The sequence below is a fragment of the Fulvivirga ulvae genome (assembly GCF_021389975.1).
In the GTDB taxonomy this organism is placed as follows: Bacteria; Bacteroidota; Bacteroidia; order Cytophagales; family Cyclobacteriaceae; genus Fulvivirga; species Fulvivirga ulvae.
This window is the reverse complement of sequence record NZ_CP089981.1, coordinates 5,323,796-6,246,541: the sequence shown is the minus strand read 5'-3', so window position 1 is coordinate 6,246,541 and position 922,746 is coordinate 5,323,796. Positions and strand designations below refer to the sequence as shown.

At 42.1% G+C, this 922,746-nt stretch carries 749 protein-coding genes, 7 tRNA genes and 3 pseudogenes (2 of these 759 only partly in view); 455 read left to right on the top strand and 304 right to left on the bottom strand.

What is annotated here, in order from left to right; genetic code table 11:
• From LVD17_RS26235 to LVD17_RS26220, 4 genes are all read right to left on the bottom strand, one after another.
• Positions 1-82, bottom strand: the 5' portion of a protein-coding gene (locus tag LVD17_RS26235) for a DUF2267 domain-containing protein (protein WP_233762979.1). The gene continues 359 nt to the left of window position 1, outside the view; 82 of the gene's 441 nt are visible here — the first part of the coding sequence; it begins with the start codon at positions 80-82; its stop codon lies off the left edge, out of view.
• Positions 83-295: 213 nt separating this feature from the next.
• Positions 296-1,393, bottom strand: a complete 1,098-nt coding sequence (locus LVD17_RS26230) for a fatty acid desaturase family protein (RefSeq protein ID WP_233762977.1) — start codon at positions 1,391-1,393, stop codon at positions 296-298.
• 163 nt (positions 1,394-1,556) lie between these two features.
• On the bottom strand, positions 1,557-2,786 hold the full coding sequence (locus tag LVD17_RS26225; RefSeq protein ID WP_233762974.1) for an exo-alpha-sialidase: 1,230 nt from the start codon (positions 2,784-2,786) through the stop codon (positions 1,557-1,559).
• A gap of 1 nt (position 2,787) precedes the next feature.
• Complete coding sequence (locus LVD17_RS26220) at positions 2,788-3,285, bottom strand: TlpA family protein disulfide reductase (RefSeq protein ID WP_233762973.1); 498 nt, start codon at positions 3,283-3,285, stop codon at positions 2,788-2,790.
• Positions 3,286-3,431: 146 nt separating this feature from the next.
• Here LVD17_RS26220 and LVD17_RS26215 point away from each other — a divergent pair, with 146 nt between their 5' ends.
• Positions 3,432-3,950 carry a hypothetical protein gene (locus LVD17_RS26215; protein WP_233762972.1) on the top strand — a complete coding sequence of 173 codons (519 nt, stop codon included), beginning with the start codon at positions 3,432-3,434 and terminating at the stop codon, positions 3,948-3,950.
• A 110-nt stretch (positions 3,951-4,060) separates the two neighbouring features.
• On the opposite strand, the gene LVD17_RS26210 is transcribed toward LVD17_RS26215, so the two are convergent.
• Positions 4,061-4,756: an SIMPL domain-containing protein gene (locus LVD17_RS26210; protein WP_233762971.1), complete on the bottom strand. Its 696-nt coding sequence runs from the start codon at positions 4,754-4,756 to the stop codon at positions 4,061-4,063.
• Positions 4,757-4,868: 112 nt separating this feature from the next.
• On the opposite strand from LVD17_RS26210, the gene LVD17_RS26205 reads away from it, so the two are divergent.
• The 4 genes from LVD17_RS26205 to LVD17_RS26190 all read left to right on the top strand — a co-directional run bounded on the left by LVD17_RS26205 (position 4,869) and on the right by LVD17_RS26190 (position 8,649).
• Entirely contained in the window at positions 4,869-5,534 is a 666-nt protein-coding gene (locus LVD17_RS26205; RefSeq protein WP_233762969.1) for a TetR/AcrR family transcriptional regulator, read from the top strand.
• Positions 5,535-5,543: 9 nt separating this feature from the next.
• Positions 5,544-6,848, top strand: coding sequence for an ABC1 kinase family protein (locus LVD17_RS26200; protein WP_233762967.1), 1,305 nt, complete (start codon positions 5,544-5,546; stop codon positions 6,846-6,848).
• Between the two features lie 55 nt (positions 6,849-6,903).
• Positions 6,904-7,554 carry an NADPH-dependent F420 reductase gene (locus tag LVD17_RS26195; RefSeq protein ID WP_233762965.1) on the top strand — a complete coding sequence of 217 codons (651 nt, stop codon included), beginning with the start codon at positions 6,904-6,906 and terminating at the stop codon, positions 7,552-7,554.
• An 81-nt stretch (positions 7,555-7,635) separates the two neighbouring features.
• On the top strand, positions 7,636-8,649 hold the full coding sequence (locus tag LVD17_RS26190) for a tetratricopeptide repeat protein (protein ID WP_233762963.1): 1,014 nt from the start codon (positions 7,636-7,638) through the stop codon (positions 8,647-8,649).
• A gap of 49 nt (positions 8,650-8,698) precedes the next feature.
• On the opposite strand, the gene LVD17_RS26185 is transcribed toward LVD17_RS26190, so the two are convergent.
• Complete coding sequence (locus LVD17_RS26185) at positions 8,699-9,307, bottom strand: phosphoribosyltransferase (RefSeq protein ID WP_233762961.1); 609 nt, start codon at positions 9,305-9,307, stop codon at positions 8,699-8,701.
• 145 nt (positions 9,308-9,452) lie between these two features.
• Here LVD17_RS26185 and LVD17_RS26180 point away from each other — a divergent pair, with 145 nt between their 5' ends.
• Positions 9,453-9,893: a GNAT family N-acetyltransferase gene (locus LVD17_RS26180; RefSeq protein WP_233762960.1), complete on the top strand. Its 441-nt coding sequence runs from the start codon at positions 9,453-9,455 to the stop codon at positions 9,891-9,893.
• 67 nt (positions 9,894-9,960) lie between these two features.
• Here the strand turns inward: LVD17_RS26180 and LVD17_RS26175 are convergent, their stop codons facing one another.
• From LVD17_RS26175 to LVD17_RS26165, 3 genes are all read right to left on the bottom strand, one after another.
• Positions 9,961-11,286 carry a RagB/SusD family nutrient uptake outer membrane protein gene (locus tag LVD17_RS26175; RefSeq protein ID WP_233762958.1) on the bottom strand — a complete coding sequence of 442 codons (1,326 nt, stop codon included), beginning with the start codon at positions 11,284-11,286 and terminating at the stop codon, positions 9,961-9,963.
• Between the two features lie 11 nt (positions 11,287-11,297).
• Positions 11,298-14,318: a SusC/RagA family TonB-linked outer membrane protein gene (locus LVD17_RS26170; RefSeq protein ID WP_233762956.1), complete on the bottom strand. Its 3,021-nt coding sequence runs from the start codon at positions 14,316-14,318 to the stop codon at positions 11,298-11,300.
• A 175-nt stretch (positions 14,319-14,493) separates the two neighbouring features.
• Positions 14,494-15,462, bottom strand: coding sequence for a hypothetical protein (locus LVD17_RS26165; protein ID WP_233762954.1), 969 nt, complete (start codon positions 15,460-15,462; stop codon positions 14,494-14,496).
• A 118-nt stretch (positions 15,463-15,580) separates the two neighbouring features.
• On the opposite strand from LVD17_RS26165, the gene LVD17_RS26160 reads away from it, so the two are divergent.
• The 15 genes from LVD17_RS26160 to LVD17_RS26090 all read left to right on the top strand — a co-directional run bounded on the left by LVD17_RS26160 (position 15,581) and on the right by LVD17_RS26090 (position 31,940).
• A complete protein-coding gene (locus LVD17_RS26160) occupies positions 15,581-16,648 on the top strand; it encodes a lipocalin-like domain-containing protein (protein ID WP_233762952.1) in 1,068 nt (355 codons plus the stop codon).
• Positions 16,645-17,283, top strand: coding sequence for an NUDIX hydrolase (locus LVD17_RS26155; RefSeq protein ID WP_233762950.1), 639 nt, complete (start codon positions 16,645-16,647; stop codon positions 17,281-17,283). Before LVD17_RS26160 ends, LVD17_RS26155 begins: the two co-directional genes overlap by 4 nt.
• 51 nt (positions 17,284-17,334) lie before the next feature.
• Positions 17,335-18,591 (top strand): DUF819 family protein, encoded by a 1,257-nt coding sequence (locus LVD17_RS26150; RefSeq protein WP_233762948.1) that lies wholly within the window; start codon positions 17,335-17,337, stop codon positions 18,589-18,591.
• A gap of 517 nt (positions 18,592-19,108) precedes the next feature.
• Positions 19,109-20,284, top strand: a complete 1,176-nt coding sequence (locus tag LVD17_RS26145; protein WP_233762946.1) for an imelysin family protein — start codon at positions 19,109-19,111, stop codon at positions 20,282-20,284.
• Positions 20,285-20,392: 108 nt separating this feature from the next.
• Positions 20,393-21,787: a di-heme oxidoreductase family protein gene (locus tag LVD17_RS26140; protein ID WP_233762944.1), complete on the top strand. Its 1,395-nt coding sequence runs from the start codon at positions 20,393-20,395 to the stop codon at positions 21,785-21,787.
• Positions 21,784-22,911 carry an imelysin family protein gene (locus tag LVD17_RS26135; RefSeq protein WP_233762942.1) on the top strand — a complete coding sequence of 376 codons (1,128 nt, stop codon included), beginning with the start codon at positions 21,784-21,786 and terminating at the stop codon, positions 22,909-22,911. Before LVD17_RS26140 ends, LVD17_RS26135 begins: the two co-directional genes overlap by 4 nt.
• A gap of 473 nt (positions 22,912-23,384) precedes the next feature.
• The gene (locus tag LVD17_RS26130; protein ID WP_502798393.1) at positions 23,385-23,567 is read left to right on the top strand and encodes a T9SS type A sorting domain-containing protein; all 183 of its coding nucleotides are present in this window, start codon (positions 23,385-23,387) and stop codon (positions 23,565-23,567) included.
• A 213-nt stretch (positions 23,568-23,780) separates the two neighbouring features.
• A complete protein-coding gene (locus LVD17_RS26125; protein WP_233762937.1) occupies positions 23,781-24,905 on the top strand; it encodes a DUF4856 domain-containing protein in 1,125 nt (374 codons plus the stop codon).
• Between the two features lies 1 nt (position 24,906).
• Entirely contained in the window at positions 24,907-26,022 is a 1,116-nt protein-coding gene (locus LVD17_RS26120; RefSeq protein WP_233762934.1) for an imelysin family protein, read from the top strand.
• Between the two features lie 10 nt (positions 26,023-26,032).
• Complete coding sequence (locus LVD17_RS26115; RefSeq protein ID WP_233762932.1) at positions 26,033-27,373, top strand: HTTM domain-containing protein; 1,341 nt, start codon at positions 26,033-26,035, stop codon at positions 27,371-27,373.
• A complete protein-coding gene (locus tag LVD17_RS26110; RefSeq protein ID WP_233762930.1) occupies positions 27,349-29,811 on the top strand; it encodes a TonB-dependent receptor in 2,463 nt (820 codons plus the stop codon). The genes LVD17_RS26115 and LVD17_RS26110 overlap by 25 nt, the downstream gene beginning before the upstream one ends.
• Positions 29,812-29,951: 140 nt before the next feature.
• Positions 29,952-30,113, top strand: coding sequence for a pinensin family lanthipeptide (locus LVD17_RS26105; RefSeq protein ID WP_233762928.1), 162 nt, complete (start codon positions 29,952-29,954; stop codon positions 30,111-30,113).
• Between the two features lie 213 nt (positions 30,114-30,326).
• Positions 30,327-30,620 carry a hypothetical protein gene (locus LVD17_RS26100; RefSeq protein ID WP_233762926.1) on the top strand — a complete coding sequence of 98 codons (294 nt, stop codon included), beginning with the start codon at positions 30,327-30,329 and terminating at the stop codon, positions 30,618-30,620.
• Positions 30,621-30,644: 24 nt separating this feature from the next.
• Entirely contained in the window at positions 30,645-31,235 is a 591-nt protein-coding gene (locus tag LVD17_RS26095; RefSeq protein ID WP_233762924.1) for a GNAT family N-acetyltransferase, read from the top strand.
• A gap of 99 nt (positions 31,236-31,334) precedes the next feature.
• Positions 31,335-31,940: a hypothetical protein gene (locus LVD17_RS26090; RefSeq protein WP_233762922.1), complete on the top strand. Its 606-nt coding sequence runs from the start codon at positions 31,335-31,337 to the stop codon at positions 31,938-31,940.
• A 146-nt stretch (positions 31,941-32,086) separates the two neighbouring features.
• Here LVD17_RS26090 and LVD17_RS26085 read toward each other — a convergent pair whose 3' ends face one another.
• Positions 32,087-33,136 carry a calcium/sodium antiporter gene (locus LVD17_RS26085; protein WP_233762920.1) on the bottom strand — a complete coding sequence of 350 codons (1,050 nt, stop codon included), beginning with the start codon at positions 33,134-33,136 and terminating at the stop codon, positions 32,087-32,089.
• A gap of 201 nt (positions 33,137-33,337) precedes the next feature.
• Between LVD17_RS26085 and LVD17_RS26080 the strand changes: the two genes are divergently transcribed.
• Positions 33,338-33,919 carry a L,D-transpeptidase family protein gene (locus LVD17_RS26080; protein ID WP_233762918.1) on the top strand — a complete coding sequence of 194 codons (582 nt, stop codon included), beginning with the start codon at positions 33,338-33,340 and terminating at the stop codon, positions 33,917-33,919.
• 105 nt (positions 33,920-34,024) lie between these two features.
• Here LVD17_RS26080 and LVD17_RS26075 read toward each other — a convergent pair whose 3' ends face one another.
• The 9 genes from LVD17_RS26075 to LVD17_RS26035 all read right to left on the bottom strand — a co-directional run bounded on the left by LVD17_RS26075 (position 34,025) and on the right by LVD17_RS26035 (position 44,271).
• Positions 34,025-34,414 carry a hypothetical protein gene (locus LVD17_RS26075; RefSeq protein ID WP_233762916.1) on the bottom strand — a complete coding sequence of 130 codons (390 nt, stop codon included), beginning with the start codon at positions 34,412-34,414 and terminating at the stop codon, positions 34,025-34,027.
• A 110-nt stretch (positions 34,415-34,524) separates the two neighbouring features.
• The gene (locus tag LVD17_RS26070) at positions 34,525-35,715 is read right to left on the bottom strand and encodes a glycosyltransferase family 2 protein (RefSeq protein ID WP_233762914.1); all 1,191 of its coding nucleotides are present in this window, start codon (positions 35,713-35,715) and stop codon (positions 34,525-34,527) included.
• Positions 35,716-35,867: 152 nt separating this feature from the next.
• Entirely contained in the window at positions 35,868-36,104 is a 237-nt protein-coding gene (locus tag LVD17_RS26065; RefSeq protein WP_233762912.1) for a hypothetical protein, read from the bottom strand.
• Positions 36,105-36,570: 466 nt separating this feature from the next.
• Positions 36,571-38,844 (bottom strand): aconitate hydratase, encoded by a 2,274-nt coding sequence (locus LVD17_RS26060; RefSeq protein WP_233762910.1) that lies wholly within the window; start codon positions 38,842-38,844, stop codon positions 36,571-36,573.
• Between the two features lie 100 nt (positions 38,845-38,944).
• Complete coding sequence (locus LVD17_RS26055; protein WP_233762908.1) at positions 38,945-39,409, bottom strand: MarR family winged helix-turn-helix transcriptional regulator; 465 nt, start codon at positions 39,407-39,409, stop codon at positions 38,945-38,947.
• A 53-nt stretch (positions 39,410-39,462) separates the two neighbouring features.
• Entirely contained in the window at positions 39,463-40,152 is a 690-nt protein-coding gene (folE, locus tag LVD17_RS26050) for a GTP cyclohydrolase I FolE (RefSeq protein ID WP_233762906.1), read from the bottom strand.
• Positions 40,115-40,522: a 6-pyruvoyl trahydropterin synthase family protein gene (locus tag LVD17_RS26045; protein WP_233762904.1), complete on the bottom strand. Its 408-nt coding sequence runs from the start codon at positions 40,520-40,522 to the stop codon at positions 40,115-40,117. Before LVD17_RS26045 ends, folE begins: the two co-directional genes overlap by 38 nt.
• 117 nt (positions 40,523-40,639) lie before the next feature.
• Positions 40,640-41,548: a PorP/SprF family type IX secretion system membrane protein gene (locus LVD17_RS26040; protein ID WP_233762902.1), complete on the bottom strand. Its 909-nt coding sequence runs from the start codon at positions 41,546-41,548 to the stop codon at positions 40,640-40,642.
• 2 nt (positions 41,549-41,550) lie between these two features.
• Positions 41,551-44,271 (bottom strand): FG-GAP-like repeat-containing protein, encoded by a 2,721-nt coding sequence (locus LVD17_RS26035; protein ID WP_233762900.1) that lies wholly within the window; start codon positions 44,269-44,271, stop codon positions 41,551-41,553.
• A gap of 176 nt (positions 44,272-44,447) precedes the next feature.
• Here LVD17_RS26035 and LVD17_RS26030 point away from each other — a divergent pair, with 176 nt between their 5' ends.
• Positions 44,448-44,933 carry a hypothetical protein gene (locus LVD17_RS26030; protein WP_233762898.1) on the top strand — a complete coding sequence of 162 codons (486 nt, stop codon included), beginning with the start codon at positions 44,448-44,450 and terminating at the stop codon, positions 44,931-44,933.
• A 20-nt stretch (positions 44,934-44,953) separates the two neighbouring features.
• Here LVD17_RS26030 and LVD17_RS26025 read toward each other — a convergent pair whose 3' ends face one another.
• From LVD17_RS26025 to LVD17_RS26015, 3 genes are read right to left on the bottom strand one after another with little or no spacing between them, the layout of a single operon-like run.
• Complete coding sequence (locus tag LVD17_RS26025) at positions 44,954-46,153, bottom strand: cytochrome P450 (RefSeq protein WP_233762896.1); 1,200 nt, start codon at positions 46,151-46,153, stop codon at positions 44,954-44,956.
• The gene (locus LVD17_RS26020) at positions 46,150-46,410 is read right to left on the bottom strand and encodes an acyl carrier protein (RefSeq protein WP_233762894.1); all 261 of its coding nucleotides are present in this window, start codon (positions 46,408-46,410) and stop codon (positions 46,150-46,152) included. Before LVD17_RS26020 ends, LVD17_RS26025 begins: the two co-directional genes overlap by 4 nt.
• A 1-nt stretch (position 46,411) precedes the next feature.
• A complete protein-coding gene (locus LVD17_RS26015; RefSeq protein ID WP_233762892.1) occupies positions 46,412-47,500 on the bottom strand; it encodes a TIGR03032 family protein in 1,089 nt (362 codons plus the stop codon).
• Between the two features lie 174 nt (positions 47,501-47,674).
• Between LVD17_RS26015 and LVD17_RS26010 the strand changes: the two genes are divergently transcribed.
• From LVD17_RS26010 to LVD17_RS26000, 3 genes are read left to right on the top strand one after another with little or no spacing between them, the layout of a single operon-like run.
• Positions 47,675-48,943, top strand: coding sequence for a parallel beta-helix domain-containing protein (locus tag LVD17_RS26010; RefSeq protein ID WP_233762890.1), 1,269 nt, complete (start codon positions 47,675-47,677; stop codon positions 48,941-48,943).
• Positions 48,940-49,236 (top strand): hypothetical protein, encoded by a 297-nt coding sequence (locus LVD17_RS26005; protein ID WP_233762889.1) that lies wholly within the window; start codon positions 48,940-48,942, stop codon positions 49,234-49,236. Before LVD17_RS26010 ends, LVD17_RS26005 begins: the two co-directional genes overlap by 4 nt.
• A 7-nt stretch (positions 49,237-49,243) precedes the next feature.
• On the top strand, positions 49,244-50,038 hold the full coding sequence (locus tag LVD17_RS26000; RefSeq protein ID WP_233762887.1) for a hypothetical protein: 795 nt from the start codon (positions 49,244-49,246) through the stop codon (positions 50,036-50,038).
• 6 nt (positions 50,039-50,044) lie between these two features.
• Here LVD17_RS26000 and LVD17_RS25995 read toward each other — a convergent pair whose 3' ends face one another.
• The 3 genes from LVD17_RS25995 to LVD17_RS25985 all read right to left on the bottom strand — a co-directional run bounded on the left by LVD17_RS25995 (position 50,045) and on the right by LVD17_RS25985 (position 56,112).
• On the bottom strand, positions 50,045-52,273 hold the full coding sequence (locus LVD17_RS25995) for a hypothetical protein (protein WP_233762885.1): 2,229 nt from the start codon (positions 52,271-52,273) through the stop codon (positions 50,045-50,047).
• A gap of 76 nt (positions 52,274-52,349) precedes the next feature.
• Positions 52,350-53,432, bottom strand: coding sequence for a DUF4249 domain-containing protein (locus tag LVD17_RS25990; RefSeq protein WP_233762882.1), 1,083 nt, complete (start codon positions 53,430-53,432; stop codon positions 52,350-52,352).
• Position 53,433: 1 nt separating this feature from the next.
• Entirely contained in the window at positions 53,434-56,112 is a 2,679-nt protein-coding gene (locus LVD17_RS25985; protein WP_233762880.1) for a TonB-dependent receptor, read from the bottom strand.
• A 111-nt stretch (positions 56,113-56,223) separates the two neighbouring features.
• Between LVD17_RS25985 and LVD17_RS25980 the strand changes: the two genes are divergently transcribed.
• From LVD17_RS25980 to LVD17_RS25965, 4 genes are all read left to right on the top strand, one after another.
• Complete coding sequence (locus LVD17_RS25980; protein ID WP_233762878.1) at positions 56,224-56,877, top strand: phosphoadenylyl-sulfate reductase; 654 nt, start codon at positions 56,224-56,226, stop codon at positions 56,875-56,877.
• A 75-nt stretch (positions 56,878-56,952) separates the two neighbouring features.
• A complete protein-coding gene (locus tag LVD17_RS25975) occupies positions 56,953-57,873 on the top strand; it encodes an NAD-dependent epimerase/dehydratase family protein (protein WP_233762876.1) in 921 nt (306 codons plus the stop codon).
• A 70-nt stretch (positions 57,874-57,943) separates the two neighbouring features.
• Positions 57,944-59,923 (top strand): monovalent cation:proton antiporter family protein, encoded by a 1,980-nt coding sequence (locus tag LVD17_RS25970; RefSeq protein ID WP_233762874.1) that lies wholly within the window; start codon positions 57,944-57,946, stop codon positions 59,921-59,923.
• 219 nt (positions 59,924-60,142) lie between these two features.
• Entirely contained in the window at positions 60,143-60,325 is a 183-nt protein-coding gene (locus tag LVD17_RS25965) for a hypothetical protein (protein WP_233762872.1), read from the top strand.
• A gap of 75 nt (positions 60,326-60,400) precedes the next feature.
• On the opposite strand, the gene LVD17_RS25960 is transcribed toward LVD17_RS25965, so the two are convergent.
• The 8 genes from LVD17_RS25960 to LVD17_RS25925 form a co-directional block, all read right to left on the bottom strand.
• A complete protein-coding gene (locus LVD17_RS25960; protein ID WP_233762870.1) occupies positions 60,401-60,817 on the bottom strand; it encodes a BrxA/BrxB family bacilliredoxin in 417 nt (138 codons plus the stop codon).
• 46 nt (positions 60,818-60,863) lie between these two features.
• On the bottom strand, positions 60,864-61,199 hold the full coding sequence (locus LVD17_RS25955) for an SUF system Fe-S cluster assembly protein (protein WP_233762867.1): 336 nt from the start codon (positions 61,197-61,199) through the stop codon (positions 60,864-60,866).
• Positions 61,200-61,212: 13 nt separating this feature from the next.
• The gene (locus LVD17_RS25950) at positions 61,213-61,647 is read right to left on the bottom strand and encodes a SufE family protein (protein ID WP_233762865.1); all 435 of its coding nucleotides are present in this window, start codon (positions 61,645-61,647) and stop codon (positions 61,213-61,215) included.
• Positions 61,648-61,651: 4 nt separating this feature from the next.
• A complete protein-coding gene (locus LVD17_RS25945; protein WP_233762863.1) occupies positions 61,652-62,899 on the bottom strand; it encodes a cysteine desulfurase in 1,248 nt (415 codons plus the stop codon).
• Position 62,900: 1 nt separating this feature from the next.
• Positions 62,901-64,238 carry a Fe-S cluster assembly protein SufD gene (sufD, locus tag LVD17_RS25940; protein WP_233762861.1) on the bottom strand — a complete coding sequence of 446 codons (1,338 nt, stop codon included), beginning with the start codon at positions 64,236-64,238 and terminating at the stop codon, positions 62,901-62,903.
• Between the two features lie 20 nt (positions 64,239-64,258).
• A complete protein-coding gene (gene sufC, locus LVD17_RS25935) occupies positions 64,259-65,017 on the bottom strand; it encodes a Fe-S cluster assembly ATPase SufC (protein WP_233762859.1) in 759 nt (252 codons plus the stop codon).
• A gap of 279 nt (positions 65,018-65,296) precedes the next feature.
• A complete protein-coding gene (gene sufB, locus LVD17_RS25930; RefSeq protein WP_233762857.1) occupies positions 65,297-66,742 on the bottom strand; it encodes a Fe-S cluster assembly protein SufB in 1,446 nt (481 codons plus the stop codon).
• A gap of 120 nt (positions 66,743-66,862) precedes the next feature.
• Entirely contained in the window at positions 66,863-67,333 is a 471-nt protein-coding gene (locus tag LVD17_RS25925; protein WP_155174089.1) for an Lrp/AsnC ligand binding domain-containing protein, read from the bottom strand.
• A 463-nt stretch (positions 67,334-67,796) separates the two neighbouring features.
• Between LVD17_RS25925 and LVD17_RS25920 the strand changes: the two genes are divergently transcribed.
• The gene (locus LVD17_RS25920) at positions 67,797-69,482 is read left to right on the top strand and encodes an AMP-binding protein (RefSeq protein ID WP_233762855.1); all 1,686 of its coding nucleotides are present in this window, start codon (positions 67,797-67,799) and stop codon (positions 69,480-69,482) included.
• A 159-nt stretch (positions 69,483-69,641) separates the two neighbouring features.
• A complete protein-coding gene (locus LVD17_RS25915) occupies positions 69,642-71,237 on the top strand; it encodes an ArnT family glycosyltransferase (protein WP_233762853.1) in 1,596 nt (531 codons plus the stop codon).
• Here the strand turns inward: LVD17_RS25915 and LVD17_RS25910 are convergent, their stop codons facing one another.
• A complete protein-coding gene (locus tag LVD17_RS25910; RefSeq protein WP_233762851.1) occupies positions 71,238-72,005 on the bottom strand; it encodes a transporter in 768 nt (255 codons plus the stop codon).
• Between the two features lie 287 nt (positions 72,006-72,292).
• Between LVD17_RS25910 and LVD17_RS25905 the strand changes: the two genes are divergently transcribed.
• Positions 72,293-72,664 carry a hypothetical protein gene (locus tag LVD17_RS25905; protein ID WP_233762849.1) on the top strand — a complete coding sequence of 124 codons (372 nt, stop codon included), beginning with the start codon at positions 72,293-72,295 and terminating at the stop codon, positions 72,662-72,664.
• 24 nt (positions 72,665-72,688) lie between these two features.
• Complete coding sequence (locus LVD17_RS25900) at positions 72,689-73,120, top strand: tellurite resistance TerB family protein (protein ID WP_233762847.1); 432 nt, start codon at positions 72,689-72,691, stop codon at positions 73,118-73,120.
• Between the two features lie 11 nt (positions 73,121-73,131).
• Here the strand turns inward: LVD17_RS25900 and LVD17_RS25895 are convergent, their stop codons facing one another.
• A complete protein-coding gene (locus LVD17_RS25895) occupies positions 73,132-74,511 on the bottom strand; it encodes a sodium-dependent transporter (protein WP_233762845.1) in 1,380 nt (459 codons plus the stop codon).
• A 362-nt stretch (positions 74,512-74,873) separates the two neighbouring features.
• Here LVD17_RS25895 and LVD17_RS25890 point away from each other — a divergent pair, with 362 nt between their 5' ends.
• On the top strand, positions 74,874-76,337 hold the full coding sequence (locus LVD17_RS25890; protein ID WP_233762843.1) for a TonB-dependent receptor: 1,464 nt from the start codon (positions 74,874-74,876) through the stop codon (positions 76,335-76,337).
• Here LVD17_RS25890 and LVD17_RS25885 read toward each other — a convergent pair.
• The 8 genes from LVD17_RS25885 to LVD17_RS25850 form a co-directional block, all read right to left on the bottom strand.
• Positions 76,334-77,137, bottom strand: coding sequence for a queuosine precursor transporter (locus LVD17_RS25885; protein ID WP_233762841.1), 804 nt, complete (start codon positions 77,135-77,137; stop codon positions 76,334-76,336). The two genes, LVD17_RS25890 and LVD17_RS25885, sit on opposite strands and share 4 nt — an antisense overlap.
• On the bottom strand, positions 77,134-78,054 hold the full coding sequence (locus LVD17_RS25880) for a ribonuclease Z (protein WP_233762837.1): 921 nt from the start codon (positions 78,052-78,054) through the stop codon (positions 77,134-77,136). The genes LVD17_RS25885 and LVD17_RS25880 overlap by 4 nt, the downstream gene beginning before the upstream one ends.
• A 15-nt stretch (positions 78,055-78,069) precedes the next feature.
• The gene (locus LVD17_RS25875) at positions 78,070-78,453 is read right to left on the bottom strand and encodes an STAS domain-containing protein (RefSeq protein ID WP_155169786.1); all 384 of its coding nucleotides are present in this window, start codon (positions 78,451-78,453) and stop codon (positions 78,070-78,072) included.
• 38 nt (positions 78,454-78,491) lie between these two features.
• Complete coding sequence (locus LVD17_RS25870) at positions 78,492-79,427, bottom strand: phosphoribosylaminoimidazolesuccinocarboxamide synthase (protein WP_233762835.1); 936 nt, start codon at positions 79,425-79,427, stop codon at positions 78,492-78,494.
• A 160-nt stretch (positions 79,428-79,587) separates the two neighbouring features.
• Positions 79,588-80,919: a toxin-antitoxin system YwqK family antitoxin gene (locus tag LVD17_RS25865; protein ID WP_233762833.1), complete on the bottom strand. Its 1,332-nt coding sequence runs from the start codon at positions 80,917-80,919 to the stop codon at positions 79,588-79,590.
• A gap of 161 nt (positions 80,920-81,080) precedes the next feature.
• Positions 81,081-82,259: an acetyl-CoA C-acyltransferase gene (locus LVD17_RS25860; protein WP_233762831.1), complete on the bottom strand. Its 1,179-nt coding sequence runs from the start codon at positions 82,257-82,259 to the stop codon at positions 81,081-81,083.
• A 111-nt stretch (positions 82,260-82,370) separates the two neighbouring features.
• Positions 82,371-83,255: a tetratricopeptide repeat protein gene (locus LVD17_RS25855; protein WP_233762829.1), complete on the bottom strand. Its 885-nt coding sequence runs from the start codon at positions 83,253-83,255 to the stop codon at positions 82,371-82,373.
• A complete protein-coding gene (locus LVD17_RS25850) occupies positions 83,252-84,220 on the bottom strand; it encodes a vWA domain-containing protein (protein WP_233762827.1) in 969 nt (322 codons plus the stop codon). The genes LVD17_RS25855 and LVD17_RS25850 overlap by 4 nt, the downstream gene beginning before the upstream one ends.
• A gap of 301 nt (positions 84,221-84,521) precedes the next feature.
• Here LVD17_RS25850 and LVD17_RS25845 point away from each other — a divergent pair.
• The 3 genes from LVD17_RS25845 (at position 84,522) to LVD17_RS25835 (ending at position 84,860) form a co-directional block, all read left to right on the top strand.
• Positions 84,522-84,610, top strand: a tRNA-Ser gene (locus tag LVD17_RS25845).
• Between the two features lie 59 nt (positions 84,611-84,669).
• Positions 84,670-84,744 (top strand) — tRNA-Pro (locus tag LVD17_RS25840).
• Between the two features lie 42 nt (positions 84,745-84,786).
• Positions 84,787-84,860, top strand: a tRNA-Arg gene (locus LVD17_RS25835).
• Positions 84,861-85,062: 202 nt separating this feature from the next.
• Here LVD17_RS25835 and LVD17_RS25830 read toward each other — a convergent pair.
• Positions 85,063-86,022, bottom strand: a complete 960-nt coding sequence (locus tag LVD17_RS25830) for an alpha/beta fold hydrolase (RefSeq protein WP_233762824.1) — start codon at positions 86,020-86,022, stop codon at positions 85,063-85,065.
• Positions 86,023-86,124: 102 nt separating this feature from the next.
• Here LVD17_RS25830 and LVD17_RS25825 point away from each other — a divergent pair, with 102 nt between their 5' ends.
• From LVD17_RS25825 to LVD17_RS25780, 11 genes and pseudogenes are all read left to right on the top strand, one after another.
• Positions 86,125-86,994, top strand: coding sequence for a helix-turn-helix domain-containing protein (locus tag LVD17_RS25825; protein WP_233762822.1), 870 nt, complete (start codon positions 86,125-86,127; stop codon positions 86,992-86,994).
• A 208-nt stretch (positions 86,995-87,202) separates the two neighbouring features.
• On the top strand, positions 87,203-87,682 hold the full coding sequence (locus LVD17_RS25820; RefSeq protein ID WP_233762820.1) for a hypothetical protein: 480 nt from the start codon (positions 87,203-87,205) through the stop codon (positions 87,680-87,682).
• A 48-nt stretch (positions 87,683-87,730) separates the two neighbouring features.
• Positions 87,731-87,880 (top strand): annotated as a pseudogene (locus LVD17_RS28770) (DUF6922 domain-containing protein); the annotation flags it as partial.
• Positions 87,881-87,947: 67 nt separating this feature from the next.
• Complete coding sequence (locus LVD17_RS25815; protein ID WP_233762818.1) at positions 87,948-88,853, top strand: helix-turn-helix domain-containing protein; 906 nt, start codon at positions 87,948-87,950, stop codon at positions 88,851-88,853.
• 85 nt (positions 88,854-88,938) lie between these two features.
• The gene (locus tag LVD17_RS25810; RefSeq protein WP_233762816.1) at positions 88,939-89,457 is read left to right on the top strand and encodes an SRPBCC family protein; all 519 of its coding nucleotides are present in this window, start codon (positions 88,939-88,941) and stop codon (positions 89,455-89,457) included.
• Between the two features lie 172 nt (positions 89,458-89,629).
• On the top strand, positions 89,630-90,520 hold the full coding sequence (locus LVD17_RS25805; RefSeq protein WP_233762815.1) for an NAD(P)-dependent oxidoreductase: 891 nt from the start codon (positions 89,630-89,632) through the stop codon (positions 90,518-90,520).
• A gap of 23 nt (positions 90,521-90,543) precedes the next feature.
• Positions 90,544-91,404, top strand: coding sequence for a helix-turn-helix domain-containing protein (locus LVD17_RS25800; RefSeq protein WP_233762813.1), 861 nt, complete (start codon positions 90,544-90,546; stop codon positions 91,402-91,404).
• Between the two features lie 87 nt (positions 91,405-91,491).
• Positions 91,492-92,040: a YbhB/YbcL family Raf kinase inhibitor-like protein gene (locus LVD17_RS25795; protein WP_233762811.1), complete on the top strand. Its 549-nt coding sequence runs from the start codon at positions 91,492-91,494 to the stop codon at positions 92,038-92,040.
• 124 nt (positions 92,041-92,164) lie between these two features.
• Positions 92,165-92,656: a YbhB/YbcL family Raf kinase inhibitor-like protein gene (locus tag LVD17_RS25790; RefSeq protein ID WP_233762809.1), complete on the top strand. Its 492-nt coding sequence runs from the start codon at positions 92,165-92,167 to the stop codon at positions 92,654-92,656.
• A 111-nt stretch (positions 92,657-92,767) separates the two neighbouring features.
• Entirely contained in the window at positions 92,768-93,787 is a 1,020-nt protein-coding gene (locus LVD17_RS25785) for an SBBP repeat-containing protein (protein ID WP_233762806.1), read from the top strand.
• 128 nt (positions 93,788-93,915) lie between these two features.
• Complete coding sequence (locus LVD17_RS25780) at positions 93,916-94,317, top strand: hypothetical protein (protein ID WP_233762804.1); 402 nt, start codon at positions 93,916-93,918, stop codon at positions 94,315-94,317.
• A gap of 54 nt (positions 94,318-94,371) precedes the next feature.
• Here LVD17_RS25780 and LVD17_RS25775 read toward each other — a convergent pair whose 3' ends face one another.
• The 7 genes from LVD17_RS25775 to LVD17_RS25745 form a co-directional block, all read right to left on the bottom strand.
• Positions 94,372-97,452, bottom strand: coding sequence for a WD40/YVTN/BNR-like repeat-containing protein (locus tag LVD17_RS25775; RefSeq protein ID WP_233762802.1), 3,081 nt, complete (start codon positions 97,450-97,452; stop codon positions 94,372-94,374).
• A gap of 134 nt (positions 97,453-97,586) precedes the next feature.
• Positions 97,587-98,336: an outer membrane lipoprotein-sorting protein gene (locus LVD17_RS25770; RefSeq protein ID WP_233762800.1), complete on the bottom strand. Its 750-nt coding sequence runs from the start codon at positions 98,334-98,336 to the stop codon at positions 97,587-97,589.
• A gap of 272 nt (positions 98,337-98,608) precedes the next feature.
• Positions 98,609-99,631 carry an LIC11966 family surface protein gene (locus LVD17_RS25765; RefSeq protein ID WP_233762798.1) on the bottom strand — a complete coding sequence of 341 codons (1,023 nt, stop codon included), beginning with the start codon at positions 99,629-99,631 and terminating at the stop codon, positions 98,609-98,611.
• 5 nt (positions 99,632-99,636) lie between these two features.
• Positions 99,637-101,619 (bottom strand): carboxy terminal-processing peptidase, encoded by a 1,983-nt coding sequence (locus tag LVD17_RS25760; RefSeq protein ID WP_233762796.1) that lies wholly within the window; start codon positions 101,617-101,619, stop codon positions 99,637-99,639.
• A 139-nt stretch (positions 101,620-101,758) separates the two neighbouring features.
• On the bottom strand, positions 101,759-103,048 hold the full coding sequence (locus tag LVD17_RS25755) for an aspartyl protease family protein (RefSeq protein WP_233762794.1): 1,290 nt from the start codon (positions 103,046-103,048) through the stop codon (positions 101,759-101,761).
• A 74-nt stretch (positions 103,049-103,122) separates the two neighbouring features.
• Entirely contained in the window at positions 103,123-103,977 is an 855-nt protein-coding gene (locus LVD17_RS25750; RefSeq protein ID WP_233762792.1) for a pirin family protein, read from the bottom strand.
• Between the two features lie 54 nt (positions 103,978-104,031).
• A complete protein-coding gene (locus tag LVD17_RS25745; protein ID WP_233762790.1) occupies positions 104,032-104,421 on the bottom strand; it encodes a hypothetical protein in 390 nt (129 codons plus the stop codon).
• A 325-nt stretch (positions 104,422-104,746) separates the two neighbouring features.
• On the opposite strand from LVD17_RS25745, the gene LVD17_RS25740 reads away from it, so the two are divergent.
• The 6 genes from LVD17_RS25740 (at position 104,747) to LVD17_RS25715 (ending at position 109,261) form a co-directional block, all read left to right on the top strand.
• On the top strand, positions 104,747-104,977 hold the full coding sequence (locus tag LVD17_RS25740; protein WP_233762789.1) for a hypothetical protein: 231 nt from the start codon (positions 104,747-104,749) through the stop codon (positions 104,975-104,977).
• A gap of 130 nt (positions 104,978-105,107) precedes the next feature.
• On the top strand, positions 105,108-105,410 hold the full coding sequence (locus LVD17_RS25735) for a hypothetical protein (RefSeq protein ID WP_233762787.1): 303 nt from the start codon (positions 105,108-105,110) through the stop codon (positions 105,408-105,410).
• A 151-nt stretch (positions 105,411-105,561) separates the two neighbouring features.
• Positions 105,562-106,656, top strand: coding sequence for a mechanosensitive ion channel family protein (locus LVD17_RS25730; RefSeq protein WP_233762785.1), 1,095 nt, complete (start codon positions 105,562-105,564; stop codon positions 106,654-106,656).
• A gap of 83 nt (positions 106,657-106,739) precedes the next feature.
• Positions 106,740-107,351: an NAD(P)H:quinone oxidoreductase gene (gene wrbA / locus LVD17_RS25725; protein ID WP_233762783.1), complete on the top strand. Its 612-nt coding sequence runs from the start codon at positions 106,740-106,742 to the stop codon at positions 107,349-107,351.
• Positions 107,352-107,571: 220 nt separating this feature from the next.
• On the top strand, positions 107,572-108,696 hold the full coding sequence (locus tag LVD17_RS25720) for an NAD-dependent epimerase/dehydratase family protein (RefSeq protein WP_233762781.1): 1,125 nt from the start codon (positions 107,572-107,574) through the stop codon (positions 108,694-108,696).
• Between the two features lie 31 nt (positions 108,697-108,727).
• Positions 108,728-109,261, top strand: coding sequence for a DUF1440 domain-containing protein (locus LVD17_RS25715; protein WP_233762779.1), 534 nt, complete (start codon positions 108,728-108,730; stop codon positions 109,259-109,261).
• Here the strand turns inward: LVD17_RS25715 and LVD17_RS25710 are convergent.
• On the bottom strand, positions 109,239-109,475 hold the full coding sequence (locus LVD17_RS25710; RefSeq protein WP_233762777.1) for a hypothetical protein: 237 nt from the start codon (positions 109,473-109,475) through the stop codon (positions 109,239-109,241). The two genes, LVD17_RS25715 and LVD17_RS25710, sit on opposite strands and share 23 nt — an antisense overlap.
• Before the next feature lie 139 nt (positions 109,476-109,614).
• Here LVD17_RS25710 and LVD17_RS25705 point away from each other — a divergent pair, with 139 nt between their 5' ends.
• From LVD17_RS25705 to LVD17_RS25675, 7 genes are all read left to right on the top strand, one after another.
• On the top strand, positions 109,615-110,454 hold the full coding sequence (locus LVD17_RS25705; protein WP_233762775.1) for a bifunctional transcriptional activator/DNA repair enzyme AdaA: 840 nt from the start codon (positions 109,615-109,617) through the stop codon (positions 110,452-110,454).
• Positions 110,412-111,173 (top strand): 2OG-Fe(II) oxygenase, encoded by a 762-nt coding sequence (locus LVD17_RS25700; RefSeq protein ID WP_233762773.1) that lies wholly within the window; start codon positions 110,412-110,414, stop codon positions 111,171-111,173. The genes LVD17_RS25705 and LVD17_RS25700 overlap by 43 nt, the downstream gene beginning before the upstream one ends.
• Positions 111,160-111,390 carry an Ada metal-binding domain-containing protein gene (locus LVD17_RS25695; RefSeq protein WP_233762771.1) on the top strand — a complete coding sequence of 77 codons (231 nt, stop codon included), beginning with the start codon at positions 111,160-111,162 and terminating at the stop codon, positions 111,388-111,390. Before LVD17_RS25700 ends, LVD17_RS25695 begins: the two co-directional genes overlap by 14 nt.
• Positions 111,391-111,466: 76 nt before the next feature.
• Positions 111,467-111,700 (top strand): hypothetical protein, encoded by a 234-nt coding sequence (locus tag LVD17_RS25690; RefSeq protein WP_233762769.1) that lies wholly within the window; start codon positions 111,467-111,469, stop codon positions 111,698-111,700.
• Between the two features lie 204 nt (positions 111,701-111,904).
• Entirely contained in the window at positions 111,905-112,852 is a 948-nt protein-coding gene (locus LVD17_RS25685; RefSeq protein WP_233762767.1) for an FKBP-type peptidyl-prolyl cis-trans isomerase, read from the top strand.
• A 112-nt stretch (positions 112,853-112,964) separates the two neighbouring features.
• Positions 112,965-113,444, top strand: coding sequence for an SRPBCC family protein (locus LVD17_RS25680; RefSeq protein WP_233762765.1), 480 nt, complete (start codon positions 112,965-112,967; stop codon positions 113,442-113,444).
• A 120-nt stretch (positions 113,445-113,564) separates the two neighbouring features.
• Complete coding sequence (locus LVD17_RS25675; protein ID WP_233762764.1) at positions 113,565-113,963, top strand: STAS/SEC14 domain-containing protein; 399 nt, start codon at positions 113,565-113,567, stop codon at positions 113,961-113,963.
• Between the two features lie 25 nt (positions 113,964-113,988).
• On the opposite strand, the gene LVD17_RS25670 is transcribed toward LVD17_RS25675, so the two are convergent.
• Positions 113,989-116,901, bottom strand: a complete 2,913-nt coding sequence (locus LVD17_RS25670; protein WP_233762762.1) for a triple tyrosine motif-containing protein — start codon at positions 116,899-116,901, stop codon at positions 113,989-113,991.
• 292 nt (positions 116,902-117,193) lie between these two features.
• On the opposite strand from LVD17_RS25670, the gene LVD17_RS25665 reads away from it, so the two are divergent.
• The 10 genes from LVD17_RS25665 to LVD17_RS25625 all read left to right on the top strand — a co-directional run bounded on the left by LVD17_RS25665 (position 117,194) and on the right by LVD17_RS25625 (position 132,631).
• On the top strand, positions 117,194-120,280 hold the full coding sequence (locus tag LVD17_RS25665) for a SusC/RagA family TonB-linked outer membrane protein (RefSeq protein WP_233762760.1): 3,087 nt from the start codon (positions 117,194-117,196) through the stop codon (positions 120,278-120,280).
• 4 nt (positions 120,281-120,284) lie between these two features.
• Positions 120,285-121,490: a RagB/SusD family nutrient uptake outer membrane protein gene (locus tag LVD17_RS25660; protein WP_502798392.1), complete on the top strand. Its 1,206-nt coding sequence runs from the start codon at positions 120,285-120,287 to the stop codon at positions 121,488-121,490.
• The gene (locus LVD17_RS28790) at positions 121,459-121,764 is read left to right on the top strand and encodes a RagB/SusD family nutrient uptake outer membrane protein (protein WP_502798401.1); all 306 of its coding nucleotides are present in this window, start codon (positions 121,459-121,461) and stop codon (positions 121,762-121,764) included. Before LVD17_RS25660 ends, LVD17_RS28790 begins: the two co-directional genes overlap by 32 nt.
• An 11-nt stretch (positions 121,765-121,775) precedes the next feature.
• A complete protein-coding gene (locus tag LVD17_RS25655; protein WP_233762758.1) occupies positions 121,776-123,698 on the top strand; it encodes a PKD domain-containing protein in 1,923 nt (640 codons plus the stop codon).
• Positions 123,699-123,768: 70 nt separating this feature from the next.
• Entirely contained in the window at positions 123,769-124,881 is a 1,113-nt protein-coding gene (locus LVD17_RS25650; RefSeq protein WP_233762756.1) for a glycoside hydrolase family 16 protein, read from the top strand.
• A 58-nt stretch (positions 124,882-124,939) separates the two neighbouring features.
• Positions 124,940-127,222, top strand: a complete 2,283-nt coding sequence (locus LVD17_RS25645) for a glycoside hydrolase family 3 N-terminal domain-containing protein (protein WP_233762754.1) — start codon at positions 124,940-124,942, stop codon at positions 127,220-127,222.
• 4 nt (positions 127,223-127,226) lie between these two features.
• The gene (locus LVD17_RS25640; RefSeq protein WP_233762752.1) at positions 127,227-128,051 is read left to right on the top strand and encodes a glycoside hydrolase family 16 protein; all 825 of its coding nucleotides are present in this window, start codon (positions 127,227-127,229) and stop codon (positions 128,049-128,051) included.
• Between the two features lie 86 nt (positions 128,052-128,137).
• Positions 128,138-129,568, top strand: a complete 1,431-nt coding sequence (locus LVD17_RS25635; protein WP_233762750.1) for a sugar porter family MFS transporter — start codon at positions 128,138-128,140, stop codon at positions 129,566-129,568.
• 98 nt (positions 129,569-129,666) lie between these two features.
• Positions 129,667-131,151, top strand: coding sequence for a M28 family peptidase (locus LVD17_RS25630; RefSeq protein ID WP_233762748.1), 1,485 nt, complete (start codon positions 129,667-129,669; stop codon positions 131,149-131,151).
• A 61-nt stretch (positions 131,152-131,212) separates the two neighbouring features.
• The gene (locus LVD17_RS25625; protein WP_233762746.1) at positions 131,213-132,631 is read left to right on the top strand and encodes a pyridoxal phosphate-dependent decarboxylase family protein; all 1,419 of its coding nucleotides are present in this window, start codon (positions 131,213-131,215) and stop codon (positions 132,629-132,631) included.
• A gap of 31 nt (positions 132,632-132,662) precedes the next feature.
• Here LVD17_RS25625 and LVD17_RS25620 read toward each other — a convergent pair whose 3' ends face one another.
• Positions 132,663-133,229 carry a DUF922 domain-containing protein gene (locus LVD17_RS25620; protein ID WP_233762743.1) on the bottom strand — a complete coding sequence of 189 codons (567 nt, stop codon included), beginning with the start codon at positions 133,227-133,229 and terminating at the stop codon, positions 132,663-132,665.
• A 110-nt stretch (positions 133,230-133,339) separates the two neighbouring features.
• Between LVD17_RS25620 and LVD17_RS25615 the strand changes: the two genes are divergently transcribed.
• Together LVD17_RS25615 and LVD17_RS25610 are read left to right on the top strand one after the other, a co-directional pair.
• Positions 133,340-133,870, top strand: a complete 531-nt coding sequence (locus LVD17_RS25615) for a DUF4920 domain-containing protein (protein ID WP_233762742.1) — start codon at positions 133,340-133,342, stop codon at positions 133,868-133,870.
• A gap of 27 nt (positions 133,871-133,897) precedes the next feature.
• Entirely contained in the window at positions 133,898-134,896 is a 999-nt protein-coding gene (locus LVD17_RS25610) for a phosphotransferase enzyme family protein (RefSeq protein WP_233762739.1), read from the top strand.
• A 45-nt stretch (positions 134,897-134,941) separates the two neighbouring features.
• Here the strand turns inward: LVD17_RS25610 and LVD17_RS25605 are convergent, their stop codons facing one another.
• Both LVD17_RS25605 and LVD17_RS25600 read right to left on the bottom strand, forming a co-directional pair.
• Positions 134,942-135,313 carry a hypothetical protein gene (locus LVD17_RS25605; protein WP_233762738.1) on the bottom strand — a complete coding sequence of 124 codons (372 nt, stop codon included), beginning with the start codon at positions 135,311-135,313 and terminating at the stop codon, positions 134,942-134,944.
• Positions 135,313-137,763 carry a penicillin acylase family protein gene (locus tag LVD17_RS25600; protein ID WP_233762736.1) on the bottom strand — a complete coding sequence of 817 codons (2,451 nt, stop codon included), beginning with the start codon at positions 137,761-137,763 and terminating at the stop codon, positions 135,313-135,315. Before LVD17_RS25600 ends, LVD17_RS25605 begins: the two co-directional genes overlap by 1 nt.
• A 142-nt stretch (positions 137,764-137,905) precedes the next feature.
• Between LVD17_RS25600 and LVD17_RS25595 the strand changes: the two genes are divergently transcribed.
• The 34 genes from LVD17_RS25595 to LVD17_RS25435 all read left to right on the top strand — a co-directional run bounded on the left by LVD17_RS25595 (position 137,906) and on the right by LVD17_RS25435 (position 174,498).
• Positions 137,906-138,457 (top strand): KdsC family phosphatase, encoded by a 552-nt coding sequence (locus tag LVD17_RS25595; protein ID WP_233762734.1) that lies wholly within the window; start codon positions 137,906-137,908, stop codon positions 138,455-138,457.
• Positions 138,457-139,293 carry a 3-deoxy-8-phosphooctulonate synthase gene (kdsA, locus tag LVD17_RS25590; RefSeq protein ID WP_233762732.1) on the top strand — a complete coding sequence of 279 codons (837 nt, stop codon included), beginning with the start codon at positions 138,457-138,459 and terminating at the stop codon, positions 139,291-139,293. Before LVD17_RS25595 ends, kdsA begins: the two co-directional genes overlap by 1 nt.
• An 87-nt stretch (positions 139,294-139,380) precedes the next feature.
• Positions 139,381-140,097 (top strand): polysaccharide biosynthesis/export family protein, encoded by a 717-nt coding sequence (locus tag LVD17_RS25585; protein ID WP_233767991.1) that lies wholly within the window; start codon positions 139,381-139,383, stop codon positions 140,095-140,097.
• 50 nt (positions 140,098-140,147) lie between these two features.
• Positions 140,148-142,577, top strand: a complete 2,430-nt coding sequence (locus LVD17_RS25580; RefSeq protein WP_233762730.1) for a GumC family protein — start codon at positions 140,148-140,150, stop codon at positions 142,575-142,577.
• Positions 142,578-142,597: 20 nt separating this feature from the next.
• Entirely contained in the window at positions 142,598-144,037 is a 1,440-nt protein-coding gene (locus tag LVD17_RS25575; RefSeq protein WP_306415962.1) for a lipopolysaccharide biosynthesis protein, read from the top strand.
• A complete protein-coding gene (locus tag LVD17_RS25570) occupies positions 144,034-145,029 on the top strand; it encodes a sulfotransferase family protein (protein ID WP_233762728.1) in 996 nt (331 codons plus the stop codon). Before LVD17_RS25575 ends, LVD17_RS25570 begins: the two co-directional genes overlap by 4 nt.
• Positions 145,029-146,009 carry a DegT/DnrJ/EryC1/StrS family aminotransferase gene (locus LVD17_RS25565; RefSeq protein ID WP_233762726.1) on the top strand — a complete coding sequence of 327 codons (981 nt, stop codon included), beginning with the start codon at positions 145,029-145,031 and terminating at the stop codon, positions 146,007-146,009. The genes LVD17_RS25570 and LVD17_RS25565 overlap by 1 nt, the downstream gene beginning before the upstream one ends.
• Positions 146,010-146,104: 95 nt before the next feature.
• Positions 146,105-146,818 (top strand): WbqC family protein, encoded by a 714-nt coding sequence (locus LVD17_RS25560; protein WP_233762724.1) that lies wholly within the window; start codon positions 146,105-146,107, stop codon positions 146,816-146,818.
• On the top strand, positions 146,818-147,633 hold the full coding sequence (locus LVD17_RS25555) for a sulfotransferase domain-containing protein (protein WP_233762722.1): 816 nt from the start codon (positions 146,818-146,820) through the stop codon (positions 147,631-147,633). Before LVD17_RS25560 ends, LVD17_RS25555 begins: the two co-directional genes overlap by 1 nt.
• Complete coding sequence (locus LVD17_RS25550; protein WP_233762720.1) at positions 147,630-148,598, top strand: glycosyltransferase; 969 nt, start codon at positions 147,630-147,632, stop codon at positions 148,596-148,598. Before LVD17_RS25555 ends, LVD17_RS25550 begins: the two co-directional genes overlap by 4 nt.
• Before the next feature lie 144 nt (positions 148,599-148,742).
• Complete coding sequence (locus tag LVD17_RS25545) at positions 148,743-150,287, top strand: aldolase catalytic domain-containing protein (RefSeq protein ID WP_233762718.1); 1,545 nt, start codon at positions 148,743-148,745, stop codon at positions 150,285-150,287.
• A 23-nt stretch (positions 150,288-150,310) separates the two neighbouring features.
• Complete coding sequence (locus LVD17_RS25540) at positions 150,311-151,009, top strand: acylneuraminate cytidylyltransferase family protein (protein ID WP_233762716.1); 699 nt, start codon at positions 150,311-150,313, stop codon at positions 151,007-151,009.
• Positions 150,987-151,613, top strand: coding sequence for an HAD family hydrolase (locus LVD17_RS25535; protein WP_233762714.1), 627 nt, complete (start codon positions 150,987-150,989; stop codon positions 151,611-151,613). The genes LVD17_RS25540 and LVD17_RS25535 overlap by 23 nt, the downstream gene beginning before the upstream one ends.
• Entirely contained in the window at positions 151,610-152,818 is a 1,209-nt protein-coding gene (locus tag LVD17_RS25530; RefSeq protein ID WP_233762712.1) for a pepsin/retropepsin-like aspartic protease family protein, read from the top strand. Before LVD17_RS25535 ends, LVD17_RS25530 begins: the two co-directional genes overlap by 4 nt.
• Before the next feature lie 32 nt (positions 152,819-152,850).
• Entirely contained in the window at positions 152,851-153,846 is a 996-nt protein-coding gene (locus tag LVD17_RS25525; RefSeq protein ID WP_233762710.1) for an N-acetylneuraminate synthase family protein, read from the top strand.
• A gap of 35 nt (positions 153,847-153,881) precedes the next feature.
• A complete protein-coding gene (gene neuC, locus LVD17_RS25520; protein WP_233762708.1) occupies positions 153,882-155,042 on the top strand; it encodes a UDP-N-acetylglucosamine 2-epimerase in 1,161 nt (386 codons plus the stop codon).
• A gap of 7 nt (positions 155,043-155,049) precedes the next feature.
• Positions 155,050-155,754 carry an acylneuraminate cytidylyltransferase family protein gene (locus LVD17_RS25515; RefSeq protein WP_233762706.1) on the top strand — a complete coding sequence of 235 codons (705 nt, stop codon included), beginning with the start codon at positions 155,050-155,052 and terminating at the stop codon, positions 155,752-155,754.
• Positions 155,733-156,704: an NAD(P)-dependent oxidoreductase gene (locus LVD17_RS25510; RefSeq protein WP_233762704.1), complete on the top strand. Its 972-nt coding sequence runs from the start codon at positions 155,733-155,735 to the stop codon at positions 156,702-156,704. Before LVD17_RS25515 ends, LVD17_RS25510 begins: the two co-directional genes overlap by 22 nt.
• Before the next feature lie 33 nt (positions 156,705-156,737).
• Positions 156,738-158,114 carry a hypothetical protein gene (locus LVD17_RS25505; RefSeq protein ID WP_233762702.1) on the top strand — a complete coding sequence of 459 codons (1,377 nt, stop codon included), beginning with the start codon at positions 156,738-156,740 and terminating at the stop codon, positions 158,112-158,114.
• Complete coding sequence (locus tag LVD17_RS25500) at positions 158,104-159,012, top strand: glycosyltransferase family 2 protein (protein ID WP_233762701.1); 909 nt, start codon at positions 158,104-158,106, stop codon at positions 159,010-159,012. Before LVD17_RS25505 ends, LVD17_RS25500 begins: the two co-directional genes overlap by 11 nt.
• Positions 159,009-160,088, top strand: coding sequence for a glycosyltransferase (locus LVD17_RS25495; RefSeq protein ID WP_233762699.1), 1,080 nt, complete (start codon positions 159,009-159,011; stop codon positions 160,086-160,088). Before LVD17_RS25500 ends, LVD17_RS25495 begins: the two co-directional genes overlap by 4 nt.
• Positions 160,089-160,100: 12 nt before the next feature.
• Positions 160,101-161,222, top strand: a complete 1,122-nt coding sequence (locus tag LVD17_RS25490) for a glycosyltransferase (protein WP_233762697.1) — start codon at positions 160,101-160,103, stop codon at positions 161,220-161,222.
• Between the two features lie 5 nt (positions 161,223-161,227).
• The gene (locus tag LVD17_RS25485; protein ID WP_233762695.1) at positions 161,228-162,175 is read left to right on the top strand and encodes a GNAT family N-acetyltransferase; all 948 of its coding nucleotides are present in this window, start codon (positions 161,228-161,230) and stop codon (positions 162,173-162,175) included.
• A 2-nt stretch (positions 162,176-162,177) separates the two neighbouring features.
• Positions 162,178-162,699 carry a hypothetical protein gene (locus LVD17_RS25480; protein WP_233762693.1) on the top strand — a complete coding sequence of 174 codons (522 nt, stop codon included), beginning with the start codon at positions 162,178-162,180 and terminating at the stop codon, positions 162,697-162,699.
• 193 nt (positions 162,700-162,892) lie between these two features.
• On the top strand, positions 162,893-163,390 hold the full coding sequence (locus LVD17_RS25475) for a hypothetical protein (RefSeq protein WP_233762691.1): 498 nt from the start codon (positions 162,893-162,895) through the stop codon (positions 163,388-163,390).
• A complete protein-coding gene (locus LVD17_RS25470) occupies positions 163,383-164,384 on the top strand; it encodes a polysaccharide deacetylase family protein (protein WP_233762689.1) in 1,002 nt (333 codons plus the stop codon). Before LVD17_RS25475 ends, LVD17_RS25470 begins: the two co-directional genes overlap by 8 nt.
• A complete protein-coding gene (locus tag LVD17_RS25465; protein WP_233762687.1) occupies positions 164,341-165,534 on the top strand; it encodes a glycosyltransferase family 4 protein in 1,194 nt (397 codons plus the stop codon). The genes LVD17_RS25470 and LVD17_RS25465 overlap by 44 nt, the downstream gene beginning before the upstream one ends.
• Complete coding sequence (locus LVD17_RS25460; RefSeq protein ID WP_233762685.1) at positions 165,527-166,144, top strand: sugar transferase; 618 nt, start codon at positions 165,527-165,529, stop codon at positions 166,142-166,144. The genes LVD17_RS25465 and LVD17_RS25460 overlap by 8 nt, the downstream gene beginning before the upstream one ends.
• A 24-nt stretch (positions 166,145-166,168) precedes the next feature.
• Positions 166,169-166,804 (top strand): acetyltransferase, encoded by a 636-nt coding sequence (locus tag LVD17_RS25455; RefSeq protein WP_233762683.1) that lies wholly within the window; start codon positions 166,169-166,171, stop codon positions 166,802-166,804.
• A gap of 2 nt (positions 166,805-166,806) precedes the next feature.
• A complete protein-coding gene (gene xrtF / locus LVD17_RS25450) occupies positions 166,807-167,358 on the top strand; it encodes an exosortase family protein XrtF (RefSeq protein ID WP_233762681.1) in 552 nt (183 codons plus the stop codon).
• The gene (locus LVD17_RS28750; RefSeq protein ID WP_370688780.1) at positions 167,339-167,767 is read left to right on the top strand and encodes an exosortase F system-associated membrane protein; all 429 of its coding nucleotides are present in this window, start codon (positions 167,339-167,341) and stop codon (positions 167,765-167,767) included. The genes xrtF and LVD17_RS28750 overlap by 20 nt, the downstream gene beginning before the upstream one ends.
• Positions 167,767-168,879 carry a DegT/DnrJ/EryC1/StrS family aminotransferase gene (locus tag LVD17_RS25445; RefSeq protein ID WP_233762679.1) on the top strand — a complete coding sequence of 371 codons (1,113 nt, stop codon included), beginning with the start codon at positions 167,767-167,769 and terminating at the stop codon, positions 168,877-168,879. The genes LVD17_RS28750 and LVD17_RS25445 overlap by 1 nt, the downstream gene beginning before the upstream one ends.
• Positions 168,880-169,026: 147 nt before the next feature.
• Positions 169,027-172,371, top strand: a complete 3,345-nt coding sequence (locus LVD17_RS25440) for a DUF8693 domain-containing protein (RefSeq protein ID WP_233762677.1) — start codon at positions 169,027-169,029, stop codon at positions 172,369-172,371.
• Positions 172,372-172,602: 231 nt separating this feature from the next.
• Positions 172,603-174,498 (top strand): polysaccharide biosynthesis protein, encoded by a 1,896-nt coding sequence (locus LVD17_RS25435; RefSeq protein WP_233762675.1) that lies wholly within the window; start codon positions 172,603-172,605, stop codon positions 174,496-174,498.
• A 258-nt stretch (positions 174,499-174,756) separates the two neighbouring features.
• On the opposite strand, the gene LVD17_RS25430 is transcribed toward LVD17_RS25435, so the two are convergent.
• The 3 genes from LVD17_RS25430 to sucC form a co-directional block, all read right to left on the bottom strand.
• Positions 174,757-175,668 carry a DUF6089 family protein gene (locus tag LVD17_RS25430; protein ID WP_233762673.1) on the bottom strand — a complete coding sequence of 304 codons (912 nt, stop codon included), beginning with the start codon at positions 175,666-175,668 and terminating at the stop codon, positions 174,757-174,759.
• 138 nt (positions 175,669-175,806) lie between these two features.
• A tRNA-Arg gene (locus LVD17_RS25425) sits at positions 175,807-175,880 on the bottom strand.
• Positions 175,881-175,907: 27 nt separating this feature from the next.
• Entirely contained in the window at positions 175,908-177,119 is a 1,212-nt protein-coding gene (gene sucC / locus LVD17_RS25420) for an ADP-forming succinate--CoA ligase subunit beta (RefSeq protein WP_233762671.1), read from the bottom strand.
• A gap of 138 nt (positions 177,120-177,257) precedes the next feature.
• Here sucC and LVD17_RS25415 point away from each other — a divergent pair, with 138 nt between their 5' ends.
• Together LVD17_RS25415 and LVD17_RS25410 are read left to right on the top strand one after the other, a co-directional pair.
• Complete coding sequence (locus LVD17_RS25415) at positions 177,258-177,911, top strand: ABC transporter ATP-binding protein (protein ID WP_233762669.1); 654 nt, start codon at positions 177,258-177,260, stop codon at positions 177,909-177,911.
• Positions 177,912-177,983: 72 nt separating this feature from the next.
• On the top strand, positions 177,984-178,595 hold the full coding sequence (locus tag LVD17_RS25410) for a nitroreductase family protein (protein ID WP_233762667.1): 612 nt from the start codon (positions 177,984-177,986) through the stop codon (positions 178,593-178,595).
• Here LVD17_RS25410 and mtaB read toward each other — a convergent pair.
• Both mtaB and LVD17_RS25400 read right to left on the bottom strand, forming a co-directional pair.
• Positions 178,592-179,911, bottom strand: coding sequence for a tRNA (N(6)-L-threonylcarbamoyladenosine(37)-C(2))-methylthiotransferase MtaB (gene mtaB, locus LVD17_RS25405; protein WP_233762665.1), 1,320 nt, complete (start codon positions 179,909-179,911; stop codon positions 178,592-178,594). The two genes, LVD17_RS25410 and mtaB, sit on opposite strands and share 4 nt — an antisense overlap.
• Before the next feature lie 215 nt (positions 179,912-180,126).
• Complete coding sequence (locus tag LVD17_RS25400; RefSeq protein WP_233762663.1) at positions 180,127-180,282, bottom strand: hypothetical protein; 156 nt, start codon at positions 180,280-180,282, stop codon at positions 180,127-180,129.
• A 116-nt stretch (positions 180,283-180,398) separates the two neighbouring features.
• On the opposite strand from LVD17_RS25400, the gene LVD17_RS25395 reads away from it, so the two are divergent.
• The 17 genes and pseudogenes from LVD17_RS25395 to LVD17_RS25305 all read left to right on the top strand — a co-directional run bounded on the left by LVD17_RS25395 (position 180,399) and on the right by LVD17_RS25305 (position 201,101).
• Positions 180,399-180,584, top strand: coding sequence for an Arm DNA-binding domain-containing protein (locus LVD17_RS25395; RefSeq protein ID WP_233762662.1), 186 nt, complete (start codon positions 180,399-180,401; stop codon positions 180,582-180,584).
• 140 nt (positions 180,585-180,724) lie between these two features.
• Positions 180,725-180,883 (top strand): annotated as a pseudogene (locus LVD17_RS25390) (tyrosine-type recombinase/integrase); the annotation flags it as partial.
• A 212-nt stretch (positions 180,884-181,095) separates the two neighbouring features.
• Positions 181,096-181,815, top strand: a complete 720-nt coding sequence (locus LVD17_RS25385; protein ID WP_233762657.1) for a FadR/GntR family transcriptional regulator — start codon at positions 181,096-181,098, stop codon at positions 181,813-181,815.
• Positions 181,816-182,031: 216 nt separating this feature from the next.
• Positions 182,032-185,148, top strand: a complete 3,117-nt coding sequence (locus LVD17_RS25380; RefSeq protein WP_233762655.1) for a SusC/RagA family TonB-linked outer membrane protein — start codon at positions 182,032-182,034, stop codon at positions 185,146-185,148.
• 18 nt (positions 185,149-185,166) lie between these two features.
• On the top strand, positions 185,167-186,594 hold the full coding sequence (locus LVD17_RS25375; RefSeq protein WP_233762653.1) for a RagB/SusD family nutrient uptake outer membrane protein: 1,428 nt from the start codon (positions 185,167-185,169) through the stop codon (positions 186,592-186,594).
• 11 nt (positions 186,595-186,605) lie between these two features.
• Positions 186,606-188,537, top strand: a complete 1,932-nt coding sequence (locus LVD17_RS28560) for a PKD domain-containing protein (protein ID WP_305039577.1) — start codon at positions 186,606-186,608, stop codon at positions 188,535-188,537.
• A 252-nt stretch (positions 188,538-188,789) separates the two neighbouring features.
• Positions 188,790-189,164, top strand: a complete 375-nt coding sequence (locus LVD17_RS25355) for a cupin domain-containing protein (protein ID WP_233762650.1) — start codon at positions 188,790-188,792, stop codon at positions 189,162-189,164.
• 17 nt (positions 189,165-189,181) lie between these two features.
• Complete coding sequence (locus LVD17_RS25350) at positions 189,182-190,480, top strand: MFS transporter (protein WP_233762648.1); 1,299 nt, start codon at positions 189,182-189,184, stop codon at positions 190,478-190,480.
• A 52-nt stretch (positions 190,481-190,532) separates the two neighbouring features.
• The gene (locus LVD17_RS25345; protein ID WP_233762645.1) at positions 190,533-191,297 is read left to right on the top strand and encodes an SDR family NAD(P)-dependent oxidoreductase; all 765 of its coding nucleotides are present in this window, start codon (positions 190,533-190,535) and stop codon (positions 191,295-191,297) included.
• Positions 191,298-191,360: 63 nt separating this feature from the next.
• Positions 191,361-192,113, top strand: a complete 753-nt coding sequence (locus tag LVD17_RS25340) for an SDR family NAD(P)-dependent oxidoreductase (protein WP_233762643.1) — start codon at positions 191,361-191,363, stop codon at positions 192,111-192,113.
• A 9-nt stretch (positions 192,114-192,122) separates the two neighbouring features.
• Positions 192,123-193,148, top strand: coding sequence for a sugar kinase (locus tag LVD17_RS25335; protein WP_233762641.1), 1,026 nt, complete (start codon positions 192,123-192,125; stop codon positions 193,146-193,148).
• Position 193,149: 1 nt separating this feature from the next.
• Positions 193,150-193,818, top strand: coding sequence for a bifunctional 4-hydroxy-2-oxoglutarate aldolase/2-dehydro-3-deoxy-phosphogluconate aldolase (locus LVD17_RS25330; protein ID WP_233762639.1), 669 nt, complete (start codon positions 193,150-193,152; stop codon positions 193,816-193,818).
• 1 nt (position 193,819) lies between these two features.
• Positions 193,820-196,129 (top strand): chondroitinase-B domain-containing protein, encoded by a 2,310-nt coding sequence (locus LVD17_RS25325; RefSeq protein WP_233762637.1) that lies wholly within the window; start codon positions 193,820-193,822, stop codon positions 196,127-196,129.
• A gap of 31 nt (positions 196,130-196,160) precedes the next feature.
• Positions 196,161-197,207 carry a polysaccharide lyase family 7 protein gene (locus LVD17_RS25320; RefSeq protein WP_233762635.1) on the top strand — a complete coding sequence of 349 codons (1,047 nt, stop codon included), beginning with the start codon at positions 196,161-196,163 and terminating at the stop codon, positions 197,205-197,207.
• A gap of 46 nt (positions 197,208-197,253) precedes the next feature.
• Positions 197,254-198,318: a polysaccharide lyase family 7 protein gene (locus LVD17_RS25315; RefSeq protein ID WP_233762632.1), complete on the top strand. Its 1,065-nt coding sequence runs from the start codon at positions 197,254-197,256 to the stop codon at positions 198,316-198,318.
• Between the two features lie 37 nt (positions 198,319-198,355).
• On the top strand, positions 198,356-199,297 hold the full coding sequence (locus LVD17_RS25310) for a sugar phosphate isomerase/epimerase family protein (RefSeq protein WP_233762630.1): 942 nt from the start codon (positions 198,356-198,358) through the stop codon (positions 199,295-199,297).
• Between the two features lie 28 nt (positions 199,298-199,325).
• A complete protein-coding gene (locus tag LVD17_RS25305) occupies positions 199,326-201,101 on the top strand; it encodes a polysaccharide lyase family 7 protein (protein WP_233762628.1) in 1,776 nt (591 codons plus the stop codon).
• Between the two features lie 490 nt (positions 201,102-201,591).
• Here the strand turns inward: LVD17_RS25305 and LVD17_RS25300 are convergent, their stop codons facing one another.
• Together LVD17_RS25300 and LVD17_RS25295 are read right to left on the bottom strand one after the other, a co-directional pair.
• Entirely contained in the window at positions 201,592-202,557 is a 966-nt protein-coding gene (locus tag LVD17_RS25300) for a calcium/sodium antiporter (RefSeq protein ID WP_233762626.1), read from the bottom strand.
• A gap of 174 nt (positions 202,558-202,731) precedes the next feature.
• The gene (locus LVD17_RS25295) at positions 202,732-204,450 is read right to left on the bottom strand and encodes a phospho-sugar mutase (protein WP_233762624.1); all 1,719 of its coding nucleotides are present in this window, start codon (positions 204,448-204,450) and stop codon (positions 202,732-202,734) included.
• A 300-nt stretch (positions 204,451-204,750) separates the two neighbouring features.
• Here LVD17_RS25295 and LVD17_RS25290 point away from each other — a divergent pair, with 300 nt between their 5' ends.
• Positions 204,751-205,155 carry a hypothetical protein gene (locus LVD17_RS25290; RefSeq protein WP_233762621.1) on the top strand — a complete coding sequence of 135 codons (405 nt, stop codon included), beginning with the start codon at positions 204,751-204,753 and terminating at the stop codon, positions 205,153-205,155.
• A gap of 124 nt (positions 205,156-205,279) precedes the next feature.
• On the opposite strand, the gene trpS is transcribed toward LVD17_RS25290, so the two are convergent.
• Complete coding sequence (gene trpS, locus LVD17_RS25285; RefSeq protein WP_233762619.1) at positions 205,280-206,251, bottom strand: tryptophan--tRNA ligase; 972 nt, start codon at positions 206,249-206,251, stop codon at positions 205,280-205,282.
• A gap of 287 nt (positions 206,252-206,538) precedes the next feature.
• Between trpS and LVD17_RS25280 the strand changes: the two genes are divergently transcribed.
• The gene (locus tag LVD17_RS25280) at positions 206,539-207,636 is read left to right on the top strand and encodes a DUF1573 domain-containing protein (RefSeq protein ID WP_233762617.1); all 1,098 of its coding nucleotides are present in this window, start codon (positions 206,539-206,541) and stop codon (positions 207,634-207,636) included.
• A 78-nt stretch (positions 207,637-207,714) separates the two neighbouring features.
• On the opposite strand, the gene LVD17_RS25275 is transcribed toward LVD17_RS25280, so the two are convergent.
• The 4 genes from LVD17_RS25275 to LVD17_RS25260 all read right to left on the bottom strand — a co-directional run bounded on the left by LVD17_RS25275 (position 207,715) and on the right by LVD17_RS25260 (position 212,084).
• Positions 207,715-208,290, bottom strand: a complete 576-nt coding sequence (locus LVD17_RS25275) for a gluconate 2-dehydrogenase subunit 3 family protein (protein WP_233762615.1) — start codon at positions 208,288-208,290, stop codon at positions 207,715-207,717.
• A gap of 4 nt (positions 208,291-208,294) precedes the next feature.
• A complete protein-coding gene (locus LVD17_RS25270; protein ID WP_233762613.1) occupies positions 208,295-209,974 on the bottom strand; it encodes a GMC oxidoreductase in 1,680 nt (559 codons plus the stop codon).
• An 11-nt stretch (positions 209,975-209,985) separates the two neighbouring features.
• Positions 209,986-210,864, bottom strand: a complete 879-nt coding sequence (locus LVD17_RS25265) for a hydroxypyruvate isomerase family protein (protein ID WP_233762611.1) — start codon at positions 210,862-210,864, stop codon at positions 209,986-209,988.
• Between the two features lie 173 nt (positions 210,865-211,037).
• A complete protein-coding gene (locus LVD17_RS25260; protein WP_233762609.1) occupies positions 211,038-212,084 on the bottom strand; it encodes a T9SS type A sorting domain-containing protein in 1,047 nt (348 codons plus the stop codon).
• Between the two features lie 1,092 nt (positions 212,085-213,176).
• Here LVD17_RS25260 and LVD17_RS25255 point away from each other — a divergent pair.
• Together LVD17_RS25255 and LVD17_RS25250 are read left to right on the top strand one after the other, a co-directional pair.
• Positions 213,177-213,752 carry an RNA polymerase sigma-70 factor gene (locus LVD17_RS25255; RefSeq protein WP_233762607.1) on the top strand — a complete coding sequence of 192 codons (576 nt, stop codon included), beginning with the start codon at positions 213,177-213,179 and terminating at the stop codon, positions 213,750-213,752.
• Between the two features lie 256 nt (positions 213,753-214,008).
• Entirely contained in the window at positions 214,009-215,094 is a 1,086-nt protein-coding gene (locus LVD17_RS25250; RefSeq protein ID WP_233762605.1) for a FecR domain-containing protein, read from the top strand.
• 15 nt (positions 215,095-215,109) lie between these two features.
• Here the strand turns inward: LVD17_RS25250 and LVD17_RS25245 are convergent, their stop codons facing one another.
• The gene (locus tag LVD17_RS25245) at positions 215,110-216,411 is read right to left on the bottom strand and encodes a mechanosensitive ion channel family protein (RefSeq protein WP_233762603.1); all 1,302 of its coding nucleotides are present in this window, start codon (positions 216,409-216,411) and stop codon (positions 215,110-215,112) included.
• A 164-nt stretch (positions 216,412-216,575) separates the two neighbouring features.
• Positions 216,576-217,793 (bottom strand): acyl-CoA dehydrogenase family protein, encoded by a 1,218-nt coding sequence (locus tag LVD17_RS25240; RefSeq protein ID WP_233762601.1) that lies wholly within the window; start codon positions 217,791-217,793, stop codon positions 216,576-216,578.
• Positions 217,794-217,970: 177 nt separating this feature from the next.
• Between LVD17_RS25240 and LVD17_RS25235 the strand changes: the two genes are divergently transcribed.
• The 4 genes from LVD17_RS25235 to LVD17_RS25220 all read left to right on the top strand — a co-directional run bounded on the left by LVD17_RS25235 (position 217,971) and on the right by LVD17_RS25220 (position 222,823).
• Positions 217,971-218,936 (top strand): tryptophan 2,3-dioxygenase family protein, encoded by a 966-nt coding sequence (locus LVD17_RS25235; protein ID WP_233762599.1) that lies wholly within the window; start codon positions 217,971-217,973, stop codon positions 218,934-218,936.
• Positions 218,937-218,997: 61 nt separating this feature from the next.
• Entirely contained in the window at positions 218,998-220,815 is a 1,818-nt protein-coding gene (locus LVD17_RS25230; protein WP_233762597.1) for a toxin-antitoxin system YwqK family antitoxin, read from the top strand.
• Between the two features lie 27 nt (positions 220,816-220,842).
• On the top strand, positions 220,843-222,420 hold the full coding sequence (locus LVD17_RS25225; protein ID WP_233762595.1) for an NAD(P)/FAD-dependent oxidoreductase: 1,578 nt from the start codon (positions 220,843-220,845) through the stop codon (positions 222,418-222,420).
• Positions 222,421-222,457: 37 nt separating this feature from the next.
• Positions 222,458-222,823: a CoA-binding protein gene (locus tag LVD17_RS25220; protein WP_233762593.1), complete on the top strand. Its 366-nt coding sequence runs from the start codon at positions 222,458-222,460 to the stop codon at positions 222,821-222,823.
• Between the two features lie 11 nt (positions 222,824-222,834).
• Here LVD17_RS25220 and LVD17_RS25215 read toward each other — a convergent pair whose 3' ends face one another.
• Positions 222,835-223,182, bottom strand: coding sequence for a hypothetical protein (locus LVD17_RS25215; protein ID WP_233762591.1), 348 nt, complete (start codon positions 223,180-223,182; stop codon positions 222,835-222,837).
• Between the two features lie 400 nt (positions 223,183-223,582).
• Between LVD17_RS25215 and gyrB the strand changes: the two genes are divergently transcribed.
• Both gyrB and ppk1 read left to right on the top strand, forming a co-directional pair.
• Positions 223,583-225,535, top strand: a complete 1,953-nt coding sequence (gyrB, locus tag LVD17_RS25210; RefSeq protein WP_233762589.1) for a DNA topoisomerase (ATP-hydrolyzing) subunit B — start codon at positions 223,583-223,585, stop codon at positions 225,533-225,535.
• 123 nt (positions 225,536-225,658) lie between these two features.
• Positions 225,659-227,848 carry a polyphosphate kinase 1 gene (gene ppk1 / locus LVD17_RS25205; protein ID WP_233762587.1) on the top strand — a complete coding sequence of 730 codons (2,190 nt, stop codon included), beginning with the start codon at positions 225,659-225,661 and terminating at the stop codon, positions 227,846-227,848.
• On the opposite strand, the gene LVD17_RS25200 is transcribed toward ppk1, so the two are convergent.
• A complete protein-coding gene (locus LVD17_RS25200; protein WP_233762585.1) occupies positions 227,849-228,748 on the bottom strand; it encodes a Ppx/GppA phosphatase family protein in 900 nt (299 codons plus the stop codon).
• A 596-nt stretch (positions 228,749-229,344) separates the two neighbouring features.
• Here LVD17_RS25200 and LVD17_RS25195 point away from each other — a divergent pair.
• Positions 229,345-230,349, top strand: coding sequence for a homocysteine S-methyltransferase family protein (locus LVD17_RS25195; RefSeq protein WP_233762583.1), 1,005 nt, complete (start codon positions 229,345-229,347; stop codon positions 230,347-230,349).
• Between the two features lie 186 nt (positions 230,350-230,535).
• A complete protein-coding gene (locus LVD17_RS25190; RefSeq protein WP_233762581.1) occupies positions 230,536-232,737 on the top strand; it encodes a bifunctional alpha,alpha-trehalose-phosphate synthase (UDP-forming)/trehalose-phosphatase in 2,202 nt (733 codons plus the stop codon).
• Here LVD17_RS25190 and LVD17_RS25185 read toward each other — a convergent pair.
• Genes LVD17_RS25185 through pfkA form a run of 4 tightly spaced genes read right to left on the bottom strand, consistent with a single transcriptional unit; the run spans position 232,724 to position 237,304 of the window.
• A complete protein-coding gene (locus tag LVD17_RS25185) occupies positions 232,724-234,505 on the bottom strand; it encodes a glycoside hydrolase family 15 protein (protein ID WP_233762578.1) in 1,782 nt (593 codons plus the stop codon). The two genes, LVD17_RS25190 and LVD17_RS25185, sit on opposite strands and share 14 nt — an antisense overlap.
• A complete protein-coding gene (locus tag LVD17_RS25180) occupies positions 234,502-235,479 on the bottom strand; it encodes an ROK family protein (protein WP_233762576.1) in 978 nt (325 codons plus the stop codon). Before LVD17_RS25180 ends, LVD17_RS25185 begins: the two co-directional genes overlap by 4 nt.
• Positions 235,476-236,333 carry a hypothetical protein gene (locus LVD17_RS25175; RefSeq protein WP_233762575.1) on the bottom strand — a complete coding sequence of 286 codons (858 nt, stop codon included), beginning with the start codon at positions 236,331-236,333 and terminating at the stop codon, positions 235,476-235,478. Before LVD17_RS25175 ends, LVD17_RS25180 begins: the two co-directional genes overlap by 4 nt.
• A complete protein-coding gene (gene pfkA / locus LVD17_RS25170; RefSeq protein WP_233762573.1) occupies positions 236,330-237,304 on the bottom strand; it encodes a 6-phosphofructokinase in 975 nt (324 codons plus the stop codon). Before pfkA ends, LVD17_RS25175 begins: the two co-directional genes overlap by 4 nt.
• 63 nt (positions 237,305-237,367) lie before the next feature.
• On the opposite strand from pfkA, the gene LVD17_RS25165 reads away from it, so the two are divergent.
• Complete coding sequence (locus LVD17_RS25165) at positions 237,368-238,093, top strand: NUDIX hydrolase (RefSeq protein WP_233762571.1); 726 nt, start codon at positions 237,368-237,370, stop codon at positions 238,091-238,093.
• Here the strand turns inward: LVD17_RS25165 and LVD17_RS25160 are convergent.
• The 9 genes from LVD17_RS25160 to LVD17_RS25120 all read right to left on the bottom strand — a co-directional run bounded on the left by LVD17_RS25160 (position 238,090) and on the right by LVD17_RS25120 (position 247,208).
• On the bottom strand, positions 238,090-238,458 hold the full coding sequence (locus LVD17_RS25160) for a methylglyoxal synthase (RefSeq protein ID WP_233762569.1): 369 nt from the start codon (positions 238,456-238,458) through the stop codon (positions 238,090-238,092). The two genes, LVD17_RS25165 and LVD17_RS25160, sit on opposite strands and share 4 nt — an antisense overlap.
• A 1-nt stretch (position 238,459) precedes the next feature.
• A complete protein-coding gene (locus LVD17_RS25155; protein WP_370688779.1) occupies positions 238,460-239,416 on the bottom strand; it encodes a transketolase family protein in 957 nt (318 codons plus the stop codon).
• A gap of 112 nt (positions 239,417-239,528) precedes the next feature.
• Entirely contained in the window at positions 239,529-240,917 is a 1,389-nt protein-coding gene (locus LVD17_RS25150; protein WP_233762567.1) for a vWA domain-containing protein, read from the bottom strand.
• Between the two features lie 489 nt (positions 240,918-241,406).
• Positions 241,407-241,772 (bottom strand): VOC family protein, encoded by a 366-nt coding sequence (locus LVD17_RS25145; RefSeq protein ID WP_233762565.1) that lies wholly within the window; start codon positions 241,770-241,772, stop codon positions 241,407-241,409.
• 65 nt (positions 241,773-241,837) lie between these two features.
• Entirely contained in the window at positions 241,838-242,644 is an 807-nt protein-coding gene (locus LVD17_RS25140) for a helix-turn-helix domain-containing protein (protein WP_233762564.1), read from the bottom strand.
• An 81-nt stretch (positions 242,645-242,725) separates the two neighbouring features.
• Positions 242,726-243,574, bottom strand: coding sequence for a transketolase (locus LVD17_RS25135; protein ID WP_233762562.1), 849 nt, complete (start codon positions 243,572-243,574; stop codon positions 242,726-242,728).
• 428 nt (positions 243,575-244,002) lie between these two features.
• On the bottom strand, positions 244,003-244,452 hold the full coding sequence (gene bcp / locus LVD17_RS25130) for a thioredoxin-dependent thiol peroxidase (RefSeq protein ID WP_233762560.1): 450 nt from the start codon (positions 244,450-244,452) through the stop codon (positions 244,003-244,005).
• Between the two features lie 244 nt (positions 244,453-244,696).
• Positions 244,697-246,610, bottom strand: a complete 1,914-nt coding sequence (locus LVD17_RS25125) for a M23 family metallopeptidase (protein ID WP_233762558.1) — start codon at positions 246,608-246,610, stop codon at positions 244,697-244,699.
• The gene (locus LVD17_RS25120) at positions 246,597-247,208 is read right to left on the bottom strand and encodes a fumarylacetoacetate hydrolase family protein (RefSeq protein ID WP_233762556.1); all 612 of its coding nucleotides are present in this window, start codon (positions 247,206-247,208) and stop codon (positions 246,597-246,599) included. The genes LVD17_RS25125 and LVD17_RS25120 overlap by 14 nt, the downstream gene beginning before the upstream one ends.
• Positions 247,209-247,328: 120 nt before the next feature.
• Between LVD17_RS25120 and LVD17_RS25115 the strand changes: the two genes are divergently transcribed.
• Positions 247,329-248,126 (top strand): M48 family metallopeptidase, encoded by a 798-nt coding sequence (locus LVD17_RS25115; protein WP_233762554.1) that lies wholly within the window; start codon positions 247,329-247,331, stop codon positions 248,124-248,126.
• Between the two features lie 63 nt (positions 248,127-248,189).
• Here the strand turns inward: LVD17_RS25115 and LVD17_RS25110 are convergent, their stop codons facing one another.
• The 3 genes from LVD17_RS25110 to LVD17_RS25100 form a co-directional block, all read right to left on the bottom strand.
• A complete protein-coding gene (locus tag LVD17_RS25110) occupies positions 248,190-248,606 on the bottom strand; it encodes a hypothetical protein (RefSeq protein WP_233762552.1) in 417 nt (138 codons plus the stop codon).
• A 442-nt stretch (positions 248,607-249,048) separates the two neighbouring features.
• Positions 249,049-249,861, bottom strand: coding sequence for a 3'-5' exonuclease (locus LVD17_RS25105; protein WP_233762550.1), 813 nt, complete (start codon positions 249,859-249,861; stop codon positions 249,049-249,051).
• 18 nt (positions 249,862-249,879) lie between these two features.
• Complete coding sequence (locus tag LVD17_RS25100) at positions 249,880-251,247, bottom strand: UDP-N-acetylmuramate--L-alanine ligase (protein ID WP_233762548.1); 1,368 nt, start codon at positions 251,245-251,247, stop codon at positions 249,880-249,882.
• 355 nt (positions 251,248-251,602) lie between these two features.
• Between LVD17_RS25100 and dnaB the strand changes: the two genes are divergently transcribed.
• The 3 genes from dnaB to LVD17_RS25085 all read left to right on the top strand — a co-directional run bounded on the left by dnaB (position 251,603) and on the right by LVD17_RS25085 (position 255,040).
• The gene (gene dnaB / locus LVD17_RS25095) at positions 251,603-253,171 is read left to right on the top strand and encodes a replicative DNA helicase (RefSeq protein WP_370688778.1); all 1,569 of its coding nucleotides are present in this window, start codon (positions 251,603-251,605) and stop codon (positions 253,169-253,171) included.
• A gap of 167 nt (positions 253,172-253,338) precedes the next feature.
• Positions 253,339-253,743, top strand: a complete 405-nt coding sequence (locus LVD17_RS25090) for a DUF4890 domain-containing protein (RefSeq protein WP_233762546.1) — start codon at positions 253,339-253,341, stop codon at positions 253,741-253,743.
• 304 nt (positions 253,744-254,047) lie between these two features.
• Complete coding sequence (locus LVD17_RS25085) at positions 254,048-255,040, top strand: quinone oxidoreductase family protein (protein WP_233762544.1); 993 nt, start codon at positions 254,048-254,050, stop codon at positions 255,038-255,040.
• A gap of 222 nt (positions 255,041-255,262) precedes the next feature.
• Here the strand turns inward: LVD17_RS25085 and LVD17_RS25080 are convergent, their stop codons facing one another.
• Positions 255,263-255,589 carry a tetratricopeptide repeat protein gene (locus LVD17_RS25080; RefSeq protein ID WP_233762542.1) on the bottom strand — a complete coding sequence of 109 codons (327 nt, stop codon included), beginning with the start codon at positions 255,587-255,589 and terminating at the stop codon, positions 255,263-255,265.
• Between the two features lie 94 nt (positions 255,590-255,683).
• Between LVD17_RS25080 and LVD17_RS25075 the strand changes: the two genes are divergently transcribed.
• From LVD17_RS25075 to LVD17_RS25060, 4 genes are read left to right on the top strand one after another with little or no spacing between them, the layout of a single operon-like run.
• Positions 255,684-256,421 carry an electron transfer flavoprotein subunit beta/FixA family protein gene (locus LVD17_RS25075; RefSeq protein ID WP_233762540.1) on the top strand — a complete coding sequence of 246 codons (738 nt, stop codon included), beginning with the start codon at positions 255,684-255,686 and terminating at the stop codon, positions 256,419-256,421.
• A gap of 37 nt (positions 256,422-256,458) precedes the next feature.
• On the top strand, positions 256,459-257,415 hold the full coding sequence (locus tag LVD17_RS25070) for an electron transfer flavoprotein subunit alpha/FixB family protein (RefSeq protein ID WP_233762538.1): 957 nt from the start codon (positions 256,459-256,461) through the stop codon (positions 257,413-257,415).
• 2 nt (positions 257,416-257,417) lie between these two features.
• Positions 257,418-258,023 carry a bifunctional nuclease family protein gene (locus LVD17_RS25065; protein ID WP_233762536.1) on the top strand — a complete coding sequence of 202 codons (606 nt, stop codon included), beginning with the start codon at positions 257,418-257,420 and terminating at the stop codon, positions 258,021-258,023.
• Positions 258,024-258,083: 60 nt separating this feature from the next.
• Complete coding sequence (locus LVD17_RS25060; protein WP_233762534.1) at positions 258,084-259,373, top strand: NupC/NupG family nucleoside CNT transporter; 1,290 nt, start codon at positions 258,084-258,086, stop codon at positions 259,371-259,373.
• A gap of 20 nt (positions 259,374-259,393) precedes the next feature.
• On the opposite strand, the gene LVD17_RS25055 is transcribed toward LVD17_RS25060, so the two are convergent.
• Positions 259,394-259,804 carry a DUF6146 family protein gene (locus LVD17_RS25055; RefSeq protein WP_233762533.1) on the bottom strand — a complete coding sequence of 137 codons (411 nt, stop codon included), beginning with the start codon at positions 259,802-259,804 and terminating at the stop codon, positions 259,394-259,396.
• 224 nt (positions 259,805-260,028) lie between these two features.
• On the opposite strand from LVD17_RS25055, the gene recQ reads away from it, so the two are divergent.
• Positions 260,029-262,188, top strand: coding sequence for a DNA helicase RecQ (gene recQ, locus LVD17_RS25050; RefSeq protein WP_233762531.1), 2,160 nt, complete (start codon positions 260,029-260,031; stop codon positions 262,186-262,188).
• A gap of 89 nt (positions 262,189-262,277) precedes the next feature.
• Here the strand turns inward: recQ and pckA are convergent, their stop codons facing one another.
• Positions 262,278-263,885, bottom strand: coding sequence for a phosphoenolpyruvate carboxykinase (ATP) (pckA, locus tag LVD17_RS25045; RefSeq protein ID WP_233762529.1), 1,608 nt, complete (start codon positions 263,883-263,885; stop codon positions 262,278-262,280).
• Positions 263,886-264,107: 222 nt separating this feature from the next.
• Here pckA and LVD17_RS25040 point away from each other — a divergent pair, with 222 nt between their 5' ends.
• The 3 genes from LVD17_RS25040 to LVD17_RS25030 all read left to right on the top strand — a co-directional run bounded on the left by LVD17_RS25040 (position 264,108) and on the right by LVD17_RS25030 (position 266,953).
• Positions 264,108-265,862 carry a peptide MFS transporter gene (locus LVD17_RS25040; protein WP_233762527.1) on the top strand — a complete coding sequence of 585 codons (1,755 nt, stop codon included), beginning with the start codon at positions 264,108-264,110 and terminating at the stop codon, positions 265,860-265,862.
• Between the two features lie 116 nt (positions 265,863-265,978).
• Positions 265,979-266,527 (top strand): SiaB family protein kinase, encoded by a 549-nt coding sequence (locus LVD17_RS25035; protein ID WP_233762525.1) that lies wholly within the window; start codon positions 265,979-265,981, stop codon positions 266,525-266,527.
• Positions 266,528-266,569: 42 nt separating this feature from the next.
• Positions 266,570-266,953, top strand: a complete 384-nt coding sequence (locus tag LVD17_RS25030) for a DUF1987 domain-containing protein (protein ID WP_233762523.1) — start codon at positions 266,570-266,572, stop codon at positions 266,951-266,953.
• Positions 266,954-267,056: 103 nt separating this feature from the next.
• On the opposite strand, the gene groL is transcribed toward LVD17_RS25030, so the two are convergent.
• On the bottom strand, positions 267,057-268,688 hold the full coding sequence (gene groL, locus LVD17_RS25025) for a chaperonin GroEL (RefSeq protein WP_233762522.1): 1,632 nt from the start codon (positions 268,686-268,688) through the stop codon (positions 267,057-267,059).
• A 56-nt stretch (positions 268,689-268,744) separates the two neighbouring features.
• Positions 268,745-269,023, bottom strand: a complete 279-nt coding sequence (gene groES / locus LVD17_RS25020; protein ID WP_202859550.1) for a co-chaperone GroES — start codon at positions 269,021-269,023, stop codon at positions 268,745-268,747.
• Positions 269,024-269,312: 289 nt separating this feature from the next.
• Here groES and LVD17_RS25015 point away from each other — a divergent pair, with 289 nt between their 5' ends.
• Complete coding sequence (locus tag LVD17_RS25015; RefSeq protein WP_233762520.1) at positions 269,313-270,026, top strand: hypothetical protein; 714 nt, start codon at positions 269,313-269,315, stop codon at positions 270,024-270,026.
• A 50-nt stretch (positions 270,027-270,076) separates the two neighbouring features.
• Here LVD17_RS25015 and secG read toward each other — a convergent pair whose 3' ends face one another.
• The 7 genes from secG to LVD17_RS24980 form a co-directional block, all read right to left on the bottom strand.
• Positions 270,077-270,457: a preprotein translocase subunit SecG gene (gene secG / locus LVD17_RS25010; protein ID WP_233762517.1), complete on the bottom strand. Its 381-nt coding sequence runs from the start codon at positions 270,455-270,457 to the stop codon at positions 270,077-270,079.
• Between the two features lie 15 nt (positions 270,458-270,472).
• Positions 270,473-271,423 (bottom strand): DUF8458 domain-containing protein, encoded by a 951-nt coding sequence (locus LVD17_RS25005; RefSeq protein WP_233762515.1) that lies wholly within the window; start codon positions 271,421-271,423, stop codon positions 270,473-270,475.
• Between the two features lie 57 nt (positions 271,424-271,480).
• Positions 271,481-272,011 carry an LptE family protein gene (locus LVD17_RS25000; RefSeq protein WP_233762513.1) on the bottom strand — a complete coding sequence of 177 codons (531 nt, stop codon included), beginning with the start codon at positions 272,009-272,011 and terminating at the stop codon, positions 271,481-271,483.
• Positions 271,998-273,281, bottom strand: a complete 1,284-nt coding sequence (locus LVD17_RS24995; RefSeq protein WP_233762511.1) for a sigma-54 interaction domain-containing protein — start codon at positions 273,279-273,281, stop codon at positions 271,998-272,000. The genes LVD17_RS25000 and LVD17_RS24995 overlap by 14 nt, the downstream gene beginning before the upstream one ends.
• Positions 273,282-273,291: 10 nt before the next feature.
• Positions 273,292-274,755 carry a tRNA (N6-isopentenyl adenosine(37)-C2)-methylthiotransferase MiaB gene (miaB, locus tag LVD17_RS24990; RefSeq protein ID WP_233762509.1) on the bottom strand — a complete coding sequence of 488 codons (1,464 nt, stop codon included), beginning with the start codon at positions 274,753-274,755 and terminating at the stop codon, positions 273,292-273,294.
• A gap of 96 nt (positions 274,756-274,851) precedes the next feature.
• Positions 274,852-276,141, bottom strand: coding sequence for an anthranilate synthase component I family protein (locus tag LVD17_RS24985; RefSeq protein ID WP_233762507.1), 1,290 nt, complete (start codon positions 276,139-276,141; stop codon positions 274,852-274,854).
• An 86-nt stretch (positions 276,142-276,227) separates the two neighbouring features.
• Positions 276,228-276,959 (bottom strand): YceI family protein, encoded by a 732-nt coding sequence (locus LVD17_RS24980; protein WP_233762505.1) that lies wholly within the window; start codon positions 276,957-276,959, stop codon positions 276,228-276,230.
• A gap of 103 nt (positions 276,960-277,062) precedes the next feature.
• On the opposite strand from LVD17_RS24980, the gene LVD17_RS24975 reads away from it, so the two are divergent.
• Positions 277,063-277,572 carry a gamma carbonic anhydrase family protein gene (locus tag LVD17_RS24975; protein ID WP_233762503.1) on the top strand — a complete coding sequence of 170 codons (510 nt, stop codon included), beginning with the start codon at positions 277,063-277,065 and terminating at the stop codon, positions 277,570-277,572.
• Between the two features lie 81 nt (positions 277,573-277,653).
• Here the strand turns inward: LVD17_RS24975 and LVD17_RS24970 are convergent, their stop codons facing one another.
• Positions 277,654-279,051: a M28 family peptidase gene (locus LVD17_RS24970; protein WP_233762500.1), complete on the bottom strand. Its 1,398-nt coding sequence runs from the start codon at positions 279,049-279,051 to the stop codon at positions 277,654-277,656.
• Positions 279,052-279,243: 192 nt separating this feature from the next.
• Here LVD17_RS24970 and LVD17_RS24965 point away from each other — a divergent pair, with 192 nt between their 5' ends.
• From LVD17_RS24965 to LVD17_RS24925, 9 genes are all read left to right on the top strand, one after another.
• Positions 279,244-279,597 carry a phage holin family protein gene (locus LVD17_RS24965; protein WP_233762498.1) on the top strand — a complete coding sequence of 118 codons (354 nt, stop codon included), beginning with the start codon at positions 279,244-279,246 and terminating at the stop codon, positions 279,595-279,597.
• 82 nt (positions 279,598-279,679) lie between these two features.
• Complete coding sequence (locus LVD17_RS24960) at positions 279,680-280,246, top strand: hypothetical protein (protein ID WP_233762496.1); 567 nt, start codon at positions 279,680-279,682, stop codon at positions 280,244-280,246.
• Between the two features lie 4 nt (positions 280,247-280,250).
• Positions 280,251-280,970 carry a rhomboid family intramembrane serine protease gene (locus LVD17_RS24955; protein WP_233762494.1) on the top strand — a complete coding sequence of 240 codons (720 nt, stop codon included), beginning with the start codon at positions 280,251-280,253 and terminating at the stop codon, positions 280,968-280,970.
• Positions 280,971-281,051: 81 nt separating this feature from the next.
• Positions 281,052-281,681, top strand: a complete 630-nt coding sequence (locus LVD17_RS24950; protein WP_233762492.1) for an OmpH/Skp family outer membrane protein — start codon at positions 281,052-281,054, stop codon at positions 281,679-281,681.
• 231 nt (positions 281,682-281,912) lie between these two features.
• A complete protein-coding gene (locus tag LVD17_RS24945; protein WP_233762490.1) occupies positions 281,913-285,077 on the top strand; it encodes a HEAT repeat domain-containing protein in 3,165 nt (1,054 codons plus the stop codon).
• Positions 285,078-285,217: 140 nt separating this feature from the next.
• On the top strand, positions 285,218-288,349 hold the full coding sequence (locus tag LVD17_RS24940) for an nSTAND1 domain-containing NTPase (RefSeq protein WP_233762488.1): 3,132 nt from the start codon (positions 285,218-285,220) through the stop codon (positions 288,347-288,349).
• A 2-nt stretch (positions 288,350-288,351) separates the two neighbouring features.
• Positions 288,352-289,449, top strand: coding sequence for a porin family protein (locus tag LVD17_RS24935; protein WP_233762486.1), 1,098 nt, complete (start codon positions 288,352-288,354; stop codon positions 289,447-289,449).
• A gap of 5 nt (positions 289,450-289,454) precedes the next feature.
• A complete protein-coding gene (locus tag LVD17_RS24930; RefSeq protein ID WP_233762484.1) occupies positions 289,455-290,678 on the top strand; it encodes a hypothetical protein in 1,224 nt (407 codons plus the stop codon).
• 77 nt (positions 290,679-290,755) lie between these two features.
• Entirely contained in the window at positions 290,756-305,872 is a 15,117-nt protein-coding gene (locus LVD17_RS24925; RefSeq protein ID WP_233762482.1) for a PKD domain-containing protein, read from the top strand.
• A 30-nt stretch (positions 305,873-305,902) separates the two neighbouring features.
• Here LVD17_RS24925 and LVD17_RS24920 read toward each other — a convergent pair whose 3' ends face one another.
• From LVD17_RS24920 to LVD17_RS24910, 3 genes are all read right to left on the bottom strand, one after another.
• Complete coding sequence (locus tag LVD17_RS24920; protein WP_233762480.1) at positions 305,903-306,232, bottom strand: hypothetical protein; 330 nt, start codon at positions 306,230-306,232, stop codon at positions 305,903-305,905.
• A gap of 129 nt (positions 306,233-306,361) precedes the next feature.
• Positions 306,362-308,296, bottom strand: coding sequence for a PAS domain-containing hybrid sensor histidine kinase/response regulator (locus LVD17_RS24915; protein WP_233762478.1), 1,935 nt, complete (start codon positions 308,294-308,296; stop codon positions 306,362-306,364).
• Between the two features lie 5 nt (positions 308,297-308,301).
• Complete coding sequence (locus tag LVD17_RS24910) at positions 308,302-309,663, bottom strand: sigma-54-dependent transcriptional regulator (protein WP_233762476.1); 1,362 nt, start codon at positions 309,661-309,663, stop codon at positions 308,302-308,304.
• Positions 309,664-309,859: 196 nt separating this feature from the next.
• Between LVD17_RS24910 and LVD17_RS24905 the strand changes: the two genes are divergently transcribed.
• Both LVD17_RS24905 and LVD17_RS24900 read left to right on the top strand, forming a co-directional pair.
• The gene (locus LVD17_RS24905) at positions 309,860-310,324 is read left to right on the top strand and encodes a hypothetical protein (RefSeq protein ID WP_233762474.1); all 465 of its coding nucleotides are present in this window, start codon (positions 309,860-309,862) and stop codon (positions 310,322-310,324) included.
• A gap of 5 nt (positions 310,325-310,329) precedes the next feature.
• Positions 310,330-310,887 (top strand): rhomboid family intramembrane serine protease, encoded by a 558-nt coding sequence (locus LVD17_RS24900; RefSeq protein WP_233762472.1) that lies wholly within the window; start codon positions 310,330-310,332, stop codon positions 310,885-310,887.
• 224 nt (positions 310,888-311,111) lie between these two features.
• On the opposite strand, the gene LVD17_RS24895 is transcribed toward LVD17_RS24900, so the two are convergent.
• On the bottom strand, positions 311,112-312,152 hold the full coding sequence (locus LVD17_RS24895; RefSeq protein ID WP_233762470.1) for a hypothetical protein: 1,041 nt from the start codon (positions 312,150-312,152) through the stop codon (positions 311,112-311,114).
• Between the two features lie 344 nt (positions 312,153-312,496).
• Here LVD17_RS24895 and holA point away from each other — a divergent pair, with 344 nt between their 5' ends.
• The 9 genes from holA (at position 312,497) to trmB (ending at position 323,674) form a co-directional block, all read left to right on the top strand.
• Positions 312,497-313,519, top strand: a complete 1,023-nt coding sequence (gene holA, locus LVD17_RS24890; RefSeq protein ID WP_233762468.1) for a DNA polymerase III subunit delta — start codon at positions 312,497-312,499, stop codon at positions 313,517-313,519.
• Positions 313,520-313,637: 118 nt separating this feature from the next.
• Entirely contained in the window at positions 313,638-316,697 is a 3,060-nt protein-coding gene (locus tag LVD17_RS24885) for a tetratricopeptide repeat protein (protein WP_233762466.1), read from the top strand.
• Positions 316,698-316,738: 41 nt separating this feature from the next.
• Positions 316,739-318,397: a TonB-dependent receptor gene (locus LVD17_RS24880; protein WP_233762464.1), complete on the top strand. Its 1,659-nt coding sequence runs from the start codon at positions 316,739-316,741 to the stop codon at positions 318,395-318,397.
• A 146-nt stretch (positions 318,398-318,543) separates the two neighbouring features.
• Entirely contained in the window at positions 318,544-319,389 is an 846-nt protein-coding gene (locus LVD17_RS24875; protein WP_233762462.1) for a hypothetical protein, read from the top strand.
• A 1-nt stretch (position 319,390) separates the two neighbouring features.
• Positions 319,391-320,077, top strand: a complete 687-nt coding sequence (locus LVD17_RS24870) for a MotA/TolQ/ExbB proton channel family protein (RefSeq protein WP_233762460.1) — start codon at positions 319,391-319,393, stop codon at positions 320,075-320,077.
• A gap of 106 nt (positions 320,078-320,183) precedes the next feature.
• Entirely contained in the window at positions 320,184-320,573 is a 390-nt protein-coding gene (locus LVD17_RS24865) for an ExbD/TolR family protein (RefSeq protein WP_233762458.1), read from the top strand.
• Positions 320,574-320,581: 8 nt separating this feature from the next.
• Entirely contained in the window at positions 320,582-321,463 is an 882-nt protein-coding gene (locus LVD17_RS24860) for a hypothetical protein (RefSeq protein ID WP_233762456.1), read from the top strand.
• Between the two features lie 116 nt (positions 321,464-321,579).
• Positions 321,580-322,893, top strand: a complete 1,314-nt coding sequence (locus tag LVD17_RS24855; RefSeq protein WP_233762454.1) for a bifunctional folylpolyglutamate synthase/dihydrofolate synthase — start codon at positions 321,580-321,582, stop codon at positions 322,891-322,893.
• A gap of 118 nt (positions 322,894-323,011) precedes the next feature.
• Positions 323,012-323,674, top strand: a complete 663-nt coding sequence (gene trmB / locus LVD17_RS24850; RefSeq protein ID WP_233762452.1) for a tRNA (guanosine(46)-N7)-methyltransferase TrmB — start codon at positions 323,012-323,014, stop codon at positions 323,672-323,674.
• Between the two features lie 643 nt (positions 323,675-324,317).
• On the opposite strand, the gene LVD17_RS24845 is transcribed toward trmB, so the two are convergent.
• Positions 324,318-324,500: a pinensin family lanthipeptide gene (locus LVD17_RS24845; RefSeq protein WP_233762450.1), complete on the bottom strand. Its 183-nt coding sequence runs from the start codon at positions 324,498-324,500 to the stop codon at positions 324,318-324,320.
• Positions 324,501-324,779: 279 nt separating this feature from the next.
• Between LVD17_RS24845 and LVD17_RS24840 the strand changes: the two genes are divergently transcribed.
• Genes LVD17_RS24840 through LVD17_RS24825 form a run of 4 tightly spaced genes read left to right on the top strand, consistent with a single transcriptional unit; the run spans position 324,780 to position 327,485 of the window.
• Positions 324,780-325,406, top strand: a complete 627-nt coding sequence (locus LVD17_RS24840) for a hypothetical protein (RefSeq protein ID WP_233762447.1) — start codon at positions 324,780-324,782, stop codon at positions 325,404-325,406.
• Between the two features lie 4 nt (positions 325,407-325,410).
• Entirely contained in the window at positions 325,411-326,058 is a 648-nt protein-coding gene (locus LVD17_RS24835) for a hypothetical protein (protein ID WP_233762445.1), read from the top strand.
• A 28-nt stretch (positions 326,059-326,086) separates the two neighbouring features.
• Complete coding sequence (locus LVD17_RS24830; protein ID WP_233762442.1) at positions 326,087-326,851, top strand: sensor histidine kinase; 765 nt, start codon at positions 326,087-326,089, stop codon at positions 326,849-326,851.
• Positions 326,844-327,485, top strand: coding sequence for a response regulator transcription factor (locus LVD17_RS24825; RefSeq protein ID WP_233762439.1), 642 nt, complete (start codon positions 326,844-326,846; stop codon positions 327,483-327,485). Before LVD17_RS24830 ends, LVD17_RS24825 begins: the two co-directional genes overlap by 8 nt.
• 203 nt (positions 327,486-327,688) lie before the next feature.
• On the opposite strand, the gene LVD17_RS24820 is transcribed toward LVD17_RS24825, so the two are convergent.
• Positions 327,689-328,126: a hypothetical protein gene (locus LVD17_RS24820; RefSeq protein WP_233762437.1), complete on the bottom strand. Its 438-nt coding sequence runs from the start codon at positions 328,124-328,126 to the stop codon at positions 327,689-327,691.
• Positions 328,127-328,432: 306 nt separating this feature from the next.
• On the opposite strand from LVD17_RS24820, the gene LVD17_RS24815 reads away from it, so the two are divergent.
• The 3 genes from LVD17_RS24815 to LVD17_RS28745 all read left to right on the top strand — a co-directional run bounded on the left by LVD17_RS24815 (position 328,433) and on the right by LVD17_RS28745 (position 332,094).
• Entirely contained in the window at positions 328,433-331,420 is a 2,988-nt protein-coding gene (locus LVD17_RS24815; protein WP_233762435.1) for a S8 family serine peptidase, read from the top strand.
• Between the two features lie 304 nt (positions 331,421-331,724).
• Positions 331,725-331,943: a pinensin family lanthipeptide gene (locus LVD17_RS24810; RefSeq protein WP_233762433.1), complete on the top strand. Its 219-nt coding sequence runs from the start codon at positions 331,725-331,727 to the stop codon at positions 331,941-331,943.
• 37 nt (positions 331,944-331,980) lie between these two features.
• Positions 331,981-332,094: a pinensin family lanthipeptide gene (locus LVD17_RS28745; protein ID WP_370688777.1), complete on the top strand. Its 114-nt coding sequence runs from the start codon at positions 331,981-331,983 to the stop codon at positions 332,092-332,094.
• 163 nt (positions 332,095-332,257) lie between these two features.
• Here LVD17_RS28745 and LVD17_RS24805 read toward each other — a convergent pair whose 3' ends face one another.
• The 5 genes from LVD17_RS24805 to LVD17_RS24785 form a co-directional block, all read right to left on the bottom strand.
• Entirely contained in the window at positions 332,258-334,672 is a 2,415-nt protein-coding gene (locus LVD17_RS24805) for a carbohydrate-binding protein (RefSeq protein WP_233762431.1), read from the bottom strand.
• Between the two features lie 24 nt (positions 334,673-334,696).
• Entirely contained in the window at positions 334,697-336,601 is a 1,905-nt protein-coding gene (locus LVD17_RS24800) for a glycosyl hydrolase family 18 protein (RefSeq protein WP_233762428.1), read from the bottom strand.
• A 110-nt stretch (positions 336,602-336,711) separates the two neighbouring features.
• The gene (locus LVD17_RS24795; protein WP_233762426.1) at positions 336,712-338,151 is read right to left on the bottom strand and encodes a carbohydrate-binding protein; all 1,440 of its coding nucleotides are present in this window, start codon (positions 338,149-338,151) and stop codon (positions 336,712-336,714) included.
• A 141-nt stretch (positions 338,152-338,292) separates the two neighbouring features.
• Entirely contained in the window at positions 338,293-340,584 is a 2,292-nt protein-coding gene (locus LVD17_RS24790; protein WP_233762424.1) for a beta-1,3-glucanase family protein, read from the bottom strand.
• A 218-nt stretch (positions 340,585-340,802) separates the two neighbouring features.
• Positions 340,803-345,203, bottom strand: a complete 4,401-nt coding sequence (locus LVD17_RS24785) for a glycosyl hydrolase (protein WP_233762422.1) — start codon at positions 345,201-345,203, stop codon at positions 340,803-340,805.
• Between the two features lie 357 nt (positions 345,204-345,560).
• Between LVD17_RS24785 and LVD17_RS24780 the strand changes: the two genes are divergently transcribed.
• Together LVD17_RS24780 and truA are read left to right on the top strand one after the other, a co-directional pair.
• The gene (locus tag LVD17_RS24780; RefSeq protein ID WP_233762419.1) at positions 345,561-347,114 is read left to right on the top strand and encodes an SDR family NAD(P)-dependent oxidoreductase; all 1,554 of its coding nucleotides are present in this window, start codon (positions 345,561-345,563) and stop codon (positions 347,112-347,114) included.
• Positions 347,115-347,409: 295 nt separating this feature from the next.
• Complete coding sequence (gene truA / locus LVD17_RS24775; protein ID WP_233762416.1) at positions 347,410-348,183, top strand: tRNA pseudouridine(38-40) synthase TruA; 774 nt, start codon at positions 347,410-347,412, stop codon at positions 348,181-348,183.
• A gap of 19 nt (positions 348,184-348,202) precedes the next feature.
• Here the strand turns inward: truA and LVD17_RS24770 are convergent, their stop codons facing one another.
• The 8 genes from LVD17_RS24770 to pgi all read right to left on the bottom strand — a co-directional run bounded on the left by LVD17_RS24770 (position 348,203) and on the right by pgi (position 355,435).
• Positions 348,203-348,586 carry a hypothetical protein gene (locus LVD17_RS24770; RefSeq protein ID WP_233762414.1) on the bottom strand — a complete coding sequence of 128 codons (384 nt, stop codon included), beginning with the start codon at positions 348,584-348,586 and terminating at the stop codon, positions 348,203-348,205.
• Positions 348,587-348,754: 168 nt separating this feature from the next.
• Positions 348,755-350,650 (bottom strand): phosphoglycerate dehydrogenase, encoded by a 1,896-nt coding sequence (serA, locus tag LVD17_RS24765; RefSeq protein ID WP_233762412.1) that lies wholly within the window; start codon positions 350,648-350,650, stop codon positions 348,755-348,757.
• A 128-nt stretch (positions 350,651-350,778) separates the two neighbouring features.
• The gene (locus tag LVD17_RS24760) at positions 350,779-351,195 is read right to left on the bottom strand and encodes an arsenate reductase ArsC (RefSeq protein WP_233762410.1); all 417 of its coding nucleotides are present in this window, start codon (positions 351,193-351,195) and stop codon (positions 350,779-350,781) included.
• A 56-nt stretch (positions 351,196-351,251) separates the two neighbouring features.
• Positions 351,252-351,683, bottom strand: coding sequence for an arsenic resistance N-acetyltransferase ArsN2 (gene arsN2, locus LVD17_RS24755; RefSeq protein WP_233762407.1), 432 nt, complete (start codon positions 351,681-351,683; stop codon positions 351,252-351,254).
• Entirely contained in the window at positions 351,661-352,707 is a 1,047-nt protein-coding gene (gene arsB / locus LVD17_RS24750) for an ACR3 family arsenite efflux transporter (RefSeq protein ID WP_233762405.1), read from the bottom strand. Before arsB ends, arsN2 begins: the two co-directional genes overlap by 23 nt.
• A 63-nt stretch (positions 352,708-352,770) precedes the next feature.
• Positions 352,771-353,244, bottom strand: a complete 474-nt coding sequence (locus tag LVD17_RS24745) for an ArsI/CadI family heavy metal resistance metalloenzyme (protein WP_233762403.1) — start codon at positions 353,242-353,244, stop codon at positions 352,771-352,773.
• Positions 353,245-353,312: 68 nt separating this feature from the next.
• Complete coding sequence (locus LVD17_RS24740; protein ID WP_155172171.1) at positions 353,313-353,642, bottom strand: ArsR/SmtB family transcription factor; 330 nt, start codon at positions 353,640-353,642, stop codon at positions 353,313-353,315.
• Positions 353,643-353,779: 137 nt separating this feature from the next.
• Positions 353,780-355,435 carry a glucose-6-phosphate isomerase gene (gene pgi / locus LVD17_RS24735; protein ID WP_233762401.1) on the bottom strand — a complete coding sequence of 552 codons (1,656 nt, stop codon included), beginning with the start codon at positions 355,433-355,435 and terminating at the stop codon, positions 353,780-353,782.
• A 698-nt stretch (positions 355,436-356,133) separates the two neighbouring features.
• Here pgi and LVD17_RS24730 point away from each other — a divergent pair.
• The 4 genes from LVD17_RS24730 to LVD17_RS24715 all read left to right on the top strand — a co-directional run bounded on the left by LVD17_RS24730 (position 356,134) and on the right by LVD17_RS24715 (position 361,855).
• Positions 356,134-356,658 (top strand): Rho termination factor N-terminal domain-containing protein, encoded by a 525-nt coding sequence (locus tag LVD17_RS24730; protein ID WP_233762399.1) that lies wholly within the window; start codon positions 356,134-356,136, stop codon positions 356,656-356,658.
• Between the two features lie 110 nt (positions 356,659-356,768).
• Complete coding sequence (locus LVD17_RS24725) at positions 356,769-357,746, top strand: ion channel (RefSeq protein WP_233762397.1); 978 nt, start codon at positions 356,769-356,771, stop codon at positions 357,744-357,746.
• Between the two features lie 135 nt (positions 357,747-357,881).
• The gene (locus LVD17_RS24720; RefSeq protein ID WP_233762395.1) at positions 357,882-360,311 is read left to right on the top strand and encodes an ABC transporter permease; all 2,430 of its coding nucleotides are present in this window, start codon (positions 357,882-357,884) and stop codon (positions 360,309-360,311) included.
• Between the two features lie 386 nt (positions 360,312-360,697).
• Positions 360,698-361,855: a hypothetical protein gene (locus LVD17_RS24715; protein ID WP_233762393.1), complete on the top strand. Its 1,158-nt coding sequence runs from the start codon at positions 360,698-360,700 to the stop codon at positions 361,853-361,855.
• A 780-nt stretch (positions 361,856-362,635) separates the two neighbouring features.
• Here LVD17_RS24715 and LVD17_RS24710 read toward each other — a convergent pair.
• The 15 genes from LVD17_RS24710 to LVD17_RS24640 form a co-directional block, all read right to left on the bottom strand.
• A complete protein-coding gene (locus tag LVD17_RS24710) occupies positions 362,636-363,535 on the bottom strand; it encodes a DUF6999 family protein (RefSeq protein ID WP_233762391.1) in 900 nt (299 codons plus the stop codon).
• Positions 363,536-363,560: 25 nt separating this feature from the next.
• Positions 363,561-365,411 (bottom strand): beta-ketoacyl-ACP synthase III, encoded by a 1,851-nt coding sequence (locus LVD17_RS24705; protein ID WP_233762387.1) that lies wholly within the window; start codon positions 365,409-365,411, stop codon positions 363,561-363,563.
• Between the two features lie 30 nt (positions 365,412-365,441).
• The gene (locus tag LVD17_RS24700; RefSeq protein WP_233762384.1) at positions 365,442-366,170 is read right to left on the bottom strand and encodes a sterol desaturase family protein; all 729 of its coding nucleotides are present in this window, start codon (positions 366,168-366,170) and stop codon (positions 365,442-365,444) included.
• A gap of 99 nt (positions 366,171-366,269) precedes the next feature.
• Positions 366,270-366,560: a hypothetical protein gene (locus LVD17_RS24695; RefSeq protein ID WP_233762381.1), complete on the bottom strand. Its 291-nt coding sequence runs from the start codon at positions 366,558-366,560 to the stop codon at positions 366,270-366,272.
• 290 nt (positions 366,561-366,850) lie between these two features.
• Positions 366,851-367,039, bottom strand: a complete 189-nt coding sequence (locus LVD17_RS24690; RefSeq protein ID WP_233762379.1) for a hypothetical protein — start codon at positions 367,037-367,039, stop codon at positions 366,851-366,853.
• Positions 367,036-367,641 carry a hypothetical protein gene (locus LVD17_RS24685; RefSeq protein ID WP_233762377.1) on the bottom strand — a complete coding sequence of 202 codons (606 nt, stop codon included), beginning with the start codon at positions 367,639-367,641 and terminating at the stop codon, positions 367,036-367,038. The genes LVD17_RS24690 and LVD17_RS24685 overlap by 4 nt, the downstream gene beginning before the upstream one ends.
• 237 nt (positions 367,642-367,878) lie before the next feature.
• The gene (locus LVD17_RS24680) at positions 367,879-369,000 is read right to left on the bottom strand and encodes an ABC transporter permease (protein ID WP_255702520.1); all 1,122 of its coding nucleotides are present in this window, start codon (positions 368,998-369,000) and stop codon (positions 367,879-367,881) included.
• A 16-nt stretch (positions 369,001-369,016) separates the two neighbouring features.
• Positions 369,017-370,126 (bottom strand): ABC transporter permease, encoded by a 1,110-nt coding sequence (locus LVD17_RS24675; RefSeq protein ID WP_233762372.1) that lies wholly within the window; start codon positions 370,124-370,126, stop codon positions 369,017-369,019.
• A 58-nt stretch (positions 370,127-370,184) separates the two neighbouring features.
• A complete protein-coding gene (locus LVD17_RS24670; protein ID WP_155170474.1) occupies positions 370,185-370,907 on the bottom strand; it encodes an ABC transporter ATP-binding protein in 723 nt (240 codons plus the stop codon).
• Between the two features lie 10 nt (positions 370,908-370,917).
• Complete coding sequence (locus LVD17_RS24665; RefSeq protein ID WP_233762369.1) at positions 370,918-371,826, bottom strand: ABC transporter ATP-binding protein; 909 nt, start codon at positions 371,824-371,826, stop codon at positions 370,918-370,920.
• Between the two features lie 11 nt (positions 371,827-371,837).
• Entirely contained in the window at positions 371,838-372,743 is a 906-nt protein-coding gene (locus tag LVD17_RS24660) for an HlyD family secretion protein (RefSeq protein ID WP_233762366.1), read from the bottom strand.
• Positions 372,740-374,023: a TolC family protein gene (locus LVD17_RS24655; protein WP_233762364.1), complete on the bottom strand. Its 1,284-nt coding sequence runs from the start codon at positions 374,021-374,023 to the stop codon at positions 372,740-372,742. Before LVD17_RS24655 ends, LVD17_RS24660 begins: the two co-directional genes overlap by 4 nt.
• A gap of 64 nt (positions 374,024-374,087) precedes the next feature.
• Positions 374,088-374,696, bottom strand: coding sequence for a TetR/AcrR family transcriptional regulator (locus tag LVD17_RS24650; protein WP_233762362.1), 609 nt, complete (start codon positions 374,694-374,696; stop codon positions 374,088-374,090).
• Positions 374,697-374,948: 252 nt separating this feature from the next.
• Positions 374,949-375,338 carry a DUF1398 domain-containing protein gene (locus LVD17_RS24645; RefSeq protein WP_233762359.1) on the bottom strand — a complete coding sequence of 130 codons (390 nt, stop codon included), beginning with the start codon at positions 375,336-375,338 and terminating at the stop codon, positions 374,949-374,951.
• A 280-nt stretch (positions 375,339-375,618) separates the two neighbouring features.
• Complete coding sequence (locus LVD17_RS24640) at positions 375,619-376,383, bottom strand: helix-turn-helix transcriptional regulator (RefSeq protein ID WP_233762357.1); 765 nt, start codon at positions 376,381-376,383, stop codon at positions 375,619-375,621.
• Between the two features lie 315 nt (positions 376,384-376,698).
• Here LVD17_RS24640 and LVD17_RS24635 point away from each other — a divergent pair, with 315 nt between their 5' ends.
• From LVD17_RS24635 to LVD17_RS24620, 4 genes are all read left to right on the top strand, one after another.
• A complete protein-coding gene (locus tag LVD17_RS24635) occupies positions 376,699-377,124 on the top strand; it encodes a hypothetical protein (RefSeq protein ID WP_233762355.1) in 426 nt (141 codons plus the stop codon).
• A gap of 93 nt (positions 377,125-377,217) precedes the next feature.
• A complete protein-coding gene (locus tag LVD17_RS24630) occupies positions 377,218-377,643 on the top strand; it encodes an STAS/SEC14 domain-containing protein (protein ID WP_233762353.1) in 426 nt (141 codons plus the stop codon).
• A gap of 466 nt (positions 377,644-378,109) precedes the next feature.
• Positions 378,110-386,248 carry a SpvB/TcaC N-terminal domain-containing protein gene (locus LVD17_RS24625; protein WP_233762351.1) on the top strand — a complete coding sequence of 2,713 codons (8,139 nt, stop codon included), beginning with the start codon at positions 378,110-378,112 and terminating at the stop codon, positions 386,246-386,248.
• 247 nt (positions 386,249-386,495) lie between these two features.
• Positions 386,496-396,122: a Tc toxin subunit A-related protein gene (locus LVD17_RS24620; RefSeq protein ID WP_233762349.1), complete on the top strand. Its 9,627-nt coding sequence runs from the start codon at positions 386,496-386,498 to the stop codon at positions 396,120-396,122.
• Positions 396,123-396,235: 113 nt separating this feature from the next.
• Here LVD17_RS24620 and LVD17_RS24615 read toward each other — a convergent pair whose 3' ends face one another.
• Entirely contained in the window at positions 396,236-397,306 is a 1,071-nt protein-coding gene (locus LVD17_RS24615; RefSeq protein ID WP_233762348.1) for a Cif family virulence factor, read from the bottom strand.
• A 602-nt stretch (positions 397,307-397,908) separates the two neighbouring features.
• Between LVD17_RS24615 and modA the strand changes: the two genes are divergently transcribed.
• From modA to LVD17_RS24595, 4 genes are read left to right on the top strand one after another with little or no spacing between them, the layout of a single operon-like run.
• On the top strand, positions 397,909-398,667 hold the full coding sequence (gene modA / locus LVD17_RS24610; protein ID WP_233762346.1) for a molybdate ABC transporter substrate-binding protein: 759 nt from the start codon (positions 397,909-397,911) through the stop codon (positions 398,665-398,667).
• Complete coding sequence (locus LVD17_RS24605; RefSeq protein WP_233762344.1) at positions 398,660-399,064, top strand: TOBE domain-containing protein; 405 nt, start codon at positions 398,660-398,662, stop codon at positions 399,062-399,064. Before modA ends, LVD17_RS24605 begins: the two co-directional genes overlap by 8 nt.
• A complete protein-coding gene (gene modB / locus LVD17_RS24600; RefSeq protein ID WP_233762342.1) occupies positions 399,061-399,741 on the top strand; it encodes a molybdate ABC transporter permease subunit in 681 nt (226 codons plus the stop codon). The genes LVD17_RS24605 and modB overlap by 4 nt, the downstream gene beginning before the upstream one ends.
• Positions 399,738-400,610: a sulfate/molybdate ABC transporter ATP-binding protein gene (locus LVD17_RS24595; protein WP_233762340.1), complete on the top strand. Its 873-nt coding sequence runs from the start codon at positions 399,738-399,740 to the stop codon at positions 400,608-400,610. The genes modB and LVD17_RS24595 overlap by 4 nt, the downstream gene beginning before the upstream one ends.
• A 215-nt stretch (positions 400,611-400,825) precedes the next feature.
• Here the strand turns inward: LVD17_RS24595 and LVD17_RS24590 are convergent, their stop codons facing one another.
• Both LVD17_RS24590 and LVD17_RS24585 read right to left on the bottom strand, forming a co-directional pair.
• Positions 400,826-401,419 carry a dihydrofolate reductase family protein gene (locus LVD17_RS24590; RefSeq protein ID WP_233762338.1) on the bottom strand — a complete coding sequence of 198 codons (594 nt, stop codon included), beginning with the start codon at positions 401,417-401,419 and terminating at the stop codon, positions 400,826-400,828.
• Positions 401,420-401,532: 113 nt separating this feature from the next.
• Positions 401,533-402,735, bottom strand: coding sequence for an alpha/beta hydrolase-fold protein (locus LVD17_RS24585; RefSeq protein ID WP_233762336.1), 1,203 nt, complete (start codon positions 402,733-402,735; stop codon positions 401,533-401,535).
• Between the two features lie 697 nt (positions 402,736-403,432).
• Between LVD17_RS24585 and LVD17_RS24580 the strand changes: the two genes are divergently transcribed.
• The 3 genes from LVD17_RS24580 to LVD17_RS24570 all read left to right on the top strand — a co-directional run bounded on the left by LVD17_RS24580 (position 403,433) and on the right by LVD17_RS24570 (position 407,670).
• The gene (locus LVD17_RS24580; protein ID WP_233762334.1) at positions 403,433-403,639 is read left to right on the top strand and encodes a hypothetical protein; all 207 of its coding nucleotides are present in this window, start codon (positions 403,433-403,435) and stop codon (positions 403,637-403,639) included.
• Positions 403,640-403,931: 292 nt separating this feature from the next.
• Entirely contained in the window at positions 403,932-404,105 is a 174-nt protein-coding gene (locus LVD17_RS24575) for a hypothetical protein (RefSeq protein WP_233762332.1), read from the top strand.
• Positions 404,106-404,109: 4 nt separating this feature from the next.
• Positions 404,110-407,670 carry an amino acid adenylation domain-containing protein gene (locus tag LVD17_RS24570; protein WP_233762330.1) on the top strand — a complete coding sequence of 1,187 codons (3,561 nt, stop codon included), beginning with the start codon at positions 404,110-404,112 and terminating at the stop codon, positions 407,668-407,670.
• A gap of 153 nt (positions 407,671-407,823) precedes the next feature.
• On the opposite strand, the gene LVD17_RS24565 is transcribed toward LVD17_RS24570, so the two are convergent.
• The 3 genes from LVD17_RS24565 to LVD17_RS24555 all read right to left on the bottom strand — a co-directional run bounded on the left by LVD17_RS24565 (position 407,824) and on the right by LVD17_RS24555 (position 411,398).
• Complete coding sequence (locus LVD17_RS24565; protein WP_233762328.1) at positions 407,824-410,496, bottom strand: cation-translocating P-type ATPase; 2,673 nt, start codon at positions 410,494-410,496, stop codon at positions 407,824-407,826.
• Positions 410,497-410,554: 58 nt separating this feature from the next.
• Positions 410,555-410,998: a hypothetical protein gene (locus LVD17_RS24560; RefSeq protein ID WP_233762326.1), complete on the bottom strand. Its 444-nt coding sequence runs from the start codon at positions 410,996-410,998 to the stop codon at positions 410,555-410,557.
• 70 nt (positions 410,999-411,068) lie between these two features.
• Positions 411,069-411,398 (bottom strand): hypothetical protein, encoded by a 330-nt coding sequence (locus tag LVD17_RS24555; protein ID WP_233762324.1) that lies wholly within the window; start codon positions 411,396-411,398, stop codon positions 411,069-411,071.
• A 229-nt stretch (positions 411,399-411,627) separates the two neighbouring features.
• Between LVD17_RS24555 and LVD17_RS24550 the strand changes: the two genes are divergently transcribed.
• Complete coding sequence (locus LVD17_RS24550; RefSeq protein WP_233762322.1) at positions 411,628-411,858, top strand: hypothetical protein; 231 nt, start codon at positions 411,628-411,630, stop codon at positions 411,856-411,858.
• A 98-nt stretch (positions 411,859-411,956) separates the two neighbouring features.
• Here the strand turns inward: LVD17_RS24550 and LVD17_RS24545 are convergent, their stop codons facing one another.
• The 6 genes from LVD17_RS24545 to LVD17_RS24520 all read right to left on the bottom strand — a co-directional run bounded on the left by LVD17_RS24545 (position 411,957) and on the right by LVD17_RS24520 (position 415,419).
• Positions 411,957-412,367, bottom strand: coding sequence for an SgcJ/EcaC family oxidoreductase (locus LVD17_RS24545; protein ID WP_233762320.1), 411 nt, complete (start codon positions 412,365-412,367; stop codon positions 411,957-411,959).
• Between the two features lie 171 nt (positions 412,368-412,538).
• On the bottom strand, positions 412,539-413,237 hold the full coding sequence (locus LVD17_RS24540) for a hypothetical protein (RefSeq protein WP_233762318.1): 699 nt from the start codon (positions 413,235-413,237) through the stop codon (positions 412,539-412,541).
• A 118-nt stretch (positions 413,238-413,355) separates the two neighbouring features.
• Positions 413,356-413,985, bottom strand: a complete 630-nt coding sequence (locus LVD17_RS24535; protein WP_233762316.1) for an NAD(P)H-dependent oxidoreductase — start codon at positions 413,983-413,985, stop codon at positions 413,356-413,358.
• 124 nt (positions 413,986-414,109) lie between these two features.
• A complete protein-coding gene (locus tag LVD17_RS24530; protein ID WP_233762314.1) occupies positions 414,110-414,262 on the bottom strand; it encodes a hypothetical protein in 153 nt (50 codons plus the stop codon).
• A 3-nt stretch (positions 414,263-414,265) separates the two neighbouring features.
• On the bottom strand, positions 414,266-414,979 hold the full coding sequence (locus tag LVD17_RS24525) for a GNAT family N-acetyltransferase (protein WP_233762312.1): 714 nt from the start codon (positions 414,977-414,979) through the stop codon (positions 414,266-414,268).
• The gene (locus tag LVD17_RS24520; protein ID WP_233762310.1) at positions 414,976-415,419 is read right to left on the bottom strand and encodes a DMT family transporter; all 444 of its coding nucleotides are present in this window, start codon (positions 415,417-415,419) and stop codon (positions 414,976-414,978) included. Before LVD17_RS24520 ends, LVD17_RS24525 begins: the two co-directional genes overlap by 4 nt.
• A gap of 878 nt (positions 415,420-416,297) precedes the next feature.
• On the opposite strand from LVD17_RS24520, the gene LVD17_RS24515 reads away from it, so the two are divergent.
• The 8 genes from LVD17_RS24515 (at position 416,298) to LVD17_RS24480 (ending at position 426,818) form a co-directional block, all read left to right on the top strand.
• On the top strand, positions 416,298-417,524 hold the full coding sequence (locus LVD17_RS24515) for a glycosyltransferase (RefSeq protein ID WP_233762308.1): 1,227 nt from the start codon (positions 416,298-416,300) through the stop codon (positions 417,522-417,524).
• 390 nt (positions 417,525-417,914) lie between these two features.
• Complete coding sequence (locus LVD17_RS24510) at positions 417,915-418,346, top strand: hypothetical protein (protein ID WP_233762306.1); 432 nt, start codon at positions 417,915-417,917, stop codon at positions 418,344-418,346.
• An 86-nt stretch (positions 418,347-418,432) separates the two neighbouring features.
• Positions 418,433-419,617, top strand: coding sequence for a TolC family protein (locus LVD17_RS24505; RefSeq protein WP_233762304.1), 1,185 nt, complete (start codon positions 418,433-418,435; stop codon positions 419,615-419,617).
• Positions 419,618-419,638: 21 nt separating this feature from the next.
• The gene (locus tag LVD17_RS24500) at positions 419,639-419,920 is read left to right on the top strand and encodes a hypothetical protein (protein WP_233762302.1); all 282 of its coding nucleotides are present in this window, start codon (positions 419,639-419,641) and stop codon (positions 419,918-419,920) included.
• A 20-nt stretch (positions 419,921-419,940) separates the two neighbouring features.
• Complete coding sequence (locus tag LVD17_RS24495) at positions 419,941-421,452, top strand: efflux RND transporter periplasmic adaptor subunit (protein ID WP_233762300.1); 1,512 nt, start codon at positions 419,941-419,943, stop codon at positions 421,450-421,452.
• A gap of 12 nt (positions 421,453-421,464) precedes the next feature.
• Positions 421,465-424,542, top strand: coding sequence for an efflux RND transporter permease subunit (locus tag LVD17_RS24490; protein WP_255702519.1), 3,078 nt, complete (start codon positions 421,465-421,467; stop codon positions 424,540-424,542).
• Between the two features lie 170 nt (positions 424,543-424,712).
• The gene (chrA, locus tag LVD17_RS24485; protein ID WP_233762296.1) at positions 424,713-426,077 is read left to right on the top strand and encodes a chromate efflux transporter; all 1,365 of its coding nucleotides are present in this window, start codon (positions 424,713-424,715) and stop codon (positions 426,075-426,077) included.
• Positions 426,078-426,095: 18 nt separating this feature from the next.
• Positions 426,096-426,818: a superoxide dismutase gene (locus LVD17_RS24480; RefSeq protein WP_233762294.1), complete on the top strand. Its 723-nt coding sequence runs from the start codon at positions 426,096-426,098 to the stop codon at positions 426,816-426,818.
• A 555-nt stretch (positions 426,819-427,373) separates the two neighbouring features.
• On the opposite strand, the gene LVD17_RS24475 is transcribed toward LVD17_RS24480, so the two are convergent.
• The 6 genes from LVD17_RS24475 to LVD17_RS24450 all read right to left on the bottom strand — a co-directional run bounded on the left by LVD17_RS24475 (position 427,374) and on the right by LVD17_RS24450 (position 436,338).
• Positions 427,374-428,396 (bottom strand): S1C family serine protease, encoded by a 1,023-nt coding sequence (locus LVD17_RS24475; RefSeq protein ID WP_233762292.1) that lies wholly within the window; start codon positions 428,394-428,396, stop codon positions 427,374-427,376.
• A gap of 130 nt (positions 428,397-428,526) precedes the next feature.
• Positions 428,527-429,423, bottom strand: a complete 897-nt coding sequence (locus LVD17_RS24470) for a DUF6268 family outer membrane beta-barrel protein (RefSeq protein ID WP_233762290.1) — start codon at positions 429,421-429,423, stop codon at positions 428,527-428,529.
• Between the two features lie 8 nt (positions 429,424-429,431).
• On the bottom strand, positions 429,432-432,512 hold the full coding sequence (locus tag LVD17_RS24465) for an efflux RND transporter permease subunit (protein WP_233762288.1): 3,081 nt from the start codon (positions 432,510-432,512) through the stop codon (positions 429,432-429,434).
• A gap of 1 nt (position 432,513) precedes the next feature.
• Positions 432,514-433,599 (bottom strand): efflux RND transporter periplasmic adaptor subunit, encoded by a 1,086-nt coding sequence (locus LVD17_RS24460; protein ID WP_233762286.1) that lies wholly within the window; start codon positions 433,597-433,599, stop codon positions 432,514-432,516.
• A gap of 8 nt (positions 433,600-433,607) precedes the next feature.
• Positions 433,608-435,956 (bottom strand): TolC family protein, encoded by a 2,349-nt coding sequence (locus tag LVD17_RS24455; RefSeq protein WP_233762284.1) that lies wholly within the window; start codon positions 435,954-435,956, stop codon positions 433,608-433,610.
• 25 nt (positions 435,957-435,981) lie between these two features.
• Positions 435,982-436,338, bottom strand: a complete 357-nt coding sequence (locus LVD17_RS24450) for a DUF2147 domain-containing protein (RefSeq protein WP_233762282.1) — start codon at positions 436,336-436,338, stop codon at positions 435,982-435,984.
• A 272-nt stretch (positions 436,339-436,610) separates the two neighbouring features.
• Between LVD17_RS24450 and LVD17_RS24445 the strand changes: the two genes are divergently transcribed.
• Positions 436,611-437,588: a sensor histidine kinase gene (locus tag LVD17_RS24445; protein ID WP_233762280.1), complete on the top strand. Its 978-nt coding sequence runs from the start codon at positions 436,611-436,613 to the stop codon at positions 437,586-437,588.
• A complete protein-coding gene (locus LVD17_RS24440) occupies positions 437,585-438,310 on the top strand; it encodes a LytR/AlgR family response regulator transcription factor (RefSeq protein WP_233762278.1) in 726 nt (241 codons plus the stop codon). The genes LVD17_RS24445 and LVD17_RS24440 overlap by 4 nt, the downstream gene beginning before the upstream one ends.
• Positions 438,311-438,622: 312 nt before the next feature.
• On the opposite strand, the gene LVD17_RS24435 is transcribed toward LVD17_RS24440, so the two are convergent.
• A tRNA-Met gene (locus LVD17_RS24435) sits at positions 438,623-438,696 on the bottom strand.
• A gap of 193 nt (positions 438,697-438,889) precedes the next feature.
• On the opposite strand from LVD17_RS24435, the gene LVD17_RS24430 reads away from it, so the two are divergent.
• The 9 genes from LVD17_RS24430 (at position 438,890) to LVD17_RS24390 (ending at position 449,252) form a co-directional block, all read left to right on the top strand.
• The gene (locus LVD17_RS24430; RefSeq protein ID WP_233762276.1) at positions 438,890-439,285 is read left to right on the top strand and encodes an START-like domain-containing protein; all 396 of its coding nucleotides are present in this window, start codon (positions 438,890-438,892) and stop codon (positions 439,283-439,285) included.
• A gap of 55 nt (positions 439,286-439,340) precedes the next feature.
• Complete coding sequence (locus LVD17_RS24425) at positions 439,341-441,341, top strand: LptF/LptG family permease (protein WP_233762275.1); 2,001 nt, start codon at positions 439,341-439,343, stop codon at positions 441,339-441,341.
• 74 nt (positions 441,342-441,415) lie between these two features.
• The gene (gene rpsO / locus LVD17_RS24420) at positions 441,416-441,691 is read left to right on the top strand and encodes a 30S ribosomal protein S15 (protein WP_233762273.1); all 276 of its coding nucleotides are present in this window, start codon (positions 441,416-441,418) and stop codon (positions 441,689-441,691) included.
• A gap of 107 nt (positions 441,692-441,798) precedes the next feature.
• A complete protein-coding gene (pnp, locus tag LVD17_RS24415) occupies positions 441,799-443,934 on the top strand; it encodes a polyribonucleotide nucleotidyltransferase (protein ID WP_233762270.1) in 2,136 nt (711 codons plus the stop codon).
• An 88-nt stretch (positions 443,935-444,022) separates the two neighbouring features.
• The gene (locus LVD17_RS24410; protein WP_202855188.1) at positions 444,023-444,886 is read left to right on the top strand and encodes a sigma-70 family RNA polymerase sigma factor; all 864 of its coding nucleotides are present in this window, start codon (positions 444,023-444,025) and stop codon (positions 444,884-444,886) included.
• A 155-nt stretch (positions 444,887-445,041) separates the two neighbouring features.
• Positions 445,042-445,992, top strand: coding sequence for a thioredoxin-disulfide reductase (gene trxB, locus LVD17_RS24405; RefSeq protein WP_233762268.1), 951 nt, complete (start codon positions 445,042-445,044; stop codon positions 445,990-445,992).
• 364 nt (positions 445,993-446,356) lie between these two features.
• Positions 446,357-447,019 carry a SatD family protein gene (locus tag LVD17_RS24400; protein WP_233762266.1) on the top strand — a complete coding sequence of 221 codons (663 nt, stop codon included), beginning with the start codon at positions 446,357-446,359 and terminating at the stop codon, positions 447,017-447,019.
• Complete coding sequence (locus LVD17_RS24395; protein WP_233762264.1) at positions 447,016-447,738, top strand: DUF3307 domain-containing protein; 723 nt, start codon at positions 447,016-447,018, stop codon at positions 447,736-447,738. The genes LVD17_RS24400 and LVD17_RS24395 overlap by 4 nt, the downstream gene beginning before the upstream one ends.
• A gap of 119 nt (positions 447,739-447,857) precedes the next feature.
• Complete coding sequence (locus LVD17_RS24390) at positions 447,858-449,252, top strand: GAF domain-containing protein (RefSeq protein WP_233762262.1); 1,395 nt, start codon at positions 447,858-447,860, stop codon at positions 449,250-449,252.
• 51 nt (positions 449,253-449,303) lie between these two features.
• On the opposite strand, the gene LVD17_RS24385 is transcribed toward LVD17_RS24390, so the two are convergent.
• The 4 genes from LVD17_RS24385 to LVD17_RS24370 form a co-directional block, all read right to left on the bottom strand.
• Positions 449,304-450,191, bottom strand: a complete 888-nt coding sequence (locus tag LVD17_RS24385; protein ID WP_233762260.1) for a glycosyltransferase family 2 protein — start codon at positions 450,189-450,191, stop codon at positions 449,304-449,306.
• Between the two features lie 262 nt (positions 450,192-450,453).
• Positions 450,454-450,849 carry a SpoIIAA family protein gene (locus LVD17_RS24380; protein WP_233762258.1) on the bottom strand — a complete coding sequence of 132 codons (396 nt, stop codon included), beginning with the start codon at positions 450,847-450,849 and terminating at the stop codon, positions 450,454-450,456.
• A 48-nt stretch (positions 450,850-450,897) separates the two neighbouring features.
• Complete coding sequence (locus LVD17_RS24375) at positions 450,898-451,488, bottom strand: HutD/Ves family protein (protein ID WP_233762256.1); 591 nt, start codon at positions 451,486-451,488, stop codon at positions 450,898-450,900.
• Positions 451,489-451,563: 75 nt separating this feature from the next.
• Positions 451,564-451,749: a hypothetical protein gene (locus LVD17_RS24370; protein ID WP_233762254.1), complete on the bottom strand. Its 186-nt coding sequence runs from the start codon at positions 451,747-451,749 to the stop codon at positions 451,564-451,566.
• 458 nt (positions 451,750-452,207) lie between these two features.
• Here LVD17_RS24370 and LVD17_RS24365 point away from each other — a divergent pair, with 458 nt between their 5' ends.
• Together LVD17_RS24365 and LVD17_RS24360 are read left to right on the top strand one after the other, a co-directional pair.
• A complete protein-coding gene (locus LVD17_RS24365; RefSeq protein WP_233762253.1) occupies positions 452,208-452,966 on the top strand; it encodes a DsbA family protein in 759 nt (252 codons plus the stop codon).
• Between the two features lie 5 nt (positions 452,967-452,971).
• The gene (locus LVD17_RS24360) at positions 452,972-453,490 is read left to right on the top strand and encodes a hypothetical protein (RefSeq protein ID WP_233762252.1); all 519 of its coding nucleotides are present in this window, start codon (positions 452,972-452,974) and stop codon (positions 453,488-453,490) included.
• Between the two features lie 29 nt (positions 453,491-453,519).
• On the opposite strand, the gene LVD17_RS24355 is transcribed toward LVD17_RS24360, so the two are convergent.
• On the bottom strand, positions 453,520-454,221 hold the full coding sequence (locus LVD17_RS24355) for an autotransporter domain-containing protein (protein ID WP_233762251.1): 702 nt from the start codon (positions 454,219-454,221) through the stop codon (positions 453,520-453,522).
• 90 nt (positions 454,222-454,311) lie between these two features.
• Positions 454,312-455,517, bottom strand: a complete 1,206-nt coding sequence (locus tag LVD17_RS24350; protein WP_233762249.1) for a DUF763 domain-containing protein — start codon at positions 455,515-455,517, stop codon at positions 454,312-454,314.
• A 108-nt stretch (positions 455,518-455,625) separates the two neighbouring features.
• Here LVD17_RS24350 and LVD17_RS24345 point away from each other — a divergent pair, with 108 nt between their 5' ends.
• Together LVD17_RS24345 and LVD17_RS24340 are read left to right on the top strand one after the other, a co-directional pair.
• Entirely contained in the window at positions 455,626-457,521 is a 1,896-nt protein-coding gene (locus tag LVD17_RS24345; protein ID WP_233762247.1) for an ATP-binding protein, read from the top strand.
• Between the two features lie 142 nt (positions 457,522-457,663).
• The gene (locus LVD17_RS24340; RefSeq protein WP_233762245.1) at positions 457,664-459,388 is read left to right on the top strand and encodes a DEAD/DEAH box helicase; all 1,725 of its coding nucleotides are present in this window, start codon (positions 457,664-457,666) and stop codon (positions 459,386-459,388) included.
• 8 nt (positions 459,389-459,396) lie between these two features.
• Here the strand turns inward: LVD17_RS24340 and LVD17_RS24335 are convergent, their stop codons facing one another.
• From LVD17_RS24335 to LVD17_RS24320, 4 genes are read right to left on the bottom strand one after another with little or no spacing between them, the layout of a single operon-like run.
• Positions 459,397-464,574: an ATP-binding sensor histidine kinase gene (locus LVD17_RS24335; RefSeq protein WP_233762244.1), complete on the bottom strand. Its 5,178-nt coding sequence runs from the start codon at positions 464,572-464,574 to the stop codon at positions 459,397-459,399.
• Positions 464,575-464,602: 28 nt separating this feature from the next.
• Positions 464,603-465,295 carry a transmembrane-type terpene cyclase gene (locus tag LVD17_RS24330; RefSeq protein ID WP_233762242.1) on the bottom strand — a complete coding sequence of 231 codons (693 nt, stop codon included), beginning with the start codon at positions 465,293-465,295 and terminating at the stop codon, positions 464,603-464,605.
• 15 nt (positions 465,296-465,310) lie between these two features.
• Complete coding sequence (locus LVD17_RS24325) at positions 465,311-465,961, bottom strand: DUF6989 domain-containing protein (protein WP_233762240.1); 651 nt, start codon at positions 465,959-465,961, stop codon at positions 465,311-465,313.
• 12 nt (positions 465,962-465,973) lie between these two features.
• Entirely contained in the window at positions 465,974-467,263 is a 1,290-nt protein-coding gene (locus LVD17_RS24320) for an oxygenase MpaB family protein (RefSeq protein WP_233762238.1), read from the bottom strand.
• Between the two features lie 290 nt (positions 467,264-467,553).
• Between LVD17_RS24320 and LVD17_RS24315 the strand changes: the two genes are divergently transcribed.
• The 6 genes from LVD17_RS24315 (at position 467,554) to LVD17_RS24290 (ending at position 477,741) form a co-directional block, all read left to right on the top strand.
• Complete coding sequence (locus tag LVD17_RS24315) at positions 467,554-467,745, top strand: cold-shock protein (protein WP_202855174.1); 192 nt, start codon at positions 467,554-467,556, stop codon at positions 467,743-467,745.
• Positions 467,746-468,154: 409 nt separating this feature from the next.
• On the top strand, positions 468,155-468,352 hold the full coding sequence (locus tag LVD17_RS24310) for a hypothetical protein (RefSeq protein WP_233762235.1): 198 nt from the start codon (positions 468,155-468,157) through the stop codon (positions 468,350-468,352).
• Positions 468,353-468,863: 511 nt separating this feature from the next.
• Entirely contained in the window at positions 468,864-469,058 is a 195-nt protein-coding gene (locus LVD17_RS24305; protein ID WP_233762233.1) for a hypothetical protein, read from the top strand.
• A gap of 94 nt (positions 469,059-469,152) precedes the next feature.
• On the top strand, positions 469,153-470,937 hold the full coding sequence (locus tag LVD17_RS24300; protein WP_233762232.1) for a hypothetical protein: 1,785 nt from the start codon (positions 469,153-469,155) through the stop codon (positions 470,935-470,937).
• A 756-nt stretch (positions 470,938-471,693) separates the two neighbouring features.
• Entirely contained in the window at positions 471,694-472,398 is a 705-nt protein-coding gene (locus LVD17_RS24295) for a hypothetical protein (protein ID WP_233762230.1), read from the top strand.
• A 1,371-nt stretch (positions 472,399-473,769) separates the two neighbouring features.
• On the top strand, positions 473,770-477,741 hold the full coding sequence (locus LVD17_RS24290) for a two-component regulator propeller domain-containing protein (RefSeq protein ID WP_233762228.1): 3,972 nt from the start codon (positions 473,770-473,772) through the stop codon (positions 477,739-477,741).
• Positions 477,742-477,799: 58 nt separating this feature from the next.
• On the opposite strand, the gene LVD17_RS24285 is transcribed toward LVD17_RS24290, so the two are convergent.
• Positions 477,800-479,416, bottom strand: coding sequence for an ABC-F family ATP-binding cassette domain-containing protein (locus LVD17_RS24285; protein WP_233762226.1), 1,617 nt, complete (start codon positions 479,414-479,416; stop codon positions 477,800-477,802).
• Between the two features lie 86 nt (positions 479,417-479,502).
• On the bottom strand, positions 479,503-480,825 hold the full coding sequence (locus tag LVD17_RS24280) for a DEAD/DEAH box helicase (RefSeq protein ID WP_233762224.1): 1,323 nt from the start codon (positions 480,823-480,825) through the stop codon (positions 479,503-479,505).
• A 117-nt stretch (positions 480,826-480,942) separates the two neighbouring features.
• Here LVD17_RS24280 and LVD17_RS24275 point away from each other — a divergent pair, with 117 nt between their 5' ends.
• Both LVD17_RS24275 and LVD17_RS24270 read left to right on the top strand, forming a co-directional pair.
• Positions 480,943-481,542: a hypothetical protein gene (locus LVD17_RS24275; RefSeq protein WP_233762222.1), complete on the top strand. Its 600-nt coding sequence runs from the start codon at positions 480,943-480,945 to the stop codon at positions 481,540-481,542.
• Positions 481,543-481,629: 87 nt separating this feature from the next.
• Positions 481,630-482,379 carry a carbon-nitrogen hydrolase family protein gene (locus tag LVD17_RS24270; RefSeq protein ID WP_233762220.1) on the top strand — a complete coding sequence of 250 codons (750 nt, stop codon included), beginning with the start codon at positions 481,630-481,632 and terminating at the stop codon, positions 482,377-482,379.
• Between the two features lie 82 nt (positions 482,380-482,461).
• Here LVD17_RS24270 and LVD17_RS24265 read toward each other — a convergent pair whose 3' ends face one another.
• Positions 482,462-482,836, bottom strand: a complete 375-nt coding sequence (locus tag LVD17_RS24265; RefSeq protein WP_233762218.1) for a DoxX family protein — start codon at positions 482,834-482,836, stop codon at positions 482,462-482,464.
• 83 nt (positions 482,837-482,919) lie between these two features.
• Here LVD17_RS24265 and LVD17_RS24260 point away from each other — a divergent pair, with 83 nt between their 5' ends.
• Complete coding sequence (locus tag LVD17_RS24260) at positions 482,920-483,267, top strand: winged helix-turn-helix transcriptional regulator (RefSeq protein ID WP_233762216.1); 348 nt, start codon at positions 482,920-482,922, stop codon at positions 483,265-483,267.
• A gap of 78 nt (positions 483,268-483,345) precedes the next feature.
• Here LVD17_RS24260 and LVD17_RS24255 read toward each other — a convergent pair whose 3' ends face one another.
• Complete coding sequence (locus tag LVD17_RS24255) at positions 483,346-484,776, bottom strand: MATE family efflux transporter (RefSeq protein WP_306415960.1); 1,431 nt, start codon at positions 484,774-484,776, stop codon at positions 483,346-483,348.
• A 132-nt stretch (positions 484,777-484,908) separates the two neighbouring features.
• The gene (locus tag LVD17_RS24250; RefSeq protein ID WP_233762214.1) at positions 484,909-485,895 is read right to left on the bottom strand and encodes an EamA family transporter; all 987 of its coding nucleotides are present in this window, start codon (positions 485,893-485,895) and stop codon (positions 484,909-484,911) included.
• Between the two features lie 190 nt (positions 485,896-486,085).
• Between LVD17_RS24250 and LVD17_RS24245 the strand changes: the two genes are divergently transcribed.
• Entirely contained in the window at positions 486,086-487,072 is a 987-nt protein-coding gene (locus tag LVD17_RS24245) for an NAD(P)H-quinone oxidoreductase (protein ID WP_306415959.1), read from the top strand.
• Between the two features lie 109 nt (positions 487,073-487,181).
• Here LVD17_RS24245 and LVD17_RS24240 read toward each other — a convergent pair whose 3' ends face one another.
• Positions 487,182-488,717 (bottom strand): GH3 family acyl-acid amido synthetase, encoded by a 1,536-nt coding sequence (locus tag LVD17_RS24240; protein ID WP_233762212.1) that lies wholly within the window; start codon positions 488,715-488,717, stop codon positions 487,182-487,184.
• Positions 488,718-488,885: 168 nt separating this feature from the next.
• Here LVD17_RS24240 and LVD17_RS24235 point away from each other — a divergent pair, with 168 nt between their 5' ends.
• From LVD17_RS24235 to LVD17_RS24225, 3 genes are all read left to right on the top strand, one after another.
• A complete protein-coding gene (locus LVD17_RS24235) occupies positions 488,886-490,094 on the top strand; it encodes a BaiN/RdsA family NAD(P)/FAD-dependent oxidoreductase (RefSeq protein ID WP_233762210.1) in 1,209 nt (402 codons plus the stop codon).
• A 234-nt stretch (positions 490,095-490,328) separates the two neighbouring features.
• Complete coding sequence (locus tag LVD17_RS24230; RefSeq protein WP_233762208.1) at positions 490,329-493,538, top strand: glycosyl hydrolase family 18 protein; 3,210 nt, start codon at positions 490,329-490,331, stop codon at positions 493,536-493,538.
• An 84-nt stretch (positions 493,539-493,622) separates the two neighbouring features.
• Positions 493,623-495,992, top strand: coding sequence for an Ig-like domain-containing protein (locus tag LVD17_RS24225; protein ID WP_233762206.1), 2,370 nt, complete (start codon positions 493,623-493,625; stop codon positions 495,990-495,992).
• Positions 495,993-496,062: 70 nt separating this feature from the next.
• Here LVD17_RS24225 and LVD17_RS24220 read toward each other — a convergent pair whose 3' ends face one another.
• The 3 genes from LVD17_RS24220 to LVD17_RS24210 form a co-directional block, all read right to left on the bottom strand.
• Entirely contained in the window at positions 496,063-496,656 is a 594-nt protein-coding gene (locus LVD17_RS24220) for a hypothetical protein (protein WP_233762204.1), read from the bottom strand.
• The gene (locus LVD17_RS24215; RefSeq protein WP_233762202.1) at positions 496,656-497,447 is read right to left on the bottom strand and encodes a metallophosphoesterase family protein; all 792 of its coding nucleotides are present in this window, start codon (positions 497,445-497,447) and stop codon (positions 496,656-496,658) included. The genes LVD17_RS24220 and LVD17_RS24215 overlap by 1 nt, the downstream gene beginning before the upstream one ends.
• 246 nt (positions 497,448-497,693) lie before the next feature.
• The gene (locus LVD17_RS24210) at positions 497,694-497,906 is read right to left on the bottom strand and encodes a hypothetical protein (RefSeq protein ID WP_233762200.1); all 213 of its coding nucleotides are present in this window, start codon (positions 497,904-497,906) and stop codon (positions 497,694-497,696) included.
• Between LVD17_RS24210 and LVD17_RS24205 the strand changes: the two genes are divergently transcribed.
• The 7 genes from LVD17_RS24205 (at position 497,905) to LVD17_RS24175 (ending at position 503,920) form a co-directional block, all read left to right on the top strand.
• On the top strand, positions 497,905-498,279 hold the full coding sequence (locus LVD17_RS24205; protein ID WP_233762198.1) for a SpoIIAA family protein: 375 nt from the start codon (positions 497,905-497,907) through the stop codon (positions 498,277-498,279). The two genes, LVD17_RS24210 and LVD17_RS24205, sit on opposite strands and share 2 nt — an antisense overlap.
• A 52-nt stretch (positions 498,280-498,331) precedes the next feature.
• On the top strand, positions 498,332-499,630 hold the full coding sequence (locus LVD17_RS24200) for an NAD(P)/FAD-dependent oxidoreductase (RefSeq protein WP_233762196.1): 1,299 nt from the start codon (positions 498,332-498,334) through the stop codon (positions 499,628-499,630).
• A gap of 34 nt (positions 499,631-499,664) precedes the next feature.
• Positions 499,665-500,570 (top strand): non-homologous end-joining DNA ligase, encoded by a 906-nt coding sequence (gene ligD, locus LVD17_RS24195; protein WP_233762194.1) that lies wholly within the window; start codon positions 499,665-499,667, stop codon positions 500,568-500,570.
• A 183-nt stretch (positions 500,571-500,753) separates the two neighbouring features.
• Positions 500,754-501,368: a superoxide dismutase family protein gene (locus LVD17_RS24190; protein WP_233762192.1), complete on the top strand. Its 615-nt coding sequence runs from the start codon at positions 500,754-500,756 to the stop codon at positions 501,366-501,368.
• 30 nt (positions 501,369-501,398) lie between these two features.
• Positions 501,399-502,175 (top strand): MlaE family ABC transporter permease, encoded by a 777-nt coding sequence (locus tag LVD17_RS24185; protein WP_233762190.1) that lies wholly within the window; start codon positions 501,399-501,401, stop codon positions 502,173-502,175.
• The gene (locus LVD17_RS24180) at positions 502,175-502,918 is read left to right on the top strand and encodes an ABC transporter ATP-binding protein (RefSeq protein ID WP_233762188.1); all 744 of its coding nucleotides are present in this window, start codon (positions 502,175-502,177) and stop codon (positions 502,916-502,918) included. The genes LVD17_RS24185 and LVD17_RS24180 overlap by 1 nt, the downstream gene beginning before the upstream one ends.
• Positions 502,919-502,942: 24 nt before the next feature.
• Positions 502,943-503,920 carry an MlaD family protein gene (locus LVD17_RS24175; RefSeq protein ID WP_233762186.1) on the top strand — a complete coding sequence of 326 codons (978 nt, stop codon included), beginning with the start codon at positions 502,943-502,945 and terminating at the stop codon, positions 503,918-503,920.
• A 1-nt stretch (position 503,921) separates the two neighbouring features.
• Here the strand turns inward: LVD17_RS24175 and LVD17_RS24170 are convergent, their stop codons facing one another.
• Positions 503,922-505,508 carry a sensor histidine kinase gene (locus LVD17_RS24170; protein ID WP_233762184.1) on the bottom strand — a complete coding sequence of 529 codons (1,587 nt, stop codon included), beginning with the start codon at positions 505,506-505,508 and terminating at the stop codon, positions 503,922-503,924.
• 210 nt (positions 505,509-505,718) lie between these two features.
• Between LVD17_RS24170 and LVD17_RS24165 the strand changes: the two genes are divergently transcribed.
• Positions 505,719-506,120, top strand: a complete 402-nt coding sequence (locus LVD17_RS24165) for a thiol-disulfide oxidoreductase DCC family protein (protein ID WP_233762183.1) — start codon at positions 505,719-505,721, stop codon at positions 506,118-506,120.
• A 225-nt stretch (positions 506,121-506,345) separates the two neighbouring features.
• Here LVD17_RS24165 and LVD17_RS24160 read toward each other — a convergent pair whose 3' ends face one another.
• The 4 genes from LVD17_RS24160 to LVD17_RS24145 form a co-directional block, all read right to left on the bottom strand.
• Entirely contained in the window at positions 506,346-506,846 is a 501-nt protein-coding gene (locus LVD17_RS24160; protein WP_233762182.1) for a YciE/YciF ferroxidase family protein, read from the bottom strand.
• 139 nt (positions 506,847-506,985) lie between these two features.
• Positions 506,986-507,351, bottom strand: a complete 366-nt coding sequence (locus LVD17_RS24155; protein ID WP_233762181.1) for a response regulator — start codon at positions 507,349-507,351, stop codon at positions 506,986-506,988.
• Positions 507,352-507,583: 232 nt separating this feature from the next.
• Entirely contained in the window at positions 507,584-507,838 is a 255-nt protein-coding gene (locus LVD17_RS24150; RefSeq protein ID WP_233762180.1) for a DUF2188 domain-containing protein, read from the bottom strand.
• Between the two features lie 10 nt (positions 507,839-507,848).
• On the bottom strand, positions 507,849-508,289 hold the full coding sequence (locus LVD17_RS24145) for a DUF2267 domain-containing protein (RefSeq protein ID WP_233762178.1): 441 nt from the start codon (positions 508,287-508,289) through the stop codon (positions 507,849-507,851).
• A 404-nt stretch (positions 508,290-508,693) separates the two neighbouring features.
• Here LVD17_RS24145 and LVD17_RS24140 point away from each other — a divergent pair, with 404 nt between their 5' ends.
• Positions 508,694-509,005: a dodecin family protein gene (locus LVD17_RS24140; protein ID WP_233762176.1), complete on the top strand. Its 312-nt coding sequence runs from the start codon at positions 508,694-508,696 to the stop codon at positions 509,003-509,005.
• A gap of 17 nt (positions 509,006-509,022) precedes the next feature.
• Here LVD17_RS24140 and LVD17_RS24135 read toward each other — a convergent pair whose 3' ends face one another.
• Complete coding sequence (locus LVD17_RS24135) at positions 509,023-509,397, bottom strand: PRC-barrel domain-containing protein (protein WP_233762174.1); 375 nt, start codon at positions 509,395-509,397, stop codon at positions 509,023-509,025.
• 294 nt (positions 509,398-509,691) lie between these two features.
• Positions 509,692-509,868, bottom strand: coding sequence for a hypothetical protein (locus tag LVD17_RS24130; protein ID WP_233762172.1), 177 nt, complete (start codon positions 509,866-509,868; stop codon positions 509,692-509,694).
• 257 nt (positions 509,869-510,125) lie between these two features.
• Between LVD17_RS24130 and LVD17_RS24125 the strand changes: the two genes are divergently transcribed.
• Positions 510,126-510,347, top strand: a complete 222-nt coding sequence (locus LVD17_RS24125; RefSeq protein WP_233762170.1) for a hypothetical protein — start codon at positions 510,126-510,128, stop codon at positions 510,345-510,347.
• A gap of 93 nt (positions 510,348-510,440) precedes the next feature.
• On the opposite strand, the gene LVD17_RS24120 is transcribed toward LVD17_RS24125, so the two are convergent.
• Positions 510,441-511,847 (bottom strand): neutral/alkaline non-lysosomal ceramidase N-terminal domain-containing protein, encoded by a 1,407-nt coding sequence (locus tag LVD17_RS24120; RefSeq protein ID WP_233762168.1) that lies wholly within the window; start codon positions 511,845-511,847, stop codon positions 510,441-510,443.
• Between the two features lie 253 nt (positions 511,848-512,100).
• A complete protein-coding gene (locus LVD17_RS24115) occupies positions 512,101-512,859 on the bottom strand; it encodes a GAF domain-containing protein (protein ID WP_233762166.1) in 759 nt (252 codons plus the stop codon).
• A gap of 485 nt (positions 512,860-513,344) precedes the next feature.
• On the opposite strand from LVD17_RS24115, the gene LVD17_RS24110 reads away from it, so the two are divergent.
• From LVD17_RS24110 to LVD17_RS24100, 3 genes are all read left to right on the top strand, one after another.
• On the top strand, positions 513,345-515,012 hold the full coding sequence (locus LVD17_RS24110) for an alpha/beta fold hydrolase (protein ID WP_233762164.1): 1,668 nt from the start codon (positions 513,345-513,347) through the stop codon (positions 515,010-515,012).
• 174 nt (positions 515,013-515,186) lie between these two features.
• Positions 515,187-515,543 carry a hypothetical protein gene (locus LVD17_RS24105; protein ID WP_233762162.1) on the top strand — a complete coding sequence of 119 codons (357 nt, stop codon included), beginning with the start codon at positions 515,187-515,189 and terminating at the stop codon, positions 515,541-515,543.
• A complete protein-coding gene (locus LVD17_RS24100) occupies positions 515,543-516,550 on the top strand; it encodes a type II TA system antitoxin MqsA family protein (RefSeq protein WP_233762160.1) in 1,008 nt (335 codons plus the stop codon). The genes LVD17_RS24105 and LVD17_RS24100 overlap by 1 nt, the downstream gene beginning before the upstream one ends.
• Before the next feature lie 919 nt (positions 516,551-517,469).
• Here the strand turns inward: LVD17_RS24100 and LVD17_RS24095 are convergent.
• Positions 517,470-517,655 carry a hypothetical protein gene (locus tag LVD17_RS24095; RefSeq protein ID WP_233762158.1) on the bottom strand — a complete coding sequence of 62 codons (186 nt, stop codon included), beginning with the start codon at positions 517,653-517,655 and terminating at the stop codon, positions 517,470-517,472.
• Positions 517,656-517,685: 30 nt separating this feature from the next.
• Between LVD17_RS24095 and LVD17_RS24090 the strand changes: the two genes are divergently transcribed.
• From LVD17_RS24090 to LVD17_RS28765, 24 genes are all read left to right on the top strand, one after another.
• Positions 517,686-518,261 (top strand): Pvc16 family protein, encoded by a 576-nt coding sequence (locus tag LVD17_RS24090; protein WP_233762156.1) that lies wholly within the window; start codon positions 517,686-517,688, stop codon positions 518,259-518,261.
• Complete coding sequence (locus tag LVD17_RS24085) at positions 518,258-519,034, top strand: hypothetical protein (protein WP_233762154.1); 777 nt, start codon at positions 518,258-518,260, stop codon at positions 519,032-519,034. Before LVD17_RS24090 ends, LVD17_RS24085 begins: the two co-directional genes overlap by 4 nt.
• A 24-nt stretch (positions 519,035-519,058) precedes the next feature.
• Positions 519,059-520,696, top strand: coding sequence for a phage tail sheath family protein (locus tag LVD17_RS24080; protein WP_233762153.1), 1,638 nt, complete (start codon positions 519,059-519,061; stop codon positions 520,694-520,696).
• A gap of 51 nt (positions 520,697-520,747) precedes the next feature.
• The gene (locus LVD17_RS24075) at positions 520,748-521,221 is read left to right on the top strand and encodes a phage tail protein (protein WP_233762152.1); all 474 of its coding nucleotides are present in this window, start codon (positions 520,748-520,750) and stop codon (positions 521,219-521,221) included.
• Between the two features lie 258 nt (positions 521,222-521,479).
• Complete coding sequence (locus LVD17_RS24070) at positions 521,480-521,929, top strand: phage tail protein (RefSeq protein ID WP_233762151.1); 450 nt, start codon at positions 521,480-521,482, stop codon at positions 521,927-521,929.
• Positions 521,930-521,968: 39 nt separating this feature from the next.
• Complete coding sequence (locus LVD17_RS24065; protein ID WP_233762150.1) at positions 521,969-522,424, top strand: phage tail protein; 456 nt, start codon at positions 521,969-521,971, stop codon at positions 522,422-522,424.
• A 2-nt stretch (positions 522,425-522,426) separates the two neighbouring features.
• Positions 522,427-522,585, top strand: coding sequence for a DUF5908 family protein (locus LVD17_RS24060; RefSeq protein WP_233762149.1), 159 nt, complete (start codon positions 522,427-522,429; stop codon positions 522,583-522,585).
• A complete protein-coding gene (locus tag LVD17_RS24055) occupies positions 522,585-523,289 on the top strand; it encodes a CIS tube protein (RefSeq protein WP_233762146.1) in 705 nt (234 codons plus the stop codon). Before LVD17_RS24060 ends, LVD17_RS24055 begins: the two co-directional genes overlap by 1 nt.
• A gap of 2 nt (positions 523,290-523,291) precedes the next feature.
• Complete coding sequence (vgrG, locus tag LVD17_RS24050; protein ID WP_233762144.1) at positions 523,292-524,947, top strand: type VI secretion system tip protein VgrG; 1,656 nt, start codon at positions 523,292-523,294, stop codon at positions 524,945-524,947.
• A 61-nt stretch (positions 524,948-525,008) separates the two neighbouring features.
• Positions 525,009-525,410, top strand: coding sequence for a GPW/gp25 family protein (locus LVD17_RS24045; protein ID WP_233762142.1), 402 nt, complete (start codon positions 525,009-525,011; stop codon positions 525,408-525,410).
• Positions 525,411-525,434: 24 nt separating this feature from the next.
• The gene (locus LVD17_RS24040; protein ID WP_233762140.1) at positions 525,435-525,863 is read left to right on the top strand and encodes a contractile injection system spike tip protein; all 429 of its coding nucleotides are present in this window, start codon (positions 525,435-525,437) and stop codon (positions 525,861-525,863) included.
• A gap of 19 nt (positions 525,864-525,882) precedes the next feature.
• Positions 525,883-530,103 (top strand): baseplate J/gp47 family protein, encoded by a 4,221-nt coding sequence (locus LVD17_RS24035; protein ID WP_233762138.1) that lies wholly within the window; start codon positions 525,883-525,885, stop codon positions 530,101-530,103.
• Between the two features lie 43 nt (positions 530,104-530,146).
• Complete coding sequence (locus tag LVD17_RS24030; RefSeq protein ID WP_233762136.1) at positions 530,147-531,514, top strand: tail fiber protein; 1,368 nt, start codon at positions 530,147-530,149, stop codon at positions 531,512-531,514.
• Positions 531,515-531,583: 69 nt separating this feature from the next.
• Positions 531,584-534,139: a baseplate wedge protein gene (locus tag LVD17_RS24025; protein ID WP_233762134.1), complete on the top strand. Its 2,556-nt coding sequence runs from the start codon at positions 531,584-531,586 to the stop codon at positions 534,137-534,139.
• A gap of 15 nt (positions 534,140-534,154) precedes the next feature.
• Positions 534,155-535,870 carry a contractile injection system tape measure protein gene (locus LVD17_RS24020; RefSeq protein ID WP_233762132.1) on the top strand — a complete coding sequence of 572 codons (1,716 nt, stop codon included), beginning with the start codon at positions 534,155-534,157 and terminating at the stop codon, positions 535,868-535,870.
• On the top strand, positions 535,867-537,234 hold the full coding sequence (locus LVD17_RS24015) for an ATP-binding protein (protein WP_233762130.1): 1,368 nt from the start codon (positions 535,867-535,869) through the stop codon (positions 537,232-537,234). Before LVD17_RS24020 ends, LVD17_RS24015 begins: the two co-directional genes overlap by 4 nt.
• Positions 537,235-537,399: 165 nt before the next feature.
• Entirely contained in the window at positions 537,400-537,675 is a 276-nt protein-coding gene (locus tag LVD17_RS24010) for a hypothetical protein (protein ID WP_233762128.1), read from the top strand.
• Positions 537,676-538,018: 343 nt separating this feature from the next.
• Entirely contained in the window at positions 538,019-540,646 is a 2,628-nt protein-coding gene (locus LVD17_RS24005) for an eCIS core domain-containing protein (protein ID WP_233762126.1), read from the top strand.
• Between the two features lie 473 nt (positions 540,647-541,119).
• Entirely contained in the window at positions 541,120-542,904 is a 1,785-nt protein-coding gene (locus LVD17_RS24000) for an eCIS core domain-containing protein (protein ID WP_233762124.1), read from the top strand.
• A gap of 417 nt (positions 542,905-543,321) precedes the next feature.
• Positions 543,322-543,561, top strand: coding sequence for a ribbon-helix-helix domain-containing protein (locus LVD17_RS23995; RefSeq protein WP_233762121.1), 240 nt, complete (start codon positions 543,322-543,324; stop codon positions 543,559-543,561).
• The gene (locus LVD17_RS23990; RefSeq protein WP_233762119.1) at positions 543,554-543,838 is read left to right on the top strand and encodes a type II toxin-antitoxin system RelE/ParE family toxin; all 285 of its coding nucleotides are present in this window, start codon (positions 543,554-543,556) and stop codon (positions 543,836-543,838) included. Before LVD17_RS23995 ends, LVD17_RS23990 begins: the two co-directional genes overlap by 8 nt.
• A gap of 917 nt (positions 543,839-544,755) precedes the next feature.
• Positions 544,756-545,064, top strand: coding sequence for a DUF3892 domain-containing protein (locus tag LVD17_RS23985; RefSeq protein ID WP_255702599.1), 309 nt, complete (start codon positions 544,756-544,758; stop codon positions 545,062-545,064).
• Positions 545,065-545,625: 561 nt separating this feature from the next.
• Positions 545,626-546,876: a DnaJ domain-containing protein gene (locus LVD17_RS23980; protein ID WP_233762115.1), complete on the top strand. Its 1,251-nt coding sequence runs from the start codon at positions 545,626-545,628 to the stop codon at positions 546,874-546,876.
• An 18-nt stretch (positions 546,877-546,894) separates the two neighbouring features.
• Complete coding sequence (locus tag LVD17_RS28765; protein ID WP_441712144.1) at positions 546,895-547,503, top strand: DUF7255 family protein; 609 nt, start codon at positions 546,895-546,897, stop codon at positions 547,501-547,503.
• Between the two features lie 152 nt (positions 547,504-547,655).
• Here the strand turns inward: LVD17_RS28765 and LVD17_RS23975 are convergent, their stop codons facing one another.
• Positions 547,656-547,934 (bottom strand): hypothetical protein, encoded by a 279-nt coding sequence (locus LVD17_RS23975; protein ID WP_233762113.1) that lies wholly within the window; start codon positions 547,932-547,934, stop codon positions 547,656-547,658.
• A 390-nt stretch (positions 547,935-548,324) separates the two neighbouring features.
• Between LVD17_RS23975 and LVD17_RS23970 the strand changes: the two genes are divergently transcribed.
• The 6 genes from LVD17_RS23970 to LVD17_RS23945 all read left to right on the top strand — a co-directional run bounded on the left by LVD17_RS23970 (position 548,325) and on the right by LVD17_RS23945 (position 552,455).
• Positions 548,325-549,059 (top strand): helix-turn-helix transcriptional regulator, encoded by a 735-nt coding sequence (locus LVD17_RS23970; protein ID WP_233762110.1) that lies wholly within the window; start codon positions 548,325-548,327, stop codon positions 549,057-549,059.
• Positions 549,060-549,131: 72 nt separating this feature from the next.
• Positions 549,132-549,665, top strand: coding sequence for a dihydrofolate reductase family protein (locus tag LVD17_RS23965; RefSeq protein ID WP_233762108.1), 534 nt, complete (start codon positions 549,132-549,134; stop codon positions 549,663-549,665).
• Between the two features lie 218 nt (positions 549,666-549,883).
• Positions 549,884-550,342, top strand: coding sequence for a 3TM-type holin (locus LVD17_RS23960; RefSeq protein WP_233762106.1), 459 nt, complete (start codon positions 549,884-549,886; stop codon positions 550,340-550,342).
• Entirely contained in the window at positions 550,335-551,174 is an 840-nt protein-coding gene (locus LVD17_RS23955) for an N-acetylmuramoyl-L-alanine amidase (protein WP_233762104.1), read from the top strand. Before LVD17_RS23960 ends, LVD17_RS23955 begins: the two co-directional genes overlap by 8 nt.
• A 54-nt stretch (positions 551,175-551,228) precedes the next feature.
• Positions 551,229-551,879 carry a hypothetical protein gene (locus tag LVD17_RS23950; RefSeq protein WP_233762102.1) on the top strand — a complete coding sequence of 217 codons (651 nt, stop codon included), beginning with the start codon at positions 551,229-551,231 and terminating at the stop codon, positions 551,877-551,879.
• A gap of 12 nt (positions 551,880-551,891) precedes the next feature.
• The gene (locus tag LVD17_RS23945; protein WP_233762100.1) at positions 551,892-552,455 is read left to right on the top strand and encodes a hypothetical protein; all 564 of its coding nucleotides are present in this window, start codon (positions 551,892-551,894) and stop codon (positions 552,453-552,455) included.
• A 313-nt stretch (positions 552,456-552,768) separates the two neighbouring features.
• Here the strand turns inward: LVD17_RS23945 and LVD17_RS23940 are convergent, their stop codons facing one another.
• The gene (locus LVD17_RS23940; protein ID WP_233762098.1) at positions 552,769-553,122 is read right to left on the bottom strand and encodes a hypothetical protein; all 354 of its coding nucleotides are present in this window, start codon (positions 553,120-553,122) and stop codon (positions 552,769-552,771) included.
• A 79-nt stretch (positions 553,123-553,201) separates the two neighbouring features.
• Entirely contained in the window at positions 553,202-553,960 is a 759-nt protein-coding gene (locus tag LVD17_RS23935) for a hypothetical protein (RefSeq protein ID WP_233762096.1), read from the bottom strand.
• Positions 553,961-554,137: 177 nt separating this feature from the next.
• Here LVD17_RS23935 and LVD17_RS23930 point away from each other — a divergent pair, with 177 nt between their 5' ends.
• The 6 genes from LVD17_RS23930 (at position 554,138) to LVD17_RS23905 (ending at position 563,487) form a co-directional block, all read left to right on the top strand.
• On the top strand, positions 554,138-556,114 hold the full coding sequence (locus tag LVD17_RS23930; RefSeq protein WP_233762094.1) for an FGGY family carbohydrate kinase: 1,977 nt from the start codon (positions 554,138-554,140) through the stop codon (positions 556,112-556,114).
• A gap of 526 nt (positions 556,115-556,640) precedes the next feature.
• Positions 556,641-558,146 (top strand): xylulokinase, encoded by a 1,506-nt coding sequence (locus LVD17_RS23925; protein ID WP_233762092.1) that lies wholly within the window; start codon positions 556,641-556,643, stop codon positions 558,144-558,146.
• 24 nt (positions 558,147-558,170) lie between these two features.
• A complete protein-coding gene (xylA, locus tag LVD17_RS23920) occupies positions 558,171-559,547 on the top strand; it encodes a xylose isomerase (RefSeq protein ID WP_233762090.1) in 1,377 nt (458 codons plus the stop codon).
• A gap of 2 nt (positions 559,548-559,549) precedes the next feature.
• Complete coding sequence (locus LVD17_RS23915) at positions 559,550-561,160, top strand: sodium:solute symporter (RefSeq protein WP_233762087.1); 1,611 nt, start codon at positions 559,550-559,552, stop codon at positions 561,158-561,160.
• Between the two features lie 177 nt (positions 561,161-561,337).
• A complete protein-coding gene (locus tag LVD17_RS23910) occupies positions 561,338-561,751 on the top strand; it encodes a nuclear transport factor 2 family protein (RefSeq protein WP_233762085.1) in 414 nt (137 codons plus the stop codon).
• Between the two features lie 254 nt (positions 561,752-562,005).
• Positions 562,006-563,487, top strand: a complete 1,482-nt coding sequence (locus LVD17_RS23905; protein ID WP_233762083.1) for a ComEC/Rec2 family competence protein — start codon at positions 562,006-562,008, stop codon at positions 563,485-563,487.
• 139 nt (positions 563,488-563,626) lie between these two features.
• Here the strand turns inward: LVD17_RS23905 and LVD17_RS23900 are convergent, their stop codons facing one another.
• The 6 genes from LVD17_RS23900 to LVD17_RS23875 form a co-directional block, all read right to left on the bottom strand.
• Positions 563,627-563,866: a CBU_0592 family membrane protein gene (locus LVD17_RS23900; protein ID WP_233762081.1), complete on the bottom strand. Its 240-nt coding sequence runs from the start codon at positions 563,864-563,866 to the stop codon at positions 563,627-563,629.
• A 38-nt stretch (positions 563,867-563,904) separates the two neighbouring features.
• A complete protein-coding gene (locus tag LVD17_RS23895; RefSeq protein WP_233762079.1) occupies positions 563,905-564,390 on the bottom strand; it encodes a GyrI-like domain-containing protein in 486 nt (161 codons plus the stop codon).
• Positions 564,391-564,410: 20 nt separating this feature from the next.
• A complete protein-coding gene (locus tag LVD17_RS23890; RefSeq protein ID WP_233762077.1) occupies positions 564,411-564,980 on the bottom strand; it encodes a pentapeptide repeat-containing protein in 570 nt (189 codons plus the stop codon).
• A 7-nt stretch (positions 564,981-564,987) separates the two neighbouring features.
• Positions 564,988-565,872, bottom strand: a complete 885-nt coding sequence (locus tag LVD17_RS23885) for an effector binding domain-containing protein (RefSeq protein ID WP_233762075.1) — start codon at positions 565,870-565,872, stop codon at positions 564,988-564,990.
• A 316-nt stretch (positions 565,873-566,188) separates the two neighbouring features.
• Positions 566,189-568,435, bottom strand: a complete 2,247-nt coding sequence (locus LVD17_RS23880) for an ATP-binding protein (RefSeq protein WP_233762073.1) — start codon at positions 568,433-568,435, stop codon at positions 566,189-566,191.
• Positions 568,436-568,596: 161 nt separating this feature from the next.
• Positions 568,597-569,424 carry a universal stress protein gene (locus tag LVD17_RS23875; protein ID WP_233762071.1) on the bottom strand — a complete coding sequence of 276 codons (828 nt, stop codon included), beginning with the start codon at positions 569,422-569,424 and terminating at the stop codon, positions 568,597-568,599.
• Between the two features lie 382 nt (positions 569,425-569,806).
• Between LVD17_RS23875 and LVD17_RS23870 the strand changes: the two genes are divergently transcribed.
• The 3 genes from LVD17_RS23870 to bshB1 all read left to right on the top strand — a co-directional run bounded on the left by LVD17_RS23870 (position 569,807) and on the right by bshB1 (position 571,705).
• Positions 569,807-570,244 carry a hypothetical protein gene (locus LVD17_RS23870; protein ID WP_233762069.1) on the top strand — a complete coding sequence of 146 codons (438 nt, stop codon included), beginning with the start codon at positions 569,807-569,809 and terminating at the stop codon, positions 570,242-570,244.
• Positions 570,245-570,360: 116 nt separating this feature from the next.
• Positions 570,361-570,777, top strand: a complete 417-nt coding sequence (locus tag LVD17_RS23865; RefSeq protein ID WP_233762067.1) for a hypothetical protein — start codon at positions 570,361-570,363, stop codon at positions 570,775-570,777.
• Between the two features lie 208 nt (positions 570,778-570,985).
• Positions 570,986-571,705, top strand: a complete 720-nt coding sequence (bshB1, locus tag LVD17_RS23860; protein WP_233762065.1) for a bacillithiol biosynthesis deacetylase BshB1 — start codon at positions 570,986-570,988, stop codon at positions 571,703-571,705.
• Positions 571,706-571,799: 94 nt separating this feature from the next.
• Here the strand turns inward: bshB1 and LVD17_RS23855 are convergent, their stop codons facing one another.
• The gene (locus LVD17_RS23855) at positions 571,800-572,609 is read right to left on the bottom strand and encodes a DUF6503 family protein (RefSeq protein WP_233762063.1); all 810 of its coding nucleotides are present in this window, start codon (positions 572,607-572,609) and stop codon (positions 571,800-571,802) included.
• A 71-nt stretch (positions 572,610-572,680) separates the two neighbouring features.
• Positions 572,681-573,577 (bottom strand): YihY/virulence factor BrkB family protein, encoded by an 897-nt coding sequence (locus LVD17_RS23850; protein WP_233762061.1) that lies wholly within the window; start codon positions 573,575-573,577, stop codon positions 572,681-572,683.
• Between the two features lie 219 nt (positions 573,578-573,796).
• Between LVD17_RS23850 and LVD17_RS23845 the strand changes: the two genes are divergently transcribed.
• From LVD17_RS23845 to LVD17_RS23825, 5 genes are all read left to right on the top strand, one after another.
• The gene (locus tag LVD17_RS23845; RefSeq protein WP_233762059.1) at positions 573,797-576,340 is read left to right on the top strand and encodes a M1 family metallopeptidase; all 2,544 of its coding nucleotides are present in this window, start codon (positions 573,797-573,799) and stop codon (positions 576,338-576,340) included.
• A gap of 97 nt (positions 576,341-576,437) precedes the next feature.
• Entirely contained in the window at positions 576,438-579,524 is a 3,087-nt protein-coding gene (locus LVD17_RS23840) for an ATP-binding cassette domain-containing protein (protein WP_233762057.1), read from the top strand.
• Positions 579,525-579,742: 218 nt separating this feature from the next.
• Positions 579,743-580,273, top strand: coding sequence for a YfiR family protein (locus LVD17_RS23835; RefSeq protein ID WP_233762055.1), 531 nt, complete (start codon positions 579,743-579,745; stop codon positions 580,271-580,273).
• Positions 580,273-582,066, top strand: a complete 1,794-nt coding sequence (locus LVD17_RS23830; RefSeq protein WP_233762053.1) for an ATP-binding protein — start codon at positions 580,273-580,275, stop codon at positions 582,064-582,066. Before LVD17_RS23835 ends, LVD17_RS23830 begins: the two co-directional genes overlap by 1 nt.
• A 1-nt stretch (position 582,067) precedes the next feature.
• Positions 582,068-582,970, top strand: a complete 903-nt coding sequence (locus tag LVD17_RS23825) for a histone deacetylase family protein (RefSeq protein WP_233762051.1) — start codon at positions 582,068-582,070, stop codon at positions 582,968-582,970.
• Here the strand turns inward: LVD17_RS23825 and LVD17_RS23820 are convergent.
• The gene (locus LVD17_RS23820; protein ID WP_233762049.1) at positions 582,961-583,335 is read right to left on the bottom strand and encodes a hypothetical protein; all 375 of its coding nucleotides are present in this window, start codon (positions 583,333-583,335) and stop codon (positions 582,961-582,963) included. The two genes, LVD17_RS23825 and LVD17_RS23820, sit on opposite strands and share 10 nt — an antisense overlap.
• Positions 583,336-583,555: 220 nt before the next feature.
• On the opposite strand from LVD17_RS23820, the gene LVD17_RS23815 reads away from it, so the two are divergent.
• The 12 genes from LVD17_RS23815 to LVD17_RS23760 all read left to right on the top strand — a co-directional run bounded on the left by LVD17_RS23815 (position 583,556) and on the right by LVD17_RS23760 (position 598,685).
• Entirely contained in the window at positions 583,556-584,011 is a 456-nt protein-coding gene (locus tag LVD17_RS23815; RefSeq protein ID WP_233762047.1) for a ferritin-like domain-containing protein, read from the top strand.
• 234 nt (positions 584,012-584,245) lie between these two features.
• Complete coding sequence (locus LVD17_RS23810; protein ID WP_233762045.1) at positions 584,246-588,823, top strand: T9SS type A sorting domain-containing protein; 4,578 nt, start codon at positions 584,246-584,248, stop codon at positions 588,821-588,823.
• A 182-nt stretch (positions 588,824-589,005) separates the two neighbouring features.
• Positions 589,006-591,327 carry a non-homologous end-joining DNA ligase gene (gene ligD / locus LVD17_RS23805; protein WP_233762043.1) on the top strand — a complete coding sequence of 774 codons (2,322 nt, stop codon included), beginning with the start codon at positions 589,006-589,008 and terminating at the stop codon, positions 591,325-591,327.
• A gap of 136 nt (positions 591,328-591,463) precedes the next feature.
• Positions 591,464-592,327: a non-homologous end joining protein Ku gene (ku, locus tag LVD17_RS23800; RefSeq protein WP_233762041.1), complete on the top strand. Its 864-nt coding sequence runs from the start codon at positions 591,464-591,466 to the stop codon at positions 592,325-592,327.
• A gap of 22 nt (positions 592,328-592,349) precedes the next feature.
• On the top strand, positions 592,350-592,973 hold the full coding sequence (locus LVD17_RS23795) for a tetratricopeptide repeat protein (protein WP_233762039.1): 624 nt from the start codon (positions 592,350-592,352) through the stop codon (positions 592,971-592,973).
• A gap of 13 nt (positions 592,974-592,986) precedes the next feature.
• A complete protein-coding gene (locus LVD17_RS23790; RefSeq protein ID WP_233762037.1) occupies positions 592,987-593,295 on the top strand; it encodes a hypothetical protein in 309 nt (102 codons plus the stop codon).
• 104 nt (positions 593,296-593,399) lie between these two features.
• A complete protein-coding gene (locus LVD17_RS23785; protein ID WP_233762035.1) occupies positions 593,400-595,097 on the top strand; it encodes a LamG-like jellyroll fold domain-containing protein in 1,698 nt (565 codons plus the stop codon).
• On the top strand, positions 595,097-595,537 hold the full coding sequence (locus LVD17_RS23780) for a hypothetical protein (protein ID WP_233762033.1): 441 nt from the start codon (positions 595,097-595,099) through the stop codon (positions 595,535-595,537). The genes LVD17_RS23785 and LVD17_RS23780 overlap by 1 nt, the downstream gene beginning before the upstream one ends.
• A 91-nt stretch (positions 595,538-595,628) precedes the next feature.
• Positions 595,629-595,835, top strand: coding sequence for a hypothetical protein (locus tag LVD17_RS23775; RefSeq protein WP_233762031.1), 207 nt, complete (start codon positions 595,629-595,631; stop codon positions 595,833-595,835).
• 229 nt (positions 595,836-596,064) lie between these two features.
• A complete protein-coding gene (locus tag LVD17_RS23770; RefSeq protein ID WP_233762029.1) occupies positions 596,065-596,616 on the top strand; it encodes an REP-associated tyrosine transposase in 552 nt (183 codons plus the stop codon).
• Between the two features lie 160 nt (positions 596,617-596,776).
• Positions 596,777-597,943, top strand: coding sequence for a hypothetical protein (locus LVD17_RS23765; RefSeq protein ID WP_233762027.1), 1,167 nt, complete (start codon positions 596,777-596,779; stop codon positions 597,941-597,943).
• Positions 597,882-598,685, top strand: a complete 804-nt coding sequence (locus LVD17_RS23760; protein ID WP_233762025.1) for a hypothetical protein — start codon at positions 597,882-597,884, stop codon at positions 598,683-598,685. The genes LVD17_RS23765 and LVD17_RS23760 overlap by 62 nt, the downstream gene beginning before the upstream one ends.
• Before the next feature lie 417 nt (positions 598,686-599,102).
• Here LVD17_RS23760 and LVD17_RS23755 read toward each other — a convergent pair whose 3' ends face one another.
• The 7 genes from LVD17_RS23755 to LVD17_RS23725 form a co-directional block, all read right to left on the bottom strand.
• Entirely contained in the window at positions 599,103-601,235 is a 2,133-nt protein-coding gene (locus tag LVD17_RS23755; RefSeq protein ID WP_233762023.1) for an ATP-binding protein, read from the bottom strand.
• A 116-nt stretch (positions 601,236-601,351) separates the two neighbouring features.
• A complete protein-coding gene (locus tag LVD17_RS23750; protein WP_233762021.1) occupies positions 601,352-602,005 on the bottom strand; it encodes an alpha/beta hydrolase family protein in 654 nt (217 codons plus the stop codon).
• Positions 602,006-602,158: 153 nt separating this feature from the next.
• Entirely contained in the window at positions 602,159-602,365 is a 207-nt protein-coding gene (locus tag LVD17_RS23745; protein ID WP_233762019.1) for a hypothetical protein, read from the bottom strand.
• A gap of 503 nt (positions 602,366-602,868) precedes the next feature.
• Complete coding sequence (locus LVD17_RS23740; RefSeq protein WP_185156155.1) at positions 602,869-603,810, bottom strand: PorP/SprF family type IX secretion system membrane protein; 942 nt, start codon at positions 603,808-603,810, stop codon at positions 602,869-602,871.
• A 17-nt stretch (positions 603,811-603,827) separates the two neighbouring features.
• Positions 603,828-610,007 (bottom strand): T9SS type B sorting domain-containing protein, encoded by a 6,180-nt coding sequence (locus LVD17_RS23735; RefSeq protein ID WP_233762017.1) that lies wholly within the window; start codon positions 610,005-610,007, stop codon positions 603,828-603,830.
• A 199-nt stretch (positions 610,008-610,206) separates the two neighbouring features.
• Positions 610,207-613,401 (bottom strand): FG-GAP-like repeat-containing protein, encoded by a 3,195-nt coding sequence (locus LVD17_RS23730; protein WP_305039576.1) that lies wholly within the window; start codon positions 613,399-613,401, stop codon positions 610,207-610,209.
• 57 nt (positions 613,402-613,458) lie between these two features.
• Positions 613,459-614,757, bottom strand: coding sequence for a PorP/SprF family type IX secretion system membrane protein (locus tag LVD17_RS23725; protein WP_233762015.1), 1,299 nt, complete (start codon positions 614,755-614,757; stop codon positions 613,459-613,461).
• Positions 614,758-615,092: 335 nt separating this feature from the next.
• Between LVD17_RS23725 and LVD17_RS23720 the strand changes: the two genes are divergently transcribed.
• Entirely contained in the window at positions 615,093-615,827 is a 735-nt protein-coding gene (locus LVD17_RS23720; RefSeq protein WP_233762013.1) for an outer membrane beta-barrel protein, read from the top strand.
• Between the two features lie 54 nt (positions 615,828-615,881).
• On the opposite strand, the gene trpF is transcribed toward LVD17_RS23720, so the two are convergent.
• Positions 615,882-616,484, bottom strand: coding sequence for a phosphoribosylanthranilate isomerase (gene trpF / locus LVD17_RS23715; RefSeq protein WP_233762011.1), 603 nt, complete (start codon positions 616,482-616,484; stop codon positions 615,882-615,884).
• Between the two features lie 198 nt (positions 616,485-616,682).
• Here trpF and LVD17_RS23710 point away from each other — a divergent pair, with 198 nt between their 5' ends.
• The 5 genes from LVD17_RS23710 to LVD17_RS23690 all read left to right on the top strand — a co-directional run bounded on the left by LVD17_RS23710 (position 616,683) and on the right by LVD17_RS23690 (position 619,564).
• Entirely contained in the window at positions 616,683-617,000 is a 318-nt protein-coding gene (locus LVD17_RS23710) for a thioredoxin family protein (RefSeq protein WP_233762009.1), read from the top strand.
• A gap of 6 nt (positions 617,001-617,006) precedes the next feature.
• Positions 617,007-617,249, top strand: coding sequence for a DUF6952 family protein (locus LVD17_RS23705; RefSeq protein WP_233762007.1), 243 nt, complete (start codon positions 617,007-617,009; stop codon positions 617,247-617,249).
• Positions 617,250-617,312: 63 nt separating this feature from the next.
• Positions 617,313-617,561: a hypothetical protein gene (locus LVD17_RS23700; protein ID WP_233762005.1), complete on the top strand. Its 249-nt coding sequence runs from the start codon at positions 617,313-617,315 to the stop codon at positions 617,559-617,561.
• 77 nt (positions 617,562-617,638) lie between these two features.
• Positions 617,639-618,967, top strand: a complete 1,329-nt coding sequence (locus LVD17_RS23695) for a prenyltransferase/squalene oxidase repeat-containing protein (RefSeq protein WP_233762003.1) — start codon at positions 617,639-617,641, stop codon at positions 618,965-618,967.
• Between the two features lie 186 nt (positions 618,968-619,153).
• Complete coding sequence (locus LVD17_RS23690; protein WP_233762001.1) at positions 619,154-619,564, top strand: hypothetical protein; 411 nt, start codon at positions 619,154-619,156, stop codon at positions 619,562-619,564.
• Positions 619,565-619,593: 29 nt separating this feature from the next.
• On the opposite strand, the gene LVD17_RS23685 is transcribed toward LVD17_RS23690, so the two are convergent.
• Positions 619,594-620,319 (bottom strand): RDD family protein, encoded by a 726-nt coding sequence (locus LVD17_RS23685; protein WP_233761999.1) that lies wholly within the window; start codon positions 620,317-620,319, stop codon positions 619,594-619,596.
• A gap of 32 nt (positions 620,320-620,351) precedes the next feature.
• On the opposite strand from LVD17_RS23685, the gene LVD17_RS23680 reads away from it, so the two are divergent.
• From LVD17_RS23680 to LVD17_RS23660, 5 genes are all read left to right on the top strand, one after another.
• Complete coding sequence (locus LVD17_RS23680) at positions 620,352-622,166, top strand: stage II sporulation protein M (protein WP_233761997.1); 1,815 nt, start codon at positions 620,352-620,354, stop codon at positions 622,164-622,166.
• Entirely contained in the window at positions 622,147-622,860 is a 714-nt protein-coding gene (locus LVD17_RS23675; RefSeq protein ID WP_233761995.1) for a hypothetical protein, read from the top strand. The genes LVD17_RS23680 and LVD17_RS23675 overlap by 20 nt, the downstream gene beginning before the upstream one ends.
• The gene (locus LVD17_RS23670) at positions 622,853-624,052 is read left to right on the top strand and encodes a DUF4350 family protein (protein ID WP_233761993.1); all 1,200 of its coding nucleotides are present in this window, start codon (positions 622,853-622,855) and stop codon (positions 624,050-624,052) included. The genes LVD17_RS23675 and LVD17_RS23670 overlap by 8 nt, the downstream gene beginning before the upstream one ends.
• Positions 624,053-624,054: 2 nt before the next feature.
• The gene (locus LVD17_RS23665) at positions 624,055-625,044 is read left to right on the top strand and encodes an AAA family ATPase (RefSeq protein WP_233761991.1); all 990 of its coding nucleotides are present in this window, start codon (positions 624,055-624,057) and stop codon (positions 625,042-625,044) included.
• Positions 625,045-625,160: 116 nt separating this feature from the next.
• Positions 625,161-626,372 (top strand): DUF58 domain-containing protein, encoded by a 1,212-nt coding sequence (locus tag LVD17_RS23660; RefSeq protein WP_233761990.1) that lies wholly within the window; start codon positions 625,161-625,163, stop codon positions 626,370-626,372.
• A 58-nt stretch (positions 626,373-626,430) separates the two neighbouring features.
• Here the strand turns inward: LVD17_RS23660 and LVD17_RS23655 are convergent, their stop codons facing one another.
• Entirely contained in the window at positions 626,431-627,453 is a 1,023-nt protein-coding gene (locus LVD17_RS23655) for a cytochrome d ubiquinol oxidase subunit II (RefSeq protein ID WP_233761989.1), read from the bottom strand.
• 3 nt (positions 627,454-627,456) lie between these two features.
• Positions 627,457-628,797 (bottom strand): cytochrome ubiquinol oxidase subunit I, encoded by a 1,341-nt coding sequence (locus LVD17_RS23650; RefSeq protein WP_233761988.1) that lies wholly within the window; start codon positions 628,795-628,797, stop codon positions 627,457-627,459.
• Between the two features lie 316 nt (positions 628,798-629,113).
• On the opposite strand from LVD17_RS23650, the gene LVD17_RS23645 reads away from it, so the two are divergent.
• A complete protein-coding gene (locus LVD17_RS23645) occupies positions 629,114-629,356 on the top strand; it encodes a pinensin family lanthipeptide (protein ID WP_233761987.1) in 243 nt (80 codons plus the stop codon).
• Between the two features lie 60 nt (positions 629,357-629,416).
• Here LVD17_RS23645 and LVD17_RS23640 read toward each other — a convergent pair whose 3' ends face one another.
• Together LVD17_RS23640 and LVD17_RS23635 are read right to left on the bottom strand one after the other, a co-directional pair.
• Entirely contained in the window at positions 629,417-631,408 is a 1,992-nt protein-coding gene (locus LVD17_RS23640) for a DUF3352 domain-containing protein (protein WP_233761986.1), read from the bottom strand.
• A gap of 66 nt (positions 631,409-631,474) precedes the next feature.
• A complete protein-coding gene (locus LVD17_RS23635) occupies positions 631,475-632,299 on the bottom strand; it encodes a hypothetical protein (protein ID WP_233761985.1) in 825 nt (274 codons plus the stop codon).
• A gap of 179 nt (positions 632,300-632,478) precedes the next feature.
• Here LVD17_RS23635 and LVD17_RS23630 point away from each other — a divergent pair, with 179 nt between their 5' ends.
• The 3 genes from LVD17_RS23630 to LVD17_RS23620 all read left to right on the top strand — a co-directional run bounded on the left by LVD17_RS23630 (position 632,479) and on the right by LVD17_RS23620 (position 635,165).
• The gene (locus LVD17_RS23630; protein WP_233761983.1) at positions 632,479-633,198 is read left to right on the top strand and encodes an SDR family oxidoreductase; all 720 of its coding nucleotides are present in this window, start codon (positions 632,479-632,481) and stop codon (positions 633,196-633,198) included.
• Positions 633,199-633,279: 81 nt separating this feature from the next.
• Entirely contained in the window at positions 633,280-634,392 is a 1,113-nt protein-coding gene (locus LVD17_RS23625; RefSeq protein ID WP_233761981.1) for a DEAD/DEAH box helicase, read from the top strand.
• A 317-nt stretch (positions 634,393-634,709) separates the two neighbouring features.
• Entirely contained in the window at positions 634,710-635,165 is a 456-nt protein-coding gene (locus LVD17_RS23620) for a hypothetical protein (RefSeq protein ID WP_233761980.1), read from the top strand.
• A 14-nt stretch (positions 635,166-635,179) separates the two neighbouring features.
• On the opposite strand, the gene LVD17_RS23615 is transcribed toward LVD17_RS23620, so the two are convergent.
• On the bottom strand, positions 635,180-636,130 hold the full coding sequence (locus tag LVD17_RS23615; RefSeq protein ID WP_233761978.1) for a class I SAM-dependent methyltransferase: 951 nt from the start codon (positions 636,128-636,130) through the stop codon (positions 635,180-635,182).
• Between the two features lie 178 nt (positions 636,131-636,308).
• Positions 636,309-637,886, bottom strand: coding sequence for a sensor histidine kinase (locus tag LVD17_RS23610; protein ID WP_233761976.1), 1,578 nt, complete (start codon positions 637,884-637,886; stop codon positions 636,309-636,311).
• Positions 637,887-638,168: 282 nt separating this feature from the next.
• Between LVD17_RS23610 and LVD17_RS23605 the strand changes: the two genes are divergently transcribed.
• The 26 genes from LVD17_RS23605 to LVD17_RS23480 all read left to right on the top strand — a co-directional run bounded on the left by LVD17_RS23605 (position 638,169) and on the right by LVD17_RS23480 (position 667,775).
• Complete coding sequence (locus LVD17_RS23605; RefSeq protein WP_233761974.1) at positions 638,169-638,525, top strand: tellurite resistance TerB family protein; 357 nt, start codon at positions 638,169-638,171, stop codon at positions 638,523-638,525.
• Positions 638,526-638,686: 161 nt separating this feature from the next.
• Entirely contained in the window at positions 638,687-639,556 is an 870-nt protein-coding gene (locus LVD17_RS23600) for a sensor histidine kinase (RefSeq protein ID WP_233761972.1), read from the top strand.
• Positions 639,557-639,585: 29 nt separating this feature from the next.
• Positions 639,586-639,960 (top strand): DUF7793 family protein, encoded by a 375-nt coding sequence (locus LVD17_RS23595; protein ID WP_233761970.1) that lies wholly within the window; start codon positions 639,586-639,588, stop codon positions 639,958-639,960.
• Positions 639,961-639,988: 28 nt separating this feature from the next.
• Positions 639,989-640,363: a DUF7793 family protein gene (locus LVD17_RS23590; protein ID WP_233761968.1), complete on the top strand. Its 375-nt coding sequence runs from the start codon at positions 639,989-639,991 to the stop codon at positions 640,361-640,363.
• A gap of 51 nt (positions 640,364-640,414) precedes the next feature.
• Positions 640,415-642,556 (top strand): sensor histidine kinase, encoded by a 2,142-nt coding sequence (locus tag LVD17_RS23585; RefSeq protein WP_233761966.1) that lies wholly within the window; start codon positions 640,415-640,417, stop codon positions 642,554-642,556.
• 36 nt (positions 642,557-642,592) lie between these two features.
• Positions 642,593-644,098: an AAA family ATPase gene (locus LVD17_RS23580; RefSeq protein WP_233761964.1), complete on the top strand. Its 1,506-nt coding sequence runs from the start codon at positions 642,593-642,595 to the stop codon at positions 644,096-644,098.
• A 42-nt stretch (positions 644,099-644,140) separates the two neighbouring features.
• Positions 644,141-644,641, top strand: coding sequence for a hypothetical protein (locus LVD17_RS23575; protein WP_233761962.1), 501 nt, complete (start codon positions 644,141-644,143; stop codon positions 644,639-644,641).
• A gap of 201 nt (positions 644,642-644,842) precedes the next feature.
• Positions 644,843-645,535, top strand: coding sequence for an OmpH family outer membrane protein (locus tag LVD17_RS23570; protein ID WP_233761960.1), 693 nt, complete (start codon positions 644,843-644,845; stop codon positions 645,533-645,535).
• 10 nt (positions 645,536-645,545) lie between these two features.
• Positions 645,546-646,667: a hypothetical protein gene (locus LVD17_RS23565; RefSeq protein WP_233761958.1), complete on the top strand. Its 1,122-nt coding sequence runs from the start codon at positions 645,546-645,548 to the stop codon at positions 646,665-646,667.
• Positions 646,668-646,688: 21 nt separating this feature from the next.
• Positions 646,689-648,503 (top strand): OmpA family protein, encoded by a 1,815-nt coding sequence (locus tag LVD17_RS23560; RefSeq protein ID WP_233761957.1) that lies wholly within the window; start codon positions 646,689-646,691, stop codon positions 648,501-648,503.
• An 89-nt stretch (positions 648,504-648,592) separates the two neighbouring features.
• Positions 648,593-649,363: an ABC transporter permease gene (locus LVD17_RS23555; RefSeq protein WP_233761955.1), complete on the top strand. Its 771-nt coding sequence runs from the start codon at positions 648,593-648,595 to the stop codon at positions 649,361-649,363.
• Between the two features lie 5 nt (positions 649,364-649,368).
• The gene (locus tag LVD17_RS23550; protein WP_233761953.1) at positions 649,369-650,199 is read left to right on the top strand and encodes an ATP-binding cassette domain-containing protein; all 831 of its coding nucleotides are present in this window, start codon (positions 649,369-649,371) and stop codon (positions 650,197-650,199) included.
• A 32-nt stretch (positions 650,200-650,231) separates the two neighbouring features.
• Complete coding sequence (locus tag LVD17_RS23545; RefSeq protein WP_233761951.1) at positions 650,232-651,341, top strand: outer membrane beta-barrel protein; 1,110 nt, start codon at positions 650,232-650,234, stop codon at positions 651,339-651,341.
• 277 nt (positions 651,342-651,618) lie between these two features.
• Positions 651,619-652,401, top strand: a complete 783-nt coding sequence (locus LVD17_RS23540; protein WP_233761949.1) for a sensor histidine kinase — start codon at positions 651,619-651,621, stop codon at positions 652,399-652,401.
• Between the two features lie 252 nt (positions 652,402-652,653).
• The gene (locus LVD17_RS23535; RefSeq protein ID WP_233761947.1) at positions 652,654-654,090 is read left to right on the top strand and encodes a hypothetical protein; all 1,437 of its coding nucleotides are present in this window, start codon (positions 652,654-652,656) and stop codon (positions 654,088-654,090) included.
• A 162-nt stretch (positions 654,091-654,252) separates the two neighbouring features.
• The gene (locus tag LVD17_RS23530; protein WP_233761944.1) at positions 654,253-655,542 is read left to right on the top strand and encodes a S8 family peptidase; all 1,290 of its coding nucleotides are present in this window, start codon (positions 654,253-654,255) and stop codon (positions 655,540-655,542) included.
• A 19-nt stretch (positions 655,543-655,561) separates the two neighbouring features.
• Entirely contained in the window at positions 655,562-656,482 is a 921-nt protein-coding gene (locus LVD17_RS23525) for a hypothetical protein (protein ID WP_233761942.1), read from the top strand.
• 35 nt (positions 656,483-656,517) lie between these two features.
• A complete protein-coding gene (locus LVD17_RS23520) occupies positions 656,518-657,522 on the top strand; it encodes a hypothetical protein (protein ID WP_233761940.1) in 1,005 nt (334 codons plus the stop codon).
• Between the two features lie 32 nt (positions 657,523-657,554).
• Positions 657,555-658,586 carry a hypothetical protein gene (locus LVD17_RS23515; RefSeq protein ID WP_233761938.1) on the top strand — a complete coding sequence of 344 codons (1,032 nt, stop codon included), beginning with the start codon at positions 657,555-657,557 and terminating at the stop codon, positions 658,584-658,586.
• 19 nt (positions 658,587-658,605) lie between these two features.
• Entirely contained in the window at positions 658,606-660,885 is a 2,280-nt protein-coding gene (locus tag LVD17_RS23510) for a hypothetical protein (protein ID WP_233761936.1), read from the top strand.
• Positions 660,886-661,026: 141 nt separating this feature from the next.
• Positions 661,027-661,338, top strand: coding sequence for a hypothetical protein (locus LVD17_RS23505; RefSeq protein ID WP_233761934.1), 312 nt, complete (start codon positions 661,027-661,029; stop codon positions 661,336-661,338).
• Positions 661,338-662,078 carry a hypothetical protein gene (locus LVD17_RS23500; RefSeq protein ID WP_233761932.1) on the top strand — a complete coding sequence of 247 codons (741 nt, stop codon included), beginning with the start codon at positions 661,338-661,340 and terminating at the stop codon, positions 662,076-662,078. Before LVD17_RS23505 ends, LVD17_RS23500 begins: the two co-directional genes overlap by 1 nt.
• A 4-nt stretch (positions 662,079-662,082) precedes the next feature.
• Positions 662,083-663,603: a C40 family peptidase gene (locus tag LVD17_RS23495; protein WP_233761930.1), complete on the top strand. Its 1,521-nt coding sequence runs from the start codon at positions 662,083-662,085 to the stop codon at positions 663,601-663,603.
• A 12-nt stretch (positions 663,604-663,615) separates the two neighbouring features.
• A complete protein-coding gene (locus tag LVD17_RS23490; protein WP_233761928.1) occupies positions 663,616-664,380 on the top strand; it encodes a hypothetical protein in 765 nt (254 codons plus the stop codon).
• A gap of 84 nt (positions 664,381-664,464) precedes the next feature.
• A complete protein-coding gene (locus LVD17_RS23485; protein WP_233761926.1) occupies positions 664,465-666,894 on the top strand; it encodes a hypothetical protein in 2,430 nt (809 codons plus the stop codon).
• Positions 666,895-667,085: 191 nt separating this feature from the next.
• On the top strand, positions 667,086-667,775 hold the full coding sequence (locus LVD17_RS23480) for a response regulator transcription factor (RefSeq protein WP_233761924.1): 690 nt from the start codon (positions 667,086-667,088) through the stop codon (positions 667,773-667,775).
• 281 nt (positions 667,776-668,056) lie between these two features.
• On the opposite strand, the gene LVD17_RS23475 is transcribed toward LVD17_RS23480, so the two are convergent.
• Positions 668,057-669,697, bottom strand: coding sequence for an ABC-F family ATP-binding cassette domain-containing protein (locus LVD17_RS23475; RefSeq protein ID WP_233761922.1), 1,641 nt, complete (start codon positions 669,695-669,697; stop codon positions 668,057-668,059).
• 305 nt (positions 669,698-670,002) lie between these two features.
• On the opposite strand from LVD17_RS23475, the gene LVD17_RS23470 reads away from it, so the two are divergent.
• From LVD17_RS23470 to LVD17_RS23450, 5 genes are all read left to right on the top strand, one after another.
• Complete coding sequence (locus tag LVD17_RS23470; protein ID WP_233761920.1) at positions 670,003-670,659, top strand: hypothetical protein; 657 nt, start codon at positions 670,003-670,005, stop codon at positions 670,657-670,659.
• 377 nt (positions 670,660-671,036) lie between these two features.
• Positions 671,037-671,177, top strand: coding sequence for a hypothetical protein (locus LVD17_RS23465; RefSeq protein ID WP_233761918.1), 141 nt, complete (start codon positions 671,037-671,039; stop codon positions 671,175-671,177).
• A gap of 19 nt (positions 671,178-671,196) precedes the next feature.
• The gene (locus LVD17_RS23460; protein ID WP_233761917.1) at positions 671,197-672,147 is read left to right on the top strand and encodes an SMI1/KNR4 family protein; all 951 of its coding nucleotides are present in this window, start codon (positions 671,197-671,199) and stop codon (positions 672,145-672,147) included.
• 69 nt (positions 672,148-672,216) lie between these two features.
• Positions 672,217-673,029: an AraC family transcriptional regulator gene (locus tag LVD17_RS23455; protein ID WP_233761915.1), complete on the top strand. Its 813-nt coding sequence runs from the start codon at positions 672,217-672,219 to the stop codon at positions 673,027-673,029.
• 84 nt (positions 673,030-673,113) lie between these two features.
• The gene (locus LVD17_RS23450) at positions 673,114-673,611 is read left to right on the top strand and encodes a VOC family protein (protein ID WP_233761913.1); all 498 of its coding nucleotides are present in this window, start codon (positions 673,114-673,116) and stop codon (positions 673,609-673,611) included.
• 384 nt (positions 673,612-673,995) lie between these two features.
• Here LVD17_RS23450 and LVD17_RS23445 read toward each other — a convergent pair whose 3' ends face one another.
• Both LVD17_RS23445 and LVD17_RS23440 read right to left on the bottom strand, forming a co-directional pair.
• Positions 673,996-674,712 carry a M15 family metallopeptidase gene (locus tag LVD17_RS23445; protein WP_233761911.1) on the bottom strand — a complete coding sequence of 239 codons (717 nt, stop codon included), beginning with the start codon at positions 674,710-674,712 and terminating at the stop codon, positions 673,996-673,998.
• Between the two features lie 93 nt (positions 674,713-674,805).
• Positions 674,806-675,426 (bottom strand): TetR/AcrR family transcriptional regulator, encoded by a 621-nt coding sequence (locus tag LVD17_RS23440; protein ID WP_233761909.1) that lies wholly within the window; start codon positions 675,424-675,426, stop codon positions 674,806-674,808.
• Between the two features lie 121 nt (positions 675,427-675,547).
• Between LVD17_RS23440 and LVD17_RS23435 the strand changes: the two genes are divergently transcribed.
• Entirely contained in the window at positions 675,548-676,240 is a 693-nt protein-coding gene (locus LVD17_RS23435; protein ID WP_233761907.1) for a transglutaminase-like domain-containing protein, read from the top strand.
• Between the two features lie 90 nt (positions 676,241-676,330).
• Here the strand turns inward: LVD17_RS23435 and LVD17_RS23430 are convergent, their stop codons facing one another.
• Complete coding sequence (locus LVD17_RS23430; protein WP_233761905.1) at positions 676,331-678,256, bottom strand: T9SS type A sorting domain-containing protein; 1,926 nt, start codon at positions 678,254-678,256, stop codon at positions 676,331-676,333.
• A gap of 239 nt (positions 678,257-678,495) precedes the next feature.
• Between LVD17_RS23430 and LVD17_RS23425 the strand changes: the two genes are divergently transcribed.
• The 3 genes from LVD17_RS23425 to LVD17_RS23415 all read left to right on the top strand — a co-directional run bounded on the left by LVD17_RS23425 (position 678,496) and on the right by LVD17_RS23415 (position 682,375).
• Entirely contained in the window at positions 678,496-679,887 is a 1,392-nt protein-coding gene (locus tag LVD17_RS23425; RefSeq protein WP_233761903.1) for a M48 family metallopeptidase, read from the top strand.
• A gap of 44 nt (positions 679,888-679,931) precedes the next feature.
• A complete protein-coding gene (locus LVD17_RS23420; RefSeq protein ID WP_233761901.1) occupies positions 679,932-681,488 on the top strand; it encodes a DUF6770 family protein in 1,557 nt (518 codons plus the stop codon).
• 188 nt (positions 681,489-681,676) lie between these two features.
• Positions 681,677-682,375, top strand: coding sequence for a hypothetical protein (locus LVD17_RS23415; protein WP_233761899.1), 699 nt, complete (start codon positions 681,677-681,679; stop codon positions 682,373-682,375).
• Between the two features lie 15 nt (positions 682,376-682,390).
• Here the strand turns inward: LVD17_RS23415 and LVD17_RS23410 are convergent, their stop codons facing one another.
• The 9 genes from LVD17_RS23410 to LVD17_RS23370 all read right to left on the bottom strand — a co-directional run bounded on the left by LVD17_RS23410 (position 682,391) and on the right by LVD17_RS23370 (position 694,940).
• The gene (locus LVD17_RS23410) at positions 682,391-683,068 is read right to left on the bottom strand and encodes an alpha/beta hydrolase (RefSeq protein ID WP_233761897.1); all 678 of its coding nucleotides are present in this window, start codon (positions 683,066-683,068) and stop codon (positions 682,391-682,393) included.
• Positions 683,069-683,072: 4 nt separating this feature from the next.
• Positions 683,073-686,555, bottom strand: a complete 3,483-nt coding sequence (locus LVD17_RS23405) for a TraB/GumN family protein (RefSeq protein ID WP_233761895.1) — start codon at positions 686,553-686,555, stop codon at positions 683,073-683,075.
• A gap of 422 nt (positions 686,556-686,977) precedes the next feature.
• Positions 686,978-688,318, bottom strand: coding sequence for an MBL fold metallo-hydrolase (locus LVD17_RS23400; protein WP_233761893.1), 1,341 nt, complete (start codon positions 688,316-688,318; stop codon positions 686,978-686,980).
• Between the two features lie 94 nt (positions 688,319-688,412).
• Complete coding sequence (locus tag LVD17_RS23395; protein ID WP_233761891.1) at positions 688,413-689,222, bottom strand: sulfite exporter TauE/SafE family protein; 810 nt, start codon at positions 689,220-689,222, stop codon at positions 688,413-688,415.
• 415 nt (positions 689,223-689,637) lie between these two features.
• Positions 689,638-691,047, bottom strand: a complete 1,410-nt coding sequence (locus LVD17_RS23390; protein WP_233761889.1) for an MBL fold metallo-hydrolase — start codon at positions 691,045-691,047, stop codon at positions 689,638-689,640.
• 121 nt (positions 691,048-691,168) lie between these two features.
• Positions 691,169-691,582 carry a DUF6691 family protein gene (locus LVD17_RS23385; protein WP_233761887.1) on the bottom strand — a complete coding sequence of 138 codons (414 nt, stop codon included), beginning with the start codon at positions 691,580-691,582 and terminating at the stop codon, positions 691,169-691,171.
• Positions 691,583-691,597: 15 nt separating this feature from the next.
• The gene (locus LVD17_RS23380; protein ID WP_233761884.1) at positions 691,598-692,173 is read right to left on the bottom strand and encodes a YeeE/YedE family protein; all 576 of its coding nucleotides are present in this window, start codon (positions 692,171-692,173) and stop codon (positions 691,598-691,600) included.
• Positions 692,174-692,273: 100 nt separating this feature from the next.
• Positions 692,274-692,909: a Crp/Fnr family transcriptional regulator gene (locus LVD17_RS23375; RefSeq protein WP_233761882.1), complete on the bottom strand. Its 636-nt coding sequence runs from the start codon at positions 692,907-692,909 to the stop codon at positions 692,274-692,276.
• Between the two features lie 132 nt (positions 692,910-693,041).
• Positions 693,042-694,940, bottom strand: a complete 1,899-nt coding sequence (locus LVD17_RS23370) for a GAF domain-containing protein (protein WP_233761880.1) — start codon at positions 694,938-694,940, stop codon at positions 693,042-693,044.
• Positions 694,941-695,397: 457 nt separating this feature from the next.
• On the opposite strand from LVD17_RS23370, the gene LVD17_RS23365 reads away from it, so the two are divergent.
• The 3 genes from LVD17_RS23365 to LVD17_RS23355 are packed head-to-tail and all read left to right on the top strand — an operon-like array spanning position 695,398 to position 698,428.
• Positions 695,398-696,480, top strand: coding sequence for an efflux RND transporter periplasmic adaptor subunit (locus LVD17_RS23365; RefSeq protein ID WP_233761878.1), 1,083 nt, complete (start codon positions 695,398-695,400; stop codon positions 696,478-696,480).
• 3 nt (positions 696,481-696,483) lie between these two features.
• Positions 696,484-697,743, top strand: coding sequence for an ABC transporter permease (locus tag LVD17_RS23360; RefSeq protein WP_233761876.1), 1,260 nt, complete (start codon positions 696,484-696,486; stop codon positions 697,741-697,743).
• Positions 697,744-697,750: 7 nt separating this feature from the next.
• Positions 697,751-698,428 carry an ABC transporter ATP-binding protein gene (locus LVD17_RS23355; RefSeq protein WP_233761874.1) on the top strand — a complete coding sequence of 226 codons (678 nt, stop codon included), beginning with the start codon at positions 697,751-697,753 and terminating at the stop codon, positions 698,426-698,428.
• 87 nt (positions 698,429-698,515) lie between these two features.
• Here the strand turns inward: LVD17_RS23355 and LVD17_RS23350 are convergent, their stop codons facing one another.
• Positions 698,516-699,439, bottom strand: a complete 924-nt coding sequence (locus tag LVD17_RS23350) for an AraC family transcriptional regulator (protein ID WP_233761872.1) — start codon at positions 699,437-699,439, stop codon at positions 698,516-698,518.
• 175 nt (positions 699,440-699,614) lie between these two features.
• Between LVD17_RS23350 and LVD17_RS23345 the strand changes: the two genes are divergently transcribed.
• Positions 699,615-701,138, top strand: coding sequence for an aldehyde dehydrogenase family protein (locus tag LVD17_RS23345; RefSeq protein ID WP_233761870.1), 1,524 nt, complete (start codon positions 699,615-699,617; stop codon positions 701,136-701,138).
• A gap of 85 nt (positions 701,139-701,223) precedes the next feature.
• On the top strand, positions 701,224-701,589 hold the full coding sequence (locus LVD17_RS23340) for a DUF779 domain-containing protein (RefSeq protein ID WP_233761868.1): 366 nt from the start codon (positions 701,224-701,226) through the stop codon (positions 701,587-701,589).
• 8 nt (positions 701,590-701,597) lie between these two features.
• On the opposite strand, the gene LVD17_RS23335 is transcribed toward LVD17_RS23340, so the two are convergent.
• Positions 701,598-701,969 carry a T9SS type A sorting domain-containing protein gene (locus LVD17_RS23335; protein ID WP_233761866.1) on the bottom strand — a complete coding sequence of 124 codons (372 nt, stop codon included), beginning with the start codon at positions 701,967-701,969 and terminating at the stop codon, positions 701,598-701,600.
• Between the two features lie 210 nt (positions 701,970-702,179).
• Here LVD17_RS23335 and LVD17_RS23330 point away from each other — a divergent pair, with 210 nt between their 5' ends.
• On the top strand, positions 702,180-703,565 hold the full coding sequence (locus LVD17_RS23330) for a sodium-dependent transporter (protein WP_233761864.1): 1,386 nt from the start codon (positions 702,180-702,182) through the stop codon (positions 703,563-703,565).
• A 12-nt stretch (positions 703,566-703,577) separates the two neighbouring features.
• On the opposite strand, the gene LVD17_RS23325 is transcribed toward LVD17_RS23330, so the two are convergent.
• The 11 genes from LVD17_RS23325 to LVD17_RS23275 all read right to left on the bottom strand — a co-directional run bounded on the left by LVD17_RS23325 (position 703,578) and on the right by LVD17_RS23275 (position 720,483).
• Positions 703,578-706,850: a two-component regulator propeller domain-containing protein gene (locus LVD17_RS23325; RefSeq protein ID WP_233761862.1), complete on the bottom strand. Its 3,273-nt coding sequence runs from the start codon at positions 706,848-706,850 to the stop codon at positions 703,578-703,580.
• 108 nt (positions 706,851-706,958) lie between these two features.
• Positions 706,959-710,174 carry a PAS domain S-box protein gene (locus LVD17_RS23320; protein WP_233761860.1) on the bottom strand — a complete coding sequence of 1,072 codons (3,216 nt, stop codon included), beginning with the start codon at positions 710,172-710,174 and terminating at the stop codon, positions 706,959-706,961.
• Positions 710,175-710,232: 58 nt separating this feature from the next.
• The gene (locus LVD17_RS23315; protein ID WP_233761858.1) at positions 710,233-711,309 is read right to left on the bottom strand and encodes a protein-glutamate methylesterase/protein-glutamine glutaminase; all 1,077 of its coding nucleotides are present in this window, start codon (positions 711,307-711,309) and stop codon (positions 710,233-710,235) included.
• Positions 711,306-712,169, bottom strand: coding sequence for a CheR family methyltransferase (locus LVD17_RS23310; protein WP_233761856.1), 864 nt, complete (start codon positions 712,167-712,169; stop codon positions 711,306-711,308). Before LVD17_RS23310 ends, LVD17_RS23315 begins: the two co-directional genes overlap by 4 nt.
• Positions 712,147-713,295: an ATP-binding response regulator gene (locus LVD17_RS23305; RefSeq protein WP_233761854.1), complete on the bottom strand. Its 1,149-nt coding sequence runs from the start codon at positions 713,293-713,295 to the stop codon at positions 712,147-712,149. Before LVD17_RS23305 ends, LVD17_RS23310 begins: the two co-directional genes overlap by 23 nt.
• Positions 713,296-713,299: 4 nt before the next feature.
• Positions 713,300-715,336, bottom strand: a complete 2,037-nt coding sequence (locus LVD17_RS23300) for a chemotaxis protein CheA (RefSeq protein WP_233761852.1) — start codon at positions 715,334-715,336, stop codon at positions 713,300-713,302.
• Positions 715,337-715,342: 6 nt separating this feature from the next.
• Positions 715,343-715,708, bottom strand: coding sequence for a response regulator (locus LVD17_RS23295; RefSeq protein WP_233761850.1), 366 nt, complete (start codon positions 715,706-715,708; stop codon positions 715,343-715,345).
• Between the two features lie 16 nt (positions 715,709-715,724).
• Positions 715,725-716,186 carry a chemotaxis protein CheW gene (locus tag LVD17_RS23290; RefSeq protein ID WP_233761848.1) on the bottom strand — a complete coding sequence of 154 codons (462 nt, stop codon included), beginning with the start codon at positions 716,184-716,186 and terminating at the stop codon, positions 715,725-715,727.
• Positions 716,187-716,198: 12 nt separating this feature from the next.
• Complete coding sequence (locus LVD17_RS23285; RefSeq protein ID WP_233761846.1) at positions 716,199-718,391, bottom strand: methyl-accepting chemotaxis protein; 2,193 nt, start codon at positions 718,389-718,391, stop codon at positions 716,199-716,201.
• Between the two features lie 20 nt (positions 718,392-718,411).
• Positions 718,412-719,572: a porin gene (locus LVD17_RS23280; protein WP_233761844.1), complete on the bottom strand. Its 1,161-nt coding sequence runs from the start codon at positions 719,570-719,572 to the stop codon at positions 718,412-718,414.
• 164 nt (positions 719,573-719,736) lie between these two features.
• Entirely contained in the window at positions 719,737-720,483 is a 747-nt protein-coding gene (locus tag LVD17_RS23275; RefSeq protein WP_233761842.1) for a LytR/AlgR family response regulator transcription factor, read from the bottom strand.
• A 416-nt stretch (positions 720,484-720,899) separates the two neighbouring features.
• On the opposite strand from LVD17_RS23275, the gene LVD17_RS23270 reads away from it, so the two are divergent.
• The 3 genes from LVD17_RS23270 to LVD17_RS23260 all read left to right on the top strand — a co-directional run bounded on the left by LVD17_RS23270 (position 720,900) and on the right by LVD17_RS23260 (position 725,635).
• Positions 720,900-722,591, top strand: a complete 1,692-nt coding sequence (locus tag LVD17_RS23270) for a PAS domain-containing sensor histidine kinase (protein WP_233761840.1) — start codon at positions 720,900-720,902, stop codon at positions 722,589-722,591.
• 116 nt (positions 722,592-722,707) lie between these two features.
• Entirely contained in the window at positions 722,708-724,927 is a 2,220-nt protein-coding gene (locus LVD17_RS23265) for an FUSC family protein (protein WP_233761838.1), read from the top strand.
• Between the two features lie 306 nt (positions 724,928-725,233).
• A complete protein-coding gene (locus LVD17_RS23260) occupies positions 725,234-725,635 on the top strand; it encodes a VOC family protein (RefSeq protein ID WP_233761836.1) in 402 nt (133 codons plus the stop codon).
• 267 nt (positions 725,636-725,902) lie between these two features.
• On the opposite strand, the gene LVD17_RS23255 is transcribed toward LVD17_RS23260, so the two are convergent.
• From LVD17_RS23255 to LVD17_RS23230, 6 genes are all read right to left on the bottom strand, one after another.
• Positions 725,903-726,109 (bottom strand): universal stress protein, encoded by a 207-nt coding sequence (locus LVD17_RS23255; RefSeq protein ID WP_441712383.1) that lies wholly within the window; start codon positions 726,107-726,109, stop codon positions 725,903-725,905.
• Between the two features lie 10 nt (positions 726,110-726,119).
• The gene (locus tag LVD17_RS23250; protein ID WP_233761833.1) at positions 726,120-726,347 is read right to left on the bottom strand and encodes a putative universal stress family protein; all 228 of its coding nucleotides are present in this window, start codon (positions 726,345-726,347) and stop codon (positions 726,120-726,122) included.
• A 20-nt stretch (positions 726,348-726,367) separates the two neighbouring features.
• Positions 726,368-728,569, bottom strand: coding sequence for a molybdopterin cofactor-binding domain-containing protein (locus tag LVD17_RS23245; RefSeq protein WP_233761831.1), 2,202 nt, complete (start codon positions 728,567-728,569; stop codon positions 726,368-726,370).
• Between the two features lie 36 nt (positions 728,570-728,605).
• Entirely contained in the window at positions 728,606-729,064 is a 459-nt protein-coding gene (locus tag LVD17_RS23240; protein ID WP_233761829.1) for a (2Fe-2S)-binding protein, read from the bottom strand.
• A gap of 219 nt (positions 729,065-729,283) precedes the next feature.
• Entirely contained in the window at positions 729,284-730,066 is a 783-nt protein-coding gene (locus tag LVD17_RS23235; RefSeq protein WP_233761827.1) for an ATP-binding protein, read from the bottom strand.
• A gap of 370 nt (positions 730,067-730,436) precedes the next feature.
• Complete coding sequence (locus LVD17_RS23230) at positions 730,437-731,447, bottom strand: App1 family protein phosphatidate phosphatase (RefSeq protein ID WP_233761824.1); 1,011 nt, start codon at positions 731,445-731,447, stop codon at positions 730,437-730,439.
• Positions 731,448-731,597: 150 nt separating this feature from the next.
• On the opposite strand from LVD17_RS23230, the gene LVD17_RS23225 reads away from it, so the two are divergent.
• Entirely contained in the window at positions 731,598-732,596 is a 999-nt protein-coding gene (locus LVD17_RS23225) for an SAM-dependent methyltransferase (protein WP_233761822.1), read from the top strand.
• Between the two features lie 19 nt (positions 732,597-732,615).
• On the opposite strand, the gene LVD17_RS23220 is transcribed toward LVD17_RS23225, so the two are convergent.
• Positions 732,616-734,352, bottom strand: a complete 1,737-nt coding sequence (locus LVD17_RS23220; RefSeq protein ID WP_233761820.1) for a WCX domain-containing protein — start codon at positions 734,350-734,352, stop codon at positions 732,616-732,618.
• Positions 734,353-734,767: 415 nt separating this feature from the next.
• Here LVD17_RS23220 and LVD17_RS23215 point away from each other — a divergent pair.
• The 19 genes from LVD17_RS23215 to LVD17_RS23125 all read left to right on the top strand — a co-directional run bounded on the left by LVD17_RS23215 (position 734,768) and on the right by LVD17_RS23125 (position 765,616).
• Positions 734,768-734,839: transfer RNA gene (locus LVD17_RS23215), tRNA-Pro, on the top strand.
• A gap of 527 nt (positions 734,840-735,366) precedes the next feature.
• Positions 735,367-735,431: transfer RNA gene (locus LVD17_RS23210), tRNA-OTHER, on the top strand.
• Between the two features lie 358 nt (positions 735,432-735,789).
• Complete coding sequence (locus tag LVD17_RS23205; protein ID WP_233761818.1) at positions 735,790-736,896, top strand: slipin family protein; 1,107 nt, start codon at positions 735,790-735,792, stop codon at positions 736,894-736,896.
• Between the two features lie 73 nt (positions 736,897-736,969).
• Positions 736,970-737,410 (top strand): 3'-5' exonuclease, encoded by a 441-nt coding sequence (locus LVD17_RS23200; protein WP_233761816.1) that lies wholly within the window; start codon positions 736,970-736,972, stop codon positions 737,408-737,410.
• Between the two features lie 677 nt (positions 737,411-738,087).
• Positions 738,088-739,509 carry an RtcB family protein gene (locus tag LVD17_RS23195; protein WP_233761814.1) on the top strand — a complete coding sequence of 474 codons (1,422 nt, stop codon included), beginning with the start codon at positions 738,088-738,090 and terminating at the stop codon, positions 739,507-739,509.
• Between the two features lie 2 nt (positions 739,510-739,511).
• Positions 739,512-740,267: a nucleotidyltransferase domain-containing protein gene (locus LVD17_RS23190; RefSeq protein WP_233761812.1), complete on the top strand. Its 756-nt coding sequence runs from the start codon at positions 739,512-739,514 to the stop codon at positions 740,265-740,267.
• Positions 740,268-740,278: 11 nt separating this feature from the next.
• Entirely contained in the window at positions 740,279-741,346 is a 1,068-nt protein-coding gene (locus tag LVD17_RS23185) for a nucleotidyltransferase domain-containing protein (RefSeq protein WP_233761810.1), read from the top strand.
• 122 nt (positions 741,347-741,468) lie between these two features.
• A complete protein-coding gene (locus tag LVD17_RS23180) occupies positions 741,469-745,923 on the top strand; it encodes a T9SS type A sorting domain-containing protein (protein WP_233761808.1) in 4,455 nt (1,484 codons plus the stop codon).
• A 362-nt stretch (positions 745,924-746,285) separates the two neighbouring features.
• A complete protein-coding gene (locus LVD17_RS23175; RefSeq protein ID WP_233761805.1) occupies positions 746,286-747,896 on the top strand; it encodes a toxin-antitoxin system YwqK family antitoxin in 1,611 nt (536 codons plus the stop codon).
• A 169-nt stretch (positions 747,897-748,065) separates the two neighbouring features.
• Complete coding sequence (locus tag LVD17_RS23170) at positions 748,066-749,067, top strand: LLM class flavin-dependent oxidoreductase (RefSeq protein ID WP_233761803.1); 1,002 nt, start codon at positions 748,066-748,068, stop codon at positions 749,065-749,067.
• Between the two features lie 46 nt (positions 749,068-749,113).
• Positions 749,114-749,584, top strand: a complete 471-nt coding sequence (locus LVD17_RS23165; RefSeq protein ID WP_233761801.1) for a hypothetical protein — start codon at positions 749,114-749,116, stop codon at positions 749,582-749,584.
• Positions 749,585-750,086: 502 nt separating this feature from the next.
• A complete protein-coding gene (locus tag LVD17_RS23160) occupies positions 750,087-751,589 on the top strand; it encodes a hypothetical protein (protein WP_233761799.1) in 1,503 nt (500 codons plus the stop codon).
• Between the two features lie 4 nt (positions 751,590-751,593).
• Complete coding sequence (locus LVD17_RS23155; protein WP_233761797.1) at positions 751,594-752,772, top strand: phosphatidylserine decarboxylase; 1,179 nt, start codon at positions 751,594-751,596, stop codon at positions 752,770-752,772.
• 29 nt (positions 752,773-752,801) lie between these two features.
• The gene (locus LVD17_RS23150; protein ID WP_233761795.1) at positions 752,802-754,472 is read left to right on the top strand and encodes a tyrosinase family protein; all 1,671 of its coding nucleotides are present in this window, start codon (positions 752,802-752,804) and stop codon (positions 754,470-754,472) included.
• 212 nt (positions 754,473-754,684) lie between these two features.
• Complete coding sequence (gene deoD, locus LVD17_RS23145) at positions 754,685-755,386, top strand: purine-nucleoside phosphorylase (RefSeq protein ID WP_233761793.1); 702 nt, start codon at positions 754,685-754,687, stop codon at positions 755,384-755,386.
• A gap of 247 nt (positions 755,387-755,633) precedes the next feature.
• On the top strand, positions 755,634-758,486 hold the full coding sequence (locus LVD17_RS23140; RefSeq protein ID WP_233761791.1) for a glycosyl hydrolase family 8: 2,853 nt from the start codon (positions 755,634-755,636) through the stop codon (positions 758,484-758,486).
• A gap of 476 nt (positions 758,487-758,962) precedes the next feature.
• Entirely contained in the window at positions 758,963-760,954 is a 1,992-nt protein-coding gene (locus LVD17_RS23135; protein ID WP_233761789.1) for a discoidin domain-containing protein, read from the top strand.
• A 47-nt stretch (positions 760,955-761,001) separates the two neighbouring features.
• Positions 761,002-763,164 (top strand): discoidin domain-containing protein, encoded by a 2,163-nt coding sequence (locus LVD17_RS23130; RefSeq protein ID WP_233761787.1) that lies wholly within the window; start codon positions 761,002-761,004, stop codon positions 763,162-763,164.
• 178 nt (positions 763,165-763,342) lie between these two features.
• Complete coding sequence (locus tag LVD17_RS23125) at positions 763,343-765,616, top strand: hypothetical protein (protein ID WP_233761785.1); 2,274 nt, start codon at positions 763,343-763,345, stop codon at positions 765,614-765,616.
• A gap of 66 nt (positions 765,617-765,682) precedes the next feature.
• Here the strand turns inward: LVD17_RS23125 and LVD17_RS23120 are convergent, their stop codons facing one another.
• Positions 765,683-767,236 (bottom strand): FAD-binding oxidoreductase, encoded by a 1,554-nt coding sequence (locus LVD17_RS23120; protein ID WP_233761783.1) that lies wholly within the window; start codon positions 767,234-767,236, stop codon positions 765,683-765,685.
• Between the two features lie 407 nt (positions 767,237-767,643).
• Between LVD17_RS23120 and LVD17_RS23115 the strand changes: the two genes are divergently transcribed.
• The 3 genes from LVD17_RS23115 (at position 767,644) to LVD17_RS23105 (ending at position 770,144) form a co-directional block, all read left to right on the top strand.
• Positions 767,644-768,312, top strand: coding sequence for an NAD-dependent epimerase/dehydratase family protein (locus tag LVD17_RS23115; protein ID WP_233761781.1), 669 nt, complete (start codon positions 767,644-767,646; stop codon positions 768,310-768,312).
• Positions 768,313-768,402: 90 nt separating this feature from the next.
• Positions 768,403-769,122 carry a carboxypeptidase-like regulatory domain-containing protein gene (locus LVD17_RS23110; RefSeq protein ID WP_233761779.1) on the top strand — a complete coding sequence of 240 codons (720 nt, stop codon included), beginning with the start codon at positions 768,403-768,405 and terminating at the stop codon, positions 769,120-769,122.
• Positions 769,122-770,144 carry a transglutaminase domain-containing protein gene (locus LVD17_RS23105; RefSeq protein ID WP_233761777.1) on the top strand — a complete coding sequence of 341 codons (1,023 nt, stop codon included), beginning with the start codon at positions 769,122-769,124 and terminating at the stop codon, positions 770,142-770,144. The genes LVD17_RS23110 and LVD17_RS23105 overlap by 1 nt, the downstream gene beginning before the upstream one ends.
• 128 nt (positions 770,145-770,272) lie before the next feature.
• Here LVD17_RS23105 and LVD17_RS23100 read toward each other — a convergent pair whose 3' ends face one another.
• Both LVD17_RS23100 and LVD17_RS23095 read right to left on the bottom strand, forming a co-directional pair.
• Positions 770,273-770,428 carry a hypothetical protein gene (locus tag LVD17_RS23100; protein ID WP_233761775.1) on the bottom strand — a complete coding sequence of 52 codons (156 nt, stop codon included), beginning with the start codon at positions 770,426-770,428 and terminating at the stop codon, positions 770,273-770,275.
• Positions 770,429-770,513: 85 nt separating this feature from the next.
• Positions 770,514-770,852 (bottom strand): zinc ribbon domain-containing protein YjdM, encoded by a 339-nt coding sequence (locus LVD17_RS23095; protein WP_233761773.1) that lies wholly within the window; start codon positions 770,850-770,852, stop codon positions 770,514-770,516.
• A 362-nt stretch (positions 770,853-771,214) separates the two neighbouring features.
• Here LVD17_RS23095 and LVD17_RS23090 point away from each other — a divergent pair, with 362 nt between their 5' ends.
• Genes LVD17_RS23090 through LVD17_RS23080 form a run of 3 tightly spaced genes read left to right on the top strand, consistent with a single transcriptional unit; the run spans position 771,215 to position 775,136 of the window.
• Positions 771,215-772,882, top strand: coding sequence for a chymotrypsin family serine protease (locus LVD17_RS23090; protein ID WP_233761771.1), 1,668 nt, complete (start codon positions 771,215-771,217; stop codon positions 772,880-772,882).
• Positions 772,882-774,336 carry a hypothetical protein gene (locus LVD17_RS23085; RefSeq protein WP_233761769.1) on the top strand — a complete coding sequence of 485 codons (1,455 nt, stop codon included), beginning with the start codon at positions 772,882-772,884 and terminating at the stop codon, positions 774,334-774,336. Before LVD17_RS23090 ends, LVD17_RS23085 begins: the two co-directional genes overlap by 1 nt.
• Complete coding sequence (locus LVD17_RS23080; protein WP_233761767.1) at positions 774,333-775,136, top strand: hypothetical protein; 804 nt, start codon at positions 774,333-774,335, stop codon at positions 775,134-775,136. The genes LVD17_RS23085 and LVD17_RS23080 overlap by 4 nt, the downstream gene beginning before the upstream one ends.
• Before the next feature lie 229 nt (positions 775,137-775,365).
• On the opposite strand, the gene LVD17_RS23075 is transcribed toward LVD17_RS23080, so the two are convergent.
• Together LVD17_RS23075 and LVD17_RS23070 are read right to left on the bottom strand one after the other, a co-directional pair.
• A complete protein-coding gene (locus LVD17_RS23075) occupies positions 775,366-777,012 on the bottom strand; it encodes an amidohydrolase family protein (RefSeq protein WP_233761765.1) in 1,647 nt (548 codons plus the stop codon).
• A gap of 160 nt (positions 777,013-777,172) precedes the next feature.
• A complete protein-coding gene (locus LVD17_RS23070) occupies positions 777,173-777,340 on the bottom strand; it encodes a hypothetical protein (RefSeq protein WP_233761764.1) in 168 nt (55 codons plus the stop codon).
• Positions 777,341-777,688: 348 nt separating this feature from the next.
• Between LVD17_RS23070 and LVD17_RS23065 the strand changes: the two genes are divergently transcribed.
• Positions 777,689-778,036, top strand: a complete 348-nt coding sequence (locus LVD17_RS23065) for a winged helix-turn-helix transcriptional regulator (protein WP_233761762.1) — start codon at positions 777,689-777,691, stop codon at positions 778,034-778,036.
• A gap of 436 nt (positions 778,037-778,472) precedes the next feature.
• On the opposite strand, the gene LVD17_RS23060 is transcribed toward LVD17_RS23065, so the two are convergent.
• The 7 genes from LVD17_RS23060 to corA all read right to left on the bottom strand — a co-directional run bounded on the left by LVD17_RS23060 (position 778,473) and on the right by corA (position 783,803).
• Positions 778,473-778,970 (bottom strand): DUF4112 domain-containing protein, encoded by a 498-nt coding sequence (locus LVD17_RS23060; protein ID WP_233761760.1) that lies wholly within the window; start codon positions 778,968-778,970, stop codon positions 778,473-778,475.
• 35 nt (positions 778,971-779,005) lie between these two features.
• Positions 779,006-779,857 (bottom strand): SDR family oxidoreductase, encoded by an 852-nt coding sequence (locus tag LVD17_RS23055; protein ID WP_233767984.1) that lies wholly within the window; start codon positions 779,855-779,857, stop codon positions 779,006-779,008.
• Between the two features lie 49 nt (positions 779,858-779,906).
• Entirely contained in the window at positions 779,907-780,410 is a 504-nt protein-coding gene (locus tag LVD17_RS23050) for a pyridoxamine 5'-phosphate oxidase family protein (RefSeq protein ID WP_233761758.1), read from the bottom strand.
• 122 nt (positions 780,411-780,532) lie between these two features.
• Positions 780,533-780,697, bottom strand: a complete 165-nt coding sequence (locus LVD17_RS23045; RefSeq protein ID WP_233761756.1) for a DUF1328 family protein — start codon at positions 780,695-780,697, stop codon at positions 780,533-780,535.
• Between the two features lie 352 nt (positions 780,698-781,049).
• Entirely contained in the window at positions 781,050-781,460 is a 411-nt protein-coding gene (locus LVD17_RS23040) for a four-helix bundle copper-binding protein (RefSeq protein WP_233761754.1), read from the bottom strand.
• A gap of 245 nt (positions 781,461-781,705) precedes the next feature.
• Positions 781,706-782,767: a DUF6340 family protein gene (locus LVD17_RS23035; protein ID WP_233761752.1), complete on the bottom strand. Its 1,062-nt coding sequence runs from the start codon at positions 782,765-782,767 to the stop codon at positions 781,706-781,708.
• A 91-nt stretch (positions 782,768-782,858) separates the two neighbouring features.
• Positions 782,859-783,803, bottom strand: a complete 945-nt coding sequence (gene corA / locus LVD17_RS23030) for a magnesium/cobalt transporter CorA (protein ID WP_233761750.1) — start codon at positions 783,801-783,803, stop codon at positions 782,859-782,861.
• A 244-nt stretch (positions 783,804-784,047) separates the two neighbouring features.
• Here corA and LVD17_RS23025 point away from each other — a divergent pair, with 244 nt between their 5' ends.
• The 16 genes from LVD17_RS23025 (at position 784,048) to LVD17_RS22950 (ending at position 798,007) form a co-directional block, all read left to right on the top strand.
• The gene (locus LVD17_RS23025; RefSeq protein WP_233761748.1) at positions 784,048-784,608 is read left to right on the top strand and encodes a hypothetical protein; all 561 of its coding nucleotides are present in this window, start codon (positions 784,048-784,050) and stop codon (positions 784,606-784,608) included.
• A gap of 154 nt (positions 784,609-784,762) precedes the next feature.
• A complete protein-coding gene (locus LVD17_RS23020) occupies positions 784,763-785,371 on the top strand; it encodes a TetR/AcrR family transcriptional regulator (RefSeq protein ID WP_233761746.1) in 609 nt (202 codons plus the stop codon).
• Between the two features lie 77 nt (positions 785,372-785,448).
• Positions 785,449-786,885, top strand: coding sequence for a TolC family protein (locus tag LVD17_RS23015; RefSeq protein WP_233761744.1), 1,437 nt, complete (start codon positions 785,449-785,451; stop codon positions 786,883-786,885).
• 237 nt (positions 786,886-787,122) lie between these two features.
• Complete coding sequence (locus LVD17_RS23010) at positions 787,123-788,199, top strand: efflux RND transporter periplasmic adaptor subunit (protein ID WP_233761742.1); 1,077 nt, start codon at positions 787,123-787,125, stop codon at positions 788,197-788,199.
• A 21-nt stretch (positions 788,200-788,220) separates the two neighbouring features.
• On the top strand, positions 788,221-791,322 hold the full coding sequence (locus LVD17_RS23005; RefSeq protein ID WP_233761740.1) for an efflux RND transporter permease subunit: 3,102 nt from the start codon (positions 788,221-788,223) through the stop codon (positions 791,320-791,322).
• Between the two features lie 132 nt (positions 791,323-791,454).
• Entirely contained in the window at positions 791,455-792,285 is an 831-nt protein-coding gene (locus LVD17_RS23000; RefSeq protein ID WP_233761738.1) for an alpha/beta fold hydrolase, read from the top strand.
• A gap of 15 nt (positions 792,286-792,300) precedes the next feature.
• Positions 792,301-793,104 carry an SDR family oxidoreductase gene (locus LVD17_RS22995; RefSeq protein WP_233761735.1) on the top strand — a complete coding sequence of 268 codons (804 nt, stop codon included), beginning with the start codon at positions 792,301-792,303 and terminating at the stop codon, positions 793,102-793,104.
• A 49-nt stretch (positions 793,105-793,153) separates the two neighbouring features.
• Positions 793,154-793,612 carry a DinB family protein gene (locus tag LVD17_RS22990; RefSeq protein WP_233761733.1) on the top strand — a complete coding sequence of 153 codons (459 nt, stop codon included), beginning with the start codon at positions 793,154-793,156 and terminating at the stop codon, positions 793,610-793,612.
• Between the two features lie 52 nt (positions 793,613-793,664).
• The gene (locus LVD17_RS22985) at positions 793,665-794,255 is read left to right on the top strand and encodes an SDR family NAD(P)-dependent oxidoreductase (protein ID WP_233761731.1); all 591 of its coding nucleotides are present in this window, start codon (positions 793,665-793,667) and stop codon (positions 794,253-794,255) included.
• Positions 794,252-794,440, top strand: coding sequence for a hypothetical protein (locus tag LVD17_RS22980; protein WP_233761729.1), 189 nt, complete (start codon positions 794,252-794,254; stop codon positions 794,438-794,440). The genes LVD17_RS22985 and LVD17_RS22980 overlap by 4 nt, the downstream gene beginning before the upstream one ends.
• 46 nt (positions 794,441-794,486) lie before the next feature.
• Positions 794,487-794,705, top strand: coding sequence for a DUF2798 domain-containing protein (locus tag LVD17_RS22975; RefSeq protein WP_233761727.1), 219 nt, complete (start codon positions 794,487-794,489; stop codon positions 794,703-794,705).
• A 4-nt stretch (positions 794,706-794,709) separates the two neighbouring features.
• Positions 794,710-795,150, top strand: a complete 441-nt coding sequence (locus LVD17_RS22970) for a PaaI family thioesterase (RefSeq protein WP_233761725.1) — start codon at positions 794,710-794,712, stop codon at positions 795,148-795,150.
• A gap of 30 nt (positions 795,151-795,180) precedes the next feature.
• The gene (gene lpdA, locus LVD17_RS22965) at positions 795,181-796,581 is read left to right on the top strand and encodes a dihydrolipoyl dehydrogenase (protein ID WP_233761723.1); all 1,401 of its coding nucleotides are present in this window, start codon (positions 795,181-795,183) and stop codon (positions 796,579-796,581) included.
• A 26-nt stretch (positions 796,582-796,607) separates the two neighbouring features.
• Complete coding sequence (locus LVD17_RS22960) at positions 796,608-797,168, top strand: TetR/AcrR family transcriptional regulator (protein ID WP_233761721.1); 561 nt, start codon at positions 796,608-796,610, stop codon at positions 797,166-797,168.
• Between the two features lie 107 nt (positions 797,169-797,275).
• Positions 797,276-797,542, top strand: a complete 267-nt coding sequence (locus LVD17_RS22955; RefSeq protein ID WP_233761719.1) for a hypothetical protein — start codon at positions 797,276-797,278, stop codon at positions 797,540-797,542.
• A gap of 198 nt (positions 797,543-797,740) precedes the next feature.
• Positions 797,741-798,007, top strand: a complete 267-nt coding sequence (locus LVD17_RS22950; protein ID WP_233761717.1) for a hypothetical protein — start codon at positions 797,741-797,743, stop codon at positions 798,005-798,007.
• A 459-nt stretch (positions 798,008-798,466) separates the two neighbouring features.
• Here the strand turns inward: LVD17_RS22950 and LVD17_RS22945 are convergent, their stop codons facing one another.
• Genes LVD17_RS22945 through LVD17_RS22935 form a run of 3 tightly spaced genes read right to left on the bottom strand, consistent with a single transcriptional unit; the run spans position 798,467 to position 803,096 of the window.
• Positions 798,467-799,759, bottom strand: a complete 1,293-nt coding sequence (locus LVD17_RS22945; protein ID WP_233761715.1) for a glycoside hydrolase family 57 protein — start codon at positions 799,757-799,759, stop codon at positions 798,467-798,469.
• 29 nt (positions 799,760-799,788) lie between these two features.
• Positions 799,789-801,099 (bottom strand): glycosyltransferase family 4 protein, encoded by a 1,311-nt coding sequence (locus LVD17_RS22940; protein WP_233761713.1) that lies wholly within the window; start codon positions 801,097-801,099, stop codon positions 799,789-799,791.
• Positions 801,099-803,096, bottom strand: coding sequence for an amylo-alpha-1,6-glucosidase (locus LVD17_RS22935; RefSeq protein WP_233761711.1), 1,998 nt, complete (start codon positions 803,094-803,096; stop codon positions 801,099-801,101). The genes LVD17_RS22940 and LVD17_RS22935 overlap by 1 nt, the downstream gene beginning before the upstream one ends.
• A gap of 459 nt (positions 803,097-803,555) precedes the next feature.
• On the opposite strand from LVD17_RS22935, the gene LVD17_RS22930 reads away from it, so the two are divergent.
• Positions 803,556-803,885, top strand: coding sequence for a DMT family protein (locus LVD17_RS22930; protein ID WP_233761709.1), 330 nt, complete (start codon positions 803,556-803,558; stop codon positions 803,883-803,885).
• Positions 803,886-803,955: 70 nt separating this feature from the next.
• Positions 803,956-804,804, top strand: coding sequence for a universal stress protein (locus LVD17_RS22925; RefSeq protein WP_233761707.1), 849 nt, complete (start codon positions 803,956-803,958; stop codon positions 804,802-804,804).
• A gap of 11 nt (positions 804,805-804,815) precedes the next feature.
• Here LVD17_RS22925 and LVD17_RS22920 read toward each other — a convergent pair whose 3' ends face one another.
• Positions 804,816-805,316: a YciE/YciF ferroxidase family protein gene (locus LVD17_RS22920; protein WP_233761705.1), complete on the bottom strand. Its 501-nt coding sequence runs from the start codon at positions 805,314-805,316 to the stop codon at positions 804,816-804,818.
• Positions 805,317-805,752: 436 nt separating this feature from the next.
• On the opposite strand from LVD17_RS22920, the gene LVD17_RS22915 reads away from it, so the two are divergent.
• Both LVD17_RS22915 and LVD17_RS22910 read left to right on the top strand, forming a co-directional pair.
• The gene (locus LVD17_RS22915; RefSeq protein WP_233761703.1) at positions 805,753-807,309 is read left to right on the top strand and encodes a vitamin K epoxide reductase family protein; all 1,557 of its coding nucleotides are present in this window, start codon (positions 805,753-805,755) and stop codon (positions 807,307-807,309) included.
• Positions 807,310-807,371: 62 nt separating this feature from the next.
• The gene (locus LVD17_RS22910) at positions 807,372-808,370 is read left to right on the top strand and encodes an SDR family oxidoreductase (protein ID WP_233761701.1); all 999 of its coding nucleotides are present in this window, start codon (positions 807,372-807,374) and stop codon (positions 808,368-808,370) included.
• 476 nt (positions 808,371-808,846) lie between these two features.
• Here the strand turns inward: LVD17_RS22910 and LVD17_RS22905 are convergent, their stop codons facing one another.
• On the bottom strand, positions 808,847-809,278 hold the full coding sequence (locus LVD17_RS22905) for an RrF2 family transcriptional regulator (protein ID WP_233761699.1): 432 nt from the start codon (positions 809,276-809,278) through the stop codon (positions 808,847-808,849).
• A 159-nt stretch (positions 809,279-809,437) separates the two neighbouring features.
• Here LVD17_RS22905 and LVD17_RS22900 point away from each other — a divergent pair.
• The 5 genes and pseudogenes from LVD17_RS22900 (at position 809,438) to LVD17_RS22880 (ending at position 814,645) form a co-directional block, all read left to right on the top strand.
• Positions 809,438-810,331: pseudogene (locus tag LVD17_RS22900) on the top strand (lysophospholipid acyltransferase family protein).
• Between the two features lie 131 nt (positions 810,332-810,462).
• On the top strand, positions 810,463-810,822 hold the full coding sequence (locus LVD17_RS22895; protein WP_233761697.1) for a hypothetical protein: 360 nt from the start codon (positions 810,463-810,465) through the stop codon (positions 810,820-810,822).
• A gap of 216 nt (positions 810,823-811,038) precedes the next feature.
• On the top strand, positions 811,039-812,661 hold the full coding sequence (gene ade / locus LVD17_RS22890; RefSeq protein WP_233761695.1) for an adenine deaminase: 1,623 nt from the start codon (positions 811,039-811,041) through the stop codon (positions 812,659-812,661).
• An 85-nt stretch (positions 812,662-812,746) separates the two neighbouring features.
• Entirely contained in the window at positions 812,747-813,289 is a 543-nt protein-coding gene (locus LVD17_RS22885) for a hypothetical protein (RefSeq protein WP_233761693.1), read from the top strand.
• A 237-nt stretch (positions 813,290-813,526) separates the two neighbouring features.
• Positions 813,527-814,645 carry a transporter gene (locus LVD17_RS22880; RefSeq protein WP_233761691.1) on the top strand — a complete coding sequence of 373 codons (1,119 nt, stop codon included), beginning with the start codon at positions 813,527-813,529 and terminating at the stop codon, positions 814,643-814,645.
• A gap of 156 nt (positions 814,646-814,801) precedes the next feature.
• On the opposite strand, the gene LVD17_RS22875 is transcribed toward LVD17_RS22880, so the two are convergent.
• Positions 814,802-815,488 carry a VLRF1 family release factor gene (locus tag LVD17_RS22875; RefSeq protein ID WP_233761689.1) on the bottom strand — a complete coding sequence of 229 codons (687 nt, stop codon included), beginning with the start codon at positions 815,486-815,488 and terminating at the stop codon, positions 814,802-814,804.
• A 183-nt stretch (positions 815,489-815,671) separates the two neighbouring features.
• Here LVD17_RS22875 and LVD17_RS22870 point away from each other — a divergent pair, with 183 nt between their 5' ends.
• The 3 genes from LVD17_RS22870 to LVD17_RS22860 all read left to right on the top strand — a co-directional run bounded on the left by LVD17_RS22870 (position 815,672) and on the right by LVD17_RS22860 (position 819,740).
• Positions 815,672-816,385: a TVP38/TMEM64 family protein gene (locus LVD17_RS22870; RefSeq protein ID WP_233761687.1), complete on the top strand. Its 714-nt coding sequence runs from the start codon at positions 815,672-815,674 to the stop codon at positions 816,383-816,385.
• Positions 816,386-816,486: 101 nt separating this feature from the next.
• Complete coding sequence (locus LVD17_RS22865) at positions 816,487-817,677, top strand: thiolase C-terminal domain-containing protein (RefSeq protein ID WP_233761685.1); 1,191 nt, start codon at positions 816,487-816,489, stop codon at positions 817,675-817,677.
• Positions 817,678-817,835: 158 nt separating this feature from the next.
• The gene (locus LVD17_RS22860; protein WP_233761683.1) at positions 817,836-819,740 is read left to right on the top strand and encodes an endonuclease; all 1,905 of its coding nucleotides are present in this window, start codon (positions 817,836-817,838) and stop codon (positions 819,738-819,740) included.
• Positions 819,741-819,839: 99 nt separating this feature from the next.
• Here the strand turns inward: LVD17_RS22860 and LVD17_RS22855 are convergent, their stop codons facing one another.
• From LVD17_RS22855 to LVD17_RS22840, 4 genes are all read right to left on the bottom strand, one after another.
• Positions 819,840-821,261 (bottom strand): RtcB family protein, encoded by a 1,422-nt coding sequence (locus tag LVD17_RS22855; protein WP_233761681.1) that lies wholly within the window; start codon positions 821,259-821,261, stop codon positions 819,840-819,842.
• 30 nt (positions 821,262-821,291) lie between these two features.
• The gene (locus LVD17_RS22850) at positions 821,292-821,825 is read right to left on the bottom strand and encodes a tetratricopeptide repeat protein (RefSeq protein WP_233761679.1); all 534 of its coding nucleotides are present in this window, start codon (positions 821,823-821,825) and stop codon (positions 821,292-821,294) included.
• 80 nt (positions 821,826-821,905) lie between these two features.
• Positions 821,906-822,403: an O-linked GlcNAc transferase gene (locus LVD17_RS22845; protein ID WP_233761677.1), complete on the bottom strand. Its 498-nt coding sequence runs from the start codon at positions 822,401-822,403 to the stop codon at positions 821,906-821,908.
• Positions 822,404-823,043: 640 nt separating this feature from the next.
• The gene (locus tag LVD17_RS22840) at positions 823,044-823,748 is read right to left on the bottom strand and encodes a DUF1571 domain-containing protein (RefSeq protein WP_233761675.1); all 705 of its coding nucleotides are present in this window, start codon (positions 823,746-823,748) and stop codon (positions 823,044-823,046) included.
• A 440-nt stretch (positions 823,749-824,188) separates the two neighbouring features.
• On the opposite strand from LVD17_RS22840, the gene LVD17_RS22835 reads away from it, so the two are divergent.
• The 15 genes from LVD17_RS22835 to LVD17_RS22765 all read left to right on the top strand — a co-directional run bounded on the left by LVD17_RS22835 (position 824,189) and on the right by LVD17_RS22765 (position 847,178).
• Complete coding sequence (locus LVD17_RS22835) at positions 824,189-824,890, top strand: hypothetical protein (protein WP_233761673.1); 702 nt, start codon at positions 824,189-824,191, stop codon at positions 824,888-824,890.
• 40 nt (positions 824,891-824,930) lie between these two features.
• Positions 824,931-826,526, top strand: a complete 1,596-nt coding sequence (locus LVD17_RS22830; protein WP_233761671.1) for a S8 family serine peptidase — start codon at positions 824,931-824,933, stop codon at positions 826,524-826,526.
• 24 nt (positions 826,527-826,550) lie between these two features.
• A complete protein-coding gene (rpe, locus tag LVD17_RS22825; RefSeq protein ID WP_233761669.1) occupies positions 826,551-827,204 on the top strand; it encodes a ribulose-phosphate 3-epimerase in 654 nt (217 codons plus the stop codon).
• Between the two features lie 20 nt (positions 827,205-827,224).
• A complete protein-coding gene (locus LVD17_RS22820; protein ID WP_233761667.1) occupies positions 827,225-829,585 on the top strand; it encodes a TonB-dependent receptor in 2,361 nt (786 codons plus the stop codon).
• Positions 829,586-829,594: 9 nt separating this feature from the next.
• Positions 829,595-830,185, top strand: a complete 591-nt coding sequence (locus LVD17_RS22815; RefSeq protein WP_233761665.1) for a penicillin-binding protein activator LpoB — start codon at positions 829,595-829,597, stop codon at positions 830,183-830,185.
• Positions 830,186-830,318: 133 nt separating this feature from the next.
• Positions 830,319-831,728, top strand: a complete 1,410-nt coding sequence (locus LVD17_RS22810) for a COG3014 family protein (RefSeq protein WP_233761663.1) — start codon at positions 830,319-830,321, stop codon at positions 831,726-831,728.
• Positions 831,729-831,850: 122 nt separating this feature from the next.
• The gene (locus LVD17_RS22805; RefSeq protein WP_233761661.1) at positions 831,851-832,330 is read left to right on the top strand and encodes a hypothetical protein; all 480 of its coding nucleotides are present in this window, start codon (positions 831,851-831,853) and stop codon (positions 832,328-832,330) included.
• Between the two features lie 270 nt (positions 832,331-832,600).
• The gene (locus LVD17_RS22800) at positions 832,601-833,212 is read left to right on the top strand and encodes a hypothetical protein (RefSeq protein ID WP_233761659.1); all 612 of its coding nucleotides are present in this window, start codon (positions 832,601-832,603) and stop codon (positions 833,210-833,212) included.
• 40 nt (positions 833,213-833,252) lie between these two features.
• Complete coding sequence (locus tag LVD17_RS22795; RefSeq protein WP_233761657.1) at positions 833,253-834,404, top strand: hypothetical protein; 1,152 nt, start codon at positions 833,253-833,255, stop codon at positions 834,402-834,404.
• A 304-nt stretch (positions 834,405-834,708) separates the two neighbouring features.
• Positions 834,709-837,291: a DNA gyrase subunit A gene (gene gyrA, locus LVD17_RS22790; RefSeq protein WP_233761654.1), complete on the top strand. Its 2,583-nt coding sequence runs from the start codon at positions 834,709-834,711 to the stop codon at positions 837,289-837,291.
• A gap of 42 nt (positions 837,292-837,333) precedes the next feature.
• Positions 837,334-838,524 carry a tetratricopeptide repeat protein gene (locus LVD17_RS22785; protein ID WP_233761652.1) on the top strand — a complete coding sequence of 397 codons (1,191 nt, stop codon included), beginning with the start codon at positions 837,334-837,336 and terminating at the stop codon, positions 838,522-838,524.
• Positions 838,525-838,846: 322 nt separating this feature from the next.
• On the top strand, positions 838,847-842,917 hold the full coding sequence (locus LVD17_RS22780) for a two-component regulator propeller domain-containing protein (protein WP_233761650.1): 4,071 nt from the start codon (positions 838,847-838,849) through the stop codon (positions 842,915-842,917).
• 65 nt (positions 842,918-842,982) lie between these two features.
• Entirely contained in the window at positions 842,983-843,399 is a 417-nt protein-coding gene (locus LVD17_RS22775) for a rhodanese-like domain-containing protein (RefSeq protein ID WP_233761648.1), read from the top strand.
• 305 nt (positions 843,400-843,704) lie between these two features.
• Positions 843,705-846,764, top strand: coding sequence for a PAS domain-containing protein (locus LVD17_RS22770; RefSeq protein WP_233761646.1), 3,060 nt, complete (start codon positions 843,705-843,707; stop codon positions 846,762-846,764).
• A gap of 39 nt (positions 846,765-846,803) precedes the next feature.
• Complete coding sequence (locus tag LVD17_RS22765; protein ID WP_233761644.1) at positions 846,804-847,178, top strand: response regulator; 375 nt, start codon at positions 846,804-846,806, stop codon at positions 847,176-847,178.
• Positions 847,179-847,222: 44 nt separating this feature from the next.
• On the opposite strand, the gene LVD17_RS22760 is transcribed toward LVD17_RS22765, so the two are convergent.
• The 5 genes from LVD17_RS22760 to LVD17_RS22745 form a co-directional block, all read right to left on the bottom strand.
• Complete coding sequence (locus LVD17_RS22760; RefSeq protein WP_233761642.1) at positions 847,223-848,089, bottom strand: T9SS type A sorting domain-containing protein; 867 nt, start codon at positions 848,087-848,089, stop codon at positions 847,223-847,225.
• A gap of 543 nt (positions 848,090-848,632) precedes the next feature.
• Positions 848,633-848,878: a hypothetical protein gene (locus LVD17_RS22755; protein ID WP_233761640.1), complete on the bottom strand. Its 246-nt coding sequence runs from the start codon at positions 848,876-848,878 to the stop codon at positions 848,633-848,635.
• 847 nt (positions 848,879-849,725) lie between these two features.
• Entirely contained in the window at positions 849,726-850,034 is a 309-nt protein-coding gene (locus LVD17_RS28740) for a putative phage abortive infection protein (protein ID WP_370688836.1), read from the bottom strand.
• Complete coding sequence (locus LVD17_RS22750) at positions 850,031-850,879, bottom strand: putative phage abortive infection protein (protein ID WP_233761638.1); 849 nt, start codon at positions 850,877-850,879, stop codon at positions 850,031-850,033. The genes LVD17_RS28740 and LVD17_RS22750 overlap by 4 nt, the downstream gene beginning before the upstream one ends.
• A 47-nt stretch (positions 850,880-850,926) precedes the next feature.
• Positions 850,927-851,229 (bottom strand): hypothetical protein, encoded by a 303-nt coding sequence (locus LVD17_RS22745; protein WP_233761636.1) that lies wholly within the window; start codon positions 851,227-851,229, stop codon positions 850,927-850,929.
• Between the two features lie 162 nt (positions 851,230-851,391).
• Here LVD17_RS22745 and LVD17_RS22740 point away from each other — a divergent pair, with 162 nt between their 5' ends.
• Genes LVD17_RS22740 through LVD17_RS22730 form a run of 3 tightly spaced genes read left to right on the top strand, consistent with a single transcriptional unit; the run spans position 851,392 to position 853,236 of the window.
• Positions 851,392-851,595 carry a helix-turn-helix transcriptional regulator gene (locus LVD17_RS22740; protein ID WP_233761634.1) on the top strand — a complete coding sequence of 68 codons (204 nt, stop codon included), beginning with the start codon at positions 851,392-851,394 and terminating at the stop codon, positions 851,593-851,595.
• 7 nt (positions 851,596-851,602) lie between these two features.
• Entirely contained in the window at positions 851,603-852,814 is a 1,212-nt protein-coding gene (locus LVD17_RS22735) for a type II restriction endonuclease (protein ID WP_233761632.1), read from the top strand.
• Between the two features lie 2 nt (positions 852,815-852,816).
• Positions 852,817-853,236 carry a very short patch repair endonuclease gene (locus LVD17_RS22730; RefSeq protein WP_233761629.1) on the top strand — a complete coding sequence of 140 codons (420 nt, stop codon included), beginning with the start codon at positions 852,817-852,819 and terminating at the stop codon, positions 853,234-853,236.
• Here the strand turns inward: LVD17_RS22730 and dcm are convergent.
• The 10 genes from dcm to LVD17_RS22680 form a co-directional block, all read right to left on the bottom strand.
• On the bottom strand, positions 853,223-854,476 hold the full coding sequence (dcm, locus tag LVD17_RS22725; protein WP_233761627.1) for a DNA (cytosine-5-)-methyltransferase: 1,254 nt from the start codon (positions 854,474-854,476) through the stop codon (positions 853,223-853,225). The two genes, LVD17_RS22730 and dcm, sit on opposite strands and share 14 nt — an antisense overlap.
• A gap of 2 nt (positions 854,477-854,478) precedes the next feature.
• Positions 854,479-854,811, bottom strand: coding sequence for a helix-turn-helix domain-containing protein (locus LVD17_RS22720; protein ID WP_233761625.1), 333 nt, complete (start codon positions 854,809-854,811; stop codon positions 854,479-854,481).
• Positions 854,812-855,159: 348 nt separating this feature from the next.
• Positions 855,160-856,422, bottom strand: coding sequence for a hypothetical protein (locus LVD17_RS22715; RefSeq protein WP_233761623.1), 1,263 nt, complete (start codon positions 856,420-856,422; stop codon positions 855,160-855,162).
• Between the two features lies 1 nt (position 856,423).
• Positions 856,424-858,622 carry an ATP-binding protein gene (locus tag LVD17_RS22710; RefSeq protein ID WP_233761617.1) on the bottom strand — a complete coding sequence of 733 codons (2,199 nt, stop codon included), beginning with the start codon at positions 858,620-858,622 and terminating at the stop codon, positions 856,424-856,426.
• A 1,598-nt stretch (positions 858,623-860,220) separates the two neighbouring features.
• Positions 860,221-860,841: a hypothetical protein gene (locus tag LVD17_RS22705; protein WP_233761613.1), complete on the bottom strand. Its 621-nt coding sequence runs from the start codon at positions 860,839-860,841 to the stop codon at positions 860,221-860,223.
• On the bottom strand, positions 860,841-861,263 hold the full coding sequence (locus LVD17_RS22700; protein ID WP_233761611.1) for a RidA family protein: 423 nt from the start codon (positions 861,261-861,263) through the stop codon (positions 860,841-860,843). Before LVD17_RS22700 ends, LVD17_RS22705 begins: the two co-directional genes overlap by 1 nt.
• A gap of 40 nt (positions 861,264-861,303) precedes the next feature.
• Positions 861,304-861,762, bottom strand: a complete 459-nt coding sequence (locus LVD17_RS22695) for a carboxymuconolactone decarboxylase family protein (RefSeq protein ID WP_233761609.1) — start codon at positions 861,760-861,762, stop codon at positions 861,304-861,306.
• Between the two features lie 64 nt (positions 861,763-861,826).
• A complete protein-coding gene (locus tag LVD17_RS22690) occupies positions 861,827-862,744 on the bottom strand; it encodes an EamA family transporter (RefSeq protein ID WP_233761607.1) in 918 nt (305 codons plus the stop codon).
• Entirely contained in the window at positions 862,737-863,570 is an 834-nt protein-coding gene (locus tag LVD17_RS22685) for a sigma-70 family RNA polymerase sigma factor (RefSeq protein ID WP_233761605.1), read from the bottom strand. The genes LVD17_RS22690 and LVD17_RS22685 overlap by 8 nt, the downstream gene beginning before the upstream one ends.
• A 1,648-nt stretch (positions 863,571-865,218) precedes the next feature.
• On the bottom strand, positions 865,219-866,103 hold the full coding sequence (locus LVD17_RS22680; RefSeq protein WP_233761596.1) for a TolB-like translocation protein: 885 nt from the start codon (positions 866,101-866,103) through the stop codon (positions 865,219-865,221).
• Positions 866,104-866,340: 237 nt separating this feature from the next.
• Between LVD17_RS22680 and LVD17_RS22675 the strand changes: the two genes are divergently transcribed.
• The gene (locus tag LVD17_RS22675) at positions 866,341-868,026 is read left to right on the top strand and encodes a histidine kinase (protein WP_233761594.1); all 1,686 of its coding nucleotides are present in this window, start codon (positions 866,341-866,343) and stop codon (positions 868,024-868,026) included.
• 4 nt (positions 868,027-868,030) lie between these two features.
• Positions 868,031-868,729 (top strand): LytR/AlgR family response regulator transcription factor, encoded by a 699-nt coding sequence (locus tag LVD17_RS22670; protein WP_233761592.1) that lies wholly within the window; start codon positions 868,031-868,033, stop codon positions 868,727-868,729.
• Between the two features lie 136 nt (positions 868,730-868,865).
• Here LVD17_RS22670 and LVD17_RS22665 read toward each other — a convergent pair whose 3' ends face one another.
• The 4 genes from LVD17_RS22665 to LVD17_RS22650 all read right to left on the bottom strand — a co-directional run bounded on the left by LVD17_RS22665 (position 868,866) and on the right by LVD17_RS22650 (position 874,566).
• Positions 868,866-872,147 carry a BspA family leucine-rich repeat surface protein gene (locus LVD17_RS22665; RefSeq protein ID WP_233761590.1) on the bottom strand — a complete coding sequence of 1,094 codons (3,282 nt, stop codon included), beginning with the start codon at positions 872,145-872,147 and terminating at the stop codon, positions 868,866-868,868.
• Between the two features lie 207 nt (positions 872,148-872,354).
• A complete protein-coding gene (locus LVD17_RS22660) occupies positions 872,355-872,597 on the bottom strand; it encodes a pinensin family lanthipeptide (RefSeq protein WP_233761588.1) in 243 nt (80 codons plus the stop codon).
• A 125-nt stretch (positions 872,598-872,722) separates the two neighbouring features.
• Positions 872,723-873,595: a 3'(2'),5'-bisphosphate nucleotidase CysQ family protein gene (locus LVD17_RS22655; RefSeq protein WP_233761586.1), complete on the bottom strand. Its 873-nt coding sequence runs from the start codon at positions 873,593-873,595 to the stop codon at positions 872,723-872,725.
• Entirely contained in the window at positions 873,592-874,566 is a 975-nt protein-coding gene (locus tag LVD17_RS22650) for a phosphotransferase (RefSeq protein ID WP_233761583.1), read from the bottom strand. Before LVD17_RS22650 ends, LVD17_RS22655 begins: the two co-directional genes overlap by 4 nt.
• Before the next feature lie 200 nt (positions 874,567-874,766).
• Here LVD17_RS22650 and LVD17_RS22645 point away from each other — a divergent pair, with 200 nt between their 5' ends.
• Positions 874,767-876,395, top strand: a complete 1,629-nt coding sequence (locus tag LVD17_RS22645) for an isovaleryl-CoA dehydrogenase (protein ID WP_233761581.1) — start codon at positions 874,767-874,769, stop codon at positions 876,393-876,395.
• Positions 876,396-876,446: 51 nt separating this feature from the next.
• On the opposite strand, the gene LVD17_RS22640 is transcribed toward LVD17_RS22645, so the two are convergent.
• From LVD17_RS22640 to LVD17_RS22605, 8 genes are all read right to left on the bottom strand, one after another.
• The gene (locus LVD17_RS22640; protein WP_233767983.1) at positions 876,447-876,698 is read right to left on the bottom strand and encodes a hypothetical protein; all 252 of its coding nucleotides are present in this window, start codon (positions 876,696-876,698) and stop codon (positions 876,447-876,449) included.
• Between the two features lie 126 nt (positions 876,699-876,824).
• Positions 876,825-877,334, bottom strand: a complete 510-nt coding sequence (locus LVD17_RS22635; RefSeq protein ID WP_233761579.1) for a hypothetical protein — start codon at positions 877,332-877,334, stop codon at positions 876,825-876,827.
• The gene (locus LVD17_RS22630; RefSeq protein ID WP_233761577.1) at positions 877,309-877,902 is read right to left on the bottom strand and encodes a hypothetical protein; all 594 of its coding nucleotides are present in this window, start codon (positions 877,900-877,902) and stop codon (positions 877,309-877,311) included. Before LVD17_RS22630 ends, LVD17_RS22635 begins: the two co-directional genes overlap by 26 nt.
• Positions 877,883-878,281 (bottom strand): hypothetical protein, encoded by a 399-nt coding sequence (locus tag LVD17_RS22625; protein WP_233761576.1) that lies wholly within the window; start codon positions 878,279-878,281, stop codon positions 877,883-877,885. The genes LVD17_RS22630 and LVD17_RS22625 overlap by 20 nt, the downstream gene beginning before the upstream one ends.
• 287 nt (positions 878,282-878,568) lie before the next feature.
• The gene (locus LVD17_RS22620) at positions 878,569-880,815 is read right to left on the bottom strand and encodes a molybdopterin cofactor-binding domain-containing protein (protein WP_233761574.1); all 2,247 of its coding nucleotides are present in this window, start codon (positions 880,813-880,815) and stop codon (positions 878,569-878,571) included.
• Between the two features lies 1 nt (position 880,816).
• Positions 880,817-881,275, bottom strand: a complete 459-nt coding sequence (locus LVD17_RS22615) for a (2Fe-2S)-binding protein (protein ID WP_233761572.1) — start codon at positions 881,273-881,275, stop codon at positions 880,817-880,819.
• Positions 881,276-881,288: 13 nt separating this feature from the next.
• The gene (locus tag LVD17_RS22610; RefSeq protein ID WP_233761570.1) at positions 881,289-881,930 is read right to left on the bottom strand and encodes a hypothetical protein; all 642 of its coding nucleotides are present in this window, start codon (positions 881,928-881,930) and stop codon (positions 881,289-881,291) included.
• Positions 881,931-882,216: 286 nt separating this feature from the next.
• The gene (locus LVD17_RS22605; RefSeq protein ID WP_233761569.1) at positions 882,217-883,116 is read right to left on the bottom strand and encodes a LysR family transcriptional regulator; all 900 of its coding nucleotides are present in this window, start codon (positions 883,114-883,116) and stop codon (positions 882,217-882,219) included.
• A 131-nt stretch (positions 883,117-883,247) separates the two neighbouring features.
• On the opposite strand from LVD17_RS22605, the gene LVD17_RS22600 reads away from it, so the two are divergent.
• The 3 genes from LVD17_RS22600 to LVD17_RS22590 all read left to right on the top strand — a co-directional run bounded on the left by LVD17_RS22600 (position 883,248) and on the right by LVD17_RS22590 (position 889,656).
• The gene (locus LVD17_RS22600) at positions 883,248-884,156 is read left to right on the top strand and encodes a DUF1338 domain-containing protein (protein WP_233761567.1); all 909 of its coding nucleotides are present in this window, start codon (positions 883,248-883,250) and stop codon (positions 884,154-884,156) included.
• A gap of 133 nt (positions 884,157-884,289) precedes the next feature.
• Complete coding sequence (locus LVD17_RS22595) at positions 884,290-886,329, top strand: glutamine--tRNA ligase/YqeY domain fusion protein (protein ID WP_233761565.1); 2,040 nt, start codon at positions 884,290-884,292, stop codon at positions 886,327-886,329.
• Between the two features lie 249 nt (positions 886,330-886,578).
• Positions 886,579-889,656, top strand: coding sequence for a CHAT domain-containing protein (locus tag LVD17_RS22590; RefSeq protein ID WP_233761563.1), 3,078 nt, complete (start codon positions 886,579-886,581; stop codon positions 889,654-889,656).
• A gap of 69 nt (positions 889,657-889,725) precedes the next feature.
• Here LVD17_RS22590 and LVD17_RS22585 read toward each other — a convergent pair whose 3' ends face one another.
• The 3 genes from LVD17_RS22585 to LVD17_RS22575 all read right to left on the bottom strand — a co-directional run bounded on the left by LVD17_RS22585 (position 889,726) and on the right by LVD17_RS22575 (position 894,994).
• Positions 889,726-890,031 carry an ABC transporter permease gene (locus LVD17_RS22585; protein ID WP_233761561.1) on the bottom strand — a complete coding sequence of 102 codons (306 nt, stop codon included), beginning with the start codon at positions 890,029-890,031 and terminating at the stop codon, positions 889,726-889,728.
• 211 nt (positions 890,032-890,242) lie between these two features.
• The gene (locus LVD17_RS22580) at positions 890,243-893,845 is read right to left on the bottom strand and encodes an ABC transporter permease/M1 family aminopeptidase (protein ID WP_233761559.1); all 3,603 of its coding nucleotides are present in this window, start codon (positions 893,843-893,845) and stop codon (positions 890,243-890,245) included.
• Positions 893,846-894,118: 273 nt separating this feature from the next.
• The gene (locus LVD17_RS22575; protein ID WP_233761557.1) at positions 894,119-894,994 is read right to left on the bottom strand and encodes an ABC transporter ATP-binding protein; all 876 of its coding nucleotides are present in this window, start codon (positions 894,992-894,994) and stop codon (positions 894,119-894,121) included.
• Positions 894,995-895,195: 201 nt separating this feature from the next.
• Here LVD17_RS22575 and LVD17_RS22570 point away from each other — a divergent pair, with 201 nt between their 5' ends.
• The gene (locus LVD17_RS22570; RefSeq protein ID WP_233761555.1) at positions 895,196-895,987 is read left to right on the top strand and encodes a sensor histidine kinase; all 792 of its coding nucleotides are present in this window, start codon (positions 895,196-895,198) and stop codon (positions 895,985-895,987) included.
• Positions 895,984-896,691: a LytR/AlgR family response regulator transcription factor gene (locus LVD17_RS22565; protein ID WP_233761553.1), complete on the top strand. Its 708-nt coding sequence runs from the start codon at positions 895,984-895,986 to the stop codon at positions 896,689-896,691. The genes LVD17_RS22570 and LVD17_RS22565 overlap by 4 nt, the downstream gene beginning before the upstream one ends.
• A 31-nt stretch (positions 896,692-896,722) precedes the next feature.
• On the opposite strand, the gene LVD17_RS22560 is transcribed toward LVD17_RS22565, so the two are convergent.
• Positions 896,723-897,877, bottom strand: a complete 1,155-nt coding sequence (locus LVD17_RS22560) for a GAF domain-containing sensor histidine kinase (protein WP_233761544.1) — start codon at positions 897,875-897,877, stop codon at positions 896,723-896,725.
• A gap of 256 nt (positions 897,878-898,133) precedes the next feature.
• Here LVD17_RS22560 and yaaA point away from each other — a divergent pair, with 256 nt between their 5' ends.
• Positions 898,134-898,898, top strand: coding sequence for a peroxide stress protein YaaA (yaaA, locus tag LVD17_RS22555; RefSeq protein ID WP_233761542.1), 765 nt, complete (start codon positions 898,134-898,136; stop codon positions 898,896-898,898).
• 255 nt (positions 898,899-899,153) lie between these two features.
• Positions 899,154-899,576 (top strand): transposase, encoded by a 423-nt coding sequence (locus LVD17_RS22550; RefSeq protein ID WP_233761540.1) that lies wholly within the window; start codon positions 899,154-899,156, stop codon positions 899,574-899,576.
• A 65-nt stretch (positions 899,577-899,641) separates the two neighbouring features.
• On the opposite strand, the gene LVD17_RS22545 is transcribed toward LVD17_RS22550, so the two are convergent.
• The gene (locus LVD17_RS22545) at positions 899,642-900,625 is read right to left on the bottom strand and encodes a DUF697 domain-containing protein (protein ID WP_233761538.1); all 984 of its coding nucleotides are present in this window, start codon (positions 900,623-900,625) and stop codon (positions 899,642-899,644) included.
• A 155-nt stretch (positions 900,626-900,780) separates the two neighbouring features.
• Here LVD17_RS22545 and LVD17_RS22540 point away from each other — a divergent pair, with 155 nt between their 5' ends.
• The gene (locus LVD17_RS22540) at positions 900,781-900,990 is read left to right on the top strand and encodes a hypothetical protein (RefSeq protein ID WP_233761536.1); all 210 of its coding nucleotides are present in this window, start codon (positions 900,781-900,783) and stop codon (positions 900,988-900,990) included.
• A 10-nt stretch (positions 900,991-901,000) separates the two neighbouring features.
• Here the strand turns inward: LVD17_RS22540 and LVD17_RS22535 are convergent, their stop codons facing one another.
• From LVD17_RS22535 to LVD17_RS22525, 3 genes are all read right to left on the bottom strand, one after another.
• On the bottom strand, positions 901,001-903,328 hold the full coding sequence (locus tag LVD17_RS22535) for a hypothetical protein (RefSeq protein ID WP_233761534.1): 2,328 nt from the start codon (positions 903,326-903,328) through the stop codon (positions 901,001-901,003).
• A complete protein-coding gene (locus LVD17_RS22530; protein ID WP_233761533.1) occupies positions 903,325-904,152 on the bottom strand; it encodes a hypothetical protein in 828 nt (275 codons plus the stop codon). Before LVD17_RS22530 ends, LVD17_RS22535 begins: the two co-directional genes overlap by 4 nt.
• Before the next feature lie 335 nt (positions 904,153-904,487).
• Complete coding sequence (locus LVD17_RS22525) at positions 904,488-905,390, bottom strand: phytanoyl-CoA dioxygenase family protein (protein WP_233761531.1); 903 nt, start codon at positions 905,388-905,390, stop codon at positions 904,488-904,490.
• A 238-nt stretch (positions 905,391-905,628) separates the two neighbouring features.
• On the opposite strand from LVD17_RS22525, the gene LVD17_RS22520 reads away from it, so the two are divergent.
• Positions 905,629-906,762: a DUF2652 domain-containing protein gene (locus LVD17_RS22520; protein WP_233761529.1), complete on the top strand. Its 1,134-nt coding sequence runs from the start codon at positions 905,629-905,631 to the stop codon at positions 906,760-906,762.
• A 123-nt stretch (positions 906,763-906,885) separates the two neighbouring features.
• Positions 906,886-907,263, top strand: coding sequence for a nuclear transport factor 2 family protein (locus tag LVD17_RS22515; protein WP_233761527.1), 378 nt, complete (start codon positions 906,886-906,888; stop codon positions 907,261-907,263).
• 91 nt (positions 907,264-907,354) lie between these two features.
• Here the strand turns inward: LVD17_RS22515 and LVD17_RS22510 are convergent, their stop codons facing one another.
• A complete protein-coding gene (locus tag LVD17_RS22510) occupies positions 907,355-908,599 on the bottom strand; it encodes an alpha/beta hydrolase-fold protein (protein ID WP_233761525.1) in 1,245 nt (414 codons plus the stop codon).
• A 229-nt stretch (positions 908,600-908,828) separates the two neighbouring features.
• Positions 908,829-911,087, bottom strand: coding sequence for a catalase/peroxidase HPI (gene katG, locus LVD17_RS22505; RefSeq protein WP_255702514.1), 2,259 nt, complete (start codon positions 911,085-911,087; stop codon positions 908,829-908,831).
• 231 nt (positions 911,088-911,318) lie between these two features.
• Between katG and LVD17_RS22500 the strand changes: the two genes are divergently transcribed.
• The 6 genes from LVD17_RS22500 to LVD17_RS22475 all read left to right on the top strand — a co-directional run bounded on the left by LVD17_RS22500 (position 911,319) and on the right by LVD17_RS22475 (position 918,450).
• Positions 911,319-912,362 carry a helix-turn-helix domain-containing protein gene (locus LVD17_RS22500; RefSeq protein ID WP_233761523.1) on the top strand — a complete coding sequence of 348 codons (1,044 nt, stop codon included), beginning with the start codon at positions 911,319-911,321 and terminating at the stop codon, positions 912,360-912,362.
• An 80-nt stretch (positions 912,363-912,442) separates the two neighbouring features.
• Positions 912,443-913,603: a type 1 glutamine amidotransferase domain-containing protein gene (locus tag LVD17_RS22495; RefSeq protein WP_233761520.1), complete on the top strand. Its 1,161-nt coding sequence runs from the start codon at positions 912,443-912,445 to the stop codon at positions 913,601-913,603.
• Between the two features lie 474 nt (positions 913,604-914,077).
• Positions 914,078-916,078 (top strand): TonB-dependent receptor, encoded by a 2,001-nt coding sequence (locus LVD17_RS22490; RefSeq protein WP_233761518.1) that lies wholly within the window; start codon positions 914,078-914,080, stop codon positions 916,076-916,078.
• Positions 916,078-916,698: a nicotinamide riboside transporter PnuC gene (gene pnuC / locus LVD17_RS22485; protein ID WP_233761517.1), complete on the top strand. Its 621-nt coding sequence runs from the start codon at positions 916,078-916,080 to the stop codon at positions 916,696-916,698. The genes LVD17_RS22490 and pnuC overlap by 1 nt, the downstream gene beginning before the upstream one ends.
• The gene (locus tag LVD17_RS22480; RefSeq protein WP_233761516.1) at positions 916,695-917,672 is read left to right on the top strand and encodes an AAA family ATPase; all 978 of its coding nucleotides are present in this window, start codon (positions 916,695-916,697) and stop codon (positions 917,670-917,672) included. The genes pnuC and LVD17_RS22480 overlap by 4 nt, the downstream gene beginning before the upstream one ends.
• Before the next feature lie 130 nt (positions 917,673-917,802).
• A complete protein-coding gene (locus LVD17_RS22475) occupies positions 917,803-918,450 on the top strand; it encodes a hypothetical protein (RefSeq protein WP_233761514.1) in 648 nt (215 codons plus the stop codon).
• A 14-nt stretch (positions 918,451-918,464) separates the two neighbouring features.
• On the opposite strand, the gene LVD17_RS22470 is transcribed toward LVD17_RS22475, so the two are convergent.
• Both LVD17_RS22470 and LVD17_RS22465 read right to left on the bottom strand, forming a co-directional pair.
• Entirely contained in the window at positions 918,465-920,129 is a 1,665-nt protein-coding gene (locus LVD17_RS22470; protein ID WP_233761512.1) for a SpoIIE family protein phosphatase, read from the bottom strand.
• A gap of 286 nt (positions 920,130-920,415) precedes the next feature.
• On the bottom strand, positions 920,416-922,746 hold the 3' portion of the coding sequence (locus LVD17_RS22465) for an ABC transporter permease (protein ID WP_233761510.1). 387 nt of this gene lie beyond the right edge of the window; only the last 2,331 of its 2,718 coding nucleotides appear in the window; its start codon lies off the right edge, out of view; the stop codon is at positions 920,416-920,418.

The window sequence follows — 922,746 nt, the reverse complement described above, 5'->3', positions numbered from 1 at the left end:
GAGGATGACCTAATTCATTGGATAGCTCATGAATGAATTGGTTACCTTCCTGGGCGAATTTATCAAATTTTACAGTGCTCATAGTTTTGGATTTTTTGGATTACAACTGTATTGTTAAGCACAAAAATTAAACCAGAACCCACTTTAAATTGAGGGAAGGATTTAGAGCTCCGTGTAGCAAATAGATGCTGAAGTAGTGGATGAAAACAGAGAATAGCATATAAATGCTCTTTGAAATTCTACACCCTGAGCATAAAAATACTCATTAGTCTACAAAGTCGTCTGAAACAGGATGCTATATCACATCATATTTACCCAGATCCCTCAACATCCGGGCATGAAGCATAATAGCCGCAAAGAAATTGGGCTGAGAATGATACGGTAACCCGAATTCTTCAGCTGTTTCCTTCACTATTCTTGAGATCTTTTTATAGTGTACATGGCATATGGTAGGGAAGAGGTGGTGCTCGATCTGATAGTTAAGGCCTCCCACGTACCATCCTAAAATTCTGCTTTTAGGGCTGAAGTTGGTTGTAGTATAAAGTTGATGAACAGCCCAGTCATTTTCAAGGTTACCCTCTTTATCAGGAAGGGGGTACTTTGAAGATGGCATGACATGAGCAGGTTGAAAAACGCAACCAAGAATGAGGCCTGCCGTAAAGTGCATGGCAATAAAGAACAATACCACCTGCCACCAGGCAATACTTAAAAAGATAATCGGCAATACCAGAAACACTATATAGTAAACCACCTTAGCTATAATGAGCTTGGTAAGTTGTGTAGGTACTTTTATGTTCTGGGCTTTCGTAAGTCCCATTTTCTTGTACCTGTATAATTGTCTGAAGTCTTTCGTTGTAATCCAGAGAAAGGTCATTAAACCGTATAATCCCCAGCCATAAATGTGTTGTATCCGGTGCAGCTTGTATCTCTTTCGGTGAGGGGATAAACGCATGAGTTTACCTGGGTCGATATCTTCGTCCATACCATCTACATTAGTAAAAGTATGATGGAGTACGTTATGTTGTATTTTCCAGTTAATGGCACTTCCCCCTACAATATTAATGAGATATCCCAGGTATTTATTAACGTTTTGGTTTTTGGAGTAAGCGCCGTGATTGGCATCATGCATAATTGAAAAGCCGATACCGGCCATAGCCACACCCATAATGATCCACATGCCCAGAATGGCCCAGGAGTTCGTTAATATCCCTGACATCATAACCACATAAGGGACCACATACATTAGCAACATTGTTATGGTTTTGATTACCATGTGTATATTGCCATATTTGGATATGCCGTTGGTTTCAAAATAATCGCTGACCCTTTTTCTGACAACTCTGATGAAGTCAACGCGATTATCTCTGGAAAATTTGATGGTTTTGTGATTCATGCAATTTGAGGGACTAAGCGCAAATATAGCTATTTATAGATATGAAAACGCTTGATAGTGTAGTTTAATTATTTAAACTGAATACTTTATATGATAATTTCATTTTGTCAGGCTATCAAGCAGAACTTGTTTAAAGAATGTTCCATATTGAACTGAGTCTTTCCTATTTTCGTTCCACATAGTTGAAAATGGCAGTTTTTACACGTTTTTCTTCATAATCTGTCCATGCGAAAATAATATCATCACCTCTTTTAGTCATCTGGGGAAAGCCGCTGGACCGAGCTTCTGAGGCATGGGTGATTACAACCGGGGTTGATATAGCCCCTGTCTTATCAACCCTGACAACTTTTATGCTGTTATCTTCCATCCAGCTTACCATAGCCACCTCTTCACTCACCAAAATAACATCAACACGCCCAATGGCCTTATCTGAACCTACTCTGATGGGCCTGCCGAATGAAATTCCACCATTCTCAGAAAAAGCCAGTTTTACCTGTGGTTGCCCTTCCGGGGCGGAAAACCACGTAACCACAAGCGTATTGCCGATACTTTCAGCCTTTGGTCCATTCACGGGACAGCCTGCTATTTTCCAATTGTCAGCATGTACTGGCCGAGGGGCAGTCCAGGTACTGTCTGCCCAGCGAACGATAGATATATCTCTTATTTCCTGGTCAGAACGGTCGCGATAGATTACAACGGGACCATTTTCTGTAAGAGCTGCGGTGGTCTGACAGCAATCACAGACCTTATCATCCAGAAGCCATTCCCTGATCTTGGTACCAGTGCTGTCCAGCAGGGCCGCTCTCAATGACATGGCGCCGCTATCATGCCCGGAACCATGGCCATGCTGATCTGAACCGACTGTTGAAACCATATTCCTTCCATCAAGCCAACACACAAAATATTGATCATTATAGCGCAACGTAGATACAAAACCATGTTCTGCCTGCTTGCCATCATCATGTATGGTTACCGGTTTTGACCACATCCTGCCACCATTACCGGAGTGAGTAATTTTGATGTCATAGGCATAAGTACCGGTACCGCTTTTCTTTAGAAAATGGGCTATCAGGTTTTGGTTAGTGCCTGCTGTTACAGTTGGGTAATCTGCCCAGTTAACGAACCAGCTTTCTCCCCGGGCTACAATTTGAGGAGCAGACCAGCGATTCTTATTCAGCCGGGCGTATTTCAGGCAGCTCGTGTCATTGCTGGTTTCTACCCAGGAGAGGTACGCTTCTCCATGATTATCAGTAAAAAGATGAGGTTCCCCACTTACAGAATCTGCCGGCGAGGTGATTGCCATAAGGTGATGCTCATCTTTCTGCTCATCTCCGCCCTGATAACAGGTGCTGAATGAGACCGAAATGGCAATAAGCAGGAAGGTGCCTCTCATATTAATTTAAAATCGCGTCTTTAATAAGCTGAATGCTTTCTTTGCTATTCCAGTCGCGTGCTCCCACCTCATTAAAGACAATTTCTCCCTGCGGGTTAATAATAAAAGTAGTGGGCAACCCCTGAATGTTAAGCCGGGCGAGAGGCATATCGAGTTGAGCGTAGTTGAAATCATATCTGTGAGAGCGTACAAAACTTTTGATCTGTCCGCGGGTTTCGTTAGATACCAATAAAAATTCTATGTTCTCATCTTTAAGTGCATCTTTGGCTTTTTCAATAGATGGCATTTCCTTAATGCACGGGCGGCACCATGTGGCCCAGAAATTGATTAACAATGCCTTGCCCCGATACTGGTCCAGCTTCAGCTCCTTACCATCTAGCGTTTTTAATTTCATATCGCTCATTATGCTGCCGGTATCGGCAGATGCTGTTTCAGTCGTCGTGCTACTTGTACAGTTGATGGTAGCCAGGGCCACAATAACAATAGCTATTCTAATCATACTTAGGGCTTTTAATTCCAGTTAAAAATATTTCTAAATTTAGACAACTCATAATTTGTTTTTGTTCAAATCACATCAAACAGTTTGTATAGTGAATCAAAATGACAGCATGATCGTTATAATCTGGGTTCACTAACTCCTGGAATATGAAAAATACACTTTACGCGGCTTTACTCATAGTATCATTGTCATTTGTATCCTGTTCGGGTGATGATCAGGATGAAAACAATCTGTTTACGGGTCGGGAAATAACTTATAACCTGCTTCAAGGTTCTGATTTCCCGGTTTACGGTACGGTTACATTTAAAGAGCGCAAAGACAATTCACTTCAGGCTGAAATAAAGCTGGAGGGAACAGAAGGAGATGCTGCACATCCGGCGCACATGCATTATGGTGATATCTCTAACCCTGATGCTGAAATGGCACTACCACTCAATGATTTATCAGCAAAAACGGGAGAAAGTGTAACCATCATCACAAAGCTAACGGATGAAACTCCATTTGTATATGATGATCTTCTTGTGTTTGATGGTAGCGTAAAAGTTCACCTTGCGGCTACAGGTGAGGGAAAGAAGGTAGTACTGGCCGGTGGCAATATTGGCGATGGAGCCAAGGCGGCAAGTACCAATGGCAGGGTTATGATGGCTGTTTGTAAAAGTGAATAATACTTCCTGTCATGTTGTCCTTTCTTCATTAAAAAATTCTTTGAGTAAACTATGGCTAAAGCAAGGAAAAGGCCATCCCATATTTAAGGACGGCCTGCAAAACATATTTTTTATTCTATCTCAAAAACAGCCCTGACGTTTGATTTGAGCTTTATAGTTTTAAATTCCAGATCAGATTGGTAACTGTCATCCTGAGCGGATTTGGAGTAGGCCATAGACCTCTCATACATTGGCTGGTGATCTCCATAGTCTACTTCCTGTATCTCAAGGGCTCCGCCTAACTCTTCACCAATACCCTTTAATAAATAGCCTGCTTTTTCTTTTGCCGATTTTAGTGCTTCAAGCTTTAACTCATTCTTATACTCTTTAATTTTAGAATGGGTAATTTCAGCTACTCCCATGCTGTTCACCCCTTCAGGGTCAAGTTTCTCAATCAGGTTATTGACCATTTTTACATTGGAGACTTTGAGCTTAAAGCTTTTGGTAGCCAGAAAATCATCGCTTTTTTTCTTTCTCCAGTCCCAGTTATATCCGTAGATATTATCAACCGTCAAATTCTCCTTGGGAAGCCCGAGCTGGTCTACTGCTTTAACCAATTGCGATTCGAGCTTGTCCATACTCACTATTTTTGCATTTTCTTTATACTCCTTTAAAGCAATACGCAAATAAATTTCATCGGGAACTACTTCGATTTCTGCAGTACCCATTACTTCAATCTTTTTGATCAAAGGCTGATTTTGTTGTTGTAGTTGTGCCTGTGCCATTCCGGTAATAAATAGTGCCAGTAATAAAGCTAATTTTTTCATAGTTATTTTTCGTTTTTAATAAAGATGCAGCTCCATGGAAGATTCCATAACAGTGCAACGATTTTTAACGTTTGGAGATGAACTTATGTTTTGACCGTACGTTACTACAGGTATGGAACAGACAAAGAAAAGATCATCAAAAACGAAGGCGGAGCCTTCATCAAAAATAGCTGAGGCTTATCGAGAGTATGTTCTGCTCAACGGCAGTCAACCCCCTTCAGTTTTTCAGTTTATGAAAAACCTTAATATGAATGAAGGGGTATTTTATGAACATTTCGGTTCATTTGAAAATCTGGAGAAAGACATTTGGAAGGGCTACATAGGGGAAACTATTGCTGCGCTTCATCAGGATGAAAGTTACGTGGCATATTCCTCCAGGGAGAAACTTCTGGCGTTTTACTATACCTTAGTCGAGGTACTGAAAAAAGACAGGAGCTATGTAACCTATTCATTTAAAAATGTGAGAAGACCGGAATTGACGCCATCTTTTCTAAGAGGTTTCAAAGCTGATTTTATAGACTTTGCGCAAGGTATTTTGAATGAAGGTCTCGATACTGAAGAAATTATTAAAAGGCCTTTGATTTCCGAAAGGTATAAGGACGGCTTGTGGCTACAGCTTATGTTTGTTTTAAATTTCTGGTTAAAAGATGACAGCAAAGGTTTTGCTAATACAGACGCTGCAATCGAAAAATCCGTACATCTCTCCTTCGAGCTGATGGGACGAGGACCGCTGGATACTATGGTTGATTTTGCTAAGTTCCTTTATAATCACAGGTAGTTTACATATATGAAGGAACAAGCCAGAATACCCACTTCCAAAGTGGAGAGAGCCTCCCGGTTTATTCGTACCGGAGCCAAAGTCGGAGGTAACTACATCAGGCATTACAGCAAAAAGCTTATAAATCCGGATCATACAAGAGATGAACTGGATGCAGACAATGCCGAAGATATATATCAGTCTCTCAGCGAGCTGAAGGGCAGTGCCTTAAAAGTTGCACAAATGCTTAGTATGGATAAAAATGCATTGCCAGCTGCTTATCAGGATAAATTTTCACTGTCGCAATATAGTGTCCCGCCACTCTCTTATCCACTCGTGGTAAAAACTTTTCAGACCTATTTGGGGAAGGGGCCTGATAAAATATTCGATTCTTTTACCAAAAATGCAGTTAATGCCGCTTCTATCGGCCAGGTACATCAGGCAATGCTGGATGGCAGGAAGCTGGCAGTGAAGATCCAGTACCCCGGTGTTTCGGATAGCATCACTTCTGACCTGCGTATGGTGAGACCCATAGCTACTCAAATGTTTGGAATAAGCAAGAAAGAACTGGACTTGTTTATGGGTGAAGTGGAGTCTAAGCTGTTGGAAGAGACTGACTACAAGCTGGAGGTTCGAAGGTCTATGGAGCTTTCTGCGCAATGCTCGCACCTGGAGCATGTGGTATTTCCAAAATATTATCCGGAGATGTCCGGTGACCGCATTATTGTTATGGACTGGCTCGAAGGGGTACACTTGAAAGACTGGCTAGGGCAAAATCCACCACAAAAGGAGCGTAATAAAATCGGACAGGCACTTTGGAACTTCTATGACTACCAGATGCACACCCTGAAGCAGGTACATGCCGATCCGCATCCGGGAAATTTTATCATTACCCGGTCCGGTGAACTGGGCATCATAGACTTCGGGTGTGTAAAAGTAATACCCGAACAATTCTATGTTCCCTACTTTAAATTACTGGAGAAGGATATACTTCAGGAGCATCCCGAACTGGAGACGCTATTTACAAAGCTCGGTTTTCTGAGCGAAGACGATTCCGAAAAAGAGAAGATTTTTTTTATGAATATCTTTAAGGAAATGATAGAATTATTAGGCAGACCTTTTAGAACGGATCAGTTTGATTTTAGCGATGATGATTATTTCCAACAGATATTTGAGGCTGGTGAGCGTGTTTCTAAAATGAAGGAGTTCAGGAAATCCAGAACTGTAAGGGGAAATAAGGATGGGTTATATATTAACAGAACATATTTTGGGCTTTATAATTTACTTAATATGCTTAAAGCCAATATATCTACGGCTGCACTGTCATCCACATAATTTTTACCGTTATCATTTCTTTTTCATAAGGTGCTTTTACATATAAATTAATACTATGAAGAAACACATTGGTATTCTTGGATCGGGAACGGTTGGCCAGGCACTGGCAGCCGGTTTTATTAAGTATGGCTATCAGGTCACTATGGGTACAGGCCATCCGGAAAAATTGTCTGAATGGAAAGGAAAAGCAGGGAGTAAGGGTGAAGTAGGTAGTTTTAACGAAGCTGCATCTGCCGGTGATATTATTGTACTGGCAGTTAAAGGCCGTGTTGCCAAGGGTGTGCTGGAGCAGTGTGGTTTACACAATCTCAAAGGGAAAATTATCATTGATGCTACCAATCCCATCTCGGACGAACCACCGGCTAATGGTGTGCTTAAATTCTTCACCTCCCTGAACAGCTCTCTTATGGAGCAGTTACAAAGCAGCTTCAGAGAGTCGTACTTTGTTAAAGCATTTAACAGTGTAGGTGCCCATTTAATGGTAAATCCTGATTTTGGAGGTGAAAAACCCACTATGTTTATTTGTGGTAATAATGCTGATGCCAAGGTCGAAGTGAAAGGTATATTGGACCTGTTTGGCTGGGAAACAGAGGATATGGGCAAGGACGAAGCTGCAAGGGCGATAGAGCCGCTGTGTATATTATGGTGTATTCCGGGATTTAGCCAAAATCAATGGAGCCATGCCTTTCGCTTGCTTAAAAAATAGGATTTTCGGCTGAATAATACTTTTTAAAATCAGCCTGTTTTTATAAGTCTGAATGGGCTATTTTTGCCGAAAAAAACAGACATGCGCTATCTGATTCCGGTAATAGTTATTCTCTTATCAGCCTGCGGGAGTAATACTGAAACACAAAAGCAAAGATTTTTGATCAGAGGTAATGATGCTCTGAAACAGCAAAACTTCAGGGAAGCGGTCAGGTTTTTTAATGAAGCAATCAACCTGGACTCATGTTATACAGCCGCTATCAATAATCTGGGCATCGTTCACTACCGTATGGGCCAGTACCATAAAGCTGAACTGGAGTACACCAGGGCATTGGCATGCGACCCCACATTTATGGATGCATACTTAAACAGGGCCAATGCATTTTATGAACTTAATGAGTTGTACCGTGCATTGGATGATCTGGAATATGTAGAGAAAAAACTGCCGGATTCGTCTGCCATACATTTCAGGAAAGGCCTCATCAAAACCAAAATGAGAAAGTACGGAGAGGCACTGTCGTCTTTTGACCGGGCGTATGCACTGGATACCGCCAATGAGGAGACACTGATAAACAGAGGTACGGTAAAGTACTATATGGATAATTTCGATGCCGCAGAAGCCGACCTCAGCAAAGCCTTAAAGATAGATCCATTGCAGGCCAATGCGTATAATGCATTATCACTGATTGAGGTTGAAAAAGAAAATTACGGTAAGGCCATGGAGTTGGTAAACCGGGCGCTGAACCTGGAAGCCGGGCAGCCTTACTTTTTAAATAACAGGGGTTTCATTTATTTGATGCAGGGTGATCTTGAGCGTGCGAAAGCCGATATAGACCGCAGTATTACCATTGACCCTAACAATGGCTGGGCGTATCGAAATAAGGGGTGGTACTATTTCAAAAGAGAAAGTTACAAGGATGCCGTCAGGCTTCTGGAGCGAGCCGTGAAACTAGACCCATTTGTTAGTAAAGGATATTTGTACCTTGCTCAGGCATACTTTGCAGTAGGAGAGAATGATAAGGCCTGTGAGGCGCTGAAAGAAACCAGGGCTAATAAGACTCAGGTTCCCCGGGAGCTCGAGGAAAAGTGCAGGTAATATTAATTTTGTTGTTCCGGTTCGTTACAGGCCTGCTTTCCGGCTTTAATTATTTTAACAAGGCCCGTACCTTCTCATCCGATACCTGGTCAAAGTGCTGGTAAAACTGGCCCACCGCGTTAAAATCGGCAGGCATTTCAAGGCATACGACTTCATCGGCAGCTTCCTTTAGTCTTTTTACTGCCTGAGGAGGCCCTACAGGAGCAGCTATAATTATTTTAACAGCCCCCTTTTTTCTGGCCAGCCTGATCGTGGCCAGCAAGGTACTGCCCGTGGCTATGCCGTCATCCACAATGATCACCGTTTTGTTATGAAGCTTCAGGGGTTCTTTATTGCCCATATAAAGTTCATACCGGTCTCTCAAATCAGATCTGACCCTTTCTACTTCCTGCTCAACGTAGCTACTCGGTACTATATCATCCGCATTTGTAAAATAGCTGTCATTTAGGCCTACAGCTCCAATGGCATATTCTTTATTTACAGGGTGTCCTATTTTTTTTGTCAAAATTATGTCCAGGGGTAATCCCAGGGATCCGGAGACGATCTTACCTACAGGTACCCCGCCTCGGGGAACCGCTAAAATTATGGCATTTTCATGCCGATATAATTTCAAACGGTTGGCCAGTTGTTGGGCAGCATCTTCTCTATCGTAAAACATTGGAAAGGAGACTTTACGGTGAAGTTACTCTTCTCTATACAACATACGCTTGAACCCTTTTGTTTCTGTACGCCAATCAATCCAGGGAATTTATTATTCTGCGCGGATTTACTAAATTGACAGAATATAGCAGGAATCAGGTACAATGAATAAAAAGATCGAAATAAAGGAAGCCATAGGTAACCATCTGATGCAGCAGGTTGCAATGGTGCGTAAAACGGTGTTTACTATTGAACAGGGGATATCGGAAGAGCTGGACAATGACGGTAAGGACCCAGTAGCAACAAATTTATTATTGTATGTGGATGGAGAAGTGGCAGGAACGGGGCGTATAGTGGTAGAGAAGGATAAGGCGGTGTTGGCAAGAATAGCTGTTTTACCCGGTTTCAGAGGTAAAGGCTATGCCAAAACAATTATCAGTGAATTAGAGAAATTTGGTATAGGCCAGGGAGTAAATAAATTTGAGCTATATCCGCATAGTTATCTAAAGAAGTTCTATGAAAGTGTAGGGTACGTTCAGGAAGAAGAAAGAGTATATAAAGTGGCTGGCCATGAACTGATCAAAATGTTTAAAACGGGCCGTTAACTTTTAAGCAAAAAAGAGGTCATCCCAATCTGGAACGACCTCTTTTAAACTTCTTATAACCTGATGGTTATTGCGCTTCAGTCACCGGTACAGGAAACTGCTCCCATACATTATCACCTTCTCTGTCGATAGGCAATTCACCCAGCTTACTATAGCGTCTCATATCTATCCACCTGTGCCCTTCGGCAAACAGTGAATACCTCCTTTGAAATAAGATCTCATCAATTAAATCGTCTTCCGTTGTTCCGCCTGTATATGGATCAAGCCCGTGTGATGTCCTTATTTCGTCTATGGCAGCTACAGCAGGGCCTGTACTACCCTGTCGGGCATTAGCTTCGGCATAGATAAGAATAAGTTCTTCATTTCGAATAATAGGAATATTATCCCCTTGCGATGGGTACACCATTACATCATAGTTGCTGTTTAGATTGTCTAAGGATGCAGCCGACTCCCTTTCCGAAACCTTATCCAGCCTGTCGTCATTAGGCAGTGCATCCGTTACAAACGACGGGTGGGCTACCCTGGTTTCTCCACTGGCATTTGCGGGAAAGAATAGTGGGTTTGTTACATCTCCACCCGCAGTAGAAAAGAAATGTTCAGGCCCTGCATCCAGGTCACCTGTCAGCGAGAAGAAAGAATCATCCAGATAATTAAGTGCAGCGGTGAAATCCCCCTGGTATACAGCTACTCTGGCAGCAATAGCTCTGTTGAACTCCAGGAAACCTGCCGGATCATCAAAGCCCGCAAAACCTGAACTCAGGGTGAATACAAATTCATCCTCACTGTCAGCAAGTTCAGTGGCAGCCTCATTAAGCAAACTCTCTATGTCGTCAAGTGATTGCTCGTAAGTTCTGAAAGGTCCGAGATTATCAGGGTCGCTCACGTTGGTCCTTATACCATTCTGGTATAGCAAATTAAGATTAAGGAGCATTTGGTAAGCCTTTATTGTCTTGGCAAACCCGCGCATGTAATTTTTCTGCGCCGCACTGATCGATGCCGCAGTTTTATCTACAGCCTCCAACAGGAAGTTGGTATTTTTTATTACCCTGTATCTCTCCGCGTAAGGCCCAGTGATATAAAAAGTATTGTTATCAAGCTCCGCAGAACCTTTTCCTAAGAGGTCAGCAGTGAACCTGGGATCAGAACCGGAAAAACGGTAAAACTCTCTGCCGATCACCCCGACATCATCATAGTATGTGCCCAGTCTGATTCTCATACCTGCTTCTATACCGGTGATCAGGTTCTGGAGTTCACTTAGCGTTGCATCATTGACCAGGTCAACACTTGGGTTGTTAGGGTCATCCAGCTCATCGATCTCGCAGCTGGTTGCAAAAAGCATACAGGCTATAGCGAGGGCGACTAACTTATTTTTATATATAAATGTCTTTTTCATTTTTATTCAAATTAAAATTCTAAAGCCAGGTGGAAAAAATATCTTTTTGCAGAGGGGAACGGCGTAACTTCAACACCTGTTGAAAGACCGTCGCCACCGAAGTTAGATACTTCAGGATCGTAACTGTTATAGTCGAAGAAGTTTAACAGGTTGTAGCCTGAAAAACCAACTCTTACACCAGTGAATACACCATTGAATACATTAAGAAGCAGGTCTTCATCAAGATTGTAATACAAGCCTACTTCTCTCAGCCGGATATATGAAGCATCCTCTACGAAAGGCTCAGCAGATACACCCAGTTGAGACAGTCTGTAAGGACCGTTTTGTAACTGCCCTGTCGGATCAAGTCCACCATCGTCAAAGTCTGGACTGGTACCGTTAAGGTCAGTAAGAAGTGTTGACAGGTTTACGTTTTCAACTCCCTCTTTCCAGTGCCACAAAAATGAAAATTCAAAGTTTTTCCAGGTGATAAAATTGTTCCACGACATTTGGAAATCAGGCTCGGCATCACCCCACTTGGTCACACCGCCAGGATTGTTAGGGTCTATACCCACAAGTTGCGTGGCACTTTGCCCTTCTTCTATTCTAAGCGTACCCAGTGTCGCTCCGAATGCACCTGTGTTGAAAGCCGGCACTCTCAATTCTGTGACTTCCGAACGGTTGAACCAGAAGTTTAGGGAAGAGTTAAACTTCAGGTCAGGCTTGTCAATAGCCAGTACGTTCAGTCCCATTTCAATTCCCTGGTTTTCCAGCTCAGCTCCATTGATGATCTGTTGAGTATATCCGGTGGAAGTAGGTACCAATGCACTAAGGAGCAGGTCTGTTACATTCTTCTTGTAATATGTGAAATCGAACAATACTCTATTGTTTATAACTCCTATGTCAAAACCAGCCTCAATTTCTGATTGCTTTTCGGGTTCTACTTCCTGGTTACCCAGTTGAGTGCCGATCAGAGAACCGGCCTGTCCGTCTATAATTACACTACCGAAGCCAGTGTACTTGGAGCCAAAAGTTGCAAATCTACCGGCCTGTCCGTATGCTACTCTTAGTTTCAGGGAATTAACAGCTTCAATACCCCAAAAGCCAAATTCATGAAGATTCAATGCGAGGTTGGCTTTAGGATAGTAAAAGAGCTTGTTTACATCACCATTGTTGGATGATTTATCAGCCCGAAGACCTACAGTAGCTATGATCTGATCGGCAAAGTTAACTTCCTCCTGGATGAAGAAACCAGCGTCTTCTTCAGGTTGAACAGTTTGCTCAGCACTTATAGCACTGGCCTGGTCGAGGTTGGATTGCGTACCTATAAGCTGGGTAGCAGTGATAAGCGTTGTATTCCTGTTGAAATCCAGTTTGAGCACCCCAAGCTGTGTTATAAAACTCAGCTTATTAGAAGGGAAGTAACTGTGAACAAGGAATGCCTGTAGGTTTTTGTTTTCCAGTACAGTCCTGCCCTGTATAGAGGCACCTCCAGTACCGTTGTTTCCTTGTTGGAACTGAAGCTCTCTGGGGAACAGGGCAGTGGTTTTTAAAGTATAGCTATCCAAACCGGCCAAACCGATGAATTTTAATTGCATATTGTCACTTTGAAAAAGAGTGGCCTCCAGTTTTGCACTTCCTATAAACCTTTGTACTTCTTCACGGTTGGTAATGAGATCCCTGGTTTGCAGGAAGTTGGAAGGCGCATCCGGGTTGTTCGGGTAGTTGCCATTCTCATCCGGGAAAAGCTGGGTGTATGGTCTTGTAGATATGTATGAAATACCCATAGTAGTACCGGAATTATCATTGTTGAAGAAACCCCGGTCGGCCGTAGAAAGAACGTAGTTTGAAGTCAGGGCCACATTTACATTTTCGACAATATCATGTGAAAAATTTAGTCTCATTGAAGTTTTTTCATATCCCGTATTTTTCACGATACCTTCCTCATCCTTTCTAAGGAACGAACCGTAATACTGTGTGTCGTCGTTTCCGCCCGATGCGCTGAGCATCGTGTTGAGCAATAACCCCTTGTTGCCGTAAAGCTCATCCTCATAGTCGTGGATAAGCCCTGCATCCCTGGCGTTCTGGAACCTTGAAATTTCTGCCGCTGCGGCAGCCTCCCTTTCGGCAGTTTCCTGAGGAGTCTCATTGTCACCAGGGGCAAAGTAAGTATTACGTATTCTTTGTTCTGTAAATGTCCTGGTACCCAGAGGGTTCAGGATAGAAGTTTGTCCGACGGACTGCTCCAGTCGTATTTTTGTTTTTCCGGGTGTTCCCTTTTTAGTGGTTATAACCACTACACCCGCAGAAGATCGTGATCCGTAAATAGAGGCTGCAGATGCCCCTTTAAGGATCTCGATGGTTTCAATATCTTCCGGAGATATATCCGCAATCCGGTTAGACGGGTTATCCTGATTTGAGGAGCTACCACCGGCAGCAGCAGAAGAAACCACATTTAGTCCTGCCGCGATGGAGGAGTTATCTACATAAACCCCGTCTACAATGAACAACGGCTGAGAGCTGCCGGTAATAGAAGTAATACCCCGTAGTTTTACGGCTATACCACCTCCGGGCGCCCCTGAATTCGATACAATATTAGCTCCCTTGAACTTACCGTAAAGAGCGCCATCCACCGTTTGAGGGGTGGTGGTACCAATAATCTCTTTTGCAGAGATAGAAGCTACCGAGTTTGCCAGGTTACTCCTTTTTATATTTGAGGCGAGTCCACTGATCACCACCTCTTCCAGGCTTGTTACATCTTCCTCAAGTTTAACATCTAACCGCGGGCCGGTGACCGCAGCTTCTTTATTTTTATAGCCGATAAATGAAAAGACCAGAAAGGTTCCGTCATCTACTTTAAGGCTATATTCACCATTACCATCAGTTATGGTACCGTTGGTTGTACCTTTTACGATAACGTTAACGCCTGCAATAGGCTCACCGCCTTTGGTTTCCGTCACTCTTCCAGAGACGGTGTTTTCCTGACTGTATGCAATCTGAGAGAGCATTAAACTCAAGCAAGCAGCCAGAAGAAAATAGTAATTTTTCTTCATAGTTGTCGGTTTTTAGGTTTGACATAAAAATTGCCTGATTAAGGTATAAATTAAAAAGCGAAATATAAACTTGTAAAGGGGGTAATTTTCAGTGGTTTATCCCGTAAAATGGGGGATTTTGCAAAATTTCATTCTGAAAATGCTCTGATTTGCATAGGGTTAGGCTCAAAAATTATTATTTGAGTAATTTCCGGGGAGGCACTACAAAAATGCTGAAGTTGTATACAAAGGCGGAGTTTAGCTTGTTTTCTACAATGACATCCGAATTGATAGAAGCGTTGTTAGACAGGTCAAAGCTGATATTGCTCCTCAGGCCACCTTCAATGCCAAACCAAAGCCAGTCATGGATCTCACGTTCCCAGGTAAGAAGAAACCTTATCTCAGATTTGTCCAGAAATACAAGGTCATTTTTGGCTTCATCGAGCCTGATGCTGTAGTTGGACCCATGCAGCTCAGTCTTCGCATAAAAGTAGTTTTTTTGATTAAGGGTACTATACCGCAGCTTTACTTCGGCAGGCAGGATGGATTCAATGCCCCACTGGTTGTTAAATGATTTGTTATAAGCAATAAGCGGATATATTGAGCGCCGGCCAAAACCATAGCTGAAGGCTATACCGAAAGCATAGGAAACATAATCATTTTTTTTCCAGCCAATTAAAGGAGAGATCGAAAATTTGAAAAAGTCATTCTTGGCAAACGATTCGGATTGGTAATCGCCATTCAGACCACCGCTAAGCCTTAGCAGATAATATTTGTTGGTTCTGGTAGGTTTCACCATAAAAACCTCGCCTCTTATACTTCTCAAAGATCGGTTCTCCAGGTTTTGATAAAAAGGATAGTCAAGATTGTCGGGTTGTTCGAAATTAAATTCTTCTACAAAGTACTTGACACCTACGGCCATTTTAAAGCCATCTTTTAAAATTATAGGAGCCCTTACTTTCATTTCCCAGCGGCGGTTCCTTCTTACCTCGGCAGAAGAGTTTCCACCACCTGATTCGGATTTTATCCAATAATCCCTGACAATTTCCCTTTTTATAACTATTCCTTTAGAACGTGGTAAACCTATAACACCGGGTACGCAGAAAACAGAGTCAGTACAATTAACTATAGGCTCCTGAGCCAGTGCAGGAATAACACTTAACATAAGTAAAACAATCTGAAATATCCGCCCGGGCATTAAAAACAAGGATTTAACTTATATAATAATTACAAATTACCAATTTTATTATACAAACATCTTAATTTTATTGATGTTTAAACTGATGATGAAAAAACTTATTTTGATATGCCTGCCTGTACTGGTTTCTTGCAAATTTACCCCCTATAACGGCAGCGATGTTTACAATGAAAAAGCAAATTTACCTGTAGATGAAGCCCTGCATTTTAAAAATTCACTGGAGTGGTGGTATTTTACCGGACATCTTAACGGTGTTGACTCTGGAGATGAATATGGAATAGAGTATGTAATATTTCATTTTAACCCAAGGAACAAAAGCGACTATCTGATGACCAATTTTGCCATTACTGATCCGGAAAGTGGCAGGTTTATTTATGACTATAAAATACAGAAATCAGATACACTGCTTAAACCGGAATTACCACTTCGGCTCGTGGTAGAGGATATGCACAGGTCTCACAGACTGGAGGGCAAAATGGGAGAGTACCATATTAAGGCCAACATGAAAAAGGAACCTGTTGAAGTGGAACTAAAAACAAAGCCGTTAAAGCCAGTGCTGCTACATAATGGCACCGGGTATGAAACCTATGGTAAATACACTAAAGCCGGCTATTACTCATATCCGAGGCTTAAAGCGGAAGGACATTTAAATATAAAAGGTGAAAATATTAAAGTAGCCGGTGAATTGTGGTACGACAGGCAGTGGAACTGTGTAGGGGTTTGGCAGAAGGAGGTAGCCTGGGATTGGATCTCGGTTCAGCTCGATGAGCCTCAAAGTGAGCTCATGCTTTACAGGTTACATCATTTTGGTGATGATAGGGTACTGTTTGGCGGAAGTTATTATGATAAAGATGGCAAAGTATTTACTTTGCGCGAAGGTGATATAGTACTGGAAGAGCTTGAATACTGGAAGAGTGGCAGGTCCGGTGCTGTTTACCCTGTCAGGTGGAGTGTGAAAGTACCCGGCCGGGATCTGGATCTTATTATAGAGGCCCGTATTCCTGATCAGGAATTAGGTGTTGGTTTTACAGCCTTTTATAAACTTTATTACTGGGAGGGAATGTGTTCGGTGACCGGAGCGTTAAAAGGGAAGCCGGTTACGGGCAAATCATATGTTGAATTAACGAATAGAGACGCATTTAATAAAAAGTGATTTACGAATTTATAGATCTTTTGAAGGAGAGGCTTACTAAACCGTTGCCGGGGGCTGAAGCGCAGCGAATAATGATGCCTAAGGAGAGTACCGAAGCGCGTTTTGACCTCAACAGGAATGATGTACGCCTGGGTGGTGTGATGGTATTGCTGTATCCTAAAGGTAATGAAATATACCTGCCTCTTACCCAGCGTCATGATTACGGAGGAACGCATGGTGGACAGGTGAGTTTTCCCGGAGGCAAATGGGAGGAGGGTGACCCTGATCTGGAATTTACCGCCCTGCGAGAGACCTATGAAGAGATTGGCGTACAAAAGTCGGATGTTCAGATAATAGGCAGGCTTACCGACCTCTACATTCCACCCAGTAATTTCCGTGTCTCACCGGTAGTAGGCTATGTTGATGAATATCCTGCTTTTACGCTTGATCCGTATGAGGTGAAGGCACTCATTGAGGTTCCTTTGTCAGAGCTGATCAAAGAAACAACACTGAAAAGAAAAGATATACTGGTAAGGGGTAACTACCGGTTAAATGCCCCATTCTTTGATATTGACGGAAAGGTGGTATGGGGAGCAACAGCAATGATGCTTGCCGAGCTGGTCGCACTGGTGCGCGAAATGGAGCTGAATTTGTAATTCTTATCAATTATCGATTAGTTTGGCATCTTAAAAACTTTTCGATACCCCATGGAAGAAGAACATTTTAAGCCTTTTTTTACCAACGATGCCGTTATTTTTGGTATTTTAATGACTATTCTGGCTGTAGTATTTAAAACGGCAGCCAACAAGAGCCCGGGATGGCAAAAATTTTACAAAGTTATACCCACCATACTTCTTTGCTATTTCCTTCCGTCATTGCTAAATACTTTCGGTCTGGTAGATGCTGAAGAGTCCAGGCTCTATTTTGTGGCTTCCAGGTATCTGTTGCCCGCCTGCCTTGTGCTGCTTACACTTAGTGTTGACCTGAAAGAAATTATCAGGCTGGGCCCCAAAGCTGTGGTTATGTTCCTTACGGCTACTGTCGGCGTAGTGATAGGGGGGCCGTTGGCCATACTGATTGTTTCAGCTATAGATCCTGATTTCGTAGGAGGCATAGGTCCTGATGCAGTTTGGCGCGGTATGACAACAATTGCAGGAAGCTGGATTGGGGGTAGTGCCAATCAGGCAGCCATGTATGAATTATTCCAGCCATCCGACAGTCTCTTTTCTGTAAGCATTACTGTAGATGTTATCGTTGCCGAGCTTTGGATGGCTGCTTTGCTGTTGGGAATAGGCCGTGCCGATGATATCGACAACTTTCTAAAGGCTGACAGCAGTGCCATTACCAAGTTGAAAAATAAAATGGAAGCTTATAGCCTGAGTATTGCCAAAATCCCTTCAGTAGCAGACCTGATGATCATTTTGGCCATTGGCTTTGGAGCAACAGGTTTCTCACATTTTATTGCTGATATTGTGGCTCCTTATATTGCAGAAAACGCACCTTACCTTAAAAATTTCAGTCTGGACGCCGAGTTTTTCTGGATTGTAGTCATATCGACAACTATTGGCGTAATTTTCTCTTTTACCAAACTTCGCGAACTCGAAGGAGCAGGAGCCTCCAGGATCGGTACCGTTTTTATATTTATACTCGTCGCTACCATTGGTATGAAGATGGATGTGCTTGCTATTCTCGAAAACCCGGGCTTCTTTCTGGTTGGGCTGATCTGGATGGCCATACATGTTGCACTGCTCATTATTATTGCCAAGTTGATCAAAGCACCTTATTTCTTCCTGGCGGTGGGTAGTAAAGCCAATATTGGCGGAGCGGCCTCAGCACCCGTTTTGGCTGCGGCCTTTCATCCTGCATTGGCCCCTGTCGGCGTGTTACTGGCAGTATTGGGTTATGCGTTGGGCACCTATGGAGCCTGGCTTTGTGGTATCCTTATGCAGGTAGCGGCTAAATAGAACTTACTGTTTTTTTGATCGTGCTGCATTCTTATAAGTTTAGTCAATGGTACCTCCATTTAAATAGCAACCGTCAAAACTAAACAACGGCTTTACTAAACTTTTGAAAGTTTGGTAAAGCTTAACTGTTCTGTAGTACTGACAGTGATAATATCAATAATAAGGACCCCTGCATTTTTATATGCAGGGCTGCTCGTGCCGGTGCATGGCACCCGATCAGCAGTTCTTCGTTTCTTTGGTATGGCATGGTCAATTGGTTTTTAGTCAGGCTTATGAGGTTAGCAACTGTTTAGCTTTACTAATTCTCCCAGGCTTAGTAAAGCTGGGTTTAACATCGGCGCTGCTTCGGAGTTACAAGGCGTAACCCGTTTGATTGACTACGGTTGACTCAACAACCCTGATCATCAATCTTTTATTTTTATTTAAAATAAATCCAAATAAGGTTTGTCTCAAGAGTCAGACCTGATATATTTGCCTTGTTATTTATATTAATTCCAAATAAAGCTTAACCTAAAATATGAAATCTAAATTATTAATGGTGGCCTTAGCAGCCACTGTTTTCTTTTCCTGCGGTGATGATGACGAAAGCCCCAGTGTTTCATCAACCGACAAGCAAGACGTAGTTGACAACTATGCCAATATAGTTTATGCTACTTATTCCGATGCTCTCAGCACGGCTGAAGATCTGAGTACTGCCATAGATGCGTTGGTGGCAGATCCGACAGAAATAAACCTTGAAGCTGCAAAAACCGCATGGCTTGAAGCTCGCGAGCCTTATGGTCAGTCTGAAGTATTTCGTTTTTACGGAGGACCTATTGATGACGAAGATGGTCCTGAGGGACAGCTCAATGCCTGGCCGCTTGATGAAGCCTATATTGATTATGTGAATGGTGGCGGTACAAGCAGCATCATACAGGACGCAGCAAACTTTCCAACGATAAATAAAGAGTTGATTGCGAGCCAAAACGAAGCTGGTAGCGAAACCAATATCAGTTCTGGTTATCACGCTATTGAATTTTTACTTTGGGGTCAGGACCTGAGTGACGGACCCGGTGGAGGAGAGAGACCTGCTACTGATTATGATGTAGACAATTGCACAGGAGATAACTGCGAAAGAAGAGGTACCTACCTGAAAGCGGCTGTCGATCTTTTGATAGATGATCTTGAATACCTTGTGTCAGAATGGGCGCCTAATGGGGCTTACCGGGCAACATTTACTGCCAGCGCAAATCTGGATAGTTCACTTGAAGGCATGTTGGCAGGAATGGGTAAACTGAGTAAAGGTGAATTGGCTGGAGAAAGAATGTTCGTTGCTTATGATGAAAAAAGTAAGGAAGATGAGCACTCTTGTTTCTCAGACAACACCCACAGAGATATTGTTACCAATGCCCAGGGAATTAAAAATGTTTACTTCGGGTCATACACCAGGGTGGACGGAACGGTAGTTTCTGGTGCCGGTATTAATACACTGGTAGCTATACTGAATACAAGCCTTAACTCAGAATTGGAGACTTTACTGAACAGCTCTGTTGATGCTACTGAGGATATTCAGGCTCCTTTTGACCAGGAATTTTTAAATGATGCAGGACGCGCAAGAATCGAAACAGCTATAGACCTTCTTCGTCAGCAGGGTGATAAAGTTGCAGAGGTTTCGGCCTTGTTCGGCTTTACTTTGGATCCCAGCGACATTTAGTTTTAATATGTAAAAGATCATATCTTTGCCACCCATGTCACCGTGGGTGGCTTTGTTGTTTAAAACTTTGACTTTGCCCCATTGATTTTAATTTCTTATTAAGAGTTCATGAGACTGCTTCAATATTTTTTGTTTGTATCATGTTTGTCGCTTTTGGCTTGTGGCGAGGACGACGATATTAATATTGCTTTAGAAGAGGGAGAAGAGTTTTCCGGTGGCGACGTCACTGTTTCTGATGTTTCTGTAAATGCATTTGGCAACCCGGCTCCGAATCTGGAGGGTGACAGGGATTTACAATTTGTTGTTGGCAATTCCTTTTTTAACAGAAACTGGGTAACATCGCCTTCTTCTACAGAAGACCTGGATGGTCTGGGGCCGTTGTTTAATGCCCGGTCATGTTCTTCATGTCATTTTAAGGATGGGCGCGGACGCCCCCGGCTTTCCCCGGATGATAAAGACCCATCTATGCTATACAGGCTTAGTATACCCGGCACCAGTGCCCACGGTGGGCCATTGGCCGACCCGAATTATGGAGGCCAGCTCAACCCATTATCCATTTTAGGAGTTCCTGCCGAAGGTGATATGGAAGTAACTTATCAGGAGGTGACTGGCAGCTATGCCGATGGAACTACTTATTCCCTCCGTAAACCCACCTATACATTTACCAACGGTTCTTATGGTAGCCTGGCTGCCGGGGCAATGGTTTCTCCAAGGGTAGCACCGCACATGGTCGGTCTGGGCCTGCTGGCATCCATCGATGAAAGCACACTCATGGCTATGGCCGATCCTGATGATGTCGACGGTGATGGCATCTCAGGCAGAATAAACAGGGTATGGGACTTTGAAAAAGAAACACAGGCCATTGGTCGTTTCGGCTGGAAAGCCAATCAGCCAACGTTACGTCAGCAAACAGCAGGAGCTTTTCTTGGCGATATTGGTATAACCTCTTCCGTATTTCCCGAGCAGGACTGCATGGATAGCCAGACGGCATGTAAAGAAAGTCCGGAGGGGGGAGAGCCTGAGTTGAAGGAGAGCATACTAGAAAAGGTAACTTTATATTCCGGCACATTGGCTGTGCCAAAAAGAAGGGACTGGAAAGATGATGTGGTACTGCAAGGCAAGCGGCTTTTCTTAGGTGCCAACTGCAGTGCGTGCCATATTCCGAAGGTTGAGACAGGGTATAATGCAGATTTTCCTGAATTTGCCAACCAGACCATACGGCCTTACACCGACCTGCTCATCCACGATATGGGAGAGGGGCTTGCAGATAACCGTCCGGATTATCAGGCCACCGGGGCAGAATGGCGTACCCCTCCTTTGTGGGGCATTGGCTTGTTTAAAATTGTAAATGACCATACATTTTATTTACACGACGGCAGGGCCAGGAACCTTGAAGAAGCTATTCTTTGGCATGGGGGAGAGGCAGAGGCTGCAAAGCAGGCTTTTGTACAAATGGAAAAGCAAGAGCGTGAAGCACTAATAAAATTTTTAGAATCTTTATGAACAGGTATTATACAAAAATGTCAGGTATGCTGGTTGGGATGGTGCTCATTTCAACCCTGGTATCATGTGGGGATGATGATGAAAAAAGTGCAGATAACTTTGACAGGACAAAACTCCTTGAAAATATCGGGACTAATATTGTAGTAGCTTCCTATAGTGATTTCTCAGCAAAGACAGCCCTTCTGGAAGTATCTGCAGTCACTTTTGCAGAAACTCCTACGGTTGACAACCTTGCAAAAGTGCAGAGTGACTGGCTAATAGCAGCCAAAAGTTATAAAATGGCTGAAATGTTCAACTTTGGACCTATAGACCAGCTTAACCTCATGACCAGTATTGATAACTGGCCAACCAATATTTCGAATATCAGCTCGGTGCTGGAAACCACGGAGGCCATCGATAATGATTTTGTGAAAAACCTGGGATCATCCACAAAAGGCCTGCCTGCAATAGAATATCTGATCTTTGACGATGAGCTTGACAATGCAGCTATAGTTCAGGCATTTGTTGACAATCAAAACAGAAGCGACTTTTTAAAAGCACTGACCGTAAACCTGGCTGAAATTACCCTACAGATTGATAACGAATGGACGGCCGATAAAGGTAATTATGTAACGGAGTTTATCAATGCCAATGGCAAAGACATCAGCAGCTCGGCAAACATTCTGGCCAATAACCTTATCCAGTTAGTAGAAATTATAAAAAATGAGAAAGTAGGCATTCCTCTGGGCAAGAAGAGTGGTGGCACTATCTTTCCCGAAGATGTTGAGGCGCCCCACAGCCTGCAGTCCCTTGAGTTGATACTGCAAAACCTGACCTCTATCAAACAGGTGTACACCGGAGATACGGACAGTGGTAGTGAAAGGAGTGGCTTTGAAGAATACTTAGATGGCGTAAATGCCCAATATCAGGGCGAGCAACTATCTGTAGTGATTGCCCAGCAGATAGACGCCTGCATCACCGCAACCGAAGCCATTGACATGCCCTTAAAACAAGCTTTGACCGATGAACCCGTTAAAGTGGATAAGCTATACACAGAGCTGCAAAAGCTCACTATTTACGTTAAGACCGATATGATGTCGAGCCTGGGCTTGCTGGTTACATTCTCAGACAATGATGGCGATTAAATAAGGGCATCTCGGCCGCCTGTCCAAACATGTTTCCGATTGGGACAAACTTGTTTAAATGGCAGCTGGCAGAACTAAACAGCGGCTTTACTAGACTTTCAAAAGTTTGGTAAAGCTTAACTGTTCTGTAGCACTGACAGTGGTATTACCATAGGGCAGAGGCTGTTCCATACCTTTTGTGAATATGACCTGGCCTCACAACAAAGCCGAATTTTCCCATGCTTCTATTTCGCTTAAAGTGTATGTCAATTTTCCATTTGATGGTTTTCTCATCCATAACAGAAGCTTGCACGAGTCTTTGCATGCAGCGGTATATATTCGGGTAGTTATATACCGCTTTTTATTTTAGCAAGGCTTATGGGTTAGCAATAGCCCGGATTTACCACTCCTCTGAGAAAGTCAAGCCAATTAAAACCTTAAGGAGCATGTAACATAAAGGGCGAAATGAGCTGTTTGAAACACGGACTGCATTTTTGTTTGCATTCTCCGTTATATATGACATTAACATTACGGACAAAATGGGAGTAACCAGGCTGGAATTCAGGGATCATGATATTAACAAAGCCCTGGATATCCGCAGGCTCACGGCCGGGCTGTACATTGTTCATGTACAAAACCGCGAGGAATACTTTACGCAGCAACTGCAGATAGAATAATTCTCAATCAAGTCCGGGATAGATTTATTTAAAAGAAGGCTTTCGGAATGTGCAGCGTCCGGGAGCCCTTTTTATATCAGGGGGCAAAGACTGAATATCAATAAGTTATTTTTATTTAAAATTATTCTAAACAAAATTTGATGACTGCGCAGAGCCTGCTATATTTGCGTCGCTATTTAAATGAAGTCTAAATAAGAATAATCTAAACCACTGATGAAATTAAAATTACTTTATAGCCTGTTGTTTGTCTCTGTATTGTTTTCTTGTGATGATGACGAAGATAATCAACCTGATGTGGAGGTGCCGGCTACTTACGAATTTACAAGAGACGGCCAGTCAACTGTAAGTTACCAGGGGCAAATTGATCGCCTGAATATGGTTACTGAAATCAAAAGCTACCTTTCTGCCGGAGATGCAGGAGAACCTGTAGAAGCCTCTAAGTTGTTGAACATGTATGCCAATGAAAACGACGCTTTTACCAGTGCAGATCTTAATGCATCTACCAAGCAGTTGGAAGATAAAACTTTTGCTTCTGATGTACAATGGTTTAAAGACTTGTTTGCAGAAGCAGAAGCGGCCAGTAACTCAGAAGATGCTGCCAGCAATGGTCAGGCCGGACTAGTGGAAAGAGGCACCAAATTCATTCTTGTAAATGAAAAAGGATGGGAATTTACCCAGTTTATCGAAAAGGGATTGATGGGAGCCGTGTTCTACAACCAGATTTATAACGCTTATTTATCAGATGCTAAAACAGGCGATGATGTAGACAACGAAACATTAGTGGATGGCGAAAACTATACTGCCATGGAGCACCACTGGGATGAAGCTTTCGGATATTGGGGTGTTCCTGTTGATTTTCCTAATGGTAACCCTGTTTTGTCTGACACTGACAAAAGGTTCTGGGCTAACTATACCAATGGCCGTGATGAACTTTTAGGGGTAAACAGCCTGCTGATGGATGCCTACCTGACCGGCAGGGCTGCCATTGTAGCTAAAAGAAATGATGTTAAAAATGAGCAGAAAGCAATCATCTATGAAGGACATGAGCTGGTGGCGGCTGCTACTGCAGTTCATTACCTTAACCAGGCAATGAGCGACTTAAGTGCCGGAGATCAGGGTAATTTGCTACATCACCTGTCTGAAGGATACGCATTTGTAAAAGCCTTGCAATACAGCCCTGTTAAGAAAATTACTCAGGCTGAGATCAACGAAATATTAAATACTGATTTAGGGACAGACGGTAACTTCTGGGAAGTGAGCCTTGCGGGAATACAGAATGCCAAGGCTACTATTATAGCGGCATATCCTACCCTGGAATCTGTGAAAGATCAATTGTAAAATGAAAAGAGTATTTGCTGCGATATTATTATTAAACTTTATTGTAGTTACAAGCTGCAGTGACGACGAAACCGGGGGTGACACTCCCGGTTTTGATCGTAAAGTGATGCTGGAAGATCTGGCCGACAATATTATCATACCGGCGTATGATACACTGAATAAAGAAGTTATCGCGTTAGACGACGCAATCAATGCGTTCATAACCACACCTGATGTTGCTACCCTTACAGCCTCTCGTGTTGCATTTAACGAGGCTTACCATGCATGGCAAAGATCTTCCTTCTGGGAGTTTGGCCCTGCATTCGATGTTTTACTGATGAGCTCGGTTAACTCCTTTCCGGCTGATCACATCTCTATTGAGAGTAATGTTACTAACGGTACGTACGATTTTAGTACCCTTTCCGGTCAGGATGAAAAAGGCCTGCCGGCGGTTGGCTATCTGCTACATGGTATTGGTGATACAGACCAGGCCATAATTGATATGTACACCACTGATGGTAATGCTACCAATAGAAGAGATTATTTACTGGCAGTGGCGGCAGATATGCGTTCAAGAGTATCTGAGGTAGCTGCCGGGTGGGCTTCCGCAGGGGAAGATTACAGATCGGTATTTATCAATAGTGATGGCACTGATGTGGGAAGCAGCGTTGGGCTGATGGTCAATGAACTGAATAAATTTGTAGAACGGGAGGCCCGTGATGGCAAAATAGGTATTCCGTTGGGTAAGAGATCTCAGGGCATTCCTATTCCGGGCGAGGTAGAGGCCGGCTATAGTGGCTTGTCCATTTCACTGGCTTCCGAAAACCTTGAGGCGCTTTACAATTTTTACATGGGTATAGGAGTAACCGGTGACAAGGTTAGTTTCTATGACTACCTTACGAGCATTAATGCGCAGTACAATGGAGGCCTGCTTTCTGATGCCATTAAACAGCAGTTTGAAAGTGCAATGAAAGAGGTGAGTGAAATACCTTCGCCATATCAAGAAACCGTGGAGGTGAACCCAACACCTGCGGATGAAGCGTATACTGAGCTTCAGAAGCTGGTAGTTCTGTTAAAGGCTGATATGCCCTCGGCACTTGGTGTGTTGATTACTTATCAGGACAATGATGGCGATTAGAGCATAGATCATGCGAAACTTTGTATATAAGCCAATATCAATTGCACCCTTAATTGTTTTCAGGGTGCTTTTTGGCTTTATAATGTTCGTGAGTGTAGTGCGGTTTATGCTAAACGGCTGGGTAGATTCACAATACCTGATGCCGCGCTTTTTCTTCTCTTATTATGGCTTTGAATGGATAGAGCCACCCGGTGAGCCTGGCATTTATGTGTTATTTATAATTATGGCCATCGCTGCGCTGTTTGTGATGGCAGGAGCTTTTTATAAAATATCTGCTTCAGTATTTTTCCTCATATTTACCTACGTAGAGCTCATTGACAAAACAAATTATCTGAATCACTACTATTTTGTAAGTCTTGTAAGCCTGGTGATGATCTTTTTACCTGCACATCGGCATTTTTCCCTGGATGTTTTGCGTAAACCATCACTTCATGTAAGTAAGATACCTTATTGGTGTATCCTTATCATTCAGCTGCAGCTGGCACTGGTATATTTCTATGCAGGTGTAGCCAAACTCAATTATGACTGGCTGATCGAGGCTTTGCCGTTAAGAATATGGCTTCCTCCCAATGCACATATACCCGTTGTAGGTTTTTTATTCGAAAAAGTATGGGTAGCCTATTTTTTTAGTTGGTTTGGAGCAGTGTATGATCTCTCCATTCCCTTCTTTTTGTTTTACAAACGTACAAGATCCTATGCATACATAGCGGTAATTGCCTTTCATATATTTACATGGTTACTGTTCCCAATTGGAATGTTTCCGTTTATCATGATACTTGCAACATCTATTTTCTTTTCTCCTGATTTTCATCAGGGTTTAATTAAAAAGTTAAGTGTTGCTTTGCAGCGTATGGGAATTTACAGAGCAGGCACACCGCCCGAATATGCCGCGCCTGCCGCCAGTAAGTGGATCATGGGCTTCTTCGGTCTGTTTTTAATGGTTCAGGTCATGCTGCCATGGCGTTTTGCTCTTTACCCCGGAAAGCTTTTCTGGACAGAGCAGGGCTACAGATTTTCATGGAGAGTGATGCTCATGGAGAAAGCCGGCTATGTGATTTTTCATGTAAAAGACCCGGAAACAGGACGTGAATGGGAGGCATATGCGCATGATTATTTAACCCCTGTGCAGGAAAAACAGATGTCGACCCAGCCTGATATGATCTTACAATATGCTCAGTTTTTAGAGCAGCAATATATAAAACAAGGCATAAAAGACCCTGAAATCAGAGCGGAGGCCTATGTAACCCTAAACGGCAGAGGTAGTCGCTTGTTAATAGATCCTGAAGTGGACCTTACAAAAGAACAGGATGGGTTCAGGCATAAAAAATGGATTTTATCCTACTGGAATTAATGAAAGTAAAGTTTAAGTACATTACCCTGTTTTTTGTTTTAATAGCGGTGCAAGCCGGCGCTCAGGGCATCATAACCGGAACGGTTAAGTCTGCCGAGGGTCAGCCCGTTGCTGATGCTGAAGTCTTTTTACAAAATACCAGGTATATTACCTCTACGGACAAAAGAGGACGCTACGAATTAAAAGACATTCCTTATGGAACATATACGCTGGCCACCTTTTCCATTGGCAGAGCCACATTGTCCCGTGAGGTGATCCTTACCTCAGAAAATCAAAAAGTGAGTGTCGATTTCCAGCTAAATGAACTTTCAGCAGAACTGGATAATGTAACTATAAAGAGCGATAGAGAGGAAACTTCAGGCATTCGAAGGCTCCAGGCAGTAGAGGGAGCCGCTATATATGAGGCTAAGAAAAATGAAGTTATTGAACTTCGTGATATCACTGCTAACCTTGCAGTAAACAACAGCCGGCAGGTTTATGCCAAAGTTCCCGGCCTGAACATATGGGAAAGCGACGGTGCAGGCCTTCAGTTGGGAATAGGTGCCCGGGGGCTTGACCCCAGCAGGACTGCAAACTTTAATGTAAGGCAAAATGGCTATGATATCAGTGCCGATGCTTTAGGGTATCCGGAAAGCTACTATACACCTGCAACAGAGGCTGTGGAGCGCATAGAAGTGGTGAGAGGAGCTGCTTCCCTGCAGTACGGAACACAGTTTGGAGGGTTACTGAACTTTATAATGAAAGAGGGTCCTGAGGATAAGAAAATTGAAGGTGTTACGCGTAATACGGTTGGTTCGTACGGCTTCTACAGCACTTTTAATAGCCTGGGAGGTACAGTAGGAAAGTGGAATTACTACACCTTTTTTCAATACAAGAGGGGAAACGGGTGGAGAGAGAACAGCTCCTTTGACTCTAAAATGGCCTATGGAGCCCTGAAATATAATGCTTCTGACAGGTTTTCTGTGAAACTTGAGTACACTTTTATGGATTATCTGGCGCAGCAGCCAGGTGGTCTTACTGATCAGTTTTTTATTGAGAACCCCCGGCAGTCGATACGGGGAAGAAACTGGTTTCAGGTAAACTGGAACTTATTTGCCAATACCATTGACTACAGGATCAATAATAAACTAAAGTTAAATGTCAGGACTTTTGCGCTCATCGGAGGCCGGGATGCCCTTGGGAATCTTGGCAGAATAGACCGCACGGATGAACTTGAACAAGAAAGAAACCTGTTTTCCGATGAGTTTCATAACTTCGGCAATGAAACCCGGCTGATCTACAATTATAATATAGGAGACAGACAAGCGGTTGCACTTGTAGGAGCGAGGTACTACAATGGTTCTACGGATAGAAAGCAGGGACTGGCTGATGCTACGGCTGAGCCCCACTTTACATTTCTAAACCCTGATAATCTGGAAGATTCTGATTTTGACCTCCCCAGTGAGAATATATCGATATTCACTGAGAACATTTTTGATATTACCGAGAAGTTTAGCATTACACCCGGGGCACGTTTCGAGCATATATATACCGGCGCGGATGGCTATTATCAACAAAGCACTTTTGTAAAAGACCCTGTCACCGGGTTGAAAAAAGACTCTACTTATCAGGAATATGAGTCGAGAGAGCGATCCAGATCTTTCATGTTTTTTGGCCTGGGCCTGAGCTATAAGCTAAAGCACAGGGAAGTTTATGCTAACTTCTCGCAAAACTACAAGTCTATCAACTTTAATGATATCAGAGTAGTTAACCCTAACCTCGTGGTAGACCCTGATATCAAAGATGAATTCGGCTATAATTTTGACCTTGGGATCAGGGGAAACAAAGCTGGGAAATTCAACTATGATATAAGCCTCTTCTATCTTCGATATAATGATCGTATAAGCGCTATCCAGAAAAAGGACACAGTTAACTTCAGGGTTTACCGGTACAGGGGAAATATTTCTGATGCTTACAGCACTGGACTTGAAGCTTTCGGCGAACTGGAGCTGTTTAACGCCCTTGGGGTAGATTCACAAAATAGTCTCAATGTATTCGTCAACGCATCTGTAATAGATGCCAGGTATCTTGAAAGTAAAGAGGAAGCCATAGAAGGTAATAAAGTGGAACTGGTGCCTCCATTCAGTTTGCGTACGGGGTTATCTTTTATACATAACCACTTCAGGGTTACCTATCAATATTCATATGTTCAGAAGCATTTTACAGATGCAACCAATGCAGATGACATGGTTCCCGGGGCTGTATCCGGTCCCATACCTACTTATTATGTTATGGATCTTTCTGCCAGTTATCGGTATAAGTTTGCAAAGCTGGAAGCCAGCATTAACAACCTCACGGATAATAAATATTTCACCCGAAGGGCATCAGGCTACCCCGGGCCGGGTATTATCCCGGCAGATGGCAGGACTTTTTACCTGACTCTTGAGCTTAAATTTTAGGTAACTGCCTTAGCCGTAAGCAGGTATGTGTCAAAATCCCCGTTAGCGGTGATGTTATGGTCTTTTAAAATTTCTGAGATTGCATCATGGTAAATCCTTTACACCATGAAGTGAGGGAAGCTTTAAATCAATTTAACATCATGAAAAAGAGCAAACTATCAATCAACGACCTGAAAGTAAAGAGCTTTGTAACTGACTTCGCAAAGGGTGAAGTAAACACAGTGAAGGGCGGTAACACAGTTGCATGCTATGCCACTGGTGCCGAGACTTGCATTTTTGCTTGTTACTATGCTGAAAGGTAAACTATTAAGGGCTGCATTATGCTTCGCCTGTGATGCAGTCCATTTATCAGACGCTTCCTTTTCCCAATAGTCTTCTGCTTTGTAGGGTCACCCTCCGGATGTCAGGATAAACATTATTACCATTTATACGATAATTTCAGGCTAATTGATTACATTGCTATCCCTGCCCGCAATAGCAGAGTGAATAGTCTTTTATGAAAACAGCTGTGTGTCATGCTTGAAGCTTTGACCATTCTTACCCTGGGGAAATCCATTAGTGCAATAGCCAGGAAAAAGGGTTTGAAACCCGGTAGATATATCGTGATCATGCTTGTTTTGCTACTCGGTATGGAAGTAGCAGGAGCTGCGATTGGAGTTATCCTGTACGGAGATGGTCCTTTGATTTACGTATTTGCACTTACCGGAGCTGCTCTTGGGGGCTTTTTAAGCTATCAGGCGGTAAGGTTTGTAAGTCCCGTGTCGTCGTTATCTTCAGATAAAATCCTTGATGCCGATCTGAAAGATTAATCCTTTTACTAACAATTCTGTACTATGGAAATAAGAAGCGCCGTAATTGATGATGTGCAAAAAGTTCTGGATCTTCAGGAAAAGTATCTGTTTAATAATTTGAAAGAAGATCAGCGTAAGGATGGCTTTGTGACCACGCCATTTACCGCCTCGCAGGTTGAATCTATAATTGCACAAGATGGCTTATTTATAGCTTTAGACAGAGAGAGCGTAGTAGCTTATATCTTTGCAGGCAGTTGGGATTACTATGCTCAATGGCCCGTTTTTCCATACATGACTTCGTTTTTTCCCAAGGTTAAATTTCCGGGCCACCATCTTACTACGGAAAACAGCTTTCAGTATGGCCCGATTTGCATAGACCGGGACTACAGAGGTGGGGACTTACTGAAATCCCTTTTTGAGGTGATGAGGTTGGGTATGCTGAAGCGATACCCCTTAGGAGCAACATTTATAAACAAAGCCAATACCCGGTCCTTAAAAGCCCATGTAGATAAGTTGGGATGGCATGTTATTGGCGATTTTGAATATAACTCTCAGGAGTACTTTATTCTGGCATGTGATATGAGCAGGCCTGTTTTGCCAAATGCTGAAATAGTCGGGGTACAGGCTAAATAGAACCTCATCAAGGTTACGGGAATAAATGCCCGGATTAAGAGTGTATGTTGGTGATGTGCTGTTCTTTTTGCGGAGAATAATTGCTAAACATATAAAATCATGAAAACAAAAACCATCATTATTTCAATGCTGTTACTGATTTCTGTAACAATTGCCCTTGGCCAGAAAATCGAAGTTAAATCGGGGAATCTGGATTTTCTGAAAAATCAGAAAAAACTGAAAATTGAGTATGATTATAGCAACATGGGTGTAGGGAAGTTTGAGAAGGAGGAAGACTATATTAAGAAAAAGGTCAGTGAGTTAAATGAAAAGGAAGCAGGGTCAGGAGATCAATGGAAGGAGAATTGGGTAACTGACCGAAAGCAGAGTTTTGAACCAAAATTTGAAGACCTGTTGAATGAAAGCCTGAAAAAGAATAATCTCGTAGGAGGTAACTTTGATGACGCAGAATACACATTAATACTGAGAACAGTATTTACCGAGCCCGGTTTTAATGTAGGTGTAGCCAGAAAAAATGCATATACTGACCTTGAAGCCGTGTTTGTTAAAACTGGTTCAGCCGACCCGTTAGCAATTGTAACCATCGAAAAATCTCCCGGCAGAGGTGGTATGGGATACGACTTTGATACTGGTTTTAGGATACAGGAGTCTTACGCTAAAGCAGGGAAAGAGCTCGGTCAGTATTTGGTCAAAAAAGTATTATAGCCTTCAGAGTGGATAGCTAATAAGTTTTGCCGCCCGGGGTTGATGCCCCGGGACACAAACAAAAGTTACTTTGCATCAGCGACTGGAAGGTAAGGCCGCTGAAATGAATTTCCAGATCTTCTGATAGACAACCTTGCAGGAGTGTGTTAATAGTACAGGCCTACAATTTCCCTGACCAGGTAGGCCGCATAAATGAATATGAGTGTGTAACCAAGCTTCTTGTTTACCCGCCATCGGGAAATAACAAAGGTTATAAAGATTAATGCTACAGAAGCAAAGAGCAGTATTACAGATTCGTTCAGGCCTTCTGCGTGGGTTAGAATGGGCTTATCTTCCACCACTGTTATAATGAGCCATGGAAAGCCCAGGCCAATAAGTATATCAAAAATATTAGAACCTACTGCGTTACTTACCGCCATACCACCTCTTCCCTGTCGGGCTACAATAACTGATGAGACCATATCAGGAATCGAGGTTCCTATGGCTAGCACCGTGAGGGCGATCACTACTTCTGGAATTTCCAGGATCAGCGAAATACCAATGGCAGATTCAACCAGCACCCAGCACAGAAAGGCGATGGCCCCAATGGAAAACATAAAGGTTAGAATGTAGCGTTTGGGATTTGGAAACAACTTCCTCAATACAAAATGTAATGGGATAAAAATCTTTTTCCAGCCTCTGAGAGCCGGCTCTTCATATCCGTCATCCATCAGGTCTCCATCTGCATGGTTGAAAAGCCTTTTCCAGTTCATAACCGTAAGGAGGTAGCCCCCATAAAAAATGATGAGGAAAAGGCTTTCAACCCAGGTAATCAAGCCATCTCTCAGCACAGTAAAAAGTGCCGCAACCGAAAGCGCATAAAAAATAAAGTCTCTTACCACCGGCTGCCACATGAGCCGGGCACTGCGTACAACTGCCGAAGCGCCAATGATCACCAGTATATTGAACAGTGCTGACCCCACAATAGTACCGACGCCAATGGCCGCATGGTCACCGGCGCGAATCAGCGAAATAATTGCTACAAATAGCTCAGGAGCACTTGAACCAATGGCCATTAAAGTGGCTCCGGCCATTTCATGAGACATTTTTAACCTTTCCGCTATTTTGTCAAGCGACACTACAAAATAGCGGTCACTTACCTCTGCCAGTAAGTAAAATGAAATGATCAAAGCCAGACAGTATAGAATGAGGGCCATACTGAAATATATAATATTTCATAGGTTAAATAAAGGTTTTAATGTATTAATATTTCTAAAAAAAACTTTTTTTATGATAGTAATCCGGCTTCAGTTTGCCGCTTGGTGGAGTAGATCATTCATCAGGGGGTTGAAATAAATTGAATATCAATTCGTTATCAGGTGACAGTTCTTAGTCAACAGGATCAACAAAGGCGAGAGATGGCTTTAAAAGTTAATGTTAAACTGGTAGTATTTTTATTGGTGGTATTTCTGCAATGCAGCTCCACAATAAGGTATGATAATTATTTAAACTACACGGTCAGGCTCGACCAGTTGATTGATTCGTTGAAGATCAAAAAGAAGGACCTGAAAATTCTTATAGATAAAAGTGAGTATAAGCTAACTCTGTATACGGATGATGTTAAAGTAAAGGAGTACCCGGTAGTATTTGGTGGTGATCCGGTAGAGGATAAACTTAGAGAGGGGGATGAGAGGACGCCGGAAGGTGTGTTTTCCGTTCGTGGGTTTTATCCGCACAAAAGCTGGTCAAAATTTATCTGGATAGATTATCCGACCCGTGAGTCGTGGAGAAAACATGAGGAAGCCAAAGCAGAAGGACGTATCCCCGAAACAGCTAAAATAGGTGGTGAAATTGGTATTCACGGAGTGCCTTCCGGATATGATAATGCCATTGATTACAAAACGAACTGGACACTGGGATGTATATCTCTGAAGAATAACGATGTGAACGAAATATACAGGTATGTTTATGACGGAATGCCTGTCACCATTGTTAAATAAATATGATTTGGCGGGTTTTTGATGATGTTCTGTAGGGGTATAAGAGCGATGCACAGCGCTATTACTGCACATCACTCTTTAAATGAAATAAATTAAGATTATTTTTTATTTATATTGCTTATCGACCTTAATGGCCATGAAATCGATATCCAGCATGTCGTTGAGCAAGCTCTCATGTTCCGTTGAGCTTATAGCTTTCAGGTCCTGTTCGGCCCGGTCAGCCGACCCATAGATCATTAACTTTTTTATCTTCGGACTGCTCTCATCTTTTACATAGTAAAGAGCCACATAATCTGATATCGAGGTGTTGTATTCCTTAATAGTGGTACTAACATCCTCCTCAACACTGGTGAGGTCAGAGGCAGTAAATGCAAAATACCTGATGTTATGCCTGATCTCCAGTTTATTGTAAGGGTATTCACTCCTAAGAAAATCAATGAAGTCCGAAGCCTCATCCTTATCTTCTATTTTATAGGTCAATACAAAATTGGTCATGGCTTAAAAGGTTTAAATTCACATAAAATTAACACGGTAAAGAAAGTTATTGTTCATGATTATTACCCAGGCAATAGCGCCCGGCTATCAGATACTATGATAAATTATTTTTATTCATAATCTAATAGTTGAACCTGTTTTTTTTCCGTTACCAGAAACCTTCCTCTGGTTTGTCTGATTTTGAGCAATGAGATAATTTGATTGGCAATGAAATAGGGGATAAGTATAACCGAAACCAGCACCTTGTTTTTTGCCCTGGAAAGCTTCAATACCAGGAGAAAGTTTGTTGCAAATATGCATATACCGCCTGCTACCGACCAGAAAACCGGGGAAAAGCCAGTAGCAAGCAGATTGATAATGAGCATGGCTAATGCGGAAATCATCAGTAAAAACAGTGGCGGATACATACTATTAACAGACAGCAACATTTTATCAGGTTGTAGTTTTATAATTCCTTTGCAGAATAGTGAAAAAGCAGGTTTAAGGTTTTCAAAATAGGCGCTGATCCACCGTGCTCTTTGATTTTGTACCTGTTTGTTGCTGGTCACTTTTTCATCATATACCAGGGCCTCTTCATTGAAGGCTATTTTTTTGTTTTTTGATAAAATGTAATTCTGGAGCATTTTGTCCTCACCCTGAATAACCCCGCACATTTTCTCCCTCGTATGGTTGTCGTTAATGAACTCCTGTAGTAACTCTTTATCTACTGATATACCAGAGCCCGCTATAGTGGCCGAGCAATTAAGCAGATGTGGTACTTTACGCTCGACATAATTTTTATATATTTCTCCCACCGCATCAAGACAGGCCAGGTGGTTATCCAGGTTTTTAGCTGTTCTCTTGCATTGCACTGCACTATAACCCGCGTCATGATATCGGCTCAGGTTTGAAAGAAAGTCCTGTTTCACAACGTTATCCGGATCAAAAACTACGACATGATCAGTTGCAGGTTTAGCGCAGCTTAATCCTCGTTCGATTGATTTTAGTTTGGCATCGAGCGGTAGGCCTGGGTATACTACAGTTAGCCGGTCATTTTTTGCTAGGCTGATTTTGTTACACCGGTCTGCTACAAGTACAACATCATAGTTTGGCCAGGTCTGGTTAAGCAATGAATGAATAAGCGGTATAGCAACCGATGCATCCTTATAAGCGGTTACAATACATGTAAAATGATTTGCTTTACGTTTACTGGCGTGCGATATATTTCTTTTTGCCAGTACAATGGAAATCAGCGACAGCATGAACGGGTACAGTAATAGTACGGTAACAAAACATCCTAAGGAAATGATAATTAGTTCCATAATTTTTGAATTTTTAGAATGAGAAATAATAGAATAGGCCATAGCTGTGCATCTGCTTCGGATCAGATGCCAGCCATAGTTAAATTAAAGTATGATGCAGGGGAGCCGGAGACGGTATCTCAGGCTTTGTGTAAATGGTTTGTTTTATTTCTTCACCAGACGGTCACTTGTTTCAGATCTCCGATGGAAATTTCAGCATGATAGGTGTCTGGGGGTATTGAAGGGGATACGGGGAGCTTTACCTCATCTCTGAGGTCGTCGAGTTCAACAGAATAATTTTGCCGGTTGTCTTCAGCTATCCGGTTTCCGGCATTGATCTGGCAGATGAGGATATTGGCCAGTACTTCAACTCCTGAAGTATGGTTTATATCTTCATAATTGTTGTTCAATAGAAATGGTTGGGTCCTCTTGAATGCCTTAACGGAATACCGCTTTTGGCTGAAGACTTCTGAAACACAAATAGCAAATAAGTTATAGCAAATAACTGCTTCTAGAGGATGGTTAGCGAACAATTTCATAAGGTAGATTTTAGTGAGTTTGAATTAAATTAAAAGCCATAGTGCAAGGTTGATAGCACATACTTTTCTCCTCTCTGCTTCCTCTAACCCTAAATGTAAATTATATAATAGTAAATATCGCTTTTATATTATTTTATGTCAAGATTTGGCTGCTATTAATTATAATTAATTAATAATTTATGTTATTAATGTAATATGTTAATCTGCTGAATACTGATAATGAATTAATTAGCAAATCAGATGGGTAAATCTTATGTAAGTTTTGAAGGTAAATATGTTGTAACATTAAATAAAAAAGGCAGCCGGAGGGCTGCCTTTTTATTATAATTCTTAATTATTACTTCTGCTTCTCCTTTTCTTTGATCAGGTTCAGAGCAGATCCTGCCTTAAACCATCCTATTTGTTGCGTATTATAAGTGTGGTTAGCTTTAATGGTATCTTCTGTTCCATCAGCATGTTTAAACACAAGAGTTAATGGCTTCTCAGGAGCAAACTGATCAAGATCAATGATATCTATAGTATCATCTTCCAATATCTTATCGTAATCATTTTCATTGGCAAAGGTTAGTCCTAACATACCTTGTTTTTTTAGGTTAGTTTCATGGATCCTTGCAAATGATTTTACCAGGATTACCTTCACTCCCAGGTGCCTTGGTTGCATAGCTGCATGCTCCCTGGAAGAGCCTTCTCCATAGTTGTGGTCTCCAACAACTATTGTCGGAATTCCTTCTGCCTTATATACTCTTTGGGTCGCAGGTACCGGGCCATATTCACCGGTCAGTTGATTTTTAACTGAATCAGACTGATCATTGAAGAAGTTGATAGCACCTGTCAGTGTGTTGTCAGAAATGTTGTCCAGATGACCTCTGAACCTTAGCCATGGCCCTGCCATAGATATATGGTCAGTCGTACATTTTCCTTTGGCTTTGATCAGTAGCTTCATGCCGGTAAGGTTTTTACCGTCCCATGGTTTGAAAGGCTCCAGCAACTGTAGTCTTTTTGAATCAGGGGCAACTTTGATCTCAACACTGCTTCCGTCTGCTGCAGGGGCTTTATAGCCGCTGTCTTCCACGTCAAATCCCTTGGGAGGAAACTGTATACCCTGAGGTTCATCAAGCTTCACCTGTTCACCGTTCTCATTCGTCAGGGTGTCGACCATCGGGTTAAAAGTCAGGTCACCTGCTATTGCAAATGCTGTAACTATCTCAGGAGAAGCTACAAAAGCATGGGTGTTAGGGTTGCCATCATTTCTTTTTGCAAAGTTTCTGTTGAAAGAAGTAATGATAGAGTTCTTTCTTTTTGGGTCATTGGTGTGTCTGGCCCATTGTCCTATACAAGGTCCGCAGGCATTGGCGAGAACAACTCCTCCCATTTTGTCGAATGTATCAAGATATCCGTCTCTTTCTACTGTAAACCTTACCATTTCCGAGCCTGGTGTAATGGTGAATTCCGCTTTAGCTTTCAGGTTCTTCTCTGTTGCCTGTTTAGCTACAGAGGCCGAACGGGTAATGTCCTCGTAAGAAGAGTTTGTACATGAACCGATCAAGCCTACTTCAAGTGTTGCCGGCCAGTCATTCTTCTTTACTTCTTCTGCAAATTTAGAAAGAGGTGTTGCTCTGTCAGGCGTGAAGGGACCATTGATATGAGGCTCAAGCTCAGACAGGTTAATTTCAATTACCTGATCAAAATATTTTTCAGGGTTTTCATAAACTTCCTGGTCACCCGTGAGGTGTTCTCTTACTTTGTTGGCCAAATCGGCTACATCAGCTCTTCCTGTTCCCCTTAGATACTCTTCCATTTTTTCATCGTATCCGAAAGTAGATGTAGTTGCACCGATTTCAGCACCCATGTTACAGATGGTTCCTTTTCCTGTACATGAAAGCGATTTTGCTCCTTCTCCGAAATATTCAACAATGGCACCTGTTCCACCTTTTACAGTCAGTATACCGGCAACCTTAAGGATCACATCTTTGGAAGATGCCCACCCGCTTAGCTGGCCTGTAAGTTTTACTCCTATCAGTTTGGGAAACTTCAGCTCCCATGGCATTCCGGCCATTACATCTACAGCATCTGCACCACCTACACCTACGGCTACCATTCCAAGACCACCTGCATTTACCGTATGAGAGTCGGTACCGATCATCATTCCACCCGGGAATGCATAGTTTTCGATCACTACCTGGTGAATAATGCCGGCTCCCGGCTTCCAGAAACCTATGCCATATTTGTTAGAAACAGATTCAAGGAAGTTAAATACCTCTCCGCTTGCGTTGATTGAATTCTGGAGGTCCTCCTTGGCACCATCCTTCGCCAAAATGAGGTGATCGCAGTGTACAGTTGATGGTACTGCGGCCTGTTTTTTACCGGCTTGCATAAACTGCAAAAGAGCCATCTGCGCAGTTGCATCCTGCATGGCTACCCTGTCAGGTGCAAAGTTTACGTATGATTTAGCCCTCACAAAGTTTTTTAAAGGCTGTTCTTCTTCGTGCAGGTGAGAATACAAAATTTTTTCGGATAGTGTAAGTGGTTTACCTACCACCTTTCTGGCAGCTTCTATTTTTTCTCCCATCGAAGAATACACTGCCTTAATCATGTCAATATCAAATGCCATATATATTGAGTATTAAAGGGTTTGAAATGAACCGCAAAATTACGAATTAAATTGTTTATTTAAGGATCAGCCCCCCTTCCGATCCTTATTTATATCTACTTTAAATAACAGTTACCGGCTCCCTTAATTTGTCCAGTAGCTCATTAAGTTGCCTGGCTTCCTCCAGATCCAGGTTATCAATAAGATGATCAAATCCCTGGACCTTTTCATCCGTTTCTGATAACAGGCTTAATCCCTTTTGAGAGATTATAACTTCAACTGATCTGCGATCATCTTCCGAAATTTCCCGCGTGATAAGTCCTTTCTTTAATAATCTCTGTACAATTCGTGAAGCATCACTCATTTTATCCAACATCCTTTCTTTTATCAGGCTTATTGATGCCGGATTGGGGTATTGCCCTCTCAGGATTCTCAAAACATTATACTGTTGCCTCGTAATATCCATCTCTCTGAAAACAACATTCATTTCATATATGAGATGGTTATAAGTGTAAATAATGTTAATGAGCGTTTTCTGATGTTCGCTTTTAAATTCTTTTTGTTGAATGTCTTCAGCTAGTCCCATATTCTTTCGTTGGTTGGTTTCAACTTATGAAGTTACAGACTTTCAGCTAAATTTCATTTACTATTGATATAATTTAAAAACTCATTCTTTGTTTGATTTTCCTTGAATTTACCCATAAAATAGGCTGTACCTGTCTTACTGTTAGTATCTCCTACACCTCTGGACGCCACACACAGGTGAGTAGCGTCTACGACAACTCCAACATCTTCTGTGTTTAGTGCTTTTTGAAGTTCTTTGGAAATCTGCACGGTCAGCCTTTCCTGTACCTGGGGGCGCTTGGCAAAATATTGTACAATCCTGTTAATTTTAGAAAGACCAATTACCTTCCCTGATGAAATATAGGCCACGTGTACCTTTCCAAAAATAGGCACAAAATGATGTTCGCAGTGAGAATAGAAAGTGATATCTTTCTCAACCAGCATTTGATCATATTTGTACTTATTTTCAAACAAACGAGCATGAGGTTTATTATCGGGGTTTAAGCCGCTGAAAACCTCTTTTACATACATTTTAGCCACTCGTTTTGGCGTACCGTTAAGTGAATCATCATTCAGGTCCAGACCAAGCGTGGTCATTATTTCTCTAAAATGCCCTTCTATCTTCCTGATTTTTTCATCGTCACTCATCGCAAAGGCATCGGGCCTGAGAGGTGTGTCATACGAAGATGTCACATGATCATCACCTAATTCATCAGTAAGGTCTTTTTCATGCTGGGTATTCAACAAAATTTCTTTCGGTTTCATACAATCTGATTTTAAGCTCTAAATTATGGTCCAACTCCTTCCGAAGAATATTGTAAATGACCACGGCAATGTTTTCGGCGGTAGGGTTTAAATCTTTAAAGTATTCTGTATCCAGGTTGAGGTTCTTATGATCAAATTGGCGGATTACCTTTTCCTTTATAAGATCACTCAACTTTTTCATGTCGTAAACATAACCCGTAACAGGATCAACCTCTCCGGTTAATTTTACGAATAATTCATAGTTGTGGCCATGATAATGAGGGTTATTACACTTGCCAAACACAAGATCGTTTTTCTCGTCACTCCATTCCGGATTGTGTAAGCGGTGGGCAGCATTGAAGTGCTCCTTTCTAAATACAGCTACTTTCAAATTTAATTTAATATTTTCTCACTCGAATTACTAAGTTCGATAATGAATGTTATAACATCAAGTTTGATAAAAAGTTCCTTGATTTAAACAAAACGCAAAATTACGAATTTTACGGCGCTAAAAATACCTTTCTGATAAGAAATGAAAATCAAATACTTCCATATCAAGGGTTAATGTCAGCTCATGGGTGTTGAAGCTGGAGCCAACGGACTTTTCTGTGGGTACTTCAAATATATAACCGAAGCGGAAATTATCATTAATATTTAACTGAGCCAAAAGGCCATAGGTTTGAAAATTTCTGGAGATAAGACCTACAGTATATTTATCTCTGAAAATCAGGCTGGCATTATAGTCCATAGACAGGGGAGCATCAGCTACACCTTTAAGTAGAATAGATGGTTTTAATGCAAAATCAACCCCAATATGGTATACATATCCGGCAGTCAGGTAAAAGTGCCTTTGGTATACTTCAGTCTGAATGTTGCCAAATTCTTCTTTGCTTTTAATCATTCTGGGAATCGATAGCCCGACGTAGTATTCCGGTCCTTTAAGTGCTAAACCTGCTCCAATATTAAATTTTGAGAAACTTTCATTACCGGTAAATACCGGGTCATTAGGATCTTTTACCAGCAATTCATCATTGTTTTCTTTAAGATTGAGTACACCGGCCTGCATACCAAAAGAGAAAATGTTCTCCCCGAATTCTATCTTGTAGCTACCGGTCAAATTAAACTGGGTTGTAGTGGTAGAGCCAAGCTGATCCCTTACCAGAAGAATACCTCCGCCCACTTTGTTTTCAAAGAAAGATGAATGGGCACTCAGAGAAGTTGTATTGGGCGCGCCTTCCAGGCTGGTCCATTGTGCCCTGTGGCTGATCGAAGCATTAAATACATTATTGATGCCCGTATACGCCGGATTGATCACCAGTGGGTTGTTTATATACTGAGCATATAACGGATCCTGCTGTGCCGCAGATTGATTGTACATCCAGCATAGCATAAAAACGAATGGTAAAAGCTTCTTCATAATTACTTTTTAATAACTAAATAGCCAGTATAATCTCCCTGTGGGGATTCTATCTTGTAATAGTATGTTGCCGATGGCAGATCATCGAGGAGGTTGTTTTCCTCGCTTACATAATTATTGAGTGTTTTTACCCGGTCACCCCACCTGTTGTACAGCTCTATTTTATTCGGGCTTGATATTTTGAATATCTCCCACCAGTCATTCAACCCATCGTTGTTTGGAGAGATCGCGTTGTAAATAGTAAGCTCAGAGGGTATAGGATCTTCCACTGGTGTTACATTTACATCAATCGAAACCGGCGTTGGTGTAGTGTTGTCAAAGTCAGTGGCGGATATTTCAATGGTGCGGATTTCAGAACCGGGCTCATCTCCGGTATTTACAAAGGTTACGGTTCGCAAAGCAGCCTGGTAATCGGCAATGGATGCATAGCCACTCAATGATAATACCCCGGAAGACACATCGAAAGAACCGGTTACAGTACCCTGCGGGGTGAAAGCCAGGGAGTCCGTTCCTGATAAATAATTATTGGTTATGGCGATACGTGCCCCAATAATGTTGTCATTGGTATCATCTGAAATAACCAGTGATGGTGCCAGCACAACCGGTGGGTCTCCTTCGGTGAATGACTGCGATGTCACTCCCGGGGTGATCTGCGGAGGCTGGTTTTGGTTTTCGAAGAACCTTACTTCTCCATAATGGTTTCCTACATGGGCATCAAGATCCCCATCCTCATCAATATCTGCAAATGCCGGGTCTGCGTCCTTGCCTACATCAAAGCCGTCAAAAGGGTTTGATGCTCCCGTGGCCTCACTGAAAGTGCCATTTGTATTTATAAAGAATCTTAGGGTACCATCTTCAGGTATAAAATCACCCGAATAATCATTATCTCCCACACCAATTACAAGGTCGTAATCACCATCATGGTCAAGGTCCGCCAATTCCGGCCGGGCAAAATTTCTATAGGGTGTAGTAATCAGGAATATTCCTTCAAAAGGGTTATCGGTCCCGGTTCTTTCAGTAAAGGCTGGGGCGTTGATGTTACCGGTATTTTCGAAATATCTCAGACGTCCTTCTTCCCTGCTGCCCAAAACCAGGTCATAATCGCCATCGAGGTCCACATCGCCAAAAGTAGGGGAGAAGGACTGGTTTTGAGTAGTGTCAGCTATAAGCGGAGGCTGTAGTTCCAGTGCGTTGTTGTCATTGTTTTTATAATAATGCAGAAAAGTCTCCCCAGGATATGCATACCGGTCTTCAAGGCCGAGCAGCATGTCTGCATCTCCGTCATTATCCAAATCGGCCAGTGCAGGGCTGAATTTGAAAAGAGAGTTATCAAAACCTTCTTTAATCGGACTTACAGTGCCGCTCACCTGACTGAATTTTCCATTGTTATTTTGGAAATACTTCAGGCTATCATTCGAATATTTGCCACCAATTATAACATCTATGTCTGTATCATAATCCAGATCGGCAAATGCAGGCGAAGCATTGAAATCAATGTCCAGTCCTACAAAAGGGTTGGCAACATCAAACCTTTCAACAAAATTGGGTGCTGTCGGGCTTCCAATATTTTCAAAATAGCGAAGTGGGGCATAAGGTCCGCTGCCCGCTATGGCATCAAAATCACCATCATCGTCTAAGTCTGCAAATTCCGGAGATGCATTAGAATTGAGATTGATGCCATTAAAAGGATTACTTGCGCCGGTTACTTCCGCAGCGAAATTGGGTGCTGTATTACTTCCTGTATTTCTGAAAAAGCGGATATTGCCATTAACATCTCCCACAAACATATCCTCGTCTGCATCATTATCAATATCTACCATAGCCGGAGCCGCGAGGTCAAGAGTGCCTCCAAATTCCGGATTTACAATAGAAACGGGGTTTGAAGAACTTTCTTCGGCTGCAAATTGGGCTATGGGTAAGGAGCCGTCATTTCTCCAGAATTTAATAGTTTCCCTATAGTATGAATAATTGGTGTTCCTGGATCCTCCAACAAATACATCCAGATCCCCATCGTTATCTATATCGGTAAATGCCGGATGGCTGTGATAGCTATCGGAAAACACATTGTCCATAGGGTGTTCTCCTGTTGGCAAAGTGAAAACAGGACTGGTGGCAGTTCCTGTATTTTCATAATAGCGAACATTATTATAAGGAGAAAAGGGATATTGATAGCTTTGTCCGATAATCAGATCAAAATCCCCATCTTTATCCAGGTCGGCAAAAGCTGGTGTAGCTGCATACCCTACATCAATGCCGTTTGCCGGGTTATCCGTAGAGTATTGCCTCACGAAATGAGGTTTAGTGGCAGAACCGTTGTTTAGAAGGAAGGCTATTGTACCATAGTTTGTGCCTACAAAAACATCGAGATCACCATCATCGTCTATGTCTACGGTAGCAGGGTGCTCATTGCCCAAAGCAGATATGTTAACAGAAGGCAGAGGGTTTTTGGCTTCATTGGGAACGAAAGGTCCTAACTGTTGGGCATCTGCCGGAGATAAACTTAGTGACATGGCTAAAGTGCCTGATGTCAGTGCCAGTTTGATTTGCCAGCGTAAGGTAGAGAGTCGTTGCTTCAGCTTGTCAATTCTCTGAACGATTTGACGCTGTTTCTTTTGAGAGTATTCGTAGTACAGACCTGATTTAAGGCTTTTTCGAAATCTTGTTTGGTATTTCTTATACTTAACAAGAGTATCCTGATAGAGTGTGCGAAGGTGGTTATCCATAAAGCCTCTATAATGAGTTGTGTTTTAAAAAAGAAAGGTACAAAAATAATCAGCAATTCCGTAGCGTTATTTTGTGATTTTTGCGATTTAAAATTTAATTATTACAATACTCTGGTAAATAATGGAAAGTGTGGGCAATATATTAACTTTGATCACTTTAGTAAGTATTGATGGCTATGGCAACAATGAATATTTTGTTTAAGAACGTGTGGGAAAGAGATGTTGACCTGAAAGAGCGGGTAAAGAAGTTCTGGAGTGATCTGAATGCCTTGCCGGGTAATGTTGATGCAGGGGAGCGGGCACGACAATTGGTTTTTGTGGCTGTGGAAGAGGACCGGGTGATTGGCGTTACTACTGCACAGAGAGCCCGGATACCTAAACTTAATAACAACCATTTTTATAATTTCCGAACACTGGTTCACCCAAAATATCGCATACCGGGACTGGTTGATAAACTGGCGGTGCTTACACGTGATTTTCTTGAAACTCTTTATATCTCAGGACAGTCGGATTGTATTGGTATAATTACTGTCATAGAAAATGAACAGCTAAAGCAGGAGAGGAGAGAGGCAGTATTTCCGAGTACCAGGATGTTTTTTATTGGTCAGACCAAAGCGGGGCATCACATGAGGCTTTATTATTTCAAGGGCGCCAAAATATAATTTTACCATTGTACCGGCTACTATATGCTACATGATAAGTGCCGGATAGTTCTGATGGAAAGATTGTCATTCCACTGCGGGGTTTGATCAGGGATGTGGTATTTTGGGTATATCTCTATAAATTTTCCAATGGCCAGTGTTCCCTGTCGTTTGGCTAGCCAGTCGCCAAGACAGAAGTGAATACCACTGCCAAAGGCTATATGACGGTTGGGGTGACGGCTGATATCAAGCAAGTCAGGGTTTTCGAAATATTGATCGTCGCGGTTGGCACTAGCCAGACATAAAGTGACGGCATCACCCTCTCTGATATGCTGTCCGTCGAATTGTGTATCCCGGGCTGCAATTCTGCCCAACAGGTGTACGGGGCCGTCATATCGCAGAAGCTCATCTACAGCACGGGGTGCAAGCTCAGGTTTTCTGATAAGTTCCTTTAGCTGGTCAGGGTGCTGCGACAGGTGCAGAAGTCCGGTGCTTATAAGGCCTATGGTAGTTTCCTGTCCTGCAATAAAAAGAAAAATAAATATTGAAATAAGCGCTTCATCAGATAATGGCTCAGGTTCACCATCGTTACCCGTAATCAATTTGCTGATAAGGTCATTACCGGGATTATTTTTTTTAGTCTCCAACAGCTCTTTAAACAACGAAATTAAACTTTGAGCTGCGGCGTCTATACGTACAAGGTCTTTGAAGCTATTGTACAGGTTCAATACCTTCACAAGGTTGTTGCTTAATACAGAAAGACGCTCATAGTGGCTTATACTTATGCCCATGATCTTACAAATGGTCATGTTTGGTAGAGGTTTTGCAAAATCATCTACAATATCGATAGTTTTAAATCGCTTTTTTGTATTTAGCAGAGTGTCAATGTTTTCCAGTATCAGTTGATCCACTTCTTTGTTGTCCCAGACGGAGTTGATGAATTTCCTTATTCGAGTATGCTCGGGTGGGTTAATGAGCAATAAAAATGAATTAATTGCTACTGCAATATGTGACAGATCCTCACCTTTGTTTTTAAAGTAAGTAATTCCGCGATTGATCCATTCCAGCTTATTTCCCGATTTGAAGTCCGGATCTTTCAGTATCTCTTTGACATCAGCATATCTGCTGATAATCCATTCACCGGTTTGTGATTTATAAATGGGAGCCTTCTGTCTGAGTACTGCATACATTGGAAACGGATCCTGAATGTTCTTAGGATCCAGAGGAGCCCATAAGTTCATATTTGCCTGAAGTTTTCATTAAAGATCTGCTCTGCCAGTAGATTTATTGTGGGGTAGTCCCAAAAGTACAATGGGCTAATGGTGATGTCGTATTCGTTTTCCACCTTTTCCAGGAGGTATATTGAGCTAATAGAATCAAGCCCGAATTGGTGAAAACTCAGGTTTTCATCAATAGCAGGATTCGGCATTCTGGTTTCTTCAGCTATTACTTTTTTCATAAAGGTTGCAATGTCACAGGCTGACCGTGGCTTTATCATGTTATTCATCATTTTTTACAGCCCAAAAGTCCCCTACAGGCGATGTTATAGCCACTTTGTGATTGACACCTTCATGGTTTAGCAACCCTGGACGCCTGCTGCCGGCCATGATTTTCACATCATATATTTCTTCTACGCTGCTTTCATATTTTATGTGCCCCACAATACCGACGGTAGGCAGATGAAGGATTATAATGCCGCAAAACAATGATCTTTTGGCAATGGGAAGATCGCGGAATGCGGAACTGTTTTCTCTTAATTTGGACAAGCCTATAAAAAGGTAATCCCCATGCCTGACCATACCTCTGACAAAACCGTCAAACTTCTTGATTACCTCATATTTGCCTGTGTGTATATCGATTTTAATCAGTTCACCGGTGGCTGATAACAGCGCGAATAGTTCACCATCGTAAATCCTCGGGGAATGTGGCATAGCCAGGTTACGGGTTATGGTTTCACAGGTTTCTACATCGATGATCACCCCGCCGTTTGCCTTGTTTGCGCGCCAGCTTTCAGGCGTATTTCCGTCACCAAGTGCACTTACAAACCTTGGAGAGCCATTTTCCATCGCCAGGCCATTCAGGTGGCAGAAGTCACCTGGTTCATAGGCGGGGACAAACGATGGTTTCCATACCGGCTTAAAGCTGTAGTCCTCGTCCAGGGTAACGAGGCAGGAAAATAAAGTATTTACGGCCCATAACTTACCCTCGACCCATTCAAGGTCGTGAATGTCTATTGCTCCGGAATAGTAAGTTACCCGAGGTAAATACAGCGAATCATAGGTGTTGGGTTGTTTGGGATAATTTGGTGCCATCTCAGGCGAATTGGCCAGTATAATAACTTCGTCCCTGGTGGCAACCGCCATTTTCTTGCCATCGAAAGCCATGCCCATAGGCTTTTGAAAGTTACGCGGCAATTGTATAAGATTAGTGGTGTTTACAGCACTTATAAGGATAACCTTTCCTGCCTGGTATGTGCTTATAGCAATGGTACAGTTTAATTGGTTTAATAATTCCGGTATATTAGGGGAGTACGAGCAGGTAAATGGGGGTAAAGGGTTACTCATGTTGATCTGTTCATTCGAGAGCATAATCTTACAAGTGTCTAAATCAAGCTTGATTGCTCATCGATTTTGTTCAAATATTCGATATATTGTCACTACAATTACCCGGAACCATCGAAGTATCACTTTAAAGCTTGTATTCTGCTTCCGGGCTAATTATTTGTCAAAGTAGTAATTATTTACAAATAAATTGAAAAACCTGTGATTAGAAGACTATATCTGTTTATTGCTATCGCCGGAGTAGCTTTTTCATGTGATCAAACTGCGGAGTATGTGCCTGAAAGGAACTTTGAAGATAGGCAGCAACAGTTGCTTTCAGAATTTATAATGGCTGAGGATAGCTCGGTTATTGAACTTCCGGCGGGGCAGTTTCTTTTTAGCGGAAGCCTGATACTTGAGGGTAAGAAGCATGTGACGATCAAAGGGCAAGGGATAGATAAGACTATATTGTCTTTTAAAAACCAGAAGGAGGGAGCCGAGGGCATAAGGGTGGCTAATTGCGAGAATATTACCATTGAAGACCTTTCCATTGAAGATGCAGCAGGAGATAATATAAAAGTTACTGATACTGATGGTATTACTTTCAGGCGTGTAAAATCGGCCTGGACAGGAGAGGTCTCTGAAAAAAACGGTGCGTATGGCCTTTATCCGGTAATCTGTAAAAATGTGCTCATTGAAGACTGTGTTGTGCTTGGGGCCAGTGATGCAGGTGTTTATGTCGGACAGTCAGAAAATGTGATCATACGCAATAATGAGGTGTACTGGAATGTGGCGGGCATAGAGAGCGAAAATTCTGAAAATGTGGAAATTTATGATAACGTAGCCTACAATAATACAGGAGGTATACTGGTGTTTGACCTGCCTGGACTAACAAGGTATGGAAAGAATATTAAAGTATACAGGAATAAGGTGTATGAAAATAATCTTGAAAATTTTGCTCCTGCAGGGAACATTGTGGGTGTAGTGCCCAAGGGTACGGGAATGATCATACTGGCAACGGAGGACGTAGAGGTTTATAACAATGAAATTACTGATAATAAGACTATAGGCATAGCTATAATAAGCTATGAGCTGGTTGCGGCTATTTCGGATGACCCCGCCGGAGAGGCTGAAGGAGAAGGCTCTGCGCAGACGGTAAATGATAACTACAAGCAGGACAAAAATTATAACCCCTATCCGCGAAGGATATATACACATGACAACAAAATTGAATCATCCTATTGGCTACCTGCTCTGAATAATGATTTCGGGAAACTTTTTGTGTTTAATTTCGGGTTTTCTTTACCAGACATAGCATGGGATGGCATACGTGCAGAGGCTTACTTTTCCGATGATGGTTCTGTCAACGAAGAGTATAAGATATGCATACAGGAAAATGAGTCGGTCAAGACTACTGATCTGGACGCTGCGAATGATTTTGATGATCTTAAAACCTATCCCGAAGCATTTAATTGTAAGATACAGATATGAGATTAATAGTGGGGCTGACCCTTGGGCTCATGATGTTTGCATCATGTGGAGGTGAGGAAGCTGATACAACAAAGGCAGAACAGCAGGAAACTTTAAAGGCTGATGCTGTAGCATGGCAAATGCCTGATACCGCCAGCTATGCCAAATATGGAAAGGCAAAGCTTTCGGATTATAATTTTTTTAAAGGTAAGCTGGCAGATCTGATCCCCGGTGAGCGTGTGGTGCCCTACGATATCAATAGTCCGTTATTTAGCGATTATGCTTTAAAAAAAGAGGTTTATCTACCTTCCTGAAGGAAAGGTGATCACTTACAGTGGCGATGATATACTTGGATTTCCTGAGGGAACTATTCTCATCAAGAATTTTCATTATTCAGGGGAGCAAATGGCAGATGGGCCGGGGAAAATAATAGAAACACGGCTGCTGATCCATGAAAAGAAAGGCTGGAAAGCACTGGCCTACATATGGAATGATGAACAAACAGATGCCTTTATTGAGATAACAGGAAAAAAAGTACCTGTAAACTTAAGCGCCAGGAGCACTATCGACTACGCTGTACCCAACATGCTCCAATGTAAAAGCTGTCATGACCGAAACGGAGAAATAATACCCATCGGTCCTTCTGCAAGGCAGTTAAACAAGCCAGGTGATGATGGTGATAACCAGCTGGTCAAACTGGTAAGCATGGGATGGTTGGAAGGGGCACCTCCAGTGTCGGAATGGCCGAGGTTGGTACAGTGGGAAAATGATATGGAAAACCTGGACGATAGGGCACGGGCATATCTTGAGATCAATTGTGGGCACTGCCACCGCAGTGATGGCCCGGCCAAAAACTCTGGCCTTGATCTCACAACCAAAGCGCATGAGGCTCATGCCATGGGTATTTTCAAAGCCCCGGTAGCTGCGGGCAAGGGGAGTGGCGGTCTGAAGTACGATATAGTACCGGGACAGCCCGACCAGTCTATTCTCATGTATCGCATGCAATCCAACGATCCTGCTATCATGATGCCGGAGCTAGGCCGCTCTGTGGTTCATGAAGAAGGCGTGGAGCTGATTAAAAACTGGATTCAGCAACTTGAGAAAGATAAGGTGTAATGGCTATTATGGGTTGTTTCCTGTAAACCTGACATTAAAGGGAGATATATACTGAAATAAGGAACCGTTAATTACCGCTTCAATTTTTAATTGATAATCCGAAGGTCTTTCCGAGCAGTTAACATTAATTCTCATTAAATTACTTTTAGGCTGGTATGGATACCAAAGTAAGAGCGGATCAAATAGAGGCATCTTTTCCGGCAGTGTTGCCTCTGTGCCAGAGTGGTAAGTTAACCCCTTTGCCTCAAAAGTCTGACTATTTTCTCTCGCTGGGTTTTGAACTCCTGCATTCAATTCTATAACCATAATGCCACTGGTACCAAAAGGACCGAGGCGAATAGCTTTGTTATAATTTTCTACAGTCCTGATATACTTAATGTCTACCGGTCTTAGTTTAAGCAAGTCCTCCACATCGGTGGTGGGGTAGCCACCAATAAATATCATGGGACTATGCTCGAAGGTGTGCTCAAGGTCCTTCGCGTAAATTCGTAAATAGGGTTTGTGTTTCCGGGTGCGGAGCATTACTCCCGGAAGAAGTTCTTTGATCACCTCCTGCATGGTCCCGAAAAGTACATATTCCGATATTTTGATTTCAAAATCATAATCATAATTAAGAACCTGATCTATGTTAAAAGTGGGGGGGGACTCCGGTGGTGGAGAAGGTTTGTAATAGCCGTATGAATTTCGAATTTCCTTTACCTTTTTAAACTCATCCAACTCCTTCTTTATCTGCTCCGTTACAGCCAACGGTTCATCTAAACTCAGAGTACTCTGCATTTGGTCGTGTTGCACTATTTTAGGTTCATTATACCTGTGATTTTCATGGTGAGGTAGGAACATAATACTTTTCTTACCATAAAAAGGCACGAGCAAAGGGAAACTGAACTTGCCGGACCGGTCTGTCGTGATCTGATAAATCATATTGATTTCAGGTATAAAGAAGAAAATCTCACTTGAATCAGGAAGCGGCTTACTATCGGTAAGGGTGCCCTTTAGAAAGTAATAGCCCGTTTCACGCTCATACTTAAATTCAAAAGAGCTGGATGTGATAGCGTTTTCCGGCATTCTTAAAAGCATTAACTGATTAATCAGTGCATTATTTTTTGAAGAAACCAGGTTGGAAAAATCCAGGTTCAGCTCAGTACAAATGCTTGACAGGTTTCGATCAAGATAGACCTGATTGCCGAGGTTATGAAGCATAGCGTTGCTATAGGTTTTGTCTGTTATGCTTGTGATCACAATGTCGCGCTGTGGATCAAAATTATATAAGGCTATATTAAGATCTGTGCTGGTACCGATTTCAAATAAACTGTCAGGCGGAGATACCCGAACAGGAGCAGAATGATTTGAATTTGCAGAATTTACGAAGAGCCCTCTATGGCTTTCCAGTTTGCCGTTAGGGTTTCTGACTTCCAGGTCATATAGGCCTGTTGTGAGCTCTTCCGTTGGGATTTTTAATATCAATCCGTTCTTAGAAATACTCTCAGTTGTGGCATACAAGGTTGCACCGTTGCTCAGGAGCTTGATTTCGAGCCCTTTTTTATAAGCATAATCTTTGGTGCATTCTAAGATGATCTGTATGAAAGCGTTTGATTGCCTGATAGAAACGGATAGTCCATTCTTTTGAACGTATGGTAATATGGCATCTGCGTTTATACTATCCTCAATTATTCTGGCTGTATATTCGTATCCACTTTCAGGCTTGAAATAAAAGTTGGCAAAACCATAAGGATCTGTTTTAAATGATGATATCTCTTTTCCGGTATTGTCGATAACCGTTCCTTTAAGGCCTCCGGTTTTATGCTTAGGTCCGGTCACTAGCACGGCTACTCGGGTTGTAAGGCCGTTAGTGAGATTACCTCCCTCAGGATAAAGGCTGAGGGAACAGGGCTTCGTATTAATAGTTTTTTCCGAAGACGCTGTTACATTAAAAATCCTGACGGGCTGTCTGAATATAGCATCAGGTGCCATGTTTCTTAAGTGGTTGGTATATACCACCAATTCGTAGTTTCCCAGGCTCAAATCTTCCGGCAGACCGATACTGGATACAGCTATACCCTCATTGGCTATAATTTTGTTAGTCGCTATTTCCCTTCCGCTGCTATTAAAAAGCTGAAAGTATACCAGGTCTTCGGCGTTTCTTATCCTTGCTTTGGTAAACGGGTCAATAAGGTATGCTGAACAGTTGATGGTTTGACCAGCGATGTAATAGGGTCTGTCCAATGATACTATCATTTTTTGTTGTGCTGTGCCCTGGCTATAACACGGCCGGATGAAAAGGAACAGGATGATTGTAATTGCAGCTCTCATTTTACCAAAAATCAGGTCTAACATTTGTTGCATTTGGGAAAGTACGGCAATCTTTGATAATCACTTCCGGTATAGGAGGAAAACCTTCAATATCAGTTCGGTAAATAAATATGGATTTCTTTTTGATCGAAGATGCCCCAAAGTATCCAAGAATAAGTTCGTCCTCCCGACCCAAAGCATGGATATTGCCCCTGATAGTTGCCGGAGGCGGTGCGAAAATACTACCGGTTCCCTGTTGCTGTGTAGCTATTAGTTTCCAAAAGCTATAAGCATCGCGGGTTAACGAAAGCTGCTCTATCTCAATATGATATTTTTCGATGAATCGCAGTTTATCTATTTTAATATGGGTAATAAAAACATCCTGAAAGCTACCGGATATAAATCTGCCTTCCGACACAAGCGATTTTTGCGAGTACTCCGTAAGCCAGCATTCGCAACATTCGCAAGGAGCAACCTGTACTAAAAAACCACCGTCGTTAACATAACCACTGCATGGTAAAGGTGCCGGTACCAGGCTTCCGTCTGGAGTCTTTTCCGTACGTAGTTCAGGGTTTGTCTTTACATAGTACGTTCCTGTCCAGCGCCATCTGTATTGTTTGTTTTCTTCCAGCTTATTAGAGGTAATATTTACATCAAAGCCCTGCTCGTCAAGTTCCACATTATTGTTGTTGGTCACCTGTTTTACCAAATAGTCAAACGTTATTGTATCAATGCCTACGTTAGGTTCTATTCTCTCAAAATCAGACTCATATTTTTGGCCGTCTTCCAGGCTGAAGCTAAGCTGATAACTCCTTCCGATCACACCTTGTATGCCATTGTTTGCAGTCCTGTAATAGCCATTTCCTGAGTAGATCAGCTTTTCACTGTTGCCCTGATCATCGGAGATAGTAACCGTGGCATTGTCCACACCCTGTGCAAGGGTTGAGTCAGAAGCAGAATAGTATATTCTGACCAGGTAAGGGCCATTTTGATCCGTGATCATACCATCAACCACCAGCAGCCTTTCTGTCGAAGTATCAAGGTCTATCTTGTCAATACAGGATATACAGCATAAAAGAATAAGGAAATATAAAACTATTCTCATATCAGAACTTAAAATTGTAGGTTATAGAAGGGAACATGGTCCCGAGTATTGCCAGCCTTTTAGCATTTATTTCTCCATTGCCCTGCGGTTCGAAAAATACCGAGTAGGCATTTTTCCTGCCGTATACGTTGAAAATACCAAAGACCCAGCTACCTTCCCACTTCTTGTTTTTCTTATGACTAGTTCTGACTAAAAACGAAACATCTAACCGGTGATAGGGTGAAATTCGTTCCTTATTCCGGTCTGAGTAATTAATGACATTAATGCCATCCACAGAGAATGCCGTTTGTGGCACCGTGAGGGGTATGCCATCAGTATATGTGAAGTTAAACGACAGTACATGGCGTTTGGATACATCGTAACTGGCACTTATATTTAAATTGTGTGGCCGATCATAGTTGGCAGGAAAAAACTCTCCGTCATTAATCTGTAACTCTTTATACGGGCTCAAAGTTTTTCTCTGTGTCCTCGTGAAGGTATACCCCAACTGGCCGGTTAACCTTCCGGAGGTTTTAACAGCCAGAATTTCAAAACCATAAACTCTCCCCTTACTGTTGACCAATTCTGTTTCCAGGTGTTCGTTCAGGAGAAGCTCAGCTCCATCTTTATACTCCGGTATGTCATTAATGTTCTTATAAAACCCTTCAATGGATAAGTTAAGGTTTTTTATAGCAATGCGTTTAAAATACCCAAGAGAGTACTGGTCTCCATATTCAGGGGCGATATTTTTACTGCTTGTTACCCAAATATCAGTTGGAGTGATAGCCGTGGTATTTGAGATCAGGTGTAAATATTGCCATGATCTCGAATATCCGAATTTAAGGTATGCTTCTTTTCCAATATTATATTTCACTGATAACCGTGGCTCCAGACCATTAAAAGAGGCGGCCTTTTTATTCCTGCCAACTTGTACCGTATCCGTTATTGTCAGGTCCGTTTTGGGTACGTCAGCTTCGTAAATGTAAGTGTCCTCAGGGCCAAGCAAAAGGTAATAAGACCACCTTAAGCCAGGAATTATAGTAAGTTTTGAGCTTATTTTGTATTCATCACTTATAAAAAGACCGGACTCCAGGGAGCGTGATGCAGATAACTCATAATGGTCAACATTTGATTCGTTTGTCAATGGTCTGATTTCACCATTACTTAGCTTATAGCCGGTAATGTCAGCGCCGGCTGAGAATGTGTGCTGATTTTTTTGTAAGATAAATTTCTGACCAAACCGGGCAAACCTGATATTATAGTTATAATTAAAAGAACTTGTAGTATTGTCCTCTTCTACATTGAATTCGTATTTTCCATACCCTGCAAATGTTTCTGAGAAGAAGTTTTCATTAAAGATATGATCAAAGGACAAGCCTATACTCTTATTGCTCCATTGATATGTGGTATCGTTAAAAAAGTTAAACTTGTCATTACTAAAGTATGAAGATATCGAAAGCTTGTTGTTCTCATCTATTTTATAAGCAACCTTACCGGTAAAGTCTGCAAAAACCGCGGAGCTGTTTTTTATATCATCATTTTTGACCTGACCGAGCAGCCAGTCCGAGTATGATGCTCTTGTTCCTATCATGAAACTCAGTTTATCCTTCATAATGGGCCCTTCGAGTAAAAGGCGGCTGGTTGCAAGGCCTATTCCGCCGGATCCTGATATTTTTTCATAGTTTCCATCTTTTTGTCGTACATCCAGCACTGACGAAAGTCTGCCACCCATTTCGGCTGGTATGGTTCCTCTGTACAAGGTTACATCACGTAAGGCGTCGGGATGGAAAGCTGAAAAGAAACCAAACAGATGGGTAGGGTTAAATACCATCATCTTATCCAGAAGGATGAGGTTTTCACCGGCGCTACCACCTCGTACGTTAAAGCCACCACCAATATCTCCCACATTGCTTACCCCGGGTAGTTTCTGGATAGTTTTAATCACATCAATTTCACCCATCAGCGTGGGACTTTTTTGTAGTTCCTGATATCCTATTCTGGTTTTTCCTGAAATATTACTCTCAAAATTCTCTGCAATGGCGTCATCCCTGACAGTGATCTCATCCATTACCAGAGGTTTTTCATGCAGCTCCATGTCGAGCTTGCCGTCATTAAATATTTTGATGAGTCGATACGCTGTTTCCTGATTTATTGCACTGTATGAAATTATATAATCTCCAACTGGAAGACTTAGTTCATACATGCCCGAAGTGCCTGAGGTGGTGCCCTTGTTGAGGTCTACAATGAGAATGGATGCTCCTGCCACCGGGTCTCCTGTTTTTTCTTCAGTTATTTTACCGGCAAGGTGTGCATTCCCATTACTGTCATCTCCCGGGCTACCTATCACTATGGTTTCGATGGTATCTATTTGTTGTAAAAGATTGTTTCTGAGAATATCATTGGTAGGATCCTTGGCAAGTACTATGGCATAATCATACATGAAATAGAAGTCAATATTAGAACCTTCCAGGATTGAGGAGAGTCCCTCCTGAATACTTTTTCCTGAATAGTCCCGGGTGATCCTGATCCCTTTTGTCCATTCGTTCAGGTAGTAGAATTTGTAAGGATATTCAGCTTCCAACTTTCTGGCAAACTCATCAAAACTGATACCGGTGTCATGCTGAGGGATGGGCTTATCCTGAGCACTAATATTTGTACCTGTAATCAGAAGTAAAGTAAGAAGAATGTAGCCGTACCGCACTTTTTTTAAGAAAAATAAAAATTTTGCTTGATTTAGCCAATAAGTTACCCAATTTCATTTCTTTTGAGAAGCATTTGGATAACTTTGGTTGAACACTAATTGCTATAAACGGTGACATTCGAAGGTATAAAAGATCAGCTTGAAAAATATTCATCCGAAGGCAAGAAGATGTTTACCACATCTTCGTTTCAGTCTCATAGTATTGTGCTGTTGCATATCATCAGCAGGATTAATAAAGATATCCAGGTAGTATTTATCAACACGGGATATCATTTTCCGGAGACTGTAGAATTTAAGGATAAGGTGGCAAAGGAGTTTGGCCTCAATGTTATTGACCTCAGGTCGAACACCCCGAAATTTATGCAGAGAGGACCTGACGGCAGACTTCTTTTTACCTCAGATCCTGACCATTGCTGTTATCTCAATAAAACCCAGCCCGTGGATGCTTTGCTGATGCAAAATGACATTTGGATCAATGGGGTGAGAGCAGACCAGAGTGCGGTGCGTAAAGCTATGAAAATTGAGCAGCCTGCCCCACATGGCACGGTTCGTTTCCACCCTATGCTCGACTGGAATGCTAAAATGATCTACCAATACCAGAAAGAATATAACTTACCGAAACACCCGCTTGAAAATTCAGGCTACCTGAGCATAGGCTGTGAGCCATGTACCCGTAAGGTAGATCCTGAAATGATGGAGAGGGAGGCCCGTTGGTACGGAATGAATAAGACGGAGTGTGGGCTGCATACTGATTTGGTTAAATAAACAAAGCTTATGATAAAATGGGGTTATGATTATTTGGTCCCCATGCTTATCTGAGGACTTAAAATACTTACTTAGATGAAAATTTTGATCACTGGAGGTGCCGGGTATATAGGCACTGAGCTGGTAAGCGTGCTTACACAGAGAGAGGATGTAGAAGAAATAATAATTTACGACAACCTCAGCCGGGCGAATTACAATTTGTTTTTGGGGCATACCTTCAATAACCCTGAACGGGTTACTTTTGTAAAAGGCGAGCTGCTGGATTCCAGGCATCTTAAAAAAGTTTTGAAGGATGTGGATGTAGTCTATCATCTTGCTGCCAAAGTGACTACGCCATTTGCAAACACCGATCCTCACTTTTATGAGCAGGTAAACCATTGGGGTACGGCTGAGCTGGTATATGCGGTAGAAGAAAGTGATGTGAAAAAATTTATCTTTACCAGCAGCACCGGTGTTTATGGTTCCTCCAAATCGTCATTGGAGGAAGAGACAGTTCCAAACCCAAAAACCTTTTACGGGATATCTAAAATGAGAGGGGAGGAGCATGCAGGCAGGCTAAGTGATAAGATTGATACCTATATTTTCAGATGCGGGAATGTCTACGGCTATAACAGGAGCATGAGGTTTGATGCGGTGATCAACAAGTTTGTGTTTGAAGCTAATTTTTATAAACGAATTACAATCCATGGAGATGGAAGACAACACAGATCGTTTATTCATATCGAGCATGTTGCCCAGGCCTTGTCTCATGTACTGGATGGTTCGCTTCAAACAGGCGTTTATAACCTGGTAAACAGGGATTTACAGGTTCTTGATATAGTGGATACCCTGAAACAGATGATCCCGGAGCTCGAATTTATTTTTGTGAACCAACATTTGAAACTAAGGGAACTCAGGGTACAGCCCAATCCGGTTTTAAATAAGGCATTGTCTATGCCTGAGCCATTGAGCCTGATGGAAGAACTCAGGCATTTTCAAAATAGATTCTCATTTTAATTGATAACAATAAAACATAAAAACAATCTAGTGTTAAGTTCGAAACCAGCTAACAGATAAACAATAGTACATGGAAATACCTTTGCTTCAGGACATTATAGTTATTCTGGGCCTTTCAGTGGTTGTTATCCTGATATTCCAAAGGTTAAAGCTACCGACAATACTTGGCTTCTTAATTACAGGCGTAGTTGCCGGACCACACGGCCTGAGCCTTGTAGAGGCTTCTCATGAGGTAGAGATACTTTCGGAGATAGGTGTTATCCTTTTGTTGTTTATTATCGGGCTGGAATTTTCACTAAAGAGTCTTGCAGCTATAAAGAAGGCTGTTTTTCTGGGAGGTAGCTTTCAGGTTTTTGTAACCATAGCGGTAGCGTCCTTAATTGCTTACCTGATGAACTACTCACTGACAAAGGCGGTCTTTATAGGGTTTCTTTTTTCTCTAAGTAGTACCGCCATCGTTTTGAATCTGTTGCAAAGCCGAAGTGAGATCAACAGCCCGCATGGTAAAATATCACTGGCCATCCTTATCTTTCAGGATATCATAGTGGTCCCTATGATGTTGCTTGCCCCTATTCTTTCAGGGAAGACTGATGATGTGGCTTTTACTTTGTTCTCTCTGGCATTAAAAACACTTTTGGTCATTGGACTGGTAATATTGGCGGCACGCTATATATTTCCAAGGCTTTTATACGAAGTAGCAAAAACAAGAAGCCGGGAGCTGTTTATACTTACTATTGTGGTGTCCTGCTTTGCTGTAGCATGGTTAACGTCCAGCATAGGGTTGTCGCTTGCTCTCGGTGCTTTTATTGCAGGACTGATCATCTCTGAATCAGAATACAGTCATCAGGCTACCAGCCAGGTACTTCCATTTCGAGAGATATTTACGAGCTTTTTCTTTGTATCTATAGGTATGCTGCTGGATGTTGCATTCTTTTTTCAGCATTTACTACCTATTCTTGGGTTCACAGTGGTGGTGTTTCTTGTAAAAGGCCTAATTGCTACACTGGCGGGTGCGGTTTTAAAATACCCGCCCCGTGTTTCGATTCTAACAGGGCTGGCTCTTTTCCAGGTAGGGGAGTTTGCCTTCATTCTGTCTAAGGTAGGAATTGAAAACGGCCTGATCGATCCGGGTACCAATCAATACTTTTTGTCAATCTCCATATTATCAATGGGTATTACACCTCTGGTCTTTATGGCATCCGGGAGTATCACTAACTTGTTTGCCAGCACCCAGTTGTCCCGTGGCCTGGCCAAGTTCAATTACTGGAATGATGTCGAGGGTAATCCTGATATTGAGACCGCTATGAAGGACCATATTGTCATCATAGGGTTCGGGATAAATGGCAGAAATGTAGCTGCTGTGGCCAAAAGGGCAAATATACCGTATGTAATCATTGAAATGAATGCAGAAACAGTTAAAATCGAAAAAGCCAAGGGAGAACCTATCTTATTCGGTGATGCTATCAGCCCTTTTATTCTTGAGCATGTTGATATATGGAGCGCCAGGGTAGCAGTAATAGCTATTTCTGATCCGGCTGCCAGCAAGAAGATCGTTACTGCCATACGGGATATTTGTAAAACAGTCTACATTATCCTGCGGACCCGGTACGAAATAGAAGTGGAAGGCATACTCCGGCTAGGTGCCGATGAGGTAATATCTGAAGAATTTGAAACCTCCATTGAGATTTTTACAAGGGTACTAAATAAATACCTGGTTCCCGAAGAAGAAATCGAAAATTTTGTGGGTGAGATTCGAAGTGATAATTATCAGATGCTTAGACCGAAGGGTACTTCTGCGGCAAGTTTGCATATTCCTAACCTCAGAATAAGCTCACTGTCCGTGCAACAATCTGATAACGATGTAGTAGGAAAGACCCTCGAGGAGTCTGCCATACGACACACTTATGGGATCACGGTAATAGCAATACAGCGTGATGGGGACTTCCTCATCAATATAACCAAAGAAACCCGGGTGCTTAAGGAAGATATCATTTTTATCATGGGAACCCCGCAAGCCATATCTGAATTTAATAAACAAGTCAGACTTTAGTCCGGACCTGTCGTAACCAATTCTCAAATATCAGGTATATACTAATAACCTGATCATGCAAATCTAATGGTCCTTTTCGGTCATTACTTGTTTCGATATTGTACAGTTTCTCAGCCGGAACCGGCTAGTTTTTCTAATTATAAAGGGAAAGAAGTCTGGTACTGATTTTGAATTGGGTAGAAAGATATCAAAGAATAACAACTAGGTCAAAAGCAATAGATGATGAAAAAAACAAACATGAGCTACAGGTTCTATGGTGAACGTCTTGAGCTGATTTATGAAACTCAAATTTTTCAGGGGCAGCAAAAGAAAGACAGTAAATTAACCGAGCTGCTGGCTAAAAGCAGTTTTTTCCTGGCGGTAGGTAATTTATCCTGCTACAGGGTAATACCAAAGGTATGATATTACAACAAAAAAGCTGCTTAAAGTTTATAACCTCAGGCAGCTTTTGTTTTTGTTATGTTTAACCGGATTGATTTAGCAGTATTCGTCAAATACCTCTATCAGGTGGTTTCCGATCATTTCAGCGGTACGTCCTTCTATATGGTGTCTCTCAATGAAGTGAACCAACTCACCATCCTTAAATAAAGCTATAGATGGCGATGAAGGAGGATACGGAAGTGTATACTCTCTGGCCTTGGCTACAGCACTCTGGTCAACACCGGCAAATACAGTAGTAAGGTGGTCAGGCCTCTTTTGGCTTTGCTGAACGGCCCACTTTACACCGGGCCTTGCAGCGCCTGCAGCGCATCCGCATACTGAGTTTATTACCAGTAGCGAAGTACCTTTAAGGTCTTTCAAATGGTTGTCGACATCCTCGGCAGTTTTGAGCTCAGTAAATCCCACTGAAGTCAAATCTGTTCTCATGGGTGCTACTAATTCTTCTGGATACATAGTATAAGTATTTAGTATTAGTGTAGTATTTTATTTGCTATTTCTATTATAAGAATCCCAACTCAAGTTTGGCAGCCTCAGACATCATTTCCTGAGAGTAAGGTGGGTCAAAAGTAATTTCCACATTCACATCATTGACTCCTTCGATTTTCTTGATGCTCTGCTCCACTTCCGTGGGGATTGATTCCGCTGCAGGGCAATTAGGAGAAGTCAAAGTCATGAGTATGTATACATTGTTAATAGGGTGAACGCTTATTTCATAGATCAGGCCCAGCTCATAGATATCAACGGGTATCTCCGGGTCATATACAGTTTTAAGAGCTTCAAGCACCTTATCCCTGAGCGTTACTTCAGCTTCTTTATTTTCCGTTTGTTGGCTCATAAAATTTTTCTGTTTAGGCTTCTGCTTTACTTTTCAAGGCAAGGGCGTACAGCTTCATCTGTTTTACCATAGCTGCAAAGCCGTTAGACCGCTGAGTACCTATAAAGCGATCCATCCCAATTTTTTGAGGGAAGTAAAGTTCTGTATTAATAATGTCATCGGGAGTCTGTCCGGATAAAACACGTACTAAAAGACTAACCAGACCTTTAGTAATGGCAGTATTGCTATCTGCCAGGAAGCTGACCCTGCCATCGTGTAGTAATGCAGTAAGCCATACTTTAGACTGGCAGCCCTTTACAATATTATCATCTGTTTTATCCGCTTCATCCATTTCGGGTAACTTTTGTCCAAGTTCCATAATGTAGAAGTTGGTCATTTCCTGGTCTCCATCCAGAATGGAAAACTCCTCGATAATTTTATTTTGAACTTCTTCTATTGATTCGGTCATTAGTTTACTTCATGAATTTTACAATTCTTTCGAGCCCCTCAACCATTCGGTCGATTTCTTCTTTTGTATTGTAAACGGCAAATGATGCCCGGACAGTTCCTTCAATTCCGAAGGTGTCCATCAAAGGTTGGGTACAGTGGTGCCCTGTTCTTACTGCTACTCCCCGGGCATCCAGCATTTGTCCTATATCGAAATGGTGAATGCCCTCTGCTACAAACGACAGTACACTTACTTTGTTTGGAGAGGTACCGATCAGGCGAATATGTTTTATGGATGCAACAGCTTCAGTGGCATATTGCAGTAGTTCGGCTTCATATTTGGCCATAGCAGGTTTACCAGTGTTACTTACAAACTCAACGGCGGCCTTAAAAGCTACCACATCCGCAATGTTAGGTGTTCCTGCTTCGAACTTATAAGGAATATCGTTGTAAGTAGTACCCTCAAAGCTTACATCTTTGATCATTTCCCCACCACCCTGATAAGGGGGCATGGCTTCAAGAAGCTCTCGCTTACCATAAAGTGCTCCTGTACCGGTTGGTCCGTAAAATTTATGCGCAGAGATGGCATAGAAGTCGCAATCAAGATCTTGCACATCTATTTCCAGGTGTGCAGATGCCTGTGCTCCGTCAATCAATACTTTGGCACCAACTTCATGAGCGGCCTTTATAATGTCTTTAATTGGATTTATGGTACCCAGACTGTTGGATGCATGGTTAACTGCCACAATTTTTGTTTTACCGCTGAGCAGGCCCAGGTACTGATCATAATCGAGCTCCCCGTTTTCCTTTACGGAGATTACCTTGATAGTAGCACCCTTTTCCTGAGCCAGTATTTGCCAGGGAACAATGTTCGAGTGATGTTCCAGGCCTGAAACAATGATTTCATCGCCTTGCTTCACTTGCTGACGTCCGAAAGTTGCCGCTACAAGGTTAATGGATTCGGTCGTACCTTTAGTGAAAATGATCTCTTCACTTTCTTTTGCGTTCAGAAAACCCCTTAGCGCAACACGTGTAGCTTCATACGCTTTGGTGGCTTTCTCAGCCAGCGTATGTATTCCCCGGTGTATGTTGGCATTATACCCTTCATAATAACCGGATAGTGCCTGTATTACCGCATTAGGCTTTTGCGTAGTTGCGGCATTGTCAAAATAGGCCAGAGGCTTTCCGTTGATTTCCTGATGCAATACCGGAAATTCATTTCGAATGGCTTCTATATCCAGTTTTTTCAACGTTTCCTGACTTATTGCAGACATATCAGAAGTCTTTATGTAATCGTTCGGAAATTAAATTTTCGAGATAATTTTTCAAAGGTTCAAGCCTGACATTCTCAAGTACATCAGTGGCAAAAGCATACAACAGCAGCACACGGGCTCTTTCCTTGCTTATTCCGCGAGATTGCAGATAAAACATGGCTTCTTCATCCAACTGGCCGGTAGTACAACCGTGCGAACATTTTACGTCATCTGCCCATATTTCCAACTGGGGTTTTGAGTTTATCGTGGCTTCATCACTTAGCAGAATGTTCTTGTTAGACTGGAATGCATTCGTTTTTTGAGCTGCCTGCCTTACATATACCTTACCATTAAACACACCATGAGACTGATCTTCCATAATGCCTTTATACAGTTCATTGCTGAAAGAATTAGGTTTTATATGGTCTACTGATGTATGGTTGTCTACATGAGTTTTACCATGCAGCAGGTATAGACCGTACATATGTGTTTCACACCCTTCGCCATCTGATGCTATGTTCAGGTTATTTCTGATCATAGCCCCGTTAAGAGTGAAAGTATACGCAGAAAAATGACTTGAACGTGCCTGCCATACCTGAGTAGTACCTACATGAAAGGCGGTATCTTTGTTGTTTTGAATTTTGTAGTAATCAATATGAGCATTTTCGTTCACTACAATTTCAGAAACAATGTTTGTGAAGCTTGCAAAATCACCGATGGTATTGAACACTTCAATGAATGTCGCCTGGCTGTTTTTACCTGCAACGAAAAGGTTTCTTGGCTGATTGTATGACTTTTCTTCCTTTGCATCACTGAAAAAGTAGAGTGCTATAGGTTTATCGACAACCTTGTTATCGGGTATATGGATAAAGGAGCCATGCTCGGCAAAGGCTGTATTTAAAGCGATGAAGGCATCAGTTTGATAATCGGCATATTTTGCGAAATATGACTGTAGCTCTTCTTTGTTTTCTTTTGAAGCAGTGCTAAAATCCTTTACCACAAGCTGGTCTTCGGCACTGGTTATTGATGAATGCTCCGAAGAGTAAACTCCATTGATGAATACCAGCCTGTTGGTGTCCATTTCAGGAAGGAAGCACTTGTTAATTAGCTCTGAGCTAATACTTCCGGGATGAGAAGGTGAAGCGAAGTCAAAATTCTTCCTTAATGTTTTGTTAAGGTCTGTAAACTTATACTCCTCATTTTTTGAGGTTGGTAACCCTAATTTTTGAAAGGCACTGATAGCTTCTTTCCTTATCTGATGTACAGGCAAAGCCCCAGCTCCGTTGATCCTTGCCTCCAGTGCTTCGAAATTATCAATAAACTCTTTTTCTAAACTTATATCTTTAGTCGATTCGCTCATATTGTTGCCAGTATTTTCTTTTACGCTGTAGTATCTGCTTCTTCTTTGATCCAGTCATAGCCTTTTTCTTCCAGCTCTAATGCCAGCTCTTTGCTGCCGGATTTTACTATTTTTCCTTTGTATAACACGTGTACATAGTCAGGAACGATATAGTCCAGAAGCCTCTGGTAGTGTGTTACTACAATCGTAGCATTGTCTTTTGTTTTTAACTTATTAACTCCATTGGCAACAATGCGAAGGGCATCAATATCCAGTCCGGAATCTGTTTCATCAAGTATGGAAAGCTTTGGCTCCAGCATAGCCATTTGAAAGATCTCATTACGTTTCTTTTCACCACCAGAAAAACCTTCGTTTAACGACCGGCTGAGGAGCGCCTGATCGATCTCAACCAGTTTCATTTTTTCCTTCATCATGGTAAGGAAAGATACCGCATCGAGAGGCTCCAGGCCTTTGTGCTCACGAACCTGATTAAGGGCTGTTTTCAAAAAGTTGGTTGTACTAACACCAGGGATTTCAACCGGGTATTGGAATGCCAGAAATACACCTTCACGGGCTCTTTCCTCCGGAGCAAGGTCTAAAAGATCCTGACCCAGATAATCTACTTCACCGGCAGTTACCTCGTATTCTTCACGACCGGCAAGTACAGAAGCCAAAGTACTTTTACCTGAGCCGTTAGGTCCCATGATGGCATGTACTTCTCCGGGCTTTACTTCCAGGTTTATACCTTTAAGTATCTCTTTTCCCTCAATTGATGCGTGTAAGTTCTTAATGCTTAACATATTCAGTTTTTCAGTTTACAATTGTCCGTTTACGGCCTAATATTATCGTTTACAGTCAATTGTTTACAGTTATTAATTATTCCGTATTGTTTTTTGTAAAATATTCAACCTCTGATCATTTGGCATATTTGATGGCTTTGAGATCAGAGGTATTTAATTATTTAATAAATCTATGAATCATTTTTGAAGTCATATCAGATAATCGAACTGTTCCTGTTAATGAAATCTTCAAACCTATGAATACTTGCCATAGTACCGAGCCTGAACAGGAACCATGAACTATCCTACACTACCTTCCAGGGTCAGTGCAAGTAATTTTTGGGCTTCCACAGCAAACTCCATAGGTAACTGATTCAGTACCTCCTTACAGTAACCGTTTACGATAAGCGCAACGGCTTTCTCCTCATCAATTCCTCTTTGGGTACAGTAAAAAATCTGGTCTTCACCTATTTTTGATGTAGTAGCCTCATGCTCTATCTGTGCCGATTTGTTTTCGATATCGATATAAGGGAATGTATGCGCACCGCATTTATCACCCATTAGTAATGAATCACACTGGGAGAAGTTTCGGGCTCCTTCAGCTCTTTTCATTACTTTCACTTGTCCGCGGTAGCTGTTTTGGGAGTATCCTGCCGATACACCTTTGGAAACTATTCTGGATTTGGTGTTCTTACCAATGTGGATCATTTTAGTTCCTGTGTCAGCTTGCTGGCGGTTATTGGTTACAGCCACTGAATAAAACTCACCTATGGAATTGTCCCCTTTTAAAATACAAGAAGGGTATTTCCAGGTTATAGAAGATCCGGTCTCCACCTGTGTCCATGAGATCTTTGAATTATCCCCGGCACAAATGCCACGTTTGGTTACAAAGTTATAAATACCACCTTTTCCTTCTTTGTCACCTGGGTACCAGTTTTGCACGGTAGAGTACTTCACCTCAGCATCCTTTTTGGCATAGATCTCAACAACCGCTGCATGTAACTGGTTCTCATCTCTTTGAGGGGCTGTACAACCTTCAAGGTAACTTACATATGAACCCTCTTCTGCAACAATCAACGTTCTTTCAAACTGTCCTGTATTTGCAGCGTTAATCCTGAAATAGGTGGAAAGCTCCATAGGGCAACGTACACCTTTAGGAATGTAGCAGAACGACCCGTCAGAAAATACGGCAGAGTTTAGTGCCGCAAAATAGTTGTCACTTGTAGGTACTACCGAGCCGATGTATTTTTTTACCAGCTCGGGGTGTTCCCTTACTGCTTCGCTGAAAGAGCAGAAAATGATGCCCATTTCAGCAAGTTTATCCTTAAAGGTGGTAGCAACTGATACGCTGTCCAGCACGGCATCCACGGCAACACCGGTTAATCTTTTTTGTTCTTCCAGTGATATACCAAGCTTTTTAAAGGTTTCAAGAAGCTCAGGGTCTACTTCGTTAAGGCTTTTTGGCTTAACTTTCTGCTTAGGTGCAGAATAGTATATTATATCCTGATAGTTGATGTCAGGAAATTTAACGTTGGCCCACTTAGGTTCTTTCATTTTAGTCCATGCCCGGTAGGCCTTTAGCCTCCATTCGAGAAGCCATTCCGGCTCTTCTTTTTTTGCGGAAATGAAGCGTACAATGTCTTCATTCAGGCCTTTGGGAGCCTGATCAGCTTCTATATCTATATTCCAGCCGTGCTCGTATTCTTTCGAGGTAAATTCTTCTAAAATCTGGTTGTCTTTACTCATTCCGGTTATTTAGACTAATTTCAAATTACTATGCAAATGTACAACAAAATTTGTACTTTAAGGTTCCAGATAGAGAAATTTTGGCATTGAAAAAGCCTATCAAATGATAGTGTAAATCAATTACTTCATATCAAGTTGAATGCTACGGTTAATGCTCTCTTCAAGCGATATCATGGTGTCTGTTCTGACAATCCCTTCCACACGCTGGATTTTATCATGGAGCACATCTTTTAAGTGCTGTGTGTCCTTACAGTGTATTTTCGCAAACATACTGTAATTACCTGTAGTATAATGCACATTCACCACCTCCTGTATTTGCTTTAGCTCGGCTATCACCTCATCGTAAAGTGCACTTTTGGAAAGGAAGATGCCAATAAAAGCAGTGATATCATAGCCAAGCTTGGTGTAGTCCAGCTTTAGAGTAGTGCCTTCGACAATACCCATGTCTTCAAGCTTTTTCATCCGTACATGCACTGTGCCTCCTGAAACAAAGACCTGTTTTGCTACTTCGGTATAGGGTTTTTTTGCATTTTTTAACAAGATCTCCAATATTTTGAGATCTATATTGTCAATTTCATAATTAGCGGGCATGAATTAAAGGGTTAATTTTGTATTTATTAATTTGAAAACAATAATATTAAAAATATCACAAATAATTAACCGTAAGTTTGATATTTTTTTAATAAATGAATCCTTTTGCTACCTTTGAAATGTCAACAAACACAATGTAGGGTGTTGAAACTGGCAGACAAGCCCTCCGGTCTCGAGGGTGGAGAGTTCGGGATAAATTCCTTTAAGCATCCAATAGCAATAGGAACTAACCGCTTCGTGGAGGTTCGAATCCTTCCCCTACAGCAAGTTTCTTTAAGTTTAGGTTTATTGGAAAAAGATGGTTTCGAGTAAGGGCCATCTTTTTTCTTTAACCAAACAAAATTCTCCTCTAAGCATAGCTAAGCCATTAAAGTGTTAGTCATGCATAACTTTTTGCCTGTTCTGTTCTGATATTCGCTATTTTTTTGCAATATTGGTCGTGCAAACCAATAATTTTTTATAAATGAGCGAGTTTCCCTGGGTGAAGAGATACCCAAAAAATATTCCTGCAGAGATCGGTGAGATAGAGTATAAGTCTCTTGTTGAGATGTTTGAAGATTCATTTGCTAAAAATTCGGGTAAGGAGGCTTTTGAGAATATGGGAAAGTCCATAACATTCAACGAACTCGACGTTTTATCACGAAATTTTGCAGCCTATCTTCAAAATAAACTTAACCTGAGAAAAGGAGATACCATAGCACTTCAGATGCCAAACCTGCTCCAATACCCGGTGGCATTGGTAGGAGCCCTGAGGGCGGGCCTGATAGTTGTAAACACAAATCCTTTGTATACACCACGTGAAATGGAGCACCAGTTCAGGGATGCTCAGGTCAAGGCGGTGGTGATTGTGGCCAATTTTGCATCAAACCTTGAAAAAATAATAAAGAATACTTCTATTCAGCATGTTATTGTAACAGAGCTGGGTGATATGCTCGGAGGACTAAAAGGAAGTATCGTAAATTTTGTAGTCAGGCATATCAAAAAAATGGTACCTTCTTTTAACCTGCCAAAGGCCATTAGCTTTAAGCGGCTATTGAAAGAAGGAGGTGACCTTGAATACAAGAGACCTGAAATGGATCAGGAAGATCTGGCATTTTTACAATATACAGGAGGAACCACAGGAGTTTCCAAAGGAGCTCAGCTCTCTCACAGGAATATAGTAGCGCATACCCAGCAGATCAAACACTGGTTTGCCCCACTTTTGGAAGAAGGAAAAACCGAATTGATGATAACTGCTATTCCTTTGTATCACATTTTTGCCCTGTCAGTCAATGGCATATTTATGCTCAGGATCGGAGCAAAGAATGTACTTATCACTAATCCGCGAGATATGAAAGGATTTGTGAAGGAATTGAAGAAGCATAAGTTTACTTTATTTACCGGAGTTAATACGCTGTTTAACGGTCTGCTCAATCAGCCAGAATTCGGCGAAGTTGATTTCTCTTCAGTAAAAGGTGCTATTGGTGGCGGTATGGCCGTTCAGGATGCCGTTGCGAAAAAGTGGGAACAAGTTACCGGCGGGCCTTTGGTCGAGGGATATGGTTTAAGTGAAACATCTCCGGTACTATCTGTCAACCCGCTGGACGGTACTCATAAAATGGGAACAATAGGTCTTCCTGTTTCCAGTACCGAGATGGCTTTATTCGATGAAAACGGGAATAAGCTTGGGAAAGGTGAAGTAGGAGAGATATGTGCCCGCGGACCTCAGGTAATGCGTGGTTACTGGAAAAGGGAGGAAGAAAGTAGTAAAGTTTTCTTTGAAGGTGATTGGTTCAGAACTGGCGACATGGGACAAATGGATGACGAAGGCTTTTTCAAAATAGTGGACAGAAAAAAGGATATGATCAATGTCTCTGGTTTTAATGTCTATCCTAATGAAGTAGAAAATGTAGTGGCGGACCATCCGAAGGTACTTGAAGTAGCGGCCATTGGTGTGCCCGATCCGAAATCAAATGAAGCTGTTAAAATTTTCGTGGTGAAAAAAGACCAGTCACTGACTGCGGAAGAACTTGACGCCTTTTGTGATGAAAACTTAACTGGTTATAAAAGACCAAAGCACATAGAGTTTACTAACGAGCTCCCTAAATCCAATGTTGGAAAAATATTGAGAAGGGAGCTGCGGGAGCAGGAGGTGATAACTTCTAAATAAGAGATGTGAGTAAAAAGGCGGAATGCTGTTTCCCGTGTTTGAATACCGGGGAACAGCATTTTTATTTTATAAGCCAATTAAAATATTTTCTATTGTAGTGACCTTCTTGACATCATGCTTTATTAGATTTAGTTTTGCGCGTCCTTTAATCTGCATATTTTGACCTCGATAAACAAATCCCGAATTAGCGTTTTTATAGAAGAAAACCCTTTAAAAGCTATACTTTTAGCGGCTCTGGTGCTCAGGCTTTTAGCGGCCTTCTTTTCAAAAGGTTACGCTTTTCACGATGACCATTTCTGTGTGATCAGGGTGGCCAATAGCTGGGCGGAAGGTATTCCTCAATGGCTCCAGGGTGAGCATCCTCCCAAGCACAGTATGGTCTATGCCGGAGCCAACGCCATACTCATGTGGTTAATGAGTACACTCGGCATTACTGATCCTGAGGTAAAAGCAACTGTACTTAGACTGGTTCATGCATTATACTCTATGTTCACGGTTTATTTCGGGTTTAAAATAACAGCACTTATATCCAATAAAAGAAATGCCATACTTGCCGGATGGATTTTGGCTGTGCTCTGGTTCATGCCTTATCTAAGTGTTAAATACCTGGCAGAACTGGTGTGTGCGCCCCCTGTTCTTGCCGGTTTTTATATTATTTTAAAAGCCGAAAGAGCTCGGGTCAGGAAATGGGCTCCATGGATTCTTGCAGGAGCATTATTTGGCCTGTCTTTTACCATACGGCTTCATATTATATTGTTTGCCGGTGGTTTGGGGCTTGTTCTCCTATTTAGAAAACAATGGCTTGAGAGTATATTGTTTACCATCGGATTCCTGTTGTTGACATTTGTATTAATAGGTATTCCTGACATATTGTTCTTTGATTATCCGTACCAGTATGTGGTAGACTACTTCATTTACAATAGCGAAAATGCATACAATTACATTACGGGCTCACCTTTTAAATTTCTACTTACAACTTTTGGTTTTCTGGTGCCACCAGTAAGTGTCTTTTTAATGTGGGGCTATATAAAAACCTGGAAAATCGAGCCTAAAATGTTTCTGGCAGTCCTGATTTTCTTTTTAGTACATTCCTTTTTTCCCAATAAACAGGAGCGTTTTCTGCTTCCTATGTATCCTCTTCTTATTATTCTCGGGGTGATAGGTTGGAATAACTTTAAGGACCACTCGCGATTCTGGCAGGGGCATCAGTCTTTATACAGAGGTCTTTGGAAGTTTTTCTGGACTATTAACATTATTGCAGCTGTAGCACTGGCTCTTACCTTTACCAAGAAAGACAGAGTTGCTCCGTTGTACTACTTGTCCAGGCAAACCGATGTGAAGGCAGTGATCATTGAAAGTGAACGTGGAAAAGTGAAGCAACCGCCAGTGTACTACCTGGGGAACAATTGCGCAGATTTTGATGAAGTGGAAAACGGCGAGCTTGGTTTTGATCAGTTTGAGGCAAGGCAAAAATATGCTGATCCCGAATTCATAGTAACCTTTAACCTGGGCAAAGACAAAACCATACAGGAGCTATCTGATGAAATAGCAAGCACCGGAAAAGAACCGAATTATATCATTTTCAAGGGAGATCAGGATTTTGAAGCCAGAATGAAGCGGATACAGGAGTTCTTCCCGTGCAAGCAACTGGTATTGGTAAAGGAGATAAACCCTTCGACCTTTGACCTGTTGCTTCATGTTTTAAATCCGAGAGTACACCGAAACACTATGGCACGGATCTACCGGGTAGAGTAGTTATTTTTTAAAATTAGTTTTCCATGCTAATCCTACGCTGTAGAAAAAATCTGGTGCGTTTTCGTTAAGAGGTAGTCCAATGGATGTATCCAGTTGAATATTATCGCTTGCCAGATAAGTAACACCGGCATCTATACTGTGCGTAGAGGGTATGTCAGTAGCAAAATACCCGAATATTTCAGCAAAAGCCCCTACCTTGCCAGAAAGAGAGACGCTGAAGGCTGAAGAATAAGCCCACGTGGTTTCTCTTGAGTCATCCCAGTCAGCTCCGAACCCGTGTGACCATGAATAGCGGTCATTGAATACATGCTCAAACAGTAATCGTCCTCCATAATTTATTTTCTCGCTTTGAAACTCTTCCTTGGCAGGTTCAGGAAAGGATATAGCTGTAGCCAGACTTATCCGCGGTATCCAGAAGTTCTGATCAATTAGTTTCAGTTTTGGGCTTAGTATTAGCGGAGTTACTCCTGACAAGCTATTCTCGATGTCATATGCATCGACTTTTAATGTTAAATAGTTAGCCAGAACTCTAAGCTCAAGCCATTCGGCCAAGCCGTATTTAACGCTGAGGTTAGGAGCGGTAATGCTTTTAAATTCAATTCCTTCGTCCTCATACCTGGTGTTCATATAGCCCATTTCAATTTGAAAGGTACCGGGAGATATCAGCTTAACGGCATCAGTAGTGGTAGGGCGGTCAGTGAAGATGGTTTCCTGAGAAAATGCGAAATAAGGGGTTAATAGCAGTAAAATCTTTAGAAAGTGTTTCATGGGGTAAATTATTTTAATGAGTATAGGTTTAGGTCCGACTCCAGCGCATTGAAGTCTAAAAACACCTAAATATGCAGATTACAGGTCAATAATCGAATTATTTATTGATCAATATATTTTTGTTGAGGTTTCATTTGATGGGAAAAAAATCGTATTTTTCATTAAGGTTATCATATAAAAGTTAATGTATTGTTCAGGCTGTACAAGCATTAATTATTATATTCAATTGATTATTATTGTGTTATTAAATTTGGAAGGTGAAAAGCCTTTGAATAAACTTTACATTGATGGGTGGATTAACCAGAAATATCAAGCTGGAACATTTTAGTAACCTTGTTTCAGTAGCTTCTGCTGATGGATTTATAGAAGATGCGGAAAGGGAATTTCTACAGGAAAGGGCAATGGAGTTTGGTTTGTTGCCGGAGCAGATAGCTGCGGTAATGGCTAATATTGAAACGCTTGAATTCGTTGTTCCGGAATTACCGGAGGATAGGGAGGAACAGCTTGCAGATGTTGTTTTCATGTCTATGGTTGATGGTATTATAGAGGAAAGGGAGTATATGTTGTGCCTGAATATTGCTGAAAGACTTGAGCTTAAGAAGGCTGACCTGGATGAAGTAATAGCATTGACAAAAAGGCTTTGGGGCCGAAATAACTAGTTTAATCTTTAAAAAATTGTTGTCATGATTGGATTTTTTGAACACCAGTACCTTGCTTATAAAAAGAATCACCTGAGTAACCTTATTGCTCTTGCCAAAGTGGATGGGCATTTACACGCGGAAGAGGAAAAGATGCTGTATAAGGTTGGGGCCAAATACGGCCTGAAGGACCGGCAAATCGCTTCTCTGATAAGAAGTGAGAAAAAAGTCACACTGAACGTGCCAGAGGGGCACGATCAGAAAATGAACCAGCTTTATGACCTGGTTATGATGGTCTATGCGGATGATGTGGTGGAGGAGAGTGAAGTTGAATTTTGTGAAGAACTCATGTCCAAGTTTGGTTTCAAAAAGTCGGTTGTAAAGTGGATGATAGAAATGTTTGAGAAAGGAAATCCTCCCACACCGGAGGCATGGGAGGATCTGAAAAAGGTTGCGGCAGAAAAATATGTTGCCTGATAGAATATTTATCAGATGATAGATATTCCGAAGAATTTATCCAATACTGTATTTATAAAGATCAGTCCTAATAAAATAGGGGCAATATAAACGAGGATCAGGTTAATGGCTTTCTCCATAAATGAACCTTTGTAACCTTCGTTACCCTCACTAATCTCAGCAGACAGGTTGTTTGTTTTCCACTTAATTGCTATAAAGATGGACATAAGGCACCCACCCAGTGGTAAGCTGATATCCGAGAATACTTCCGATACAAAGTCAAGGAAGGACTTTCCACCATAAAAATCAAGTGATGAGAATGCATCTACAGCGCCTTGCGACAACATACTTGGTAGACCCACAACAAAAATAAAAACAGCTAGCAACCACACAACAGCTTTTCTTGGAAGTTTTTTCTCGTCAACAAGGTATGCCACAGGAACTTCCAGAAGTGATATGGTGGATGTCAACGCTGCAAAGCAAAGTAACAGGAAGAAGCCACCCCCAACAATTTTACCAATAACAGGTCCCATGGCGTTGAATACACCCGGTAGCGCCACAAAAACAAGCCCGGGGCCTTCAGATGGCGTTTGTCCCTGGGAAAATACCAGTGGGAATATCAGCAGGCCGGCAAGAAATGCTACTGAAACGTCCATAATTGATATCATGGCTGCTGATGAAACAATATTTTGTTTTTTATCTATATAAGAACCGTAAGTGATCAAAGCTCCCATACCCAGTGAAAGCGAGAAAAAGGCCTGTCCTAAAGCTGAGTATATAGTTTCAAGATTGAGTTTGCTGATATCGGGAAGCAGGTAAAATTTGATACCCTCAATGGCGTTGTCCAGCGTTAAACTATAGACAATCAACCCAAGAAGAATTACGTATAGCATGGGCATCAATATTTTTGAGGCCCTTTCGATACCTCCGGAAACACCCTTAACCACTATAAAGGCCGTGATGATCATAAAACATACTGAAAAAATAAGATTGTCCCATATATCGCTCACGTAGCCTCCAAAGAAGCTTCTGAAATCGTCTGATTGTAAAAGGTTTCCAAATGATATTTCCAGAAAATAACCAAATGCCCAGCCAGCCACTACATTGTAGAATGACAGGATCATGATGCCACAAAGTATTCCGAAAAGTCCTAGCATGCCCCATCTTTTTCCGCCAATCGATTTATAAGATCCATAAGCATCTTTCTGTGCCCGTCTCCCGATGGCTATTTCCCCTATCATAATGGGGAAGCAGATCAGAAATGTGCAGATTAAATAAACCAAAAGAAACATAGCGCCTCCATTCTGACCCACTTCGTAAGGAAATTTCCATATATTCCCCAAACCGACAGCAGAACCTGCTGCCGCAACAATAAAACCTATCCGGCTCGAAAAGCCTCCTCTATTTGCCATAATTTTTAATTTTGAGGGCTGAAAATATGGACAATTTCTGATTATTCAAAAGAAAAATTGGGAGTGGGATGTATTTCTTGATATGCGGTACCAAAATATTTGATTTGATCAATTCATTCGGTGATTCTTTATTGAATATATTTTGTGCTATATGATTGCAAACGTTTTAGGCACTCAGTAATAATGTAAACTCTACATTACGGGAGTAAAATTAATCTGCCTGATTTTGGGTGACTTTAAATGAAAGCTTCATCTAATATTTAGAACACATAGCACCTTGATATTGTATATTATATAAATAGGTAGCATTCTTTCGTTTATAAAATATAACTTTGGCTCTGAGACCAGAATTTAGAGATAAGATGGATTCACTAAGACAACTGACCACTAAGGAAAAAGCGCTTCAAATTAACCTGAGCAGGCATATTTACGGGTCATTTGCTGAGATAGGAGCGGGGCAGGATGTCGCCGCTAATTTTTTTAAGGCGGGAGGGGCTTCAGGCACTATAGCCAAGACTATGTCTGCTTATGATATGAGCTTTAGTGATGCTATTTATGGTATGTGTGAGCGGTATGTCTGTGAACCCAGGCTAATGAAAATGCTTGAGCATGAGTATGATCTTCTTATAGAACGATTACCTCACAGAGCACCAAACACTCAGTTTTTTGCTTTTGCCAATACAGTGGAGGCTTTAAACTACGAACGTACCAATCAGCCACACGGTTGGATTGGCCTGCGTTTTCAGTGTACTCCGGGGTCGGCTTATAATGAGTGTATAATTCATGTCAAGATGCATGATAATGATGCGGTGCTACAGCAGCAGGCACTGGGTATAATAGGTGTTAATCTCATTTTTGGCTGTTTTTTCATTCAAGACCCTGAGGAATTGTTGGATTCACTCATCGATGGGCTCACTCCGGGGAGAATTGAAATTGACATGTTCAGGATCTACGGGCCTGATTTTAAACATGTGGATAACAGGCTGATGAGTCTAAAACTCGTAAAAAGTGGTATGACCAGTGCTGCTATGTTTGGCCCGGATGGCAATGTTATGCAGCCGTCTGAAGCTCTTTATAAAAAGAATGTTTTGGTACTTCGTGGGCGCTTCAGACCGGTAACACACGTTAATGTGGATATGCTGCTGACTGCCAGGAGGCACTTTAAGAACGAAACCGATGTAGACAAAAGTAAAATTGTAGTACTTACCGAGCTTACCCTTCATGACTTGCGAACTGAAGGAGAGATAGATGAAAAGGATTTTTTAAACAGGGTGGATATTATTTGTTCGCTGGGGCAAAATGTTATGATCTCCAACTATCCTGAGTATTATAAATTGGTAGATTACCTCTCAGGAATCACCAGGGGAAGGAAAATCGGTATTATTCTCGGTATTTATAACCTGCAACGTGTCTTTGAAGAGAAGTATTATACTAACCTCCGGGGTGGTGTGCTGGAAGCCTTTGGTACGCTGTTTGGCAATAATGTAACGTTATATGTCTATCCTTCTCACAAAATAGGAGGGGAAGGGCTTTACACTCTTGATAATTTTGAGCTGCCGGCAAATTTGCACGGTTTATATCAGTATTTGATTGATAACAATAAGCTGGTTAATATAAAAGGTGCCAACGTTGATAACCTGCATATTATTTCTGATAACGTGCTGGCTATGATCAAATCAGGTAAAGAGGGGTGGGAGAAGATGGTACCGAGAAAGGTAGTAAGCGCCATTAAAGACAGGTGCCTGTTCGACTATCCTTGTGAAACAGGAATTGAAGCGGACGTTGAAGATAAAGTTGAAGAGCTTAAAAAGAAAAAGGCAGGTTAAAAGAAGGAGCTACTTTTACTGGCCGCATCTTCCATCATTTCTTCTGCGCGCTGCTGTCCCAGGTATTTATCTATAAAGTGATGGGCAATATAGAGGGTAGGGGTCATGATAATGGCAATACCAAATTTGTAGATGTAATTGATAATGCCCACTGACATAACCTGTGAAAATGACCACTTGGCATCTGCCGGTGCAAGTAAATAAAAAGCAATCAGGAGCACAACAAAGCTATCAATCAGCTGTGAAACCAAAGTGGAGCCGGTCGCACGAAGCCAGAGCATTTTACTTCCTGTGATTATCCTAAGTTTGTGAAATACGAAAACGTCTAGCAGCTGGCCAATCAGAAAGGCTACCAGCGAACCGACAATGATTCTTGCTCCTTGTATAAAGACTTTGTCAAAGGCATAATTCATATTGAAGGCATTGCCGGCTTCGTCCTTACTATTGATCTCCAGCCAGAAATCTGCCGGTGTCAGCCAGCTCACAGCAGCAATAATCAGAAAAGCATACGATATAAAAATCACGGTGAGGTAGCTGATCTTTTTTACACCTTCTTTACCAAAGTATTCATTGATAATATCTGTCGTAACAAATACTACAGGCCATAATACCACACCAGCCGTCAGGTTAAAATCTAATGTCCAGCCTCCGAAAAGGTTGATTTGAGCAGGATTAAACCCAAATGTGCTTTCGAGTGAGAATATTTTGATACCTACCAGCTCGGCTAATATGGCATTGGTTAGAAATATGCCACTGAGAATTATGAATAGATTAGTCTTTTTATCAATAATATGCTTCATAAATCCGGTATGTCAATAGCTTCTCCTTCGGTGGCAAGTTGAGTATTTTCGAAAACGGCCCTGGCTTCTGTCAGAAAAGGTGTAAGGTCGTTATATCTTGCGGAGTAATGTCCAATAAGCAGTTGCCCGACATTTGCCTTTTTTGCAATTTCGGCGGCCTGGGTTGTTGTTGAGTGAAAAGTCTGGGTAGCCCACATCTCTTTAGCATTTAGAAATGTGGCCTCATGGTATAATAAATCGACTCCTGCAATATTCGGGATAATCGACTCTTCATATTTGGTGTCGGAGCAATAAGCATATGACCTTGACTTTCTTGGAGGTAGTGTAAGGTCTGCATTCCTGTAAATCAGGTTTCCCTCGTCGTCATAAATATCTTCCCCCTTTTTTAGCAATGCAATATGGGCCAGGGAGATTTTTTGAGGTAGTTTTTCCTTATTGAGCCTCATAGGTTTTGGTTTTTCCTTGAAAAGGAATCCGCAGCAGGGGACCCTGTGAAAAAGTGGAAAACTACTTACCTCAACTGAGTTGTCTTCAAAGAGTAGCTCCGGTTGGTGAGGGACAAGTTCTTTAAACCGAATATTGTAATTAAGTACAGTATCTGAATATTTGAGCTGTGTAGTTATAATGTCTCGTAAACCCTTCTGACCATATATGTAAAGATCACTCTTTCTTCTGAGCAGATGCATGGTGAAGATCAGCCCCATTAAACCGAGGTAATGGTCTCCGTGGAGATGGCTGATAAATATATGGCTTATTCTCAGGGTTTTGCACTTATACCTGGAGAGTTGCATTTGTGTAGCCTCACCGCAGTCTATTAGAAAATAGTGGTTCTGCACATTAAGCAATTGGGCTGAATGGTGCCTGCCATAAGCAGGCATTGCCGAATTTGATCCAAGTATTTTTAATTGAAATGACAAGTTTTTCTACCCTACTCAATTCTCATCCTCGCCCTGTTTCAGATCATTCTCCAGCTCATTCATGAATACAGCATCTATGGCCTCTTCTACAGTAGGGAGAATATTTAACACACTGTCTAATTGAGATATTTTTATCAGTTTCATAGTATGCTCTGAAAGTCCTGAAAGAACGAAAATACCGCCATTCTCCTGGATAACCCTATTTCCTACGAGCAAAGCGCTCAACCCGGAAGAGTCCGTATACTTAACACCGGAAAGATCCAGAATAATGTTCTTGGCGCCTTCAGCATGAATAGTTATCAGCTCTGATTTCAGATTGGGGGCAATATTGGAATCCAACTTCTCTTCATGAAGTTTTAAAAGACAATATTTCTCTTGTTTATCTATAGTGTATTTCATTTTTATTTGTTTTAAGGCGGCTGATATTCACCCGCAGACTAATTGATTGCTTCTATAATGCTGTTTTCAATCCTATCGTTCACCCGGGCGTAGTCTTGCTTCTGAAAAGGCTCGCCGGTAAATTTCTCGAAGAGTTCAAGATACCTATCAGAAATTGAATTTACAACCTCGTCGGTCATTTCAGGTATCTTTTGACCATCCTTCCCCTGAAAACCCTGTGATATTAACCATTGTCTAACGAATTCTTTGGAAAGTTGTTTCTGAGCCTCACCGTTTTTCTGTCGCTCTTCATATCCCTCAGCGTAAAAATATCTTGATGAGTCCGGTGTATGAATTTCATCGATAAGGTATATGGTATCATTGAGCTTTCCGAACTCATACTTGGTATCTACAAGGATCAACCCTCTCTCTTTTGCCATTTCACTACCTTTTTGGAAAAGCTTCCTTGTATAATCTTCCAGTTGTTCGTATTCTTTTTCTGACACCAGTCCTTTGGTTATTATATCTTCCCTCGAAATATCTTCGTCATGTCCTTCATGTGCTTTGGTCGTAGGGGTAATAATAGGTTCAGGAAGTTTGTCATTTTCTTTTAACCCCTCGGGTAACCTTACACCGCAGACTGACCTTTTCCCATCCCGGTACTCTCTCCACGCATGGCCTGCAAGGTATCCTCTTATCACCATTTCTACAGGAAATGTTTCGCAGGTTATACCTATGGCTACATTCGGGTCAGGTGTGTGGGCCAGCCAGTTGGGGCAGATGTTTTTTGTTGCTTCGAGGTTTTTAGTTGCTATCTGGTTCAACACCTGTCCCTTGAAAGGGATGGGTCGCGGCAGAATTACATCAAAGGCTGAAATCCTGTCAGTAGCAACCATAGCCATTTTATTGCCAAAATAATAGATATCACGGACTTTGCCCCGATAAAAGTTAGTCTGGCCTTTAAAATTAAAATTTGTTTCTTTCAGTGCGTTCATAGGATGCCAGCAAATTTAGGTATGTACGCAGATATTAAAAACACTATTTGATTTATTTACGCTCTCATATAGAGAAATGTAATCAACTTGTTTGTCTGGTGGGTGCACTGCTGATTCTCAGAGGTTTTACAGGCATCATCACCCCTTATGGCAGATACTTTTAATTTGCATCAAAAGGGGCGGTTTTAGTATCAACCAGCTGATTATTTTTATATATCTCCACTTTCATGAGTTTACCTTCTTCATTGTATGTTTGCCATTCATTTACCTTTCTGTTGGTCACAAACTCCCCTTCTTCTTTAAGCTGCCCGTTTTCATAATAGCTCCGGTATATGCCATGCATCTTATTGGCATGATAGGGCGTTTCCGATGCAAGGGTGCCATCAGGATAATAAGTTTTTCCTGTTTCGTACCTCATTCCAAATTTGAACAGTTGCTCGGATGCTTTATTGCCGTTTTCATGGTAAGTTGTTCTTAAGCCGTTCAGTCTGTTCTGGTCATATTGCTCGGTTACTTTTATTTTTCCGTTGCTGTGGAAGTGTTTCCATTCTCCATGAGGTTTGCCATTAAGATAATTTTCCTCGCTTATCAGCTGGCCGAGGGTGTCATATTTCAAAATTTTTTCTTCTGTCTGGTCTTTGCTCAGCTCGGTCATGATTTTAGGCTTGCCATTAGCATAGTATGCATAGCCTGTGCCTACTTTTTTGCCAGCATTATAGGTGTAGCGGTGTTCTACATTTCCATTGGCATAGTAGCCGATATTTTCGCCGTGGAGCTGTCCCTTCATGTACATTCCTTTGAGCAACAGGTGCCCTTGCCTGTCATAGGTTTTGAATGTCCCGGTTTTCTCTCCTTCGGCCATTTGTGACTCGGTTTCCAGCTGACCATTGGGGAAGTAGGTCTTATAATATCCATTCAGGATACCTTTGAGATAATTCCCCTCCGTCATTAGGGTGCCATCCTCATAATAGGTCTGGGTCATACCTGTTTGAAAGCCGTCTTTATAAGTAATTTTACGTTTTATTTTTCCGCCCGGGAAATACTCGAGAAGTATACCCTCAGGTTTGCCATTGACGAAATATCCCCGACTTCTGAGGCTTCCATTATTGTAGTTGGTATGCAGGCTATCGGCCAATTCATTGTTGCTGAAGTAACCCATCTGGATTAGCTGACCAGTTTCGGAATAGACTTTTACAGGGCCGTCTTTTTTACCGTTTATATAGGAAACAACCCGTTGTAGTTGGCCGCCCGGGTAGTACTCTTTAAATATGCCGTCTTTATACCCGTTTTTAAAAGAGCCTTCTACTGCTATGCCGGAATTGGGGTGATACTTAAGGTATTTACCTTCAATTACATCGGAACCATGCTTGCTTACATAATAAACCTCCATAAGAATTTCCTCTTCCTGATCATAATAGGTTCTTACTTCCTCCTGGGCATGGGTTAAAACCGGGAAAAGAATCAGAAGAATAAAATGTACATACCTTTTCATACTACAAAAGTAATGATTATTACAATACCTGCCAGAGTCATACAAATCCGGTTAATTTTGGTAGGAGACAATTATTTTACCAGATCAGTTCCTGAGGTATATAATTAAAAAGCCTTACGCTTTTAACGTAAGGCTTATCTTAAAATTATATTGGCTTCAACTTAGAGTTTTTCTATTACTATGGCAGAGGCCCCTCCACCTCCGTTGCAAATACCTGCAACTCCTATTGTGCCGTCATTTTGATGCAATACACTGTTTAGGGTAGTAATGATCCGTGCACCTGAACAGCCCAGAGGATGACCGAGGGCAACTGCGCCACCATTGACGTTAACTTTTGCAGGATCAAGCTCCAGCTTGGTGTTGTTTGCTATTGCCACCGCCGAAAACGCTTCATTGATTTCATAGAAGTCAACATCGGCTTTTTCAATTCCGGCAGCCTTCATTGCTTTTGGAATAGCCAGGGAAGGTGCCGTTGTGAACCACATCGGATCCTGAGCGGCATCGGCAAATCCTTTAATTTTTGCAATGGGTTTTACTCCTAATTGCTTAACTTTTTCTTCACTCATTAATATGATGGCAGAAGCACCATCGTTAATTGTGGAAGCGTTGGCAGCAGTTACAGTACCGTCTTTAGAAAATACAGGTCTTAGCGAGGTGATTTTGTCAAATCTGACATTCTTGTATTCCTCATCTTCATTTACTACCAGGGGATCGCCTTTTCTTTGGGGTACATCTACAGCAACAATTTCTTCAGCGAATTTGCCTGCCTCCCAGGCAGCAGCGGATCTTTTATATGAGTTGATGGCATATTCGTCCTGAGCTTCTCTGGAGATGTTCATCTCTTTAGCTGTATTATCGGCACAATTTCCCATGGCAAACTGGTTGTAAGCTTCCCAAAGTCCATCATGCATCAGGCCATCAATCAACTGTCCATGCCCATACTTATAACCAAATCTGGCATTTGGTAAGTAGTATGGAGTATTTGACATGCTTTCCATACCACCAGTCATTACCACATCATTTTGTCCCAACATGATCGATTGCGCTCCGAGCATAACAGCCTTCATGCCTGAAGAACACACTTTATTTACGGTAGTACAGGGTACATTATAGCCGATGCCTGCGCCAACAGCGGCTTGTCTCGCCGGTGCCTGGCCAAGTCCTGCTGATACTACGTTACCAAAATATACTTCGTTAATTTCTTTAGCATCTACACCAGCCTTTGATAAGGCACCTTTAATGGCAGCTGAGCCTAGCTGTACGGCAGTGAGGCTGGAAAGACTACCTCCAAAGCTTCCTATGGGAGTTCTTACGGCCGAAACGATATACACATCTTTCATAAATATAATCTTAGGGGTTTTTATGATTTAAAAAGAAAAGCCTAACTTTCGTTAGGCCAACAAAAATAACCAAATAGGGGCTAGTTTAAAAGGGCTCTCCTGTATAATATTCTACCAGTCCGGTTTATCAGATTCCTTGGGTTTGGTAGCCTTTCTTTTGTTTTGCTGGTAGTATTGAATCTCCTTGTTTTTGAGGGCTTCCAATATCATTTTCGCCTTTTCTTCTGAGATTTTCATTTCTTCAAGTTTATCGGCAGCAGAGCTCATCTGATCTTGTTTGTCCTTGTTTTCTTCTTCAGACTCTTTGCCATCTTCAGGCTTCTGTTTTTGTTCTTCTTTAGGTTTTCCGTCTTCTTTCTTCTCTCCATCTTTCTTGTCCTGCTGCTCTTGTTCCTCTTTTTCGTCACCTTTGCCCTCTTTTTCTTCGTCCTTCTGTTGCTCCTGATCTTTTTTCTCCTGATCTCCCTGCTTTTGCTGATCCTGCTTCTGTTGATCTTTCTTTTGGTCCTGCTTCTGCTGATCTTTCTCATCTTTATTCTGCTGGTCCTTATTCTGTTCCTCCTGCTCTTTCAACACCTTTTTCAAAAGCTCGTAATTATACCGGGCTTCTTCATTAGCCGGGTCAGCCTTTATAGCTTCCTTGAAATGTTCCAGGGCTTCTTTAAATTTTTTGGAGCGGTTTGCTATTACTCCAAGCTGTTGTTGGGCGACCGAACGAACTAGATTGTCCTTACTGTCCACTACAGCCTGATAGTTATTGACAGCATTGGTGGTATCTTTGAGTTTATAGTATGCATTGGCCATGTTAAGTATAATGTTGTCATCCTCAACCTGCATGGAATCAACCAGATAAAGGTAATTATCCAGCGCCCTTTGGTAGTCACCGTTGTTGTAGGCCGTTTTAGCCTCTTTTTTTAACTTATTGACTTTTGCTATCTTATCAAGATCGGTCCACGAACTGAAAGTAACAAGGAGTATGGCAAACAAATACTTCATATCTTGATTGTTTTGACACTGGTAAGAAGATCAGTGATCAGCAGTAGCAGAGCGATACCTAAAAAGTAGTAATACCTGTTGGCCGAAACGTCGATCTGCCGGGAATCCCTCAGCTCACCTTCAATATTGTTTATTGTATTGATCAATCGCGAAACGTCATTATTAGTTTCATTGATCTCAAAATACTTGCCGCCTGTTTCTGAGGCCAGCTTTTTTAATGTTCTGCTATCGAGTTTGGTTACTACATCATTGCCTTCTTTGTCCTTTTTATAAACACCACCTACCCGGATTTTGCTTCCACGCTCTGTACCGACACCCAGGGTAAATAGTTTAATGCCCTGATCCTCTATTTCCCGGGCTACTTCTTCCGTTTCTTCTCCAAAATCTTCTCCGTCGCTGATCAGTATAATGGCTTTTGATTTTTGCTGTGTAATGGGCGATTCTTCATTGTTTAATTTTTCCAGAGCCAGTTCAAGGGGAGGAGTAAAGTCGGTACCCATGTTGGGAACCAGCTTTGTATTCAAAGTTTCAATGAATAGGTTAAGTGCATTTTGGTCAAAAGTTAGCGGAGCCTGCATGAAAGCTTCGGAAGAAAAGATGATAATTCCGATGCGATCTGAGCTGAATGCTTCAACAATGTTTTTTAATTCAAACTTGACTTTTTCCAGCCGGGTGGGTTGCACATCATTGGCATTCATGGATTGTGAGAGGTCTACCAAAACAAAAATGTCTTTCCCCACTGATTTTACTTCCCTTTTAGATTCCCCAAATGAAGGTCCCAATAGGGCTATGATAAATAATGCGAAATAGATGGACCTGATACTTAACTTTATAAATACAGAGCTGTAGGGAGTACTCAGTTTTTTTGCGATGCTGATCACTCGCAGCAGGTATAACAAATAAAAAATAATAAAAAGCGTGATGAATGTAATTTCCAATCCACTTAGGGAATAGAGCCAGCTCATATTTAAAAAGTTAGTTTTTAAAAACTATATGGGACAAATATATAAAAGCAGCCTTTGGGCTCAAATACCATTGGTCACAAAACAAAATTTTGATGGTAAAAACACTGATTAAACGATGCTGGGAACGATTTAGTTTATTGTTTGAAATTTTATTAAAAAAAGTTTCTTGGGGAACTTGGTTAAATGGAAAGAGTTCATTTATATTTGCACTCTCTTTCGGAGACAGTGACGTTGGTAAGTGCTGAAAAAGATGGGTAATAGTTATTTTAGAAGCACAAAAAGAGTGTTTTTATAAACATCCGGAGAGGTGGGTGAGTGGCTGAAACCAGCAGTTTGCTAAACTGTCGTACTTGGAAACAGGTACCGGGGGTTCGAATCCCCCCCTCTCCGCTGGCTCGATTTGAGCACCTGATAACGATCAGGAAGAAAATTAAAGTTTTAATAGAGTTCGGGGCGTAGCGCAGTCCGGTTAGCGTACCTGGTTTGGGACCAGGGGGTCGCAGGTTCGAATCCTGCCGCCCCGACTTATTTTTTTAAGAATTTAGACTTCTGGATTACCAGATTTAGGTTCCGTAGCTCAACTGGATAGAGCAACTGCCTTCTAAGCAGTAGGTTCGGGGTTCGAGTCCCTGCGGGATCACGATGCGAGGCAAACTGTATCTTCAGTTTGTCTTTTTTTATGCCGTATTTTTAAAGTAATCGGCTAGCAGAAAATCAGTAAGCCGCGCTCATTGATATATTATACAGTTTGCCAACTGCTATTAACTACTTTCTGTCAAACACGGAGGCAAAAAGTTAATATCTGCCAGGATGCTCGGTCTAACCCCTAATAGTTTCTGTACCTAATCATCTGTAAGAAGAAAATCAATAACCAGTCTTTCAAAATCATCACTGTTTTCGACATTGGATAGGTGAACAACGGGAAGTATCACCAGCCGGGCCCCTGGAATGGATGCTGCAATCTCCTCACTGTGTTCAGGAAGTGTGACGCCGTCGTATGCTCCACCTATGACCAGTGTCGGGTTAGGTATCAACGTAATGGTTCTTCGCAGATCGGTATCCCGTACAGCAGCAAAGGAACCCGCCAGGCCCTGCGGTGAGGTGTCCAATACCATTTTCCTGAATTTGGAAACAGTACTGTCCCGTGCCTCAATCATTTTTTGAGGGAACCAGTTACCAATAAACATATCACCATAGGCGTGCATGGAGGCTCCTGCATTTAACGAGATGATATGCTCATTCCATTGAGCTTGGGGGCCGAGGTGGGAGGAGGTGTTGGCAAGCACCAGTCTGTTTATCCTATCGGGTGCATGGATGGCTAACCATTGACCAATAAAGCCTCCTAAGGATAAACCGCAGAAATGCGCGTGTTGTATATTCAAATGGTTCATTAGTTCAATGACATCCCATCCCATTCGGGCTATGGAATAATTTCCCGCAGGGGCATCAGAAGATCCATGACCACGAGTATCAAAACGAAGAATTCTGAAATGCTGAGTAAAGGCAGGTATTTGTCCCTCCCACATGCGAAAATTGGTAGCTATCGAGTTAGATAAAATAAGTACCGGTGCGTCTTCAGGGCCGTCGAGCTTAAAGGCTATCTGCTGCCCATCGCCAGTGGTAAAGTATTGTGCTTCTTTTGTAGTGAGTAAATCAGTTTGCTGCTTCATAGTAGTTAAATAGTTTTTAATTGTTAATAGACGATAACCTTCACCACTTGCTCCATTAATAGATAACAGCGCAAGTGTAAGAGCCAGTAAGTGCCGACCCGCAGGTGGATAAGTTGCTTTTTTCTGTTGCATATTGATCGTTTGTTGATTTGTATCGTAAGAGATACGAAGGTAGGGCGTGGGAAAAACCGTCGCCTGTAAAAAGTAAGGTATCTCTTGTAACCATTAAGGTTTATGAAAAAACAGCTTTATCAGCCCTTCGAACTACATATGTCAGACTTGGCTTACTGGAAACAGCATGCCCTGGTGTATCATTTTTTTGAAATTATACGAATTGAACAAGGAGAAGGTAATCGTGAAGTAAATGAAAACTTCTATGACTACTCGGAGGGAGATATATTTCTGTTTACGCCACTCGACTGCAGGGGCTTCCGGAGTGATAAGGAGACACGGATTTGCTCCATCAGGTTTTCTCATGTATTTCTAACCCAGTATAAAAGTGCCGGGGAGCGTGAAAGCGTAACCCGATGGCTGAAACAGTTAGAACAGATATTTTATCACCATAACCGCTTTCAGCCGCTGATAATAAAGGACGTCGCCGACCGTACGGCGATAATATCGCTTATAGATAACCTGACGGGAGAATATGATCGAAAAGAGGCCTATTATGAAGACAATCTCCGACATCTGATCACACTTATACTTAATATACTTATGAGGAGCGTGGTGAATGAGCAAAGGGGTGAGGGTTGTAATTTTAAAGAAGAACCTCTTATTAATAAACTCTTGCTGCACGTCAGGCAAAATATCCATGATAAGGAAAAGATCAAAACTGCATACCTGGCTGAGCGGTTTAGCTTGTCTAAAACGTATGTAGGGGAATACTTCAAAAAAATAACCGGTGAAAGTCTGCAAAGCTATATTACTTTGTATAAGATGAAACTGGTAGAGCAGCGACTGACGAGCAGCACTCTTTCGATCAGTGAAATTGCACACGAGCTTGATTTTAGTGACGGTAGCCATTTGAGCAGCCAGTTTAAAAAACATATGGGGGTGAGCCCGACGGCATACCGGAGTAAACATGTTAAGGCTGAGCAGGGATAGATAAAGGGTTAACTTAGTCGGAAATCAGTGGGCTTCGGTATATTTACTTTTAACCGTTTTTGCCTGTGATCAGAGATTCTGCAAAACCATTTGGCATGAACGTGCTCGCTATAACCAAACAGAAAGAATTATGTGTCGATATGGAATGACTTCATATAAGCCTCACTATGCTTGTTTTAATTGTTGCAAAGCTTTTAAAAGAAGATTATTGGCCGATATAGAAAGAGGTTCCCCTAAGTATCACGAGGCAACCATTGCCAAATGTCCGCAGTGTGGCGGGCTAATGGCTGACATGGGTTTGGACTTTAAATCTCCGAAACGGAACGAAACTAAAGCATGGCAGCATATGAGTAATTTATATACTGCCGGCATTACTTTTCACTCCTGCGGGTGCAGCGGTCCCGGGTATATTCCTAAAGATCATGAGGCATTGTTGGGGTACCTGGAGCAGGTTAAAAACAGGTACATTGACCACCGTCGTTTTTGGCAGCACCGGGTCGAGCCTGCCAATGATAGTGAAAAACAAAAGGATTGGGATGCGAATATGCTATACTTGTATACCATTCCTCAAAATTTAAAAGCAGGAACCGGGAAAAAAAGAAAGATTGATACTGATAAGGCGATTGATTACTGGGCTGGTAAGATTAAAGATGTTGAAAGGAAGATTGAAGAGTTGACTGAGAATTAAGGATAGACAAGGGGTTCAAACACCTAATCTTCTTATTTTAAGAAAAGCCTTATTTGGGATACTGACATTGATAGCATTGATTGGGAAAAGAAATACAAAGCAGTAATTAGAAGAGTTTTTGAACGGGGGAGTGAGGAAGAAAAGAAGGAGATCGTTCGTTTTTATGGTGAAGAAAAACTAAGGTCTACTGCAAGGTAAGATGAATTTCGTATTCAGTTGTTTTTTTGGTTAGTGCAAAAAGGTTTGAATTTTGTAGCTTTGCCGTGTGAATAGCAAACCTTCTATACAGGATTTCTACAATGCCGAATTACGCTGGATTCCGGAAAACCTGCAAAAAGGGATAGGAAATTTCAATGTCTTCAAGTTTAATGGGAGCCGGGACAAAAAACTTGGCCCGGTGCCATTTGTTAGAAAGGACTTTTACAAGATAAGTTTATTAACTGGAAACTGGCGGATATATTTTGGAGACAGAGTAATCGAAACAGGCGCACAGAGCATTCTCTTTTCTAACCCATTACTGTCTTATCAATGGGAACCTGTTGGAGAGTCGCCAAATGGCTATTGCTGCCTTTTTACGGCGTCTTTCTTTAGTAATTTCGGCAAATTATCAGAGTACCCTTTATTTCAGCCAAATATTATTCCTGTATTCGAATTATCCAATGATGAAGGCAGTTACATCAAAGCTCTTTTTGAACGCATGTTTGAAGAAATTAGCTCTGATTACATCTACAGATACGATGCTCTCAAAAACCTGACCTTTGATATAGTTCACACTGTGTTAAAAAAGAGATCAGCCAGAATTTCCAATTTTGGGTCGAACTCTGCACAGAGAATATCAGTCCAATTTCTGGAACTGCTTGAGCGTCAGTTTCCTATAGAAAACCTGCAGAGGAGACTGGAATTACGCTCAGCCTCAGATTATGCTGACAGACTGGCTATACATGTAAATCACCTCAATAAAGCGCTGAAAAAGACCACTAATAAAACAACTACGGTACTTATTGCTGAAAGAGTAATACAGGAGGCGAAGATTTTGTTGGAAAAAACCAATTGGAGTGTTTCTGATATTGCACAATCTCTCGGGTTCAATGAGGTCACCCATTTCAATAACTTTTTCAAAAAACATGAGAATACGAGTCCATCTAAGTTTAGAATGGATTGGATTTCGTAATTTCAGGATTGAATTTTGTTAACCCCAGGCCGGTCCTAACTATTAATTTTGAGCTTGTTTTTAATTATTAAAACAGTGCTTAGATATGAACGCAATTATATGGCCTGAGTCGTATTTACCAGGAACTACGGATAATTATTGCTCCAATGAAGTAATCATTCCAAACCTAAAAACAACAGAAGTTTGGCCGTTTTTAAACAATACCAACGCGTGGCCTCAGTATTATGAAAATGCTTCCGAGATCATTTTTTATGATAACACGGGGCCGGAACTTCGCATAGGAGCTAGATTTTGTTTTATAACATTTGGATTTTTGGTGGAATCAGAAGTGGTAGAGTATGTACCCCCGGTTGACGGGCATCCTGCACGAGTAGCATGGCACGGATGGGTAGAGGGAGATGATAACCAGCGGCTGGATGTACATCATGCATGGTTAATCGAAGATTTGCCAGGTAATAGAGTTAGAGTATTAACACAGGAAACTCAAATAGGCAAACCAGCAAAGGAACTGGCCTCGACCAAGCCAAACCCAATGATCAATGCGCATCAGGATTGGCTGGACGGGCTTGTAGCTGCTGCACAGGAAAAAACTAAAACCAAATAACGTCATCAAGCTTGTTTAAACCGGGTGTTTTTTTCTTAGGCGCAAACGTTACAAGCATTGATGCTGTTCCTATAGAGGGTTGAACTGGTTGTAAAAGGGCATTATCGAGTTTAAGAGCTTGACCATGTATAGGAAATAGCACAAGCTATTTTGTAAATATTTATATCAAACTATGAGTAAAAGATTAAACATAGCCTTTTTAGGCTTGGGAGCGATGGGTTCCCGAATGGCCATGAACCTCATCAAAGCCGGACATAACGTCACGGTATGGAACCGGACTTCCAGTGCTGCAGCACCTTTGGTGGAGGCGGGAGCCCATCAGGCACAAAGTGCAAAAGATGCCGCGTTAAATGCGGATTTTGTAATAGCAATGGTCCGTGATAATGAAGCTTCCCGCGAGGTATGGCTCGACCCTGAAAAGGGAGCACTTGCAGGAATGAAAGCGGGATCTATCGCAATAGAAAGTTCTACGCTTACTCCGGAATGGATCCGTGAGTTGGGGCAAACTACGGCTGCCAGTGGGGTGTCTCTGCTAGAAGCACCGGTCTCCGGGACCCGACCACAGGCTGAAGCCGGTCAGCTTATCTACCTGGTAGGGGGAGATGAAGCCACACTTAGGAAAGCAGAACCGGTATTGGCAATAATGGGGGGCTCAATAATCCTTGTAGGTGATTTGGGAACCGCAGCACTTGCAAAACTGACGACCAATACCCTGCTGGGTATTCAGGTGACTGCTTATGCGGAGTTGATCGGCATGCTAACAAGGTCAGGCGCTGATGTCGCCAGGATACTAGGTGCGGTGGCCGAAACTTCGGTCTGGAGTCCGGTGGCCAGTTATCTCACTGGTAGTATGCTCACAAAAAACTTCTCACCTATGTTTCCCATAGAATTGATAGAAAAAGATTTTGATTATACACTCCAAAAGGTGGGTGCTGAAGGTATGGCACCTACAATTAATGCTGCACATCAAGTATTTCGGAAGGCAGTGGATAAAGGTTTAGGTGATGAAAATATGACAGGTGTAGTCCGTCTTTTTGAGGAATCAAGTAAAGTCTTGTTTTGAAGTAACCATTATTAAGGAAAGCAATGAAAAATATTATTGTGCCACATGACTTCCTGGACGACCCGAAGTCAAATGAAGGCGTGGTGATCATGCCATATCACTCGGATAAGCCTTCATTGAAAACGAGGATCACTTTACAATACAATATGTTTAGCTTGTTGCTTGAGGGTGAAAAAAGTGTCTATTACGCTGACAATAAAATAGAAATAAACCCCTCGCAATTTTTACTGCTATCTACAGGCAACTGTCTGATGAGTGAGAAATTAGCTTCGGACAATGGAAGCTACCGCAGTATCCTGCTCTTTTTTGATAATAAAGTACTGTCGGAGTTTTTTATTAAATACCCATCGTCAATCACGGAACAAACTTCCGGAGATTTGGACAGGTCCTTGATCGTCTTCCAAAAGGATCCTTTTTTATACAATTTCATCGAGTCATTGCGTATCATGCTGGATTCAGGGCAGAAGTTAAACAGGAAACTACAGCAGCTTAAACTGGAAGAGCTCTTGCTTTACATCAGCGGTAAGTATCCGGGGCAAATTATGGCTTTGCGAGACATTAGCAGGGAGGCCGATGAGGAAACCATGATCCGCCAAACGATGATGACAAATGAGAACAGCCACATTACGGTGGAGGAATTGGCGTTTCTTTGCAATATGAGCCTTTCTACTTTTAAGAGGCGCTTTGACAAAATCTACGGAACTACTCCCAGCAAATGGTTGCTACAGCAAAGAATGAAGAAGGCCGCTAACCTGTTGAAGCAAGGTGATTTTAAAGCGAGTGAGATCTATTATGATCTTGGATATGAAAATCTATCCAGTTTCATCCAGTCATTTAAGCAGGTTCATGGGTTGACTCCTAAACAGTATCAACTTTCAAATTGAACGTTTGTCTACACTTTTTGAACGTTTGCCTCTAACCATTGCCTGCGTGGTATGCCTAGCTTTGTGTCATTAATAAACGTAAGTAAAATGAAAAGATTAATGACAACACTGGCAGTGGTTGTGGCAATAGGCAGCACTGCATTCGCGCAAACATTCACCTTAAAAAGTAACGAGCTGGGCGGACAGCTAACCAATAAGCAATACCTCAACGGAATGGGATATACTGGCGAAAACCAGTCACCAGAACTATCCTGGGATAATGCTCCCGAAGGTACTAAAAGTTTTGCTGTTACAATATATGATTTGGACGCTCCTACAGGCAGTGGTTTCTGGCACTGGGTAGTGTTTAACATTCCTGCCAATACAAAAGAACTTAAGTCTGGTGCAGGAGATGCTTCTAAAAAATTACTTCCGGCTGGAGCTATCCAAAGCAAAACCGATATGGGTGTACCCGGATATGCCGGAGCTGCTCCTAATGCCGGACCAGCACACAGATACCTGATCACGGTTTATGCGCTGGACAAAAAGCTTGACTTAGACGAAAATGCTACGCCTGCTTATGTAGGTTTCAACATGCATTTTTCCACGTTGGCCAAAGCATCACTTTTGGTTTACGGAAGCAGCAACAGCAAATAAGGAAATTGCCTCACCGGGAGGAGGAAGGCTTACTTCTCCCTTTGGGGCCATCAAATATGGATAAAGATACCTTTACTCCATTCCTGAAAATCTTACTTAGAAATAACAAATATTATAAAAGGAAATGCAAACATTCACACTTAAAAGCAACGAGCTAGGCGGGCAACTGACCAATAAACAATACCTTAATGGTATGGGGTATACAGGAGAAAACCAGTCACCACAATTGTCTTGGGAGAACGCTCCTGAGGGTACCAAAAGCTTTGCGGTAACTATTTATGATTTGGACGCCCCTACAGGTAGTGGTTTCTGGCACTGGGTTGTCTTTAATATTCCTGCTAATGTAAAAGAGCTTAATTCAGGGGCAGGAGATGCCTCTAAAGAATTACTTCCGGTTGGAGCTATCCAAAGCAAAACCGATATGGGTGTACCTGGATATGCCGGAGCCGCTCCCAATGCCGGACCGGCACACAGATACCTGATCACGGTTTATGCGCTGGACAAAGAGCTTGACTTGGACGAAAATGCCACGCCTGCTTATGTAGGTTTTAACATGCATTTTTCCACATTAGGTAAAGCATCACTTTTAGTTTACGGTAGTAGCAACAGCCAATAAGGAAATTGCTCAATCAGGAGGAGGTTTTACCCTTCCTGATAGTGTAAGACCTTCCATAGGTATTTTTAACCTATTTACTTAAGAATCTTAGAAAAAGAAATAATTACTCATATGTATTGGATTAATAAAATTACCCGAAATCTCTCGGCCAAAACACTGATTTTGGCAGCAACAGCAACTTTCTTCGGTTGTTCTGATGATGATGAAAATACACCATCGCTTCTTGATAATTACACAATAACTGCGACGGGTATGTACCCTGAAGGTGTGGACTTTGATGACAAAAATAACAGATTTTTGATTGGTTCTTTTAATCAGGGAAGCATCTCTATACTTTCAAGTGATGGTACCCTGGAAACTTTTATCAATGACTCCAATCTCATTGGTGTAACAGGTGTATATGCAGATGAAGAAAACAATCGGCTCATTGTTGCCAGTGGCGATGTTGGAGCTTCTGAGAAAAGTGGGGCTAATGGTTCAACAGCCGGAATTGTTGCGTATTTGGGTGTTTATGACCTAACCACAGGCTCTCTGATAAAGGGCTTAGACCTGAAACCACTTACACCAAATGGCGGAGCTTTCCCCAACGGCATCACTGTTGATAACAGCGGGAATATCTACGTCACTGACTCGTTTTCTCCGGTGATTTATAAAGTCGACCAGTCTTATAATGCCGGAGTATTCATAACCAATGCCAGTTTGTTTACTCCGGCGCCAAATTACTTTGGTTTGAATGGAGCTGTTTACCATTCGGACGGGTATCTTATCGTAGCTAAAACGGATGAGAATAAACTATTCAAAATCATGCTCAATGACCCGTCACAGGTGTCTGAGATCACAGGAGTAGATGGAATGAAAACTCCAGACGGGTTAGCATGGACAAGTGATAATAAACTGGTGGTGATTGAGAACGGACTTGGTGAAGGTAAAGTGCACATACTGAGTTCAGCAGATGGTTGGTCCACCGCTACTCAAACCAAAGAGATTTCTATAGGCAGCACGGAATTTCCAACTTCCGCGACGCTTGCTTCAAGCAAAGAGGTGTACGTACTTACGAGCTACCTGGGTAAATTGCTGACAGGAGATAAAACGCAAAGTATATTTACTCTTGACAAAATATCGATTAATTAACATTTGTTTTTAATCATGGAATAAGAAAGACAGGGTGCTCAAAACCTGCTTTTTCTTTAATTGCAAAATGATAATAATACTGAAAAGGTGAAAATAGGCACCACTTAGAAACATTTAAACTGTAAGAAATGAAAATCTATTTTCAAGAAGACTTTGTTAAAATCAGCTATGACCCTACTTACAATTACATTCTGCATGAATGGCTAATCCCTCCTACAGAAGAAGAGTTCAGAACCGGGTGCAATCAATTAGTAGATGCATTTAAGCATTTCAGTGCCAACAAAGTGGTTGTTGATACAAGGCAGCAGGGGGTTATCGCCGGGGACCTTTTGGAATGGATGGGTACCGATTGGGTAACACGGGCAGTCGCTGCCGGGTACACACATGGAGCCATCATTGTACCTAGTGATATTTTTGCTAGTTTATCTTTACATGACTTACAGGAGTCAATAAACAATAAAGTGATTAACCAGAACTTTGACAGTATGAGTGAGGCTCTGGAGTGGATAAAAGTAGCTAGACGGGCTTAATAGAAGTATAAAGGTCTAATGAAAAGAAAAAGCCGGGTTTTACCCCGGCTTTTATTATTCACTCAAAAAATCATCTTTACTTTTAATGGTAACTGGCTCTAACTCGCTTTTTTGAAGGTAAGCGATCATTTTGCCGATTTGCTTGTCTTTTATGTTTTTAAAGTCTGCTTTGGCTTTGTTGAACCTTTCTTCGATCAGCTTGAGGTTGTCCATCTCTGATGCGGATGGCTTTTCAAACCCTGCGGCTATTTTACTGTACAGGTCTGATAGTTTCTCTCTTAACTGAGGCTCTGCTGCGCCTACATAGTTATCGCCTTTGGTGATGACCATGGTATCTTTCAGGTCATTGAGCGATTTGATGACCGGCTCGGTAACCTTTTTGGATTTCGCATCTTCCCTGAGCAGGTTTTCGGCCCTGGCAATCCACTCATCCATTTCGTAAACGGTATAGGCCAGGTCTTCTGACATATTGTAAAGCTTCATGGTTACGTCGTGCTTTACCTTGCGATCAGCATCAGTCAGCAGGGAGGTGGGGTCGTTGACCAGAACCATGTCAGTTTCATAAGTGTCTTTCCCTTTAGTCATTACTACCTTATAAGTACCTGCCGTTACTCTTGGAGCGGTAAACCCACCATAAGTGAAGGTTTTGCCCTTGGCTACTTTCGGTTGCTTTGTTCTGTAGTTCCACGTCACAATGTTGATTCCTTTGGATTTGCCCGGGGTCAGGTCCATAATCTTATTTCCTTCGTTGTCCCGCACCTCCATAGTCATTTTTCCAAACGTATGTCGCTTTTTCAGGTAGTAAACTATTCGTGCAGCCGTGGAGGGGTTCGGGCCCACAAACTGAGTTTCGGTACTTCCTCCGCCAAATCCGCTTTCTTCCACCATCACCGTAGGTTTGGTGTTAAAGAAGTGAACATCTTTCTGAAGTACTTCCTGGCTGAGCTGACGCAGTGGGGAGATATCATCAATGATTATTATTCCACGCCCATGTGTTCCCAATACTAAATCATTGGTCTTTTTCTGCAATTCGATGTAGTGGATAGCCACGGCAGGTACATTGTTAGTGAATTTTGACCATGATTTACCTCCGTTGATGGTTATGTAAAGTCCAAACTCAGTTCCCAGGAAGAGCAGGTTTTCGTTCTCATAATCCTCCTGAATGTTGCGGGCAAAGCCATCAATCTCATCCGTTACAATGGATGTCCATGTCTTACCGAAATCAGTTGTTTTGTAAACATAAGTATTAAAGTCACCTGTGCTATGTCCTTCAAATACTGCATAAGCTGTCCCTTTTTTAAAGCTGCTGGCCTCGATATGGTAGCACCATGTGTTTTTGGGCAGTCCCTGAATATTGGCGATGGTATTTGTCCAGTTTTTTCCTCCATCTTGTGTTACCTGTACATTGCCATCATCAGTACCTACCCAGATTACCTGCTCGTCAAGCGGAGATTCTGCAATGGTGAATATAGTAGTATGGTTCTCAGCGCCTGAATTATCTTTTGACAGACCACCAGACTCTTCCTGGCTTTGCTTTGAAGGGTCATTGGTGGTGAGGTCGGGTGATATTTTAACCCAGGTGTCGCCCATGTCTTCGGATTTGTGAAGAAACTGGCTTCCCATGTAAAACCTGTCGGGCTGATGAGCACTTACAGCCATAGGGGCATTCCAGTTGAACCGCAGTTTAGGATCTCCCTTTACCGGTAAGGGCTGAATAGTTTTATTTTTGTTTCTTTCCACATCATAGCGCCATACATTTTCAGCTCCCTGCATTTCGGAGTAAATGATGTTTTTGGTAGGGTGCTTTAGTACCCTGAAACCATCACCGAAACCTATGGAATTCCAATCCCGGGCTTCTACTCCGCCTGGCGAAGAGGAAGGACCGTACCATGAGCCATTATCCTGAAGGCCACCGTAAATGTTATAGGGTTCGCTGTCGTCCACACTAATGTGGTAAAACTGGGAGATGGGCAGGTTAGGAACAATTTCCATGGTAGTTCCGCCATTATAAGAGCGGTACACCCCGCCGTCGGTGCCTACATACATGCGGTCAGAGTCTTTGATGTCGAAAAGAATGTCGTGGATATCCGCATGCATATTGCCCAGGTTTTTGAAGGTTTTGCCACCATCACGACTAATGGAGCCAAACAATCCGCCTTTTACCACTACCTCCGGGTTTCTGGGGTCTATGACAAGTCGGGAGAAATAAAACGGTCTTACAACCAGGCCAAAGTCATTGTTCAGGTGTTTCCAGCTTTTACCTGCATCGTCAGACCTGTAAAGGCCGTTGTTTTTAGCTTGTTCTGTCTCAAGAACCGTGTATATTATATTAGGGTCGGAGGGGGCCACTGCCACTGCAATCCTTCCCAATTTGCCGGAAGGGAACCCGTTATGGATTTTGTTCCAGCTTTTACCACCATCGGTTGACTTGTATAAGGCACTATTCTGGCCTCCTGAGCTGAACGACCAGGGTGTTCTTCGGAATTCCCACATGGAGGCGTATAGGGTGTTAGGGTCGTTCGGATCCATCACCAGGTCACTACAGCCTGTTTTCTGATCCACATAAAGGATTTTTTCCCATGTTTTACCACCATCAGGTGATTTATAAACGCCTCTCTCGTCACTGTCGCTCCACAATGCGCCAAGTATACCGACATAAATTTCCTCAGACGAAGGGCTAATGGCTATACTGCTAATGCGTTCTGATTTTTCGAAGCCTATTTTTTTCCAGTTGTTTCCACCATCGGTCGACTGAAAAAGCCCGTCACCGATCGAAACACTATTTCTTGTCCAGGTTTCCCCGGTGCCTACCCATATAGAGTTGTCAGGGTCCTTTGGGTCAACACTGATGACGCCAATAGACTGAGGATACTCATCAAATATAGGCTTGAAACTAACTCCACCGTCAAAAGACTTCCAGACACCACCACCGGCCGCTCCGGCATAAATGATTCTGTTGTTTTTTGGGTGCCCTTCAAGGTCGTTTATTCTTCCACTCATTAGTGCTGGGCCAATTTGCCTGGCTTGCAAATCACCAAAAAGCTCTTCGCCCGTGAGGTTAATTTCTTCCTGAGCGGATACTCTCGACGAAATTAGCAGGTATAGGGCTATCACTACATAAAATATTTTTTTCATGTTTTTAAGGTTAGATCAGTTGTCACGATAATGTTTTTTTGTAGCTATGACACCAACTATAGCACGTTGCTTTGGTCGGTTGCAGCAGTTTGGAAACTAAAATGGCTCAGATTTTTCTGAGCCATTTTAGTAAATTATTCTCCTTCAGGGAAAGCAAAAGAGCTTTCGTCCACTTCAGGGTTAATTTCTATAGCATCTATAGTAATGGGCTGAGAAGGTCCGTCCTTTACTCCCTGCGATATAGAGAATGGGAAATAGAGGCCTTCGACTTCCTGGTAATCGCTAAATGAGATATGGGATATAATGCCCTTCTGCGGACCAGAAACCACTTCACTTTCCTGGGCAATGGGAACAAAATTCTCTTTGTCGAAGAAGTAATACACCACATCGTCTACCTTTTCTCCATCCACGGTTACAGGCTCTTTAACCAGCTTTATTTTAAAGGTTTCGGTACCTTCCACAGTCTCATTACCTACCAGTTCGAGCTTATAGCCTTTTTTCTCGTAGTTGTAAAGGTCCTGAGGGAAATCATTGGTATTAAGCTTATGGTTAGCAGTAGTTTCTGCGTCAGCTTTTTCAGCTTTCATGGTTTGGAAGTTGGTATTCCAAAGCACATTGCCATCATAAACACCCTGCATGATATCATTTCCCTGAAGACTAACCTTAGTGTATTGCTTTCCATCAGCCAGTTGAACTACCTCAATAGGAATTTCCATGCCACCCTGATTTACTTTGAAATTCATTTTTACGCCTTTAAGGGCTCCCCAGTTTGCGTAACCACCGGTATTTTCAAAATAATTTGTAATGATTTCATCAGCCGTTTGGGCTTGTGCCCCTGATGCTACAAAAAATAATGCTAGCACCATTAATCTCATTCTTTTCATATCTGTTCGATCTAGGTTAGATTTAGTTTACTCATCTAAAAGCTCTTAGAGCCAAAAGACAAGTGAATATGGTGAAAAAGATGGATAGTTCTAACTAAGAAGTGATGATCTTGTGGTATTTGCTGATGATTGGTGCTTAGTGATGATGAAGATGTTTTTGTTTTGCAGAAATGGAAATGATAATGTCCCACGGCAATGTCAGGTGTGCTAATCGCCGTGAGACATTCTATATCGTGCTTAATAACAGTGGATTGTGTGCCGTTAGCCTTTGGTTATTTGGGTACATGTTTAGCCATGAACTTTTCAGAATCATCATTCCACTCTTTAAGAAGTTCAGTACGCTGTTTGTTCAGCGTATCGTTTACCTTGTTATAAACATTCACTTGTTCGTTGTATTCGCTCAATGTTTCGTTGTACTTGTCAATATCTTCCTGGGTCCGTTTTGATGGTTTTTTGGCCTCAAGGTATTTAGACATCTTTTCAAGTTTTTCTTTCAGTAATACTGTTTTAGAGTAGGTGTCAAAATGCTCAGAGGCCTCTTTCTGATAAAAATTTAGCAGCTTTTTTCCGACTGTCGTTATCATAGGGTCTCCATTATAACTACCTATGTTATCAATTTCCAGCAACCCGTCTGTTGAAAAAGTATTCAAAGTATTTTTGTTTTGCTCAAAAGCACCCATGTCGTTATTGCTAAGGTCTTGTAAAACATAACCTTCCTGCTTATAGCTTTTGAAAAAAACCAGGTAAACTTTGTTATAGTAGTCCATTACTTCTGAGGCCTTTTTTATTTTTTCACCTTGTTTGTCCAGCTTGCTTATCAGGTTTATGCCATGTTTTGCAGCAAAAGTGCTTTGTGCACTATCCAACTCCTGGTGAGCTGCGGTCAATTTTTCCCCTGCTTCCTTTTTTGCTCTCAGGTAGGCTTCCATGGCGTCGTAGGATTCTTCCGCTATTTTTTCCATATCTACTATTTTCCCATAATCTTCCTTGATCACAATTTCACTTAAACTCAGGTATTTAACAGTGGCATCTCTGAGGGAAGGGTCTTTCTGGTATGTATTAAACCTACGAATGGTGCCATTGGCTTTTTTTATGGTTTCGGTAAGTTCAAGTCTGCGTTTATCTATTTTTCGTGCATTTCTTCCATGAGCGGCAGCTTTTATATAGGCCCAGGTATCATTCTGGATCTCACGGTATTCATTGCCGATTTTTGCCATGTAGTCAGAGGCTGTTTCCTGTCCATGAGCATGGAAGGCCAAAATGAGTAAGATAAAAAATACTTGTGTTGTTTTCATAATTGCTAATTCGTAATTTCAATGTAATCTGCCAATATGTTGTAGGACTCCCATAAGTAAAAGTCTTGCTTTAATGTCTCCTGTGCCTTTTTGTAGTCTGTACTGAGTACTTCATCTATGGATATGTCAAATTCCGAATATTCCGGTATCTCCAGCTCAAACTGTTGATGCTGAAGACCGGTGATCCCTTCCAGTTGTGTAAACCATGTTTGAAGACTTTCCATGTCACTCTCATAAGTGCCTTTATTCATGTGGATTGTAAAAGTTTTACCCTTCTTCAAATCATTATTCATCTTTTTAATAGAGGCGTATTGATTCGTTTGAGAGAGTCTGGCACTACTTTTTTCCTTTAATTGATTGATTGGAAGAAAGCTTTTGTTAACAACAACAGCCGAATGACCGGAGAGCCTGAGGTAATTGGGAGTAGCGCTTTCACCATGTACAAAGTTTTCAAGAATATTTTCGAGGGTAATATCAGGAATGACGCCCCGTCCCTGATAACTTGAACCGGTGATCCTGTGCATAGCTTCGGTAGTTACTTTTAAATAATGGCCTTTACTATGAGCGACCGGAAGTATCAATTGTGAAGTGGATTTACCATAACTTTTAGAGCCTGCAATTATGCCTCTACCCCAATCCTGAATGGTAGCAGCGAATACTTCAGAGGCAGATGCACTCGCCTCATTGATCATGACCAGCAGGGGACCGTCATAGGCCACTCCACGATTGGGGTCTTTTATAGTGCTAACTTCTTTTTTAGAATTTTCGATAGTGAACAATACGCCTTCATCTATAAACAGCCCCAGTAATTTAATCGCTTCTGCCATGCTTCCGCCACCATTGGAACGTACATCCAGGATAAGCCCATCAATATTCTCTGACTTTAAATTTAGCAGCTCTTTGGCCAGGTCATCTGCCAGGCCTTTGATATATCTGGGGTCATCAAATGAAGTGTAGAAGGAGGGAATGGAAATGTAAGCAAATCTTTTTTGGCCATTTACAATAAAAGCTTTTAAGGTATTGCCATACTGGTTGAGCCTTGAGCGTCTCAGTTCAATGTTTTTTATTTGATCCGACTGCTTCAAACGGAGTTTGATCGTTTCATAGGGGGATTGTAGCAATATCATGTTCACCTCCTCAACATCCATACACTCGAGGTCTAAGTGCACCTCGTCGGCTTTTACAGCCAGCAGTATATCCCCTTCGTGAATACTTTCATCTTGCCAGGCCGGACTCCCCGGAATGACTGTATTTACTTCTAACTCATGGACCAGGTTCCTGCTTACTGTAAAGCCAAAGCCTTGTGCCTCGGTGTCAAGGGCAAACGCTATTTGCTCTCTGTCATGCTCAGTCATGTATTGAGAGTGTGGATCGAAAGCGAGGGCTATAGCGTTTAAATAGGCAGAGAGAACTTTCTGATCCAGACCCTCCTCCGGGGATAGCATACGCGTGTATTTACAAAGTACTTGCTCCTTGGCCTCATTGAAAAAATCCGAATCATCGGTGGAAGCGGTTTTTGACTGTATCCGGTGAAAGTAGCCCGCTTTGAGCTGCAGGTTTACAATTTCAATTGCGTCTTCAGGAAACTCCTTTTTTGCTGGTATAGTGAACTCATAAGTATCATATTTTGACAAATCCGATAACTTGCAAAGCTTAATGTGGTCTATAATTTTTGATAACTTTGCTTTATAAGCACTCAATACTTCTTCATAAACAAAACACTCCTTCGTGCGTACATCATCATCAATTTGATCTTTGAGGCGATTCAATTTTTGGATATCACCATAGGAGAAAACTATGGCATCGGGGTCCAGCAAACGAATAAAATGCTCATAAATACTTGAAGAAAGTGAGTCGTTGAGCTCTTTCGGGTTATAATGGTTAGCCTGGAGCGTTTCAACTAACCGAGCTGGCAATTCACAATTTTGAAGCCCATAAGTGCCTACGCTAAAAAAACAAAGCAGTAGTGCAACGAGAAGTCGATTCATGAAAATTAACAGAAAAAAACTATAAACTAATCTGCGAATTTAAAGATTATATCTAAACCTGTGTTAGGTGACTCTGATTAATTATCAAAATATTTAACGAAGCAGTTGTCGATAACTGGATTTTACAGGCTAAAATGTGTCATTCCAGCTTTAAAAACATCTTTTCAAAATTCATGGTAAGGGTATCAAACTGCTGGAATACATCCTGGCCCAGGTTACCGTACATGCCAATATCCTTTTTGAGGTCATGATCATAAAAGACCTGTGCAGAGTCCACACTAAAAGGCTGTTGTGCTATGGCTGCAGAGAAGGTGGTTTTATAAATAGCAGTTTTTATAGCTCCACCCGCTCCACCGAGAGATACAGTGTCCGGCTTTCCACTTTGAACTATGGCATCTTTATGGAGATTAAAATATGATTTGTAAAGCTGGGTCGATGATGCCCCGGTATCAAAAGTGAACGGGAGGGTGCGTGAATCCTGCTCGACGGCAACTATAGGAGTGAGAAAATCCAGTGCCATGTTTGTTACAGAATAATCGCCGGTAGTTTCCGGGATGTGGAGGCTTGCATTCTTTACTATACTCACTTCCCTAAGGGCATGAATAACCAGGAAGCCGATGATCAGGTCAATTTGATAACCGATTGAAGGAAAACTCAGGCTACTTTCGGGAAATACAAGAAACACCACATTTTTTAAGATTGTATTTCCTATTTTCAGTGAGTCGGCCAAAGCAATATGAGAATCCACCTCATTGCCTGTCAGTGCAGTAACCTTGAAAGTTTCCCCGAGTATGGTCAGGCCGTATTTTATGGCCAGGCTGTCAGTAATAACCGATAGATTTGCGCCCGTATCGAAAACGGCTTGTTGCTCGGTATTGCCTATGGTAACAGGTATTCTTGATAGTCCAGCCATGTCCTTACCAATGGGCAAGGTGCTTTCAGTGATGATAGCCATTTGGCCGGGGCTGTTTTTCAGAGCATCATAAATTTTCAGGGTGTTTTCATGGTCGTCTTTTTCTTCATTGCTCAACCCGCCCAGGGCCAGAATGGCTTTGGTAGCTTCAAAGGCTTCATAATACCTGCCAATAAATACGCTGTTGTTGATTTTGGTCTCCAGAAGCTGGAGTTTAAGAGAGTCAGAGAGGGAGGCATTGTGGTGGCTCATTACGCTGTCTATGGCTGCGTTGGAAGCTTCCCTGTTGTTAAAAATGGCATCGGTAAATGCCTGAATAACGAGGCGGTCCCTATCGCCGAGCAAAGCCTTGTTTTTATTAAACCCGTCCTTTAGCTTAAAAAAAGCTTTGTTTCTATATAGCGAATCCAAATGTTCATAAACCTGGAGGCTAGTCTCCGGCTTTTCTGTGGGGTTGCAACTTTGGAAAATAAGCAATACTGATAATGTAACCGGTACGAATAGTATCTTATTCATGAGTTCAGCAGTAAAAATATATCGGTGTGTTTAATTTGTGAATTATGAGTTCTGATGAGCGGAGCCCTGCGCGCTTACCCATTCCATGAGCCAAATTTGCCTTTTCTGTAATCGTCGTAGGCTTCATAAATTTCCTGCTCTGTATTCATTACAAATGGGCCTTGAGCCACTACAGGTTCATTGAAAGGCCTGGCGTAACCTAAAAGTAAAGTGCTTTTTGCAGAGGAAACTATTTTCAGGTCTTCATGATCATTATTAAACTCAGCCAGTTGTGTGGCTTTTACCACATGATCATTCACCTCAAGCTGCCCTTTGATCACATAAAAAAAGATGTTCTGATCTAAAGGTATCTGTAGGTCGAGTTCTCCGCCTGGCATGAAATGGATGGTGGTCAAATGAACATCTGTTTGCGGGGTAAAAGCACTTTGGGTTCCATTCCAGTCGCCCGAAATAAGGTTCATAGCCACTTTACCATCGGAGAGGGTTTGTGTAGGAATGTCTTGCTTTTGAAGGCCTGTATAATGGGGCTCTGTCATTTTCAGACTTGCCGGAAGGTTAAGCCAGAGCTGTAAAATTTCCAGCGGTCCCCCTTCTTTTTTAAAAGCGTCAGATGAAATTTCTGCATGTATAAGACCGCTACCAGCTACCATCCATTGTACACCTCCGGCAGAAATTATACTTTCATGTCCGCCGGAATCCTGATGCATTATATCACCCTCCATAATGAATGTAACGGTTTGCATGCCCCGGTGTGGGTGTGGGCCAAAGGGTAACCCTTGATTATCAGGAGGGTATGTCTGAGGTCCGTGATGATTAAGGAATAAAAAGGGATCTATTTGACTTAGCTGCCGGGTGGGTAATGGCGAATAGGTTTTAAGGTCTGCTATAGGGCGATATTCGGCGTTGTGAATTTTACTGACAGTTCTCATGAGCTTATTTTGTTCTCATTGAGAACGGGATTTGATCAGTCCGGGTTGTGCTTTTTAGTAACTGCCAGGGTAAGGCAGCCGGAATTTCACAACCCTTGCATGCCTGAGGTTACTGTCAAAAATAAGTGCTTCTGCGTCCGGATGTTGCTCTTTGGCAAGCATAGTCATTTGCTTAAGTACCTGCTGGAAGTCTATATTTTTACCAGCCGTTGCAGTAATACCTGTGAGAATATGTGTAAGCTTGGTTTTTCCGGAAGTAGCCTCGCTTAATTGGTCAATAACATTATTATGAACCTCACCTAATGGCTCCACCTGCATTTTTGGTTCAGATAAAATATATACATACAGGCCATTAACCTGTTTTACAGCTATGGCTTGGTTCTTATCTATTGTTTCACAAGAGATCAAACCCAGTATAAAAATAGATAGTATTAAAGTTCTCATATTTAATCTAAAATTTATTTTATAAATATATCTATTCTTACCTGATTTGAAAAACTGGTCATCATGAATAGTAAAAGGCACTGTTAGGTAATTTTACTCAATTTTATAGGTAAAATTACCTAATGATAATTTTGAAAAAGCTGCTCTGCCATACGGAAATGACCACTGCATCTTGATGGCTGATTTTATAAAAAAAATATAATCTATTTTATTCCTAGCTTTTACTGTCTAAGAAGTTGACTTTGCCAGGAGTGCCAAAACATACCTCACTTGTCTGCAAAGCGCTTTTCTACTCAAATTGGTGTTAAACCTAATTTTTTAGCAAATGGAACAGGCACGTAGCGTACTTATCACTCACCGGGGTAATATGAACGGTGAAAGATACCTCATCGACAACTCCAAAAAGGAGGTGCATGACCTTTTTAATGTTAAGCCCGATTGTCATATCAGTGATATAATGAAGCATGGGGACGATCTTCCGTGCAGGTCATTGCGAGAAGCTCATAAGGAGGGCTACCGGGATTGTACATGGTGTATCGGGAGGTCGAAGAAATAGCTCATGTGACTGGTAGTATACTGACTTGTCCGGTCGGGACCAGATTTGAAGGTTTAATATAATTAAAGATAAAAAGGTCTTTTTATCTTTAATAAAATGTAGATTTGCCTCATCATTAAAACATAATAATATGAATGATCAGGAAAATACATTTGGAAAACGCATTGTACAATGGACTGAGCTGTTGGATTTTAACCGTTTGCTGGTTATGGCAATAATTATATTTGTACACACTTGTGTGATTATACCGCCAACGTTATTGGTGTTGCTTCATATGCAGGCAGGTGAATGGCCATATCTGGTAGTTACTGTTTTTTCTTTTGCCATATTGGTTTCTAACCTTGCCGTGATGTCCACCAAAATTACCGTTCCGGTTTTTGCGCTTAGTACCCTGGTACATGCAGGTATTATTTTTTTCTACCTGCTATATTAATAACACGGGATATTGAAGCCTTGTACACTTACGTCGGTTTTGCAGGTAGTAAGCCTGCCCATAGATAAAATATTGCGATGTTATAACAAATGAGACATTAACGCTTTATATAATTGTGTAGACAAAAGTTTCACCAATTTTATCAGGCGCAATGAACGAATTTCTGGAAAGGACTTACTTTAATAATACTGTTCAGGATTATGCTATTGTCATAGGAGCCATTTTGCTGGGCATAATCATGGTTAAGCTCTTCAAGCGTACACTGCTTAAAAAGTTGAAACAGTGGACAGAGAATACAAGTACGGACATTGACGATTACATTGTTGATACTATTGCTACTTTTGGTTTACCGGCCTTATATGCTGCAATTGTTTATGCTGCCATAAACTATCTTCATTTGTCTGAGCGGGCTGAGAATATAGTTACCATCGCAGTGACTGTGGTGATTACCTATCTGATCATCCGGTTTGTTTCTTCAACTATTCTAAGGCTTTTACGGGTTTACATCAGACGGCAGGAAAATGGTGAGGAAAAGGTAAAACAGATCGGTGGTTTGATGATCATTATCAACGTCATCATCTGGCTTATCGGTTTGCTGTTCTTTTTCGATAATATGGGCTACGATGTCACCGCGGTTGTAGCCGGACTTGGTGTAGGCGGTATTGCCATCGCATTGGCCGCACAAAATATCCTGGGAGACCTTTTTAATTACTTTGTTATATTCTTTGACCGCCCTTTCGAGGTAGGAGATTTTCTGATCGTTGATGATAAACTTGGAACAGTGGAATATATCGGGGTAAAAACGACCCGTGTAAAAAGCCTCTCTGGTGAGCAGTTGGTATTTGCCAATAGCGATCTCACCAACTCAAGAATACATAACTATAAAAGGATGGAGCGGCGAAGGGTAGTGTTTAAGGTAGGAGTGGTTTATCAAACACCTTACAATCAGCTAAAGCAAATACCTGATCTTTTGAAATCTATAGTTCTGGAACAGCCCGATGTGGAGTTTGACAGGGCGCATTTTCAGAAATATGGAGATTCCAGCCTTGATTTTGAGATTGTCTACTATGTACTGAGTTCGGATTACAACAAATACATGGATACACAGCAGTCCATCAATTACAAAATATTTGAGGAATTTGAGAAGATGGGAGTTTCTATAGCTTACCCTACGCGCACACTTTATTTGCATAATGATAACAAAGAGGGCGATGATAATGGGCCTGTTTCTACCGTTACGACATAACGCAGCCTAAATGCTGTTTTAATAGCAAACAACTGTTGCAGTTGTATGTTAATGTTTAAACATACATTAAAACAGAAGAAACTATGGCAAAGATAAAAACCGCTGTGATTTACTACAGCTCTACAGGAACAAACTACCAGATGGCTCAATGGGCGGCAGAAAGTGCTGAAAAGGAAGATGCTGAAGTGAGGATAAGGAAAGCAGCCGAACTGGCCCCCCAATCGGCTATATCAGCTAACCCGGCCTGGGAAAAACATCAGAAAGCCACCCGGGATATCAAAGAAGTTTCGCTGGATGACCTTGAGTGGGCGGATGCCATTATATTCAGTGTACCTACCCGCTACGGAAATGTACCAGCCCAAATGAAACAGTTTCTGGACTCCACGGGACCTTTGTGGCAAAAGGGAAAGCTTACCAATAAGGTGGTGACAGCAATGACGAGTGCCATTAACCCGCATGGGGGACAGGAGTCCACATTGCTGTCACTATATACCACCATGTATCACTGGGGCGCCATAGTTGTCGCACCCGGGTATACTGATGAAGTAACTTATGCCGCCGGGGGTAATCCGTATGGTACAAGTGTATCAGTAGATATGGAAGGTAATATGAAACAAGATAAGGAGAGTATCAGAAAGGCAGTGGCCCATCAGGCCAAACGTGTGGTGACGGTTGCGGGTTGGGTAGTTGGGTGACAGTACCAGAACTAAGTGAATTAAAAGTGCCAATCTCGATAAATTATTTAAAGTCAGGAACTGCGCCTTAAGTACCCATGGGCACAAAACGGCTTTTAATGTCATTCAATGAGCATAAAAGCAGTACGGTTTAGAGCAAACAGTTTGGACAGACAGCTGTTATATTACAGATGCGGTTGAGTATAGCTTACTGCTTCAGAACTGACTAAAAAGAGCGAATATGGAAAATCAGACATACCATACAGGAGCAAGAGACAGTAGTAAAGAGGTGATAATTGTGACAGGGAGCAGTGGCTTAATAGGTACTAAGCTGATAAAGAGGTTGGTGAAAAATTACAGGCTGATAGGCTTGGACAAAACAGGTAATCCTTTCCCTCCCATAGAGGCAGAGTGTGTAAACTTTGATATTACTTCCGAAGACAGCATCAGAGCAGCTATGGAGCGTGTGCGTTATGGATATGGGACTAAAATAGCATCGGTCATCCACCTGGCGGCCTACTATGATTTCTCAGGAGAGCCTAGTCCCCTGTACGAAAAAGTAACGGTACAGGGTACTGAAAACCTGCTTAACGTGCTTCAGGATTTTGATGTTGAGCAATTTATATTTTCCAGTACCAATCTCATCTATAAACCAACGGTACCCGGCCAAAAGATCAATGAAGATTGCCCTATTGCGCCAAACTGGGATTACCCTGAGTCCAAGGCAGATACGGAGCAGGTAATCAAAGAGAAACATGGAGCCATGAAGACGGTGCTTCTTCGTATGGCAGGAGTCTATGACGATGAGGGACATTCTATTCCGATTTCCCATCAGATACAACGCATCTATGAGAAGCAGTTTACCAGTCATTTCTACTCTGGCGATACATCGCATGGTAATGTATTCGTTCACCTGGACGATGTGCTGGATGCGTTAATTAAAGCCGTAGAGAAGCGGAAAGAATTGCCTGAGGAGGTAGCCATAAACATAGGTGAGCCGGAAACCCCCAGCTATGAAGATTTGCAGCAGCGCATAGGAAAACTTATTCATGGTGAAGATTGGGAAACCTATGAAGTACCTGAGGCACTTGCTAAAATCGGCTCGTGGAGCATGAACTTATTCGGAGACCCTTTCATCAAGCCATGGATGATCGACAGGGCAGATGATCATTATGAGTTGGATGTGTCAAGAGCGAAGGAGTTGCTGGGTTGGGAGCCTCGTCACAGTTTGCTGAATACCCTTTCGGTTATCATTTCAAAACTGAAGGAAGACCCGGTGAAATGGTATAAGGAAAACAAGCTGGAAATGCCTTCTCGCTTAAAGGAGAAGGAAAAAGAAGAGGTGCAGCCCCATACCTCCCATTGAGAATAATCAACACAACAAAAATTGAATAACGATGAATACTGATCATATAGAAAGAAATGTAGGAAGTGTGGGCTCAGCCATAGGCCGGAGTCTGATAGCAGGTATAGCAGGTACAGTAGCCATTACCATTGCACAGATGATAGAAATGAAGATCAGCGGCCGGGAGCCCAGCAATGCGCCTGCAGAAGTAGGTGGCAAGGTGCTGGGCGTGGAACCCAGAGGAGGAGAAAAGGAGGAGCAGGGTAAGAAGCAAGGCAATGAAGAAAACTCAGTAAAGGAGCAGAATGAAGAGAAATTCGGGCAGTTGATGCATTGGGGATATGGCACCGGCTGGGGAGTTTGTCGTGGATTATTGTCATTAGCGGGTATTAAAGGCCCTGCGGCTACGGCTATCCACTTTGGTGCGATCTGGGGCACAGAACTGGTGATGGTTCCTGCCATGACAGAGTCGCCACCGGCATCCAAATGGGGAGCCAAGGCACTGGCCAAAGATGCACTTCTGCACCTGACCTATGCATTGGCAGCCGGGGCAGTTTTTGATGCTATTGATAATGGCCGTGATTGAGTGAGACTGCCCTGAGAAAGGTACTGTGGTCTTTTGTTGGTGCTTTTCCACCAGCAACTACGCTGGCAGCGTTTATAAAGGCTGCATATCCATGGTGTCTTTTGCACGTCCATTGGTTTCTGGTTGGGGTTGTGGGGTAATTACAGTCCAGCTTTACTAATCCTTTGACGCTTAGTAAAGCACGGTTAATATCGGCCTGATTAAGTCCAGTCATGAAGCACAATCCTTTTTAGTACACATGCAGGGGAATCCCTTTGGAATTGAAAAATTATATGTTTTGAATTTATAGCAATTTTCGGGTACTTTCCGGCTATGGCAACCTTTAGATTTGTATCTGGTAAATAATATTAGATATGACTGATTATCAACGCATAGCCCAGGCAATCAATTACATTAAGGCCAACTTCAAGGATCAGCCTAATTTAGAACAGGTGGCAGAGAGTGTACATTTGAGCCCATACCATTTTCAGAGGCTTTTTAAAAAATGGGCAGGTGTATCGCCCAAAAAGTTTCTGCAATACCTCAGTTTAGCACATGCCAAGAAAGTGCTGTCGCAGCAGCATTCTGTCGAAGAGACTACCTTCCAGACCGGGCTCTCAGGCTCAGGCAGACTGCATGATCTTTTTGTGAACATTGAGGGTATGACTCCCGGAGAATATAAGAACCAGGGAGAGAATCTTTTTATAAAGTACAGCATCAATGAATGCTTGTTTGGCAATTACCTGATCGCTACTACCGGCAAGGGAGTGTGCAACCTGCTCTTTTTTGATAATGAAGAACAAGTAGTGGAAGAACTCAAAACGCTATGGCCAAAAGCACATCTGGGAATGGGAGCAGATGGTGACCACGATACGGTAAGAAAGTTCTTCAATAAAAACCTTGATAATCCTGAAAAGATCAGGCTACACCTGAAAGGAACGGATTTTCAGTTGAAAGTATGGGAAGCTTTGCTCAGGATCCCAGAGGGGAAACTGGTGTCGTATAGTGAAATCGCCAATCAGATCAGCCAGCCTACGGCACAAAGGGCTGTAGGAACCAGCATCGGTAAAAACCCGGTAGGATACCTTATTCCCTGCCATAGAGTAATCAAAAGTGTTGGGGGTATAGGTGAGTACCGCTGGGGGCAGGAGCGTAAGATGGCTATTATCGGTTGGGAATCAGCCCAGGTGTTTGGGGAGGAGCATGCTGCATGATGGAGGCAGCATTAACTTTACAACATCGCATCGAGAGCCAGAATTGGAACCGCGTTGATGAACAGCTATGCGGTCGCGGCTTTGCGCTTTTGGAAAATGTACTCTCTGCTAATGAGTGTGCAGAGCTTAAAGTTTTATATCCACAGGACCATCTTTTCCGGAGTACCATCGATATGGGCAGATATAGGTTTGGAGAAGGTGAATATAGGTACTTTAAATATCCCTTACCGGAGGTTATTCAGCAGTTCCGTACGGGGATGTATCCTTTTCTGGTGCCAACTGCCAATAAATTTGTAAGAGTATTGAAGACAAGTGCCGGATACCCGACAGATCATGGCGAATTTTTATCTTATTGTCATCAACAGGGGCAAAAGAGGCCTACTCCGTTAATTTTGAGATATGAGGAGGGAGGCTATAATACGCTACACCAGGACTTGTATGGTGATGTCTATTTTCCGTTTCAGGCAGTTTTGTTTCTAAATCAGCCTAATAAAGATTTTGGAGGTGGCGAATTTGTGATGACGGAGCAGCGTCCGCGAGCACAATCCAGTGCAGAGGTACTTCAGCCAAACCAGGGCGATATACTCATTTTTACCACAAACTACCGGCCTGTTAATGGCCTGCGCGGATACTATAGAGTTGCCATGCGACATGGTGTAAGCCGGGTTAAGTGGGGAGAGCGTGTAACAGTGGGTATTATATTTCATGATGCACAATAAGGTTGCTGTTATCCGGATGATCCTTACCGGAAAAATTTGTTATGCTGGAAACAGGAGGTTGAAAATCTATGGTATGCTGGACTGTGCTTCCGGTAAACGTATGAAAATGGAGAACAGGGTGTTTTTTGCCAGTGAAAGAGAGGCAGTTGAGCTTGGGTACAGGCCATGTGCCAGGTGTATGAAGGAGAAATATGCATCCTGGAGCCGGAAATTTTAACATTTTTAACAGATTGATAATCAAAAGTTCATTCCAGCCGTATAAGACCATTGGTAACAGGACAATATAAAACAAGATGGGTTCATCAATTATTGACAATATACTTGTATTTAAAACCAATATAACCAATTCTCTGCAGGTGGCATCTCTGGCGGAAGTGCTTGATACCACAGACGATATTGAGGACTGGAACCTTGATATGGAGGATTGTGATCACATATTGAGAGTAGTGAGCCGGGGAATAAAAACCAATGAGGTAATAGCCAGTCTGAATGACCTCGGGTTTCACTGCGAGGAGCTCAAAGGGTAAGAAACCTTGCCTTCCGCAGTTGATGTGGGTATGCTATATTACATGTTTAAACTTGTTTATTTTCCGGTTAAAAAATTCAAACTCTTTCTTCCTGATATTTAGTTGTTTGTGTACTTACAAAGCCTTTCTATTCACTTTTTTATGTAGCTCTTCCAACTTAGCTGTATATAGTTGTGTCATATAAGAGTAAAATGATAAACATATATGGCAACAATTAGACCGATTGTACACGTGATAGGGATGTCACTGTTAATCTCATTTTTTTCTTCATGTAAGGAAGAAGAGACCCAGCTTGAGCGCTGGAGGAGGGAAGAGGATGAAAAGATAACCAAATACCTTACGGATAAAAATATCTCAGCAATAAAAGATGCCAGTGGCATTTATTATGAAGTTTTGACCGAAAATGCCCAGGGAAAAGCTGTGAGAACCAATGACATCATTTCTGTTTTTTACAACATCAAAACACTTGAAGACAAGCAACTGGAAAAGACCACGGACTCACTGGCCCCTGTCATGTTTTTACACGATTACCAAAGTGTAATCCCACTTGGGCTGGACTATGCAGTTCACTTGATGAAAACAGGTGAGAAGTTCAGGTTTTATATGCCATCTACCCTGGCTTACGGAGATTACAACGCCGATGATTTTGATGCCAACACTATACTCATTATTGAGCTTCACGTCGTCAGCACTCAAACGCTTGATGAGCGTTATAATCAGGAAATGAAGGAACTCCGAGAATACTTAACATCAAATGCTATAACCGATAAAGAGGAACTATCTTCAGGACTTATTTTTAACCAAAAGCAGGCAGGGACCGGAGTACAGCCAACAGGTCAGAGCAGAGTGAAAATTCACTATGAATGTCGATATCTTGACAGTACACTCGTTGATAAAACAAATCCCAGCCAACCTGTTACCATCGATTTGTATGGTGGTTACATTGTTAAAGGCTTGAAAGAAGGGATACTTAAAATGAAAAAAGGAGGTAAAGCAACTTTAGTCATGCCATCTAAGCTGGCTTTTGGGGGCAGTATTCAGGTTTTACCTTCCTCAGTTCGAGATGAACTATTGCAGGACAAGATATTATTAACCAGGGTCCTGCCATTCTCGCCGCTCGTGTACGAAGTAGAGCTTGTGGATACTAATTAATTTTGAATACGTGATAGATTGTAAGGGTGCCTGCTGTCGAAAGATAGCAGGCATTTTTTTTGAGTATTTGTTATAATGTATTTTATTGACCTGTATATGATATTAATAAGTTATGAAAAATGCTAAAGTAGAAGACTCGGTACAGCGAAGTATAACCATAGAGGTAACTCAGCAGAAAGCATTTGAAGTATTTGTCAATCAGTTTGGCAAATGGTGGCCGGCGGAATATACCTGGAGCCATGAGGTACTGGATTTTATTACTATAGAGTCCGGGGAAGGGGGAAGATGCTTTGAACGTGGCCCCAATGGTTTTGAATGCGACTGGGGAAGAGTAATCAGGTACGAGCCACCCTATGCTATTTCATTTACATGGCAGATAGGGGTGAACCGTGAACCGGTTCCGGATCCGGCTAAAGCCAGTATAGTTGAAGTAAGGTTTGGGGTTGAGGATTCCTTTACCCGTGTTGAGGTGCATCATCACTCCTTTTCAAGGCATGGTAAGCATTGGCAGCGATATGTGGCAGGTATGGCGTCTGTCAGGGGATGGTCGTGGCTGCTTGACAAATATGAGGCATCATTTGACTCCATATAATGAAACAGGCGATTTTTGGTATAATTTTCCGGTGTAAAGAGCAATGTTGCTTGATGAATATTCTTATTTGTTTATATTTTCAGCTCTTAAACTGAAGTAAGCTAATAAGCACTGTTTTTTATGGAAATAGAGTTGATGAATGAGCCCTATGTCAGGGTTGTATATGACCCCAAGCGGTTTATAGGTAAAATAATATGGCAGGGCAATCCAAAGCCTGATGAATATAAGAAGCCCTTTTTGAAGCTATTGGAATGGGTAAAGGATAACAAAACTACACGGTTTCTTTCTGATACCCGGGATCAGGGTGTGGTGGCCCCTGAAAACCGTAAATGGTTTGAGGCGGAAATGGTACCTGCTGCGATCAAAGCAGGGTGTAAACGGGCTGCCGTTATCACCAGTGGCAACGTGTTTAAACGATATTATCTGAATATGATCTTATCCGTTGTCAACAAGTTTGATATGCCCTTCAAAATTGTACAGGACGAGGAAAGCGCCATAGAATTTCTCATGGAAAAATAAATACTAAGTTAATAAGGTGCCGTGCCTAAAATTTAAGGATAAACTCCTGTAAGTTGACCGAGCGATCTAACTCGAGTTTTTTTCTTAACCTGTAACGTGCAATTTCAACACCACGAACAGAAATGTTTAATAGATGGGCTATTTCCTTGGTAGAGAGATTCATACGCAGATAGGCACTCAACTTCATCTCCTGAGGGCTCAGGTCTGGGAAAGACTCCTTAAGGCGGTTGGTAAAATCGCCGTGGACCTGGTCAAAATGAAATGCAAAATGCTCCCAGTCATCGTCCTGGGAGATATTCCTGTCTATATTACTGATTATTTTCTTTAGTTCGTGCCTGACTTCCTGATTTTTACTTCTTTTTGAAATACTACCTAAATTACTCTTTATACTGGCAATAAATCCATTTTTGTTGATCAGGTGCATTGTGGAGGTAGCCAGCTCCTTATTCTTACTCTCAATTTCAGCTTTCAGCTTTTCGTTTTTGAGTCGCTGTATCTCCTCCTCAGATTTTCTTGTAATAGACTCTATCTCTGTCTCCTTTTTATGAAGCTCCTTTTCCTGTTTTAATGTCAGCCGGTGTTTCTCCCTTTTGTGTTTTTTATCAAACAGGTAAAAAGCTACAAATAAAGATGTCAAAATCATGCCTGTGTATATAGTATAGGCAAGCTTTGTTCGGTACCAGGGTGGTAGTATAGTAAACGTGTATGATGTGGCCTCACTCGTTTTACCATAAATGTTTTTTGCACGCACATGAAAGGTGTAGGTGCCTTCGTGCAGGTTGGTGTATTCTTTATCTTTTCTTGAAGTCCACTCACTCCAGTTTTTCTCGCCGTTTTCCAGCCAGTACTGGTACATGGTTTTCTCCAGGCCGTCCACAAAAGTGGCACTATAGCTAAACTGGATTGAATTCTGCTCGTAAGGTATACTTCGAATATACTCTTTCGGCTGTTTATTGGTGACTTCATTGCTGTTTACATAATGCCCGTGAAATAACGTGACATTACTGTTCCCGGTAAGACTAACCCTTCTCAAAAGTGTATGAAAAGGCTGATCAGTAATATTTGCAGAACTGGCTGTATAAAGTACAAAACCTTCCTTGGCAGCGTAAAGAGCCTGGTTGGCACTGAGAATAGATACATTCTGCAGGTCATCGTTAAGCATGTCCTTCAATTTGTTAAATATGCTGGTCTTTTTTCTGTATTCACCACTTGCATCCTTTTCAAGAATGCCGATTTCCTGAATAGTCATGTAATAAATATTCTGGTAAGGATCCTCGGCGAGGGCAATAACAGGATCATTGCTGAAAAAATCTTTGAAAAACTCATCAACAACAAACCGGTCCGAAGCCTTATCGTAACGGTAAATCTGATTTTCTGTAGTAAAGACCAGCCTGTTCCTGATTCGGAATACGTTAATTAAAGCATTTGAGGGGAGGCCTGCTTCTGTACCGTAATACTTTACCGATGATATGGAATCCAACTTATCGTTTAGCCGGAGCTTGTAAACACCCTTATAACCATGGGTCATCCAGATATCACCATCTTCACTGAGTTCCATTACCCTTGAGGACTCATCAAAGCCCTTTATCTTATGCTGAAATACAATATTTTCTCCAATTTCCTGATGTAACACCAGTCCCTTATATGTGCCCTCTATGATATACCCGGGCCTGTCTTTTAATTTCAGAAAGGTCCAGGCCCCCAGGACATCTGATATTTTGGAAACGGAATTATCTTTTAGCAGAAAAGCCCCATTATGATGACCGACCAGCAGATGGTCTTTTACTTTACTGATGCTGTAAACCTGACCTTCAGTACCCTCTATAAACTGGTAGTTTTTACCGCTGCCTTCGTTTAATCTTTTCATATAGAGTCCATTGTTGGTGCCCAGATATAGTGTGTTGTTGTCAAGGTAACCGTCATAACCTGTGCCTGGCAATCCGACTTGCTCATTGATGTAGGTAAAAGGCATGTCGAGCTCAATAGAGGTAATGCCGTTGTTGTGTCCCAGCCACAGATTGTTTTGGGCGTCTTCAAAGAGGCTGAGAACAGTCCGGTTGTTGAGCCCTTTGGTTTTGTTGAGGTGAAGAAGTACTTCACCCTCCGGAGAAACGATATACAGCCCGTTGTTTTGAGAGCCCAATGCATAATTGCCGTTCCTCAGGCGCAAAGCGCAATTGATCGCTGAGCTTTTGAATACCTCATTGTTCTTCACGCTCCAGGGCTCAAAACTGCTGCCATTATAAATGAATATGCCGTTGTGCAAGGTAGCCACCCAAAGCTCATTATTAGGCCGGTTGAGCAGGCCGGTCACAGTCATTCCTTTTAGCCTCTCACCTCCGGGCAGTATCTTTAGTGTGCCGCCATCAAGATAGGAGAGGCCCACCTCAAGCTGGTTTACATAAAGCTGATGATTGGTATAGAAAAAGTTTTCAGGTGCCTGTTCCGGGTCTATTACGTCAATTTTTCCGTCGGCATGATAAATGAAGATTTGCCGGAAAGTGCAAAATACCAGACGGTCATGGTCCTGGAATACCCGCCAGGCTTCGTCGAAGTTCCTGTATTTGGCAGGTAAACTGTCCGCAAGGGAAGTGTATAATAATTCTCCTGTACTATCAGGAAATAAATAACCAAAATCGCCCTGACTGGCCACGTATACCTTGCCGTCAGAGCCTATGGAGATATGCCTTACCTTGCTGCCACTGCTCAGGGTAAAAATATGCCACGACGACCCGTCAAACTCAAGTACGCCGAAATTGTTCGCGACATAAATAAGCCCGTATTTGTTTTGAGCTATTGCCCAGTTTTGGATACCGCCATTATACTCACGGGTAGAGTAGTATTTTATGAACGGCAATCCCAGGTCATAGTTCTGCGCCTGTCCATGAGGCAAAAGACAACATATCATGAAGCAAAACAACAGGTAGTTTTTAACCATAGTCAGTGTACCAATACAGTTGTTGATTTTTAAAGGTAAAAAATTAATGATGTATTTAGAATAGAATAGTGAAGTATTAGGAACATGCAGTTCCGGAAACGTTTCCAGTGCCTCTGAATACTTCTAAACGGCTTATTTCTAGTTGTTTTGATGAAGTTTTGATAAAAAGGAAAAGTGGGGTTGATGTAGTTATGATGTAGTATGTTTTTTGCCTTTACGTGCGGTTTCATCTTCCTTGATGGCTGGAATGGAGTGATATCCATTTCATTAACCCTCAACCAATTAATATAATATGAAGAACTCTTTACTAACAGCACTTTTGCTGCTCCTTACTACACTTACCTATGCACAGGGTGTAGTTTCCGGTACAGTAAAAGATGAGACTGGCGAGCCACTGCCAGGGGTAAACGTACTGGTTCGAGGAACCAGCCAGGGAACGGTTACCGACATCAGCGGTAATTACAGACTTGAAGTCCCCGAAAATGCATCATTGATCTTTAGCTTTATCGGCTATGTGACCGAGGAGATCAATGTAGGCAACCGCACTACCATTGACCTGGTATTGATACCCGATATTACGGCACTCAATGAAGTAGTAGTGATTGGTTATGGTACCACCACTAAAAAGGAACTTACAGGAGCCGTGTCGGTGGTACAGGCCGAAGAAATTCAGGCGCTTAACCCTACGCGGATAGAGCAGGCGCTGCAAGGCCAGATGGCCGGTGTGAATGTTACTACGGCTTCGGGGTCTCCCGGAGGAGGTGCCAATATCAGGATCAGGGGTATAACCACTAATGGTAATAACAACCCGCTTGTACTGGTGGATGATGTACCATACTCTGTTGATGGCTTAAGTGCATTAAACCCAAATGATATAGAATCTGTAAATGTATTGAAAGATGCCTCAGCTTCTATCTATGGTGTACAGGCAGCCAATGGTGTGATTTTGATAACAACCAAAAAAGGAAAACAAAATACAGCACCTCGTTTTACATTTGACTCTTACTATGGTATACAGGAAACCTCCAGGAAACTGGCACTACTTAATGCAACAGAATATGCAGTGCTGGCTAATGAGGCTTTCGCCAATGGAGGGCAAACTCCTCCATTTGCTAACGTAAATCTGGGAGAAGGTACTGACTGGCAGGATGAAGTTTTTGACAGGGCGCCAATTCAGAACTACAACCTGTCTGTTAACGGTGGGGGAGAGAAAACAACTTATTCCATTGGAGGGTCATACTTTGACCAGGAAGGTATTGTTGGTGGTGATAAAGCCAGCTTCCAGCGATACAACACCAGGATGAATCTCACTACGGAGCTAACAGACAAGCTGACTTTCCAAAACGTACTCCTTTACGCTAATGAAACAAGGCGTACGCTACCTGAAAATGGTCAGGCCTCGGTGTTGTACAATACCATCAATATGGCACCAACCATGTCAGTTTATGATCAGGATGGCAATTTTACCCTTGCTGATGGCCTGGGTTCGGAAGTGATCAACCCGCTGGCTCAGATTGCGAATACCTTTAACAGAAACAGGGTGGATAAGCTGACGGGCAAGCTGTCATTGACCTATGACATCCTGGATGACCTGAAGGTCACAACTCGTTTTGGTTACAACTATGCCAATGTCAGAAATAAGACCTTTAATCCTTATGTCTATTATGGTCAAAACAAAGTTCAAAACAACACTTTAAATGCTAACCTCGATCCGATCACGAAACTCGATACCCTTACTAACTCACAGGTGCAGACGGTATTTAATTCGGTATCGGAAACCCAGCAAATTTTCTATGATAATATATGGGAAACCTTTGTGAATTATAAAAAGGTATTAAACGAAAAACATGGGTTTGATGTCACGCTCGGTATGTCAGTTAGAAAGGAAAGAGGAGAGTCTTTGACAGGTACAGCTTTTGATATTCCTTACAATTCATATGAGTTCGCAGATATTTCTGCGGCAGATCCGAATAATGATGAAAACACTGCTACTTCATACCAATATGATTTCAGGCAGTTGTCATACTTTACAAGAGTACAGTACGATTATGAAAACCGCTATCTACTGTCATTAATTGTCAGGAGAGATGCCTCAACCAGGTTTGGCCCGAATAACCGCGTGGGATACTTCCCTTCGGCCTCTGCTGCCTGGATAGTTTCAGACGAGTCATTTTTTGATGTAAGCTTCATTAACCTTTTGAAATTAAGGGCCAGTTATGGTGTGTCCGGTAATGACAAAATCCAGGACTTCGTTTACAGAGGCTTGCTTAATGGTGAAGGTGTTTATGTGTTGAATGGTGAATTAGTTACAGGCCGTGCCCCTGGCAGGATATCCAACCCGGATGTAAAATGGGAGCAACTAAAGCAAGCTAACTTCGGTTTTGATCTTCGTTTGTTTGAAGGAAAGGTATCTGCCTCCGTAGATTACTTTGTTAAGCGTACGGAAGACCTCTTGCTTCAACCGCAGGTATCAGGCCTTTTGGGGTCAGGTGCTCCCGGAAGTGCAGCTCCATTTATTAATGCAGGAACCATAGAAAACAGAGGCTTTGAGTTCATAGTTGGCTACAGTGGTGAGATCAGCAATGATGTGCAGTTCAGTGTCAACTATAACCTGAGTACACTGACCAATGAAACTGTTGAGTTGGCTAATGGTGTAGACTTTATTCCGGGCGGAAGTTTTGGAATAGGCCAGACCGCAACCAGGTTTGAGGTGGGTTATCCCATTGGCTATTTCTTCGGACTGGAAACTGAAGGTGTGTTCCAGAGCCAGGAAGACATTAATCAGCACCCTGCTCAGCAAAATGCTTCGCCCGGTGACCTTAAATATAAAGACGGCGATGGAGATGGTGTAGTAGAGCTTGATAATAATGATGATAAAACGCTGATTGGTAGTCCGATACCTGATGTTACGATGGGCGTTAGTTTAAATGTGAGATACAGGAATATTGACTTCTCCACCAATATTTATTCAGCATTGGGCAATGATATTTTGAGAAACTATAGCCGTTTTCTTCCATTGACCAACAAGTCGGCTCATACCCTGGAAAGATGGACAGGTGCAGGTTCTACCAATACTGACCCTAAAGTAACTACCGGGGCTAATAACAATAATCTGATCTCCGATTATTATGTAGAAGATGGCTCATACGCGCGTATAAGGAATATTCAGCTAGGATATACCTTACCAGCAGAGCTTACTGAAAGAGTGGGAATTAACAAGTTCAGGATCTATGCTTCGGTAAATAATCTGTACACCTACACCAAATACAGAGGTTACGATCCCGATGTATCAAGCGGGGAAGCACTTTCCTCAGGGATTGACTATGGCTTTTACCCTCAGCCACGTACTTACATGTTAGGTTTAAATTTAATATTCTAATATCATGATTATCAATACAAAAAGATATTTGAAATGTATACTTGTGACAATTTGTCAGTTAGGTATTTTGGGCTGTAGTGATGACTACGTAGATATTGATCCGGCGGCTACAATTGATGCAGATAGCTATTTCAATTCACCACAAGATTACGAAGACGCAGTTGTGGGAGCCTATGATTTGTTGCAGGCTTCATACATCAATGTTTGGGTTGGAGACATAGCTTCCGACAATACACTGGCTGGAGGTGAAAACGCTAATGATGTAATTGCCCTGCAAGAGATCGACGATATGCGACATGGTGCAGTGAATGACCAGTTGCGCAACATCTGGTCATGGATGTATGCAGGAATAAGTCGCACCAACTACATTTTTGAAAACAAAGACAAGATCGACTTTGAAGGTAAAGAGCAGGTATTAGCTGAAGCTGCTTTTTTGAGAGCTTACTACTATTTTGAACTCGTCAAGATATTTGGAGACTTGCCACTTATTGTTGATGAAAGGGCAACTTTCGAAGGGCTCAGCTCTATCCCACGATCACCCAGGTCTGAGGTTTATACCCAAATAGAAAAAGACCTTGAGTATGCTGCTGCAAATCTTGACGTAACCCCTGCCCAGGTTGGCAGAGCTACCAAAGGAGCCGCATTGGCCCTGCTCGGTAAAGCACACCTGTACCAGGATGAATTCTCAGAGGCAGCAAACGCTTTGGAGCAGGTAATAGGTTTAGGGGTATACGATCTGTTTGATGATTACAGTACCCTTTTCCTGACCCAAAATGAAAATAACATAGAGTCAGTTTTTGAGATCCAGTACACCAATGAGGAAGGTGCAGGTTTTGAGTGCCTGCAATGCGTGGAAGGTAATGTTGCCGTAGGCTTCAATGGTATTCGAGGATATGACGGGCCTTTGTATGCAGATGGTTTTAGTTTTAATGTACCTACTCAAGACCTTGTCGATGCTTTTGAGTCTGGCGATCTGCGTTTTGAGCCTACTATCCTTGACATTGAAGCCTTTGCGGCTGCTCAGGAGGAAGAAGTTACCTATACCGAAGGTTATGAGCACACAGGATATTACAATCACAAATACATCCCCAGAGCTAATGATATTGGTTTGGGCGATGTACACCTGACCAGTCCGGTAAACTACAGGGCTATCCGTTATGCGGACGTACTGCTGATGGCTGCCGAAGCACTCAACAGGGGGGGGTATTGATGACTCCAAAGCCCTGGGGTATTTAAATGAAGTAAGGGACAGGGCTGATCTTGATCAGCTTAGTTTGACTGGCCAGAACCTCACTGATGCCATACTTAAAGAGCGAAGGGTAGAACTTGCCGGAGAAGGGCACAGGTTTTTTGACCTGGTAAGAACAGGACAGGCTGCTGCCAATATCGATGGTTTCGTAGCCGGTAAACATGAGGTGTTTCCGATCCCTCAGATCGAAATAGACCTTGCAGGTGCCGGTTGGAAACAAAATGATAATTACTAAAAATCACAGATATGAAGATCTTAATTATAAATTTCAAATGGATACTGGCGCTTCTGGTATTGTTTACCGCCTGTGATCCACACGGTGAGGAGGATCTTGAATTAGGACCACCACCAACGGCAGAAGATGCTGCTATAAGTACCACAGTGAATGCCGAAAACGATAACATCATACATTTTAAAAACTCGTCTTCCGCTTTTCTTAAAGTATGGGATTTTGGCAACGGAAGTGGGGCCAAAGGCGATGACGTGACAGGCATTTTTCCTCTCAAGGGGACTTATGAAGTTACTTTGACAGTGTATACATCAGGAGGAAGTATCTCCTCGACTACTACTGTTGAAATAGCTGAAACCAATCCGCTTTTGCTGGACATACCTGTTTACAATATGCTTACAGGCGGAGCTGATGCCGTAGATGGAAAAACATGGGTGATAGATGCAACCAGGGCTGCCCACTTTGGGGTAGGTCCAAACCCTTCTGATCCCGCTGTAGGTGACTACCCCAACTGGTATGCTGCAGGAGTTAATGAGAAGGCAGGATCCGGTTTATACAATGATAAATTTACCTTCAAGCTAGACGGTTTTGGTTTTGTTCAGGAGACCGACGGAGATGTTTTCATAAATACATTACAGGCCAGCAATTTCCCCGGAGCATACGAAAACGCCGGTGATTATACAGCGCCATATACAGCGCCCGATAACCTGACGTGGTCCGTTAGTGAAGATGCAGATGGCAACCAGGTAATCAACATAAAAAATGGAGGCTTTATTGGGTATTTTGCCGGAACCTACAGTTACAAAATAGTAAGTCTTGAAGAAAATGAGCTTTTCATTCGGTTTGAGGATGCTGCAAATCCGGAATTAGCCTGGTATCAACGACTGGTACCAGAGGGGTTCACGGCTCCACCACCGCCGCCACCTGCTGTTTCAACACTGCCAATTGATTTTGAAGGTGCTTTACCTCCTTTCAATGGCTTTGGAGGATCGACTTATCAGGTTATTGACAACCCTGATGCTTCGGGGATCAATACAAGTGCGAAGGTAGGTGAGTATGTGAAGGGTACAGAAGGTAATTGGGCAGGAATAGAAACCGCTTTAGATGATAAGATTGATTTCTCTACGCTAAACCTGATAAAATATAAGGTTCATTCTCCTGTGACTGGTAAAGCACTTTTCAAACTGGAGTCTGTTGATGGCTCAGCAACCCCGGTTGAAGTATTTGCTGATATCACAAAAACCAACGAATGGGAAGAACTTATTTTTGATTTTTCAAGCGCTACATCTGGTACATATGATAAAATTGCCATATTCCTTGATTTTGATAACAACAACGGAGGCACATTTTACATAGATGATATCAGGCAGTCTGCGGAGGAAGCGGTATTGACTGAAGTAGCACTAACAGGTGGGGCATCCAAAATCTGGAAGCTTAAACCGGCAGCTGGATCATTTGGAGTTGGTCCCAACAAAGGAAGTGACGCATGGTTCCCTAATGGAGCTGATATATCCGGTGACAGGCCTTGTTTGTTTAATGACCAATTCATTTTTAAAACAGGCAATGTTTACGAGTACAACGCTCAGGGTGATTTTTATGGAGAGGCATATATGGGTGTTTCTGATGGTTGCCAGGATGAAGGCAACCTGACAGGCACCGATGCGGAACCGTGGGGTTCAGGAACACATACGTTTTCACTGACTCCTGCAACGGAAACAGATCCCGCCTACATTACAGTTACAGGTACCGGTGCTTTTATAGCGTTACCCAAGGCATATAATGGAGGCGAGTACAGTGCAGCGCCTCCTACGGCAGACGCTTCGGTTGTCTATGAAGTGCTTAGCTACGTGAACAACGGGACTACAGAAACGCTTTCAATCACTATTGACATAGCGGGTGACGGAAGTGCTTTCTGGAGCTTTGTTTTGGTTGCGGAATAAAATAATAAAGTTTCTCAGGGTAATATGATCCTGAGAAACTTTAAACCCTACAAATTTTTAATGATAGACTATGAAGCAAGTATTAACAATAATAATTCTGTTGGTGGCCTTTTGTGGGTGCGGTAATGATGACTCTTCCGACGTTTTAATCCTACCCTCAAACCTGAAACTCGACCTCCAGATAGATGAAAACAATCCGGGGTCAGTAGCTTTTACAGCCACTGCCGATAATGTTAATTTTTACAGCTACTATTTTGGTATACCCAATGAAGCTGCTACCATTTCTAATGATGGAAAAGCTACATATAAATACACCGAATCAGGAACCTATAAAGTAATCGTTCAGGCACATGCTACCAGTGATCAGTTTGTTAGTGTTGAAAAGGAGGTGGTCATTCAACTTGAAGATGACAGCACCCCGACGGATATTCCCTCGGAAGGATATACCACCCCTGAAAGCTATGACGGCATGGCGCTGGTGTGGCAGGATGAGTTCGGGGGAACTGCTCTAAGTGATGACTGGACCCATGAAATAGGAACCGGTAGCAATGGATGGGGCAATAACGAGCTGCAATATTACAGGGAAGAAAATACTGAAGTCCGGGACGGCTACCTGATCATAACAGCCAAGGAAGAAAGCTTTGGAGGCAGAGATTATACATCGTCCAGGATCATCACTGCAGGGAATCAGATGTTCCAGTACGGACGGATTGATATCAGGGCTGCCCTTCCCCAAGGTCAGGGTATTTGGCCTGCGCTATGGATGTTGGGTTCAAATTTCAACACTGTTGGCTGGGCAAAATGTGGCGAGATCGATATCATGGAAATGATTGGTGGTAGCGCGACTGGCAGGGACAATACCGTGCACGGCACCATACACTGGGATAACGGCGGCGGCAATGTCAACTATGGTGACAGTTATACCCTGAGCTCAGGAATATTTGCCGATGAATTCCATGTGTTTTCAATAGTATGGGATGCAACTTCAATTACCTGGTACGTGGATGATGTGAAGTTTAACGAAGTAGACACTACACCTGCTGACCTGAGTGAATTTCAGAATGATTTCTTCTTTATATTCAATGTAGCAGTAGGAGGGAACTGGCCGGGGAGTCCTGATGCCAATACAGTATTTCCACAAAAAATGATTGTGGACTACGTGAGGGTTTTCCAGGAACAATAAACAAGTATTTCATCAGGTCGGCATTACTTTTAGAGGCTGGCGAAAACATTTTGATTAAGTGAAAAGAAAAGTATACGCATTAGTATTTACGGCAATAGCAGCGCCTTTTTTAGGATGTTCGGTTGAGGAGTCGGGGGATAAGGCCACCTCAGAAGGGAAGCAGCCTCAAAATGAAAAGATAGAGAAGCTTATTGGGCAAATGACTGTTGAGGAGAAGGTAGGGCAGTTGAATTTTTACGTAGGTGACCTTTTCAATACAGGGCCTACAGTAAGGACAACCGAGTCAGACAAGTTTGATGAGTTGATAAAACAAGGCAAGCTGACCGGCCTCTTTAACGTTCACGGGGCCGCTTATACGAAAAGGCTACAACAGATAGCTGTTGAAGAGTCACGCCTTGGAATTCCCCTGCTTTTTGGAGCAGATGTGATCCATGGTTTTAAAACAGTTTTCCCGATACCGCTGGCTTCTGCTGCAAGTTGGGATATGGAGGCCATAGAAAAGGCAGAGAAGATAGCAGCCATTGAATCCACAGCGGCCGGTATTACTTTCAATTTTGCACCCATGGTAGACATCAGCCGTGATCCGAGATGGGGAAGAATGGCAGAAGGTGCTGGTGAAGACCCATACCTGGGTTCTCAGGTTGCTATGGCCAGAGTGCGTGGCTTTCAGGGGAAATCCCTATCTGATGCCCAAACCATGGCAGCGTGTGTTAAGCACTTTGCCGCTTACGGTGCACCTGAAGGCGGTCGTGACTACAATACAGTGGATATGTCAGAACGGTCTTTAAGAGAGACCTACCTGCCACCTTATAAAGCGGGAATTGATGCAGGGGCAGCCACTATCATGACTTCTTTTAATGAATTAAATGGTGTGCCGGCTTCCGGTAACGAATTTTTGCTTCGCGACATCCTCAGAGGCGAGTGGGGCTTTAAAGGTATGGTAGTGTCTGACTGGCAATCTATCAACGAAATGGTTTCCCATGGCAATGTGGGCAACGTTGCCGAAGCAGCATCCATGGCCCTGAAAGCCGGTGTGGATATGGACATGATGGGCGACGCTTACCGCAACGATATACCCAGGCTGATAGAAGAAGGAAAGCTAGAGGAAAAACATCTCGATGCCGCAGTCAGAAATGTACTAAAATTAAAATTTGACCTGGGGCTGTTTGATGATCCTTACAGATACAGTGATACGGTAAGGGAATCTCAGGACATCCGGGCCAAAGAACACCTGGAAGTTGCCCGCGATGTGGCGAGAAAATCCATAGTGATGCTGAAAAACGAAGGTCAGTTGTTGCCGCTGAATAAAGATGCGGGCACCATCGCCGTTATTGGGCCATTGGCTGATAACCAGGCCGACATGAATGGTACATGGTCATTTTTTGGAGAAGCACAACACCCTGTTACCTTTTTAAAAGGCATTCAGGATGCTGTTGGTCCAAACACTAAAGTAATTTCGGCCGAAGGGTGCAACCTGTATGATGATAACCGGGATAAGATCGCCAATGCAGTAACCGTAGCCCGGTCTGTGGATGTGGTGGTTATGGTCGTGGGGGAGAGTGCTGTTATGAATGGAGAAGCAGGCTCACGTTCAAATATCCAGCTTCCCGGTATTCAGCTTGACTTGATGAAGGCCGTAGCGGAAACAGGAAAACCAGTGGTAGCGGTGGTAATGAGTGGCCGCGCCATGGACCTGAGCTGGCTGGATGAAAACATTGCCGCGATCCTTGAAGTATGGACTTTGGGTTCTGAATCCGGTCATGCTGCAGCCGATGTACTTTTTGGTGATTATAACCCCTCCGGTAAGTTGCCCGTAACCTTTCCCCGCAATGTGGGGCAGGTGCCGATTTATTATAACCATAAAAATACCGGCAGACCCTATGAAGGAGATTATTCTGAACCCAAAAGCGAACGCGTTTACAAGTCTAAATACAGGGATGTGCAAAACACTCCGCTGTATCCTTTTGGGCATGGCCTGAGCTATTCCACTTTCGAATATTCCGAGATACAGCTAAGTGCTGACACCATTGGATTTGATCAAGCATTAAAAGCTTCTGTAAAGGTTACCAATAAGGGCCCTTATGACGGGGAAGAAGTGGTTCAGTTGTATATCAGGGATCTTGTGGGAAGTGTAACAAGACCAGTTAAAGAGCTAAAGGGCTTTAAAAAGCTGATGATCAAAAACGGGGAGACCAAAGAGGTAAAGTTTGAAATTACTTCAGAAGATCTCGCTTTTTATACTATGGATATGACTCACAAAGCCGAGCCGGGAGCTTTCCATCTGTTTATTGGGTCAAGCTCAGAGGATGTAAAGCAATCCGGATTTTACTTAAAGCACTAGATTTATGAAAAAGATAATATTAACCGTGTTGCTTTTAAGCATGGCAATACTGGCTAAATCGCAGGAACGGCAGTTAGTTTGGAGCGATGAGTTCAACTATGAGGGGGCACCTGATTCTACCATGTGGGGTTTCGAACTTGGAGATGGCTGTCCTCATATCTGCGGATGGGGTAATAATGAATTACAATTCTATACAGACAACCCTGAAAATGTAAGGGTGACGAATGGCAGGCTAATCATTGAAGCCCATAAGGTGGAGGGAAAATCTTATGGCTACACCTCTTCCAAGGTGGTGAGTACAGGTAAGGGCGACTGGCAATATGGCTACATTGAAATCAGGGCAAAATTACCCTACGGCAAAGGCACGTGGCCGGCCATTTGGATGCTCCCTACGTTAGATCGTCCGCTTGACTGGCCAATGGATGGTGAAATAGATATTATGGAGCATGTCGGGTATAATCAGGGAATGGTTTACGGCACGATTCATACTAAAAAATATAACCACCGTATTGGTACCCAAAAGTCCGATAGCATCTATGTTGATGACCTGCATGAAAACTTTCATACCTATGCCATAGACTGGGGGCCGGAGCACATCAGTTGGTATGTAGACGGAGACAAATATTACACTATTGAGAACAAAGGGGAAGGACGAGAAGGCTGGCCTTTTGATCAGCAGTTCCATATCATATTTAACCTTGCGGTAGGTGGAGACTGGGGAGGCAAATATGGAATTGATGAAAAAATATGGCCTCAAAGACTGGAAATTGATTATATTCGAGTCCATGAAGCGAATTATGCGACAGAAAAAAAGCCTGTCAACCACTGATGGGCGCACGTTTAATCAACTTCATATTCCTCTCAAAAGTTTTTGCAAACGTTTGAAATCAACTAACCAAAAGAAACATTATCAGCATGAATGAAATCGAAAGTACGGGAAACTCCAAAAGGTTCATCCTTGGAATTACTGTAGTGGCTACCCTTGGTGGCCTTTTGTTTGGATACGACACCGGTGTAATTGGTGGTTCACAACTTTATTTTACAGAATATTTTTCTTTTACCGAAGGAGAGCAGGGATGGGCCGTGAGCAGTGCCCTGTACGGCTGCCTTGTTGGGGCATTAATGGCGGGCTTTTTAAGCTCAAAGTTCAGTCGTAAATACTCACTGATATTTTCAGGATTTCTATTTGCCATTTCTGCCTGGGGCTCCGGTATTCCTGAGTCGCTTACCGTGCTGGCTATCTTTAGAATTATAGGTGGTATAGGTGTAGGTATAGCCTCAATGACAGCTCCTATGTACATTGCAGAGGTGGCTCCACCAAAAGAGCGGGGCAGACTGGTTTCCTACTATCAATTGGCTATTGTTATAGGTTTTTTTGTTGTATTTCTGGCTACCTATTTTATCGGAGGTGGAGATAACTCTGCCTTGAGCCCTGGTGAACTGGAAGCACTGCATGACTATAATGTTAAAACCGGCTGGAGGGTCATGTTCTGGTCTGAGCTCGTGCCGGCACTTGCTTTCTTCATCCTGTTATTCTTTGTGCCTCATTCACCTCGCTGGTTGATGATGAAAGGTAGAGAAGAGGAAGCAAAGAAAGTACTTGCCAAAGTTACAACCTCTTCCAGTGAGGCAGAGCGTGAGTATAGGGAAATCAAAGAATCTCTGTATAGGGAAACTCAGGTAGAGAAAGTGTCTGTATTCTCTCCAAGCATGCGTATAGTGCTTATTATAGGAATAACCCTTTCTATACTTCAACAAGTAACGGGGATCAATGCCATACTCTATTATGGTGCCGAAATATTCAGCAACGCTTTAGGGTATGGACCCGAAGATGCTCTTAAGCAACAAATACTGTTAGGTGGTGTTAATCTCCTGTTTACTTTTGTCGCCATTTATCAGGTAGATAAATGGGGAAGAAAACCACTTTTGATTATGGGTACCATCGGTATGTTCCTCGGAATAGGAACGTTAGGGGTATCTATTTACCTCAACCAACTTGGCTTAATATCCCTTATTGGAATGTTGACCTTTATTGGTTCTTTCGCTTTGTCAATGGGGCCTGTTACCTGGGTACTACTGTCAGAAATATTCCCTAATAAAGTAAGAAGTGCAGCTATGTCGATAGCCGTTGCAGCACAATGGTTGTTCAATGCCATTGTAGCCAATACATTCCCGGTAATCAATGGAAGTGGAGTAAATAAAGAAGTATTTAATGGCGCACTGCCGTATTTTATATTCGCTGCACTTTGTGTTGTAACCATACTGTTTACCTGGAAAATGATCCCGGAAACAAAAGGAAAAACCCTCGAAGAAATGGACGGCCTCTGGTTGAAAGAGGAAAAGTAATTTGCCTTCGCTAATGCTGGTTATTAAACGTTAGGAGAAATCTTGTTTATGAAATGACAAGTTTTCTCCTAACTTTAAGCACACCTAATACAACCAGCATGAGAAAAAACATTTTAATTCTTTCGGCTTTATTCATATGCCATTTATCTCTGGCGCAATCCTCTGACCTTGAAAAGGCAAAAGCCACTGTTGAAAAAGAAGAAATCAAATCCCATATTTTTTACCTGGCCTCTGACGAGTTGCGGGGCAGGGAAGTGGGAACGCCTGGAATAGAAAAGGCTGCAGATTATATTGCGACAGAGTTTAAAAGATATGGCGTTAAGCCGGTTCCCGGAGCGGATAATGGTTATTTTCAACAGGTGCTTTTAAAGCAGGCCTCGTTGCCCAACAAAATAAAGGTTACTATTTCAGAGAAGGACTTTTCCGGTCAGCAAGTAGCAATATTCAATGCGGAAAATATCGAAAAGGAAACCCAGGCTGTATACCTTAACTATGGTATGTCTAATGATTACGAAGGGACCGATGTAAAAGGAAAAATCATATTGGCCAAAGCCGGGGCGCCGGATCAGACAGACCAGGGAAGCCTCTTTAAGCTCTCTTTACAAAAAAGAGGGTTTGCCCAGGCTGCCGGAGCCATTGCACTCATAGAAGTTCACGATTACGATGCACAATACTGGAGTTCAGTTAAAGGATACCTCAGTCATGATAAAATGACCCTGAGGGATAAGAATGAACCAGTGGGAGGGCCGGTACACCTTTGGGTAGATTCCAATCACAATCTTTTAGACGAGCTGGAGAAAGGGACCGAAGTATCGACGGGATTGGTGATCAGTGGTATTGACAATAACAAACTAACCTCCCGGAATGTAGTAGGAATAGTGGAAGGCACTGACCCCAAGCTTAAAAATGAATATATTATTTACTCAGCACACTATGACCATGTAGGTGTTGGCAAGCCTAATGCAGAATTGGATTCAATTTTCAATGGGGCACGAGACAATGCTGTAGGTACAGTTACCGTACTAAGTGCTGCGGAAAACATAGCTAAATACCCAACTAAGAGATCTGCCCTGTTCATATTGTTTACAGCAGAAGAGAAAGGCCTTTTGGGAAGTAAATGGTATGTGGAACATCCGTTAGTACCTTTAAAGCAAGCAGTTTATTGCTTCAACAGTGACAATGCCTCCTACAATGACACTACTAAAGCCACTATAGTAGGCCTTGAGCGGACTACAGCTTCGCAAAATATCAAAGACGCGTGCAGTGCAATAGGCCTTACCGCCATAGATGACCCAGCGCCTGAGCAAAATCTTTTCGATCGCTCCGACAATGTTCACTTTGCAGCCAAAGGAATTCCCGCCCCAACCTTTAGCCTTGGTTTCACCGCTTTTGATAAAGAGCTGTTTAAGTACTACCATCAGGTAACCGATAACCCGGAAACGCTGAACTACGACTACCTTCTCAAATTTTTTAGAGCATATGTGCTCTCCTGCAGAAAAATAGCCAATGATGAAGAAACCCCGGTTTGGGTAGAAGGAGATAAGTATTATGAAGCAGGGCAGGAGTTGTATGGGGACAGGTAAACGGTGATCAGCAGATAGGTAATCGGTAAACGGTGAATTATGAACAGAGATAGTAAACGGAATGAATATAGAGGAATTTAAAAAGCATGGCCATGCTATGGTCGATTGGATAGCGTCGTACTATGAAAATATTCGTGACTATCCGGTGAAGTCTCAGGTGCAGCCCGGGGAGATTTTCGAGCAAATAGCCGATAGTGCACCTGTGCAAGGGGAGCCAATGGAACGAATTTTTCAGGACTTTAAGGAGATCATTATGCCAGGTATAACCCATTGGCAGAGTCCGAACTTTTATGCTTATTTTCCTGCTAATGCCAGTTTCCCGTCACTACTAGGAGATATGCTGGCCTCTGCGCTGGGATCTCAATGTATGATATGGGATACCTCACCGGCCGCTGCCGAACTGGAAGAAAAGGTGATGATCTGGCTAAGGGACATGCTTGGACTGCCGGCTGCTTTTACAGGGGTTATTCAGGATACTGCTTCTACCGCCACACTTTGTGCATTGATTTCAGCCAGGGAAAAACTAAATGATTATGAACCGAACAGCAATGGCCTTTTCAATAACAGGCCTATGCGTGTTTACTGCTCAGAAGAAACACACTCTTCCGTTGAAAAGGCAGTTAAAATCATGGGGCTTGGCAAGCACAACCTGGTCAAAATTGGGGTAGATGAGAAAATGGCGTTAAAACCTGCTTTACTTAAGCAGGCCATAGAGGAGGATATTAAAAAGGGCTATCAACCTCTGGCCGTGGTTGCGGCTATTGGCAGTACAGGTACGGTAGCCATAGATCCACTCGCGGCAATAGTAAAAGTTTGCAGTGACCATGGCGTATGGCTTCATGTAGACGCAGCGTATGCAGGCTCAGCTCTGATACTTGAAGAATACCGCTGGATGATTGAAGGTATTGAGGATGCCGATAGTTTTGTGTTTAACCCTCACAAATGGCTCATGACCAATTTTGATTGTTCAGCTTACTTTGTTAAAGACGAGCAGGCTTTGGTGAAAACCTTTAGCATCCTTCCTGAATATCTAAAAACCAACACCACTGGTGCGGTTAAAGATTATAGAGATTGGGGTATTCAGCTAGGCAGACGATTCCGAAGTTTGAAGTTGTGGTTCGTGATCAGAAGCTATGGTGTAGAAGAAATGAAGACAATCCTGAGGAACCATATCCGTATAGCCGAAAAGCTTTCAGAAAAAATCAGGGAACATAAAGATTTTGAAGAATTTACCACTTCATTAAACCTTGTATGCTTCCGTTACAAACCGGATGGGGAGGAGGAGGTTGAAACACTGAACCACCTCAATAAACAATTAATGGACGCACTCAATGCATCTGGTAAAATGTACCTTACACATACTAAAATAGGGGATAATATGGTACTGAGGCTGGTGGCAGGCCAAACTCATGTTACAGAGGAGGATGTAATGTGCTCATGGGATATTATCCGGGAAACTGCGGTAGGTCTAAGAGACTAATGAATGGATAGTAAATTATCAGAAGGCCGATTTATATGTCGATGTACTGATCTTTAAATTGCTGCAGCGACTGTAGCTCGGCCTTTACCTGATCTGCCCATTCTTTCTGCTTTTTAACCATTGCTCCATGAAGTGTTTCAGTATCATACCTTTGGTCAGCAGCATTGCTTTCATTAAGGATTTTTTGTATTTCCTGGTTATACATCTTGAGGTCTTTTACTCCTGCCAGTGACAGTTCCATGATCTTCTTCCTGGCTTTTCTGGCATACAATTCTGCGATGTCACAATGCAATTGTTCATGCGCAAGCAGAGCAGGAGACTGGTCACGATACCAGGACTTTGTTTTGATAAACAGTGCGCGCACATGGTAAGAGATTTTGTTTTTCACCATATATGGCTTTGCTTTAATAGCAACAGCCGTACCAGCATCTCCAATAGCTTCAAGGCCGGGCTTTCCCTGAAAATCATTCCAACCTAAATTATAATGAGCTGTCCACTCAATATAATCTGATTGTGAATCATGATTTTCCCCATGAGGTTGAGCCTGAGCATAATAAAACGCTGAAATCAGAATAGTAGAAAATATCGCTTTGACCATAATCATTGATCAAAACCAAAATTCATGCCTTGCAGTTCATGAGGGATTCATTTATACTGATTTTATTCTATTTTTGAGGACAACCAAGAACATTTAAAGAACATAAAAAAATGAAAAAAGTATTAGTAATAGCTTCCGTTTGCCTCATAATGGCAGCCTGTGGAGGAAATCAAAATGAACAGAGCGCCGAAGAAAAGCCGCAGGAAGAAGTAGTAAGTACAGTTACTGAAGAGCCAGCCGTTGTCGGCAATTATGGTGAAGAAATCACTGAGGAAGGTGCCATATCAGCAGAAGAACTATTAGCCAAAATGGACGGTGTAGATTCATTACAGGTCAAAGTTTCGAGTGAAATACTTGCCACCTGTAAAATGAAAGGCTGCTGGATGAAAGTAGAAGTACCCGGTGAAGAAGAAATGAGGGTGACCTTTAAGGACTATGGCTTTTTCGTGCCTAAAGAAGGAGCAGAAGGAAAGGCTGTGGTAATGGAAGGTATTGCAAAGAAAGTAACCACTGATGTGGAAACGTTAAAGCACTTTGCCAAAGATGCCGGAAAGTCGGAAGAGGAAATTGCAGCCATTACAGAGCCTAAAGATGAAATTACTTTTGTAGCTACAGGAGTAATTATTAAAGACACTGAATAAGTCCTGTACAAATACTCTTTTGAACCTATGAAAATTTTCCCAACCCAGTATTCCACTTTATCATCTTCTGCGCTAAACGGATTTGTAAGTGAGCATTATGGGTTGGGGCAAACTTCCTGCAAATACCTGTTAAGGGGAGTCAGTGATACATATCTTATAAAGAGCCGGCAGGAAAAATTTATCCTTAAAGTTTACAGGGAGATGCACAGGTCTCTCGATGAAATAAAGGCAGAAGTTGAACTGCTTAATATTCTGAAGGGCAACGGAGCCAGAGTATCCTACCCATTAAAAGATTTGCAAGGCCAGCAAATCCAGGAGTTTGTGGCAGCGGAAGGCATGCGTTATGGAGTATTGTTTTCTTTCGCTCCCGGTAAGGTATATTACGATTTTACAGATGAACAACTCAGGATCACCGGCAGGGAAATGGCTTTTAACCATAATATAACATCTGACCTGGACCTGAGTTATGACAGGAACAGCTATACCATAGAATCTACTATACACCGGCCATTAAAAGTATTTAAACCGGCTTTTGAAGATTTTACAGAGGGGTATGATTATCTGGTGGATATTTCAGAACGGGTGATTCGAAAGTTGGAAAGCTTCAATGCGGCATCGTTTGGCTATGGGTATTGCCATTATGATTACCTACCCAAAAACTTTCACTTTGATGAACATGATAACCTGACAGTTTTTGATTACGATTTTTGTGGCAAAGGTTACCTCGTCAACGACCTAATGACCTTTCAGGTGCATTATTTTTTCCATACCGTGATCAAAGGCATGAAAAAGGAGGATGCAGATGCCGCATTTCAAACCGCAGTTTCCGGTTACAGGGAATTAAGAAATATATCCGAAGAAGAGCTGGAAGCTATCCCTTATCTGGGTGTTATGTTCTGGAATTTCTACCTTGCTTTTCAGTACGAAAACTTTGATGATTTCTCGAATACCTACTTTGGTGCCGCCCATCTTAAAAAATGGATTGGCTGGGTTAAAGATTGGGAAAAGCTTTATTGTAATTTCTAAAACAGCAGCTTCCCGAATGATTTTTCCCAGAAGGTTGTCACAATATCATGAATAATACTTTTGTACCCGCTTTTTCCGCGTAAGGTCAATGAACAATGTGCCGGAGGCTGCACCAAATCCCCCTGTAAGTCCTCCGATAAAACCCGTTATCAAGATAAGCGCAATATTAGGGATACCCATAAAAACCTGGGCAACGCGATTGGTCAGCAGAGAGGATGTTTGCTGATCTATACTATAAGCCAAAAAAGACCACAAAGCAAAAACAGCCAAAAAGCCGGACATAAATGAAGGAAAAGGTCTCAGTCTAAAAAGAGCTGCTATTACAAAAGCTACCGCTGCCAAAGACCAGAAAGGCAGGTATTGACCGATTACGTAGCATAATACTCCAATTAATATAGTTTGAATGATGAATTTCATTATTCTATGGGTTTCAATGTTTGATCAAATAATATTTTCTCCTGATTCGCCTCTTTTTCGCGCATGAACAGTAGCGGAAGGTACTCTCCATCACGCCAGCCGTCAATCATATTGTCGTACCAGATGCTACCCGGGTTTCCGGATTGTCCTCCGGGATAAATACCCCAGGCTTTTGGCGGAGAACTCATTTCCACGATAAACCTTTCGGAAGGCCCGTGATTACGCTTGGTGGAATTAATAGCGTCGGCTACACCATTCACCTGCACATTGTATCGGCTAAAACCGGCCAGGCTGCCACCTAAATCGGCAAGGTGTCGTATGAATGTCCCCTTATAATTGCCCCAGGTATAATCTATCTGGTTATCTTCCTTCCAGGCTTCCAGGTTCGCCAGAGATTGCTTAAAAGAAGTATTGATAAGGTAAGTCAACGATTCCTTCTGATCGGTGGAGTCCACATCAATGAATTTGTATTGCGGATAGTTTTTGATGATATAGGTGGTAGTATAATCATTGGGTGCGTCAAGGGCCAGGTCAGTTCTGTGGAACTCGTCCCAAATGGAAGTATGCAACTGGTTCCACCAGGCCTGAAAATAGCTGGGAGCTTTAAGACCTACCAGGTAGTTATAATCCCACTTTTTTAGTGCATCTACAACATCTTTTTGCTCGTTGCTCAAACCATCCATTGATAAAGAGTCAAGCAATAAAGGAAGTACTTCCTGAGGAAGTATACTGTAGCTGTTAGATTGCATTTTCATCATATCTTCTACGGTAATGCTGTCCATGGACGTAAGCAGTTGATTGATTATCCTGTTTCTGTAATACTCATAAGAAGCATCATACACCCAGTAAGGATACAAGCTGTCCACCGAGTGCTGATTGGCCGAGCTTACAAATCCTCTCTCCGGATTATATTGGTAAGGGTTCTGCGCCTTGGGGATCAGCGTCTGCCACTCATTTTTAGGATCACTGCCGTCCATCAGGAATTTACCCTGTTCCTTCCATTTTGCTGTAAATTGACCTTGAACCCTTAAAGCGATGTCTCCATCTACGGAAGCAAAGACAATATTTTGAGGAGGTGCATCCCAATATTCTATAGCAGTCAGATAATCCTCATAATTATTGCCTCGGTTTAACTTTAATAAAGCCTTTTGCACTCTGGAAGGTTGGTGCCCGATCCAGTGCAGTGCGTAGTTTTTTCTGCTATCCTCATCACCAAAATTCTTATCATACACTATCGGGCCATGATGTGTAAAGGTAATGGTGTCATAAAAGGGCTCTTCTCCTCGTATTTTAATTGTTTCGACCCTTTTTTCTGTATTCTTCCATTGTCCGTCATGCCAGTATTCATTTCCGCTGTCATCTTTGAGCTTGATCTTGTACCAGTCCCTATGGTCACGAGGGGCATTTGTAAAACCCCATGAGATTGAATCATTGAACCCAATGGTAATACCTGCCGCCCCTGTAAAAGTGAAGCCGTAAACGTTCACCTCAGGTGAATGAAGCTGCAACATGATCCAGAGGGAAGGCAGGTTTAATCCCAGGTGGGTATCGTTGGCCAGAATAGCATTACCGCTGGCAGTCTTGCTACCGGAAACTGCCCAGTTATTACTTCCGTTGTCAGGGTCTGGTTTTGGAAGAGTGGTCTCAATATTATCGGAGGGCAAGGTTATAGCCGGAGCCTCTGTTGCAACCGGCTCAAAAGGCCATGGCGATTTCACATCTGTAGGGATCACCGGGTCTACACCGGGTAAATATTCAGGGAAAAGAAAATCAAAGGTTTCCTTGCCCAGGAGGTTTAGTGCATTTGTGTTTTCAAGGTCATCATCATAACCGGTCAGGTTATTGATCATGTATTCAAGAATAAGGGCAGATTTTAGAGGAGTCCATTCTTCCGGCTCATACCCTAGCAGCTTATATTCTATAGGTAAGTCTTTGTAATTGAGCGATTGAATATATTGGTTCACCCCATCCGCATAAGCCTCTATGGCTTTGTTTGCCTCTTCATCAGTACGCATGGCATTGTATGTGGACTCGGCCCCTAAAAGCATGCCCTTTCTTCGCTGCATCCTATCAAACTCCAGCCCATTTGTACCTATGATCTCAGAAACCCTACCTGCTGCAGCGTGCGTCTGAAATTCCATCTGCCATAACCGATGCTGGGCTATAATGTAGCCTTGCGCCATATACATGTCATGGTTATTGTTTGCGAAAATATGAGGGACGCCATTGTCGTCGTATTTAACTGTTACGGGTTCATTCAGCCCTGTTAACGCCACCTGAGATTGATAAGGAAAGCTGTCCCGCTCGGCATTTTGCCAAAATCCGTGGTTAGGATCCAGAAATTTGCCTAAAGGAGGTACAGGAGTACCCTGGATAACTAAACGGTTATTGAAAGCATAGACGAGTAAAAATGTAATGCTGACAATGACTAAAAATTTGAATAACTTCATGAATATCAGTATGATTTTATGGGGTCATGAAAAGAATGAGTATTCTAAAAATTCCTGATCCATTAAAGTAATTATAAATCATTAAAAATATTAAGGCTTACGTAAAATAATCCTCTTATCTTTGATCGGTTTTTACTTAATAATGGAAATTATCCTTAAAAAATATAGTCAATCTCAGATAGACAAGGCCAGGAAGATCAAAGCCATCATATTTGACGTTGATGGAGTGCTGACCAACGGCGGAATTATTTATAGCAACAGCAGTGACGAGCTGAAAGTCTTCAATGTAAAAGACGGACAGATCATTAAACACCTGAAAGCCAATAATCTAATCATAGGGGCGATCACCGGAAGAACATCCGATTTGGTCGCCAGGCGTTGCGAAGAACTTAGGCTGGACTTTTTTTATCAGCATGTAAAAGATAAATTTGCGGTTTATAATGATGTTCTGGAAAAGTACAGGCTTTCGGATGACCAGGTTGCTTATATAGGAGATGATATAATAGACCTGAAATTAATTAAATACGCAGGCCTGGGAGTGGCACCGGCAGATGCTCTGGAATACGTAAAGGGATATGCTGATTTAGTTACTGAAAAGAAAGGTGGAGAAGGAGTAGTTCGGGAAACCGCTGACTTCATTCTGGCTTCACAAGGCCTGTTGGAAGAAATAGTAAAGAGTTACATAGACAATTGATGGAGATATTTAAAGAAAGTGTTAAGATCACGGAAAATATAAATTTAGGAGGCGACAGGCTGGTGTTGTTTGCCGGGCCATGTGCAGCGGAAAGCTATGACATATGCATGGAAACCGGCGCAAAGGTAAAAGAGGTGTGCCAACAATTAGATATAGACTATGTATTCAAAGCCTCATTTGATAAAGCCAACCGTACATCTGCTGGCTCATATCGCGGTAAAGGTTTAGACTCAGGTCTTGAAATTCTTTCAAGAGTTAAAAAAGACCTGAGCGTTCCGGCTGTTACAGACATTCACGAATCATACCAGGCCAAAGAAGTAGCTGAAGTTGTAGACGTATTACAGATCCCTGCATTTCTATGCAGACAAACAGATTTACTGCTCGCGGCAGCTGAAACCGGTAAAATGGTCAAAGTAAAAAGAGGCCAGTTTATGGCGCCGGAAGACATGAAGTATGCAGTGGATAAGGTACGCGGAGCAGGCAACCCTAACGTTTGTCTGACCGAAAGGGGAGTATCATTCGGTTATCATAACCTTGTAGTCGACATGAGAGCACTCCCTACTATGCGACAATACGCTCCGGTAGTTTTTGACGTTACCCATAGCGTACAGCAGCCAGGAGGTGCAGGAGGCACCTCCGGAGGCCAACGACAGTTTGCCCCTTATCTGGGTAGAGCAGCTGCGGCAGTAGGAGTAGACGGTTTCTTCATAGAAACCCATCCCAATCCCTCAAAAGCATTAAGCGACGGGCCTAACATGGTGCCACTCAATGAAATAGAAGAGTTCCTCAAGATGCTGAAGGAAGTATGGATGTTGGGAAAAAGTTTTGTAAAATAGTACACGCGATTTTTTGAAATGAGAAACCTGATTATTTTGATTTTTATTGTGGTGTTGGGGGCGTCGTGTGTGCCAGCCAAAAAGTTGGTGTATTTGCAGCATGAAGATGAGCTTAGTGAAAGAGATGAAATTCCAAGGGACACAATCTTGCGTATTCATCAAATGAACATTACAGAGTATAGAATTCAGCCTCTTGATATCCTTTCGGTAAACTTTGAAAGTATAACAGATGAGGAATATGATTTCTTCTCTAAGATCAACCCGCAACGAGTTGGGGCTGGTATAAATCAGACTCTTTCAGGAATTCTGGTTGATACAGATGGGAATATTGAATACCCGGTAATTGGAAAGGTTAATGTTGCAGGGCAGACAGTATTTGAAGCTCAGGAAAGGATTCAAAAGATAGCTAATCAATTTCTGAGAGATGCCGTTGTTAGAATTAGATTACTGAATTTTCGCTTCACTGTCTTGGGGGAGGTAAACAATGAAAATGTAGTTAATTCTTATAACACCAGAATTACAATGATGGAGGCAATTGGAATGGCTGGCGGGTTTGGAGAACTTGCAGACAGAAGCTTCGTTAAGGTCATAAGGCAAGTAGGTAATTCTTCAGAGGTTCATTACATAAATCTTCTGGAAGAACAATATATTGAGTCGTCTTATTATTATGTGCAACAGAACGATATTATTATAGTACCACCACTGAAACAACGTACCTTCAAAAAATACTTTGCTTCCAATCTCGGGTTATGGACATCAACGCTGTCGGCAGCATTATTTATAGTAACTTTATTACGACAGTAAGCATTTTCTCGTATTTATAGTCTCGTTTAACAACATTTGCTACCAATATTTTGAAGAATACATTTGAACATGAGGATCTTGAGAACTTTGAAGGAGAACAGCAAGTATCCCGAAAAAACATCCAATTAATCAATTATAAGCGAGTTTTTGTTAGGGCAATTAAGTATTGGTATTTAATTATAATTACTGTTCTTATCGCCTTAGTTTGCGCCTATATTATCAATCGGTATAGCACAAAAATTTATCCTGTAACAGCTTCGATTATTATAAGGGAAAGCGAGGAAAATGCAGGTGCGAAATTTTTGTATAACAACGCTTTGGTGAACCCATATAGAAACTTCTATAATGAACTTTATATATTAAAATCGTATCCACTGATGCAAAAAGTTGTTGAAGAGTTGAATTTTACAACAGCTTTTTATCGTGAGGGTAATATAAAAACAGTGGAGTATTATGATGTGAATTTTCCTGTTGAATTTCACATTTTGGATGGAGCATCTATGCCCTGGGGGAGATCTATGGGGTTTAAGATCAAGAATCAAACACATTTTGAACTTGAATATCTGAATCAGGATGATACAAAAGGAGGGAAGCGTTTTGAACAGCTTGCTTTTAATGACACATTAAAAATCAATGGTTTTAAGCTCTATGTCTTAAAAAAACATGAAATTAACAATGAAATACTCAACCAGTTTTATATTGTAAAGTTTATTGATCCGTTTCAATTGGCAAAAAAATATTCGGGAAAGTTAAGAGCTGAATGGGCCCAGCAAGGAGCTTCAGTTGTTAACCTGGATATTTCAGGTCCTGTGCCGGAAAAAGAAATCGCTTTTCTGAATAAATTTATAGAGAGATATCAGGAGTATGATGTCAATAAAAAAAATCAGGTAGCTACTAAATCTCTGGAATTTCTTGATCAGCAGTTAGATTTTATTGGGGACTCACTTCGTTTTTACGAAAATAAAATCCTTGCCTTTAGGCAGAACAATGCAAGTAGTAACCTGAGTGCCGAAGCTGGGAGACTTTATGCGAGACTTCAGGATTTAGAAGCGCAGAAAGTGAAAATGAATTTGCAAGATAATTACTTTAAGTATCTGGAGGGTGTGTTAGAAAAGCGCCAGTTAAAGGATGATCAATTAGTGACTCCATCTAGTGTTGGTATTACAGATGCAGTTCTGGTAGGCCTAATTGAAGAGTTAATAAATTTACAAGGGAGCATCTATAAAGAAAATGGAGCGGAGAGACTTGAAGATAACCCACTTTTTCAGGAGAGAAAACGGAGAATAGGTCAATTAAAAAAGCTTATTTTAGAGGGTATAGAGAATTATCGCGAAACTCAAAAAATTAATAGAGATTTTATCAATCAGCAGATATCAACGATTGAAACTGAATTATCCAGACTCCCAAGAATGGAACAGGAACTCGTGGATATTCAACGGAATTATTCATTACGAGAAAATTTATATAATTTTTTATTGCAGAAACGAGCTGAAGCGGGAATTTCCCGTGCTTCTACAACTTCTGATATCGTTGTGGTCAATCCTCCTTTAATTGCGGGAGGACAGATATCCCCTAAACCTGTTCAGAATTACCTTGTGGCGCTGTTGATAGGGTTAGTGCTTCCTTCTTTATTATTTGTGATTTTAGAACTTCTTAACCAAAAGATTCAATCCAAGGAGGACATTGAAGGGCTTACGGCCATACCTGTTGTAGGTGGTATTGGACACAACAGTGAAAAGGGTAATTTAATTGCTTATGAAAAACCAAGATCGGGATTGGCTGAATCATTTAGAGCACTGAGAAGTAATTTAAATTATTTTACAGAAGGTAAGAACAAAAAGATGTTTGTTATAACATCATCTATTGCCGGTGAGGGTAAGACTTTCACTACGATTAATCTGGCAACAATATTTGCATTTGCAGACAAGAAAACAATCATAGTTGGTGCAGATATGAGAAAACCTCGTATTTATGATGACTTTGGCTTGTCAAATGATAAAGGTCTAAGCCAATATTTATCAGGAATTAAATCTCAGGATGAGGTAATTCAAAAAACTCATGTGCCAAATCTGGATATAATTAGTGCCGGACCAGTTCCGCCTAATCCAAGTGAATTATTAATGACAAGCAGGTTAGAGCAAATGATTGATAATCTTTTTGAGTATTACGATTTTCTCATTTTTGATACACCTCCAATAGCGTTGGTAACAGACGCATTCCTGTTGTCTAAAAAAGCTGACCATACGCTTTTTTTGGTTCGTCAGAACTATACGCCAATACAAGCTCTTCAAAACATTCAGGAGTTCTATGAATTAGGAAAACTGCGGGGGGTTAGCATATTGCTTAATGATATTAAAAAATCAGGTATGGGTTATGGCTACGGCTACGGCTACGGTTATGGCTATGGTTATGGCTACGGATATGGCTATGGGGTGTCCCGAAGTAAAGGCAATAGTCATGGTTATTATAAAGAGGATTAAATTGCTTGCCAAAAGGTAATATGAGTGAGCAAAGCCTCAAAAAGCGTTCTTTTTATGCCTTTGCATGGAACATGTCTGGTACCTTGTTGCGGCAAGGAAGTGGGTTTATTATTTCCATTTTTCTGGCCCGGCTATTGGAGCCGTCCGAGTTTGGTTTGGTAGGAATGGCAATGGTGTTTATCAGCATCAGTCAAGTATTTATTGATGTTGGCTTTGCATCAGCGCTTATTCAAAATAAAGAAAATACGAGGCTAACATATAGTTCTGTCTTTTATCTCAATTTGTCGGTAGGCTTGTTTTTAACCGTATTGTTTTACTTTTTGGCGCCCTTCGTGGGATCCTTTTATAACAATACTGAGATAACCGGCTTATTAAAGTGGCTTTCTTTGATTTTTATTTTTAATTCGCTTAATCAGGTACAGGCCGCAATATTAAAACGGGAGTTGAACTTTAAGTTGTTGACAGTTCGAGGTGTAATATCTAACCTAGTTGGAGGGGTATTGGGTGTAGTCTTTGCTTTTCAGGGATTTGGAGTGTACGCTTTGGTAATACAGCAATTAAGCACATCCTTCTTAGGTACCATTTTATTATGGTCAGCTTCAGGCTGGAAGCCAGATTTCTCTTTTTCTTTAAAAGAACTGAAAAAACTGACAGGCTTTAGTGCGTTTATGTTCTTTGATCGGTTTGCCTCAATGATTTTTCAAAAACTGGATATACTGTTTATAGGCAAGGTTTTTTCACCAGCGACACTTGGCTTTTATTCTCGCGCGGAGTCATTAAATTCTCAGGTGACAACCTATACATCCAAAAGTTTAATGTCTGTGTTTTTCCCTGTTTTGAGTGGCTTGCAAGATGATCTGGATAAATTTAATAAAGTTTATTTTAAGGTTGTAAGCTTTATATGCTTCCTCTCTTTCTTAATTTCAGGTCTGTTATTCATTTTGGCAGAACCAATCATTATAGGTTTGTTTGGAGAAAACTGGGCATTTAGCATAGTCCTTTTCCAAATTTTGGTTTTTAAAAGCTTTAACCCTCCATTAAACTCAATGATGCTAAATGCTTTGCTTAGTAGGGGAAAATCAAAGGAAAATTTTAAGATCGGAATTGTAAGAAAGATTATCAGAGCATTGCCGATCGTAATAGGTCTGTTATATGGGTTAATTCCTTTTGTTTGGGCGGTTACCGGGTTAAGTTATATTCTAACTGTATACAATTCTTACTTTATTCAAAGGTATTTGGGCATAAGCATGATATATCACTTAAGGAAAATTTTTGAAGGGATAATCCCTTTTATAATCTTTGTACTGTTGGCTTATTATTTAGGAAATACTCTACTTATAAAAATAATTCTATCAATTGTCTATATAATTTTTTATTTGTTTTACTCCTCTCTAATTAGAATGGAGGGGCTGGTATTGGCCAGAGAAGAGTTTAGTAATATTTTGAAAAAGATTTTATGAGTAAAAGCAATAAAGGAGGAATTTTTCTTTTGGGTTCAGAAAGATCAGGGAGCAACTTGTTAAGAACTTTAATAGGCAACCACTCAAAGATCAGTGCACCTGTAGCTCCACATTTTTGTGATGCGTTTGGAAATGCTTATAACTATTATCTTCCCTTATCCTTAAGCAATAGGGTGATGCTTTTAAAGGATATGGAGCTTTATGCTAATCATGAATATAATGGGTGGAATCTGAATATGGATTATGATAAGGTCTGCAATAAGTACGGACTAAATTCCATTGTTGAATTTGCACATGCTTTATATCAGGAGAAGGCATGTTCCGAGGAGTGTGAACTATATTTTTCTAAGGATAATCATAACCATAAATATGCATTGGCTATATTGAAGGATCTGCCAGATGCAAAGTTCATATACCTATATAGAGATCCGCGAGATCATGTAGCTTCATGGTTAAGAACACCTCTTTTTATGCATACCGCTTATTCGGTAATAACTAAATGGAAGAAAGAACAAAGAGATATACTTAACCTACATAATTTGTACAATGTTGATATGTGTTTCGTGAAATATGAAGATTTAATTTCCAATACCGAAAGCGTAATGACGAATGTACTAGGTTATATTAACCTGAAGGTTGAGGAAGCTTGCTTTAATACCAATAAAGAAACCAAGGAAGCTAAGCGTAATCCTCTTTGGAAAAATCTGGATAAGCCTATATTAAAGGAGAATAAAAATAAGTATAAGGACAAGTTAAAGGGTGCAGATTTGAATATGGTTGAAACTATTGCCAGTCACTATATGAGTGGTCTGAAATACGAGCCTACAACAAACCAGGATTGGAATATGGGAAACCCTTATTTTTTTAAGCTAAATCAAATTATTCAAACGAAGCACTCATCAATTGTAAATAGAAAACTAAAAGAAAAGGAAATGGCGGCTTTAAGGGATAAAATCCAGTTTAGGAAAGAACTTTTTAAAAAATTCAAATAATGATCCCTGTCACAAAGCCGTATCTTCCCCCTCTTGAAAAGTATCAGCAATATGTTGCCGACATATATCAGCGGCATTGGTTAACTAATAATGGCCCGCTTGTCAATGAGCTTGAACTATCATTAAAGAGATATTTAAATACGAAACATTTGCTCTTTGTTAGCAATGGGACTGTGGCCTTGCAACTGGCCATAAAGACTTTAGGCTTAAAGGGGGAGATCATAACTACACCCTTTTCTTATGTGGCAACTACAAGTAGTATAGTATGGGAAGGGTGCAGACCTGTTTTTGTTGACATTGATAAGAAAACTTTAAATATAGACCCCGATCAGATAGAAAAGTCGATAACCAAGAATACTTCTGCAATATTAGCCACGCATTGCTTTGGAAATGCTTGTGATATGGAGTCTATTCAATCAATAGCGGATAGATATAAACTTAGAGTAATCTATGATGCTGCCCATTGCTTTGGTACTACATATAAGGGTAAAAATATTTTCGAATATGGTGATATAAGCACTACAAGCCTACATGCCACTAAATTAATGCACTCTATAGAAGGAGGTTTAGTAATCACCAAAGATGCGGAATTGCTAAAACGAATGGCTTATATGCGCAATTTTGGACATGACGGGCCAGAAAAATTTAACGGCGTTGGAATAAATGGTAAAAACTCGGAGTTTCACGCCGCTATGGGTCTTTGTGTACTGGATGATATAGAATTAATATTGGCGAAGCGTAAAGCTCAGTGTGAACATTATGATAAGATATTATTAAACTTGGACGTAAGGCGACCTGATATTCAAGAAGGGTGTGGTTATAATTATGCGTATTACCCGGTTATCTTCAAAACAGAAGAAGAAGCACTATTAATGAAAAGAGCCCTTGAAGAGAAAAAAAATCTTTCCCCGCAGGTATTTTTTCCCTTCATTAAGCACTTTGGACTACGTAAACAGTCAAGATACACCTCAATCCAATGAAGTAGCTTCTTCTATATTATGTTTGCCACTGTATCATCATTTAAGTATAGAAGAGCAAGATATGATTGGTAGAATATTATTAAGGACACAAAATTATGGGTAGAAAGATTGCAGTGATGCAGCCATATGTTTTTCCATACTTAGGATACTTCCAACTTATAAACAGTGTAGACATATTTGTGCTGTATGACGATGTCAATTTCATAAAGCAAGGCTGGATCAATAGAAATAAAATTTTACTTAATGGCAAGGAGAGTTTATTTACAGTCCCAATAAATGGAGTTAGTTCGTTTAGGCCAATTCGAGAGACGGAGATTAGCGGACCAATTTACCTGAAATGGCAAAAAAAATTTCTGAAATCGCTTAGGCAGTCATATATAAAAGCGCCTTTTTTTGAAAACATATATCCGATTATAGAGACGGTAATTTTAAGAAACCATAAAAATATTGGCGAATTGGCCGGAGATAGTATACAGCTTGTGAGTAACTATCTGGGGATAGATACAGAATTTTTATATTCATCGGAATGCTTTTCAGATTCAAAAAGCTTAGACAAGGCAGATAGATTAATTGCAATTGTAAACGAGCTATCCGGAGATCATTATATTAACCCATCCGGGGGAAAGGAACTATACCAAAAGGGAATGTTTGAGAAAGCTGGTCTTAAATTATCTTTTATTAAAAACCATCTAAGACCATATACTCAATTGGGAGAAGAGTTTAAGGCAGGATTATCGATTATTGATGTGTTAATGTTTAATGATATAGAAGAAATACAGAAAATGTTAACACAATTTGAGCTTGAGTAATGCATATTCATAGAGTAGCTATACATAGTGTCCCTCGTTCTGGTTCCTCATGGTTCGGAGCATTGATGGATGCGCATCCTGAAATAATTTATAAGTACCAGCCCCTGTTTTCCTACGCTTTTAAAGGTTTCTTAAGTGAGTCATCTGAAGAGAAGGATATTATTGATTTTTTTAACAGCATAAGCATTACAAAGGATGATTTTCTAGACCAGCTTGAATCTAAAAATAAAGGACTTGTTACTGAGTTTCTAAAAACAGAACCAAAAGCTATAGTCTATAAAGAAGTTCGCTATCATCATATTCTTAAGAATATGCTAGAACGTGATAAAGAGGTAAGAGTGATTGGATTAATAAGGAACCCACTGGCAGTTATTTATTCTTGGTGGACAGCACCGAAGGAGTTTAAGAGAGAATTGGGATGGAACTTTGAAAATGAGTGGTTGGAGGCGCCGTCGAAAAACCTGAATAGAAAAGAGGAATTTAATGGATATCAAAAATGGAAAGAAGTGGCAATCTTGTTTAATAATCTAAAAGTAATGTTTCCTGATAGATTCCTTCTTGTAAAATATAGTGATTTGCTTCATGAGACTGAGCACGTAGTTAATAGTGTTATGAAGTTTATTGGTTTAAATATTGATATACAGCAGTTAGACTTTATAAAAGCGAGTAAGGGTAGACATACCACTGATGCTTATGGAGTCTTTAAGAAAAAACCTGATGACTTTGAATGGGTAGGGAGGCTACCGGATTCGATGGTTGAGTATATTAAAAATGACCTTGACAAAACTAAACTGAAGGAATATCTGGATCAATGAACTTTACAGAATTTAGTAGTAGGTACGAACAGGTTGCTGTACAACAATATCCCCACCAGGTAAAAACAACAGAACCTTTGGTTTCGGTATGTGTACAGACATATCAGCATGAACCATTTATCAGGCAATGTTTGGATAGCATATTACAGCAAAAGACAAATTTTACTTTTGAAGTGTTAATAGGAGAGGATGCCTCAAAAGATGAAACTAGAAATATTTGTATTGAATATGCTAATAAATATTCAGACAAAGTTCGTCTCTTCCTGCATAATCGGGAAAACAATATTAGGATAGACGGAACTCCTACCGGCCGATTTAATTTTGCATATAATTTATTCTCATCAAAAGGGAAATACATTGCCCTTTGTGAGGGCGATGATTACTGGACAGACCCCCTTAAACTGCAAAAGCAAATTGACTTTTTGGAAGAAAATGAGCGCTTTGTAATCAGCTTTCATGATACGATGGTGGTTGATGAAAATAATAAGTTAATTCGGGAAGGAAGAATAAAGAATTTGAAAGCTGAAAGACAGCAATATGAATTAGTAAAGGGTGCACATTTACCAACCAATTCTGTTGTTTTTAGAAATTTGCTCAAATCGTATCCTGAGCGTTTTTTTAGATCAAAGAATGGAGATACTTTTTTATTTGCTATTTTAGGACAGCATGGACCAGGATACTTCAATAAAGAGGTGGCAAATTCTGTTTATAGGGTCCATAGCAATGGTATGTGGAGCACAGCAAATAAAATTGAAAAATTAAGATCTTCAAGGAATACTTTTGATAACCTTAACACAGTTATTAGCTGGCAGTATAAGCATGTGGTTAATCGAAAGTTGATGAGTATTAACTGGAGGCTTCTCCGAACTCCTGTGGGAGGAATTGAAAAGTTGAAAGTAGCCTTAAGATTGTTAAAACATTGTACTAATCATATGGTATTCGTCTGGTTTAGAAATAAGGGATAATAGCTCTAACTTTAAAGCCAGACTTTATTGCTGATGTTACATCGGGTTAATGTTTTAATTTCCATTTGTGAAACTATTTAAAATGCTCTGTCCACATTTGTAGAATAGATCGTGTTGAAGAGCAAAGCTAAAAATCTGATTTTTATGAACTTTAAAATTTTAGATTGTACCCTTAGAGATGGTGGGTACTACACTCAGTGGGATTTTGAAGAGAACCTGATTGAGAACTATATAAATTCTTTTAATTATTTGCCAGTTGATTATTTGGAAATAGGTTACCGAAGTAAACCTATGAAAGATTATCATGGAGAATACTTTTATTGCCCAACATACATATTGGAAAGAGTCAGAAGGGATTCCGGTAAAAAATTGGCCATTATATTGAATGAAAAGGATGTGAGGGCTCACGACGTGGAAAACTTACTTATACCATGCAATGGTCATATCGATTTAGTTAGAATAGCAGTAGATCCTTCCAATTTTGAAAGAGCTCTTGGTGTGGCAGAGGAAGTTAAGAAACTTGGTTTTGAAGTTAGTTTCAATGTCATGTATATGTCTAAATGGAAGGAGAATAAAGAGTTTTTGAACCATTTGTCTGGCAGTAATGGTTTACTTGATTTCTTTTATTTGGTAGACTCGTACGGCGGAGTATACCCTGCAGATGTTAAGGAAACCATAGAGATGGTCAAAGAGAGGGTTAACTGTAAAATAGGTTTTCATGGGCATAATAATCTGGAACTAGCCCTTATAAATACTCTTACGGCAATTGACTGTGGAGCTGATATAGTTGATGCCACTATAACAGGTATGGGAAGAGGTGCTGGCAACCTTAAAACAGAATTGCTACTGACTGCTTTAAATACAAAAACTGATTTGGCGCTTAATTTTGATGCGTTGAGCAATGTTGTGACTGCTTTTGAAAACTTGCGGGAAGAGCATAACTGGGGAACTAATTTGCCTTATATGGTATCCGGGGCAAATTCTTTGCCTCAAAAGAATGTTATGGAATGGGTTACCCAAAGATTCTATTCATTCAATAGTATCATACGAGCTTTGCAAAATCAACGGCAAGGGGTTCAGGATAATCAGCATTTCCCTACCTTTAAGCCCGAAAGAAAGTTTAAACAAGCCCTTATTATCGGAGGCGGACCGAATGCCATAAAGCACAGTACTGCCATAAAGGAATATGTAAGGAAAGGTGAAGATATATGTATAATACATGCCAGCTCAAAAAATGCAAAGGCGTACAGAGATTTGAATGTAGAACAATTCTTTTGTTTGGTGGGTAGTGAAGGTCATCGGCTTGAAAAAGTATTTGATGATTTTGGCGATTTCACATGGGTCTGTGTATTGCCACCATTTCCACGGAAAATGGGAACCTATATTCCTAAAGCTGTTAACGAGGAAACTTATGAGTTGGAACAGATTGATTTCAGTGATAAACTCACAGATACTCATACAGCGCTGGCTCTTCAAACGTCGGTAGAGCTGGCCAGTGAAAGGGTACTTATAGCTGGTTATGATGGGTATCAGGAGTCCACTTTAACACAGTTGGAGCGAAACTTATCTGAAGAGAATGAATATTTATTTAAAGTCTTTTCTGAAGCTCATCAATTGGAGATAGCATGTATCACTCCAACAAACTATAAGAGTTTACCGGTGACTTCGGTTTATTCTTTCTTACTTTAGCAGGGACTTAATATTGATCATAAATGAGTGATATTACTTTTTTTCTTCCAACACGTAAAGGGAGTCAGCGTGTAAAAGACAAAAATACTAAACCGTTTTCAAACTTTTCCGGCGGCATTCTTGAGTTAAAACTTCGTCAATTAATAAGTAGCCAATGTATTAGTCAGATAATTTTGTCTACAAATGATGATGTTTCAATGAAAATTGCAGATGAAATTAATATAGAATGCAACAAAATTAAAGTTGTAAGAAGGCCTGATGAGCTATGCTTGAGCACAACTCCCCTTGTAGATTTGATAGAGTACGTTCCTTCCATTACTGATACTGAACATGTTATATGGGGGCACACGACCACACCGTTTATTACCTCAGATGATTATGATAGGGCAATAGAAAAGTATTTCGATTGCTTAAGCAAGGGATATGACTCTTTAGTCAGTGTCCATCCATTTCAAAATTTCTTAATAGAACCTGATAGTAAGCAAATTTTTAACACACATCAGAAGCAAAGTAAATGGCCAAGAACCCAGGATCTACCCATATTGTTTGAGGTAAATCATGGTATGTTTATTACCAGTTGCAGTATTTATAAAAATAAAAAGGATCGTATAGGAAGTAATCCTTACTTGTACGAAATGGATAGAATCCGATCTTTTGATATAGATTGGGAGGATGATTTTACAATTGCTGAAGCTATATATGAGAAGATTTTTAGAAAGTAAAGCTATTTTTTGGGACTTTGATGGGGTATTACTCGACTCAATGCCTGTAAGAGATAGCGGGTTTGTTCAAACATTGTCTGGATACCCTAAGGAGCAAGTTGAGAAACTTTTAGACTTTCATAGAAAAAATGGAGGGTGGTCTAGATATGTTAAATTCAAATATTTTATTGAGGAAATATTAGGCGAACAGGCTGATCAAAGCCGCATACAACAATTTGCCAATAATTTTTCAGAAATTATGCTTAAGAATCTGGCAAATCCTTCACTGATCATTCAGGATAGCCTGACTTTTGTTAAGTCGAAATTTGATAAAATTGATATGCACATTGTTTCCGGATCGGATGGTCAGGAATTAAATACGTTGTGCTTGCAATTGGGGATTGAAAAATATTTTAAATCAATTAATGGATCTCCAACACCAAAGGAAGAATTGGTAAAGCAGGTTTTGGAGAACTATGGATATCATTCTTCTGATTGTTCTCTGATTGGCGACTCCATCAATGATTGGCAAGCAGCGAATGCTAATAACGTAACTTTCTACGGTTATAATAACGTAACGTTAAAGCCTAAACATCAATACATAGAGTCATTTAGTAACTTATGATGGACCACACCTCAATTTTGGTGGTATTAAATAATTCGTTAGGTGAAGTTCACTTTATCCTACCCTATCTGGTTAAGGCTAAAGAAGAGTTGAGTGTAAAAGTCTATTACTATTTTATAAATTCCAAGATCCATGACAAAGCCGCGGATGACCATTTTTATTACCAACAGCTTAGTGCGAGCGGAGTCATTATCAAGCCAAATGAGCTTTTCCCATTTCTATATAAAAACAGAAGAGCTATCAATCTTATTTTAAAAGATACTACGCGGTTAGGTGATGGAAATTTAGTGTCTAAGATTGCACTGCTTTGCCCGAATGCTCAACTTGCGTTATTTCCCCATGCCTATGCACTGTTGGGGTGCAATCAAAAAAAAGAGCTACCACCAGTACGGAATGATGATTCTGAAATGATTGATTATGTACTTTACAGCAATAAATATGATGCGCCGGTATTAGGACAAAGATATTCAAAAGATAAACTTCTGAATGTTGGGGCACTTGGATATTCAAGTTGGTGGAAAAGTATTGTAAAGTCGTATGTGCAGGAAAATAGTTTATTGTATGAAAAGTTAGAAAAGAAAGATAAGTCAGTAGTTTTATTGACATTAAGGGATATTCATGATATATATCTTACAGAAAATAACTTTGAATACTTGCTTCATTCTACTTTTGACTTTTTATTCCATGACACTGATTTCTTCGTTATTATAAAACCTCACCCAAGACAAAGTATCCAAAAGATAAATGGAATACTTGAGGTATATGATAGTTCTAGGTATATCATACAAAACCAAAACACTTTTGTACTTTCCTGTTTCGCTGACTTGAATCTGTCATTCTGGTCATCTTCTGTCACGGATTGTTTGGCGATGGGTATACCTACGATGGAGTTTCATAGGTTTCATAAAAATTTTAGTCAAACCATTCTAAATGATTCAGGGGAGATTGAGTCATTTTATAGTTGTTTGAAGTTAACATATAAAGTTACGTCCAAAGAGGAGTTGAAAGAGGCGTTTACTACTGACAGGCAGGGATTATTAAAACAACAAAAACAAAGAATGCAAGAGGTATTTGTAAATACCTCAAATGACAACTTCAAGCTATTGTTTGAAGGTAAGAAGAAACGATATTCTTTAGGACGTATGGTGAGATCATATATCTACATATTTCTTAAGTTTTTATATAGAAAATTAAGGCCAGCGTAGTTATTTAATTACTTGACTTAAAAGGATACATCATGTTTATAATAGCCGAGATTGCTCAGGCCCATGAAGGAAGCCTGGGAATAGCACATAGTTATATTGATGCGTTATCTGCTACCGGAGTAGATGCGGTTAAATTTCAGACTCACATAGCGGAAGCGGAGAGTAGTTCTTCTGAACCATTTAGAGTAAAGTTTAGCTATGAGGATGATACCAGGTACGATTACTGGAAGCGAATGGAATTTACCAGGGAGCAATGGGCAGGGTTAAAAAAACATTGCGAAGATTGTGGCATGGAGTTTATTTCATCGCCTTTTTCTGTCGCAGCGGTAAATCTGCTTGAGGAATTGGGAGTGAAAAGATACAAAATTGGTTCAGGCGAAGTTACGAACTACTTAATGCTGAAAAGGATCGCATTGACAGGTAAACCGATTATTCTTTCATCGGGAATGAGTAATCTGTTGGAACTGGAGAAGACTTTGGAGTTTCTGAAACCTTATGGTAACGATATTACCTTAATGCAATGTACTACAGCTTATCCGACCAAACCCACTCAATGGGGACTGTCCGGCATGAACGATTTGAAGGAGCTCTTTAATCTTCCGGTAGGGTTTTCAGATCACTCGTCAACAGTTTATGCAGGGCTTGCTGCTACTGCGCTGGGTGCTGAGGTGCTGGAGTTTCATGTGGTATTTGATAAAGAAATGTTTGGACCTGATGCTAAGGCCTCTTTAACAATACAGGAGACCAAAGCACTTGTAGAGGGAGTCAGGATGATTAGGGCTTCCCTTAAAAGTAGTTATAATAAAAATGAAGTGGCTGTATATGATGAGTTGAAATCAATGTTTGGAAAGAGCCTGGCTGTTAATAAAGATCTTCCTGCCGGTCATACAATAAGATTTGATGATCTTGAATCAAAAAAACCTGCAAATAAGGGTATTGCTGCAAAGGATTTTCAAAAAGTTATTGGAAAAAGGCTTCAAAGAGACATGCAGCAGTGGTCTTTTCTTACCTTTGAAGACTTAAACTGACAATTGTAAATACCAGTGACCCATTAAGAATAACTATGAGTGTTAGAAGAAAGGTTTGCGTAGTAGTGACAGCCCGTCCAAGTTACAGTCGTGTAAAAACAGCCTTAAAAGCGATAAATGATCATGCTGAGTTGGAATTGCAGTTGGTTGTAGCAGCATCAGCATTACTTGACAGGTACGGTGCTGCTATAAATTATATGGAAAAGGATGGATTCAAAATTGCAGCCAAGGTCTTCAACGTTTTGGAAGGAGAAAATCCAACTGCAGCTGCTAAAACAACCGGAATAGGCATTCTTGAACTGTCAACAGTATTTGATAATTTAAAACCTGATATTGTAGTTACCATAGCAGATCGATATGAAACTATGGCTACCGCTATTGCCGCGTCCTATATGAATATTCCTCTGGCTCATATTCAAGGTGGAGAAGTCACCGGGAATATTGATGAAAAGGTTAGGCATAGTATTACCAAATTGGCAGATTATCATTTTGTTGCAACTGAAGAAGCCAAATTGCGGGTGATAAAGCTTGGGGAGGAGAATTCACAGGTTTTTAATACAGGTTGTCCTTCTATTGACCTGGCTCATAATGTAAAGGAAAATCCAAGTTTTAATTTTGACCCCTATGTTAAATATGGCGGAGTTGGTAGCAAACCAGATTTAAGCAATGGTTATGTTGTAGTAATGCAGCACCCTGTGACAAATGAATATTCAAATAGCAGAAGGCATATTGAAGAAACTTTACAAGCAGTTTCAGATTTACCCTATCCAGTGCTCTGGTTCTGGCCAAATGTGGATGCAGGCGCTGACGGAACGTCTTCAGGAATAAGGGCATTTCGGGAAAGATTTAAACCGGCCCATATGCATTTTTTTAAGAACATGGAGCCTGATGATTTCTTAAAACTTTTAATTAATACCAGGTGTCTGATAGGTAATTCTAGCGTCGGTATAAGAGAATGCGCGTATTTAGGTGTTCCTGTAGTGAATATAGGGAGTAGGCAAAACAGGAGAGAGAGGGGAAGCAATGTGTTAGATGTTGGTTATAATAAAAAGGAAATCTTATCGGCTATTAACCATTGGTTAAATTCAGAAAGACCGGAGTACTCTCAGGTTTATGGAGGAGGTGATGCAGGTGCTAAAATAGCAAGACTGCTGGCCAATGTAGACCTTAGATTTTACAAAACAATTACTTATTAAGCTATCTATGAAATCAATAGCAATTATACCCGCGAGAGGTGGATCAAAGGGAGTAAGAAGAAAAAATATACGGCAGGTTGCAGGAAGTCCACTGATTAGTTATGCTATAGATTGTGCGAGAGATAGTAAAAAGATAACGGATTTTATAGTAGATACGGATGATGCCGAAATTGCCGAAGTATGCAAACAGTTAGATGCTGAAGTCTTGATGCGACCACCGGAGCTGGCACAAGATACATCCTCAGTAGTTGATGTTGCTATAAATACAATCAAACAACTAAGTGAAAAAGGCCGAACGTATGATATAGTGGTTTTACTTCAACCAACAGCACCGATTCGAACAGGAAAGAATTTGGATGATATTATTGATTTATTTGAAAGGGATGTCGATCAGGCAGTAGAAGGTGTAGTAAGTGTGATTGAGCAAAGTGATGTTCATCCAGCCAGAATGTATACGCTGGAAAACCTGAATATGATAGCCCTTAACCCGAAACTTGAGCATAAAAGAAGGCAGGATTTGTATCCTGTATATTTTAGAAACGGCTGTTTTTATGCAGTTAGAAGAGATGTCCTCTTATATAAACAAACCTTTATGCCAGAGCAGAAGAAAGCTTATGTAATGCCGGCGGAATGGTTGGCCAATGTTGATAATGACCGTGATCTGCTGATCGCCGATACCCTGGTTAAAGCATGGAAGGATGGAGTAGTATGAGAATTCTGATTACCGAACCGGAAGACTATAGTCCGGATGCCTTAAGTCGGTTAAGAAGCATTGGAGAAGTTATATTGATGGATACCCCTAATGAAAGTGAAGTTATAACCGTAATTAATGATATTGATATACTGGTTATACGCTTAGGACTGTATATTGGTAAAGACTTAATTGAAAAAGCATCACGTCTAAAATACATTTTAACTGCTACAACCGGACTGAACCATATAGATGTTGCAGCGGCAGATGTTGCAGGAATTGATATTGTAAGTTTAAAAGGTGAGACTGACTTTCTTGACGGTGTTCCTTCAACTGCTGAGCATACCTGGGGTTTGATTATTAGTCTGTTCAGGAATATTCATACAGCTCATCAACATGTTGTTCAAGGGGATTGGAACCGGCAGCTATTAAGGGGACATAATATTAAGGGTAAAAAACTTGGAATCGTCGGTTTGGGACGAGTAGGATCTCAGGTTGCCAATTATGCCCATGTCTTTGGGTGCGAAATCAATGCATATGATCCTTATTTAACTACATGGCCAGAGTATGTATCTGAGAAAAAAACACTTCAGCATATTTTTGAAGAGTGTGATATTATTTCGGTGCATGTACCGTTGGAAGATAGTACCCGCAATCTAATTAGTCGAGATGTTCTCAAATATTCAAAAAAAGGCGCTTGTTTAATTAATACCTCCAGAGGGGAGATTTGGGATGAGGTTGCAGTAGCAGAATATTTAGAGAGTAAGCATTTAGGAGGAGTTGCAACCGATGTTATTAAAAATGAACAAGATTTGATGGCCCGTCAATCTAATCCGTTACTTAAACTACTAAACAGTAACCATAAGTCTTTATTGATAACTCCGCATATAGCAGGCGCTACTTATGAATCTATGAAAATGACTGAAGATTTTGTTGTTGACAAGCTATTCAAAAAGATTAAGGTACATTGATGTTGATGAGAGAAGGCCGGTAAGTTAAATTATATGATTGGTAAAAAGATATTAGCTATAGAAAGAGAGCTAGACCTGAACGGTTTTACTTATAGAGGAGAGAATATTTGGCCAATAATTAGAATGGCAATTTACCTTAGTGCCAAAAAACCACAAGGGTTTAATAAGGCACGAATCCCGAAAATGCTTGTTTTCTTTATTGCAGGGTGTTCAGAATTTCTGAAACAACGTATCTTAAAAAGTAAAAAAAAAGAGGTCGTTTTGGTCACTTCCAGCCATTATAAGGTTAAGGAAGGAGCCAGTACATTTGATCGGGTACTGAGTCCGGTGATAGACTATCTCAAAAGTAAAAATAGTATTAGTGTTTGGGAGTTTACTTCAAAGTATGGATACGATAATAATTTGAGCTACATCGGTTTTGTAAGGACCATCCAGAGAGAGATTTATTTTCTGCTTCAAGTAAGGAAATTGTTTTTGCTAAAAAGGAGAAAAACGACGTTTTCTGGAGACATAGAGAAACTCAACTCACTTCTAAAGGAATACGATATTAAATTTAGATTTGACGAGTCTTTCATTAATAAATTGAGTCTTATTTTCTTTCAGGCAGACTATTTTCAAAAACAATTAAAGCGCTTAAGAGCCAAAAAAGTTTTCCTCGTTTGCTATTACGATGTCAAATGTTTCAGTGTTTTACTTGCTGCAAATCGCTTGGGAATATATTCGATGGATTTGCAGCATGGGGTACAAGGGAAATATCATATGGCCTATGCTAGCTGGCCTTCTGATATTATAAAGGATAATAAATTTCTGCCAACACATTTTTATGTTTGGGATAACTTCTCATATGAAACTATTCTTGCATGGAAGCCTGAAAAATTAAATGTTTTAAAGGGTAGTAATAAGTGGTTTTTGGATAGAGCAAAAAAGACAGGTAATGATATTATACTTGTTTCTATGCAACGTCGAGAGGATGTCATTCCATCATGTTTAATTGATATCATTAAAAATTACTCTGGAGATAAACGTTGGTATGTCAGACTGCATCCAAGACAAATAGATGAGTTGAAAATGATTGAGGGTAAATTTGCCTCAGAGGGGTTAATGAGCAAAATTGAGTTAAGGAAAGCAACCGAACTGCCACTTACAAGCTTGTTGGAGCGAACTTGTATGCATGTTACTTTTTATTCAAGTGTTGCTATTGAGGCCAGCTATTATAATATACCTACTTATTTTCTTGATGAGGAAAGAATGATTCATTACTCACCTTATTTGAATGAAGAAATGGTTTTCAGTTACCCCAAGCATGATTTTAATAGTGTTATAGACCTCGTTTTAAAAAAACAATCTATTGCTCCAGCCAAGTTTGAAGATAGAATAAGTATTCTAGATACATTTGTTAATGGGAAATAGTAGCACTCCTAATATAAGCGTCGTTATCCCTGTGAAAAACAGGAAGGAAAGTTTGTTGAGAGCCATCGAGTCTGTAAAGAAACAAACCCTTAGGCCAGATGAAATCATTGTTGTTGATGATGGTTCTGCTGAGAACGTAAAGGACATACTTGCGAAGAAACATGCTGATGTCATGGTGCTTAGGAATGAAAAGTCTATGGGTGCTCCTTATTCAAGAAACAGAGGGTGGAAGGCCGCTTCGTCTGAATTAATATCTTTTCTTGATAGTGATGATGAAATGAAGCCATCAAATCTTCTTCATAAAGTTGAGCTAATGGTGGATCAAGATTGTGATTTAGTACTTGGATCATTTGAACTCAATGAAAATGGCACATCCCATATCCAAAAATTTAAGGTTGACAATAATCGTACTTTGAGAGATCACCTTTTGCTCAATTCTTTATTTGATGCAAGAACTTCTACATTTGTAGTAAAGAAAGAGGTATTGGAGAAAATAGCTTTTGATGAGTACCTGAAGAAGCATCAGGATTGGGATCTTTTTATCAATATAGATAGCAGCTACAAAGTAATGTTCTCTAATGACTGTGATGTGATACTTCACATTTCCTCCAATGATAGAATAAGTTCTAAATTACAGCATGATTCTACCGAATACTTTATTGATAAGAATAAGAATAAAGTTTCCGATGATGCCATGTACATGTTTATTTTGAAAATGCTTTATAAATCGCAAATAAGGAATGACAAATATGGAGTGAAACTTTATAGGAGCAAACTGTTTACTTATGCAGGAAAAGTGAGCCTGCGATATGAGTTTATACTTTTTCTGATAAGATACAAGTTGTTGAATGTTAGTTTATTGCAGAAGTTGAAAACTATGCTGAAAGCCTGGTTATGAGTAAGAAGCTGCTTTTAGTTATTGGTTCTTTAAAAACGGGTGGAGCTGAACGTGTTACGGTCACTATTGGAGGAGAGCTACAGAAGAGGGGATATGAAGTACATTATGTACTACAAAGAAATATTGTAGAATTACCGAATGATATTCCTAAGAATCGAATTCATGTATTAAGAGAAAAAGAGTCTCAGAGTCGAATTTATAAATTTTATACACTTTTTATAAAGCTTTTTTTTGTATGTAGAAGAATAAAACCTGATTATGTAATTGCATTTAGTCGGGTTAGTAGTTTTATCTCATGCTTTACTTTTCATAGAAACCTGATTGCCAGATTTGATGCTAATCCTTACATTTTAAGTCGAAAGCAACATAGGTATGCCGACTTTGTATTTAAATGGCCATTTACGAGAAGGGTGGTAGTTCCATCTACAGGTATGTACGATGCAATTTCAAATGTCAGGTCAACAAAGGAGTATAAACTGGTTGTAGTTCCCAATTCTCTGGATTTTGAGCATGTCATTTCCTTAGCCCAGGAACCGTCATCATTTAAGACAGATTATAAATTTATATGTGCAATGGGACGGTTTAGTAAGGATAAGAATTTTGAACTTTTATTGAATGCTTATAGTAAAAGCCGCATTAAGGAACTGTACAGGTTGGTGATCATAGGAGATGGGAAGCTATCTGAAAAACTACACTCTTTGTCAGAGTCTTTAGGAGTTCAAAAACAAGTAGTATTTACAGGGTACATTAAAAATCCATATACTATTTTAAAGCAGGCTCAGTTTTTAGTAAATACATCTATAAAAGAAAGCTTCTGTAATGTGATTTTGGAAGGATTAGCGTTGTCCTTGCCTGTTATAGCAACGGACTGTACTTATGGACCGTCGGATATGGTGAAAAGTGAAAAAAATGGTTATTTAATTAACACCAATGATGAAGGTGAACTTGTGATGTTGCTTGATAAGATAGCAGATAACCCCAATCTTATATTGCAATATAAAGAGAATACGGTTAATAGCATTTCTTCATTTGAATTAAATAATGTTATTGGTCAGTGGATAAGGTTACTGGCATAAATAAATACTAGGTTGAAGAAGATTAAGGTACTGCAGATTATTAAGTCACTGGGAAGAGGAGGGGCAGAGATGTTGCTTGCAGAGCTACTCCCACTACATGATCACAATAAATTTGAATTTCATTATATATATTTTCTGCCCTGGAAGGATCAGATGGTCGCTGAGTTGGAACATGGGGGCGGAAAGGTAGTTTGCTTTGCTGCTAAAAATAACATACAAATCATTCGTCAGTATAATAATGTAATTGCATATATACAAAAGCACAAGATTGATTTAATTCATGCGCACCTTCCCTGGGCCGGTTTTATCTCACGAATTGTTAGATATAAAATAGGTTTGCCAGTGCTGTATACTGAGCATAATAAACAAGAACGTTATCATAAAATAACCTATATTTTAAATAAGCTTTCGTTTAAGTATCAATCTGCAGCAATAGCAGTTTCCAAGGATGTAGCTGTCTCCATTAAGGATAATATTAAAACAAAAATACCGGTACATATTGTTTTGAATGGGGTTAATACCGGAAAATTCAAAAGAGACGTCAACTTAGGAGCTAAAATCCGTGAAAAATATCATATCCCGGAAAATGCCTTTGTGGTTGGAACAATTGCGGTATTTAGATTTCAGAAACGTCTAATAGAATGGCTGCAAGTATTTAAAGAGGTTGCTGACGCAGACTCAACATTATATGGAGTAGTTGTTGGAGATGGCATTCTAAAAGATGAAATTTTGAGGGAAAGAGAGAGGCTTGGCTTGACAGATAAGGTATTGTTTCCTGGGTTACAAACTAATACGGTAGATTGGCTCTCCACCATGGATGTCTATATGATGAGTTCCATTTTTGAAGGACTACCAATTGCGTTGTTAGAAGCCATGAGTACAAAATGCCCAATACTTACAACTGATGCAGGAGGTATTAAGGAGGTGGTGAATGAAGGGGTGAGTGGTTTGATGGTACCAGTGGATAACTGGAGTGAACTTGGAGAAAAGTTAAAATTATTGAAGAGTAATTCTGAGTTGCGAAAGTCTATGGCTTTGGAAGGGCGTAAGAGAGTAGACCAGTATTTTAGTTTGGCCAGAATGGTAACTAAACTAGAAGACTTGTATACTTCAACTTTAGGTGTTAAACAATAGATATTTTGAAGTTAAGAGAGGCTACTGAAAAGGATATACCGGCTATAATTGAACTGCTAAAATTATCTCTAGGAGAGTCATTAATGCCAAAGTCGGAAGATTATTGGAAGTGGAAGCATATCAATAATCCTTTTGGCAAATCTCCTGTATGGCTTGCGGAAGAAAATGAAAAATTAGCAGGAGTAAGAGCATTTTTGAGGTGGGATTGGATGAAAGGTAAGGAATGCATAAAGACTCTAAGAGCAGTTGATACTGCTACACACCCGGATTATAGAGGGAAAGGGATATTTAGAAAACTAACCATGGGATTAGTTGATGAGAGCATAAAGCAGGGATACGACTTTATATTCAATACTCCCAACAAAATTAGTAAGGCCGGCTACCTGAAAATGGGATGGGAAAACGTAGGTCGATTACCTGTTAATTTATGGATATTTCGACCATTTTCAGTGTTAGGAAGCAGACTTGGTGCTAAGTCTCATGCAGAATTCATAACTCTGGATGAGGGGCACAAGTTTGATCTGCCAGGTAAACTTAGGCAGTTCGAAATTAAAAATGAAACTGAGTTATGGCATACGCCATATTCATTCGACTTTTTAAAATGGAGATATGTAGATGTGCCGGTTATTACATACTATGGACATTACGATTCAATTGCTAATTCGGGAATTATTTTTCGTATTAGAACGGGTATATATGGAAAGGAACTGAGAATTGTCGAAATGTTTGGGGAGATAACGAGCATAAAAAAACTGATAAAGGATGTGCAGAAGTTTACTAAGGCTGATTATGTATCATGGGGTGATAATAAAACATTTGGCCGCATTAGTTACAAAAGTTATAAACTTCGCATAGGCCCTGAGGTAACAGTCAGAAAACTGAATAAAGGTACAGAAGATTTTCTAAATTTTGGCAAATGGACTCCCGGTCTGGGAGATCTGGAATTATTTTAAAGATGATCTATGCATTCGTCATATTAATCTTACTTTGGGTTATATCCACAGAACTTATCAATAAAGTTAGCAAGAAGGATAAGCGTATCGATAGGAAGTTTTTGAACAATATACTCATCTATCATTTTTTACTCTCTTTGGCCTACTATATAGTTGCTCAGTTCAGCCGTTCTGATTCAAGAAACTACTATAGAAAAATTGAAATGGGGTTCCGCGGTGATTCATGGCTGGATTTCTACGGTACAAGTACTACGTTCGTGGAATGGATTGGGTATCCATTTGTTAAGTATTTGGGATTTACCTATGAGGCAATGATGGTTGTTTTTGCTTTTTTTGGGTTTGTAGGTTTTTTGTCCTTTTACGTGTTTTTCAGAGAACGCATATTGTTTAAGCATAGCTTTATGGGGTATGATGTGCTTACGTTGTTCTTTTTTTCTTCCAAACTTACATTTCTGGTCAGGCTCCTTTGGCAAGGGCGCTATTATTTTCATGGGTATCGGCTTATACTTTTATGGTGTAAATAGAGTTTCAGAGAGATGGTTGGTATTACTTTTGGGAGGGTTAATAGTTTATCATGTTCGTCCTCACGTAATGTTCGTTATACTTGTTGCTACGGCCATTGGCTTTACATTTAGCTCCAAGGGGGTAGGATGGGCAACGAAATTGTTGGTTATAAGCCTGTCGGTGGGAGCGTTTATTTACATATACCAGGATGTGATGAATTTTGTTGGGATTGAACAGGGAGAGGAATTGACAGAAGGAATGGAGTTTGATCAGCGAGCGGAATCTTTATCAAGGGCAACTTCTGGAGTTGATATTAGTAATTATTCTCTTCCCTTGAAACTATTCACTTTTTTATATCGTCCGTTGTTTTTTGACTCTCCTGGTATATTGGGATTGGTGGTATCCTTTGAGAATGTTTTTCTGTTATTTATCTCTTTATATTTTATTTTTAAAGGGGGGCTTCTTTATATTGTTAGAGGTAATTTTATGGTCAAAACTACTTTTATAAGCTTTTTTACAGTGTCTCTTGCCCTGGCTCAGGTATCTGGTAACCTTGGGTTGGCAATCAGACAAAAAAGCCAGGTTATGCTACTATTTTTGTATGTTATAATTAGTCTTATGGATGCCCAAAAATTAAAGAGATATAGAGAGAGGATGGCAAATAAAAAAAGAGTATTAAGAAAGAGAATACCATATTTAAATAATGCATAAAACAGGAATATTTGTTATTTCACTAGATTTTGAGTTGCACTGGGGAGGTTTTGAAAAGTGGCCACTTGATTTGTATGTAGATTATTTCCTTAACACAAGGAAGGTTATTTTGGAAATGTTGGACATTTTTCAGAGTAATAATATCCACGCTACATGGGCAACGGTGGGGCTACTTATGCATAAAAATAAAGCAGAACTTCTTAACAATCTGCCAACTATTAAACCAACTTATGCCCTTTCATATTTATCGGCATATGACTATATCGAAAAGACCGGCATTGGCGATAGCGAAGAAATGGATCCATTTCATTATGCTTTCTCCTTAATACAGCAAATTAAAAAAATTAAAGGACAGGAGATTGGAACACATACTTTTTCCCATTACTACTGCAATGAAATGGGACAGCAACCAAATCAGTTTCATAGTGATATTATGGCTGCGAAGGTTGCGGCCAAATCATTAAATGTTTATTTTGAATCTTTAGTTTTTCCAAGAAATCAGTATAACCCTGAATATCTGAAAATATGTGCTGAAGAGGGTATTAAGATAGTACGTACCAACCCTTTAGATTGGTGGTGGCAAATAGATAGTGCTCACAATGAATCAAAATGGAAGCGCTTAAATAGAGGAATGGATGCATACTTTTCCATAGGGGGTAAAACATCTTATAAAATAGAAAGCCTTAAACAAACTATGGGCGTTATACTTTTGCCAGCGAGCCGTTTACTTAGACCATATAATCCTAAAGAATTGTTTCTTAACAATCTTAAGATCAAAAGAATAAAGAAAGAAATGAGTTTGGCGGCCCTAAATAAGGAGGTTTATCATCTATGGTGGCACCCTCACAACTTTGGTCATTTTCCGAAGAATAATTTGGATGGGTTGGTTGAAATAGTTGAACATGCTAAGACGCTTTCTGACGAGTATGGCATGAAATCTCTCAATATGGGTGAAATTGCTTATTTATTCAATAATGAAATCTCGGAAAATTAAATTACTGAGGATAACTACCATCCCCGCCTCTCTTAATGTATTGCTTAAAGGGCAACTGTTGTATGTTCAGTCTCATGGGTTTGAGGTGTTAACAGTTAGCTCTGCTGGGCCAGAAATCGACGAACTTGTGCAGCGCGAAAATGTAACACATTATACTATCCCGTTTACAAGGAAGGTTACTCCACTGCATGATTTACGATGTTTATGGCGCTTAATTCGCTACATTAGACGTGAAAAGATAGATATTGTACATACTCATACACCAAAAGCAGGTCTCTTAGGTATGCTGGCTGCATGGTTATGCATGGTTCCACATCGGTTTCATACTGTAGCCGGCATGCCATTAACAGAAAGCGTAGGTGTAAAAAAGCTAATTTTAAAATGGACTGAGAGAATAACTTATTGGAGTGCCACAAAAGTTTACCCGAATTCAGAAAAGTTAAAACTGTATATAGAGCAAAATTTGTTTAGAGGTAACAATAAGCTATCCGTTATTGGCTATGGTAGTTCAAACGGGATTGATACTAGTTATTTTAAGAAAAGCAGAGACTTGGAGCTTTCAGGGAAAAACATATTAAAGGAATATGGAGTTAACGGCGATTGTATGATCCTCACTTATATAGGAAGGATTGTGGCTGATAAAGGCATCAACGAATTGGTGGAAGCTTTTCAAAAACTTAATAAAAAAAAATCTGAGAAACTGAGACTATTTTTGATAGGTGATTTTGAGGATGATCTTAATCCTGTAAATGGTCATACACGACAAACGATAGAAAATGATGCAAATGTTTTTGCAATTGGTTTTAAGCATGATATAAGGCCTTACCTTGCAATTACAGATGTTTTTGTTTTTCCTAGCTATAGGGAGGGATTTCCTAATGTAGTTTTACAAGCATGTGCTATGGAAGTGGCATGTATTGCTTCAGATATAAATGGGTGCAATGAAATTATAACACATTTAAAGACCGGCCTTTTGATCCCTTCAAAAAATGTAACGGAGTTATATGAGGCTATGAATCTTCTGGTAGATAACCATTCCTTAAGGGGGGAAATGGCTAAAAAATCGAGAAAACGGGTGGTTGAAAAATTCGCCCAAAACTTCCTATGGGAGGAAATTGTGAAAGAGTATAAAAAACAACTTAATGTATAGGAAATTTTTAAAAGGATTGATAGACAGAGCAGTTGCTTTTATAGCCCTGATCATATTATTACCTTTATTTGTTCTATGTATTTTCCTTTTGATTTTATTCAACAGAAATGAAGTTTTTTTTGTGCAACCTCGTCCTGGTAAAGATGAAAGAATATTCAATCTAATTAAATTTAAAACGATGACCGATGAGAGAGATGCAGTTGGAAATTTATTACCGGATAAAGATCGTTTGACATGGATTGGGGGATTTATTCGTAGATCATCATTGGATGAACTGCCGCAATTAATAAATATCTTAAAAGGGGATATGTCCTTTATAGGACCGAGGCCTCTGCTTGTGGATTACCTGCCCCTATACAATAGATTTCAACGTAGAAGGCACGATGTGAAACCTGGACTTTCCGGGTGGGCGCAGGTTAATGGTAGAAATACTATATCATGGGAAAAAAAATTTGAATACGATGTGTGGTATGTAAATCATCAGTCCTTTTTATTAGATGTTAGAATATTGCTTCTTACCGTTAGAAAGGTTCTGAAAGCGGAGGGGATCAATGCAGAGGGTACTGTTACTATGGAAAGATTTACTGGAGATGTCGATAGCAAGTATTAATAATATTATCAAAAAACATATAATATGAAGAAAATTGCAATTTATGGTGCTGGAGGTTTTGGGCGAGAGGTACTTACTTTGATAAACGCAATGAACAAAGTTTCAAAGGAGTATGAATTCATTGGTTTTTTTGATGATAATGCAAATGCCAAAGTTGCCAATTATAAAGTACTTGGAGGAAAAGACCAACTTCTTCACTTTAATGAACAGCTAGGGATAGTTTTTGCAATAGGTAATCCAAAAATAAAGAGGGAGATAGTTAATTATGTAGCACCGAATAAAAAATTGACCTATCCGATTCTTATCCATCCGCAAGTTATAATTGGGGAAGAGTCATCGGTTGATATAGGAGAGGGAACAATCATAGCTGCTGGAAATATAATAACCTGTGATATAAAAATTGGAAAACATGTGATTCTCAATCTTTCATGCACAATAGGTCATGATACAGTTATAGAGAACTATGCCTCTTTTATGCCAACTGTCAATATTTCAGGGGAAGTTATTATAAAAGAGGGAGTCTATGTGGGCACTGGTGCAAAAATTATAAATTTGGTGACCATTGGAGAAAATAGTATCATAGGGGCAGGTGCTGTGGTAGCCAAAGATATTCCTGCAAATGTGACTGCGGTAGGGGTTCCTGCAAAGGCTATAAAGTAGGCATGAGTTTTTTTAAAGAGTTTAAGCCGGCCATTACGTTTCTCGTTAAGTTTTTAGTGATTTATGCTATTCTTAATTTATGTTATGGATTATATATAAGCTTTTTTTCGCCTCAACCGGATCCATTAACAGAATGGGTTACTGATCAATCGGTGTTATTGCTGGATTTATTAGGTTATGCAACATCTCCTTCAGAAAGTGCTGGACATAGCTCAATCGATATTCTTTTAAATGGAAATAATGTGATATTGAGTGTGTATGAAGGGTGCAATGGTGCTAACGTGGCTATTATATTTGTTGCATTTTTATTTTCCTTTGGGCATTTAAGAACAAGGTTGGTTTGGTTTTTACCAGTAGGTTTAGTTGTTATTCACCTTGTTAATTTGCTCAGGATTGTGATTTTATTTTCTGTAGCTATTCATTTGCCAGAGTTTATGTACTTCGCACATAAATACTTTTTTACCGCATTTATTTATTTTGCCGTCTTTTATCTTTGGTATGTATGGATAAATAAACTATATAAAATTAATAGTAATGAGGGTTCCGCCGGGTAGGAGGATGGTATTAATTTTCGCTTGTATTACAGCTTTAGCTGGAAGTTATATTTTTCAACGCGAAATTCATGGTTGGCTTAAAGTATTTGAACTATCAGATTTTTCAGCGTTTGCAATAGGTAGGTCCATACGATTTTTTACTAATAATTTGTTAGTAATATTACTAATATATGGAGTTTTTGGAAAGAAGAAATACGTTGTATTTTCTATGTATATCTTAATTATTGCAATAGTTTTTATTTTAGTGCCATATATTATAATCAAATCTTATACTACCTACAATGGTCCTTTAATATCATTTTTACACCGACTTTTAGTTAATCCACTACTGATGCTTCTGTTAATACCGGCATTCCTATTACAGGAAAACTATTCAAATAGAGATAATCAAAAAAACACTAGAATATAATGGAGGAGAGAATATATTTATCTTCACCCCATATGGGAGAAAAGGAATTGGAGTATATAAATGAAGCCTTTAGAACTAACTGGATATCCCCGGTCGGTCCAAACATTGAAGGGTTTGAGTGTGATCTGTCTTTATTTACAGATGGATATCATGCAGCTGCTTTAAGTTCAGGTACTGCCGCGATTCATCTGGCATTGATAATTTTGGGGGTAAAAGAAAATGATGAGGTAATATGTAGTTCCTTTACATTTTCAGGTTCATGCAATCCAATTGTTTATCTTAAAGCTTCTCCGGTATTTGTGGATTCAGAGAGTGATACCTGGAATATGGATCCCGAGCTTTTAAAAGTCGCGATTGCCGATCGTATTACCAAAGGGAAAAAGCCAAAGGCTATAATATTAGTACATCTATATGGTATGCCTGCAAAAATGGACGAAATACTTACTATTGCACGTGAGTATGAAATCCCTGTTATTGAAGATGCAGCTGAGGCGCTAGGTTCTAAATATAAGGGACAAAAATTAGGAACTTTCGGGGATATTGGTATCTTTTCGTTTAATGGGAATAAAATAATTACCACTTCCGGAGGAGGAGCACTAATCTCAAAGCACCTTCAATACATACAGAAGGCTAAATTCCTTGCTACCCAAGCCAGAGATGAAGCACCTCATTATGAACATTCTGAAATAGGATTTAACTACAGAATGAGTAATATATGTGCAGGCATAGGTAGAGGACAGATGACGGTCTTAAATGAGAGAATAAATCAAAGAAGGAAAGTTTACAACTTTTATTTGCAAAATTTATCTCAGGATGGCATTTCCTTTTTAGAAGAACCCAAAGGTCATTTTTCTAACAGGTGGTTAACCACTATCACTTTATCTCCTGAAGTTTCTGTTGAACATATTAGAATAGCTCTTGACAGGAAAAATATTGAGGTTCGCCCATTATGGAAACCAATGCATAAACAGCCTGTATTTGAAGGAGTTCCTTATTACGGAAGCGGTGTTTGTGAAAAGTTGTTTGAAAGAGGTCTTTGTTTACCATCAGGGTCAAATCTGACTTTTGAACAGCAAAACGCTGTTATTCAGGCTATTAAATCTTTAATTTGATGGTTACTATGAAATATGTGTCAGTATTTAATAAAAATTGACTATGGTAGGTTTTGAGTGGAATCTTTCCGACTTTAATTAATACCGTACACGTTTATTAGTTAATAGAATTTGATGTATCTTTATAGTTATTTAATCAAGATTGATGTGAATAAATTAATTGTAGCCATAACATTCCTTTATTTTATCCCTTTTTTTGTTTTATCACAGGGTGTTAACGAATATAGAACCAGGAATTCCGGTGCCTGGGACGACGCTGACACTTGGGAGCGGTTTAATGGGGCTTCATGGGTTCCTGCAGATGACTTCCCAACCTCTGCAAGCGCAGACAGAACGGCTGTTAGAAATGTACATTCAGTATCTATATCCACTAACATTGATATAGATCAGTTCAGAATAGCAGGGCAACTTGAAGTTGAGGCAGGAGGAGTTTTTAGAATTAACAATGGAGGAGGAGATGATTTATCAATTATTTTAAGTGGAACCATAACTGTTGATGGAGTCTTAGAGAATCAAAACGCTACATTTTCAGGAGTGAATGCTTCAAATCTAATTGTTAATTCTGGTGGAACCTATAGACATTTGTATACAACTTCGTCCGGGGAGCCTCCTGTGGCTTCCTGGGATGCTAATTCTACCTTTGAAATATCCGGATTTACTACAACTTTAAGTGTTTCTGGTAATAATTGGACCCAACAGTTTGGTAATGTAATAATAGACTGCTCGGCATTGGCATCTGATCAGAGTGTATCTCTCGGAGGTAAAATTCAGCAAATTAATGGCGATTTTATTGTAAATAGTACAGGGTCAGGGCAGGTAAGATTAAATAATGTTGAATCTTCGATAATTAATGTTTCGGGGGATTTTAGAGTTTTAGGTAGCTCGAATTTTAATATTAACCGGGACGGGGATCTTACACTTAACATTTCTGGAGATATGCTATTTAACACTTCCAGAAATACATTATTGGCGAGTTATGGGCAAACAACTATTAACTTGTCAGGTTCCTTCACTATGGATAATACCCCGGGTACTATAATGAATTGTGGGCTGGGGTCTGGACGAACAACCTTAAATGTAGAGGGTGATGTAAATATAACAGGGGGTACTTTAACAGAAATGGGCTCTGCGAGTCAAGGCAATATTAATTTTATTGGTAACCCAACCAGCCAAACCCAATATTTTACCAGAACCGGATCCATTTTGAACACTATTAATTATTTGATTGAAGCAGATGCGATAGTTGATTTAACACGAAACGCTATTCTTGGACTGGGGGATTTGACAGTTTCAGGAGTATTAATGGTGGGGGGATTGAGCACTGATGGAGCAATACAAGCCTATCCGGCAAATTCCGGAAATATTCGAAATGGAGGAACAAGGACTTACAATCCTGGTTCAGTAATTATCTATAATGGGGAAGATGTACAATATCTGGGAAATGGACATCCAGGATCAGAATCTCCTGGTGTGGATGTGATCATCAACAATCCTAATGGAATTGAATTTGCAGATAATTTTAGTGAATTAACAGTGACAGGTGATTTAACCTTGCAAGCAGGAAATCTAATCGTTGGGAATAATAAATCACTAGTTCTTAATGGAGATTTGATTTCAAGTTCCTTTATCACGGTGACCTCTACAAGTGATATAACTATAAATGGTACAGGCGATTTCGGAACCTTTCCTTTCCCAAATGGAGATCAGAGCCTTCGTGATTTTACACTTGATAGGTCTTCAGGAACTGTTGAAATTCAAAATAGTTTAACAGTTAACGGAACCTTGAATATGACTGACGGGGATCTTCTTTTGGGAGGGGATGAACTTACACTAAATGGGGAGTATAATAGAACCAACGGTAATTTTTCTGTAGAGGATAATTGCATTGTTAGCATAGGAGGCTCTGGTTCATTGTCTTCTTTCAACTTTCTTCCTTCGGGTAATAGGTTTAACTCATTTTTGTTGACAAGGGCAGGAGCAAGTACTGGTCTACTTAGCGCTATTGAATTAACGGTTTTGCTTTCAGTTGAGAATGGAGCTACTTTTAACTCAAATGGTTTTTTGACATTAATTTCATCCGCTGATGATTCTTTTGTAGATGCAAGAATTGGTCCTTTGGTTGACGGATCATCGGTGGTTGGTGATGTTACGATTCAAAGGTATATGAGCCAGGAGGGAAACATAAATCGCTATATTTCTTCTCCGGTTCAAAATGCAACGGTAGCTCAACTTCAGGATGATTTTTCTATAACAGGGGGGTTCACAGGAACCAGCTTTCCTTGTACAGGATGTAATAACAACTCACATTCCCTCAGGTATTATTTGGAGGCTGCTAATGGTAGCATAAGTAACGGTTATTTAGGTTACCCCAATTCATCAAATACTGAGACGTTGGAAACAGGAAGAGGGTATTTGGCATATATGTGGGAAGATGTGCAGGTTTCCTGGGACCTGGTGGGCAATGTTAACAGTGGGGATATTGATTTAAATATTACACATACTGTATCTACCCCAGTTAACCCGGATGCTGATGGGTGGAACCTTATAGGAAATCCATACCCTTCACCGGTTTTTTGGGACAATGGCAGTGGTTGGTCAAAAACAGACATAGCACCTGTTATATATGTTCCAGACAATGCCAGTGGGTTATTTAGAACGTGGGATGCTGATAGCCAAAGCGGTGATCTTCCAAATGGTGTTGTTGCGCTTGGACAAGCTTTTTGGGTATATGCTGAAACAACGGATGCTTCTTTAACAATAAATGAAAATGCAAAAACAGCTCTAAGTGGAAGTTTCTTTAGGAAAGGAACCAATGAGTGGCAGGAATTAACAATTTCTCTTACGTATGATAATTTTACGGATAATTCCTTCATTATTATTAGGGAGGATGCCAAGCCTGGATATGAACCTGGTAGGGATGCACCTAAATTACAAGGAGAACTGTTTAGCGTTTCTGTAATGGAAAATCCAGGAGAGCGAAAATGTGTTCGTTTTGCTACGGATAATAGTGACGGTACATGGATATATATTAAGGCTGTTAACGAAGGTGATTATACTTTAACAATGAATTCAGATAATTCCTTCATAGAAGATCAGCATCTGTATCTTTACGATATATATACTGGCGAAAAATATTCTCTGTCAGAAACAAAAACAATCAATTTCACGGTTGACTCAAATAAGGAATCAAAAGGAGCCCGTTTTGTTTTGAGGAAAAATGACCATAATCAATCGGTAGTTGAATCTCCACCAGTCAATGTATATCCAGTGCCTGCTGCAGACTTTATTAATATAACAGCATATGCAGGTGTACCTACGCATGTCAGGATTATAGATTCTAGAGGTAGGGTAGTTTATCCAGAAGTTAGAATAGATGAGAATGGTGATAGAATTAGCGCTGTTGTGGATATGTCTGGTTTGAGAAGTGGAATATATTTACTAGTATGTAATATTAACGGACAGGTAGTATCAAAACGTATAATAAAAGAGTAAGAATGCGGATAAGGCTTATTGTTGTTGTGTTGTTATGTTTTTTACAGGTAACAGCTATATTGGCTCAACCTGGTGGTGGACCACCCCCCGACCCGGGGGAACCAGTGCCGATATGGGGAATAGAAATATTACTTTTTATAGGGGGAGCTCTGGGTGTTAGAAGGGTTATGAAATCGTCCCGAAAAAAGTGATTCAAATTATAATTGGGATTTAGCCTTGATAACTCATTTTTTGCTAAAACTAAGAATATTACCACGTTGGATCATTATTCTTATTGATTTACTGGTGGTTGGGTGTGCGACCTACCTTGCTTATTTGCTCAGATTTAATTTCGAATTTGAAGAATTAGAACTATTTAATTATACTCTTGGTGTTGGTGTAAATGTGCTCGCTTGTTTGGTTGCACTATTATTAACTAAGAGCTATGCAGGAATTGTAAGGTACACCGGTATCCAAGATGGTTTAAGGGTTTTTTACACACTGATTGTAACCCATGTAATAACCTGCTTTGTCAATTTATTGTATCATTACAATTACGAAAAGAATTTAATACCTTACTCCGTTATTTTAATTGCCTTTCTTGCTTCTTTTTTATTCCTGTTTCAGTATAGACTCTTGATAAAGAATGTGTTTTCTTATTATAGAGGCGTTATTACTAATAAAACAAGAGTTATCATTTTTGGAGCTGGACAACTAGGGATTGTCACTAAGCAGGTGATAGATGGTAGCGACGGCACCAAGTATAAGGTGGTGGGATTTATTGAGGATGATAATAGAAAGATTGGGAAAATCATTCATGGTACCCCTATATACAGCGGACTGGCATTAGAATCTTTATTGACCAGCCTCAAAATTAGTGAATTAATAATAGCAGTTAACCAACTTCCTGTAGAAAGAAAGAATGAAATTGTTGATATATGCCTGGATTTAGATGTTAAGGTCAGAACGGTTCCACAGGTTGAACATTGGGTGAAGGGTGAACTCAGTCTGAACCAAATTAAAGAGATAAATATTGAAGACCTACTCGGTCGAGAGACAATTGAACTTGATAATGAGGCTGTCAGAAATCAGATCTTAGGTAAAAGAGTATGCATTACAGGAGCGGCTGGATCTATAGGAAGCGAGCTTGTAAGGCAAGTTATCCTTTATAAACCATCTCAGCTCATATTAATAGATCAGGCAGAATCTGCTCTTTATGACGTTGAACGTGAGTTTGAAGATGTGAAAGGGATTGAGTTTTTTGTGGCTGATATTACGAATTTTGATAGGTTGAATGATGTTTTTATTAATTTTAAACCGGAAATAATTTTTCATGCTGCTGCCTATAAGCATGTGCCAATGATGGAACGTAATCCTATGGAAGCAGTTTTGTGTAATGTGTTGGGTACAAAAAACTTAGCTGATCTGGCTGTTAAATTTCATGTAGAGAAATTTGTAATGGTTTCAACTGATAAGGCTGTAAATCCTACAAACGTAATGGGATGCTCAAAAAGAATTTCGGAGATTTATGTAAGATCATTGAATAATCATCTCAGGGAATTGGACGATAGCCACACTTCATTTGTGACAACACGCTTTGGTAATGTGCTTGGCTCCAATGGTTCCGTTATACCATTTTTTCAAAAGCAAATTAGTAATGGCGGACCTGTAACTGTTACACACCCTGAAATAACCAGGTATTTTATGACTATTACTGAGGCTTGCCAACTAGTTCTTGAGGCTGGGGCAATGGGGAAAGGGGGAGAAATATTTATTTTTGATATGGGTAAATCCATTAGGATTGTGGATTTAGCAAAGAAAATGATTCAGCTATCCGGGTTGCAGTTAAATCTTGATATAGAAATTGTATTTACTGGTTTAAGGCAAGGGGAAAAATTGTATGAGGAACTACTAGCCAGCAAAGAAAATACGATCGCAACTCACCATCAAAAAATTATGATTGCGAAAGTGCTTGAATACGACTATAATCGGATTACTCAGGATATAGAGCGTTTAAGAAAGGCAATTTTCAGTCATAAAGATGATTATGAAATTGTGAAAATTATGAAAGAAATAGTCCCTGAGTTTAAAAGCAATAGTTCTCGTTATCAAATTTTGGATAAGAAGCATATTGTACCTGCGTCTTAATAGGTTAACAGAATTATTTGAAATAAAATATTCCTTGTTTTTTGATGTAGCTGTGTTAATCAGGAATTAAATCCCCTTAAACCATTCACCATTGTGCATGTAGGAACTTTCTACCATACCAAAGATGCAAAAATGAGGATTTTGGCGTTTAAGCTACGTTTATTAGTAAGAGTAAGGTTAGAGAGTTTTTAACCATTTAAGATATCTAATGTTAACTTGTAAAAAATATTTAATGTTAAGTATTTTATCTATCTAAGATTACTTTCGGCGATTCCTTTGAATATTTCGCCTTGGCCCTTTATTCCTGGCTCTGGATTTAAAAGTAAATATATCCGAAGGTAAATAATATTCAACTTTAACATTAAACAAGAAGTATCCATCATTATTGTTGGGATTCCCTCTAATATGATCAGGTTCAAGACCAAGAGGTGGCAGGTCCAGTTCATGCCTTTTATCGGCCATTGCTTGTACTAGAGGATCTTCTATAGAGGAGTGTAGTTGGTAGGTTGTACTGACGTCGTCTAAATAGTCAGTAAATGTTAATCTGTAGCCGCCTTCAATAGCAATATTTATAAAGGGACTTGCTTTATATTTGATACCGGCTCCAAATGGAATGACGATAGCTAATCGGCTGTAGTTGACGCCTTCTGTCTGTAAAGGTTGAAGAGCGATATACTTTCCAGCCTTTTGTAGATCATTACCGTCCCAATCGGTGGAAGGAACCTCTCCCTTAGGATTAAAATATAGTAAAGCAACCCCCAAAAAACCATAAGGGTTAAATTGAGGTCTTTGATAAAATCGTGCCCCATTTGGAAATGCGTTTATAATTCCTACAACGTTAAACTCTAGATTATCGCTTCGAAATGATAGGTTTCTCAAAATTCTACCATTTACATCAGCATCACGATCGTCTCCCTTTAGACGAAACCAGGTCATTTCAGCCCTTGCTGAAATGCGAGGATTAAAGAAATATTGCATGCCAACGTTTAAGCTTGGTTTGGCGTCCATATACTCACCAGGGTCTTTAAGATCACCAAAATAGGTGGATGTGCCGGTACCTAAAGAAACAATAGCATCTCTTCCTCCGCTAAACCTGAAAAAGCTTTGGGAATATGCTAATTCGGTTATAAATAACAAACCTATGCTGAGTACAGCTACAAATATCTTCATGGTCTAATTATACTCATTAAACTTCAATTTAATAAATAATGTTGGTAATTATAAAAAATAGTAACGTCAAAATGAAGCTATAGTTTTTTACTTACCTGTAAAATCAAAATAGCCCCGCATTTGCAGAGCTATTTGTAGTGCACTCGGAAGGATTCGAACCCTCAACCCCCAGAGCCGAAATCTGGTATTCTATCCAGTTGAACTACGAGTGCATCAGCTATATTGCTATAGCTTATATTTTAAGACAATACTTCTTTTACTTTGGCTGCAGCATCTTTTAATAAGATGGCCGAAGATACTTTTAATCCTGACTCTTCAATGATCTTAGCACCTTCTTCAGCATTGGTTCCTTGTAGACGAACGATGATTGGAATATCAATGTTTCCAATTTTCTTGTAGGCTTCTACAACACCATTAGCCACACGGTCGCACCTAACGATACCCCCAAAGATATTAATCAAAATGGCTTTTACATTAGGATCTTTCAAGATAATTCTAAAACCCGCTTCTACAGTCTCTGCATTGGCTCCACCTCCAACATCAAGGAAGTTTGCAGGCTCTCCGCCTGAAAGCTTAATGATATCCATGGTAGCCATAGCAAGACCCGCGCCGTTTACCATACAACCTACGTTACCGTCAAGTTTAACATAGCTTAAGCCTGATCTTCCGGCTTCTACCTCCGCAGGATCTTCCTCAGTGATGTCTCTGAGTTCAGCGAGGTCTTTGTGTCTGAAAAGGGCGTTGTCGTCAAGGTTTACCTTAGCGTCAACAGCCAGTATTTTATTATCCGATGTTTTTAGAACAGGATTGATTTCGAACATTGATGAGTCAGTGGCCTCATATGCTTTGTAAAGTGAGTAGATGAATTTCACCATTTCTTTAAAAGCATTACCTTCAAGACCTAAAGCAAAAGCAATTTTACGTGCCTGGAAGCCTTGTAGCCCTACTGCAGGATCGATCCACTCTTTCACGATTTTTTCAGGCGATTTTTCTGCCACTTCTTCGATGTCCATACCACCTTCAGTAGAGGCCATGATCACGTTGCAGCTTTTTGCCCTATCAAGCAATATACTCAGGTAGTATTCTTTTGGCTCAGAGTCGCCAGGGTAGTATACATCCTCAGCGATAAGGATTTTGTTAACTTTTTTGCCTTCTTCACCAGTCTGGTGCGTTACCAATGTGCCACCCAGTATGCCTTTGGCTTTTTCAGTTACCTGATCCAAAGATTTGGCTAAAACAACTCCATTTGAACCAGTCTCCTTCACTTTTCCTTTTCCACGTCCACCGGCATGAATTTGAGCTTTGATTACATACCAAGTCGTACCGGTCTCATTGTGAAGTTCCTTCGCTGCATCCAGTGCTTTCTCAGCATTGTCAGCTACGATACCTCGTTGTACCTGTACGCCGTATTTTTTTAATATGTCTTTTGCTTGATATTCGTGAATGTTCATGCTTACAAATTTTTGCACGAAAGTAGTTCTTTTGGTTTTATATTTCAAATATTGTTGATTTAAAATCATGTTGAAGACGCATTCTATATTCAATTTTCATAAGTTTGGATCATACTTAATTCAGGTGGTAATAAAATTATGCTGACAGCAAGTGGAATAACTAAGTCATATGGAGACCTTCGTGTCCTTAAAGGGATTGATCTGCATGTAGAAAGAAAAGAAATTATTTCTATTGTGGGAGCATCAGGGGCGGGGAAAAGTACGTTGCTGCATATTTTAGGTACGTTGGATCAATCTGATAATGGCTCTTTAAGAATAAACCAGTCAGACGTTAGCCGGATGAGCAATAAGGAGAAGTCAGCTTTTCGTAATAAGCACATCGGTTTCATCTTTCAATTCCACAATCTCCTGCCTGAGTTTACTGCCAAAGAGAATGTGTGCATTCCCGGCTACATCGGAAAAAGGGATGCCGCCGAAGTAAGCAGACGTGCTGATGAACTGTTGGAAGTGCTCGGTATTTCCGCCAGGCGTGATCATAAGCCTTCGGAGTTGTCAGGAGGTGAGCAGCAGCGCGCTGCAGTGGCCAGGGCTTTGATCAATGACCCCTCGATTATATTTGCAGATGAACCAAGCGGGAACCTGGATTCAAAAAATGCTAAAGAACTTCACAGCCTGTTCTTCAAACTAAGGGATGAACTGGGACAAACCTTTGTGATTGTTACACACAATGAAGAGCTTGCCGATATGGCTGACAGAAAGCTGGAAATTCAGGATGGGGTAATGCTAACCTAGTATTTTAGGATGTAGATTTAAACGAATTTGTGTCGTTATTGTTGAATTAGTAAAGGTTTGACAATTAATGATATGAGTACCGAACCAATAAATATAAAACCCGCACAAACTGAATTTGATTTACACCCATTAATTATCGGGCGTTGGAGTCCCAGGGCATTTAGCACAAAAGAACCCTCCAGGCACCAAATCCTGAAAATGCTGGAAGCTGCCAGATGGGCACCATCCTCTTTTAATGAGCAACCCTGGCGATTTATTGTAGGAGTCAAAAGCAGGGGAGAGGAGTACCAGAAAGTGTTGGAATGTATAAATGACTTTAACAAAGGATGGGCTGGGCATGCTCCTGTTTTGATGCTGGTATGTGCAAAAAAGGCATTTACACATAATGATAAGCCCAACAGACATTATAGGTATGACTGCGGTGCTGCTATGTCAACATTAAGCTTGCAGGCAATGGCCGATAACCTGTATGTTCACCAGATGGCAGGTATAAATCCGGATAGAGCAATAGAGTTATTTAAGGTGCCGGAAACTTTTGAGGTTTTAACTGGTGTGGCTATCGGATATCTTGGTGACCCGGGCCAACTAACCGAAAAAGACCAAAAATCAGAGGCATCCAGGCGGCAGAGAAAAGAACTTAGCCAGTTAGCGTTTAGCGAATCGTGGGGGAATAGCTTTATCTAGTGGCTTAGTACTTCGGTTTCCACTTCTTCTATCTCTACATGCCCTGAGGGATTAATAGATGCTAGTTTCACTCTTTTAAGCTCATTGATAAGTACAGGATCATATTTGGCAGCTACCCTCACATAATTGTTAGTGAACCCATGCATCATGCCATCTTCAATGTCTTCCTCAAATAAAACCGTATCAATACGCCCCAGGTTTTCCTCGTAAAATTTCCTCTTTTTCTTTTCAGAAAGAGTCCTTAGCATTTTAGATCTCTGATGCCTTACCTTCATGGGCACTGCATTGCCCATCTCAGGTGCCTCGGTATTGGCACGTTCCGAGTAAGTAAAAACATGCAGATAAGAAATGTCAAGCTCATTGAGGAAATGGTACGTCTCCAGAAAGTCTTCATCAGTCTCTCCGGGAAAGCCTACAATAACATCTACACCAATACAGCAATGCGGCATTACAGACCTTATCTTTTCTACCCGGCTGACATATAGCGCACTAAGGTAGCGCCGTTTCATCATTTTAAGGATCTTGTCAGAGCCGGATTGCAGAGGAATGTGAAAATGAGGCACAAATTTGCTTGAGCCTGCTACAAAATCAATAATATCATCGTGAAGGAGGTTAGGCTCAATGGATGAAATCCTGAAACGGTCAATGCCCTCTACCTGATCAAGTTCCTTTACAAGGTCAATGAACTTATCTTGCCTTTTTCCATCCCTGATCCCAAAATCGCCTGTATTCACCCCGGTTAGCACAATCTCCTTTACGCCTGACTCGGCTATTTCTTTGGCAGACTTGATAATGTTGGGAATAGTGTCGCTGCGACTGTTGCCTCTGGCTAAAGGAATAGTACAGAAGGTGCAACTATAGTCGCAACCATCCTGAACCTTTAGGAAGGTGCGTGTACGGTCATTGATGGAATATGCATTATTGAAGATGTTGGCTTCCTCTATTTCGGAGGCCAGCACCTGTGTTTCTTTAGTCCTGACGAAGCCATCGAGAAGTTCTATGAGCCGGAATTTCTCTGCAGCACCCAACACCGCATCTACGCCTGGTATTTCAGAGATTTCTTTAGGTTTTAGCTGGGCATAGCATCCGATGATAGTAACATAAGCATCTGGAGAGATTTTTCTGGCCTCCCTGACCACTTTTCGACATTTTTTATCCGCATTTTCAGTGACAGAACACGTATTGATGATAAAAATATCGGGTGTATCAGTAAACTCCGCTTTCTTATAGCCCTTTTCTTCAAACATCCTGGAAATGGTTGAAGTCTCAGAGAAGTTAAGTTTACAGCCTAATGTATAAAATGCTACTTTTTTCATCGGGCTGCAAAGTTAAGAATAAAATTGTGTAATGTCCTCAGGTGTAATTACTAAAAGCAAGAAGAAGTAATATACCTGTCTCGTTGCGTACGTAGACTAAATCTGGGCCACTCAATGTAGATAGACGTTTTCATGGAAGGAAGTTGATGGAGGGGGCGGGTTAATCGAGAGTTTCCGTATAGTTTAAACTAACAATGTATTCAATAGTTGATGGTTTAACTTTCAATTAACCTTCTCAGGTAATTGATCTGCCCCAAATGGTAGTTGAGGTGTGCATGCAAATGAATGAGGAAAAATTCGATACTGAAAGCTTCATCACGCAGTGTAACAGGGTAAGTTGCAGAGAGAGCTTCCGGGGATATTTTATTCAAAGTTGAGATCACTATGTCCTTCGTTTCCTATGTTTCTCCCTGGGAGACTTTGGATGCTGTTAATGACGGCTCCATACCATCTAATTCGAACGATAAGCCCAACGGCGCTTTTTTATTTGAAGAAGTATAAGGCCAGAAATGGTAAAGCACCTATCTATGCTCGAATTACCGTAGATGGAAAGAGAGCAGACCTTTCGATGAAGCGATCTGTTGAATTTTCTAGCTGGAACAACCATAAAGGTATGGAAAAGGGTAGAAGAGACCAACAGCTTAAACGGCTACTAGGAACGGGTGAGAGCTAAAGTGATCGATCACTATTAAAAGATTACACTTCTGGGCGAATTGGTAACGTCAGAAGCTGTCAAAAACTGATCGAATATCACAATACTCAGATGAAAGATAACCTGGCCTGGGGCGCCCAGAAAAATTACTTCACCACCCTGAGAACCTCATGTTTCATGTAGCACGACATACTTTTGCTACCACCGTTACATTGAGCAATGGAGTGCCCATAGAATCGGTAAGCAAGATGTTGGGTCATTCTCGCATTTCTACCACACAGATATATGTTAAAGTAGTAGAGTCTAAACTCAGTCGCTGAGTAAAGTTGTCTGGAATCTGATCTCATAAATTCTGGACTTTGCTTTATTCAATAAAAGTATAACCAGGAAATGAGCAAAATTAATAATAGCTCATTAGCAAAAGGTTGCAGATAAATTTGCAAACGTTTGCGAAAAAAAATTGCATTAAGTTTGATCCAAAAAATATCTTTTATAAATTGGTAGACCAGTTGCTGGTTAACTAATTTATTATATGTCAAAGGAATTATTAAACAACTTCAGTGAAATAATCGTAGAGGGCCCTGTCGATAAAATAATCAATCAAATAAAGGAATTGATTTCTTCAGGCCAGTTAAAACCTGGTGATCGGTTACCCTCTGAACGCATGCTAAGTGAGCGCTTTGCCATAGGTAGAACCTATGTTAGAGATGCCATAAGAAAACTTGAGTTTTATGGGATTTTAAAGACCATGCCCCAAAGCGGAACTTTCGTAGCTGGCTTCGGTATTACCGCCCTGGAAGGTTTGATAACTGATGTGTTAAAACTAGAAGGAAATGATTTTCATGCTTTAGTTGAAACACGGGTATTGTTAGAAACTAATTCAGCCCGATTCGCGGCTATGAGGCGTTCCGAAGACGATATCATCTCAATATCTAATGCTTTGGACGAATACGAGAAAGCAGTAAAAGAGGGTAAGTCAACTGTTGAGGAGGATTTACTTTTTCATTTAAAAATTGCTGAAGCGAGTAAAAACGCGGTCCTCAAATCCTTAATGCTCATTGTAACACCTGATATCCTGACGTATTTTAAAGAAAATGATGTCTGTAGTGGTGATAGACCTAAATCAGCGCTGGAAGAACACCACACTATTCTTCGCTACATCATAGATCAAGAACCAATGAAAGCGGAGATTTCCATGAGGGAACACCTCAAAGATATTTTAAATTTTGCTAGTGATAATTTAAGCCCCTGATGAATTAATGAAACAAAACTAACATAAAAATAAAAATGGTTAACCGTAACCAGTTAACCATTTTGGCAGGAAGGTCACATGCCGTTCGATCGCTAAAAAGTTCAGCTTGTGCCTTATCCGTTCTTCTTCAAAGATAAATGAAAGACAAGTAAAAATCAAAGCTTGTCATGTTTCCTGCCTGCTTATCAAACTTTACCATCTAATCATTTAAACACAATGAAGAAAAATTTTACTAAACCATTATCAGTGGTATTGCTACTACTGATGACAATGTCGACCGGATTGTTTGCTCAAAACGATCAGGTTGTAAGCGGAAAAGTGTTCAGCGAAACTGATGAGCCTTTACCAGGTGTATCTATTGTTATTAAAGATAGCAATCAGGGTACTATCACAGATGTTGATGGGAATTATTCCCTTAAAGCTTCATCAAATGATGTGCTTGTATTTTCTTTTATTGGTTATAGGACTCAAGAAGTACCGGTGGGAACACAATCTGTTATAGATATCTCTATGGATGTAAACACTCAGGAATTATCTGAAGTTGTTGTAATCGGTTATGGAACTCAAAAGAAATCCACAATAACAGGATCTATTTCTAAAGTAGAGAATGAAAAATTAGATCAGATTGCAGTATCCCGGGTAGATGATGCCCTCATCGGACAGGTTTCCGGTGTGAACATTCAGGCTACCAACGCTGAAGCAGGGGCTGCGCCTACTATAACTATTCGAGGATTTGGATCCGTAACGGCCGATTCCGGACCAGCGGTGGTTGTAGATGGAGTAGTGGTCAATTCCGATTTTCTCGGAAATATGAATATGAATGATATTGCATCATTTGAAATATTAAAAGATGCAGCTTCGGCAGCAATTTATGGTAGTGAGGGGGCAAATGGTGTTATACTAATTACAACAAAGAAAGGCCAGGCAGGAAAAACTAAATTTAGCTATGAAGGGTTTTTTGGTTACAAAGAAGCCTTTGAAAGCGAAGAGTACAAGAAAAGTTTAAAGGATTGGGCTTCAAAGGAAATGGCAGAATATGGTGAGCTTAGCGAACAAACGCAACATGCGCTTATAATCTCTGAAGCAGCAGGAGGTTTGGATCGTGACTGGCAGGAGGTATTTTTTGACGGTGGTATCATTCAAAGCCACGCACTTTCTGCAAGAGGAGGTTCTGAAAATACTACATTCAGCACATCACTCAAGTATCTAGAAGATGAAGGAGTAGTAATTACTGATAATTTTGAATTGATTACCGGCTCTGTTAAAGTAGATACCAAGCTGAACGACAAGCTCGAGTTTGGCATAAGTGCCACCCCTTCCTTTACAAAGACGAGACGCTTGCCCACTTCCATACATAACTCTATCAGGCAATCGCCCTGGTTACCCATTTACCATACAGAAGAGACACTTGCACTTGTTAATCAAGATGATCCGAATGCATCGTATTACTACCCGGATCTCGTACCGGGTGACTATGCCCGAGAGGATCACTTTGCAGAGATAGATGTAGATGGTGATGGCGATTTAGATGCAAGAGCTCGTACTTCGGGTGATCAAAATCCATATGCCCAATATGTAGAAAGAGAGCACTATGATGTTGAGTATGCATTATTAGCGTCTACATATTTGAGTTATGAATTTATAGAAGGACTTACCTTAAAAACTCGTTTAGGTCTTAATCTGGACCAACGCAAGAGAACCCGGTGGGATGGTAGTGAGTATCATCACAGTAACCCTGCTGAGTATTATGTTCAAAATAGAAATAGAGCAAGAGTTATTTGGGACAACTACTTAACATACAACAAAACTATTGGTCTACATGACCTTAATTCAATGGTGGGCTTAACCGTTCAGGAAAGAACTACTGAGTATAATGAAGTTGTAGGTACAGGTTATAGTAGCGATTTATTAAAAAACTTATCAGGAGCTACTTCGGTATCACAGCAAGTTGAAAATAAATTAGTAAGACGAAAAATTGGATACTTTGCTAGGGTCAACTATTCATATGACCAAAAATACCTGTTTAATGCTTCTTTCAGACGAGATGGAAGTTCAGTTTTTGGTGTTGACTCAAAGTGGGGAAATTTTCCTGCAGTATCTGTAGGGTGGAATATTCATAATGAGGATTTTATGCCTGATAATGATATTCTAACCATCGTAAAGCTAAGAGCTAGCTATGGCCTTACCGGAGCAGAGAACTTTAATGTAGGGGATGATATTGTAGACACCTGGCCATATCTGGCTTTGTTGAATAATGCCAATGCGATTGTAGAAGGTAATATTGAGGGTGGTTTCACACCTCGTAATGTGGCAAATTCGCTATTACAGTGGGAAGCTTCTGCCGAACTCACGGTAGGAATAGATTACGGGTTTTTAGGCAATAGAATTACAGGATCTGTTGACTATTACGAGCGCGTGAGTGATAATCTGCTATTACTAAATCCGGTTTCTTACGGCACAGGTTTTAACAGTGCCATTGTAAACCTTGGTGAAGTGAAAAATAGTGGTTTTGAATTTGAGTTGAGGACCCGAAATATTGTTAACGGTGACTTTACATGGAGTTCCACTTTCATAGCCTCGACCAATCAGAATGAATTAACTGCTTTTGGTGACTCAGACGGTGCCCTTTTAGAAGATACCTTTGGTAGAAACTCTCAGTGGATCAACAAAGTAGGTAATCCAATCTCATCTTTCTATGGCTATGTGGTAGACAGAAGTAAATCAGTGCCTAATGAGTATGTAACCACTCCTTCTGTGCCGATTAACGGACAGGCACAAGATGCAATAGTGGTTGATTTGAATGGTGACGGCATTATTACTGATGCAGATAAATCTATTCTGGGTAATCCTTACCCAGACATGATCTGGAGTATTACCAACGACTTTAAATATAAAGGATTTGACCTTTCGTTTATGGTTCAGGGAAGTTATGGTGCCCAGGTAAAAAATATTGGGGACGAATACTTCTACACCTGGTGGCAAGGTGCAACTACAAGCCCTCAGCAAATGGTTGATGATGGAGTTGTTTCGCACACTTCATTTATTCAGCCAAAAGTATTAACAGACGAGGTGGTTCAGGATGCAAAATATTACTCTTTGCGTAATGTGAACATAGGTTATACACTGCCTAAGGATTTGATATCTAAGATAGGTTTGACAGGTGTAAGAGTTTATGCTTCAGGGCAAAACCTCCTATACGTTACAGCAGATGAGTATCATGGCTTTAATCCCGAGTATATCGATAATGATAACAACCCGCGACAATATGGGTCTCAAAGAGCCGGTACACCCATCTTTAGAACTTTCACTTTTGGTCTGAACGTTGATTTTTAATTTAAAAAGAAAGAGACTATGAAATTTATAAAATATTTAATGCTGGCATTCACAGGCGGTGTTTTCTACTCATGCGATGTAGAGGAGTTTCTAAATCCTTTACCAGAAACTGCAGTTACAGCAGATACTTACTTTCAATCTGATGCAGATGTTGTGGCTGGAATCATTGGCATATATGATGCCATTCAGGGAGTGAATGAAGCCACCGATAGTGATGATACGGATGTTAACAGAGGGATTCAGTATGAATACCTACTTACAGAGCATCGATCCGATAATACCAGAAGCGCTACTCTTGAAGGTTCGAGGGCAGATTTTCATAGGTATTTAACAGATCCGGTTAACACCCAATCGGAAGATTATTGGGCATCTATGTATGACATTATTTTCAGGGCGAATAATGTTTTAACCTACATGGATGTTGCTAACCCGGCCAATGTAGCAAGGTATACAGGTGAGGCTAAATTTTTAAGAGCTTATGCTTATTTCAATCTGGTGAGATTGTATGGCGATGTGCCTTTGATTACAGAAGTGGCTATCCCCAACGACAGGGAAACCCTTTATACCAGAGTGGATGTAGCTACTGTGTATGCACAGATTGTGCAAGATCTGGATGAAGCAGCGACTGTCTTGGATAATACATATAAATCAAGAGCTTCAAAAGCTGCAGCTCAGGGGTTGTTAGCCAAGGTACTTTTATCTCAGCCAAACCCGGATTATCAAAGGGCCCAGGTATTGTGTGAGGATGTGATGAGCCAGGGATTTTCTTTGATGCCGAATTTTTATGATGTGTTTTATTCTGAATTAAATGATGAAATCATTTTTGCTATTCAGTATCAGTCTGGTAACCCATTGGAAAGTCAGGGGTTTTCAGCTGAGTTTACTTCTGCGGTACGTCAAGGCTTTCAGGATGGCCTCAACATTCCTAATGATAATTTAATTGCAGACTTAAATACACATGGAGGAGACAGAGCGGCAGTAAGTATAACCAATGTTCAGGGCTCTATTGAGGTAGCTAAATTTTTACCTGATGGGAATGATTGGACAAACGAATATGGAGGAAACGCTAGAAATGCAGGTAATGACTGGATTATCCTGCGATACTCCGATATTCTGTTAATGCATGTTGAGGCCATTATGGGAGGTACGGCTTCAACAGGTAATCCTGCTGCTTTGGCCTCTTTTCAAGCGGTAAGAAATCGTGCAGGCCTTACAACACCTGTAACTTCAATCTCTCAAGAAGATTTATTGCTCGAAAGAAGGGTGGAGTTTGCATTTGAAAACCAGCGATGGTTTGATCTACAACGATTTGGTGTAGCCGATGCTGTATTGAGTGCTCATGCTACCGATATGGGATATGCCGATTACAATGCAAGGGCGTTGTTGCTCCCTATTCCAGCCAGAGAAATTAATTTAAGTGGTGGTCTTATGACACAAAATCCATAAATATCTTGATCATGAAAAATTATTTAAAAAATATATTTAAAGTGGGCCTGCTATTTTTAGGGTTGGCTACTATAGGATTAATTAATGCGTGCGTAGAGGAGGAGCTGCCTGGTGCAGGTTCTATACCTGATGAAATTCCGCCTGAAGCTAACTTTTCATATTCTTCAGACCCGGCTGATTTTACGGTAATTAACTTCACCAACCTATCGACCGAAGCACTAAATTTTGTATGGGATTTTGGCGATGGCAACACGTCTACAGAGAAAGACCCAACGTTTACATTTAGTGGTGAAGGAACCTATAAGGTGACTCTTACGGCTACTGACGGTTTGGGTGCAAGTAACACAGCCTCTATGGATGTGAAAGTGGCCCCCGGACCTTATCAGCCAGTTATTTTGGAAGCTGGCTTTGAAGATGGCCAGCTAGATGGTGGTGCTGGTGATGGTCGTGATTCCTGGAGAAACAGCGACCTTGGCGGAGTGATTCAGATTACTGGAAGCCCGGTAGTGTCAGGAAGTCAGGGCGCAAAACTTCCGTCAGGTGGAGATAAGCGTATTGGGTACCAGGAAATTATTGTGGAGCCCGAGACCAATTATGATATCAATTTCATTTACACCATGTTTGCTGAGCCTACAGGGTATATTACAGTTGATATTTTAGACGTAAGCGGAAATGGCGGAACTTTTACCTCTCATGAAGATACGCAGGACCATGTACTGGGCTCTGTGACTGTAAATGACCAGGAGGACCCGGAGGTTTATGTAGGCGGATCAGTTTCTTTTAATTCCGGAACCAGTGAGCTTATAGCAATCTATTTTTACAATGATGGTATTACAGAGTCAAGATTAGATGATTTTTCAATTGACATAGGTCGGGCAGGAGCAGTACCACCATCAGCCTCATTTACTGCGAAGCAAAGTGAATTCAATTATTTGGAATATTCATTTACTAACAATTCTAAAAACGCCAGCTCTTATCAGTGGGATTTTGGTGACGGTAATACCTCAACTGAGGTAAGCCCAACCCATGTATATGCTGAGTCTGGAGAGTACACAGTTTCGCTAACGTCTTCAAGTGATGGTGGGCTTACAGCTAATTTCAGTTCTACTATCGATATACAGGCTCCGGCTCAAGCTTCATTTGAGGTGGAAGAAGTGAGTAGTACAGAATATAAATTCACAAGCACTTCAACCGGTATAGGCATCTCTCTGACCTGGGAATTTGGTGATGGGTATGGCTATGATGGCCCTCAGAATCCAATTAATCATACTTACAGCGAAGCTGGCTTTTATACTGTTACACTTACAGCTACCAGCGAAACCGGCTTTGAAAGCGTAGCTTCCTATACGCTGGCTGCAGGGCTTCCTAAGGTAATAAACGGAGATTTTGAGGATAGTGATGGGACAGGTAAGGACGATTGGAGACCATCTTTAGGTTTTACAGGTGGAGAAGGAAACGGTGACCCGTATAGCGGTAGCGGTGATGGAGCTTATCAACTATATGATGGAACCGATACCGAATCAAGTACAAGAGGTGCCAAGATCGATGGATCGAGATGTACAGTAGATGCTGATGGAAACCCGGTTTCTGGTGATACTAGGTATGCCTATCAATCTATGACACTGGACCCCAACACTGAATATTACTTAGAGTTTTCTTATGATAATGCAAGTGGTACAATCGTAGCCGGAGAGATACTGGATGGCCACTTTGCAGATGGTTCTGCAGCACTGGCAGCTTCTCTTGATGGCTCCAGCTTACTCGAAATTAAAGGCACCGTGTCTAACGGTGAAGATATTGGCAACGATTGGCGAACTATCAGAGCAAAATTCACTACGAACGCTACCGGTGAAGTGGCTATTTGGATGTGGGCATTTGGAGGCCAATCTTACTACGATAATGTAAAAATATTGCCAGCTTGGTTAGTTGAATCTGGGGGCTGATATCGATAAAATTTTAAAATAAAAGTGAGATTTAATTTGGTGTAATCAGCTTACTCGGGGGTTATCCTGAGTGAGCTGAGTTACTTAATGAGGCAAAAAAGGGAGTTGCCAGATTTTTATTAAACGGACTACCTGTTTGCTAATAGCCAAACTGCAAGCGGAGAGAGGTTTCACAGCTTGGCAGAAGAGGGCCAGGGAGCTAACCTGGGTAGGGGACAATTTATTTTTCTAAATATTAAAAAAGACTAAACAATGAAACGAAACAGTGACAAATATTTGATTACCAGAGATATGGAATGGGAAGAGCTCGGTGGTGGAGTATCCAGAAAAATCCTGGGCTATGACAATCAGATTATGATGGTTAAGGTAAAATTTGAGAAAGGCGCCATAGGTTCTCCTCACCAGCACTTCCATACGCAAGCTACATACTGTATTGAAGGTAAATTTGAATTTGAAATAGACGGTCAGAAACAAATAGTGGAGGCAGGCGATGGTGTTTATATCGAACCCAACTTGCTTCACAGTGCTGTCTGTCTGGAGCAGGGAATGTTGATTGATACGTTCAGTCCGGTTAGAGAAGACTTTCTTGACGGGTCGGGTGTGTCATATTTTGGCGATAAGGATTGATGTAAAAACAAAATCTGATGAAAATTAAAGGATTACGGTGGTGGGTGATTGCCCTCATAGCCCTGGCAACGGTTATTAATTATATAGACAGACAATCAATTACGGTGCTGTGGCCGCAGATTGCAGATGATTTATATCCTGACAAAACCACTGACGAGCATAAAGAGATTTATTCTTGGATATCGATCATATTCGTTTTTTCTTATGCGTTTGGACAGGCAATTTTCGGGAAAATTTTTGATTGGATTGGTACACGATTGGGTTTTGCCTTGTCTATAGGCGTTTGGTCTATCGCTACGGCAGCCCATGCGCTAGCGAGGAGCTTTTTAAGTTTTGCAATCTTTAGATCCATTCTCGGGATAGCAGAGGCCGGCAACTGGCCTGGTGCTGCAAAAGGTAATGCAGAGTGGTTTCCAACAAAAGAAAGGGCGTTTGCACAAGGTCTTTTTAATTCAGGAGCAGCCATTGGAGGCATAATTGCAATTCCGCTTATCGGTCTGCTAACCATACATTTTCATTGGCAAACCATATTTATACTGGTAGGATTAGTAGGTCTGTTGTGGCTTATACCCTGGATGGTGTTGGTAAAAGCACCTCCCAGAAAGCATCCATGGATCTCCGATGAGGAAAGAGCCTACATATTAAAAGGACAGAAGAATGAGAGTGAAGAAGAAAGTGATGAACCGGATGGATACAACCCTGGAACAGGAGAACTTCTAAGCCGCCGACAAAGCTGGGGTGTTATTATAGCTTCTGCTGCTATAGACCCCATTTGGTGGTTGTTCGTTTTCTGGATACCCATCTATCTATTTGAGGTCTATGGTATGGATGTAAAATCTGTGGCGCTGTATGGTTGGGTTCCTTATGTGGGAGCTATGCTTGGTGCATGGTTTGGAGGTCTGCTCGCCCAAAATAGAATTAAAGCAGGTTGGAGTGTTGATAGAACAAGAAAAATGGTTATTACACTTGGCTGTCTGATTATGCTTCCCGCTTTACTTGGAATGGCAAGCCCCGGAGGACCTACTACGGCTGTATTAATCATGGCTGTCATTCTATTCGGATTTCAAACAGCCATAGGAAATGTTCAAACGCTACCAAGCGACTTTTATAGCGGAAAAACGGTGGGTAGTTTATCAGGGTTCGCAGGAATGGCCGCAAAGCTCACGGCAGCGGGTATGACCTACCTGGTCCCCTGGTTGACTTTAGGGGGAAACTACACACCTGCATTTATCATAGGAGCTGCATTGGCATTGGTTGCCCTGGCCAGCGTCTGGATTTTATGTGGTCGAATCGAAGCTTTAAGAGCTAGAAGATAAAAATTCACCTAAAATAAACTGATTAATAATTTTACTAAAACAAGAATCAAACATGGAAAAACCTGAAAATAAAATAGCTATAATCACAGGAGCCACAGGTGGTATAGGTTTCGAAGTTGCCAAACGATTGGGTAGTGATGGGTATACCGTAATTCTGAACGGTATCGAAGACGAACTGGGAGCTCAAAGAGTGGAAGAACTAGCCAAGGATGGAATTAGCGCAGCATATTATGGTTTTGATGTTACAAACGAAGATGAGGTAAACTCCAACATCAAGGCCATTGGCGAAAAATATGGCAAAATAGATGTCCTTGTGAATAATGCAGGGGGACTAGGGGGAAGGTCGAGGTTTGAAGAAATGACCACTGAGTTTTACAGGAAGGTGATGGCACTCAATTTAGATTCGGTGTTTTTCACATCAAGAGCTGCGATTCCTTTTCTTAAAAAGGGAGAACACCCTTCTATTATCAACTATACATCCAATGCAGGCTGGAATGCCGGTGGGCCCGGAGCAGGTATCTATGGAACCTCTAAGGCAGGTGTTCATGCCATAACAAGGGCATTAGCCAAAGACCTGGCAGAGTATGGAATCAGAGTAAATGCGGTGTCTCCAGGCACTATTGATACACCATTTCATGCACAGATTAAGTCTACCAAACCTGAGGTTTTCGCCTCCTGGAAGAACAATATCATGTTGGGACGGCTGGGAGAGCCTGAAGAAGTGGCCTCAGTAGTATCCTTCCTAGCAGGTAAGGATGCGTCTTTTGTCACTGCTGAGACCATACAGGTAGGTGGTGGTCAGGCATTGGGCATATAAATACTTACAAAGCTATCTCGCGTAAAGACGCTAGGTCAAATCATTATTACACAATTAAGCAGTATGAAATTAAAGAATAAAGTAGCAGTAGTTACAGGTGGAGCTAGGGATATTGGCCGAGCCATCAGTGTTAAATTGGCCAAAGAAGGGGCTAAAGTGGTTGTTAACTATAATAGCAGTGAAACAGAGGCGAATGAAACAATTAAAGAGATTGAAAGTAATGGAGGAGAAGCAGTAGCCGTGCAGGCGAATGTGGCAAAGCAATCAGGTATTGATGACCTAGTAGACAAAACCAAAGCGGCTTTCGGAGACCGGGTTGATGTTTTGGTAAACAATGCGGGGGGACTATTTGCTCGAAAAACTATTGAAGAGCTTGATGAAGCATTTTATAGCCTGGTAATGGATGTAAACCTTAAAGGGACAGTCTTTGTGACTCAAGCATTCAAACCATTAATGAGTAAAGGGGCATCAATTGTAAATATGGCTTCACAGGCCGGACGTGACGGAGGAGGCCCTGGATCTGTCTTATATGCTGCTTCTAAAGGGGCTGTAATGACATTGACACGCAACTGGGCAAAAGAATTAGGACCTCAGGGAATTAGGGTAAATGCAGTATGTCCAGGAATGATTGCCACAAAGTTTCATGATGATTTCACGAAAGATGAAGTGAGAGAGAAAGTGGCGGGTTTAACGCCTTTGAGAAGGGAAGGGCAGGCAGCAGAGGTGGCAGATCTTGTTGCCTATCTAGCGAGCGATGAAGCGTCTTTCATTACGGGCAATAACGTGGACATCAATGGAGGACTGGCGTTCTCGTAACTACAGCTTATGAAAATGATTAGTATTGGGGAGTTGTTGATGCGTTTGACAGTTCCTGACAAGCAGAGATTTTCCCAGGCTCGAAATTTCAATCTTGATATAGGCGGATCGGAAGCCAATGTGGCCATTGCCCTTTCTCAATTTGGGTGGGAAACGGGTATAATAAGTGCATTACCAGCTAATGAGCTAGGCACAAGAGTTAAAAGTGAGCTTCGCATGAAGGGCTTGGATACTTCTTCTATTCTAAATAAAGGAAGTAGAATCGGTCTTTACTTTTTAGAAGAAGGCAGTTCTTTGAGGAGTAGTAAAATAATTTATGACCGATCAGACTCTTCATTTAATGATCTGACTCCCACAGATTTCGACTGGAATAGCGTATTTGAGGATGTTCAACATCTACATTGGTCGGCAATTACCCCGGCCATTTCAGAAAATGCTGCTGCAATTTGTAGGGTGGCAGTAGACAAAGCGGCAGAGCGCGGAATTACCATTTCCTGTGATCTGCACTACCGAAAAAACCTATGGAATTATGGTAAAACGCCTAAAGAAGTAATACCTGGGCTGTTAGAAAAGTCTACCATTGTGGTAGGAGACCCTTCAACGATAAACGCACTTACGGGGATAGAAATGAAATCCATGTCAAACAATAGTATAGAAAGTGCAGATGAACTGGCAGAGGACTACCGAAAGCTAATGTATCATTTTCCCTCGGTTAAATATGTGTCGATGTTATTGAGAACTATAATAAATGCAAATCATCATAAACTGAAAGGAGCATTGGTTTCAAAGGATCAGGTAATTGAATCCAGACCTTCTGATATAGTAAATATAGTAGATAGAATTGGCGGTGGGGATGCATATATGGCCGGACTTCTTTATGGTCTCAATCACTTCGAGGATAAAAATGACAGCTTGAATTTTGCCATAACAACTTCAGCATTAAAGCACACGATCAAGGGAGATTATTACTGTGGTAATTATGAGGAAGTAACAGAAGTAATGCATGCGAAACAACTTGGAAAAATAATAAGATAGTATGGCAAGATTTTCAAGAATAGAAGTTTTTAAAGTGATGGAGCTCACCGGTATGGTTCCTCTGTTTTATCATCACGATATTGAAAGAGCGAAAAAGGCTTTACTGGCGTGCTATAAGGGGGGTGCCAGAGTATTAGAATTTACCAATCGTGGTGACTATGCCCATGAGGTGTTTCGTGAGTTAAATAAGTATGCAGAAGAATCGATGCCGGAAATGATTCTTGGGGTTGGTTCTGTTACGGATGTAGGAGCTGCTTCACTCTATTTACAACTTGGTGCAAACTTCGTAGTAACACCTGTGCTGAGAGAAGATATTGCCATTGCCTGCAACAGAAAGAAAGTTTTATGGTCACCGGGTTGTGGCTCATTAACGGAAATAGCACAAGCAGAGGAGTTGGGTTGTGAGTTGGTAAAATTATTTCCAGGAGGGACCTATGGGCCGGGCTTTGTAAGTGGCATTAAGGGGCCACAGCCTTGGACTTCGATAATGCCCACGGGGGGTGTGGCGCCTACAGAAGAAAACCTGAAAGCCTGGTTCGATGCAGGTGTTACATGTGTTGGTATAGGATCTAAGCTGATTTCAAAAGAACTTTTGGCCAACAACAATTATGAGGAATTAGAAAAAAGGGTTAAGGACTGTTTGGCCCTTATTAACAAGATACGAGATTGATATGAGAAATATTTTACTTTTGGTTTTGTCACTCATGCTCTTTTCTGGGTGTGGTAAAGATACCGATACAAAAGGCCTTGTTGTTAAAAACTTTGATGAACTGAAAAGTGCGATTAATGAAGCCAAACCAGGAACAGAAATTGTTCTTGCTAATGGTGTATGGACAGATGCACAGATCAGGTTTTATGGTATAGGAACAGAGAATGCCCCTATTACACTTCGTGCAGAAACTCCGGGTGAGGTTTTTTTAGAAGGGCAGTCTTACTTACATCTTGGAGGGGAGCATTTGATTGTTAGTGGTTTATATTTTAGAAATGGTTATTCGCCTAAAAGCGGTATTATACGCTATCAAATAGGTGAAGATAGTACGGCCTTTAACTCACGGGTGACGAACACAGTAATAGAAGGTTTTACCAGGCCTAACAGGTGGGAAGACGATAGCTGGATTGAGTTCTATGGTAAAAACAATCAGCTTGATCATTGCTATATAGCAGGAAAATCTAATGATGGAGCTACCTTAATGGTCTATCATAAAGGTAATCAACACACTAATAGCCATCATCAAATAGTAAATAATTACTTCGGTCCACGCCCGAGAAAAGGCGGTCCTCGAGCTGAGACCATGCGACTTGGCGGCAGTGAGACATCCATGACGCCCGGGCGAGTAAATGTTGCTAACAATTACTTTGAGGCCTGCAATGGTGAAGTGGAAATTATTTCTGACAAAACGAACTACAACTCATTTACCGACAACATTTTTTATAAGTGTGAAGGGTCGCTAGTAATGCGACACAGTAACTACACTAGAGTTGATGGCAATATTTTCATAGGTGGAGATGATTCTGATTTCTATGGAGGCGTTAGGGTGGTTAACACTGGTCACTGGATCACCAATAATTATTTTTATAAAATAAGAGGTGAGCAGTTTAGAAGTCCACTTGCCATCATGAATGGGATACCCAAATCCGCTATAAACAGATATCAGCAAGTTACAGATGCCGTTGTCGCATATAATACCTGGGTAGATTGCAAATCTCCATGGCAGATAGGAGTAGGGCAAAACAAAGCAAGTGCTGATGTGCTTCCCGCTAGTGAAATTCGCTCAGCTCCACCTATCCGAACTACTATTGCCAACAACCTGATTTATAATACCGAAATAGATGAAAATCCTGTGGTGAACCATGATGATATGGAGGGTATACTTTTTAAGAATAACCTCATTGATAATAACGGTAGCGAATATTCTGAATTTGATGTGCTTACAAATGCAGAAGTTCAGATGACCCAAATCAATGATTGGTTGTATGCCCCTGCAGGAATACAAAACGAAGCATTAAATAATGTATTTAATGGCTATGGGTTTGATAAAATTAAGAATGGATTATTTGGGGCCTCACGAAAAGCAGATAATAAGGTGGGAGCGATCAACCAACTTTCAGCAGCACAAGGCTTTAAGATTGACAAGACAAAATATGGCCCCGACTGGTTTACACCTAACCAAACCACTTCTAAAGCTGCAATACATACTGCTGCATCAGGTGAATTAGAAAATGTCCTTAGCCAAGCTAATTCCGGAGATATTATTGAGCTTAGTGATAAGACGTATACGCTCAGTGCCTCACTCAAGATAGATAAAGAAATCACTATACGGTCTGCAGGAGAAGGTAAAGTACATTTACTATACAATGGATCTGAAGGAACATCCGCTTTCGAAATGAACCCCGGAGGAACCATAAAGTTGGAGAATATTTCCCTCAAAGGGCAGCATAATCAGTTGGCCTTTGCTCCATTGGCGAAAAACATGGCTTCTGCCTATAACCTGTTTGTTGATGACTGTGTAATTGAGAATTTTGATTATGTATTGAAAGCTTCTAAAGGCTCCTTTGCAGACTCAATCAGGTTTAGAAATACCACCATTCAAAATAGTGCGCATGGGTTTGTGCTCGCTGCTGACGAGAAAGGCGACTACAATGCCGAGATGGTAACATTTGCTCAATGTGAATTTAGAAATATAAAGGGGAACGTGATTCATTTCTACCGAGGCGGCTATGATGAGTCTACAATCGGTGGGTTTTTAACCGTGACAAATAACACTTTTATCGAGTGTGGTGAAAGTGCTGAAAATGCAATTTTAATCCGAACTCCCGGGATTATTAACGTACGAATTGTAGACAATACTTTCCTAAACAACCCGGTGGATTTTATCGCCTCATTGTGGGGCGCCAAGAATAACACACATAGTGGAAACGTGATCACCGAATCAGGTGAAATTCGAGTAGAAGAACAACAAAAACAGGAGCTTCTGTACTAAAAGTGTTCAAGCAATAAAACTTATAATAATTATGAAGATAACACGCATATTTTTTCTAATGGTATTAACCACGGCTATCATTAGCTGTAACACCAAACACAATAAAGAAGACGCAAACATCCGGGAGGATACTAACCTTTCTGAGGAGAGCCAAATGCTTTATCCAAGTGACGTCATCTCATTTTTCAACCATTGGAATCTGATTTTGGGTGATGGGGCAAACGTAGGCCAGGCAGTTGATTTTGAGCATAAACAATTCTTTTACACTATAAATGAAGGTGATCAAAACTGGGTAGTTTACAAGGCCCCCAACGCAGGGGGAACCCATGGAACTTCACACAACACAAGAACAGAATTGGCTCAATTGAAAAAATGGTCTCCTATGACGGAAGCTAAATTGTCCGCCACCTTAAAAGTGATGAATGTATCCGTATCTGGTGATGACAGCAAAAAGTCTGCACACTCGGTAGTGGTTGGCCAAATCCATAGTGCCGATGGCCATGAGAATGAGCCACTAAAAATCTTCTATAAGAAATACTCAGATCATACCAAAGGCTCTGTTTTTTGGAATTACGAAATTAATACAGCAGGAGATGACAATTCTGGCCGGTGGGATTTTTCAACCATTGTTTGGGGAGATATTGAAGTGGCTGACCCTGAATCAAATTACTTTCCTGAGGAACCTGAGAATGGTATTGAGTTAGGTGAAGAATTTAGTTATGAAGTTGAAGTTAAGGATGGTATTATGCACCTGACATTTACGAGCAAAGGGCACGAGACCAAAAAATTCACTAAGAACTTAATTACCTCAGAATATACCAATGCAGATGACATTCCTGATGGTGAAAAAGGAGTGGAGCGTGAAAATGCATACGCAGATGAGGGCCTATTTTTTAAACAAGGTTCTTATAATCAAACGAATGAAAAAGCTAATGGTGCTGAAACATTTGGTGGAGATATCCAAAAACAATATGAGACCGGAAACTACACGGAGGTTCGGTTTAAAGAAGCAAGTATCTATGTCAGTGAAGATGCCGTGTCTAATGAAGGCTATTTTATCAAAAATGACGATTTATGATTAAGCCCTCTTGCCTGGCATACATTATAACCATACAATACTTATTATGAATACATTAATTCGCTTAACTATAATATCAATATGGATCTTATCTATAGTTAGCTGCAGTAAAACTTCGAAGAGTGGGGAAGAAGGTTCTAATGAGAATACTGAAAGCTCTGTCAAAACCAATATTACATACCCAAGTGATGTAATTACCTCTCTCGACCAGTGGGGAATTATGTTGGGCAATGGGGATAACATAGATGATCTTAAAGACTTTAAACATGAAGACTATTTCTACACAGAAGATGATGGTACAAAATGGGTGGTTTATAAGGCGCCAAATGGCGGTATAACATCTCCCAACTCCCACAATACAAGAACAGAATTGGGCCAAAAGGAAAAGTGGACTCCAAAAACAGGAGGTAAGCTTACTGGTACATTGAAGGTCATGCATGTCTCAACTTCTGGTGATGCCAGAGTTCCAGCTTCTTATTCTGTTGTTGTAGGACAAATCCATAGTGGAGACGGGCACGAAAATGAGCCTTTAAAAATCTTCTATAAAAAGTTTCCAGGGCATACTAAGGGATCGGTTTTCTGGAACTATGAGATTAATACGGAAGGTGACAACTCGGAAAGATGGGATTACTCCACCGCTGTGTGGGGTTATGATATGTCTGTACTAGGCACCGAACCTCATGCTTATCCTGCTGAGCCTAAAGACGGCATTACCCTAGATGAAGAATTCAGCTACGAAGTTTATGTATACAAAGGTATTATGTATCTGATTTTTAAGAGTGAAGGTCACAAAACAAAAACGTTTACCAAGAATCTGATTGTTTCTGAATATGTAAATAAGTCTGATATCCCTCAACAAATTGTGGATTTGTACAGTGGAATTGGGCGTGACGGAACTGAAAAGCCTAATGCGTACGAGGGGGAATTGCAATTCTTTAAACAAGGTGCTTATAATCAAACCAACGGTAGAGAACCTGAGACTAACATGGTATGGAGCACCGGAGCAGATACTTTTAATGGGGATGTAGAGCAGCAATATGCCAATGGTAGTTATGCAGAGGTATGGTTTAGGTCATCTACCATCGGGCCGGGTGAAGCGCCTGCGCAATAGCGTATAGTTTTGTTGTGTAAAATTATAAAATACCCATATGACCGATTCAAGGCGTATTTTTATTAAAAAAGCAGGGGCCTTCGGCCTGTTGGCTCCGCTTTATACCCATGCCGCAGGTCAGTTTTTTCAAGAGCCCGAACCGTTAGATGTATATATTTTTTCTAAGCATCTGCAATTCTTAGATTATAAAAAATCGGCTGAACTTGCGGCTGACATCGGCTTTAAAGGGTTAGACCTTACCGTACGGCCAAAAGGGCATGTGTTGCCTGAAAATGTAAAGCAAGACCTGCCAAAGGCGATTGCTGAAATGAGGAAGGCAGGTCTGTCTTGTGAAATGATTACAACGGCTATTTCTGATGCTGCTAATCCAATAGACGTTGAAGTAATCGAAACGGCCGCAGTCGAGGGGGTCAAGTTTTACAGAAGCAACTGGTACAAATACAGTGAAAATCAATCGTTAGAAGCTTCACTTGATTACTATCAGGAAAAAATCAAACAATTAGGCGATCTAAACGAAAAACACAACATTGTAGGTTGCTATCAAAATCACTCCGGGATGAGTATTGGAGCCTCAGTATGGGAGGTGAAAAAACTATTAGAAGCAGCTAACCCTCAGTATTTTGGCACACAGTACGACATTAGGCATGCGGTAGCAGAAGGCGGTCGGTCATGGCCCAATGGTGTGAGGCTCCTAAAGAATCATATTAAAACCATTGCGCTAAAAGATTTTGTATGGGATAAGGAAAATGGTAAGTGGTATATCGTCAATGTCCCTATAGGAGAAGGAATGGTTGACTTTAGAAGTTATTTCCAATTGCTAAAAAGTTACGGAATTAAGCCACCTGTTTCCTTACACCTGGAATACCCGTTGGGCGGAGCTGAAAAAGGCAGCAGCGAGATTACCGTAGATCAACAGGTTGTTTTCAATGCCATGAAAAAAGACCTGTCTACTATTCAGAGTTTATGGAAAGAAGCCTGAGTTGTTAGTATTATAAATTAATTAAATTATGAAGAAAATAATCTTATCCTGTCTGTTGTTGTCTACGGCCTTACAGTTAGTGTTAAATATTGAAATTTTTTCCCAAAACCCGGACTTACCGCCAAGTGGTAATTTTGACCTTACAAGATGGAAAATCACTTTACCTGACCAGACGGAAAGACAAGAACAGGAGTTATCAGATGGGTTCGAAAGTGAGAATGAATTTTATACAGACCCTGTAACGGGGGCCATGGTTTTTAGATGCCCCAATGATGGGGAAACAGGAGGAAGTACTTATCCGCGTAGCGAGCTGCGCGAAATGCTGAGGGCAGGTAATACAGCTATCAGTACTACAGGTGTTGGCCTTAATAATTGGGTATTCTCATCCTCTAGTCAGGCAGTACAAGATGCCTCAGGAGCAGTAGATGGTATAATGACTGCTACTGTGGCCGTTGACCATGTATCAACCACTGGAGAGACCAGTAAAATTGGTCGGGTAATTATAGGGCAAATTCATGCCTCTAGTGATGAGCCCTGCAGGTTGTACTACCGAAAGCTACCCGGAAATTCTAAAGGATCAATTTATATCGCACATGAGCCGGTAACAGGAGACGAACAATGGTACGAAATGATAGGGAGTAGAAGTAGCAGTGCCTCCGACCCTGCTGATGGTATTGCATTGGGTGAAAAATTTGGATACAAAATCAAGGTAGTGGGCAACACCTTAACGGTATCTATCATGAGAGCGGGTAAGCCTGATGTTCACCAAATTGTTGATATGAGCACAAGTGGGTATGAAGACGATTGGATGTATTTTAAAGCCGGAAATTATAATCAAAATAATTCTGGTGATGAAGGAGATTATGCCCAGGTATCGTTTTTCGATCTGGATGTAACCCATGAAACCTATAATGCACCTTACGAGATCCCTCGATTTCAACCGTTCCTGGCTGGAAGTAAGCTACAAGCGCCAACAAGTACTACGGCTGCTACTACGGAAGAAATTATCAATGGCTATTCCTCAGACAGGTTTTATGTAGCAGAAGATGACAAAATAGCTTTTAATCAATCTGGAGCCAGCATGCGCACTGAATTACGGCATGAGACTAATTGGGTACTTTCTGAAGGGGACCGATCATTGCATGGTCGATTAAAATTTGTGGAGCAGACCTGCGACCAGGTAACGGTGGTGCAGATTCATGATGATGCCAATGCAGGAGATGGACCTAATAAACCACTTTTAAGAATATATAGGCACCTTACAAAACCCCCTGAAAGTCACTTATGGGCAGCAATAAAAACCGATGATGGTGGAGAAAATACGACCCATATTGATTTAGGGTTGGCGCCACCAGATTACTTTGATTGGGACGTACATGTAGAGGATGGTAATCTGATTATTGCCATTGATGGTGAGGAAAAGGCCAATGAAGAGGTCGCATTTTGGACTTTCCCAAGTTACTGGAAAACAGGTGTATATCTTCAAAATGATGGTGAAGCAACAGTTTACTTTGATGAACTCGAGGAGGGCAGTGGTGGTGAAGTAGTATCTATTGAAGATGATTTATCAAAAGATATAAGTATTTACCCAAACCCTACTGACTCATTCATAACTATCGATATAGTTAATCACCAACTACTTGATGGTACATTAACCTTATCCGATGCCACTGGCAAAGTGCTGAAAGAGTTTAACGACATCAATAAGGAAATGAAGTTGCAACTACCTGAAAAAAGAGGGCTTTACTTCATAATAATTAAGAAAGAGGAATTTACAAAAACCTTTAAAGTGATCAGAAGATAGTAGTTATGACTAACTGCTGTTTTAACATATAAGGTGTCTGATTGAGCGGTAAAAAATCATGAAAACCAGTCTTAAGTTTATTTGGGCTTTTTAATAACCTTGTGATTGTACCCGGAAAAGAATGGGATGCCGGAATGTATGTAGTTACTATAAAAAGCTCAGGCACGGAACATCAACGAAAGCTCATGATAGTAGATAAAAAGTGATAAAGCAGGGATCAGGTTGAATCTGCGAGGAGGCGTTAATAGCAACCAGCAAAAGCAGCAGGCAAACTGAAGTAAATGGCAGCGGATTTCGGGTTACTGATTTAAGGGGTAAGCTTCACTTTGCATGTTTTATTTTTTGATCTGTTTGTTCCAACTGCTTTCAACATGGTTCCATCATATCAATTACCGGAAGATTAAGAAGGTCATGACTTAAACCTTTAAAAGGAGAGGGACATGGCTTTTTTTACTTTGGAATAGTGGGGGCAATAACAGAAGGGAGGAAATTACTTCCTCATAAACAAAAATACCATGTACCCAATAAATGTCAACAGATAAAGCAGGGCCTCCCAACGGTCCAGTTTCTTTTTATTGATGGTAAACATAAACAATAGTAAGAGCACTGCACCCCCTAAAAGAATGTAGATATCAATGTTGAGTGCAGGGTCGTATTTTAAGGGTGTGATCAGGCCTGTAATGCCCAATACAAAAAGTATGTTGAAAATATTGGAGCCAATAACATTTCCGATAGCGATGTCAGCCTGCTTTTTATAGGCAGCAACGGCAGAGGTTGCCAGCTCAGGAAGTGATGTGCCGGCGGCTATGATGGTAAGCCCTATCAGTTTTTCGCTTACGTCAAACACACGGGCAACGTCTACAGCATTATCTACAACGAGCTTTCCTCCGAATATTAAACCTGCCAGACCTCCCAATATCCGTAAAGTAGTGCTTAGCCCGCCGTAAATTTTAATATTGCTTTCATCACCTTCAGGAGACGATTTCATGCTGAAAAATACATAGGCCAGAAATAAACCGAATAGTACAGTTAATATCACCGAGTCAATAAAGTTAAGCTGGTCAGAAGGACCTTTATCAAACATCGTGTCATTAATCAGGTAAAAAAGCAATAAGGTAATGAACAGCGAGAACGGTAGTTCCTTAAGTACGGTATTTCTCTGTACTACAAGTGGATAAATGGTCCCTGATACACCCAGGATCAGGAAGAGGTTAAAAATATTTGACCCTATAATATTACCAAATACCACATCGCTATGACCTTCTGTGCCGGAAATAATGTTGACCACAAGTTCTGGTGCGGAAGTACCAAGAGCCACTATGGTGAGGCCTATGGCAAGCTCAGAGATATTAAACTTCTTGGCCAGCGAAGATGCTCCTCCTACAAGTGCACCTGCACCCTTGATGAGCAATACAAAGCCAATAATAATAAGTGCGGAGTGTAATAGTAAAGCCAAATATCAGGGAGTTAAGCGGTTAAATCTAGTAAAAAACTCTTTTAATCAGCAAGCTCTGCCATCAAAATGTGATAAATATTTTGAATAAAGCCCGGATAAAGTATAAGCGTTTTAAAGGGCATAGTGCAGATATGAGACCGAAACAGGTCTCATATCTAATAGGTCGTGACTCTGCTAAGCCAGAAGGTCATTTTCAATGCTTTCCATAAGTTTATTCAAATCTGCATCTGCCTGGTCAAATTGAGCTGCATTATCCAGCTTTTTATTTACACTAATATAAAATTTGATCTTTGGCTCCGTTCCAGACGGGCGTGCAGATACTTTATACCCGGCCTCAGTAAAAAATTGGAGCACATTAGATTTCTCAAAATCAATGGCACTGGTCTCTCCGGTCAGCAAGTTCTTCTCCGTACTGTTTTGGTAGTCAATTACTTTTACCACTTTTGATCCGGCTAATTGGGCCGGAGGGGTGCTTCTGTAGTTTTGCATCATAGTTTTGATCTCATCAGCCCCTTTTTTGCCTTGTTTGGTCATAGAGATAAGCTTTTCTTTATAAAAACCGGCCTCAGTGTAAAGCTCCACAAGCAGGTCGAACAGCGATTTGCCCTGAGACCTGGCATAGGCGCACATTTCAGCAATCATAGCACATGAAGCAACGGCATCCTTATCTCTTACAAAGTCGCTGATCATATATCCATAACTCTCCTCACCTCCGGCTATGAAAGTTTTTTTACCCTCAAGCTCCCTGATAATAGAAGCGATGTATTTAAACCCAGTCAGTGTATTGTAGCATTTAACACCGAATCTTGCAGCTATCTCATCAATAAGCTCCGTGGTTACGATGGTCTTTACCACGTATTCATTGCCTTTATATTTGTTCAGTTCTTTCCATCTTTTCAGGATGTAGTAGATGAGTAAACTACCGGTTTGATTGCCGTTGAGAAGCTGATATTCACCTTTATTGTTTTTAACTGCAATCCCTACGCGATCAGCATCAGGATCGGTGGCCATAACCAACTCGGCATTTATTTCTTTGGCTTTTTTGAGTGAGAGCTTCAGCGCTTCTGCTTCCTCAGGGTTTGGGTAAACTACGGTGGGAAAGTCACCATTAGGCTCAGATTGTTCTTCTACAACATGTATATTTTCAAAACCAAACTTCTTAAGACATTCCGGTACCAGGCTTATTCCTGTACCATGAATAGGGGAGTAGACTATTTTAATATCCTTTTGCGATCTGATTATATCAGGAGAAAGGGAAAGCTTTTTGATTTCATTTAAGTACAGATTATCAATATTTTTTCCTATATTCTCTATGAGATCGTTATTAGCTTCAAACTTCACATCATTGATCGATTTGATCTGGTTGACTTCATTAATCACATTTTTATCGTGAGGAGCTACAAGCTGGGCTCCGTCATTCCAGTAGGCTTTATAACCGTTATATTCTTTTGGGTTATGAGAAGCGGTAAGCACCACACCGCTATGACATTTGAGGTGTCTTATGGCAAATGAAAGCTCGGGGGTAGGTCGGAGTTCCTCAAAAAGGTACACTTTTATACCATTGGCGGAAAAAACACCCGCTACGGTTTCGGCGAAAAAACGACTGTTATTACGGCTGTCATGTGCAAGAGCCACTTTAATTTCCTCATTAGGGTATGTCTTGATCAGGTAGTTAGCCAAACCTTGAGTGGCCATTCCTATGGTGTACTTGTTCATGCGATTGGATCCTGTGCCCATAATTCCGCGCAAACCGCCCGTACCAAACTCAAGATCTTTATAAAATGCCTCGGTAAGGGCTTCCGGGTCATTCATCAGACTACGGATTTCACCTTTTGCTTCGGTGTCTATATTGCTATCCAGCCAGCGCTGGGCCTTGGCTATAATTTCGTTCATGTGTTAAAAAATTTTTATAGGTTAATTTATGGATATTCCTTTCAATAAACAGCAATCTGCCTAAAGGGTTTGAAAAGAATTTACCGGTTTATATTTTAATTATCAGTTGTTTAGCCCTTTCTGATCAGGGGAAATCATAGAGCCTTGTATTGCAGGTATAAGGCAATAGTGCCGTAAAATTAATTGATAAATATTTTTATAAAAATTATTTATTTCGACGATCATAATTTCGAATGATATTTTTGGATGTTAGTTGCAGACTTTTGAGTTTTGTACGACTTTTTTAACAAATTGATAATAATGGATATAAAAGCACTGGACAACGACCTCATCTCACTAATAGAGAAAAAGATCGCATTAAGTAAAATTGACTATAGTAGTGAAGACTACGATGAGTTGGAGGAGGAATTACATGACCTCGAAGATGACTTTCTGGAAAAGTACGGCGATTATCTTGAGGATGCTTTTCATGAAGTACATGATGAGTTTTGTCCCGATACTGATGTTTTGTTACCGATTGCTTATTTGCCTAACGAAATTACTTCTACGGAGGATGGTTACGACATCTCTTTTAAGGAAGGTGTTTATGTTGAGGTTGATGATTATCCGGGCAAGGAAACCAAGCTTGTTCTTTTGCCAAAACCGACCAGGATAATTCTTCAGGTTGACCCTCAGCATAAAGAGGTAGTATGGAAGGCTAAATAGGTGCCTTATCTGATTCACAAGTAATAATAATATACCGGGACATAAAAGTCCTGTAGAGAAAAAGTCATTCTTTACCTGAATTCATTATCAGCAAAGAATGACTTTTTTTATAAAGTAGATCAATTTATTTAAAACCTGCCTTTTTTCTGACCCTGTCCAATACTTTATGGGCAATTATCCGGGCTTTCTCTTCACCTTTTTTTAACTGGTCATCCAGCTCTGCGGGGTTTTCCATAAAGTAGTTAAACTTTTCACGCTGCTCTTTATAGGTGTTCAGCAAAAGTTCAAATAACTCCTGCTTGGCATGTCCGTAACCGTAGTTTCCGGCCAGGTACTTCTCTCGCAGTTGCGCTGTCTGCTCTTCGGTAGCTACTATTTTATAGATAGCGAATACATTGCAGGTATCAGGGTCTTTGGGCTCTTCCAGAGGTGTGCTGTCTGTTACTATGCTCATGACCTGCTTTCTTAGCTTCTTTTCCGGTAAAAATATGTCAATGGTATTGCCGTACGACTTGCTCATTTTTTGCCCGTCGGTACCAGGAATCGTCATTACCTTTTCATCAATCTGGGCATCCGGAATAACGAAAGTCTCACCGTATTGATTATTAAAAATACTGGCAATATCACGGGTTATTTCCAGATGTTGCTTCTGATCTTTGCCTACAGGCACAATGTTAGCATCGTAAAGAATAATGTCAGCAGCCATTAGTACCGGGTAGGTAAAAAGCCCTGCATTGACATCAGCCAGTTTGTCTGATTTTTCTTTGAACGAATGCGCATTGGCCAGCATAGGAAAAGGCGTGATGCAATTGAGATACCAGGTAAGTTCGCAAACTTCGGGTATGCGTGACTGCCTGTAGAAAATGTTTGCCTCTGTATCAAAACCAAAGGCGAGCCAGGCAGCGGCGGTAGCGTTTACATTCTCCGTACGCTGTTGCGCATCTTTTATAGTGGTGAGAGAATGTAGATCTGCTATAAAAAACAGAGATTGATTGTCTTTCTGCTTAGAAAGCTCAATTGCAGGCTTTATTGCTCCGAGTATATTTCCCAAATGAGGCCTGCCGCTACTTTGAATACCTGTTAGAATTCTCGCCATATTTTTAAATTTTTTGGCAAATAAAAGAAAATCCGGTTACAATGATAAAACATACAAGGAATAACTGATTACCCAGGTACTATTTACATTTCCCGGATAAACGGTATATACAGACCGTTTGGATTTAATTTTGTTATTTATCTGTTAATTAGTGAATCAAACTTTACGTGATTTTATTCATTTTGTTACTTTTACTAACTTAAGCGGAACTTTTAAATGTACATCTATAATGCATGAAACGTAGTTTTAAAACATTCATGCAGACTATGTAATAAACCATCTTATATATGAATTTGAAAAGTATTTTTTTTGTCTTTGTCGGTGTTTTATCTATTAACCTGCTTAAAGCACAACAGGCCGAAACATTAGTATTTAGCGAGAAGACATTTGATTTCGGTACAGTTAAGGAAGAGGATGGGCCAGTAATCCATGAATTCAGCTTTATAAATAAAGGCTTGGAGCCTGTCAGCATACTAAGTGTTAAAGCCAGCTGTGGATGTACTACCCCAGACTGGAGCAAAGAGCCGGTTAAGCCCGGTGAAACCGGATACATACAGGCTCAGTATAATCCAAGAAACCGTCCGGGTCAGTTTAATAAGAGTCTGACTGTTACCACTAGTGCGGATGCAGCACCTTTAAGGCTTTATATCAGAGGCAATGTGGTGCCCCAGCCCAAGTCATTGGAAGATGATCTGCCTACTGAAATGGGAGCCATAAGGGTCAAATACAGGTCTCTTAATATGGGCAAAGTTGAGACTTCAGGAGAGCCTACAGTAAAGGAATTTGAAGTATATAACGCCACGGACAAGCCCGTGACCTTTCTGGATAAGCAGGATGCCCCTGCACACATTAAACTTACTTTTGAACCCATGGAGCTTGGCCCCAAATCTAAAGGATTGATTAAGGTTCACTACGATGCAAAAGCCAAAAACGATCTTGGTTTTTGTTCTGACAATGTTAAGTTTTTTACCAATGAAGAAGGTCCGGAAGCCGTTAAATCTGTATCTGTTTATGCTACTATAGAAGAGCATTTCCCGCCAATGACACAGGAAGAGCTTGAAAAGGCCCCACGTCTCAAGTTGGGGGAGAATGTTCATGATTTTGGCAAAATCGGCGGGGATAAAGCAGTTTCTACGACATTTATCCTGACGAATACAGGACAAACTCCGCTGGAGGTACGGCAAACAAAATCAAACTGTACCTGTGCTACTTCAAAACTTAAAAAGAGCAAACTTAAGCCAGGTGAGAGCACTGAAATGGAAGTAACCTTTAATCCCGAAGGTAGGCGTGGCAATCAGCAGAAATCCATTACCATATATTCAAATGATCCAAGGCACTCAGCACAAAGGGTGACGATAAAAGGGTATATAACAGTAGGGGACTAAGCTGTTGCAGAGGTAGTTCCAAACCTTAGTCGTCGGTTTGGGATTACCATTGCAGTTTTATTTTTAGCAATTTTCTTATCAAACAGCCCAGGCTCCGTCACCGGTTTTATAGTCAATGCATGCATCATAGCGGCCTGGTGTCTCTACATAGCGTCGGGCCTGAGTACAGCCAATTTCAGAACTAAAATAGCCGAGTAAGGTTAATTCTTTGATTATTCTAAAGTAATGAGGTGCCGCCTCGGGGTCATCCTTATTCTGAAGCGTGGTTTCCGTTTGTGCTTTATCCAGCTGATTCAGGAAGGCAATACGCTCTTCCGGTTTGGCCTCAGGAAAATCCCGACCATACTGTTTGTTGAAGGATTCTTTAAATGATATCAGGCCTTGTGTAAAGATTACCTGGTGTTTGGGTTCGTAGCAGTCCAGTACCATCATAGCCATAAAACCACCTATGCCAACAGATTTTGCTCCGGGTGTGTCCGTGGTAGGGATAATAGTTTCTCCAATTTCATCTAATAGGGTTACATCGCTTTCCATAAATAAAGCGTTGACGCGTTCATCTTTTTCAACAGAACATCCGGATAAAAAAGTGTTGGCACCGATGACCGTGCCTCCCATGATAACAGATACTGCTTTTAATGCTTCTCGTCGGTTCATATGATCAGATGTTTTGTTTCTTTAATTCATTTACTGCAATATCACATGCTCTTGCCGTTAATGCCATATAAGTCAATGATGGATTTTGACAAGCCGCGGAGGTCATGCAGGCCCCGTCAGTTACAAATACATTTTTTGCATCCCAAACCTGGTTGTTGCCATTTAAGACAGATGTTTTAGGATCTTTTCCCATACGCGCGGTTCCCATTTCATGAATACCCTGACCGAAAATATACCCGGAATCCCATGTATGCACATTTTTTACTCCTGCTGCTTCCAGCATTTCAGCCCCGTCGTTCATCATATCCAGCCTCATTTTGTTTTCATTATCTTTTAATTCGGCATCAGTGACCAAAGCCGGAAGTCCCCATTTGTCCTTTACCTCTGAGGATAGATAGATCCTGTTTTCGTGATAAGGAAGTATCTCACCGAAACCGGTAATGCCAATGGTCCACTGGCCGGGCTCAGACAGCGCTTCTTTTAGTTCTGCACCGATTCCCAGTTCGGCTACCTTGCTACTCCATCGTTCCCTGCTGGCACCACCCTGATAGCCAAATCCTCTCAAATAATCGCGTTTGTCGCCAAATAGATTTCTAAACCGCGGAATATAGACCCCATTAGGCCGGCGCCCGTAGTAATATTTGTCTTCATAGCCTTCCATAATGCCAGAAGCTCCTGCCCGAAAATGATGGTCCATAACGTTATGACCAAGCTCGCCAGAACTACTGCCTAAGCCTTCGGGCCAGATGTCAGTTGCCGAATTCATCAATATCCATGTGGAGTTAAAAGCTGAGGCACACAGAAATATTATTTTGGCATTGTATTCATAGGTCTGGTTGGTTTCAGCATCCAGCACTTCAACACCAGAAGCCTTTTTCTTGTCTTTGTCATATAATACCCGGGTTACAATAGAAAAGGGCCTTAGAGTAAGGTTACCGGTTTGCATGGCTGCAGGCAGAGTGGATGATTGCGTGCTGAAATATGCACCAAACGGACAGCCCAACCAGCATTTATTTCTATATTGACATTGGGCTCTTCCTGTTTTAGGCTCTGTGAGGTTGGCTGATCTGCCCATGATCATTCGGCGGGCACCCTGGTAGTGGGCCTTTATTCTTTGCGCTACGTCCTTTTCTACACAATTCATCTCCATGGCAGGTAGGAAATGGCCGTCTGGTAGCTGCGGAAGTCCTTCTACCGATCCGTTTACACCAATAAACTTTTCCACGTGGTCATACCAGGGAGCAAGGTGCTTGTAGCGGATAGGCCAGTCTACCGCTATGCCCTCTTTTGCATTGGCTTCAAAGTCGATTTCACTTAATCTGTAACTTTGGCGTCCCCATGTGAGTGAGCGACCACCTACCTGGTACCCTCTGAACCAATTAAACGGCTTTTCTTCTACATACGGGCATTCGGCCTCATGAGCCCAGAAGTCCAGGTTGAGCTCATTAAGTACATAGTCTCGTTTCAGTACAGGGTGTGCCTTTATCATTTCCTGGGTATCCATACCGCGGTGTGGCACCTCCCAGGGAGCGGTAGTGGCATTTTTGTAGTCTTTTACATGTTCTACATTCTTTCCGCGCTCTAGTAGTAGCACTTTTAGTCCCTTTTCGGTTAACTCCTTGGCTGCCCAACCACCACTTATGCCCGAACCTACTACTATCGCATCATAATTCTGATCTGCCATTAATTTCCTGTTTAAATATCACATAAATATATTGCTTCCCGGAGCGAGGCTTTTTTGTCCTCTTTTACCGGCCGGAACTCCTGGGCTACATAACCTTTAAAGCCGGTCGCCTGTATGGCTTTCATAATTGCCGGGTAATTCAGTTCCTGAGAGCTGTCAATCTCGTGCCTGCCTGGTACACCGGCTGTATGGTAATGGCCTATAAACTGGTGGTTATCCTGAATCGTGCGTATAATATCACCTTCACCGATCTGCATATGATAGATATCGTACAGGAGCTTGAAATTCTCACTACCTAGTCTTTTACATAATTCTGCTCCCCATGGTGTGTTGTCACACATTTGGTCCGGGTGATCAACTTTGCTATTCAAAAGCTCCATATGAATGATAACTCCTGATTTTTCTGCCAACGATAAAATTTGTTTTAAGCCTTCAACGCAATTTTTCAACCCGGTTTCATTATCCATGCCATCTCGGTTTCCACTAAAGCAGATCAGGTTTTTGTAACCGTTTTTGGCTACAAGGGGGATTACTTCGGAGTAGTTCTTCACAAGTTGCTGATGATAAGCTTTGTTATTCCAGCCTTTTTCAAGATTTATTTCTGCCCCGTTGCACATCGATGAATGTATACCGTGTTGTTTCAATATATTCCAATCGCCAGGCCCAACCAGGTCTATAGCATCGAAACCAATGTTCTTTACCAAAAGACAAAGCTCATCCAGCGAAAGCTGATTGAAGGTCCATCGGCATACCGAATGATTAATATTACGCTTAAGTTGAGGGTTGGTCTTTGAATAGGTTGTGCCAGTCCAAAGTGGGGTAGAGGCAACAGCTACTGTACCTGCCAGTAGCTTTTTTAAAACTGACCTTCTTTTATCTTTGAGGTTCATTGCAATCTGCTTTGATGATGTTGAAAAGAAATATTACCCTTCTCGGAAGGGTAATATTTGATAAAAAGCCTCCTTAAGATATATAAAAAGGTAGGTTCATGCAATGATATCAGGGCTTGTTGAGGTATATAAAATTCCGCAAACGTTTGAGGTGGTGATGAGCTGCCTGAATTTTACATCTTTATTATTCTCTGCTCTATTTTTTCCTGATTAGCGGTGATCTGAACTACATATATGCCAGCTGGCTGAGATGAAAGATCAATCTGACCTCTTTCTGCCAGGTTTTGTGTACTAACGATGTCTCCAGTGGCATTGTAAACTTTCACTTCTGTTTCGGTAAAGTTATTGAGGTGTACGTTTACAAGGCCTGAAGTTGGGTTTGGACCGATTTTGTATTTTGTTTTTAATGCAACAGCCAAAGGCTTAGAGTAAGTGGCTTTGCCGTCATGGTCAACCTGCTTAAGACGAAAGTAATTTTTGCCGGGCTCTGCTGAAGTAGTATAGGAGTAAGTTTGGTAGGTATTGCTAGTGCCGTTACCGGAAACCCAGCCAATAGACTCAAAGTTTTTAGCGTCTGCACTGTGTTGAATCTCAAAACCAGCATTGTTTGACTCGCTTGCGGTGGCCCATGAAAGGTCAATTTTTCCCTCAAGGTTTTCCCTGGCGTCAAAACGTGTGAGGCTTACAGGTAGTACCTCATCTTCTATTACATTGATTCTGAATGAAAGGTCGATACCTGACTGGAAGCCATTTATGTACGCCTTGCCGCCTTCGTAATCATTAATATCCGAGTGATTGAATTTTAGCTCTCCTTCAAAACCAGAGAAAATAAATGTGTAAGTATTACCGGATGCAAAATATAAAGATCCTCCGCTGATGTTTAGAAATATGGCCTGAAAACCATAGCCTGAAATACTGACATCGGACTGAGAGTACATCAAACTTGCTTCTTCAATACTTTCGCCATTGTAAATGGCCAGATCTCCCGTGTATGTTGCAGAATCAGCTTTGCCTATTTCAATAGAATAAAATATAGCTCCGGCGCAGTTTGCAACTGTGAAGCTTTGGCCTATTTTTTCTGTAATAGTCCCTTCACTGCCGTACTCAGTAGATACACAGTTGCCCTGAGCCTGGGTTTCAAACATTAAGGCACTGAATAATAACATCATTGCGGCGCTTATGCTTTTAATCTGAGGAATGTTGTTGTGGCTTTTCATCATGATTTGTATTTGAATCTTGATGCAAGGTAGGTAGATGCGTAGTTTTAATAAAATTGTATTTAACTGATTTTTTACAGTCGTATGTTTATTTTTAAGCTAATTAAATTGATATATTTTCTCTTAAGTGATAACTCTTAGGGCTATGGGGATTTGTCCTTAAAAAAGGTATAAGGGATAACCCCGAAACCCCCGAATAGCTTATAAATGCGAAATTGGTTTGGAGATAATCCTAAGCTAATAAAAACCGACTCTGCTCTGAATGAATGATTGTTTTCGCCTCCTTCTACCCTGAGAAGACTAATGTGAAAGTTAGGCCTGAAATTATTTAAGGCGCTAATGTATGAGTCATGTTAGTTTATGTGCGTTTTTGTCAAAAAATAATAAAAATGGACAAAAAGACTTGTTATATGTACATCATTTAGGAAGATCCGATGTGTATAGTTCATTATTGAAGGTGTTATTTATTGGTTTTAGCTGGTATTTTTCTTCTTTTTGAGGCTTTTGCTTTATGTCTATGCTGTATTATTTATTACATATGATGTTTAGTACCCATATGCTTTAAAGGGGATAGAGGTCATACGGTTAGTATCTAAGAGGCTTTTACAAGTTTTGGGGAAGCGCAGGTGAAAGGTTAGATAGCTATAAGTCACTATCGGGGGTGCAAAACTGCTGAAAAGTTTCAATATGAAGTTTAGAAAAAGTGGAGCAGAGTCAGGAGGGGACTCTGCTCCGATGACCAGAAATAATCTATGTTAAAAACATTGATTAACCCAAAAGTGACCCTCGCAAGGATCTATCCAACCAACGGGTGCATTCTGATCATCTTATCGGCATAAGCTTATATTACTTTTGCTCAATTAATTTTTACTTCAAACTTAGCGCTCCAATGTAAAATCAGGCCCTGAGAAAAATCTTATGTATCAGGCAGCGCTAATACTGACAAGGTCTGATGGATAAGCTTTAGTTTATAGCACACGAGTTTGGAGAAACCCCTAAAGGAGTTTTGATTTTTTTTAAATTATTTGCCCCGGTCTCTTTATTGATTGGTAGCTTTATTGTCAATTGCCGATAAAGCGGTTTAGTATAGGTTTTATGCAGGAAGCAGCGCATCAGGAATTCGAAACATTGTTTAATACTTATCATAAAGAGCTTTGCGGGCTCGCTTTTAACATTGTTGGAGATGCCGATGCAGCTAAGGATATAGTGCAGGATGTTTTTTATAAGCTATGGAAGAACCGTAGCAGTGTGAATTTTCAGCAGCAAATGAAGCATTATTTGTTTAAAGCCACTTCACATACCGCTCTGAACTATTTGAGGTCAAATATAAAAATTATTAAACTTGATGAAGAAAGTGCCGCCAGGGAAATTGCTGACTCGTTTCAACCTGAAAAAGAAACTGGCCGGGAACTGGAGGTTAGGGTTAGGGGGGCTATAGATAAGCTTCCTCCCAGATGTAAAACCATTTACCTGCTCAGCAGACATGAGGGCATGAAGTATAAGGAAATTGCTGAAGTACTTGGGTTGTCGCTCAAAACAGTGGAAAATCAAATGGGAATCGCTTTGCAAAAGCTTCGTCATGAGCTTAAACCATATTTAAGAGTCAGCTCTCTGGTGCTTATTATTCTGATAGGGCTTGTATGGATGCTTTTACATGAATTTAAAACTTAACTGGCTTGGGGGTATAGACTGATCTCTGTGCTATAAGTTATAAAGTGGCTTTAACGCTTCTTGATGTTCTATTTGTAAACATAAACTTTAGCATTATGAAGAGGGTGGTTTTTGGAGTAATAGCAATAATAGTTGTAGTTTTAGTTTCATCATGTTCTTCTCGTACATGTCCGGCTTATTCAAAATTTTCGCAACAGAAGCACGTGAAAATAAAACATGGGTAAAAAGTAGTATACCTTTATATAGTACAAAATTAATGAAAAAGAGTACTCCACATTGGAATAAACTTGCTGCTTATCTGTCAGGCGATCTCGACGATCCTGAAAGAGAAGAAATGGATCTTTGGATAAAATCTTCTCTGCAGAATCAAAAAGAATTTGCCGAAGCAAAGCAGATTTGGGAAAACTCCGGTGTAAGGTTGGATGTGCGGGAAACGGATACAGCATATGAATGGGAGAGATTACAATTAAGAATAAACAATGAAAGCTCCTCATTTGAAGCTCAAACTGTGGGAAGATATAGCATGTGGCTTAAAATAGCTGCGGGTGTTTTGCTGTTTGCCATTGCCCTGTTTATTCTTTGGCCCGTAGAGCAAATGATCGACATTAGTGCTAAAGAAGGGGTGGTAACTTTTTATCTGCCTGATAGTACAAAAGTATGGCTCAATGCAGGCAGCAAATTGAGTTACCCTGAAGATTTTGGCGAGGAAAACAGGAGGGTTACCCTTATAGGAGAAGGTTATTTTGAAGTACAGCCGGATAGTTTGAAACCCTTTATTGTAAAAGCCTCGCTGGCCTATGCCCGTGTGTTAGGCACGTCGTTCAATATCAAAGAAGATTCTGTAGGTGTTGTACTAACAGTTGCAGAGGGAAAGGTTAGTGTTTCATCCGTAAAATCTAAAAATAAGCAGAAGGTAGTGGTTATAGCGGGCGAAAAGGCAGTTGTGACCTTAAGCGAGGGGCCAGTCAAATCTCAAAATTCGGAGGTAGCATACGCCACATGGAGAGAGCATAATAATAAGGCCTATGAGCATGAGAAAGATAATCCGAAAGCGTATTTGACTAACAGATTTAGCTGGGAGAAAAACAAAATTAATATATCGGTCATTGAAGGGCAGCTCGTTAACCGGGCGGATATAGCTATTTACACAGATGTAGTTTTGAACGCAACCTATACTAAGCCCAATGGAAAAACTTCAACCGCATCATTTATAATCACTGACAGGATTCAGCCCGGGGAAACAGTGAATTATAAAAAGCGTTTGTTTGACATTTTTACGGATACTCAGAAAATAGTTGTAGAAGTTGAGTCCGCCAGCGTTATCAGTTCCGCAGATCTGTAACTAACAGCAGCAGGATCAGTGGCTGCTCTTTGCTTCGTAAGGAGTGCCCACAGCATCTATAAACTGCACCTGTTTTCGCGGGTAAACCGGGATAATTTTCCCTTTGTACTTATCTTTATTTAATTCTTCCGTTACTTTTAATATAAGCTCACTTTTCCATTTTCTTCTTTCACGGGCACCTACAAGGTAGCGAACTACAATATCGGTCCACGATTCGGTAAGCGAAAGGTATATTTCCGGCTTATCTGCAACAGTATGATTCAAGTTTGCCTTTTTCAATATGCTGGAATATTTTTCTGAAGGCTCTCTGATGTAATCACCCAGCAGGTCTGAAGCAACATTATTAATAACATCCATAGCAAGTTTTATATTAGATTCATTGGCAACAGCTATGGCCAGTTCGTCCCAAACGAATGAAAAATCACGGGTCAGATTAACTACTGTTCCTGAAAGGATCTCATTATTGGGAAAAGTTACCAGCCGGCCTGTTGGTTGCTCTGCCTGTACGAATCCCTGCCTGTAAGGAGCTCCGATTTCCCATACCGTGGTTGTGAGAAAGTCAATCTTGTACACATCGCCAAAAACCTCTCCAACGCTTACGCGGTCTCCAACACGGTAATATCCCTGAAATGAGTTTTGCAGCCAGCCGGTAAAACTCTCGATGGGTGTCTGGAGAGACCATGACAACGCCAGACCCACTAAACCGAGTGAACCTACAAGAGCACGTATATCTCCGGCCACTACGCTGACTGCAACGCCAATTGCAAACAGCCAAACCGAAATAATCACCAGCGTGGTAATAGCATAACCATTTTTCCACTTTCCGATGGTTTTGGACAGTAAACTCCTGATCAATTTCACCAAAAGCCACGCAATAATAAGAGTAACAAGTGCGATCAAAAATTTAGGAAGGTTAGCATAAAAGCCGCGCCAGATATTAGTGACGGTGACAATAGCTTCGTTTTTTGCTACTTCAGTGAATTCCTTGCCTTCCGCCGCATGGGTATTGGTAGTTACTTTTTCATCAATGGCCCCTGTTTGCGCATAAAGGGTGTTGCTCTGCGTATACCCGGCTTCTTCTGGAGCAAGGATCAGCATCAAAAAACCGGTTATGGCTACTGCCAGAATAGTAGCCTGCTTGAATTGTTTGAGTCTGTTTTGGGCTCCTTTTACTGTAGTTCCCCTTTTTCTCCTCATAGCTTTATCAGGCCTTTTACGTGCTTTTTGTATGTAAGAGTCATGCCGGTTCTGTTTACTGACTGATCTTTTGTCCGCAGACTCGAGATCATGTTTATTGAGGTTTGATGCCATTTTCATTGTGAGTTAGGTATATCAGAAGCTAACTTTAAAATGATTCAGGCCCATGGATTGTTTTATAAAACAGCAAATAGGGGAGAGGTTGCATTAAAAGTGAGTTAATTAACCAAAAAAGCCTGTTGCTTTATGCAACAGGCTTTAGTATTAATAGAAAATAGTCCTTATTATTTAAATGCAGGAATGCCAGTAATCTCTGCACCGAGTATGAGCAGGTGTATATCATGAGTACCTTCATAAGTCACAACGGACTCAAGGTTCATCATATGGCGCATCATAGGGTATTCGCCGGTAATGCCCATACCTCCGTGTATTTGTCTTGCTTCACGGGCAATGTTTAGAGCCGTCTCTACTGAATTTCTTTTCGCCATGGAAATTTGGGCTGTAGTGGCTTTGCCTTCTTCCATCATCTTGCCCAGTTTCCAGTTCAGCAGCTGAGCTTTAGTGATTTCTGTTAGCATTTCCGAGAGCTTCTTTTGTACCAGTTGGAACGAGCCTATAGGCTTGTCAAATTGGATTCTCTCCTTTGAATATCTTCTGGCTGAATCATAGCAGTCCATGGCAGCACCAATGGCACCCCAGGCGATGCCGTAACGGGCAGAATCTAGACACATCATGGGAGCTCCTAACCCGCTTTTGCCGGGAAGCAGATTTTCTTTAGGAATCTTAACATTATCAAAAACCAACTCACCTGTACAACTGGCTCTTAACGACCATTTGCCATGCGTTTCAGGAGTGCTAAATCCTTCCATACCACGCTCTACGATCAGTCCATGGATACGACCTTCTTCATCCTTGGCCCAAACCACCGCTATATCGGCTTTTGGTGAATTGGAGATCCACATTTTTGCCCCATTGAGAAGATAGTGGTCTCCCATGTCTTTAAAGTTAGTCACCATTCCGCTTGGATTGGAGCCATGGTCCGGTTCGGTAAGTCCAAAGCATCCCAGCCATTCTCCCGAAGCCAGCTTTGGTAAATATTTCTTGCGCTGCTCTTCTGAGCCAAATTTATAAATTGGATACATTACCAACGACCCCTGTACCGATGCTGTGGAGCGCATACCAGAGTCGCCACGCTCAATCTCCTGCATGATTAAACCATAGGAAATATAATCAAGGCCACCGCCACCATACTCCAGGGGAATTGTAGGGCCGAACGCTCCCACATCACCAAATTTCCTGACAATCTCATATGGAAAGTGCGCATTTTGGCACCATTCTTCGATGTATGGAGATATCTCTTTTTTTACAAAATCCCTGATTGAGCCCCTGATTAACTTGTGCTCTTCTGTCAACAGGTCATCTATCTGGTAAAAATCCGGAGATTCAAATAAGTCGTTGGAAGATTTACGTTTCGCTTCTCCTTGTGCGGTATTAGTCGTCATCAATTATCTATAATTTGGGTTATTCAGTTTTAAGTTTCAAATTTACGCAACATTTAAAGATTTACCATTGATTAAGGGGCAATTTCGGCGTTATTTCTTTTTTAAAACGTTTGAAATTGATGTCTGTTATTGGGTAAATGCCAAATAATTTGTATTAAAAACTGCTTATAAAAGTCTATGAATAAATCGGAAATTGATCCCAAAATTCTGGAGCAAATAAAGAAGCTTGAAGAAAAATATGAGGTAATGGGTCAGGACCTCTCTTCCTACCTCGATGGACTGCTGTATTCTGACTATCTGACCTATTGGGATTATATTCATCTGGATACACTTTTGAGTCTGCAAAACCCTAAAACAGGCTTGAAAGATGAGATGATTTTTATAGCCTACCACCAGCATACCGAGATATTCTTTAAACTTATTCTCTGGGAAATAGACCAGATATCTGCAGAAACAGACATTACAGAGGAATTCTTTTTGATAAAGCTGGAGCGGATAAACCGCTACTTCGGTATACTAGAAGACTCTTTTTCGGTAATGATAGATGGTATGGACAGAGATCAGTTTCTCAAATTCAGGATGTCACTACTGCCTGCCAGCGGTTTTCAATCTGCACAATACCGCAAAATTGAAATTTGCTCTACAAGTCTTTACAACCTTGTGGAGTATGATTCCAGGGCAAAGCTATCTGCGGATGATGCTGCCGAGATACTTATGGATAAGATCTATTGGAAAAGGGGTGCAACAGAACTGGCTTCTGGGAAGAAAACACTTACACTTAAGCAATTTGAGGAAAAATACCTGGATGAGTTCATTAATCTGGCCCGAGAGTACAGATCAAAAAGTATTCTGGAAGTATATAGAAGAAATTTTTTAGAGTCGGATCGTAAAAATGAGATTGTAAATGCCATGCGAAAGTATGATTTGTCTGCTAATGTACTTTGGCCTTTGTCGCATTATAAATCTGCTGTTAGATACCTGCATAAAGACCCCGACGATATTGCTGCTACCGGTGGTACGAACTGGCAGAAATTCCTGCCACCTCGTTTTCAGAAAATTGTGTTTTTCCCGGAGCTTTGGTCAAAACAAGAAATTGAAGAATGGGGCAAGACCTGGGTGATGAAAGAGGTCTTTGATAAATAGACCCTCAAAGCACTCCAAAACAAGCATTTCTGCGTATATTAGGTGTAAAATATTACATTTTTTGAGATTACTGATCGCTTATATTGCTATTGGCTTTTTATGCTGTTGTCATTTTGTGTCGGCACAACACACAAGGTATACCTTTCATGATGAGGAAAAGACTCATCTGAAGGAAATTTATCATGTGAGTGACACAATAAGTAATGTGCTGGAGGGCAAATATATGTCGTACCATATTAATGGCAATATTGAGTCGAAAGGTCAGTTTACTAACAATGAGACTACCGGCGAGTGGGAATTTTACTATGAAACCGGCAAGCTTAAGATGCGGGGAGATCTTACCAACAACTCAAACAATGGCTACTGGGAGTACTTTTACGAGAATGGAAACAAAAGCATGGAAGGTGACATTAATGTGGAGCAGCGGCAGGGAGAGTGGAAAATATACTATGAAAGTGGAGCTTTAAAGGAAAAAGGCTCTTTTGTGGATAACAGAAGGGAAGGTCACTGGGTGGAATATTTTGAAGACGGTGGTATGAAAGGTGATATTAATTATGCCAATGGCAAGGGAAGGTATACCGAATATTACCCAACGGGAGAAAAGCGTGCTGAGGGCCCTAAATCAAACTCCAGGAATGTTGGTATCTGGAAATACTATTACAAAGACGGTACACTACAGGCGGAAGGCCAATACCTCAATGGAAAGAAATCCGGGCTATGGAAGTATTATCACCACAATGGCGCACTTATGGCTGTAGGAGGCTTTGAGAGCAGTGTACCTGAGGGTAAATGGATTTATTACCATGAAAATGGCGCAGTAAGCTCAAAAGGAGAATTTGTTGATGGTAAGAAGAACGGTTACTGGGGGCTTTTCTATGAGGATGGTTCTCTTAAAGGAGAGGGTAATTTTGAGCATGGAAGTGGTATATATTCAGAATACTACCAGGGAGGCAAACTGAAGGTAAGGGGGCCAATTGTAGACGGCAAGAACCATGGTTTATGGAAGTACTATTATGAAGGCGGAGATCTGGAAGGGGAAAGTAAATTTGTCAATGGGCGAGGGGAGTATTTTGGCTACTATCCGGATGGTTCCTTGCAAACTAAGGGTATCATTGAGGATGGAAAAAAGATAGGAAAGTGGGAATTATATAAGAATGACGGCTCCTTGTCAGGCTATTACAAGCCTATCTATGACAACAATCTCATCAAAAAAGAAGATCTGGAAGAAATAAACCATACCCGGAAATATGGCGTTGCGGATTTTAGGTTTAGAGGCAGAAGGTTCAGGTATTTTCAATCAAAAATCAACGAATTTCAAGGGGTAGTGGTAAATGCGAACCCTTTCTTTTCATTTATTGGCAGGGTGCCTGTGGGTATGGAGTTTTATTTACAGGAGCGTCTGGGGCACGAGTTTGAATTTGAAGGTATTCGTGACCCCTTTTTTGCGAGGGATAATGACATCCCCCTTAACGAAGTATATAGCAGGGGCTATGATATCGCCATTAAACAAAAGTTTTATAATCCCGGAGGAGAATTTGGTTTGTGGTATTTTGGTCATGAAATAAGGTTTACAAACCTAAGCCACTTTGCCAATGTAAGTCATGTACTTATCCCTGATAATGTAGTGAGGGCAAGTGCAAGTGAACAGAAAATTGAATACTCGGCATTGCTGGGTTACCGTTTAATGCAAAGTACGGTCACTTCCGGTTTTACAGCTGATGCATTTGTAAGTGTTGGCACCGGTTACAGAAGCTTTGATGTTAGCAATACCTTTGAGGAGGCATTTTCCGATCTCCCACAAAGCGAAATACCCCTGGCTTTTAATTTTGGACTCAATCTTGGTTACACCTTTTCCTTTGGAGCAAGAGGTAAGAAATAATTTTTTTAAGGATAAAAACCTTACACATTGAAAAAAACACTTGATCTCAAGTTGAAGCCCGAGGAGGCCTTTGATGAGGAAAAATTTCAGGAAATAATCAACAGAAAGCTGAAACCAGGAGCTAACACCGGTTTCAGGGTTGTTAAGCGATCCATCGATGCCCGCCAGGCTAGTGTATGGATAAGAGTACAGGTTGATGTGTATCAGAATCAGCCACTGCCCCAACTGATTAGCTATAAGAAAGATTACCCAGATGTTTCCGGGGCGAAGCAGGTTATAATTGTTGGAGCAGGTCCTGCCGGGCTATTTGCCGCCTTGCGATTAATTGAAAAGGGCATAAAACCCATTGTACTTGAAAGAGGGAAAGATGTCCGGTCAAGGCGAAGGGATCTTGCTGCAATAAACAAGGACCATACCGTAAACCCCGATTCAAATTACTGCTTTGGAGAAGGTGGTGCCGGAACGTATTCTGATGGAAAGCTTTATACAAGGTCTAAAAAAAGGGGAGACGTACAGCGTATTTTGGAAATACTGGTTGCGCATGGTGCACGACATGAAATATTGTATGATGCTCACCCGCATATTGGCACCAACAAACTCCCTCAGATAGTAACAGCCCTCAGAGAAAGTATTAATGATGCAGGCGGAGAGGTACGTTTCGACTCAAGGGTGGAGGATTTGGTGCTTTCAGGAGATGAGCTTTCAGGAGTGAAGCTGGCCAGTGGAGAGGTAATAAAAGGAGAGGGAGTAATACTGGCTACAGGACATTCGGCACGTGATATTTTTGAATTGTTAAAGTCGCGAAAGGTAGCTATTGAAGCCAAACCGTTTGCCTTGGGTGTGAGAATAGAGCATCCTCAGCAGTTAATTGATAAGATCCAATACAGCTGCGAGAATGACAGGGATCCTTACTTGCCAGCTTCGTCATACGCCCTGGTCAATCAGGCTGTGGTCAATCATACCAGGAGGGGCGTATTTTCGTTTTGTATGTGTCCGGGAGGTTTTATTGTGCCTGCAGCTACCAGTCCGGGAGAGATAGTGGTCAATGGTATGAGTCCTTCAAGACGCGATTCCCGGTTTGCTAACTCTGGTATAGTAGTGGCCGTGGAGCTCAATGACCTTAAGCACCTTGAAAAACATGGTGAAATGGCAGCTATCTACTTTCAGAAAGAAGTCGAGCAAAAGGCCTGGGCGCTTGCAGGAGGAACACAAACAGCTCCCGCTCAGAGAATGGTTGATTTTGTTGAAAACAAGGTATCATCATCCTTACCGGATACGTCGTATCAACCAGGCACACTATCAATGGATATGACTGAGATACTTCCTGGTTTTATATTAGAGAGCCTCAGGCAAAGCTTTAAGGCTTTTGGCAAGAAAATGAAGGGCTACTATACTAATGAAGCGCAGATAATAGGAGTTGAAAGCCGAACTTCATCTCCTGTAAGAATTCCCCGAAACAAAGAGACACTTGAGCATGTTGATTTGAAACGACTCTTCCCTTGCGGAGAGGGAGCTGGGTATGCCGGTGGAATCGTTTCAGCAGCAATGGATGGAGAGCGTTGCGCAGAAGCGCTGATGAGTCGGTATTTAAACGTTGAAGTATAAAACAGCCCTGAATATAAGCTGGGGCTTTTGATGAGATATGAAAAAAACAGCAATCATAGGAGCAACAACCAACCCGGGAAGATACGCTTACCTGGCCGCCCGGCTTTTGACTGATCATGGCCATGAGATAGTGCCAATAGGCATCAAACAGGGAGAAGTTTTTGATAAGCAGATACTTAATATCAAAGAAAAACCCCATGTTGAGGATGTCGATACAGTAACCCTGTACATCGGCCCTCAAAACCAACCGGAATGGTACGACTATATTCTGAGCCTGAAACCAAAGCGGATTATTTTTAACCCGGGTACTGAAAATTATGAACTGGAAAAATTAGCTCACAAGCAGGGAATAGAAACTGAAGAGGCTTGTACTTTGGTAATGCTACGCGTTGGTAATTATTAGGCAATGTTCCTTTATCGGGTGTAGGTTTCAGTAGCTTGATTGTTTTCAGTTGTACCGGAATATTTCAGTACAAGTTTATGCTGCGAAAATGACTCAACTTTGATGACGACCACCAGCTGGTCGAAATTAAGAGTAAAAATTTCTCCGTCAAATGTATACTCGTTCGTCAAAGATCCAGCCTGGCACCCATTACTATCTGTCATAGGTAACTCAAGCTTGTCATCAGCTATTACCAGCACCGGAGCTTCAGTCGGACAGATTTTAAACCCATCGCGTGTAGATGACTCCAGATACCATTTGCCCTTTAAGTCTTGGATTTCATAAAATTCTCTTCCATCATCACTATCACAGGCGTACATCAGTAAGGGGCAAAGAGCTGTGATAAGAAAACGATTAAACTGTTCCATATCTGAGTGAAATGCGTATCAAAACAAATTAACAGATCAGATTAATATATTGTTTTTTGGAGTTGGTTTTGGCTTGCTCTCAACCGGTTGCCAATCAGTAAATTATCGTGAAAACAGATATTGAAATTATATTGGAATAAGTGAATTTTTAATAGGATTTTAATAATGATGTTTTGTTAAATAAGTTGATAATAAACCTGCAAAAACCTTAAAAAAAATCATTAATTATTGTAGTTTTGGGAGACCTTAAAATACCTTGGTCCATGGAGTTTTACAGGTGGTTTTCTTTTCATCCACATTAGGGGATTCCAGTCGTTGGCGGCAGTGTTTTAATAGGATTATATAAAAGTTTATGAGCGATAAAGAAAATAAGAAAGAATATTCGGCAGGTAATATTCAGGTACTAGAGGGCCTGGAGGCAGTTAGAAAAAGACCTGCAATGTACATTGGTGACGTAGGTGTCAAGGGACTTCACCATTTGATATGGGAGGTTGTGGATAACTCGATAGATGAGGCTTTGGCGGGTCATTGTGATGTGATTTCTGTTACCATCAATGAGGATAATTCGATTTCTGTTTCTGATAATGGTAGGGGTATCCCCGTTGATATTCACACCAAAGAGAAGCGCTCGGCGCTTGAAGTAGTAATGACAGTACTTCATGCCGGTGGTAAATTTGATAAAGATACTTACAAGGTCTCAGGAGGCTTGCATGGTGTGGGTGTATCATGTGTTAATGCCTTATCTACAGACCTGAAAGCCGTAGTACATCGCGACGGAAAGATCTACGAGCAGGAATATAAAATAGGAGTGCCTCAATATTCGGTAAGAGAGATCGGATTGACTGATAAGACAGGAACCACTATTACCTTTAAACCGGACGGGAGCATTTTTACGGTTACAGAATTTACTTATGATACAGTTGCCTCAAGGCTTCGTGAGCTTGCCTACCTAAATGCAGGTATAAGTATTACCTTGCATGATATGCGTGAGTTGGATGACGACGGCAAACCTAAAAACGACTCCTTCCATTCTGAAGGTGGCCTGAAGGAATTTGTTCAGTACCTGGATAGTACAAGGGAAAAGCTGATCCCGGAGCCCATCTACATGGATAGTGAAAAGGGCGAAATTCCGGTACAGGTCGCCATGAGCTACAATACCTCATACAGTGAAAATGTAGTATCCTATGTGAATAACATCAACACTATTGAAGGAGGTACTCACGTAGCCGGTTTTAGAAGAGCTCTTACCAGAACACTCAAAGCCTATGCTGATAAATCTGGTCTGCTGGATAAAGTGAAGGTTGATATTAGCGGAGATGATTTTAGAGAAGGGCTTACCTCCGTAATCTCAGTAAAAGTGGCCGAACCTCAATTTGAGGGTCAGACCAAAACAAAGCTTGGTAACTCAGACGTAAGTGGGGCGGTAGATACGGTAGTGGGTGAAATGTTGAATAATTACCTGGAGGAAAACCCTAAGGAAGCCAAAGCTATTGTTCAAAAAGTTATTATAGCAGCCCAGGCACGTCATGCAGCTCGTAAAGCACGTGAGATGGTGCAGAGAAAAAATGTACTTAGTGGCACGGGACTTCCCGGAAAACTTGCCGACTGTTCAAATAATGACCCAACCGTTAGTGAGTTATATCTTGTGGAGGGTGACTCAGCGGGTGGTTCAGCTAAGCAGGGGCGTGATAGGAATTTCCAGGCTATTCTACCCCTGAGAGGTAAGATACTTAACGTAGAAAAAGCTCAGGAACATAAGATATATGAGAATGAGGAGATCAAGAATATGATCACTGCTTTGGGAGTAAGCTTTGGAACCGAAGATGATGAGAAGGCACTGAACATGACTAAGCTGAGATACCACAAGATCGTGATCATGACGGATGCTGATGTTGATGGTAGTCACATTCGTACCCTGATCCTTACTTTCTTTTTCAGGTATATGCATGCTTTGATTGAAAAAGGCTACGTATACATAGCTCTGCCACCCCTTTACCAGCTAAAGAAAGGAAAGGATGAACGCTATTGCTGGACGGAAGAGGAGAGAATTAAACTTATCCAGGAGATGGCAGGTGATGGTAAGGAAGAGTCGGTGGGAGTACAAAGGTACAAAGGTCTTGGAGAAATGAACCCGGAGCAGCTATGGACAACCACTATGGATCCGGAAAACCGAAGCCTTAAGCGGGTCACCATTGAGTCTGCTGCAGAAGCAGATCATTTATTCTCAATGTTGATGGGTGATGAAGTAGCGCCGCGAAGAGAGTTTATTGAGCGCAATGCCAAATACGCTAAGGTAGATATTTAAGATAGGTAAAACACCAATCTGAAAAGGGTTCTGTTGACTGGAACCCTTTTCCTGTTTTTAGAGGATAAAAACTTTTCGTGATTGGTTTTTTGTTTGAACACAGATGATTATTTTGTTCGAGATATGATGTTACCAGAAAAGATTAAAAAGCAAATAGCCCAGAGTGATTATGTCAGCAGGGATTTGAGCTGGCTCAAATTTAATGACCGGGTACTGGACCAAGCCAGGGATCCTGACAAAAGTATTATTGAAAGGTTAAGATTTTTGGCCATTACAGAATCTAATTTGGATGAGTTTTTCACAATCAGGGTAGGTAGCTTGTATAACTACCTGGACTATAACAAACCCAGAATAGACTATTCAGGTCTTAAAGAAATTCAGTTCAGGCAGGTAATTTTCACTCGTACCAAACAATTTTCTCATCAACAGCATAGTCTCTTCATGAATGAACTCATGCCTCTGTTTGAGCAGCATGACTTTTCCATTACCACTTATAAAAATTTAACAAGCGCGGAAAAAGGCAGAGTAAACAGTTACTTTGAAACGACGATTTACCCTATGCTTACGCCGATGGCATATGATAACTATCATACGTTCCCGATTCTTATATCCAACAGGTTGGTGTTTGGTGTAGTCACCAAGGCTGAGGATGGCAGTGTGGACTACAAGAAGCTATCTTTTATACAGATACCTTCGAACCTTCCTAAGTTTCTGGAAATTGAAAGAGACGAAGTTGTACACTTTGTTCCGGTAGAGGATATTATCCGCAACAACATTAAACATCTCTTTAGAAATGTGGAGGTCTTGTCCGTTAACCTCTTTAGAATAACAAGAAATGGCGATTTTACCCTGGAAGAGAGTGATGATATTGAAGCAAACTTCCTTGAAGAACTAAAGAAAAAGCTCAAAACCAGAAGAACAGGTCGTGTGGTGAGACTTGAAGTTTCAGGCAGACCGGATTCATGGATGCTTAAAGTGCTTAAGGAAAGATGGGATATTGATGATGACAATATCTTTAAAATAAAGAGGAAAAGCCTGCTGGATTTCACCGGGCTCTTACAAATTGTTAATCACCCTCAATTTAGAGATCTCAGGATGGAAATGCCTGTAGCAGTACCCCCGCTAAGCTACCCGGAAATTCACGATTACAATATCCTGGATGTGTTAAATGAACGGGATGTTTTGTTGCACCATCCTTACAATAGCATTGAGCCTGTACTTGAACTTTTGGAGAAAGCCGCTGAAGATGCAGGCGTTCTGGCAATTAAAATCACTATATACAGACTGGCTAAAGATAGCCGGGTTACAGCAGCTTTGCTTAAAGCAGCGGAAAATGGCAAGCACGTTTCCGTATTGTTTGAGGTAAAGGCACGTTTTGATGAAGAAAATAACCTCCGTGAGGCACAAAGACTGCAAAAGGCAGGTTGCTTTGTGATTTATGGTATAAGCAGCTTTAAAACCCATACCAAGCTACTACTTATTGTAAGAAAAGAAGGAGAAAAAGTAACGCGGTATGTACACCTCTCCAGTGGTAACTACAATGAATCAACATCAAAATTTTATACAGACCTTGGTTTGTTAACCACCAACGAGGTCTATGCCCATGATGTGTCCGAGTTCTTTAATGTTATAACCGGTCACTCCATGCCCAATGTATACCTGAACCTGATCACGGCCCCAAAAGATATGCGTCAGCAGCTGGTTGAGCTTATAAAGGCAGAGGCTGAAAATGCCAGAAAAGGTCTGCCATCAGGTATTGTGATCAAGATCAACTCTTTACAGGATAAGGAATCCATAGATGAGCTGTATGCAGCCTCTCAGGCGGGGGTGTCGATTAAACTGATAGTAAGAGGAATGTGCTGTTTGAGGCCGGGCCGGGCCGGGCTTAGTGAGAATATTCAGGTTATATCTATCGTAGGGCAGTACCTTGAGCATTCACGTATTTATTATTTTCATGGCAATGGTGATTCTAAAGTGTATATCGGAAGCGCAGATATGATGGTGCGTAGTTTTGAACGACGACTGGAATCTCTCTTTATGATTACGGATGATCTTCTTAAAAGGCAAATAATCAATATTTTACAATACAATCTTAAGGATAATGTAAATAGCTATGTAATGCATGAAGATGGAACTTACAGTAAAAAACATCCGGATGGTGAACCCGAATTCAACATCCATAAAGAGTTCTATAATGTTATAAGGGATACACTGTTAGATCTTGATCTGGCATTAAAAAAGCCCGGCCAAAAGAAGTTGCCTGAGGAAACCGTTGAAGAAAAAAGGTATATACCTGACCTTGATAAAAGTTAACTAGCTGAACTTGATCGTTTGCTTGTTGGTGTTGCGTTCATAGAGGTGTTGCATTATGCCATCTTTGAGGCCTACGTCAGGTACAATAATGTTTTTGGCTCCCGCCCATTCCATTACGGCTATATAAATTTCTGATGCAGGTATGATCACGTCCGCACGGTCAGGATTAAGCTGTAGTTCATTGATCCGGTCATCCATGCTTAATCCCCTGATAAATGTCTGGACCTCTTTGACTTTAGTCAGCGACATTTTATCGCCAGGAGATTTCTGGGCCAGCTCAAAAATCTTATTAATATTGCCCCCGGTACCAACCGCAGTTATCTTGTCCTTATATTCTACCATTTTTTCGGACACCCATTTTTTCATGTTTCTCCAAATAATTGGCGAATCATTATGCTCCAGCCTTCTGACCGATCCTATTTTAAAGGACCTTGATTCTACTTTCCTGCCTCCTTTAATAATAGTCAGCTCCGTGCTTCCACCACCCACATCAATATGAAGGTAGTTCTTCTTTTTATCAAGAAACGAACTAATGGCATTATTGATCAGAAGAGCTTCATTTTTACCATCAATCACCCGGATCTTTAGTTTTACATCTTCCTCAATTTCCTTTACTATTTCCATTCCGTTTTTAGATTCTCTCATGGCGGAAGTGGCGCATGCCATATAGTCGTCTACTTCATAAAGATCAATGAGCAGCTTAAAGGCTTTCATTAACTTTTTGAATTTAGCCTTTTTGGAAGGACTTATACTTCCCGTATTAAAAACATCCTGCCCCAACCGGAGAGGAAACCTTACATATTCTAGTTTTTTGAAATTCAGTTGCCCTTTGGTCCGTATCGTATTGGTCACCTGTAATCTTATGGCGTTCGATCCGATATCTATAGCTGCTAGTTTCAAATTGATGCTTTTTATACCTTGAACCAAAACTAAATAATAAAATTTAGCTATCAATTTTTCAAATTGATTTCTTTATTTAAATTAATCTTGTTCTTAGCATAATGAGGCATGTAAAGTGCTTTTTCTTGAGTTTCTTATTTTTGTGGCTGTCTACACATATATACACATAACAACCTTTTGAGTGGTATAGATTTTATCCAAGGTGAGGTTAAAAACTAAAGTCTGGCTCAAAATATTACTTTATGCCAAGTATTGCCAGATGGCAAAGAGATGTACCATCTATCTCTTTCTTTTAATTATAATAGGTGGAAAAATGATAAAACAGCTACCTTTGGATTCGATTGCAACCACTGGGATTGTCAATAGGGCCAGCAAGTAGAGGTAAGGATAAGAGTATCATTTATTTGTTGATATACCGTATAGGCCTGCAAAGGTATTTATCTCTGAGGTTCCTGATAGAATTGATATCGGTTGAGGAGATAGATGCGGTGGGTGTAATGAAAATGAGGGTTACGTTTGATAATCTGTATTTTGGAAATTATGAGGAAACCAGGGTTGCCATTGGTTTTGAGTGTTAAACTTTCAGTAAGGGTAAAATGACAATACAGGAAATACTTTCAAAGCGAATATTAGTTCTGGACGGTGCCATGGGTACCATGATCCAGCGTCATACATTAACAGAAGATGATTTTCGTGGTAAAAAATTCAAAGATCATGACCACCTTCTTAAAGGTAATAATGATCTCCTTTCAATCACCAGACCTGACATAATAAAAGATATTCATAGAAAGTATTTTCAGGCTGGTGCTGATATTGCAGAAACCAACACTTTTAGCAGTACCACCATAGCCCAGGCTGACTATCATTTGGAGGACGCTGTTTACGAAATCAACTATCAATCGGCCAGGATAGCACGTGAAGTTGCTGATGAATTTACTGCAACAGAGCCTGATAAGCCAAGATTTGTTGCCGGTTCCATTGGCCCAACAAATAAAACAGCATCAATATCGCCAGACGTTAATAACCCTGGATTTCGTGGGGTGAGCTTTGATGAACTTGCACAAGCATATAAGGAGCAGGCGAAAGCGCTTATTGATGGTGGCGTAGACATGCTGCTGGTTGAAACAGTTTTTGACACGCTAAATGCCAAAGCAGCACTTTTTGGCATATCAGCGCTTTTTGATGAGACTGGAAAAGAGATACCCGTGATGGTATCAGGTACCATTACGGATGCCAGTGGCAGAACTCTTTCTGGCCAGACCACACAGGCTTTTCTTATTTCTTTGGAGCATATGCCATTGCTCAGTATAGGCCTGAACTGTGCCTTGGGAGCAAAAGACCTCAGACCATATTTACAAGTTCTTGCAAAGGATTCTCATTTCTTTGTAAGCGCTCACCCGAATGCAGGCTTGCCTAATGAGTTTGGAGAATATGATGAAACTCCGGAGGCAATGGCCTCGCAGATAGAAGTGTTCTTGAAAGAAGGACTAATTAATATTATTGGTGGTTGTTGTGGCACTACGCCTGATCATATCAGGGCTATTGCGGAAATGGCAGCTAAATATTCACCAAGAAGTGTAGCAGAACTTGAGGCTGACTAAAAAAGCATAAGCACACTTTTTGTTTTTTTATAAATACCCTGAGTTTCCCCATGCTCATTGTAAACGTTTGCGAGTTTAGTGCAAACCATATAAAATGGTAAACCAACGGATGGTTTGCCTGTTAAATTGAAGATAGTTTGGCTTTAACTCTTTTCTCATTACAAATTCATTTGGTATATTCATGACATGGCAAGAACAATAATAGTTTCAAACAGACTTCCGGTTAAAGTACAAAAAGACAATAAAGGAGAATTACAATACAAGCCGAGTGAAGGCGGTCTGGCTACAGGTCTGGGTTCGATTTACAAGGAAGGTGATAATGTATGGGTTGGATGGCCCGGTCTGTATTTTCAGGACGAGGATAACAAAAATGAGGCAACAGCCCGGCTCAAGGATGAAAACATGTGGCCTGTCTTTTTAACCGAAGATGAAATAAAGCTTTATTATGAAGGCTTTAGTAATGAAACATTATGGCCAACATTCCATTATTTTAATCAGTATGCTTTATATAAAAAATCTTATTGGCTTGAATATCAGAAAGTAAATCAAAAGTTCTGTGATGAAGTTGTTGCAGTAGCAAATCCTGATGATACAATATGGGTTCATGATTACCAGCTGATGCTCTTGCCTGATATGATCCGGCAAAAGCTCCCTGATGCCAGTATCGGATTCTTTCTTCACATTCCTTTTCCATCCTTTGAGGTATTCCGCCTGCTTCCCTGGAGAAGAGAGCTGCTCGACGGAGTGCTGGGCTCTGATCTCATTGGTTTCCATACTTATGATGACATGCGGCACTTTCTTAGTTCTGTAAGCAGGATCAATTTCATAGGTAATCACCATGGCCAAATCATGCGCGACAGAAGGACCATTGTTGTGGATTCTTTTCCAATAGGTATTGATTACGACAAGTATGCAGCTTCTGCGGCGTCCCCTGCTACCCTGAGCCGTGAAGTTAAGTTCAGGACATCACTGGGAGATCAGAAGTTAATGCTTTCCATTGATAGGTTGGATTACTCCAAAGGAATACCTGCCCGCCTGCAGATTTTTGATATATTCCTTAGCAAACATCCCGAGTATCAGGGCAAGGTCTCCCTGTTGATGATTGTAGTGCCATCAAGGGACAACGTTGAAAAATATAAACACCTGAAGGAGGAAGTTGACCTTTTGGTGGGGAGAATCAATGGAAAATACGGTTCGATGAACTGGACTCCAATCCATTACTTTTACAGATCATTCCCGTTGGAGGATCTTTCAGCCTTCTACAGAATGGCAGATGTGGCATTGGTGACCCCGATGCGCGATGGAATGAACCTGGTTTGTAAAGAATTTATTGCCAGTAAATTAGATAAACATGGAGTGCTGATCCTGAGTGAGATGGCCGGGGCTTCCAAAGAACTTTCGGAGGCGATTATAGTAAACCCTAATGATAAGCACCAGGTAGTGGATGCCATATATCAAGCTCTTACCATGCCCGAAGAAGAGCAGGAAACGCATATGAACTATATGCAGGACACTTTAAGAAAATTTAGTATCCATCATTGGGTGAAGCTATTCCTCGACAGGTTAACCGTGGTAAAAGACAAGCAAAAAAAGATGGCTACCAAAGTGATGGATCCAGCTATGAGAGCAAAGCTGCTGCAGGACTTTGAGGAGAGTAAGGAAAGGTTACTTTTTCTGGATTATGACGGCACACTTGTTCCTTTTAACAGTGACCCTCAGAAAGCGAAACCGGACCAACAGTTGCTGGATATTATCAGTGATTTGACTGCCATGGAAAATACTCAGGTGATCATGATCAGTGGACGGGACAAAAATACACTTCAAAACTGGCTCGGACATTTTGATGTAGAGTTTGTTGGTGAACATGGTGTATGGATACGTATGAAAGGAGGAGACTGGAAAACCATTGACACGCTGGATGGTTCCTGGAAAGAGGAGATCAGGCCAATACTGGAAATGTATTGTGATAAAACACCGCGCTCTTTCATTGAAGAGAAGGACTATTCGCTGGTATGGCATTACCGTAAGGTTGAAACGGGCCTTGGCGAACTCAGGGCAAGGGAAATCATCAGCCATCTGAAGTACCTTTCTGTAAACATGAACCTTCAGGTATTGGAAGGAAATAAAGTAGTGGAGATCAAAAATCTTGAAGTAAACAAGGGAAAAGCAAGTGCCAGGTGGATTGAAAAGAGTAAGGCCGATTTTATTATGGCTATCGGAGATGACTGGACCGATGAAGACACCTTTAAAGCCATGCCTAAACATGCTTATACCATTAAGGTTGGCGACTTGCGTTCCGGTGCCAGGTTTAGCGTGCGCGACCATCTTGCAGTCAGAGACTTGCTTGAAAAAATGATCGCGCAGACTAAAGCTCCTATAAAAAGTTAGGCCTGTCCAGCTTTCTGCTTATTCTGTAAGCAGCATTTACTAAACCTACATGACTGTAAGCCTGGGGGAAATTACCCCACTGGCTGCCTGTCTTAGCATCAACATCTTCACTTAATAATCCTAGATGGTTGCTATAAGTCAGTAAGTTTTCAAATGCTTTTATCGCTTCATCGATACGTCCTGCGCAGGTTAATGCTTCCACATGCCAAAAGGCACAGATAAGAAACGTCGTTTCAGGCTCTCCAAAATCATCTGCATGTTTATAGCGGTAAAATAGTCCTTCATTGGATTTTAGCTCTACTTCAAGGGCTCTAAGGTGCTTTTGTGTAGCTTCGGAGCCATTTTCCAGGTAACCCATCATAATCAGTTGCAGATTGCTGGCGTCCAGGTTTTTAGAACCGATAGCCTGTGTATATACACCTCTTGTTGCATCAAAACATGCTTCAATCTTTTCCGAGGCCTCCGCAATAAGCTTTTCAGCCAATTGGGTTATTCGCTCATCACCAAACATTTTACCTATTTTATAGGCAGCTTTTGCTCCAGTCCAGTGGAAAAGGTAGGTATAGCAATGGTACTGGCTCAACGTTCTGAACTCCCAAAGACCGGCATCAGGCTCGTGCATAAGCTGGTCTATCTGTTTGAGGATGTCATACACCAGGTGCAATGAATCCGAGCGCTCCAGATTGATGAAACGACGATCTACGTACAATGGGAGCAGGGCGGCCAAAATTTGTCCGTATACGTCGTTTTGTACGTGAGTAAAAGCCTGGTTGCCTATTCTTACGGGCTGATTACCGAGATAACCTTTAAGATCCAAAGTTCGCTCTGTAAGCATTTCCTCACCGGTAATTCCATAAAGAGGCTGAAACCGCTCTCTCGATTTAACTGATATATTGACGATATAGTTGAAATATCTCTCCAGTTCTTCGAAGTGACCAATATTGTTGAAAGCAGTAAGTGTGTAATAAGCATCCCGCATCCAGCAATAGCGGTAGTCCCAGTTCCTTCCACTACCGGGGGCTTCAGGTAAGCTTGTGGTACCTGCTGCTATTATGGCACCGGTGTCTTCGTATTGGTGTATTTTCAGTACCAATGCAGACCTGTTGATATCTGCCTGATGAAAATTACTTACACTAAGGTTTTTCACCCATCCTCTCCAGTACCTCTTGGTACGGTCAAGGAAGGTTTCACAAGTACTGACTAACGGTGCTTCCAAAGGAGCACCATAGGTAAGTGCCAGGTACTTGGTTTCGTTGAGTACGATATAGTTGTTCTGAACTATATATGACAGGGAAAAGTTAGTGGTTAACCTTACCTCTTTGTCCAGACCCAGGTATTCAATGTGGTTACTAGCTTCATATTGGGTAGGCTTGAGGTTTCCATAGTCGCCTACCGGGTGGCAGGCAACTTTTACTCTCGGCCTACCTTCAATAGGCTCAACTTTTCTGATCAGCATCAGGGGTTTAAAGTACCTGTCGAATTGGTGAAAACGGGGAGCAAAATCTGTTACCCTGTATCGTCCCTCTTCTGAGGCGATCTCGGTGCAGAGGATATTAGTGTTTTCCAGGTAATATTGTTTACTTTCCTTTATTTCCCCATCAGGCAATATTGAAAATTCCCCACCCTTGTCGATATCCAGCATTTTTCCAAAGATAAAACTGCTGTCAAAACGCGGCCAGCACATCCATTCAATATTGGTGTTTTTGTGAATATGCGCCTGATAGGAGCAGTTACCGATCAAGCCATAGTCATACGTATGTTTTGTCATATATTAACTGAAGATTTCTTGTTTAAATGGTCTACCACCAGGCTACTGGCACCTAAAATAGGAGCACTCTGATTTTGAAGTCCTGAAGGTAATACTTTTACTTTGTTTTTGTAAATAGGCATGAGGTTGGCTTCAAGGTGTTTACGGGTAGGGGCAAAGATCAAATCACCGGCCAGGGACAAGCCTCCGAAAATGAATATGGCCTCCGGGTTGGTATGGGCTACACTGTCAGCCAGTTTGGAGCCCAGAATCTTTCCGGTATACTCAAAAGCAGCTTTAGCCACGGAGTCTCCGCGTTCTGCTGCTTCTGTAATCATTTTGGTAGACAAGTCATGAAAGCTGATGCCTCGCAGTTCGCTTTCTTCAATATGGTCTGCGAGCAATTTATATACTGTCCTTTTTATTCCTGTAGCGGATACATAGGTTTCAAGGCAACCGACCCTGCCGCATCCACAGTTTCTGCCGTTAGGGTTCACGGTTACATGGCCTAGTTCTGCTGCAAAACCGTCATATCCATAGATAAGTTCGCCATTGGCCACAATGCCCGAACCCAGGCCTGTACCCAATGTGATGACGATAAAGTCTTTCATATTTTTAGCGTTACCATAGATCATTTCACCCATGGCTGCTGCATTGGCATCATTGGTAATGATCACCGGCACATTAAAATCCTCCTGCATGATTTCTACAATGGGGATTATGCCTTTCCATACCAGGTTGGGAGCATGCTCAATAGTGCCGCGGTAAAAGTTTGCATTTGGAGCACCCACTCCAATACCAGTGATTTGAAGGTCACCAGGGGTTTGTTCCACTCCGTGTTTTATGGCGCTGTCCAGTTCCTGGATATAATCTTTGAAATCAGCGTGTTTTTGGGTAGGCAGTTTGCTTTGGTAAAGCACAGTGCCAGCGCTGTCAACGATGCCGAATTTAGTGTTTGTACCACCTATATCAATGCCGACTGTTACTTCCTTCATGATTTTTGATAATGTTTTTTAATGTGATATTGTACCAGGTCATTGATAGGTTCTTTTATGATCTTCCCTACCAGGATGCCTTTCTCTTCTGCAACAGGCTTGAGTATGTCCTGGAAGATGTATGAAATAGCACCGGTAAAATGAGTCTTGATCGTTTGGTGTTTGCTGAAAGGGACAACATAAAGATCCATAAATTCGCTCATACCCTCATGGAGCACGTTTTGGAAGTATTCATCTTCTTTGTACTCTTCAATAAATTTCATGAATGAAGCCAGGTATACATTGGCATAGGGCCTCATGTATACATTCTCAAGTATTTCATCCTTGGTGAGGTTGTACTTTTCTGAGAAAGCATCGTGAAGGTGTGGCGGTAGCTGTTTGTAGAGATAGGCATTCAGCAGTTTTTTACCATAATAGCTGCCGCCTCCCTGATCTCCGAGAATGTAATCAAGCGCCGGAGTTTCCTGCCTTACAATATCACCATCAAAATAGCATGAATTTGAACCTGTGCCTAAGATACACGATATGTTCGGTACGCCTTCGTATGTGGCCAGGGCAGAGGCTACTATGTCATGATTTACATAATGATGGGCCTTGGGGATTACCTTGGATAGGGCTCTTTTAACGATAGACTGCAGGCTTTTGCTGCCACAGCCTGCGCTATAAATAAACACTACTTCAATATCATCGAAGTGGCTGGCAAGTTCTCCTGCAGATTTGATGGTTTCAGCAACCTTTTCCTCACTATGGAAGAAGGGGTTAATGCCATCCGTGCTTACCTGTTTTAAGATTTTAGCGTCCTCTACAAGCCGCCAGTCGCATTTTGTGGAGCCGCTTATGCCAATTAATATCATATAGACAAGATTTTAGCTATTCTTAATAATTCGGGTTCAATCTCACGATCCTTATTCATGGTGGTTTTAAAATCATTGTATACCATGGTCTTGTCACGAACGCCTACCATGACATCAGTTTTGCCCTGGATCAACCCTTCAATAGCAGCTATACCCATCTTGCTGGCCAACACCCTGTCAAAATAGGATGGTGAACCTCCCCGCTGTAAGTGACCTAATATAGTTACTTTTGTATCATAATAACTAAATTTTTCATTGACTTGTTTAGCTATTTCAATTGCACTTCCACTTTTTCCTCCCTCGGCGACTATTACCAGACTTGAGCGTTTGTCACTTTTATCCAGCATAGCTATCAGTTCATCAGTGGTCATTTTCTCTTCTGGGATGATTGCAGCTATTGCTCCTCCGGCAATACCACTGTTGATGGCAATATAACCGGAATCCCGTCCCATAACCTCTATAAAAAAGAGTCTGTTGTGAGACAGGGCTGTGTCACGGATCTTGTCAATGGCTTCTACCGCAGTATTGGTGGCAGTATCGTATCCTATAGTATAATCCGTACCAGGAAGGTCATTGTCGATAGTGCCGGGAATACAGATTACAGGCATGTTGAACTCTTCGTAGAACTTGTGAAGCCCGGTAAACGTACCGTCTCCGCCTATACCTACCAAAGCATCAATGCCTCGGGCGCGGAGGTTGTCATAGGCCTGCTTACGGCCTTCAGGGGTCCTGAATTCTTTACTTCGCGCAGATTTCAGGATGGTTCCGCCGCGTTGGATTATGTTACCTACTGACCGGGCATCTAAGGGAACGATATCATTATCGATCATACCTTCATAGCCTCTATATACTGCGAAAACTTCTTTGTCGTAGTAAATACTGGCTCTTACTACGGCCCGGATGGCCGCGTTCATTCCGGGAGCATCTCCACCGGAAGTAAAGACCGCAATTTTTTTTATTTCAGTGCTCATTAATATTTTTTTATATTTGACAAATCAAAGTTAGTGTAAAAGATACACTTAGGCAATAGGAAATTGACAAGGAAAACAGCAAATAACTTTAACCCGCACGTATCTGTAGACTGTGTTATATTCGGTTTTGACGGAACCTGTCTCAACGTGCTTATTATAGAACGTGAGCAGCGTGGAGGTGTTTCAGCTTTGCCGGGAGATTTAATACTTGATGACGAAACCCTTGATGATTCGGCCAGCCGGGTGCTCTATGAATTAACGGGATTGTCTGACATTTATTTGAAACAGCTGCAGGCTTTTGGCGATCCGGACAGGATAAAGGATCTTAGAGATGTTCAATGGCTAAGAAATGTAAGGGAAGAGCCCGCTGCCAGAGTAATTACCATAGCCTATTACTCTCTGGTTAATCTTCAGAATTTCTCCCCTAAAGCGGCTTCTTTTGCCCGGGATGTACGGTGGGAGCCGGTATATAACCTGGGAGAACTGGCTTTTGACCACAATATGATTGTTAATAAAGCATTGGAACAGCTTAGGCTCAACCTGAAATACGATCCATTGATAGGATTTGAACTTTTGCCTGAAAAGTTTACCCTGCGCCAGTTACAGAAGCTTTATGAGGCTGTATTGAACCACAATATTGATAAGAGAAATTTCAGGAAAAAATTCCTGACGGCCAAATTGCTCAAGCCTCTTAATGAAAAAGAGCAGGGTGTTCCACACAAGCCTGCTCAGTATTATGAATTTGACCGCAAGCGATACATGCGGATCAAAGATAAATTTTGGTTTTAGTCTATTCGTGACGAGCCTTCAATCATCAGTTCGGCGGTTGCCGGGTTGGTAGCCAATGGAATGTTATGCACATCGCAAATTCTAAGCAACATTTGTACATCTGGTTCGTGCGGATGTTTGCCTAGCGGGTCCCTAAAAAAAATAACCATATCCAGCTCATTGGTCGCTGCCATGGCTGCAATCTGAGCATCACCACCTATCGGACCTGATAAGAGTTTGGTTACTTTCAATCCGGCATTGGCTACATGGCCACCGGTGGTACCGGTGGCAAATAGCTCAACTTGTTTCAGTTTATCTTTGTTTTTGAGTAAAAAAGCCACCATTTCAGGCTTTTTTCCGTCATGTGCTATTATCGCAATGCGCATATTATTTTTTTCTTGAAATGACCTTAAGAGCAGCCTCAACAATGTCGTTAGGGCCAAGTCCGTATTTGTCCAGTAACTCTTCAGGGGTTCCGCTTTCTCCGAATGAATCCTTAACAGCCACCATTTCAACAGGCGCAGGATAGTTGGCAGTTAAGGTAGAGGCTACACTTTCTCCCAAACCGCCATTGATCTGATGCTCCTCGGCAGTAACAGCACAACCAGTTTTCTTCACTGAATCAAGAATTGCCTGTGTATCAAGGGGCTTAATAGTGTGGATGTTAATGATCTCAGCGCTGATACCTTTTTCTGCCAGTATTTCTTCTGCCAGAATAGCCTGCCAAACCATATGACCGTTGGCAAAGATGGTAACATCTGAACCTTCAACCATCTTTATGGCTTTACCTATTTCAAATTTTTCATCTGCTGGAGTAAAAACAGGCCATTTCGGTCTTCCGAATCTCAGGTAAACAGGGCCTTCATGTTCGGCAATGGCTATTGTAGCCGCTTTGGTTTGATTGTAGTCACAAGGTACAATCACTGTCATGTGAGGTAGCATTTTCATCATACCTACATCTTCCAGTATCTGGTGAGTGGCGCCATCTTCTCCGAGGGTTAACCCGGCATGGGAAGCACATATTTTAACATTTTTGCCTGAATAGGCTACCGATTGCCTGATTTGATCATAAACCCTTCCGGTCGAAAAGTTGGCAAAGGTACCTGTAAAAGGGATTTTGCCGCCAATAGTCATACCTGCCGCCAATCCGATCATGTTAGCTTCTGCAATGCCTACCTGAAAGAACCTTTCGGGAAACTCTTTTTTGAAGTCACCCATTTTTAATGACCCGATAAGGTCTGCACAAAGGCCAACAACTTTGTCATTTTTTTTGCCGACCTCCAATAAGCCGTCTCCAAAGCCTGAACGCGTATCTTTTTTTTCTGAAAATGTAAATTTAGCCACTGCTAGGTATGATTTAATAAAGTGATCAATTTTTTCGAAGCCCAAATTTAAGAGTTTACTTTTAAAATCAGTAAAAATGTTTTGTAATTACTTGAGGGCTTTAAAGTAAGGGTCAGTTAAAGAGTTTGACTACTGCCGACCTTCCGGATTCTATGGTTAATGTTTTGATGGCAGTATATTTACTGCCCGGTGCTTTGTCTACTCTGAATACAATTTTATAGGTTCCGGGTTGCAAGGCAAGGCTAATTCTTGACTGGTCGTGAGCGAGGTCGTAGACCCATTCCTGTCTGCCCGATTCGTCTATTTCGTATATGCTACCATATCCGGGAGCGTTATTGTAAAGGTTTAGCAGTCCTGGGTCAGGTAGTGTAAGTGTGGTAGTCTGGTCCTGCGTAATTTCCACATTCCTGAAATGCCTGCGGGGAGTAGTCAGCACTTCCACATCATATTTACCCACAAGGTATTGCTGCTGGGTATTGATATCGTGAATATTAACAATAGCTGTTTTGCCTCTTTCCCTGATTATAGCCCTTACACCATTTTGATAAGTTGATGCGGATTTTTGCTTGATAGAAAGTTTTCCCTGGGGAGAGGAGATGGTGATTACGTTATGTTTTCCTGGTATTAAATTTACATTTCGTTCAATTACCGGTGGCAGAGTATTTACCACCACGTCGTATGTCAAAACAGGGTCAAGCTGCACGGAATCAGGCCGCCCCTGAGGGTCACGGTAATGTACAAAGTCGAAGGCAGGCTCTTTGGTAAAGTTGTTGATAAATGAAACATTGACATTGGTCTCCCTGGGCCTTTTGTTAACATCTAGCAACTCAATGCTAGCTGTAGTTTTATCAAGACTGGTGCTTACTGCTTTGGCCAGTGCTTTTTGGAATGAACTGATATCTTTTGCATCGTAATATTCACCGATACACTTGAACTGCTCTCTGAAGTCCTGCCCCATACCGATACCTATAATAAACGGCTTCAGGAAAATACCTCTCTTTTGCAAGGCCAGAGATACCGCACAGGGATCACCGTCGCACGACTCGATGCCATCCGTTATGATGATCACAATGTTTCTGTAGCCTGCCGTTGACGGAAAATCATTTGCCGCCTGCTCTAATGAATATGCAATAGGAGTGGTGCCTTTCGGCTCTATGGTTTTAAGCTCATTAATGATCTGATTATGATTGTTCTTGCCGAAACCTACTTCAAGCCTGGTATCCTTACAGTTCTGGCTTGACCGGCGATAAAGATGGCCATATACCCGAAGGGCCAGTTCAAGCTTTGGATTGGCTTTCAGCGAGTCCACCAAGTCTCCGAGCAGCTCTTTGGCTGCTGTTATTCTGTTAGTTTCGCCCCAGCCGGCTAGCATACTCCCTGAGCCATCAAGCAAAAACAATATCCGGGTTTTGTCAGGCAGCTGCTGCTGAACTTCCTGGGTATAGCCTGGGTTTGCCAGTAAAAGCAGAAGGAGGACGATATGTAGTGCCTTTTTTATCAATGGCCTTTCTGTTTTAGAACAAGAACGTGTCAGTGAATAAATTTATTCACATCTGGCTAGAATAAAAAACACTATTTTAGTAGAGAGTCTTTAGTCGTGAGTATTGAGACTGAATACTCACTACTAACATCTCATATCTCAATTCTCATTACCGCACTGGTTGCCGAAGGAGTCTTGAAACCCGCCGCCATAGCCATAGTCCCTTTTTTCAACTTCCTGAAGTTTTGTGGCATCGTGCCGGAGGGCTTTTGCAAATACTGAGTCTACATTTTCAACGTAGACGAACTGCCGGACGGTGAAATAGTGAATTCATCGCCAGTATTGGTATACATAACTATAGCGTCACCTATTTTCAGTTCGCCATGCGTAATACCCCGTTCACCTGGTTCTACAAGCTGATCCTGGGTCCCAAAAACAGTTTTCTTATTTAATAGAGAGTCTTAAGTCGTGAGTATTGAGACTGAATACTCACTACTAACATCTCATATCTCAACTCTCATTAACCCACCACTGGTTGCCGAACGGATCCTGAAACCCGCCGCCATAGCCATAGTCCCTTTTTTCAACTTTCTGAAGTTTTGTTGCACCGTGCCGGAGGGCTTTTGCAAATACTGAGTCTACATTTTCAACGTAGATGAACATGCCTGACGGTGAAGTGGTGAACTCATCACCAGCTTCTGCATACATAACTACGGCGTCACCTATTCTCAGTTCACCATGCATAATACCCCGTTCACCTGGTACAACAAGCTGATCCTGGGCACCAAAAACAGTTTTCATAAAATCAGCGAATTTGTCTGCCCCTTTTAGTATGAGGTAGGGCATAATCGGTAAATAATTCTCCGGTATTTTCATAAGTTATTTCTTTTGATGATTGATTTCACAAAGATTGGGTATCCATAGTGTTTCGAATTGGAAAATTACGACATTTCACTATCCCGCCATGCTGTCCCTTCTGCTTCACCGGAAAAGTAGGTTGAAGGGTTGAAACCGGAAAACTCCTTGAAGTCATTGATAAAATGTGATTGGTCATAATAACCACATTGATAAGCGATCTCCGTCAGGCTTTTCCCATAGTTGCCGTATTGGGCTGCGGCTGTCTGGAACCTGATTATCCGTGAGTATAATTTGGGACTAAAACCTGAGTATTCTTTAAATTTTCTTTCAAACTGGCGCAAAGACAGGCAGCAATATTCCGCCAGTGCAGGAATGTCTACAATTCCTTTGCTGTTGAGCATCTGGTGAACGGCAACTGAAATATTAGCAGGTACCTGCCGGGTTTTGGTTAGCTGATGCTCAAAAAATGTTGATAGAATATTTGCTCTTTCATAGTTGTTGGAAGCCATCATAATTTGCTCCTCCAGCCTGTCGCCGGTCGTACCTAACAGAGTCTTTAAATCAGGCATTTCGTTGCTTACTGCAATGGTGGGTAAAGAGAAAAGTCTTTGTATTGCAAACGGATAAATATAAACTCCAAAGATTCCAAACCCTCTATCAATAATAAACCGTCTTACTTTTCTTGTGGGGCCATGCAGACCGGATGAAAATGATTTTTCTCTCAGGTTATTATCGCCCAGCTCATCAAAAATGCCGTCGTAGTGAAAGATCATTTCGGCACAACCATCTGCCAGGCCGCGGTGTAAATAAGGTTCATTGCTTTCCAATATCCAGTAAAAGCGAATGAAAGGGGATAATCTTGTCGGTGGCGGAATAATCTCATAGTTCATAGCCACCATGAATTTAAGAAAAAAACAATAAAAAAAGGATCCTGGTCACCAGGATCCTTTGAAGACTATACTTTATCATAATTAATAATCTTGGAATGTTTCTTCGAGCTGGGCCAGCGCCTGCTCCAGTTGCTCGTCGTTAGGGGCAACACCATGCCATTTGTGTGATCCCATCATGAAATCCACACCATGTCCCATTTCAGTGGTCATCAGGTTCAATACCGGTTTACCTTTGCCTGTCAGGGAACGGGCTTCTTTTATCTTTACAATAAGTGATTCCATGTCATTGCCATAGCTCTCTATTACATGCCAGCCAAAAGCTTCCCATTTGGCCTTCAGGTCCTGCAGGTCCAGTACCTCCTTGAGAGGGCCGTCTATTTGCTGCCCATTGTAGTCTATAGTAGCTATAATGTTATCTACTTTGTTATGTGCTGCATACATAGCAGCTTCCCACACTTGTCCTTCCTGCTGCTCTCCATCACCCATGAGTACGTATACATGGTGATTGTCATTGTTAAGTTTCTTGACTTGTGCTGCCCCAATCGCTACAGACAATCCCTGTCCCAAAGAGCCAGATGCAACGCGTATACCAGGAAGGCCTTCTTCCGTAGCAGGATGGCCCTGCAATCTGCTGTCCAGCTTTCTGAAAGTAGCCAGTTCAGAAATATCAAAATACCCGCTTCTGGCCAATGTGCTGTACCAGACAGGGGAGATGTGACCATTTGATAAAAAGAACAGGTCTTCACCGATACCATCAGCATTGAAGTTCTTACTATGTTTCATGATATGAAAGTACAGGGCTACAAAATACTCTGTACAACCTAGTGAACCACCAGGGTGGCCTGACTGTACGGCATGTACCATTCTTAAAATATCTCTTCTTACCTGAGAGGCAATTTTTTCTAATTCTTCAATGTTGGGCTGGTTCATAACTGATCTGCTGAGTGAAATTTTAAAGTTGCGAATTTAAAGAAACCTATCGAATTTCAGGCCTAATCTGTCAGGATTATATTTGTCAAATTACTTTTGTTTCTATCCTTACACGCTGACTATGTGACTTTTATGTGTTTTTTGTCGAAAAAAATAAAAATTGGAGTTACATTTAATGTTTGAACAGTATTAAGTTTTAGGTAACCAAATTTTTTAAGATGAATTTAAGTGATTTACAGGCTAAGTTGGTAAGAGTTTATTCTCATGAGTTGGATCTTATGATTAAGTTATATTCTAACTAACTTTATTTTTTAAGCTATATAATTGGTGCACCTCAAGGCAACGAGATCAGATATTCGTTTGTTATTAGCATGTTATGCCTGAAATTGATTAAAAAAGCCGGACCTCGAAAAGGACCGGCTTTTTTGTTATCCGAGGATCTGGGTTGCATGCTCCTTTGTTTTTACCTTGTCGATGATCTTTTCGATTTTTCCATCTTCGTCAATGATAAAAGTATGTCTTGCTGTACCCATATATTTTCTACCATACATTTGCTTTTCTATCCATGTGCCGTACTTTTCATGGATTTGTTTTTCTGTATCAGCCAATAGCTTGAATGGAAGCTCCTGCTTTTCTATAAATTTCTTGTGCGATTTTTCACTGTCAGTACTTACACCAAGTATTTCATAGCCCTGTTTCTGCAGTTCAGCATAGTTATCTCTCAGATTGCAAGCCTCTGCCGTACATCCCGGAGTATTGTCTTTCGGGTAGAAGTATAGTGCAACTTTTTTTCCTTTGTAATCCGACAATTTTACAGGAGCGCCATCCTGATCATTGACTTCAAAATCCGGCGCTTTGTCGCCTGGTTTGAGTTCCATAATTTTAAGGTTAAAGCGTTTGAAACTTATTTTGTGTACATGTAAATATAGCTCATGCGCTTAGAATTATGAAATAATCTACGGGCATACCTTGTGGCATACTTCACAAAAAAATACCATTATCCCGAAAGACGCTTGTATTTTGACCTCAAATGGTATTAATCCCTGTATTTTGTAGGGCATGAAGCAGATACCTGTGCTACTGTGGTGAAAATTTGAGAAAAGCTCCTGTATGAAACTGAAATTACAGCCTGGTAATATAAAGCTGTTCGTTACCCTGGTTATCAGTTACAATTAATTTTACTTCACCTGAAAACGGTTGAGTAATGTCCAGTTTTTCTGACCAGATCAGGTGTGTTTTATAATCATAGTTCATCAAAACCCATTCATTGTTTACATAGCACTTAAAGCTGTCAATACCTGATCTTTCGTCACTAATCTTAAATTTTAATTCTTTGCTGTTGACATTCACTGGAGTTATTCTGGGGGGAATAGTGTCTTCCAGGATAGCAAATTTACCAAAGTTGCGTGTCCAGAATGTGACTCTTCCATATTCCCATTCTCCACCTTTATAATAAGCATTGCCTTTACTATCTATGGCATAAACGGAGTATTTATCCGGTTTCTGATAGCTGATCTGAGGTTTTAGGGTTATTGATATATATTTTTTTAGGGGTACCTGAACATCACCAACAGAAAATTCTTCGCTTTTGTCCGTTTCGATAAAGTTATAAGCTGATTGCAAATAAAGTGTATCAAAAAGAGCGTCTTTTGGGAAGTAAATATCCATCTTATCACTATAGTACCTATACGATGCACCCGGTTTCACCATTTCTTTATAATGTAGTAATTCATTAGTACCGTTAATGTCTACCGAGTGAGGGAGTCCTTCCTTCATATCCCAAAGGTACACTGCCTGGTTTCCTCCAATGATATATGAGGGCTGCAACTCACGCATCTCCGGAGTATAGATTACAGTATGGCTGGTGTTATTTAACGGAGCTTTTATCACCAGCGTATTGTCCACAAGATCTATTGCGCTTCCTGAAGTATGGCCGTAAACAGTAGTTTTTTCTTGTCCGCTATTTCCCCGTTTTAGTTTGAATTTCAGGTTGCTAACATTATTATAGCTGTCTGTCATAATCACTTTAACCGTATGCTCCCCATCTCCGTTGATCGTAAGACGGCCCTTATTGGTATCTGTAGAATAAAACTTCAGCTCATTACCGTCATCAATATATAGCTTGTGAAATCGTTCTCCTGTTTCATATAGGTCAGGATAGTTCATGTGTTTTAGTATGTTTCTTTGTTCCGCAAAGGAGAATGTGCTGATTTCGGACCTGAAAAGTTCTTTGTCATCTACTTCCATGGAAATTAGGTTTATGCCACATCTAAATCTGGAGTTGTCCAGTTTGTCATAGGCATAAAGTTCTGCCCCAATGGTACCGCTTACTTCAATAGGCTGATCGATTACATAGTCGTTGCCAATCCTGCGTACTTTAAATTCAAACCTGCCAAACTGCCCGTTGACTCGAGCATTTTTATCTAGTGTTTTAAGCGCTACTTTGTGTGCTTCGGGAGGGGTGCGGTCCCAAATTTCACTAAAGCCATATTTCAAGGGGTTCAATGGTTTTTGGTTCTTATCTCTCAGGTCAAAGTGAAGGTGCGGGCCTCCTGATGATCCGCTGTTGCCCCCAAAAGCAATGATATCGCCTTTATTGACCTCAAATTGGCCTTTTCTAAAGTATAGATTGAGTTCGAATGTCTTTCTTTTATACTGCTCCTCCCTTACATATTGGGCAACTGCGCCGTTAAAATGGTCGAGATGTGCATAGACTGTAGTATGACCGTTGGGATGTTGTATGTAAAGGGCATTCCCATAGCCTGAGGTAGAGACGGAAACGCGAGAAATAAACCCTGTGGCAGAAGCATGTACGGGAAGCCCGATCCTGCTTTCCGTTCGGATGTCGATACCACTGTGAAAGTGAGAAGAGCGCAACTCACCCATAGTACCGGCCAGCGTATTTCTAACTCCGGGTTTTATTGGAAAAAGGTAATAACTCTCTTTGTACATATGGTTCTCTTCCAACTGACCATGAACGAATGTGCCTGAGAATAACCCAACTGTGACTAATAAAATACTTCTACCTAACTTCAAATTCCAATAATTTTTCATCCTCTATAAATGCTGCTACTGTATTTCCAATATGAACAGGGCCGACCCCCTTGGGAGTTCCTGTAAAAATTAAATCTCCCTTTTTTAACGTGAAAAACCTTGACAAATAAGAAACCATATAGTCAAAGCCGAATAACATAAGTTTGGTATTACCCTGCTGTTTGATCTCACCATCAATGGTAAGGCTAAAATTTATATTATTTATATCTCCAAAATCAGCTATGGGCCTGAAGTCAGAAACAGGTGCAGAGTCATTAAATCCTTTGGCTATGTCCCAGGGTAATCCCTTTTCTTTAGCCTTTTGCTGCAAGTCTCTGGCAGTAAAATCAATGCCTATACCTATATGATCATAGTATTTTTGGGCAAATTGTTCCTGAATATTTTTCCCTTCTTTACAGATTCTGATCACCAACTCTACTTCATGGTGCACATCTTTACTGAAATCAGGGTAATAAAATGGCTGATTATTTTTTAGTAACGCCGTGTCAGGCTTTGTAAATATTACAGGTTCATCAGGTCTCTCATTATTCAACTCGGCAATGTGCTCGGCATAATTACGGCCTATGGCAAGTATTTTCATGTACGCAGGTATAAAAGTTATTGTGTGAGCCGTTAAGCTGATTCTTTTGTTAAAATAATATGTATAAATTTATAATCCGTAAAGTTGGAAAATCTTTTATTTACAGAAAAAAATAAAGCCATGATTAAGAAAATAATAGTAATTTTTCTGCTAGGGCTATTTTTATATAGCTGTGCGACTGTTCCGGTAACCGGCAGAAGACAATTAAGCCTGGTGCCAAATTCTGAAATTCTGCCTTTGAGTTATGATCAGTATAGCCAGGTATTGAAAGAAAACAAACTGTCTGACAATCAGCAATGGACGGCGATGGTGAAAAACGCAGGGGAGAGAATAAAAGTGGCAGTGGAACAATACATGAAGCAAAAGGGACTGTCAGATCAACTTAGCGGATACTCCTGGGAGTTTAATCTGATAGAGTCTGAAACTGTAAATGCATGGTGCATGCCTGGCGGTAAAGTAGCCTTCTATACCGGCATTATGCCTATATGTAAAGATGAAAAAGGTGTAGCTGTAGTTATGGGACATGAAGTGGCTCATGCTATTGCGAATCATGGCCGTGAGCGTATGAGCGAGGGACTTGTCGCAAACCTTGGCTTGAGTTCGCTAAGTGCGGCAATGGGGCAGAATCCAACCATGACTCAGCAATTACTTCTGCAATCTGTAGGTATTGGTACGCAATTAGGTATGCTGAGCTTTTCGCGCACACACGAATCTGAGGCCGACGAAATAGGTCTTATATTCATGGCCATGGCCGGGTATGATCCGAGAGAGGCTCCTAAGTTTTGGGAAAGAATGTCTGCTCAGGGTAGTGGTCAGCGCCCTCCCGAATTTCTTTCTACACACCCTCATCCGGAAACGAGAATAGCTGATTTAAACAAAAGTATGGAAGAGGCATTGAAGTACTACAAGCCTCAGTAAGTATGATAAAATAAAGGGTTAACCCGATATCCAGGTTAACCCTTTATTAATTTTTGCTTTCCTTTAATATTGATCATCTTTAGCAGACCATTCCTCGTATTCCGCTATTTCTATATTACCATCCCGATCAGTATCCCATACGGTGAAGTTGCCTATGACCAATTCGTCTTCATCGAGAAGTTCATCATTATTGGTGTCCCAGTCGTTAAAATCACCATAAGAGTCATAGTCATACCCGTCAAAGTTATTGGTAACGCCTGATTGCCATTCATCTTCGTTGATAAACTCATCATTATCGAGATCCCAGTCATCATAATAACCAGCATCCGAAAATGTATTACCAAATTCATCCTGATCCACTAACTCATCCGCGTCGTCGTCCCAGTCATCAAATGCATAACGGTCATCATGCTGATTGTTACATGCTGTAAATACAAAGGCAAAGATCATCGTAAATATTGTTGCACTTAAAGTTTTCATGTCAAATTTATTTAGGTTCAACATTTATTTATAGTTAATATAATGGTTAAACAAAGTCATCCTGTGCACTGCGCACAGAGGCTTGAAGGTAAACTTTGTTCGTTTATTTAAGTTCGAGCATTGTTTGTTCCGGTAAGTAAAGCCGACTGATCAAGTCAGTTTCAATTCGGCACCATCCGTACCAAAGGATCTAAATACATATTCGAAATGGCTTCAAACTCCCTGCCTTAGAGGAGGGGTGGCTGCCGAAATTTCAGAAGTATGGGTGGTTCTGAGGTAAAAGTGCTGATAAATGCTATTTGAGTAGTATTAATAGCTAAAATCAAGAGGCGAAGTAAAGTGCGTTATCTTATAGATAGTGTTGGAGGGGAAATAAAGTCTGCAACGTGCGGTGGTATTTCCACTTTTACATGTTCCAAAGACATGTAAAAGTGGAAATTTATCACTTGCCAGTAAGCTTACTGAATGCCCGAAGCTTAATCTCGGTTAAGCGGCGTTTTGTATCCTGAGGGAAATCACCTTTCATCATCCATTCGTAGTAGCTGGGTTCTTTTCCAAATACCTCAACAACTGATCTGTTTCTATGCTTTCCAAAGTTAAAGCATTCTATACCATCTTTCAGGATAATACGTCCGGCGAGGTCAACCATATTAGAGGCAGTAAGGTCATGCAAAGCCTGGACATCATTTTTTAGAACACCCAGTTTTTTACCAAGGTTGTCCACTACGTCCTGTCCTTCATATTTTTCAACCTGGGCCATCAGTACCTCAAAAGTTGCGAGCGTGTCTGCTTCTGCACTATGGGCGCCATCAAGTTCTTTATCGCAATAAAACTTATATGCTGCAGATAGCGTCCTTTTCTCCATCATATGAAAGATTTTCTGTGCATCTACTAACTTTCTTTTGCTGACATCAAAGTCAACACCTGCGCGTAAAAACTCTTCGACCAGCATAGGTACATCAAACTTCAAAATATTGAAGCCTGCCAGATCCGAACCTTCTAGGAACTTAGCCAGACTCTTTGCAATATTTTTAAACGTAGGAAGATCTTTTACATCCTCATCATAGATGCCATGGATCAGACTTGTTTCGTGAGGTATGGGGATAGTAGGGTTAACTTTTGAAGTCTTCGTTATGGTTTCTCCATTGGGCATTACTTTTACCACTGATAGCTCCACTATTCGATCACTGACCACATTGGTACCCGTGGTTTCAAGGTCAAAAAATGTTAGCGGGTTTCTTAGCTTTAAATTCATGAAAAGTGTGTTAAATAATTAGTTTAGCAAAGTTGGCAACTTTTCAAAGTCGAGATCATTAAATGTACCTGAACTCATCATTAAAAGGTTTTTATCTGTCCAGTCCTCTTTTTGCAAGAAATCCAGCATCTCATCAATGTTGTCAAATACATTGATATCAGGGTCGTTGAATCCTTTTTTAATATCATCTTTCGAAATAGGATCGAGACGTTTATGGGCAATCGTTGCCGGATTGTAATAAATAACCGCCACATTGGCACACTTCATAGTGCCATTATACTCCTTTAGAAAGTCTTTGTTCAGGCTGCTAAAGGTGTGTAATTCAAGGCAGGCAACCAGGTCTCTTTCCGGATATTGTTCTTTTACAGCAAGTGTGGTGGCACGTACTTTAGACGGAGCATGAGCGTAGTCCTTTATAATGGCGGTGCTGTCGTTTTCTTTGACGTATTCCAGCCTTTTAGCCGCTCCCTGAAAACTCTGGATTGCAAGGTAGAACTGGTCTTCTGAAATACCGATCTTCTTTAATACCTCTTTTGCACCATTAATGTTCTGAAGGTTATGTTTACCAAATAGTTTGATAGGGATGTTTTCATTGCCATAGGTTAGTAACGTTGTGCCATTTTCGATGATATACGGATGCGTTTTATAACCAATGCCGAGTACATCTTCTCTTTCCTTGCTGCCAATGACTGTTGCCATAGGATCTTCTTCACAGAAAATCAAAGTACCGCCTTTTGGGGAGGCATCAGCAAACTTGTCAAACTGCCTTACATACTTTTCTTCAGAAGGGAATACATTAATATGGTCCCATGCAACTCCACTTATAAGCCCTATATGATGATGATATTTTAGGAATTTTGGAGAATCATCAATCGGGGAGGAAAGATACTCATCACCTTCTATGATGATAACGGGGGCATCGGAAAGCTGCACCATAGTATCAAAGCCCTCGATCTGGGCTCCTACAGCAAAGTCAAACTTACGGTTAAAAAATTTGAGCACATGTATAATGATGGAGGTAATAGTGGTTTTTCCATGACTTCCTGCTATTACTACCCGCTGTTTGTCCTGAGATTGCTCATAAAGATAGTCCGGGAATGAATATATTTTTATCCCAAGCTCTTTAGCTCTTAGCAGTTCAGGGTTGTCCTTTCTTGCATGCATCCCCAGGATCACAGCATCCAGATCGGTAGTGATCCTGTCAGGATTCCAACCCTCTTCTTTGGGTAAAAGGCCATGCTTCCCCAATTTACTTTTTGAGGGTTCGAAGATCTCATCGTCTGAACCGCTGATATTATATCCTTTTTTGTGTAAAGCGATGGCAAGATTATGCATGATGCTGCCACCTATGGCGATAAAGTGTATATTCTGTGAGTTACTATCCATTGAGTGCTTAAGATTAATGGCCAAAAATAAGATAAAAAATATAAAACGGGGATACAATTTTTATCTTTAACGGTATGTTGATAACTGTGTGGATAAATTATTATTTTGTGAATAATGAATTGATTTTTCCACAATTTTGTTGGATTGATGTGGATAAAGGGTGTGGATAAATCTGAAAACCTGTTCAATCCTTACCCATTTTTTAGTTGTATTCTATATAGGCAAATGTTTTGTGTGCACTACTCAAAAAGTGGGAGCTGGAATTAACGAAATTGCTAGAACCCATTTTTATTTTTACGTTTGAGTTGCCAATCAATTATTACAACAACCACTACAATTAACTACTAGTTATTACATGGAAAACAAGTCATCGCTGCGGGTAGGTCATAAGTCTAACAGATTAACGGTAGACATGAATGAGGGGCTCGGGAAATTACCCCCGCAGGCGCTGGATTTGGAAGATGCGGTACTTGGTGCATTAATGCTTGAAAAAGACGCACTTACTACTGTTATTGATATCCTTAAGCCTGACAGTTTTTATTCGGATGCTCACAAGGAAATTTACAGGGCAATCGTTGAATTATTCAACAATTCTGAGCCTGTGGATATGCGAACCGTAGCGAACCAGCTAAGGAAGAATGGCAAGCTGGAGATGGCGGGCGGTTCATATTACATAGCAGAACTTACATCTAAAGTGAGCTCGGCTGCCAACGTTGAGTACCACGCCAGGATAGTCACCGAGATGTCTATCAAGCGCGAGCTTATCCGTGTTGCATCCGAGATCCAGCACGATGCTTACGAAGACACCTCCGATGTTTTTCAGCTACTTGATAAGACGGAGCAGGCACTGTTTGAGATCTCCGAGTCTAACATCAGAAAAAATTTCGACAATATGCGGTCCCTGATGGCTCAGGCTATCCAGGAATTGGAGGAAAGAAAAAACCACAAAGACGGGCTAACCGGTGTGCCGAGTGGGTTCTCAGCCCTCGACAGGGTTACATCAGGTTGGCAGCGGTCAGATCTCATTATTATTGCTGCCCGTCCTGCGATGGGTAAAACGGCTTTTGTGGTTTCTGCCTTACGTAATGCGGCCGTAGAATTTAACCATGCAGCAGCTATATTCTCCCTGGAGATGTCTTCCGTGCAGTTGGTAAACAGGCTTATCTCTGCCGAGGCAGAACTTGAAAGTGAAAAAATTAAAAAAGGTAATCTGGCGGGCTATGAGTGGGAACAGCTTATCCACAAAACGAATAAATTAAGTAATGCGCCCATTTTCATCGATGATACTCCTGCACTATCCATTCTGGAACTAAGGGCTAAGTGTCGAAGGCTCAAAGCGCAGCATGATATACAACTGATAGTAATCGACTACCTGCAGTTGATGAGCGGTGACAGTTCTAAAGGAGGTGGTAACCGTGAGCAAGAGATTGCGTCTATTTCAAGGGCATTGAAAGGAATTGCCAAGGAGCTTAACGTACCGGTAATTGCGCTTTCCCAGTTAAGCCGGGCCGTGGAAACGCGGGGCGGAGACAAAAGACCTCAACTATCTGATTTGAGGGAATCGGGTTCTATTGAGCAGGATGCAGATATGGTAATGTTCCTCTACAGACCGGAATATTATGGCATTACCGAGGATGAAAATGGTATGCCTACTATTGGAATGGGAGAGGTTATCATAGCCAAGCACAGAAACGGTTCTCTTGAGAATGTCCCACTTAAGTTTATCGGTAAGTTCACCAAGTTTGCCGATCTTGACACTGGTGGTTTTTCAGGAGGAGATTTCCCTTCAGGTGGAGGCATTCCTTCTGAGTTTGATGATTCTGCAGGTACGATAACTTTGGGAAGTCGCCTGAATGAAGATAAGGGAGGCTCCGGCGGAAGTTTTGGGAGCTTTGATGATGGCGACGAAGATGCCCCTTTCTAAATTCTAAAATTTACAATTTCTGATCTACAGTTCTTGATCTGCAGTTCACTGCTTTTAGTGATATTTTTAGCTTGCCGGTTATTTAGCTGTACTAACCGGTTACTGCTATTCCGGTATGTCGTTTGCGTTCAACTACTGTATAAGTTGAACAAAATGATATTTAAATTATGAAAACATTAAAGCTTATTGTGCTGGCATTGCTTCTGCCGATGTTTGCTATGGCGCAAAATAAAGATCAGATAGAAAAAAGGATTGAAAAGACGGCTTCCAAACAGACCAATTGGATGAAAAGTAACCTGAAACTTAATGGTGATCAACTGGAGGATGTGAGGGAGATCAACCTCAAATATGTGGAAAAACGTGAAGAAGTTTTCATGGAAAAGGAGAGCAAGGAGAACAAATGGGAGGAGCTGGAAGAAAACTGGAATGAACAAATGAGCGAATTACAGGACGTTCTGGATGAAAACCAATATGCGAAATTAGCCCGTGTAAAGACTGAGTGGTATAATGAAATGAAGACCCGTTGGCAAAATGATGACCGGCAGGAGAGAGATGATGGCGGGATTGATTAAATGAATTGTTAATAACAAATAACCTTGAGTCATGTTGAGATGTTCAGCATGACTTTTTTATTTTATTGGATCATTCGAGTGCGTTTAGTATTAAATATAATTCCCAGATATTTTGATCTGCCCATTAAGGTATCGTGCTTTTCATTATCTTTATTTAACAAACGATTCCATTGTAAGGTATGTGAAGTAGAAGAGAAGCGAGATCAGGATACAGACTTTGTGGCAGGAGGGTATTTAATGTATCCGATCTCCGTTCTGAAAAATTGACTTTTGATCTGATTTTATAAAACGAACATAATAATTGATGAAAGGACTAGTATTAACATCTCCGGGAAAAATCGAGATAGCAGAACTTGAAAAACCACAGCTGGACCAGTCGCAGATATTGGTAAAGTTACAGGCTGCAGCACTAAACAAAAGAGATCAGTTTATTCGTGAAGGTAAGTACCCAAATATCCAGTTGAATTCCGTGCTCGGGTCTGATGGAGTGGGAGAAGTGGTAGAAGTGGGAAGTAAAAGCCATAAGAAATGGATAGGCAAAACTGTGGTCATAAATCCTAATATTGATTGGGGAGACAATCCGGATGTTCAGTCGAGGAGCTATTCTATTTTAGGTATGCCACAGCATGGTACGTTTGCAGAGTACGTGGCGATAGGTGCTGACAGAGTGCATGAGTCGCCTGGGCATCTGGAGCCTGAAGAAGCAGCGGCATTGCCTTTGGGAGGACTTACCGCCTACAGGGCATGCTTCCGCCATGGAAAAATAAAGGCTAATGACAATGTTTTGATATCTGGTTTTGGAGGGGGTGTTGCCCAGTTTGCTTTTCAGTTTGCCCTGGCGGCCGAAGCTAATGTATACGTGACATCCGGAAAGAAGGAGAAATTGAATGCTGCATTGAAAATGGGTGCGGCGGGAGCCTACAATTATAAGAGTAAAGACTGGTACAAAAACCTATGGCAAACCAAGGGAGGATTTGATGTGGTGATTGACAGTGCCGGGGGTGATCAGATCAACAATTTTCTTAAAATAATGAGGCCCGGAGGAAGGGTAGTTTTTTACGGCGCTACCAATGGGTTGCCCACTACGCTTGACCTCTACAGGATGTTTTGGAATCAATTGTCATTGCAAGGGTCAACCATGGGAAACGACGAAGAGTTTAAGGCTATGCTGAATTTTGTAAGCAAGAAAAAAATCAAACCTGTAATTGATTCTGTAAGGCCGTTTGATGAAATCGTATCAGCTTTTGACGATATTGCAAGTGCGACCAAATCAGGAAAGTTAGTTGTTAGATTTTGATTTAGATAAATATATTCAAAATACTGATTATTAGTAATATATAATTCAAGATACTAAAAATATTAGTAGAAATTAGTGCAGCTTTATGCTTCAGAAAAGATGTTTCTGGCTACTTGAAGAAGAACAAATTGATCGACGATCAGTTTCAGAAAAACAATTTGCTACGGAAAGTTGAGAGACACGAATTTGTTTTTTAAGGGATGAAGATGTTGGCTTTACCTCCTATTCATCTTCTTCGAAAAGTAGTTCATTGTAGGCGTTTTGAAGTTCGCGAAGAGACAGAGCGTTCCCTTGTTTTTTTGCGAGTTCAATTCCGTTTTCAAAAGTCTGTTTGGCCAGGGGTATAAGCTCCAGTTGCTGGTACAGTTGAGCGGCATGGTAGTAGGTAGGGAGGTAGTCGGGATGGTCAGTGAGCAGCTGCTCGTAGTATGTCCTTGATTTGTCAATGTCGCCGGACCTGTACTCAGTGGCTATAGCATACAGGGTGAAAGGGTCGTTAGGGTCTTCTTTTAGAAAATCAAGCAGTTGATTTAATCGTGATGAATTCATTTATGATACAATTTTTATTTGCTCCATTATTCATTATCTTCACGGCAAAAATAATAGGTAAATCAAAGAACAATCTAAATAGTTCCAATTTTAAATGAAGATATTAGTTTGCATAACCCATGTACCTGATACAACATCCCGTATCACGTTCACCGATGGTGACACCAAATTTGACACTAATGGAGTTCAGTTTATCATAGGGCCCTATGATGATTATGCCCTTGCCCGTGCAGTAGAGTTGAAAGAGCAATTAGGCGGATCAATAACTGTTTTAAATGTAGGAGGTGCCGAGACTGAACCAACTATTCGCAAAGCTCTGGCTATCGGTGCAGATGATGCCATCAGAGTTAATGCAGAACCTAAAGATTCATTTTTTGTTGCAGAGCAGATTGCCAATGCAGCCAAGGATGGCGGATACGATTTAATACTTATGGGACGTGAGTCTATCGACTTCAACGGCGGAATGGTTCATGGTATGGTAGGCGAGCTGCTTGGATTACCATCAATTTCTCCTGTGATGACCCTGGATATTGAAGGAGATACTGCAAAGATGACAAGGGAAATTGAAGGAGGTAAGGAATATCTGGAAGTAAAGCTTCCGTTTGTTGCCGGTTGCCAGGAGCCAATTGCTGAATGGAAAATCCCTAACATGAGAGGGATTATGTCGGCAAGAACAAAACCATTAAATGTGGTGGAGCCTTCAGGAAATGGAGAAAACACCAGGCTAGAGAAGTATGAATTGCCACCTGCCAAGGGAGAAGTGAAGATGATAGATGCCGATAACGTAGGAGAGTTGGTAAGTTTGTTGAAAAATGAAGCCAAGGTAATCTAAGTTTAAATCAGTATTAACTCATTAAGAAAAATATCAAATGTCAATATTAGTTTTTGTAGAAAGTGCCGAAGGTCAGGTAAAGAAGACCTCAATAGAAGCTGTGGCTTATGCAGCAGCTATGGGAGGTGATGTTACAGCCATAGCCCTGGGTAATAATGTAGACAGTTCTGAATTAGAGAAATTAGGAAATTTCGGTGCCTCAAAGGTACTTCACGTTGATGATGAAAGATTAAATCAGGGAGTGATTCAGGCTTATTCTTCAATTCTGGCCAAAGCCATGGCAGATACCGGAGCGGAAGTACTGGTATTAGCCAATTCAGCTTTGGGTAACCCTGTTTCTGCCAGAGTATCTGTGAAGGTAGGGGCAAGCCTCGTTTCTAATGTTACAGATCTGCCTGATACATCGTCAGGGTTTAAAGTGAAAAGAAGCATCTACACAGGTAAAGCTTTTGCCAATGTAGAACTTACCAATGACAAGAAAATACTGGCCATTAAAAAGAATGCGGCGGAGATTAAGGAGACTGGTGGTTCTGCGACTGTGGAAAAATACAGTGCTGACCTTAATGATGGCGATTTTGGAGCTAAAATAACCAAGACTGATAAAGCAACCGGAGAGGTACTTTTACCCGAGGCTGAAATCGTTGTTTCAGGAGGAAGAGGACTTAAAGGTCCGGAAAACTGGGGAATGATTGAAGATCTGGCAAAAGAGTTGGGTGCCGCCACAGGTTGTAGCAAGCCTGTTTCTGATATGGACTGGAGACCTCATCACGAGCACGTAGGACAGACAGGTGTTAAGGTAAGCCCTCAGTTGTATATTGCAGTAGGAATATCAGGAGCTATACAACATCTTGCTGGTGTTAACTCTTCTAAGTATATTGTTGTTATAAATAAAGACCCTGAAGCCCCCTTCTTTAAGGCGGCAGATTACGGCATAGTAGGGGATGCATTTGAAATAGTACCTAAGTTCACCGAAGCACTAAGAGCAGCGAAGTAATTTTGGATAAGATAAAATTAGAAATACTAGGACTTTCGTCAAGCCAATCCCAATCAGGGTCTTTTGCCCTTGTACTGGGAGAGATAGAAGGTAGCAGAAGATTACCTATCATCATCGGCATGTTTGAGGCTCAGGCCATTGCCATTGAGATAGAAAAAATCATACCGAACAGGCCTATGACCCATGACCTGTTCAAGTCTTTTGCACAAAGCTTTGAGTACAAAGTGGAGGAGATAATAATCTCCGATCTGAAGGAAGGAGTGTTTTTTGCAAAGATAGTTTGCAGTAACGGCACAAAGAGCATTGAAATAGATGCAAGACCATCAGATGCTATCGCTATAGGGTTAAGGTTTGACTCACCGATTTACACCTATGAATCAATATTGGCAGAAGCTGGTATAGTTCTTACGGATGAGTCGGAAGACGACATAGCTGAGATAAAAAGTGAGATCAAATCATCTTCTGCTAAGAAGCAAAGCGCTTCTAAAAGTGATGACTTGAAGAACTTTTCAGTAGATAAATTAAATGAACTACTCAACGAAGCCATCGAGAAAGAAGATTATGAAAAGGCGGCAAAGATCAGAGATGAGTTGAGTCGTAGAAACTAATACTAAATCACATCAGAGGGCCTTTCTAGCCAATAGAAAGGCCTTTTTGCGTTTAATAAAATGGACTATATAAGAGGGTTAATAGGACTGACCGTTCTGATCGGCATGGCATTCCTTTTTTCGAAAAACAGAAAAGCTATTGACTGGCGGTTGGTTGGGATAGGCGTACTTCTGCAGATAATTTTCGCCATACTCATTACCAAAGTAAGCTTTGTTGCTGCAGGCTTTGACTGGATAAGCGACAAGTTTGTTACCTTTCTAAGTTTTTCAGGTGATGGTGCTGCGTTCCTTTTTGGAGATTTGGTCAAAGTAGATAAATTCGGATTTATATTTGCCTTTCAGGTATTGCCCACTGTTATTTTCTTCTCTACCGTTTCTGCTGGCCTTTACTATCTTGGTGTACTTCAGAAAATTGTTTATGGCATTGCCTGGATCATGGCCCGAACGATGCGGCTGTCTGGTGCGGAGAGCTTATCTGCAGCAGGAAATATCTTCCTGGGGCAAACAGAAGCCCCTCTGCTGGTAAGGCCTTTTGTGAAAAATATGACAACCTCTGAGCTTATGTGCCTGATGACTGGCGGGATGGCGACCATTGCCGGAGGAGTGTTGGCCGGGTATGTTGCTTTCCTGGGTGGTGATGATCCCGCTGAGCGTGCTAAGTATGCAGCCTACCTTTTGAGTGCCTCTATAATGAATGCACCGGCCGCTATTGTACTCGCAAAAATTGTAATACCTGAAACGCGCCCTGAGGAGATTGATTCTGACCTGAGAGTTAGTAAGGAAAGCCTTGGAGTCAATCTCATTGATTCATTGGCACAGGGCGCAGCCGATGGCTTAAAGCTAGCTTTGAATATTGGAGGTATGCTGCTTGCTTTCATAGCCATAATTTTTGCACTGAATTGGATACTGGTGGATGGAATAGGGGAGTGGACGGGGCTTAACAGCTTCGTAGTAGCAAGTACAGATGGCGCCTTTAAAGGTTTTTCCCTGGAGTATATTCTTGGACAGGTATTTCGTTTGTTTGCCTTTGCCATGGGAGTAAACTGGGATGAAGCTCTGAGTGTAGGGAGTTTACTGGGGCAAAAAATCGTAATCAATGAATTTGTGGCCTATCTTAGCCTGGCAGACCTTAAAGCGTCGGGAATACTAAGCGACAAGGCCATAGTGATTTCAACTTATGCACTCTGTGGTTTTGCAAATTTTAGCTCCATAGCTATTCAGATAGGAGGTATTGGAGGTATGGCGCCTAACAGGCAGGGAGACTTATCAAGATTAGGTATGCGAGCCCTTTTTGCGGCTACTTTGGCCACCATGATGACGGCAACTATTGCCGGTGCTTTATTTGGTTAATTGCTCTTTGGGCTATCAGGTTAATAAGGGAAGTTATACCGGTTGCCATAAGTATCTTCTATGTAACGGAAGTAGTTATATAGCTGGTAATTAAGCTCAAGTCCGTAATCTATGGAAGGGTCATAGTTAATGCGGTTTTCAAATGGATAATTGATGGTATTGTAACGTCCCTGTTGACTTACTTTTTCATTCCATGCTCTTACATACCTTGCATTTTGTTGTTCGTAGAACGAAAGGGTATGATAGTTAATAGGTCTTCGGTTTATTGAAAACCACCGGTCATAGCCGGAATCTATTATTGTTAACTCATACTCGTCATCATTCTCTGCCTTCGACAGAATGTTGGATCCCTGACTCTTCGTGCCTGTGCCCTGATATGATTGGCAGCCTGAAATGATGAAAGTGGCAAGAACTAATGTCAAAAGTCTCATTTCTCCTCCTTTTTCTTTATAAACATATAAAAATTGGCTTTTGTTGCCGAAAAACAGCTAAACAGGGAAGAGCTGACCCTGAGGTTCAGAAATAACAGGGAGGAGTGACATTCTTTATTCTCAGAGGAAAGGATATTTTAAAACTTTTGCACGCGGGGTGGCTTTAATTTCCATTTATATGTATCATTGGCTCCCCATTATTTAATCACATCTAAACTTACTTCATGAAAGCACCTACCGACCCTAAGGACGTATTAAAGAAATATTTTGGATACACAAAATTCCGACATAGGCAGGAGCAAATTATAGCCCACGTATTAGACCAAAAAGACAGTCTGGTACTTATGCCGACTGGTGGGGGCAAGTCACTTTGTTATCAGGTTCCTGCATTGATATTTGACGGCCTTACCCTGGTGGTATCTCCTTTGATAGCCCTAATGAAAGATCAGGTTGATGCACTTAAACTTAATGGAATAAAAGCAGCCTATTTAAACTCAGCATTATCAGCAAGCCAGCAGTCTGAAGTTATTAATCAACTCAAAAACAGCGAATTGAAGCTGCTGTATTTGGCCCCGGAGCGTTTAATTGGCAGTGATGGAGAGTTTATTAAGTTTCTACAGACACTGAAGGTTTCAATGATTGCCATTGATGAGGCTCACTGTATTTCTCAATGGGGACATGACTTTCGCCCTGAGTATACGCAGCTTTCTAAGCTCAAGGCTAACTTTCCCGGGACTCCTGTCATAGCCCTTACAGCCACTGCTGACCGGTTAACCAAGGAGGACATTCTGAAGCAACTGAAGCTTGATAAACCTGCTATATTTTTATCTAGCTTCAACAGGGAGAATATTCATTATTTCGTAGCTCCCAAACGCGAAAGCTATGCTCAGCTTCTTGACTTTCTTAAAAACCACGAAGGAGAATCAGGTATTATTTATACACTTTCACGAGCTTCGGCAGAAGGTCTGGCAGCGAGTCTAAAGGCTGATGGTTATGATGTACTTCCTTACCATGCCGGCCTGGAAAGAGAGCTGAGAGATAAGCATCAGGACATGTTCATAAAAGATGAAGTGAAAATTATTACGGCCACCATTGCTTTTGGAATGGGAATAGATAAGTCCAATGTGCGTTTTGTAGTGCACATGGACCTTCCCAAGAATATTGAGGGTTATTATCAGGAGACGGGCAGAGCAGGGCGTGATGGCCTCAAGAGCGATGCCCTGCTCTTCTATAGCTATGCTGACGTTATGAAATTGCAGAGGTTTGTCGAGGTTGAAAGCAATGAGCAGCAGTCCAGGATCATGCTTAAAAAGCTTCATGAAATGGCAGAGTATGGCGATCTGCGAACCTGCCGTCGCAAATATTTGCTTAATTATTTTGATGAGGAAGCTGACAATAATTGTGGAAGCTGCGATATCTGTCTTAATGACAGAGAACGATTTGACGGAACTGTGATAGCTCAAAAGGCCTTGTCGGCGGTGGCACGCCTTGAACAAAAGTTTGGTGCCGGTTATGTTATTGATATCCTCAAAGGATCAAGATCTGAGAAAATAAGGGAAGAGCACAAGCAACTCAAGACGTACGGAGTAGGCGCCGATCTTACTAAAACAGAATGGAGTCATTATATTAAAGACCTTTTGTATCTCGGGCTTTTGAATAAAACCAATGCACAATTTCCTGTACTCAGGCTGACAGAAAAAAGTCTTCCTGTACTGAAAGGTGAGGAGAAGGTAATGTTGTATAAGGTATCAGAAACTATATATCAGTCTTCCGGTAAGCCACAGCAGGAATTACCCATGGAAGCCTCACTTTTTGACCATCTAAAATTGTTGCGTAAAAGATTTGCGGTGAGTGAAAATGTGCCGCCTTATATCATATTTTCAGATGCTACCTTGCAAGAGCTGGCTACTTATCTGCCTCAGAATATGGAAGACCTGAAAGAGATCTCTGGTTTCGGAGCTGTTAAACTGGAGAAGTATGGAGAGGCTTTTCTTGAAAAGGTAATTGAATATTGTGCTTCAAGGAAGCTAAAAACTCAAATGGACCAAAAGCAGAGAAAGCGCAAGAGGAAGAGCAACCTGAATACACCGACTAAGTTAGAGTCTCTTAGGCTTCTTCGGGAGAAGAATACACTGGAAGAGATTGCTGAAAAACGAGGGTTGTCCGTATCAACAATAGAGAGCCACCTTAATGACTGCGTTCTGGAAGGCTTAATAGATATATTGGAACTTATGCCCCAGGCGCTGATTGATGAGATCACACCCGCTATTATGGAGAATACCGTGCCCGGAATTAAACCAGTCAAGGAAAAATTAAGAGATGATATTACCTATGGGCAGATCAGGGCGGTATATAATTTTTTACAGTGTAAAGGTGTTGTGTGAGGCTTTGCAGACATTTAGAAGTTTTGCCGAAAAAAAGGGCTGATCAAAACTGACCAGCCCCTGACATTTGTTGAAAGAATAAAATTTTACTACGCACTAACTTTTGCAGTTGGTGCAGCTGCAAGGATTTCTTCATTTGCATTTTCTGCAAACTTTTCAAAGTTCTTGTTAAATGCATTTGCAAGGTCGTTGGCCTTCAGATCATAAGCTTCCTTGTCCGCCCATGTGTTTTTAGGATTTAATACACTTTCAGGGACGTTAGGGCAGGTCTTAGGCATGTTGAGTCCAAAGATTTCATGCTTCTCGTATTCAACGTCGTTGAGATCACCATTAAGGGCTGCGGTGATCAGGCCTCTGGTTATTTTGAGACTCATTCTGCTTCCGATACCATAAGGGCCACCAGACCAACCGGTGTTTACCAACCATACATTAACCCCAGCATCCTGCATCTTTTTACTCAGCATCTCCGCATATTTAGTAGGGTGCAATGGCATAAACGGTGCCCCGAAGCAAGCTGAGAAAGCAGTTACCGGCTCTGTAATACCAGCTTCTGTACCGGCAACCTTTGCCGTGTAGCCGGAAATAAAGTGGAATGCAGCCTGCCCTGGAGTGAGTTTGGAGATTGGAGGCAAAACACCATAAGCATCACATGTTAGGAAGAATATATTTTTAGGATTCTTTCCGATTGAAGGCTCAGCAATATTGTTGATATGGTAGATCGGATAGCTAACCCTGGTATTTTCAGTTTTAGATCCGTCTTTGTAGTCAACATCGCCATTTTTGATTACTACATTTTCAAGTAGTGCACCTTCTTTAATTGCTTTGTATATATCTGGTTCTTTCTCCTCAGAAAGGTCTATTACTTTTGCATAGCAACCACCCTCGAAGTTAAATACTGTATTTTCATTTGACCATCCATGTTCGTCATCACCTATAAGCTTTCTGGCCGGGTCGGCTGATAAAGTAGTTTTGCCTGTACCGGAGAGCCCGAAGAAAATGGCTGTATCACCTTGCTCGCCCATATTGGCAGAGCAATGCATTGATAATGTATTTTTTTGATGAGGTAAAACGAAATTGAGTGCAGAGAAAATTCCTTTTTTGATCTCGCCGGTATATCCAGTTCCTCCCACAAGGGCAATTTTCTTTTTAAAATTCAATATGGCAAAATTATGCTGCCTGGTACCATCTACGGCTGGGTCAGCTTTAAAGCCAGGGGCATTAATTACCAGCCACTCATGTTCAAATGATTTGATTTCATCTTCAGTAGGCCTTAAAAACATGTTGTAAACAAACATATTAGACCAGGAGTACTCATTTACAACACGTATATTTGTTCTGTAATTAGGGTCAGCACAAGCATAGGCATCTCTTACATAAATTTCTTTACCTGACAGGTAATCAACCATTTTGTTATAAAGCTGGTCAAACTTATCGGCATCAAACGGAATGTTGATATTTCCCCACCAAACTGCTTCTTCAGTTATTTCATCCTTAACAATAAACCTGTCCTTGGGTGAGCGCCCTGTAAACTCACCTGTGTCAACGGAAATTGCACCTGATGCCGTTTTTACAGCCTGACCTTCCTCAACAGCGATTTCCGCCAATTTTTCCGGAGATAGATTCCAATGCGCAGTAGAATCCTTAATTCCAAGCTTTTCAACAGAAGCTTTCTCCGATTTTATCCCTAATTCTTGCATGATTAAGATTTGATTTAAATTCCTTGTCGATTTAAAATTTAAGACAACAAAAATAACAAATTGTTTACTTCATTAATAGGATAATTTGATATTTCAATCGTTTGCGTGATGATGAGCGCCTGTAATCATATCCGTGCTTGCCGAACATATAATTATAATTTGCTTATCTAAATGAACAATGTTAGCTTTAGCGGTATTTTTTGCACGAACTATTAAATTAATATGTCAAATTTATCAATTAATCATCCTGATCATGCGGCCAATGGAAAGCAGTTGTTTGGCCATCCGGTCGGGCTATATATCCTGTTTTTCACTGAGTTATGGGAGAGATTCTCCTATTACGGAATGCGCGCCCTGTTTGTTTTATTCCTTACGGCGTCTGTAACTGCCGAAAACTCCGGCTTTGGCTGGGATAGTAGTAAAGCTCTTGAACTATACGGTTGGTATACCATGATGGTATATGTAGCTTCCATTCCCGGAGGTATTTTGGCAGATAAGGTTTTCGGACAAAAGAAGATGGTCGTTATTGGGGGTATCCTGCTCTGTATTGGTCATGGTATTTTGGCCATTGAGGCTGTTTGGGCATGGTATGCAGGTATTACCTTGATTGTTCTGGGTGTTGGGGGGTTAAAACCCAATATTTCTACAATGGTAGGCGGGCTTTACAAGCAGAAAGATGAAAGAAGGGACATTGCATTTACTATTTTTTATATAGGTATTAATATTGGTGCATTTTTGGCCGGGTTGATCATTGGACCACTCGGTGAAAATGTAAACTGGCACTTTGGATTCGGGCTTGCCGGAGCAGGTATGGTTGTAGGGCAGATATTGTTCATATGGGGAACCAGATTTCTTAAGGGCGTAGGAGAGGTCGACAAGGGAGAGGAAACTTTTGGGGCAGAATCAAAATCTAATGAACCATCGTACCTTTCAAAGCTGATGGGCAACGTTGCGGCATTGGTGGCAAACGTGGTGGTATTTTTAGCCGGAGCTTATCTCTTATTTAATGGCACCATAGGATACGGATTACTGGTAATGGGTGTATCATTTTTTGTAGGCTTTTTTATTGTTATGCTCTCAGAGCTGGAAGGCAAGGAGCGAGACAGGGTTGTGGTACTTATTCTCAGTTATCTTATCGTAATTGTTTTCTGGGGTGCTTTCGAGCAAGCGGGTGGATTGATGAATCTTTATGCGAGTGAGAAAACTGACAGGCTGATCTCCATACTAAACCTTGATATAATCTTTGGAGTTGCCATACTAGGATTGACGGTAAGAGGCATCTATTCAAAGTTAAAAAAGGCCAACAGCACATTTTGGTTTTTTGGTGCAGGGTTCTTATTGCTAACTTTTGTACTGCTAAGAATGCTGGTGTTTACGGTACCCAATCCTGAAACACCTGAAGGTTTTTACACGGTTCCGGCAACTGTATTTCAATCCGTTAATTCATTTTTCATATTTACCTTAGGTACACTGGTTGCATTCTACTGGTATAATAGAAAAATGAAAGGTAAGGAATCCAGTTCACTGTTTAAGATGGCCATAGGCGTTATTATAATGGGGCTTGGGTTTACCTTCATGAGCATTGCTACGAAAGAAGTGGGCACCAATGGCAGTGCTATGTATTGGCTGATTTTCGCCTATATGTTTCACACCATAGGAGAGCTTTGTACTTCGCCTGTTGCCATGTCATTCATAACAAAGCTGGCACCTGCAAAATATGTGTCTATTATGATGGGATTTTATTTTGCAGCTACCGGATTTGGAAACAAGCTGGCCGGAGAGTTGGGAGAGTTGTCAACCAGTGCCGGAGAATTCGAAGTATTTACCGGAATAACTATCTTTTGTGTAGTGTTTGGTGCACTGGTTATAGCCTTACTGAAACCGCTAAAGAGGCTAACCCATGGAGCCGAAGATGCTTCTCCCGAGGTAGCTATTGAAGAGGAAGGTTACTCCAGAAAGGACAAAGTAGAGGTCTAAAAAGAAAAACTTATAAAAAGCTCAGATGTATTTCTGAGCTTTTTTTATAATAAATAATGAACTACGGGATATTTTGCTACAAAATATTGTTATATTCACAACTTATACTGTAGTTAATGAATATCAGTACGTTTGATATTAAACAGCGCTATGCGCAACTCACCAGGGATAGCACAGTCTTTAGTTACTTAGGTAATCTTTCTACTGCTGACCTTAATACAGTTTTGAAAAGTATTGAACTGCTACTCTCAGCCAATTACTCATCAAAAGGCCTCCAAAAGAAACTTTTCAATTTGCTGATAGAGATCACACAGAATCTATATAATTATTTAAAAAGCCCTGTGCTTGAGGATAGGACAGAGGTATTCATTGTCGTTTTAGAATGCGAAAATACACATAAAATTAAAACCGGTAACTTTTTGCTTACTCGTGAAATAGCTAGTATCCGATCCAGGATTGAAATGGTGAACGCATTGAACAATGAAGAGCTCAAAGAGCTATACAGAGGTATTTTAGATGTCGGGATACCTTCGCATGGCGGAGGTGCGGGGCTTGGCCTGATTGACCTGGCCAGAAAGTCTGGAAGGAAATTGTCATATAACTTTGAGGAAATTGATGAGAAATTTTCTTTTTTTACCTTAGAAGTAACCTTTGCAAATTCGTAAATTAGGATACTTATTTAATCTGAAACATTCAAGTCATTAATAATGGATAATTATACATTAATTCCTTCACCAAAAACTCCACGGTTATACTTTAATGCCCAGAATGGTGATTTTGAAATTTCCGGCAGATCTATCCCTGAAAATTCTATTGAATTTTATAAACCCTTGCTGGAATGGCTGGATGAATATGAGAAAAAACCTCAACCTGAAACCAAGCTGCATGTAAATCTTGAATACTTTAATACAAGCTCGTCTAAATGTCTTGTAGAAATACTCAGAAAGCTGGAGAAGGTAAATGAACATCATAATGTGAAAGTATTCTGGCATTATGAAGAGGAAGATGAAGATATGATGGAATCTGGTGAAGATTTCAAAAAGATATTAAAACTACCCATTGAGTTAGTGGTGGTCAAAGGGGGAGGGTGAGCACTGATCAGCTCAGTAAAAGCCTAAAATGATTTCAATATGGCTAAATAAAAAGGCTTCGCTATTTGCGAAGCCTTTTTATTTGTGATCTGATGTTTTATTATTACATCATGCCTGGCATACCGCCACCACCTGGCATAGGGTGTCCGCCACCATCTTCTTCAGGAAGGTCTGCTACTACAGCCTCTGTAGTTAATAGTAAACCTGCGATAGATGCAGCGTTTTCCAGGGCCAGACGCGTAACTTTAGTAGGATCGATAACACCAGCGGCAAACATGTTCTCATATTTGTTATCTCTGGCATTGTAACCAAAGTCATCTTTACCTTCTCTTATTTTCTGTACAATTACAGAACCTTCAAGACCGGCATTCTGCACTATAGTTCTCAATGGAGCTTCAAGGGCCAATCTTACGATATTAACACCAGTAGTTTGGTCCTCGTTGCTTGTTTTTACGTCATCAAGTACTTCGATTGCTCTGATAAGTGCTACACCACCACCAGCAACAACACCTTCCTGTACGGCAGCTCTGGTAGCATGCAAAGCATCATCTACTCTGTCTTTTTTCTCTTTCATTTCCACTTCAGTAGCAGCACCAATGTAGAGGATAGCTACACCTCCGGAAAGCTTGGCAAGTCTTTCCTGAAGCTTTTCTTTATCATAATCTGAAGTAGTGTTCTCGATCTGAGATTTAATCTGAGCAATTCTTGCCTGAATATCTTCTTTTTTACCAGCACCGTTAACGATTGTAGTGTTATCCTTATCAATGTTGATTTTTTCAGCAGTACCCAGGTAGTCAAGAGTAGCGTTTTCCAGCTTGTAGCCTCTTTCTTCAGAGATTACCGTACCACCTGTAAGAACAGCGATATCCTCAAGCATTGCCTTTCTTCTGTCACCAAAACCAGGAGCTTTAACAGCTGCAATTTTCAGTGCACCTCTTATTTTGTTTACAACTAAAGTAGCAAGAGCTTCACCATCTACATCTTCAGCAATGATCAATAAAGGTTTTCCTGTTTGAGCGCTTGCTTCCAGGATAGGAAGTAGCTCCTTCATTGAGGATATCTTTTTATCGCAGATCAGTACGTAAGGGTTCTCCAGCTCTGCTTCCATGTTTTCAGTGTTGGTAACAAAGTAAGGAGATAAATAACCTCTGTCAAACTGCATACCTTCTACAGTCTTAACTTCGGTTTCTGTGCCTCTGGCTTCTTCAACAGTGATAACACCATCCTTACCAACTTTTTCCATTGCATTGGCAATCATTTCACCAATTTCAGAATCATTGTTGGCAGAAATAGTACCTACCTGAGCAATTTCATTAGAGGTTTTGATTGTTTTTGACTGCTTGTTAAGGTTTTCAACAACAGCGTTAACAGCTTTGTCGATACCTCTTTTAAGATCCATTGGGTTAGCTCCTGCAGCTACGTTTTTAATACCATGAGCAAAGATGGCCTGAGCTAATACAGTAGCTGTTGTAGTACCGTCACCGGCGTCGTCAGCAGTTTTAGAGGCAACTTCTTTTACCAGTTGAGCTCCCATATTTTCAACTGCATCTTCCAAATCGATGTCTTTTGCAACAGATACACCGTCTTTAGTTACAGTTGGTGCACCAAACTTTTTATCAAGGATTACATTTCTACCTTTTGGTCCTAAGGTCACCTTTACGGCATCAGCTAGAGCGTCAACGCCTTTCTTCAGCTTTTCACGGGCAGATGTGTTAAATAATATTTCTTTAGCCATAATTTTTCAAATTTTGTGTTTTTTTGAATGAATTTTCAACTGTTTGATTTAAACAATTAAACTATTGCAAATATGTCAGACTCTCTCATGATAAGATACTCTTTACCATCAACAGTGATCTCAGTTCCGGCATATTTGCCATAAAGTACTTCATCACCTTCCTTAACAGTTAAAGGCTCATCTTTTTTGCCATTACCCACTGCAATTACTTTTCCTTTTTGAGGTTTTTCCTTGGCAGTGTCAGGGATAATAATACCTGATGCTGTTTTTTCTTCAGCGGCAGCAGCTTCTACAAGAACTCTGTCTGCAAGAGGTTTGATATTTACTTTTGACATTTTAGTTATAGGTTTAATAATTAAACTTTTTAAGTCTTTGTATGTCGGAGCTATTACATGATTTGTGCCAATGCCAAACGAGATAAAAAAAAAGACATTTTTGCAGAAGTACACCAGTTTTTTGTAGACACTTGGCAGACTCCTGTCATTATTTCACTGAGAGAAGCATGGCATAATGTCAGGCATGTTGCGAATGACGGCATTTATTTGTATATTCTCCATTTAGAAGAAGAAAATCATATCTCTTTAATTGTTATATAGTTAAGTAAAGGATTAGAATAAGAAGGATATGGATAAACTTAGTAATGACTGGTTAACAGATGGACTTATTGATTTTGAGTACAAGAAGTATGTACTACTTGCTTATTTCAAAAAGGTAAGAAATTCATTTCAGCAACAGGAATTGTACCCTATACTTGGTGACCTTGTTTTTCATTATAATAACTTAATTGCCTTTAAAAACAATCATGAATCCCTAAAGAAAAATTTTCCTAAAGAACTGTCGGGGATGGATTTTGAAAAACTGGAATTGACTTACAGGAAAATTGTAGAGGATGATGAGCTGATGAACGAAATCGGTGATATTATTAACTATGCACTTCCACTCTTTAAAGGATCTTTGTCGGAAGGAAAGCAAATATATGAATTTGTTGAAAGTAACTGTGAAGTGACGCCGGTGGGTCTGCTTCCATTGTATACAGATGAGGGGTATTTTTTTATAAGTCATAGCCCGTCCTCTCAAACGAGAGTTTACAGGTATCAGCTTACATTTCTTGAAACGTCGGAAGAAAAATACAGAGGGATACACACTACCTTAATTGATAGTTTATGGCGCGGGATGGGAGATACGTACGAGAGTATGAAGATTGGGTTGACCAGAAGGTTCAAAGATATGCCAAATCCGGCGACATTTTTAATTTATTCTAAAGTAAGATTTCCATATATCTCTACGCTTGAACCGGTCGCCAAGCGCCTTCTGATCAGGTATATCTCTAAGGCGTAAAAAAACGGTCACCTTTTGAGTGACCGTTTATATCTTAATTATTATCTGAATTATTCCACGCTATCAGATTCGCCAGAGATATCTTCAAGTCCCGTATTTTCACCGGATCCGGCATCATCTCCTTCAACTCCAAGATCAAGAGAAGGTAAAGCACCTCCTTCTTCCTGAGCTCTGTCTCTGAATTCGTCAGTGGGTCCTTGTTTTTCTTTCAATACAAAGCTTGTGGAAAGAGTAAGCACAAAGATAGCAATAGCAAAACCCCAGGTTAGTTTCTCTAACAGGTCACCTGTTTTTTTAACACCTATCATGTTACTTGCACCTGCTCCGCCAAACTGACTGGAAAGCCCTCCGCCTTTTGAGTTTTGAGCTAAAATTACCAATACCAGCAATACAGCGGTTAAAATTATTAAACTTAAAATAAGTGTAAACATTATTTGACCTTATGATTATTTTTGCAATTCTTCAATTCGAGACGCAAAGTAAGCCTTTTTTTGCGGAAACTTCCAAATTAATTTTTTATAAATATCAATAGCCTTACTTTTCTTTCCCTGATTAATGAAAATCTGTGCCAGATTTTCTGAGACAAGGTCTTCATTAAAGGCTGTACTGGCTTCGGAGAGATCAGGCTGATTCTCAGTAGTTTTTAAAGGTTTGGCAGTAATACTGGGCTCTTTGCTGATAAAGTTTTCTATGATTTCCTTTTGCTTATCATGAGCCACCCGTTTCGGTCCTCTTTTGGATGGCTTAGGAATAACCGCGTCAGGCTCTTTTTCAGCTTTTTCTTTAGTAGTTTTCTTTTTGGTTCTGGATGTTTTCTTCTTTTTCTTTTCAGGAGAAGTTTTTGTCTCTTTTACAGATGATTTAGCTTCTTTTGCTTTTGTGTCCGAGCTTTTTTTTGCTGTACTTTTCTTCTCTGTCTCGGTACCTCTTGATTTTTTTTTCGCTTTAGCAGGCCCTTTTTTTATTTCCGTAGGAGAAGTATCTTCCAGCCATTGCATATAAGAAGCTTTGCTTCTTCTGAGGTTTTCAAGGTCCGAAAGCACTGCATCTCTGATTTTATCGGCATCCTGGTCGTATACATCCGGGCTTACAGTAATATGATGGTTGTCAACCATTTCTGCAGAAGCAGTTTCTTCAACGGCTTCAGCAACAGCAGTCAGCACGGGCTGTTCCTGAATAATTTCTTTTAACACATGCCTGTCCGTTGCATAAAATGCAGCATAATGTAAGGTTTGCTCTGCTATTTCAGTTTTTGCATCATGATTTGCCTTAGCCACAAGGGTATGAATAACCTGGCTGTAAGGGTAGTTTTTTGCAAGGTCGTGCAGCTTATTCCTGTCTTCACCGGGAATATTGTGATAGTCCTTTAGTATTTTTATGAATCGTTGTTTATTCAAAGCCGCAGATTTTGTTGACTTCCAGTTTAACGTTAGTGAGTAAAAATATATCAAAAATTACCAATTGGCAACCGAGGCATTGAATATATCCAAAATTATTTGGTCAAATATTTCCTGAAGCAGTTGATCTTCAATAGTTGTAAGATTTTGATTACTATCGAAGTCGCTGTAAAAAGAGAATGAGCGGTTTTCAAAGTTAAACTGATCATCCTGTGTATTTATATATGTAGCTTGTACAGTGATTGTCAGCCTGGTTAATGCCGAGGTACTACCTCCAAGTTGGTCGTTATTAGTAGCTGTGGGAGCTATTGGGGTTAGCCTGTATCCTGTTATTACACCTTCCAATTGAAGCTCTCCGTCCGATTCCACCAGTGTTAGGTTCGTATTGGATTGGTAATAATCTCTCAATTCATTGGAGAAAGTCTGAGCCATATCGGGAGGCCCACCCTCAGCGTCATTATAAAACATTTCGATAGAAATAGTTTCGGCCGTAATTGCCACCCCGGTAAATGAATAGACGCCGCACCCACCCAGTAAAATCACGGGAAACATCAGAGCCAACAGGATTATTCGATTATAGGTCTTCAAGTTCGTATTGTTTGATTTTTCTATACAAAGTCCGTTCCGAAATGCCCAAATCTTTGGCTGCGTACTTTCTTTTATTATTATTTTTTCTTAATGCTCTGATTATCAGTTCTTTTTCTTTCTTTTCAATAGACAAGGATTCGTCTTCTTCTGTCTCGTGGGAAATATCCTGAATATCGGCATCTCCATTGTCATAGGACTGACCTCTGTCTGAGGCGCCCGAATTGATATTAAGTAATACAGGCTTTTCTAATGGAGGAGGTGTCTGTTCAATGTTGTTATTATCCAGCCCTTCAAATAGTTCACTATGGTCTTCAATTACCTGACTGGCTGACCCTTCGCTTTGCAGAGCTTCAAGAACAAATTTCTTAAGGTCGTTCATGTCTTTTTTCATATCAAAAAGAACCTTATAAAGTAAGTCGCGTTCGGAAAGTCCCTGTTTTTCTTTATCCGGATCGCGGTATAGAGCGGGAAGCTGGCTCTGATCCTTTGGCAGGTAGTGCAGCAAGGTTTCAGAATCGATTGATTTGTTTTCGGTAGACAGCACCGAAATTTGCTCGGTGAGGTTTTTCAGCTGCCTGATATTGCCGGGAAATCTGTACTTAAGTAATATTTCCTTGGCATCTTCTGTGAGTGAAATAGGCTTTACTCTGTACTTTTCAGCAAAATCGGTGGCAAACTTTCTGAACAGTAGCAGGATATCTTCACCTCTGTCGCGCAAAGGGGGCACATAGATAGGTACTGTGCTTAACCTATAGTACAGATCCTCTCTGAACTTGCCCTCTTCGACATTTTTCATCAGATTAACATTGGTAGCAGCTACTACCCGAACATCAGTTTTCTGAACTTTGGAAGATCCTACTTTAATAAATTCGCCATTTTCCAGCACCCTCAATAGGCGGGCTTGTGTACCCAGGGGCATTTCACCTATTTCATCAAGGAAGATGGTGCCACCATTGGAAACTTCAAAATAACCCTTTCTGGCTTCATGGGCACCAGTAAATGATCCCTTCTCATGACCGAAAAGCTCAGAATCGATAGTGCCTTCGGGTATTGACCCACAGTTAATAGCAATGAACTGGTTATGTTTCCGCGGGCTTATATGATGAATGATCTTGCTGAACGATTCTTTTCCGCTTCCACTTTCTCCGGTTATCAGCACCGACATATCGGTAGGAGCCACCTGAGCTGCTACCTGTATGGCATGATTAAGCAATGCTGAGTTGCCTATAATCCCAAATCGCTGCTTTATGCTTAAAATATCAAAATCCATAAGTTATTGATCAATCAACAATATTTCCAAATAAAGTGGCAGGAGTGCACCTGTCAACCAATACATTAACGTACTGGCCTTTTTGATAGTGCTTTTTAGGGAATATCACCACTTTGTTTGCAGAATTTCTTCCTTGTAAATCATCATTTGATCTTTTTGAGAAGCCTTCTATCAACACCTTGTGGACTTTGCCAACATCCCTTTGGTTGCGTTCAAGGGAGTATTTCTGTTGCCTGTCAATGATTTCACTTAACCTTCTCTTCTTCACTTCGAGGGGAATATCATCTTCAAACTTTTTAGCAGCCAGCGTACCTGGGCGCTCACTATAGAAGAACATATAGGAGAAATCATACTTCACATAATCCATTAGCGTGAGTGTGTCCTGATGTTCCTCCTCGGTTTCAGTACAAAAACCGGTAATCATATCTGAAGATATACCACAATCTTCACCTATTATCCTTCTGATCGCATCAACACGGTCGATATACCATTCCCGTGTATAGGTCCGGTTCATTATATCCAGTACGCGCGTGTTGCCGCTTTGAGCAGGCAAGTGAATATAGTTACAGATGTTTTCATACTTTTTCATAGTATGAAGTACCTCATCTGTTATGTCTTTAGGGTGTGAAGTTGAGAAGCGGACACGTAAATCCGGATTTACTAGGGCAACCATTTCCAGCAGGTTAGCAAAATTTATAATCTCGCTTACTTCGGATTTTTCAAGCCTTGCCTTATTGTTTACTTCCGGAGACCATTTGTACGAGTCTACGTTTTGTCCCAGAAGTGTTACTTCCCGGTAGCCATTGTTAAAGAGCTCCTGAGCCTCTTTTATAATTGAATAGGGGTCTCTGCTGCGCTCCCTACCACGAGTGAAGGGTACAACGCAAAATGAGCACATATTGTCGCAGCCTCTCATAATAGAGATAAATGCTGTAACCCCATTGGAGTTGAGCCTGACAGGGCTGATATCAGCATATGTTTCTTCTCGTGAAAGAAAAGTATTTACTGCTTTCTGACCTTCATCAACCTGCTTTACAAGACCAGGCAGGTCACGGTAAGCATCAGGGCCCACAACGAGGTCTACTACTTTTTCTTCTTCCAGAAGCTGGCTTTTAAGACGCTCCGCCATACAACCCAGAACCCCGATCATCATTTCAGGGCGATTTTTCTTCACTGTATTAAACTGAGATAGTCGTGCTCTTACTGTTTGTTCGGCTTTTTCCCTGATAGAGCATGTGTTAAGGAATATTACATCTGCTTCATTGAAATTAGAAGTTGTGTCAAACCCTTCTTTTTTCATTATTGAAGACACTATTTCACTGTCTGAAAAGTTCATCTGACATCCATAGCTCTCTATATATAATTTTCGCTCCTTACCGGTATTTTCATCCACTGATACTTTAACAGTCTCACAAGCCTCATGCTGTGCATTATCGTTCGCCAAAATATCTATATCTTCAATCACCTTTTGCATGATGTTCTCCTTTAATTATCGAATTGCAAAGGTAATAATAACCAATAAAAGTGACATTGTGTCAGTAATTATTTTCCTTAAAAATGTAAACCTGTACTATCCCTGACTGCTAAGTGTTTGTATTATGGCTTTTGCTTTTAGCAGGCACTCGTCATACTCCCGCTCAGGATCCGAATCGTAGGTAATGGCACTTCCTACCTGGAATGAAATCTTTTTTGTAACAGCATGGTACAGCAGGCTGCGAATAACTACATTAAAATCAAAATCCCCAGATGGAGTAATGTATCCCATTGCACCGGAGTACAAGCCTCGTTTGGCCTGTTCGTACTGCTCAATGAGCTGCATTACCTTTACCTTAGGGGCACCTGTCATACTTCCCATTGGGAAAGCATTTTTGATGGCATCTATGAAATGAACATCGTTCCTAAGTTCCGAAGTTACCGTAGAGATCATTTGGTGCAACTGTTTGAAAGTGTAAATACCAAACATTTCATCGACCTTAACAGTACCGGTTTTAGAGCTTTTGGCCAGGTCATTTCTTACCAAATCTACAATCATCATGTTTTCTGCCAGTTCTTTTTCATCTGTTCGAAGCTGCTGTTTTATTATTTCATCTTCATAACTGGATGACCCCCGTCTGGCAGTGCCCTTTATGGGTTGTGATATTAACTTTTCTGTCTGCTTTTTAAGGAATCTTTCAGGGCTGGCGCAGATCAGATAGCGGTTCTCAAACTGATGGTATACCGAGAATGGAGTAGGGGATAGGTCCACAAGCTGAAGGTAGGTGGCCAATGGATTTATTTCTCCATCAGAACCTGAAAATTCCATACAGTAGTTGATCTCATAAATGTCCCCTTCAATTATGTGATTTTTAAGCTTATTGACCGTTTTAATATACTCATCCCTTGAGGTATTCTGTTTTAATACGGGCTCTTTAAATTTAGCCGGCTTTTTACTTTCAGTATAGTAAATCTCCTCCATAAGCCTGTCGGGAGCAATGTTACTTTCTATGTAGAGGCTGCTACCTTTAAAAAAAAGAATATGTTCAGGAATATAAAAATATATATCAGGGAAGCCCATATGATCCGGATTGTTGGATTGCAGGACTTCCGTTTGATTTTTAAGATCATAGGCCAAATACCCGATCATCCAGTCAGGCCGTGTTTTATAATGTTGCTTTAATTCTTCAAAACTGTTTTTATGGCCAAAGCTGATAATCCTTTGAGCACCTACGGTAAGCATGTTATCGAATGGGCCGTATGGATATTTCAAAATATTGTTGTTATTGAAGTAAGTACAGTGACTGAAAGATGATGCCCAGACCAAAGCATTTTTCCTGAAAGTCTCCGGGTTTTCCAGAACGTATCTAAATGAGTGTTTTCTCAACTGCAGCGTGTTTTTGGCAAAAGTAAATAAAAAGAGGGACTGCTTATAAAACAGTCCCTCCGTATGTGTTTGTCAGGGATTTATGACTAATTGCCGGCCACAATATCAAAGCCAACATTAACTGTATTATAGATGAACTTATCTTTTGCTTTATCCACTACATCAGCTTCGTTATTGTATTGGAGTCCCCAAAGAGTCCTGTCAATGTTAAATTTGGCTTTGGCAGTAACCTTGTCACCCTGAACCTGCACGTTGGCCGGAAAGGATATACTCAAGCTCTTACCACGCATAGTTAAGTTTCCTGTCACTTTATGCGTAGGTGAAGCTACCATATGTTCTTTAGCCGATGCAGGTTTGTATTGAGTATCAAATTCTTCTTTTACTTTTACAGAATCCTCTTTGCTGTAAGGTTTAACCGATGTAATCACAAACTCAGCGGTAGGGTGGTTTTGGGTGTCAAAAAAATCTTCCGACTTTAGGTGACCAACCAACTTACCGTGGCTGTCAGCATCTTCTTTCAAGTCCTCATTGTCTATTTCGGCTACATTAATAACAATAGTTCCGCCAACAACCTGATTATCTTCTACGGCAATGTCTCCAGAGGCAATTGGTATTATTCCATTATGCTTACCGGTGGGTTTGCTTCCGATCCAGGTTATTTTACTTTCTTCCTTATTGATGCTGAAAGACTCAGAGGTGCCTACCTCTGTAACTTCCTTAGCTTCGGAGACCTCGGCATCAGTTCCTTCTTTCTGTTGGCCGCATGCCGCCGCGATAATAACGAAGGCTGCAAAACCCAAAAAATTCAAATTCTTCATGTGTCTTCTTTTTAGTTGGTTTAAATTGCTAGCTATAAAGTATACTTAGCATAACAAATTTATAAATTATAGCGATAACTAATATTGTTCAAACATTAAAAATATGGCACTAATAAAGGAAATTAAAGGAGTAGCACCAAAATTTGGCGAAAAATGTTTTCTGGCAGAGAATGCAACGGTGGTCGGAGATGTGACCATGGGAGATAATTGTACCGTATGGTTTAATGCAGTGGTAAGGGGTGATGTTCATTCGATTACTATTGGTAACGATACCAATATTCAGGATGGGGCAATCATACACTGCACCTACCAAAAAGCCAAAACGGTGATCGGGAGCAAGGTGTCAATTGCTCATAATGCCATAGTTCATGGCTGTACCATCCATGATAATGTGCTGGTAGGGATGGGTGCAATTATTATGGATGATGCAGTGGTTCATAGCGGGGCTGTCATTGCAGCAGGGGCCATTATTTTACCCGGTACGGTGGTGGAAGCAAATTCTATTTATGCGGGCGTACCTGCAAAAAAAGTTAAAGATACCGGCCCGGAAATGCTTGAGGTGATCCAAAGAACCGCCAGAAATTACCCTATGTATGCCCAATGGTATGATTGACGCAGCACAGAGTTGAATATATTACCATCGAGTGTAGATATTAATTAATACCCTTATTCCAATGTTTGCCGGTTGAAGATACTACGGCTGTTCACGTACCGGTGCCGGAAATACCGGAAGACTTAGGGCGCCTTTTTCCCCGACAGACTGTACTGCAAAGAAAAAGTTATCCTTTGAATGCGGAATAGTCGCGGTGGTATCACTAACAAATATTTTCTTTTCCCACAGAGGCTGATAGGTTTCCCTGATCAGTATGTTATAGCCTTTGGGAGCTTTACCTTTATTTGGGGCACTCCAAACAAGGGTAGTAGTGTTGCCCAGGTCAACCTGTAATCCCACGTTTTCAGGTTCATATGGAGCCAGGGCAAGACTGGCAAGTGCCGCAAGGTTTATCCGGGCGATTTGAGCTGCGTACTCATAATTTACGTACTGCGGAAGGTCGCCATACTGCTGGTTGTTTTCGGTGCGTACATCCTGATGTTGATAATAGTAGTTTTCATTCATCTCGCAAAACCTTATGGCAGCAAACCCACTTTTGCTGAACGGAAGATGGTCGCCGCCACGAAGGTATCTGTCCATTCTATAGTTAAGTGTCACATTGAAATTATCAACATAATACTCGCCGGTCTCCTTAATATATCTTGCCAGTTGCCTGGAGCGGCTGTCGTTTTCAGAACCCGAGTACTTTCTTAGTTTTTCCATTTCTTCAGTTTCATATACAGGTATAGTTTCACTGAATACCCTTACAGAAGAGTCATTCTTTAGTTCTGTTTCGCTGGAGAAGGTGTTTCCCACCATGTCATTGTTAAACATGGCCACTACATTAGCACTATCACTTCTTAGCTTTTCTGCCAGGTGGGCTGCACCAAGCAACCCCTGCTCTTCACCCTGCACGGCAAGAAATATGATAGTAGATGGAAACTCGGTGGCAGACATTACGCGTGCAAGCTCCATAACCAAAGCCACGCCGGAAGCATCGTCATTAGCACCTGGGGCAGCTGAGATACTATCCATTACATCGGATACACGACTATCGAGGTGACCGCTAATAACAAAGATTCGATCGTCATCAGCATCTGAACCTTTCAGTGTGGCCATTACATTTTTCATTTCTACTTCATAGGGTATTCTACGTCCGGGCGGTACAATAAACGGATCCAGTCTGACTAGCATCCTGCCGTTGCTATGGTCTGCATACCTGTCAAATTGGCTCTTGACCCACCTTCTGGCGGCACCTATTCCAAACGAATCACTTTTTGTTTCACTTAGCGAATGCCGGGTACCAAAACTAACCAGCTTTCGAACAGTGGCCTCGATACTGTCAGCGGATACGTTATCGAGCATGTTGGCTATTATTTCACTTTTTGCAGCGATTTTATCTGTTTTAATACTGTTATCAGCAGGTGCTTTTGAGCTTTGCTGGCAAGCTGTAAACACTGATAGAAATAATATGGCCGCGGTTAGGTTGAGGATATTCATTTCAAAGATTACTTTGTTTAGAGAATGGACGTTGAATATGGTGTTTTTTTATTAATTCTCAAAAGGGCTTGTTGTATGATGCCCTACAAAGCCGTGAATATATTTTTAAATGACAGCGAGAGTATATGAATAAACTTTCTGATTTATTTATCTTAATAGCAGTTTTGTATTTAACCTTCAAACTGTATTAGAATGAACTTTCTAGCCAGACTGTTTTTGTCAGCCATTGCCGTACTCCTTACAGACTATCTGCTTGATGGGGTGGAAGTGGATGGTTTTATCGTGGCTCTTATCGTGGCTGTTGTTTTGGCCATACTCAATGCTATTGTTAAGCCTGTCTTGATTATACTTACTATACCCATCACAATAGTTACATTAGGAATTTTTCTTCTGGTTATCAATGCCGTTATTATTTTGCTGGCTGATGCCGTTATTCCTGGTTTTGAAGTAGATGGATTTTGGTGGGCATTATTGTTTGGCATTATTATGTCCATAATTAATTACCTTTTTTCAGGGAATGATAAAAAAAGGAAGAACAATAGATAATAATCACGTGTTTAAAGCTTGTTAATAAAATGAATTTGGAGTATATTAAATATCCAATTTATTGAATTTTAAATCATTAGTTATGACTGCTGTTAATAAAGGATTCGACCCGCAGCTAGTACAGGAGTACCGGGAAAAAATGAAAAAGAAAAGCCGGAATTATATGATTGTAGAATCAGAAGATAAATCTGATGACTATGTTAATTTTTACTTCATAGGAATGTACGAAGGTAAGGAGGTGATCTATGATGCGGTCATATTTACTTTACGGTTGCACCACAATAGCGAACTCTATGAAATAGCCGAGCATAGGGCAGCGCAGCATTTTCCTGAATACAAGCAAATTAAGTATGAGGAGGATGAAAATGGAGATTTGGCCGCTCTGGATGACCTTGAAGAAGAAATAGGTCTTTACATGGCAGAAGTAATAATGGAACTTGAAGAAGAAGGCGAAGTAAAGGTTAAAGAACATGTTGAAATTGACCTTCATATCGATTTTGGCATTGGCCTGGATGTTGCCTTGAACGTTGATAAAATCACCCCTGAGGTAATCTCTCGTTTCGTCAAAGATTATAATGAAGACACCTTGGAACTAGATGAGACATTATACAGTTTTCAACTAGAAGAAGAGAATGAGAAAGTAATATAAAACTATGCGTGAGGGTATCAAATTACGAAGGAGTATTTACTATACTCTGGCTTTTGTAGCCCTCATATGGGGAATTAAGATTGTTGAATTCATATTTGATTATAGTTTTGGTGAATTCGGGATTTTACCCAGAACATTGAGTGGCTCTGTTGGGATTTTTACTGCCCCGTTGATTCACGGCGATATCTATCACCTGCTCTCCAACACACTTCCAATAACAATTCTTGGTGTAGGCCTATTTTACTTTTATGACAGAATTGCAGTTTGGGTAGTACTTTTAATTTACTTGATCACCGGTTTTTGGGTGTGGATTGCTGCGCGTGATGCATACCATATAGGAGCCAGCGGTGTAGTCTACGGTTTGCTTACCTTTCTGTTGTTCAGCGGGTTTTTCAGGCGTGATTCCAGCACCCTTGCCATCTCATTTATAGTATTGTTCCTTTATGGAGGTACTTTTCTCACGGGTATGATACCCGAAGATACCGGGATTTCCTGGGAGTCGCACCTTATGGGAGCTATTGCCGGGATTTTTTGCGCAATATATTTTAGAAACTATCGAATGGGTGATCTTGCGAAACTTGAACCCGAAGAAGACCAGCCCGCTGATAATCACCGTAGCCAATTTACTTATTACTATAAGCCAAAGCCCGTTGAACCACATGATGAGGCCCCAAAAGATCAACACTACATTATAAAATATCCTCTTGATCAGGAAAATAAATAAAGGGCATCTTTAAAATTGTTTGGTAATTCTGTGGAATCTTTATTTTCTTTGCCACCATTTTAAATCTAAAAAACTATTAAAGTGAAAAATTTATCCTTAGTACTCAATATCATATTGTTGGTAGCAGTAGGTGTATTATTCTACCTTCATTTTTCCGGTAAAAAAAGTGAGCCCGAACAAGAGCCTGGTATGATAGAGTCTGCAGAATATTCGGTTGCATATATTAACGCGGATTCAGTACTCAGCAACTATGATTTCTTTAAGGAAATGCAGGAAAAACTTCAGGAAAAAGGCCAAAAGCTTGAAGATGAATATAAGAGCAGAGCTCAGGGGCTTCAAAAAGAAGTAAATGATTACCAAAGAAATGTGAATAACCTTACTATCGGTCAGGCAAAAGCAGTTGAAGAAAACCTGATGAAGAAGCAACAGAACCTTAGAATGTATCAGGAGAGCCTTTCCCAGGATCTGATCAAAGAAGAGTCTAAAATCAATCAGGAGCTTTATGAGAAAATAACTTCATTCCTTAATGATTATAGCCAAAACCATGGCCTGCAAATGGTGGTTAAGTACAATCAGGGGAGTGATGTTTTATATGCGTCCGACAGCATGAATATTACCAATGCGGTAATCAGCGGACTCAACGATGCATACAAAAAAGAAAAGGAAGTAGTAACAGATAAAACAAATACTGATACCACCGCCGTAAATTAAAACTCAATTCAATAATTGTTTGAAAGCAGCTCCTTCGGAGTTGCTTTTTTTATTACTATGAAGTTCAATCGATTACCTGCGAACTATAGAGTTTAAACACTTAAACCATCGAGATTTTAGATATTCCTGAAAAAATACATTTAAATACGACTGAAATAGTTGTAATTTACTAGGGGTATGTATAACTTTTCGTGATAAACTGACCCGAATAAGTATTTTTTAATTTTAAGGATGTTCAAAGCCTTATTTTTAGCCTTAAATGTGAGGCCCGACGAAGAAAATCAAGTGTTGCTGCTTTTAGGCAAGGGCTTCTTTATGGGGATTTTTTTGGCAACTTATCAGGTAAGTGCTGAAACATTGTTTCTGAACCGGCTCGAAGAGTATCTCAAAGAGGCTATAATGGTATCCGGGTTTTTAGGAGTTATTATCACGTTCCTTTTTGCTGCACTTCAGACGCGGATATCCTTTGCAAAGCTGGCACTGGGTAATCTTATAGGGGTTTTTCTTTTTACAGCCTGTATTTTTGCATCCTTTAAACTTTCCGACCCGTCCTGGCAGGACTACCTGATATTTCTGATGTTTGCCATGATTGGGCCGATTCTGGCAGTTTCTTTATTGGGTTTCTGGGGCATATTTGGCCGGATGTTTGATTTGAGGCAGTCAAAAAGGATCATTGGGGGTATTGATATAGGACAGCTTTCTGCGGCAATTCTGACATCATTTGCTATTCCATTTTTAGAATCCTTCATTCCCAATACCTCCAACTACTTATTGATTAGTGGGGTAAGCATTTTGATTTCATTAGGCTTTCTTGCAGCCATTACTCTGAAGTATGATCTGAAAAAAGCTGAAATTTCGACCAGTAAAAGTGAACAGACAGGAACAGGCTTTAGAAATCTTGCCAAAGATAAATATGTACGACTTTTATCCACGTTCCTTCTTTTTTCGATGGTGGCTTTCACCTTTGTGCAATACTCCTTTCAAAATGTGGTAGCCCAGCAGTACCCTGATGAAAATGAGTTAAGGAATTTTCTAGCCATTTTCAATGGCTCCATCCTTATTCTCGGCTTGTTGCTACAGACTTTTGTGAATGACCGCATCATAGGAGAATATGGTCTGAAGATTTCACTGGTCATATTGCCGGTCATACTGGCTTTGTTTACAATAGGAGCGATTATAGCTGGAAGCGTATTTGGTTATACCATTGATGCAGGCACATCTTTTATATGGTTTTTCCTGTTTATTGCCTTAAGCAGGCTTTTTAATTTCTCGTTACGTGATTCTCTTGAAAATCCCACCTTTAAGCTGTATTTCATGCCACTTGACAACCGTATCCGTTTTGACATTCAGGCAAAAGTGGAGGGTGTGGTAAATGAAGCTTCCAGATTTATTGCAGGTGTAGTTATTATCGGGCTCTCTCTTCTTTCATATTTTGAACTTATTCATTACTCTTACGCCCTTGTATTTATCCTGGTAGGGTACTTTTTACTCATTGGTAAGCTCTACAATGAGTATAGAAACCGGATCAAACTCAAGCTTCAGGACCAACAGATGTCAAGTGAAGAACTACCACTTACCCCTACAGAAAAGTTGCTAACCCGTTTACAAAAGGCCCTAAAGGATATACAGACCAATAAAGTTATATTCTCTTTTAAATTGCTTGAAAAAGTAGAACCACAGTTATTGCCTGCTCATATCAATACGCTAATGGGGCATAACTCAGGCGATATCCGGGATTTTGCTCAATTAAAAATGAATGAACTGAAGGGTTTGTCTGTTTCGGATCGTTATGTTATTAGCCTGAATAAGGAAAGTGAAGCGGATGGAAAACATATGGTGAGCGGCAATGATATCATGGATCTTTTTAAATCAGGTGATATATCCAAGAACAGGTTAAACAAACTCTGCAAATCTGAACGGGGAGAGGATCGTCAATATGCCGCCGAACTTCTGAGCAATACTACCGATGAGGAGAGTACCTCTTTCCTGATCGAATTGCTACACGATATTGATGCCAAGGTCAGGAATACAGCTATTAAGACTGCCCAGAAGAAATATAACCACGAGGTGCTGAACGCCCTCATTGAAAATCTGAGCAACGCGGCTTATAGTGTACAGGCGGCAAATGCACTTACCCTCATTGGATTAAATACGCTTACAGCTCTTGATAGCGCTTTCTATAAGTCCGGCCAGAGTACAGCGGCTATGGTAAAGATCATTAAAATCATCGGACGTATTGGTGGAGATAAGGCCCTGGAGGTATTGTGGCATAAGATTGATTACCCTGATAAAGTTATTGTTTCGCAGGTTTTGCTGGCTCTTGGTACCAGTGGGTTTAAAGCCAGCGTAACACAGATACCACGTATAAAATATGCTATAGAGTCCGATATTGAAGACATAGCCTGGAATATTGGAGCTATAAATGAGATTAGCACTGATTTCTTTGGCAAAGAAATCAAAAAAGCTCTTGAGGAAGAAATTGAATATGATATTGACCATATTTATATGCTGCTGTCTATGCTTTATGACAGCAAGTCTATACAGCTGGTTAAGGAGAATATTGAAAGCAGGACCAATGAAGGAGTAACCTATGCCATTGAGCTTCTGGATGTTTTTCTATCAGAAGACCTCAAGCAAAGGATCATACCAGTACTGGACGATCTTTCTTATCAGGAAAAAGCTAAAAAACTGGAGGTGTTTTTCCCGAGAGAACGAATAGACTCAACACTCGTGCTTAAATTTTTGCTGAACCGTGACTTTTCTCAAACTAATAGATGGACTAAGGCTTGCATCCTTTACCAGATAGGATTGATGAAGATATCCGAGTTTAGTTTTGACCTGATCGCTAACTTATTTAATCCAGACCGGATGGTAAGACAAATGGCGGCCTGGGCTCTTCATGAGATAGATCCTGAAGGCTATAAAGAACATGTGAAACGTCTAAAAGAACCTGTCAGGAAAGAACTTGATGAGCTGATTCTGAAACAGCCAAACAGAAGTTACAACTGGCGTTCAATGAAATTTGAAAAGGTGATCTTCTTAAAACAAATCGATGTTTTTGACGGAGTGTTTGGACTTGTTATTTCGGGAGTGGTTGATATTATTGAGGAGGTTCTGTTAAAAGAGGGTGAGTCCCTTTCTGTGGATGAACATTATAATGACAATTTTTATATAGTATATAAAGGCTCTGTAAACATATATGAAAATGGAGCAATTAAAGGAGGAACGAAAGAAGGTGAATTTATAGGGGAACTAATAACCTCGCAAAGGTATTTAAAGTCTAACCTGATAGTCGCCGTTAGAGAAACTATTCTGTTTAAAGTGAAGAAAGACGATTTTTATGAATTACTTTCTGATAATGTAAGTCTGGCCCATAAAATGGTGCAGTATGTTTAATTGCGGTGCTTTACTGCAAAAAAAATGTTTTTTTTTGTATTTTAATGGTCAAACGTTTTATATTAAGTATTTTATACCTTTTTAGTTTCTCAGTTAGCCTTCTGATACATATTTTTTAGACTATACCAGGGCACAATATAATGCTAAATTACGACATACAAATGGGAGAGCATGACCGTGAGTCAGAGGTATTTGACAACCACGGGAATATCATGTTAAGAAACCCATTTCCAGGATTAAGACCATTTAGCATAGATGAGTGCCACCTTTTCTTTGGCAGGGAAGGGCAAGTAGATGAAGTTTTGGTTAAGCTGGCCTCCACCCGTTTTATAACTGTAATGGGCTATTCCGGTAGTGGAAAATCTTCATTGATGTATTGCGGGCTGGTACCCATTTTGTATGGAGGATTTATGACCGATGCAGGATCCAGCTGGAAGGTGCTGGTGTCCCGGCCTGGGACATCACCAATTGAAAATTTGGCTGATTCAATCCTTAAAGAATCAACAGATTTTGAAGATCAGTCGGAAGAAGATAAGCAGTTAAATAAAACTATTATATCAGCCCTGCTCAAGAGTGATTCGGAAGGACTGGTAAAAGCCATTGACAAGCTCCATGACCATAGCGGTCAAAATACGTTGATTCTTATAGACCAGTTTGAAGAGCTTTTTCGCTATCGGAATGAGAGAGGCAAGGGTACTCCCGAGGAGGCCAAAATCTATGTAAACTTACTTCTGGAAGCCTGCAAAAGTGCGAAGTCATCCATTTACCTGGCCATCACCATGCGTTCGGATTATGTGGGAGATTGCTCTCAGTTTCCGGGACTTACCCAAATGATCAACCAAAGCAATTATCTGGTCCCTCAGATGACCCGCGATCAAAAAAGGATGGCCATAGAAGGACCTGTTGCAGTGGGTGGAGGTACTATAGCTGACCGGTTGGTGAAAAGACTGCTGAATGAAGTTGGTGAAAATCAGGATCAGCTTCCCATATTACAGCATGCCCTTATGCGTACCTGGGATTACTGGATTCGTACCCGGGAAGAAAAGGAACCCATGGATATCCGGCATTATAATGCCGTAGGCAAAATGTCGGAAGCTTTGTCGCAACATGCAAATGAAGCCTATGATGAGCTGTCGTCCAGGGAAAAGGAAATTGCAGAAACTTTATTTAAATCACTGACTCAGCGCACCAATGATAGCTTTGGCATGAGACGTCCGGTACGCTTAGGCCTGGTAGCAGAGTTGGCCGGTGTAACCGACAATGATGTTATTGAAGTGGTTGATAAATTCAGGCAGCCAGGAAGGTCTTTTTTGATGCCTCCTCACAATGTAAAGCTTAATGCAGATTCTATTATAGAGATCTCACATGAGAGCTTGATGAGGATATGGATCAGGCTAAAAACATGGGTTGATGAAGAATATGAGTCTGCACAAATGTACCGACGTTTATCAGAGGCGGCTGCCATGTATCAGATAGGGCGCACCGGACTCTGGAGACCACCGGATCTCCAGCTGGCACTCAACTGGCAGAAAAAGCAGCGCCCTACAAGAGCCTGGGCTCAGCGATATGACGAAACTTTTGAAAGAGCAATTGTATTTCTGGATACCAGCCGGATTACTTATGAGGCTGAACAAAAGAACCAGGAAATGCTTCAAAGGCGTTTATTGAAACGTGCTAAAATAGTTGCGGTTGTCTTGGGAATAGCCACGGTCATTTCAGTCCTGTTCTTCGTTTTTGCTGTTACCAGGAATATTGAAGCTAATAAACAAAGAGAATTTGCTGAAGAGCAAAAATTAAAGGCTCAGGAAGAAAGAGATCGGGCGTACATCAGTGAGGCAGAAGCTAAGAAGCAAAGAGCAAGAGCTGAGCGTGAAGAACAAAATGCGCGTGAACAGGCAGAAAAAGCCAGACAGGCATTGATTATTGCACAGCAACAGCGTAACCTCGCCCAGGAACAATCCAGAATTGCTCAGGAACAGCGCAACATTGCCGATAATGAAAAACTAATAGCCCAAAGTGCGCGTGAGGAGGCGGAAAAGGAATATCAACGTGCTGAAAGAAACTATACCCGTGCACAAAAACTGTTATTTCAGTCCGTGGCCCAATCTATGGCCGTAAAGTCACTGAGTATTGAAGATAATGACCTCAAAGGACTATTGGCTCAGCAGGCCTATACTTTTAATAAAAATTATGAGGGCAGAACCTACGATCCCTATATCTATAACGGATTATATTCAGCATTAGCTCAAATAAAAGGAAAGGCATTTAATACTATATCGGGGGCCCATAGAAACTCGATAAGGTCAGTGGTGTTTGAAAACAGAGGGAACACCTTTTATAGCACCGGTACCGAAGGTAAAATTGTCGTCGCGTCACTGAACGCCCCTTCAAACACGAAAACTATAGCTTCGAATCCCTATCCAAACAGGGTTTTAGCGATTAGTCCTGATGATAAATGGCTTGCAAATGGGAGTGATTCCTCTGCAATAAAGGTCTTCGACCTCAAAAATCCCGATACTCCGGGCAGGCTGATTACCGGACATACCAGTTATATTAATGACCTTGAATTTTTACCAGGCCAAAATGTATTTATTTCTGCCGGCGGTGATCGCCAGTTACGAAGGAATGATATCGTCACCATGACAAGTGCGCCAATAAAAAGCACTGCCGAACAATTTAAAACTATAGCAGTGAGCAGAAATGGTCAATGGCTTGCAGGAGGCACCCTAAGCGGTAAAGCCGTATTGATCAACCTGGACAACCTTTCTGAAAAGATATTGATCGATCAATCCGGTACTCCCGTACATGCTTTGGCATTCAGTCCGGATAGCAGGTTTTTGGCCATTGGAGATGAACAGGGAGTTGTAAAGATATGGGATATGGCACAAAGTAAAATTGACCATGAATTTACAGGTCAAAAAGGAAGAATAAGCGACCTGGAATACAGCCATGACGGCAGGCTACTGGCATCTGCCAGTTTGGATCAAACCATTCAAATGTGGGTGACCGGCGAAATTGATGAGCTGCCAATTAAAATGACAGATAATGATGCTTATGTATGGGATATTGCCTTTAGCCCGGATTCTGATTACCTTATTGCAGCATGTGGGGATGGAGACCTGAGGATATGGCCGACCAAACCTCAGCTGATGGCTGAAAAAATGTGCAATGAACTCTCCAGAAATATGAATGAGGATGAGTGGAAAACCTATGTAGGAAATGATATCGGTTTTCAAAATACATGTATAAACCTTTTACTCAATAATTATTAAGGATGCGAAGGAAGGTTTTATTTATAATATATCTTATGTGTGTGCTGGTAGCGACTGACCAATCAATTTATGGTCAATCCTGCGGAGAAACGTTAAATATTGCCAGAGAAAGGTTTAATTCAGGGCATCTATATGAAATACCTGCTATTCTGAAACCATGTTTGGATAACGGTTTTAACAAAGATCAAAGAATAGAAGCCTACTGGTTGCTCACTAGAACATACCTTTTTATAGATGATCCAATTAGTGCCGAAGACAGCTACCTTAAATTGCTTAGGCAAGATCCTGAGTATATTATCGATCCTGAGCGTGATCCCATAGATGTAGTTTATCTGAGTAAGAAGTTTAAGACCACGCCCATTTTTGTGCTTTATGCAAAGATAGGCTTAAATCATAGTTCGGTAGATGTTATCCATAATTATGGTGTAGACAATACCTTAAATAGTGCCGAAAGTTACAAAGGAAAGCTTGGCTTTCAGTTTGGAGGAGGAGGAGAAGTAAATGCAAGTGATAATATCAGCTTTGGACTTGAGCTCAATTTTTTTCAAAGAAGCTATAGCTACAGCAATACACTATTCAATACTGATAATCAGACTTTTCAGGAAAATCAAACGGGTATTGATATCCCCCTTTTTCTAAAATACCGGTGGGATTTCGTTAAAATAAGGCCATATGTATATGCCGGATTTGGTTTTAGCTACCTGCTCAGCTCAAAAGCTACTGTTAAACTGATCGATAGGGTGGGATCGGGAGCGGAGGATTTGACTGAAATCCCAGTCACCGGTCCGGAAGTAGATTTAAAATCAATCCGCAATAATTTTAATCACTTTGCTCATTTGGGAGCCGGAGTCAATTACAGGCTAGGGTATAACTACCTTGTAGTAGATATAAGGTATATAGCAGGTATGTCAAATATTATAAACGAGGAAGAGCAATATTCTAATTCCACCCTTTTATATAAATATGGTTTTGTTGATGATGATAAGCGGTTAAACAATTTTTCACTGTCAGTAGGGTTTGTAAAGCCACTTTATAAAGCAAGGAAAATAAAAAAGACATCAGTTAAAGGGCTCTTTTCAGGATTTTTTAAAAAAGATTGAGTTAAATGCGAATTTTAGTCACTTTATTGTCCTTAAGCCTCCTTTTAGGTTGCGATACGGAGAGCAACATAGATCCGCGATTCGAGGATTACTTTGTGAAATATTATGGAGAAGAAGGTAATCAGACAGGGGTTGATATAAAGGTGTTAAGTGACGGTTTTGTAATCCTGGGTAATAGCACATCGGCCGATGGAGATCAGGATATAATATTAATTAAGGTAGATAACCTTGGTAACCAGCAGTGGATAAATAGCTTTGGTGGTAATAGCAGCGAATCTGCTGCCGCCATGGAAATAGATGCCAGTGGTAACATTATTATAGCCGCAACTGTAAGTACTACACCTGCAGATCAGGATGTAATGATTTTAAAAGTAGATCCGGATGGTGTACAAATAGATAGTGCAATATTTGGAAGCTTAGGTGAACATGATGTGGCCAATGATATTTTAATAACTCAAAATGGTGATTATGTTCTTACAGGTTATACTACCAATGTGGATACTTCAAAGCCCGGATATTTGGAAAGTACTGATTTACAAGATATTCTTTCAGTTCGGACCACTTCAGATTTAGTACAACTACCTCCTGCCGCATGGCGTCGGATTTATGGTTTTCCAGGTGTGGATAGTGGAGTAGGTTTGATGCAAAAGCCTGATGGTTCATTTCTATTCTTCGGGACTACTAATAAACCACCCACAATAAATTCTCAGCAAGCGGGCTTTAATATGTTTTTATTTCCGGCTGCCGCTGATGGTATTGCACTTTCAACTGCAGAATTACAACTTTTTGGAACGCTCTCAAATGAGACAGCTTCTAAAATTATACAAACGGATGAAGGTGGCTACATAATGCTCGGCACCAGTACTTCTTCCGGACTTAATCAGCTCTATATGGCCAGGGTTAGAAGCAATAATGATTTCGTGAGTGCCGGAACCATAGGTGTCGATGGTAATGTTGAAGGGGCTTCAATTGCTGAAGCTAGCGATGGTGGCTTTTTAGTGTTGGGAGAAATATTGGAAAATAATAACACCAACATTGCACTTTCCCGGATTGCCTCCAACGGATCGATTAGATGGAGACAGACATTTGGGGGTATAGATAATGATATGCCAGGCACTGTCATAGAGCTTGAAAATGGAGAAATATTGTTCGTAGGAACAGTAACACTTGAAAGTCAATCCAAGATATGTTTAATAAAAGCCACCAATAGCGGTGAGTTAAAACCATGATATCATTAAGTAAAGGTTACTTAATGATGTTTTTTGAGATTAAAAAGTATTATATTACGAGTTTCAACAAAAGCCTCATGCTAAAAAACCAATCAAAAGCTTTTGCCTCAGAATTGGGCCAGCGTTATCATCTGCGTGGTTTTTTTGTATTAGCTTCTTTCTTGATTGCATTTCTGTTGAGTGGTAATTATCTGCATGCCCAGTGCGGCTTCTCCGGATTAAATGCCACTTATTGTGACAGTGATGCTGCCGTTACACTTTTGGAAACAACATCCGGAGGTACCTTTTCGGGGCCTGGAATTGTAGGAAATACTTTTGACCCTGCTTTAGCCGGGCCGGGGGCCCATACCATAGATTATGTAAATTATGACGTTTATACGGTCAATACATCAGGAACGTTTGATCCGTTTTTGTCGCTGGTTGGCTGGACAAAAGTTCCAAATGGGGCAGCAGGTGATTTACAGAACGATGATGACGAATTATCGGTTGCCGTAAATTTAGGGTTTACCTTCAGGTTTTTTGGTAATGACTATACACAACTCTACGCATCATCAAACGGTAACGTGGTTTTTACATCATATGTAGAAAATAGCTATTGGCGTACTTCTATAGCTGCTGCATCCGATCCCAATAATATGATTGCCATATTACGGACAAACCTTGACCCATCAAATAGCACAACTGACAGAATAAAATATAGAGTTGAAGGCTCTGCTCCAAACAGAGTATTTATTCTATACTATGAAAATCTGGAGAGGTTTGGTACAGGCGATATTGTAACTACACAATTAAAACTGTTTGAAACTACCAACATTATTGAAATCCATACTACTGAGAATAATGCTTCTCTTCCCACTGAAACCAGTTTACAAGGTGTTGAGAACGCAACCGGAACAATTGGGTATACAGTGCCAGGTCGTAATGATGAATTTTGGACTGCAACAAATGATTTTGTTTCCTTTATACCATGTACTGACTCACAGATGGTTACTGTTTATGAGCAGCCTGTGGCCGATGCAGGCAGTGGCGGCAGTGTATGTGGTAAAGATGGAGGTAACCCGTTCACTTTTACAGGCGTTTCGAGCGTAGGAACAGGAACATGGACCCAGCAAAGCGGTCCAGGTATCAGCAGTTTTGGGGATGCCAATGTAGCAACCACAACGGTAACCGCAGACACGTATGGCAGCTATGTTTACCGGTGGACCGAAGTGAATAATGGTTGTACTGACTTTGATGAAATTACAGTAACGTATTACGAACCGACATTAGCCGAAGCCGGTCCTGCAACAGCAGAGGAATGCGACCTGAGCATCAACCTTTCAGGAGTACAAAGTATCCCTGGCAGTTCAGCGAGCTGGAGTGTAGTCGCCGGCAATGCAGCCGATATCACCTTCAGCAATGCAACCATCTTCAACCCGACTGCCACATCCACGGCTTATGGCACTTACACCTTCCGCTTAACGGAGACCAACGGTGTGTGCAGCTCAACAGACGATATTACGGTCACCTACACCGAGCAGCCTGTGGCCGGTGCAGGCATTGGCGGCAGCGTATGTGGTAAAGATGGAGGTAACCCGTTCACTTTTACAGGCGTTTCGAGCGTAGGAACAGGAACATGGACCCAGCAAAGCGGTCCAGGTATCAGCAGTTTTGGAGATGCCAATGTAGCAACCACAACGGTAACCGCAGACACGTATGGCAGCTATGTTTACCGGTGGACCGAAGTGAATAATGGTTGTACTGACTTTGATGAAATTACAGTAACGTATTACGAACCGACATTAGCCGAAGCCGGTCCTGCAACAGCAGAGGAATGCGACCTGAGCATCAACCTTTCAGGAGTACAAAGTATCCCTGGCAGTTCAGCGAGCTGGAGTGTAGTCGCCGGCAATGCAGCCGATATCACCTTCAGCAATGCAACCATCTTTAACCCGACTGCTACATCCACGGCTTATGGCACTTACACCTTCCGCTTAACGGAGACCAACGGTGTGTGCAGCTCAACAGACGATATTACGGTCACCTACACCGAGCAGCCTGTGGCCGATGCAGGCATTGGCGGCAGCGTATGTGGTAAAGATGGAGGTAACCCGTTCACTTTTACAGGCGTTTCGAGCGTAGGAACAGGAACATGGACCCAGCAAAGCGGTCCAGGTATCAGCAGTTTTGGAGATGCCAATGTAGCAACCACAACGGTAACTGCAGACACGTATGGCAGCTATGTTTACCGGTGGACCGAAGTGAATAATGGTTGTACTGACTTTGATGAAATTACAGTAACGTATTACGAACCGACATTAGCCGAAGCCGGTCCTGCGACAGCAGAGGAATGCGACCTGAGCATCAACCTTTCAGGAGTACAAAGTATCCCTGGCAGTTCAGCGAGCTGGAGTGTAGTCGCCGGCAATGCAGCCGATATCACCTTCAGCAATGCAACCATCTTTAATCCGACTGCAAACAGCACTACTTATGGCACTTACACCTTTCGCTTAACGGAGACCAACGGTGCGTGCAGCTCAACAGACGATATTACAGTTACCTACACCGATCAGCCTGTGGCCGATGCAGGCAGTGGCGGCAGTGTATGTGGTAAAGATGGAGGTAACCCGTTCATTTTTACAGGCGTTTCGAGCGTAGGAACAGGAACATGGATCCAGCAAAGCGGTCCAGGTATCAGCAGTTTTGGGGATGCCAATGTAGCAACCACAACGGTAACCGCAGACACGTATGGCAGCTATGTTTACCGGTGGACCGAAGTGAATAATGGTTGTACTGACTTTGATGAAATTACAGTAACGTATTACGAACCGACATTAGCCGAAGCCGGCCCTGCAACAGCAGAGGAATGTGACCTGAGCATCAACCTTTCAGGAGTACAAAGTATCCCTGGCAGTTCAGCGAGTTGGAGTATAGTCGCCGGCAATGCAGCCGATATCACCTTCAGCAATGCTACTATCTTCAATCCGACTGCCACATCTACGGCTTATGGCACTTACAGCTTCCGCTTAACGGAGACCAACGGTGTGTGCAGCTCAACAGACGATATTACAGTTACCTATACCGAGCAGCCTGTGGCCGATGCAGGTAGCGGTGGCAGCGAATGTGACCTTGACTTCACCTTCAATGCCAGCCTGAACACCCCAGGCACGGGCATCTGGACGAAGGTAAGTGGTCCTGCAGGAGAGAGCTATGATGATGCTACCCTTGAGGGTGCCACCGTTACGGTGACGACCTATGGCAGTTATGTATTCCGCTGGACTGAGACGAATGGAGGATGCAGCTCCTTTGCCGATGTTACCGTAAACTTCCATGACCAGCCGGTAGCCGAAGCCGGTCCTGCGACAGCAGAGGAATGCGACCTGAGCATCAACCTTTCAGGAGTACAAAGTATCCCTGGCAGTTCAGCGAGCTGGAGTGTAGTCGCCGGCAATGCAGCCGATATCACCTTCAGCAATGCAACCATCTTTAACCCGACTGCTACCAGCACTACCTATGGCACTTACACCTTCCGCTTAACGGAGACCAACGGTGTGTGCAGCTCAACAGACGATATTACGGTCACCTACACCGAGCAGCCTGTGGCCGATGCAGGTAGCGGCGGCAGCGAATGTGACCTTGACTTCACCTTCAATGCCAGCCTGAGCACCACTGGCACGGGCATCTGGACGAAGGTAAGTGGTCCTGCAGGAGAGAGTTATGATGATGCCACCCTTGAGGGTGCCACCGTTACGGTGACGACCTATGGCAGTTATGTATTCCGCTGGACTGAGACGAATGGAGGATGCAGCTCCTTTGCCGATGTCACCGTAAACTTCCATGACCAGCCGGTAGCCGAAGCCGGTCCTGCGACAGCAGAGGAATGCGACCTGAGCATCAACCTTTCAGGAGTACAAAGTATCCCTGGCAGTTCAGCGAGTTGGAGTGTAGTCGCCGGCAATGCAGCCGATATCACCTTCAGCAATGCAACCATCTTCAACCCGACTGCTACATCCACGGCTTATGGCACTTACACCTTCCGCTTAACGGAGACCAACGGTGTGTGCAGCTCAACAGACGATATTACAGTTACCTACACCGAGCAGCCTGTGGCCGATGCAGGTAGCGGCGGCAGCGAATGTGACCTTGACTTCACCTTCAATGCCAGCCTGAGCACCACTGGCACGGGCATCTGGACGAAGGTAAGTGGTCCTGCAGGAGAGAGTTATGATGATGCCACCCTTGAGGGTGCCACCGTTACGGTGACGACCTATGGCAGTTATGTATTCCGCTGGACTGAGACGAATGGAGGATGCAGCTCCTTTGCCGATGTCACCGTAAACTTCCATGACCAGCCGGTAGCCGAAGCCGGTCCTGCGACAGCAGAGGAATGCGACCTGAGCATCCAGTTACTGGGAGTACAAAGTATCCCTGGCAGTTCAGCGAGCTGGAGTGTAGTCGCCGGCAATGCCGCCGATATCACCTTCAGCAATGCAACCATCTTCAACCCGACTGCTACATCCACGGCTTACGGTACCTACACCTTCCGCTTAACGGAGACCAACGGTGTGTGCAGCTCAACAGACGATATTACAGTTACCTATACCGAGCAGCCTGTGGCCGATGCAGGTAGCGGTGGCAGCGAATGTGACCTTGACTTCACCTTCAATGCCAGCCTGAGCACCCCAGGCACGGGCATCTGGACGAAGGTAAGTGGTCCTGCAGGAGAGAGCTATGATGATGCTACCCTTGAGGGTGCCACCGTTACGGTGACGACCTATGGCAGTTATGTATTCCGCTGGACTGAGACGAATGGAGGATGCAGCTCCTTTGCCGATGTTACCGTAAACTTCCATGACCAGCCGGTAGCCGAAGCCGGTCCTGCGACAGCAGAGGAATGCGACCTGAGCATCAACCTTTCAGGAGTACAAAGTATCCCTGGCAGTTCCGCGAGCTGGAGTGTAATCGCCGGCAACGCAGCCGATATCACCTTCAGCAATGCAACCATCTTCAACCCGACTGCTACATCCACGGCTTACGGTACCTACACCTTCCGCTTAACGGAGACCAACGGTGTGTGCAGCTCAACAGACGATATTACAGTTACCTATACCGAGCAGCCGGTGGCCGATGCAGGTAGCGGTGGCAGCGAATGTGACCTTGACTTCACCTTCAATGCCAGCCTGAGCACCCCAGGCACGGGCATCTGGACGAAGGTAAGTGGTCCTGCAGGAGAGAGCTATGATGATGCTACCCTTGAGGGTGCCACCGTTACGGTGACGACCTATGGCAGTTATGTATTCCGCTGGACTGAGACGAATGGAGGATGCAGCTCCTTTGCCGATGTTACCGTAAACTTCCATGACCAGCCGGTAGCCGAAGCCGGTCCTGCGACAGCAGAGGAATGCGACCTGAGCATCAACCTTTCAGGAGTACAAAGTATCCCTGGCAGTTCCGCGAGCTGGAGTGTAGTCGCCGGCAATGCAGCCGATATCACCTTCAGCAATGCAACCATCTTCAACCCGACTGCTACATCCACGGCTTACGGTACCTACACCTTCCGCTTAACGGAGACCAACGGTGTGTGCAGCTCAACAGACGATATTACAGTTACCTATACCGAGCAGCCGGTGGCCGATGCAGGTAGCGGTGGCAGCGAATGTGACCTTGACTTCACCTTCAATGCCAGCCTGAGCACCCCAGGCACGGGCATCTGGACGAAGGTAAGTGGTCCTGCAGGAGAGAGCTATGATGATGCTACCCTTGAGGGTGCCACCGTTACGGTGACGACCTATGGCAGTTATGTATTCCGCTGGACTGAGACGAATGGAGGATGCAGTTCCTTTGCCGATGTCACCGTAAACTTCCATGACCAGCCGGTAGCCGAAGCCGGCCCTGCGACAGCAGAGGAATGCGACCTGAGCATCCAGTTACTGGGAGTACAAAGTATCCCTGGCAGTTCCGCGAGCTGGAGTGTAGTCGCCGGCAATGCCGCCGATATCACCTTCAGCAATGCAACCATCTTCAACCCGACTGCCACATCAACGGCTTATGGTACTTACACCTTCCGCTTAACGGAGACCAACGGTGTGTGCAGCTCAACAGACGATATTACGGTCACCTACACCGAGCAGCCGGTGGCCGATGCAGGTAGTGGTGGCAGCGAATGTGACCTTGACTTCACCTTCAATGCCAGCCTGAGCACTACAGGCACGGGTATCTGGACGAAGGTAAGTGGTCCTGCAGGAGAGAGCTATGATGATGCTACCCTTGAGGGTGCCACCGTTACGGTGACGACCTATGGCAGTTATGTATTCCGCTGGACTGAGACTAACGGAGGATGCAGCTCCTTTGCCGATGTCACCGTAAACTTCCATGACCAGCCGGTAGCCGAAGCCGGCCCTGCGACAGCAGAGGAATGCGACCTGAGCATCCAGTTACTGGGAGTACAAAGTATCCCTGGCAGTTCCGCGAGCTGGAGTGTAGTCGCCGGCAATGCCGCCGATATCACCTTCAGCAATGCAACCATCTTCAACCCGACTGCTACATCCACGGCTTACGGTACCTACACCTTCCGCTTAACGGAGACCAACGGTGTGTGCAGCTCAACAGACGATATTACAGTTACCTATACCGAGCAGCCGGTGGCCGATGCAGGTAGTGGTGGCAGCGAATGTGACCTTGACTTCACCTTCAATGCCAGCCTGAGCACCACAGGCACGGGTATCTGGACGAAGGTAAGTGGTCCTGCAGGAGAGAGCTATGATGATGCTACCCTTGAGGGTGCCACCGTTACGGTGACGGCCTATGGCAGTTATGTATTCCGCTGGACTGAGACTAACGGAGGGTGCAGCTCCTTTGCCGATGTCACCGTAAACTTCCATGACCAGCCAGTAGCCGAAGCCGGTCCTGCGACAGCAGAGGAATGCGACCTGAGCATCAACCTTTCAGGAGTACAAAGTATCCCTGGCAGTTCAGCGAGCTGGAGTGTAGTCGCCGGCAATGCCGCCGATATCACCTTCAGCAATGCAACCATCTTCAACCCGACTGCTACATCCACGGCTTATGGCACTTACACCTTCCGCTTAACGGAGACCAACGGTGTGTGCAGCTCAACAGACGATATTACAGTTACCTACACCGAGCAGCCGGTGGCCGATGCAGGTAGTGGTGGCAGCGAATGTGACCTTGACTTCACCTTCAATGCCAGCCTGAGCACTACAGGCACGGGTATCTGGACGAAGGTAAGTGGTCCTGCAGGAGAGAGCTATGATGATGCTACCCTTGAGGGTGCCACCGTTACGGTGACGACCTATGGCAGTTATGTATTCCGCTGGACTGAGACTAACGGAGGATGCAGCTCCTTTGCCGATGTCACCGTAAACTTCCATGACCAGCCGGTAGCCGAAGCCGGCCCTGCGACAGCAGAGGAATGCGACCTGAGCATCCAGTTACTGGGAGTACAAAGTATCCCTGGCAGTTCCGCGAGCTGGAGTGTAGTCGCCGGCAATGCCGCCGATATCACCTTCAGCAATGCAACCATCTTCAACCCGACTGCTACATCCACGGCTTACGGTACCTATACCTTCCGCTTAACGGAGACCAACGGTGTGTGCAGCTCAACAGACGATATTACGGTCACCTACACCGAGCAGCCGGTGGCCGATGCAGGTAGCGGTGGCAGCGAATGTGACCTTGACTTCACCTTCAATGCCAGCCTGAGCACCCCAGGCACGGGTATCTGGACGAAGGTAAGTGGTCCTGCAGGAGAGAGCTATGATGATGCTACCCTTGAGGGTGCCACCGTTACGGTGACGACCTATGGCAGTTATGTATTCCGCTGGACTGAGACGAATGGAGGATGCAGCTCCTTTGCCGATGTCACCGTAAACTTCCATGACCAGCCGGTAGCCGAAGCCGGCCCTGCGACAGCAGAGGAATGCGACCTTTCCATCCAGTTACTGGGAGTACAAAGCAAACCCGGTAGCACTGCCAGCTGGAGTGTAGTCGCCGGCAATGCCGCCGATATCACCTTCAGCAATGCAACCATCTTCAACCCGACTGCCACATCAACGGCTTACGGTACCTACACCTTCCGCTTAACGGAGACCAACGGTGTGTGCAGCTCAACAGACGATATTACAGTTACCTACACCGAGCAGCCGGTGGCCGATGCAGGTAGCGGTGGCAGCGAATGTGACCTTGACTTCACCTTCAATGCCAGCCTGAGCACCCCAGGCACGGGCATCTGGACGAAGGTAAGTGGTCCTGCAGGAGAGAGCTATGATGATGCTACCCTTGAGGGTGCCACCGTTACGGTGACGACCTATGGCAGTTATGTATTCCGCTGGACTGAGACGAATGGAGGATGCAGCTCCTTTGCCGATGTCACGGTAAACTTCCATGACCAGCCGGTAGCCGAAGCCGGTCCTGCAACAGCAGAGGAATGTGACCTTTCCATCCAGTTACTGGGAGTACAAAGCAAACCCGGTAGCACTGCCAGCTGGAGTGTAGTCGCCGGCAATGCCGCCGATATCACCTTCAGCAATGCAACCATCTTCAACCCGACTGCTACATCCACGGCTTACGGTACCTACACCTTCCGCTTAACGGAGACCAACGGTGTGTGCAGCTCAACAGACGATATTACGGTCACCTACACCGAGCAGCCGGTGGCCGATGCAGGTAGCGGTGGCAGCGAATGTGACCTTGACTTCACCTTCAATGCCAGCCTGAGCACCCCAGGCACGGGTATCTGGACGAAGGTAAGTGGTCCTGCAGGAGAGAGTTATGATGATGCTACCCTTGAGGGTGCCACTGTTACGGTGACGGCCTATGGCAGTTATGTATTCCGCTGGACTGAGACGAACGGAGGATGCAGCTCCTTTGCCGATGTTACCGTAAACTTCCATGACCAGCCGGTAGCCGAAGCCGGTCCTGCGACAGCAGAGGAATGCGACCTGAGCATCAACCTTTCAGGAGTACAAAGTATCCCTGGCAGTTCAGCGAGCTGGAGTGTAGTCGCCGGCAATGCCGCCGATATCACCTTCAGCAATGCAACCATCTTCAACCCGACTGCTACATCCACGGCTTACGGTACCTACACCTTCCGCTTAACGGAGACCAACGGTGTGTGCAGCTCAACAGACGACATTACAGTCACCTACACCGAGCAGCCGGTGGCCGATGCAGGTAGCGGTGGCAGCGAATGTGACCTTGACTTCACCTTCAATGCCAGCCTGAGCACCCCAGGCACGGGTATCTGGACGAAGGTAAGTGGTCCTGCAGGAGAGAGCTATGATGATGCTACCCTTGAGGGTGCCACCGTTACGGTGACGACCTATGGCAGTTATGTATTCCGCTGGACTGAGACGAATGGAGGATGCAGCTCCTTTGCCGATGTTACCGTAAACTTCCATGACCAGCCGGTAGCCGAAGCCGGTCCTGCGACAGCAGAGGAATGCGACCTGAGCATCAACCTTTCAGGAGTACAAAGTATCCCTGGCAGTTCCGCGAGCTGGAGTGTAATCGCCGGCAACGCAGCCGATATCACCTTCAGCAATGCAACCATCTTTAACCCGACTGCTACCAGCACTACCTATGGCACCTATACCTTCCGCTTAACGGAGACCAACGGTGTGTGCAGCTCAACAGACGATATTACAGTTACCTACACCGAGCAGCCGGTGGCCGATGCAGGTAGCGGTGGCAGCGAATGTGACCTTGACTTCACCTTCAATGCCAGCCTGAGCACCCCAGGCACGGGCATCTGGACGAAGGTAAGTGGTCCTGCAGGAGAGAGCTATGATGATGCTACCCTTGAGGGTGCCACCGTTACGGTGACGACCTATGGCAGTTATGTATTCCGCTGGACTGAGACGAATGGAGGATGCAGTTCCTTTGCCGATGTCACCGTAAACTTCCATGACCAGCCGGTAGCCGAAGCCGGCCCTGCGACAGCAGAGGAATGCGACCTGAGCATCCAGTTACTGGGAGTACAAAGTATCCCTGGCAGTTCCGCGAGCTGGAGTGTAGTCGCCGGCAATGCCGCCGATATCACCTTCAGCAATGCAACCATCTTCAACCCGACTGCTACCAGCACTACCTATGGCACTTACACCTTCCGCTTAACGGAGACCAACGGTGTGTGCAGCTCAACAGACGATATTACGGTCACCTACACCGAGCAGCCGGTGGCCGATGCAGGTAGTGGTGGCAGCGAATGTGACCTTGACTTCACCTTCAATGCCAGCCTGAGCACTACAGGCACGGGTATCTGGACGAAGGTAAGTGGTCCTGCAGGAGAGAGCTATGATGATGCTACCCTTGAGGGTGCCACCGTTACGGTGACGGCCTATGGCAGTTATGTATTCCGCTGGACTGAGACTAACGGAGGATGCAGCTCCTTTGCCGATGTCACCGTAAACTTCCATGACCAGCCGGTAGCCGAAGCCGGTCCTGCAACAGCAGAGGAATGCGACCTGAGCATCAACCTTTCAGGAGTACAAAGCAAACCCGGTAGCACTGCCAGCTGGAGTGTAGTCGCCGGCAATGCAGCCGATATCACCTTTAGCAATGCAACCATCTTCAACCCGACTGCCACATCAACGGCTTATGGTACTTACACCTTCCGCTTAACGGAGACCAACGGTGTGTGCAGCTCAACAGACGATATTACAGTTACCTACACCGAGCAGCCGGTGGCCGATGCAGGTAGTGGTGGCAGCGAATGTGACCTTGACTTCACCTTCAATGCCAGCCTGAGCACTACAGGCACGGGTATCTGGACGAAGGTAAGTGGTCCTGCAGGAGAGAGCTATGATGATGCTACCCTTGAGGGTGCCACCGTTACGGTGACGACCTATGGCAGTTATGTATTCCGCTGGACTGAGACTAACGGAGGATGCAGCTCCTTTGCCGATGTCACCGTAAACTTCCATGACCAGCCGGTAGCCGAAGCCGGCCCTGCGACAGCAGAGGAATGCGACCTGAGCATCCAGTTACTGGGAGTACAAAGTATCCCTGGCAGTTCCGCGAGCTGGAGTGTAGTCGCCGGCAACGCAGCCGATATCACCTTCAGCAATGCAACCATCTTCAATCCGACTGCTACCAGCACTACCTATGGCACTTACACCTTCCGCTTAACGGAGACCAACGGTGTGTGCAGCTCAACAGACGATATTACGGTCACCTACACAGAGCAGCCTGTGGCCGATGCAGGTAGCGGTGGCGATGTTTGTGGGAAGGATATTGGTAACGCTTTTGTATTTACTGCTGTAGCCAGTAGTGGTACAGGCACATGGACTCAGCAAAGTGGTCCTGGTATTTCAGTTTTTGCGGATGTCAATTTAGCAACAACCTCTGTTTCAGTAGATACTTATGGAACATACACCTACCGATGGACAGAAAATAATGGCGTATGTTCAGATTTTGATGAAGTGACTGTAAGGTTTTATGAGCCAACAGTGGCAGACGCGGACAGGGGTAATGGTTCACCCTATGATGAGTGCGATCAGACATTTTTACTAGACGCAGTGCCAAGCGTATCAGGAAGTAATGGCGCGTGGTCAATGTTAAGTGGGGCAGGCATAGCTACTTTTACAAACAGCACAAGTCCAACTACTCAGGTAACGGTTAGTGCATATGGTAATTATGTATTCCGTTGGACAGAATCTAATGGCATTTGCGTTAGCAGTGATGATGTTGAAGTAAACTTCTATTTACAGCCGGTAGCCAATGCCGGTTCGGGCGGCAGCGAATGTGATCTTGACTTTGTCTTTAATGCTTCGCCTAGTATCGGAAATGGATTATGGTCACAAACGAGTGGTCCTGGTATCTCGTCATTCGTTGATGCCAGTAATTCCGCCACAAGTGTTTCGGTGGATACTTATGGTACATATGTGTATCGCTGGACGGAGAATAATAACGGATGCATCGATTATGATGAGATTACTGTGAGTTATAATCAGTCACCTACCGTGGTGAGCGTGGCTGATAATGGTACGGTTCTTTGTGAGCCAGCCACTATCAGCCTTAGTGGTCAAATTGGTGGCGGGGCAACTACAGGTAGCTGGAGCTTAATATCAGGAGGGACTGGTACTCTCAGTGCGAGTAGTCTTACCGCAACTACCGTAACAGCCACTTATATTGTTTCTCCAAACGAATATGGGCCGCTGGTTTTCAGACTAACAACTGATGATGCTGATGGAGCGGGTCCTTGTACAGCAGATTTTGCAGAAACAACGATAACGGTCAATCAGAAGGCGCAGGTATTTGCCGGATCCGATTTTGAAATTTGTGAAGATGAAGAGGCAACGATCAGTGGTACAATAGGAGGTGCAGCAGCTTCTGCAACGTGGAGTGGGGGAGCTGGTACATTTGGAGATATCAATAGTCTTACTACTACCTATGCCCCAACGATAGCTGAAATTAATGCAGGATTTGTGATTCTTACTCTCACCACTAATGATCCTGATGCCACCGGACCTTGTACTCAGGAGAGTGATGATGTCCGGGTAACTATTAACAAACTACCTGAAGTGGCTCTTACAGGCTTGAATTCTGTTTATGCTGAAAATGATGCTCCTGTAGAGATGGAGGGGTTCCCTTCAGGCGGAACATATACCGGTCCGGGAGTCAACTCAGGTACTAATATATTTGACCCCTCTAACGCAAATATTGGTAGCGGAACGCCTAACCTGATTGTATATGAATATATGCATCCAATTACAGGGTGTGTTAATTCTGATACTGTGGAGGTTTTGGTCAATGCAGCGACCACTATCAATTTTACTGTTGATGGAGCTACAATTGACAACAATACGGGCAATCAGCAAATTTGTGCAGAGCAGGGTCTGGTACGGTTATTTGGCAGTCCTTCAGCATCTACAGGTTTGTCGCCAACTAACTTCACCAGTACTACACCAGGTTTGATAACACAATCCGGAGGGCAATACTACATTCAAACAGATGGTTTTGGACTTGTGTCCGACACGGTCAATATAAAATATACTTATACCAACTCTGATAATGTTACCACCATTATATTTAAGGATGTTATCATTTTTGGTAGCCCTGTTGCTGACATATTTGTTACCAATTCTTGCATAGAGGATGTCATTACGTTTACTGATAATACTTCGGTACCTTCATCAACTTCACTATTGAGTTGGGTTTGGGACTTTGGAGATGGAACATTCAGTAATCAACAAAATCCTACACATACTTATGAAGATCCGGGAATATATACTGTTAAATTAACAGCAACAACAGTTCAGGGATGTTCAGATCAGACTACGCAGGTGGTAAGAGTTGGAGAAGTTCCCATGGTAAATTTTGACAGATCTGAAATTTGTAACGGTGACGCAACAGAGTTCCGTGACTTATCAGACGCCGGGTCTATCAGTACGATAATTAATCATACCTGGGATTTTGGAGATGGTGAAGTGATCACCGGACCATCCAATGATGCAGTTCCACCAGGAACACACGGAGGAAGGACCACGGGTACTTATAAGGATCCGTTTCATGAATATATTAATGTGGGTAATTATGATGTTACCTTAACTGTAGAAACAAATGATGGCTGCGTCAATGCGGTTACAAAAAGGGTGTTTATTTTACCATTTAATGTAATTACCATACTGCCGGAAACTGCTTATGAAGAAGATTTTGAAATTGATGCAGGTGGATGGGTAGCACAATCCAATGATGATGCGGTAGGAGATTCCAGCTGGGTTTGGAGTGTACCGAATGGTTCTGTAATTAATAGTCCTGGAAACAAGGCATGGTGGACAGGCGGTAATTCTGGTTCCTATTACCCATCGGAGGATTCTTATATCAACGGACCTTGTTTTGATATTTCTGGCCTAAACAGACCTATGCTGGCTATGGATATTTGGGTCGATACTCAAGAGGGATTTGATGGTGCTGTATTACAGTATTCGATAGATGGTGGTATAAGCTGGCAAAATATAGGAGCCATAAATGAGGGTATTAACTGGTATAATACGCAGGGTATTATCAGTCGACCAGGAGATAGGCCGGGTAATTTTAATGAAGGAGATCAGGGGTGGACTGGGCAAACCGGAGGATGGGTATCTGCAAGGTTTAGCCTGGATGAAATACCAGTGGGTGAAAGAGATCTTGTAAGATTAAGAATTGCTTTTGCCAGTGATGCCAACAACCCGCAGGGTACTGATCTAAATGGTTTTGCCTTTGATAATGTATTTGTGGGCAACAAAACAAGAACAGTATTGATTGAACATTTTGCAGATAGCGAACTGGAAATAAGTAATCAGGCGAGTGATCACTTTGAGCAAATCAAAATGAACCAGATAGTAGCCACCGGGGTTTCTGATTTCACATTATTAGAGTACCATATAGCCAATTCTGGTGGCGACCCATTTAATAAGGATAATCCCGGGGACCCAAGTGCTAGGTCGCTTTACTATGGTGTTTCACAGGCACCAAATGCAGTGCTTGGAGGTAATCAGTTTAATGGCAATCCATTCGAGATTTCTGCAATTGACATTGATAAGAGATCTTTGGAGGATCCGCTTTTTGAAATCTCCATAGACACACTTTCAAGTGAAGAAAAGACGCTGATCGCAGATGTAACTGTAGAGGCACTTACAACATTTTCTGAAGAGGTTACAGTTCATTTGGCACTTGTAGAAACGGAGATATCCCACGGCGGCAATGTTTATCATAATGTATTGAAGAAGCTACTGTTTGGTGGTAATGGTGAAAGTCTTGCTCTTAACTGGGTTCCTGGAACGACCAAAACATTAAGGGCTGAGTGGAACATTGGCATCCCTATTTACAATCCGGATAAGCTGGAATATATAGCATTCGTGCAGAATAAGACTACCAGGGAAGTATATGCAACGGCCACCACGGCAGCACCTCCGAAGGAGGCTGAAACTGTTACAGGTTTGGATAATGATCTTCTTTCTCAGGCAAAAAACATAAGTGTCTATCCAAATCCGGCTGATAGAGTATTAAATTTTGCCATTGCTGAAAAGGCTCTGGATACATACACATGGAAGATTGTGGATCAGAGAGGTGTAACGATGCAGGAAGGAAGAATGAAGTTTGATAAAGGCTTATACAGTGCCAATATTGAAAATCTGGCCAATGGTGTGTATTATGTAGTGATAGGTACGGATGATAAAGCTTTGATATACAGAAAGCTTGCTGTTATGAACAGGAAATGATTTAAATGAGCCATAATAATGGATTCATGCTTAATCCTCAATGGTTCTGTTAAGACCTATGATACAAGCCACTTCCTCAGCAATATTCATATCTTTTAACTTATGACATTGTTGTTTGACGATGTCTCTTGAAATATTAATTAGACTGAGGTTTTCTTTGATCTGCTGAGGGATTGAAGTTTCAGATCTTGAGTCATAAATGAGTAATTTTGGTTTTAGCCTCCAGTAAAGCAGGCATTCCTCCATGCTAAAGAAATTGAATACTTTATGTCGGGTTATTTTTTCAATGGCAAGACTCAACATATTCCGGTCATAGGAATCAGAGTCGATCAGGAAAATTACACCATCACGTTTTTTCATAGGGCTAACTATTTTAAAATAGCTTGCGCCAATAAATATGCCTGTAATAAAAAAAGCCCTGATTGAGGAATAGAGCCCTACTTAGTGATAGGAGTAATCCCAATATGGGAATATTGTTTCATATTGTGACTACAGATTATTAAGAGCCTTTTGAAGCTCCTTAAAAGCTAGCTGACACTTACTGGAAAGTGTGTTGACGAGAGCAGGGATTTCGTCCGTCTCGTAATTTTCTCTACCATTATCCTCTATTTTCTTTATTATAGGCTTAAGAGATTCAATTCCCATAAATGTAATTGAAGGTTTTAGTTTATGGGCTACATCGCCTACTTTATTCCAGGCCATCTTGCTGATCTGCTTTTGCATTTCATTAATGGCGGAAGGGGTGTTGGTGATGAAAGTTTCTATCATATCTCTCATAAATACCTTATCACCATCACAGACGTTGGTAAGGTAAGTGAGATCAGTTACTTTATCATGCGTGGCTTCTATGTATTCGTTTTCAATGGGCTGAAGTGGTTTTTCTTTAGCGAATTTGGTAATTACCTTATACAGATCTTCCGGCTGGAATGGTTTTGACAGGTAATCATTCATGCCCACTTCCATACATTTCTCGTTATCTCCTTTGATGGCGTTGGCGGTTAGAGCAATGATCGGAATATAACTTTTTGGTGGTTTTAGCCCTCTTCTTATATTTTTGGTTGCCTCATACCCGTCCATAACAGGCATTTGTATGTCCATCAGTATGATATCATAATCATTTGTCCTTAATCTTTCAAGTGCGATATAGCCATTTTCAGCACCATCTACTTCACATTGCCATTTTTTTAGAATGTTTAGGGCATATAACCGATTAATGTCGTTGTCTTCTACCAAAAGTACTTTTAAACCCTTAAAAGAATAGCGTGGAGTGGTCTTGGCTTTGGAAGACTGTGGCTGAACCAGATCCTTAATTTGTCCGGATTCATAGGGAATTACAAAAACGAATTTGGTGCCCTTGCTCTCCATACTTCTTACTTCAATGGTGCCGTTTTGTAATTCTACAAGTTGCTTGACGATAGAAAGGCCAAGGCCCGTTCCGCCATACCTGCGGGTAACACTTTCATCGGCCTGGGTAAAGCTTTCGAAGATATGATTAACCTTTTCTTTAGGTACACCTACACCGGTATCACTAACGGTAAATCTGATATAATGTGTCTTGTCTTCTTTGCGGTCCAGCTCAACCTTAACATTAATTTCGCCTATATGAGTGAATTTGACAGCATTACTGATGAGGTTAATAAGTATTTGGTTTAACCGTACCGGGTCTCCAAGCAATACTGTGTCAGCATTAGGGTCAATACTATATTTTAACTCTATCCCTTTTTCTTTACACTGAAATTGAAAAGTATCAATAACAGCGCTGAGCTGGTATTTTATGTTAAAACCAATTTTTTCCAGCTTTAATTTTCCTGATTCGATCACGGACAGATCCAGAATGTCATTAATAATTACCTTTAAGTTTTCTGTTGAGTTTTTAATGGCATTCAGGTAGCTTACCCTGTCTTCTTCGCTGGTAGCCTCTGTCAAAAGGTTGACCATTCCCGCTATTCCATTGATGGGCGTCCTTATCTCATGACTCATGTTGGCCAGAAATTGCTCTTTGGCCTTTTGCGCTCTGAGCAACTCTTCAGCATCTTTTTTGCGTTGCGTAATATCCCTGCAATCAAGAATAAGCCCTTCAAAACCCTCTTTGTGTTTTAAGTTTATAGAGTTAAACTCCAAATACTTGTAGGAACCGTCTTTGCACAAAAAACGGAATTCGATACTTTCATCATATGGTTTTGTGGTGCTTTTTTCGAACTCTGCCTTAAAGTTTCTCAGTGTTTCCGGCTCTACAAAATCAAAGAATATTTTACCGATCAGGCTGAAAGGTGCATGTCCGAGTGTTTCTTCCACGGACGGATTGTGATACAAAATGTTCCCATTGTAGTCTACGATAAAGATAATATCCGAACCATCCTCTACAACAGCTTTATAAAAGGCTCCTTTATTTACATAATCGGCCAGACTTTTTATTGCTTCCATTTACTTTACTTAACAGGTTCATCTTCCATTTCCTTCAGGTACCGATAAATGGTAGATTTACCGATATCAAGTTTATCTGCTACCTGTAGTACATTGTTATCATACTTGTCAAGGTAATACCTGATAATCTTAAAGGTGTAATCCCTGAGGGTCATTTCCTCAAACAGGAAATTTGTCTCTTTTGATACGCTGTTAAAACTAATGTCATCAGCATTTATTTCATTATCATTGGCCATAACAGCCGCCAATTCCATAATGGATTTCAGCTCACGTACATTGCCCGGGAAGGGATAACTAAGCAGTTTTTCCTGGGCTTCTCCGGATAGCCTCAGGATTGGCAAGTCATTTTCTTTGGCAAATGATTGTAGGAAATGTTTGGCCAGTATTACAATGTCATTACCACGATCGCGCAGAGGAGGGAGGTGAACGGGGAGCCCCAGTAACCTGTAATAAAGGTCTTCTCTGAAATTGCCTTTTTTTACTTCCTCCGCAAGATCGCGGTGAGTGGCTACAATTAGTCTGATATCTAGTTTAATAATTTCGTTACCACCGATTCTGGTCAGCTCACGCTCCTGTATTACCCGCAGGAGTTTAGCCTGCAGGTTCAGGTCCATTTCACCGATTTCGTCAAGAAAAATGGTGCCAGCCTCGGCTTCCTCAAACTTCCCGATACGTCTTGTATTGGCCCCAGTAAAAGCGCCTTTTTCATGACCGAAAAGTTCACTCTCCATAAGCTCTGACGGAATGGCGGCTATATTTACAGCCACAAAAGGTTTCTTTTTACGCTTTGAATTATAATGAATAGCTTTGGCTACCAACTCCTTTCCGGTTCCCGTTTCACCGGTAATAGAAACGGTTATATTGGTTTTTACAGCCTTTTCAAGCAAGGCGAATACCTTTTTTAATGCACCACTACTGCCAACAATACTTTTGTCAAACTCATACTTCTCTGAAATCTCCTGCTTAAGGTGGTCGATTTGTTTAACCAGAGATATATTTTGCCGCGCATTATTGATGGTGTTAAGCAGCCTGTTTTTGGTGTCTTCATCTTTTGTGATGTAATCATAGGCACCAAGTTTCAGGAGCTCCACAGCTGTGCCAATTTTTTCCTGCGCTGAAATAATTATGACCTGAATGTTATCGAAAGCTTTGATCTCAGCCAAAACCTTTTCTCCGGGCATGTCAGGCAGTGTATAGTCAAGGGTAATTATTGATGGTTTTTGGTACAGGTTATCCAGACAGTCTTTACCTGTTGAGAAGGTTGAAACTTCAAAGTCGGGATTAAGACTGAGCACATACTGCAAAAATTTGGTATAAGCAGGATCGTCTTCGACAATGAATATTTTAACCGGTTCCTGTTCGTACATACTGTTTTGGTTTTTAAGTTAGGTATCTAAAGATAATATAAGTATTTAATTAATAAGAAAGGTTCATTTTGAATACTTTGAAAAAATTATTCCTTACCTATTGATTTAACAAAAAGCTTCTTTTACTTTGAAATGCTAAGCCGGAAGGTTTTATAGAATAAATAACTATTTTAGTTGGTCCAAATTAATTTAAAGTATGATTGAAGAATTTAAAAACTTAACCCAGGAAGAGGTTGAAGTTATGTACAAGGTTCCAGTGCTGGTATCTATCTTAATAGCAGGGGCTGATAATGACATAGACAGGTCTGAAATAAAGCAGGCAGTGAGCCTTTCAAAAACCAAACAGACGAAGGCCAGAGAAGACCTTATCAACTACTATAAGGAAGCCGGCAAGGACTTTGAAGATAAAATGAAAGTAATGATCCAACAGTATCCTGTACGTGCTGAGGAAAGAAACCCACTCATTATCTCAGAATTGGAAAGACTGAATAGCATATTACCTAAGCTGGATAATAAGTTTGCTCAAGAGTTTTATAGCAGTATTAAAGACATCGCAAAAAAAATTGCTGAATCATCAGGTGGCCTGTTAGGATATATGGCTGTCGGGTATGAAGAGTCGAAGTTGATAGCTCTGGATATGGTTAAGGATCCTGCAAAATAGATATTATGTCGAATGGTCGTACCTTAATAGGAAGTGCGGTAGTACCTTTTAGATTTGTATTTCTCATGTGGCTATCTTTTGTGGTAGACTTTTTATTAGGGTACGACCTGACAGTTTTTGGCATTTGGCCAAGAACGCTCATGGGAGGTATTGGTATTATAACTGCTCCCTTGATCCACGCCAACTATATCCACCTGCTTTCCAATACCATTCCATTATTATTTTTAGGGGTGGTGTTATTCTATTCCTATTACAGAATTGCTTCCGGGGTTTTTCTGAGATGCTATTTTTTTACTAATCTGCTGGTATGGATTTTTGCAAGACCATCTTTCCATGTGGGAGCCAGTGGTTTGGTATATGGTATTGCGTCTTTTTTGATTTTTTACGGGTTCATGAGGAGGGATTTTAAATCCATTTTCATCTCATTGATTGTGCTTCTTGTATATGGATCCATTTTTTATGGAGTTTTGCCGGTCAATTCTCACGTTTCCTGGGAGTCACATTTGGCGGGTGCTATTGTCGGAATACTAACTGCTTATAGTTACAGGAAGGTTAAGGCGTGAGTGGTAGGTTTTATTGAGTAGCTTATCTAACAATAGTTTAAAGCCTTAAAGTACGCATTTTTACCCCCTAAGGATCTCGCTGAGTTCGCTTAACATACTGACGATTATTCTTCTTTTTCATAACGTTACTTTTTGTGTAACGCTGTTTCAGGACGGGACAAATAGACAAAAAAAGCCGCCTAAGTATTACTTAAGCGGCTTCTTTGATTTCTTTAAAATAAACCTTATGGCTGTACTTTTACATCAATTTCAATGTATCCGTCAGATCCGTCAGTTCCATTGATTTCTGTAACCCTGATCAAACCTTTTTTACCATAGTGGTCCACAAATTCGATGATATTACCTGCAGCTAATTGGTTTATTCTTTGTGATGTAGGCTTCGTAACAAAACTTAAGTCACCTGATACAGCAATTGCATCAAAATCAGCAGAGGTTTTGCTGGAAAGAGCAAAATATGCAGTATTTAAAGCATCGCTAGTGTTAGCTATAGTCTCAATATCAATTACACTGGATGGGTAATCATCTGTAGAGGCTAGAGAAGCTTTACCTGTTGCACCATAATAATATCCAAAATCCCAAAAGTCAACGTACTCTTCACCTTGATTAATTTTATAAACTTGGCCATCAAGAAGTGAAATAAAGGTTTCAGAACTTCCATCCGCTAATGGAGCATCGAGTAACTTGGCTGAGAATGACTTTACTTCAGCAGCCTCATTAGCACCACCATAATTTAGTGTAATTGTTCCAGGGCCTACGGCTAACCTTTGTGTTTGGTCTCTGTAATCACCACGGCCTGTAGTCGTCCATAATTCATAAACTACTGTACCTGACCCTACACCTGATGGAACAGGTAACGTAAGTTCATAAACAATTCCATTTGAATTGGCAGCTTCAATATCAATAGATCCATCAGCTTTTTTATCAACGTTTGCAGTAATTTCAAAAGGTTCATCTCCCTGTCCGCCAACGTTTTGTGTAATGTACAACCTTCTCATGCTTGCAGAGGTTGAAAGGAAGGTAACTCTTGCCTTTATCGTTGATTGTGTATTGGCATCAACGTTAACAGTAGCTGTAGTAGTATCCCCTGTAGCAGCTTCAGATAGTCTTAGTATCGCATCATATTCCGCGTTAGGGTCTACTGGTGTTATTTCATCGTTGTCATCACAACTGGCGAAAAACATCAGACCACTTAACAAGGTCATCATAAATCCTAGTTTCATAGTTTTTTTCATAATTTCAATTTTTGGTTCTTTAGTTATTGTCATACGCTTAATACATAAACTATACCAGTTTCTCGGTATAGGTAACTCCGTCGTATACGTATTTAAATGCGAAAGTATACAGTTTTGTTTTATTTATGTAGAGAAATTGACACAACTATTTTTTGATTTTTTTGTTATTCGACCAGCGGTTTTATCCGTCGATAATTAGCATTTTTTTTAATGGATCGTAACATCCTGTTATTCAAATTAATCACTACTACTTGCAGATTCCAAGGACCGTTTTTATCGAATCAATTTCGTTGATGTAATTCCCTCCATATTTATTTGCAGACTTTTAGTCATTACTAACTAATCTGCTATTTTTGCCTATCACACATTATTGATTTATGGCTGTAACTCCTGAAAGCGTACTTAAGGATTTAAAAAGTAAAAAATATGCCCCCGTTTATTTTCTTCAGGGAGATGAGACCTACTATATAGATATGATCTCAGGTTATATTGAGAATCATATACTGACCGAGAGCGAGAAGGGGTTTAACCAAACGATATTATATGGCCGGGATGTGAATATGAATACCATACTTACCAATGCCAGGCGTTTTCCTATGATGTCTGAAAGGCAGGTGGTAATAGTCAGGGAAGCTCAGACCGTTGGTGATATAAATAAGGAATCAGGACAGAAGCTGCTTACCGACTATATTCAGAATCCGGTACCTTCGACCATACTTGTTTTCTGCCATAAAAATAAAACTCTTGATAAGAGAAAGGCTCTTGGTAAGCTGATTGAAAAGCATGCAATTGCGCTTACTACAAAAAAGCTGTATGATAACCAGGTGCCGGTATGGGTGGAGAATTATATTAAAGACAAAGGTTTTGGAATAACACCAAAAGCAGTACAAATGCTGGCTGACTCTATAGGTAATGACCTGGAGCGTTTGGCCAATGAGGTTGATAAAATGCTTATTAACTTCAAAGAAAAAGTTCAGATCGATGAAGCCATTGTACAACGCTATGTGGGCATAAGTAAGGACTATAATGTATTTGAATTACAAAAGGCATTAATGACCAAGGATGTGGTCAAGGCTAATAAAATAGTTAACTACTTTGAGGCAAATGCCAAAAAGAACCCCATAATACCGATAGTGGCTATTTTATTTGCTTTCTACAGCAAGTTGTTAATGGCTTTTCATGCCAAAGACAAGTCCGAGAGAAACCTGGCCTCGGTGCTTAAGGTGAGCCCGTATTTTGTGAAAGACTACATTTATGCCATGAAAAACTACAGTCCAATGCAGGTAGTCAACAATATTCATTTTATCAGGCAGGCTGACCTGAAGTCCAAAGGGGTTGACAACATTTCTGCTACAGACGGGCAGATACTTAAAGAACTGGTATTTAAATTATTGCACTAGTATGCGGGCTTTAATGCCGTAGCCTAACTATTTTATTATAGCAGTAAATAACTTTTTGTAATTGTTTCGTTTATAGAGAAAGCTTGTCTTTTTATTATCAAAAAAGAATAACAAATAGATGCGATTAAAATATAGTCTTGTGTTTCTTGCTTTCATAAGCATTTCCGCATGGAGCCAGAACACAGTATACCAATCTGAATCAAATACACTCTTCAGAAAAGGCCTTGAATTGCTGGATAAATCGGACTATACTGCCGCCAGGGAGAGTTTCGAGCGATTTGTAGAACAATCTGATGATGATATTCGGAAAATTGATGCAGAGTATTACATAGCCTTTAGCGCTCTAAGCCTTTACCATAGTGACGGAGAAAAGCTTATAGAGGACTTTATACGTAAACACCAGAACCATCCCAAAGCTGCTGTTGCCTATCTTGAGTTAGGTAATTTTTACTTTGCGCAGAAGAATTATAATAAAGCAGTAAAATACCTTTCGAAAGTTAACCTCTCTTTGGTTACCGAGAAGCAGCGACAGGAAACCCGTTTTAAGCTAGGTTATGCTCACTTTAGTCAGCAGGAATTCAATGAAGCATTAAATTACTTTAATGTACTCAAAAGGCAGACTACCCCATATGCAGCAGCATCGAGCTACTATGCCGGCTATATTGAGTATGAGAATGGTGAATACGACAAAGCCATAGCAGACCTTGAAAGAGCAGAGCAGAGCGAAGCTTATAAATCAGTAGTCCCGGGGATGATAGCCAATGCCTATTATAAGCAGAAACGATACGATGACCTCATTGCGTATAGCAAAAAGGTTTTGGCTGCTTCCGGAAGTGTCAATCAAAAGGACTTTTATTTGCTTACGGCAGATGCCTATCTTAATAAAGGGAATTTTAAGCAGGCAGCGGAATACTATGCCCTGTATAACGATCAGATCAATAACCCATCCGCTGACATACGCTATCGTGCAGGATATGTTAATTATCGGTTGGGAAATAACGAAGAGGCTATAAACAATTTAAAGCATGCGGCTTCCGACCGTGACAGTATAGGAATATACGCCTCGTATTATTTAGGTATACTCTATTTGAAGGAGGGAAACAAGCTTTATGCGCTTACAGCATTTGATAATGCAAGAAAGAACAAAATAAGTATGAACTTACGGGAAGAAGGAGCTTATCAGTACGGAAAGATCAATTATGACCTGGGGCGTTCTGAAGATGCTATTGAAGCTTTCCGGTTGTTTATAACCAATTACCCGAAGAGCAGTCATATTGATGAGGTAAATGACCTGCTTTCAGAAGCCTATCTCAACAGTAATAATTATAACCTTGCCATCGAGCATATTGAAAATATGCGGTCCATGAATAAAAGCATGGAGAAGGTATATCAAAAAGCAACTTATTTCAAAGGAGCAGAGCTTTTTAATAAGGGTGATTACCGCCAATCAATAGATTTGTTTAAAAAGTCTCTGAAACACCCCATAGATCCTGAGTATGTATCTATGGCCAATTTATGGGCTGCTGAGGCGTATTCGGTAGGGCAGAGGTACGAAGAGGCCATTGGACATTATCAGGCCATTATTGGTAACCCCTATGCAAGAAGCTCTTCCTCTGGTCTGAAGGCAAGGTATGGGCTTGGATATGCCTATTATAATACAAAGGCGTACGGTAAGGCATTGGTACATTTCAAAGAGTATGTCACTCAGCTTGAGCCGGCAAACGATAAATTATACTATGACGATGCTTTGTTGCGACTGGCGGATTGCTACTACGTATCCAAATCATATGATAACGCACTAAGGTATTATAATCAGGCCATTAAGTTTAATAAGGTAGATAATGATTATGCACAGTTACAGGCAGGGATTGTATTGGGTATTCAGGGAAATGTGGCTTTGGCCGGAGAGCGATATGATTTCATCATTAATAACTATTCGCGGTCAAGATATTATGATGATGCCTTGTTTCAGAAAGCCCAGTTGAATTTTGAGAAAGGACTTTATGAAGAGGCGGTTAACGGTTTTTCCAGTTTGATTTCTCAGCGATCTTCGAGTCAGTATACGCCGTATGCGTATATGAGAAGAGCTTCTTCCTATTACAACCTGAAGCAATATGACAAATCTATAAGCGATTACAAGAAAATACTGGATACATATCCAACACACTCAATAGCTTCCGAAGTGCTATTACCCTTGCAGGAAGTGCTTAATATTCAAAACAAGTCAGCTGAATTTGAGGGCTATCTAACGCAATTCAAAAAGGCAAACCCTGAGAAAAAAGGAATTGAAAATGTGGAGTTTGAAACTGCCAAAAACCAATATTTTAACCTTGATTATCAGAAGTCTATTGCTTCATTCAGGGACTATGTCCGCAATTACCCTGACAACCCAAAGGTGCCGGAGGCAAAGTATTATATAGCAGAGTCATATTATCGCTTAAGCGAGTTTGACAAAGCACTTGAAGTGTATAATGACCTTTTGGCAAAAGGCACGTCTAATCAGTTAAGCCGTATTATTCATCGAATTGCCGAAATCGAATACAGGGCAGGCAGGTATGAAAATGCAGCCTATTTCTACTATCGTTTGGTTAGTGCCGCGAACAGTAAAAAGGAACAGTATTACGGTTGGGCCGGACTGATGGAATCTTACTATCTCCTTGGAAAATATGATTCAACAAACCATTATGCTAACATTATTTTGGAAAAAGGTAATGTAAATATCAGCTCGCAGAATAAGGCATCTCTTTATTTGGGTAAGGCTGCCTATGCAAAGGGCAATTATGAAGATGCCAAAGACGAATTTTTGAATACGCTCAATACGGCTAAAGATGAACATGGCGCGGAAGCTCAATATTTATTGGGACAAATATTTTACAACAACAAGCAATATCAACAGTCAGTAGAAGCTCTTATAGAGATTAATAACAGCTTTAATATTTATGAAGAATGGGTAGGAAAGGCCTATCTGTTGCTGGCAGATAATTACGCGGCTTTGGGGGATTATTTTCAGGCCAAAGGTACACTGAAATCGATTATTGAAAACTTTCCTTTGGAACATATCCGTATGAAGGCTAAAGCTAAGCTAATAGAAATAGAACAGATGCAGAAGACCAAAGATAGTAGTAAAATTGATGAATCTGATAGTTTAACTATTGATATAAAAGATATTGAAAATTAATAACTTAAGTGTTTGTTATAGATAAAATCTATCACTGAAAAATGAGATATTTTGAAAGATATATAGGGGCAATTTTACTGTTAGCTCCGCTTACATTGTCCGCTCAGGATGGATGGGAAAACGATGGCGAGATTGAAAATGTAGAGATAGAGATCGTTAAGGACCGTGAGATCAAATTACCTGCTGCAAGCCGAAATTTTGAGAAAATCCCTCCGACAACCGTTGATGTGGGAAAACAGGAAATCGAATACTTTTATAACAATATAAACTTTGACCTGCCTGACCTGAATGTAAGGGTGAGGCCTTTGAGAATTAAGGATGAGCGATTGTCTAAGCTTTATGGTAATTATGTAAAAGCAGGATTTGGTAACTATACCACTCCATATGTTGAGGGTTTCTTTAATAGTAAAAGGAGTAAAGAATATAGTTATGGAGCACACTTTAATTACTTACATTCTAAGAAAGGGCCGGTGGATGATGATAACTCAGGGTCTGGTAAAATAGATGTTGACCTGTTTGGAAAGTACTTTACTAAAAAGGCTACTTTCAGCGGCGACATAGGCTTTAACCAAAGACTGTATCATTTTTACGGATATCCTGAAGGGCAAGAGGTGGATTCAGATACACTTAAGCAATTCTATAACAATTATTACCTCAAAGGTAGTGTGTCGAACACCGAGGAGAAGTCTGATTTCAAATATAATACCGGAGTGAGGTTTGATTATTTGAAGGATAACAGGGATGCCTCAGAAACTGATGCACAACTCAATATTAAGCTGGAGTATGCGCTAAGTGATCAGTCGTTTGTCAGGCTTGGCGCAGACCTGGAAACTATTAACAGGGAGGATGACCTTGTGGAGAAAGACGCCCGTAATTTATTTCGTTTAAGGCCTGCATTCGGATTTGAGTATGAAGGGTTTAAAATTGAAGCAGGTTTTAATGCAGTTTATGAAAATGATACGCTGGGTGATTCGGATAAAATGCATTTTTATCCAACCGCAAAGGCGAGCTATCCTTTGTCGGAAAGTGTAGAGTTGTATGCAGGTATTGGTGGTGACATTAAAAAGAATACATTAAAAACCTTTTCAGAGGAAAATCCCTTTGTAGATGCTAACATCAATATTTACCATACAAATAAAACATTTGATTTATATGGAGGGATTAATGGTAAATTAAGCAGTAAACTTGGCTTTGGAGCAGGCTTTAGTGCGGCCAACTATAAAAACATGTATTACTTTATTAACTCACCTGCTGATCAGTCCAAGTTTGATGTTATATACGATACCGGCAACACCGCAGTATTTAATATTTTTGGTCAAATAAGCCTCAATACAGAAGAAAGGTTCAGGTTAACTGCCAGGGGCGATTATTGGGGTTATGCAGTGGATGAAGTTGAAGAAGCCTGGCACAAGCCAAATTATAAGATATCATCTCTGGCCAGTTATAATTTGTTCGATAAATTTCTTTTTACTGCGGAAGCATACGCTATGGGAGGAATTATGGCCAGGGATACGGAAACAGGAGATGCTGTAAAACTTGATGCACTTTTTGATCTTAATTTTAAAACCGATTATCTGGTGTCAGACCAGGTATCTGTTTTCCTGCAATTCAATAATATCTTTTCAAAAGAATATGAGGTTTACTACCATTATCCGTCACGGGGGTTGCAGTTTATGGCAGGTCTGACTTATAGTTTTTAGCCTATTTAGTAGATTTTAAATGAATTAATATTCCTATATTGGGAGTATTGTAGCAAAATGATAGTTTGTATCGTGTAGTTTGCCACAGTGAAAAATTAAATTATTTTTGTAAGACCAAGTTTAAGGCAACTATTAAAAATTCAACCATGGCTAAGAAAGATAAAAACGACGAGATAGAAGATAACGATAATATAAATAAAGGTTCAGGGGATGATTTTAACGAAGCGGATGATAGTTTTGGTTTGCCCGATGTAGATTATCAACCACTGGACAGGGATGAGGATACCCCGGATGAAGAGGAAAATACAGAGGAGCCTGAGTCTGATCAGACTTATTCATATACTGAAACGGAAGATTCTTATACGCAGGAAGACTCGTACACCCAAGAGGACGAGCCAGATGATTATTCCAGTACCTATGAAGAACCACATGTGGAGTCGGAAAGTGCTTATGTGCCAGGAAGTTATAAGCCTCCAAAAGATAATTCAATAATGCCAAAAGTTCTGGCTTTGGTATTTGTGCTATTACTTGCAGGAGCAGCTGTTTGGTGGTTTGGCTTTTATCAGCCGGCCAGGGAAGCTGAACAAAAAGCTAAACTGGAGCAGCAGAAGCGAATGGAAGAGCAGAAGCAACGGGAGGCCGAAGCCCAAAGAGAGCGTGAGAGGCTTGAGCGTGAGCAGGCGCAGCGGGAGGAGGAAGCCCGGTTAGCGGCAGAAGAAGCGGAACCTAAAATTGGTAATATCGAAACAATTTCTTCACGAACAGGCCGTTACTATGTAGTAATTGCTAGTGCTATTGATGAAGACCTGGCCATGGACCATGCCAAAAAGCTGAGTAAGGGAGGTGTAAGTACAACCATAATAGAACCTTTTGGAAACAGTAAATTTCATAGAATAGCGGTAGAAAACCATGATACCTGGGCTGCAGCAGAAGCATCTGCAACAGACCTGAGAGGTCAGTATGGTGATGGTGTTTGGGTAATTAAATATTAATATGATTTTAGCGATATTAGCGCAGATTACAACTAGCGTAGATACATCCGGAGTGAGCGAAGAACTCAAATCCGAATCAGTTCTGGACCTCCTTTTTAAAGGAGGTTTTATGATGATACCCCTTCTGATCCTGTCGATTGCGGCAGTTTATATTTTTGTAGAACGTGTACTTACCATAAACAAAGCATCCAAAACCCCGGAAGCGTTTATGGGGAAGATCAGGAGCATGGTTGAGAAAGGTGATATCAGTGGAGCCAAAGTACTTTGCCATGAATATGATTCACCGACTGCCAGAATGATTGAAAAGGGCATATCAAGGATCGGCAGCCCGCTAAAGAATATTGAGGTGAGTATCGAAAATGTAGGTAAAATTGAGATTTTTAAGTTAGAGAAAAACCTCTCATTACTGGCCACAATTTCAGGATCGGCTCCTATGCTGGGGTTTCTTGGAACTGTAATTGGTATGATCGATGCATTTATTGCTATCGCCAATGAAGAAGGCTCTGTAAGTCCCAAGTTACTTTCAGAAGGTATTTACACAGCTATGGTTACCACTGCGGCAGGTTTGTTTGTAGGCATACTGGCTTACCTGGGATACAACTATCTCGTTACACGCGTTCAAAAAGTGGTGCATAAAATGGAGTACAGTTCTGTAGACTTTATTGACCTCTTACAGGAGCCGAGATAGATCATTGTTCACATTATCACGGGACTCGGCTGGTATGTACAGATGAAACTGATGACTAAAGAGCCGCTGACTCGGAATTATAGCTGAGAACCAAGAAATTGAAAAAATGGCATTAAGATCAAAACATACAGTAGAGCCAATGTTCAGCATGTCATCCATGACTGACATCATATTTTTGTTGCTTATATTCTTTATGCTTACTTCATCTTTCATTACTCCATCAGGTTTGCCGGTCAACCTGCCCACCAGCCGGGCATCTACGGTAGAACTCCAGAAGGTTTCGGTGACTATTACCAAAAACCTGGATTATTATGTGAATGATAAGAAGGTGAGTAAAGGAATGCTGGAAGGGGAACTAAAAAGCAAGTTAAAAGGTACTGATGGTGTGGTTGTACTACATATCGACGAAAGTGTGCCAACACAGCACTTGGTTAATGTAGCAGGTATTGCCACAGCCCTTGAGGCTAAGGTATCTATAGCAACAAAACCGAATTAAATAAACCCATGGAAGAGCGGGAAGAAGAAAAAAGAAACAGAAAAGTAGGCATAATGGTTTCAGCAGGCTTGCATGCGCTTTTGCTTATCGCATTCTTGTTTATTCTAGCCTGGCGAGAGCCTGATCCACCTCTTCCTGAGTATGGCATTGAATTAAATTTTGGGACAAGCGAGGTGGGAACCGGCGAAGTACAACCTGACAGGCCCGCAGAAACTACCGATAGTGAAGAAGAAGCCGCTCCCGAAGAAGTGCCGGAGGAAGCAGAGTTAGAGCCTGTCGAAGAAAGCCAGCCCGAGCAGATGTCAGAACCCACCGAAGAGGTAGTAGAAACCACTACCAACACACAGCAGAGCCCGCAGGTTGTGCCTGATGTGAAAGAGGAAGTTAAGAAGCCCGAGGTAAAGGAAGAAAAGAAGGAGGAGAAAAAACCGGAGACCAAACCTGTTGAAACCAAAGACCCTGTAAAGCCCGCGTCAGGAGCCAGAGGAACTGATGGGGAGAGCAATAAACCCCAGAATACCAGTCATGGTGATAACGTAGACAGTGAAGGCGATAAAGGAGATGAAAGGGGTACACTGGATTCACGGGCGCTTTATGGAAACGCCGGAGGCGGAGGAGGCTCCTCTCTGGAAATGACCGGCTGGATGTGGGATTTTAAACCAAAGCCAAATGATACTTCAAATGAAAATGGACGTATCGTATTTGAGATTAGAATTGATGATATGGGTGAAATTATTTCGGTGCGTACTCTTGAGCGCAGCGTAAGCCCGGCGGTGGAAAAAGTTTACAGGGCAGAGGTGGAAAAACTTACTTTCAGCAAAACTTCCGGTAGCGCCATTGTAGCCCCCGTGTCAACCGGTAAAATTACTTTTGTTATCAAATCAAAATGATTTTCTTATCCTGACTAATGTTCTGGATATACCATGAAACCCTTTAAGATAGTTGTAAAGGATTGCTTTTCAAGTAAGGGAAATTTGCATATTTGCGGCTTTAGAGGTGAGCCCGTATGTCTGACATAAATAAATACTCCAATACATATTTTTCCAGCTATCAGCAGGTGCTGGATTACATGTACACGCAGCTTCCAATGTTCCAAAGGATTGGCGGAGCTGCTTTTAAAAAGGACTTAACAAATACCCGGGCCCTTTGCCGGTATTTAAGTTACCCTGAGCATCAGTTTAAATCTATACATATTGCGGGTACTAACGGGAAAGGAAGCAGCTCTAATTATCTGGCAGCTATACTGCAATCCGCAGGGTACAAAACAGGTTTGTATACTTCTCCGCATCTGAAAAATTTTACTGAACGGATAAAGGTCAATGGGATGGAGATCCCTGAAGACAGGGTAATAGACTTTATGAACAGGGTGTACCCCTTTATAGAAGAACACCATCCATCATTTTTCGAGCTTACAGTTGGAATGGCATTTGACTGCTTTGCTGTAGAGAAAGTCGATATTGCCGTGATTGAAGTTGGTATGGGAGGCAGGCTTGATTCCACTAATGTGATCATTCCGGAAGTATCTTTGATTACCAATATCAGCGCTGACCATATGCAGTGGCTCGGCAACACACTTCAGGAAGTTGCTACAGAAAAAGGGGGTATCATAAAGGACCATATACCTGTGGTTATTAGCGAAAAACAAGAAGGGATATCTGACGTGTTTGAACATATTTCGGCAGAGCGGCACGCTGATCTGTATTTTGCCGGAGATAGCTACACTGCCGGTTTTGATCAGGCCGGTGATCTTATAATATACTCCGAAAGTAATAAGCTAATTTCATTAAATATACAGCCAGCCGGCTACTATCAAACTAAAAATATACCAGGGGTCTTAAAGGTCATAGATATATTGCGGACCAGAGGTTTTGAAATCAAACCGGAACACATTAAGCAGGGAATTGAAAATGTAAAATCAATAACAGGCCTGAAAGGAAGATGGCACGTATTGTCTACCTGTCCTATGGTGGTTTGTGATGTTGGACATAATAAAGCAGGTGTTGAATTTATTATTAACCAGATAGCCTCAACACCCCATAAGGATCTTTATATGGTTTGGGGAGCTGTAAATGATAAGGACATTTCTGATATATTAACGATACTCCCAAAAGAGGGGCACTATTTCTTTTGTCAGGCCGACATACCAAGAGCGCTGGAGGCAGAGAAATTACATGATGCGGCTGCCGGGTACGGGTTGAAGGGTGAAGTAGTTAAAAACGTGAACGAGGCCATATCTATAGCAAAAGCCCAGGCAGATCATAACGATCTCATATTTGTTGGAGGAAGTACCTTTGTTGTTGCCGAAATAGCTGACCTGTAAGGATACACCTATTATGGATAGCCTTGGCTTAGTTATCCAGTTTCAAAAACACCATCTTCTTTTAATAATTTAATAGTTACCTTTGCAGCCTTATTTGAGCAAATGCATAGAAATAACTATGAGTAGACAAAAGATGGCACGTTTTGCAGAAAATGCAAAACGAGATAATGTGATAGAACCCGGCAAGGAGATCATTGAGAACATAAAGGGAAACTGGCATGAGAGATGCTTTAAAAATAGTAACGATATTACGGTAGAACTTGCCTGTGGAAGAGGAGAATATACCATTGGTATGGCCCGCATTTTTCCAGAAAAGAATTTCATAGGGGTTGATCTTAAGGGAGACAGAATATGGAAAGGAAGTGGCATCGCCTTAGAAGAAGGGCTTACCAACGCAGCCTTTTTAAGAGTGCATATCCTTGAACTGCTCAATTATTTTGAACCCGGCGAATTGTCAGATATATGGATAACATTCCCTGATCCCAGGCCTAAAGACAGAGATGAGAAAAGAAGGATTACCCACCCTCGATTCCTTGATCTTTATAAAGCACTTATCAGACCCGGAGGCAACGTGTTTTTCAAAACTGACAATACTGGTCTTTTTGAATATACCCTTGAGGTACTAAAAGATCGCAACGATATAGAGGATCTGGTTTATACATTTGACCTGTACCATTCTGAGCTTAAACCGGAGTGTTATGATATACGCACAAGGTACGAGCAAAAGTTCAACGAACTTGGGCATGATATTAAATACATGCGTTTTAAGTTTAAGTCCTAAATACTTTTTCAGGTCGTGATAAAAATCGTAGCTTTGCTGCAAGTCTGCAGGGTGGATATGTTTTTTAAACCTAACATTAAAAACAATACCGAGTGAAGCCTTTGACCTAGGCCAGGCCTCATCCCGACTTGTCGGGACCTCGTTCTTTGGAGCAGGTTAACAGTGGAAGGCCGAAGTTAGCGGGCAGCTCAAATCCTGTCTTATCTGGGGTTTAAATAAACCTTCTGATGCCCTGTGGACTTTTTATATCCTTTACATTACATTTAATGTAGATAAACTAAGCTTAATCTCGATCTGGAAAACAGACTTAAAGTTCAATTCCGGAATGTTGGTTAATGTAAATGCTCCTTACATGCTCTCGCAAAGCCCTGTTTAAGATAGTTCCATTGGTTCTAATCATAATCTTATAGCTCCAATATCAAATAATAACACCAAGGAGCAGTGTCAAAGAGATATTAACAGGAATTTTCTGGAAGTAGCTAAGGGGTAGATAAAAAGGGATGAATTTGACCATCTTGTTTAGGTTTAAGTACGATGGCCAAATTCGGTTTAGGTGATCAGGGTTTACTATGGTTAGTTAAAGACCTCTTCTGGCGCCTTTTAGGTATAAGGCTGGTTAGTACCAGAGAGATAATTCAATTTTTCAGCACGAATCGTCGCTGCAAATCTGTGCTCCTTGCGATAAACACGCAATTTTAACAGATGCACTGCCCCCGCAAAGGAAGCCGGTAGCTCCTCCTTTGGCAATTTCAGATGCCTCATCATTCAGACGTGTAATGAAACTTTGAACTTTCAAATCTTCAAGTTTTATTTTCTTATCCTTCATAATTATAAATAGTTTTTAGTTGGTTTTAGCATGGGCGCCAAGTTAGGAAATAAGATGTGGGAAGTGTAACAAGTTTGGGGTTTAGACTTACTCGTGTAAGGTATTCGTAAAAAATGCAAAATAATTGCACTTTATTGGATCACTTCTGGCTTTACGCTAAGTGGGGAAAATCACCCTTTTTGCATCAAATGATTATACCTCTATCAGTATTTTTTATAATTTCATTTTTGATTTTATAAAATTAATAAAATCGCCTAACCTATTTAAACAAGTAAAACCATGAAAAGAAACGTAAATAGACTGATCCGGGTGTCGTCTGTAATGTTAATACTGTTAATAGTAAATGGCTGCGAGAAAAGGCCTGACGATGGACCGGGTGGAGAAAAACCGAAGGAAACAATAACACTGGAGCGAGCGCATGCCATGTTTGAAGCGTACCAGGGACGTTTTGATGTAGTTACGGAATTTAGAGGTGGCAGGGAAGATGCCAGATACGGGTGGCATTCACTGGAATTTTACGAGAATTACATAGCTTACCTCAAGCATGCGTCCAGAAAAGCCGGTATAAAAGTATCGGGTATCAGAATGTACTATGTGGCATACCCTGAAGATGACACAGCAGGGAAACATAGAGGCTATCAAACTTACATCTATGTACCGACATACTATGATAAGAAGTCAGGAGATCACATTGCATTTGACCCTCTGCATATAGGTGATGACGGTGTGCCGTTGCCAATTCATGATATTATAGTAAACGGAAAGAAAAGGTCTTCAGACAAAGCCGGTGCAGAAGCAGCCACCATGGCACGTTCTGTAGAAGGGACAGAAAGCTCGGTCGCCAATATGGGAGAGATGTGCGAGCCTAACTGCCCGTCAAAAGAAATAGGAACACAATCTAATTAAATAAATGACACTATTTGGGCTGATAAAATTTCTTGAGCTTATAACCGCCATAATCGGCTCAGTATATTATAAAAAGTACTCTCATACATTTTTGAGGTACTTTTTACCTCTTTTATGGCTGATCACCCTGGTAGAGTTTACCATGTGGTTTCTTAAGATCTATGAGGTGAGTATACAGAATAACTTTGTTTATAATTTGTTAACCTCTGTTCAATACATCTACCTTTTTTTGCTTTACCACCGTACTGTAAAATCAAAAAAATATAAATCATGGATACTGGCCTTTCTGATTATATTTCTTATTTCTACTACCATAAACTTTGCGTGGCTCGACAAGTTGATGACTACATCCGCATTCTCTTCTTACACTTTTACGTTAGGAGCTGTTTTTCTGATTGCTTCAATAGGCTTATTTTTAGTGGAGATATTGAATACAGATAAGGTACTTTACTTCCAAAAGTATCTTATGTTTTGGATAAGTGCGGGCCTCGCATTCTATTACACTGCCATCATTCCATATATTATAAGCCTACATTTTCTTCCTACGTTTCGCAATTCAGATAAATGGAACTTTATTATCTTTACTTTAAACCTGGTGATGTATGGTTGCTTTTGTGTTGGTTTTATCATAAGTAAGAAATTGTCCGATTAAGCACCGGAAGAAGCCTGAAGGAAAGGTTATGGAGCAAGATGTTGTTTTAGTGGCCACAATTACACTGATCGTTTTAGTTGTGATCATTATCATTCTATTCGGAACATTCCAGGCTAGAAAAAACAAGTATATTCAGGCGGAAAAAAAGTTTGAAGAGGAAATCGCCAAATCGCAGATGGAAATCCATGAACAGGCCCTTAAAAACATGGGATGGGAACTCCATGATAATATCGGGCAGCTACTTTCCGTAGCCCGTATGCAACTCAACATACTGCAAGCTAAATTACCGGATGGCCATAAGGAAGAAACAGTTGATGTAAGTGAGATTTTGGGTGATTGCCTGAAGGAAATAAGATTGCTATCCAAAACACTAAATCCTGATATAATCAGAGAGATGGGGCTTGTCCGGTCTATAGAACTTGAGCTGGAGCGATTTAATAAACTTAATTTTCTAAAGGCAAAACTTTCGGTGCAGGGAGAGGAGTATATGGTGCCTCAAAAGGACGGCATAATTTTGTTTAGAATATTACAGGAGTTTTTTTCCAACGTAATTAAACACTCCAAAGCACAACATTTGGATGTAAATTTAGAATATTCAGCAAATAAATTATTAATTTCAGCTAAGGATGACGGAATCGGCTTTGACTACGAAGAAGTCATTAAAGGGGCGGGGCTGATTAATATGAAAAGCCGTGCAAAACTTATCGGTGCTGAGTATAATATGGTGTCAGCAAAAAACAAAGGAGTCGAGTTAATTCTGGAATATAACCTAACGCAGAAAAGCTATGCATGATTACTCTGTTGTAATTATTGATGATCACTTGCTGTTTGCCCAGGCTCTGGAGAATCTGGTAAACACTTTTGACAATTTCAAGGTCCTGTACCAGGTGAACAATGGAAGAGAATTGCTTACGCACCTTGAAAAGGATGAAATAGCTCCTGATATTGCCCTGATGGATATTAATATGCCTGTGCTTAACGGTATTGAAACCATGCATATGCTTAATAAAGACCATCCGGATATTAAAGTACTGGCATTATCTATGGATGATGATGAAGGTACCATCATTAAAATGCTAAGGGCCGGTGCCAAAGGTTATTTGCTTAAGGATATTCACCCGCAGACATTTCATGGTGCGCTGAATGACGTGATCCATAAAGGTTTCTACTACTCGGAAAAGATCACAAGCACTGTTTTGAGTTCTTTACACAAGGCTGAGGCTCCGGAAGTTATTTTAAAAGACAGAGAGATAGAGTTCCTGAAACTGGCCTGTACCGAAAAAACTTATAAAGAAATAGCCGGTGATATGTTTCTTAGTCCTAAAACAATTGATGGGTACAGGGAGTCATTATTTGAGAAGCTTCAGGTGAAGAGCCGGGTCGGTCTGGTGCTTTATGCTATAAAACACGACCTGTACAAAATTTAAATATGAAGTTAATCCCTTTATTCTGCAGTTCACCAGCTATTTAGTGGTTTGGACGTGGGCAGCTTTCAGGGTTACTAAAGAAGTTCTACCTTAGTATCAATTAAAGCCAACTATAGACAACGAAAATCCCCTTAGGACAAGGTCCTTTGGGGATTTTTGTTTTGTAAATTGTTAGATGATCGCATAAAGACCATATAATAACTTTATATATTGCGGATAATATGCTTATTGATGTAAAGCATTAAAAGCTTATCCTGAATCAAAAATAACTTATCATATGCCCATTTCACCTCATCTGAGTTAAGCAGCTCCCCATCTAGCAAATGTGCTCTCACCTGATTTTTTGGAAAACCACACAGGGCATCAATACCGCTTTCTGCCATAACTTCCCGAATAAATTTAGTAGTATCTTTTGTGCTCCATGATTCATACCCTTCATAAGATCCATCATAATCCAGATATTCTGTTTCTTCCTCAGACATGTAGATAAACTCATCCCAGAATTCTATGCCTTCCGAAGTTAAGTAGGGTTTAATATTCTCAAGCAGCTCCAATATTTCAGATTCTTGTTTATTAGCAGCATATATAGGTATGGAAATATGACTTACCTTTTCAAGGTGTTTTTTTAGCTCATTGTTCATGGCAAAACTACTCTTAAGAATGTACGGGCTAAGATAGATAATTTATATCTAAATGTCTCTTTTTAAATAAGTTAAAAGGCAATGCTCTTTTGTTTTTATTATTAATAAAATAATATTATTTATAATTAATAATAAAAATATACTGTTATAATAGGGGAATTTTCCCTTTTATTTCGGGTTCTTTTCCTCTGTTGTACCGCAGGGCCGCATGTTAATTTTGAATCATAAAAACCAACGAATCGATTCGAAACAGCGGATTCTGAAAAGCTGAAACAGAGTAAGAACTTAACCAAATATCATCTAACCATGCAACCTAAACTACTTATTCGACAAATAGGGCGGTACTGGAATGTGGACCGGGTGCTGAAACTGGCATTCCTGGTCTGCATCCTTTTAACATCAACATCACTGGCCTTTTCCCAGAAGTACTTCTACTACTACAATGGAGAGAAGCAGCCTTTGGAACTCAATACCAATTACGTATATCTTGTGCTACAATCAGATATTCCTGATTCCAACCAGTTAAGTGCTCTGGTGGATAAGGATGTGCAGATTACAAAATTTAGCCTGGATAACTCTGCACAAACACTGAAAGCCGTGGGCAACTACAAAGCTTCATCAGAGTATTGGGCAGAACTAAAATTGAAGTCGGACATGTCTTCAGAGGAGTATCTGACATACTTAAAAGCGCTTGAAGCACAGGAAAGTATTAAAATTGCTACTCCCTATTTTAAAAACAAGGAGGAAGAAAAGATCGGTCTGTCCAACTACTTTTATGTTAAGCTCAAAAGTAAGGATGACTTTGCCCGTTTGGATAAAATGGCGCGGGAGATTGGTGTAGCAATCGTAGGGCAGAATAAATTTATGCCTTTATGGTATACTTTAAAGTGTACCAAGGACTCCAAATTTAATGCGCTTGAAACGGCAAACCGGTTTTATGAATCAGGGGTGTTTGAGCATGCCGAACCAGACCTAATGGTGGATGAGCTTCCACATACTCCAAATGACCCATTATACGGAGATCAGTGGGGGCTTAACAATACAGGACAATATGGAGGAGCAGGTACTGATATGCAGGTTGAAGATGCCTGGGAATTAACTAAAGGAAGCAGGGATGTGATAGTAGCTGTTTTGGATCAGGGATTTGAGATGAACCACCCTGAATTACAGGGTAATACATTTGGCACTGGCTTTGATACCGAGTCGGGAACAACTCCAGCTTTGGTGTTGGGTAGCCATGGTACAGCCTGTGCCGGTATTATAGGAGCAAGGGACGATAATAACACGGGTATCAGTGGAGTAGCCCCGAACGTGAGGTTAATGTCCGTAAGTAACTCATTGGCAGGAACACCTAACTCAAGACAAAAAAGAGCTGATGGTATCAACTGGGCATGGCAAAATGGTGCTGATGTGATAAGCAACTCATGGGGCTCAGGAGTGCAGTATGCCATTATTGATAATGCGATCACCAACGCACTTAATAATGGACGTGGAGGGTTAGGTACTATTATTCTGTTCTCTGCTGGCAATGGAAATGGTAACGTAAGCTATCCGGCGAATAGTAACCCTGATATCATTGCCGTGGGTGCAATGAGTCCATGCGGAGAAAGGAAGAGCCTTACCTCTTGTGATGGAGAAGGCTGGGGAAGCGATTTTGGAGCTCAACTGGATGTAGTTGCTCCTGGAGTACTGGTTTCTACTACTGACAGGCAAGGCTCTGCCGGCTATAACAATGGTGTAGCCATACACCCCAACCTTGGAGGAACCCTGGTAGCTAATGATTATGCTGACCAAAACCATACAATTTGGTTTAACGGTACTTCAGCTGCATGCCCTATGGTAGCTGGTGTAGCTGCACTGGTATTATCAGTTAATCCATGTCTCACTCATGATGAAGTAGAAGATATCATCGAACAATCAGCGCAGAAAGTTGGTGGATATGCTTACGTCAATACTTTTGGCAGGCCTAATGGTACCTGGCACAACGAAATGGGCTATGGACTGGTAGATGCTGAAGCGGCGGTCCAACTTGCCCAACAAATGCTTCCTGATAACGGTGATTTTGATATCTATGCCAAAGACAGACCCTTTGATATTGGTAATGAGCCTAATCCGGATAATGGGCCAATGTGGATCAGCGAGGATATATGGGTACGTCAAAACCTTGATGGTGGTGGGGCACATCAAAATCCTGAATTCAAATTATTCTCTCCTAACGGTGTATATGTCAAAATACGCAACAAGAGCAGTGTAACCAGCGATTGTGCCAACTTGTCTTTATATTTCTCAAAGGCATCTACCGGCCTTGTATGGCCAAATCACTGGATCAATTACTCGCTTTCAGGAGTTTTGAATGGTGATAAGATCAATACGGTTTCCATACCTCCGATAGCTCCGGGTGGTTCTTATACGGTTGAAATACCCTGGTATCCGCCAAATCCGGGAGATTTTGTAAATGACATACACCATTTCTGTTTGCTGGCCAGAATTGAGTCACCTGCTGACCCGATGTTCAGTGAGCTTAGCGGAGTTGGCGTAAGTGGTAATGTAAAAAAGAATAATAACATTGTATGGAAGAATGTCCAGGTATACAACAATGATTTTGATGGCTTCACAAGTTTATACGTAAGAGGAACTGAGAGAGGATGGAGCAAGATCGATCTGTCGTTTTGGGACAGAGGTTTTGAGGATAAAATAGATAAACCATTCTTTGACAGAGGAGGGGAGATCAGAGTAAAAGTAGACCCTGAATTCTTCGAAAGAATAAAAGAAGCTGATTTGCAAGAGGTTAAAATTATAGATGATAACATGCTTTATATTGCTTCTCCAAAGGCGCGTATTTCTGGTATTCCGATATATAGTAAGGAGACATTCTCAGTGCATTTTGCCTTTGGTGTAGATGTTGGGGAGGGAGAAGAGGTGATCCTTGATGTATTACAGCAAAATACTGAAAAGCGAACATTGGAAGGCGGTGAGCGCTTTGTAATCACCAATACCAGGAAAGGACAATTCGATAAGTTAAAACTGGATGTGAAAAAGGACAATCTGGTATATCCTAACCCTGCTGACGGCGAGATATATCTCAAATACGAAGTGTTGTCAGATGACAGCGAAGTTGAGATCTCCATTTACAACATCCTGGATGCACAGCAGTCTATGAAATTGTTTAGCGGTAAAATCCACCGAGGCGAGCGATTTGAGAAATATGACGTTCACAAATTGAAGAAAGGAGTTTATATACTTCAACTGAAAGTGGGTGATAAAGTAACTACCGAAAGGGTGGTGATTGAGTAATAAGTGACCGGTTTTTGGTCAAATGTAATCGTGAATAGTTAAATGTAATAAATAGTTAGTTTTCATTCTCAGGTTCAGAACTGCCGTAAATCAGCTATGCTGTGGGCAGTTCTTTTTATTATGTCCATGAATAAGAACCACGATGGTAGCTAAAAAGTAAATGTAAAATGCGCTGGGTGATATTCCCCCATTATTCTGGGTAATTTTCCTCTGTTTTTCCAGCATCAGAAAGTCTAATTTTAAATAGATAATACAAGTCAACACTAGTATTGTTTAATTGTTTAACCCAAAACCCAAAAAGACGATGAAAAAGTTAGATTTAGTCAATTTGAGAGTAACCAGTTTTATAACAGAATTGAAGAGCCATGAAAAACAAACTGTTCATGGAGGAATAGATCTTGAACCACGGGAACCTACTTTCGGATGCCCTTCCAATGGAGTGAGTTGTTTGCCTCCAAGAAGTAAGGGATGTTTCAGTGAGGGGCCAGGCCAATGTACATTGGATGGAGAGTTCGTTGGCTGATCTGCGTGATTCTTGAAATTTAAACTAATGCGTCAATATGAAAGCCAAAAATTTGAACTTAATTCAAATTTCTATTAAGAGTTTTGTTACTCATTTTGAAAATAGTAATAATGGAAAAACTTTAAAAGGCGGAGTAGGGCGTCGGAGATAGTTTACACGGCTTCCGGTGTATGCATATGTGCTACGGAGGTTGTGAAACACAGGTAGTGTACGATTTTATACAGGCCTGCCTTATAAAATTGTAGCTACGAAAAAGGCCGTTTCAGAGTGTGGGTCACTCGAAACGGCCTTTGTCTTTGCTTTATAAATTCATCTTAATTTACTGACTTCACTATTCTTTTAACCAGCCTGGTTTTATCCATCTCTATTTCAAACAGATATACTCCCTCTTTTAAGTTTGAAATATCAATAGGTTCATTACTGCTTATAGAAGGTAACTCGATGACAGTCTGACCCAAAGTATTCACTATTCTACCTTTGGCCTTGTCTCCTGCAAATGAGACACTTATAGTGTTACTAGCAGGGTTCGGGTATATTACCGGATCTGCCTTTAAGGTCTCTGAGCTTACCAGCTCTTTGGTGCTGCTTTGGTTAAGTGCTGATCCCTGGCGGGTTATCCTGATCCAGTTAATGTTCCACCCGCCTGCCTGGGCATAGATTCCAAATGGGTAAGTTCCCGCATTTACGTTTACAGTATGTGAAATGGTCGACCAGGTTTGCCATCCGCCGGTATTGGGAATGTCGAGTTCACCAAGTATTGTAGCACCCGCATTCAGGTCAGCAGACAAGCGTCCTCCGCCACTGGCACTGGCCACCCGGTATTCGATAAGGTACGTACCCGAAGAAGGGAAATTGATGCCATTGTAGGCTATCCAGTCGCCTTGTTCGATCCAGCCTACATTCTGGCCGCCTTCCGAGCAGTTTTCCAGTTGTACGCCCGACATGGAGCTGTAGCTTTCTGCTTCTATGACCGAACTTGAGGCTACCCTTGAAACTACAATAGAGCTGATCTCATCATTGAAACCTTCATTGACCAGGCAGTTATCATCACCTGTTTTTACCAGGGAGCTTCCCTGAAAGTTATTGTCCCAGTACAAAGTAGCCTGATAGCCTGATTGTACCCTGATGGACGAGGCATCGTCATTGACCAGTCCACGTGCCTGCAAGTCGGCCAGTGTATAGCTGCCCTCTCCAAGGCCTACAGCATAACCTCCATACGAGCAATCCTGATAAAGTGTGACCACTCCACCGGAACTGCCGGGAGGGATGGTGCCGGAAATCCAGAAGCTGCCCAGAGAGGCGTAATCGGAATAACCATTGGTAGAAGGATTGCCTGCTCCGGTACCATCTACGGAAATATAATAAGTGCCGGCACCAAGGTAAGCTTCCAAACGAGTGTTAAGGCCACCTCCGTTAAAAGTACCTATCTGGTTTCCGGTAGAGCCTTCATAAAGCCTGACCAGTACATCCAGGTCACCATGCCTGCCTACTGTGTTGATGTCCAGATATACGTTACCTGTGCCACAGGTAAAACGGAACATGTCCTGGTCACCGGTCCTTTCAATGATGCCATATTGCATATCAATGTTACCGGCAGCATTGTTGGAGATGTTGGTAGCAGAACTGAAGTTGTTGCCATGGTCGTCACCTCTAAAGCCCACATACCCAGCCATAATGCTGAGGTCATTTTGAGTATTATTTGCATAAGCATACTCACCTCGACTCCATTGGGTAATTGGCTTGTAATAGCCTACACCCATAATGGGAGCCCAGTCTCCATGCCCGGCAAAGTAACCTTCGTTGGGGTTTGTTCTTCCGTCGTGACCCAGGCCAAGTGTGTGGCCAATTTCATGTGAAGCTGCCTCACCTCCGGCTTTTCCGGAAAGGATGAACACCCAGCAAGGCCAATCCTGATAGCCAAAAGCACCCACGAAAGCCACACCACCTGCACCGGGGGCAGCATTATTAGTGGGGGTGAATACACATCTTTGCCTTCTGTTTTGCGGGTAAGAGTCATATACTGCCTGGCTGGTGGTAATATTAACATTGAACGGACGAAAATCTTCACTGATAAGGTCCCAGGCCTCTTGTATCTGAGCATCAGACATACCTGAATGTGCAGCATTCAGCGAATTACCATTAATCCATCCTGTCCCGGGAGGCAGGTAATAACCATCAAAGTCCAGGAGCACGCAGCCATAAGCGCCAGGCAAACTTTGCAAGTCATAAACACTGGCTGCCACCTCAAAATTGGATTGTGTCTCAGCCGCATCTGGCACCTTGGAGGCAGACTTTGCAGGATATTCAATACATAGCACTTTATCTATGTCTTTTTGGTGAATATAGGCTCTGCCACTGGCGTCCGAGAAATATTCATAAGCCAGCTTTTGGTCTTTTAAAACAATGTTTCCGCGCAACTCACCATTTACAAGTTTGATGTAAAAGCTACTGTTTTTGATGTTGTCCACATCACCAACCAGCGTGAACTCACTTCCGCTTTCACTTTGATACTCCACATTCAATTCGAGTTGGTTTTGCGGGGTTTGTACTGTAATGAGCGGATTTGTCCGGCTTTGGCTGGTGCCTTTGGTCACTTTTTCCTCAAGTGATTGTTGAAAGGCTTTGAGGCTTCCGAGGTCAATGGCATCATTTTTTTGCTGCCCGTGGGCATACCACCCTATACTCAGCCATGCCAGGGTAATAATTGAAATTTGTTTTAGTTTTTTCATTGGTTTATTGTTTGGTTGAATAGTTTACTGTTTGATAAGGCGCAGAATTTCATGACCTTCCTCAGAGTCAATTCGGATAAAATAAAGCCCTTGCTTTAAATGGGAGAGATCAATAGCCTCTCCTGAACTAACTTCTGTTGGAGGTATCACTTCATGTCCCAGAGCATCATTAATAGTTATTCGCGTATTTTGACCTTTCGTCTGTACCTGAATGGTATTGCTAAAAGGATTTGGATAAATCATATCGTTAACTATCTGATTATCAGTAGGCATGTTTTTGTTATCTTGAGCTATTCTTGCCCCTGTTGCTGATGACTGGCGTGTGATCTTCCACCAGTTAATGTTCCAGCCTCCGGTTTGTGCGTAAATACCGAAGTTGTAAGTGCCGGCATTGATATTTACCGTATGAGATACCGTAGTCCAGTTTTGCCATCCACCGGTTGAGCCAATGCTCCTGGTGCCTAATACTGTAGCTCCTGCGTTTATATCAAGTGACAACACACCACCACCATTCTGGCTGGCCACTCTGTACTCTATCAGGTAGGTACCTGAGGTCGGGATGTTGATATTGCTATAAGCCATCCAGTCGCCTGTATCTATCCAACCCACGTTCTGGCCGCCACCGGCATCTGAAGTGCCTTCGAGCTGAACGCCTGACATGTTGCTGTAGCTTTCCGCCTGTATGGTTTGTGAAAAGCCACCGGAATTCTGACTTACGATCACAGAAGTGGCAGCGTCATTGAAACTATCATCCACAAGACAGTTGTCATCGGCTGTTTTTACTACCGATGTTCCTGAGAAGTTGTCAGAAGCGTAGAAGGTGATTTTATAGCCTGATTGCACCTTAACCGATGATATGTCATTGTCAATCACACCTCTGGCCTGTAACTGCGCCAGTGTATAGCTGCCCGTAGGAAGCCCTACAGCCTGCCCGCCAAAGTCGCAATGCCTGTAAACAGTGACCGGATCATTTTGCGGAGGCGTGTCCATCTCTTCGTAAATGGCGGTTAACAGTGAATACTGATTTTGCACATCATGGTCTATAGACCAGATCATGATACCGCCGCCCTGCTGCACACCCAGATTGGTTTTGGCCTTAATGGTATTGATACCATTGTAATAATCTCCATTAAAGTAGTCGGCGTAGGGGTCGGCACCCTGGGCCAGCAATGTGCTGTATGTATTCCAGCTTGGCCTGGCGTAGAACGGTACACCCAGCACGGCTTTATTGGCGGGTAAACCCCGGCCTTTCCAATAATTCAATGCACTTTCTGCATAGCTGTAAGGCGAGTGCCCAGCACCGGCGTCCCCGTCATAGGCCATAATATTCAGCCAGTCAACGTGCTGGAACACTTCGCTGCTAATACCGGCACCGGCCCATGCAGAAGCATTGACTGCAGCGGTGAGCAGCAGGCCGCGACTATGCAAGGCACTTGAAAGCGCACTCATTAAAGCAGTGAAATTCGGATCAGGGTTTCCGTTGACAGCATCGGGAAACTCCCAGTCAATGTCAGCACCATCGAGGTTGTACTGCTGTATAAAGCTGATGACACTATTGACGAAGTTATTTCTGCCCGCGGCCGTAGACGCGAGGACTTCAAAACGACTGTCGTTGCCACCGCCGTCGCCGAGATCCCAGCCTCCAATAGCGATCAGAGCTTTTACACCCTGGCTATGGGCCTGGCTAACGACACTGTTGAGTTTTGCAGGGTTAGATACAGGCTCCAATCCACCACTTGCCGTGGGCAGCGCAAAGGAGTAATTGATGTGCGTAAGCTTGGCATAATCAATCTGGTTGGCATTGTTGACCCATGAGGTGGTATAGCCAACAATGCGCTGACCATAACCGGTTACCACCAGCGCAGAAAAGAGTAATACAAGAGTGAGCCGACTACACAGTCCGGCCCTCCTGAACAGGTAATTTTTCATAAGTTTTCACTTTTTAGGTTAGAAAAAGATTTAATTATTCCTTGTCTGCATTGGTACCCTGGTACTGTCAGCCGGCACATAAGTACCGGTGACAGCATCAGGGGTTTCTTTTATTCCTTGATAAATCTCTGAGAGAGTGCATGATCACCGCTGCCCAGTTGCAGGGTGTATTGCCCTGGTTTGAGCGATGATACATCTATGGTATTATTCACTACTTTGGTTTGTAATACCACCTGGCCAATGTTGTTAAACACCTTCACCTGACTGGAAGTACCCGCAGGTAAATGCAGCTTTAATTCACTGGCTACCGGGTTAGGGTAAAGTTTAAACTCAATGGCATTGGTTTCCTCAGTTTTAGGCGTTTCCTGCGTGTCCGAAGCGGTTCGGGCAGAGGCAGATGCCTGGCTTGTAATACGCCACCAGTTGATGTTCCACCCACCGGATTGAGCATAAATACCGAAATTGTAAGTACCGGCATTGATGTACACCGAGTGGGATACGGTGGTCCAGTTTTGCCATCCGCCGGTTGCAGGTATCCCACGGCTTCCCAGTACGGTTGCCCCGCCATTGAGGTCCAGAGACAGTTGTCCGCCATTAACACTGGCAACCCGGTATTCTACGGTGTAGTAGCCTGATGATGGTATATTGATACTGTTATAAGCCATCCAGTCTCCGGTGTCGATCCAGCCTACATTCTGGCCGCCCCCTGCGTCGGAGGTAGCTTCGGTTTGTACACCGCTCATGCTGCTATACTGCTCAGCTTCCCTGAAGACCGAGAAATTGTTACTGCCACCGCCCTGGTAAACACGCACATAGTCAACATACATGCTGGCTGGAAGTGCACTATTGTCAACATTAAAGCCCGGCCAGTTGCCACCTACAGCCATGTTGAGCAGTATGAAGTACTCGTTGTGAAATTCGCTCGTGCCGTTAACGCCATTGCTGATGTCCACAATATGGTATTGCTGGCCGTCAACAAACCACTTGATACTGTTTTCATTCCACTCGATGGAATACACGTGGTAATTGGTGACATTGGTAGCCGTGTGGCCGCCATATGAGGCATAGTTGCCGTTGTGGTCCTGCCAGTGAATGGTGCCGTGTACGTCAGGAGAGGTGTTCACATGCTCCATGATGTCTATTTCACCACAGGCAGGCCAGCCCACACTGGTAATGCTATTGCCCAGCATCCAGAAAGCGGGCCACAAGCCCAGGCTGGAAGGGATGGCTATACGGGCTTCGATTTTTCCATAGCGGAACGATTTACGCCCCTGGGTTTTCATCCTGGCAGAGGTATAGTTGAAGCCTCCGTAGTTTTCGCGTTTGGCAGTAATCACCAGTTGTCCGTTTTGAACAGTCGCATTTTCCCTACGGTAATATTGCAGTTCATTATTTCCCCATCCGGATGAGCCATTTCCGATCTCGAAGACCCAGTCGGAGCTGATACCGTTTGTAAATTCATCCTGCCAGACGAGCTGCCAGTTTTGAGCAAGGCCGAGGTGCCCGAGTAAGAGCCCTGCGATCACCAAAATTGTTGATTTTGTTTTCATGATCTGTTGGTTTTAGTTTGAAAATTTGGTTTAATCTATAGCTCCGGGCGGATGACATCAGGTAAGGCGATATAAACAGTGGCTTGCCCACATGAAGATATCGTGCCTTTGCGCTGAAATGCCATGGCCCGGATGGTTTTGCTATTCTTTTACAAATGGGACCGTTACAGTACCGTTTATGGTCTGCATTTTCATAAAATGAAGTCCTCTAGGGAGATGCCGGATGTCCAGAGTAGCCCTCGTACCCTTGGTGTCATTCACGATTAAGCTCTTTTTACCGGTTATATCGTAAATAGTGATCGCCCGGGTTTCTGCAGGAAGATTTTCAACATTCAGTTGATTACCTGCCGGGTTAGGGTATATTACTGGCTGTTTAAACTCATTTTCCGTTATAGGTTCCTCCTGTGTAGTGGAAGACCGTCTTGCGGTAGCTGATGAATTGCAGTTGCCTACAACAAAGCTCTTTTTGTTGTTCAGCGTGTTGTTTTCACCACCTTCGGGCAAGCTGTAGGTATAGTAAAAATAAATCGTTTGCCCTGCACCGGCATTGATCTGGTATGGTGTATTGGCAGATACCAAATAGCCAGGGTAAGGGTCATTGGCCGAAGTGCTGTAGTACAATATGCAGGTTGGCGAACCAACACCTGACCTTTTGGGGACAAAGGTCAAAGTAGGGTTATTGGAGTCCTCCGAGATTTCTACCGAGAAATCTGCATTTACGGATATGTTGCATCCGTCCTGAGGAGGAGTCCCTGAAGTTTTAAATGCTATCCAGTTGATATTCCATCCTGAATTGTTAGACACAAGCCTTACAGTCTGCTCTCCTGCGGAGAGGCTTACGGTAGTGCTGGCTGTAGTCCAGTTTTGCCAGCCTCCCGTAGCATTAAAACTGGTAGTTCCTTTAGATGATCCATTGGAGAAGAACTCTATCACGCCGCCTGCATCAAGGCTCGCAACACGGTATTCCACTGTGTAATTTCCGGCCTGGGGTACATTAATTTCATATTCAATCCAGTCTCCGGTATCAATCCACCCTACGTTTTCACCGCCACCATCATCGGTTGTAGCTTCCAGTTGTATTCCATTCATGTTGGTGTAAGCTTCTGCCTGGATCGTGGCAGGAATAGGAGTGGCAGTGCCGGTATCATCGTCATCGTAAGGACCAATGTTAATGATAGCTTGTGTAGGATTTGGTGTATGGACGGATGATGAATATTCAAAAACATCATCATAGGCAAAACCATAAGAAAGCTGGTCTACACTGATACCTTGCTGGTGCCAGAACTTTGCGTAATGGTTACAGGGAGAGGCCTGATAATATTGGGAAGCATCAGACCAATCCTGTAACCCTGGGTTAGGGGTATTGATATCAATGATGTGGCGGTTGAGGGCAGCACAGATCTGGGCCTGCACCAGAAGGTCAGTGGTGCCATCCTGCACTACATTATCCAATACGCCTTTTCCTTCAAAAACTTCCTGTGTGGTAGGCCTTCTGGTAATAATGGCTTGTCTGCCCAGGAACGCTGGCGACTGGCTTACCATTACAAGCTGTTCGCCCTGAACACGGCCTTTCCAGATTCCGGCGTCACCGGCATCAAATATCAGGTCTTCATTAGCATATTTGCTCCATACAGCATCTACATATGGCTTCATGTAATTTACATATGGCCCGGGTACTGGCATAGTACCTACTGAGCCGTCGGCAAATTCGGGTGTTTTAGAGGGAGCTGTGATCTCCCCGGTGGCGGGGTCAAGGCACTTCTGGAATTCTACAGGAACACTGGCCTGAAAGGCAGCCACTATTTCTTCATGTGTAGCTATTTCTCCCACCTTTTTGTAGTAGCCATCTGAGCCAGATAGTTCCATACCGATGGGGTATTGATAGGAATCAACCCGGGTTGTATTGGCAAACATGCCGTATTGGTTATTGGTCAGCTCAATGATCTCATACCGGATACCTTGGTTAGGGTCAGTGGGGTCAGTGGCATTGGGCGATGTGTAGCCTCGTTGTGCGCCGGAAGCTCCAAAGAAGTAAAAATAAAGTTGCTCTTCATAAGCGATGAATATCCGGCAGCCCTGAATGGGAGGAACCATTACCGTATTGTTGGCAATTTCACTGAGCCTCTTGAAACAATCGGCGTACAGGCCGTTTTGACCGGGGCCCTGATTGCCTCCGTAAACCGGCCCCTGAATAGTATTGTAGGCAGGGGACATGGGCAATTGAGCTCCTGTGGCAGGGTCAACCCATATGTGGTTGCTTGGTTCGGCAAGGTCTTCACCGACTACAGCTACGAAAAGCTGGTTATCGGGCAACCCTGAATGGTTTTCGATTTTAAAAGGAACGGTAACCTGCGCAATACTCAGCACAGGAATGAACATAAGCAAGAGCAGCACGGCTCTTCTGAGTCGGGTTGTAATTAAATTAGATGTCATGGGGCGTTGGTTTAAGTTGAAAATTTAGGCTAAGGGGCTTCTGCTCCCTTAGCCATGGTTGTTTTTTAATTGGTTGTTATAGCATGTATAATTTATTGTAAGTGATTAACTGTTTCCTTAAGAAAACCTGAGCCGCCATTCCCCTTTGTTTTGAACCCCTATTCAATTTACACCCAGTATAAAGGGCTGAGGGAATGACGACCGGTTTAAACTATAGCTTACTCTTTCATAAAGGATCTTGTAATAACCTCATCTTTTGATTGTACTCTGATGAAGTATAGTCCTTTTACAAGATGTCTGATGTCCAGCGATAAGTTTTTGCTGCCGTCCGTACTTTTCAGTGACTGCGTGCGGCCTGTGGCATCAAAAATCAACACTTCCGATACATCCTGAGGCAGCCCTGACAGGAATATTTTGTCATTGGCCGGGTTAGGGTATAGCCGGAGGCTTTCGCTGATATTTGTTTGCTTACTTTGCGTTTCTGCACCCATTCTGGCACTACTACTGCCACATTGCGCTACCACAAAGCTCTTTTTGTTGTTGAGAGTATTGTTCTCACCACCCTCAGGCAGACTATAAGTGTAGTAGAAGTATATCGTTTGGCCGGCACTCGCATTGATCTGGTAAGGTGTACTTGCAGATACGAGGTAGCCCGGGTAAGTGCCGTCAGGAGATGTGCTGTAGTATAAAATACAGGTCGGTGATCCAACGCCGGAACGTTCGGGAACAAAAGTCAGCGTTGGGTTGGTAGCGTCATCTGATATTTCAACGGAAAAGTCTCCATTGACTGCAATGTTACATCCATCTCCGTCGGGAGGGGTGGTTCCTGCACTTTTGAATTCTATCCAGTTGATGTTCCATCCGGAATTATTAGACACCAGTCTTATGGTCTGGTCTCCGGAAGGAAGGTTTACAGATTCGCTTACCGTTGTCCAGTTTTGCCAGTCTCCGGTTGCGTTGAAGCTGGTAGTCGCTTTGGATGTGCCATTGCTGAAAAATTCAATAACTCCGCCTGCATTGAGGCTTGCCACCCTGTAGTCTATGGTGTAATCCCCGGCTTCAGGAACATAAATTTCATACTCCAACCAGTCTCCTGCATCGATCCAGCCTACATTTTGGCCTCCGCCTGTATCGCTGGTCCCTTCCATCTGAATACCACTCATGTCAGTATAATTTTCGGCCTGAATGACTGCCGGAATGGGTACCCCATTGGAGGTTTGCTCGTCAGTGGTTCCACTCACCGAAACTCTTTGCGACACTGCGTTCTCACTGTCACGGGCATTAACCCCCATCTGGTAGGTGGTATTGGATGTCAACCTGGTGAAGGTGTAGGAGGTTGAAGAAACATTATCAACCAGCGTGTTATTCAAATACACATCGTAGCCGCTGAGGTTATTGTCAGGGTCTGTGGAGGCATTCCAGCCGATGGTAAGGCTGCTCGCAGTTGTGCTGGTGACCTGAATACCGGTTGGTGTGCCGGGAGGGCTGTTGTTCCCGTCCAGGTTACCCGTTCTGGTAAAAGTGAGCCTTCCAAGGTTATATACACCTGAATTAAAGGTTACACGGATGATGTGGCTTCCTGCGGGTATGTTAATATCCGTGGCGGTCACTGCCTGGTAGGTGTCCCAGTCTCCCGTAAGAGGTGTGGAGTTAATAGTGGCTACGGGATTGCAGTCCATATCAATGCTCAGGGATCCGCTCATTCCGCCTTCTGAGGCTTTTGCAGCAATATTCAGGGCAATGTCATATTTTCCTGAAGTGGCATTGATGCTGTATTCTACCCACTCCCCGGGAGCTATCCACCCGATGGAAGTGCCTTGAGAGGGTGAGGAGGCAGCATCTACTTCATCATCTGTACGGAAATTGGCCTCATAAATGTTGGGATTGGTATCGTAGTAAGAAATACCATTGCCACCCGCATCATACAGACCGGATTCGAAGGTGCCGGGTATGGTATGAGGGGAGGAGTAGGGCACTTGTGTTCCCAAACCCACTATGACCTGGAAGACATTACTGACTTCGAAAGCTGATCCGCTGTAGGCCCTGGCCGTGTAAGTATAAACACCGTCGGAGGAGAAAGATTGCTGCAACTGGTACGGAGCAGCGTTATCAGTACCTACAGAAGCACCGTTTCTGAAAAACTCAACGTATGAAACACCAGAGCCGGTGACATGGGCCTCCAGTGTGAAATTGCTGTTTACGCCGGAAGTACATGGCTCCGCTACAATTCCTGGAGCTGATATGGAGATAGAAGCACCGGTGTCTTTGCTGGTTGCCATTTCTCCTGCCGGAACATAAAGTGTGGCCCCGTCTGAAAAATGAACGGTAATGTCAGTACTGCCATAGTTATGGGCTACGTACGTTCTTACGCCGTCCTTTTCAAATACACCGGCTATCGGGTAGTCAGCGGTTATTTCATCTGCCACGTGGCCAAGGGCATTCATGGAGTGAAGCCAGTGGTAAGTCTGGGCATCGGAAATACCTACTTTTACATCCCTGCCAGTATAACTGTTGTACAGGCTTATGGCCTGGGCAGGATCAAGGAATGCGAGGAAGCTCCAGTAGGTGTCGTACCATAAATTGGCATTGGGAGTATTGCTCAGCACTTCTGTTTTTGATTTCATACCATTCCAGACTTCCTGAACATAATCCAGGTCATAGCCCATGTACAAAGCACCTCCGTGGATGGGGTAAAGCTGAATACCATAAGAGGCGGCAATGTCTGATGTCCACCAGGTGCCGTTGTCATACCCGGCGCTCCATATTCTGGCGATCATTTCGTGGGCATATTCAGGTCGGAAGGTCCTGTCGTGGATGTCGAACCAATATTCCTGTATGGCAGTCACCTCGGTGGTATATAGGTAAATACCCAGGTCACGAATCTCGGGGTTGTTGGTGATAGTGCCCCAGTGGATCAGTGATGCATTGAATTGCATGGATTCGGAAGTTGATTCCTGGTCATTGCCGAAAGGCTCCGTGGCGAAGCCATTGGCCCAGGCGTGGCCGGCATAAGGACTGAAATTTCTCAGGAAAGGAAACATGTTGTCTGTTCTGCTCGGGTTTCCTGCATCTCTGATCAGCATGTTGATCATAGGTCCCCAGTTATTGGCCCAGCCTGGCCTGAACTGCTCCAGCGCTGAGGCTGCATGGATGAAGTACCCCCAGTGAAAATGGTGATCATTAAGATTGCTGTCCTGACTGTGTCCGGCGGGGTAGCCCAGAAGAGCATCCCAGGTATCGTTGTAATAAAACATAAAAGCCACTTCGCCACCTTCCACGGTCAGCCAGTCTTCAAGGCGCTCCTGAACGGTATCCAGCAGTTGGTCCCGTGCTGCAGTATTACCAATCTGGTCGGCAATACGGGCAGCCTGGATCAGCCGGTTCATATTTTGCCCTTCGTTGTAAGAGTCTGTCCAACCGGGAAGTCCATCGCCTTTAATGGCATTTACTTTATCATTCAGACTGCCAATGTCAAAGCCATTGCTGTATTTGGCCAGATTAGGCAGGGTAGGGAGTACGCCACTGAATTTGTTGGCTACAGAGAACGTGTTGCCCCCAAGCATTTTAAGTTCACCTCTCACAGTGTGGTAAGTGGCCAGATTCGGCTGGGCAGATCCTGCTCCAAGATGTGCCCACTGATGAGGCAGGAGTCCCAGCAGAACTTCGTTGTAGCCACCTTCTTTAACGTCCGGAGTAACGGCAAAAGTCGTGGTTACCATAGATGTGTTTTCATTATAATTCCAGTCTACAGTTGTATTGGCCGGGAATACATAGGCGTACCTTTCGTAGTTGGCTATAAAGCTGTTGATATCCATGCCCGGAGGTACCAGGGCCATTGACCAGTAGTTTTTTCCTGCCAGTGATGAGGTAAATACTCCTCCGCTACCTGACCATGTTGAGCCTGCGGGGCCAAAAACCACATAGCTGGAATTATTCATATTGTTTTGGATCAGCAACTTGTTGCCGGAAACGGTTACACCGGGAGCATTGAAATTGACCTGTACCTGAGCAGTGTTGCCCGAGGCTTTTGTGAAATAAACGAAGGGCATACCCATACCCATGGTAGCAGAGAAGTTGTTCCCTCCGGAAGCCCAGTTGGCTGTCACGGTCCAGTCGGAGTAGTCAGCAATGGTAGACCGGGTAGCATTAAGCCCGGAGACACCTACTTTAATGGCATCTACAGCACTCATAGGTTCCCTGTATTCATTGGCGGATGAAGCCAGGGGAATGGTATAGTTGACCACAAGGCCATCCGTTTCTGATCTAAAAGACAAAGGGTAGTTAAAAGCCTGTCCGCCATGGTCGTTTTTAATCAGGTTTGACCACCAGTCATTCGTAGGGACTGGTTTATTGGCAGCAACTCCTGAAAGTTGCGGCGCGCCTGAGGGAAAGGTATTTCTTCCTGCCTCATCCGTGCCGGGAAAACTAGTAGTGTAGCTGCCGCTGCCTACAGGTACGACCTGGGCCTGAACTGTAAAGCTTAAAAAAGCTAAAAGGATCAATGCTAAAGCCGCATTTAAGGCCTTTGTAGCTGCAATCGTTTTCTGTAAAAATTTTAAAAAGATATCATAGGGTGGCAGAGTAAGGAAGTGCCACCCGGTACATGAAGTTGGTTTCATAGGTTTGCGGGTTTGGGTTGAAAATAAATTCAAACTCAAGTTCGTCCCTATGATCAATCTATGAAAGTAAGCGGCTACTACAAATACTCAAAGGCGGGGTGTACAATACCTCAACAAAAATACATCAACAAATATGAAAATTGCTCTCCAGAGCGTATATAGGGTGATTTTGATTTTAACGTTATTCACCGGCTCTAGGAAACATTTGTTGAGGCGACATTTGAAGTGCAAATATATTTTCACATTCGGGCACCTATATTTTCTTTTTTTAGTTTATGGCAGAATGGAGATTTTATATAAAAATCAGACTGGACTTTAATTATATTCGCGGATTAATTCATATAGCTAATTTTTTGAATGAGCAATGAAACAGCAGAGGGAAAGTTAACCCTTCAGGAAGTAGAGCATTGTCTTTACGTGCTGGAAAAACTTAACGCCGACAGTGGGCAGTTTATTGCCTTGCCGGAAGATAAACGGGTGGCTTTGCTAAAAGCCGCAGGTATGTTGTCCAGGCCTGACAGGGATGAAGTCAGAAAGCGGCATAAACTTTCCAAACAATATCAGAGACAGTTGCAGGTACAGCGTGACCGGGAGGCTCGGGCTGCTACCGGTATCAGGTCTGCCAGAACGGCCACTGTGTTTACCGCTCCGAAGCAAATAGCCGATGTTTCGCAGCTTGATGAGCTACAGACCGAACAGGTGCTAAGCTCGGCACGCAATTGTTATGTGTGCAAAAAGGAGTACACCCAACTGCACCACTTTTATGATGCCATGTGCAAAGAATGTGGTGACCTCAACTATTTTAAGCGCTTTCAGACTGCCGACCTCACCGGGCAGGTGGCTTTGATCACCGGATCGCGGTTAAAAATAGGTTACCAGGCCACCTTAATGATGCTGCGCGCCGGTGCTACAGTGGTGGCCACCACAAGGTTTCCGGTTGATTCGGCTCTCCGGTTTTCCAAAGAAGAAGATTTTAATACCTGGGGGCATCGCCTGCATATCCACGGGCTTGACCTGAGGCATATCCCGAGCGTTGAAATATTCGCCACCTACATTGAGCAGCATTATGACCGGTTGGACATTCTTATCAATAACGCTGCACAAACGGTAAGGCGTCCGGCAGGTTTTTATCAGCATATGATGACCCATGAGGGTCTGCCTTATCATGATTTGCCTGATGAGGCCAGGGTGCTGCTCCATAGTCATCATGATTGCCTTGACCAGCTAAAAAGTGCTGGCGTGGTACACCTGGGTAAGAACAATTCCCTGCCGGTGTCATGGCATGGCAATGAGCCGGGAGTAGGGCTGAGGGCATCCGCACAACTGTCGCAGATCCCTTACAGTTTTGATCAGTCCCTCGATGTAAAGGAAGTCTTCCCCGAGGGGCAACTGGATGCAGATCTGCAGCAGGTAGACCTCAGGAAAACCAATAGCTGGAGACTGAGGCTGGGTGAGATTCAGACACCTGAAATGCTTGAGGTGCAACTGGTTAATGCCGTGGCTCCATTTGTGCTATGCAACCGGCTGATCGCCATGATGCGGCGTGACAATACCGGGCAAAAGCATATTGTTAATGTGTCTGCCATGGAAGGAAAGTTCCACAGGTTCAAAAAGGAAGACAGGCACCCGCATACCAATATGGCCAAGGCGGCGCTCAACATGCTCACACATACTTCAGCCAGCGATTTGGCTAAGGATGGGATCTATATGAATGCAGTTGATACCGGTTGGGTTACTGATGAAGATCCGGCAGAGCTTGCCAAACACAAAGAGAAGGTCCATGATTTTCAGCCACCACTGGACATCGTGGACGGCGCTGCCAGAGTATGTGACCCGTTCTTTGATGGTATCAACACTGGCTCCCATTGGAGTGGCAAGTTTTTGAAGGATTACTTTCCGATTGACTGGTAGGTTTGGAGCTGGAGGTCGGAAGACCGGAGAGCGAAGTTATTGGTGTTTAGTGATCGGGTAATCGGTAAACGGTAAAATTAATAATCATTGCGTGGAGTGACGTGCGAGCGACAAAGCAATCCCCTCATTATGAGCAGCCAACCGAATTCGAAGCGCTAAATCAGTTCCTGCTCCGAAATTGGGGATCATTTCGTCGTGCCTCCTCATGGTGACGGTTGCTGAATTGCTTTTCCAACAGGAAATGATGAATGGTAAACAGGCAACCGGCAACCAGTAAATCCTTATCTTCGCAGGCATGCGGAAGTACTTTTATCTTGTTGAACTTCAGTTTTTGGGTTTCAGGTATCATGGGTGGCAAAAGCAGCCTAATGTAAAAACTGTTCAGGGCATGGTGGAAAAGACCCTGATTTTTATACTTGAACACTCCAACTTCAGAACGCTGGGTTCTTCCCGGACTGATGCCATGGTTTCGGCTAATAACTTTGCCTTTGAGCTCTTCATGAAAGAGCCGGTTGATACTGATTTTCTGCTGGAGCAGTTAAATATCAACCTGCCTAATGACATCAGGGCTTTAGGTGTGGAGGAGGTCTCGGAAAATTTCAATGTGATCCAGGATTCGAAGGTTAAGGAGTACCTGTATCTGTTTTCATTCGGCGAGAAGAACCATCCCTTTTGCGCTCCTTTTATGGTTTATATGAAAGAACATCTGGATATAGAGCTGATGAAGCAAGGGGCTAAGCTTTTTGAGGGAGCCCATAACTTTTCCAGTTATTGCTATAAGCCTTCGGAGGAAACCATACTACAAAGGGAGTTATTGGTTTGTGAAATTCGTGAAAATGATGTTCTTACCGCTAATTTTTTTCCTGAGCATAGCTACGCATTACATGTGCATGGCAAAGGATTTTTGAGGCACCAGGTGCGGCTCATGATGGGGGCGCTTTTTGCCCTGGGCAAAGGAGACATTACCTTGGAGGATATTGAAAAGTCATTGCAAAACAGCCATACCGAGGCTCTGAGTTTTATGGCACCGGCATCGGGTCTCATGCTCAATAACCTGCATTATGAGTGAGGGAGCTCAGTGGCTTTTACTAGCTTTTGACAGGGTGGGTAAAAAACACCTTTGCAAACAGCACAGCAAAAAGGGAGTAGGGAATGGTTGCTACCCATAACCAGGCAGCAGCAGGCATAACCAATGCAGCTTTGACCAGTGCAATGCCACCCACGCCAAAATGAATTACATTGCCCATCGTTACCGGCCTGTAATAGATGCCACCCATTATGTTTCCCTTGGCCATCCAGTTGAGCATACCGAAAGCCATATACAACGCTGCCATCATCTGGATCAATAAAACAGATATTCTGGTTTCTTCAATTCGGGCCAGGGCAAGTATTTCCTGGGGGAAGAATGAGGCCAATACACCAATTGCTCCAAGAAATACAGCGCTTGAGGCCATAAGAAGTTTGGAATTCATAATTCTGTTGTTAATTTATTTCCAAAGTAGACCTTATCAATAAATATAATGGAAAGGATTTTAATAAGCGGATGATATTGAGGGGCGAAGCCCAAGCTTTAGGAGGGGATTGCGACTTCGGAAACTTCATAGCTCCCGAAGTCTGCTAATGGGATAAAGCTTTATCAATTAATACAACACTCGGAACTTGATCGTATGATCAATGCTTCTAAGAGACTTAATCAACTCTTTGTCGTATTCCTTATCGATATCAGTGATTACATAACCGATAACCTCATTGGTTTTCAGGTATTGCCCTACGATATTGATGTCATGGTCTGCCAGCACCTTATTAATCCTCGCCAGAACGCCCGGCATATTTTCATGGATATGGATCAGTCTGTGAGCATTCTCCAAAGTGGGAAGCTGCAGGTTAGGGAAGTTGACACTGTTGGATGTGCTTCCGGTATTGATGTAGTCCATGATCTTATTGGGCACAAAGTTCGCTATGTTCTCCTGGGCCTCAATGGTGCTACCACCAATATGAGGAGAAAGAATGGTATTGGGCAGATTTCTCAGCTCAGAAACAAACTCTTCATCATTGCTCTTAGGCTCCTGAGGGAACACATCTACAGAAGCTCCTGCCACTTTACCACTTTCTATATTTGCCTTCAAGGCAGCTATATCTACCACATGTCCACGGCTCAGGTTGAGGAATATCACCTTGTCTCTCATCATTTCAAACTCCCGTTCACCAATCATGTCCTTGTTTTCAGGGCGTCCGTCTACATGGAGGGTTACAATGTCTGCCACATTCAGGAGTTCTTCAAGAGAGCCGCATTTTCTGGCATTACCCAGGGCCAGTTTTTCTTCAACATCATAGTAATACACAATGAGTCCCAGAGATTCTGCTAGTACGGATAGCTGGGCACCGATATTTCCATACCCTATGATCCCCAGGTTTTTACCTCTGATCTCAAAGCTTCCTTTGGCGGATTTGTCCCACTTGCCCAGGTGCATGGAGGAGGAACGGTCGAAAAGCTTCCGCATTAATACGATGATCTCAGCTATGGCCAGCTCAACTACCGAGCGGGTGTTACTAAATGGTGCATTGAATACGGCAACTCCTTTTTTCAGGCATGCTTCCAGGTCTATCTGGTTGGTGCCAATACAGAAAGCCCCAACGGCGATCAACCTGTTGGCTGACTCAAGAACACGTGCTGTAACCTGCGTTTTTGACCGGATACCCAGTATCGATACGTTTTTGATCTTTTCGCAAAGTTCGTCTTCGTCAAGTCCGGCAGGATATACCTCAACATTATAGCCCTCATGTTTCATTAGTTCAATGGCGCGTGGGTGTACATTTTCCAGCAACAGCACATTGATCCTGTTTTTAGGGTAAGAGATAGCAGTGTTCATTTTGTTTATATATAAAAATTCATCAAGACTGGGAGTAATGTGGTCGGCTTTTTCAAGGATGTTCTGGCGTTCCACATTTTCGGTAAAAGCATAAAATTTATTGGCCAGACCCGCGGCTTTGATCTCATAATCGGTATAACCGTCACCGATTACATATACATCGCCCTGGAGGTTCAGTTTACGCAGTTGTTCTACTTTACCATTATTGGATGAAAGGGCATTGTTGCGGTCATAGCCTATTATTTTCCCGCTTTCATCAAACTCAAATGAATTGGCAAATACGTTTTCCGGCTTCACATGGTATTCGGAAACAATAGGAACTATAAAATCCCTGAAGCCATTGGAGATAATAAATATCCTGTCGGAATGTTTATCAAAAAACTCCTTGTTTCTTTTGAAGCTCTTGGAGACATGCTTTTTAAGTTTCTCTACCAAAGGATCCAGGTCCTTTTTGTGGGCATCAAGGAGTGCCAGGCGTTGTTCCAGGGACTCACGTAAATTCAGCGCCCCACTCATGCCTACATCAGTGATATCTTTGATCTTTTGGATACGGTCATCCTTTTCAGGATGCCCTTCAAGAGAGATTTCTGCCAATACGTCCAGGGCCTCTACCTGAGTGAACGTACTGTCAAAATCTATGACGAAATTTTTCTTGCCGTTTTGCATTGCATTTGAGGTTACAGGACGAAATAAAGGGATTAATTTTCCTTATAAAAGAGTTTGTCAATAAAAAATAAACAGTTTCAATCCGCAACCGATTGCAATCATCGGCTTAAAGAAGTTACCCCTGAGTTTTACTTCAGGTGTTCTTTCACGAAAGCCGATGAATAGTCTTTGATCATCTGTCTGACTTCTCTGAATTTATCCAAAATCTCGTCCTCACTTCCTGTCGCTTTGGCAGGATCAGGAAAGTTGTAGTGAAATTTTTCGGCCGAAGAGGGAAAGTAAGGGCAGCGTTCTTTGGCGTTGTCGCAAACCGTGATCACATAGTCGAAAGGTATGTCCGTATATTCATCAATATGGTTGGAGGTATGGCCGCTGATGTCGATACCATCTTCTTTCATAATTTTAATGGCTCTGGGGTTTACCCCATGGGTTTCTACGCCGGCACTGTAGATCTCCGCTTTGTTATTTGCAAAGTGTCGCAGGTATCCTTCTGCAATCTGGCTGCGACATGAGTTGCCGGTACATAGTACTAGGATTTTCGTCATAGCTTAGTTTTTATAGTATTGAGATATTAGACTTTAGTATTGAGATATTTTAGTGGTTATAGTGATAGTGACATGCATACTGCGGATGCAGGGCATAAGTGTTGAAATTCTTTGCTTTGTTTTACCGGTGAGGGCACCTGCTCACGGTCGGTAATTTCGAATCCCAACCTGGCAAAAAAGCCTTCTGCTGTTTCTGTTAAAATAAAAAGTTTACTTAGGTTAAGATTTTTGGATTCTTTGATCATTTCATGAATCAGGCGCGTTCCTAGCCCGTTTTTATGTTTTTCGGAGTTGACGGCAACTGATCTCAGCAAGGCATGGGGGCCGTATATTTCCAGTGCAGCTATGGCTTGTAGCCTGCCACCGTTCAGGGCTCCGATCACATGAAACTGTGAAAGGTCAAAATCCTCGGAAGGAAGGTTGCTCTCTTCCAGTAATCCTAGAGCCTGATCTTCATATGAGCTGTCAAGCTTTTTGAAATCGATCATAATATTTTCTTTTAAGCCAGAATGAAACATGTACCAAACCTATTAAAGCAGGAACTTCAACCAAAGGGCCTATTACTCCTGTAAAAGCCTGTCCGCTGTTGAGTCCGAATACAGCAATGGCTACAGCAATAGCCAATTCAAAATTATTACCTGCTGCCGTAAAAGCAATGGAAGCATTCTCATCATATGTTGCCCCCATGGCCTTGCTGATGAAAAACCCGATAATGAACATCAGCGCAAAATAAATCAGCAGAGGGATAGCTATTCTGACAACATCCATAGGTATACTAACGATAAGTTCTCCTTTCAGGCTAAACATAACTACAATCGTGAATAGTAAAGCAATGAGCGTCACTGGGGAGATGGCAGGTATGTACTTTTCGGTATACCATTTTTCTCCTTTTATCTTTACCAGAATGACCCGGCTCAGTAAACCGGCCATAAAAGGTATGCCCAGGTATATGGCAACGCTTTCCGCAATTGTAGCAATAGAAATGTCCACTATGGCACCGTCAAACCCAAAGTATGGGGGAAGGACGGTAATAAATACCCAGGCATAGAAGCTGTAGGCAAATACCTGGAAAATACTGTTGAGTGCCACCAGGCCCGCACCGTACTCACTGCTTCCCTCGGCAAGGTCGTTCCAGACCAGTACCATGGCAATGCAGCGGGCCAGCCCAATGAGAATGAGGCCAACCATGTATTCAGGATGGTCTTGCAGGAAAATGATAGCCAGTACAAACATCAATACCGGGCCAATGATCCAATTGAGCAGGAGTGATATGCCGAGGATTTTGACATTTCTGAAAACTTCCGGGAGCAGCTTGTAATTTACTTTTGCCAACGGAGGGTACATCATGAGGATCAGACCTATGGCAATGGGAATATTTGTGGAACCTTTGGTAAATGAATTGATGAAGGTGGACGTGGAAGGGTAGGCGTAACCAAGCCCTACGCCAATGGCCATGGCCAGAAAGATCCAAAGGGTGAGATAGCTGTCTAAAAAGCTGAGTTTTTTCTTCATGATTTTATTATGCTATTGTTTTAGGTATAAAAATATCCCCGGAGAATTTCCGGGGATATATATCTATGCGCAGCAGGAGGCACTTTCATCTTCCACAGCTGAGCTTTCAGGAGCGCAGCAAGCCCCTTCTTCGGCATGCTTTTCGTCGTTTTCCTCCACATCTTCCATAAACTGGTAAACCTCCCATTTGTAGCCGTCGGGGTCAGTAACCCAGAACTTGTCCTGTTTGGCGTAGCAGCATTTAACTTCTTTCTCCACATCAATGGGGAGGTCGTGGTGCATGGCGTTGCCCAGCCGTCTTTTTAGCTCCTCAGGGTCATTGACCTCAATACCAAAGTGGATAAAGTCAGGCTTGACCGGTTTGGGTGATTGTATGAAAGATATATTCAGGGATGGGGCATCGAGTAAAAACTTGGCGTAATCCTTTTTGGTTTTTACCGGCTCCTTTTCAAAAAATTTCGAATAAAAGGCTATAGTATTTTCAATATTTGAAACATAATAGCTGGCATGTACTCTTGGGAATGTTGTCGTTTCCATAATCTTCGTGTAAAGTTAGAAATTAAAATGTTATATCGTAATATTACGATTTAAATGAGCAAATTTTTTTAGCAGCAGTTGTTCTTGCTGCTATAAGATTCGAAAAGATCACCTAACAGGTTTTTTGCCTTAAGCCATGTTACCTCATTGATACAGTAACAGACACTTGGCCCTTCAATGGTACCTTTGATAAGTCCTGCTGTCTTAAGTTCTTTCAAATGCTGGGAGACCGTGGATTGTGAGAGAGGCAGTTCGTCAACTATGTCTCCACAAACGCATGAATTGGTCTTCACCAGAAATTGAATGATTGCAATCCTTGCAGGATGACCCAGTGCTTTGGCCAGTCTGGCTATTTCGTTCTGCTCTGCTGTGAATTTTTCTATCTTGGATAAGCCCATAATTTCTTAATCGTAATTTTACGATAAATGTTTCGGGTACAGTAAAATTCTTTCTAACTTTTTTTGATCAGGCACTCATCATACCTCTGAAACGCTTGCAGCAAAATGGCTGATAAATGCCTGACCTATATGATATTTTATTCGTTTCTAAAGGATTTATAGCTATTGATCAACCCGTTTGTAGATCCGTCGTGGGAGCTGACAGCTTCCTTGCCGGATAACTCAGGCAGTATTTTCTTGGCAAGTTGCTTGCCAAGCTCCACACCCCACTGATCAAAACTGTAAATGTTCCAGATTACCCCCTGTACAAAGATCTTGTGCTCATACATTGCTATCAGGCTTCCCAGTGTTCTGGGGTCAAGTTTTTTAAACAGGATGGAGTTCGTGGGCCTGTTTCCTTCAAAAACCTTGAAAGTTTTCAATTCATTGATCTCGCTTTCCGAAAGCTTTTGGTCTTTCAGCTCGCCTAGTACCTCTTCTTCTGTTTTTCCGTTCATCAGAGCCTCTGTTTGAGCGAAGAAGTTTGCCATCAGCTTATCGTGGTGGTCGCCAAGCGGATTATGGCTGATCGCAGGGGCCAGGAAATCGCATGGGACAAGCTTTGTACCCTGATGGATCAGTTGATAGAACGCATGCTGTCCGTTGGTGCCAGGCTCTCCCCAGATGATAGGACCTGTCTGGTAATTCACCTTTTTTCCATTCCTGTCTACATACTTTCCGTTGCTTTCCATATCGCCCTGCTGGAAATAGGCCGCAAAACGGTGCATGTATTGATCGTAGGGTAGCAGGGCGTGGGATTCAGCTTCGAAAAAGTTGTTATACCAAATACCCAGCAACGCCAGGATCACCGGGATATTTTGCTCAAAAGACTGGTTTTTGAAGTGGTTATCCATAGCATGGGCACCCTCAAGCAGCGCTTCAAAGTTTTCATACCCGATGGTGCAGGCTATGGAGAGGCCAATGGCAGACCATAAAGAGTAACGGCCACCGACCCAGTCCCAGAAACCGAACATGTTTTGCGTATCGATACCAAAATCCTCCACGGCTTTGTCATTGGTAGAGATCGCTACAAAGTGCTTTTTGATATGCTCTTCATCTTTGGCGTTTTCCATAAACCAGTCGCGGGCACTATGCGCATTCGTCATGGTTTCCTGCGTGGTGAATGTCTTGGAGGCAATCATGAAAAGCGTTGTCTCGGGGTCAACTTTCTTTAAAGTTTCTGCTATATGCGTGCCGTCCACATTAGATACGAAGTGTACCTCTATTCCAGATTTTTGATAGGCTTTCAAGGCCTCGGTAACCATTACCGGCCCGAGGTCGGAGCCACCGATACCTATGTTTACTATGGAAGTGATCTGCTTGCCGGTATATCCTTTCCATTCCCCGCTGAGTACGGCTCCGGAAAATTGCTTCATTTTTTCCAGCACTGCATTAACGGCAGGCATTACATCTTCTCCGTCAACTTTTACCGGCTTGTTTGACCTGTTTCTTAAAGCGGTGTGCAATACAGCACGACCTTCCGTTTTGTTGATGGGCTCACCGGAAAACATAGCATCAATGGCCGCTTTAAGGTCCGTTTCTTTGGCCAGTGCCAGCAGGTTATCCCGGGTTTCTTCAGTTATTCTGTTTTTCGAGAAGTCCACCAGTATGTTTTCAAACCTAAGGCTGAACTTTTCAAAGCGGTCTGCATCGCCGGCAAACAACTCCTTCAGGTGAGTAGATTTAATGCTATTGTAATGGTTTTCCAGTTTTTTCCAGGCTGAGGTTGTGGTTGGGTCTGTTGATGGAAACATGTATCTATAGATTTTATCGTTCAAATTTGTGCAGGCGAATTTAGCAAAGCCTGACGCTTAATAAAAGCCTGCATAGGCAATCTAAGTTAAGTTTTTATCAACAACAGGTGAGGTGTTTTTATGTTTATAGGCTATTGATAGTTTTTACAACGTTTGAAATGGATGAAAACCCCATAAAGAGAGAGATACTCATGGGAAAAGGTGCTCGCAAAAAAGATTCGTTATTTTCATCTCATTAGCATAGTCACGATGGTTTTCCTTATTGGAATAGTCTTTAGAGAAGGTCTGTTTTCAATGCACCGTATATTCATCTATCAGGTCGAAGGGATGCGGGCAACATCCTTTTCTGCGTATTATAAGTTGTTATGAAGAATCATCATGAAAAGTACCTGCAAAAGGCTCTTTTATGGCATGACGCAGACTATCCATCCAATAGGTAAACTATTTCCCTCAGGCTTCATCGTAATACAGCAGGCTTGAACCAGGACTTTATATGCAAGACAGTCACCATTTTTATAGAGCCTCTTTTGCTCAATATGTCACTTGCCAATACAAAAACCGAACTGGTCAGACTTGTTTTCCCGGGTACTGGCTGTTGAGTTTATGTCCTGACCATGCATTCTGCTCCGCTTGAGTGACTTAGGCTAACAAAAATTACTTCCTGGTGTTTTTAATAATGAAGTTAAATAAAGATAATTATGAGAGGAAAATTAAATAAACACGGAAAATATGAGCTGTTTGAGACCACTAACGGGCATCAAATATTGGCTCTTGATAATAAAGAATATTATGCATTGGTAGAAGGGCAGAAGGGAGACATCATTGTCCACTCCGACGCTGATCACAAAAGGCAAAAGACACTACAAAAGGGAGAATTCTATCTGGCCGATTTTGAAGACGATCCTGAGTTCAGGGACCAGCCGCATCTGTTTATGGAGAAGGGTAAGCATTATACTGAACTCATTCTGCCTAACGGATTACCTACCCAAAGCGACCATCAGAAGAAGCTGGTGAGGACTGATGAAAAAATATCTAAAGGCACTATCAAAGAACATATTGAAGGCAAGGGTAATAAGGGTACCGAAAAGCAGTATGAGGATAAACCGGAAGGACTGAGGGCCAAAACGAAAGATGAGCTTTATGAAAAGGCGAAGGAAAAAGAGATTGAAGGACGTTCTAAAATGAACAAGGAAGAGTTGGTTAAACATCTGAAAGACAAATAACAAGTAATATAAATATGGCATCTGCCAGTTTGATCGGTCCATGAAAAAGCACATTAATCTCGCTTTTGTGGTAGTGGCTAGTGTGAAAATCATTTAAAAACACAACCAGAATGTACGATTATACCTGTTTGGTCGCTGGGGTAGTGATCCTGGCCATTATATACTTTGATTTTTTTTACACCACTTTATCAGGAAGCGGTTTTACTTTTTTAACCAGTACCTGTGCTTCAGTTACACATAAAATAATACTGTTGGTCGCTAAGATTACCGGTAGAAAGTTATTAAGCATATCGGGCATGCTGGTCAATTTGGTTATCCTCACTATGTGGGTGCTGTTGGTCTGGGCGGGCCTGTTTCTGGTTTATTCTTTTCATCCATCCGGTATACTAAACAGCAATAACGAAGTAGCCACCTCTATTCAAAGACTCTATATGAGTGGATATGTCCTTTCCACACTGGGTATGGGTGATGTGAGGCCAGTGACTCCATTTTTTGAAGTCATTACCAGCTTCTTCTCTTTTTTCGGGTTTGCCTTTTTCACCACATCTATGACCTATCTGCTATCGGTTTCATCAGCAGTGATCCAAAAGCGCTCTCTTGCACTTTCTATAAGGAACTTTGGGAAGACCCCTTTGCAGGCAGTAACCAGTTTGGTGCGTATGGATGACAATCTTCGGTGCTATCAGCTATCCAGCCTGCAGTCAATGATCAATAAACATTCTAATTTCTACCAGGCTTATCCTGTTTTGCATTATTATCATCATATGGGAGTGGATGCTTCCCTGGCCGTTAATGTAGCCGTACTTGATGAAGCTTTAAGTATTATCATGCATAGTGAAGGTTCTACTAAGCTCGGTCGCGAAGTAGAGTCGCTGAGAGCAGCTCTTGATGATTTGCTTGAGCACCTGAAAAACCGGTTTGAAGAGGAGACTGATTATACTCCTGACATAAATTGGTCCTCTTTAGACCTTCCGAAGGGGCTGGCCGGCAATGGGTTTTCAACAGGAAATAATTTGAAACACAGACGTCGGATTTTAGGTGGTTTGCTAAGAAATGAGGGTAGAACCTGGGATGAGGTTTATGTATAATCCGAAATTAATGGACTGATCAGTAAACCCTTACCACAATTTTTTTTCGCCCACGCTGTAACTTTTGTAGTTGACCTGCAGTCTAAGCGTCAGGTCAAAACTCCGGAGTGCCAACTCCGCCTAAACAATAACAATATGCTGAAAAATTACATTAAAGTTGCAGTAAGGAACATATTCAAACATCGGGTATTTTCTTTCATTAATATTTTTGGTCTCGCTGTGGGCATGTCGGTGTGCATGCTCATTATTATGCTGGTAGCTGATCAAATGATGAATGACCGGCATAACCCAAATCGGAACCGTATCTATCGGGTAAATTCTTTGCCTTATTTTAATGGTAATAAGCAGCAAAAAGGAAGCGAGACTGCCACCACTTCTTTACCTGTTCGCGATGAGTTACTGAATAACTACACCGGAGTAGAATCAGCCGTGAGGTTGGTTCGTGGGTTTGGAAATAACTGGATACAACTTGAACCTGGCAATGATATCAATATTCCGGTAAGCGGTTATTTTGCAGATCAGGGTGTTTTGCAAATGTTTGCATATGAGTTGCTGTATGGTGATGAGGCTACGGCCCTGGTTGAGCCATATTCCGTAGTGTTAACAAAAAAAGCAGCGGAAAAGCTCTTTAAAGTCGAGAACCCGGTAGGAGAGACGCTGAAAGTGGGCGAGCTGGGTACCTATAAAGTAACAGGCGTACTCAGGGAAACTGAAAACAAGTCGCACATAGTGGTGGAGGCATTTGCCAGTATATCTACCCTCACAAGCCTGCAGGCTGCCGGTGTATTTGATAACAAAAGCGAAGACTGGTATAACTTTTATTCCGGTTGGGTTTACATCATGATACAGGAAGGAAAAACGACCGGTGATATTAATGCCCATCTGGCCAAAATACATGACGATCATTTTTCAAAGCTACCCACGCCGGAAACCACCGCTGTTACCTATCAGTTGCAGCCGTTACTGTCGATTACACCCGGTCCGCTGGTCAACAATCCGATAGGCCCTTTCATGCCTTGGGTTATTATTTACTTTTTGTCAGGCCTGGCAGCCATTATTCTGGTCACCTCATGTTTTAATTTTACCAATTTGTCCATTGCACGTTCTATGAGTCGAGCCAGGGAGATTGGCGTACGTAAAGTTACCGGGGCAAAACGGTTTCAGATTTTCACGCAGTTTATCAGCGAGTCCGTCGTTATTTCTCTTTTTGCACTGGTGCTGGCCCTGATGCTGCTCGTAGTACTCAAACCATTCCTTCTTGACCTGGCGTTTACAAAAGCCATGCACTGGAGTATTACTGCCAATTACATGGTGTATGCCATATTTGTAGTGTTTGCGCTTGTGGTTGGCATTTTAGCAGGTATGTTTCCGGCAGTGGTAATGTCAGCGTTTAATCCGATAAAAGTGCTGAAAAGCTTTAACAGCACAAAGCTGATGTCAAAAATAGGTATGCGCAAAGCCTTATTGGTAGTGCAATTTTCATTTTCTCTGCTATTTATACTTACAGTTATGGTTATCTATAATCAACTGGATCTTTTTCTCTATAGTGATTATGGGTTCAACCCCAAGCATAAAATTGTGATACAGAAAGGGGATACTTCGTACGAATTGCTAAAGACAGAGCTGTTGAGCCAAAGCAATATTACCAGTGTTTCGCTGGCTTCTCATATGCCATCAGCCGGAGTTGTGTTTGATGAAGAGTTCAAAAAGGATCTTGACGATGAAACATGGACAGACTTAAGATATTTTGCTGTAGACGAGAATTATCTGGAGAATATGGAAATACCACTACTGGCGGGCAGGTTTTTTACCACCGAGGCCGAAGGTTCCAATAAGAGCACGATTGTAATCAATGAGACTGCCGTTGGTGCGCTTAATTATGCATCTGTAAGTGAAGCTCTGGGGCAAGTAATTATAAGTAAAAGAGATTCGAGTAAAATGCAGATTATAGGCGTGGTTAAAGATTATACACATGAGATGGCTGCAGAGAAACTTCAGCCTATGGCTTTGATGTACAGGCCCGAAGAGTTTAGTTTGTTTCAGATCGGCTATTCAGGAGAGTATGATCAGGCATCGGCGTTGGTTGAGCAGTCCTGGGCAAAAGTAAACCCGGGTTTGAAAGTAGAGATCCGGGATTTCGAAAGTAAAATGGGCGAGCTGTATGAAATACTTTTTGGTACCCTCATAAAAGTAGTAGGTTTTATAGCCACACTGGCAGTTATTATTTCTTGCCTTGGCCTGTTGGGAATGGCTACGTATACTATTGAAACGCGCAAAAAGGAAATTTCACTTCGCAAAGTGCTGGGAATCTCTAATGGTTCACTGGTTTACACACTGTCTAAAGGTTATATGATTATATTATTGCTGGCCGTGCTCATTGCTGTACCTGCAGCCTACTTCATCAATACACTCTGGCTGGAAAATTTCAGCGCTCATGTTACAGTGGATTTCCTAACCATTATCATTGGCGTATTGATCCTTATGATACTGGGTGTACTCACCATAGGCTCACAAACTATTCAGGCTTTGTTTGTGAATCCGGTGGATAATTTGAAAAATGAGTAACATGGCTCCAAACCAATAATAAGGGATGCTTTACTAGACTTTTGAAAGTTTGGTAAAGCTGAACCTTTTCAGGGCACCTTATAAAGCTCTGGGTACTGTACATTTGGAGGTGATTGCTTTAGGTATGAATCTCAGGAGCGGTTATGCCTCTACTAACTCTCAAAGTCTTGGCAATGCGGGGCGAAAATTTTGAAACCTAAGATTAATGAGGTGCTCTTCTAACCTTTTTAATGGTTAATTTGTGCTTTTCTAATTACTAATAGCGTGGATTGTTTATTCTTGCTGCTTTGAGTATATCAATCAATATAAGGATATTTTATAATCACTAGAAATGGTGTAGTATTCTACTTGTAGAATGCTGATTTTTGATGTTAAATTTTAATCAGATGAAATCTACCGAAGAAATTCAGAAGGAGTTTGACAACCTTCCGGACAGTTATGAAATGATGAAGGCTGAAGCTCTACAAAATGACAGTCTCGTTGAAATGGCAGCCAGGCACCCGCTTTATGAAATAGAACCTTTCTTTTCAGAACTTAACAATGAATTTTATGATGAGAACCATTCCTTTCTTATCGAAACCGAGGAGGACTATAACCCTGAAAAAGATGAGCTCTACACTCTCTGGATAGATATGGAACTGAGGAAAACCTTTTACCGAATACATCATTTGGGTGGAAATGTTACTTACGAGACTACTTTTGAATATCACAAGGACTACTATAAAAGTGCTATGGTCTTTGTCGACGGTAATGGTATAAAGCCTATTAAACTGGCCTATCTCTATTTTAAGGAGGAAGTGCCTGACATGTATATTGAATGCTCTACCTATGGATTGTTCTCAAAAAAATACAATAGTGAAGAATACCGGCTTAATGGGTACAAGATGCAGGTTCCGGCAACTAATTATGAATATGATGTACAGTTTGAGTACAATTATGACGGAGTTTTGGAGCGCATAACAGGCAAAGCCGGGAAGGATAGCAGCTCGAAGGTTATTTTTCAAAGACCGGGAATAGGGCAAAATATGACAGATACCTTAACTGTTATAGAAGATCAGTTGGTAGAGGAGGTTACCGATCAAATCCAGAAAAAGGTGAGGATCGATGAAAAAGTCTACTGTATTCTGCTGGAGTATACTATGCAGGGGCCATTTCCTCCTACAATAGCCATCGGACTGGAATCAGAAATTGATGCTCCGTGGGATGAAACAAAAATACACGAGTATTACAACGCACCCGATATGCAGTATTTCTCTGAAGAGGATACCTTGCCTGTGGACCTGTATTCCGAAGAATTGGAAAAAGCTTATATCTTCTTTAACCAGAATTACGATATCATGAATCTTACTGATGAGGAATTTGACCTATGGGAAGATCAGGTTAAACAGCTCTATCTCAGGGTTTGCAAGAGAATCATGCATATGGATTTTTCGATGTCCTTTCAGAAAAGTGATAGATTTTTGGTAATGGCCAAAGATTTTGAAGCCTGCAATGAGGAGTACTATTATAACGAGATGATGAAGTATAAAAAGGAAAAAGGATAATAATACCAAATCAAGAGAGCACTCCCGATCTTAACCCCTGCTTTACTAAGCCTTCAAGGCTTAGTAAAGCTTACCGAGCCTAACCCACAAGCTCAAGTTTAAGAGCGGCTACTGCCCAGAATCTCCATTTGCCCCACAAGCAGTGATTAGTAGCAGGTCCGTCTGCTCCCTGTCTGTTTCGCTTCGACGGCATTCCATAGCTTCAGCTGAGCCTTACTAATCTTCAAAAGCTTATTAAAGCCGTGGAGGCACGGCTTGCTGTAATGGGCTATGCCGAACTTAACTCCTGCTTTACTAAGCCTCCAGGGATTAGTAAAGCTTTCCGTCCGTAACCGACAAGCCCAACTTAAAAGCGTCTACCTACCCAGAATCTCCATTTGCCCCACAAGCAGTGATTAGTAGCAGATCCGCCGGCTTCCCGTCTGTTCCGCTTCGACGGCATTCCATAGCTTCAGTTAAGCTTTACTAATCTTCAAAAGCTTATTAAAGCCGTGAAGGCACGGCTTGCTGTAATGGGCTATGCCGAACTTAACTCCTGCTTTACTAAGCCTCCAAGGATTAGTAAAGCTTACCGAGCCTAACCCACAAGCTCAAGTTTAAAAGCAGCTACCTACCCAGAGTCTCCATTTACCCCACAAGCAGCAGCTCCTTGTCTGTTCCGCTTTGCCGGCATTCCATAGTTTCAGCTGAGCTTTACTAATCTTCAAAAGCTTAGTAAAGCTGTGATGGCTGGGCTTGCTGTTTAGGTTTGGATGACTTGATTAGCTTTTTTTAATAAATCTACTTCTCCAACGGAGTTACGATCCCATCTACGGATTTGCCTTGTTTGATATTCACCAGTATCTGGTGTAGCGTTTCTGCCGCCAGGCCGTGTAATACCAACCTATAGGCCGCACTATAGGTTGAGATTGGGATCATAGGGTGCTTATTGTTGACCAACCCGAGATGTGCGGGAGTGCCCAATAGCTGGGAGGTGTAAATGGAGATAGTTTCATCAAGTTGCAGAGAGTTAGAGGCTCTGATAAAGTCATTTGACGTAAGGAAAAACTGATAGAACGGTGTAAACAGCTCTATTGAAGACTTCAAATCTAGAATGTTTGTCCATTTGTCAGGAAACTCGATGTGGTCAAACTGGTCATCGGAGATCATGTCCAGGCTTAACTTGGTCGGGGGCTTTATGGTAATATTCTTTTCCTTTAGTTTGCTGTTTAGCCTGATAATGAAGTTGTAGAGGTTCAGGTCATGCTTTAGGAAAAGGTCGTCTTTTACGTCCTCAAAATTGTTTGGTTTTAGCGGTGAGGTTTCAATTTCAACGCTTTCAACATTGCCTGCTATGAATTGCAAAATTTCACTTCCTACATGAAAATGCCTGAATATAAGCAGGTTGGCGTCTTTGCTCACAAACCTTTTGAGCCCCCACGAGAGTATGATGTGCAGGATTTTGGAACTGTTAAATATCTTGGGAAAGAAGAATTTAAACACATGGATAAAAAACATGGTGACCTTAGACCAGAAAAAGATCAGCGGGTATAAGTACCTCGCCGACCTGGAGTTGTTGTCCCGCATCAGGGCCTGTTTGGTCTTTTCATTGATGGGGATACTGTTGTCGAGGTATAGAGCCAGCCACGGGTTCGGGTCGCGGCTGTCGTAGCTCGATATATCAAATAACTCTTTTGACATCTTAATAATGATTTAATTTCCTGAATTAATAATTGCCTAACTCTTCGAGCTGCATGCGATAAAGCCTGGCCGTTGTTTTTGCTGTTTTAACTATAGCTTCGGCAATATCCATATTCATAAGTGGATGATCAAGTGCTTTTTCCAGACGGTGGAAATGGTTCTCATCAGCCACACCATGATAAGTGAAAAACGACACCTGCTCATCAGCCAGACCTAGCTGGTCCTGCATCATCCTGCCCCAGTGGCCCGCCAGCCTTTTGCCAATGCCTTCGATAATAAACATGGCACCCAGCAGGTCTATCGGGTTGGGTTTGCCGGCCTGATTGAACATAAAAGCAGACAGTGCCATGCTTCCTATATTCTTTTTACCAGTCCTGATGGCTTCTGCGGGTTCATTCAAAGCTTCAAAATTGCGCTCCAGCAGTTGATAATCTTTATGCTCCGTGGCGGCATGTTTGATGAAGGCTGAGCGGAGTTCAAATAATTCGATATCAATACATGAGGCTGCACGTGTGATCCATTGAGAACCGTCAATAACCTGCTGCCTGAGATCGTGTAGCAGTAACTTGTAATCATCCATGGATAGTGAGCCCTGGTGCATTTTAGTAATTACAGGTACTTTTAGCAGGGAAGTTTCAAATTCTATCCAAACATTGGTGAGCTGGCGAATGAGCCATTCAGAAACAGGCCTTTCTTTCAATACCAGCTCAGGCGCTTCCACTTCGCGTATTTCATACTGCTTTTCCCCGGCAGCAGCGGCGCCTTCTACGGTAAGCTTCATGAATGAGGTGATGAAGCGGCCGCTTTCCGGAACCATACAAAGAATGCTGTCACCGGCTTTCAGTTTACCCGAAAACATCAGCTCCTCCAGCATGATAAATATAGATGCTGAACCTGTATTGCCTTTGGTGGTGAGGTTACTAAACCATTTTTCGTCAGGGATCAAAGCTCCGCCCTTCTCCATCAGGTCTTTAATAGGCTGCTTGAAAAATTCTGACGAGTAATGGCAGCAAAGCCAGTCTATTTGATCGGTTGAAAGTTTTTTGCGGTCGATGAGTTCAAAGAAGTGGGCTACACCCTTTTGCACCACCCTGTCGAGCAGTCGTACATCCTGCTTGAGGTTGAGTGCACCGGCCTGTGATGCGGATTCATAGTCAGGGTAATCCAGCCACGTAGGTTCGGTACCCGTCTTGTCATCAGCTTTTCCAGTATACATGCAGAGGGGAAGCTCATGAGCGTGTGATTTGATATCAATCCAGTCTATGCGCAGAGACAGGCCTTTGCTGCTTTTCTTATTTTCCAGTACCAGTGCACCTGACCCGTCGGAAAGCATCCAGCGCAGAAATTCTGCATCAAATGAAAGGGATTTTACATTTTGTTTTTCGAAGCGGGAACCTTTGAAGAGCCTGCTGGAAAATTCACTTCCTACACATACAGCGTTATTTTTCTCCCCACTTTTTATCTGGGCATATGCATCTTTCAGGGCCATCATGCCACTGGCGCATACACTTTGAAAACTGGCTACCTCGCAGGCCGAAAAGCCGAGGTTGGCGTGCACCATACTGGCAAAACCCGGTACGGGCAAGTCAGCCTGAGTGGTACCTGCGGCCAGCAACTCAACGTCTTTAGGGGAGAGGCTGCTTCTTTCGAGTGCATGGTCTATCGCTCTGGCGGCCATTTCAGCATTTGTATGGCTGCTTTGCTGTTTTTTGTCAATAGCGTAATGCCTGAATTTTATACCGTTTTGCTTCAAAATACGGTTTTTCAAAGCACTGTCTTTGCCATTGATCCTGCCGAGGTAATCTTCCATTTCATCATTTGAAACAGGCTCGTTGGGAAGAAATATCCCGGCACTTGTGATATATACATTATCCATAGTCGTCATTTGAAATTCCGCCCGGCGGAATCAGCTTTTATTAAAAAATTTGTTGTTTATTCTATCCAGTAAACCGGAGGCAAAGCCATAATTGCGTTTTGCCCTGGAGTGGTGGTGGTTATGTTTGGTGCCAAAAGCCAGAAAACCCGGCGCTTTTCCACTCCAAAAACGGTAATTGCAATGCCCGGCATAATTTAGCAGTATGCTCACCAGCGGAAATATAAATATGGCTGTTGCTGATAAGGGAATAATTAGGGCTATTGTAACAGGAACAGTACTCAGCAGCAAGGCTTCAAACCAGTGAAAGCTATAGACCGAATATACTGTTGGTACCCTGGACCGGTGATGCACATAATGGACACGCTTCATGAAATAGCGGAGGTGCATGAGCCGGTGTACCATAAAAAAATGTATCTCATTCCAAATAACCAGTATAATAAGTCCTGTCAGTATGTTAAGAGGTGTATCAGGAACCAGGTCTATTATCCCATGGCGGATAAGAAATATGAGCGGGATGCCGGAAAAACCGAAGATGATAACGGATTTTAAAGAATGCAGTATCTCGAACCTTACCTGTTTGGCTGTTACTTCCAGCTTTGAAATTACCTCTAACAGGCCTCTTCTGTGTAGAAATTTACAAGCTTGCAGAAACAATGGTGCAAGGCCAAAATACAATATCACAAAATAGAGGAAGACCAATCCATAGAGCTGAATGTAGGAGTACTGGTATAATATGTTATCAATAAAGCCTTGGATCATAAGTACCGGATAGGAGATACGTTCAAAACTGTGAGAGGGTTACTTTAGGTTAATATTATTGTGCTAGTTTCTATATGGTTTTGCGGTAAATATGGGTATTTATTTTCTGATTATTGGATTTTCTTCTAATTTTTCAATGCTGATTAGACTGGCTTTGGCATATCCACCAAATAGTAGCTTTCGCGTTCTGAAGCTGGCTTTTATGGTATAATTCTTTCTGCTCATGTCAAGTGGAGATTCCGGCCATAACTTTCCAAAAGCTGTTTTATCCACATAAATCCATTTCACGTCATCGATGGGATCAGCCAGGAAAATTTTCTTGTTTCCCAGTAACAGTTCAATTCCATTTCTTAAAAAATCACCTTGTCCGGTATCCACCATCCTATACATGACCCTTGAGTCAATAACAATACTTTTGCTTATGGAAAGTCTAATCAGGATATAAATCGCTAAAACGGGAATTAATACCCATAGGCTTAAAATTGGGATCCAATAAATCAATAAGAGTATGCACAACAGGAAGAGTATCTGTAGGATTATACTTTTTATGTTTCGTTTCAAATTTTAATGTTTAGTTCATACAGGTAAATATGGGGTTTTACCAGTATCAATACTGTAGCTGAAGTAAAAATACAACATTAAGTTAATCAAGGACTTAGTTAGAGCGTGTTGTTGGAAAATTATTCCTTTCCAATAAGTGATTTTAACCAGTTGCCTATTTCGAGTAGGTAAATCTTATAAACCACAGCCTTATAGTTGTGATTCACCTTGTAAATGAAACTATCGGCATTGGACCTGCCCATCAGGATTACCAGCCTCCAATATTCCGGTTCGGGGATACCGTGTATGGTGTGTTTTTCCTCATTCACACTTCTATTTTAAGAAAATCTGTTTCAAGTTGAAAGCTTTTGCCCACATTAAACTCAATTTCTACCTGTAATTTTAAATTGATGGAGACATCGGGAGCGTTTTTCAACATGAAAATGACCTCATCACCGAGCTCTCCAAATATCGCGCGGGTTTCATTCTGCTCAACCAAAAACGCTTCAATATCTATCTCATTGCGGTTAGCAATATGGAATAATGCGTTTAGGATTGTACCGGCCTTGTACTCCGTGTTATTGGAGAAAACAGGCTCAGTTGAGGTAATCTCCAGGCGTGTTATTCTTTGAGAAGGCCCGAGGATGACAGGATCACATGCGTAAGCACTATTGATGAACGAAAGGCCTGAAGGCATCGGCGCGTATGCTTTCAGATACTCATTTTCAGCAACTTGCATGCGTACTGCAGCCTGGTCGAAGCTGGTGGACATCGTGGTATTGAAATTATCCGTACCATAGCTGCCAATGGTGACAGTTAGTTCTTTTACCCTTGATTCTACAGGTCCGGAACTTCCGCAGTCATCCATGACGCAGGAAATGGGCAGGTTCATTACGGTAATCGTAATGAGTGTGGTAAGTGCTTTTTTCATTCTCAAATTAATTAAAGTTTGAGTTAAGACACGGATAATTTGTAATGGGTTGGAAACAAAAGTTTGCCTGGATCGTGGGGGTGGAATTGACTTTGGGCTTAAAGGTGAATTGGCAGAAAGTGCACTGGTTTTAAATTTAGGTTTGCCTGTTAGTTTCGGTCAGCTTTACTAATCCTTCGAGGCTTAGTAAAGCAGGGATTTAGTTCTTTCACCTTCAAAGCATCTCTATTTTTCATATCATTCCTGCTTTTTATAGCTCCAAATGGCTGCTGCATTGAAGATGATCGCCAAAATGGTGGTGTAAATAAACTCTGAGGTAAGGTCTAAGAAACCACTGCCTTTCATGAGTACTTTTCTGGATACGGCAATGAAGTGTGCCAGAGGATTGGCCTTAGTGAGGTACTGTGCCCAGGTCGGCATGCTGTCGATCGGGGTGAACAGGCCACTCATGAGGATGAAGATCAGGATGAAAAAGAATGCAACGAAGATGGCTTGTTGCTGGGTGTCGGCAAAGTTGGAGATAAGCAGTCCAAAGCCCAGCACAGCTATGAGGTTGATGAAGGCGTAAACAAATAAAAGGCCGAGGCTGCCGACCATAGGTATGTCGAAAACGATTTTCCCTACGGTAAGGCCTACCGTCATGATAAACATACCGACGCAAAGAAACGGTACAAGCTTACCTATAATAAACTGCCACTTTTTAATAGGCGTTACGTTGACCTGTTCAATGGTGCCTATTTCCCTTTCCCTGACCACATTCATGGCTGTAAGCACGATGGTAAGAAGTGCGGTAAGCTCTGCAAGGATACCCGGTACCATGAAATCGGTATACCTGAGCATGGGGTTGTACCAGTACCTTGAGCTGACATCAATACCGCTATGGCTGGTGGCAGGGCGTGGCATCCAGTGTATTTCACTAAAGATGTCACGGTTATATGTGTTTATGATATTTCTCAAATAGCCTGAGCCGACGGTAGCCTGCTGGCCGTTAATGGCATTGACCAGCATTTGCATAGCCGGCTTTTCGCCTCTTACAAACTCCCTTTCAAAATTGCCCGGTACCTCAAGAATAATATCGGCCTCATTGGCCTGCATCTTTTCCAGGGCCTGCTCTTTACTGAATAATTGATCGATCAGCCTGAAGTGCTCATTGGCCATTATTTTGCGGGTTAAAGCACGTGAGGTTTCGCTCAGGTCGTGATCCAGCAGTATGATCTTTACTTCTTTTACTTCATTGGTAGCGGCATTTGACAACACAATAAGCTGAAAGATGGGCAGTATTGTCATCATGATCAGTATTGTTTTGTTCCTCATTATCTGGAGGAACTCTTTTTGTATTAGAAAGAATAATGTTCTCATGCTTATAATGTTAAAATCATTCCAGACGTATTTTAAACTTCTTCCAGGTCAGGGTGAGAAAGGCCACGATCATAAACAGCAATACACTCACTTCGAAAATGATGTATTCCAGACCTACACCACGAAGCATTATTCCTTTGAGTATTTCTATAAAATAGGTGGCCGGAATAATATGGCTGATGTATTGCAGTACTTCGGGCATGCTGGTGAGGGGAAAGATAAAACCTGAAAGCAGTGTTGAAGGCATCAGCAGCCCAATGAGTGATTTCATCATGGCGTCCTGCTGGGTTTCTGAGGTGGTGGATATCAGTGTTCCCAGTGAAAGTGCAGTGATTACATAGACCATGCACAGGCATAGCAGTAACACGAGGCTTCCGGTAACAGGTACTCCAAAAATAAAGTACCCCATGACCAGGATCAGAACGGCATCGATAAATGAAAGGATGGCATATGGCGCCACTTTGCCCAGGATAATGAGCAAGGGAGGAAGGGGGGATACCAAAAGGATCTCCATGGTACCTTGTTCTTTTTCCCTCGCTATCGTAAGTGAGGTCATCATGGCGGATATGATCAACAGGATGAGGGCAATAGTTCCGGGGATGAAATTATAGGCGCTTTCCAGAAGCGGGTTGTACAGCATACGGGTTTCAATATTTACCTGGTATGGATTCGCAGGCCGCTTATACTCCTGCTGTTGAAAGTCATTGATCATGACCCTGGCATATTGCACAAGCGCATTGGCCATATTAGGGTCTGATCCATCGGCGATCAACTGTACCTGGGCAGGGTCATAAGTGTACAGGTCTTTGCTGAAATCAGCGGGGATAACCATAACAAGATCAGTTTTTCCACTCCTGAACCCTTCCTCTACCTGCTTTTCGGATACAAGCATCCTGTTAACATTAAAGTGGCCGGAGCTGGTCATATGCCTTACCAGCTTTGAGGAGGTTTGGTCTTTAGCCTGGTCGAGAATATCGATATTGGCATTTTTGAACTCATTGGTTACGGCAAAGCCAAATATCAATACCTGCGCCACCGGCATGCCAAATAAAATGAGCAGTGTGCGCCTGTCCCTGAGGATGTGGTAGATCTCTTTCTGAATGAATGCCCGAAAAACTTTGATCATGTTCATGGTTTAAACCGTTTGATACTGTTGTTAATAGTCACTTGCTTTCATATCCGGATCAGCGGACAAGTTTTAGGAATACATCGTTCATGGTTTGTGAACCAAATTGCTTCTTCAGGTTGGCCGGGGTATCCAGCGCTTCGATTTTCCCCGCAACCATGATCGATACCCGGTCGCAGTATTCGGCCTCATCGAGGTAATGTGTGGTAACGAAGATGGTGCGGCCGTGCCCGGCCGCTTCATAAATGGCCTCCCAAAACTCTCTCCTTACCATAGGGTCGACACCTCCGGTAGGCTCATCGAGAAATACAATGTCGGGGTCATGAACCATGGAAATGGCAAATGCCAGCCGCTGTTTCCAGCCCAGAGGCAATGAGGCAACCAGTTTGGAGGCGACTTCCGAAAGCCTGAGATCATGCAGGATGGCATCCGTCTTTTGCCGGATCTCCTGTTTGGACAGACCATAAATGCCACCGAAAAACCGGATGTTTTGCTTTACGGTAAGGTCTTCATACAGGCTGAACTTTTGAGACATATATCCGATGCGGGTTTTGATCTTTTCATAATCATGTATGACATCAAATCCGGCGACCATTCCCGAACCGGACGTAGGTTTGCTCAGGCCTGTCAGCATGCGCATGGCGGTGGTCTTTCCGGCTCCGTTGGCACCAAGAAAGCCGAAGATCTCACCTTTGGCCACCTTAAAGCTGATCTGATCCACTGCTGTGAATTGTCCGAATTTTTTAGTCAGATGATCGACTTCTATTGAATAGGCTTGCATATCGGCAGGGTTAAACTTCACGACTTAATTCAAGGAAAAGGTCTTCTATATCAGGCTCTATAGGCCGGACTTCAAGGTCAGGGTAGCCTGCCGGGTCCAGCGAACTGATAATTTCATCGATACTGACATTGGCATGTGTAGCCAGGTGCAAATATTCGCCAAAAGGCAAAGCACTTCTGGTATAGTCCATGTCGCGGAGTAATTTCAGCAACTCATAATTATTGCCCGACCTGATGGCGTACAGTGGACTGGGATAGCTCTCTACAATTTTACCGGGGGTGTCAGTTTGCAGTATCCTGCCATTTTGGATCAACGCAATCCTGTCGCACATACCGGCTTCATCCATGTACGGTGTGCTGACTAGGATAGCTATACCTTTTGCTTTAAGGCTTTTGAGCATGTCCCAGAATTCTTGACGGCTTACTGCATCCACACCGGTGGTAGGCTCATCCAGAAACAATACCTTGGGCTTATGGATCAGCGCGCAGCTTAGTGCAAGTTTTTGCTTCATGCCACCGGAAAGTTTGCCCGCAGGCCTTTTTTTGAAAGGCTCTATCTGCTCGTAGATGTCTTTGATCAGATTATAGTTCTCTTCTACAGTGGTGTTAAATATGGTGGCGAAGAATCTCAGGTTCTCTTCCACGGTCAAATCCTGATAAAGCGAGAACCTGCCCGGCATATAACCGACCTGTTTTCTGATTTGACGGTAGCCTTTCTCAACATCATGCCCTGCTACCGTAGCCTGCCCTTCATCAGCCAGCAGGAGGGTGGTAAGTATCCGGAAGAGGGTGGATTTACCGGCTCCGTCGGGGCCTATAAGCCCGAACAATTCTCCGTACTCCACGGAAAGTGATACAGCATCAAGCGCCTGAACCTGTCCGTAAGCCCTCGAAATATCATTTACTTCAATCGCTGCCATTTTACGTGGTTTTAATGTTGAAAGCGTACTTCTCCCGGCATGCCTATTTTCAACCTCCCGTCGTTATTGGTTACCATCACCTCTATGGCATAAACCAGGGTGGTACGCTCTTCCCGGGTTTGTATGTTTTCAGGAGTAAACTCTGCTTCATCTGATATATGGGTAATTACGCCGGGTATCTCTGTGTACTCTTCTTCATCTTTGTCAATCAGAACTGTGACCGTATCACCAATAGCCACCTTTTGAAGGTCTATTGCATTGGCATATGCCTTTAGTTTGAGCGTTTTGAGGTTGGCGATCTTGTACATTGGTGTGCCGCGGGTAACCAGCTCTCCGGGTTCTGCATATTTGGTGAGTACCGTGCCAGATATAGGGTTGATGATCACGTGATCTGCTATATTGTTTTGCAGTACATCGAGCCGGGCGCGCAATGGGCCACGCTCTGCCAGTATACTACGGTTAGCCACGGAGGTCTGGCGACGGGTGGTAGCTATTTGCTGGCTTACCACTTCAATTTCACCTTCATATTCATCCAGTTGTTTGGGTGTGGCGGCCTTGGCAGCTACCAGGTTTTGGGTACGGTTGTACTCCCGGAGCAGGTTTTCCTTGCGCTCCAGCAGCAGGGCTACCTCCGGCTCCGCCTCTTTAAGTTTATCACCAAGTGAGGCTATTTGTGCTGCTACCTGGAGCAGCTCTAAGTGGAGCTGTGTAGTGTCAATCAGGCCGGCCTGCTGACCCGCCTCCAGGTGCATACTTTCTTCAACAGGAAAACACCGGAGTTCTCCATTGCCTTTTGCACTTACCGTAACTGTGGTAGCTTCAAAATTGCCATAGGCATCAGAAAGCTCTTCGTTATTGCAGCCTAACAGGGCCAGGCCTGTGCATAGCCAGATATTAAATTTTGATCTCGTCATCATAACGTTCCGAATAAGGTTAGATATTTAACTTGTAATTGCTGGAGTTGTAATTCGTACAGGTGTAGCCGCAGCCTGGCCTCAAGCTCGGCATTGACTTGTATCAGGTAATCCGTAGCGTTGATCACACCGTTGTTCAATTGGGCTTCTGACTGCTGCAGTATCTCGCCCTGAAGGGCTACTATGCTTTGGTGGTTCTGTATTTGCCGGGTGAACGCATCCATTTTTTCAAGAAACTCATCTTCCCGGGTTTCTATGTTGTATTCAAAGGCTTCCTTTTGGATATCTACCTGCTTTTGCTGAACCCTTAACCGTTCGGTCTTTTGGGCGGTGGTTTGCCAGTCCCAGATCTTCCATGTCATGCGGATGCCGCCCAGGGCATATGGAGCGTGGTCAATATCAGAGAAGTTTAAGGGGTTTGGGTATCCTACGCCGCCCTGGGCAAAGAGTGAAATGCGTGGCTTTCGTAAGGCGGTGATCGTACCTTCCTGTGCGCTGAGCAGCAGCTTTTTGGATTCGTACATTTGCTGTTCAGGGCGTTGTAGTTCAACTTCTGAGGAAGCATTGTAGTTTGGCAGTGCCAGTTCCGTAGCAGGAGAGAGGTTGAGGCCTGTAAGCTCCCCGAGTATTTTGATGGCTGCTTTCGAGTCGGCCAACACACTTTCCTGCTGATTTTGCAGCTCCAGCTTCCTTACCTTGAGTTTGATGATCTCACTTTCGAGCACGGTACCATTATTATAACCGGCTTCAAGGTTTTGGAGACTGGCGTTGATGTTGCTCAGCGAACTGGCGATCAGTTCCTGCTGCTGTCTCGAAAGCATAATGCTAAAGAAAAGGTCATTTATCCGATCTTTTACCGGTCGGAGATCAGCTTCCAACTGGTTGAGGCCTACTTCCAGATTGGCTTTTTCCACCTCCCTTCTGGCATGGGTAAGACCTCCCCGGTATAGCGTGTAATCCAGTTGCGCGTAGGCTTTGTAGCTCTCCCTTGGCATGTTAATAAATACCGGACTTTCAGGACTGTCAGAGCCTATTTGCAGGCTCTCACTTTGTAGTTGTCCTTCGAGATTGGCGGATAGTGCAGGAAGGCTTTCATTCCTGATAATACTGAGGGAAAGCTCTGTTTGCTCCATGAGCAGGCTCTTTTGACCAGTGAGCGGATAGTTGGCCATAGCCAGCTCATAAGCTTCGGATAGCGTCAGTTTGTCTTTATACTGCGCAGTGGCTTTATAGAAAACTGCCAGGCTGAAAACCAGGGCGACAATGAAATAAATTCTGTTCATGTGACTATAGATTAAGATTTTTCATTTTTACCCATTTGGGTAATTTTTGGGTAAAAAAATATAGCTATGGTTTCAATGCATCTTTTACAAATTGTTTAATGTGCTGTTTACGGTCAAGGAGCAGCTTACCAAACTCCTCATTGTCCGTACCGAATATTACCTGCATGACAGGTCTGCCCAGTACCGGGAAAATGATCATGGATATTATGTTCATAAGCAATTGGCGGGCATCTATCTTTTTTATCTTTCCTTCCTCCGCTTCCCTTTCCACCAGGGTCATGAACTTTGTGAAGATCAGTTTTTCCCTTTGGCTGATATTACGTTGAATGAACCGGTCAGCATCCTTGTTAAGTTCGCTAATGACGAAGTTGGGCAGGGAGGGGTTTTTCAGGATCATCCCCAGGTGTGTATCCACGATCTGATCGATCTTGTCATCCAGTGAGGCGTCCGTTTCCAGTATGCTATGGATCCTCGAAATTACCTGCCCGAAGGCCATCTTAAACACGGCTTCAAACAAAGCATCCTTGGTTTTGAAGTAGTAGTGGAGCAAGCCTTTGTTTATTCCGGCCGTATCAGCGATTTCTCGCATTCTGGCACCATTAAAGCCCTTTTCGCGGAATACTTCCGAGGCAGATTCCAGTATCTTCTCTTCTGTTTTGATCGATTTAGCCATAGTACTGTAATACAAGGTTAGGAATTATTTTTTAAAAATTTACCCATTTGGGTAAATTTTTATTTTGAGCCCATAATGAGCTGGGGTAAAAAGGGTGGAATGGCCGTCTTTATTTAAGGGTTTGCCTCTTATCTATGATTAGGAATAGCTAAACTTTACCAAACTTCCAAAGTCTGGTAAAGCCGCTGTTTAGTATTGGTTGCAAATGTAAACCCCAGGTTGATGACGTTTTCTCCAATGCCTGTAGCTTGTTTATTGAGGAATAGTCTCCGTTAGTATATCATTTCCTTGTTTGTCATAATAGATGCATGTCATCTTATCAAGATTTACGATCCATTTTTCAATGCCTGTTTCAGCACAGTGTTGGCAAAACATAGGATAGTCAGTTTGGCCTTGCTGATGGAGCTTCAGGTACTGACTGAATTTTTCCTTGTTGGTCTTGTCAGCGATGTTCAGATTGTGGTACATCGGCAGAGACTTTGTTTGATAGCCGTTTTTGCCGAAATATTCCGTGTGGCTGTCTTTTACCCAGGTTTCAAAACCGGTTACACCCATTTGCCTGATCTCCCGGATGTATTCGGGGAAGTCGGCTCCGGATTTTACTTTTGCATGTGCTGCTTTAATTTGTTCTACGGTAAACATTTTTCTATTAATTTAAATTTAACTATTGTGATCAGCAGGGTAAAGCACTTTTTTGGATCAAACTTGTGGAGTAAACAGATCGGAAGTAAAGTGCAATGTGAAGCTTGCTACTGAAATCAGTAATTCATGCTACTGCTACTTTATTCTGGTTTTGTCAACTGCCATTAACAAGTGTCCGTCATACATTGAGTGCCTCTACAGAAAATCTTCCTGACCCTTTTTCCTTGTTTAACAAATGTCAGTTAATCAAAACAGGTGTGATTGTAAAAAATCGTTTTCTTTAAGAGGGGTGTCTAAACTGCTCCGGAGTTTGTCCTGTAAACTGCTTGAAACTTTTGATAAAGTGGGCCTGGTCAAAAAAGTTGTTTTCGTAGCAGGTTTCCGTAAGGCCTTTATTTGCTTCCAGATCTCGCAGTACGGACTGAAACCGCACTATGGAAGTAAACTTTTTAGGGGATGTGCCGACCAGTTTTCTGAAACGCTTTTCAAACGGGCTCTGGCTTATGTGCAGTGCGTCATTCAACGTTTTAATCCGGATGGTTCCTTTGGACTGGTAAATGAGATCGATGGCCTTAACAATCAACTTATCTGTATGCTTTTCTCTGAATTGAGACAAAAGAAAGTGTTCAATAACACTGATCCTTTGTACATCTGTTGTTGCTAATGATAGCTTTTCTTCGGTTTCGGTGATTTTGCTACTCTCAAATAGGTGGTCAAGGGAAATACTTTGGTTGAATAACTCATGGGCAGGGCAGGAGGTGAATTGGGCTAAACCGGTCTCAGTAAAACAAATCAATATAGTGCCGATATTGGCAGTGTTTGTGAAGAGCTTAAAGCTGCCGCTGATCCCCGTGATCCCTGCAGAGGCCAGATTAGCTTCTTCTCCACCTGACCAGGTAGAAAGACGGCCCTTATATTGGAAGCCAATCACCAAACTAGTGGAAGGGAACACTTTGTAAGTTTGTCTTTCAGCATTTTCAGAAATTACGAAATACCTGATATAAGGCTTCAGCCGGTCTGTAGGTATTACTTTATCGAATCTCATTGAGGTTGGCTATGGTACTTTTAACAATTTAGCTATAAACATAGAGGTTTGAAAAAGATTTGAGACTAAACTCATAAAAACTTACATGAGCATTTCGGTTCTGATTATTTTGATCTGAATTAGAGCATGTTTTTACTGAAATATAGTATTTGTCCACCTTTTTGTCACCCTGTAAGTCATCTGATTTATCAGGTTTAGTGACTAATATCGCGCATTGTCTCCGTTTTTTATCTTATGCTGTATATGAGATAGATAGGGAATACTGTTTTACAGTGTTTCTGAAAACAACGGTTAGGCATTTAATACCTGATAGAGATGAAAAACAAGTTAATAAGACTATATGCAACGGAAAACCGGTCTTTTGAATATGACCCGGAAATCCCGTGTATAAATAGCACCGGCGATGGCTTCATGTTGTCTAAAGAGTTTAGGGATTTTATGGAAATAGGCCTTGAGCTAATCGGAGAGAAGATCAGGGAAAATGGCAAATTGGGCTGGTTGATAGATGCCCGATATATGGAAGTTATTGACCAGAATGATAAAGGGTGGGTAGTGTCTCACTGGAACCAGAGGGCTTATGAGATTGGGCTAAGGTTTGTGGCCTTTATACTCCCTGATAATGTTTTTACCCTGATGAATATAGAAGAGTATACAACGCAGTCCGGGGAAAGCAGTGGCCTGACCATACAGCATTTTGATGATATGGAATCAGCCAGAAACTGGTTGAAGGAGGTTATATAAGCTGCGTTCAAAATAGATAGCCAGCTAAACTTAAAAATAGAAGGTGACTTGTTCATGGCAGAGCCATGCTACCAATATTTAATTAAATATCTAATGGAAAATAACTTAATCAGATTACACGCAACTGAAAACCGTTTTTTTGACTATGACGCGGAAGTGCCATGTATAACCAGCACTGGTCATGGCTTTATGATGTCTCAGGAATTCAGGGATTTTATGAGACGCGGCCTTGAGCTGATACAGGAGAAAATTGAAGAAAATGGTAAAATCGGCTGGTTGGTAGATGTACGTTATGTGGAGGTTTTTGAGGCGCAGGATACCGAATGGGTGGTAAGTTACTGGAACGTTAAAGCCTATGAAGCGGGACTCAGGTTTGTGGCGTTCATACTGCCCGAAAATGTTTTTGCAATGATGAATATTGAAGACTATACGGAACAGTCTGTTATAAGCGGTACCTTAACTGTTCAGCATTTTGATAACATGGAATCAGCCAGAAACTGGTTGAAAGAAGTGGTTTAATCCACTTCAACAAGAGTAATTATTTTAACCTAAATCCAAACCAACCAGCAAGCGGTCGGCTTAGCCTGCCGCGTGCTTTTTCATGAAACTTGTCAAATACCTGCCTGCTTCATTGTCAGACAACAGTTTCTGCAAACTAATGCAATTGTTCTAAGCCGGCCGCTGCTTACTATTCAGACAATGCAGGAAACGGAATTAGATACTCGTTACACACAGTTGAAATATTGTCCACCCATTTTTTTTAAAAAAACTTCTTTCCCGGTAACCTTTCCTTTCCCCAAACTACCAAGTAGTAAATAAGCTATAGCCTAATGAATAAGCATAGGAGATTAGTAAAAGGGAATTCACCTTTTTAAAGACAACAGTTTTCGCTATTTTGAGAAAGCAGTTTTAACGTCTGCCATGGATGGAATAAAGGAGGAATAGGGCTTAGCATAAATTATTTGCAACTTAAACCTTTACCGTTTTGCCACAGGAGATATCTTTTCGTCAAGTTGATTTCAGCGAGCTGAAAATGCCCGTGGAGTCATCGGTAAACCCGCAAACAGGGACCGCGGTTACCAACATTCAAATACCTGTAACACCTGGCAGGTTGGGGTTTCAACCGACCCTTGCACTGTCATATAGTTCCGGAGCTGGTAATTCTCCCTTCGGGCTGGGTTGGAACCTGCAAGGGTTACCATCCATTGGGCTGAGCCTTAAAGACGGGTATCCTAAGTATGATGGTGCAGATAAATATGCTTTTAACGGACAGACCCTGATCCCCTGGTTGATTGATGCTGATGGACGCTGGACACACCGCAGTGCTGAAACGGAAAACTATTTTATTTACTATTATCGGATTTCTCGCGATCCGGCTTTGACCAGGTTTGAGCGGTGGGTGCATAAAACAAACCGGCAAATGCACTGGCGGCTTCATGACCGCAATAATATAGTGATAGTGTTTGGCAGGAAAGCAGATAACTCCACCAAAGTCTACAATCCTTCTGCCGAAGATGAGGTATTTCAATGGTTGCCCGAGGCTTATTATGACAATAGTGGCAATGCTATTGTCTATGAATATATCGAAGAAGATTTTACGCACGTTGACAGTGGCTCCTCCTTTGAACGTAACAGGGTGCGTAGAGGGCAAAATGCTCAAAAATACCTGAAAAGGATCTTATATGGCAATGAAACGTCACTCTTACCCCATGATCCTATTCCATCAGAGAACTGGCTTTTTGAGGTTGTGTTTAATTATGGAGAGCATGACGAGGTGGAGGGCATGCCGCTTTACACAGCTATTCCGCAGAATATGCCGGTTCGTCCGGATCCTTTTTCATCTTATATCGCCGGTTTTGAACAGCGGACGTATCGGTTATGCTACGGAATCATGATGTATCACCACATGGAAGAACTTGGGACAGATCCTACACTGGTGGGGTATATGAAACTTGAGTATCATCCTGCTGATGTCGGTACAACCCTTCAAAATGCATATTATACCGCTTACAGGAGTGGAGAGGGGAGTTATCGGAGAAAGTCACTTCCCACTGTATATTTTGAATATACGGCCCCGTCACCGGAGAGCAGTTTTAATGAACTGCCGGTTCAAAGCATGGATAACGTGCCATTCGGGTTGGGGGGCCTCAATTACAAATGGATAGATCTATATGGAGAAGGAGTTCCCGGTGTTTTGTTTGAGTCTGATGAGGTTTGGTATTACAAGCCAAATCTGGGCAATGGCATGCTGGGAAAACAGCAAAAGGTGGCATCTAAGCCAAGTACTGCTTACGGACAGTATGCGCTGAGTGATTTTGATAACGATGGCAACCTCAACCTGGTGGTGCTTCAGGGCAAGGAGTCCGGTTATTTTGAATATGATCGGGACAAAAGACAGTGGAGCAATTTTAAAGCCTTTGAAGCAGCACCTCATGTCAGGCCCATGGATGCCCACACCCGGCTTATTGATATTACCGGCAACGGGTGCTCAGACATACTCACTGTAGAAGAAGATCGTATAATCTGGTATCCGTCAAAAGGAAAGGAAGGTTTTGGAAATCCCGTACAGATCTCCAAACCAGTTTCTAATGGTGTGAGTCAGGCTCCGGTATTGGGTGGTTACCCTATGCTCGATTACTTTTTTGCGGATATGAATGGTTCCGGATTGCCAGATCAGGTACGTGTTTATAATGGCCGTGTTGAGTACTGGCCCAACATGGGGAATGGTAAATTTGCCAGTGGGATTGTGATGGAAGGCTCCCCTGATCTGGATTTTGGGTTTGAGCTGGATGCCAGCCGCATCCGGCTGGTGGACCTTGATGGAAGTGGAACTGCTGATCTGCTGTATATTGGAAAAGGAGAAATAAAATATTGGATTAATGCATCCGGTAACAGGTTTACAGAAGAAGTAACTATCAAAGGGCTTCCTTTTATAGATAACATATCTTCAGTTCAGGTTCTTGATCTTCTGGGCGACGGCACTCCATGCCTTGTATGGTCTTCCGCGCTCAGTGCTCATGCAGATTCGCCCATTCACTATTTACGGCTTACGGGTGGTGTAAAACCCAGACTCATGGTGCAGGTACAAAACTCTATGGGATTGGAAACCCTTTTTCATTATGGCTATTCCGGAACGCACTACCTCAGGGATAAGTCCGGTGAACGGTCATGGCTGACTAAATTACCGGCTCACAGAGTGATCGTAGACCGTCTGGAAATTGTTGATCATATAGGTAATACACGCTTTAGCCAGCGTTTCGATTATCACGATGGCTTTTACGATGGCGAAGAGCGTGCTTTTAGTGGTTTTTGCCTCGTTGATCAATATGATTCTGACAGTTACAGGGGCACTTCGGCTATACCTGAAACGGAATTTTCTGATCCTGTTTGCAGAAGGACATGGTATCATAATGGTGCTCCCGGCTGGCAGAAGGCAAGGGAAAAGAGCTATTATGAAGAAGACCCGTACAGCATTCAGTTGCCAGACTTCTACCTGGAGAATGGTGGTGAAATGAAACCCCTGGAGTTTTTTGATGCCGTACGCAGCCTTTCAGGCCAACCGGTCAGGACAGAGACCTACGGCTTAACTGCTGAGGGCAACAGGAAACCACACCCTTTTCAGGTGGAGCATTCGAACTATACAATCAGGAGGGTACAACCGGGAAATAAAGAAACAGATGCTGCTTTCACAGTTTTTCAGCGCGAATCACTAAACATTATATACGAGGAAGACCCCTCAGACCCACGAATAAGCCATAGCTTCAATTTGGAAGTTGATATATATGGAGTGACCAGGAAACAGTGTGCCATTTCCTATCCTCGCCTGCCTGCGGATGCGCTGACAGAACAGCAGGACTTTCACTTAAGGGCCAGTATCATAGAAGTTGCAGGCTACGATGCGCAGGACCGCTACGAACTTGGAATTGAACTGGAGAATAGAAGTTATGAGCTGAATTATGCCACCAGACCTCCATCAGGACAATTATACCGGTTTGATGTAGTAAGGCACCTGGTGGAAAGTACCACGGCAATGGCCATAAACTTTGATGAAGAATTTACTGCAGACGAGCAGGCACGACTGATCCGGTGGACTAAAAACTATTACTGGAATGATGATCGTACGGAGGAATTGCCATGGGGTACGGTAGGTGCTAAGGTGCTGGTACATCACCAGGAAACTGCCGTTTTCCACGATAATTTTTTAAGTAATACACTTGGAGAGCGGTATTCGGCCACTGATCTGGTTGATGGGCATTACCGGTTTCATGATGAGTTGTGGTGGCAAAGCAGCCCTGTATTTCATTATTTGGCAGCAGAGCGGTTTTATTTGCCATATATGGAAGTACAGCCTGATGGCGGGTACACGGAGTATACGTTTGACAATCATCATCTTACCATGATCGGAACTACTGCCATACTGGTGGGCACAATGGGCGAAGAGCTCTCAAGAAATACCACATCGGCAGAAATAGATTATCATGTAATAGCACCCAAAAGCATCAGAGACGCCAATAACAATACCTCTGAAGTGAGCTATGATCCGTTTGGTGTGATAATTTTATCATCTATCCATGGCGAAATATTGTCAGAAACAGGAGTAGCTCAGCCATATGGTCATTCAAGGTTAAGTGATTATACAGCTCCATCCGGTATTGATTTTAACAGAATATTGGATAACCCGGAGGATTATATACAGGAATGTGCCTCTTTCTTTTATTATGAACTGGATAGCTGGCATGTTGATGAAGCGCCCTTAAGAAGCATAGCTATTGCCCGTGAGCAGTGGGTAAATGATGGTGAGGGCCATTATCAGCCTGAAAGTACTCATCAGATCAGTGTTGAGTATAAAGATGGGTTTTCCCGCACTATTCAATCCAAAAAGCTGGTAGAAGGCGGGCCGGAAACCATTCAGTATAATGACGAAGGGAATGTTGTCGTATCATCAGGAGGGGAGCCGGTGCTCGTTGAAACTGATGAGTTAAGATGGCTGGTATCAGGAAAGGTTGTTTTTAACAACAAACAAGAACCTGTGCGCCAATTCGAGCCCTATTTTTCTCCCATTGTAACCTTTGAAAATGATGAAGCCCTGGAAACCTTCGGGCAGTCGGGGCTCATTGAATATGATGCGCCCGGAAGGAAAAAAAAGGTCATTATGGCCGATGGTACAGAAAGCAGGGTGGAGTATACTGCCTGGGAAACTCGCCAGTACGATGCCAATGACAGCGTTGAAGATAGCCTGTATCAATTGAGGATAGAAGCGGAATACCCGGTCGGTTCACCCGAACGACTGGCATTACAGAAATCACTGGCTCACAGAGATACTCCGCAGATTTCCCATATTGATGGCCTCGGTAGAACATTCCTAACTGAAGAATCAGATGAGGCAGGCAATATCCGCCGCAACCGTGTAGTAATGGATGCTCCAGGCAACCCAAAACAAATCATTGATGCCAGAGAGTTGCCCGTCTTTACTTACGTCAGGGATATGCAGGGAAGAATATTTCATGAGCAAAGTGTGGATGCAGGTCCTAAATGGCAGTTTGTCAATGCTCAGGATCAGACCATTCATACATGGGATGGCAGAGGAATACACCAGCAGATGACCTATGATACGTGGGGGCGTATCATGCAAAAGTATGTGGATGGGGCACTCGGAATGAACCATCTTACTGAAATGTACTTTTATGGTGAAGATGCCTCTGTTGCTGATGCAGAGCAAAGAAATCTCAAAGGGCAATTAGTAAGGTTCTATGATCAGGCAGGTGTTTCTCAAATCCATCGTATGGATCTGATCGGCAATGTTCTGGAGAAAAGTCGCAGATTGTTGGATGACTATAGAAACATCCCGGACTGGACCCATGAAGCGACAATGCACTGGATGCCCGATACCTTCATTAATACCACAAAATATGATGCTTTAGGCCGTCCTGTTGAGCAGCATTTGCCCGACGAGACTACCAGGATATTCAGCTATCGGCAAAGTGGTGCCCTCGATCGGTTTTTGTTGTCTACGGGTGATGGTGAGCTGGTAGAACAGCCTGTTTCTCACCACCATGTTTACAACGCCAAAGGCCAGCTGAGAGAAACGCGGTTGGGCAATGGTGTTATTCAGCGGTTTGAGTACGATCCATTGAGCTATAGGCTGAAGAGAAAACATGCTTATAAACCGGCAACCTCATCAGCGCCATCAAAACAATATCAGAATGCCTACTATACTTACGATGCCGTTGGTAACATCACGCATATAACGGATAGTGCCCAGCCTAATGGCACCATACTATTTGCACGACCAAGGGTTAACCAGTATAGCTACGATGCTTTCTACCAGCTAACCGTGGTTGAAGGGCGTACCCATCAGGCCCTGCAGCGCATGGATTATGCCCACGCACCTGATGCGCCGGGCTTCATTAAAGGTACACACCACATCAACACGTCCAACATGGACCTGATCACCAGTTACACCCGGCGCTATACTTACGACATTGCAGGTAACATGCGGTCAATGGTGCATAATTCAGGATTACGGCCTTCCGAAGTTTTCAGATGGAGGCGTGATTACCAGGTGGCTGAAGACTCAAATCGCTCAGTAGAAGGTACAGACCTGAGTACTTTTGACACAAACGGTAACCCTGCAAGCCTGTCACATTTACATCGGGTAGATTGGAATTACCTTAACCAGCTTTCATCCGCAGTAATAGTACCGCGCAGCGCTGGCAATGACGATGCAGAATATTATGTCTACGGAGGCGATGGCCAGCGAGTAAGAAAAATAACAACCCGGGAAACGTCGGGAGGAACGCAAACCATTGAAAAGATCTATCTGGATGGCTGTGAGATCAAACGCGTTCATGAAGGCACTACCCTAATATTGGAAAGATACTCCTCGCACCTTAGTGACGGCAGTCAGAAAGTCGCCATCATGCATCGCTGGACAACGGACAGGAGCGGCCGTGAAACTACCGAACTGAATACCCATAAAATTCACTACCAGCTCAACGACCATTTGGGTTCATCAGCTTTTGAACTCAATGAAGATGGAGATATCATTTCTTACGAGGAATACTTTGCCTTCGGCGGTGCCGCCTTTATCTATGGAGACAACCTTACGGACGTAAGAGCCAGAGACTACAGGTATACCGGTAAGGAACGCGATGATGCCACTAAGCTATACTATTACGGCTTCAGGTATTACGCCCCCTGGCTATGTCGCTGGCTCAACCCTGACCCGATAGGCCCTGAAGACGGCCTGAATCTTTACCAGTTTGTGCATAATAATCCGGTGAATGAGGTTGACCCGAATGGGTTGCAGAGTTCTGTCACTTCACCGGCTCAAGCCGTTGAAACGGGCTCTTTTAGTAGAACATGGGTGGATCCGGGCGGTGTAGAACACACCTTTACCGATAGAGCAAGCGAGACAGAATATTTAGAGTCGTTCATCGAATCGCACAGACGGGACGAATCTCCACCAAGAATTATCTATCAGGGAATAGAATATAATATTTCAGATATTAATGAAGTAGCACGTTTTTGGACTGCTCTTGCAATCAACGACATTGAGCATATGATGGGGGAAGAACATACTTCCGGTGACGCTATTGAAGAAGTTGCAGGAGGTGATGATTCTCAAACCGAGCAAGAATCAGGTGGGGGAGGAGATTCTGGTACTGGATTAGGTAGCGAGGGGAATGGAGGAGATGTTGATGACGGGTCAAGTACATCTGGTGGGGGAACGGGCGGTAACGTAAGAACCGGCTCTGAACATGGAGGAGAATCTTCCGGGAGATCGCATGATGAATCTGTTGGTAGGGGTTCCGGAATAGGAAGAAGACTCGGAAGTCCGGGAGGTTCGGGAGAGGGCAGAAGAGGCTCAACTCATCATCCTGATCGTATACCGGGAGTTCCTGTTGGTACAGAACCTTTAGAAGCAGGACAAACGCCACAACATGGAAGTACGGATCCTGCGGCATCTCCTCAAGGTAGTCCAGATGGGGCATTGCTAGGGCCGGAAGAGGTCAATAGTGAATTGCCTGTGGGTGCAGGTGATCCAAATGGAAGTGTGGATGGGACGCCCGGAGGTAGTGCAAATAGCAGCGACCCCGTAGAGGAAATGCAATGGTGGCATTGGGTAATTATTGGCGTGGTGGTTCTTGCATTGGTTCTGGTGACTGCTGGTGCAGCAGCCTATATGATGGGTGTGGCTGGTGCTGTTGGTGGAGTTGCAATTGGAGTTTCTGCTGAAGCAGCAGTTATAATAGGTGGTGGAATCGGACTGGTTGGAGGGGTGGTAAGTGATGCAGCAATACAAGCATTGAACTTAGGGTTTGGAACTCAACGAGAATTTGACTGGGGACAGTTGGCATTTTCAGGAGTCACGGGCATGTTTACAGGAGGACTAGGTGGTTATGCATCTGCCGGAACGACCGCTGCCAGACAGTTAACTATGGGAAGTATGGCGCGAGCTTCTGCTGCCAGATTTGGTGCGGGAGCTGCTGAGGGTGGTGGCATGGAGTTATTGCGCCAGGGAGTTATGGGTGAGGACTTGAATTTACAATCTGTGGGTGTAAATGCATTAATTGGAGGTGGTATGCAGGCTGCAGTTGGCGGTGGTTTTGATTTATGGGCTGCTCGTAGTAGAGCTACCGGTGTTCATGGTAGTACTTCTACTGTTGGGCAGACTAGGGCGGGTAGACAGGTAGTAGATGTTAGTGATGGTGTACCTGAGCAGATTCATCGTCCGGTTATAGATGGTAACGAGATTGAAGTAGGTCCCGCTTATGCGTCTTATGAGGAAGCATCCGGGCAGGGTAATCATATAGCCGAGATCATTGTGCGAGAAACTGATGGAACCGAGATCAGCAGGTGGTGGGAAGTGAGTGAGATTGGATTGCCTAGTAAATTAGGACATACAGAGCAAAAAGCTCTTATGAGAATACGCTTGGGGTCTGATATTGAACTTGAGATAAGAGGCTTTCATCCCCCATGCCCGTATTCCAGTGGGTGTAATAATACAATGGAAGCAATGGCAGAAATGTTTGGTATGAATATTACCTATAGATATTTTCTTTCTGATGAAAATGGAGGGTTTAGGGGGCAGGTTGTAAGGTTCTTCCAAGGAGGAGATTAAAAGCTTTAGTGTGATATGTCCAAGGTATACCTATCACCGAAGTCCATCCTCTTAACCCGTGGTCTGTCCCCCGACAGACCACACCACTATTAAACTATCACCGTGATCTGTCCCCCGGCAGATCACGCTTAACTCAATGAAAATGAAACATTAACCAATAAAAATCACGAAAAACGGTAACCATCAACTTAATTTTTAAACTAAAGCATAATAACAAGAATATAATATATTTTAAAACCAACTAACCATGCCTACTGAAGCCCCAACCTTTACCATATCCGGACAGGTACTGAATTCAAAGAAAGAGCCGATTTTCGGCCTAAGGATTTCAGCCTGGGATAAAGATCATGAAGTGAGCGATTACCTGGCAACTGCCTATACCGACCAGCAGGGGCAATTTGCCATGGAGTATGATGAAAGCCGCTTCTACGATGATTATAAAGACAGTCTGCCTGATGTTTTCTTCCTGGTTTATCAGGGAGATACAGTAATCCATACCACCGAAAACAAACCCATCAAAAATGCTGAAGACCTTGATGGTATCACTATTATCCTGGATGAGGATCATGTCGTTGATGATCCGGATATACCAAAGACGTATTCGGTTCAGGGGATCGTAACGTTAAAAGAAACTCAGGCCGTGGTACCAGATATTAAAGTTGAGGCCTGGGATAAAGACCATAAGATATGCGACCAGCTTGGTGTGAGTATAACTGATAAGAGCGGAAGCTTTTATATTCAATACCCCGAATCAAAATTTAAAGATGATCCCAAAGACGACCTCCCTGACGTGTTTTTTCGACTCTATGCCGGAGACGAAATGATCCATACAACAGAAGGAAGTCCTTTAAAAAATATAGTAAAAAAGAAAGGCATTGTCATAGAGCTGGAATCCATTGCGGAAGATCACCAGCAAGATCAACCTCCCTCAAAGGATATTGTGCTTAATCTTGCTGAAAATGTTAGTGCTACACCACAATCCCTTCAAAAAGATCAGCCTAAGGTCTATGCAGACATTGTGCAAAAAGCACAATCCGAATTGCAAAAGCAGGCTGCATCCTTTTTTGATACATCTTCCTATGCACTGAAGTACTGGGCTAAAAAGCTGAAGTTTACTTCACTTTCAGACCCTGAGTACTCCATTGCGGACTATCTGGAAGAAGCTGTTGACAATAGTAATCTGAATGCATCAGCCAGGCTTGAGGCCCGTGGAAAACTGGCTACCTGGAGCGGAGCCGAGAACTTAAATTTTATCATACAACCCAAAACGCCCATTAAGGATAATGTCCTGTTTGAAAGTGCACTGAAACAAGCCGACATATTCAAACTGACAGAGATCATTGGTTTCGACGAGCCCATTGCCCAACAACTCATTGCCAGAAAGCTGACCTTGAGTACCCTTGGTCCTGAATCAATAAAAGCACTTGAAGAAGACAAGGTCATCAGTCAGGAAGAAGGACGTAAACTTAACCTGGAGGCCAATATCTACGCTCTGGCTCAGGGTGATCTGCAGTTACATCAGGTGATTAAAAACTATAACAGCAATGCCCCGGTAGAATCACTCAAAGATCTGGCAGCCTGGGATGTGGAAGCATGGAAAGAAGTGCTCATGCAGGCGCAGGTTGAAGATGATGAAAAGCTGGAAAGGAAAGCCAGACTTAAACAAAAGCAAATTGAGAGACTTTACCCACATGAAACCTTCAAATCCAGGAGTCAACTTATGGAAAATCAGGGTATTCAGCCATTGATGGGCAAATTTTATAGTCAAAATGCTGGGTTGAACTTTCTTTCCATAAATTATAACAATGGCGCGGTCAACAATATCAACTTGTCGGGGTTCTCTGAATCCGAACAGGAAATGGTATTGAATAACCTGAAAACCAACAAACGCCTGTACAAGATCACGGGCGATGCATCAGATACCTTTAAGCTGAAGCAGCATTATAAAGGAGCCAATGAGATCACGAGGCAGAGCTACCCAACCTTTGTGAAAAACACCGGCTTTGCCGAACCGATTGCTAAACTATATTATGAAAATGCTAAGATAGCGGCCCTTAACCTTGGCGTGGGTATGATCAATATTATTGACATCCTGAGAAACCCTTTGGGAGGTAGCCCTGTTGATGGGGCCGATGAAGAGATCAACGAATACCTTCGGCGATTAAATGGCTATGAAGAGTTTTTTGGAGAAACAGATTTTTGTCAATGTGATCACTGTTCTTCGATTATCAGTCCCGCCGCTTATTTTACCGATCTGATGAGTTTTTTGACCGAGCATGTGCTGGATGAACACTTTACTGGAGATCACACTGACCATGCTCTGAACCCTAAGGTGCGCAGACCGGATTTGTGGACGGGTCTGAAACTGACTTGTGAAAATACGCATGAACTCCTACCGTATCTCTCCATTATCAATGAAGTATTGGAAAATTTCATATATGTACAAGACAAGAAAGAAGAGGACGGGGGTGAGGATGAGGTGGAATTACCTTCTGATCGCAGTGAAATTGAGAACCATGTTTATGACCTGATTAGCCTTGAAAGTGAATCAGAGCCTTTACCAATCCGTAGCTTAAAACAGCCTTTTAACTTGCCGGTAACTGCTCTGGAAGTCTACTTGCGTCACTTCCCCATCACCCGCGCTTCGATTGCCAGGGAATTGCTGGCCTTTATCGACGATGATGCGGGTATCATCCCTCAGGCTGATCTTAAGCTGTCAGGGGCACAATACAGGCTGCTTCAAAATCTTGGCGCCTACCAGGAGGAGGCATTTCAGGCCGGGCTTTATGATATTGAAGCAGGAGCCATAGATAGCATTGATGTACAACACCTGCTCCAAAAGCTGGGTATAAAGCGGAAGCAGTTTACTGATCTTATAGAAACACGTTTCGTGACATTGAACCATACCCAAGCGCTGGAAGTAAGGGCATCGAGTTCGACTGGCGATATCCAGTTTGATCACGAAGACCTGAGGGAAGCAGATGCGGGAACATTGGACAGAATGCACCGATTTATCCGGCTATGGAGCCAGCTGAATTGGTCAATAAAAGAGCTTGATCAGGTGCTTTATAACCTGCGGGAATCATTGGATGGTGCAGAAATTAATAATTTGTACCCTGGCAGGATAGCGGCGTTTGTGGAATTACAAAAGGAGCTTAAACTGAGTATTGATGACCTGTGTGCGCTTATCTATCAAATTCCGGTAGAAGGCAGTCCCTCTCTTTTCGATAGGAAATTTAACATGCGAAGCTTCATTCATACCCCGGAAGATAGATGGGCCATGGAGGACATGTCGGCCTGGAGCCTTGATTTCAGGCATCCTGCGTATGTTACCGACGGAAGTGTTGCCGGTACTGCTACCACAAGCACTCTGCACCGGCTGCTTTCCGGGTTAGGAATAAATGACGAGGAGTTATACGCACTCATCGAAAACCTCAAGGGTCCGCTCGGGGTATCGGCCTCTGACGGGACCTTCTCACTGACAGTGGCCAACCTTTCGCTTATATACAGGCATGTTCTGGTACTTAAAAAATACAAACTGAAGGTCCATGAATTGTTCTTCCTGATCGGTATTGAGTCATCCGTTGCCACGGGATACCTTACTGGTTTTGAAGATGTATCCGTTCTGGCCCAACTTATGGAATGGTATAAAAACAGTGACTTTACTGTTGATGAACTGGCTTTTATACTTTTGGGTTCACCGTTGGTAGAAGCACGGTTTGCTGCTCCCGAAGCGATGGCTTACGACATCTGGTCGCAGATCCAGCGTGAGGGGAACCTTCTGTTTACAGATACTATATTTTCGCATGTTGAGGGTATTTCCGAAGACCAGTCCAGAGCCGTGGTAAGGGCTAATAATACCCTGCTGGTTCCTGCTGACTTGAGAACTTACCGGATGAGTGTAGAAGGCCCGACAACTTTCAGTCTGACCATTCCGTCACCATTGGCAGATAGCCTCACCCGGGAGCAGCAGGTACAGATAACCAGTGCCCTGCTCAGGCTGGTTAGTGAACAAATGCTGTCTGGTACACCTTTTCCCGCCGATACCCTGACGAGCATTGATGGACTGGATGCCGATAGTTCGAGGCAAATCCTGGAAGCTAACGGATCAACCTTTACAGCCACGGGTTCCGGTGAATTTGAGATTGTTGCAGGTTTGGAAAGTGACCTGTCAGGGTTGAATATTAACATTCCGGTCAGTATTCTTGATATGCTCACGGTAGAGCGCCCGGCATTCCATGCTTTTGTGCTTGATCTTATAGCCAGCTATATGTTGCCCGGAGCACCGGAAGTGTCAGATCGGTTATTCATGGGGGTAGGAACTTTAACATTGGATGCTTCAAGGGATATTATTGCTGCCAATACCACTTTATTTGAAAATATTGAGAGCACTGCAAAATTCTGGCTAAGTCCTGACTTTGACCTGAGTTCTGCTATAAACATTCCAGCGAGTATACCATTACCCGTTGAGGAAGCCAGAGCCATCCTCATCACAAAACATATTAGTGTAATTTTACTTAACGCCCTGGGAGGACGGTTAGGAGAGGCCACAGACAAAGTAGATAAGCTGGCCTTACTCGGAGGCTATGACTTTAACAGCCCGGTTCTGGGAAGTCAACTGACCCGCATAGCCCAGGCTATTGAACCTCTTGCGTTATGGAATGAATTAGCAGGTGTACTGCAACAACTTGCCATCAGGTTTAAAGACAAAGCTTTTGATCCGCAGGTATTGGAATTTATCCGCTTAAACACCGGAGGATCAGGCGAAATATTCAAGGCAGTCAGTCCTGATGATTATCGTACTGCTCAGCTTGAGCATATCAGGGAATTTGAAATGTACAGGCAATTGAGCAACACTTTGAAAGAGATTGATATTTTGCATGATGCGCTTGCATCATTTGATACATCCTCTTCAAAATTTGCAGCAGATGCTATTGAGCAAATAGCTGAATTGTTAAATGCAGAAGCCAGCCTTATTTCTGTACTCAATGATGTGATCATTTTTCCGGGAGGTGGTACCTCAAACGAAGCTTTAAAGGCACTCCGGAAGCTTTACAGTCTTGCAAAACTGGTTCAGCAACTGGGGATAGGAGCGGAGGTACTTCCCTTGTTTGTTTCCAGCGACTATAATGAGCTGTCCACCGCTGTCAAAGCTGTTACAGCTGCCATAAGGACAAAATATGAAACTGAAGAGGCCTGGGAAGAGAAGATCGGCCCGCTGGAAGACCGGATACGTGAGTTCAAGCGTGATGCGCTTACGGACTACCTTATCCATACCTTTCGATTTGATAATGAAGACACGGAGGAAGCGGAAAATCACCAATGGTTTATTACTACAAATGATCTTTACAACTATTTTCTGATAGATACGGAACTCATGGGCTGTGCCAGAACCTCCAGGCTGGTAGCAGGTATTTCAAGTTTGCAGCTGTACATCCAAAGGTGTCTGATGAATCTTGAACAAAGTGAAGACGGATCGGTGCATGTGCTACCCGCTGATATTCCTGCTGCACAATGGGAATGGCGCAAAAATTATCGTGTATGGGAAGCAAACAGAAAGGTATTCCTGTATCCTGAAAATTACATTGAGCCGGATCTGCGAGACAACAAAACAGAGCTATTCACTGAGCTGGAATCTACCTTGCTGCAACAGAAGATCAATGCAAAGAATGCCCTGGACGCTTATGCTAAGTACATGAAAGGCTTTGAGGAGGTATCGTCATTGAAAATAGCCGGAGCTTACCATCATCTCGGTGACCTGCGAAGAGACACCATCGATCAGGCAGCTGATACCCTGCATTTATTCGGAGTAACAGCTTCTGAGCCAGGTGTATATTACTACCGAACCATCAGAAATATTTATAAATGGGAGAAAAATGCAAACAAATATGGTATTCAGTACGGCAATTGGGAAAAGGTTAATTTACAAATCCCTGTCAGGAAAGTATCGCCCATAATTTATCAGGGGAAATTGTATGTTTTTTGGGTAGAAATAGTCACAAGGCCAAAACCAGAGTCTGAATGGGCGGATGAAGAAAAGGCAGAGTACCTGCATACTTTTAAAATAAATTTTTCAAATCTTCAATTAGATGGTACCTGGTCGCAGGCCCAGCCTATTCTTATAGAGGAAAGCCAGTTTTATCGTCAGAGCGATATCACTAATATGCCTGAAGTCGATGAAAATTACACGAAAAGAGGATGGGATGATATAAAGGTTTTTCCGTCCGTTGACGAGCGAACTGGTAATTTAACGATTGCAAATGCTTTTCTTAATCACACTATAGTACTGCATACCCGAGGTGTTGGGGAGGGACTCAGCAGGATACAGTCTTATCCTTTAAGCGTTCCTGCTAAAAGATTGTTAAAAAGCGGAAATGAATTGGGATTTTGGAAGCCAACGACATCCAGTTATGCCTTTAAGTATTACTTAAGCAATATGGCTTTTGAAAATGAGCTGTTATATAGTTTGTCTGTAAGGCCTCTTTGTGAACTTGAAGGTGAACTTGTTTCCTATGATCTGGTCAACGGAAGTCTTTCTGATGCAATCATTGATAATAACGGTGATTTACTTTATCTACACAGCATACCCTCTGATGAGTCATTTGCACTAAAGAGAGTAAGTACTACATTATCGGGTAAAATGTCGCGGAAGCTGTTTGAGTATGGAATCGATGCACTACTTGATGTAAATAATCAAAAGACTGAAATTATTGAAAGACCGGCTCTGGTAGATATAGACGAATATTATGTGTGGAATGACATAAAGCCTGTCCCTAAAGAAGGGGCCATGAGTGTATATTTTCGGGAAGTGTTCTTCCATATCCCTTTCCTGATAGCCAACCACCTCAATAGCCAGGGTAAATATGCTGATGCGCAGCGTTGGTATCACTATATTTTCAATCCTACAGCCGTAGACCTTTCAGGTGATGCTGATGCAAATCCTTCAGACCGTGTATGGCAGTATATTGAGTTCAGGGATATGGAGTTTGATACCTGGTATAACAACCTGAATGATGCGCAGGCTATACAGGCGTATGAAAATGATCCGTTTAACCCACATGCTATTGCACGGCTGCGGTTGGGGGCTTACAGGAAGGCTATTGTTATGAAATATATAGACAATCTGCTGGATTGGGGCGATCACCTTTTTGCAAGGGACACCATGGAATCTATCAATGAAGCTACATTATTGTATGTGATGGCTTCGGAAATTCTTGGTAAGCGCCCTGCCGAATTAGGTAGCTGTGATAATGACGAGGGAGATAAGACTTACGAGGAATTGATGGAGCATATGGAAGGGGCCACATGTACAAACTTCCTAAACAGTGTAGAAGATACAATATCTGAGCGCAGGGAAAGGGTATCCGGTACCGTTGACAATCCACCCTATGTTTCTGGAGATACGATAATTGGGGCCAATAATTTCGTGTTAAACAATGGATTCAGTTTTTATCTTTCCATGAATGGCTCAGGTTCAAACCATATGGTGAGTGAGCCTATCGTTATGGCTGGTGCTGTAAACTTCAACGGCAATGGACTGGTTAATGGTAACCTGATAGAAAATGACTTCAAAGGCATAGACTGGAAAGACAAATGGGGCAACATAACTGACCTTTACTCATTTCATACCAGTTTCCTGAAACAGACCTGTGCTTTTTGCATTCCATCAAACCCTGATCTATTGGGGTACTGGGACAGGGTAGAGGACAGGCTTTACAAGATCAGAAACTGTATGAATATTAGCGGCGTGAGAAGACAGGTGGCTTTATTTGCTCCGGAAATTGACCCGCGCCTTTTGGTACGGGCCAGGGCGGCAGGTCTGTCACTGGATGAAGTGCTCAATGCGCTTCAGGGAGAGTTACCTCCGTATCGTTTCGCATTTCTATTGGCAAAGGCTAAGGAATATGCGGGTGCGTTACAAAGTTTTGGGGGAGCTTTACTGGGAGCCCTCGAAAAGAAAAGTGCTGAAGAGCTGACCCTGTTGAGAATGGCGCAGCAGGATGAGGTATTAAAAATGACTTCCAGACTGAGGGATATGGAAGTGGAGGCTGCGGAAGAGGGTCTGGAAGGTTTGAGAAGGAGAGAGCTGACTATCAAAAATAGAGAACTTCACTATCAGGAGTTACTTAATGCAGGATTGATCAGTGAAGAACAGTGGCAAAAAGACTTGAAAATGATCTCACATGCATTAACAGAGTTTTCCGTTATTCCAATGACTGTATCGGGCAATCTGAGATTTGCCCCCAGTATTTTGGGATTCAGCAATAGTACTCCAACAGATGGAGCTGCTGATGGAGCCCAGGTTTTTGCTTCAGTATTGCAATATCTTGCGGGCACAGCCAGCAGAGGAGCAGATTTATTAGGATCTATGGCTTCAAATAAGAGAAGAGAACAGGGCTGGCAATTCAGTCTTGAACAGGCGGAAAATGAGTTGATGGAAATTGAGAAGCAGATAGAAGCTGCCGAAATACGAAGAGATATATCTGTTAAATCGCGAGAACTACATGAAAAGAGTATAGAGCAGCACCAGGAAACTTTTGAGTTCTACAGAGATAAGTTCACTAACCTGGGGCTATATACCTGGATGTCGAACCAACTGCAGCGAATGTTCCGTGAAGCTTACCAGAACGCTATGACTATGGCTCGAATGGCTGAGAGAGCCTATCGCTTTGAGCGAAATGATGATACTTCCGTTTTATTGGATGGCAACTATTGGGATGCCTCCAAAGCCGGACTGATGGCAGGAGAAAAACTGATGAGTGCTCTGAGACAAATGGAGTTGAAATATATGGAAACCCATACCAGGAGTATGGAGGTTGATCAGGCATTTTCTTTAACACAAATAGCCCCTGAAGCTATTATTGAGCTTAAAACTACAGGAACATGCGAATTCAAGGTACCTGAGTTTTACTTCGATCTGTTTTACCCGGGACAGTACAGGAGGAGGGTTAAATCGGCTCGCCTGACCATCCCCTGTATTACAGGCCCCTACAGCAATGTAAGTGCAGTACTCACATTGAAGGAAAGCTATATCAGGAAAGAAGCCAAACTTGATGCAGATGGCGGTAAGCTTAGCCTTGTACCAGCTTCGCGAACCACTACAGTGGCTACCAGTACAGCACAAAATGATAGCGGCGTATTCCGGCTTGACTTTAGGGATGAGCGTTATATGCCCTTTGAAGGAGCGGGCGCAGTTGAGAGTACCTGGAGGCTGGAGCTACCCAGAACCTTCAAAATGTTTGATTACTCTTCAATCAATGATGTTATTCTGCATATCAGCTATACGGCAGATTATGATGTTCTTTTCAGAGAGAAGATAGAAGGAGCCAATGAGGAGGCTAGTGGCTACCTCGAAAGCCTGCTGTCAGGCAGCGATTTCGGACTTCCCCGCGTTTTCAGTATTCGCCAGGAGTTTTCTCAGACATTCCATAGATTGCTGCACCGTCCGGTGGGAGAGGTAGTACCTTTACAGCTTGGTGAAAGACATTTTCCATTGTTTTTACAGGGACGACAGCTTCACATTGTTTCGGCAGAACTGAAGATTGAGCTGGATGAAAACGGCTTCAGAGGTGATGATGGAGAAGGAGTGATTCCTGATACTATTGATATGGAGCTCTCAGTTCAGGGCAATGGTTCCGTTATAAGTGATGTTACATGGACGAGAGAAGCAGGCACAAACATATTCAATGGCGCTATTGCCTCAGAGACTTTTGGGGCATTTCTCCCGGCAGTTCATCCCATAACATTAAATCTGACGGTTAATAATGCAGGAAATGTTGCACCGGAAACATCAGGTCCGGGTGATGAATCTGCACTGGACGATCATAAGGTGAAAGATGTTTACCTGTGCCTGGCATACCGGGTTTCCGGCTGACCCATACCTGTATAGCGGAAAACCTGTGGTGAATAAATGGTGAAAAATGCCTTTGCTATATTGGGGCTTGAGCAAAGGCATTTTTCTATATTGATCAGGTATACTGTCTTTTATTAATAGGGCCTGGGGACGTTAAATATCCTGTCAATGCGCCATACATTGTGGTGGCCATGTTTACTTTTTTCCCAGCGTAAAACATAATTATTTTTTTCTACCGATTGTATCCCATTAACGATTGTGGTTTTTTCGAAATATCCGAAGTCATAAGCCACATCATCATGAATAAACCTGTCACGCATTGAAAAATCCAGAGAAACTATGCTGCCTGTTTCAAAAAATTGAAGATAGTACGCATTCAATCCGTCGCGATCTACCTCCAACCCTGGAGCAATGTTGCGGAAGTCATGTGTATAAAATTCGTACGCTTCGTCCGTATCGCCGGTAGTAAGAGCTTCAATATATGCTTCCAGTTGATCGGCGATTTCCTCGTAGGCCTCATCATCATGTCCGTCGCAACCGGGTTTATCCTTTTTGCTACAGGCTACCGGTCCTTCATCGATAGTGGTGTTAACATTGGTGTTATTGCCTCGGGATCCGGAAAGAGTCCTGTCGATGCGCCACAGGCCGTCCGATCCTTTTACCCATCGTATGCAATAGTAACCATGGATTTCAAAATCATTACCACTGGACCTGCCCAGGTTATCATATGCTCCGAAGTCATAAACCAAGTTGCTGCCATGTACAAAGCGATCATAAGACTCAAGCTCATATGAAAATAACTCCCCCTCTCTCTCTGTATAAAAAGAAATCATCTGCACAAGTAATTCATCGCGGTCTTTGTCAAAAAAAGGACCAAATTCGTAGTAAGTTGGTGTCCAGAAATTATTGTATAACAGATCCAGGTCCTTTGCGGCAAAAGCTGCCTCTATGGCTGTATTCCGATCGGTAATTTCCTGGCCGATGTCTGCACATTTCTTAGTCACCTGGCCTCGCTCCGCGTAGGTAGAAACTGAATTCAGCTCCGTGCCCGTTTCCACGGGATCAATATACTGGTTACTTTCCAGACCCGTACAGCCTGCAAGTATCAACCATGCTGTTGACATAATAATGGCGAAAGATGAAATGTGGTAGTGTAAAGTTGTCCCGGCCTTACTCCATGTCAGATTAGTTCTGCAATTTTTCATTTTAAAGGTTTTAGGTTAAAATAGATTTGATTATGGCCAATACTCGTAAAAATATTTAGGTGTTTGAGCAGTGGAGGTGGGACAAAAAGGTAGACAATTGAGCTCCAAAATTAGCGGAATCCTGTAATGTGTTGGTTGCCAGTATGCTATATTTTGTAGCGCGAAATAATAAAATAACAAATACGATGCAGTAATTCTGCACTTCACAAGCGGTCAGCAGTTATTTCTGGTCTGTGACTGACGGATAATGTCTGTGGAGGTACACTTCCGGTGCTTCTATAATCTAATATGAAGGAAAGAACTATTTATATAATATGGCATTTTCCAAAATGTAATTGCATTGATAGATGTCATCCCGGTTGAGCTTCAGGCGGCCTTTGACCGGTACGGCAGGGTAGTTTTACCCATGCCGGATTCGGCCAGGCACAAGCGTACTCTCATTATGCTGTAATGTTAAATCCGGAAAATAAAATTTGCGGTGAGAGTATGTGAAATTAATATATCGACGGCACATTTAATTTGTGGCAGAACTTTGTAAAATCTTTCAGGTTTGTACAATATTGCTTAAAGTCAAAGTCTAGCTGCTTTGAAAGTTTGAGGATATGAGAAAAATAGAAAGTTTGCTCCGGTCAGTTGTCCTTCTTCTACTTGTGGCTTGTCAGGCTCCTGAAAAACCAAAACTTACCATAGCGACGGCTGCCAATATGCAGTTCGCCATGAAAGAGCTTACCCGGGCATTTACAGATGAAACGGGAGTCTCCTGCGACCTGATCATCAGTTCATCAGGAAAACTAACTGCCCAGATCATAGAAGGTGCACCTTATGATGTGTTTGTAGCAGCCAATATGATGTACCCGAATGAACTTTATAACCAGGGACTTACACTGGAAAAACCTAGGGTATATGCCTATGGCAAACTTGTTTTGTGGTCAATGGTAGCAGGGGTTTATCCTACTTTGGAACTCTTAAGTGACAGCACCATTCAGCATATAGCCCTGGCTAACCCCAAAACCGCACCTTATGGAGTCGCAGCCATAGAAGTACTTCGCGGTGAAGGGCTCTACGACAGGCTTCGGCCAAAACTTGTATTCGGAGAAAGCATTGCCCAGACCAATCAGTTCATCACAACTGAGTCTGCCGAAGCCGGCTTTACGTCTATGTCGGTAGTGCTGTCTCCTCAAATGGCAGGTAAGGGGAAATGGATTGAAATCAATCCTTCCTTATATACTCCTATTGAGCAAGGCATTGTGGTGATCAAAAATGAATCGGGCACAGAGATGGCTGAGGAATTCTATGCGTTTATTTTTTCGCAAAGAGCCCGGCAAATTTTAACAGCATACGGATACCTGGTCAATGAATAGCTTCAATGGTCATATTGCAGATATACAATCGCACGGCAACCTCTCTGTAGTTACCGTTGAAATTACTCCTGATTGTTTACTCAAAGCCATAATTATAGATACTCCAGAAACCACCGATTACCTTACGGGCGGACACGAGGTGGGCGTACTCTTCAAAGAAACTGAGGTAGTCATTGGCCTGGGTGATAATCTGGCTGTCAGTTTGCAAAACCGGATACCGGGAACGATATTATCACTTGAAAAGGGTGTTTTACTTAGCCGGTTGGTAGTGCAAACTGCAATAGGCCATATTGTATCTGTGATTAGCACTGATTCTGTACAACACCTTGCGCTGGAGATAAACCAAAAGGTTGTAGCTATGGTAAAACTTAACGAAGTAAGCCTCTCTGTAAAATGAATCGGGCACCACTGATACTGACGCTTGAATTGGCCACTATTACCACGGCGGTCTTATTCGTTGTGTCCCTGCCTGTGGCATGGTGGTTGGCACACTCGAGGTCCAGGTTAAAGCCCGTCATTGAAACGCTGGTTAGTATGCCTCTTGTGCTACCTCCAACCGTACTAGGCTTTTATTTTCTTATTTTCTTCAGCCCGGGAAATGCCTTTGGCAGGTGGCTGAATGAGTGGTTGGGGATAAAACTGGTTTTTTCCTTTGAGGGCCTGGTGGTGGCGTCAGTATTGTACAGCCTGCCATTTATGGTCCATCCTATACAGTCTGGGATCAAAGGGTTACCGGACTCATTATCAGAGGCTTCTTACGTTATGGGAAAGTCCGGGATCACTACCTTTTTCAGGGTGCTTCTCCCTAATATAAAAGCCTCCGTACTTACGGGAATTGTGCTTTCTTTTGCTCATACGGTAGGTGAGTTTGGGGTGATATTGATGATAGGCGGCAACATACCCGGCAAAACCAGGGTGGCCTCCATTGCCATTTATGATGAAGTGGAGGCTTTGAATTATCCGGAAGCCAATTTTTATTCTATGGTATTGTTAATCATTGCCTTCAGTATTCTTTTGCTCGTGTACCTGATCAATGGTGGGTATTTTAGAAAATCCGGAATTAATACGAAATGATTTCATTTAGCATTCATAAACGCTTACACGCCGCCACGGGCACTATGGATCTCTATGTTGAAATGGGCATCAATCAGGGAGAGTTTGTCACACTTTACGGGGCCTCCGGGGCAGGTAAGACTTCCATACTTCGCATACTGGCAGGGCTTATGAAACCTGATAAAGGGAGCATCCTCGTTAAAAAACAGGCCTGGTATGACTCTTCTCACTCAATCTGGAAAACACCTCAGCAGCGCAAAGTGGGTTATGTCTTTCAGGATTACGCTTTGTTCCCTCACATGAGTGTAAGGCAGAACCTGGAATACGCCCTTTACAGGGGGCAAAGTAAAGATATTATTACCAGGTTACTTTCCATTATGGAGCTGGAGGCGCTGGCAGAAAGGAAACCTGATACATTATCCGGCGGACAAAAACAACGTGTAGCCCTGGCCCGGGCGTTAGTATCCCAACCGGAAATACTGCTTCTGGATGAACCACTATCGGCACTGGATCATAAAATGCGACTTAAGCTGCAAGACTACATTTTGCAGGTGCACAGAGAGTTTGCCCTTACCACCATCCTTGTGAGCCACGATCCGGGTGAAGTGATCAGGCTTTCCGATATGGTTTATGAACTTCATCAGGGCAGGATAATCAACACTTCCAAACCGGGTGTGTTCTTCAGCCAGGGCAGGACAAGTGCCAAGTTCTCCTTTGTAGGGGAGATTGTGAGCATTCAAAAGGAAGATGTAATATATGTCGTCAGCATCCTTATCGGGAACGATATAGTGAAAGTAGTTGCCGATCCCTCCGAGATTGACCAATGGAGTACTGGAGACAAAGTCTCTGTAGGTTCAAAAGCCTTTAATCCAATCATTAGAAAGGTTTAAATAAAATCATTCAACCAGGCCTGTTCCCTTTTGTATACCCCTCTCTTCCCCCTTTGCAAGCCATTGCCCCCCTTGGTCTGTCCTCTCCCCCTTGGTCTGTCCCCCGACAGACCTCCCCGACAGACCTCATACCAACCTTTTTCCGGGATAGTTTTCCTTGGCCTGTCCCCGACAACCTCACGCAGACCTCTCTTCTCTCTTTCAAGCCATTGCCTTTAAACGCCAACACTACCTGTCTTCACCTTACCGGATCGTTTATAATTGGCCAAAATCACTCCCGTAGTAGTTACAGTATGGTCTGTTAAAGTAAATGCTGCCGCTTTTGCACTATTGTCAAACAGCTTTTTTCCTTTACCAAGCGTCAACGGATGAATTTTGAGCCGAAGTTCGTCTACAAGATCATGCTTCAGCAGCAATTGTATGACTTCGCTGCTTCCCCAAACCTGAATGTCAGGGCCGGTTGTGTTTTTAATCTTCCTGATACCCTCCAGGCTGTTGAGGAATACTGAGTTTTTCCAATCCGATTTTTTCATGGTCCCGGACAGTACATATTTTGTGCCCTCATTAATACTTGGCCAGAAGTCTGCATGTCCAGGCCAATAGTCCGCCCAAATCTCAAAAGTTTTCCTTCCCAGGAGATAATCCGCAGGTTTCAGCTCATCTTCTACGGCTTTATCATACTCCTCGTCACCATACGGAGCTACCCAACCGCCATATATAAAGCCCCCGGATGTATCTTCTTCAGGCCTTCCGGGACCCTGCATAACCCCATCTAATGAAATCATGGATAAAATGATTATTTTTCTCATAGCATCGCACTGTTTTGTTTCTATACAAATTTCGGTAATAAATACGGCGGCACAGTGGTGTAAATACGGCAATTAAAGAGGTGGAATACGAAGGTTACCGGCTGGCAAACGTTTTATTTGTTCAATTCATCAATGACTTCTTTATAAATTTTTGAGTCATTACTTTTTTGTGATAGCGCCAATGCATAAGCTTTTTCAAAAGAAGTGATAGCGTTATTATCGTCTTCATTCTCCTTGTATGATAATCCTAAATAGTAATGTGCCAAATGCGATGAAGGATAGAGTTCAACCCAATATTCATATACTTCTATTGCTTCTTCTGTCTTTTTGCTTCCGAGTAGTCTCCTTCCTATATTCTTAAGACAGCTCATACTATACAATCTGTCTGCGTTTGGATAAACTTCAAATCCATATTCATCGGACAGTTTTTGATAAAAAAGGGAAATATTGTCTTTAGCAGTACCTTCTTTTTCAATTAAATCAGGGTAATCGACTAGCCACTTTTCTTTTGGAAAAAGAAAATCAAAAGCAGTAATTAAACCAGGTAAGATTACATCTGTATGTCCCTCTCCTTGAATGATTTCAGCTCTTGTATGGATAGTATCGTTGTTGAATTTGGATAGTTTTTCATTGAAATCTTTGATGTTTCTATTGATATAGGGTTGAGAATTTGCATCCTTACTGCCAGATACCACATATAAATAACTTTGTTTGATTTCATTTTGCCTATAAAGAATTTCTAACTCTTCAATGAGACGCTCATCTTTTTTATAGCCATCTCCAATAATATTGCCAGCGGCAAAACATATGTAAGCTTGAAATAAGTTAGGTTTTTTTAATAATATATAAAGTCCAATTACTGACGATGGTGAAAACCCAATTAAAGTTTTAAAATTAGTTGTTCGATATTTTTTTTCTATTAATGCTAATAATTCAAGTTCTAAGAACTTGACAAATTCTTCTTGATGATTACCATAGTTGTACATTCTATCTCTATGATTGTTAAATAGGTTTGGCGCGAAGTAGTTTCTATGTTTTTCGCCTGAACTTATGGAAATTACAATAGATTCTGGCATCCGTGACGTGTTACTCAACTGATTGACAATGGCACTTGTGGTGTTAAACAGCAAATTATCATCTAGAACTATGATTAATGGATATTTCTTTGTTGAGTTTTCGTACTCACTAGGTAAAGCAATATTAAGGGTTCTAGTCTCATCAATGTATTTAGATTCTATGGTCAAATGCTCAATCGAACTTTGTGCAAAAAGTGGACTTGATACAAGTAATAAAAGTATGAGTAGTTTAATCTTCACTGTTTTGTTTTAATGTTTGCCAACGGTCTCGTATAACCGTCAGTTAGGGGTTAATATGCGTTAATTTTCGGTTTAGCACAGACTTTAGCAATTCCTAGTGGATTCGGACGTAGTCGAATCCGCCGTAATCGCGGTTATACATTGTGTGTATCTGTTATCGAAGATACCAAATTATTCCAGAGGGTGAAAGTCCCTTGCAGGCGAGTTGGTGAAGCCTGTTAGCCGCAAGCTGGTTTGGAGTGATTAGGAAAACTCACCAAACCACTTCTATGACGCATTTTGGGTAACGAAGATGTGTGAAGCGATAGAAGAAAAGGCCGTTTTAAATGGTCAGGTAAGGATAGAAGAGATGAGCGAAAGCAAACCTTCCGAAGAAGTGACGAAATGACCAGTTGTTGTCAAAACCTGATCTATATCGTGAGGTCAGGGACAAGTATAGAGGATACCTAACTACTGTCTATACGGCAACCGTAATAAAGGGGACATGACTTCTATTCAGGCTTTATCATGGAACCACAGGAAGCCCACATGCTATGCAAAAAGGAAAACACAAGCAGGAAGCCACCTGCAAGTCAATTACTAATGAGCATATAGGTGACAGATGAAGTCGTAGTAGTGATGAAACTCCTGTAATGGGGGTGGAGCGAAGGGCTTCAATTATGCAGTTTCAATTTAAGAACAACTTAAATGATTAAGGATGATTTTTAAAGAACAAACAAAGTCGGTACCAATCACCAAGGAGATGGTGTGGGTATCCTACAAAAAGGTGAAGAGTAACGGAGGGAGTGCCGGAATAGACGAGCCCCTGAGTATCAACGAGCGCTATCCATCATGGGCGCGGGCCGGGAGCCGGAAGGAGTATCCTGCTATTCAGGTATCAGGCCCCATGTCGGTAGTACTTTAAAGCCTGGCCACTGTATCACTACCTGATCAAATTTGAAATAGCAAAACAAAGCATGATCTGTCAAAATTTCATTTTGACCCATCGGGCCATGTCGGGTTTGTTGTATAATCTGCCGGATTAGAGATAGTTGTTTTTTGCATAATAAGCGTGCTTTGGGGCCAAAATGATAAGGTCATCAGGCGTAAAAACAGCACTGTTTGTTTTCTTAATACAACAGGTCTTATACATGCCGGCTGAGCAATAACGGGGAGCGCATAGGAAATATTTATTATCACGTAACCCCAGCTAATCAATGCCTTACCTTGTATCAGAAGTGATGCTGATGTATTATGTTTGTGAGCAGCAGCTTGTCTTACAGGGAGACATCATTTACGCTGCAATAATCAGAAGTCTGTGGCTGGGAAGTAACGAGATTGATATTAAACCTATCAATTTTTTACAGCATAGTAACTACTACAAAAACTAAATATATGAATAAGTTAGCCCCATTTTTAAACGAATTCTCAGAGGAAACGATCTGTGGGCTGTTTGTCCGGCGCGTGCACGCGCACCCGGAGCAAACAGCAATAATTGACGGTGGAACAACCGTTGACTACGCGCGGTTAATGGACCGGGCGAATGCGGTGGCAGGAGAGCTGTCTACTCGTGGTGTGGAACCAGGATCCCTGGTGGGCGTGTGCATGGCCCGCTCCTGGGAACTTGTAGCTACCTTGCTTGGTGTATTGCAGGCAGGGTGTGCATATGTACCGCTTGATCCGGCCTATCCCCGGGATCGCGTACGCTACATGCTGGAGCACTCCCGCGCGGTAGCCGCTATAGTGAATGATAATAAATGTGCTGAGCTCTGTAATGGTGTGCATGAGCTGATATGGCTTGATCAGGTAGGGCAGCCCACAGCGGGCGGTGCGCCCGGCCCGGCAGCAACTGACCTTGCCTATGTAATCTACACCTCGGGCTCCACCGGGCGACCAAAAGGGGTAGCCATCGAACATCGCAATGTAGTTGCCATGATCCGGGTAATGGGCAATTTACTGGACGATCAGGACCTGGAAGGGATGCTGGCTGCTACCTCAGTCTGTTTTGATCCGTCAGTTATGGAAATACTGGGGACTCTGTCGCTTGGAGGAACGGTGGTGTTGGCCAATAATATGCTTGACTTACCGGCATTGTCTGCTGCGAATCTGGTGAAGAGTTGTGTGGTAGTTCCTTCTGCCATACAGGCTTTACTGACCTCCGGCTGGAAGCCCACGGGTATCCGAACTATCGTTTTTGGCAGTGAGGCGCTGAAGTTGCCACTTGTAGAAAAACTCTTTGCTTTGGATACAGGTGTTCGGGTTTTTAATTTGTATGGTCCTACTGAAGACACCGTATTTTCGACGGCAGTGCAGATTTTTGAAGGTATTAAAACCGTTACCATCGGGAAATCGGTGCCAAACTCCCGTTCATACATCCTTGACGACTCTATGAACGTGGTACCTGACGGTGCTGAGGGTGAACTGTACCTGGCAGGCAACAAGCTGGCTCGTGGCTACCTGTATGATGAGGAGCGTACCAAAGAACGATTTATTGAATCGGGTGGCAATATTGCCGGGGAGCGGCTGTACAGAACGGGTGATCTTTGCCGGAGGACAGAAAACGGAGAGATCGAATTTCTGGGAAGAGTAGATCAGCAGGTTAAGGTGCGGGGGTTCCGTATTGAGCTCGAAGAGGTCGAATCAGCACTCGAATCGATGCCGGGTATTGCCGCGGCGGCGGCGGCAGCTGTAGATGGTGGTGTTGGCCAGAAAATGCTAACGGCCTATGTGGTAAGTGAGGATGCAGCCATAGCGGATGAAAAAGTGAAAGCCTACCTGGCGCAGCGATTGCCAAAATACATGGTTCCCCAGGTCGTGATTAACCTTAATGAATTACCTTTATTGCCCAACGGAAAGCTTGACCGCAATAAATTACAGGCCATAAAAAACAACTATCAGAGCCAGAACGCTGCCGGGCCTGGTTATAACACAGCCGGACAGGAAGGGGCTAATACAGGGCAGCCAGCGTACATACTTTCGCTCATTCAGCGCGAAGTGGCATCTCTGCTAAATATTGGTGACCCTGCCCAAATAGCCGCTGACGATTCATTTGACAGGCTGGGTCTCGACTCACTGACCACCGTAGAGCTGAGCAGCCGGCTTTCAGGTGTTTTAGGGCAAACCCTGCCTGTATCGGCGGTAGTTGAGCATCCTTCTCCTGAGGCACTGGTGAACTTTATCTTTAAGCTGACAGGTACCGGTGCAGGTAATGAGCCGGTAGGGAAAGGGCAAAGGGTAGCAACAGATTCCCTTGCCACTTTTCAGACCCATATCCGGTCCAGCCATCCGACTTTTCAGGCCGCAAAGGTATCTGCCTGGTCCGCTACCGATAAAAGTTTACTGGTACAGGAAGTACTGCACATGGTTAATGACCAGCGCAGAAATCCGTATAGCAAGGTACTCCGTACAGGGAGTGCAACCCACGGCATGGTATCAGATGCATACAATGATGAAGAACAGGAGGCCATTATATGGACTACCAACCTGTACCTGGGCCTGAACCGCGACAAGGAGGTTATTGAGGAATCCTCTAAAGCATTGCAGCAATTCGGGACTGGGATGGGCACCTCAGCGGCAGCATCCGGTATGACAGACCTTCACCTGGAGTTCGAAAAAGAGTTTGCCGAGTTGGTAGGAAAGCCCGGAGCTTGTTTGTTTCCTACCGGCTATACAGCAAATGTCGGTGCTGTTGCAGGGCTTTTAGGTAAAAATGATGTAGTGGTTATCGATCAGCTTTGTCACGCTTCCATCGTGGACGGCGCCCGCCTGTGTGGAGCGAAGATCAGAAGCTTTCAACATAACAGTTCGTCTGACCTGGAAGCAGTTCTTAAGTCAGAAGCTTCACCTTACCGCACCATCCTTGTCGTTCTTGAAGGTGTTTACAGTATGGGAGAGGGCGCTGCACCCGTTGCAGATATTGTTCGTGCTGCCAAGAAATATAACGCGCTTGTGTTGGTGGACGAAGCGCATTCATTTGGCTTCTATGGTGAAGGTGGTGCAGGTATTTGTGCTGCTCAGGGCATCACTGAGCAGGTAGATTTTATAATGACCACACTGAGCAAAGCACTGGGCAGTCTTGGAGGTGTAGTTGCTGCCCGGGAGGAGCATATTGATTTGCTCAAGTCCTCATCTAGAGCCTACATCTTCCAGGCCTCCGTTAGTCCTGCTGATATGGCTGCGGCACTTACCGCTCTGCGTCGCCTTCGTTCGGACGACAAGCTGCGGGAGCGACTTTGGGATACTACCCGATATATGCGGCAGCGGTTTGCCGAGGCCGGTTATGACCTGGGGACAGGCGACGGCCCTATAGTTACCCCACATTTTAGTGATAAGGATAAGCTTTATGCCATTGTGCAGGGTATGTATAAGCGAGGAGTTCAAACGTCGGCAGTAACTTATCCGATTGTGGAAAGCGGTCGTGGTCGACTCAGGCTTATCTGCTCCGCTTCTCATACCCGTGAAGACGTAGACAAGACCCTCGATGCCCTTATAGCAACGGAACGTGAGGTTGATGAGCAGCTTGTGGCGGCCCAAGCCAATACCAGCGAACCGGGTATTTCGCGATCTGATGTAGAAGAGTGGGCCAATACCTTCTCCGCTTATCTGAAGAAATTGCTGGACAAAGCTCCACACCAGACCCCTGATCTCGCTATGTACGTCTATACTCCTGATCAGAAAGAACCGGTTGCAATTGTGGTTAATGGGCAGGACGTAACTCCGGGAACTGAAGAGATTGCCGGTCTGCCTGGCTGTTCACTGCAGTTGAAGGATAACCAGACAGTTTCCGCATTGCGTACTTCAGATGTTCAAGGGTTGCTTCATAGTATTAGCAGGGGAACTTGTGTGTTAAAAGGTGAAGTCGAGCCCTTTATTTGGTTCTTTGCACGAATAGTTGAACAGCAACGAGGTACTAAAACCACTGATTTTTCAGTGAAATCTAAGGAATCGGTCTGCTAACCAGGCAGTCTCAGGTACCACAGTGCCGGACAGGAGAGTGTAGAGATAAGGACATCTCCGGTTAAATAATAAAAATTAATTATGACAGGAAAAGCAGTCGTTTGATTGCTTTTCCTTATTAATCAGTAGTTGGAAGTAACCAATTCTCTAAACCTACCTTTTCATCACTATTTTTTCTAACCTGACAAAAACCGAATATATCACGCCTAAAATAACGGCAATAGCCAGGTCCTCTACCTTCAGAGGTACTAACGAAAAGAAATCATTTAACCTTGGAATATATATAACTGATAATTGAAGTATCAAAGTGAGTGCGGTAACCACCGTAAAGGCCAAATTTGATACCGGTGAAAGTACAAAATGACTGGAAGCCCGAAGTCCGAAAGCATGCCCTATCTGAATAAATCCTATGGTAGCAAAAAGCATGGACTGCCAGTATATATCTTGCGGCTTCGTCCGGTCATAGTAGTAATAAATAACAGCCATTGCAATAATTCCCATCAATAAACCGGTCCATGCTACATGCGTAATGGCAGGCTTGTCAAGGATAGGTTTCTTGGTGGACCGGGGAGGCCTGTCCATATTTTCTTTTTCAGCCGGCTCCACACCCAGGCCCAGGCCCATTAATCCGTCAGTCAGCAAATTTAACCAAAGCAGCTGCATGGGATTGAGTGCGATGATAACTCCTGCAATAGGTGCAAACAGCATAACGAATACTTTACCCAGGTTACCTCCAAGGGAGAACTTAATAAACCTGAGAAGATTATCGAAGATAGCACGACCCTCTTCCACAGCAGTAACTATAGTGGCAAAGTTATCGTCCAGCAATACCATGTCTGATGCTTCCTTTGACACATCCGTCCCCGTGATGCCCATAGCTACTCCAATATTCGCTTTCTTGAGTGCGGGCGAGTCGTTGATGCCATCTCCGGTCATCGCTACTACTTCTCCCAGACCCTGCAGGGAATTGACGATCCTCAGTTTATCTTCCGGGGCTACTCTGGCAAAAACACTTACATTGCTTACTTTTTTCTGAAGTTCTTCGTCTGAGAGCTTCCCAAGCGACTCACTGGTCAAATATCCGGGACCGATATCAATGCCCAGCTCTCTGGCAATAGCAACGGCGGTCAGTGGGTAGTCGCCGGTGATCATTACAGGGCGTACTCCGGCAGTTTTACATTTTTTAATGGCAGATTTGGCCGCACTTCTCGGAGGATCTATCAAACCGGCCATACCAACAAATATAACCTGATCTTCCAGGTCATGCAGGTTGGAGTTTTGGTCAAAAACATCAACGGTACGGTAGGCAAACCCAAGTATCCTGACTCCTTTCGATGCCATTTCATCATGGGCGTTTTTGATGCGCTGAATCCATTCATCAGTGATGGCTTCTACGCCTGTTTCAGTCTTTATGAGTGTCGAAAGAGAAAGCAAACTGTCCACTGCACCTTTCATAAACATCACATGCTCGCTTTTTATCTCGCGAAAAATTGCTGAATCTTTATCCTTTAAATGATGGAAGGTGCTCATTCGCATCCGGTTTGAATCAAACGGAACTTCGCCAAGCCGGGGCCACTGAGATTCCAGGTTATGTTTGATCAGGCCGGCTTTAACAGCAGCCTCTACCAGGGCAGCCTCGGTGGGTTCACCAATTATTGAAAGATCCTCTTCCTGTATACTTTTGATCTCAGCGTCATTGCACAAGGCTCCTATTATTAAGTTGAGCAGGACATTGTCCGGATATTTTTGTGGCACCAGCGGAAAATTATGAATAGAAACTCCCGCCGATTCAAGGGTGGTTACAGTCATCTTATTTTCAGTGAGTGTGCCTGTTTTATCAGAGCAGATCACTGTTACCGAGCCCAAAGTTTCAACAGCGGGCAGTTTGCGGATGAGTGCGTTTCTTTTCAGCATCCTTTGCGAACCTAATGCAAGTGTGATGGTAAGTACGGCAGGTAGCCCTTCGGGGATCACTGCCACGGCCACGCTGATGCCTACCAGGAACATATCCACAAATGTTTCTCCCATCATAATACCAACTATGGCAACCATCAGGGCAGCTACACCGCCTCCTATGGCGAGCCATTTGCCCAATTGGTCCAGCCGGGTTTGAAGAGGCGTTTTTTCTTTTTGTACATCCTGTATCAAACCGGCAATTTTGCCCAGTTCCGTGCTCATCCCGGTACGAACCACAACGGCCTTGCTACGTCCCAGCGTAACATTTGTACCCATATAGGCCATGTTTATCCTGTCGCCCAGAGGTGAGTCCGGCTTGCTTATGGCCTGTGCCCTTTTATCTATGGGGTCAGCTTCCCCGGTAAGCGCCGCCTCCTGAATTTTCAGGTTGGAGGTCTCGACTATTCGCACGTCAGCGGGTACAATATTTCCTGCTTCTATTATAATGAGGTCACCGGGAACGAGGTATTTCGAAGCCAGTTCCTGTATTTTGCCATCTCTTATGACTTTTACTACGGGCACGGTCAGCCTTTTTAAAGCAGCCATAGCCTTTTCGGCCCTGAACTCCTGGATAAATCCCAGAATGGCAAATAAAACGACTATAGTTAATATAGATATAGTTTCAATTTCTTTGCCCAGAAAACCTGAAATTACTGCGGCAATGATCAGGATCACGACCATGGTTTCGGTAAATTGTTCGAAGAGCATTTTCCATGGTGCTTTTCTTTCCCTCTCTTCCAGCATGTTTAACCCGTATTCCCGGGTACGTTCCTGAGCCTCGGCAGAGGATAGGCCTGCCTTTAATGATGTTTTTAACTCTTCAACTACTTCATCAATAGTTTCCGTATGGATGTTTTCGAATAGTTTCATGTCATATTGAAGGTAATCAGGACGGATAAACAAGACCTACCCGTCCTGATTACTCAAGTTATTTTGTTTGTCTGATTAAAGCCAGCCATTGCTCAGCTTTTTGATTAAAATAATCGAAACGCAGAATATCATCTTTTTCACTGTCGAAAAAAGGGATGCTCAAATCATCCGGACTATCCGGTACACTTGTTCGAATATCCAGCTGACATTCCTTTCTATTTCTTAAAATTTCAAATCCGTTCCTTTTGTTCAAATCTATAATGATTCCTTCCGGGATTTTCGCACTAACGAATACCAGCTTATGGTTTGTAGTATCTATACCTATCAATTTTCCGTTGATGCTTTCCCATTGGGTTAACTTAAGGTTGTTATTAGAAACAAAACGGTCAAAACTCCTTTTTAACCCTAGTTCCTTCTGCCTGGATTTATGTCCTGCCCATGCAATAGGTGCAACAGACAATAGGAGCAGGCATACCCCTATTATTGTGGTTGTAGTATCCATAAATATTAGAAATGTTGTGTTATAGTTATAATTGGGCCTATAGAAGCCCCTGATGAATATAGGGAGGAAATTACCAGAAGGAGTGAAACGGGAAAATGATAAGAAGTGAGTAGTTGGTTATGCCATTGCTGAAATGGCAGAAATTTAAAATACTGATGGAGTCTGGAATATTAAAAATATTAACCCTCTGTATGTCAAATGTATATGTCCATATTTTGTATCCGGCAGCACTGTATGATGTAGTAGGAGGTAAAACAATATCTCCGGTAACCAGATCAGCAATTAAATTCAAGGCTTCTGCTTTGCCGGGTTGAGGTTGTGCAATGTTAACATCAGCCAGACCTAGCAAACTTAGTGTAGCAAGTACGGTTAGTAGCGAAAAAAGAGACTGTTTTAACATGTGCTAATATGAAGACCTGTTACTTCCCAATTAATTTATACACTTAAGACGGCAGGTATAATGAAAAGTCACATCATTTGATGGACTACCCTAACGCAGGATACGGGCTAAACGTACAAAATTTTAGGGAAACAATTGCCGAACTTCAGCATGTATCAGTGAAGGCAATATGGCGGTCACTAATTTTTTATGCTTGTGGTTATGAAAATCTTTGTAAGCCTTTTATGACATGCAGGTAGGTTATATCAATACCGATCAACCCTTTCTGGCCAACAAATACCTGGGTGGGTTGGTCAATAACGAATATCAGCATCACGGCAAGCATGATATATATTCCCCGACCTTTCAATCCGACGGTGAGCATCTGCCTGTCAGAAACATTATTCGTGGAGTTTATGAGAATACCAAAATTTTCGACAGGATTATGAAGGTGGTTAAGAAATATCATGAGCTTAATTGAAGCGATGTTCTTGCCGGCCAGAAAATAGTGTATATAGAAATAAGGTGCCCTGCACGGTTACTCACTGTTTCTAACCACTGTGTTTTGGCCGGAGACCATTACCCATTGGTCATTTGAATACTTCCAAAGGTATGTAGGCGATCCTTTTGATGTTGCAGTTCCCTGACTATTGAAGTAGGTTTACATACAGCAGTCAAAACTATACCTGGTGCCAGTACAACTATATGCTCTACATGATAAGTTGCTGAAGAACCGTCTGCAAATGCTCCGGGTAGAACTTGTTGTGTAAATTTTTTAATCGCCTCTTTGCCTATTAAACGAGTACCTGCTCCGTTTACCCAAACTGCATTTTCATCAAAAAGTGCCATAAAGCCTGACACATCCTCAGCTTGTTGTGTTTGCTCCAGTTCCTTTACTTTATTGAGAAGCCTGGTTATCATTTCTTGAGATGCATCATTTGGATATACCGTTAAGGTATTATTTATCTCACTGGGCTTATATTGTTTCATAGGGTTGTTATTTAAACATCCTGCCAGGAAAATGACCATAATACCTATAACCGGTAAGACGTTTCGATTTACGGACTTATAGACTATGAAGCTTAAAGTGGCTTTCATTCTCTCACAAAAAATGACGATAAATGTCCGTTAAATACTGGCTTAAGTGGGTTGGTCAAGTGCCTATTTTTCAACCAATTCTTTAATTACCTTACCACATTGGTCTAATATCTGAAATTTTGGCTCATTTCCCTTATCGATGTAAATCTTGATCCGCGGGTTCCCAAATTCGCCTTTTATAAAAAGCCCGACTTGCTCATCATAATTCTTTCCTGCGAATAGACGTTGTGCAGAAATAGGATTACCATTATTGATTGATTTTAGTGTATCCATTGAAATACCTTTTTCCTTTAGCGAGTCCATAGCAGCTGTTAAGCGGGGCAGTGTAAATTTTTCCGACCTGTCCCAAATATTCAACCCATACTGCTGTTTTCCATCAGAAGATCTCTGATATTGCACTTGAACCACTTGATCATTTTTATACTGATCCAGCGAAAGAGCCATGCCGGCACCACTTTGCTTATTGCCTCCATAAACCAGCCCTCCAACTTCATCCTGCTCTTCATTGAAGAATATAACTCCGGGTGGTCTCTGCCTCTTCTTTAGCACCTTACCATCAAACATTCCAGGGTGCTGCCATTTCGAATTGCTGATAACCATTGTCAGATTCCCGTCGGGTTCCACAACATTTATTCGCTCCACCGTGATCTCTTTAAATTTTTCAGTTGAATCTGTTGATGTATATCCCGACAGTATTAAATACCCCATAATAAAGGTCAGAGTTATTGAATAGAGCTTTAGAATTAAGTTTTTATCAATCATCTTTTAGTATTTTTAAGTCATTGCAAGATAGTTTCTATAGCCATAGGTATGCCTTTGTTTTCTTTAACCTTGCTTTGCATTGAAGCAAATAAGCATTTCTTCTACGATTTCTCCTGTTCTACAAACTTTGGAACAATAACTCCGACGGCCTTCTTACCTTGGGCAAACGTTGTGTTTCATCTTCACTGCTTCTGTAACCAACAGCAACAATGACTGAGGCATTTAACCCTTTTTCTGTTAACCCAAGCATAGTGTTGTATTGTCCGGCATCAAAACCTTCCATAGGGCAAGCATCTATTTTTAACACTGCACAGGCAGACAGTAGGTTTGCCAGTGCAATATAGGTTTGACTTTTAAGCCAGTAGTATAGTTCTGTTGGCGATTTTTCACTCAATTTTTCGTTGATAAAGTCTCCGTAGCGTTGCAGCTTTTTCAGCGGTATGTCCCTTACTTCTGCTGTTAACCTCATAAAGTCATCTATATTTTCCGGCTTAGCATCTGTGTAATTGCAAAACACGAATAAATGTGAGGCATCTGACACCTGAGACTGGTTCCATGATGCTGATTTTAGTTTTTGTTTAACCTCTTCATTCTTAATAATTATAACCTTATATAGTTGCAATCCATAAGATGATACTGATAATTGAATAGCCCTTTTTAGCAGGGCGATATGATCATCAGATACTTTTTCATGAATGTCAAACTTTTTTGTGGCATAGCGCCATTCCATTTGTTTTAATAACTCCATTAGATTAAATTTTTATAGATGTCAAATGAGTCCAGAAATATCTTTCTTGCACCTTTCAGAAGGTTTTGGTGGAGAAAAGCACAAACAGTGCCTTAAAACTGATCCTATCCATTTTATTAATACATTAAGTGTTTGCCGGTATTTTTGCTATTTGGGTCACTAATGGGGATATGATAAGCTGTATTTTTCCTCTTTCTTTTGAGGTGCCCTGCAAACCGGAAGAATATAGCGCAGCCGTAGCAAATGCAGATTGTTTAATAAAATCTTTCCTGTTCATAATTTAGGGCTCTATGGTATAATTATGCATTAAAAAGTCTGTTGAAAAACCCATACCCTGATACATTCTTTTTGCCATTTCAGATGCCTGTAGTGTGGCTGTGGTGGCTTTATGTACCATGGCCTGATTGAGCATCTGGTGCATTATATCGGTGGCGTAACCTTTCTTTCGCATCTCCTGAATAATACCTAAGCTATGTATCCCCGCCACGCTACCTGTAATGTAAAGCATTACAACACCAACTAATTTTTCCTCATCAATGACTAAAAAGTATGGAATCTGCCGTTTGGTCAGCTCCAGTATATCGGCACCTATTTTATAGCCAAAGGCTTGTTTAAAAGCATTGCACCATATCAATACATCTTCAGTTGTTTCAACTTTCCGGAACGTTAGTCCCCTGGAGACTTTAAATGGATGCCTTAAATCCAGGCTCATGCCATATTGAGTAGATTTATAGATAAACCCTTGAACCTCATCACCCTGATCGTTTACCGATGTAAAACGGGAAAATGTCAGTGCCGGCTCTGCTACCATTTGACTTTTTATTTTCATAATGACCTCAGTACTTCCGGATGTTGTCCATATCCTGTTTGGCCATTCAGAACCTGAGATACAACTTTGGTATATTTTACCATGTTGTGCATAACCGTTAAAGGCAGACCCAACCACTTTCCATAAAGCATGTAAGTTGCCGGTGTTTAATTGCATTTTGCTCATTTTGAGTTTATTAAGATAATTCCGATGATCATTGCTATTCCTCCCAGGAGTCTTTTCGGGGTAAGCGGTTCTACAGGTAAATTCAGCCAGCCATATTTTCCGGCTATTAATGAAAATAGGAGTTGGCCGCACAAGCCTAAAGCAATCATTCTTGAAATGCCTAGTTTGGGAATAGTGTAGAAATAAAGAGTAATTCCGACCATGCTAAATACCCCGCCAATAAACCATAAATACCAGGGAACCTGATGAGCATCAGTCATCTGAAAATTTTCTTTATGGTAAAATAGAAGCATTAAGCCACCAAAAATTGTACTTGTAGCAGATGCTGCTACCACAGCTATTAATGGTTGTTTTAAAATGGCTCCCAGTTGTGTATTGAAAGCCGCCTGCATTGCCAGGAAAACCCCACCTGTAAATGCTAGAATATGTATTAATGACATTTTTATCAATTTATTAGCTCCTTTGAGCAATTTCGATCAACCTAGTAAACACACATTTCTTTTACTTCCGGAGCAAAACTATATGCACTTTGGTAACCTTGACTCATCCAGTTTTTGAATATTATATCATCCAGTGGTCTCGCCTAATTTGTTTGAGTTGATCTTGACATGATAATCATACAAATCTTGAAGCAGGTTGAGAGTTAGTATTAGTCAAAAGGAGGCTTATACAGTGAGTTGGTGTTTCTTAAACTGGTTTAAGTTTAAGAAACACCAGGAGTCATACCTTTGAATTGGCCGTTGCAGGGCTTCAGCTATAATGAGTTTTAAATGTAAAAAATAATGAATGGTAACAGTCTTACATCTTTGTGGAGTCTATAGTTTTGGTTTTGCATTATTCCATATCGGGTTTTGGAAAATTTTTCATTGGAAAGAAGAAGTGAGAAGTCTAAGCTTTGCGAACAAAGGAATACTTCAAACGCTAAATGTTCAAATCATATGGTTTTTTAGCATGGTTGCAATTATTTGTTTTGCTTTCCCTGAAGAATTAACCAGCACAAATTTTGGGAAAGCCTTTCTTGGGGGCAATGCCATATTTTGGTTCATCAGAGCCATTAATCAATTCATTTTCTTCAGGATCAACCACTATAAGGTCCATATTTTAACACTAATATTTCTTCTGGGCGTCGTGCTTTTTACAATACCTGTTATATAAGGTATTACTTATTTATCAATCCTTAAAATAATACCTAAGCTGTTGCTAGGCCAGTTGCGCTGGCAAATGATAATGTGACAAAGCGTTTCTCGAAAAAATATTAAACAATCCAAAGCGCCCGATTTCGCTCAGATCAAAGTTTTTAAGAATTAGATACACTAAAATGAAAATAGCAATTTTTACGTTGGGGACACAAGGCGACGTACAACCATTTGCAGTATTAGGGCAGGCATTGAAAAAACGAGGTCACCAGGTAACACTTTCTACCACGAAAAACTTTGATGCACTGGTAAAATCTTATGACATTGACTTTCTTCCTGTAGAAGCAGATTTTCACGAGTTTTTGAATTCTGAGGAGGGAAGGAAAATGATGAAAAATCCGTTTAGGGCCAAAAAGAAATTAAGTATCTGGGTCTACCCAATGATTTACAAGGCTATGAAAGCCTTTTACAAATTATCCAAAGAAAGTGACCGGGTGATTTTTCATGTCAAAACAATGGGCGACTATTTTGCTGACCAGTTTCCTGAAAAAATGATAAAAGCGAATGTTGTTCCGGCAATAGAATATACAACGGAATTTGTCAACCCCATTTTTAGTGCTTTGCCCATTCCTTCGTTTTTAAATAGATTAACCTATAAATTGTCGGACCTGGGGGTGAGCCTGATGATGAAACCGGTTAAGGAATTTAGAAGAGATGAAGGGCTGCCTCTAAAATTTAAGAAACCAACACTACCCTCCATATATGGGATCAGTAATCACTACCTTAAAAAACCAAACGACTACCCTGACCATAGTCATTTTACAGGCTTTTGGACATCACCTTCATCAACAGAACTAGAGGAAGATCTGGTTGACTTCATCAACCAAGGTTCGGCCCCTCTCTTAATTACATTTGGCAGTATGACATTTGAAACTAAAATGGATTTGCCCAAAGCCATAGAAAAGCTTTCTGATGAACTCAAAGTAAGGGTAATTGTAGTTAAAGGATGGGGCTTTAACAATACAAAAACCCTGGATAAAAACCCAAATATCAAAGTGATAAAGTCAGCACCATACGATAAACTTTTCACCCATGTAAAGGCTGTAATTAATCATGGAGGAATTGGAACTATATCTGCCTGTTTAATGGCAGGAAAACCATTTTTTGCCTGTCCGGTATTGTATCCACTGGGCGACCAGCATTTTTGGGCCACCATTGGCTACCAAAAAGGAGTAGCCTTGAAACCAAAAAACTTAAAAAGTATGACAGAGAAAGATCTAATTGAAAATTCCAGGGCTTTATTATCTACAGAATCGCTGTACAAAAATAGTATAGCCTTATCGAAAAAAATCAAGCAGGAAAACGGACTGCAAAAAGCCATTGAACTTATTGAAGGAAACATTTGGTAAGGTAGAGTATGTAATATGCAACTACGTTTATTAAAAGAAGTTAAATTTTTAGCTTCCTTTTATCGTAGTAGCGGGAAGGGGCGAATTCTCGAACTTTTTGGAGCAAAATTCTAGCCAAATTTTAGAGAGTTATGCAAGGATTTACAGGTGAAACTAATGGTCGCAAACTTTCATTATAATGAAAGGAAAAACGGGCTTTACAACTAATACTTTTTTGCGCCATGTTTTCTTTCACCACCCAAACAGGTGCATTGCTTCCATGTTTGACGAGTGAATGGCCATTGTTGAAGCAGTTTTATGACTTGGTGTTGTTTAGCTATTTACCTGCGTTTCTATGTTTAATTTGCCAAATACTAAAAACAAAATCAAATTACCTATCTTTACCTTCTGATGAAACAGCACAGGCAAATCATAGCGTTTCTGTTTTTGATCATCATAAGCATTTTTAATGCTCATGACATCTTTCCTCATGTCCATCACCAACATATTGACGATGTCAATGATCACACACATCATCAAACGGAACATCATCATCATTCTGCCAGTAGTGAAAGTGATCATGACGAAGAAAGCTTTCTCGACCTAATCTTCAAAAACCATTCGCATAATAAGCATTCGCATCAGTACACTCCTGCTACGATTGAGCGTGTAAAGACTGGGAAGCAGATTGAGATTAAAGCTCTTGGCAATAATGATTCCTACGAGTTAACTATTAAAGAAACTGATGTTGGCTTGCATGGATGCGAACTTTTCATTGATTTCGGATCAGACGATCCTTATTTATACTCTAACCCACTTCGGGGACCTCCTGCATTAGGGTAATCTTTTTGAGGGTAGGCATCTGCTGCCTTCATAGATATGTCTAGGTATATCTATAAACATTTGATTCATCCTAAAAATCAATTTACATGTATAAAAATATTGTGTTCGCCCTGTGCGGATGCTTGATGTCGTTTGGAGTAGTCGGCCAATCAACGACTATTGACAGCATTCTAAAACAGGTAGAACAAAACAACCAGGAATTAAAGGCTCTGAACGAGTATATGGAGAGCAAAAGACTTGAGTTGAAATCCGGTAACAATTTACCTGATCCACAATTGGGAGTTTATTACCTTCCTTTTGGGGATCATAATTCAGGTGATTATACGGAGTTTCAGATTTCTCAATCTTTTGAATTTCCAACGGTCTACAGTGCTCGTGGCAGTCTTATTGAAAAGCAATCCACTCAATTAGAATCGGACTACCAAGAAAGAAGACAGGATATACTGTCGCAGGCCAAAGAATATTGCCTGAATCTTATCTATCTGAATAAGCGTTTGGCAACTGAGTCCCTGCGGGTTGAACAGGCCAAGCAGGTTTTCGATCAGGTGCAGGAGATTTTTGAAAAGGAGCAGGTGGGTATTCTGGAGCTGAACAAAGCTAAAGTTGTCTGGATGCAGGAACAATTCAAAATTAAACAGATAGAAAGCGATGCCAGGAATGTGCTGCTGCAACTTACCAACCTGAACGGTGGGACAGCAATCAATTTCTCACCTGAGGATTATGGTATTTCACTGGTTTTGGATTCTAAAGATTCTGTATGGCAGGAGAAACAGGCACAAGACCCTGTTTTGAAACAGTTGAAGCAACAGGAGGAAATTGCGCAGCAATCATTGAGCCTGGCTAAAAATAAAGCATTGCCAAACCTTACGGCTGGTTACAATAGTCAAGGGGTTGCCGGTGAGCGTTTCTCAGGTATCTATGCAGGGGTAACAATTCCTTTATGGAGTAACCGCAACAAAGTGAAAGCGGCTCAATCCCATCTGGATTTTCAGCAGACTTTTACTTCTGCCAAGATACTTCAAGCCTATGCATCATTTGAGAAGCAATACAATGATTATGAAATCATGCATTCCAGGTTTCAGGAATATGAAGCTACCCTTTCGGGGCTGAATAGTGATGAGTTGCTGCTTCAAGCGTATCAGTTGGGTGAACTGTCATTCCTTCAATACTATATGGAGCTACAATTCTACCGACAGGCTTATGATGCCATGCTGGACATGCAATACCAACTTTATATATCGCAAAATCAACTTTTAAAACATCAATTGTAAAACCTTTAAAACGTATTAAAAATGAAAATTTTAAATATTCTTATCGCATTAACTTTTGTATTCGCAATCGCCTGTAGTGGCAATCAATCAAACGAAGATCACGGTCATTCACATGACACGGAAGCTGGAGCACATGAGCATGAAGAGGCTAGCAAAGAGCACGGCCATAGTCATGAAGATGGAGATCATGCACATGAACAAGAACATCATGAACAGGAAGAGTTTACCGCAGGTAGCGATTCAACTCAGGTGGAAGAAGAGACCCATACTCACGAGGATGGTAGTACCCATCACGATCATTAATTTATAACCTAAAAGTTGATATGCGATATATAATAGTATTGCTTTTGTTGATGGTGTTTTCGTGCCAATCAACTGAAGATCATGGACATCCACATGACGAGGAGGGTGGTCATTCGCATGCGAGTGACGGTAAGCCAACGGTGGATTTTACAGTTTGGACAGACCAAACGGAATTGTTTGTAGAGTTTCCTGCTTTGGTAGTGGGTGAAGCAAGTCGATTTGCGGCACACTTTACCATGCTGAATGGTCATCAACCCGTAAGGGAAGGAAGTGTAACAGTGAGTTTGATCAAAGGAGATAAAGGTATTCGCCATTCGGTGGATGCACCTTCTTCTCCGGGCATCTTTGGTCCATCTTTACAACCCAAGGAAGCGGGTACGTACCAACTCGTTTTTGATTTAAAAACTCCTGCCTATTCGGATCGAATTGTATTGAATGATATTCCTGTTTTTGCTTCTGTAGAAGAGGCCGAAAAAGCTTTAAGCAGTGAGGAAGAAAATGGCAATGCCATTACTTTCCTGAAAGAGCAAGCCTGGAAGATGGAATTTCAAACTGCTCATGTAGTGAAGAAGGAAGTATATCAAACCATTCCTACTTCGGGTATTTGGAAAGTTGCTCCTGCTGATTATCAAACCTTAGTTGCTCCTGCAAGTGGCCGAGTGAACTTTAGTTCGGGTGTTTTGACAGAAGGCAGTAGTGTTAAGAAGGGGCAGGTACTCATGACAATAAGTAGTGCTGGACTGACTTCCAATAACCTGAGTGCAGAGATACAAAAAGCCAAGGCGGAGTATAAACAAGCCAAATCAGAATACGAGCGAAAAAAGGAACTGTACGAGTCGAAGATTGTGCCTAAGGCTGAATTTGAGCAGGTTGAGCAAAAGTACCTGGTGGCTAAGACCAACTACGAAACGTTGAGCAGTGGTTACAGTAGTGGCGGAAAGCAAATTATAGCTCCTATGAGTGGTTTTATCAAATCTATTCAGGCAGTGAATGGCGGGTTTGCTAATCAGGGAGATGCTTTAGTGACAGTAACAAGTCATAAAAGTAGTTTGCTCGAAGTACAGGTAAGTCCTTCTTACAGTATGGAACTTCAAAACATTCAAAATATTTGGTATCAGCCAGGTACTGGGAAATGGTCTAATCTGAAAGCAAATGGCGGTAAAATCTTGTCGGTTGGAAAAGAAGTAGAAGCTAGTCAGCCTTTGATCTCTGTATTTGCTGAAGTAAATGAAGGAGTGGAAATGCCTGAAGGCAGTTTTACAGAAGCCCAATTGGCTGTTGGAACTGCTATTGAAGGTCTGGTTGTTCCGATTTCCTGTTTGATGGAGGATTACGGTAATTATTCTGTGATTGTTCAATTAACAGGTGAAAGTTTTGAACGTAGGAATGTAACGCTTGGCAAGCGAAACGGCAGTGAAGTGGAAATTATCAATGGCTTGTCATTGGGTGAAGTTGTAGTGACTAAGGGAGCATATCAGGTTAAGATGGCTTCTATGTCAGGACAAGCACCTGCTCATGGTCATGCACATTAAAAGGTTAAAGTTATGTTGAATAAGATATTATCGATTTCACTACAAAACCGATTGATGGTGTTATTGGGAGCGGTGGCGCTCAGTGTGGCAGGCTTGTACATTGCCCGAAACATGAACGTGGATGTATTTCCGGATCTGACTGCTCCAACGGTTACGATCCTGACAGAAGCGCATGGCATGGAGTCCGAAGAGGTGGAGAAGCTGGTGACCTACCAATTGGAAACAGCCATGAATGGTTCTCCGAATGTGCGGAGAATCCGTTCGTCATCTGCTGCCGGAATTTCCATCGTTTGGGTTGAGTTTGATTGGGGAACGGACATTTACAGGGCAAGACAAATTGTGAGTGAACGCATCCCAATGGTGCGTGAAAACCTGCCTTCCGGTGTGGGTACGCCCACAATGGCACCCATTTCTTCCATCATGGGTGAAGTGATGTTATTGGGTGTTAGTTCGGATAGTTTGTCTCCTATGGAACTGCGAACCCTTGCTGACTGGACCATCCGCCCTAGAATCAAATCGATCGGCGGAATTGCCAATGTGATTGTAATTGGTGGTGATTATAAACAGTATCAGGTCTTAGCAAATCCTGAAAAGCTGAAATACTATGATGTGAGCCTTGGTGAGCTTTTAGAAAAGGTGCAGGAAAGTAACATGAATGCTCCGGGTGGATTTTTGAATGAATATGGCAATCAGTACATCATTAAAGGAAGTGGAAGAGCCTATTCGGTAGAACATCTTGAAGAGGCTGTTGTCAAAAATGTAAATGGACAGACAATTAAAGTCAAGGATGTGGCAGACGTTCAGGTTGGTACGGCTGATAAGATTGGTGACGGCTCGTTGAATGCCGCTCCTGCAGTGATCCTGACCATTTCCAAGCAACCGGATGTGAATACTCTAGAGTTGACTGAACGATTGGATGAAGCGATTGCGGATTTGAATCATACTTTACCTAAAAGTGTGGAAATCAAAAGCCACATTTTCCGTCAGGCCAATTTCATTGAAGCATCCATTGATAACCTGAATCAGACCTTATTGGAAGGTGCATTCTTTGTATTGATCGTGTTGTTTGTTTTTCTGATGAATTGGCGAACTACGGTTATTTCTTTGGTGGCTATTCCCGTGTCCTTATTGGTCTCCATTATTGTGTTGAAGCTGCTGGGCTATACCATCAACACGATGAGTTTGGGCGGTATGGCCATTGCGATTGGTGCTTTGGTAGATGATGCCATCATTGATGTGGAGAATGTATTTAAGCGGTTGCGGGAAAATATCCGGAAACCAAAAGTTGAACAATTACCCGTGCTTACTGTGGTAAAAGATGCTTCGGTAGAAATTCGAAGCTCCATCATCATTGCGACACTCATCATTATCGTGTCGTTTGTTCCTTTGTTTTTCCTGAGTGGAATGGAAGGCCGATTGCTACAACCACTTGGGATAGCGTTTATTACTTCGGTATTGACTTCCCTTATTGTGGCGGTGACGGTAACTCCTGTGCTCTGTTCCTATTTGCTAAAAAGCGAAAAGGTATTGAATAAGCAAGCGGAAGGAACCAAGGTAGAACGTTGGCTTCAAGCGCGCTATGCAAGTACTTTGGAGCGAGTCCTGAAATTTCCAAAAATGGTAATTGGATTGACGGTTGGGGCTTTCGTGATCAGTTTGGTTTTGCTAACGCAATTAGGTCGTAGTTTCCTGCCTGAGTTCAATGAAGGTTCTTTGGTAATTAGTGCTGTGGGTGTTCCTGGTATGTCCTTGGAAGAAAGCAACAAAAACGGTCAGTTGATAGAGCAACTGTTGTTAGACATGCCTGAGGTGGATATAGTCACTCGCAGAACCGGACGTGCTGAACTGGATGAACATGCTCAAGGCGTAAATGCTGCTGAAATAGATGTGCCTTTTACATTGGATGGAAAGTCTAAAGAGCAATTTTTTGAAGAAGTGCGAACTAAACTTAGTGTGGTGCCTGGAGTGAATATCACCTTGGGGCAACCTATAGCGCACCGAATTGATCACATGCTTTCAGGTACTCGTGCCAATATTGCCATTAAGATATTTGGCGATGATTTGCAGCGATTGTTTGAGTTAGGTAAAAGCGTTGAAACCAATATCAAATCCATTGATGGTATTGCCGATGTGGCTGTGGATCAACAGATAGAGGTGCCACAAATTCGTATTACTCCGAAAAGGCAAATGCTGGTTGCCTATGGCATGACTGTAGGTGATTTGATGGGACAGGTGGACATTGCCTTTGCAGGGGAAAAGGCAGGAGAAATTTATGAAGGGCAGCAATATTTTGATTTGATAGTGCGCTTTCAAGAGGAATCAAGAAATAGTATAGAGGCTATACAGCATGCCCTGATTGCCCTGCCAAATGGAGGGGAAATTACTTTGGATCAGCTGGCAGAGGTGAGTTCCGTAAGTTCACCTAATACCATTTCAAGAGAGGATGTGAAGCGTAAGATCGTTGTAGCAGCCAACGTTCAAAGCCGTGATTTGCGTGGAGTGGTGAATGAAATTCAACAGATTGTTGAAGCAAATATAGATCTTCCTGAAGGCTATCGGGTAGAGTATGGAGGTCAGTTTGAAAGTGAAGCCAAGGCTTCTCAATTGTTGCTCATCACTACGGTGGTAGCTATTCTCATCATTTTTTTGTTGCTCTATTTTGAGTTTCAGGATGTGAAGCTGTCCTTTATTGTATTGATCAATTTGCCACTGGCATTGATTGGTGGTATTTTGATTGTGTATTTTACATCAGGAATTATCAGCATAGCTGCGACCATTGGCTTTATCAGCTTGTTTGGTATAGCTACTCGTAACGGCATCTTGCTGGTATCTCGGTATGAGGACTTGCGGAAAGAAGGTTTACAAGGAGTTCAATTGCTCAAAACCGGGGCATTGGACAGATTGAATCCTATACTTATGACGGCTTTCACAACCGGGCTGGCCTTGATTCCGCTTGCTTTGAAAGGTGGTGAACCGGGCAATGAGATCCAAAGTCCTATGGCCGTGGTTATTCTAGGGGGACTATTATCGGCTACATTGCTCAACCTGGTTGTTATTCCATGTGTATATCGCCTGGTCACAGATAAATAATATTACAAGCCAGATCAACCTGTTTCGGTTGGTCTGGCATTTTCCCTTTTCGTCTCAGCTTCTCCGATCAGTTTTTCCACCCTAAGTATAAAAGGTCAGCACACCAATTAAAGTTTTTATTTTCCATTAGCAACTGATGTATCCAAGCGTTTGCTAAGCTATATTTGATCATGAATACTTCAGTCACTCCCAAGATGACTCTACCGAGCTTCCGGGAAGCTTTGAATGTGTGGATAAAAGTCGCTTTACATAGTTTTGGCGGACCGGCAGGTCAGATTGCCGTTATGCACAGGTTCCTGGTGGAAGAAAAAAAATGGATAGGTGAAAACCGTTTCCTGCATGCTTTGAATTATTGCATGCTGCTTCCCGGGCCAGAGGCTCAGCAATTGGCCACCTACATTGGCTGGCTTTTACATGGTCGCAGAGGTGGTATTGTTGCAGGTGGCCTGTTCGTATTGCCCGGGTTTCTCTCTATTCTGCTGCTGAGCATACTTTACGCCCTTTGGAAAGATGTGGCTATAGTAGAGGCTATATTTTATGGTATTAAGCCGGCGGTACTGGCTATTGTGGTTGGAGCAGTGATCAAAATCGGCAAAAAGGCACTGAAAAATGAGGTGATGGTTGCCATCGCCATTCTCTCCTTTATTGCTATCTTCTTTTTTGAGGTGGCTTTCCCCATTATTGTTGTTGGTGCCGCGCTTATTGGCTTTATCGGTGGAAAAATCAGTGAGGAAAAGTTTTATGTTATTAGAGGTCACAAAGCAGTTGACAATTCCGGAGAGGGCCTGATAGATGCACTTATTACTACCGACAAACCATCCCTGTCCAAAAGTTTGAAGACAGCCATCTTTTGGCTATTACTATGGTTTGTTCCAATTATTTTACTTGCCACTGTCCTGGGATTGGAGAACATCTTCACAAAGGAGAGCCTGTTTTTCAGTCAGGCCGCCGTGGTCACCTTTGGAGGGGCTTATTCAGTGCTGGCATACATTTCTCAAAAGGCAGTGGAAACGTTTGGCTGGTTGCAACCCGGTGAAATGCTTGATGGCCTGGGGATGGCAGAAACAACACCGGGGCCGCTCATCCAGGTGGTTCAATTCGTAGGCTTTATGGGGGCTTTCAGAAATCCCGGCATGCTTGATCCCGTGGTGGCAGGTGTATTGGCTTCATTTCTTGTGACTTGGGTAACTTTTATTCCCTGTTTCTTTTTTATATTTCTCGGAGCGCCTTATATCGAAAGTTTAAGAAATAATAAAAACCTGAGTACCGCACTCTCCTCCATAACTGCAGCGGTGGTGGGTGTAGTGCTTAATCTCGGCATTTGGTTTTCTCTCAATACGATTTTCAAAACAATCGAAGAGCGATCATTCTATGGTATGCGTTTACTTATTCCGGACCTGGCCTCAATAGATATAGGGGTGGCAGGTATTACAGTAGCGGCTTGTGTAGCTTATTTTGGGTTTAAACTGGATATGCTTAGAACCATTGGCCTTTGCATGGTGCTGGGGCTGCTGGTAAAACTTCTAATTCTCTAACCTTTAAAACATTTACCCATGGAACGCAGAAAATTCATTCAAAACTCAGTGATCATCGGTGGGGCATCTATACTGCCAACATCCAGTGTGCTTGCACAAAGTGTGGAGCAGGGTGGAATTGATAAACTCATGGATGAGAACGGAAAATTCGTACAGGCGCCATTACCCTACGCCAATAACTTCCTTGAACCCTGTATGGACGAAGAAACTTTACACCTGCACCATACTTTTCATCATGGAGGTGCCGTAAAAGGAGCCAATAAAGATCTGGAAATGATTAATATGGCGATGATGGAGAACAACTATGAGATGGTAGATCACTGGACAAGAAAGCTGTCGTATCACTTTTCCAGCCATATTTTACATTCCATTTTCTGGACTAACCTCACCAACAGGAAAATGGAGCCGAAAGGAATTTTACTGAAGTATATAGAGAAGAGCTTCAAGTCCCTGGACAACCTGAAAGCCTTACTCGGCAAAGTAACCAAATCGGTAGAAGCCAGTGGCTGGGGTATTCTGGCATACCAGCCATTTACCGATCGTCTTACCGTACTGGGTTGTGCCGATCATCAGAAGCTTACACAATGGGGGTGCATTCCGCTACTAGTAATTGATGTATGGGAGCATGCCTACTACCTGACCTATCGCAACCGCAGAGGCGAATTTGTGGATTGTGTTATGGATATCATTAACTGGGATAACGTTGCTCATCGCCTGGATGTGGCGCTAAAAATTAAATGAAAGCATTGACGCATCGCCTACAGTAGCAAAAGCGTTTAACCAACTTAAAGAATGATTAGTGGCAAGGCTTACTTGAAAATTTCTCCTTCAACATCGTGACCATCAGTCCTGCTCATCTCCGAAAGCACATGCCTTAACACAATTTCTGAAAGCCGCTCCATCTGACGGATCATCTCCAACGCCTCATCTTCAGTTAGATGTGAAAATTACTTTTTTGCCCTTATTCTGTCTGGAGTTACATTATGTTTTTTCTTTCCGTTTTGCATGTTCATTTTTTCTTTAGAATATGGTAATAAAAAATATTAAATGCGTGGCAGGGAATCGAACTTGCGTTAAGCCGCTGATTAATAGACTTTAAAGGAAAAGGAATATAGCTCTTTTAAAATATTTGACAATAATTTCTCGAACTTTTTAATTATTGTAAGTACCTGATAATCAATACAAAAAGGCAACCATTACTGATTGCCTTCTTAATAGTAGCGGGAGCAGGACCCGAACCTGCGAACTTCGGGTTATGAGTGTGAAACCCTTCTAATGATGATCAAAACTCTTCCACTATTCAGCAAATTGTAATATCACCTCTTGCACCTTTCCAGCCCTTAAGATCTTTAGTTTGAAAGAATTCCGCTCTTCTTTTTCCATGAGGTAGGTGGATTTGAAAAATGTTATGATATTTTCCTCCGAGATAATGGGTATATCGTTTACTTCTAAAATAATATCACCTCCTATATTAATTTCTTGATCACCTATGCGGAGTGGCACATTTCCACCTTTTAGATTGGCCATGAAAGCCGGAGACAATGCCACCACACTTTGAATTAATATGCCGCCTGGTTGAGGCACATTTAATAATTTCGCCAATTCTTTATCTACAAGGACTCCATTAATCCCGGTCCACCTTCTCTTATCACTATCCACCACCAATTGTTTGGTTACATTGATCGTGGCAGCAAAACCTATTCCGTCAAATCCTCCAGACTCGCTAACTATGTAGCTGACAAGGCCGATAACTTCTCCTTTGCTATTGAACATGGGTCCTCCGGAATTCCCATGATTAATGGCTGCATCAGTCTGGAAAAATTCGGCAAAAGTAAATCCTTCCATTCGCGTCTTTTCAATGCTTTTTCCACTGATTATTCCTTTAGAAAGCGAGTGCTCCAGTCCAAAAGGTGCGCCAATTATAAATACATCATCCCCTACATCTGCAAGATCTGAATCTCCCAATTCGGCAACCGGATACTGGTTGTCGAAATAGACCAGTTTGATAAGTGCTACATCAGCTACAGTAGCCAATCGTATCACTTTTGCGGGGAACTTCTTCCCGTCATGAAAGATCACGGTTATATGCTCAGCATTGTTTACCACATGAGCAGCTGTCAGAATTTCTCCCTGACTTGAAATAAGTACTCCGGATCCTTGTGACCCCATATAGCTTACCTGTCCGTCAGAATGCTCAATCTCTTCCTTCGTCTGGATGACTACCACACTCGGACTTACCTTTTTGTAAAGATCACTCAATGACTGACTATTGAGTATGCCGGGTATTGCAATAATTGCTGTAAGAATCAAATGTTTCATGTGTATATGTTTATCTCTAATAGGCTACATGCCTGGAATTCTGATAAACTTTATTCATACCTGGTTGGTATATAATTTAGGATGCCTAAAGTTTATGCTCATTTTATTAGTCTGTTAGTTATTGTTTTTTTTAGGGGGGTAATATCGAAATTCCAAATCGCAGGAAAGCTCCATTGTCAACATCATACTTGTCATCCGAAAACAGTTCACTTTGAAGCTCCACACTTTGCCCTGCTGTCATGCCACCAGAGGCTTCTAATTGAATGAACTTTCCTACGCGATAATTTATATGAGGACCAAATATGACCCTGGTGTATCCTACTTTATTGACCGGCTGCAGCTCATCCGGAGGGCTGATTCTTGTATAATTAACATTGTATAATGAGCCGTCAACTTCCACTTTTAATCCTGCGGTGAGTTTTCCAAAATAACGATCATATGTGATGTGACGTGGCAGAAATACCTGCAGCTTTCCCTTTTCCGATTTGTAAGTTAATTGTACTGTCGGAATAGGGATAGAATTACCAAACCTGGCTGTGAGGGCAATCCCTCCTCCATACGAGAAGTGATCAGACTTTTTCTTGACAAAATGTAAAATGCCATTGAAAAGAAAATCCTCCTTTTCGAGCCTTGTGTTAAATGTCGAAGATAGCGTAGGGCTCAGCGAAACAAATAGGCTCCAATTATTCGATAGCGCGCGTAATACGGTCAACCGATAACAAACCAAATGAAGATTTTGCCCATCAATTCCGATTGTAACATCATTGTCGGCGAAAGGAGTTATTAGCTTGTACTGAAGCCCGTTGATTAGAACCGTCTTTTCATCTTCAAGTCGTTTTGGGAAGTTGACAAAGAAATTGTATTCATTCACCTCAATTTCCCGGTTTAGTGGTGAGCCTTTCACGGCAGCACCCGGAAACCTGGTAAAACTGAAACCGGCAAGTTTGATCTCCTGAGACATAACCTGTGAGCCGCTGAGTAGTAGGAGCACACATACCGTGCTCCAAAGTGTTTTGTTTGAACGCATAGGAGTGCTTATTTTGGTAGGGAAACTTTGTAAAACAATCGATAGAGTACCGGGACCAATACCAGTGTAATCACCGTGGCGAAAAGTAATCCGAAGATGATGCCAATGGCGAGTGGTTCCCACATTTCACCACCGCCCAGCCACAAAGGGATTAAGCCCAAAGAAGTAGTAAAGGTGGTAAGCAATATGGGACGAAATCGTTCCTGCGCTGCAGCCATAATCGCATCGTAAGGAGTTCTCTTGTTCTCATCAAGCTCCAATTGGATCCGGTCAATGAGTACGATTGCGTTATTAATTACAATTCCTGATAACGAAATGATGCCCAGGAATCCTGTGAAGCTCAGATTAGTACCGGTGATCAGCAGTCCACCCACCACACCAATGATCCCAAAAGGAACGGCAAGCAACACTATACTGCTTTTTCGAACTGAGTTAAACTGCATCACAAGCAGCAGGATGATAATGAAAAATGAAACTGGAAGTTTGTCCATTACCGCGCCCATTGCATTGCTACTTGCCTCGGACTCTCCCCCGAGTTCAAACGAATATTCACCACCCCACTCAGTACGCTGTTCATTTAGCCACTTTAGTATTTGGCTAGTGACCGCAGCCGCCGTATATCCAGTCTGTAGCTGAGACTCAACCGTAATCGTTCGATTGAGGTCTCGTCTGATTATTTTAGCCAGTTGCCAGTCCACACTAATGTCTGCTACCTGGGCCATCGGTACAGTTTTACCTGTCCGTTGACTGTATATACTTAGTCCTTCCAGGTCTTCGTAGGCTACCTCAAGGCTACCTTCTGTTCGCATGGCTATGGGGATATTGTTCTCTTCTTCACGGTATTCTCCTACTGTATATCCGGATAAAGTAGTGTAGGAGGATAGTGCAACATCCTGGTTGGTCAATCCGCTGTAGCTGAGCTTTGATGGATTGATGTCAACATAAATCTTTTTGATTTTTGGGCCCCAGTCATCATCTACATTACTTGTCCCCGCAATGGTTCGTAGCTGAGCTTTTGTTTCAGAAGCAATTCTGCTGAGTTTTTCAGCATCCGGTCCGCTAATTCTGATTTGAACAGGGACACTGGCTCCGCCACCACTGGCAAGTCTCTTAACCGTAACCTTGGCATCCGGCAGATGGTTAAATGCAAACGAATTGATCTTATCTATGACCCATTGATTGTCACCACCAGATGACGTGTTGACCAACAGGTGTGCGTAGTTGGTCTGTTTTTGGTCAGCCTGATACCCCAGGTCGTAGGACTTAGGACCCTCACCAATGAAGGAAGACCAATCTCTAACACCAAAAGTCCTTCGTTTATTGACAAGCAGGCTGTTTGACAAATACTGTTCTAAGGCCGAAACTCGCGAATCAGTCGTTTCCAAACTTGTACCGGCAGGTAAGACAATATCAACTGTCACAAGGTTACGCTCACTGTCCGGCATGAATACAAAATCTAGTTTACCCATACCTACCAGTGAAAGTGCCAGACAACCAAAAACCACTGACAAAATCACCACAGGTCTGGTCAATGACCAAACGATGACTTGCCTGTAATATCCATTGAGCCTGTCAAAGAAACCAGGCTTTTGCTGTGTGCCATTCTGCTTGATCTTAATGAAGATAATAGCCAGCATGGGCACAATCGTCAAGGCCATAAGCCATGAGGAGAGCAGCGTAATAGTGATCACTGAAAACAGAGGCCCCATGATCTCTCCCATGATGGAGTCGGCAATGAAAAAGGACAGGAATGCAGCGGAGGTTGTTAAGGAACTTGTAAGCAAGGGAACCATAAGCTCCTTGCTCGAAGATATCGCAGCATCCAATGCTTTGTCGCCTCTTTCCATTTTCACCATCATGGATTCAGCCATCACGATGGCATTGTCTACCAACATGCCCAATGCCATGATCAAGGCGGCCAGTGAAACCTGGTTGAGGCCAATATCAAAGACCCCCATCAAAAACAGGGACATTACAATGGCTGTAGGAATTAGACTGGCCACAACAATCCCCGTTCTAAACCCAAGGAACAGTAACATAACGGCCAATACAATGATCACACTTTGAATGAGGTTGGAGACAAAATCGCTCACACTGTCTGACACGGCATTATCCTGCGATGCAATCCTTTTTGCAAAAATACCAACAGGAAGGGTTGGATTAAAGTCGGCAAGAAGCTGGTCGACCTCTTCACCCAATTGTACGATATTGGCACCTTCTTTCAATGAAATATGTAAGCCAATGGCTGGTTGTCCATTCATTCTTACAATCGTTTCCCGGGGCGAGATGTAATCTTCATAGACATTTGCCACGTCCTTCAAATAGACAGTTTCCCTACCACTCCCGACCGGAATGAGCATGTCCCGAATATCCTCAATCGTTTCAAAATTTCCGGAAGGCTCCAGGATGACACGCTCATCTCCAACATTGATCTCGCCTGCCGGGATGATAATATTCGTGCCAGACATGACATTCTTCAGCTCGCTGGCTGATAGTCCGATCCTTGCAAGCTCCGCATCGTTGTAATCGATAAATACACGACGCTCTGTCACTCCTGAGAGTTCTACTTTAGCTGCATCCCTCAAGCGGATCAGCGTATTTCTCAATTGATCCGCATAATTCTCCAACTCCCTGGGTTCATATCCGTCATTCTCTAAACCCACAGCTATGCCATAGGTAATCCCCAAATCCTCATCTTTTAAATCAGGGCCCATGGTAACACCTGAAGGCACCTCTACATGGCCTATTTTCCTTCTTAGGCGGTCCCAAATGGGTCTGAGCTCCGACGCGCCAATGCTTTCTTTCAGGGCAACTTTGATAATAGAAACCCCTGTTCTTGATTCACTTTCGATATAATCTACCTCCGGAATTTCCTGCACGACTTTTTCAAGTGGATCAGTCACCAAAAGCTCCATTCTTTCCGGGCTTGCCCCGGGAAAAATAGTGACAATCCTTGCTATCCTGACCGTAAAAGGAGGCATACTATCTCTTGGTAATGAAGCATATCCCGTGATCCCAAGAATGATGATGATCCCCAGTAACAAATAAGTAACGCGATTATTCCTGATCGCAAAAGCAGTAAGGTTCATCTCATTGTTGGGTTAAAAGTGAGACTTTCATTCCGTCGTATAGTGTTCTGAGGCCTGCTACTGCAACGATTTGATTCTGGGTCAGGCCTGATCTCACGATGAATCCTTCTGACATGAGGCTGCCAATTTCAACGCTCATTTTTTTTGCTGCATAAACTTCATCACTTACCGGGCTTAGGACATAAACAAATTGCCCGCTTTCGTCTTTTCCCACTGCTTTCACGGGAACGATCAATTGCTCCTCCTGCTCCTCATCGCCAAAGGTGAGCGTAACCTCTACCGGCATGCCTGGTCTTACCTCTTCCCTCGTATTTGTCAGAGAGGCAATCACCGGATAGGTGCCGCCAGACGAAGAGTAACCCACTTCTGTGATGACGCCGTCAAATTCGCCTGATAGCGTGGGTATCCTGATCTTAGCTGAGCTTCCCTGTCTTACTTGGCTGATATATTTTTCAGGTATTCCAGCCTGTGCTTCTATATCATTGGCATTTTCCTTACTCATCGTAAGAATAATATTACCGGGACTCACTACCTCGTTGGCCTCCGCATTTACTGAAGAGACAATGCCCGACATTGGCGCGGCAATGGTTGTATATGCAACCTGGGACTGCTGCAGGTCTAAACGTTTCAGAGAGATCTCGTAAGAACTTTGCGCATTGGATAATGTACTCCTTGCCTTCTCGTAATCACTCAATGAGGCATTGTTGGTTTGATAGAGTTGCTTGATCCTTTCGAAGCTTGATGAAGCGGTTTCCAATTGGATTTGTGTGTTCGCCACATCTGCCTGCACCTGCTGCAGGGCAAGTAATGCATCTGTTTGGTCTAATTGGGCCAGTAGCTGACCCTTTTTTATACGCTGACCTACAGTCACGTTCAGCCTGGTAATTAACCCTCCCGTACGAAAACTCAGTTTCGTTTCCGAACCGGACTGGGTGATCCCGTTAAAAGTCCGTGTAGTTAAGCCTCCAAACGACTCTACCACGCCATACTTGATGGGTTTGACCAGTACTTCTTGTTGTTCCTCACTTGAATTCCCACATCCACTAAGCAGGAAAAGCGAAAGAAGCGCTATATATAGATTCTTCATGGTTTGTATCAATTTTGATTGTTTAAGTACTGCTGAAGTCGGTTATTAAAATCCTGAAGCTGATCTTCGGGCATCAGCATGATGAATGAGCCCGCACTGAATTCTAATTGAAGATGAGCCTGGATATATTCATAGATGGAAAAAGCAGCCGCCAACCGAGCTTCCAATGCCGTCTGCTGCGCGTCTATCAGTTGGGTAATCGTTACCTGACCTTGTTTGTAATTTTCCTGAACCAACTCGAAGTTTTCAAGGGCACTTTCAGATGCTGATTGACTATATCGAATATTGGTACTTGCGCTCACCAGATTGAGTACACCCGCCCTAATGCCAAGCTCCAGATTCTGATCCAGAAGTGTTTGGGAATAGTCTAATTGCTCCAGTCTGATTTTGGATTGCTGGATAGCAGCCTTCCTGCCGAACCCATCAAAAATTGGGAGGGAAAGGGATACCCCGACAAGCCAGGAATTGTCTTGTAATTCAGTCATACCAAGTGCCATGGCCTGGGCATCGAGGATTGATCCTGCACCACCTCTTGCTAATACCTGGGAGGTCTGGGCTTGCAATGCTATCGTAGGCGTGTAAAGCAATCGCTGATTTTGTTCGAGTTGACGATTAGCTGCATGTATGTTTTCTGTCAGTGCTTTCTTATTGGGGTTTTGACGTTGACTTTCTGCTACTAAAAAATCTGAAACAATACGTAAGCTTTCCGGAGTTTTTATCACCTTAGAAATGGGGCCTTGACTAAAAGCCTTAAACAGGTCATCTTCCAGCGAAACATCCGCTACCTCAAATTCTGAATCCAGATTATTAGCCAACAGTGTATTCAATTGCAGCTTAGCCGACAAGAGTGTGGTTTGTGCTTCTATCACGGACTGATTAGCTATCGCCAGCTCTGACTCCCATCGGTAAAGGTCCGTGTTGTTCGAAGCTCCAAGGTCTACACGAATAGCCGCCAGTTCCTTATTCTTCCGTGTGTTCAAAAGGTTTTCCCGCTGTATCAGTACGTTTGTCTTGGCAGACAACACATTTGAATAAGCCGTATAAGTATCAAATAAAACCCTCAAAACTTCGGCCTCCGTGTTGTACTCCTGTGCTTGTTGCAGGTACCTGGCAATCTTAATGGCAGCTATGGCTTGTTCCGAATAGATTACCTGAGTAAGGGTGAGACCTGCAGTTAAAGACTGCTCCGGAGTATTGAATGCTGCGTTGGCCCGCTTTTCATTAATCTGCGAGGCAGTAAGCCCTGATTCAATACTGGGCAATACGTTTGACCTGGCAGACTTTACTCGCACCTTACTAATCTCCACATCCCGGTAGCTGATTTGAATGTTGAGGTTTGCTGCCAAAGCTTTTTCGGCAACTTCTTCAAATGAATAGGTTTCGATGGCTGATTCATCATCCCCAATAATGGTAGCGGTAAAAAGCACTTCAAAAGGAATCGGGAGCTGTATTTTTCGTGCGGTAGCAATATTGACATACAGGCTTTCCCTGGTATCAAGTGTCACAGGCATGAACGAAAGCTCCGATCCGGATACAATTCCATCAGTCATGATGGCTAGTTTTCGAATCACCTGCTGCAGATCATTTTCATTAGTCATTGTACCAAGTACGCCATTGTCCATTAGCCTGGAGTTACCAGAAAATGTGGCAATTTTCCGTTGATTGAGTTGATTGATCAGTAGTTGGATCTGCGATTCGGGTTGGCTAAGCAGCACCGTAAAATAGGCGGCATCTGTGTTTGCGGGTATTTGGTCAACCACTTGCTCCAAATCAGAACCAACTGGAATAATGGATAGCTCTGTATTTAACTTTTCAGAAAGAGAATCGATAAGGTTCCTGGCCTTTTGTTTGTTGACTGTTGATGCGGCTTTCTCATCTGCAAATACTACCACACTTTTGAAATCATGGATCTTATAAAAAGCTTCCAATTCTTTTTCCAGATTCCGTGTCTGCCAAATGTAAGTGAAGTTTCGTTTTCCCGAGGTGCCGTTTATATAGGGGAGATCCTGCAACCCAGGATCGATAATTCCCAGTGCAATTACAGGAACTGGCAGGTCACTCATTAACGACAGCCCTTTTGCGCTGATGCTTCCTACAGCAATGATGAGATCGGTCTTACCATCCAATTGGCGATAAGATGTTTGAGCAGATTCAATATCAAAAATGCCAAAGAAAGTCGCTTCCAAACTAGTTTTCCGAGATACCCCGGTGGTCTGATCAATCTCGTGAATCATCTGATCGATAATAATTGACAGGGTAGGAGACTGTTCAAAATCAGTGATCACACCAATCTTAAGTGTTTGTGCGTGTGCACCAGCCATGCTAAAGAGCAGGACAAGATTTATTGTAAACTTCATGGATATGATATGCAGTGTTATACAATTAGTTGGCTCTTGTCCATTCAAGATTTCGGGATATACGACCAGCACTCACTTCAAGGAGAAGTTTGTTGTCTTCCACCTCACATATTACATCCAGCGACCGGTTTCGTTCTCTGGAGTATATTTTTCCTACCCACTTATCGTTCTTATGCTCAAGATGAAGGATTTTCCGTTCGGGGTATCTTTCACCCTTCGAGTCAATAGGTACTCCTATATACTTATCATCTGCTTTGTAGATCTCTATTTGTGCATCACGCGTATTCCAAACCCCAATGATTTCATCCTGTTTATCCTGTGCCGAAAGGTTAGTTGATATGACACATAAGATCATGGCGAATAACTTACTGATTTTTTTCATGCTTTTGTATTTTGATTTCGGGCCAAAATTATTTTGGACATCAACCAGCATGAAAAAAAATTAATGAGCCTCCCATATAAGTAAACCAAGTGCCCAATATGATGAACAAAGCTTTTCAATTATCAAAATGAATGATTCATGCGATAAAATGATCATTCCATTCATTTTATAAAGATTCAATAAAATCTGAGTATATTATTGCAATGATGAGTCAGGCACTATCGAAGACAGAACGTTTCCTTAAAGTGGGTCCTTACCTCCTGTGGTTCAGTATGCACATCGCTATAAGTTTGGTATTAACCTATCAGCGAACGGTGGCCGATACCGTGTACTATCTGGTCACTTATGTCTTTTTTGGCACCCTTATTATTTGGCTCTTTGGATATAAACTATTTCCGGCATACCTGGCAAGAGAAGGAAAAATAGATCGAAAAATCGGTTTGTTAATTGGAGTCAACATTCTCCTTTTTGTCATTGGAATTTATGCGCATACCCTAATGGCTGAAGTACTTGGTTTGACTATGTTAAGAGCACAGTACGCTCCTAAGTCAGTCAGGATAGTTTTGTGGGTATTGATGGTTTTTCTGGGGATTATTTACATGGCAAGTATTCGGTTGGCACGTATATATTATCTCAATGCGGTTCAAAAAATTGAGCACAAAGCTCAAAGAGTTGAGGCTGAATTAAAACTGTTAAAAAGCCAGATCAGTCCACACTTCCTTTTTAATACGCTCAACAATATTTACGGGCTCGCCTATCTGAGGGATGAACGAGCGGCTGAAATGATTTCAAAACTATCCAAGCTACTGCGCTATTTACTGTATGACTGTGATCAGGAGAAAGTGTCTTTATTGAAAGAAAAGGAGTTGATCGAACACTATCTAAGCATTCAACTGCTTAAACATGAAGATCCATTGAATATAGATTTCTACCATGCCGGTATTACCAACGGTCTTAGAATTGCGCCGATGATCCTCATTAATTTTATTGAAAACTGTTTTAAACACTCCGATCTGGAAAGCAACCCTCAGGGTTGGATCAAAATCAGTCTGGAAGTAGAGGATTATGAACTTAATTTTCGAACAGAAAATACCATCAAAGAAGACATAGAGGAAACTCAAATGCATCGTACAGGGATCGGGCTTACGAACTCGTTAAAATTACTTGAGGCCAATTACCCCGGAAAACATAAAATTGACATAAAGAAAGAAAATCATATGTATCAGCTGAACCTAAAGATGGCATTATGAAAATGAAGTGTCTCATAGTCGACGATGAAAATATAGCCCGAAAAATACTTTCGGATTATGTGAGTAAAGTTCCGGAGCTGGAATTGGCAGCTGCTTGTAGTTCTGCACTGCAAGCGCTCAATCACATCAAAAATGATAACATTGATATCCTGTTTTTGGATATCCAAATGCCTGACCTGACAGGACTTGATTTTCTAAAGATCTTACCCAATAAGCCTGCAACCATTCTCACTACGGCCTATTCTGAATATGCTGTCCAGAGCTATGAATTGGATGTGGTAGACTATTTATTAAAGCCTATAGATTTCGACCGATTTTATAAGGCTGTTGCAAAAGTCATCTCCTCAAAAGATCGCAAAGCAGGTAATCTCCCAAAGTCAACCGCTCTTCAACAAACCGATAAACTATTTATCAAAGCGGATAACAAGATCGTAAAGGTTGTATTTGATGAAATAGTAGTCATAAATGGGGATGGGCCTTACGTGAAAATTATCACAGAGGATGGACGTAAAATCATGTCACTGCAATCAATGAGTAAGCTAATTCAAATGCTCCCAGCTAATTTTTTCCGAGTCCATCGATCACATATTGTGAACATTGACCATATTGATAGCATTGATGGCAATATGATCAAATTAAAAGATCAAACTGCCATACTGAGCAAGAACAAACGTGATGAATTTCTGAAGCTGATCGATCAGCTCAATTTATTGGGAGAGTGATAGCTCAGAAACTAACTGATTGACCTTGTTATCCTTGTCTTCATCATCTTCAAACATTCCTGTTTTAAGCCATTCTGAAACCATCTCTTCTGACCACTTAATTGCTTTCTCACATTCACTATTAAAGTTGGTGAATACTTGGCCATCTTGTCGACAAAGAGGTGAAAAGTTAGTGTCTCCCAAGAAATTCGGCTGGATCCTGTAAAAGGCAATTGGTAAAGGCAGTTAGCAAATCGGCCACTTTTCCGTCGCACTTTCAGTCTTGACCCTATAAATGCAAAAAGCCGATCAAATTGATCGGCTTTTGAATAGTAGCGAGAACGGGAGTTGAACCCGTGACCTCAGGGTTATGAATCCTGCGCTCTAACCAACTGAGCTACCTCGCCTTGTGCAATCGTCAGTTTAAATTTTAGCTTCCCGGTTTCTATATACTGAGAAAATAAATCGTTTAACTGCCTCTCAAATGGAGCGCAAACTTACTAATAATGATTTTTAATTACCAAGAACTTTTTAATTTTTTATTTAAATTGGTCATCTGATAAAAATGGCATATCTTAAAACAATCTTAAAGCGCTGTATATGAGTAGGCATTTGTTTACAACGGACTTTGAAATCAATGCGTCAACAAAGATGTTATATCCCTATTTGAGTACTGCCAGTGGCCTCGCACAATGGTTGGCTGATGATGTAACGGTTGATGAGGACAAAGTCTATAATTTTATTTGGGATGAAGAGGATCATAGAGCCCGCATGGTATCTCACCGTACAAACCACTATGTTAAATTTGAATTCCTGCCGGAGACTGACGATGAAAGCGATGACCCCGCTTACTTTGAGTTAAGGTTAGAAATGAACGAGCTAACACAAAGTGTTTTTATCAGGATTACTGATTATTCCGACATGGATGATAACGAAGAACTTTACGATCTTTGGCATAGTCTGATTGATAATTTAAAAGAAACCGTGGGAGGTTAAATTATTCTGATCAGTATTCCGTATTTTTGGCTTCTTTTTTGATGCGCGTAGTGTGATGAAGAAGATTGACAAATTAATTTTATCCTCCTTTTTAGGCCCGTTTTTCCTTACGTTCCTCGTAGTGGTGTTTATATTGCTTACGCAGCATATGCTTAAGTACTTTGATGACATCGTTGGGAAAGATCTCGGATGGGACGTGCTCGCGCAGCTATTTTTCTATTTTGCGGTTTTTATGACCCCCATCGCCATACCCTTGGCAGTATTGCTATCTTCCCTGATGACATTCGGGAACCTGGGTGAACATTTTGAACTTACCGCTATTAAAAGTGCCGGTATCTCGTTGCTCCGAGCGCTTCTTCCAATCTTTGTTTTTGTAATAGGACTAACAGTACTGGCATATTACTCCAACAACTATTTTGTGCCCAAGGCTGCCCTTGAGGCCTACAGTCTGCTCTATGATATCAAACAGAAAAAGCCTGCCCTGGACCTTAAGGAAGGTACTTTCTACAATGGTATTCCTGATTTCAGCATTAAAGTCAATAAAAAACATGATGACGGGCATACTATAGAAGATGTCATCATTTACGATCATCGCAATCAGAACGGTAATAAAAACGTAACACTGGCAGATTCCGGAGCCATGTACACTATAAATAATGACCGGTATCTGAAACTGGTGCTTTTCCGTGGTCACTCCTACGAGGAGGGCTCAGGCACTTCCAAATCAACCACCAATAAAAAAGAGACCTTCAGACGCGCCCAGTTTGCCAAGAGTGAGTTTGTGCTTGACCTGTCATCTTTTGGACTTGACCGAACAGACAAGGATCTTTTTAAGGGAAACAGGATCATGCGCAACCTTTCCCAGCTTAAGCATGATGTAGACTCCGTTGGGCATGATATTATGGAGAAGAGGTTGCAGATATATGCAGAGGTGCCTTATGCATTTTATTATCACCTGCGTGAGGATAGTATACAGATGCCCCGGGAATTGAAAGAATTTAAGCACTATAATGACAGCCTGAACATCGCTAAAGAACGCTTGGAACTGGTGAAAAAAGCAAAGGAAGACAGTATACAGCAGGCAACAGCCTACGCAGAAAAGAAAGAGAAAAAACAAGACAAGCCGGTTACAACAGATCAGAAAGAAATAAAAGCCCATCAGGACAGGCTTGTTTCGGGGAAGACAGATGACAAGCCAAAGCCTAAAGCTAAAGGCGCGGATAAGAAACAGATACCTAAACCGGCGGTAAAACCAAAAAAAATAGTGGTAGGGAAGAACGATAAAGCAGATGATAAATCGGGCCCCAAGCCAAAAAACATTCAGGAGGCCATCTCCAATGCCGAAACCCAGGAGCGGCTTAAGAAGCGCATGCTTAGCGACCGGGATAAACTTAATGAGAAAGCCGCGATTGATAAAAAAACAATAGAAATTGACCCGGAAAGCATCAGGCTGTCGGAGAGCGGTTTGGAATCGGGGCCGGTTGAGAAAGACGGACAGTCCGAAACGAAAAAAGATACCGTAAAAGTAAAAACTAAGGCGGATATCGTTCACGAACTGATGACCAGGGATGATGATAAGGATAAGGAGCGGGAGCTTCAGAGCGCTTTAAATATGGTGAGGCAGACCAAAAGCAAGCTGCAAACCAGTAATCAACGTATAGAGCGCCTTATCTATGAGCAGGATACGTTTGATGTGCAATGGCATAAAATACTTTCCAATTCGCTGGCGTGTATTATCATGTTTCTGATAGGCGCCCCGCTTGGCGCTATTATTAAAAGGGGAGGATTGGGTATTCCTGTGCTGGTCTCTATCATTTTCTTTATTATTTTCTATGTAATCAGCATGATGGGAGAGAAGTGGGCCAAGCAGGATATGATAGAGCCTTTTGTTGGAATGTGGGCTGCCAATGCACTGTTATTGCCTATAGGGCTTATTTTCTTGAGACAGGCCAGGAACGACGCCAGACTGTTTGAATCAGATTTTTATAGCGTGATGATTGATAAGTTCAAAACGTGGTTTGGCAGACGAAAAAAAACAAAGGGAGATGGTCAGTAATATTTGGTAATTACGTAGTGGCTTGATACCTTTGCGCTTTATTTAATTATTACACTAACAAATTTTAACTAAGCATGTATTTACCAACAGAGAAGAAACAAGAGTTGTTCGAGAATCATGGTCGGTTAAAGTCAAAGGCAGATACAGGTTCTCCTGAGTCTCAAATTGCACTTTTTACCTACAGGATCAATCATCTTACCGAACATATGAAGAAAAACAAGAAGGACTACTCCACTCAGCAAGGCTTATTGAAGCTTGTGGGTAAGAGGAGAAAACTATTGAACTTCTTGCACAAAACTGATATCGAAAGATATAGGGCAATTCTCGCAGAATTGAATTTAAGAAAATAAATATAAAAGGGAATCCTCGGATTCCCTTTTCTGCCTTTATCCCGGAAGGTGTTTTTCCTTTAACAAGCGATCCCACCTAACCAATATTTTATAAACAAAAAGATAATATGCAACTTAACGTTATTAACAAAACTATAAATTTACCTGATGGGAGAACCATCACTATAGAAACCGGTAAACTGGCCAAACAAGCCGACGGTTCTGTAGTAGTCAGAATGGGTAACACCATGCTGCTAGCCACTGTAGTATCAAGTACTGAAGTTAAAGAAGGAGTTGATTTTCTGCCTTTGTCGGTAGATTATCAGGAGAAATTCGCTTCATCTGGGAAAATACCAGGTGGTTTTCTGAAAAGGGAAGGCCGCCTTTCTGATTACGAAATTTTGATCAGCAGATTAGTTGACAGGGCCATTCGTCCGATGTTCAACGATGATTATCACGCTGAAACGCAAATTGCTATCTCACTTATTTCAGGGGATGAAGAAGCATTACCCGATGCTCTCGCTGCCCTTGCCGCATCAGCTGCCCTTGCTGTTTCCGATATTCCTTTCAACGGACCAATTTCCGAAGTCAGGGTTTCAAGAATAAACGGAGAGTACATCGTTAACCCTACTTTGTCGCAAAACAAGGAAGCTGATCTTGACCTGATCGTAGCTGCTACCATGGATAACATTCTTATGGTGGAAGGTGAGATGAAGGAGGTTTCTGAGGATGACATGCTTGAGGCTATTAAAGTAGCTCATGAGGCTATAAAGGTACAGTGCCAGGCTCAGCTTGAGCTTATGGAAGAAGCCGGAAAGACTGAAAAGAGGGAATACAGCCACGAAAATAACGACGAAGAGCTGAAAGCAAAAATGCAGGCGGAGCTTTATGATAAAGCTTATGCATTAGCTAAAGGACAAGGCTCTAAACACGAACGCTCTGAAGGATTCAAAAAACTGAAGGAAGACTTTCTCGAAAGCCTGCCGGAAGAGTATGAACTTGATGAGTTCATGTTTGCAAGATATTTCAAGTCTATACAAAAAGAAGCAAGCCGAAACCTGGTATTAGACGAGAAACAACGACTTGACGGAAGGAAGCTTAACGAAGTAAGACCTATATGGTCTGAGGTTAACTATCTGCCATCTACCCACGGATCTGCTGTATTTACCAGAGGTGAGACCCAATCGCTCACCACTGTTACTCTGGGCACAAAAATGGATGAGCAGATGATCGACGGCGCTATGTTCGAGGGGTCTAACAAATTTATGCTTCATTATAACTTTCCCGCTTTTTCAACGGGTGAAGTAAGACCTAACAGAGGTCCGGGCAGACGAGAAGTAGGCCACGGTAACCTTGCGTGGAGAGCACTTAAAGAAGTGTTGCCAACTGAAAATCCTTATACCATTCGTGTGGTTTCTGATATCCTTGAGTCCAACGGGTCATCTTCAATGGCTACGGTATGTGCAGGCTCACTGGCACTGATGGATGCCGGTATTCAGATTTCGGCACCTGTATCAGGTATTGCCATGGGTATGATCTCAGATAGTAAATCTGGTAAATTTGCCATACTTTCAGATATCCTGGGCGATGAGGATCACCTCGGAGATATGGACTTTAAGGTTACAGGTACAGAGAAAGGTATTACGGCTACTCAAATGGATATTAAAGTAGATGGCCTTTCTTATGACGTTTTAAAGCAGGCTTTGGAGCAGGCTAAAGAAGGCAGACTTCATATTCTCAACGAAATGAAGAAAACCATCGCTCAGCCTAATCCGGATCTTAAGCCTAGTGCACCTCGTTCAGAAGTGCTCACTATCGAAAGAGAAATGATCGGAGCAGTTATCGGGCCTGGAGGAAAGGTAATCCAGGAGATACAGAAAGAGACCGGTGCTACGATCGTAATCGAGGAAGTTGATAACAAAGGCGTAGTAAGCGTATTTGCTGTTGATAAAAATTCAATGAACGAGGCATTGAAGAGAATAAAAGCTATCGTAGCCGTACCTGAAGTAGGGCAGGTTTATGATGGTAAAGTTAAGTCAATCATGCCTTTCGGTGCTTTCATCGAGTTTATGCCTGGCAAAGATGGCCTGTTACATATCTCCGAAATTAAATGGGAAAGAGTGGAGAATATGGAAGGTATTCTCGAAGTAGGAGAGGAAGTAAAGGTGAAATTAGTTGAAATTGACAAGAAAACGGGTAAATTTAGACTATCTAGAAAAGTACTGTTACCGAAACCTGAAAAAAAGGAGCAGAGCAGTAATTAATTCTGCTCTGACTTTTGTCATTTGGAACTAAATTTTATAAAATTGGTGTTTGCGTAATGGTCGATAGTGAAATTTATAAATAACTTGAATGAGACAGCTTAAGATTAGCAAGCAGATCACGAACAGAGAGAGTCAGTCGCTCGATAAATATCTGCAGGAAATAGGTAAAGTCGATTTATTAACACCAGATGAAGAAGTAGAGCTGGCTCAGCGGATAAGAGAAGGAGATCAATTAGCACTTGAAAAACTGACCAAAGCAAACCTGCGTTTCGTAGTATCTGTTGCCAAACAGTATCAGAATCAGGGATTGTCGTTGGGCGATTTGATCAATGAGGGTAATCTGGGTTTGATAAAAGCTGCTCAGCGATTTGACGAAACACGTGGTTTCAAGTTTATTTCATATGCAGTTTGGTGGATCAGACAGTCTATCCTGCAAGCTTTGGCCGAACAATCAAGAATTGTACGATTACCCCTTAATAGGGTAGGTTCTCTAAATAAGATATCTAAAACGTTTTCTGAACTGGAGCAAAAGTACGAAAGAGAGCCATCGCCTGATGAGTTGGCAGAAGTGCTTGAAGTAACTACTGCGGAAGTGGTGGATACCATGAAAATTTCCGGTCGTCACGTGTCTATGGATGCACCTTTTGTCCAGGGAGAAGAAAACAGCCTTTTGGATGTTCTTGAAAATGATCTGGAAGAAACTCCGGATTCGGAGTTGATGAATGATTCGCTGAGAAGGGAGGTTCAACGTGCACTATCTACATTAACACAGCGAGAGGCTGATGTGATTTCGCTGTACTTCGGGTTAAATGGAGAGCATTCTATGACTCTTGAGGAAATAGGAGAGAAGTTTAACCTTACAAGGGAGAGAGTACGTCAGATAAAAGAAAAAGCAATACGCAGACTAAGGCATACATCCAGGAGTAAGGCATTGAAACCTTATTTAGGATAGTTATGACCACATAAACAAAATCAATTAGGTCTCATAAACAGTGGGACCTATTTTTTTTAGTTTTGCGCCGGGTTGGCAAGGAGATGGTTCGAAAGAATTAAAACTTAGGAAGAATAACTTTTGTTAGGTTGACAGGAAAAAACGAATTAATTATAATGACACAAGAAAAAGCTAAAGTACTGATTATTGGATCCGGTCCGGCCGGATATACTGCTGCCATTTATGCTTCAAGAGCTGGTTTGAACCCAATTATGGTTACAGGTGGCCAGCCAGGTGGCCAGTTGACCACTACCAATGATGTGGAAAATTATCCGGGTTACCCGGAAGGTATTAATGGACCTCAGATGATGGTGGATTTTCAAAAACAGGCAGAGAGATTCGGTACGGATATCCGTTATGGTATGGCTACAGCGGTTGATTTTTCAGGTTATCCCCATAAGGTGACTATAGATGATAAATATGAGATTATTGCTGAGGCCGTGATTATCTCTACCGGTGCCAGTGCAAAGTACCTGGGGCTGCCTTCTGAAGAAAAATATTATAATAAAGGTGTTTCTGCCTGTGCGGTTTGTGACGGATTCTTCTATAAAGGTAAGAGTGTAGCCGTAGTAGGTGGTGGAGATACAGCAGCTGAGGAGGCTACTTACCTGGCGAACCTTTGTCCTAAAGTATATTTGCTGGTCAGGAGAGATGAACTACGAGCGTCCCAGATAATGCAAAATAGGGTGAAAAATACCAAAAATATTGAAATCCTTTGGAACACAGAGACTGAAGAAGTTCTTGGAAATGACGAGGAAGTAACAGGAGTTAGGGTTCTAAATAACCAAACAGGAGAAACCAGAGAGCTTGATGTACAGGGCTTTTTTGTGGCCATTGGTCATAAGCCTAACACTGATATTTTCAAAGGTGTGCTGGATATGGACGAAGTGGGGTATCTTAAAGTACAACCGGGAACTTCAAAAACAAATATAGAAGGTGTTTTTGCTACCGGAGATGCCGCCGATAAAATCTACAGGCAGGCTGTGACCGCAGCAGGTACTGGCTGTATGGGTGCTCTGGATGCTGAGAGATTTCTGCAGGCAAAAGAAATGGAAATGGCAGAATAGGCCATTTTAAAAAACAGAAGACAAAACCCACCCGGCCCCGGATGGGTTTTGTTGTTTTAAAAGCAGTCTGATTTCTGCCAATTCTGTTGTCGGGTGTGTTTTTTATAAGCAATGTAGCAGCATGGTTGCTTCTGAAAGTCTTCGTAAGACTATTATTAATAGTCATTTATTTTGGCTAGTATTGGTTAATGGTTATTTCTGATCATTAATATCCTTTTAAAGTTATTTCAATTGATTATAACCTGTAGGGGTTATTAAAAAACTTCGTTAAAGTATAAATAACCTTCAGAGGTTATATTTCTAATATATAACCTTGTGAAGTTATAATAAAATGCTATCTTTAGATTAATAACTTTTAATACTGATGGTAGCTGTATTAACCGGAGATATCATAGCGTCAAAGAAAATAGAAGAACGTGCCCAATTAAATGAGGTGCTTAAGGAGTCTTTTTACATTGTAGAGCATAAAGTACTCAAAAGGCGCGGTTCTTTGGAAATCTACCGGGGTGATAGTTTTCAGGGTATTATAGAAAATCCGGAAAAGGCCCTGTTGGCAGCTATACTCATCAGGGCAAGGCTGCGTGCCTGGAATTATACTGATCCTCATGATGCAAAGCCTTTGCAGACGCTCCCGGATGCCCGAATGAGCATAGGCATAGGAGCAGTGAGTTATAAAGGAGACAAAGTGGTGGAATCTGACGGAGAAGCATTTCAGTATTCAGGCCAGCTACTGGATACCATGAAGCAGGCAGGTTCAGAATTAGCTATTCGTACACCTTGGGAAGACGTCAATGATGAGCTGGAGGTAGTATGCAAACTTTTGGATGCCATCATCGGGAGATGGTCTTCGGCCATGGCAGAGGCAACCTGCCTTTATCTTCAGGATGAGGTCACACAACAGGAGCTTTCTGCCAAGCTGAAAATCTCCCAGCCCGCTGTGCATAAAAGACTGGCCTCCGCAAATATAGATGCGGTGGTGGCTGCTTTAAACCGATTTCAAAAACTTATTACCAAAAAACTCAAATGATAGCGTCTGCAGGAATTCTACTCAGATTACTGATTGCCCATCTGCTTGGAGATTTCTTTCTTCAACCCAGGTCGTGGGTTAAGGACCGTAATAAGCTCCATTTGAGGTCGGTGAAATTATACCTGCATGCACTTATCCATGCTGTGCTGGCTTGGCTTGTGCTATGGGACATCAGTCAGTGGCATGTTGCGCTTATCATATTCACGTCACATCTGCTGATCGATTTACTAAAGTCTTATCAGCATGGCCGCAATACCCTGTGGTTCATTATAGACCAGGCTCTTCACGTTATTGTCATCATATGCGTTTGGCGATGGTTTTTGGTAAAAGATCTTGAACTTGATATAATCGCTTTTATCTCCGAACCTAAAAGATTGTATGTTATAGCGGCTTTTGTTCTTCTGTCCCGCCCAGCTTCGATATTTATTGGGATAGCTACTCAAAAATGGAGAAAGGAGGTAGAAGATGATAAGAAAAAGACCCTTAAAGATGCAGGCTTATGGATAGGAATGATAGAGCGCTTTCTGATCCTTATTTTCATACTTATGAAGCAGGATGCCGCCATAGGATTTCTGCTGGCAGCGAAATCAATATTCAGATTTGGGGATTTGAGGAAGACCGAAGAGAAGAACCAGACGGAATACTTACTCATCGGTACTTTTCTGAGTTTTGGTATGGCTGTAGTTGTTGGTTACCTCTTACGTTTGATCGGGGTTTAGTAGCGGGTACAACTTTTCGCAGACAATATTTATCATTTTTTGGGTGTATTATTTTAAAGTAATCATTATTTTGTCTCTTACAATTTATAACCTATTGCTAGCAGAATTATATGAGTAAAATGGCTAATATCTGGAACAGGCTCTCACACATTGGGATAGACGAGGGAATGGATTTCCAGTTGCAGCACAGGGTGATCCTGTCAAACCGGTTGGGGGCGATCATCAGCTCCCTGATCATCGTGTTTATGGTTATGTTTTCTTTTAGGGAAAATACCAATTTCCTGCTGATGGTTACAATTCTGGCTTTTACTGTGGGTATACTCGTTTTAAATTTCTTTAAGCTTCACAGCATCTCCCGGCTATTGGTAAGTATCATACCAGCTTTAGGGGTTCTCTGGATTAATCTTTCTATTAAGCTCAGCCAACCCGAGAATGTGGAGATTATCCATTACGTTTCGCCAAGAATGTTTATAGCGAGTAGTTTGGTTTTGCCTTTTACCTTATTTTCTACCAGGGAAAGGACTATGATGGGGATAGGTCTGGCGTTTATTTTAGCTGTTGTATTACTTTATGACCCCATACATGAGATGCTTAACGTGAGCTATGAACAGTTAAATATAACTTCGGAGCAATACGGAGTGGTTTATGAAGATATGTTTTTGGTTATTATTATGCTACTGAGTTCATCAGTTTTTCTGTTCAACCTGAACAATCTCTACGAGAAGAAAAACCTAAGTTTGCTTGAAGAAGCTAATACCAAAAATCAGGATGCACTAAAAAGTGAAGAAGAGCTTAAAAAAACACTGAAAGAGGTTGAGATCGCGAGGGCAGAGGACGAGAAACGTAACTGGGCTACCAAAGGGCTCGCTGATCTGGCGTCTTTGTTGCAATCAAAAATGGATCGAGAACAGCTTTATGATAAATTGATATCATACCTTGTTAGCTACCTGGGCATCAACCAGGGAGGCCTGTATATTATCAATGATGAAGATGAGGACGCCATAACCATTGATCTGGTAGCGAGCTATGCATACAAGCGCAAAAAGTATGTATCCAACAGCTATGAACCGGGGCAGGGGCTCATCGGTCAGACTTACCTGGAAGGAGAAACACTTCACTTAAATGAAGTACCACAAGGATATATTTCCATAACTTCCGGCTTGGGAGAGGCTACACCTTCCAGTATTATCATCGTGCCTCTAAAAGTAAACGAAAGAACGGAAGGAGTGCTGGAGCTGGCTTCTTTTAAAACATTTGAACCACACCACATCCAGTTTCTGGAAAATGCAGGAGAATCTATTGCTTCTTCTATATCCACAAATAAAGTTACGGCCCGAACAGAGAGCCTGCTCAGCTCTTCTCAGCAAATGACTGAAGAAATGCGTGCTCAGGAAGAAGAAATGCGGCAGAATATGGAGGAGCTTTCTGCTACACAGGAAGAGATGGCGCGTAAGGAAAAGGAATATATTGCACGTATTCAGGAGCTGGAGACGCAATTGGGCGAAGTGGGATAAACTTGCTTGCTTAGCAGGGGCGTCAGAAATTTTTCGTTATATTCATTACTCTTAGGCGGTCGTACCCTTAGCCTTTATCAGGAGTGTATAAATACTATTAAACAGGCCTTGTAACCGGCGTACTACCAGTTTACACCAGAATATAGTAGTATTCATCAATCTATAGCTAAGTGACTTCAGACTTTTTAAGTTTGGAGAGTCGTTTAAATTACGGTAAGCTGTATATAACAAGGCGGACATTTCTTTGTGAAGAAAATCCGGATCTTCCAATATTTGTTCCATGAATAAGGGTTGCGGACCTACATCATGATAATTTTCCTCACTCCATTGAAATCTTAATACGGTGAGAGAAGGAACTACGTCAAATGACATGTGTCTTAACCTGGCTTCTTTAAGAAAAGCAACCCGGTAGTCGATAAATTGTGAATGTGTTTCCTTCCAGTAATCGAGGCGTTCCGCAGCAGCTTTGTTGTGAGTAAGAGTACTCAAAGCAGGCGCATAGTGTTTTTCCTGTGGCATAGGTATAGATACATCTGCATGAGTGAATGAATATTTGCACTCCATGATAGAGAAGCCAAAATCCGTTGAAGAAGACTGAAGGTGCCGGACATGATCATTGAGGTGGTTTGGTAACCACACATCGGTATCTTCAAGGTAAGCAATATAATCTCCTTTAGCTCTTTTTATTCCTTCATTGTATGATTTTGACGGATGTGGGTGATAAAGGGGCAGATTATACCAGTGCACTCTTGGATCTTTCATGTGATTCTGCACTATACTTTCAGTATGGTCGGTGCAGTTGTTTCCAATGATCCAAACTTCAAAGTCATCAAATGTTTGCCATAATACACTTTTTATCGCATATTCCAGTGTATTTGCATTATTGCGTGTCGCAATTATTACAGTGACTGAAGGGGTTTCAGGAGGTAAAGTGTTCATTTATTATGCTTTATTGATCATACATGATTATAATATCAATTAAAGCCTGAAAGACACTGTCCGGAACTGAAAGTCTAAGTTAAATATTGCTTTGGTAATATGAAAAGGAAACGTCTTTTGTTAAAATTTATTTTGGAGTAATTCTGATTTCAATATTACCAGCTCCCTTAAAAGACTTTATTTAAGAAAGTTAGGATATACAGGCATCAATTCCTAAAGAACTGCACCACTTAAGGAGACACTAAAACCTAAAGGGTTATGGTTATGTTTCTGTTTCAATAAGCCAGTCTCTGGCCTTTTCTATATTATTGAACACTTTGATAGATATTTCCTGATTGATGTGAGAAGAGATACTTTCAATAACATTGCTGTTAAAAGTACTAATGGGCTTTAAAAGAGCAATGGCTCTGAATCCAAACCGTATGGCTCTGGGTAGGAAATAGCTGATCAGCCATTCCTGATCTTCCTTGTCAATCAAGAGCATATGCTCAATGTCAGCTAAAACTTTATTTGCATTGTTTTTAATAAGCAGGTTAAGCATCAGCTCAGTGCCTTCTCTGAATTCAGCACTTGAAATATAACCTTCCCACTTCATGTTGACCCAATTTTGAGCAGGATCATATTGTATGTTGTAAGCTCGTTTGGATAGTACAGCCATGACCTGAATGATTAGTTACTGTAGTAAACTCAAAAAGGCCCGACTTGTTTACTGTGTGGTAAGATTAATATTGGCTATTACAACTTCCGTGTTTGTTAAGGCCCGGATGATGGGCATCTGATTATTGCTATCAAGATCTTCCATCCATAGCAGGGAGCCTCCTTCTACGGATCCCGCACCCTTTTCTTCCATTTGGAGTGCTCCGTAGAGTACATAGCAGACAATTATCGTATTTTTTTGCAATTTCAATCTTAGACAGGCTTTCGGAGCCAATTGTACTCCTTTCAAAGTACCCTGGGTACCAGGGGTGGTCATCAGGTTAAAATCCGTTGCTCTGCCAAAGCTTGTTGTTATCCAGTCTCCCTGGAAATTGTCGGATTTAAACTTTGTAAGCTTTGATGTATGATGTCCTTCATGGGTTAGCTCCAGGTTTCCGTCCAGAACCATTAAGGTGCGGGAGATACCGGGTAGGGATGTGAAAACGGATTTCTCAACATTGACCGTGGCTATACTAAGCCGGAAGTCAAAGTTTAGGGCCTTATAATTACTTCCCTCAGGATAAATCATCAATTCGGTGGTGGTTCCTCCGGCCCATGATGTAGTTGTAAACTGTGACCTGTGAAGTATTTTAATGCTCATGCCCCTTCTGATTTTAGGATAATTTGAAAGCTCAAATATATGTACCGGTATTTTTTCGGACATTATTGCAATCAACTATTTTCTCGAAGGACGTTCTTTTTTATCAGGGAAAGGAGTATTAGGTTCCTTAGAGGGCCTTGTTGCCGGCTCATCAGGCTCCTCTTCCGGATCCTCTGGCGGGATTTTTTCCGGGAAATCCGGATCAGGGATTATCTCTGGTGGCTCTGAAGGTTCAAATTCAGGTTTTTTGGGCTTTTTCATGCGAATCACGATTTATTATGTTTAGTACTTAACTCTTTATTAATTAAGTACTCTTAGTCATAGTTATGTGCTTTCTTATTAAAGAAATTTTTTGTGCCTTTTGTTCTCTGATACTGCTTTTTTTACAATCGTCATTGGTTTTATGCCGCCCACACATTTCCGCTGTGTAATAATATCAACTGGCAAAGTGCATTGCCTGCCACGCGAGTTTTTATCAATTACTTTATAAGTAATTGATATACAAATGTTTATTGTTTTAAGAGCTAATGGCATGAAATTGTTGATAGCTATATTTGCTGAATACTGATACTGAAACCTAAGGGCAAAGTCACGTCATGTGGAAGATCTGCTAGTCAGTGGGCGCTGTTAAGGACGCGTTACGCGCTTTGCAGTGCTTCATTTATCAATGGAGCAAGTATAACGAGCATGAGGAAGTTAAATGAGGTATGGCAACAACGATGGATAACACAAAAAAAATTAAGATAGAGTATTATACAGACCCGCTTTGCTGCTGGAGTTGGTCATTTGAGCCGCAGTGGAGAAAACTGAGGTATGAATACTCTGACAGCATAAGTTGGAAGTATGTGATGGGCGGGATGCTGACTGACTGGACTACTTATAATGATACAGTAAATAGCATTAGCAAGCCCTCACAAATGGGGCCGTTGTGGAAGGAAGCCAGGCATGTGTCAGGTATGCCGATCAATGACAAGATATGGGTAGAGCATCCTCCCAGATCTTCTTATCCTGCATGTCTTGCTGTAAAGGCTGCCGAGCTACAGGGGCTAACGGCAGGCGACCGCTTGTTGCGCAAGATCCGGGAGGCTGTTATGCTGAGAATGATGGATGTTTCTGATAAACAGGTACTGTTGCAGGTTGCTCTCGAGTTAAGGGAGGAATATCCTGATGCGTTGAACTACACCCAGTTTGAGCGAGATATTTCATCTAAGAGATCAATTAATTTGTTAAAAGCAGACCTGCGCAAGGTGAGATCGTGTGGCATTTCGCGCTATCCGTCGCTGGTGTTCCGCAAAAAAGGAAAGAAAAAGATAATTGTTACGGGATACAGGCCATATCATGAACTGGTGGAAACCATCTATAAAATACAGTCGGATATTATGCCGGCCAATAGTATCAGACTACAAGATTATAAGAAACAATGGGGTAACCTTACCGCACGTGAAATGGCTGAGGTAGAGGGCACTGCAAAATATTAAATACAATGATAAAAGCCATAAAAATTCTTTCTGCTGCAATCGTAGGCACGAGTGCCATGACCGCATTCAGCTATGCTATGGCAGTTCAAAAACAAAAGAAGTTTGAGGAGCCGGTATTGTTAAATAAATTGATCAGAAGAATGATGCCGGTGAACAAACTTAAGCCTGATGATGAGGGCTTGACAGGCTGGTGGCTGCATTATGCTGTTGGCGTTCTGTTTTTAGTGGTTTTTGACCATATGTGGAGGAAAGGAAAGGTCAAGCCTTATTTGCCAAATACTCTATGGCTAGGTGGTTTGGCCGGTTTGGTGGGGATTGGTATTTGGAAAGGTACCTATAAAATTCACCCCAATCCGCCTGAGGATATTGATCTGAAATCATTCTACGGCCAGCTTTTTGTAGCACATTTGATCTTCGTGGCTACTGCTGCGTTCGGACATCGTCTGATAAAGGAACCAGAGGATTGTTCAGGTGGCACGAATGATTACAGGATGAACACTAAGGAAGGCAACCCTCCTGTATAAACTGAACGGGAGGGCCACTCAATCAATGATTAAAAGTAGTAGTTGATAACAATGATCTGATCGAATGAAAATTGGTTGATTAAATTAAAGTCAAGATTGTTTCTTTCCAGTGATTGACTTAACGTGTCCTCTGTTGAAGTGTTTCGTGTCTCCTTATCCAGAAACTGTTTACTAAGTACCACATTGGCCAGGTTGGTTTCTAAAGAGAACCTTGGGCTGATAAAATAGTAGAGACCAAGACCAGTGCTTAGATTTATCTGATTGGAAGTACTTTCTGATGATGAAATGTAGGTATTACTTGTATTTTTTGATTCATCATGACTACGGCTGTAACTGAGTGATGGAATTAGGTAAGCTCCGAACTTTTCGCTAACCGGCCAGTATTTTTTTAGGAAAATACCCGCGCCAATGCTAAAACCATCTTCTTTTGTTACCTGAAGATTATCAATAGTACCCTGTTCTCTCTGAAGATCTGTACTTGAAATCTGAAGATTCAAACCTATAGCCAGACCATCTTTAATAAACTTACCGGAATAAGGAGAGAGCGAATATCTCATATAATCATACTTGCTTGCATTCAGGTCATCATCATCCAGAGATTCGTCACGGGTGGAAAAACCGATGCCACCTCCAATGTAATAGTTCCCTTTTTGCAGCCTTTCCTGACTGTGAAGCTCAAATTGAATAAAACTGATCAATAAAATTGAAATTAACATAGCTTTGTTTTTCATGGTATAGTATTTTTAGTTAAAAATTTGTACTATAACAATAATTGAGCCATGATGTGAGATAAGTGTTATGAAATTAATAAAATGCTGAAATCAGCTAAAAATGCTAAGTTGGCCACTGGGAGGTTTGGATTTCCCAAACACGGTGCGACCTCCGTATTTGTATGAATCGATTCTTTCTTTTTCAATTATTTTTTCAAACCGTTCCGGTGAAGGTCTGAAGTCTTTTTCAAACTTAACGGATAGCTCATGTAGACTTTTAATGGCCTTCTGTTTATCAGAATGTCCAATTTTTGCTTTTTCTACAGAAGTCTTCAACACGTGGATGGTCTGATCATAAACTTTGGTTGGTACAGGGAAGGGATGGCCGTCTTTTCCTCCATGGGCAAAACTGTAGCGGGCGGGATCAGAAAATCTTGAAGGCGTACCATGGATAACTTCGCTAACCAAAACCAGAGACTGCAAGGTGCGCGGACCCAGGCCATTGATCATGAGCAAATCTTCAAAGGAAGTAATCTGGCCGCTGTTGGCGAGAGCCAGTACACTACCAAGCCTTTTGAGGTTTACATCACTGGCCCTTACGTCATGATGACGGGGAAGTATGATCTTCCTTATCTCATTCATCATGATGTGAGAGGATTCGCCGGAAATGGCAAGTATCCCTTCTTTTGTTTTGGAGGCTTCTCTGGCCGTTAAATTCAGGATATAGCCCTTGTTGATGCCACAAATCCCGGTATGAGGTTCCTCTGAAAACGACCTTACCTTTGCCGAGTGCCAATGATACCTTCTGGCCATGCCGTTGCTATTATTCATTCCTTGTTGTACTACTGCCCATTCACCTTCACTGGTTACTATGAAAGAATGCAGGTATAGCTGGTAACCATCCTGAATGGCGGTATTATCGATTTTGGCGCTCAACTTACTGTGCTTTACCATATCAGTACCATTAAAGCCAACCCTCTCGGCCAATTGTACCAGTTCATCCGGAGTCCTGCGCGAATGTTTTCCCCTGCCTCCACAGACATATATTCCTAGCTCCGAGGCTATTGGGTTAAGACTTTTTTTAAGTGCGCCCATTACTGATGTGGTAATGCCGGAAGAGTGCCAGTCCATGCCGAGTACACAGCCAAAGGATTGAAACCACATGGGATCACTAAGCCTGGTCAGAAACTCAGATTTTCCGTATTCCAATACAATTGCTTCCGTAATGGCACCACCTAATTTCGCCATTCTCTCTGCCAGCCAGTAGGGTACCTTGCCACCGTGCAGCGGCAGGTCTGCATGTCCTGAACGTCTCATTTGGCTAAATTACTAAAAATATTAGCAATTCAAATTAAGTTCTACAGGATTATAATTGATTAAATGCTGTAATTATACTACATTGATCTACACGCTATGTACTAAAGAATGTACAACAAGTTCTATATACAGTTAACTATCTTTCTTGCTTCCTTTTTATCGCTCACCGATGCTTATTCTTCGAAGGATACTGTTGTGGATAGTCTGAAAGCTCTCTTGCAGCATGAGTTACCGGCAAAGAGCAGAGTTATGATTTTATCGGAATTAGGAAGGGAGTACATTTTTATTGACATTTTTCAGGCTTTCGACTATGCCCGGCAATCATTAGAGCTGGCTGACAGTATCAATTACACCCTTGGCAAGGCACATGCTTTAAGAACTTTGGGCTCCGCACTGGGTGAAAACCGGAACTATATGCAGGGAGTCAAGATGCTTCTGGATGCCCTCGAAGTATTTAAACAGGAAAATGATGTAATTGGTGTAGCCAATTGCTATCTGTCATTAGGACTGCTACATCAAAAGGGAGGAGCTTTTGACAAATCAAGGCAATATGAGCTGCTGGCAATGGATCTGTACAGACAGGAGAATAATCAGGAAAGGCTGGGGGCTATTTTAAACAATATCAGCCGGAGTCACACAGAGCTTGGTAACTATGATTCAGCCAGATACTATATAACAGAGGCCATTAAAATTAATAAAAACAGGAATCTGGCGGTGCTATCGAGCAACTACAGAATACTTGCTATTATACACCGGCATCTCGGAGATGTTGATAAAGCAGAAGAATACCTCAACACGGTGGTTCGGATTTCGGATTCTCTGGAAGAAAAGGCCAACAGCCAGGCGCTTGCCGAAAGCCATCTCGTACTCGGTGATATCATGATGGGAAGAAGCAGATATGCAGATGCCGAGGTTCATTTGAAAAAAACAATAAGTATAGCTGCGGCACATGGCTACCTGGACTTACTTAAAAAAGCATATTATGGCCTGTTTAACCTGTTAGGACAACGTCGTGACTATGAGCAAAGCAGGAGCATGATGAAGGAATTTATAAAAGTGACGGATTCCATTTTGCATATTGAACAGGAAAACAGGCTTGAAATGGTGCAGTGGTATTATCAGAATAGTCTGCAACGGAGCCAGGTAGATATGCTTCAAAAGGAAAAGTTCTTAAGTGATGAAATTATTTCCAGACAGCGAATCAGTATAATATTACTTGTAGTTACCATTGCGCTGGCCGGTCTTTTGATTTTTGTGGTGGTAAGGAATGGAAACAGGCAAAAAAAGTTGTCTGAGAAACTTGCAGAGGCTAATTCAACAAAGAATAAGCTGTTCTCTATTATTTCACATGACTTCCGGTCACCTATCAACAGCATATTGGGCGCTTCTATTTTTTTGAAAAACCATGCCGATAAACTATCCAAGGATGATCTCAGGCGTATGTCAGAGGACATGCACAAGTCGATACTTAACACCATGCGTTTTACAGAAAATATTCTGACCTGGGCGCGTAGTCAAATGGCTGCTATAAAGCCCAATCCGGTTAATTTTAACCTGAAACAGGTCGTGGAAAACGTTTTGGAGATACTCGATGACCAGGCACACGAAAAAGGGGTAAATGTGAACAACATGATTACCCGGGATTATAAGGCATATGCTGATAAAAACCAGATTGAAACTGTAATCAGGAATTTAATAAATAACGCCATCAAATTTTCAGCGGCAGATGACATGATAAAGGTGGCAGCATCCGAAAAGAAAGAGCTTATAGAAGTAACAGTGGTAGATTCCGGAGTGGGTATGAGTGAGGAAATGTTGGATAATCTTTTCAGGATTGATACCAGGAACAGTACCAGGGGTACATCGGGAGAGATAGGTACCGGCCTTGGTCTGATTATTTGTAAGGAATTTGTAGAAAATAATGCCGGGGAACTGAGCGTAGAAAGCAGGCTGGGAGAGGGGAGCGTTTTTAAATTTACTATCCCGTCCAGCACTGATCAGTGAACTTAATTTTCATGGTCAGGGTTTTAGGCTTGCTGCCAGCTGCAGGGATCAGACTATCATCTGATTAAATATAAATATCATTAACCGTAGCCACAATCCAATATAATAAGGGTAACTTTGCGGCTTAATAAAATAATATCAATTGACAAATTTTTCAGATTTAGGACTTTCTCCATCGTTGTTGAAGGTTCTTCCGGAGTTAAATCTAGAAACTCCAACAAAGATTCAGCAAAAAGCTATTCCCATACTTATTAACGAAGCCGACAGAGATTTCATTGGACTTGCCCAGACAGGTACCGGTAAAACAGCAGCTTTCGGGCTTCCTCTGCTGGATGCAATAGATGTTGATGCCAAAGGTACCCAGGCACTGGTGTTGGCTCCTACCAGAGAGTTAGGGCAGCAAATTGCTCAGCAAATCCAGGCATTTTCCAAATACTTAAAGGGGGTGAGGGTTCAGGTTGTATATGGTGGAGCTGCCATTACACCGCAGATCAAAGCTTTAAAAAATACTCCTCACATTATTATTGCCACTCCGGGCAGGTTGCTTGACCTTATTAAAAGAAAAGCTATTAATCTCAGCGCTGTAAAACATGTAGTGTTTGATGAAGCCGATGAAATGTTGAATATGGGCTTTAGAGATGATATTGATGATATACTTTCATATACCCAGGGAGAGAAATCAACGTGGCTTTTCTCTGCTACTATGGCCGGAGAGATCCGTGATATCGTGAATAAATATATGAATAACCCCAGTGAGGTGAAAATTGATACCGGCACCCTGGTTAATCAGAATATTGATCATCAGTACTTTGTAACCAAGGCTAAGGATAAAACCAACTTACTGGAGCGGATCATTGAGCTGGAGCCTGATATGAGAGGTATTGTGTTTTGCAGAACAAAACGGGACACACAGGAGCTGGCACAACAGTTACAGTCCAAAGGCCTGCCTGTAGATGCCATCCATGGCGATTTGTCGCAAAGCCAGAGAGATCAGGTAATGAAACGCTTCAAAAATCATTCGCTTGAATTTCTGATAGCTACCGATGTAGCTGCCAGAGGGATAGATGTTAATGACCTGACGCACGTTATCCATCACTCCATACCTGATGATCTGGAGTATTATACTCACCGAAGTGGCCGTACAGGGCGGGCCGGGAAAAAGGGTATTTCCCTGGCTATAGTCACATCATCTGAACAGCGTAAGCTGAAATCATTGGAGAAAAGGCTGAAGTTAAACTTCACGCCCTATCAGCTGCCAAGTGCTGTAAAAGTACAAAATGAAAAATTACAATCATGGGCAAAGAATATTGCCCTGCTTGATATAGATACCGATGCAGTGCTGCCCCATAAGGACGATGTAGAACCAATATTCGCCAGCCTTTCCAAATCGGAGTTGATTGATAAGTTGATTATGACCCAGCTGAACAGTATGGGTATTAGCACATCTACGACTAATTTCGAACAGGACTTTGATAAAAATGACCGTGGCGGTAAATCCGAAAAAAGAAGCTCTTCAGGAGGACGATACGAAAGGTTTTTCATCAATGTAGGAGCCATTGACGGGTATGATAAAAAGGACCTCATCAACCTGGTAATTGAAAAGACAGGTATTTCCAAGTCAGCCGTGGGCCCTGTTACCATGGAAGACCGCAGGGCCTATTTTGAGGTGGAGCGCGAAGTTGCCAGGTCAGTAGAGCCGGCTTTCCGTGGGATGGAACTTGATGGCCGGGAAATTCGCGTTAATGGTGCGGATACAGGAGGGAAAAGAAACTCCAGAAGTAGTAAAAGACTTCATGATCATCGGTCTGGCTATAAGAGAGGCGACCGAAACGATCGCTCGGGAAGAAAAGGCAAAAGAAAAAGATAATAAATCAGTTACAGCCACTTTTTAAATTCCACATAAAAAGTGGCTCCCTTTCCTTCCGTGCTTTCACAGCGGATACTTCCCTTCATGGCTTCAACATATTTCTTTACGATTGAAAGTCCCAGCCCGGTGGATTCTTCTCCTGCAGTAGGTTTGGCAGTGAGCTTCTGATAGGGCATAAATAGTTTCTTCATGTCCTTTTCATTAATTCCCGGCCCCTGATCGCTAACCGTTACGCATGCACTCTTCTCTTTTTCTATAATACAGATGTCTACCCTGGTGTCAGAGGGAGAAAACTTGAGGGCATTTGACAGCAGGTTCTCAAAAACCTGTATGGTGTAGTTGTTATCTACGTTTATAAAAACATCAGGGCCTGGTTCAATGGAGAGTTCAATGTTTTTTTCATCCGCAGACAATTGAAAGTTGTTTTTCAACTCTCCCAGTAAACCCCTGAGATTTACCTTTTCATTTTTAAGATCAATTTCTTTGGCTTCAATTGCATTAACATCCAGTATACGGCTGATCATTTCTCCCAGTCTTTCAGTGCTTTCCAATACTTTATTTACGTACTGGCTTTGTTCTTCTGATTTATCCCGGGTAGTAAGCTTAATGAGGTTGACCATCCCTTTGATCTGGTTCAACGGACTGCGCAGATCATGAGCGACAATTTTGATCAGGTGGTTCTTCTCCTCATTCAAGGCTATAAGCTCATGGTTATAATCCTTTAGTATTTCTTGCTGAGCTTCAATTTCCTGGGTCCTTTCAATAACGAGCTGCTCCAGATTGTTATACAGCATGGCATTGTCCAGAGAGACGGCTATCTGACCTGAAAGCAGTTTAAGCATATCCAGACGCTTAGGTGTGAATGCCCCTGCAACCAGGTTATTTTCCAGGTAAATTATGCCAATCAACTCATTCTGTACCAATATCGGAGAGCAAAGTATTGACTTTAGCTCGGCTTTTTGAATGTAAGGGTCGCTGGCAAAACGATTGTCCACATTAATATCGTCGATGATAACCGTTTCCCTGATCCTTGCAGAGTACTGTATAATCGACTGGGGCAGGTCATCAAACTCCTCAGCTTTTATATCATCGAAGATTATGATCTTCTCATCACTTGCGGTACCCCGGGCACTTACAAAAAGATCAGCATCCTTTTTTTGCAAGAGAAAGCCCCTTTCCGCACCGGCATTTTCAATTACAATCCTCAATAGTTTGTCCAGTACCTTTACCAGCTTAATTTCGCTGGCAATAGCAGTAGATGCCTTAAGTATTGTGGAAAGCTCCAGGGTGGAATAGTTGCTTGTGGAATTTGACGAAAGGGAGGTGCTGTGTTTGCTCTTGCCACCAAGCAGATTAATATCCACAATAGGATAGTGCCGTGAAATCTCTTCAGCTTTTGCCGTTGCTCCCCAGTTTAAGTAATTTTCATATGCTTTGCGCAGATAAATTTCATAGGGATATTTATCCGGTTCGGATGCGTAGAAGCTACCGGCCAGCTCATAGCACAAAGCCTCATCATTCAAATAATTGTTGGCAGAAGCGCTGGAAATAGCTTTATCATAAAACAGCCGGGCTTTATCATACCTGCCGGAAGTCCGGAATTTTTCGGCCAGTAGCAGGTAATATTTGTGCTCAAAGTTCATAGGCGCATACTTTGACCACTTTTTCATTTTTCTTATACTATCCTTTATCTTTCTGTTCGCTTTGCTTTTACCGACTCCTTTAAGGCTGGGGAGATTAGCAAAAAGTACCAGTGTCCTGTTAAAATGATAAAGAGGGAGTATAATTGTACCTACCACCAGTTCCAGCTTGCTTTCGAGTTCTTCAGCGTATTCCCTGGCTTTTTCATAGTCTTTGAACATATATGAAAGCACCATACTGTGATATAGTGCATGGAATAATGCTGAAGGATTATTCTTTTTAAAATCTTCGGTCAGTACAGAATTACTGTCAAAAGCCTCTCCGCTTAGTACAGTGGGGTTTTTACTTTTACCGGTAAGGTTAAGCGCCGCCTGCCGGAAAATTTCATTTTGGTAAAAAAGCAGTTCCTGATTGAGGTGTTGAATTTTCTTGCTTTGAGCGCTCATTTCTTCATTGAGCCTCAAAAGATTTCTGCCTGAAAAATAACCGTGGAATGAACGTACCATAAGGGCAGATGCTGCAAATTCATGGTCTCCTGATTCCATGCCATAATGGTAGGTTTCCAGAAGAGGATCGAGCGTAGTATTCAGGTGATTTCTCCAATGATGAACAAAGCAGTGATGTACCAGGTGGGTTTTGGCCTTTACCTTTTCAGCCTTAAACTTTTGCAGCAGCTTCATAGCCAGTTCGCCAAATTTGTAGCCGTCCTTCAGGTTGCCTAATACACCTGACAGAATGATGCTATAGCCGGCGTAGTTAGGTATGGATTCAATGGAATTACCATATTTAATGGAAATTCGGATCATTTTAAAGATCATCAGCGGCAAAAGCTCTGGGGTGGTCCTTGAAATGGCGGAGCCTATACTTGCCATAATATTCATGGCAGCCTTTTTATGAGGATCCGCCATTGCCGGTAGCTGTTCGAGGCGGCGGATGCCGATGCGATTGACCTGTAAAGACGTTTTGATTAGCTCTTTTGCGATTAAAGCCTTGCTGGGTTTTGAAGGAAGATGCTCTCCAAGCTTACCCAAAGTATCCAGCGCCAGTTCAATTGCCCTAAGTGCCTGATTTTGTGCAATGTACACTTCAATTCTAATCTTTATGGCTTTTATCTGGTCAAGGGTTGAGGTGGCATTGGAGATTACCTTTTCTATATGGGCGTCTGTTGCGCTAAACTGGCCAGCTAAAAAGCTGGCCTCGGCTGCTCCCGTATGCACGGCCAGGGCAAGGTCATAGTAGCGGGTCCAGATGTTTTCTTCACTATACCTGAGTGCTGCACCATAATACTCCAGTGCATTAGGATAAGCTGCAGAAGCTTTGGCCAGGTTTCCCGCCTCAAAATTCAGCCTTGTTAATTCGTATATATCATTTTTACCGGTATAAGCATCTACACCACTGTTTAAGTGATACGTAATGTCAAATATGAGTCGCTCCGAGTGATCCCTGGTGTTTTTATCTAAAAGGTATTTACCCGTTTTCCAATGGATCTTCTTTCTGTCTGGTTCAGAAATGGATGAGTATATAGATTGCACTATGCGGTCATGGACAAATGTATACTGAGTCTCCGGTTTACTAACCGACATCCCTTTCCTTTGCGAAGAGATAGTAAGCTCCTGAATTAGGCCCTGTCTTATAGCCGGATATAGCGTGCGCCTGATCTCCGTTGGAGACTTGCCATGCAAATGTGCCAGTAACGTGAGGTCAAACTGCTCATTATAACAGGCAGCAAACTCCAGCACACTACGACAATCCTGATCGAGGTTTTTGATTCTTTTGGTTAGTAACACAATAACGTTGTCAGTGACCTGAAGCGAGTTGATCCTTTTCAGGTCCCACTGCCAGTTCTGCGCAGTACGGTCAAACCATAGCAGTTTTTCATCATATATAGTTTGGAGAAATTGGTGCGCAAAGAAAGCATTGCCCTGGGTTTTTGAAAACGTGGCCTCGGCCAATTCAACAACATCTCTATGTTTGCAGCCGAGGGCATCAGCAATAAGCTCGCTCAACTGATGAACTGTCAACCCTTCGATAGACAAATGCCTGGCATTGGAATCAGGGAGCAGGTGATCACCTAATTCATTGGTTCGGTAAGTACCTATGATCAGCACATGAGAGATTGCACTATCCGAAGTGATGGTTTTTAGCAGAGCTACAGAAGCAGGGTCAGCCCATTGCAAATCATCGATAATCCATACCAGCGGGTGTTCTACCGAGGCAATAGCATCAATAAATTGCCTGAAAATATAGTTAAACCTGTTTTTTGTTTCTTCAGGATCAAGGTCAGCTATTTCAGGCTGGCTACCAATAATAAGCTCAAGCTCGGGTATTACATCCGTAAGCAGACGCCCTTCGTCGCTGACAGCGGCCATAATTTTTTGTTTCCATGCTTTGAGCTGCTGTTCGCTCTGTATTAAAATGTTATCTGCAAAAACCTTAAAGGCCTGGGTCAGGGCGTGGTAGGGTTTTTCATGATGAAGCTGGTTAAACTTGCCGAATATAAAATTACCTCCCCGCTCTATAACGTTGTTTCTTAATTCAAATGTAAGGGTTGACTTACCGGTGCCTGCATCACCTGAGATTAAAACAGTTTCGCTATTTCCCTGGCATACCCTTTCAAAAACCGACTGAAGAAACATAATCTCCTTGTCACGGCCATATACTTTTTGAATTATTCGTGGTGTATCGGAATGATCATTTTCACCGATCTTAAAAGTACTGATACTGCCATTGTCCCGAAGTTGCTCCAGGCATAAATTAAGATCATCCTTCAGGCCGCGGGCAGATTGATATCGATCATCCGCATTCTTAGCTAAAAGCTTACTGACCATATTTGACAATACCTGAGGTATGGATGGGTCTCTTTCGTGTACTGCCTGAGGTACCATTGCGAGGTGAGAGTGAACCAGCTTCATGGGATCATCATCCGCAAACGGAAGCTTGCCGGTCAGCCATTCGTAAAACAGAACTCCTAATGAGTATAAGTCTGACCTCTTATCTATGACGCGGTTAACACGCCCTGTTTGCTCAGGAGAAATGTGCGAAATAGTCCCTTCCAGGTGCTCTATATTAGTATGCAGGGCTGTTTGCTGTCTGAATTTTGTCGCAATACCGAAATCGATGATCTTTATCTCATGGTCATCATTGATAAGGATATTGTGCCCGTTAATATCTTTATGGATGACGTCATGTTCATGGATGTACCCTATGGTCTCGCATATCTTGATCCCAATTTCGAGGAATTCCAGCAGGTTCGGCGGCTGTTTGGCTATAAAGTCTTTAAGGGTTTTGCCTTCAAAATACTCAAGGACAAGTGCCGGACGGTGATTGACCTCAATTTTCTTAACAGGCTTCCTTACTCCGTCAATATTGATCTGCGACAGGAAGTCGTACTCATTGATCAACTGGTTTTCTGCAGCGTATGAATTATTATCTTTCTTATAAATTTTTATAATTACAGGCTCACCAAATTCACTTTGTTCATTTAAATAAATCAGTGAACTACCACCTTCAGCTATCTTTTTTGATTTATTTAGAACATGCTCCATATATGCAGGCCAATATAGTCAAAATAGATCAATTCAGGTCACGCATTTTCAATTTGAATGATGCTACATATAATAGATTGAGAATAAACACTATAACGGTTAATAGTTGCAGAAAATACATTTGTGGGTAATGCAGAAAAACGAAGACGCTCATAAGCGCATTCCCCACCATTTTGCACCATGCCGCAGTGAATGAGTATTCATTTCTAAAGCTACTTGATAAATAAAATATAGCATAAAGCGAAGCCATTATTACAGTGATAATGTATGCCGAAGTAGCACCCATAGAAGTGTCATAGCCTTCGATAATAAAAAGATAAAACCCGATGGTCCACAAAATTACACTGGCTATCTCAATAGGTCTGAAATACTTAATGATCATTGGTGTAGAGAGCTGTTTTTGACCATATTTCAGGATCTGGTAGAATATTAACAAATCCATGAAGAACCATACGCGAAGACCCCAAACGAATAGCAAGCCAAGGTCGGTGGTTACCAGAAAAGCCCAGGTAAACTCCCACGCCAGGTTAGAAGCAGCCGCTGGCACCGGCATCTCCACAAACTTATTTTTGAAACCATTTCGTATAATAATGAAATAAACGATAACCCAGAAAATGGTACCTGTAAAAACAAGTGTCAACTCCGTTACAGTATAGTCACAAAAGTTGATTATCGAACTTAGGTCAGGGTATTCCTGACACAGTGTTTGGCTATTGAACATGTTGATTATTAAGTTTTATGGAGCAATGTTATATGCAATGATGGCACTGAGGAGTATCCATAAGCCTTGTACTACCCCCGGAACTATAGCAAATACCAGTTTTTTAGATTGAGTCCATTGGACCAGAAACGGTAATGCCGCTGATAGCAGAGCCTCACAGATAATAATGTAATAAGGAGCATTGAATATCATGGAGCAATCCTTGTAATACCACCAGTTGGCACTTTTGGCGAGATGCTCATAAAGCGGAATGTAAAAGCCACCTGACAATGAAATGACTACTGCAGCTACCCAAATACCCTTCCAGCGCGTGAGTAGTAAGGCATAATAGCCAAGCTGGGTTAAAGCTATGGTCCACGAGATTGGCATGTAGGAAGGAGATGTCCAGATCATACTTTCCCCGGGAGGGTAAACCAGCGTGCCAATGGTGGTTACCGAGTAATGATCTGCAAAAAGCTCCAGTACGCCAGCGACAAAACCAAATAACAGGAGCTTTTGTAAAACAACGTTTTTGGTATAAATAGCATATGCCACATATACAACAAAGGACCCCAGCGTAATGATGTAAACAGAGGTGGTGCCTGCATGTACCATCGAGCTGATAACAGACCAAAGCACCATTATAGTTTGAGTAATAACCACAAACCAGGTAGTTTTCTTATTCATTTATATGCTTGTTTAGATAATGGAATCAGTTTTCTTTTGAATGACCAGGCGCTTCCCGAAAATAGTGGGGGAGAGTATGATACTGTCTTCCCATTTTTCGTGCAGCTTCCAGTCTTTCTGAAGAGACGGAGGGATGTAGAATCGTACATTTTTATGGTCATTATAGTGTAAGAGAAAGCCCTGGAGCAATTTTCTGTTGATCAGGCCACTGATTAGCCTTATCACCACGGAGTGCTCATCCAGCTTGTTGGACTCAATGATAAACAGATTGCAAAGTTTAAACACAATGCGGCTCCGGAGGTCGTGCTCGCCATGCACACCTAAAATCTGGGCAAGGTCCTTGTCAATGGCTTTCGAAATGTCCTGTACAAAATACCAGATCATGTATTCGGGCACTTCATCAAACGCGGTTCCTGGCAGAATATGTTTTAAAAAATTAATGCACGACCTGGTCAGTTCTTTGCCATGCTCTGATTCCGCTGCCTGATGCTTCATGATAGTTACACCCAACTCCCAGCCTTCTTCAAAAGTATCGGGCAGAAATTCTTCGTCAATCCCCATAAGATAACCAATTACCTTCCAGCAATGCATATAGCCCATTGTTTGTTCGTCGGTAAGGCTGATCCCTAATTGTTTAAGTCCTTGCAATACCAGCGGACCAAACGACATCAGTGTGCCTGCCAGGTCTTCCTGGTTAATTGGTTTGCCGTAAAACTCCGTATCCCAGCCTTTAGCGTTATATTTTTCATGCAGCAGGAAATACCTGATAGAGGCGTGTATCAACCTCACTTTCTGTATGGTGACAATACCATTACCTTCAGGTGACATACCCCCGGGAGACAGTGCATTCATGATCATTTGGGCTGTTTCCATTAACCGGCGTGCCAGAGGATCTATCGAACCGCTTCTTTCCGTCAGCCGCCCTGTCATAAAAAGTACCTTGGCCCCTTTACTACAGGCATAGCATAGAGGCAGCGACTTTACATTCAGGATCATCGAGATCTCGGGGCCATAAAGTGTAAAAACTTCCTCTCCCTTTCTCATCAGAGTAGTATTTAACCAGGAGGGAAGGTGGCTTGTTTCTCTAAAGTATGCCGTTACAACTTTGTTTACTTCCCCGGGTAAGGATGAAAAGGTTTCAGCATTAAAACTTGAATTTCTTACAAGGTGAGTGAAGACTTCATTAATTTTTTCTTCGTAACCTGACTCTATGATTGTGGCCACCACGTTGTCGGCTACCGGGTCGGTCTCTGATCGCTTGCTTTCTAAAAAATCATCAGACCATTTTGTGCTATGAGGCATTTAAATATGTGTTGTTAAATCGAGCGACCAATATAATGGATTATAAAATGTGGCGAAACTTTTATATAAGAAATGAAATAATTTATTCTGCGTCCCAGCTATTAAACTATCTCAAACAGAGGAGAATAGCTTTTAATGGGTATATAAGGGAGACTTTTTTCTAAAAAATAATTCTTTGCGGGCAATAACTTTTTATGTAAGGCAGCGTTAAAGCAATAAATAAAAGTCCGTAACTTATGAGAAACGGAAGTTTTTTTAGTTACTTTTGCCACATATTTTAAAATTTAATAATGAAAGAAGGAACAGTAAAATTCTTTAATGAATCTAAAGGTTATGGATTCGTAAAAGATAGCGATGACAACAAAGAATACTTTGTACATGTATCAGGTTTAATTGACGAAATCCGAGAAAATGACGAAGTTACTTTCGACCTTGTAGAAGGAAGAAAGGGTTTGAATGCAGTGAACGTGAAACTTGCTTAATTTATATATAAAGAATATATAGTGCATTTGAAATCAAGCCGGCTTTTTGCCGGCTTTTTTTATGCCTTTTTTTGGGAATGCCCCAAAGTATTGAGGGTAATTGTTTAAATGACAATTATGTTTTGAGCATTGTAAAGGTACATAAAGTGGTTATCGACCAGTATTCTTCAGCTAATTTTAGCAACCGATTAATTTTAAATGCTGGAAAGGAAATTATACGCTTTCGTGCATATTAACTACCGAATGCAATTGATAACAGATAAAATTTCTATGTATATTATTAGATCAAATTGACCGTTTGACCAAACCATTTTATAAGTCTTATAACATTAAGTACAATGAAGCCGCAGCCCGTCTTATAAAATCTCTTTTACTTGTGGTTGGCTATTAATTAGTTTGTTAGTTTGTAATGCAAAGCCATATAAGTGTAGCTGATTCATTACAGCATAATAATGCTTTGAACTGGCTTGCTTATTTGGGCCGTGTATTTGTGCCTGAGCTGCTGCCAGGAACAGAAGAATACCAGCGGGTATTGTATGAATATGAAGAAACCATCAACAGTTTGCCTTTTGTGCAAAACCAGTCAACAAATAACCTAAGTCAATAAACAAAACAACCGCCGCACTTTTGATAGTATTGTTTGCTCTGATGTAAGACAATTGGGCTCATTGTCACATTAAAAACAGTAAACAATCTGATTAACAATATGTTAAAGCTTTGTAAAAGCTATGAGAGTACGGTCTGAGTATGTAAGTAACGGCATTAATTTGCTTTTTTATTAACGGATAATAATAATAGTTTTGAAAACTTTTAAAATGGCCTGTCAAAATTTAACTGGTTCTTTTCCGGTCACGCGATCAGGAAATACCAACGCCTCCACGATAGCAGCCATAGGTTTAAGCATCCCCATATATGATAAATTGGCAAACGCTAATAATAGGCTACGCAACCTGTTATTGGCCTCGAAATGATAATAAAAGATCACAACATGTGAATTATGGAAAACACCAATACTCCCTGGGGAGCCTCCCTCAACAAGTACAGCCTCCTGCTGGAGAGCCTCAATAATCTGATAAAAAACACGACCCTGCTGGGCCGAAGCCTACGAAAGCACCAATATGGACTTTGCGCAGCTCATCTACGAAAACGGCCTCTGCGAGCCGGGGCAGCGTGCCAACCAGCTCGAAGTCTGCGAGTGTGGCTTTGAGCTGATGCACTACAGCATGAAAGGCCACGTAGAACAGCTCCGCCACCTGCGCGAAACCCTGCAACTATTCCTGATCAAAGACCCGGTGAATATACCGGAGAACTGAGCTATACTAATACCGCCCCTATACTTACTTTAATCATTTGTTTCACTTGATTGGTCAGAACACCGGATCAACAATAAACCTTAAATGCTGAATAATGAAAAACAAAACATTACAAGTTTGCATGCTCTTCTTAATCCCTTTTTTATGGCTCTCCTGTACTGAAGAGAAGGTTGTAAAAGAAGCGGTGAACGTAGAAAAAGTCACTTATGAAAACATCAACGCCCGGGAGGATGCTCATTTGATGAATATACTTCAGGGCTTTAACCCTTCAGGCTCATCCAATGGGAGAACACAAAGTTTCGATTTTGGCGAAGTGAAGCTATCAGAGGCCATAAAAGTTGAAAATCCTTACAAAGATATTGTCAGGTATTCGTTGATATTATCAACAGCCCCGGAAGATCCGGGCTTTGAAAATATTGTTTTGAGAGATCATAAGGGGGAGATCTATCCTTATATCACCAGATATGAGCCTGACAAGGGTTGGCTCATGGAAAAGGGCGGAGAATTTGAGACCAGAACATTTACAGGTACCTTAAAAGTGTTGGATATCAACCGGACACTGCTGGTCGAAGTTGCTTTTAACAATGGAAGAGGCACTGAGACAGGAAATTACATCAAAAAGAATGGACGAACGGCGTGTGATGGGGACGGAGGTGGTTCAACAGGCGGCGGAGGTGGCGGCGGCGGATCAGGTTCCGGAACCGGTGGCGGTAATACTGGCGGCGGTACGGGTTCAGGTGGAAGTACCGGAGGCGGCTCCACTGGTGGTGGCGGTTCGACAGGCGGTGGTTCCTCAGGTGGTGGTTCCGCTAGTAGCGGTGGTTCGACAGGTGGGGGAAGCTCCGATTGTGAGTGGGGTACTTCCAGTACCACGGGTGGATTATTTATTGATTGTCGAACTGCTGGTTTAGGACTCTATTTTTTCAGGACAGTCTGCGATGGAGGGGACTTTGACGATATTAATTTATGCGATGATCCTGAGATTGCTGCAACCTATTCTGATGCGTGTGGGGAGGACCCGATTGGTATTTTGGTTGAGAAGAAGATCATTTCTTTTTTAAATAGCATGCTAGCGGAGAATCCCTTTGCTTTAATAGATGATATTTCTTGTGAAGATTTGCAAAAATGGCAGGATGTCGCGACTGCTGAAGTCCCGCAATCCATTATTGACAGATTTGCGGAACTGGAGGAAGGCGACCCGAACATTGTTGACAGCTTCAGTCCATACGACGACTGGCAGGTGCAGGAGTTAGAGGATGCCAGCGGAGTAGTCGTTAATATGGATTATTTCCCCGTAAACGTAACATTACCTGCTGGTACGCCTCCTGAGTTTGTGCTTGAGCAGATTAGAACTGTGCTGATCAATGAACTTAATGGTGCTACATTTACTCCTCATCCCAGCCTATTTGCAGAAGATAATAAATGGTTACATCAGCAAACTTGCGTGGGCAGTGTCTTAAGTATTAGCATGTTTAATGATGGATCAGTAGTTTGCATCCAACATAACGCTTCTAGCTGGACTTTTGCTACTATAACTGACCCCAGAAACTTCACTCATCCTGTTAGTGGTAAAAGAATGTTTGGCTTTGAGAAGCAAGATGATGGTAGCTATACCTTTTATACAAGGGGCGTTGATAGATTAACCGGATTAGGTGAAGCTGGCTTTAGGGAATTAACTATGTTTGCTGTAGAACAGGATATAATGGATCTGGCAAACCCTGTTTGGACTTCTTATCAAAACAAGATAAAAGATTATGTAGAGAGCATTGGTGGCTCTGCGGCAGTCATTGAACCTACAAGAGAAAGGCCTGACTATGACAAACTTGAGAAAGTTCTTTCCGGAGAATTGCCTGTTTCTGAATATAAAGATTGTAACTAATGAAAAACTTATTTTACATTGTCGCCAGCTTGGGGTTTGGCTATGTCTCATACATGGATATCAAATATTGGGAAGGTACTTATGGCTTAGCTACCTTATTTGCATACCAACTGCTAGCTAGCCTGCCATTTATAGGCTTTTGGATATACTTTCTATTCAGGAAAAAAACTGCTTTAAATATTGCTTTAAGCATAGTCAGTTTTATTTTATTTGTTACATCCTGGGTGCTGACATCTTCTATTATAAGTAATATTGAATAGTTAGGTACACGAGGTTGCAACTATAAAATAGAAGACCCGACCTTAAATGATGGTAAAGGTTCTAAAGGGAGAATTGTCTGTATCAGAATATAAGGACTGTAACTAATATTTAATATGACTAAATACTTTCACATAATAACTTCTATTGGATTTATTGGATTTACCATATTTCAAATAGTCAATTGGGATGTGCTAAACCTGGGGTGGATGTCCCTAATAGGCTACTATTTTTTGTTCTCAATGATTTTTGTCATTGCGTGGATAGTTGTAAAGATGGCAAATAGATCCAAACATAAAGCACTTAGTTATTTAAGTTTAATATCCTTTATTATCTCATTTATAGTTATGTCCTTATTTATGAAGCTGCAGGTGGCGACTTTATAGTGAGTAACATACTAATGAAAGAAAAAATCCCAGATGGTACACCTCCAGAGTTTGTGCTTGAGCAGATTAGATATTTCAAACGTAATTAATATTGAATTAAACGGATTAGATAATGACGGAAACTACAAGCCTCAAAAAGGGGTATCAGCAAATTGTCCTGAATAGGTGTTACACTGCTGTTATAGCATTGTTACTGCTTTCTTTGCAACCGTTGGAAGTGGCAGGTCAGAAGTTAATAGGTAATTATGTTACTGAGGATCCGATTCCTGAAGTAACTATTAAATATTCCTTTAATGAGCCTGACCGGTTTACATTTTCTGATCATCATAGTCATAACCATTATTTTGGTCAGGGATATTATCTTATTGATGATGATCAAATTCATCTGTATTATGATAAAAGTTGCGGGGGCGAATATTATTCAGAATATGAGGTACTTACCTCAGTTCAGGCGAAGAAGACTAAACTTTTCTTGGTTGTTACTAATAAAGAGAAGGAGGTTGTGCCACCTGTAATCAAAGTTACTAAACCTGAAACTGGTTACAGTATTCAGGCAACCGGGTATAACACACGAATTGTTGAACTTGATTATGTCTCAATGCAGGACACCTTAAAAATTGGGTGTCCTGGTTATTATCCTCTTGATATACCATTGTATCAGTTTAAATCCCAAGAGGTGGTATTGTTGGTAAATCTTCAAATGGATAATAATGCATACCCAATCAGTGGAACACATGAAAGGCGTAAGTTTAAATTAAATAAAAAGGGATTTCTTATGCAATACGAAGGGGAGATGCGCCAGTTTGTGAAGGAGTGATGACTAATTAAGTGAAGGATTAAATGGGAAATGAAACCTATAAGTGAGTCAGGTTGTGATTAAAATGAGCACTATGAAAAAAGCTGAAAAAATTTTGAAGCGAATAGTCATTATACTTTTTATAATTTGTGGATTGTGTACTCCATCGGTTATACTAATGGAATATAGCTCTATTACATTTGTATTTGGTGTAGTTTTAACCTTTGCTTTCCCGACATTTTTAGCATTTCTATATTTATATCTGGTAATCATAGATTATAATCGAAAGTCTACTGAAATGCTTAAAATAGTCTTTTTTATGTCGACGGTAGTCTATTTACTTGACTTTATGTATGTGAGATACACAAATGCTTTAAATGGCGCAATGATTATAATACCAGCTTTATTAAGCTTGCTAACACTGGTTATAATTGTAATATTTTCAGTTAGAAAACAAAGGAACACCTTTAAATTAATAGCCAAGGAACTGGGTTTTTTATTCTTTAGTATTATGTATACCTTTTTCGCTATTAAATTTCTGCCGGTGCTTTGATATTGGCATTTATCATTCACAACATGGGAAATGGAGGCTCGGCCACGATAATAGAACAAATTAGAGAAGGTATTATCAGGTGAACTGCCTGTTTCTGAATATGAAGATTGTAACTAATGAAAAACTTATTTTATATTATTGGTTGTAATTAGATATGAAAATTCTTAAAGTAATATTTTTTATAGCAACCTTAGCCTATCTGCTATGTTTCATGTATGTCAGGTATAATTATATGCCTGGGTTTGGTACATTAATAATCTATCCAGCGGCAGTCAGTATTGTTAGCCTGTTAGCCATAACTGCCCTTTTTGCATTAAGGTATAGACAGTATGGCATTATGTATATTATCAAAGAATGGGGTTTCTTCTTGTTTAGTGTTTTATTTACAATTCTTGTAGTTAAGGTTCTTCCGACATTTTAAATTAAGGTCAGATAAGCCTGCTCACTGTCGCAGCCAGCAGACTTATCATTTTGAATAGTTTTAAATGACTTAATCGCTGTGGAGATCGAGGTATTATTCACCCTGATGTTAAAGAATTTGAGTTAGACAAAGCATTAAGTGGGGCAGAATGGTGGGCTCAAGGAAAAACAAGTCATCTTTGAATGCGATATTACTTAAATTTGCACCCAACAAGAAAATAACCCTCACCACCTCTCTTTTTAGATTGATTTTCTGGAGATAATACTCTTAATTCCAGCTTTCGATCTCTCTTACTTATGCTTCATTTTATATGTTAAATTATTAACAAACTTATTGCTGACGTGTTCGGGTTTAAAAGAATTAAGAGTATATTTATTATAATAGAAATTGTTTATAAAAAGTTGAGCTTCTTAAATTAATGAAAATCAGACTTTATGCGGGAATAGTTCTGGTAAACCTGTTATTAATCTCTCTGTTTCATGCCACTTTTGCGCAGATAAATGACATCAGGTTTGAAAGGCTGACCATAGATAATGGCCTTTCTCAAAATACAGTCATGTCTATCACCCAGGATGATCAGGGTTTTCTATGGGTAGCCACCCAGGATGGACTCAACAGGTATGACGGGTATGAATTCATTACCTATACCAATGACCTTAAAAACCATAACACACTACTACATAACTATACTACTGAAGTCCTTAATTATGGCCAAAACAGGCTGCTGGTAAGCACTATAGTCGGCCTGGATCTTGTTGATATATCCAGTGACGACTTTACACATCTCAGAGCAGGCAGCGGCACGCAACAGTTATCTGCCAACGATGTCAATTGTATTCTTGTGGATAGTCAGGGAGTGTTATGGGCAGGTACAGCAGACGGTCTCAACAGGATTGACTCTGTAGGAGGTGAGGTGGTATATTTTCGGCATAAAAATAATGACCCTTCCAGCTTAAGTAGTAGTGTAATTACCGCCCTTTTTGAAGACCATGAAAATAATCTTTGGGTAGGCACTGAAGAGGGGTTAAATAAATACTCCCGGCAAAAGGGGAAGTTCCAAAGATATTACCATGCAAATACTCCTAATTCACTAAGTAGCAATTATATAACCTCTATTTATGAGGATAGGCAGAAGCGGCTTTGGATAGGTACACAGAATGGCCTCAATATATATAATCATAAGACGAATGAGTTTGAGCTTTTTGGGAGCGGTTCACATGATCAAAATATTTCTGATAACAGGGTTACGGATATTTTTCAGGATAGCAAAGGGCACATATGGGTGGGTACCAGGAATGGCCTTAACCGGTTGGTGGAAGCAGGTGGTAAAATAACTGTATCCCAATACAAAAAAGATGAGGGTGACCTGAGCAGCCTGAGCAATAACTGGATAACCACTCTATATGAAGACAGGTCTAATGTATTGTGGGTAGGCACATATTTTGGCGGACTAAATAAGTTTGACCTGTATGCTTCTAAATTTAAGACGTTGGAATACAAAGAGAACGATCCAAATTCTTTATCCAGCAATATTGTAAGGGCTATAACCAAGGATCGTGATGGAAATATATGGGTTGGTACAAACCCGGGATTAAATTACGTTGACCGTAAGACAGGGGAGGTTACCCGATTTTTTGGTGATCCCGGCAACTCCAATAGTATGAATGGCAATGTAGTTCGCCGTTTATGCCTCGATAGTGACAATATACTGTGGATAGGCACCAGCGATGGAGGGCTGAGCTGGTACAATACCGTAACAGGTAAATTCAGGCGATTCGAGCCGGACCCGGACGACCCGTATGCTTTTAAGGCAACTGATGTGCGTATGTTTTATGAGGATAGTGACGGAACAATGTGGATAGGGTCTAATGGGAAAGGTCTTTTCAGGTATGAGCGGGGTACAGACCGGTTTATTAACTACAGACCTGACAGCCTGAAAAATTCTATAAGCAGCCTTGAGGTAAATTATGCCATAGATGAAGACCATGACGGGAACCTGTGGATAGGTACCTGGAATGGACTGAATATGTATAATAAGACTACAAACCAATGGACAAACTATTACTATGATCTTAATGACCCGGAAAGCCTTTCCGACAACTATATAAAATCAGTATTGGTTGACCATAACAATACAGTTTGGGTTGCCACTGCCGGCAGGGGATTAAACAAGCTGGTGAATAGGGAAAAGGGGATATTTGAGCATTATACAGTAAATGAAGGACTGGCCAATAATCACACCTATGGTGTTTTGGAAGACGATGATCATTATATATGGGTAAGCACCAATAAAGGTTTGTCACGCCTCAATCCGATCACCGGTACCTTTCGGAACTACGATCGTAACGACGGGTTACAAGCTAATGAATTCAATACAGGATCATTTTACAGGGCGCCTGACGGAGAATTATTTTTCGGTGGAATAAATGGTCTCAACTATTTCAGACCGGAGGAAGTTTTTGATAATGAGACCTTACCACAGGTAGCCATCACAAGCATCAGACTTTTTAACAAGGCTGTTGAGCTTAGGGACTCATCCCAAGGTATTTATCTCGGCAAACATGTCCATTTCATGGATAAACTGCAACTTGCGTATCATCAAAATTCAATAGCTTTTGAATTTGCTGCATTACACTTCTCCAACCCCTCCAAAAATCGCTACGCATATATTTTAGAAGGCTTTGACAAGGAATGGGTCTATACACAAGGTAGCTTACGTTTTGCAAGCTATACCAATGTGCCTCCCGGTGAGTATACATTTAAAATTAAGGCATCAAATAATGATGGTATCTGGAAAATGGAGCCGGCTACCCTCACGCTGATAATAACTCCCCCTTATTGGCAAACATGGTGGTTTAAGCTGCTATCGGGCGCTTTACTTGTAGGACTTGTAATTGGCGTGCACCGGTACAGGGTTTATAATATTAAAGAACAGAAAGGCAGGCTTGAAAAGCTGGTGGAAGAAAGAACAGCGGAGATTGATCATAAAAGCCGCCAGCTTGAGGAGAAAAACAAGAAGCTGATAGCGGCACATGAGCAACTGCAGTTAAAGCAGGAAGAGGTGGTGCTGATCAATGATGAAGTGCTTGCCCAGAATGATGAGATTCTCGCTCAGAATGAAGAGTTGGAAATGCAGAGAAAGCAGTTGGAGAAATCATACAAGAACATTCGTATAATCAGTGAAATAGGCAGGGAAATTTCTTCTATGCTTGACTTTGAAAAGATCATAGTAAAAGTACATGAGCATGTGACTAACTTAATGGATGCCACGGAATTCGGTATAGGTATATATGATGAGGAAAGCGGTAAGATAAATTTTGCCTTGTGCATATTCAAAGGGGAAAGAATGCCTGGCTATGAAACCGAAGTGTCAGGAAACAGGTTTACAAGCTGGGCTGTCAGAAATAAAAAGCCTATATGGTTGGGAAATGCCAGAAATGAATACCAGCAGTACCTTCCATCTATCGAAGAAGTGAAGAATAAGTTGTTAGCATCATTAATGTGTATTCCCCTGCTGGTAGAAGACCGTGTTATCGGAGTGCTGAGCGTGCAAAGCCCTAACGAGAATGACTACTCGCAATATCAATTTGATTTGCTGAGTGCGTTGGCCACCTATATCGCTATCGGGCTTGATAATTCCAATGCTTATAAAACACTGGAAGCTAAGGTAGATGAGCGCACACGTGACCTGAATGATGCTTATAGTCAATTGGTGACTACCAATAAAAACTTTGATGAGTTTGCGTACCGCTCGGCCCATGACCTTCGGGGCCCGCTGGCCAGGATACTTGGCTTATGCCACCTCGGGCAGCTGGAGGTGAAGGATAAGAAGGGACTCGAATTTTTGAACTTCCTGGAGAAAGTAGCATTTGAAATGGACCATATGCTGGGCAGGCTGCTGCGTACACACCAAAATAAGAAAACCCCTGTGACCAAAAGTCTGCTGGATATTGAGGCTATTTTGGATCAGATTATTAAGTCTATCACCAAGACTGAGGAGCTCCATCACATTAAATTTGAATATGATATCGATGCGGAAATAAGCCTGCGGTCAGATCAATTTCTCTTCAGAATATTGCTCGAAAATATTATACTCAACGCTGTTCAGTTTCAGGACCCCGATCAAAAGAATAAATGGGTTAAAATAGGTGTTGCCCGCGGCCAAGCCCCAGGACAGGTGGTAATATCCGTTACAGACAACGGTATTGGAATCCCTGCCCAGCAAAGAGAGCGGGTTTTTGACATGTTTTTTGTTGGTTCCGAAGCCTCCAAAGGTTCCGGGCTCGGTCTTTATGAATCCAAATTAATTGCTGACAGGCTTGGGGGAATGGTAAGTATCAAACAGTGTAATGAAGGTCTTACTGTATTTGAGGTGGTTATGAACAAATAAAACTATGAATTTAACCATGCCCGGGTTGCCGGTCATGGTTAAATTCATTATAATATCTTTATGCCATCAGAGACTCTCTCTGCGACGCCACTTGCTCGCTTGAAATGTAGTCATCATAGGTCATAAGCTTATCCATAAAACCATTAGGTGTAAGCTCTATGATCCTGTTGGCAACAGTCTGGGTAAACTCATGATCATGTGATGTGAACAAGACTGTACCCGGGAAGTCTTTCAAAGCATTGTTAAAAGCCGTGATAGATTCTAGGTCAAGGTGGTTGGTAGGTTCGTCGAGTATCAGCAGGTTGGCACTGGCCAGCATCATCCGTGATATCATACACCTTACTTTTTCACCACCGGAAAGTACATTGCATTTTTTTAGGGTTTCTTCACCTGTAAAGAGCATTTTTCCAAGAAACCCACGGATAAATATTTCATCCTTTTCGTCATCAGAGTACTGCCTTAGCCAGTCTATAAGGTTTTCATTGCTTTTAAAGTACTTCTCATTTTCGTTGGGCAAATAAGCCGTTGTGATGGTCTGACCAAACTTGAACTCTCCGGAATCAGCTTTTTCTTCCCCCATCAGAATGCGAAAAAGAGTAGAGATGGCGAGACTATCCTTGCCAATAAAAGCGATCTTATCTCCTTTGTTAACAAAAATATCCAGGTCTTTGATAAGAGAGCGTCCATCTATCTTTTTATTCAGCCCTTCTATTTGAAGTATCTGGTCTCCGGCCTCACGTTTCTGATTGAAGATGATTGCGGGATAACGTCTGTTTGAAGGCTGAATATCTTCAACATTGATCTTGTCGAGAAGCTTCCTTCGGCTGGTAGCCTGCTTGGATTTGGAAGCATTGGCACTAAAGCGTGCGATAAACTCTTGCAGTTCTTTTTTCTTTTCTTCAGCTTTCTTGTTAGCAGCAGAGCGCTGGCTTAACGCTAACTGACTGGACTGATACCAGAATGAATAGTTACCGGTAAATAATTTGATGGCACCAAAATCAATATCGGCGATATGGGTGCATACAGTATCTAAAAAGTGACGGTCGTGAGATACTACGATCACTGTATTTTTAAAATCAAGAAGAAAATCTTCCAGCCAGCTTACCGTATGGATGTCAAGGTCATTGGTAGGTTCATCCAGGATCAGGATGTCAGGGTTACCGAAGAGGGCCTGAGATAAAAGTACCCTTACTTTCTGACTACCAGTCAGGTCTTTCATCAGGTTATAATGCTCTGATTCGTCGATACCCAGGCCGCTTAAAAGCGCAGCAGCATCAGACTCCGCATTCCAACCATCCATCTCGGCAAACTCAGCTTCCAGCTCAGAAGCTTTAATACCGTCTTCTTCAGAAAAATCGGGCTTGGCATAGATCTCGTCCTTTTCCTTCATGATCTTCCATAACTTGGTATGGCCCATCATTACGGTATCCAATACCGTGAACTCGTCAAATTCAAAGTGGTTCTGCTTGAGCACGGCCATCCTCTTGCCGGGCTCAATAGTTACATTCCCGGAGTTCGGAGTTATATCTCCTGAAAGTATCTTTAAAAAGGTGGATTTTCCGGCTCCGTTGGCTCCAATAACACCGTAGCAGTTGCCTGCACTGAATTTGATGTTTACTTCGTCAAAAAGGACTCTCTTACCGTATTGTAGAGAAACATTGTTTGCTGCGATCATACCATTCTCGAATTTAAGGCTGCAAAGTTAGCTAAATAATTACCCTAAAACTAAGAATACTTTAAATTGGTTCTGTTTACCTGAAATTACCGGGCTACCTGGATACGCAGCTTTTGCCTCTTTACCTTTTGGTTGTTTACCTTTGGGAGTATGGCCTTTACCTGATTGCGTTTTACCGCAGCATAGGCATACTGGTCTTTGACTTCGATCAGACCAAGATCATCTTTTTGGAGTCCTCCTGTTTTCAGGAAAAGACCCACAATGTCAACTTTATTGATCTTATCCTTTTTACCGGCACTAATGAATAACGTTTCCCACTCAGGTGCTTCCGGAACTCCGGCATCAATACTGAGCGACATTACGCGCAGGTCATGGCTAATATAGGCTGGTATTTCATTATTTTCGGTTGTTACCAGGTAAGCAGTGCCACTGGTCTTCATCCTGGCCGTTCTTCCGTTGCGATGGATGAAGGCATCTTCCCCGACAGGAAGCTGATAATGAATAATATGCCTGATCTGCGGGATATCAAGGCCTCTTGCAGCCAGGTCAGTAGTTATCAATACATAGTGACTCCCGTTTCTGAATTTTAAAAGTGCCCGTTCGCGCTCCTCCTGGTCCATGCCGCCATGAAATACCTCATGGATGATACTCCTTTCGAAGAGCAGATCACTGATCCTGTCAACGGCTTCTCTATGATTGCAAAAAACAAGCATAGGCTGAGCCCCAATATTGCAAATCAGTTGAAAAAGCGTTTCAAGTTTACTTGCCGAGTCAGTTGGAATATTCACCAGTTCGATATCCGGTGCCGGATGTTGTGACAGGTGATTGATCACTACCGGATCTGAAAAACCGACAAAGTCAGGGATATTCTTCATTTCAGTGGCCGAAGTTAAAATCCGGCTTTTTAAATGAGGGATACGCCGAATAATGGATTGCATATCCTCCTCAAAACCCAGTTCCAAAGATTTGTCAAACTCATCCAGGACTACAGTACGGATCTGTTTCGTTTCAAAACTTTTCCTGTTAAGATGATCAGCAATTCTGCCAGGTGTGCCGATCAGGATAGCAGGAGGGTGTAGCAGGTTATTGGTTTCTGTTTTAAAAGAATGGCCTCCATAACAGCAATTAACCTTAAAACCAGTACTCATGGTTTTAAACACCTGCTCCAGTTGAAGGGCCAGCTCGCGTGAGGGAACCAGTATTAATATTTGTACGGCTTCTGATTCTGACTGGAGTTGGTTTAAGGCAGGAAGCAAAAAGGCTAGTGTTTTACCGGTTCCCGTAGGCGCCAGCAGCATCATATCCTTTTCAGGTTTATACTGCTCCAGAGAAGCTTGCTGAATACTGTTAAGTTCTTTGATTTTCAGAGGGATGAGGTACTTCTCTATTTCGGGGTTGTTGATCTTCATTCCTCAAAGGTATGGAGAACAGTACACAATATAACTTATTTGGTATGATTGAGAACGATTAATTTTGGCACAACCTGTGAAAAAACACTTGGGCACGCTTCTTGAAGATGTAGGGTTATGAATAATGGAGCCATAGCCATACAAAACTATCCTCAGGAAATTGACCTTGAGCAGTTTTCCAAAAATAAGGTTATTCCTGATACCCTGAGAAGAGAGATTTTAACAGCTTTGTCCTATTACCCGGAGCTGAAGAATACCAGGATACACTTTGTGTTTAAAGACAACATCAGGAAATCATTTATGCAGGCTCAACCGCTGGTCAGGACAATGCTTAAAAGCAGGGGACAACGGGAGTATGTGATTTTTATCAGCCACTATTTTAGGATCGGCCATGAAAAAATATTTATTCATTCAGTTCCATTTGGAGTTATTGTAGGCTGGCTGGGTCATGAGCTGGGTCATGTAATGGATTATAAAGACAGGAGCTTCTTCTCATTACTCAAGTTTGGTTTCGGCTACATACTAAGTAAAGCATATCTCATAGGAGCGGAACGTGTGGCAGACACGTATGCTATTCAACACGGTCTTGCCGGGAGGATAATCGAAACCAAAAATTATATATTAAACCATGCTGATCTTCCCGAAAGATATAAAAGTAAAATAAGAAGGCTGTACATGCCACCGGAAGAGGTGATGCTTATGGTAGAAGCCAGATAACTTCCTCCTGAAAAATAAATTTTGACTCTTGTGGTTTCCTGATCCGAAATAATGTTTTATTTCGCCCGAAATACAAACCACTCAATCATGATCATAGCAGCGGCACAAACGGTACCCGTGAGAGGGGACATACCTGCCAACCTAGAACGGCACTACGAATTGATAAGGGAAGCATCTGAACATGGTGTACAGCTCATTGCTTTTCCCGAACTTTCAATTACCGGATACGAAAGAGAGCTGGCTCATAAATACAGCTTCACTCCTGACGATAGCAGGCTGGATAAACTACGCCAGCTTTCACAACAGCACCATATGATCATAATAGCAGGGGCTCCGGTATATACCCATGGCTTGTTGTTTATAGGATCATTTGTCATTTTGCCTGACGGCCAATTAGCCTTATATACCAAGCAATTCTTACACGAGGGAGAAGATGAGTTTTTTGCTTCAAGTTTTGATCATGATCCTGTTATATCCCTTGAAGGGGAAACCATTCGTTTGGCAATATGTGCAGACATCGAAAACAGAAAGCATCCTGAGAAAGCAGCGAAAAAAAATGCAAGCTTTTATATAGCCAGTATATTTTATTCGCCGGGAGGTATTGCTGGTGCGCACAGACTATTAAGTGAATATGCCTCCGGTTACCAGATGCCTGTTTTGATGTCGAATTTTGGAGGCGCCTCCTGGGGGAGTCCTTCAGGAGGGCAAAGCGCATTCTGGGACAAACACGGAGGTCTTGTTACCGAAGCCTCGGTTTCAGGTGAAGAGCTCATTATATCAGAAAGGATTAGCGGACAATGGCAGGGGAAAGTAATTACCGTGGGTAGCTCTGCATAGGAGGGTAATTATCGGGACAAAGATGGGAACTTAGGCAGAGTTGACAGTTCAGCGATAACTGCCAACTCTGATAAAGAACAGCTTATAGGGCTATTTTAAAATACTTGTCAGTAGCCAGCAGGATTAATGACGAAAAACAGCCAAAAAGCGCTGCGTAATAATGCTCATACTCATGGTGAGCAAAGTGCACCATCAAAGCCCCAACGGCAAACGGGAAAAGCCATAGAACTGCTATGTTTTTAACTTCATGGAACCACAGGCCTACCAATAATCCAACCACACCCAGAAGTTCTCCATAACCAATCAGCAGCGTCCAGGTTTTGTTAAACCCGAGAGAGTCCATACTGATCATCATACTTTCTTTCTGAAAAACTTTGAACAGGCTGGCATAGCCAAAAAGATAAACATAATACGCATATACGATCCAGTGTACTACTTGAATTAAGAGTTTCATCATGTGTTTTTGTTGTAAAGGTTATTCAGTACCTTTATATAATCAAGTACCTACTTAATTGTAGGGTACCTACTAATTTGTAAGAAATGAGAAAAAAATCTTCTACGAACACTCTAAATAAGAAGAATCTTGAGGCAGACTGCGGCATGGCTTATACTATGGCCATATTAAGTGGTCGGTGGAAGCTCAGCATCCTTGCATTTCTGATTGATGGTAAACTCAGGTACGGTGAATTGAAAAAGAAACTGCCGGCTATTTCTGAGCGGATGCTCATCACCCAGCTTAAGGAACTTCAGGCTGATGGTTTAATTACACGCATTGCCTATCCTGAGATACCTCCGAGAGTGGAGTATCAGCTTACTGAAAAAGGAGCTACGCTAAAGAGTATCCTTATAGAGTTGGAAAAGTGGGGTGAGCTGCATAAAGAAGGTTAGTGCCAGTTGAGTTAAGGCCTTTTATAAGTTATGGAAACCAGGTAAAAGCCTTAACTCAAATAGCGTGTGAAATGAATATTATACAGTAGCCAGCTTCCAGCGTCCTCGTTTGAAGAGATACAGGGTAAACAGGGCTACAGAAGTTTCGGAGAAGAATACTCCCCAGAAAACACCCGAATGTTCCCATCCCAATGAAATAGCAAGAAAATAAGAAAGAGGGATCTGTATAAGCCAGAAAAACACCAGGTTAATCATTGTAGGCGTTTTTGTATCGCCTGCACCATTGAAAGCCTGTGTAGCTACCATCCACCAGCCATATACAAAGTAGGAGTAAGACAGTATTTTGAGCCACTCGGCACCAATTTCGATGACTTGCCGATCTTCTGTAAACAGGCTGATAAGAGAACGGTTATAAGCGAAATAGATCAGCGATACTACGATAAGAAAGATCATATTGTAAAAACCGATCTTCCAGACGGACTTTTCCGCTCTATCCGGGTTCCCCGCTCCAAGATTTTGACCAACTAAAGTAGCCGCCGCGTTAGACAGACCCCATGCAGGCATAAGGGTAAACAGCATGATTCTCATAGCAATGGTGGCACCTGCCACAGCCTCACTACTTATACCTGCCAGTATTCTCATCAGAAATATCCAGGAGGTCATGGCCACGATCATCTGGCCGACACCGCCAAGAGAGGTACGTATTATGCCCATCAGTATTTTTGCGTTCCAGGCTATGTGTTCCAGTGTGATACGGATGTGCTTTCCACCTTTCACCAGCACCCAGACCTGGGTAGCAACACCTACACCACGGCCTATGGTGGTAGCAATGGCGGCGCCCTCAATACCCAGAGCAGGCACCGGCCCCCAGCCAAGTATAAGCATGGGGTCAAGTATAATGTTTATACCATTGGCGATCCATAACACACGCATGGCTATGGCGGCGTCGCCAGCTCCACGAAATACCGCATTGATTACAAACAAGAGAACAATTATGGCATTTCCGCCTAGCATCCATCTTGTATACTTGTAGCCATGGGTAATGCTCCACTCATCAGCTCCCATGAGCATCAGCAGGTCTTTTGAAAAGAAAATTCCTGCTATGGAAAAAGGCAGAGAAATTAACACGGCAATAAAGATCGACTGAACAGCAGCCGTGGCGGCTCCTTCCTTATTTTTTTCACCTGTCCGTCGGGCCACAGTTGCTGTAATTGCCATAGATAAGCCCATAGCAATAGAATACAGCAGGAATAGGTAGGTTTCCGTAAGGCCAACTGTAGCCACAGCTGATGCTCCCAGTTTACCTACAAAATATATATCTACTACGGCGAAGGTAGACTCCATCACCAACTCCAGTATCATGGGCACGGCCAGCAGGAAAATCGCTTTTCTTAAACTGATCTGGGTATAGTCGGCCTCAGTGCCCCGAATGGCATCTTTAAGTGCCAGCCATATCGATCGTTTGTTCAGAGACCTTTGTTTGGGGATATTTAAATTTTCGCTTTCCATTATAGCTTTTTATTAGGGGTTTATTGCTATTACAAAAGTAGTTACTCCATAAAAGACCAACCCGTGCCGTGTCTGACAAATTAGGGGGTGGATTGCGACATTACGTATTGGTATAAACGTAATTTGGCGTAACTATGATTTCAATTTCATTACAGGTTCGATTTCAGGCTCACCTTCTTCTGCCTCGATGCTTTTCGATTGTACCTGGCTTTTGGTAATATTCACCAGTATGGCACTGCCCAAAATAACCACCATGCCTATGAGCTGGTATCTGGTGATCACTTCTTCTGCAAGGTACCAGCCCAGGAGCACTGCCACCACCGGATTGATATAAGCATAAGTGCTGACAATGGCCGAAGGCATCTTGGTAAGGAGCCAGGTATAGGCAATAAAGGCAATTATGGATCCCGCAATGGCAAGGTAAATGACTGATAGCCAACCCTTGTAAGTAACTGCTGAGATATCAAAACCCGCCAGCTCACCCGTGGAAAAACTAATAAAAAGGCATATAAAGGATGCCATAAGAAGCTGCCATGCCAGGTTTGAATACATTGACCCCGGAGCAGGGTTACTGCGGTTGTACAAGGTGCCTACCACCCAGCAAATAGCTCCGATCAGCACAGCAAGTGAGCCGTATAGTTGCAGAAGGGCAGTTTCAGAAAAAGCAGATGCACTTAGAGTGTCTTTGAAAAGAAGCAGGATACCCAGAAATCCCAATACCACACCCGTAATAATGAATGGATTGGAAAAGTAGTTCTTCCAATTGCTCTTATCCATGATCACAAACCAGATCGGTAGTGTTGCCGACAGTATGGAGGCGTAACCTGAAGCAATATATTGCTCCGACCAGATCAAAAGCCCCTGGCCACCGGCCAGCACAATCAGACCCAGAATGGCATTCTTCATAATGGACCTGGCCGAAGGCAGCTTTTCTTTTTTATACAGACAGTATCCGGCCAGCATTACGCCAGCAATGATAAAGCGTATAGAGGCCATAAGAAACGGAGGCAACTCTTCAAGGCCGATGGATATGACCAGGTAAGTAGTGCCCCATATAAGATAAATAGCCGCAAAAGACAAAATAATAAGCAACTTGCCGGTGTATTGAAGTTTTCGCATCGGTTAATAGTCAGGCATTTAATGTGGGTTGAATATAGAGGTATTCAACGTAGAAGGCTTAAATAGGATATTGATAATTTTTAATCATATCTATTAAATAAATTCATCAAATGCCAGACGGTAAAGTTGATGCTTAATCCAGTGTGGAGTATGTTTATAACATCAATGAAATAATTCCAAAAGAAGCAAAATGATGCAAGCAATAGTAATTACCAGCCCCGGCGGACCTGAAGTACTTAAAATAGAGAAACGGAACAGGCCGGAAGTTGCAGACGGTGAGGTGCTTATAGAAGTTAAAGCTGCCGGAGTTAACCGACCTGATGTATTTCAGCGCAAGGGAAACTACCCGGCTCCTCCGGGTGTGCCGGATGATATTCCCGGGTTGGAGATAGCGGGCGTAGTTAAGGAAGTCAGGGAAGAGGGCAGCAGGTGGAAAGCGGGTGATAAGGTATGTGCTTTGTTGGGCGGAGGCGGGTATGCGGAATACGTAACGGTTTCTTCCGGTCAATGCCTGCCCATACCAGCCGGACTTGATTTTAAAGAGGCGGCATCACTGCCGGAAACTTTCTTTACTGTCTGGACCAATATATTTGACCGGGCAGGTTTTAAGACAGGGGAAAGGCTGCTGGTACATGGTGGCACTTCAGGGATAGGTGTGGCGGCTATTCAAATGGTAAAAGCCATGGGAGGTAAGGCTTACACCACAGCAGGGACCGGAGAGAAGTGCCGCCTGGCAGAACAAATCGGTGCCGAAAAAGCTGTTAACTATAATGAAACTGATTTTGAGGAGGCTTTAATGGCAGCCACCGGCAACGAGGGTGTGGATATTATCTTTGATATGATAGGAGGAGACTATACTCCTAAAAATATTAACCTGCTAAGAACGGAAGGCCGCCTGGTAATGATCAATGCCATGAAAGGAAAGAGAGGTGAGGTTGATCTGCTCAAAGTTATGCAGAAAAGGCTTACAATAACGGGATCGACTTTACGGGCACGCGATCATGCTTTTAAACATGCAATTGCCCAAAAACTGGAGCAAAACATTTGGCCATTTCTTGCGGATAAAACTATCAAACCAATAGTTTACAAAACCTTCCCGCTGGAGCAGGCTGCTGAGGCACATGCCTTGATGGAAAGCAGTAATCACATGGGTAAGATTGTGCTGACAGTTGGGTAAGATTTGCAAGTGTGTGCTGGCAGGGGACAGCGTAAGGACAGACAGTCGCCACCGCCCTCCCGACGCCGGGAAGGGTCTGATCTGTATGCCCGGGGAATAGGTGTCAATTCTAGCCGGTAGCTACCCTCAAAGTGCGCACAAAATTTTCCCATTCGCTGAATTGCTCCTCATCCATTACCCTTGCAGTTTTTACCTGGCCTCCTTTTTTGTTTTTCATTTCATTCCACTCATAAAATACATCAGGGCTGACCACTTCTATTACTACGTTCGACAGAGCCTGTTCACGTGCCGTTTGATAGTTATGGTTAACATTCCGTAAGGTGTTATCAATGAGTTGTCTTGCCCCATCCTTATCTTTAAGATCTTCTGACCCCAGGTACCATTTATGTATAAAATGATCACCCTGTTTAATAGCGGCTACAGTAAATTCCGTGATGGTTACACCGAGTTTTTCCTCCAGTGCTTGTATGGCGGTATTCATATCGTTTACCGAAAGTTTGGAACCCACTACATTGAGAAAATGCTTGGTACGGCCGGTAATATCTATTTCATAACGCTCTTTACTGGTAAGCTTTACCGTGTCTCCCAATACATACCTCCAGAGGCCCGAAACACTGGAAATCAGCAACACATACTCTTCGCCTTCTTCGATATCCTCCAGTGTCAGCGCTTTTGTGCCGGGCTTTACTGATCCGTCCTCCAGTATATTCTCTTCCGTAAAAGGTACAAACTCAAAATAAATCCCGTTGTCCAGCGACAGTTTCATCGAGTTGGTCTCAGGCCTTGCCTGAAAAGCAAGAAAGCCCTCAGAACAGAAATAAGTGTCAATGTAAATGAGTGGCTTTGCCAGCAGCTTTTCAAAACTCTTTTGATATGGGCCGAAGGCCACACCACCGGTAGCGTACACCCTCAGGTTAGGCCATATTTCATGGATGTTGCTCAGCCCGTGATATTCCATAACCTTTTTAAGCATAAGCTCAATCCATGATGGGATACCTGAAAGAGCCCCGATATCCCATTTCGGAGCTTGCTCGGCAATCTTCTGTATGCGCTCATCCCAGTCATCAATATTAAATATTTCCTCACCCGGGCGACAGTAATTTCTGAACCAGAAAGGGATATTACTTGTGCTAATGCCGCTAATATCCCCCTCAGTATATTCGCCATCCTCGTTAAGATTGGTACTACTGCTGAGCATCAGTATTTCCTTTTCAAAAAACTCAGCCGGAAGATTGAAATTTGATAAACAGGTAATTTGCTCTAAGCTGGCCTGCCTGGTTGCCTGTAGCATATCTTCTGTTACAGGTATTTTTTTGCTGACACCGCTGGTAGTTCCCGAGCTCAGAGCCAGGTAGCTTGGCTTCCCTGGCCAGGAAATGTCAGGTTGGCCCTGTTCCATTTTGAGCCACCAGTCGCTGCGCATTTTGTTATAGTGATAAACAGGCACACATTCCGCAAAGCTTTCTCTTATATTATCACTTTTCAAAATGTCCTTAAAATTGAAGTGCCTGCCAAATTCGGTGTCCTTTGCCTTATCCAGTAAGTTATAAAGGGTTTTCTCCTGAAGCCCCGCCGGGTCATCGTCACCGGATAACTTTCCCTTTAGCTCTATAGCCTTCTTTATTATGTTTCCCAGTATGGTCATTGGTTCAAATGGTTTTTCCCAGGATAAGAACCAAAATAATACCTGACCTTATTTTGGGGTTAAAACCGGATTTAGGAAGGAGAAGCTTGTATGATGAGGGAGTTTTCTTCTACAATATGTGGCTTTTGTGTAACTTATTGACTTGCTTTATGGCTGAATTTTTTATGAATGGAAATAGCCATTATTGGCGGCGGTGCCGCGGGGTTTTTTGCAGCAATTTCAGCAAAGCAGCATCATCCGGATGCTAACGTTACCATCTATGAAAAGTCCGCTAAGCTATTAGCCAAAGTCAAAGTATCCGGTGGAGGGCGATGCAATGTAACCCATGCATGCTTTAACATTTCTCAACTGGCCAAATTTTATCCCAGAGGTTCAAAGCAGCTAAAAAAAGCCTTTGGTACATTTTCTACTCAAAATACAGTAACCTGGTTTGAGCAGCGGGGAGTAAAATTAAAAACCGAGCCTGATAACCGCATGTTTCCGGTTACCGACGACTCCCAGACGATTATTGATTGTCTTATCAGGGAAACAGTAAAGCTCGGCATAAACATAAAGCAGAACTTCCCGGTATCAGGCCTTCATTCGGTTTCAAAAGGCTATTTACTCAAAGGGAAGGATGGCCTGACTGCAATGGCTGAAAAGGTAATAGTCACTACAGGGGGCAGCCCCAAACCGGAAGGTTTTAAATGGCTGGAGCAACTGGGGCATAAAATTGAAACACCTGTACCGTCATTGTTTACTTTTAATATGCCTCACGAGCCGATAAAGAAGCTAATGGGGCTTACGGCAAACCATGTTTCAGTACGTGTGCAGGGCACGAAACTGAAAGAGGAAGGCCCTCTGCTCATCACTCACTGGGGTATGAGCGGACCGGCAATACTCAAGCTTTCTGCCTATGGAGCCAGAGTGCTTCACCAGCTCAATTACAATTTCAAGATCCAGGTCAACTGGCTGGGCGAATTGACTGAGGCAGATATACAGCAGATACTTTCAGAACAGGCAGGAAACCACACCCGGAAAAAGCTGCAAAATGCTAATCCGTTTAACATACCCAACAGGCTATGGGATTTCCTGCTTTCTAAAATTGAACTCAGAGAGGATATTACCTGGGGTGAGCTGGGTAAGAAGGGCCATAACAAACTGGTGAACATCCTCATCAATGATATCTACGAAGTACAGGGGAAAACTACTTTCAAAGAGGAGTTTGTAACATGCGGCGGGGTAAGCCTGCAGGATATTGATTTTAATACTATGCAAAGCCGGAAGATGCCGGGCATTTACTTCGCCGGAGAAGTGCTTGATATTGATGGTGTAACCGGTGGTTTTAACTTTCAGGCTGCCTGGACCACCGGCTATATTGCAGGGCTTTTGAAATGAGCTGACCAATTGTAAATCAGGTGGTTTTACCTGCCGGTGGGGTGGCTTCTTCTGCACTTAGCTACACTTTACTTCCATTCAGCTAATAAAGTTGGAATTAGATGCTGATTTTGATAAATCATAGGTTATTGGTGCTCACACACCTATCGATTTTACAACCTAAAACCAACTATTATGACCAAATTACCCTACCAAAAATTATGTCTGTTACTTAAGGTTTGCTTTAAACAGCACATGCTTTTAGCATTAATATTCTTTATGGCAGCGGGTACAGCTGTCGCTCAGAATTTTTCTGCTACATGGACGCAGGGGCAGCGCCTGGCTCCCGACTTCACAGGGACTTTAAAGGTATCCAATCATACGTCCTCAGCCGTTGAGGATTACTATGTTGAATTTGAACTTAACCCTTACTACTCTCAGGTTACCAGCTACTCCGGTACTATTTCATCACTTGGAAACAACCGGTATAAATGGACACCACCTTCATGGGGCGGAGGTACTGCGCTTGGAGCCAATGCTTCAGTGGATATATCGGTAAATGCCAAATATGCGGGTATTTCCATACCTCCCTTTAATGCCACCATGCATGGTTCAAACATCAGTGCGTCGGGGTTTGAGGTAGAGAATCTGAGCCCTTTATTCCCTTCTCCATGTGGCAAGCCCCAGTGTGCCCCGGCTTCAGGTTACGATCCGTCTAAAAAGATCATAGCCTATTACATATCCTGGGGTGTATATGGAAGGAATTTCCATGTACAAAATATCCGGGCAGATAGGATGACCCATATCAATTTTGCCTTTGCCAACATCAATCCTTCAACGTATCGTATTGTGGTAGGTGATGAGTTTGCCGACCTGCAAAAGGAAGGAGGCAGCTTTGACAAGCTTTACCAGTTAAAGCAGTACTATCCGCACCTGAAAACTTTGATATCCGTAGGTGGGTGGACATGGTCTACGCATTTCTACGAAGCTGCCGCTACAGCAGCCAACCGCAAGGCTTTTGCAGAGTCTGTCCGTGAATTTTTAGTAAAGTATAAATTTGACGGAGTAGACCTGGACTGGGAGTATCCCGGTGGTGGCGGCAATGACGCAGGAAAGGGCAGCCCTGAAGATGGAGTAAACTATACAAAACTTGTACAGGCCATCCGTGCCGAACTCGATGCCCAGCAGACCATTGATGGTAAATACTATTATATCACTGCAGCAGTAGGTGCCGGTACTTCAAAGATTGACGCGATGGATGTACCCGGTTTCTTTAATGTGGTAGATTGGGTCAACATTATGACGTATGATATGAATGGGGCATGGGCCAATTATACAGGGCATCATGCACCTCTGTACAACAGTGCCGGTGACGGGGTCGGCAACCACCCCGACGGTTCTCCGATCATTGATCCGAAATTTAACGTTAACTCTGCTATCATGCACTACATCAGTAAGGGAGCTCCTGCCAGCAAAATTACGGCAGGGCTACCCATTTACAGCAGGGAGTGGCGCAATGTGCAGGCCGGAGATTCTCACGGGCTTTATCAGCCTTCTACTGCCACTCAGCCGCCTCCGGGCTCCTGGGATGAACCAGGGCAGCCATCTGGTGTACATGATTACAAAGATCTTGTATCTGATTTTATCAATAAAAATGGTTATACACGGTACTGGGATGACGTGGCCAAAGCTCCTTACCTCTATAACCCTAATCAAATGGGCGGCCATTTTATCTCTTATGAAGACAATCAATCACTTGACTACAAAATTGATTATATTCATAGTAATAGCCTGGCCGGCGCTATGTATTGGGAATCTACACAGGATGTAGCTTCGGGATCTAACTCCCTTATTGACAAGATATATGATGGCATTATGGCTGGAGGCTGCTCCCCAAACTGTCCGAATAACCCACCGGTGGCGGGCATTTCAAGCCCTTCCAGTGGAAGCAGTTTCATACAGGGAACCGATATTACCATAACAGCCACAGCATCTGATGCGGATGGAGTAGTCTCAAAAGTAGAGTTTTATGCCGGACAGACTAAATTGGGTGAGGACCTTAGCTCACCTTACAGTTATACCTGGACCAATGCTCCTCTGGGATCGCATAGCCTTACAGTAGTGGCTACCGACGATGATAATGCACAAACTACTTCAGGAGCTGTAAGCATTACAGTAAATGAGCCAGGGTCAAATGAAGCTCCGTCAGTAGCCATAACAAGCCCGGCTGAAGGAACAGCCGTTTTAGAAGGTGCCGCTATCACTATCACGGCGGATGCATCTGATAATGACGGAAACGTAGTGCTTGTAGAGTTTTATGAAGATGGTAACAAACTGGGAGAAGACACCTCGGAGCCTTTTAGTTATACCTGGAATGGTGCAGCCGTGGGGGCCTATGGACTTACTGCAAAAGCCACTGATAATGAAGGAGCAGCAACTATTTCAGCTGTTGTTAACATAACCGTTGAGACATCCGGCGGAGGTGATTGCGGGGGCTTGCCGCAATACGTGGCCGGTACCAGCTACAATCAGGACCAGGAGGTGAAGAATCTGAATCAGAAATTCAGATGCAATGTACCCGGCTGGTGTTCGTCAAATGCGGCATGGGCTTACGAGCCCGGAGCAGGACAGCACTGGCAGGATGCCTGGTCGTTGCTGGGAGACTGTGGAGGTGGAGATCCTGATCCGGACAATGAGGCTCCTTCTGTTTCCATTACTTCACCTGCCAATGGAGCTGATTTCAATGAAGGCGACAATATTACCCTTACTGCTTCAGCCACCGATAGTGACGGTACCGTTGCCAAAGTGGAGTATTTTCATGGAAGCACTAAAATTGGTGAGGCAATATCTGCTCCATACACTGTCACATGGAGTAATGTAAGCGCCGGCTCTTATACGGTAACAGCCAGGGCCACTGACAATGACGGAGCCACTGGTACAAGCACAGCCATATCTGTTTCAGTAACTACTACAGGTGGTGGAGATTGCGGGGGCTTACCCGTATGGTCTGCTTCCGAGATATATACGGGAGGTGATCAGGTGCAGTACAATGGTACTAAATATCAGGCCAATTACTGGACTCAGAACAACAATCCGGCAGAATTTTCTGATCCATATGAACATTGGACTAATATAGGAGCATGCGGTAGTAGCGCTGCCAGAACAGTGTCCTCAGGAATTTCAAAAGCTGATGAGTCAGGATTTGAATCTTTCAGCCTAAAACAGAATTACCCAAATCCCTTTTCAGCATACACAGTCATCGATTTTTCTATCCCTGAAAGTTCACCGGTTAGTCTGGTGATTTACAACAGCCTTGGAGCGGAAGTGCTCCGGGTTGTGGATAACGAGTTAACTGCAGGACAGTATCACTATGAATTGAATACCACCAGCTTACCAAGCGGTTTATACCACTGTCAGTTAAAGTCAGGTGGGCGTGTAATGACCCTGAAAATGTTCAAAAAATAACCTTCTTTTCCCCGGGACTGGTCTGGTTTATTCCAGACTGGTCCTTTTCTGAAAATCATTGATTATAAATATAAGATTATCCTTATGCAATATATCTATAAAAATATATCCTGCCATATTGCTATGTTTTTAATGGTAATACTGGCCTTTCTGGTCTTACCGGGCCAGCTATTTGCTTACGAACTGGACTGCAGCAGCGTACAGGCATGGAGTTCATCCACGGTTTATACCGGCGGAGCCGAGGTGCAATATAATGGCAATAAGTACCGCGCTAATTACTGGACACAGAATAACAATCCGGAAGAATACTCCGACCCCTATGAGCACTGGACCAACCTCGGGCCGTGTGATGGATCAGGCAGCAATCAGCCTCCTTCGGTAGCGTTGACAGCACCGTCAAATGGAGCTACTTATACAGAAGGTGATAATATCCAACTGCAAGCCAGTGCTTCGGATGCCGACGGTAGCGTAGCCAAAGTGGAATTTTACCAGGGGCAGACCAAATTGGGAGAAGACACTTCGTCGCCGTACAGTTTAACTTTAAGCAATGCCAGTGCAGGTAGTTTTTCATTTACAGCAAGAGCTTTTGACAATGAAGGTGCCAGCACGACATCATCAGTGGTATCAGTAACAGTGAACAGCTCGGGTTCTGGAGGAAGCTGTTCGGGTGTGCCTCAGTATGTGGCAGGTACGGCTTATAGTCAGAATCAGGAGGTGCAAAATGTCAGCAAAAAATATCGCTGCGATATCCCGGGGTGGTGCTCTTCGGCCGCTGCATGGGCTTATGCTCCGGGTGAAGGTCAGCACTGGCAGGATGCATGGACCTATGTCAGCGACTGCGATGGCGGTGGTGGTGATAATGAAAACCCTTCGGTTAGTATCACTTCTCCGGCTAATGGCAGCACCTATACTGCAGGTGACATCGTAAGTATATCAGCAAGTGCCAGCGATACAGATGGTACCGTTTCGAAGGTTGAGTTTTTCAGGAACGGAACCAAAATAGGTGAGGACACCTCCAGTCCGTATCAGGTAAACTGGACCAGCCTTGCAGGAAACTACTCTCTGACTGCCAAAGCTACTGATAATGACGGAGGTGCTGCTACTTCTGCTGCTGTATCCATAACAGTGGAATCTTCAGGTGGCGGTGGCGACGGTGAGCTACCCAAGCGACTTATAGTAGGATACTGGCATAATTTCAACAATGGCTCCGGTACCCTTAAGCTCAGGGATGTTTCTGACAAATGGGATGTAATCAATATAGCCTTTGCGGAACCTTCCACCCCGTCGGGAGCTAATATGACTTTTGCACCTGACCCTGCCATTTATCCTTCTGTTCAGGAGTTTAAAGACGATGTGGCATTACTTAGAAGCAGGGGTAAAAAAGTTTTGATATCTATTGGTGGAGCCAATGGGGCCATAGATGTCAGCAGCAGTTCGGATGCACAGGCATTCAGCAGCAGTATGATCAGCCTAATTAATGAATATGGCTTTAGTGGCATGGATATCGACCTGGAAGGGAGTTCATTATCTCTGGTTTCGGGCGATACCGACTTCAGGAACCCTACCTCACCTAAAATTGTACACTTCATAGCTGGGGCGCAAACTGTGATCAATAGCTTTGGCTCTGACTTTATCCTTTCCATGGCTCCGGAAACCGCCTTTGTGCAGGGTGGGTACAGTACTTACGCAGGTGCTTACGGCGCATATCTTCCTGTAATTTATGCTTTCAGAAATCAAATGGACTATATCCATGTGCAGCATTACAACTCAGGTTGTATGCTGGGGCTGGATGGCCGGTGCTACTCTCAAAGCACACCTGATTTTCATGTGGCTATGGCAGAAATGTTGTTGCAGGGTTTCCCCGTAGCCAGTAACCCTGCCGATTTCCCAGCTTTAAGGGTAGATCAGGTTGCTATAGGCTTGCCTGCCGCTCCGGCTGCTGCGGGTGGAGGATACACTACACCGGCTAATGTACATAAAGCACTGGATTACCTGATCAAAGGTATACCTTTTGGAGGAAGCTACACACTGATAAACTCCGGTGGATATGCTGACTTCAGAGGCCTGATGACCTGGTCAATCAACTGGGATATTGCCAATGGCTATGAATTTTCCAACAGCCACCGGCCGTATCTCGATGCACTGGATGGCGCTCTTACAGCACGGATGGCATCCGGTGAGGAGCAGCTTCAGCCAAAGGAAAAGGTTATGGGCGGATATCCTAATCCCTTTACTTTCGGGGCAACCATCGATTTTCATGTGAAAACCAATGGCCATACTTCGCTAGTCGTTTATGATAATGTAGGAAAGCGCGTGGCGGTATTGATTGATGGACCATTGAACAGCGGTCATCACTCCGTAAAGTGGAATGCCAGCAGCGTACCCACCGGTATTTATTTCCTCAGACTGACTACAGGAGGTGATGTGATCAATTACAAGATGTACAAAGAATAACTTTTCTTACTGATTGGGTTAATTAAAAATGTAAGGGCCCGGGAGCATATTGCTCCCGGGCCCTTACAGTTTAATTGAGCCGGAGCTTTACACCGAGGGCAAGGCTGAATACGTCCGAAATTTGCAAGCTCTCACTGTTTTGCATATAACTCAAAAACTCCAGATCATAAGTACCCAACTCATAATAAAAATCAAATGATTTTATGCGTTCCCGCTCACCGATATCCATCTGTATCCGTCCGCCTATGAATGCTCCGAAACGCAGTGATGTGGCCCACCAGTAATATCCTTTCGGATATTCATTGGGAAGAATGGTATCAAACTGGCTTCCGAAGGAATAGCTCAGGTAAGGCCCGATAGAAAACGGTATCAGGGTATATTCCTCATTTAAGGTAATCTTCCAGGGCGAGTATGTCATTTTTAGAGATGTGCTTATGATATGGTCTCCACCGATACTTTTGGGTAAATAACCAAAATAAAAATCTGTTTCAAGCTTTCCTTTGCCATGAAGATATCCCGTGCCGATTGAGAGGAAGCCGATATTTCCGGCAAATTGTACCTTTAAGTGGTCAGGGATTAGCCAGCTTTTTTTTACCTCATCATCTTGCCCTGAAGCAGTAAAAGCACCTGCGAACAAAAGAAATATAACAGTTAGGTTTTTCATTAGTAATTAACAATTTCTATTTGGGCATCAGTTGGGTTTAATGTAACTATGGCATAACCACCTTTCTGGGTAGTGGTGGTCACGAAGTACCGTACGCCATCGTCATAATATTCGTCATCCGAAAAAGAATGGCGGTGACCATGCAGGGAAAATAAAACATTGGGGTCAGCAGATAGCAGAGAGGCATATTCTTCCTCGAGGTCAGGATCGAAATCACCATCAAAGGGAGGAATATGAGATATAACAATTATTTTTTTATTGTCAGGGTTGTTCTCCAGTTGGCTACGCAGCCATACAAGGTCAGGAATGGTGCCGTCAAATTCATACTCCCTTGAGTTGGTATTGAGCATAATAAATTTGTAGTTGCCATATTCAAACGAATAATCCATGGCTCCGTACATTTCCTGATAAACCTTTCGGCCATTGGCGAGCAGATCATGGTTACCGATCACCGTAAGGTATGGGAATTTGACCTTGGACATGATATCATGTACCCATTGAAATTCCTGAGCCAAGCCGAAGTCAGATATATCTCCGGCATGTACCACAAAATCAATGTCGTTATATTGGTTGATGCTTTTGACAAAATCTTCTGTTTCATCATAAAACCGCTGAGTATCACCCATTAAAGCAAATCTAATGGTAGTCGGGGCAGGTTTTTCCTTTATCAAAGCAATATTTCTGGCGGTAAGGTCCTTCTCGTCATCCTCAAGAATAATCTGGTTAGGGTTGTATTCAAAACAGGACGTACATGCTAAAGCCAGGGCAACAAATAGTATGGTTTTTTTCATTTTCAATCTCCTCAGACAATCATAAAAACGGGCGCTAAATTAAAATGTTCGTTTTTTTTCAGGCGATATGTTGCGCCCCGGAAGTGCTTTACAGGAATGTAACACGCAAGTAACACTACATGAATAATTTATCGCCGGTAGGCCATGATTTTTGATGATGCTCCCCATATAAAAGAATTATAAGGAAAGTGGCATCGTAAGAAATATCAAAACCCTGAGCAAAGTAGTTCCTAACCGTGGCGATTATTACACGGAAGCTGATGGTACAACTATTTCCTTAACAGAAAAGAAAGCTTTTTCAATGACTCCGCTTGAAGCGGAAAGGGTTTCACTGATCTGAATAAGCCTGTTTTGATGTGTTTCTATTGATATGGAGTTTCTGCATTTTGCTGCTGAAGCATAACGCGGTATAGTTTTTTCCTTTATGAAAAGTATAACATTATAAAAAGCAAAAATCATGATTGAGATATTAACCAGCAACCACGATAATGCGGTAGCTATCCGTATGAACGGTGAGCTTACCACGAAAGATTATGAACCAGTAGTGAGCCTGCTGGAGGATAAAATAAGCAAACATGGAAAAATCAATCTCTACTGCGAAGTAGGCGAGCTGGAAGAGGTGGAGCCTGGTGCTATATGGAAAGATTTGAAATTTGATGCCCGGCATTTTAATGATTTTGAACGTGTGGCCATGGTAGGTGACAAGCAATGGCTGGAATGGGGAGCCAAATTTGCCAGGCCATTTACTTCAGCTCAGGTGGAATACTTCGATATGTCGGAGAAGGCCAGGGCCATGCAATGGGTAGTTGCAGAATCGAATGTACCACACTAATGCACGGGAGTAATTATATTATGTATGACGCAATCAACACTTCAACTTATTGATGAGGAAACAGAAAAGACTCCGGTGGGAGAAATTGCAGACCTGGGGAATCAGGAAAACTGAGCGTAAGCGGCTGGTAATTGTTGGGGGTGGATTTGCCGGACTTCACCTTATTAGAAATCTTCAAAAGAGCGACATCCAGGTTGTACTTATTGATAAGCGCAACCACCATACCTTTCAACCTTTACTTTACCAGGTTGCTACTTCAGGTCTGGAGGCTGACGCGGTGGCATATCCACTGAGGAAGCCATTGCGCAGACATCCCGATTATCATTTCAGAATGGCTGAGGTTAAGCTCATAAAAGCCGGAGACAATGTGATTGTTACCAACCGTGGAGCCCTTGCCTATGACTACCTTGTGATAGCCACAGGTGCGCGTACTAATTATTTTGGCATAGAAAGTATTCAAAAACACGCGTTGCCAATGAAAAGTGTGGACGAAGCACTCAAAATCAGAAACCGGATTTTACAAAACTTTGAGGACGCCTTGCTTACCCATGATCCGCATGAGCGCCAAAAGCTTACCAACGTGGTAATAGCCGGTGGAGGGCCTACAGGTGTGGAGCTGGCGGGGTCAATTGCTGAATTCCGCCGGTATATTATGCCAAAAGACTATGCTGACCTTGATACGGAGCGGTCCAGAATATACCTTATCGAACTTTTACCGGAATTGCTGGCTTCCATGTCTGATGAGGCCTCTGCCAAATCGGAGTTGTACCTGCAGCAGCTTGGTGTGAATATTAAAAAGGAAACCAAAATACTCAGCTACAATGGTGAGATAGTTGAAACAGATGGAGAAAATATACCGGCTAAAACTATGATATGGACAGGGGGAGTGTCAGGTGCATTTCCCGAAGGTATTAATGATGAACTGATCACCAAAAAAGGAAGGATAAAGGCTGATACCACCGGGAAGGTAAAAGGGTATGAGCGAATATTTGCATTGGGGGACGTCGCTAGCATCGAGACCGATGAATACCCAAATGGCTATCCGCAGTTGGCATCTGTTGCCGTACAGCAGGGAAAATTCATGGCGGAGAACATTATACGGATGAGTAAGGGAAAACCATTAAAACCTTTCAAATATAAAAATAACGGAACTATGGCCACAATAGGCCGTAAAAAGGCCGTTGTAGATCTGCCAGGCCTAAAGTTTCAGGGTGCCGCTGCCTGGTTGGTATGGCTTGGGGTACACCTTTTTTCCCTGGTGGGTTTTAAAAACAGGCTGGTAACTTTTATAAACTGGGCCTGGAGCTACATCAGGTACGACAGGGAAACACGACTCATTATTAAAGATTAGGGAGCTCGCCCAGGTTAAAAAATAAGCTCCTATTATGAAAGCAGGCCGGAGAAATATAGAGATCAGCAATGAAGACAAGGTGATCTACCAGGGGCAGGGAGTGAAGGCAGATATTATTAACTACTACAAAGAGGTAGCTCCTTTAATGCTGCCACACCTTGCAAACAGGCCGCTTATGCTGCAACGTTTTCCTGATGGTATTCATAAAAATGGTTTCTACCAGAAGGAGGCTTCAGACTATTTTCCAAACTGGATAAAGACTGCTACAGTATCGAAGGAAGGAGGGAAAGTTAACCATACCATTTGTAATAATGTAGCTACCCTTGTGTATCTGGCTAACCAGGCCACCATAGCCTTCCATACCTGGCTATCAATCATACCTGAGGTCAATTATCCTGATAAATTCATTATAGATCTTGATCCTCCCTCGGATGAATTTGTAAAGGTGAGAACTGCTGCACTTATTATTAAAAGTTTTTTTGATGAAATAGGAGTTACCTCTTTTGTGATGACCACAGGCTCTTCGGGTGTACATATCGTAGTGCCGCTGGACGGAAAGGCTACATTTGATCAAAGCCGAAAAATAGGAGGGAAAATAGCCATTTATCTTACGCGGTGGCATTCTGATGTTTTTACCACAGAGAAATTCATTAAGAAAAGAGAGGGGAAAATATACTTTGATATTCAGAGAAACGGCTATGCGCAGACAGCGGTCTCTCCTTATAGTTTAAGGCCCCTGCCTCATGCCCCTATAGCTACCCCATTGCATTGGAGCGAACTGGATAATAAAAATATACATTCGCGAGCTTTCAATATAAGCAACATATTGGATAGACTGGCGGTCGTTAGCGATCCCTGGAAAGGGATGAGGCGACATGCCACCGGCATACAAAGGCTAACAATGAAGCTCAAAAAAGTGCCTGTTTCACGGGTCAGTTGATCGCTTTGTGTGTAAAATACTCCACAATGAGGCATATAATGTCCTTCGCCGGTAAATGCCAGCCGTATTAAAAGCTTCATATAAATCCTAAAGGGAGCCCTTTAGCTACTGCATGGCCTTTTTAATCTTTTCTGGCATGTATTTTTAGGCTATTTCAGTATCTAACCACAAACTAATTGACTTATGAAAATTTTAAAGAATCATCTACCTGTTTTTGGTCTGGTTATATTGCTTTTTAGCTGTGGGCCAGGTTCGGAAGATCGACGAGATACAATGGAGGATAATGGAGAGCTTAATGAATCTGCAGAGGACATTACCGATGAAGATATGAATACCGAAAATGTTGAAGAAATGGCCTTTGCCGACATACACAGCGCCAGTGGCAGCACCCTTACAGGAAAGGCTACCTTTACCAATACCGGAAATGAGCGGGTAAAATTTGAGCTTAATGTTGAAAATGCCAAACCAGGATCACATGCGGTACATATTCATGAAAAGGGTGATTGCAGTGCTAAAGATGCAAAATCAGCCGGCGGACACTGGAATCCCACCAATGAAAAACACGGTAAGCGGGGTAACCCTCCGTTTCATAAAGGAGACATCGGAAATATGGAAGTAGACACTGATGGCAAAGGTTCAATGTCTATGACGATAGAAGGCTGGTGTATTGATGGAGACAGTCTTTGCAGTATTATTGATAAGGCGGTGATCATACATACCGGAGCAGATGATTTTACTTCTCAACCCTCAGGTGCTGCCGGTGACAGGATAGGCTGTGGCGTAATTAAAAACCAGTAATAAGTACAAAGCCGGACATCCGGATACTCAATGAAATTTGCAGAATCATTACCCGGCTCGTTTCAGGATTTCTTTCTCAACGTTGCAGGGATAGGTCGTTTTACCAGACGTTTTTTTAAACAACTACTAAAGCCACCACTGGAGTGGCGGGAAGTGCTGAACCAGGCGTATCAACTGGGATACAACTCCTTGTTTTTAGTCAGCATAACAGGCTTCATCATTGGTCTGGTTATGACTTTGCAAACCAAACCCACTATGGAGCAGTTTGGTGCTGAGTCATGGCTGCCGGCCATGGTTTCTATATCTATTATCAGAGAGATAGGTCCCGTGTTAACGGCGCTGATCTGTGCAGGTAAGGTAGGCTCCGGCATAGGAGCGGAGCTGGGCTCTATGAAGGTGTCTGAGCAAATAGACGCGATGACGGTGTCAGGAGCTAATGCTTTTAACTACCTGGTGGTGACCCGTGTGATAGCGACAACCATTACCATTCCTGTTTTAGTCATTTATGCCGACACCATTGCGCTTATGGGCTCATATGTAGGTGTTAATATTGAAGGAGATGTAAGCCCTACGCTTTTTTATAAGCAATCGCTGGATATACTGGTTTACACGGATGTGATCCCTCCGACCATTAAAAGCTTTTTCTTCGGGTTTGCCATCGGAATAATAGGGTGCTACAAAGGGACCACAGCCGATAAAGGTACAACGGGAGTGGGCAGGGCCGCTAATTCAGCAGTTGTGATTTCGTCATTATTCATTTTTGTCATAGACCTTATTGCTGTTCAGTTAACTCAGCTTTTTATCTGATGAATAAACAAGAGGAAATAGTGATTGATGTGAAGAATCTACATAAATCATTTGGTGATAATCAGGTGCTGAAAGGACTTGACCTGGAACTTCGTAAAGGTGAGAATATAGTAGTGCTTGGCAAAAGCGGAACGGGTAAGTCTGTGTTTATCAAATGTATTGTAAAGCTGATAGAACCCGACGAAGGTAAGCTGGAAGTATTGCAAAAGAATGTACAGCGCCTGACTGAAGAAGATGAGCTGAATGCCTTAAGGAGAAAAGTAGGCTTCTTGTTTCAGGGGGGCGCTCTCTATGATTCAATGACTGTTGAGGAAAACCTTCGGTTTCCGTTAAGAAGAATGCCAGATAAGCCTTCTGCCAGTGAGATCCGGGACAGGATACAGCAGGCCTTAAAAAATGTGGGGCTGGAGAAAGCCATCCATAAGATGCCCTCAGAGCTTTCAGGAGGAATGAAAAAGCGAATTGCCCTGGCCAGAACGTTGATCCTGCAGCCAGATATCGTACTTTATGATGAGCCGACCACCGGCCTTGACCCCGCTACATCCAAAGAGATCAGTGAACTGATTGTAGAAATGCAGGAAACCTACCGCACTTCGTCAATCATTATAACGCATGACATGTCGTGCGCGAGGATTACCTCCAACCGCATGAAAGTGATCAGAGACGGTGTGTTTCAATATGAGGGTACATTTGATGAGTTAAAAAGAACAGACGATGAGTGGTTACACGACTTTTTTGAATAATATGGGCTTTAATCAACAAAACTGATGAGTAGTAAAATTAAAAAAGATATAACGCTGGGTATATTTATTGTTCTCGGTCTGGTACTGTTTATAGGGCTGATCTATTATATAGGTAGTCAGCAGCAGCTTTTTGGCAGCAAGGTAAAGGTAACGGCTTTATTCAAAAATGTAGGAGGGCTACAGTCCGGCAATAATGTGAGGTTTTCGGGAATCAAGGTGGGTACGGTTAAGGGAATTGAAATAGCTACCGACTCTACTGCGAGGGTCACCCTCCTGATCAATGAAAATGCAAGTCGTTTCATTAAGCAGGATGCATTTGCCACCATTGATTCGGATGGGCTTATGGGCAACAAAATAGTAAGTATCTCGGCAGGGTCGGCTCAGGCCCCCGTTTTGAAAGACGGCGATGTTCTCAAAACCAAAGAGCCGGTAAGTATAGATGACGTTATAGCCTCATTCAAAAGGACTTCCGACAATGCCCGCGAACTAACAGGTAATCTCAATGAAATAAGCCGGCAGATAAAGAATGCGGAAGGATTATTAGGAAAGGTAGTTTCTGATTCCGTGCTGGCGGGCAGGGTATCTCACATAGTTGGGTCAATAGAAAAGACCAGTGTAAATGCTGCCCAAATTACCGATCAGATTGAGCTGGCAGCGATGAGACTGAACAGCGGAGACGGCTTACTGGCCAGGGCTATACATGATGAAGAACTTGGCAAGTCTGTTGAAACGACACTTGATTCGGTAAGGTATGCAGGGAAGAACCTGGCTGATGCCAGCCGTGACCTGAAGAGGTTTATGCACCGGCTGAATGATAACGAAGGCTTACTTGACAAATTGCTCAATGACAGTATTACCGCCAGGAATCTCCAGGAGACCATGTACAACGTGAAAACAGGGACTGAAGACCTGGATGAGGTGATGAATACCTTAAACAATAGCTGGCTTTTGAATCTGTTTTCCAGGAACAAAAAAGAGGGAAAAGATAAGACAGAGCGATAGTTTACCTTATAACAGGCTTCGAGGGCAGTTTTACATAGAAAGTAGAGCCTTTTCCTATTTCACTTTCAGCCCATATTTTACCCCGGTGGCGCTCCACAATTTCCCTGGAGAGGTAGAGACCGAGGCCAAGCCCGGAGTTGTGATAGCTCAGTGCATGGGCACGACTGAAGCGCTTGAAAATATTATCGAGTTCCTCTCCGGGAATACCTATTCCCTTGTCTTTAACAGTAATCAACACCTCATCGTTTTCTTTTTCGGCTTTGAGAAGTATATCATTATTGTCAGGTGAGTATTTCACTGCATTGTTAAGCAGACTGTCCAGAACCTGCTCCAGCCTTTCTTTGTCGCCATACATTTTACCCTTCATGTTATAATGACATTCGATCTGGTGTTTTTTGGATATGTTTCTGGCATTATTGCTGCAAATCTCCAGCACCTCTTTAAGATTAAAATAACTAAAATTATATGGCAGCCTGCCGGTATTTGTGGTGCTCACATCAAAGAGTCCCGTTATGAGGCGGTGGAGTTGATTAATGTAACTATTGGCTTTGCCCAGATAGTTTCTTAGGGTAGTATGGTCGAGATCTTCTATATCCAGCAGCATAAGCTCAATATAAGCTTTGATCGTAGTCAATGGAGTTTTGAGTTCGTGGCTGGCCATTTCTATGAATTCGTCTTTTTGGAGGATAAGCCGCTCTTTCTCCTCAGCGAGTTTAGTGAGTTCATCGTAGTATTTCACCTTATCCGTGACATCCATGATCATCGAAACAAACCCCATAATTTCACCCTGATCATTAATGTCAGGCAGATAGATGACCTCCAGATGCTGTTGTACATCTTTTTTTGGCTGTATTTTTATTTCAAAACTCTGTACTTTCCCCTGTAGTACGGCCTCAATATTTTTGGAAATATCTTTAGATAAATAAGGCGCCAGAAAATCTTCAACTTTCTTTCCCACAATTTCTTTTCTTGATGTATGGAAGTTCTTTACATAAGCTTCATTGACAAACCTGTATCGGTGCTCGTTATCAACATAAGACACCATTGCCGGTATGATATCAGTAATTAGCCTGAGGCGTTTATCAATGGTCCCCAGAGCCTCCGATGTTTCTGTTTGTTTTCTGCTTATGACCATGATATGATCGTTTTTCCGTACGATCTCCTGCCGGCTTAGCACTTCCTCAGTTATATCTTCCACACTATGTATAATATATTCAACATCCCCGGTATTATCCAGCACGGGAATGTTGGAAGGGCACCAGTAGCGTGTCTCAAATTCGGTGCACTCCGACGTTCTTTTGGGGATGTCGTAATGCTGGATGTCCATAATATGAGTTTTTCCGGTACGCAATACCTGGCTAAGGGATTCATTCAGTTTTTCTGTGGCTCTGGCTTCCGGTACGGCAGGGTTATCGGGAAATATATCAAAAATGTATTTGTTGATAATTTCCGACCTTTTGGTGAGCGTGGCAGAAAGGTAACTGTCGCTGGCTGCTACAATAGTTAAATCAGGGTTCAATATTAAATATCTACCAGGAAGATGGTTGAATATCTGTCTGTACTTTATGTCTACTTCAGGATATGACATGGCAATATTGAGGTTGACAGCTTCATAAGCGGATTTGAGCCTTACAAATTTTAAACATTTAAACTTTCATTTCACAGCAACAGTCAGAACCCCAAAATGTTTATAAAGCACTGGTACTCTTTACCTGCGGTACTGTCGCTCATTTAAAATCGTGGCCTCTTATTTGGTTTAATAGTATTAAAAGAAATATAGCCGGGAATGTTTAAGAAATTGAAAAGAACCTTATATCCGCCAGCTAAAAAACCTGTAATGGTATGGGACGGCAAATGTGGATTTTGCCAATACTGGATTACTGTCTGGAAAAAACATACCGGAGGGGCTATTGAATATGTTACTTTCCAACGACAGGCGGGCAGGTTTCCTGATATTCCAGAAAGTTATTTTGAAGGGGCCGTAAGGTTAATAGAGCCTGACGGCAGGGTTTATAATGGTCCTGATGCCGCCTACAGAAGTATGAGGTATTATAAACGCAGACCTGTGAGCTTTTTTCACAGGTGGTATACCCGTAGCGGTTTTTTCAGAGCAATCAGTGATTATGGTTATCACTTTGTCACTACACACCGGCCGTTTATGCTAAAGCTTTCGAAGCTGATATTTGGCAGCAGACCCTGACTCAGTGAATGGGGAAGGGAAGAAGGCAGGGCCAAATAACGGGTATTAAGCAAATTTATAAAGGAGACACCAACATTTTTGAATCTGTGTTTGCGACACCTGTTGGCACAGGTTACGGGTTTCAGGGGTAAACCTTCAGATTGTAAGCTTTGAAACATCTTAAAAAAGCAGACAGGCTATACCCTAGTCGGATATAGCCTGTCGAGGATTACCTGAACCAATACACTAGTGAGATGCTTCAGCTTTGGCGTTCACATTTTTTGAGACCGTGCTTAGCTTTTGGTCAGCATTTTTCTCTTCATCAAGAGTTTCTGCCAGCTTATTTTTAATGTCAGTGTATCCAAGGCGTTCTGCAAAAGTGCATACTGTTCCGTACCCAGCTATTTCATAATGCTCTACACGTTGTGCTTCTGCAATGAGTGCAGCATCCATCACCTCAGGGTCAGCGTCTTCCTTAAGCATATCCTGGGCTTCTTTGATGATCCCCTGCATAGCCTTACAGGTCTCTCCCTTTGGATCCATTTCCAGCTTTTTACACACTTCTTCCAGCCTTTGCTTTTGATTTTTGGTTTCTTCAAGGTGATGCTCAAAAGCCTTCTTAAGATCAGGGTTCGACGCTTTTTCTACCATTTTAGGTAGTGCATCTAAAATTTGAGTCTCAGCACTGTACAGATCTTTTAATTCATGCTTAAACAGGTCTTCGAGGTTATTTAGTTTATTAGCCATAGTCTTTAATATTTTTTTTAGTTTTAAATCTTTTGACTATGGTATTAGCAAAACTATGCCATTTTATAACTTATTGATAATCAATTCGCAGGAGTTCGTTTATGGGGAAATATATGCAAAGAGCGTTGAAAAATATCATCTACGCTGCTATATGGGCATTGATCTTACTTACAAGCTCTTTGATTTCAAACGGTTTTGCGATAAAACCATCAGCCCCGCTTCTCTTGGAAATCATTTCAATTTCGTTATTGGCTGAGAGTATGATTACGGGTATGTTTTGATATTTAGGAGATTTTTTCAGCATAACGGTTGTTTCCTCGCCACCCATCTCCGGTATCCATAAGTCCATTATTATCAGGTCCGGCTGATGGTTCTCTATTTTCTCGGGTACTTCTTCACATGTGGTACAAACATATACCTGAAATCCTTTCCCTGCTAATATTAAAGAAACGATCTCAATTATATCAGGATCGTTGTCGCAGAGCAAAACCTTTTTCTTCATCATCTACTATACTATTCCTTAGTTTCCTATCACTACTAAATAAACCGAACTACCGGATGGGTCTAACCTGAGGATTAATTTGAATCACTCACTATAACACTAATTAAGCAACAACAAAACTTACTTAAAGTTATAGAGAAATTAAAGTAATTCTAATCTGTCGCGGTTTTAAACAAGTACACAGGCCAGAAATGGCACTGAGTATGTTGTGTATGCCGGGTTTCCTGTTTTTGTTTTACACAGTAGACCAGGTTTCAAAGCTGATAGGATCTGAGAATCTTGGAAAAATTCTTTTTTCCACCAGCTCACCATGCTCGGAATAGATGAGTATTTGAGCCGGAAGATGTGTTTTTGCCAATGCAATAGCTTTATTTATGGCATCTTCTTTTGATGTACCGGCAATACCGTTGCCATGTAGCGGGTTATTTACAGTTACCCTCCATTCATCAGAGTGCTTTCTTACATAATAAGAATGTTCCAGTGTGTCCATAGTTAAAAATTTATGCCGCTTCAAACATTGCTTCTTCCAGCTCTTGTTTAAGTGGGTATTTGAAAAAATTATAAGATAATATGCCAATATACTTATTGATGATCCTTACAGTTGTAATGACGGCCTTCAAAGCCGTTACTTCATTGCTTAACACCTGTTCTGCATGCATTTTGTCGTTGCGCATAACCTCCCTGACGAAATCATCCAGATGCCTGAGTTCAATTCTGGGCGTCTTCAATCTCCAGTCAGAAACATAGATGATCTTTACCGGGTCAGGCAGTAATTGTATAAGGTCGGCTGATTCCGAATAAGTAAGGCTGCTGCGAAGGGTGTGAAGCACGCGCCCTATAACTTTTCCCGCCTTGAAATTGCAAGGAATCCCTAATGCCTCCTTTATCTCTTCCAGACAGCCACAATCATTCTTCACTAACTTATTGTAATCTATCTCCATGGCAGGATCATCATTTTAATGGTAGTTGAGTACACTATTTAAAGTATAAAATGATGCCAAAAAGGGGGTGCTTGATTAACTAACTTATTTATAGATAGTTATATAAGATGTTTAAACTCATTTTTTTGAAAAAATGTGGAAATAGACAGTTAAAAATGTGGAAAATTTCAAACGATACCGCAATCGTTTGAATGATTTATTGTCTATGATATAACCTCAACATGTGAGACAATTACGTGTAAGTGTAGCTTCAACCTCGTAGCCTGCTTCAGAGTATAATAAATTCCGGCGGGCACATATATCTACGCAGTCTTACAATAGAGTACATAGCATATTACTAAAAGTTCAAAACCTTCTAAAATCGATCGTCTGGCATGAATTTTTTACTTGAGTAAAGTAAAATAATGTCTAACCAAAAACAATTGAAGTTATGGGTAACAGAAGTAATAGCCGGATCAGAGAAGGGTTTTTCTGATGCCACTCAAAAAGCGCTTGATGAAGCTTCAAAAAGCGTTGATAACATAAGGTCTATCAATATCAGCAACATGAATGCGAATGTTGAGAACGGCAAAATAGTGTCATATGGAGTCAATGCAAAGATATCGTTTACCGTAGGGGAAAAGGATACAGAACGGTCAGCCGAGCATAAAAGAGAAGTGGCACACGCCCAAAAAATTAAGCAGTTTACAGGTTCGCCAAGGTTTATGAACCTGTAAACTGTTTTTATTACAAACTAATAATCCGTAGGATGATACCTTGTCCAGTACGGTTCATATCCGTAGTGTTTATAGATAGAATCAATAAATGTGCGGTCTGCATGAGCAGGCCATTCATCTTTATCAAATCCCGGAGCATTTTCAAGGTGCTCTTTCTCAATGTCAAGTATGATAGTATCTTGCCGGCTGGTGTCGAACTCCAGGGCTTCCATAGGTATGGCAAAGAGCTTTTCACCAAAGCCTAAGAAACCGCCAAAGGATAATACAGCATACGCTATAGTGCTGTTTTCCCAATCAATCATCAAATCTTTGATCTCACCGATATTTTCGCCTTTGGCGTTTACAACATCAGTTCCCTCAATAGTGGTAGCAGAGATAAGTTGTGTGTTCATGTTTGTTTGCATTTATGCGTGAATAATAAGAAGAGTGTTAAATACTTTCACTTTTCAATGCACACATGAAAAGCAAATGCCACAAAATTAAAATACTCTTTAACAGTAAGTTAGCATTTGTGACATTGGCTCATGTGGTATTTTACATACATCAATCTGTAAATAAACTTTCGCAATGATGTTATTTTTGCCAGTTTATCAGGGCACTGCCAAACCTGCCGGTCGGCTGAGGAATACGACTTTGATTAACGCTTTTTTCTTCACTTTCCGTGTCATCATATTCGTCCATACCCATCATATTACACAGGCTGTAAAGTTTTCTTTTTTTCTTTGAATTTCCTTCAAATGAATAGCTATGGTGGGCTTAGCTTCTTCATTATAGCTTAAAAATTTTCTAAGCTTCCTTTCCTCTGATTTTAGCAATTCTATCTGATCTGTAATCATCTGAGTGGGTTGTTTCTCTGGTATCATGGGCACAATAATTAATGATTTGAAAATAAGCTGATGATAATTTTTATCTCAGGTATTGTGATACATAAAAAAATGATGCCAGCCCAATTTATAAACTATAGCGGCTATTTGGCCGCATACCTGTGGGGAAATATACACATGTACTGTAGTCATTTGCCTGTTATTGTGGTTTCCGTGAGCAGTTATAAACTTTTTGCAGCTCATAGGAGTTTAAACACCTGAATGCTCCGGAAAGTAGAGCAGTTGAGGAAGGAAAAATGAGAGAGAAGCATCCCCGGTTTATCCAAACCACCATTGGATTTATATTTAAAATACAGTCTTATGCTGACGGATTATTGATAATCAATCAAGGTAATTATGTAATCCACTATAATATCATAAATGAGGCCTTCTATGGCCAGGAGAATAATAAACTGGTAAAACGAGACCTGGAGCCTTTGCATCCGGAAGTATTTAAGTACTGGATGGCCAAGCTGTAACATTGTACCCCTGATACCGGGGTTATTGATCACCATGTATGAAGACAGCCGGTTGTTTACTATCTGACCGGCTACAGGTATTTTCACATTCTTCTAAAAGTCCGCTGAGATCAGTTCTTCCTTAAGTTCCAGCTTATCAGTCTCTGTGATTTTTTGTAATTCCGTCTTATATTTTTTTAGTATTCTTCGGCCACCCCTGAAGTTGAATAAAGAACTTCTGGCATCATATTCCCCTTCGTTATATTCATCCTGAGTGGTGAAATATCCCACATAGTCATTGGTAAGGCCCAAAACCCATGCATGGTCGCAGCCCATCTCCATACTCAACGTTTTCAACTTCAGGCCTAGGGTAGTTGACGCTTCCCCCGGCCATGTAAACATAATGATATCGCCTATTCCTACAATGGAGACCCTTGTACGCTGATTCATGAGTCCGGGAATTGGTATCCTTAATGGAGGAAGCCAATCTTTTTTTGCCAGGGTTTTACTGTTAGCATACTTGAAAGAATATCCCGGAATGCCCAGCCATATCTTAGAGCTATAGCTGGTAAGGTTCGGAGCTACCGGTCGAAGATCTTCCAGAGCAGGTGCCGCCTGCCGTGCAAACTCTTCACCGATCCATTGCATTTTGTCGTAACCCCGTTCTATTACCCCTGCATCTCCCAATGCGCCCTGAAATAAAGCAATAGTCGGCTTAGCCGAATCCGGAGGGTTTTTTGATCCGATCAACTGCTCCATATTTCTTTCAATAGCTCCTATAACGTCCGCGCTATATTTTAAATTTGATGAACCAAGAGATCCTCCGTGAACCGCATAATTGATCATTCCTCCCAACCAGAGCCCCCTGTTATTCCTCAATAATAATATCTGCACCTCATCATCTACATGATACTCCCTGTTGTCTCTCCATTTGTTCTTTTGAAGTCCATCAGTGTGGAAGCCAGTGCGGTAAAGTTCCACGGGTTCCTGCTGTTCGATGGCCTTTAGTATACTTTCATGCACCTTGCTCACCATGTAATCGTAATTCTCCCTTTGAAAAAGGTCTGTAGCCAGTACAGCCAGGGGTAGCTTACGGGTCAGGGTACCGGGGCCGGAATGTGTATGCGTGGCAGAGATAAACAGTTGGTCCCGTTCAAAGCCAAGTGGCTTAAGAAGTTTATAGATACTGTTGACAAAGCGGTAGCTCACCCCGATCATATCCAGGCTGATAAAGAGAAGCTTTTCCTGGTCGTTTTGCAGAAATATCACTTTGCTTCTGATCGCATCATGGCGGCCAACAGAAGGCTTAAACATAAAGCAGTGAGGGATTTCGCCTTTCCAGTCAGCCTTTTCAAGCCTTCTGTTCTTCGACCCGTAGCCAGCCAGCGGGATGCCTATCTCGGGCTCAATATCGATACTGACTGCACTACCCCGCAATGTCCCCTGACCCAGGCACGATGGGACACCAGCTATAGTGAGTATTAAATAAAAGAACAGTCCGGGTTTGATAAATGTATCCATCAGTATTAATGTAAAACAGCAGTTGACAGACAAAAATTCTGCGCCGTAGGGCGTTGTTTATCTTAGTTTCTCTTAAAGCCTGTGGTTGTAAATTTTTTTATGCCGGTGGGTGAGTGCGCGTAAGAATGCGCATAACCGGCAGATGTCCCAAAGTAGTATCTTTGGGACATATATGTGGAGTGCCATATCAGGAATTTATAGCCATGCAGCTAAACAATACAAGCCGGTAAACCGCCATATGCAGGAATATTTATCATCTGGCGGCTTCCCCTACCTTTTCTAAAGTCAGACCAACAATGTTGCCCATAAGGTAGGCAAAAGTTTCCTCGTCTGTGGTCCATTTTCTGAAATTACCGGTGTGTTCATGGCATACCACCCCAGCCATTTTCCCATGTACATAAATGGGAACATCAAGCATGGAGTTGATTCCAAGAGGACGCAGATAAGTTTCTGAAAACTCCGCAGTACCCGGGTGTTTGTGTGCGTTTTCTGCAGCCAATGTACGTTGAGTGGCCACCGTTTTGAAATAATTAGGAAAATCGGAAGCTTTGAGAACTATACCTTCAGAATGCTCTTTAACAGACTTTACAAACAAATCCAGGCACTCAATGGCCGTGCGTTGCTGATTGTACAGCCAGATACTGGCGCGCTCCACTTCAATGGCTTCTACCAGAGCCTCAGTTATGCGCTTGGCTGTGGCTTTGAGATCATTCTCATAAACAGACCGCGTGGAAGTAAGGTCTGCAAAAATATTCATCTGTTTTCGAAGTTTGTCCACGGTGGTTTTCCCCGTCTCAATAATAGGAGAGTGGCCGTTAGTCTGTTTATCTCCCCCAAATTCTCTTTTAATCACCTTAAAGTGTTCCTCAAGAAGCTTGAGATGTTCCTCGTCATCCGGTTTCGATTTTGCTTCAATCGAAGTCATTTTTGCTAATAGCGACAACCTCGTACGCGCCTGGACACCGCCTAGCTCGCCTGCTTGCAGAAAATAGTCGAAAAGTTTTTGTGCCATGGTAACTGTGGTTTTTAATTATAATACTATCTGAATAGGTACGGCTTAGGTTCACTCTGGATCCTTATGTTAATAACCAATCTAAGGACAATAGTGTTTTTAATACTGTTGTGAAATAAAGCTTGAACCCGGAGGAGATGATAAGACCATAATTGCTTAAGTAAAAGCCCCTGTTTGAATCACAAAGTCACCGGTTTTCCAATCAAAGCTACCCAACCTTGGGTAGCTTTGGGAACCTTTGCTAGTATTAATAATCTATTTATACCTATGCAAAATTCGTCATCAACAATAAAATCAAAAAATATTTATGTTATAGCGTGCTGATGATCAGGCATATACGCTAATGAGGGCATAATGTGATATTTCCACAGGCAACGCTGAAAATTAGGCCACCGTATTTGTGTAGGTTGGTAGATGGCCATATGATACATTTTCCGACCAATGTTGTGCTTTGGTATACAAGGGATTTTAATCAAAGAAAACTTATGAAGCCTGTCACTCAATACACAAAAAGCGGTCGTATCAATATAGCCTATCAGGTATTTGGTGCAGGACCGGTTGATCTCGTCTATATTCCCGGCTGGGTTTCCAACATCGATTGTATGTGGGCTTGTCCCGAACTGGTTGATTTTCTGAAGGAGCTGGGCAAGGTCTGTAGAGTCATTCTTTTTGACAAACGAGGTACAGGACTATCCGATCGTGTTGTGGAGCTATCCACGTTAGAAGAGCGAATGGATGATATAAGAGCAGTTATGGATGCCGTTGGTTCGGAGAAAGCCATACTTTTTGGCCATTCTGAAGGAGGCTGTGTATCCACCTTATTTGCCGCCACCTACCCGGACCGGGTGATCTCTCTGATCACCTTTGGGATATTTGCCAAACGGAGATACTCTCCCGACTATCCCTGGGCACCAACAGATGAAGAGCGTCAGGAGGTCTATGATATGATCGAAAATAGCTGGGGAAGCGGGGAAATGTACCTGGAGTCACTGGCACCTTCAAAGGCAAACGATAAGGTGTTTATGGATTGGCTGGCCAGTTATTTCCGTTCCGGGGCTAGCCCGAGTGCAGCGATGGTGCTCACAAAAATGAATACACAGGTTGATATCATAGACATCCTGGGCTCAGTCAAAGTACCCACTTTAATGATACAGCGAACCCATGATATAGATGTGAAAATTGAAGAAGGGCGATTCATTGCAGAGCGTATACAAGGAGCCAGACTAGTGGAGTTTGACGGTAATGATCACCTTTTTTGGGTAGGGAATACCGAAGAAGTACTGGATGAAATACGGACATTCATATTAGGAATTAAGCCAAAAGAGCGCTACGAGGAGCGACTGTTTACATTTGTTACCGCCAGGGTAGTGTCTTCTGTACTTATGCCATCCGACCGCCAGCTTATTGATCAGTTTGTAAAACAATACCGGGGGAAGGTTGTCCGGCATAACCAGGATACTTTTACAGCTACCTTTGAAGGGCCAAGCAAAGCCGTCCATTGTAGCTTAGACCTTGCCAGTGCTTTTCGGAGAAGGGATGCCCGGTTGGCCTTTGGTATTCACATCAAAGAAGCTACCGCTGATGAGGCCTACTTCGTAAATAGTGATACAGAAGAATGTCTGGGAGCGATGCTTAAACATGCAAATGCCAATCAAATACTGATCACCCAGACTGTGAAGAGCCTGTTATCAGGTGCCGGACTGAATTTTACTAAATTTAAACCGTTTTTCGAAACAGGATCCTGCGAATCTGTTTTACTCTACCAGGTGTCGGATCAGGCGTTAACCGGCGGACCTTCAAACGGCCTGCCGCACATACAGCTGCCGCAAAACGATTCATTTCTGGAAAATGTGCTCCAAAGCATTGAGGCGCATCTGGATAATACCTGCTTTGGGGTAGAAATGCTATGCAGAGAAGTGGCCATGAGCGAGCGGCAGCTGCAGCGAAAGCTCAAAGCCATTACCAATAAGTCACCCAACCAACTGATCACCTCCGTGCGCCTTCACCGGGCAAAAGAACTCATGCTCTACAGCCAGGATAATATCGCAGAAGTGGCCTATCAAACAGGCTTCTCCAACCCCTCATACTTTTCAAAATGCTTCAAAAAGGAGTTTGGGTTGAGTCCATCGTCCATGCTTCAAAGCCAGAATTGATGACCGGTTTTTTAAAATGTAAAAGAATTAGCTAAGCATCGCGAGTTTAATAACTGGAATGATAAGTTTTGAATAGTCAACTATAAAGTTTGTTTTAGGAAAATAATTGATTTGTAAACAACTATAAAGTTTTTATATCAATTTTGATTAAATTTGTATTGTAATGTTGAATAGATGGCTACAAAAACGGAGGTTGAGCAATTTTTAAGGGAATTTAAGGAGAAAATGAAATTGACTGACGTCTTTTTTCGAGACGATCGGGGAAAGAATGCTCAAACCCTGGCTGATTTAGAAATTAGACCAATTGATAGAAAAAAGATCTTGCTTGATTTAAAAGTAGTAGATTATGCTGAAGGCCCATTAGAGGATACGCTTTACAAAAAAAGTGATATGTGGGTTTTTGGCAAGGAGGTAAAAAAGAATGAGGTATATATAAAGATATCTATTGGATATGGTGAAGGTGGGGTGATATGCATTTCGTTTCACATAGCTGAAAAACCAATGAACTATCGATTTAAAGAACAACAGTAATGAAAAGCCCAATTACAGGAAAGGAAATGTTACTAAAATTTGAGTTAAGAACACTTGATTTTAGAAAAGAGTCATTTACTGTGGCTTATCACTTTTATTTATGCGAGGAAAGTGACGAGCAATTCACAACTACTGAATTAGATGAATTGAATATGATTCAATTATACAATCAGTATAGAGAAAAACACAATCTGCCATTCCCTGATGAAATAAAAGAAATCAGAAGAAAATATGGTTTGCCCGCTACCAAAATGTCTGAAATATTAGGCTTTGGAATTAACAGCTATAGAAATTATGAAGGTGGTGAAGTACCAAGTTTGGCAAATGCAAGATTGATTCAATTAGCAGGTGATCCGGTGAAGTTCAGAGATTTAGTAGAACTGTCTGAGAATATTGAAGTAGAGTACAAAAAGAAACTTCTTAAAAAGATTGAATTGCTCATTGAAGAGCAGGAAGAGAATTTATTCTCATTGGAATTTCAGGACTATTTATTAGGAGACCACGTTTCAAACCAATTTTCAGGTTATAAAAAGCCAAGCCTGGATAAGCTCACTGAAATGGTAATATTTTTTAGTGAAAAACTAGAGCCTTGGAAGACACAGCTAAATAAGCTTCTTTTTTATGCAGACTTTTTAATGTTCAAAAAAACAGGTTTTTCAATTAGTGGGGCCAGGTATAGAGCGATTAATATGGGACCTGTTCCAAATAACTACAATAGCATTTTTGAATATATGTCCAACAAAAGGGATATAGATATTTGGGTTACTGAATTTCCAGGTGGAGCCGTAGGAGAGCAATTCAAAGTAAATAAGAGTAGAAAATTTAATACGAACGCATTTAGTGATATTGAACTGGAAGTACTAAATACTGTTGCAGCCAAATTTAAGCGCACAGCTACAAGTGATATTATAGAAATAAGTCACCATGAAAAAGCGTGGAAGGCTAATGAAAAAGAAAGAAAAATAATTAGTTATAAAGACTATGGATTTGAATTAACAGAACTTTAATATCAGGAGTCAATAAAATATAAAAGCCTACATCCTGTGGCTGTCTGCCCCCGGTGCCTGTCCCCCGACAGCCACCTTTAATCAGGCTCAGCAAGCACTTTAAACCCTGAAATTAAGCATGCAGTCAAAGGTTTATACACCGCCCAGATCCGGGAGACCTTGAATATTTTCTATGAAGTTTGGTGGTAATATTTCGGGTTACAATACAGAAAATTTCAGGGTGACGATATGGACGTTGTGAGGAGGAAACTTTCTTCCCAGCAGAGTCTCTCGCAGAGGACTCTGCGTCATTCCTGCCCCCGGTGCCTGTCCCCCGACAGCCACCTTTAATCAGGCTCAGCAAGCACTTTAAACCCTGAAATTAAGCATGCAGTCAAAGGTTTATACACCGCCCATATCCGAGAGACCCTGAATATTTTCTATGAAGTTTGGTGGTAATATTTCGGGTTGTAATACAGAAAATTTCAGGGTGACGACATGGACGTTGTGAGGAGGAAATTCTTCCCAGCAGAGTCTCTCGCAGAGGACTCTGCGTTATTCCTGCCTCCGGTGTCTGTCTCCCGACAGCCACCTTTAATCAGGCTCAGCAAGCACTTTAAACCCTGAAATTAAGCATGCAGTCAAAGGTTTATACACCGCCCAGATCCGGGAGACCCTGAATATTTTCTATGAAGTTTGGTGGTAATATTTCGGGTTACAATACAGAAAATTTCAGGGTGACGATATGGACGTTGTGAGGAGGAAACTTTCTTCCCAGCAGAGTCTCTCGCAGAGGACTCTGCGTCATCCAGGCACCACCCCCCAACAAGCATAAAAATCCCGCCATGTCGGGAATGTTGCATCCGGTCAGATTTGTGCTAGAGTGGTGTCGTAAATGTTATAATTTTTAACGGATTAGTATTAGTTCTAAGGTGTCATTTCACCCTACCTTTGTTATATCAAAAGCGAATATAACAGCATCATTTGGATTAACCAGAACGGTAAATCCAGAATCAAATAAAGATCCTGTTGGTAGTGAATTCAAGTTATTAATAAAAAAATCACATAATAAATAGCGCGACATCAAGCTGCCAATCACATAGATTCCGGCAGCAAAGTCAGCCATTTAAGTTTCGGTTTTTACCAGAATATAAGCATGATACATAGTGTATTAAACGTACTAAAAGAAAAGCTAAACGAATACTTCCGGCTAAAGGCCGCAGTAGACGGAGACCTCGTGAAGTTCATAGATAGCGGAGCCAACGACCCTGTCTCGTTCACCAACAATGCCATCACACCCTTTCTGATCAATGTCTCCGAAGATCGTATATTCAGAAAGCCCGATCAATATGCTGGCATTACCCACGAAGGGATCAGAACACAAATCAACCCCGAGATCCGACTGGAGCTTCTTGTCCTTTTCATTTCCAAATTCAGCGATTACAACCAGGCACTCAATTTCCTGTCCTATGTGATCAGGTTTTTCCAGGCCAACAAAAATTTTAACCAGCAAAGCTCACCGAAACTCTCCGATGAAAACATCGATAAGCTCGTCATAGAGCTCGTGTCATTGCCCCTCGAAGAGCAAAACCAGGTGTGGCACTCATTGAATACATCCTACCTGCCCTCAGTGCTTTACAGAATACGGGTACTCACATTTTTGGACGAAGAGAGCATTGAACATGTCGGAGAAAGCGCATCAGTTATCAGTTTTAACAAAGTAGACCAATGAGATACAGTGAGTTTTTTAAGATAGAGATCAACCATCAATACTTTGAAGCCGATGAAATGGTAGAGATGGTCATGACACCTGATGCGTCCACCCTGCGACTATTGAGAGGGCAGCGGTTTCTGGTGAAGCCCATGATAAACGGGATAAGAATATTAATGGAGCTTGATGATCAGGGTACCCCAAGACATAACCTTCAGCTCGGGGACGTACTGACCTTCGAAGTCTACCCAACCTCCAATACCTTTCACGCCTTCACAGAAGCGCCTGACTTTGGAACGGGAGAAATACTGAAGTTTACCAACCTCGGGCTGAGCAAAAATGAAACAACCCTGGCTGTATCGGTAGCAGAGGGAGCAGGTTCCTACAAAGGATTTCCAATAGCCGCTAAAGTAGAAATAACCATCGATAAGGCATTGATAGCTGCCAATGCAGCTCAAAAATACGCTATGGCATTTTCAGCCAAATCAGCCAGGTGGAAATACTACTTTGTATCAGATGAAAGCACATCGAACCTGACCATTGAAGACAGAAGCCAGCAACTACGCTTTAAGAGCGTAGACCTTCAAAACGATACAGTAGATAAAATAATCATGGCCCTCAGGTCAAATTTCCCGCACGAAAAACTATTCCTCTTCGAATCGGAAACACCCATAGCCTTTCGGAGGAGAGCCTTGAAAAATCTGCAACTGACCCGTAATGAAGATGTTATTATCAGCCATCTTCCTAACCCGGATCTGAAGGACAGAGACTTTAAGATCATTCAAATTAAATAAGTAAAACAATTAAAATTAATAGATATGTCAAGTTTTTTAACACCAGATGTTTATACCGAGGAAGTGCCCACGTTGCCCCCTTCGGTTGCAGATGTATCCACTGCAGTTCCAGCATTTATAGGATACACCGAAAAAGCAGTCAAAGAAGGTAAAAGTGTAGCCGGCCAGGCTGTTCGCATTTCCACTTTGCTAGAGTACAAAGAAATATTTGGCGAAGCACAGCCAACATCATTTTCAGTATCAGTCAATGCAGATGATTCTGTAAAAGGTATCAACGTAGCACCTCCCAAAAGCTGGTTATACTATGCCCTTGACCTGTACTTCAAAAATGGAGGAGGAGAGTGCTACATCATTTCAGTGGGTACTTACAGCGACCAGGTCACTAAACAAGCCTTTTTAGACGGTCTGGAAACACTTAGCAAAGAGGACGAACCCACCCTCATTATGCTCGGTGAAGCCACCCAGCTGGCCTCAGCAGATTACTACGAAGTATGCAAGGCCGCATTGAGCCAGTGTGCAGACCTCAAAGACAGATTCTGTGTGTTTGATGTGCGTAAGGACGATGCCAAAGGTGAAGAATTCAGAAACGGCATAGGAACCAACAACCTGAAATATGGAGCCGCCTATACCCCATATTTACAAACCTCCCTCAACCACATATACAAAGATTCGGAGGTGCAGATCTCAGGCGCATTGGCTGTAGATAGTCTACAGTTTGAAATACCAGGAACCATAAAAGTGATCTACTCAGGCCCGGCATCTGATCAGCCAAGATTCAAGATCAACAAAGGTACAGCCGCCAGTGCACCCGATTTTACCATTGCAGATGGCTTATTGACCATCACCAATGTAGGGGATGGAAAACCCGTAAGCGAGGTCATCAAGGCATGGGAAGCTTTTGCGGCTAAAGAAGACTTCGATATCAAATCACTGGATAACGAAGGTACAGTAGTTACCACCAACAGTGCGGTAAACGACCTTGCCCTGGTATCTTCCGATTCATTTACACTTGCCAGTGTGAAGAGTACAAAATCAGCCCTTTATAGTAAAATTGTCAGCGAGCTGGCCAAGCAAAGGGTTATACTGCCACCGAGTGCAGCCGTAGCCGGAGCCTACTCTACCACCGACAGAACGAGAGGCGTATGGAAAGCCCCTGCCAACATAAGCCTGAATGCGGTTATCGGTCCCGTAACAAAAATCACCTCGGCCGACCAAGAGAAGCTAAACGTAGACGCCAATGCAGGCAAGTCTATCAATGCCATTCGCAGCTTTACCGGAAAAGGTACACTCATATGGGGCGCACGCACACTGGCCGGAAACGACAACGAGTGGAGGTATGTCTCAGTTCGCAGACTATTCAACACCATAGAAGAAGCCACTAAAAAGGCATCGTACTTTGCTGTTTTTGAAAACAATGATGCCGCCACCTGGCTGAAAGTAAAAGCCATGATCGATAGCTACCTCTATGGCATCTGGCAGCAGGGCGCACTTACAGGCTCAGTACCCGAGCAAGCCTACTTTGTAAATATCGGACTGGGCAAAACCATGACACAGCAGGATATTCTGGAAGGACGCATGATTGTAGAGATAGGTATCGCGGCCGTACGACCAGCAGAATTTGTCGTGCTTAGATTCTCTCATAAACTGCAAGAGGCTAACTAATTATAGCCTCTTCAAATCATAAAAATTGATAACAAAATTAATACATAAAAAATGGCCTTAACCAAAGATCAAATAAGAACAGACTACCCTTTGCCGATTTATAACTACAGGGTAGACATCAACGGTAAGTCGATCAGCTTTTCAGAAGTTTCAGGCCTGGAACTGGCCTTCGATACCATCACCTATAAAGAAAGCTTTACTGATGGCAGCAAAAGCGGACCCAACATCATGTATATGCCAGGGCAGATACAGCCCGTGAACATTTCCCTGAAAAAGGGATTTGTGAAAGGGAAAAGCATCGAAGCATTTTACAGCTGGATCAATGATATCGGACTCAATCGCGTGGACAAAAGAGATATCGTAGTTCACCTGCTCGATGAAACCGGAACCACCGTAGTGAGCTGGACAGTGATCGATGCATTTCCAACCAAACTTTCTGCGCCATCTTTCGATGCAAGCTCCAACGAAGTGGCCATCGAATCTCTGGAGCTGATGGCCTCGAGAGTGACCATGGCAGAAGCCTAGGGTGTATTTCAGGGATCAAGCCGAATTTCTGCGGAAACACTGACTTTTCGTCTCGGTGTATGACAGACAATTGTTAAAGGCAACCGGCAAAAGCAGTTGGCAAACTGGTATAAAATAGCACCGGACACAGTTTACTGGTTTTCATTGGTAAGCTTCACGTTGCAGATTTTATTTTCTGATCCATTTGCTCCACAGTTTTTCAGCTCGATCCTATTTCAAATTCAGGCTTTACAATGGCTATACCATAATTAAATATCAATGGCAACGGATAAAGAGAAAATCGCAGGAAGCTACCCTTTACCGGTATATAACTACCAGGTAATTATCGATGGAAGTGAAGTAATGTCCTTCTCGGAAGTATCGGGATTGGAGATAGATTACAACCATGTACTCTACAGGCATGGACTCAGCTGGCTTACAGGAGACCACCTGGTACGGGCACAGCGCAAACCCATCAACGTTACCCTTCGGAGAGGAGTAGCCAGAAAGCGCGCCTACCTGTACGAGTGGCTCAAGTCAGAAGAAAAAAAGGATATCAGAATTGAGCTGTGCGATGAGAGAGGCCACGCTATTGTAAGCTGGGACGTTTCCCGCGCATTGCCATTCAAACTAGATGCCCCGGCATTTAGTGCCGGCACCAATGATGTAGCCATTGAAAGCCTGAATTTGATTGCCCACGATTTGAGGATAACCCATTCAGAGGCTTAAGCACAAACAATTTTAAAATAAGCATTAACCCATTTTACTATGGAAGGATTACTAGATCCCGCATTATCACACAGGTTTTCAGTCCTGTTCCTCCGGGCAGGAAGATTGCCCTACCTCGGAGATATTTTCTTTCAGCGGGTAAGCGGGCTCAGTTCTGAAGTTCAGCTGGATACCATCAATGAAGGAGGGCAGAACCTGCATGCATACAGAGTACCCGGTCGCATAGGCTATGGCAACCTCATTTTAGAAAGAGGCTACACGCTGCTGTCACCATTAAGAGGAGAATTTCTAAACACCTTCTCCAGGTTTCAGTTTGTACCCTCGCAAGTCATAGTCACCCTGATGAACGGTACCGGCATTCCCCTTGGGGCATGGGTCTTTGAGAAAGCCTATCCCGTAAAATGGTCCATTGCAGATCTAGATGCCCAGGACGGCAAAGTAGTGATCGATTCCATGGAGCTCGCTTACACCAGGTATCAGGCGATAACCCTATAAACATGGCAGTAGAGATAAAAGAGATCGTGATAAGGGCTGTACTGACCGAAGAAGAAAAGCGGAACAGTTCAGGCGCGAATACCGCCTACCAAAAGCAAGCCCTGGTGCGCGAAACAGTCAAAGAAGTGTTAAAAGTATTGGAAAAGAAGAAACGTAGATAATGGGATTTTTTAGTTCAAAACTTGAGAAGGCCTGCCTCAGGGCCTACGAGACATCCGACAGGTCGGGGAATTTTGCAGAGTACGAGTTTATGTTCAACCCCGAATCATACACTGTCAGCATCAACAACAATCACGATATGTCCGTGGGGATAGGAAATACGGCCGCATCAGCAGCCTTCAAGTCCATCAGTCCCGAGACCGTACGTTTTAAAATGATCATCGATGGTTCCGGTGTAGACGATGAATACAGCTTTGCTGCAGCCGCAGCCCTGACAAAGGAAGATTCCAACATAGTTAATGAAGACATAGATTTCCTGCGCAAGCATATGGGGTACAGTGGAGATATCCACGAGACAAGATATCTGGTATTTAGCTGGGGAGCCTTCATATTTCCCTGCCGCCTAAGTTCTGCCCAGATCAACTACACCCTGTTCAGTAAGAGCGGATCACCCCTGAGAGCTGAGATTGACGTAGACCTCTTCTACGATCGCAAAGAAGAGATCCAGACCGTCATAGAAGGCAAAAACTCTCCGGACCTGACCCATGTGAGAGTAGTAAAAGCCCACGATCAACTGCCACTCATGTGCGAAGAAATTTATGGCTCACCCCAATACTACCTCTATGTGGCCAAAGCCAATAATCTCGATGACTTCAGAAACCTGAAAGCAGGCCAGGAGATCTACTTTCCACCCATTGAAAAATAAGCATGGCAGATACTATAATCATAAAAGACCAGAACAAGCGGGAAATACCAGGGCTCCGGATCATGTCAGTGAGTACCGAACATGAGTTCAATAAGATTCCCAAAGCGGAGCTCAAAGTAATAGTGGGTAACCCCGCAACTCAGAAGTACAAGCATCTCGATAACGGATACTTTGACATTGGGAAAGAGATAGAGATCCTGATCAAAGAAGAGAGGAACATGAAGTCTGAGACCAAAATTTTCAGTGGGGTAGTGGTCAGTCTCAGTATCGAAGGCTCAGGTTCGGCCCATGAAGGCAACATCCTGCAAGTAGACCTCAGCGATCAAGCAGTTAAAATGACTAACAGCCGGGTCAGTAGCGTCTATGCCAATAAAAATGACAAGGATATTATAAGCAACATCCTTGAGAAGTATAAAGATAAAGGCCTGGGGGTCGATAGCCTTGCCAAGACCGAGGTAAAACACACCCAAATGGTGCAAAACTATGTAACAGACTGGGATTTTATAGTTTCCAGGGCCGAGGCCAATTCGCAACTGGTTTTAGTGGAGGAAGGTAAACTATCCACCGTCAGGCCTCAAATTGCCGGCAAAGCCCGCCAGGAGATTGAAATCGGAGGCACCCGACCCGCACATATACTCGATGTAAACCTGCAGGTAAATGGCAGCGATCAATACACCCAGGTTGAAGCCCGCGGGTGGAATGGAGCCAAACTTCAGGTCACATCACCGGAAAAAGGAACATATGAGCTCAAAACAGGAAACCTGGACGGCGAAAAGGTTGCCCAATCATTCGGGTCAGAGGGCACCAGCCTTTTCCATCCGGTTCCTATGGGCACGGAAGAACTCCAGTCCTGGGCAGACTCACATATGATGAAATCCAGGATGTCACTGCTCACAGGCTCCGTAAAACTGCGTGGTAAGGATAACAAAATCAAAGTTGGAGATACGCTGGAGATCAAAGGCGTAGGCAAACAAAATTCAGGAAAGAACATCGTCTCCAGAGTGATCCATGAATGTGCCGATAGTAGTAGCTGGACCACTGAAATATATATTGGAATGGGAGCCGATTGGTTTTCATCCTCAAAAAATATAGTAGATACCCAGGCAGCCGGACTCCTGCCCGGAGTCAATGGCCTGCATGTGGGGATAGTCCAGGCATTTGAAGAAGACAAGGAAAAACAATACAAAGTAAAAGTAGCCATACCCGCATTTGGTGCCGAAGGTACCGTATGGGCACGCCTCTCTTCCGTCTATGCCGGAGATAAGACAGGCATACTCTTCAGACCTGAAAAGAACGATGAAGTAGTCGTAGGCTTTTTGAATGATGACCCCCGGCAAGTGATCATACTGGGGGCCATGCATAGCTCATCACGGCAGGTACCCATGGCAGTGACCAAAACCAACGGACAGAAAGGCATCTTCCTGAAGTCAGGCTACAGGTTGCTTTTTGATGAAGACAATGAGGTAGTTACCCTCGCAACTTCCGATGAAAATTATATCACCATCGACAAAAAAAATAAGAAAATAACCCTCGCAGATGCCAATGAAAATAAAATAGAGCTGGCCCAGAGTGGTATTTCAATCAATACCCAGGGAGACCTCAGCATCAATGCCAAAGGGAAAATAAAGATTGAAGGTGAAAAAATTGACCTGATATAAGGACCAACGACAAAGCAGTGATCAACCTGCACACATTGAAAGAGACAAAACAAAAACAGCCATGGAAAATAAGTTTTTAGGTAAAGGATGGGCATTCCCACCGGAGTTTTATGCCGGAGGAGCCGAAGTAGAAATGGTTTCAGGAGAAGAAGACATCAAACAAAGCCTGCAGATCATACTCTCTACCTCATTAAATGAGCGGACCATGAACTCAGGATTTGGTTGTGAGCTGAGCAGGTTTGTATTCGAAGAAACCAGTCAGCGCATGATCCACGACATCCGGAAAACGGTAGCCAACGCCATTCTCCTGAATGAGCCCAGGATCAAGACAGATGAAGTACAAGTGCTTGACACAAGGTTGGATGAGGGGATAATCACCATATCAGTAAACTACCTGGTGCGATCTACCAACAACAGGTTCAACCTGGTGTACCCATTCTATCTGAATGAAGCAACGATTTAGTAGAACAAGAGCAAAGAGTACAAGATGGCATTAGACATTGTAATTATGGATGGAGACGTGGTAGAGTTCTTACCGATAAAAGGTGTTCAATTTCTGAATCCGAAACTTCAGAAAAACATCAAAGCCTCGGGTAAAACAACCATTAACGGCAAGCGGGTATGCGTAGAGCGAGATGAAAAAAGTGTAGAGATCCCTTGCGATTATACCACCTCTATTTTCTCTCAGCCGGGAAAAGGAACCCTGACCATCAAAGAGTTAAAACCCGGGCAACTAACGCAGAAAACCAAAAGCGGGCGTAAAAAGATCATTTTGAAAGGAAAAACATTCGTTTCACAATTCAAGGTCACATCGCCCGCGAAAATGGCACCACCAGTCAATACAGCCGACCCCATACAAGTATATCCCGGTACAGGGCAATTTATAACAAACAACAAGAACACTAAGGCAACTTAATTCAAACCATTTAGCACAGATGACCGATAACTTAACACCTCAGAAACTCCTGCTCAGGGATGGCACCAGTCAGCAAGACCGCAACAACCCATTGCTTGACCCAGCGCATGTGAAGGTAGATGACAGGAGCTTAGAGCAGCTTATTGTTGAAGCGCAGCGCCTGGCACAAGAATTAAGATTCTTTGATGAACAAAACCAGTTGACAGCCACCTGGGAACTGTTTTTGATCGATGATGCCATACAGTACAAAGCAGCGTCACCAAAAGGAAAAGAGCTGCAGCGGGCACAGTGGGCCAGCCAGCTCGCAGCATTTGTAGAGGACCCTGACAGCTTTGCCAGTGATGAGAAACTGATGTCCAGGCTGTCACGACCCCATTCGGTACTCTTTATAACATTCCTGAAGTTACTCCACCATGTTAAAGAACAACTCAACGGCCTGACCCGGAAACACCTGGACTTTTACTTTAAAGAGCGTCTGGCCCTTACTCCGCGAGAAGCTGTACCTGATGTAGTCAATGTACTGCTAGGGCTGGCAGAAGACGTTGACAAACTGGAAGTGAAAAAAGGGACCACCCTGCTGGCCGGAGAAGATGAAGACGGCAACCCGCTGCACTATGCCGTTGACGAAGACACCATCATCAGCCGGGCCAGAATAGCCCAATTGAAAAATGTATTTGTTGATAAACGACTTCTTGCCATACAGGATATCCACCGTGAAAATGCAGACACCTTAGATAGAGGCCTTACCCGTATGCTGGAAGCAGCACTGGGCCACCCTGCGCCCGGTGATCCGTTGCCAATATTACCCGAAGGCGTGGAAGACCTCATAGCCCTGGATACCCTGGTGGAGCAGGATAACGTAGCAGCAAAAAACTATGTGACGGGTCAACTATTCCTTTCCGTGGAAGACTTCAAACTGATCTTTCAAAAGAGCCGAGAAGAAAGCCAGGATATACCCACCAACTGGCAGCCTGTCTACGATGCCTTAGATAACGCATTTAAAGCCAAAATCAGAAAAAGAAGACAGGACAAATTAAAAGCGATCAGAGAAAACGAAGGCTTTGAGGCTATGGTAAAGCATGTGTACGGAAGCCCGAAGCCAGGAGATAACCTGCCGCTGTATCGAGGTGGTCTTACATCTTTTGCCTCAGTACATAAAGACCTGCTGAACGACAATCCGGCTATCAGCCAGGAAGCCACCGATTACATCTTCGAAGAGCTGAAACTGGATAAGCAGCACTTTGATCACATCGCCCGCACTGGCGAGGAGGCAAATGCCAAAGAAGAAGACTGGAATAAAGTGTATAGGTTGCTGGAACTGGCCGACAGGGAAACACGAGGCTTTATACTGCCTTCCCCGGTTAGGGAAGAACTGTCAGATATTTACGCTGCATCCGATGCCAAAGCCCATGCCTTTAACGAATATGGAGACGATGATGAAAGCAAGCGATTCAAGACCTTTGGCAGCAGGCAGCAAGGTGTAGCCTTAGACCTGAAGCCCGCCAACATTGGCCTGGCCATAAGCACCCCCACACTGTTGCTCACCGAAGGCAGAAGACAGATCACCGTGTTGATGGATTTTGCTTTGCAAAGCGATAATGCCGATCCGATCAGTTCGCTTTTCAGTTTGGGTGTTGAGAGACCATTTCAGATCCACCTGAGTAGCGAAGAGCAGTGGTTCATTCCGCCCAATACCACGTTTGAATTCGGAGACTACATTGGCAGAGAGTATGAAGGCACCTATCAAGGACAGTTTGAAGCGATATCAGACACAGCATCCGATGAAGTTGCCGGCAATATCACTGACAAGAAGAAGTATATCAAATCCGAAGGCCAGGATTTTAGCCCGTTAGACATCGGCAAATATCTGGTTGACCTCAATGGGTTGATCTATCAGGTCACAACTGTAGTCTCCCAAGAAGAAGTAGAAGTCAGTAAAGCAGGGGACCTGGAACTCAGTGCAGATGAATTTCTCCAGGCAGTACGCAAATATTCTCCCCAACAAGTCTATTTAAAAGGGTTGAAAGTAGTGATCAACCTGCGGGAAAGCGATGTGCCCGTGGTGCCCTTTAAAGCCAAAGATCAGGTGCAGTATGTTGATGCAGCCTATCCGGCCCTGGCACTTTCTTTAAACCACTTTTTGGCCGATGAGATAGGCAAGGAGCGTTACATGAGTCATTACCACAGCCTGATGGACCTGAAACTGAACAAGATACAACTGTCAGTAGATGTAAAAAACGTCAAAGACATTACCCTGCAAAATGACGAGGGAGTGATCAGTGCCAAAAAGCCCTTTGAACCCTTTGGCACAGAGCCGGAAACGGGCAATAGCTTTTACTTTACCAACAAAGAAATTTCACTGAAGAAACTGGAGAGTCTCGACCTGCAAATGCAATGGGTAAAAGCACCCGAAGACTTTAGCGCATACTATCAAAACTACTGGCACATCCTGAAAGACGAGCCGGTAAAAGACAAAGACGAAGACCAAGGCGAAACGCCAGATTTTTACACCATAAAAGGAAACACAGATTTCAAAGCCGAGGTATTTTTTCATAATGCCAACGAAGATGTTAAAGTGGGCAACATCACCTTGTTTGCAGACGAATTGCTGGATGATCCAAGAGAGCCACATGACGTACACATGAGGCTGGCACACAACTTTCCGGAAACCTACACCTACCGTCAGGATCCTAATGTTGAGATGGGAGCAGAAGAAGTGCTGGACTGGAGTCGTTATTTCAAACTGGAACTCAGCCCGCTTGATTTTCAGCATTCCATTTTCAATACGCTTTTTGTAAGACAGGCAATGTCAGACAAACCGGAAATAAAAACACTGATCATCAATCCACCTTATCAGCCTAAACTCAAAAGCCTACATCTGAACTATTCCGCCTATACCGACATCATCCCTGATAAAGCCGGAGCAAAAGATCATGATGCCCTGTACCATATGCACCCTTTTGGGTTTAAGCAACTTCTGGAACAGGAAAATGCGGCATTGCTGCCGCTATATCGCAACGAAGGGGAGCTTTTCCTGGGTATAGCTGATCTGGATGCACCCCAGATACTGTCCGTGCTCTTCCAGATGGCAGAAGGAAGTGCTGACCCTGATGTAGAAAAAACAGTACTACAGTGGAGCTATCTGCGAAACAATGAATGGGTCGGTCTGCCCTCATCAGCGATCATCTCAGACACCACCAACGGCCTGATCAATACCGGTATAGTACGGATCAAAGTACCCGCTGATGCCACTACCGGAGGCACCCTGATGCCGGATGCACTGCATTGGCTCAAAATCGATGTAGACAAGAACATAGTAGGGGTTTCCGATACGGTTGACATCCTGGCCCAGGCCATAAGCGCTACACTTTCCAGTGAAACCGTAGCCCCTTCCCATTTTGCAACACCCCTGAAGGCGGAAACCATTACGGAAACGAAGAAAACCTTTTCTGAGATTGTATCGGTCACACAACCCTTTACATCCAGCAAAGGCAAACCTGCAGAGCAGGGCAATGACCTTTACAAACGCATCAGTGAGCGACTCAGGCATAAAAACAGGGCCCTTACCATGTGGGATTATGAGCACATGGTCTTAGACAGGTTCCCCCAGGTGTTCAAAGTCAAATGCCTTCCGGCAAAAGAGGAACCAGGCAGGGTGGATGTGGTAGTGATACCCGACATCAAGGGAACCCAGCCTTTTAATCCGTTTGCCCCCAAAGTAGCCGCAGATACACTTTTCGAGATCAGAAAGCACCTCGACACCCACTCACCGGCACATGCCGAAGTGGTAGTACAAAACCCGTTTTATCTGCAAGTACTTACCCGGTGCTCAGTAAAATTCTACCCCGGATATGACGAGGAATTTTACAAAGCCAAACTGATAGAAGAGATCAAGCGCTTCCTTTCCCCATGGGCCTACAACGATCAGGGTGATATCAGGATTGGAGGCTCATTGAATGCAAGTGTGCTGATCAACTTCATTGCCGAAAGGCCCTACATAGATTATGTCGCACACCTGAAATTATTTCAAAGTGAAGATGGAAAAACCTTTGTAGACGTCCGGGCCATCAATGATGGGAAAGCAGCCGTTATCCCGTCCCGCTCAGATATGGTCATGGTTTCGGCCCCCTCACACGAGATAGATGTGCTGAGTGAAAGTGCCTTCAACGAAGACAGCTTCGAAGGGATCAACTACATGAAAGTACAGCTTGATTTTAAAGTAGGAGAAGATATCAGATAAGTATCACAAGAAAGAAATATGACATTTTAAAGAAAATAGCCTTATGGAAATCAATAAGAAAAACCGATCAGAACTTAAAAACCATTTCCTGAAAAACAAGATCCCGACCCAGGAGCATTTTGCCCAACTGGTAGATGCAGGCATCAACCAGGCAGAAGACGGAATAGCCAAAGTGCAGGGAAGCCCACTGGCCCTGCAAGCTGAAGGTGAGGAGGTAGGCACCCAGGGAATCCTGGATCTGTATACAGACTTTTCTAAAAAAAGTGCAGAGTGGTCGCTCAACCTGAACCCCAGAGTCGACCCCTTGGAACCCGACACCAACCAGCGTGGACTCAACATCAAAGATAAATCAGGAAAGAGCCGGCTGTTTATCAGGTTAGAAGATGGAAAAGTAGGCATTGGCACCATAGAGCCAGAGTCAAAACTGACCATTCACGGAAGTGATAGCGAGTCGGCCCTTTCGGTTGTCTCTAACACAAAGCAGCACTCCCGGATCTTTGAAGTGACCGAAGATAAAAGTGATGGAAAAGTATCCGTAAGAGGCGGAGATACCCGTGAAGGAGTGCGCCTAAGTGGCGCGCAGGAGAAACCCAGCTTTGTTTTAGGAAAGCTCGGCTTAGGCACCGAAAACCCGGCAGCGCCCCTGAGTGTTCAGGGTGCAGGTAAAGACAGCTCGCCAGATGCCTCAATGCATATCACCAGTAGCAGCATTTTATTTGGAGGGCCTAACCAGGGTAAAAATGAAAACTCCGCCAAAATTTCAATAGATGAAGAAAATGCCCTGAAAATACATGGTATGGCCTCAGGCAACACCGGAGCATCAAGAAAGGTGAAAGTCTTTGCCGAAGGCGGTATGAACGTAGAAGGCCCGTTAATGGCCACAAACTTTTCCAAGAGCTCCAATATGGATGGCAATAATGCCAGTGACGAAAGGATCCCTACCCAAAAATCAGTGAAATCCTATGTAGATGACCGGCTACCCAAAGGCGTCATTTGCATGTGGTCAGGCGATAATGCCCCGGCCGGATGGGCCCTTTGTAATGGCGAAAATGGTACCCCCGACCTTACCGGAAGATTTATCGTAGGGCTTGGTGGTACAGGTGATTACGACACGATCGGCAACACAGGAGGCCAGGAGCAGGTAACCCTGACCACGGCACAGTTGCCGGCTCACAGCCACTCCGGGTCCACCAAAGATGCAGGTGAACATAACCATAGTTTCTCAGGAAGTAAAAAGCACGGCCGTGGGGCTAAAACAGGAAATCATTATGATTACTATGCCTCATCTTCCGGAACTACAGGTAGTGCCGGCAAACACAGCCACTCATTTGATACCAATGATACCGGAGGTAGCAAGTCTCATGAAAACCGCCCGCCGTACTATGTGCTGGCATACATCATAAAACTGTAAGCACTGACTTTAGTAATTACCCGGCTACGCCCAAAGGTTGATATCCAAATGACCATAAGAACTATTAAAATGACAAAACCAATTACCATACCCAAAGACCTGCCCCAAGACTCTGCATTGAGCTATGATTTTCTTCGGGCAGAGGGAATAAAGCTCATACAGCAAATGGCCGGGAGCACCTGGACCGACCACAACACCCACGATCCGGGCATCACCATTTTAGAGCAGCTCTGCTATGCCATCACTGACCTGGCCTACCGCATCGACTACGACATCCCTGACCTGCTCGGCAGAGATGGCAGCAGTTCATACGAAGAACTCTATGGACCTGCCAAAATATTAACTGTTAATCCCGTCACGTTACTGGACCTGCGCAAGATTGTCATAGACGTAGAGGGCGTAAAAAATGCATGGATCGAAAAAGTGCCTTATGTTAAACCTGAGGCGGGTCCAAATAATGAAGAGCCAGGTGGAGGCATCAAACCCAGAGGCCTGTACAAAGTAGACATCGAAAAAGATGATTGGTCCAATGAAACAGGTATTGATATTTCAAACCATGTAAAAGCCAGATTACAGGCAGTTCGTGGTGTTTGTGAAGATTTTGATGAAGTCACGCTCCTCAACGAGCAGCTCATCCGCCTGCAAGGAGTGATCAACCTGACCGATAAGGTAGAGAATGTAAATCAACTGATAGCCGATGTGTTGTTCCGCGTGGCTACCTATCTTTCACCACGCATTCGTTTTTATTCCCTGTCACAACTTTTGGAACAAGGGAAAACCACCGATGAGATCTTTGAAGGCCCCTTGCTGAGACACGGGTTTATCAATAATGAAGAGCTGCAGCGTCAAGCCCGGGTGAGAGAAGTCCACTCCTCTGATGTGATCAGGGAAATCATGGATGAAGAAGGTATTTCATCTATCGATGAACTATCCGTAGCATCAGGTGATGTGATCAAAAAATGGGTGCTGCCATTAGACCCGCTCAAAGCCCCGAAACTGGATGTCAGAGGTACCCTTGAGCACCTGCAATTTACCTCTCAGGGACTGAAAGCGAACATAGATGCAGACAGGGTGATCGCATTGTATAACCTGAAAATCAGAGGATCAATTGACCGGAACGTATTGCATTCGGCAGAGCCCGATATGGTGCTCCCCGAAACCAAAGACCGGAACATATCCCGTTACTACTCTATTCAAAACTACTTTCCGTCCAATTTTGGTTTAGGAGACTCAGAACTTCCAGAGTCAGCCCCGGAGAAAAGAAAAATGCAGGCCAAACAACTCAAGGCCTATCTCGCCTTATTTGAGCAGCAACTGGCCAATTATTTTTCTCAGACGGCCCATTTTAAGGACCTGGTCAGCTTTGATGGTGATGATACCCGGACCTATTTCAACCAGTCGTTAACAGGATCGGGGGCAGGAATAGAAGACATACTGGTAGGCGAGGAAAGCTATGAACAATACCTGGCAGAAATGACAGCCGACTCTGCCGATAGCCTGAATCGTAAAAACATATTTCTAAACCACCTGCTGGCCCGCTTTGGAGAAAAATTCAGCCGCTATGGAGTATTTCTGCAGGGCGTATCAGAGGGCGCCCCAAAAAGATCAGAACAACTTTCCGAAACCAATCCTGACCTGTTGCAGCAACGGTCTTTCGAAAGTGATAACAGAGCCAATGAAATATCCAGACAGCTTATCAAAGATAAAACCCGCTTCTTAAAAGACTACGATAAGATAAGTGGAGGCAGAGCCAAAGCGTATGACTGCGAAAAGGAGTATTGGAACACCGATAACGTATCAGGCCTGGAGAAAAGGATCGCCAGGAAAATAGGTATAAACGACTATACCCGAAGAAACCTTGCCGATGCAGATACAGAAGGATTTCATATGGTAGAACACATCCTGCTCAGGCCTGGTGCTTACGATCGATACCCGGTGAGAACCCACTATACACCCGGAGAGATTACCGGTTTCGAAGCCGGGGAAAGTGAAGGACATACCCAATGCCTTGCACCGGACCACACCCTCGTAAAAGGTGATAGAGTAAATATACGAGGCAATGAGCAATATGAGGGTGCGTATGAAGTGGTTGCCGTAAAAGAAGGTGCCTTTGAAATAGCGATAGCCTTTGAAGGATCAGCGAACGAGGCTACCTGGAGAAGGACACAGCCCGATCTCAGATACCATGTTTTAACAGAATCCATACAGGCCTTTTCCAAAACTTCCAAGGAGAGCAATACCCTTTGCCAGGTGGCAGAACACAACCTTCAGGAGGGAGATCTCATAGAAATAACAGGAACCACCCACTATGATGGCCTCCATCAGGTAGGCACCATAACCGAAAACGGTTTTGAGATCCCTGTTCCGTTTGCCGAAAGCGAAGCCACCGGGAGGTGGAATAAGGTCCGCAAAAACCACGATCCCTACTCACTCCAGCTGACCTTTGCCATCCCCAATTGGGTAGAGCGCTATCAGAATGACCAGTTCAGAAAGTTTGTAGAAGACACCATAAGAGAAGAGACACCCACCCACCTGAAAGTACATGTCAAGTGGCTGGGCAGGGCTGAAATGCAGCTTTTTGATCAGGCCTTTAACCGGTTTTTAAGCGAAGTCAACCCTGATTAACCTTAACAGATAAAGATGCTGCAAAAGAAACATATCGTCAACCGGCAGGTCCTCGAGATGCGAATGCCAAAAGAAAAGGATGTATTTACCACCCAAAGGAAAATAGGTGACCTCTACCGGGAAAAACTCGTGCCTATCATTGACAGGCAACTGAGCGACCGTTTCAGCAAAGATGATATTCAGTATCAGATAGCGCAGCTGACCATCGATTTAGGGCAGGTACGTTTGGAGGAGATTGAGGAAGTATTTGCCAAAAAGTTTGCCCAGGCCCTGGCAGCACATCAACCGCCCGAAGAGCATAAGCAGGAAAATGAAACAACAACTCCGGACAGAACACCCTTGCGAGTAGTATCCTACTACCTGATGAACGGGATACTCCCCTGGTGGGCCGACAACGCGAGCCTGACGTACTTACATCAGCAGCTCAATGAACTGCTACAGCATCCGGAAAACGCCTTCAAAGGCCTCATCAGTCAGCTCAGGTATAACGTCACTTACCTCAATCGGTTCTTAAATACATTTACCGAAGTGCAGACGCTTCAATCCTTAGCCTTGCTGACCACCGTAGACGTTAGTCACCTTCACAAAACCAAAAATGAATTTGTCAGGCAGGTGAAACAGCATGCAGGCGAATGGTCGAGGCCTCAAACGGACCGGGCGATTGCAAAAGCATTTTGGACAGCAGCCTTTGGCCAGATAACCACCGCCAAAGACTATGAAGGGCTGGAAAGGACAACAATTTCCAGTGCGCTAACCGTGTTGGGCGCAGATCAGCAGGTTACGAACCAATGGCAGGGCACGGGCAAGACCGTAGTGAACAGAGATCAGCAGGAAGTACAGTTGCTGGTAAGGAAGCTTCAAAAGAAACACCCTGAAAACATCACCTGGCAGCGCTTTTTTCAGCACTTTTCTGCATTCCTTCAGCTGCCTTCATTTCAGCAGGTCCGGCCTGCCGAACTCATTGAACTTCGAAAGCTGATGAAAGCCCTTGATGGAGGAGAGGTGGCTATGAGACCTCATACCGGTGAAGAAGCACATGCAAGAATTGAAAATATAGACACCTTACTGCACGAGTTGAAAAACCACGCCCCTAAGCTAAAGGCTATCACAGAAGCCAGTCTGCGGCCACTGGCAAAACAACTCAACCAGATTGAGTCTACTTTAAAGCAGATGCAGGCTATCTCAACCCCCCGGGTGATCGAAGCCATGCAATCCGAATTTGAAGACACCGATTTTATTGCCATTAACAATGCAGGGTTGGTGCTTTTGTGGCCCTTTTTACAGCGATTCTTTGAAAACCTCGGGCTACTCACCGACAAGGAGTTTCATAATGCCGAGGCCAGAAACAAAGCCGCTTGTGTGTTACAGCACCTCGTGGAGGCCGCAGATGAAGAGCTGTTCGAAGGGCAACTGCCCTTGAATAAGGTGCTATGCGGCATTCCCCTCGATGAACCGGTTGAACCCGTTCAGCTTACCGAAGACGACAAAGAAATGGCTGAGGGACTACTGCAAGCGGTCATTGCCAGAGGCCCTTACTGGAAAAACCTTACTCCGGCAGGTTTGCGCGTCTCCTACATCCATAGAGAGGGTTTACTCAAAAGCCGGGACGGCCACTGGCTATTGCAGGTAAGCAAACAAACTTATGATATTACCCTGGAAAAATTACCCTGGAGCTTCAATGCCGTGAAGCTGCCCTGGATGAACGAAGTTTTAATAGTAGAATGGATATGATCGTAATGAAAAACAACAATACATTGCAACAAAATGCACAGGCACTGACCGATGAACTGAAGTGGTTGAGTGAAGTGATCAACCTTCGGATAGCCTTGCACTTTGGGCACGACACCCCTTATCTGTCCATCGAAGACCTCCCGGTTCCCGACCTTTCGGCAGGTGGCGGCACCTATGTGGAGTTCGTGCACCAACACGACCTCAATGTGGCCGAACGGTTGGTCCTCATCCTTGGGCTGGCTCCGCACCTCAAACCCGGAGTGCTGGATATCCTTTCATCCAAAAACCAGGACTACGACCGTAGGTTCAGCGAGTTTGGCGGACTGTTTATGGAGGGGCACTCCGGCCTCGTGCCTACTGCGGAAACTGCCATGTTCATCCTCGCGGGTGATGACCTGCAAAAGCGGCTGGACTACCAGTACATCTTCAGGCCCGGCCATGTGTTGACAGCCAACCACGTGATTACCGGAGCCTCCCGCAGAAAGGGAACACCACGACTGAGCCGAGAGTGGCTGGTGGCCGATGAGTACATCGATTTTCTGATCACTGGTGAAGCTTTCCACCCAACGTATGGGGAGGACTTTCCTGCTCAACTCATAGATACCCAACTCGAATGGGAAGATGTAGTGCTGAGCAAGAAAACCTCGGAAAGCATCCGCGAGATCAAAGAGTGGGCAGAACTAGGGCACATTCTTATGAGCGATCTGGGACTTGGCAGGAGACTAAAGCCTGGCTATAAAAGCCTTTTTTACGGTCCTCCCGGTACCGGCAAGACCATGACTGCGGCCCTGCTGGGGAAGAGTACCGGAAAGCCGGTGTACAAAATAGACCTGAGCATGGTGGTATCGAAGTACATCGGAGAAACCGAGAAAAACCTGGCCAAAGTATTCGATCAGGCAGAAAAAAGCGACTGGATCCTATTCTTTGACGAAGCGGATTCTCTCTTTGGCAAGCGCACCCAGGTCAACAGTGCCAACGACCGGTTTGGAAACCAGGAGATAGGCTATCTGCTCCAGCGCATCGAAGATTTTTCAGGCGTAGTGATCCTGGCCACAAACCTGAAGGAAAACATTGACGAAGCCTTTACCAGACGGTTCCAGTCCATGATCGAGTTTCGCACGCCAGGCGTGGAAGAGCGCCTCGCACTTTTGGAAAAGTCGTTTTCCGATCAGCTCCCACTGGAGCCATCCATCGACAAACGAAGTGTAGCCGAAAAATACGAACTAACGGGAGGTGTACTGATGAACGTAGTGCGCAAGTCCACCCTCAGAGCCATAGCCCGCAATGAAAGCGCCATTTCGAAAAAAGACCTCGAAGAAGCCATCCAGCGCGAGTTGCAGAAGGAGGGGATTATTTTGAGTTGAAGTTGTCGGTGACTGGTGAGCGGTGAGCGGTAATCGGTGACCGGTAATCAGTGATCGGTGGTTGGAAGGGGTTGAAGTTGGAAGACGGGAGACCGAAGACCGAAGTGTTTGGTAAACAGTGACCAGTAATCAGTAAACAGTGACCGGTAAAACGGTATTTGGTAAATGGGGTGTGATAAAGAAATTGAGGTTTACTTCCCAGTAGAGTCTCTCGCAGAGGACTCTACGGCATTCGGAGGTACAATCTTTAATTATGGCAGGAGACCATTGCCGGGAGAGCTGATGCTCAGAAAGGCAGCAACCTCTTGCTTTAAGGTAATAAACCTCAGCCGGTGTTACCGAACAGTAAGCTTATTCGGAGGTACAATCTTTAATTATGGCAGGAGACCATTGCCGGGAGAGCTGATGCCCAGAAAGGTAGCAACCTCTGCTTTAAGGTAATAAACCTCAGCCGGTGTTACCGAACAGTAAGCTTTACCAAACTTACAAAGTTTAGTAAAGCCGCAATTTGGCTCTGTAAGCTGTGATTAAATTTATCAACCTGCGTATTTGCTGTGTCTACTTTGAGCGTAAACAGTGACCGGTAAAGCGGTATTTGGTAAACGGGGTGTGATAAAGAAATGGAGGTTTTAAACACATCCACGGCCCTACTATCCCCTTGAGAGCCTGTCCTGAAAACTTTCGGAGGATTACAGGGGTGTTTTGAGCGGTATGTCAGGCGACCGAAGTTGGTAATAAGTATTTGAAATATAGAAAGAATTAGAAGAGAGAATTAAACAACGATATGCAAACAAAAACAGATAAAAACCGGGAGCAGGAAAATACTAGCCTCCCCAAGGCGACCCATGAACCCACCCAGGGTGGAATGGCTCAGCTTGCAGACAATCGTCCTGCCACGGTTTATCAGCGAAAGTTGCAGGATACCATGAATGCTTCAGCCACAAGCAAAGCAGCCCCACTGCAACCAAAAGCCAACAACACCGGGCTGCCCGACAACCTCAAAACAGGCATCGAAAACCTGTCCGGTTACTCTATGGACGATGTGAAAGTACACTACAACTCCAGCAAACCCGCCCAGCTACAAGCCCATGCCTATGCCCAGGGCACAGACATCCACCTCGCCCCAAGCCAGGAAAAACACCTGCCCCATGAAGCCTGGCACGTAGTACAGCAAAAGCAAGGAAGGGTAAAACCCACAAAGCAGCTCAAAAGCAAGGTAAACATCAATGATGATGCAGGACTGGAGAAAGAAGCGGATGTGATGGGGGAGAAGGCTTTAAGTGCAGGTAGCACATATTCACCCCTCATACAGTCAAACAATCTGCAAGCCTGCCCGCAACTAAAGGTTATACAGCGTATTTCAGTTGACCAATCTATAACCTGGTTTGATAAACATGTACCTGAAACAGGAAAAATAAATTTAACTCCAGTTGAAATAAAGGAATTCATAAGCTTGCAAAAAGATATTGAACACGATGGAGAAGAGGTAGTGACCATGGGGCCGGAGTTTGAGTTTGCCAAAGTAGATCCGGGCACCATGGGAAAGCTGCCCATACATGTAGAATTACTTGAGTCTACTGAAAATATAAATGGGCTCCCCTTTGTTTTCGAGACCGATGCCGGGAATGTTATTGAAGCCGCTTTCCCTCCCTTTACCATTGGTAAAAAAGGAGAAAACTTTAAAGATATCGCTTATCGGGCCATGAGGATTACCAGCCAGATCGAAAAATACCTGAAAGGTTTAGCAGAGGGTTTAGCAAGTGGAGGGGGAAAGTTAAGTGATTTAATCAATGGAATTGAAGAAGGTCTGGGTATCAAGCTTCAGACCAAAGCTGATTATACAACAGAGTATACTAACATGCCACTCCTTCGTTTTACCAAAGGTATAGGCTCATATACCAATGAGTTTGTTACGAGTGATGAGGTAACCAATGCCCAGATCAATATTACCATGGGGTTAGATGCCTTGGGAGGTGCCTTGCAAGGTGCAATTGCCACTAAGCGCGGGCAGGACCATATGGAACGAAAGATGGCCACCACCGAATGGCTTATGGAAAAACTAGATGGTGGAGATTCAGGGCACATAAATATACTGGCTTACTATATCAGCCAAATTCCTATGATGGCTTTGCAAAACCTCATGATACAGGCCCGGCAAGCCAAGCCGGACCGGGATGCCTTTAAAGAAAGCTCTCCGATCAATGCTGACTTGCTGTCAAAACTATCCAGCATCAAGGACTTTATGGGTTTTTGGGTGAAAGCCGGGTTGAATGATCTGATTAAAAGTGATGATGCTTTGAATACTTTATTAAAGAGGATCAATAAGGATGAACTACAGGGATTTTTACTGTCTAATGAAAATTTTACTGAACTCAGGGATGAGCATGTAAATGCACTGGTAAATTTTGATAGGGGTAGTGGAGGTGTTAAAGCTGATTCGTATAAACTGATGGTTGAGGCTATCATTGAAGGGATGTTTGAAATGTCTCAGAAGATTGGTGAGTCCAATCCTATCAGATCGGTTGGCATTCTCCCAGAGGCAGATAAGGGACAAAATGTAGATTCATCTACCAAATATTTGGGAGGGGCGGATACTGAAGGAAATGCTGCGCCCTTTATGGCCCGCCCGGATACCCACGTGGCCATCCCGAATGACCAATTTCTGGTTGAGGTCAGGGGCTTAAATAAAGGTGTACTGGGCAATGAAAATATGCGCATATTCTATATGCCGGGATTCAGGCTGGCCGGAGAGCAGGAAGAGTGGGATTTTGTTGATCACGATCAGAGATCTAAAGATCAGGTACAACGCCAGGGAGGATATAAATCCTTTGAGACTATTGAAAGAGACGAGAAGAGAGGAATTAAACTCGGATATAGTTATAGGAACGGCATTGAAATTAGATTCAATAGGAAGGATTTACTTGACAGGAATTATGGTACTTCTGCTGTAAGGCGTTGGGATACGGAAGACGTAAGGATTGTCAAGGATAAATATGAGCATACTGAGTACCCTAATGTGCAATATGGAAAAGAATGGAATTATACAGTACGGATAAAGAGGAATCAAGTAGACAGGTTCATCATGTCAATGAAAGGATATATCCAGTCAGCAAAAGGGAATAGAAAATATAACGCAGGGAGCAATGAGACAGATGGCCAGTATAAGGTTTTATGCACTGGAAGTAATCTAAGGATAGAAGTGTTGCGGAAGAATGAAAAGGATTGGAAAGTGAGGCTTGACAAAAAAGGAATAGACAGCAGTTATGCAGATGGAATCGTCCAAAAACATGGGTTTGTAACAACCACACTGTCATTCCCCGATACGGATGCTTCTATCGTACTAGGTAAATTTATGGATGCACCGGCATTCCTTTCGTTTATAAAAGAACGCTTGGCCCCACCACAGAACTAAGGAGCCAGACAATATATAAGAGAGGGAAATTTCGAAACCTCTGCAAAGAAATCTTCAACAAAAGAACTAAACACCCGCTTTACTAAACTTCCAAAAGTTTAGTAAAGCTTAACTGTTCAGTAGCACAGGCTGGGGTAATGACCACAAAACTTTCAAGGCGTATGACCTCACCCCGCTCAGGCCTGTAGGTTAGCCATAGCCAGCATGCCCTCTCCGTCGCGGAAGAGGGAGTTTTGATATTGCTACAACCTCAGTTTTATAAAAAAAATAACCCAAACCCCGTCATTCCTAAGTTTCTTTCCTGGCAGAGTCTCTTGTAGAACTAGTAGAGGACTCTGCGTCATCCGAAGCAAGGTATATCAACCACCTGCCGGAAATTTGCCAACATAAGCCGGATTGGTGCTATCAGGCAAGTACTCTGTTAATGTAGCTTTGGATTACTGGAGTATTTATTCACAAACCCTAAACTAACTATGAAAACCCATATTGAAAGAACTCAGGGGCAAAACCATTCTGTTATTTCGAACTCAGTAAAACCGCCTGATTCAGCAGTTAAAATGATGATAACGGACAACCGTCCTTCTACCATTTATCAACGCAAGTTGCGGGAAACGATGAACTCTTCGGCAATTAATGAAACTCCTATACAGCAAAGAGCCAATAGTACAGGTTTACCCAACAACCTCAAAGCAGGCATTGAAAATCTGTCCGGCTACTCCATGGACGATGTGAAAGTACACTACAACTCCGGCAAACCCGCCCAGCTACAAGCCCACGCCTATGCCCAGGGTACCGATATTCATTTAGCGCCTGGTCAGGAAAAGCATCTGCCTCATGAGGCCTGGCATGTGGTGCAGCAGAAACAAGGGAGAGTAAAGCCAACAGTGCAGCTCAAAGGAAAGATGAATATCAATGACGATCTGGGACTGGAAAGAGAGGCTGATGTGATGGGAAGCAGAGCTTTAAGTGGAGGAAACCGACCAAGGATACAAGAAGTACAAGGTACAGACCTGTCGCCGCAATTACCTTTGCGCGATACCGGTATTAATGGTGACAATGCCATAGTTCAGGGGAAGTTTAATAGGGAACTGGACATTAACCCATCATATAGAACTCAGTTTTTTCAGCAGTTATGCAATAAGGCACCAAACACCGGCGATCAAACTTACACAGACATGTTGCTCGATGCGATGCTTTTAACAAGGGCAGACTTATATCAAATGTTTATTGAGGCACTGGAATATATAAACTCTACAGCAACAGGAAGGAGCCTGTTGGAAACAATAGGTAATTGGCGCCATACAGTTACCATAAGGGTGGGGTATAATGAGTCAACCAAAGCCATGTTACAAGATCGGGATGATCGGGCAACAGACCCCAATATAAAAATCAATTGGAATCCGTTGATGTCTTTCGCGGTTTGGAATGATGATCATAGTTATTTGAATCAGGCACCCGCTATGGGCTCCTCGGTGGGTATCATGTCTCCGGCAGCAGTACTCCTGCATGAGATGGGGCATGTCTGTCAGTATATTCATGATACAGAGGCCTATGATGTGATTACTAATGCAGAAGACGATGGAGCAAATCTGTATGGGGCCTCTAATTTCGAGGTTCAGGGCAGGGGAGATACTACGCGACTGTTGGAGCATCATAATATGACTAACTACGAACACCCGTTTGCGGCTGAAAAGTCAGAACCTATTAGGAATAAGTATGGAAACACCTATGTGGAAGGGGACAAGGAACATAACCCAAATGCAAACATCCCTCAAAACATTCGTCCATTACTCGATGCAGCTATGGCAGAAAGAAGGCAGTTTATTGCTCAAAATGGCTGGGTTGCTAGTGTTACCCAGCATACCAATAACCCACAAGCGGCAGGCAGGTTCGATACGAACTTAAGGCCATTAATGTATATACCTGGCCCATATGGCCTCACAGATACCATGAATAACCCCCTGACCCTATACAGCTCAGCATGGGAATACTGCAATAATTTGAATCGTGAAATAGAAGGCTTCAAAAGAAGTGGAAACTGGAATACTTTCAATGTGGATCATATGAGGGTTGTAGTGAAATACCTGCTTGAGGTAATTACCTCACTGCGCATAGAAGAAAGGCGAGAAATACTCCTGAATCTACTCGGCCATATAAATACGTTAAGAACATGGATCACGGATAATAATAAATTGGAATTGCTAAAGACTATTTCAAATAAGGTCTATCGGGTGTTTGTCAGAAGGGTAAGACGTTAGAGCGATCTGGCAGCGCTAAAACCGCAGCTTTACTAAACTTCCAAAAGTTTGGTAAAGCTTAACTGTTCAGTAGCACAGGCTGGGGTAATGACCACAAAACTTTCAAGGCGTATGACCTCACCCCGCTCAAGCCTGTAGATTAGCCTTAGCCAACATGCCCTCTTCGTCGCGGAAGAGGGAGTTTTGATACTGCTACAACCTCAGTTTTATTAGAAAGGCATCCCAAACCCCGTCATTCCCAAATTTTTGCAGAGCAACGGAGAAAATATTTGGAATCTCAACTTGAAAAGCATCAGTCAAATTTTACGCTGCTAATGGACTGATGTGTGTTACTAAAGATTTCATGGAGGTAGGTATCTTGTTATATATACAAACTAATTTTATATTTGGTGCGTTATTGCACCAAATGATCTGATTATGGCGAGACAAAGTATTTCCTTAACCGAAGCAAATGATGAGTGGCTTAAAGCCCAGGTAAATAGCAAAGAGTATGCAAGCAAAAGCGAACTTGTAAACGATCTGATAAGGCAGGCCAGACAACAACAGCGACAAATTGACTTTATAAGAATGAAGCTTGAAAAGGCTGAAAAAAGCGGCTTCACTACAGATAGCAAGGAGCAAATTTTGGCTGCATCAAAGTCATTGTTGAATGGCTGAATACAGACTGAGCAACACTGCCAAAGAAGACTTAATTAGAATTCACCATTATGGAGTTGCCCATTTCGGAATCATCCAGGCCGACAAATATTTTGATTCCTTTTTCAAATATTTTGAAATTATAGCACAAAGACCATACGCATTCGAAGCCGTGGACTTCATCAAAACCGGCTACCGTAGATGCGTTTGCGGATCGGATAGTATCTATTATCGAATAAAAGATGATGTGGTGGAAATCATGACAATTATTGGGCGACAAGACGTTGGAAACATTTAACAAACTACCTAAAGAGTAAAAAGTCGGAACGGTACTTAAGGTTACATTTCATTTCGTCATTCCAAAATTTTCGCAGAGCAACCGAGAAATATTCGGAATCTACAACAAAAGAACTAAACCGCAGCTTTACTAAACTTGCAAAAGTTTGATAAAGCTTAACTGTTCCGTAGCGCAGACAGTAGTAATGACTGCAAAACTTTCAGGACGTATGACCTCACCCTGCTGAGGTCTGTAGATTAGCCATGGTTAGCATGCCCTCTCCGTCGCGGAAGAGGGAGTTTAGATAGAGCTATTACCTCAGTTTTATTAAAAAGCAACCCAAACCCCGTCATTCCAAAATTTTCGCAGAGCAACGGAGAAAATATTTGGAATCCCCAACTTGAAAAGCACCTACAAAACCTAACTAGCTAACAGCCTGACACGCACCCACTAAATTCTCCCTTGAGGGAGACATCCCGATTGCGAAAATCGGGATAGAGGGTGTTTTTGCCCAACAGCCAGAGACCTCGATTTTCCAAGCCACTTTCTATCGATTATGCATCTTACCCACCTATTTTATAGCTGAATTTCCCTGAAAATACCCAAGGTTGGGTATTGACAACAATACGGGGCATCAACTATTTTTAGATTTAGCATGCAAACGAATTAACTGACGTTGGGAAAGTAATTGGTGGTGTTGGGAAACTTAGGGGGAATGATATCGACTAAGTAGATTATATTGAGTGTAAAATGATTGATAATATAAATAATTAATTATGAATACTATCCAAGCAATCAAACCTGGCCCAAAGCCAAAAAAAGAAGATGGAACTCCCGATAAAAGAAGGCGTGTAAGGCCAGAGACTAAGCCGAAACATCCAGGGTTAAAACCTCATGAACACAAACCAGGTGATTAAAAAGAACTAAAATGGCGGAATATAGAATTTTCAGGAGTATGGAAAAATGGTGATAATGTGATAACTCATTATGCTTTTCATACCGTCTATGAGGAAGGTATAGGCAGAGCATATAAAACATTAAAATCTGATGCCATAAAACTATTAGAGATTAATGGTAACTCAGCAGTAACGTGGATATGGAACTACTCTTCTTCAAAATGGAAAATTGGAGAAAATGTAGAAGTTGTAAATGGAAGGACTGAAAAGTATTTGAGATCGGATCCTGATAATACAAAAACGGATAATTTAGCTCATTTGCTAGATTTTGATTGGGTCGCTCCTTTATAAGAGAAGACACCTAAACACAGATTAGCTCCCTTCCTAGCAGAGTCTCTCGCAGAGGACTCTGCGTTCCTTGCATACCTGAAAAGCTCTTGAATTTCTTTAAAAATACCCAAGGTTGGGTATTGACAACAATACCTGACTTCAACTATTTTTAAATTTAGATGTAGTTGAATCTCTGGTGTTGGGAAATTTTTTATGAGAATAGTTATAAATCGCTTTGATTATACAATGCCATAGTTTGTTGTCATATAGTTAAGATGAGGTGCTAAAGAGGAATAGCAGTACTGAGGTTATATAAATTTTGGATTCAATCTTACCAGTACTCAAAATCACCAAATAATGAGATATATTCTTCATTTATGCTGGATATCTCTTCATTGCGATGGCCGAGCTACCCCTACGGCTACTACACACTACTTCGGCTGGTAGTGGTGATTAATGCGGTTATGGTTGTTACAATGAATCCTCAAGGCGACTTAACTTTTGGGTGATCAGCTTTTGGACTGTATAGAATGCATTCGGTGTTATAATCTTCATTGTTAAGCGAACGAAAACTTAAAGTTGATGGCAAAAGATTACTATTTTATTCTTGGGATTAACAGAAATGCATCTCAATCCGAAATAAAGGTAGCCTATAGAAAACTTGCTCTCAAATTTCATCCGGACAAGAATCCAGGAGACCCTTTTTCCGAACAAATGTTTAGGGATATAAAAGATGCTTATGAGACTCTGTCTGATTTAACTAAAAGGGCACAATATGACAGGCTAAACCAGAGTCAAGAAACAGTAAGTGAACCAAGAAATGCCAAAACAGAACCCAATGAGCCAAGTCCTTCTGAATTGGTGAATAATATTATTTCCAATCTCAAGCAGATGATTAATCAGTCTAAGGGGGCATCAACTCAAGAAATAAAAACAGGAGTTATATCTGATTATTTAGATATAATCTTAGTTGGGGATATTATTAACTTGTATCAGTTCATATCAATTGAACAGAAGAGAACTCTAATTTTCTCTGTTATTCCGTTGCTAAGGTTCTTTGAGCAATACCAGAGAAATAAATATGCCTATCAGCTAGTTGTGATAGCGGGATCTGACAATCAGTTAATTGAAGAAATTGATAAGAAAATTAAGTCTGAATCTTCAAAGCAAAAAGTTAAAAATACGACAAGCTTCTTAGCTGGAAATTGGAGGTTGGTTGGTGTAGTAGTTTTTATTGCCATTCTGTATTTTGCCAATACACGGGACAACAACTCTGGAAGTTCACGACCCGCAAGAAAGGTTGTTATTGATGATGAATCGGATACAAAATCACTTTTCGACTACAATGAATTAGGAAGAAAGAAGAAACCTAGTAAGTGGATAGATAATCATCTAAAAACAGGAGATAGTCCATACAATCATTATTTTGGTAAAGGAGTTTATAACAAAAATTATGAGAATAGAGTAAAAATTCATAATGGACAAGCAACTGATGTTGTGGTCTGTTTAGCTCAATATTACAGCCCATACAGGACAATCAGGAACGAATATATTCGTGCTGGAGAATCCTTTGAAATGACCAGTATTCCGAACGGAACATATTACTTGAAATCATTTTTTGGTAACGATTGGAATCCTGATACCCTTTTTATGGGTAAAGTGCGAGGGTTTTTCGAGACAAGAGCCGGGTTCAGTAAATCTGACAATTATAGTGACTTGCTTAAAATTGAACAAAATAACTATCAATATTCGATATATGAGATAACACTTTATCCTGTTGCCGGAGGTAACATGGAATCCGAAACAATCAATGCAAATGAATTTTTTAAATAATAATATATTAGTCTCATTATGGGAACACGTGAGAATCAACTTGGAGAATACCTAAAGCAAGAATTTGGGATGAATTCATATTCAAAACCCAGTCATCAGGAGTTTACGAATTCACAATTTCATTCGACCATCTTTAACATTTATAAACAACTTGGGGGCCTTCAACCAGAGTACCCTACCAACTTCAGAGGCTTCGATATTCAATTGAGTAAACTAATTGTAGAGTTAGATGAGGAGCGACACTTTAACAGATTTAGACAATGTACGCTGAACTCTCCAGTCTATTCGAACTATGATAATTTCAAACTAAGGCATTACCGAACTTGGTGTTCAAGCAAAGAGGATATTTGCTTACAAGCTGCTTCTTGGGGGAAGAACTGGGAAAACAAAAATTCCAAATTTCATTTTGGTGAAAGTGATATGTTAGGTGTTCTTGGTGTAAAGGGATCAACTCGGTGGAAACAACGTGCCTTCTTCGATTTCTTACGAGACATTTCAAGCAAACTAATGAAAGTCCGGATCCTAAGAATTTCTATTTATCATGAATTGGATGGGATATCAGTTAATGAGTGCATCAAGAACAGGAACTTTCAACCAATTGCTGAATATGTAGAAAAGTACGTCTGATGATGGCAGGTGCGGTTTGCCGAATCTATCGATTGACTACATGCTGCACCACCTGGCACAAGTCTGTTTTAGACTTGCGCTTTAAGTAAGAAATGAGCAGAGAGTCTTTAACACTGTAAAAAGAGCCACCGTCCCCGGCAGCTCCCAAAAACTCAACACCTCACCAACTTCTCCATACTCTCCCACAAAATCTTAAGATTAAAAAGCGCCATCTTTTCCGTGGCATCAAGAGGTAAATCTGTATGATACAGCGCAAAGTCATGAACCATTTTTAGTGAATCAATTAATTCTTCAATTCCCTGACATTTGATGGAATTGAAGAACTCTTCTTCTGAAGACTTTGAAATTTTGGTGCTGTAAATTGACGGATCATAGCATTCTGTTGAATGCTTATGATTGAAGCAAACATTTGGACCATTCTGTGTTGACATAAGAACGTAGATTATTGTGTGAAAAAATAGGGAAGGTCACCGTCAACACATTCCAAGCAATGCTCAGATAGGTCTCGGGACTTTCACCCGTATGCCTTCCCAGTATCTTCTGTTTGAACCGATATTGATTTTTTCGCATTGCGATTAATAAAATGTGTTGACGCTGCAAATATACGATTAAAAATAAATGGAGGGAAGAAATCGATTACATCATTTAAGAAGTCATAACGAGGCAGTACGTTAAAGGATTAGTTACGTAGATTTGCCCAATTGGCGAACCGGGGTTATCTTCCCAAATTCATGATTATACAATGATGGGAAAAATGATAGTCATTGAAGTGGTTACCCGCTCATAGTCGCTAAAGGTTGGTAATAATTACATCCAGGAATATGAATTACAAAGAAATTAAGCCCCACAAAGAACTAGAACCCTTTATTCATTCCTATTGGGAGCTGAAAGGAGATAAACTCGACAGACAATGGGAGCGGAATTTTCCAGATGGGTGTGCAGGCTTAGTAATGAATTTGGGAGAAACCTGTCTTACAGACAATGGCTCGGTGGCGATGGAGTTTGGGAAGACTTATGTAGTTGGGGCGATGACTTCATTCAAAGACAGTTTTATCGAAAACAATACTCATTTAGTAGGTGTTTGTCTCAGACCTGCAACTTTTGCAAATTTCTATAATTATGCCCCTCAAAATGAACTTACAGATGCCACCGTGGAATTTGAGAAAACCAATTCGTTTAATATCGACCAAATTCGTGTAGACCTTTCCAATTATCTAAATCTATATTTTACAGATAGAATTAAAAATAAAAAGAACCAACTACTATCAGTAATCGACGATATACATTCTTCAAACGGACAGTTAAGTATTTATGAACTTTCAAAACGTAACCACACCACGGTGAGACAATTAGAACGAAGTTTTAAAACACAAATAGGAATTTCACCAAAAGAATATTCAAATATTATTCGTTTTCAAAATGCTTTGAGCATAATTAAAACCTCAGGCGAAAATCGAAGTTTGTTAGACATTGCTTTTGAATGTGGTTATTATGATCATTCACATCTAGCCAATGAAATTAAGAGAAAGACGGGACTTTCCCCTTCGCAGCTATAAATTGTCGCATTTTTGCAAAGCATCAGTGGTTGTCTCGAACTTATTTTGCTGAAACATTAAAAATTAAGACAAATGCGAAAAATATCACTTTTCATTGCCACAAGTTTAGATGGTTACATTGCAAAGCCTAATGACGACCTCAGTTTCCTAAAACTAGTTGAAAAAGAAGGCGAAGACTATGGATATGCACAATTTACAGACACAATTGACACTTTAATTGTTGGCAGAAAAACTTATGATTATGTACTTAAAGAAATTGGCTCATCTCATTACGACAATGGGCAAAGGGATGTTTATGTCATCACAAGAACCCAAAGGCCAACTATTGGCAGGACAACTTTTTACACAGGAAGCCTGACTGATTTAATTAAACAACTAAAATCTGAAAACGGGAAAAATATTTATTGTGACGGTGGTGCAGAAGTAATCAATCAACTATTAAAAAATGATTTGATTGATGAATTTGTTATTTCAGTCGTTCCCGTGTTGCTAGGTAATGGAACAAGATTATTTATGGACGGACGACCTGAACAATTACTTGAATTTGTGAGTGTAAAGTCATTTGATACAGGATTAACACAATTACATTACAAACGAAAAAAATAAACAACAAACCCAAATAAAGGCGCAAGCGTTCCTGCTTGTGCCTCAACAGGATTTCAGAAATTACCGACCAAAATCAAACCAAAGCAACAAAACCGATAACATCATCCCACACATGTCGGATTAATCATACTACTTGCCGGATTTGAAATAGTCAGACATACGCATCCCTACTACCTTTGTATCATCATGTTTAATATCTAAAAAATGATGTAATACAGATGAGCTTTTTATCAAAAATCTTTAGTGGAGGGGCCAAAGAGATCTTAGCAGAGAGTGGTAAGTTAATAGATACTATTGACAGCTCCGATGAAGAGAAGTCTCGCGCTAAGAACGAGCTTTCTTCCATAGTGTTTGGTGCGCTCAACGGCATTCAGGATGCGCAACAGAAAATCATCGTCTCTGAGACGACCGGTACCTGGCTTCAGCGTTCGTGGAGGCCCTTGGTCATGCTTTGCTTTACCTTTATCGTGGTTTATGCCTACTTCATACAGCCTGCTTTCCTGCCAGGTTCGGTAGATGTGGAGGCGGTTATTCCCGAGAAATTCTGGAACCTTTTGGAACTGGGGCTGGGAGGGTACGTCATTGGCCGGTCAGTTGAAAAAGTAGCGGGAACCGTGACCAAAAATGTAGACCTGCCATACCTCAGAAAAAAAGACAGAAAGGACGTGTATGGATAACCAGGGATTGAAAATTATCGACCATTGGATCAGTGGAGAGGAGAAGGAAGTAAGCCGCATGGCCTGCGATAAGAATACCAAGCCTTTTGGCAACGGCATGCCCGATAGCATTATCATTCACTATACCGCAGGCAAAAGCGGAAAGTCATCCGCCGAATACCTGTGCAGGAAGAATGTTCAGGCCTCGGCACATATTGTGTTAGATCGCTCAGGCCATATCTATCAGCTCGTGCCATTTGATACCATAGCCTGGCATGCAGGCAAAAGCTCTTATAAAGGGCGGTCGGGGTTCAATAACTTCTCCATCGGGATAGAGATAGACAATGCCGGGGTTTTGGAGAAAGTAGGGGATAAGTACAAAGCCTGGTTTGGCAGTCTGTATTCCGAATCTGAGGTGGTGCAGGCTACGCATAGAAACGAAGCTTCACCAAGGTACTGGCACACCTACACCGAAGAGCAGATCAGCAAAATCTTTGAGCTTTGCGAGGCACTGATGGACAGGTACCCCACGATCACGAGCATTTTGGGGCACGAAGAGATCTCAAAAGGAAGAAAGCAGGATCCCGGACCGGCCTTTCCGCTGGATCGCCTGAGGCAGCGCTTTTTTGACAGCCGGGAAGACACCTCCGCTAATAATGACAAATCAGAAGGATATGTGGAAGTGAGCAGCCTGAATATCCGGGAGATGCCCTCCATACATGCCGGGTTGGCAGCCTCTCCCTTGCCTGAAGGTACCAAAGTGAGAATACTGCAAGAGCATAGCGGCTGGTACAAAGTAGAAGCCGTTACCGAAGGCTGGGTGTCGGCGCAGTATGTTGCCCTGAAAAGCTAGAGCAACCAAACAGAATGATGCTCCGTGATGGGCAAAAATTAAACAGCTCCCGATATGAAAAAGGTATGCTTATTAATCTCACTGCTGATCGTTTACAGCTTGCCCTCATGGAGCCAGACCGATACACTTGACGTTGTCTCCTCTTTTATCCACGTGGGTGTTCCCGGGCCGGGCAAGTACAAAATTGTGGCTTTCAAACTCAGTACGGCTGAGAATGCCCCCATCAGTTGGCAGTCAGGCCCGATCGAACCGATTTTGGAAGATTCGGCGTCAAGGTTCATGATCAAAGTGGATGTGCCCAGGGCGATTTCGGAAAGTGCAGACATGCTGGAGTGTACAGCAATTGCGAAGAAATCTTACGGTATATGGAGTTGGCTGGGGTATAAAAAAGAGATAGAGATCCCCTATGGCGGGGTGAATCTGAGTGTGATCAAACTCGAAATTAAATCTGATCCAACAGGAGCAGAGGTCTACATGGTACCTATCAGGGTGTGGGACAAACTGTTCAAAAACAGAAAACTGGAGAGGAGCGTTGACGACCTGGAGTTTTACAAAGTCAATACCTCAGTCACGGATACCTTTGTGCGCATTGACCAAACGGTTTTTAAGGTTGTTTTCCATAGAAACGGTCTGTTCAAAACTCTCATTCATCGCCCACAGCCTCAATCGATAGAGCCTATACAAATAATAAATGTGCGTTTTTAATCCAAAAGTATTATGAAAGAACTTGGTAAAGTGTTTTCGGCTATTTCAGCCTGTTTTGCATTAGTACCCGGCATGATCATTTTGATCACAGAAATGGGTATTCCTCCGGGAACTTCCCGGGTGGTTTTTGGAGCTACCATAGAGGCTGTTTGTGTACTGATATTGCTGGTGCTATGGGTCAACAGGCAGAGAATTAAGCGATTTTCTTTCGAGCGAATTACTAAATATACAATCATACTGGGATCGGGCTATGTAATTCTTTTTACTTCGTATCTTTTTCTTTATGGGTATTATGTGGAAGAAGTCCCGTATGTTGCAGATTTACTTTTTCCGGTTTGGCCGGGTGGAGAGCTTGCAGAGGGGTTGCAAATCCATGGTGGCCAGACAAAACTGGTCGAAGCCTGGGGCAGGGATGATGTTTACAAAGTGATTCAAAGCTCTTCCCAAGCCTCTCTTCAAGCCACCACCATTCTCTTTCTACTCAACTATATGGGTATATTCATGACGCTGACCACCGGTTTTGCCATTTTAGGTATTAAGGTAAGCATGACCCCTGAGAGGCCATTGGAGGAGTGATATGAATGTACTCTTTTATTAAGCTCAGGACTTATTTGATCTGCCAGGCCCGATGAAGCATTCTGGCACCGGCCTTTTTATAATACAGAAGACACATAAATTATCCCGTAAACCCAGCCAAGGTACAGCGCAGTGTAGGCAAATGCATAGTAAATACTACGTAAAAAATTGCCCTCACAGGTTCCCGATTTACTAAAGATCAACTTTAAGGCCCTGATAAAAACCCAGTAGACAATGGCAACCAATGCTACCCAGGCAACTGACAGTATAAATTCAGCAAAAACTATAAAAAGAAGAATTCCGATGGTTACAATTATCCAGATGGCAATGGATACCAATATTCCTGCACCGGTATCATCTCCATCAAAAACAGGTATTTCTGGTGAAAGCTCATGCCGTCGGAGATCGTATTACCTCTCCATTTAAACTTCAGCTTATGAGATAAATCATCATATACATTGAAGCCATTATATAGACCAGTGGTGACAAAAGTAAAAAGAGCTATACAAAGGATACTCAGCGAAATAAACGAGTTTTCTATGATAGTCCTATGACTGGCAAGACCGGTTATGTAAACAATCAGTATAGTAATAACTAAAGTTACCGATGCAGTGATCAGAATTGTTTTACCGAAGAATAATTTTTTTGAAATCTTAACTCCGGGCATATGTCTATAGCATTAAAAGCTGCTTGTTAAATATCATGCCCGTGCGTAAACCCCTGGTGGTGTAATACATCAACGTTAATTACTTCAGCTTAACCCTGATCTCCGACTTGCTGTCACTTTTCATTGCCTTTACCATGTCAAATTTGAGGGTAACAGAGTTTTCTGATTTCTCAATGATTTCATAGTGTTGCACCTCAACTTTGTCAATTTTTCGGGGGAAATTAAGTACAGTGAGCATACTCATGTCCTGAAGCATCAGCATGGCCATTCCTCCGGATGGATCTTCTTCCGGTTTGTTCACATGCTCCACTGTTCTGGTAAAGGATTTTGGAGTAATGGTTACCTCGGTTTTTGTTTTTCCAAGCGGGTTTTCCTGGTTGTTCTTTTGTCCGTTTTCTTCTATCATGTTCATGAATGACAGAAACTCATCATTACTGCTGAATCCGAATCTAATTCCGGTTTTAATAAAACCTTCTTCTCTGCTGCCCCTCATGTAAGCCGTTGTTTTATCAAGTAGCGCCATAGTTTGCGGGTCGTTTTTCATTTCCGGTGTAAGCTTGGAATCGAGCGATATTACAGAGTCTATTTTATCGGGGAAGTCCTTCCAGACCATTTCCTGCACCTTGGCAGCAAGCGCAGCACTGTCCATAGTTTCTCCATCGGGAATAGTTAATTTGGCAGTGCTTTGCATCATTTTTTCCATCATAGGTATGATGTTGGCAGACACTTCATAGGTCCCGCTGCCATCTTTATTAAAGGTAATCTCTTCGCGTACTTCACCACATGAAGCCAGCAATACCAGGCATGCAAAAAAGGACAGTTTTAATGAGAGTTTCATAAAGGTTGTTTTTAGTTAATCCGGTTCGCAATATATATCAGAGATATGGGTTTTTAAAAAACTTATTTCAGATTTAGAATCCATGGCAAATGATAAGGCTATACTCAAACGGTTTTTTCCGTCGTTTTTCTGTTAAATTTGACGTATTATTGACGTAGATAAGCAAAAGGGTATTTTATGTATTTGATTGGCTATGATATTGGGAGTTCTACTATTAAGGCAGCATTGCTTGACGCAGAGAGCAATAAAACAGTAGGAGTGGTGCAGTACCCTGATCGTGAAATGGATATGATATCCAGGCAGAGTGGGTGGGCCGAACAGCAGCCTGAGGTATGGTGGCAGGATTTTACCCTGGCCACTCGTCGGTTATTACAGCAAACAGGTGTGAAGCCTCAGGATATAGCCAGCATCGGTATTTCTTACCAAATGCATAGCCTGGTGCTGGTGGATAAAGACCATCATATCCTTCGGCCTTCTATTATCTGGTGCGACAGCAGGGGAGTTGAAATAGGCAGAAAGGCCTTCATAGAGATGGGAAAAGAAAAATGCCTTGAACATTTGCTAAACTCTCCGGCCAACTTTACTGCTTCCAAGCTGAAATGGGTTAAAGATAACGAGCCCGACATATACAGCAAGACTTATAAATTCTTACTTCCCGGAGATTACATTGCGCTAATGTTAACCGGAGAGTTAAAAACAACAATCAGTGGCCTTTCAGAAGGAGTGTTCTGGGATTTTAAAGAAAAAAGGATCTCAACAGAGCTGCTGGAATACTATGGTATCGATAAGAGCATAGTTCCCGACCTGACATCGACCTTTGGGATTCAGGGAGTTGTTACCAAACAGGCAGCCGAGCTGACAGGGCTTAAAAAAGGCACGCCTGTTACTTACAGGGCAGGAGACCAGCCTACCAATGCACTGGCGCTTAATGTAATGAGACCCAATGAAGTAGCAGCCACCAGTGGTACGTCGGGGGTTGTCTATGGAGTAGTTGACCGACCCATATCGGACCCTCGCTCCCGGGTCAACTCCTTTGCCCATGTTAACTATGAGGATAACTTCGACAGAATAGGGGTACTGCTTTGCCTGAACGGAGCAGGTATACAATACAGCTGGATGAAACACCAGATCGCACGTAGCGACAGAAATTATAGTGACATGGAGCGTATGGTTTCTACAGTACCGGTGGGGTGCGATGGCCTTTGTATCCTGCCTTTTGGCAATGGAGCAGAGCGCATGCTGGAGAATCAGAGCATAAACTCGCATATTTTCAATATTCAGTTTAACCGGCATAACAGGGCGCACCTTTTCAGGGCTGCCCTGGAGGGGGTAGCTTTCTCTTTTGTAAAAGGGATCAATATTTTGAAAGAACTTGGGCTCAACGTTGATGTCATGCGGGTTGGTAACGATAATATGTTCCAATCGGAGGTTTTCTCTTCCACAATTGCTACTATTCTTGACTGCCATATAGAGGTAGTGGAAACTACAGGGGCCATTGGTGCAGCAAGGGCTTCGGGAGTGGCTACAGGAGTATATGCATCGCTAGATGATGCTTTAAAAGGTATCAATCCTACTCTTGTACATGAGCCAAAGTTTAACAGGGCATTGTGTCAGCAGGCGTACAACTATTGGGAGTCGGCGCTGGAACGGGCTTTGATGCAGAATCCACGCAAAGGAGAAAGCAACGAAAGCCTTAAAAATCAACTGCGGGATATGGAAAACCTTATCACCGACCGCAGCAAGGAGCTTACTACGCTACATCTGCAGTTGCAGAAGAAAGACGATTTTCTGGCTGAGATTAAAAATGACCTCAGGGAACTGAAGGAACTTAACCACAGTGATGAAAATCAGTACGAAAAAATACTGAGGAAAATTGACAGCCATCTTTCTTCAGAGGCACGGTGGGAATCATTTAAGCAACATTTCGAGATGATTCATAGTGATTTTTTCAAGAAGCTTAAAGCCGATTATCCGCAACTTTCCACATCCGAGATTAAATTGTCGGCTTTACTAAAAATGAAACTCAGTACCAAAGACATTGCTCAACAGCTTAACCTATCGGTGAGAGGAGTGGAGACAAGAAGATACCGGTTAAGGAAAAAACTTGAGTTAAACTCTGATATTGGCCTGGAGGAATTTCTCGGCTATATATAAGTTCGGAAGCTTTGGTTTGGTCAGCTTTACTAATCTTTGAAGACTTAGTAAAGCGAGTCTGTCATCTGCATTATACCATTCTGGGATGTTTTACTAAACTGTCGAAATTTTGATAGAGTGCCTCTTTCAGAATTACTAACGGAATATCAGGGGTTTACCATTCATTTTAGTATCACTAACAAATGAGCTGGATGACCCTTGTTGTGAAGTTCGGAAGCTTTGGTGCGGTTAGCTTTACTAATCCTTGAAGGCTTAGTAAAGCGGGGTCTGTCATCTGCATCATACCATTCTGGGATGTTTTATTAAGCTTTCGAAATTTTCGTAAAGCAGGTGTACTTCACCAATACGTCATTGGATTTTCAATTTTCTTAAAAAAGTGACGTAGAAATGAAGTCTTTTTGGCGAATTGATGCAGTATTTGATTTCGGGTATTCTTCATGTAAAAGATATTTATTTGCAATTAATGCTTTTGTGCAGAATATTATGAGGAATAGGCTGGAATATTCCTCTTACATAAACTATAGCAATGGATTCATATCTGATAGGTTTTGATGTAGGAAGCTCATCTATTAAGGCAGCGCTTGTAAATGCAGATACTCAGGAAATAGTGCAGGTAACTCACTACCCTGAAACTGAGATGGATGTAATAGCTCATTACCCGGGTTGGGCAGAGCAGAACCCCGAAACATGGTGGGAAAACTTATGTATGGCATCAAAAAGGCTTCTGGATAGGTCCGGCGTAAGATCTGAGCAAATAAAGTCAATCGGGATATCATATCAAATGCATGGCCTCGTGCTTTTAGGACAGAATAATGAAGTATTGAGACCCGCAATCATATGGAGTGACAGCCGGAGCGTGGAAATAGGCAGAAAGGCCTTTGCTGATCTGGGTAAGGAAAAATGCTACACGCACCTTCTTAATTCACCAGGCAATTTCACCGTGTCCAAACTGAAGTGGGTACTGGAAAATGAACCGGAGATCTATGATAAACTGAAGAAGTTTGTACTGCCGGGTGACTATATAGCCATGAAAATGACAGGCGAAATATGCACTACAGTGTCAGGAATATCCGAAGGTGTTTTGTGGGATTTTAAAAATGAAGAAGTGGCCGGCTTCCTTCTGGATTATTTCGGTATTGACGGCAGTAAGGTAGCTAATATCGTTCCCACATTTTCGGATCAGGGAAAACTACTTGCAGGCCCGGCCACTCAGTTAGGTTTAAAACCGGGGACACCCGTTACCTACCGGGCCGGAGACCAGCCGAATAACGCACTCTCGCTTAACGTATTTAATCCTGGTGAAATCGCCGCTACGGGAGGCACCTCAGGTGTCGTATATGCCGTGGTAGATCGTCCTGTTTCGGATAAGCAGTCGCGTATAAATGGTTTTGCACATGTAAACCACACCCGCCGTGATCCCCGGATAGGATTGCTGCTTTGTATTAATGGCGCGGGTAGTCAGTATAGCTGGCTAAAAAAGGAAATCTCTGATAATGGCACTTCTTATGAGGACATGGAGCGGATGATATCCCAGGTGCCGGTTAGTGCCGAAGGGTTAAGGGTGATTCCATTTGGAAATGGAGCCGAGCGCATGCTCGATAATAAAGTCCTTGGTTCTCATATTATCAACCTACACTTTAACAGGCACGGCAGGCCGCATTTTTACAGGGCCGCATTGGAAGGAATAGCCTTTTCTTTCATCTATGGTATGGAAATACTCAATGGAATGGGCATAGAGTCCAGGGTGATCAGGGTAGGTAATGACAACCTCTTTCGTTCATCAGCCTTTTCAACTACTATCTCAGCTATAACCGGGTGTAAAATAGAGGTAATAGAAACCACTGGTGCTGTCGGTGCGGCAAGTGCTTCAGGGGTGGCTATTGGTACTTATGCTACAGCGGAAGAGGCACTCTCGGGAGTAAAAGTTGCAAAAGTGTATGAAGTGGCCAATAATACTGAGGCATATCATGGAGCCTATGAAATATGGAAATCTGATTTAGAGAAGCTCTTACTGCAGGAACAAGAATTATAAACAAAGTATATAAAGCATATAACCATGAATAATAACGTGTCAGAAGAAAACAACGGAGAGATCAAGGTAGTGACAGGGGACAAGGAGTACTTTAAAAATATAGGGAAGATAGAATACGAAGGGCCGGAATCCGATAACCCGCTGGCTTTTAAATATTATGATGAAGACAAATTGGTAGGTGGTAAAACCATGAAAGACCATTTCAGGTTTGCAGTAGCTTACTGGCATACATTCTGTGGTACAGGCGGAGACCCTTTCGGTGCCCCCTCTAAGGAGTTTCCCTGGTTGGCGAGTAAGAATGCGATAGATTCTGCCAGGCATAAAATGGATGCTGCTTTTGAGTTTATGTCCAAGCTGGGCGTGCCTTACTATTGCTTTCATAATGTAGACCTGATCGATGAAGGAGGTTCTCTTGCCGAGACAGAAAAAAGAATGGAAGTGATCAGCGATTATGCATTGGAAAAGCAGCGTGAGACAGGGCTTAAAGTTTTGTGGGGCACTACCAATCTTTTCAGCCATCCGCGCTACATGAATGGAGCAGCCACCAATCCTGATTTTGACATTGTAGCCTATGCAGGAGCCCAGGTTAAAAACGCCATGGATACTACTGTAAAGCTCAATGGTGAAAACTTCGTTTTCTGGGGTGGAAGGGAAGGATACCTTTCCCTGCTCAATACCAACATGAAAAAGGAGCTCGATCACCTGGCCAGATTTTTCCATATGGTAAGAGACTATGCAAGGAAAAATGGGTTCAGAGGTAACTTCTTTATCGAGCCCAAACCTATGGAGCCTACCAAGCACCAATATGATTTTGATGCAGCCACTGTCATCGGCTTTTTAAGAGAGTACGATCTTATGGATGATTTTAAACTGAACCTTGAGGTTAATCATGCTACGCTGGCGCAGCATACTTTTGCCCATGAGCTTCAGGTAGCGGTCAATGCAGGTCTGTTAGGCAGTATGGATGCTAACAGAGGCGATTATCAGAATGGGTGGGACACTGACCAGTTCCCGGTCAATGTATATGAATTGGTGGAAGCCATGCTGGTGATCCTTGAAGGGGGAGGTTTCAAAGGAGGAGGTATTAACTTCGATGCAAAAACCAGACGTAACTCTACTGATCTGGAAGATATATTCTATGCACACATCGGCTCAATGGATGCCTTCGCAAGGGCGTTGGAGATATCTCATAACATTCTTGAAAATTCTGAATACAGCAATCTGAGAAAAGCAAGATATAGCAGCTTTAGTACTATGGATGGCAAGGCATTCGAAGAAGGCAACCTTACACTGGAAGACCTGCATGCCATTGCCCATAAAAACGCAGAGCCCAGACTGCGAAGTGGCAGACAAGAGCTTTTTGAAAATCTTATCAATCAATATATCTGGAAAACTAAATAAGAATGGTAGGATTAGAAACACTTGATTGGATTGTAATAGGAGTATATTTTCTGATACTCTTTGGCATTGCCGCATGGGTGATTAGAAAACGAAAAAATAATACAGAAGACTACTTCCTGGCAGGCAGAAATGCCGGCTGGTTCGTAGTGGGAGCTTCAATATTTGCCTCAAACATAGGCTCTGAGCACGTGGTGGGGCTAGCCGGAACCGGAGCAGCCTCTGGTATGCCTATGGCGCATTTTGAGCTTCATGCATGGATTGTGCTCTTATTGGGATGGGTATTTTTGCCTTTTTATGCGCGAAGTGGTGTATTTACTATGCCCGAATTTCTTGAAAGAAGGTTTAATAGCACCGCCCGCTGGTTCTTGTCGATTATTTCACTGGTGGGCTATGTTATTACAAAAGTATCTGTTTCAGTATATGCCGGCGGCGTGGTTATAGAAGCCCTTACCGGTGTCAATTTCTGGACCGGGGCCGTGATAACCGTGGTTATCACGGGGCTTTATACAATTCTGGGTGGTATGAGAGCTGTAATTTATACCGAAGCTTTACAAACAATCGTGTTGATATTAGGTTCTGGCGCCGTAACCTTCATAGGTCTATACCAAATAGGGGGGTGGGGTGAGCTCCGCGAAATAGCGGGAAGTGCTCACTTTGACATGTGGAGGCCGGTGACGGATCCTGATTTTCCCTGGACAGGGCTCCTCTTCGGAGGTACCATCGTAGGGATTTGGTACTGGTGTACTGACCAGTACATTGTACAAAGAACGCTGACAGCCAAAAATATCAATGTAGGACTTAAAGGCTCTATTTTCGGAGCATACCTAAAACTGACTCCGGTTTTTATTTTCCTTCTTCCCGGAATTATTGCCTATGCAATGACCAAGACCGGACAACTGGAGCTGGAATCGTCAGACCAGGCTTTACCTACTATGATGGCCACTTTATTACCAACCGGGATTAAGGGTGTGGCTGCTGCCGGTCTTTTGGCCGCACTTATGAGTTCTTTGGCATCAGTATTTAACTCATGCTCCACCTTATTTACGGTTGATATTTACAAAAAGATCAGACCGGAGAGTAGTGAAAAACAGTTGGTCAACGTCGGACGGGTAGCAACGCTGATCGTAGTAATGTTGGGGATAGCATGGATACCTGTAATGGCCAACATTTCAGGAGTATTGTACGAATACCTGCAGAGCGTTCAGTCGTACATAGCCCCACCTATAACCGTTGTCTTTTTACTGGGTATTTTCTGGAAGAGGATCAACTCAAAAGGAGCTCTGGCCACGCTTATAGGAGGCTTTCTGCTGGGAATGAGCAGATTGGTGCTGGAGCTTAATAAGGAGAAGCTTTCAGGCATTTTGCACACCTGGGCGACTATGAACTTCCTGCATTTCTGTATTCTTTTGTTCGTACTGTGTCTTGTTATATGTATAGCAGTAAGCCTTGCAACAGAGAAACCAGAGCAGAAAAGGCTTGATGGCCTTACATATGGAACATTAACTGATGAAGATAAAGCCAGTAATAAGAAAAGGTATGACTTAAAAGATGTATTACTCTCGGCAGTATTAATAGGTATCATCATATTAATACTGGGTTATTTTACGGGATAATTGATTATCTGGTAAGATCATTCTGTACAGGCAGGTGCTATGTAAAAAGACTTGTTAATAGGGCAGAACGCAGTGACAGTGGCAGTGTTGAAAGCATAAAGTAACAATAATTATTGTGTTTTGAGATGGGAATCAGTCATAACAGCTTCTCGAGTTTTTTATTAAAGTAGTAAATGTATGTATAAGTTGATGATTCAAAAGGCAAATAAGGTAAGTGCTAAAACCATAGTGGAGACATATTTTAATGCCATGGCAAAAGGAGACATAGCAAAAGCACTTACATGTTTTGCGGCCAATGTAAAATGGCACCAGCCGGGAATGAATAAATTTTCCGGCCTAAAAAGTAGTCCTGATGAAATTGGTCAGATGATTTTTGGGATGATAGAAGATGCAGGAGGAAGTTTGATTATCAGGCCTAACGGACTTTTAACAGAGAGCGGAGACTTAGTAGCTGCACCCATCCGCTTTACCTTTGTTAAACGCAATCAAAGCCTGGATATGGGAGGTTTGTTTGAAGTGAAGAATGGAGAAATTGCCTATGTATGGCTTTTTTCGGAGAATCAGCAGGAGGACGGTCTTTGGAGGGGTTGAAGGCTGCATATTTTAGAAGGCAGACTATTCTACAGCTAAAATAAACTTGGAGATACCAATCTGTTGGAAAAACGGATTGGTATTTTTCTTTTCGGAATCGAAGCCGAAGGCGCATTAATTCTCATCAATGCCGTCAGACTCAGTAAAGTTATTTGCATTTTTATTTATTCTTGTTGCCTCTTCCTTTTCCCAAAAATACCCAAGGTTGGGTATTTACGGGCAATTATTAATTGCTGAAATTGAACTTAAAAAACATGTCACACCTCTCAACAGATCGGTACAATGGAACTGCTACCAAATATTGCTTTGCTGAGTTCCCTTCCATTAAAATTTATAAAAACCAGACAGACAAGGATTGGAATAATCATTTGCTTTTTGGTGATTATATCAAAATTCTTGATACCGAAGTTGTCAATAATAGAATAAGAGTAAGGTGTAGAGGAAATACAGGTTGGGTCAAAGTTGATGAAATCAGAAAGGATCGATTATTGGAAATAAACTTCGTTGATATTGGACAAGGAGATGGTTGTCATGTAGTTACACCTGACGATCAGCACTTTATAGTGGATGCTGGTAAAGGCGATAATATGGAGCGCTACTTGTCCTGGCGGTTTAATTTGTATGATCGAAAAACTCCATTACCGTTTCTTTTCAAAGGTATAATAAGTCATTCTGATCTTGATCATTACGGCGGTTTTAAAAATATCTTTAAAAACGATAAAATCAATTTCGATAAGATATATCATAACTGCCTGGTGGAGCGGCCCGGTGACTTACCTTTTGGTGAAGTTAAGAACAACCATATACTTGGTTTAGTGCGGACAAATGATGAAATGCGTGCGTTAATCGGTGATCAGAATAATCGTAAGGGAACGAGGTCAACTTACTGCAAAACGCTTTATGAATGTTTAAAATATAGCCCGGATGTGGAATTTATCGGATTACTGGAAGAAAACAGGTTTGTTCAGGATTTTGATGGTAGCAATACAATTAAGGGCCTTCCATTTAGTCTGAAAGTACTGGGGCCGATACACGAAGGATCCAATGGCAGACACGCGCTTAGAACGATTAATAATACGGGAAAAGATAAAAATGGACACTCACTGATTATCAAACTACAGTATGATAAGGCAAGAATGCTTCTTGGGGGTGATGTAAATTCTGAATTCGGTGAGATCATTTGTAATTATTATAAAAGTATAAATAGACCTGATGAACTGGAGGTTGATGCTGCTAAGGCCTGCCATCATGGTAGCAACCACTTCAATTATGATTTTCTCGAGGCTGTAAACAGTGCTGCTACAATTATTTCGTCCGGAGATGATGAGAGCTATGCCCACCCCAGACCCGATGCTATAGGGGCATTTGGGAAATGTGGTTATGGTAAAAAACCGCTAATATTTTCCACCGAACTTGCAAGATCAAATGTGGAGTTGACAATGGCTAAACTCAAAAAACTGAATATGCTGGTAGCAAAAGCAGAATCCCTGGCTACTGAGATTAAGAAGATAGATAATGATGCCCTCACCAGGAATTTAAAAACTCAACTTTTAAAGACCAACAAAAACCTCAATAGCTACCTTACGAAGTATGGCATGATTAATTTACGTACGGACGGGTCAAAAATGATCATTGCCCAAAAGCTGGAGAAGCAAGCATCGTATGGCAAATGGGATATACATAAACTGGAATACTCCCAAAGTTCCGGGAGATTTGAATTAAGTGAAGCTCACTGATCAGGCATTACTATAGTGTTCAGGTTCCAGTGATGTGATGACATGGACTTATCCATGTATCAATTCTTCAGGCTTATATAGTTAAAGTCAAAAAAAGGATAAACTGCATGTTATTTAAAGAACAATTGCCTTTGACATATCAGCCACCTTTTCCATAATTGATCAGCGAAGCTAAGGATACGATCACACATGCCACTTCAAGGATTATAAAGGGTACATGCTTCAATAAAACAGAGGCCAGGCAGGTCATAGAGGCGCCGATCAGGTTCAGGAGGATGAATGACAGATCCTTGTTTGATATTTTTTCTGTTACATTAAGAAAGTAGGCGAGGAGTATCGGGAAAAGCCCGATTGAGCGCAGCCAGTCGGTTGCATTCATTTTTTAAAGATAATGAAAACCCGGAAACCGTACAGGGACTACTTGCTCTTTACTGGTACCCAAACCTCTTCCTCAGAGCCGGGATCGTTGTTTTTGTATTTATCACCCAGTATCTCAAAATGCTCTCTGTTGTCTAGTTCATAAGGAGATTGTGGTAGCCAGGTACCAAAGATAAACTGAAAGGTTTTGGGGAAATCAGCAGGTGTGCCTTTGTGAATAAATACAGCATACATGCCTCCTCTGAGGATGTATTGTTCCATACCTTCCGGCATGTGGTCAAAGCTAGAGACTTCTGCTACTGCCCATTTGGTGAATTTAGCATGTGGGTCAAAACCTGTGAAACCAGCCTGCTGATCATAAACCTGCATACTGATCAGATCAGCAGAAGTACGGTGCTTGATGGTACTGCGGTAAGGCATAAAGCTTTGCCATAGTTCACGCGTTTTGTTGTCTGCCAGCGTCATTTCAAGGTGCTTCCCTACAAGTTTCTTTTCAGGTATGGTTTCTATTCTGGGTGGTTGCATAAGGCTGATTTTTTATGGTTCTATTCTATTACAATATCATATTTGCTGAGCAGTCCGACCACTCCCGAAGCGGAGAACTTGGCCTTTTTTATGCTGTTTTTATCAGGGTCTATAGTATAGCCATAAGCCGTAACCAGGTTTACCTTGTCCAGGATGGTATTGTCAAAAATGGCACCTGAAAGATCGCAGTTGTCAAAAACTGATTCAGTAAGGTTGGCCTCTGCAAAGTCTGCTTCTTTAAGTTCACAGTTTTTGAACCGTGTTTTTTTGAGTGAGCGTTGAAAAAAAGAGGAGAGGTTGAGCTGGCATCCTTCAAAATTCACTTCAAACAGAAACTCCTTGCAAAGGTCGAAACGCAGGCCGAGTAGCTTACAATCTGTGAACCAGACATCCCTGAATGCAGTATCATTCAAAGTGGCCATACTCAGGTCACAGTTGGAGAAGGAGCAGTCTATGAAGTTGATGCCCGTGAGGTTTGCGTTACTCAGGGTGCAGTTAACAAATGTGCAACCTTCATAATCAGCTTTTTTCAAATCACCTTCGGCAAAGTCTGATATTTCAAAGGTCTTGTCGTAAATTACGTCTGTCATATCATCATTATTTAACAGGTATAAATATATCTATTTCAGAAGCAGGGTTCTCAGGGCCATAAAACCTCTCTCCATAATGCTCAAAATCGTCTCGCAAGTCCAGTTCAAAATCCGATGCGGCCAACCAGGTACCGTAAACATAATCCATAGATATGTGGAAATCCCTGATGCCTCCTTTGTGGGTAAAGCGAGCGTACTTGCCTGCAGGTAAATCATAGCAAGCCAGCCCTGCCGGGATATCTTCATAATGGCTAACCTCTACGGCCGCCCATTTTCGAAAGGTAAATTGTTCGGAGAAATCTTCCACTTTTGATTCGCTGTCATATGGGTGGACTCCATACATACCGGTATCCGTTACATGCCTGATTTCTTTGATCCTGGGTATAAAGCTCATCCAAAGCTCACGGATATTGTGGTGAGCCCGGGAAGATGAAGTTGATATAAATGCACCTACCAGCTTTTTAGCTATGGTTTCTACAATTTGCGGCTCGCGGGTTATATTTTTTTTTAAATGCTCAATTTTGCTGTCCGACAGCTCATTTTTTCTATAAGCCAGTTGGTGAAAGCCACGTTTACGGTATTTGGCAGGTGTAATCCGGTAAACACTTTTAAATGATCGGGTAAATGCCTCCTGAGACTCAAACTGGTAATCCATAGCAATAGACAGGATGGACCTGTCGGTAGAAATCAGGTCTTCGGCCGACCGGGTTATTCTTCTTTTTCTTACATATTCACCCACCGTATCTCCCGTTATAGCCATAAACACCCGAATAAAATAGTACTTGGAAAAACATGCCTGCTCTGCAATACGATCAACCGACAGCTCATGTGTTAAATTTTCTTCTATAAACCTTACGGCTTGCTTCACCCTTTGATAGTAGTAGTGTTTCATGGCTAAAGGCAATATTAACAAGGTTTGCCCGGCATTATTTGATAATTATTGCTAAAATTTCAAATGTGCAGGTTCCTGTTTTGCCACTACAGGACAATCTGATTTAAATGATTATAACGACCAGGCAGCATAATGATCTTTAAGAATACTGTATTTGTTGGAAATCGAAAATAAATACGCGCCACATGAAAGCCCTGCCATAAAATAATCGCTATTTGGCATGCATGCAATGAAATATGATAATGTGTCTTTTAACTAACTTGTTCACCTCATAATAATCGATACCATGCCTGAGCGGCTGGCCATGACTTATCCGTTACGCCTTTGGAAATGACACAATAAAAGTACTTCCTTTCCCTGGTCCATTTTCACAGGTTACAGTACCACGCATGGCGTCAACATATTTTTTAACAATGGCAAGACCTAAACCTGTAGAGCTTTCTCCATCAGTAGGCCGGGCCGTGAGGGTCTCATATTTGTTGAATAGTTTCGGTTGATCTTCTTTACTTATTCCGGGACCTTCATCTGCTACCTTGGTAATGATTTTATTGCCTTCTTCCAGAAGACTTATAAAGACGTTTTCTCCTTTGGGTGAAAATTTGATAGCGTTTGATATCAGGTTTTGAATAACCTGTTCATAGTAATTTTCGTCGATCAATGCCTGCAGTTCCGTATGGGTTTCCTGGAATTTTAGTGAGATATCTTTTTTTCGTGCCAATACCTGAAAATCTTCTACGGTTTTTTTCAGAATAGGGTAGACCTTGACTTCATGAAGGGTTACCTCATCCTTATTTTCAATGGCCCCCACATCCAGTATCCGGTTGATCATTTGTGTGGAACTGTTGGCACTGGAATGGATCTTTTCGAGATATATGTTTAGCTCGGGAGGTATATTATCTACTGATTTTTTAGCGATGTCGATCAGGCCTAAGATCTGGTTCAGAGGACTTTTGAGATCGTGAGCCACAACCCCCATGAGCATACTCTTTTCTTCATTAAGCGCTCTAAGCTCTTCATTGACCTCTTCCAACTGAAACTTTTGTTGCTCAACTATTCTGTTTCTTTCCTCCAGTTGATCTCTTTGCGCAATAATCTCCTCATTTTGGGCCTCTATTTGTATATTCCTTTCGGCCAGTTCAAAATTAGCCCTCCTCTTCAGTCTGGAGTATCGCCATATGATGACAGCAAGCATTAATACTATTACCAAACCTGCTACGGTTACCCTCTGGATGAGGGCCTGCCTGGATATTTTCTGATCAGCTTCCAAGGCCATTCTTTGCTGCACAAAATTAAGACTGTCACGCTCTTTCTGGAACTCGTATTCAGCTTCCATACGTGCCAGCTTTTTGGTGGTTTCTTCATTGTACAGGGAGTCCTGTGTAGTATAGAAAATCCTGTAAAACTTAAGCGCATTTTTAGGGTCACCAACCGCCTCATAATACTCGTGCAAATTCGAACTGGCCTGATTGAGTAGTTCCGTATTTCCGATTTCTTTGGCAAGTTCATAACCTTCGTTTAACGGGCGGTAGGCCTTTAAGTAGGCCTTTTGCTCCAGGTAAACTTTACCAAGGCCATTCAGGGCCTTGCTTTGCCCCCATTTGTTATTGAGCCCTTCCATGATAGTGAAGGAGTTTTCGTAAGCCTCAATGGCTTTATCATAACGCTTCTGCTCTCTCAGTATCTGACCTATATTATTGAAAGTCAATGCGATTCCATATTCATTACCAGTCTCTTTATCCAGCTCCATGGTTTTATGGTAATACTCGAGGGCTTTTTCATATTCACCGCTGTTTTCATAGACCAGCCCCAGGTTATTTAGAGCATTGGCCATACCGGATTTGTCACCCAGCTCGGATACAATTTCGAAAGATTTATTGAAGTAGATGAGAGCCAGATCATACTGTTTTTGCTTTCGGTAGATCACACCAATATTATTGTTAATTAAACCCACGTAGTGTTGATGCCCCTTTTTTTCGGCATAAGAAAGGGCCAATTGATACAATTCGAGTCCTTTTATGAAACTTCCCATATCTACGTATGCCACCCCGGCATTCATCGCATTCTTCATTACTCCTGTGCTATCATGAAGTGCATCAAATAATTTGACAGCCTTTACCATATAGGTTGCGGATAACTCTACTTTCCCCTGCAGGTGGTGGGCAAATGCCAGGCCATTGTAAAGATAGCCGACAGCGGATTCGTTGTGCCTGCCTTGCTTTTCCAGCAATTGAAGACCTGATTCAAAGTTTTCTACTGCTTTTTCAAATTCCCTTTCAGCAATAAAAACCCGGCCCCGGACATCAAGACCCATGGCTTCTCCTGTAGTAAACTCAATGGTTTTAGCCAGGTCAATGGCCAGGTTTGCGTAGTGCAGGGAAGAGTCTGTGTTAACCCTTTTCCAGCTTTTTGCCAGCTCAATATAAAGCCTCACGATGGAGGTGTCCTCTTTTACGACAGCAAGCCTGGCACTAAGGCTATCCGTTTGAGAAGTCTGCCCGAAGAGGGTAAAACTTCCAAAAATAAATACAATACAATTAATGATTCGGAGGTGAATAACACTCATTTACGTAATATATTTAGAAAGCACTCAAGGCAGCGGAACTGCTCTATAAGTGAAATTCAACTTGGGCCAGGCAGAAACCTTCAAAGTTAACCCTTTTAATTTAAAAGCTATCAACAAATTTGTTACTTAAATAATTACGTATGTATCAAATAATCAGTCGTTTATGTGGGGAGTGTTAGCACAGGTATCCCTGTATGGAAAATTATTTTTTTACTTTGCCGGCCTTTCATGAGTATCTCAAATAACTGGTGCTTTCGCGGTATCAGGGTAAGCAGGTCGATTTTATGGTCCTGACAGTAGCTATTCAACCCTTCCTCTATGTCATCAGCTTGTAGCAGATGATAGTGATGTGGTACGTCCTTAAAGTAGCGTTGCAATTTTTTAGCTTCTTCAGCTTCTTCAATGCTAAGCGCTTTTTGTTTACTGATGTGAACAATATGTATTTCGGATCCAAAAACATCGTTGAGTAAAAGCAGGGGGTCAATAAGACCAACATGCACATCTTTATAATCACTTGCCAGTGCTATTTTTTTAAGAGGCCGGTATCCTGCATTTTCAGGGATGATCAGTACAGGCACTGCACTGTTTTTTGTGACGGCAAAGGCATTGGTGCCGAGTATGATCTCATCTATGCCGTGCGCTCCCTTAGTACCCATTACCACCATGTCTGGATGAAATCGCCGTGACTCCGCAATGAATGCATCGACCACTGATCCGTGTTTGATCACTGTTTCGTATTTAACCTCTGATAATTCGGGTACGTCATGTACCAATTTAGAAAAGTCTTCCTGTATATCTTCTTCTATACCGCTTACAAGCGTATTAACAATTGAAATTGCACCCATTTCTCCATGCGTAACAGGTACACTAAAAGCATGCATAAGCAGTAAGTCAGCCGGCATTCTTTTGCCAATGTGTATTGCATATTTCAAGGCATTTTTCGAACATCTCGAAAAATCCATCGGGACCAGAATTTTTTTATGTGCCATGGTTTTAAGATCTAATCATTTAATTAATACTTCTTCCTTCTTATGGTAAGAAATTTCCCAAATAACTTTTTGAAGAGTTTTACCGGGCTTCTCAATATCTTCGTTCAGCTTCATTATCTATATATTTTTATAATTGAATAGCAATACACTACGCACATGATTCGGTTGTTGTTTTGTCAGATGTCAATTTACAGGTGCCATTACTATAATATAATGATTTTACAGCACTTGTTCTTATGATAAAAATCATTTTTGCAAGGCCGGGAAGTAGAGTGAGTAAGATATCCTTCCGTTGCGGATTTTAAAGCAGAATTTATTTGTTTATATTGACAGTATGGCAAAATGTTTTAGACCTATATTAGGTTTTATGTGTTTTTTTGTGATGTCCTCGGCACTCCGTGCGCAGGATATTGTGCCGTTCAGGTCAGACTCCACTTATAATTTCGAACTCGATTATAATTTCAAAACAAAGCCGGCGCCACCCCATGGTGAAATTTCGTATACCGAATACTATGACAAGTCCAGTGACATGCTTCCATATGTTTCTATTAAAATATCTTTACTCGGCCTGAGTGAAAATGACTTTCGGGTTAAAGTGGTTAACAACCAGGGAAATCAGGTTTACAGTAGAAAAATGAAGTTACCTATGGAGTTTGATGTGGAACTCGGATTTGCTGAAGACCTAAAGGAGAAACTGGTACCCCACCTTTATTACGTATACTTCTTCGATAAGGAAAGAAACCTGCACTCGCGAATAACAATAGAAGTTACTGAGACAGGAGACTTCCTTTTAAATGATAAGATTTACGGAAAACTCTAAATCTGATTTTTGGAAAAAGTAAATTTCAATGCACTGTAAATCAGATGGTTGTGTTTTGTTTTTGGTTTTGGCCTCATAATTGTTTCTCCCCTTAATGAAAACTAAAACTTACGGCTATGAAAAAACAAATACTACTCTCATTTATAATATTACTCGTTCTTTCTTCCTGTCATCTTACGGTAGTCGAAGAACCGCATGTACATGTTGACGTAAGGGACCGGTTCCTTGGAGTGTTTGAAGTGGAAGAATACAGTGAGACTTTTGATGCCTATAGCTATTATCATATTGATATTGTTGCATTGCATGGCGAACCGTATTCGGTAATACTAAGAAATTTTTACGGTGCAGATATCGATGTGATAGCCGATGTTGAAGGTAACTACTTGTATATTCCCTCGCAGGATGTGGGTGGTTTTCATATAGAAGGTGAGGGTAGTGTATCAGGCAACAGGTTAGAATTATCTTACTATGTCCATGATTATCTGGCATATCGTGATATAACAGACCACTGCCATAGCGTGGCCTGGAGATAGGTATTTGTGTTTTGTTTGAGTTTGACCTTTGAGAAGGTTGCTTCAGAAATCCTGAGATTGACAGCGAAGTTGGAAACGGTTTTTGAGGCAGCCTTTTTTTGTGCTTTTAGATTAAAAGACAAAGTTTAAACGCTGAATATCAGGATCAAGGTGCCTTATTGATGTTTTTTTGGTTAGTTTAGCCGATATTTTTCAAATATTGGTATTTATGAAGCTTGATATTTTAGCATTTGCAGCACATCCTGATGATACGGAGCTAAGCTGTGCTGGTACTTTGGCAGCACATATTGCAATGGGATACAAGGTAGGTGTTGTAGATTTTACACGGGGGGAGATGGGCACAAGAGGCACTGCAGAGATCAGAGACCATGAGGCCAGGGAGTCTGCGAAAATACAGCAGCTTTCAATAAGGGAGAATTTAGGGTTTGAAGATGTTTTTTTTGAAAATGACAGAAAACATCAGTTGGAAGTAGCCCGTGCTGTACGTAAGTATCAGCCGGACATAGTTTTGGCCAATGCAATTACCGACCGCCACCCTGACCATGGAAAGGCAGCAAAGCTTGCTGTTGATGCTTGCTTTTTGGCTGGTTTAAAGAGGGTTGAGCTAGAAGATGAAGAAGGAGAGGAGTTAGCGCCGTGGCGTCCCAGAGTGGTGTACCACTATATTCAAAGCAACTTTATCGGGCCTGATTTTGTAGTGGATATCAGCAAGTATTGGTCTGTTAAAATGCAGGCTATAAAAGCGTTTAAATCGCAGTTTCACGATCCTGGAAGTAGCGAACCTGAAACGTTTATTTCTAACCCGGAATTTATGAAAATGCTTGAAGCCCGGGCTAAGGAATTTGGTCACAGAATTGGCGTTGAATATGCAGAAGGCTTCACCATAAACAGAACTATGGGCATCGAAGATATTACCAGCCTGCTGTAGAATAGGCACTGCTCTTTAAAATAATGGCAATAACAAAAATGCCGGAGTACAGGCCATAGACTGTTCCGGCATTTTTCGTTTTCGGAAAGCTATTTTATGGCGTCTTTAGACTGTCTATCTCCGCATTTTCAGGCATATCAAATAAAGCCTGGTCAGGTACTTCCTCAGAAAATACTACATTTGAGAACTCTGCCCTGTACCTTAGTTCACCTATACTGTCGGATTGGAATTTATAGCCCTCCATAACAGCAGGCACCAGCAATCCATTTACTTTCTGCCAGTCAGTATACCGGAGTGCATTGTAATTTTCATGCTTTTCCCCGCTAAAATAAGTTACGGTGTAAAGCAGAAGTTCCAGCTGGTAAGTGTCGGGGTTGAAATGAGCTATGTACAGATCATCGTCTGCGTCGCCTACGCCTTCTTTAAAAGAGATTTTCAATGCCCTGTAGTTTTGGCCTGCAACTGATCTTTCTCCCAGGTCCTCGTACTGAATGCCTGGATCTGACAATACAAATGGGACAGCAAAAAAGTAAAAAATAAGATTATGATAAAACCTGGGAGGCATATCACCAAAAGTCGCCTTATCGGGAGACACCCAAACATTGCTGCCATCCATACCTAAAGTATAGTTGCTACCCGTAATCAGCACTTTTCTTGACTTGAGGTCAATTAGCTGAGTTTCTGTTTTTTCACTTCCAAGCGTGGTTTTCACATCATACTGCAGACTGTTGAAAGCCTGCCATTGCTGTAGTCCACCGTGAGATTTCAGTGCATTTTGAAGTAATGTGGGGTATGATACAACTTCTTCTTCAGTCGAAATATCAGTAGAGTCAGTGTTTTCCTGCGATGACTGTTTCCCGCAGGAGACCATTACAACGAGTATTATCAATAGTTTATATTTCATAATCGGGAATTTAATTGTCAAAATTAGTAAAAGCATTTAAGCTCTTCATGTCGGTGGGTTGACAAAGTTAATTATTCTCTGACCACCGAAACAGTATATTGTTCTGCATTCTTTTTGGGCTTTATATCAGAACCCACGGCCCTGGCGTATGTTCTGGTGAAAGCAGCACCATAATACATGATTAGTGAAGAGTAAAAAATGAATAGCAAAAGCAGCATAATGGAAGCGGAAGTTCCGAAAATGTCGTTGAGGTTATCTGTAATTAAAAATCTGCCTAAAACGTACTTACCGATGTTGAAGAGAATCGCAGTAAAGAAACCACCGACCAGGGCATCTTTTCCTTTTAATTTGGCATCAGGAAGATATTTAAGCAGAATAGTAAACCAGAGAGTAACTACCAAAAGTGACAGTATAATACTCACTCCCTGGATCAGCAAGGCATCTACAGAGGGGATAAGCTCGTCCAGATAGCTTTTTAATACAGCAACGGCAGTATCCGCAAAGAGTGAAGCGACGAAAAGTAATCCGCCGGCAAATATGATTAACAGAGATTGGGTGCGTTGTTTCAGGGTATAAATAAAATTATGTGTTTTCTTTATCCGGATATTCCAGATATGATTAAATGCCTGCCTGATCACATGGAATAATGTGGTGGATACAAAGATTAGAAATACACTTCCTCCGATGGTGATCCATATGCTACTGGCCTGATCCCTGAAGTTGTTCACAATATTTCTGATCTCCTCAGCAGCGCCATCTCCAAATTGCATTTCGATACGGTCATAGAGCTGGTCTGATATTTCCTCCTGCTGAAAATAGAGACTGAGAATATTGATGATAATTATAATAATAGGAGCAAGCGAGAACAATGTAAAAAAGGCCGTGGAAGCTCCCAGTAACAAGGGCTGATTGACCTTCAATAAACTGAATGAGTCAATTAAGATCTTCCCGAATTTCTTGATGTGCATAACGATTAAGTTGAATATTTTATACGATATTCATCTTTTTAACAATATACATAGCTGCAGGTTCAGCCTGTACCATGCTGCCGGAGTAAGCCATGATGACCATATTAATTTAAATATTAAAGGCGATTTAAATAAATGCAAAGTATTGAATTTATTTTTTATGTTTATGGTATGACACACTGCCGTTTTAGATTATTTACCCTTTTAATAATCATTTTATTGCACGTTTCATGTTCTGAAAAAGGCGATAACCTGTTAGCTCCCGGTATTTCAGAACAACTGGCCAATGTTAGAAAATCAGTAATTGATAATATTACCTATGAGCTGCATTTTGATATTCCTCATGACCAGAATGACCCTATTCATAGTACGGCAAGGATAACCTTCGATCTAAAGGAAGACAAGGATGACCTGCTTCTGGATTTCAACGCCGACCCGGAAAAACTAAAGGCCATAGATGTAAATGGCAGCCCTGTCGATGTTCAGTGGGAAGAGGAGCATATTGTAGTGCCGGCTGGCTTATTAAAAAAAAGTAATATCATTGATATACAATTTGATGCCGGCGAGCAATCCCTGAATCGCTATGAAGATTATCTCTACACGCTTTTCGTACCTGACCGTGCCTCTACCTGTTTTCCTCTGTTTGATCAGCCTGACCTAAAAGCCAGGTATAAGTTGTCTTTAACTATTCCTTCAAAATGGAAAGCTGTGGCTAATGGCAGCATCATTTCCAAGGATAATACCGGGGCGAAAACCACTTATATATTCAAGGAAACACCTGTTATTAGTAGTTACCTGTTCTCATTTGTAGTGGGTGACTTTAAAGTCGTTTCCAAAAATATAAATGGAAGAAAACTTAACATGTATCACCGGGAGACAGATTCAGTTAAGCTTTCTAATAACACTGAGGCTATATTTGACTGGCATGTAAAATCATTGGAGTGGATGGAGAGCTATACAGGTATAGATATGCCATTTGAGAAATTTGATTTTATACTTATACCTTCTTTCCAATATGGAGGTATGGAGCATCCGGGTGCCGTTTTGTACAATGCCTCAGCACTGTTGCTTGATCAGTCCTCAACACTGAATCAGCAACTTAGTCGCGGCCGGCTTATCGCCCATGAAACAGCACATATGTGGTTTGGAGACCTTGTTACCATGAAGTGGTTCAATGATGTATGGCTCAAGGAAGTGTTTGCCAATCTGATGGCTTCCAAAATAGTAAACCCGGGCTTTCCCCAGGTAAATCATGACCTCCAGTTCCTCACAGCACACTATCCGAATGCTTACAGTGTAGACCGCACACTTGGCACCCATCCGATACAGCAACCTCTTGATAACCTTAAGGATGCGGGCACTTTATACGGATCCATTATCTATCAGAAAGCCCCCATAGTAATGAGAATGCTGGAAGAGGGGCTGGGGCAGGAAAAGTTTCAACAGGGGCTTCAGGAATACCTTGAGAAGTTTGCCTTTGGAAATGCGACCTGGGATGAGCTGATCAATATACTGGCAAAAGATGCTCCGTTTGATGTGGAAAAATGGGACGAACACTGGGTGAAAGCGGCAGGAATGCCGGAAATACAATACATTATAGGGACCAAGGATGAGAAAACCATATCAAAACTTAACATCTGGTCTGCCAATAATCAAATGGAAATGGATGACGACCTCTGGTGGCTGCAGGACCTGGAAGTATTACTGGGCTATCCCGATTCTGTTAGCTATCATGCTGCCAACTTGCTTACCAGCAGGGATAAGCCCGATTTTAAAGGAGATCCGTTTCCCGAATATCTTTTTACCAATGGAGGCGGGCTTGGATATGGCTATTTTAGGATGAACGCAGACTCTAAAGAGTATCTGATCAGGAATGTTGATGGCTTTACTGATCCTGTATTAAGAGCTGCAATCTGGATTAACCTGTATGAGGCCGTGCTCAGAGGTGACATAACACCGGATAAATTGCTAAACAGGGCAATTGAGAGTTTGCCAAGAGAAGAAGAAGCACTGATCACCGAATATATAACCGGCATCATCTATACCATTTACTGGAAGATGATTTCAGATGAAAACCGGGTTAAACTGGCTCCGCGGCTAGAAGGAATATTGCTTAATATGATGTTGCATACTCCATCCACCAATTTAAAGTCCACCTATTTTAATGCATTAAAATCCATAGCCATATCAGAAAACGGTGTGCTGGTACTGAAAAACATATGGAACGAAGAAATGACACTTGAAGGATTACCCCTTTCCGAAAGAGACTTTACCAGCCTGGCATATGAATTGGCAGTGAGGGAAGTTGAAGACTACCAGAGCATACTTATGGAACAAGGCGAAAGAATTACTAATCCGGACCGTAAAAGGAAGTTTGATTTTATCAGGCCGGCGCTATCGGAAGATGAAACTGTGCGCGATACTTTCTTTGAGGGACTTAAAGAACCCAGGAATAGAGAGAATGAAGCCTGGGTGCTGGAGGCCCTTAATTATCTGCATCATCCCTTAAGGTCAGAAAGCTCAGTGAAATACATTACCCCCAGTTTGGAAATACTCCGTGAGATACAAGTGACCGGGGACATATTTTTCCCCAAGCGCTGGCTGAACAATACCCTGGGCGGACATAGTTCAGAGAAAGCGGTCGATGAGGTAAGGCAGTTTTTGTATAAGCACAATGATTACCCCACAAGCCTGAAAAATAAGATACTGCAATCTGCCGATCTGCTTTTCAGAAGTGTGGAAGTAAGACGCAATCAGGATTAGTTGCCACTGCTTTTTAAATTTAATTGCTGTTACTGTTGCTTTGCAGAGTAACCTTTTATTATTTAACCATTTACTTTAAAACGAAGGACGCCCATACATGAGTGAGGAACTTCTTAGAGCTATAATTCAGTTATTTGCGATTGTTGCCAAAGAGAGGGTAACAGAAGATGAGCGTGCCAATATCAAAGAGTTTCTTTCTGTACACCTTAATCAGGAAGCCATAGGTTTTTACTTAAACCTGTTTGATAAGTTCTGCTGCGAAAATGACCTGGAGCAACGGGAAGGGCTGAACCTGGACGATGACACCCTGGAATTTGTCGGGGATTGGGGTAGGATAATGGCTATAAGCAAACAGGTTAACCGGGCACTCACCATGCAGCAGAAAGTAGTGTTGGTTATTAAGATCATAGAACTTGTTTTTGCAGATAATGAAATTTCCGAACGGCAGGGGAACCTCATTTTCTATATTGGCGAGGCCCTGAAGATATCCAGGCGGGATATGGTGGCGTTGCGAAAGTTTGTTACAGGGCAGGATCTCGACGAGCTGGCATCGAAAGATGTACTTATCATTGACGAAGGCTCCGGAGAATATGAATTTGACGGCCCAAGGCTGGTAGCTAAAAACCTTACAGGACTGATTGCTATTTTAAGGCTTTCCAATATTGAGACCTACTTTATCAAGTATCTCGGTATATCTGTACTTACACTCAACGGTATTCCTTTGAAGAGCCGGAAAATCGACATTTTTCCAACAGGAAGTACTATAAGAGGAAATAAAATTGATACCATTTACTATAGCGACGTAGTCAGTGAGTTTTTACAGGGGCAGGTTGAAAGCAAAATTACATTTAGCGGAGAGCACCTGTTTTATCACTTCAAAAGTGGTCGTGCCGGTCTGCAAAATGTAAATATTAGTGAGCAGGGAGGGAAGCTGATCGGCATAATGGGTGCCAGTGGCTCTGGTAAATCTACTTTGCTTAGCGTGATCAATGGCTCTGAGCGGCCTTCCAGCGGCCGGGTGCTGATTAATGGCACAGACATTTACGAACACCCCGAAGAAGTAGAAGGTGTCATAGGCTATATACCTCAGGACGACCTGCTTATCGAAGAGCTTACTGTATTTGAAAACCTTTACTATTCCGCCCGCTTATGCTTTGGCCAGTACACCCGGAAGGAAACTGAAGACCTTGTTGACAAAGTACTCATGAACCTGGGCCTGATGGACATAAAAAACCTGAAAGTGGGGTCACCTCTGGATAAAACGATTAGTGGCGGACAGAGAAAAAGAGTAAACATAGGCCTGGAACTACTACGAGAGCCCAGTGTGCTGTTTGTAGATGAGCCAACGTCGGGACTGTCCTCCCAGGACTCCGAGAATATTATGGATCTGCTAAAGGAACTTTCTTTACGGGGCAAAATGGTGTTTGTAGTGATACACCAGCCTTCGTCAGATATTTTTAAGATGTTTGACAGCCTGATCATACTGGATGTTGGCGGTCTGCAGATCTATTATGGCAACCCTGTTGAAGCAGTGACCTATTTTAAGGAGATTACCAATGCCGCCAATAAAAACCAAAGTGCCTGCCCGGAGTGTGGCAATATCAATGCGGAGCAAATATTTGGCATAATCGAAACTAAGATTGTCAATGAATACGGGCGCCTGACAACCACCAGGAAAGTTTCGCCCGGGCAATGGTACCAGTATTTCAGGGAGAAAATTAAGCTTCCTAAAATTAAGCATGTAAAGGAGCGCATTAAGGTAATGCAGGAAATACCAAACTGGTTTCGCCAGTTAGGGGTTTACCTTACGCGAGATGTACTTTCAAAGATTGCCAATACCCAGTATATGGTAATTAACTTCCTCCAGGCGCCAATACTGGCATTTTTTATGGCTTTCCTTGTGCGTTATTACGGTACTCTTGAAACTGACAACGCGTCTTACTCTTTTTTTGAAAATGACAATATTCCTGTCTATTTTTTCATGAGTATTATTGTAGCCCTGTTTATGGGGCTTACCATAAGTGCCGAAGAGATTTTCAGAGACAGGAAGATCAGGAAAAGGGAACGGTTCCTCAACCTGAGCCGAAGTAGCTACCTGGCATCTAAAATTGCCATTTTGTTTCTTATCAGCGCCATTCAAACGGCTTCTTTCATTCTAATTGGCGACTGGATACTTGAGATTGAAGGCATGGGCCTAAGGTTTTGGCTGATATTATTCAGTAGTTCCTGTTTTGCCAATATGCTAGGTCTCAATGTTTCTGCCTCGTTCAATTCAGCCGTTACCATTTATATTCTAATACCTATACTGCTGATCCCTCAGCTTTTACTAAGCGGCGTGGTGATCAACTTTGACAAGTTCAATCCAAGAGTAAGCACTATGGATGGGGTACCCTTGATAGGGGAAATTATGGCATCCCGCTGGGCCTTTGAAGCTGCCATGGTTACCCAGTTTAAGGATAACGAATATGAAAAACAGTTTTACACCATAGATAAGAAAGCAGCCAATGCCGAATACAAAAAACTCTATTACATACCCAGGCTAGAGTCGGAGCTTGCTTATGTGTTTAACAACATGAACAAAAGGCTTACCCCTGAGGCCGGGAAAATGCGCCAGTCATTAGAATTGCTGAGAAATGAAATTGGTAAAGAGCTAAGAGCTGTTGGCGATGATAAATTCGGGCACCTGGACTTATTGGTATTGGAAGAGTTTGATTCTGCAACATATGTTTCGACCAGTGAGTTTCTCGATAAGCTGAGACAGATGTATGTGAACAGATACAATGAAGCACTAGAAGAGAAAAACAGGAAAATTGAGGCTATGGCAGATACTACTGAAGGGCTTGAAAAGTTAGACTCATTAAGGTTAACATATCAGAATGATGCCATTCTTACGGCTGTTCAGAACACAAACAGTACTTACAGAGTTATAGAGTTGAACAACAGGCTTGTACAAAAGATTTACCCAATCTATTTTGAAGATTTTGAGCCGGTCAGCTATCTCGATATCAGGACGAAGTTTTTTGCCCCGAAAAAGCATTTTGCAGGAGCCTATATCGATACGTTGTTTTTTAACATACTAATGATCTGGTTTATGTCTTTGATTCTGTTTATTACATTATATTACAGGGTGTTACAGCGTATCATTCTCTTTTTTACTACACGGAAGAAAAGAGTGCGGACATGAAAAACAGCTCCCGGAAGATAGCGCCTAAATGTTGGTAAATTCAGGTTTTATTATTTATCTTATTAGTTATTTCAAAGCTTTCTTTATTTTAAATAAAAGGAAACTCTGCAATTTATTGAATCTGTAGTGGTAGAAGTAAAAGCATTTGTTTGTAAATTAAATGAACGGAAAACTCCTGATATAACGCAGGTGGTGCTATTTTGCAATGAGTTGTGCTTATGAGATCCTTTTTAAAGAAATATGGCCCTGTTATCCTGTGTTTTCTTTGCTTTAACGTTGAAGCTCCGGCTCAGATTGGCGAAACACGTTTGAAAAGTATCTGGCTCGAAAAATTTTCCAAATTCATAGAATGGCCTACCTCTGACACGTTAGATTACTTTACCATAACGATCCTGGGAGAAGGTGATATCAATCAATACCTGTACGACATTTATAAAAACCGAACTATCAAAAACAAGCCGGTTAAAATTAATGTCATTGATAAAATAGACAGCCTTGAAAACTGCAATATCCTTTTTATTAACACTGAACAAGCCAAAGATCTGGACAAGGTACTGGATAAAGTACGGTCAAAACCAATACTTACGATAGGTGATACCCAGGGTTTTGCCAAGAAGGGAATAATAATTAACTTTTATCTTGAACAGAATAAGGTCCGGTTTGAGTTAAATATATCAGCAGCTAAGTCCAGCGGCCTGGATGTTGATTTTCGTTTGTTGGAAGCTGCAAGAATTATAAAGAAGATATAATGCTGTTCTTTAAAAAACTAACCATAAAGAATAAACTGACGGCCATCATATTGTCCGTGACTATATCTGCCTTATTGATTAGTTTTTCATTCTATAGCTATTACTCCTATTATAACACCCGAAAAGCAGTGCTGAACCAGATGGATGTCACCGCCAGACTCATCAGCGAATACTGTGTGGGGCCGCTCATCTTTGAAGACCAGAACGGTGGACAGGACATCATTGAGAAGGTAGCCAGTATACCTGAAATAAGCCATGCCTATATACTGAATAAAGATAATAGTCTCTTTGCCTACTACAAAGGAGACCAGGCCATTGCTCCGGATACCGCCATGCTGCTGCTGAATAGCGAGCAATACTTCCGGATAAGTAAAATGGTGGAGTATAAAAAAGAGAACTACGGTTCAGTATTGCTCCTTGTGCCAAAGTCCCTTGTCACCCAGATGGTGAGAAAGGATGTAGTTTACCTTTTGGTTATTTTTACCATTATAGTCATTCTTTCGGTCTTTTTTACCAATAAACTACAAGGCTATATTTCAAAACCCATAACCAGGCTGGCAGATTTTGCCGAAGATATAGCTATCCATAATGATTATTCCCAAAGTATTTCACATGATGAAAAAGGTGAGATCGGTTATCTGTACGACAGGTTCAATCATTTGCTTTTCCAGGTACGAAAAGAAGAAATAGAGCAGCTAAGGATCAACCGGGCCTTAAAATTAAGTAAGGAAAACTATCAGAACATCTTTCAGAACTCTATAGTCGGAATATTCAGAATAGATGTGCATTCAGGCAAAATTATACAGGCAAACAAAAGAACCTGGGATATCCTTAGCATGGATCCGATTTTTCATGACAGCATCTTTAAATACTTCCAGAAGACCGAAAACCTTTGGGGTTTACTGAGATCATTGCTAAATAACGGGTTTATCGAAAACAGTGAGTTAAAGATATCAACCAGGGATAACTACTCCGTCTGGATAAGCGTTTCCGGGCGGCTAAACCAAAAAGAGGGGTACTTCGAAGGCGTAATACAGGACATTTCAGAAAAGAAAAAGAACTTTATAGAGCTACAAAAGGTAAATTTTGAACTTGACAATTTTGTTTACCACGCCTCACATGATCTAAGGTCTCCGTTGAGAACCATCCTGGGATTGATCCATATTGCAGGATTAGAAAAGTCCAGGGAAAATATATTTAAAATACTTGGGCGCGTGGAAGTCAGTATTAAAAGACTGGACAAACTTATAACCGATCTCCTGACGTTTTCAAGAAACGGCAGAATTAAAGGGCAGATAGAGGAGATCAGTATTAAGCGGATGATAGAGACTTCAATTGAACAAATTGATCCCGTTAAACTTGATAAAATAAGAGTTTCGGTTGAAGTTTCGGAAGATAGTGTATTCAAATCCGATCCGGTCAGAGTGGGCGTAGTTCTCAATAACCTTATAAGCAACTCCGTAAAGTATCAGGTAAAAGGGAACCCTGACCAATACATGAAAATAAAGGCAGATGTGACAGAAGAAAGTCTTGTACTCCAGATTGAAGACAATGGAGAGGGCATACCTGCGGAAAGCCTGAGCAAAATATTTGATATGTTCTATCGTGCTTCCGAGAATTCCGAAGGTTCCGGTCTTGGTTTGTACATAGTACATAATGTTTTGGAAAAGCTCGGTGGTCAGATCCACATTGCATCTGATCCGGGCAGGGGGACAACCGTCCAGGTAACACTGCCTAATTTTGCCAACCCTCAATTATCAAGCCTACTGTCCTTACTGGAAGATAGCCCTTAATATGTTAAAAATCGCCTGGTCAGATATTTATAGTCATCCACTGCCTGAAAATCATCGTTTTCCGATGATAAAGTATGAGCTACTTCCTGAACAATTGCTTTATGAAGGAACGATAAACAATAATAACATTTTCAGCCCTCAAAAGCCGGAAGAAAGTTTAATATTAAGTACCCATAATTCGAGTTACTGGGAGAGATTAAAGAGCTTATCGCTTACCAGGTCAGAGGTCAGGAGAACTGGTTTTCCGCTTTCGGCACAATTGGTGGAAAGAGAAGTAACCATTGTCAATGGTACAGTTCAATGTGCCCTGTATGCCATGCAATACGGTGTTTCAATGAACATTGCCGGAGGGACACACCATGCCTTTTCTGACAGGGGAGAAGGCTTTTGCTTGCTCAATGATATAGCTGTGGCCTCTAACTATTTGCTGGAAAATCAACTGGCCAGGCAAATACTGGTGGTGGACCTGGATGTGCATCAGGGTAATGGTACAGCTGAGATTTTTCAACATGAGAGTAGAGTATTTACCTTCAGCATGCACGGAGCAAATAACTACCCGCTGCATAAAGAGTGCAGCGACCTGGATATAGCCCTGCCTGATGGTACACAGGATAATTTCTATTTAAATACACTTGAAAAAAACCTGAAAAATTTGCTTGACCAGGTTCAGCCCGATTTTATATTTTTTCAATCCGGAGTAGATGTCCTGGCTACTGATAAGCTGGGGCGGCTGGGTTTAAGTATAGCGGGTTGCAGAGATAGAGATAAACTGGTGCTACAATGTGCGAAAGAGCGAAACATTCCGCTAGTGGCTTCGATGGGAGGCGGTTACTCAGAAGATATTAAAGTCATTGTTGAGGCACATGCCAACACCTACAGGTTAGCACAGGAAATTTATTTCTGATTTTTGGTGGCGGCGCTACCTTGCCAGAGAGAGTTATTTTTATAGTATTCATTAATTCTTGACATCACATCTTCTTCATGATTATCCAGTTCTTCCTGAGTAAACTTTGGTGCTTCGGATATCCATTGAGGGCCAAAATTTACCCGTAGCTCATTGGACTTGAGGTGGAGATAGAACAGTTTTGACGGAATAGCCCTCAACACATCCTGTTCTTCAGTCAGATTGGCAACACTCCTTTCCTTGAAAATGATGTATTTATGATCCTGATACTTCTGAAACCCTCTAATTTCCCCAATTTCACCGTATATGGGGTGATAAATGCTCTTGTTGATCAGTTTTTTTACCAATAGCTCTTCCAACTCCATATTTGTCTGGTGTTTAACACAATAATTAATCTGACAATTTCCTTACCAATACAATTTAATCACTAATATTATGATTTTGTTTACATGATAGTGTGCGTTCTACCCCACAAGCGAGACTTTATTTCTCACAAGAGTATATAAAGTTACTGATAAAGAGCGATTTAATCAATGGCAGAATTATGGTATTTTCTTTTGTAAAAAACCAATAAAAAAAGATGCCATGGAAACAAGAAAAGAAATAATTGAAAAGTTAACCCAGCTGCTCACACGTAATTATGATGCGGAAAATGGCTATAGGGAAGCTGTAGAGGATGTTGATGACCCAAAGTTGAAAAAGTTCTTTAAAACATATGTGGAACAGCGTTATAAATTTGGGCACGATTTGAAAGGAGAGATTAAAAACCTGGGTGGTGACGCCGGGAAAGGTAAAGGGACCAGTGTTACCGGCGACCTACATAGAAAATGGATGAGCCTGAAAAAAGCAATAAGCAGTAATAACGAAGAAGCCATTCTGGAAGAGTGTAGAAAAGGAGAGATGACTATATGGGGAGACTATAATGAGGCACTTGCCATAAACGATTTGCCACCATCCACCAACTCCTTGCTCAGGAATCATAAAACCAAAATAGACGAAGCAATTTTTCAACTTATGGAATTAAAGGCCGAATATGCTTAGCACCAGCTAATATTTCATGCCTGGGTTAAGAAGGCACGTTATAGCTTATCAGTTTAGTGCTGGTCTGCCTTTTTCTTTTGATAATCAGTTAGTTATGGGTGTTGTGCGAAAAATACCTGAATTGGTTTTATATTATCTAATTTCATAAAGATAATTTAATATTTGAGCTTCTTGGTTTTTGTGATGTATTATCTACCTTTAAGCTAATAATCAACTACTTAAACCTATCCTCATATGAAACAACTTTACAGGCTATTGTCAATAGTTCTGATGATGCACATTTGCCTGGGTGCTTACGCTCAGGGCATTTTTATCAACGAAATCCATTACGATAATGATGGCGCCGATATCCAGGAAGGCGTTGAAGTGGCAGGACCGGCAGGAACAGACCTGTCAGGTTATACCCTGGAATTTTACAATGGCAGTGGAGGGGCTCTCTATGCCTCTGTTTCCCTTTCAGGGATCATTACAAACCAACAAAATGGCTATGGAGCCATTTTCTTTGATCAGGCAGGTGTTCAAAACGGATCGCCAGATGGTCTGGCTTTGATCGATGCCGCTAATAATGTTATTCAGTTCCTTAGCTATGAAGGCTCATTTACTGCTGTAGGTGGTAGCGCAGACGGATTGCTTAGCACCGACATTGGTGTGAGTGAAAGTGGCTCAACTGCTATTGGTAATTCATTGCAGCTAGCCGGTAACGGTACAGAATATACCGATTTTAGCTGGCAGAGCGACTCACCATCCAGCTACAATGCCATTAACCCCGGCCAGAGCTTCGGTGCGGTTGAGATCAATCCAGTGATCAATGAATTTGTATTTAATCATACAGGTTCCGATACCAATGAGTTTGTTGAGATCTATGGTGCCCCGGATACTGATTACTCAGACCTTTGGCTGCTCGAAATAGAAGGAGATAGCCCGTCAGCAGGTATTATTGATGAGGTTATTCAATTAGGGACAACCGATGCGTCAGGTTTTTGGACTACCGGACTGTTAAACAATGCCTTTGAAAATGGTTCTGTATCGCTTCTACTGGTTAAAAATTTTACCGGCTCATTGGGGGATGACCTCGACCCTGAAGATGACGGCGTATTGGATACTTTATCATGGGAGTCGGTAATTGATGCAGTAAGTGTTTACGATGGTGGCACAGATGATCTTAACTACCTGGGCACACAGCTTACAGCCGATTTTGATGGATCCACATTTACAGTTGGGGGGGCATCAAGGATTCCTGATGGTCAGGATAGCGACACAACCAGTGATTGGGTGAGAAATAGCTTTGCAGGAGCCGGTTTGCCAGATTTTCCTACAGCAGTAGCTGAACCCGGAGAGGCCATCAATACACACGGTGCTTCAAATACCGAACAGGACGGACCCGCGGCAACATTGGTCATCAATGAGATAGATGCCGATACTGACGGTACGGATATTGCCGAGTTTGTGGAGCTTTATGACGGAGGTGTCGGAAATACTTCACTGGACGGATTAGTGCTGGTATTTTATAATGGTAGCAATGATCAAAGCTACAACGCTTTTGACCTTAGTGGATTCACTACTAATGAGCAGGGATATTTTGTGCTTGGTAATAACGGAATACCCGGGGTCTCCATTGAATTCCCATCTAATGGCCTGCAAAACGGCGCAGATGCCGTAGCGCTTTATTCCGGTACAGCCGCTGATTTTCCTTCAGGCTCTTTGGTGACTGAGACAAATCTTATTGATGCAGTGGTTTATGATACCAACGACAGTGACGATGCAGAGCTTTTGGTGTTGCTAAACGCCGGTCAGCCGCAACTCAATGAAGATATGAACGGCAATAAAGACCTTCATTCTTTACAGAGGTATCCTAATGGAGCTGGCGATCTCAGGAACACTGACACATACCTGGCAGCTATTCCAACCCCGGGATCGGCCAATACAAACCTCACTGAGCCTTTAAGCATCGTGATCAACGAAATAGATGTGGACACTCCGGGATCAGACGAAGAAGAGTTTATTGAACTGTACGATGGCGGCGCGGGTAATTCACCTCTTGATGGTCTGGTAGTTGTGTTGTACAATGGCAACGGTGATGCCAGCTATAATGCGATTGACCTGGATGGGTACACTACCAATGCAGAAGGCTATTTTGTGCTTGGTAATGCGGCTGTTCCTAATGTTGATCTCATCTTCGCAAACAATGGTTTACAAAACGGAGCGGATGCTATTGCACTTTACCAGGCAGATGCGACTGATTTTCCTAATGGTACATTGGTAACTACCGCAAACCTTGTTGATGCAGTGGTTTATGGTACTAATGACAGCGATGATGCAGAACTTCTGGTGCTGTTGAATGCTGGCGAAGCCCAGATCAATGAAGATGCCGGAGGAGATAAAGACAATCAATCACTTCAACGGTTGCCCAATGGTTCCGGAGGAGCAAGAAATACCTCCTCCTATGCAACAGAAACTCCTACACCAGGCGCAGAAAATGGTGGTGGTGTGGTTGAGCCAGGCGAGGTGATCACCATTGCAGAGGCTCGTTCCAAAGCCATAGGAGAGCCAGTAACGATTCTCGGTATACTTACAGCAACCGATAACTTTGGTGGTCCTGCTTACCTCCAGGATAGCACTGCGGGTATTGCGGTGTTCGATGCAACAGTACATGGAGATATGCTGTTCCAGATTGGCGATTCTGTAAAGATCACTGCTGTTCGGGATGCATTCAATGATCAGGTGCAGTTGGTCAATGTTTCTGTAGTAGAAAACTTCGGTCCGGCCAGCCAGCCTGTTGTTCCAAAGGTAATCTCTCTTAGTGAGTTGAGCCTGCATCCAGGTGAGTTGGTGACAGTGAGCAACGTTACTTTCCCTCAACCCGGTCACCTGCTTTTTGGTAATTCCAACTATGCAATTACTGATGCCAGCGGCTCAGGAGAGCTCCGGATAGACGCAGATGTCGAAGAACTTGTAGGATATGCACAGCCGGATACCTGTAGTGTAGTGTCCGGAATTGTCGGTCGTTTCCTGAATATTTACCAGTTACTCCCCCGAAACGCCGGAGATATGCCGTGCGCACAGAAGTACGAACCTATAGGTGATGACCTGAGTATACCTGTTTCCGAAACTTTTGATATTGCAGCTTGGAATATTGAGTGGTTTGGAGATGAAAATAATTCACCTGCAGCAGGTAACCCTAACTCAGATGCCATACAAAAAGATAGTGTAAAAGCCATTTTGCAGCAACTTGATGCAGATGTGATTGCAGTAGAAGAGATCACCGACCTGGCCCTATTCGACCAGTTGATCAGTGAACTACCAGGATATGACTATGTACTTTCTTCTGCTACCTCTTATCCGGGAAGTGCAGATGCTCAGCATGTTGGGTTTATTTACAATACTGCCACGGTGGTGCCTGATACTACAGCATCAAGAGCACTTTTGTCAACGGTTCATCCATTGTACAATGGTGGCGATGCGTCATTCCTCACAGGATACCCTGAGGATCCCTCACGTTTCTGGGCCAGCGGAAGATTGCCCTACATGCTGGTGGCTGACGCCACAATAAACGGTGTTACCAAGAGACTTCATATGGTAGCCGTGCATGCCCGAGCCAATGGCAGTTCAGGTGCCCAAAGCCGGTATGATATGCGTAAGTATGACGTAGAGGTACTAAAAGATTCTTTGGACACTTATTATGCAGATGCCAATGTGATCATGCTGGGTGATTACAATGATGACCTTGACTTTACTGTTGCCGATGGAGTATCATCTTCTGCATCTACCTATGAAGCCTATGTGATGGATACGGCATCATACGAACTGCTGACATTAACCTTAAGCGAGCAGGGTTTCCGCTCTTATGTGTTCAGAGAGAATATGATCGACCATATTATTTCCTCTGATGAGCTTGCAGAAGCCTTCATTGATGGCTCGGTCAGAGTCGGTTATCAATACTATGACAGTGATTATGCCTCAACAGTGTCCGATCATATGATCGTATCTGCCCGGTTTGAATTTGAAGAAGAGGTTACCTTTAATGATTTTACAGCAGTAAATGTAGTTTCATTTGTTCAGGGAAAAAGAAGGAATGGCAGACCGGTACACTGGACAAGAAGCTATCCTGAAAAAGCCCTGGGACAACCACTTGAAAACTTCTATTTCAACTTCGTAAGTCTTGGCTTTGGAGGAGAGATCACCCTGGAACTCGACAATTATATGTACGACCTGCAGGGCAATGAATTCAGACTTTTTGAAAGTACATTCGGTCCTCTCAACTTGCCGTGTTACTGGTATCCTGAATCCGCGGAGGTGTTCGCATCAGAAAACGGGTCAGATTTCTATTCACTCGGTACCACGTGCCAGGATGGTGAGTTTGATCTGGCCACTGCAGGCATTAAGAAGGCCAAGTATATTCGCATTAAGGATGTATCCCAGCCATCAAACTTCTTTGGCAATGCTGATGGTTACGATGTAGATGGTATTTATAACCTGATTCGCGAAAAAGGCAGAAACGGAGCAAGAACAAGTGTCCTGGAAGATCATGAAAACTATGTGCCTAATGAAGTGAGTGGGTTTGAGATATCTGTTTATCCCAATCCATTCACCAGCTTTGTAAACCTTACCTTTACTTCGGAAGAAGATACACAAGCTACTGTGCAGGTGCTGGACATCATGGGTAAAGAGCATGCGCATAAGAAAGTAGACCTGAATTTCGGTGTTAATGAATACAAGCTGGATATGGAAAGTTTTCCTGAAGGGATTTATATTATCAAAGTCCAAAGTGAACTTGATGGCCTGGAAAAAGTCATTAAGGTTGTGAAGGAATAACGATCAGTTTATAATTATAAAAGCGCCCGAACGGAATTATATTCATTCGGGCGCTTTTGTTTTCAAAATTATAATCATTTTTTTCAAGGCCCTGATCGTATGGGTACATTCAACAATGTCAGGATAAAGCTGTTGTTTCTTATAATCATAGAAAAACCATTGGAAAACACTAAATTGTATTCATGGGGCGTGATTCTCAATTTGTTCAGATTGGTAAACGCAGGTTAGAACTGTCAAACCTTACCAAGGTATTGTACCCGGATGACCATATCGTGAAAGCTGAAGTTATCCAGTATTACCTGTCCGTGGCGCCAACCATTCTTTCACATATAAAGGGTCGTGCGCTTTCTCTGATCCGTTTTCCGGACGGAATTGATGGTGAGCGGTTTTTTCAAAAAAACAGACCGGAGTGGGCTCCCGATTGGCTGGAGTACGTGGCCCTGGGCAGTGAGCAAAAGAAAGATTACATTATGGCCACCGAAGATGCCTCGCTGGTATGGCTTGCCAATATGGCCTGCCTGGAGCTGCATCAAATGCACGCCAAACGCCCTCATCACGACCACCCCGACTATATCGTTTATGACCTCGATCCACCCGAAGAATATGATTTTGAAAAATTGAAAGCCTTGGTCTTTAGTTTAAAAGATCATATAGAATCATTTGATTATCAGTGTTTTGTGAAGACTACCGGAGGAAAAGGTTTACATATAGTAACCCCGGTACAGGCAAAGTGGACTTTCGATGAATGTTTTGAAGCAGCAAAGGATATTGCGCAACCTTTTGTGGAGAGGCAAAAGGAAGCTACACTGAATATAAAGAAAGACACCAGAAAGGGCAGAGTCCTTATTGATATTTATCGCAACAGGAGTAGTCAGACCATAGTGGCACCTTATAGCCTGAGGGGTTATCCGGGGGCTCCTGTTTCTATGCCTTTGCCGTGGGAAGAGCTTGAAGATATTGAAGGCTCGCAGGCATATAATATAAAAACAGCTTTTGAACGTGTACGCGAATATGGTGATGCTTGGGAAGGTATGGGAGCATATGCTGTTGAATTACATACGAAGAGGAAGAAGGGGGCAAAAGGCAGGGTGCTAGGTACAAATAAACACTATAAATCACCAGAGCAGCTTAAGGAATATGGCAAAAAGCGTGATTTCACAAAGACTCCTGAGCCCAAAGCCCTTTTCAGCGGTGGGGACGATACCGGCTTTGTGGTACACCGCCACCATGCCTCACATCTGCATTACGATCTTAGACTGGAAGAAGGAGGTACACTTAAATCATGGGCTGTGCCCAAAGGTTTGCCTTCTATGCCCGGGATCAAAAGACTGGCTATGGAAACAGAAGACCACCCGCTGGAATACATCACCTTTGAGGGGGAGATACCCAAAGGGCAATATGGTGGTGGCAAAATGTGGATTTATGCTAACGGTCGTTATGAAATAGGCAAAAAGAAAAAAGACGGCTTTTACTTTACTCTTAATAGTCCCCAGATCAGCGGTGAATATCGCATGCACCAAATGAAAGGTAAGGAATGGCTTTTGGAGCGGGTTGACACCCCTCAAATTAACTGGCTTAATATACCACCCGAGCCAATGATGGCCAGTACATCTAACAAGGTACCTGAGGGTGAAGAATATATCTACGAACTTAAATGGGATGGAATAAGGAGTATTATTATCATTAATGAAGGAGAGGTCAATATCTGGAGCAGAAACCATAAAAACCTGAATAAGCAATTTCCGGAGTTGATGGTCGCTGATAAAGCCTTTAGAGTTACAAATGCTGTAATTGACGCTGAAATTGTTTGTTTTGATAAAGCAGGTAAGCCTGATTTTAAAACAGTAATACATAGAATGCAGCGAACAGGGACATCTGAAATAGAAAGAAGCTCTAAAAAGTACCCTGCTTACTGCTATGCCTTTGACATCCTGTATTTGGACGGAAGATCTTTAATCAACGAGCCCCTGCTCAGGCGCCGTGAATGGTTGCAGGATTCTTTGAGAAAGGACATGCCTTACAGGATAAGCGAAGCCGTTAAAGAAGGGAAGGAGCTCTTTGAGGCAACTAAAAAGATGCAATTGGAGGGGATAATGGCTAAGGATGGCAACAGCAGGTATATACCAGGTAAAAGGAGTACAAGCTGGGTAAAAGTGAAACCAAAGCAAACGGCTGAGGCCTTTATCATAGGTTACACGGAGGGCAAAGGCGACAGGGAAGGGGCCCTGGGAGCTTTGCATTTGGGACAATATGTGGATGGAAAACTGGTGTACCGGGGAAAAGTGGGCACGGGTTTTAATGATAAAATGATAAAAGAACTATTCTCAGATCTTTCCGGCCTGCAAGAGATCAATAAACCAGTGGATGAAGATCCGTTAGATAAGGCTAGAACCATCTGGGTAGAGCCTAAATTGGCTTGTGAAGTGGAGTATTCCATGATTACCGGAAATGGAAGTTTCCGAGAGCCCGTTTTTTTAAGATTAAGACCCGATATGGTGGAATGAATTATTAATAATATTGACTATTAACGCATTATATTCATATATTTATATTATTACTTGATGTAGAATGCTGCATCAGCTAATAAACAATCAGAGCGCTCTTTTCGTTATTTTAACAGAACCTTAACCCCCTCATACCATGAGAGCTATTTGGAAAGGACATATTCGCTTTAGTCTGGTAACTATTCCTATAAGGATCTACACAGCCATTGACTCCACAGAAACCATTCGGTTCAACCAACTGTCAAAAGAAACCAAGAACCCCGTAAAATATGAGAAAAAGGATAAGGTTACGGGTGATGTTTTGAAGGCCGATGACATTATCAAAGGCTACCAATATGAGCCAGGCCAGTATGTTATCATAGGCCCGGAAGATTTGGAGAAAATTAAGCTTAAAAGTACAAAAGTTGTTGAAATAGAAGGGTTTGTGAATGCCGATGAGGTTCATCCTACATTATATGACTCTCCTTACTTCATAGGGCCAGATGGTGATATTGCCGCAAAAACCTATGCCCTGCTTATGCAAACCCTGAAGCAATCTGGTAAAGTTGGAGTGGGGCGTGTTGTGTTGAGAGAGAAAGAGAATATGGTGCTGCTTACACCCTATGGCAACGGCATTATGCTTTATAAACTCAGAAGCCCGAAAGAGATCAGAGATATGTCAGATGTACCCAAAATAGATGAGGTAAAAGAAGCGGATAATGAGCAACTTAAACTAGCGAAAACGCTCGTTGACTCCATGAGTAAGCCTTTTGATAAGATTGATATGACGGATCATTATCATGAAGCGCTCAGAGATATGATCCATGCTAAAATAGAGGGCAAAGAGATTGTATCTTATACGGAAGAAGAGCCTGAAGTGGTAGATATAATGACCGCACTAAAAGAGAGTATCGATCAGGCTAAATCGCAGAAGAAGCCTATGAAAAAGGCGACTGGCAAGAAAGAAAAGAAAACAGCGGGAAAAGAGCAGGCTAAAACCAGAAGGCAGAAAGCGGGTTAGTAATTAGTAAAGACTACCGGACGTGGCAAAAATAGTTAAGTTCCCGATCAACAACAGCGCAAAGCTCGGCTATAAAAAGGTTCGTAAACGTAAAGGTGTGAACCTTGAAGATTTTGGCCAGCTCAATATGTTTACCACGCCGCCGAGTGAGGCGCGGGTGGTGAGTATGCAAAGTTATGAGAGCGCTTTTGAGCAGGCACTTTACCTGGATGAAGAAAATAGTGAACAAGCCGCTGAATACTACTGGAAAGCTATTAAAGCAGGCGAGTGCGCGGCTGATGCCTATTGCAACCTTGGCATACTTGAGTCTGCCAGGGAAAACTATGTAAAAGCTATAGATTGCCTTACCAACTGCCTTAAACATGACCCCAGGCACTTTGAAGCGCATTATAATCTGGCCAATGTTTACTCCGAAGTAGGAGAACTGAACCTGGCCAAGCTCCACTATGAAATCTCCATAGAAATAGAACCCGACTTCGAAAGCTCCTATTATAATCTTGGCCTCGTGATGGCCATGCAAAAAGATTTTAAGGACGCAGTCAGAGTACTGACCAAGTATAAAGAGCTGGCCCCTGACACAGAGCAGGAAAACGTAGAAAAACTCATCAACAGCTTACAGCGATCAATGAAATCAAAAGCACAGTAAAACCCCACAGATTATGGACTCAACTGCAGAATTAATCCTACAAGGACATTTTAGTAAACTCCGCGATGCCATCAACCAGCAAGTCGAGGCAGAAAAGCAAGAAGGAGAGGTGCTCACTCTTCTAAAGCAAGCCTTTAACTATTTTGACGCTATGGAGCGTAAAGGTACCCTTGATGCCGAAGGCCAAAAACTGCACCGCCAATTAGCCGAACTACTCGACAAAATCAGTAGCAACGCACACATGGACATCCCCGGTAAACTCCCTATGCAAAAAGCCAAGCCCAAGAAGAAACCGGATGGGCAGAGGAAGACAGGAAGTTGAGCTAGATAAAGATTGGATGCTGCTTGAAAGCTGTATTTTTATGTCCTGATAATGCAGCGTTTTAGTTGGCAAGGCCAGATAGAGTCTAAATTAAGCTTTCTCCAATGAGCATCTTGTGGAAGATGAAGGCTTCAAGGGCAAGGAAAAAGACCAAAATAGCGAATGGACCAATGAGCAAATTGCCACGAGCCGACCCAGCCTATTATCCGTTAGACGAAGATGCAGAAGACAAGGCACCCAACGCCCTCAAAGGCTATCTGGAAGGAGGAGCAACCGCCACAACAGACAGAAATAGCAATGAAGGCAAAGCACTGCTGTTTGACGGCGTTGATGATAAAGTGACGGTCAACCATAATGAACTGTTATACAGTGAAGACCTTACCGTATCAGCATGGATAAAGGCACCGGCGCAAAATGCTGAAGCAGGAGTGATAGTTGGTAAAAATGGTGGAGGAAGTACAAACCAAAGAGGGTGGTTGATGAGTTCTCCAACGACTGGGCCTACTGACCGATTACAGGTAGTTGTATCTCAGGTAGCCAATAGTTCAAAACTTAAACTTTACTATTCATCTATTCCGGTCTTTGATGATCAATGGCACCATGTAGCCTTCACTTTTGCAGACAACGAATTGAAGCTCTATATTGATGGACAGGAAGATGTCAATGTTACGAAATACAGAGATGATGTCGTAAACTTTCCTTATGCTAACACTGCTGATCTTACTATTGGCTGGCATGTGGCTAGTGGAGTAGACTCAAAGTTCTTCAAAGGAGCCATTGATGAGGTAGGTATTTTTGACAGGGTATTCTCCGCAGCAGACATTGCAGCATTGGCTGATGATACTAACCCACTGGAAATCAGCCGTGAGGAAATGATGGTGGCTGGTGGAGGGCTTAATAATTATGATTATGGCTTTAGGATCTATAACCCGGCTATTGGGAAGTTTTTGAGTGTGGATCCGTTGACAAAAAGCTATCCTATGTTGACGCCTTATCAGTACGCAAGTAATACACCCATAGCAGCCGTGGATTTGGATGGTTTAGAATCCTTTACTGCTACAGCTCAACAGCTAAATGATGGCAGTGGTTATTCAGAGGTTGATATGGATAGGGCCCTTACAAGTGATGATATAGAATGGCAAAGAAAAAATTACCCTCAGGCATTTGAAGCATTTAAAAATAATGGAGGAACCGATGCGGATGGATTGATAATATTGGTGGACGGAGGATTCAATTATGTAGGGATAAAGACAATCGGTGGGGTTCTAATTACGCCTGAAAAATCTCCATTGGAAAATTATGAAATTTTCCTAAATAAAGTTGGGGGAGCAGTGAAGGATAAAATTGGTACACCTTTACAGAACTTTAAAGAAAACACAAAGCAGGTGAATTTTGGGGTTGAAGTTACAGCGGGTACACCTCAAGCAAATGCTGGTATTAAAACAGGTGCTTATAGTACAGGTGAATCGACTGCTGGGTTATTTGCAGAAATTTCTGGAAAGGCTGATATTAATACCACTACATTGACAGAAGACCCTGGGAAGTTTAAATTAAAAGCAGAGTTCTTTCTGGAATTTTCCTCCGAAACCTTTGAAGATGGTAAAGACGCCTCTCGAGGGGGAACATCAGCGAAAGCAAAAGTATTTGTGAATACTAGGTTATTTAAATTAACTCGAGATAGCAAAGGAACCACAAAACTTTCTTTTGGTTTAGATATCGGAAAAAAGTATGATGTAGCTGGTGGGACAGAGAATAAGGTTTTAATTAGAAAGAGAACTAGGGAAATTAAAATAGGAAATTGATGAACGAAAAAAATTATTTACTTTATTGGTTCTGTATATTGATATTCTCCATAGGCACCATTGTTCTATTAGGCTATTTAATATCTGAATCAATAGAGATAACTAAATTTCTGTCCGAAGGAAAAGAAGAACAAGGAACTATCGTTGATATTAATACGAAGAAGACGCCAGATATAGAAATTAAAAAAGCTGATGTACTCATTACTGGAGTAGACAGCATAGTAACAATAGAAATCGGTAACCAAAATTTAAGGGTAGGTGACTCGGTAAATCTTAAAGTTTATGGAAACAGTATCAAAATAATTTCATTTATTGGTATTTACGAAAGCGTTTTACTTACAAGCTGTATGTTTTTATTTTTTTTAATTTCTTTGTTATTAACCATAAGGAATAAAGAATGGATTTTGAAGCAAGGAGGTGGTTATTGGCCTTATGGATAGGCCCACCACCTAGCGCAAGTCTGTTTTAGACTTGTGCTTAAAGCGTTAAGGAATTGTGGGATTCCATTCCTGATGATCAAAAAGTTAATCTATGAATAGTTTAAATATTGATTTTACCGAAAGTGAAGTATGTGATTTGCCAGGCCCTAATTTATTATTTCAAGGTTCTGAAGAAGGTTTTTTGCAATTATCCTACATTCTTCAAAATTTTTTACTTGAAGAGAATTATCAAGTATGCTTGAATGAGTTAAACTTTATAAAAGTTGAGGGGAACCGAAAAAAATATTTTTTAAAATGACCGATGATGGTAAACTACTAACCTCAATTAAAAAAGATAGTATTGAAACAAATTTACCCCACCTAGCGCAAGTCTGTTTTAGACTTGTGCTTAAAGCATGAAAACGAGAGTCTGTGACTCGGCAATATGGGCAGAGGTTGTAAAAAGTAAAGATGGTAGTAATTGTAAAAAAAGTATAGTTTAAAATGGCGGCACAAGTTGCAAACTTGCGCCAGGGTTCTAATAAAAATTGAGTAGTAAATATAAAATAAGGGATCAGTCCAGACTACATTTTATAAGTTTTGCCGTAGTCGAATGGGTTGATGTATTTACCCGAAATCTTTACAAAGATCTACTTATCGAGAGCCTGATTTACTGCCAGAAAAAGAAAGGCTTAAAGTTGTATGGTTGGTGCATCATGACCAACCATGTTCATTTGATCATTTCTTCTGAAGAAGGTTATAAACAAGAAGATATTCTTAGGGATTTTAAAAAGTTTACTTCCAAAAGAATTATTGAGGCAATAATAAGTAACGAAAGGGAAAGTCGAAAAAACTGGATGATATGGTTATTTAAAGCTGCAGGAGAGAAAAATAACAATAACAAGAATTATCAGTTCTGGCAACAAGACAACCATCCCATTGAACTATCCACCAACCACCTCATGCAACAAAAACTGGATTATATTCATGATAATCCTGTAGAATCAGGAGTAGTTAGCGAGCCTGAGCATTACATTTATAGTAGTGCTACAGACTATGCAGGAGGGAAGGGGTTAATTGATATTGAGTTTATTCAATGATAAATTGAGAATAGGCACGAAAGAACTTATGTGGAGAGAAAGGCACAAGTTGCAAACTTGCGCCAGAGCCCAGAGCGAGCCAGAGAGCGTTTTTACAAATGATATTTAAGATCAAAATAAAATTAAGCAAATAAGCTTATATTTGCAGTTTTATCTTTATATGAGATTACTACTACCCATCCTTCTTTGCTTCTTTACAATAGCTGCATACAGTCAGGAAACTGCCGCCAGTGACAGCCTTAAAAATAAACAGTCAATTACGGGCATCATCCCGGGCACTGAAGTTGCTTCCACGCCCAGCCTGCCCAACTTAAAGCAAGATACCGCCATCAATACCACAAAAACAGATTCACTACAACAAACCCTTCATAACCGGGAGCCAAATCTAACCCTGAAAACAGACAGCATACCCATCGATTCTTTAAAGCAATTGGAAACCAAACTCCAAAAACTTGAAAATTCATCCATCACCCTTAACCCGGCTGATTCTTTAAAATCAGGAAAGATAGGTTCAGCTTCTGACAGCTTAAAGGCGGAAGCAGCCAATATAAATAACAAACCTCAAGAAGTTCAGAAGCAACTGAATAGCACACAAGGAGCTTTGAGTGATTCCCTCAATTCAAAGCTTCAAGGTAGTGTCGAAGGGGTGACGGACTCACCGGAAGATAGCCTCCAACAAATTACTAACCATTCACAAAAGAAGCTGTCAGAGTTTCAAGACAAACAGCAGGAAAAATTGAACAAGATCACTGATGGAAAGCTGCCGCAAGGTGTCGATGGGCCTGTAGAAGGAGTAGCTGAGAAAATACCCTCTGCCGATGTGAATGCCCCTCAGGTCGATAAAGCTGAAATACCCGATTTTGGAGGCACAAAACTTCCTGAGGCAGATGTGCCGGCCCTGGATGATTTAGGGGAAAAAGGAGAGGTAGCCATGCCTGAAATGGATAAGCTTTCCGGGGATGTGCTGCCAGAGGATATGGGCAAAGAGCTGAAGGATCTCGATATGAAAAGCAAACTGGATAAAGCCGCGGATGTCAACCTGAATGGTGTTACCGAAGACCCATTGGGTAAGACGGAGGAGCTTAGTGGTAAGTCCCTGGAAGGCATGGCAGATGTTGAGCAGCTTAAAGAAGTAAAAGAGTCTGTTGGTGGCGTGAAGGAGATCAGTGGAGAGGCAGGAGAGTATTCCAACGATTTGAAAGCAGTAAAAGAAGGAGACTTTGAAGGACTTGAAGGCAGGGCAGAGGAACACGTGAGTAACCTGGATGAAAATCAAGGAACTAAAAGGGCAGACAGCAGAAGCGGAAGCCTTGCAAAAGCAGTATGAACAACAGATCAAAGAGCTGAGGGACCAGCAGGATATGGAGTTGTTTAAAGAAAAGCTGGATGAAAAGCTGAAGGAGAAGTCCGTCAACCATTTCAGTGGAAATGTGGATAAGCTCATGACAGCACAAGGATCATTGCTAAAATACAAGCAGAAGTACCCCAATGTCAAGAGCATTAAAGACATCAGGAAGGAAACAGCAGCAGAGCGCATGCAAAGAAACTTTGTAGAGCGGCTGGTCTTCGGTGTGGATATGCAGATCGTTAACCGTAATGATATGGGATTTTTAGATGTTGCCCCCTATGCAGGCTTCAAAATTACTCATCGGCTGGATGTGTATGCCAGCTATTTATGGAGGTACCATGTGGATTTTGACCATGGCGTTAGCATCAACCGCAGAAATATCTATGGTCCACGAGCCTCGGTAAACTATCTTGTATTCAAAGGCTTCTCGGCAGTGGGTAGCTACGAACGTATATACCGCAAGCCCTTGCCCGGCATGAATGAAAATGGTAAAGTATGGCACAATGGAGTCTTCCTGGGCATTTCCAAAAAATACAAGATCGTTAAAGGCTTCTATGGCAGTGGCCAGTTCCTTTACAATGCTACCTATGATAATGAAGGCCCATACCGCAAACGTCTCGCTGTAAGGTTCGGCTTTTTCCTGGACTTGAAAAGTAGGAAAAAGCAGGGAAAAGTAGAGAAGTACTCAAGAAGAACCATAGTGTTCGAAATCAATAATTGAGATAATCAGTAAGAATTATCGTCATTGCGGCGACGGTAGGAGGAAGCAATCCCCTGTTCCGAAGAACAAACTGATAGATAATGCGAATTGAGTTCGGCATCCATAATAAGGAGATTGCTTTGTCGCTCGTACCTCACTCCGCGCAATGACGGTCAATATATAGTTCACCGTTCGCTTTACCACCGATTACTAAAAAACGAGTTAATGTTACTTATCGTAACTAGGAGGTACGACGAAGTGATCTCCAATTTCGGGGCACTAACCGATTTAGTACTTCGAATTCATTTTGCGATCCATTTAAGGGATTACTTTGTCGTTTCCCGAAAATTTTCAGGACAGGCTGTCCCTCACTCCGCGCAATGACGGTCAATTTTACCGTTTACTGATTACCCCTATCACCGATTACTAAAGACCGCTTCAATTACCCAACTTCAACGTGAAAGTAGTCCCTTCACCATATTTGGACTCAACTGAGATCTTAGCTCCAAGTTTGTCCACTGTATCCTTCACGATATACAGGCCCAGACCGGAGCCTTCTGCACTTTCTGATGCCCGGAAGAACATATCGAAGATCTTGACGAGGAATTCTTCAGGTATGCCCTGACCATTGTCCTTTATTTTAACTTCAGTATATTCTGCGGTTGTGGAGGCGAATACCTTGATGAATGGCCTGGGTTGGTCATAGTTATGGTATTTTACGCTATTGGTGATCAGGTTGCTTAAGATGATCTTCAGCCTGCTGGGGTCTGATTTAATAATAAAGTCAGGTTTATATTCCTTAAACAAATCAACCCTTTCAGCCTTTTCAAAGTATTTTATCTCAGCTACAATTTCATTGATAATGCTATCCAGAGTTACTTCTTTCAACTCAATTTCCCTTTTGGCATTGACAGAGTAGTCCATTATGCTTTTAATAAAATCCTCCAGCCTCAGGACACTGGAATTCATGATATGGAGATAATGTATTTGTCGCTCACCCGGATTATCCATTTTCGCCAGGTTAATCAGTCCTTTTAAGGATTTAAGCGGGGCAACAAGGTCATGAGATGAGCGGTAAACAAAGTTGTCAAGCTCGGTATTCATAGTCCGTAAGTCTTTATTTACATTCCGGAGCTGTTCTCTTTGTGCTACCAGCTCAGCGGTCCTCTCCTCAACGAGGCCTTCCAATTGCCTGTTGATTCTGCTTAGCTGAAGTGTTCTAAGTCGTACAAGCAGATATATTGAGGACACCAAAATCATTATAATTATCACCACAAACCAGTTGGATAGGTACCAGGGCTTGTATACATGGTATGCGAGTGTCGCCGGCTGACTTTCCATATCATTTAAAAGGCGCGCCTTGACATGAAATTTATATTTCCCGCCGTTTATGTGCCTGTATTCCTTCTTTATATCATCGTTCCACTCAGACCAGCCAGCGTCAGCACCTTCCAGAAAATAGCTGTACTCCAGGTCATCTTTATCAAAACCCGGAGTAGCAAAATGAAATGTTACCGGTGATTCATATGATACCTGAAGATTTGATAAATATGGTGTTATTAATGTTTCTCCTTTGTATGTAACTTTTGTTATTATGGTTGCAGGAGGGGAAGCGGGCTGGTTAAGTTCCGGCCATTGCAAGTATGTGATACCGAAATTTGAAGCAACCCAAAGATTATTACGGCTATCCTGCATGGGCTCACGCAGTGAATTGGTTGAAAGTCCGTCATTTGCTGTAATTTTTTTTACGACCTCACCATCTTTATTGAGAAATATAAGACCATTAGTCCATGTTGTACAAGCATAGAGGCTGTCCTGCCAATGAATGGCAGAGTATAGCTGACTTTTGATTAAGAGATCATTGGCGCTAATACTCCATTTTTCTATGATCCCATTATTTTCATCAAAAAGATACAACCCATGAAAAGAAGTAAAAATAATGTGCTTGTTAGCCGGGCCTGGTAAAATCTGGAATGCGGCATCCTCACCAAACTTTATTTTATCACTTACAAAAATAGTACTGTCTCCCTCAAGCCTTATCATATTGCCATTCAAAACGGAGGCATACAGTTTTCCATTAACAGGAAAAAGGTATGCGTCCTTAACAGAAATATGATGAATTTCGACACCATCCCACCTCAAAATCCGGTCATACGAGAGGAAATAAACACTTTCGTTGAATATAATGGTTTGCCATACCTCATTGATGGTAGAGTCCATGCTCACCTTATTTCTTAATGAAGTGTAGATAAGAGTACCCGCAGAGTCTTTTTTAACATATCCAAACTCATTATAACCACCTACATAAAAAGTGTTGTTCTCACCCTCGGTCATAGAAAAGATACCAGAGTAGTTTTTTACAGTGTGAAGCTGCCATTCACTGCCGTCATACTGCAGGATTCCATTTTCATTGCCGAAATAGTACATGCCATCACGGGCCTGCAACCCCATATAATTAAAAGAGGTGGCTTTGTAGCTCCCTGTATTAAAATTCCGGATAATCACAGTGTCCCGCTGTGCTGTGGAGGAAATGGCAAAAGAAGATAGTATAATACAAAAGAGTAGCTTCACTATTATTTAACTTATAAGCCAGACCATTTTATTGCGAGACGCCAAACCAGCAGTTCTAGGGAAAAATAAAACTTCAGGTAAACAACAAATGTATAAAAAACAGAGCAGAATTACACTTATCTCAGGGTCCATTTCAAGGTGTGGACGGCAAGTTGTCTAATTACCTGCTCATCAGTAATCCCACTTTTTTTGAGCATGTGAAAAGAATGGTCGGCACCTTCCAGGTTTATTAATGTAGCCTTGGATAAAGAAGCAGTCACCTCCGTAATGAGGCTGGAAGTCGCCAGCTTATCGCGGGTGCCCTGAAGAAAAAGCATAGGGCAGTTAATTTTGCTGAGGTGATCCGCTCTATTAACTGATGGCTTGCCCGGCGGGTGAAGAGGAAAACCATAGAATACCAATCCGGCCAGATCATGATGGTTTGATGCAGCATATAGAGATGTCATTCTTCCGCCAAAGGACTTTCCACCCCCAAATATAGGAAGTTCCGGAAAGAGCTGGCGTGCTTTATTTATGGCTTCTTCAATGGTTTTTACGGCTATACGTGGTACGTCAGGTCGCTTTTTGCCCTGCTCCATGTATGGAAAATTGAACCTCAGAGAAGTAATGTTTACCTCTGCCAGCTGCTCCGCGAGTGAAATCATAAACTGATGATGCATTCCTGCACCTGCTCCATGGCTAAGTACCATTACGGCTTTGGCAGATGGTGCGGGGAGGATTTCACAACTAACCAATCCAATTTTCTCTGAAACGTTGATTTTTTCTGTCATAATATCAGCGAATAAAATATCAAACGGATAATACCAAGTTAGCATGATTTTATCGCTAATAAAAAGTTTGATATAAATTGCCTTCAGGCAGCAGGATGTGAAGATCGCTTCAGTTATAAGGCGATCTCATTAGTTATAAAGCGAGTCTGTTTCTTATGGTTGGTTTTTAACAGTATCCTTTACTGAGTCGCTTTTGCCTACTTCATCTGGGTTGTTTTCATCGATATCCTCTCCTAACGTCTTGGATTGTGCTTCGACCTCCTTCGTTTCGTCATTGACCTGCTCTTTGGTCTGATTGTCTGTACAGGCATTAAGTCCCATTGTAATAAGGAAGGCGAAGATTAATATGTGCTGTTTCATGGTTCTGGTTTTTAATTGTAATATTTCTAATGCAAGCTGTTTGCCAGACTGAATTGTTGGCGGCATAGGAAATAAATAGAAGAATGATCCCCGGCATATTGAAGAAATATACATCAGAGTGTCAGGCTTTTTCCTCTTTTATGTTGATAAATATCCACAGGTTTATTGTAAAACTCTTCTGGTAAGCGTTATGAACTGTCTGGATTATTATTTGCTATAAATGCTGACTATGAAGGTATTAGACTTTACCTCAACCTAAACCTGAAAAACGGCCGACAATTTATTGTCGGCTGTTTTTTACTTACTATAACTCAAGTAAGCGATCGTACTTCTTTTGCTCCAACTGAGGTCGAAATATAATGAAAAATCGCCCTTCCGTGACAAAGAGGAGATTCTACCCTAAGTCAACCTGTTATCCTGAAGTTTGTTAGTATTATGATAGCTTATTAACAAAAAATGGCCGGAAAATTTTCCGGCCATTTAAATCCTTTGCTATTACTTCATCAGAATTTCAGTAAACTCGGGCACTCAACGTTTCCGTGAATTTTTCTTATTCTGAATCTATAATTAAGCATAAATTCGTGCGTTCCCTGGGAGAACTGATTAATGTCGGAGGTAGTCCAATCGTAAGAATAACCGAAATGGAACTGCTCACTCAGCTTCAGGTCAATGTAGGTAATAATAGCATCAATGTTTCTGTAGGATGCACCTACACTGAATACTTCATGGAAGATAAAACCCGCATTGATATCGATCCTTAGTGGTGAACCCTCCTGGGCCTGGATTAGCATTGCAGGATTAAACTGTACTGTCTTTGCCCTGTTAAGCGGTAGTACCATTCCTCCATGCAGGTAATAATAACGGGCTTCCGAAATTTCGCTGGCCAATTGCTCTACGCCTCCGGATACTTTGTTGTTTAAGAGGAAGGGTACAGATAGACCGGCGAACAGAAGATCATTGTGAAAATAAACCCCTGCTCCGAAGTTCGGCTTAAACCTGCTTTCGATATTAGCAAAAGAGGCATCATTGGGATCATCCAGATTCAAATTACTGAAATCTGCTGACGTTAAATTGAAGCCTGCCTGTAGGCCCATAGCCAGGGTACCTACAGGAGACTTTATAATAAACGCATAACTACCAAACATGCTTTGGTTCGAATAGCTACCGATTTCATCATTTGTGATCAGGAGCCCGACACCCACTTTATTCTTCGCCAGTGCACTATGTGCACTGAAAGATAGTGTTTTAGGAGCTCCGTCAAAGTTTACCCACTGGTTTCTGTACATGGCCGTGGCACTGAACTGCACATGGCTTCCTGCGTAGGCAGGGTTAATGACAAGGCCATTGAACAGGTACTGCGAGTAAACCGGATACTGCTGAGCCTGGGATGTATTCCATAACAAAGCGAGTAAGACAACGACTAAACTAGTCTTCAAAATTTTCATGGTCAGGTTAAAAAGTTTTAGTTAACGATTTCAAGATATCCAGCGGTCGGCTTGGAACCATCTCTCTTATCGATGACGTAAAAATAAGTACCATCTGGTAAACTTGTACCAATTATGCTAATTCCTTTATTAGAAACACCGTCAAAGAAGGTAGTTTCGTTGTCATAGCCTTCGGCTTCATATACCTGGGTACCTGCCCTGTTAAAGATCTTCACCAGGTTTTCAGGATATTTGTCTATACAATCTATTCTGAAATAGTCGTTGGAAGCATCACCATTCCTTGAAATACCATTATAAGGGTTGATCTCTGTATGTATCTCAACATCTTCAGATACAGAGCATCCTTTAGCTGTTGTAGCTGTTACGGTGTATACACCCGCATAAGCCGGAGAAAGATTTGGTCCATGTGCAATAATCTGGTCAGAACCAGCCAGTGTCCATGTAATACTGTCTATCTCTACGCTATTGGTAAGTACAAATCTGGCAAAACCATTTTCCTGATCACAACTTGCATTGCCAACCACGAATTCAAATTCCGGAAATACAAACTCACCATTAATGGCATCGGTGTCGGGGTTAGAGATACAACCGGTAATTCTGCTTTTGGCAATTACGGTGTATTCACCAACAGTCAGGTTATTCCATATCTCACCTACATGAGCAGTGTCAGTAGTGACTTGCTGCCCCACAAACCAGTAGAAAATATAGTCCTGCGTATTTCCGTTTACAGATGCAGAAAGTGCACCATCATCCTGAGTTTCACAATTAGTAACATGTGATAATACTTCAATAGTAGGGTCCGGCATGGTAGTGATATTCTCTTCAATGGTCACTTCCTGAGTAGCACTACATTTAGTAATGTTGTCAATGGCCACGACTTCGTATGTGCCTGGTTCCATGCCAAAGAACTCAGGACCTACATAAACTGGTGTAGGAGACCCACTGGCATCATACCATTCGAAAGTATAACCGACGTATGAGCCATCGACGGTAGCGATAGCAGAACCGTCTGCTTTGGTAAGGTCGCAGACGGTAACGGCACCTTTAACTACGGCAGTAACTACAGGCATTTCTTGTTCCATGTCAATGGTAGCTGTACCAGTTGCTATACAACTTGCATCAGTATTGTCAACAGCCGTTAAGGAATAGGTGCCATCTAAAGCACGATCCGACCACTCTCTTCCGACAAATGTGGAATTATCAGGGGAAGGAGCTGTCCAGGTGTATGTATAATTGTTTGGGGAGGTCATAACCGTACCAAATACAACTCCATCATCTCCAGGGTCACATGTGGTGACAGGGGATGCGGATGTCGAAAGGTTCACTGGGTACTCTTCCTCAACTAATGTGTAAGTCTCTGTTGTAGAACATAAAGTTGTGGTATTCGTGACAACTACAGTATATGTTCCCGCATCAACCAGATTAATCTGATCTGCTCCTGAGGCTAAAGTACCATCAGGATAGGTCCATGCGTAAGAAAAACCACCTCCGGCACCACTGGCACTTACATGCAACTCACCAAGTAAATTGGCTGGCTGTAAACACTTTGTTGGGTTTTGGAAGCTGATCAGGTCTACTGAAGGATCTCCAATCGTAGCATCATCAATAGTGAATTCGATCAGTGTTGTTTGACAGGCACTTAAGGTGCTGATTGCCTTTACATAATAGCTGCCTGTTGCAAGGTCATTGATCTGGTTTGTTGTATTAGGAGTTCCTGCATTAGGTAAAATGTTATTACTAGCATCGTACCACTCAAAAGTATAGTTAGCAGTACCTACGGAGACACCATCTTCCATAATGTCAGTTACGATTATCTGACTACCATTGCTCGGTGCACAGCTTATAACATTCGTAATATCCAACCCTGCTGTAGGTACACTTACAGTAGGTCGGTCATTTAATATCTGGAATGTTCTTGTAGATGAACAGGTCAGGTAAGTAGTATTATCAGTTACTCTTACTGTATAGTAGCCTGCCGCCAGATTGATTGCTCTCTCATTGTTAATACCTGCTATATTGGTAGCATTAAGAGGAGTAGAAGTATCCTGACCGGTGAACCACTCAATAATGTAGTTAGCAGGATTTGTACCTCCATCAATTTCTACTTCTATTTCTCCATTTGGAGTAGCTCCTAGGTTATCACAGAAAGTATTAGCATTTTGTGTTACGGCGGCAATTTCAGGATACTCGACTTCCATATCGATAGTAAGTAATACTACAGGGTCATCACACACCGCAATTGCAGGATTTGTAGGTGTGGCAGTCACGGCATAATCTCCACTCGCTAGTCCGGTGAACTGATAAGTGGTTTTGCCAGATATACCAGCTGTTGAAAAGTCAGGTGTGCCTGAAGCAACTGAACTGCCAATGTAAAGATCTATTTCATAGTCAGCTTCATCGAACCCAGCAAGGTTAGTAGGGGTTAGTTCAACTTCTAATGATCCGTTATTGTCATTACAAGTTGTTGAAGAAGCCTGAGTTATTAAATCCAGTTCATGTCCTGTAGCCAATGGCATATAGAAAACCTCCACTTGCTGGCAACCTGTCGTTACATTGGTTGCAAGTACTGTATAGTTGCCACTGGTCAGATTACTGGCTGTAGAAGTATTAACATTAGTATGCGTCAGGAATGGTGTTGATGTAAAAGGGTTTACGTTCCCTTCATACCAGTCTATGTTATAAAGATCAGAAGAAGGAGTGACATCTACCTTCAATACACCACTTGTGGCATTACAATCAGCAGGGAAAGAAGAAGCAGCATCATCTAGCTGGATCTCAGTTACAGGGGCAAGAATAGTTATTGATTTGGCAGAAGCAACACAATTGGTAGTGTTATTAAAAGCTTCGACTGTATATGTGCCTGCACCCAATTGAGTTAACGTATTGCCGGGTTCACTATAATCTGGCGTGGCTTTTACATTGTTTCCATTGTACCATGAGAAAGTATAGTCACTAAGTGAGCCGGTGCTTACACTTGCGGTAATAGTACCGTTGAAAGGCTGGCAAAGGGTAACATCAGTTTTTGCCAAAGATAAGTTAGGAATAACAACATTATGCCCAACCGTAGCTTCAGCAGTTACAAAACAACCCGTACTGTTCTCTGTTAATTTAACAGTGTACGTACCTTGATCCAATCCGTTAACTGTAGCCGTGGAGCCTATTACTGCAGAACTCGTGTTTTGACCTGCAAACCACTCTATAGTATAGTTTGATGCACTACCTGCGAATGTTGCAGTAACACTGCCATTAGGCAAAGTAGGATCACACGAGGTCATATCAGTACTGCTTGTGTTAGTAATGACCGGCGGCGTTGTCTGATTAATAGTCACAGTCACCGCATCAGATTTGCATTTAGTGTTTGTATCAGTTGCAACCACGGTATAGTTGCCTTTTGCTAAACCAGTAATGGTGGCACCATTGTGATCTGCAGTTGGCTTTACATTATTTCCCTTATACCAGGCAAAGGTAAAACCAATTACACTACCGCCTACGTTGGCACTTACTTCTCCAGAGTTGGCGTTAGAGCATAAAATGTCGACTGCTGATGCTGAAACTACAGGTTTGGTGGTGTTGTCACCTACTGAACCTGGAGCAACTCTGCTACATCCACTAAGCTTACTGGTTACTAATACACGGTAATCGCCTGATGTAAGGTTAGTCGCGGTATGGCTCACACTAATTGCAGGAAGCGTTATAGGGTCACCGGTGCTACCTGTTACCCATTTGTAAGTATAATCATTTACAGAACCACCATCTGTGATGACGGCCTGAAGCGCTCCATTTGGTATATTACAGTTGTTGTTATCATTCTTTACTACAACATCTACAGTAAAATCCTCAGGAATATCAACGATCTGTACCTGAACAGTGTCAGAATTACAAGATGCTGTTTTATGTGTAGCATATACGGAATATGTACCTGCTGCTAGACCAGAGTAGATAGGTCCTGTAAAGTCAGGAGTACCTGTAGCGTCAGTTCCATTGAACCAGCTAAACTTGTAATCAGTTGTGTTTTTTACAGTTCCGATCAATCTGTAAGCACTGGCTGAGCCGTTAGCCGGTACGGTGCTTCCTACACAGAATATATTGTCAGTTTTCTCTGTTGACAGAGCAAAGGGTAAGGGATATATCCATGTCTCTAGGTCGTTATTCTTATAGTCACACTCAAGAAAGTTTGTATTTGGCATATCGATAGGAGTAGGCAGCGTGGTTCCATTGTCACTAAGAATAATGAAGAGATGGACATTGTTCCCTGGACCAGTTACGGTTTCATTTATTGTTAATACTTCACCAACTCCTAAATGATCTAAAGTAACATATATGGTTTTAAGCTTAATGGCTCCTGCTTCATACGGATTGCCATTATAAAATGAAATCGGAACATCACCAGTAATATCTACATCTCCATTATTGGTTATTTGGAAAGATACGTCAAAGTCCAATTCCGGACAATGAGGATGTGTAACGCTTAAGCTATTGTCTACAAATGCTAAATCAGGGGAAGGATAAATTGGGCAACCCTCTGAACTTAGGAATGGAGACTGGTTAAGGAAATTGTTAAGGGGCCTGTTAGGGCCTTGTGTACAAGTTCCTTCTGACCATACCAGGTGGTGCTTCTGCTGATGAGCAGGTATGGTAAGGTCGTCGTTTACGTTTACGTTAAAGTAACCATGCTGGTTCCACAGTCTTCTTGCAGGTACCCAGGGCTCACCGCCAGATTTATAAACTCTAACCTGAGAGTTTTCTGAATATCCCAAACTACAGAAATTGTCCCATGCGTCTACATCGGATGTACCACAAACCAGGCATAGTTCTGTGGAGCCATCGGCATCAACATCAGCTACTATAGGGTACTCTACGTTAGTTCTGGAGATACAACGGATCTGAGTGAAAACACTACCATCGGTTCCGTTGATTATATATAGCCACTGTTCGTCACGGTAAACAACCTCTGTTTTTCCGTCACCGTTAAAGTCAAATAAAGTACAACCTGTATGGCCGGAAGTTTCTTCGTTTACATCTACACGCCACAACAGGTTAAAGTTATGATCTAAAGCATACAGAAATCTACCGGAAACATAAGAAACGTTGAGGTTGCCATCACCGTCAAGGTCGCCAATATTTAAGCGGCCTGTACCTCTTAACCAGCCTTTTGCATAACTGTCAGTACCAGAAGAGGCAGAGCAATTGAGGTTGATTTCTGCTACGTAAGGTATCGGGTCTGCATAAGTTTTAAGAACATCATTTTTTACATCCCAGAAAAATACTGTTGTTATACCTGCATTGTCTCTACCGGTAGCTATTACGTCCAGAAATCCATCCTGATTGTAATCAGCAATACTGGTCGAGTTTTCAGGTTTTTTTATCTTATATTCGGTTCTTTCGTCAAGGAGGGTAAGTGAACCGGCATCCTGAGTTCTTGAGCCAAGGTTTACCTGGTAGATCTTTAATCCGGAAACCAATTCAAGGTTGCCATCACCTAATACATCAACGGCAACCGGGCCACCATTCATGCCATTCCAGCTGGTGTGGTTACCGGCTACCAGGCGGGTACCGGTGCGGGCATCTCTTATTTCATCTTTATAGAAAAGCTCTACCTGTCCGTCTCCGTCAAAGTCAGCTAAACTCATGTGTACGGGATCACTTTCTCGATACTCAGATCTCCAAAGCTCATTCAGCTGGCAGTCATAAGCCACTATGTAGTATTCATGTCTGCTGCCTGTCCAGTCATATAGAATGGTGTAAATCTCGGCACAGTTGTCACCTTCAACGTTACCGATGATAACTCTCCATTCGGGTTCTAACCAACTGTCAACAGTTGTTTCATGCTTAATAGTACCGTCGTTTCCGTTAAGAATGAAGAGTTTGTCGGTGTATTTGTTTTGAGCAACAATCTCTGGAATGCCATCGGCATCAAGATCACCTACAGCAATTCTACCCAGGTGATTGGCAGTCTTGTTAGGGGAGGCAAAATCAAGGGTTAAAGAAAAGGATGGGAATTCATTGGGAATGGCCTGACATTGCACATCCTGACCAATATAAAAACCATCGCAACTGGAACTGCCGGTACAGTCTGAGTCAAAACAGTCTATAAAACCGTCTCCGTCGTTGTCTATACCATCGTCACATACTTCCTGGGCGTTCGCAACTACTGCTAGCAGGAATAGAGCTGAAAAAAGTAACTTAAACTTAATCATATAGGGTAGTGTTTATTCTTCACTTAGATCAGCCAATCTATAGAACAACCCGCAAATAAGTATTTAATTCTTATTTTATATAACTCTGTTTCAAAAAAGGTAACTCTACCTGTAAGAAAATTTATAGAGTTATACATGGTTTTCTATAAAAAGTGCTGATTTTGAGATCATTAGGTTATTTTTATTTTTATTGCATATTCTACCGAAGTAAGGTTATGCTACCTGATTTAACAATTTCATCATCATCACATTTAATCACATAATAATAAACTCCGCTGGGAAGCTCCTGTCCCTGAACTGTTCCGTCCCAATTGTTCAGGTAAGGCTTCTCCTCCAATAGTATATTTCCCGTTTGGTCGACAATGGTAACCCCACATTGAGGAAATTGCTCAATTTTTTCTATCAACCATACCGAATTGATGTTATCGCTGGTGTTTGGAGAGAAAAAGTTTTTGGGTTTAAGCAGGTTTCCAATAAGATCAGTCTGACTAAAAATGGTGATAGATGACTCTCCCGTACAGCCATTGCCATCCTGACCACTTACTATAAATTCGGTTGTTTCCTTAATTGTAGCGGTTGGATTCGGAATAGTTGCGTCATCCAAAGGCTCTGCCGGACTCCAGCTATAGTTTTGAAGGCCGGAGGCTTCCAGTTGTACGGTTTCTCCAGGGGCTACGCTTAGCCGGTCTGCTGTTATTCTCACTTCAGGGTCGGGAAAAGCGTTAAGGGTGATATTTGCGCTACCCTCACAACCGGTAGCATCTGATACAGTAACAGAATAAGTACCGGACTGATCAACAGAAATTGTCGGGGTAGTTTCTCCTGTACTCCAGGCATAGCTGTCAAAACTTTGAGATAAGCTTAGCTCAGCACTCTCACCGGCACAAAGTACATCTGTGGTTGTACTTATCTCGGGGCTTAGCCCAGATTTTACAGTAATGGACTTAACAGTTGTATCTTCACAACTAAGCCCAATATAACTAACTGTTAGGATGACAGTGTATGACCCTTCCTGATATACATGTGGGGGAGGTGTTTTGGATAATGAAGAGGTGCCGTCTCCAAACTCCCATTTATACTGAGCTGTTGTCCCTGAAGCTACGGTTGACTGATTAGTGAAAGTTACATTCTGACTTGCACACGCGGTGGTTGGACCATCAAATTGAGCCTGAGGAGCAGTAAAAAAGGCTATATTAACAGGGTCAGTCCCTACGGGCGGACAAGATACATCGTATTTAACGGTTGCTTTATAAGCGCCGGAAGTAGTAGCTGAGTAAGATGCAGATGTTGCACCACTGATGGGGTTGTTATCTTTAAACCATTGATAAGTGTAACTTCCAGAGGTAGGTGAAATAGTAAGAGTTACATTGTCACCTTCACAATAGTTTGATCCAGTGGCTCCTCCAATAAAAAAATCAGGAGCCTCCACGGCATCGATCGTGATTTGCTTGGTCTCCAGAAGACATGTTCCTGAGTAAACATTCAGATAGTATATACCGGTATTGATAAATTTAAAGTCTGGGAGGGTGACAGGATTACCAGTGTCTGTAAAACCTTCCGGACCTTCCCAGTTGTAGGTTAAGCCAGCAATAGCAGTGGCACTAAGGCTTAATGTACCTCCAATACATATAGGGCCCGGGTCATTTATTGTGGGTGAGCCCACTGTGCCAGGTGCTTGTACAGTTACAGAAACAGGATCGGAGGTTTCGGAACATGAGCCGGCCTCGTCCAGTAACACCGTGTAAGACCCTGAGATAGTAACATCAATGAACGGGTCAGTATCCGGTAGGGGAGAGCCATCTCTAAACCATGTGTATGTGGCTCCGTTTACCTCTTGAGTTTCGAGTCTCAAAGGGTTTCCTGTACAGACTGTCATTGGCCCGGGAGGATCAATAACAGGTTTAACACAATTAGCATTTCTTATAATAGAGATCTTTGACGCAGGTATGCCATTATTGTCATCGTCAACACTTGTAAAGATTATGTCTGGTTTGCCGTCACCGTCAATATCTCCCGATCTTACATTTCTGTTAATATAGGTGACCCCCAGGTCCAGCTTTTGGAAAGACAACGAGCCGGAACTGTTATTATTTAAAACAGTTACTGCCTTACTGCTCCCAAGTGTTGCCACAAGTATATCAGCTTTGGAGTCACCATCCATGTCTCCGACGTCAAGCCCCCAGGGTACCAGGGCTGTAGGAATTGATGTAGCACTTCCGAATGTTAAACTACCACCTTTTGAAGATTGATTGGTCATAATAACCATATCGTTGCTTAGGTAGCGGGTGGCCAGGAGCTCAGGTTTTTTGTCATTATTGAAGTCTGCAGCTTTAAGATTAGCCAGTGTACCACCAATATCCGTAAAATGAAAAGTACTCAACTGCAGGTTGTTTATAGTACTTTTGTTTTCCGAAAAGAATATTTTACCATCTTTTAAAAAGTTGTTTGTAATAATATCAGGTTTCAGATCAATGTTAAAATCATTGACCACAATGCCTCCACTGACATCACCATTGGGTATAGAAATGTCCACTGGAACTGCAAAATTTAATGTGCTTCCGCTTGAGGTGTTTTTAAGAACAGATATTTTGCTATTTGCCTGATCTGCTACAATAATTTCAGGTCTGCCATCAAGGTCAAGATCATGGATTTCAATTCTTTTAGTGGAATTGCTGGGAACGGTTTTAGAGTCTAAGGTAAAGGAAATGTTACCTACAGTTGAGTTATTGTCGAGGATGAAAATTTTTGAACCTGTTCCTCCTTCTGATAATACTGCTTCCGGCTTGCCGTCCCCATCTAAGTCGCCGCATTTTATATTAAGTGTAGGGGCATTTACGACAGGGTGTGTGGCAGTAAAGCTAACGGAACCCACTGTACTTGTGTTTTTAAGTATAGTGATACTATTATCCTTGGAGTTAGAAGCAATAATGTCATTCAATCCATCGTTGTCAAAGTCGCATACACAAAGATCATATAAGCCTGGTTTTGCATTGAAGTCGATTTGCGCTTCAAAATCTGCTGCTGTAATACCCGAAGAGCCTCCATAGCTTAACAGGAAAGGCAAAGGGCTGTACCCGGTTAAGTTATTGCTCAGGTTTGTGACAGAGATAAGATCATATGTTGCAGCAGCGGGAACCTCCACTTGTATCAACTGATCAGTACGGGAGATTACATTTCCCAGGGCACCTCCAAATGAAACAATAGATGAAGCGTTAAAATTTGCCCCTTTTATACTTATTGTCTGTCCGGCATAAGCGCTATTGGGAGACACTTCTTTAATCACCGGGATCTGGCTGAAAGATTTACCAGCTAAGAATATAAAAAAGAGGAATATGAACAACGGTTTGAGCCGACATATAGATAGTTTATGGTCATTTTTATATAGGTGTAGCATTCGTTGGTCGTAGTTAGGTATGTATCTCGATTCATGTCATAAGGTAACCGTTTTTGGTTATTGCTCAATGGCAATAATAGTTACACTTTTATACTTTGTAAGCTCCTGCAGGGCACGTTTCTGCTCATTGGCTTCTTTCAGTTTGAAGGTCTGATAAGTATAAACATGGTATTTATTATCAACTTTATTGTAGAAGATGTTGGTGTAAAGCTCCCTTTCTTCCTTCATCCTTCTTACGAAGGCATCGGCTGAGTCAAAATCTTTGAAGGTTTTGATCACTACGTAGTACTTTTTAGGCCTGTCGCTTCCTTTATCTTCCCCTCCACCTTCTGAGATGTCTTCTACAGAATACCTGGCTCTATGCGTTTCAGTTTTTTCAATCGTTCTTAGTATGGGTTTAGTTCTTTCCAGTTTTTTTCTTTCTCCGATGTTAATAGTCAGCTGAAGTTCATGGGTTCCTGAAGCATACCCTTCCACCAGGTTACTGGCCGGCTCGTAGGCATAAGCGAATGAAAAGGAAGAAATATTAAAGCCTACTAAACCAAATGCACCATAATTAAGCCGGTATCCTCCACCGATCCAGAAATCTTCGTGCAGGTGTAACGTGGAAAGTACTTCAATCCGTTCGTCTGCTACTTTCGAATAGCGATATAAAAGGTACATTTGTAATGGTGCATATGAATCTTCTATAGCCACTCTTCTCCGGATACCTTTAATTCTTCGAGTAACGATTTTTTTGTCTATTTTCTTTTTGTAGTATGTTGAAAAGAGAACCTCGTCAAAAGGTGAAAATTCATAATTTTGAAAATCCTGAGTGTTTAGAATGGCAGGCTTAAATAATTTCGGAATTGTTATACCCAGGTTTAAGCCACTTTTAGTTTTAAGTTTAAAACCAAAATTGGCAATGGGTTGAATATTGTTTCTAAGGAATTCGTCCAATATCGGATCATCCGGATCATCAATCTGGTTAAAATCGATATCAGTACTGGTAACCCCTGCCGAAAGCCCGAAGGATATCTTTGAAACCTTTGTAAGGTAGACAGTATACGCGTAAGTAGCCAGAAGGTCGTTGGTTTTGATCAGACCGCGCTCATAATTACGTATAGTCATACCGTAAGCATGTTGCTTATAATCAAAAGGAGCCTCAAAGGTAAGGGTAGACACAACCGGTGCACCTTCGATACCTCTCCATTGCTGACGGTGGTTTAACGTAAAGTTCAGGTAACCGTTGGACCCTGCTTCTGCCGGGTTAAACAGATATGGGTTATTATAATAATGATTATAAACCGGAATCTGCTGTGCGTGCAGCAAAAAGGCCTGTAACAGTAAAAATACTATACCAAAAAATTTGCCCATTCCATATGTCAATAGTGCGCGTAGATACAAATAACATAAAAAAATGCAAAGTTATTATCTTTAGAATACCCCTTTAAGAGTTAAGCTACGCGCTATTTGCGATAATTGTTTTTTATAAAAGCCTTTTCAAGTCTAAAAAATGTCATAAATTGGCCTGAAATTAATAAGTTTGCGTTAATTATTCAATTCATAAAGTTGGCTTTAAAAAATTGAATACAAAAATATAATTTTTTTATCTACTAATGATCCTTACCGCCAACAGACGTTTTGTGTGCTCGTTAATATTTTGTTTAGCGGCAACTTTATTATTTAGCATTGATTCTTCAGGACAAATTTTGATAGGCCCGCGCATCGGCGGGCAGATGTCATGGGTCAGTTATGAGGATAGTCAGATTAAGGAGTATTATGACATCGAGCCTTTATATGGTTATTTCGGAGGTTTTACCGTTGCCTTTCGGGTGAGAGAAAGGTTTTTTCTTCAGACGGATTTTATTTATTCCAGAAAGGGGAAGTTGATAACGGGGACAGACGATGCTTCTAAATCTGATCCTGAATTAGAATACAGATCTATTGCACATCACTTTGACATCCCCATTGTTTACCGAATGGACTTTAAAGGGCAGTTTGGTGATAATCTTGCTTTTAAATATTTTGTTGGGTTAGGCCCTAATATCAGCTATTGGTGGAAAGGCAATGGTACATTGAGGTCAGGTGAGTTGATAGAAAATCACATTGATGAGCTCGAATATGATGTTAAATTTGGTAGTTCTAGCGATGATGATCAAGGCGTACTTGTGGTACAGGATGCCAACAGAGTACAATTGGGAATTAACTTTGCCACCGGATTGGTACTTGAGCCGGCTGGCGGAGGCGTTTATATCCTTGATGTCAGGTTTGAACTGGGTCACTCTTACTTGTATAAAGAGTCACCGGCTCAGTTTACAGAAGCCACTTTTACAGATCCCGCCAAAGGCAGAAATATGGGCTTCAGGCTTGGTGTAGCGTACTTACTGGATACAAAGGTATCTCAAAGAAAGAAGGGCAAAAGCACAGGAAAGAGAAGGAAATAAGTGATCCTGAGAGTGATCCAGGAGCCATAGCCTGAAATAATGAGGAAGAGTGTGCTAGTAATCTTCTTCCTCCAATGCTTCTAAAATATCTGCCAGTTCATCATAATCTTTATAGCCTGGTCTGAGTTCATCACCACCTTGCAGTGCAATTCCGTATGCATTAGTTTCTTTCACGACGGTTTCTGCATTTTGCTCTGTAATACCGGCTCCCAAAAGAATGTTGTAATGGTTGGAGACATCTGACAGTTTTTTAATCTGGTCTGCTGTCAGTTCATCTTCTTCAGAAGTTATTAACAGGTAATCAATTTCCAGGTTAGCAGGAATTTGACCCGACGCACTTATATCAATTTTGAGAATTAAAGGAATATCAAGTTTTTTTAGATCGTCGATTTGTCCGTAATCGGCAACTTGTATATAATCAATGTTGTAGTCTTCTATGGTTTTAATAATTTCGGTACTGTTATAGCTATCAAACTCACCAGCATACAGCACTCCGGAAAGCCATTCTGTAAGTTCTTTGTAATTTTCAGGTGAAATATAATTGGAACTCTCTTTTTCGAGGTTAAACCCAATGATATCTACCTCCATTCCTGCGCAATAACGGGCATCAGACAGGTTGTTTACCGTGCTTACTTTAACAAAGGTTTTGAGAGCCATAGATAATAGTTATCAGTCAATTGAAACAATCCATTGAAATAAAAGAGCAAATCTAGGTTAAAATATCTTTTTTCGCGAAAGGATTCATAAAGATGTTGAAAAGTCGAGCCTGAGCTAAAAAGATGTCTTAATTTTAAAGCAGGATTTCTGAAAATTTGATACGTCCATAAGTTAGTTTAAACATAAAAAATATAGAACATGGCAGTAGAAGTATTAACTGATGAAAATTTCAAGGAAGAAATAAACAAAGGAGATAAGGCAGTGGTGAAGTATTTTGCGGGGTGGTGTGGCAGTTGCAGGCTTTTTGCACCTAAATTCAAAAGGCTATCTAACGACGAGCGGTTTGCTGATATAAAATTTATCGATGTGGATGCCGAGAAGAATCCTGATGCAAGAAAGATTGCAGGAGTAACCAATCTCCCGTTCTTTGCGGTTTTTAAGGATGGTGAGCTGGTTGATACTGTCGCTTCCAGCAAAGAGGAGGCAGTTTTGGAATTGTTGGGAAAATTAAACTGATAGCAAATGAAAATACCTGAAATTAAACGTTTGGTTGAAAACAATACCATAGAGGAATTGATAGCCGCAGAGGAGGCTTTAATTAACGAGGAAGAGCCTGCCGTTGAAATTAACGGTGCTGATGAAGGCGAAAAGTTGACTCATGTATTTGCAGCTATTTATATAATTAATAAAATTAAGGATGATAACGTTGACTTTAAGACAGCCTTAAGAGATTATACCGGCAAAGTTCGTGAGTCAATTAGCTAATGATGAAAGTATAACACCAGGAACTATTTTTACACTACCGGAAGTTGGTGAACTATGAAGTGCGTGAGTAATAAGGTATGTTACCATTCAAAGGGAGAGGCCGAAGAGGCCCTCATACACCTTCAGGCTAAATATAGGTCTGCTTCCGGTGGTGGTCCCATATCGGCCTATTGGTGTCCACACTGTGGTTATTATCACACCTCTTCCAAGGGGGATAAAAGCTCAACACTCCAATCATCAGAAACTCAGAAACGAATTGAAATACAGCAGGAGGCTAACTATTGGGAGGAAAAGTTTAAGGGTAAACACTGAATTTTCACTTTTTTGTTTCTTTTTATGGAATAGTCTGCCTTTCCGCATCATATCGGTATAACAATAAACTTACTGATATGATAACTTTCAAAACTTTTAGTGTGGCTCTGGCTATGGGCTCCATATTTCTGACTGCTCCCACGATAAGGCCAACAGGTGAAAATGGTCAAAATTCGAATGATTCGCGAAACATTCCCGTTTGTTATGTAAAAAAGGGATGTATATTCAGAACCGTGTTTGGCGAGGAGTTTTCCGGCCAAAGTTATATTTTTAATACCTCACCCAACATTCAGCAATCCATTGAAAAGGGACTGGACTGGATGGCAGCAGCCCAACTTATAAATGGTGGCTGGGGAGCAGGAAGCCATTATGATCAGAGTACTTTGGACCCTCATTCGGTAAATGCCGACCCCGCAACTACCGCGATGGTTGGAATGGCTTTTTTAAGAACAGGAAATACCCTGTATAAGGGGCATTATTCAGTGCAATTAAAGAATGCACTGGACTACTTACTGGAGGCTGTAGAGTCCACGCCTCCTGATGAGCCGAAAATAACTCGCGAGATCAATACTCAGATACAAACGAAGTTAGGTGGCAATATTGATGCAGTGCTTGCTCTTCAGTTTTTTTCGAACATTGTAGGTGAGATTGCGGAAAATGATTCCTATAAGGCGCGCGTAGTAAAATGTATGAACATCTGTGCCGACAAAATCCAGCAGCAACAGGATCAGGATGGAAGCTTCAGGGAAGCTGGTTGGGCGGGAGTGCTACAGTCTTCTCTGGCCAATAATGCCCTGGAGGCGGCAGAATATGAAGGCGCTGATATCGATATGGACATTCTTGAGAAATCAAGAACATATCAAAAGAGCAATTACGACGCTTCTTCAGGTGAAGTTAATGTTGAAAAAGGGGCAGGGGTCGTACTTTATTCTGTTTCGGGTTCAGTAAGGGCGAGTGCCAGGGAAGCCAGAAAAGTAAGGGAAGAGATAGATAAAGCTGTTAAGGAAGGTAAGTTAAAAAGCGATGAGCCTGTTACTACTGAAGCACTTTCAAAAATTGGTTATAGTAAGGATGAAGCGCAAAAATACTCAACAGCCTATCAGATTTATGAATCGGCAAAGGAAACAGCACAGGATGATCGGGTGATCCAGGGGTTTGGCAATAATGGAGGCGAAGAGTTTTTAAGTTATTTGCAAACCGGCGAATCATTGATAATTAATCAGGATGAAGAATGGAGGGAATGGTATAGCAATGTATCTGGCCGGTTAATCAGCATACAAAACGAAGATGGAAGCTGGAATGGTCATCATTGCATAACAAGTCCGGTTTTCTGTACTGCAACTACATTGCTCACTCTATCTGTTAATAATGATATTGAAAAGCTGATGGCATTAGGTAAAAAGTAACAGGCAACTGACACTGATGCTGGTCACTGAAGTAATCCATCAGTGACCTTGTTTGTTCCAATTTTGATTTTTATTCCCATATTGAGATTATGGAATTTGATATTATTGCTCAATTTAATGAATAAAAAGTATTATTCTCATGGCATTGATTTTGGTACGGAGTAATTAAACATCCGTCAATTAATCATGAAACGACAATCAACACTTATTAAAATGTACTTTCTGCTGGTTTATGCAGATCACATTATTGATGATAAGGAGCTTTTGGCCGGGAAAAAAATGGCTCAATATGAAAAAATTGATGAAGCTTCTTTACAAAAAGAGATAGACACGCTTAGAAACACTGACCATTCAGTGCTGTATAAGGAGGTGATCCACGGTATGAAGCAGCTTTGTATTAATGAACAGGTCCGCTTTGTAGCCTGGTTGAGCATAATAGCTAATGCTGATGGCTTTATGGACGAGAGAGAGTGGCAATTGATCTACAAACTTTATAGCAAGGATCTGCATTTGTCTTTGGCTGATATTATGCTTAAGCAAAAGGAATTGAAGCAGCATATTAAAAAGTCTCAAGGAGGCCTGAGGGCCAGGGCCTGACTATCTGTTGTTTAATAAGGCTTTAGTTATCAACGGGTTAATACTACGTAATCTTTAATCAGGGTTTGAAGAAAATCGATATCTCTGTTGGCTCCCTGCTCTACGTTAATTTCCTCTTTAACCTTAGCTACAAGCATATGTACTGCTTCACGGTGTGCCTGATTGGGAAAGACTTTATACCTTTCTATCACATTTTTAATAAGTAGCATATTGTCTTCGGAGAGCTTTTTTACTTCCGGAAACACTGGCTCATAATTGTCAATCGAATTGATATTAATGATATCATTGAGACGCAATGCCTTTGCGGGTTTAATTTTTATAACGGTTGTTTCAGCGGCCATATCTCCGAGCCTTTGGTTTTTATTTGAACTTCCGATAAAAATTGCAGCAAGTACTCCAAACGATAAGTAAATATCGATCATCCTGAAGGCCCAACGAAGCACATAGTCGCTTGAGCGGGGTTCTGCACCATTTAGTTTTACCACTTTAAGATCCAGTACTCTTTTTCCGGGAGACTGTCCATGGTTGAGTGTCTCAAATGCAAGACTGTAAAAAAATATGATGGGTACTATAAAAAGGTAGTAAAGGTATTCCGCAGCGCTTACAAATGCTATGGAAATAATGATAGAAAGAACCAGGGAGGCCCCACCCATAATGAGAAAATCTATAATGAATGCCAGAATTCTGTCTCGAAGAAGAGCAGCTTCGAATTCAATACTAACATTTTGTGTGGTGTTAATTTCAATTTTTTGCATATTGCCAGTTTAAAGCAAATCGGTTGTGTTATATGAAGGAGACAAAGTTCATCGAGCAAAATAAGGAAAAATGGCTGAAATTTGAACAACTCCTCCGCCTTAATAGAAGAGACCCGGACAAACTTAGTGATCTTTTCATACAAATTACAGATGACCTGTCTTACGCACGTACAAATTACCCTAACCGGTCTATCCGCGTATATCTTAATAACCTTGCCCAACAGCTGTTTTACAATATATATAAGAACAAGAAGGAAAGCAGAAACAAGTTTGTCAATTTTTGGAAGGAGGACCTGCCAAGTGTAGTTTTCCATTGCAGGTATGAATTATTGACAGCATTAGCGGTTTTTTTACTGGCATTTGCCATAGGGGTGGTATCTTCCGTTTATGATCCGGAGTTTGCCCGATCCATTCTTGGAGACAATTATGTTGACATGACGGTCAAAAATATAGAAGAGGGGGATCCTATGGGGGTTTACAAGAGTTCCAACGAGGTGGACATGTTTCTGGGGATCACCCTAAATAATGTGAGAGTAGCTTTTCTAACATTTATAACAGGTATTCTGGCCTCATTGGGAGCAGTCATTGTTTTGGTTTATAATGGCATTATGGTTGGTACGTTTCAATATTTTTTTATTGAAAGAGGTTTAGGTATGGAATCCTTCTTAAGCATTTGGCTTCATGGAACTTTGGAGATCTCATCTATTGTGATTGCCGGTGCAGCCGGTATTGTGTTGGGCAGAGGGTTCGTTTTTCCAGGTACGCATTCTCGGGTGAGGGCTTTTCAGCTTTCCGCCAGGCGCGGCCTCAAACTGCTCATTGGCATTGTTCCTATACTTGTATTTGCTGCATTAATAGAATCATTTGTAACCCGGTATACAGGGCTTCCGGATTTCATAAAGCTTGCCCTAATATTAGTATCATTGCTTTTTATGGTCTTTTATTTTATCTGGATACCATATTCCAAACATAGAAATGGAACACTGCAACCTTTGAAGGAAACTCACCTTCAGTCCAGAAACCTGAAAGTTCCACAACTTGAGGGCAGGGTAAGGAAGGTGAATGAAATTTTTCGCGACTCCATTTTGATCTATCAGAGAATAGTTAAGCCCTATTTTAAACCGGCACTGCTTCTGTCATTGGTTTATTTAGGAGGTGCTGCTGTTGTTCTTTGGGAGCCAGTTAGCAATAACATAATCCATGTAAACTCCTGGTTTTTTAAGAAGCTTTCTTTTTTGATTGATTACCAGGAATTTCCGCTGCTATTTGTTATCAATTCCATTTTTTTTGCCGGGGTCGTTTATCTTACACTAATTCAGTTTCCGGGTTATCATAATATTGAGGTGAGTAAGCGACGGATTTGGATGGCAGGGATATGCGGCAGTGTGCTAATTAATATACCATTTTTTGCTAATGGATTCATTTCATTTCTTATTTGGATATTAATTATGCCAGTAGCTCTTTTTAGTGCATTTATTTACATCAGGGAGCGGCTCTCGTTTATAGGAGCCATGAATCGTCTGAGTAAACTGTCTGGGGCAGCCTTGGGAAGGGTTCTGGGGTTTTATGTTTTGTTAATATTCATAGGGATTACCTTTTTTATTTTAACAGATACTCCGTTTTTTGCTTTTTATATAGAGTTTATTGAGGCGAACTTTGTTCTTGAACCGGATACGGCTTATTATACCGGCTTGATTATAAACGGAATCGTCATGGTGTTGGGAATAGCCTTGGTAATGCCTCTGTTTTTGCTGGGCTTTTCAATCCAGTATTATACGCTTGAGGAAATTAAAGAAGCCACCTGGCTTAAGGAGCAAATTGCTATGTTTGGTAAAAAGGAAAGATAATCAGGTGCGAACCGTAGTACTTACAATAGTGATGTTTTTTAGTATGTACCTCTCTGGGAGTGGGCAGGCAGATAATTTTGAGTCTTTCGATCGCCATCGCTGGGAGGAAATCACAAAGGGGATCGATTATTCACCAAACAAAGAGGAGGCTAAGGAAAGAGAAGAAAGTGATGGTAAGCAAAGCACGACCCGGACTTCTGAAGGTGGAAGTATATTTCCGGTGGGTGGACAGGCATTACAGATCATAATTATTACGGTTTTTATCGTCATTCTGATCATCATCATAAGTAAGCTTGCAGGTAATAACCTTCGGTTGCGAAGTAAAGAAAAGGCAGGAGGTGTTCAGCAAAGCCTGGAAGACATTGAAGAAAACCTTATGGAATCGGACCTGATGAAGTGGCTAAAAAAGGTAGTGGAAGAAAAGAATTACCGGCTTGCCTTAAGAATATATTACCTGATAATTATTAAGGAACTTGCTACTCATGGCCTGATAAACTGGAGGAAGGAAAAGACCAATATGGACTATCTCTATGAAATGAAAGGACATGATACTTATAATTACTTTGAAGAGATAACAGGTATTTATCAGTTGATATGGTATGGGGAGAAGGACTTAGGTGATAAATATTTGGTTGAAATGAGTCATAAGTTCAGGAGCTACTACCAATCCATAAATCAGCAGGCCAATGGATAAGAAAAAGCTCTTTATAATTATAGGTGTTTTCCTTGTCGTCGTATTTTTATTTTTCTTCTTTACAGCAAATACCAACAAGTTTTTCAACTGGAATGAAACCTATAGGATTGATAGTAAACAGCCCTATGGCAGCTATATCTATCATGAATTAATGAAATCGTACTATGGAGACAGTTTTACTGTTATGAAGTCTCCGATTGCGAGCAACCTTTCGAATGAACAAGAGTCATCTCTTTATGTTTTTTTAGGGAGCGAACCCTATTATGGGTATGAGGATATCGATAGTCTTATTTCTTTTGTTTCAGCGGGTAATGCCGCTTTAATGTCATCCGTACTGTTTCCCTATGATGTCAGCTATGAGATATACCTTGACAAATGTGGCGTGATCAGCTCTGAGCCTGCAGAAAAAATCAACATGAAATTCAGCGATCAGCCTGATGAGTATTCATACGAATATATTGTGTATTGGCAGCCCGTGAATCATTATTGGGGGTATCTTGATAGTTTGAGCTGTCCGGATGCAATTGAAGTGTTGTCCTCCTTTAATGGTGGTAAGCCTAATTTTTTTAGAACCAAGTATGGTAAGGGCTACTTCTATTTCCATACCACGCCGCTTGTGTTTAGTAATTACTACATGAAGAATGAGAAGTCTCTTGAGTATATAGAACAGATGATGTCTTATTTTGCCGCTGATCATGTTTATTGGGATGAGTTTAGTAAAACACCTTTGGAGAAGACTGAAAGTAAGGACAGCCCGCTAAAATACATACTTTCCCAACCTGCACTGAAGTGGGCATGGTACCTGTTATTAGCCACCATTATAATCTATATGATATTCTATGCCAAGCGAAGGCAGCGAATAATCCCGGTTTTGGAGCCTAATACCAATACCACTATTGAATTTGCCGAAACCATGGGGTATTTGTACTTTGAAGAGCAAAATCATAAAAAAATTGCTGACCATAAGATGAATCTCTTTTTGGCTTATATTCGACACAATTATCATTTACATACCAATGTGCCGGATGATAACCTGATGAATAGGATCAGCCTGAAGTCACAAGTACCTTTGGAGGAAGTGCAGAAGATTTTTAAAGAGTATCAGCGGTTAGATTTTAAAGTGGAAATAGATGCCAATGATCTGATAGCTTTTCACCATATGATTGAATCATTTTATCAAAAGAGTAAATAAAAATGGAAGAAAATTTACAGGAAGAAGGCCTGCAGGAGGATAACGAACTGATCAGGTTTAAGAATAATGTAAGTGCTGTAAGGCAGGAAATAAAAAAAATACTGGTTGGACAGGACCAGCTGATCGACCTGATGCTGGTATCTTTATTTACACAAGGCCACATTTTGCTTGAGGGTGTTCCCGGTCTGGCAAAAACCATGGGGGCCAAACTCTTTGCTCAAACACTATCAGTAAAATACAGCAGGGTACAGTTCACTCCGGACCTGATGCCCTCTGATGTGGTAGGTACTTCCGTTTTTAATATGAAAGATTCGGAATTCAGATTTAATGAAGGCCCTGTTTTTGCCAATATTGTATTAATTGATGAAATTAATCGGGCACCTGCTAAAACGCAATCGGCCTTGTTTGAGGTGATGGAAGAGCGCCAGATAACCGTAGATGGGACAACCTATAAAATGGATTTTCCATTTATGATCATCGCCACGCAAAATCCCATAGAGCAGGAGGGCACATATAAGCTTCCTGAGGCGCAGTTGGACAGGTTTCTTTTTAAGATAAAGCTTGATTATCCTGGTCTTAACGATGAGAAAACAATTCTGAGAAGGTTTAGGAGCGACTTTTCTCTTGAGCTTATGAAGGCCGTAAAATCTGTATTAAAAAAGAAGGATATTAAAGAAGCAGGAGCATTGATTGAAAAAGTCCACATCAAAGATGAGATACTGGACTATATAGCAGAGATAGTGCACGATACGCGCAATAATGGTGATCTTTTCCTGGGAGCTTCCCCAAGAGCCTCACTGGCACTTATGCGGGCATCTAAAGCAGTCGCGGCTATCAGTGCCCGAGATTTTGTGATTCCAGATGATGTTAAGTTTGTATCCAAAGCGGTGCTGAATCATCGTATTATTCTGAACCCGGACAGGGAATTGGAAGGGGTGGAGCCCGAGGATGTTATTGACGAAATTATCAAAAAGGTTGAGGTGCCAAGGTGAGAGGAATAAGGGATCTATATCTTCCAACGAGATTCTTCCTTTTGTCGGGCGGAGTTATACTTTTATTTATTCTGGGTTTTCCCTGGCCAGTATTTACCGCAATTGCCAAAACGGCTATGGTAGCTTTTGTAGCGGTGATAATAACCGACATACTCTTATTGCATGGCAAATCGGTAAGATTTACCTGTGTACGCAGTACATCCAGGTTGCTCTCATTGGGAAATGAAAATGAGGTGATCATCAGGGTCAAAAGTATGGCATTGATACCCTTATCGCTTGAAGTCATAGATGAGCTTCCCTACCAGCTTCAGAGAAGAGACTTTGCTGAAAATATCCGTTTATCTGCGGGAGGAAAGGAGCAACTTGTATATACTGTTCGTCCGCTGGTGAGGGGGCAATACAACTTTGGGAAAATTCACTTATTTGCTACTTCCGTTATAGGCCTGGTTCAAAGACGAATATCTTTTGATCTTGAGGAGAATGTTGCTGTTTACCCTTCTATTATTGACATGAAGAAGTATGAACTCAAAGCTGCTATGAGCGTGACCTCAAATTTTGGCATTAAAAAGATCAGGCGTATCGGTCATAGCTACGAATTTGAGCAGATAAAAGAATATACCATCGGAGATGACTATAAAAGCATGAACTGGAAGGCCACCTCCCGAGCCTATAAGCTGATGGTGAATAGCTATACGGATGAAAAAGCGCAGCAAGTGTATTGTCTTATAGATAAAAGCCGATATATGAAGATGCCTTTTAACGGACTCAGCCTGCTGGATTATTCGGTTAACTCGAGTTTAGTTATTACCAATACATCGCTCCAGAAGCAGGATAAAGCGGGATTAATTACTTTTTCTGATAGCATTGGAAGTATAATCAAGGCCGATCGAAGCAGGAGTCAGCTAAAGAAGATCCTGGAGGCACTTTACAGGGAGGAAGAGAGCAGGCTGGATGCCAATTATGAGAAAATGTATACCGTGCTGAGAAGGACATTGAGGGGACGAAGTTTAATATTCCTGTTTACCAATTTTGAAAGTGTACATTCTCTGGAGCGAGTTCTGCCTGTATTAAGAAAAATAAATAAACTTCACTTGCTGGTGGTGGTTGTTTTTGAAAACAAGGAGCTCATAAACTATTACAGCGCTGAAAAGAAAACCCTTAAAGATATTTATTATAAAACCATTGCCCATAAGATAGCCTCTGACAGAGAGCAGATTACCAATGAGCTGAGCCATTATGGTATTCAGCATATTTTTACCAGACCGGAAAACCTGTCCATTAATGCCATCAACAAATACCTGGAACTGAAAAGCAGAGGGATGATATAAATTTCCCGCTAAACTGTCGGCTGATACATAAGCCACTATTGCTTCGTTTTGCAGTTCTTTAACTCTCCGGTTCTTTCTGAAAACTGTATATGAGGTAAAAGAGAGAAGGCAGGATGAAAATGCTCCCAAGTATAAGTGCCCAGGCAAGGGTGGTAATGGGTTTGCCAACAGCTGCAGAATTGAAGAGCGATAAATTCACGCCGTTATGCATGATCAGAAAATCGGGGAAATAGTGGTAGCCCAGAGCTAACAAGATCATTGTAATCTGGAAACCAGCAACCAACCGGCTGGCAACGGCCTTTTGTTGATTGGTTTTTTGCTTATTCAGGAAGTGCCAGAGCAACCAGAGGGAAAGTGAGGCCAAAACCAGTATAATCAGGGTTACGGGTTGAGTAATCAGTTCAATCATGAGGGAGAGACCGTCAATATAAGCTGCAAAAAATACCAGCCCTCCGGATACTACAGTGGCTATATTCAGCAAACGCGCTTTGCGTATGAAAACCCGCCTGATATGCTGATCAGTTTCTTCTCCGGAAAGATAAACAGCAGCCAGAAAGCCGCATATCGACACGGTAAATATGCCGACAGAGATCGCGAAAAAGCTTGTCCATGGTGCAATATAAAGATCGAAGAAATTGGTTGCCTCCGGGTTAATATCGCCTGATACCATAGCGCCGGCTATTACGCCAAGAAAGAATGGCGTGATAAAGCTTGAGTAAGTAAATATAAGGTTATAAACCTTTTGCATATCGTCTTTTACAGCATCGTAGTGCCTGAAAACAAACGCAGTACCTCTTCCGATGATGCCAAGAAGCATAAACAGCAGCGGGATATGCAGGTAAATAGAAAGTGCGGAATAAATAGGAGGGAAACCCACAAACAGGATAACTATGATAATGATCAGCCACATATGGTTTGCTTCCCATACAGGACCTATAGTTTTATAGGTGAGCATTCGGGTGTTTTGCCTGAGTTCACTTTTAGTGATCAGCTCTAGTATACCTGCACCAAAGTCTGCCCCTCCCAGCAGGAGATACAACAATATGGATAAGCACAGAAATATAATAACAACGTATAACATAGGCTATTGAGTTGGCTCTGCCGATTTCTTAGAATGATTGTCAGAATATAGCTCAGGCACAGACTTGATCTGTCTGTAAAGCAGAAAGATAACAATGGCTGATAATGAGAGATATACCAATGTGAATATGAGAAAGGAATAGGTAATGCCTGGCATTGGCGTTAATGCCTCACTGGTTTTCATAAAACCATACAAGATCCAGGGCTGCCGGCCTACCTCTGTAACAGTCCACCCGGCCTCAACGGCGATAAAGCCAAGCGGCGTAGCGGCGACAAACAGCGTCAGAAACCACTTTTTGTTCAGCCAGCTTTTCCTTCGCCATGCAGCAAAGAAGTACAGCAGACCCAGCCCTACCATGATCATACCGGCTATTACCATAATTTGAAAAGCCAGGTGTGTTACCAAAACAGGCGGATGATTCTCTTCCGGAATCTGGTCCAGGCCAATAACAGTTGCGTCAAAGTCTCCATGGGCCAAAAAACTGAGTGCCCCGGGAATTTCTATAGCATAATCAACGGTTTTGTTTTTTTCATCGGGGATACCACCTATCAGCAAAGGAGCACGTTTTGTAGTCTCAAAATGCGACTCCATAGCGGCTAGTTTGGCGGGCTGTCGTTTGGCTATGTCCTTGGCTGATATATCACCTGAAACAGGCTGGATAATCGCTGCTATGCCTCCGAAAATAATAGCTATTTTAAATGCCTTAACATGAAAAGCTACGTTTCTGCCCTTTAGCAGCATAAGGGCATGAATACCAGCTACAGCAAAGCCCGTTGCTACAAAAGCAGCGATGGTCATATGTAAGGCCTGCGTAAACCATGCATCATTAAACATGGCCGCGATAGGGTCAATATTTATATATTTACCGTCAACATAATCAAAACCCGAAGGACTGTTCATCCACCCATTAGCTGCTACTACTAAAATACCCGAAGCCAACCCGCTAATACCAACGATTAAACCGGTAACCCAGTGAAACCAGGGGTTAAACCTGTCCCAGCCATACAGGAAAAATCCAATAGCTATAGCTTCAATAAAAAAAGCTGTTCCTTCAAGTGAAAATGGCATCCCAAAGATAGGGCCTGCATGTTCCATAAATTTAGGCCAAAGCAGGCCCAGCTCGAAAGAAAGCATGGTGCCCGACACAGCACCTGTAACAAAGAATATAGCAACTCCTTTACTCCATGCTTTAGTGAGATTTTTATGATTCAGATCACCTGTCTTAAGATAGAAAAAGTGCGATGTTGCCATAAAAAAAGGCATTACCATGCCTATACACGCAAAAATGATATGAAATCCGAGAGATAAGGCCATTTGCGACCGTGCAGCCATCAGGTCATCCATAATCCTTTCGTTTTAGTCTGGCACGTTGTCGGGTGCCAGCGGTTTGATGGAGCTAAAGTTATGAAGTAATTGGCATTTTAAAGGGCAGAAAAACAGGGTTTTTGAAAACTAATTTTAAGAACCGGACCTAAGTTGAGAATGGCATATATAGTCTTTAAAAGATCTGTTCTGCCAGATATGAAATAAAATAAAAAATGTGTAAAGCGGTAACGATTGGAAGCATGATTCAACTAATGGTCAGGAGGAACCCGAAAAACCTTAGATCTTCAGAATGGTCTTGCAAAACGAGTAGGGGAATAATGCAAAATCTAAACCTATGAAAAAGAAATTTAAACTTGATGATTTAAAAGTGAAGAGCTTTGTTACAGATGTTGACGGACAATCTCAGCAAACTGTTAAGGGCGGGGTGCTGGTCAGCGCTTTTTGTGATACTGGCATCTCGGCTTGCAGGTGTCCCACGGAGTTTTGCCCTTCGCAGTTTTGTGCTACTCAGGAGGGGCCTTTGTGTGGGGGAACGACTACATTTAACCCTAAAACAGAAACAATAATTTTCTGGTAATTTTTTCTTCATAAATAGTTTAGGCAGCTTATTGGGGGCCTTTAAGGTCCTCAATAAGTTTTAATCTTCTTCACGCATACCTTCGTCATACTTTATTTTCGTGATCAGTTCGCCGTGCTCGTCATAAACTTTCCAGGTACCGTCTTTCTTGTCATTTTTGTACCTGCCTTTAAACTGTGCGGTACCGTTTTCAAAGTAGCTTTCAAACCGGCCATGCTTCCATCCGTTTTTAAGGTCTACTTCATATTTCAGGTTGCCATTCTCATAATAGGCTTTGTGCTCATCCTTGGATAGGTCAGGCACTACGATACGGTCAACGTCTTTCAGTTCGTTTTCATAAGTTTCCTCCCAGGTGAGCACTTTGTCGGGAATTTCATGCTTCGGCACTATAGCCGGTAATGTCTTTTGCCCGGTTTTTCCGGAAGCAGACGGTACTTCAAATGAAGAGTAAAACGCAGTATGGAAAATGTCACCTTCCTGTGGTGAAAGCTGCAAACTCATACGGTTAAAACATGTGATATATTCCTTATTTTTTTCCATACCTCTCCAATCCTCCAGTTCCATTAAAGGACGCAGGTCATCAAAAAGATCTGGCATATTGACATATGCGAATACAGAAGTGCTTTCTTTCAGGCCATCGTAGTGTTCCTGGAATTCACTGTTGTAAAAAAGCGTAGTTTCATCTTCTATCGAGTCAATAATATTTTTCAATGTATGCGGGTGATTACTGAATATTACCCAGTCACCAACTGTACTGTAGTACGGCTTATCAAATTTATCAAAAAGCTTCCCTAAAAACACTTTGAAAAAGCCCTTCATGGCCATATAATGAATTTCATGACCTTTATAGGAAACACTTTTTACTTTTACCGGTGTTTTCTTCTTTATCTGCTGCCTGATCTTGTCAAGTCCTGCTTTTGCCTGTTCAATGTCCTTTGTTTTTAGCAAGAGTGCATATTCGCCGATACCAGTCTTGCTGCTTGCACTGGCTTGTAACATTACAGCCTCATTATCTACCCAATTAATGAAAACCTCGTGGAGATCAATTTTCAGGAATCCCTCTACCAAATCCCTGTTTTCCAAATAGGCCTTTTCCTGTTCGGGGCTCGCTTTAAGTGTAGCTTCCAGGTTTTCTACAAAAGATGCGAAGTCCTTAAAACCGAGGCTTACAAAATACGGAGAACTTTGCGGGATGACTTTTAAAAATTCGTGAGGACCTTCCCCTGAAGAGTATAATGCTTTTACGTAGGAATTGACGGTGTCGTTAATATTAGTAATTCCACCTAGCTCTAGCTTGCTATCATCAAGGTTAAGGGCAAAGCCACCATATCTAAGGCTCGTAGCTATCATGTCCATTGACGGATTGTCAAGCGCGAATTGTCCGAGATACTCCATAAAGCCATTGAGGTTTACGTAAGCGCGTAGCAAACCCCTGAAGCCAAGTTGATCAGTGATTTCAAGAAAATACCGGTCATTCTGTTCAGGATCAATGTGCTGGCGGATGACAGCTTCAACTAAAGCAGGTGAGTAGGAAATAACCAGCAGATTCTCAATAAACGAAAGGTACAGCGTTTCTTTTTCGACAATATCATAAAGTTCGGTGATCTCGATGCCCTCATACTTCCTGTAGGTGATTTTATAGCTTTCGTCTACCAGGTTTTGCATATAATATCTGATGTTTTGAAGGCGGGAGGCCCGGGCCAGATCCATTACATAGAGGTAATCATAAGTGTCCTGCACCGGATGGGCTGCTATTAAGAGCTCTTTGTTGCCAACAAAGTCCAGCCACTCGTTGGCTAAAAAGAGAGAATCAAGATAATTAGCATTATCAGTTATTTCAGCAAACTGAGGGTTCTTTTTAAGGTGCTTCCAAATGTCGCTCTCACTAAGTTCTTTCCAGCTATCAATCGGGCGGCTGCTTGCCAGAATAAAGGCTGCCTGAGAGGGTATGAGGTTAATGGGTTTTATGCGATAGACCGGTGACCAGTACAGGAAATAAAAAAGGCTTCCGGCAACGATGACCACCATTACCAGTATAATAATTTTTTTCATGTTGCCAATATGCTAATAAATAGAGTAATCAATAAGTTATTAACGGAAAGGGAGTCAGAATATTGGTTAATCGTATCGGCCATTTAACCAGGCCCATAGCCTTATGATAGGATTCTTGTGATAAACGACTTTCTTTTTTACTATAGAAGCTTCTGTTACTTTCTTTTTTTTCTTTCGGGGTTTTGCTACAGCCTTCGGCTTGTTTTGTTCAGACTTTACGAGTTGCTCGTAATATTCCTTTTTTTTCTTTTTTAGCTTTTTCTCTCTTTCTTTTTTCTTTCGTTGAGCCTCTCTTTCCTGACGTTTCTGCCTTTGCTCAAAGGTTTCCTGTCTTTTAGGCTTGCGATAGTTTTTTTTGCTGTTTGTCTCTCCAGTGTTTCTTTTTTGTCTTGTTTTTCTCTCTGTAATGCTCTTTTCCGGCGCCTCATCCTTTTCTTTTTTTACAGGTTCGGGAAGGTCAATTTTGCCCAGAACTTTAATGCCCTCCAGCTTTATCTTTTTTGCACGGATAACTTCAACTTCACCAGGCTCAGGAGCTCTGTTTTCAGCTAGTTTTTGCGCGGGCTTTTCATCAGGTAGGTTTGCTTCAGCTTGCACAATTTCTTCCGTTTCCTGCTTGTCAGAGGCTATGGCAGTTTGCTTATCTTCCTGGTGGTATGTTTTTTTGGTTTCTACCGCCTTAACTTGTACCGGTTTCTCAGCAGAATCCTCATCAGCATTTTCGATTGTGATATCACTTGATTTTCCAAAGTGCTCCATCACAACAGCCAGTGCCCTGTCATCAATTTTGGCATTGCTACCTTCAATATTCAGGATGCCTTTTTTTGATAAAAACTTAATGATTTCACTCTGGGTAATTCCTAATTTGCGGGATAACTGTACAAGTCTCATGGCTGATTACTTATTTTGGGTGCAAAAATATATAACTTTTATTATTTAACCTGTCAAATTCAAGTTTAGTGCCCGAATTAACACCACCAACTGCCTTTACAATGGTTGTATAATCAGACTTTCAAACAAAGGGTTTTTTATTCCGTTAACAGAATAGGTTTTAAATAACAAAACAAAATATGGTTGAAATAGAAGGAAAAACAGCTTTAATCACCGGGGGAAGCAAGGGGATTGGTTTTGGTATAGCAGAGATAATGCTAAAGCATGGTATGAATGTTGCCATTACCAGTCGCTCGCAACAAGCGGCAAATGAGGCGGCTGAAACACTTAAAAACACGGGTAAAGGAGAAATATTGGCGATAGAAGCCGACGTTCGAAATGCCGGGTCCCAGCAGGAGGCTGTCGGAAAAGTACTAAAAAAATGGGGAAAGCTCGACGTAGTAGTGGCCAACGCCGGTTTGGGGCACTTCGGTTCTATAGAAGAACTTACTCCCGAGCAATGGCAGGAAACTATAGATACTAATCTGACGGGTGTATTTAATACCATAAAAGCAGCGATTGCTCCTTTGAAAGATAGCAAGGGATATATTATCACCATATCAAGTCTTGCTGGAACAAACTTTTTTGCCGGTGGTTCTGCTTATAATGCCAGTAAATTTGGGCTCACAGGCTTCACCCAGGCCGTTATGCTTGACCTCCGTAAATACGGTATAAGAGTGAGTACTATTATGCCGGGATCAGTTTCTACAAATTTTAATAATCATGAGCCCGGAGATCAGGATGCATGGAAGATTCAGATCGAGGATATCGGGGAAATGGTGGTAGATATGCTCAGGCTTAACCCCAGGACGCTGCCCAGTAAAATAGAAGTGAGGCCTGCCACACCGCCCGGTAGCTGACCTGGCAGTTTTGAAAAGTGTACTTTTGAGCATTATTAAGATTAATTGGATTAAGTTTGCACTTCATTAAAGTACCAGACTTTGGCAACATTTAAATCACTTGGCGTTTCGGAAGAATTTCTGAAAGCTTTAAAGGAAGTTAACATTGTTCAACCAACCGAAATTCAGGAAAGGGCTATTCCCTTTCTTTTGAGTAAGGGCAGCGATTTTATAGGTCAGGCTCAAACGGGTACAGGTAAGACAGCAGCCTTTGGACTGCCTTTACTTCACCGGGTAGATCCGAAAAATAAAAACGTGCAGGCGCTGATACTGTCACCCACAAGGGAGCTTGGCCAGCAAATAGCAAAACAATTATTCAAGTTTACCAAATACTCTGAAAAAATATATACCGAAGCTGTTTATGGCGGTGCACGTATCGAAAACCAGATAGCAGCCTTGAGACGTCCTACGCAGATAGTAGTGGCAACACCGGGAAGACTGGTTGACCTGCTGGATCGCAAGGCAATCGATCTGAGCCACATTTCCACTATAGTATTAGATGAAGCCGATGAAATGCTAAGCATGGGCTTTAAAAAGGAGCTTGACAACATACTCAAACGTACCAGCGGTACAAGGAATACCTGGCTTTTTTCTGCTACCATGCCGGGTGAGATCAAGCAGATCATCAAGACTTATATGGCTCCTGATGCTTATAAAGTTGAAGTGGATAAAGACGAAATTGTCAATGCCTCTATTGAGCATCAGTATATGATATGTGATGCTTCTCAAAAGCTTGATGCCCTGATCCACTTCGTAAAAGTTCAGGGAGAAAAACGTGGTATAATATTTTGCAAAACCAAGGCTGCAGCTAAGCTTTTGGCACAGCAGCTTATCAGTAAAAACCTTGATGTAGACGCTATTCATGGCGACCTGATGCAGAAAGAGAGAGATAAAGTAATGCGGGCTTTTCACAAGCACAAAGTACGCGTACTGATTGCTACCGATATTTCTGCCAGGGGTATAGATGTGGCAAATCTTGCTTATGTGGCCCATTACCAGTTGCCTGATCAGTTAGAGTACTATACGCACCGCAGTGGAAGAACGGCACGTGCAGGAAAGAAGGGCTTGTCCATTTGCTTTGTTGAACCCCAGGAAGTAAAACGGATCAGACAGATAGAGAAGGAACTGAGTATTTCATTTAATCAGGCGGGATAGAAGGGTTCTGCCGCTTACGTAGTTATACCTGCTGTTAAGGTACCTGATTTGCACAATTGTAAAATTGCTGCGACCTTAAACTCCTGATGGATTGTAGACTCCAGGGATCATAAATATTATATTCCAACATGTAAGTTTTAGTTATAAATAGTTACAATTTCAAACTTTTATAACCTCGTATGCGCTTATAAGACATAAGTAATTTTTTAATTATCGCAATCAAATATGTAATATATTTTAGATAGTTAGTTATATGATTTAATAAATTATTAATATTTTTGCAAGTACTAATCAATCTGTATATTGTGCAAAAAAAATTGACAACTGACAAAGTCAATCTGCTCTTAATAGATCGCTGGATATTGGAAGAGGAAATGACACTGGAGCAGGTAGGAGAGGTGATACCAACCATATTTTATGTGATAAATTCTGATTTGACTATCAGGTATATTAACTCGATAGGGTACCAATGGCTCAATTTGGAGCCGGATCAGGCGAGTCGTACATCCATCTCCATAACTAATTATTATCATCCTGATACCTTACATGTGGCCAGGTCGCAGATGCATCAATTTTACAATTTACAGAACTCATTTGACATTCAGTATGACCTGCAAAAGGTTTGGTACGAAAGGGATGCCGAATATAAACTGAGTCTGATCACCACCAAATTTTCAAAGAACCTTGACGGGCTGTTGTCAACGGTAGCTCCTCTGGAAGAATTACCAAACCTTAAGAACAGGATCAGGGGAGCAGAGGCAAACAGGCCCTGACCTCAAGCGTGCCGTTATTTAACCACTCTGCCGGCTACTACATACATTAAGCTTCCGCCTGCGGATATATATTTTTGTTCTATAAGTTGCTTCAAAAGCTTTTCTTTATACATCATTACATAGTTCCAGTATATATCAAAGTCTGCCTTCTTTCCGCCTCCGGCTTTAAAGTACCATAGATCACGGTCATAGTTGAAGCCTCCGCCACCACCGGTTTCCAGCCAGTCTATTAACTGGGCTACCCTTACCCTTTTTTCACGGGTATCATACGGAGGAATACAGGAAAGTGCTTTGTCAGATATCCAAACCTGAATATCTTCCAGACCAAGTTGCGTAAACAGGTCAGGCAGAGCATCTCCAAGGGAATTGAAACCCAGGCCGAGTTTTCTTTTTCCCTTTTCACACCTTAGCCGTACCTCTATGATCTTCAGCATATCATCAATGTCAAAATGTGTCTGGGCATAATTATCAAACATGAGGGAGTGAACAAGGTTGTTGGGCTCAATGGCCACGATCCAGCCGTCATCTCTGGTTATCCTTTTCATTTCTTCAATCACATGTTTCGGCTGGTCGACATGTATAAGCAACGTCTGGCAAAAGGTAAGATCCATTTCATCAGTTTCAAAAGGAATGTCCATGGCATCGCCCTCCACAAAGTGGAATTCATTTCCATGCTCCCGGCTTTTCTTTTTACTCTTTTGACGAGCCTTCTTTATGTGGCCCTTCTCAAAATCCATTCCTTTAATAACCGTAGTTTCCGGGAAGAATTTTGACAGTGTAAATGACATCGTGCCTATTCCGCAGCCAATATCAGCAACCTTGCGGCACCGATCAAAACTTAGTCTTTTAGACAAAAGCTCCAGGTAGTCTTCGTTCCACCAGTATTCCCGCTCCTCTGTCAATACCGATTCGGAGTGTTGCTTTTCAATACTTTTTTGATGTGCTGCGCTATTGTATTTACCCATTTGTAGATTTTTGTAATTATGCCCAACTAACCCATGAGCTTTGGTTTGATTTATACATGAAAGACCGGCCTTTACTTGATCGATGATTTGTGAAAGGGAAGGATCACAGGGATCAGAAATGTTTATAAAGGAAGTATTGCCTAAAATGGCTTGCTAAATTATTTTCAAAGATAAGGGATTAACAGCAGAACTCTGTACGGTCGGTCTGGCTGCCTAGCGTAAAATAAAAAACCGAACCCTCATCAATCTTACCTTCAGCCCATACACGCCCTCCGTGCCTTTGTACTATCCTGCTTACCGTAGCCAGTCCAATCCCCGTCCCTTCAAATTCACTGTCGTTATGCAGTCTTTGAAAAACCCCAAAGAGTTTGTCATGGTAGTCCATGTCAAAACCAACTCCATTATCCTTAACAAAATATACCACCTCTCCATTCAGTCTTTTTGAGCCAATATGTATTTCAGAGGTATCTTTTTTAGAAGAATATTTTACGGCATTGGATATGAGGTTTTGATAAACCAGAGACATCATGATCTTATCTGCGTTGGCTGCCGGTAACTGATCTATGGCAATTGAGATATTATTTACGCTGGAACCAACCAGCTCATCAACCATTCTTTGAGCCAGGTCTTTCATGTCTATTTTGGTTTTTTCTATGGCTTCCCTTTCCAGCTTGGAGAAATTTAGCAGGCAGTCGATCAGCTTATTCATTTTCTCAGTGCTTCTTAAAATCGTATTCAATATTTTTTTGCCATTTATATCCAATGTCTTTTCATAATCCTCCTCCAGTATTTTGCTGAAACCAGCAATACTCCTCAATGGAGCCCTGAGATCATGGCTGATAGAATATGAAAAAGACTCCAGCTCCTTGTTCAAGGCTTCAAGTTGATCTGCCTGGACCCTCAGCTCTTCATTGGCATTTTCAAGTTTTGTTTCATTTAAGTCTCTTAGCCTGTCAGCCTTATTTAATGATTTTGCGGCCAGCCATGTGACGGATGCAAGAAGAATTATAACACCAATGGTAAAAGTGGCAGCGGCAAATTCTGAATCGAAAAAAGCGGCCCGATTGCCCAAAAGTGATGCCCAACCCAAAAATACAGGCACAAGGAAAATAGGTAATAACAGCCGACGCGCCATTTTTCCACCGGCATGGTGTGTAGTTAATTCACTCATCATGCCCTTGTCAGGGGCAAGGAATAATACTCCTATGGCAAGGGCAAGAAAGCAAATTGCCGTATGCAGCGCCATTGGAATAAATGCGAGGACACGATAATAAAAACTCACGTTGTAGATGTAGCCTATTACCGACAATAGAGAAAGCAACAAAACAGCTATTGCCATAAACTCCGATACCCTTTTACCAGTATTGGTTTCATGAGGTAAATAAAATAAGGCCAGGCTTATAATTATAAAGCATAAAGCAGTATTAGGAGCCATGCTATTGGTGTTGCCAACTACCACGTCAAGCTGGAGCCTTTCGTGAAACAGTATCGTATCTATATTGCTCTCAACTCCGGAGGCCATACCAGCGACCTTAATCATGCAAATGGCTGTAATGGCGAGGGAAATAGCCCTGGGCCATGTGATCGGCAGGTTTTTGCGAGAGAAAAGTAGTAACGATATTGCAGCCATGATAAAACAGACAGCCGTAAGCGGATTCATGGCTACGAGACCGGGGATAATTCGCTTCAGAATGTCTACATCCAGCCGCCAGCCGAGCAATACAGCTATGGCTACGCCTATGATGGTATAAGCCAAGCATTTAGATATTTGTACAAACGAATAATATAGTGAAGGGGTAAGCATTAGCCTGTCATAACTATACAATATAACTTTTTATTTGCTAATGCTCAAGAGCAAAATACATGTTGATTGTAAAAACAGTGCCTCTTTTCCAGGTTAGGTACTTGTAGTAAATACAATGAAGGGCAGGTAAAGAGGGGTTTCTTTTTAAATTGACTTAAATTTTTATCAAAATTCGAATTTATCTGTTATATTAAAAGTTCAGGACTTTTTAATTTTGTTTTATAGGCCACATATATGTTAGATATTGATTTAGAACATTTTCGTAACCTTGTTTCACTCGCAGCGGTTGATGGTAAAATTGAAGACATTGAAAGAGTAACACTTTCTAAAATTGCTTTTGAAAGAGGTATTCCGCTTGACAGGCTCAACATTATGCTTGATCGGGCACATGAATATCTCTACCTGATTCCCCAAAACCAGGTTGAAAAAGAGAAACAGTTGGAAGATATGATCAAATTAGCCCTCGTGGATGGTGATTTTGCTCCGGCAGAACATAAACTGATCAAAACGGTGGGTGAAAAACTTGGTTTCAGCAAGCAGGAACTTGACAGTCTTGTTGAAAAACATGTCCGACGCATTAATGTGAAATAACGTTGCGCTCTAAGTTGACAGGGCTGCATATTTTTAATCTTGCACCTTCCTGATCTTACCGTTTTATGCTATGAGATAAGGCATATTTAAAGTGTTTATTAGTGTAACTTTTTCTATATTACATTAGAGCTACTTTAGATATAGCCTTAAAGCTTTGTGCTATGGGTGATCAGGATAACGAAAAGAGATTAAACGATATTCTGGATATGATAGGAAGCATGGCTTCCCTTGATTTTTCCAAGGTTTTGGAGATAAGCGATCGCAATGACATGATCGATGCCATAGCGCTTGGGTTAAACATGCTCAGTGAGGAGCTGAATGCCCAGGTAGTAGCGAGAGCAAGTCTCGACGAACTCAATGACAGGCTTGAGCAGTTTGCTCATACAACAGCTCACGATCTCAAATCCCCGCTAAATAACCAGTCAGGCCTGCTTATGCTTTTGGAGCTGGCATTAAAGCCCTCAAAGAACAGCGATGTCGAAACCTGCATCAGCAAACTCAAACTGATGAATGAGAAAATGAAGAGCTTGGTAGAAGGCATTCTGGCCTATTCGGTAGTACATGCCAGAGAAGTGATAAAAGAGCAAATTGATATTAATGAACTGCTTCGGGAAGTGATGGATTTAGACGATGTCTCAGGCAGGGCTGAAGTAGTGGTGGAAGGTAAATTGCCACAAATCTTTTATAACAAAACAGCCAGCGTCCAGATCATTAGAAATTTATTGGATAACGCAATAAAGTATTCCGACAAGACGAAATGTGAGATCAGAATTTCGTCTAAAGATCTTGGTACTCATTATCAGCTAACTTTTAAGGACAATGGTCCGGGTATAGAATCGCAATATCATGACAAAATATTTGAGTTGTTTAACAAGATAGAACCTTCATATAAGGCAGACAGTGTGGGCATTGGCCTGGCTACTGTTAAGCGCATAGTAGAAACCGGTGGTGGTCGTATATGGGTGGAGTCGGAGCTGGGAAAAGGATCCTCTTTCCATTTTACCTTGCCTAAAGATAGCGGGAATGTGTAGATAATATAGAACTGTTTTACATAGTCATTATGGAATATCGCGAAACGGAAAAGATCAAATTTACCCTGAGAGATGATAATATTCTTCAGACCGAATGCTTTCCAAATACAATAATGACCCTGGAAGATGGCAGGGAGAGTACAAGGATATCCGCAGAAATGGTGAATTACGCACCTCTACCTTTACTTTGTGATTTGACAAACGTGGTTAAGATGACCCAGGACTGCAGGAAGCACTTTTCAGGAGCGCAGCACGCTGAAACTTTTAGCAAGTGCGCTTTAATAGTTACTAATCCGGTGAGCAAAATAATAGGTAATTTCTTTCTTGGCCTGAACAAGCCGTTAAAGCCAACAAAGTTATTTACCAATAAAGAAGAAGGGGTAAAGTGGCTTAAACAGGTATGAAGAATTTGTAGAATTAACCTCTAAAGCAATGATGCAGCGCGAAACAGATAAGATAAAGTATGTGCTTAATACAGACGGTATACTATGTATAGAGTGCTCACCTAACACGATCATGACTTTGGAGGATGGCAAAACAAGTACCAGGATTGGGACGGAACTTATTAGTGGTAATCCGGTACCTATGTTATGTGATCTGACCAATGTGGTAAAAATGACTCAAGACTGCAGAAAACACTTTTCCGGGGCTGAGCATGCTAGAATCTTCACAAAGTGTGCTTTAATAATTACCAGCCCGATAAGCAGGATAATTGGAAATTTTTTCCTTGGAGCTAATAAACCCCTAAAACCGACACGACTGTTTACCAATAAAGTTGAAGCTATAAAATGGTTAAAAAATGAATAGGTCAAAAGCGCACCTGGTCGATTAGAAGTATTGTTATAAGTTGGCTTAATTATGAATATCTCATCTTTCAAGTGGCTGTTTGTTCTGTATTTTAGTCTTATAGGAGTTTCAGGCACTGCACAGAAGGTTGGTCTTCTGTTAGGAAGCTATGTTAGCTCCAGGTGGTATCTTGACCAGAAATTGTTTGTCGACAGGTTGAGCGGTTTGGGTATAACCTGTGCAGTCAAAATAGCATATGATCCGGATGAACAGCTAGAGCAGGCGGGAGAACTTATAGAAGCAGGAGCGGAGGTGCTTGTGATTGTACCTTTGGATGCAGGAAAAGCCGCCTCGATAGTAAGAATCGCCAAATATGCAGGAGTTCCGGTAATATCTTATGACCGGCTTATTCTGAGCAATGAGCTGGCGGTATACTTATCATACGACAATCTTAAAGTAGGCAAGCTCCAGGCACAGTATATGTTATCAAAGGTACCCCGGGGAGATTATTTGCTGATAAACGGACCTATATCTGATAATAACGCTATCCTCTTCAGGGAAGGACAGATGCAAGTGCTGAGGCCGCACATTGAAAGTGGCGATATACGAATTGTAGATGACATCGTCCTTGACAAGTGGAGCCAGATGGAGTCTTTTGAAAAAGTAACACTTCATTATAAGTCTGACCGTAAAAAGCCGGATGTAATTCTGGCAGCCAATGATGCTTTGGCCAATGGTGTTATTAAGGCGCTTCCTTCCGAATATACCGGCAAAGTTTATATCTCCGGTCAGGACGCCGATTTGGCGGGTATCCGCAATATCATTGCAGGCCATCAGACTATGACCGTGTACAAGCCTATTAAGCCTTTGGCATATCTGGCTGCAGAAAAAGCTGAGGAACTGCTTAACAGGCAGGAGTTGACAGCAGGCATGGTCAGGCATAGCGACAGCATTTCAGTGCCGACAATCCTGATGGAGCCAGTGGTAGTTGATAAAAACAATTACAGAGAAACCATTTTGAAAGACGGACATGCCTCCCTTTTGGAAGTTGTGAACAATCTGGGAGAGGCATTTGAGCAGGAACGAAATAAGATACGCCTTACTCTCCTTGAGAAAGAAAAGGCTCTTGAGGTAGAAAAAAAGATCAACCAGCGAAATACTTTTATCATCATATTAATCTTTTTTTTGTTGTCGGTTATGGGACTTTCATACACGATTTACCAGAAACAGCGGGATAACAAACTGCTAAACAAGCAAAAGAAAATAATCCAGGGGAAAAACGAGGAGCTTAATCAAACGAATAAAACCCTGAGAGCTTATAATGATGAATTGACACAACATCAGGAAGAGATAAGTGCCCAAAGGGATGCTATTGCCCTTCAAAACCAAAAACTTGAAGAGGTTAAAACAATCATCGAACAGCAGCGTGATGAGATTATGAGGCAAAATGAAACCCTTGAGGCCGAGGTTCGGAAGCGTACAGGTGAGCTGGTACAATATGTACAGCAACTTGAAGAGTACGCCTTTATAACAGCTCATAAACTCAGGGCGCCGGTGGCCAGGATCACCGGCCTGGGACAGCTAATTGAGAAAAAGCAAAGTAATCCTGAAGAGGTAAAGTTTATCCTTGAAAAACTGAGCGCAGCCAGTGAAGAGTTAGGGCTGATATTTGACGACCTTAATGCCGTGCTTGATATCAGAACATTTTCCATGGAAGTATTTACTGAAGTAGATATAATGGAGGAAATTGACTATGTGAAGGCCAACCTTAAGGCTGAAATTAAACGGCACAACGTGATCATTAAACCGGAACTTAGTTATGTCAAAACCATTTTTTCGATACAGCCTTACATTCAGAGTATTCTCTTCAATCTCATAAGCAACAGTATTAAATACAGGCATGCTGACCGGCAGTTGGAGGTAAAAGTCCGGACGGAACTTGTTGATGATAAAGTTTGCCTGTCAGTATCAGACAATGGTATTGGCATTGCGGCACCCGATATTGAAAGCATGTTTCAGCTATATCAGCGTCATCATTTCCATGTTGAAGGCCGCGGTATTGGTTTGTTCCTTGTTAAAACTCAAATGGATGCATTGGGAGGAGAAATAAAAGTAAAAAGCAGGGTTGGAAAAGGCACTACCCTGGAATTCTATCTTAAGCAAACCGCTGATACTTCTACTATTAAAGAAGCAAAAAAAACTATTACTATTTAATTATTATATTGCCCTGATTTTTCTAAAATTATATTCATGAAAAGAGAAGATGGCCGAGTAGCCGCGCCAATTTCCGCCGAGTACATTAAGATGATTGCAAAGGAGAGCAAAAAGGCATATGATACATGTCTTATACTTGAGCGTGAAAAGGACTTTATTGCGGCTATACCTTCTATGACAGAGCCACAGGCGGGAAATATTGAGTATAAACCTCAGCATGTTCTCCTCCATGACATAGTCGGTGTTTTTAACCGGTTTGCGGCCCTTCGGCCAAACCAGGAAGCCATACCAAAAAAAGCCAAGCTGATATTGATTTACCTTTACGAGCAAATGCAAGGTAAAGACCTGGGCGAATTATATGGCTCTGCAAGGATCAATGAAATGATACATTCGGAGCGCTTCGAGAATAATATAACGCTTATCCGTGAGACTTCTTTTTTTTCTCCAGCTAAAGAAATGAAAGACGAATTCATCCTGCCAGCTCTGTTATTAAAAAGCAGGAGTACATATTTTCAGTCGATGGCTTCTTTTCTGACCCGGGTAGCTGCATTGATAGCCAAAGCTGACAACAAGATATCCAACAAGGATAGCGAACTACTCAAAGGTATTTCTGAAAAGGCCAATAGCCCTAAGATATTAATAGACAAAGCTTCCTATAAAGAAGTACCTGAAAATGATTCACTGGAAATAGTACTGGCGGAGCTACACGAGCTGATAGGCATGCAGGATATCAAAAAAAATGTGGAAGATCTGACAAACTTCCTGAAGGTCAGGAAAATGAGGGAAGAGAAGGGCTTAAAAACTACCAACAACTCTTTACATGCTGTATTTATGGGACCTCCAGGCACTGGTAAAACCACCGTTGCCCGGATGCTCGGCCGTATTTACAAACACCTCGGGTATCTCGAAAAGGGGCACCTTGTAGAAACAGACCGTGCCGGAATGGTGGCCGGTTATGTAGGGCAGACAGCACTAAAGGCTGATGAAATAATTAAGAGTGCAACAGGAGGTGTGTTGTTTATCGATGAGGCTTACTCCCTTACCTCCGGCGGACTAAATGATTTTGGCAATGAGGCTATAGAAATACTTCTAAAGAGAATGGAAGACCATCGCGGGGAAATGGTTGTGGTAGTAGCGGGATACCCTGACGAGATGGAAATCTTTATTCAGTCAAACCCGGGGCTTCAGTCGAGGTTTAACCGCTACTTTGAATTTGATCATTTTGATGTTGACTCCCTGCTGGAAATATTTAAATTAAATGCTAAAAAGGCTGATTTTATACTTACGGAAGATGCTGAGGCTAAGCTGATGGAAATATTGGAGCGGGTGCATGAAAAGAGACACCGGGGATTTGGAAATGCCCGCGCCATGAGAAACCTGTTTGAGAAGATCATCGAGAGGCAGGCCAACAGGATTGTTTCTATAGTGCCCATTACAGAGGAGACCTTAAAAAAACTGACAGAAGAAGATATCCCTGAAATCCTTAAAACAGTGAAAGAAATGGTCGTATTTGATGATGAAGAGGACAAGGAAGCGGAATAAATCAGCAAAGAAGAAATAATTTATGAATCTCAATAATATTCTATGAGCCTGCAAGATTTGATCAATTGGTTTGGAGATAATCAGCCAGGCGTACTGGTGTACTTTGGGGTATTGCTGATCTTGTCACTGGCATTGATTACAATAGTTAACGCGAACAACTTTAATGTAATAAGGTATTTGCTGAGTGCAGTGGTCTATGCGGTGACCGTTCCCGGCATATTGTCCGCCATCGTCATACTGTACTCCCTGTTTATTCTGAAAACCAATCTTTTGGCTGTAAACATAGTAGTCTATTTTGTTCCTGTTATTGCCATGATATTGGTGCTCGTCATTATTAACAAAAAAGTGGCCATGAAAAGAATACCAGGCTTTGGCAGGCTGTCAGGCTTGATGATCATGATAAGTGTGGCTTTTTCTATTGTATTTGTGTTACAAAAGACATATTTTGGGATTTTCTTATTTGGTGGGTTTGCCCAATTACTGGTGGTGTTTGCCATTTTATTTATAATACTGAAAGTGGCTTGGGCGCGGATCACAAAGTAAGAGTTTACAAGTGAGGAGATTAGTATGATAGGCGGCATTAATATAGTTATATGTTTTATTTGTTTTGCATATATTCTGAATTAATGTTTGCAACAAAAAAATGATTACCCGATAATAATCATAAAAATTGATATAAATTTACCCTCTAGACCTTCACCCAGACCAGAGCTTAATTTAGTAACTCAGCAAATATATTTTTAAATGGCTAACGACAAATTTAACTGGAAAAGTCTCTTCATCAATGAAGAAGAACCTAAGGAAAGCAAACCTGAAAAAGAAGAATCAAGAGTGCGGACTCAACCCCAGTCGAATTCTTCACAGGAATCCAGTAAATCAGGCACAAAATTCCCGGAGCATGCCCCTAAGAGTGATTCTGTCGACAAAAGCATTCTTGACACAATAGTAGAGATGTACGAGGCAGGTTTTGATTCATTAAACAGGCCAGGCTACGACTTCTATGAATTTTTCAAGGCCATCAAAGCCGTGGGATCCAATGAACCGCAGGTCTATAAGATGGCATTAACCATGGCTCAGGGTGTTGATAACAAAGTAAATAAGGATACGCTGCTTACACAGGCAAATTTCTATATTAATGAAATAGAGAAAGTGCATAAGCAATACCAGGCTCAGGGAAATACAAAGAAAACCGAGTTGCAAAATACACAGGCTACCCAGAAAGAAAACCTGACGACGGAGATCACTGCATTGGAAAAACAACTGATGGAAATCCAGAATAAGATCAGCGCAAGGAGAAATGAACTGCAGTCTCTTGATGCCAACCTCATGGCAGAGGTTGAGGAAATAGATCAGAAGATCATTGCAAACGACAAGGCCAGAACAAAGATTCTGGAAACAATTACTACCGTGGTAGATGGCATTAAAAATCACATATAAGTATAATTAAATGGATCTTAAAGAATCAAAAAGCCATGTTTTAGATCTTCCGATTCTAAAACATTTCGACGATGAGAAGGGAGAGGTCTCCTTAAATCCCAAAAACTGGAGGAACGGGGAGAAGACGTTAAATTTGATGCTTAAAATAGCATTATTTGCAGGGTTGGGTTACGCTGCATGGGTGTATATATTACCGCCTTTGTTTACTGCATTAGGTCAGGTCATTGCTCTTGCAGGAGTGGCCGTATTCCTTATTTTCTTTGTGATGATGCTACCGGTAATATTCAAAGGGTTGAGAAGGGCAACCAGGGCTATTCACAAATCGCTGATCAGGCACGACCCTTTTGGTGAATTGCAGGAGCAGAAAGCCAAAATGTTGCAAAACAGAAAAGTTTTTAAAGACTCAAAAGCCAAGATAAAGGCCCTGAAAAATACTATGGAGGCAGAGGCCTTCAAGGCAGAAAAAGAAGCGAAGGATTTCCAGGATCACGTGGTGAACCTGCAAAAGCAGGCACAGAAGATCAGAAGTGAAATGGAGCGGATCGTGGCCGAGAAAGGCAATGCCGGTAAGGATACTGACGAATATGTAGAGCTACACAGTGCACTGGCTAAAAAGCTGTCGGAATCACAAAGGATATCGCACCAACTGGAGCAGAGCAAAAGCTTTGTACAGAAATACGGAAGCCGGGCCAATGTGATGGGTAAACTGGATAGAAAACTGACTCTGGCCGGTACAGCAATAGATATCAAAATATCAGATTTTGAGGTAACCATTAAAATGCTGGAAAAGGAATATGAGTTTGCCAAAACAGCTAAAGCGGCCACCGATGGTGCCAAGTCAGCCATGCTATTCACCAAAGACTGGGAGCTGGAATATGCCCTGGATGTGGTAACTGAAACCATAGCTATTGATATAGCCAAAACCCAGGAGAACCTTTCAGATATTGATATGCTTACTTCCAAATATGATGTGGACAGTGATGAGCTCTACTCTCAGCTGGATACGCTGGCAGATAAGATAAAAACAGGCCAGGATTATGTGCCTGAATCTAAAAAATACAATAATCCGAATTACAAACTTACGCAGGAAGACAAACTTGCCGGTGGCGGGTTCGGAAACATGTTTGATTAATTATTAATACTACAATTTACAATGGGAAAAATTTTACGAACGTCGAAACTTACAACATTATCAGAACTGATAATTGTAATTGTTGTGCTGGGAGGTATTTTAAGTGCCGTATACTACTATTCTCCCGGGCTTCGGGTAAGTGAATCGAAGCAACTTGACCAGCTTAATCTCAATAAAGAAGAGGTCGACAATGTTACCACCGCAGAAAAAATACCTTTGCCGGATACAGACCTGTCAGGGGAGGTTAAAGATAAACCGCTTGTGAGAATAGCTGCTTATGCCTGGAACGCTCAGTCAGGTATTATTGTAGCCAACGGAGGCCCTAAGACGACCGAGGGCTCTTTGATGGAGAAAAACGGGGTGAACCTCGAAATCATTCGTCAGGACTGGTTATCTGAGCTTCGGAATATGCAGATGAAGTTCATCGAAGAGTTCGACAGAGGAGAGGAATTTCCTGATGCTGATAAGAGTGCATTTGCCATTATGATGATGGGTGACGGTGCTCCCTTTTATATCAGTACGATGCAACAGGCCTTAGATGATAAATTTGGAAAAGACAAATACCATGTACAGGTTGTGGGTGCTGTAGGACTTAGCTATGGTGAAGATAAACTGATAGGGCCCCCCAGCTGGAAAGTTGACCCTAAAAGCATGAAAGGGGCACTTATTTCGGCAGTGCTTGGCGATGGTGACTGGGTAACGGCAGTTAACTATGCATTTGCCAACGGCCTTAAAGTTAACCCCGACGTTAGCACCTATGATCCGGAAGCGGTTAACTTCTATCCATCTCAGGATGATGACTACATCAAATCGGCCGAAGAGCTTATCAAGTCTCAGAAATCAGGCTGGACAGTTCCTTTAAAAGAGGTAAAGAACGGAAAACTTACCGGTCAGGTAATTAACAAAAAAATAGATGGCTGTGCTACATGGACACCAGGTGATAAGAAGGTGTTTGATGAGATAAGCGGTGTAACAGACATTGTTTCTACCCGCGAGTTTAATAACCAGATGGCGACCACTGTTATTGCAGTAAAAGAGTGGGCAGTGAAACACCCTGAGATTGTAAGTAATATTCTGAAGTCAGCTTTGACTGCATCTAACCAGATGAAGCAGTATGATGAGTGGAGAGTGAGGGCTTCTGAAGCCATAGCTGCTACTTATGACCTGGAAACACCAAAGTACTGGTACGATATGTTCAAAGGTATGAAAGGTAATAAAAATGGCATTGAGTACAACATGGGTGGATCAAGAGTATTTAATTACGCAGATGTAATGCAATACTATGGTATTACCGATGGTACCAACAGGTACAAGGCAGTATATAACCAGGTTTCTTCTTACCTCACCGAGTTGAACCCGTTTGGCTTCAATGAGTCCGTAAAAAGAGTGGTACCGTATGATGAGGCCGTTAACCTGTACTTCATAAAGAACATCAATGATATCGATGCTGGATCGGCTTATAAGGCAGATTACTCTAAAACAGCAGACAAAGTAATGGCTTCGGGTGAGTGGAATATCAATTTCGATACAGGTAGTGATCATATTTCATCATCTTCGGCACAAACTCTTGAAACAATCTATAACCTGCTTATTCAGGCTGAGGATACAAAACTGAAGCTGGAAGGGCATACGGATGATACCGGTTCTGCTGAGTCTAATTATGATCTTTCTCAAAAAAGAGCACAGTCCGTGGTTAACTTCCTGAGAGGTAAAGGCATACCACAATCTCGTTTTCAGTCTGTAATAGGAAAGGGAGAGGATGAACCTATAGAAAGTAACTCTAGTGCTGCCGGAAGGGCTAAAAACAGACGTGTGGTTATTACATTGTTGAACTAACCAGTATGTTTTAATTAATTGGGCTATCTCAAACCTGGCAAAATAATGTCCCGGCTTTGGAGATAGCCTTCTTTTTTTACAGGAGTAAAATGAAGGAAATTTTCAAACCATTTGAGAAGGTTGGCAGGAATAGCCAGCTTTTAATAGTTGCCTCGTGGGTAATAGCTGTTTTAGCATTCTGGTTCATTTCAAGTATGGGAGAGAGGCATCTGTTCCCTTCCCCGAAGCAGGTTTTGACAGGATTTACAGAGCTATATAACGAAGGGCTGGTAGTACACATCGGGAGCTCTCTGTGGCTTTGTTTGGTAGCCATTATCATAGCGGTTACCATTTCATTGATCCTCACCTATTTATCAACCATCCCGTTGGTAACCCCCATAGCCAATGCTTTGAGTAAATTGAGGTATTTGCCACTTACAGGTATCACATTTTACCTGGCCATCCTTATCAGTGATGCCAGAACCATGCAGGTATGGGTACTGGTAGTGTTTATGAGCACATACCTTACTACTTCACTTTTGAGCATGGTGAGTGCCATAGCGCAGGAAGAATTTGACCACGCCCGTTCATTGCAATGCAACCGGTGGGAAGTGCTCTGGGAAGTAGTAGTTAAGGGAAGGATCGATTATGTTATTGAAGTGATCAGGCAAAACCTTGCTATTGTATGGATGATGCTGGTGACCGTGGAGTCTATACTGGTGGCAGCCGGCGGGCTTGGGTTTTTGATCAAAAACTCTGACAAGTTTATGAACCATGGCCGTATTATCGCCTTGCAAATCGTAATACTGGTAGTAGGTCTTTCCATTGACTTCATACTCAACTACCTCAGGAAAACATTTTTCAGATATTCTAAAATATAAGTTGTATGGCGTATAGCATGCAAAACACTTTACTGTATGTTGAAAACCTCAGCGTAGCATATGGTGAGAAAACGGTTATAAAAGATATAAACTTTGTTGAGAAAGATGTAGTCAGAAAAGATAATGTAACGGGGCAGGTTATTGCAGTGGTAGGACGTTCCGGCAGAGGGAAGTCCACCCTGTTCAGGGCACTTACAGGTCTGATTAAACCCACGACCGGTAAAATACTTATAGCTGATACAACAACAGACTCTGAAAATGATGCTAAAGAAGTTGAGGAAGGTGATATCGGTTTTGTAGATCAGAGATATACCTTGTTTAGAAATAAGACTGTCTACCAGTCGCTTATGTTTGCCCTGAGGTTGAAGGAAAACATGACCAAAGAGCAAAAGCATGATAAAATCATGACCTATCTTTCCGAGTGGGGCCTTATAAAAGTGAAAGACCAATACCCCTGTGAGCTTTCCGGTGGGCAGCGTCAGCGGACAGCGATTATTGAGCAGATATTTTGCTCAGGGCATTACATGGTTTTGGATGAGCCGTTCTCAGGACTTGATGTAGGTAACATTGAAGACGTGAAAAATGCTTTTAGTCTGATCACATCCATGCATGAATTCAATACTATTATTTACTCTACACACGATATAGAGCTGGCAGTGGAGCTTGCCGACAGCATATATGTCATAGGCTACCCGACGATTGAGGGTAAGCATGCTGAATATGGAACCATCGTAAAGCATATTGATATGAAAGAACTCAACCTCGCCTGGAAGGACTTTGGTATGGATCATATTGAAGTAGTGAAACAGATCAAAGCTGTGATGATGCAATCTTAATTTTTTAACATAATTAATTAAACTAACAATCAGTGAAAAACTCTTTTAAGCTGCTGGCTATTTTGATGGCAGGTGCGGTTTCTATTGTAAAAGGGCAGGATAGCCTTAAAAATAACCAATTGACTATCAGTAGCTATGTAGATGCATATTCTGCAACTCATAATACCCAGTCGCCTCAGCAAGACTTTCAGCCTTATACCGCTGTTGGTGCACGCGACAATTCATTGGGAGTAAACATAGCTCAGATAGGTCTTAATTTTGAAAATGATCATATCCGCAGTGAGGTTATCTTTCATGCCGGCGATATACCGCTGGCAACGTGGAGCAGTGATTATCAATATTTGCAGGCTGCCAATGTGGGCATGAAACTTAGCGAAGGCCTCTGGCTTGATGCCGGTTTTTTCTCTACTCACCTTGGTACAGAAAGTTTCCTTCCCAAAAATAATAACCTTAGTTCAATTGCTGTATTAACTTACAACGAGCCTTTTTATCAATCGGGAGCTAAACTAAGCTGGGATGTTTCTGAAACATGGTACGTAGAAGGCTGGGTACTTAACGGGTATCATAGCTTTGTTGATAACAACGACTCCAAATCTGTTGGGGTACTTGTAAATTATAATATTTCAGATAATACGTCCATTACATATACCAACCTGTATGGGCGTGAAAATGATGATGATTTTCCCCTGAAACAACGAAGGTTCTATCAAAACGTTTACCTTGACCAGAATTGGAATGACCAGGTGTTTTTAACCATAGGCCTGGATTATGCTACTCAAACCAACTCAGATATCGATAATATTGAAGATCCCGCTGGCTTATTTGGTGGTCTCATTACAGCCCGTTACCAGTTCAGTCCTAAATGGTCAGTAACAGGAAGAGGAGAACTGATCAATGATGAAAGTGGCTTTGTAACCGGTTTGATACCTGATACTGACGGGGGGCAAAAGGGACTGGAACTGTTCGGCGTAACTATGGGTACAGAATACAGGCCGGTTGAGCAGGCTTATCTCCGGGCCGAATTCCGTTACCTTGAGGCAAAAGATAACCTTGAACTCTTCTTCGACGGCGAGCCTACTAATAGCAGGGTAGAGTTTCTGATAACTTTGGGATTTGAAATGGAAAAGGTGTTTGGGTTTTGAGCACCAATAAACACTTAATACATAGAAAGAGCCAACCTGTTTAATCCCCGGGTTGGCTCTTTTAATTTTATGAATTGGTAAGCTTTATAGCTCCCAGCTACCAAGTCCGACCATCTGGCTATCCCCGGGCAAGCCTCTACGGCTTCCGTCTTATGTGCTAAATAGATAATAAAGCCCTAATAATCAGGGAATACCCCAATAATTAAAACCAGTATTTCCCTGATGTGTTTGCTTAAAAAATTTCAGAATTTATTGAAATCATTAAACATTGTCTATCATGAAAACTACGGCTTTAATCTATTCAGGAACTGAAGAACTTCTTCAGGGAAATGTATACTTCAATTTAAAGGAAATTCTGCTTTATATTTTCCATCGGTATGTTTACCGTACTATATACCGTTTTACGATACTGCTAACCTTTGTTTTCAAACCAGGAAGCAAACGCAACCGGGTTACCATAAAAAATGAAATGCCCTGGTTTAATTATTGTATTGCATCTATGGACAAAACTATAGACAATATCAGCACCTTTAATAATACTTCAAACCACCAGAAAATGGAATACCTTAATTTACGTCAGATGACAGATGCAATAGTCAGAAAGAGAAAACGAATTGCGGACATGATAGGGGTTGAGATTGAGGTGTCCATTAAAAATGAACACTTTATCTATGTCAATAAAGAGCTTTTGGAGGTGGTTATCAGGAATATCCTTGATAATGCTATCCAGTATTCAGATGATAAAAAGCGAAAAAGGATTATTTACCTGAGCGCTGTCGAAAGCTGGGAGCATTTATACATCAGTATAAAAGACAATGGCATTGGTATCCCTGATAAAGAGTTAAATAAGATATTCAGAATGTTTTATAAAGTGGTTCCCACGTCCCCGGGTCTTGGGGCAGGGCTGTTTCTTGCCAGGAAGGCTATTGAAAAACTTAATGGCAGTATTGACGTGATCTCTTCCGCAGGGCTGGGGTCAGAGTTTCAAATCTACTTACCCTCGGCATTTTCCGTGCTACAATCCAGAAGGAAAATTTATATGCAAAAAGGCAACAAATAGTTAAAGCTTATAATAATACATCTAACAAATACTTATTCACAGTAGGCGGACACATATCCCGTCTATAGAAGCCTTGGGCCTTGAAAGCTTCTGATATCCGCTCAGAGGCGGCATTTTCCCTTTTCAATATGGGGGTTTTTCCCCTACAATCTCAGTGGTAAGCTTTGTAATTTGGGGTATTGAAAAAATAAAACAAAACCTAAACCCGATCATGAAAATCTATAGTTGGTAAAGCAGGTTTTTCACGATCAGATGCCCCATAGATTGAAATCGCTATACTCCATAATAAAAAATCTTTCAGATAAGGAAGCCCGGGCTTTTCAGCGGTTATTTCTGTCTAAGAAAAGAGGCGGTGAGAATAAGAAAAGACAATTATTTGAAGCTGCTCTCAAAAGTAAAAGACATACCGATTTCAGACAGTTTGTGAGGGCGCAGAAGTATTCCAGGCAGAATTACTACCAGCTAAGCAAAAGGCTGCGTGAGAGCCTGTATGATTTTCTGTTATCATTTCATCAGACAAAAAGAGATGGTGATCGCTTCTGTGAGGAGATGACCTGTCATAAGAAACTATACTGTGTTAAAATCCTTTTGGACAGAGGTATGGAAGATCATGCCCGCCAAATGCTGGAAGAGGTGCTCATCATATCGGAGAAAGAGCATTTGACCGTTATTCACTATGAGGCAATTGATCTGCAGAACAGATATTTTCCATTTGAAGCCCCATCTGCACACACCACGTGTGGCTACATCAAAAGTCTGAATAGCGACCTGAGCATCAACGAATATCTAAAACAATATCTTATTGAATCAGTAATGAAAGATCATAATAGTGACCATGGGTTACGCGGTAGCCTGATCCAATTCATAATTAAAGAGCAACTTCCGGTTTCTGACGTCAGCTTTATCCGGGAATTACATGAGATAAATGGTTTGTTTCATCAGCGTCTTTTTGAAGTGGCCAGTCTGAGGCTGAAATCTCTGTTTGAAAAGCTGTCGGAATCGTCCGACCCTAATGGAGTTTGTCTTGGACTTACCAGCCTTGAGTTGGCCAAAGCTTCAGTTTGTACCAGAAGTTTCGACGAAGCTTCCGGATTTCTCATAATAGCTGAAAAGTACTTGGAACACACACAGCTATGGCAATCAATTATCTATGAACTCAAGTATATTATAGCGCTGCGGACATTTAATACCAAAGAGCAAAACAGGCTTCTCCATGAAGTGAAGCAAACTTTAGTTACCTATGATAAGGAAGTATTTGAGGGTAAATGGGGCTACTACACTGCATATTACTATTACCAGAAAGGAGAGTTTAAAGAGGTCATAAAACTGGCCAATTCCAGAATAGCAAATACCATAAAGGACCAGCGAGAGCTTTTGATGCTCAAAATGCTTGAGCTGATCTGTATCTATCGCTTAAATGATCAGGATTGGTTTTTTTACAAATCGGAATGCCTCAGAAAGCAATTAAATGGAAAAATTGATAAATCTGACAGGCTCCAAATGTTCTTTTCTATTTTCAGAAAACCATTTGACAACTCTTCCGGTGAAAACCTGATGTTGAAAAAACTGAAAATGCTCGAAGATATATCGCCATGGCACCCGTTGAGCAAAGAATTATTAAGCTTCAGCGGTATACTCAGTTCGTTGATAACCGTGTTTGAACCCGAGCATTTGGTCGATAGCGAATAGTGTCATAAATCAAATTAGTTGCCAGGTGTAATAGTCTTGTAGTCAATTGCTTATATAAGTTTAGATCACTTGGCTTGGTTTACATATGGCCAATTTGTCCTTAGATGCCACTTGGTTTTTTTCGAACTTAATAACTAATAAAATATCCTGACAGAGCTGAGTATGAAAAACCACCTTATCATATGGACAGAGCAAGATAAGCGGATGGACGAATTCCCCTATTGGGGTGATATTATTCATAAACAATCTCCGCAGGCTGAAAAGTTTTTGCCGGAAGTCTCCGGACTCTTCAGGAAATACAATTTACCGGTGCTCTATAGTAAGGAATATAAGCCTCAATACAGGGCATGGACACCTGAAGAAGTTAAGAGTGGCCTTGCCAATATCTACCGGGTAATACTGAAGGAAGATAAAGGCATACCAGAATCCCTGATTGAGGAAATAAAGCTTATCCCTTATGTAAAGAAAGTGAGGCCCGTGGATATCGGCATAGCTGACCTGCCGCCCGTAGCTTCTTCTATGGGACTGGCCATGTTTGACCCGGCGGCGCAGATCTACATTAAACAGGCTCATGCTTTTACTACAGGAAACCCCGAGATAAAAATAGCTGTACTTGATACCGGGGTTGACACAAAGCACGAGGAAATTTCAGACGTGCTATTGCCCGGAATGGATTTCGTAAATATTCTGGATGGAGCGGAGAAGTTTGTAGGTGACTACCTGGGATACGATACAGACCCATACGACGACGTGGGACATGGCACCCATGTATGCGGAATATTATCAGCCAGAGGGCTGAAAATGGCTAAAGGTATTGCTCCATCATGTAAAGTAATACCCGTAAGAGTACTGGGCGCCCTTAAATCGGGTAATGGAGTGGTTGGGGCCGGACTGATAGACAACATTAATAATGGTATTAAATGGGCTGTTGACCAAAAAGTGGATGTTATTAATATGAGTCTTGGGATCAAACATGAAGGGGGTGGTCTGCCACATGCAGAAGTGATAGACTATGCTTTGCGCAAAGGTGTGACAATTGTTGCAGCATCCGGAAACGATGGCAGGCAGGACCGCTATTATCCGGGAGCATTAAAGGGTGTAATAGCAGTGGGTGCAGTAGATCAACAAAGTCAAATGGCGGCATTCTCCACCTATGGTTCCCATGTGTCCTTTGTGGCCCCCGGAGCTAACATCATCAGCTCTTATCCAAATAATAAATATTCAATGTCATCAGGCACATCACAGGCTTCGCCGTATGTAACGGGTGCTGTGGCACTGCTTAAGTCATTCGCATTGAAGTATGGCAGAGAGCTCAAGGATAACCAGGTAAAATATATCCTGAAAAATACGGCTGACAGATTTGACGGAGCCCTGAAAAATGTGAAAAGCGGCTATGGTCTGATCAACCTTCTGGATGCTTTTAAACTGCTAAAATATAAACTAAGTATTTAACCATTAAAACCAATATATCATGAGTACCAACATACTGGGATCAGCCAATTTCGAAAAGATATCTCTGGGCAACGGTTCTTCGCATATCCCTATTACGGCCAAGTTTCCCTTACTGGACATGGCCAGACCTCTTTGGGTTTCTGATTTCTCAGTTGAGCCCCCAAGAGTGAAAATAGACCCTTCCATGAAGGATATCGTGGAGAGAATAAGTAAATCGCTGGCAACCAAATCGCTGAAGTATAAATCCAGGCAACGAAAAGATTGGTCGCTGAAGGAGATAATGAAAGATACGGGAGCTAAAGGTAATGCCAAGTCCAAACTGGTGCGAGACGGTCATAGCGCTAGCATTTCCGACGTCAGTAAAATGCTCAATAGAAGTAGTATAGACCACACTACCAAATTCCTGCTGAGCAACGAAGCCCTATACGTCTATGCACTGAGCTTCGTTATCTATTATGAAAAAGTCAAGGATGCAGAAGGCATTAACGACCGGGTTATTACTTTGACTGAAAGTGAAATCAAACCCTTCTTTAATATCCTGCTGGCCAAGGCTACCATTGAACAGCGCCACTTAAGCCTGAGTGCAGAGCAGCGGAAAGAGATCTACCAGGCAGCTTCCAAAACCAATATATCTTATGTAAAAGGAATGCCTGCCGGAGCTATTTCCAAAATAATAGCAAAATATGTAGATAACGGAAGTATCCACGATCTGGTAGATAAATTCTTTGCTTCCGGTGAAATCGACCCTGCAAAAGGCACACCTCAGATCAGGCAGTTGATGGTGAGCTACCTCAACGAAATAGGTTTGATCATACCTGAAGGTGAAACAGATGATGATAACGATGATATCGACTTCAATGATATTACCGGGTTTGAAGAAGATGTTTTCGACAATGATAATCACAATCATGACGAAGATATAAATATGTCAAAGTCATAAACGGAAGTTAAAACAGATTACAAAAATCAATAACGATGGCAGATATTCTAGAAAAATATAGTGAATACTTAGCCCTTGCTTATACCAATGCATTGAAGCAGGCTAAAAATTCGGATGATCCGGTAACTAACGTTTACCAGAATGGCAGTCCATTTTCGTTTAACTACGTGGTGGATTATTTTGAAACAGCAGATGAACAGGGAATAGATGCTGAAAACATCCTTGCAGCCGGTACACTTTACTATCTCAAAACACTTGCCGACGATCTGGGAATACTTCGGGTCGCAGATGCTGTACTTATGCGATGGACATCTGGGATGCTTGATATTCCTCAGGGTAGCACAGCCTCCAAGCTTTACAGCTATTACAAACTCAGAGATGAGTACACCACCGTTGAGGAGCGTGGCATGTTCTATAAAATTGTATTGAATGTAGGCGATGGAGAGGTAATGGATGAAATGGCTGTTAACACTGATTTTACACCTCTATGGGATACATTAATGACAGAGTCAGTGAAATACATCGATAAATATGAGCAGAAGGACAGCAATTTTGCCTCTGTTTCCAAATCGGCTGTTTTCCAGGCCATAAAAGAGCTGCAATATAACCTTACCACCTATTCCAGCGGTATGGTTAAAGCCATTCTTCCCGAAATGTACAAGCAATTCGAGAAAGCAATTGCCATCATTGATGATGATGCGGTCAAAGCACAGCTAGGTTGGGGATACAGAAGATCCATGTGGAATGTAATCGAGCGTGTGAGCCAGGAAGAGTTCAACTATAAGCCTAATGTTTCTTCGATGCGTACGGCTGCTGTCAGCGGTCATAAAATATTTGCTGCAATTGCCGGATTTGATGAAGGACTTATGTCAGAATCAGCCTTTCAGGATTTTCTTCATAACGTAGAATCATTCATCATAGCCCAAAGCCAGCTTGGAGAGGGTGGCGGAGCGCCAGCCTATGGAGGCTCACAGTATGAGGAGGAGGACATTGAGGCTGAAATGAATGAGGAGTTTGGAGAAGATGAGTGGGATTTCTAATCAGATATAAACTTTGGTAAAAGTCATATAACATGCAGCAGACTAGTATTAATAATATAAAAGAAGCAGCAAAAGAGCAGGCGCGGAGTATATTGGCACAATCCGCTTCATTCAGACACATGCCATACGATGAGCAAAAGCAGATCTATCAGGATGTGATGAATGAACAAATGTCGCTGATGATGGGCAATGGTAACGGCCGCCTGTCCGGACAAATGAAAAAGAAAGGTGATTTTGTAGATAAATCATCAGACCTGCTCAATGATCAACGGCATGAAAAAGGTTTTGAAGAAGGTGTAGATTCCTTTGAAGACCTGGTCGATTCCGTAGATTTTCCGCAGTTTGTTAAAGACCTGCTGAAGTCTGTTTTTGATGCCAACATCAGTGTGATGAAAGCACAGACAGACGACTATATCCGGTTGATGAAAGAAGCTACGACCGGTCTGGCCAAATTTATTAAGCAAATCGATAATACTACCACATTTGCCTATCTCGCTGAAAACAATGGCGATGAGTTTGGGATCACTATGGAAGAAGATGGAGAAGGTGGACAAAAGATGGAACTCACCAACCCTCAGGGAGAAAAAGTGGATGTGGAAGACAATGAGGTCAAGGCCAAGATCATGGACGCCAAGATAAAAATGGCGCAGGAGCACCGTGCAGCACTCCGCGAGACTATACTCATGGGAGTGACCCGGTTGGTGGTCGAAAAAGGTGAGGTGGAAGCTGAGGTCAACTTTGAATTTAAAGGCAAACGGACAGTAGATAAAGGAGATAAAGCCGGTGTAAAAACGAGTAAATCTTCAGGGACATCGGCCGGTTTTAGTGGCGGTTTGATAGGCTCAATTTTTGGTGGTCCGCGTGCTGGGCATACGTCCAGTACAAGGCAAACCCAGTTCAGTGTTTCCACCACAAAAAGTACATCAGAAGATGAGCTGAAAGCCAAGTTGAGAGGGTTTGTGAAAATCCAGTTCAAAACGGATTATTTCAAACTTGACAATTTTGCTCAAATGTATGGTCCGGCATCACAGGAGGAGAAAGACGCAGCCGCGGCCAAACAATAGCCTTTAATGCAGGTACTTTATGGCACTAGCGATTTTACAACTTAAAAGCCAGGAACCTGATAAGTACATTTTTGAAGCTGATACCGGCACCAATATCTGGTATGAATTTAAGATTGGAAAATCAAAAAGGAAATACAGAGGACTGGAATTTGTGGATGAGATACAGTATCAATCTACATTGCTTCAATCCTCCGTAAGCGAGAATACCGGCTTTCAGACCCGGTTTCTTATAAGTGTAGAGTCCGGTAAGTTCCGGGATGATAGCCGGTTTATGCAGCTCTTTAGCTATAAGTCTAAAAGCAAAATATCTCCGGCTATATCAGAAGTGCTCACAGTTGTTCCTTCTGTAAGAGACTGGAACGACGATTTTAAACTGCCAAAAATGATGAGTATACAACGACAGCAACAGACATATAATCAACAAATGGTAAGCGTGAGAAATGCACCGTTTAAACTGAAAGATAATAAAGTTAGCGAGGCATTCTTCTTCAACACCCTGCTGGGGGCCATTCCGGGATTATTAACCAATGCATTGCCTATGCTTGGCAAATTATTACCTGGCTTGCAATCCGCAGCTCCAACTATAGGTAAAATAGCGGATACTGCGGGTCAGCTGCTACCGGAGCTGACTAAAATAATACCCACCGATGTAAAGCCGGGAGCAGATGGAGCAAAGCAGGTATTGCAAAATATATCACCGGAAACGATTAGGGCCATATTACAAATCATTCAGGGGCAGGTAAGCAATGGTAGCACCAATGGAAATGGCAATGGTCATACCACCGCACAAAGCCTGAAAAAATACAGCCATGACTTTGCCATTAACCCTGCCATGCTTATGCAATTGGCCCCACTCCTGGAGAAAGTACTGTCGCCCGAAACAATTAAGGCCATTGGAGATAATCCGGTCAAGCTTTTTAAGGCAGTGTCGGATAGTGCACTGAAATTTCAGAAAATGGAGCTTGACCATCTGGAGAAGATCAACCCCGGGGTGGATGATGCCGGCTTTGACAGCATTGTGCAGGGAATGACACACAGAAGACCCCGTTACAGCCAGGCAAAAATAGCACCGGCCTTGTTAGCCGCGCTTCCTGCTTTGATGCCGGTATTGGAGAAAGTCCTGTCTCCTGATATGATCAAGGCTATAGGAGAGCAGCCTGTGAAGCTTTTTAATGCCATTGCCGATGCCGGTCTTAAACATACACAACAGGAGCTGAACCATCTGGAAAAAATCAACCCCGGAGTAGATGATCCTGCCTTTGACAACATTGTGAACTCTATGAGTGTGAAATCTGCCGTCAGTATCGATTCGACCTTTAGCAATGCTGTTTCCATTAAATTTTTGAATGCCAGGGGAATGTCGGTAGCAGGGAAAGAGAAAGTTGTCTATGATAAACGAAGCAAAATAAGCCTGCCCGTAGAACTTAAGATAAATGCAAAGGCCGGGAAGACTGCCACTATACCCAAGGGAATATTTCAGCTCATAATTCAGGATGGTGATACTATGGAAGTGTTGCTGGAGAAAAAATACAAAGAAAAAAATATTGCACTGGCAGTACCACTTAGCATTGTCAATATTAGCCCCGATGAGGCCAAAGTGCTTCCCGTTAACAAGGATCTGAAAGTAGAACTGACATTTAACTGGAAGAAAGGTGACAAGACACTAGGTACCTTTATGAACCATTATATACTACTTACAGATGGCTACTTGTTTCAGAGAGCCGGAAGTGAGTTTACAAACCACTTTGCCCTGAACGATGTAAACCAGTACCGAAACTACTGGCACAAAATATGGGAAGGTGGCCCCACAAGCCATGAAAGATGGAAAATTGATTTTGAATGTAAATACTATTACCACCTTAATGAAGAGGATGCCAACATCAGGAAGCTGTCAACAAAAAAGAAAAAAGTGAGCGATACAGCCGATAATGAAGAGGACGATTATAGAAGAAAAATAAAAGCCAGGCTGAAATCCGGGATGGAGATAAGCCTGGAAGCCTACAATGAGCTTTTAAAACTACATGATCTGCCGGCCCTTGACCAGGAAAAGCTCAATGCCTTCAGGAGCCAGGAGTTTGCTAAGCAGGCCGCCGTGGCGGCAAGATTCAGTGCTGATTTCAGAGGCAGGAAAGGGGAGACCTCGGCGCTGTGGGCATATCCGGAAGGTAACTTTCAGACTTACACCCTTAGCAAGGTATTAGCTGCAGATGCAACGGGTTTAGTCATTGAAGTTCAGGAAGAAGAGGTACAGTTTCCGAAATTTTCCTCAGTCCATTTTATAGGTACACAATCGTTATGATCATGGATAGACAACAAACAAAATTTCCTTTAGAGCCTTTGGCAGAAGGTATGAGCAGTCCCGAGATAAAAATGGAGGGTCAAAAAGTATTATTTGATAAAAAAATCAGCCTTTTACCGGTTGACACCAAAAAACAACCCAATGACAATGGATCAGGGATATGATAACCAACCGGATGACGATCAGAAAGTCGACGAGGCTATGCTGGAATTGGGTGATTTTGTATATGAGATGAGCGATATAGATGGTTACCTGACCTCCACCGAGGCAGAGTTTGCACTGAAAATGGAGAACGTGGAGCTTGATATACCGGTGCAACTCGACATCAGGGTGGCTCCTGACGGGACAGTACAAATAGGTGGCTCACCACCGTTGTACTATGTGGAAACAACTGTAATGCCTGTATTTCATCAAATGAAGATCAATATTGAACGTAATAAAGTTGAAGATTGATGGCAACAGCTAAGAACAATACCCTTTGGAACCTTGAGTCTTTTATTGACTCGTTGGTTGTGGAGCTGGACAAAGCCAGAGAAACGCTGGCAGTAAAGGCCATTAACAGGCCATTGACTTATACAGTGAAAGATGTTGGCCTTGATCTGCAGCTTTTCCCATCATATAACGGAGAGCAGGTCCAGTTCATTACAGCGCAGCCGGGGCAGAGTGGTGCATCCAAACTTTCTATTCAGCTCGGCTCCATTACGGACCAGCAGATCAGGCAAACTTCCAAAGAGCCTATAACGGTGGATACCAAATCCATTGATGAAATTGAGGTTGATAACGAAACCAGAAAGACACTCAGAAAAATGGGTGTGACCTCTGTTGATGACCTGGAAAAACTGGAAAAGAAAAACGTAGACCTGGAAAAGGTAACCAACAAGAAAGTAAGCTATAAAACGCTTGCGGATGTATTACAAAAATCAAAAAGAGGTTCACTACCACCATCAGTTGGTAAGGTGAGCCTGAGCATGAGTGGCAATAAACCGGTGTTGCTTGTAGAGGGAGACAACCTCCATGTAGACGATAAGTTTGAGCCTGTAGCTGTGGTCAATGACCAGCTTGCCAACATCATTGCTTCGGATAAAAAGCAGATTATGATGGAGATCAGGCCTGAAGTGATGAAGGGTGGTAAGAATGAACTGGTTATGACCCTGGATCCATACGCAATTTTTAGGTTGGAAATAAATAACTGAAGACATGACTGCACCAAAAGGTAGATTATTTCAGCTTGCTCTTGACTGCAAAAAATATGTTAAGAAAGGAGAGCTCAAAAATAAAACCGACAGGGTTTCCGGTAAACATTATGACGAAGGGAATGCTATTAGCCTGTCTTATAACATAGATGTATACGGCCAGTCCATATACGATGCATACAGGCATAACGAACCTTCTGCTCAGCTTAGCTTTGTAGATGATATGCAGGGAGAGGCTTTTTATGTGGAACCGTTTGAAAGTGAAACTATCCCTGCCAGCTATGAAGAGGTAAATGATAAGAATCCCATGCTTGATAAGGTCGTGCGGTTATCAGAAGAGGAAGAAGAAGTTCAGGAAGTGGGTGCAGGCTCTGAAGAAGAAACAAGGGCTGTAACAGAGAAGAAGCCAGCCCCAGATATAGCGGCTGAAAAGCCGGGAGAACCTGCAAAGCCCAAAGGCGAAAAGCCTGAAAACAAATATCAGGAAACTGAGAATGAGGATAACGAACCATATCAGGTCGACGATGATGAGTTTGCTAATGATATTAAGGCTATTCTGCAAGGTCAGAAAGTATTTGATCCGGAGAAAAAACAGACAGTAAATAAAAGCGAGTCCCCTTCAAAAGAATTGTTGAAACAGGGAGGTTCCCGTCAGCCTCAAGATCCCGGCAAACCACCTAAAAAAGAAGAAAGCCTGGAACCCTCAGCCAATGAGCATAAAATATTTGAAAAAATAGCCCAGAGCATGCGCTATGCCAATTCTTATGACTTGGGTTCCATAGCAATGGAAAAGAAGTTCGATCAGATGGAGAATGAAATAGAGGATGAAGAAATAAAAACTATAACATCCAAAAAGCCTGTAGAAGAGGCCAATGTTATAGGTGAGGAACAAAAGTCAACCGCCGTGCCAAAGAACATTTCACCTGATTATAGTCCCGAACAGGCCCTGACTCCGGAGAATGGCGGATTGAAAATAGAGCAGCGGCACCTAAAGCGTGGAGACCTGATACTAATAACTTCCGAAGCATCGGAGACGGAGAAAATATGTAATGCAGGAATATACCTGGGAGACAGCAAAATAGTGATGGCTGATGAGGCGAATAAAATACAGAAGGTAAATCTGGATCAGGCTTTAAATGAGGTAAGTGTTGTGGTTTTGCGGCACAGGGATGCAGGTGCAGATGACATTCAGACGCTAACCGACAAATTCAATAGCGGTTCTGACGTTCAGGGTGCTCAGGAACCTGTACTTGAGGTTAATTACACTCCCGTACAAATTCATAAGTCAGTATGTGAAAGTGTACCAAAAGAGAAACAAGACAAGTGCAGGCAATTCAAGGGAAAAATCAATATAAATACTGATGGTAACGACAAATTCTTTATTCCATATGCCCTTATAAAGGGCCTTGAGGCTTCAGGATTAAATATTCTTGACAAAAGTATTGAAGGCTCATCAGCAGATGTGCCGGTTAAAACCAATCACAATGGCCAGTGGCAATATGCCGGTCATTTAGTAAAAAACTAAAACCAAAATCACATGAACCGTATCATATCACTTCAGCAGGAACTGTCTGCATTTGCAGTTAAAAGAAAGAAAGTGTCCAAAGCATCGTCGCGCTATACAAGGGCCAAAACTGCAGGTCTCTTTGGTATTGCAGGGCTTACAGCCGTAGAAGCAGCAAACCTGGGGCTGGCAGGGGCCTCCTTGCTACAGCCAGCCATGACAAAATCAGGTAACCTCACTATTTCTTCAGACAAAGCCCAACGATTATTAACCCCACAGGCCAGGCAAAAGTTGAACAGCAGACCCAAGCATGCATATACCTATCCCATATTATGGATCAATGCCGATAAACCAATATTTGGTGCGGCCGATGCTCAGATAGAAGTAACCTGGGAAGGTAACGATTATGGGGAGATAGGAGGTGCCTATGTGAGACGAAACCTTAGCAATACTACAGCCTTCAGCAAGTCTTCCCTGAATGTTAGCTTTACCAAACTGGATAAAATCCCGCCCAATAACATGAAGGATCCCAGGGAGTGGCCCGTAGTATTTGCCTATGACGGGACATTTGACCCATGGGGCAATGGCCAGTTTGAATTTCAGGGAGAGTTTGAAATTAATGCTTTCGGAGGTTTGAAATTTGTGAGGCACGAAGTTAAAAGTGTTTCCCTGGCTGATTGGGCTATTAGTGGCAAGCCGGAAGACTATGTGAAAAAGAAAAGCGACAGAAGTTATACCGTACCGGCATTGCCTCCGGATCAGAAAAAATACCTGCTCGAGCAAATAGGAAATCCCTGATAATACAAAGGAGGCAAGATTTAAATGATCAGACCAACTGACCAACGTGTAAATTTATTTGATCTAAAATAAAAATATAAACCGATGAAAGGGAACCGATTACTATCATTAAACAAAGAGCTAAAAGGCTATAAAAGCAAAAGGACCTTCGTCAAAGGTAAAAGTACCAAAAACGGCTTGATTGCTGGCAATGGAAACGGTTCCAAAGTTAGTGATATCATGGTGGAGGCAGATGTGTTCATTATTGAAGTGCTTGACCTTTTCTTTGATAAGTCACCTCAGGAAAAGGGTCTTTCGGATGAGCTGAGAGATATTGCGGCCAGAAGCTTATGGACAGCTACCACATTAACTAAAACTGAAAATGTCATGCCAGAGCCCACCGATGGAGTTGCTGATATCGGCTGGATATCATCGGAGGGTGTGCAAAGAGCTTTCAGAAAGATAAACCATAAAGGACTTTATAAGGCAGTGAAGTCTGCAGTGCAGTCTAAATACAGAACAGAATTTGAAACAGCTCTGCTATCTGCCAAACCGGAACCTGCAAGCCAAATGATGACCCGGCAAATGTCTGCTGTCAATACAGCCTTAGTAGTGTTTATAGAAAACACGGGAGCTCTGCCTTTTCAGTGGGACAGCACCATCGGCAAAACTGTACAGGAAGGCCTGGAAAAAGTAATAGACTTCGTTTCAGAGGAGTTTGAAAAGTGGCTCAATAAATTTGCTGATGCCAAAGGCAGCAAATACAGGGACGTGATCATTCTTGAAGATGCCAGGGCGACCTATGCCAATCTGAAGCACACCCTGCACGACCTGGCTAATAAAGATTATATTATTGATATCTTCACACTCACACACGGAAGCAGTTCATCTTTTAGTGCTTATGGAGGGGGTAGCATCAGTGCCAGCGATATCAGGGCATTACGAGACAGCTACGGCAAAGCCTTGCCCATAAGGGTGGTTTATATGATGAATTGTGTAGGCTCAGGTCTTAACGATGACTGGCTCTATGCAGGTGCCAGAGCGACAGCCGGTGCCATCCGCAACAACTATATTCCGGAACCTATGATGACTAAGTTCTGGACCAACTGGCTAAGAGGAGACTCGTTCACCAATGCAGTGAGTACTGCTTACAATGACTCGGTCAAACTTATCTCGGATACTATAGCAAAAGCTGATTACATACCTTTCGTGGGCGGGAGCATTATGAGCGCACTGCAGTCTAAAATCAACCCAATGCTGGCTGATAGCAAACCCAAAATAGAAGGCAATGGCTCCATTACCATTGATACAGCCTCTCTGGCTGCCGCACATTCGCTCTCTTTTTCTGATACGGTTTACAGTGAAGCCAAATATGGTACAGGAGAACATGTACTTTCAGGGCTGGTCGATGCTGACCGCGTTACGCCCACTTATCAGATCGATGTTAATGGTGTGAAATTTACCTACGGAGAACTGATAGCAATGGGAGATTTTTATGAAAGTCATGCAAAAATGATTGCTGCCGGAGCCGCTGAGCTAGGCAAATTGAAAAGCCTGATAGATAAAAGCAAGCGTTTCTATGAGAGCAAGGTGGTACATGGCCGGGCCTCTGGTTCTAACCCAACCGATACAGACTGGCAGTCTGCTACCGGAGGGCGCTATCTTAAGCTGGCCGAAGATAACTTTGCACATTTTGCCCCTTCAAACAGTACATATATATCCTTTTCAAGTTCCAAGTCAAACCATAAGGCAGAGTGGGAAAAATACCATAAGCAGGCTATTGATATTGTAAGAGCTGGCAACAACAGCTCGGTAGTTGATGGAGCATTGTCCGTAAATGCATTTGGTGATCATTTTCTTACTGATGCATTTGCCGCGGGACACTTATTTAATAAAGATGATCTCTCCGAATATTTTAAGTCCCGAGTTTTAAATACAAGTCGCCTTATAAATTCCGATGGTGAAGACATGTTTAACAGGATTGCCAAGGCGGCTTTCAAAGGAGCCTTGAAGGCTGCTTTTAGTAAGCATGAAACCGTCGATACTCATTATGGCTTTCATATTGACATCGACTCTGAAAGCCGGTTTAGTAAATTATTGATAGGTATTATGGAGAAGGAACCGGACATCATTGGTAAAACCATGGTCGCTAAGTTACTTCATGATGAATTAAATCAATATTCGGGAGGTGTACCTGTTACGAACCTGAAAGGAGATAGTTGGAACCTCACGGGAGATGACACCCTGAACATGGCTAACCTTGACATTATGAGGAAGGCTGTTAAGCAATCTATTAAAAATTTATATGATGCCGTAAACGATTTAAGTGCTCACGCCACTTTTTTCAAGAAAGTATGGGACTTTACACCGAGACCAACAAGTAGTTCTGTAACCACTATTAAAAAAATGGTTAATGATTATACCAATCCTAAAGGCACTAAGATCGTGACCGGTGCAGACACCTTGTTGCAACAGAATTATCAGGCTTTGCTTGATGAGTTAGTAAAAAGAAAAGTATTACAAAAGATCCCATAAAGGAGGTACGCATGTAAGAAATTTGGCTTTATTGCGATTTTTAAACGGCAATTCGAATAGAAACAGCTTTTTTATTTGTTTGTTTATTATAAATATGTGTAAAATACAATGTAATGTGCGGCCTTAGATAGTCTTACATCTTTATTTTAATATGCATATTTTTATATTTTAAGCTAAATATAAAAGTATCCATGCAAGGTAAGTTGGCTTTACCGGGTGTTAATCTGCATGTGATTGATCATTGGCTGCAGGAAGAGGGGCATGGTGTTTGTGAAGTTGGTGAGGTATTGCCTTGCATCTTTTGTATCATTAAATCAGATCTGACACTGGAATATCTCAATCCTGCGGGCTTCGAATGGTTAAACATTCAGTCCAAAAGCTTTCTTTATATCAATGAAAGCTGGTTGGAACGATCCAATAAAAATGCTGCTTTAAAAGATTTTTTGGATCAGCTAAAGCCTCATTTATCCAAGCCTGATACTGAAGATGTATTCCATGATTTACTACGTGTTTGGTTTCCCTCCGAATCAGAGTACAAGCTTTGCCTTATCTCAGCTAAAAAATCAGTGGCCTTGGGCGAATTGATTGTAATGATGCAACCGTTATCAGATATACATTATCTCAGGCAAAAAATAGGAAGGTTGGCAGATGAGGAAGCTTTCTATCTGGATAACTACAGCAAATTCAAACAATTGACCAACAGAGAAATAGAAATTATAAGCCTACTGTCTAAAGGCATGAATAACCCTCAGATATCCAGAGAGTTAAATATTAGCCGAAAGACAGTCGAGCAGCATCGAAAGAATATAAATAAAAAACTGCATACCAACTCATTTGTTGAACTGATCAAGTATGCCCAGGTTTTTGATCTTCAGGATTAGGGGTGGGATGTAGGGTAAGCCCTATTTCCTGAGAGATACTTTTTTCGGCTCTGAAGCTTGACGAGACAGCTATGGAGACCATTGCCGGGTGACATGATGTACAAAAAGGTGGTAACCTCGAATTAGGGCTGTTTCTCCTCACTAGTGTTGCAGAACGGCAAGTTTTACCAAACTTCCAAAGTTAAAGCTGCAGTTTAACTCTGTTTATTACTGTCATAAACAAATTACCTAATCAGAAAGATGTATGCATAAAGTAACCTCGGAACGGAGAACCTTTCCAACTAAGCTGTTTTCCTCTCTATCTCCCGAAGATTTTCCAGCTTCTTGTTTCTCAGGAACCCATTAATATCCTCAAAATGCTCACGGATACGTTTGTTGCCAAACTCAAAAACTTTGGTAGCCAGTCCATCCAGAAAATCCCTGTCGTGCGATACCAGGATCAAAGTGCCATCAAAGCTTTGAAGCGCTTCTTTAAGAATGTCTTTTGTCCTTATATCCAGGTGGTTAGTAGGCTCATCAAGAATCAATAAGTTAACCGGTTGCAAAAGAAGTTTGATCATGGCAAGGCGGGTTTTTTCACCACCAGATAAGACCTTTACTTTCTTGTCGATAGCATCACCGCTAAACATAAAGGCCCCTAAAAGATCCTTGATCTTAGTTCTGATGTCACCTTGTGCTATATTATCGATTGTCTGGAATACCGTAAGGTCCTCGTCCAGCAATGACGCCTGATTTTGAGCAAAGTAGCCGATCATACAGTTATGACCAGCCTGAAGTTTGCCCTCATAATCAATCTCACCCATAATGGCCTTGATCATGGTCGACTTACCCTCACCATTTTTCCCCACAAAAGCTACTTTCTGGCCTCTTTCAATAGTCATGGAAGCATCTTTAAACACCACATGGTCGCCATACGATTTGCAGACATCCTCCGCAATTACCGGGTAGTTGCCAGAACGCGGAGCAGGTGGGAATTTCAGATTCAGGTGAGATGTATCTACTTCATCCACCTCAATGAGCTCCATTTTTTCTAGCATCTTAACCCTCGACTGAACCTGCAATGTCTTGGAGTAAGTGCCTTTAAACCTTTCTATAAAGGTCTGGATTTCAGCAATCTGCTTTTGTTGTTCATCATACGCTTTTTGCTGCTGTTCACGACGCTCTTTACGCAGCTGAAGGTACTGCGTATAATTGACCTTGTAGTCATAGATACGGCCCATGGTAACTTCAATAGTGCGGTTGGTGATATTGTCAACAAAAGTTTTGTCGTGTGAGATTACAATTACCGCTTTGGCATTATTGACCAGGAAGTCCTCCAGCCACTGGATAGACTCTATGTCCATATGGTTAGTAGGCTCATCGAGCAAGATCAGGTCAGGCTTTTGCAGCAGGATTTTAGCCAGCTCTATGCGCATACGCCAGCCACCGCTAAACTCCTTGGTAGGTCTGGTAAAATCGCTTCTCAGGAAGCCAAGCCCTAATAAAGTTTTCTCAACTTCAGCGTCAAAGTTGACCTCTTCTATGGAGTAATACTTTTCACTAAGCTCAGATACCTCTTCTATTATTTTGAAGTACTCTTCAGATTCATAATCTGTGCGCGTCTCAAGCTCTTTATTAAGGGCTTCAATACGGTCTTTCATCCCCAATACTTTTGAAAAAGCCTTTGATGCTTCTTCAAAAACTGAACAATTATCTTCAGTAAGAAGGTGTTGGGGCAGATAAGCAATTACCGCATCCTTGGGCGCAGATATCTTGCCCCTTGTAGGTGCGTTCACCCCCGCAATGATCTTGAGCAGCGTAGATTTTCCTGCCCCGTTCTTACCCATCAGGGCGATACGGTCATTTTCATTGATGTTAAAAGAAATATTACTGAAAAGCGCCGAGCCACTAAACTCGACCGTGAGAGCGTCAACAGAGATCATGTATTAAAAAAATTAAGCCGCAAAGGTATTTATAAATTTGAGATGTATTGTAGGTTTTGGAGTCATAGAGGAAAATATTTTGGATAGTAGCCAAGGGAGCGATCAGATGACTCCGAGTCATCTGATCGCTAAACCTACTAATTAAAAGAACACCCTTACATTCTAATCCAAGGCTCTACGGAGGGCAGAAGGTGAAAATAAGGAGATTTGTAAACCTGATACTTAATTCATATATGAACTTCCTTAAAGATATGTTAGATTGAACCCATACAAATGAAACATCAGCATTAAATCACGCAGAATATATGGGGCTTGACTGGAAACCTTTAAAGAAACCTTATAGTGGCTATGAAGAAGAGTATAGACAAATTTTTAAGCTCCTAACTGGAGTAGAAAAGCAAAGATTGAAGAGCAAAAAGATACGTAGCCATGACGAACTTTTGGAACGTTTCTTATCCATATCATCAACAGCGTATGAAACGCTCAAAGCTCCTCAAGTAGGAAAAGATGAAGAAGCCACTACATGGGCTGAATCCCAATTCAAAAACCTACAGGATAAATCAATAACGTTTGATGATTTCATGCAGCAAATGCATGGCTTTTATGTTTTAGATTTAGTGCCTGAATGTGACGGTCTGCCCATGTATATTGCCATGCATGATGAAGCTCATTTTTTTAGGGCTCAGTTTCTGTGTGATTGTGAAACCATACTGGGGTCTGAGCTATTGGAAATGGCCTATGAGTCCAAATTGGCTGACGAGACACAGGATTATGCAAACAGACTAATGGATGTGGCCGATCGGTTTGCAGAGGAAAATAAATGCTCAGCACTCAAGAACCAGCGTAAACCTCCAGAGAATGATGAAGATACACCGGAAAGCAAAGCTCACATCCTTTTTTCGGCAGCAAAATGGCTCAAATTTTGGAGTAGTAGAGGGCATGGTATGGAGGCCGATTTCTAAGGAGTAATAGTCACATCAAGTTAAGGCTTCAAGGTTTATAATGTGCTCGCCAGAATCTTACGTTTTATTTATTTACTTATGCAAGTGTTATTTTGCAGTATTGTAAAAGCATGAAAATATTCTTTAAAAAGGTATTGCTGGCAATTATATCGGCTCTGACAGGTTTAATCTTAATACCTATATTGGCGGCGGAGTTTGATTTTATTCGGATATTCCCCATTCTAATAATTTTTTTTCTCCCTATATATAGCCTCATATTAATAATTTTATTTGAATTAATAATTAGAGTAAAAGCTCTTCATTTGGTTTACAATTTTATTTTTGGATTCAGAATTTTCTATATTTTTTTTGGACTATTAGTAGTAGAATGGATAATTATGTGGAAAGTAGACCCACGGTATGATGTGGTTTTTGCAGCACAATTTGCAACGGGTATTGTACCGGCAATAATTGTATATGCGAGATTGGGGAATAGGTGGAATATACTGCCTGATGCTACCAATAATGTCCATGGCTGATAACAACTAAAAAATAACAATGCAAGAATTTAATTTCAATGACTTCTGGGAAGATAGTGCTTACGCGACGAATAAATATATTGGTGAGTTTCCGTCAGAGGAACTGATAGATTCTGTTGAAAAGGAATTAGGCTACAAGCTTCCTGCCTTTTATGTCGAAATGATGAAACTTCAAAATGGAGGCATCCCCAAAAACACCTGTTTCCCAACCAAAGAATCAACTTCATGGGCAAATGACCACGTGGCAATAACAGGAATATTAGGGATTGGGAGAGACAAAACTTACTCATTATGTGGTGGGCTGGGTAGCCAGTTTATGATTGATGAATGGGGTTATCCTGACATAGGTATATGTATTTGTAATTGCCCTTCGGCCGGACATGACATGATCATGCTTGACTATAGAAAAAACGGCTGGGATGGTGAACCCGAAGTAGTCCATGTTGATCAGGAATCAGATTACCGAATTACCTTTCTTGCTGAAAATTTTGAGTCCTTTATTAAAGGGTTAGTCCATGCTGATGTGTATGATACGTCCGTAGAGGATCTAAAAGAAACACTGGAGGAATTGAAAACAGGGAGCTATTCGGACCTGTTGAAGGAGTTACTGCAGAATGAAGAGGGACTGGACAGGCAGTTGAGGAACCTGTTGATAAAACTGACAGAAAAGAAGGGGTATTTTGCACTTCATGCGGATGAATTGTCCCATTTAGTATATGATGTGCAGTTTTATCTTTACTCAAAGCACAAAAAGGTCTCATCCAAAGAAGAATATCTTAAAGAATACCCACAAATGATTGCATTTGGGAATAATGAAATAACCACTAACGGCTACGCCCCAGGTTTTGTGGAAGATTGGATTAACCTTCGAATGGAGAATCAGGAGATAAAGAAAAAATTATTCGGAGGATTTAAATTTGAAAAGGAGTATGAGGCGAAGGTTATTAACGAACTAAAAAGGCATGATTAAAGAGCTGTCAGAGAGATCGGATGACTTCAAGCCATCAGATCACTTGCCTCTCAAATAAATAGTAAGCCCATGAATTACCAAACCTTTCAGCCTCATCCCGACTTAGAGTCTCTCATTAGCTGTTACTGGACATTGGAAGTGCCTGCTGATACTGATGCGCAAAGGCAGCGTATTGTGCCTGATGGTTGTATTGAAATGGCATTTATACTTGGCGATGACATAAAACGGTATACAGTAGGGGACGAGTTCATCCTGCAACCCCGGGCGATGGTACTTGGGCAAACGATGGAGCCGTTTTACATAGAACCCACAGGGCATGTCGACACTTTTGCAGTTCGTTTTTACCCTTATGGTTTTGCCAACTTTGTAACTACTCCCATTAAGGCCTTAGCCAATAAAGAAACCCCAATTGAATCATTGTTCGGGGAAAAGGCTCAAGTTCTGGAACAAAGAATAATACAGGCAACAGACATCAGGCAGCGAATAGAAATTGTTGAAGGTTTTTTGTTTGAAATACTGAATGATCAGACGACCATCGACAATATAGTGAAAACAACTGTTGATACCCTTTTCTCGACCCAAGGAAGAGTCACGATTAGCTCAATCCTTAAAAACGACCCATCTAAACGAAGGCAACTTGAAAGAAAATTTCTGAAACAGATCGGTATCAGCCCAAAGCAGTTAGGCAAAGTAATCCGGCTGCAGGCAGCTTTAAAAATGCTGCTGGATGAAAAGGAACAAAACCTTACCAGTGTTGCATACGAAAGTGAATACTATGACCAATCGCACTTTATTAAGGATTTCAGGGAATTCACAGGAACCAGCCCGAAAGAGCTGCTCGGCGATGAGAGCATGCTTCTCTCACGGCTTTTCTATAAATAACCTCAGGAATCTGCTGTCGCATTTTTACAATTTTCACCGTCAGCGGCAATTTACTTTTGTTTAATCAATCCAAAATAGAAGAGAATGAAAAGAACAAAGCACATTGCCCTTGCAGCCATGCTGTCCTTTGCTTTTGCTACAGGCTTCAGTCAGAGTAAGCCTGATAACGAAACCCTAAAGGTGAGTTTAACAGAAAATCAAAAGAGAAATACCATGAACAGTTTTATTTCAATTTTCGAAATTCCGGCAACAGATATTTCACGAGCTATTACATTTTATCAAGCCATTTTAGGTATTCAGATCGAGAAACTGGATATGCCGGAAATGCAAATGGGAATCTTCCCATACGAAGACCAGGCAGTTACAGGAGTTATCATCAAAGCGGAGGGCTACCTACCTTCGGCTGATGGTGTAACCATTTACCTCAATGGTGGGAATAACCTGCAAACTATACTGGATAAGGTAGAAGAGAACGGAGGTAAGGTAATCGTACCTAAAACACCACATGCTGATGATAGCGGATATTTTGCCTTATTTCATGATTCGGAGGGGAATAAAATGGGCTTGCATTCTATAAATTAAGCAAAGCGGTTACCCTCGGGGGAAGTTGAATTAGAACGGGTAACAAACAAAACTAACAGCTTTACTTCCCCATTGGCTGTCCCCCGACAGCCCCTATACCGGCTAAGTTAAGACTACAAGCAATAAAAAAGACGTGCAGTAAAAGTCTGTCAGGGGACAGACTAGAGGGAGGAATGGTAGCAAACAAAACTAACAGCGGCTTTACTTCCCCGTTGGCTGTCTCCCGACAGCCTCTAATACCGCCTAAGTTTAAGACTACAAGCAATAAAAAGACGTGTAGCAAAAGTCTGTCAGGGGACAGACTGGGGAAAGAGGGTGAGAGAAGCTGTACGGTGCCTCACCTCGCGGTGTTAGGCTGGTTCATGTTCTCCATGCTTATCTCCATCATTCCCCACATTCAAATTTGAAATTTGAAGGCTCATAGCTGAACTTACTTTTGAAGCTATAGTGCCACCATTCTGTAGTAATGGCCCTGAAACCATTGTTTTCCATCGTTGACTTTAAGAGTTGTCGGTTGGCCAGCACGGTATCGGGGAGGTTGGTATAAGCGTGATGAGCCTCCTGACCGAAGAAATCGAAAGCAGTGCCCATATCAAGCTGGTTGCCTTTTAGGTCTTCCAGGGTGATATCTACGGCAGCTCCTCTATTGTGTATCGATGCCGAAGTATTTGGGTTGGCGACGTACTTTGCATTCGGAAATATTTCCCACATGGCTTTCTGAACATCCAACGGGCGGTAACAATCAAAGAATTTTATTCTGAAACCCTTGCCTAGTAATTCGTTATTGGCACTGACCAATGCTTCGGCTACTTCCTTCCTTACCAGGCACTCGGCACATGGGTAGACCTTCTCTTTTAGAAAATTATCTGCCGTAGCATACTTCATTTCATATGAAAATCCATCAGCATATTTTTGCAGGTTTACAAAGCTGGAATCATACAGCATTGTTTTTTCTACTACCTCCTCAGTTTTAAGAGCATCTTGCTCTGCAATCACTGCCTCTTCCTTGGGCGGATCGGGAATTCTCTCTGCGGTATCCTTTTTATTGGGAGAGCAAGCCAATATCAGTAGCGTTAATATCACTGAAGAGTATCTGATCATTTTAAAGTCAATTTGAAGTGTGTGAATTTACTGCGAATGATTAGGGAGCTTCGATCCATGCTATAAGCGGCTGGGCAACATTCTGATACCTGATTAAGCAGGCCTGTAAACCTTTTGAAAACCCTCTCTGCCTTTTTCGGTAAGGAAGGGGTGGATAAGGTTGAAGTATAGCTGCATATAATAATCTACTTTGTCCTCTTCCTTACCGGTATAGAAAGTTTCGGCATCAGATACCCAGGAGTTAGTGATCATAAGCAAAGCATTAACCAGCATATCCTTGTGCTTTTGTGCTTTAAAAGGCTTCATATATCCTTGTTCTACAAGAAAATCGCCTACATTATGCAGCAATTCTCGTCTCATTTGCATTTGTTGCTGAGAGTGCTTCTTGATGTGATCAAAATGCCTTACAACTTTGGTAATGCCCAGGTATATAAACTTATAACGGTAGATTTCTTCAAATAAAACCTTAAGCCGGGTGAGCATAAATTCAAAATTTAAAACCTCCTTCTCAATGTTCTTAAACTGCTCGTCGACCCGCTGCTGCATGTTAAAGTAAAGCTGAAGAATGATGTCATCCTTGCGGGGAAAATGATAACAAAGATTACCATAGCTTATACCTAGCTCATCACTGATATGCTTACTCGAAACGGCGGTGATACCTCTTTCATTAAATAATTGAAGTGCCTTTTCAAGTATTCTTTCCTTGGTCCCCATATCCAGCTATTTATAGACAATACTATAAAAATAATGCGAATAAAAAAATTAGGCATTTATGCCTAATTGTTGGTCCCGATGACTATCTTTGTTTAGGTGAAAATGCCTAATTTGAATGACAATGACAGAAAAGATACAGGAAGAATATCTTAAACCCGGAGTTTATATCAATTCCAACCATCCCGATGTAATTCGCTTTGCCAGGGAAAATACTACAGACTATGATACTATTAATGATAAAATAAAAGCCCTCTATCATGCTGTGAGGGATGGCTTCAGGTATGATCCTTACCAGCTCGATTTCACTACGGAAGCCATAAAAGCGAGTCATATAGTTGGCCGTGATTATGGCTATTGTATAGAGAAGAGCTGCCTGTTTGCCGCAGGAGCACGAGTATTAGGTGTACCGTCAAGAATGGGTTTTGCCAATGTGAAAAACCATATTGGTACTGCCAAGCTTGAAGAGGTACTCAAAACAAACCTGCTGGTATTTCATGGCTATGCGGAAGTGTGGCTAAATGGTGGTTGGGTTAAAGTGACGCCTGTATTCAATAAGAGTCTTTGCGACAAGCTAAATGTAGAACCCCTGGAATTTGATGGTCAGGAGCATGCCGTATTCCAACAATTTAGCAAATCTGGGGGCAAGTTTATGGAGTATGTCCATGATTACGGCAGCTTCAGTGATATTCCCTATGAAATGCTGATTGATGAGCTCGTAAAGCATTATCCTCATCTGGCAAAAGTCATTATTGATCAGCGTTCGATAAATCTTAATACCGCCGGGGAGCTAATCAAATCTTTGTATCTATCCTGATCAGCGAACAGATAATAACTAAGTTTTAAATGGAGATATAAAAACCGGCTCATTAATACAATAAAGCCGGTTTTGCAATTCGAACGAAAGTTACTCTATCACTAACTTTTTAGTGACTTTGTTATTTTCATGTGCCAGTTGGAGAATATACAACCCGGGCTGTATGTCGTCAGTTAAGTTCCATTGCAATGCAATTTTTCCTTTCACGCCGCCTATATCAAAGTCTTTCACCTTTTGGCCAAACATATTATACACCGACAGCATTGTATTCTCATCTCTTACCGTTACTACCAAATTAATACTGCCTTTGCCTGGGTTAGGGTAAATATTGTCTATTGATAGTGATTCAGAGACACTGTTCAGCGCTGTGCCTTCATCACCTGTAATGGCAATGCTTGTTAAAACAGTTTTTGCAAATGAACCTCCGTTGACATTCACCACAATATCATAGATACCTGCTGACAGTTTATCGCTTACTTCAGCGATAAACTGTCCTTTATGCTTTTTAAAAGATACTATTATGGGATTATCTTCAGTTTGTTTCAATTGAAGATCTGTTGTACGGAGCATGGTGCCAGTAACTGTTGCTTCTCCATCATACTTCTTGTTTTTCTGAAAGAGCGTCAGCCCCAGTCGAATGGTCTCACCACTTTGATAAACCAACTTACTGTCGGAGAGGCCTGTAGTCAAATGGGCTTCAACACCGCCTTCAGTACCGATCAAGGCAATAAATGCTTGATCTGATTCGATCCGGTAATCATATTGCCCGGCAGGTTCAACCTCATAAACCGTCTGCCATGTATTGTCCGCCAGGCGCTCCGATACAAGCTGTTTTGATCGGATAATATCACCGGTTGCGCTTTTGACCGTATGCTTCATACCCTTGCCTAGTATTAAAACAGTAGCCTTTTCTGCATTATCTTCGATGGCAAAGGGGGTTTTACCGGCACCACCGGTAACAACCTGCATATTACTGGAAATAATAGCATTTGGATTGTATTTATCAGGAGTGGCGTAGGTTTGGCCTGCCTCGTTGAGGTTAGCCTTTATATGAGGCCATGCTTTGCTCCCCCTGGTTATTTCATAATGGTCCAGATTGGTTTCATCCGGGCCGGTGTAGTAGGGGATAAATCCCAGAAGATACTCCTTTCTTTGTCCGCCAAAAAGTTCAGTACCACCGGGTCTTCGGCTGCCAGAGTAAGGTACTACACCATCATTTCCACCAGAGGCTTTGCTGCCACCGGCAAGGTAAAGATAGCCTTGAGGAATGATGAGCCTGTTGAGTGGACCGTTGCCCCATGCGCCCAAAGTAGTATAGTGAACAGTATTGTTTACGTGTTCATCCGTAAGTGAACGGAAGTAGTTCATATAACCGCGCTTCAGACAAACAGTAGCGTCATTGTTTTGCATGAAAATAATATTAACCAGCGTTAGCAAAACGCTGTTGGCCAGCTCGGCAATACCGGTTCCAAAATGTGGGGCACTTAATGTAAATACCTGAGAAACCTTGGTATTGGCATCCGAATGTACCAGGGCAGCATCAATATCTACAGCACCTTTACTCCAGCCAACCAATACAATGTTGTCACTTCCATAGTGTGAAATGATCTGATCCAGCATATTGGCAAACATGTTTCCGTTGGTCCACATGTGTCGGTTAGGTGTTAATGATACAAAAGCAGAACGATAACCATCCTGATATACATCCTGGTACATGTTGTCATTACCTTTAAACCACACGCCGGCGTTGGTAGCGTAACCATGGACAAAGACCATAACGGGCTTGTTCAGTGCATTGGGTGGTATCTTTCCATAATAGATGGTATTGACATCATCACCTTCCCATAAGTCGATGCCTACAGGAATAAGCTGCACACCTTCATCAGCATCCGGATGGCCCAGGTTTATCTCACGAGCGGTACCATAATCTTCAATGTCGGGATAGTCAAACTGTGCATGCAGATGCTGAAACAAAAATAAGAATGCAAGGAATAGTAAATTGAATTGGATTTTCATAAGGGTTAGGGTTTAGGTAGGGCTTTATTTTGCCTGGTATGCATGCATACCATTAATCTTAATTTACAAATTTTCCATCCTTAATCAATGAGGATTTAGTGCACAGAGCGGGCAAAACTGGCATTTGTAATATATTGTTAAAATCTCAGGCTCATCCTGTATTAAAAAATGATATTTTAATGTTGAAAAATGTGTATTTGATAATACTTTTGTGACACGTTGGTTTTTCTCGGTAAAAAATGAAGCACTCCTTTTTTTTAGCTTTTCTTGTTCTATTTGTATTTACCTCAGCACTGGCCCAGTTTGAAGAAAGCTATATCCCGATGGATTCCCTTTCCGGAGAACAGTATGTATTGATCAGTGCTATTGAGGCGGATATTGCAACACTGAAAAAGAATGCTCCCAGGCAGGTACGGTCTGAGATGAAGGATATCTACGACAGCCGGGCTGAATCATTGATATCACTGATTAAATCCGGCCGTTTTCTGAATGATAAAGAATTGAACGCTATTATTCGGGATATTTATAAAGAAATAAAAATAACTAATCCACATGAGGGTTATCCGGTAAGGTTACTGGTATCAAGGTCGCCGGCAGTTAACGCTCAGTGCTGGGGTGAGGGTACTATGATAATTAACCTGGGCCTCTTAGGCAGGGTATCTTCCCGGGATGAGCTGGCTTTTGTAATGGCCCACGAAATGGCTCACCAGCTCCTGGACCATGCTAACCTGAGGATCAGGGCTTCAATGGAACGGTTGAATGATAAAAATTTAAAAACAGCCGTGGAAGAGTCGGGTAAGCTGGAAGTGTTGAGGAACCTCACCTATGAAGGTTACAGGTACTCCAGGCAATATGAAAAGCAGGCAGACTCGCTTGCCGTTGAACTGCTCAGAAACACCAAGTATAACTGGAAGATTTATGATGGCGTACTCTCTATCCTCGATTCATCGGCTTATCCTGAGTATCGTAACAAACCTGATATCAGGAAATTTTTCAACTTCACGCAATTCCCGTTCAACGACTCTTGGCTTTCCAAACCTAAGAGTGCATTTGGTAAAAGCAGTGGCGACAGCTTTATATTTAACCCCGATTCTGTTCAGTCGCATCCGGATATAGCTTTAAGGATACAATACCTGGATTCATTGTTCAAGGGTGAAGCCAGGACTACGTCGTACAAACTGGCTGAAAGCTTGCAACAGCGGGTTGACATGGAGATACCATACAGCGCTTTTATGCTCGAAGATTATGGACGGGCCATGTTTTATACCTTGCAGATGCTAGAAAAGTATCCTGACAATAAGTTTCTAAAGTCTCTCCTGGCGCAGCTTTTCCTAAATCTTTATACAGCCAGAAAAGAACATACTTTTAGCCGCTATGTCTCTGTATCTAAATATCAGCCCTATCTGATGGAAGAGGTGTACACATTTTTAAACAATCTTCGGCTCTCAGAGATAGGGTACATTGCTTTCAATTATATCAACAGAGATAGTTTTTTTGACAAGGAGGATAAAGTCCATTATCAGATGCTCTGGAAAATCAGTCATGAAATGGAAATCGAAGATGTATGTGACAAAGTAGAGGCAGCTTACACTGATAAGTTTCCACATGCGACCAAATTGTCGGCGAATTAACACCAATGAATTTTTTATTACAATCTATATTTTAACAACTTATAATGAGAAAATTAGTATTTTTTTTCTGCATGCTGATGGCAGCGGCAGCAGTTAATTTTGATGTAAATGCCCAGGGCAGAAAGTTTGACGATATCCTGAGCATCAGATTGAGAAGCTCCGGTACTATAGTAGAAAACAATGAAGTCAGGGGTTACTTCATGTTTTATAATGTGGATAAAGGAGCCAAAGGCAAAAACATTTACTTGCTGAGGATTCTTGACGAAAACCTTGATGATTTCAAAACCACAACCATTGAGGAAAGCAAATATGTGACCCTGCTGGAGAGTGTTTACAATGGCGAGGCTATTATGCTTAAATTCATTGATTTTAAAGGTAAGCGACTGATTTTCATGAGTTATGATAAGAATGCAGAGTTGATCAGTAAAACGGAAAGAGAAGCTGACAAGATAGAGCTGGCCTACTACAACAATGTGATTAGTACCAACCAGGAGGCCAATTTCCTTGCAGATATTACCGGTAAAGGTTTTGCTGATTATGCCATGATCAACTCTGGTAAAGGGTATGCCATCAATTTTATATCTTCAGAAAAAGGCGGTAAGAACTGGAACAAGGTCTCTACCAATACCAAGACTTATGAGAGTGCTGCTTATCTCTGTAATTCAGAGGACCTGATCTTTAATCTTGTAGCAAAGCGTCCGGGGCGCATGAGCACTAAAGTTGAATTTGCAGTTAATGCTTATGACATAGAGACTGGAGTTAAGGCGTTCGAAACTGACTTTAAATCTGAAAAATATAGCGCACAACCTTTAAATGCGTATTACAATAAAGAATCAGGGCTGGTAAACATCATTGGTATATATTATGAGCCGGATGTAAAAACTATCAAAGACAATGGCCTTGGTCTTTTCAACTACAGAATAGATCGCCAGGGCAATATTGTAAGTGAAAAATACCTGAGCTGGGCACAGGATTTCAGAAAGTTTGTAACAGTGGATAATGACGGCCGGGTAAGCAATGACAAAAAAAACGGGTTTATTTTCTTCCACGATATTATTCAAAACCCTGACGGATCAATCATTGCAGTGGGTGAGCAATACAAAAAGGCTGCTGATGCAGCAGGCATAGCCATGCGGGCGATGGGTGGCGCAGCCAGTACAGTGAAAATGGTTATCAATGATATGATCATATTCCACTTTAATAAAGACTTTGGTATCAACACCGTGGAGTTCGTGGAGAAGACAAAAAGCGATTTTACTCTGCCTTATGGCGCTGGTTTTAACAACATCCATATGCTTAGCAATTTAGTGAAGGCCTATGGCGGCTTTGATTACTCATTTACCAGCAAGAGTACGGAAAAAGGTACTTCATCCATTGGGTATGTAGATTACGAGAAGAAGCAAGGAGCAAAGAATGAATTTGTTTTTGGAGCTATTACTTATTACAACGGCAAATTCTCAAGTGATAAAATAGCTCTGGGAAGACCTAAAGGCAGGGATTGGGTGAGGGTAATGCCCGGTAAGCCAGGATATGTGGTACTCTTTGCTTATGACAGAAAGGAAAAATCTTTAGAGGTTCGTCAGGAAAAAATCAACTACTAGCGTTTAATAATGACCTAAGGGGCAGGCCTCAAAGCATAATTGTTTTGAGGCCTCTTTATTTTTGGAAGGGGTAGAATGGTTGACCCTGCCAATCTCAGTAAGCCCTTATCCTGCTCCAAAATAGATGGTTTAAAACTTTTATAGTCTTTTGCACATTACATAGTAAAAAGGGATGCCAACGGATAAATATGAATTTCAACTTAAAAGGAGGTGCCTTGCTTATCGGGTCATTATATTGGCAGGACGATCTTGTTTTAGGTTCCGGTGATCAAATAAGAAAGTGCTGGAGGCAGAGCAGGTTAAAATTACATGAAGCAGTTAATGTGAGGGTACCAATCCGGTACGGACGGTTTTCATTGCACAACACCTACACTATGATCTTCGATAAGCGGGTGAAGCCCGGTGTGGCCAAAGCTGTACCTTTCAGCAATGCCAACATGGCTGATTTTGGGGAGATCAGGGAGGAAGTAACTGCCATATCCAGAGCAGAAGGACAGTTCGATGAAGGTTTTATCAAAAGTGAAAGGGCCTGGTGTGTTTGTACTGTTCTGTTAAATCCGGCCATAGACAAGTCAGCCAGAACTCATATTTTGGAACAATGGCAAAATGAATTGCAGATGAACGAACCAGGGTACCGGTATTTTAGCAATAATACGGAAAGGTATAGCGTACACAGCACTGGCGAACTTGATGCACCCTGGCCTGAAGAGGCAGCAGCTTTTGACTTTTTAATAGCCACGGCTACCAAGGAAAAGAAGCGAGAAGGAGTAAGTGAGGTAACAGCCGAGGAAATAGCCAGGCATGTCAGTAACCGGCCTTATTTTCACCCTAACCTGGAGCATGGGATAAGCACATATCAGGATGAGGGGATCAAAAGGTTTCTTTGAAGTGCTCTAGCCATCTTATTGATGAGGTCGTGATTCGGGAATGTGCTTTTGCAAGTATAAAGAAACTTCATTGGCCTGTTCTACGATCATCAGATGCCCGCCACCCCGGATCACTTTATAGTTTATTCCTTTTTTCATTTTCAATAGCCTGTCGCGGTCGCCATGGATGCGTATAAGGTTTGTGGGAACTTCCCTGTTCTGCCAGTTAACGATCTGTTTTATGGACCACTTTAGGAAATGCCCGGAGGTTTCCCTGATAATTAACTTTAAAAGGTCCCTGCCATGGGGTGATTGCAGACCAAAAAGGTAATTCGCGAGAAAGTAGGGGGGCTTTAGCATGCCTGCCGGCAACAGATCAACAATAGCAGTTTTGCCAACAACTTTGAATAAAAGGGGAAGTTCCCGACGGCAGGCGGCGGAGCTAATAATAATAGTCTTTTCCGGCTTTACCAATTTATTCATCTCCACTGCGACCATACCTCCAAAAGAGACACCCAGAAGAATAAAAGGCTGCTTTTGATCTATCTGTGCAATGAGTCGTTTAACATATTCTTGTAAAGATTCTTCCTTTTCCGGAGCAATCCATTTTACCGGTACTACAGGTAATGATAAATACTTAAACACTCTTTCATCTGCTCCCAGTCCGGGGATAGCATATATGACCATTTCCTTAGTTTCAGGTCCTGTAAACATGGGCTTAATAGCCGTATTCTTTTAAATCTTCAATATAAAGCCTTGCTTGCACTTTCCAGTCTTCTCTGAGGGTTTCCCATGGTGTGTAGGAGAGGTGATGCTCAAAGTTCAGTACATCACTATTCGGGGGGTAAAACCCTGACAGTCCAATGTATTTTTCATCTTTGGCGTAGTCATACCAAAACGAGAATACATAAACCTTTGAATTTTCCACCATAATATGTCCCAGTAGCTCGATCTCGTCCGGCATTTCGTCTTCATAGGTCATAAACTCGTAAAAGCATATTTTGGCAAACTCATGCTGGCTTCTGTATTTCTTCGGAATTTTATTGGTTTTGCCTGCTTTTACAAGGCTTTCCATAATGGCGTACCGTGTATCCATAGAGGTTAGTAACTCCGAAAGCAGCTTTTCATCTACCTCAATGTCATTGAATATTCTGGCCGTTACAGCACGTGTCCGCATCCAGCCGGTAATTTCACTTGCCAAAAGTTGCCCGGTAAATTTCGCCGTGAAATCTTTATTTTCAATGCTATTGGCTAATCTCAGGTATTGAGTGATCTGGGGGTCATAGTGGTAGCTATAATCAGTTGTATCTGCCTTTACTGTACTTATAAAAGTGGAGAGATCTTCAAAAGAATACCGGGTAAGTTCCTTCAGGTAGCCTTTAACAAATGCTGTTTCCCTGGGATTATCCGACTCTGCCATTTGGGAGGCGATGGACAATATATTAGAGCGATATTCTTCGTTATCCATTAAATCAAGCAGCTTGTCAAAGTGTTGGCGTGCAAGATCCAGTGAATCCGTAAAAGTCCTGAATACAGCCCAGTCTTTTTTACCTAACTGATCCGGAGTATGGTTGATGAACAGCTCCAGAAACATTTCCAAACCTGCATCGTCAGGAAATTTGATGGCACTTGACAGTATGTGAGCCTTTATAATATCGTTTGTGGTTTTGTTTTCATAGAGCTTCTTTAAAACCTTTAGTGATACGGGATCTCCGATATCAGCCAGCTCCTCTATCAGTTTACAGCGGGCACCGCCTTCAATATTGTCATCAGCATATGTGGTATTCAGCCCCTCATAGATCAGCGGCAGATCTTCCCGGGCAAACTCGTAATAGTTAAATGCTCCTATGGATGCCTGGTAAACTGTGTTGTCTGAGGAGCCCAGCCCTTTTATAATTTTATCTGCCTTTGAGGCATACAAATCAAAATTACTCAGTTTTTTTGGTCTTGTGTAAGAGCCGAAAAAGGTATTGGAAGCATTGTTGAAAAGAGCCTCTTCAGCAACATATGCAGCCATATAGAAGAGTTTTTTATCATCCAGCCAAAAGCGGTAGCGCGTTTTCTGATGATTATACTTATTGATAGCTACCACCTCCTTGCCCGGAGCTCCGTTTAAGACCACATCTTTTGAACTTACAAGTGAATCCGTCCATCCGAGTATGTTGTCATCAATAATGCTGGTATAGAAACTATCTAAATGTGTAACTTTAAAAAAATCCTTTAACTCACTGAATTCCAATGAGTAAACGCCTCCTGTCTTAGCATCTTTAAGGGTGTATGTGGTGGTGTTTGCAGTATACCATGTGTGGTCAACAGCCGAGTCGATGGAGACTTGACGTTGCGGAAATATTTTAAGTCTGAAATTTTCCCCGTCAGGGGTATGCTCCTCCAGTTCTTCATCTTCAAAAGGTATGAAGGAGAACGAGTCGAGAAAATTATTTTGTGGCAGGTGTCGTTCGTTTTCATTCAGGTTTTGATGCAACACTTTATACACCCTGTTACCCCTGATATATACCCGGCATATGGTATAATACTTATCCGCGAGCATAATTTCGTACTCCCTGCCCTCCACACCCTGGAGCCAGATGGTGTCAGGTTCGGTCAGTAGCTTACCCACTGTGTTATACTCTTCGACCAAAGACTTGAAAACCTCTTGTTTATCATCAAGGTAATATCCGAGTGGATAATCATTATACGCCACCATATAGTTTGACATGTTTCTGATATCGGTGGAGATGACCAGGTCAAGTTTTGTATCATTCTCCTCATAAGTTCTTTGTGTCTCTTTGGGAGGGATAGGGAAGAGTGCTTCAAAGGCAGCATGTTTATTGCTATAGGCTTGCCACTCCACTGGTTTAAGCCCGGAAGGTTCAAAAGTTCTCAGAGAGCTGAAAAAATAGTCAACATAGATCCGGTCAGGTTCGGTGTCTTTTCTGTTTACATACTGGCAATAGACGATATTATTTTTAATAGTAATGTGAAGAATCATGTGTTCTGAATCGCTGGCACCAACAACTTCTATGGCTGACATACCATTTTTGGTGATCTCTTTTTTTTCAGATACTTTAAAGCTGCTTTTCTCTTTAAACCCTTCCACCATTTTATCTACAATTTCCTCCCGGTTTGCAGTTTTGCTGGCACCGCGAAGATCGATAGTCATTACAAAAAAGCCAGTTTCTGAGATCAGGTCCGGATACATCATCATGTTTAGCCCAGGGAAAATATCAGCAGGAATGGGTGTCCCCGGCATTTTCAGTGCATAGCCTAGATCCTTATCCTTATAATCAAACCACTCCATTTTCAGGGGGTCTATTTTGTACTGATCAGCCACGCCGGTGAATGTTGCATCTACTTTACTTACGGTATAGCCTTCTTTTCTAAGCATGTGGATAACTCCATTTTCACCAGGGAGGTGGGCACATCCTACAGCCGCAAAGGTGGGGGATTGGTGCATCAGCCTTTTCATGCTGTTGGTCATTACCTGGTTTCTACGGACCATGATAGAGTCCATTATGCCATAGCGCTCCACCATTCTTTGTATTTCTTCAATATTGCCCCGGCTGTATACATCTGTCATGTAATCGAGGCTGCGACGGTAGTCATCGGTATTTGATTCGAGCACCTCAATAAGTTCTTTTTTTTGATCTTCCTTTGATGCTCCAAAGAATATATTCGTCTGGTCTTCGACTTTTTCGAGCCCAAATACCTCTTTTTGAAGTGTCTTGGCAATGCCATAGAGATAGGCATCTACAAAGGTTTGTTTGTCGTCGGGCCGGGAGGTGGAAGGGGTGAGTAATGCACGGATCAGTATCGGGTTCTTTATATTAAGCTTATCAAGATCAAAGCCCTTCTCTTCCTTAAAACGCTCATTGAGCTTTTCATATTCATTATCGTCAAAGAGGTGTTTAAAGGTTTGATCATCTTCAAAGTATTTATTAAACACATTATTGAGCATCGAATCAGGCTGAAGTTCCAGGGCGAAATAATCTGTTTTTTCAATTGCATATAACACTGAGTCGCTGAAATTAAAGGCCCGCGCATCTTTAACATGCATGGTGCCGAAAAGGTAGGAGGGTGCTTTAAGGCCGTTGCCATCTATTCGCCAGAGTAGGCTGTAATATTTCTCGTGTTGGGCATGGGTTTGACTAAAGCAGAATGCACTTACAAGCAGAAAAAGAAATCTGAAAGTATTAGAGATCATCAAAAAAGATATTTTAGCAATTAAAAAATATAGCTTTAAAACAAAGCTATTGGAAATCTAATTTCAATCAATATAACAAAAATGGGAGGTACAATTGCTGAAGTGTACCAAAAAAATAACCTCCTGCCAATTTTGTAGGGTCAGGAGGTTAAAACCAAAGCAAACAATGTTGATTTGTTATCTCATTTCATCATTCCAGATTCCTATGCTACCTGCATGGTTGCAGAGTTTTGTAAATCCCATATCAGGTACGGCACAACACGCCTGACCTCTGAGGAGTACGCATGTCCAACACTATGGTATTTTTCATCCATCAGATTCAGGAGCTCAATGGCTCCTATGTTTGTATTTTGACGTTTTATGTCCTGATCCTAACATGTTTTTACAGTTTCACTCAATCTTACCCGTGACTTTTCACACGGTTATTTGAAATTATTGATAGCTTCACTCAGGTCATAAACTTGGGTGCTGAGTGCATTGGAAAGTATACTTGCCCCGGCTGCCGATCTGTAGCCTCCTGCACAGTGTACTACCACGGGTTTATTGCCGTTTATTTCTCCGGCACGCTCCCTTAGTTCAGATAAAGGAATATTGACTGCACTTTCAAAATATTTTCCTTCGGAAACTTCTGATGTATTTCTGATATCCACAATGGTATATTTATCAGGATTTTGTCTGAAATCCTCAATATTCAGAGGTTCGTCGCTTATCAGTTTTCTATGGGCAAGCAGGGCTGCTCCCTTTATATTAGTTTCATACGCGATCTTTGCAGCACGTCTTATGGCAGATTCCAGCTCCTCATTTGTATCGCCCACCATGTAAAATTTTTCATTGGGGTCTATAATTGAACCCAGCCACGTTTCAAATTTATCCTGCTCACTGCCGTCAGGAATGTTAATTGCCCCTTTAAGGTGGCCTGCTTTAAACTTTTCCTGACCTCTCACATCCACGATGATCACTCCTTCGTTTAACGTGTCATTTGCAGACAGGTGAGGTACCTTATTCAGGCTTTCTTCCAGTGGTTCTAGCCCTTTCCGGTTAAGCTCTACTTCATAGGGGAAGTATTTGGGGATAAAGGACTGGCCTTCCAGGTAGCTGTCAATGAAATGCTCCTTTTCTTTTAGTTTAAACGCCCAGTTCTCCTTTTTCTCACGTCCAATTGTACTGTAGAGGTCGTCACTCATGTTTTTGCCACAAAGTGATCCTGCTCCGTGAGCGGGGTAGACCACCACATCTTCCTCAAGCTCGCTAAAAACAGCGTTGAGTGTATCATACATCATGCCGGCAAGCTCTTTTTTGCTCACCTTAATGTTGCCTGCACCTTCCCGTAAATCTGGCCGCCCCACATCGCCTACAAACAGAGAGTCACCGGTAAATACAGCGCTTTCTTTACCTTTTTCGTCTATAAGCAGGTATGAGTTATGATCCGGTGAATGCCCTGGGGTGAAAAGGGCTTTTATGGTCACCTTTCCAACCCTCACCTCATCGTTATGTTCCATGGGTTGGTGGTTGTATGCCACGCCTACCTTAGGGTTTACATAGATATCTGCACCGTGTTTTTTCTGAAATTCCAGGTGACTGCTGGCAAAATCAGCATGAGGATGAGTTTCAAAAACGGCTACTATTTTACCTCCGCGCTCTTTGGCAAAATCAAGGTATGGCTGAGGGTCGCGACCAGGATCAACCAATGCAACCTGCCCGTTACTTTCAATGGCGTAAGAGCCATGTGCTAATGCCTTATCATATATTTGTTTAACTTCCATCGCTGTTTCGTTAATAATTTGATGAATACTTTATTTAATACAAAGCTAATGCGTTTTAAAAGGCCTCTTGGTAACAAATGTTACATGAAACACCTCAAAAAAGCAGCTCTTTTACGATCATAAATGCTCCCATAACCAGCACAAACCATCCAAACCCCCTTTTTAGCTTTTGCCCATCAATGGAGTGGGCCAAGTATGATCCTAAAAATATACCAGCTATGGCCACCAGGGAGAATATGGCCAGAAATGCCCAGTTAATCGGAGCATCTGCCTGTACATCTCCTACAAAGCCTATGAGAGATTTTACTGCTATAATTAGCAGTGACGTGCCCACGGCCATTTTCATAGGTAATTTGGCGAATATTACCAATGCCGGGATGATCAGAAAGCCACCGCCCGCACCAACCAGTCCTGTAAGTGTGCCCACCACAATACCTTCAATGATGATCATGGGATAGTTGAATTTTTGTTCGCCTTTATCCGTATGCCCATGCTGTATTTTCTCCTTCCTGATCATGGATACAGAAGCAAACACCATCAGAAAGGCAAACAGAAGAAGTATGCCGGTGTCTTTGGTCAGGGTAAAACTTCCTGAAGTGAACCATACTTCGGGCAATGCTGGCACCAGAAGCAATCGTGTAAGGTAGACTGCTGCAAATGCCGGAATGGTAAACACTATGCCGGTTTTATAGCTTACCAGACCCTTTCTGGCATAATTAATTCCACCGATCAGGGCACTGAAGCCCACTATAAAAAGCGAGTATGCCGTGGCCAATATGGGTTCTACACCCATCAGGTACACAAGCACGGGTACGGTGAGTATAGAGCCTCCACCTCCGATAAGTCCAAGGGAAATGCCTATGGCTGCAGCTCCAAAATATCCTGCTATTTCAGTTATTGTCATTCCTTTTTTGTTTAACGACGTTTTTAATTCCTGAGCAAATGTATAAGGCAAAAAAAGGAGTGAGCGTAACAATTGTTACAAAGGATAAAAACATATTATTGCAACTCAGATTTAGCATGAAGTGTTTCGGGAAAAAGTAAGGTCACAAATAAGTTTGCCGGTACCTTCATTTTGTCTTGCAGAGAAACCTTGGGTGGGTAATGTAAACCAATGATTCCATTGCTGGGAAACGTTTGGTTTTATTCCAGGAAAATGGTTACTTCCCTGCACTTTTGTTATCAAGTCTTGACTTGTAGAGTTTCTGGATGCCGCCTATAATTTTACACAGAAGCAGATTCTATTGAGAAGGCAGTAAAATGAAACCGCCCTGCTTTATAATAGAGCGGGGCGGGTTTTTTGTACTAATTATGGAGGTCTACAACATGGTTTCAGGCTGACGATAAGAAGTGAGTTTTATACATGATTTCCCTATCTCATTAATTCCGCCGCGCACATTGATAATTTGATCAAAACCTCTTGATTTAAGTATTGATGCAGCGATAACTGAGCGGTAGCCGCCCTGGCAATGCAGGTAGTAAGGCGCTTTTCTATCGATCTTTTCCATGTTTCTGTTAATAAAATCCAGTGGAAAGCTGATGGCACCTTCTATATGCTGCGATGCGTATTCGCTTTGTTTGCGCACATCCAGCACACTCAGTTGCTCAATATCATAGAGGTTTGTGAAATCATGTGGTCCGATCTCGTCAAGGGTGTCAATATCTTTGTCAGAATTTTTCCAGACCTCAAAGCCGCCATTCAAATACCCAAGCGTATTATCATATCCCACCCGGGAAAGCCTGGTGATCACTTCTTCCTCACGTCCCTTATCAGCTATAAAAACTATCGGCTGCCTGAGGTCGGTGACCAGTGCCCCGACCCATGGAGCAAACTTATCCTCTATACCTATCCAAATAGACCCGGGAATGAAGCCTTTAACGAACTCTTCTTTTTTTCTTGTATCGAGTATCAGGGCGTTCTCCCTTTCCACCTTGTTTTCAAAGGTCCGGATATCCAGTCCTACGGTTCCCTGTAACAGTACCTTGTCAAAGCTTTCATATCCCATTTTGTTCATTACTGCATTTTTAGGGAAATACTGAGGTGGTTCCGCCAGTCCGGTGGTTACCTCTTTGATAAATTCATCCCGGGTCATGTCTGCCCTCAGTGCATAATTGAAGCGTTTCTGGTTGCCTAAAGTATCCGTAGTTTCGGCGCTCATATTTTTGCCACAGGCCGAGCCGGCGCCATGACCGGGATAAACAACTATATCATCAGCCAGGGGCATGATCTTTTGGCGCAACGAATCATACAGGTGGCCTGCAAGGTCTTCTCTTGTTAAATTTGTTTTTACAGCAAGATCCGGACGTCCTACATCACCTATAAACAGCGTGTCTCCCGTAAAAATGGCCTTTTCTGTACCCTGTTCATCAATCAACAGGTAGGTTGCAGACTCCATGGTATGCCCGGGAGTGTGTAGTACCTTAATTTTGATATTTCCAAGTGGCAGAACTTCTCCGTCGGCAGCTATGTGGGCTTCAAAGTTTGGCTGTGCAGTCGGCCCATAGACTATGCTGGCCCCGGTCTTCTTTGCGAGATCGAGATGTCCTGATACAAAGTCTGCATGGAAGTGGGTTTCCAGCACATACCTAATCCTGGCTCCGTTTTCTTCTGATTTTTCAATGTACGGAGCCACCTCTCTCAATGGGTCAACAATGGTCACCTCACCCTGAGATTCGATATAATAAGCCGCCTCAGCCAGGCAGCCGGTATAAATTTGTTCTACTTTCATAATAAATGTACTTTGATTAACGATAGCATAAATTTCGCCGGCTGAAGGATGAAACAGTGTAACTTATGTTACTAACAAAACTGACTTTTGTCATGATATGCCCGGGAGACCTTTGCGCCTGTTAGTGAGGCAGCTTATTTCGTAGTAAGCCATAAGTATATGTACCCAGTAGTGCTGCTGCAATCACTACGAGGATTACACTTACGCCATTTCCCAATAAAATGAACATAGGACCGGGGCAGGCACCCGTCATGGCCCAGCCTAATCCGAATATGATACCGCCGTATAAATATCTGGAAACACTCCGTTGTTTCGGGTAGATCTGTATAGGATTACCATCAACAGAATTAAGCTTAAAGCGTCGTATAAGCTGTACGAATACAATACCCAAAGCTATAGCGGAACCTATTATGCCATACATGTGGAAGCTTTGAAATCTGAACATTTCATAAATTCTATACCAGGAGATCACCTCTGCCTTGGCCAGAGTGATCCCGAAAATGATCCCAATGATCAGGTATCTCAATATTTTCATTGTTAAAAAGTGTTTTTAGATGGTGAGTAAAAAAGGTAGTACAAGATAGGTAACGAGTAAGCCTCCTATAAAGAAGCCTATTACAGCAATCAGGGAGGGCAGCTGTAGATCGCTGAGCCCGCTGATGGCATGTCCGGAGGTGCAGCCACCTGCATACCGTGTGCCGAAACCTATAAGAAAGCCCCCTGCAACCAGCATAATAAAACCTCTAACGGTGGCGAGTGACTGCCATGAAAAGAGGTTTTCAGGTACCAGTGATTTACCCGGGTCTTCTATACCCAGCTGTTGAAGGTCGGCGATAGTTTGCGACGAAATGTTTACTCCCCCAGATGGTGTAAGGAAAGCATGCGCTATATAGCCGCCGATGATCAACCCTGCGGCAAAAACAAGGTTCCAGGCCTGTGCTCTCCAGTTAAAGTCAAAAAACTCACAATGCTTTCCTGCTCCAAGTATTGCGCACATGGAACGAAGGTTGGCGGAAAGCCCAAAATTATTCCCAAGCAACAATAAGGAGAACATAACAAGGGCTATTACAGGGCCTGCCACGTACCAGGGCCATGGCTGACTTATAAAATCTATTGCTTCTTTCATTTTACCGGTTCAGTTTTTAATTTCAACCAGCAAAAGTAAGGTACGGGTTATATGAGGTTTGTAACAAATGTTACAGAGAGTAAGAGCAACCGGCTTATCGTTACAGTATTTCTATCTTATTTCTAAACTGCTCTATTTTTCCTTCGTTTTCCAGTTGCTTCAGCAACCTTGAGATTACTACTCGCGAGGTATTTAGCTCGCGGGCAATTTGCTCATGGGTTTTGTGGATCTCAAATGAGCCTGAAGCCTGCTTTTTGTCCAGCAGATACTTGTACAGTCGCTGGTCCATCTTCATAAATACCATGCTGTCGATGGCGGTCAATAACTCGTCAAAGCGTTTCTGATAGGAGGTAAATACAAATTTTCTGAATGAAGGGTATTTCGCTATCCATGCATCAAGTGTTCCCATAGGTATCATCCATAGCAGGCAATCTTCCTCAGCAACGGCATTAAACTGGCTCTTTTTATTTTCGAGGCAGCAGGTTATTGACATGGCACAGGCTTCACCGCCCTCGAGATAGTATAGAAATATCTCGCTGCCATCCTTATCCTGCCGCATCACCTTAAGTGTACCATCAATGACCAGTGGAATTTCACTTGCTTTTGATCCTGGTGTGATTACACTGGCACCCTTCTGCACCTTTTTGAGCCTTCCGACAGTAAGTATTTCATCAATCAGGCTATTTTCAAACTCCTGATTTCGTAAAATGTTGACGATTTCTGTATTTTCATTCATAGCGGTAGCGCTGTAGAGGATTTGATGGCGCTAATTTAGATTTTTGTAATTAAATACCGTTAGAGATTTAATGAGAAAGCCACTTTTTGTAAGTGGCTGTATAGACATAAATTGAAAGAGTTTGTTTTTTTTCTACTCGGCCGGTTGTTCGGCCAGTTTGCTTTCAAGTTCCTCAATCTTTTTGAGGTATTCCTTTTCCTTTCTTCCCATTTCTTCCTGTGTGGCAGATAGCTCTTCCATATTCTGGCGCATTTCCTCTTCCTGGGCTCTCATTTCCTCTGATTGCTGCTGTGCCTGCTCCAGCAGGCTTTTTGTTTTTTCATTTATTTTCACACTGGAAAGGCTTGCGGCAATTATTTCCGCCAGTTTTTCTATGAAGTTGATTTGATAATCTTCAAATTCTTTAAGTGAGGCCAGTTCTATAACCCCAAATACAGTTTCATTTACTACCAGCGGTACTATCAGTACACTGGTGGGCACTGCCTCTCCAAGTCCTGATCTTATTTTGATATAATCTTCAGGCACTTCCTTAAGGTAAATGCTTTTCTGCTCATACCAGGCCTGTCCCGATAGTCCTTCTCCTTTAGAGATGATTTGATTCTGGTGTTTTTGTCTTTTCCACGCATAAGCTGCATAGAGTTCAAGATGAGGTTCGCCAATGGTATTGTTGTCCTCATCATTAAGTACAAATAACTTGCCCTGGTTGGCATTTACGAACTTCACCAGATCGGAAATTACTCTATGGCTAAGTTCACGCAGGTTGTTTTCATTGTTTCTGATAATCTCACCAAAATCAGCCAGACCCTTGGTGGCCCAATTTCGTTTTTCATCCTCTTCATCTGCAGCCTTGAGCTTTTGGTGCATATCAAGAAGTGCTTTTGCCAGTACATCATCCTTGTATCTTTCGTCATACTGCTGGTCCAGCCTGCCTTCCCCGATACTTAGGGTGAAGTCCGCTGCAGTTTTTATCCTTTCTACAAGGTTATTGGTGGCGGCCTGGGTTTCTCCTAGCTCGTCTTCGCTGGCTATATCCACCTCATCAGGAAATTTACCCTGCGACAAGGTAACAATGCCAGCCTTGATCCTTTTAATATTTGCGGTAAGCTTGTTTGAAAACCGGATACTTATAACCAGGCCAGCGCCAAGTTGGACAATAAATACCAGTAGAAAAAAAAGAAGAGTATTATCAATGATGGATGAAGTTGTTGAGCGGATACGGGCTTCCAGATTTTCTATGAGAGGCTCCATTTCATGCACTATGGCCCTGAGTTCTCCTCTCAGTCCGGATTTCTCATTCAACCCCAGTTTCATCTCTGCTTCTACAATCTGGTTGAACGTGCTCTGATAATTATCCAGATTATTGAGTATCGTATTTTGCTGATCTTGAAATACAGCGCTGCTGTCAGTGTTTTCTGCATTTGTTATCGATAACTTAAACTCTTCTACGTCCCGGTTAAATTTCTCGGGATACACTAATTCCTTTCTTAGCAAAAAATCCTTCTCATGTCTTCTAAGGGTCAGCATCAATGCACGGTCGTAGGGGAAGTTCGTATTTTCAACCTCATGGATTGCCTTACGCAACTCACCTTCCAGCCCCCAGTCCTTATAACCCCTTTCTTTGACGGTTTCGCCTATTTGTTTAAGCTTTTCACTGTACTGTTCAATGGTTTTTCTCATAGCATCAAAAGAGTCTTTCAGCTCCATTGACCCGCTTGACGGATGTTGCTTTAACTGCGAAAGTTCCTCCTGTAGCTTTTGAGTAATTTCATTTATCACAGTTAAATACTGGCTTTTACCGGTTTGAAAAAACTCCGGATTGGTTGTTTCCCGCATCAAAAAATCCTTCTCTGCACGTCTCAGTTGAAGTACCATAATAGAGATGTCATCTATTCTTTGGTTCAGGTTCTGGTGGTTCATTATTTTATTGATGGAGTAATAACCCCAGCCTGCTAAAAGGAACGACAATGCCAAAACGGCTCCAAAAGCTGCGATTAACTTGTGCTTTATTCTTTTTCTTATCGATATATTCAAGGTTTATGTATTTTGGGGTGAATACAAAATCAAAAATAAGACTGATATCAGGCAAACTTTACCTGCTTTGCTAAGAGGTATTTGCAGATAGGTTGAGGAGTAAAGTTCGTTTGGAACAAAATTCAAAGAGAATAAGCTTCCTTAAGCAGGTAATGATATATGGGGGATTCATACACTGATAGTTTGTTGCCGTATTTTAATTTAGCTTTAATTTTTAGCTTTTCCAAAGCCAAAACTTAAAGGAGTATCAAACGTTTAAATGATGATTTTGAATTACTAAATTTCTTTCATGAGTGAACCTTTGTACAGGCCTGAGAGACATACCCTTGCACGACGAGAAGAAGTGCATATTACTTCATCCCGTGATTTAGTTAATTATGATAAATGTCAGAATAAAATTTGATCATTGACCTGTTAAAGTTTATGACAGAACAATAGCTTCACAAAAAAATAAGTAATGCCTTTAAGATTAATATTTAACACCTTTCTGATTCTATTGATAGCCTCATGCGGTAATGATAATGAAAAGGTGAAACCTCATTTGGCTACAATTACAGAGTCCGTGTATGCCTCCTTAACAGTACAGCCCGACAGTTTATACAATGCTCATGCGGCCGTGGGAGGTATAGTCGCCAGGGTTTATGCAGATGAGGGTACAATCGTGGATAAAGGGGAGAAGATCATGCAAATAACCAATGACGCTCCTGAATTGAATACTGAAAAAGCTAAACTGGCTCTGGAATTAGCCAGAGACAATCTAAAGGGAAATGCTGCAGTGCTTAAGGAATTAAAAGAGGATATAGAGGCAGCGCGGCTAAGACTGAGGCAGGATTCTGTTAATTTTTACAGACAGAAAAAGCTTTGGGAACAGAATGTAGGCACCAGAAATGAGTATGATACCAGGGAAACAGCCTATGAAATATCACAAAAGAATTTACAAGCCTTGAGAAGCCGGTATCAAAGAACCAGGAATGAGCTGGAAACTCAACTCGAACAGGCAAAGGTTAACTATAAGACATCGCTTGTAGCCAGCCGGGACTATACTGTTATGAGTGAGTTCAGAGGCAAAGTTTATAGCATTTATAAGGAGCCGGGCGAGCTTGTGAGTTTACAGGAGCCTGTTGCCTCCATAGGCAGTGCCGGCAATTTTATTATAGAAATGTTGATTGATGAAGTTGATATTGCCAGAGTTGAAGTAGGGCAACAGGTGCTTATCACTCTTGATGCCTACGAAGGGAAAGTGTACGATGCAATACTCACCAAGATTTATCCACAGAAAAATACGAGGACACAGACATTTACGGCAGAGGCGGTATTTAAAGAACCTCCCGGCATACTTTATCCTGGTCTTTCAGGTGAAGCCAATATTGTGATCCGTAAAAAGAGTAATGCTGTAATAATTCCGCGAAACTACCTGGTGACAGAGAATCGGGTAAAAACCAAAGAGGGACTGCTGGAGGTGAAAACCGGGCTCTATAGCATGGAAAATATTGAGATTGTCAGTGGGCTCGATACCAGTACTTATATCTATAAACCCTGATTTATGAACTGGCCGGTTATTCTTTCCATTTCCAAAACGCATCTGTTATCCAGGTTAAAGCAGTCTTCCATCGCGGCGTTGGGCGTTACTTTCGGCATCGGCACATTTATCATTCTGGTCAGTTTTATGACCGGACTAAATCACCTGCTGGACAACCTTGTACTAGATAGAACGCCACATGTGCACATTTATAATGAGATCAGGCCCAGCAAACAACAACCGGTTGACCTGATAGAGGAGTTTGCTGGAGGCATCAATATAGTGCATTCTGTAAAACCTAAACAGAACCAGGAAAGAATACACAATGCCCTGCCTCTGCTGGATTATTTGCGCAGTGATTCCAGAGTACGCGGTGTAACCCCCCAGGTAAAGGCCCAGGTTTTTTATGTCGCAGGTTCCATTAAACTGAATGGCATTATTAACGGTGTTGATATAATGGAGGAGGTGCGGCTATTTAACATAGCTGATTACATTGTGAAAGGTGAGCCCCAGAACCTCGCAAGAAATGATAATGGTATTCTTTTAGGCGCAGGAATAGCTAAAAAAATGTCATTGGATATGGGGGATAAAATCCAGGTTGCAACAGCCACGGGGGAAATGTTCCCATTGAAAATAGTTGGGCTCTATCAGAGCGGACTTGCGGAAATTGATAATATTCAGAGCTATACCAACCTGAAAACAGCTCAGAGGATTATGGGAGAGGGCAACAATTATATTACCGATATTAATGTAAAGCTCCATAATATTGATGATGCTGTACCCATGAGTAATGAGATCAGGAAGCAATATAATTTAACAGCCGTAGACATTAATACCGCCAATGCCCAATTTGAAGCAGGAACAAGCATCCGCAATATCATTACCTACGCTGTTTCCATAACCTTACTCATTGTGGCGGGTTTTGGTATCTACAACATTCTGAACATGATGATCTATGAGAAAATGAATGATATCGCTATACTCAAGGCTACTGGTTTTTCAGGAAAGGATGTGAAAATGATATTTATCAGCCAGGCCATGCTCATTGGTGTGGTTGGGGGTGTGACAGGCCTTGTTTTCGGTTACTTTATTTCAGTTTTGATCGATCATACACCTTTTGAGACCGAGGCACTGCCAACTATTAAGACTTTTCCGGTAAACTTCAATCCGCTGTACTACCTGATAGGGATTGTATTTGCGATAGTCTCTACATTTTTAGCGGGATATCTGCCGGCGAGAAGAGCTGAGCGCATAGATCCTGTGGAAATTATCAGAGGTCAGTAAATATCATATGATGATCAATGTACTAGAGGCAATAAAAATCAATAAATATTTTACCGATCCGGTGCCTTTTCATGTATTGAAGGATATCTCTTTCAGTATCAGGAAAGGAGAGTTTGTATCCATTATGGGAAAGTCAGGGTGCGGAAAGTCTACACTGCTATACATTTTGTCGACCATGGATTCGGACTATACAGGGGAACTATACCTTTCCGGAGAAAAGCTCACTGGTAAATCGGGTAAGGAGTTGTCTGCTGTTCGCAATTCCGAGATAGGGTTTATTTTTCAATTTCATTACTTGTTGCCGGAGTTTACCATTTTACAAAATGTTATGCTTCCCGCACTTAAGCTGGCTAAAAAAGGATCTGCTCAAATAAAAGAAGATGCTATGCAAAAGCTTGAACTTTTAGGCATCGGTGACCAGGCAGGTAAACTGGCCTCACGTATTTCCGGAGGACAAAAACAGCGTGTTGCCATCGCCAGGGCATTAATTAACGAGCCCACCATTATCATGGCCGACGAGCCTACCGGTAACCTTGACAGTAAAAACTCTGAGAATGTTTTTAACATTTTGCGAAAACTAAGCCATGAGCAACATCTCTCTCTATTAGTAGTTACTCATGACCACGACTTTGCAGAAAAAACCGACCGTATTATCACCATGGAAGATGGACGGATTATTAGTTGATAAAAGTACTGCTCTCCTTATTTTAAATCTGAAAAGCTGTGCCAGAGCACTTTAGGTATGTCCTGAAGGATACGCCATTAAAGTGTTTTACTGCATACAAGCCACCTGATACGCTTTCGGGGTCATTCCAACTTCACTTTTGAAGGCTTTGATAAAGTGGGAAAGGTTTTCAAAACCGCAGTCAAAGCAGACTTCTGTAATGTTGACGGCAGAAGATTTTAATTGTGTCTGGGCAAGTTTTATGCGCTCCTTCAGGATATACTGGGCCGGGGATTCTCCTATAGCCTCCCTGAATTTCTTAAAAAAACTGGCCCTGCTCATACATGCCTTATCCGAGAGCTTGTCAATGTTTATTTTTGAAGTAAGGTTTTCCTTTATGTATTTGATAGTGGCGGCAAGAGCGTTGTTATTTGAAAGAAGGTGGTAGGAGCTTTCGAAGAGCAGGCGCGCCTGGGTTTGCATTAGCCTCACCAGCATTTCCTTTAAAGTGAGTTCAACCATGATGTCCTTTGCTTTACCCTGCTCACTTTTCGTTATCCTTATGATGCGGTTGATGGTGTCAGCCAGCTCCTTATTATTAGTCAGGTGGAAATACGCCGGGTCAATATTCCATTGTCCCCATGTTGGATCTTTTGGATGATATTCATTGAGCAGATCAAAAGTCTTTTGTATTACTTCATCAGAAATAGTAAGTGCTATACATTGAGTAGGATTACCTCTTTTTGCTTCTGGGAAATCTATATTCATCAGTTCTCCCGGAGGCAGGATAACAGACTCACCGGGCAGGTAATCAAATGATTCATGTTTGGCTAACTTCATGATCTTTTTGCCGGAAAGCATGCTCGTCAGCACAAAGTGGTCAAACATAAGATTTACATTCTCCACACTCTGATGAGTCTCAAACAGGTTTAATTCACACATCTCGAATGAATAAGAAGTCCTGTTCTCCACCAGCGTAAAAAGGGACCGTTCCTCCCTGATGGGAAATCTGTCGATAAGGTGCTTATTCATGGGGTAGAGGGTATAATTTAAATTTACATCTTTTCTTTAAAAAATCTAAGGGATAATATATGATTTAAGTCAGTTGATGCAGAAATAGACTGTGAGCATATTCATTTGGACTTGCAGCAAAGTTTTAGACAAATTTATCTATGAACTTATGGCTGTAAACCAAAAAATTAAGGAAATGGAAACAGTAACCCAGAAAAAGGCATCAATAGAAAGGCCTGAGTTCAAACCTCATTACGATCATTTCATCGGGGGCAAATGGACCTCTCCGAGCAGTGGTGAATATTTTGATAACATCAGCCCGATTGATGGTGAGCCTTTTACAAGAGCAGCCAGAGGTAATAAGGAAGATATTAACAAGGCACTGGATGCTGCTCATCAGGCTTTTCCGAAATGGTCTAAAACAGCTGCTGCCGAGCGGAGCAGAGTTATGCTTAAAATAGCAGATATTATAGAAAGTAATCTTGAATATCTTGCCCGGGTAGAAACTGTGGATAACGGGAAGGCGCTCAGAGAAACAAGGGCTGCAGATATACCGTTGTGTGTTGATCATTTCAGGTATTTTGCCGGTGTTATCAGGGCAGATGAAAGTACAATATCAGAGCATGATGAAACTACCATAAGTATCAATTTGCAAGAACCGCTAGGGGTTGTAGGGCAAATCATACCCTGGAACTTCCCGCTACTGATGGCTACATGGAAAATTGCTCCGGCACTTGCTGCAGGCTGCTGTACGGTAGTAAAACCGGCAGAACAAACGCCTACCAGCATTATGGTGCTAATGGAGCTGATTCAGGAGGTAGTACCTCCGGGGGTGATCAACGTTGTGACCGGATTTGGACCTGAAGCAGGTAAGCCACTGGCCAATTCTCCAAGAATAGCCAAGGTGGCCTTTACCGGCGAGACCACGACGGGAAGATTGATTATGCAGTACGCATCAGAAAACCTAATTCCGGTAACTATGGAGCTGGGAGGCAAATCTCCTAATATATTCATGCCCAGTATAGCCGACGCTGATGACGAGTTTTTTGACAAATGTGTTGAAGGAGCCGCTATGTTTGCACTGAACCAGGGAGAAGTCTGTACATGTCCGTCACGGATCCTTGTTCATGAGTCAGTGTATGACCGCTTTATGGACAGGGTAGTGGAGCGCACCAAGTCCATTAAAATGGGGCATCCGCTGGCGGAAGATACTATGATGGGTGCTCAGGCCTCCAATGACCAGTTTGAAAAAATCCTTTCTTATATGGACATTGGTAAGCAGGAGGGTGCAGAGGTTTTGTGTGGCGGCGGGCCGGCTAAGCTTAATTCAGGACTAGAGAACGGCTATTATATAGAACCTACCATATTTAAAGGTACCAACAAAATGAGGGTATTTCAGGAGGAGATCTTTGGTCCTGTAACTTCAGTTACCACGTTTAAAGATACAGAAGAAGCCATAAACATAGCCAATGATACACTTTATGGGCTCGGTGCCGGCTTATGGACGCGCGATGCACATGAAATCTATCAGATACCAAGGGCAATCCAGGCAGGCCGTGTTTGGGTAAACTGCTATCATGCCTATCCTGCACATGCTCCATTTGGTGGATATAAAAAGTCCGGATTCGGCAGAGAAAACCATAAGATGATGCTTAATCATTATCGCAACACCAAGAATATGCTGATCTCTTATGATAAGAATAAACTTGGTTTTTTTTAATCAAATGATGTGTTTTAAGGGTTAAGGTGGGCTGTCTGATGGGCAATCAGGCAGCTCCATCTTACTTTATAAAAAGAGCAAAGCCATGGTTAAACGTATTGAAGCCACAGAAGACGCCCTTGAGGTCATAGATCAGCTGCAAAAACGCTACGGGCCTTTGATGTTTCACCAAAGCGGGGGGTGCTGTGACGGGTCGCAGCCGATGTGTTTTGAGGATGGCGATTTCAAGGTAGGAGAGAGTGACGTACTATTAGGGGAAGTTGCCAATTGTCCGTTTTACATGTCGAGAGACCAGTTTGAATATTGGAAGCATACTCACCTTACTTTGCATATAACAGAAGGGCGTGGTTCCAGTTTTTCACTGGAAATACCTCTGGGCATTCGTTTCATTATTAAATCCCGCTTATTTACAGAAGAGGAGCTACAGGTTCTTGAACAGGAGCAAAATTAGCCTCTTTATTATTCTTTTGTGATTCGGTAAATCATCAGATGCTGGTCATCTCCGGTTATTCTCAGCAGGTATATGCCCCGGGGTGCACTTATATTGGTATTTATCTCGTCAGTGTTGTCATACTGCTCTTTACTTATCAGTTTTCCCGATAATGACCGTATTTCTACTGTCACCTTATTGTAGGCCTTACCCATTGTTATAGAAAGTGGACCATTGGTAGGGTTTGGATAGGAGCGGATATAGTTAGCGGTTAATGCATCTGCCTCTTCCCTTGTTGTGCTAAGTTTCAGGTCACTTTGCTTTTGAATCTGTTGTGACGGCATTAATCCATAGCTCGTCAGGTGAAGTACTATAAGGATAACGATTGGCTTGATATTCATACTATTCTGTTCTGGCTTCTATTATAAAACAGGTAGCCGTACAATTATTATACCCCGAATGATTTTTTTTTATAAATACATGATTTTCAGCTCAGTATTGGAAATGTATTGGTGATACTTTGGCTAGTGATCCGTTGATTATTTGCTAAATGTTTTTTAACCCTGAAAAATTAAACTTTACTTTGATACTTCATAAAATGGCAATTATCAATGGCAGCAAGGGGAGGTTTTTCCAGTAAGTTAGGTTTCATTGCCGCAGCGGCAGGATCGGCGGTAGGATTAGGTAATATTTGGCAATTCCCGTATGTGGCAGGTCAAAACGGTGGAGCGGCATTTTTACTGATTTATGTAGCATGGATATTTTTGATAGGCTTGCCGGTGATGGTAGGTGAGATAGCTGTCGGCAGACGTACTTTGGCTAACCCATATGGGGCTTATAAGGAGCTTGGTGGAAAATCATGGGCATTTGTAGGGCTTTTCGGTATCATTTGCGGTGTTATGATCCTTTCATTTTATAATGTGGTAGCGGGCTGGGCCTTTGGCTATTTTATACAGGTAAGTTTTGGGGATATTCTTAAGGAACCTGACTTTGCAGGCTATTTTAATAATTATGTTGCCGATTATTCCGATAACCTGTTATTCAGCATATCCTTTATGATCCTCACGGCGTTTATCGTTTACAAAGGGGTACAGAAAGGAATCGAAGGCACTTCAAAGGTATTAATGCCCACTTTGTTTGTTATTTTGATCCTGATTATAATCTACGGGCTTACTTTGCCCAATGCTATGGATGGGGTGAACTTTTACCTTATTCCCAATTTTGATCTCATTAATGGGGCTACTATTTACTCAGCGCTTGGGCAGGCATTTTTCTCATTGAGTCTGGGTATGGGGGCATTGATCACGTACGGTTCTTATATAGGCAGGCAGGACAATATTATCAGCTCGGCTACCATGGTTACCATCGCTGATACCATGGTTGCATTTCTGGCAGGTTTAATGATCTTCCCTCTTGTGTTTTCACAAGGACAGTCGCCAAGTGAAGGCCCCGGGCTTGTGTTCGTAGCGCTAATGGGCGTATTCCAGACTATGGATCCTATAATGGCACGCTTTGTAGGAGGCGGATTTTTCCTTTTACTGAGCTTTGCTGCTTTAACGTCTACTATCTCTTTGCTTGAGGTGCCGGTGGCATTTTTGGTTGATGAGAAAAAAATAAGCAGGGGAAAGGCCGTAGCACTGATGGCTATAGTAGTTTTTGCACTAGGACTTCCGAGTATGCTCGGCTTTGGGGCAACGGAATTCTTCACTGACTTTATGTTCTACGAAGGTATAACCAAGTCATTTATGGATGTGGTTCAGGATATATTCTTTGTTGTCAGCCTGCCTTTAGGAGGTTTTTTACTGAGTATTTTTGTTGCCACACGCTGGAAAAGGCATAATATGTCGGAAGAAATAAGCCATGGTAATAACAGGTATATAGGATCAATCGTTGAGAAGTTCTTTAATACCATGATCACCTTTGTTTGCCCGGTTGTGCTTGGTGTTATGTTTGTGCTCACCATGTTACAGAAGTTTTTTGGGATCGAGGTGTTTTAGTGAATCAAATCACTAACTAATATCTTTAGAAGGCAATACAATCGTAAATTTCGTGAGCTTGTTGACTTCGCTATCCAGCTCGATTGTCCCGCTAAGTTTTTCCACCGATTTTTTAACCAGGTACAGACCAAGCCCGTTGCCCTTTGACTTTTGTGAGCCTCTGTAGAAAAGGTCAAATATTCGGGGCTTAATGGCTGAATCAATACCCTCTCCATTGTCTTCAACACTCAGATAAATAGAAGAACGCTTTTTCCGGGCACTGACTTTGATGGTAATATCCCGAGATATGTCACTGAATATCAAAGCATTTTCTATCAGGTTCTTCAATATTATTTTTAGCAGGTTCTGATCAGAGTGAAAAGTAAGACTCCCCTCCATCTGGTTGAGAATGACATAGTTGTTTTTTTCAATACGCAGTGACTTTTTGATTTCATTGATCAAATCTTCCAGGTTGATGGAAGTATAGCTTACTGTGGTCTGGAGAATGACATGCATGGAAAGCAGCTTGCCGAGTATATTATTCAAATTGTTGGAAGTATCCTCAATACGGGTGAAAAACTCCAGGTATTTGGGGTCGGTCGTGAGTGCTTTACCCAGCATAGTCAGGCCCAGCAGACTCGCTGTAGGTCCTTTCAGATCATGGGAGGCCCTGTAAATAAAGGTGTCCAGCTCTTCATTGGTAGCTTTAAGCTTTTCGAGAGTCTGACTTAGGTCTTTGGTCCTTTCTTCAACTTTTTCTTCGAGTTTTGAGTTCACCTTTGTCAACTCCTCATTAACATGAGTGATCTTCTCATGGGCGTTTTCGAGTTCGATGTTCTTTTGAGAGAGCAGTTCATGCTGTTGCATAAGTTCTTCCTTTTGCTCCTCCAGCCTTGAATTGATATCCCTTAGCTCAGACGTCTGCTCCTGCACCAGAGCGGTGAGGGTTTTGTTGCGCTTCTCAATATTGTAAATACTTAAGCGAAATACCCCGAAAATAAGTAGAATTACACTCAAAATTATGCCTAGTATAAAAGCAGAAGTTTCGTAGAAATGTGGTTCTACAATGATGGTTAGTTCAGCAGGATCTTCGTTCCACACACCGTCTTCGTTACTGGCAGTTACTGTGAACCTGTAAGTACCATGTGTGAGGTTTGTATATTGAGCTTCACGTACATTTTGACTCTCCACCCAGTTTTTGTCAAAACCTTCGAGCATAAATTTATACTTTACCTTGGATGGGGAAGTGTAGTTAAGGGCTTCGTACCTTATCGCTATTCTCCGGATATCAGGCTCTAATCGAATCGTATCTTTCTTTATTTTATGCTCTATACTATTGGCAGATACTTCAGTTACAAATACCGGAGGTGGTGTTTCATTGCGCCCCAGAGTTCCGGGTTTAATAACAAACACTCCGTTAAGCGCAGGTATCCATATTTCTCCCTTTGACGTGATTAAAGACTTCGCTGCTCCTGTACATTCTGCCACATCAAGGCCATCCTGTTTATCATACAGCCTGAAACTGATATTACTTATTTTACCTTGCGAAAAATCATTCAGCTCTTTTTTACTGGCCTTTACCACACCTTTGCTTGTTGGCAGCCAAACATCACCGGAGCTGTCTTCAAGGAAGTCAAAGGGAGCATCGGTTGCGAGCCCGTGCGCTGCTGTAATATTGAAAAACCTTTGGCCTTCCATTCTGCATATTCCTGCATTGGTCATGATCCACGTTACATTATCCTTATCAGTGTAAGTATTGAAGATCAGATTACTGGGCAGGCCGTTTTCCTTTGTTACATACTTAATACTTCCGTCTGGCTGTATAATATTGAGCCCGTTTTCATTTGTACCAATTAACATGTTACCCTTGTTGTCTTCCCTGATTGACATGATAAAGTCGGAGTTGAGAAGTGTTGATTTATTGATAATGGTAAACTCGTCTTCTCCGGTCACTTTGGCTAATCCGCCGGCCCGGGTGCCGATCCAAATGGTTCCCTTTGAGTCCTCATAAATGAGTCGCACCTTGATATCCGGCAGGCCGTTTTCCATAGTGTACCATTTTTCTTCACCAGATGGCTTTTTAAGCAATAACCCCATAGAAGTACCTACCCATAGGTTACCCCGGGAGTCTTTTAAAATGCTTCTGACCCGTCGGTCAGGTAAGGTTGTTTTTATGTCAAATGTGCCGACTTTCCCATCCTTTATGGTATTAATAACCCCGCTGTTGGTACCTATAAGTATTGTGTTGCTGTCATACTTGGCTACACTACTTATGGCCTGAGATGCCAGGCCATCCTGTGTGGTATAGTTAATAAATTTACTTTTTCTGATGAGTGCGAGGCCCGTATAATATGTGGTGCCCCAGATCGTTCCGTCTTCATCAACAAAGGCATCTGTAAAAAACTCACCCGGAATGATTTCTTCCAGCGGTAGCTTAAGCCACTCTCGGGTGCCGGAGAGCTTCTTGAATAATCCGCAATCGGTTGTCGCCCAAAGGTTATTAAGCGAGTCCTCAAATATTTTGGTGACAAAACATGCCCCGATTTCGTTAATCAATTCAAAGGTTTTTCCATTATACCGGGCCAGACCTATGTTTGTACCGACCCACAGGGTGCCGGTTTGATCAAAATACACTACAACTACATGATTTTCCGGCAGGCCGTCTGCCACCGTATATACATGAAAATTATTGTCTTTAAATTTAATGAGACCATTGCCCTCTGTGCCGATCCATAGCTCTCCCTGCCCGGTCTTTACAATGGCACTCACCGTAATATTTTCAACAGAAGAGTGGTATCGAAACTTTCTAATCTCGTTGTCTTCGCGATAATACAGACCTTTGCCTCGTGTACCTATCCAGATCCTGTCATCATTATCTATATATAAAGTCTGAACGGACTGAGCTTTTAAGCTTTCATTGTTTTCACTTTTAAACTCACCATTTTCATAAGACATAAGGCCTTCGCCATAGGTGCCTATCCATAGCTTATGGTTAGAGTCTTCCTCGATTTGCGAAATGGCGTTGGAGGGAAGGTTATTCTTTGCCCGATTGTATGTTTTGAATTCAATGCCATCAAACTTCACTATACCATCGAACGACGAGATCCAGATGTATCCTTTATTGGATTTATGGATGTATGTCAGTGTATTAGACGGAAGCCCGTCGTCTGTTGTCCACCGGTCTACATAGTATTGTATATCAGGGCTTCCGGGCATGGAAAGCCGCTTTGATTGGGAAAAGGACAAGTTGCTGCTCACCTGCAACAGGACAGATACAACGAGTAGAAATTTGAGTAAATACGGCATTAAATAAAAGCTATAATTAATGAATATAGCAGATTATTTACGGTTATCCTATTGTAGTATCAGCTTATATATCGTTAGGTACCAATTTGCTTTCCAGCACCTTGTGGATCAAAAAGCCATGCCGATCGTAACCCGTGTTCCGGCAGGCTGATCACCATCTTTAAGGTCCTCAATATGAAAGGTAATTCGCTGCTCTTCGTTGATAAGCCGGAGTCTTTCCTCAGTTAATTTTACTCCCATAGATCTGTGAGCGGGAAAATTCTTTTTCCTCAACTCCATGGCTGCCTGCCGGCCAATTCCGTTATCTTCAATCCGGAAGTAAATGAAGTTACCCTCTTCAAATATATTGACGACCAGAAGCCCCTTCTCTTGCTTGTTATACAGGCCGTGATTAATGGCATTTTCGATATAGGGCTGCAAGAGAAGAGAAGGTATCTCGATGGAATCCGTATCAATATCTTCTTCTACATTTAGCACATATTCAAATTTGTTTTCAAACCGGGCAAGTTCCAGGTCAATGTAGTTTTTCAGTATATCCAGCTCATCCGAGAGCTTTATTTTGTTGTCAATGGAGTGAGTGAGCACACTTCTGATCAGTTTGGAAAAGGTAGATAAATAATTGATGGCATTTACCCGGTCATTTTTGATTATATAATACTGAATGGAATTGAGTACATTAAAAATGAAATGAGGGCTCATTACTGACCTTAGTGCCATGAGCTTGAGTTCGCCAATTTTCTTCTGTGCCTCTGCCAGTTCCTTTTCCTTTTGCAATCGATCGCTTATATCTACAATACTTCCTCTGACCTGCCTTTTATCTTCACCGGGAAGCAGTACCAGTCTTATTTCACAGGGTATTTTTCTGCCCGTGGAGTCCAGGTGTGTCCATTCGAATGATGAGGCGCCTTGCTGTACAGCCTCGGCAAGCCTGATATGCGCCGTTTCTTCTGACCTGCTTCCGTCGGGTTGATACTCCGGACTAATACTTACAGGGCCAAGCTGAAAAAGCTCTTCTTTGGAGTATTTGAACAGCCTTACGGCACTCTCACTTACATTTATAAATTTACCTGTACCCAGGTCGATCACCACCAATGCCTCCGTGGCATTTTCGACAAGTACTCTGTACCGCTCTTCACTCTCGCGGATAGCCCGCTCTGCCTGCACCCGATAGGTTACGTCCTGAGCTATTATGGACGTGCCAATGTTGTTGCCTTTGTCATCCCTCAGCTCCGAAATACTGAGAGAAACGTCAATAATTTCACCATCACGTCTTACCCACTGTGTTTCATACTGTTCTATTGAGCTTTGTGTGCTGATTGCCCTGAAAAATCCCGGGTTTGATTTTCTTAGATCATGCGGAGTAAGTTCGGCCAGTGTTCTTCCTAAAGCTTCCTGCTCAGTGTAGCCAAATATTCTTGCAGCACCAGGATTCCATGAGTTAATGTTATTATCCAGAGAGGTACTGATAATGGCATCATCCGAAGAAATGATTATGGATGATAGCAGGGCTTGTTTTTCTTCAAAGCTCTTTCTTTCCGTAATATCTATCAGGGTACCAATAATGGCTTCACCTCCCTGGTAGGGGATGAGGCTGCCAAATATCTCAGTCCATACTACTTCATTGTTGCTTTTGACTCCTCTGATCTCATACCTAATGCTGTCGGCTTTGCGGTTAAACCGGCTGTCAATATTCTTATATAAAAGGTTATGGTCTTCCGGGTAGATGAGTGCTTCTATAGGCAGCTCGTTGACTATCTCATTGGGTTCATATTGAAAAATATCAGCAAATGCCGGATTAACATAATTGTATTTTCCCTCTTTAAGGATATAGACACCAACCAGTGATTTTTCAACCAGTGTCCTGAACCGTGTTTCTGCCTCCATCAACTCATTTTCAGCCTTTTTTCGGTCAGTAATATTTTCTATCTGAGTAACAAAGTACAAAGGTATACCGCTGTTGTGCCTGACAAGGGAAACGGAAATATTCACCCAGATCACTCCTCCGTTTTTATGAATATACCTTTTTTCTCTCTGATAGCTTGACCTTTTCCCCTCAAGGGTTTCCCTGAAAAGTTCCATGTCCGGACCGAGCTCTTCTGGAAGAGTGATATCCTGAAACTTGCGGTCCATCAGTTCATTTACTGTATAACCTGTTATTTGCGAAAGCTGCTGATTAACTTTAAGAAAGCGCCCTTCAAATGACACCAGTGCCATACCGATAGCCGAATGTTCAAAGGCAGTACGAAACCGTGCTTCACTTTCCTCCAGTTGTTTGTATGCCTGTCTGAGGTCAGTCAGGTCACGCATGATCACAAGTATGCGGTTATCGCCTGAGGTTTGTACGCTCACCTCAACTTCCACTATAGAGCCGTCCTTTTTTAAGACCTTGGTCTCGTAATAAAGGTGTTCTTCATCCTGCAGGTTTTTGTGGTTCAACGGAAACTTATCAGCATCCCTCTGATCAAAGAAGTCAAGGATGCTTCGCGTTACCAGTTCTTCTTTTTGAAAGCCCGTGAGTTTAATAAACCCTGTGTTTACATCAGTGATCAGGCCCGAAAAGTTGATTATTAGAATAGGATCAAAGGCTTTTTCGAACAGACTGCGGTACTTAAACTCTCTTTCCCGAAGTTCCTGATTAACTTTATTCAGTTCATCCCGGGCCTGAGTTTTCAGTATTTTGTTTTTGAGGTCAAGTTCGTGAAGGAGCTTCACGTTGAAATCATCACCCTTCTCGACTAATATTTTAAGAGCCAGGCAGCTTCCGCTGATGATGATGTAAGCCATAAAGGCACGGATAGGTGTAAAGCTGTATCCCGGATCAGGTATACCTACTGCATGATAGCCAATGCCGGTCCATGTAAACAGGGTATCGGCAAATACGAGGAGCAGGAAGCTTGGTAAAATAGCCAGAGCAAGTTTAAAGGGAGCATTTTTCCCGAAAAGCAGGTAAGGGATGCAACCGCATGCCAGGATGTAAAACCTGAAACCATCGTACGTAGTAGCCGGTATACTTTCGCTTTGCCGCATAAGTGTGATCATATGGAAAGCTATGAGCATGGGGGGCAACCATGAAAGATAAAACCTGTTAAAAATATGAAAATGCAAATGATTGAATGCGAACGGAATGGTAAACAAAACCAGTGCTACAGAGGTCTCAAACAGCGTAGCCAGGTTATGGTTTTGAGGGATGATAACAAGAAGCAGGATATTGACACATGAAAGTATAAATGCCACATAGTTGGATAAAACTATTAGCCTCCTCTCCGGATAACTGAGATCGTCCGTAACGCCGGTCTGGAAGGGTGCTTTTATGGATAAGGCCACTATGTTAATCTTTTAAATGAAAATACTTATCTGATGTTGCAATTGCTAAAATTAGTAATTAATCTCTGCCATCCATCTCAAGATATTTACAAACTGCATAAGGGATATCGTTCAGCGGCAGCACATCTTTTACACCTCCGGCCAACACAGCTTTATAAGGCATGCCGTATACTACGGATGTTTCTTCGTCCTGAGCAATCGTATAAGCACCATTCTGATGCATGGCCTTCATTCCGGTGGCGCCGTCATCTCCCATACCTGTCAGTATGATGCCAATACTGTTGTGCCGTACAATTTGCGCAACTGAATTAAACAATACGTTAACGGAGGGACGGTGCCGGTTTACAAGCTCACCGCTTGTAATCTTGATAATCCGCCTGGAACCGACCTGTAATATTGACATGTGGTGGTCGCCCGGTGCAATATAAACGGTATTATTGAGCACTGGCTCATTATTTTCAGCTTCCTTTACATGCAAAGCACAGGTTTCATTAAGCCTTTTAGCAAAACTTGTGGTGAATTTTTCCGGCATATGCTGCACAATCAGGATCGGGGGCATCTCGGCAGGAAGCACTTCAAGAAATGATTTTATAGCCTCCGTACCGCCTGTTGAGGCACCTACAGCAATGATCGAAGATTGTGGGAATCTCACTTTTTGCATCCTGCCAGCAAGAGTGCTTACGGTAGTTGAGGAACGTTCTGGCCTTGATGCATTTGGTCGGGGTGATTTTTGCCCTGCATAAAAGGCTGACCTTACTTTGTCAACCAGGTTGATGCCCGATTCGGCACGATGTCCTTCGGTGCTAAGGTCGGGTTTGGTCATTACGTCAACAGCACCTATTTCCAGGGCTTTCAGAGCTATACGGGCACCATCGGAAGTTTGGTTTGAAATAACCACCACCGGCATTGGAGCCTGACGCATAAGCTTAGACAGGAAGGTCAGACCATCCATTTTGGGCATTTCTATATCCAGTGTGATCACATCGGGCTTTTCCTTATGGATTTTTTGAACCGCGATATAGGGGTCGCCGGCAGTACCGATAACTTTGATGGAAGGATCAGTTTCGAGTATAGCTTTGAAGGTTTGCCTCACCAGGGCGGAGTCATCCACAATTAATACTTTTATGCGGGTCATAGGTTTAGCTTTTGATAAATAGTAGGTTGAATACTGCGAATGGGCAGGGAAGTGCCAATTGCTGTTTCGGAGTGGCCCAGAAACAGGTATCCGCCCGGCCTGAGTTTCGCAACAAGTTTTTCAAGTACCTTGCGCTGAGTTTCAAAGTCAAAATATATGATTACATTTCTACAAAAAATAAAGTCGAAGGTATCTTCAAGTTTGTAAACTGGATTATTCAGGTTCAACATACCTAATCTAACACGGGCTTTGACATCGTTGTTGGAAAAAGTGGCTATCGTGTCGTTATTCTGCAAACTGAAATAGCTGTTGAGTAGGTTTTTAGAAAGCCCGTGAAGTTCTTCCCGCCGGTAGGTTCCTGTAGCAGCCTGTAATAGGGAAGGCCTTGAAATATCTGTTCCGGTAATTCTGTAATCGAAATTGGGTTGCTGCTTTTTAAACTCATGAAGTACCATGCCCAGTGTATAAACCTCCTCACCGGTCGAACACCCTGCACTCCATACATTCAGCCGCTGGTTACCTGAGGTCTTAGGGCAATACAGCGGCAATATTTTGTTGATAAAATTAAACTGATAATCTTCTCTGAAAAAGCTGGTTTTATGTGTAGTGACCAGATCAATGAAATTTAGGTATTCATCAGTTTTCCCTTCATTGAAAACATATTCTATATAGTTTGAAAAGGACGTCATGTTCAGGGCATGAAGTCTTTTCAGGAATCTCGATTCGAGCATGATCTTTTTTTCTGCCGGAATCCGAAGACCGTATTTCTTTTTAAGGTAGCTCGTGATACGATCGAAATGCTCATCACTTATTTCCCGTGATGTTATCATTTCTGGCTTACCGGATTCCTGTGGTTTCATATGTTTTTTCTTTACTGAGAATCTTACTTGACAAGTCTATAATTACAGAGGTATAACAGCCTTCTTTGCTATCGATATCGATAGGCATATTTAGCCGCTCCAGGGCCACTTTGCTTATAAAAAGTCCGAGGCCATTACCGGTTGACTTTTCATCACTGATATGAAACATTTCAAAAACCCTTGAAAGCTCTTTTTCGGGGATGCCAGGTCCGTTATCACTAATTTTTAATAGTGTTTTGCCACTCTCCTGGATCGTGGTAATACAGATTTTACCGGGGCCGTTTTCACCATTACGATAATAATGTAAGGCATTTTTAACAATCGGGTCAAGGCCTTTGAGGAAGAAATTGAGGTCTGTCAGGAGTATAGTACTTCTGTCAATATTCAACTCAATGTTATGATTTCCGTAAGGATGTCGTCTGATCAGGTTTTCCAGGGCGAAGTGCAGAGAGAAAGTCCGTGGATTTAATGACAAGGATCTCAGGTTGCCTATCCGGGCTACCTGTTCATTGATCCTGCACATTTTTCCGATAGAATCTTCAATGAGTTTCAGGTATATATTCCGGGCTACTTCCGGGTGTTCTATTTTATGGAGGTTTAAAAGGCCTTTGAGCGTACTCAATGGAGCGCCCAGGCGGTGTGATGTCTGGTAAAAGTAGCTTTGCAGGTCTTTCTGAGCCTCAATAAGTTTTGTACGTTCCTTATTCAGATCTTCCCTGAGTTTTTGCTCCTGTTCGCGTGTAGAAATATGAGCTTTGCTGATATTGATTTGTGTAAAAACGCGGGCAAGCATTTCCACGGTATTGAAAGGTTTGATAATATAATCCGATGCACCTGCCATGAGGCCTTTTTCAAGATTGTTATTATCCGATGTAAGTAGCAAAACCGGACGATAATGATAAGCTGGTATGTTTTTGATAATACTGCAAATATCTAACCCGCTACTGTCGGGGAGATGAATATCCAGAATAATCAGGTCATAAGCTTCTTTGCGAGCCAATTCCAGACCCCGTCGCCCGTTTTCAGCATATTCTACCTTACAGTCGTGCTTAACTAAGATGGAAGAGATAGCATTGAAAATACTCTTCATATCATCGATTACCAAAATAGTATAAGCGTGAGCCATAGTGTTAATTTTTAAGTTTCAGAGCATTTAATATCAATGCTGTACTACCATCACCGAGAATTGATGCCCCCGAAAAGCAGTCTACAGGCTGCAGGAGTTCGTTTAACGGTTTATATACAGTTTGGTATTGCCCCGCTATTCCATCCACCACTACAGCCACCCTTGTATCATTTTTATTCACTACTATTACCGTTTCTTTTTCCGGATATTCTGTTCTGTCAAAATATTCACGAAGAGAAAAGAATGGGATCAGCTGCTTCTCATAGCGTATGTGGCGGCTTTTCTTATCAAAAAGGTTAGTATGAAGCTCTTCATAGCAGTATTCCACTTCGCTGACAGGTATGAGATATTTCTGATGGTCTACGTTAACCACGAGTGTGTCGAGAATGGTGAGCGTCAGAGGTAGTCGCAGTGTAATGATTGTACCCAATCCTTTTTCAGAACTGATCTCTACATCGCCCCGCAGGGCATTTACTTCTTTTTTAACTATATCCATACCCACACCTCGTCCGCTGACCGTGGTTACTTCACTGGCTGTAGAAAAACCCGGCGACATCATGACGTTGATCAATTCTTTTTCCGTGTAGGTTTGCTGGGCATTCAACAGGCCTTTGGCAACTGCTTTTTCCCTGATTTTGTCAAAATCTATTCCGTTTCCATCGTCCTGCACCTGGATAAATACGTGATCACCACTATTGTAAGAATACAGTTTGAGTAAACCTTTTTCCGGTTTGTTTCTTGCCACTCTTTCTGCCGGTTGCTCAATACCGTGATCCAGCGCATTGCGGATGATATGCATCAATGGGGCCTCCAGAGCATTGATAATACTTCTGTCCAGCTCAGTATCCAGACCTTCTGTAATGAACTCAACATCTTTATGCAACTCTTTGGATACACTGCGGATCAGGCGCTGAAGCTTTACCTGTAGTATACTTAAAGGCACAAGCCTGATATTAAAAGCTGAATCCCGAAGTCTTAGTGTAAGAAAATCAAGCTTTTCCATGGCTTCAACCACTCTGGTGTTGCGATTATCACTCATCAGGTGTTGCAGCTCCGACCTGAAAGTGACGAGCTCACTTACTATATTGATCAGCTGGTCAAGCTTGGGCGTGGAGACACTTATATGCCCTTTGTTCTTTTTTGATTTTTTGGTTTCAAAAGAGAAAGTCTCCTCACTTTCACGAGCTTCGTCCGCAATTTGCGAGAGGTGGATTTCCTCGGCCGCATGCTCGTGGGATATTCCGGCAACATCTATCTCAAAGAGTTGGGGAGACCATGACTTCAGCAGGTCTAATCTGCGGTTGATCTCTTCATCACTCAGGGAGATCCTTTTGGTATATTGATCGGACCCAAATTGTTCGGGAGAGGTTAGTTCCAGTATTTCATACTCGTTTTCGCCCAGAAACATAAAAACATCCCTGATTTCTTCCATTTCCTGTTCGGGAACAAGTAAAACTTCAAACCATGAAGAAAGCTCTTTTGATTCCAGTTGCTTTTCCAGTGATACAGACTCATTGTGTACAATGATTTCCGATTTGCCGAGCTCTCTGATGTCATCAAGTATGGCGTTCAGGTTTATTCCTCGTTTAAAGATATTGCTGTCGGGTGTGAAGAATATGATCACAGCTGCCGGCAGCTGATTACCTGATGCCGCGGCGGCATTGTCACTGGCGGGTGACGAAGGTATTTCTCTCATGACCTGCACCGTCTTAACGATCTTTTCCACTTCATCATCAGCGGGCTGACCCTCAATCAGGTCTGAGAGCACATCCACCGAATGCAATGTAAGGTCCATGGTTTGCTCGTCATGAACCCTGATACCGTCTCTGATATCAGAGTAAAGGTATTCGAGCTCATGGGTCAGCTTTTCAATCTGGTGAAAGCCAAACATTCCGGCGCTACCTTTCAAAGTATGGAGGTACCTGTATACATTTGCGATCTCGTCAGGATGCTCGGGCCGCTCATCCAGTTGCATCAGGGACTTTTCCAGATCTTTAAGGATCTGTCTTACTTCTTCGATATATTCCTGCTGAAAATCCATGATATATTAGCGAAGTGCTTTATTAACTATTTTCAAAAACTCATCGGTCTGAAAAGGCTTCTTTATCCAGGCAGTTATGTTTTCATCAAGGGCCATCTTTATTTTTTGCTCATTGACCTCGGTGGTCAACAGCAAAATAGGAATGTATGCATATTCATCATGAGCGCGAACTGTTTTAATAAGCTCAGCACCGTTCATTTCCGGCATATTAAAGTCTGTGATAAGGAGGTCAACCGGCCTGCCATCAAATAATGACACCGCCTCGAGGCCGTTTGATGCCTCCATCACAGTATGTCCCAGTTTTGTTAAAACACTTACAATTATTTTGCGGGATACATTAAAATCTTCAGCAACTATTATTTTTTTATTCATTGTCGTGATCGGTTAATTATTGAACCAGCGACGCCAGTTCCTTTTCGAAAATTTTTACTGCACTCAGGATCATATAAAAGTCATCCTCAATTTTGTGCATTCCAGTTAAGGCGCTGGTGTTGAAACCCATGTTATCCAGTGGGGGAGGCAGCAGCGCAGCGGCTTCTACCTGGGCCACATCCAATACTTCATCTATAATGATCCCCACTTCAAGACTGTCATCGTCATGCTCCACCTCAAGTATGATTACCTTGGTTCCTGGTGACGCAGTAGAGGTGCCAAGCTCTATTTTGCTGGCAAGGTCTACCACCGGGATAACATTTCCCTCAAAGTTTATAGCGCCCGCAATAAAAGCCGGGGCTTTTGGGATTCGGATGAGCTTCTCAATATTGGTCACCCGGATAACGTTCATCACTGAGATGCCAAACAGTTCCTTTTGCAGCGTAAATAACAGTACGTGTAGATTGTTTTGAGTCATCTGTTTAGCGCTTTAGGATTTATTGCTGTCGTCTTTCTTCTTACCTTCTTCTTCCTGGGTAAGGTCAATCTCATCGTCGGTGTCGAAGTCAGCATCAAAGTCATCCAGCTGGATGGCCGGGCCCGTGAAGGTCTCCGTGTTTTTAGCGTAAGTTTTTGCCGGAGCATGCTCTCCATTTTTTACTTCTGTAGCTTCCGCGATGTTGTAGGTGTAGTTTGTTTTTTCCTGTTTTCCGCTTCCATCCGCAAGCAGCGCCTTCAATTGCTCAATCCTGTCGATCACCTGCTGCCTTTGTGAATATTCTTCTTCTGTTTTTATCAGTTTGAAAAACGCTACCACCTCTTTAAGCTGTCTGGCCTGCGTGTTGAAATTATTTGCAGCAGAAGCCAGTTCTTCCGAAGAGGATGCATTTTGCTGGGTAACCTGGTTTAGCTGAGATAGTGCCACGTTGATTTGCTCAGCCCCAGATCTTTGCTCAGCGCTCGAAGAAGATATCTCACGTACGAGGTTGAAAGACTTCATTACGTCAGGTGCCAGTTCATCGAGCAGGTGGCTGGAGTTCTGAGCCTCTTTGATACAACTTTTGGAGAGTACAATGATGCCTTCTGCTGACTGCTGACTCTTTTCTGCGAGCTTTCTGACTTCATTGGCCACTACTGCAAAGCCTTTACCATGTTCTCCGGCTCTGGCTGCTTCTACTGCAGCGTTGATGGCCAGTAGGTTCGTTTTGTCAGCTATTTCGCTTATTACATCTATTTTTTCAGTAATCTCCCTGATTGAATTAAAGGTAGACTGTGTCACTTCTTTTACCGTGTTCATTTTGTCAGCAGCCTCGCGGGTCATTTTTTCGGCCTGTGAGGCGTTATCTGCATTTTGGTTAATGTTGCTCACCATCTGTTCCACTGACGATGATATCTCCTCCAGTGCACTGGCCTGTTCGGTAGATCCCTGGGCCACCATCTGTGAACTCTTACTTATTTCACCTGATCCTACGGCAATGTCATCAGACCCTTTATTGATATGCTTTACAATTTCAGTAAGCTTTTTAATCATGTTCTTAAGTGCCCGGTCAAGATCTCCATCCTTAAGTCTTTCTTTAGCTTCTTCCTGCGCACTGTGAAGGTTGCCCTTTGATACAAGGTTAGCTACAGTTACACTGTCATTCAGGCTGTTGATCAGCTGATTTACCGATTGCTGAGTGTCACCCAGTTCATCTTTAGAGTTAATCTTAAGATGCTCGGGTATAATGCCGTCAGCAAGCTTAAGCGCAGCGCCTCTGATAGACAGGATGTTTGTGGTAAGCCTGTTTGAGAATACAATGGCAAGAAAAATACCTATCGCAATCTGAAGTATGAAAACCCCGATAAATGTAAGTGTAGTATTGTATGTAATCTCCTCAGTGCGGGTATCAACCAGTGTGTTTAACTGGTCAACCATAGGCTCTATGTTGTGAATAAAGCTTCTCATTTCACCTTTCAGCCCACTATTTTCATCAAGACCGATGGCTTTTTCTATGGCTACAACATCATTAAATTTTGATCCGTAGATGTCAAGCTGCGCTTTCAGTTCTCTGTCTGAAAGGTTATTGTTAAGCTCCGTCTTAAACAGAGAGAGTTCATCATTAAACCGATCAATATACTTAGGGTCCTTGCGAAGAAAATAGTCCTTCTCATGTCTTCTGAGTGTAAGCATCCTTACTTCATTGATCTTTTTGTCAGAGTTTTCAATAGTGTGTATAGCAGCCCTCAGCTCGCCTTCGTTGCCGTAGTCCTGAAAACCTCGTTTGTGATACGACTCCACAATTTTTCTGAAAGTGTCGTGATAGCCGTTGAGATACGACTGAAGATCAGATAGTTCGTTTTTTATTTCTAAAGATCCTGACCAGTCATTAGCCAGCAACTCGTTGATAATAGAGTCCTGATGGAGTGTATAGGTATCAATATCTTCAGCATACCGGCTTTTACCACTTGCCATAAACTCTGAATCTATGGTTTCCCTCATCATAAAATCCTTCTCAGCCTTACGCATTTTCAGAACGATTTCATTAATGGTCATTATGTTTTCCTTTAACCGGCGGATCTCCAGTACCCTGTTGATAGAGTAGTATCCCCAGCCGGCGAGTATGCTGGAAAGCACCAGTACAATCGCAAAGGAGCCCAGCAGCTTTCCCTTAATTTTCTTTTGACTAAACAGATTAAATTTCATTATTATATGGGTTATTTATTTTATAGAGAAAATTCTACCTGAAAGCGATACATATACTGGCTATCAGCACCCTCCTCGTCAATAAGGGTAATGTCGCTTTGTATTTTCAATGCATGCCCTACAATATATTTTGAAAGGCCTACCGTATATTGGTCATTCTTATCTTTACCGGTTTCTTTATCAGGCTCTACACCGGTGTATCGTGCGGCAAGCTCAATATTATTTTTGAATAGGTATCCTGATTGTATATTGATGCCTGAGCCGGTATAGAATGAGCCTATCGTAGCGCCGGTCTCATCTACGATAGCAGGGCCATTATGCGCCTTTTTATTGGCATACTCCACCATGGTTGAAAAGCCCCGGTACTTGAAGTGGGCATCTAAAAACCAGGTTTCGAGTGTCCTTTCCTCACTTAGGAAACTTCCCAGCTGGCCTCTTTCCCTGGCGGCTCTGTCATTATAATCGTACGTGACTCCCAGCATTAGCCTGGGGGCAGATTCACGCTTTAGGTCAGCTCCGAAATAGTCACCTTTTCCTGTAAATTGCCCAAATGGAAACCACTCAAAGCGTTGAGTATAGTCATATCCTCCCATGTTGGCAGCTGTAATATTCCGGCCCTCACCTTTGGAGATAGCAGTACTAGAACGAAAGCGCGGTGATTCGTAACGAAGTTGTATGCCGGCGTCACGGTCTATATTGAATCTGGAATTCAGGTTGCTGCGATCTACCAATTGCAGGGAAGCAGATGAAATAACCCTTTCAATATTTCCAGGCAGTTTGGTTTGTCCGAACCATACGCTCCAACGTCCGTGAAAGTTGTACTTTAAAACGGCGTCAAGTATAATATTGGCCGTATTGTTGGCTTGGGGAATACTGCCCCCTGTATCTCTATTACTAAGGCCAAGCTCCACTTTGTATTTCAAACGTGGGGTGTATGCAAAGCCATCAAACTTTAATCGGGCCCTTCTTATCATCACGTTATCCTTATAGGAGTCTGTGCCCTCATCGTATGTGCCAGTATATAGGGTTTGAAATCGTGTTTTAAAACGTAGGGAAAAAGAAGAGTCGCTGGCCACTACCGATATCCCTTTTCCAAATTTACTGTCGGTGGTGTTTTGTGAGTGTACGTTTGTATAGGACAGTATGCAAACCAAAGCACCAACCATAGTGTATTTCCGCATAATAGCTAAGGATTTTGTTAAACTGAATCTTGACCAAATATCTTTAGCTTCGGAAAGTTTTAATAGTGAGACTTATTAAGTGGGAGGTAAAACTTAGCAGGTGGGAGGATATGCAGTATTCTGAGCAGAAGGGTCGAACAAGTATTTGCTTTTACAATTTTAAATTATGTGTAACCAAGCTTTTTGAGAAATTCAACTTTTTTGCGTTTCGATACATCAAGTGTAATATTATTGTTTAAAACAACATACCCTCCCTCACCACGCACGTATTCCTTTATGGCATTGAGATTGATCAGGTAAGAGTTATGGATCCGGCAGAAGTTATATCCGGACAGCATGGCGTCATATTCCTTCAGCGTCCTGCTCACCATATATACATTACTATCTTCCATAAAAAATTTGGTGTAGTTACTGACTGCCTCGCAGTAGAGTATATCCTCTATTTGCACAAAAGTCAACCCATTGGAAGTAGGCAGGGCAAGTTTGCTGATCTGGTTTTTGGGAGGGGAGAGGGTCTTCATAAGCTGCTCCAGCCGCAGGGAAATATCCTGATGTAGCCGGTTCTTTACTTTGGCAACAGCTTGGCGTAGCTCCTCCAGATCTATAGGTTTGAGCAGATAGTCTAACGCACAAAATTTAAATGCTTTAATAGCATATTCGGAATGCGCCGTAGTGAAAACAACTTCAAAGTCGATGTTATCTATTTTGTTCAATAAGTCAAAGCCTGTTTCTCGTTGCATTTGTATATCAAGGAAAATCATGTCAGGTTTATGTTCCCGAATGGCTTTTACGCCTTCATCAACACTCTCGCACAGCGCTTTAACGGTTACATTTTCGCAGAAATCTGTCAGCAATACCTGCAGGCTTTCGCGGCTTTTAAACTCATCATCAACTATTATGCAGTTAATCATTTAGTATGGGGAAAAAATGATCGTATAATTTAAATTAGAAATTAATAATTAAATAATAAAAAACACATCAATTTGATTTGTCTTCTTATTAATATTTCGTCCCTTCCATATGGAAATTGCATATTACCCAAAACCATAGGGTTGACTTATAGGTTCCGCCATGGCTCGACTGTTTTAACATTTGCCGCAGAGACTTTTCAGCACATGTTTAACAATCTCCCTGATAAACTAATTTAAAATATGTTTAAACATTTATTAAAATGCAAGAATATATAATCTTTGGGTAACATGTCGCATTGTTTAAAGTGTGGTATTCAAATACTACTTTAAGATTGCTACAATAAAATTTTATTTTTGAGTATAATTCAAATTTTTCTACTTATATTACTCATTGTTTCTTAATGAATTTCTATTGGATGGCAGTAAAACAGCTACTTTCTCATTTAGCTAATTTGGGAGTTAAGGAAGGTCAGGTGATTATACAGCAAAGGCGTATCCGGCTACTTAATATCATTGCCATGATAAGTTTTGGCCTTTGTTCATTCTTTTTTATTATTGATTTTTTTCTCGGCGTGTATTATCAGGCCTTCATGAATCTGTGTGCCATTGTATTTGTGATCATGCCTGTACTGTACATGAACCATATCGGAAAGAACAGTTTCTCCAGGATCTATTTCATTGTAATGGCATTGTTCTTTATAGATTCTACTTCATACGTTACCATTAACCAACTAAGAGATACTGATACCGAGAATATTCTGGTGGGTTTTTCTGCACTGATCATTGTGCTTTATGACAATCCCTTAAAATCAATTTTCTTTGCCATAGCGGCAATATCGCTTGTGGTGTTAAAGACGATAAAGCATGATGTGATGGGCTGGGCCTTTGATGGTGATTTTGTACTTCTTCATGTCAACCTCCTGGCATCGTTTATCTGTATCTATCTTTTTACGGGAGCCTTTAAAAGTGACCTGCTTATCACCCTGGACAAACTGAAGGGCTATAACGATGAGCTGGAAAAACAACAGGTGGAAAATTTACAACAAAAAGATGCCCTAATCTCTCATAGACACCTGCTAAGATCCATGATTGATCATGTACCTTTATTTTTGGCTATGGTGGATCGCGATGGACGGTATTTGATTGTGAATGCGCGCTATGAAGAGGCCTTTGGTGTACCTGTAGAAGAGATTGAAGGACAGCATTACAAGGAACTGTTGCCCAATCATCTTTTAGAAATTCACCAGCCTCTAATTGACAAGTGTATGAAAGGAGAGGATGCTGAATTTAGCGAGTACAACACATTGCCATCCGGGGAATCGTTCTATGCTTTTGGCAAATACAAACCTGTAAAAGATCACAATGGTGATGTAACTTCGTTTGTGGTCTATGTGGCTGATATTACCCAGCTGAAAAATGCTGAACAGGAGCTTAAACAAATGAATACTACCAAAAACAAGCTCCTCAGTATTATTTCCCATGATTTAAAAAGCCCGATCCGTTCTCTTCAGGGACTGCTCTCAATTGCCCATAGCATTTCGCCGGATGAGTTTATGCAAATTACTGGAAAGATAGAAAAGCAGGTAAGAGCGGTCTCCTTTACTATGGATAATCTGCTCAACTGGGTGAAATCCCAGCTTGAGGGATTCAAGCTCAATATATCTGATGTTAATATCAGCGATGTGGTAAGCCATTGTACAGACCTTTATACAGAGGACATGCAGGCTAAGGATATCAGGTTGATCAATGAACTGGATAAATCGGTAATGGTTAAGGCTGACCCGGATCATTTGAAGTTGATTATCAGGAATATATTAAGTAATTCAATAAAGTTCACCTCAGGAGGATCCATTTCTATCAGCTCCAATAATTTAAAGGGGGAAACGGAAATAATTATAAAGGACACAGGGATTGGTATGCCCGTGGAAAAGATCAAGGAACTTCTGTCTCCCAGCCTGCATACGTCAGAGCAGGGGACAGGAGGGGAGCAGGGTACCGGCTTAGGTTTGGCGCTCTGTGTGGATATGCTGGCACTTATCGGAGGGCGACTGGATATTAACAGCAGGCCCGGTGAAGGAACGGCAGTCCATATTTATCTTCCCGAGTGATAAATAGCTGTTTTAGACCTAATTTGAAAATTCTTTACGTATTTTGCAGCAACAGCAGTTTGCCTGTTATTTCCTTTAATTATAACAAAACTTTAAACGGTCATAAACCGATCCTGATGATTGAATCAGTAATAAGATTCTTTAAGAGCTTCGATTTTTATAAAAGTTTTATTCTTACCCTTTCTATTCTTATTTCACTTTTTTTTGCCTGGCAATTTAACCGGTACGACATTGGCATGGGGCTGATCATTGGTATGTTTGCCTGTGCGCCTGCTGACATTCCGGGGGGAAGGAGGCACCGGATTATCGGGTTGCTTGTGGCTAATGTTTTCACAATATTTGCCACTCTGATCATTAACCTCACGACCTTTAATCTTTGGCTGCTGGTGCCTGTATTGGGTATTCTTGTTTTTGCCATTTCCATCATTTCTGTCTATGGTTTCAGGGCTTCTTTAGTATCCTTTGCAGGGTTGCTGGCCATAGTTTTCAGTTTTGCTCATCCGCAGACCGGAACTGCTTTGTACCTGCATCTGGGCATGATCGGGGTTGGCGGTCTATGGTATTTGATTTTCTCGCAATTATCCCATTTGCTTGCCGACAGAAATCACACATCTCAGCTGATGGCTGAGTGTATGTCGCTTACATCACAGTACCTGCGGGTAAAAGCTCAGATGACATTTAGCACTGAGAAAAGTGAAGTGCTTCAAAATGAGCTGTTTGAGCTGCAAACCCAGCTCAACGAAAAGCATGAAACGCTAAGGGAGATTCTATTGGTTTCCAGAAAACACTTTGGGCTTTCGAATTTTGCCAAGCGACAGGTGCTCATTTTTATTGAACTTATTGATATTTTGGAACTGGCTATAGCCAACCTGGCTGGTCGGGGGGATGATAGCCTTTTTTCTGATGAAAAAAACGTGCAGTTTGAGTCTTTTTCAAAGCTGGCTTTTGAGATAGCCGACCGGCTGGAGTATTTTTCCAGGGTAATGGGAGACAGAAGGGCTTTGAATGAGAATGTACTGCTAACCCGGCTATTAGATGAATCCAGAGAGGAGATTAGAGTGTATGCAAGCTCCGGTAAGTCGGCAACGATCAGGGAAAACGTGCTGCATTTGCAAAACAAGTATGATTACCTGCATAAACTGGTGCAAAAGCTTGAGGTAATAGAAAATGTAATGAACAACCTCTACAACCGGAACCAGGTGTGGCTCAGAGGTAAGTATTCTGCCAGGTTCATTACTCAGCAGGATTATGACGTAAAGAACCTTGCCGAGAATATCAGCTTTAAGTCCCCAATATTCAGACACAGCCTGCGGCTGGCCGTTACAGTATTGGCCGGCTTGATTGTCGGAGCCATTTTTCCTTTCCAGAATTCGTACTGGATACTACTCACCATTATTGTTATCATGAGGCCGGGGTATTCACTTACCAAGCAACGGTCAAAGCAACGGATCTACGGTACGTTGATTGGTGCGGCCATAGCAGTCGTGATCGTATTGATCACGCAAAACCTCTATGTGTACGGTGTACTGGCAGGTATTACTTTTTTGATGGCCTTTGCCCTGGTGCAGAGGAACTATAAAAGTTCCGCGATCTTCATTACACTGAGTATTGTTTTTATCTATGCTATTATACAGCCAAATGTGCTTAATGTGATCCAGTTCAGGGTTATAGATACACTGACGGGAGCAGCCCTCGCGATTATTGCCAATACCTTCTTATGGCCATCGTGGGAATCGTTAAACATCAACGAGTTTATCGTGGAAGCCATACAATCCAATATCCTTTACCTCAGGGAGGTCGATAATTATTATCACCATAAAAACGATGCTGATCCTTCGTACAAGCTTTCAAGGAAAAATGCTTTTCTGGCCATAGGCAATTTAAATGCAGCTTTTCAGCGTATGGCACAGGAGCCAAAATCCAAACAGAAAAACCTGTCGCAGATGTATGAGGTGGTTACGTTAAATCATACCTTTCTTTCCCTGGCAGCGGCATTGGGCACTTACATCCATAACCATAAAACCACTGAGGCCTCCCGCTACTTTGAGATGTACATTTCCAGTATTTGCGAAAATCTGGATATTGCCCTTAGAACGGTTAATAACGAATACGTTCATGACCATGAGATTGAAGCCAATGTAGCCGAAGCCCAGCAATATCTTGACGACCAATATCATAAATTAATCAGCGAGAATGACAGCACCGGGGCAGGAGAGACTTCAAGGCTTCTGATCACTCCAGAAATTCAGGAGATCAGGCTGATCTCTGAGCAGCTCAAGTGGTTGTATTCCATCTCGGAGAATATTAAGAAGGTAGTAGGGGCGAGAGGTGTTTAGATCACATTACTCGTACCAGGCTTTGCCTTTTATTCTATCATCCTGTTTTTTAGATCCATACGACCGTGCAAAATTCTTGTTATTTCAACAAGATCAGCACTTATTTTACGATAAAATATTATGTGGCAATTTACTTTGAGGCCGAATAAATCTCTGCTTAATTTTTCTTAAAAGTACCAAAAATTGGTATCTAATATTGTATGGCATTTTCAACATTATTAATTAGTACTAACAGCTACACCTTCACTTATTTAACCTGCTTTATTTAGTTTTACGGCCACTTACAATTTAACTAAAACTACAAAAATGAAAATTGAACACTTTGCTATTAATGTGGAAGACCCCGTCGGAATGGTGCAATGGTATACTAAACATCTTGGCCTTAAAGTAGTGAGGCAGCGAATGGAGGCTCCTTTTACTGCTTTTCTGGCAGATGACAGTGGAAGGGTAATGGTTGAGATCTATAGAAACCCTGCAGATGAAATACCGACTTACCGAACCATGAATCCTTTGCTTTTGCACCTGGCTTTTGTATCCGAATCACCGGAAGTTGATAAAGATAATTTGCTGGAAGCCGGGGCGACATTAGTTACCGAAGATCATCTGGAGGATGGTTCCCATCTGGTGATGATGCGTGATCCCTGGGGATTGGCGATACAATTTTGTAAAAGGGCAAAGGCTATGTTGTTGGATAAAGAGCCTGGTTAAAAGTGAAATAGGAAACTCTATATTCGCTTTAAACAAAGATGAATACATGAAATGCATAGTGTGTTGGACAGTTAGAATAAAGGCTAACTTGCCACGGTGAAAATGATTTTCAGGTTGTAAAAGCTTTTAGTTTAACGAAGGGTTTAATATAAATATAATCATTACAACGCCCATAATATTGAGAGTACAAGTCTGAGTAGGCAAGCTCTACTAACCCCTGAAGGCTTAGTAAAGCAAGGGCTTAAAACTTAACTATGCTGTTTGGGCCTACTCATCCACATCAGGCAAGGGAATAATCATCATAGGGATACTGTGCTTTTTGACCATATCAATTGTTGTACTTCCCACAAACATCTCATATAAAAGGCCGTGCTTATGGCTACCTATAATCAGCAAGTCAATTTGTAATTTACCTACCTCTTCTTTCAGCATTTCAACTGTCGGGCCTTGAATAAGGAGGGCATCGGCAGAGATGGACTTACTCTCAAATTCTGAGGTAGGAGTGAAGCTCTTTATGCTCTTTTCTTAACTCATCCGCCCGGCTTTTTCGAATGTAAGTAGGACCTACTCCATAGCCTACAAAGTCAGGATCAGGCGCTGCAATATGCACGATCCATACTTTGGAATGGAACTTCTCTGCAAGCACAAGGGCATAATCCATGAGCACCTGGTCAGTGGATTTGATATCAACAGCAAGGAGGAAGTTTTTCATTGAAGTATGTTGCTGATAATTTAACTCACTACTTTCTCTTTACCCATATGATCTGCAAAAGGCTGGCTCGCTACCCTTACACCGGTGGCGTTGTAAATAGCATTTGCCAAAGCTGCAGCAACAGGAGGAAGAGAAGGCTCTCCCAAACCGGTCGGATCTATACCGTTTTGAACAAAGAAGGTCTCTATTTCGAGTGGGGCCTCGTTCATTCTGAGTAATTTATAGTTGTTGAAGTTGCTTTGGTCCGGTTTTCCATTTTTGAAGGTCATGGCACTATACATAGCATGACCAACACCATCGATAATACCACCTTCTACCTGGTTGAGTGCACCTTCCGGGTTCACTACTATACCGCAATCTATGGCACACCAGATTTTTTGTATTACCGGAGAGTCATCTTTCATTACCAAATCCACCACCTGTGCCACATAAGAGTTGTGACAGTAATAGGCAGATACCCCACGGCTTACACCGGGCTTATCAGTACCCCAGCCGGATTTTTCTTTAACCAGTTTAAGTACACCTGCATATCTTTCAGGATCATAATCATTTTCCGAGCCTACGGGATTTGCTTTGGCCCTTTCAAACAACTCCAGCCTGAAATCTATTGGATCCTTGCCCACTGTTTCAGCGATCTCGTCTAAAAACGACTGCTCTGCAAACGCTATGAAGTTGGATGATGGGGCACGCCATGCACCGGTAGAAATATTGGAGTCTAAAGAATGGTTTTCTGACAGGTAATTATCAACCGCACCAGCGGGAAAACGGTTGTTGAACACTGGGCTGCCGTTAATGCCGGCGCCTCTTATTTTGAACCCAATGAGTTTGTTGTCAGCATCAAGGGCTGCCTGGTATTTCACGGTGTAAGCCGGCCTGTACGTACCCTGGGTCATGTCATCTTCACGGGTGTACATTAATTTTACGGGTGCGTTCAGCTTTTTGGATATTACAGCAGCCTCAACGGCGAAGTTACCATATAACCGGCGTCCGAAACCTCCACCCATCCGGGTCATCATAATGGAGATTTTATCTTCAGGAAGGCTAAGTACTTCCACAAGGGTTTTTCGGAGGTATTCAGGTGTTTGAATTGGCCCCACAAGCTCGGCTTTATCTGCAGTAATATGGGCAAAGAAGTTCATCGGCTCCATGGTGTTGTGGGCCAGAAAGGGAGCAGTGTATGTTCGCTCTATCACTTTGGCAGCATTTTTAAATGCCTGATCAGGATTACCGTCTTTGCGTGATGGTTCGGTGGGTGTTTTATCCATCAAGGCAGCCAGACCAGTCATGTAATCAGAAGTGCTTTCTCCTGGGGTTATCTGCTCCCATTCTATTTTTAAGGCTTTTTTTGCTTTCATTACTTCCCATGTGCCGGTGCCAGCCACTACTACCAATTCAGGAAAAGCGTTGACATCTGACCACTGTCTTTCAACGCCATCCGGAAGGGAATTGATAATGAATACATCTGTAATCCCAGGCATGGCTCTGGCAGCACTGTCGTCTACACTTTTAGGCTTAAGGCCAAATGCAGGTGGGTGTACTATCATGGCGGTGAGCATACCTTCTTTGTAATAATCCAGTCCGAAAAGTGGTTCTCCTTTTATTATTTTCGATCCATCAACATTCTTTGTGGGCTGTCCTATTATTTTAAAATCTTTCGGATCTTTTAACTGTACTTCTTCCGGTACACTAATATTGGCAGCAGCAGAGGCTATTTCACCATAGCTGACTGTTTTTCCAGACTTATGTTTGATCACACCTCCTTCGGTGGTCAGCTCATTTACTGGTATATTCCACTGCTTTGCAGCGGCTTCCAGAAGCATGCGTCTGGCAGTTGCTCCCGCCATTCTAAGGCTTTGCCACCCCTGGCGTATGGATTGACTACCTCCGGCCAACTGGCGGGTGTACTTTTGCGTGTCAAGTCCTGCCTGCTCTACTACTACGTTCTTCCAGTTCACATCCAGCTCTTCGGCTATGATCATAGGCATGGAAGTCTTTACATTCTGGCCTATTTCAGGGTTGGGAGACATGATCGTGACTATGCCATTGTCCCCGATTTTGAGGAATGCATTAATGTTAAACCATTCTTCAGGCATTTGAGCCAACTGCTTTTCCGACGGGGTGCAGGACACCAGCCAGTTGAAACCCAAAATGATTCCGCCACCCGCTGCAGCAGAGACTTTTAAAAATGATCGTCTGTTATAATTGGTTTTGATAAGCGTCATGGGAATGTTGATTTTTAAATGGAGAAGTAGCCGGGATCAGCTTTTGGATGCAGCAGTTTTTATAGCTGCTTTTATTCGCACATAGGTTCCGCATCTACAGATGTTTCCTGCCATTGCAGCCTCTATTTCTTCATCTGTCGGACTTGGAGTTTGCTTTAACAATGATGCCGCACTCATCATTTGTCCGCTTTGGCAATAGCCACATTGAGGTACATCATGCGCAAGCCAGGCCAGTTGTACCGGGTGATCCTGGTTTTCTGATAAACCTTCGATGGTGATAATGGATGTATTGCCTGCTGCTGATACAGGTATCAGGCATGACCGTGTGGCAACGCCGTCGAAGTGAATCGTACAGGCTCCGCATTGGCCAATACCACAGCCGAACTTGGTTCCTAATAGCTTCAGATGATCCCGCAATACCCACAATAGTGGTGTATCCGGGGCCACATCTACCTGATGGGGCTTTCCGTTGATATTTAAAGTGTATTGTGCCATGATTGCTTTAATTTAGCTTAATTAGCTCACTTAAGCCAGCCTTTGCCTGTGGTTTTCTTTTCAAATATTTTACAGGAAAAAGGTAAAACCTTTGCGGTTAATATCTTGGTTGAACGGCGCTTGTACAATTCACCATTTCACCGTTCATGATTTACCAGTTGGCAGACTAAAAACTTGTGAAACTATGAAATATGAATATGTAAAATGCGAACTGAATAATCATTTTTCCTCCATGTGGTTATTTAGGATCTGACTCATTTCTTTCAGGACCCTGTCCAGTTCTCCGGCATTGGATTTGAGTTCTTCAAAATAATACAGCCTTTTGTCTTCATCATCCAGGTCTTCATATTTTGTTAAATTCACCAGGCCCAGTATTCTGGCAAGCGGGCTCCTTACTTTGTGGGAGTTAAGGAAGGCATACCTGATCATGTTTTCATTGTGCCTTTCTATTTTCCTGGTGCTGGCTTGTAGCAGTGTTTCCAGCTGGTCTTTTACCGCTGCTAGGGCCGCACGCTGTTCCTGCAGCTTTTGCTCGTATTTGAGGTGCTCAGATTTAAACATGGTATAGCCAATATAAATGAGCACCATGCTTATGACAATATTTAAATAATAGGGAAGTAGTTGCCGGGTTTCAAAGGGCAATACCGGGTCTACATAATCATAGAGGAACTTGACTGTGATGAAAGAGGCCATACTGAATATAAAAAGAGAAAGGTAATGTCTCTTTTTGTCGAAAAACAGGATCGGTGTCAGGGCCGTGGTAAGGTAGAAGAAATCAAAACCACCATTGGGGCCATGGTAGAGACTGCCATAGGCTTGTACTGAGATGGCAAACAGGAAAAATATATAGCGTGTGGTTGTAAAAAATCCTTTTAGGTGAAAATAGAGCATAGCAGAAAAAATTACAACCTCGCTCATACAGATCCAAAAAGGTAACACTTCGCCCAGGCTGATCAGGAAAATGCCCATTAAAAATACTATAACAATCGCAAGGATCAGCATAATGTTAAAAATACGGTAGATCCGATTTTCCTTAAAGGATAAATTTTGCTGATATAGAACTTTTTGAATGATCACCTTATATACTGAATCTGGATCAAATTGTGGTTTCAACAATATAAGTATTTAAACAATTATTTGTTTCTAAATTTCATTAAAATTAAGTAGGTCAATCAATACAAATTGCTACTCTATGGAAGCCTGTTAACAACGGTAAAACATTTTATCCATACTTTCGAAGGTTTGATAAAGCTTAATGGTTGTGAAGAAAAGGCAGAAGCCCATTGCAAAAAAGGTTACTTTCAGAGTTGGGAATTGGAGGTTAAAAGTTAAAACTTAGCTACAGTCTGACTTCACTCATTATTAAATACAGTTACTGAATGTATCCATTTTCCCTGGCATGGTCTATAGCTTTTTGATTTTCCCGGATCAGCACTACTTTAATGTCAGTGTTGGCCTCAATAAGGCTTTCTACTCTTTTAATCAACGACTGTTTTTTTACTGCACGAATATATATGGCCCGGATCTGCTCAGGAAAAGTTCTGGCTATTTTGAGATAAATGTCTGCATCTATTTCAGCGGCATCGCCAATCAGTATAAATGGCAAGGATGGGTAGGTCTCAAGAATGTGCTTTACTTTCAGGTATTTGTTGCCTTCCATAAATGACTTACGGCGCGGCCAGCTTATGCCTATATCCCTAAGTAATACAGGTCCGTCAGGAAAGTCATATTTTCTAAGAAAGGCGTTTAAATAATCATAGATATTCCATGGACTGTTGGACAGGTAAAAGAACGGATTGGTGGCAAAACCTGATTTTCCTTTGTATAGTAGTCTATAAAACTCATGAGCTCCCTCCAGCGGCATCCGGTTGTGACTATGGCGCATCAGGGAATTAACAAGTAACCTCCATTTTAAAGTTGACGATACGCCGGTATGGATCACGGTATCATCAAGATCACTGATAACACCAAACTCAGCTTTGTAAGATGGTTTCATTACCTGAGTAGTAGTCTGGTAAATAACTTCAGCGTCCTGCATGAGCTCGTAAGTTAGCGGTATCCAAAGGGTTTCTTCATGGGTATATTGTTGTTTAAGAGCTTCATCCAGATAAACATAGCCTTCTTTATCCGAAACAAGCAACTTCTCCTGGTCGCCCCATTTTACCTTAACTTTCATGCCTTTTTTCTCGTCAGATTCGAAACGTTTGAAGGAATTCCAGAGGTTTTTTAGTGCTGAATCTGCTTCGGATTGCCTGATACCTTCGTCTTCCAGCACCCGTGCCTGGGCATGTATCATCAGGTCACTGGCATAACCTCCGTATGGCACTATGATAACAGGATCTTCCCGTTTTAAAAACTTTGATAAATACCTGGATGCAGACATAAATTTTTAATGAAGGAGCAAAAGTAAGCAAATTTAAGATTCGTTTATTCCTGTGTGCATTTACAGGTGTAGCATTATAATTTATTCCTCGTTTTAGTCGTGATAATTGCGTAAATTCTAACCTGTAATCATCACCTAACCAGCAAAATAATGAACCCAAACCAACATAATCTCAGCGCCGGCCCTGCACGTATTAAAAATAAATGGGTTGGCTCCAGTGTAAGTGAAAGGGACGGACAAATGTGGGATAAAAAAAAGGAGATGGACTTCACTTATACCAATATTGATAAGTTTATCCGATTAAGCCTTGGTGAGAATGCACATTTCAGCAATGCTATGTATAACGGCGATTACTCATTGTCATTGGAAGAAGCCCAGATCAGGAAATATGAGTTTGTAATAGATCAGTTGCGCATAAAGCGAGGAAGCAGAGTGCTCGACCTGGGATGCGGGTGGGGTGGCTGGCTCAAGTATCTTAAAGAAAAAACGGGTGCGGAGGGCATTGGAGTGAATCTGTCTGACGGGCAGGTACAGGCCTGCCTTGAGAATGGCCTTGATGTATTTCTAAGAGACGCCAGGTATATCAAGCCAGAGGATTTTGGTGTTTTTAATGCGGTTACTGCCTTTGGTAGTTTTGAGCACGTAGCTTCTGTTAAGGACTACCTGAATGGCCGGCAGGACGCTGTTTATGAGGACTATTTCAAACATGTGGCTAACCTTTTGGAAAAAGGTGACCGGTTCTATATGCAAAGTATGACGTTTGAGAAAAATATGGTCCCCTTTGAAGATATAGATATTAATGCGCCGAAAGACTCTGACAGTTATATGGTGGCTCTCCTTTTAAAGCATAACCCTGACTCATGGGTGCCGTACGGATATGAGCATATCGTAAGGGTTGCAGAACCTTATTTTAAGAACATTTTCTATAGTGATGGCCGGCTTGATTATGTCAAAACCAACAGGGAATGGACCAGGCGGTTTTACAGGTTTCAATGGAAGAAATATATGTGGTTTGCTTCTTTAGTACCTAAACTGCTGACTGACAAAGAATTTCGTCATCAATTGGCTGTTTTGAGGGTCAGGCCCAATCGTGTCTGCTTCGAAAGAGAGATCATGGGCCATGCCCGGCTGGTGTTTGAAAAGAAATAGAGTTATCAGTAATACCTGATTATCCCGGAATAATTTCCTTTTCTGCCCACTTCAGGTCACCCGGTAGCTCCACGGAATTAAACTCCAGGTGGATGACCCGCCGGTTCCTGTTATTGGTGGTTTTGGATGAAGCATGAAGTAGCAGGGGCTTCATAAGCTGAATACCCCCTGACATCACTTCGATGGTTGAAGCGATACCATTTCCGGTAATGAGATCCACTTCTGCGTCAGTAAGGATTTTATTATGCGACCCTGACATCACCTTTAATGCTCCATTTTCCTCTGTAGTGTCATCAAGATGTACACGAACAGTAAGCGTATTGCGCAATATCTCTTCCGGCGGGACTACACCGTAATGATCTTCCTTTTTGGTCCAGCCATTGAAACCCTCCGTTTTCTTCTTCTCAAGTACATTGATCGTTTTGTCCTGATGCCAGGTGACATACCAGTTAGACTGGGCAGGTTTGTTAAAGAAAAGCGCTTTGGTCAGAAACAGATTGCCGTCAATATTTGATAATATGTATTTCATATTCCTGTTAAGTAAAAATACCCTTAGCTCAGGAATTTTGCCGAGCAGCCCTCTGATGGCATACACCTGTTGATTATCAGAAGGATTGGCCGATCGGTAATGGTGCAGGAGCGAACCCATTTTAGAAATCTCCTTACGGGTGTATACATGATTGACTGTAACCGTGCCTCTGGCTTCCAGCTTTTTGCCAAAATGCTTAATCCTGCTTTTATTTAATTCCGTACTGTACAGATCAACAGCATGTGCAAGCCGTTCTTTTATTCTTGATCTTAAGCGTGAAGGTGCCAGTACCTTTACGTAATCTCCAAAACCAAGAATCTCCCTTTCCAACTCAAAATTGTGCTGGACACGCAGGGAAATAACAATACCCTCATCATTCTTCTCAACCAACCGTTGACTGTGGTGAATTGGCTTGGTCAATACATAGGGGGCATTGGAATGATTAATCAACAGTTTCACCTCTTGAGGCTCTTCACCATTGTTCACACTTACACCAACCACATCTTTAAAGAAATTTGAAATACTGGCCTCATCAAAGGAGATACAAGGCTGGTCTGATTCCCTGATATCTTCGATTCTATCCAGTGCCAACAGTAAGAAGGGGTCTTTGCTTTTCTTTTTACCCAATACAAACCAGCGGTTCCTGAACTCTTTCAGCAGAGCCGGATTAAATACAAAAGTATTGGAGGTTCGCGCCTTAAATGATTGGTAAGTCAGTTCAATACATTTTTTGCTGATGATCGCCTGATACAAAGGATCAATATGCTCCAGTCCTTTTAGGTTTTCATTCTTCTCAATATCAATAACAGGCCGCTCCTTAGTCTTTGAAACATGTATTTTGTCTTCCAGCTTCTGCACCATACCGCTCAATTCCTGGAAGTGGGTAAAACCCTTAAACTGCTTCAGGATGTCTACCACCTCAGTAAGCTTACCAAGATCCTGATCGGTCAATGGAATGTTTGTAATGGTGTAGTCGGGATCTTCGTAAGTGTAATATTTCTTATCCTTTACAATAATAGGTGCGTGATAACCAAGTTTGTCACTACGCATCATTTGAATATCCATTTGCACCGTCCTGCGGCTGACGCCCTTGTCAATGCCCTCATATTCATACAGGGCATCTGAGCATGCCTCAATCAAATCTTCAAGAGTCCATAGCCTGTATCTATTTCTAAGGCAATTGTCTATGGTTTTATAGCGAACTAGTGCATTTCTGTTTACCGGCATAGTTTATTCTTTTGTTTTATAGCCTCAGCTAAATTTTTTCTGAGGTCATTCTACCTCTTTTATAAAAGGAGCTGCTTTACCTTTCTGTGCGTATGACCTCACCCTGCAAAGGTCTGTAGGGTAGCATTGGCCAGAATCCCCTCTCCGAAGCGGAGAGTGAGTTTTGATACTGTTATAACTTCTTTTGTCTCTACCTCATAATATGAATTTCTCCACAAGGAGAATAATTTCCCCCTTCTCATTGAGGAGAAGAGGCAGGGATGAGGTGCAACAAATATTTTCACAAAAAAGTAAAAAAATATTTGCTGCGCAAAAAGATTGCGCACTACCCCTTCAACTTTGAACCATCAATAACGCACAAGGACATTACGAACAAGTGCGAGCTGCCCCCCGGCAAATGGCCGGGGGTTCTAAACTGGGAGGATAACGGTGGTAGTTTGCCTGCCTTGGACGCAGGAGGTCGCAGGTTCAAATCCTGCTTCTCAGACTTTGAAATTTAGAAGGGGATGGAGAGTCGGGTCCCGATAGCGATCGGGATAAATCTAATGCGTAATTGCTGAGCAGGTTCGAATCCAGTCATCTCCACAAACTCTCTCTAGCATAAAAGGAAGTGCTGCGGTAAAAGTTATGGACGTAACCGTGTATTATCCGGATGAAGCCGTTTAGGACAAGCGCTTAAATGGACAGAATTTGCAGAAGCACCGAAAGACCACTCGGAGAAGTTGAGTAGGGAAGCGCATTTATAGCCGGATGAGTCCCTATGGGGAAGTCCCGGTTCGAATCCGGGGAGAGAGGCAAGTTCTTTAAATGATTAAAATATTGTTCCTGCTTGTCAGGGACACAAAATCTTCCCCTAAAGGGAAGCACGAAGAAAACAGAAGGTGAGAGACCTGATGAGAGTTTCTGTATGGCTCCATAGTGTCCTGAGATGAAAATCGGGATATGCTGCTCCTCCTGATGTTGTTTTTCGCACGCTTGATGTCGAGGGTTCGAATCCCTCTTCCGGGTAATGCCGGAATAACTCAGTTGGTAGAGTACAAGCCCTTTGTGATGTGGGTTCGAATCCCACTCTCAATCCTTTTGAGATAGTGTAATGGTTAACACACCGGATTTAGGTTCCGTTTCGAAGATACCAACTTCTAAAAATGGTTCTATTAAAAAAGCAGGAGAAGTCAGGCCGGCAAAATGATGGCTTCGACACCATGGCGCAGTTCTGATGATGTTTCGAAATCATGAGGATACCGTTTGATGTGGGTCCACTGCTTTTCTTGAAGTTGACCTTAAGTATGTGAAGTCCTTTTTTGGTCTGATCAGAAAGAGTGTTCTCTTGAAGAAAACCATGAGGTTCCGTTCAGACTTAATGATGATTCCACATAGGAAGAATGACCTGGCTTTGAATGCTTTTTGTTTTGAATTATGAATAACTAAATATATAAAATGATGAAAAGGATCAGAATTAACACTGGTAAAATTGGATTAGTCTTCAGAAATGATGATTACAAAAGAGTAATTACAGAAGGTAATTACTGGCTATACCCATTTGAAACTGTGGTGCAGTATGATATGTCCAGGCCGTTCTATCCTGCCATCGAGCTTAACTTGCTTTTGAGGGATGAGGCATTGGCCAAACACTTGCAAATAGTGGAAGTTAAGGATAATGAAATAGCCTTGCAGTACGAGGATATGAATTTTAAAGGAGTTTTGACACCTGGTAAATATGCCTTTTGGAAGGGTGTGGTGGAGTATTCATTCGTAAAGGCCGATTTGAGTAAAATCGAAATTACAGAGACTATAGATTTGCTGGCAATCAAGCGAAAAGAGCTCGTGCCATTTGTCAGGGTTTGCAAAGTCGAAACTTTTGAAAATGCAGTACTTTTCGTTGACAACAAGGCTGAGAAAATCCTTGGCCCGGGAGAATACTACTTTTGGAAAAATGCCAAAGAAGTAGCAGTTTCAAGGGTAGACCTGAGACAATCTCAGTTGGAAGTTTCCGGTCAGGAGATCTTGACCAAAGATAAGGCTGCGCTGAGAGTGAATTTTTATGCTCAGTATAAAGTAACTGATGTTACCAAAGCTGTTGTTGAAAACAAGGACTTCCAAAAGCAGTTATATGTCTTCATGCAATTTGCATTAAGAGAGTTTATCGGTACATTGACCTTGGATGAATTGCTGGAAAGCAAAGAAACCATTAGTGAGTATGTGATGAGCTCCTTGAAGGCAAAGGCCGAAGATCTGGGTGTAGGGATAAAAGGTTGCGGTGTGAGGGATATCATACTGCCTGGTGATATGAAGGAGATCATGAACCAGGTATTGATTGCTCAAAAGAAAGCACAGGCCAACGTGATCACCAGAAGGGAAGAAACGGCGTCAACGAGAAGCTTGTTGAACACAGCAAAGCTTATGGAGGAAAACGAGATGTTATTCAAACTCAAGGAGATGGAATACGTCGAGAAGATAGCTGAGAAAATAGGGGAGATCACCGTATCCGGAAACGGCCAGGTGCTTGACCAGTTGAGAGGTATCTTTGCGCCGGGAGCGAAATAGAGACTAGAATGTAAGGTGCTCTGTAGTTGTACTAATCAGCAACTACAGGCACCTTTTCTCAAATAAAAAGAAAATGAATTATATAATATTTGATCTGGAATCAACCTGTTGGAAAGAGAAGTCAGGCCGGATCAGGGAAATCATAGAAATAGGGGCTGTTAAAATAGATAGTACTCAATACATCGTATCAGAGTTTGATGCATTTATTAAGTCTGTTATCAATCCCAGGCTTTCAGACTTTTGCCAAGAGCTTACTTCCATTCAACAAAGTGATATCGATAAAGCAGACCTGTTTCCTCAGATAATCGGCGATTTTCAAGCCTGGATTGATATTGAAGCACCCTATGTACTTTGCTCATGGGGCTTCTATGACAGAACGCAGTTGAAGGCGGACTGTTCTCTGCATGGTGTAGACGCAGCTTGGGTCAATGCCCACATCAGCTTAAAACACCAGTTTGCTGAAATAAAAAAAGCTCCGAAGGCCCGTAGGCATGAAATCAGCCTTAAAACATGAAGGAATTGAGCTATCCGGAAGCCACCACCGTGGTATCGATGATGCACGAAATATCGCCAAGGTTTTTCAGAAGAACTTTCAGGATTGGAAATTTTGAATCGCTTGCTTTTTGATTGGAGGTAAGCTGTCGGGGGACAGCTTAGGGGTTCTCTCTCCCTTGGTCTGTGCTTCTCCCGTGTCTGTCCCCTGACAGACACTAGCAGCGCATTTATGATATGGAGGTATTAGCTTCTGTCAGTACCCCTGAACAACTAAGGCTTTACCAACCAAGCAGTCTCCAAAAATATTTCACATAAGTTTAGAAATGTCTCCAATGACACCAATAGGACCGGAGTGCCGCCTACTTACCACTTTCCCTCCCAATAATCCGGTAATGCTTTTATATTTAAATCTATTAATCTAAAAGCCCTCTGAGTACCTTTAATGACCGATTCTCCAAAGGTGTTTTCATAGGTGCTGAACTCTGGAGTCATAAAAAATATTCCCATGGCTTCATTTGCAGGTAAGAATAAAGTTTTGCTAATAAGGGAGGAGTCTCGTCTGACCAGAAGCCTCATTGTATCCGATTCAACATTAGAAGTACCGGATTAGGCTGTGAATATAGTATGTTCTGAAAAAATCATTAAATAATTTTAACTACGCAAAAACACTGCGTACATGCGTGGTTACTTTGGATCATGAAAGAAATGAAAGCAAACATTACAGGAAAAGAACTACTTGATTTAGGATACCCTGAAGGAAAAGTAATAGGTATAGCTCTTGAAATTGCGGAGCAACATTATGGATCTTGCGGAATCGAGCAAACCGCCAAAGTACTAAAATCAGTGCTTTTGAAACCGGAAGACTTTGTTAACGACAATCAATTGTCGGCTATCGCTCAGGAGTTGTTGAAGCCTAAAGATGATGTATTGCCGCTAAGGGATACGCCTGATCTTTATAAGGTATATGGAGCGGAAGGTATTGAACAGGGCGCAGTGAAGCAGATAGAAATGGCTATGAGGCTTCCTGTAGCCCGTGCCGGGGCTTTAATGCCTGATGCTCACCAGGGCTATGGTCTCCCGATCGGTGGTGTACTGGCTACTGAAAATGCAGTTATTCCTTATGGCGTGGGAGTGGATATTGGTTGCAGAATGTGTATGACTATTTATGATATCCCCGAAAGCATTTTATCAGAGCGTAAAGATGACTTGAGGAAGATGTTGATCAGAAATACCAAATTCGGAAGGGCAACCTTCTCCAGACCCAAAGATCATGAAGTGCTGGAAAATTCATTGTTTAACGAGATTAAACTTATTGGAGGTTTAAAAGACAAGGCTGCATCGCAGATTGGCTCTTCTGGTGGTGGTAATCACTTTGTTGAGTTCGGAATCACTGAAATTGAAGACCCGGATAACGAATTTAAGCTACCGACAGGCAGATACCTTGCCTTGCTGTCACACTCCGGCTCAAGGGGTTTTGGTGCATCCATAGCGCAGCACTATACCAAGCTGGCTATGAGCAGATGTAAGCTACCTCACGAAGCAAGACACTTGGCGTGGCTTGACCTGAATACTGAAGAAGGGCAGGAGTACTGGCTGGCCATGAATCTTGCGGGTGACTACGCTTCTGCTTGCCACCACCAGATCCATGAGAGAATGGCCGTTGGCCTGAGAGCGACGCCTGTAGCTATGGTCGAAAACCACCACAATTTTGCCTGGAAAGAGAAAGACCGTATGGGCAATGAGATCATTGTACATAGAAAAGGGGCTACTCCGGCCGGAAAAGGTGTGCTGGGTATTATTCCGGGATCAATGACAGCTCCGGGCTATATTGTTAGGGGCAAAGGAGCGGAGTCATCTATCAACTCGGCTTCTCATGGTGCCGGACGGGCTATGTCCAGAACTCAGGCCAAGAACACCTTGGATAAGCAGGCGGTAGCAAAACACATTCATACTGCCGGCGTAGAAGTGATCGGTTCAGGCATTGACGAAGCACCGATGGCTTACAAGGACATCAAACAAGTTATGGAGTCTCAAAAGGATTTGGTAGATGTAGTCGGCTCGTTTCAACCCAAAATTGTAAGAATGTGTGGAGACGATAAATTTCAGGAGGTAGATTAATTATGGAAACTTTAATAAAACGGAAGCTCAAAGAAATAGAAAAGCAAAAAGGAGTGAAAGTACTCTATGCCTGTGAGTCTGGCTCAAGGGCATGGGGTTTCCCTTCTCCGGATAGCGATTATGATGTGCGATTTATCTATGCACATGATCTCGAATGGAGTTTGTCCATCAGAAAGAGAAAGGATACTATAGATCTCCCTGTCAATGATTTGCTTGATATTGGCGGCTGGGAAGTGGGAAAGGCATTAAAGTTATTATGGAAGTCCAACGGGCCATTTCTGGAGTGGATGCAATCTCCTATTGTTTATTATGCTGAGGATTCATTTACCAGTATGATAAAGGAATTGTGCCCTTATTATTTTTCGCCCATCGCATTGATGTACCACTATCAAAGCATGGCGAAAAAGTACCATGAAGCCTGTCGGGGGCAGAAGGAAGTCAAACTTAAAAGGTACTTCTATGCCCTGCGGGCGGCAATGGCGGGCAAGTGGATAAGGGAAAAAGGCTCAATACCTCCCATACAATTGACCAAAATGCTTGTATTGGCAGATGACCCCGTTTGCGCGAAGGTTTATGAATTGATCGATGTTAAATCCTGCCAAAGCGAAGGTTATGTTCATCCCGCTGAGCCATTGATCAATGATTTTCTGGCACAGACTATTCAGGATAATGACCTGGTTGCTGCCGGTTTACCCTCTGAAAGGGGTGATTTTGAAAAGCTTGATCATTTTTACCGGACTGTAGTTAAAAGTGTGTAAAACGTATAACAATGACAATTGAAGAGCTAAAAAAGAAGGACCTGATTATATATGAATGCCTGAGCGGCAGCCATGCCTACGGGCTTTCGACTCCCGAATCTGATATCGACATCAAAGGGGTTTTCATTCTCCCAAAAGACGAGTTTTATGGCTTAAATTATGTGGCGCAGGTGAGTGACGAAGGTAATGACACGGTATATTATGAATTAGGGAGGTTTGTTGAACTATTGTCAAAAAGTAATCCGAATATTCTCGAATTGCTATATTCTCCGGAGGATTGTATCAGGATCATGCATCCTCTTTTTAAATCTTTGAGGCAGCATAGTTTTCTGTCAAAGCAATGTAAGGAAAGCTTCGGCGGCTATGCCATGGCACAGATAAAAAAGGCCAGAGGTTTGAATAAAAAGATACTGAACCCAGTAGAGAAAGAGCGCAAAAGTGTGCTGGACTTTTGCTATATAGCCGAGGGGCAAGGTGCTGTGCCTGTTAAAGTATTTCTTAAACAGCACGGATTTAAGCAGCATGAATTCGGACTGTCGCGGATAGCCCATATGCCGGAGATGTATGGCTTGTATCGTGGGAGTACAGAATTTAAAGGAATTGTTAAAAGTGATGATGCTAATGATGTTTGTCTGAGTACAGTTCCGTTTGATGTGGAACCTGTTGGCTTGATGTCTTTCAATAAATCGGCATACTCAGCATACTGCCGGGAATATAAGGCCTATTGGGACTGGGTGGAAAAGCGTAACGATCAGAGGTACAACGGTACTCTGGGACATGGCAAAGGTTATGATGCTAAAAATATGATGCACACGATCAGGTTGCTCAACATGTGCGAGGAGATTGGCAAATCACGGACTTTGAAAGTTAGGAGAGAAGATCGTGATTATCTTCTTCGTGTTAAAAACGGGTTATACACCTATGATGATTTGCTGGATACGGCTGAAATCAAGATTAGCAGGATTGAAAAATGTTATAGAAAGACAGATTTGCAGGAGTTGCCGGATATTGACCTGCTCAATATGCTTTTAGTTACAATAAGAAGAGAGCTATATAACGGCAGAATAGGCAAATTATAGGTTTAAACACCTATCTGCATTTCATCGGTATATACCAATTGTCCATCGAATAAAATTTCCGAATACTCTTAAAAAAAACTTACATTGAACTTTATTATTTATTTACTTACAATATCAGCCCCGTGTTTGTACCCCTTAAAAAAACCAGCCACCTGGTGGCTTTTTTGGCCGTTTTAGCAGTCTTTGTATGGTTAATAGCCGAAAACACTGATTCGCAACCTGAGCTAAAAGTCATTCATGTAACATTGGATAAAAAATCGAAGAAAATTGCTAAAAGGGATCGGATTGACCTGGCCATGAGACAGGAGTTCGACATGACCCGCGACCCGAAACTCATGTATATTCCAAAAGTCAGGTTAAAAAAAGCCCGGGAAGTCAGAGAAAATAAAGTTAGCAAAAACAAAAATGCAAATGCAAAAATAGCCGGTGTGACATGGACAGAACGTGGCCCGGATAATGTAGGAGGAAGGACCCGCGCTTTGATGTGGGACCCTAATGATGCAGGAAGTAGTAAGGTATGGGCAGGCAGTGTTACAGGTGGCCTTTGGTATAATGATAATATCACCAACTCTGCCAGTAGCTGGCAAAATGTAAGCGACACCTGGAATAATATCTCAATAAGTGCCTTGACTTACGACCCGAACAATACCAATATTATGTATTTGGGAACCGGAGAAGGTCATGTTATTGGTTCCACCAGAGGTGAAGGTATGTACAAGAGTACTGATGGTGGAAATACATGGACACATATGACCGCATCAAATGGTTTTTATGCTACCGATGAGGATTTTCACTATGTCAATGATATCATTATTAAAAATGAAGGAGGTAGTAGCGTTGTATATGTAGCCGTACAAAATAGTGTAAATAATTATACCTATCATGGAAATTCAGCTTCCGGTGAGCAGGGCTTATGGAGATCAACGGATGGAGGGGTCAATTTTACGCAGGTATTACCCAATGTTCCTTCTCAATCCTACACCTATAATGTCGCAGATATTGAATTAAGTGCTTCCGGGAGAATATTTGTAGGAACCACATCAGACTTATATTCATCCGGTGGCGGTGGCAGAATACTTTACTCCGATAACGGAACTTCCTGGTCCACTGCCTATAATCCGGGATCTGGTGAGCGGGTGGAGCTTGCCTGTGCCCCGTCAGATGCTGATGTAGTTTATGCCATAGCTTCGGATGGGCTAAATGTGGATTGGATGGCTAAAACGGTTGTTGGAGATCAGGCAAGTCCCACTACATGGACTTCGTTGACAGTACCAAGATATACGGCACAGAGCTGCACCAATGCTTCGGAAGATTTCACGAGAGGCCAGGCATGGTATGACCTGATCATGGCTGTTCATCCTGCCAATGCCAACACCGTTATTATTGGAGGGATAGACCTTTACAGAAGCACTAATGGAGGCAGCAGTTTCAGTCTGATATCTTACTGGACCGGTGGATGCGATACTTATGTACATGCAGACCAGCACATGATCCTGTTTAATCCTAACGATGTTGATGAGGTGATATTTGGTAATGATGGAGGGGTCTTTTATTCAGCCGATATTACGGCTGGCAATCCCACCATAAATGCCAGAAACAATGGTTATAATGTAACTCAGTTTTATGGTGCTGCCATTCACCCGGCGGCCGGCACCAACCATTTTCTGGCTGGCGCCCAGGATAACGGCTCCCACAGGTTCGGGAGTGCAGGCATCAATTCCACTACAGAAGTATCCGGAGGCGATGGGGCTTACTGTAATATAGATCAGGATGAGCCGGATTATCAATGGACACAATATGTTTATAACAACTTCTACAGGTCAACCAATGGAGGCTCATCATTTTCAGGCATTTCTGAGTTTGGAAGTTCTACCGGTCGGTTTATTAACCCCAGCAGGTACGACGATGCGAACAACATTATGTATTCTGCTGCAGGCACCGATGAAATACTCAGGTGGAGCAACCCCAAAACCGGGAGCTCAGGAAGCTTTGTGTCATTAAACAGCCTTGATGGTCAGCAGATCTCGGCCATTGCTGTTTCTCCAAATACTTCAAACAGATTGTTTGTAGGCACGGGTACCGGAATAGGCGGAGGTGCAGGGGGTAAGGTCTATAGGATAGATGATGCCCACACCGGCAGTACTCGTACCGCCGTTGATATTTCAAGCAGTAGCTTTCCACCGAATAGCTATATATCATGCGTGGAAGTGGAGAATGGCAATGATGACCATATTCTGGTTACATTTAGCAATTATGGTGTCAGCAGTATTTGGGAGACCACAGATGGCGGCTCTGCATGGACAGAGGTAGAGGGTGACCTGCCCGACATGCCCGTCCGCTGGATACTGTTTCACCCTTTGGATAATAATGCGGCTATTATAGCCACCGAGTTGGGTGTCTGGACCACCAGTGAACTCAACGGAGCCGGCACCACCTGGGGGCCTGCTGATTCCGGATTTCCGAATGTAAGAACAGATATGCTTCAGCTCAGGGGATCAGACAATGAAGTCATTGCAGCTACCCATGGTCGGGGGTTATTCTCAAGCAGTAGCTTTGCCTCGTCACCTACCACTGATCCGGAAATCTCTTTTACCCTGGTATCCTCCACTGACGCAGAGTCTTCAGCCCAGGCAGCATCTGCAGGTGATTGCAGGCCATATAAAGACCATACCCTCAGCATGAGTATTGCCAATGCCCCCACAGGTGATGCCACAGTTACACTGAGCCTTGGTACAGGAAGTGCCACCGAATGGGCCGATTTCGCTTACAGCACAAATGGTAATTTTACAAATGGTGGCAAGTCAAATGAGCTGGAGTTTGCCGATGGTGCTACGGCAGATCAGACGTTTACACTGAGAGTATATGATGATGCAGCCGTCGAAAGCCCGGAAACAATAGCATTTGAATTTAGCATCTCCGGGACCACCAATGCCGTAAAAGCATCAGCTAAAACGACTCATACATTCACCATTACCGACAATGATCAGAACCCAGATACAAGAACGGGCACCACGCTGATTGACGAAAATTTTGAGAGCGGAAGTGTCCCTGCAGGATGGGCTGTATATGAGTTAGGAACAACCAGTGTGAACGACTGGAGAATTGATACTGAGAATGCAATTACAGGCATATATAGCGCCCATATAAGCAGCAGTAGCGGCACGGGCAACTACAATGGCAACGACGACGCGCTTACCATATTAGTTACACCGGAAATAGATGCTACCGGACTAAGTGACATGACATTCAGCTTTAACTATAAATGTAATGGAGAGGCCCTTACTGATATTGGAGCATTGTTATATTCAACTGATGGCATAAATTTTAGTCAGTTAGGCAGTACATTGTTTCATGGAGTTACCGCCGTCACAAATTATGAAATCACGCTGCCCGCACTTTTAGAGAACAATACCTTTTACCTTGCATTTTATTGGGAGAATGACGGATCAGTTGCCAATGATCCTGCTTTTGTGGTAGATGATGTAAAACTTACCGCACCTGGTGACTTAACCATAGCTTCTACTTTGAACTATAACGACGAACAGTACCTCGGACCATACGAAACGGTTGCTTTCTACGATCAGGCTACAGGCGAACTACTGGCTCAAATTGAAAATACCTCATCACACGATTACGGATGTACCTCGGTGACCATAGATCGGTCAGGAACAGGAACTACAGAATTCTGGAGTGCTGATCCCTCTGAATACTTAATGGATAAAACAATATTTGTAACACCATCAATAAATAATGCCAGTGGTTCGTATAACATCACACTCTACTATACATCGAGCGAGGTAGATAGCTGGGTTGCCGCCACAGGTAAGGCATCAGTTGATTTAAAAATAGCTAAAGTAAATGTTGCTATTGATAATATTAATCCCTCATCATCAGGCTCTTATAATCCAGAATTAGGCTCGTCTAATTCTTCGGTTGCATTTGCTGACGGCTATGCGATCACTTCATCATTTACCACAGGATTCTCAGGGTTTGGCGCCGGGGATCCGGGAGCTCCACCCATTGCCTTACCGGTTAAATTACTGGCTTTTGAAGCCGCACTGGCAGATGACAATGTGCAGCTTACCTGGTCTTCCGCTACCGAAAACAACTCTGATTACATTGAAATAGAGTACGCAAATGATGGTGAAAATTTCAACAAAATAGGCCGTGTAGACGCAGCCGGTAATTCTGAAGGGGAGCGCCATTATGCATTTACACATGAGCATGTTGGCTATGGTAATCACTACTACAGACTCAAAATGGTCGATCTTGATGATACCTATGAATACTCATGGGTAGAAACTGCCTTTCAAAACACCTCAGCATTTAGTTTGCTTAGGTTATATCCGGTTCCGGTAACAGACGTCCTTACTGTTAATTACAGTTGTGATAATAATGACCCTGTTACTTTCAGGCTGGTTGATCATACAGGCAATACCGTGTATACCCGGATAGCCAACGGACAGCCGGGAAATAACACTACTCATATCGATAGCCGGCAGTTAAGAAGTGGAATGTATGTGTTATCAGTAACCAATAAGGGTCGACAGCTCAGCAGGCGAGTGGTGATAAGGTAATGTAAGATTTACGTATAGCCTCTTGTTCGGTTTTTTTCTGAGAATCCCTACGTAAGTACTGATAGTGCCGCTGTTTTCCGGAATTAAGCATCAGGTCATTGCGATATTCTTCTTGGCCTGTCATTATCATTGCTTTATCATTTGCGTCACTTGTGGCAAACTTTACTTTACCTGAGTTAAGTCATTGTACAGATACACTGTAAATGGATGTTCCGCGCGCGTATTTTGGAAATTAAGCCAACTGTTGGCATGTTAAAATTTCTTAATACCAGCGCTGTGTTTAAATAAAATTATTAGCTTTGAAGTTTTTATTTAAACATTATAAAGAATAAGTTCTTCTTTATTCAAGCATTAAATTTTTAATGAATTTTTTAAGATTATTATTAATCATTAGTACCGTTTCGATTGCATACAGTACAAATGCGCAAGTGGCGGTGGGCCATTACTTTGATGTGGATGGTAAGCTGATAGATGGTTATCTGGAAGAAATGGATTATAGTCCCGACAATCAGATTACTCATAACTACCAGTCGGAAAACTATGAAAGGGGACACTATTGGGACAGAAACGGCAACAAAGTAGGCGGACATTTAAAGTACCATAGCAAAAAGATCTGGTATAAGGCTTTTCTCTCGAAAGACGAAACCAAACTGAAGCCTGAAGAGGTTAGCGGAATGATCATAGGAACGGATTCCTTTTATGTTGCCAGTAATTTTTACATTAATAAAGCCATCGGTCAGGTTTTCAAGGAAGAAAGATTTGTAAGGCATCTGGCCGCGTTTGATAACCATTGTTTCGCCGTGTACTACGACTTTGCTAACAATCAGGGAATTATTGGCAACTATTTGATCAAACAGGAGGGCAAACCCTGGGTTACTGCACCGGATTCTAAGGAGGCATTCAAAGAGTTTGCCATAAAGTATTTTGGTAATATTCCCATTATCAAGGACATGGCGGATAAGGGTAAAATAGAAGCATCAGGTATGCCCATGATGGTAAAAATGCTGGAGTATTATTACAAGTATAAAAATGATCAACCAGCCTTTTATGATCGTTGGTGGAATGAAGTGCGAGCAGAGGAGCTTGCCTATCATGTTGTTAAAATAGCCTCTGTAATTGATACTGTAATGACAGTGGAATATTATCATGATGGCCATAAATACCGGTCTTCAGAGGTATTGGCTGTTCACCCTGATAAAAAAGAAGGTGTTACCAGATGGTTTGATGATGAAGGAAATGTGAGAAAGGAAATACTTTATAAGGATGGTAAAGTCAAAGAAGTGAAGACGTTCCATTCAAATGGTCAGATAAGGTATATCTATGCAATTCATAAAGTTAATGTAGACTACAATCTATATCAACCTGTTTTTGAGGCGGTTTATGATGAGCAGGGCACTTCTTTACTCGATGAAAATGGATCTGGGGTTGAGGAGTTTGATGATGCAGTAAATAGCAGACGTATAACAAGAGTTTATGAGAATTATAGGATCAAAAGCTCCTTTTATCACATTGAAGGCGGCAAAAAGGTGGTTCAACTAACCGATAATCAATTTAATTTTAAACTTAAAAAGCTGAAAAACAGGCTCTTGTTGTATTTTCAGGAGCAATCGGTTTATGAAACTGTAAGTAATAATGCTCAAGGCACATATCTGATTTCATTTGTGGTTGACGCTAATGATCAATATGCTATAAGTTATAAAGTACTAAATAATGTTCATCCCGATTTGGACAGCTTACTCAATCAATTTCTTGAATCCTCAGTTAGCAAAAACGCTCAATATCGTTTCAAGTTCAGGCCTTACAAAATAGGGAAATCCGTGCAAACTTATGAAGTGGTAGTGCCATATACCTTTGGCATTATAAGATTCTACAGGCCTCCGAACAATTATTATTACGACTGGCATTTGCATCATATGATGAGGCAGCAGCAGATGGCTCCGATTAATCCTCCGGCAATGCCTGGCAGGTTTTAAAACATCAATCCAAAAAGGACACTTAGCTGGTGTCTTTTTTTGTAAAAGTAAAATACTCAAAAGCATCTTGGATACCTATGTTTGGTTTATGATTCATATTGATCCTGTAAACTGTAAATTCCCTTCCAAAAACGAAACATGAAATCAATATTGGAGTTATAACTTTAATATGTCGAAAAATATAAATTACTCTGTCCTGGAGCTTGCCAGTGTCGCTTACGGCACTACTATTAACGAAACTTTTAAGAGAAGCCTTGACCTGGCCCAAAAAGCCGAGGAAATGGGATATACCCGCTTTTGGCTGGCTGAGCATCATAATATGATCAGTATTGCCAGTTCGGCTACCTCAGTACTCATAGGCTACATTGCAGGGGGTACGAATAAAATAAGGGTAGGTTCAGGGGGAATCATGCTGCCCAATCATGCACCGCTTATTGTGGCAGAGCAGTTCGGTACCTTGGGAAGTCTCTACCCTAACCGCATCGACCTGGGGCTAGGACGGGCACCGGGAACTGATCAGGCCACGGCGCAGGCTATAAGACCAGACAGGATGCAGGCTGTTTATCAGTTCCCTGAAGCAGTAAGTCAGATCCGGCAGTATTTTTCCGATAACAGAGGTGCAAGAGTACGTGTAAATGTTGCTGAAGGTGTAAATGTTCCGATATATATTTTAGGTTCAAGCACTGACAGCGCTTACCTGTCCGCAAAAGCAGGGCTGCCTTATGCTTTTGCCAGTCATTTCGCACCTACACATCTTTTTGAGGCATTAAATATCTACTACAATCAATTTCAGCCATCTGAATTTCTTAAAGAACCCTATACTATTGCGGGTATAAATGTAATTGCAGCAGATACTGATAAAGAAGCTGAAAGGATCTCTACCACTATGATCAGGATGTTGCTTGGTGTGCTGACCAATAATATGGATTATATGCAGGAGCCCACTGATATGACTCCCGAGTTAAAAGACCTGCAACAAAACCCGGCATTCCAGCGAATGCTGACCTACGCCTTTAGAGGAAGCAAGGATACGGTAAGACAGAAAACTGAAGAATTTCTGAAGCAAACCGGTGTCGATGAAGTGATTGTATCATCGCATATATTCCATCATGAAGACCGGGTCAATTCCTATAGAATATTTGCTGAGATCATGAAAGAAATCGAAGTTTGAAAATACAAGGCGCAGGCGAGCTTTGCCCTTCACCAAAAAACAAGTCATGAAAGCAGCCACTTTATCAGAGATAAAAAAAGAACTAAAACATCGCGATGCCGAGGAAATTATGCAAATATGCCTCAGGCTCGGCCGTTTTAAAAAAGACAATAAAGAGCTACTGACCTACCTGCTTTTTGATGCAAGTGATGAGGAGGGCTATATTTCTTCTATCAAATATGAAATTGATGATTTGATAGAGGAGATCAACACAAGCCACCTCTATTATGCCAAAAAGGGACTTCAAAAGATCAACCGCAACCTCAATAAATACATCAGGTACTCCGGTAATAAACAAACAGAGGTGGAAGTACTTCTTCATTTTGCCAGATCTATAAAAGATTCAGGTATCGCCATACATCGAAGCAGTGTGATCAGTAATATGTATGACAGACTATTGACAAAAATTGAAAAAGCACTGTCCTCGCTGCATGAGGATATTCAGGCAGATTATAAATATGAGCTTGAACAGCTTTAACAGTTAGTAGAAGCACAGCGGGCCTGCTCAAGGCTATACAAGCAACCGGATGATAAGTGCTGACTGTGCAATTACTAATAGATTCACGTCCCTATTAACATGTAGGTTGAATGCCTGATTGAAAAGAAAGCACACTCCAGAATCCAGGTGATGAAATGGTTTGACAGTCAGCCTATTTCATGAATTGGGTATATTATCGGTTGATGATGACCAGTCTAACATACAGTTGCTGAAATGTTTAAATTATCTGTCATATTACAAACATTCCCTAACCTAAGCTCAGCCAATTTTTTTTTGAAAAAAATCAAAAAAAATCTTTCCACGGAACATCCTGACCATGACCCGCTTGCCGGATAGTCGTCATCGTATACCCAAGGTTGGGTATTGCATCGAGTCGATAATTATTGCTTATTAGGTAGAATAACCAGCTAAACACATCCTTTTTACAACCTCTGAGCAGGTTGCATATAATGGCCTGTTTATCGTAAAACCTACTAACCCCATGAAAACCAACATCAACTATTATGTCTTTGCGTTAATCTTATTCATGAGCTGTAACAGCAATAGGGAATCGTCAACAGAGGACGACTCTCTGACAGACACTTCTGGTGATTCTGTTGTGCTGAACATCTCTTATCAAATTCCGGGAGATCTGCCTTCGGATGCATCTGAAGAAGAACTTGCAAGATTTGCCTGGAATGAATTCTTTGCATTAAACTGGGCCTCTTCCTGGCCGGATGATCAAAAAAGGGCCACGCCCAATACCAATTGGAAGTTTGCAGGAAGTGGGCCTGCCCCGAATGTAGCAGTATGGGAAACATACATCCATAGAACAGAGCTACGGCCTGCCAACGGTAAACGTACCCGTACCCTAACATCCGGAAAGCCATACTATACATTCATTAATCCGGTTGATACTACCACCAATAATGTAACACTCAGCAACTACTGGGTGAATCTTGATGAGGACAACGAAATAGGCTCGGCCTATGTTTTTGCCTATGACTCCACGGAGGTTCTTTATATGGCCAAGTCCAATCTGGTTGAGTATACTTATGTTAGGGACAACTTCCCAACAGATAGTCTACTCAAAATTGCCGTAGATAACGGTACTGATCCAAGCCTGAACTACCTTAAAAAAGTGACGCAGGAGGGAGCGACCTGCAATAGCGATACTGCCAGTCACGTAATCTGTCTGCCCTGTGGAAGTAATACCGAAGAGGGAACTATAGAAATTAAAACTGCCTGGCGATTCCTGCTCGATGGGAAAGACGATCCATCGCGGTTTATTACCAAACCGGTAGTTTATTATACGGAAGAAAATGGCCTGCCTACCGCACATTCAGGTACCATGGGCCTGATAGGGATGCATATCATACGCAAAACTCAAAACTACCCTGCATTTATCTTTGCTTCCTGGGAGCAACTAGACGTGCGTAAAGCCGACATGCAAACCATAGGATTGGACACACCTGTTGTAAATAACATGCCAGACCCCAATGTTGACCCTCATCAACTTGAGCCAGTTGTTCCAAGAAATATTCCGGCTGCGATACAATCGGTAAATACCGAAGCCCATAACCTAATAACCTCTCAAAACCCGGCTTCTTTATGGCAGTACTACCAACTGATCGGTGTACAAGGCACACCTATTGACTATGCCGACAGAGGGCAGGATGATAATTACTTTATGGCGAATTATGTGATTGAATCCGATAGTCTTCTAACGGTTTTTCACGGGTCATTTGCAGATCCTTTTAATACAAGCCTTCAAAATGTGGTGTACAAAGGGGAATCGTACAACATGGGTGGTTGCCAGGGGTGCCATGGCCAGGCCCAGATAGGAGGTACGGATTTCAGCTTCCTGCTGGATTTTGGTGCAGGTAAGCCAGTGCCTGAACCTGACTTGCTGCTCACTGTAGATGAAGCCCTGGAAAAAGCCAATCCTTCTCAAATAAAGAATTACGTTGAAAAATTTGAACAAATAATCACTTCAAAACAGTAAAGCCATGGAAACCGAACCTATTGAAAAAGTAAGAAAGTTTGAGAGTGAAAAGCTCTCAGTTCTGATCAAAGAATTACGCGAAATTGTAAGCAACCCTGTAGTGGAAGCAGCCTATAACGATGCCATAGCCAATGTACACCCTATACTTTGGACAGGAGCACCTAACCCCTGGAAAGGGCAGACCATTGACTATTTTGTGAAGTACTTTGAGTCATGGTTTGCCTTTTTGCCGCAGCCTGCAGGCGGGTTGGGCAAAATTGTACCGTTTACTTATTTCTATTATAACAATGAATCTGCTTTCTACTTTCTCAATGAGTTTAAGAGCAGGAAAAGCCCGGATAAACCTTATACTACGGAAATCTTCGACTGGACAGTGAAGTTTATCAAGGCTCGTGGTGAGTTTATGGACTCAAAGGAATCATTAAAATATATTGAGAGCTGGATCAAAGACCCTTCGACTCATATCGATGATTTTATAGTTCCTGAGGGAGGCTTTAAATCGTTTAACCAATTTTTTACCCGTGAGTTAAAGTCTTCAGCCAACCCACGACCAATCTCCAAACCGGATGATGACTCAGTAGTGGTAGCCAGTGCAGATTCGGAAATCAATTTTATTGAATCCGAACTTACATTGAACACCATGATGGATATAAAATCGAGACAGATCAGCATGAATGACTTACTCAATGGATCAAAGTATGCCTCTGAATTTGTGGGCGGAAATGCCATTTCCTGTGTGCTTATGCCAAACAATTATCACCGGTACCATGCCCCGGTTACAGGAGAAATTGTTGAGTCGGTTGAAATACCCGGAATATACAATGGTATCATGGATGGGGAAGACTGGTTCAATATTTTCAATGTGGGTGAAAGCACTACTGACTTCAGCATTTTCGAAGACTTCCACAGAGCCTACTTCATTATTAAAACCTCTAAGTATGGTTATGTAGGCGTGGTGCCGGTAGGGTTGAACACCATAAGTACAATCATGCCGTCCATGATCAATGAATCATCAACAATGGTAGCACCCGGACAGCCGCCGGTAAAAGTAAAAAAAGGAGATGAACTCGGGCATTTTGCTTATGGAGGTTCCCTGAATATCCTGTTATTTCAAAAAGGTGCCTTTTCTTCTGTTTCTGTTTTAATGGGACAGCGAATAGGTAGCCTTTCTACTTTAAATTAATGTAAAACCCATATTAAAACCAACACAAATTGAAAATCCGGAAATCTAGACTACTATTAACTATTTGTGCCAGTGCTGCACTCTTCAGTTGCGGCCCGGCAGAAAATAACACTGATACAGCCACAAAGGAGGTAGGAGAAGTGACTTATGAACGCGTAAATGCCAATACCAATGCTCACGCAAACAAAGTACTTGACTTGTATGCCTACGGCATGGCCATTACAAAGAAGCTGGAGTGTACAAACCCTGCCAGCTGGTACTATCAGGGGAGCATGCATTCTGTTCCACCCAGAGATGAAATTGAGGGAGCGACCGTAGAACTATGTACTCCGTATGACTCTATCTCACCATTAAAAGGGTGGAATTCTTGTCCGCATATGTATCCTACGCATCAACAGCTTAACTTTTTGACCTGGCACCGCCTGTATATCTATTATTATGAGAGAAATATCAGGCATCACATAGCCAACGGAGGGGCGGGATTACCCGGTTTGGGAGATTCACTTGCAAATCAATTCAGCCTGCCTTACTGGGACTATACTGATCAAGGAGATATGCCCAAGCCTTTTACTGTAAAATCATACACTTTTGAAACAGTGAAATTGGTTGAGAACCCACTTTATGAGATTGGCCGTTCGCCCACTTTGATGGACCGGGAGCCCATTGATTACAGCTCCAGTGACAGTATTGCTGTTACTTTACCTGATGGCTCGGTAAAGAACCTGTGCATTAAAACTATGGAGCAGGCGCTGGATGTTAATGATTTTCTGTCATTACCCGATGTGAGCGAATTCTCCCGTGGCCTGGAAGACCGGATGCACAATGTAATGCATGATTACATAGGTGGAGCTGTCGATTCCCTGGACTTAACCCACGATTTATATAATCGTATCTATCAAAGTACCAAAAGTGGCTTTGGTCTTATGGGACAGATCCCAAGTGCAGGTTTTGACCCGATCTTCTTTCTGCATCACTCTAACGTAGATCGCATGTTTGCCGCATGGGAAGCAACCTATGGGCCTATAACCATCGAAGATATGAACACATATGCAGGTAAGTGGGACTCCATCAAGCACATATACCAGTTTTGGGATACACCTACCAACTCGTGGATCACTTACAATAGCATGCAGGATATGTTAGATGCAGCCCATGCCATAGATTATACCTATGAGCAACTGCCAACGGTAAATAAAAACATGCTAGGTGCCGGGCAAAAAGCGAAAGCCTCACAATTGGTCAACGAAGTGGTAAAAAAGACCCCTGAGGTATTGGGTGAAGTAGGGAAGCCACATGCACTAACGCTCAACAGCGCCAGGGCTTTAAAGTCTGGCGGGGGAGAGGCACGTTATACTATCGAAGTAAGTCTGAAGTTTGGCAGGAACATGTTCCAGCAACTGGCGGTGTTCTCTATTCCTTCGGATATGGACTGGAATGCTTGCGATTTGGACGATGCCTATGTACATGGTGTTACAGCCGTATTTGGCTCTACACATCCCATGGATCATGCAGGGCACCATGCTATGGGAGCAATGGTAAAAGGGCAGGAGTTTAATCATACCTTTGTGTTTGATGTAACCGAGGCCGTAAAAAAATTACCTGAAGGAGAGTCATTAAAGGTATATGTAGTACCCATGAACACACAGAATGGCCCGGATTTCTACCTGACAGAGATTGAATTGTATGAGCACACATTTTAAGATGAATTGATTCGCAGGTTTGAATAAAAGGTCTCGTGGGAATATTCCTGCGAGGCCTTTTCATTGATTGATCCGCAAGTCGCAAACAAGTCAGGTAAGCTTGGGGTTATCACGAAGGCATATTTCCTGATCATTGTCATGATCAAAGCAAGCAATCGACATTCATACATGGTGCTAAGAAGATGTAGTTTGCACTAAAACTTACCAATTTTATGAGTATACATATTGGAGCCGAAAAAGGTGATATCGCCGAAACAGTTTTGCTGACCGGTGACCCGTTGAGAGCAAGGTTTATTGCACAGAGCATGTTGGAAAATGTCACTTGTTATACTCAGGTGCGTAATATGCTGGGCTTTACAGGCTACTATAAAGGTAACCCTGTTTCGGTACAGGGAACAGGAATGGGACAGTCTTCACTGGCCATTTATGCCCATGAGTTGATTCATTCATATGGAGTCAAAAAACTTATCAGAGTCGGCACATGCGGCGCTTTGATGCCTAATATTAAACTGGGCGAAATTATCATTGCACAAGGTGCATCAACCGACTCTAATACCAACCGGTTGCTTTTTAGAGGATTGGATTTTGCCCCACTGGCAGATTTTAATATGCTCATGCAGGCCTTTCAGACAGCAAAGCAAAAGGGCATCAACGTAAGAGTTGGAAACATATTCAGCACCGATTTTTTCTATTTTAAGGACGATCCCGAGCGCTGGAAAATATGGACTGCACATAAAATACTTTGCGCGGATATGGAAACCTCAATGCTTTATACTCTGGCGGCCGGTGCAAACATTCAGGCATTAAGTATTCTTACGGTAAGTGATAATATAATTACAGGGGCTTTTGGTACCTCTGAGGATAGAGAAAAACCCATTCTGGATATTGTGGACATTGCATTGGCCTGTTTATAAATACATGGTTTTGTCATAATAATACGGTACCCGGAACTGACCTTGAATGGCAATACCATAAGTTGCTATTATACCCACCCTGTTTCAGTGGCTGATCTTTAAGGCTAAGGCAATTTTACATATACCATAACTTTATTATATTGACTTTCACGGTTTCGGGAACTGTCCGGATAGTTAGTTTGATTTCCAACGACAAGGAAAAGGATTTAATACTTTAACTAACAAACCAACTAATCCAAACAATTCTATGAAACCAAAAACCAACTTAAACCCTAAGTATGTACTGCTCTTTGCAGTAGTATTACTTATTACCTTTAGAAGTTATGGACAGCAAAAACCTTTTCCACAGGCAGTGGATTATCCCGGCACCTTTAAACCGGCACTGGCGCAATCAACGCTCAACAACGATGTAGCAGCTTATTATTCTTACTGGAAAAATAAGTATCTGAAAACAGGATTATCATCCCTTCCCGGCGGCTATTATGTCAAAGGTGAAATCACTGGTAATCCTGATGGTTTTGCCGCTCTGGGCTCATCAGAAGGACAGGGCTATGGCATGATCATTACCGCACTTATGGCTGGCTATGATGCTAATGCCAAACTATACTTTGACGGACTGTTTGCTACGGCGCGGGCCTGCCATAGTATTAACAATCCGTATTTGATGGGATGGGTGGTAGCAGATGACATTAATGCCCAGGGCCATTTTAGTTCAGCCACTGACGGTGATATGGATATTGCCTATGCGCTGATACTTGCACATTACCAATGGGGTTCAGGAGGCAGCATTAATTATATTCAGGAAGCCATCAACACCATTAACGCCTTAAAACTAGAAAACGTAACCACAAACAACCGGCTGAACCTGGGAGACTGGGATGCAAAAAATGCCTACAATACACGCCCTTCTGACTGGATGTTCAGCAGCATGCGTGCTTTTTATAACGAAACCAACGACATTACCTGGTCAAACGTTATCAATAACCTGTATGGAGTTTATGGCAATTTTAGCAGTAATTATTCTTCTTCAACAGGCCTGGTTTCTGACTTCATAGTTAATAACCCACCCCGGCCTGCACCACCAAACTATTTAGGTGAATTTCCTGAAACCGGAGACTACTATTACAATGCCGGCCGGTATCCTTTGCGTGTGGTTATGGATTACGCACTGTATGGTGCCAACGATGCCTATAATGTAGCAAACAAGCTGATGAACTGGGTTAAGCCCGCGACTGGAAATAACCCTGTCAATATCCGGGCCGGTTATCAACTTAGCGGTACACCTTTGCCGGGATCAAACTATCAATCCGCAGTATTCATAGCACCCTTCGTAGCAGCGTCTGTGATAAGCAGTAACCACCAGGACTTCCTCAACAGCGGTTGGAATACCATTAAAAATATGCAGGCAGGTTATTTTGAAGATACCTACAACCTGCTCTGCATGCTTTTTATTTCTGGAAACTGGTGGAAGCCCGAAGTAGCATCGGGCACACCTCCGGCAGCACCTACTGCATTAAATGCAACGACAGTATCATCTACTCAAATCAATTTGAGTTGGGTGGATAATGCAGAAAATGAAGCCGGATTTCAGGTGGAGCTTTCTCCTGATGGTAGCAGTAATTGGTCCGTCATAGCCACTCCCGGCCCGAACATAACCAGCTATATCGATACCGGGCTTTCAGCTTCCACCACCTACTACTACAGGGTGAAGGCCATTAATGAATCAGGTAGTTCCGCTTATACCAACGTGGCTTATGCCACTACAAGTGCAGGCGATGTTCAGTCTCCCTTTGATGGTTTTATCTCAATTCCCGGAGTACTGGAAGCCGAAAACTTTGATATCGGTGGGGAAGGGGTTGCCTACAGCGATAATACCACTGCTAATGAAGGTGGGGAATACCGTACAGGAGAAGCCGTGGATATTGAGCCTTGTACTTTGGGTGGATACAATGTAGGCTGGACACTGCCCGGTGAATGGCTTGAATATAGCATAGATGTGGCCGTATCAGGTAATTACACCCTCGACTTTAGCACCGCTGCAGAAAGCAGTACAGGATCACTAAAAATACTTGTTGACGGAACCGATGTTTCAGGTACCGTTTCATTTAATGCCACGGGAGGCTGGCAGGTCTGGCAAACCCATACCGTAAGCGATGTGCACCTGGAAGCAGGACAGCATATCCTCCGCATTGAAATGACCTCAGGAGATTTCAATTTGGACAAAATAGCTTTCTCTCAAGATACTGGCCTGCCATCACCTTATACCCATGCTGACATCGGAGCACCAGCCTTTACCGGAAGTGCCAGCTATACCAATGGTACTTTTACTTTGGAGGGAGCGGGTAGTGATATATGGAGTGCTGGCGATCAGTTTCAGTATGTATACCGGGCTTTAACCGGAGATGGAGAAATAGTGGCACGTGTTACCTCGGTTTCCAACACAAATCCGTGGGCCAAGGCAGGAGTGATGATCCGGCAGACACTTGCTGCTAACGCCAAACATGCTATGATAGTTGTGACACCTTCCAACGGTGTTGCTTTTCAAAACCGTTCGGCTACCGGAGGTACCTCGTCACATGTAGCCGGGAGTACATCTGCGGCACCGCGTTGGCTACGGCTGATGCGTTCAGGTAACACTATTACAGCGTACGAATCCCCGGATGGTTCAAACTGGAACCAGGCAGGAAGCGTGAGTATTGCCATGGCTACTAATACCTATATTGGGTTGGTAGTGACGAGTCATGATGTCAATAGTCTGGGTACAGCCACGTTTGACAATGTAAACGTTTCGAATAACTCGTCAGCTTTACTGGTTGATGTTTCGGAGTTTAATAATTCCAACATTTCCAACATTTCCGTTTACCCTAATCCGGCCTGTACAAAAATAGCTTTGAGTTATGAACTTCATGAGGATGCAAGAGTGGTCATTGAAATTTTTGATATGTCAGGACATAAAATATCTGTTATGGAAAGTGGAATAATGGGCCAGGGAAAACACCATATCGAATATGATATTTCAGCCCTTCATGAGGGTATTTACCTTGTGAAAATCCGGAATAAGAGCAAAGTTTACTCAAGTAAACTTATTATTAAAGACTAAAAATATAAAAGAAAAGCCTTTTCTTTAGAATATCAGGGGGAAGGCTTTTCTTTTACTCCGCCGCAACTTTATCAACCTTCTTTAATCAGCAAATCAGCAAAAATTCTATAAATCTCATTCTGTAATTTACCTGTTTAACCATCTATATTTTTCTTAAATCTGACAATTTTTTCGGGTGTACTAGTATTGTCCTACTGCTTTTTTTTAGTATTTGTCCGGTTCATTATTGATTTACTGCATGCTTTGTCTGCCACCGGGAAAGCAGGTAAATGTAAATCAACAAACATATGAAAACCCTCTATGAAGTCTACAAAAAGACGCACTGTTCTATCCGTTTCGTATGCCGCTCCACTTTGGGAAGGCTCAGAGAAAAAGATAGTGTTCCCTGACCGGATTATCTCATAAATGGATGTATGGCTTAACCAATCATGCAGACCATATTCCAAATAATCCATAACCATAAACCAAAACCAACTATGAAAGTAATCAAATCAATGATGCTGATGGCCTTGCTATGGGCAGCAACGGCTTTATATCCAGTATTCGCTCAAAACATTGCCCAACACAAACCAACACTCACCAGCAGCAACTATAGCGGTGCGTACGACGGCAGTAAAGCTGTAGATGGCAATACCGGAACAAAATGGACTACCCAGACCGGAATAAATGCACCACACTGGATTCGGATCGATCTTCAGCAACAATATAATGTTACCAGGGTTAAAATACTCCATGCGGCTACGGGAGGTGAACCAGCCTACTTTAATACCAGGAGGTACAGCGTACAGCTAAGTCTTGATGGCAGCAACTGGAGCACCGTGGCCACATATACCAACACTGCCCAGCACCATACCACTCACCACGATCCGCCGGCAAGTCAGCAAAGGGCGAGGTATGTACGCTTCTATGTGCATGAGGCGAATTTTGTGGATCAGTATGCAAGGATACCCGAAATAGAGGTCAATGGTAGCCCGGTGAGTTCCGGTGGCCCTTCAAACCTTAGTGTGTCTACTCCGGGCTGCTCGGGTTCTACCTATACCGCCAACTTTTCATGGTCAGGTAGTGGCCCAGGCTGGTGGATCGATGTTTCGGAGAATAGCAGCTTCCCTGCTGATACCAGAACATATCATAAACGCATAGACAATGTGACCGGCACTTCCAGTAACGGTTTATGTGTATGGTACGACAACTGTTCTCAAACACTTTCCCTGCTCCCCGGGAAAACTTATTATTGGAGAATATGGAACGGGTCCGTACATACCAGCGGCCAATCTTTTACGGTTAACTCCTGCAGCACAGGTGGTGATGAGTTGTACGGACTATGTGTGAATGCTAACCCGGTCGCCAGTGGTCAGAACCCACCAGCCCAGGCTTACACGGACCTTGGGGTAAAATGGGTACGTTCAATTATGTATCAGGCGGGTTTTACACCACCTGCCGGTGCCCAGAGCAATGTGAAATGGCTGGTTATTTTCAACAGCGAAACCATACCACAAGGCTCCAGAACATGGAATGACTATGTGATCTACTTTGCCAATGAAGTGCATAGGATAGTAAGCCAAAACCCATGGATATCGGCTGTACAAATTGGTAACGAACCTGACATTCCACAGTTCCACATCCCTGAAAATCAATATGCAGCCTTGCTGAAGCAGGCATATATAAAAGTAAAAACCCTGCCTAATCCGCCAATTGTAGTATCAGCAGGATTGGCCTCAGGAGCTGTTTCGGGTGGGCAATACCTGGATAATGTCAAAAGCTACTGGAATGGAGCCATTTATTTTGATAAAGCAGCATTGCATCCTTATCAGGCTGTGGCAGGAGGGATAGGCTGGCCGGCGCATGGTTATATGGATCAATCCATCAATGAATTTTACCGCCACACAGCCGGGCACCAAATATGGGTAACAGAATTCGGCATAGCCTATCAGCAGGTCAACAACGATCAACAGGCTCAGGCGCAGTACCTGGCTAACTGCTATAACCTGTTTAAAACCCTGAAAGATGGCAACAAGCGTAAAGTAGAAGTGGCATTTTGGTTTGCCTGGGACGATCGCACCCATTGGAACCCTTACAATGAAAGCTACGGGCTGGTAGATCTTAACCACAACGCCAGACCAGCCTGGCATAGTTACAGGGGCGTAAGCCTGGTTTCGGTAACCGCCGGGATGAATGAGCGATCTATGATTTTTGAAGATGAGCCGACTATTGATCCGGAAGAAGCAGGTCTGTTTTCCATCTACCCGGTGCCAACAGCCGATGTTCTGAATGTAAAATTAAAGGGATCAAAGCATATGACTAAGCTGTCAATTTCAGATTTACATGGTAAAGAGCTGATCGCTAGAGAATTACCGGCAGGCGACCCTCGCATTGAACCACTGAATGTGGCCTGGCTTAAACCGGGAGTGTATATCATCCATGTACAGAGCGGAGAGCAATCTAAAAAACTTCGCTTCTCACATTATTAGCGCTTGATTTCAATCAAACATATTAACCAACTAATAACCAATTGATTATGAAAAACAAAAACCGACTTTTAAGCCTATGTCTGGTACTGGTCTGCCTATGCCTGACATCACATGTGGTAAGTGCGCAGAATATTGCGCGATATAAGCCGACGCTTACCAGTAGCAACTACAGCAGTGCTTATGATGGGAGTAAGGCTGTAGATGGTAATACCAGTACTAAATGGACAACAAGCAGCAGTGCATACGCTCCGCACTGGATCCGCATTGACCTGCAGCAGCAGTATAATGTAACCAGAGTTAAAATACTACACGCCGCTACCGGTGGTGAGCCTTACTACTTCAACACCAAGAGGTATAGTGTACAGCTCAGCCTGGACGGTAGCAACTGGACCACAGTAGCGACTTATACCAACACGGCCCAGCACCATACGACACACCATGATCCTCCAGCCAGCCAGCAAAGGGCCAGGTATGTGCGGTATTATATCCACGAAGCTAATTTTGTGGATCAGTATGCCCGTATTCCTGAAATTGAGGTTAACGGTACCCCGGCCGGTTCGGGAACACCCACCAGCCTCAACGTATCCAAACCTGGCTGCTCAAGTTCGGCTTACACGGCTAATTTCACCTGGTCGGGCAGTGGCTCAGGCTGGTGGATCGATGTGTCAGAGAACAGTGGCTTTCCGGCTGACACAAGAACGTTTCACAAACGAATTGATAATGTAAGCAGTACGTCCAGCAGCGGGTTGTGTGTATGGTATGACAACTGCTCCCAGACCTTGTCGTTACAGCCCGGAAAGACTTATTATTGGAGGGTCTGGAATGGTTCCACGCACACCAACGGCCCCTCCTTTACCGTGCCTGGATGTAGCGGGGGAGGAAACCAGACTATTTACGGTATTCATTTCTGGGCTTCAGGAGCAGGCAGCTTAATGAACGGTAAAAAGGGGTGGACACTTGAAGTGATCAATGCCGAGCATAATGATCCCAACGCACTTAATGGCCTGATCAGTGCCATCAATAGTGAAGGAGCATATCAGCCTATAGTTAGGATAAACTGGAACTATGGAAATACCATTCCTAACCCAAGCTTGCATCAGGAGTTCGCCAACAGGTGTAGAAATATTGTTAGTAACCTGTATAACAACTATGGTGTAAAGTACTTCCACATCGGGAATGAAATGAACCAGGATTATGAGTATGCCCCTAACGAAGACGGTAAAGGAGTACCTGCCGATGAGTATGCGAGCTGCTTCAAAACTGTTTATAGTACCGTAAAGGCTGCCGTACCCGGGGCGCAGATACTGGTAGGGCCGGTGGCTAACTGGAATGCAGTAGGCCAATACACCTGGACCGGTGCCCATGTCTACTACGATCAGTATTTTGATCGCATAGTGAACCAGATAGGTGTGCAGTGTGATGGTTATGCCATCCATACTTATGGCATGCACGGCAGTGATAATCGTGACTGGTACACTACGCAGGACAGGCCTTATGCCTTACAGGTAGCGCACAGGGCGCAGGACTCCTGGGGTTTTGGTTCTTATAAAGTGATGATGAAGGTACTCGGCAAGTATTCATACGCCAGAACAAAACCTGTATTTATTACCGAAACCAATACATTCCATGGACTTACCGGTCCGGAAGTCGTTGGTGGTGATGCCCCGGCATTCAGCTATCCATCCGGATGGATGCAGCAATCTTTCGGAGAGATCAACAATTGGAACACCAATGCTACCGGAGAGAACACCTACGGACAGAAAATTAATGCGCTTTGCTGGTTTGTATATGAGAATGATGACACCTGGAGATATTTTGCCCTGGCGAATAATCATGGAAGTCTGTCCACTGCCCGAAGTGATTTTCAAAATGCAGTTAATTACAACTATGGTTCGAGTGTGTCGCGAATAAGTCATGAAGATGAGCTGGCCGACGGAGTTAAAGACATTGATAAAGCCCTCGAAGAGGCATTTATCGATGGCTTCTCCATTTATCCTAATCCTGCAGACCATGTGCTTCATATCAGGTTAAAAGATCAATCGGGAGAAGCACATGTCTTAATTTACAGTATGGCAGGAGAGGAGATCTACTCCAAAGCCTACCAGGGTAACTTACTGACCATGTCTACCTCAGCTCTTGAGCCGGGCACATATCTGGTCAAAGTGATTACCGCTGACGAGGTTAAAGTAAGGAAAGTACAGATTAAGTAGTCTTTTTTACAGTGTATTAGCTTTGGTTTTTAGCTTAGACGAAGTCGTCTCTAACGGGGCGGCTTCTTTTTTTGCGTTAAAATACCCAAGGTTAGGTATTGATATGAGGATGCATACTTTGTTAAATTAGAGTTAGAAAGAAATACACCCTAAACTATCATTTCTAAAAAAAACTACAATGAACATCAAAGACCTGATCCCCGATCTGCTTAACCTCAATGGTCAAAAAGTAAATGACAAATCACTGGCTATTGAGTTAATTTCAAAGAAAGGTGCCACACCGTCACTGGCCCTTCCAGCAGAAAATTTTCTATTCAGTGCGAAAGCAGAAGGGGCCTTTTCACTGAATCTTTTCAATGATGCCAATGATCATTCAATTGATTCAAAAATCTTCGAACATTGGCCTGAAGCAACATCTCTTTATGCTGACAAAGCCCTTTTGGGGTATGCTCTGGAAGGTAAGATCAAAGCTAATGCTGGTGCGGAAAATCTCGGCAAATTTGACTTGGGAATCGATGCAGAACAACTTTTTAAAGTGAAGTCGTTTCGGATCCACGATGGCAATACCAGCCTGAAGGATGCCTTTACCAGTGATGTGAGCTCTTTCAAATTCATTTTTAAAAAGGCCGATGTTACCAGTTTAAAGGTTAATGAAGCCATGGCTTTTGAAGCGGCAGGTAGGGTAGCTTTAAATGCCGGGGTAAAGGTTACGGATGTTTATAGCGGAACAGCCTCCCTGGTGGCTGGTATGCTGAACCTGAGCGGACAGGTAGACCTTAAACTGGATGCCTCTGCATCAGTTGATTTTAAAATTGAAATTGAAGATGATTTTTCAGTTGTGATTATCCGGCAGGCGGAGGATAAGTTCAAAGTGTGCATCAATAAGGTTGTAAAGCGCACAAAGGAGCTAAAAGCCAAGGCAGGGGTAGAGGCAGCTTTGGGTGACAAGGATAAGCTCAATGACCTGGTAGATAAGTTTTTTGAAGGCGTGGAAGAAGAGTTGTTCAAATATATCAATGACAAAATCAGTACAACCGGTCTGAAAGAGGCAGACCTTGAAAAGACCTTGAGGGCAGCATCATTGCTTAACCTTACAGACATTTCTTCTGTAGAAGAGTTTAAACAGAAGTACGAGGAGAAGAAGGGAAAAGTAAAAGAAAAACTGCTTGAGGTCATAACCAATAAAGTGGCTGTAGGAGTAGCCTACGACTATAACATCATTAAAACCAACGAATCCATATTTTCCGGCCTGTTTACCAAAAATGCGATAGAGCAGTTTCATGGAGACATTGTGAAGCTCAGGGTGGCAGATTTGGTAGAAGCATATTCAAAAGACCAAAGTAGCTTTGAATTAACGAGTTACCTGAAAAGGGAAGCAACAGAAATTACCAGATCATTTGGGCTGAACGTAGCTTTTGGTAATTTCAAGCTTACATCAAGCATTAAAAAGGAATTTGAAGAGGTAACAGAGAGAAAATTTTTAACGGAAAGCAAGCTGGGTCTCTTCGGATTCAAAGTTGATACCTACAGCCGTAAGCGTACCAAAACATACAAACATGGAAAGAATAGCGACATATATATGATGAATATGGATGCTTCAATGCCCATTTATGTTTCAAAAGAAGAAGATCTAACTGCCGAAAAATTTGATTTCGGTTTCGGGCTTTCCTTTGACATGACCGAGAATAAAACCAGCAACAAGGAACTCCTGGATATTGTTGACTGGGCAGTTACCTGGGATATCATTCCCCAACAACAAAGCTCAGAAGTGATCAATAAGATCAAGACTGAGGTACTTGATAAAACCGACGATCCAATAACCTATCATTGCTTCCTAAAAGTACCGCAGGGTGAATTTGATGAGCTTATCCCATACTTCAAATCCTCACTGAAAACACTGATACCCTCAGCCCTGGCGGCCTCCATGTTACAGGTGGATTACATAAATATTCCTGTCAGAAACAACATGGATTTACGTAGGGAGCATTATACAGCCTTTTGGTCAAATTATCTCAAGAGTTACTCGAAGAATCATCCCGATACCATACCCGGGATTGTAGCTCAGGAACTTTACAATTATTTTAATGACCAAAACCTGTCCAAATTGGCGATGTATGAAGGTGGGGAAGGCAACTATGAAGCCTATAATAGTGCCAAAACCGTAGAAATACTTGAGTTCAACAATGTAAATGTTATGGTTAACAGCCTTGTAGAGCACTTTGATAACTTAAGCAAAGCTATAAATACCCATGTACACTATGAAAAGAAGATTTTTGAAAAGGCATTTAAGGGTATTGACAAAACCCAGTTCTTAAAAGACTTTAACCTGAGGTTTATGGGAAGACTTATTCTGGATATGAATAAGTTGCTGGCAGAACCCATTGAAATAGAGAAAGGTTTTAACATGACCTATAAAGAGAATGGAAAAGACAAAACCTGTGTGATTGCTTAAACATTCCAGATCACATAGCTATTTATGGACCTGCTTTACGATTATGAGCAGGTCCATAATTTTAATCTAAATTATCGTCTTCCTAGACCTGAACCTGTTCTCCGGGTCCTGGCTATACTTCCCTTTGATCTCAATCAGCTTTTCGTAACTCTGCATAAAGTAAGTTTCCGTAGGTACACCATCATCTTTGAAGCTGATAAAAGCGCCACTGGTTTGTGGAAACTCAGCCTTTCGGCATTCCTCAAGCCAGTCCATCGCGCGGTTGGTATAGAGGTTTACGCCGGCTTTTTCTGACGCTTCAGGTGAGATATTCCTGTCCGTATCCCACCATACCTGATACTGGATAGTGTAAGGCCGGTCTTTATATGGAAAAGCGCTGCCCAGAGGAAAGTCTGCCGGTTTGTAGCCGGCATAAAAAGGTCCGGATATGGCCCCAAGCGTAACATACGCCCTTACACCAAGTGCTTCACCCTTCTCAAACAGCAGGTCAGATTCCAGGCTTCTGATCAGTTTTTTGCGACCTTCATCTCCAAGCCCTTCTGCATTGACCAGTCTGGAAGTAATTTTGTGAGGAGCAGGAATGTCATCCTCCAGCGGTATATCCCGAAGCAACGGACGCCCACTTTTAATGGCCATTCTTCTTCGGTGAGAGGTAAGCTCCCAGGAAGAAAACTGCAAATGATGATCTGTTCCTTCATCAGAGAAGAACTCCAGATGATCAGGAGGGAGGTTAGGGAACCATTGCTTGATTTCGGTTTCTATTTCTTCTTGGGTACCTGCATAATAGCCAAAGAAGGTACAATCATGAGCGGACTTTTCAATCGGCGCATTGTCGGCAGGTTTGGCAAAGATCTGGAGGTTGGTACCCAGTAAGTTAGGGCTTTGGTTAGGGGCAATGGCATTTTCCCAGCCTTTAAGTACTTCCAGTGCCGGTTTCATATTCCAGGTAGCGGCAAACTTATAAGTAGTTTTGGGCAAAGGAAAAGTTTTGATCACCAGTTCTGTAACTATGCCATAGCTGAATCCGCCACCTCCGCGAAGCGCCCATAACAGTTCCTTTTCCTCATCAGTGCCCTGATCAGAAAGAGTTTTGATGCTGCCGTCACCAAGTACGATGGTAGCGCCCGTCAGGCTCTCGCAGCACATGCCATGCTTGCGTGTCCATGGTCCCCAACCTCCACCTAGTGTGAAGCCAGTGATACCTACGGTCTGGCACGTTCCATGAGGTATGCCTACTTTGTTTTCATTCAATACCTTGATCAGGTTTTTAAAAATACAACCCGGCTGTATGCGGGCTACAGCCTGATGGTCAATAGTGGCATTGTTCATATGTCTCATATCCAACACCAGGGCATCGGTAGCCATACATTCGCCTTCATGGTCATGGCCGCCACCTCTTACACGCAGTTCACGATCAGATTGAAATGCGAACTTGACCAGGCTGGATACATCTTCTGCCGTCCTTGGGTATACAATAGCCCAGGGACGAAAGTGGAACCGCCGGTTAAAGATTTGGCGGGCGGCATTATAAGCAACAGGGTCAGAACTGCAGTCTGTCAATATTTTCATTTGCCCGGTGCTGAATCCGGCATCTTCAAAAGCTTTTTTAAAATCATTCATGCTCTATTAAGGTATTTGGTTGCTTGAATTTGAAGTTTACGACTACCACCTGGTTTGCCTGTCAAATGCTTCACTTACAATTAGTTTCGAAAAAACATCTGTATAAATAAGGCTCAATTTAAGCGGCAAGTCCTTTAATTTAGATACTTATTTCGTTAAAAGAAAGAATTTGAGAAATCGATAAAAACAATTGATAATCAGATATTTATGCGATTGTTTAGAGGTTTAGGAATAGATAATTGATTGATAATCACTGACTAAATATTTTGGTTACGTGCCTTATTTTTTTGCGCTCGTTACACTAATGATCAGGAGGTTTACTTTTCTGGCTTGTGTTAATCCGGACAGGTTAAATAACTATATAAAAAAAGACGTAAATTGATTCCCTTAATATAATCATCTGGAGTATGAAAGTAATAATCACCGGAGCGACCGGCATGATTGGCAAAGGGGTACTTCTGGAGTGCCTGGAGCATGAAGCAGTGGATGAGGTATTGGTTTTAGGCAGAAGCAGTGCTGGCATACAGCATGATAAACTAAAGGAATTGTTTCTGCGCAGTTTTGAAGATTACTCGGAGATAAAAGAGGAGCTTACAGGGTACGATGCCTGCTTTTATTGCCTGGGTGTAAGTGCTGCAGGTATGAAGGAAGAACGATATACTACCATAACGTACAATTATACCTTGGCCCTTGCCCAAACGTTACACACCATTAACGCGGACATGACCTTCACTTATGTCTCAGGAGAGGGCACCGACTCTACCGAAAAAGGCAGTTCGATGTGGGCCAGAGTAAAAGGCAAAACGGAAAATGACCTTCTTAATATAGGTTTCAGGCAAGCTTTCATGTATAGGCCGGGTGCAATCATTCCCCTGAAAGGCATTAAATCCCGCACTAAAATTTACCAGTTCATCTACGACTATTTTATGTGGCTAATCAAGTTGCTTAAAAAGCTTTCACCCGATTCGATTGTAAATACTACAGACATTGGCTTGTCTATGATCAATATTGCAGCTCATGGTTATGAGAAAAATGTACTGAGGCCAAAAGACATACTGATTACTGCCCGGGAGTAGCAGACTCTAGCTTAGTATTACCAGTGGGATTTTTTAGTTCACTTTTATGGAATTATCTTGCTGCTGCATCCTGTTATAAAAAACTAACTTATGCGAAAACATTTTTCCTTATCTGTATCAAAGCCGTGCTCCGAAAAATGGGACGGTTTTTCACCCACAGCAACAGGTGGTTTCTGTAGCTCATGCAGTAAAAACGTAATTGATTTCACCAAAATGAGTGATGCTGAAGTTATTGAATACTTCAAAAATGCATCATCCAATACCTGTGGTCGCTTTCGAAAAGATCAGCTCAGAACATATTCGCACCAAGCCCCCTCAACTCACACAGGTTATAAGTGGCTGCAAACCGGTCTCTTAAGTGCTGTCCTTGTTTTCATCAGTAAGGAAACCAGTTTGGCGCTACCAAACCCGAAGGCAAAAACAGAGATTTTTGATACAGATGATAAAAAGACAGAATCCTCAACGTCAATAGCAGAAGGTCATATCGTAAGTGGTGTAGTAACTTATGAAGATAATGAGCTATTACCAGGTGTAAACATAATACTGAAGGGAACGGAAATTGGCACCGTAACCGATATAGATGGAAGGTTTAAATTTCCGGCAGAGTTAAGAGAGGGCGATGTTCTGATATTTAGTTTCATTGGCTTTAAAACAGAAGAGTATACCATAAGAAAAAATTCTCCGGAAGTACTGGAAATCAACATGATGATGGATGTGGAAATATTGGGCGAAGTGGCAGTTGGGGGAGCATACACAGCCCAACCCTCAGGACTGGCAGGAGTATGGTATAAAATAAAAAACCTGTTTTAATGATCAGGCGCAAAGCACTAAAGGTATTTGTGACAGTGGTGGCTATTCATTGTGCAATAGGGGTCTCTGCACAGCCTGATTACCCGGATAAAGATGTTTTTGGCAAGGCTGACAGCATCGCCTCTTTATATCCTAAACATTCGCTGGCTGATCTTAAAAGCCTCTCGCAAAAGCTTACAGAACCATTATCAACAGATACGGAAAAGTTTAGAGCTATCTACCGATGGGTGTGCAGCAATATTGAGAATGACTATGGGCTCTACACAAAGAATAAGAAACAAAGGGAAAAGCTAAGAGGAAATGCTGAGGAACTGTATGCCTGGAACGAAAGCTTTGGGCCACAGGTATTTAGAAAACTTCTGGATGAACACAAAACCGTTTGTACAGGATATGCTTATCTTATCCGGGAGCTTGCAAAGTATGCAGATATACCCTGTCAAATCATCAATGGATATGGGCGCACTGCTCAGGCCAACGTGCGAGGGGAAGGCATACCCAACCACTCCTGGAACGCCGTTAAGCTTGACGACCGGTGGTACTTATGTGATGCCACCTGGTCGAGTGGCCTGGTCGATCCTCAAAAAGAAGGATTTATGCAGCAGTATAGCGATAGCTATTTTCTCACTACACCATCTGATTTTGCCCGTAATCATCACCCTCTTGATACAGCCTGGCTGCTAACGGCCGAAAAGCAGACTCTAAACGAGTTTTTAAATGCTCCTTTGATTTATAGAGAAGCATTAGACCAAAACGTTTTGCCTTCTTCACCGGAAACGTTTAATGTAGAAGCCAAAAGAAAGGAACCTGTACAATTTCAATTCAAAAGCCCCGGACCTGTTGATCAGGTTGAACTACAAGTTGTAAATGGTAGCAGCGTTACAAATATTGAGAGTAAAGCTTATAAAAGAGACAATGGGATGTATGTCATTGATTATACTTTTCCTCACAAAGGGACATATGTGCTTCATTTTCGAATAAAGGGAGCATATATTTTTACGTATGAAGTAAAAGTTAGTAAGTAAAACCTTCCTGCTACTTAGAGCGAGATATTCTTATTATCAATTCAAAACCCCAATCCACCAATTCAGAAAGTCGTTACATGCATTGGTTGAAATTAAACTGTTGATTACCTACTAGTTTCGGAGCATGCTTAATCCAAAACCAATGCAATGACCAGCCAGACCAACCCTTTTAAAGGCGAAACGACTATCAGTTTTACTTGTCTGCTTTCTTTAAGGGGAATAGTTAATGATGCAGGTTGCAGGCGGGCAACGAAGCCGTGATCCATAAGTAGTAATTTAATCATGGTGGTGTTTGGCAGCCATTCTTCGGAATGGCTGTTTTTTTTCTATTCAGCAATCATTTTTCAACCATTTACTCATGCCCCGCACCTAAGCTTTCTTCACAAACTCCGATTTCAATGCCATGGAGCCAAAGCCATCAATCTTACAATCAATGTTGTGGTCACCGTCTACCAGCCTGATATTTTTAACTTTTGTACCAGCTTTTATAGGCTGTGGCGCTCCTTTTACAGGTAAGTTTTTGATTACTACTACCGAGTCACCGTCCTGCAGACGATTGCCGTTAGAGTCCAGTACGACAAGGCCGGTTTCTTCTGTAACTTCTTCATTTGGGTTCCATTCATGATTACATTCCGGGCAAATCATTAACAAGTCCATAGGGTAGGCAAACTGAGACCCACATTTTGGGCAAGGTCTAATTTCTGACATAAATTGTAAAGCTTAAAAATTAAATGGGTGCATAAATCTACGTATAAATTGGTATAACTGAGGTATTTAATTTTCGGAATAGGATCAACGCTTTACCTGAACATTTGATTGCAAAGATCAATAACATAAAACGTGCGGTGATTTACGGTGTCTAATTATGCAGACTATTAAAATCAGCTTGTTATTATCGCCGGCTTTAAATTCAATACTATTTTAAAAGTGTGTTTCATTTGCAAAATAAAAATACCCAAGGTTAGGTATTGACTGGTTTACTTTTCTCTGTTAGCTTGCTAAAGCAATAGCAAAAAATAAAAGTAGCATTGATACGTTGGCCTAATAATTTTTTTGAAGCTATTCGCGGTATGTGGTACGGCGTGGCCGCCCTTATCGTTGTTATTTATCTCGAGGTTGTCCTGGTTCAATACTTTGGTTTAGACTGGATCACCTTACAGGTTGTCCTGGTTCAATACTTTGGTTTAGACTGGATCACCTTACAGGTTGTGCTTGATATACTCAAGGTTATTTTAGGCCTATATCTTATTTTGATGTTTTTTACGCTGATTTCCAAGGTCAGCTTCAGCAATGTTGACAGGTCTGTCAACGCATTCCCGGGAGGGCTTACCATTCATGTTGGTCTTTGGTTGTTTTTTTATGCTATTTGCTCACTTGCCGGATTATATACTGTTTTCAATCCAGAACTTTTAGGACAATACATTCCTAATGAAAAAGCAGAAGCAGAGGCTATTAACGAATCCCTTATCATGTTGTTTTCTGCCGGTATTGGGAGTAGCATTACTTCAATACTGGCTTACCTGCTTCATGCCAGTGAAAAGAAAGATTTTGACTTAGCTTTTGTACCGTGGTACTTTGCCAGGCCGATGATGGGAATGCTTTTGGGCCTCATTTTTTACTTTGCCATGAAAGGAGGCATACTTGTGCTTACCATGGACGAAGCCAGAGAGGGGCCTCAAAACCTTAACGATTTTGCACTGGCCGCGGTGGGAGCCCTGGTAGGTATGTTTAGCAAAAATGCCCTTGAAAAGCTCAGAGAGGTTTTTAATACTTTGTTTAATACCAAGGATGTCAGTGAAGCTGTTAGTGATGAAAGCCCGGATAAACCAGCCCCTTCAGACATAGTAAAGACTTATTATGAAAAAAATAAGAAGGCGCTTATGTCAAGGTATAAAGTTATAGCTATTGGATTAAGCAAAAAGGAGGTAAAAGGGTTTAAACAAGACATCGATTGCATTGCTTTTACGGTAGAGTCAAAGACCCAGTTTGAAAAGGACAATGAACTGCCGCCATACTTTATATATAAGGCTGGGGATGGCATTGACTATAAAATATATACCGACATTCGGGAAGAAGAAGCCATTACGGTTTCCCAATCTTCAAAACCTCAGCCGGGAGATGGGATTAACGTGGGGAAGTCGGAGGGTACATTTGGGCTGTTGGTTAAAAAAGATATCAATGGTAAAACCGAAACATGCATTCTTAGCTGCTTTCATGTGTTGTGTGGGGATGATTTGTGCAATAATTACCTGCAGTTTGATCCTGCCCTGGCCAAATCCAGCGATGTGATATATAATGGAAGCCCGATTGCGAAAGTTGTAGAGGGCATGCTTAACCATGCTGTGGATGGAGCACTTGCCGTAACTACTACTAATCTGAATAAGGTAATAGAGCACCCCTATATATCTGCCCCAAAACATGGTGTTTTGCCCATAAGCCAAGTGCATATTAATACGCCTACAACATTATACTTAACCGGTGCAAAGACCAGATCCAGAAGGGCAGTGGTAGACTCTTACGATGCCGATGCCAGGATCAGGTTCGGTGATCAGGTTTTGACCATGGAAAATCTGATAATCACTGAACGCATGTCGGATAAAGGGGATTCAGGAGCTGCCGTTTTCTCTGTGGAAGGAAAAGTGGTAGGCTTGCTAATAGCAGACAGTAAAACAAAGTCATATATCCAACCCATTTTACCATTAATTAGTCAACTCAAATTTGAAATAGATTATCAATAATGAACAAAATTTTATTTATTATATTATCCTGTTTAACTCTAACCGGTTATAGCCAGTCAAAAACCGTTGAAGTGGAGTTAAAGGATACCCCCGGCTCTATTGGCCCCATTTCATTACAACATTGCGAGGTTGACACCTTGATTATTAAAGGACATGTTGATTGGCTCGAAGAAAGCAAGAGCAGCCTGGTTTTGATATCAGGTAGTAATGATGATCAGATATCCAACTCAGGAGATTTGGTCTTTTTAATATCAGAAGAAGTGAATAATATCACTGCTGATAATGGCAAAAAAGATATTGTGTTTACACTCCAATACGTGGGAGGTGCAAAAAGTGATCCCTGGCATGACTATATCAAGGCAGGCAACACCAAAATACCAATTGAGCTAAACAAATGTGATGATGAGGAAGAGAAACCGGAAGCAGAATTTAATAAGGAATTACAAAACTTAGCAAGGCAAGAGGTAGAAAGTAAATACAATTTTGTTGAGCACACTGTAAATGGAATATATATAAAAGATGATGTGGTCTATGTGTTCATGGATCAAAGTGGCCATTTAATTAAAGGTACCAAGTTTCCCACTGTATTGAAAGAAAGTGATCGGTACCAGTACAGAGTGGTCATTTTTGCCGATAAAGTTCAATATGATGAAGATAAGTTCCTGGTGAAAATTGAAGGCCCAGAATTTCGGTCAGATAATAAAATTTCAATCCTTAATACATCTGATGGCAGTGCTTCATCAGATAAAGCAGAGATTGACTTGGTCGTCATAGAATCAGAGATATTTGGTCCTTATTCAGATTATGCTTCTTTCAAAGTATATAGGGTAGAAGAAGGAGAAGATGAGTTTAAAGAAAGTGACGTCGTCTTTGACAGAACCGCTAAAATCGAGAGCAACCGCCCCTACCATGTAGCTATCCTGGGTGGGCTTTATTACTCATCGCTTAATGACCCTCAAAATGTGGTAATGGGTGCGATACCAAATAGTACCGATAGCACCCTGTATGCAGATAACCCCAAAAGCCAAAGGGCTTTGACTATTATGGCAGTGTTTTATCCCCGGCCCCGTGACCCGAATTATGTACATAAAGATTTACCCTTTATGCAAAAATGGGGCGTAGCCTTTGGGATTAAGGTCAGTGAAAATGTGTTCGACGACCTTTTGTTAGGGCTTAATTATGAGTTTTCAAAAGGAGGCAGTTTTACGGTAGGTACCCATTATGGCAAACACAATGCAGTACGCGGCTATGACAATTTCGAATTCGGTAAGACCACGTATTCAGGCGCATTTACTAATGACCAGCTTTCGGAAGTATGGGATTTCGGCTTTTTTACCGGCATTACAATAGACCTCAGAATATTGGGAGCTCTTAGACGAAATGTAAAAAACGAAAGACAGGCCAATTCGGATGCCAATGGTTCATCTGCTAACACAACCGGAGATAACCCATGAAGTACCTACTAATTATTATTTACATATTTACAATTCAAACTGCAGTATGGGGGCAGGAGGTTTTCAAAAGATATCTTGAATATGATAAAATTTGGGATGTTCAGGGGTATTATTCCAAAAACATGACTCCCGGTGCCCATGCTGGTTTTTTTGGAGTAAAAACCACCTATATTAAAAATATACTATTTCTGGACGGTGATGGGTATCGCGATCCTGATATTGGTTTAAGCATTAACCCTTCGGCAAATATTGGTAAATTCCATACCAGGAAGTCCCAGGTGAAAAATGTACTCCTACAGGATGGTGTGCTCAACTTTCAGCCCTCATTGTTTATCCGGGTATTGCCCGATGAGCATTCGAGGTTCACATTCTTTGCCAATGCGGGTGGTGGTGTGAAGCTGTTTTACAAACTCAGGAATATTGAGCCCGGCAGCAGTCCTAATTACCTTCCCAGTGATGACGATAACGGTCTGTTTGACCAATGGGTATTTGAAGTAGGAGCAGGTATAGATTACGACGAAATATTTTCAGTTCATGCAAAATATGTTCGTGGCTGGCACGATGTAACCAAGTCTACTGAAGATTACTATCGAAAGTATATTAATTCATCTACCACTTTTGTTAAGTATTTTAATGTAAGGGCCAATTTTGCCATCTGCAAAAGCACCACTGCATTTATAGAATGGGACGGGTATAGAAATTCATTTGATAATGAACGGATTGTACTCGCCGGAGTATCAGTTTACCCATGTCTGCTCATTGGTAAGTTAAAGGAGAAAAAGGAAAAGGAAGGGAAGTAAATTCTTAAATAACTTCCCTTCAAATAAATAAAAGACTTAACATATAAGTTAGTATCGCCCTATGTCAGAGTCGGTGGTGCTGTCATTCATAATTTCCTCTATACCTGGAGGAACATTGAGCGGTCACCGATTACCACTTACCCGATAACCGTAACTGCAACCATCTAGCTTCGTGCGGTAATCTGTAAGAGGGTCTTTGTAGTAAGACAAACCATTGGCAACCAAAGCCCTAAGCACTCAGATACTCATCAGTGAAATACTTGCTCAAAAATATCTCAGCATTTTGATGGGCAATCTTTTGCATAATATCGGCAGGAGAGAGGCCATACATCATATCCTTGAGTTGTGGCGGCCCGAAAGTGGTGAGTTTATCATTTTTATACAATTTGAGGAATTGAGGAGCCTTCAGGAAACCGCCAATGTCTTCAATTAGCTGATGAAAGTCGCCTACTTTCGGATAGCAATTGAAGAGGTCCATGATGCCGTCATAGTCGCTGCCGAGGGCTATGATATCCCATGCCGATCTGTTGCCTACAGCCAGTACTATTTGAAATATATTGCTCAATATCAGTTGGCAATACAGCGCTGCCAACTCTTCCTGTGCATGAAAAGCCTGCTTACCACCTTTGGCTATACACTTTTTAAGCTTTTTTAAATTCTTTTTGGTTTTACCTCCCGGTGTACGTCCCTCGTGTACCACCAGGCCTATTATACCGTCAGAGGCATGGATAGCCCTGATATCTTCATTGCTCAGGTTGATAGACCAGCAACTGAGGTAAGTACTTTTATCAGAGCGGTAGGTGTCTTTTCTGTTGACATCGTTAGTTTCATGGCCATTTACAGCAGCATGACTGGCTATAACAGGTATGGCATCACCTGCGTCCCTTTTGTCTGCTACAAACTCATAATACTCCTGGCGGGCCCTCATGCTCAGGTGCTTTACATCTATCAGTACCCTTCGGCCCAGGCTACGGTCCAGCAATTGGTTTATCGCCAGCCAACCGGCATCCGTAATACCGTCATCCAGTCCTACTGCCTGGTAAAGCAGGTCATCCATGCCGGGTACTATTCCATGCCCGGCAGAATAGCTCTTGGCATGGCCGGCCAGCAGGTTATTGTACATATGTACCAGTGTTACAAAAAAGGGAGTATGCTCAAAATTTAGAGCGGCATCGGGGCCTGTGCCTTTCAGGTGCCGGATATTGCTTTGTAGCGATGCCTTAAAAACTTCCTTGTCATCTCGGGGCAGGCGATCGTAAGGCGTATTAAACCATGACCCTTTGGAAATGGTGGTCAGGCTATGCCCGCCCTCTACGCTAATGATCATAGCGAGTTGATTGCCCACGGCTCTTACATGCTGGTATTCATCATAATTGTTGACAATTTTATAAGTAAAGCCCCATGGCCCCGCAGTGCCCTGCCGCAACCTGAGGTAACTATACTCACCAAAAGCAGGCTCGGTGAAATAGTCGATACCCTGATTGCAGCGGACTCTTTTAATGACCTTCCTTACTTTCGCGATCGGAAAGCCGGTAAGTGCAGCTCCCAGCGATGCAATATCATCTTCGCGTAGCAACAGGCCGAGTAGCCATTTGCGTATTCGCCCTTTCTTTTCTGTACTTCTCACAAACCAGCCACGCTCTGTTGGATGCAAAGCACATATGCACAACGAAAGGTCACCCTTTACCCATTCTCTCATTTGTGCCTGGGAGTCGCGCGCCGTCTCTGTAATTACACCTCTGATGAGCCCGTTTAGCCTATAGTAGTTCTCTGCATCAGCCTCCATACCGTCCCATAAGTCCACGTCATCACGATAGGTGTCGTTGTTATAGGGTTTCATACTCGGATGATTGTGCAGGTCAATGATGCGAAGCATAGTTAGTTAGGTCAGTTTGCGAAGGAATATAGTGATTTAGTCTTTAGTATGGAGTCATTAGTCTTGAGAATTTTGAGTGACGGATCGTTTTTGTACGTAGTTATTAATAAGCACTATGCTCATTAGACAGTTACCTTGAGGTGTGCATTGAATGTGCCGACTATTTCAATGGATGCAGGGGACATTCGCAATATGCCTGCACGCGCTTTTGAGAGGCTGATAATTGCTCCTGCTCTGCATCGATGGCTTTAACCTTATCGTTAGCCCTGGTAATGACCTTTACTTTGAATTTTAACCTCAGAAATTTGTATAAACCAAGTGTTTTCATTTTGCTACTTATTATGTAGCAATACTACATTAAATGTATCAATATCCAAATAGATCTTACACTAAAAATTTTCAAACCCGGCTGACCTTATTCATAGATGGATGTTATCACCTCGACTAACCATAGGAAATGCTAACCAAGGCAGACTGCGGCTTTTGCTAAACTTCCGAAAGTAAGGTAAAGCTCACCGCTCAGCAGCACCGGCTAAACGTAACCACCACATGAAAAATACCAGCACTCCACACTTGTGAACATTTAGCAGAATACCCGTCAATTCAACTTTTAGTCCAATAGCCCAAAAAATGGGCATATTATATGTAGATTTGAGAGTTTTAAAATGCAGCGACTATGAAATTTCCGAAACCAGGCGAACCTGTAAGAGGTTCAAAGACAGGCCAACCGGTAATGGCCTTATTAGATTTGCTAGGCAGAAGCTGGTCGATGGGAGTTATCTGGTACCTGAAAGAAGGCCCGAGTACCTTTAGAAAGCTACAGGAACACTGCGAAACCATTTCGCCCACCACACTGAACGTAAGGATAAAGGAACTCACCCACGCTGGTGTGATAGAAAGAACTCTGGACGGCTATGCGTTAACATCAAGAGGAGAGGAGCTTTTCGAGCTGCTTAGTCCACTGGGAGCCTGGGCCAGAAAATGGGCAAAAGAAATGAACGCTAAAGGCGAGACTGGTAAATAAATCGGCAATCGGCAAGGCAGTAAGCAAAATATCATATCAGAGTTCCCCTGTTGGAGCATGAACTTCCCTGATTAGAGTTGACCGGTATTAAACTAAAACTTCTGTTATTTAACTGCTTACATTTTCTCATACCACTGCTGCTCAAATGTTGCTGGGGATAATTTTCCTAAATGATCATAAGGCCTTTGCGAATAGCAATTTTTAACAGTTTTACGAGCTATTCGTTGAAATTGTTGGGTGAGCTGTCTATGGTTTTGCCTGATGTTATCCAGGGCATTTGTGAGGTTATTGTTTCGTTTTTCGAGTGTGTCAGACTTTTGCAACAGCTTTTCATATTCACTTTCAGATTCTTTTGACCCACTACAGTTGGCCAAAAAGATCATTAGTAGCAATGCAAGATATAAACCAGCTTTTTCATAATGATATCAATTTTGGTTTAAAAGAGTATTTCAAATAAAGCTTCCAATAGTTTCCCTATTACAAACAAAATGGCTATAGTGATAGCAAACAGTACTATAACCGATGTAAGCAGCAAGCCTTTGCCGGATCCCGTATGCTTGTCTTCCTCGTAGTACTCTTTTAGCAGGCGCACATTACGGTCATTAGCTCTGAAAAATATGTCAAATACACTGCCTGCAACCGGTATTGCTCCAATAATGGCATCCAGCGTGGCATTGATTACCATTTTAGTAACCAATTTGCCACTGGCGCCATGGTTGTACATAGTATGGATCAATACGCCGGAAATGATAAAAGTAGCTATATCACCCAGTACAGGTACCAGGCTCAAAACCGGGTCAAGCCCAAAACGGATTTTTGTTCCCGGAATGGTGAACTTGGAATCCATGAGCCTGGATATTCTCTCTACCCGCTGCAGGTTCGGTTTGTTTAATTTTGTTTGTATTACTTCAGGTTCTATTGTAATGGTTTTCATTTGGTTTGTTTTGGTGGAGCCAATACTGTTAATTATCAGCTACCAACTACTTCTCCTCCGTTTACATGGATGATCTGTCCCGTTACATAGCTGGAATCTTCCGAAGCCAGGTAAACGTAAGCAGGAGCGACCTCCGAAGGTTGCCCGGCCCTGCCAAGCGGAGTATCGGTCCCGAAATCGCTCACCTTGTCAAAGGTTGATGGGATCAGAGGTGTCCATATCGGGCCTGGTGCCACTGCATTTACATAGATGCCCTTTGATGCGAGATTTTTGGCCAGTGACCTGGTAAATGACGTAATAGCTCCTTTGGTAGATGAGTAGTCCAGCAAATGGCTGCTGCCCCGGTAGCCCGTCACGGAAGTGGTATTGATGATATGTGAGCCCTTTTTCAGGAGAGGAACAACTTCCCGGGTGATCTGGAACATGGCAAAGATATTTGTCTTAAATGTATCAGTAAGCTGTTCAAGGCTTATTTCTTCAATGGAATCTTTTGGGTACTGAACAGCTGCATTGTTGACCAGAATATCTATGGTGCCAAAGCGCTCCGTGGTTATACTTACTATCTGTTTGCAAAACTCAGGTTGCCTGATATCACCCTCCAGAAGGAGGCAGCTGCTCCCTTCTTCTTCCACCATATGTTTTGTTTTTATCGCGTCACGGTCCTCTTTAAGATATACGATTGCTATTTGTGCGCCTTCTCTGGCAAAATGAACGGCTACTGCGCGACCAATGCCGCTGTCACCACCAGTGATCAGGGCTACTTTATTTTGCAGTTTGTGGCTTCCTTTATACGACTCGCGTATGATCTCAGGTTCCGGGATCATCTCATGTTCTTTGCCGGGCTGCTCACTCTGGCTTTGCTCCGGAAACTTGGTTGGCTTGGACATAGTTGTTCTGTTGTTTAGTGTTGGTTGATATTTTACCCGTGCAAAATCTTTATACTTTAAGCCTGCCTTTAATTCCATCATCTTCATAATGATCGGATACGGCAGAGGCAGCTATTTTGAATAAGGAAACCAGTTTGTTGTGTTTGGTATCCCAGTAATAAGCATCCTGGGGCGAAACCCTTAGTAGCATCAGATTAGGGTCATCCTTACCTTCAAACCAGGCACTTACCATAGGGTGCCAGAGTTCGTCTATCTTATCCCGATCATGTGACAGGTGAGCAGTACCGTAAATAGAAAGGAACTCTGTTTTTCCCGGATGACCATACATTAGTTGTATGCGGTTATCCTGCTTAATATCAGTATACTGCAAGCTATCTTTTGAATTAAAGAACCAGATATTACCGGTGTCGTCTACCTTCAAGGTTTGCATGGGCCTTACATTCAGTGGAAGGTACTCAAGGTTGGTTGCCAGCATGCAGGTTTTAATATCCTCGATCAGGTCTTTAAGCTTTTTTAATGCTTCACGGTGTTCCAGGTTTTCAGTAGTACTCATAGCTTATTGTATTTAGTTGTTGAGATTATTAAGAAACAGCCATTCTAATGGCAGAATGGCTGATAAAGTGTGTTTAACAAGTAACCGGAAATGCTGTATTGCTCCGGTTATTTTATTTAAAGTCAGGCCCGTCGGGCAAGATGCATAATCAATCCTATTACGAGAAGTACCAGGAATATATAGAATATTATTTTTGCAATTGCCGCCGCGCCAGCTGCGATGCCTCCGAAACCGAAGATGGCAGCTATTAAAGCGATTATTAAGAAAATTACTATCCAACGTAACATAGTTTTAAGGTTTTAGTGATTAGAAACTTAGTTATGAATTCATAAGGGTAAATATCCTGCCAACTCCATTTTTGTCATAAATTTGACCTTTTAAGGGGTTTGCATGTAGAATTGTTGCCCCGGAAATGGGAATGTTTTGTGCTTATTTGGCATTATTGGCTAAGAGGCAGCCTGGCTTCGACCAGAGTTACCTGTACAAGCATTGATGTGTTCTCGCCAAGTTTGGAAAACTAATGATCGTGAAGGAGTGATTATATGTGAGAGGGGCAATTGAAATAAAAAAAGGTCCGTTTACGAACCTTTCATAATAAGCATATTTAAAATCAGTAATGTCATTACCGGTTATCGTGCCTCATGTTACAACAGGCTTCCATCTCTGTGTATAATTCTTTCTGGACTGTGATGGGGAGGCAAACTGATACTGATCCACATGGGTATGTTCGGTAACATACCGTGCACAGTGTTCAAGAGTTTTCCTGCATATAATAACCGCCCTTAAAGCCTGGTTTATATTATACTTTTCACATGAGTTAATGCATGCTTTGCAATAAGATACAAATTGTCTGAAAAGATTTCTGTGTAGTAAGTCCGGTTCTTCATTAAGCTTAATGATGAGTATCATACCGGCGTCAGCACAGTCTATGGCCTCACTCAGGCAATTATTTGCCATTTTTTTATCTGCCGACTGAGTACAGGCTGTGGCAAGGTTTTCACACGCCTCTACACATTCATATATTGAATCCAATAGTATAGACTTTTCCATTTTTAAATGAATTTTGTGATATTTTGGTCATTAGTAGAATAACTGTGCCAACATGTAAAAAGGATCGTGACAGGGGTTACCCCTACACATATGGGAGGTTTTTCCTCACTTTCATGGTAATGTTTTACTCAATTTTCAGAAAGAATATCCCCATCTGCTATCAAGGTAATTCTCCCCGGTCCGTGAGGGCAGGTGCATAAGCATGCTGGTGGTGAAAAATTGCAGCCGGTTGCGTTGTGATCAGGTTATTTCATTTGTTCCTGAACCCGCTTTTCCTGGTACATTCTTCTGCTTAATGTAGTAGAATATTCACGGGCTTTTTTATTTCCATAGTCTACATACGCCCTGTCAGCCCATGATTTTGCCGTATTGAGGTCACCCAGCACCTCATGGGAGATAGCGATGTTGTAGCAAAGGTATCCGGCCTCTTTTGTCGCTGCCCGGCTAAGGCCGCTTTCCCATTTTTTGGCAGCTCCCTGCCAGTCATTAACATCAGCCATACGTGAACCTGCAGCTATTTCAGGTATTTTTTTGGACTTACTGTAGAACTCACGTGATATCCTTATTGGCATAGGGGCAATTTTATAGGCATAATCCGAACCCGCCATTTCACTCACATAACGGGTAGCTTCCGATTTGGCAATAAGGCCTGCCAGGGCATCCTTTGCACTCTTTCCTGCAGCCTGCCAGGTATTTGATTTGGAAAACAGCTGCTGATCTACTATTGTTTTTTCTTTGGGGTCATACACCCTGAAACCAATGGTAAGATTGCCCACACCTTCTGCATAATACTCATCAACCTCAATCTCTTTTTTTACCCCATCCTGCTCTATTTGCTTTTTAACCTTTCTTTTTCCATTAGTTACCACAAAATCAGTATCAAAGATCTCGATAGCTACCATAATTTCAGCGCCATATCTGGCCACCATTTGTTCTACTTTAGGCCAGCTTAAAGGATCAGGAAAAGCCGAGGTGAGACTGTTACCTGTCAGTTGCTCGCTGGCTACTTTGGTCTGGAAACGGGGCGAGGCCATAAGCTGGTTTTGAAATGCTGTCATTGTAGCTTGTACTCCGGCTTTGTCTTCACCGGGCATTTCACCTGTTAATATGCCTTCCACAATGTTTACAGCATTTTTATCAAACTTTGAGCGGTTTACGATTACGATTGTATTAGCGTAGGAGGGGAATGTAATTTCTGCCGGCCGCATGGCATTCATAGTTACTATTCGTGTGCCGGAACAAGAGCCAAAGATTATTGCGCTCAGTATTGCAAAAAAAGAAAGGTATCGGGTCATCAGATTTTTCATGGTTTCACAGGGAGATGTCAACAATCAATATAAAAATATCCGGCATCTTTTGCCAGAATTATGGTCAAAATCAAACCACTACAATACCAGTCTAGAGCCATTTCTTACGCCGAAAAAAAAGTAGTGTAGCTGCAGAGGAAAGTATCATCAGTAAAATAGCAAACGGATAACCCCACACTTCATCCAGTTCAGGCATGAACACAAAATTCATCCCATACATACTGGCAATTAATGTCGGAGGCATAAATACCACCGTTACCACTGTAAAGATCTTTATAATACGGTTTTGCTCCATATCTACAAGACCAAGGAAGGTGTTTTGCAGGAACTCCAGCCGTTCAAAACTGAATGCAGTATGATCAAGCAGGGACCCAACGTCTTTGATCATTACCCTGATGGTTTCATAATCATCCTTTGGGAAAAAGCGGCTCTTCAGTATCGACGAAAGTATACGTTGTTTTTCAACAATGTTTTCCCTTATGGCAATAGTAGTTTCCTGCAGAGATGTAATGCGGATCAGCAGGTCGCGCTCCAGGTCATTATCCTTTACCAGGTCCTTACTGATGCCTGATATCTGGTCGGTTATATTTTCTATCAGATCGGCATCAAAATCAATCCTCGTTTCAAAAAGGGTAAGCATAATGTCGGCGCCTGTTTTCGGTTTGAAAATATTGATCTTTTTAAGTGTATCCGTAAAAGTGTTGTATTCGCCAGACCTCTGAGTAATAAGAATATCGTCCTTAAGGATAAACGAAACAGGTTCGTTGGCAAAACCACCCTCAGGATTCCGCTTCAGAAAATTAAGGTTGATACCTACTTCCTCTTCATTTTCAAGATAACGGGAGCTGCTCTCAATCTCCTTGCTTTCCTGACGCGTAAATAGCTCAATTTCCATAGCCTTTTCTATCAGCGATTTTTCTTCCGAAGAAGGAGAAAGCAAGTCTATCCAGAGCAGGTTGGCCAGGGAGCCAGGCAAAACAGTAATGTTGGGAGTCACTACTATTTTTCCATTTTCTTTAGTGATTATATTTATCAATTTTTCAGATCATTTAAAGATTGATCAAACCGGTCGCTAAGGTAACTATTTATAGTTGGCACTTCATAATGGATATCCTTGGTTTTTCAGATATTGTTGCTACATTAAGATGGCATGTATACTTTAGGTATAAAGGTTTGAGAATCAAATGAAATTTGATTTTTAAACCAAAGAAAAGTTGGCAAAATGATAACACTCACTAGCGTTTAATGTTCTAAATATAGGTTTGTAAGTATGTGGTTATATGACAATATTACACAACAGCAAAAGCGCCAACGTATTTAATTTTCTGGCTATGAACCGGGTAATTACCCAGATCTCCAGGCCTGTAAAAACAGGAGATGCAAAGAAGGTCAGGTACCTTTTTATCTCAAATGCTGCCTTCCTGACTTTTTTTAGCCAACTCAACGAAAATGATGTGAAATACCTTACTATAGGGAGTCTGGCCATAGCATATCATGGCGTGATTATGCTCAGTGATCACCTTGAAATATGGGTTGACTCTGAAAAAGAAAATATCAGGAAAATAGAAGATATTGTCAATAAGAAGTTCACCAATAATCAAAACGAAATGGATATAACCATTAATAGTCTGGGAGAGCAATTTTTTTTAAGAGTATATCGCAGGCTGAATTATTTTCCTGCTAAAAAGTTCAATTGGTGTTATGTGAAATGTGAAACATCAGTGGCCTCGGGCATTAGTTTACCTATACTCAGCCTTGACGACCTTATAGTAGAAAAAACTGCCTCAAATGATCCGGCTGATGTGGAAATTGTTGAAGCATTGGAAAATATGAGCTGGTGAACACGGCTGCCCTGTCCCGCACGTTAGTCTTTAATTCTCAATTGCCTATATATTGGACTTAAAGCAAATAGTTTGATATTTATGAAAATAATTAAACAAATTTGTTTAATTGAACGTTGTTCATTTATATTTGCGTAGTCAACAAATAAAAATTATGGGAATAGCAGAACGAAAAGCAAAAGAAAAGGAGGAGTTGAAAAAGCTTATCCTCCAGGCAGCCAAAAAACTATTTGCTGAGAAAGGTATAGAACAGACTACCATTCGTAATATAGCCAATGCTATTGAATACAGTGTGGGTACGGTATATGTCTATTTTAAAGACAAGAAAGAGATCTTACATGAACTGCACACACAAGGGTTTAAACAACTTGGTGGTGACATGCGGGTGCTTTTCAACGTGAGCGATCCAATGGAAAGATTGAAGGCTTTGGGGCGCGTATATCTGCAATTCTCTATTGAAAACCAGGATATGTATGACTTGATGTTCCATATGAAAGAGCCTATAGAGTGTTTGGAATCTCAGGAGTGGAGTGAAGGCTGCGCTACTTTTGATGTGTTGCGGACTACCGTGAATGAATGCATGGAAAATGGGCATTTTAAAGGACATCAATTGGAACCCCTTACTTTTGCAATTTGGAGTACCGTTCACGGCATGGCGTCATTGCACATCGCTCAACGTGTGGAGAGAGTAAACCTTAAAGAGCCTGAGACCATTTTATACAGAGCTTACGATGAGTTTGTTTTGATGATGGATAAAAGCTAAAAAATTTTCAGTTATTATGAACAGTGTTCATTAATATAACTACATTCAAAATAGTGAAATAATAATTTAAAATAGAGATGATCAAGAAGAGATTTTATAGAAGCAAAAATGGCAATGCGCAAAAAGAAAAAGCCATAAAAAATCACTCGATAGTGAAAAGTTTGCGCGAAATCATGATCCTGAGTACATGCTTATATGTAGGCATCGTCGTTCCGGCACTATCCCAATCGATACTCGATGACTATGTAGCCATTGGTAAAGAGAACAATCTGGCGCTCAAGCAAGAAGATTTCATGCTCAGTAAAAGCATTGAGGCACTAAGAGAAGCTAAGGGCTTATTTATGCCCTCTGTTTATTTCAATGCCTCTTACACACTGGCCAATGGTGGCCGGACCATCGATATACCCATCGGTGATTTGCTAAATCCCGTATATGCCACCCTCAACGGCTTGACCAACAGTCAGGACTTTCCGACTGACATGCCCAATGCCAGTGAACAACTACTACCTAACAAATTTCATGATACGAGGCTGGAGTTTCGCCTTCCTATTTTTAATACAGACATTTATTATAACTACAAGGCAAAATCCTCGCTTATATCGGTACAGCAGGCTCAGCGTGATACCTATGAAAAAGAACTGGAGAAGGAGATAAAAACAGGATACTACCAATATCTACAAACACTGGAGGTACTGAATATCTATGACTCGACGGAGACAGTTTTAAAAGAACTGGTCAAGGTAAACGAGTCATTGGTTAAAAACAATAAAGCAACCAGTGATGCTGTCTACAATGCACAATATGAGTTAAGTGACTTGTACAGCAAAAAGGCGGAAGCTTACCGCCAGCATCAATTGGCAAAAAGTTACTTCAATTTTCTCCTTAACCGAGAATTGAGCGATTCGATTTATACGGACCCGGAAATCATCCTTTTTGCAAAAACGACAGATGAACCCGAATCACTTCAGGAACAGGCGATTCAGAATCGTGAAGAATTGCGGCAGGTACAATATGGCATTGAAGCCAGTCAATACATAGTCAAGCTAAATAAAGGAAGCAAGCTGCCCAACCTGTCAGTAGGAGGAGCAGCAGGGTTTCAGGGCTTTGGCTATGATTTTGACAGCAAGCAGGACTATCGTCTTCTACAGTTTAACCTGAGTGTACCATTATATACCGGCAAAAGGAATGATTCTAAAATACAGCAGGCAACGATAGAGGTAGACCGCATGCATGCCAGGGAACAAGAGCTTCGTCAACAAATACGTGTGCAGGTGGCAGATGCTTATCGTAACCTGCAAGCCGCCCAATCCATGGTAGATGCTCGCGCTGCCGGAGCTAAAAGTGCAGCGGAAAGCTTCAAAATAATCAAAAGAAAATACGAAGAAAGCAAGGTCATTCTGGTCGAATACCTTGACGCCAGAACAAAGTTTACCAACTCTCAAATCAGCCTGGCCATTGCACAATATAATGTATTAATCCGGGAGGCAGAACTACAACGAGTACTTGCATTATGATCACTAATAAAATATTAACCATTTAAAAACATCCATCACCAAATCAACACCGGGAAATATTAGAAGAAAGAAGTCGGAAGACCGTAGACTGAAGAGAACAACTTCGTCGCACTGGCTATAGGGATTCCGTCTTCAAAATAAAATCATAAAGATATAAAACGACCACGACGAGATTGTCACACAGAAGAATGTTTAAATCACTTCCGTCTTCGGTCTTCTAACTTAAATTATAAACACATGAAAAACAGAATCAAATCAACAGGAAGTTATATGGCTTTTGTACTGGCCGCATTGCTAATAAGCTGCAGCAATACGGAAACTCCCGTGCAAGGAAGCCATGAAATTGCAGTGAACCTCTATAAGGTTGAAAGTAAAGAAATGGTGCAGCCCGTATATGCATCGGGTTTATTATTTTCAGAAACAGAAGCCGTATTGTCATTTAAGATTGGCGGCATCATTCAGGAAATGCTTGTAGAAGAGGGAGATGCCGTAAAAAAGGGACAACTTCTTGCCAAACTGGACCTCACCGAAATTAATGCACAGGTCATCCAGGCTCAGAATGGCGTGGAAAAAGCCGAAAGAGATCTCGCAAGGGTGAAAAGCCTGTATGCTGATGGAGCCGCAACATTAGAAAATGTGCAGGACCTCACCACAGCCCTTAACGTGGCTAAAGAAGGGTTACGCATTGCGGCATTCAATCAAAAATTTGCTGAAATAAGAGCCGTATCTAATGGTAGCATTGTGAAAAAAATGAGAAATCAAGGCGAATTGGTTTCTCCAGGTATGCCCGTGTTTTTCATGAACGATACCGGCAACGACCAGTGGAAATTAAAAGTAGGTATAGCCGATAAGGACTGGATAAGGCTAAAGGAAGGCGACAAGGCTACTGTATCTTTTGACGCCTATCCTGAAACCGAATTTGAGGGATTGGTCCTGCGGCTGGCAGAAGGAGCAGATCCAACCAACGGATCTTATCAGGTAGAAATACAAGTGGACCCTAAGGGTAAAAAGTTTGCTGTAGGGTTGTTTGCCGAGACAAAAATTACCCCTTCGCAACCCAAAAGCTATAAAGTGATCCCCGTAGAAGCATTAGTTGAAGGCTTTGGTAAAAGTGGATTTGTATTTACCATGGATGGGAAGGATAAAGTGAAGAAAATCCCTATTGAAGTAGCCTTCATGCTGGACAATAAGATAGCCATAAAAAGCGGTCTTGAAAACACTAATGACGTGATCGCCGCAGGATCAGGGTATCTGACAGAATATTCCACTGTCAAAGTAATTGATGCTGGAGGAAAAGTCAGCGCAGGTTTATAATTAACTCTTAAAAGTAGAAAAGTGAAAAATATCATATCATTTTTTGTTAAAAATGCCTCATTTACCATCGTATGCCTCATAGCCATACTTGCACTAGGCATAAACTCACTGGTAAACATGCCACGGCGTGAAGACCCGGAAGTGAACTTTCCCCGGTTCTTTGTAGTGGCTGTCTATCCAGGTGCATCTCCACTCGACATGGAGGACCAGGTAGTGGAACCTTTGGAAAACCGTATTAATGAGCTTGACGATTTAAAAAAGTTTAGAAGTACCATAGAAGACGGCCTTGTCGTCATTGATGTAGAGTATGAGTTTGACGTAGATCGGGATGAAAAATACTCCGAAATAGTGAGAGAGGTCAATGCTGCCAGAAACGAACTGCCGGATGACCTGTACCTCCTGGAAGTTCAGGAGTTCAACTCATCGGATGTAAATATTTTTCAAATGGCACTTGTATCCGAGACAGCCTCCTATGCTGAAATGGAAGAAATAGCGGAGAATTTTGAAGAAGAGATGGAAAAGGTATCAGGTTTCAAAAAGGTGGAAACCTGGGGATATCCTGAGCAGGAGGTAAGGGTAGAGTTGAACCTTCAAAAAATTGCCCAACAAGGAATACGCCTTGATTATGTATACGGTGCACTGCAGTCAGAAAATGTAAACATACCCGGTGGAGCCATTAACATGAACAGCAGACGGTTTAATGTGAAAACCAGTGGTGACTATGAAGACCTGGAGGATATTCGGAATACTGTAGTTTTTGCAGATAATTATAAGATCATCAAGCTTCGTGACATTGCTACCGTAGAGCTCTCCTACAAAGAGGAGCAGCACCGCACCCGGTTTAATGGTCATAAAGCAGTCTTGTTAACTGCCACTCAAAAAGATGGAGAAAACATATTCAATGTCGGAGATGATGCATGGCCGATCATAGAGAAATTCAAATCGACCCTACCGGATCATGTAGATATGGTCGTTAATTTTGACCAGTCTGAAAACGTGAAGTACCGCTTGAGGAGCTTCGCGAGAGACTTTGGTATCGCCATTTTATTGGTGATGATTACGCTGTTGCCGCTCGGTACACGTGCATCCCTGGTGGTAATGATCTCCATTCCACTTTCACTTTCCATTGGCCTGTTTGTGATGGATACACTGGGCTATACGATCAACCAGTTGAGCATTGTAGGCTTAATTGTAGCATTGGGCATATTGGTGGATGATGCCATTGTAGTGGTAGAGAACATCGAGCGGTATTTAAGAAATGGAGCAACGAAGATGCAAGCGTCAATTGAGGCCGTGAAACAGATAGCTATGGCCGTTGTTGGAGTTACGGCTACATTGGTGGTCGCTTTTCTTCCGCTATTGTACCTCCCTGGTGGCTCGGGTGATTTCATCAGAGGATTACCCATGGCGGTAGTCACGACAGTGGTAGCTTCTCTGCTGGTATCATTGACGATCGTACCATTTCTTTCCAGTCGTATTCTAAAGACGCACACCGGTACTGGTGAAGGCAACATTTTTATGAGGGCCTTACAGCGATTCATTGATAAGTATTACTCGAAAGTGCTGGACGCCGCATTGGCAAGGCCGTGGCTCACCATATTTCTGGCGGGAGGTTTATTGGTCGGATCGTTCGGGTTGATCCCTGTCATCGGATTTAGCCTTTTTCCAAAATCAGAAAAGCCACAGTTTCAGATCAATGTGGAGTTGCCCATCACGGCCAACCTGGATGAAACTGACCGAGTCGTACAGTATATTGATAGCGTATTGCTGAAGCGGAATGATATCACCTATTTCACGTCCAATGTTGGTGCAGGTAACCCGACGGTCTACTACAACGTGAGGCAGCGAAATGAACAACCCAATTTCGCCCAGGTGTTTGTTCAGCCCGATGCCCATTCATACGAGGAGAAGGAATTGATCGTTAATGAGTTACGTGAGAAATTCAGCCATTATCCCAACGCAAGGATCCAGGTAATTGATTATGAACAAGGCCCGCCTTTGGAAGCTCCCGTTGCGATCAGAATCTTTGGCGAAAACCTGGACACACTAAGGAACCTGGCGCTTCGAGTTGAAAAGATCATCGAGCATACGCCTGGCTCCGAGTATATCACCAACCCCATTGCCAATAAGAAAACAGACTTGAAGGTCAGCATTAATAAGAAAAAGGCGGGATTGTACGGAGTACCGACTGCAGCTATTGACCAAACGGTGAGAATGGCCATTGCCGGCTTGCCTATGGCAGAATTTTCCAAAGGAGAGGGGGAAGATAAAATCGAAATTGTGGCTACCCTTCCCCGGGACAAATTTCCTACCATGGAGGCACTGGATAACCTTTACGTCTACTCCTACACGGGAAAGGCAATCCCGTTGCGACAGGTTGCGGATATCACCTTCGAATCGGATTTTTCGAAGATCTATCATTACGATGAAGCAAGATATACTACCGTGAATGCATACGCGGTAAGTGGTGTCAAATACTCCACACTCAACGCAAACATCATACAGCAACTAGATCAGATGGTATTCCCGGAAGGGTATTATTATAAAGCGGCCGGAGAGCTGGAAAATGCAGATGATGCATTTGCAGGAGTTGAGATTGTAGGAATGATTGCAGGTGTGCTCTTTTTGCTAATCCTAATTCTGGAATTCGGATCTTTCAAGAGTTCAATGATCGTACTTTCAGTTATCCCTCTGGGTATGATCGGAGCCTTTATAGCCCTCTGGCTTACAGGCAATCCTTTGTCCTTTACTGCAGCCGTGGGTTCTATAGCACTTATAGGAATAGAAATTAAAAACTCTATCCTGCTGGTAGATTTTACCAACCAGCTTCGATCTGAGGGAATGGAACTGATGGAGGCCATCAAAAAAGCAGCAAAAACAAGGTTCGTCCCCATCACACTGACTACACTAACCGCTACACTGGCCTTGGTGCCATTGATTCTGGATGCCAATCCATTGTATTCAGGGTTAGTGGTGGTACTTATGGGCGGACTGATAAGCTCTACACTCCTGGCATTTCTGGTATGTACAGTGGTTTACAAATTGATCCCTCCGGAGATCGAGGTTACCGGCCAAAAGGAAACTGTTAAAGAGGAATTACTCACAAAATTAAGTCATATATAGAACCAAGATGAAATGAAAAGAATAAAGTTAATTCTGTTTTGCTTACTGATTGGAGTTAGCACAGCCTTTTCACAAACAAATAATAACAATAACAACAACAATAATAATAGTAATAATCAAACCGAATCGATCATGACATTTCAAAATGTAAGAACACAAACAGTCAATGTTGGAGGCACAGCCTTTTCTTATCGCATACTGGGAGAAAATAAACCTGGCTTGCCTATAATTTTCCTCAATCACTTATCTGCTACACTGGATGAGTGCGACCCAAGAATTATCGATGGCCTGGCTTCAGTACATCCAATCATTTGTTTTGATAACCGAGGTATAGGCTCTACAGGAGGCGCAACTCCTAAAACTGTTGCAGAGATGGCCACAGATGCAATTGCTTTTATAAAAGCACTTGGTTATCAAAAAGTTGATTTATTCGGCTTTTCACTGGGTGGTTTTATCTCGCAGGAAATTTTACTTCGTGAACCACAACTTGTCCGAAAAGCAATACTGGCAGGCACAGGCCCTGCAGGTGGTGAGCATATCAGCAAAATGACACCAGTAGTTATCAAGGATGTGATCAAAAGTAAATTCACCTTAAGAAACGAAAAATTCTATTTATTCTTCAATAGGAATACCAATGGACGCAAGGCGGCTAAAAACTACCTGGCAAGGCTAAAAGAAAGAAAAGAAAATCGAGGTGAAAAGTTAAAAATGAAACATTTGACACATCAACTTGATGCAATAAAAGCTTACGGCTTGCAATCACCACAAGATCTGTCAGTGATCAAACAACCGGTTTTGATCGTGAATGGTGAGAACGACAAGATGGTACCAATTATCAATTCAACATCCTTGAAAGACAGGATTTCGGGGTCAGAGATCATCATTTATAAAGATGCAGGTCACGGCAGCATATTCCAGTACCACGAAGAGTTTGTGAAAAGTGCACTGAAATTTCTTGAATAATAAAAACCGAATAAAATGACAAAAACAATTCTAATTACAGGTGCATCATCAGGGTTTGGATTGATGCTGGCAAATAATCTTCACCATAAAGGTTTCAACGTCATTGGAACAAGCCGTGAACCCAATAAATATCAGGACAAAGTTGGCTTCAAATTATTGAGACTAGACATAGCTGACGAGTCTTCAATTGAAGAATTTACAAAACAACTTTTTGAGACAGTTAGCCAGTTGGATGTTTTGGTTAATAGTGCTGGTTATATGCTGACGGGAATTGCCGAGGAAACTCCATCGAATGTGGGTAAGAAACAGTTTGAAACGAATTTTTGGGGAACCGTCAATCTAACAAACTCCATTCTGCCCTATTTCAGAAAGCAAAGAAGTGGCCAGATCATAACCGTTAGCTCTATCATGGGCTTAATAGGATTACCCAACAAATCCATATACACAGCATCAAAGCACGCTTTGGAAGGGTATTTTAAATCGCTGCGCTTTGAATTAAGCCAATTTAATATCAAGGTCAATATGGTTCAGCCCATGTGGGCAAAGACTAACCTTGGAGCGAATACGATATCATCAAATGGCGATATCCCTGATTATCAGCAGTATAAAAAACAAGTTGATGCCTACATCAAAAAAAGCATGGCTGAAGGAGAAGAGCCTGAAACTGTTGTCAAAGTCATAGAAAAGCTAATAGATACAAAATCATCTAAATTTCGAAATCCGGTTGGTAAGATGTCTAAAATGATCTTGTTTCTCAACAACTACGCTTATTCTATGTTTGAAGGGGCCATACATAAAAGTGTTAAAACAGCAAAGTAAAGGAACTTGAAATTAGAACCTTTATCTGATGTATCTAAAGTAAATAGTTATGACAAAGTATCTGGCATTATTGGAAAAGCGAAGGACGATGCTCCTGAAAAATACAGAACACCTTACAACGGATCAGTACAATCTCGTTCCCCCGGGATTCAACAACAACATTATCTGGAATATGGGACATACACTTATAATTAGTGAAAGTCTTCTATATGGTAGTACACCATTTAAAATTCCTCGGCACGAGTTTGAAATAGAGGGGTTCAAGAAAGGAACAAAGCCGGAACTGGCTATAGATGATTACGGAATTTCATTAATCAGGAAATCACTGTCGGATACAGTTCCTGCATTAAGAAAATTACTCAACGATGCTGAAGTAACAAGTTCACAAATATCAAAGAGTGATCCTCTTCACCCATTAATCAGTGACAAATCTTTGGACTTCATGCTTTTTCATGAGGATATGCACTTTGCAAAAATTCAGCAGCTTTTACCCTATGTGTTAAAATGACTTGATGAGCCATTATTGAATGTTTTGATAGAATCATTAAATAATACATAAAATGAAAAAATACATATTAATTACCGGAGCATCATCCGGGATCGGTCATGAAATGGCCCGGCAGCTTGCGGCTCTGAAGTACAACCTGATCCTTATAGCCCGCAGCGAGGATAAATTGAAAGCTATGCAGCAGGAGTTATCTTCAAAACATGGTAATGATGTGCAATTTATTACCAAAGACCTGAGTCATACGGAACAGGCAGTTGAGTTGTACGATGCTATCAAGTCAGCCAAATACGAGGTGTCGCATTTAGTCAACAATGCCGGGTTTGGAAACTATGGAAGTTTTCTGGAAACCTCCCTGGATGAGGAGTTGAACATGATCGATCTCAACATCAGCAGTCTGGTGATCCTTACCAAAATGTTTGCAAGAGATATGGTTGCCCGGAAATCGGGCAGGATCATGAATGTATCTTCACTGCTCGCTTTTTTGCCTTTTCCTTATCAGTCCGTGTATTCAGCTACCAAGTCTTTTGTTCAGGCCTTTTCGGAAACGCTCGCCGCAGAATTGGAAGGAAGCGGTGGGTGGTTACGGCACTTGCCCCCGGCATCACAGAAACAGCGTTTATTTCACCTGAAATGCGGAAAATGAATCACCTGCAATCTACTAAACCCACGCCCGTGAAAGCGGTGGCTGAAGCAGGGGTGAAGCTTCTGTTACATGGCAAAGGAAAGAAAATTGTAGGTTTTCAAAACCGGTTTAATTCCATTCTAGCGCGAATAATGCCAAGCTCAGCCATGATGACTGTCAAGAGGAAGCTGGCGAGCAAGTCTTAATGGTTAGGATTGGGTGAAAGTTCGTGATCTATAAATCATAGATAAAATGAAGCGAAAAATCCTTTTTGCAATGATTATGGGGATAATAACAACCGGGGCTATTTCACTTTTGGTTATAGCTGTCAATACAGATCTATCCGGATTGGTTTTTCTCAGGGTTTGGCTAAAATCATGGGGAATGGCCTATCTGGTTATTATTCCTTGCATTCTTTTTATTGGCCCTCCCGTAGAGAGAATAGTTGATTTTATTTTGAAAAAACAGTAAAACTATGGACAACAATAGGCTAAAATTACTCAAACAATACATTGGAAAACCTTTTTCAGGAAGCCCATCACCTTTTGCTAAATGGCTGGACGGAATCGTCATTTCTGCAAGTGAAAAATCCGTTGAATTTCAATTTACGGTCAGAAAAGAGATGACAAACCCAGTAGGAATGCTACATGGAGGTGTTATTTCAGGTATGATAGATGAATGTATAGGCGTAACATTCTTTGTAATGGGGCTGGAATATTTTTATCCGACTATTAACCTTAATGTAGAATTTTTCAGTGCGGCACAGGAAGGTGACACTGTCCGGGTTCAGACACAAGTGGTAAAACAGGGAAAAACGATCATCAATATCAAAGCCGACATGCTAAATGAGTCAGGGAAAATACTTGCTTCAGCGACTTCCAACCTAGCTGTCAGTGGCATTAAAATTCCTTTTTGATAACAGGGTAGGAAAGTAAGAAAATAAACTATGAATTTACAGTATGATGTAACAGTTATTGGCTCTGGTCCGGGCGGATACGTAGCCGCAATCCGTGCAAGCCAGTTGGGCTATAAAGTGGCTATTGTCGAAAAGTATAGCAACTTGGGCGGAACCTGCACTAATGTAGGGTGTATACCGGCCAAAGCATTGCTGGATAGTTCGGAGCATTATCATCAGGCACTGGAGCGATTTAAAACTCATGGCATCGATGTGGGTAGTTTGAAGCTGAATTTTCAGCAGTTCATTAAAAGAAAAAGCGACGTCGTTTCGCAAAATACATCAGGATTGGATTACCTGATGAAGAAGAACAAAATCGATGTGTACCATGGCCTGGGCAGCTTCGTCGATAGCGAACACGTTCAGGTAACAGGTTCCGGACAAAGCAGTATACTTGGTTCTAAGTATTTTATAGTTGCTACAGGCTCAAAGCCATCAACCATCCCAGGTGTGGTAATAGATAAAAAGCGGATTATTACATCTACTGAAGGCCTGTCGCTCAATGCCAGGCCAAAGTCTATGGTTGTTATTGGAGGGGGTGTAATTGGTGTGGAGTTAGCCTCTGTCTATGCCCGGATCGGTACAGAAGTGACAATCATTGAATTTATGGACTCATTGATTCCCACTATGGATAGAGAACTCGGAAAGGCACTTCAAAAATCCTTGACAAAACTGAATATTAAGATACTGCTCAATAGCAGGGTTCAATCGGCAACAAATCTTGGTGAAGATGCAGCGGTCAATTTCATAGATCAAGGAGGGTTGGCACAGGAAATTAAGGCTGATTATATATTGGTAGCTGTTGGCCGGAAGGCCTATACGGACGGACTTAATCTCGAAGCAGTTGGAGTAGAAACAGAGAGAGGTAAAATTAGGGTAAATGGTCAATTACAGACCAATATTCCTAATATTTATGCTATTGGTGACGTAATAGACGGGCCTATGCTCGCTCATAAGGCAGAAGAAGAGGGAACGCTTGTAGCAGAGGTTATTAATGGTCAAAAACCTCACATCAATTATAATTTAATACCTGGTGTAGTTTATACATGGCCCGAAGTGGCATCGGTGGGTTATACCGAAGAGCAACTAAAAAAAGAGAACAGAACCTACCGTATAGGTAAATTTCCGTTTGCGGCCAGTGGCCGTGCACGAGCTGCTATGGAGCCAGATGGGTTTGTGAAAGTGATAGCCGATACAAAATATGGTGAGATTTTGGGAGTACATATCATAGGCCCAAGAGCTGCTGATCTTATTGCGCAGGCAGTAACAGGTATGCACTATGAAGGAACGGACGAAGACATGTTTCGGATGTCCTATGCGCATCCTACTTATTCAGAAGCTTTAAAAGAAGCCTTTTTACTTGCCTCAGGGCAGGGCGCCATAAACTTATAGATAAACCGTACAATAAATAATAGTGTATGGAAAAGGATCGGATCCTTGCAGGATGCAGGCGTTTATTTGAAAAATGGGGGGTACACAGGGTTACCATGGACGAAGTATCCAAGCATCTTGGCATATCAAAAAAAACACTTTACAAGGTCTATGTCAATAAAGATGCTATCGTATCAGACTTCGTCAAGCATTTAATTGAAGAAAGCAGATTAGAACTCCGGCGTAGAACGGCCGATAGTCATACAGAAATCATGCGGCTCTCAATTTTTAATTGGTTTATTATTGAACAGGCACTTACGCTGGGTGCAATTCTTTTCTATGATATCCGAAAGTATCACCCTGCGGCATTCAACCTCATTAAGAATTATAAACATGAATTGACGCACATCTTAAATAATCTTTTGGAGGAAGGTCAGAGGGCAGGAATGTTTAGAAGTGAAATCAATACCATGTTGTTTGCTGAACTAAGGATCAACATACTTAAATGGGATGTTATGGAGGCAAAGACAAATGTCAGGACCATTGCGGCCAAACAAAAACAACTCACCGATTTAATCCTGCATGGACTTCAAGTAAGCCATGGATAAAGATATATTTCAAAACACAATTTAAGTATCATCAAGAGTTCCTAAAAAGAATTAAAAGTTTTTAACAGTAAATAGTATTAAAACAAATCATAAAAAACATGAATGTTGTGAATTTTAAACAAATCGCCACGCTATCCATATCGGTGGCTGAGTCGTATCGCAGAGGCTGGCAAATTGCGGTTGGTAAAATAGAGAATAGCGGAAGTGATACTTTGCGTTCAGGCACTGATACCTTCACTGAAAAGGATCTGGTCTGGCTCAATGAGTATGGAGTACCCAAGGAAATTGAATATGGCCTAAAGTACCTGGCCAATATAGTTTCGGATGATACCCAATTTGTTACGGAAAGCTGGCAGGGCATTTTTAGCACGTGATATCAACAATGAAAATTTACTTAACAAATGAAAATTAGAATTAAGCACTAAAGAATTATACTCCATTAGTACCGGTACTTCACTAAGCCTGAACCCATTTGTGCCATGCATAATAGCATCGTGGGTGGGCTTCACTATATCAGAAGAGTTTAGATCTGTTTTGAACAAGGGCATAGATTAATAGAAGAAAAGATTAAAGTGCACAATAAACTTGGCTGGATCTCAGATTTCAGGCAAGGAGAAATGGTTGCAGACGAAGATGTAAGGTGGGCCGCTGAAAGCTGGAACATTAGGGCACATAAGGCAGGCATTCGGTATAATGCCCTAATAATTCCTGAAAATACCTTTCTGAAAATTGGGGCCGACGAATACACGGAAACTACTGAAAAAGCTGGAGATATCACAGTGCGTCAATTTTTGGACCTGGAATCGGCAAAAAACTGGCTTAGAGAGGTTTTAAAATAGGGCGTACTGATTAAGAAAACAGACTGATTTTCAGTTAAATACACAAGAAGTGTAGAAAGATAAAACCCCGAAATAGGCTAAATAAAGCTTTTTTTGGGTTTTTTGTTTTGTTAAATCGAACTGCGACCAACAATAAAACGCTGCAATTTATGACGGATCAAGAGCTTTTCCAACCTCAACAGCATGGCACTTATTCAAGAACAGCGATATGGGAAGGATTTATGACAGTATACCCTATAACCCATTGTCAGATGTCTCCCTGAAGAAAATAAAGGGCCCGTTGCCCCTCGCTGGTTTTCCGCTCAGGGCATGTTTGGGCCAATGTTTCTCAAGGCCTACTTAAATATGAGTGATAAAAAACTCATCGATCGTTTTAATACTGATTGGAGCCTTCAGTTAAGAAGTTGTTCTCGAATAATCAAAGAGTTAAGGATGTTAAGCGACAAGGAAAACAAAAGCTTAAATTGCTTCCTTAACATTTACTGGCTCCTTCTCCGCGTTTAACCGTTCATCCCTTATCAGTTTATCAACCAATCGGCTATGCTTTATGTTGCGGGCTTTGGTACGCAGGTATTTAGTTAACCTGCCTTCAAAGTCACTAAGTACGTTCATGTAATTGATAAAGGCCAGATAAGGAGAAGGGTAGGGGTTAAAATATTTGTGTACCTGCCCGTCTGCAAAATCTTTAGTGCTCATATAGTAAAAATGATCACTGGTCTGTAAGTATTGCCAGTCCCTGAGAATTTCCCGGCTGTCACATTTTCTGATCTTTTTTCTTAGTTTGTATAGAGACTCAAAGGCATCTTTCTGCAGTGTATTGCCCAGCCATGCGCTGAGATCTCTGGCCTCGTCAGCCCAGGAGATGGTCTCAGGAACAGACAGGATATCAACCGGTTCGAATCTGTCAAGCGCCTCGGAAGGGTGAATAAAAGAGTAATCCGACGAGGAAAATACATGTGCGGGCAGGTCATTCAGAAATTTGAATATACCACTATCTGACCACTGATGTTCTCCAAAAGTTTCGTAATCCATGAATAAGTTAACGACCTGATGATATTTTGGAAGCCTGTTAAGCCAACTGACATATTTCTCCACATTTAATGGCCATTGACTCCAGGACCTGTCAGAGAACCGGAAAGCAATGTCATCGCTAAGCTTGTAGTTTTTAAGGAGTATCTTAAAGTCTGAAACCGGATGAGTGCTATAAACATAATTGGGACTTTTATGGGCGAGTATTCGATCTGCTCCTTCGGTTAACATTCCTTTAAAGCCCATGTCGGCCACCTGACGGCCAATGGTATCGTTGTAGATTAATTCTGTATTTCTAAATACCTTCGGATATTGCCCAAACGTTTGGTAGATCTTCCTTACATGCTGATTTACCTGGTTTTTAAACTCTTTTTTGGATGCAATTGAAGCCAGTGAGTGGGTATATGTTTCTGCCAATAGTTCAACATGTCCTGTATCTACCAGTCTTTTAAAGCTGGTCAATACCTCAGGCGTATATAGCTCAAACTGCTCCAGGGCTGTACCTGATATGGAGAAACTAACCTTAAAATTACCCTGGTTGCCGGTGAGAAGATCATAAAGTAACTCGTTGGCAGGTAAGTAGCACTTTTTAGCAATTTTTTTGATGATGGACGAATTTGTTGCCTCATCGTAATATTGATGACTACGGCCAACATCAAAAAAACGGTAATGCCTCAACCGGAACGGTTGGTGAACCTGGAAGTAAAAACAAATAGCACTCATACGGTAGTTGGTTTTTAGATTTTTACAGTTTACTCGTTTATTTCTGATACATGTTGTTTAAGTTTCTGGTTATAAACTTCTTTAATTCCGGACGCTGACTTTTCCCAATTCAACTCCCTGATATCAACCTTTCCGTTTTCACGGAAAAGACCGGAAAGGCTGTTGTACTGAAGCAGAGCCGCAATGGCATCTGCCAGGGCATCTACGTCCCAAAAGTCAACCTTTATGGCATTTTTCAATACTTCAGACACTCCGGATTGTTTGGAGATGATAACAGGTACATTGGCCTGTATGGCTTCCAGGGGAGCTATGCCAAACGGCTCAGACACTGAGGGCATAACAAAAACATCGCTCATAGCGTACATCTGATCCACTTCCGTACCTTTCAAAAAGCCGGTAAAATGAAATCTGGAGCTCATTTTTAACGCCGCAACAAGCTCGATCATGGAGGGCATCATATCACCGCCGCCAGCCATTACAAACCTCACATCCGGGATAACATCCAGTACTTTTCTGGCAGCCTCTACAAAGTATTCCGGCCCTTTCTGGTAGGTGATCCGTCCCATAAAGGTTACCACTTTTTCCTGAACTCCTTTCGATAAATGGCTATTGTTACCGTTGTTTTTGAAGATAATACCGTTGTGAACCACACTTACCTTATGAGGAGAAATACCGTATTTATCGATGACTATTTTCCGGGTGTACTCACTTACTGCAATTACATGGTCCGCCTGCTGCATACCTTCTTTTTCTATGTCGAATACAGCCTGGTTGACATTTTCACCGGACCTGTCATATTCCGTAGCATGAATGTGCGCAACAAAAGGCTTACCACTGGCTTCCTTTGCGGCAACTCCCGCCGGATATGCAAGCCAATCGTGTGCATGTATAATATCAAAATCATAAGTGGTGGCTATTTCTGACGCAACTACAGCATATTTATGCACTTCCTGCATTAACTCACCACCGTACTTACCGGTCATTTGAAAACGCTGTGGCTTTGACGGTTCGGTATGGATTGCCGTTTCCGTTTTTTCCACTTTTGTGTGGCCGGTTTCCTCCGGCTCAGGAATGGTATAAGGTGCGAGTGGAGAGTGAGCTTCAACGTATTGCAGCCTCTCCACCCATTTTTGCACAACAGGCATGGCCGGATTGATCAATACTTCACTGGCATTTACCAGTCTGAACGCTTCGCGGTTCTCATCTCCATGAAGCTTCGGCACGACAAAGGTTACCTGTACTTCCTGCTGAAGTAACCCTGTAACAATGCCATAACAGGCCGTGCCCAAGCCCCCTGAGATATGCGGCGGGAATTCCCACCCAAACATAAGTACCTTCATTATAGATTATAGAGTTCTTTTGTTTTTGAAGATTTATTTTTTGATGTTCTTTCCTTTTTAACTGAGTATTGATCTATAAGCTGTTTTATTCTTAGTATTTCAGCAACGCTCCATGCCTGGGAAATGGCGCCGCCGGGTACAGTATCATTGCCATTGTAAACCTCGCAAAGCGTTCCAAGTCCAAGTTCCACAATAGCAGGTTCCAGCTCTTTATATAGCTTTTTAACAAAATCTATGGCTTCAGTACCCTTTACTTTAATATAAGCTTCAGCAAATGGCCCTAGCAGCCATACCCATGCCGTCCCCTGATGGTAGGACATGTCACGTGTATATTGATTTCCATAATATGTTCCTTTGTAAGCCGGGTCAGAGGGGGCAAGGGTTCTTATACCTCTTACAGTAAGCAGCTCATCCTTTACCTTATCTACAATGCTTTCCGCCATATCGTTGGTTACCGGACTGAAAGGCAATGAAATGGCAAATAACTGATTGGGTTTAAAGGACCAATCTGCATATTCACCCTCAACACAGTCCGCCAGATAACCCTTCATTTCACTCCAATAAGTAATTATAAATGAATTTTTGATCAGTTCAGGATAGGTATTCCATTGGTTAACAAAGCCCTCATCACCGGATTGCCCTGCGGCTTGCAGAGCGAAGTTTACAGCATTATACCATAAAGCATTAACCTCTACCGGCATGCCAAAGCGCGGTGTTACCGGCGCACCATCTTGCATGGCGTCCATCCATGTGAGGGCATGATTTTTATCTCCGGAGCTGATCAGGCCGGATTTCAGCATATGGGTGTTATAATGGGTGCCGTTCTTAAAGTTATGCAGTATGGACTTGATGCTGTCACCATAAAGCTCCCACACCTTTTTACTATCTTTCGTGTATAATGCATACTGTTGCAGTGCCCATATAAACCATAATGGAGCATCTACGGAATTGTAGGCGGCATTCTTACCTCTACCTGTATTTGGGAAGAATCCATCCTTTAATTCTTTAAGCATAGAGTCTAGCACCAGCCTGAATATATCGGGCTTATTTAAAGAAAGCGTTAAGCCAGGGAGGGCAATGAACGTGTCACGGCCCCATTGGCCAAACCAGGGCCATCCGGCAACGATGAACGTATTTCCATTTTCGTATATTATAAACTGCTCTGCGGCATTCAGCAGGCAGCTTTCAAAATCTTTTCTTGGAGTAATTCTTTCTTTCTCTGCCTTAAAATTGCTTTTAAGCGCACGGGCTTTTGTTTCGGCCGTGCCAGCAGCAAATACCAGTTCGTCTCCTTTTTGAATGGTATATTCAAAATAACCCGGCACGAAAAGCGACTCGGCATATTCGTAGCCGCGTTCCTGTTCTTTTTGATACTCTATATTGTGGTACCAGTCAGGGGTTGGTACAAAGACCCCCTTCTTCGAATTTTGAAAGTATAAAGGATCATAGTTGGGGAACATGCTGAATTTAATGCCATTAATGATCTCTTCAAACGTGGCCTGTGAGTTGGTATCCGTAGTTCTTATTGTGTGATAATTGCGGCATGCCAGGAATGGCCTCAACTGAAGCTTAAACTTACCCTTGCCTTCCAATAAATGGTACCTGACCATTAGTGTGTTGGTTTCCCTGGCCAGAAGGATTTCTTTTTCCATTAAGACTTCTCCCATATTATAGATCCATTTCGGGGTTTGCTCCAGAGAGAAGCTCTCCATATATTGCTGGCCTTCTGGAAAATGAACGCCGGGATATTGGTGAACACCCAGGGCATACCCTGTATCACCCTTCATAAGTGTTTCATCCAGATTAGCAAGCAACACATGATGTTGTTTGTCAATTTGCGGTTGCGGAGCTATCAGCAGGCCATGATACTTCCTGGTATTGCACAAAGAAACTGTTGTACTGCAATAAGCTCCAAGGCGGTTAGTCAGTATAATTTCCTTCTCCTTGGAGTAAGATAGGTCATTAAGCAAAGGCTTGGTTAACTTGATGTACGACATGGTTGGTTGGTTTTGGTGGATAACTCACAATAAGCACTTTTGTCAATTGAAATTCGATGATTCCGGTCATTCATCCCCGCTGATCGTAATCATAATACTGTACTATAATGTACACCTAAATAAACACTGATAGAAGCAAGTTGTTTTACAAAATTGTTAAGTAAACGGGCTGTTTTATAGAAGTTGTTGAGAGTGAATATTTTGCCGGAAAAAAAAATATTTAACGTTTCAAATCTGTAGTAACCGTATAAAACTATGTACCCTGACTTGTTCAGAAGCCGGCATTGGAATAACTCACTTTATTCAGGCGATTGCAATGATTTAGTTTTGTAATTTCCATGTTTATGCTATAAAAAAAAGCCTTTAAAAATCAATCTGATTTGGCGGATTGAAGTTTTTCATACATTTGAAAAATGCAAAAAGAATCTTATCCCTTTTTGTATATCACTTCTGATAAATATGAAAACAGTTCTGTTATTACTCGTGTCTAATGTTTTTATGACGTTTGCCTGGTATGGTCATTTAAAATTCACTCATGCTGCGCTTTGGAAAGTGATCCTGATCAGTTGGGGAATTGCGTTCTTTGAATATTGCTTCCAGGTACCTGCCAATAGGATTGGCTACGGACAGTTCAACGGGTTCCAGCTTAAAACAATCCAGGAGGTGATCACCTTAGTAGTATTCATAGCCTTTTCGGTATTATACCTCAAAGAAGAGCTTAAGTGGAACTACATCGTGGGCTTCCTACTTCTACTTGCCGCCGTATTCTTTATTTTTAAAAAATGGTAAGGGCGTATATCTATTAAAAGCTTTTCGTTAAATTAATGGTATAGTTTTTTTACCCTTAGACCTATGGCAGATGTATAAGATTCTGGTACCCACTGATTTTTCGAAGTACGCTGGATATGCCACGGATTTTGCGCTGGCCCTTGCCACTATGGAAAAGGCTCATGTTCATTTTTTACATGTTGTAGAATACCCCTCCGGTGCTATGGTGGATGCTATGGGGATGATGGTACCTGTGCCGGCCGATCTGGATTTCGTCAATGTACTAAAGGAGAACTCCTTAAAAAAAATGAAAGCGCTGATCAGGGAACTGGAATTAGATGCTACATATGAGGTACAAATAGGGAACCCGTCAATACTCATACAGGAGGCTATCAGGGACAAGAGTATTGACCTTGTTGTTATGGGCACTAAAGGGGCGACGGGTTTCAAGGAAATATTCATTGGCTCCAATGCTGAAAAGGTGGTGAGAAAATCGCTGTGCCCGGTAATAACCATTCACGAAGAAACAGAAGCTACTGAAATTGAAAATATAGTTTTTGCGTCTGATCTGAGAGAAGAAAGTGATGAATTGATGCAAAAGTTAAAGCATTTGCAGAGCACTTTCGGGGCACACTTGCATATAGTAAAAATCAGTACTGATGATCGGGGGGATGATGAAGAAGTACTGGGCCAAATGCGGGAAGTTGTATCAAAGTATAAACTTAAAAATTACTCGCTGAATATTTATAAACATAAATATGAAGACGAAGGGATATTGGCGTTTGGAAAATCTATTAATGCCGACCTGATAGCATTGGGCACACACGGGAGAACAGGTTTGCCTCATTTTTTGGCCGGAAGTGTGGCAGAAAATCTCGTCAATCATGCGAAGTGCCCTATATGGACCTGCCATTTGGGTAAAACCCCGGATTACAAATAAACATGTAATCTCTAAACCTTGACCAGCGATTCGGAGTGAAGGTGCATTTCCTCCAGCAATCCAAGCTTTTTCTCAATGCCTTTTTCTTCACGAAGAGCCCTTCTCAACAGCCTGGTAATGTCAGGGTATCCTACCGAAACGGCGCAGGTCACTGCGGTCTGATAGCCGTTGATCTGATGAGTAGCCATAGCGCGCCCGGTAATGATCATCATCGTATCCGAGAGTTCAGAGCCTGTACATTGATTGGTAAGTTTCTTTTGAGATTTAGCCATGCATCGCATCACATCATCGATTTGCCCTTCAGTATCTTCTTTGAGAATTGTGAAGATAATTTCCATACGATGCTGCTGACGGAGTTTCTCTTCCATTTCTTCATCAATAAATTCTTTCAGATCCTGGGAAAATGCTTTCTCCTTAAGCGTCGGGAGTGACTCATATATAGTCCTGTCCGCATCATATAGCGAACGGATTTGTTGCAACATCATATCTTTCATATTGGTAATCTTCTTCATATCTGTCTTCCTTTCTTTCTTAAATCCAATGTGTTGTATGTTTAAACAAATATCACTTCATAGTTGTCCCAATTTTGCCTCTTTAAAACTGTCAGGGCTATTTTTTCTGCCTTTTTTTACGAGTATCTCCGCTCTTGTAACTTTATTAAAAGCTAAGAAATTCTGAGTTCAGAAACAAGGGGAAAAGCCCTGTTGACCTAACTTTTTTGTAAAAAGTGCTCTGGTTGGTACATGCGTAATAAAAGTAAGGGGCAGGGAGGATTTAATGTATATAGTCAGCCATCAGAATGAAATGTGATCATTCTTTTTTTATAACAGTTGTCCCTTTACCGATGTTTATAGTCAGTAGTGGTTATCGAGATTACTTTCAGATTATAGATCCCAATTTGCTCCTTATCAACCTTACTGACTTTAGATTGCAATTTGAATTATACTGATGAAAAACCCTGAAAAAGAGAAGGAGAAGCATATGCATAAAGGAGAAACGCGCATGCGCGGCGTGACTCGTCCCATGGCCGGAATGCAGATGAAGCAAAATCGTAAGGATATCGGGGATACCGATGAGAGAGAAGAAGAAAGCCATAAAATGAGCAGGGAGCAGCGGGAGAGGATGCTCCATATACACCATATGCAAACACTTTGGGTATATTGGCTGCTTGTGCTTCTCGGGATATGGATGGTGCTATCACCACTTACATTTAGCTACGGAAAGGCGACCGTTGACCCTGCAGGCGGGCGTGAAGTATGGCTGTCTCTTGCCGAAAGGGTGGCGGCCATGAAGTGGAGCGATATGATCAGTGGACTTTTACTCATTTTTTTTGGGTGGCGTACTCTTCGCCCAGACAGGCCTGTAAGTGTATGGATCTGTTGTTTTATTGGAGTTTGGCTTAATATGGCCCCGGTCATTTTTTGGGCTCCTAATGCGGCTGCATACATTAATGGAACGCTGGTGGGAGTACTGGTTATTGCGCTTACAATATTGATACCCGGTATGCCCAATATGATATCGTACATGAAAATGGGCGCTCAGGTACCTCAGGGCTGGAGCTACAACCCGTCCAGCTGGCCCCAAAGATGGATCATGATAGTACTGGGTTTTGCCGGATGGGTAGTATCCAGGTATCTTGGCGCATTTCAGTTAGGTTACATTGACCATGCCTGGGACCCCTTTTTTGGGGATGCCAGCAGAAAGGTGTTGAACTCAGATATGTCACATTCGTGGCCGGTTTCTGACGGAGCATTTGGTGCACTGGCCTATACTTTTGAATTTTTAATGGGTTGGATGGGTAGCCCCTCACGATGGAGAACAATGCCCTGGATGGTTACGCTTTTCGGTATTCTAGTTATACCACTTGGCCTGGTCCATATCTTTCTGGTTATTTCTCAACCCGTAGTGGTCGGTGAGTGGTGTACCTTCTGCTTACTTGCCGCGGCAATTATGCTGCCCATGATTCCTTTGGAAATAGATGAAGTAATAGCTATGGGGCAACACATGGTGCAAGCTAAGCGCCGTGGAGAGTCTATGTGGCGAGTATTTTGGAAAGGAGGTACCCCGGAAGGAAATAATAAGGATGAGCGCTCACCAAAATTGATGGAACTTCCCAATAAACCGCTAGTCGTTTTTAAAGCCGCTGTTTGGGGCATGAGTTTTCCATGGACTTTAGTACTATCAGCTTTACTGGGCCTGTGGCTGATGTTTGCCCCGGCCGTATTTAGCGCAGGCATAGAAACCACTGTTGCTGATATTAATCATCTCGGAGGTTCTCTCATTATAGTCACATCCGTGATCTGTATGGGAGAAGTATTGCGCAGAGGCCGTTATGTTAATGTTTTAACCGGACTGATAGTGGCCACTGTTCCATGGTTTGTTGCGGATGGTAACATCATGTTATACATCTCAGGTACTATTGCCGGAGTGCTGGTGGTTTTATTTTCTTTTGCCAGAGGTCCTAAAAAGGAAAGCTACGGCTATTGGGATCAATATGTGAAATAAATTTCAAGGATGATCATAGGTAAGTGATCAACATGGATTATGAATTAAAAAACAAACTCGAAATGGAAAATTCAAATAACGGAAGAAGAAAAAAGGGAGTAGCTGTAATTACCGGAGCATCTGCCGGTGTAGGCCGGGCTTGTGCCAGAGCATTTGCGGCCAAAGGCTATGATGTTGGGCTCATAGCCCGTGGACTAGATGGACTCGAAGGAGCCAGGAGAGATGTTGAAGCGCTTGGACAACAGGCTGTTTATTACCAGGTAGATGTGGCTGATGCTGATGGTCTGGAGAAGGCTGCTGATTATATTGAATCCAAGCTTGGCGATATTGATGTATGGATAAACAATGCCATGAACAGCGTATTTAGCCCTATAAAGGATATGCTCCCTGAGGAGTTTAAACGAGTAACTGAGGTTACATACCTTGGTCAGGTCTATGGTGCCCTGGTAGCTCTTAAACGAATGACGGCAAGAGATAAGGGATCCATAGTATTTGTAGGTTCGGCATTAGCCTACCGGGGTATACCTCTGCAATCGGCCTATTGTGCTGCCAAGCATGCCATACAGGGCTTTTATGACTCACTCAGGGCTGAGTTGATCCATGATAAAAGTAAGGTGAAAATATCTATGGTGGAGCTTCCTGCACTCAATACTACACAATTCAGCTTTGTAAAGAGCAGGCTGCCTCATAAACCCAGACCGATGGGTACTATTTTTCAGCCTGAAGTAGCAGCTGATGCCATACTATATGCTGCCGAGCATAACCGCAGGGAAATGTTTGTAGGATTCTCTTCGCTAAAAGCCATTTTTGGTAATAAAATAGCACCTTGGTATGCGGACCATGTATTGGCTAAAAATGGTTATGACGGCCAGCAAACAAGCGAGCCTGAAGACCCTGACCGTAAGGATAATCTCTGGGAGCCTATTCCTGGCGACCACGGTTCGCATGGTTCATTTGATGACCAGGCCTATGACACCAGTGAGCAGCTTTGGCTAAGCAAAAACAGGAAGTATATTTTGGGCGGACTTTTAGCTGTAGGCGCCCTGGTACTTCTAAAGTAATTAAAAACAGCTGTAAAGTACGGTCATTAAGTTTTTCAGAAAGCTATGAGCAAGTATAAATGGATAACAGGAGCAGGACTGTTAGCAGGAGCTATTTTGACGGATTCCCTCGTGCTTGAGCAGGTATTTATTCAAAGTCAGGCAGTTTAACATAGGTAAAAAGAGCTCCGATGACAGGGCGTGTCGCACGCATCGTACGGCTTACAGACCTTCATCCTGGCAAAATGCTTAGTCTCAATCACAAAAGATTAATTTAAAAATCAAGGACCTAAACCCGGATATTATCCTGTTTGAAGGCGAAAAATCAAGGACCTAAACCCGGATATTATCCTGTTTGAAGGCGATACCATCGACGAAGACGGGGATACCCGGGTTTTAGGTGATTTTTTTACAAGCAACGGTCCCGTTTCGATTCGGGGCAAGGTATGAAATGGTCTTATTTAAAATATTATAAGTCCGGGCGCATTCAATCCTGCCTACCTCTTCAAAAATACCAGGCCCTTTTCCAGGTCTTCCGTCAGATCGGTGAGGCTTGTTTTTTCCAGCATGTCCTGAAGAGTGTTTCTTATAGCTTTAAACTCATTATGAATAGGGCAAGGCTTGGTTTCAGAGCATTCTTTAATGCCTAGTCCACATCCGGTAAAGAGTTTGTCGCCATCGATAGCCCTTACCACATCAATAAGTTTAATTTTTTTTGCTCTTTCGTCAAGGTAAAAGCCACCATGAGGTCCTTTAACAGAGCTGATGACTTTCATGCGGCTCAGGTTTTGAAGTATCTTGGCCGTGAAGTGTTCCGGAGCACCTATCTCATTACAAATATCTTTTATACCCACCCGTTCACCATTCCTGCTTTTTGAGGCAATATAGATAGTTGCCCTTATTCCGTACTCACAAGCTTTTGAAAACATATAGATCAAAGGTAGCTATATTAAAAGATGTTTTTGTCCTGAATTATCAAATCTTTTATACAATAAATTAGCCGCTTTAAGTGTAATAACCTCAGTTTTGCTTGAAAAGACTGATTATGAGGGTTAAGTTTGGAGGTTATATCATGCCAAATTGTACCCATGCACAATTATATAGTTTATTACCTGATTATTATTCCATTATCACACTTACCATTTTTCGTCTTATACCTGCTGTCGGATTTTATATTTGTAATAGTATATTATGTATTCGGATACCGAAGAAAGGTAGTATTCAACAACCTTAAAGGTTCTTTTCCTGACAAGCCCGAGGAGGAGTTGCACCGGATAGAAAAAAAGTTTTACAGCCATATGTCAGACCTTATTGTAGAGAGTTTAAAGACCTTTACCATAAGCCGTAAGGCCGCAGCCAAAAGGATGGTGGCAAGAAACCCGGAAGTACCCAATCAGTTTTTTGAAAGGGGGCAAAGTATTGCCATGGTAGGAGGGCACTATGGTAATTGGGAGCTATATGCAGTGACCCTGAAAGAGCACCTCATGCATAAAGTTGTGGCACTTTTCACCCCGATGACGAATAAATTCTTCAATAGAAAATTTAAAGCCAGCCGGTCGAGGTATGGACTTAACATGTGCTCTATTCAGGAGATTAAAGAAGATCTGAAAAATGCTGACAGAGAAGTAACCGCCACTATCTTTGGTTCTGACCAATGTCCGCGTAAAGCTCAAAAAGCTTATTGAACCGACTTTTTAAATCAGGATACCGGAGTGCAGTTTGGCCTCGAAAAATTTGCAAGGGATAATAACCAGCCAGTTGTCTACGGAAATATATTCAAAGTAAAAAGAGGGTATTATGAAGTTGAATACAAACTTATCTGTAAAGATCCTTCAACAATGAAACACGGAGAGATCACCGAGATCCATGTGAAGATGCTTGAAGATATTATTAACACTCAGCCTGAGTATTGGCTTTGGAGCCATAAACGTTGGAAAAACAAGCGCCCGGAGACCCTGGAAGAAGGTCAGTGTTCAGTATAAACTGCTCTGGTATCTGTGCTAAAGTGGTTGTTTCTGTATTAAATATTGACGTGCTAATATTTTTGCATAGTTATTGATTGGCAATTGATGACATGATCATCAGACAAGCTGAAAATTAACGTGAAGATAGCATGATTAAATTGATAAGGAAGGGACTGTTTCTAACACCATTTGTATTATTCTTTTTTGCGGCGGACCGGTATGGTGAAGAGAATACCGCCAGACTGGAGAATAAAAGAACCTTAACCACTAACAAAACAATGGAAGTGGAACCGGGTGGACGGTTGCAGGTAATTGTAAAAGGGAATGAAAAACTGCAACCACTGGTATTGTTGAATAATGGGGAGAATAATGGCAGTAGTGGGGAAAGTGATGCCACTCCCGTCAGGCATATTCTGGTTTGTCATCCTTACGCTGCCCATGGTACATATGTTTGTGAACGTATCATGCCTTCTTTTTCACTAACTTCACTTTTCCGGAACCCAGACTAAGTAGATTTAGCTTAACTGATCCATAGTATTTATTTAGTACTAAAACTCTCTGATTGCTCATGTGAATTGGGGAGTTATTGTTATACTTGAATCAGGAATTTAAGAATACCTTAAAGCTCTGGTTCATGTTGACAGGCCCTTTGTAGCCAAGGGTATGAAAGGGCAGAGCAAACTGATTGATTATCAGTAATCAATACTAAAATATCAAATAAAAATATGCAGGTATCAGGACACATCATAGATATAGAAAATCAAAAGATCTTTAAAGGAGAAGTAGTCATTTCAGACGGAGTCATTACGGCTATCCATGAAAAGGATAATGTTGATGATCAATATCTGCTTCCGGGGTTTATTGATGCCCACGTGCATGTTGAGAGTTCTATGGTAGTACCTTCTGAGTTTGCTCGCATGGCGGTAGTGCATGGTACGGTTGCCACCATATCAGATCCGCATGAAATAGGTAATGTTTTGGGTGTGGATGGTGTCAACTATATGATTGATAATGGTAAGCAGGTGCCCTTCAAGTTTTATTTTGGTGCACCAAGCTGTGTCCCTGCCACACCTTTTGAGACGGCGGGGGCTGAAATTGATGTGGAGGGTGTTGAAGAATTACTGAAAAAAGAAGAAGTAATATACCTGGCAGAAATGATGAACTGGCCGGGAGTTCTGAATAATGACCCCCTGGTAAAGTCAAAAATAGCACTGGCCAAAAAATACGGTAAAGTAGTGGATGGCCATGCTCCGGGTCTCAAAGGCGAACAAGCCAAACAGTATATTGCGGCAGGCATAAGTACAGACCATGAGTGCTTTACTGCCGAAGAAGCCCTGGATAAGTTAAAGTATGGCATGAAGATTATCATTCGAGAGGGGAGTGCCGCAAAGAATTTTGAAGCTCTGATAGATCTCATGAACGATCATTGGGAGCAGATGATGTTCTGCTCGGATGATAAGCACCCTGACAATCTTGAAGAAGGGCATATCAACTTGCTTGTAAAGCGTGCACTTACCAAAGGGATTGACCTGTATAAAGTCTTAAAAGCAGCTTGTATTAATCCTATAGACCACTATGGCATGCAAGTCGGCAAGCTAAAAGTGGGAGACCCGGCCGATTTTATAGTTGTAAATAATACCAGTGATTTTAAAGTACTGAAAACCTTTATCAACGGCCAACTGGTGGCAGAAAACGGGATTACCAAAATTTCCAGTGTAGAAAACAGGATAGTCAATAATTTCAATACAAAGCTCAAGAAAACATCGGACTTTGCCCTAAAAGCTAAAGGAAAGGAAATAAGAGTGATCGAAGCTATGGATGGACAGCTGATTACCAATGAGTTATCCTTAAACCTTAAAGCTGAGAATGGGTTTGCTGTATCTGATACTGAGCATGACATATTAAAGATTACCGTAGTCAATCGCTACGAAAATGCAGCTCCGGCGATAGCTTTTATTAAAAACTTTGGCCTGAAAAAAGGCGCTATTGCCTCATCCGTTGGGCACGATTCTCACAACATCATAGCCGTTGGTGTTGACGACGAATCCATAGCGATAGCTGTGAACATGATCATCGAGGCCAGGGGTGGAGTATCTGCCGTAGGTGACAATAAAAGTATGGTTGTAAAGCTGCCTGTTGCCGGGATCATGTCACCGGAAGATGGATACGAAGTGGCAAAACAGTATAAAGCCATAGATAAGATGGCTAAAAAACTGGGCAGCAGGCTTAACTCACCTTTTATGACCCTGTCATTTATGGCTTTGCTGGTAATCCCATCCCTTAAGCTTAGTGACAAAGGACTTTTTGAAGGCAATCGGTTTGAATTTACCGATGTATTTAAACCATAGATCAACTGGCTGACTGGCCAGAAAAGTGGTCATCCTCTTTTAAATGTCAGGATTTATCTCTAATATGTACCTTATTCGTGAGTGCATGAAGAGATTTTTCTCCATGGTATTTCTTAGCATTTTCCTAACCTATCATCTTGGTTATTATGGGGTTTATCTGGTCATGTGGTACAAGATAGAAAGCGACTGGCAACAAAAAGTATCCGGTATTAATTTTAAAGCAGGTGATCTCAAAAAGATATCTACACCACTTTCATTACCTTATAGCTCTGACCAGCAGGAGTATCAGGAGACATCCGGCTCAATTCATATTGATGGTAAGTTTTACCGGTTTGTAAAATATCGTTATGCGCAGGATTCTTTGCATTTGCTTTACGTCAATGACAATAAAATGGCGGAGCTTCATGATGCCCTGCGTGACTGGGCAGTTTCATTTACAAGTATTCCTGTTTCCAAAAACGGAAATGTTGAATTATGGAAATCCATGTCCAAGGACTTCATATTCCTGATTTCATTCAGCCTGACGACACACAGTGGAATTGACTGGTCGTGTGTGTTTGGAGACCGGTCAGATAATTGGCTGACTCATTTTATTAAGGTACCTTCACCACCCCCGAAAGTTTGCTAAAGGCTAATTATACACTTTGAAAAAGCATGCTTACTGCCAGTATTCCTGGGTTTAACGTGCTGCCCTATAGTTTAATTGGCCTTTTATCCCTCTTCTTGTTTTGTAAAATCAATTTAACACCTAACTATCAATAAAAGCATAACATCTCGCTTATGGCCTGATGTGTCTGCTTATAGTATTTTGACCGACCTGACTATAATATACAATCTGGTCGGTCAGACAAAACATTTACATACCATGAAAAAACTTATTCTAACCCTTACAATATTCTTGTTGAGCCTATATGCCTGGGATGATCTATATGCCCAAGGCTGTGTGGCTATTCGTTCATTTTCCGGTTGTGGCACCGGGGTGGGAAACGGAGCTATTTTGATGCCCGGTGAATCTGTGGCAGGCGTAAATTTCCGATACTTTCAATCCTTCAGACATTTCAGAGGAAAAGAAGAGGAAAAGGAACGGGTAGAGCTTGGAACCGAGGTTATCAATGATTCGTATTTTGCAGATTTTTCCTATACCTATGCATTTGCTGACAGGTTTTATGCATCACTTACTGTACCGTTTGTATATCACGAGCGCTCCTCGATGTATGAGCACGGAGGCAATAGCCTTGGCGAAAGACACAAGACTTACGCAAAGGGACTTGCTGATATCCGTATTGCTACCGGGTATTGGTTTTTGGATCCGGAAAAGCATCCAGCGACTAATATCTCTCTCGCCCTGGGCCTGAAATTACCAACTGGTGACTACGATGCAGAAGGAAAGTTCTACAATGCCGGCTCAGATGGAGAAACGGTTACACGGCCTGTAGATCAATCCATTCAGCCCGGAGATGGGGGACTTGGCATCACCCTGGAAACGCAAGGCTTTTACCAATTGAGCCCTAAGTTTGTACTTAATGGAAATTTCTATTACCTGATTAACCCCAAACAGCATAATGGCACCAGAAGAAGAGAGGGAGCCGACCCGTATGCTGCACCTGACCAATATGCTGCACGATTGGCTATGTTATACGCCACACCATTGAATGGGCTTGGATTTTCTTTTGGTGGCCGTATGGAATGTGTACCCGTATACGACCTGATAGGGAGTAGTGATGCCTACAGAAGACCCGGATACGCCATTTCAGTAGAGCCCGGAATAAATTACCAGGTAAGAAATTTTCTATTTAACGCCAGCGTACCGGTGGCTATAGAAAGAAACCGTACTCAAAGCTATCTGGATAAAAAAAGTGAGCGGGAAACCGGAGAACCCCGGCACGGTGATGCGGCTTTTGCCGATTATCTGATCAATGTAGGTGTGGTTTACAGGTTTCATAAAAAGAATAAACCCGAAGATATTTTCAATGCTAATGAATAGTAATTGATAAGAAAGAGCCATCTGCGGTGCCGGAAGGCTAGGGGGCTTACGGTGCCCGGATGCTCTTCTAAATTCAGTATAGTGTACTGTAATTGGGAATTTGAACTTCCCTGACTGGAGTTGACGGTATAACTAAAACCTATGTTATTTTGCTGTTCAACTGTCATTTCCGTTAATGAGGCTGTCCACCAGCGGCTGTAGCTGTTCCGAATACTTTATTTCGCCCTGAAGCAGCCATTCCTGCGTATCAATTAAAATGTCATAACCTGGTGTATGAATATGCCTGGGGATTTTAAACAGGCGTTCATCCTTCTTGTCAAAGGGGCAGCTGACCTTTGAGCTAAACAGGTATGGGAGTAAAGTTTTTGAACAGCTTAAACCTATTCTGTTAATTTCATAATCCTCGAAATACTCCTGGAGCCTTTCGTTAATGCTTTCAAAAAAGTGAATAGTATTGGCAAGTCTTACACGTGATCCTGCCCGGGATTTTCCCTTGGATTTTAGATATTTGACCTGACTCTTTCCCTGTTTTTTTCTTACCATATAGGATTTAAACACCTTGTGATCAACTATAATATCGTCATCAAAATACCCTACGGCGGCCTTGCCGGCTTGTATGAGTATAATTATGTACCCAATACTTTCTTCGTCTTCATCCTGGTCTTTTTCATGATCAATATGAGGGAAATTTACCGGAAGCCGGATCCTGATATTCTCCTCAACGGTTGCGTCAGTGTCAATAGTTATCCGGTGTTTCTCCGGATCATATAGCCAGGAAAGACCCGAGGCTTTCAGTCGCCTGATCAGATTAAAGGTTTCGTGCCGGGTTAAAAGCTGGTTCATGGTTAGTTAGCAAATGTATCAATGTTTCCCATAAGAAGATATAAAATTTGTGGTGGGCATGGTTTAGTATTACCTCTCGGATTTCAGAAAACCTTAAAACAAAAAAATCTTTGTCTTAAACAAGAGGCGTGATTTAAGGTTAGTTAGTTGATAAAAGCACAAAATTATTGAATAGCAGCATCTATGGCAGATTCCGTAGCGGATACTACATCGGTTAAGCAGAGTAAAGCACCATTATATGTATCTATAGCTATTCTTGCGGCCTTGGTACTAAGCTATTTTTTGATCCCTGACTTTCAGGATTTCCTTAATAATACCTGGCAGGTACTTACCAGCGATAACGAATCACGTATCAAAAATTGGGTAGATCAATTTGGCATTTTCGGGCCTGTGGCTATAGTACTTTCCATGATCTTACAAATGTTCTTACTCGTTATACCCACACCACTTCTAATGGTAGTTTCAGTGCTGGCCTACGGCCCGCTTTGGGGTAGCCTTATCATATTGGTGGCTGTTTTTTGTGCATCTACCACTGGCTATCTGATCGGAGCATATTTAGGGCCGCCTGTAGTTAAGAAGCTGCTTGGAGGAAAATCCGAGAAAAAAATTGAGTCTTTCATTAAAGATTACGGATTTTGGGCAGTGGTTGTCACACGCATTTCACCTTTTCTCTCCAATGATGCCATAAGCTTTGTCGGAGGCATATTAAGAATGGGATACTGGAGATTTATAGGAGCCACCTTACTTGGCATAACACCACTGACTGTATTTATTGCCTATCTTGGAGAAAATAGCAAGCGTCTGAGAAGCGGATTGCTTTGGGGCTCAGTTGCAAGTATTGTCCTTTTTGTATTATATGTATGGTGGGATAAACGGCGCCAGAAAAACAAGTCATAAACCGCACGTTGCAGGCTTATTCTGATTGTTAAAGAATTAAAGTTTACATCTTCTTTCAGGTCGGACATGGTTAGTTTATATTTGAAATAAACCCATACGCTATGAGAGGAGTAAACATCATCGGTGCCTACAATTCCAGGTTCGGAAAACTTGAAGAAGAGTCTCTTTACAGCTTGTACCAAAAGGCTATAGCGGGTGCTTTGGAAGATGCCCGGCGTAGTGTGGAAGATATTGATGCTGTTTTTGTTGGTAACTTTAGCGGAGGTAGCTTTAATAACCAGGAGAATATTGCATCGTTTGGCGTAAATGCTATGCCGGGCTTGCGCCACAAACCGATGTACCGTACTGAAAATGCATGCGCTTCAGGTTCTTCAGCAGTGCATATGGCAGCCATGGCCATCAAATCAGGCATGATAAAACGTGCCCTGGTCGTTGGACTTGAAAAAATGACGGCGCTGGATACGAAAGGTGTAACACGTGCACTGGCTTTGGCCACTTTTTGGCCTGAGGAAGGCTCAAAGGACGTAACTGCCCCATGTATGTTTGCGCAGTTGGCTAATGGATGGATGAAGAAATATAGTTATACTGAGGAACAGCTAAGACCATGGTTGGCAGAAATCGGCTCCAAAAACTACACAAATGCCGCTCAAAACCCATTGGCGCATTTACAAAAAGCCAGAACTGCCGAAGAAATCATGTCCCTACCCGATGAAAAGAATCCGATGGTCAATACTCCTCTGAGGTTGCACGATTGCTCTCTCATATCCGATGGTTCGGCAGCACTTGTTTTGGAGGCAGAAGGAGAATCATCGGAGGGGGCGAGTGTAGCTTTAAGAGGGTTTTATAATGCCAGTGATTACCTGGATACGTTTGGCGTAAACAAATCGGACTCGTTTCTCGAAGGAGCGTCCTTTGCGGTTAAAAATGCATTGGAGCAGGCAGGTATAACAATAAAGAATATACAGCTGGCAGAAGTGCATGATTGTTTCACCATTACAGAAATGCTTTTATATAGTGCCCTGGGATTAACCAAGCCAGGGCGGGAATTTGAGGCTATTGAAAGTAAAACCGTGTTTCCCGGAGGTGAATGTGTCGTCAATGCATCAGGTGGGTTGAAAGCCAAGGGCCATCCTATAGGTGCCACGGGAGTATCTATGCACGCTTACATTTATAAACAATTGACCAGTCAGCCCTTTGGACTGAAAGTGCCTGATGCAGAATGCGGGTTGGTTATGAACATCGGAGGATCAGGAACCTCCAACTGCGCATCTGTGCTTACCCGGATGGCATAGCCTTTTGCACTTACTAAATAACAAACATCCAGAAACTGGAAATGCTCAGGAACCACTTTCCAGTCACAATATCTTCACATATCCTTAATGCTGTCTTTTAATTTTAACTCAGAATAATTTTTTTATATTGTATTGAGTTTCAACTAAAACCTAAACCGATGAAAAATTTTTACCGGACAGTATTATGTCTGTTCCTATCTCTTGTTGCCGTTCATTTTACCTATTCTCAAGTTGCTAATGGTTCTTTTGAAAGCTGGACAGGAAATGCTCCAGACAGTTGGACCACTATTGATAATGGAATATCATTAAGTGAAAGTACTTCTGTTAAAAAAGAAGGCAGCAGCTCAGCCAGTATTACAGTAAATACCTCCACGCAGGGAGACACAGACTTGCGTCAAACAATTAATGTAACCTCAGGGCAAAACTACACTTTCTCTGTATGGGTATACCACACAGAGGGTGGTATGAGAGCCAGGTTGTACGTTGATGGTTATCAGAATTACTCAGACCCCTCAATTGTAAACCAGTGGCAACAGGTATCCTTTTCCTACACACCTTCATCTTCTAGCATAGAGGTAGGTTTGAGGTTTTATGATGTATCCGGGTTTGATGGCTCTGAAATAGTTTATGCTGACCTGTTTGAGCCAACCACAGCTTCAGGAGGTGGTTCTGGCGGTGGCGGTACAGGTGGTTGTACTGATGTATCAGTTACCTTAAAAACCGACAACTATGCCAGCGAAACAAGCTGGGCGATTAAAAATAGCAGTGGAACTACCCTGCATTCAGGAAATAATTACAGCAATAACACTACATATACCGGAACCTTTTGCCTTGAGGCCGGGGATTATACTTTCACCATTTATGATTCTTACGGCGATGGTATCTGCTGTGCCTATGGTAATGGATACTATACAGTTGAATCAGCAGGAACTACATTAGGCTCCGGCGGGTCGTTTGGTTCGTCAGAGACAGTGCCCTTCACTATTGGCTCAACTGATCCGGGAGATGGTGGCGGTGATACCGGAGACTACTATAACAGTGCATCAGGCCTTACAGGATATACGTTAAAAACAGCTCTTTATAATATTATAAAGGGGCATACTGCTCAGGGGTATAGTGCTCTGTGGACATTCTATAATTCCAGTGAACTGGACCAGAGCTATGAGCATGATGGTACCATTCTCGACATGTATTCCGAAAATCCAAATGGCAATGACCCTTATAATTTTACGAAGTCAAATGACCAATGCGGCACATATTCAGGAGAGGGTGATTGCTATAACAGAGAGCACTCCTTTCCTAGAAGTTGGTTTGGAGGTGCTGTTGAGCCCATGAATTCAGATGTACATCATATTTTTGCCACTGATGGCTACGTGAACGGTAAACGCAGCAGCTATCCGTATGGTGAAGTCGGCTCTGCAAGTTATACCTCTTCTAATGGAAGTAAATTAGGCAGTTCAGCTGCAGGCTTAGGATACAACGGTACCGTTTTCGAACCTATAGATGAGTTTAAAGGAGATTTTGCAAGAGCAGCGTTTTATATGGCTACACGTTATGAGAATGTAATAGGTTCATGGGAAAACAATAGCTCTTATGGTGACGCTGTTCTGGATGGTTCAGGCAATAAAGTATTTGAAGACTGGGCACTTAACATGTTGATGGCGTGGCACAATGCAGACCCGGTAAGCGCAAAGGAAGTAAGCAGAAATGAAGCAGCCTACACTCATCAGGGCAACAGGAATCCATTTGTAGATCATCCGGAGTGGGTGGGAGACATCTGGGGCGGAGGCTCCTCACTTGCACGTACTGCGGGTACAGATGATGAGCATGCAATGAGTACTACATATGCAGGAAAGCACCTTTTGGTAAATCATGGTCATGTTAAGCCTGTAAATGTCACTGTTTTTGATGCTGCAGGCCGTCAGGTGATAGATTATAAGTGTAATAGTGAAAAATCTCCTGTTACTGATATTCCAGTTACACTGATGTCTAATTCGCTTTATATTATTAAGGTTTTTACTGCTGATAAAGTAATGAGCCAAAAGCTGATCATTGAAAACTAAGGAAGAATAATATTAAATATAAAGCCCGCCAGGTCTCAGGACTAACATTCCTTGCCGGGCGGGTTTTATACTTAGGAATTCATTATATCTTTAAAAGGCTTAGTCTACCTCACCAAACCTTTTGTCCCCACACATTCTTACAATTCGGGGGGTGAAAGTACCTAATATCTCTACAAGCGCTGTTTGATAAGACATAACCTGATGGATGTCCTTATAAACCATAGGCGCTTCATCCAGTCCCGAGCCAATAACTTCAATGCCAGCCTTTTTCAGGTGCTCATCCACCTCCCTTTTGGATAACGTTTCCTTGGCCTTTCTCCGCGACATCACCCGGCCGGCACCGTGAGAGGCTGAGTTAAGCGAGTCAGCCAGCCCCTTGCCCCGGACGATAAAGCCTGGAGCAGTCATTGAGCCCGGAATAATTCCCAGTACTCCTTTCTCTGCCGGTGTAGCCCCTTTACGATGAACAATCACCTCATTGCCAAAGCGGTCTGACTCTTTCCATGCAAAATTGTGGTGATTTTCAACCATCATCAGTGGTTTCTCCCCCAATGTTGCAGAAAGCCGTTCATGGATCTGATGATGACATGCTGAGGCATAATCGCCTGCCAGGTTCATGGCATTCCAGTACTCTGCGCCATCGTCTGTATCCAATCCGAGCCAGGCCAGGTGACGCGCTTCTTTAGGAAGCCTGCACTTGTCCATGGCCAGTCTGGTATAATGCCGCGCCACATTGGCGCCCAGACCGCGGGAACCAGAGTGGGAGAGTACTGCCAGGTATCTGCCGGTAGGTAATCCCCATTCATTATCAGCTTCCATAATCTCACCTATGCCAAATTCAACAAAGTGGTTACCACCACCAGAACTACCGATCTGGCTGTAAGCCCTGTCTTTTAAGGATTTCAGGATATTGATCTCATTGAAAGCACTTCTTTCCAGCACTTCATGATCTACCGGCTGTCTAAATACTTCATTGCCGAAACGGGTATTATCTATTAGCATTTTTTTTAGCTTAAATCCGTTTTGTTCAATAAACTCCGGCCGGATGTCATACAGCGTCATACACATTCTGCAGCCAATATCGACACCCACTGCATAGGGGATAACCGCATTGTCCGTAGCCAGAACGCCACCTATTGGCAAGCCATATCCCTGGTGGGCATCTGGCATCAAAGCACCGGCTTTGGTAACAGGGAGCTTCATGGCTATTTCCATCTGGTTGATGGCGCCTGGTTCTATCCCTTCAGCACCGTAGATACGATAGTCAAGTCTGTTTTTGTTTAGCTCCACCGTCTCATTATGCTCTGTTTTTATAATCAGGCTTTTGGCAACAGGCGCCAGTGAATCATGCTTAAGATAGAACTCAGGATTTTTTACTACCTGCGCAAGTAGCTCTAGCTTTTGCTTTTTACTCTTGCCTTTGTATTTTTCTTCAAGCACCTTCATGGCTATGCCTATTACCTTACCTTCAGGATAGCCAAGTTTTCTCAACTCCCTTCCTGATATCTTTGTAGTTGCCATTGTAATAAATTTTTAACGTTTCCAGAGAGATCAAGCCACGTCCAGCGTTGTGACGTAGTCCATTTGCTCTCTGATTTTTATTTTTCTGGCAATACGTTCGATACCACGTTCGCAACAGCTGATCACATCCTCGTCGAGAGCATTAATAATAGCCTCACTATAAGCAGAGATAGCGTTTTTATAATCTCGAAGCATCTCAAAGGCTTCAGCTTTATACCGTTGTATATAGCAAAGATTAACGCCGTCTATCTTTTCAGCTTTTCCGGCAAATTTTATCATCTCCGCGTACTTTGAGGTCATTTTCAGGAGATAGATGTAATCACTGTATGTAGCGGCATGGTACGGTTCAAACCGCATTGCCATCTTAAAGTGGACCTCAGCAAGATCATACTGGTTAAGCTGAGATGCATAGATCCAGCCCAGCAATTGATGGGCACGCCCATGATCAGGCTGATCTTCCAGAAGTTCCATCAAAAGCCTTTTGGCCTGGATGAAGTCCCAGCAATCAATGTGGTCCTTTGCTTTAAGAATATATTCTTCTGTATTTAGTAATATATCGTCCATTACATTTTTTTTGTTCGGTTTTGGTCCTTCGAGAAGGACTATTTACTTAATTTTCAAAGCCAGCCTATGTTGGCGGTGCTTTACCAAAAGTGCATCCACTTCTTTTTTCTGGCTCTTTTAATGTTGTCCCGGATACCGTCGATCTCCTTACCATCCAGGGCATGACGAACTGCTAATTTATAGTGATCTATCGCCTTGCTATATTCACCTTGCACTTCGTGCAACCTTCCCAAGTCATTGTAAATGAAAGATTTTTGAACTCCGACAACATGCATCGCCTTAGTTAATAGTTTTTCCAGCTCTTGCCATTTGCCCATATCAAACAACAGCTGCGCCATATGCAGATATGGTGCATGATATTCAGGGGCATATTTCAAGGCCAGCTTTAAGTGCATTTCTGCCAGCTTAAAATCAACTATATAGTAAAGGTGTAGCCAGCCAAGGTGGTTATGAGCCTTGGCATAGATAGGTTCCATTTCCAAAGCCTCATGCAGAAGGTCTTTTCCTTCAAGCCATTCTTGTCTTTCAAAGGCTCTCTCAGCATCAAAAACATACTGTTGTAGTACTCGAACGGTCATGGTTTCTCAATTTTATAGTTATATACTTAATAATATTAAGACCGGACTATGATGGCTATACTCAGGAAAAGTTTGAAATTATAGCTAATAAAAAAGCCCGACCTTCAAGGATCGGGCTTTATATAAGCAGATAAATATTATCTATTCTATATAAAATGCACCGATCCGGATATGCCTGCAAAATCCACCAGGAACTGATGTGGCGTTTGATGGCAATACTTGCTGCGATATTTGATCTTTTGTGTAAATCATTTCTTCCTTATAACAAAAAACCCGAGTCTTACGAGCCGGGTTTATATGATTCTTTGTTTAAAATCTATACTATCCCAAATCGTAATACCACTTGCAGGCAGCATCGCCCGATTCCGTGAATGTGATATTAAGATTGTGCATATTCATTTCTTTTTCTTTTGGAGATGCAATAATTGTAAAATTATTTTTTACCGGCAAGTGAAATCTTGTTTTTTTTAGTCATTAATAACATCCCTGAGAGGATACTCTCATCCACTAATTTATGCCAGGGAGTTATGATTTGAATTTCTTAACTTAAGTAAGTTTTGTTATAATGAACTAAATTTCAATATGTTATGATCATGATAGTGAGAGGTAGTTGTAACATTGAGACAGGTGTAATACCTGTTTAAAAACCGTACTCCGGATAATCTTCAGAAAACTCGGAGTCCTTTATAACCGGATTGATCTTAATATCTGAAAACTCGTAATGTTCGTATAAACCTTTGTCATCATAGACCTTCATTACCAGAGGTACCATAATTTGTTTATCTATTACCAGCAACATTTTTGGAGAGTAGTCATTGGGAATGGTAATGACCTGTCCTTCGGAGACATCGTAATAGTCTTCAATACTCTTATTGGCTTCAAGGATCATATGACTACTGAGCATGTATTTGTCGGCAATTGACGAAATTGTTTCATTACGGCCAACGGTATAATTTGAGTATTTAAAGTTTGGGTTTTTAAATTCCACCTGCCAGCAGTTCTTGTTTTTCCAGGTAGTAGATTCCAGTGAGGTTAAGCTATGTATCTGCGACTGATACTTATTAAACAAATGTTCAAGTATTGCTACCACCTGATCATAGCCTGCATCATGAATAGTGTGATGTTGTTCTTTTCTCATTCTGCTGCCATGCGGGTCGAGCTTAAGGTTGAGCCAGGGAAAGCCGTTCGGGTTGATAAGGGCCGAATGATCCCCCTCTTTAAATAACACCTCCAAACCATCGTTAGGATATTCCTGCCTCGTATACACCTTAAACGGATTTCTCTGGAGCTTCACAAAAGAGGTTTGAGAAGTCATTTTTCCTTCAATGCGCTCCATCTTTTTCATTCGGTAAATGAGTGTTTTTATTTCCTTGGTAGCTAAAAACATCTTTTGGGTAACCTCAGGGCCGGTGAGTGTTTGACCGTGAGATATAAAAAATGGTGAACTCAGAAAACAAAAGGCAGTAATAAAAAGATTGAAATTTATAATCACGTAAAAGAAATTTAAAGTATACTAATCTATAATTTGATTTAAAAAATGCAGATTTCAAAGAGGTATCTAAGGATTATTAACACAAACATCGATAGTACTTGAAAAGTTGAAATTATATTTAATTAATTATCTTCCGCTAAATCAAGGACATATAATTAACTGAAACGTTTCCATTATAGACCGATATTAAAAACCGGCATAATTTGATTTGCGCTATTCTTACCATATATCCATAGGTTTGGCAGAGTTTAATTATATTTGAATAGTGTGATGCTGAAAAAGACAATTACTATATGAATAAAAACTGTTCTTTGCTGCTTGTATCCCTTTTGCTGGCCTTTTGGGCCTGTGACACTGATGAAGTGGAACCTGATGAGGAGCGCCTTGGGGCGGCCTTTTTTCCATTGAAGGTAGGGTTGTACAATATCTATGATGTAGAGAACATCGATTACAAAATAACAGGAGAGGTACTAACGTCGAATTTCCAAAGAAAAGCAGAAGTTGTAGACTCATTTAGTAATCAGGCAGGTACAATATCATATATAGTGCATTATTCAACCCGGGAAACCGAAAATGATTCCTGGGAGTTTTCAACTGCATGGACTGCCCGAAAAGATGGAAACCAGGCAATTCTTATTGAAGAGAATATTCCCTATATAAAAATTTCCTTCCCGGTCGAAAACGGCAAAATTTGGAATGGAAACGCATTAAATGCCCTGGATTCCAATCTGTATGAAATGGATAGCCTTTACAGCCGGTATATAACTCCCGCTCAGGATACCATAAAAAGTACACTGACCGTAATACAGGGAGATAATCAGGATTTTACTGTAGAACTGGACAGGCGATTTGAAATTTACGGACTCAACATCGGGTTGGTATATAAAGAAGATATATCCTTACAGTATTGCACAGATACCGACTGCCTCGGGCAACAGCAGATAGAAAGTGGCCATGAGTACAGACAATATCTGATTGATTATGGAGGTGAGTAATGGAACTGCCCAGTCCCGGCCGGTAAAATAGTATGACAACATGTTGAAAAAACACCCGATATTGATAGTATTTGTTCTTCTCAGTCTCAGCCTTCGGGCTCAGGTAAACAGATACGTGGTTTTTTTTAGTGACAAAGCAGGCACGCCATATTCAGTAAATGTGCCTGAGGCGTTTTTATCTGCCAGAGCCATTGCCAGAAGAGAGGCACAGAACATACCCGTAACTAACGCTGATCTTCCTGTGGACCCCGATTATGTGTCAGGAGTAAATGCTACGGGAGCGGAAGTATTCTTTACCACCAAATGGTTGAATGGAGCTCTTATTCAGGCTGATGCAGGTGTGATCAGCTCAATAGAAGCACTGGCTTATGTGGACTCAGTAGTGTATGTTGCACCAGGCTCAAAGCTGAGCTCTTCAGGCAGGTTGTCAAAAGTTGAAGAAGAACTTCAGGTCGAAGAAGTTACAGATAATCAATTGGGTATGCTAGGGCTTGATCTGCTACATCAGGAAGGTTATCGGGGTGAGGGGCTGATCATTGCCTTTTTTGACGGCGGTTTTAAAGGTGTGAATACCGTAGATGCCTTTCAGCATATTTATGATGACCACAGGCTGCTATATACGATGAACCTTGTGGAGAATAATGATAATGTATATCAATACAGCACCCATGGTACAAGGGTTTTTTCGGCAACTGCAGCATTTTTAACAGATGCCTACGAAGGGAGTGCATACAATGCAGACTTTATGCTGTTTGTTACCGAAGATGCAGGCTCCGAATATCGAATTGAGGAATATAACTGGCTGATTGCGGCAGAAAAAGCTGACAGTGCCGGCGTTGATATAATCAATGGATCTGTTGGGTATTTTGATTTTGATGACGCAGGCATGAACTATACCTACGAAGACATGGATGGTAAAACCACTATTATCAGCCAGGCAGCTACATTTGCTGCCGATCGTGGGCTGCTGATAGTAGTGAGTGCCGGAAACGAAGGCAATAAAGCATGGAAGTATGTAACAGCACCTGCCGATGCCCAAAACATACTTTCCGTAGGCTCTGTCGATGGCAATGGACAGATCAGTAACTTCAGTTCCCTGGGGCCAACTTCTGATGGTCGAATTAAGCCGGAAGTTATGGCGTATGGTGGCGGAACCTCAGTGATCAATGATTTTGGGAGCATTATTAATGGTGCCGGTACATCCTTTGCAACACCACTTATTACCGGGTTGGCAGCCTCTCTTTGGCAGTTATATCCTGATCTTTCAAATAAAGAGCTGATCTCGTTCATCCTTGAGCACAGCAGCAATACTGATACACCCAATAACCAGTATGGCTACGGAATCCCCAGTTACCGGTTCATAGTATCAGGCGCGGAGCCTGAAGAATCGTCATATTTTTCGATATACCCAAACCCTGTAACCACGGATTTGCTGAATATAAGATTGAAGCAGCGCATGGAGAATGTAAGTATCCGTATATACAATGTTACCGGGCAGTCCGTAGGAACTTACGAGATTACACCCTCCGCATCCATGACCGCCACCATTTCACTGGGAGAACTAAAAAAGGGCATTTACCTTCTTGAGCTTCATTCCAGTCAGGGAGTGGAGAGTTACAGAATAGTGAGATACTAAACCATATTTTTCTATCTTTGCGGCATGGATAAACCAATAATAGCCCCATCAATATTGGCAGCAGATTTTGCCAATCTGCAGCAAGAAGTTGAAATGCTTAATGAGAGTGATGCTGATTGGATTCACATTGATATAATGGATGGAATATTTGTTCCTAATATTTCCTTTGGGATCCCCGTAACAGAAGCGATCAGTACACATGCCAAAAAGCCTCTGGATGTACATTTGATGATCGAAAAGCCTGAAAATTATGTGGAAGCTTTCTATAAAGCAGGAGCTGCTTCCATATCGGTTCATTATGAGGCTTGTCCTCATTTACACCGTAACCTGCAACAGATAAAAGATCTGGGATGTAAGGCGGGCGTGGCCATTAACCCCCATACTAATGTACAACTGCTGGAAGATATTATCCATGATATTGATATTGTATGCATGATGTCAGTCAATCCCGGTTTTGGCGGGCAGAAATTTATAGAGCACACGTATGCCAAGGTAAGGCAGCTAAGAGAAATTATTGTTGACGCCGGAGCGCACACACTTATTGAGATCGACGGAGGTGTTAATCAGCAAAACGCAAAACCCCTTCTGGATGCGGGAGCCAACATTCTGGTAGCAGGAAGCTTTGTGTTTAAATCTTCTGATCCCAAAGACACAATAACCAGCCTGAAGAACGTTTAGTCATCAGCGAAAGTCACTGGATGAAATTTAAACTGATATTCTCATTTTTTGTACTTGTTACCCATGGACTATGGGCACAAACCGGAAAGGTTAATGGTATAGTTCAGGATGAAAAGGGCAGTCCTCTTACAGGGGTGAATATTCAGCAGGAGGGTTCATCCACAGGTGTATTTACAGGAAAAGCTGGAAATTACGCTATTGATATTGATCCGGGAGAAGCGGTTACACTCTTATTTACCCATGTAGGGTACACACCTGAAAAACGCTCTGTAACGGCCAAAGCAGGCGAAACAATTCAGCTTAATGTGACTTTGACTGAAACAACCGAAGTGCTCACAGGAGTACAAATTGAGGGAGAAAGGGACAATAGGGATGAAGTAAGTGTAACCCGGATTAAACCCAAATCACTTGAAAGCCTGCCTACTGCTTTTGGGGATTTCAATAAAGTACTGACTACACTGCCCGGCGTGGTAAGCAATAATGAGCTTTCTTCAACATATTCGGTTAGGGGAGGAAGTTTTGACGAAAACCTTATTTACGTCAATGATATTCCTGTTTACAGGCCATTTTTGATTAGCAACGGGCAGCAGGAGGGCCTGAGTTTTGTAAACAGTAACCTTGTTGAATCAGTAGAGTTCTCCGCCGGTGGCTGGCAGCCCAAATACGGAGATAAGCTCTCATCGGTATTGAATGTAGATTATAAGAAGCCTTCTGAATTTGGAGCCTCCCTGACTTTAGGCTTGTTGGGAGGTACCGCCCATGTGGAAGGCGCCACCAAATCGGAGAACATTACTTATGTGGCCGGCGTAAGGCACAAGTCAGCCCAATATTTGCTTAACACGCTTGAAACTCAGGGTGAGTACCTTCCTAAGTTTACAGATCTTCAGGCTTATATCAATTTTAAACTTGATGACAGAACCTCATTAGGCGTGTTAACATCATATGGCCGAAACCGCTACTTTGTAAAGCCCCAGAGCAGGGAAACGGAATTTGGCACATTTGACCGTTCTTTCAGGCTTTTTGTAGGCTTTGCAGGCCGCGAAATACTTGAGTATGATACCTACCAGGGGGGGGCGAAATTAACCAGAAAATTATCTGACAGGTTCAGGTCCGAACTCATAGCTTCCGGAGTTTATGCCCTGGAGCGGGAGTATACAGATGTTGAAGGCGCCTACAGGTTATGTGATGTTGATAAGAATCTGGGGTCAGACACTTTTAACGAATGCGTTTACATCAGAGGCATAGGTAGTAACTACGACTACGGGCGTAACAACCTTGAAGCTAACATTATCAACCTTGAGAATAGAAATACCTATACTGTCAATGACAAAAATACTCTTGAATTCGGACTTGGCTACTCATATCAAAATATTGACGATCAGCTTAATGAATATACTTTCAGAGACTCTGTTGACTTTGTAATTGACATTGAGTCCCTGCAGGCTGATAATGAGATTTCCAGTGAACAGTACACCGGACATATCCAGCACACGAGTGACCTTACAAAGAGAATTACTACAACCTATGGTGTAAGACTCAACTACTGGACACTTAATGAGCAGCTACTGGTGAGCCCGAGATGGCAGGTCTCTTTCCGCCCAGGTTGGGTGCGGGATGTGGTATTCAAAGCAGCAGCAGGTGTTTATCAGCAGCCTGCCTTCTATCGTGAACTGCGGGATCAAAATGGAGAGCTAAATACGGACCTGAAAGCCCAGAAATCAATACACTTTATTGGAGGAATGGATTATAACTTCAAATGGTGGGGCAGGGACTTTAAATTTATTGGTGAGCTTTATTATAAAAGATTGAGGGATGTTGTCGCGTATGATATTGATAACGTTAAGGTACGTTACTATGCAAATAACAATGCAAAAGCTTACGCTACCGGACTTGACCTTCGGGTAAGCGGTGAATTTATAGAAGGTACGGAGTCGTGGTTTAGCCTTGGGCTTCTTAATGCACAGGAGGATGTAGACGGTGATGGCAGAGGGTATATCCGGAGACCTACCGATCAGCGGTTGAATATAGCCGTATTCTTTCAGGATCATTTACCTAACAATCCAACTTTCCGGGTCAGCCTGAATTTGTTCTTCGGTAGCGGCCTGCCATTTGGCCCTCCGCAAAATTTTGAAAAGAGAAACGTATTTAATGGAGATACGTATAGGAGACTGGATATTGGCTTCTCAAAACTCTTTTACCTCAATAGGGAAAAGTATGACGAGGAGCGACAACTGATGCTAAGTGCAGAGATACTGAATGTATTGGCGGTGTCCAATGCTATATCTTATACCTGGGTTACAGATGTGAGCAATAACCAGTTTGCCGTGCCCAATACATTATCGGCAAGGTTTTTGAATGTAAAGCTTTCTATTAAAATTTAACTGTTAAACATGAAAAATTCACTTAAGAGCATTTCGTATTTATTAATGATCGGACTGGTAGCCTTTGGTTGCTCTCAAAGATCCGTTACCCGGGTAAGCCCAGACCAGCAGATCGACCTTAGCGGACGCTGGAATGATGTGGATTCCAAAATGGTGGCTAATAAAATGGTACAGCAGTTTCTGAATAGTCCGCGCTACCAGCAATATGCCAGTGATAATGGAAAAACACCGGCTATTATCGTTGGTTATATCAAAAACAAAACAAGTGAGCATATCGATTCTGATAACTACATCAAAAAATTTGAGCTTGAAATATTTAATTCTGGCCTTGCCGACCTGGTAGAGTCTCCTGAATTCCGTGAGAAGCTGAGAGAAGAAAGAGCTGATCAGCAGGAGTTTGCATCTCCGGAAACTGCAGCCAAATGGGGTAGAGAGTACGGTGCTGACCTGATGCTTTTTGGCACCATGACTTCTGAGACTGATACTTATAATAAGAAGAAAGTAGTTAACTATATTACCACCCTTTATCTTACTGATATGGAAACCAATAAAAGGGTTTGGTATGGTCAGGAAGAGATCAAAAAATATATAGAAAACTAAAATTTAGTATTCCATCTAACAATATATCACGGCAGATCATTGCGTAACCACTCCGGAATTTTGATCTGCCGTGAAAATAACCTGCCATCAGGCACCCGTTTGTCTATTTAATCATGCTAGCTTCACTCTTTGAATGATCAATTTATATAAGAGTTTAATTTTCAGTATTTTATTGCTATTTACTTCATGTGCTACCTATTATGAAGTCAACCGCGAGTTTAACGCCAGTTTTGAAAAGGGCAGGCTCGAAGAGGCTGATAATGTATTGGCCAGAAAAGAGAAGAAAATAGAAAAAAGTAAAGAACGTCTGCTTTACTACCTGAACAGGGGAGTGGTACTCTCCCTGCTGGGTGAATACAGGGAGAGCAATGAGTATCTGGAAAAGGCCTACCTCTATACAGAAGATTATCGAACCAATTATTTAAACGAGGCAGCCGCCATGTTGAGTAATCCGACGTTTACTGCCTACCGTGGCGAGGATCATGAAAACCTGATGGTATTATACTATAAGGCACTTAACTATTTAAAACTTGGTGAGTATGATAATGCCCTGGTAGAATGCCGGCGACTTAATATTAGGCTCAACCAGCTTAGTGACAAATATAAAAGTGAAAAGAAGTATCAGCAAGATGCATTCATCCACACCCTGATGGGCATTATTTACGATGCCAAGAAAGATTATAACAACGCCTTTATCGCTTACAGGAATGCTCTTGACATCTATCGCAATGATTACCAGGAGATGTTTAACGTGCATGCCCCCGGACAGTTAAAGGAAGACCTGCTGAGAACAGCCTACCTTACAGGTTTCATGGATGAATATGAGCTATTTAAAAAGGAATTTGGCATGGAAGACTATAAATACGAGCCAAATGACGGAGGCACACTGGTTTTTTTCTGGAACAATGGACTTGGCCCTGTTAAAAGTGAATGGAGCATCAACTTTGCTGTCTTACACGGTGCTGGCGGGGTTGTGAATTTTACTAATGATGAGTATGGCTTTAACTTTCCATTTACTGTTCCTTATAATGAAGAAGATCAATCCACGAGCCTGAAAGACCTCGAGTTTTTCAGGGTGGCATTTCCAAAGTATACAGAAAGGCCGGAATACTATACCCAGGGCTCACTGCAAGCAGGCAATAAAAGCTATAATTTGGAATTAGCAGAGGATGTTAACGCCATAGCTTTCCGTAGCCTGCGCGAACGTATGCTCAAAGAATTTGGGAAAGCGCTATTGAGAGTGGCATTGAAAAAGGCGGCCGAACATGGTGCAAGAAAAGAAGATGAAGGATTGGGAGCAGCTGTTGGTTTCCTGAATGCACTGACTGAAAAGGCGGACACCAGGAATTGGCAAACATTGCCCCATAGTATTTATTACACCCGTGTACCCCTTGATCAGGGACAGGAAAAGGTAACTTTGATGCTGAAATCACCTCAAACGGGTACTTCTCATGAGGAAGTTTTTGAGTATCAGGTACAAAAAGGAGAGACTATATTCCAGACATACTCAGCCCTTGACTATAAATCAGTATTGGATTGGTGAAATGACTAAATCATGTTTTTTCTCATTTTTTGATCCCAAAATTTGATTTAATTGCTTAAAAGGCCTTTATTCGAGGTTATTAATACAAAAATATATTTAATTACCCTATAAAGAGTTGACACATGAAGAAGTTAAGTTATCTATTCGTTGCATTAATGTTATTTGTTGCTGGTAATACAGCAGTTGCCCAGGATGAGGAGATCAGCAACGAGGATTTGAGAAGATACGCCCTGATGATGGAAGTGGTTGATGCCATGAAGCAAGAGATAAGTGATATTACCAATGATATGATCAGAAATCAGGAAGGTATGTCAGGAAAGAGATATATGGAACTATCTGCTGCTAAAGGAGATGAGGCTAAGCTTAATGAGCTTGGTGCCAAAGAATTTGAGAAAAAATTCATGGAACTTGTTACCAAAGAGCAGGACGAGAGAAAAGAAGCCATTGGTGAAGTAGTGCAGGTACTGGCTACAAAAATGTTGCCTGGCGGTGGAAAAACATATAAAGCAATTAAATCAGGATTAGCTTCAGACGAGTCATTGAAAGCAAGATATGAGAAAATCGAAGCACAGATGAAGCTTAAAGAAGATGGTGATGCCTGATCACTGAATTACTCCGGAGACAAAGTGAAAAAGCCTGCAATTCGATTTGCAGGCTTTTTTATTTCCGTTTTATCCACACCATGCACTGTCAAGGATTACGCAACCCTCAAAGCCTTTCGCCTTGTTTTCACAACTGCTTTTTCCTATGGTCTGCTTTTTACTTACAAACTTTCCAGCCAAGTCTCCGGCCTTTCAATCTTAATTACATCCTTGATTTATTCAAAAAAGTACTATATTGGATAATTATTTATTGCTAACTACTCAAAGTATATGTTTTCAGAAAATGAAATAGCGACCATGATCGAGATTCCGGCGATACATGAAGCTACAATTGCTACCAGGACAGATTTTATAAGTTCAGAAGCCAGTATGCTGGATATTTCAGAGCATGATTTCCTTTCGCTGATCATGATGACTCCCGCAATGGGTTTGACTCTGGCCAATGGGAGTGTGAGTTTATTCGAAGAACTCGGCTTAAATAAAATGGCTCGTAAAATGTCAAAGGGAGGTTATTTTCTTAAAGTAGACCCCGTAGCTCATGCCATGAAATTTGCATTGAAAAACTTCGATTCATGGGAAGATAAATTTCTGAAAGTAATCCGCATTGCCATGGATGCAACCTTTGATATGCAACTTTTGAAAAACCTGAAAGGAAGCAACCTTGAAGATCCTGTTAAAAGCTTTGCCAGGGACCTGATGACAGTACCTTATATATTTGTTCGCTTTTTAAGCACTATGGTACTAAATGATGAAGCTGATATCGTAGACCACAGAAGTATTTCGCAGGTAGAGTATGATAAGATCATTGAAATAGGGAAAAAGCTGAACATTGACAATTTGCCGGTTTTTGAGTCTTTTTGCAGGACATTTGATGTTAAATAGCATCGCTTTTGTGATGCAGTGAGCATAATATTTTTTAATATTGCCAGTTCTAATTAAAACCTTACATAAGCTGCTTGGGGCACGGCCTGAAAAAAGTGGCATTGGTTTTGATTTTAAGACACGTAAAATGATCATAAACGGCTTACGTACATTTTTTTTGGCTTGCCTCTACATGCTCCTCCTTGCTGCGACTAATCAATTATTAGCGCAGGATGAGAAGAATGTATCCATACCTTTGGATCATTTTTATGCCGATCCTGAATATAATAATGGATTGAGAAAGCTATTGAGTAAATTACATTTTAGCTTCTCCACCGGGTATGGAAACACCTTCTACCGTCAGGATCTCTCTGATTTTTCAGTATTACAACAACCCGGCACCACACCTGTCATATTTAGCAATGAACTCAACACTGGCGGTGGCAGCCTTAGCACCGGATATACCTACTGGTTCAACGATATAGCAAGTGATAGCAACATCAGCATTAACCCTGCTAATGCTTTCTTAATACAGGCAGATACAGCAGACTTGAAGTTCAAGGGATCGGGGATGAGTATTCCCTTAAACCTGTCTATACACCTTGAATTTGACAGATATAGAATAGGAGGGGGGGCTACTTTCGAATATCACCGGCCTGGTAAGTTTAAGCCCAGCGATTTTGAAAATGAAATAGGTACCTACGAGCCCAATTTTGGAAGTGTATTTTATAAGAAATACTATGCCCTACTTGGAGTCAGGGTTTACCGCTACTATGAGTACAGCCTGTCGGTTGATGCCAACATAGGCGCTTTTAACCTGACTAACAAATTCAATAAGAGCATTATCCAAAAGGGTATTTATGTTAATATCGGACCGACCATCGAACGTGATATGTCTGAGTACTTCAGGCTTTTTGTCAGACCGAGTTTTGATGTTAAAAATTTCACATTGAATATTCCCGAAACTGACCTGTCTATAAGTCAGTCTATGAACGCCTTCTATATCAGTTTCGGATTCACTTATCGTATTCCTGAACTTCGAAAATGTTTTCTTAAGCAGTGTACCACTCAGGTAAACCACCAGCATGGCAACAGGGAGTACAGAAGCCGTGTGCATCCTTTCTATAAAAAGCAGAACCCACATCATGGAGAAAACTATCCGCGCCTGATCAAATACAAGAAGAAAAACAAGAAAAAGCTACATGCCTATTAATTGACACTTTCGGATCGGGTAAACAGGCACAAATGGCTGTCCTCCGAGAGTTACAACACACCACAAAATGAATTGAAAACCGGATTGTATTTTTTATAGATGGATGAGTGGAGGTATAAGGCGTACATGCGGGGGTGTGAGCGTGAAAATGAAGCATGTTTTAACGCATTTGCAGCCTCATTTAGAGCATCAAATGGCAATAAGCCAGTGGCAGGCAATAATTGTACGGAAACGTTGTTAATTGCTGATTGAATTGCTTAAATTCGCCATGATTTTTTGATAACAATGGACTTTAACATTACATATGGCTGAAGGAGCAAATGAGAATATCATCCCGATTAATATAGAGGATGAAATGCGTGGAGCCTACATAGATTATTCTATGTCGGTTATTATTTCGCGGGCATTACCGGATGTAAGGGATGGCTTAAAGCCCGTGCATAGAAGGATACTTTTTGGAATGCTCGAATTGGGGGTAAATTATAATAAACCCTATAAAAAGTCCGCCAGAATTGTCGGGGAAGTGCTGGGTAAGTACCATCCTCATGGGGATGCGGCCGTTTATTCTACCATGGTGCGTATGGCCCAACCCTGGTCATTGCGATACCCTTTGGTAGACGGGCAGGGAAACTTCGGCTCCATAGATGGTGACTCTCCCGCGGCTATGAGGTATACCGAAGCAAGACTGAAGCGAATAGCTGAAGAAATGCTTACTGATATAAACAAAAATACTGTTGAGTTTCAGCCTAACTTCGACGACTCGCTGAAAGAACCTACCGTATTGCCGGGGAAGCTGCCCAACCTTCTCCTGAATGGTACCTCGGGTATTGCAGTAGGCATGGCCACTAACATGGCACCACACAACCTTACCGAAGTAGTCAACGGGATTACTGCCTATATTGACAACAACGATATTACTGTTGCAGAACTTATGGAGCATATTACCGCTCCCGATTTTCCGACAGGAGGTATTATATATGGGTATTCTGGTGTAAAAAGCGGGTACGAAAACGGCAGAGGTAGTATTGTTATGCGTGCCAAAGCCGACTTTGAAACCACCGGTACCGGCCGGGAACAAATAATTGTGACCGAAATACCTTACATGGTAAACAAGGCCAGCATGATTGAGAAAACTGCTGCCTTGGTTAACGAAAAGAAAATAGACGGCATCTCTGATATCAGGGACGAATCCGACAGAAACGGGTTGAGAATAGTGTATGACCTGAAGAAGGATGCCATTCCGAATATTGTACTTAACCATCTGTACAAATACACTCAGCTACAATCTTCTTTTGGAGTAAATAATATTGCCCTTGTAAAAGGAAGACCCCAGACGCTGAATCTGAAAGACATCATCAAGCACTATGTAGAGCACCGTCATGAGATTGTGATCAGGAGGACAGAGTACGAGCTTGATGAAGCAGAGAAAAGAGCACATATCCTGGAAGGCTACCTTATAGCCCTGGATAACCTGGATGAGGTCATCGAACTTATAAGAAAGTCTAAAGACCCGGATGAAGCCCGAGACGGGTTAATTCAAAAGTTTGATCTGTCAGAGATTCAGGCTAAAGCCATCCTGGAAATGAGGCTGCAGAGACTTACAGGTCTTGAAAGGGATAAGATCCAGAAAGAATATGCTGAGGTACAAGCCCTGATCAAAGACTTGAAAGACATACTGGCTGACGAAGACAGAAGAATGCAGATCATTAAAGACGAGCTGACTGTATTAAAAGAAAGGTACGGTGATGACCGACGTACTGATATCGTGCATAGTGCGGATGACATCTCTGTTGAAGATATGATACCTAATGATGAAATGGTTATTACAATTTCACATCAGGGTTATATTAAGCGGTCTCCTTTGTCAGAATACAGAACCCAAAGCCGCGGAGGTGTGGGATCGAGAGGAGTTACCACTAAGGATGACGATTTTACAGAGCATTTATTTATAGCACGGGCGCATAATTATTTATTGATATTTACCGAATTTGGTAAGGTATTCTGGAAGAAAGTGTATGGCATACCTGAAGGAGGTAAAACTTCCAAAGGAAGAGCTATCCAGAACCTGATCAATATTGAGCCGGGAGATACTGTTCGGGCTGTAATCAATGTAGATAGCCTCACGGACGAGGAATATGTAAATAATAACTTCGTGATGATGTGTACTGAGAATGGTACCATCAAGAAGACAGCTTTGGAAGCATACTCCAGGCCACGGCAAAATGGTATCAACGCTATTACTGTAAAAGAGGGCGATCGCCTTCTTGAGGTGAAGCTTACCAACGGAAATAACCATATTGTAATTGCCAAAAGAAATGGTAAGGCAGTACACTTCCATGAGGGTGGTGTACGCTCTATGGGTAGAACGGCTTCTGGTGTAAGAGGTGTGACCCTGGAAAGTGATGATGACAGGGTAGTAGGCATGGTCTGCATCAATAGGGAAGAAGCCAACCTGCTGGTAGTATCTGAAAAAGGTTATGGTAAACGCTCACCTGTAGACGACTACAGAATCACTAAAAGAGGTGGTAAAGGTGTAAAAACCATCAATGTAACAGAGAAAACTGGCAAGCTTGTTGCAATCAAGGAAGTAATTGACTCAGATGACCTAATGATCATCAACAGGTCAGGAATTACAATCCGACTGGAAGTCAGCGGCTTAAGAGTTATGGGACGTGCCACTCAGGGTGTGAAACTGATCAGGCTGAATGAAAATGATGAAATATCTTCAGTGGAAAAAATCGAGAAGATAGAAGAGGAAATTGAGCTTGATGAGGACGGAAACCCGATAGCACCGGTAGAAAATATCGATGACGCCAACAGCACAGAAGGCAGTACCGGTAAAGAAGATGCCGATGATAACGAGGAAAATAATTCAGAAAAAGAATAACTTTATATAAAACCAATTGATTTAAAACAGAACAAATAGATTATGAAACGATTCATTTTATTACTGGCTGCCTTTGCTATAGCTGGTTTTTCTTTTGGCCAGAAGAAGCCTAAAATCAATCAAGCTGAGAAGGCCAGAAGCGAGGGAAACCTTGGTGAGGCCAAAGAAATCATAGATGAGGCCGTTGAGCACGAAAAAACAAAGGATGATGGCAAAACCTGGTATTACAGAGGTTTGATCTATGCTTCACTGGATACTACAAACAACGCTCAGTATAAAAACCTGGCCAATGACCCATTGAAAATTGCTATGGAAGCATTTGATAAGGCTGAGCAAATGAACAAGGGAAACAATGATTACTATATCTCAGATGCCAACGGACTACCAATATTGAAAAGTCAGCAAATTGAAACACTTTGGGGACATTATCTCAACAAAGGTGTAGAGGGTTACCAGGCACAGAATACCGAAGAAGCAGTGAAATACTTTACAAAAACACAGCTGGTGAAGCCTGCCGATACCACTGGATATATCTATGCTGGTCTGGCTGCTCAGTCAGGTAAGGACTATAAAACTGCCTCTAAAAACTTCTACAAGTTAGTTAACGACCTGGATTACCACAGTGAGGATATTTACAATTACCTGATCTATATTGAAGGTACTGTAAATGAGGATAACGAAAAGGCCCTCGAACTGATCCGTAAGGCTAAAAAGCAGTTTCCTAACAATGTTGATTTTGCAAAATCCGAGATCAACGCGCTTATCCAGATGGATAAAATTGACGAAGCCAGAACCGAGCTGGAATCAGCCATAGCTAAAGAACCGGACAACAGCAACCTGTACTTTACTCTTGGTGTAATGCAGGAAGAGTTAGGTAATAATGAAAAAGCCAAGGAAGCTTACGCAAAAGCTGTTGAGCTTGATCCTAAAAATTTCAACGCGACATTTAACCTTGCGGTAATTAACTACAATGAAGCCGTTGAGCTGATTAAAGTAAAGAACAATCTGGGAATAACTTCTGCCGACTTAAAAAAGGCCAAAGAAATGCAGACCTCAATCAATGACAAATTGAAAGCTGCTATGCCTTATTGGGAAAAGGTAGTAGAGATAGAGCCAAATAACAGGGTGGCACTGGAATCGTTACAATACACCTACAGTCAGCTGAAAATGAATGACAAGGCACTTAAAGTAACTGAGAAGTTAGAAGCTTTAGGTGACGAAGAAGGAAAATAATCAACAACTTATATCAGTTAAAAAAGGCCGCATTCTGAAATGCGGCCTTTTTTTTTATTGATTTACAGGTGGTTATTGCAGGTTAATTAACCATTTAATTCAATGTTTTCGTTGTCACATCGATATCGGCACGTCTCACCAGAAATTCTCATTCATCCATACCTGCAGTAATGAACCCCATGAACTTGCTGACCATGAGTATTCGCTGAGCCCACTAATATTAAGCAGTAAAACTGTTTATCAGTCAGCTATTTATGAAAAACCTAAGGTGTTTTCGAATTATTTGCTAAATTGATAAGTGGTCCCAAAGCCTCGTTTCCTAATGAGAAAGCTCTATAAGTGGTTGGTTGTTCTTCTGTTCCTTACCGATATGGGGAGTGGTTTGAGCCAGGCTCAGGACCTTAATTTTACGCGTCTTTCATTACAGGAAGGCCTTTCACAATCATCCGTACGGCAGATCATACAAGATCGGCAGGGCTTCATCTGGGTCACTACAGAGGAAGGTCTCAACCGCTATGACGGCTATCAATTTCTCAATTTTAATTATGATAAAAATGATCCCACAAGCCTGGGAGATCAGTTTACCAATTCCCTTTGGGAGGACCCCGAAGGGAATTTATGGATAGGTACCAACAGCGCCGGAATCAATAAAATGGATATAGAGCACGAAACCTTCACCCGGTATAAACATATTCCTGGAGATGCCGGCACATTACCCGATAACAATGTTTATGTTTTTATCGGGGATAGTACCGGATACCTGTGGGTGGGTACTGTAAAAGGGCTTGTGCAAATGGACATTAAAAGTGGGAGGGTACTGGATAAATATATACACAACCCGAATGATGAACACAGTCTCAGTCATGACATTATTTACGGCATGCTGAAAGACAGCCAAGGGAACCTATGGGTGGGAACCCATAACGGGCTTAATCTGAAAAGGCCGGGGGTAGGGAAGTTTAACCGTTATCTGTACAACCAAAAGCCGGCAGATGTCACTTCGCACCGTGTATCCAGAATATACGAGGACCCTTCCGGGAGAATATGGGTTGGTACGCATCGGGGACTTTACTTATACGATGAATCCAGAGATAACTTTACCCGTATCAACCACACTACCAGCGAAAATGGAAGTTTTAATGCCAATATAGTACTGTCAATACTGGAAGATCATACGGGCTCTTTATGGGTAGGTACACGTGACGGGTTATTCAGAAGCTCTTCTCTTGATTTCGAAAAAGGTATCTTCAGTTTTGATCATTATCAGTATAATCCACAAAATGAGCATTCTATAAGTGATAATGTTATATACAGTTTGTTTGAAGATAACGCAAATATTCTATGGGTTGGCACCTCGATCGGAGGAGTGTGTAAAGTCGATCTTGATGGTCAGCAATTCAGGCATTACAAAAGAGCCCCCGCCCACATAGCGGGCCTTAATGAATCCTCAGCATGGAGCTTTTATCAATTTGACAATGGCGATATTTGGGTAGGAACCAGTGGGGGAGGAATTAACCGGTTTGATTCTAATATGAAATTTAAAGGTTATTTATTGCCTGATCAGGAAGGGACTAACAGTCTCAGTGGCAACAGGATATGGGATATTGATCAGGACAGTGAAGGAAATGTATGGATAGGCATATTTGGAGAAGGGCTAAATAAATATAGTCCTGAAGATGGCACTTTTACCCACTACCTCAATCATACTGAGGATCCTGCAAGCATTGGCAGTAATTTAATTGTTGATATACTGGTGGATGACAGCGGCATTATACTCGTAGGTACGTGGGGTGCGGGACTTGACGTATATGACCGGCAAACCGGTGTTTTCAGCCATATAAAAGAGGTTCCGGGGTTTATTACAAGCATTGAAAAAACGTCAGATAATGTGTTTTGGATTGGGACCATGAACCGTGGGTTGTTTCGCTACGATCATGCAACGGGAAAGGTAATTTCCTTCAAGACAGATGAAAACAGTAATTCAATCGCAAGTAATACTGTCTGGGGCCTTTACAGCCGGCATCCCGATACCTTATGGGTAGCCATGGACTGGGGGTTTGACCAAGTTACCTTCGACAAGGGTCAGCCGGTATTTAAAAATTATAACGAAACACATGGTCTGGCCATGAATACCGTATACTCTATTATTGGTGATGACCTGGGCTTTCTATGGATGATCACTACACACGGTCTTTCCAGGTTCAACCCTTCAGATGGTTCCTTCTTCAATTTCTATGAGGAAGATGGCATTCAAAGCAATGAATTTAACCATGGGGCAGTCTATAAAGGCAATGATGGCATGCTTTTTCTTGGCGGTATCAATGGCTTTAATATTATTGACCCCAGCAAGATCAGGATAAACACGAAGGTACCTCCTGTTTATATTACAGACATGAAATTGTTCGATAGCAGCGTACCTATTGCGGGATCCAGCATGCATAAAGGCCGGTATAGTCTGGATAAGCACATTTCCATTACAAGGGAAATTGTATTGTCATATGATCAGGCATTTTTTTCATTTGATTATGCAGCACTCAATTATAAACAACCTGAGCAAAATGAATATGCCTACTATCTGGAAGGCCTGGAGAACGACTGGAACTATGTAAAAAACAGAAGGACAGCCTACTATACAAGTGTTCCCCATGGTAAATATACATTCCATGTCAAAGGTTCCAATAATGATGGTATCTGGAATGAAGCAGGAGCCTCCATAAGAATTATAATAACTCCACCCTGGTGGCTGACCTCATGGGCGAAGATACTCTGGATATGTATCGGAGTGGGCTTGTTGTTAAGCATTTATAAGCTTCGCGTGAATAACCTGAAACGGCAGAAAGCAACTCTGGAAAATGAAGTGGCCTCCAGAACACAGGAAATAATGAAGCAGAAGGAGGAGATGGAGACCCAGGCAGAAAATCTGAAAAAGATGAACTATGAAATACAGGAGCGTAATAATGAAATACTTACCCAGTCAGAGTTTATACAAGAAGTTAATAGCGAACTGAAAGATAAAAATGATGCTTTGGAGCGGGCATATCAGAATGTGGCACTTTTAAGTGCTATTGGCCAGCATATTACAGCCCAGTTGTCTATGGCGGATATGATAGAGGAAGTCTATCACAATGTGCAGTCCCTGATGCGGGTGGATGAGTTTGGAGTTGGCCGATATGAAGCAGGGCCGGGTGAGATTGTTTTTGAGGCTTTTTTTAGCAGAAATAATAACAAAACTCATGCGGCAATACCCGTAACGGAGACCTACAGGCTTTCAGTACAATGCGTGCTAAATAAGCAGGAGATATTTATAAGCGATGTTGAAAAGGAGTATCCGCGATACACAGATGCCCTGGACGCGGCATATCAGGAGGAACTTCTTAACTCGCTCATCGTACTGCCTCTGGTTTCCGGTGAAGAGGTCACTGGTTTGATTTGGGTGCAAAGCACGGAAAAAAATGCCTACACTGCCCACGAACTTGACCTTTTGAAAAACCTTGCCGCATATGTATCTATAGCGCTTGACAATGCCAAGGCATATCGTAAGATCAAAAATCAAAGCAGGGATCTCGAAAAAGCGCAGAGAGTAATACGACAGCAGAATAAATCACTTTCCAATACCAACCTTATACTGGAGGAGAAAGTAGATCAGAGAACCAAGGAACTCAACCACCTCACTTACCGCTCAGCACATGATCTCAAAGGCCCGATCACCCGACTGCTGGGATTGTGCTATGCGTGCCAGCTCGATATTAAAGAGTCGTTAGACCAGGTAAGTCCGCAGTTCAGGCCCAAGCTCACTGAGTACTTGAAGAAGATGGAAATTACAGCCATTGATATGCAGCAAATGCTCTCAAGGCTGCTCAGGATTCATGATATAAAAATGCGTGTACCTGCCATACGCGAAGTGTCAGTAAGAGGCGTAATAGAAAATACATGGAGATCAGTAGCCACAAAAATTGATACGTCACATATAAATTTTCAGGTTGACTCAGGTGCTGTTGATCATATTGATACAGATCCGAAATTGCTGTCACTGCTGCTGGAAAACCTATATGAGAATGCTGCACAGTACGGAGATCCGGCAAAGGAGGTACATTATATCAAAACAGATGTTTACATACAGCGCGATAAACTATTACTTGCGATATCAGACAATGGTGTTGGTATTAACGAATCCTTAATTGATGACATTTTCAAAATGTTTGTAAAAGGCACTACCGAATCCAAAGGAGTTGGACTGGGACTTTACGAATCCAAGATTATAATCGAAAAGCTTAAAGGAAGCCTGCAGCTTGACCTGGCCACCTCAGGAACCACCACCTTCAAAGTGTACATACCACTAAGTAGTAATGGCCGGCAACAAAATCCAGACATCAAAAAAAATACGCCTGACTAAGGGTTTCCATTACATACGGTGTGAAAAAATAACATAAATTGATGGCTCGTCTCAATGCTCATGTTATGATACAAAAAGTATTTTTTCCGGCTTTACTGGTTATGATGATTGCCTCCTGCGGTCAGCATAATGAAGAGAGTGAAGAGTCTTCAGAGAAAATGCCACAGTCTGTCACACTGGTAAATATTGTAGAATTTCATGACTTGCTAAAGCAAGAAGATCTGCAGCTGGTAGATGTACGCACCCCTAAAGAATATGATCTCGACAGGATTCCGGGCGCCGTCAATATTGATTACTGGTCGGATGAGTTCACCAGCCAGGCCAGCGAACTGAATAAAGACCAACCTGTAGCCGTGTACTGTGCTGCCGGCCGTCGCAGCGCCAAAGCGGCCTCAAAACTAAAAGAAATGGGATTCAGGCAAATCTATGATCTGGATGGTGGTATGCGGGCATGGCACACCGGACCGGCTCCCACAGATTAGTTAGTGAGCTGGTAGCGGTAAGGTTAGTTTTGTATTTACGCTTAATTATTTCCTTCCAGTTTATTTCCTGATACAACTTTTCTAAAATTGAGTGATCAGGAAGCCCTTTGCAGTGATAAATTTTTGAAAGAGCAAACCAAACTGCCGGATTTATGTTTGACAGTGTAAGGAAGCAGGTACTGATACGCTGACGTACTGACATTCAGAAAGTTTTCTATTGATGACCTGAAATTTCCGGCAATTCTTCTTAGTTTTTACACTTTCTCTGGTAAACAGATTAGAATATCAAAGACGATTATAAAAGTTTGAACGATAAAGAAAATAAAGGCAACCGTCATAATTCGATGACCAGAGGGAATCAGGAGTTTATGCGAAATGTTCCTTTTGATCTGCTTATGCAGTCACCCTCATTTATTGCGGTACTCCGCGGACCTGAACATATCTTTGAATTTGCTAACCCGAAGTATATGCAGCTGGTAGGCAGCGAAAGGAACATAATAGGAAGAAGGGTTGCGGATAGTATTCCTGAAGCTAAAGAGCAGGGCTTTATAGAGATTCTGGATAGGGTGTATATTACAGGAGAGGATTTTAATGGCAATGAAATTCCTATTAAGATAGACAGCAGCGGCAAGGGCGATCCCGAACAATACTATCTGAACTTTGTCTATCAACCTTACCGAGATCCGGGTGGCAATATTGAAGGAATATTTGTTCATGGTGTGGATGTGACCGAGCAGGTGGTGAGCAGGCAAAAGATCAGGGAAAGTGAATTGAAGTATAGGAGTTTATTTGATTCAATTAACCAGGCCTTTAGTTTAATTGAGGTAATCTTCGATGCAAATGGCGAAGCAGTGGACTTTAGATATCTTGAAGTAAACTCTATGTTTGACAGGCATGCAGTTGTGAGCGACCCTGTTGGCAAAACAGCATCCGGATTAATACCTGATCTGGAGGATAAATGGTTTAAAATATATGGAGAAATTGCTAAAACAGGGATACCCAGAGGGTTTGTTGAACGATATGAAAAAGAGGACAGGTGGTATGAAGTTTATGCTTTTCGGCATGGGGATGAAGGCAGTAACAAAGTAGCTGTACTATTCTCGGATATTACGGAGCGGAAAAGGACGGAGGAAGCCCTGCTGCACAGGGAGAATCTCATGAGGCTGATCAATGATGCCATCCCAGCATTTATAGCCTATATAACTCCTGACAGGCGCTATCGCTTCGCCAATAAAATGTATGAAAAATGGTACGGCCTGCCTAAGGAAAAGGTACAAGGTGCTGCCATAATGGATATTATAGGTAAGGAAACCTATGAAAAATCACGTCCATTTATGGATCGCGCATTGAATGGAGAGAACTGCTCATTCGAGACAAGCTTTATGGTTGATGGGGAGGTGAAAGAACTTGAGGTGGAGTATGTTACAGATAAGGATGCTAATGATCACGTACGGGGAGTGGTGGTTTTAGGGCATGATGTAACCGTGCGGCGTAAAGCAGAAGAAAGCCTTCGACTCAGCCAAATGCGCTTTAAGACCTTTGCAGAGGCCATGCCGCAAATGGCATTTATTGCAGATAAGGAAGGGAATATTCAGTACTACAACGAAAGGTGGTACGAATATATCGGTAAACTGGACAACACCGAGGGATGGGGCTGGAAAGAGAAGGCCATACACCATAAGGATGATTTGCAAAGAACCGTAGAGCGCTGGCGTGAATCATTAAACACCGGCAAAGAATATGAAATAGAGTACAGGCTCAGAAGGTACGATGGCGAATACCGCTGGCACCTGGGGCGTGCCGTACCCTTATATGACGGCAACAAGGAAATTGAGCTATGGTTTGGCACAAATACAGATATTCACGAACAGAAAAAAGCTGAAGAATCCTTAAAGCATACAAGAGACCTGTTATACACCACGTTTGACAATGTTCCCTCCGGAGTTATATTATTTGACAAAAGCGGGAAAGTACTGTTCAGTAATGAGCTCGGAGCTCGTTTTCAGGGCTACGATTCTGTAAAAGAGCTTTTGGCCCAGCAGGATATTGACACCATAAAGAAGAGATTTGGGGATACATTTCGTGTAGAAGATGAAAATGGCAAGGTCATTTCGGCTGACAGGTCCGTTACATCCAGAATATTAAGAGGTGAAAGGAATAGTGAAGTCATCTTTCGCTATTATCACACCAGGAAAAACATAGACGGGTGGATGCTGGTGCGTGGAACACCCATATTTGACGATAACGGTGACGTACGGCTGGCGTTGATCTCGCTTACCGACATCACCAGGCAGAAAAAGGCCGAGGAAGCCCTGCGACGGAGTGAAGAATTTAACCGTACCATGCTGGAGAGTAGCCCGGACTGGGTCAATGCTCTTGATCTAGAAGGGAGGTTACTGTCCGTGAATGCCAGAGGGCTTGAAATGCTGGAGGTTGAAGATTTTGAAAGGATCAGAGGTAAAAGCTGGCTTGCATTTTGGGAAGGTGACTTTTATGAAAACGCAGCAAGAGCCATTGCCAAAGCCAAAAATGGTGATATAGGTCATTTCAGCGGACATAATACCACTGGAAATGGTCGGTTTGCCTGGTGGGATGTGCTCGTGGCACCTATTTACGGTGCCGGAGGAAAAGTAGAGAGGTTGGTGGCTGTATCGCGCGACATTAGTAATATCAAAGCCCTGGAACAGCAAAAGGACGACTTCCTCAGCATCGCAAGTCATGAGCTGAAAACCCCGGTAACGAGCATCAAAGCTTACGCACAGGTATTACAAAAGCGCTTTGTAGATGCCCATGATCTGAAGTCTGCTGAAATGCTGGCCAAGATGGACGGACAGCTCAATAAATTAACAGGTCTCATTTCTGATCTGCTGGATGTGACCAAAATTGAGCAAGGGAAGCTCCAGTTCAGAAAAGAGGCCTTTAAGATCAACGACCTGATAAGCGAGGTGAGCGAAGAAATACAACGCACTTCCAAAAATCACAGGGTAGAAGAGAAGCTGACCGAAAACATCACCATTACCGGTGACCGTGACAGGATAGGGCAGGTGCTGGTCAATTTCCTGACCAATGCCATCAAATATTCACCCGGCGCAGATAAGGTGATCGTTCGTAGTACAGTAGAAAACGAAAACAAGACGCTGGTACTGAGTGTTGAAGATTTCGGGCTTGGATTGGAGGAAAAGGACAGACAGAAAGTGTTTGACCGGTTTTACAGAGTTGAAGGTACAGGTTATGAAACCTATCCCGGCCTGGGATTGGGGCTGTATATTTCATCTGAAATTGTGAAAAGACATGAAGGCAGCGTATGGGTGGAAAGCAAAAAGGGAGAAGGTTCCAGGTTTTACTTCACGCTGCCAATTTTCTGACCATTAAAATATTATGTTAAATAGAAAGAAGGATTAACAATGCAGGAAGAGAAGAAGAGAATATTGGTGGCAGATGATGACCCAAGTATTCTTGATGTATTGGAAATAATGCTGGCAGAGATTGGCGGCTACCAGGTGGAAACTACAGCCAACGGTAAATCTGTATTGGAACTTAAAGATGACCTGCCGGACCTCATACTGCTTGACCTGTGGATGTCGGGCATGGACGGCCGGGAGATCTGCACCAAACTTAAATCGCAGGACACCACCAGGGCCATACCTGTGATCATATTCTCCGCCAACCGTGACATCCAGACCATAGCCGAGACCGCAGGGGCAGACGACTATATAGCCAAGCCATTTCAGATGAACGAGCTGCTGGAGAAGGTCAGGAATTGTATTGCCGATAAATGAAGAGGAGCCGGACTGTAGCAGCCCGGCTTCTGATTCCATTGAAGTTACTCAACAATGAAATGCTTTTTATGAACGCCTTTATCATTTCTGTACAGGATGAAATAGTGGCCGGGTTCTAAGTCGCCAATGTTGATCGACTTCTCTACTACACCGTAGGTTCCCCGGGGCGTGCCATTCATATCAAATATCTCAGCTTCATTGCTGATACCATCCAAATCATTCAAAGTTAAAGTTCCCTGAGGCTTAATAGGGTTAGGGTACATGGACGATTGGTCCGGTTCTATTTGCTGAATGGGAGTAGGACCGCTTCCACAATTCAACAGCAGGCTTTTGCTGAGGTTACAAACGGTGCCATTGACCAGCGTCACCTTAGCATATACCACCAGATAGTAGTTGTTCCAGTTTCCGGAAGGATAATAGATAGGCACCCAATGGTTGGAGGTAGTTCTTCCCGCAGAGCCCGTGTAGCCACCGAGGGCCCATGACCAGTCTATATAGGCGATACAGTTGGCATATGCGCTGGATAAAGACGCATAGCCGGTAGTGCACAGGCCGCCGCCACCTTCATTGCCCACATACAAGGCACTGGAGGGCGGACAGGAAGGGTTGGCAGTGGTAACCACTTCGCAAGACTCAATACAATTGCCATTAACAAACCGCACCAGCCGGACTTTGCTGGTAGAGGCGGTACACGAAGGCAGGTTTAGCGTAATAGATCGGGAGGTGTTAGAGCCCGAGATGGTGGCCGGGCCACTGCAAACTTCCCAGTAGTAGGCCTGGGCGCTGCGAGCTGTCATAGTAGAGCCGCTTCTGGTGATGTCGTTATTAGGATCGGCGCACGTGCTGCAAGTCTGAGCCGACGTGTACACACTGAGGCCCAGAAACATCAAAATGAGAACTAAATTTTTCATAAGTAAAATCGGTTGGTTTTTTGGCGCTTACTCTTTAAAGGATTTTCAGCTTTCTCCATAGAAGAAAGTTACGAGCTTAACTTTTGGGATACGTATGCATTAAGAGGGTAGTCCTTAGTTGTGTAAGGTTATTGCTGGGTAGGAAGAATATCTGAGGGTTGAGTTTAGGACAAATCGGGTGGGTCTTTAAAATGTTTATTTAACATAATATAAATTATATAACAAACACGCATGGCAATTAGCGCAAAGCCGCATTGTCTATATAATTGTATATTATATTAAATACTCGTGCAGTGTTCCTTATGACGTTCACGTTTAGCGAGTTCATGCAGCCTGGGTTCTCGATTTCAATTGAAGTTTCCGGTCAACGAAGTTGGTTATATAATTTGATGTTATATTAAATAGCCGCCTGGCCAGCGCGCTCGGCTGACCCCACAGCTTGCCCTGACCAAACGACTATATAAAGTTTACCCAACGCTCTGTCACGCTCGGGCGTGAGTAGCCGACCCTGAAGCAAGAGATTTCCAGCCAAAGTGTATCGTTCTATTTTTCTTTATTCGTATAAATGTTCAGGTGGTTTTCAAATACGCAATTCTCAGCTGTTGGAATTTGTCTGTAAAACACTTGCTTAGCCAACGCTTTGTTTGGCACAGCCTCTGCCTCCGGATGATCGTCATTGCGAACCAAGTCAGCTGACAGCAGGAAGATGATTGGTATAGCAATCCCCTTGCCACTGGCAGAGAAGCTCACGAGGTATTTATCTTTAATCGTGTTCGCAGTTGCCCTCAAGCCGGGCTGGCTCTTCCTTTTTCAATCGATAAAAAGGAAGCAAAAATCTTGACAGAATCATGCTTCTGCCCTCAGGCCTGCGCTGGCCCGCTATTCTGTCATGCCACCGCTCTAAAGTAGTCTATTTAACATAATTATTATTTAAGTTGAACTTTATCTGGCTCGATATACCTGAATAAGTGACTATATTGCTTGCCCGATTTAGTACTTGGATGTGTGCGTAATCTTATTTGTCCATGAGGCGCTATATCACCTGTTTTTTGAAAATACAGCCTTCTAGTCGCTATTTCATTACTTATCTCTTGAATTGTAGCAGTTCTATTTTCCTTTGATAACAATATCACTGCTATTGCCTCGTGTAATTTTAAGATGTTCCCCATTAGTTTATTTGTTATGCCTTAATTTTTGAATGTAGTATGTATTCCCACACACAGCGAAAAGCAAAGTTCCGGTTGTTGGTTCGGGAAATACAAGGGTAAATAAATCCGATCCTTTTTAGCCTCCCTCCTGCCTTCGCACCGTAAACCGGATTGGCCCCTTGTATTTGCCTCAGTCCGACCGGTTTCAGAGCACTTTCTCTGGCGTGGTTGTCAGGGTGTCACTTTACTTTATTTATTATGTATCAGTATTTATTTCGTTTCAGGTTCCTTGGTTGGTGGTGGTTTGGCATTCGTTATCAGCGTTGTGCCTTCAGTATGCGTGTTTCACGTTTAAGTGGCCTTAGAGATTTCTACTTCCGCTTTTTGTGGTATGAGTTGTGCATTTCAGAGCTCCCTTTTTAGGGGGCTTTTTTGGTGGTCATACCAAGTGAGATTTCCCTTATCATTTGATGTGTACAACAATTTAGTCATCCACCTATCCACTCAAACAAGTCCTTTTTCTCCTTTTCAATTTCTTGATCATTTATATTTCGTTTTTTTAATCTACTGACGAATTCTATTTCTGGATCTGGACCAAATCTCGTGAGGTTAAATGGTAAATTTTTGATAATTCTATAATCTAGAAAATAGCTTAAATTTCTACCTCGTTCATTTTTCAAAAGTTTCTTAGGGTTATGATGCTTTTCCTCCCACCAAATTTCACCAGCGTTAAAGAATGAATTGAAATAAATCAATGTCTGTTCATGATTTGAAAGTTGGGCTCTTACAGTTTTTATGTATTCATATTTTCTTCAAAAGTCAAACCTAATGAGGAGTTACTTGCCACAAATTTCACAAGTTGGTATAAATGACGATAATAATGTCCTAATTTGGAAACGTGCCCACCAAATGGTTTATAGCTTGGAGCCCATTTGACCTTAGGCATTGTCGGAGAGTCTGCTTTTACTTTATATCCATTATTGCTTTTGCCTACTTTTCTAAGTTCATGAAGTTCATTGGCAAAATAAATTGCAAAAGGTGTATGAATTTTATGTTTAAATACAAAATTTGTTTTGAAACCTTTTCTTATCTCATCAACGCCAAAAAAGAAGATAGTATATGCAAGTTCCATCAGAATCTTCGGTTGATCGGTAATTTTTGGAGTGTTTGATTTATTCCAACTGATTCTCTTTTCCAAAAGAAAAGCATATATAAAGCGAATTTCATCGTACATCTTCACAAATGCTTTCGGGCCATAGAACCGGTTATTTATTTCAATTTTCGAAACATTATGCTGGTGGAGTTTTAGGAGTTCATAAAATTTTGTTTCAAACCGATCAATACTAATGTCGTTTCTAAGTTGCTGATTTGCTTGGTATTGAACAATGAAGGCTAAAAAAGTTGTGATCACTGCTAAGAACCCAAATATAGGAGTAAGTAATCCGCTTATAGAGTCCCCAAGTGCTCCAGACGTAGTAAATGTATTCCTAATTATCTCTTCACTGGTTTGTCCGTTTATAAATAAACCGGCTGCGAAGAGAATAAGAAAAATTACTGCAAGAATAAAACCAACTGCCCAAAGACTATATTTTAGCCATCTAAAAGTTTGACCATCTAAATTTAAGCTATTAATATTTCTCATTTTTTCACTACTCTACATGTGGAACGTCAGTCAAGATACAACAAAATCTAAAATTCTCGTTGTAACCCTGTTGCAGCACTATTATTTCGCTTCATCTCCTTCTCCACGTCATTCAGAAAATCTATTAGAAAGTACATATTTGCAGCGATTTTATTAAAATCTTCCGGCAGCATTTGGTGTTCACTGATGATATACTTATGATAAACCTCAATAAGGGTCTGTCTTAATTCAGGAACTGGTGCAAAGTCTAGTAAATTATCAAAAAGCCTTATCAATTCTTTAGTCACTCTGGAATGCTTTGGGAGTACCAGCAGCCGATGTTCTTTTGAAAGTTGGTTTAGATCTATCATTTAATAAAAATTTTTAATGCAAGTTAGACTTATGTAAAGATAAGTATGTCTTAGTTAAAAACAAGAATTACTTACATTAAAACTTAAACAACACGAAGTTACACTTCTAAAAATGTAAGCCAGACTTGCGGAAATAGCCAATTCACTTGTTATTTTCGGCTAATGGAAGACAGAATCAACCGCATCAAAGAGGTATTGGTAATACAGGGAAAATCTCAAAAATGGCTGGCGGAACAGATGGGTATTAGTACTACAGCTATGACGGCTATTTGTAATAACAAATCTCAACCCCATTTAAAAGATTTGAAGCGGATGGCTATTATTTTGGATGTGGATGTCAGGGAGTTATTAGTGTCAACAAAATAAGAAAACAATGGTAACCTATGGTTATATAAATAAGTTCTTTACCGGGGTTGGTGCTAAAAGGCTTAGCGAAGTTGAGGTGTCGCCTGCTGTATCCAATCAACATGAATTTAATGGCATCACAGAATTCAAAGAAATATTTGGGACAGCCAAAATTAATTTTACAGCGAAGTATATATACCTCGCTGATGATGAGGAATCTACTATTACTGAAGAAGGCACGTTAACTTGGTACAATGCAAGGGAAAACCATGCTACCCGAACAGAATACCGACTCTATTATTCCGCTAATGAAGTAATTTCCACATCAACGCCCGGAGATCTTATAGTGATATGCAGAGTATCCGAGAATGAGCTTTTTATCATTGTTACTCCCGAAGGTTCGACATCCGAAAAACAAATATTATGGCTCTTCGGGCTAGGTGAAGTTGGTAACAAGTTCAAAATTCGTGATTTTACGGAAGAACAAATTACAATTGACTTTGCTGGGAAGTATATCATCAATTCACTAGGTATTGAGGTTGAAGAAACCATCGATGATTATTTGGATGAGTTGTTAAATAAATTCGGCAACAAATTCCCTAAGACCCAGGAATTCTCAGAATATGCACGGTCTACTATCAAAAATGTTTCTCCTGTTGAAGCACCGGATGAAACGTTAATGGCTTGGCTGGAAAAGGAAGAAATGTTGTTCAGAACTCTCGAAAAACATATTGTACAACAAAAATTAAAACAAGGGTTTGGCAAGAACGGTACTGATGTAGACGAGTTTGTGACTTTTTCTTTAAGCGTACAAAACAGGAGAAAGTCCCGTGCGGGTCATGCCTTTGAAAATCATCTTGCAACTTTGTTTGACTCAAACGAACTATGTTATTCTAAAGGAGTTAAAACAGAACGAAATAATAAACCGGACTTTTTATTTCCTGGTATCAAAAAATATAAAGATGCTGGTTTTTCAGAACAGTTGCTTACTATGCTTGGTGTTAAAACAACTGCAAAAGACAGATGGCGGCAAGTCCTGGCAGAAGCAGATCGTATTAGGATCAAACACCTGATAACACTTCAACCGGCGATCAGCGAGAATCAAACGGATGAAATGAAAGCACAGAGCATTTCCTTAGTAGTCCCTTCGCCCCTTCTGTCAACATTTTCAAAGGGACAACAAACGGAGTTGCTGACTGTTAAAGACTTTATAAAACTTGTGAGAGACAAACAAGCCTGACCATGGCAGACGTTCATGAACCGGAAGTAAGAAGTTATAACATGAGCAGAATTAAAGGCAAAAATACCAAGCCTGAAATTCTTGTCCGAAAATTTCTGCATGCACAGGGATTCCGGTATGGACTTCATAATAGAAAACTTCCTGGAAAACCTGATCTGGTTTTAAGAAAATATAAGACAGTAATGTTTGTCCACGGTTGTTTCTGGCATGGTCATAAAGGGTGCAAATATTTTGTAATTCCTAAAACCCGTACCCAATGGTGGATTGATAAAATTAACAAGAACAAGGAAAACGATACAAAACACGTTGAAAAATTAAAAAAATCCGGATGGCAGGTCATTATAATCTGGGAATGTGAATTGAAACGGAATGAGCGAAAAGAAACCCTAGATAACTTAATCGAAACTATCAAGAGAACATAGCTTCTTTTTTTTCTGAATTTTTTGAAACGTGAGGCTTTAAATTCTGCTGTATCAAGTTCATCATTTTCTCTGCAATATCACTGACTACAGGTACAGCAACAGAATTCCCGAATTGTTTATAAAGTTGCGTGTCCGAAACTCCAATATCTTTTATTCGGAAATTTTCAGGATACCCCATCAATCTTTTACATTCTTTTGGGGTAAGTCGCCTTGGATTTTTACCTCTTTGTGCAATCAGTATTTCAGATCCGTCTTTGTAATACCTGGCACTTAAAGTTCGTGATATTCCCTCCGGATCTGTCATGCCAAAACCAAAACCGTTTCCCTTTTGTCTATGCTTCTCAGCATATTGTTGAAGATAGTTCCAGAGTTGATCAGTTAACGTATATTTTGGATCGGGTCTTTTCTCCAGTATGTCCCGAAATTTTATCTCCTGATCAGGCGTTTCAGGAAATTCAAAAAGGATACTCTCACTAAAATAATCTTTGTTAAAACCTGCTATGAAAATTCTCTCACGATGTTGCGGCACATAATATCTGGCATCAAGAACCTTATCAAAGGTAATATAGTTAAGTTCCTTTAGCGCTTCGATGATTATTTTGTAGGTCTTTCCTTTGTCGTGCGAGCGAAGATTTTTTACATTCTCTAGCAAAAATGCTTTAGGACGTTTCTCTTTTATAATTCGTACGATATCATAAAAAAGTGTGCCTTGGGTTTCATCTAGGAAACCATGGTTTCTGCCAAGACTGTTTTTCTTGGAGACTCCTGCGATAGAAAAAGGCTGACATGGGAAGCCCCCTAGTAATATATCATGATCAGGAATCTTTTTCTCGTCAATTTTAGTAATGTCACCAAACGGAACCTCGCCAAAATTGGCTTCATAGGTTTTTTTTGCATAACGATTCCATTCGGAAGAAAAAATACATTTTCCTCCTTGGTTTTGAAAAGCTATTCTGAACCCTCCTATTCCTGCAAATAAATCTATGAATGTGAAAGTGGGTTTTTCGGGAGGGGGAAACGGAACATCCCATTCAATCGGAAGCATGTACTGGAAATCAGGCTCTTTGACTTTTGATTCCTCATTTAACAACTCATGATACCTATCAGCATCGTTTCTGAAATATCCGGATATCCCATTGGTATGATTTTGTAAGTAGTGCGTAAAAAAAGCCATGCCTTCATCTTTAGCTTTCTCTGCTTCTATTTTATACCTCTTTCTTATTACGGAATATTTCTTCATAGTTAAAGTTTGAGTTTGCTTTGTTGAGCTAGTTTGGAACGAAAGTATTTGATTTTTTCTTCAGCTGCTTGAAGTACTTTTTCGGAACATTGCTCATTCAGCAGATCATAAGATATTTTATCACTTAAAAAATTAATCAATAGATATTCAACATCCACATCAAAAATTTCGGCCAGGTTATTGATCATTTCTCTGTTAGCCGACCTCTCATTACGTTCTATCTTGCTTAATGTTGACGGGTCAATATCCAGATAAGCGGCTACCTTTCGAATGGGCAATCCTCTTTTTTCTCTCAATTTTCGAATGAGCTCTCCAAACGTTTCCTTAAAATGCATAGAAAAAAAATTCAGGACAACTTTTGTCAAATATAGTAAAATCGGCCTTTCTCAACAAATAAAATTATAAAGCTTGAATAGTGGGAGTTTAGGATCGCTTCAGACGATGGAAAATGTCAGACGCATGTAACTTTGACTTTAGTACACATTCCATTCGCTCTAAAACCAAGCATAGAAGCATATAAGCCAAATGCCAAAGGATATTCCTGCCCTCTCTTCTGTTTGTATAACTTTCCATCCTAAAACTTTATGCAACCTTTCCCCTTTTCTGGATTAAGAAAATAAATACCCGACACACAAATAGAAATTTTGACAGCGTACCTAAAAGGTTCTACTGAACATGAATTGTTAAATCGTTACAATCCCTGGTCGATTAAAATTATGTGAAATTTGAGCTTGAATATCAAGAATTATATTTAGTCTCAATCTTAAATTAACAGTGGTAGTAGATAGAGTTGACGAATCTAAGGAATCTAAATATCTAAAGTCAAAAAATATAAAATAAGGCTCTCCGCCAATTAATATTGTTGGAGATTGCTTATACATATATTCGCCATCTTGAAGATTTTTTCTCTCCACATCAGCAGCGATTGCAATTCCGTGTAAAATTCTGCTATAACCCTTTTTTTGAGCATAATCACAAGCTGGAGTAATATCAAGTTTAAGGGATTTAATCTTGGTTTTTTCTTTTTTAAGTGATTCTTGGAAAGTCGCTTTGACGTCTTCTTTAAATATTTTTTTTCCTATAGGATTTAACTCTTCCACATAAAGATTGCCTCGTACCAAACCTTTTAACGGACTATCATTCAATGCATGCAGTTTAGAATTCAATGAAATCCTTGCCTCTTTTGATAGGCCATTTCCCCCTTGCTTAATATCTGTAATTTCGACTTCTGAAAAAGCTTTATCAGTTTCTAAATCAATTGAATCAATAAACATGCTGTTAATAACACTAATTGCAGCTTTAAGCTTCTCATTATCTGAATACTCAGGTAAATGACTTTTTCCGATTTCAGCAAGAGCCAGTGAATAAATCAAATTCTTAAAGTTCTTATCCCAATTTTTTTGTCGATCAAATATATTAATTAAACTGTTTGTTATACTACCAGCCGCATCATTAACTGCTGATTCCCACATACCCATTGTATAGTATGACGAGAACTCCTCTGTAATCTGTTTTAATTCATTTTTAATAAATTCCACTGGATTATTGGCCTTTAATGCTTCCGACTTCTTCATACTTACGGAGACCAATGGAGTGAATTGAGATAGCCTATCTTCAAAAGATTTCTCTAATATGGTTTGATATTTCTTTGCCTTAGTGCTCCAATAGATCAAAATGTACGGAACATTCGGTTCTAGTGTTCTTTCAAATCTTGCTCCTACTGATGACACAATATTTTCTTCAGAAAAATTCTGATCAGAGACTAATTGTAAGTCCAAAATGACTAACCTAACATTACGAACAGGTACATCTGGTAAATCAGAACCAGCTTCATCCTGATAGTACAAATAAGGTATCTTCTCTTGAGAAAGAGATTTTAAAAGATTCGCTATTTGATCGTATTTATCATCAAAAACAATGACTTTTCCATTTGAAGGTATTTTCATGCTATTTTCTTGATTGGTTAAGCTTGAGCCGCAAAACAACTAGAGCTCCATATTTATAGATTTCAGGAATGTCATAATTTCCTTTATCAGGAAAATTAATTTCTCCATCATGAATTTTCATAACTTCACTGGCTATATGTAAACCTAAGCCCATACCTAACCCATCATCTTTATCGGTAATAAAAGGTTTGGTGATTTGATCGGTAGGAAGTCCAAATCCAACAGCATTATCAGCAATAAGAATTTCCAGCATATCATCATTTTTATTTAGAAACAGATCAATTAAAATTCGTTTTTCAAAACCTTCATCTGTTTTCTCTAGGTTCTTTTCCTTTCTATTAAGCCAATAAATAGAGTTATCAATAATATTTACAATTGCTCCGAGTAGGAGTCGTTTACTACAATTGATTATTTTTACCTTATCAAAGTTTCGATATCGATGTTCTACTCTGATGTTATGAGCTCTTAGACGATAGCTTAAATTGAACAATGCACCATTTATAAGGGGTATAATTTCATGATCTTCTTTTTTGGACTGAACAAATAAATCCCCATAATTTTCAATCAATTCATCAAGATGGGAAATTAGATTTAAAATGTTTTCTGGGACGGTTTCTGACTTTACTATTTCATTCAGCTCCGAAATTACCTTTTGTACTTCATGGATACCTACTCCCATTGTCAATCCAACGCCAGCACTTGTCAGCAGTATTTCATTAATTCTAGTGTAATCCTCTTCAATTTTGATAAGATGAGTATTGATTTGATTTTTAAGATCCAAATCTTTGATCCTACTTTCAACCAAATCCTTTAGTTCACCAAGATGATGAAGAACCGGCTCTTCAGCTTCTGATGGGTTATATTTTTCTCTAATTAAGTCCTTATCACTTTTTCTAAGAACCTCGACTAAGTTTAACACATACCTCAGAGCTGTTCCGAAGTCATTAAATGCTTCATTCTCAATGAATCCTTCTCTATTGGTCTTTTCAATTAGAGCTGAACTCTGCTCACTATCTAAGTCCACAACACCCAAAATAAGGTTATTACTCACCTTTTTTGCAGGAACATTAATCCTTCGAATGTCTAAATTAAGCCAATCATTCCCCTTCTCTCCATATTCATTGATCCTAATATTATCCCTATAAACCCTTATTCCACCTTGCTCATCTAAGTACTGTTTTAGCAGGCTTACTCCTGTTTGCTCATTTAATTCAAGAGTAGTCTTATCCCTGTCAAATAAATACCCTTCAAAAGTTATTGGTCCAATTGTTAAAGGATCATTGTTGGAACCATAGTTTCGGGACAGATTCAAGACTTCCTCACTTTTCTTCTTTTTACCTTTCTCTTTGGGTATGACAAGTGTTGATCTATTTGCAATAAAATCATCTAAATGTGTAACCTTCTTTGGAGGAATTCCGGCCATACTATCCCAAGGAGTAAATTTATATTCAAATTCAGTAATTTGAGATCCTTCAATTTTGCATTTAAAGTGCCACAATGCAAACTTTTGAATGTCATCCCATTGGGGAAGGTTTTGTAGTAAAGAAACCTCATCACTATTAATATCTACTTGAAAAGTTCCTGCTTTCTTGAAGGGTGAATTTAAGGTAAAAACTGATTTATAAATGTCACGAACCATTTTCCTATCCCAAGAAGACCGTAAATCAGTGATGATAATCCTAGTTCCGGTTCTAGATCTCTTGAAGTACTCAGAAGACGTCCTTTCATATACTTCAAACCTTGCATCTTTTAAATATTTATTTTTTGAAAATTCATTCCAATCTATAGATACCACAACCTCATTCTTTCCTTCTTTCTTGGAGATCAATTCAATTTTGTTACCAAGTTTATGAACTCCAAACCTTCCTATGCCTTTTTCTCCAATAGGGAGTCTCTTATATTTTTTTGTGCGCTTTCTTTTCTTAAACAATTGTTCTTTATAATCACTGCCGGGTTCTAGCCAAACATTCTCAATAATATCCATGTCCATACCTTCCCCATTATCAATTATGTCTATTTTCCCAAGTTTTTTATCAGTAATACTAGTTAGGTTTACGGTTACCTTCTTTGCATCAGCATCATATGAGTTTTTTATTAGTTCTAGTAGAGCAATATTTTCATTCTTAATTAATTTATCACCTAACTGTAGTAATAGTCGTGCTCTTGGCTGAAAGAAGTTTTTTTCAGATTTTAATTTCATAAAAGTTGAATATGAATTTCATCAGCTATTCCATTATACATTGGGGTGGGACGGCATTTACATTTTGTCGAAAAGCTGCGGTAAAAAAAATCAATGAAGTCCACTGTTGTGAATTTCGCTTAATCATTCGTCAGTCACAATTGTTTATCTAATATTTTTTAAAAAACCTAGCACATTGGCCACTGTTTCTATACCTTGATAACAAGTAGTCTTGGGCTTAATAAAAAATTCTATCTTAGTATGACGTGGTGATTGTTTTGTGATGTATCGTTTGATAAGAGAGATAATCTACCCAAAGCTTCCACACACATTTACCATTCCCTCAACCCAACACACAAGCCAAAATGCCAAAAGAGTGTTCCAGCCCTTCCCTCCTGCTTGTAGAACTACCTTCCCAACAACTTTATGCAACCCTCGGCTTTTCTCCGGGTTTAAGAAAAAATAACCCTGCGAAAAGCTCCAAAGCTAAGTAACATAACACGAGAACATTATATAACAAACGCACATAGCCATTGGCAGAGAATTGACCAAATGTAGTATGTCCTTTATCTTATGAATGACTTTCTTTACTTTTTTGATCTCAAAAAATAATTCATAAGTTCTTTTTTTCATAGAGATTGAAGACTTCCCTTCTTTAAGACGGGTTTAAATTTAATGAAAGCTTACAGAGTTAAATTGCGGCTTTACTAAACTTTGAAAGTTTGGTAAAGCTTTACTGTTCGGTAACACCGGCTAAGCGTTATTACTTTAAAGCAGAGGTTGCTACCTTTCTGAGCATCGCCTCTACCGGCAATGGTCTCCCTCCGAATGCCGTATAGTCCTCTACGAGAGATTGTACTGGGAAGTAAAGGTACGAGTGACAACTTGGTTTAAAACACTCCTATAATCCCCTCGAGGGGATAGTAGTGTGTGGAAGTATTTAAAATTCTATATCAATTCACTGTTTACTGGTCAACTGTACCTTCTTCCGTCTTTTGACTTTACACACTCACCGATTACCCATTACTGATTACCGAATACCGAATACAGGAATGGGGGACCCGGCGTCTTTTAGGTGATTGCGCAATCATCGGCCTCTACCTTCGTTCGTGGGGATTCCGGATATTTTCTCCGCTACTCTGCGAAAATTCCGGAATGACGTGGGGCTTGTTTGGTTGTAATAATTATTAAATATAGTACCCCTTACCGCTCACTGATAACTCTTGCCATAATGAAAAATCACTTCCGACTTCCGTCTTCTGACTTCACACACCCACCGATTACCCATTACTGATTACCGAATACCGGAATGGGGGACCCGGCGTCTTTTAGGTGATTGCGCAATCATCGGACTCTGCCCTCGTTCGTGGGGATTCCGGATATTTTCTCTGTTACACTGCGAAAATTCCGGACTGACGTGGGGCATTGACTGTGTAAAGGTTATCAGGTAGTAACTTCTTTTCAGGTTGCGAACATCCAGTTTGCGCTCGTTGTTGCCGGGCTGTATGGCTCAGGGCTGTCGATATACTTTTCTTCCGGCGGCATCATGGGTGATCTCTATGTCCAGATCCATGGCGCAACCGCTATAGAAGGTGACGGCAATGTCTGTAGCATTTGAGTTAGAAAGTTCCTTTGAGGAAAAACCCCAAGTTGTAAAGTGTATTAGTAAAATCGTTGAATTGATCAAAGTTGGCTGCCAGGCCGTAAGATATCTGTCCCTGCGTAAGCCCTAGCCTAACCTGCTGGATTCCTCTTTGAACTGCCTCTTTGTCAATATTTCCGGTAACAAACAGGCTGAGGTACAGATGTTGAGCGGAGCTTAATTTGGGTGTCCAGGCAGCCCATAAAACTGGCTCCATCGTCCAGCCAGCCTGGTATGTAGCACCTGCTGTACAGGAGAAAGAAAACACTTCCCGAAATCGCTGATATCCCAGTGAAACTGTGGCAAAGCTTCCGGGATTTTTCATTCCCACACCTGCATCGAATCGCCAGGCTTCCTCCAGTCTATAGGAAAGCCCGCTTCTGATAAAGTAGATGTGATTGGCTGAATTTCTGTAATCCGCATCAAACCAGGAAATATTCGTCAACCCGATTTTTTCCGTTAGTGACAGTGTCAGGTTATGGTTGTAAGTAAAAGACCGATGACCTGCAATAGTCTCCGGAGAAAAGGCGGTTTGTGCCTGAACGGCCCGGGCCAGGATCAGGCACACCCCTATTATCAAATAAGCTTTGCTTTTCATCAATCCTTAATGGCTACTGCATCTATCTCCACCTGCATCCCCTCTATAGCCAATTTAGGAACGGGGATGAGCGTATTGACCGGAAAGTTTGCTTCCGGCCATGCCCGTTTAAACTCTTCGACAATAATGGAAAGCTTTTCACTGTCGTGGTGTACTACCAGGGTGGTAACTTTCACGACATCATTAAGTGTAAGCCCTTGTGGCTCCAACGCCAGGCTAATATTCAACAGTGACTGGCGGACTTGATTTCTAAAGTCTTTACTCAATGTTCCTTTTGTGTCCTGTTCACCCCCCTGTCCTGCTATAAATACCAGGCTTTTACCTTCTGGCACGGTTGCTACATGCGAAAAACCATAGGGAGCCGGATCAAAAAGAGCCCGTGGATTGGAAATAAGCTGGGCGGTCACTGATTGTGTAGTCATGATTATTAAGATTATGATTAGATTTTTCATTTTAATGTTTTCATTTAAATTGTCCTACTTGATACTTGCCTGACTCCGGACGAAAAGCGTGATTGATTCGGTTCCAGCTGTTGATGTGCGTCACAACAGCTGTCAGTGCCACAATCTTTTCTTTGTCAAAGAATCGGGAGAGGTTGTCATAAATCTCATCTGAAAGCCCAAAGCCGGTTGGGTGAGTAAGTGCCTCGGCAAAAGCCAGCGCTGCTCTTTCTTCTTCCGAATAGATGGAGGTTTCTCTCCAGGCCGGCAAAAGGTGCAGCCGCAACTCATCTTCACCCAAATGGATAGCTTCTTTATGGTGCATGTCCAGACAAAAGGCGCAATGGTTTATCTGCGAAACCCTGTATTTGATCAATTCGATGAGCTTGTGTTCCAAAATGCCATGGAAGTAATCATCGATAGTTTTCAGTCCGGCATATATTTTAGGACTGATTTCCTGAAATGTGATTCTTGTTTTCATAAAACTGATTTTCATTTTGATGCAATCAGTCCTAAGACAAACAAAGAAGGCAAAGCGTGACCGATTATTGTTTTTTTATGGCAAATGATTGGTACACAAGCCTGTAGTTGAGCAATACAACCGCACCAATGATCATGGCTATGCCTGTCCATTGGAGGTGTGAAACCTTCTCGTGCAATACAATGGCCGCTAAACTGACGGAAACCGGAATCTCAACAGAAATTAATATAGACCCAAGCCCGATACCTGTTCGGGGAAACCCTGCACTGTACAGAAACGGGGGAATGACTGTTCCAAACAAAGCAAGCACTATCCCCCAGGATAAAAATATATCAGGATTGAAAGCAGACAGCAGTGATGGCAAACCAACTAAAACCACCGCAACAAAAGAACCAAGCATGATGAAAAAGCTTCGGGTGGCAGTGCTGAGCTCCAGTGCTGTATTATTACAGACCATCAAGGCAATAGTCATCATAAGTGCAGCCAGTATACCCCACATGACTCCCAATGGATGCGGTCCCGTGCTTTCTGACCATGCTCCTGTTGCCAGTACCGTTCCGCTCAATACGATAAAGCATGCCAATAACTTGATGACCGATGGGAATTTTTTAAAAATAGCTGCATCCAGAAACACCCCCATCCAGATACTTTGCATCAGGAAAACAACACACAAAGAGACAGGAAGATAACTAACTGAAAAATAGTAAAATACGCCGGTCAACCCCATCGTACTTCCTCCTAAAAGCAATTTCCAGTAGGGTCGTCTGTTGGCCAGGCCGGCAGTGATCTGCTTAGTAGATTGTATTCTTTCCCGTGCGTAAATCAATCCCAGTACCATAAAACCAACAGCATACTGAGCAAAGGTGACTTCTGCGGTGCTATATCCATCGTCGTATGCGAGGCGTACCAGAGTGGCCAATACCCCGTAACTCATCGCCCCTACCATTACCTGTATAGAACCGATCCACAATTTTTTATCCATTGACAGAAAGATTCTTCAGTTTATCAGGATCAACTACCGTGTTGATGCTTATGATCTGGCTGTTGTCACCAATATGGAACACCTGGCAGGTCATTACTTTGCCTTTGTAGGAATATATCAATGCAGGATGATGGTTGATCCAGGTACCGGCAATTGTATAATCGGTTTGATAAGTCTGGTAAACAAGGAGTAACAAATCTGCCACCTGTACTTTGCCCTTGCAGTATTTTTTCAACACCTGGACTTTATCCCCTCCATCTGCGGTAAAGGCAATATCGTCTGATAAGATGTCGTGCAGCCTGTCCAGATCTTTGTTTTGAATAGCTGAAACAAATTTCTCCAATACATCTGCATGCTCTTGCCGCTTTATTGCAGCTTTGGCCGGTTGTCCTATCTTTTGGTGAGCACGGCTAAGGAGTTTTCGTGAGGCTTCCACGCTTACAGACAGTACCTCGGCTATTTCCGGATGGGTGTAGGCAAAGGCTTCTTTAAGAATAAATACGGCACGTTCTTTTGGATTGAGTTTTTCCAGCAGGATCAGTATGGAATAGGAAACAAGTTCGTTGAGTTCCAGTGCCAGGTCCGATTTGTCCGTGGCAATGGGTTCGGGTAGCCAGTTGTCTGTTTCATGTATTCGGGACTTTTTCTTTTTGAGATTAATGGATTCATTGATCACTCCCCGGATCAGGTAATTTTTCTGATCATCCGGGGTTAATTTTTTTGCTGTAAACCTGAATATTACTTCCTGTATAGCATCTCTGGCATCCTCGGAAGAACCAAGGATATTATAAGCATAGGGAAAGAGCAACTTTTGATAATCTGTCATGAAAGATTAATTTATGTTTAAGCTAAGACAATTAAGGGGTTAAAAGCGTGACAGGTGGATAGTATTTTCTTTATTGTTTGCTTTTAATAACTGCTTCCCAGCTGATGTCTCTCGCAGAGGACCCGGCTTTTTTCACTCGATTGCGCAATCATCGGCCTCTGCCCCCGTTCATGGGGATTCCGGATATTTTCTCCGCTACACTGCGAAAATTCCGGAATGACGTGGGGCTTGTGTAGTTGTAGTAATTATTAAAAACAATAAAACCACCCTAACCGTCATCCTGAAATTTTCCATCTTGTACTCCAAAATATAAGATAAACCTTATGGAAAATATTCAGGATCCCCCGGATCAAGGCGCTGCCAAAACCTTGACTGTTTGAAACACCCCTATAATCCCCTCAAGGGGATAGTAGTGTGTAGAAATATATAAAATTCTAATTCTTTAACACCCCGTTTACCGTTCACCCCTTACCGTTCACTGATAACTCTAGCCATAATGAAAGATCACTTCTGTCTTCGGTCTTCCGACTCCCTACTTAATAACTACCTCCCAGCCGATGCCTCTCGCAGAGGACCCGGCGCCTTTCACTTGATTGCGCAATCATCGGCCTCTGCCCCCGTTCGTGGGGATTCCGGATATTTTCTCCGCTAGACTGCGAAAATTCCGGAATGACGTGGGGCTTGTGTAGTTGTAGTAATTATTAAAAACAATAAAACCACCCTAACCGTCATCCTGAAATTTTCCATCTTGTACTCCAAAATATAAGATAAACCTTATGGAAAATATTCAGGATCCCCCGGATCAAGGCGCTGCCAAAACCTTGACTGTTTGAAACACCCCTATAATCCCCTCAAGGGGATAGTAGTGTGTAGAAATATATAAAATTCTAGTTCTTTAACACCCCGTTTACCGTTCACCCCTTACCGTTCACTGATAACTCTAGCCATAATGAAAGATCACTTCGGTCTTCGGTCTTCCGACTCCCTACTTAATAACTACCTCCCAGCCGATGTCTCTCGCAGAGGACCCAGCGCCATTCAGGTGATTGCGTAATTATCGGCCTCTGCCCCCGTTCATGGGGATTCCGGATATTTTCTCCGCTACACTGCGAAAATTCCGGAATGACGTGGGGCTTGTGTAGTTGTAGTAATTATTAAAAACAATAAAACCATCCTAACCGTCATCCTGAAATTTTCCATCTTGCATTCCAAAATATAAGATAAACCTTATGGAAAATATTCAGGATCCCCCGGATCAAGGCGCTGCCAAAACTTTGACTGCCTGAAAACACCCCTATTATCCCCTCGAGGGGATAGTGGTGAGTAGAAATATGTAAAATTCTAATTCTTTAACACCCCGTTTACCGATCACCCCTTACCATTCACTGATAACTCTAGCCGTAATGAAAGATCACTTCGGTCTTCCGACTCCCTACTTAATAACCACCTCCCAGCCGATGTCTCTCGCAGAGGACCCGGCGCCTTTCACTCGATTGCGCAATCATCGGTCTCTGCCCCCGTATGTGGGGATTCCGGATATTTTCTCCGCTACACTGCGAAAATTCCGGAATGACGTGGGGCTTGTGTAGTTGTAGTAATTATTAAAAACAATAAAACCAGCATAACCGAAATTAACCCTGGTGGTTTTTTATCGCGTGGGTCTGAGATTTTCGATGATCTGTGCATCTACCCAGAATATATCCACATTTTCATAATTGTCTGAGCCTATATTCCTGTTGAAGAAAAGGTACTTTCCATCTGGAGTAACGCAGGCCACTGCTTCCCAGGCGGCCGTGTTGATCTCCCCGCCCATATTCACAGGCTCACCCCAGGAGCCATCCTGTTGTTTAAAACTGATATAGATGTCGGAATTGCCATATCCACCTTCTCGCTTACCATCAAATATGAGGTAGGACTCATCGGGTGCGATGAAGGGATGAAAGCTTTTTCCTCCATTGATCTTTTTGTTCAGCAATTTCGGTTTTTCATATTTTCCATCCACTAATCGTGAGTATCTAATGTCGCCGGTGTAATCTGATTTAAACTCATCAAAAAAGTAGGTGCCTTTAGCCGAAGTAGTAAGGCGCATGATCGGCAGATCTTTAAAGGGTGCCCCCAGGCTCTTTTTCTCTGACCATCCCGTTGCGGTGCGCTCCCTGTACCACGTGCCCAAATGCAAGGTTTTGCCATCAGGAGCGATAAAGGGTGTACCCTCTCTGGGAGATAAAACCGACTCGTGCCATCGGTTATTTGTATTTTTGATAGCTACAATTTCCTGCACTTGGCTTTCTTCTCCTTCTCTGATGAAAAAAAACTCTTGCAAGTCAGGTGTGAATACACCGCTAACTTCCCATCGGTCTGTCGTGACAATGCCGGGGGCAAAGGGCTCAGGCGTTAAACCGGGTGGTTTTTGACCCAGATAGGGACCTTCTAAGTGTACGAAATTGGAATCATTTACATCATTTGTCTGAGCAAATACTGTAGTCGTTAAAGCTATCAGGTTTGCAAATAGTAGCAGTGTTGTACTCTTCATGGTCATTCTATTGTTGACGGATCTGATATACCGCGCTGGAAAACTTACAGGAATCACCTGGTGTTGGCTGTAGCTGAAAAACATCTTATTTAAATGGGTTTGTTAGTTATGTTGTGTGAAACTGGTTTTTAACAGCTATCTATCCAACTTAAATTGAGCCAACTGCTCTATACATTAATGAACTGCTACCAAAGCCATTTAATAATGGTTAGATTGCAGCTATAAAATTGGCCATCAATGAATTTAAGATCTTTACCTGCCACTCTCCTGGTACTCATGGCACTATTTGCTACTTCCTGCTCGAAAGGTACTGTTTATGAGGAGCATGTAACCCTGTTTAAAACAGGAGACCGACAGGAGTGGGCGGCTAAAAGCTTGAATGATCAGGGCTGGAACAAATACCTGGCAACTGTTGAGGATGGCAGGGTTTTCTGGTCCAGGACCAAAATTGATATTTTAAAATCCCCGGAATCATTGCACCCCTATGGGCTTCAGTTAGAAGTCTATGGGGAGTATGAGGTTTTTTGGGATGGGGTTTTGATTGGAAAAAACGGGAACCCCGGACAAGAAGCCAAATTGGCGCCTGAAGGTAAACTGTGGGCCACTTTTAGCATTCCCGAGCATCTGACAGCAGAGGGCGAACATGTTCTGGCTATACGTGCCAGTCTTTATTATTTCCCCGATCATGCAGGCATATGGAGCTTAGACATAGATCACTATGACGATCTGTTGACCGACCGGCTCATCGAAACTTCCTATATGCACATTTTTGCGGGAGCATTTCTTATCATCTCATTTTATTTTTTGTTTCTGTTTATGAATAACAAGAATGAATACCCCACGCTCATTTTTAGTATTTGTTGTTTTCTTGTTTTTTCACTTGTATTGACAGTATTTAGCGAATATTACTTCCCCATTCATTACCGGTACCATGTTATAAGGTTACAAATCATTAGCTTGTTTTTGTTGGGTATTTCATTTTTGATTCCTTTCTATTTCTCCATACAGTTTCCGTATCCAAGGCTACGATTGTTACTGACCCTGTACGCTGGGGTACTCATTTTCATTTTTTTCATAAAACATCATGCCTTTGATTTCAGGGCTGTCGGTATGGTATTGAGTATGTGGTGTTTTTCTTTTGGCGTAGTATCGTATGGAGCTTATAAAAAGGTAAGAGGTGCACGGCTTGTTCTTGTGACACTACTTTTATCCATGGTAATATTTATGGCCTCCGGTTTTGTCATTAGCCTGTATACTGGTTTAGGGCTTATTCTGATAGGTATGTTGTATCTGCTATCACTTAACATTAAAGCTCAGCGCCTGGCATACGAAAACTCACTGGTTCAATCCACCCGTCTACGGCTGGAACTGCTAAAAAAGAATATTCAACCCCATTTCCTTTTGAATACGCTCACCTCACTGATTGATTGGGTGGAAGAGTCGCCAAAGAAGGGCGTTTTGTTTATAGAAGCATTGGCTAAAGAGTTTGACCTCTTTAACCAGATCGAAGATCAAACACTGATACCCGTTGCTCAGGAGATTGAACTTTGCCGCACTCACCTTGAGATTATGGAATACCGGAAAGAAATGCGTTATTACTGGGAAGAGGAAGGCATAGACCCGCAGCAAAAAATACCGCCTGCAATACTTCACACGCTTTTAGAAAACGGAATCACGCATAGCTTGCCGAGAGAGGATAACAGCATTAAATTTAAGCTGGTTTATGAGTCGGATGGTAAATGCAAGTGTTATACTTTTCTAACGTTTGCTGCCGGTGTGAGACCGGGAGCTGGCAATAAAGCAGAAGGGACAGGGTTGAAGTATATCAGGGCCCGACTTACCGAAAGCTACCACTCCCGATGGGATTTTACTTCCAAGGCTACCCCTGATGGTTGGGAAAATAAGATAAAAGTATATTGTTAAGGATATGAATATCTTAATTGTTGAAGACGAAGCAAGAATAGCCAGGCGAATTGAACGTATGGCTCAGGATACTTTTGGTAATGAATTGGATTCGTTAAAGCATGCAGATTCGCTTCCTGAGGCTTTAGAGTTTATTAAAAACAACCCGTTGGATTTGTTGCTGCTGGATTTGAACCTTAATGGTGACAATGGCTTTGATATCCTTGGCACCGCGGTTTCGGAATCATTTCACACTATCATTATTTCTGCGCATAAAGACCAGGCTATTCCTGCATTTGAATATGGAGTTTTAGACTTTGTACCTAAACCCTTTAACCGGGAGAGGCTGGAGCAGGCCTTTAACCGGGCTATTGCAAAAGAAAAAACAGGAACCCACCACGTTAAGCTTTTAGCGATTAAAAAAAGAGGGAGAATACAACTCATACGCATTGAAGATTTACTTTACTGTAAAGGTGCAGGAGCCTATACAGAGCTCCATCTTGCAGACGGAACCAAAGAGCTGCATGACAAATCACTCGAAAAGCTGGAACAGCTGCTGTTACATAGCTTTGAGCGTATTCATAAATCGTACCTGGTGAAAATGTCTGAAGTAACAGAGATTATGGTAAAGCCGGGCAGTAAATATATCGCTGAGCTAAAAAATGGAGAGAATATCCCTATCGGGAGAACGAAGTATAAGGATTTGAGGGGGAAGTGGGTTTGAGTAAATAGAGAAATATTGAAAGTACTTCCGGTTTAGGCGATTGTCCATGCTTGCTCTTTCCCAAATGCAGAATTATAAATATGTTCGAATATTCCCGATATTCTTTGCTTCGGATCTTTATACTGTTATTCAGTCCTTATTTCATAATTTCTATCAGGTAGCCTCTGCTTTTTCCGTTCATAGAGATCCTCACCACGTATTGCCCGCGGGCCACGCCAGCAATATCCACCCTGTTGTCCAACCTGGATGTTTGTTGATAAAGGATTCTTTTTCCCGTCATATCAAATATTTCAACGAGGGCAACATCAACGCATGTGGTAAAGGTAAGGTTAAAGATACCGTCGCTCGGGTTGGGAAACACCTGGAAGCCAAGGTTGTCGCAGGCTAATTGCTCCGGGCCAATGGCTGTACTCGTGGCTTGCCGGCAGCCGTTGGTGTCTGTTACCTCTACAGTATATGTACCTGTTTCGAAAATCTCAATATCCTCTGAGCTGCTTATGGCATAGGTACTGTCATGTGACCATGTATAATCGTAAGGGGACTTTCCTCCCTGTACCATGAGGTCTATCATTTTATTACCTGACTCTTCTGAGGTGGTAATTTCGGTCTGTAAAGCCAATGCCTCAGGGTCTGTAAGCGTGATGGCCAGTTCCTCAGCACAACCTAAAGCATCAGTGGCAGAAAGTGTATAGACACCCGCTACCAATGCATACAAATCTTTATCAGCAGATAAATTGTTGCCGGATTCGTCCATCCATTGGTACTGGTACGGAGAAATTCCGCCTGAAACCGTGGTTTTAATAAAGCCGGTTTGAGACTGATAGCAAAGCGGGTGGCCCAGGGTATCTGTTTCAATGGCCAACCCGTTGGTTACGGCTACCTGAAAACTGCAGGTTGTGGTCTCTCCTATTGCATTGCTTGCTGTGTAGGTAACTGTAGTAGTACCTATGCCAAATGCATCACCGGGGTTATGGGTGGCAGTAATGGTAGTACCTGTACAACTGGTAGCAGGTGCCGCCCAGCCGACGGTAGCCTGGCAACCGGTTGTGCTGGTTATGGCGGTGATATCCGATGGACAGTTAAAAATCTGTAGTGGATCATACCCGATATTTATAACCAGAGAAAACTCACAACCACCGGTATCTCGTACCGTGACTGTATTATCGCCCGATGGCAACCCGGATTGGTCCTGGGCATCATCAAAATCCCCGGTGCCATCAACATCCCAGTCGAAAACGTAAGGTGCAGAACCTCCGGATACTGAAATAAAGGCTTGTCCGTCATACGCTCCATAGCATGAAGTATTGGAAGTGGTGATGAGCGAGGCATTCATTCCTCCTGTCACGGTTACATCAAAACTACATACTGTTGTACTTCCATCAGGGTGTGTGCCTGTATAAGTCACAGTAGTTGTACCCGGGGGAAAAGCATCACCACTGCTGTGTGTAGATGAAAGTGCGCTGCCACAGCTTATTATCGGAGCGGTCCAGCTGGCCACAGCAGAGCAGCCAGGTGCGGCTATGCTTATATCGGCCGGGCAATTGGTTATGGATACGGCAGGGGCTTCCACAATTACGGTAGCGTTGCAGACAGAGCTATTGCCTGCCAAATCGGTAACTGTTAACGTAACTGTGGTATTCCCGATATCCGAGCAATCAAATGTTTCCTGAGATATACCGAAGGTAAGATCGCTGGTAACGGAGCAATCATCCGTAGCACCACCATCCAGCATATCAGCGGTAATGGTGGCGTTCCCTAAGCCATCGAGAGGCACGGTGATATTCATGCAAACTATCACCGGTGGAGTCGCATCGTCACCGCCACCGTCCGTGATTGTCCATCCATCGGCGGCTATCATATTTGCACGTGCGCTTGCTCCGGCGCAATATTTACTGTTTCCGCCATGGAATGGTACACTGCTTTGAAGTGGCCATTCATTCCAGCCGTTGAGGAGGGCGTCATAGTTGGAAGTTGAAAGGGTAACATTGGCAAACATATTACCCATATCTGCAACCTTGCTTACCTCCCACGAGCCGATATTCTGATCAAATATGCCCGCATTCATAAACATGGCATTCATGGTGGTATCACTGCTCACATCCCACCCGGAGATGTCGTGATTAAAGGAAGCGGCACTGCGAAACATCTCGCTGGTATTGGCAACTTTGCCTGTATTCCAGCTGCCAAGATTCTGATTAAACACAGCTGTATAGCTAAACATACCGGCCATATTAGTAACATTACCCACATTCCACGAAGAAATATTGCCATTAAATACCGGCGTTTCCTTAAACATAGATGCCATGCTCTGTACATTAATTACATTCCAGCTGTCGAGGTGCTGGTTGAAGACTTTTGCCTGCCTGAACATTACGGACATATCAGTAACTTTACCTACATTCCACGCATCCAAAGGCCGGTTAAAAGCCTGGGCTGCAAAGAACATCTCTCTCATATCAGTAACAGCCCCTACATTCCATGCCTCCAGCGGCTGGTTATAAATATCGGTATGACTGAACATGCCCCTCATGCTTTGTACCTTGCTGACATTCCAGGTACTTAAGTCGCCATTAAAAGCATCAGCATTACTAAACATGTAGTTCATGGACAAGACATTGTCAACATCCCATGTACTTATATCCTGCTTGAAACTGGTGGCGGACTCAAACATAGAAGCCATATTGGTTACTTCCAGCACATCCCAGGTTGAAATATTTCCATCGAATAAGGTGGCCCCTTTAAACATAGCACCCATACTTGCAGCCGAACCGGTATTCCAGCTACTCAAATCCTGATTGAAAGAGATGGCATTTAGAAACATGTTTTCAAAACGCGTGACATTTCCAACATTCCAGTTATTCAAGGGTTGATCAAATGAAAAGCAATTGTGAAACATACCTCCCATGGTGATGATATTGCTTACGTCCCAATGATTAAGGTTGGTATTCATGCTTTGGCAATTGAGAAACATACCCTGAGTACTGGTAACCTGGGAAAGGTCGGGAGCATCAGTGGCCGAAATGGTCATGTTGATGCAGCCATCAAAAGCCTCCAGCATGTTTTTCCACTCTATATCACCCCATTGCACAATATCCAGAAGCTTCTCTTTATCTCCGCCATGCTCGAAGCGGATATAGGGGAAATCACCTTTGATCCTGATCGTATAGGTGCCTGCCACGCCAAAATCATGAGTAACCTCACCGGTAAGGCCAAATTCGTCGTACACACCATCATTGTCCCAATCCACATCATAGTTGAACGAACCTGCTCCAAGCTTTAAATAGATCGAGGTGCCATTGGAAACTCCGTGATTATCGGTTTTCCAGGTGGTGATAAAAGGGGCCTGTGCTTTTGCCGTGCTTATGGCTGAGAGCGTAACGGCGATAAAAAAAATGATTCGCTTGCTGAAATATATCATCCTTAAAAAATGAGATTACTATTTAATAACAGTTGAGTCACAAAATATACCACCCATAGGTTTCTCATGTTATTAATGAAGGGGTTGTATAAAAGGTGACCCTTAGGAGTATGATAGTTCTCCAAGGGTTAGAACCCAGGAGAACTAAAATTCAGGATGAGGTAGCCCTCTCAGATGTCTTTTACATATATAAATTCATTTGAATACTTAGCATGGGCCTCCATTGCAGGTATTTTGATCTGAGTAATTGCAACAGTGTCCTGTTCCGGCAGATATACAATCATCATCACATGATTTTAGTCCATTCTTGCAGGTTGCGCACCAGGTCATTTCACAACTTTGAAAACTGTCAATAGGCGCACCACCCTGAATGGTTTTCTGGTTAGCGGGGATTTCTGTAACAAAGCTCTTTACTTTGAGGTTGGTTAAGGTCAATTTTGTTTTTTTCATAGCTGTGGTTTTTACATTCAAGATAATAAGCTATAAAAGCTGGGTCAATACCTAACCTTGGGCATTTTGCCCATTAAAAATTTCAAATAGCTAAAGTGAAAAAGGCAAAGACCTACCCTGATGGTTCAATTTCCGAGGGTAATGATCAAATCAGACAGCCCGGAATCAGTAGTATAAATAACGCCAACCTCATTCATAAAAGTGGTTTCCGGGTTATTGAGTTGCAGCGTTTCTCCCCGGGCATCAGAGACGTGTAAGCCCAACTCTTCGAAAAACAATCGTGTAGCCGCATAGTCCCAGATGCTGCCCCCTCCTTTCGGTCTCTTGGGAAATTTGAAATAACAGCCTGTACCTGAGGTCATCACGCCTAAAGCATTTCTGACTGACCCAAAGCCAGTGTGGTATTGGATCCCGGTGTTTTGATGGGCTGCCCATTCATTTAACCGATCTGTTGCTGATTTATAGTACACATCATCTCGCAGGCTTCTGTCGGAGTAAACATGGATTATATCATTTTTACCACCCTTCTCGCGGACAAAGGATTTGTCGTTTAACCATACGCCATCTCCTTTAACTGAAGTATAGCACTCAGCCAGGTCGGGCACATACACCACACCAATTACAGGATCTCCTGAATTAGCAATCAGCGCGATTGAAACGGCATAACCCGTCCTTTTCTCGGTAAAGGGCAAAGTACCGTCCATTGGGTCTATGCACCAGAAATATGCCTTTTCCAGTCTGGACTGATCATCAATGGCTTCTTCGGTCAGCAGGCCTAAGTTATGGGCTTCCAGACTGCTATGCAGATGCCTTAGGATAATTTCCTGTGCTTTTTCATCTATTTCTGTCACTACCTGCGAAGCGAGGGAATTGCCCCCTTTCTTATGTTTTTTGGCATAACTTCGGTCAAACTGCGATTGAATATATTTGCCGGCATCTAGGGCAGCGGTGCTTGCCATCTGGCAAAGCGCTTTCAATTCCTTTTCTGAGAGTATCATTTAATGGTTAATTCGTCAATTACCTGCTGTGTGAGTTTTTTGCTATAATCGTGCATCTTCCAGTGTCCGGGTCTCCAGCCATCCAGAAACCGGTAAAAATCTGCCCAGGCATAGGCATATAGTTCGCGCCACTCCTTTTTAATTTCCTGATAATCAACATGGTTACCCATTGCTGTTTCAAGTTGCTGAAAGTAATGATTAAGCAGTTCATCTTCATACTTTTCACAATCAACTTCATCGAAGCAACTGCTGATCAGGTAAGCAACGTCTTTCATGCCACATCCTCTGCCTACATACTGAAAGTCTACTGCTGCCACCTTACCGGATTGGCCAAAGCAGAAATTGGCCAGTTTGGCATCACCGTGAACGAGCGTTTGGTATCTGGCATTTTTAAGCCTGGCATCTATGCCTTTTGCAGCGTGTTTTAGAGGTATATTCTGCATGCGCTCCCACTCATCGGGCCGAGTATCCAGATGCCAGTAAGTACCCACCGGCCATAACCCCTGAGGTGCCACACCTATAAACCGGGCATGAAAATGAGCCAGCCAGCTAAGGCAGCTCCTGGCATCTCCCAAACTAACATTATCCGGTTCCCGGCGAATATGAAATCCTTTGGCATTCAGGTCCTCCATGATCAGCAGCAGTTCGTTTCCCGCCTCCAGGGCATGATAGCCATGCGGAACTTTGCAGGAGGCATTGGTCATCTGCCCTGCAAACTCCTGGTACCACATCCTTTCCACTTCATATGATCTAAGCTTCCGCTGATGTGACAGGGGTGTGTTCCATCCTCCGGGGTGCCGGCCGGTATCAGGGAATTGAATGTGCTTGACAATTACGCTTGGATATTCACCACCGGCTAAGAAATAGCGTTTAATCTCTCCGTAACCACTCCAGAGCGTTTGCACTGATTCCGTCCGGATAATCGCTGAAGCCCCGGTCGTTGTTAATATTTCCTTGTTTAGTTCCAGCATACGGGTTCAAAGCTGTTCTTTTTTAGCGGGATAGACAAGTATTAGTCTTTGGTCGGGAGATATGAGTATTGAGTGATTGCTGATAAGTTTGGTAAAGCCGCGATTTAAGTTACCGGCGAAAACCCGGAATATCTGAATTGACTTTAGCATTGTTATAAAATCTTAGTATTTTATGACTGCAAATGTTTAAAAATTCAGACATGGAAACACACGAGGTATTCAATCAAAGTCCGATCCTTGAAAATATAAACCTTTTCGAAATAGATAAGCCGCTTCAACACATATTGCAGCAGGCTTCTGTTGAGTGGGGGCTGTCGCAGGTAAGTGATTATGGCAGAACCATGGGTACCAGACAAATGATTGAAAATGGTAAGCTGGCCAATAAATATACCCCCGTTTTTGAAACACATAATGCCCGGGGTTTCAGAACTGACGAAGTGGATTTTCATCCGGCCTATCATGAACTCATGACCCAGGGTATAAAGCATGGGGTGCACGCTCTTCCCTGGTCTGAACGTAAACCGGGAAGTCACTTACTTAGAATGGCATTATTTTACCTGCACGGTCAAAATGAGGCCGGTACCTGTTGCCCTATCACCATGACATTCTCGTGTATTCCTGCCATCCAAAAGCATCTTCCAACGGCAGCAGAATGGATTCCTAAAATACTCTCGAGAGCGTACGATCCTTCTAACCGACCCTATTTTGAAAAACAAGGGCTGACCATAGGCATGGCCATGACTGAAAAACAAGGTGGCTCTGATGTAAGGGCAAATACTACACAGGCAAAGCCTGTAGGCAAAAATGGTACGGGAGAGCTGTACCAGCTTACAGGACATAAGTGGTTTTGCTCGGCTCCCATGAGTGACGCTTTTTTAACACTTGCGCAAACTACGCAGGGTATTTCCTGCTTTTTGCTCCCCAGGTGGCTTCCTGATGGCTCTAAGAATAACTTTCGCATTCAGCGGCTGAAGGATAAGCTCGGAAATCGTTCCAATGCTTCTTCCGAAATTGAATTTGATGGCGCACAAGCCTGGCTGATGGGTGAAGAAGGCAGAGGTGTATCTGTTATTCTGGAAATGGTTGCTCTTACCCGGTACGATTGTATGATTGGTTCTGCTGCACTGATGCGCAGGGGACTAACGGAGGTGCTACATCATATCCAGCACAGGAAAGCTTTCGGCAGCTTACTCGTAGACCAGCCTTTGATGCAAAATGTAGTCGCGGATCTGTGCCTGGAATCGGAAGCAGCTTTAGCGATGGCGTATCGAACCGCAGTTTGCCTGGAAAATGGTGCAAAAGAAGAAGAACAGCTATTGTTGCGATTATTAACTCCTGTAGGAAAATACTGGCTTACCAAACGTACTATCCCCTTTATGGGTGAAGCGATGGAATGCCTTGGCGGAAATGGCTATGTAGAAAGTGGTGTGTTACCACGATTGTACCGTGAAGCCCCTGTAAACGCCATATGGGAAGGCAGTGGTAATGTACAGTGCCTTGACGTAATGCGCGCCATTGCCAGGTCACCCGCAACCCTGGACGCCTTAATCAGTGAATTGGAATCTGCCAAAGGAAATTTCACCATCTATGATAGTTTTATTGACAAGTTAAGCTCCAGATCAGGGCAGTTATCTGAAGGCCAGGCACGGCATTTTGTAGAACAGTTGGCCAAAGCGGCACAGGCATCAGCACTCATAAAAATGGGGCGTGAGGATATGACAGAAGCCTATTGCCAATCCAGGCTTACAGAAAACTCAACAGGATGGATGTTTGGCAGTCTTCCTGAAGCTGTTGATAGTAAAGGGATTGTTCAGGAATATTTGTTTTGAGGTTTGCAAGTTTGAAAAATTTATCAATCACCAAATACTGTGATTACTGGTTTAAATAACCCTGGACTCAGAATACAAGTCATATGCTGCCACGAGTACTTCCCTGCTGTTCAGGGTTTTCTGTTTTGCATAATCATTTAGCTGATCCCTGTTTTCTACATATACAGGTTGATAGTCTGTTTCAAGTTCGTCCCAAATGATCAGCAGATAATGGTAGCTGAGCTTGCTCTGCCGACCATTTTCTAACCAGGTATCAAAGGTTTCTTCATCAAGTGATTTGGGAAAGTCAGCACCATCGAACATAGAGAAGTTGTTTTTAGTATGGTTCCGCAATTTAGACAACTGGATATGGCTAAGCAAATCAAATTAACTGGGGAAATTTTTAATAGACATCATCGTGTTTGCGCCGAGCTGTTTGTGATAGTTTAATCAATACTTTTCTCTGATTATTTTAATTGGGAGGATAGGCAGTTTAATTCCAAAGAATATGTAATAATACTCAGCGCTTGGGTTATACATACCATTTAATGAAAGTGGTATAAAAGTGGTTTCCCAGGTCAGTTCCAGACCTATCAGGTGATCATAGTTAAAAAGAGGCAGCATATAAGTCGGACCCAGGCTAATTACACTTGAATTGTTCCATGTGCCCACTGCAGCGGTAAGCAATACATATGAAGTAAACCCTCCCTGCAGGTTAATGAAAGTATAGCTGGCGCTGATATCATAAAGTACCTTTTGCCTGAAAAATCTTGTATCCAAACCTATAGGGAACATTTGGGTACCTGCTGCCCGGTCTTTTGCAAAAATTTCATAACCGCTGTAGAAATTAATATGAGTGCCTATATAAGTTTTTGTAGGGGCACTCAAAAATGGCAAAAATTCACTCTGCTGTGTGCTGTCTTTTTGTCCATAGCTATAGCAGCATATCAATAAAAGCATTGTAATTAAATGTATTAACTTCATCTTTTTCTTTTCTTAGAATATCACCTATTATCTGCATAGACCTTAAACTTGAAGCTCTAAAATCTTCTTTACTCACCGGAAATCCGATTAACATATTGCTAAGATGCTGGCTGCATGTATCCAGGCTATTGATCAACTTAAGATCTGTCCCGGTATCTAAGGGATTCAGGTATAAATAAGCATAATATTGAGATCGGTTAAGTTCCTTGACGAGTTTAATCAGGCTATCTTGCTGTGTTTCAGTCCTTCCTGCCGGATTAATTGAAATTTCAGTATCAATCCTTGATAAAATTTCTGCCATGCTTTTTAAAGTGGCAAATCTTTCATCATAGTAGGATAGCTTATATTTGCGAACATCCTGAATATATTGATTATAGGAGTATTGAAACAGCCCTACTATTACACCAAAGATTGAAACCAGAATAGGTAATAGTTTAAGCAAGTATTCCCAGAAGCTACTACCGGCTTGTTTATTATTTTCAGGTGGTCGGTTACGCCGGAAACCCTGCACTGTTTTTAGCCGGTCAATCTGTAATCGGTTCAATTTTATATTTATAATTTGTGCGGGCAATTTCTTCCATCAAAAAGACAGTATTATTATAAATAAAACACTGTTTGAATTCCCAGCCTTCTAACCTGATCAGTACAAGGTTGGTTCTTGGGTTAAGAGAGATGTTCCAATTACTTTGCGAGCTTTCTCCTTTTGTGAAGTGATGAAGATTGTTCTCCTGCTGCTCAGGAGAGTCAAACTTGGAACTGTCGTAATTAACTGATTCCAGAGAGGCCCTGTAGAACCTTTGTACCTTCCATGCCCGGTTAGGAAGTAATTCTTCCAGTTCTCTGCATGCTTTATTTTGGTTGCTTTGACCATGCAATGAACCACTGACTATTGTTAGGGTGATGAAAAAAGCAAGAGCTTTCATATCAACTAATTGAAAGGTTAGCAGGAGATAAGCTATGAATTTATTCACGATTTGTCAATACCCAATCTTGGGTATTTTTCCCCTAAAAGAGTGGTAGAAAGCTAATTAAAATTAAAAATAAAATGATTAAAATGTAATTCCTGCAACTCCTGTTTTTCAGAAATTGAACAGGGGTAGCTATCCGGTGTAGTAATCTTGGGCTCTTATCTGCCGGCCGGAGAGTATCACATGTTCCAGAGAACATTGCGATAGGTCAGTCAATTGGTTAGAGTTCGCCCTGTCCTTGCTCATGTTACTTTTTGCCGTGCAATCATAAAGGGCTGATTATAATAACGCTTGCCGGTAGCTTTATACAGTGCATTGGCGAGAGCTCCTACCACAGGCGGAAATGGTGGTTCCCCCAGTCCCGTAGGGTCAATATTGTTTTGTACAAAGTGGACTTCGATATCTCTGGGAGCGTTGTGGTTTCTGATCAGCTTATACTTGTCAAAGTTCTGCTGTTCTGGTTTTCCGTCTTTAAAAGTCATGGCGCTGTACAGCGAATGCCCGATGGCATCTACCGTACCACCTTCCATCATATTGGTGGCTGCAACAGGATTGACGACTATACCACAATCAGCAGTACAATAGACCTTTTCAATAACGGGAGTATCGTTTTCCATAACCAGATCCACCACATGCGCCACATAGCTGTTATGACAGTAATATGCACCTACGCCTCTGCTCTTACCCATAGCAGTTTTGCCCCAGCCGGATTTGTCTCGTACCAGTTTGAGCACTCCGGCATAGCGTTCAGGATCATAATCATTATTGCTGCCTACAGGCTTCTTACCTGCCCTTTCGAGAAGCTCCAGCCTGAATGCGATGGGGTCTTTACCTGCCGCTTCTGCCACCTCATCCAGAAACGCCTGTTCCACACCACCCATAAAGTTGGATCTGGGAGCTCTCCATGCTCCAGTGGTAATATTTGATGGTGTCTCCCATGTTTCTGCCAGATAATTATCCACAGCTCCGGCAGGAAACCGATTTTCAAAGAGCGGACTTTCCGGTATCCCACCTGCCCTTACGTGGAAACCGATAAGGTTATTGTTTGCATCGAGGGCTGCTCTGTAGTAAGCGTGATAGGCAGGCCTGTAGTTGCCAAAGGTCATGTCATCTTCTCTGGTATAAATGAGCTTTACAGGAGCTTTTAATTTTTGAGAAATTACTGCAGCTTCTACAAGGAAGTGTCCGTAAAGCCTCCTTCCAAACCCACCACCCATACGGGTCATATGTATATCGACCTTATCCAGCGGCATACCCAATCGTTCAGCCACGGTTTTCTCCATAAATTCCGGAGTTTGTACCGGTCCCACAAGCTCAGCTTTTTCTGATGTTACATTGGCAAAGAAATTCATGGGCTCCATGGTATTGTGTGCCAGAAAAGGTGCAGTATAGGTTCTTTCTATAACTTTTGTAGCTTCCTTGAAGACCCTTTCAGGGTCACCATCTTTGCGGGCCACCTTAGCCGTGGCCAAACCATTTTCTTTGAGTTTGATAAAGTGCTCCTCAGAGCTTTCCAGTCCGGCAGGTACCTCCCGGGTCTCTTCCTGGCCGCTATAACTTTTAAATTTTACGGCATAAGCATCAAATTTCTGCCATTGTACCTCTACTGCTTTCCGGGCTTTCATCACCTGCCATGTACTTTTACCCACTACTACCACCAGTTCAGGAAAAGCTGATGTATCAAACGGGCCTTGTATATAATCATCTTTATAAGCATTAATGGTGAATACATCTGTAATACCAGGCATACTCATAGCTTTTGATTTGTCAAAGCTCTTCAGCTTCATGCCAAAAGCCGGAGGGTGTATAGTCATGGCTATCAGCATCCCTTCACGCTTGTAATCCAAACCAAAAAGAGGTTTGCCGGTAATTATCTCATGTGCATCGACATTACCTTTTGAAGTGCTGATGATATTAAAATCTCTTGTATTTTTGAGTTGTACCTCATCGGGTACCTTTATTTTTGAAGCGGCAGATGCCAATTCTCCATAACCAGCTTTTTTGCCACTTTTCTTATGGTGAATCATGCTGTTGCCGGCTGTGATTTCACTGACCGGAACCCCCCATTTTTTTGCGGCGGCTTCTTTGAGCATATGTTTTGCAGTGGCTCCCGCCATTCTCAAGCCTTTCCATCCCTGCATAATAGACCTGCTACCCCCTGCCAGTTGTCTGGTGTACAGGGTAGTGTTTAACGGAGCCTGCTCTACTTTTACTGATTCCCAGTTCACATCCAGTTCTTCTGCCACGATCATCGGCATGGATGTCTTTACATTTTGCCCGATTTCCGGATTGGGAGAAAAAATAGTTACTTCTCCTGTAGTGGCGATTTTTATAAATCCGTTGAGCCTGAAAGCCTTTTCAATAGCTTCGGGGGTACTTTTACCTGCCAGTGATGGTATCCAACTGAACTGCAACATGAGACCTGCCCCACCGGCTGCAGTTACTTTCAAAAAGGACCTTCTGTTAAAATGTGTTTTTACTGAAGCCATACTACATTTCTTTTGCTGCTGTTTTTATTGCTCTGTTTATACGTATGTAGGTGCCACATCGACAGATGTTACCATTCATGGCCCTCCTGATCTCCGCATCAGTAGGGTCAGGATTTTGCGACAGCAATGAGGCAGCACTCATGATCTGACCAGCCTGACAATACCCACATTGGGGTACATCATGCTCGATCCATGCCTTTTGTACAGGGTGATCGCCATTCTTTGACAGCCCTTCGATGGTTGTTACTTCCTTATCACCTATTATACTGACCGGTAATGTGCAGGCTCTTACCGCGTTCCCCTCTATGTGAACAGTACATGCACCACATTGCGCAACACCACATCCGAATTTTGTGCCTGTCAAATCCAGGTTGTCCCTGAGTATCCATAGCAATGGAGTATCTGGCTCTGCGTCTACTTTGTGCAGTGTGCCATTTACTTTAATGTTAAATAGTGCCATAATCAGTTTTTTTTTAATTCTCTGCGGGGGCATAAGCGCCTGTTTCAATCCAATTTATCCATTCCGTTTTAAATTCTTCATAACTTAGAGGAGGTGGTGTGCGATCTCCGCCCATGGTCCAGCCTGCTTTAAGCAATGTATCGCTTGCGTGCTCAATCAAATCGTCCATAGACTTATGTCCGTTGAGTTCAGGGTTTACCAGTTGCCTCGCCAGTTCATGAGCAGACTTACCTTCAAATACCATTTTCATATCTGCCGGTGGCAGGTGCCATTTCGGGTTGCCCGGAGGAGCATTATCCAATGGAACACTTTTGCCCTGGTGGCAATTTGAGCATTTCATAGCATATATCCCTTTGCCATCTACCCCTCTTTGAGGAAGCATAGCATGTAAATGACTATCGTTACCCTGCAAGGGCACATCTCCTGACGGATGGCAGTTCATACAGCGCGGATGCATCAGAACTTTATAAACTTTGGCAAAAGCTCTTACTGAAGCTACACTGTCATTTTTATCAGAGAGCCCTTTTCTATAAGCTTCCAGGCTGGTCTGCCCGGGGTTAATTGTAATAGCGGTGGTGAGAAAGAGAATGAATGCTAAGATCAGCAGTATTTTCCATTGAAATATGCTTGAGATCATTTGTGGCGGTAACTTCATGTCAGGCTGTTTGGTTTTCGATCAAATGCTATTTTGCTCTAACCCGCCATGCCTGCTTCATCAGCAAAACAGCATTTATAAGTATAAACTAATTTATTACCAATGAGTTTAAAAAACGATCCACTTTTTTTGATAAAAATACATAACTAAGGTATCATAGATATGGAAAAGGTGACTGGTGAAGTAAGAAAAGCAGTTTTTGATCTCGGACTTTTAAAGGCCTAAGGGTATGTATTCCTCCATGCACATTTCGCTGATTGGATATAACTTGTTGATTAATAACGATTTATTTCGCTTCTTTCAAAAGACTAATAAGCGATGCCAGTGCCGTATTGTCATTAAACTTATTCCAGACTGCAAACAGTTCTGTCTTATGCTGAATGTTGTCCAGTTCGATGTACCTGACCTTGTAGTTATATCTGTCTACCAGAGAATTTGGCACTATGGAAATGCCCAATCCGCTCTCTACCAGTTTAAATATGGTTGGCCCGTGTATAGACTGATGCGATATTTTGGGTATAAAACCATGCTCCCTGCAGAGTGTCATGATCTGCCCGAAGAACATCTGGCTGCTTTCGTTGGGGAACAAAATGTACGATTCATCTGCCAATTGGCCGATATCAACAAAATTTTGGTCAGTTATGGCGTGGTTTTCAGGAAGTACCAGTGTCAGGTTTTCCCTAAAAACACGAAGGCTTTGCATATTGGCCATGAGGTTATTAGATCGGAGAAAGCCAATATCCAGCTCCTTTTTGTCCAGCGCCTGTAATTGATCCTTGTTGCTCAGCTCTTTCAGGTAAAACCGGATGCGAGGGTACCTGGAAGTAAACGCTTTTAATAATCCGGGTAGGTAAACCTGCATGGCAGAACCCACAAAGCCGATCCTTACAATTCCCTCGCCTCCTTCTACCCTGAATTGCCACTGCTCCATGCTCTTCTTCAATTGTGTGAGCACGGCTTCGGCTTCTTCTTTCAACAACTCACCGGCATGGCTGAGTATAACCTTGCGGTTGGTCCTTACAAAAAGCTCATGACCTAGTATAGTTTCCAGGCGTTGGATCTGCTGGCTTAGAGCAGATTGGGTTATAAAAAGCCGCTCTGCAGCGCGGCCGTAGTGCAATGTTTCTGCCAGTACCAGGAAATATTCAAAGTGCCGGACTTCCAATTGATTAGTTAAACTTATCATTACATTCAAAATGTTAATTGAATGTAATTCTTTTAAATAATAATTTTGCAACATGGATTAAATTTTTTGAAGTCATGCAGAGCCATATGCACTCATTTTTAAACTATTAAACTTTTAAAAATCACTTTATTATGAATTTTGACAAGGATTCTTCTCTTGATAAGATTTTGAGCGCGTTGTTCGATCCTTACAAGCAAAATGTACCTGAGGTAAACAAGATTAGCAATGCAATGATCGAAAATGACATGATCGCAGATGAAAGCGACATTATCAATGACCACATAGCATTCCGAACCCTGGGAGTGCCTAATCTGGGTATTGCTTCTTTTGAAAAGATCTTCCTACACTATGGATATAAGAAAAAAGACCCCTATTACTTTGAAGAAAAGAAGCTGAATGCTTTTTGGTATGAGCCTCCCGTGGAGAGGTTCCCCAGAATATTTGTAAGTGAACTTAGGGTTGAAGACTTGTCTGAAAAAGCGCAGGAAATAATCAACAAATATGTCAGTGATATTGATCAGTGCCCTGTAGAAAAAATTGATCTGAATAACACTGATGAGGTGGGTAATTTCTTTTACAAACCACTTTGGGATCTGCCGACGCTGGAAGACTACAAAGCCCTGCTCCAGGAAAGCGAATATGCAGCATGGGTAATCTACAACAGGTATTACCTTAACCATTATACGATAAGCATCCATGAGCTGCCCGACGGTTATAATACGCTGGAGCAATTCAACGCATTTCTTGAGTCTATCGGTATAGTGCTGAATACCGCGGGAGGAAAGATCAAAACCAGCGAAGACGGGCTCTTGAGACAAAGCAGTTCTGTATCTAAAATGCAGGAGGCGACTTTTGCCAATGGAGAAAAAATGAAGATTTCGGGCAGTTATGTAGAATTTGCCGAACGCTCGGTGCTACCTCAATTTAAGGACCTGCCAAAAGAACAAATCACAAGAGAACACCGAAGAGATGGCTTCGAATCAGCCAATGCCGATAAGATATTTGAAAGTACTTATCTGGAACAGACATCGATGGCGTAGCAGCATACAAATACTTACAGACCTGCAGGGTTTCTATCCTTGCAGGTCTTCTAACCAAAAACTCCTAAAACTGTAGAGCTACGGTTGTAATTGATTGTATTTGCAGTAATTTTGCAGTTCAATTTTTTCAACCATGACAGAAGCACCAGAATCACTGAATTTTTTAGAACAGATCATTGCGGAAGACCTTGCCAACGGGTTATCTACTGACAAGCTGCGCTTTCGTTTTCCTCCTGAGCCCAACGGTTATTTACATATAGGTCATGCGGCATCTATTTGCCTCAATTTTGGCCTTGGAAAGAAGTTTAATGCTCCGGTAAACCTGCGCTTTGACGATACCAACCCTACCAAAGAAGAGCAGGAATATGTAGACGCTATCCGGTATGATATTGAGTGGCTGGGCTTTCAGTGGGATAAGGAGTGCTATTCTTCAGATTATTTCCAGGAGTTATACGACTGGGCTGTTGAACTGATCAGGCAAGGCAAGGCCTATGTAGACGGCCAGTCTCCAGAGCTGATTGCCGAGCAAAAGGGAACGCCAACTACACCCGGTAAGGCCAGTCCTTTCAGGGATACAAGCGTTGAAGAAAACCTGGATCTGTTCCAAAGAATGAAGGAAGGTGAATTTGAGGCTGGTACTTATGTATTGCGTGCCAAAATCGATATGAGCTCGCCCAATATGCTGATGCGCGACCCATTGATGTACCGCATCGTCAGAAAAGCCCATCACAGAACGGGTACTGAATGGTGCATCTACCCGATGTATGACTGGGCCCATGGTCAGTCTGATTATCTTGAACAAATATCACATTCTCTCTGTACGCTTGAATTTAAGCCTCACAGGGAGCTATACGACTGGTGTCTTGACCAGATATATGATAACAATAAACTAAGGCCCAAGCAACGCGAGTTTGCCCGACGCAACCTGAGCTATACAGTTATGAGTAAGCGCAAATTGCTGGAGCTGGTACAATCCAAAACCGTTGCCGGCTGGGATGATCCCCGTATGCCGACAATCTCCGGCTTGAGACGCAGAGGATATACCCCGGCATCTATCAGGAAGTTCAGTGAGCTTTCAGGCATTTCCAAAAGAGATGGGGTGACAGATGTGTCATTACTCGAATTTTGTATCAGGGAGGACCTGAATAAAACAGCTACCCGTGTAATGGGTGTTCTGGATCCGGTAAAGCTGGTGATCACCAACTATCCTGAAGGGAAAGAGGAAATGCTGGTTGCAGAAAACAACCCCGAAGATCCTAATGCAGGCACGCATGAAGTGCCGTTCTCACGAGAACTATACATCGAGCGTGAAGACTTTAAAGAAGAAGCCGGAAGCAAGTTTTTCAGACTTACTTTGGGGCAGGAAGTGCGCTTGAAGAATGCTTACATTATTAAGGGTGAGTCTGTAGTTAAAGACGAGAAAGGAAATATTACAGAAATCCACTGTACCTGTGACCTCGATTCAAAATCAGGAAGCGGCACAGAAGCCAGCATGAGAAAGGTGAAAGGTACGCTGCACTGGGTGTCTATTCAACATGCCATAAAAGCAGAGATTCGTGAGTACGACCGCCTGTTTTTAGACGAAGCACCGGACAGCCACGAAGGCAAGGATTTTATGGAATTTGTCAATCCTGATTCCCTTAAAATCATTAAAGAGGCATATCTTGAGCCATTTTTGCAGGAAGCTAAATTAGATGATAAGTTCCAGTTCCAACGCCTGGGGTATTTCACTTTGGATAAAGATGCTACCTCTAAGCACCTAATATTTAACAAAACTGTTGGACTTAGGGATACCTGGGCCAAACAGCAGTCTCAGCCTGTACAGCAAGGCAATAAGCCTTCTCAGCCTGCCAAAGGGCAGCCTCAGGGACAAAGAAGTGCTGTCAACGAGATCCAGAAAATCAGTAAGAAGTACACCAACCTGTCTGGGGACAAACTTGCCAATGCTAAAGCCAGCATTATGAACCTTGCAGAAGGCGTTTCTTATGAAGAGATCCAACCGCTGTTCAATACCGCTGCTAAGAAGGTAGGAACCCGTATTGGTGTTATGATCACTTTAGGTGTATTGCTCAATAAAGGGTTGGTACGCAATTCTGAAATTGATGCTTTTATTGAGGCAGGGTTGAATGATGAAAATGAATTGCTGGCTGAAGAAGCGAAAGCGATAAAGTGATTGAAATAGCAGTGCAATCTTGCTCACAGAATATAAATGAATAGATGGTGGAATGAAATACCATTCCACCATCTAATTTTAATCTCGCCTGTCACTAAATCATCAAAGATTGCCTTTTCCCGGGTCTGTCTCCTCCTACACTATTTGTTTACTTTTCACCCTTTCCAACTACCAAATGAAGAACCTCAATAAAGTTGTGAATTGTGGTTTTATTGTTTTATTTGTGTTTGCCCCAATCAGCCTTAATTCATGGATATGCCCTTAAGATTCTCTTGCCTGATTATCACTCTTTCCTTTTTTAGCATAAGCTATTCGCAGACTTACAATGCTGGTGATACGGTATTAGCGAATGAATATTATCATATCGGAGATTCGACCCTGCAAGCTGCTGTTGATTATGAGGCATCGATTCAATTTTTCAAAAAGGCAAGTAATATATACAAAGCGTTGGGCTTAAAATTGCAATACCTTGATTGTCTAAATAAATTGACGGAGAACTATAGACGGCTTAATCGATTTGATAGTGCTTATTTTTTTGTAGATGTTGTATTGAAGGAGAGTGAAAGCGGTAGCCAGATTGCAGCTAAAGCTTATGAACAGTTAGGTTTTGTTGAAAATCGTAAGAATAACCTAGAGAAAGCTTTAACATATTTTTATAAAGCCTTAAAAATAAGAGAAAATGATTCTTTAACTAATGCTCATGATAGGGTTGATTCCTATTTCGGAATAGGTTTAATAAATGCAAAAAAAGGCCATGATAAAGTAGCGGAAGGATTTTACTTAAGAGCTATAGATTGTTATAAAAAATCTCCATATAAAAATAATTATGAACTTGATAAGTTATACTATAATATTGCCCTTGTATACTCTAGTTCTTTTCAGCACAATTTGGCATTGGAATATAATTTGAGGGCTCTGGCTATTGAAAACAAAATTTACCCACCTTATCATCGTTATATTGCCGACAGCTATATTAATATTGGTGTTAACTATGTTAACTGTAAACGAAACACTGAAGCACATAAATATTTTAATAAGGCTCTTAGTATTTGCAAAACAATAAAAGTAAGCAATGCCAAGATTGCGTTGATCTATTTTAATATCGCAAGTACTTATCAGCTAGATAAGAAGCATAATTTGGCTATCAAAACTTGCCTTCGTGGAGTAGAAATTTTACAAAACGACCCTTCTATTTACGGTAAGACTATTTTAGCTACTTGTTATTTCCTTATGGGAAAATTATATTCCGAACTTGGTTATGACCAACTGGCATTGAAATATTTAAAAAAATCCCTTCATCTACGAAAAAGTATTTTCGGCTTAAAGCATCCAAAAGTAGAACATGTATATGCAGAAATAGGAATGGTCTATTCAAAAAGAAAAGAATATGGATTAGCCTTAAATCATTTGCAAGAAGCATTAATTGCCAATGTAATAGATTTTAATAACACATCAGTTTATGCCTCTCCATCTCTTAGTAATTACATGGATGCAGATGCATTATTTGGCACATTAAGGGATAAGGGAATTACATTTTATGGACTATATGAAAAGAACAGTGATTTAAAAGACTTAGAAACTGCTCTTAAAAATTTTCAGCTTTGCGATAAACTGGTTGACAAAAGGCTTAAATCATATGTAAATGGGAGTGATAAGGCGTTTTTGGAACAATATGCCAAACCTCTCTATAAAAATGCAATTAAAGTATGCTTAGTATTGTTTAATAACACTAAAAACAATGAATATAGGGAGCTTGCGTTCTATTTTAGTCAAAAGAGCAAAGCCAATGTGATTTTAGAAGCTATAAATTCAAAATCGGGTAAACAACAGGACTTGTTGCCGAATAATCTTAAACAGTTAGAAGGTGATCTTAATTTAGATATTTCCTATTATCAGTCATTATGTTTGCAGGCCTTGACTGATATAAAGGATTCAGTAAAATTCAATGAATATAACGAGAAGCTATTTAACCTTAACCGCAAGTTGGACTCGTTAATCCAGTCATTGGAAAAGGCCTACCCTAGATATTATGATATAAAATATAATTACGAAACCCAATCTTTGACAGAGGTTCAAAGTAAGCTTAAGAAGCAGGAAGCACTTTTGGAGTATTTCAGTACCGAAGAAGGCACTTATGTATTCGCTATTAGCAAAGATAGTGTTATTATAGAAGAATTGCCAGCCATTACCAAGGATCAGATAAGTACGCTACAACATAGTTTAAAACCTGAATTTTTTCTTAATAATCAGCAGAAAGCCTTTGATGCATATACTCAAGTGGCTTATAAACTTTACCAGGATCAGGTAAAACCATTACTCAGCAACCTTCCGGGAATAAAAAAACTATATGTTATTCCAAATGGCCCTTTACACCAAGTACCATTTGAACTCCTGCTGTCCGGGAAACCAGACTCTGATCAAAAGCAGCAATATAGTAAATTGCCCTACCTCATTAAACATTATAACATCTCTTATGCATACTCAGTTACCCTTTTGTTCAAGGAGCATTTGCTACCAGACGTAAAAAGGAAATCCTTGGTACTCGCATTTGCTCCAAACTATCCGGAACAGGTAAAGTCCACCGTTGATCTTCAAATATTAGGCAAGTTTCGCGACGAAGTCACACCTTTGAAATGGAACCAAACAGAACTCCAGTCTATTAACCAATATTTTGAAGGTGAGTTCCTTCATTCGGAAATGGCTACCGAGAAGATGTTCAATGAACGGATAAATGATTATGATATCGTTCATCTTGCCATGCATGCCCTGGTCGACGATGAAGATCCAATGAACTCCAAACTTGTTTTTAGCCATGCTACTGACAGCTTAAATGATAGCTATTTACATAGTTTTGAGATTTACAGCAAGCATATTAATACACAACTAGCCGTCTTGAGTGCGTGCAATACAGGTAGTGGAGAATTACATAGCGGCGAAGGGCTTATGAGTCTCGCTAGGGCCTTTCAATATGCAGGATGTCCTTCAGTAGTGATGAGCCATTGGCGTGTTGACGATAAGTCTTCGTCAATTATCATGGGGGAATTTTACAGGAACCTTGCCAAAGGAAAGAACAAGGATGAGGCACTGAGAATGGCCAAACTTAACTACCTGGATCAGGCTTCTCCACTAGGTCAGCATCCCTTCTACTGGAACAGTTTTGTTGTCATGGGAAATATAAAACCAATTGCTCAAAATGAAAATCACAAAGGTTGGTATTGGGCTTTCGGGGGCATAGGGTTGATGTTTTGCTTGTATTGGGTACGGCAGCTTATGCAAAAAGAAAACAATAAATCCAGAGCCCCAGACTGGGTTAAAGGAAGGCTTTAAACTTGCCGGGAATATAAAAAAAGGAAGGGTAGTTAACTCTTCCTATGGATTTTACCTCACCTCTTACAATCACTCCTCCTTCAAACTATCCACGGGATTCGCCCTGATCAGTTTTTGAGCATGGTAGCTTAGGGTAAGCATCGTAATTAACAGGGTGGCAAAAGCGGCAATCAGTGGGTTCAACCAGTCAAAGTCTGTTCTTAATACAAAGTTTTGAAGCCAGTTATTGCCGAAGTACCAGGATATGGCTACAGATACAGCAAACGCTACGGCAAGCAGCACAAGAAAATCCTTTACCAGAGTAAAGTAAAGCGTTAAGTGACTGGCTCCCAACACTTTTCTGATGCCTATTTCCTTTGAGCGTTGTAACGCCATAAAGGTGTATTGAAACGGATAAGTGGCTCCATAGAGATTGAGATGTTATGATCAAAACCCATACCTTGCTAAGATAATTGATTTATGCTTAAACATGCCCTGGAAGGTGACCGTTAATATTGAGTTTCCCTTTGGAAACGCCTCTAACGGAACTCCCTAAATCCACCAGTACACAAAGCAGATCACAGGCAGGTTAGTGGCTTACATTCAGCTATTCATAAAGCAGGGTTTTAAGGTTGTCCTCCGGCTTTCTGTCGATCAACTTATGGAGTGGATCAATTCCGGCCCGGGTTGGCTTCCTATTTACAGTAATTTCCAGTTCTGTATTTTCATTGGTCATGAAGTGTTTTTTCTTATAGATCAGTTCTTCTCCGGCATATATACCTATATCAATCCAATCGTTAATCGCTAGAACTTCTTCGCTACCTGAGCTATCAATCCTATACTTTTGAGCTTCAAGGCTAAGCTTTACATGGTATTGACCTGCATTCGTTCTGTCGTATGTGGCTTCATTGGTTTTCAGTTTATAAATGGTTATTCTTTCAAACAAGTCTTCAATAACATATTGCAAGCTGTCCGGGGTAACACGTCTGAAATACTTTAACAGATCATCGGTTGTAGGATATCGTTCCAATGGCTTTTGAAAACCATTCCAATCCGTTAAAAACTGCTGTAATGCACTATTGACACTATCTTCTGAAATATAGTCTTGCAGTGCATACATATTGATGAGCCCCTTGCCATAGTGGATATAATCCTGCCCCGATTCTACCAGCGCCAATGGCATTTCACAGCTTCTTTCCCTGGAACGACCTTTGAAGTAACGCTCTCTTTGCAATTTTAAAAGCTGCTCTACCTGGGCTTCCGGGAAGGCATCTTTAAACACCATTAGGGCAGCGTATTGTGCAAGTGTTTCAGAAATCATAGACATACCCTGTACATTGGCCGGGTTGACCTGATGTCCCCACCATTGATGGGCTACCTCGTGGGCAGTTACATAAAAAGCCATATCTAAGTCTTCCTGATCGTTAATATCCAAAATAAAGCCCATTCCTTCCGAAAAGGGTATTGTGTTGGGAAATGACTGCGCCCTGTTCTTATATATAGTTGACTCTAATATTCTCAATTGACGATACTGATACTGGCCAAAGTGTTTGCTGTAGTAGTCCAAAGACCTCTTCATGCCATTCATCATACGCTGAAGATTGTATTCATGACCTTTGTGGTAATATATTTCCAGGTCTGCAGTATCTCCTAAACCATCATTTGAAGGAATCCATTGGTCTTTCAGAACCTCGTAGCGTGCTGAAACCATCGAATAGAAGTTGGACATAGGTTCGTCCATTTTATAATGAAAATAACGGCGGCTTCCCTCCTGCCATTCTTTTTTCAAATATCCTGGCACTATGGCTGTTTGGCTGGTGTCGGTACTGATCACCATTTCAAAATTGATCTCCTCGCCGTCCCCACCGGCTTTCCCGTCCAGTACAGCTATGGGGTCATCTATTTTAGCGCTTCTTACTTTCGGTACCAGACCAAGTCCACTACGAATATGATCATCATCCAGCTCAATATCTTCATTGTATCCCACGGTTGGGAAGTGGGAATTATCAAAAAAAGTACCGTTGTAGACCACATGTGTATCGCTGTTCTCTGTAAAACCCGTCGTAGTAAAAGTTTGCCTGAAAGTCATTTTGAGGGAATCACCAGGGTATAGCGGGTGCTTTAATTCATATATGTAATAACTGAAAAGTTCATGTTTATTATTATATGTAGCGCCACCTTCTATATCAAGGTATTCAAGCGCTACCTGGTCGTTCGGCAATTTTTGAATATGGATTTCATTTATAGCCTGGTTATGATGATTGGTAAGTACGTAATCTCCCTCAACCGCATAGTCCCTGTCATACGGAAAAAGATCAAGGTGCAGGTTAACATCTACAATTTTTGGCTGAGGTATATTTTTGTAATGTTGAAGGGTTTTCTCATAATCCGCCTGCAGTGCATTCTGGGCTGGTTCGGGAAGGTAGCTATTGAGTATATTGGTATTGTGGAAAATAAAACCCCCGGTGAGCAAAAATATGATGATTGAGACACCAGATGCCCGTGAAAGAGGCTTGGTAAATCTTGGCTTGCTCAATTTCCATCTCCTGAACAGCCGCGTTTCCGTCCCCCTGACTGACAAAATGATGGCAACAATGAAAAGTAATATGGAAAAAGAGAGCCAATAAAGTTTGAACCATAAATAGGGTTCAAGAAAATGGCCATATCCGTTCATGGCTGAATATGTACCCAGATCTCCTGCCGCAAAAGTATACAGACCATGGTTGAAGCCAATTACCTGCAGCATAATGGAGGAAGCAAAAACAAAGGCCACAACTACCAGATGTGCCAGGAATTTATGATTGACCAATACCTGAAAGAAAAAGCTTATGATGGTAAGGAAAAACAGGAATGGAAAGATCTCACCAAAGAAACCCATAAAATAAACACCAGGCTCATATTGGTAATATCCACTAAAAGTCTGGTAACCTATGCCTGCCAGGATCATTGCCGCAATAAGTACTACGTAGCTGAGGATGAGCCCAATAAACTTACCTGTAAAATTTACGGTATCTGATACAGGCAAGGCGTCATATATTCCATTGACCCGGACATCACGCTCCTGCCATACCAACTCCCCGGAGTAAAACAGAATAATGGCCAGAAAGAACAATATGGTATTTTCCATCAGCTCGCCCACCAGAATATCCGTAGTAGGATAGCTGTCTACACCATATACGGTACCCAAATTAAAAGGCGTGATAACCAGTATGCACATACCGCAAAGTACTATGGCCCAAAATGGTATGCTTTTGATTATAAACCTGAAATTAAATAAAGCATGGTGCAGAAGTTGAATCAAACCAATCCAGGTACCGGTTCTGACAGTAACTGCAGGAATTTCCTTTGTGCTGCCAGTGTGCGAAGGCGCACTGGCAGCGCTGTCGGTTGTTTGTCGCCTTTTTCTTGAGGCTTTATCCCTGACTACCTGAAAGTGAAAGGCATAATATCCGGTAATCAACGCTATAATGCCAATGGCAGACCACATCAGGCGGTTGTAAAGTAGCACATCATCCATAGGAACCATCATGCTGTTGCGCTCTGCCATAGTCCAAAAAGCCGTTGCTATTCTGATGGTTTGGAAGGTGAAAGGTTCAATAAGTGCTGTTACAAACAGGTCATCATTTTTGACTGCAAGGTTCATTGCCAGCAAATAAGCCATGAGAAAAAAGAAGCCTTGGGTATAAACTATAATAAGCTTACGGCTCAGTGCTCCGCTAACGAAAAATATGGCTCCTCCAAAAAACAAGGTCGGCAGTACCAGATAAAGAAAAGGCTGAAGATAATGCCACAACTCAAAGGGAGACAGCTCACTGGCTTTATGCCACGGCATCAGGTCGCCCGCGATCATACCCAAAGGCAAGCCACTGAAAATCAACACCAGTACCACAAAAGACCCCAGGAACCGCCCCAGTAGGTAGTCTCTCTTGGTTATGGGATTTACGAACATCAATGACTCCATCTGCTGATCAAAATCGCGCAATACTGCTACACCCATGATCATAGATACGACCATCATAAAAAGTGCAGAAACGATACCCATGGTTCGGGCAATTACCAATGGGGCATTTCTGCGCAGCGGATGTAATTCACCTTCAAAAAGAAAATCTACGGCTATGGTTGAAAAGAAAAAGAGTATGAAGAAGTAAATATAGGTATCAGGCCGCCTTGACCTGTACTGTATTTCGAATCTGAATATTTCGTATAACATGATTGTTTTTTGATAATTTTTGCTCCTAATGACGCAGAGTCCTCTGCTGGGAAGTATTGTTTTAAATTTTGCTTGTAATGTCGCTGAGTTCCTTTTCATGACACTTTGAGGGAAAATGAATTATGGTTTAATGCCGCAGAGTCCTCTGCGAGAGACTCTGCTCGGAAGTGAGAAACTCTGCTCGGAAGTGGGTTTATAGTTTATAGTTCACCGTTTACTACTTTACCGAATACTGATTACTATTTCACCAAATACCGATTAGTTCTCAACTGATCACCGGCTACCGAAAACCCGGGAGAAGTACACGTCGCTTAGCTCAGCTTCAACTGCTTCAAAGCCCTGACCGGGATCACTTTCACTATAGATGTGGATTACTGGTTTACCTTGTAGCAGCCGTTCGGAGATGACTTCATGTTCTTTTTTATAAGCATCAAGGCTATTTTTGTTAATAGTCTTTCTGTAAATTTTGCCTTGAACCTCTTTTATGGCTTCCTGTGGACTCCCGGTGAGCAGTACTTCACCCTTGTTGATTATGGCCATCCGGGTACACAATTCTTTCACATCTTCGACAATGTGCGTCGAGAGTATCACGATTGCATTTTCGCCCACTTCGCATAACACATTGTGAAAGCGGTTTCTTTCAGCAGGATCAAGTCCGGCCGTAGGCTCGTCTACAATGATCAGTTTTGGGTTGGCAAGCAGTGCCTGCGCTATCCCAAAGCGCCGTTTCATGCCTCCGGAATAGCCCCCAAGGTTCTTTTTCCTGACCTCATATAGGTTTGTTTTGTGAAGAAGAACCTTTACTACCTCTCTCCTTTCCGCACCGTTGGTTAGTCCTTTCAGCACTGCCAGATGATCCAGTAATACTTCTGCAGATATTTTAGGGTACACTCCAAACTCCTGCGGGAGATAGCCCAACATCTTCCTTACTTCCTTCTTTTGGGTAAGTACATCCAGCTCACCTAACTTAATTGACCCTCCATCTGGCTCCTGTAAAGTGGCGATGGTTCTCATTAAGGATGATTTACCTGCCCCATTAGGCCCTAACAGGCCAAACATACCTGCAGGGATTTCCAATGACACATTCTTTAGTGCCTTTACACCGTTGGAATAGGTTTTTGACACGTTCGTAATTGAAAGATTATTCATAGTTCGATTTGTTTTGACCCAACATTAGCGGTAAAATCACTTAGGTCTGAGCATCTGTTGCAGACTATTGGAGTTCGCTTTCAGAAGGCTCTGTGTACATCATGAAGTGCTTTGATCCCTTCCTGGTAAATGTCTATCACCGTTTCGGGTATGTCTGTCAACATACTTGCTCCACATTTATTACTTGACTATTATTGAACCATGATTTTGAACTTGACAAAAGGCAAACGACTGATAAAGAGATATCGCTATTGGTTGATGGCAATGGCTATGGTTGTTATGCTGATATTTCTTGAAAATGACCTGGAGGAGCCTTTTTTCTCTTTTTTGGCTTTTCTCTTTTTTGGGCTCATCGCATTTTGGGTGGCCCGCTGGCTGTTTAACCAGATAAAGTCTACTTTAAAACTGAAAAAGGACAAGGCAAATACGGAATTGCTGCACTTGCAGAGCCAGGTCAATCCTCATTTCTTCTTTAATACACTGAATAACCTTTATGGCCTGATGGATAAAGATGTTGGCAAAGCCAAAAGTATGGTACTTAAGCTTTCAGACATGATGCGGTATAGTATATATGATGGTCAAAAGGGACTGGTTTTACTGGAGCAGGAGGTTGAATATTTAAACAATTACATTGAACTGCACAAAGCGAGGTACCACAAAAAGATCGACATCCGGTTTACCTGTCATATTCAGACGGAAGGAGTTAAGGTCGTGCCCCTGATGTTCATTATATTACTTGAAAACGCTTTCAAACATGGGGTGGAAAACCTTCGGGAAGAAGCTTATATTCAAATGAGCCTGATCGCTAATGAAAACGAGGTTAGTTTTGCCGTGGAGAATAACTTTGATTTGGAAGAGGCATCTTCTACTCACGGAATAGGGATCAAGAACCTGAAAAGGAGGTTGCAACTTGCCTATCCTAAGCGTCATTCCCTAAAATTGAAAACACGCAACGATATTTACAAAGCACAACTTATGCTAAAACTGACATGATCAAATACATAATCATAGACGATGAACATATTGCGCATGATGTTATTAAGGGGTATTGTGATATGCTTCCCGACATGAAATTTCAGCAGAGTTGTTACGATGCGCTGGAGGCCATACAATACTTAAACAAACACACCATAGACCTCATCTTCCTGGATTTGAATATGCCAAAACTCAAAGGCTTTGACTTTCTCAAAACCCTCACCTCACCCCAGAAAGTTATTGTAACTACAGCCTACAGCGAGTTTGCACTTGAAGGGTATGAACTCAATGTCGCAGATTATCTCCTAAAGCCTTTCAGCTTCGAACGGTTTCTCAAAGCTATCAACAAGACATTTGTAACCTCTAAACAGTCCTCTCCCGCTCTGCATGTTGATAATGCTACCAAAAGCACTCAAGAGCGGATTTTTATTCAGAGCGACAATAAGTATGTTCAGGTAATCATTAAGGACATTCTCTATATAGAAGCTTCCGGAAATTACTGCAAAGTGGTAACTCAAGAGGGCATCATTATAACCCGGGACAAAATCTCCAACCTGATAACCATACTCCCTGCAACTGATTTTATCCAGGTACACAGGTCGTTTGTGGTAGCAGCTAAGCATATTAAAAGTATCGAGGGTAATACGATCCGTATTGGGGATGGTACAGTGCCGGTGGGAAAGGTATATAAAATGAATGTGAACAGGCTGTTAGGGCTCTGATCATCAAGGAATAGCTTTAGTAATCACTCTGTTATTTTATTTGAAAGCTGGCGTGATAAGTATCGTCTTCCACTTGTAATTCCAGGCAGGAATCATGGAGTGTAAGGATCTCATTAATAATTTCCTGCCCAAATCCTACCTTATTTCTGATATCAAAATCTTCAAATGAAACAAAATTATCAACAGTATTAGAGAGACTTACAAGCACACTCCCATTATTTTGGCGTTTCATGCTAATGGTTATTCTGCCGTCTGAAGGTGTGTATTTTGTGCAGTTGGATAAAAGGTTATCAAAAACCTGCTGCATACGATCTCTGTCCACTTCTAGTTTTACACTGTCTTCTATGTCAATCATCCAGTTAAGCTTTTTGTCATATTTAAGCGATTTATAATACTCACATCGCGCTTTGAAAATGGTGGAAAAGTCCTGTAGGGAACGGTTAAGTTTTATCTTCCCACTTCCCATTGCAGCAGTTTCCAATATAGTGTGTACCAATTCTAACGCTTTAGTAGAGGAGGTTCTGATCATTTGTACAATATCTTCATTACCCTTGGAGCCTATCAAAGTTGCCAGAGTTTTGATGTTGCTTAAAGGAGCTCTAAGGTCATGCGCTACGAAACCTACAAGTCTTTTCATTCGATCATTGGAATTAAAAAGGTCTTGCTCTTTCTTTTCGAGCATTAGAAAAGCTCCTATGGCATTAGCCATCATAGCTATCAAGTCACGCTCATGCTCAGAAAACCCGTATTTTCTGGGTTGTGTTGAAGAAAAATTAAGTGTACCGAAAAGTTGCCCTTCTATATAAATAGGTGCACTTATGTATGACTCCAGTTTCATATTGATATAGACCGGATGTTTCTTCATTTCCTTAAGTGAGCCAACATGTGGCAGGCCTATGACCTTATTACTTTTTACTACCTCCTTGCAATAAGTATCCTTTACAGGAAATGTTGTACCACTTTCGATTTGTTGCATCTTGGACATACAATGGCATACAAGATATTCTCCATTATTTATTTTGGAAACTATGCCTATTTTCATGTTAAAAATCTGTAACCCAACTTTCAGGTAGCTTGAAATGAGATGCTGAAAGTCAGAAAAATGTGACGTGGTCAGGCGTTGAATTTTTTTAAGATTATTAGTAAGGGCAAGCAATTGTTCTTTCTCGGTTTTGGAAGAATCCATTGAGAAGAAAGTCTTGTTTTCTATGAATTTTGGGTATTGCATAGCCATCTATATTCTTATTAATTTAACAAGATATCAGCTAAAATCTAAAGGAAAATTTATAATTTTTCCTATACTCTATACTTTAGGCTTATGCGGTACTGATCAATAACAGTATCATTTGTCTGACATTTGTTTGAAGTCAAGTCTATGTTGGCAACACTTTATAATTTAGGTTTGCAACTTATTCCAAAAATATATAGAAGAAAATATCTAAATGATAGCTATAGTATCCCCAGCGAAAACCCTTGATTTTGAAACCAAATATAACCACGAGCATACTTTACCCAGATTTCAGAAAGAAGCGCTTGTACTGATAGGTGAACTCAAAAAACACTCTGAAGAGAATATTTCGGAGATGATGTCTATCAGTGATAAGCTGGCTCAGCTTAATGTGGAGCGCTATCATCATTTTACCAAAAAGAAAGATCCTGTACATGCAAAGCATGCCATATTTGCCTTCCAGGGCGATGTCTATCAAGGGCTACAGGCTGAGACTTTTAATGAGAACGAACTTGAGTACAGCCAGAAGCATTTCAGAATACTTTCTGGTTTATATGGACTCATCCGGCCGATGGACCTTATCCAGCCTTACAGACTTGAAATGGGCACCAGGCTCAATGTAGGTAAGCATGCCAATCTTTACGAGTTCTGGCAGGATAAGATAGCAAAACAGCTCAATAAAGACTTGAAGGCCCAGGGAGACAAGATCCTGATCAACCTGGCTTCCAACGAATACTTTAAGTCAGTGGATACGAAGCAACTCAAGGCCAGAGTAATTGATGTAGACTTCAAGGATCACAAGAATGGCGAATACAAAATCATTTCTTTCTACGCCAAAAAAGCGCGTGGGCTGATGAGCCGTTTCATCATCAAAAATCAGCCCACCACTGTTGAAGAGCTTAAAGCGTTTGATTATGAGGGATACTACTTTGATGATGAGAATTCCACGGAGGATTTGCTGGCGTTTAGGAGAGGGTGATTTGATAAACAAGGCTTGCCACCAGGTCTTTCAAGAAACGTTAAATATTTTTTAAATTAATTATTGTGTTTATCCCCATAATCAAACAGCATAAGAAATGGCCGATCTATATAAAAATAAATATAGAATTGCCTCTACACGTCTTCCTGGCTGGGATTACGGGTGGAACGCAGCATATTTTGTAACGATCTGCACAAAAGATCGTGCACATTGGTTTGGCAGGATTGTAAAAACGAAGGACCTCAATTCCCAACAATGCAATTATCCGAAATGGGACAAATTGCCAATCGGTGTTGGTTGGAAATCCCTGAACATTTTCCGTTTGTAAAATTGGGCAATCATGTTGTTATGCCTAATCATGTGCATGGGATCATTATTATTGATAAACCGGACGGTGTGCATTCTGTAGAGACGCAAAATTTTGCGCCTCTACAGAATGCATACACCACAACAACCCCAAAAAACAAATTCGGCCCACAATCCCAAAACCTTGCATCCATTGTACGTGGTTTTAAAATCGGTGTCACCAAAAATTCCCGATTGATCAATCAGGATTTTACCTGGCAATCCCGGTATCACGATCATATCATCCGAAATCAAAAATCGTTTGACAATATTTCACAATACATTATCGATAATCCATTGAAATGGAAAGAGGACAGGTTTTATACCTTGTAATAAGGACAGAATATTCCAATGCCTTGCCATGACTCTGTGTCATTCAGAAGCAAGCACTAGATACCTTATTGTTCCTTACCAAAAGAAGGATCTATTACCTCACTGCCTTTATTCCTTTTAAAAATACCTGTTACCCCTTTTACGCTCGACTTGATAGTATTCTTTCCTGCATCTTTTATTGCGGTCATTACACTGGTAACAACCTTTCCTGATGATTCAAGAACCAGATTTTTTAATAGCGCGGAGGCAGTAATGAATGAATTCTTTCTAATGGTCTTGCGGTCTGCAATGTCCCATGAACCGCAATAGCGCTGGGTTACGATACCTACACGCAAGGTCAGAAAAGCATTGGTAGAGCCCTCTAGCAGGCTATCGGTAACTATATGGGCAGCATGACCTATAACAGGCAGCGACCTTCCGGGGCTGCGGAGTACGGCGTTAATGATGGGTTCTACCTGGCGGGTGATATCTATTTCGTCTAGTTCCGACGCTATAAGAGCGGTAGCTCCTACATTACCATAAAGTTTAACCATGTCCCTCAGCGACGGCCTTTGCCAGTAAATATGAGCCACTTTCCAGATCATTCTGCTTTGGGTAATGAATACGGTTAAAGCATCCAGCTTTCCATTTTGCGAAATAGCCGTAGTAAAAAATACGCTTTTGGCGGTCTGCTTTATAACCTCCTGGGCTTCCTTGTTAAGCAATTCCAGCGCCTGCTTCATACCTTCTTCAGTATTTACATTCAAGCCCGCCTTCTTGACCAGCTTGTTCCTGGCCAGGCGGCTTTTGAGGATCGTATGGTATTGTGCTTCATCCTCATAATTATCAGGAAAAGCAACTGATTTGGGCAGTCGCGCAATCAGGACAAGAGGAATTAGTAATAAAAGGAAAATAGTGACACTGATAAATCCTGTAATGAGCCAGGCAAGTGTTACATTGATGGTGGTCAGGTTGGCATGGAAGGCTATGATCTGGTTAACGGCAAACAGCACAAAGCCAAGGATAAATGCCAGTGAAACCAGTAAGCCTATTTTCTTTAGGGTTTTCATATTGTTTTAGACAGCATAAAGGAGTAAAAGGTTTCAAAAACCAGCTCAGCAACTCCAATATAACCCGATCATTAGCAACGAAAATAAACTAATCCCCTTGCCAAATAGTTATAAAATTGCACCATGCAACCATCTAATCTCAAATTTCTTACCCCATGACCAGAGAAGCACTTAAAGAATACATTCACAATGTACTGATCACCATCCATGAAAACATCAGAGAAACCAGCGACCGCAAAGGCTGGGCTGATGAAGAGGAACTAACCCACATCGAAAGCAGGCTGCTAACCTACAATGAGGTGCTCCAAACTTTTAAGATCATAGCCCGCGAGATGGATTTACCGGAGAGGGAGTTGGGGTTGTGAAAGATTTCCCTCACAACCCATCATAATACCTGAAAAAACTACACTCCTCGATAATCTGCGAATAGAACTTCGTTGATTGATATTCACTTTTTAGCTTCTGAAAGCTCTTTTTATAAGGCAGTTCTTCAGCACCGGCTTCTCCTTTGTAGTACCAATACCGGTTTGACGTTTGGTTGTACATCTGGTTGAGTTCGCATTTGGCCATCATGTATAAGCATCTGGCATTAAGTTCTTTATCGGTTGAGTTTTCAATTACTTTTTGATAGTGCTCATAGGCGTTTTCAGCGAGGTGGTAATCAGTCCTTTTCCTTCCTTCCACATAGTTGAGGTTGTAGCCTTCCCGGTCTCTGATGTACTCTTCAGAGGTACGGTCTCCGGAGCGGTAAGGGAAGAAGTCATAATTGCAGCAATTGCCATCACCGGTCAATGTACCGCGGAAATATCCGGTATTGGAGACGTTAAAGTAATAGTTGGCCAACAGATAGTGTGATAGTTTGCGCTTCCACTGTTTGGTGTCTTGTGTCATGGAGTCTAGTTTCAACAAATTCAGAGCAAGGTCGGCTTTGCTGAAGGTGGGTTTTATGAAAGAATAAACCGATGCCAGGAATACGGAATCTTCCATTACTTCAAGCTCATCACACCCGAAGCACTCCATCATATTGTTGCTAAATACTCTTGCTGAAACAAAGCTTGCTATCCCAACGGCCGGCTGGGCGCTTACCGGGTTATTCTGCAGGTATGGCAATGCCTTATCCGGCTGGGCGTGCAGCAGATAATAACTGCCTTTTATAAATTTGATGTATGCGGCTAATGAGTGCGTCCCGGTTGTAGCTTGCGTACGGGCTATGAGCTGTTTCTCAAAGGCGTTGTATGTACCCTGCCCTGCCAGCTTCTCAAAATCCTCGATAAGCTCCAGAGAGTTGACATAGCGAAGTTTGTCAATGTCATTATGGGTTAGAAAAGCCTTAGCCAGTTGTCCGTTTTTGTAATACAAATGACCCGCCTGATCCTGAATCAAGTGCTTCCAGTTTTGTTTTGTAAGGTAATAATAGGAATCTGTATTGAGATCGCTAAGTATGCCGGCAAGGTAAGCTTCTTCTTTGGCGCCAATGGATTTCCATGAAAAGACCTCATAAATATGCTTAAGGGAGTTGACCTGAACAGTATAAGCGTTAGATTTTACTCCGTCCAGTTTGCTTTTGGCCGTTGGTATGTTGTTTTGTAAAAACGAAAGGTAGGAATCAGCCAGCAGCCAGAAATCCTTATTCTGAGTGTTCTTATTGCTATAGATCGCAGTGGCTAATTGTTGAAGCTCTTTCACTTGTGAAAGTTCATCGTTTTTGAGGCGAGGTAAAATAACGTCCGACAGCCCTACATTGGTTGGCCATGCTTCACGCTCAATACCGTTGAGTGCCCTTACAAAAAGCAGTTCCAGTTTCTTGTCATTAGGTGACACAGCCAGTAGTTCACGTAAACCGCCCAACTCTTCTGTAAAATCCCTGAGGCTTTTGATGGTAATGTAAGTGGCCTGGTCATCATTTCCCTTAAAGTAGGACTTACCCTCGGCACCCTTGTCTACACAAAATTTGTAGCTCAGATAAGCGGAAGGTTTGCGGTCAACACTGTGTTCAAATACTGTCAGGAACATGTAGGCAGCACGCTCATAGTCCCGCAATGAGTAGTGGCATCCGGCAACCTGATCAAGAAGATAATAATCTATTTCACTTGAAGGGGCTTTAGCGGCTCCATGGTTGTTGAAAAAGTCTATGGCTTCCTGGTATTGATCAGAGTAATGCAAAATTCTGATAATCTGATATGCATACCTGGCTTTGAGTTGGTCGTTTTTCTCCTCCTGGTACTTCGACATGCCTTCATTCAACAAAGTGGTAATATCCGAAGGCGATGATTTTTTGATCTTGTTGTACTGCCATGAGTATTCTGCTCTGTAAGCAAAAGCCTCGCTGCATTTTCTGGCAAAATCCATATAGAGTTTGGCATCCTTCTCCAATGCTCCCTGCTTCCCTGCCCAGGCGCTTTGAAACTCAGCCTGGGTTTTGGCAAATAAAGCTTTTGTCACGTCCTCAGCCGACCAGCCGGAAAGTAGTTCCTGCCATTGGGCAATGTTGCCTGAATGGATGTCAACAACCTGCTCACCATCCATACCTTCATAAAACGTATTGCTTTCATCACGAAGGAACGGATAATAAGCCTTATTGGAAATATTGGATTGATAAAACAGGTTATAGAAGAAATACAGGTCACTATCCGGTGCCCAACCGCAGGTTAATGCGGCTTTTGATACCAACAACAGGAGCATAACAGAGAGAAAACGCTTCATAGTTTTTCGAGGAGTTTGGCCAAATCTACTTGTTTTAGTACATCATCGTCAAGATGATACAAAATAATATTATTAAGTTGGAGTTCACTATGCCTTACAATGGAATAGGAATCTAAAATTTCATCTACGCCACTTTCTTCCAGCTTCAGCCGGTAGCCTTTCGAAAGGTAAAACCCGTGGTAAAGCGTGTCTCGTGTAACTTCAAATAAATGACTGTCCAATTGCCTGAAATGTAGTTTGTCTTGCTTTAAAGCTTCCGGCATAGATTTATTCACCAGCCTTATTTGTCCCCTGTTATTTTTAATTACAGTTTGAGAGAACAGCGGCAGGGCTACATCCAGCTTTAACGGATATGTGGTAGTATTATGAATATAGTCATCCACAATATCGGCCTGAATAATGGAATTTTGTTGTTCATCTTTCAGATTGCCCATATTGTATAACATCAGTACACCTGTCTTTGCCGGTGGTATACCGGTCTTGTCTTTATACTTGATCTGATGCAGACGAATGGTTGGCACTACATCCAGGTCCCGGCTCAGCATGCGAATCAACTCGAAGTACTTGTCTCTGGTGGTTTCTGACCAATCACAATCCAGTTGAATCGTTTTGAGTCTTCTGCCAAAGTGATGCAGGCTGATCTCGTCAACCAGTCCCACTATCTGTTCACTGAACCGGTCGAGGTCAATATGATCCTTGAAAGACCTGTTCGTGATAAAAACCACGGGCACAATATTATATGCTTTAAAAGCACTGTCTACCCTGTTCAGCACATAAACCGGATAAACGCCCCTATCTGTCCTGTCTACATCAAAATAGTGCATGTAAAGGGTATTGTCTATCCTGGAATGATCCAGCGCAGCGGAAATGGCAGGATTATGTTCTGCATTGTATTTCCAATGATAGAATGAAATAGTTGATTCCTGACTATCGGTGCAGCCGGAAAGGAAAATAATAAGGACGATATATAAACAGCAGGCTTTCAGGAGATTTTAGTCGGGAGTTAGTTATCTGCTTAAAGCCGTGAAATTATATTTTTTGAGCCATTAAATAAGCGCGTCGTAAGATATTTTTTGATATAAAGTTCCGCTTTAAGCACTAGCAATATGACGTTTTAAACACCCTGGAAAATTGCCTTATTCTGAAAGTTTGGCAAAGCTTAGCCGTTCGGCCAATTCATATGTTCATGGCAATAGGCCGCAGGCACGGGTGGCTCAGGCCTGTTGAGTATAGCAGCTATCTCATCTGCATCTGTCCCTAAACCTTCCGGAATACCGTCGGCATCGTCTTTGGCCCGACGTTTGACCAATCCCATCCATCGCCTACGTAGTTCAGCCCATTCACGGCTTTGGTAGCCATGATCAACAATAGCATCATAGGATCGCATTTCAATATAAATGGTACGACGCACCCCTTCTTTGAGCTTGGCAGGCGAGCCATGGAGTATCATCATGTCCTGTATCAAAATATCACCGGCCCTGGCCGGTTGGCTTACTGAGCCGGGGATCTCCCACCCATAATTTTTGGTCAAGCTGCAGATATCCTGGGCTTTCGTGTGCGTGCCGGGCACATACCTGAGGCATCCGTCATCCTCTTCTGCATCGTCCAGGTAAACGCCGATATTTAAATATGGGAAGCTGCGATTATGGAGAGCATCCTGATGCCACAAAATTGCGGAATCGGCACATTGATGCTTGAACAGGACATCGCATTGCAAAGGCACAGCTCCCGGCTGGCAAAGCACTTCTGCAACGGCCAGTAAGGATGGTGATGAAAGCAGGTTGAGTACGGCATCGGGGTATATACCTAAAAGATCATTACATCGTGTCAGCATGTTAATGCCTTTATTTTCAACTATATGCATATTTTTAGTCCCAAAACTTTGTAAGTCACCAGTGGCAGCCCTCTGGCTTAGCTCATACGTCAAATCCTGCCACTGGCCCAACAGGTTATCCGGAATGGCATTGGGAAGTACAAGAAAGCCATCTTTCCGCAAACTATTCCGCTGAGCAGTGCTAATACCATATGCGTCCATATTCTTTATTGTAATGCTTTTATTCAAGATAAGTTTAGAATATAAATACTACAACCCTGGCTCTCGAATAAGTATATTTTCAAAGTTCCGCTATTTCCATACTTTAATTAATCATTTCTTCATCTAACCATTTGATATTCAAAACATTTTCATTGATAAGGACAAAGGATTTTGCTAACTTTAACACTATTCCATAAACCAGAAAAAATCAGCATTTATTTAAGTCTGTAATCAGTTTAGTTACATCAAACAGGATGAAAGACCCATGGAGGCTCAACCCCGAAAAGGCTATATACTACTGGCCGATATCTCCGGTTATACAGCTTTCATGGCCAATTCTGAGCTGGCCCATGCACCGCTGGTACTAGGTCATATTATACAATTCCTTACCAAAGAACTGACTCCGACTTTACAACTGGCCGAAGTTGAAGGCGATGCTTTATTTCTTTATGCAACCGAAGAAGCTATCACACGGGGAGAACTGTTGATGGAGCTGGTAGAGTCCACGTATATTAATTTCCGTATCAATAAAAGGACAATGTCCCATAACATCACATGTCCTTGCCGGGCCTGCCAGGAAGTTTCAAGGCTTGATCTGAAATTCGTTATCCACTATGGGGAGTTTGTGCTTCAGAAAATAGCCGGAAAAGTTAAGCCCATAGGGTCAAGTGTTAATCTCGCCCATCGGCTTTTAAAAAACACTGTTTCCGAGGCTACCGGCTGGAACGGCTACGTTTTGTTTTCTAATATCTGCATTGACAAAATGGGGATCAGCCCTGAAAACATTTATCATGGAAGTGAAAGTTATAAACACTTCGGCAGTATCAATATAACTGCTGTTAATTTTGACGAAAAGTACCTAGAGTATACTTCTAACAGCAGAGACTATATTGCTGAAAATGAGTCTGATGTAAATGTAGAATACACATTCACTGCCCCTCCGCCGATCATCTGGGACTGGCTTTGCGATCCTGACAAAAGGAATAGATGGTATGCCGGTAATAAGGCCAACTGGGTAATAAAGGACAGGCCCGGTGGCCGCACAGGAACTGAATCTCAAAACCATTGTACTAATTCTAACTTTATAGAGCATGTTCTGGACTGGCGACCATTTCACTATTATACAGTGTGTAATAAGAGAGGCTGGATCAATGCGAAGATCACGGGTGAGTTGGATGAGGTGAATGGTGGCACGCATTTTCAATGGAGGCTCAGGCTTCTGGGCAAATTACCACGACAGCTATTGCGGCTCATCAGTAAATTTATTGCTCACAAGGTTTTGGAGATGAACGCAAGCCTTGGCAATCTCGAATTGCTTAGCAAAGAAAATTTTATGAAATATAAAGATCAGGAAAGAGATACTCATGAAGTTGAGCATCGGAATTTGGCTCAAGTATAAGGATACTATTATCAGGCTCTTCCGGTAATATTTCAAAATACCGGATTATATCATAACCTATTTCCAGTTTTAGAATATGTAGATCTATACCATATACAAAGTACCACTATAAACTAAACCACTATGAAAACAGTAAAGAAAGTAGCCAACCGATTGGTAGAGCTTTGTCGTAATGGTCAATTTGATACCGCCGAAAATGAGCTCTATGCAAACAGTATTTTATCCCTTGAGCCAGATGGTACGCCATCACACCGCATTGAGGGCATTGAAGGAAAGAGGGAAAAAAGCAAGCAGTTTACTGAAATGACAGAAGCAATTCACGCCATAGAAGTTTCTGATCCCATAATTGCAGATAATTATTTTGCCGTAACTATGAAGTTAGACATGACCATGAAGGGCGCAGGAAGAACCACCATGGAAGAAATATGTGTCTACGAAGTGGACAATGGCAAAATAGTTACCGAGCGCTTTTTCTTCTCTCCTACACCGCAGGAAGTATAACTCTTCATTTTTTTGTATTCCGGAATATTAATAGTCAGGTCGCCATGTCAATGTTGCATGGCGGCCTGTCTTAATACAGTGTAATGGGTCGTTATCTGCCCTTTAGTTCGGTCAGTCTTTGTCTGAATACCTGTAAATTTTTGCTTTTGTACATATAAGCCAATTCAACTGCTTTTTCGCCTGCTTCAAGAGCCAGCGTTATATCTCCATTCTTTTTATAGGCTTCAGCCAAATCCATGTGTAGCTGGGCCGAATTTGGGTAATAATCTATACCAAGCTTTGCCAGTTCCATTACTTGCTGGTTTGTTCCAAACCTTTTAGCAGAATGGACCTTTCCTGTCAAACTAAATCCATAACCATGAGCGTTTTCCACCGGATATATGTCAAAACCATATAGGGATGATAACTCATCATAATAATTTATAAAATATTTCTGTGCATAATCTGCTTCTTTGTCCCAGCCTGCCCAACCCGGGTTCCGCCAGATGTTATTAGGGTAGATAGCTTCAAAACCTGACCGGAGGCCTGCCAGAGCCATGAGATAATGCTCCTCTTCATCCATAATGTCAACTTTTATCTTCACCCGATCAGCAGTGTAGTTTTCCAGCCGTGAAAGTGCGTCATTAAATTTCTCTTCAGAATTAACAAACGTGGGAAAGTCACTGGCTGCCCTGGCAAAATAAAAAACGGACTTTGGGTAGTTGGGGTCATTGTTTTTGGATATTACTTCATCAAACAAATCCGAGCCTACTATCCTGTCCCATTCCAAATGAGCGGATAATGCCAGGTAAGCCTTGAAAAGGCCTGGGTGGCTGGAGAAGACCTCAAATAAAAATCCAGTGGAAGGAGAAAGACCTATAACAGTTCTGTGTGAGTTGACCCTGTAATTTTCTTCAAGGTAGGGAATCAGCTCCTGTTTAAAAAAACGAATGTATGCCTCTGGCTTCCCTCCCCACCTTTTGTAACCCACTTCATGTCTTTTATCAAACTCTCCATTGGCAATTCCCACTATGATGGACTCAGGCATTTTACTCCGTGAGGACATATATCTGGCAACTGTACTTGTAGCTTCAAAAAGGTATTCGGCTTCTAAGGCAAACACTACCGGATAACTTTGAACATGTTGATTATACATAGGTGGCAGGGAAATGTACAATTCCTTCTCTTCACCCAAAACCTCCGAGTATATTCTGAGTTTATTTCCGATAATGATGGGCTCTACTTCAGTATCTGCTGATACCATTGTTTCGGGAGGATCATTCGGCTGGGCTTTTGTACAGGCACTTATAAAAACAAGGGAGGTTATCAAAGACAGGGTTTTGATCAATAGCTTCATAGGTTTAATTATAAGGTTTAACAACTTGATTGTAAATTGTTAAAACTTCACTTATCAGGTAAATCTTATAGGAGGTTTAACAAATCGTTAACAGCAATCCTGAAGCTAAAGATGAGGTGAATTTGGAAAATAAAGGCTATATAAAAAGTCTGATACCGCCTGATAACCCAAAGATCGGACGGCATCAAAAGACTTGTTATATAACCCTTACCCGCTGCTGCGTATTTAACTAGTTCAGATCAAACCTGTCCAGGTTCATTACTTTATCCCAAACCTTCACAAAATCGTTTACGAAGCGCTCCTGAGCATCTGAGCAGGCATAAACTTCTGCAAACGCCCTAAGCTCAGAGTTGGAACCAAAGATCAGATCTACCCGTGTGCCTGTCCACTTTACTTCACCGGTTTTACGGTCACGGCCTTCAAACTCATGCTGGGCATCAGAGGTGCCTCTCCAGGTAGTGCCCATATCCAACAGGTTCAAAAAGAAGTCATTGGTAAGTGCTTCCGGACGCTTAGTGAGTACACCATGCTTAGAATGGTCATAATTGGTGCTTAATACTCTCATGCCACCATAGAGAACGGTCAATTCAGGAGCCGTGAGCGACATCAGTTGTGCCCTGTCTATCAACATTTCTTCTGCTGATGTAGATACTCTGCTGTCTTTTCTCAGGTAATTGCGGAATGCATCAGCATTGGGTTCCAGAATTGAAAATGCTTCTACATCTGTCTGCTCCTGGGAAGCGTCGGTACGTCCGGGTGCAAAAGGCACGGTCACATTTTGTCCTGCATTTTTTGCTGCTTTTTCGATACCTGCACATCCTCCGAGCACGATCAGGTCAGCCAGGGAAACCTTTTTGTTACCAGATTGTGCCTGATTAAACGATTTCTGGATTTCTTCTAAGGTTTTAAGCACTGTTGCCAGCTCGGCAGGGTTGTTCACTTCCCAATCCTTTTGCGGAGCAAGACGAATGCGTGCACCATTGGCTCCACCACGTTTGTCAGAGTCACGATAGGTAGAGGCTGAGGCCCATGCTGTGGTTACCAGTTGAGACACTGACAGGCCAGAATCCAGCAATTTGCTTTTGAGATCAGCTATATCCTTATCATTGATCAATTCGTGGTCAACGGCAGGAACAGGATCTTGCCAGATCAATTCTTCTTCTGGCACCTCAGGACCAAGGTAACGCGAAAGAGGCCCCATATCACGATGGGTCAGCTTATACCATGCCCTTGCGAAAGCATCGGCAAATTCGTCAGGGTTTTCATAGAAGCGCCTTGATATTTTTTCATAGGCAGGATCCATTCGTAAAGAGAGATCAGTCGTGAGCATGAATGGTGCATGTTTTTTAGAAGGGTCATGTGCGTCGGGGATCGTACCCGCTCCGGCTCCATTCTTAGGCCTGTATTGATGTGCTCCGGCCGGGCTCTTGGTCAACTCCCAATCGTATTTGAACAGGTTTTCAAAGAAACTGTTGCTCCATTGTGTCGGAGTAGCAGTCCAGGCTCCTTCCAGACCACTTGTAATGGTATCCCCTGCATTACCTTTACCAAAAGTACTCTTCCAGCCCAGGCCTTGCTCTTCGATACCGGCTCCTGCAGGTTCTTTACCTACATATTGACCTGGGTCTGCGGCTCCATGGGTTTTTCCAAATGTGTGTCCTCCTGCGATCAACGCCACAGTTTCCTCGTCATTCATAGCCATACGCCCAAAAGTTTCGCGGATGTGGTGTGCCGCTTCAACAGGATCAGGGTTACCGTTAGGGCCTTCAGGATTTACATAGATCAGCCCCATATGCGAGGCTGCAAGAGGATTTTCCAGTACGTCTCCGGCGTGACGCTCCTTGTTGCCAAGCCACTCTCCTTCCGAACCCCAGTAGATGTCTTCCTCCGGTTCCCACACATCTTCACGTCCTCCGGCAAAGCCAAAGGTTTCGAATCCCATAGACTCAAGAGCACAGTTACCTGCCAGGATCATCAGGTCGGCCCAGGAGATCTTTTTGCCATACTTTTGCTTGATCGGCCAAAGCAGCAGACGCGCTTTATCAAGGTTAGCGTTATCTGGCCAACTGTTGAGGGGTGCAAATCGCTGCGAGCCTGAGCCCGCTCCACCACGGCCATCTGCTATACGGTAAGTACCCGCACTGTGCCAGGCCATACGAATAAAGAACGGACCGTAATGCCCGTAATCGGCAGGCCACCATTCCTGTGAGTCGGTCATCAGATCATAAAGGTCCTGCTTTACAGCTTTCAGGTCGAGGCTTTTAAACTCTTCTGCATAGTTGAAGTCTTCTCCCATAGGATTAGACAAGGAAGAGTGCTGATGTAAAATTTTCAGGTTCAACTGATTGGGCCACCAGTCACGGTTGGTGGTACCATGGCCGGCTGTGAACTTGACAGCCCCACTCATAAAAGGGCATGTCTTCTTCGATTCATTTGTGTCCCAGACCGGGCTGTCAGTGGCTACATTCCTGTTTTTTTCGTTTTCCATATTGATAAAGTTTTGAGGTTAGAGGTCATAATCCATAGTACTAAGAGGGTTGTCGACAATACTTAGTAATTCATTAGTTAAAGATACCTTTTTATAGGGCCGGGAGCCAGTTTTATTGATTCTAAAAAACTATACCATTATAGACAAAAGCTATACCTGTAGAATGGATTATCAATAATGGTAAGGGGGTCGACTACCCTATTCTCCTCATTTTGATTAATTTGCGCTCTAATGCCTACTTCAGATATTATTTTAATTATACTTAGTGGCCTTGGGGTCGTTCACGGATTGTTCCTGGCTGTTTTCCTATGGACATACCCGAAAGGCAATGTATTGGCCAATAAACTGCTTGGACTGTTGCTGATCGTTTTGTCATTCAGAATTGGCAAATCGGTCTTTCTGGAGTTTACAGAAAACCTGGATATCAAATTTATCTTTACAGGGCTGGGCTCCATTTTCGCCCTCGGGCCTTTGTTTTACCTGTTTGTTCTGTCGTGTAGCCGCAAGGATTTTAACCTCAGGCCTGTACATATACTACATTTCATTCCTCTTCCTATAGCCGTTGGCTTTGGCCTGTGGATAGAGGAAAGCCATCTGACCATGTTACCTATGGCATTTTTTGTCTCTGCCTTTGTAGCCTATTATCTGCACTTTCTGGTATACCTAGCCATATGCTATTACTACGCATCGAAGCAAAGAAAGGAAGGTCTTGATGCTGAAATCTTCCAATTTTTGAGGTTATTATTCCTTGGCCTCCTGATCATCTGGATGGTTTATGTACTTAATCTGTTTGATGAACAGGTTCCTTATATTATAGGACCTGTATTGTATTCCATCGTAGCTTATACCGTCAGTTTTATTGTTATCCGCAAAGGGTACATGCAGAAAATAAGTCATGCCAAATACCAGACTACTGTCCTTTCTGATGAGCAGTGTGAAGAACTGTACTCCAAGGTTATGCATTTGATGAATGAACAGGCTTTTTACAGGCAGGCAGACCTGACCCTGAAATCGTTGAGTGACAGGCTGAAGGTAAGTACTCAGGTATTGTCTATGGTAATCAACAAGAGCAGCCAAAGGAATTTCAACAGCTTCATTAATAATTTCAGGATTACTGAGGCCGCAAACATGCTTGGTAATGAAAAGTATGCCAATCACACTATTGCTGCCATAGCGTATGATGTAGGTTTCAACAGCATCTCCAGCTTTAATACTGCCTTTAAAAAGCAAACCGGCAAAACGCCTTTAACTTACCGGAAAGAGGTATTGAAATGATCTTTTAATCTTTCGAAATGATCATTTTGAAAGACTTTGTCCTCTCATAAAGCCTCATTTGCTAAAAAACAGCAATTATTATGTCAAGGAAGAAACGAATCATTAAGAGAGCATTAATAGTTTTTACAGGTCTGGTTGTATCAGTTATTGGTTTTGGATACTGGTTTATGAGCCTGCTCCATCCTATCGATCCTGCGCTTTTAAATATGGAGTCCACTACTCCGGATGACCTGTCTTATGTTATGGAAAACAGGCCTCCATATCGCGGGAAGATACTGGCCGTGGTTACTAGTTGTGGTGCAATGGGCGAAAGTAAGAAGGCAACAGGTTATGAAATGTCGGAACTGGCCCGAGCCTATTATGTATTTGTGGCCAATGGGTTTGAGGTAGATGTGGCAAGCCCTAAAGGTGGGAAACCGCCGGTGGTAATTGATGATGAGGATATGGGCAGGTTTGACCATGCCTTTTTGAATGATACTGTTGCCCAAAGCAAGGTCAGCAATACTATTGCCATGCAGGATGTTAATCCGGAGATCTACGAAGCCATTTACTTTGTAGGCGGCAAAGGTACCTTGTTTGATTTTCCTCAAAATCAGTATATCCAATCTATTGTACGCCGGTACCATGAAGAGGGAAAAGTGGTTGGTGCAGTATGCCATGGGCCAGCAGCGCTGATCAACGTCAAGTTAAACAATGGAAATTATCTTTTGAAAGGAAGGCCTGTGAGTGCTTTTACCAATCAGGAAGAGCTTTTCCTGATCAAAGATGCACGGTCAATATTTCCGTTTCTGCTTCAGGATAAACTGATAGAACATGGCGCTGATTTCAAAGAAGGTCACATGTACCTGGAACAGGTTGTGAAGGATGGGAACCTGATCACAGGGCAAAACCCGTGGTCAACCTGGGCTGTGGCCGAAGCCATGGTAAGTCAGTTGGGCTATGCCCCCAAGCACCGGAACAAAACGGGAGAAGAGCTTTCAGTTGAAGTGCTGGAAACTTTTGAAGTATATGGGTATGCTCAGGCAAAAGCGCTTATTAATCACTCTAGCAATGCAGAACAGGCACCTATAAATCGGGAACTTCTTGCCGTGCATAGCATTTTGGCCGCTATGCAGTGGGATGTAGTAAAGGCAGTTAAAATTGTCGGGCTTTTGAAATACGTTAAATCAGTGGGCAATAGGCAACAAAACGAGTCCTCAAAGACGCCGGGTCCTCCTCGAGAGACATCGGCTGAGAAGTAGTTAGTAAAGTAGGCAATAGGCAAAGGCAGTAGGCAAAATATGACGAAAATTATGAGGGTTACTTCTTATTACTACGTCACCCCAAACGCAGCGCAGTGAAGATTTGGGGTCCCCGGATCAAGGAGATCCCTGATATTTTCAACTCATACAGCGATGAAATAGCCTTCAATTAAGAAAATTCAGGGATGACGGGTTTTGAGAGTGTGTGATAGTCAGCAAGTACAATTCTGCCTCTAAAGACGCCGAGTCCTCTTAGGAGAGACAATCGGCTGGGAAGCAGTAAAGTAAAGTAAAGTAAAGTAGGCAATCGGCAAAGGCAGTAGGCAAACTGTGCGAAAATCATTAGGGTTAACTGGCAAGGTTTTAGTAAAACAGCCATTTACTCCTTGCTCTAATTATCAGCCGCTAAAAGAATTTCAAAATATTTTGCGTTTTATATACACAAATAATATCATTGTTTATATTTGCGCCACTATGAAGCACTTATACTTGTCAATATCAATCCTGTTCCTGCTTACCCTAAGTGCCAAAGCACAGGAAAGTACGGATTCCTTAATTTATGAGCTGGAACCCATCACTGTTTCAGAAGCTTACATGGCTGATGATGCAGCTCCCATTCCATACCAAAATTTAAACATGAATGCTCTGGAGGTAAAAAATACCGGTCAGGAGCCCTCCTTTTTGCTTAGTGAAACCCCTTCGATGACGGTTTATTCTGATGCAGGAAGTTACCAGGGCTATTCATACATCCGGTTAAGGGGCATAGATCAGACGCGGATCAATATGACACTGGATGGGGTGCCTTTAAATGAGCCTGAGGATCAGGGGGTATATTTTTCTAACTACCCTGACTTCCTTAATTCAGTAAGCAAGGTTCAAATACAAAGGGGTGTTGGCACCACTAAAAACGGTATTGCCAGCTTTGCGGGTAGTCTGCAGTTCAGTTCTCCACGCCTGTTTGACGATTCCTCGAACACGTCATTCGGGCTTGGCTACGGTTCATTTCAATCTTATCGGGCTTATGCTGAACATAAAAGCCGAAAGCGCAATAAATCTCTTTATCTGAGAGGTTCATGGCTTAATTCGGATGGGTATAAGTATAGGTCTTCAAATACTTCAAAATCAGTATTTTATGGAGCGGGCATCTACAATAAAAGGAACAAGTTTAAGCTTATAGGCTTTGCCGGCAACCAGCAAAATGAGCTGGCCTGGCTGGGTGTGTCGCAAAGTAAAATTGATGAAGACCCGAGAGCCAATGCCAATACGCAGGAAAACGATGAGTTTACCCAGTCGCTCACTCAGCTACAACATGAATATTTGCTGAATGACAGGATGACCATCAGTTCCAGCATCTACTACAACTACCTGGAGGGTAATTACGATTTTGATCTCAATAACTATTTGGGTATGCCTTCAACTTCTGAAATGCTCAATTATGCATTCCAGTCACACTTCATCGGTGGGTTTTCAAACGTCAATTTTCAAACCGATAAGCTTGAATGGACGGCAGGCATTCATTTGAATACCTACTCAAGAGAACATGTTGGCAGTGATAATACCGCTGGCGCGTTATACAAAAACACGGGCTATAAACCGGAACAGAGTACTTTTGCGAAGATGTCATACGCCTTGTGGGATGAGCTTACGCTGTTCGCAGATATTCAATACCGCCATACCAGCTTTGACTATGAAGGTAGCGTACCTTTCGGGAAAATGGACTGGAGTTTTGTAAACCCAAAGGGTGGTGTTACCTATCGCCCTCAGGAAAATATGGACATCTACTTTAGCGTGGGTAAAACCGGCCGGGAGCCAACCCGAAATGACCTGTTTGGTGGTTGGGATGATCTTCAGGCAGACGATTCCGGTGCCCCTCTGCTTTCTATTTACGACCCTGAATATGTGGTGGACTATGAACTGGGAGTAAGGATGAACAGGAAAGATGTATCCCTGTCTATCAACATATACCACATGGATTTTGATAATGAAATTGTACTCAACGGCCAGTTTGGCCCCAATGGCCTGGCATTGAACAGCAATGTAGACAAAAGCATCCGGCAGGGCATAGAAGCCAATTTTGTTTGTAATTCGGTAAGGGCCTTTACTTTTGAAACCAATCTTTCACTAAACAGAAGTGAGATTGAGCAGCAATCAGAGAATTTTGACCCTATTCTTACACCGCCGGTAATCGTTAATCAGGATGTATCTTATACCAGAAGGCATTTTGAAACAGGAATTGGACTGAGATACCAAAGCAGCTCATACATCGATTTTGCCAATGAAAATGAGATTGACGACTACCTGCTGGTCAACTGGCGGGCATCTTATAAATTCAAAAGGGTGACGTTATCAGCGTTTATCAATAATGTGACTGATATTATTTACTACAATAACGCATATGTTGATTTTGACGGCATCAATAAATATTTTGTACAGGCACCGCGTAATTATTATGGCATGATCACTTATTTGTTTTGATGGATTTCTTTGATATTAACAACATCGCCTTTGAGGTTCTGGGCTATCCATTAAGTTATATCGAACTGGCAGGCACGCTATTCGGCTTTATCTCTGTAGTGCTTGCTGCCAAACCGAGTGTTTTGACCTGGCCTACCGGTATAGTGAATGAAGCTGCATTTTTCATTCTTTTCTACCAGGTACAGTTGTATTCTGATATGTACCTCCAGTTTTTCTTCTTTGGGGTTACGGTTTATGGCTGGTATTATTGGAAGAAACAGGACAACGAGGCTAGTGTAAAAAAATTAACGAACAGATGGCGATTGATTTATCTAACGGTGCTTATGGCAGGAAGTGTCCTAAGCGGTCTGCTTATGACACAGATACACCTGCTGTTTCCGCTGGTTTTCACTAAGCCTGCCTCCTACCCCTTTGCTGATGCATTTACCACTACAGCGAGTATTCTTGCCACCATACTTCTTTCCAGAAAACGCATCGAGACCTGGATTTTGTGGATACTGGTAGACATGGTCTCAGTTACGCTTTACTTTTTAAAGGGCATCCATCTGGTGGCTATCGAATATGTTGTTTTTCTGGTCATTTGTATGATCGGTTATTTTAACTGGAGGTCGAAATTATGAAACGTGGCTTTACATTTGGCAAATACCTGCCCTTTCATACCGGACATGAGGCCCTGATTAATTTTGCCCTGGATCACTGCGACGAACTCATTGTACTGGTCTGTGCCAGTAGCGCTGAATCCATTCCCGTAGAGGTAAGGTCTGGCTGGATTTCCCAAACCTATAAGGACAATCCGCGTATTCAGGTTATTGATTTTAATTACGAAGAATCCATTCTGCCCAACACCTCGGTTTCATCCGAAGAAGTATCGGCACTATGGGCCCGTAAATTTGAGGAATTACTACCCAAAATAGACATACTATTTACATCTGAGCCCTACGGAGACTTTGTATCAGCATATATGGGTATTCGGTCAATAATATTCGATAAGGCAAGGAAACAATGGCCCGTTTCTGCTTCCATGATCCGGGAAGCTGTATATGAAAACTGGCATTTTCTTCCGGATGCCGTAAAGCCTTACTATCAAAGAAAAGTGGTACTGTTAGGCACTGAATCCACAGGAAAGAGTACAATGGCCAAATACATCTGCGAAGCTTTCAATGCAGCCCTGGTAAGTGAAGCCGGCAGGGATATCATACCTGATTCCAATGACTTTACTTTTGACCAGTTAAGGCTCATTGCCGATACCCATGCCCGGTTAGCCACTGAAGCCACCAAACTATTGAAACCACTCACTGTACTTGATACAGACATTCACGTTACCCAGTCCTACGCAAAATTCAAATTCGGTGAATTCCTGCAAGTAAGTGATGATATCTACGCCGCAAATAAGGCTGACCTGTACTTATACCTAAGCGCCGACACGCTCTACCTGCAGGACGGTACGCGCCTGGTCAGGCACGAAAGGGATGCCTTAGATCGCTCCCACCGACTTACTTTAGATGAGTTTGGTATTGATTATGTAGTTATTGATGGAAGTTACCCCGAGCGCGAGAGCAAGGTCTGCGACTTAATTACCAATATGCTTCCTTAGATTCATTAAAGCATATAAATTCATTTTTACATAAATTATTTCAGATAAATATTTATTTTACCATGAATTACGAATCATGGTTCATTTGCAGGTAGAGGTTAACACTTGTCATTAACTTAAACATTCATTTGTGAAAAGATATCTATTTGTTATTGTAATGGCAGTCTTAGCCGGATGCGCAGGCACAAAAGTTACAAAATACACAGGTACGCCAAGGTTGCTGGCAAACTCCACGATCCTGTTTTTGCCAACGCACGGTATATCCGATTATAAATCACAAGACCTTTGCGAAGCGGCCAGGAGGTTGTTAAAAGACAATAGTCAGATACTTTACCTTCCTGAAGAGGAATACAACCTGACCAGGGCAGGCATGGGTAAGGAAGAAATAACAAAGGCTACTATGCTGGACACTGGCAGGTTGGCCATGATATGTAAAAAGTTACAGGTAAGATATATTATAGGCACGGAAATTAGCAGTCTAAGGAGCGGCGGCTCTTATGGGGTTTATTCAGAGGCTGAACTTGATCCTTACAACAGCACGTATAATATGGATAACGAATCAAATAGTGCGAGTTTAATGTTTTCTATTTACGATGCACAGTCTGGGTCTGTAGATTCGCGATTTTCTGTCAAAACGACAATTAATCCCTTAAGCATTCATGATGATGGTGGTGGTGAATCAAGGGTCAATTTAACCAATCAAATGACTGCGCTGACCACTGCGTATGAAAAAGGCATAAAGCTTATCAGGAAGGAAATGGTGTCAGCAAATAAATAAGCTCTTCTAAAATTCTACACGGTCAGTTTAAACCCGATCACCAGTACATCATCAGTTTGTTTATGGTCACCTTTCCAGGTCGCAAATGCTTCTTCCATTTTTGCTTTCTGCTCATGCATCGGAAGTTGATAGATTTCCCCAATCAGTGATTTAAACTTCTTGCTCATAAATTTCATGTTGTCCGGTCCGCCAAACTGATCTACAAAGCCATCGGAATACATATAGAAGTACATCTCTCCTTCCAGGTCTATGGTGTGCTGGGTAAAGCTGGCAGGTACTTTTCTGATCCCTCCGATCGGATGTTTATCTCCTCTGATCTGCAAAACTTCTCCTTCTTTAATATAAATAAGATGGTTTTTTGCTCCTGAAAAATAGAGCTGGTCTCTATCCGTATCGATGACACACAGAGCCATGTCCATACCGTCTTTATTGCCGGTTTCTTCCTGCTTCAGCGCAGTAAATACTTTACGATGCAATTCATGCAGTATCTTATCAGGTTCATCCACATAGGTATTTACAATGCTGTCGAGTGCATTTGAGCCGATCATCGACATAAAAGCGCCTGGCACGCCATGGCCTGTACAGTCTACAGCGGCCACAGCTATTTTCTCGTTGTAGAGTTCGTTGATCCAATAAAAGTCACCGCTCACCACATTTCTGGGCTTAAAAAGCACAAAAGACTGCGGCAGCAATTCCTCAATTTTTTCTTTACTGGGCAGCATAGCCTGCTGAATGCGCAGACCATAGTTGATACTGCTTTCAATATCCAGTTGTTTCTTGTGGATTTCTTCGCTGGCCTTCATTTTGTCTTTATAACCCTTATAAACTACGACACCCAGAAGTCCTACTAAAATCAACCCGATGATCAATGAATTGCGCACCAGTTTATTGTTTTCCAGCTCCGCTTCTTTTGCCTTCAATGAAACATCTGTAAGTTCCTTCTCTACGTTGAGCAGGTCAATTTTAAGCTGCTGCTCCCTGCTGATTTCTGCTATCTCCTTAAGAGAGTCAGATACTCTTTCAAGTACCTGTCCCCTGCTTTTCAACTCACCCTGGAGTGAATCGGATACCTTTTCCAATACTCGCCCCCTATACTGGAGCTCCTCCTTTACCGAACTGATTTGCTGCTCCATAGTATTCAGCTCCGTTTTTCTTTCCAGGTCCCTGTTGATCAACGCAATGCTATTTTCATATTCTGCTGACTTGGCCTCATTACCCATTGCCTTGTGGTTTTTACTGAGCAGGGAATAACATTCCTTTTGCAGATCAAGGTCGTTTATTTTAAGCGCAATGCTCAGGGCTTCCTCAAGAGTACTGACTGACCTTTTGTTTCTGCCTTTCCGGAAATAGCTTTTGCCAATGTATAACCCGCTACGGGCCGCTGCTTCCTGATCGTTACCTGACTTCGCATATTCAAGGCTTTTTTCAAAACTTTTTATAGCATCGTTGTACTCGCTTGAATTAAACTGTACCAATCCAAGGCTATACCAGCCATGCCGGGCACGGTCTTTTAGTTTATGATCTTCCGACAGGTCTATACCTTTAGTGAACAGATCCATAGACTTTTGTGGATTACCGCTGCCCCACGCTTCAGAACCCATCTTAAAATATAAATCAGCAGCCAGGGTGTAATCCTTATTCTTCAAAGCAGTCTCCACCTCCTGGTTTGTCTGGGCCACAAGTAGGTTAGTACAAAAAAATGACAGGGTCAACAGGCAAAAAAGCAAAAGATTTCTAAGCATACAGGTTTTACAGTGTGAATGATACATGCAAGCTTCTAAAATAGAAAAAATTAGAAGTACTTCCTATGGCATGGCTATGCTAAATATGGAATATGCTCGTGATGTCTTCGGCTGGACTGATAAATATCATCTCAAGGTAATGACTGTGACATAAAAATTTATATCATTAATAAAAACAAGAGCCTGCCACAGACCGACTCTTGTTTTTTAAAAAGCTTAAGCATTACTCCGACCTTAACCCCTTCACCGGGTTCATCATGGCCGCCTTAATGCTCTGATAACTTACTGTAATGATTGAAATGGACACGGCCACCAGACCCGCAACTGCTAACATCCACCAGGTTACCTCTACCCGGTAGGTGAACTCTTCCAGCCATTTCACCATGATGAACCAGCCCAAAGGCATGGCCAAGGCTATAGCCACAGCTACCAGCTTTAGAAAGTCGCCGGTTAGTTGGTACGTGACCTGCCTGACGCTGGCACCCAGTACTTTTCGTATGCCTATCTCCTTAGAGCGTTTTTCTGCATTGAACGACGCCAGTCCAAACAGTCCCAGGCATGCAATGAGGATGGAAAGCACTGTAAAAGTCAGGAATATATTCCCTAGCCTCAGCTCGGCCTTATAAGTTTCATTGAAGGACTCATCCATAAAATAGTAGCTGAAAGGCTGCCCCTGCACAAGCGATCGCCAGACTTCTTCAATTTGAGAAATGGCATCCGTAAAATTACCAGAACTCAGCTTCACGATCATCTTTTCAGGATTTCCGCCCAATGTCATACTCAGGGCGCCGATATTGTTCTTTAAAGATTCAAAATGAAAGTCCTTAACCACGCCCACTATTGTCAGGTATTCCATGTTTTCTTTATCCTGACGATGAAAATCTTCCGTTAAACGCATGCCAATCGCTTCCTCGGGAGATACATCCAGCATGGCCACGGCTGTTTCGTTCAGAATAATAGCGCTGGAATCGGTGACGTGGGCCTCTGAAAAGTTTCGTCCGGCAATGATTTCCAAACCCAGGATAGGTGCATAATCATAATCAATACCCCACTTTCCGATGATCAATCCTTTCTCCGAATTCAATACACCGTCAACGAATGATCCTTCTGTGAAAAAAGTAGTACCACTCCTTCTGGAGGGTGTAGGCAGATAGCTGCTCAATGATACCTGCTTCACCTGACTTATCCGCTTGATTTCTTCCCTGAATGGCTCCAGTTGTTTGCCTGCCGCCGAAACATCGTCCAGAACAAGTATCTGATCTTTTTGAAAACCAAGATCTTTATTCTGAATAAATTTCACCTGCTGAAAAACCACTATTGATCCGATGATCAGAAACACTGAAATGGTAAACTGTACAACGACAAGGCCATTTCTGATCCTGCCTCCGCTGACTTTGTTATAACCGCCTTTAAGAACTCGCGCAGGGGCAAAACCTGATAGAAAAAATGCGGGATAGCTGCCCGACAGCAGCCCTAAAATCAGTACACCTGATATTACCATTGCCCAGAATAAAGGGCTGGTTAATGGTATAATAATGGACTTTGCAGCCAATGTATTAAACAAAGGCAACACACCGGCTACTATAACAAGGGCCAATACCAGCGCAAAGCATGAGATCAATACTGACTCAGTGAGAAATTGCCTGACCAGACTTAACCTGCCGGAGCCTAGTACCTTTCTGACGCCTACCTCTTTGGCTCTTTTCAATGAATGTGCCGTGGAGAGGTTCATAAAGTTAACCGAGGCCATAAACATCAGGAATACACCTATGCAGCCAAGTATGTAGACGTTCTTGATATCGCTGTTCTGGTTAAAGTCTCCCTCTCTGTTGGAAGTATACAGGCGGATATCAGGCAGCGCAGTAGCATTAAAGCGCATGAAGTTACCTGTTTGCTCTTCATCTGCACGAGCTTTTTCAATGGTTAAACCCGGCACGAATGTCATAGCCCAGGGAATGAGATAGTTTTCCTTTACTGTGCTTAAAAACCGTTGCAGGTCATCAGCTTTAGCATCTTTATGAAGCTTGACAAAAGTTGGAAAATACCAGGTATTCCATGCTGTTGTTTTTGCATCTTCAAAACTTTCCATAGATATAAATACTGAATAGCTTCTCAGAAAAGAGTTTGCCGGAAGGTTGTCAATGATACCGGTAATCTTATAAAGTTTATCATTGTTCATCAGTAACTCCTGGTCCAAGGCGCTTTCGTTTCCAAAGAGATTCCTGGCAGCAGACTTTGTTAAAACCAGTGTATTTGGCTCCTTTAGTGCTGTTTTAGAATCGCCTTCGAGCAGGTCAATACCAAACATTTCAAAAAAAGTGGAATCAACCGCCGTCACATATTTCTCCTTGATATTCAAGGTTGCCTCTGGTCGCTTCAAAAGTATGCTCCTTACCTCCCGAAAGCGGGTCACTTGTTCCACTTGCGGGCAATCCTGAATCAGTACTCCGCCCATGGGACCTGGTGCAGAAGCGTATTCTTTATACTCCCCGCTGGTTTGATTGTCTATATTTACCCTGTAGATCCTGTCAGCATCAGCAAACATCTTGTCAAA

Bases quoted from the DNA above. Each gene is read 5' to 3' on its own strand.
- LVD17_RS26230 (WP_233762977.1), bottom strand. From the start codon at position 1,393: ATGAATCACAAAACCATCAAATTTTCCAGAGATAATCGCGTTGACTTC.
- LVD17_RS26225 (WP_233762974.1), bottom strand. From the start codon at position 2,786: ATGAGAGGCACCTTCCTGCTTATTGCCATTTCGGTCTCATTCAGCACC.
- LVD17_RS26220 (WP_233762973.1), bottom strand. From the start codon at position 3,285: ATGATTAGAATAGCTATTGTTATTGTGGCCCTGGCTACCATCAACTGT.
- LVD17_RS26215 (WP_233762972.1), top strand. From the start codon at position 3,432: ATGAAAAATACACTTTACGCGGCTTTACTCATAGTATCATTGTCATTT.
- LVD17_RS26210 (WP_233762971.1), bottom strand. From the start codon at position 4,756: ATGAAAAAATTAGCTTTATTACTGGCACTATTTATTACCGGAATGGCA.
- LVD17_RS26205 (WP_233762969.1), top strand. From the start codon at position 4,869: ATGGAACAGACAAAGAAAAGATCATCAAAAACGAAGGCGGAGCCTTCA.
- LVD17_RS26200 (WP_233762967.1), top strand. From the start codon at position 5,544: ATGAAGGAACAAGCCAGAATACCCACTTCCAAAGTGGAGAGAGCCTCC.
- LVD17_RS26195 (WP_233762965.1), top strand. From the start codon at position 6,904: ATGAAGAAACACATTGGTATTCTTGGATCGGGAACGGTTGGCCAGGCA.
- LVD17_RS26190 (WP_233762963.1), top strand. From the start codon at position 7,636: ATGCGCTATCTGATTCCGGTAATAGTTATTCTCTTATCAGCCTGCGGG.
- LVD17_RS26185 (WP_233762961.1), bottom strand. From the start codon at position 9,307: ATGTTTTACGATAGAGAAGATGCTGCCCAACAACTGGCCAACCGTTTG.
- LVD17_RS26180 (WP_233762960.1), top strand. From the start codon at position 9,453: ATGAATAAAAAGATCGAAATAAAGGAAGCCATAGGTAACCATCTGATG.
- LVD17_RS26175 (WP_233762958.1), bottom strand. From the start codon at position 11,286: ATGAAAAAGACATTTATATATAAAAATAAGTTAGTCGCCCTCGCTATA.
- LVD17_RS26170 (WP_233762956.1), bottom strand. From the start codon at position 14,318: ATGAAGAAAAATTACTATTTTCTTCTGGCTGCTTGCTTGAGTTTAATG.
- LVD17_RS26165 (WP_233762954.1), bottom strand. From the start codon at position 15,462: ATGTTAAGTGTTATTCCTGCACTGGCTCAGGAGCCTATAGTTAATTGT.
- LVD17_RS26160 (WP_233762952.1), top strand. From the start codon at position 15,581: ATGATGAAAAAACTTATTTTGATATGCCTGCCTGTACTGGTTTCTTGC.
- LVD17_RS26150 (WP_233762948.1), top strand. From the start codon at position 17,335: ATGGAAGAAGAACATTTTAAGCCTTTTTTTACCAACGATGCCGTTATT.
- LVD17_RS26145 (WP_233762946.1), top strand. From the start codon at position 19,109: ATGAAATCTAAATTATTAATGGTGGCCTTAGCAGCCACTGTTTTCTTT.
- LVD17_RS26140 (WP_233762944.1), top strand. From the start codon at position 20,393: ATGAGACTGCTTCAATATTTTTTGTTTGTATCATGTTTGTCGCTTTTG.
- LVD17_RS26135 (WP_233762942.1), top strand. From the start codon at position 21,784: ATGAACAGGTATTATACAAAAATGTCAGGTATGCTGGTTGGGATGGTG.
- LVD17_RS26125 (WP_233762937.1), top strand. From the start codon at position 23,781: ATGAAATTAAAATTACTTTATAGCCTGTTGTTTGTCTCTGTATTGTTT.
- LVD17_RS26120 (WP_233762934.1), top strand. From the start codon at position 24,907: ATGAAAAGAGTATTTGCTGCGATATTATTATTAAACTTTATTGTAGTT.
- LVD17_RS26115 (WP_233762932.1), top strand. From the start codon at position 26,033: ATGCGAAACTTTGTATATAAGCCAATATCAATTGCACCCTTAATTGTT.
- LVD17_RS26110 (WP_233762930.1), top strand. From the start codon at position 27,349: ATGGATTTTATCCTACTGGAATTAATGAAAGTAAAGTTTAAGTACATT.
- LVD17_RS26105 (WP_233762928.1), top strand. From the start codon at position 29,952: ATGAAAAAGAGCAAACTATCAATCAACGACCTGAAAGTAAAGAGCTTT.
- LVD17_RS26100 (WP_233762926.1), top strand. From the start codon at position 30,327: ATGCTTGAAGCTTTGACCATTCTTACCCTGGGGAAATCCATTAGTGCA.
- LVD17_RS26095 (WP_233762924.1), top strand. From the start codon at position 30,645: ATGGAAATAAGAAGCGCCGTAATTGATGATGTGCAAAAAGTTCTGGAT.
- LVD17_RS26090 (WP_233762922.1), top strand. From the start codon at position 31,335: ATGAAAACAAAAACCATCATTATTTCAATGCTGTTACTGATTTCTGTA.
- LVD17_RS26085 (WP_233762920.1), bottom strand. From the start codon at position 33,136: ATGGCCCTCATTCTATACTGTCTGGCTTTGATCATTTCATTTTACTTA.
- LVD17_RS26080 (WP_233762918.1), top strand. From the start codon at position 33,338: ATGGCTTTAAAAGTTAATGTTAAACTGGTAGTATTTTTATTGGTGGTA.
- LVD17_RS26075 (WP_233762916.1), bottom strand. From the start codon at position 34,414: ATGACCAATTTTGTATTGACCTATAAAATAGAAGATAAGGATGAGGCT.
- LVD17_RS26070 (WP_233762914.1), bottom strand. From the start codon at position 35,715: ATGGAACTAATTATCATTTCCTTAGGATGTTTTGTTACCGTACTATTA.
- LVD17_RS26060 (WP_233762910.1), bottom strand. From the start codon at position 38,844: ATGGCATTTGATATTGACATGATTAAGGCAGTGTATTCTTCGATGGGA.
- LVD17_RS26055 (WP_233762908.1), bottom strand. From the start codon at position 39,409: ATGGGACTAGCTGAAGACATTCAACAAAAAGAATTTAAAAGCGAACAT.
- folE (WP_233762906.1), bottom strand. From the start codon at position 40,152: ATGAAACCGAAAGAAATTTTGTTGAATACCCAGCATGAAAAAGACCTT.
- LVD17_RS26040 (WP_233762902.1), bottom strand. From the start codon at position 41,548: ATGAAGAAGCTTTTACCATTCGTTTTTATGCTATGCTGGATGTACAAT.
- LVD17_RS26035 (WP_233762900.1), bottom strand. From the start codon at position 44,271: ATGGATAACCACCTTCGCACACTCTATCAGGATACTCTTGTTAAGTAT.
- LVD17_RS26030 (WP_233762898.1), top strand. From the start codon at position 44,448: ATGGCAACAATGAATATTTTGTTTAAGAACGTGTGGGAAAGAGATGTT.
- LVD17_RS26025 (WP_233762896.1), bottom strand. From the start codon at position 46,153: ATGAACTTATGGGCTCCTCTGGATCCTAAGAACATTCAGGATCCGTTT.
- LVD17_RS26020 (WP_233762894.1), bottom strand. From the start codon at position 46,410: ATGATAAAGCCACGGTCAGCCTGTGACATTGCAACCTTTATGAAAAAA.
- LVD17_RS26015 (WP_233762892.1), bottom strand. From the start codon at position 47,500: ATGCTCTCGAATGAACAGATCAACATGAGTAACCCTTTACCCCCATTT.
- LVD17_RS26005 (WP_233762889.1), top strand. From the start codon at position 48,940: ATGAGATTAATAGTGGGGCTGACCCTTGGGCTCATGATGTTTGCATCA.
- LVD17_RS25995 (WP_233762885.1), bottom strand. From the start codon at position 52,273: ATGATAGTATCATTGGACAGACCCTATTACATCGCTGGTCAAACCATC.
- LVD17_RS25990 (WP_233762882.1), bottom strand. From the start codon at position 53,432: ATGAGAATAGTTTTATATTTCCTTATTCTTTTATGCTGTATATCCTGT.
- LVD17_RS25975 (WP_233762876.1), top strand. From the start codon at position 56,953: ATGAAAATTTTGATCACTGGAGGTGCCGGGTATATAGGCACTGAGCTG.
- LVD17_RS25970 (WP_233762874.1), top strand. From the start codon at position 57,944: ATGGAAATACCTTTGCTTCAGGACATTATAGTTATTCTGGGCCTTTCA.
- LVD17_RS25965 (WP_233762872.1), top strand. From the start codon at position 60,143: ATGATGAAAAAAACAAACATGAGCTACAGGTTCTATGGTGAACGTCTT.
- LVD17_RS25960 (WP_233762870.1), bottom strand. From the start codon at position 60,817: ATGTATCCAGAAGAATTAGTAGCACCCATGAGAACAGATTTGACTTCA.
- LVD17_RS25955 (WP_233762867.1), bottom strand. From the start codon at position 61,199: ATGAGCCAACAAACGGAAAATAAAGAAGCTGAAGTAACGCTCAGGGAT.
- LVD17_RS25950 (WP_233762865.1), bottom strand. From the start codon at position 61,647: ATGACCGAATCAATAGAAGAAGTTCAAAATAAAATTATCGAGGAGTTT.
- LVD17_RS25945 (WP_233762863.1), bottom strand. From the start codon at position 62,899: ATGTCTGCAATAAGTCAGGAAACGTTGAAAAAACTGGATATAGAAGCC.
- sufD (WP_233762861.1), bottom strand. From the start codon at position 64,238: ATGAGCGAATCGACTAAAGATATAAGTTTAGAAAAAGAGTTTATTGAT.
- sufC (WP_233762859.1), bottom strand. From the start codon at position 65,017: ATGTTAAGCATTAAGAACTTACACGCATCAATTGAGGGAAAAGAGATA.
- sufB (WP_233762857.1), bottom strand. From the start codon at position 66,742: ATGAGTAAAGACAACCAGATTTTAGAAGAATTTACCTCGAAAGAATAC.
- LVD17_RS25925 (WP_155174089.1), bottom strand. From the start codon at position 67,333: ATGCCCGCTAATTATGAAATTGACAATATAGATCTCAAAATATTGGAG.
- LVD17_RS25920 (WP_233762855.1), top strand. From the start codon at position 67,797: ATGAGCGAGTTTCCCTGGGTGAAGAGATACCCAAAAAATATTCCTGCA.
- LVD17_RS25910 (WP_233762851.1), bottom strand. From the start codon at position 72,005: ATGAAACACTTTCTAAAGATTTTACTGCTATTAACCCCTTATTTCGCA.
- LVD17_RS25905 (WP_233762849.1), top strand. From the start codon at position 72,293: ATGGGTGGATTAACCAGAAATATCAAGCTGGAACATTTTAGTAACCTT.
- LVD17_RS25900 (WP_233762847.1), top strand. From the start codon at position 72,689: ATGATTGGATTTTTTGAACACCAGTACCTTGCTTATAAAAAGAATCAC.
- LVD17_RS25895 (WP_233762845.1), bottom strand. From the start codon at position 74,511: ATGGCAAATAGAGGAGGCTTTTCGAGCCGGATAGGTTTTATTGTTGCG.
- LVD17_RS25890 (WP_233762843.1), top strand. From the start codon at position 74,874: ATGGATTCACTAAGACAACTGACCACTAAGGAAAAAGCGCTTCAAATT.
- LVD17_RS25885 (WP_233762841.1), bottom strand. From the start codon at position 77,137: ATGAAGCATATTATTGATAAAAAGACTAATCTATTCATAATTCTCAGT.
- LVD17_RS25875 (WP_155169786.1), bottom strand. From the start codon at position 78,453: ATGAAATACACTATAGATAAACAAGAGAAATATTGTCTTTTAAAACTT.
- LVD17_RS25870 (WP_233762835.1), bottom strand. From the start codon at position 79,427: ATGAACGCACTGAAAGAAACAAATTTTAATTTTAAAGGCCAGACTAAC.
- LVD17_RS25865 (WP_233762833.1), bottom strand. From the start codon at position 80,919: ATGAAAAGGTATGTACATTTTATTCTTCTGATTCTTTTCCCGGTTTTA.
- LVD17_RS25860 (WP_233762831.1), bottom strand. From the start codon at position 82,259: ATGAAAGATGTGTATATCGTTTCGGCCGTAAGAACTCCCATAGGAAGC.
- LVD17_RS25855 (WP_233762829.1), bottom strand. From the start codon at position 83,255: ATGAAGTATTTGTTTGCCATACTCCTTGTTACTTTCAGTTCGTGGACC.
- LVD17_RS25850 (WP_233762827.1), bottom strand. From the start codon at position 84,220: ATGAGCTGGCTCTATTCCCTAAGTGGATTGGAAATTACATTCATCACG.
- LVD17_RS25830 (WP_233762824.1), bottom strand. From the start codon at position 86,022: ATGCAACAGAAAAAAGCAACTTATCCACCTGCGGGTCGGCACTTACTG.
- LVD17_RS25825 (WP_233762822.1), top strand. From the start codon at position 86,125: ATGAAAAAACAGCTTTATCAGCCCTTCGAACTACATATGTCAGACTTG.
- LVD17_RS25810 (WP_233762816.1), top strand. From the start codon at position 88,939: ATGAACGCAATTATATGGCCTGAGTCGTATTTACCAGGAACTACGGAT.
- LVD17_RS25805 (WP_233762815.1), top strand. From the start codon at position 89,630: ATGAGTAAAAGATTAAACATAGCCTTTTTAGGCTTGGGAGCGATGGGT.
- LVD17_RS25800 (WP_233762813.1), top strand. From the start codon at position 90,544: ATGAAAAATATTATTGTGCCACATGACTTCCTGGACGACCCGAAGTCA.
- LVD17_RS25795 (WP_233762811.1), top strand. From the start codon at position 91,492: ATGAAAAGATTAATGACAACACTGGCAGTGGTTGTGGCAATAGGCAGC.
- LVD17_RS25790 (WP_233762809.1), top strand. From the start codon at position 92,165: ATGCAAACATTCACACTTAAAAGCAACGAGCTAGGCGGGCAACTGACC.
- LVD17_RS25785 (WP_233762806.1), top strand. From the start codon at position 92,768: ATGTATTGGATTAATAAAATTACCCGAAATCTCTCGGCCAAAACACTG.
- LVD17_RS25780 (WP_233762804.1), top strand. From the start codon at position 93,916: ATGAAAATCTATTTTCAAGAAGACTTTGTTAAAATCAGCTATGACCCT.
- LVD17_RS25775 (WP_233762802.1), bottom strand. From the start codon at position 97,452: ATGAAAAAAATATTTTATGTAGTGATAGCCCTATACCTGCTAATTTCG.
- LVD17_RS25770 (WP_233762800.1), bottom strand. From the start codon at position 98,336: ATGAAAAGAATGAGATTAATGGTGCTAGCATTATTTTTTGTAGCATCA.
- LVD17_RS25765 (WP_233762798.1), bottom strand. From the start codon at position 99,631: ATGAAAACAACACAAGTATTTTTTATCTTACTCATTTTGGCCTTCCAT.
- LVD17_RS25760 (WP_233762796.1), bottom strand. From the start codon at position 101,619: ATGAATCGACTTCTCGTTGCACTACTGCTTTGTTTTTTTAGCGTAGGC.
- LVD17_RS25755 (WP_233762794.1), bottom strand. From the start codon at position 103,048: ATGAATAAGATACTATTCGTACCGGTTACATTATCAGTATTGCTTATT.
- LVD17_RS25750 (WP_233762792.1), bottom strand. From the start codon at position 103,977: ATGAGAACTGTCAGTAAAATTCACAACGCCGAATATCGCCCTATAGCA.
- LVD17_RS25745 (WP_233762790.1), bottom strand. From the start codon at position 104,421: ATGAGAACTTTAATACTATCTATTTTTATACTGGGTTTGATCTCTTGT.
- LVD17_RS25740 (WP_233762789.1), top strand. From the start codon at position 104,747: ATGGAACAGGCACGTAGCGTACTTATCACTCACCGGGGTAATATGAAC.
- LVD17_RS25735 (WP_233762787.1), top strand. From the start codon at position 105,108: ATGAATGATCAGGAAAATACATTTGGAAAACGCATTGTACAATGGACT.
- LVD17_RS25730 (WP_233762785.1), top strand. From the start codon at position 105,562: ATGAACGAATTTCTGGAAAGGACTTACTTTAATAATACTGTTCAGGAT.
- wrbA (WP_233762783.1), top strand. From the start codon at position 106,740: ATGGCAAAGATAAAAACCGCTGTGATTTACTACAGCTCTACAGGAACA.
- LVD17_RS25720 (WP_233762781.1), top strand. From the start codon at position 107,572: ATGGAAAATCAGACATACCATACAGGAGCAAGAGACAGTAGTAAAGAG.
- LVD17_RS25715 (WP_233762779.1), top strand. From the start codon at position 108,728: ATGAATACTGATCATATAGAAAGAAATGTAGGAAGTGTGGGCTCAGCC.
- LVD17_RS25710 (WP_233762777.1), bottom strand. From the start codon at position 109,475: ATGACTGGACTTAATCAGGCCGATATTAACCGTGCTTTACTAAGCGTC.
- LVD17_RS25705 (WP_233762775.1), top strand. From the start codon at position 109,615: ATGACTGATTATCAACGCATAGCCCAGGCAATCAATTACATTAAGGCC.
- LVD17_RS25695 (WP_233762771.1), top strand. From the start codon at position 111,160: ATGATGCACAATAAGGTTGCTGTTATCCGGATGATCCTTACCGGAAAA.
- LVD17_RS25690 (WP_233762769.1), top strand. From the start codon at position 111,467: ATGGGTTCATCAATTATTGACAATATACTTGTATTTAAAACCAATATA.
- LVD17_RS25685 (WP_233762767.1), top strand. From the start codon at position 111,905: ATGGCAACAATTAGACCGATTGTACACGTGATAGGGATGTCACTGTTA.
- LVD17_RS25680 (WP_233762765.1), top strand. From the start codon at position 112,965: ATGAAAAATGCTAAAGTAGAAGACTCGGTACAGCGAAGTATAACCATA.
- LVD17_RS25675 (WP_233762764.1), top strand. From the start codon at position 113,565: ATGGAAATAGAGTTGATGAATGAGCCCTATGTCAGGGTTGTATATGAC.
- LVD17_RS25670 (WP_233762762.1), bottom strand. From the start codon at position 116,901: ATGGTTAAAAACTACCTGTTGTTTTGCTTCATGATATGTTGTCTTTTG.
- LVD17_RS25665 (WP_233762760.1), top strand. From the start codon at position 117,194: ATGAAGAACTCTTTACTAACAGCACTTTTGCTGCTCCTTACTACACTT.
- LVD17_RS25660 (WP_502798392.1), top strand. From the start codon at position 120,285: ATGATTATCAATACAAAAAGATATTTGAAATGTATACTTGTGACAATT.
- LVD17_RS25655 (WP_233762758.1), top strand. From the start codon at position 121,776: ATGAAGATCTTAATTATAAATTTCAAATGGATACTGGCGCTTCTGGTA.
- LVD17_RS25650 (WP_233762756.1), top strand. From the start codon at position 123,769: ATGAAGCAAGTATTAACAATAATAATTCTGTTGGTGGCCTTTTGTGGG.
- LVD17_RS25640 (WP_233762752.1), top strand. From the start codon at position 127,227: ATGAAAAAGATAATATTAACCGTGTTGCTTTTAAGCATGGCAATACTG.
- LVD17_RS25635 (WP_233762750.1), top strand. From the start codon at position 128,138: ATGAATGAAATCGAAAGTACGGGAAACTCCAAAAGGTTCATCCTTGGA.
- LVD17_RS25630 (WP_233762748.1), top strand. From the start codon at position 129,667: ATGAGAAAAAACATTTTAATTCTTTCGGCTTTATTCATATGCCATTTA.
- LVD17_RS25625 (WP_233762746.1), top strand. From the start codon at position 131,213: ATGAATATAGAGGAATTTAAAAAGCATGGCCATGCTATGGTCGATTGG.
- LVD17_RS25620 (WP_233762743.1), bottom strand. From the start codon at position 133,229: ATGGTCAAAGCGATATTTTCTACTATTCTGATTTCAGCGTTTTATTAT.
- LVD17_RS25615 (WP_233762742.1), top strand. From the start codon at position 133,340: ATGAAAAAAGTATTAGTAATAGCTTCCGTTTGCCTCATAATGGCAGCC.
- LVD17_RS25610 (WP_233762739.1), top strand. From the start codon at position 133,898: ATGAAAATTTTCCCAACCCAGTATTCCACTTTATCATCTTCTGCGCTA.
- LVD17_RS25605 (WP_233762738.1), bottom strand. From the start codon at position 135,313: ATGAAATTCATCATTCAAACTATATTAATTGGAGTATTATGCTACGTA.
- LVD17_RS25600 (WP_233762736.1), bottom strand. From the start codon at position 137,763: ATGAAGTTATTCAAATTTTTAGTCATTGTCAGCATTACATTTTTACTC.
- LVD17_RS25595 (WP_233762734.1), top strand. From the start codon at position 137,906: ATGGAAATTATCCTTAAAAAATATAGTCAATCTCAGATAGACAAGGCC.
- kdsA (WP_233762732.1), top strand. From the start codon at position 138,457: ATGGAGATATTTAAAGAAAGTGTTAAGATCACGGAAAATATAAATTTA.
- LVD17_RS25575 (WP_306415962.1), top strand. From the start codon at position 142,598: ATGAGTGAGCAAAGCCTCAAAAAGCGTTCTTTTTATGCCTTTGCATGG.
- LVD17_RS25570 (WP_233762728.1), top strand. From the start codon at position 144,034: ATGAGTAAAAGCAATAAAGGAGGAATTTTTCTTTTGGGTTCAGAAAGA.
- LVD17_RS25565 (WP_233762726.1), top strand. From the start codon at position 145,029: ATGATCCCTGTCACAAAGCCGTATCTTCCCCCTCTTGAAAAGTATCAG.
- LVD17_RS25560 (WP_233762724.1), top strand. From the start codon at position 146,105: ATGGGTAGAAAGATTGCAGTGATGCAGCCATATGTTTTTCCATACTTA.
- LVD17_RS25555 (WP_233762722.1), top strand. From the start codon at position 146,818: ATGCATATTCATAGAGTAGCTATACATAGTGTCCCTCGTTCTGGTTCC.
- LVD17_RS25550 (WP_233762720.1), top strand. From the start codon at position 147,630: ATGAACTTTACAGAATTTAGTAGTAGGTACGAACAGGTTGCTGTACAA.
- LVD17_RS25545 (WP_233762718.1), top strand. From the start codon at position 148,743: ATGAACTTTAAAATTTTAGATTGTACCCTTAGAGATGGTGGGTACTAC.
- LVD17_RS25540 (WP_233762716.1), top strand. From the start codon at position 150,311: ATGAGTGATATTACTTTTTTTCTTCCAACACGTAAAGGGAGTCAGCGT.
- LVD17_RS25535 (WP_233762714.1), top strand. From the start codon at position 150,987: ATGAGAAGATTTTTAGAAAGTAAAGCTATTTTTTGGGACTTTGATGGG.
- LVD17_RS25530 (WP_233762712.1), top strand. From the start codon at position 151,610: ATGATGGACCACACCTCAATTTTGGTGGTATTAAATAATTCGTTAGGT.
- LVD17_RS25525 (WP_233762710.1), top strand. From the start codon at position 152,851: ATGTTTATAATAGCCGAGATTGCTCAGGCCCATGAAGGAAGCCTGGGA.
- neuC (WP_233762708.1), top strand. From the start codon at position 153,882: ATGAGTGTTAGAAGAAAGGTTTGCGTAGTAGTGACAGCCCGTCCAAGT.
- LVD17_RS25515 (WP_233762706.1), top strand. From the start codon at position 155,050: ATGAAATCAATAGCAATTATACCCGCGAGAGGTGGATCAAAGGGAGTA.
- LVD17_RS25510 (WP_233762704.1), top strand. From the start codon at position 155,733: ATGGAAGGATGGAGTAGTATGAGAATTCTGATTACCGAACCGGAAGAC.
- LVD17_RS25505 (WP_233762702.1), top strand. From the start codon at position 156,738: ATGATTGGTAAAAAGATATTAGCTATAGAAAGAGAGCTAGACCTGAAC.
- LVD17_RS25500 (WP_233762701.1), top strand. From the start codon at position 158,104: ATGGGAAATAGTAGCACTCCTAATATAAGCGTCGTTATCCCTGTGAAA.
- LVD17_RS25495 (WP_233762699.1), top strand. From the start codon at position 159,009: ATGAGTAAGAAGCTGCTTTTAGTTATTGGTTCTTTAAAAACGGGTGGA.
- LVD17_RS25480 (WP_233762693.1), top strand. From the start codon at position 162,178: ATGATCTATGCATTCGTCATATTAATCTTACTTTGGGTTATATCCACA.
- LVD17_RS25475 (WP_233762691.1), top strand. From the start codon at position 162,893: ATGAATTTTGTTGGGATTGAACAGGGAGAGGAATTGACAGAAGGAATG.
- LVD17_RS25470 (WP_233762689.1), top strand. From the start codon at position 163,383: ATGCATAAAACAGGAATATTTGTTATTTCACTAGATTTTGAGTTGCAC.
- LVD17_RS25460 (WP_233762685.1), top strand. From the start codon at position 165,527: ATGTATAGGAAATTTTTAAAAGGATTGATAGACAGAGCAGTTGCTTTT.
- LVD17_RS25455 (WP_233762683.1), top strand. From the start codon at position 166,169: ATGAAGAAAATTGCAATTTATGGTGCTGGAGGTTTTGGGCGAGAGGTA.
- xrtF (WP_233762681.1), top strand. From the start codon at position 166,807: ATGAGTTTTTTTAAAGAGTTTAAGCCGGCCATTACGTTTCTCGTTAAG.
- LVD17_RS28750 (WP_370688780.1), top strand. From the start codon at position 167,339: ATGAGGGTTCCGCCGGGTAGGAGGATGGTATTAATTTTCGCTTGTATT.
- LVD17_RS25445 (WP_233762679.1), top strand. From the start codon at position 167,767: ATGGAGGAGAGAATATATTTATCTTCACCCCATATGGGAGAAAAGGAA.
- LVD17_RS25430 (WP_233762673.1), bottom strand. From the start codon at position 175,668: ATGAAGATATTTGTAGCTGTACTCAGCATAGGTTTGTTATTTATAACC.
- sucC (WP_233762671.1), bottom strand. From the start codon at position 177,119: ATGAACATTCACGAATATCAAGCAAAAGACATATTAAAAAAATACGGC.
- LVD17_RS25415 (WP_233762669.1), top strand. From the start codon at position 177,258: ATGCTGACAGCAAGTGGAATAACTAAGTCATATGGAGACCTTCGTGTC.
- LVD17_RS25410 (WP_233762667.1), top strand. From the start codon at position 177,984: ATGAGTACCGAACCAATAAATATAAAACCCGCACAAACTGAATTTGAT.
- mtaB (WP_233762665.1), bottom strand. From the start codon at position 179,911: ATGAAAAAAGTAGCATTTTATACATTAGGCTGTAAACTTAACTTCTCT.
- LVD17_RS25385 (WP_233762657.1), top strand. From the start codon at position 181,096: ATGTCAAAGGAATTATTAAACAACTTCAGTGAAATAATCGTAGAGGGC.
- LVD17_RS25380 (WP_233762655.1), top strand. From the start codon at position 182,032: ATGAAGAAAAATTTTACTAAACCATTATCAGTGGTATTGCTACTACTG.
- LVD17_RS25375 (WP_233762653.1), top strand. From the start codon at position 185,167: ATGAAATTTATAAAATATTTAATGCTGGCATTCACAGGCGGTGTTTTC.
- LVD17_RS28560 (WP_305039577.1), top strand. From the start codon at position 186,606: ATGAAAAATTATTTAAAAAATATATTTAAAGTGGGCCTGCTATTTTTA.
- LVD17_RS25355 (WP_233762650.1), top strand. From the start codon at position 188,790: ATGAAACGAAACAGTGACAAATATTTGATTACCAGAGATATGGAATGG.
- LVD17_RS25350 (WP_233762648.1), top strand. From the start codon at position 189,182: ATGAAAATTAAAGGATTACGGTGGTGGGTGATTGCCCTCATAGCCCTG.
- LVD17_RS25345 (WP_233762645.1), top strand. From the start codon at position 190,533: ATGGAAAAACCTGAAAATAAAATAGCTATAATCACAGGAGCCACAGGT.
- LVD17_RS25340 (WP_233762643.1), top strand. From the start codon at position 191,361: ATGAAATTAAAGAATAAAGTAGCAGTAGTTACAGGTGGAGCTAGGGAT.
- LVD17_RS25335 (WP_233762641.1), top strand. From the start codon at position 192,123: ATGAAAATGATTAGTATTGGGGAGTTGTTGATGCGTTTGACAGTTCCT.
- LVD17_RS25330 (WP_233762639.1), top strand. From the start codon at position 193,150: ATGGCAAGATTTTCAAGAATAGAAGTTTTTAAAGTGATGGAGCTCACC.
- LVD17_RS25325 (WP_233762637.1), top strand. From the start codon at position 193,820: ATGAGAAATATTTTACTTTTGGTTTTGTCACTCATGCTCTTTTCTGGG.
- LVD17_RS25320 (WP_233762635.1), top strand. From the start codon at position 196,161: ATGAAGATAACACGCATATTTTTTCTAATGGTATTAACCACGGCTATC.
- LVD17_RS25315 (WP_233762632.1), top strand. From the start codon at position 197,254: ATGAATACATTAATTCGCTTAACTATAATATCAATATGGATCTTATCT.
- LVD17_RS25310 (WP_233762630.1), top strand. From the start codon at position 198,356: ATGACCGATTCAAGGCGTATTTTTATTAAAAAAGCAGGGGCCTTCGGC.
- LVD17_RS25305 (WP_233762628.1), top strand. From the start codon at position 199,326: ATGAAGAAAATAATCTTATCCTGTCTGTTGTTGTCTACGGCCTTACAG.
- LVD17_RS25295 (WP_233762624.1), bottom strand. From the start codon at position 204,450: ATGAACGAAATTATAGCCAAGGCCCAGCGCTGGCTGGATAGCAATATA.
- LVD17_RS25290 (WP_233762621.1), top strand. From the start codon at position 204,751: ATGGATATAAAAGCACTGGACAACGACCTCATCTCACTAATAGAGAAA.
- trpS (WP_233762619.1), bottom strand. From the start codon at position 206,251: ATGGCGAGAATTCTAACAGGTATTCAAAGTAGCGGCAGGCCTCATTTG.
- LVD17_RS25280 (WP_233762617.1), top strand. From the start codon at position 206,539: ATGAATTTGAAAAGTATTTTTTTTGTCTTTGTCGGTGTTTTATCTATT.
- LVD17_RS25275 (WP_233762615.1), bottom strand. From the start codon at position 208,290: ATGAACCGACGAGAAGCATTAAAAGCAGTATCTGTTATCATGGGAGGC.
- LVD17_RS25270 (WP_233762613.1), bottom strand. From the start codon at position 209,974: ATGGCAGATCAGAATTATGATGCGATAGTAGTAGGTTCGGGCATAAGT.
- LVD17_RS25265 (WP_233762611.1), bottom strand. From the start codon at position 210,864: ATGAACCTCAAAGATAAAAGAAGGTCAGTTTTAAAAAAGCTACTGGCA.
- LVD17_RS25260 (WP_233762609.1), bottom strand. From the start codon at position 212,084: ATGATGAAAAGCCACAACAACATTCCTCAGATTAAAAGCATAAGCGCC.
- LVD17_RS25255 (WP_233762607.1), top strand. From the start codon at position 213,177: ATGCAGGAAGCAGCGCATCAGGAATTCGAAACATTGTTTAATACTTAT.
- LVD17_RS25250 (WP_233762605.1), top strand. From the start codon at position 214,009: ATGAAAAAGAGTACTCCACATTGGAATAAACTTGCTGCTTATCTGTCA.
- LVD17_RS25245 (WP_233762603.1), bottom strand. From the start codon at position 216,411: ATGAAAATGGCATCAAACCTCAATAAACATGATCTCGAGTCTGCGGAC.
- LVD17_RS25240 (WP_233762601.1), bottom strand. From the start codon at position 217,793: ATGACGACTAATACCGCACAAGGAGAAGCGAAACGTAAATCTTCCAAC.
- LVD17_RS25235 (WP_233762599.1), top strand. From the start codon at position 217,971: ATGAATAAATCGGAAATTGATCCCAAAATTCTGGAGCAAATAAAGAAG.
- LVD17_RS25220 (WP_233762593.1), top strand. From the start codon at position 222,458: ATGAAAAAAACAGCAATCATAGGAGCAACAACCAACCCGGGAAGATAC.
- LVD17_RS25215 (WP_233762591.1), bottom strand. From the start codon at position 223,182: ATGTACGCCTGTGATAGTGATGATGGAAGAGAATTTTATGAAATCCAA.
- gyrB (WP_233762589.1), top strand. From the start codon at position 223,583: ATGAGCGATAAAGAAAATAAGAAAGAATATTCGGCAGGTAATATTCAG.
- ppk1 (WP_233762587.1), top strand. From the start codon at position 225,659: ATGATGTTACCAGAAAAGATTAAAAAGCAAATAGCCCAGAGTGATTAT.
- LVD17_RS25195 (WP_233762583.1), top strand. From the start codon at position 229,345: ATGACAATACAGGAAATACTTTCAAAGCGAATATTAGTTCTGGACGGT.
- LVD17_RS25190 (WP_233762581.1), top strand. From the start codon at position 230,536: ATGGCAAGAACAATAATAGTTTCAAACAGACTTCCGGTTAAAGTACAA.
- LVD17_RS25185 (WP_233762578.1), bottom strand. From the start codon at position 234,505: ATGACAAAACATACGTATGACTATGGCTTGATCGGTAACTGCTCCTAT.
- LVD17_RS25180 (WP_233762576.1), bottom strand. From the start codon at position 235,479: ATGAAGGAAGTAACAGTCGGCATTGATATAGGTGGTACAAACACTAAA.
- LVD17_RS25175 (WP_233762575.1), bottom strand. From the start codon at position 236,333: ATGATATTAATTGGCATAAGCGGCTCCACAAAATGCGACTGGCGGCTT.
- pfkA (WP_233762573.1), bottom strand. From the start codon at position 237,304: ATGAGCACTGAAATAAAAAAAATTGCGGTCTTTACTTCCGGTGGAGAT.
- LVD17_RS25160 (WP_233762569.1), bottom strand. From the start codon at position 238,458: ATGCGCATTGCGATAATAGCACATGACGGAAAAAAGCCTGAAATGGTG.
- LVD17_RS25145 (WP_233762565.1), bottom strand. From the start codon at position 241,772: ATGAAAATACCGGAGAATTATTTACCGATTATGCCCTACCTCATACTA.
- LVD17_RS25140 (WP_233762564.1), bottom strand. From the start codon at position 242,644: ATGAACTATGAGATTATTCCGCCACCGACAAGATTATCCCCTTTCATT.
- LVD17_RS25135 (WP_233762562.1), bottom strand. From the start codon at position 243,574: ATGAACCAGCCCAACATTGAAGAATTAGAAAAAATTGCCTCTCAGGTA.
- bcp (WP_233762560.1), bottom strand. From the start codon at position 244,452: ATGGAACTCAAACCAGGCGACAAAGCGCCGGATTTTGAAGTCAATGAT.
- LVD17_RS25120 (WP_233762556.1), bottom strand. From the start codon at position 247,208: ATGAAAATACTTGCCATAGGCCGTAATTATGCCGAGCACATTGCCGAG.
- LVD17_RS25115 (WP_233762554.1), top strand. From the start codon at position 247,329: ATGATTAAGAAAATAATAGTAATTTTTCTGCTAGGGCTATTTTTATAT.
- LVD17_RS25110 (WP_233762552.1), bottom strand. From the start codon at position 248,606: ATGAAAACTTTAAGTGCAACAATATTTACGATGATCTTTGCCTTTGTA.
- LVD17_RS25105 (WP_233762550.1), bottom strand. From the start codon at position 249,861: ATGAATTTAAAGCTAAGAAACCCGCTAACATTTTTTGACCTTGAAACC.
- LVD17_RS25100 (WP_233762548.1), bottom strand. From the start codon at position 251,247: ATGGATAGTAACTCACAGAATATACACTTTATCGCCATAGGTGGCAGC.
- dnaB (WP_370688778.1), top strand. From the start codon at position 251,603: ATGGAAAACAAGTCATCGCTGCGGGTAGGTCATAAGTCTAACAGATTA.
- LVD17_RS25090 (WP_233762546.1), top strand. From the start codon at position 253,339: ATGAAAACATTAAAGCTTATTGTGCTGGCATTGCTTCTGCCGATGTTT.
- LVD17_RS25085 (WP_233762544.1), top strand. From the start codon at position 254,048: ATGAAAGGACTAGTATTAACATCTCCGGGAAAAATCGAGATAGCAGAA.
- LVD17_RS25080 (WP_233762542.1), bottom strand. From the start codon at position 255,589: ATGAATTCATCACGATTAAATCAACTGCTTGATTTTCTAAAAGAAGAC.
- LVD17_RS25075 (WP_233762540.1), top strand. From the start codon at position 255,684: ATGAAGATATTAGTTTGCATAACCCATGTACCTGATACAACATCCCGT.
- LVD17_RS25070 (WP_233762538.1), top strand. From the start codon at position 256,459: ATGTCAATATTAGTTTTTGTAGAAAGTGCCGAAGGTCAGGTAAAGAAG.
- LVD17_RS25060 (WP_233762534.1), top strand. From the start codon at position 258,084: ATGGACTATATAAGAGGGTTAATAGGACTGACCGTTCTGATCGGCATG.
- LVD17_RS25055 (WP_233762533.1), bottom strand. From the start codon at position 259,804: ATGAGACTTTTGACATTAGTTCTTGCCACTTTCATCATTTCAGGCTGC.
- recQ (WP_233762531.1), top strand. From the start codon at position 260,029: ATGAAAGCACCTACCGACCCTAAGGACGTATTAAAGAAATATTTTGGA.
- pckA (WP_233762529.1), bottom strand. From the start codon at position 263,885: ATGCAAGAATTAGGGATAAAATCGGAGAAAGCTTCTGTTGAAAAGCTT.
- LVD17_RS25040 (WP_233762527.1), top strand. From the start codon at position 264,108: ATGTCAAATTTATCAATTAATCATCCTGATCATGCGGCCAATGGAAAG.
- LVD17_RS25035 (WP_233762525.1), top strand. From the start codon at position 265,979: ATGAATATCAGTACGTTTGATATTAAACAGCGCTATGCGCAACTCACC.
- LVD17_RS25030 (WP_233762523.1), top strand. From the start codon at position 266,570: ATGGATAATTATACATTAATTCCTTCACCAAAAACTCCACGGTTATAC.
- groL (WP_233762522.1), bottom strand. From the start codon at position 268,688: ATGGCTAAAGAAATATTATTTAACACATCTGCCCGTGAAAAGCTGAAG.
- groES (WP_202859550.1), bottom strand. From the start codon at position 269,023: ATGTCAAAAGTAAATATCAAACCTCTTGCAGACAGAGTTCTTGTAGAA.
- LVD17_RS25015 (WP_233762520.1), top strand. From the start codon at position 269,313: ATGGATAAACTTAGTAATGACTGGTTAACAGATGGACTTATTGATTTT.
- secG (WP_233762517.1), bottom strand. From the start codon at position 270,457: ATGTTTACACTTATTTTAAGTTTAATAATTTTAACCGCTGTATTGCTG.
- LVD17_RS24995 (WP_233762511.1), bottom strand. From the start codon at position 273,281: ATGGATTTTGATATTTTAAGCATAAAGCAGCGATTTGGGATTATAGGC.
- miaB (WP_233762509.1), bottom strand. From the start codon at position 274,755: ATGCAAAAGGTGATTGAAGATATAGATATTTTGGCGAACGATAATGCA.
- LVD17_RS24980 (WP_233762505.1), bottom strand. From the start codon at position 276,959: ATGAAGAATTTGAATTTTTTGGGTTTTGCAGCCTTCGTTATTATCGCG.
- LVD17_RS24975 (WP_233762503.1), top strand. From the start codon at position 277,063: ATGGCACTAATAAAGGAAATTAAAGGAGTAGCACCAAAATTTGGCGAA.
- LVD17_RS24970 (WP_233762500.1), bottom strand. From the start codon at position 279,051: ATGAATATCCTCAACCTAACCGCGGCCATATTATTTCTATCAGTGTTT.
- LVD17_RS24965 (WP_233762498.1), top strand. From the start codon at position 279,244: ATGAACTTTCTAGCCAGACTGTTTTTGTCAGCCATTGCCGTACTCCTT.
- LVD17_RS24960 (WP_233762496.1), top strand. From the start codon at position 279,680: ATGACTGCTGTTAATAAAGGATTCGACCCGCAGCTAGTACAGGAGTAC.
- LVD17_RS24955 (WP_233762494.1), top strand. From the start codon at position 280,251: ATGCGTGAGGGTATCAAATTACGAAGGAGTATTTACTATACTCTGGCT.
- LVD17_RS24945 (WP_233762490.1), top strand. From the start codon at position 281,913: ATGTTCAAAGCCTTATTTTTAGCCTTAAATGTGAGGCCCGACGAAGAA.
- LVD17_RS24940 (WP_233762488.1), top strand. From the start codon at position 285,218: ATGCTAAATTACGACATACAAATGGGAGAGCATGACCGTGAGTCAGAG.
- LVD17_RS24935 (WP_233762486.1), top strand. From the start codon at position 288,352: ATGCGAAGGAAGGTTTTATTTATAATATATCTTATGTGTGTGCTGGTA.
- LVD17_RS24930 (WP_233762484.1), top strand. From the start codon at position 289,455: ATGCGAATTTTAGTCACTTTATTGTCCTTAAGCCTCCTTTTAGGTTGC.
- LVD17_RS24925 (WP_233762482.1), top strand. From the start codon at position 290,756: ATGCTAAAAAACCAATCAAAAGCTTTTGCCTCAGAATTGGGCCAGCGT.
- LVD17_RS24920 (WP_233762480.1), bottom strand. From the start codon at position 306,232: ATGAAAAAACGTGATGGTGTAATTTTCCTGATCGACTCTGATTCCTAT.
- LVD17_RS24915 (WP_233762478.1), bottom strand. From the start codon at position 308,296: ATGGAAGCAATAAAAAGTCTGGCCGATTATGTAAATAAAGGAGCCTTT.
- LVD17_RS24910 (WP_233762476.1), bottom strand. From the start codon at position 309,663: ATGTACGAACAGGAACCGGTTAAAATATTCATTGTCGAAGACGATCCT.
- LVD17_RS24905 (WP_233762474.1), top strand. From the start codon at position 309,860: ATGATTGAAGAATTTAAAAACTTAACCCAGGAAGAGGTTGAAGTTATG.
- LVD17_RS24900 (WP_233762472.1), top strand. From the start codon at position 310,330: ATGTCGAATGGTCGTACCTTAATAGGAAGTGCGGTAGTACCTTTTAGA.
- LVD17_RS24895 (WP_233762470.1), bottom strand. From the start codon at position 312,152: ATGACAATAACTAAAGAACCAAAAATTGAAATTATGAAAAAAACTATG.
- holA (WP_233762468.1), top strand. From the start codon at position 312,497: ATGGCTGTAACTCCTGAAAGCGTACTTAAGGATTTAAAAAGTAAAAAA.
- LVD17_RS24885 (WP_233762466.1), top strand. From the start codon at position 313,638: ATGCGATTAAAATATAGTCTTGTGTTTCTTGCTTTCATAAGCATTTCC.
- LVD17_RS24880 (WP_233762464.1), top strand. From the start codon at position 316,739: ATGAGATATTTTGAAAGATATATAGGGGCAATTTTACTGTTAGCTCCG.
- LVD17_RS24875 (WP_233762462.1), top strand. From the start codon at position 318,544: ATGGCTAAGAAAGATAAAAACGACGAGATAGAAGATAACGATAATATA.
- LVD17_RS24870 (WP_233762460.1), top strand. From the start codon at position 319,391: ATGATTTTAGCGATATTAGCGCAGATTACAACTAGCGTAGATACATCC.
- LVD17_RS24865 (WP_233762458.1), top strand. From the start codon at position 320,184: ATGGCATTAAGATCAAAACATACAGTAGAGCCAATGTTCAGCATGTCA.
- LVD17_RS24860 (WP_233762456.1), top strand. From the start codon at position 320,582: ATGGAAGAGCGGGAAGAAGAAAAAAGAAACAGAAAAGTAGGCATAATG.
- LVD17_RS24855 (WP_233762454.1), top strand. From the start codon at position 321,580: ATGTCTGACATAAATAAATACTCCAATACATATTTTTCCAGCTATCAG.
- trmB (WP_233762452.1), top strand. From the start codon at position 323,012: ATGAGTAGACAAAAGATGGCACGTTTTGCAGAAAATGCAAAACGAGAT.
- LVD17_RS24845 (WP_233762450.1), bottom strand. From the start codon at position 324,500: ATGAAGGATAAGAAAATAAAACTTGAAGATTTGAAAGTTCAAAGTTTC.
- LVD17_RS24840 (WP_233762447.1), top strand. From the start codon at position 324,780: ATGAAAAGAAACGTAAATAGACTGATCCGGGTGTCGTCTGTAATGTTA.
- LVD17_RS24835 (WP_233762445.1), top strand. From the start codon at position 325,411: ATGACACTATTTGGGCTGATAAAATTTCTTGAGCTTATAACCGCCATA.
- LVD17_RS24830 (WP_233762442.1), top strand. From the start codon at position 326,087: ATGGAGCAAGATGTTGTTTTAGTGGCCACAATTACACTGATCGTTTTA.
- LVD17_RS24825 (WP_233762439.1), top strand. From the start codon at position 326,844: ATGCATGATTACTCTGTTGTAATTATTGATGATCACTTGCTGTTTGCC.
- LVD17_RS24820 (WP_233762437.1), bottom strand. From the start codon at position 328,126: ATGAACAATGAGCTAAAAAAACACCTTGAAAAGGTAAGTCATATTTCC.
- LVD17_RS24815 (WP_233762435.1), top strand. From the start codon at position 328,433: ATGCAACCTAAACTACTTATTCGACAAATAGGGCGGTACTGGAATGTG.
- LVD17_RS24810 (WP_233762433.1), top strand. From the start codon at position 331,725: ATGAAAAAGTTAGATTTAGTCAATTTGAGAGTAACCAGTTTTATAACA.
- LVD17_RS28745 (WP_370688777.1), top strand. From the start codon at position 331,981: ATGAAAGCCAAAAATTTGAACTTAATTCAAATTTCTATTAAGAGTTTT.
- LVD17_RS24805 (WP_233762431.1), bottom strand. From the start codon at position 334,672: ATGAAAAAACTAAAACAAATTTCAATTATTACCCTGGCATGGCTGAGT.
- LVD17_RS24800 (WP_233762428.1), bottom strand. From the start codon at position 336,601: ATGAAAAATTACCTGTTCAGGAGGGCCGGACTGTGTAGTCGGCTCACT.
- LVD17_RS24795 (WP_233762426.1), bottom strand. From the start codon at position 338,151: ATGAAAACAAAATCAACAATTTTGGTGATCGCAGGGCTCTTACTCGGG.
- LVD17_RS24790 (WP_233762424.1), bottom strand. From the start codon at position 340,584: ATGACATCTAATTTAATTACAACCCGACTCAGAAGAGCCGTGCTGCTC.
- LVD17_RS24785 (WP_233762422.1), bottom strand. From the start codon at position 345,203: ATGAAACCAACTTCATGTACCGGGTGGCACTTCCTTACTCTGCCACCC.
- LVD17_RS24780 (WP_233762419.1), top strand. From the start codon at position 345,561: ATGAGCAATGAAACAGCAGAGGGAAAGTTAACCCTTCAGGAAGTAGAG.
- truA (WP_233762416.1), top strand. From the start codon at position 347,410: ATGCGGAAGTACTTTTATCTTGTTGAACTTCAGTTTTTGGGTTTCAGG.
- LVD17_RS24770 (WP_233762414.1), bottom strand. From the start codon at position 348,586: ATGAATTCCAAACTTCTTATGGCCTCAAGCGCTGTATTTCTTGGAGCA.
- serA (WP_233762412.1), bottom strand. From the start codon at position 350,650: ATGCAAAACGGCAAGAAAAATTTCGTCATAGATTTTGACAGTACGTTC.
- LVD17_RS24760 (WP_233762410.1), bottom strand. From the start codon at position 351,195: ATGACGAAAATCCTAGTACTATGTACCGGCAACTCATGTCGCAGCCAG.
- arsN2 (WP_233762407.1), bottom strand. From the start codon at position 351,683: ATGATCGATTTCAAAAAGCTTGACAGCTCATATGAAGATCAGGCTCTA.
- arsB (WP_233762405.1), bottom strand. From the start codon at position 352,707: ATGAAGAAAAAACTCAGCTTTTTAGACAGCTATCTCACCCTTTGGATC.
- LVD17_RS24745 (WP_233762403.1), bottom strand. From the start codon at position 353,244: ATGGAAACGACAACATTCCCAAGAGTACATGCCAGCTATTATGTTTCA.
- LVD17_RS24740 (WP_155172171.1), bottom strand. From the start codon at position 353,642: ATGGGCTTATCCAAGATAGAAAAATTCACAGCAGAGCAGAACGAAATA.
- pgi (WP_233762401.1), bottom strand. From the start codon at position 355,435: ATGTTTCCATCAACAGACCCAACCACAACCTCAGCCTGGAAAAAACTG.
- LVD17_RS24730 (WP_233762399.1), top strand. From the start codon at position 356,134: ATGAGAGGAAAATTAAATAAACACGGAAAATATGAGCTGTTTGAGACC.
- LVD17_RS24725 (WP_233762397.1), top strand. From the start codon at position 356,769: ATGTACGATTATACCTGTTTGGTCGCTGGGGTAGTGATCCTGGCCATT.
- LVD17_RS24720 (WP_233762395.1), top strand. From the start codon at position 357,882: ATGCTGAAAAATTACATTAAAGTTGCAGTAAGGAACATATTCAAACAT.
- LVD17_RS24715 (WP_233762393.1), top strand. From the start codon at position 360,698: ATGAAATCTACCGAAGAAATTCAGAAGGAGTTTGACAACCTTCCGGAC.
- LVD17_RS24710 (WP_233762391.1), bottom strand. From the start codon at position 363,535: ATGTCAAAAGAGTTATTTGATATATCGAGCTACGACAGCCGCGACCCG.
- LVD17_RS24705 (WP_233762387.1), bottom strand. From the start codon at position 365,411: ATGGATAATGTATATATCACAAGTGCCGGGATATTTCTTCCCAACGAG.
- LVD17_RS24700 (WP_233762384.1), bottom strand. From the start codon at position 366,170: ATGATCCAAGGCTTTATTGATAACATATTATACCAGTACTCCTACATT.
- LVD17_RS24695 (WP_233762381.1), bottom strand. From the start codon at position 366,560: ATGTATAGGATGGTGGATACCGGACAAGGTGATTTTTTAAGAAATGGA.
- LVD17_RS24685 (WP_233762377.1), bottom strand. From the start codon at position 367,641: ATGAAAAAAGCACTTACCACACTCATTACGATTACCGTAATGAACCTG.
- LVD17_RS24680 (WP_255702520.1), bottom strand. From the start codon at position 369,000: ATGAGAACATTATTCTTTCTAATACAAAAAGAGTTCCTCCAGATAATG.
- LVD17_RS24675 (WP_233762372.1), bottom strand. From the start codon at position 370,126: ATGATCAAAGTTTTTCGGGCATTCATTCAGAAAGAGATCTACCACATC.
- LVD17_RS24670 (WP_155170474.1), bottom strand. From the start codon at position 370,907: ATGCAAGCCTATTCAATAGAAGTCGATCATCTGACTAAAAAATTCGGA.
- LVD17_RS24665 (WP_233762369.1), bottom strand. From the start codon at position 371,826: ATGGCAGCGATTGAAGTAAATGATATTTCGAGGGCTTACGGACAGGTT.
- LVD17_RS24660 (WP_233762366.1), bottom strand. From the start codon at position 372,743: ATGATGACGAGATCAAAATTTAATATCTGGCTATGCACAGGCCTGGCC.
- LVD17_RS24655 (WP_233762364.1), bottom strand. From the start codon at position 374,023: ATGAACAGAATTTATTTCATTGTCGCCCTGGTTTTCAGCCTGGCAGTT.
- LVD17_RS24650 (WP_233762362.1), bottom strand. From the start codon at position 374,696: ATGGCTAAATCGATCAAAACAGAAGAGAAGATACTGGAATCTGCCTCG.
- LVD17_RS24645 (WP_233762359.1), bottom strand. From the start codon at position 375,338: ATGTTTACCGTAGAACAAATTAAAGCAGCACATGCAAAAGTAAAATCC.
- LVD17_RS24640 (WP_233762357.1), bottom strand. From the start codon at position 376,383: ATGAGATTCGATAAAGTAATACCTACAGACCGGCTGAAGCCTTATATC.
- LVD17_RS24635 (WP_233762355.1), top strand. From the start codon at position 376,699: ATGAAAAACAAGTTAATAAGACTATATGCAACGGAAAACCGGTCTTTT.
- LVD17_RS24630 (WP_233762353.1), top strand. From the start codon at position 377,218: ATGGAAAATAACTTAATCAGATTACACGCAACTGAAAACCGTTTTTTT.
- LVD17_RS24620 (WP_233762349.1), top strand. From the start codon at position 386,496: ATGCCTACTGAAGCCCCAACCTTTACCATATCCGGACAGGTACTGAAT.
- LVD17_RS24615 (WP_233762348.1), bottom strand. From the start codon at position 397,306: ATGAAAAATTGCAGAACTAATCTGACATGGAGTAAGGCCGGGACAACT.
- modA (WP_233762346.1), top strand. From the start codon at position 397,909: ATGAGAAAAATAGAAAGTTTGCTCCGGTCAGTTGTCCTTCTTCTACTT.
- LVD17_RS24605 (WP_233762344.1), top strand. From the start codon at position 398,660: ATGAATAGCTTCAATGGTCATATTGCAGATATACAATCGCACGGCAAC.
- modB (WP_233762342.1), top strand. From the start codon at position 399,061: ATGAATCGGGCACCACTGATACTGACGCTTGAATTGGCCACTATTACC.
- LVD17_RS24595 (WP_233762340.1), top strand. From the start codon at position 399,738: ATGATTTCATTTAGCATTCATAAACGCTTACACGCCGCCACGGGCACT.
- LVD17_RS24590 (WP_233762338.1), bottom strand. From the start codon at position 401,419: ATGAGAAAAATAATCATTTTATCCATGATTTCATTAGATGGGGTTATG.
- LVD17_RS24580 (WP_233762334.1), top strand. From the start codon at position 403,433: ATGATTTTTAAAGAACAAACAAAGTCGGTACCAATCACCAAGGAGATG.
- LVD17_RS24575 (WP_233762332.1), top strand. From the start codon at position 403,932: ATGCCTTACCTTGTATCAGAAGTGATGCTGATGTATTATGTTTGTGAG.
- LVD17_RS24570 (WP_233762330.1), top strand. From the start codon at position 404,110: ATGAATAAGTTAGCCCCATTTTTAAACGAATTCTCAGAGGAAACGATC.
- LVD17_RS24565 (WP_233762328.1), bottom strand. From the start codon at position 410,496: ATGAAACTATTCGAAAACATCCATACGGAAACTATTGATGAAGTAGTT.
- LVD17_RS24560 (WP_233762326.1), bottom strand. From the start codon at position 410,998: ATGGATACTACAACCACAATAATAGGGGTATGCCTGCTCCTATTGTCT.
- LVD17_RS24555 (WP_233762324.1), bottom strand. From the start codon at position 411,398: ATGTTAAAACAGTCTCTTTTTTCGCTACTAACCGTACTTGCTACACTA.
- LVD17_RS24550 (WP_233762322.1), top strand. From the start codon at position 411,628: ATGCAGGTAGGTTATATCAATACCGATCAACCCTTTCTGGCCAACAAA.
- LVD17_RS24545 (WP_233762320.1), bottom strand. From the start codon at position 412,367: ATGAAACAATATAAGCCCAGTGAGATAAATAATACCTTAACGGTATAT.
- LVD17_RS24540 (WP_233762318.1), bottom strand. From the start codon at position 413,237: ATGATTGATAAAAACTTAATTCTAAAGCTCTATTCAATAACTCTGACC.
- LVD17_RS24535 (WP_233762316.1), bottom strand. From the start codon at position 413,985: ATGGAGTTATTAAAACAAATGGAATGGCGCTATGCCACAAAAAAGTTT.
- LVD17_RS24530 (WP_233762314.1), bottom strand. From the start codon at position 414,262: ATGAACAGGAAAGATTTTATTAAACAATCTGCATTTGCTACGGCTGCG.
- LVD17_RS24525 (WP_233762312.1), bottom strand. From the start codon at position 414,979: ATGAGCAAAATGCAATTAAACACCGGCAACTTACATGCTTTATGGAAA.
- LVD17_RS24520 (WP_233762310.1), bottom strand. From the start codon at position 415,419: ATGTCATTAATACATATTCTAGCATTTACAGGTGGGGTTTTCCTGGCA.
- LVD17_RS24515 (WP_233762308.1), top strand. From the start codon at position 416,298: ATGAAAATAGCAATTTTTACGTTGGGGACACAAGGCGACGTACAACCA.
- LVD17_RS24510 (WP_233762306.1), top strand. From the start codon at position 417,915: ATGAAACAGCACAGGCAAATCATAGCGTTTCTGTTTTTGATCATCATA.
- LVD17_RS24505 (WP_233762304.1), top strand. From the start codon at position 418,433: ATGTATAAAAATATTGTGTTCGCCCTGTGCGGATGCTTGATGTCGTTT.
- LVD17_RS24500 (WP_233762302.1), top strand. From the start codon at position 419,639: ATGAAAATTTTAAATATTCTTATCGCATTAACTTTTGTATTCGCAATC.
- LVD17_RS24495 (WP_233762300.1), top strand. From the start codon at position 419,941: ATGCGATATATAATAGTATTGCTTTTGTTGATGGTGTTTTCGTGCCAA.
- LVD17_RS24490 (WP_255702519.1), top strand. From the start codon at position 421,465: ATGTTGAATAAGATATTATCGATTTCACTACAAAACCGATTGATGGTG.
- chrA (WP_233762296.1), top strand. From the start codon at position 424,713: ATGAATACTTCAGTCACTCCCAAGATGACTCTACCGAGCTTCCGGGAA.
- LVD17_RS24480 (WP_233762294.1), top strand. From the start codon at position 426,096: ATGGAACGCAGAAAATTCATTCAAAACTCAGTGATCATCGGTGGGGCA.
- LVD17_RS24475 (WP_233762292.1), bottom strand. From the start codon at position 428,396: ATGAAACATTTGATTCTTACAGCAATTATTGCAATACCCGGCATACTC.
- LVD17_RS24470 (WP_233762290.1), bottom strand. From the start codon at position 429,423: ATGCGTTCAAACAAAACACTTTGGAGCACGGTATGTGTGCTCCTACTA.
- LVD17_RS24465 (WP_233762288.1), bottom strand. From the start codon at position 432,512: ATGAACCTTACTGCTTTTGCGATCAGGAATAATCGCGTTACTTATTTG.
- LVD17_RS24460 (WP_233762286.1), bottom strand. From the start codon at position 433,599: ATGAAGAATCTATATATAGCGCTTCTTTCGCTTTTCCTGCTTAGTGGA.
- LVD17_RS24455 (WP_233762284.1), bottom strand. From the start codon at position 435,956: ATGAAGTTTACAATAAATCTTGTCCTGCTCTTTAGCATGGCTGGTGCA.
- LVD17_RS24450 (WP_233762282.1), bottom strand. From the start codon at position 436,338: ATGAAAAAAATCAGTAAGTTATTCGCCATGATCTTATGTGTCATATCA.
- LVD17_RS24445 (WP_233762280.1), top strand. From the start codon at position 436,611: ATGCACATCGCTATAAGTTTGGTATTAACCTATCAGCGAACGGTGGCC.
- LVD17_RS24440 (WP_233762278.1), top strand. From the start codon at position 437,585: ATGAAAATGAAGTGTCTCATAGTCGACGATGAAAATATAGCCCGAAAA.
- LVD17_RS24430 (WP_233762276.1), top strand. From the start codon at position 438,890: ATGAGTAGGCATTTGTTTACAACGGACTTTGAAATCAATGCGTCAACA.
- LVD17_RS24425 (WP_233762275.1), top strand. From the start codon at position 439,341: ATGAAGAAGATTGACAAATTAATTTTATCCTCCTTTTTAGGCCCGTTT.
- rpsO (WP_233762273.1), top strand. From the start codon at position 441,416: ATGTATTTACCAACAGAGAAGAAACAAGAGTTGTTCGAGAATCATGGT.
- pnp (WP_233762270.1), top strand. From the start codon at position 441,799: ATGCAACTTAACGTTATTAACAAAACTATAAATTTACCTGATGGGAGA.
- LVD17_RS24410 (WP_202855188.1), top strand. From the start codon at position 444,023: ATGAGACAGCTTAAGATTAGCAAGCAGATCACGAACAGAGAGAGTCAG.
- trxB (WP_233762268.1), top strand. From the start codon at position 445,042: ATGACACAAGAAAAAGCTAAAGTACTGATTATTGGATCCGGTCCGGCC.
- LVD17_RS24400 (WP_233762266.1), top strand. From the start codon at position 446,357: ATGGTAGCTGTATTAACCGGAGATATCATAGCGTCAAAGAAAATAGAA.
- LVD17_RS24395 (WP_233762264.1), top strand. From the start codon at position 447,016: ATGATAGCGTCTGCAGGAATTCTACTCAGATTACTGATTGCCCATCTG.
- LVD17_RS24390 (WP_233762262.1), top strand. From the start codon at position 447,858: ATGGCTAATATCTGGAACAGGCTCTCACACATTGGGATAGACGAGGGA.
- LVD17_RS24385 (WP_233762260.1), bottom strand. From the start codon at position 450,191: ATGAACACTTTACCTCCTGAAACCCCTTCAGTCACTGTAATAATTGCG.
- LVD17_RS24380 (WP_233762258.1), bottom strand. From the start codon at position 450,849: ATGGCTGTACTATCCAAACGAGCTTACAACATACAATATGATCCTGCT.
- LVD17_RS24375 (WP_233762256.1), bottom strand. From the start codon at position 451,488: ATGAGCATTAAAATACTTCACAGGTCACAGTTTACAACTACATCATGG.
- LVD17_RS24370 (WP_233762254.1), bottom strand. From the start codon at position 451,749: ATGAAAAAGCCCAAAAAACCTGAATTTGAACCTTCAGAGCCACCAGAG.
- LVD17_RS24365 (WP_233762253.1), top strand. From the start codon at position 452,208: ATGGATAACACAAAAAAAATTAAGATAGAGTATTATACAGACCCGCTT.
- LVD17_RS24360 (WP_233762252.1), top strand. From the start codon at position 452,972: ATGATAAAAGCCATAAAAATTCTTTCTGCTGCAATCGTAGGCACGAGT.
- LVD17_RS24355 (WP_233762251.1), bottom strand. From the start codon at position 454,221: ATGAAAAACAAAGCTATGTTAATTTCAATTTTATTGATCAGTTTTATT.
- LVD17_RS24350 (WP_233762249.1), bottom strand. From the start codon at position 455,517: ATGAGACGTTCAGGACATGCAGACCTGCCGCTGCACGGTGGCAAGGTA.
- LVD17_RS24345 (WP_233762247.1), top strand. From the start codon at position 455,626: ATGTACAACAAGTTCTATATACAGTTAACTATCTTTCTTGCTTCCTTT.
- LVD17_RS24335 (WP_233762244.1), bottom strand. From the start codon at position 464,574: ATGGAGCATGTTCTAAATAAATCAAAAAAGATAGCTGAAGGTGGTAGT.
- LVD17_RS24330 (WP_233762242.1), bottom strand. From the start codon at position 465,295: ATGTTCAATAGCCAAACACTGTGTCAGGAATACCCTGACCTAAGTTCG.
- LVD17_RS24325 (WP_233762240.1), bottom strand. From the start codon at position 465,961: ATGAATAAGAAAACTACCTGGTTTGTGGTTATTACTCAAACTATAATG.
- LVD17_RS24320 (WP_233762238.1), bottom strand. From the start codon at position 467,263: ATGCCTCATAGCACAAAATGGTCTGATGATTTTTTAGAAAGCAAGCGA.
- LVD17_RS24315 (WP_202855174.1), top strand. From the start codon at position 467,554: ATGAAAGAAGGAACAGTAAAATTCTTTAATGAATCTAAAGGTTATGGA.
- LVD17_RS24310 (WP_233762235.1), top strand. From the start codon at position 468,155: ATGCAAAGCCATATAAGTGTAGCTGATTCATTACAGCATAATAATGCT.
- LVD17_RS24305 (WP_233762233.1), top strand. From the start codon at position 468,864: ATGGACTTTGCGCAGCTCATCTACGAAAACGGCCTCTGCGAGCCGGGG.
- LVD17_RS24300 (WP_233762232.1), top strand. From the start codon at position 469,153: ATGAAAAACAAAACATTACAAGTTTGCATGCTCTTCTTAATCCCTTTT.
- LVD17_RS24295 (WP_233762230.1), top strand. From the start codon at position 471,694: ATGACGGAAACTACAAGCCTCAAAAAGGGGTATCAGCAAATTGTCCTG.
- LVD17_RS24290 (WP_233762228.1), top strand. From the start codon at position 473,770: ATGAAAATCAGACTTTATGCGGGAATAGTTCTGGTAAACCTGTTATTA.
- LVD17_RS24285 (WP_233762226.1), bottom strand. From the start codon at position 479,416: ATGATCGCAGCAAACAATGTTTCTCTACAATACGGTAAGAGAGTCCTT.
- LVD17_RS24280 (WP_233762224.1), bottom strand. From the start codon at position 480,825: ATGAAGATCAACAACCCCGAAATAGAGAAGTACCTCATCCCTCTGAAA.
- LVD17_RS24275 (WP_233762222.1), top strand. From the start codon at position 480,943: ATGAATAATGGAGCCATAGCCATACAAAACTATCCTCAGGAAATTGAC.
- LVD17_RS24270 (WP_233762220.1), top strand. From the start codon at position 481,630: ATGATCATAGCAGCGGCACAAACGGTACCCGTGAGAGGGGACATACCT.
- LVD17_RS24265 (WP_233762218.1), bottom strand. From the start codon at position 482,836: ATGATGAAACTCTTAATTCAAGTAGTACACTGGATCGTATATGCGTAT.
- LVD17_RS24260 (WP_233762216.1), top strand. From the start codon at position 482,920: ATGAGAAAAAAATCTTCTACGAACACTCTAAATAAGAAGAATCTTGAG.
- LVD17_RS24255 (WP_306415960.1), bottom strand. From the start codon at position 484,776: ATGGAAAGCGAAAATTTAAATATCCCCAAACAAAGGTCTCTGAACAAA.
- LVD17_RS24250 (WP_233762214.1), bottom strand. From the start codon at position 485,895: ATGCGAAAACTTCAATACACCGGCAAGTTGCTTATTATTTTGTCTTTT.
- LVD17_RS24245 (WP_306415959.1), top strand. From the start codon at position 486,086: ATGATGCAAGCAATAGTAATTACCAGCCCCGGCGGACCTGAAGTACTT.
- LVD17_RS24240 (WP_233762212.1), bottom strand. From the start codon at position 488,717: ATGACCATACTGGGAAACATAATAAAGAAGGCTATAGAGCTAAAGGGA.
- LVD17_RS24235 (WP_233762210.1), top strand. From the start codon at position 488,886: ATGGAAATAGCCATTATTGGCGGCGGTGCCGCGGGGTTTTTTGCAGCA.
- LVD17_RS24230 (WP_233762208.1), top strand. From the start codon at position 490,329: ATGCTTTTAGCATTAATATTCTTTATGGCAGCGGGTACAGCTGTCGCT.
- LVD17_RS24225 (WP_233762206.1), top strand. From the start codon at position 493,623: ATGCAATATATCTATAAAAATATATCCTGCCATATTGCTATGTTTTTA.
- LVD17_RS24220 (WP_233762204.1), bottom strand. From the start codon at position 496,656: ATGAAAAACCTAACTGTTATATTTCTTTTGTTCGCAGGTGCTTTTACT.
- LVD17_RS24215 (WP_233762202.1), bottom strand. From the start codon at position 497,447: ATGAAAAAAACCATACTATTTGTTGCCCTGGCTTTAGCATGTACGTCC.
- LVD17_RS24205 (WP_233762198.1), top strand. From the start codon at position 497,905: ATGATTGAGATATTAACCAGCAACCACGATAATGCGGTAGCTATCCGT.
- LVD17_RS24210 (WP_233762200.1), bottom strand. From the start codon at position 497,906: ATGATTTTTGCTTTTTATAATGTTATACTTTTCATAAAGGAAAAAACT.
- LVD17_RS24200 (WP_233762196.1), top strand. From the start codon at position 498,332: ATGAGGAAACAGAAAAGACTCCGGTGGGAGAAATTGCAGACCTGGGGA.
- ligD (WP_233762194.1), top strand. From the start codon at position 499,665: ATGAAAGCAGGCCGGAGAAATATAGAGATCAGCAATGAAGACAAGGTG.
- LVD17_RS24190 (WP_233762192.1), top strand. From the start codon at position 500,754: ATGAAAATTTTAAAGAATCATCTACCTGTTTTTGGTCTGGTTATATTG.
- LVD17_RS24185 (WP_233762190.1), top strand. From the start codon at position 501,399: ATGAAATTTGCAGAATCATTACCCGGCTCGTTTCAGGATTTCTTTCTC.
- LVD17_RS24180 (WP_233762188.1), top strand. From the start codon at position 502,175: ATGAATAAACAAGAGGAAATAGTGATTGATGTGAAGAATCTACATAAA.
- LVD17_RS24175 (WP_233762186.1), top strand. From the start codon at position 502,943: ATGAGTAGTAAAATTAAAAAAGATATAACGCTGGGTATATTTATTGTT.
- LVD17_RS24170 (WP_233762184.1), bottom strand. From the start codon at position 505,508: ATGTCATATCCTGAAGTAGACATAAAGTACAGACAGATATTCAACCAT.
- LVD17_RS24160 (WP_233762182.1), bottom strand. From the start codon at position 506,846: ATGGCTAATAAACTAAATAACCTCGAAGACCTGTTTAAGCATGAATTA.
- LVD17_RS24155 (WP_233762181.1), bottom strand. From the start codon at position 507,351: ATGATGAAGAAAAAGGTTTTGCTCTGCGACAACGATCCTGATATAATT.
- LVD17_RS24150 (WP_233762180.1), bottom strand. From the start codon at position 507,838: ATGGACACACTGGAACATTCTTATTATGTAAGAAAGCACTCTGATGAA.
- LVD17_RS24145 (WP_233762178.1), bottom strand. From the start codon at position 508,289: ATGGAGATAGATTACAATAAGTTAGTGAAGAATGATTGTGGCTGTCTG.
- LVD17_RS24140 (WP_233762176.1), top strand. From the start codon at position 508,694: ATGTCTAACCAAAAACAATTGAAGTTATGGGTAACAGAAGTAATAGCC.
- LVD17_RS24135 (WP_233762174.1), bottom strand. From the start codon at position 509,397: ATGAACACACAACTTATCTCTGCTACCACTATTGAGGGAACTGATGTT.
- LVD17_RS24130 (WP_233762172.1), bottom strand. From the start codon at position 509,868: ATGATACCAGAGAAACAACCCACTCAGATGATTACAGATCAGATAGAA.
- LVD17_RS24125 (WP_233762170.1), top strand. From the start codon at position 510,126: ATGAGAGAGAAGCATCCCCGGTTTATCCAAACCACCATTGGATTTATA.
- LVD17_RS24120 (WP_233762168.1), bottom strand. From the start codon at position 511,847: ATGGATACATTTATCAAACCCGGACTGTTCTTTTATTTAATACTCACT.
- LVD17_RS24115 (WP_233762166.1), bottom strand. From the start codon at position 512,859: ATGGCACAAAAACTTTTCGACTATTTTCTGCAAGCAGGCGAGCTAGGC.
- LVD17_RS24110 (WP_233762164.1), top strand. From the start codon at position 513,345: ATGAAGCCTGTCACTCAATACACAAAAAGCGGTCGTATCAATATAGCC.
- LVD17_RS24105 (WP_233762162.1), top strand. From the start codon at position 515,187: ATGGCTACAAAAACGGAGGTTGAGCAATTTTTAAGGGAATTTAAGGAG.
- LVD17_RS24100 (WP_233762160.1), top strand. From the start codon at position 515,543: ATGAAAAGCCCAATTACAGGAAAGGAAATGTTACTAAAATTTGAGTTA.
- LVD17_RS24095 (WP_233762158.1), bottom strand. From the start codon at position 517,655: ATGGCTGACTTTGCTGCCGGAATCTATGTGATTGGCAGCTTGATGTCG.
- LVD17_RS24090 (WP_233762156.1), top strand. From the start codon at position 517,686: ATGATACATAGTGTATTAAACGTACTAAAAGAAAAGCTAAACGAATAC.
- LVD17_RS24085 (WP_233762154.1), top strand. From the start codon at position 518,258: ATGAGATACAGTGAGTTTTTTAAGATAGAGATCAACCATCAATACTTT.
- LVD17_RS24080 (WP_233762153.1), top strand. From the start codon at position 519,059: ATGTCAAGTTTTTTAACACCAGATGTTTATACCGAGGAAGTGCCCACG.
- LVD17_RS24075 (WP_233762152.1), top strand. From the start codon at position 520,748: ATGGCCTTAACCAAAGATCAAATAAGAACAGACTACCCTTTGCCGATT.
- LVD17_RS24070 (WP_233762151.1), top strand. From the start codon at position 521,480: ATGGCAACGGATAAAGAGAAAATCGCAGGAAGCTACCCTTTACCGGTA.
- LVD17_RS24065 (WP_233762150.1), top strand. From the start codon at position 521,969: ATGGAAGGATTACTAGATCCCGCATTATCACACAGGTTTTCAGTCCTG.
- LVD17_RS24060 (WP_233762149.1), top strand. From the start codon at position 522,427: ATGGCAGTAGAGATAAAAGAGATCGTGATAAGGGCTGTACTGACCGAA.
- LVD17_RS24055 (WP_233762146.1), top strand. From the start codon at position 522,585: ATGGGATTTTTTAGTTCAAAACTTGAGAAGGCCTGCCTCAGGGCCTAC.
- vgrG (WP_233762144.1), top strand. From the start codon at position 523,292: ATGGCAGATACTATAATCATAAAAGACCAGAACAAGCGGGAAATACCA.
- LVD17_RS24045 (WP_233762142.1), top strand. From the start codon at position 525,009: ATGGAAAATAAGTTTTTAGGTAAAGGATGGGCATTCCCACCGGAGTTT.
- LVD17_RS24040 (WP_233762140.1), top strand. From the start codon at position 525,435: ATGGCATTAGACATTGTAATTATGGATGGAGACGTGGTAGAGTTCTTA.
- LVD17_RS24035 (WP_233762138.1), top strand. From the start codon at position 525,883: ATGACCGATAACTTAACACCTCAGAAACTCCTGCTCAGGGATGGCACC.
- LVD17_RS24030 (WP_233762136.1), top strand. From the start codon at position 530,147: ATGGAAATCAATAAGAAAAACCGATCAGAACTTAAAAACCATTTCCTG.
- LVD17_RS24025 (WP_233762134.1), top strand. From the start codon at position 531,584: ATGACAAAACCAATTACCATACCCAAAGACCTGCCCCAAGACTCTGCA.
- LVD17_RS24020 (WP_233762132.1), top strand. From the start codon at position 534,155: ATGCTGCAAAAGAAACATATCGTCAACCGGCAGGTCCTCGAGATGCGA.
- LVD17_RS24015 (WP_233762130.1), top strand. From the start codon at position 535,867: ATGATCGTAATGAAAAACAACAATACATTGCAACAAAATGCACAGGCA.
- LVD17_RS24010 (WP_233762128.1), top strand. From the start codon at position 537,400: ATGGGGTGTGATAAAGAAATTGAGGTTTACTTCCCAGTAGAGTCTCTC.
- LVD17_RS24005 (WP_233762126.1), top strand. From the start codon at position 538,019: ATGCAAACAAAAACAGATAAAAACCGGGAGCAGGAAAATACTAGCCTC.
- LVD17_RS24000 (WP_233762124.1), top strand. From the start codon at position 541,120: ATGAAAACCCATATTGAAAGAACTCAGGGGCAAAACCATTCTGTTATT.
- LVD17_RS23995 (WP_233762121.1), top strand. From the start codon at position 543,322: ATGGCGAGACAAAGTATTTCCTTAACCGAAGCAAATGATGAGTGGCTT.
- LVD17_RS23990 (WP_233762119.1), top strand. From the start codon at position 543,554: ATGGCTGAATACAGACTGAGCAACACTGCCAAAGAAGACTTAATTAGA.
- LVD17_RS23980 (WP_233762115.1), top strand. From the start codon at position 545,626: ATGGCAAAAGATTACTATTTTATTCTTGGGATTAACAGAAATGCATCT.
- LVD17_RS28765 (WP_441712144.1), top strand. From the start codon at position 546,895: ATGGGAACACGTGAGAATCAACTTGGAGAATACCTAAAGCAAGAATTT.
- LVD17_RS23975 (WP_233762113.1), bottom strand. From the start codon at position 547,934: ATGTCAACACAGAATGGTCCAAATGTTTGCTTCAATCATAAGCATTCA.
- LVD17_RS23970 (WP_233762110.1), top strand. From the start codon at position 548,325: ATGAATTACAAAGAAATTAAGCCCCACAAAGAACTAGAACCCTTTATT.
- LVD17_RS23965 (WP_233762108.1), top strand. From the start codon at position 549,132: ATGCGAAAAATATCACTTTTCATTGCCACAAGTTTAGATGGTTACATT.
- LVD17_RS23960 (WP_233762106.1), top strand. From the start codon at position 549,884: ATGAGCTTTTTATCAAAAATCTTTAGTGGAGGGGCCAAAGAGATCTTA.
- LVD17_RS23955 (WP_233762104.1), top strand. From the start codon at position 550,335: ATGGATAACCAGGGATTGAAAATTATCGACCATTGGATCAGTGGAGAG.
- LVD17_RS23950 (WP_233762102.1), top strand. From the start codon at position 551,229: ATGAAAAAGGTATGCTTATTAATCTCACTGCTGATCGTTTACAGCTTG.
- LVD17_RS23945 (WP_233762100.1), top strand. From the start codon at position 551,892: ATGAAAGAACTTGGTAAAGTGTTTTCGGCTATTTCAGCCTGTTTTGCA.
- LVD17_RS23940 (WP_233762098.1), bottom strand. From the start codon at position 553,122: ATGCCCGGAGTTAAGATTTCAAAAAAATTATTCTTCGGTAAAACAATT.
- LVD17_RS23935 (WP_233762096.1), bottom strand. From the start codon at position 553,960: ATGAAACTCTCATTAAAACTGTCCTTTTTTGCATGCCTGGTATTGCTG.
- LVD17_RS23930 (WP_233762094.1), top strand. From the start codon at position 554,138: ATGTATTTGATTGGCTATGATATTGGGAGTTCTACTATTAAGGCAGCA.
- LVD17_RS23925 (WP_233762092.1), top strand. From the start codon at position 556,641: ATGGATTCATATCTGATAGGTTTTGATGTAGGAAGCTCATCTATTAAG.
- xylA (WP_233762090.1), top strand. From the start codon at position 558,171: ATGAATAATAACGTGTCAGAAGAAAACAACGGAGAGATCAAGGTAGTG.
- LVD17_RS23915 (WP_233762087.1), top strand. From the start codon at position 559,550: ATGGTAGGATTAGAAACACTTGATTGGATTGTAATAGGAGTATATTTT.
- LVD17_RS23910 (WP_233762085.1), top strand. From the start codon at position 561,338: ATGTATAAGTTGATGATTCAAAAGGCAAATAAGGTAAGTGCTAAAACC.
- LVD17_RS23905 (WP_233762083.1), top strand. From the start codon at position 562,006: ATGTCACACCTCTCAACAGATCGGTACAATGGAACTGCTACCAAATAT.
- LVD17_RS23900 (WP_233762081.1), bottom strand. From the start codon at position 563,866: ATGAATGCAACCGACTGGCTGCGCTCAATCGGGCTTTTCCCGATACTC.
- LVD17_RS23895 (WP_233762079.1), bottom strand. From the start codon at position 564,390: ATGCAACCACCCAGAATAGAAACCATACCTGAAAAGAAACTTGTAGGG.
- LVD17_RS23890 (WP_233762077.1), bottom strand. From the start codon at position 564,980: ATGACAGACGTAATTTACGACAAGACCTTTGAAATATCAGACTTTGCC.
- LVD17_RS23885 (WP_233762075.1), bottom strand. From the start codon at position 565,872: ATGAAACACTACTACTATCAAAGGGTGAAGCAAGCCGTAAGGTTTATA.
- LVD17_RS23880 (WP_233762073.1), bottom strand. From the start codon at position 568,435: ATGAGTGTTATTCACCTCCGAATCATTAATTGTATTGTATTTATTTTT.
- LVD17_RS23875 (WP_233762071.1), bottom strand. From the start codon at position 569,424: ATGGCACATAAAAAAATTCTGGTCCCGATGGATTTTTCGAGATGTTCG.
- LVD17_RS23870 (WP_233762069.1), top strand. From the start codon at position 569,807: ATGTCCTCGGCACTCCGTGCGCAGGATATTGTGCCGTTCAGGTCAGAC.
- LVD17_RS23865 (WP_233762067.1), top strand. From the start codon at position 570,361: ATGAAAAAACAAATACTACTCTCATTTATAATATTACTCGTTCTTTCT.
- bshB1 (WP_233762065.1), top strand. From the start codon at position 570,986: ATGAAGCTTGATATTTTAGCATTTGCAGCACATCCTGATGATACGGAG.
- LVD17_RS23855 (WP_233762063.1), bottom strand. From the start codon at position 572,609: ATGAAATATAAACTATTGATAATACTCGTTGTAATGGTCTCCTGCGGG.
- LVD17_RS23850 (WP_233762061.1), bottom strand. From the start codon at position 573,577: ATGCACATCAAGAAATTCGGGAAGATCTTAATTGACTCATTCAGTTTA.
- LVD17_RS23840 (WP_233762057.1), top strand. From the start codon at position 576,438: ATGAGTGAGGAACTTCTTAGAGCTATAATTCAGTTATTTGCGATTGTT.
- LVD17_RS23835 (WP_233762055.1), top strand. From the start codon at position 579,743: ATGAGATCCTTTTTAAAGAAATATGGCCCTGTTATCCTGTGTTTTCTT.
- LVD17_RS23830 (WP_233762053.1), top strand. From the start codon at position 580,273: ATGCTGTTCTTTAAAAAACTAACCATAAAGAATAAACTGACGGCCATC.
- LVD17_RS23825 (WP_233762051.1), top strand. From the start codon at position 582,068: ATGTTAAAAATCGCCTGGTCAGATATTTATAGTCATCCACTGCCTGAA.
- LVD17_RS23820 (WP_233762049.1), bottom strand. From the start codon at position 583,335: ATGGAGTTGGAAGAGCTATTGGTAAAAAAACTGATCAACAAGAGCATT.
- LVD17_RS23815 (WP_233762047.1), top strand. From the start codon at position 583,556: ATGGAAACAAGAAAAGAAATAATTGAAAAGTTAACCCAGCTGCTCACA.
- LVD17_RS23810 (WP_233762045.1), top strand. From the start codon at position 584,246: ATGAAACAACTTTACAGGCTATTGTCAATAGTTCTGATGATGCACATT.
- ligD (WP_233762043.1), top strand. From the start codon at position 589,006: ATGGGGCGTGATTCTCAATTTGTTCAGATTGGTAAACGCAGGTTAGAA.
- ku (WP_233762041.1), top strand. From the start codon at position 591,464: ATGAGAGCTATTTGGAAAGGACATATTCGCTTTAGTCTGGTAACTATT.
- LVD17_RS23790 (WP_233762037.1), top strand. From the start codon at position 592,987: ATGGACTCAACTGCAGAATTAATCCTACAAGGACATTTTAGTAAACTC.
- LVD17_RS23785 (WP_233762035.1), top strand. From the start codon at position 593,400: ATGAGCATCTTGTGGAAGATGAAGGCTTCAAGGGCAAGGAAAAAGACC.
- LVD17_RS23780 (WP_233762033.1), top strand. From the start codon at position 595,097: ATGAACGAAAAAAATTATTTACTTTATTGGTTCTGTATATTGATATTC.
- LVD17_RS23775 (WP_233762031.1), top strand. From the start codon at position 595,629: ATGAATAGTTTAAATATTGATTTTACCGAAAGTGAAGTATGTGATTTG.
- LVD17_RS23765 (WP_233762027.1), top strand. From the start codon at position 596,777: ATGAGATTACTACTACCCATCCTTCTTTGCTTCTTTACAATAGCTGCA.
- LVD17_RS23760 (WP_233762025.1), top strand. From the start codon at position 597,882: ATGAAAATCAAGGAACTAAAAGGGCAGACAGCAGAAGCGGAAGCCTTG.
- LVD17_RS23750 (WP_233762021.1), bottom strand. From the start codon at position 602,005: ATGACAGAAAAAATCAACGTTTCAGAGAAAATTGGATTGGTTAGTTGT.
- LVD17_RS23745 (WP_233762019.1), bottom strand. From the start codon at position 602,365: ATGAAACAGCACATATTAATCTTCGCCTTCCTTATTACAATGGGACTT.
- LVD17_RS23740 (WP_185156155.1), bottom strand. From the start codon at position 603,810: ATGAAAATTTTGAAGACTAGTTTAGTCGTTGTCTTACTCGCTTTGTTA.
- LVD17_RS23735 (WP_233762017.1), bottom strand. From the start codon at position 610,007: ATGATTAAGTTTAAGTTACTTTTTTCAGCTCTATTCCTGCTAGCAGTA.
- LVD17_RS23730 (WP_305039576.1), bottom strand. From the start codon at position 613,401: ATGCTACACCTATATAAAAATGACCATAAACTATCTATATGTCGGCTC.
- LVD17_RS23725 (WP_233762015.1), bottom strand. From the start codon at position 614,757: ATGGGCAAATTTTTTGGTATAGTATTTTTACTGTTACAGGCCTTTTTG.
- trpF (WP_233762011.1), bottom strand. From the start codon at position 616,484: ATGGCTCTCAAAACCTTTGTTAAAGTAAGCACGGTAAACAACCTGTCT.
- LVD17_RS23710 (WP_233762009.1), top strand. From the start codon at position 616,683: ATGGCAGTAGAAGTATTAACTGATGAAAATTTCAAGGAAGAAATAAAC.
- LVD17_RS23705 (WP_233762007.1), top strand. From the start codon at position 617,007: ATGAAAATACCTGAAATTAAACGTTTGGTTGAAAACAATACCATAGAG.
- LVD17_RS23695 (WP_233762003.1), top strand. From the start codon at position 617,639: ATGATAACTTTCAAAACTTTTAGTGTGGCTCTGGCTATGGGCTCCATA.
- LVD17_RS23690 (WP_233762001.1), top strand. From the start codon at position 619,154: ATGAAACGACAATCAACACTTATTAAAATGTACTTTCTGCTGGTTTAT.
- LVD17_RS23685 (WP_233761999.1), bottom strand. From the start codon at position 620,319: ATGCAAAAAATTGAAATTAACACCACACAAAATGTTAGTATTGAATTC.
- LVD17_RS23680 (WP_233761997.1), top strand. From the start codon at position 620,352: ATGAAGGAGACAAAGTTCATCGAGCAAAATAAGGAAAAATGGCTGAAA.
- LVD17_RS23670 (WP_233761993.1), top strand. From the start codon at position 622,853: ATGGATAAGAAAAAGCTCTTTATAATTATAGGTGTTTTCCTTGTCGTC.
- LVD17_RS23665 (WP_233761991.1), top strand. From the start codon at position 624,055: ATGGAAGAAAATTTACAGGAAGAAGGCCTGCAGGAGGATAACGAACTG.
- LVD17_RS23660 (WP_233761990.1), top strand. From the start codon at position 625,161: ATGGTAGCTTTTGTAGCGGTGATAATAACCGACATACTCTTATTGCAT.
- LVD17_RS23655 (WP_233761989.1), bottom strand. From the start codon at position 627,453: ATGTTATACGTTGTTATTATATTTCTGTGCTTATCCATATTGTTGTAT.
- LVD17_RS23650 (WP_233761988.1), bottom strand. From the start codon at position 628,797: ATGGATGACCTGATGGCTGCACGGTCGCAAATGGCCTTATCTCTCGGA.
- LVD17_RS23645 (WP_233761987.1), top strand. From the start codon at position 629,114: ATGAAAAAGAAATTTAAACTTGATGATTTAAAAGTGAAGAGCTTTGTT.
- LVD17_RS23640 (WP_233761986.1), bottom strand. From the start codon at position 631,408: ATGAAAAAAATTATTATACTGGTAATGGTGGTCATCGTTGCCGGAAGC.
- LVD17_RS23635 (WP_233761985.1), bottom strand. From the start codon at position 632,299: ATGAGACTTGTACAGTTATCCCGCAAATTAGGAATTACCCAGAGTGAA.
- LVD17_RS23630 (WP_233761983.1), top strand. From the start codon at position 632,479: ATGGTTGAAATAGAAGGAAAAACAGCTTTAATCACCGGGGGAAGCAAG.
- LVD17_RS23615 (WP_233761978.1), bottom strand. From the start codon at position 636,130: ATGGGTAAATACAATAGCGCAGCACATCAAAAAAGTATTGAAAAGCAA.
- LVD17_RS23605 (WP_233761974.1), top strand. From the start codon at position 638,169: ATGTTAGATATTGATTTAGAACATTTTCGTAACCTTGTTTCACTCGCA.
- LVD17_RS23600 (WP_233761972.1), top strand. From the start codon at position 638,687: ATGGGTGATCAGGATAACGAAAAGAGATTAAACGATATTCTGGATATG.
- LVD17_RS23595 (WP_233761970.1), top strand. From the start codon at position 639,586: ATGGAATATCGCGAAACGGAAAAGATCAAATTTACCCTGAGAGATGAT.
- LVD17_RS23590 (WP_233761968.1), top strand. From the start codon at position 639,989: ATGATGCAGCGCGAAACAGATAAGATAAAGTATGTGCTTAATACAGAC.
- LVD17_RS23585 (WP_233761966.1), top strand. From the start codon at position 640,415: ATGAATATCTCATCTTTCAAGTGGCTGTTTGTTCTGTATTTTAGTCTT.
- LVD17_RS23580 (WP_233761964.1), top strand. From the start codon at position 642,593: ATGAAAAGAGAAGATGGCCGAGTAGCCGCGCCAATTTCCGCCGAGTAC.
- LVD17_RS23575 (WP_233761962.1), top strand. From the start codon at position 644,141: ATGAGCCTGCAAGATTTGATCAATTGGTTTGGAGATAATCAGCCAGGC.
- LVD17_RS23570 (WP_233761960.1), top strand. From the start codon at position 644,843: ATGGCTAACGACAAATTTAACTGGAAAAGTCTCTTCATCAATGAAGAA.
- LVD17_RS23565 (WP_233761958.1), top strand. From the start codon at position 645,546: ATGGATCTTAAAGAATCAAAAAGCCATGTTTTAGATCTTCCGATTCTA.
- LVD17_RS23560 (WP_233761957.1), top strand. From the start codon at position 646,689: ATGGGAAAAATTTTACGAACGTCGAAACTTACAACATTATCAGAACTG.
- LVD17_RS23555 (WP_233761955.1), top strand. From the start codon at position 648,593: ATGAAGGAAATTTTCAAACCATTTGAGAAGGTTGGCAGGAATAGCCAG.
- LVD17_RS23550 (WP_233761953.1), top strand. From the start codon at position 649,369: ATGGCGTATAGCATGCAAAACACTTTACTGTATGTTGAAAACCTCAGC.
- LVD17_RS23540 (WP_233761949.1), top strand. From the start codon at position 651,619: ATGAAAACTACGGCTTTAATCTATTCAGGAACTGAAGAACTTCTTCAG.
- LVD17_RS23535 (WP_233761947.1), top strand. From the start codon at position 652,654: ATGCCCCATAGATTGAAATCGCTATACTCCATAATAAAAAATCTTTCA.
- LVD17_RS23530 (WP_233761944.1), top strand. From the start codon at position 654,253: ATGAAAAACCACCTTATCATATGGACAGAGCAAGATAAGCGGATGGAC.
- LVD17_RS23525 (WP_233761942.1), top strand. From the start codon at position 655,562: ATGAGTACCAACATACTGGGATCAGCCAATTTCGAAAAGATATCTCTG.
- LVD17_RS23520 (WP_233761940.1), top strand. From the start codon at position 656,518: ATGGCAGATATTCTAGAAAAATATAGTGAATACTTAGCCCTTGCTTAT.
- LVD17_RS23515 (WP_233761938.1), top strand. From the start codon at position 657,555: ATGCAGCAGACTAGTATTAATAATATAAAAGAAGCAGCAAAAGAGCAG.
- LVD17_RS23510 (WP_233761936.1), top strand. From the start codon at position 658,606: ATGGCACTAGCGATTTTACAACTTAAAAGCCAGGAACCTGATAAGTAC.
- LVD17_RS23505 (WP_233761934.1), top strand. From the start codon at position 661,027: ATGACAATGGATCAGGGATATGATAACCAACCGGATGACGATCAGAAA.
- LVD17_RS23500 (WP_233761932.1), top strand. From the start codon at position 661,338: ATGGCAACAGCTAAGAACAATACCCTTTGGAACCTTGAGTCTTTTATT.
- LVD17_RS23495 (WP_233761930.1), top strand. From the start codon at position 662,083: ATGACTGCACCAAAAGGTAGATTATTTCAGCTTGCTCTTGACTGCAAA.
- LVD17_RS23490 (WP_233761928.1), top strand. From the start codon at position 663,616: ATGAACCGTATCATATCACTTCAGCAGGAACTGTCTGCATTTGCAGTT.
- LVD17_RS23485 (WP_233761926.1), top strand. From the start codon at position 664,465: ATGAAAGGGAACCGATTACTATCATTAAACAAAGAGCTAAAAGGCTAT.
- LVD17_RS23480 (WP_233761924.1), top strand. From the start codon at position 667,086: ATGCAAGGTAAGTTGGCTTTACCGGGTGTTAATCTGCATGTGATTGAT.
- LVD17_RS23475 (WP_233761922.1), bottom strand. From the start codon at position 669,697: ATGATCTCTGTTGACGCTCTCACGGTCGAGTTTAGTGGCTCGGCGCTT.
- LVD17_RS23470 (WP_233761920.1), top strand. From the start codon at position 670,003: ATGGGGCTTGACTGGAAACCTTTAAAGAAACCTTATAGTGGCTATGAA.
- LVD17_RS23465 (WP_233761918.1), top strand. From the start codon at position 671,037: ATGTGGAAAGTAGACCCACGGTATGATGTGGTTTTTGCAGCACAATTT.
- LVD17_RS23460 (WP_233761917.1), top strand. From the start codon at position 671,197: ATGCAAGAATTTAATTTCAATGACTTCTGGGAAGATAGTGCTTACGCG.
- LVD17_RS23455 (WP_233761915.1), top strand. From the start codon at position 672,217: ATGAATTACCAAACCTTTCAGCCTCATCCCGACTTAGAGTCTCTCATT.
- LVD17_RS23450 (WP_233761913.1), top strand. From the start codon at position 673,114: ATGAAAAGAACAAAGCACATTGCCCTTGCAGCCATGCTGTCCTTTGCT.
- LVD17_RS23445 (WP_233761911.1), bottom strand. From the start codon at position 674,712: ATGATCAGATACTCTTCAGTGATATTAACGCTACTGATATTGGCTTGC.
- LVD17_RS23440 (WP_233761909.1), bottom strand. From the start codon at position 675,426: ATGGGGACCAAGGAAAGAATACTTGAAAAGGCACTTCAATTATTTAAT.
- LVD17_RS23435 (WP_233761907.1), top strand. From the start codon at position 675,548: ATGACAGAAAAGATACAGGAAGAATATCTTAAACCCGGAGTTTATATC.
- LVD17_RS23430 (WP_233761905.1), bottom strand. From the start codon at position 678,256: ATGAAAATCCAATTCAATTTACTATTCCTTGCATTCTTATTTTTGTTT.
- LVD17_RS23425 (WP_233761903.1), top strand. From the start codon at position 678,496: ATGAAGCACTCCTTTTTTTTAGCTTTTCTTGTTCTATTTGTATTTACC.
- LVD17_RS23420 (WP_233761901.1), top strand. From the start codon at position 679,932: ATGAGAAAATTAGTATTTTTTTTCTGCATGCTGATGGCAGCGGCAGCA.
- LVD17_RS23415 (WP_233761899.1), top strand. From the start codon at position 681,677: ATGAATTTCAACTTAAAAGGAGGTGCCTTGCTTATCGGGTCATTATAT.
- LVD17_RS23410 (WP_233761897.1), bottom strand. From the start codon at position 683,068: ATGTTTACAGGACCTGAAACTAAGGAAATGGTCATATATGCTATCCCC.
- LVD17_RS23405 (WP_233761895.1), bottom strand. From the start codon at position 686,555: ATGATCTCTAATACTTTCAGATTTCTTTTTCTGCTTGTAAGTGCATTC.
- LVD17_RS23400 (WP_233761893.1), bottom strand. From the start codon at position 688,318: ATGGAAGTTAAACAAATATATGATAAGGCATTAGCACATGGCTCTTAC.
- LVD17_RS23395 (WP_233761891.1), bottom strand. From the start codon at position 689,222: ATGACAATAACTGAAATAGCAGGATATTTTGGAGCTGCAGCCATAGGC.
- LVD17_RS23390 (WP_233761889.1), bottom strand. From the start codon at position 691,047: ATGAAAGTAGAACAAATTTATACCGGCTGCCTGGCTGAGGCGGCTTAT.
- LVD17_RS23385 (WP_233761887.1), bottom strand. From the start codon at position 691,582: ATGAAAATATTGAGATACCTGATCATTGGGATCATTTTCGGGATCACT.
- LVD17_RS23380 (WP_233761884.1), bottom strand. From the start codon at position 692,173: ATGAAAGAAGCAATAGATTTTATAAGTCAGCCATGGCCCTGGTACGTG.
- LVD17_RS23375 (WP_233761882.1), bottom strand. From the start codon at position 692,909: ATGAATGAAAATACAGAAATCGTCAACATTTTACGAAATCAGGAGTTT.
- LVD17_RS23365 (WP_233761878.1), top strand. From the start codon at position 695,398: ATGCCTTTAAGATTAATATTTAACACCTTTCTGATTCTATTGATAGCC.
- LVD17_RS23360 (WP_233761876.1), top strand. From the start codon at position 696,484: ATGAACTGGCCGGTTATTCTTTCCATTTCCAAAACGCATCTGTTATCC.
- LVD17_RS23355 (WP_233761874.1), top strand. From the start codon at position 697,751: ATGATGATCAATGTACTAGAGGCAATAAAAATCAATAAATATTTTACC.
- LVD17_RS23350 (WP_233761872.1), bottom strand. From the start codon at position 699,439: ATGAATAAGCACCTTATCGACAGATTTCCCATCAGGGAGGAACGGTCC.
- LVD17_RS23345 (WP_233761870.1), top strand. From the start codon at position 699,615: ATGGAAACAGTAACCCAGAAAAAGGCATCAATAGAAAGGCCTGAGTTC.
- LVD17_RS23340 (WP_233761868.1), top strand. From the start codon at position 701,224: ATGGTTAAACGTATTGAAGCCACAGAAGACGCCCTTGAGGTCATAGAT.
- LVD17_RS23335 (WP_233761866.1), bottom strand. From the start codon at position 701,969: ATGAATATCAAGCCAATCGTTATCCTTATAGTACTTCACCTGACGAGC.
- LVD17_RS23330 (WP_233761864.1), top strand. From the start codon at position 702,180: ATGGCAGCAAGGGGAGGTTTTTCCAGTAAGTTAGGTTTCATTGCCGCA.
- LVD17_RS23325 (WP_233761862.1), bottom strand. From the start codon at position 706,850: ATGCCGTATTTACTCAAATTTCTACTCGTTGTATCTGTCCTGTTGCAG.
- LVD17_RS23315 (WP_233761858.1), bottom strand. From the start codon at position 711,309: ATGACCCGCATAAAAGTATTAATTGTGGATGACTCCGCCCTGGTGAGG.
- LVD17_RS23310 (WP_233761856.1), bottom strand. From the start codon at position 712,169: ATGAAACCACAGGAATCCGGTAAGCCAGAAATGATAACATCACGGGAA.
- LVD17_RS23305 (WP_233761854.1), bottom strand. From the start codon at position 713,295: ATGGCTCACGCTTATACTATTTTGGTAATCGATGATATGAAGAGTATT.
- LVD17_RS23300 (WP_233761852.1), bottom strand. From the start codon at position 715,336: ATGGATTTTCAGCAGGAATATATCGAAGAAGTAAGACAGATCCTTAAA.
- LVD17_RS23295 (WP_233761850.1), bottom strand. From the start codon at position 715,708: ATGAATAAAAAAATAATAGTTGCTGAAGATTTTAATGTATCCCGCAAA.
- LVD17_RS23290 (WP_233761848.1), bottom strand. From the start codon at position 716,186: ATGACTCAAAACAATCTACACGTACTGTTATTTACGCTGCAAAAGGAA.
- LVD17_RS23285 (WP_233761846.1), bottom strand. From the start codon at position 718,391: ATGAAATTTAATCTGTTTAGTCAAAAGAAAATTAAGGGAAAGCTGCTG.
- LVD17_RS23280 (WP_233761844.1), bottom strand. From the start codon at position 719,572: ATGCGGAAATACACTATGGTTGGTGCTTTGGTTTGCATACTGTCCTAT.
- LVD17_RS23275 (WP_233761842.1), bottom strand. From the start codon at position 720,483: ATGATTAACTGCATAATAGTTGATGATGAGTTTAAAAGCCGCGAAAGC.
- LVD17_RS23270 (WP_233761840.1), top strand. From the start codon at position 720,900: ATGGCAGTAAAACAGCTACTTTCTCATTTAGCTAATTTGGGAGTTAAG.
- LVD17_RS23265 (WP_233761838.1), top strand. From the start codon at position 722,708: ATGATTGAATCAGTAATAAGATTCTTTAAGAGCTTCGATTTTTATAAA.
- LVD17_RS23260 (WP_233761836.1), top strand. From the start codon at position 725,234: ATGAAAATTGAACACTTTGCTATTAATGTGGAAGACCCCGTCGGAATG.
- LVD17_RS23250 (WP_233761833.1), bottom strand. From the start codon at position 726,347: ATGAAAAACTTCCTCCTTGCTGTTGATATCAAATCCACTGACCAGGTG.
- LVD17_RS23245 (WP_233761831.1), bottom strand. From the start codon at position 728,569: ATGACGCTTATCAAAACCAATTATAACAGACGATCATTTTTAAAAGTC.
- LVD17_RS23240 (WP_233761829.1), bottom strand. From the start codon at position 729,064: ATGGCACAATACACTTTAAATATCAACGGAAAGCCCCATCAGGTAGAT.
- LVD17_RS23235 (WP_233761827.1), bottom strand. From the start codon at position 730,066: ATGCTGATCCTTGCGATTGTTATAGTATTTTTAATGGGCATTTTCCTG.
- LVD17_RS23230 (WP_233761824.1), bottom strand. From the start codon at position 731,447: ATGTCTGCATCCAGGTATTTATCAAAGTTTTTAAAACGGGAAGATCCT.
- LVD17_RS23225 (WP_233761822.1), top strand. From the start codon at position 731,598: ATGAACCCAAACCAACATAATCTCAGCGCCGGCCCTGCACGTATTAAA.
- LVD17_RS23220 (WP_233761820.1), bottom strand. From the start codon at position 734,352: ATGCCGGTAAACAGAAATGCACTAGTTCGCTATAAAACCATAGACAAT.
- LVD17_RS23205 (WP_233761818.1), top strand. From the start codon at position 735,790: ATGATGAAAAGGATCAGAATTAACACTGGTAAAATTGGATTAGTCTTC.
- LVD17_RS23200 (WP_233761816.1), top strand. From the start codon at position 736,970: ATGAATTATATAATATTTGATCTGGAATCAACCTGTTGGAAAGAGAAG.
- LVD17_RS23195 (WP_233761814.1), top strand. From the start codon at position 738,088: ATGAAAGAAATGAAAGCAAACATTACAGGAAAAGAACTACTTGATTTA.
- LVD17_RS23190 (WP_233761812.1), top strand. From the start codon at position 739,512: ATGGAAACTTTAATAAAACGGAAGCTCAAAGAAATAGAAAAGCAAAAA.
- LVD17_RS23185 (WP_233761810.1), top strand. From the start codon at position 740,279: ATGACAATTGAAGAGCTAAAAAAGAAGGACCTGATTATATATGAATGC.
- LVD17_RS23175 (WP_233761805.1), top strand. From the start codon at position 746,286: ATGAATTTTTTAAGATTATTATTAATCATTAGTACCGTTTCGATTGCA.
- LVD17_RS23170 (WP_233761803.1), top strand. From the start codon at position 748,066: ATGTCGAAAAATATAAATTACTCTGTCCTGGAGCTTGCCAGTGTCGCT.
- LVD17_RS23165 (WP_233761801.1), top strand. From the start codon at position 749,114: ATGAAAGCAGCCACTTTATCAGAGATAAAAAAAGAACTAAAACATCGC.
- LVD17_RS23160 (WP_233761799.1), top strand. From the start codon at position 750,087: ATGAAAACCAACATCAACTATTATGTCTTTGCGTTAATCTTATTCATG.
- LVD17_RS23155 (WP_233761797.1), top strand. From the start codon at position 751,594: ATGGAAACCGAACCTATTGAAAAAGTAAGAAAGTTTGAGAGTGAAAAG.
- deoD (WP_233761793.1), top strand. From the start codon at position 754,685: ATGAGTATACATATTGGAGCCGAAAAAGGTGATATCGCCGAAACAGTT.
- LVD17_RS23140 (WP_233761791.1), top strand. From the start codon at position 755,634: ATGAAACCAAAAACCAACTTAAACCCTAAGTATGTACTGCTCTTTGCA.
- LVD17_RS23135 (WP_233761789.1), top strand. From the start codon at position 758,963: ATGAAAGTAATCAAATCAATGATGCTGATGGCCTTGCTATGGGCAGCA.
- LVD17_RS23130 (WP_233761787.1), top strand. From the start codon at position 761,002: ATGAAAAACAAAAACCGACTTTTAAGCCTATGTCTGGTACTGGTCTGC.
- LVD17_RS23125 (WP_233761785.1), top strand. From the start codon at position 763,343: ATGAACATCAAAGACCTGATCCCCGATCTGCTTAACCTCAATGGTCAA.
- LVD17_RS23120 (WP_233761783.1), bottom strand. From the start codon at position 767,236: ATGAATGATTTTAAAAAAGCTTTTGAAGATGCCGGATTCAGCACCGGG.
- LVD17_RS23115 (WP_233761781.1), top strand. From the start codon at position 767,644: ATGAAAGTAATAATCACCGGAGCGACCGGCATGATTGGCAAAGGGGTA.
- LVD17_RS23110 (WP_233761779.1), top strand. From the start codon at position 768,403: ATGCGAAAACATTTTTCCTTATCTGTATCAAAGCCGTGCTCCGAAAAA.
- LVD17_RS23105 (WP_233761777.1), top strand. From the start codon at position 769,122: ATGATCAGGCGCAAAGCACTAAAGGTATTTGTGACAGTGGTGGCTATT.
- LVD17_RS23100 (WP_233761775.1), bottom strand. From the start codon at position 770,428: ATGATTAAATTACTACTTATGGATCACGGCTTCGTTGCCCGCCTGCAA.
- LVD17_RS23095 (WP_233761773.1), bottom strand. From the start codon at position 770,852: ATGTCAGAAATTAGACCTTGCCCAAAATGTGGGTCTCAGTTTGCCTAC.
- LVD17_RS23090 (WP_233761771.1), top strand. From the start codon at position 771,215: ATGTGGTACGGCGTGGCCGCCCTTATCGTTGTTATTTATCTCGAGGTT.
- LVD17_RS23085 (WP_233761769.1), top strand. From the start codon at position 772,882: ATGAACAAAATTTTATTTATTATATTATCCTGTTTAACTCTAACCGGT.
- LVD17_RS23080 (WP_233761767.1), top strand. From the start codon at position 774,333: ATGAAGTACCTACTAATTATTATTTACATATTTACAATTCAAACTGCA.
- LVD17_RS23075 (WP_233761765.1), bottom strand. From the start codon at position 777,012: ATGCTTCGCATCATTGACCTGCACAATCATCCGAGTATGAAACCCTAT.
- LVD17_RS23070 (WP_233761764.1), bottom strand. From the start codon at position 777,340: ATGAAAACACTTGGTTTATACAAATTTCTGAGGTTAAAATTCAAAGTA.
- LVD17_RS23065 (WP_233761762.1), top strand. From the start codon at position 777,689: ATGAAATTTCCGAAACCAGGCGAACCTGTAAGAGGTTCAAAGACAGGC.
- LVD17_RS23060 (WP_233761760.1), bottom strand. From the start codon at position 778,970: ATGAAAACCATTACAATAGAACCTGAAGTAATACAAACAAAATTAAAC.
- LVD17_RS23055 (WP_233767984.1), bottom strand. From the start codon at position 779,857: ATGTCCAAGCCAACCAAGTTTCCGGAGCAAAGCCAGAGTGAGCAGCCC.
- LVD17_RS23050 (WP_233761758.1), bottom strand. From the start codon at position 780,410: ATGAGTACTACTGAAAACCTGGAACACCGTGAAGCATTAAAAAAGCTT.
- LVD17_RS23045 (WP_233761756.1), bottom strand. From the start codon at position 780,697: ATGTTACGTTGGATAGTAATTTTCTTAATAATCGCTTTAATAGCTGCC.
- LVD17_RS23040 (WP_233761754.1), bottom strand. From the start codon at position 781,460: ATGGAAAAGTCTATACTATTGGATTCAATATATGAATGTGTAGAGGCG.
- LVD17_RS23035 (WP_233761752.1), bottom strand. From the start codon at position 782,767: ATGAAAAATCTGATGACCCGATACCTTTCTTTTTTTGCAATACTGAGC.
- LVD17_RS23025 (WP_233761748.1), top strand. From the start codon at position 784,048: ATGACAATATTACACAACAGCAAAAGCGCCAACGTATTTAATTTTCTG.
- LVD17_RS23020 (WP_233761746.1), top strand. From the start codon at position 784,763: ATGGGAATAGCAGAACGAAAAGCAAAAGAAAAGGAGGAGTTGAAAAAG.
- LVD17_RS23015 (WP_233761744.1), top strand. From the start codon at position 785,449: ATGATCAAGAAGAGATTTTATAGAAGCAAAAATGGCAATGCGCAAAAA.
- LVD17_RS23010 (WP_233761742.1), top strand. From the start codon at position 787,123: ATGAAAAACAGAATCAAATCAACAGGAAGTTATATGGCTTTTGTACTG.
- LVD17_RS23000 (WP_233761738.1), top strand. From the start codon at position 791,455: ATGACATTTCAAAATGTAAGAACACAAACAGTCAATGTTGGAGGCACA.
- LVD17_RS22995 (WP_233761735.1), top strand. From the start codon at position 792,301: ATGACAAAAACAATTCTAATTACAGGTGCATCATCAGGGTTTGGATTG.
- LVD17_RS22990 (WP_233761733.1), top strand. From the start codon at position 793,154: ATGACAAAGTATCTGGCATTATTGGAAAAGCGAAGGACGATGCTCCTG.
- LVD17_RS22985 (WP_233761731.1), top strand. From the start codon at position 793,665: ATGAAAAAATACATATTAATTACCGGAGCATCATCCGGGATCGGTCAT.
- LVD17_RS22980 (WP_233761729.1), top strand. From the start codon at position 794,252: ATGAATCACCTGCAATCTACTAAACCCACGCCCGTGAAAGCGGTGGCT.
- LVD17_RS22975 (WP_233761727.1), top strand. From the start codon at position 794,487: ATGAAGCGAAAAATCCTTTTTGCAATGATTATGGGGATAATAACAACC.
- LVD17_RS22970 (WP_233761725.1), top strand. From the start codon at position 794,710: ATGGACAACAATAGGCTAAAATTACTCAAACAATACATTGGAAAACCT.
- lpdA (WP_233761723.1), top strand. From the start codon at position 795,181: ATGAATTTACAGTATGATGTAACAGTTATTGGCTCTGGTCCGGGCGGA.
- LVD17_RS22960 (WP_233761721.1), top strand. From the start codon at position 796,608: ATGGAAAAGGATCGGATCCTTGCAGGATGCAGGCGTTTATTTGAAAAA.
- LVD17_RS22945 (WP_233761715.1), bottom strand. From the start codon at position 799,759: ATGAGTGCTATTTGTTTTTACTTCCAGGTTCACCAACCGTTCCGGTTG.
- LVD17_RS22940 (WP_233761713.1), bottom strand. From the start codon at position 801,099: ATGAAGGTACTTATGTTTGGGTGGGAATTCCCGCCGCATATCTCAGGG.
- LVD17_RS22935 (WP_233761711.1), bottom strand. From the start codon at position 803,096: ATGTCGTACATCAAGTTAACCAAGCCTTTGCTTAATGACCTATCTTAC.
- LVD17_RS22930 (WP_233761709.1), top strand. From the start codon at position 803,556: ATGAAAACAGTTCTGTTATTACTCGTGTCTAATGTTTTTATGACGTTT.
- LVD17_RS22925 (WP_233761707.1), top strand. From the start codon at position 803,956: ATGTATAAGATTCTGGTACCCACTGATTTTTCGAAGTACGCTGGATAT.
- LVD17_RS22920 (WP_233761705.1), bottom strand. From the start codon at position 805,316: ATGAAGAAGATTACCAATATGAAAGATATGATGTTGCAACAAATCCGT.
- LVD17_RS22915 (WP_233761703.1), top strand. From the start codon at position 805,753: ATGAAAAACCCTGAAAAAGAGAAGGAGAAGCATATGCATAAAGGAGAA.
- LVD17_RS22910 (WP_233761701.1), top strand. From the start codon at position 807,372: ATGGAAAATTCAAATAACGGAAGAAGAAAAAAGGGAGTAGCTGTAATT.
- LVD17_RS22905 (WP_233761699.1), bottom strand. From the start codon at position 809,278: ATGTTTTCAAAAGCTTGTGAGTACGGAATAAGGGCAACTATCTATATT.
- LVD17_RS22895 (WP_233761697.1), top strand. From the start codon at position 810,463: ATGATTAAATTGATAAGGAAGGGACTGTTTCTAACACCATTTGTATTA.
- ade (WP_233761695.1), top strand. From the start codon at position 811,039: ATGCAGGTATCAGGACACATCATAGATATAGAAAATCAAAAGATCTTT.
- LVD17_RS22885 (WP_233761693.1), top strand. From the start codon at position 812,747: ATGAAGAGATTTTTCTCCATGGTATTTCTTAGCATTTTCCTAACCTAT.
- LVD17_RS22880 (WP_233761691.1), top strand. From the start codon at position 813,527: ATGAAAAAACTTATTCTAACCCTTACAATATTCTTGTTGAGCCTATAT.
- LVD17_RS22875 (WP_233761689.1), bottom strand. From the start codon at position 815,488: ATGAACCAGCTTTTAACCCGGCACGAAACCTTTAATCTGATCAGGCGA.
- LVD17_RS22870 (WP_233761687.1), top strand. From the start codon at position 815,672: ATGGCAGATTCCGTAGCGGATACTACATCGGTTAAGCAGAGTAAAGCA.
- LVD17_RS22865 (WP_233761685.1), top strand. From the start codon at position 816,487: ATGAGAGGAGTAAACATCATCGGTGCCTACAATTCCAGGTTCGGAAAA.
- LVD17_RS22860 (WP_233761683.1), top strand. From the start codon at position 817,836: ATGAAAAATTTTTACCGGACAGTATTATGTCTGTTCCTATCTCTTGTT.
- LVD17_RS22855 (WP_233761681.1), bottom strand. From the start codon at position 821,261: ATGGCAACTACAAAGATATCAGGAAGGGAGTTGAGAAAACTTGGCTAT.
- LVD17_RS22850 (WP_233761679.1), bottom strand. From the start codon at position 821,825: ATGGACGATATATTACTAAATACAGAAGAATATATTCTTAAAGCAAAG.
- LVD17_RS22845 (WP_233761677.1), bottom strand. From the start codon at position 822,403: ATGACCGTTCGAGTACTACAACAGTATGTTTTTGATGCTGAGAGAGCC.
- LVD17_RS22840 (WP_233761675.1), bottom strand. From the start codon at position 823,748: ATGAAAAAGATGGAGCGCATTGAAGGAAAAATGACTTCTCAAACCTCT.
- LVD17_RS22835 (WP_233761673.1), top strand. From the start codon at position 824,189: ATGAATAAAAACTGTTCTTTGCTGCTTGTATCCCTTTTGCTGGCCTTT.
- LVD17_RS22830 (WP_233761671.1), top strand. From the start codon at position 824,931: ATGTTGAAAAAACACCCGATATTGATAGTATTTGTTCTTCTCAGTCTC.
- rpe (WP_233761669.1), top strand. From the start codon at position 826,551: ATGGATAAACCAATAATAGCCCCATCAATATTGGCAGCAGATTTTGCC.
- LVD17_RS22820 (WP_233761667.1), top strand. From the start codon at position 827,225: ATGAAATTTAAACTGATATTCTCATTTTTTGTACTTGTTACCCATGGA.
- LVD17_RS22815 (WP_233761665.1), top strand. From the start codon at position 829,595: ATGAAAAATTCACTTAAGAGCATTTCGTATTTATTAATGATCGGACTG.
- LVD17_RS22810 (WP_233761663.1), top strand. From the start codon at position 830,319: ATGATCAATTTATATAAGAGTTTAATTTTCAGTATTTTATTGCTATTT.
- LVD17_RS22805 (WP_233761661.1), top strand. From the start codon at position 831,851: ATGAAGAAGTTAAGTTATCTATTCGTTGCATTAATGTTATTTGTTGCT.
- LVD17_RS22800 (WP_233761659.1), top strand. From the start codon at position 832,601: ATGTTTTCAGAAAATGAAATAGCGACCATGATCGAGATTCCGGCGATA.
- gyrA (WP_233761654.1), top strand. From the start codon at position 834,709: ATGGCTGAAGGAGCAAATGAGAATATCATCCCGATTAATATAGAGGAT.
- LVD17_RS22785 (WP_233761652.1), top strand. From the start codon at position 837,334: ATGAAACGATTCATTTTATTACTGGCTGCCTTTGCTATAGCTGGTTTT.
- LVD17_RS22780 (WP_233761650.1), top strand. From the start codon at position 838,847: ATGAGAAAGCTCTATAAGTGGTTGGTTGTTCTTCTGTTCCTTACCGAT.
- LVD17_RS22775 (WP_233761648.1), top strand. From the start codon at position 842,983: ATGATACAAAAAGTATTTTTTCCGGCTTTACTGGTTATGATGATTGCC.
- LVD17_RS22765 (WP_233761644.1), top strand. From the start codon at position 846,804: ATGCAGGAAGAGAAGAAGAGAATATTGGTGGCAGATGATGACCCAAGT.
- LVD17_RS22760 (WP_233761642.1), bottom strand. From the start codon at position 848,089: ATGAAAAATTTAGTTCTCATTTTGATGTTTCTGGGCCTCAGTGTGTAC.
- LVD17_RS22750 (WP_233761638.1), bottom strand. From the start codon at position 850,879: ATGAGAAATATTAATAGCTTAAATTTAGATGGTCAAACTTTTAGATGG.
- LVD17_RS22745 (WP_233761636.1), bottom strand. From the start codon at position 851,229: ATGATAGATCTAAACCAACTTTCAAAAGAACATCGGCTGCTGGTACTC.
- LVD17_RS22740 (WP_233761634.1), top strand. From the start codon at position 851,392: ATGGAAGACAGAATCAACCGCATCAAAGAGGTATTGGTAATACAGGGA.
- LVD17_RS22735 (WP_233761632.1), top strand. From the start codon at position 851,603: ATGGTAACCTATGGTTATATAAATAAGTTCTTTACCGGGGTTGGTGCT.
- LVD17_RS22730 (WP_233761629.1), top strand. From the start codon at position 852,817: ATGGCAGACGTTCATGAACCGGAAGTAAGAAGTTATAACATGAGCAGA.
- dcm (WP_233761627.1), bottom strand. From the start codon at position 854,476: ATGAAGAAATATTCCGTAATAAGAAAGAGGTATAAAATAGAAGCAGAG.
- LVD17_RS22720 (WP_233761625.1), bottom strand. From the start codon at position 854,811: ATGCATTTTAAGGAAACGTTTGGAGAGCTCATTCGAAAATTGAGAGAA.
- LVD17_RS22715 (WP_233761623.1), bottom strand. From the start codon at position 856,422: ATGAAAATACCTTCAAATGGAAAAGTCATTGTTTTTGATGATAAATAC.
- LVD17_RS22710 (WP_233761617.1), bottom strand. From the start codon at position 858,622: ATGAAATTAAAATCTGAAAAAAACTTCTTTCAGCCAAGAGCACGACTA.
- LVD17_RS22705 (WP_233761613.1), bottom strand. From the start codon at position 860,841: ATGAAAAGCAAAGCTTATTTGATAATAGGGGTGTGCCTGATCCTGGCC.
- LVD17_RS22700 (WP_233761611.1), bottom strand. From the start codon at position 861,263: ATGACTACACAATCAGTGACCGCCCAGCTTATTTCCAATCCACGGGCT.
- LVD17_RS22695 (WP_233761609.1), bottom strand. From the start codon at position 861,762: ATGAAAACAAGAATCACATTTCAGGAAATCAGTCCTAAAATATATGCC.
- LVD17_RS22690 (WP_233761607.1), bottom strand. From the start codon at position 862,744: ATGGATAAAAAATTGTGGATCGGTTCTATACAGGTAATGGTAGGGGCG.
- LVD17_RS22685 (WP_233761605.1), bottom strand. From the start codon at position 863,570: ATGACAGATTATCAAAAGTTGCTCTTTCCCTATGCTTATAATATCCTT.
- LVD17_RS22680 (WP_233761596.1), bottom strand. From the start codon at position 866,103: ATGAAGAGTACAACACTGCTACTATTTGCAAACCTGATAGCTTTAACG.
- LVD17_RS22675 (WP_233761594.1), top strand. From the start codon at position 866,341: ATGAATTTAAGATCTTTACCTGCCACTCTCCTGGTACTCATGGCACTA.
- LVD17_RS22670 (WP_233761592.1), top strand. From the start codon at position 868,031: ATGAATATCTTAATTGTTGAAGACGAAGCAAGAATAGCCAGGCGAATT.
- LVD17_RS22665 (WP_233761590.1), bottom strand. From the start codon at position 872,147: ATGATATATTTCAGCAAGCGAATCATTTTTTTTATCGCCGTTACGCTC.
- LVD17_RS22660 (WP_233761588.1), bottom strand. From the start codon at position 872,597: ATGAAAAAAACAAAATTGACCTTAACCAACCTCAAAGTAAAGAGCTTT.
- LVD17_RS22655 (WP_233761586.1), bottom strand. From the start codon at position 873,595: ATGATACTCTCAGAAAAGGAATTGAAAGCGCTTTGCCAGATGGCAAGC.
- LVD17_RS22650 (WP_233761583.1), bottom strand. From the start codon at position 874,566: ATGCTGGAACTAAACAAGGAAATATTAACAACGACCGGGGCTTCAGCG.
- LVD17_RS22645 (WP_233761581.1), top strand. From the start codon at position 874,767: ATGGAAACACACGAGGTATTCAATCAAAGTCCGATCCTTGAAAATATA.
- LVD17_RS22640 (WP_233767983.1), bottom strand. From the start codon at position 876,698: ATGTTCGATGGTGCTGACTTTCCCAAATCACTTGATGAAGAAACCTTT.
- LVD17_RS22635 (WP_233761579.1), bottom strand. From the start codon at position 877,334: ATGCTTTTATTGATATGCTGCTATAGCTATGGACAAAAAGACAGCACA.
- LVD17_RS22625 (WP_233761576.1), bottom strand. From the start codon at position 878,281: ATGAAAGCTCTTGCTTTTTTCATCACCCTAACAATAGTCAGTGGTTCA.
- LVD17_RS22620 (WP_233761574.1), bottom strand. From the start codon at position 880,815: ATGGCTTCAGTAAAAACACATTTTAACAGAAGGTCCTTTTTGAAAGTA.
- LVD17_RS22615 (WP_233761572.1), bottom strand. From the start codon at position 881,275: ATGGCACTATTTAACATTAAAGTAAATGGCACACTGCACAAAGTAGAC.
- LVD17_RS22610 (WP_233761570.1), bottom strand. From the start codon at position 881,930: ATGAAGTTACCGCCACAAATGATCTCAAGCATATTTCAATGGAAAATA.
- LVD17_RS22605 (WP_233761569.1), bottom strand. From the start codon at position 883,116: ATGATAAGTTTAACTAATCAATTGGAAGTCCGGCACTTTGAATATTTC.
- LVD17_RS22600 (WP_233761567.1), top strand. From the start codon at position 883,248: ATGAATTTTGACAAGGATTCTTCTCTTGATAAGATTTTGAGCGCGTTG.
- LVD17_RS22595 (WP_233761565.1), top strand. From the start codon at position 884,290: ATGACAGAAGCACCAGAATCACTGAATTTTTTAGAACAGATCATTGCG.
- LVD17_RS22590 (WP_233761563.1), top strand. From the start codon at position 886,579: ATGGATATGCCCTTAAGATTCTCTTGCCTGATTATCACTCTTTCCTTT.
- LVD17_RS22585 (WP_233761561.1), bottom strand. From the start codon at position 890,031: ATGGCGTTACAACGCTCAAAGGAAATAGGCATCAGAAAAGTGTTGGGA.
- LVD17_RS22580 (WP_233761559.1), bottom strand. From the start codon at position 893,845: ATGTTATACGAAATATTCAGATTCGAAATACAGTACAGGTCAAGGCGG.
- LVD17_RS22575 (WP_233761557.1), bottom strand. From the start codon at position 894,994: ATGAATAATCTTTCAATTACGAACGTGTCAAAAACCTATTCCAACGGT.
- LVD17_RS22570 (WP_233761555.1), top strand. From the start codon at position 895,196: ATGATTTTGAACTTGACAAAAGGCAAACGACTGATAAAGAGATATCGC.
- LVD17_RS22565 (WP_233761553.1), top strand. From the start codon at position 895,984: ATGATCAAATACATAATCATAGACGATGAACATATTGCGCATGATGTT.
- LVD17_RS22560 (WP_233761544.1), bottom strand. From the start codon at position 897,877: ATGGATTCTTCCAAAACCGAGAAAGAACAATTGCTTGCCCTTACTAAT.
- yaaA (WP_233761542.1), top strand. From the start codon at position 898,134: ATGATAGCTATAGTATCCCCAGCGAAAACCCTTGATTTTGAAACCAAA.
- LVD17_RS22550 (WP_233761540.1), top strand. From the start codon at position 899,154: ATGCAATTATCCGAAATGGGACAAATTGCCAATCGGTGTTGGTTGGAA.
- LVD17_RS22545 (WP_233761538.1), bottom strand. From the start codon at position 900,625: ATGAAAACCCTAAAGAAAATAGGCTTACTGGTTTCACTGGCATTTATC.
- LVD17_RS22540 (WP_233761536.1), top strand. From the start codon at position 900,781: ATGACCAGAGAAGCACTTAAAGAATACATTCACAATGTACTGATCACC.
- LVD17_RS22535 (WP_233761534.1), bottom strand. From the start codon at position 903,328: ATGAAGCGTTTTCTCTCTGTTATGCTCCTGTTGTTGGTATCAAAAGCC.
- LVD17_RS22530 (WP_233761533.1), bottom strand. From the start codon at position 904,152: ATGCACTATTTTGATGTAGACAGGACAGATAGGGGCGTTTATCCGGTT.
- LVD17_RS22520 (WP_233761529.1), top strand. From the start codon at position 905,629: ATGGAGGCTCAACCCCGAAAAGGCTATATACTACTGGCCGATATCTCC.
- LVD17_RS22515 (WP_233761527.1), top strand. From the start codon at position 906,886: ATGAAAACAGTAAAGAAAGTAGCCAACCGATTGGTAGAGCTTTGTCGT.
- LVD17_RS22510 (WP_233761525.1), bottom strand. From the start codon at position 908,599: ATGAAGCTATTGATCAAAACCCTGTCTTTGATAACCTCCCTTGTTTTT.
- katG (WP_255702514.1), bottom strand. From the start codon at position 911,087: ATGGAAAACGAAAAAAACAGGAATGTAGCCACTGACAGCCCGGTCTGG.
- LVD17_RS22500 (WP_233761523.1), top strand. From the start codon at position 911,319: ATGCCTACTTCAGATATTATTTTAATTATACTTAGTGGCCTTGGGGTC.
- LVD17_RS22495 (WP_233761520.1), top strand. From the start codon at position 912,443: ATGTCAAGGAAGAAACGAATCATTAAGAGAGCATTAATAGTTTTTACA.
- LVD17_RS22490 (WP_233761518.1), top strand. From the start codon at position 914,078: ATGAAGCACTTATACTTGTCAATATCAATCCTGTTCCTGCTTACCCTA.
- pnuC (WP_233761517.1), top strand. From the start codon at position 916,078: ATGGATTTCTTTGATATTAACAACATCGCCTTTGAGGTTCTGGGCTAT.
- LVD17_RS22480 (WP_233761516.1), top strand. From the start codon at position 916,695: ATGAAACGTGGCTTTACATTTGGCAAATACCTGCCCTTTCATACCGGA.